This window comes from Verrucosispora sp. WMMD573 (assembly GCF_027497175.1).
Classification (GTDB): Bacteria; Actinomycetota; Actinomycetes; order Mycobacteriales; family Micromonosporaceae; genus Micromonospora.
Genome location: NZ_CP114901.1, coordinates 5,227,560 through 6,150,305, shown reverse-complemented (window position 1 = coordinate 6,150,305; position 922,746 = coordinate 5,227,560). Strand labels below are relative to the sequence as shown.

Here is a 922,746-nt window from a genome sequence, read left to right as displayed (position 1 = left end):
GACGTACGTGCCGTCGGGTCGGGTCGGCGCGAGCGGCGGCACCTCGGCGCGTCCGACGGCGCTCGCTCGACCTCTGACGGAAGGTGGCTGGTGCTCGGCGCCGATGTCACCCGGATAACGCTGGCCAGGGAACTGCGGATGCCACTCGCTCGTCGGCTCGACGACCCAGGATGGCTCCGCGGGATCGTGCCACCGGTCGGCGTAGCCGCGACTCATCCGCCGGACCTGTCGCTGCGGCCGGGACGCCGCCGGGCGGCGGCGCCAGTCACGACAGGAACCTGCCGAGCCCGCCCGGCGGAACCGCAATGATCGAGCCCGCCGCTCCGGCACGTGCCAGAACCCAGGGCCGGCGCCCGCTCGCTCACGGTCGCGCCCCGGTGGTCGGCTCGCGTCCGCTCGCTCACGGCGATGTCACCTCGTCGGAAATGGTCGCGCTGGGCACCCCGGAGGCCGGCAAAATCGCTCGTCCGGGCACCGAATGGCTGCGCAAGGAGGGTAGCGGCGCGGGCTCGGTCACCGCCACTGCGGCACCCTCATCAACCCAAACGTTATCCTATTGATCCGGACATTTATCCCTATGCCGGTATCGGACTTCCGACGATGCTGCACCCACCGTCAGCCGCCCGTCGCGGCCGCCGCGCCGAGGGGCGGGACAGCGCCAGCGTGGCGGAGGTGCCCGGTTCGCGGACCTGGCACCTTGCTCGGTCGCGTCTGGGGTCGCGGTCAGACCTGGTCGCCGATGGCGACCCGCGGCTCCGGCGTACGCAGCTTGCGGAAGGTGATCGACCGCATGATCGCGTAGAGGTAGAGCGACCCCATCCGCTGGGTGGAGTTCGGGAAGCGCTCGCGGACCAGCTTGGAGATCCTGCGCGAGATGAGCACCGAGTCGACCACCACCCCCAGCGCCAGCGCGCCCCAGAGCAGGTTCGAGGCCAGCCGGATCACCGGCGGCATCGCCTGGTTGGAGCCGATCAGCACCACCAGGGCGCCACCAAAGAACCAGGTGCCGACGGTACGCCGGGAGTCGACGACGTTGCGGGCCAGCAACCGCTCCGGACCCCGGTCACGGGGACCGCCCTCCCGCCGGAACTCCGCAGCCGCCTCGGCGCGTCGTTGCCGGCGCTGCGCTTTCGCCTCGTCCTTGCTCAGCGGCTTCGTCGCCCCGGCGGGCCGACGGCCGGTGACGGGTCGTTTCGGCGTCTCCCGTCCCTTGGCCGGGGTGTAGGCACGGGACCGTGCCGCCTCGGCCGCCTCCTCCTGCGCCGGGGTCAGCGGCTCGGTGGCGGGATCGGCGAGGTCGGCGGACTTGCGACGAAACAGCGACGGCACGCGGCAAGGGTAGCCAACGCCGCGCGGCCGGTGCACATCGCGGTGCAGGCGAACGCGCGGCGGCGGCGTCGAGCCGACTACGGCCGTTCCACCTGCGCGCCCAGATCGGCGAGCTTGGCCTCGAAGTCCTCGTACCCCCGGTTGATCAGGTCGACGCCGTAGACCCGGGAGGTGCCCTCGGCGGCCAGCGCGGCGATCAGGTGGCTGAAGCCCGCCCGCAGGTCGGGAATGACCAGGTCGGCGGCGTGCAGCTTGCTCGGACCGGCGATCACGGCGGAGTGCTTGAAGTTACGCCGGCCGAAGCGGCACGGGGTGCCGCCCAGGCAGTCCCGGTAGACCTGGATGTTCGCACCCATCGAGTTCAGCGCCTCGGTGTAGCCGAGCCGCTGCTCGTAGACCGTCTCGTGGACGATGGACAGCCCGCGAGCCTGGGTCAGGGCCACCACCAGCGGTTGCTGCCAGTCGGTCATGAAGCCCGGGTGCACGTCGGTCTCCAGCGCGGTGGCTTGGAGTTCGCCGCCCGGGTGCCAGAAGCGGATGCCGCCCTCCTGACCCGGCTGTCCGGGCCGGGGCGGACGGGTGTCGGTCACCTCGTACTCGCCGCCGACCGAGCGGAAGACGTTCAGGAAGGTCATCATGTCGGCCTGCTCCGCACCGAGCACCTCGACGTGGCCACGGGTGGCCAGTGCCGCCGCCGCCCAACTCGCCGCCTCGATCCGGTCCGGGATGGGCCGGTGGGTGTAACCGTGCAGCTTCGGTACGCCCTGGATCTCGATCACCCGGTCGGTGTGCACCTTGATGATCGCGCCCATCTTCTGCAGGACACAGATCAGGTCGACGATCTCCGGCTCCACCGCCGCGTTGCGCAGCTCGGTGACGCCCTCGGCCATCACCGCGGTCAGCAGCACCTGCTCGGTCGCGCCCACACTCGGGTAGGGCAGCGCGAACTTGGTGCCGTGCAGCCCGTTCGGGGCGGACAGGTGCAGCCCTTCGGGGGTCTTGTCGACAGTCGCACCGAACTCGCGCAGCGCCTGCAGGTGGAAGTCGATCGGCCGGGGCCCGATGTGGCAGCCGCCGAGGTCCGGAATGAAGGCGTGCCCGAGGCGGTGCAGCAGCGGCCCGCAGAACAGGATCGGGATCCGGCTGGAGCCGGCGTGCACGTTGATCTGGTCGGTGCTGGCGCTTTCCACGTTGGCCGGGTCGAAGACCAGCTCACCGTCCTCGACGCCGTCGGTGACCTTGACGCCGTGCAGCCCGAGCAGACCCCGGACGACCTCGACGTCGCGGATCTTCGGTACGTCGAACAGCCGGCTCGGGCTGTCGCCGAGCAGCGCGGCGACCATCGCCTTGGAAACCAGATTCTTCGCGCCGCGCACGCGGATCCGCCCTTGCAGCGGCGTGCCTCCGTGTACGACCAGGACGTCGTCGGTCAACGCAACCTCCAGCGCGTGCGTGCTGCCGTTTCGATGGATGGACACCACCCGGTCCGCTACCCGGGACGCGGTCGCGCCCAAACGCCCGTGCCCGCGTGTGCCGTCGCCCGGCAGCATAGCCCTCCGTGATGAGAATGGATCCGGTCACACCGCCTCGGAGGGCATTTATCGGTGATCCGGCACTTTCGCGTATACCGTCCCTCACTGAGCGTGAGGGACGGTCGAGGTCAGGCCCCGGGCAGCGCGAGCATCTGGTCCAGCGCCACCCGAGCGTGGTGCGCGGTGTCGGCGTCAACCGTGATCCGGTTGACCACGCGACCGGCGACCAGCTCCTCCAGTGCCCAGACCAGGTGCGGCAGATCGATCCGGTTCATCGTCGAGCAGTAGCAGACCGCCCGATCCAGGAACATGATCTGCTTGTCCGGGTGGGCCAGCGCCAGCCGGCGGACCAGGTTCAGCTCGGTGCCGACGGCCCACGCGGAGCCGGCCGGAGCGGCCTCGATGGTCCTGATGATGTACTCCGTCGAGCCGACCAGGTCGGCGGCCTGCACCACCTCGTGCCGGCACTCCGGGTGCACCAGCACGTTCACCCCCGGCACCCGCTGCCGGACGTCGTTGACGCTGTCCAGGGTGAACCGGCCGTGCACCGAGCAGTGGCCGCGCCAGAGGATCATCTTCGCCCCGCGCAGCTGCTCCGCGGTGAGCCCGCCGTTGGGCTTGTGCGGGTCGTAGAGGACGCAGTCGTCCAGGGAGAAGCCCATCTCCAGCACGGCGGTGTTGCGGCCCAGGTGCTGATCGGGCAGGAAGAGCACCTTCTCACCCTGCTCGTACGCCCAGTCCAGGGCCCGCCTCGCGTTCGACGAGGTGCAGACCACGCCGCCGTTGCGCCCGACGAAGCCCTTGATGTCCGCCGAGGAGTTCATGTAGGTGACCGGGACGGTGTGCTCCGCCAGCCCCAGCTCGGTGAGCACGTCCCAGGCGCTCTCGACCTGCGGCAGCGCCGCCATGTCCGCCATCGAGCAGCCGGCGGCCAGGTCGGGCAGCACGACCTGCTGGGTGTCGGCGGTGAGGATGTCCGCGCTCTCGGCCATGAAGTGCACACCGCAGAAGACGATGTACTCGGCCTGCGGCCGGGCGGCGGCCTCGCGGGCCAGCTTGAACGAGTCGCCGGTCACGTCGGCGAACTGGATCACCTCGTCGCGCTGGTAGTGGTGACCCAGCACGAAGACCCGGTCGCCGAGAGCGGCCTTGGCCGCCGTCGCGCGGGCCACCAGGTCGGGGTCGCTCGGTGCCGGCAGGTCACCCGGACACTCCACGCCACGTTCCGTGGCGGGGTCGCTGCCGCGGCCGAGGAGCAGCAGCGCAGTGGCGGTGTTGGAGGGCTCTACCCAGGTCGACGTCACGCCTCCATGGTCCCACAGCGTGACCGTCGTGCCGGCCGTGCCGATGTGGGCTGCCACACTGCCAGGCATGCGCGTACTGCTCTGCCCGGACAAGTTCGCCGGTACGCTGCCGGCCCCGCAGGTCGCCGCTGCCGTGGCCGACGGTTGGCGGGAGGTGGCACCCGGCGACGACCTGCTGGTCAGACCGTTGGCCGACGGGGGACCGGGCTTCCTCGACGTGCTCGCGGAGGCGCTGCCCGGCCGGCGCGTGCCGGTGCCGACGACCGATCCGCTGGGCCGCCCGGCCACCGGTGAGATGCTGCTCACCGAAGGCGGCGCGGTCGCGTGGCTGGAGAGCGCGCAGGCCTGCGGGCTGCACCTGCTCGATGCCGCCGAGCGTGATCCGTTGGCCACCACGTCGTACGGCCTGGGTCTGCTGATCGCCGCCGCGGTGGAGGCCGGCGCACGCACGGTGGTGGTCGGGCTCGGTGGCTCGGCGACCAACGACGGTGGCGCGGGGATGCTCGCCGCCCTGGGTGCGGTGGGTCTCGACGGCACCGGCGCGGCCCTGCCGTACGGCGGTGCGGCGTTGGCCGCGGCGGCGAAGCTCGACGGGCTGCCCCGGTTGCGTGAGGCCCGGCTGATCGCGGCCACCGACGTCGACAACCCGTTGCTCGGGCTGCACGGCGCGAGCAACGTCTTCGGCCCGCAGAAGGGCGCCGACCGGGCCGATGTGCTGCTGCTGGACGCCGCGCTCGCCCGGTGGGCCGAGGTGCTGGAGCGGGACCTGGCCGGCTGCCCCAGCGGGCTGGGCGCGCTGCCCGGCGGCGGTGCTGCCGGCGGCATCGGCGCCGCGCTGCTCGCCCTGGGCGGGCGGTGCGAGTCCGGCATCGGCCTGGTCAGCCGGGCCGTCGGGCTGGAGACCGTGCTCGACGAGGTCGATCTGGTGGTCACCGGGGAGGGCCGGTTCGACCACCAGTCGCTGCGCGGCAAGGTGGTGGCCGGCGTGGCCGGTGCCGCCCGGGACCGGGGCGTACCCTGCGTCGTGCTCGCCGGCCAGGTCAGCGCCGGGCGGCGGGAGGCGGCGTCGGTCGGGGTGACCGACACGTACAGTCTGGTGGAGCACTTCGGCGGCGAGGAGCACGGCGGGCTGGCCGCCGCGCTGGAGCGCCCGGCGGAGGGACTGCGGGCGCTCGGTGCCCGGCTGGCCCGGCAGTGGAGCCGCTGATCCGGGTCTGCACCGAGTGCCTGGTCACGCCGCCGGGTCAGGCGGCCGGCGGCGGCCTACAATCAAGAACTGGACCACTGTGGGAATCGCTGACCGGCGGCTGACGTTGGCCAGGGGAGGACCACACCGACGCGCCGCAGGGAGAATTCCACGTGACCACGCCAGCGCAGACCGAGTCGACCGAGGCCAAGGCCCCCACGTCCGTCGTCCTCACCGACGTCGCGGCGCAGAAGGTCAAGGCCCTGATCGAGCAGGAGGGCCGCGACGACCTGCGGCTCCGGGTCGCCGTGCAGCCGGGCGGCTGCTCCGGCCTGCGGTACCAGCTCTTCTTCGACGAGCGTTCGCTCGACGGTGACATCGTCACCGACTATGACGGTGTCGAGGTCGTCGTCGACCGGATGAGCGCCCCCTACCTGGCCGGCGCCACCATCGACTTCGCCGACCGGATCGACGCCCAGGGCTTCACGATCGACAACCCCAACGCGGGCAACTCCTGCGCCTGCGGAGACTCCTTCAGCTGAGTCCGGACTTCACGCGGACGGCGGTACGGCCCATGAGCCGTACCGCCGTCCGCGTCTCTGCATCCCGGCCCGGGCGCCCCACGGTCGATCATGAAGTTGTTGTCGTGCCAGGCCGGTGCGGCTGACAACAACCTCATGATCAACGGGTTGGTTTCGGGGTGGGGGTGGGTGGCGGGGTGGGGTGGGGGTGGGGGTGGCGGGGTGGTCGCTCGGGGGTGGCGGGGCCGGTAGGCTGACCGGGCTCTGCTGCCGATCCCGAGGGTTGCCATGAAGATCGCCGTGACCGGCTCGATCGCCACCGACCACCTGATGAGCTTCCCGGGGCGGTTCGCCGACCAGCTCATCGCCGATCAGCTGCACAAGGTCTCGCTCTCCTTCCTGGTGGACGACCTGGTGCTGCGCCGGGGCGGGGTCGCGGCCAACATCGCGTTCGGCATGGGGCAACTCGGCCTCCAGCCGGTGCTGCTCGGCGCCGTCGGCGCCGACTTCGCCGACTACCGCTCCTGGCTGGAGCGGCACGGGGTGGACTGCGACTCGGTGCACGTCAGCGAGATCGCCCACACCGCCCGCTTCGTCTGCACCACGGACACCGACATGTGTCAGATCGCCTCGTTCTACGCGGGCGCGATGAGCGAGGCCCGCAACATCGAGCTGCACCCGGTCGCCCAGCGTCTCGGTGGGCTGGACCTGGTGCTGGTCGGCGCCAACGACCCGGAGGCGATGCTGCGGCACTCCGCCGAGTGTCGCGAGCGTGGCTACCCGTTCGTCGCCGACCCGTCTCAGCAGCTTGCCCGAATGCCCGGCGAGGACGTGGTCGCGCTGATCGACGGCGCCGACTACCTGATGACCAACGACTACGAGAAGTCGCTGCTGCAGAGCAAGGCCGGCCTCTCCGACGACCAACTGTTGGACCGGGTGAAGATCCGGGTCACCACGCTGGGCAAGCACGGGGTGGAAATCGCCGGGCGGGAGATCGAGACGATCCACGTGCCGATCGCCCGGGAGGCCCAGGCGGTCGACCCCACCGGCGTCGGCGACGGCTTCCGCGCCGGCTTCTTCACCGCGCTGTCCTGGGGGGTCGGGCTGGAGCGGGCCGCCCAGGTCGGTTCCCTGCTCGCCACGCTGGTGCTCGAGACCGTCGGCACCCAGGAGTACCAGGTGCGCCGCGACGTGTTCGTCAAGCGTCTCGCGGAGTCCTACGGCGACCACAGCGCCGACGAGATCCGCCCGCACCTGCTCCCCTGACCGCCCCTACCCGTTCCGAGATCCGCGCAACTTCCCTGATCCTGCTGCCTCGTTTGGGGTTGAGGCAGCAGGATCCCTGAAGTTGCGCGGATCTCGGAACGGGTGTCGGTAAGAGGCCCTTCCGTTAGTGGGTGCGGCGGATGTTGTAGGCGGGGCCGGGGGTGGTGCCCAGGTAGTCCTGCTGGCGCATGCGGCACCAGGCGGGGATGTCGACGGCCGCCGCCGGGTCGTCGGCCAGTACCCGCAGCACCGCGCCGACCGGGAGTTCGGGCAGCCGCCGGGCCAGCGCGATCACCGGTAGCGGGCACCGCTGACCGAGGCAGTCGAGCACCTCGTCGGGAGTCGTCACAGTCCCGTCACTCCCGCCTGTTCCCGCAGGTCGGCGACGATGCCGGGCAGTTCGGTGAGGAAGCGCTCCACCTCGGCCTCGGTGCTGCCGGTGTGCAGCGAGACCCGGACATTGCCGTGCGAGAGCACCCCCATCGCCTCCAACACGTGCGACGGGCGCAGGGTGGACGAGGTGCAGGACGAGCCCGACGAGACGGCGAAGCCCCGTCGGTCCAGCGCGTGCAGCAGCGCCTCGCCGTCGACGTACAGGCAGGAGAAGGTGACCAGATGTGGTAGCCGGCGCTCCGGATCGCCGACCACCTCCACGTCCGGCACCTCGGCCGCCACCCGGGCCCGGATCCGGTCCACCAGCGCGGACAGCCGTGCCGCCTGGGCCGTCGCGTCGGCCGCCGCGGCGCGCAGGCTCGCCGCCGCCGCCACCACCGCCGGCAGGTTCAACGTGCCGGGGGTACGCCCCGACTCACGCTCGTCGGTCGGCCAGGGTGACTCCCAGCGGGTGCCCTTACGGACCACGAGTAGTCCGACGCCGGGCGGGCCACCCCACTTGCGGGCACTCGCGGTCAGCACCGACCAGCCGGGCGGCACCGGTACCCGGCCCACCAGCTGCGCGGCGTCGACGTAGAGCGGCACGCCGACCCGGGCGCAGGCCGCGGCGGCGGCCTCGACCGGCTGGACGGTGCCCACCTCGTGACTGGCCGCGATCAGCGCGGCCGACGCCACCCGGGCCCCGGTGACCGCCGCCGACCAGGCGTCCAGGTCCAGCCGGCCGAGGCGGTCGACCGGCACCTCGACGGCCGTGCCACCGCCGGCCACGTGCTGTTCGGCGGCGTACAGCACGGCCGAGTGTTCGATCGCCGAGTGCACCAGGACCTGGCCGGCCCGTCGGCGTCCACGCAGCCCACCGAGCACCGCGGTGTGCGCGGCGGTGGTGCCACTGGCGGTGAAGGACAGCTCGTCGGGGCGTACACCGAGGGTCTCGGCCGTGGCCTCGCGGGCGGCGTCGAGTAACTGGCGGGCGCGCCGGGCCGGCGAGTAGAGCCGGTCGGGGTCGGCCCAGCCGTCGTCGAGCGCGGCCAGCAGCGCCTGCCGGGCGACCGGGTGCAGCGGCGCGGCGGTGGCCGCGTCCAGGTAGACGGGGGAGGAAGTCACGTCTGCCCACGCTATCGCCTCGGTCGGCACAAGATCCCCCGTCGGGTGCGGACAACGACCCCAACCGGGTCCAGCCCGTCATGGTCGAGTAATCTGCGACCGTCGGTGACGCCTTTGCCGCCGGTGCGGCGGCTCCGCTCGGCGGAGCCGGCCGAAACGAGGACACCGCGGCGCGCTAGGGAGGCAGGACCAGGTGGTCGCAAGGAGTTCGGAGGTACGGCCGACGGCCGTACGGCGCAGCGCATCCCCGCGAGCCGGTGGGCGGCGGGGGCGTCGTGCCGGGCGTCTCGCCGGGCTCGGATTCAGTGGGGCGGCGCTGCTGGTCCTGCTCACGGGCTGTGACGTCGGTGCGGCGTTCGGGGGCTTCGGGTGGCCGCAGGGCGGCATCACTCCCGAGGCCCGGCGGATGTACGACCTGTGGATCGCCTCGTGCGTCGCGGCGCTCGCGGTCGGCTTCTTCGTCTGGGGCCTGATCTTCTGGTGCGTGGTGCGCTACCGCAAGCGCGGCAACGAGCTGCCGGTGCAGACCCGCTACAACCTGCCGATGGAGTTCCTCTACACCATCGCGCCGGTGCTTATCGTCTCCGTGCTCTTCTACTACACCGCGGTGGTGCAGACCGACGTGGTGAAGACCACCAACAACCCCGACGTCACCGTCGAGGTCGTGGCCTTCAAGTGGAACTGGCAGTTCAACTATCGCGACGGCCAGGGCGTCGACGCCGAGACCACCGCGTCGGTGCTCGGCACCAGCGAGGTCATCCCGATCCTGGTGCTGCCGACCGACCGGTCCATCCGGTTCGAGGAGACCAGCCGCGACGTCATCCACTCGTTCTGGGTGCCGGAGATGCTGTTCAAGCGGGACGTAATGCCCGGCAGCATCCGTAACGTCTTCGAGGTCTCCTCGCTGGAGAGCGAAGGCGCCTACGTGGGCCGCTGCGCCGAGCTGTGCGGCAGCTACCACGCCTTCATGAACTTCGAGCTGCGGGTCGTCTCACCGGAGAACTTCGACCGCTTCCTCGCCGCCAAGCAGGGTGGCGCCTCGACGCAGGAAGCGTTGACGTCGATCGGTGAGGAGCCGTACGCGACCACCACGAGGCCGTTCGAGACGCGGCGGACCGAGAGCAACTTCAACCCGGACACCGCTCCGGCCGGCACGGGAAGCTGAGGCAACCGGCATGAAGACCGAGTGGCGTATCTTCCTGATCATCGCCGGGTTCCTGCTCTTCGCGACCTTCCTGTACGGCGGCTGGACGTGGGCCGACTCGGACGGCCGGGTCGAGTGGATCGGCACCGTGGCCCTACTGCTGTCGTTCCTGCTCTGCACGATGTGCGGCGGCTTCTTCTGGTTCGTCTCCCGCCGCATCGACCTACGCCCGGAGGATCGGCCGGACGCCGAGATCGCCGACGGCGCGGGCGAGATCGGCTTCTTCAGCCCGGGCAGCTACTGGCCGTTCGGGCTGGCCCTGGCCGCCGCGATCGCCGGCCTCGGCCTGGTGTTCTGGCAGTTCTGGCTGCTCGGCCTCGGTGCGGTGGCCGTGATCCTGGCCGCCTGCGGCCTGCTGTTCGAGTACTACAGCGGCACTCGGCGCACCGCCGAGCACTGAGCCTCGGAACGTGCGAGGGCCCGCCCCACCGGGGCGGGCCCTCGCTTTCGTCGTCGGTGTCGAGTGGGTGGGCCGGTTCAGGCGGCGCGATGTCGGACCGCCGCGCGGCGACGGGTGGACCGGCGTGGTGGGCTGAGGACGAAGGTGATGATCGCCGCCCCGCAGCCGGTGCAGGCCCGCTCGGGGCAGTCGGCGCCGTGGCCGTCGACGCAGGGCGGCGTCTCGAACGGCTGATTGCTGCCGCAGGTGTCGCAGTGCAGCTCGCGCTCCGTCACGGACCTCTCCTCCCGCTCGGCGGCCGGTCGCTGGGCATCGCCGGAACTACTCGTTTGTAGTTTCCCACGGCACTCCGACATACCCGCGTCGAGCATCGGACGGGATCAGACGGTGCGGGCGACCTCGATCCAGCGGTCCAGGGTGCGGGCGGCCGCGCCGGAGTCGATCGACTCGGCGGCGCGGCCCAGGCCGGCGCGGAGCGCGTCGGTCAGGTCGCCGTCCAGGGGCCCCTGGGTGGCCAGGGCCGCCGCCGCGTTGACCAGGACGGCGTCGCGCACCGGCCCCGGCTCGCCGGCGAGCAGACGCCGGGCCACGTCGGCGTTGTGGGCCGCGTCGCCGCCGCGCAGGTCGGCGATGGTGGCCCGGGGTACGCCAAGGTCGACCGCGTCCACCACGGTCTCCCTGACGGCCCCGTGCTGGGCGATCCAGAACCGGGTCGCGGCGGCGGTGGTGAACTCGTCCAGCCCATCCTCGCCGCGCATCACCAGCACCGAGTCGCCCCGGGCCGCGAAGACGGCCGCCATCACCGGCGCCATCGTGGCGTCGAAGCAGCCGACGGCGCCCGAGCGGGGACGGCCCGGATTGGTCAGCGGGCCGAGGAAGTTGAACGCGGTCGGCACCCCCAGCTCACGGCGGACCGGACCGGCGTGGCGCATGCCGGGGTGGAACCGGGCGGCGAAGCAGAAGCCGATCCCGGCCTCGGCGACACAGCGGGCCACCTGATCGGGCCCGAGATCCAGTGGAATGCCGAGGAACTCCAGCAGGTCGGCGGTGCCGCAGGAGGACGAGGCGGCCCGGTTGCCGTGCTTGACCACGCGTACGCCGGCCCCGGCCACGACCAGCGCCGTCATCGTGGAGATGTTGACCGTGTGCGCGAGGTCGCCACCGGTGCCGACCACGTCGAGCGCCTCGGCGCGTACCTCCTCGGGCAGCTCGACCGGGACGGCCCGGCTGAGCATCGCCTCGACCAGCCCGGTCACCTCGGCCGGGGTCTCGCCCTTGGCCCGCAGCGCGACGGCGAAGCCGGCGATCTGGGCCGGTCCGGCCGACCCCGACATGATCTCGCCCATCGCCCACGCGGTGTCGGCGGCGGATAGTTCCTCGCCGCGCAGCAGCGCGGTGAGCAGGTGCGGCCAGGTCCGATCGCCCATGGTGGGCCTCCCGAGCAGACGGTTACGGGTGGGACGGGACCGGCGCCGGCTCGCCCGGCGCCGCGGCGGTGCCGGAGTGGGACGTCAGGCGGGTGCGCCCGCGCGCAGCAGCTCGGTTACGGTGGCGGCGGTGGTGACCGGGTCGAGCGGGTGCACCAGAGTGGCGTCGACCTCGGCGAAGGACGCCAGCCAGCGGTCAGCGGCGCGGGCGATCACCACGCAGGTCGGCGGGGCGTCGTCACGGTCGTCCTTGATCTGCCGGGCGATGCCGATGCCGCCGCCGGGGGTCGCCTCGCCGTCGAGCAGCATCAGGTCGATCTCGTAGTCGTCGACAAGTCGGACGCACTCGGCGTAGCTGGACGCCTCGACGAACTCGACCCGTAGGTCGGCCGCGGGGCGGGTGCCGACGGCGAGCCGCATCCGGTCCCGCACCTGCGGGTCGTCGCTGTAGAGCAGGACGGTGCACAGACGGTCGCTCATGCCGACACTCCGCTTCGCTTCGTGCCGTCCTGAGGCACCATGGCACTGAGCCTGATTCGCTCGTTGTGCTCGCTCATGGCTTCCAACGGCTCCCACTTCGTAGCTGCGTGGCTGATCGTACCGGTCGGTGTGGTGCGCGCGACACGCCGCCCCGGCCGGTTGCCGGGCCGCCCTCAGGCAGTGGTTTCCGCCGCTCGGCGGCGGGCCTCCTGGCGGTCCAGCTCGCGGTCGATCCGGCGGGCCTCCCGCTCGGCCTGGCGCATCCACTGCACCACCAGGACTGCGAGCATCGTCACGCTGACGAACTCGCCACCGGCCCACAGGATGCCGCCGGCGAGCACCTGGTCCTCCCACGGGTCGGCCCAGGTCAGCCCGAGCGAGGGGTACCAGTCGCCGGCGAAGAGGGTGGTGCTCTGCATGATCGTCAGCCCGAGCACGGTGTGGAACGGCACCGACAGCAGCATCAGCAGCGCCCGCCCCGGGTACGGCCAGCGTCCCGGCAGCGGGTCCAGGCCGAGCAGCGGCCAGAAGAAGACGCAGCCGGTCATGATGAAGTGCGCGTGCACCACCTCGTGCGCCCAGGCGTGCTCCAGCGTGTAGCGGTACAGGTCGGTGAAGTAGAGCGCGAACGGGTTCACCACGAAGATGGCGAACGCCACCAGCGGGAAGGTGTAGATCCGGGCGATCCGGCTGTGCACCACCGCGAGCAGTCGCTTGCGCGGGCCGGTCGGCAGGGTACGCAGGGCCAGGGTCACCGGCGCGCCCAGCGCCAGGAAGATCGGCGAGACCATGGACAGCACCATGTGCTGCACCATGTGCACCGACAGCAGCGCGGTGTCGTATGTCTCCAGCCCGGTGACCGTCACCGAGGCGATGCCGCCGAGGCCGGGGCCGAGGAAGAAGATGGTCCGGGCGACCGGCCAGCGGTCGCCGCGCAACCGCAGCCGGTACACCCCGTAGAGGTAGAGACCGGCGGCGAGGACCAGGCCGACGGCGAGCCAGCTGTCCAGCCGCGCCTCGGTGAACACGGCGGTGACGGAGAACGGCGGCGGCGTCGACTCGGCCGCCACCGTCAGGGCACTGGTCGTCACCTCGGTCCCGGCCGAGCCCGTCACGGCCGAGCCCGTCACGGCCGTGGTGAGCAGCGGCGCGGTCGGAGCGGCCAACGTGATCGGGTCGACGTGCAGCACACCAATCAGCCTAGGTCAGGCGAACCGGACGGTACCGATCGGGCCACTCCTGGCCCGGGTTTCACCCCCCGCTGATCGCCGGCCGTGGTGAACGGCAATAATGACCGCGTGACTGCGGCCCCAGCCATTGACAAGAGCCGGATCCACTCCCTGACGCGTCCCAACATGGTCAGCGTCGGGACGATCGTCTGGCTCTCCAGCGAACTCATGTTCTTCGCGGCGCTGTTCGCGATGTACTTCTCCATCCGCGCAGCGGCGCCGGAGCAGTGGGCGGAGCACACCGAGGTCCTCAACATCCCGTACGCGACCACCTTCACGGTGATCCTGGTGTTGTCCTCGGTGACCTGCCAGCTCGGCGTGTTCGCCGCCGAGAAGGGTGACGTCCACGCGCTGCGCCGTTGGTTCACGATCACCTTCGTGATGGGTCTGATCTTCGTGCTCGGCCAGCTCAACGAGTACCGCGAGCTGGTGCACCACGGCGTCAAGATCAACAGTGATGGCTACGGGTCGATGTTCTACCTGACCACCGGCTTCCACGGTCTGCACGTCACCGGGGGTCTGATCGCCTTCGTGATCTTCATGGTCCGTACCACCATGGGCCGGTTCACGCCGGCTCAGGCCACCGCCGCGATCGTGGTGTCGTACTACTGGCACTTCGTCGACGTCGTGTGGATCGCGCTCTACGCCATGATCTACTGGCTTCAGTGATCTTGGCGCGCGCCAGCCGCCTTGCCGCTGCTTCACCCCCCGCAACACAAGGTCCAACCGGTTAAGGACACAGGTCATGACTTCTGACAACGACCGCCGACGCGGTCTGCTCGCGCGGCTGCGCGGGCGGCCCGGGGCGCCCAGCAGGGGCCGCCGCCGGCTGGGTGCTGCGGTCCGGCTGGTCGCCGCGCTGATGCTGGCCGGCGGCGCCTACACCGTCCTCGCGCCCGGCGCCGCCGCTCAAGAGAACCCGCCGCTGAGTACCGCCGCCGCCGACGGCAAGGCGCTGTTCGACGTGAGTTGTGTGACCTGTCACGGTCGCAACGCGCAGGGGGTCGAGGGGCGCGGGCCGAGCCTCATCGGCGTCGGCGCCGCCTCCGTGGAGTTCCAGGTCGGCACCGGTCGGATGCCGATGGCCCGGCAGGAGGCCCAGGCGGCGCGCAAGCCCGAGGTCTTCACCCGCGACGAGATCGACCAGCTCGCGGCGTACATCCAGGAGCTTGGCGGTGGCCCGGTCGTGCCGGCCGGTGACAACCTGCACGCCGACGGCAATGTCGCGATCGGCGGTGAGCTGTACCGGATCAACTGCTCGCAGTGCCACGCGTTCAGCGGCGGCGGCGGCGCCCTCTCCTCGGGCAAGTACGCGCCGAGCCTGCGGCCGGCCACCGACCGGCAGATCTACGCGGCGATGCTCAGCGGCCCGCAGAACATGCCGGTCTTCGGTGACAACCAGATCACGCCGGAGCAGAAGGCGGACATCATCGCCTACATCCAGCAGACGCTGAAGGACGACGGCGACCCGGGCGGCCTGTTCAACCTGGGCCGGTACGGACCCTCCACCGAGGGAGTGGCGATCTTCCTCGTCGGTATCGTCGCGCTGGTCTTCGCCAGCCTGTGGATCGCGGGCAAGTCGTGAGCGGGGGGACCATGAGCAGCCAGACCGGGCAGCAGGCCCTGCCGGGCGCAGAGCCGCTCGACGTGAACGACCCTCGGCTCAGCCGGTTCGACATCGTCCGGGAAGGCGCCCGGCGGGACGACATCGAGATCGTCCACTATGAGCCGCAGGTGGCCCCCGGTACCAAGGCCGAACGACGGCTGGTCCGCACGGTGGCGGGCTTCTTCCTGCTCACCGGGTTGGCGGCGACCGCCTTCCTGGCCATCTACATCTGGTGGCCCTGGGAGTACGAGCCGGGCCGCGGCGGCGACAAGCTCTACACCCCGCTGCTCGGGGTGACTCTCGGCGTAGCCCTGCTCGGCATCGGCTTCGGCATCCTCACCTGGGGCAAGAAGCTGCTGCCCAAGGAGGTGTCGATCCAGGACCGGCACGAGGGGGCGGTGCCTGCCGAGGACCAGCGGATCACCGGCGAGACCATGGCGTACATGGCCGACGAGCTGGGGGTGAAGCGTCGGCCGCTGCTGGGGGTGTCGCTGCTGGCCGGGCTGCTGCCGGTCGGCGCTGTCGCCGCGGCGCCCCTGGTCGGCGGGCTGATCTCCAACCCGCACAAGGACGACCAGATGATGACCACCGGGTTCGCCCCCCGGGACGGTCAGAAGATCCGGCTGGTCCGCGAGGACGGCCGGCCCATCCGGCCGGCCGACATCAGCGCCGGTGGTCAGATCACCGTCTTCCCGGGCGTGGAGCACGGGGTCAGCAACCGGTACGCCGACTCGCCCACCCTGCTGATCCACCTGCGCGAGGACGACGCCGTGGAGTCGCGGCGCAACAACGAGCGCGAGGGCCACGGCGGCCACATGTGGGGCAACTACGCCGCCTACTCGAAGATCTGCACGCACGCCGGCTGCCCGGCGAGCCTGTACGAACAGCAGACCAACCGGCTGCTCTGCCCGTGCCACCAGTCGCAGTTCCTGATCACCGACAACGCCAAGCCCGTCTTCGGTCCGGCCAGCCGGCGGCTGCCGCAGCTGCCGATCGAGGTGGACGCCGAGGGTTACTTCGTGGCTACGTCCGACTACACTGAACCCGTCGGGCCCGACTTCTGGGAGCGGCCGTGAAGCGGCGAAAGTTTGACGTGGCAGCGGTGCCGGGAAACACCGCCCGGGCGGTCGACGACCGCTTCCAGGTGGCGACTCCGTTGCGCCGACTGCTCAACAAGGTCTTTCCGGACCACTGGTCCTTCCTGCTCGGCGAGATCGCGCTCTTCTCGTTCATCGTCCTGCTGCTGACCGGTGTCTTCCTGACGTTCTTCTTCGAGCCGGCGATGACCGAGGTCATCTACAACGGCAGCTACGCCCCACTGCGGGGCACGCCGATGTCGGCCGCGTACGCCTCGACGCTGGACATCTCCTTCGATGTCCGCGGTGGCCTGATCATGCGCCAGATGCACCACTGGGCGGCGCTGCTGTTCATGGCGGCGATCGTGGTGCACATGCTGCGGGTCTTCTTCACCGGCGCGTTCCGTAAGCCGCGTGAGACCAACTGGATCATCGGCTCGCTGCTGTTCTGGGTCGGCTTCCTGGCCGGCTTCACCGGCTACTCGCTGCCGGACGACGGCCTGTCCGGCACCGGCCTGCGGATCGCCTCCGCGATCATGCTGTCCATTCCGGTGATCGGCTCCTGGGTCACCGCGGCGGTCTTCAACGGCGAGTTCCCCGGCACGATCATCATCAGCCGGTTCTTCATCGCCCACGTGCTGCTCATCCCAGGGCTGCTGGTGGCGTTGATCACCGTGCACCTGGGCCTGGTGTTCAAGCAGAAGCACACCCAGTGGCCGGGGCCGGGTCGCACGAACGGCAACGTGGTCGGCGAGCGGATGTTCCCGCGCTACGCGATCAAGCAGGGCGGCTTCTTCATGGTCGTCTTCGGCGTGATCGCGCTGATGGGTGGCCTGTTCCAGATCAACCCGGTCTGGCTGTTCGGCCCGTACGAGGCGTGGGTGGTCTCGGCCGCCAGCCAGCCGGACTGGTACGTCATGTTCCTCGACGGTTCGACCCGCCTGATGCCGGACTGGGAGATCACCATACCCATCGGCGAGGGATATGTGATCCCACCGCTGTTCTGGCCGACAGTGGTGCTACCCGGCATCCTGGTGGCGATATCCCTGCTCTATCCCTTCATGGAGGCCCGCCACCTGAAGGACTACCGCAGTCACAACCTGCTCCAGCGTCCCCGCGACGTCCCGTTCCGCACCGGTCTGGGCGTCATGGCCCTCACGTTCTACGTGATCCTGACCCTGTCGGGCGCGAACGACGTCATCGCCGACAAGTTCCACATCAGCCTGAACGCGATGACCTGGGCCGGTCGGGTGGGTCTGCTGCTCCTTCCGCCACTGGCGTACTACGTCACCTACCGGATCTGTCTGGGCTTGCAGCAGCACGACCGGGAGGTTCTCGCCCACGGCGTGGAGACCGGCATCATCCGGCGACTGCCGGACGGCCGGTTCGTCGAGGTGCACCAGCCGCTCAGCGCGAGCAACGGGCACGGCGAGCTGGACTACGCCGGCTGGGTGGTACCGAAGAAGATGAACCGGCTCGGTGCGCTCGGCCCGGCCATCCGCGGTTTCTTCTACCCGATCGAGCGGCCGGTCGAGGCTCCGGTCTCGCCCGGGCACCCGCCGGTCGAGCCGCGCCCGGAGCGGGAGGAGATCACCAGCGGGGAGACCCGCAGCTGAGATTCGTGGCAACGTGACGTGGCGCCCGCCGGACCAGTTCCGGTGGGCGCCACGTTGGTTTTTGCCTCTTCCGGACACGTCGGCGCCGCTTCCCGTCGTCGCCGGATCGCAGGAATAACCCCGGCCAGCCGGGTATCCGTGCGGTCCAACGTCTCAACGGGGAGGAAGCATGTTGGGTATCAAACGCCTCGGCCTGCTGGCCGCGCTGGTGCTGGTGGGCGTCGCGCCCGCCGCGGCGGCGCAGGCGGCGGCGCAGCCGTCGGAACAGGACACGCAGTATCTGCAGGCGGTCCACCAGGTGAACCTGTACGAGATCGCCGCCGGCGAGCTGGCCCAGGAGAAGGGTCAGAACCAGCAGGTCAAGGAGCTGGGGCAGCAGTTCGTCACGGATCACACCGAGCTGGACCAGTCGGTGCAGGATCTGGCCGGACAGCTCAACGTCGAGCTGCCGAGCGAGCCCACCACTGATCAGCAGGACGGTCTCGACCAGCTCAACAACGCCAGCGGTGAGGAGTTCGACCGGCTCTGGGTGACCCAGGAACTGGCCGGCCACGTCCAGGCCATCCAGGCGACCCAGACGGAGATCTCGCAGGGTACCGAATCGCAGGTGGTCCAGCTGGCGCAGACCGCGCTGCCGGTCCTGCAGGCGCACTACGACGCCCTGGTGATGCTGGCCGAGGAACTCGGCATCCCGGTCCCGGAGACCAGCCCGAGCGGTACGCCCAGCCCGGGTGGCACCGTGCCGGCTCCGGGCGGCACCACGCCGACCCCGGGTGAGACCTTCACCGAGGAGGCCCCGGTTCCGGGTGGCACCGTCACCGAGACCCCGGCGCCGCAGCAGAGCTGACCCGGCGGTACGCGACGAGCCGGTCCACCCCGTGCGGGGTGGACCGGCTCAGTCGGTGCTGCCCAGCCCGATGGCGAAGGCCTCCTCCAGGTCGTGCCGCGAGTACGCGCGGAAGGCGATGTGCGACTCGGTGTTGAGCACGCCCGGCACCTTGGAGATGCTGCCCGCGATGATCTGGGCGATCTCGTCGAACTCGCGGACCCGGACCATGGCGATCAGGTCGACGTGCCCGGCAACCGAGTAGACCTCGCTGACCCCCGGCAGGTTCGCCAGTGCCTCGGCCACCTCGGGGATCGAGTCGGTGGCGCAGTCGATCAGCACGATCGCGGTGATCACGGAACTCTCCGTTCGTCGGCGTACTCGCCCATGCTAGGCGGTGTGCCGGCAGCAGCGTGCGGGGCTGTGGCGGGTAGGCGCACGAAGAGGGCGGCGGACGCGAACAGCACCGCCGCGCCGAGCAGGTAACCTGCTTCGATGCCGTGCCGGGTGGCCTGCCAACCGATCAGCGGTAGCCCCACCGCCCCCAGGACCTGCATGACCAGTGACTGCACAGACAGCACGGTGGCCCGTTCGGTCGCTTCGACGCGGTCGTGGAGCAGCTTCGCCTGTGCGGGAAAGGCCGCGCCGAGACCGACGAAGAGCAGACAGTAGGCCAGCCCGGCGAGCGCCATGGCACCCGGTCCCCGCAACAGGGCGCAACCGGCGAGCCCGAGCAGGGACAGCGCGGATACCACCACTCCGGTCGCTGCCGCCCGCGCGTGCGACCCGCAACTCCGTACGACCCAACCGGCGATCATGCCGCCGACGGCGTCGGCGCCGAATCCCGCGGCTGCGACGACCGCGTACGTGGCAGCCGCGGTAGGACCGCCGGTCAGGTCGGCCAGCCAGGCCGGGGTGAGAAGTTCGATGGTGCCCAGCGCGATTCCTGCTCCGCCGGCCGCCAGCAACACCCGGGTCAGTGCCCGGTCCCGTGCCGACACCTGTAACCCGGCGACGACGGTGGCGGGCACGTGCCGCACCACGGCCGCCAGCTTCGGGCGTGGGTGGGGCGGCTCGGCCAGCCGGGCCGTCACCAGGGCCCGTAGCACCTCGACCCCGGCCGCTGCCAGCACCGGCACGGCCAGCGCGGGAAGCGTGTCGGTGCCATCCAGGACCAGTGGCAGCAGACCGCCGGTGAGCGTGCCGACCGCCAGTGCCAGCGACCCGGCGACCTCACCTCTGGCCAGACCGCCGGTCAGGTCGACATCGCGGCCGGCGTGAGCGTGCACGGTGTCGACGTACCACGCCTCCAGCGGACCGGTCGACAACGCGCGGGCGATGCCGCGCAGCACTGCCGAGGCCAGAAACAGGGCGATCGTGTCGGCCAGGCCCAGCAGCAGCAGGCCGCCCGCGCCGGCCACCGCCGAGGCGACGAGTACGGGACGGCGTCCGATCGCGTCCGCCAGCCCCCCCGGTGGGCAGTTCGAGCAGCGCGATGGTGAGGCCGTACACCGCGGTGACGAGCGCGATCGTGGGCACCGACAGCCCACGGTCGAGCATCAGCAGCACGAGAGGCACCAGATGGAGCCCGGTCGGTAGCCACAGCAGGAAGTTCAGCGAGGCGTACCGGCGTCGGGCTGCGTCTATGCTCATCGACGTTCGGCCCGGGGAAAGCCGGCCACCACGATGGACACGGTGACCGCAGCCGGATCGGCCTCGTCCCGTGCGCTCAGCTCATCGAGGTGGGCATAGAAACGGTCCCACAGCTCGGCCATGGAGGAGCGGCTGAGCCGCGTCACGATGTCGCCGATACCTGCCGCCTCCACCCAGGCCGGATCCAGGTCGTTCAGGTGCGCCTCGAAGTGCTCGACATCGCCGATGAGCACCTCGACCTGTCGACGCCGCATCATCGCCGCAGCCTGCCGACCGGCGTCGCTCGCCGAGAGCTCGGTGTTGCTCCAACCGGTCGTGCGGTGCACAGCCGCCCAGCGCCGTTCTCGGGGATGTCTGCGCCCGAGCGTGGACTCCGTGACGAACCCGTGTCGGGCCAGGATGCGCAGGTGGTAGCTGGTCGATCCGGACTCGGTGTCGAGCAGGCGGGCGAGTTCGGTGGCCGTGGCGGGGCCGTGCTCCCGCAGCGCGGCCAATAGCCGCACTCGAAGCGGGTGGGCCACCGCTTTGAGATCTGCGGGATCGGACACCCGTCGCTCGTGGCGAGGATCGGTCATGCACGACAGGCTAACTATGCAGAGAGTTTTCTGCAAAGAATTTTCTGTAAGCAACGCACCATGCGCTCGGGTGTCGGCGTTGGCAGGTCAGATCGCCGGGACGGTCAGGTCGGCGCCAACGCGGATCACCTCGTGCAGGTCCTCGTCGGCGCCGACGACGGCGTTCGACCAGATCACGCTGCGGCTGACCGCACCCCGGACGGTGGCACCCGCACCCACGACCGAGCGATGGCAGGGGCCGGTGACGGTGGCGGCCGGGTCGATCAGGCAGCCGTCACCGGCGGCGTGCAGGTTCGCGGCCAGATAGTCGGCCGGGGTGCCGGTGTCGATGAAGGTGCCTCGGTAGCGGACCACGGTCAGCCGGCCGGCGGCCTCGGCCGGACGCCACACCGCGCGTACCAGGTCGCCGAAGGTGGCGGGCAGGTCGCGGACCAGCCGCCACGGCAACAGTGAGAAACCGGTGAAGACGTGCCCGTCGAAGGTGCCCGGCGCGCCCGGGTCGGTGGCCGGCTGGCCGAGCAGGCGTACCGAGTCGCCGTCCCAGCCGTCGAGCAGCGCGGCGATGTCGGGGCCGGGCGGTGCCGCCGGATCGGCCAGGTAGGCGTCGGCGTTGCCGACCAGCGCCCCCCGGCCGTCGATCCAGTCCCGCAGCCGTCCCACACCGCCCGCAGTGCCGAGCGGACTGCCCGGCTCCACCGAGAGGTGCGCCCGGGTGCCCACCCGCTCGACCACCTGGTCGCCCAGGTAGCAGGCGTTGACCGCGACCGCCGCCGGGCCGTTCAGGCCGAGACCGGCGAGCCGGGCCAGCGCCCGGTCCAGCAGGGGCACGTTGCCGACGGGGCAGAGCGCCTTGGGTGTCCGTTCGGTCAGCGGGCGCAGCCGGGTGCCCGCACCGGCGGCGAGCACCACCGCGCAGAGGCCGTCGGAGGGCGCGGTGGGCCGACTGCCGCTCGCTGCGCCCTCGGCCCGGGTCATGGCGTCGTGTCGGGCAGCGGTGGCGGGAACTGCCCGGCCAGCGGACCGATGTCGTAGTACGCCAGCAGGCGGGCGGTCGGCCAGGTCAGCTTCGGTAGATCGTCAAGCGGGTGCCAGGCGGCCTCGAACACCTCCGCGCCGTCGACGCTCAGCTCGGTGCTCGATGCCGGCACCTCAGCGGTGAACACCACGTCCACCCAGCCCTTGGCGTGCACGATGGCGTTGGGCACCGCCGGAGTCAGCCGGGTGGGGGAGAGGCGGACACCGCTCTCCTCGTACAGCTCCCGGGCGGCGCCCACGGCGGGGTTCTCGCCGCGTTGCAGGAGCCCCGCCGGCAGGGTCCAGCCCCGGCCGGGCGGCTGGCGCAGCAGCAGCAACCGTCCCGCGCCCTCGGCCTCACTGTCGCGCAGCAGGGTGACCGCGCCGACGATGTACTTGGGCACGGCCATCCGGACCAGCCGACGTCGGACCGGCAATGGCAACCGGTAGAAGACCTGGTACGCGACGGCGCGCCCGGTGCGGCGGGTACGGGGGATCATGACCCCAGGCTAGTGGCCGTGAGGCGGGCTCGCGCCACGAGGACCACGCCGAGTACCGCGTGGGGCCCGGGCGGTCACTGACGGTGGTCGACCAGGTCGATGAGTTGACGTACCACGGCGTCCGGCTCGATGACCCGGTCGAAGACCGCGACCAGCAGAGTTTCCAGGTCCGGGTAGCCGAGTTCTTCCGACAGCCGCAGCAGCGGCAGATCGCTGGCCAGCCCTCGGTTGTGCTGACGCAGGGCCAGTCCGATGGTGGCACGGCCCAGGCGTACCTTGTCGCTGATCGAGATGCCCGGCTCGCTGTGCTCGGCGAACCACCTGTTGATCTGCATCTGCGCGTGCGGTGACTTGACGAACCCCAGCCACTCGCGACGCGGCCCACGGGGAGCCACCTCGGCGTCGAGGCTGCTCTCCTCGTCCGTCTCGGTGAAGATCTCCACCACGTCGCCCTCCTCAAGTTCTGAGGAGAGCGGCACCAGCCGACCGTTGACCCGGGCCGCCAGGCACCGTTCCCCCCGGTCCGTACCCAGCTCGTACGCCAGGTCGACCGGGGTGGCACCGGCCGGCAGCACGATCTGCCGTCCCTCGGCGACCACCTGGATCTGCGCCTCGGACAGGTCGCAGCGCAGCGAGTGGAGGAACTGGGCAGGGTCGGCCGCATCCTGCTCCCAGTCCAGCACCCGCCGCAGCCAGTCGAGCTGCCCCGGGCGGGCCGTCGTCCCGCCGGAGCGGGGGAAGCGGAAGTCAGCGGCCACCCCGTACTCGGCCGCGCGGTGCATCTCCGTCGTGCGGATCAGCACCTCGACCGTGCGGTTCTTCGGCCCGCAGACGCTGGTGTGCAGGGATCGGTAGAGGTTGTTCTTCGGTGAGGCGATGAAGTCCTTGAACCGACCCGGCACCGGCCGCCAGACGCCGTGCACGGCGCCGAGTGCCGCATAACAATCGGTCGCCGGGCCATCCACCACGATGGTGATCCGGGGCAGGTCGAACGGGGCGGTGTGACCGCCGGCCACGGTGTCCTTCCAGATCGAGTAGAGGTGCCGGGGTCGCGGGGCCACCTCGGCGTCCACCCGGCTGCGCCGCAGCGCCACCCTGGCCTGCGCGACCACCTCGGCGAGGTAGCCGTCCCAGCCGGGCCGGTCGTGCACGTGCCGCGCGATGCGGGCGTGCTCGTCCGGTTCGAGGTGCAGCAGCACCACGTCGTCCAACTCCCGCTTCAGGGTCTGGATGCCCAGCCGGTCGCAGAGCGGTACCAGCACCTCCTGCGTCTTGCGGGCGATCCGCTCGCGGGAGGCGGCCGAGCGTACGCCCAGGGTGCGCATGTTGTGCAGCCGGTCGGCGAGTTTGATGATGAGCACCCGGACGTCCTTGCCGGCCGCGATGATCATCTTGCGGATGGTCTCCGCCTCGGCGGCCTGCCCGTAGAACGCCTTGTCGAACTTGGTCACCCCGTCGACCAGGTGGGCGACCTCGTGGTCGAAGTCCTCCGCGAGGGCCTGCAACGTGTAGCGGGTGTCCTCCACCGTGTCGTGCAGCAGCGCCGCGACCAGGGTGGTGGTGTCCATGCCCAGTTCCGCGCAGATCTCGGCGACCGCCAGCGGATGGGTGATGAACGGTTCCCCGCTCTTGCGGAACTGGCCGCGGTGCATGTTGTCCGCGATGGTGTATGCGCGGCGCAGCACCGCCGGGTCGGCGCCGGCGTGAATGGCGCGGTGGGTGCGTACCAGCTGGCCGACCGGTTCGGTCTCGGCGCTCGGCCAGGTCAGCAGCGATCGGAGTCGTCTGGTCAGGGGCAGCTCGCCGGGCTGTGTCGGGAGCGCACCGCCCAGGGCGCCGCCGTGTCCGGCGTTGACGTCCACCTGGGACACCCCCTCACGCCTGCTGCGCCACCACCGGATTCCGGCAAGCGGGAGCAGACCCTCGAAACGGGCAGGACTGCACTTCCTTAACAGAGTAAGTGAGTCGACGTAGTCCGATCGGACAGTTGCTCATGAGCGTTCGGACCAGAGTTGCCGGGACGCCGCGTTCTCGGCCTTGGTCAACAGGTCCCGGAACCGTGCCGCGCCGGCCACCGGAGAGGACCAACCGGCTGACATCTCGACCAGCCGGGTCTCCGGTCGCTCCAACCAGGACAGGATCCGCTCGGACTCCTCCGGGCTGGCGGCCGGGACCGGGCCGTGCCCGGGTGGCACCGTCTCGGCGGTGGCCCGGATGGCGGCCAACGTCGGTCGAGGGTGGACGCCGGGCGGGGACACCCCGGCCCCGGCGAGCCGCCCGTGCCGGACCAGCGCCAGCTCCCAGCCGCCGCCGGCCGCCGGGTGGGCGGCGGCCACCTCGGCGAGCCCACTCAACGCGGCGAGACGCTGCATGCGCACGGTGGCCCGCAGCACCGCGGCGAGGCGGGAGCGCAGCACTGCCGCGTCCTCGTAGCGCTGGCCGGCCGAGAGCGCCTCGATCCGGGCGAGCAGGGCGTCCACCACCGGCTGCGGATCGCCGGTGGTGGCGGTGGCGAACGGCGTGACCGCCCGGGCGGCGTACTCCTCCGGAGAGATCCGGTGCTCGCAGGGGGCCGGGCAGCGGCCCAGCTCGGCCAGCGCGCAGGCCGGCGTGACGGTGCGCAGCGACAGCCGGTGGGTGCACTGCCGTAGCGGGACCGCGTCGTGGAAACCGGCGGCGGCCAGCTCGGCGGCGCGTCGCGAGGCGAACGGGCCGAGGTAGGCGCGGTCGCTCGGGGAGATCTCCCGGACCACCGACAACCGGGGGTACGGCCCGTCGGTCAGCTTCAGCCAGACCACCCGCTCCGGGTACTTCGACCGTCGGTTGTACGGCGGCGCGTGCGCCGCGATCAGTCGCAGCTCCCGCACCTCGGCCTCCAACGAGTGTGCGCACTCCACCGCCTCGACCCGTTCGGCGGCGGCAAGCATCTCCGAGATCCGGGCGCGTTTCTCCGCCGCGGTGAAGTAGCTGCGCACCCGGGTGGCGATGTCCCGCGAGGTGCCGACGTAGAGCGGTCGGTCGTCGGCGGCCCGGAAGATGTAGACCCCGGGGGAGCGGGGCAGGCCGTCGGCCAGGTGCCGCTTGCGACGCTGGGTCGGGGTGACCGCCCGGGCGAACTCGATGGCGTCGCCGATGGTGTCGACCCGGTGCCCGCCGAGGCGTCCGATGAGCCCGTGCAGCACGTCGACGGTCGCCCGGGCGTCGTCCAGGGCCCGGTGGGTCGGCTGCGTGGCGGCGCGGAAGTACGCGGCGAGGGTGCCGAGCTTGCGGTTGGGCACCTCGTCGCGCAGCAGCACCCGCCGGGCCAGCGCCGCGGTGTCCAGCACCCGCGGGTTCGGCCAGCGGTAGCCGTGCTTCGCGCAGGCAGCCTTCAGGAAGCCGACGTCGTAGGGCGCGTTGTGGGCGACCAGCACGGCATCCGAGACGAACTCCAGAAAGCTCGGCAGCACCTGCTCGATCGGCGGTGCCGGCAGCAGCATCGCCTGGGTGATGCCGGTCAGCACGGTGATGAAGGGCGGGATCGGCACCCCGGGATTGACCAGGGTGGCCAGCACCCCCAGTTGTTCACCGCCGCGCACCTTGACCGCGCCGATCTCGGTGATGCCGCCACCGTCGGGAGCCCCTCCGGTGGTCTCCAGGTCGACCACCACGAACGTCGTCGCGTACAGCGGCAGGGCCGGGTCGACACCGCCGACGGTCGGATCGAGCCCGGCCAGCGCCGGTTGCAGGAACTCCTGTGCTGCCATCCGCGGCACCGTAACGGTCCGGTCCGACACTCGCGCCCCATCCGTCCCACCGGCAACTACCGGGTCTAGGATGAGAGATCGGCTCACTCACCGGGCGGTGGGCCCGGTCGCGGTGGGAGACTTGCCACATGCCCCTCACCGAGCCGCACGACGACAACCTCCCCCAGGAGGAGCAGGTCGTCGCGGTGCCCGCGGCCGGTGACGATGTCACCGAGGCCCCGGCGGGGCCGGACTCCGGGCCGGTGGAGTCCGGGCAGCCGGAGCCGGAGCCGAGCCTGCCCGAGCCGGTGCGACAGCGGATCGTCTCGCTCACCGCCGCCGTGCTGCCGGGTCTGCCCGGTGACGAGGTGCCCGTGCCGTTGCGCCGGGTCGCCAAGTTCGCCCCGAATCGACGCGCCCGGCTCGGTGCGCCGGCGATCGCCGCCCAGCTCGCCGCCGATCCGCTGTTCCGGCAGCGGGTCACCGCCCGGGTCCTGACCGACGCTGGTGACCTGGGTACGGCCGTGGTGGAGGGCACCGCCCCCGCCGCCGCCGACCCGGTCGAGGTGGCCGCCCTGGCCTACCTGGCCCGCCCGCGCGGCTGGCGGGAGCTGATCGACGCCAGCGGGGCGGCGGTCCGCGCCGAGGCGGACACGGCGGTGGTGGCCGAACTGGTCCGGCAGGCCGAGCAACGGGCCACTCGGGCCGAGCATGACCGGGCAGTGGCCCGCGTGGAGGCGGACAAACTCCGCGACGAGCTGGCCCGGGTGCGCGAGGAGTTGGGCCAGCTGCGTGAGGAGGCCCGGCAGTTGGCCCGTACCCTGCGGGAGAACCAGGCCCGCGAGCGCCGGGCGAACGAGCTGCTGGCCACCGAGCGGGGCCGGGCCGCGCGGGCCGCCGCCGACGCGGACGCCGAACTGCGTCGCGCCCGGGCCCGGCTGGCCGAGGCCGAGGCGGCGGCCGGAGCGGCCCGCAGCAGCGCCAAGGAGGCCCGCTCGGTCGACGACGCACGGCTGTGGCTGCTGCTGGAGACGATCGGTCAGGCCGCCCTCGGGCTGCGCCGGGAGCTGGCTCTGGACCCGGTCGACAGGCTGCCCGCCGACTTCGTGGCCGACTCCTTCGCCGATTCTCCGGCCGCCACCGCGGCCGCGGCCCGGGCCCAGGACACCGACGACCCGGCCCGGCTGGATCAACTGCTGGCCCTGCCCCGGGCGCACCTGGTGGTCGACGGCTACAACGTGACCAAACGCGGCTTCGGTGAGATGTCCCTGGAGCAGCAGCGCAAGCGGCTGGTCACCGGCCTCGGCGGGATCGCCGCGCAAACCGGCGACGAGGTCACCGTGGTCTTCGACGGCGCCGAACGCGTGCACGGACTGCCGCCTGCCCCGCGAGGCGTACGGGTGCTGTTCTCCCGCAAGGGTGAGACCGCCGACGAGTTGATCCGCCGGCTGGTCCGTGCCGAACCACCGGGCCGCCCCGTGGTGGTGGTGTCCTCCGATCGTGAGGTCGCCGACGGGGTACGCCGGCACGGGGCGTACCCGCTGGGTGCGGACTCGCTGGTGCGCCGGCTGTCGCGGTCCTGAGCCCGGCGGCGGTGGTCCTGAGCCCGCCGTGCGGGTGGCCGACGGGCGTGGGGTGGGCTCACCCCGGGACATAGGATGGGCGCCCATGGCGACAGGAGCGGCGGGTATGAGGCGCACGGCGGGCGACGGACCGGTTCGCGTCCGCTGCGGCGGGTCGCCGCTGCCGGACGGGGTGGCGCGGTGAGCCCGCGGGGGTGGGCAGTGCTGACCCTGGCCGGGCTGGGCGTCGCGCTGGTCGTGGCGGCACTGGTACTGATCCCCTGGCAGCGCCCACCGGCACCCCGGGCAGAACAGCTCGCCGCCCTGCGTGACCTGCCGACCGAGCAGGTGGAGCGAGCCCGGCAGTTCCGCTCCGCGTTGCGCCCCGGCGGATGGGCGGCGCTCGGCGTCGGCCTGCTGGTGGCGCTGGCTCTCGGGTTGACCCCGCTGGGCAGCCGCCTGGTCGAGTTGGCCGGGCGCCCCTTCGGCGGGCACTGGATCGCGCAGGCGATCCTCGGCGGTCTGGCCGTGGTGCTGGTCGCCGACCTGGTGACGCTGCCGTTCGCGGCCTGGCGGCACAGCGTGCTCACCCGTTACGGGCTGGCCACCAACGGCTGGGGCGGCTGGGCGGTGGACCTGCTCAAGTCGTACGCGGTCAGCGCCGTCATCGGGGCGGTGGCGCTGCTCGGCTTCTACACCGTGATCCGACTCGCCCCGCGCTGGTGGTGGGCGTTCGGCGCGGCTGGCGCCGCCACCCTGGTGGTGCTGCTCTCCTTCGTGCTGCCGGTGCTGGTCGAGCCGGTCTTCAACCGGTTCAGCCCGATGGAGCCGTCGCCATTGCGCAGCCAGCTCATCGAGCTGGCCGAACGCGACAAGGTGCCGGTGCGTGACGTGCTGGTCGCCGACGCGTCCCGGCGTACCCGGGCGGTCAACGCGTACGTCTCCGGATTGGGGCCCACCCGCCGCGTGGTGGTCTACGACAACCTGCTGCGTGAGGCGACGCCGGCAGAGGTGACCGCGGTGGTGGCGCACGAGCTCGGCCACGCCCGGGACCGGGACGTGCCGGTGGGCACCCTCACCGGCGCGCTCGGCGCCGCCGCCGCCGTGGTGGCGCTCTACCTGATCGGCTCCTGGCCACCGCTGCTGCGCCTGGCCGGTGTCGACTCGGTGGCCCAACCGCGCGCGTTTCCACTGCTGCTCGCCCTGGTGACGGTGGCCGGATTGGTCTTCACCCCGGTGCAGGCGCTGATGTCCCGGCGGGTCGAGGCCCGCGCCGACGCGCACGCGCTGGCGTTGACCGCAGACCCGGCGGCGTTCGAGTCGATGCAGCGGCGGCTGTCCGCGGTAAACCTCTCCGACCCCGACCCGCCCCGCTGGGAATACCTGTACTCGGCGTCCCACCCGTCCACCGTGGAACGGATCGCCGCCGCCCGCGCGTACGCCCGAAAGGTTGGCCGGTGAGCGAGCGTCAGCGAGCGAATCATCGACGCAGCGTCCTGGTGCCTCATGGCGGCCCGCAGCGGAGCGGAGGGCCGGCATGAGCCGCACGTTGCTGGTGACGAACGATTTCCCGCCCCGGCCGGGCGGCATCCAGTCGTTCGTGCACAACCTCGCGGTGCGCCAGCCGGCCGGTTCGGTGGTGGTGTACGCGTCGCGTTGGGCCGGTGCGGACAAATTCGACGCCGACCAGCCGTTCGAGGTGGTGCGGGAGCGCACCAAGGTGCTGCTGCCCACCCCGCTGGTGGCGCGCCGGGCCGCGCGGCTGGCCCGGTCGTACGGCTGCGACACGGTCTGGTTCGGCGCGGCAGCTCCGCTCGGCCTGCTCGCCGCCGGGTTGCGCCGACGGGCCGGGATCCGACGGGTGGTCGCACTGACCCACGGCCACGAGGTCGGCTGGGCGGCGTTGCCGATGGCCCGGACGGCGCTGCGACGCATCGGTCGGGACACCGACGTGGTGACCTACCTGGGGGAGTACACCCGCACCCGGCTGTCCCGGGCGCTGGACGGCCTGACCGAGCTGCGGCGGCTGGCGCCCGGCGTGGACACCGACGTCTACCACCCGTCCGTCGACGGCGCCGCGGTGCGGCACCGGCTCGGCCTGGCCGACCGGCCGGTGGTGGTCTGTGTGTCCCGGCTGGTGCCCCGCAAGGGCCAGGACATGCTGATCCGGGCGATGCCGCTGATCCGCCGCCGGGTGCCCGACGCCGCGTTGCTGGTGGTCGGCGGCGGACCGTACCGGACCACGCTGGCCCGGCTGGCCCGCCAGTCCGGAGTGGAGCGGGAAGTGGTCTTCACCGGCTCGGTGCCCTCGGCCGAACTGCCCGCCCACTACGCGGCCGGCGACGTGTACGCCATGCCGTGCCGCACCCGCAACCGGGGCCTGGACGTCGAAGGGCTCGGCATCGTCTACCTGGAGGCGTCGGCGACCGGCTTGCCGGTGGTGGCCGGCGACTCCGGCGGCGCCCCGGACGCGGTGCGTCAGGGCGAGACGGGCTACGTGGTGGACGGTCGGGACCTCGCCCAACTCGCCGACCGGGTGGCCACCCTGCTGGCCGACCGGGACCTGGCCCGGCAGTTCGGCGCCGCCGGCCGGGCCTGGGTGGAGCGGGAGTGGCGCTGGGAGACGCAGGCGCTACGCCTGGCCACACTGCTCGCCGGCTGAGGCCGGCCGCCGAAGGGTGGCTCAGCGGATGCGGGCGAGAATGTGGTCGGGGGAGGCGGGGCGGCCGAAGTGCCAGCCCTGGCCGGCGTCACAGCCGATCGCCCGCAACCGTTCGGCCTGCCCGCCGGTCTCCACGCCCTCCGCGGTGACCGTGAGGTCCAGCGCGTGCGCCAGCGACACCAGCGAGGCCAGGATCCGCTCGTCGGCGCGGGCCTCCGGGGTGCGTAGGCCGCGGACGAACTCACCGGCCACCTTCAACTCGGTCACCGGCAGATCCCGCAGGTAGGCCAGGTTGCTGTAGCCGGTGCCGAAGTCGTCGATGGCGATCCGGATGCCCAGGTCGGCGAGGGCACGAAGGGCGCGCACCGGCTCCTCGGAGGTGGTCATCATCGTGCTTTCGGTGATCTCCAGCTGGAGCCGGTTCGGCGGCAGGCCGGTACGCCGCAGCAGGGACCGCACCTCCTGCACCAGACCGGGGCGGCGGACCTGACGGACCGCCAGGTTGACGCTGACGTAGGGCGGCTGGCCCGAGGTGGACGTCCAACCGACCGCCTCACGGCACGCCTCGGCGAGCACCCACCCGCCGAGCTGCACGATCAACCCGGTCTCCTCGGCCAGGCCGATGAACCTGTCCGGACGCAACACGCCCAGTTCTGGGTGACGCCACCGGACCAGCGCCTCCACCCCCAGCAGCGAGCCGTCGTGCAACGAGGTCAACGGTTGGTAGTCGAGGAAGAACTCACCCCGCTCCAAGCCGGCCGGGATGGCCGCGCTCAGCTGCTGACGAGCCTGTTCCTGCCCGTCGCGCTCCGCGTCGTACAGGGCCCATCCCGCGCCGCCAGCCGACTTGGCCCAGTGCAGGGTGCTGCCGGCGGCACGCATCAGGTCGTCCGGTGAGGTCCCCGCGACCCGCCGCTCCACGATGCCCACACTCGCCGTGACCGTCACGTCATGCCCGTCGACCACCACCGGCTCGGAGAGCGCGGCCAGCGCCGCCTCGGCGACGGCGACCACGTCGCCGGTGCCGGTGGACCGTTCGACGAGGACGACGAAGGCGTCCCCGCCGAGCCGCGCGACCAGGTGCGGTTCGACCGCCCGCCGCAGTCGCCGTGCCGCCGCCACCAGGGCCCGGTCGCCGATCTGGTGCCCGAACGAGTCGTTGACCCGCTTGAACCGGTCCAGGTCGAGGAAACACAGCCCGACCCGACGGCCGCTGCCGACTGTTCCGTCGACGGCGGCGGCGAGGCGTTCGGCGAAGAGCGTGCGATTCGGCAGGCCGGTCAACGGGTCGTGGGTCGCCTGATGCCGGAAGCGGGCCTCGCTGGCCCGCAGGGCCTGCTCCGCCTCGACGCGGGCGGTCATCGCGGCCCGGCGGATGGACTCCTGCTCGTCGAGGGTCCGGTCCCGCAGCGCCCGGGCGTAGCCGGTGGCGACCGCGCCCAGCAGCCGGGCCATCCGGTCCTCGATGTCGTCGGCGACCAGGTCGAGGTCGCGGACCAACCGAAGCTGGATCACCTCGACGGTCCGGCCGAGCGCCTCGGCGGAGACGATGTGCGCGGCGACCAACTCGTCGGCGACCTTGTGCCCCACCCGCAGGTCGAGCGGCTCCGCCCGCAGCGCCTCGGCGAGCAGGTCGGTGAGCCGCTGCAGCAGCACCTCCAACTGGGCGTGGGTCATCGGCAGATAGCTGGTGCCCGACACCGCCTTCGCCCAGGCGCGGGCGAACACGCCGACGCAGGGCCGGCCGTCCGCAGGCTTACCCACCGAGGCGCCCGACCCCGCCGAGGAACACCGCCCGTTCGGCGTCCTCGGCGCTCTCCGGCGTTTCCGGGCGCCACTGCGGCACCCACACCACGCCGGGCTCGACCAACTCGAAGCCGTCGAAGAACCCGGTCAGCTCGGCCCGGCTGCGAATGAACAGCGGGCTGTCGGTGCGCCGGTAGACCTCCTCGGCCTCGGCCCGCTCGGCCTCGTCCCGGCCGTCGTCGCTGGCCTGCGACAGGACCAGGTGGCTGCCGGGAGCCAGTGCCGCCCGGAGGGTCCGCAGCACCTCGGCCGGCCGGTCGTCGTCGGGGACGAAGTGCAGCACCGCCACCACCAGCACCGCCATCGGCTGGGAGAAGTCGAGCATCGCGCGCACGTCGGGGTGGGCCAGGATCCGGTCGGGATGGCGCAGGTCCTCCTGGATCACCGCCGTACGGTCGTTGCCGGCCAGAATCTCCCGACTGTGCGCCACGGCGACCGGGTCGACGTCGACGTAGACCACCCGCGAGTCGGGGGCGTGCCGCTGCGCGATCTCGTGCACGTTGCCCACGGTGGGGATGCCGGAGCCGATGTCCAGGAACTGCCGGATACCGGCGTCGGTGAGGAACTGCACGGCCCGGCGCAGGAAGGCGCGGTTGGCCTGGGCCATCAGCGGCGCCTGCGGCACCACCGCCACCATCGCGCGAGCGGTCGCCCGGTCCACGGCGAAGTTGTGTGAGCCGCCGAGATAGTAGTCGTACATGCGGGCGACGCTGGGACGTTCGACATCGATCGTCTCGGGTGCCCAGTCCGGCCGCTGCAAATGCCCTCACCCCTTCGCACGCCCTCGGGGGCGACGGCGCCCCGGCGGGTATTCTGCCCCGCTTTCGCAAGGGAGGCCATAGCCGTTCGTGTCGGAGGGCGATGAATGCGAAGATCCGTGTCCCGGCGCGGCGGGACACGGATCTCCGTCGGTACCGCGCCGGTCAGAACTTCGGCGCGTCCGGTGCCTCAAGCAGACCGAGCCGCAGCGCGGTCATCAACGCCTGCGCCCGGTTGGCCGCGCCGAGCTTCTCGTAGAGCTTCGAGATGTGGGTCTTGGCGGTCGATTCGCTGACGAACAACTGCTTGGCGATGCCGGCGACGCTCATCCCGTCGGCGAGCAGCCGCAGCACCTGTCCCTCGCGGGGGGACAGCTGCGGACCGGACGGGGCGAGCCGACGCTTCATCGCCTCGGCCAGATCGGCGGCGGTGAAGGCGCTCGGGGAGGAGGCGGCGTGCCGGGCGGCGGCGACCACCTCGTCGGCCGGCGCGGTCTTCGGCACGAACGCGCTGGCGCCGGCCTCCAGGGCGCCGAAGAGCTGGTCGTCGCCGGCGTACATGGTGAGCACCACGATGCCCATCGACGCGCTGGACTTGCGCAGTGCCCGGGTGGCCTCCAGGCCGCTGCCGTCGGGCAGTCGCAGATCCATGATCACCACGTCCGGCTGCAGGGCGCCGGCCTGCCGGACGCCCTCCGCCGCCGTGGCCGCCTCGCCGACGACCTCGAACTGCCGGTCGCGCTCGAAGGCGTGCCGCAGGCCCTTGCGGATCAAATCGTGATCGTCGACAAGGAGGACCTTGGTACGGGTTGCCGGTGTCGGGCTTGTGGTCATCCTCGGCTTACTCCCCTTCTGCAGCGGCGGCGCTACCGCGAACGTTATCGCGCCGGGGCGGTGAACCGACCACCACCGCGACGGTCGTCCCGCTCGGCTGCCGCGGCCTGATCTCCAACCGGCCTCGGATACGTTCCGCTCTCTCGGCCATGATCGCAAGACCATAGTGCCCGTCCGAGCGCTGGTCACCCATGCCGTGACCGTCATCCGACACTTCGATCTGCGCGTAGGGCGGGTCCACCTCACAGGTGACCCAGAGATTGGCTGCGCCGGCGTGCTTGCGGGCGTTGGTGACCGCCTCCTGGGCGATGCGCAGCAACTCGGCCTCGGTCGCGGCGGGCAGCCGGGCGGTGGACTCGTCCAGGGACAGGTGCACCCGCAGCCCGCCGGAGGCGCCGACGGTGCGGGCGTACTCGGCGATGGCGGCGGCCAGGCCACCGTGCCGGTCCACCTCGCTGCGCAGCTCGAACAGGCTCAGCCGCAGCTCAGTGATCACCCGGGTCACCTCCTGGCGCAGCAGCCGCAGCGACTCGGCGGTCTCCTCGGCGTCGTCGTGCACGGTGGCCAGGGCGTTGTCGATGCCGTAGCCCACCATCACCAGTTCCTGGGCCACCCCGTCGTGAATCTCCCGGGCCAGCCGCTGCCGTTCCTCGTTGGTGGCCAGCGAGCGCACCTCGTCGAAGAGCAGGGCGGCCTCCAGACGCAGCGCGGCCGGGCCGGTCAGCCCGGTCACCTGGGCCACCACCGGTGACGGGTACGCCTGCGCCGTGTCGGTCTCCAGCACCACCAGACCCACCGTGCGCAACCCGGCCACCAGCGGCACGATCAGCGCCGAGACCTCCCCACCGCGGTGTGAGCGGGACTGCGAGCGGGCCGAGGTCTGCGACTGCTGGCTGGCCCAGGCGTCGGCGATGGCCGAGTCCGCGTCGATGGTGGTCTCCCAGTCGACCCGGTCCGCACCGAGCTGAGCGAGCACCACCAACCGGCCACCACCGCTGGCGGAGAGCACCGCGCCCCGGTCGGTACGGGCCACCGTGCGCAACTCCTCCAACAGGTGCTCGGAGATGCCGCCCGGGTCCAGCGTGGCGCCGGGCAGTTGGCGGGCCACCGTGCGCAGCTGGGTCAGCAGCCGGGTCGCCTCGGCGTACGGCTGGGGCTTGCTGTCGTGGCGGGCCTGCATCACCCGGTGCAGGGTGCCGGCGGCGTAGAGACCGAGGGCGGCCAGGATCAGCCACTGCGCGCAGACGGCGAGGTAGCCGGGCTGGCTGAGCTGGCGAACCCCGCCGACCTCGGTGACCGCACCGGCGACCAGCAGACTGCCGGCGGTCACCGCGATCAGTGCCGCGCCCTCACGGAAGCGACGGCGCAGCGCCGTGACGGTCACCGGCACCGCGAGGTAGGGCAGCACCGCGGAGGCGCCCAGCCCACCGATGTGGCCGCCGACGGTGGCCACCGCGGCGACCTGGCTGGCCGCCAGACCGAGCACCACCACCTCCGCCACCCGGCTCAGCGGGCCGACGAGCCGGTGCTGGGGCGCCAGCATCGCTGGTAACCCGGCCAGCGCCAGCAGGACGATCCACCACAGCTGTGTCACGTCGCGGGTGGCGAACAGGGTCAGGACGGCGACCAGCGTGAGCACGACGACGCGCGCCGCCGCGGCGAGCGGGTGCGAGCGGGCCAGGGCGGATGTGGAGGCGGGCACGTGACGGATGGTAGTCAGCCGCGGTAGATGTCCGCGATTTCCGCCGCGTACGTCTTGTGCACGACCTGGCGCTTGACCTTCAGCGACGGGGTCAACTCCCCGGTGGCCTCGGTGAAGTCCTGAGGCAGCACCCGGAAGACCTTGATCGCCTCGGCCTTGGAGACCGACTGGTTGGCCTGGTCCACGGCGGCCTGGATCTCCGCGCGCAGCCCCTCGTGCTGACGCAGGTCCTCAATGCCGGTGTCGGCCGGCAGCCCGGCTGATTCCAGCCAACCCGGCAGGGCCTCCTCGTCCAGGGTGACCAGCGCGGCGATGAACGGCTGCCGGTCACCCACCACGACGCACTGGCTGACCAGACGATGCGACCGGACCTGGTCCTCCAGCACGGCCGGGGCGACGTTCTTGCCGCCGGCCGTCACGATGATCTCCTTCTTGCGGCCGGTGATGGTCAGATATCCGTCGCTGTCGAGCGAACCCAGGTCGCCGGTGCGGAACCAGCCGTCGGCGGTGATCGACTCGGCGGTGGCCGTGTCGTTGTGCCAGTAACCCTGGAAGACGAGGTCACCGGCGACGAGGACCTCGCCGTCGTCGGCGATCCGGATGGTCACGCCGGGCAGCGGTCGACCGACCGTGCCGATCCGGGTGAATCCGGGCAGGTTGGCCGCGGCGGCGGGAGAGGTCTCGGTCAGGCCGTAGCCCTCACAGACCGTCACACCGATGCCCCGGAAGAAGTGGCCGAGCCGGGCGCCGAGTGGCGCGCCGCCGGAGATCGCGTCGCGGCAGCGCCCGCCGAGCGCGGCCCGCAGCTTGGCGTAGACCAGCCGGTCGAAGAGCGCGTGCTGGGCACGTAGCGCCAGGCCGGGCCCGCCGGGCGTCTCCAGCGCCTCGCTGTACGCGATGGCGACCGCCTCGGCCCGGGCGAAGATCTTGCCCTTGCCGCCGGCCTCGGCCTTCTGCTTGGCGCCGTTGTAGACCTTCTCGAAGACGCGGGGCACCGAGAGCACGAAGGTCGGCTTGACGTCCTGCAGCTCGGCGACCAGGTTCTTGGTGTCCGAGCAGTGCGCCATCGTGGCGCGGGCGTGCACCACGCCGATCTGGATGAGCCGGGCGAAGGCGTGCGCGAGCGGCAGGAACAGCAGGGTCGACGCGTTCGGCCCGAACAGATTGGGCAGCACCGGAACGGCGTTGGCGATGTCGGCGTACATGTTGCGGTGGGTCAGCACGCAGCCCTTGGGTCGGCCGGTGGTGCCGCTGGTGTAGATGATGGTCGCCACGTCCGAGGAACGCAGGGCCGCCCGGCGGCGGTCGATCTCGGCCGGTTCCACCTCCGCGCCGGCGGTCATCAGGTTGTCCACACCATCCAGGTCGATCTGCCAGACGTGGGACAGGGCGGGCAACTGGTCACGGACGCCGGCCACCAGCGTGGCGTGCGCGGTGGTCTCCACCACGACGGCCACCGCGCCGGAGTCGCCCAGGATCCAGGCCGCCTGCTCGGCGCTGGAGGTTTCGTAGATCGGCACGGTGACGGCACCGGCCGCCCAGATGGCGTAGTCGACGAGCGTCCACTCGTAACGGGTGCGACTCATCAGCGCCACCCGGTCGCCCGGCTGCACCCCGGCGGCGACCAGCCCGCGCGCGACCGCGGCCACCTCGTCGCGGAACTGCTGGCAGGTCACGTCGGCCCAGCCGCCCGTCGCGTCGCGGCGGGCGAACTGCACCGCGTCGGGCGCGCTCTCGGCGTTGTCCCAGACCGGATCGGTGAGGTTGGCCGAATCGCCGACAGTGACGATCGGCGGAACGGTGAACTCGCGCACCTGCACTCCCTCGTGCTCACGGGACCGGGGTCGGGCCGCCACCTGCGCCGGTGGCCCTGTCGAAACCTACCCGCCCGGTCGGCCGGGAGCACACCGCAGGTGGACGGCGCGGCGCGCGGGAGGTCACCGGACGGTAGCCTCCCAGCATGGCGGACTCCTCCACCCAGTCGATCATCATCGGCGCGTCACCGGACCGGGTGGCCGCGGTCATCTGCGACTTTCCGAGCTACCCGGAATGGACCGACGCGGTCCGTGCGGCGGAGGTGGTCGAGGAGTACGAGGACGGTTACGCCAGCCAGGTCCGTTTCGTCCTCGATGCCACGGTGATGGCCGACGAGTACGTGCTGGCGTACGCCTACTCCGAGGACCTGTCCCGGATCGAGTGGCACCTGGTGGCCCCGTCGAAGATGCAGAAGGCGCAGCGGGGCGCGTACGACCTGGTGGCCAACGCCGACGGGAGCACCACCGTGACCTACACCCTGGAGGTGGAGCTGGCGGTCGGGATGCTCGGCATGTTCCGTCGCAAGGCCGAGAAAATGATCATGGATGCCGCGTTGAAGCAGCTCAAGCGCCGGGTAGAAGCATCCGGTGCGGCGCAGTGACGCAGCTGGCGACCCGGTCGCCGCGGTAGAGGAGCCCAGCATGGGTGCGACAGATCCGGGCACGGCCCGGGAGGAAGCGGAGCGGCTGGTCGCCACTCTGCTGGCCACCGTGCGGTTGGCCGCCGCCAACCCGGCGGCGGTGCCGCTGGGCCCGCTCGGCGGGATCGTGACCGGTGTCCTCGGTCACAACGACGCGCCGGGCGCGGCCTCCGGCGGCGCCGGGGCGGGTTTCGCCACCGGCGCGGCCGAATGCTGCGTCTGTCCGGTTTGCCGGGGCATCGCCGCGTTGCGTGACCCGAGCCCCGAGTTCGCCGAACGGCTGGCCACCGGCGCCGGGGATCTGGCCGCTGGCCTGGCCAGTTTCCTGCGTGCCTTCGCCCCGGCCGAGCCGCCCGCCGGACCGGGCGCGGCGTCGGCGCCGGGGTCCGCCGCCGATGCCACCGCCACCGCCTCCACCGATCCGCACGGCGGCCACGTGTGGCGCGAGGCGACCCGGACCGGGCATGATTCTCAGCCGGCACCGGAGCGGGACGTCTGGTCCGCCGCGACCCGGGCGGAGGACGTCGTCGTCCCGGCCGCCGCGCCCGTCGATGCCGCCGGGCCGGCCGGACGCCGGACGGCGACCGAGCGTCGCGTGGTGCCCGCCTCCCGGGTACCCGACGGCGAGCCCGCGCCGGGTGACGAGCCCGCGCCGGACGGCCGTACCGTGCCCGGCGGGCGGCAGGGCGCACCAGGCGACGGGGCCTGATCACGGACGACCCGCAGCACCACCGGCGAGGGCAGGTGTGCGCGGGGTGGCACAGCAGAGGGGAGTGGCAGCGGTGACGCTGACCATCGGAGTCGACGTCGGTGGCACCAAGGTGGCCGGCGGTGTCGTCGACGACACCGGCACGGTCCTCGTGCAGACCCGACGGGACACCCCCGCCGACGACGTCGGCAAGACCCGCGACGTCATCATCGAGCTGGTCGGCGAACTGGCCGCCGGCCACGACATCCAGGCGGTCGGCATCGGCGCGGCCGGCTGGATCGACGCCAGTCGGTCCACCGTGCTCTTCGCCCCCAACCTGGCCTGGCGCGACGAGCCGCTGCGGGCGTACGTCAGCGCGGCGGTCGGACTGCCGGTCATCGTCGAGAACGACGGCAACGTGGCGGCCTGGGCGGAGTTCCGCTACGGCGCTGCCCGCCACGCCGACGACTCGATGGTCATGTTCACCATCGGCACCGGCGTCGGCGGCGGCATCGTGCTCGGCGGTGAGCTGGTCCGTGGTGCCCACGGCATCGCCGCCGAACTGGGTCACATGCTCACCGTTCCCGACGGCCACCAGTGCGGCTGCGGCCGACTCGGCTGCATCGAGCAGTACGCCAGCGGCAGCGCCCTGGTCCGGTTCGCCCGGGCCGCGGCCCGGCAGGAGCCGCACCGGGCCGCCGCCCTGCTGGAGTTGGCCGACGGTGAGGCCGAAGCCATCACCGGCCCGATGGTCACCGCCGCCGCAAAGGGGGGCGATCCGGTCTCGGCCGAGGCGTTCGCACAGGTCGGCCGCTGGCTCGGCACCAGCCTGGCGGACATGGCGCAGATCCTCGACCCGCAGATCCTGGTCGTCGGCGGTGGCGTCATCGACGCCGGTGACCTGCTCATGGGCCCCACCCGTCGCTCGTTCACCGAGGCGCTGGCGCAGCGCAGTCGGCTGCCCGTGGCCGAGATCCGGCCAGCCGAACTCGGCAACTCCGCCGGGGTCATCGGCGCCGCCGACCTGGCCCGGCGGATCTAGGTGGCCGAACCCGGCGTGCCGCTGCGCGTGCTGTCGTACAACGTCCACGGTCAACGCGACGACACCGCAGCGCTGGCCACCGTGGTGCGCGAGGCGGCACCGGACGTGGTCATCGTCCAGGAGGGACCGCGCCGGTTCCGGTGGCGGGAGAAGTCCGCCGCGCTGGCCGAGTCGTTCGGGCTGGTGGTCGCCGCCGGTGGGCTGCCGTCGCTGGGCAACCTGGTGTTGACCAGCCTCCGGGTGCGGGTGACCGCGACCCGCTGCCGACGCTTCCCGCTCACCCCGGGCCGGCACCTGCGCGGCGCCGCGTACGCCGACTGTCGGGTGGGTGCCTCGACCCGGTTCACGGTGGCCGGGTCACACCTGTCCACCGATCCGGCGGAGCGTCCTGGCCAGGCCGAGCTGTTCAAGCGGGACCTGACCGCCGCCGCCCACCCGGTGATCGCCGCCGCCGACCTCAACGAGGAACCGGGCGGGCCGGCGTGGCGCGCCGTGGCCGACGGGCTTACCGACGCGGCGGTGGCGGCCGACCGGACCGAACGGCTCACCTACTCGTGCGCGAACCCTCGGCGGCGCATCGACGCCCTGTTCGTCGACGCGCGGATCACCGTGGTCGACTACGACGTGATGGACACCCCCTTGACCCGACGGGCCAGCGACCACTTCCCGGTCCTGGTCGACCTGCTGCTGCCCGCCACCGCCTGAGACCGGTCCTGCGCCGGGCTGGACATCCCGCTCCGTTGTGGAGAGGATTTCGCGCGACCCGGCACTCGTGCCGAGACGAAGGAGATCCCCGGTGCCCACCTCCACCGAGCCCGGCCGGCCAGATCCGGAGACGACCACGCTCGCCCGCGGCCACGACGGCCGCCCGGTTTCCGACCGGGGCGACACCGTCTGCGTCATCGGCGCCGGCGCCAGCGGCCTGACCGCTGTCAAGAACCTCGCCGAGCATGGCTTCGGGGTCGACTGCTACGAACGCGAGACCGGCGTCGGCGGCGCCTGGAACTGGCGGCACGACCGCAGCCCGGTGTACGCCAGCACCCACCTGATCTCGTCGCGGCCGTTCACCCAGTTCCCCGACTTCCCGATGCCCGACCACTGGCCGGACTACCCGCACCACAGCCAGCTGCTGTCGTACTTCGAGCGCTACGCCGACCACTTCGACCTGCGCCGGCACATCTGGTTCGGCACCGAGGTGGTGCGGGTCGAGCCGGTCGGCGACGACCGGTGGGACGTCACCACCCGCAGCACCGGGGGCTACGGCCCCGAGCGCACCTCCCGGTACGCCGCCGTGGTGATCGCCAACGGGCACAACTGGTCACCGAAGCTGCCCCGCTACGAGGGGTTGGAGCAGTTCCGCGGCGAGGTCATGCACGCCTCGTCGTACAAGGACTCGGCGCAGCTGCGGGGCAAGCGGGTGCTGGTGGTGGGTGCCGGCAACACCGGCTGCGACATCGCCGTGGAGGCCGCCCAGCAGGCGTCGCGTTGTTGGCACTCCACCCGCCGCGGCTACTGGTACGCCCCGAAGTACGTCTTCGGCCGCCCCGCCGACCAGGTCAACGATCTGTTGCTGGCGCTGCGGGTGCCGCTGCGGGTACGGCAGTGGCTCTACCACCGGACCCTGCGGCTGACCGTCGGTGACCTGACCCGCTTCGGCCTGCCGAAGCCGGACCACCGGGTGTACGAGACCCACCCGATCGCCAACAGCCTGCTCGTCTACCACGTGGGCCACGGCGCGATCACCCCGGTGCCGGACGTCGCGCGGGTCCACCCCCACTCGGTGGAGCTGACCGACGGCCGGCAGATCGACCCGGAACTTGTCGTCTTCGCCACCGGCTACCTACCGCGCTTCGAGTTCCTCGACGGCAAGATCCTTGGCGACGACGAGGGGGTGGGCCGGCCCCGGCTGTGGCTCAACGCCCTCGTGCCGGACCATCCCACGCTCGCGGTGACCGGGCTGCTCCAGCCGGACTCCGGCATCTTCACCCTGGCCCACTGGCAGGCCGTGCTCGTCGCCCGGTTGCTGCGGTTGCGTGCCAGCCGCCCGGAGCGGGCCGCGGCCTTCGCCGCCCGGGTACGCGCCGGGGCCGGCGAGCGCTACTCGGGACAGGTGAAGGATTCGACCCGGCACTGGTTCGAGGTCGGGCACGCCGACTACCTGCGCGCGCTGGAGCGCGCCCTACGCGAGCTGGAGAGCAAGTGACCGAGCGGGTGATGCGCAGCTGGGAGTGGGCACGTCCGGTGCGCCCGGTCCGGCGTGAGGTGCTCAGCGCCGTCCCGGAGTTGGAGGAGGGTCGGCCGCCGCTGCTGTTCGTACCCGGCTTCGGTCATGGTGCCTGGGCGTACGCGGAGAACTGGCTCGGACATGTCGCCTCCCGCGGCTTCGGCGCCTACGCGGTGAGCCTGCGCGGGCACGGCGCCAGCGAGCCGGCACCGGAGGCGACCCTGCGGGCGTACGCCCACGATGTGGTCCAGGTGGCGGCGAGCCTGCCGCGCCGGGCGGTGCTGGTGGGGCACGGCGCCGGGGCCCTGGTGGTCGCGCACGCCATGGCCCGCTATCCGGCCCGGGCGGCGGTGCTGGTGGCGCCGGTGTTCGGCGGCTGGGCGACGTTCGGCAACGCGTTGCGTCGCAACCCGCTCGGTACCCTGCCTGCGGTGTTCGGCGCCGGGCTGCGGCTGAACCGCCGGCAGTTGTTCAGCGGTGAGCTGCCCGACGCCGACGCCCGGCGGTACACCGGGCGGCTGGGGCGGGCGGCCCGGCGCGCCCAGTGGCAGCTGTTGACCGGCACCGATCCGGAGCCGGCGGTCGGTGACCCGCCCGTGCTGGTGATGGGCAGCCCGGACGACCGGGTGGTGCCGGCCGCCGCGTTGAGCAGCGCCGCGCGGCGGTACGGTTCCGCCCCGCTGCTCTTTCCTGGCATGGGGCACGATCTGATGCTCGACGCCAGGTGGCGGGAGCCGATCGACGCGATCCTCGACTGGCTGGTCAAGGACCCGGCCCGCGACGAGCTCGGCTGAGACGTCGCGGGTGTGCCGTCTCAGCCGCCGCCGAGGCGGGCGAGCATCGAACCGCTCTGGTCCAGCGTGGACAGGTAGGAGCGCGCCCAGGCCCGGATGTCGTGTTCGTGCAGGTACGCGCGCATGGATCGCATCCGCTCCCGTACGTCGGCGGGGTCGGCCCGCAACGCGGCGAGCAGACCCTGCTTGAGCCCCTCCAGGTCGTGCGGATTGACCAGGTACGCCTGCGGCAGCTCGGCGGCGGCCCCGGCGAACTCGCTGAGCAGCAATGCGCCGCTGTCGTCGACCCGGGCGGCGACGTACTCCTTGGCGACCAGGTTCATCCCGTCGCGTAACGGGGTCACCGCCATCACGTCGGCGACCCGGTAGAGCGCGGCCAACTCGGCGCGATCGAACGGCTGGGTGAGGTAGTGGATGGCGGGCTCACCCACCCGGCCGAACTCGCCGTTGATCCGCCCGACCTCGCGTTCCACCCGGTCCCGGAGGATCTGGTACTGGCTGACCCGCTCCCGGCTGGGCACCGCCACCTGCACCAGCACCGTGTCGCGAACCTTGACGTGCCCACCCGCCAGCAACTCGCTGTACGCCTTGAGCCGCTGCTCGATGCCCTTGGTGTAGTCCATCCGGTCGACGCTGAGAATCACCTGGTCGGGGCTGCCCAGGTCGTGCCGCAGCCGGTGAGCCCGGTCGGCCACGTCCGGGCGGTCGGCCAACGCGGCCATCTCGGCGGTGTCGATCGACACCGGGAACGCGCCGATACGCACCACCCGGTCCTCGATCCCGACCCGCCGGTCGGTGGCCGGCAGCCCCAGCACCTTCGTCACCAGCTGGGCGAAGTTGTGCGCAGCCTGGGCGCGCTGGAAGCCGACCAGGTCGGCGCCGAGCATCCCGCGCAGCAGCTCGGCCCGGCGGGGCAGCTGCATGAACAGCTCCGGCGGCGGGAAGGGCACGTGCAGGAAGAAGCCGATGCGCAGGTCGGGCCGGAGGGTGCGGAGCAGCCCCGGCACCAGTTGCAGGTGGTAGTCCTGCACCCAGACCACCGCGCCGGGCTCGGCCACCTGCGCGGTGGCCTCGGCGAACCGCTGGTTGACCCGCTGATAGGCATCCCACCAGCGCCGGTGGTGCTGGGGCTGCTCGACCGCGTCGTGGTAGATCGGCCAGAGGGTCGCGTTGGCGAAACCCTCGTAGTGGTCGCGCAGGTCTTCACCGGTGAGCGGCACGGAGTGCATTCGCACTCCGTCGATGTCGGGCAGGGCGGGCGCGGGACCGGTCCCGCCGGCCCAACCGACCCAGGCGGCAGGGGTGTGGCGCAGCAACGGGTGCAGTGCGCTGACCAGCCCACCGGGGCTGCGCCGCCACTCGCAGGCGCCGTCGGGGGCCACGCTGTCGTCGATGGGTAGGCGGTTGGCCACCACCACGAGGGAACTCTGTCGCATCTCGGGCATTCCGATCAGCAGGGGAGTGACCGCCACGAGGGAGGAACAACCGGGCAGTCGGCGGGTGACGTGACGTACTGCGGTATTCCTACTGACAGTAAGTTACACCACTGTTACGCCCGTCCACACGGGCGGTCGCCATCCCGGTATCCGGACGGCTACCCTGCGCGGCGGATCAGACGACGGCACCGTCGTCCGGGTCGCGGTCATCGGCGTCGCCCGGCCGCAGGCGCCACACCAGCGTGACGAAACCGGCGAGAATGCCGGTGAAGCCGAGCAACGTCACGACGCCCTGGTCAGCGGGGAGCAGATCGGGGAAGAGGAACAGCACGAAGCCGAGCAGCACGGCGAGGATGCCGGCCAGCGCGAACTTCGACACCCGGGGCAGCGGTGGAGGCGGCGGCGGTACGTAGCGCTCGTCGTCGTCCGGGTCGTCGGGCAGCTCCGCGCCGAAGGTGTCCAGGCCGTCCAACAGCGACGGCCCCTCCCCGTCGCGGGGGCCACGTCCCACCGAGACGCCGGAGATGTCGGCGGCGTACGGCAGCCGGCGTACGTCGGTGGCGGTGGGGCCGGGCTCCTCGGTGCCGGGTCGGGTGGCGGTGGCCGTGCCACCGCCCCGCCCGGCCGGGTCGTCCACATTCTCGGCGGCGGGCCAAGGATGGTCGCCGGAGTCCGGCGGGGCGTGGAAGCCGGCGATGATCCGCTCCCACTCGGCGTCGATGTCCGGTTCTCCAGTGGCGCGGGCGTCGCCGGTCTCGTCGGCGAGCTGGCTGAGGTAATCCCGGGCGGTGCTCAGGTACGAGCGGTCCACGTAGAGCCGGTCCACCGGTCGGGGCGGCACGGTGGTGGTGCGGGTGACCGGGTTCAGATCGGCCGACGGTTGCAGGTAGGCGGCGATTCCGCCGGCGGCCAGCACGTCGAGCAGGTGCTCACCGACGCGCGGGTCGACGTCGCCGGCAATGGCGTACTCGCTCGCGTCGAGACCGTTGTCCCGCCGTCCCCGGCGGGCCCCACCCGCTGACACCGACCATCCTCCTCATCGCGCCACCGGCGCGCGCCCCGCAGCTGTCGGCGCGCCCCCGCACGCCCCGTGCCCTGAATCGTGACACGTCGAGGGCGGGTTCGGGGAGTGCCTTGTGGCGCGGCGTACGGTCGCGGGGCGCGGCCGATGGCCGCAGCCGTCACTGTCGCACCGCTTGTCTGCCAGGCGACGACCCTCGGTGATGGCGACCCAGTGTGACAGTACCCGCCTCGGCTACCACCCACCCACCGCCGCCTTTGCTCTGCTTCAACCCACGCACAGCCGCCTGACCAGGTGGGATGGTGCCGGCGGAAGCCAGGTTCCGGCTGACAATCGTCACGGAAAGTGACTGTTGCGTGGGTTGAAGCAGAGCAAAGTGTGGAGAGGGGAGGTGCGGAGGGGGAGCGGTCAACACCGAACGTGACGGGCGATTTCGGGCCGAGCGTCCGTTGCCGCGGCTGGCCGTCGGTTCGTAGGCTCGTGCCACGATCACCCGACACAGCGCGGTCCGGGGTGAGCAACACCTGGGGAGAGGATGCCGGTGCTCTACTGGCTGCTGAAGTACGTGCTGCTCGGCCCGCTGCTGCGGCTCATCTTCCGGCCGCAGGTGGAGGGCCTGCACCACGTACCGACGACCGGTCCGGTCATCCTGGCGAGTAATCACCTCTCTTTCTCCGACTCGATCTTCACGCCGCTGATCGTGCCGCGGAAGGTCACCTTCGTGGCCAAGGCGGAGTACTTCACCGGCAAGGGGGTCAAGGGCTGGCTGACCAAGATGTTCTTCACCGGCACCGGCACCATCCCGGTGGACCGCTCCGGCGGCCGGGCGGCCCGCGCCGCGCTGGACACTCAGCTGAACGTGCTGCGGTCCGGCGGCATCGCCGGCATCTACCCGGAGGGCACCCGCTCGCCCGACGGCCGGCTCTACCGGGGCAAGACCGGAGTGGCCCGGCTGGCCCTGGAGAGCGGTGCGCCGGTCGTGCCGGTGGTGATGCTCAACCTGGACGAGATCCAGCCGCCCGGTCAGCTCATCCCGAACCTGGCGCGGGTCCGGATCCGCTTCGGCCCGCCGCTGAACTTCTCCCGTTACGCCGGGTTGGCCGGTGACCGGTTCGTCGAGCGCGCGGTCACCGACGAGATCATGTACGAGTTGATGGAACTCTCCGGCCGCGAGTACGTCGACATCTACGCCCAGCAGCTCAAGACCCAGCCCACCCCGACAACCCCGCCGGTAACACCTGTCGCGGCTTGAAGATCCTTCGGCGAGGGGGCCGGGCGATAGGGCGGCCGGCCAGGAGGCGAGGATCTGCCGGTCAGGAGGCGAGGATCTGCGCGGTGTCGGCGGGCGGCTGGGCCAGAGCGAGCAGACCCGGCGCGCCGTTGCGGTGGGCGAAGGCGCGCAGCTCGGCCAGGGGCGTGTCGGCCGCCGCAAGGTCACCGAAGCGGGTCAGTTCGCGTACCGCGAAGGTCAGTGCCAACATCCGGTCGGTGACGTCGGGGATGCCGGCGTAGGTCTCGGCGGCGGCGAGGTGCAGCTCGGCGGCGTGCCGGTGGTTGTCGTCGGCCCCGGCCAGCGCGCCGGTCACCGTCCGCAGCGCCGCCTCCGACCAGGGCGTACGGTGGCCGACCCGGTCGAGCATGGCCCGTATCCGAGCGGCGGATTTGCGTCCGGTGAGGCTCGCCGCCCAACTGGCCGCGGCGATCCACTCGCCGCTGGCCAGCGCGGGCACCGCCGCCCACGACTCGGCCAGCTCGTCGACCAGCGCGGCGGCCTCGTCGAGGCGATCCTGTACCGCCCGGCACAACGCACCCATCGCCAGCATCGTCCAGTGCAGCCGGTGGAAGCCGCTGCGCCGGGCGATGTCCAGCGCGGCGGCCACGTCGTCGCGCGGCGGTGTCCCGGTCGTCGCCCCGTCGGCGGGTGGGCCGGGCGGCACCGGCTGGCCACGCAGCACCAGCAGGCACGAGCGCAGGCCGCGCACCTGCATGTCCCAGCTGCCGGTCGGGGTGTCCACGAACGCCTCGGCGGCGGCGAGCAGCCGGCCGAAGTCTCCCTCGAACCAGGCCCGCATCGCCTCGCTGGAATAGCTGGTGGTCAGGGTCTGCCCGCTCGCGGTACGCGCCGGCACAGCCGAGAGCAGGGCGTTCGAGCGCACCCAGTCACCCTCCTCGCAGACGGCGTAGGCGAGGTTCTGAGTGGCCCGAGGCAGCGCGAGCAACTGACCGGCCCGGCTGAACTCCACGATGCTGTACAGCTCGTCGAGCCCGGCGCGGTCGCCGGCCTGGTAGCGGGCGGTGGCCGCAGTGATCCGGGCGTTGGTGCGGGTCTCGGTCAGCCCGAGTCGTTCGCCGATCTCCGCTGCCGTGTCAGCCGCCGCCACCGCCGGATCACGCTCGTAGTTGAGCATGTGCAGCCGCCCCAACTCGGCGAAGGCGTCGGCCTTCTGCGCGCTGTCCGGCAGCGGCTCGAACAGCCGTACCGCCCGGTCCAGGCAGGCCAGCGCCGCCGGCCGGTCGGCCCGCAGCCACGCCGCCTGGCCGAGCAGCGTCCAGGCCCGCGCCGCGCACGCCTCATCGCCGTACGCGAGCAGTCGCTCGGCGAGCGCCTGCACCTGCTCCGGCCCGCCGCCGGAGAGGAAGGCGTTGCCGTCGCGGTGGAACGAGATCTCGGTGCTGAGCAACTCCAACTGGAGCCGGCCCACCGGATCGGAGTCGTCGGCCAGGCCCAGCGCCCGGGCGGCGTGGCTGGCGGCGGCGTCCAGCCCGTGCAGCGCGTACGCCCGGCGCGCCGCCCGGTGCAACGCGGCCCGGGCCGGCGCGACGTAGCGGCGGGTCTCCATGCCCAGCGAACGGGTGATCTCGTGCGCCGCCCAGCGGTGGTGGGCCAGCACCTCGGCCAGGTCGGTGTCCCGGCTCTGCGACAGCGTGTCCAGCCAGTCGGCGGTGCGCTCGTGCCGGGCCACCCGCTCGGTACGGGGCAGCCGCTGGTAGCACACATCGCGGACCAGGACGTGCCGGAAGCGGTACTCCGACTGACCGGCCATCGTGGAGGCGGCCTGCTCGTGGACGAAGTCCCGCTGCTCCAGCCGACGTAGGGCACGCTCGACGGACTCGACCGGCTGCCCCACGGCGGCGGCCACCGCGCCCGGCCAGAACTGCACACCGACGACCGCGGCGGCCAGCAGCACTGCCCGGTCCTTGGCATCGAGCAGGTCGACCCGGTTGGCGATGACCGCGTGCACACTCTCCGGCATCGGCAGGTCCAGGTGCTTCTCCAGCGACCAGCCACGCCCGGACTGCCGCAGCGCCCCCTGCTCGATCAGCATCCGGACGTATTCGTGGGCGTAGAGCGGATTGCCGCCGGCCACCTCGACCAGCGGGGTCAGCAGGTCGGCGGAGAACGCGGCCTGACCGAACATGTGCGCGTACAACGCGGCGATGCCGGTGTCCCGCAACGGCGGCAGGGCGATGGTGACCGAGCCGGTGATCGTCCCCGCCCAGCTCGGATCCCGGTCGACCAGTTCGGGACGGGCGGTGCACAGCAGCAGCAGCGGTACGTCCCGGGCCGCCGCACCCAGCAGCTCCACGAACCGCAGCATCGCGTCGTCGGCCCAGTGCAGGTCCTCGAAGACCAGCACGGTGGGACGGCGAGCGGCGAGCGCCAGCAGGAACCGTCGCCACGCCGACTCCGCCTCCTCGGCCGGCAGCGGGGTGCCGGCCAGCCCGACCAGTGGCCGCAGCGCATCGGCCACCCGGTCCCGTTCGCTGACGCCGACCAGTTCGCCGACGGCGGTGGCCAGCCGTTGAGCGGCACTGGCCGCCGGATCGGTGTCGAGAATGCCCGCCTCGGCCTTGACGATGTCGGCAAGCGCGGCGAACGTGACGTTCTCGCCGAACGGTGGGCACCGGCCGGTCCGCCAGGTCAGCGGCTCGTCCACCAGCCGCGCGGTGTGCCGGTGCAGCTCGCGGACCAGCCGACTCTTGCCGATGCCGGCCCGGCCGAAGACGGTGACCACCTGGGGCCGACGGTCGCGCAGGCTGCGGTGCAGGGCGTTGACCAGCATGCCCAGCTCGTGTTCCCGGTCGATCAGCGGGGTGGTGTCCGGCTCCCGGTCGGTGGGCTGCTGTCGTACCGCGGACCGGGCCAGCCACACCTCGGTTGGTGCGGACCGCCCGCGCAGGGTGACCGGGGGCTGCTCGTCGTACCTGATGGTGTCCCGGGTCAGCGCGTGCGTGGCACCGTCGACCAGCACCCCGCCGGGTGGCGCCGCCGACTGCAACCGGGAGGCGGTGTTGACCACGTCGCCGGCCACGATCGCCTGCCCGCCGTCGCGGGCGGCGGCCACGTCGACAAGCGCCTCCCCGGTCGCCACCCCGACCCGGAAGCGCAACCCGTCGGTGCCGGTAGGGGTGAACCGGGTCAGCACCCGCTGCAACTCCAGCCCGGCTCGGACACACCGCAACGCGTCGGTCTCGGTGGCCACCGGCGCACCGAACAGCGCCATCACCGCGTCGCCGATGTACTTCTCCACCACCCCGCCGTACTGGCCGACCACCCGGCGTGCGGCGGAGAAGAAGCCGGTCTGCATGCCGCGCACCAGCTCCGGGTCGGCCCGCTCGACATACGGGGTGAAGTCGATCAGATCGACGAAGAGCACGCTGACCCGGCGGCGGTCCTCCTGGTTGATGGCCGCCGGCCGGTCGGTGCCGGCCCGGGGTGACCCGCAGGAGGTGCAGAAGGCCACGTCCCGGGCGAGCGGGCGCAGGCAGTGCGGGCAGACGGCACCGAGTTCCGCGCCGCAGCCACCGCAGAAGCGGTCGCCCTCGGCGGCGGTACGTCCACAGCGGTCACACTGCGCGGCGATGACACCCTCCACTGGCAGGCCCCCGACGCCCCGGGGCGCAGCATCGAGTATCGCCGCTCGGCGCACTGTCGGGTACCGGGCTGTTGGCTTGTGGACACTCAGCCGGGCAGCTCACCACGTTTCGGAACGGCTAGATTCAAGCAGCCGATTCGTCAACCGCTGATCAGGGGGACAGCTCCATGGTGTACGTGATGCTGAAGAGCGACTGGACCGACGGTAACGGGGTGGCCCACTCCGCGGGTGACTCGGTGGATGTGGACGCAGCCACCCTCGCCCAGTTGCAGGCGCAGGGGATCGTCGGCGAGGTGCCCGGCGGTGGCAAGGACGGCACGGACTGGGCCGGGCCGGGTGACACCGAATGGGTCGGGCCGGGCAGCACCAAGCCCTGACCGGACAACCACGGGCGGGCCGGGACGATCGTCCCGGCCCGCCCGTGTCCGCGTCTGCGTTCCGCGTGGGCCGCTCAGCGCTCGTTCATACCGGCGCGGCGGCGCAGCGCGGGCACGTCGGTGACCACGATCCGTCGACCCTCGGTACGCAGCCACCCCCGGTTGGCGAACGACCCGATCGCCTGGTTGACGCTCTGCCGTGAACCGCCGGCCATCTCGGCGAGCTGGCTCTGGTTCAGCTCGATCGTGATCATCGGAGCCTGGCTCTCGCCGGCCAGCCGGACCAGCGTCTTGGCCACCCGGCCGGGCAGGTCGAGGAAGACGTGATCGGCGTTCTGCTCGGTCAGCCGCCGGATCAACGCACCGAGGGATCGCATCACCGCGTCGAGGATGCGCGCGTTCGAGTGCACCAGCTCCATGAACGCCGGCCGGGACAGCGCCAGCGCGGCAGTGTCCTCGATCGCCTCGGCCGAGGTCGACCGGGTCGAGGCGTCCAGCAGGGAGACCTCACCGAGCACGTCCGGCGGACGCATCACGGTCAGGATCGCCCGTTCGCCGGTGGGCGCGGTCCGGAACACGGCCACCGCTCCCCGCCGCAGGATGATCAGCGACTCACCCGGGTCGTTCTCCACGAACAGCAACTGACCCTTGCGGTACGTCCGGGGCACCGCTGCGGCGACCACCCGCTGGCGCACCTCCGGCTCAAGCCCGGCGAACATGTCGACGCCGGTGAGCGCGTCGCCCGGCTCCGGCAGGCGCATCTCCACGGCCCCACCCCTCCCCGGTCAAGGACCTCAACTCGCTCACCGGGTGAGCCTGGCGGCCCTGACGAGGTGATCCGACACCCGTTCGGCGTCCGGCAGCGGTAACACATCAGATCATGACGGTCCGGTCGCGTGCTGTACACCCCTCAAATCACTTCCGTGACCGGTTCGAGCTGGGGTGTGACCTCCCGGCGGACCGTGGAAGCGCTCCCGGTGTCGCCGACCCGATGAACGGGCCGCGGTGACTGTCGGCGAGGATGGTCGCGATGGCCTACCGCTACTTCTACGACTGCGAGTTCATCGAGGACGGCCGGACCGTCGAACTGGTCTCGATCGGCGTCGTCGACGAGTACGGCCGCGAGTTCTACGCGGTCTCCACCGAGTTCGACGCGTCCCGGGCGGTTCCCTGGGTGCGCCGCAACGTACTGGACAAACTGCCCTCCCCGGCCGACCGGGCGTGGCGGTCCCGCGAGCGCATCCGCGACGACCTGTACGACTTTCTCGTCGAGCCGGTCAGGGGCCGCCCCGGCGAGGAGGTGGAGCTGTGGGCCTGGTACGCGGCGTACGACCACGTGGCCTTGGCGCAGCTGTGGGGCGCGATGCCGGCGCTGCCCCGGGAGATCCCCCGGTACACCAAGGAGCTGCGGCAGTTGTGGGACGAGCGGGGTCGGCCCCCGCTGCCCAACGCCGCGGCGGCCCGGCACGACGCGCTTGTCGACGCCCGGCACAACCTGGCCCGCTGGCGGGCGATGACCGGTTCGTGAGATTCGGTATTTCGGTGGTTTGACCCGTGCTGTCCCGGGCACCGGGTTCGCCGAGAGGCCGAGGCGAGGGAGTGCCGGCGTGGGCGGGTGCAGGGGAGTGTCGACGTGAGCGGCGGGGTGATCGGCGGCCGACAGGCCCGGACCCGGATCACCGAGCTGATCCGGGCCGCGCGGACCTGCACCCTGACCACGATCTCCCTCGACGGTCGGCTGGTGGGCCGGCCGATGACCCTGCAACGGGCGGAGTTCGACGGGCAGCTGTGGTTCTTCGCGTACGCCGGCTCGGCGACCGTCCGGCAGGTGCGGGTCAACCCGGAGATCGAGCTGAGTTTGCACGACCCGCGGGCGCAGGTCTGGGCCTCGATCACCGGCAGCGCGCGGGACGACCCTGATCAGGCACGCGCCGAACGGCTGTGGCACCCCGGACTGGCCTCGTGGTTTCCGGACGGTCCGGCCACGGCGGGGCTCACGCTGGTCGCCGTGCACCCCACGGGCGTCCGGTGCTGGGACGCCCGGGGTGGTCAGATCGAGCTGATCGGACCGGTCGGCGCAGCGTCCGGCGGTGGGTCGCCGGCCGATCGCCAGGAGGACGGCTACTGACCGGTAGCGGGGCGCGGTGCGGTCCGTACCGAGCTGCGACTACAGTTCGTAGGGACGGCCCGCCCCGGGCCGGCAACGGTGCCGAGGGTCCGCGCTGACACATATCCTGGGGCTTGATCGGGCTTGACCAGATGCTCCCCAGGAGGATGAGCAGATCATGCGTATCGGCGTGCTCACCGGCGGCGGCGACTGCCCGGGTCTCAACGCGGTCATCCGGGCGGTGGTCCGTAAGGGCGTCGCCAGCTACGGCCACGAATTCGTAGGCTTCCAGGACGGTTGGAAGGGTCCGCTCGAGGGGCTGTCCCGCCCGCTCGGCATCGCGGAGGTCCGCGGCATCCTGCCCCGTGGTGGCACGATCCTCGGCTCCTCCCGGACCAACCCGTTCAAGATTGAGAACGGCGTCGAGCGGATCAAGGACAACCTGGCCGCGCAGGGCGTCGACGCCCTGATCGCCATCGGCGGTGAGGACACCCTCGGTGTCGCCACCAAGCTCCACGAGCTGGGCGTCAACGTCATCGGCGTGCCGAAGACCATCGACAACGACCTCGGCGCGACCGACTACACGTTTGGTTTCGACACCGCCGTCAACATCGCCATGGAGGCGATCGACCGACTGCACACCACCGCCGAGAGCCACCACCGCACCCTGGTGGTCGAGGTGATGGGCCGGCACGCCGGCTGGATCGCCCTGCACGCCGGCCTGGCCGGCGGCGCCAACGTGATCCTGCTCCCCGAGCGGAACTTCGACGTCGAGCAGGTCGCCGGCTACGTCGAGAAGCGCTTCCAGCACCAGTACGCCCCGATCGTCGTGGTCGCCGAGGGCGCCCAGCCGCTGGAGGGCCAGATGGTCCTGCAGAACCAGGAGCTGGACGCGTTCGGGCACGTGCGGCTCGGCGGCATCGGCCAGTGGCTGGCCGAGCAGCTGGAGGCCAAGACCGGCAAGGAGGCCCGCACGGTGGTGCTCGGCCACATCCAGCGCGGCGGCACCCCCACCGCGTTCGACCGGGTGCTCGCCACCCGGCTGGGCCTGCAGGCCATCGACGCCGCCCACGAGGGTGACTGGGGCAAGATGGTCGCGATGCAGAGCACCAACATCGTCCGCGTCCCGCTCGCCGACGCCACCGCCGAGCTGAAGACCGTTCCGCTGGAGCGGTACGCCGAGGCCGAGGTCTTCTTCGGTAGCTGATCGTCGTTCCGGCGTCGCGGTCGGGCCACCGGGCCCGCCGCGACGCCGGCCCACGAAGGGGGTACGCCAGTGTCAGCCGGGGTGCACACGGTCGCGGTGATCGGGGCGGGCAAGATCGGCGAGCTGATGCTCTCCGGGCTGCTGCGGTCCGGCTGGCCGGTGGACCGGCTGCTGGCCACCGCCCGCCGCCCGGCCCGCGCGGAGGAACTGGCCGCCCGCTACGGCGTACGCGTGGTGGACAATCTCACCGCCGTGGACGAGGCCGAGGTGCTGGCCGTCTCGGTGAAACCGCAGGACGCCGCGGCGCTGCTGGACGAGATCGGCCCCAAGGTGCCGCCCGGCAAGTTGTTGATCTCGCTCTGCGCCGGCCTGCCCAGCAGCTTCTTCAGCCGCCGACTGCCCGAAGGCACGCCTGTGGTGCGGGTGATGACCAACACCCCTGCCCTGGTGGACCAGGCGATGACCGCGATCTCGGCCGGCGCGTACGCCACCGGTGAGCACCTGGCGTTGGCCGAGGAGATGTTCAAGCCGCTCGGCGCGACGATCCGGGTGCCCGAAACCCAGCAGGACGCGGTGACCGCGCTCTCCGGCTCCGGCCCGGCCTACTTCTACCTGCTGGTCGAGGCGATGACCGACGCCGGCATCCTGCTCGGTCTGCCCCGCCAGGTGGCGCACGACCTGATCGTGCAGACCGCGATCGGCTCGGCGGTGATGCTGCGCGACTCCGGCGAACATCCGGTGAAGCTGCGCGAGGCGGTCACCTCGCCCGCCGGCACCACCATCTCGGCGATCCGCGAGTTGGAGAACCACGGCGTACGCGCCGCCCTGCTGGCCGCCCTGGAAGCCGCCCGCGACCGCGCCCGTCAACTAGCCGCCCAAGCCGAGTAACCCACCCTTCCCCCGCCCCGCCCGGGCTCCCGCCCCGGTTGGCGCTGCCGGCGCGGGTTGCGGTGAGTGGCGGTATCCCGGTCGAGTTGAGGGCGCAAAAATGCGGCGTCTCGTGCGGTGACGGGTGGTTGGCCGGCTCTCGGGACGGTAGCGGGCGCGGACACAGCGGTGGTCAGTTCAGCGATGCCGGATCGTACCGGTGATCGGGGTGGCGCATACTGGCGCGGTGTTCACTCTCGCCCAGGCTCGGCACCTGGTGGCCACCCTGCATCCCCGGATCGAGGAACTGATCCGGGTCCGGGCCGATCTGGCCGAGTTGCAGGCCGACCTGGCCTCCCACGGGCTCAGCGCACTCGGTGGTCGGGCCGAGGTCAAGGGCCTGGAGGCCCGGCTGTACGCGGTCCTCGACGAGATCCAGCAGCACGGCATCGAGGTCAAGAGCGTGGCACCGGTGTTGCTCGACTTTCCCGGCGAGCGCGAGGGCCGACAGGTGCTCTGGTGCTGGCTGGAGGGGGACACCGACGTGCGCTGGTACCACCGCGCCGACTGCGGCTTCGCCGGCCGCCGCCCGATCTGACCCTGCCGCCCGTCGGGACCTGCCCCGCGCTCCCACCCGTGCCGCTGACTCGATCGGCGCGAGCCCGTGACGATCCTGACGGTGGACGGATCCATCGATCGGCGGCTGGCGGAGGGGGGAGACGGCCGGTCGGGGCCGAGACGCGCAGACGGCTAGGCTCTGCCGGTGAGTGACGTGCGGCGGGCGACTGTGGATGACGCCCGGGAACTGGTCCGGCTACGGACGGTCATGTTGGGCGCCATGAGTGGTGCGCCGGCGGAGCCCGGCGAATGATGTTCGCCTTGGCGTTGCGCGAGGATGCCGAGCTGCGGCCGCTGAACCCGTGGCACGCCGAGGAGTTCCTGGCCAACCTGGACCGGGCGCGGCAGCACATCGCGCCGTGGGTGTCGCCGTCCTTTGTGGCCACCGACCTCGATGGGGCGCGGCACGTGCTCCAGCGTTATGCCGACAGGTGGGCCCGCGACGACGGAGGCATCTGGGGCATCTGGTGGGGCGGCAAGCTGGTCGGCGGCGTGCTGCTGGTGTCGCTGAACGCGGCGTCCGGGGTGTGCGAGGCGGGCTGCTGGCTGGAACCGGCCGCCGAGGGACGGGGGCTGGTGACCCGGGCGGTCGAACGGCTCATCGACTGGGTGCTTGTCGAGCGCGGACTGCATCGGGTCGAGTGGCGGACCAACGCCGGCAACGTACGCAGCATCGCGGTGGCCCGTCGGCTGGGCATGCGCCGCGACGGCGTGCTGCGCGAGGTGTTGCCCGGCCCGGACGGCCGGATCGACCTGGAGGTCTGGTCGGTGCTGGCCCCCGAGTGGCGGACCCGGCGCACCGGCGTCCCGTCAGTGGGGGATCCCGGCGGTGTGGCCGCTGAGAGATGAAGGCGTGGCCGCTGAGAGATGAAGGCGTGGCTGCGGAGAGATGGATCAGCCGCCGGTGGCGGGGACAGGTGGGGTCCGGCCACCGACGGCTGATCGCTCAGGGCCGGATCAGGAGGTGGCGACCTCCACCGTCCCGGCGTAGTCCGGGTTGGCCTTCAGCCACTCCTCGACGGCCTTCTCCTCGTCGTCCTTGTGCACGTTGAACATCAGGTCCTCAAGCGAGCCAAGCTGCTGGTCGTCCATCTTGAACTTCGTCAGCATCTCGGTGACCTCGGGGAAGTCCGCGCCGAAGCCCTGACGGGCCAGCGTGTTGATCTCCTCGGCCCCGCCGAGCGTGCCCTTCGGGTCCGCAAGGTCCTTCAGCTGGTAGTTCGCGTAGGCCCAGTGCGGGTGCCAGAGAGTCACCACGATCGGCTTCTGGTCCTTGATCGCGCCGTCCAGCGCGGCCAGCATCGCCGGCGTCGACGACGTCTTCAAGGTGAGCTTGTCGGTCAGGCCGTACTCCGGGATGACCTTGTCCTGGGTGGCGGCGGTCAGGCCGGCACCGGGCTCGATCCCGATGATCTCGCCGCCGAAGGTGTCGGCGTTGGCGGCCAGGTCCTCAAGCGAGTTGACGTCGCTTACGTACTCCGGCACGGCGATGCTCAGGCTGGCGTTGTCGTACCAGACGCCCACCTTCTCGATCTTGTCGCCGTACTCCTTCATGTAGTCGGCGTGGGTCTGCGGCAGCCAGCTGTCGAGGAAGAGGTCGATGTCCCCCGTCGCCAGGCCCTGGTAGACGATGCCCGCCTCGACGTTCTTGAGCTCGACGTCGTAGCCCTTCTCCTCCAGCAGGTTCTTCCAGAGGTAGGAGGTGGCGATGGCCTCGTCCCAGGCCATGTAGCCGATGGTGATCTGCTTGTTGTCGCCGGCGGAGTTGCCGGAGTCGCCGTCGTCGCCGCAGGCGGCGACGCCGGTCAGCGCCAGGGCGGCGGTGGCCGCAAGCGCGACCCGGCGCACCAATTTACTGCTCCACATGTGGAGTTTCCTTCCCTTGTTGCGGTGAACCGGCGGAACTCGCGGTAGCGAGGCAGGGCGCCGGCAACCGGTGACTTCCCCGCGTGGGTCAGGACGTGGGTCAGGCCTGTTGCATGGCGCGTTGCGCCTTCGCGGAGGCGGTACGCGCGCCGATCGAATCGGTGAGGCGGTCGAGCACCACAGCCAGGATCACCACTGCGATGCCGCCCTCGAAGCCCGTGCCCACCTGGACCCGGGCGAGCGCCGTCATGATCACCTCACCGAGACCACCGGCACCGACCATCCCGGCGATGACGACCATCGACAGGGCCAGCATGATGACCTGATTGACGCCGGTCATGATGGTCGGCAGGGCCAGTGGCAGTTTGGTCCGCAGCAGGATCGTCCACGGCGACGCGCCGAACGCCTCGCCGGCCTCGATGACCTCGCGGTCGACCTGGCGCAGGCCCAACTCGGTCAGGCGGACCCCGGGCGGCATACTGAACACCACGGTGGCCAGCACCCCGGGCACGGCGCCGACGCCGAAGTAGAAGATGGCCGGGATCAGGTAGACGAACGCGGGCATCGTCTGCATCAGGTCCAGCACCGGCCGGACGAGTGCCGACGCACGGCGGCTCTCCGCGACGAGGATACCCAGCGGTACGGCGAGCAGCAGGGCGAGTCCACTGGCCACCAGGACCAGCGCCAGTGTGCTCATGGTCTGTTCCCAGATCGGCAGCCCGGCCACCAGGCCGAGTCCGAGCGTGGTGCCGAGCCCGAACTTCCAGCCCCGCAGCCACCAGCCGAGGCCGGCGAAGATCAGCACCATCACGATGGCCGGGGGTGCGGTCAGCAGGTCCACCAGCGGCTCGACAAGCGAGTCGACGGCGGCGGCGATGCCGTCGAAGACGGCGGACAGATGATCCCTGGACCAGTCGACGCCGACCTTGAACGCGTCGCCGATCCGCACGTACGGCAGCAGGTCATCGATACTGTCGGCGCTGTTCATGCGGGCTCTCCCGTCAGCCGGACCGATGGTTCGGCAACCACCGGAGGTGTGGCGTTGCCGCCTCCGGTCGGTGCCGTGCCGGCCGCTGCGACGGCCCGGGTCGGATCGGCCGCCTCGCCAGCCTGGGTCGGGTCAGTGGCCGGAGCCGTGCCGGTCTCGTCGGCAGGCTCTGGTGTGGCGGTGGTCTCGCCGGTGTCGGCGCTGAGGCTGCCCAGGGCGCTCAGCAGGGTGACCCGCGGAATCACGCCGGCGAGCCGCCCGGCGTCGTCGACCACGGCGACCGGCGCCGGGCTCTGAGCGGCGGCGGCGAAGATCTCGGCCACCGGCGTCGTGTCCTCGACCGTGCGGACGTGGTCGGTCGACATGATGTCCTGGAGGTTCTTCCGTCCGTCCCGGACGGCCTGGGCGGCGGCGTCGGCGGTCACGGTGCCCAGGTACCGCTTGTTGCGGCCGGTCACGTATACCGCCGACGTCTGGGTCTCCCGTAGCACCCGGGCGGCCACCCGCGGACCGGCGTCGACGTCCACGACGCCGAGCGGTCGCTCCATGACCGCCGACGCGGTGAGGATCCTGGTCCGGTCGACATCAGCGACGAACTGGGCGACGTAGTCGTTGGACGGGTCCGTGAGGATCTCCTCGGCAGTGCCGATCTGAACGATCCGACCGGCCCGCATGACCGCGATGCGGTCGCCGAGACGCATCGCCTCATTGAGGTCGTGTGTGATGAACACGATCGTCTTGCCAAGCTCAGCCTGTAGCTCGATCAGCTGATCCTGCACCTCGCGGCGGATCAGCGGATCGAGCGCGGAGAACGCCTCGTCCATGAGCATGATGTCGGTGCCGGCGGCGAGCGCGCGGGCCAGGCCGACGCGCTGGCGCATGCCGCCGGAGAGCTCCTGCGGCAGCTTGTCCGCCCAGCCGTCGAGGCCGACCATCCGGAGCGCCTGCTGTGCCTTCTCCCGGCGCTCGGCGCGTGGCCGGCCCGCCACCTCCAGCGCGTAGGCGGCATTGTCCAACACCGACCGGTGTGGCTGGAGCGCGAAGTGCTGGAAGACCATGCTGAGCTTCTCGCGGCGCAGCTTGCGCAGCGCGGCCGGCTTGAGCTTGGTGATGTCGACCCCGTCGACCTCGACCGTGCCGTGCGTGGGGGTCAGCAGCCCGTTGAGCATCCGGATCAGGGTGGACTTCCCCGAGCCGGACAGGCCCATGACCACGAAGATCTCGCCGCGTCGGACCTCGAAGTTCGCGTCGACGACCGCGGTCGTGACCGACAGCCCCGCCAGCTCCTCGTCCCGACCTGGGCTGTTCCGGAGAATTTCCATTGCCTTGTCGGCGCGGTTTCCGTAGACCTTGTATAGGGATTTCACTCTGAGTGCGGACACGGTCTCCATCCAAGGGGCATACGGTACGCCGCCATTCCCGGGCGGCGTACGCAGGCGCGAAGCTATCGACAATCTGTCCTGCCGTGGGCCTGCCGAACTCAGGGCAGCCCAGGTGAGCGAGCCTCGACACTACCCGAGAGTTTTCTGGGAACGGCAAACCCCGCAGCCTCGTCCGGTGGGGCCTAGTGACACGAGATGTAGCCATGGGCGTCGATGTTGTTTCGGCTGGCTATTGGCGGCCGACGTCGATTTCTGGTAACGAGCGGCGGGTGGCTGACGAGCCCTCACGCGCCTGACACTCCGGACGTCGCGGTCCATATCGACGCCGAGATGATCACGTTTTGCCGCCATGACGACGCCGAATGGTTTCTCCGCCCGGGTTGGCTTCAGGCGTCCGCCGGGTCCGGTAGTGCCGTTTTCTTGGTTGGCGGGGCATCACTTTTCGGTGTGTTTCGCGCCTCAGTCTGGCGACTCGTCTCGTGCTGGTCAATCCTGGCCGGCACGAGAAGTCACGAGATCTACATGGAATCTCCATGGGGTCGAGACGGAATCTCCATGAGATCTACACGGCCCGGCGGCATCTGATTCCGGTGAACCGGCGGAACCGGAAACTGACGAATCTCGACCGGTGCCGGAATGGTGCATCCCGGGTGAGGTGTGATCCCGCCGTCGACCTCATGGCCGCTTGTCCGCATGCCCGACGCGAGCTGGCCCTGTCTGCGCCCTTGGCCGGGGAATCGACTCGTCTTCACGGCCTGGTGCCGCAGGCCGCCCGGCAGCACGGCCCATGGTCGGGTCAGCCGGCGTCCGCGAGTGCGGCGCGTAGCACGCCCACGCCGGCCGGGGTCGCCTGTTCCCGGTTCGCCGGGTCGGCGGAGTAGATGACGCCGTAGGCCGGCGTGTCCGGCTGGAAGCGCCAGCTGTCGGCGAGTGTGCCCGCGTCCACAGTGTCGTAGCCGATCCGGTCCAGGAAGTCGGTCACGGTGGCCTTGGCCTCGGGGTCGTCGCCGGCGATCGGCAGCGCGCTGCGGTCGGCGGCGTCGCCGGGCCGGGCCAGGGTGAGCAGGTACCTGAAGAAGATGTTGTTGAACGCCTTCACCACCCGGGACTGCGGCAGGTGGCGTTGCAGTAGCTCACTGCTGGTGACGCTGCCCTCGTCCAGCTCGGGGATCTGGCCGTCCCGCTGCGGGTAGTAGTTGTTGGTGTCGACGACGACCTTGCCGGCCAGGGGCTCGGCCGGCACGGACCGGTACGACTTGAGCGGAATGGTGACCACCACCAGGTCACCGGCGCGAGCCGCCGCCTCGACGGTGCCGGCGCTCGCCTGCGGCCCCAGCTCATCGACCAGGTCGGTCAGGGTCTCCGGCCCGCGTGAGTTGCTCAACACCACGTCGTACCCGGCGTTCACGGCCAGCCGTGCCACGGTCCCGCCGATGTGCCCGCTGCCGATCAACCCCACCGTCGCCATACCTCACCCCTCCACCCGCGCTGACCCATCCCGAACCTACGTCTCCCCGCCCCTACCCGCCCCCTACCCGCCCTCCTCCCGCCCTCTTCGTCGATCATGCAGTTCGGGTCGGTCCATAAGGGTGCTAAAGCCCCAAAAGAGCGACCACAACTGCATGATCGACGAAGAGGGCGGCTGGTTACCTGGGGAGGTTCTTGTCGATGGTGGCGCGGAGGGTGGGGTCGTCGGGGGTCACCGTGGGGGCGAAGCGGGCGGCGACGGAGCCGTCGGGGGCGACGAGGAACTTCTCGAAGTTCCAGCGGACGTCGCCGGTGTGGCCGTCGGCGTCGGCGGTGTCCACCAGGGCCGCGTACAGGGGGTGGCGGTCGGGCCCGTTGACGTCGACCTTCTCCGTGATCGGGAAGGTCACCCCATAGTTGACCTGGCAGAACTCGCTGATCTCCGCCGCGCTGCCGGGCTCCTGGCCGGCGAACTGGTTGCACGGCACGCCGAGCACGGTCAGTCCGCGATCGGCGTACTCGTCCTGAACGGCCTGTAGGCCCGCGTACTGCGGGGTGAGGCCGCAGCGCGAGGCGACGTTGACGATCAGCAGGGCGCGTCCGCGGTACTGGGCGAGGTCGGCCGGGCCACCGGCGAGGGCACCGATCGGGATGTCGAAGACGGTCATGCCTCCGAGGCTAGCGCCGCGCCGACGGGCGGGGGCGATCCGGGCAGCGCGAAGTTACCGATCGGTATCCGACCTTTGACCGGCGGTGACGTTGGGGAGAGTCCAATCTGGCCTCCTCGCCGAATCGATACATGGACATCTTGACGAAGTGGTGGCGTGTGAGTAGCGTCTCCTCATCCTTTTGGAAAGTTTCCTAACTGTTTGGAGACGCCACATGAAGAGATCGCTTCGCCGGGCCCTCTGGGTCGGCGCCGTGGTCGCGGTGACCGTCGCCACGGTCCCGATGGCCTCGGCGTTCGGCGCCGGAAGCGTGACCACCTCGTTCACCCGGGTGTCGGACTGGGGGACGGGGCACGAAACGCGGGTCACCATCACCAACGGGTCGGACGCCAGCGTCAGCACCTGGCGTATCGAGTTCGAGCTGCCCTCGGGCACCAGCATCGGCAGCTCCTGGGACGCCGACGTCACCCGCAACGGCAACCGCTATGTGGCGGTCAAGAAGAGCTGGGCCGGTGCGCTGGCCCCGGGCGCCTCCTTCAGCTGGGGCTACAACGGCACCGGCCCGTACCGGGCGCCACTGAACTGCACCATCAACGGAGCGTCGTGCGGCGGCGGCAGCACGCCGCCGACCACCACCGCACCGCCCACCACGACCCCGCCCACGACCACGCCTCCCACGACCACCCCGCCGACCACCACGCCCCCGACCACCACGCCGCCGAATCCGGGCGCGCAGAAGGTGGTCGGGTACTTCGCCCAGTGGGGCGTCTACGCCCGCAACTACCACGTACGGAACATCCACACCAGCGGCTCGGCCGCGAAGCTGACCCACATCCTGTACGCCTTCGGCAACACCACGGGCGGCCGGTGCACCATCGGGGACAGCTACGCCGACTACGAGAAGGCGTACACCGCGGCGGAGAGCGTCGACGGCGTCGCCGACACCTGGGACCAGCCGCTGCGTGGCAGCTTCAACCAGCTGCGCAAGCTCAAGAGGATGTACCCGCACCTCAAGGTGATCTGGTCGTTCGGCGGCTGGACCTGGTCCGGCGGCTTCACCCAGGCCGCGCAGAACCCGACCGCCTTCGCCGACAGCTGCTACAACCTGGTCGAGGACCCGCGCTGGGCGGACGTCTTCGACGGCATCGACATCGACTGGGAGTACCCGAACGCCTGCGGCCTGACCTGTGACGCCAGCGGCCCGAACGCGTTCAAGAACGTGGCCAGCGCGCTGCGCGCCCGGTTCGGCTCGAACAACCTGGTCACCGCGGCGATCACCGCCGACGGCAGCAACGGCGGCAAGATCGACGCCACGGACTACGCCGGTGCCGCCACGCATCTCAACTGGATCATGCCGATGACGTACGACTACTTCGGCGCCTTCAACGCGCAGGGCCCGACCGCTCCGCACTCGCCGCTGTACTCGTACTCGGGCATCCCGCAGCAGGGCTTCTGGTCCGACGCGGCGATTCAGAAGCTCAAGAGCAAGGGCATCCCGGCCAACAAGCTGCTGCTCGGCGTCGGCTTCTACGGCCGTGGCTGGACCGGGGTCACCCAGTCCACGCCGGGCGGCACCGCCACCGGACCGGCACCGGGCACCTACGAGCAGGGCATCGAGGACTACAAGGTGCTCAAGAACACCTGCCCGGCCACCGGCACCGTCGCCGGCACGGCCTACGCCAAGTGCGGCAGCAACTGGTGGAGCTACGACACCCCGTCGACCATCGGCGGCAAGATGACGTACGCCAAGAACCAGGGCCTCGGTGGCGCCTTCTTCTGGGAGCTCTCCGGTGACACCAGCAACGGTGAGCTGATCAGCGCCATCAAGGGCGGCCTCGGCTGAGCCGACGGTCGACGCACCACCCACACGACGGGGAGGGGCCCCGCACCGGCCCCTCCCCGTCCGCTGTGCCCGGGGTCGATCTCGATGTCCGGGCGGCGGTGTGACAGACTCGCCGCTCGACCGTGTCTCGATGTCCGACGTCGAGGGAGGTGACGATGCGGGTCAGGTACCAGCGTCCGGCGGGCGTCGTCGCGCTGCTCGCCACCGTGCCCTTCGCGCTGGTCGGCTGTGGGCTCGTCGGTGGTGAGACCGAGGCGGAGCAGCCGGGGCGGGCGCCGGCCGAGGAGGCCATGCTGAGGTCCCGCGAGCGGGTCCAGGCGTACCTCGACGCGATGGCCGCCAAGGACGTGGCGGCCGGTCGTAGTCAGCTCTGCGCGGTGCTGCACGAGGCGTTCGATGCCGCCGCCACCGAGCCGAACGGCGACTTCGCCGACCACTTCGAGGTGTCGAAGTCCGAGATCACCGACATTCGACCCGGCCCGTCCGGGCAGGAGGTCAGCACCGCGGTAACGGTGACCGTCGGCAAGAAGGATGCGTCCCGCCCGCTGCTGTTCACCGTCACCCGCGACGGGCTCGACTGGTGCATCTCCGACGAACGGCCCGGCGCGCGCAGCCCGGCCCCGGCACCCACGCCCTGAGCTGCGCCACCCTCGCGGGTCGTCCATCTACCGGAACCCGGCCCCTCGCCGGTGGCCCACTCGGCCGGTCGCCGTACGCTGAACACCATGCGCCATGAGTGGCATCAGTTGAGTCATCCGGCGGTGGGCAGCCCGGTGCTGCAGACCAGCCGCCCGACCGTCGACTCCGCCGAGGACGAGGCCCTCGGCCTGGACCGCTGGCGGGAACTGCCGCGTGCCCAGACCCCGCCCTGGCCCGACGAGGCCCAGGTCGCCGAGGTCTGCAAGGTGCTCGACACCGTGCCGTCGGTGGTCGCCCCCTACGAGGTCGATCAGTTGCGCCAGCGTCTGGCGTTGGTCTGCGAGGGCAAGGCGTTCCTGTTGCAGGGCGGTGACTGCGCGGAGACCTTCGCCGACAACACCGAGAGTCACCTGCTGGCCAACGCCCGCACGCTGTTGCAGATGGCCATCGTGCTGACCTACGGCGCGTCGTTGCCGGTGGTGAAGGTGGCCCGGGTGGCCGGGCAGTACACCAAGCCCCGATCGCTGCCGACCGACGCGCGGGGGCTGCCGGCCTACCGCGGCGACATGATCAACTCGCTGGAGGCCTCGCCGGAGGCGCGGGTCGCCGACCCGCAGCGCATGATCAGGGCGTACGCGAACTCGGCCGCCGCCATGAACATGTTGCGGGCCTATCTGGCCGGTGGCCTGGCCGACCTGCACGCGGTGCACGACTGGAACAAGGGCTTCGTGCGCAACTCCCCGGCCGGCGAGCGGTACGAGGCGATCGCCCGGGAGATCGACAGGGCCCTGGCGTTCATCCGCGCCTGCGGGATGACCGAGGACGACGCGTTGCGCACGGTCACCCTGTACTGCTCGCACGAGGCCCTGGCGTTGGAGTACGACCGGGCGTTGGCCCGGGTCTCCGGTGGCCGGCCGTACGGGCTTTCCGGGCACTTCCTGTGGATCGGTGAGCGCACCCGGCAGATCGACGGGGCGCACATCGACTTCATCTCCCGCATCGCCAACCCGATCGGGGTCAAGCTCGGCCCGACCACCACTCCGGACCAGGCAATCGAGCTGTGCGAGAAGCTGAACCCGGACAACGTCCCCGGCCGGCTCACCCTGATCAGCCGGATGGGCAACCACAAGGTCCGCGACGCGCTGCCGCCGATCGTCGCCAAGGTGACCGCCGCCGGAGCCAAGGTGGTGTGGCAGTGCGACCCGATGCACGGCAACACCCACGAGTCGTCCAACGGCTACAAGACGCGCCACTTCGATCGGATCGTCGACGAGGTGCTGGGCTACTTCGAGGTGCACCGTGGCCTGGAGACCCATCCCGGCGGTCTGCACGTCGAGTTGACCGGCGAGGACGTCACCGAGTGCCTCGGCGGCGCTCAGGGCATCGCCGACCTCGACCTGCCCGGCCGTTACGAGACCGCCTGCGACCCCCGGCTGAACACCCAGCAGTCGCTGGAGCTGGCCTTCCTCGTCGCGGAGATGCTCCGTGGCTGACGCGAGGAGTGAGCTTGCGAGCCCCGCAGTCGGCGGCCGAAGGAATGACTGTGGCTGACGCGAGGAGTGAGCTTGCGAGCCCCGCAGTCGGCGGCCGAAGGAATGACTGTGGCTGACGCGAGGAGTGAGCTTGCGAGCCCCGCAGTCGGCGGCCGAAGGAATGACTGTGGCTGACGCGAGGAGTGAGCTTGCGAGCCCCGCAGTCGGCGGCCGAAGGAATGACTGTGGCTGACGCGAGGAGTGAGCTTGCGAGCCCCGCAGTCGGCGGCCGAAGGAATGACTGTGGCTGACCTGGTCGACCTGCGTTCGGACACGGTGACCCGGCCCACTGCCGCGATGCGGGAGGCCATGGCCGGTGCCGAGGTGGGTGACGACGTCTACGGCGAGGACCCGACGGTGCAGGCCCTGGAGGTCGAGGTCGCCGCGATGTTCGGGCACGAGGCGGCGTTGTTCTGTCCGAGCGGGTCGATGGCCAACCAGATCGCCCTGCAACTGCTGGTGCCGCCCGGCTCGGAGCTGCTCTGTGACGCCGACGCGCACGTGGTCACGTACGAGCTGGGGGCCGCCGCCGCGTATGGCGGGGTCACCTCACGGACCTGGCCTGCGGTGGGCGTCCAGCTCGACCCCGACGTGGTCGCCGGCATGGTGCGTCCCGACGGCTACTGGGCGGTGCCCACCCGGGCGATCGCGGTGGAGCAGACCCACAACCGTGGTGGCGGTGGGGTGATTCCCCTCGACGTGCTGCGCGAGCTGCGTCGGGTCGCGGACCACGGGCAGTTGGCGCTGCACTGCGACGGTGCTCGGATCTGGCACGCGCATGTCGCCGACGGGGTGCCGCTGGGCACCTACGGCGCGTTGTTCGACACCCTGTCGGTCTGCCTGTCCAAGGGGCTCGGCGCGCCGGTCGGATCACTGGTCGTGGGCGCTGCCGACCGGATCGAACGGGGTCGGGTGATCCGTAAGCGGATGGGTGGTGGGATGCGGCAGGCCGGCATCCTGGCCGCCGCCGGTCGGTACGCCCTGGCTCACCACGTCGAGCGCCTTGCTGCGGACCACGCGAGGGCGGCCCGGCTGGCGGCGGCGGTCGCCCCGTTCGGGGTGCTGGCCGGCACGGTGCGCACCAACATCGTTCCGCTGGATCTGACCAAGGCCCCGCTGGACGCGCCCACGTTGGCCGCCGCCACCCGCGCCGAGGGAGTGCTGATTTCGGTGCTCGGTCCCCGCACGGCCCGCCTGGTCACCCACCTGGACGTCACCGACACCCAGGTCGACCAGGCCATCACCACCCTCACCCACATCCTCCGCCGCTAACCCCACCCACCCCACCCTGCCCCGTTGATCATGAGGTTAGCGGCACCCACAGAGATCAACATCGCCGCTAACCTCATGATCAACGAGGGAGGCGGGGAAGTTAGGGGCGGGGGAGGAGGCGGCGGAGGGTGGTGATGTCGGCGGCGTGGCCCTCGTGGCGTTCGGTGGGGGTCTCGACGAGGATCGGCACACCGGCGGTGGCCGGGTGACGCATCAGCTCGGCAAAAGCGGGCTCGCCGATCATGCCCTTGCCGATGTTCTCGTGCCGGTCCCGGGTGGAACCACACAGGTCCTTCGAGTCGTTCGCGTGGACCAGCCGTAGCCGGTCCGCCCCGACGGCGGTCACCAGGGCATCCAGCGTCGCGGTCATCCCGCCCTCGGCGGCCAGGTCGTGCCCGGCTGCCCAGGCGTGGCAGGTGTCGAAGCAGACCCCGAGCTGCGGATGCCGGTCCACCGCGTCGAGGTACGGGCCGAGCTGCTCCACCCGACAGGCCAGTGACCGGCCGCCCCCGGCGCTCGGCTCGACCAGCAGCATCGGGCCGCCCGTGTCGGTGGCCGAGTCGAGCAGCGGCAGCAGCGACTCGCGTACCTGCCGCATGGCCGCGTCGGAGTGCCCGGCGTCCACCGCACTGCCGGCGTGGAAGACCACCCCGCGCGCGCCGATCGCGGCACCTCGGCGCAGCGCGTGCGCCAGGCTCTGGGCCGACCGCTCGACCGTTGCCTCGGTCGGTGAGCCGAGGTTGACCAGTAGCGACGCGTGGATGTAGACGGCGACGCCGCGCTCGGCGCAGCCGTCGCGGAACAGCGCGTCCTGCGCGGGGTCGCCGGCCGGCATCGCCCAGCCCCGGGAGTTGCCGACGTAGACCTGCGCCACCTCGGAGCCGGCTGCGTCGACGTACGGCAGCGCCGCCTTGGCCAGCCCTCCCGAGGTGGGCGTGTGTGATCCGATCGGCCGGTACCCGGCATCCGGCGTCGGCATCAGAAACACCCGATGGTGATCTGGGTGCCCGGCGCGACCTGGGCGTTCTCGTTCGGGTTCTGGAACCGGGTGACCGCGTTCGGGTTGAACTGCACCGCCACCGGGAATCCCTGGCTCTCCAGCACCTGCTTGGCCTGCTGGCAGGGCAGGTCGACGACGCGCGGCACGGTCACCAGCGGTGGGCCCTCGCTGACCTCCAGGCGGATCTGGGCGCCCTTCTCCACGCCGCCGCCAGCGGCCGGGCTCTGCCCGATCACCTCGTCACGCGGCTTGTCGGACTCCTTGCGCGTTGGCTCCACCAGCACCAGGCCGAGTTGCGCGATCTGGTTACGGGCGTCGTTGAGGTTCTTGCCGACCAGGTTCGGCACGGTGATCGGGGCCCGGCCCTTACTGAGGATGACGGTGATCTCGTCACCCGGCTTGACCTCTTCGCCCGCCTTCGGGTCGGTGGCCACCACGATGCCCTCGGGCAGGCTGTCGTCGTACCGGGCGGTGCCCTTGGCCACCTTGAGCTGGGCGCTGAGCAGGTCGGCCTCGGCCAGCGCGAACTCCTTGCCGACCACGTCCGGCAGCTCGAAGCGTTCCGGCCCGAGCGACAGGGTGAGGGTGATGGTGCCGCCCTTGAGGATCCGGGCGGAGGAGGCGGGGTCCTGGCCCAATACGCCGTCGCGGGGGATCTGGTCGTCATACCGAGGCTCGGCGTAGACCACGTCGAAGCCGGCCTGGGACGCCTGTGCCTCCGCCTCGGCCTTGGTCATGCTCACCAGTTGCGGCGCGGTGGTGTACCGACCGACGCCGAACCACCAGCCACCGAGCGCGGCCACCAGCCCGAGCACCACGACGACGGCCGCCACGGCGAGACGTCCCCCGCCCTGGCCGGTCAGCCGGGCGCCCAGCCCGGCCAGTCGGGCACGCAGATCGTCACCGCCGCTCGGCGTCGCCCGACGCCGACCGCGGGCGGGTGGACCCCCTTCCGGCAGGCGGGCCCAGGTCGGTCGCTCGGGCGGGCGTACGGGCGCGACCATCATCGTCGGTTGCGACACCGCCGGGCCGTCGGTCACCGGAGCGATCAGAGCGGTGTGGCTGTTCGGACTGCCCAGCCCGTCCCGGGCCACCTGCACCTCGGCCAGCAGCGTGCCGGCGTCGGCGGGGCGGGCCGACGGGTCGCGACGGGTGGCGCGGGCCACCAGGTCGTCGAGCACCCTCGGCAGGCCGGGCACCAGCGTCGACGGTGCGGGGACGTCCCGGTCGACGTGCTGCCAGGCGATGTCGATAGGCCGGTCACCGTCGTACGGCACCCGGCCGGTGAGCATCTCGAACAACACGATGCCCGTCGAGTAGACGTCGGTGCGGGCGTCGGCCCGGCCGTCGGTGACCAGCTCCGGAGCGACGTACGCCACCGTGGCCATCAACTGGTTTCCGCTGTCGTGGTCGGTGCTCGCCTCGACGGCCCGGGCCAGCCCGAAGTCGGTCACCTTGACCACACTGTCGACGAGGTTGGCCGGGCCGCCGCTGGGCGCCTCCGCGACCAGCACGTTCTCGGGTTTCACATCGCGGTGCACGAGGCCGGCCCGGTGAGCGGCGCCGATGGCCGCGAGCATCTGCTCGGTGATGGCCAGTGCCTCGTCCGGGTTGAGTCGGCGCCGCTCGGCCAGCACCTCGCGCAGGGTGCGGCCGCGGACGTACTCCATGACCAGGTAGGGCCGCCCGGCGTGGCTGCCCTGGTCGTAGACCGCCACCACGTTGGGGTGGGTGAGCCGGGCGATCGTCTTGGCCTCGTCGGTGAACCGGTCGACGAAGCTGGGCCGGCCGGCCTGGCCGGGTGTTCCCTGGGCGGAGTGGATGATCTTGACGGCGACGGTGCGTTCGAGCCGCTCGTCGGTGGCGGTGTACACGGTCGCCATGCCGCCGCGGGCCACGCGACCGCGAATGCGGTAGCGCCCGTCGATCAGCGAGCCCAGCAACGTGTCGGCGACCTGTGTGTCCATCAGCAGGCAGTCTATGTGTCGAGGGGACGAAGGTTGAACAGGATGCTACCGACAGGCTTCCCCGCCCGGGTCCGGCGCGCGCAGGGTGACGATTGCCCCTGCTCAGGGTGGTTGCCGGGAGGCCGTTGACCGGGCCCAGGGGTGGCGTGGCAGGGTGTTGCGCGTGACCGATTCCGTACCCGCCGAGGGCGCCGCGCCCCTGGCCGGTCCCGCCGACGCGGCGGGCTGGCTGACCCTGCCGGACGTCGCCGAGCGGCTCGACCTGCCGATCAGCAAGGTCCACCAGATGATCCGGGACCGGGAACTGATCGCGGTGCGCCGTGACGGTGTCCGCCGGATCCCGGCCGACCTGGTGGCCAACCGGACCGTGCTCAAACACCTGCCGGGCGTGCTCACCCTGCTGGCCGACGCCGGTTACGACGACGAGGCCGCACTGCGCTGGCTCTACGAGCCCGACGACACGTTGGCCGGTGGCACCTCCGCAGCCGCCCTCGGCGGCGATCAGGCCCGCGAGGTCAAGCGTCGCGCTCAGGCCCTGGGCTTCTGACCGAGAGTCAGTCGGCGCGGCGGGTGGCGGCGATGGCCAGGTCCACCAGCGCCTGCCGGGCCTCGGTGTCGAGGTCGACAGCGGTGAGCGCGGCGAGCGCCGTGTCGGTCAGGGTGACGATGCGCTGCTCGGTACGGGACAGCGCGCCGGTGTCGACGATCAGCTCCCGCAGCCGCGCCACCCCGGTGGCATCCAACCCGCCGTCGCCGAGGCCACCGAGCAGCAACGCACGACCGGTGTCGTCGGCCACCTCCAGAGCCGCCGCCACCAGGTAGGTCCGTTTGCCCTCGCGCAGGTCGTCGCCGGCCGGCTTGCCGGTCTGCGCCGGGTCGCCGAAGACACCCAGCACATCGTCGCGCAACTGGAAGGCCTCACCCAACGGCAGGCCGTACGCCGAGTAGGCGATGCGTACGTCGGCGGGGGCATCGGCCAGCGCCGCGCCGATCAGCAGGGGCCGTTCCACGGTGTACTTGGCTGACTTGTACCGGGCGACCTTGCCGGCCCGCTCCAGCGAGGTGTCGCCGGTGGCCTGGGTCAGCACGTCGAGGTACTGCCCGATGGTGACCTCGGTGCGCATCTCGTCGAAGTCCGGTCGGGCGCGGGCCACCGTCCGGGGGTCGAGTCCGGCGGAGTGCAGCAGTTCGTCGGACCAGACCAGGCACAGGTCGCCCAGCAGGACCGCCGCGGCGTCACCGAAGCCGTCCGGGTCGCCACCCCAACCCGCTGAGCGGTGCCGCGTGGCGAACCGCCGGTGCACCGCGGGCTCACCCCGTCGGGTGTCCGAGCGGTCCATCAGGTCGTCGTGGATCAGGGCGCTGGCCTGCACGAATTCGAGCGAGGCGAGGGCGGTCACCACCGGGTCGGTGTCCACCCCGCCGGCACCCCGGTAGCCCCAGTAGGCGAAGGCCGGCCGCAGCCGCTTGCCACCACCCAGCACGAACGCCTCGATCGCCTCGGCGACCGGCACCAGGGCGTCGTCGACGTCGGTCATCCAGGCGCGACGGCCGGCGAGGAAGTCCGACAGCGCCTTGTCGACCCGCTGGCGCAGGCTGGCACGGTCGACGGGGGAGACGGGAGCAGCATGGGTCACGCCCCGACGCTAATGGGTAGGGGTGCGCCGCGACGACCCACCCGCCCTTCGGCGCGTCGGGGCCAACTGCTGGTCGCGGCCGGATCGGTGCCCTGCCGGAGGGGCGGGGTCGACGATCGACGCTGAGCGCCCGGCGAGTTGTGACCGGGTCACCATCGGGCCGAGCGGCGGTTGGCCGGGCGAGGGCTGTGACACCGGGGCCGGCGGGCACGCCCGCCGGGCCGGGCCGCCGTACCGACGGTTGTGGCGGCGGGGCGGGTCGGCCTGGCCGCCGGGCCGGTGGATCTGCCTGCCGGATCAGTGGGTGTGCCGGATTCGATCGACAGGGCGTCCGGCCCGGTGGCCAGCGGGCTCGCCGGCGCCGCGAGCACCAGGGCCAGCCAGCCACGCCAGAACCGGCCCGGCACCCGCACCTGCCGCTCCCACCGAGAAACCTCGTGCCGGCTCAGCGTGGACACTCCGGCGGCGGCGCAGAGTTCTGCCGCGAGGCGGGACTGGCTCCAGCCCTTGGCGAGTCGTAACCGGGCCACCATCGGGCCGAGCGGCGGTCGGCTGGGCGGGGGGTGTGACATCGGGGCCTCCGGGGCCGGTCGGCGTGGCGGTGATCCGACCCACCCGTACGGGAGATGCCGGTGCGCACCGATCTGCTGCTGACCCCCGCGCGGCCCCCAGGTGCGGACTCGGCCGCATCCGCGCCAGGCGTGCACGTTAGCCGGCAGGTGCGACAGTTCCTGAACGCGGCACGCGTCCCCACCGCTGGGAAGCCGGTAGGGGTGTCCGGCCCGGCCCGCTAGAGTCGGTGCGTGGCGCTCGGTCTTCCCTCGGTCCTCCCGAATCCGCAACCGGCGATCGGGGAGCTGGTCCGCGACTGCCAGCCGACCTTCTCCTTCGAGTTCATGCCGCCGAAGACGGAGCAGGGCGAGCGGCAGTTGTGGCAGGCCATCCGCGAGCTGGAGCCCCTGCGTCCGTCGTTCGTCTCGATCACCTACGGTGCCGGCGGCTCGACCCGGGACACCACGGTCGCGGTCACCGAGCGGATCGCCACCGAGACCACCCTGCTGCCGATGGCCCACCTGACGGCGGTCAACCATTCCGTCGCCGAGTTGCGGCACGTGATCGGCCGGCTGGCCGGCGTCGGGGTACGCAACGTGCTGGTGGTACGCGGCGACCCGCCGGGCGACCCCACCGGCGAGTGGATCCCGCACCCCGACGGCGTGCACTACGCCGAGGACCTCGTCCGGCTGGTCCGTCGCTCCGGCGACTTCAGCGTCGGTGTCGCCGCCTTTCCCTACCGGCATCCGCGCTCACCGGACGTCGCCGCCGACACCGAGTATTTCGTGCGCAAGTGCCGGGCCGGCGCGGATTTCGCGATCACCCAGATGTTCTTCGACGCCGACGAGTATCTTCGGCTGCGTGACCGGGTGGCCGCCGCCGGCTGCGACACCCCGATCCTGGCCGGGGTGATGCCGGTGACCCGGATCGGCACCATCGAGCGCTCCGTGCAGCTGTCCGGGGCGCCCTTCCCGCCCGCGCTGGCCGCGCGGTTCGAGCGGGTCGCCGACGATCCGGAGGCGGTCCGCCGGCTCGGCATCGAGCAGACCAGCGAGATGTGCCGCCGGCTGCTCGACGAGGGGGTCCCGGGAATACACTTCATCACCTTCAACCGGTCGACCGCGACCCGGGAAATATGGCAGAACCTGCGGGTGGGCGCCGCGACGTGACACCCGGCGCGCGACACCTCGGCGCTGTCGCGACGGTTGAACCGTGGTGGGCAGACAGCTGAACTGGAACGAGTACGCCACGGCGTGGGCCCGGCTGCACGGCGGGTTCGATCCCCGGGCCGCCACTCCGGTGGTACGTGGCTGGCTGCGCTTCTCCTATCACATCGGGTTCCTGCTGGGCCGGCTACGGGTCGGCCCGACCGCGGTCACGGTGGTCGGGGTCCTGCTCTGTCTCTGCGTACCGCTGTTCGCGGTCCGCTCGGGCGACGGGCCGTTCCTGGGTGCGCTGTTCGTGCTGCTCGCCTCGGTGGCCGACAGCGTCGACGGTGCGGTGGCCGTGGCCACCGGCCGCACCACCCGGCTCGGCTACGTCTACGATTCGCTGGCCGACCGGATCGGCGAGGCCGCCTGGCTGGTGGCGTTCTGGCTGGTCGGCGCGCCGGGGGCGCTGGTCGCCGCAGGTGGCGCGCTCTCCTGGCTGCACGAGTACGTCCGAGCCCGCGCAGTCGCCGCCGGCATGCGGGAGATCGGCGCGGTCACCGTGGGGGAGCGACCCACCCGGGTCTGTGTGGCCGTGGCGGGCCTGCTGCTGGCCGGCCTGAGTGGACTGATCGAGGTGGACCTGGCCGCAGGCACCATCACCATGGCGACCGCGGTCTGGGTGCTGCTCGCCGCCTTCGGGCTGGGACAGCTGCTCTCCGCGGTGCGCCGGGCACTTGTCGACGCCGGCTGAGCTACCAGGCCGGGCCGATCGCGTCGGCGACGATCTGCGCGGACAGGGTCACCATCGGCAGACCACCGCCGGGATGGCTGGAGCCGCCGACCAGCCACAGTCCCCGGGCCGGTCCCCGGTTGGCCGGCCGGAGCAGGCCACCGGCCGTGCCGTAGATGGTGCCGCCCGGCGCGCCGGTGGCGGCGGCCAGCTCGGCCGGGGTACGCACGTCGCGGAACACCAGCCGGTCGCGTACGTCCACGCCGCGTTCGGCCAGCACGTCGAGGATCCGATCGGCGTACGCCTGGGCGAGCCCCGGCCGGCGCCAGTCGATCGCTCCCGGGGCGGTGCCCTGACGGGCGGCGTTGACCAGCACGAACCATGCCTCGTGCCCGGCCGGGCGGACGGCCGGGTCGTTCGCCACGGTGACGAAGACCGTCGGGTCGGCGGCCGGGCGGGCCCGCACCCCCCGTCCCGGATCACCGAAGACCGCGTCGAACTCGGCGTCGTAGTCGGACGGGAAGAAGACGTTGTGGTGGGCCAGACCGGAGTCGCCGCGTACGCCGAGCAGCAGCACGAATCCGGCCAGGCTGCGGTCGGTGAGCCCGGCCAGCCGGCGCGCGTCGGGCAGCAGGTCACGGTAGACGCTGAGCGCGTCGACATTGGCCACCACCACGTCGGCCGGGATCGGGGTGGTCGAGTCGGCGACGCGTACCCCGTGCACCCGGCCGCCCACCGCGTCGATCCGGGTCACCGTGGTGCCGGTGCGCACCACCACCCCCAGGTCCAGACAGCGCGACAGCAGCGCGTCGGCGAGGGTGCCCAGCCCGCCGCGCAGGTACCAGCCGCCGAAGGCCAGCTCGGCGTAGGGGACCGCGACCAGCGCGGCGGGCGCCCGGCGCGGGTCTGCGCCGGTGTAGGTGGCGTACCGGTCCAGCAGCATTCGCAGTCGCGGGTCGGAGATCAGGCTGCGGCCCAGCCCGCGCAGGCTCTGGCCGGGTCGGATCGCGGCCAGGTCGCGCAGCCGCCAGGCGAGCCGGGCCAGGTCGCGGGGGGAGTCGACCCGGCGACGCAGGATGTCGCGTTCCGAGGCGTGCCACACCCGGGCGGCGCGCCGCCACAACCGCTGCCAGTCGCCGGCGGCCCGGTCGCCGAGGGTCGCGCCGATCCGGGCGGCGAACTCGGCCGGGTCGGCGCAGGAGTCGAGCACCGGGCCGCCACCGGGGAAGACGTGCCGCACGATCGGGTCCAGCGGTACCAGGTCGAGGTACTCGTCGAGCTTCGCCCCGGTCGCCTCGAACAGCTCGTGGAAGACCTCGGGCAGAGTCAACAGGCTGGGGCCGGTGTCGAAGTGGAACGCGCCCTCAAGGGTGTCCCGGCGGTGCCGCCCCAGCTTGCCGCCCACCTCCTCGGCGCGTTCCAGAACGGTCACCTGGTGTCCGGTGACGGCCAGCCGGGCCGCGGTGGCCAGCCCACCCACCCCGGCACCGACCACCACGATCCGCGCCATGCCGCGTCCTCCCAGGCCCTAGCCGACCGGACGGCCACGCCAGGACAGGCGTCGCCGCTTGCGCAGATGGTACGACCGCAGGGTCAGCCAACCGAGGACCGCGACCGACACGGGGTGGCCCAGCGCGTCGGGCCAGGCCCGGCCGCCGGTGGCCCGGGCGCTGACCACCCGCCCGGCCACCCCCGCCAGGTACGCGCCGACGGCGACCCCGGCCACCGTCGGGGCACCGGCGAGCAGCGCCGCGCCGGCCACCAGCGGTGGTGCGGTGTAGAGCGCCAGCAGCACGGTCAGCACCGCAGCCGCGGCGCTCGGGTGCCCGAACGAGGCCCACAGCGACTTGGTGTAGCCGTCGCGCAGCTGCGGCCAGTCCTCGTACATCCGGCAGCTGGCCAGCCGGGAGCCGTCGGCGAGGGCGATCCGGCCGCCGGCCCGCTTCACCGCCCGGCCCAGCTCGATGTCCTCCAGCACCTGGTCGGCGACCGCCGCGTGCCCGCCGGCCCGCAGGTAACCGACCCGGTCGACGACCAGGAACTGTCCGCCGGCCGCGGCCAGCGACGGTCGCGGCGAACGCTCCATCGCCCGCAGCGGCAGGAAGGTCAGCCACAGCCACTGCAACAGCGGCTGCACCAGCCGGTCGGCCACCGTCCGCACCACGATCCGTGGGTACGGCGACAGCAGCGTCGCCCCGGCGGCGCGCAGTTCGGTGACGGCCGCCGCCACGGCGTACGGTTCGAGCACCACGTCGGCGTCGACGAAGACCAGCGCGCTGGCCGAGTCCCCGACGCGGGTGGCCAACTGCCAGCAGGCGTGCGGCTTGCCCAGCCAGCCCGGCGGCGGGGTCACCCCGGTGAGCAGGGTGACCCGGGGGTCGTCGGCGACCACCGCGCGGACCACCTCGGCGGTGCCGTCGACCGAACCGTCGTCGAGCACCACGACGCGCAGCCCGGGCACGCCCCGCAGGGCGAGCAGGGCACGCAGGCACGGGGTGACCCGGTCGGCCTCGTCGCGCAGCGGCAGCAGCACCGCCACCGGCTCGCTGAGCTCCACCGCCCGGTCGGTCGGCCGGCGCAGCCAGCGGCCCGCGTTGACCACGGTGTGCGCGGTCAGCACGGTGACACCGAGGAGCAGGACCAGCGCGGCGATCATGCCGCCACGTCGACCGGGGAGCGTGGCGAACCGGTGTCCCGGTCGCGGGACCGCCGGGCCCGCAGCAGGGTGACGGCCAGCGGTACGGCGACCACCGCCATGCCGACCGCGCCCCACACCGCCGAGGCGGGCAGGCCGAGGAAGACGGCGTGGGCGAGCACGCTGGAGCCGTACGTCCACAGGTAGAGCGCGTACATCGGCTGGTCGCCGGTGCCGGTGGTGGCCACGGTGGGCCCGGCCAGCGGGCGCAGCGCGGTCATCATCAGCACCGCGAACAGCAGCCAGCCCAGGTAGTTGCTGACCGGAATGCCGGGCAGCCCGGGCAGGGCCGGCGTGGCGTCGCGCCACACCCAGTGACCCTCGGCCACCATCTGCGGGTCGAGGAAGAGGTCCCAGGCGGCCAACCCCACCGTGGCCAACGCGATGCGGCCCGGCCAGCGCCACCGACCGGACGACGCGCCGGTGAGCCGGGTGGCCGCCAACCAGGCGGGCCAGGCCATCCAGGTCCAGGCCAGCGGGATGATCAACGGTACTCCGGCCAGTTTCGGGCCCAGCTGGCCGGAGTAGTCGTAGCTGCCGAACGGGAAGCCGGTGGCCACGCCGAGCGCTTCGATGGCGAACCCACCACCGGTGGCCACCGCGACCAGCGCCGCCGCCGCCCGTGGCCCCCGGGTGGCCAGGGCGTGACCGACCGAGAGCAGGTAGCCGAGCACGACGGTGGCCACGGTCAGTCGGGCCCGGGTGACCCCGCCGGTCAGCGGGTAGCAGATCTGCGCCAGTACCAGCAGGGCCAGCAACGTCCAGGCGTAGCCGCGGGCCGGTGAGGATGCGGTCATGACCGCGCGGGCGGTGGGGTCGGCACCGACGGCGGTGGTGTCGATCCCGGCACGGGCAGCGGCAGATCCCGGCCGAGCACCCCGAACGGACGCTCGTCACCGGGGAAACGGAAGTCGCGCAACACGTCGAGGAAACCGAACCGACGGTACAGCCGCCAGGCGCGCGAGGTCTGCTCGTCGGCCTCCGGAGTGGACAGCAGGGTGGTGGCGTTCTCGGCCATGGTGAGCAGGGCGCGCAGTTGCCCGGCGCCCAACCCGTGCCCCTGGGCCGGTGGCCGCACGTGCAGCTCGACCACCTCGAAGCAGTCGGTCAGCCAGCGTCGCCGGGTGGGCTGGTCCAGCGCCCGCCAGACCTGGTCGTGCCACCACTGACCGGTGGCACCGACGTAGCCGTACCCGAAACCGGCCAGCTGACCGGAGCTGGTGAGGCTGGCCACGGCGCGAAAGCCGGGCCGACGTACGTGGGTGGCGATGTAGCCGCGGCGGGCCTCCAGCAGGTCGGCGCGGTAACCCATCGCCTCGCCGTAGACAGCCACCACGTCGTCCAGCCGCCGGAGGAGATCGTCCGGCGTCCACCGCACCAACCTCATGCCCGTTCACCCTTCGCCGGGTCACCGTCGTCGGTGGCCCACCCCAGTACCGTCCGGTCGCCGACCACGTCCCGCACCTCGAATCGGGCGAAGAGTTCCTCCGCGTACCACCGCTGGGTCTCCGTCCGGGTGATCGCGGCCCGGTGCTGCGGGTGACGGTACGCGAACGCCACGAGATCCGCCGGATCACGCCACACGCTCACCGTGCCCTGCCAGCCCAGGGGCGCCTCGCCGACGCCGAAGCGGGCCAGCAGCCCCGGTGCGGCGTGCAGGGCCGCGGCCACCGGCGGGACCGCCCGCCAGAAGGTGAGTGCCCGGGTCGGGCGTAGCCGCGCCCGGGTCAGCGCCAGCACCGGGCCGGTGACCCGGCCGCCGGCGGGCGCACCGAACGGCCGCCGGCCGGACCACTCACCCCGGCTGGTCAGCGGTCGCAGGTCGAGCCGGACACCCGCGTGGGCGAGACCGGACCAGGCCCGCGCCACCGGCGAGTCGACGAACCGGGCCGCCGCTGCGGGGGAGTCCCAGACCGTCAGCGCCGCCCACCGGGTCAGGTCCGCGTCGCCGGGCCCGAAGCCGGTGCCGGTCCCGGTGCCGAGCAGCTTGCCGAACCGGACGCCGGGCAGGGCCCGCAGCCGGCGCGGGTCGACCGCCATCCGGGTCAGCGCCCGGCCCACGGCGGCCGGCGCGATCCGCCACACGTGCAGGGTGACCAGGCCGGGGACGCTCTCCGGGTGCCTCACGCCGCCACCTCGCTGCGCTCGCCGCCGGCGCGAGGCACCACTGCGCTGTGCCTGATGGTTCGCTCGCTCCGCTCGTTCACGCCACGTCGGTCGGGGTCCCGCCGGTGACCCGGAGCAGTTCGGCGTACGTGGTGGGGAAGACCGCCTGCGGTACGCCACCGGCGGCCCAGATCTCGTCGTACTTGTCCAGGGCGGTGTCGACAAGCGTACGCAGCGGCTGCGGGTGGCCCACCGGGGCGACCCCGCCGATCACCTGCCCGGTGTGTTCCTTGACGAACTGCGGGGTGGCCCGGCGCAGCCGGGTGACGGCGAGCCGGGTGGCCAGGCCGGTGGTGTCCACCCGGTGCGCGCCGGAGGTGAGCACCAGCAGCGGTGCCCCGTCGGCGTCGAAGACGAGCGAGTTGGCGATGGCGCCGACGTCGACGCCGAGCGCCTCGGCGGCGGCTGCGGCGGTGTGCACGGCGTCGGGCAGCAGGCGGACCGTGGCGGGCGCGTCGGAGCCGTTCCGGGCGTTCGCGGCATCGAGCGCGTCCTGCACCGCTCGGACGTTCGAGTGTGACTGCATGTCGCCATTCTTCCCGGTACGCGGACCGCTCGCGCCACCGGCCACGGCACCCGGGAAGTCGGCGCGCGGCGATCACCAGGAGCGGCACGGGTTGCCGCGTCCCGGTGCCGGTCGCGTCGGGTCGGGTCGGGTCGGTCAGGCCAGCGTGCAGATGTGGCATGTGGCGGTATCCGGGCCGGTGAAGGCCGCGAGTTGCGGCGTCTCGCGGGACGCTGCTGATCCGAGCGACGTTGTCGGCACGTCACACGTTGCGTTTTTGTCGGCGGGAGGGTGTACTGTCAGCAGCAGTTAGAACGAGTGTTCGATTGCCTCGAACGTTCGTTCCAACCCCTCTCGGGGGCGGGTGTTTCGCGGCACCGGCCTCCGACAGGTGCGGTGCCGCGGACCGCACCTGGGCTCCGGGCAGTCGCGAGTCCGGGCCCGTCAGGCAGGCCGTCGTCCGCCGCCCAACGACCCCCGGGCGGCGGACGACGGACCCGCCGGTACGCCGGCCGGGTGTGGTGTGGGGAAGCTCCGCACCCGGCCGGCCACCCACCTGGTGTGTCTTCCTCCGCACCAACCGCCGCGAGCTGCCGCGTCGACGGCCCCGCTCCGTCGCGCGCCTGCCCGCCCCGGCTCATCTGGAGGAGACCATGCCGACCAGTCCGGCTCAGGCACCGACGGTGCCCGCGAACGTGCTGCCGCACCGTACTCCCGTCCAGTTGCTAGCGGTGGCCCGGCAGGGGCTCGCCGAGGCGGCCCGGACCGGCCCCGACGGCCTCCGGTACGCCGCCGCCCATCTCGCGGCCCTGCGCGCCGCCGCGGCGATGCTCGCCGCCCGCGCCCGTCCCGCACCCACCCGACGCCACCGGATCACCAGCGTCTGGGTCCTGCTCGCCAGCGTCGCCCCCGAGCTCGACGAGTGGGCCGGTTACTTCGCTCTCGGCGCCGGCAAACGGGCCGCCGCCGAGGCCGGCATTCCCCGGGTGGTGACCGCCCGGGAGGCCGACGACCTGCTCCGCGCCGCCGAGGAGTTCGTGACCGTGGTGGAGGCGGCACTCGGCCTGGCGCACCAGCCGGCGATCGACGGTCTCGCCGCCTGAGCCGCGGCGTCCGGCCACCGTTGGCGGGACCCTAGGGTGGCCGGACGCCGCCCCGCCACACACACGTTCTTCTGATCCACGACAGCACCATCCACGGGCCGGATGTCCGTGGCGATGACGGGGGAGGTCCGATGGCGGGCCGCATGGTGGTCGGTTCCGCCGCGCTGGCCGGGCTGGTCCGTCCGGCCAGCGCACCCGACCCGGCGGGTGGGCACCGGGTGCTGCCCGTGCGCCCCGAGTTGACCGGGCTGCTGCCCAACCGGGGGCTGCGGCGCGGCAGCACCATCGCGGTCGGTGGCGGGCAGACCCGACCCAGCGGCACCACCTCGTTGTTGCTCGCGCTGCTCGCCGAGGCGTCCCGCGCCGGCTCCTGGTGTGCCGTGGTCGGAATGCCCACCTTCGGGGCCGGGGCGGCGGCCGAGGCCGGCATCGTCCTGGACCGGCTCGCCCTGGTGCCACAGCCCGGTCCGGAGTGGCCCACCGTCGTCGCCGCGCTCATCGACGGCGTCGATGTGGTGGTCACCGCGGTTCCGTCCACCGTCTCCGCCTCCGTCGCCGACCGGTTGGCCGCGCGGGCCCGGCAACGTGGCAGCGTGCTGGTGCCGTACGGCCGGTGGGACGGCGCGGACGTGACGCTCCAGGTGGTCCGTGGGATCTGGCAGGGGCTCGGGGCGGGGCGGGGGCGGTTGCGCCGCCGGGAGGTGACCATCTCGGCTCGTGGGCGGGGCGCCGCCGCCCGACCCCGGGAGGTCAAGGTCTGGCTGCCCGGTGACGAGCTGACCCGGGTCGTCCCCGGCCCGGCCGCCACCGCTCGGTCGGGTGCCACCCGCCTGCGGGTGGTGGCGGGCCGTGGATGAACCGGTCCGGACACTGCTGCTGTGGTGCCCGGACTGGCCGGTACTCGCCGCCGAGATCGTCGACGGAGTGCCCGCCACCGGGCCGGTCGCGGTGCTGCACGCCAATCGGGTGATCGCCTGTTCCGAGCGGGCCCGCGCCGAGGGGGTACGCCGAGGACTGCGTCGGCGGGAGGCGCAGGGGCGCTGCTCCGGGCTCACCGTCGTCGACCACGATCCGGGGCGGGACGCGCGGGCGTTCGAGCCGGTGGTGGCCGCGGTCGAGGAGGTGGCGGTCGGGGTCGAGGTGATCCGCCCGGGGGCGTGCGCGCTGGCCGCCCGGGGGCCGAGCCGCTATCTGGGTGGTGAGGAGGCGGCTGCCGAGCGGATCGTCGAACATGTCGCCCTCAGCTGCGCGGTGGAGAGCCAGATCGGTGTCGCCGCCGGGGTCTTCGCCGCCGGGCTGGCCGCCCGCGAGGGGCGGATCGTGCCGCCCGGCGGGACACCGGAGTTCCTGGCCGGTCAGCCCGTCGAGGCGCTCGGCCGCTCCGCCCTGGCCGACCTGCTGCGCCGGCTGGGCGTGCGTACGCTCGGCGACTTCGCCGCGCTGCCCGCCGGTGACGTGCTGGCCCGGTTCGGGTTCGACGGGGCGCTGGCCCATCGGCTCGCCGCCGGACGGGACGACCGTCCACTCGCGGTGCGGCGCCCGCCGGTCGACCTGACGGTCACCGCCGACCTGGACGAGCCGATCGACCGGATCGACGTGGCGGCGTTCGCGGCCCGGACACTGGCCGAGCAACTGCACGAACGACTCGCCGGCCACGGACTGGCCTGCACCCGCCTCGGCATCGAGGCGGTCACCGCGCACGGCCAGGAACTGCACCGGGTCTGGCGGCACGACGGGCTGCTGACCGCGGCGGCGATCGCCGACCGGGTCCGCTGGCAACTGGACGGTTGGCTCTCCGGTTCGCGTCGCGGCGGTGACCGGCCGGCCCGTCCCACCGCCGGGATCGTCCGGCTGCGGCTGCTGCCGGACGGGGTGCTGGCCCAGGCCGGCCTGCAACCGGGGCTGTGGGGGGAGACCGGCGCGGAACGCGAGCGGGCGCACCGTGCGCTGAGCCGGGTGCAGGGCCTGCTCGGTCCCGAAGCGGTGGTCACCGCGGTGCTCGGTGGTGGGCGGTCCCCAGCCGACCAGACCCGGCTGGTGCCCTGGGGCGACGAGCGCCGGCCCACCCGCCCCGGTCCGCCGCCGCTACCCGAACCCGTTGCGCACTCCTGGCCCGGGTCGGACGTCAGATCCGCCGCCTCCGGTGCGTCGGCCGCCTCCGGTGCGTCGGCCGCCTCCGGTGCGTCGGCCGCCTCCGGTGCGTCGGCTGGCTCCGGTGCGTCGGCTGGCTCCGGTGCGTCGGCTGGCACCGATGGTGGGCCGGTGGCCTCCGGCGGCGGGGCGGCCCGTTCCGGTGGGCTGCGGGCGAGCGCCGGGCCGGCCGTACCGTCCTGGCCGGGGCGACTGCCGCCGCCCTCACCGGCCGTGGTGCTGCCCGTCCCGCTTGCCGCGAGCGTGCTCGACGCCACCGGCGCGCCGGTGGTGGTGAGCGCCCGGCTGGCGGTCAGCGCGCCACCGGCCCGGTTGAGCATCGGCACGCTGCCACCGCAGGCCACCAGCCCCGCTCCCACCCCGGGTTCCGCCCCTGCCACCACCGCTGCGGCCACCACCGCTGCGGCCACCACCGCTGCGGCCACCACCGCTTCGGTCACCGCCTTTCGTGGTGAGACGGTCGCGTCGGCCGAGATCGTCGGTTGGGCCGGTCCGTGGCCGGTCGACGAGCGGTGGTGGGCACCGGCCGAGGCTCGCCGCCGAGCCCGGTTCCAGGTCCGCCTCGCCGACGGCAGCGCCCTGCTGCTCGCCGTCGAGTCCGGCCAGTGGCTGCTGGAGGCGATCTATGACTGACGTGAATCTTGGTACGAAACAGCCCTCCAGGGGGTCGTTTCGTACCAAGATCCATCCGGGGCGTCCGGGTCGGTTGAGGGCACGGGGTGTGGCGTTCTGCGCGATGGCGGGGTGGGGGCGGTGAGTTTCCACAATCCTCGGTTGCCGTGGTCGGAGTTGGAGCGGGTGCTCTCCGGGCGGCCGGGCAGCGGGGGCGGGAAGGGTAGCGGGGACGGAGAGGGCAGCGGGGACGGAAAGGGTAGCGGAGGCGGGAAGGGTAGCGGGGACGGAAAGGGCAGCAGGGGCGGAAAGGGAAGCGGGGACGGAAAGGGCAGCGGGGGCGGAAAGGGCGGCGGCGGTGCGGGGCGGCATCTGCATGTGGTGGATCCGCTGGCGGTCGACGCCGACGGGGGCGACTCGCCGGCCTGGAGCCGACGGCGGGAGCACTACCGACCGCCGCAGCTGACCCGGCCCGCCGGCGTGCCGCCGTACGCCGAACTGCACGCGCACACCAACTTCAGCTTCCTCGACGGTGCCAGCCACCCGGAGGAGCTGGCCGAGGAGGCCGTCCGGTTGGGGCTCACCGCGCTCGCCGTCACCGACCACGACGGTTTCTACGGTGTGGTGCGGTTCGCCGAGGCGGCCCGCGCGCTGGGCCTGCCAACGATCTTCGGAGCGGAACTGTCCCTCGGCCTGCCCGGTCCGCAGAACGGCGTACCCGACCCGCACGGCAACCACCTGCTGCTGCTGGCCCACGGCCACGAGGGGTACGCCCGGCTGGCCGCGACCATCGCCCGTGCCCAGCTACGCGGCGGTGAGAAGGGCCGCCCGGTCTACGGCGAGCTGGAGGAGATCGCCGCCGACCTGCGCGACCACGTGCTGGTGCTCACCGGCTGCCGCAAGGGGCACGTGCCGGCCGCCCTGCTCACCGAGGGAGTCGACGCGGCGGCCCGCGAACTGGACCAGCTCACCGCGCTGTTCGGCGCGGAGACGGTGGCGGTGGAACTGACCGACCACGGGCATCCGATCGACGGCGACCGCAACGACGCCCTGGCCGAGCTGGCGGCTGCCGCCGGCCTGCCCACGGTGGCCACGAACAACGTGCACTATGCGACCCCGGGGCGGCGTCGACTGGCCACCACCCTGGCGGCCGTCCGGGCCCGGCGCAGCCTGGACGAGATCGACGGCTGGCTGCCCGCGGCGGGCACCGCCCATCTGCGCGACGGCGCCGAGATGGCGGCCCGGTTCGCCGCGTACCCGGGCGCGGTGGCCCGGGCCGCCGAGTTCGGCGCCGAGCTGGCCTTCGACCTCCAGCTCGTCGCGCCGCAGCTGCCGGCGTACCCGGTGCCGCCGGGGCACACCGAGATGAGCTGGCTACGCCACCTCACCGAGCAGGGCGCCCGGGAACGCTACGGCCCGCGCGAGGCGCACCCGCAGGCGTACGCGCAACTCGACCACGAGCTGAACATGATCGAGGAGCTGGGCTTCCCCGGCTACTTCCTGGTGGTGTACGACATCGTCGACTTCTGCCGGCGGGCGGACATCTACTGCCAGGGCCGGGGTTCGGCGGCGAACTCGGCGGTCTGCTACGCGCTGCGGATCACCAACGTGGACGCGGTCCGGCACCGGCTGCTGTTCGAACGGTTCCTGGCTCCCGAGCGCGACGGGCCGCCCGACATCGACGTGGACATCGAGTCCGACCGCCGGGAGGAGGTCATCCAGCACGTCTACGCCCGCTACGGCCGGGAGCACACCGCCCAGGTGGCCAACGTGATCTCCTACCGGCCCCGCTCGGCGGTGCGGGACGTGGCCAAGGCGTTCGGCTTCCCACCCGGCCAGCAGGACGCGTGGAGCAAGCAGATCGACCGCTGGGGCGACGTGGCCACGGTGGACGTGCCGGAGATCCCGGAGCAGGTGGTCGCGTACGCCAACGAGCTCCAGACGTTCCCCCGGCACCTGGGCATCCACTCCGGCGGCATGGTGATCTGCGACCGGCCGGTGATCGAGGTCTGCCCGGTGGAGTGGGGGCGGATGCCCGGCCGCAGCGTGCTCCAGTGGGACAAGGACGACTGCGCCGCCGTCGGTCTGGTCAAGTTCGACCTGCTCGGCCTCGGCATGCTGTCGGCGTTGCACTACGGCTACGACATGATCGGGATGAGCCTGGATCTCGGCGACATGACGCTTGACGACCCCGAGGTCTACGACATGCTCTGCCGGGCCGACTCGGTCGGGGTGTTCCAGGTGGAGAGCCGGGCCCAGATGGCCACCCTGCCCCGCCTGCGGCCCCGCGAGTTCTACGACCTGGTGGTCGAGGTGGCGCTGATCCGGCCCGGGCCGATCCAGGGCGGCTCGGTGCACCCGTACATCCGGCGCAAGAACGGTCAGGAGCCGGTGACCTTCGCGCACCCGCTGATGCGCAACGCGCTGGAGAAGACCCTCGGCGTGCCGCTGTTCCAGGAGCAGCTGATGCAGCTCGCCATCGACCTGGCCGGCTTCGACGCGGCCGAGGCCGACCAGCTGCGCCGGGCGATGGGCGCCAAACGGTCGGTGCAGCGGATGGAGCAGATCGCCGACCGGCTCTACCGGGGCATGGCGGAGCGCGGCATCACCGGCGAGTTGGCCGACGACGTCTACCGCAAACTCACCGCGTTCGCCAGCTACGGCTTCCCGGAGAGCCACGCGATGAGCTTCGCCTACCTGGTCTACGCCAGCTCCTGGCTGAAGCGCTACCACCCCGGTCCGTTCCTGGCCGCGCTGCTGAGCGCCCAGCCGATGGGCTTCTACTCGCCGCAGACCCTGGTCGACGACGCCCGCCGGCACGGCGTGGAGGTACGCCGACCGGACGTCAACGCCAGCGACGCGAAGCCGGTGCTGGAATCCACCCCGGACACCCGCTGGGGCAGCCGAGCGGGGGAACCGCCGCACGCCTGGGGGCTGGGCGGTCCGGCGGTCCGGCTCGGGCTGTCCGGTGTGCGTACCCTCGGCGACGGGGTGGCCGAGCGGATCGAGGCCGAGCGGGCGGCGGACGGCCCGTACCGCGACATGCCGGATCTGGCCCGGCGGGTGGGTCTGACCGCCGCGCAGTTGGAGGCGTTGGCCACCGCGGACGCCTTCGCCTGTTTCGGCCTGACCCGGCGGCAGGCGCTCTGGGCGGCCGGCGCGGCGGCCCAGGAGCGGCCCGGTCGGCTGCCCGGCACGGTGACCGGTACGGCGGCGCCCGTGCTGCCCGGGATGGAGGAGGTGGACCGGCTGGTCGCCGACGTCTGGGCCACCGGGTTGTCGCCGGAGAACCATCCGGCCCGGTTCATCCGGCCCCAGCTGGACGCCGTGGGCGCGGTGCCGATCGACAGGTTGGGCCGGGTGGAGCCGGGCCGGCGGATCCGGGTCGGCGGGATCGTCACCCACCGGCAGCGGCCGGCGACCGCCGGCGGGGTCACCTTCCTCAACCTGGAGGACGAGACCGGCATGCTCAACGTCACCTGCTCGCCGGGCCTGTGGCAGCGGCATCGACGGGTGGCCCGCACCAGCACGGCGTTGGTGGTGCGGGGCCGGCTACAGCGGCACGAGGGGGTGGTCAACCTGGTCGCCGACCGGCTGGACCCGGTCGAGGCGCCGGTCCGTCCCGCCTCCCGCGACTTCCGTTGACAGCGCGGAGGTGCCCCCTGGCGATCTGGTCCCGGCTGACTAGGCTCGACCGGGTGGAACAGACCTCAGGCCCGGCCGGGCCGCCGCTCACCCCCCGTACCGCCGTGGTCTGGTCGGTGCTGCGCGCCGAGCTGGACCGCCGGCCGGCCGCCGAGCTGACCGTGCTGGACGTGGGGGGTGGCACCGGCGGCTTCGCGGTGCCGCTGGCCCGGGCCGGGCACCGGGTGACCGTGGTCGACGCCAGTCCCGACGCGCTCGCCGCGCTCAGCCGCCGCGCTGCGGAGGCCGGGGTCGCCGGGCGGGTGCGCGCGGTGCAGGGTGACGCTGACGCGTTGGCCGGCCTGATCGAGCCGGCCAGCGTCGACCTGGTGCTCTGCCACGCCGTGCTGGAGGTCGTCGACGACCCGGCACCTGTGATGTCCGCGCTGGCCGACGTGCTGCGACCGGGCGGTGCGGCGAGCGTGCTGGTCGCCGGGCGGGCCGCCGCGGTGCTCGGCCGGGCGATGAACGGGCACCTCGACGTGGCCGCGACCCTGGCCGCCGACCCGACCGGCGCCGCCGGCGCCCGGGACACCCTGCGCCGCCGCTTCGACGTCGAGAGCGCCGCCGCGCTGCTGACCGCCGCCGGGCTCACCGTCGAGGAGATCCACGGCGTACGCGTCCTGGCCGACCTGCTGCCCGCGGCGGTGGCGGACGGCCAGGCCGCTGCCCTGGTCGAGCTGGAGCGGACGCTGGCCGCGCAACCGCCCTGGCGGGATGTCGCGGCCCAGCTGCACCTGTTCGCCCGCCGCCCGGCATGACGGGCCTGATCGGCCGGGCCCGGCCGCTGGAGGTCGTCGAGCCGGGATACGGCGGTGGGAGCCTCGCCGACGTGCTGCCCAGCGCGCTGGCCGTGCTCGGTGTCCCCGGCGCCACGGACCCGCTCGGCCTCGCCGCCGAACTGTCGGGGGTGCGTCGGATCGCGGTGCTGCTGGTCGACGGCCTCGGCTGGTACCAGATCCCGACCGCGGCACCGTACGCGCCGACCCTGACCGGGCTGACCGCCGCGTCCGGTCGACCGCTCACCTCCGGTTTTCCCTCCACCACCCCGACCAGCCTGGTCACCCTGGGCACCGGCGTGGCGCCCGGTGCGCACGGGGTGCTCGGCTTCACCGTGTGCGTTCCGGGCACCGAACGGGTCCTCAACCACATCGAGTGGCGGGACGGCGATCCCGACCCGCTGCGCTGGCAGCCGGTCCCCACCCAGTTGGAACGGGCGCGGGCGGCGGGTGTGGCGGTGACCGTGGTCAGCCGGCCGGAGTTCGGCGGCACCGGCCTGACCCTGGCCGCGAACCGGGGCGGTGACTACCGGGGCGCGGCCGGGGTCGACGCGGTGGCCGCCACCACGCTGGCGGCGCTGACCGCCGGACCCGGTCCGACTCTCGTCTCCGCCTACCACCCGGACGTCGACCGCCACGGTCACCTCAGCGGCGTCGACTCGTTGCCGTGGCGGGTGGCGGTGACCGAGTTGGACGGATTGCTGGCCCGGCTGGTGGACGGGTTGCCGCCCGACGCCGCGCTGCTGGTCACCGCCGATCACGGGCAGCTCGACATCCCCGCCGGAGACCGGTTCGACCTGGACACCGACCCCCGGTTGACCGACGGGGTACGGGTGGTGGCGGGCGAGCCACGGGTGCGCTACCTGCACGTCGCCCTGGGGGCCACCGCCGACGTGGTGGCGGCCTGGTCGGCCGTGCTCGGCACCGCCGCCCGGGTGCTGACCCGCGAGGAGGCGGTGGCCAGCGGCCGGTTCGGGTCGGTGGCCACCGCCCACCTGGGCCGGATCGGCGACGTGGTGGTGGTCTGCAACGACACGTACGCCGTGTTGGCCAGTCGGTCGGAGCCGCCGATGGTGTCCCGGTTGGTGGCCTTCCATGGCGCGGACACGGCAGCCGAGATGACCATCCCGCTGCTGGTGGTGCGGGGCTGACCGGCCGGAATGTCACAGCCGCGGGCTAACCTGCGCGGGTGGGCCGCAGCCAGTCGCTACCCCGGGGCGGTGATCCCCGGTTCGGGCCCGGCGCCGACGACGCCGGGTGCCCGATCCTGCACGTCGACATGGACGCCTTCTACGCATCGGTGGAGGTCCGGCACCGCCCCGAGCTGCGCGGCCGGGCCGTCGTGGTCGGCGGGATCGGTCCGCGCGGCGTGGTCAGTTCGGCCAGCTACGAGGCCCGGCGGTACGGCGTTCGCAGCGCCATGCCCACGATGCGGGCCCGGGCGCTCTGCCCGCACGCGGTTTTCCTCGCCCCCGACTTCGCCCGTTACTCGGCGGCCTCGCGGGCGGTCATGCAGATCTTCCGCGACGTCACGCCGCTGGTCGAGCCGCTCTCGCTGGACGAGGCGTTCCTCGACGTCGCCGGTGCCCGGCGACTGTTCGGTCGGCCGGCGACGATCGCCCAACGCATTCGGGAGCGGGTCGCCGAGGAGCAGGGGCTGACCTGCTCGGTGGGGGTGGCACCGAGCAAGTTCGTGGCCAAGCTCGGCTCGACCCGGGCGAAGCCCGACGGTCTGCTCGTGGTGCCGGCCGACCGGGTGCTCGAGTTCCTCCACCCACTACCGGTCGCCGCGCTGTGGGGGGTGGGGGAGCGCTCCGAGCAGGCACTGCTGCGGCTCGGTCTGCGCACCGTCGGTGACCTGGCGCAGGCTCCGTTGGGCATGCTGCGGACCGCGCTCGGCGAGGCGGGCGCCGCGCACCTGCACGAGCTGTCCTGGGGCCGCGACCCGCGCCGGGTCAGCCCGGAGCAGGCGGAGAAGTCGATCGGCGCGGAGGTCACCTTCGACGTGGACGTCGACGATCCGACCGAGATCCGTCGTACGCTGCTGGCCCTGGCCGAGAAGGTCGGTGCCCGATTGCGAGCCAGCGGGCAGGTGGGGCGGACGGTTTCGCTGAAGGTGCGCACCGCCGATTTCCGCACGGTGAGCCGGGCCCGCACCCTGACCGTGCCCACCGATGTGGCTCGGGAGATGTTCGACACGTCGTGGGCGCTCTACACCGCGTTGGACCCGGGTGAGCGGATCCGGCTGCTCGGCGTCCGGGCGGAGGGGCTGACGGCGGCGGACCAGACACCGCAGCAGCTCGCCCTCGGGCAGCCGGAGCGGGGCTGGCGGGAGGCGGAGGCCGCCGCCGACGCGGCGGCTGCCCGTTTCGGGCGGTCCGTCATAGGACCGGCCAGTCTTCTCAGCGGGCGCGATCCCCGACGAAATGAAAATCCGACCCGGCCGTAGGTCGTCCCGCTTTCCGACGCGCGAGGGCCCTCGTAGACTTGCGGGTAAGCAGCCGGTTGGCTGCCACGGTCTGTCGGTCCGACCGGACCGACCAACGTGACCGGGGAGGAGTGCCGTGCCGCTCTCGGAGCACGAGCAGCGGCTGTTCGAGCAGATCGAGCGGTCGCTTGCCGAGGACCCCAAGTTCGCCTCGGCCGTGCGCGCCAGCGATCCGCGCTTCCACGCGCGGCGTCGCCTGCTCGTCGCTGCCGGCCTGATCATCGCTGGCCTGGCGTTGCTGGTCTATGGCGCGGTGATCAAGACTCCGCCGTTGGCAGTGGCGGGATTCGTTGTCATGTTGGCCTCGGCCGCGTTCGCGGTGCAGTCGCACCGTCGCGCGCAGTCACCCGACCTGCACGTCGTCGGGGGCACGGCGAGTCGTCGCCGGTCCCGAGGCCGTGCCGGCCGGAGGTCGGGTTTCCTCGACCGGATGGAGGACCGGTGGCGGCAGCGCCCGGAGGGGCACCGCTGACCCCGTTGCGCCACTGACGAGGAGGCACGTCACCCCGGGCCGACCGCCCGGGGTGAATAGGCGCGAGCGCCCAGGGCGCCGTGCGGGTCTTCGTGTTGCCCGCCTGTCGGCGCCCCTCGCTCACGGCCGCCAGCCGGTTGCCGGTGGGCGCTGGTGGGCCGTTGCCGGCGACCCGGGTGGTGCCGCCGGCAACGGGAATCAGCGACCCGCGCGGCTGGCGATCAGCCGGCGTGGGCTGAACCGCAGCAGCCTGCGGCGCACCTGCCCGGCCGAGTCGACCAGTCGTGACGAGTTGTCCGCGAGGGCGGTGCGCCAGCGGGACAATACCGACGGCGGCAACACGGTCGCCACCAGGCGGGTCCGCCGGTCGGCCTGCCCGGCCAGCGCACCGCGCACCGTCCGCAGGGCCGCCGGCAGCGGTTCACCGGTCAACGGGTCCCGGGCGTAACGGGCCCGCTCCTCGGCACGTCCGAGCAGACGTACCGCCGAGCCGGCGTCGGTCTGCGCGGCCAGGCGCTCCCGGGCCACCCGCTCCGCCGTGGCACGGGGGGTTTCGGTCCGATCCACCCCGACCCGGTAGTCGACGAGCGTGTCGATCAGCTCGTCCCAGGCGGCGTGCGCGTCGGCCCGCGCCCGGTCCGGATCGGTGGCGACCAGCACGACCGGTTGCCCGGTCGCGGACGGGGCCGCGTCCGGCGCGTCGACCGTCCGCACCGCCGGTGCCGGTCTGCCCCGACGGCGGCGCAGTGCGAGTCGGCGCAGTGCGGGCACAGCGAGCAGCACCAGCAGCGTCAGGACGCTGGCCGCGACCAGCCACGGCCAGACGGGCGCCTGCTCGGCGGGCGCGTCGGAGCCGAGCGCCGCACCCGGGTCCTCGCCCTCCTCGAACTGGTTCGGTCCCTGCTCCGCCTCGGCGGACGGATCCGTCTCGTCGGGTGTGTCCGCGGCGCCGCCCTGCGGCGTGCTCTCCTCCGGGGCGTCCACGTCCGGCGCCCAGGCCGAGCGGGTGGAGCCCGGCACGCCGTAGGCCGGGGTGGCGTCAAAGGGCACCCAGCCGATCTGGTCGAAGTAGACCTCGGTCCAGGCGTGCAGATTGCGGTTGGTAAGCGTGAGGGTGTCGTCGCTGCGGCGGCTGCCGTTGGTGAACCCGAACGCGACCCGAGCCGGGATCCCCGCGTCGCGGACCATCCAGGCCAGCGCCGCGGCGTACTGCTGGCAGTAGCCGACCTTGGTCTCCAGGAAGTCGAGAATCGCCTGGCCGCTGCTGCCCTGCTCGGTGCTGAGCCGGTAGCTGAAGCCGTTGTCCTCGGAAAAGTAGTTGTAGATGGCTCGCACCTTGTCGTACTCGGTGCGTGCCCCCCGGATCAGATCCTCCACCAGGGCACGGACCTCCGGCACGTCCGGCGTCACGGTCTGCTGCCGGCGCAGCGGCAGGTCCGCCGGCAGCGGCTGAGCCCGCCGCAGCGCCTGCGGACTGTACGACGAGCGGACGTAGTCGAAGGAGTACTCCTTGCCCCGCGAGTTCTCCCGGTTGGAGAAGACGACCTGCAGGTTCGGGTCGTAGAACCAGTTGTTGCCCAGCTCGGCGAAGTTGACCGGTTCGGCGTAGACCGGCAGCAGTGGCATGTTCAGCTCGCGGCTCACCCGCACGGTGGCCCGTTGCCGGGTGCGTTGGATGCCCGGAGCCGACCGCCCCGAGGGATCGGGTAGGTCGCCGGTGACTCGCCTACCGTTGGGGCCGCGCACCCGGAAGCCGTCGGTACGCAGGTCGTCGGCGACCCCGAAGCGCAGATAGAACGGCTCCTCCTCGGTGGTGGTGACCGTCACCAGATCGGTCACCTGGGACTGGTTGAGCTGCCCGCTGAGCGCGGCGAAGAGATCGACCCGGCCGGGGGAGCCACCGAACCCGGGACCGATGCCGGAGCCGGGGCCGGAGTTGAGCGTGGTCATCAACCCGGCGGTCATTCCCGGCACGGCCAACGGCACCAGTACGGCCAGTGCGAGACCCACCACCGCCAGCCGCCGGCCGGCGGCGGCCAACGGCGACGACTCCCAGACATCCACGTCGCGGCCGTCGCCGGTGAACCGCCGACCGAACCGACGGACCCGGTCCACGTTGTCGGTGACCAGCAGCCACAGGAAACCGGCGGCGCCGATCGCGAACGGCACCGGCGGGACGCTGTCCACATAGACCGCCACCGGCACCGAGTAGATGGCCAGCATCGGCAGCCCGGCCAGGGCAGGGCGGCGCAGCCCGACGCAGAGCACGTCCACCAGCACCGCCACCGCGCCGATGCCGAGCACGGTGATGAACAGCAGCGGGTCGGTGTCCGGAACCTTCACGCCGTGGGAGCGCATGTCTTCGACCGAGTTGCCGAGCAACTCGGCGAAGTGTCCGAAGGTGGCCGGGGTGGGCAGCACCGCCAGCAGCTCGGAGCCGCTGGGGAACAGCCAGGTAAGAGCGAGGGTGAGACCGCCGACCATGGCCAGGATCTGCACCCACAGCGGGGTCCGGCCGAGCCGGGCCAGCGACGCCGCGGCCGCCACCGCGGCCACCGCGATGACCGCCTGGACCAACCACGTCCAACGTTCGAAGATGGCCGACAGTGGTGCCGCCGCGAGCAGCGTCGCGCCGGCGGCCACCAGGCCCAGGTTCCGATGGGCGATCATGAGGGGGACCTTCCGTTCATCGCACGCCACCGGCCACGGTCTCGGCCATCGCCGCGCGCAGCGCGAATCCCTGCGAGCCCCGCCCCGCCTGCGGCCAGAGCGCCGGCAGCCGGCCGCCGTGATCGACGCCGATCACCCGCCAACCGGACTGCAGCAGCGCCAGCGCCGCGGCGTCGTGCGCCTGGTCGGCCTCGGCCCGCGCGGGCGTCGGCAGGTTCAGCCAGGCGGAGCTGTCCAACAGGAAGCAGACACAGGTGGCGCCGTTGGCCCGCAGCCCGGCCAACAGCTCCGCCTCGGCGGTGCTCAGCGACCCGAACAGCCCGATGATCAACCCGCCGTCGGCGCGTTGCCGTACGTGCTGCACCAGAGTGGTGATCTCGACCCGCTGGTCGAGCCGGACCTCCGCGAGCTGGTCGAGCAGCAGGCCGTCGCCGGCACCCTCGGTGGCATCGACGTCCGCGCCCGAGCCGGTGACCAGGCGCAGTTTGTACCCGGCCTGCCGCAGATGCACCGCGATGCTCGCGGCGGCTGAGACCGCCCACTCGAAGCTCGCCGTCGGACCGTCGCCCTGATGCCCGTACGCGCGGGTGTCCAGCAGCACCGTCGCCCGGCTCTCCCAGGGCTGCTCCTCCCGGCGCACCATCAGCTCGCCGGTGCGCGCGGTCGACTTCCAGTGCACCCGGCGCAGGTCGTCGCCGCGCCGGTACTCCCGGGTGGCTGCATCGTCCTCGCCGTGCACCGCCACCGAGCGGGCCCTGCTCTCGCCGCTGCCGGCGTACTCGCCGGGCAGCCGCACCGCCGGCAGTGGGACCACCTGCGGCACGACGGTGAGCCGGTCGGTACCGGGGAAGGCGCGGCTGAGTTCGCAGAGGCCGAAGGGGTCGGTCATCCGGACCACCAGCGGCCCCACCTCGTACCGGCCCCGCACGTCGGCGCGCACCGTGTACGCCACGGAGCTGGCCTGGTGCGCGCCGAGACGTTCCAGCACCACCCGGGGACGGCTGCCGAGGGCGTACGGAAGCCGGTCCTCCAGCAGCAGGGTGCCGGTGGGCAGCCGGGACATGTTCTGCAGGCGCAGCACCACCCGGGCGGTCGCGCCGACCGGTACCCGGTGCGGCTCCAGCGACCGGTGGCAGGCGAGCTTGTAGCGGCTGCGACCGACGTAGAGCGCGGCGAGCAACGGCAGGACGGCCAGCAGCACCGCCACCCGCAGCAGGTCCTTCTCGCCGAGGATGCCGGCGGAGATGGCCGCCGCCACCGCCGCGGCCAGGAAGGAGCGGCCGCGGGTGGTCAGCCCGCGCAGCCCGTCACGCACGTCACGGCCTCCGCGGCTCGAAGGGGGCCCGGCCGTTGCCGCTCGGTGGCCGGGTGTCGTAGGGCGAGCGCTTGCGGTCGTGCGGCAGCGGCAGCCGGTGCACCAGGTCGGCGACGATCGCGTCGGTGGTACGCCGGGCCAGCTGGGCGTCGGCCGTGGGAATGATCCGGTGCGCCAGCACCGGCACGGCGAGCACCTGCAGGTCGTCGGGGAGGACGTAGTCACGCCCGTCGAGGGCGGCCACCGCGCGGGCGGTGCGCAGCAGTTGCAGGGTGCAGCGGGGGGAGGCGCCCAGACGCAGGTCGGGTGACTCGCGGGTGGCGGTGACCAGGTCGACCGCGTACTGCTTGACCGCGTCGGCGACGTGCACCTGCCGAACGTGACCGATCAGCCGGCGCACGGTGTCGGCGTCGGAGACCGGCCGCAGCCCGGACAGCGGGTCGACGGCACCGTGCCCGTCGAGCATGGCGAGCTCGGCGGTCGGGTCCGGGTATCCCATGGCGATGCGGGCGGTGAACCGGTCGCGCTGCGCCTCCGGCAGCGGGTAGGTGCCCTCCATCTCGATCGGATTCTGGGTGGCGATCACCATGAACGGCGTCTGCAACTGATAGGTCACCCCGTCGACGGTGACCTGCCGTTCCTCCATGCACTCCAGCAGCGCGGACTGGGTCTTCGGCGAGGCCCGGTTGATCTCGTCGCCGACGACCAGGTTCGCGAAGACGGCACCCGGACGGAACTCGAAGTCGTGGGTTTCCTGGTTGTAGACGCTGACCCCGGTGACGTCGCTGGGCAGCAGGTCGGGCGTGAACTGGATGCGGCGTACCGAACAGTCGATCGACCGGGCCAGGGCCTTGGCCAATTTGGTCTTGCCGACACCGGGCACGTCCTCGATGAGCAGGTGACCCTCGGCGAGCAGGACGGCCAGTGCCAACCGCACGGTCGCGGTCTTGCCCTCGATGACCTGTTCGATGTTGGTAACGATCGCGTCACTGGCGGCGCGGAACTCGTCGTACGGCAGCAGACCGCCAACGTCGTCCCAGGTCTGTTGTGTCACGGGCCTCCTCCTCGTCGCCGTCACGGCAGCTCTCTAAAAGAGCACCTGGCCCCGCCGTTTCGTTCGCGACGTGTGAGCCTCATGTGCCGCGGCAATCTCACTGGCCTCTCAGGCTAACCATGTTTGTCGTCAACGCCGACCGCCGCAGGTGTTTGAGCGCTTACGCAGTGATTTGTCATTTACGCAGCGCATGTCGTCGGTTCTGCCGGGTAAGCGGGCCCGGGTCCGGCTGCCCGGACCCGGGGACCGGACGAGGTGATCCGCGCCGCCAGGCCGCGGCGCGCGGCGTCGACCAGCTCCTGGCGCAGGGGTGGTGGGCGGCGGCGACACACCGCACGCGGTACACTGCCGGTCATGGCCGGAGTCTTCCTGCTTCTTACCGGGCCGTGCTGATGCGCTGAACGCGTGACAGCACGGCGGCCCCTCCTGCGTGAGGGGCTTTTTCGTGCCCGCTGCCGGCCCGCGACGGGCCGGCGTGGCAGACCCGAGACCAGCCAGCACTCCGACAGACTCCGCCGAGCGACGCGAGGAGAAGGCCATGACCGAGGCAGACGTCCCACCGTTCCGGTACACCGCAGCGCTGGCCGACGAGATCGAACGCCGCTGGCAGGACCGGTGGGAGCGGGAGGGGGCCTTCCACGCGCCGAACCCGTCCGGTCCGCTGGCCGATCCGGCTCACCCGCGGTCCGGTGCGGAGAAGCTGTACGTGCTGGACATGTTCCCGTACCCGTCCGGGGCCGGGCTGCACGTCGGACACCCGCTGGGTTACATCGGCACCGACTGCTTCGCCCGGTACCAGCGGATGGCCGGCCGCAACGTGCTGCACGCGATGGGCTTCGACGCGTTCGGCCTGCCCGCCGAGCAGTACGCGGTGCAGACCGGCACCCACCCCCGGACCACCACCGAGGCGAACATCGACCGCTACCGGGCGCAGCTGCGCCGGCTGGGGCTGGCCCACGACCGGCGGCGTTCGGTGGCCACCATCGACACCGACTTCTACCGCTGGACCCAGTGGATCTTCCTGCAGATCTTCAACTCCTGGTACGACCACGAGGCCGGCCGGGCCCGGCCGATCAGTGAGCTGATCGCCGAGTTCGCCGGGGGCGGGCGGCGCACCCCGGACGGCCGGCCGTGGGCCGAGCTGTCGGCCGCCGAGCGCCGCGCCGTCATCGACGACCACCGCCTGGCGTACGTGTCGCAGGCGCCGGTGAACTGGTGCCCCGGGCTGGGCACGGTGCTGGCCAACGAGGAGGTCACCGCCGACGGCCGCTCCGAGCGGGGCAACTTCCCGGTCTTCAAGCGCAACCTGAAGCAGTGGATGATGCGGATCACCGCGTACGGTGACCGGCTGCTGGACGACCTGGACAAGCTGGACTGGCCCGAGCCGATCAAGCTGATGCAGCGCAACTGGATCGGCCGGTCGCAGGGCGCGCACATCGACTTCCCGACCCCGGTCGCCCCGATCCGGGTGTTCACGACCCGGCCCGACACCGTCTTCGGCGCCACCTACATGGTGCTGGCCCCGGAGCACGAGCTGGTCGACACGCTGGTGCCGGCGGCCTGGCCGGAGGACACCCGGGACGCGTGGACCGGTGGGCACGGCAGCCCGCGGGAGGCCGTCGAGGCGTACCGCAAGGCGGCGGCGGCCAAGACCGACGTGGAGCGGCAGGCCGAGACGAAGGAGAAGACCGGCGTCTTCACCGGCGCGTACGCCACCAACCCGGTCACCGGTGGGCAGATTCCGATCTTCATCGCCGACTACGTGCTGGCCGGCTACGGCACCGGCGCGATCATGGCGGTGCCCGCCCAGGACGAGCGGGACTGGGAGTTCGCCGAGGTCTTCGAGCTGCCGATCGTGCGTACCGTGCAGCCACCGGAGGGCTTCGACGGCAAGGCGTACACGGGGGAGGGGCCGGCGATCAACAGCGCCGCGCCCGAGCGCGGCCTGGACCTGGACGGCCTGGGTGTGGCCGATGCCAAGGCCCGGATCATCGGCTGGCTGGAGGAGACCGGCAACGGCCAGGGCGCGGTGACCTACCGGCTGCGGGACTGGCTGTTCAGCCGGCAGCGCTACTGGGGCGAGCCGTTCCCGATCGTGTACGACGCCGACGGTGCCGCCATCGCCCTGCCGGAGGAGATGCTGCCGGTCGAGCTGCCCGAGGTGGAGGACTTCTCCCCGCGCACCTTCGACCCGGAGGACGCGGCCAGCGACCCGGAGACGCCGCTGTCGCGCCGCCGGGACTGGGTCGAGGTCGAGCTGGACCTGGGCGACGGCCCGAAGCGCTACACCCGGGAGACCAACGTGATGCCGCAGTGGGCCGGCTCCTGCTGGTACGAGCTGCGCTACCTGGACCCGACCAACGGCGACCGGTTCGTCGACGCGGACAACGAGCGGTACTGGATGGGCCCGCGTGGCGAGGGTGACTGCGGCGGGGTCGACCTGTACGTGGGCGGTGCCGAACACGCCGTGCTGCACCTGCTGTACGCCCGGTTCTGGCACAAGGTGCTGTACGACCTGGGCCACGTGTCGTCGTTCGAGCCGTTCCGCAAGCTGTTCAACCAGGGCTACATCCAGGCGTACGCGTACACCGACGCCCGGGGCGCGTACGTGCCGGCGGAGGAGGTCGCCGAGCGCGACGGCGGCTTCTTCCTGGGTGACGTCCAGGTCAACCGCGAGTACGGCAAGATGGGCAAGTCCCTGAAGAACGTGGTAACCCCGGACGAGATGTGTGCCGCCTATGGCGCGGACACGTTCCGGGTGTACGAGATGTCGATGGGACCGCTGGAGGTGTCGCGCCCGTGGGAGACCCGGGCGGTGGTCGGCTCGTACCGGTTCCTGCAACGGGTCTGGCGGGCCATCGTCGACGAGCGGACCGGCGAGTCCCGGGTCACCGACGACCCGGCCGACGAGCAGACCCGGCGGCTGCTGCACAAGGTCATCGACGGTGTCCGGGGCGACATGGAGCAGATCCGGTTCAACACCGCGATCGCCAAGCTGATCGAGCTGACCAACGGGGTGACCCGTCTGTCGGGTACCCCGCGCGAGGTGGCCGAGCCACTGGTGCTGATGGTCGCGCCGTTCGCCCCGCACGTCGCCGAGGAGCTGTGGCAGCGGCTGGGCCACTCCACCTCGCTGACGTACGCGGACTTCCCGGTCGCCGACCCGGCCCTGCTGGTCGCCGAGACGGTCACCTACCCGGTGCAGGTCAACGGCAAGGTCCGGGCCCGCGTCGAGGTCCCCGCCGACGCCGCCGAGGACGTCGTCCGCCAGGCGGCCCTGGACGCCGTGGCCGGCGTGCTGGCCGGCAAGGAACCCCGCAAGGTCATCGTCATCCCCACCCGCATGGTCTCCATCGTCCAATAACCCCCACCCCCCACCCGTCGCGTTGATCATGAGGTCGACGCCATCTCGGTCGATGCCGCTCAGGCTGGTGCCGCTCAGGCTGGTGCCGGTCGGGCTGGTGCCGATCCGGTCGATGCCGATCCGGTCGATGCCGGTCGGGTCGGTGGTCGTTCGGGTGGTGCGGGTTCGGTCGGTGGCCGTGCGGTCGATGCCAGGCGGGTCGGCGGCGGTCCGGGCGGTGCCAGCTGCGACGGTGGTCGTCCGGATGGTGTGGGCGGGGTCGGCGGCAGTTGCGACGGTGGTCGTCCGGACGGTGCCGGCGGGGCTGGCGGTCGTCTTGGCGAGACGATGAAGCGGTGACCATCCGGGTTTTGCTCGTCGACGACCAGCCGCTGGTGCGGGCCGGGCTGCGCGTGCTGATCGCCGACGTACCAGACATGGCAGTGGTCGGCGAGGCCGGCACCGGCGCCGAGGCGGTGCGACTGACTCGTGAGGTGCTGCCTGACGTGGTGCTGATGGATCTGCGGATGCCGGGTACCGACGGCATCCAGGCGACGCGGACGATCACCGACTCCGGCGGTCCCGCCCGGGTGCTCGTGCTCACCACGTTCGACGACGACGAGCACGTGCACGCCGCGCTGCGGGCCGGCGCGAGCGGCTTTCTCGTCAAGGACATGGCTCTGGAGGACATCCTCGGCGCGATCCGGGTGGTAGCGGCCGGGGACGCGCTCATCGCACCAGGCGTCACCCGGCGACTGATCGCCGAGTTCAGCCGCCGGCCGGTGGCTGCGACGCCACGGTCGCTGACCGGGGTGACCGATCGGGAGCGCGAGGTGCTCACCCTCGTGGGCCGGGGCCTTTCCAACGCCGAGATCGCCGCCGAGTTGGTGATCAGTGCGGCCACCGCCAAGGCACACGTGGCAAGACTGTTCAGCAAGCTTGGCGCCCGCGACCGGGTGCACCTGGTCATCGCCGCATACGAAGCCGGCCTGGTCACCCCACCCCGCTGACCCCCACCATCACCTCCCCGCCACCCGGCTGGCTGCCCACCCAGCTACCCATCGCCCTCGCCTCCACCCACAGGCACGCCCGCATGCCCCGTGCCGGCGTGCCCTCGTGCCGGCGTGCCCTCGTGCCGGCGTGCCCTCGTGCCGGCGTGCCCTCGTGCCGGCGTGCCCTCGTGCCGGCGTGCCCTCGTGCCGGCGTGCCCCGTGCCGGCGTGCCCCGTGCCGGCGTGCCCCGTGCCGGCGTGCCCCGTGCCGGCGTGCGCCGTCCCGCGTGCCCAGTGCCCGCGTGCCCGCGTGCCCCGTGCCGGTGTGCGCAACTTCGGGGAAGGTGCTGCCTCGACCGCGTCGGACCCAGCAGTTTCCCCGAAGTTGCGGGGTCGACGGGGAGCGGGTGGTGACGGGGAGCGGGTGGTGACGGGGTGGGGGTGGGGGCGGGGAGCGGGTGAGGGTGGGGAGTGGGGAGTGGGGAGTGGGGGGTGGGGCGTGGCGGGCGGTCAGTGGAGGGGGCGGCGCTGGTGGCGCTCGGCGCGCCACCAGCGGGCGAGCAGTACGGCGCTGGCGATGAAGCCGAGTGAGGCCGGGGCAGCGGCGAGCCAGTTGACACCGCTGGGGCTGGTCACGGCCGCGCCGACCGCCGCGTAGCCGAACGCGGTCGGCGCGGAGGCGATCACGCTGCCGACGAGGAACGGCACCACCCGGGCGCCGGTGGTGCCGTAGCCGTAGCTGACCAGACCGAAACCGGAGATCGGCAGCAGCCGTACGGTGACCACGCCGAGGACGCTCTGCCGGGTGAACCAGCGGTCGAGGCGGGCCAGCCGCCCCCGGATTCGTTCGGCGACAAAGTCCCGGCCCAGCACCCGACCCACGGTGAAGCCGATCGCCGCCGCCAGCAGGGCGGCGCCGAGCGCGTACGCGGCACCTTCCAGGGCACCGAAGATCGCCCCTGCGGCGAGCGTGATGAAGGTACGGGGGACCAGCGCCACCAGCAGCAGCGCCCCACCGAGCACACCGGCCACCGGAGCGAGCCGACCCATCCGGTCGGCCAGGTCCGGCAGTGCGGACGGTTCGGGGTGCGGCACCAGCAGCAGTGTCACCCCGAAGGCGGCGAGCAGAAGCAGCAGCAACACGAACCGGGTGACCGACGGCGTCGCGGCCAGCAGACGGCGCCGAGCGGCCGGTGTGTTGACCGCCGTGCTGCCGTACCGCGCGCTGTCGGCCGGGGTGGCCGCGCCGGTGCCCGCCGGGCCGGCACCGGACCGGACGGTGTCGGGCAGCACGGTGTCGGGCTGCGGAGGGCCGGCTGTGGGGTCGCCTGACCGGCTTGCCCCCAGGAGTCGTCTCCGCAGCTTGCGGATCATGCCCGGGCGGTGGCCACCGCGGTCCGGCGTTCGGCGCGCAGCCGGTCGGCCCAGGTGTCGTCGAGCGGCGGCAGGTGCTGCGCCCCGGTCGCCCAGCGCAGCAGCAGGTCGGCCAGGGCCGGGTTGCGGGCCAGCGCCGGGCCGTGCGAGTACGTGCCGAGCAGCTTGCCCCGCCAGGCACCCTCGGTGGCACCGTCGTTGCCGACCCCGGCGGTGACCCGGGCCAGCGGGGAGACCTCGGCGCCGAGGTGGGTGCGACCGCCGTGGTTCTCGAACCCGGTCAGCGGCGGCAGGCCGAGGCGGGCGTCGATGTCGCCGGCCAACTCGCCGACGGCCCGGCTGGGGCCCCGGTCCGAGGAGAGGTCGAGCAGTTCCAGGCCCTGGTACTGGGTGCCCTTGGCGAAGAACGAGGTGCCCAGCAACTGGTAGCCGGCGCAGACGCCGAAAACCACCGAGCCCTGGGCCACCGCCCGGTGCAGGCCGCCGTCGGCGAGCAGTCGTTGCGCGCCGAGCGCCTGCGGGCCGTCCTCGCCGCCGCCGATGAGGTAGATGTCGGCCGTGGTGGGCAACCGCTGGTCGGAGCGGACCTCCAGCACCTCGACCGGGAACCCGCGCTGCTGGGCCCGGCGGGCCAGGATCAGGGCGTTGCCCCGGTCACCGTAGGTCGACAGCAGGTCCGGGTAGATCCAGACGATGCGCAGGGTCTCAGTTGACACGGTCCAACTCCGCTCGGATGTCCTGGAACGCGGTGTAGTTCGCGATGACCTCCAGCCGACCCGGCGGTACCGCCCGGACGGCCTCGTCGAAGGTGCGTACGTACTGGAAGGGCACGTCGTTGATCTCCAACCGCACGGCCAGGTCGTACGCCCGGTCGCCGGTGATGAGCACCAGGCGTCCGCGCAGCGGAGCGAAGTCGACGTCGAAGAGCCACGAGGTGTCCAACCCGTCGGGGTCGCGGGCGTTGATGGACAGCAGCGTCGGCGCCTCGTCCGCCATGTCGAACGCCTCCAGCCAGCTGGCCGGGTTCTTGGCCAGCAGCAGTCGCACGGTGCGACCCTCCCGGACGACCTGGGCGTAGCGTCCGGCCACCGAGGTCACGTCGCCGAGGCGGGGCACCGCGTCGAAGGGGCGTACGCCGAATTCGGCGGCGACCGCGAGGGCGGTGGCCGCGTTGCCGACGTTGACCTTGCCGGGTAGCTGAAGTTTGACCTTGTACCAGGCGCCGGTCGGGTCGACGACGCCCTCGTCGTCCACGGTCCACTGCGGCTCCGGGCGGCGTAGCGGGCAGCCGGTGCACCACCACTGCTCGCCGGAGCGCTGGATGGTGGAGCCGCACTCGGGGCAGACCCAGGAGTCGTCGTGCCAACGCTGCCCGGCGGAGAACCAGGTGACGTGCGGCGGGGTGATCCGCTGGTCGTGGGAGGCCGGCGGGGTGGCGGCCCAGACCACCATCGGGTCGTCGGCGTTGGCGACCACGCGGATGTCCGGGTGCCGGGCCAGCGCCGAGCGCCAGAGCTGCGCCATCATGGCGACCTCCTTGGCCCGGTCCAGCTGGTCACGGGAGAGGTTGAGCAACGCCACCACGTGCGGGTCGGTCGCCTCGATCACCTGGGCGAGGTAGTGCTCGTCGACCTCCAGCACCGCGTACGGGGTGCTGCCGGCCTTGGCCAGCGCGGAGGTGTGCCCGGTGGGCATGTTGGCGCCGAACGAGTTGGTGGCGACCCGACCGAGTACGCCGACGGCCGCCGCCGCGAGCCGGGTGGTGGTGGTCTTGCCGTTGGTGCCGGATACCAGCGCGATGGCCCGGCCGGCGGAGAGGTGGGCGAGCAGTTCCGGGTCGATCTTCAGGCCGAGCCAACCACCGATCACCGAGCCGTCGCCCCGGCCCGCCGCCCGGGACAACGCCGCGGCGGTCCGTGACACGGAGCTGGCCACCTTCGCCCGCAGGGGCATCTTCGCGTCCGTCACCCGAGCGAGGTTACCGGACCAGCGGACCCCCGAGATCGGCACCGACGGCGATCCGTTCGGCTCGGCTCTGCCGGCGGCCGGTCGGATGACCCTCGGCCGTACGGAGTCGATCTATGTCGGAAAGCGGACCGCCCTGGCGGGCCGTCCGGGCCCTCCACTCCGCTCCACCCATCCTGACGTGCGCATTTGTGGCGACGCGCGGCGCGCCACACGGTCGAATCTGGTTGCGAGTGGAGGGAAGTGGAGTAGAGTGGGGCGCATTGGTGGGGCCGGGAGGGGCCCACCGGCCCGGGGGGTCGGCGGCGCGCGAACGCCGCTCAAAGGGCGAGGGGGTTGGGCCGATGTTTCTCGGCACCCACACTCCGCGCCTGGACGACAAAGGCCGGTTGATCCTTCCGGCGAAGTTCCGGGATGAGCTGGCGGGGGGTGTCGTGATCACCAAAGGGCAGGAGCGCTGCCTCTACGTCTTCCCGACGCCGGAGTTCCAGCGGATCGCGGAGCAGTTGCGTGCGCAGCCGATGACGCACAAGGCGGCCCGGGCCTACAGCCGTGTGTTCTTCGCCAGCGCGCACGACGAGGTGCCGGACAAGCAGGGCCGGGTGACCATCCCGGCGCACCTTCGTACATATGGGGGGCTCGACCGGGACCTGGTGGTCATCGGTGCGAGCACCCGGGTGGAGATCTGGGACAAGGTCGCCTGGGAGACCTACCTCGCCGAGAGCGAAGACGACTTCGCCGACATCGAGGAAGGGGTGCTGCCCGGCGGTCTGTAGGGCGTGGCGACGCCCGACGTACTGCGAGATCTCCAGCCGCTTTCGAGTTCCTGGCATCCCTTCCCCGGTGCCAGGCGCACGATCCGACCCTCCGGGCCTGCGGCCCGACGGGCGGGCGGAGAGCGGATGGGGATCTGGCGGTACGACGGCACGGCGTCGTCCGACGAGCAGGGCGCGGATACACAACCGGTTCAACCAGTGGGGGTCGACATGGGGGAGCTACGCGGCACGCACGTGCCGGTGCTGCTCGAGCGGTGTCTCGAGCTGCTGGCCCCCGCGCTGGGCCGGGGCGGGCGCACCGTGCACGTCGACGCGACGCTGGGCCTTGCCGGCCACGCCGAGGCGGTGTTGCAGGCCCATCCGGAGACGGTGCTGGTGGGCCTGGACCGGGACACCGAGGCGCTGGCCCACGCCAGGGTTCGGCTGGCCCGGTTCGCCGACCGCGTCCATCTGGAGCACGCCGTCTACGACGAACTGCCCGAGGTGCTCGACCGGCTGGGATATCCGTCCGTGGACGGGATCCTGTTCGATCTCGGTGTCTCCTCGTTGCAGCTCGACGCGCCCGACCGCGGGTTCGCGTACGCGCAGGACGCGCCGTTGGACATGCGGATGGACCAGACCCGGGGGGTGACCGCCGAGGAGGTGGTCAACACCTACTCGCACCCGGAGCTGGCCCGGGTGCTGCGGGTGTACGGCGAGGAGAAGTTCGCCGGGCGGATCGCCTCGGCGATCATCCGGGAGCGGGAACGCGGCCGGATCACCTCGTCGGCGCGGCTGGCCGAGCTGGTCCGGGAGTCGATTCCGGCACCAGCCCGACGAACCGGGGGGCACCCGGCAAAGAGAACGTTTCAGGCTTTACGGATCGAGGTAAACAGAGAACTGGCAGTGCTGGAGACAGCGCTGCCGGCCGCTCTGGACCGGCTGGCCGTCGGCGGTCGCCTGGTGGTCCTGTCCTACCACTCGCTGGAGGACAGGCTCACCAAGCAGGCGCTCGCCGATCGGATCCGCAGCACGGGCCCGATCGACCTCCCGGTCGAACTGCCCGGGTCAGAACCGACGTTCCGGCTGCTCAGCCGGGGCGCGGAACTGCCCGGGGAGGCGGAGGTCACCGCGAACCCGCGGGCCGCTTCGGTGCGCCTGCGGGCCGCGGAGCGGATCGACCCGCAGGCACGGCAACGGGGGCGTACCGACCGCGAACGGTACCGCCGCCGGGTCAAGGCGATGCACCAACCGGGGACGGGGTCGGCCACGGGATCCGGTCCGGATCCGCGGCGGGCGCCGGGGGACACCACGGACGAAGAGGGGGAGGGGACATGAACGTAGACAAGCGTCGGGACATTGCCGGCGCCGGGCAGCGCGCACCGCGGTCGGGGGGCCGGATCGCGGCGGAGCGGACCCGGGGGGTGGGCGACGGTGCCCGGCGGGCGGACCGGTCGGCGGAGACTCGCGCCCGGGGGGCGCGCGAGTTCCCGACCCAGGGCAGCGCCGCGCTGCGTCCGGTGGAGCGGGTCGCCGTCGCGGCCGAGCGGCCGGAGCCGCCGCGGCTGCGGGTCGCCCCGCCGCCGCCGGTGCGGGTGCCGCGGGCGCCGTTCGCGGCGCTGGTGGTGGTGCTGGTCGTCGGCGGGGTGCTGGGCATCCTGGCGGTCAACACGAAGATCAACGAGAACGCCTTCCGGCTGGACGAGTTGCAGCAGCAGCAGGCCAAGCTCGACGTGGAGCAGCAGCAGCTGAAGAAGCAGATCGCCGAGTCCGAGTCGCCGGGCAACCTCGCCGCCCAGGCCCGCAAGCTGGGCCTGGTCGAGTCGGACGACCTGGCGTACATCCGGCTGCCGGACGGCAAGGTGATCGGAGTGCCGCAGCCGGCCGGCGGGCAGCTCTCCATCGCCAGCCAGCAGGGCGGGCAGGGGTAGGCCGTGCCACCGAGGTCGGAGGAACCGCGCCGGGACGCCGAAGGCTCCCGGCGCGGTTCGTCGCGTGGCGCCGGGCAGCGGGGCGTGCCGCCCCACCCGGCGGAGCCGGGTATCGGCGGCATCTCCGATGCCCGCGCCTACACCCCCCGGGGCCGCTCCATCCGGGAAGGCGCTGCGTCCTCCGGCACCGGACGCGCGGAGCAGCGGCGCACTCCGCGCAGCAACCGGTCGCAGGACCCGTTCCGGCCGGCCCTCCAGGTCCTCGACGGCGGCCGAGGAACCGCCGGTCGGGCGGCCGGCCGGGCGGGCGGCGCGGCCCGCCGGGACGGTGGCGTCGCTCGCGCCACGGTGACCCGTACCGTCACCGACCGCACCCCGCGCGACGAACCTCGGGTCACCGCCTCCCGGCGACGGGTGGCTGGCACGCAACCGCGTCGCGGGGACGGCACGCCGCCGCGCCGGCCGGCACGCAAGCGGCCCCGACCGCCCCGGCTGGCCGACCCGGGGCGCCGGCTGCGACTGGGTACGGCGTTGACCCTGGCCCTCTTCGTCGCCGTCGGGGTGCGGCTGGTCGTGCTCCAGGCGGTCGACACCCCGGCGTACGCCGACGGCGGGCTCGCCGACCGCATCACCACCGTGCCGCTGCCCGCGCCGCGGGGCGCCATCTACGACCGCTCCGGCGAGGCCGCCCTGGCGCACAGCGTCGAGGCCCGGTACGTCTACGCCGACCCGACCCGGATCGAGGACATCACGGCGACCGCGGCGGCGCTCTCCCCGCTGCTGGGCATCCCGGCCTCCGAGCTGGCCGAGAAGATGAAGCCCCGCAAGCGGATCAGCGGCGTCGATTCACAGTTCGAGTACCTGGCCCGGGGCGTGGACATCGACCGTGCCAAGGAGATCATGGCGCTCAAGCTGTCCGGCATCGCCACCCACCGCGACGAGCGGCGCGAGGTGCCCGGCGGGGATCTCGCCGCCAACCTGATCGGTTTCACCAGCCCGGACATGGTCGGCCTGGAGGGCCTGGAGGCGCGCTTCGACGACCTGCTGCACGGCGAGGACGGGCAGCGGGTCTTCGAGATCGGCCTCGGCGACCTGGCCGCTCCCATCCCCGGCGGCTACAGCAGCACCACGAAGGCCAAGCCGGGCAGTTCGGTGGTGCTCACCATCGACCGCGACCTGCAGTACATGGTGCAGCGCATCCTCAGCGAGCAGATGCAGCAGGTGCAGGGCAGCACCGGTGCCGCCGTGGTGCTGGACGCGCGTACCGGCGAGGTGCTGGCGCAGGCCAGCCACCCCACCTACAACGCGGCGAGGCCCTTCCCGAGCGAGCCGACCGACCGGGAGGACGCGGCCACCAGCTTCATCGTCGACCCGGGCTCGGTGCACAAGCCGATCACGTTCGGTGCCGCGCTACAGGAAGGCGTCATCACCCGGGACACCTCGTTCCCGGTGGCCAACGCCATCCGCAAGGGCGACACCTGGTTCCGCGACACCCACCAGGCGAACGGGCGGCGGATGAGCGTGGCCGGCATGATGGCGTACTCCTCGAACGTCGGCACCATTCAGATCGCCGACAAGCTCGGCCCGGAACGGCTGCTCGACTACCAGCGGCGCTTCGGTCTGGGCAAGCCGACCGAGGTCGGGATGCCCGGTGAGGCGAGCGGGCGGCTGCTGCCGGTAGAGGAGTGGAGCGGGTCGTCGCACGGGTCGGTGCCGATCGGGCACAGCGTGGACGCCACGCCGTTGCAGATGGCCGCCGCCTACGCCGCGATCGCCAACGACGGCACCTACATCCAGCCGCACCTGCTCAAGGAGACGATCGCGCCGAACGGGAAACGGACCCCCGCGCCGGCGCCGGAGACCCGACAGGTGCTCAGCCCGGACAACGCCGTCGCGCTGCGTACGATCATGGAAGCGGTCACCACGGTCGACGACGCCACCGGCCTGGCCGCCGCGGTCCCGGGCTACCGGGTCGCCGGCAAGACCGGCACCGGCTGGCGGCTGGTCGGCGGCAAGAAGCAGCCCGGCGAGGTCGCCTCGTTCATCGGGATGGCACCGGCGGAGAATCCGCGCTACGTGATCGCGGTTTTCGTGCACAGCCCGAGCGGCGGTGGTGGCCAGATCTCGGCACCGGCCTTCCGGGACATGATGACCTTCACCCTGCGCCACTTCCGGGTACCGCCGTCGACCGAACCGGCGCCGACGTTCAGCGTTTTCCCGTAGCCGCTACCTGCGGTTCGACTCCATGAGACGGAGATTCAGGCGCGCCGTGCGGCCCGGACCGAGCGACCGGGTAGGGTCTGACGCCGTGCGCGGCAATCCTCGTCCCCGTTCCGTGACCGGGATCCGGCTCGGTGACCTGGCCGCCCGGCTCGCCGTGGCGTCCCCGACAAGTGCCGACCCGGTGGTGACCGGGGTGACCCACGCCAGCGGCGAGGTCCGCCCCGGCGATCTGTACGCGGCCCTGCCCGGCGCCCGACGGCACGGAGCGGAGTTCGCCGCCGAGGCGGCGAGCGCCGGCGCGGTCGCGATGCTCACCGATCCGGCCGGTGCCGAGCGAGCCGCCGACAGCGGGTTGCCGACCCTGGTCGTGGCCGACCCCCGCGCGGTGCTCGGCACGCTCGCCTCGGCCGTGTACGGCGATCCGACGGCAGCACTGACCGTGATCGGGGTGACCGGCACCGCCGGCAAGACCTCCACCGCGTACCTGGTCGAGTCGGGGCTGCGCGCGGCCGGCCACACCACCGGCCTGATCGGCACCGTGGAGACCCGCCTCGGCGATCTGGTGATCGACAGCGTGCGGACCACGCCCGAGGCCACCGACCTGCACGCCATGCTGGCCGCCGCCGTCGAGCGTGGCGTGACCGCGGTGGTCATGGAGGTCTCCAGCCACGCCCTGGCGATGGGCCGGGTCGGTGGGGTGCGGTTCACCGTCGGCGGCTGGACCAACTTCGGCTCCGACCACCTGGACTTCCACGCCGACGCCGAGGACTACTTCGCCGCCAAGGCCCGGCTGTTCGACGGCCGGTGCGCGGTCGAGGTGCTCAACCACGACGACCCGGCGCTGAAGGCGCTGTTCAAGCCGGGCACGGTCAGCTTCTCCGCGCTCGGGGACCAGGCCGCCACCTGGTGGGCCGACGAGCAGACCGGTGAGGGGTACGCGCAGCGGTTCACCGCGCACGGCCCGGACGGGCTGACCCTGCTCGCCCGGGTGGCGCTGCCCGGCCGGCACAACGTGTCCAACGCCCTGCTGGCCATCGCCAGCCTGGTGGCCGCCGGGGTCGACCCGGTTACCGCCGCCGAGGGTGTGGCCGCGTGCGGCGGCGTACCCGGGCGGCTGGAGTCGGTGGGCGTGGCCGGCAGGGTGCGCGGGGTGGTCGACTACGCGCACAAGACCGACGCCGTGGTGGCCGCGCTGGCCGCGCTGCGGGAACTCAGCACCGGCCGGCTGATCTGCGTCATCGGGGCCGGTGGTGACCGGGACCGGGCCAAGCGGCCGGCGATGGGCGCCGCCGCCGCGGCCGGCGCCGACGTGGTGGTGGTGACCGACGACAACCCCCGCACCGAGGATCCGGCGGCGATCCGCGCCGAGGTGCTCGGCGGTACGCGCCGGGCCGACGCGTCGGCCAAGGTGATCGAGGTCGGTGGCCGCCGGGCGGCGATCGACGAGGCGGTGCGGCTGGCGACGCCGGGCGACGTGGTCGCCCTGCTCGGCAAGGGGCACGAGCGGGGCCAGGAGATCGCCGGCGAGGTGTACCCGTTCGACGACCGGACCGAGCTTGCCGACGCGCTGCGGGGCCGCTTCGGGGATCTGGAGGGCCAGTGATCACGCTCAGCCTGGCCGAGGTGGCCTCGGCGGTCGACGGTCGGCTGGTGGCCGCCGATCTCACCGCGCAGGTCACCGGCAGCGTGGAGTTCGACTCCCGCAAGGTCACCCCCGGTGGGCTCTTCGTCGCCTTCGACGGGGAGAAGGTGGACGGCCACGACTTCGCCGCCGCGGCGGTGGCGTCCGGCGCGGTGGTGGTCATGGGTACCCGCGAGGTGCCCGGGGTGCCGATGATCGTCGTCGCCGACCCGTTGGCCGCGATGGGCCGGCTGGCCCGTGTGGTGGTGGACCGGCTGCCCGGGCTCACCGTGATCGGGTTGACCGGCTCCTCCGGCAAGACCACCACCAAGGACCTGATCGCCCAGCTGACCGCGCGGCTCGGGGAGACGGTGGCGCCGCCCGGGTCGTTCAACAACGAGCTGGGCCACCCGTACACGGCGTTGCAGGCCGGACCGACCACCAGGTATCTGGTGATGGAGAAGGGCGCCCGGGGCATCGGCCACGTGCGGTATCTCTGCGAGGTCGCGCCGCCGCGCATCTCCGTGGTGCTCAACGTCGGGGTGTCGCACATCGGCGAGTTCGGGTCGCAGGAGAACATCGCCCTGGCCAAGGGCGAGCTGGTCGAGGCGCTGCCGGCCGACGGTCTGGCGGTGTTGAACGCCGACGATCCGCTGGTCGATGCCATGGCCGCCCGGACGGTGGCCCGGGTGATCCGCTACGGCGAGTCGGCGAACGCCGATGTGCGGGCCGTGGACGTGAGGCTGGACGAGCGGGGACGACCCGCGTACACCCTGGTCACGCCGGAGGGCAGTGCGCCGGTACGACTCGGACTCACCGGCCGGCACCAGGTCTGGAACAGCCTGGCCGCGGCGGCCGTGGCGCGGGAACTGGGGATGCCGCTGGCCGAGCTGGCCACCGCGCTGGGCGCGCTCGGGCTGGTTTCCACCCGTCGGATGGATGTCTTCGAGCGCACCGACGGGATAACCGTGATCGACGACTCGTACAACGCCAACCCGGCGTCGATGGCGGTGGCGCTGCGGGCGCTGGGCGGCATCGGCGCGGGGCGGCGTACCGTCGCGGTGCTCGGCTACATGGCCGAGCTGGGCGAGTTCGAGGCGCAGGGACATGCCGAGGTGGGCCGACTCGCGGCCGAGCTGGGTGTGGACCGGTTGCTCGTGGTCGGCGAGGCGGCGGCGCCGATCCATCACGGGGCGACATCGGTAGGTGACTGGGGAGGAGAGTCGGTGCTGCTCACCGATCAGGCGGCGGCCGTCGAGGTGCTGCGCAGCGAGCTACGGCCGGGCGACGTCGTCCTGGTGAAGGGCTCCCGGTACCGGACGTGGGAGGTGGCCGACGCGCTGCGCGTCGAGGCCGCCGGAGGCGGTACGGGTACGTCGGCGTCGGCCGGGGGTGGCGCCGCGTGAGGGCGGTCATCGTGGCCATCGGGGTGGCCTTCCTCGTCTCGCTGTTCTGCACCCCGATCGCGATCCGGGTTTTCACCCGGCTCAAGGCCGGCCAGCCCATCCGGGCCGAGGGCCCGCAGATGCACCAGGGCAAGAAGGGCACGCCGACGATGGGCGGCGTGGTGTTCATCCTGGCCACGGTCATCGCGTACGTGGCCGGCCACCTCGCCCTGACCACGCTGCCCGACGCGCAGATCGCCCAGGTCGAGCCGACCATCACGGCGCTGGTGCTGCTCGGGCTGATGGTCTTCTGCGGCGCGGTCGGCTTCATCGACGACTTCCTGAAGGTGCGCAAGCGGCACAGCGGTGGCCTGAGCGCGCGGGGAAAGCTGCTCGGGCAGATCCTGGTCGGCGCGGTGTTCGGGGTCGTCGCGCTCTGGTTCCCGTCCACCATGACCGACGCCACCGGCGCGGTGACCAACACCGAGACGGTCGGCAGCACCACGCTCAGCTTCATCCGGGACATCCCGGCGCTGGACGTCACCAAGATCGGCGCGGTGATCATCTTCATCTTCGTGGTGATGGCGGCGACCAACGGCGTCAACCTCACCGACGGCCTCGACGGGCTGGCCACGGGCGCTTCGGTGATGGTGCTCGGCGCGTACGCGGTGATCGCCTTCTGGCAGTACCGGCACTGGTGCGCCGACCCGGCGTACACCGCGAACCCGGACAACTACTGCTACACGGTCCGGGACCCGCTGGAGATCGCGCTGATCGCCGGGGCGGCGGCCGGTGCCTGCGTCGGCTTCCTGTGGTGGAACACCTCGCCGGCCCGGATCTTCATGGGCGACACCGGAGCGCTCGGCCTCGGTGGCCTGATCGCCGGGATGGCGATGTCGACCCGTACGATCCTGCTCCTGCTGATCATCGGTGGCCTGTTCGTGATCATTACGATGTCGGTGGTGATCCAGATCATCTCCTTCAAGACCACCGGCAAGCGGGTGTTCCGGATGTCGCCGTTGCAGCACCACTTCGAGTTGGCCGGCTGGAGCGAGGTCAACATCGTGGTCCGCTTCTGGATCATCGCCGGCATCGGCGTGGCCATCGCCCTCGGCCTCTTCTACAGCGACTTCCTCGCCAACATGGGCTGACCCACCCCCCTTCGGGCCGCCCCTTCGGACGGCACAGTCACGTTGATCATGAAGTTGTTGCCGCCCTTTCCGGCGTGGCGTGGCAACAACTTCATGATCAACCCCTTGGGGGCAAGTGCGACACGCCGAGTGGGCGATAGCGGCGGTGTCGGATGGCGGCAGCGGCGATGATGGCGTTGTGGGGGAGGCGCGGGACGAGAAGGGTGTAGCACCGGGCGGCCGACGGTCCGCTGGCGAGGCGGTGAAAGCTGCCAGCTCGGTGAAGGCTGCCGGAGCGGTGAAGGCTGCCGGAGCGGTGAAGGCTGCCGGAGCGGTGAAGGCTGCCGGAGCGGTGAAGGCTGCCGGAGCGGTGAAGGCTGCCGGAGCGGTGGATGCGGCTGGCGGTGCGGTGCGAACCGAGGGACCGCCGCGACCACCCGGGTCAGGTACGGGCAGCGGTGCTACCCGCTCGGCCGGGGCGGGCGCCGTCGGGGTCGGGTCGGACGGTGGCGCGTTTCGAGGACTGGACGCGGTGGGGTCGCTGGCCGCGCTGCGCGGCCTGCTGTCCCGGCCGCTGGCCTCCTACCACCTGCTGCTGGCCAGCGCCGGCCTGCTGCTGCTGATCGGGCTGACCATGGTCTTCTCGGCCACCAGCGTGCGGGACTACGCCCAGGACGGCAACGCCTCGGCGTCGCTGACCAAGCAGGCGATCTTCGCGGTGGTCGGCATCGTCGCGTTCTGGGCCTGCCAACGCCTGCCGGCGCGCACCTACCGGGCCCTGGGTCGGCCGACCCTGCTGGTCGCGGTGGTGCTGCTGGTGCTGCTGAACCTGCTGGAGGCGTACGGGCGGCTGACCAACGGCGAGCCGAAGATCGGCCCGCTGGAGGCCGACCTGCTGTGGCTCTACATCGGCGGGGTCAGCCTGCAACCCTCGGAGCTGGCGAAGTTCGCGCTGGTGCTGTGGGGCGCGCACGTGCTCGCCCGCAAGGGCGCGGCGCTGGGCTGGTGGCGGGAGCTGGCCACGCCGCTGTTCCCGGTGGTGGGGCTGCTGTTCGTCCTGGTCGGCTACAACGACCTGGGCAGCATGCTCTGCCTGCTGGCCCTGGTGGTGGGGCTGCTCTGGGCCGCCGGGGTGCGGCTGCGGGTCTTCGCCGCGCTCAGCGCGATCGGGCTGCTCGGCATCGGCCTGCTGGTCGCGGTGGCCTCCCTCGGTGCCGGCTCCGGCGTGCGGGGCGAGGAGAACTACCGGTTGGCCCGACTCACCGTCTTCTTCAGCCCGCCGCCGCTGGAGGGCTGCAAGGAGGAACTCTGCTACCAGATGGTCCAGGCCCGTTACGCCATCGCCAACGGCGGCTGGTTCGGCACCGGGCTGGGCCAGGGGCGGACCAAGTGGGCCTGGCTGCCGGCCGCGGAGAACGACTTCATCTTCGCGGTGATCGCCGAGGAGCTGGGCGTGGTCGGTTGTGCCGTGATCGTCACCCTCTTCGCCGTGCTCGGCTACACCGGCCTGCGCATCGCCCGCCGGGTCGACGACCCGTTCCGCCGGCTGGCCGCCGCCGGCGCCACCGCCTGGCTCGTCGGGCAGGCGTTCATCAACATCGGTGGGGTGATCGGGCTGCTGCCGCTGACCGGCGTACCGCTGCCCTTCATCTCCGACGGTGGCAGCGCCCTGGTGGTGACCCTCGCGGCGGTCGGCATGCTGGCCTCGTTCGCCCGGGCGGAACCCGATGCGGCCCGGGCCCTGCATGCCCGTCCGCCGGCCCGGTGGGTCCGACTAGTGTGGGCACCGTTGCCGCCGCTTCCCGGCCGGCGGCGGCGCTCGGCGCCGCCGTCGACCGCTCGGGGCTCCGTGCCTCAGGCACGCAAGCGGCGTAGGGACGACCAGGCCGCGTCGCGTGGCGCCCGGGACAGCCGGGGTCGGAGCGGGTCGGCGAACGAGAGGAGACGTTGATGGGTCCGCTGCGTTCGGTGGTGCTCGCAGGAGGTGGCACCGGGGGGCACATCTACCCGTTGCTCGCCTTCGCCGACTGCCTGCGCCGGCACGACCCCGGCGTCCGGATAACCTGTCTCGGCACACCGAAGGGCCTGGAGAACGAGCTGATCCCGCCGGCCGGGTACGACCTGCGGAACATCCCGGCCTACCAGCTGCCCCGCTCGATAAATATGAATCTGGTCCGTACCCCGGGGCGGATGTGGACCGCGGCCCGCGCGGCGGGCAAGGTCATCGACGAGGTACGCGCCGACGTGGTGGTCGGCTTCGGTGGGTACGTCTCGGTGCCGGCCTATCTGGCCGCCTGGCGGCGGGAGCTGCCCATCGTGATCCACGAGGTGAACGTGCCCCCGGGGGTTGCCAACCGGTTGGGCATGAAGTTCACCAAGCACGTCGCCGTCGGCTTCCCGCACCAGCCGGCGCAGGCGGAGTCGCTGCGCGACGCCCGGGTGGTCGGCGTGCCGTTGCGGCGTAGCATCGCCGGGCTGGACCGGGCGGCGATGCGTAATGCCGCGCGGGCACACTTCGGGCTCCGTCCCGACCTGCCGGTGCTCTTCGTCGCCGGCGGCTCGCAGGGCGCCCGGTCGATCAACCTCGCGGTCTCCGGGGCGGCGAAGGAGTTGGCCCGCAACGGCGTCCAGGTGCTGCACGTGATCGGTGCCCGCAACGAGCAGGTGTCGGTCCCGACCGACCTGCCGGTGCCGTACGTGACGCTGCCGTACCTTTCCGACATGGACGCCGGGTACGCGGCGGCGGACCTGATGCTCGGCCGGGGCGGGGCGATGACCTGCGCCGAGGTCGCCGCGATCGGGCTGCCGACCATCTACGTGCCCTACCCGCACAGCAACCAGGAGCAGAAGCGCAACGCGCTGCCGGTGGTCGAGGCCGGTGGCGGTCTGCTCGTCGACGACGCCGAGGTGACGCCGGACTGGCTGGAACGCACGGTCATCCCGCTGATCCGCGACCCGCAGCGACTGCACGCGATGGGTACCGCCGCGGCGGCCTACGGCCGGCGCGACGGCGACGAGGCGCTGCTCAACTTCGTCTACGAGGCGGTGACTCGGTGAGCGCGAGGAGCGAGCTGACCACGTTCAGCCCGGCGGGCACGCTGACCGCCGAGGATCTCGGCCACATCCACCTGATCGGGGTGGGTGGCGTCGGCATGAGCGGGCTGGCCCGGCTCTTTTTGACCCGGGGTCTGCCGGTCTCCGGCAGCGAGCTGCGTGAGTGGCCGTCGCTGGCCGGCCTGCGGGCGCTCGGGGGGACGATCCACATGACGCACGAGACTGCCAACCTCGACCGGGTCGACACGGTCGTGTACTCCTCGGCGATTCCCGCCGACCATCTGGAGATGGTCGAGGCGCGCCGCCGCGGGCTACGGGTGCTGCACCGTTCGGAGGCCCTCGCGGCCGCGATGACCGGTCGTCGTACGGTGGCCGTCGCCGGAACCCACGGCAAGACCACCACCACCTCGATGGTCACGATGGTGCTGCAACAGGCCGGGGCCGATCCGTCCTTCGTGATCGGTGGGGAGATCTCCGAGGTCGGTTCGGGGGCGCACCACGGCACCGGTGAGTACTTCGTGGTGGAGGCCGACGAGAGCGACCGCTCCTTCCTCATCTACCGCCCGTTCGTCTCGATCGTCACGAACATCGAGGCCGACCACCTGAACACCTACGGCGACCTGGCCAACCTGGAGGCCACCTTCGCCGAGTTCGCCCGACTCACCGACCCGGACGGCTTCGTCATCACCTGCGCCGACGATGCGGGTGGCCGCCGGCTGGCGGCGACGCTGCGCGCCGAGGGGCGTCGGGTGTACACCTACGGGGAGGCCGAGGACGCCGACCTGCGACTGACCGACATGGCTTCCTCGGCGCGGGGAGTGCGCTACCTCGCCCACATCGACGGTCGCTCGCTGGGCGAGTTCCGGCTGCCGGTGCCGGGCCGGCACATGGGGCTCAACAGCGCCTCGGCGGTGCTGGCCGCGTACCTGCTGGAGTTGCCGCTGCCGGCGGCGGAGGCCGCGCTCGCTGCTTTTCCGGGGGTGCGCCGCCGCTTCGAGCGCAAGGGCGTCGTCGACGGGGTGCTGGTCTACGACGAGTACGCCTACCATCCGACCTCGATGACGCTGGCGCTGCGGACGTTGCGCGAGGTGGCCGGCGACGGTCGTCTGATCGTCGTCTTCCAGCCCTACCGGCTCTACCGCACCCGGGAGTTGCAGGCGGAGATCGCCGAGGCGCTGGCGATCGCCGACGAACTGGTGCTGTTGGAGGTCTTCGGGCCGGGCGAGCAGCGTGGCCCCGGGGAGGGCTCGACGGCGCTGGTCGAGGCGGTGTCGCTGCCGGCGGAGCGGAAGATCTTCGTCGACACGTGGGAGGCGGCACCGGCCGAGGTGGCCCGCCGGGCCCGGCCGGGCGACGTGGTGGTGACGATGGGAGCGCCGCCGATCTCGCTCATGGGTGACGAGCTGCTGGCCGCGTTGGCGGCACGTACCGCCGGTGCGTCGGCGCTGACCGGCACCGTCGCCGGTGGGGTGGCCGGGGGGTCGACGAGCATCGGGGGCAGTGTGCCCGGGGCGGTCGGCGTGGACGGCGCGGCACCCGTCGCGGAATGAGTCCCGGTCCGGCCCGGGGGCGCGGCACCGGTGTGGACGGCGGCGCGGGGCGTCGCCCCGTGCGCCGCTGGCAGTTGGTACGCGCCGGCAGCGACGCGGTACCCGCCTCGACCCGGCGGTTCATGGCCCGGGCCCGGCGTCGCCGGATGCGTGCGGCGTTGCCCTGGGCGGTGGCCGGCGGTGTGCTCGCGGTGGCCGGGCTGGTGGCGTGGACGCTGCTGGGCACCGGCCTGTTCGGCGTACGCGAGGTGCGGGTGGAGGGCGCCGATCTGGTGACGGCGGTGCAGGTGCGGGACGCGGCGGGCGTGCCGGACGGTGCGCCGTTGGCCCGGGTGGACCTGGCCGCGCTGGCCGACCGGATCGGCGCCCTGCCGCCGGTGGAGCGGGTCACCGTCACCCGGGACTGGCCGGACGCGTTGGTGGTACGGCTGACCGAGCGGACGGGCGTGGCGGTGGTGCCGCGCGGGGAACAGTACGCGGTGGTGGACGCCGCCGGGGTGGTGTTCCGGACGGTGCCGCAGCGCCCGGACGGCCTGCCGCTGGTGCGGCTGGCCACGCCCGGTCCGGACGACCCGGACACCCGGGCCGGTCTGGAGGTGCTCGGTGCGCTCACCCCGGAGCTGCTCGACCAACTGGTGGAGATCCGTGTCGAGGGGTTGGCCCGGATCAGTCTGAGGTTGCCTGACGACCGTACGGTGTTCTGGGGCGACGCGACCCGGGGCGCGGACAAGGCGCGGGTGGCCACCGCGCTGCTCGACCAGGACGCGGCCCGGATCGACGTGAGCGCGCCGGATGTGGTCACCTTCCGGTGAGCGACCGATCAGTGGTGAGCCGTCTCGCTACACCGGCGACACGCCGGAGAGGTCCTTGGCTCATCGCTCGGCTGCGCTTACGTTGCCCCGAAGAGGATCAGTGGTTGACATAACTCTAACCCTCTAGTAGAGGGTCAGGGTTTACCTCTCGACCTCGGTGGTGGAGCTGCGTCGACCGTCGGTCCGGCCAGGCCGAAGCCCGGTCGGTGGAGTAGCCGATCTCGAAGGAAAGGACCGGAGATGACACCTCCGCACAACTACCTGGCGGTCATCAAGGTCGTCGGCATCGGGGGTGGCGGCGTCAACGCCGTCAACCGGATGATCGAGGTTGGGCTCAAGGGCGTCGAGTTCATCGCGATCAACACCGACGCGCAGGCGTTGCTGATGAGCGACGCCGACGTCAAGCTCGATGTCGGCCGCGAGCTGACCCGGGGGCTGGGCGCCGGCGCCAACCCGGACGTCGGCAAGAACGCCGCCGAGGACCACCGCGACGAGATCGAGGAGGTCCTCAAGGGGGCCGACATGGTCTTCGTGACCTGCGGTGAGGGTGGCGGCACCGGGACCGGCGGGGCGCCCGTGGTGGCGAACATCGCCCGCAAGCTCGGCGCGCTGACCATCGGTGTGGTCACCCGCCCGTTCTCCTTCGAGGGCAAGCGCCGCCAGGTGCAGGCCGAGGCCGGCATCGACGAGCTGCGTAACCAGTGCGACACCCTGATCGTCATTCCCAACGACCGGCTGCTGGCGCTCGGTGACCGCAACATCAGCATGATGGACGCGTTCCGGACGGCCGACCAGGTGCTGCTCTCCGGTGTGCAGGGCATCACCGATCTGATCACCACGCCGGGTCTGATCAACCTGGACTTCGCCGATGTCAAGAGCGTGATGAGCGGCGCGGGCAGCGCGCTGATGGGCATCGGTAGCGCCCGAGGCGAGAACCGCGCGGTGGAGGCCGCCGAGGCCGCCATCTCCAGCCCGCTGCTGGAGCAGAGCATGGACGGTGCCCGTGGCGTGCTGCTCTCCATCGCCGGTGGTTCCGACCTCGGCCTGTTCGAGATCAACGACGCGGCCCAACTGGTCACCGACGCGGCGCACCCGGACGCGAACATCATCTTCGGCGCGGTCATCGACGACGCGCTCGGCGACGAGGTGCGGGTCACCGTGATCGCGGCGGGCTTCGACGGTGGCACCCCGGCGTACAAGGCGGCCGAGCCGGCCCGCAAGACCAATCAGAACCAGCCGGCCCAGCCGAGCACTCCGATTCTGCCGTCGCCGGCCACGCCGACCGCGCCGCAGTCGCCGCGCCGGGTGCTCTTCGACGACGTGGATGTGCCCGACTTCCTGAAGAACGGGTCCTGAACACCGCCGATGACCGACAGTCAAGCCCCGGTGAGAGCCGACCGGCGCGCGGAGATCGCCGCCGGGCTCGCCCGCGTACGCTCCCGCATCGCCGACGCCTGCGCGGCCGCAGGCCGGGACCGGGCGGAAGTGACCATGATCGCGATCACCAAGACCTACCCGGCGTCCGATGTGGTGACACTTGTCGGTCTCGGCGTGACCGACGTGGGGGAGAACCGCGACCAGGAGGCGGCGACCAAGGCGGCGCAGGTCGCCGCCGCCGGGGTCGCTCCGCGCTGGCATTTCGTCGGCCGGTTGCAACGCAACAAGGTCAAGTCGGTGCTGCGGTACGCGGACGTGGTCCAGTCCGTCGACAGCGTCCGCTTGGCGTCCGCGTTGGACGCCGGCGTCACCACCATCGACCGGGACCGGCCGTTGGACGTGCTGGTGCAGGTCAGCATCGACGGTGATGCGGCGCGGGGCGGTGCCGTGCCGGACTCGGCCGATCCGGACGTGGGCCTCGGGGCCGTCACCGAGGCGGTCGCCACCGCCCGTGGGCTGCGGCTGGCTGGCCTGATGGCGGTGGCACCGCTGGGCTGGGAGCCGGCGCGCGCCTTCGCCCGGCTGGCTACCGTCGCGGCGCTGGTGCGGGCGGACCATCCGCAGGCCACCGAGCTTTCCGCCGGCATGAGTGGCGACCTGGAGGCGGCGATCGGTCACGGCGCGACACATGTCCGCGTCGGCAGCGCGTTGCTCGGAATGCGTCCCACGCTGCGGTAGCCTGGCCGCGAGGGAAGCAAATTACATCAGTGTTGTTTGTGGGAACGGCCTTCCCGGCGACGGGGGGCGTGACGTGCAACGCGAATTGCGCGTCGGGGGATTGCCGTTCCAGTCCGGTGGGCAGGAATGGTCCACTCGCGACAGGCGACACGGCGGGGGCGTGTGCCGCACGGCGGACGGGAAGGGCGCGGGGATGGGTGCACTGCGCAAGGCGGGGGTCTGGCTCGGACTGGTCGAAGAGGACGACGAGCGGGCCTACGACGACGGTGGCTACGACAAGGGTGGCTACCGGGAGTCGCGCTACCGGCAGAGCCGGTACGCCGAGGAGTTCGCCGACGAGGAGGAGGAGCCGGAGGAGCCGCCGGCGCCGCGTCCACGGTTGGGTGACCGTGGGCGGCTGAGCGAGCGACAGGGTCGGCTGGGCGAGGCCGAGCGGCTGGAGTCCGAGCGCCCGGAGCGGGCCGAGCGGGCCGAGCGGTCCAGTGTCCGGTCGATCACCCGGTCGACCGGCGAGCCGTCCGGCGCGCTGACCTACCACACCCGGGACAATCTCGCCCTGGCACCACAGGTGCAGCCGCGTGAGCGCCCGCTGATGGCCGAGGAGGAGCAGCGTTACCAGATCACCACGTTGCACCCGACCACCTATCGCGAGGCGCGGACGATCGGCGAGCACTTCCGCGACGGGGTGCCGGTGATCATCAACCTCACCGAAATGGACGAGGCGGATGCCCGCCGTCTGGTGGACTTCGCCGCCGGGCTGGCCTTCGGGCTGCGCGGTACGATCGAGCGCGTGACCAACCGGGTGTTCCTGCTCTCACCGGCCAATGTCCAGGTCACCGCGGAGGACAAGGCCAAGATCGCTGAGGGCGGGTTCTTCAGCCTGAGTTGACCCGCCCGACCCGAGGGACGTCGCCTACCGTGTTGTCGATCTTGTTGCAGGTCCTCTACCTGACCACGTATGTCTTTCTGATCGTTCTTCTGGCCCGTTTCGTACTCAGCGCGGTGTTGCAGTACGGCCGACGCTGGCAGCCCGGTCGGGGAGCGTCAGCCGGACTGGAATCCGTGTGGAGCGTCACTGATCCCCCGCTCCGGGCGTTGAGGCGTGTGATCCCTCCGCTGCGAATTGGTACCGTGAGCATCGACCTGGCCTCCCTTGTGCTCCTGGTTATCCTGTTCGTGCTGATGAGGTTTGTGTTAGAGCCGGCGATCATCAGGACCGCCTGATGACCGACGCGCTATCGCGGCCGCAACTGACCCGAGGAGTTTCGATGCCGCTGACCCCGGCCGACGTACACAACGTCGCCTTCAAGAAGCCGCCGATCGGCAAGCGGGGCTACGACGAGGAGGAGGTCGACGCCTTCCTGGACGAGGTCGAGCGCGAACTCGCCCGTCTGATCGAGGAGAACAACGAACTGCGCGCCCAGGTGGAGCGCGGTGGGCGGGGCGGTGCCCCGGCCGGCCCCGGCGGCGACGCCCGCCTGGCGGCCGAGCTGAACGACGTCAAGGCCCAGCTCGACCGGGTCCAGCGCGACAAGGCCGCCGCCGAGCAGGCCGCCCGCGCCATGCAGGCCGAGCTGGAGCAGGTCCGCTCCGTCGGTGTCGGCGGCGCCGCGGCCGGCCCCGACGGCGAGCAGCAGGCGCTGCGGGTGCTCATGATGGCCCAGCGCACCGCCGACGACCACGTCTCCGACGCTCGCCGCGAGGCCGACCAGCTGCTCTCCGAGGCCCGTTCCAAGGCCGAGGAGGTCACCCGCGAGGCCCGGGCCAAGGCGGACGCGCTGGAGCGCGACGCTCGGCAGCGGCACCAGGAGGCCATGGGCGGCCTGGACGCCAAGCGCACCGCGTTGCAGAAGCACATCGAGGAGCTCAAGCAGTTCGAGCGGGAGTACCGCACCCGGCTCAAGGCGTACCTGGAGAGCCAGCTGCGCGACCTCGACGGCCGCGGTCAGGGCCTGGAGGCCGAGATGACCCGCGGCGAGGGTGCCCGGGCCGCCGGCAACGGACTCGCTGCGGCGGGTCTCGCCGGTTCCTACGGCGGGGGCCGCTCCGGCGCGCTTGAGGCCGGTCGCTGAACCGGGTCGGTGACTGCCGCCAGCGCGGCGATCACCCGCCCAGCCTCATCGGTACGACACGGCGAGGGTGAGCCATGATAGTCATCAGTCTCGGGCTCATCCTCGTCGCTGTGGTGCTGCTGGTCTTCGGCCTGGCCGGTGGCTCCAGCCCACTGCTGGTCGTCTCGATCGGGGCCAGCCTGCTGGCCGCCGTGGCACTGGTCGCGGGTGCCCGCCAGGCGGCTGGCCGGGCCTCGGCTCCCAGCGGCGCTGCGGCAGGATCCAGCCCTCGCGACGGCGACGGGCGTGGGTCGGGCATTCCGACCCAGCAGACCTCGGCAACCGTGGACATCGGCGACGCCGGGTGGCGGCAACCACCCGGCTCGCCGGTGACCGAGCCGCGCGAGCGGCCGACCGTCGCCGAGGGGTACGACGACGAGCCCGCCGCCGAGGAGACCACGGCGGAGCAGGCCGCCCGGGTGGTCCGCCTCGCGGACGAGGTGCGGGTCGTCGACGGCCGGCCGCGTTACCACCTCGGCGAGTGCCCGCACCTGGTCGGCCGGGAGCACGAACCGCTGCCCGTCGCCGAGGCGGTCGAGCTCGGCTTCACCCCCTGCGCCCACTGCACGCCGGACACCGTCTTGCTGGCGGAGACCGAGCGCCGCTGACGTGGCCCCGTTGGACGAGACGCTTGTCGTCGCCGTACGGGTGAAACCGGGCGCCTCCCGGGCCCGCGTGGGTGGCCGGTTCGACGGTCCGCACGGGCCCGCTCTCGTCATCGCGGTACATCCGCCGGCGGCTGACGGCCGGGCCACCGAGGCCGCCCGTCGTGCGCTGGCCGCTGCGCTCGGGGTTCGGCCGGCCACCGTGTCGCTGCGCACCGGCGCGGCGAGTAGGGACAAGCTCTTCCTGGTCACGCCGTCCGGGCCGGATCTGATCGGCCGGCTGGGTCGGTTGCGGGACGGGGTGGAACCGGCCGGCTGAGTGTCGGGCATCTGCTAGCGTTCCCTTTGCCCCGAAATGGCAGTAACGGGGTGGAACGGGCGTCTCGGTGCGGCACGTTGTCGGACGCCTTTACGTTCCGTATCCTTGCCAACCTCCGGAGTGCGCGGCCCCGTGGCCGCGCGCCCGTTTTGTACCTGGGGCGGCCGATGCGGCGGCCCCTGTCGAGGCGTCGCGGGTACACCCGCGGCTCCGTGGCCGAGGGAGCGACGATGGCCAAGCCAGCCGACACCAGGACCGCAGGCCGCAAGCCTGCGGCGAAGTCCACCCGCAGCGCCGCGGAGACCGAGAAGATCCGAGCCGCGTTGGCGGCCCGGCACGACGAACTGCGAGCCGAGTACGATCAGACGCTGAGCGAGATCACCGAGCTGCAGCGCGACCGCCTCACCGACTCGGCCGGGGACGACCAGGCCGACACCGGCACCAAGACGTTCGAGCGGGAGCAGGAGATCTCCCTCGCCAACAGCATCCTGGAACGGATCACGCAGGTCGAGCGCGCCCTGGAGCGTCTCGATGAGGGTGGCTACGGCTGGTGCGAACGATGCGGCAACCCCATCCCGGTGGAGCGGCTGGCTGCGTTCCCGTCGGCCACTCTCTGCGTGACCTGCAAGCAGCTGGAGGAGCGGCGCTGACGGCACGCTCCCCGGCCTGAGTGCGCAGCGGTGCGACAGTGCCGCCGCGATAGTCGATGGGGAGCAGATGAGCGCAGCACCGCCCGCTGGATCCGGCACCACCGGGTCGGGCACCGCCACGAGATCGCGGCGCCGAGCCGTCACGGTCCTCCTCTCGCTTGCGGTCTTCGCGTTGGCCGTCGATCTGTTGACCAAGCACCTGTCCCTCCAGGAACTCAGCGATCGCGAGCCGGTGCGACTGCTGGGCGGGGCTCTCTACCTGTCGCTGACCCGCAACAGCGGGGCCGCGTGGAGCCTGGGCAAGGACTACACCTTCATCTTTCCGATCATCGCCATCGGGGTGCTGGGCTGGATCGCCTGGATGGCGCGGACGTTGCGCTCGGTGCCGTGGGCGGTCGCGCTGGGCCTGGTGGTCGGTGGCGTCGTCGGCAATCTGCTCGACCGGATCTTCCGGGCGCCGGGCTGGTTCGTCGGGCACGTGGTCGACATGTTCAGCGTCTTCGACCCGTACGGTCGGGTCTTCCCGATCTTCAATGTCGCCGACAGCGCCCTGGTCTGCGGTGTGCTGCTCGCCGTCGGGCTGGAGTTCACCGGACGCCAGCGCGACGGTACCCGGGCGCTGTCCGACGAGCGGCGCAGTGACACCGACCGGGAGGACCCACCGGCCGGGGACGGCACCGCCGACCGGCAGCCCGCCGGGGCCGGCGACCAGGGCGACACCGACGGCGGACGGCGGGAGCGGGCGTGACGGCCACCTTCGCCGCCGGCGGCGACCAGCGGAGCCTGCCGGTGCCCGACGGACTCGACGGGATGCGACTGGACCAGGCCGTCGCCCGGCTGTTCGGCCTGTCCCGGACCGCCGCCGCCGCGCTCGTCGACGCCGGGGAAGCGCTGGTGGACGGTGCGGTACGAGCCAACTCGCACAAGGTGCGGGCGGGGTCCTGGCTGGAGGTGACGCTGCCCGCGCCCGCCACGGCGCCCGTGGTGGTGCCCCAGGCGGTGCCCGGCCTGCGCGTGGTGTACGCCGACGACGACATCGTCGTGGTGGACAAGCCGGTCGGCGTGGCCGCGCATCCCAGTCCCGGGTGGACCGGCCCGACCGTGATCGGCGGGCTCGCCGCGATCGGGCACACGATCGCCACCAGCGGTGCCGCCGAGCGTCAGGGCGTCGTGCACCGCCTCGACGTCGGCACCACCGGCGTCATGGTGGTGGCCAAGAGCGAGCAGGCGTACAGCGTGTTGAAGCGGGCCTTCAAGTATCGGGAGGTGGAGAAGCGCTACCACGCGGTGGTGCAGGGACACCTGGACCCGTTGCGCGGCACCATCGACGCCCCGATCGACAGGCATCCGCACCACGACTACCGCTGGGCGGTGGTCTCCGGCGGTAAACCGAGCATCACCCACTACGACACCATCGAGGCCTTTCCGTCCGCGAGCCTGGTCGACGTGCGGCTGGAAACCGGCCGTACGCATCAGATCCGGGTGCACTTCTCGACGCTGCGGCATCCGTGCGTGGGTGACCTCACGTACGGAGCCGATCCGACACTCGCCGCCCGGCTCGGACTGGACCGGCAGTGGTTGCACGCCAGAGAGTTGAGCTTCGAGCACCCCCGTACGGGGGACGAGGTCCGCTTCGTCAGCGACTACCCTGACGATCTGGGGCGCGCGTTGGAGATCCTCCGCGACTGACGCGTCCCACCCGTTCCGACCGACCGACGAGGGGACCGCCCGTGCGCGCCGGCGATCTGCTGCGGCAGTTGGACCAGCGACTGCTGCCCCGCCTCGCGGCCACCGTGACTCGGCTCGGCCACGGCCCGAGCCGCACTCCGCTGCTCGGCTGGGTGGCGATGCTGTCGTGCACGGCGGTGCTGGCCACGGCCGTGCTCGCCACGGGTGGTCCGCCCCTGCCGGACCGCACGGTCGGCGAGGTGACCAGGGTGGGCGTGGTCGAGGGCGACTCCATCCCGCGTTACGAGGCGACCGCGGCGGCAGACCTGGCCGCGTTGGCCGGCTCGCTCGGCGACGGCACGTACGCCCTGGTCTCGCTCACCGAGTACCTCACCCCGGCCCGGCTCGCCGCGGTGGTCGGTGACGTGGGGGTCGCGGTGGTGTTCGGACGGGTGCCGCTGCCGCAGCGGCAGACCGAGATCGTCCGTATCCCCGCCCAGCGGGTGCCGGAGGACGTGACGGCCGGAATGATCAAGCTTGCCGAGCGCAAGGAGCGCGAGGCCGCCGACTACCGGGCCCGGGCCACCGCGTTGGGCGGCGGCGGGCCGGAGGAACGCGAGCTGCGTGGCCTGTACCTCAGCGGCGCTCAGGTCGCGGCGGCGGAGGCGGCCGCGTTCCGGGCCGAGTGCGCCTGCCTCTACGCCCTGGTGGTACGCGCCGAACCGGCGAAGCTACGCGGCGTCGCGGCCCGGTCCGGGGTGCGAGTGGTGGATCCCGCTCCGGAGGTCCGGCGGTTGGAGCGGACCGTCTTCACCCCGCCGCTGCCCGAGCAGCGGGACATCGTCCGGCCGCCGATCGATCGGACGTCCGCGCCGGAGCCGACAGTGAGCGCCACCGCCGCCGATGCCACCGCTGCCGTCACCGACAGCCCAGCCGCGCCGGAGCCGACTGTGGCGGACCGCCCGCTGACACCGCCGGAGGTGACGGATCCGTCACCGTCTCCGTCGCCGCCACCGCCCGCACCTTCGGCTACCACATGGACGCCTTCGACCTCGGCAGACACCGTGGACGAGAATGATCCAGAGCCGACACCTTGACGGCTGTCGACACATCGGGTGCCGCCCGGTGTGGCCTCAGTAGGCTTTCGTTCGTAGCCTGTCAGACGGAGACCGAAGCGCTGGGGAGGCGATCCGTGGAGGGCAGCGAGACCGGTTGGGGACGGCCCGCCGAACCCGCACCGCGGTGGCGGGCGCTGCTCGACCGAGCCCGCCTCGGCGGACGCAGCGCAGAGCCGACCGCCGCCGAGCGGCGGGCCGAGGAGCCACCGCCGGCACCGTCGCCTGAGCAGTTGCCGCGGCGGGGGCCCGGCACCGGCTACGCGGGGCGGGTGCCGGCCGTCGGTCAGCCGGCGGACCGGTCGTACGGCGAGGAGCCGGCCTACCGCGCCGAACCTGCCTACCGGGTCGACCCGACGCATCCGGCCCAGCCCTACCGGGGACAGCCGGCGCAGCCGCCGTACCCGGCGGTGCCGGAGCCGCGCCGGCCGGAGCCGATGGAGTCCCGGTACAACCTGCTGGACAACGGCTACCGGCACGCCGCGCCGCCGCCGGTGGAGTCCCGGTACGCCCTGCTGGACAACGGCGGCTACCAGCCGCCTCCGGCGGTGCTGGCGCCGCCGGCCGTGGCACCGCCGCCGGCGGCGCCAGCACCGCCGGCACCGCCGCCGGCCGTGCCGCCACCGGCCACCGTGGCCGGCCGCCCGGGGCGCATCGAGTGGCGTGCGCAGAGCGCCGGCAGCGACCTCGACCGGGCCGCCGCCGTGCTCCGGCGCGACCTGGGCACCCCCCGCGTGATCGCCTTCGCCAATCCGAAGGGCGGGGTGCACAAGACCACGGCCACCGTGCTGGCCGCGGCGACCGTCGGCAGCGTACGCGGCCGTGGCGTGTTGGCCTGGGACGACAACGAGCTACGCGGCACCCTCGGGCTGCGCGCCGGCAGCGCCCGCCATGCCCGTACGATCCGGCACCTGGTCGCCGATCTCGTGCAGATCGAGATCCGGGAGGGTGCCGAGCTGTTGGAGATCCTGGACGACTACCTGCGACACGCCTCCGACGGGTCGTACGACGTGCTCGCCGGCGAGGAGAGCCCCCGGTTCGCCCAACGGCTGGACCAGTTCACCGTCAAGCGGGTGCTGGAACTGTTGCGTCGCACCCACGACGTGATCTGTGTGGACACCGGCAACAACGTGGAGAGCCCGAACTGGCGCACGGTCATGCAGGCCGCCGACCAGCTGGTGGTCACCACGGTGCCCCGTGAGGATGCCGCATTCAGCGCAGACTGGATGCTCGACCTGCTGCACGAGGAGGGGATGGGCCAGCTGGCCGACAACGCCGTCACGCTGATCTCCTGTCCCACCCCGGGCCGGTTGCCGTTGCAGGGCGACCTGGAGAAGCACTTCGCCACCCGGACCCGGGCGGTCACCGTGGTGCCGTATGATCCGGCGCTGGAGACGGGCTCGTCGATCGAGTACCACCAACTCCAGGGCGAGACCCGACATGCCTGGCTGCGGGCCGCCTCGGCGATGCTGGAGCCGTTCGGCAGCTCACGGTGAGCTGCTGTCGCGACACGGTGTACGACCGACGACGGTAGCTGCGAGGATCATCGGGTGAGCCCGACCACCCCCGCCGCCGAGCCGCCCGCACGGCCGCCGGCTGCCTTCCCGCCGTCGCCGACCGAGCCGACGACCAGATCGACCAGCCAGCCGGTGACGGACGCCGCCGGGCCGCCCACCGAGTCGGACACCAGGCCGACGACGGCCACCGGGCCGGCCGCCGAGGGTGCCGAGTCGCCAGGCGACGGGGCGGCGGGGGCTGCCGTGTCGTCCGCCGAGGCCGCCGAGCCGACCGTGGGGCGGCCGGTCGGGCTTGGCCGCGTGGTGGCGGTCGGTGCGGCGACGGTGCTGGTCCTGGGCCTGCTGGGGGCGCCGCTGGGGTGGCTCTGGGCGGCGGTCGCGCCGGCCACGCCGGTTGTCAAGAGCGGCGACGGCGCGGTCTACGGCCAGGCGCAGCCGGAACAGCCGATCGCCGCAGACGGGTGGTTCAGCCTGCTCGGGCTGGCGTTCGGGGTGCTCACCGCGCTCGCCGTGTGGTTCCTGCTGCGTCGCCACCGGGGACCGGTCGGGCTGGTGGTCGCGGCGGCCGGTGGGCTCGCCGCCGGGTTGGTCGCCTGGCAGGTGGGGCGTCGGGTCGGCCTGGCCAGCTACCAGCGGCTGCTGGACAGCGCCCCGGACGGCACGCGCTTCAGCAAACCGGCCGACCTGCGGGCCGGCGGGATCGAGCTGTTCCTCGGGGTGCTGCCGGTGCCCTACGGCAACCTGCTGCTGCCGGCGTTCGCCGCCGCGGTGACGTACACCCTGTTCGCCGGCTGGTCGCGATGGCCGTCGCTGCGACCCGAGCCGGAGTCGGACGCGGCCTGGCTCGCCGCGCCTCCGCCGCTGCCAGCGGGGCCGGCGGGAGTGGCCGGTAGCGGACCGACGGGAGGGGCCGGTTCGCAGCGGGCGGACGAGGTCAGTTCGGGGCCGGCGGAGGCGAGGCCAGCTCCGCCAGCGGTACCGGAACCGCCCGCACCTGGCGAAGCAGCGCCGCCTCGCGGTTGAGCAGGTTCAGTTCGGCGCGCAGCCGGGCCGCCGTGCCGTCGATGGCGAGTAGTCGCTGGCGGTCGGTCAGCGTCAACGCCGCGGTCGCGGCGACCAGGTGGGACAGCACCGTCGGATCCTCGGGCAGTTGCTCGGTGAGCTGACCGGCCTCGGCCCGGATCAAGCCCAGGTACTGCCGGAAGACGGCGATCACCCGGGCCGCCAGCAGGTCGGCGGTTTCGTCCGGGCCATCCGGCTCGGGCAACCACTGCACCTCGGCGGTCAGGTACGGCGCGGAGTTCCGGTCGACGTCGCCCATCCGGAAGCGACGCCGCCCAACGGTGACGATGTCGAAGCCCCCGTCCTCCAACTCGGTGACCTGCCGCAGCTCGGCGGTGCAGCCCACCTCGTGCAGGGTGACCTCGCCGACGCCGGAACGGTCCTGACCGGCGCCGGAGGCGACCTCCCAGCCACTGCGGATGGCCACCACCCCGAACTCGCGCGGTGCGCCCTCGGGCAGCGCGACGAGGTGTCGGACCAGCGCGCGGTAACGCTCCTCGAAGATGTGCAGCGGCAGCACCAGCCCCGGGAAGAGCACCGTGGCGAGCGGGAACACCGGCAGCCGTGCGGTCACGTGATCAAGCGTAGCCCGATCGGCGGGCGGCGGCGTGTCCCGGCTCACCGTCCCGGACAGCGGGCGGCGTCGGTCGGCCCGGCGGACGGCCGCCTAGACTCGCAGGCGTGTTGAACCGGATCGACCTGCGCGGTGGCGCGCGTGACCCGCGCCACCTGCTGCCTCGTGCCCAGCTCGACGTCTCGGTGGCGGTCGAGCGCATCCGCCCGATCGTCGCGGCGGTGCGTGAGCATGGATATCCGGCGGTCCGCGAGGCCAGCGAGCGGTTCGACGGGATCGCCCCCGAAGTGCTGCGGGTGCCGGCGGAGGCCATCGCGGCTGCGGAGGGCACGCTCGACGGCCAGGTTCGAGCGGCGCTGCTGGAGTCGATCACCCGGGCCCGGCGGGTGCACGCCGACCAGCGACGGGTCGACCACACCACCCAGGTCGTGCCCGGCGGCACGGTCACCGAGCGGTGGATCCCAGTCGACCGGGTCGGTCTCTACGTCCCCGGTGGGCTGGCGATGTACCCGTCGACCGTGGTGATGAACGTGGTGCCCGCCCAGGCGGCCGGCGTCCGGTCGCTGGTGGTGGCCAGCCCGCCGCAGAAGGACAACGGCGGCCTGCCCGATCCGCGGGTGCTCGCTGCCTGCGCGCTGCTCGGCGTCGACGAGGTGTACGCCGTCGGCGGCGCCCAGGCCGTGGCGATGCTGGCGTACGGCTGTGCCGTCGACGCCGCCGGCAGTGCGCACTGCGCTCCGGTGGACATGATCACCGGCCCGGGGAACATCTGGGTCACCGCCGCGAAGCGGCTGTTGCGCGGGGTGGTCGGCATCGACGCGGAGGCCGGCCCGACCGAGATCGCGATCCTGGCCGACGACACCGCCGACCCGGTGCACGTCGCCGCCGACCTGATCAGTCAGGCCGAGCACGACCCCCTCGCGGCCAGTGTGCTGGTCACCCCGTCGGTAGCCCTGGCCGATGCGGTGGACCGGGAGCTGGCCCGACTGGTGCCGGCCACCAAGCACGCCGAGCGGGTCGGCGCCGCGCTGGGCGGCGAGCAGAGCGGCGTGGTGCTTGTCGACGACCTGACGGCGGGCCTGCGGGTGGTCGACGCGTACGCGGCGGAGCACCTGGAGATCCAGACCGCCGACGCCCGGCAGTGGGCGATGCGGGTACGCAATGCCGGGGCGGTCTTCGTGGGCGCGTACTCGCCGGTGTCGCTGGGCGACTACTGCGCCGGCTCCAACCACGTGCTGCCCACCGGGGGATGCGCCCGGCACTCGTCCGGGCTGTCGGTGCAGTCGTTCCTGCGCGGCGTGCACGTGGTGGAGTACACCGAGCAGGCGCTGCGGGAGGTCGCCGGCCACGTGGTGACCCTGGCGAACGTGGAGGACCTGCCGGCGCACGGCGAGGCGGTCGCCGCCCGGTTCCCCGGTGCTCACCGGGACCCGGCTTCCCAGACGCCGACCGGGGCGACCACATGACCGGGTTGGCCGACCTGCCGATCCGGGACGATCTGCGGGGGCTGTCGCCGTACGGCGCGCCGCAGCTCGACGCGCCGGTGCGGCTGAACACCAACGAGAACTCCCACCCGCTGCCGGAGGCGGTGGCCGAGGCGATCGGCAAGGCTCTCGCTGCGGAACTACGCGACCTCAACCGCTACCCCGATCGGGACGCGCGGGCGTTGCGGGCCGACCTGGCCGGGTACCTCGGCCACGGGCTCACCGGCGACGGCGTGTGGGCGGCCAACGGTTCCAACGAGGTCCAGCAGCAACTGCTCCAGGCGTTCGCGGGGCCGGGACGCAGCGCGCTCGGCTTCACCCCGGCGTACTCGATGCATCCGCTGCTGGCGCTCGGCACGGGCACCCGGTGGGTGCCGGCCCGTCGGGGGGCCGACTTCGTGCTGACCGTCGACGAGGCGGTCGCGCAGGTCCGCGAGCACCGGCCGGACGTGATCTTCCTCTGCTCGCCGAACAATCCCACCGGCACCGCGCTCGACCCGGCGGTGATCGGCGCGGTCCTCGACGTCGCTCCGGGGATGGTGGTGGTCGACGAGGCGTACGCGGAGTTCGCCCGGCCGGGCACGGTCAGCGCCCTGACGATGCTGCCCGGGCAGCCACGGCTGGTGGTCACCCGGACGATGAGCAAGGCGTTCGGGTTCGCCGGTGGCCGGCTGGGCTATCTTGCCGCCGATCCGGCGGTGGTGGCGGCGGTGCAGCTGGTCCGGCTGCCGTACCACCTCTCCGCGCTCACCCAGGCCGCCGCCCGGGCCGCGCTGGCCCACTGCGACACGCTGCTCGGCACGGTCGCCGAGATCGCCGAGCAGCGTGACCGCATGGTCGGCGAACTGCGCCGCCGTGGCCTGCGGGTCGCCGACAGCGACGCCAATTTCGTGTTGTACGAGGTGGGCGGCGACCAGTCGGTGGCCTGGCGGGCGCTGGTGGCGCACGGCGTGTTGGTGCGGGACGTCGGCCTGCCCGGCTGGCTGCGGGTCACCGCCGGCACCCGGGCCGAGACCGACGCCTTCCTCGCCGCCGTGGACAGTATTCAGCGCGAGGGATCCATCGCCCCGCAGCCGCTACCGACGAAAGGCAGATCATGAGCCGGACCGCCCGGGTGGAGCGGATCACCAAGGAGACCAAGGTCCTGGTCGAGGTCGACCTCGACGGGACCGGAGTGGCCGAGATCAGCACCGGGGTCGGTTTCTACGACCACATGCTGCACCAGATCGCCCGGCACGGCGGCTTCGACCTGACCGTCCGTACCGTGGGCGACCTGGAGATCGACGCGCATCACACGATGGAGGACACCGCGCTGGCCCTCGGCGCCGCCTTCGACCAGGCGCTGGGCGACAAGGCGGGCATCCGCCGGTACGGTTCGGCCACCGTGCCGATGGACGAGGTGCTGGTCCGGGCCGCCGTCGACCTCTCCGGCCGGCCGTACGTGGTGCACGACGAGCCGCCCCTGGCGCCGTACATCGGCCCGGTGTATCCGACCAGCATGACCCGGCACATCTGGGAGTCGTTCGGCCAGGCGGCCCGGATCACGCTGCACGTGGACGTGTTGCGGGCGGCCCGGCCCGGCGGGCACCCGGACGCCCACCACGTGGTCGAGGCGCAGTTCAAGGCGGTGTCCCGGGCGCTGCGGAAGGCCACCGCGGTGGACCCGACGGCGGGCGGGGCGATTCCCAGCACCAAGGGGGCGTTGTGACGGGCCCGGGTACGCCGCGACGGGGGTGTCGCCGGTGAGCGGCATCCTGCCCACATTGCTGCTGATCCTGGCCGGCGTGCTGGTCGGCGGGGCGTTGTCCCTGCATCGGCAGGGTGCGCCCCGCGGCGCGGTGGTGGTCACCGCGCTGCTGGCCGTGCTGGCCACCGCCGCGGGGGTGCTCTGGCTGCTGCCGGGGGAGGGATCATGACCGGCGGGTTCGCCCCGGGCGGGCGACGTCGGATCGTGGTGCTCGACTACGGCTCGGGTAACCTGCGCTCCGCCGAGCGGGCGCTGGCCGCGGCCGGCGCCGACGTGCTGGTCAGCGGTGATCTCGCCGCCGCGGCCGACGCCGACGGTCTGGTGGTTCCCGGAGTGGGCGCCTTCGCCGCCTGTGTGGCCGGCATCGAGGCGATCGGCGCCGGGCCGGTGATCGCCGGGCGGGTCGCCGCCGGTCGTCCGGTGCTGGGCATCTGTGTCGGCATGCAGATCCTCTTCGAGTCCGGTGACGAGCACGGAGTGGTGACCAAGGGACTGGGCCTGCTGCCGGGCTCGGTCACCCGGCTCGCCGCCGCCCGGCTGCCGCACATGGGCTGGAACACCGTGCAGGCACCGGTCGGTTCGGTGCTCTTCGCCGGGCTGCCCGCCGACAGCCGGTACTACTTCGTCCACTCGTACGCGGTGGGCGATCCCGCCGCGTTGACGGCGTCCGGGGCCCGGGTGACCACGGCCCACCACGACTGTGACTTCGTCGCGGCGGTGGAACGCGGCGCGCTGTCGGCCGCCCAGTTCCACCCCGAGAAGTCCGCCGACACCGGTGCCGCGTTGCTGCGCAACTGGCTGGCCACCGTGCCCGCCGGTGGTTGAGCCGGTGGGGCACACCTGCGGGGAGGCACCGTGAGCAGGGAACGGGCCCAGCGCCGGGCGGCCCGCGAGGCGGAGGCGGCCCGGCAACGGGTGTTGCGCGAGCGGGCCACCGCCCGTCGGGCCCGCCGTCGGGCGCTGGTCCGCCGGGTGGTGCCGACGGTGCGTCGTGGCCGCACCGGCAGGTTGCCGAGATACTCCCAGGGCGAGCGGGCCGCGATCGTGGCGCTCACCCTGGCCGCGATCACCCTCATCTGGGTGTTCGTGCCCGATCTGGCGCTGCGGGTCGGGCTGATCCTGCTACTGCTGCTCGTCCTGCCGGTGATCGTGGTGATCGCCCTGGACCGCCGTTGACCATCCGAGAGGGACACGACACATGAGCCTCACCCTGTTGCCTGCCGTGGACGTCGCCGACGGCCAGGCCGTTCGGCTCGTGCAGGGCGCCGCGGGCAGCGAGACCACCTACGGCGACCCGTTGGAGGCCGCGCTGGCGTGGCAGCGCGACGGTGCCGAGTGGATCCACCTGGTCGATCTCGATGCCGCGTTCGGCCGGGGCAGCAACGCCGGCTTGCTCGCCGAGGTGGTCCGCCGTCTCGACGTACGGGTCGAGCTGTCCGGCGGCATCCGGGACGACGCCTCGCTACGTGCCGCGCTGGCCACCGGTGCCGAGCGGGTGAACATCGGCACCGCCGCGCTGGAGGATCCGCAGTGGTGCGACCGGGTCTGCGCGGAGTACGGCGACCGGGTCGCGATCGGGCTGGACGTGCGTGGGCGGACCCTGGCGGCCCGGGGCTGGACCCGCGACGGCGGCGACCTGTACGAGGTGCTGGAGCGGCTCGACAAGGCCGGCGCTTCCCGGTATGTGGTCACCGACATCACCAAGGACGGCACCATGCGCGGGCCGAACCTGGACCTGCTGCGCGAGGTGTGTGCCCGTACCACCGCCCCGGTGATCGCCTCCGGCGGCGTCTCCACCCTGGACGACCTGCGGGCGCTGGCCACTCTGGAGTCGGTGGGCGTGGAGGGGGTCATCGCCGGCAAGGCGCTGTACGCGGAGGCATTCACCGTGGCGCAGGCCCTGGCGGTCCTGGCCAACCCGTGACCCCCGGCCGGGGTTCCGCCCCGGCCTCGCCGTTGCCATCGCCCCGACGGCAGTGGAAAGGACGCTCCCGTGCCCACCAACCGTGAGATCCAGCTGGCCTCGCGCCCGCAGGGCTGGCCCACCGAGGACAACTTCCGGCTCGTCTCCGCCGAGGTGCCCCCGCCCGGCCCGGGGCAGCTGCTGGTCCGCAACCGGTACATGTCGGTGGACCCGTACATGCGCGGGCGGATGAACGACGTGCGGTCCTACGTGCCACCGTTCGCCCTGGACGCGCCGCTGGACGGTGGGGCGGTCGGCGAGGTGGTAAGTGGCGAGGCCGACGGGTTCGCCCCGGGCGACACCGTGCTGCACGGTCTCGGTTGGCGGGACTACGCGCTGGTCGAGGCGAAGGCCGCCCGGAAGGTCGACCCGGATCTCGCGCCGGTGACCGCGTACCTCGGTGTGCTCGGGATGACCGGGCTGACCGCGTACGCCGGGCTGCTGGAGGTGGCCGCGATGCGTCCGGGCGAGACGGTCTTCGTCTCCGGGGCGGCCGGCGCGGTCGGCAGCATGGTCGGCCAGATCGCCCGGCTCCGCGGCGCGGGCCGGGTGGTGGGCAGCGCCGGATCGGCGGCCAAGGTCGAGCGACTGCGGGCGCTCGGCTTCGACGCGGCCTTCGACTACCACGACGGCCCGGTACGCGACCTGCTGCGGGCCGCCGCCCCGGACGGCGTCGACGTCTACTTCGACAACGTCGGCGGCGAGCATCTGGAGGCGGCGATCGCGTCGATGAACCTGCACGGCCGGGCGGCGATCTGCGGCATGATCGCGCACTACAACGACACCGAGGCGCCGGCCGCGCCGCGCAACCTGGCGCAGGTCATCGGCAAGCGGCTGACCCTGCGCGGTTTCCTGGTCAGCGACCACGGGCACCTGCGGGATGAGTTCGTCCGGGAGGTCTCCGGCTGGCTGCGCGAGGGCACCCTGTTCTACGACGAGACGATCGTCGACGGGCTGGAGAACGCCCCGGCGGCCTTCCTCGGCCTGCTGCGGGGGGAGAACCTCGGCAAGATGTTGGTCCGGCTGTGACCGGCGGCGCACCCCGTCGACGCGGTCGGGCCGGCGACCGTCGTGCGGGCGGCGATAGGCTCGTCGCATGACGGTGGCGGTGCGGGTGATCCCCTGTCTCGACGTGGACGCGGGACGGGTGGTCAAGGGCGTCAACTTCGTCGACCTGCGGGACGCGGGCGATCCCGTGGAGCTGGCCGCCGCGTACGACCGGGCGGGCGCCGACGAGTTGACCTTCCTCGACGTCACCGCGTCGTCGAGTGACCGGGGCACGATGCTCGACGTGGTCCGGCGTACGGCGGAGTCGGTTTTCATCCCGCTGACCGTCGGCGGCGGGGTGCGGACGGTGGCGGACGTGGACACCCTGCTGCGCGCGGGTGCCGACAAGATCGGGGTGAACACGGCGGCGATCGCCCGCCCGGAGTTGCTCGCGGAGATCGCGGAGCGGTTCGGTCGGCAGGTGCTGGTGCTCTCCCTCGACGTGCGGCGGGCACCGGCGGGCACCACTGCCAGTGGCTTCGAGGTGACCACGCACGGCGGGCGGCGCGGCACCGGGCTGGACGCCGTGGAATGGGCGCGGCGCGGCGCCGAGCTGGGCGCGGGTGAGATCCTGCTCAACTCGATGGACGCCGACGGCACGAAGGCCGGGTTTGATCTGGAGCTCATCGGCGCGGTGCGCCGGGTCGTCGACGTGCCGGTGGTGGCGAGTGGGGGCGCCGGTGCGGCGGCCCATTTTCCTCCGGCGATCGGTGCCGGCGCCGACGCGGTGCTGGCCGCCAGTGTGTTCCACTTCGGGGAGCTGACCGTGGCGGAGGTCAAGGACGTGCTGCGCGGCGCCGGTCACCCGGTGCGCTGACGCCGGCGGGGCACTGCGGCGGGCGGGTCGCATCCGGACGGCCGCAGCGGAGGGCGCGGCGGTCAGCCGCGGCCGGAGTGTCCTTCGGGGGAGCGCCGGGGCATCGGGATGGATCGCACCAGATACTCCTGCACGGCGGCGGCGTGCTCCTGCTCGTCGAGGTGCCAGTCTGCGGTGCCGGGCGCATGCCGGCGGCTGAGCACGCCCTGCACGGTGTCGACGGTGGTGGCCAGTCCGGCGCTGGGTCGTGAGCGCCACAGGTGCTCGCCGTCGGGCGTGATCCGGAACCAGCCGTCGGAGACGTCGACCAGCCCGGCGCCGAGCAGCCGACGGATCGCCTTTTCGATGTCGTGCCGATCGGGGATGCTGCGGTCGAGATGGTCGGCTGTGGAGAGCACGTCGGCGAGGCGTACCCCCTCGGGGCGGCGGGTGGTCGTGGACCGTCGGTGGCGTCCGGCGCCGCTGGCGATCACCAGCGAGACGAAGATCCATGCGTCGGTGCGACGCCAGGCGTTGTCCCCCATGCGGAGATTCTGCCGGGCGACCCGGCTCCAGGAAAACACCGACCGTCGCACTGCGACCGTGAGTGGCATCATGATTGCCGACAGTCGATGTGGGTGGACGGGATCGATCCGATCCGGTATGTGTCGGCGGCGCCGGGTGCTCGTCAGGCCGCCGGGGCTGGCTCGACCAGTGCAGCTGGATTCGGTTCGGCGACGTCGAACAGCGGCAGGAACAGTTGGGCCAGCGGTCCGATGGTCAGCGCGTAGGCGATGGTGCCGATGCCGACCGTGCCGCCGAGCACCGCTCCCACGGCCAGCACGCCGACCTCGATGACGGTGCGGACCAGACGTGGTGACCGGCCGGGGCGGCGGGCGACCAGGCCGGTCATCAGTCCGTCCCGGGGGCCAGGGCCGAGGCGGGCGCCGAGGTAGAGCGCGGTGGCCGCGCCATTGCCGACGATCCCGACGACCAGCAGGACGATTCGCAGCGCTAGTGGCCCTCCGGGTGGCAGCAGGGCCAGGGTCGCGTCGACCGCCAGGCCGATCACCACCACGTTGGCGACGGTGCCGAGACCGGGGCGCTGGCGCAGCGGGATCCAGGCCAGCAGCACCAGCGCGCCCACCGCGATGACCACGGTGCCCATGCTCAGGCCGGTCAGTCGGGACAACCCCTGGTGGAAGACGTCCCACGGGTTCAGCCCGAGCCCCGAGCGGATCATCAGCGCCATGCTGAAGCCGTAGAGGGCGAGCCCGACGAAGAGGTGGGTGAGTCGTCGGGTCGGCCGGTGCCGAAGGTTGCCAATTATTGCCACGCATGCCACTCTAGGTGCCAATTGGCCTCGTGATAGAGCCAATATTGGGAGAGTGGCCATGGTCAGTCAGGTGCGCGGGGTCCAATTGGCCCGGCTGCTCGGGCAGTGGCACGCCCTGCCCGGCCGGCGACGCAGCCCCGACTACGCCGCGCTGGCCGGGGCGGTACGCGGTCTGCTCGCCGACGGGCGGCTACCCCTCGGCGTACGCCTGCCGGCCGAACGCGACCTGGCCGAGGCGCTGCGGATCAGCCGTACCACCGTCACGGCCGCGTACCGCGAGTTGCGCGACAGCGGGCACCTGGCCAGCCGGCGGGGTGCCGGAAGCTGGACGATGCTGCCGGGTACACACCGGGTGGCGCCCAACGGCCTCTGGATCCCGCTGGACGACCGGGACATGCTCGACCTCGGAGTGGCGGCGTTGGCCGCCCCGCCCGAGCTGCTGCCGGCGGCCCGCGCGGCGGCGGAGGACCTGCCCCGCTATCTGAGCGGCGCCGGGTACCACCCGATCGGCATCATCGAGCTGCGGGAGGCGGTCGCCCAGCGGTACACCGAGCGGGGCCTGCCCACCTCGCCCGACCAGATCATGGTCACCAACGGTACGCAGCACGCCCTGGACCTGGTGCTGCGGCTGGCGCTGGCGCCCGGCGGCGGGGTGCTCGTCGAGTCGCCGAGCTATCCCAACGCGCTCGCCGCGCTCGCCGCCCGACGAGCCCGGATCACCACGTACGGTCTGGCCGCCGACGCCGACGGCTGGGACGCGGACCTCCTGCTCGGCACGCTGCGGCAGGTGCGGCCCCGGGTCGGGTACCTGATCCCCGACTTCCAGAATCCGACCGGCCACCTGATGCCGGCCGAGCTGCGGGAACGGCTGGTGGCCACCGCGCACGCGGTCGGCACCGACCTCGTGATCGACGAGTCGTTCGTGGACCTGCCGCTGGACGGGACGGACCTGCCGCCGCCCACGGCGAGCTTCGACCGGCACTCCCGGGTGGTGAGCGTCGGCGGCATGAGCAAGCCGTTCTGGGGCGGGCTGCGGATCGGCTGGATCCGCACCTCGGCGCCGCAGGTGCAACGGCTGGCCGCGGCGCGGGTGGGGGTGGACATGTCCAGCCCGGTGCTGGACCAGTTGGTCGCGGTGCACCTGCTGGAGGTCGCGCCGGCCATCGTGACCGCCCGGCGGGCGCAACTGGCCGTGCAGCGTGACGCGTTGCTCGGGGCGCTGGCCGCCCGGCTGCCGGAGTGGCGGGTCACCGTCCCGCGCGGCGGGGTGACCCTCTGGGCCGAACTGGACGGGCCGATCTCCAGCGCCCTGGCGCGGGCCGCCGAGGAGGTCGGCGTACGCCTGGCGCCCGGACCCCGTTTCGGTCTCGACGGGACGCTTGAGCGTTTCCTGCGGCTGCCGTTCACCCTGCCGGCCGCCGACCTGGTCGAGGCGGTCGGGCGGATCGCGGCGGTCCGGTACGACCTGGACCGGGCGGGGCAGCCCCGCTGGCGCGAGCCGAGCGTCATCGCCTGAGCGGTCGACTCGCCGCCGTCCGTGGCGCGACACGGATCGGCCCCGCACCCCGGGGAGGGACGGGTGCGGGGCCGACGCGATGGGCCGTCAGATCTCGGCGACGGTGCCGGCGTACATCTTGTCGATCTCGTCGGCGAAACTGTTCTCCACTCCACGGCGCTTGATCTTCAGCGACGGGGTGATCTCGCCGTCCTCGATGGTGAGGTCGCGCGGCAGGATGGTGACCTTCTTGATGGTCTCCCAGCGGTTCAGCTTCTGGTTGAGCTGGGCGACGTACTCCTCCACCATGGCCTGGGCCTCGGGGGAGGCGACGATCTCGCTGTACGGGCGGCCCTCCAGCGGGGTGCCGGCGGCCCAGCCCGCGATGGCGTCCGGATCCAGCGTGACCAGCATCGTGCAGTAGTTGCGGGCCTGACCGATCACCACGGCCTGCGAGGTGTACGGGCAGGTGGCCTTGAACATGCCCTCGATGTGCGACGGTGCGACGTACTTGCCGCCGGAGGTCTTGACCAGGTCCTTCTTGCGGTCGGTGATGCGCAGGTAGCCGTCGTCGTCGAGGCTGCCGATGTCACCGGTACGGAAGAAGCCGTCCTCGGTGAACGCGGCGGCGCTCTCCTCGGGCAGGTTGTGGTAGCCCCGCATCACCGGCCGGCCCTTGAGCAGGATCTCGCCGTCGGTGTCGATGCGGCACTCAAGGTCGCCCATCGCCCTGCCGACGGTGCCGATCCGCAGCCCGTCGGGCGGGTTGACGAAGTTGCCGGCGCTGGTCTCGGTCAGACCGTAGCCCTCGGAGATCGGCAGGTTCGCCGCGGCGAAGAAGGTGGCGATCTCCGGGCTGAGCGGGGCGGCGCCGGAGACCAGCACCCGGATCCGGCCGCCGAGCCGGGCCTGGAGCTTGCTGAAGACCAGCTTCTCCGCCAGCGTGTACTTGAGCTTCAGCCCGCCCGGCACCGGTTTGCCGGCCTGCTCCAGGGCGACCTTCTCCTTACCGACGCCGACCGCCCAGGCAAAGATCTTGGCCTTCGCCCCACCGGCGTCCTGCGCGGTGGTGACCGACTTGTTGTAGACCTTCTCGAAGACCCGGGGTGCGCCGCACATCAGCGTCGGGCGGACCACCGAGAGTAGTTCGACGAGCTTGTCGACCCGGCCGTCCACGTACGTGGGCAGGCCGACATGCGTGGCGCCGCAGAGCAGCGTCTTGCCGAACGAGTGGGACAGCGGCAGCCAGAGGTACTGGAGGTCATCCTCGCGGAGCAGCCCGACCGCCTCCTGCGCCACGCCCTCCCAGCACCAGCCGCCGTGCAGCAGCTCGACGCCCTTGGGGCGACCGGTGGTGCCGGAGGTGTAGATCAGGGTGGCCAGATGGTCCGGGCCGATGCCGGCGACCAGGCGCTCGATCAGCTCCGGGTCCTCGGCGAGCCGCTGGGCGCCCTGCTCCTCCAACTCGGCGAGGGTCAGTTGCGGCACTGCCGCGGACGGGTCGGAGGCGCCGTCGAAGAGGACCACGTGGGTCAGCGCGGGCAGCTGCGCTCCGGCGATCTTGGCCGCCTGGTCCGGGTTCTCCGCGAACAGCACCTTGGAGCCGGAGTCGGAGATGATGTAGGTGGCGTCCTCCGGCTCGGTGGTCGGGTAGACAGTGGTCGTGGCGCCGCTGGCGCACATGATGCCGAAGTCGGCGATCACCCATTCGAGCCGGGTGTTCGCCAGGATCGCGACCCGGTCCTCCTGACCGACGCCCAGGCCGTGCAGGCCGGCGGCGATCGCCGTGGCCCGCTGGGAGACCTGAGCCCAGGTCAGCCAGACCGGACCGTCCGGGCCGGGGTGGGCGAAAGCGTGGCGGTCAGGGGAGGCCGCGACGCGCTTGAGAAACATGTCAGGAATGGAGCTGTACGGTACATCGAGAGCCATCGCTGTAGCCGCCTTCGGGGGTGGAGGCGTGACGGTCGTCACGGTCGGTGTTCGTTACCGAAGGGTATTGCCTGCCCCCGGGCGTCGGCTAGCCCTGACGATCATCTACCAGCCTCGTCCCGTGAAAGGCGCCCTCGTCTCACTCGTAGCGCGCCGCCGCCCGCGACCAGTCGTAGGTGGCCCGGATCCAGTTCCGTCGGGTGTCCAACGCTGGGCGGACCGCGTCGCCGTGGCTGGCCAACAGATCGGTCTCGGCCGCCAGGTACGCCCCGAGTCGATCGTTGAACCGGTCGGCGGCGGCCCGCAGCGCCGCCGACTCGTCACCGGTCTCCCGGGTCAGCACCGTGATCAGGTTGTGTGCGTCCGGCCCGCCCCGGTGCTCCTTGCGGTAGGAGAAGACGTCGTTGCACCAGCAGATGAGGTCGGCGGCCAGCACCTCCAGGGTGGCCCACCCGGGGTCGGCTCTGCGTACGGCCGGCGGAAAACCGTCCAGCGCCAGGTCGGTCAGGGTGAGGCTGGGGTACACGGCGCCGGTGTGCCGGCGCATCTGGACGTACTCGTCGATCGGCGGGACCCGCTCGTGCTCCCGGTTCGCCGCCTCCCACAGCAGCGCGAGCAGGTACTCGCGCATCCCGGCGACGAACCGCAGCAGCACCGCCGGACGCCGGTGGCCACGTACCCGCTGACACAGGTCGGCCAGGCCGAGCGCCAGCGTCCCGGCCGCGCCGGGCGGCACCGGACCCGGCGCGCCCTGGCGGTCCAGCACGTCCAGCAGCGCAGCCACGGTCGGTGCGAGCAGGGTGGGTTCGGCGCCCAGCCCGTCCTCGTCGCAGGCGTCGTCCATCACGAACAGCCAGGAGATCAGGTCGGTCAGTAGGCGCAGGCGCTCCGGTGGCGCCTGCGGACAGGCCCGCCCGGCTAGCCCGGCGGCATCCGCCCGGTGCAGCCGCTGCCCGTTACCGATCAGGCCCAGCTCCCGCGCCCAGTCCGCGCTCTCCCGGGCCACGCGCTCGGTGTCCTCGTGTCGGACGCCAGCGAACGGAGGCTCGCGCAGGGCCGAAACCACAAAGCTTCGCATCGCGCTCCCTGTTGCCACCCCCCCACGAGGCGGCGCGGGTCAGCGTACGGGAGCCCCGATACCGGTCGGTCGATGCAGCGAGTAACGTTTCGGATTTTGCCGTGACCGGTTCCGCACAGACGGTTAGAAGCCCAGGCTGGCGGTGCGGAGCCGATCGGCCAGGGCCGCCGTGCCATCGAGTTGCACCCGCGCCGCACGTTGCCGGCCGGACAGGAACAGGGCCAGCTCACCGGGCGTGCCGACCAGCCGCAGCGGTGCACCGCCACGGCCGGTGGCCACCTCGCCGTGGCCGGGCGCCTGCACCAGCACCTGGGCCGGGAAGCGGCGCAGCGCCAGTCGACTCAGCGTCGACACGCGTCGCCACAGCCCCCGCTCCAATCCCACCGGCAACTCCCGGGGCTGCCAGCCGGCCCGGGCGCGGCGTACGTCCTCGTGGTGGATGAAGAACTCCAGCGTGTTGGTCAGCTCGTCGGTCAGCGGATTGCTCACCGGGCTCCACAGCGGAGGACGTCGCACCCGGCCGAGCAACTCGGTCCAGTCGAGGGCGGCGATCTGGCGCCGCACCCGCTCGGCGTACCCGCCCAGCGGCGGCAGGACGATGCCCGCTGCGGCGTCCGGACGACGCTCCCGGACCACCAGGTGCGCGGCGAGGTCACGGGTCGTCCAGCCCTCGTTGAGGGTCGGGGCGTCCGGACCCAGGGCGGACATCAGCTCGGTGAGCGCCTCGCGCTCCGATCGGGCGTACCGCGGCATGGCAGTGATGGTAAGCCGGTGCGGCCCAGCTCGCGTCCCGAGCCCTCCGCGGCCGGCGGGTCCTCGGGGTGGCGTCGGATCCCCGGGGTGACGTCGGACATATCGCCGGGGGTCGGCGTACCCGGCCGGTAGCGGTAAGGATGAGAGAGGATTGTGGCGGCTTACGGCGGGGGAGAATGTGGCGAGCGGGACTAGTCGGGACGTGCTCGGTCGCGGGCTGACCGTCCTCGGGCGGGCCATCCGCGAACAACCGAGGATCTTCGCGGTCGCGGTGGCCGGCAGCGTGCTGTTCGGTCTGATGGTGGTCGCCAGCGCGTTCGTGGTCGGCGCGGTCGTCGGTGATGTGGTGGTGCCGGCCGTCGAGAGCGGTTCGGTGGCGGTGGGCGCGTTGGCGCTGGCCGCCGCGGCACTGCTCGGGCTGAGTGTGCTGCGGGTGGTCGGCATCTTCGGTCGCCGGCTCGGCGCCGGCTACATGCAGTTCCGCCTGCAGGCCGCCTACCGCCGTCGGGTCACCCGCCGGTACCTGGAACTGCCGCTGTCCTGGCACCACCGCAACGCGACAGGCACGTTGCTGTCCAACGCCAACTCCGACGTCGAGGCCGCCTGGCAGCCGATCGCACCGCTGCCCTTCGCGGTGGGCACGCTGGTGATGCTGATCGGCGCGGTGACGTCGCTGTTCGCCGTCGACTGGGCACTGGCGCTGGTCGGGCTGGCCGTCTTCCCGGCCCTGTTCGCGCTCAACGTGGCGTACTCCCGCCGGATGGCCCCACGCCAGGCGCGGGCGCAACGGCTGCGCGCCGAGGTCAGCGGGATCGCGCACGAGAGCTTCGACGGCGCGTTGGTGGTCAAGACGATGGGGCGGGAGGCGCAGGAGACCGCCCGGTTCGCGGCGCGGGCCGGCCAGTTGCGCGACGCGCTGATCTCGGTCGGTCGGCTGCGGGGCATCTTCGACCCGATGCTGGAGACGCTGCCCAGTCTCGGCACCCTCGCGGTGCTGGTGGTCGGCGCGTACCGGCTGCGGCAGGGCGCCATCGAGGTGTCCGAGTTGGTCAGCGTGGCCTTCCTCTTCACCGTGCTGGCGTTCCCGGTGCGGGCCATCGGCTGGGTGCTGGCCGAACTGCCGCGCAGCGTCGCCGGCTGGGACCGGATCCGCCGGGTGCTCGACGCCACCGGCGAGATGCCGTACGGCGACACCCGGCCGGACCCGGACGTGGCGACGCCGGCCACGCTCACCTTCACCGACGTCGGCTTCGCCTACGAACCCGCCGAGGCGCACCTGCCCGGCACCGAGGTACTGGGCGAGGTCACCTTCACCGTGCCGGCCGGGAAGACCGTCGCCCTGGTCGGGCCGACCGGCGCCGGCAAGTCCACCGTCACCGCGCTGGCGGTCCGGCTTGTCGATCCCCGGTCGGGCACGGTCAGCATCGACGGGGTGGACGTCCGGAACCTGGCCGCGGATGTGCTCGCCGGTACCGCCGCGCTGGTCGCCCAGGTGCCGTTCGTCTTCGACGACACCGTGCGGGCCAACGTGTCGCTGGACCGGCCCGGCGTCGACGACGAGGCCGTCTGGGCCGCGTTGCGGTTGGCCGAGGCCGACGGGTTCGTCGCCGCCCTGCCCGATGGGCTGGACACCATGGTCGGTGAGCGGGGCACCTCCCTCTCCGGCGGCCAGCGGCAGCGACTCACCCTGGCCCGGGCGTTGGCGGGTCGCCCCCGCCTGCTGGTGCTCGACGACGCGACGAGCGCGGTCGACCCCCGGGTGGAGGCCGCCATCCTGGCCGGCCTGCGCTCGTCCGCCGGCGGTGGCCCGGGCGCGTCGATCCTGGTGGTGGCCTACCGGCGGGCGACCATCGCCCTCGCCGACGAGGTCATCTACCTGGAGCAGGGGCGGGTGGTGGCGCGGGGCACCCACAGCACGCTGCTGGCCACGGTGCCGGGCTACGCCGATCTGGTCACCGCCTACGAGCAGGCCGAGGTCGACCACGACCGACAGCGCACGTACGACGAGGTCACCCCGATGACCTCCGGACTGGAGGTGGACCGGTGACGGTCGGCGAAGCGCCGGAGCAGCCCGAGTCGACGTGGCGGACGCTGCGTCGGGGGCTGTCGCTCTCCCCGGAACTGCGGGTCGGGCTGGCCGGCACCCTCGGTCTGGCGCTTGTGTACATGGTCGGCCGGGTGGCCGTGCCGGTGGCGGTGCAGCAGGGCATCGACCGGGGTATCACCGGCGGGTTGGACCTGAACGCGTTGTTCGTGGTGGTCTCGGTCACCGCGGCGGTGCTGGTGGTGACCACGACCTGTGGCTACCTGATGATGCGCCGACTGTTCACGGTCAGCGAGACGGCGCTGGCTGGGGTACGGGTGCGCGCCTTCCGGCACGTGCACGACCTGTCGATGCTGCACCAGCAGTCGGAGCGGCGCGGTTCACTGGTCTCCCGGGTCACCAGCGACGTCGACCAGATCACCCAGTTCCTCCAGTGGGGCGGGGTGATCCTGCTGGTCAACCTGGGGCAGTTGGCGGTCACCACGGTCGTGATGCTGGCGTATTCGTGGCAGTTGACGCTTGTGGTGTTCGCCGCCTTCGGGCCGGCGGTGTTGGTGATCCGGCTGCTCCAACGTCGGCTCGCCGGGGCGTACGGGGTGGTTCGGCAGCGTACGGGCGCCCTGCTGGCGGCGGTCGGGGAGAGCGTGGTCGGCGCGCCGGTGATCCGGGCGTACGGCATCGCGGGGCGCACCGCCCGGCGGCTGGACGAGGCGATCGACGGCCAGCGGCGGGCGCAGCAGAAGGCGATCCGGATCAGCATTCTCGGCAGCTCGGTAGGTGAGCTGGCCGCCGGCCTGGCGTTGGCAGGTGTGGTGGTGCTGGGGGTGTTCCTCGGTGCCGACCGGACGCTGAGCATCGGTGAGATCACCGCGTTCTTGTTCCTGGTGACGCTCTTCATCCAGCCGGTGCAGATCGCCACCGAGGTGCTCAACGAGGCGCAGAACGCGATCGCCGGCTGGCGTCGGGTGCTCGACGTGCTGGACGTCGAGCCGGATGTGGCGGATCCCGGCTCGCAGGGGCGTGAGCTGCCCACCGGGCCGCTGGACATCCGCTTCGGCGGCGTACGTTTCGCCTATCCGGGCGGTCCGACGGTGCTGCACGACATCAGCCTGGAGATTCCGGCGAAGAGTCGGGTGGCGGTGGTGGGTGAGACCGGCAGCGGCAAGACCACCTTCGCCAAGCTGGTGACCCGGCTGATGGACCCCACGGCGGGGGCGGTGCTGCTGTCCGGGGTGCCGCTGACCGACGTGCGCTTCGATTCGCTGCGCTCCCGGGTAGTGATGGTTCCCCAGGACGGTTTCCTGTTCGACGCCACGGTGGCCGACAACGTCCGCTTCGCCCGTCCGGAGCTGACCGATGAACAGCTCACCGCCGCCTTCACCGAGCTGGGTCTGGCCGACTGGCTGGACGGGCTGCCCGCCGGGCTGTCGACCGGGGTGGGTGAGCGTGGCGAGGCGTTGAGCGTGGGGGAGCGTCAGTTGGTGGCGTTGGCCCGGGCGTACGTGGCCGATCCGGATCTGCTGGTGCTGGACGAGGCGACAAGCGCGGTGGACCCGGCCACCGAGGTGCGGTTGCAGCGGACGTTGGACGCGGTGACCCGGGGTCGGACCACCCTGGCGATCGCGCATCGGCTGTCGACCGCGCAGAACGCCGACGAGGTGATCGTGGTGGACCGGGGGCGGGTCGTGCAGCGTGGCTCGCACGACGAGCTGATCCGCGAGCCGGATTCGGTGTACGGGCTGCTCTACGCCTCGTGGCTTGAGCAGACCCGGTAGACGCCGCCGGGCCGATGCCATACCCTCCAAGTTAGGTAAGCCTAACCTCAAAGGAGGTCGTGTCATGCGGCCCAGCCCCGCTGAGATCGTCCGGACCCTGGTTGCCGGCCGGTTGCCCGGCCTCGTACACCTGGCCTGCCGGCCCGGTCTGCACCACGCGCGCCACGCCACCGACGCCGAGGGTCGGGTGCTGCTGCTGGTGCCGGTGGTCAGCGATCTCGCGGCGGCGCTGGACGCCGGTGCCGAGGAGCGCGCCGTCGCGGTGGTGCTCGACGTGCTCGATCTGCCGCCCGCCGCCGGAGCGCCGTCCCTCGGCCGGGCGCTGGTCTCCGGTTGGGCGCGTCGGTTGGTCGGCGACGAGGCGCGGGCCGCCGCGGTGGATTTCGCCGCGGTGGAGCCCACCGGCGACCTGCTCGACGTCGGCACCCGCTTTCGGCTGTTCCGCTTCGAGGTGGCGGAGGCGCGTTGGCACCGGGCCGGCGAGTTGCGCCGGATCGACCCTGCCGCGTACGCCGAGTCCGAGCCGGATCCGCTGCACCCGGTCGAGGCGGGGCTGCTCGCCCACCTGGGCGAGGACCGCGCCCAGCAGATGACTGACTACCTGCGCCGGCAGCTCGGCCTGGCCGCCGGTCCGGCCGACCACGCGCCCCGGGTCGAGCGGATCGACAGGTACGGGATGCTGGTGACCTTCGGCCGGCCGGGCGCCCGGCGCCGCGCCCGGCTCGCCTTCGGCCGCCGGTTGACCGACCAGGCCGAGCTGACCCGGCTGCTGGAGCCGGTGCTCAGCGCGGGCTAGGCGGCCCGACCTCGGCGGCTGGGCGGCCGAGGTCGCCGGTGAGATAGCGGTGCACGGTCGGGCCGACCGTGGCGATCAGGGTCTCCGGCGCGGCGGAGGCGACCGGCTCCAGCCGGATCACGTAGCGCATCAGCGCCAGCCCGACGAGTTGGCTGGCCACCAGCGATCCGCGCAGCGGCACCTCGGCCGGGTCGACGTCGAGGTGGTCGAGGACCCGGCGCAGCACCTGGGTGGTGAGAAACTCGCGCAGGAGGCGGGCGGTCCACTCGCTGCTCACCGCGGAGCGCAGCAGGGCCACCCCGGCGGCACCGGCGGGCGAGTCCCAGACCGTGACGAACATGCGTACCAGCCGTTCGCCCAGGGCGGCACGGTCACCGGCGAGCACCTTGGGCAGCACTTCTCCCGGGTTCACCGGAAAGCGCATGGCGGCCAGGAAGAGCTGTTCCTTGGTGCCGAAGTAGTGGTGCACCAGGGCCGGGTCGACCGCGGCGGAGGTGGCGATGGCCCGGATGGTGCTGGCGTCGTAGCCGCGTTCGGCGAAGACGGCCCGGGCGGCGTCGAGAATCGTGTCCCGGGTGCCGGGTTTGCCGGGTCGCCGTCCGCTGCGCCCTACCATCGCCCTCCCTCGCTCCTGTCCGCGTCGTCGCCGGCCCGGCGCGCGATCGACGCGCCGGGCCGGCCCGGCGTCGTCAGCCGCTGCGCCGGCGCAGGGTGGCCGCGGCGAGTACCAGCGCCAGCACCGCCGCGCCGGCGACGATCGCCACGTCGCGCCACATCGTCCCGGTCGGCTCGGCGTGCGCGCCGACCTCCTGTAGGGCCTCGACGGCGTACGACAGGGGCAGCACGTCACTGATCGCCTGCAACCAGCCGGCCATCTCGTCGCGGGGCACGAACAACCCGCAGAGCAGCAGTTGGGGTGCGACCACGACCGGCATGAACTGTACGGCCTGGAACTCGGTGCGGGCGAAGGCGCTGCAGAGCAGTCCGAGCGCGACGGCGAGCACCGCGTTCAGTGCGGCGATCATGATGACCAGCGCACTGCTGCCGGCCGTCTGCAGGCCGAAGACCCAGTACGCGACGGCGGAGGCGAGGCCGGCCTGCACCGCGCCGGCCAGCCCGAAGGCGATCCCGTACCCGAAGAGCAGGTCGGTCTTGGCCAGCGGGGTGGTGAGCAGCCGTTCCAGCGTGCCGGTGGTGCGCTCGCGCAGCATCGCGATGCTGGTCACCAAGAACATGATGATGAACGGAAAGAAGCCGAGCATCACCAGGGCGATCCGGTCGAATGTCGACGGCTGGCCGGGCGGCGTGGGCTGGTCGGCGTACATGTAGTAGACCAGGGTGAGCAGGACGGTGGGCACGGCCACCAGCAACGCGATGGTTCGTTTGTCGTGGCGCAGCTGCCGCAGGATGCGGGCGACGGTGGCGGCCAGAATGCGCGGGCTCATCACGCCTCCCCGGACCGGTCGGGTTGTGCGGCCCTGATCAGCCGCAGGAACGCCTCGTCGAGGTCGTCCACCCCGGCGGCGGTCCGGATTGCCGCTGGTGTGTCGTCGGCGACGAGCCGTCCCTCGCGGATGAGCAGCAACCGGTCGCACCGGGCGGCCTCGTCCATCACGTGACTCGACACCAGCAGGGTCGTCCCGGTCGCGGCCAGCGCGTGGAATCGGGCCCAGAGATCGGCCCGCAGCACCGGATCCTGGCCGACTGTGGGCTCGTCGAGCACGATCAGCTCGGGCTCGCCGACCAGGGCGCAGGCCAGCGACGCCCGGCTGCGCTGCCCGCCCGAGAGAGTGCCCACCAGTTGGCGGGCCGCTGAAGCCAGGCCGACGTCGGCCACCGCACGGTCGGCCTCGGACCGGTCGCGGCCGTGCAGCGCGGCGAAGTAGCGGGCGTTCTCCCGCACCGTCAGGTCGGCGTAGACGCTCGGCGCCTGAGTCAGATAACCGACCCGGTGGCGCAGTGGCGGCGCGCCGGCCGGGGCCCCGAGCACCGTCACCGTGCCGGCGGCGATCACCTGCACTCCGACGACCGCCCGCATCAACGTGGTCTTGCCGCTGCCGCTCGGCCCGAGCAGACCGGTTACCGAGCCGCGCGGCACCGTGGCGTCGATCCCGTGCAGCACCCGCCGTCCGCCCCGGTCCACGACCAGGCCCCGGACGGCGATCGCGTCGGCCATCGCCCACCTCCTAAATTCATTGTCTGTTGAAATCAACGGTAGGTGAAATACGGCCGGTTCGGCAAGCGCGGTCACGGGGTCGCGCCGGGTCGCCCGGTGCTGGGACCCTCGAACGATGGACATCGGTACGCGGGAGCCGACCTTCACCGTCAGCGAGGCGGCCCAGCGGGTCGGCCTGACCACCCACACGTTGCGCTGGTACGAGCAGGAGGGGCTGGTGGCCCCGGTGGGCCGGGACTCCGCCGGCCGGCGTCGCTACACTGCGGAGGACGTCAACTGGCTGCTGCTGCTGACCCGGCTGCGCCGCACCGGCATGCCGGTGCGCGACATGCGTCGCTACGTCGAGTTGGCCCGACAGGGTGACGGCACGCTCGGTGCCCGCCGGGCGCTGTTCGAGGAGCATCGGATACGGGTGCTGCACCGGATGGCCGAGCTGGAGGAGGACCTGAAGGTGCTCGACTTCAAGATCGACCATTACCGGCGGGCGGAGCTGGGCGAGTTCGACTGAAGCATCGAAATCGGGCCAAACGCCCGCTGGGGTGTAATGCCGATAGCACGGTCAGCTGGTGTCAGATCGGACTTCAGGTCCGTCACCGGTCATTGCGCCCCGATCGGACCTGCGGCACGATGGCGCAGTGGATCACGCTCCGTCACCGGACAGTGGGTTCTTCGACGACTGGGCTGCCCGGCTGCGGGCGAGCGCCGACCGGCCCGTGGTGGGCATCCTGCTGCGCGGCAGCCACGCGCGTCGGGCCGCCACCGCGCACAGCGACGTCGACGTGGACGTGCTGCTCGGTGGCGCTCCGTACGCGGCCCGTCGGGCGTACCTCGCGGAGCACTCCGGCCGGCTGACCCACGTGTCGGTGGCGGCCCGGGACATCCGTTCCTGGGTGACCCGCCTCGGTGAGCCGGCCGACTGGGCCTTCGGCCTGCCGGTGACGGCCCCCACCCGGCTGCTCTGGGCCGACCCGTACTGGCGGCACCGCATCGACCTGCCGGTGCTCTGCCAGCCGGCCGACGAGCCACGGCTTGAGGAACTGATCGCCACGCTGGGCAAGGTGGCCGCCGCCCGGGACCACGAGGATCCGCTCGGTGCCCGGCTGGCCGCCGCCGATCTGGCCCGGCTCTGCCCCTCCGTGCTGCGGCTGGCGAACCCGTCGGTGCGGGTGGTGTCCCGCCGGTCGGCTTTCACCGCCGCGCTCGATCTGCCGGTGGCGCCCGCCGGCTACCGCGAGGACATGCTGCGCTGTCTCGGCCTGCGTCCCGGCTCGACCGGCCAGGTCTGGGCGGCAGCGGCTCGCCTGGTGACCGGCACCCTGCCGCTGATCCGTCCGTACGCCGCCGAGGTGGGTCAGGTGGCCGGCCCGGATCTCGCCGACGCTCTGCTGGACGGGCGCCTGGACCGCTACGTGGCCCAGTTGGGCCGGTTCGCCGGCGGTGCCCCGTCCGCCAGCCGGGAGCCCACTGGGGTACCCGCGCCGCGTGCGGGACAATCGGTCACTGTGCCCGTACCTGACGCGCCGGTGACCGGCGCCCACCCTGACCATCCGCAGCCGGTTGGCGGTTCGCGGCGACCGTCACGGCTCGACCCGGCGATCGCCGGCCGCCTGCGGCGCACCCCCGACGGCCTGGTGGCCGCCGTGGTCCGCCAACACGACAGCGGTGAGGTGCTGATGATGGCCTGGATGGACGACGAGGCCCTGCACCGCACCCTGACCACCGGTCGGGCCACCTACTGGTCGCGCAGCCGGCGCGAGTACTGGGTCAAGGGCGCCACCTCGGGCCATCACCAGTACGTCCGCTCCGTCGCGCTCGACTGCGACGGTGACGCGGTACTTGTCAGTGTCGACCAGGTCGGTGCCGCCTGCCACACCGGGCAGCGCACCTGCTTCTCCACCGAGCTGCCCGTCACCGGCGAGGTGGCTTCATGAGCGAGCGAATCATCGGGATCGGCGCGGGTGTGCCTCATGACGGCACGGAGCACAGCGGAGTGCCGGCATGAGCGACGGTCGGGTGAGTCCGGACGCGGCCACCTTCAGCGAACTGGCCGCCCGGTGGCGGGTGGTGCCGGTCACCCGCCGGCTGCTCGCCGACGCGGAGACCCCGGTCGGGGTGTACCGCAAGCTCGCCGGTGGCCCGGGGACGTTCCTGTTGGAGTCCGCCGAGCAGGGCGTCGGCTCATCCGGGTTGGCCTGGGCCCGGTACTCCTTCGTCGGGGTGCGCAGCAGCGCCACCCTGGTCGAGCGCGACGGCTCCGCGGCCTGGCTCGGCGTGCCGCCGGCCGGGCTGCCGACCTCCGGGGACCCGGTCGAGGTGCTGCGTGCGACGGTGACGGCGCTGGCCGGCCCGCCCGGCACCCCCGGTGACGGGATGCCACCGCTGACCGGCGGCATGGTCGGTTATCTCGGCTACGACCTGATCCGCCGGTTCGAGCGGCTACCCGTGTTCACGGAGGACGACCTGCGCCTGCCCGAACTGGGCATGATGCTCGCCACCGACCTGGTGGTGCTCGACCACTTCGACGGTTCGGCGATCCTGGTCGCCAACGCGATCCTGCCCCCGCTGGACGAGCCGGGCCGCGACGAGCGGGTCGTCGCCGCCTACCACCACGCGGTGGGCCGCCTGGACGCGATGACCACGGCGCTGTCGCGGCCCATCCCGCCGATGGTCGCCACGGTCGCCCGTCCGCCGGCCGGCGAGGTCCGCAGCCGCACACCGGACGGCGGGTATCCGAAGGCGGTGGAGGCGGCGAAGGAGGCGATCCGGGCCGGCGAGTGCTTCCAGATCGTGCTCGCCCAGCGGTTCGAGCGGGAGACCGACGCCGACCCGTTGGACGTCTACCGGGTGCTGCGCACCACCAACCCCAGCCCCTACATGTACCTGCTGCGCTTCGACGACTTCGACATCGTCGGCTCGTCACCGGAGGCGCACCTGAAGGTGACCGGTGAGGTGGATGGCGAGCGGCGGGCACTGCTGCATCCGATCGCCGGGACCCGACCGCGTGGCGCGACCCCGGAGGCCGACGCCCGGCTCGCCGCCGAGCTGCTCGCCGACCCGAAGGAACGCGCTGAGCACGTGATGCTTGTCGACCTGGGCCGTAACGACCTGGGCCGGGTCTGCCGTCCCGGCACGGTCGAGGTGCCGGAGTTCGCCACCATCGAGCGGTACAGCCACGTGATGCACATCGTCTCCACGGTGATCGGCACGCTGCGGGCGGACCGCACCGCCTTCGACGCGCTCGCCGCGACCTTCCCGGCGGGCACGCTCTCCGGCGCGCCGAAGGTACGCGCCATGGAGATCATCGAGGAGTTGGAGCCGGTCCGCCGGGGCCTCTACGGCGGGACGGTCGGCTACTTCGGGTTCGCCGGAGATCTCGACATGGCCATCGCGATCCGGACCGCGCTGATCCGGGGCGGCCGGGCGTACGTGCAGGCCGGCGCCGGTGTGGTGGCCGACTCCGACCCGGCCGCCGAGGACCAGGAGACCAGGAACAAGGCTGCCGCCGTGCTGGCGGCCATCGCCGCCGCGGAAACCCTCCGGCCGGCCCGGTGAGCGCGGGGAATGTAGCGCAGCGGAGTCCCGCAGTCGCGAGCGGAAGGTGGGCTCGGTGAGCGCGAGGAATGTAGCGCAGCGGAGTCCCGCAGTCGCGAGCGGAAGGTGGGCTCGGTGAGCGCGAGGAATGTAGCGCAGCGGAGTCCCGCAGTCGCGAGCGGAAGGTCGGCTCGGTGAGCGCGGGGAGCGTGCCGGGGGAACGCGGCACCGGGGACGCGCGACCGGTGCCGGGCCGGCGCGAACTGGCGTACGCCGTGCTGCTCTGCCTGGCCGGCGCGGGGCTGGCGCTGTGGGCCGTGACTCGCACCTGGGTGCTCGGCGCGGTCAGCCGAGGCGAACCGACGCTGCTGCTGGTGGAGGAGGGCCGCACGGGCGGGCAGTTGCTGCCGTGGCTGCCGGCCCTGGCCCTCGTCGGGTTGGCCGGTGGCGGGGCGGTGCTGGCCACCCGGGGCCGGCTGCGCCGAGTGCTCGGCGGGCTGCTGACCCTGCTCGGCCTGGCCCTCGCGGCCGGTGGAGGCTACGGGATCGTCGGTGATCTCGGCGACCCGGTCACCTGGCAGTGGCCGGCGCTGACCCTGCTCGGCGGGATCCTCGCCGCCGTCGGTGGTTCGCTGACCATGCTGCGTGGTCACCGCTGGCCGGCGATGGGCGCGCGTTACGAACGTCGGACCACTCGGCCTGCCGGCACCAGCGGTCCGATCGGTGGGGCGGGCACCATCGATGCGTGGGAGGCGTTGGACCGCGGCGAGGACCCGACGATCCGCTGACCGGCCGGCGTCGGGGTCGGACGGCGCCCTGCGGGGGGCCGGCCACCCGGGTTTGAGGTCAGGGCGGCGGGAGCGGTCAGCCGACGGGTTGCCGGGTGCGCGCCCGGGCCGCGGTGAGTTCCGCGACGAGGCGGTCCAGTTCGGCCCGCTGGTCGGCTCGGGCCCGGTCGGCGCAGATGGCCTCCCAGGCGTTGCCGGATGCGGTGCGCATCCGGTCCGGTCCGACCACTGCCCGCTCCAACGTGTGGACGACACCGACGGCGAGCGACGCGACGGTGCGCGAGATGGTGGTGAGTCCGATGGTCTGCTGCGGCGCGGAGGTACTCATGATCACCCCGGGGAGAGATCGTCGTGGCGATGGGGCAGGCGCGTCATCGAGTGTGCCCGAGGCTGATGCTGCTCGGCCCGGGTTTCGTGGTGATGACTGCACCGTCAACTCTGCGGTAGCCGGCCTGACCGGCACAGGGACCTTTGTCCTTGAGCTTGGTCACAACATCGACATGGCCGGATCCGCTGACCGTCGCACCGCCTCTCGGTCACTCTCCCATGGGCGATCGTCGATAATACTGTGACGCAGAGTCACGGTCCGTGCGCACAAGTGGGCCATTATGCCGCAGCCCATTTCGTGAGGAGCGCCATACCCCCGGCGGTCGGGTCCAGGTGGTGCCCCCTAGCATCGGCCCATGACACCCGGAGAGGGGAGTCCGTTGGTGACTGCTGAACATGCCCACGCCGAGGGGGACGAGGCCGGCTCGGCGGCGCCCGTCAGCGTGCTCGACGAGATCCTGGCCGGCGTCCGCGAAGACGTGGCCCGGCGGCAGGAACAGGTTCCGCTGGAGCGGATCCGTGAACTGGCCGCCGCCGCGCCGCCGCCGCTGGACGCGTACGCGGCCCTGCGCCGGCCCGGCGTCGCGGTCATTGCCGAGGTGAAGCGTGCCTCGCCGTCCAAGGGCAAGCTGGCCGAGATCGCCGACCCGGCGGACCTGGCCGGCGAGTACGCGGCCGGTGGTGCCCGCGCGATAAGCGTGCTCACCGAGGGGCGCTGGTTCGGCGGGTCACTCGACGACCTCGCCGCCGTACGGGCCGCGGTGAACATCCCGGTGCTGCGCAAGGACTTCGTGGTCTCCAGCTACCAGGTGCACGAGGCGCGCGCCCACGGCGCGGACCTGGTGCTGCTGATCGTCGCCGCGCTGGAGCAGAACGTGCTGGTCGGCCTGCTGGAGCGAATCGAGTCGCTGGGCATGACCGCGCTGGTCGAGGTGCACGACGAGGAGGAGGCCGACCGGGCCATGGAGGCCGGCGCCCAGGTCATCGGGGTCAACGCCCGTGACCTGCGTACCCTTCAGGTCGACAGGTCGGTGTTCGAGCGGATCGCGCCCGGCCTGCCCAGCAACGTCGTCAAGATTGCCGAGTCTGGCGTACGTGGCCCGCACGACCTGATCCGGTACGCCTCGGCCGGCGCCGACGCCGTCCTGGTGGGCGAGGGGCTGGTGACCCAGAAGAGTCCCCGGGAGGCGGTGGCCGAGCTGGTCAACGCCGGCAACCACCCGGCGACGCCCCGCCCGGTGCGCTGAGCCGCGCCGGGCGACCGTTTGTGAGCGAGAGGACCCGCGATGAGTGCTGACGCCACGAACACCGAGCTGCCGGCGCAGTTCCCCGACGCCGCCGGCCATTTCGGCACGTTCGGCGGCCGGTTCGTGCCGGAGGCACTTGTCGCCGCGCTCGACGAGTTGGCGTCGGCGCACCAGGCGGCGATGGCCGACGAGACGTTCCGGGCCGAGTTCGCCGACCTGTTGCGCGACTACGCGGGGACGCCGTCGCTGCTCTACGAGGCCCGCCGGTTCTCCGCCCGAGCCGGTGCCCGGGTGCTGCTCAAGCGGGAGGACCTCAATCACACCGGCGCGCACAAGGTGCGCAACGTGCTCGGTCAGGCGCTGCTGACCCGGCGGATGGGCAAGCGGCGGGTGATCGCCGAGACCGGCGCCGGTCAGCACGGTGTCGCCACCGCCACCGCCGCGGCCCTGTTCGACCTGGAGTGCGTGGTCTACATGGGCCAGGTCGACACCGAGCGGCAGGCGTTGAACGTCGCCCGGATGCGGATGCTCGGCGCGACGGTCGTGCCGGTGACCACCGGCTCGCGCACCCTCAAGGACGCGATGAACGAGGCGATGCGGGACTGGGTCGCCAACGTCGACGAGACCCACTACCTGATCGGCACCGCCGCCGGACCACACCCCTTCCCGGCGCTGGTCCGCGACTTCGTGCGGGGTATCGGCGAGGAGGCCCGGGCGCAGTGCCTGGACCTGACCGGCGCGTTGCCCGACGCGGTGACGGCCTGCGTCGGCGGCGGCTCCAACGCGCTGGGCATCTTCCACGCCTTCACCGACGACCCGCAGGTGCGGCTGTACGGCTTCGAGGCCGGCGGCGACGGAATGGACACCGGCCGGCACGCGGCAAGCATCACGGGCGGCTCCACAGGCGTGCTGCACGGCACCCGGACCTTCGTCCTCCAGGACGCCGACGGCCAGACGCGGGAGTCGCACTCGATCTCCGCGGGACTGGACTACCCGGGCGTCGGCCCGGAGCACGCCTGGCTGCACGACACCGGCCGGGCCAGCTACCAGCCGGTCACCGACGACGAGGCGATGGCCGCGTTCGAGCTGCTCTGCCGCACCGAGGGGATCATCCCCGCGATCGAGAGCGCACACGCCCTCGCGGGCACCCTGGTCATCGCGCCGAAGCTCGCCGCCGAGCTCGGCCGGCAGCCCACGATCGTGGTCAACCTCTCCGGCCGGGGTGACAAGGACGTGCACACCGCCGGTGAGTACTTCGGCATCCTCGACAAGGAGTGAGGCCATGAGCGAGCGGACCAGCCGGATCGGGGTGGCCTTCGACAAGGCCCGGGCGGACGGCCGGGCGTTGCTGGTCGGCTGCATGCCGGCCGGTTTTCCCACGGTCGAGGGCAGCATCGGGGCGATGAAGGCGATGGTCGCTGCGGGCGTCGACGTCATCGAGGTGGAGATCCCGTACTCCGACCCGGTGATGGACGGACCGGTGATCCAGCGGGCCAGTGACATCGCCCTGGCTGGCGGCGTACGCACCCGGGACACGTTGAGCATCGTCGAGGCGGTAGCCGCCACCGGTGCCCCGGTGGTGACGATGACCTACTGGAACCCGATCGAGCGGTACGGGGTGGACGCGTTCGCCCGGGATCTCGCCGCTGCCGGCGGGACCGGGTTGATCACCCCCGACCTGATCCCCGAGGAGGCCGGCGAGTGGCTGGCCGCCTCGGACGCGCACGGGCTGGACCGCACGTTCCTGGTCGCGCCGTCGTCCACCGATGAGCGGCTGGCGATGACGGCGGCGCACTGCCGGGGCTTCGTCTACGCCACCGCGATCATGGGCGTCACCGGGGCCCGGTCACAGACGTCGCAGGCGGCGCCGGTGCTGGTGTCCCGGGTGCGGGAGGTCACCGACCTGCCGGTCGGCGTCGGCCTGGGCGTGGGCACCGGGGCGCAGGCCGCCACCGTCGCCGGGTACGCCGACGCGGTGATCGTCGGCAGCGCGCTCATCCGCTGCCTGCTCGACGCCCCCGACGAGGCGGCCGCGCTGACCGCCCTGCGCACCCTGAGCGCCGAACTGTCCGACGGCGTCCGCCACCCCGACCGCTGATCCCCCACCCCACCCCTCAACGTCGATCTTGAGGTTTCGGTCGCCGCTTAGTCCGTGATGCCGGCTTCGCGGCGACGAGAAGTGCAGATCGCGAGTGCTGGTGTGGGGAGGGTGCGGCGGACCGGGGTGACGGTACGGGGGTCCGCAGCGGTAGCGTGTGCACCCGTGAGTCTCGCCTCGCCGACGTCCCTGGCCGCCATCCCGAGTCCGAGCAACGCCGTGTGGCAGCTCGGCCCGTTCCCCATCCGGGCGTACGCGCTGTTCATCCTCGCCGGCATCGCGGTGGCCTGCTGGGTCACCGAGCGGCGGCTGCGTCAGCGCGGCGCGGCCCCGGGCACGGTGCTCGACATCGCCGTCTGGGCGGTGCCGGCGGGCATCATCGGCGCCCGGATCTACCACGTGATCACCTCACCGGAGAAGTACTTCGGCACCGGCGGGGACTGGATCAAGGTGTTCTTCATCCACGAGGGTGGGCTGGGCATCTGGGGCGCGGTCGCCGGTGGCGCGGTCGGCGCCTGGATCGCCGCCCGGCAACTGGGCATTCCGCTGACCGTGGTCGCCGACGCGCTGGCGCCGGGCCTGCCGCTGGCCCAGGCGATCGGCCGGCTGGGCAACTGGTTCAACAACGAGCTCTACGGCGGGCGGACCGACCTGCCCTGGGGGCTGGAGATCCACCGGATGGACGGCGGGCAGGCGCTGCGTGACGAGGCCGGTCAGCCGATCCTGGAGGAGGGGCTCTACCACCCGACCTTCGCCTACGAGTTGCTGTGGAACGTCGGCGTCGCCGCGATGGTGTACTTCCTCGACCGTAAGCTGCGGCTCGGCCGTGGCCGCGCGTTCGCCCTCTACGTGATGGGCTACACCGCCGGCCGGTTCTGGATCGAGATGATGCGTACCGACGAGGCCAACACGATCCTCGGCGTACGGATCAACGTCTGGACCGCGGCGCTGGTGTTCCTCGGCGCTCTCATCTACTTCCTGCGGGTGCGCGGGCCACGGCAGTACCTGATCCCGGTCGGCCTGCCGAGCGTCGCCACCACCGCCCCGGCCACCTCCGACGTCTCGCAGGTCGACCTGTCGGCCAAGGGGGCCACCACCGAGCCGGCGGCGCCCGAGGGCTACCGGGTGGTCGACGAGGAGCAGTTCACGCACTGGCGACGGACCGGCGAGGCGCCGCCCGAAGCGACGGACCCGGTCGACGCGGGCGCCGCGCCCGCCGCGGCGGCGGACCCGGTCGACGCGGGCGCCGCGCCCGCCGCGGCGGCGGACCCGGTCCACGTGGGTGCCGCGCCCGGCACCGACCGACCGGACGACGAGGCGGCGACCGCCGCCCGACCGCAGGGTGAGCCGTCCGGAGGACCGGCCGGTGAGCGCGCCGGGTCGGCCGGCGGGGCGGCCGACGGCGAGCAGGCCGGATCGGCATCGGGTGCACCGGCCGGCGGTACGGCGGCGGAATCCGCCGCTGCGCGTCCCGCCGACCGCGACAGCTGAGGCCGGGGACGCTCATGCGGACCGCGGTGGTGGTCGGCGGCGGGCTCGGCGGCCTGGCGGTCTCCGGCGCGCTCGCCCGTTCGGGCTGGCAGGTGACGCTCCTGGAGCGGGCCGACCGGATCCGTCCCGAGCCGGCCGCCGTGATGCTCTGGCCCAACGGGGTCCGGGCGTTGCGCGCCCTGGGGCTCGGCGCCGGACTGGACGCCATCGCCACCCCCCTGTCCGACGGCGGGGTGCGCCGTCCGGACGGGCACTGGCTGGTGCAGCCCCGACCGACGCCGGCCGAGCGTGTCCCGGTGGTGGTGCACCGGGAGGACCTGCACGACGCGCTGATCGCGGGCCTGGGCGAGCGGGTCGAGCTGCGTACCGGGGTGACGGTGCGGACGGTGCGCGCCGCCGCCGGTGAACGGCCCGCTGTCGGCGACGGCCGGCACACGTACGAGGCGGATCTGGTCGTGGCCGCCGACGGCACGGACAGCGTGATCCGGCGTCAGCTCGCCCCCGCCTCGGGAGTGGTCAGCTCCGGCTGCGCCGCCTGGCGGGCGGTGATCCCCTGGTACCGCGCGCCCAGCCTGCCCGACGCGGTCGGCGGTGAGATCCTCGGTGCCGGCTACCGTTTCGTGTCCGCCTCGCTGGGCGAACGGGGCTCCTCCGGCGCCTCCAGCCGTGGCGGCATCTACTGGATGGCCACCGCGGCGGGCGCGGCCCGTCCCGAGCCGCCGGAGACCCAGTTGGCGCTGCTGCGCCGCTGGTACGCCGGCTGGCCCGCGCCGGTCGACGAACTGCTGGCCGCGACCGACCCGGCCGACCTGGTGCAGCGGGAGATCCGGGAGCTGCGTCCGCTGCCCCGAGCGTTCGGCTTCCCGGCCGGCCCGGGCGGGGTGGTGCTGCTCGGCGATGCCGCGCACGCCATGCCGCCGCACCTGGGGCAGGGTGCCTGCCTGGCCTTCGAGGACGCCGCGACCCTCGCCGTGCTGCTGCGCGAGTCGACCCTGCCCGACGCGGTGCTGGCGTACGACCGGGCGCGGCGACCCCGCGCGGCGGCCGTGGTCCGGCAGACCCGCCGCATGTCCGCGGTGCTGCGCACCCGGGGCCGCCTGGCCCTACGCGCCCGCGACGCGGCCCTGGGCACCATCACCCCCCGCCTACTCGGCACCGCCGCCACCATCGCCGCCCAATGGCGCCCCCCAACCTGACCCCACCCCACCCCACCATTGCTCTGTTGATCATGAGGTTAACGGTCGAGATGATCTTCAAAAGTGCCGCTAACGTCATGATCAACGGCAAGGGGTGGGGTGGGGTTTCAGGGGTGTAGGGGGGTGGGGGAAGCGATGCAGGCGGTGCCGATGCGGCGGAAGCCGACGCGCAGGTAGACGCGGGCGATCTCCTCGCTGCCGGCGGTGAGGAAGACCAGGTCGGTGCCGGTGTCCAGCAGGGCGCGGGCCAGGGTGGCGGTGACCGCCGCGCCGAACCCTCGACGGCGGGCGCTGGGCAGCGTGGCCACCCCGGCGATCTCGGCGACGTCACCGACCCGCATGGCCATCCCGCTGGCCAGTGGGCCTTCCGTCGGGGTGCCGGCCAGTGCGGACAGCCGGCTGCCGTCGGCGATGCGGGACCGCTCCTCGTCGACCGCCGCCGCGTCCAGTCCGATCATGGCGGCGTCACGGTCGGCTGGTCCGGCCTCGCCCCGTCTGGTGCCGGGAGCGGCGAACCCGACCGCCGCCACGGCCCGCCGGGCGGCCACCGCCGAGTCGAAGTCCTCGTCCGCCGGATCGAGCAACCGCACCGGTACGCCCAGCCTCGCCGGGTGCGGCAGGGCGGCCGGATCGAGCACCATCAGCGGCGCTTCGAGGACGCACAGGCCGCCCGAGCGGGCCACCGCCAGCAGTTCGGGGGTGGTGTCGTGCACCCACTCCAGGGCCTCGGGCAGGCCGAGTTCGCGCTGGCGCGTCCGCACCGCCGCCACGTCGGCGAGGGTCGGTGACCCGGTGCCGTCCCGCCGTGGCCGGGCGTAGAACGGCCATCCCGGGCCTTCCCGGACGAACAGCACCAGACCACCGTGATCTTCCACACGGGCCGCGTCCCGGGGCACCGCGTCGTAGAACCGTTCCAACCGGTCGAGGAGGTCGGTACGCTCGGAATCCACGGCGCGAGACTACATGTCCCAAACTCTGGACGGTGTGATCAATCCGCACTGGCCTTGCGTGCCGGCCCCTAACGTAGACTCAATAGTCCGATCCAGGGCCGACGTCGTCCCGACCATGATCCAGCCTGAGCGACGACAGGAGGCCCGGTGGCCCTTGCGTACCCACACCGCCCCCAGCCGGCGCTGCGAGAGGGCCAGGTAGCGTCCCCTGCCGGCCTGCACGACCCCGCGTACGAGCATGACGCGTGCGGCGTGGCCTTCGTGGCGGACCTGCACGGCCGACGCTCGCACACGGTGGTCGCCAACGGCCTCGGCGCGCTGTGCCGACTGGACCACCGTGGCGCCCGGGGCGCCGAACCGAACACCGGTGACGGCGCCGGCATCATGATCCAGGTGCCGGATGCGTTCCTGCGCGCGGTGGTCGAGTTTCCGCTGCCTCCGGCCGGCGAGTACGCCACCGGTCTGGTCTTCCTGACCGACGACGACGCCGCCGAGGCCCGGGCCCGGCAGGTGGTCGAGAAGTACGCCCTGGTCGAGGGCGCCGAGGTGCTCGGCTGGCGCGACGTCCCGGTCGACCCGAGCGGCCTCGGTGAGACGGCGTTGGCGGCGATGCCCCGCGTCCGACAGGTCTTCCTCGCCGCGAAGCGCCTCACCGACACCCCCGCCGGCCCGGCCGGTGAGGCGTTGAGCGGCGTCGAGCTGGAGCGGGTCGCCTTCTGCGTACGCAAGCAGGCCGAGCGCGAGACCGCCGAGCGGGGGGTGCCGGCGTACTTCCCGTCGCTGTCCGGCCGGACCATGGTCTACAAGGGGATGCTCACCCCGGACCAGCTGCCCGCGTTCTACCCGGATCTCACCGACGAGCGGGTGGCCAGCGCCATCGCCCTGGTGCACTCCCGGTTCTCCACAAACACCTTCCCGTCCTGGCCGCTGGCGCACCCGTACCGCTTCATCGCGCACAACGGCGAGATCAACACCATCCGGGGCAACCGGAACTGGATGCAGGCCCGCGAGGCGCTGCTGCGCACCCCGGATCTGCCCGGCAACATCCGGCGCGTCTTCCCGATCTGCACCCCGGCCGCCTCCGACTCGGCCAACTTCGACGAGGTACTCGAACTGCTGCACCTGGCCGGGCGCAGTCTGCCGCACGCGGTGCTGATGATGATCCCGGAGGCGTGGGAGAACGACCCCGACATGCGCGCCGACAAGCGCGCCTTCTACCGGTTCCACGCCAGCCTGATGGAGCCGTGGGACGGCCCGGCCTCGGTCGCCTTCACCGACGGCGAGATCGTCGGCGCGGTGCTCGACCGTAACGGTCTGCGTCCGGGCCGCTGGTGGCAGACCGCTGACGGCCTGGTGGTGCTGGGCAGCGAGGCGGGCGTACTCGACCTCGACCCGGCCGCCGTGGTGGCCAAGGGGCGGCTCCAGCCAGGCAGGATGTTCCTGGTCGACACCGTCGCCGGCCGGATCGTGCACGACGACGAGATCAAGACCGAGTTGGCCGCCGCCCAGCCGTACGCCGACTGGCTGCACGCCGGGCTTATCGAGATGGACGACCTGCCGGCCCGCGAGCACGTCGTCTACACCCACGACTCGGTACGCCGCCGCCAGCAGACCTTCGGCTACACCGAGGAGGAGCTGAAAATCCTGCTCGCGCCGATGGCGCGGACCGGCGCGGAGCCGATCGGCTCGATGGGCACCGACACCCCGATCTCCCCGTTGTCCACCCGGCCACGGCTGCTCTACGACTACTTCCATCAGTTGTTCGCCCAGGTCACCAACCCTCCGCTGGACGCCATCCGGGAGGAGTTGGTGACCAGCCTGGCCACCACCATCGGCCCGGAGGGCAACCTGCTCGATCCCGGCCCGGCGAGCTGCCGGCAGATCGTGCTGCCCTACCCGGTGATCGACAACGACGAGCTGGCGAAGATCCTCTGTATCGACGAGGACGGTGACCTGCCCGGCTTCAAGGCAGTGCGGGTGTCCGGGCTCTACCGCATCCGTGACGGTGGCGCCGGGATCCGAGCCCGGCTGACCGAGATCTGCCGGCACGTCTCCGAGGCGATCGAGGACGGCGTACGGATCCTGGTGCTCTCCGACCGGGACTCCAACGCCGACCTGGCCCCGATCCCGTCGCTGCTGCTCACCGCGGCGGTGCACCAGCACCTGGTCCGGGAGCAGACCCGGACCCAGGTGGCGCTCATCGTCGAGTCGGGCGACTGCCGTGAGGTGCACCACGCGGCGGTGCTGATCGGCTACGGGGCGGCGGCGGTCAACCCGTACCTGGCCTTCGAGTCGGTGGAGGACATGATCTCCACGGGTGTGCTGGCCGGGGTCGCGCCGCGGGCCGCGATCCGCAACTACGTCAAGGCGCTCGGCAAGGGTGTCCTGAAGATCATGTCCAAGATGGGCATCTCGACGGTGTCGTCGTACTGCGGCGCGCAGGTCTTCGAAGCGGTCGGGCTGGACACCGGACTGGTCGAGCGGTATTTCCGGGGCACGCCGAGCACGATCAGCGGCGTCAGCCTCGACGGCATCCACGCCGAGGTTGCCGCCCGGCACGCGTTGGCCTGGCCGGCGGCCGGCGCCGAGGCGGTCGACCTGCTGCCGGTGGGCGGCGAGTACCAGTGGCGCCGCGAGGGTGAGCTGCACCTGTTCAACCCGGAGACGGTCTTCCTGCTCCAGCACGCCACCCGCAGCCGCCAGTACGACGTCTTCCGCGACTACACCGCCAAGGTCGACGAGTTGGCCGCGCGGGCTGGTTCGCTGCGCGGGTTGTTCCGGCTGCGCAGCGGCGTGCTGCCGCCGGTGCCGATCGAGGAGGTGGAGCCGGCCAGCGAGATCGTCAAGCGGTTCGCCACCGGCGCCATGTCGTACGGGTCGATTTCGGCCGAGTCGCACGAGACCCTCGCCGTCGCGATGAACCGGCTCGGCGGCAAGTCCAACACCGGCGAGGGCGGGGAGGACGTCGAGCGGCTGCACGACCCCGCCCGCCGCTCCGCCGTCAAGCAGATCGCCAGCGGCCGGTTCGGCGTGACCAGCGAGTATCTGGTAAACGCCGACGACCTCCAGATCAAGATGGCGCAGGGGGCCAAGCCCGGTGAGGGCGGGCAGTTGCCCGGCAACAAGGTCTGGCCGTGGATCGCGCGTACCCGGCACGCCACCCCCGGCGTCGGCCTGATCTCGCCGCCGCCGCACCACGACATCTACTCAATCGAGGACCTCGCCCAGCTGGTGCACGACCTCAAGTGCGTCAACCCGGCCGCCCGGGTGCACGTCAAGCTGGTCAGCGAGGTCGGTGTCGGCACCGTCGCCGCCGGGGTGGCCAAGCTCAAGGCGGACGTCATCCTGATCTCCGGCCACGACGGCGGCACCGGCGCGTCCCCGCTGAACTCGCTCAAGCACGCCGGCACCCCGTGGGAGCTGGGCCTGGCCGAGGCACAGCAGACGCTGCTGCTCAACAAGCTGCGTGACCGGGTGACCGTGCAGGTCGACGGGCAGCTCAAGACCGGCCGGGACGTGATCGTCGCGGCGCTGCTCGGCGCCGAGGAGTTCGGCTTCGCCACCGCCCCGCTGATCGTCTCCGGCTGCATCATGATGCGCGTCTGCCACCTGGACACCTGCCCGGTGGGCATCGCCACCCAGAACCCGGTGCTGCGCGAGCGCTACACCGGCAAGCCGGAGTTCGTGGAGAACTTCTTCCTCTTCCTCGCCGAGGAGATCCGCGGTTACCTGGCCGAGCTGGGGCTACGCAGCATCGACGAGGCGATCGGGCGTACCGAGCTGCTCGACGTGGCACCGGCGGTGGAGCACTGGAAGGCCGGTGGGCTCGACCTCGGTCGGGTGCTGCACCTGCCGGAGCTGCCCGAGGGCGCGGCCCGCCGGGGCGTACGCGCTCAGGACCACGGCCTTGAGCTGGCCCTGGACAACGAGCTGATCGCCCTCGCCGAGCCGGCGCTGGGCGCCACCGGTCCCGACGAGTCGGTCCCGCTGGTGCGGGCCGAGGTGGCGATCCGCAACGAGCACCGCAGCGTCGGCGCGATGCTCGGCGGCGAGGTCACCCGCCGCCACGGTGGTGCCGGCCTGCCCGCCGACACCATCGAGTTCACCCTGCGCGGCACCGCCGGGCAGTCCTTCGGCGCGTTCCTGCCGCGCGGGGTGACCCTGCGCCTGCACGGCGACGCCAACGACTACGTCGGCAAGGGCCTCTCCGGTGGCCGGCTGGTCGTCCGCCCGGACGCGGCGGCACCGTTCGTGTCCGCCAACGCCGAGGCGGGCGGTCGCGCCGAGGATCAGATCATCGCCGGCAACACCATCCTGTACGGCGCGACCGCCGGTGAGGTCTTCCTGCGGGGTCGGGTCGGCGAGCGGTTCGCGGTCCGTAACTCGGGCGCGGTGACTGTCGTCGAGGGCGTCGGCGACCACGGCTGCGAGTACATGACCGGCGGCACCGTCGTGGTGCTCGGTCCGACCGGCCGCAACTTCGCCGCCGGCATGTCCGGCGGTACGGCGTTCGTCTGGAACCTCGACCGACGCCGGGTCAACACCGAACTGGTCGACCTGTCCGCGCCGAGCGAGGCGGAACGGACCCGCCTGCACGAGCTGGTGCAGCGGCACTTCGCGGAGACCGACTCGGCGATCGCCGAACAGTTGCTCAAGCGTTGGCCGGAGGCGGTGGAGGAGTTCACCGCCGTGGTGCCCCGGGACTACCGCCGGGTGATGGAGATCATGCGGGCCGCCGAAGCCGCCGGCCAGGACGTCGACGACGCGGTGATGAGCGCACTGGCGGCACCGGCGCAGCCGGCCGCCGGCTCGTCCGCACCGGTAGCCCCCGCCCCGCGGGCGGTCGCCCAGGAGGTGGCTCGTGCCTGACCCGAACGGTTTCCTGCGCTACGGCCGGCGGCTGCCGGCCCGCCGGCCGGTGCCGGTGCGCATCAGCGACTGGCGGGAGGTCTACCCGCCGGCCGGTGAGGGACTGATCCGCGAGCAGGCCACCCGCTGCATGGACTGCGGCATCCCGTTCTGCCACGACGGTTGTCCGCTGGGCAACCGCATCCCGGACTGGAACGACCTGGTCCGCACCGGCAACTGGGATGCGGCGGTGGAGTCGCTGCACGCCACCAACAACTTTCCCGAGTTCACCGGCCGGCTCTGCCCGGCACCCTGCGAGGCCGCGTGTGTGCTCGGCATCGCCGGTGGCGCGCCGGTCACCATCAAGCAGGTCGAGGTGGAGATCGCCGACGCGGCCGCGGCCCGGGGACTGCCTCCGCGCCCGGCGCCCGTGCCCTCCGGTCGGTCGGTCGCCGTGGTCGGCTCCGGGCCGGCCGGGCTCGCCGCCGCGCAGCAACTGGCCCGCGCCGGTCACGCCGTGACCGTTTACGAGCGTGACGATGCGATCGGTGGCCTGCTGAGGTACGGCATCCCCGACTTCAAGCTGGAGAAGCGGCACATCGACGCCCGGCTGGCGCAGCTGCGCGCCGAGGGGGTCGAGTTCCGGGCCGGGGTGAACGTCGGGGTCGACGTCACCGCCGAGCAGCTGCGCGCCCGGCACGACGCGGTGCTGCTGGCCTGTGGCGCGTTGCAGGGCCGGGACACCGACACGCCGGGTCGGCAGCTGCGCGGCGTACACCAGGCGATGACGCATCTGGTGGCGGCCAACCGGGTGGTCGCGGCGGCCGGCGAGGGCCAGCCGGCGCTGGCCACCCTGCCGGACGGTACGCCAATCGACGCGGCCGGCCGGCACGTGGTCATCATCGGCGGTGGCGACACCGCGGCGGACTGTCTGGGTGTGGCGCACCGGCAGGGCGCGGCCGGCGTGCACCAGCTCGACCTGTATCCGCAGCCGCCGCGCGCCCGGGACGAGAGTCGCGACCCGTGGCCGACGTGGCCGTGGATCCTGCGCGAGTACCCGGCCCACGAGGAGGGCGGCGAGCGGGTCTTCGCGGTGGCGGTGCAGGAGTTCGTCGACGACGGCACCGGTGCGGTGCGGGCGGTGCGGATCGCCGAGGTGTCCGTGGAGAAGCACGACGGCCGGCGGATCGTCACGGTGGTGCCGGGCACCGAACGGGAACTGCCGGCCGACCTGGTGTTGCTGGCGATCGGCTTCGAGGGCACCGAGGAACAGCCGTTGCTGGCGCAGCTCGGGGTGGCCCGTAACGCGCGGGGCGCGGTCGACTCCCGGGCGGACTGGCAGACCGAGGCCGACGGGGTCTTCGTCGCCGGTGACATGCACCGGGGCGCGTCGCTGATCGTCTGGGCGATCGCCGAAGGGCGGGCCGCCGCCGCGGCGATCCACACGTACCTGGAGGGCGTCGGCACGCTGCCGGCTCCGGTCCACACGGCCAGCCGGCCCCTGGCGGCGCACTGACGGTTAGCGGCCGAGGGCTCGACGAGGCCGCGTCCACGCGGGACGACCGCGCGGGCGCGGCCTCGTCACGTCCCACGCCTTAACGGCTATTCACTTTATCCAGATGTTTCGATAGCATTACCGACCAGTAACAACCCTTGGCCTCGCGCGCGGTTCTCGGGCTCCACCACCACCCCCGTGGAGGTCCGTCATGCCCCATCGTCCGTTGGCCCGCGCCCTGACCGCGCTGGTCGCCCTCCTCACCGCCGCCGTCGGCGCGCTGGCCGTCCCCGGCGTCGCCCAGGCCGCCGCGCCCATCCACTACGTCGCCCTGGGCGACTCGTACTCCTCAGGTGTCGGTGCCGGCCCGTACGACCTGTCCACCTGCCTGCGCAGCCAGAAGTCGTACGCCCCGCTGTGGGCAGCCGCCAACAACGTGGCCAGCTTCCGGTTCCCCGCCTGCGGCGGCGCGGTCACCGCCGACGTGCTCGACAACCAGCTGGGCTCGCTGTCCACCACCACCACGATGGTCACCATCACCATCGGCGGCAACGACGCCGGTTTCGCCGACGTGATGACCGACTGCCGGTTCGGCAGCACCTCCACCTGCACCAACGCCGTCAACGCCGCGAAGGCGTTCGCCACCGGCACGCTGCCGGCCCGGCTGGACCGCACCTACGCCGCCATCCGGGAACGGGCCCCCAACGCCCGATTGATCGTGCTCGGCTATCCACGGCTGTTCGAGACCCGCTACTGCGGACTGCTGGCCATGAGCACCTACAAGCGCACCATCCTCAACGAGGCGGCCGACGTCCTCGCCACCGTGACCGCCGACCGGGCCGCCGCTGCCGGCGCCACCTTCGCCGACACCCGGCCCACCTTCGCCGGCCACGGCGTCTGCGGCGCCCAGCCGTGGATCCGGGACGTCACCGGGGTCATCGAGGCGTACCACCCGAACGCCGACGGCTACCGCTACGGCTACCTGCCGGCGCTCAACGCGGTCACCGGCTGACCGTAGGCTGCGGCCGGCGGCCCGGTTCGGGCCGTCGGCCGCCGTGCGTCCGCCTCCGGCCGAGGCGGCGGCCCGACACGTCCGGTTCGGACACGTGCCGGTGTCGCCGCCGTCCGTTAGGGTTTCTGCGACCAGGCGGCGCTCGGCGGCGAAGGGCAGGGGTGTGGGCAGGCTCGCGTCGGCGTACGAGCAGGCGGTAGCCGCTCACCGGGCGGCCCGCGCCCACCTCGAATCCGCCCGCACCGCGCTGCGCGCCACCACACCGACCGCCACAGTGGTCGACACCGACCTGCTGGCCCGGCTGGCCCGGGTCGGCGCGGCGCTGGCCACCCCGACGCCCGGCATCCCACTGGCCCGCCGACCCGTTCCGGTGCGCGTCGGGGAGGCGGTCACCGCCGGCGGCGGCTTCCCGGTCCTGGTGCCCCTGGGCGCCGGGCATCACCTGGCGATCGACGCAGACGCCCGCCAGCCGGCGGTCGCCGGCCTGCTACGTGCCCTGGTGCTGCGGCTGCTGGCCACCGCCGCGCCCGGCGGTGTCCGGGTCGCCGCGCTGGACACCGCCGCCCTCGGCGCCACCTTCGGTCCACTGCGACCACTGCTCGACGCCGGCGTCGTCGACCCGCCGGCCACCACCGAGGCGGAGGTCACCACGCTGCTCGACGCCGCCGAACGGCACGCCCGAGCCGCGCGGCAGGCCGACCGACCGGACCAGGACCTGCTGCTGCTGGTCGCCGCGTCCATCCCCGCGCCCCGCGAGGCCGCCCGGCTGGCCGCGCTCACCCACGCCGGCCCGGCCGCCGCCGTCTGCGTGCTGCTCGCCGGCTGGCCGCCGGCCGGGCCGGGCGAGTCCGCCCCACCGCTGGGCGCCACCACCCCGCTGCGGCTGACCGACGGGTACGCCCGGGTCGGCGACCCGCCCGGCACGCCGTTCAGCGTCGACGGCAGCGGACTGGCCGCGCCGGTCGTCCTCGACGGCGACCCCCCGCCGGCCTCCGTCGCCGCGCTCGCCACCCACCTGGGCGAGGCGGCCCGACGCGGCGAGGCGGTCGGCTTCGCCGACCTGCTGCCCGGGCAACGGTGGGGGGTTTCCGGCCGGGCGGGCCTGCGTACCGTGGTGGGCCGCGCCGGACGCGACCCGTTCCCGATGGCCTTCGACGACGCCACCCCGCACTGGCTGGTCGGTGGGCGTACGGGCGCCGGCAAGACGGTCTTCCTGCTCGACGTCCTGTACGGCCTGGCCGCCCGCTACCCGCCGACCGAGTTGCAGCTCTACCTGCTCGACTTCAAGGAGGGGGTCAGCTTCACCGAGTTCGTGCCCACCGAACGCGACCCGTCGTGGCTGCCGCACGCCCGCGCCGTCGGCATCGAGAGCGACCGGGAGTACGGCGTGGCGGTGCTGCGCGAACTGCGCCGCGAACTGCACCGGCGGGCCACCGCGCTCAAGCGGCACGGCGTCACCAAGCTCGCCGACCTGCCCGCCGACACCGCGGTGCCCCGGATCGTCGCTGTGATCGACGAGTTCCACGTGCTGCTGGCCGGCAACGACCCGCTGGCCCGCGAGTCGGTGGACCTGCTGGAGGAACTGGCCCGCAAGGGCCGCTCGTACGGCGTACACCTGGTGCTGGCCAGCCAGAGCACCACCGGGATCGAGGCGCTCTACGGCCGCTCCGAGGCGGTCTTCGGGCAGTTCGCCCTGCGGGTGGCGCTGCCCGGCGGTGGCGGAGTGCTCGACCACCTCAACGACGCCGCGGCAACGCTGCCGGTCGGCTCGGCCGTGGTGAACACCGCCGCCGGTGCCCCCGGCGCGAACACCGTGATCCGCTTCCCCGACGCGCACGCCGCGTCCGACGAGTTGACCCGGCTGCGGCACGAGATGTGGCGGGCTCGCCCGACGGGGGCCCGCCCGCCGTCGGTCTTCCGCGGCTACGACACCGCCCGCGTCGAGGACGACGCCACGTTCACCGGGCTGCGCCCCGGCGGCCGGCGTCCGCTGGCCCTGGTCGGCCGGACGGTCGACGTGGACGGCACCACCGCCCTGTTCATCATGGACACCGCCCCCGGCCGGCACCTGGCCGTGGTCGGCACCTCGCCCGCCGGGGCTGAGGTGCTGCGGGCCGCCACCCTGAGCCTGGCCCGACAGCATGCCCCCGGCGAGGCGGTGTTCGTGCTCGCTCCGCTGGTCGCCGCCGCCGACCCGGCGGCCGACGACACGGCCGCAACGTTGGCCGCCGCCGGGCACCGGGTCGAGCGGCTCGACGCCGCTGCCCTACGCGACCGGATCGGCACCCTCGCCACCGGCCTGGCCGGCGGCCACCGCACCGACGGCCCAGGGTCCACGTCCGCCGGGGCCGCCCTGCCGGATGCTCCGCAAGCCACGTCGGTTGCGTCCGCTGCGGGGCCGGGTGCTCCCCACACCGGTCCGGATGCCGGGGCGGCGGAGTCGGGTACGGTGCCGGCGGGGCGCAGCTACCTGGTGGTGTTCGGGATGGACGCCGCCGCCGGCCTGCTCGGCGAGAGCGACCCGACCACGTTCCGCTCCGGGCACGACAACCTGCGGGTGCTGCTGCGCCAGGGGCCCGGCCACGGGGTGCACCTGCTCGGCTGGTGGCGCGGTCTGCGCCGGCTCGCCGACGACCTCGGCGGTACGCAGAACCGCGACGACGTCGCCTGCCTGGTCGCGCTGAACGTGCCCGGCTCGGATCTCGGCCTGCACCTCGGCGTGCACGATCTCGCGTACACCCCCCGCGCGGATCGGGCGCTGCTGGTGGACCGGCACGACCAGCGGGTCCGGTTGATCGTGCCGTTCGCCCGCGACGGTCACCCCTCCGACGGGCAGGAGTGAGGCGTGTCCACCTTCGACGAGTACGCGGCGCTGGCCCGTCACCTAGCGGTGCAGCACCGCGTGGGCGAGCAGGGCGCCGCCGCCGAGGCCGAACGGCAGCGCGATCTCGGCGCGGCCGTGGAGTACCTCGACCGGCGGCTGACCGCGCAGGGGCAGCGCCTCGACCACCTCGGCCGCACCATCGGCATCGCACCGGGCGGCCCGAGCCGCACCGCACCGACCGGTGCCACGCCGGGCGGAGTCATGCCCGGTGGCCCGCCTCCCGGTCCGCCGCCGAACGGCCCGCCGGTGTCCGGCCCGCCGGCCCCGCCCGGCCCGCCGGTATCCGGCCCAGCCGGTCCGCCGCCGAACGGCCCGCCGGTGTCCGGCCCGCCGGCCCCGCCCGGCCCGCCGGTATCCGGCCCAGCCGGGCCGTTGCCGACCGGCGCGCCGGTGTCCGGCCCGCCGGCCCCGCCAGACCAGTCGTGGAGCGGGGCACCCGTGTCCGGCCCAGCCGGGCCGTCGTCGACCGGCGCACCGGTGTCGGACCCGCCGGGTCGGCCGCCGGGTTCGCCCGGCTACCCGGGCGGCGGGTGGGGACCAAGGACGGGGTCGGACGGCGGCGCAGCCGCCGCCCCGGGGCGGCCGGATGTCGGGGCGTACTCCCCGGTTGGTGTGGGGGAGACGAACCCGGCGCTGCCGGTGGCGGTGAGCGCGACGGCGGCGGGGGTGCCGAGCCCGCGCACGGGTGAGGTCGACCCGGCGACGGAGCTGGAGTTGGCCCGGCGCTGGGCCGATGAGGCCGACCGGCACGGGCAGCAGGCGGAACTACTCGCCCAGCAACCGGCGCTGTTACCTGGCTGGTCGTCGCGGGCCCGAGCGGTCGCGGTCTACGCCGGTGCCGCCGGCATCGCGGGGCTGCTGTTGCTGGTCCTGACGTTCGGCTGGAGCCTCGGCGTGGTCGGGTTGGGCACCCTGCTCGCCTGGATGCTCGCCGGCCTGCCCGCCATGGCGCTGATCGGCGGCTGGCTGGTGCTCGGCCGCTGGGGGCGGCCGGCCGTCGGCGCCGCCACCCCGCCGCGCCATCCGGTCCTGGGTTTCCTGATCTGCTTCCTCGCGGTACCCCTCGCCTACTGCGGTTACCTGCTGCTCTTCCGCACCCTGCGCTGAATTCCGGTCGCCGGTCCAGCGAATCGTCGGAAGGGGCGGGTCGAGGCGACCAAGAGTGGGGCAGCGACAGATGTACCCGCCCTCGGCGGTGTGGCGCGTTCGGGTGGTCGCGGTGCGTGTGTGCATCTCGTACGCTCCTGTGTGGTCGCTCGGGTGAACGTGGCGACGCCGGAGTGGTGCGATCGTGGGGAGGGCGTGTGAGCGCAGCGGAGATGATCGCCAGGCTGGCAGCGGCGGCGCAGAAGCTGGACGAGGCAAAGGCGAAGACAGCGGCGGCGGCGCAGGACGCGGCCGAGGCCCGGCAACTAGTCGCCGGGGCCCTGCAGGGCGTGGCCGCCGGGCCGTTGATCAACATGATCGACTCGTACCGGCAGGCGCTCGCCCAGGCGGCCCAGGGGCACGAACCCGCCCGGCAACACGTCCAGGAGACGATCGCCAAGGTGCGGGCGCTGGGCAACTGAGTCGGAAACCGATCGAGGCGGTGGGATGAGCAGCGACGAGACGCGCGACGGTGGGGTGCTCGACGGCTACCACATCGGGCAGGTGCCGGCCGGTGTGGGCGACGAGGTGTCGGACTTCGCCACCGAGTGGGACGACGTAAGCTTCGCCAGCCGGGTCTGGGAGCGGCAGACGCCCGAGGGGCACCGAGTGGATCTGCGGGTCCACGTGCTGCGCGGCGACCGGCTTGTCGACCTGACCGCGCTACGGGACTTCCTCTGCGGGTATCACGAGCGCGACCCCGCCGAGTGGCAGCTGAGCGAGTTCCCGCACGGGGACAGCGTCGGTCTGCACGACGGCGCCCAGGCGTTCTGGCTCGTCGAGCCCGGCGTCGCGGTAAACGTGCTGACAACCCCGGAGTTCGGCGGGTCACTCCTGTCGACCGCCCGGTCCATCCAGGCTGGTGAGAGCGGCCCACAGGAGTGACGAGGCTGGCCGCTCAGCGCAGCCACCGCACGCGTTGCTCGACGGTCCGGATCACCCTGCGCCACGCGGCGGTCGCCGGCCCCGAATTCATGGCGTCGAGCCGACGTCGTGCGCCCCATCCGGCGAGTGGTCGGTCGGCGACCCGCATCAGATCGTCGAGCGTGTCGATCGCCGAGCCCGCGCGCAACAGGTCCAACGCCTCGGCGATCTCGAACGCTTCCGCGATGTCCACAATGAGATCGCGGTTGCTGATGAAGAGCCGGGGAACCCAGTCGGTGACCGGGCGCCTGATGCTGTAGAGAATCAGCCCGAAGTCGTACGACCGATCGTCGTCGACGCTGATGCCGGCCTTGAGGATCGAGTTCATGAACTCGTCCCAACCGGGAACGGCGGCCAACCAGTAACTGCCGGTCTCGGTCAGGTACCGGTGCAGCGCCTCCGGGGAGCGGAACAGGAGCAGCTCGCCGTCGGCGCCGGGAAAAAAGACCACAGACCCCGGGCCGTCGGATCGAGCCAACAGCGTGTAACCCTCGGCGCCATCCGACAACGAGATGGTTATCGGTTCGATGGTCAGCGGTCCCGGTAGATTCGCCGGCTCGTACCGGGGATGCGTCCACTGGGCGTGAGGATGCTGATGCTCGCGTGCCTCCCGCTCGCGTATCCGCGCCAGCCGCTCGGCCTCCGCCCGCTCGCGGTCCTCGCGTTCGCGGGCTTCCTGCTCACGGGCCTCACGCGCCGCGTGTGCCCGGGCCCGCCGTTCGTGTGCCGCACGCTCCCGGTCCCCCTGCTCACGCGCCTCGCGTTGCTGGGCTGCCCAGTCGCTGGCCCGCTGCCCACCGCCCGCCCATTGGCGCCCCGCGCGTTGCTGTTCCTCGGCCTGGCGGGCCTGGCGTTCGCGCGTCTCGCGTTCCCGAACATCAGTGAGAAGTTTGTACGCCCGGTTGATCTGCTGCATCTGACGGGTCGCTTCTTCGCGAACGTTCTCCGGACTCGACTGATGCTTGTCCGGATGCCAGACCTGCACCAGGATCAGGTAGCGCTGACGTATCTCAGCCACTGACGCTTCTCGGCTGACGCCGAGTAGCGCGTACGGATCCTGCTCGTTCGGGGACATCGATTCGCCGGATCCTCATGGGTGCTGGACGCGTCCGCCGGTGATGCTAACAGCACCCGTCGATGCGGCGGATCAGGCTGCCTTTCGGCCGGGTGCGACCCCTCCACCATGGCCTCGACACTCGGTGAGTAGGCGCAGCTTCGCCCGCAGAGCAGGGCCAGGCGATCCCGCAGGCCCGGCAACGCCACGTCGGGCGGGACGGTATGTGCTCACGGCCGGGGCGTGTTCATCCGGCAGCCCTCGTCGCAGCACGCCGCGCCGGGGCGCGAGGTGGGGGCGGCGGCGCGGGGCGCATTCCGTCGGGGCGTACGTACAACTCGCGGTGGTCGATCGCCTCGCCCTGAGAGTCGAGCTGGTACACCTCGATCCACGCCCAACCGTCGTAGGTGCTCCGACCGGTCCGCTCGCGGATCACCCGCACCGTGATCGGCCTGACGAACTGCGGGGACGCCTCGCGGGTCAGCAGGTAGACGCCCGGTGTGACCCGGGGCGTCCCGTCCTCGCGGGTGCCGCCCGGCGCGACGGCGGGGCGGGCGGCTCGGCGGGTCGGCCAGCGCGATGTCGGAACGGTATTGGCGTGCCTCGTCATGGACACGACACACCTCCCTTCGTCGACGGCGGGGTCGGGGGGTCGGGGGTTGCCGCGGTTGCTCGCCCGGCGGCGACCCCCGGCACGGGCGCGTCCTGGCGGGCCCGGGGGATGGACCGCCACCAGGCGCGTCGTGCTCCTTCCACCCTGGACGTACGCCCCTACGCTCGGAACAGTCATCGCCTGATCGCGGAACGTGACGACCGGTTTCGAGGTGGCACGGAACGGTGTGGACCGTCATGGAAGGGTGTGGAAGCCGTGGGAATCTCGCCGTCCGAGTACCTGCTTCGCGAGCTGAGGCGACGCCGGGCGGCGGCCGGACTGACCCAGGCCCAGCTCGGCGAACGGGTCTTCTGCTCGGACTCGCAGGTGAGCGCGATCGAGACCGGCACCAAGCCGCCGACGCTGCCCTACCTGACCGCCGTCGACAAGGCGCTTGACACGGGTGGCTACTTCGCGACCCTCTGGGACGAGCTGGTCAAGGGCGATGCCGCGCCGATCTGGCTGCGCGAGTTGATCCAGATCGAGCGGGAGGCGACGGCGCTGCGCTGGTACGAGCACTCCTTCGTGCCGGGGCTGCTCCAGACGGAGGCGTATGCCCGCGCGGTCTTCCGGGCGGCCGGGACGCCGCTTGCCGAGCTGGACCAGCGGGTCGCGGCGCGGCTGGAGCGGCAGGCCGTGCTCGCGCGTGACCCGGCCCCGCAGCTCTTCGTGGTGCTTGACGAGATGGTCCTGCGCCGGGCATGCGGTGGCCCCGACGTGATGGGTGAGCAGGTTGAGCACCTGTTGAGCTGCGCTGAGCAGCCGCATATCCGGTTGCAGGTCGTGCCGCTGTCCGCTGGCATCTACCCAGGTCTGGCCGGCGCGTTCATCTTGGCCGACCTGCCGGACGGGATGCGAGCCGGCTATGTGGACAATCAGTTGGCGGCACAGATTGCAGGTGAGCCGGATTCGCTGGCTAGCTTGGGATTGGCATGGGACGCGGTCCGAGGCGAAGCCCTTCCGCTGGGGCAGACCCTCGACGTGCTCAAGGAGGCGGCGAAGACATGGACCACCTGACCGGCGCTCGGTGGCGTACGTCGTCCCGCTCGTCCACGAACGGTGGTGCCTGCGTCGAGGTCGCCGACAACCTGCCCGGCGTGGTCGGCGTCCGGGACTCGAAGGACCCCACCGGCCCGCTGCTGACCTTCCCACCCACCGCCTGGCAGACCTTCATCACCCACCTCACCGTCCGGCCCTGACCCTCCGCTCAGCGCAACGTCGATCATGCAGTTGTGGTCGTTGACCGAGCAGAGCAAACCGGTCGATTACGGGTGCCACAACTGCATGATCGGCGGGCGCGACCTGAGACCGGACCGACCTCGTCTCGGGGTCCGGTCTACGGGTCGGTGAGGAGGATCCAGTCGGTGTCCAGGGGTTCGACGCGGACGCCGTCGGGCCAGGTGTGGGTTCCCGACGTGGTGGCGCGGGCCTGGTCGAACAGGGGGCGTCGGGCCGGGGTGGCGCCCTCGAAGGTGACCGGGCCGTGGAAGCGGGCCCGGCCGAAGCTGGCCGCCCCGGCGAAGCGGGCGTCGGCGAACGACGCGTCCGCCCGGAACTCGGTCCAGCGGAACAGGGCCAGGTCGGCGAAGCGTGCCCGCCGGAAGTCGGCGTCACCGCCGAACGTGCTGTGCTCCATGGACAGTCCACCGTGGAACACAGCTTCGCGGAAGCTGGCGCTGCCCGTGAAGGTCGTGTGGTCGAACGTGGCGGTCCGGTGGAACGTGCTGCCCCGCCAGGAGGTCTCGCCGAGGGTGGCCCGCTGACCCGACAGCGGGCCACCGAACCCGGCCCCGTCGGCGCTGAGCCGGCCGGTCACCCGGGCGTCGTCCAGGACGATCGTCGCGTCGCCGCCGACCCCGTCGAGCACGAGGGTGTCGAAGCCCGCACCGAGGGCCAGTCGCCCGGTCAACGTGGCACCGGTGAACCGGGTGGCGCCGGTGCAGGTGGCGCCGGTCAGGTCGGCGTCGTCAAGGGTGCAGCCGGTGGCGTCGAAGTCGTCCAGTCGCGCGCCGGTCAGGTCCAGGCGCATGCCGGGCCAGAAGGCGTCGTCGTCCGCGCGCAGGTGCCGGGTCAACACCCGCTGCGCGCTGCGGCGTACCTCCGTCTCCCGCGCGTCGTCCGGCGACGGCATCCGCAGGTACGCGCAGAGCACCCCGATGATCGTCGTACGCTGCGCCGGGTTGTCCTGTGCGAGCCGTTCCAGGGCGTGCAGGCCACCGAGGCGTACGGCCGCGTTGTCGTTGCCGAGCAGTTCGACGGCCCGGGTGTACAGCTCGGTCAGCCGGCGCTCGGCGGCGTCGTGCGCGGCGGCCTCGGCCTGGTGTTCCTGGTGTCGTTGCCCGGCCTCGGCGACCGCTTCGACGTGCGCCTGCACCCGGTCGCGGTGCGTCTGGTCGGCGGCGGCGACGCCCTCCTCGTGTCGCTGCGCCCGCTCGCTGATCCACTGTCGCCGGGCGGCGAGCAGCAGCGCCAATCCGCCGCCGGTGCCGGCAACCACTGTCAACCCGGTGCGGATGGCGTCGATGCGCAACGTGGCCCGGGTGTCCGGCGCGGTGGCGCGGTCGGCCTCGCCGAGCAGCCAGTACAGCACCCACCAGCCGAGCAGGGCGGCCAGCAGCAGCCCGATGAGTACCAGCCACCACGGCATGACCCGCAGTCGTTCGTCTGGGGGTGGGGTGCCGGGCACGGCCACAGCATGCCACCGATCCCTCCGTGGCGTAGGCCCCCGGCTCGGCCGCCCGGCGGGCTGTCGGAGCCGCCGTCGTGCGCGCGGCCGAGATCGGCCGGGTTGCTGTCGTGGCGCGGGTTCGAGATCGGCCGGGTTGCTGTCGTGGCGCGGGTTCGAGATCGGCCGGGTCGCTGTCGTGCGGTGGGTTCGAGATCGGCCGGGTCGCTGTCGTGCGGTGGGTTCGAGATCGGCCGGGTCGCTGTCGTGCGGTGGGTTCGAGATCGGCCGGGTCGCTGTCGTGCGGCGGCCGGAGGGCTGCCGGGAAAGTTGTCGCGGGATGCGGCATGCTGCGGCCTCCGGGCTCCCGGGAGAGGCCGCGATGCCGCAACGCGTGCCGGTGGTCCGGTGCTGGACTCGGGCGTTGGGTGGTGGCCGGGAGCCGGTGGCGGTATCGCGTCCGGGACCTGCCGGACGCTGTAGCGGGTTGCGGGATGTGGGGGCTTCCCTTCTCCTGAAGTGGCCGTCATGCCGCAACTCGTGCGGGCGGTTTCGTGCTGGCCGGGGGTCTGGCGGCGGTGGGGTTGCGCAGCGGCTGGCGGCCCGGTAGTTCATCATGATGCAGATCAGCCGATGGTCCGGGTGCCGACCCGGCGGCCGGTCGTGAGAGTCGAGGATGGCATGGAGTTCCTGACCAGTCCCGAGCTGTGGATCGCGTTCGCGACCCTGCTCCTGCTGGAGATCGTGCTGGGCATCGACAACGTCGTGTTCATCTCGATCCTGTCCGGGCGGTTGCCAGAGCACCAGCAGGCCCGGGCGCGGACGATCGGCATCTCGCTCGCCCTGATCACCCGACTGCTGTTGCTGGCTTCGCTGTCCTGGATCATCGGTCTGACCGCGCCGCTGTTCACCGTGCTCGGGCAGGAGATATCCGGGCGCGATCTGATTCTGCTGCTCGGCGGGATATTCCTGGTGGGCAAGGCTACGTACGAGATCCACGAGCACCTGGAAGGTTCCGACCACGGGCGCGAGGGCGGCAAGGTGGTCTCGTTCGGCGCGGTCATCGCGCAGATCCTGGTGCTGGACGTGGTCTTCTCGCTCGACTCGGTGATCACCGCGGTCGGCATGGTCGACGAACTCGCCATCATGGTCGCCGCCGTGATCATCGCGATGATCATCATGCTGGTCTCGGCCGGTGCGGTCAGCAGGTTCGTCAACCAGCATCCGACGGTCAAGATGCTGGCCCTGTCGTTCCTGCTGCTCATCGGTGCCAGCCTCATCGCGGAGAGCTTCGACCAGCACATCCCGAAGGGCTACGTGTACGGCCCGATCGCCTTCTCGATCTTCGTGGAGTTCCTCAACCTGCGGGTTCGGGCGCGGCAGCGCCGCCAGCAGGAGAATCAGCCGGTACAGCTGCACCCGACGTACGTGAAGCAGGGCCAGGCCCGTCCCGAGCCGAAGCCAGAGTCGGAGGCGACGCCAGCCGGCTGACCCACGCCGAACTCGACGCCGCACGCACCCATCCGGTGCGTGCGGCGCTCGTCGTACGTGGACGGTTCTGTCGGCTCCGCTCGGAGACATCCGAGGGAGCAATCGCTACCCGCGCGTAACTTTTCATTGACGTTTCTGGATCGTTACCCGCATCATCAGTGCACGGTCGATCGGACATCCCACCGCCTCCACCCGGTAACCCCGGGATCCCCCTTGGGAGGTGCAGCGATGCTGCTCCGAAAGGCTGTCCCCGTCCTGGCACTCACTGTCGTCGCCGTCCTCGCGGCTCCCGCCGCCACGGCCGCTCCACCCGATACGGCAGCACCCACCTCCGGCTCCGCCACCTCCGGCTCCGCCACCTCCGGCTCCGCCACCTCCGGCTCCGCCACCTCCGGCTCCGCCACCTCCGGCTCCGCCACCTCCGGCTCCGCCGGTACCGGTGTTGCCGCCACCGGCACCGTGATTGCCGGCACCGCCGGGCCTGCTGGCGCCGCCATCACCGGCATCCCCACCACGAACGGTGCGACCGCAGCGGCCGGCGTGCTCCCTGCGCCCGGCGCCGCCGCCGGGTCTGTCCGCGAGGCTGGGTCTGTCCGCGAGGCTGGGTCTGCCGACGCGACCGGGTCCGTCGGCGTCGCGTCCACCCGTGAGGCCGCTGCCGACGCAGGCTTGCGGGCGCTGGCCGGCGCCAATCCGGTCATCGTGGTCGGTGGGCTCAGCGGCATCGCCGCTGTCTACGAGCCGCTTGCCGGCCGGCTGCGCGCCGACGGCTACCGGGTCTGGATCTACCAGTTGCCCAACCTGGGACTCGGCGACATCACCGCGTCCGCCGCCGGGCTGCGCGGGTATGTGGGGCAGGTCCGCGCCGCCACCGGAGGTGCCAAGGTCGACCTGGTCGCACACTCCGAAGGGGGCCTGGTCAGCCGCTACTACATCAAGAACCTCGGTGGCGACGACGCCGTCGAACGCTACGTCAGCCTGGGCACCCCGCAGTACGGCACGTACGTGGCCAACATCGTGTCGTTCCTCGGTCTGGGCAGCTGTGCCGGCGTGGTCGCCTGTCAGCAGATGACCATCGGATCGTCGTTCCTCACCGCCCTCAACGCGGGCGACGACACCCCGGCCCCGGTGCGCTGGACCGCGGTGCGGACCTGGCAGGACGAACTGGTCCGACCGGTCGACAACGCGAAGCTGGCCGACGGCGCGACAAACGTACTGATCCAGTCCTGGTGCCCGTTGCGTGTGGTCGGTCACCTCGGCCTGGTGCTCGACGGCACCACCTACACCGTCGTCCGACAGGTCCTCCGGGAAGCCGCGATCAAACCCAACTGCCTCGCCCTGTGACCCACCCGGCCCGGCGGCTGCACGGAGCCGCCGGGCCGCAGCCGCCGACATCCCCACCTGCCCGTTGACAAAGCCCCACCCAGACAACACCCCCGATGCCAGGCGGGCCGCGCAGGCAGCAGTTTCCCCGAACTTGTCGGGTCCAGGCGGGCGCAGGCTGCAGTTTCCCCGAAGTTGCAGGCGCACGGCACGGCGTGCACGGCACGCACGGCGTGCACGGCACGCACGGCGCACGGCGTGCAGGCACGGCCACGGCGCGCGCGACGCGCACGGCACGGCGCGTTACCCGGTCGGCTTTGGGACAGCGGCCGTTCACCGCAGCTGCTACCCCTGAGCGAACGGTGCCTGCGACGGGAGGGCTGGCATGTGGCAGCGATTCAGGTCCGACCCGGTGCGGCGGCTGCGGAAGCGGCTCGACGACTTCGGCACCACCATGGAGCCCCGGTGGGTGCTGGAACCCGCAGCCCTCCAGGAGGCCCGACCGGTGTACGAACTGCTCGACGGGGTGGCCGGGCGCGACTCACTCGCCGAGCACGAGGCTGAGGCCCTGTTCCTGCTGGCCTGCCTGCACTGGTACCGGTACCAGAGTCTGCCGGCCGGGCAGAACGACGCCGATCTCGTGCAGGCGGTCGGGTTGACTAAGATGCTGCTGTACCTGGCACCGCAGCGGGTACCGCCGTCGTTGCTGGCCCTGCTCCACGCCCACACGCCCACCAGCGCGGGTTCGGCCCAGACCGGTGGCCGGATCCCGGCAGCCCGCTCCGCGCCCGGCCGATCCGGCGGCGACGCGCCGGCCGAACTGTTCCGCCAGGCGGTCGCGCTGATGGGCGGGGCCGAACGTTCCGGGGACTACCGGGTGGCCGGTCAGGCGCAGGCCCTGCTGGAACGGGCGCTGGCCGGCACACCGTCGGGCGTACCCGAGCGCCTGCACTACCTCTCCGCGCTCGGACGGGTGCACCGCGATCAGTACCTGCACCTGGGCCGGCAGCTGTCGCTTCCGGCGGCGATCGACGCGCACCGGGAGAGTCTGGAGTCGACGCCGGCCGGTGACCCGGAGCGCCCCGCTCGGCTTTTCAACCTCGGCAACGTTCTCGGCGACCGGTTCGAGCAGGCAGGTGACGTGGCGGCGCTGGACGAGTCGATCCGACTGCTCGGCGACGCGGCCCGGGCCGCGTCCGCCGACTCGCCGGTCTGGATGATCGCCCGCGTCAACCTCGGCGACCGGCTGCGTGAACGCTGGCAGCGACGCGGTGAGCCGTCCGACCTCGACCGGGCCGTCGACGCGCTGGCGCAGGCGGTGTCCGTCCGGGCCGATCCGCTGGTGGTCTTCACGTACGCCACGCTGGCCAGTAGGCGGTTCGTGGTCAGCGGCACCGACGGTGACCTGGACACGGCGATCGAGGCCAACCGTGCCGCGCTGGCGGCGGGACTCGGCGAGCAACGGGACGGCCTGGCGCGAGCCACCCTGGCCGGGCTGGTCGGTGAGCGGCACCAGCGGCGGCAGACCCTGGCCGACCTGGACGCGGCGATCGAGGCGTATCGGGCGGCGGCGGTCCGACCTCGGCTCGACGGGCTGGACGTCGGCGGGCTGTGGCAGGCCGAGGGCAAGCTGCTAAAGGTGCGCTATGCGCAGCACCGCCGCCCGGAGGATCTCCACGAGGCGGTGCGACTGCTGCGGGCGGCGGCCGACGGGACGACCGACCCGGTGGAGCGGGCCCGACGCCTCGGCGACCTCGGGTACACGCTGGGCCGGTGGCACGCCGACCTGGCCGGGGTACCGACGTTGCGGGAGGCCCGCGACGTGCTCGCCGAGGCGGAGCGGCTGCTGCCGGCGGATCATCCGGACCGGCCCGACCTGTCGAACAACCTGGGCAACATGCTGCGGGAGCTGGCCAACCTGGCCGGGGAACCCGACCTGCTGGAACCGGCCGTGGCGAGGCTGCGCGAGGCGGTCGCCGCCACCGCGAGTTCCGCGAAACTGCCGCTCCGCCTGTCGAATCTGGGTCTGGTCCTTCAGGAACTCTTCGGCCGCACCCAGGACCTGGGCATCCTCACCGAGGCGATCGACGTGCTGCGGCGGTCGGTGGCGGCTGCCCCATCCGGGCACCCGGACCGGATGCTCGGCCTGCTCAACCTGGGATCGGCGTTGAACCGGCGCACCGAGCTGGTCGTCAACGCCGCGCTGCCGGCCGACGGCGGCACCGCACCGGAGCAGGCCCGGGCGGCCGCGCTGACCGACGCCGAGCAGGCGGTCGCGCTGCTGCGGGAGGCGGCGGAGCTGGCGCAGCGGGACGCCGAGCCCGTCGACCGGGTACGCATCGGCGGCACGCTCGCCCTCAGCCACCTGCTGCGGCACCAACTCAGCGACGATTCCGCCGCGCTCGACGAGGCGGTCACGCTGCTGCGCCAGATCGAACAGGCGACATCCGCCTCGGCGCCGGAACGGCACCAACCGCTGACCAACCTCGGTAACGCATTGCTGATCAGGTTCCGGGCCGGTCGGGCCGGCCGCGACGCCCACGAGATGCTGACCGTGTACCGGGCGGCGGTCGCGGCCCTGCCCGTCGGTCATCCGGAACGGACAATGTGCCTGAACAACCTGGCCGCCGCCGTCGAGGAGATCGCGCACGCCACCCGGGACGCCCCGGTTTCGGCTGAGGCCGCCGCCACCGCGTCCGTGCCCGCCACCGCGTCCGTGCCCGCCACCGCGTCCGTGCCCGCCACCGCGTCCGCGCCCGCCACCGCGCCCGCCACCGCGTCCGCGCCCGCCACCGCGCCCGCCTGCGGCCCGACCAGCACTGCGCCGCCCGCGGAGCCGACCGGCATCGCTCCGGCCGTCTCCGGTGACCTGCCGTCGGTCGACCTGTCCGAGGCGATCACCGCGTTGCGGGAGGCCGCCGCGACCGAGGCGGCGCCGTCGCTGTTGCGGGCCGGCGCCGCGCGGACCTACGCCGGTCTCGCCGCCGAGGCCGGCGACCTGCCGGCGGCGCTGGACGGCTACACCACCGCGATCGAGCTGCTCGACCTGGTGGCCTGGCACGGCATGGATCTCGACGACCAGGGTCGACTGCTCGGGCAGTTCCCGGGCCTGGCCGGCGACGCCGCGGCGGTGGCGATCGCGCTCGGCCGGCCGGAACGCGCGGTGGAGCTGCTGGAGTACGGCCGGGGGGTGCTGCTCACCCGGGCCCACGACGCCGGTGCCGACCTGGCCGCGCTGCGTGCGCGGGAGCCCCGGTTGGCCGAGCGGCTGGCCGCCACCCAGACCGCCCTCGACCGCCTCGATCCCCGGCCCGGCCGGTCGCTGCTCGCCGGGCTGACGGCCCCGATCGTCGCCGGAGTGACCGCGGACCAGATGGGCTCGGAGCGCCGGCACGAGCTGGCTCGCCAGCGACGCGAGGTGCTGGCGCAGATCCGGCGGCTGGCCGGCTTCGAAGGTTTCCTGCGCCCACCCCCCTTCGCCGACCTGGCGCAGGCGGCCGGCAACGGCCCGGTGGTGCTGGTGAACGTCGCCGCGCGGCGCTGCGACGCGCTGGTGGTCGACGAGGGTCGGGTGACGGTGGTGCCGTTGCCCGAGCTGACCCTCGGCGAACTGCACCTGCGGGCCGTGTACTTCCTGACCGGGCTGGCCGAGGTCACCGCGTCCGGCGGTGACCCGGGGCCGGACGGGCAGCGTCGCCGGGCCGCGTTCCGGCGGCGGATACCGGAGACCCTCGACTGGCTGTGGCGGGTGGTCGCCGCCCCGGTGCTGGACGCGCTGGGCGAGCCCGCCGGGCCACCGGATCCCGGCGTCGCTCCGGCCCGCCTGTGGTGGTGTCCCACCGGAGTGCTCACCTTGCTGCCGCTGCACGCCGCCGCCCCGCTGAGTGGGGGGGCCGGGGTCCTCGACCGGGTCGTCCCGTCGTACACGGCCTCGTTGCGGGCGCTCATCCGGGCCCGGCGGGGGCCGGCGGGCCGGGCCGTGCCGGTCACCTCGGCCCTGATGGTCGCGATGCCACGGACGCCAGGGCTGGCGGACCTGCCCGGCGCGGCGGGGGAGGAGGCCGTGGTGCGCCGGTACGTGACCGACGTGACGTCGCTGACCGCAGCGGCGGCCACTCCCGCCGCGGTGCTCGGCGCACTGCCGGGAACGTCGGTGGTCCACCTGTGTTGTCACGGTACGCAGGATCTCGCCGCACCCGCCCGGGGCCGGCTCGCGTTGGCCGGCGGCCCGCTGCACGTACGGGATCTGTGGCGGCCGGCGGACACCACGGCGGCGCTCGCGGTGTTGTCCGCCTGCGACACGGTACGCGGCGGCGCCGCTCTGCCGGACGAGGCGCTGACCCTGGGCACCGCGTTCCAGTTGGCGGGTTTCCGGCACGTCATCGGCGCGCTCTGGGCCATCTCCGACGCGTTGACCGTGCAGCTGTGCGAGGACCTGTACGCGGCGTTGGCGGTGCCCGGCGGGCTCGACCCGGAGCGGGCCGCGTCCGCCCTGCACCATGCCGTCCAGCAGGTGCGTGCGGCCCTGCCCGACCTGCCGGAACTCTGGGCCGGCTACGCCCACATCGGCCCCTGACCGGAGCAGTCCGCCGCCACGGATCATCGGCACGCAGCGAACCGCCGACGACGCACCGGCCCCGGCCGGGTACCGGATCGAATCTGGTCAGGGCTGGCCGGGCGCGTACCAGGTGACTCCCACGGCGGCGATCAGCAGGGCCGTGCAGAGCAGCACCAGTAGCACCCCGAGGCGCAGCGCCCGGGCCGCGACGAGGGCCTCCCGGTGCTCGCCGAGCGGCGCCGGGGGCAACTCGGCCACCGGCGTCACCGACAGCGGTCCGTGGGCGGCCCGCAGCAACGCCAGCGCCCCGGCCACCCCGGCCACGATCGCGGCCAGCAGCAGCACGCCGACCAGCGCACCCCAGCCCGGGGCGAGCGTGCTGACGTCGGAACGGCCCCGGATCAGGCTGAAGCCGATCAGCGCGACGAGCAGGCCGCCCAGCCCGTTGCGCCAGGCCAGCGCGGCGGTCCGGACCCGGTCCAGCTCGCCGCGCAGCAACGCGGCCAGCTCCTGGGCCCGACGCAGGTCGGTGAGCGTCGCCGTGGGGCCCGGCCGCACCCGGATCACGCCTCGACCTCCAGCGTCACCGTCCAGTACGCGCCGCAGCCGGCCAGCCCGTCCGGGCGGGCCGGGTGGTCGGCGGCGCAGCTGCACAGCAGCGTCCGGTAGCCAGGGTCGACGGCTGCCTGCGGCGTCTCCCGCCGGTAGACCTCGCCGACGATCGGGCAGGTGATCGGGTGCTGGCAGCGGGGGCAGTCGCCGCTGAGCAGCACCGCCGGACCGTACCGGCGCACCGAGAACGTCTCCGCGACCCGGCTGCCGTACCTCTCTTCGGTGATTTCCGCGTACGGCAGCGGCTGCGCCGCCGGCTCACCATTCCGCACCGATGCACACTCCCACCGTCACCCGCACGACATCGATCACACGGTAGCGATCGCCCGCCCGTAGGTCACCCGGCGCGCGGACCGACCCGGCTGTCGGTGTCGCGGCGGGGCGACCGGGCACCGGGGGCCGGGCAGCCCGGGAGGATCGGCGGAGCGGCCGTGCGGCCGGACCGTCCGTGGGAGGCTAAACGGTGCCGCCGCGTGCACCGCCCGGCGTCGGCGGGCCGTGCGAAAGGGAGACCATGTCAGGGGAGCCGCAGGTCGATTTCGCGCTCGACACGTACGAGTGCATCGTGCTGTATCCCGGCGCCGCCGGACGGGCGTTGCCGGCCGAGACCGTCCAGCGGTTGCAGGCCGAGCATGCCCGGCACATGCAGGCGATGCAGGAGCGCGGCATCATCCTCGTCGCCGGTGCGGTGGACGGCCAGGCCCGGGAACCGGACCCGCCGCTGGGGTTCGGTCTGGCGCGGACCGGATCGGTCGACGATGTCCGCAGCGTGATGGAAGCCGACCCGGCGGTGCAGGCCGGCCTCTACCGGGTGGACGTGATGACCTTCCTCTGCCCGGCCGGCTCGTTGGAGTTTCCGCTGGTCAAGACGGAGAGCTGAGCCGACCCGGCCAACTTCACGCCATGTTGTCGAATGGTTACGGAGAGTCGTCGGCCTGGAGCGCCCCGACGTGCCCTGGCGCCAGGGGCGTACCATTCCGGCGCGCGGTCGCCGTTGCCCGCCATCGACGTCCGGAGCGGCCCACGCTCGTCGGCTGCGCAGTGAGCCGCGTGCCGTTGGACAACTGTTCCACATTGCGCAAGGGGTCGGCCGGTGGTCCGACCCGGAGGAGAGACTAGCCTGATGGGCGTGACACGCCGCGCGAAGATCGTCTGCACTCTTGGCCCCGCCACCTCGTCGCCCGAGCGCATCCGCGGGCTCGTCGAAGCCGGCATGAACGTGGCGAGGCTCAACTTCAGCCACGGCAGCCACGCCGACCACGAGTCGGTCTACCGGCTTGTCCGGGAGGCGGCCGAGGCGGCGGGCCAGCCGGTGGCGATCCTGGCCGACCTCCAGGGGCCCAAGATCCGACTCGGCCGGTTCGCCGACGGGCCGCACGAGTGGCGTACCGGCGACTCCGTGGTGATCACCGGCGACGACATCGTGGGCAGCAAGGAGCGGGTCTCCTGCACGTACCGCAAGCTTCCCCAGGAGGTCAAGCCCGGTGACCGGCTGCTGATCGACGACGGCCGGGTCGCCGTCGAGGTCACCGACGTCACCGGCAACGACATCCGGGTGCTGGTCACCGAGGGCGGGCCGGTCAGCAACAACAAGGGCGTCTCGCTGCCCAACGTGGCGGTCAGCGTGCCCGCCCTGTCGGAGAAGGACGCCGCCGACCTGCGCTTCGCGCTCGGCCTTGGTGTCGACCTGGTCGCCCTGTCGTTCGTCCGCTCCGCGGACGACATCAAGCTGTGCCACGCGATCATGAGCGAGGTCGGCGTGCACCGCCCGGTGCTGGCCAAGGTCGAGAAGCCGGAGGCGGTCGACCACCTCGAAGCGATCGTGCTGGCCTTCGACGGGGTGATGGTGGCCCGCGGCGACCTCGGCGTGGAGCTGCCGCTCGACGAGGTGCCGCTGGTGCAGAAGCGTGCGGTGCAGTTGTGCCGGGAGAACGCCAAGCCGGTCATCGTGGCCACCCAGATGCTCGACTCGATGATCGAGAATTCCCGGCCGACCCGCGCCGAGGCATCCGACGTCGCCAACGCGGTGCTCGACGGCGCCGACGCCGTGATGCTCTCCGGCGAGACGAGCGTCGGCAAGTACCCGGTGCTCACCGTCAGTACCATGTCCAAGATCGTCACCACCACCGAGGCCGGATCGATCCTGGTGCCCCGCCTCCAGCACGACCCGCGTACGCACGGCGGCGCGCTCACCGTGGCCGCCTCCTCGATCGCCCGGGCCATCGGCGCCAAGGCGCTTGTCGCGTTCTCGCAGACCGGTGACACCGTGCGTCGGCTCAGCCGGCTGCACTGCGACCTGCCGCTGCTGGCCTTCACCCCGGTGCCCGAGGTCCGGGCGCAGCTCGCCCTCTCCTGGGGGGTGGAGACCTTCCTGATGCCGTTCGTGCAGCACACCGACGACATGTTCCGCCAGGTCGACCAGGCGCTGCTCGGGCTGAACCGGGGCAACCCCGGCGACTACGTGGTGATCGTGGCGGGCAGTCCGCCCGGTAGCCCCGGCTCGACAAACACGCTGCGGGTGCACCAGCTCGGGTCGCTTGTCGACGCCGCCACCGCGCGGGCCTTGCAGTGACCGACACCTCGCTCGTCGGTCAGGCCGCCGTCGACCAGCTGCTGGAGGTGCTGGACCTCGCGTCCACCGGCGCCATGTCGTTCCGGGGGATGAGCCCGCCGGTCGGCCCGCAGCGGGTGTACGGCGGTCAGGTCGCCGGTCAGGCCCTGGTCGCCGCCGGCCGCACCGTCGACCCGGAGCGGGTGGTGCACTCGCTGCACGGCTACTTCGTGCGCGCCGGCGACCCGGTCGAGCCGATCGAGTACGAGGTGGAGAACATCCGGGACGGTCGCTCGTTCTCGGTGCGCCGCTCGGTCGCGCTCCAGCACGGTAAGCCCATCTTCTTCATGTCCGCCTCGTTCCAGCGACCGGAGGAGGGGCTGGACCACCATGCCCCGCTGCCGCCGGACGTGCCCGGGCCGGAATCGGTCCCGACCATGACCGACCGGCTGTCCCGCTACCCGGAGCGGCTGGGCATCTGGGGGCAGATTCCCCGCCCGATCGACGTGCGCTACGTCGGTGAGCCGGGTTGGGTCCGTCCGGGCGACCGGCCTGCCGACCCGCACCAGCGGGTGTGGATGCGCATCGACGGCAAGCTGCCCGACGATCCGCTGTTGCACGCCTGCGCCCTGACGTACGCCTCCGACCTGACCCTGCTCGACTCGGTGCTCTCCGTGCACGGCGAGGTGTGGGGGCCCGGTGGCGTGGTGGGCGCGAGCCTGGACCACGCCCTGTGGTTCCACCGGCCGTTCCGGGCCGACGAATGGTTCCTCTACGACTGCTGGAGCCCGTCGGCCTCCGGCGCGCGCGGGCTGGCCACCGGCCGCATGTTCACCGTGGCCGGCAGCCAGATCGCCAGTGCCGTGCAGGAGGGCCTGCTGCGCCGGGTCGGCGACTGAGGCGCCGTTTCGGCCGCCTCGGCCAGCGACCGCCGCGACCACGGTACGACGTGCCGGACCTTTGTCGACCGCTGGTGGGCCGCCGGGCAATGCCCTGGTACCCGACAGTTAACCTTTCGGACATGCGTCTCTCAGCCCGGGTGGACTACGCCCTTCGCGCGGTCGCCGAACTGGCCTCGGTGACCGGGGCTGGACGTGGTCGCCCGGTCACCGCCGACCAGATCGCGCGGGCGCAGCAGATCCCACCGAAGTTCCTGGAGAGCATCCTGCTGCAACTGCGCCGCGCCGGCGTGGTGCAGGCCCAGCGCGGGCCTGAGGGCGGCTACTGGTTGGCCCGGCCGGCCGAGGAGATCTGCCTCGCCGACGTGATCCGGGTGATCGACGGGCCGTTGGCCCACGTGCGGGGCCAACGCCCCGAGCATCTCGGATACCAGGGTGCGGCCCGCGCGTTGCAGGAGGTCTGGATCGCGTTGCGGGCCAGCGAGCGGCAGATCCTCGAACTGGTCACCGTCGCCGACGTCGCGCGGGGCACCCTGCCCGAGCCGGTCACCAAACTGGTCGCCGACCCCGGCGCCTGGAGCTGACCACCCGCGCCACCGCCGGACGGCCTGCCACGTGGCGGCGTGTCGTCTCACTGACTGATCCCAGGGTTGACCCGAGGCCGACCGTGCCGCATTCTCGACCAAGCCGATAGGAGATATCGATTAGCCGGGAGGCGTCGTGCGCAAGCTGCTCGTCATCGCGCTGGTGGGGCTCGCCGCGCAACTCGTCGATGGTTCACTCGGCATGGCCTACGGGCTGACCTCCTCGACGCTGCTGCTACTGGCCGGCGTCGCACCGGCAGCCGCGTCCGCCTCGGTGCACCTGGCCGAGATCGGCACCACGCTCGCCGCGGGCACGGCACACTGGCGGTTCGGCAATGTCGACTGGCGGGTGGTGCGCCGCATCGCGGTGCCCGGCGCGCTCGGCGCCTTCGCCGGCGCCACCTTCCTCAGCGCGCTCTCCACCGAGGCGGCCGCACCCTGGATGGCCGCGATCCTGTTCACGCTCGGCGCGTACCTGCTCATCCGGTTCTCCCGACCGCTGCGCCGAAGCCCGGCCGCCGGCCGGCTGCGCGGGCGTTTCCTTGGCCCGCTCGGCCTCGTCGCCGGCTTCGTCGACGCCACCGGCGGCGGTGGATGGGGCCCGGTGGCCACCCCGGCACTGCTGGTCAGCGGCCGGCTGGAGCCCCGCAAGGTGATCGGCTCGGTGGACACCTCCGAATTCCTCGTGGCCGCCGCCGCCAGCCTCGGCTTCCTGATCGGTCTGGGCACCGAGGGCTTCCTGCTGCCGATCGTGCTCGCGCTGCTCGCCGGTGGCCTGATCGCCGCACCGATCGCGGCCTGGCTGGTGCGCATCGTGCCGGCCCAACTGCTCGGCGCGGCCGTCGGTGGCGTGATCGTGCTGACCAACGCCCGGGTCCTGATCCGCGCCGGTGACCTGGGTGGTTTCCTGCCGGTGCTCGTCTACCTGCTGCTGGCCGCGGGCTGGATCACGGCCCTGACGCTGGCGATCCGGGTGCTGCTGCGGACCCGCCGCGAGCGGGCCCTCGCCGCAACCCACGCCCCCGCCGACCCGCCCCACGCCCCCGCCGAGCCGGTCGGCGCGGGCGCACCCGCCCACCCCGATCCCCGTTGACCATGAGGTTGTTGTCCCGACGCGCCAGGCGGCGGGACAACAACCTCATGATCAACGAGAGGGGCTGCGGGGAGGCTCAGGTCTCCGGGGAGAGGGTTGTGGCGGTGTGTGCGATCAGCTCCCAGGTTTGGTCGACGTGCGTCTGGGTGGTCTGCGGGGCGCCGACGGCCAGCCGCAGGGTGTGTCGGCCGGCGACCCGGGTGTGGGTCAGATAGATCCGACCGGTGGCATTCACCGCCGCCAGTAGGCGCTCGTTCGGCCCGTCCGGGCCGCGCAACCGGAAACACACCAGGGCGTACGGGTGGTCGGCGACCAGTTCGAACCGGTCGTCGGCGCGGACCCGGTCGGCGAACCCGGCGGCCAGCGCCACCCCTCGACGGATGTGCTCGCGCAGGCCCTCGACGCCGTACCAGCGCAGCACGAACCACAGCTTCAAGGCTCGGAACCGCCGACCCAGCGGCACCTGCCAGTCCCGGTAGTCGATCACGGCGCCGGACTCGGTGGCGGCGTTGCGCAGGTACTCCGGCAGCACGGTCAACGCCTCGACCAGTTCATCCGCGTCGGCCACCCAGAACGCGTCGCAGTCGAAGCCGGTCAGCAGCCACTTGTGCGGGTCGAAGCAGTACGAGTCGGCGTACTCCAGGCCCGCGTGGCCGAACCGCAACTCCGGGCAGACCGCCGCCGCGCCCGCGTACGCGGCGTCGACGTGCAGGAAGACACCGTGCTCGGCGCAGATCGGGCCGATGGCCGGCAGCGGGTCCACCGCCGTGGTGGAGGTGGTGCCGACGGTCGCCACCACCAGGGCGGGCACCATCCCGGCGGCCCGGTCCGCCTCGATCGCGGCGCGTAGCGCCACCGGCGACATCGCTCGGGTCGCCGGGTCCACCTCGATCAGGCGTACGCCGTCGGCGCCCAGACCCGCGATCCGGGCGGCCTTCTCGACCGACGAGTGCGCCTCCGTCGAGGCGTACACCCGGTAACGACGGTCGACGCCGGCCTGGCGCCACCGCCCGCCGGCAGCCCGGTGCAGCGCGACCAGGGTGGCCACCAGGGTGGCCGAGGAGGCCGAGTCCTGGATGACCCCGCCGCCGCGACCGGTGGAGCGGAACCGGGCCGGTAGATCCAGCAGGTCGGCCAGCCAGTCGAGCAGCACCGTCTCCAACTCGGTGCAGGCCGGACCGGTGGCCCAGAGCATGCCCTGCACGCCCAGCCCGGCACTGACCAGGTCACCGAGCACGCTGGGGCCCGAGGTGTTGGCCGGGAAGTACCCGAAGAAACCCGGATGCTGCCAATGGGTGAGCCCGGGTGCGACCAGCTTGTCCAGGTCGGCGAGGACCGCCTCGACCGGCTCACCCCGGGCCGGCGGCCCGGCCGGCAGCCCGGCGGCCAGCGTGCCGGGCGGGTCCTGGGAGGTCACCGGGCGTTGCGGCAGGGTCGTCCAGTAGTCGGCGATCCAGTCGACCACCGCGTACCCGGCCCGGCGGAACTCCTCGGGCGTCATGTGTGCAGCCACCTGGCGAGTGGATCAAAGGAGCGGCTGCGGAGCAAGGCGGCGGATCGATTGTGAGCAGAAAGCGCTTGCCCTAGCATCACAGATGCGCGGGAACGCACTTACTCTCATCGATTCGATGGACTCTTTCCGCTAGCGCGGCGCGGCCGCCGGCCCGGGCAGAGCCGGTGGACAACGCTCGTCGGCTCCGGGCACGGCCGGCGGACCACCGGACGCCGCGCGTCCGACCTCCACCGGAGGAACCATGCTGCGCACCGCCCCCCGGGCGGCCCTGCTCGCCGCGGCCACCGCCACAGCGGTCGCCGCCGCCGGCGTGCTGACCACCCTGACCGCCTCGGCCGCCGCCGCGGGATGCCGCGTCGACTACCGCGTCACCAACCAGTGGACCGGCGGCTTCGGCGCCGACGTCACCGTCACCAACCTCGGCGACCCGGTCAACGGCTGGACCCTGACCTGGACCTGGGCCGCCGGGCAACAGGTCACCCAGGCCTGGAACACCACCGTCACCCAGTCCGGCGCCCAGGTGAGCGCCCGTAACGTCGACTACAACGCCGCCATCGGCACCAACGGCAGCGTCAACTTCGGCTTCAACGGCTCGTGGAACGGCAGCAACCCGGCACCGACCAGCTTCGCGCTGAACGGCACCACCTGCACCGGCGCCACCACACCGACCACCCCGCCACCGAACCCCACCACCCCGCCACCGTCACCGACCACGCCCCCACCGTCACCGACCACGCCGCCGCCCACCACACCTCCGCCCACCCCGCCACCGGACGGAGCCATGCAGGCGGAGGACCTGGATCGGGGCCTGGTCAGTGTCCGCTCAGGGTCGGCCAACCTGGTCTCGTGGCGGCTGTTGGGGACCGAGACCACCGGCGTGGCGTTCAACCTCTACCGGGGCACGACCAGGGTGAACACCAGCCCGATCACCGGCGCCACCAACTACCTGGACAGTGGCGCGCCGGTCGGCGCGGCGTACACCGTGCGGGCCGTGGTGGGCGGCACCGAGCAGGCCGCCTCCGCGCCCGCGTTGCAGTTCCCCTCCGGCTACCTGGACGTCCCGTTGCAGGTTCCGTCCGGCGGCACCACCCCGAGCGGCGAGGCCTACACCTACTCCGCCAACGACGCCAGCGTCGGTGACCTCGACGGCGACGGCCGGTACGAGTTCGTGCTCAAGTGGGACCCGTCAAACGCCAAGGACAACTCTCAGTCCGGCTACACCGGCAACGTCTACGTCGACGCGTACACCCTCACCGGCACCCGGCTGTGGCGCATCGACCTCGGCCGCAACATCCGCGCCGGCGCCCACTACACCCAGTTCCAGGTGTACGACTACGACGGCGACGGTCGAGCCGAGGTGGCCATGAAGACCGCCGACGGCACCCGCTCCGGCACCGGCCAGGTCATCGGCAACAGCGGCGCCGACCACCGCAACTCCGCCGGCTACGTCCTCGCCGGCCCCGAGTACCTGACCATGTTCGACGGCCGCACCGGTGCCGCCCTCTCCACCGTCAACTACGACCCGCCGCGTGGCACCGTCTCCTCCTGGGGCGACAACTACGGCAACCGGGTCGACCGGTTCCTCGCCGGCACGGCGTACCTCGACGGCCAGCGCCCGTCGCTGATCATGGCCCGTGGCTACTACACCCGTGCGGTCATCGCCGCCTGGGACTTCCGCAACGGCACCCTCACCAAGCGGTGGACCTTCGACTCCAATGCCTCGGGCAACGGTGCCGCCGCCGGCCAGGGCAACCACAGCCTCTCCATCGCCGACGTCGACCGCGACGGCCGGCAGGAGATCGTCTACGGCGCGGCCACGGTCGACGACAACGGCCGCCTGCTGTGGTCCACCGGCCACGGCCACGGCGACGCCGGGCACGTCGGCGACCTCGACCCGTCCCGCCCTGGTTTGGAGTACTTCAAGGTCAGCGAGGACGGCAGCAAGCCCAGCTCCTGGTTCGCCGACGCCCGCACCGGGCAGATTCTCTGGTCCACCCCGACCGGCGGCGACAACGGCCGGGGCGTCTCGGGCGACATCTGGGCCGGCAGCCCCGGCGCCGAATCCTGGTCGTCCGCAGTCAGCGGCCTGGCCAACACCCGAGGTCAGAACATCGGCCGCAAGCCGTCCTCGACGAACTTCCTCGCCTGGTGGGACGGCGACCCGGTCCGCGAACTGCTGGACGCCACCCGGATCGACAAGTACGGCACCGGCGGCGACACCCGCCTGCTCACCGGCAGTGGCGTGGCGGCCAACAACGGCACCAAGGCCACCCCCGCGCTCTCGGGCGACCTCTTCGGTGACTGGCGGGAGGAGGTGGTCTGGCGCACCAGCGACAGCCGGGCCCTGCGGATCTACAGCACCCCGACGCCGACCAGCACCCGGATTTACACCCTGATGCACGACCTGCAGTACCGGGTCGCCGTCGCCTGGCAGAACACCGCCTACAACCAGCCCCCGCACCCGAGCTTCTTCATCGGCGACGGCATGAGCACGCCACCCGCGCCCGACATCCACCTGCGTTGACCGCCGGGGTGAACAAGCGATAGAAGTAAGGAAAAGGCACCGGGCCGCAATCGCGGAATCCGCACAACTGCGGCCCGGTGCCTCACACCGCGGCACCCCCGACCCGTCCCGACCGGGGAGTGCCGTACCACCACCGGATACAAAGTTAGGCGGGCTCCGCGTCGCGAGGGTGACGCCGTCGTGAAGATCGTGTTTCGCGGCACCGGGAACGCTGTGACCTGGGCCACCATGCCGTCCCGGGCAGCGCAGCCCGCCGGGCGACGGCCACCGCCTCAGCGGCGCAGACCGCCGGCCACCTCAGTGGCGATCAACTCGAACGAACGCACCCGGTCGGCGACGTCGTACACCATCGTGGTCAGCATCAGCTCGTCCGCGCCGGTGCTGGCCAGCAGGTCGCCCAACTGCCGGCGTACCGTCTCCGGGGAACCGCTCGCCTGACCCTGCCGGCGCTGCGCCAGGAACTCCCGCTCGAACTCGGTGTACGGGTACGCCGCCGCCTCGTCCGGAGTGGCGAGAGGCTCCGGCCGACCCGACCGCAACCGCAGGAACGACAACCCGGCCGGCCCGGCCAACCACTCGGCGCGCTCGTCGGACTCCGCACAGACGGCGTTCACCGCCACCATCGCGTACGGCCGATCCAGCCACCGCGACGGGCGGAAACTCTGCCGGTACAGCGCCAACGCGGGCAACGTGTTCTGTGCGCTGAAGTGGTGCGCGAAGGAGAACGGCAGTCCCAGCGCGCCGGCCAGCTGAGCGCTGAACCCACTGGAGCCCAGCAACCACACCGCCGGCCGCTGCCCACGCCCCGGAGTCGCGGTGATCCGTCCCGACCCCGTCTCGTCGAAGTAGCCCATCAGATCGTTCAGCTCCCGGGGAAAACCCTCGGCCGACAGACCCTCCATGGTCCGGCGCAGCGCCAACGCGGTCACCTGATCGGTGCCGGGCGCCCGGCCGATGCCCAGGTCGATCCGCCCCGGATGCAGCGCCTCCAGGGTGCCGAACTGCTCGGCGACCACGAGCGGTGGATGGTTGGGCAGCATCACCCCACCCGAGCCGAGCCGGATGTCGGTGGTGTGTGCGGCCAGATGCGCGATCAGCACCGCCGGTGCCGAGGACGCGATCGCCGGCATGTTGTGGTGCTCGGCCACCCAGAACCGGTGGTAGCCCAGTTCGTCGGCGCGTCGCGCCAACTCGGTGGTGTGCCGCAACGCCTCACCGGCGGACGCGCCGGCGGCGACGGGAGCGAGGTCGAGGACAGACAGGGGTACGTCGATCACACGGCTGGCCAACCCGGCGTACGCCGGTTCTGTTCCCGACCCGGCCAGCGACGTGATCAACCCGACCCGCGGGCCTGCTCGAAGATCAGGCTGGTCTGGGTGTGCTGCACCGCCGGATCCACCGCCAGATGGTCAAGCACGAAGTCGCGCAGCGCCTCCGCCGAGGCCGCCCGCACGTGCAGCACGTAATCCTCCGCGCCGGCCACGTGGAACACCGACACCACCCCCGGCAGCCGCACCGAGCGGGCCCGGAACGCGTCCACCGCCGCCCGCGCGTGCTCGGTCAGCCGCACCGACACCAGCGCCTGCAACGGCAACCCCAACGCCGCCGGATGCACCTCGGCGTGGAAACCCCGGATCGCCCCGCACTCCCGCAACGCCCGGGTACGCGCCAGGCAGGTCGACGGCGCCACCCCCACCCGTTCGGCCAGAGCATTGTTCGGCAACCGGCCGTCGCCGGCCAGCTCGGTCAGGATCGCGCGGTCGGTGTCGTCGAGGGCCGCGAACGGCCGAACATCGTTCGATGCGGGGGGCATCCCGCCATCCTTCACCGAACGACACCGGCTGCGAAAGCGATTATAGCGAATAATATTCGGAGCTATTGCCCCTGATGGGCTGGATGTTCGATCCTCTCGACATGACGACCGTGGACACCCGAGCCGTGCACGCCGGCCGCGACGACCTTGCCGCCCTCGGCGTCCACGTGCCGCCGATCGACCTGTCCACCACCAACCCGCTGCCCTCGGTGCACGCCGGCGGCGACGCCTACGAGACCCTCGCCACCGGCGGCACCCGCCCCGCCGACGCCAGCGCCGTCTACCAACGGCTGTGGAACCCGACAGTCGCCCGCTTCGAAACCGCCCTCGCCGAGTTGGAAGGCACCGCCGAGGCCGTCGCCTACGCCAGCGGCATGGCCGCACTCACCGCCGCCGTGCTCGCCGCCACCCGCGACGGCCGGCGACACCTGGTCGCCGTCCGCCCCCTCTACGGCGGCACCGACCACGTCCTCGCCACCGGTCTGCTCGGCACCGACGTCACCTGGGCCCGGCCCGACACCGTCGCCGCCGCCATCCGGCCCGACACCGCCCTGGTGATCGCCGAAACCCCCGCCAACCCGACCCTCGACCTGATCGACATCGCCGCCCTCGCCGCCGCCGCCGGCCAGGTGCCCCTGCTGATCGACAACACCGTCGCCACCCCGGTCCTCCAGCAGCCCACCCGACACGGCGCACAGCTGGTGCTGCACAGCGCCACCAAGAGCATCGGCGGCCACGGCGACGTCCTCGCCGGAGTGATCGCCTGCGACGCCGAATGGGCCAGCCGGCTGCGCCAGATCCGCGCCCTGACCGGCGCGATCCTGCACCCCCTCGGGGCGTACCTGCTGCACCGCGGCCTACAGACGCTGCCGCTGCGGGTCCGCGCCCAGCAGGCGGGCGCGGAGAAACTCGCCATCTGGCTCGCCGCACACCCGGCGGTCGCGCGGGTCCACCACCCCGGCGCCAACGATCCGGCCGGGCTCGTCGGCCGCCAGATGTCCGGCCCGGGCAGCCTCCTCGCCTTCAAGGTACGCGGCGGCGCCCCCGCCGCCGCGGCGGTCGCCGACGCCTGCCGGCTGATCACGCACGCCGTCTCCCTCGGTGGCGTCGACACGCTCATCCAGCACCCGGCGTCACTCACCCACCGCCCCGTCGAGGCGGAGGCCAAACCCGACGGCGGACTGTTGCGCCTCTCCGTCGGTTTGGAGGACCCGGAGGACCTGCGCGCCGACCTGGAGAACGCGCTCGCCGCGATCTGACCCGGTCGAACCTTCGGCGTGCGGGCAGTCGTCGGTCGGTGGTGTCCGGGCGATTCACGACTTCGGGCCGACGTGGCGATCGAGCGCGGCCACCGCCTCCCGGCGCGTGACGGACAGGCTGTTGGGACGGTTCATCCGCCAGGCGATGCCGAGCAGGTCCAGGCCCCATTGGCAGAGCCCCATGATGTCGGTGGACTCGTTGACGAACATGTAACGCGGGTAGACGTACGTCTTTCCCCGCACGGTGACCCGGTTCGCGATCCGGCAGCCGTCGGAGTGGAACAGGCCCCGGAGAAAGTCACCGGGGACCGTCCGGACTATGCGCTCCTGCCATTCGGCGAGAACAATCCGCCGTTCGTGCTTCTTGCCGGGCCCGTGCTGGGGCAGCAGGCACGGCCAGTGCGTGCCATAGCTCTGCACGCCGACGCAGCCCTGCTTCTGCACGTGTTGCACGGAGGCTGCCAGCACCGCGCGCATGGCCTTGTCGCATAGCGAGATCAGGCTTGGCCAGATGTCGGCGCAGTAGATGCGCAGGACCGGGACCCGGGCGCTGGTGACGAGGTGGCCGTCGCCCAGGTAGAGGCCGAGGAGGTAGGCGTAGGCGTGTGGATCGGAGGGACCGTCCTCACCAGGCAGGCAGCGAAAGCAGCGGGTCGAACTTCCGGCCATGATGGGATCCGGCCGGTCGACGCACCAGTGCCAGACGGTGGTGTAGGGGAGGGAGAGGGCACGGGCCGCCGAGCGGATGGTGTGGCCTTGGGCACGTAATGCGCGGACACGATTCCGCATCTCGGGAGGATGCACGCCACCATCATCGAACGCGTGTATGACAAGGGTGCCGGGAGCGGGATTCGAACCCGCAAGCCCTTTCGGGCAGAAGTGTTTGAGACTTCCGTGTATGCCGTTCCACCATCCCGGCGGGTGGGGCTTACTGTACCCGACTACGCTCGTGCGGGAGCATGGGTGGTAGCCGTGCCGGAAACGATGGTGGGAGTGGCTCGTGGCCGAGACGCAGACGGATGCCGCGCGCAGGCGGGTACTGATCGCCGAGGACGAGGCGCTGATCCGGCTGGACCTGGCTGAGATGCTGGCCGAGGAGGGCTACGAGGTGGTCGGCGAGGCCGGTGACGGCGAGGCCGCCATCCGGTTGGCCGAGGAGCTCAAGCCCGACCTGGTGATCCTCGACATCAAGATGCCGATCATGGATGGGTTGGCGGCAGCCGAGCGGATCGCCGGGTCCCGGATCGCCCCGGTGATCATTCTGACCGCGTTCAGTCAGCGTGACCTGGTGGAGCGGGCTCGCGCGGCCGGCGCGATGGCGTACCTGGTCAAGCCCTTCCAGAAGAGCGACCTGGTGCCGGCGGTGGAAATCGCCCTCTCCCGCTACTCGGAGATCGCCGCGCTCGAGGCCGAGGTGGCCGGGCTGACCGACCGGCTGGAGGTCCGCAAGACCGTCGAGCGGGCCAAGGGCGCGCTGATGACCACGTACAACATGAGCGAGCCGCAGGCGTTCAAGTGGATCCAGCGCACCGCGATGGACCATCGGATGACCATGAAGGAGGTCTCCGAGCGGATCCTCGCCGAGACCGCCGGCGGTGAGGTGGCCGAGCCGGCCTCCTGACCGGGCGCGCCGTCTGGGTCGCCGTGGTCACACCCATCGCTGAGGCTCGTTGTCGCCGCTAGCATCTGGCCACATGGGCGTTCGGTGCTTCGCGCGTACCCCGCGCTCTGGTGGTCGTCGCTTTCTCCTCCTGGTGTGCGGCCTGCTCGCGGTGCTGCTGGCGGGCTGTCCCGCATCCGGCGGTGAGACCGACGAGCCGGAGCCGGTGTCGTTGGTGTGGCAGCGGGTCCAGCTGCCGTCGCCCGACGGGCCGGGCCGGATCGTGCTGCGGGATCTGGCTGTCTGCGCGGGTCGTTGGCATGCGGCGGGTGCGGTTGTCGACGGGGGCGGTGACGCCCGACCGGCGGCGTGGTCCAGCCCGGACGGTGCGCAGTGGACGCCGGTGCCGGTGCTGGCCGATTCCTATTACGGGCGGCGGAGCGTGTTGTTCTCGATCGCCTGCCGCGACGGGCGTGCGGCTGCAGTCGGCGGCAAGGTGGGTGGCGCGCACGGCAATCCGCGGGTGAGCACCTGGTGGCAGCGTGGGGACGGCACGCTGGTGGAGGTGGCGGCGTCGTTCGAGCTGTACGGCGGGCCGAAGGCGGTGAACGTGTCCCGGTTGGCGGCCGGTCCCGCCGGCTGGCTGATCGTCGGCAACCGGGCCAGCGGTGCGGCGGCCTGGGTCTCGCCGGACGCCGCGGAGTTCACGTTGATCGAGGGCGCGCCGGAGTTGTCCACCGACGAGCAGGGTGTGACCTGGGCGTTCGACGCGGTGTCCGGGCCGTCGGGGTGGTTGGCGGTGGGTGGGCTGCTGCCCCCGGGCCGCATCGACCGGGATCCGGTGGCGTGGACGTCGGTGAACGGGCGTGACTGGGGCCGTACCGTGCTGCCGGGCACCGAGGCGTACGAGGAGATGCAGCGGGTGGTCCTGGTCGACGGCGCGCCGGTGGGGGTGGGGCTGCGGGGCCGGGGCTTCGGCACGTGGCGTCGGGAGTCGACGGGGTGGACAGCGGCCGGGGCGTTCGGTGCGGTGGCCGGCGGGGTGCCCTCGGTCGGTGGGTTGGCCGCCGAGGGCGGGCGGGTCATGGCCGTGGTCTCCGACGGTGAGCGGTACGGCGGGTGGCTGTCGGAGGATCGGGGCGACCGGTGGCGGACGGTCGAGTTGCCGGTGACGGCACCGGTGGGGGCGGACCGGAGCGTCAGCCTGACGGCGGACGGTCAACGGTGGTGGCTGGCGGTGGACGACGGCTCGGGCACGTCGCTCTGGACCGCTCGGCTTGCCCCGACGTCCCAGTGAAGCCGTTCGGCTACTTTCTGTAGTTGCTTCGGCTGCCCACGGCATGTCTTCCGGGTGGGGAGTTCGCCTGTCGGTCCAGGTCGGTTGCGGCGATCGATGCTGTCCCGGCTGGCGGACGGGCAGCCGCTCAACCACCGGTCAGCGGATTGACCTGTTACGGGAGTGGCGGCATTCGGGGTCGTCTTCGTAACGGTTTCGCAGACCCCGCCTCTGACTCTTCCGAGACCGTAGGAGTGTGGGTACGCTCCGCCATCACGAGCCGTAACGCAGGGGGTCTCCTTGCTGGGCCGGTGGTGCCGCGCCACAGCCGTCGCCGCTGCCCGGACCAGGTGTCTGTCCTGCTTCTGGAGGAGGTCAGGAAGCCGTGAGGCGAAGCTATTCAAGGGCGCTGGGTACTGCCGCGCTCGCCGCGGTGCTGGTGGCCGCCGCGGGTTGCCAGGACACCGGTGGCAGCAACGGCGATGACACCGCGTCCGGGGACTGCGGTGGCAAGATCGCCATTTTCGGTGCGTTCAGTGGTGACAACGCGGGTCTGGTGCTGCCGTCGCTTAACGGCGCCAAGCTCGCGATCAAGCAGCACAACGACGCGAACGCCGACTGCCAGATCGAGATGGTCGAGTTCGACACGCAGGGTGACCCGGCGCAGGCCACCCCGGTGGCGAACCAGGTCGCGGGTGACGCCTCGTTCCTGGGTGTCATCGGCGGTCACTTCTCCGGTGAGTCGGACGCCACCATGCCGGTCTACGAGGCCGCCGGTCTGGTGATGGTCGCCCCGTCGGCGACCCGGACCGACCTGACCCAGAAGGGCAACAAGTCCTTCTTCCGGGTGGTCGGCAACGACGGCACCCAGGCGGGCGCCGTGGCGACCTACCTGAAGTCGCAGAACGCGCAGCGGGTCTTCCTGATCGACGACGCCAGCGCCTACGGTGCCGGCATCACCGCCGAGCTGACCAAGAACCTGGGCGCCACGATCGCCGCCAGCGACAAGATCCAGGAGCGGCAGGCGCAGTTCGACGCCACCATCTCGAAGATCAAGGCGGCGAACGCCGACTTCGTCTTCTACGGCGGTTACACCCGTGAGGCCGCGCCGCTGGTCCGCCAGATGCGTGCCGCAGGTGTCGACGCGAAGTTCATCGGCCCGGACGGTCTCTACGACCCGGCCTTCCCGGCGGGTGCCTCCGGCGGTGCCGAGGGCTCCATCATCACCTGCCCGTGCCTCCCGGCCGACAAGGCCGGCGGTACCTTCACCGCTGACTACCAGGCCGCGTACGGCCAGGCGCCGGGTTCCTACGGTGCTGAGGGCTTCGACGCCGCGCAGATCTTCGTGGACGCCTTCAAGGACGGCAAGAAGAGCCGCGCCGAGATCCTGGAGTACGTGAAGGGCTACGACAAGCAGGGCGTGTCGAAGTACATCAAGTTCGACGCCAACGGTGACGTCGACCCGTCGCGGGTTGTCATCTGGTCGTACGAGATCAAGGGCACGGCGTTCGAGCCGCTGCAGGAGCTCAAGCTCAGCTGACGACCGGCACCGAGTGCGGCCGGGGTTGTACGTTGCCCCGGCCGCGCTCCATGCAAGGAGACCTTGGTGAATTTCGACGATCTCTTCGGCCACATCGGCCAGCACACCGTCGACGGGTTGTCCAAGGGGGCGATCTATGCCCTGATCGCCCTGGGCTACACCCTGGTGTACGGCGTCCTGCGCCTGATCAACTTTGCGCACTCCGAGGTGTTCATGGTCGGCACCTTCGCGGTGCTCGGCCTGTGGACCGCCTTCGGGGTGGAGAACAACCCGCCGATCGGCCAGGCGGTGCTGTTCCTGGTGCTCGGCCTGATAGTCGCGGCGCTGGCCTCGGGCGGCACCGCGCTGGCGATCGAGCGGATCGCCTACCGCCCGCTGCGGCGCAAGAACGCGCCGCCACTGATCTTCCTGATCACCGCCATCGGCCTGTCCCTGGTGCTGGTGGAGATCTTCGGCCTGGTGCTGCCGAAGCTGCTGGGCGAGGCGGTGCCCTCGATCTTCGGTCGGGCCCGGATCATCCTCGGCATGCCGACGATCATCGAGCAGAAGACGCTCTTCACGATCTTCGGCACGTCGATCACCAACATCCAGATGATCGTGTTCGTCTCCGCCGTGGTGATGATGGCGCTGCTGGACTGGTTCATCAACCGCACCCGGTATGGCCGGGGCGTGCGGGCGGTGGCGCAGAACCCGGAGACGGCGGCGCTGATGGGCGTCAACCAGGAGCGCGTGATCATGCTGATCTTCGTGCTGGGCGGCATCATGGCCGGCGCGGCGGCGCTGTTGTGGAGCATGCGCTTCGGCTTCACGCAGAACAGCATCGGTTTCGTGCTCGGTCTCAAGGCGTTCACCGCGGCCGTGCTCGGTGGCATCGGTAACCTGCGCGGCGCGCTGGTGGGCGGGCTGTTCCTCGGCATCGTCGAGGTCTACGGCGCCACCCTCTTCCAGTCCAGCTGGGAGGACGTCATCGCCTTCGTGGTGCTGGTGGTGGTGCTGATGTTCCGGCCGACCGGCATTCTGGGCGAATCGCTGGGGAGGGCCCGAGCATGATCAGCAAGATCCGAGAGCTGGACCGCAGCCGGGTCAACGCTCTGCATTCGGTTGGTGAGAGGTGGCGGGCGCTGCCGAAGTGGCAGCGGTCCCTGGCGTTCGTCGCCTTCGTGGTGTTCCTCTACTACCTGCCGCTGCTCGGCATCCCCGGCCTCACCTGGTTGCGTACCGACTCGATCTCGGGCGGCAGCAACTGGGCGGGGGTGCTCTTCACCTGCGCCGTCTACGTGCTGGTGGCGATCGGCCTCAACGTGGTGATCGGCCTGGCCGGTCTGCTCGACCTCGGCTACATCGGCTTCTTCGCCATCGGCGCGTACGCCGTGGCGCTGTTCGGCTCGGTGAACTCGCCTGTGGTGCAGTGGTTCCAGCGGGAGTTCGACCTGCCGCCCACCTGGGCGGTGACCTGGGCTATCTGTGCCTTCATCGCGCTGGTGCTGGCGCTGATCTCCGGGGTGTTGCTGGGTTGGCCGACGCTGCGGCTGCGGGGTGACTACCTGGCCATCGTGACGCTCGGCTTCGGTGAGATCATCCGCATCGTGGCCCGCAACCTGGAGGGCGTCACCCGGGGCCCGCAGGGCATCTCGGCGATTCCGGGGCCGGAGGGTCCGCCCTCGCCGGACAACCAGATCTTCGGTCTGATCGACATCAAGCCGTGGTACTGGCTGGCGATCACCGTCGTGATCCTCATGGTCTTCGCGGTGCGGCGGCTGGAGCACAGCCGGGTCGGCCGTTCCTGGCTGGCCATCCGGGAGGACGAGGACGCCGCCGCGGTGATGGGCGTCTACCCGTTCAAGTTCAAGCTCTGGGCCTTCGCCATCGGCGCGGCGCTCGGCGGCTTCGCCGGGTTCCTGTTCGCCAGCCGGTACGCCTTCATCGACCCGACCCAGTTCAATGTGAACCTCTCCATCCTGTTCGTGGCGATGGTGGTGGTCGGCGGGTCGGGCAACATGGTCGGCGTGTCGGTGGGTGCGGTGCTGCTGGCGTACCTGCCGGAGCGGTTCCGGGAGATCGCCGACTACCGGTGGCTGGCCTTCGGTCTGGCCATGGTGCTGGTCATGATCCTGCGCCCGCAGGGTCTGATCCCCAGCCGGCGGCGGGCCCGCGAGCTGAAGGACCGCGCGGCGGAGGCAGAGGAGGCGCCCGCTCATGTCTGATGAGACCAAGACCCCGGCGGCGCCGAAGATCCCGGCTCAACCGGGACCGGCCAGGAACCTGCTGGAAGTCGACAACGTCACGCTCCGGTTCGGTGGTGTGGTCGCGCTCAACGAGGTCAACTTCGAGATCAAGGAAGGCGAGATCCTCGGCCTGATCGGGCCCAACGGCGCCGGCAAGACCACCTGCTTCAACGTGATGACGGGGGTCTACAAGCCGACGTCGGGTGCCGTCCGGTTCGGCGGCGAACGGGTCACCGGTCGCAAGCCGCACCAGATCAGCCGGCTGGGCATCTCCCGGACGTTCCAGAACATCCGGCTGTTCCCGGAGATGTCGGCGCTGGAGAACGTCATGGTCGGGACGGACTCCCGGCACAAGACGAGCGTGCCCGGCGCGCTGTTCCGGCTCTACCGGGTGCGGCCCAGGCCGGAGCAGTTGCCGGAGGTCACCGCCCCCGGCGGTGTCGCACGCACCTGGCAGCAGTTGCGACGGTCCTTCGCCAAGACCTTCGGCCTGTCCCGCTACGTTCTGGAGGAGCGGGCGGCCGAGGAGAAGGCGATGGAGCTGCTGCGTTTCGTCGGTATCGCCGACCGGGCCAACGACGCGGCGCGCAACCTTCCGTACGGCTACCAGCGGCGGCTGGAGATCGCCCGGGCGCTCGGCACCGAGCCGAAGCTGCTCTGCCTGGACGAGCCGGCGGCCGGGTTCAACCCGGCCGAGAAGGAGGAACTGCTGGGGCTGATCCGCCGGATCCGCGACAACGGCGTCACCGTGCTGCTGATCGAGCACGACATGCGGCTGGTGATGGGTGTCACCGACCGGATCGTGGTGCTGGAGTTCGGCAGCAAGATCGCCGACGGTCTGCCGGACGAGGTCAGCCGAGACCCGCGGGTGATCGCGGCATACCTGGGGGAGTCCGCCGATGCTGCTTGAGTTGGACAACGTCAGCGTCTCGTACGGCCGGATCGAGGCGTTGCACGGCATCAGCCTCACCGTCAACGAGGGGGAGGTGGTGGCCCTGATCGGCGCCAACGGCGCCGGCAAGACCACCACCATGCGGGCGATCTCCGGCATCCGGTCGCTGTCCGGCGGCCGGATCACCTTCAACGGTGAGGACATCAGCAAACTCCGCGCCGACCTGCGGGTGGTCCGGGGACTGTGCCAGTCACCCGAGGGTCGGCAGATCTTCCCCGGCATGACCGTGCTGGAGAATCTGGACATGGGGGCGTACACCCGGCGCGACCACGCCGGCATCGCCGCCGACCTGGAGCGGGTGCTGGAGATGTTCCCTCGGCTGCGCGAGCGGCGTAAGCAGGCTGGTGGCACCCTCTCCGGCGGCGAGCAGCAGATGCTCGCCGTCGGCCGGGCGCTGATGAGCCGGCCAAAGCTGCTGCTGCTGGACGAACCGTCGATGGGTCTCGCTCCGATGATCATCCAGCAGATCTTCGACATCATCGTGGAGATCAACCAGCAGGGCACCACGGTGCTGCTGGTGGAGCAGAACGCCCAGCAGGCGCTCTCCCGGGCCCACCGGGCCTACGTGCTGGAGACCGGTCGGATCGTCAAGGAGGGCACCGGTCAGGAGCTCCTGCACGACCCGTCGATCAAGGAGGCGTACCTGGGCGTGGCCTGAGGTGTGCCGTACCGACGTCGGCCGTCCGTCCCTCGTGGTTGGGCGGCCGGCGGCGTTCCGGCGCTGCCGCGCCAGCCTTGTCGGCGGTACGGACTAGAGTCGCAGCCGTGACAGCTACGACCCCGCGCCTGCTCCTCGTCGACGGACACTCCCTGGCCTACCGGGCGTTCTTCGCCCTGCCGGTGGAAAACTTCTCCACCACGACGGGGCAGCCGACAAACGCGGTCTACGGCTTCACCTCGATGTTGATCAACGTGTTGCGCGACGAGCAACCGACCCACATCGTGGTCGCCTTCGACGTGTCCCGCCGCTCCTTCCGCACCGACAGGTACGCGGAGTACAAGGCGGGCCGCAGCGAGACCCCGACCGACTTCAAGGGCCAGGTCAGCCTGGTGAAGGAGGTGCTGGCGGCGCTGCGCGTGCCGGTGGTGGAGAAGGAGGGCTACGAGGCCGACGACGTCATCGCCACGCTGGCCTGCCAGGCCCGCGACCAGGGCATGCCGGTGCTCATCTGCACCGGCGACCGGGACGCCTTCCAACTCGTCGACGAGCAGATCACCGTGCTCTACCCGCGTAAGGGCGTCTCCGACCTGGCCCGGATGGACCCGGCTGCGGTCGAGGCGAAGTACGGCGTCGCCCCCGGCCGCTACCGCGATCTGGCCGCCCTGGTCGGCGAGACCAGCGACAACCTGCCCGGCATCCCCGGCGTCGGCCCGAAGACCGCCGCGAAGTGGATCAACACGTACGGCGGGGTGGAGGGCGTCATCGCCCGGGCCGACGAGATCAAGGGCAAGGCGGGCGACAGTCTCCGGGAACGGCTCGCCGATGTGATCCGCAACTACGAGATCAACCAGCTGGTCGCCGACCTGGAGTTGCCGCTGCGTCCCGAGGACGCCCGCTGGCAGGGATGGGACCGCGAGGCGGTGCACCAGGTCTTCGACACCCTTCAGTTCCGCATCCTGCGGGACCGTCTCTACCAGTACCTCGAAGCGGTCGAGCCGGAGGCGGAGTCCGGCTTCGACCTGGTCGGCGAGGTGCTTGCCGCGCCCGGCGCGCTTGTGGGCTGGCTGGAGACGCACGCGCCGGCCGGCACCGGTGTCGGCGTCGCAGTCAAACTCGACACCGGTCCGAACCGCCGGCACACCGCCACCGTCACCGGCCTGGCGTTGGCCACCGCCGACGGCGCGGCGGCCTGGTTCGACCCGGCCCAGCTGGCGGCCGGCGACGAGGCGGCGCTGGCGGCGTGGCTGGCCGACGAGACCCGCCCCAAGGTGCTGCACGACAGCAAGCCGGCCGTGCTCGCCTTCGCCGCGCACGGCTGGTCGATTGCCGGCATCGCCCGCGACACCCAGATCGCCGCGTACCTGGCCCGCCCCGATCAGCGCTCCTACGACCTGACCGACCTGGCGCTGCGCTACCTGCACCGGGAGTTGCGGGTCGACGCCCCCGAGACCGGCCAGTTGACCCTGGACGGGCTCGGCGGCGACAGTGAGGCCGAGCAGAACCTGATGCTGCACGCCCGGGCCACCCTCGACCTGGCCGACGCGATCGACGCGGAGCTGTCCCGCGACGGAGAGCAGTCGGCCCGGCTGATGGCCGGGGTGGAGCTGCCGCTGATGCGGGTGCTGGCGCAGCTGGAGCGTACCGGCATCGCCGCCGACACCGACTACCTGACGGAGTTGGAGGCGCACTTCGCCGCCGAGGTGAAGGCCGCCGCGCAGGGCGCGTACGAGGCGGTGGGGCGGGAGTTCAACCTGGGCTCACCCAAGCAGTTGCAGGAGATCCTCTTCGGCGAGCTGAACCTGCCGAAGACCAAGCGGATCAAGACGGGTTACACCACCGACGCCGACGCGTTGCAGTGGCTCTACGCGCAGAGCCCGCACCCGGTGCTGGCCCACCTGCTGCGGCACCGCGACGTGGCGAAGCTCAAGTCGACGGTGGACGGGCTGCTCAAGTCGGTCTCTGACGACGGGCGCATCCACACCACCTTCAACCAGACGGTGGCCGCCACCGGTCGGCTCTCCTCCACCGAGCCCAACCTGCAGAACATCCCCATCCGCACCGAGGAGGGGCGACGGATCCGCCGTGCCTTCGTGGTGGGGGAGGGCTTCGAGTGCCTGCTCACCGCCGACTACAGCCAGATCGAGATGCGGATCATGGCGCACCTGTCGGCCGACGACGCGCTGATCCAGGCGTTCAACTCCGGCGCCGACTTCCACGCCGCGACGGCCTCGTCGGTCTTCACCGTGCCGCTGGCCGAGGTCACCCCGGACCAGCGGCGCAAGATCAAGGCGATGAACTACGGACTGGCGTACGGCCTCAGCGCCTTCGGCCTGTCTCAGCAGCTCGGCATCAGCGCCGAGGAGGCGCGCGGGTTGATGGAGAACTACTTCGCCGGGTTCGGCGGGGTGCGGGACTACCTGCAGGAGGTGGTCGCCCGAGCTCGGCAGGACGGCTACACCTCCACTATCCTCGGTCGCCGGCGGTACCTGCCCGATTTGGTCAGCGACAACCGCCAGCGGCGCGAGATGGCCGAGCGGATGGCGCTCAACGCCCCGATCCAGGGCTCCGCGGCGGACATCATCAAGGTCGCCATGCTGCACGTCGACACCGCGTTGCGGGACGCCGGGCTGCGCTCCCGGATGCTGTTGCAGGTGCACGACGAGCTGGTTTTCGAGGTGGCGCCGGGAGAACGGATGGTGCTTGAGGAGTTGGTCCGGCGCGAGATGGGTGGGGCGTACCCGCTGTCGGTGCCGTTGGAGGTGTCGGTGGGCGACGGCCGAGACTGGAACAGCGCCGACCACTGACCCTCTTGGCCGGGTTTCGGGGCGGCCCAACCTTGGCCTGGCGGGATTTCGGGGCAGCCCGACCCGCTCCGGGCGGTCAGGCTTGATCCCTGCACGGGCCGGGCTGCCCTGAAACCCTGACGTGGTCACGGGACACGGGTCTCGGTCCTGCGGACGGACCGTGCGCTGACGCCGCGCAGTGTCGGGCAAGTTGCTGCCTCGCGGGTGGGTGGACACAGCAACTACGCCGAAATGGTCGCCTGCTGGTGTGCTGGCGGGTGGGTGCACGGTTGTGGAGCTCAGCGGCCGGGGCCTCGGCGGGACTTGGGTGGGGCGCCGTGCCGGTCGAGGGCCTTGCGGGAGGGGCCGCCGGGCGGTGGCAACGGGGCCTTGACCGGGTCGTGACCCCAGTTCATCAGCGAGTACCGCCACCGGGTGTCACGGACGTCGCCGCTGGGACGCTGCGCCATGTGCCGTCGGACGTACCCGACGACCTTGCGCATGTGTTTGTAGTCGGCCTCGGTCAGCTGGCCACGCTTGCGGCGCAACAGATCGATGATCTTCCGGCCGGACTCGTGGCCGACCGTCTCGCCGCCCCCGCTGCCCTTCCTCCGCCAGCCGACATGCTTGGACTCGTCGGTGTCCAGCCACTTGGACAACTCGCCGGGTTTCATGTTCACCGCCTCGGTGAACTCCCGGTAGGTCTGGTCCGGGTCGTCACGACTGCTCACGGCGCAGCACCTCCGGACGGTGGGCCACATCGCGACCCGAGTCGTCGTTGCGGATGCGGTACTGCGGCTGCTCCGGTGACGCGTCCACCGCGTGCCCGCGTACGTGGGTCCGTTCGGTCAGCTTCTCCTTGACCACACCGTGGGCCCGGCCGCTGTGGCTGGCCCAGGAGACGTGGTCGCCCTTGCGGAACTCCTGGTCGGCCATGGTGTTCGGGTACCCGGGGGTCGTCGGTGAAAACGCCGCCGCCCGGTCACGTGCTCGGTCGGGGCTATGGAGTGAGGTCGCGGACCGGAAGTTTGATCTCGAAGGGTTCGGTCAGCTCGACCAGTTCCGTGCTGTCGGCGACGAGTTCGTACTGCCGCTCCCCGCCCGGCCCGATCCGGTCGCCGAGGCGGTAGGCGTACACGCGCACCGGGTTCTGCTCGATGCGCCAGTAGAAGGGGATGCCGGCGGCGGCGTACTCGCCCGGCTTGGCGAACCTGTCGACGCGGCGGGTACCCGGCGAGACGACCTCGACGGCCAGCACGACGTCCGCCGGCCGCAGCCGGGACCGGTCGGCGGGCAGTCCGGCGCGGCAGAGCAGCACGTCCGGTTGTCGGCTGGTGTTGTGGCTGAGCCCGACGCCGATCGCCTGGGCGGCACGCAGGTGCGCTGGCGCGTGGGATCGCAACCACAGCCACATCAGACTGGAGATGTCCTGATGGCCCAGGGTGGGGGAGGGTGTCACGTGGATGACTCCGTCGACGAGTTCGACGCGGGGGGCGTCATCCGGCAGGGCGAGCAGGTCCTCCAGCGTGTAGTCCGCACGCTGCTGCCGCATCGGGTCCGGACACCAGGGGCCAGGTGATGTCGGGATGGGCTCGGCGCTCATGTGGTGAGCGTAACGCCACCCGGGGACGACGGCGTCGCACTGACCGTCCGGCACGGCGTCGTTCCTCAGCGGGCCGGTTTCTCGGTGACGAAGATGGCGGTGCCGGGAAATAGCCGGCCGCGCAGCGGGCTCCACTGCCCCCAGGTCCCCTCGTGTCCCTCCGGCCACTCCGGTTCCACCAGGTCCAGCAGCCGGAACCCGGCACCTACCAGCTCGCGTACCCGGTCGCCGAGGGTGCGGTGCTGCTCGACGTAGCTGGCCCGGCCGTGTTCGTCCAGCTCCACGTACGGCCGGGTGTCGAAGTACGAGTGCACGGCGGTCAACCCACCCTCCCCGGGATCGTCCAGGAAGATCCAGCGCATCGGGTGGGTGACCGAGAAGACCCACCGGCCGCCGGGACGCAGCACCCGATGCACCTGGCGCATCAATGCCGCCGAGTCCTCGACGAACGGGACCGCGCCGAACGCCGTGCAGGCGATGTCGAAGGTCTGGTCGGCGAAGGGCAACGCGAGCGCGTCGGCCTGCGCCAGCGGCACGCGTACCCCGCTGCGGGCGTTGGCCTGTGTCGCGTGCCGCAACATGCCGGCGGACAGGTCCGCCGCGACCGGCCGGGCTCCCTGGGTGGCCAGCCAGCGGGAGCAGGACGCAGCGCCGCAGCCGACCTCCAGCACCTGCCGTCCGGTCACCTCGCCGAGCAGCCGGGCGTCGGCCTCGCGCAGCCCTTCCGGGCACCAGACGAAGTCCACGTCGCCCAGGAAGCTGCCGTGTTCTGCCTGGTAGGCGTCGGCGTCAGCGTCCCACCAGCGCCGGTTGGCGGTGCGTGCCTCGGCGTCACCGACCCGACGCCGGATCACCCGGTCTGCGTCGTCCACCAGGCCACGCTAGGCCCTCACGACGGTGGGGCCGGCGGCGGCCCGTCGCCACCCACGGCGTGTCTGGTCGAAATCTCCGCTTTAGCGGCTGGTGCGCCGATGAGTAGACGGGAGGGCTTGCACGCTGTGGTAATGCGGCAGGTAGGGTAGACGATGCGCTCGCGGATCGTGTGCCTCGGCAGGGAGCAGGTGCGCGGTCGACGGAGTCACATCAAGATCTCGTTCAGCGATATCCAGGTGGGCCCGCCGACGGATCCGTTGGCGCGCACAGGTCACCGCGACACCAGCCTGCTGTGACACACCATCCGACCGGAGCAACCGCCCACATGACGAGCAGCATCGAGGCCCCCTCGAGCGCCACCAAGGTCACCGTCGACGATCTCGGTTCAGAAGAGGCTTTCCTCGCCGCGATCGACGAGACCATCAAGTACTTCAACGACGGCGACATTGTCGAAGGCACCGTCGTCAAGGTCGATCGGGACGAGGTCCTGCTCGACATCGGCTACAAGACCGAGGGTGTCATTCCCTCTCGGGAGTTGTCGATCAAGCACGACGTGGACCCGGCAGAGGTCGTCTCGGTGGGCGACCACATCGAGGCCCTTGTCCTCCAGAAGGAGGACAAGGAGGGCCGGCTGATCCTCTCCAAGAAGCGGGCGCAGTACGAGCGGGCCTGGGGCACGATCGAGAAGATCAAGGACGAGGACGGGGTCGTCCGCGGTTCCGTCATCGAGGTGGTCAAGGGTGGCCTCATCCTCGACATCGGGCTGCGCGGCTTCCTGCCGGCCTCCCTGGTCGAGATGCGGCGGGTGCGCGACCTGCAGCCGTACGTCGGCCGCGAGCTCGAAGCCAAGATCATTGAGCTGGACAAGAACCGCAACAACGTGGTGCTGTCCCGCCGGGCCTGGCTGGAGCAGACGCAGTCCGAGGTGCGCACCGAGTTCCTCAACAAGCTCCAGAAGGGGCAGGTCCGCAAGGGCGTCGTCTCCTCGATCGTCAACTTCGGCGCGTTCGTCGACCTGGGCGGCGTGGACGGCCTGGTGCACGTCTCCGAGCTGTCCTGGAAGCACATCGACCACCCGTCCGAGGTCGTCGAGGTGGGCCAGGAGGTCGAGGTCGAGGTCCTGGACGTCGACCTGGACCGCGAGCGGGTCTCGCTGTCGCTGAAGGCGACCCAGGAGGACCCGTGGCGGCAGTTCGCCCGCACCCACGCCATCCAGCAGATCGTGCCGGGTAAGGTCACCAAGCTGGTGCCGTTCGGTGCCTTCGTCCGGGTGGACGACGGCATCGAGGGTCTGGTCCACATCTCCGAGCTGGCCGAGCGGCACGTGGAGATCCCCGAGCAGGTCGTCCAGGTCGGCTCTGAGGTCATGGTCAAGGTCATCGACATCGACCTGGAGCGTCGCCGGATCTCGCTGTCGCTCAAGCAGGCAAACGAGGGCTTCGTCGAGGGCGAGGAGCACTTCGACCCGACCCTCTACGGCATGGCCGCGACCTACGACACCGAGGGCAACTACATCTACCCGGAGGGCTTCGACCCGGAGACGGGCGAGTGGCTCGAGGGGTACGACAAGCAGCGCGAGACCTGGGAGAACCAGTACGCCGAGGCGCGGCAGCGCTGGGAGGCGCACCAGAAGCAGGTGCAGACCTCCCGGGCCGCCGAGGCCGAGGCCGCTGCCAACCCGCAGCCGGCTCCCACGGCTGGCGGCACCACCACCTCGACCAGCAGCGCGGCCCCGAGCCGGCAGGCCGAGGAGCCGGCGGGCACGCTGGCCACCGACGAGGCGCTCGCCGCACTGCGGGAGAAGCTCGCCGGCGGCAAGTGAATCCGCGGCACCTCCAGTCGCGGCGTGTCTGACGCCGCACCGCGACCTGGACCTGTCGACTGACAACGAAGGGCCCCGCCCCGACCCCCGTACCCAGGGTCGGGCCGGGGCCCTTCCCCTACTCCCGCCCCCACCCCCACCCCCACCCCCCTCCCCTCCTCGATCCGTTGATCATGAGGTTGGCGGCACTTTGAAGATCAACGACTGCCGTCAACCTCATGATCAACGCTGGGTGGGGTGGGGGTGGGGTTGGCGGGGGTGGGGTGATCGGGTTGACTGGGTGCCGTGCTGAGGGTGGGGTTGACCGGCGGGATCGGTTCGGGCAAGAGTGCGGTGGCGGCACGGCTGGTCGAGCGGGGCGCGGTGCTCATCGACGCCGATCTGCTCGCCCGGGAGGTCGTCGCACCCGGCACCGAAGGGCTCGCCGAGCTCGTCGCCACCTTTTCCGACCGGGTGCTGGACGCCGACGGGGCGCTGGACCGAGCTGCCCTGGGTGATCTGGTCTTCGCCGACGAACCGGCCCGGCGCAGGCTGGAGGCGATCGTTCACGGCCGGGTCCGGGCCCGTACGGTCGAACTGACCGCCGCCGCCGCGTCGGACGCCGTGGTGGTCAACGATGTCCCGTTGCTGGCCGAGGTGGGACTGGCGCCCGCCTACCACCTGGTGGTCGTGGTGCAGACCGGGGTGCACATCCGGCTGGCGCGGCTGGCCCGCGACCGGGGGATGAGCCGGGCGGAGGCGCAGCGGCGGATCGCCGCCCAGGCCGACGACGCCCGCCGCGCGGCGGTGGCGGATGTGCTGCTGACCAACGAGGGCACCCTCGACGAGCTGCACGAGGCGGTCGACGCGCTCTGGCACGACCGGCTGGTGCCGTTCGAGGCCAACGTGCGGTATCGGCAGGCGGTGCGCCTGCATCAGGTCAGGTTGGCCGAGCCCGACCCGACCTGGCCGAGGCAGTACGCCCGGCTGGCGGACCGGATCCGGCACGCCATCGCCCCGGCCGAGCTGCGGATCGATCACATCGGTTCGACAGCCGTCGCCGGCCTGGCCGCCAAGAACGTCATCGACATCCAGCTCAGCGTGCCCTCCCTCGCCGAGGCCGACGGCGCATTGGCCGAGCGGCTGGCCGACGCCGGTTTCCCGCGGCTGCCAGGCGAGTGGTGGGACAGCCCTCGACCGGCCGGCAGCGGCCGGTGGGCGAAGCGGCTGCACGGCAGCGCGGATCCGGCCCGCCCGGTGCACCTGCACGTGCGAGTGACCGGTTCGCCGGGCTGGCGGTACGCCCTGCTGATGCGCGATCACCTGCGGGCCGATCCCGACCAGCGGGCCGCGTACCTGGTACTCAAGCGGGAACTGGCCGCGTCCGCGCCGGACAGCGGCACGTACGCCACGGCAAAGGACCCCTGGTTCGACGAGGAGCATCTCCGGGCGGAGGAGTGGGCCGTACGCACCGGTTGGCGTCCCTGACGGCTCGCCGAGGTCGTCTGGGCGGGTACCCGGTAGCCCGCTCAGCGCTGCTTCGGCGGTGTCAGCCGTGGTACCCGGCCCGGGGCCAGGTCGAGCTGTGCCCAGGCGCCCGCCCGGGTCGGCAGTTCCAGCCGGCGCAGCATCCCGGACCGGTCGACCCAGTAACGCAGCGGCCCTCGGGCCGTGTCGACCTGCACCACGTCGACGGTGGCGCCGGCGAGGCTGTCGCCGCGTACCCGTTGCGCACGGCCCTGGACGCCGGTGCGCTGTGCGGCCTGTAACGCGGCGGCCACCAGCGGGTCGAGCGGCTGCGTGCGATGCGGCCCCGCCCGCCAGCCGGCGGCCGGTGGCGGCAGCGGCGGACGCGCGGACGCGCCGGTGCCGTCGATCCGGGTGACCTTGCGGCCGTGATGGCGGACCAGGGTGCGTCGACCCTCCACGTCGAGGTCGGTGACGCCGAGGTACGCGTTGCCCGACGTCCAGCTGAGCCAACCGCTGCCGCGCAGGTTGGTGGCGGCGGAGACGGGCATGGTCAGGGTCGCCGTTGCTCCGCCGGCCGCTCGCAGGCGGGCCGGCAGCCGACGCCAGCGGTCCCGCTCGGTGGCGGTCAGGGCGCGGGGCAGACCGGGCCGGCCGCCGAGCGCCTCGACCGGTCGCAACGTCGGCCGGTCCGCCCGGTTCACGGCCACCGTGACCGGCCCGATTCCGGCGAGGTCGGTCTGTACCCGGTGCAGCCGGCCGGCCCGGTCCAGCCAGTAGCGGACCGGGACGCCGGTGTCGGCCGTGGCGGCGGGTCCACGGCTCGCCGACGGACCGGCGCCCGGCGTCGACACCTCCAGCACGTCGACCGGCTCACCGTTGAGGTGTTCGCGGCCAACCCAGCGGCCGGCCCAGCGGCTCATCGATTCGGGTCGGTCGGCGGCGAGCGAGAAGATCATCCCGAGTAGCGGATCGAGCCGCCGGTCGGCGGGTAGCCGCCACCCGTCGGCCGGTGGCACCAGCGGCGGCATGGCCGGCGTCGGTACCGCCACCGGATCGGGCCTGATCACCAGCACGGTGGGAGTGGCCTGGGCCAGACCGCGCGACGGGCCCGCGCCCGGGCCACCCACGTCGAGATAGGCCAGCCTCCGGGCCCAGTCGACCCAGCCGAGCAGGTCGGTGCGGGCGGCGTCGGCACCGGCGGTGACATGCAACCCGGCGCGCAGCTCGCGGTAGTTGGTCACCCGCATGACGGCCAGACGTTCCCGCTCGGCAGTTGTCAGGTCCCGTGGCGGCGGCCCGTCCGGTGTCCAGTTGACCAGCGTGGCCACCAGCAGCACGGCGGAGAGCACCGCGGTGAGGGCCAGCCCGGCGAGGGTGAGACGACGTCGGTGGCTGGCCGTGCGCCGCGGGTCGTCGGCCCCGGTGGCCGCCCCGGCCAGATCCTCCTCGTCAGTGCGGTTCCCGGCGGCCAGATCGAGCAGCCCGCCGGTGACCACGGCCCGGCGGACACCCGGCCGGGACTGCGGTGGCCGGCCGGCCGTCTCGGTGTTGTCCAGGTGCAGGACCGCGGGTGGCGCGATGCCGGCGCGGTGGCGGCGGTCGGCCGCGCGGTGCCGGCGGTTGCGGGTACGGGGGTGACCCGTCGGCCCGGCGTTGCTGGTGGCGGCCGGGTCGTTCCGGCTGGTCGGCAACGGCGACGAGCCGGTACGGATGCTGCCGGCCGGGCTGTCGCCGCTCGCCGGCCCGTCGGGGCGGCCCGGGTCGGTGCGCAGATCCTGGCGCGCGCGGCGGCGGTTGGCGGACGGCGGTGGTGAGCTGTTCTCCACGGGAGGATGAACGGCCGGAAGCACGCCGGGGTGACGAGCAGGGGCGCTCGCGGCGGCCGGTCAGCGCGATCCGCGCGACCACGTCCGGTGCGCACGCCAGGCATGCCGGGTGCTGCGACCCTCGGTGCCGGGGGCGGCGTGGCCTTGTGCGGCCCGCCACCGGCCCGGTCGGCCGCCGCGAGCGGCCTACAGGAAAAGCGTAGCCGGGTGAGAAGAACCACACAATGCGAATATCGAAGCCGATCACGTGCCGCACGTAGTCGCCGGGAGGCGGGCGGACCCCGACGTCCCGCGCCGCGCGCCCGACGAGCGCCTCCACCGGTGTCGACCTGGCGGTCCGTCGGGTCGCGGGGGGCTGGAAGGGGGTTGGCTGTCGGAGCCCCGGCGTACCGTTGACACCATGGCGCTCGACATACCCCGGCTCGACGGCCGTTTCCAGGTCATCAGTGATTTCCAGCCGGCCGGTGACCAGCCGGCGGCGATCGACGACCTGGAGCGGCGGGTGCGTCGCGGCGACCGGCACACGGTGCTGCTCGGCGCGACCGGCACCGGCAAGAGCGCCACGACCGCCTGGCTGATCGAGCGGCTGCAACGTCCCACGCTGGTGCTGGCACCCAACAAGACGCTCTGCGCGCAGTTGGCGAAGGAGTTCAGCGAGCTGCTGCCGGACAACGCGGTGGAGTATTTCGTCTCTTACTACGACTACTACCAGCCCGAGGCGTACATCCCGCAGACCGACACGTACATCGAGAAGGATTCCTCGATCAACGAGGAGGTCGAGCGGCTGCGGCACTCGGCGACGATGTCGCTGCTCACCCGGCGCGACGTGGTGGTGGTCGCGACCGTCTCGGCGATCTACGGTCTGGGCACCCCGGAGGAGTACCTCGACCGCGCGGTACGGGTGGCCGTCGGCCAGGAACTCGACCGGGACCAACTGTTGCGCCGCCTGGTCGACATCCAGTACACCCGCAACGACATGGCCTTCCAGCGCGGCACCTTCCGGGTCCGCGGCGACACGCTGGAGATCATTCCGGCGTACGAGGAACTCGCCGTACGCATCGAGCTCTTCGGCGACGAGGTGGAAAAGCTCTACTACCTCAACCCGTTGACCGGTGACGTGGTGCGCGAGGTGGACCATCTGTTGATCTTCCCGGCGACGCACTACGCGGCCGGGCCGGAGCGGATGGAACGGGCGGTCCGCGACATCGAGTCGGAGTTGGGCGAGCGGCTGGCCGAGCTGGAAAGGCAGGGCAAGCTGCTGGAGGCGCAGCGGCTGCGGATGCGCACCACCTACGACATCGAGATGATGCGGCAGGTGGGCTTCTGCTCGGGCATCGAGAACTACTCGATGCACATCGACGGCCGGCTACCCGGCAGCCCGCCGCACTGCCTGCTGGATTACTTCCCCGACGACTTCCTCACCGTGGTCGACGAGTCACACGTGACGATTCCCCAGATCGGCGGCATGTACGAGGGAGACGCCTCGCGCAAGCGGATGCTGATCGACCACGGGTTCCGCTTGCCCAGCGCCGCCGACAACCGGCCGCTGCGGTTCGACGAGTTCCTGGAGCGGGTCGGCCAGATGGTCTTCCTGTCGGCGACCCCCGGTCCGTGGGAGCTGGAGCACGCCCAGGGCGAGTTCGTGGAGCAGGTGATTCGCCCGACGGGTCTGGTCGACCCGGAGGTGGTCGTCAAGCCCACCAAGGGCCAGATCGACGACCTGATGCATGAGATCAAGCTGCGGACCGAGCGCGACGAACGGGTGCTGGTCACCACGCTCACCAAGAAGATGGCCGAGGACCTGTCCGACTATCTCCTGGAGAACGGCATCCGGGTGCGTTACCTGCACTCCGAGGTCGACACGCTGCGTCGGGTGGAGCTGCTGCGCGAGTTGCGTCGGGGCGACTACGACGTGCTGGTCGGCATCAACCTGCTGCGCGAGGGCCTCGACCTGCCCGAGGTGTCGCTGGTGGCGATCCTCGACGCGGACAAGGAAGGATTCCTGCGCAGCGGCCGGTCGTTGATCCAGACCATCGGCCGGGCGGCCCGTAACGTCTCCGGCCAGGTGCACATGTACGCCGACAAGGTGACCCCGTCGATGGCGGACGCGATCGAGGAGACGAACCGTCGGCGGGCCAAGCAGATTGCTCACAACGAGGCGCACGGCATCAGCCCGGAGCCGCTGCGCAAGAAGATCCACGACATCCTCGACGACATCTACCGTGAGGCGGAGGACACCGAGGCGACGCGGGTCGGCGGTGCGGTGCGGCAGCTGTCACGAGGCAAGGCACCGGTCAAGGAGACCCGCAGCCGGGCCCGGGGCGGTGCGGCGATCCCGGCCCGCGAGGGCATGGCGCGGGCCGAGTTGGCGCAGCTCATCCAGGAGCTCAACGACCAGATGCTGGCTGCCGCGCGGGAGTTGCAGTTCGAGTTGGCCGCCCGGATCCGCGACGAGGTCGCCGACCTGAAAAAAGAGCTGCGGGGGATGGACGCCGCCGGTGTGCGGTAGGTGCCGCCAGGCGGAGCATCCACATCCCACGGTGGAGGAGTAGCGGAATGCGAGCGTCCTATTGCGCTAAGTGATCGCCCTGCGTACTCTCCCTCGGTGGGGAGGCAGGGATGCCGTTGCCAACGAGTCCGGTCATTCGACGTGCGCGACTGGGCGCCGAGTTGCGTCAGCTACGCCGACGGGAGGCGCTGACGCTGGAACAGGTGTGTGAGCGACTCGGTTGGGCGTCCACCTCCAAGCTGTCCCGCATCGAGCTGGGGCAGAGCCGGCCCGACCTGGCCGACGTGCTCGACCTGCTCGACGTCTACGAGGTGCCGTCGCTGCAGCGCGACGCTTTGATCGTCATCGCCCGGGACGCGGCGACCAGTCGAGGCTGGTGGAAGTCTCTGGGGGAGATGAGTGAGCGGCAGCGCACGTACGCCGAGCTCGAGGCCGGGGCGGCGGGCATCGTGGAGTACCAGCCGGTGATCGTGCCCGGCCTGCTGCAGACCCCGGCGTACGCCCGACTGCGCATCGTCGCCGGTCAGCTCATCGACCCGACGGTGGACGTGGAGGCCGACCTGCGGGCCCGCGCCGCCCGGCAGGCGGTGCTGCGTCGCGTCGAACCGCCCCGCTACACGGCGCTGGTCACCGAGCTGGCCTGCGAGCCGGGGGACGACCCGCTGGAGGTGTGGCGCGAGCAGATGGGGCACCTGCTCGAACTGGCCGCCCTGCCGCATGTGACGATCCGGCTGCTGCGGGTCGGCGCGGGCGGACGCCCGCTGCCGCTGACCCCGTTCTCCTGCTACTCCTTCCCGGACCCGGCGGACCCCCGCACGGTGATGTTGGAGGCATTGACCACGGATGTGCGGCTGACCACCGCGATCGACGTCGACCGGTACGAACAGATGACCGACTGCCTGCTGGAGACGGCTTTGCCGGCGGAGGAGACGGTGCGGCTGCTGTCCCGCCGGCTCGACCGATGACGCATCGCACCTGCCGCCGGTCGACGGGTTGGCAGTGCGTGCACGGTCGTCGCGTCGGCACCGGACCCGGCGCCCCCGAAGCCGTCGGGGCACGGTGCCGACGCGAGACGCACGATAGGTGGACGGTGTGACACTTTCTCGGTTCGGTGCGTGATGATCTGGGGCCGGTCAGCTGGCGAGGGCGCGAGCCGCGACGGTGAGGTCGGCGGCCAACCCGTCGTACGCCACGTCCTGGTTGTCGGCCCGGAGCACGGCGGACGGGTGGATGGTGGCCGGCAGCTGGGCCGGCAGGCGGTGATGTGCACCCGGTCGGGGGTCTGGTGGATCCGGCGTTTTCCGCGCCGTCCGCGAACCGAACGCACCATCGGCGAAGCGGAAGTGCTCGACGGCGTTGGTGAGGTAACTGTGGGCCGGGTCCAGCTTGGCGTCGTCGACCGCCTTGCGTAGCAGCCGGCCAGCGGGGCCCACAAAGGGCAGCCCCTTCTGATCCTCCATGTCGCCGGGCTGCTCGCCGACGAAGACCACCCTGGCTTGGCGCCGACTTCCGCCTCCCGGTCCGGGGATCGAGCACTCCCGGGGCCGCAGCCCAGGTCCACCCGCCCCGGCCAGCCCAAGACGCCGGCCCACGTCGGTCAGCCCCAGCAAGCCCAGGACGCCGACCCACGTCCGCCAGCCCGGGCCAGGCCAGGACGCCGGCCCCACGTCGGCCAGCCCAAGCCAGCCAGGATGCCGGCACGGGATGCCGGCCGTGCCGGCCCGATATACCGCAACTTGGGGTATCCGCTGGACGGAAGGGCCCGAGATGCCGCAAGTTGCGCCGCCGCAACTGCTGACGCCCACCTCCCTGCCGCAGACCCACGCCGCATCAACAACATCGGCGATCTCGCCGGCCCCGAGCCCTATCGAAGCAGCAACATCGGGGATGTTGCCGCCTCAAACCCGCCTCATGCAGCAACATCGGGGATGTTGTTGCCTCAACTCCCAAACTCGCCTCAGGCTGCAACATCGGGGGATAGTGCAGCGTCGGCGGCGTTGTGTGGGGCCCTGGGTGGTGTGGGGGCGCGGGGCCGGTCAGGCGGGTACGTCGACGAAGTGTTCGACTCGCGGCGGCGCGGCGAAGTGCGGTCCGATCAGCTCCCGCCAGCCGGCGAACCGCTCGGTGGCCCGGAAGTTCTGCTCGTGCGCCTCGACCGAGTCCCACTCGACCAGCAGCACGAAGCGGGAGGATGACTCCAGGCCCCGGGTCATGCGTACCGAGCGGCAGCCGGGCGTGCCGGCGAGCAACGGGTGCCCCTGGGCGTACGCGGCGGTGAACGCCTCCTCGTGGCCGGGGATGACATCGATGAGCGCTACCTCAAGAACCATGCCGGCAGCCTGTCACATCGCCGCCGGACCCGTGCCTGCTGGCCGGCCTTACGCCGGGCGTCGCCGGGCGTCGCCCGCGCCAGGCCGCGCCGCGCCGCGCCAGGCCGCGCCGCGCCAGGCCGCGCCGCGCCGCCGCCCACCCGGTAACCCATCCTCCTAGGATGCCTAGCGGGGGTGGGGCTGTCGTCTCGCCCGGCAGGGCGTACCGTGTGCCGGTTGCTGGGTGGCGACCGGAGGAATGAGACTGTGAACGTGTCCGGACTGGTGTGGGCGGCGACGCTCGCGGCCCTGACCACGGTCCTCGTGGTGGACCTGCTCATCATCGGGCGCCGGCCGCACGAGCCGAGCGTGCGGGAGTCGAGCCTCTGGGTCGCCTTCTACGTCGGGTTGGCCCTGCTGTTCGGTGGCGGACTGTGGCTCACCGCCGGGGCGAGCGTGGCGGGGCAGTTCTACACCGGCTGGCTGACCGAGTACAGCCTCTCGGTGGACAACCTGTTCGTGTTCGTGATCATCATGGCCCGCTTCGCGGTGCCCCGGCAGTACCAGCAGAAGGTGCTGCTCATCGGCATCGTTCTCGCGCTCGTCATGCGGGGTGGTTTCATCGCCGCGGGCGCGGCGTTGATTTCGCAGTTCACCTGGGTCTTCTACATTTTCGGGGCGTTCCTGCTCTACACCGCGATCAACCTGGCCCGGCAGGGTGAGTCGAGCGAGGAGGAGTTCACCGAGAACGTCCTCATCCGCTGGAGTCGGCGGGCGCTGCCCATCTCCCGGGGCTACGACGGCGCGCGGTTGACCGTGCGGGAAAACGGCCGGCGGATGTTCACGCCGATGCTCATCGTCATGATCGCCATCGGGACCACCGATCTGATCTTCGCGCTCGACTCGATTCCGGCGATCTTCGGAATCACCCAGGAGCCGTACCTCGTCTTCACCGCCAACGTGTTCGCACTGATGGGGCTGCGGCAGCTCTACTTCCTGCTCGGCGGGCTGCTCGACCGGTTGATCTACCTGAGCCACGGGCTCGCGGTGGTGCTCGGCTTCATCGGGGTCAAGCTGATCCTGGAGGCGCTGGCGGAGAACAATGTGGGGTTCATCAACGGCGGTGAACACGTCGGTTGGGCGCCGCACATTCCGATCTGGCTGTCACTGCTGATCATCCTGGGCACCCTCGCGGGGGCCACGGCGGCGAGCCTGATCAAGTCCTCGCGGGACCGGCGACGCGAGCTGGCCGCGTCCCGCCGCTGAGCGGCGGGTGTCTGTCGCGCCGATCATCGGGTACGGCACCCTGTATGGGAGGGGGCGACATGATCAGTGAGCGAGCGAACGCATCGGACTGGACACTCGTCGGCGCACCCAACGCACGGGACCTCGGTGGACTGATCGGTGCCGGGGGGCGGCGGGTACGACCCGGGCGGCTGATCCGTACGCCGGCGTTGGGCCGGCTGACCGACGAGGACCTGCCGGTGTTGGCGAAGCTCGAACCGGCCTGCGTGGTGGACCTCCGCGCCGAGTCGGAGGTGTCGGTGGCGCCACCGGACCGGCTGACCGGCGAGCCGACGGTGGTGCACCTGCCGGTGCACGATCCGGCGCATCCGGTCTTCACGTACGTCTCGGCCGTGCTGCTCGGCCATGACCTGAGCGAGTACGCGGAGTTGGCGCGGCAGGGGACACCGGCGGCGATGGCCGCGATCTACCGCTGGTTCGTCACCGGGGACTCGGCCCGGGAGGGATTCGCCGCTGCCGTCCGGCTGGCGGCCGACGGGCGTAACCTGCCGCTGATCTACCACTGCTCGGCGGGCAAGGACCGCACCGGTTGGCTGACCGTGGTGCTGCTGCACGCCCTCGGGGTGGACGAGGCCGCGATCCGCGCCGACTACCTGGCCCACAACCCGTTGACGGAGAGCCTGCGCGAGGTGCTGGTCGATGCGATGCGGCAGCGTCACCCGGGGCTCGACGAGACGGCGGTCCGGCCGGTGCTGGAGGTACGCCCGGAGTACCTCGACGCCGCGTACGCACAGGTGCGGCAGGTGCACGGGTCGTTCGGGGCGTACCTGCGCGACGGCCTGGGGGTCACCGAGGAGACGGTGGCGGCGCTGCGGGAGAACCTGCTGGACTGAGCGTGGTGAGGTCGTGGCGGGCCTGCCACACCTCACGGGAGATGTCGGCCACCAACTGGTTGGCGTCCACGTCGGCCCGAGCGTCGGTCTGGTCGTCGCCGAATGTGGTGCAGACGACGAGCACATAGGTCTCGGCGTCGGCGGGGTAGACCACCGCCGCGCCGTGCCGTACGCCGCGTACCCAGCCGTTCTTGTGAGCGAGCCGGACGCCGGGCGGCAACCCTTCGGCGATGTCCTGACGGATCTGCTGGGCGCAGAGCACGTCCAGCATGGCGGCGCAGCCGGCCGGTGAGGCGACCGGGCCGGGGCGACTCGCGCCGGTGGCGACGGCACCGAGCAGCGCGGCCAGATCGGCGGCGGTGACCAGGTTGGTGATCTGGGCCTCGCGGGCGGCGAAGTCCTCGATGCCGCGCCCGGTGACGCTGTGCCGGGCGCCGGCCAGCCGCCAGACCTCGGCCACCGCGGGCAGGCCGACGTGCTGGATGACAAGGTTGGTGGCGAGGTTGCTGGAGCGGACGATCATCCGTTCGGCCAGCCAGCGCAGCGACGCCCGCCCGCCGAGGCGGTCCCACACGGCCTCGTCGTTGTCGTACGCCCGTCGGCAGGAGTACGGCGGGGCGTCCGGCCGGGCGGAGGTGAACCGGTTGACCACCTCGACCGGGGCGTCCAGATCGAACTGGCCGGCCTCGGCGGCGCGGTGCAGCGCGGCGAGCACGGCCAGTTTCATCGTGCTCGCCGCGTAGTGGGTGGCCTCGGCGTACCGGGTCCAGGCGGGTGGGGCACCGAGGTGCCCCGCGTACACCGAGATGGTGCCGGGCTCCCGGTCCAGCCGCGCGCGGAGGTCTGCTGCGGCCATCGGTCGCCTCAGCCGGCGTGCTTGCGGCGGGCTGCGGTGCGGGCCCGCTGGGTCTGGTCGAGCACGACCTTGCGGATGCGCACGGCGGCCGGGGTGACCTCGACGCACTCGTCCTCGCGGCAGAACTCCAGCGCCTGCTCCAGTGACAGCTTGCGCGGCGGAATCAGCTTCTCGGTCTCCTCGGCGGTGGAGGAGCGCATGTTGGTGAGCTTCTTCTCCTTGGTGATGTTGACGTCCATGTCGTCGGAGCGGGAGTTCTCCCCGACGATCATGCCTTCGTACACCTCGGTTCCGGGCTCGACGAAGAGCGTGCCGCGCTCCTGGAGGTTCATCATGGCGAATGCGGTGGCGGCGCCCGAGCGGTCGGCGACCAGCGAACCGTTGTTGCGGGTCCGCAGCTCGCCGAACCACGGCTCGTACGACTCGAAGACGTGGTGCAGGATGCCGGTGCCCCGGGTCTCGGTGAGGAACTCGGTGCGGAAGCCGATCAGTCCACGGGCCGGTACCAGCCACTCCATCCGGATCCAGCCGGTGCCGTGGTTGACCAACTGCTCCATCCGGCCCTTGCGGGTGGCAAGCAGCTGGGTGATCGCGCCGAGGTACTCGTCGGGCGCGTCGATGGTGAGCCGCTCCACCGGCTCGCAGGTGCGCCCGTCGATCTCCCGGGTGACCACCTGGGGCTTGCCGACGGTCAGCTCGTAGGACTCGCGGCGCATCTGCTCCACCAGGATGGCCAGGGCGAGCTCGCCGCGGCCCTGCACCTCCCAGGCGTCCGGTCGCTCGGTGGGCAGCACCCGCAGCGACACGTTGCCGACGAGTTCCTTGTCCAGGCGGTCCTTGACCATCCGGGCGGTGACCTTGGCGCCCTTGACCCGGCCGACCAGGGGCGAGTTGTTGGTGCCGATGGTCATGGAGATCGCCGGCTCGTCGACGGTGATCAGCGGCAGCGGGACCGGGTTCTCGGCGTCGGCGAGGGTCTCGCCGATCATGATCTCGGGGATGCCGGCGACCGCGATGATGTCGCCCGGGCCGGCACTGTTCGCGGGCTTGCGCTCCAAACCCTCGGTCATCAGCAGCTCGGAGATACGGACCCGCTGGGTGCTGCCGTCGGTGCGGCACCAGGCCACCGACTGGCCCTTGGCGATGGTGCCCTGCCGCACCCGGCACAGCGCGAGGCGGCCGAGGAACGGGGAGGCGTCGAGGTTGGTGACGTGCGCCTGCAGCGGGGCGTTCTCGTCGTACGCGGGCGGCGGGATGGTGTCCAGCAGGGTGCGGAACAGCGGCTCCAGGCTGTGGCTGTCGTCCGGCACGGAACCGTCGGCGGGCTGGGTCAGTGAGGCGATGCCGTCGCGGGCGCAGGCGTAGACGATCGGGAAGTCGATCTGCTCCTCGTCGGCGTCGAGGTCGAGGAAGAGTTCGTAGGTGTCGTCGACGACCTCTTTGATCCGGGCGTCCGGGCGGTCCACCTTGTTGATCACGAGAATGATCGGCATCCGGGCCTTGAGGGCCTTGCGGAGCACGAACCGGGTCTGCGGCAGCGGTCCTTCGCTGGCATCGACCAGGAGCACCACCCCGTCGACCATGGTCAGGCCGCGCTCGACCTCGCCGCCGAAGTCGGCGTGACCGGGGGTGTCGATGATGTTGATGGTGACCGGATCCGAGCCGTCGGCGGGCAGGTAGCGCACGCCCGTGTTCTTGGCCAGGATGGTGATGCCCTTCTCCCGTTCCAGGTCCATCGAGTCCATCACCCGCTCGGTCACCTCGCCCCGGGCGCCGTAGGCGCCGGCCTGCCGCAGCATGGCGTCGACCAGGGTGGTCTTGCCGTGGTCGACGTGGGCGATGATGGCGACGTTGCGGAGGTCCGTGCGAAGCTGCATGAGCTCCATCCTCCCGCCTGCGCGGTAGCCGCGTGGCGTCGGGGTCACCGGAGAGCGGGGCGGCGCGGTGACGGAGGGCACTGTCACACTTGCAGGGCAGTTCTGCCGAGGTGATCCGGGGGCGCCGTGCACGATCTGCTCAGTTCGGTGCAGAGCCTGCCGCCGTGGCTGATCTATGTGGTGGCGGCGCTGATCGTGGCCGCCGAGACGGCACTGATCATCGGTCTGGTCGCGCCCGGTGAGGCGACCCTGCTGCTGGTGGGCTTCCTCACGTACACCGGCACGTTGCGGCTCGGACCGGCGTTGCTGGTGATGATCGCCGCCGCCGCGCTGGGGGACGCGTTGGCGTTCCGCGCCGGCCGGCGCTACGGGCCCCGGCTGCGGGCCAGCAGGTGGGGCGCCCGGGTGGGGCCGCAGCGGTGGGCCCGAGCCGACGCGATGCTCGACCGGATGGGTGGGCGAGGTGTGCTGACCGCCCGCTGGGTGGCGTTCGCCCGCACGCTGGTGCCCCGACTGGCCGGTGCGGCCGGCATGCCGTACCGCCGGTTCGCGCCGTGGAACCTGGCCGGGGTGAGCACCTGGGTGGGCGCCTCGGTGCTGGTCGGGCACCTGGCCGGCGAGTCGTACGAGACGGTCTCCCGGCTGCTGGGCCGGGCCACCGGAGCGGTGCTGGTGCTGCTGGCCGCGCTGGTCGCGGTGGTGTTGGCCGGTCGCTGGCTGGGCCGGAACCCCGATCCGGCCCGGGCGTTGCTGACCCGGGCGGCCCGGCTGCCGCCGCTGCGGTGGCTGTCGGCCCGTTACGGACTGCTGTTCTTCCTGCTGAGCCTGCGCCTCGGGCCGGCCTGGGCGTTGCTGGCGAACCTGGCCGTCGGGGTGGTGCTGCTGTTCGTGGTGGCGCTGGTGATCGCGTGGGTCCTGCGGGTGGTGGTCCGGCACAGCGGGTTGGCCCTGGTCGACGGGGCGATCGCGGGCTGGTTCGCGGCGCGGCGTACACCCGACGCGGTGGAGGCGACCCAGGCGGCGGTCTCGCTGCTGCGTGGCTCGTCGCTGATCGTGATGGTGGCGGTGGTGGCCCTGGTGCAGGCCTGGCGGCAGCGGCCCTGGCGGGCGGACCTGCTCAGTGTGGTCGGCACGGTTGGTGCCTTCGTGCCGCTGGTGGTGCTGGCGGCCGTGGCGGACCTGGCCGCCGGTGGGCGGGTGGTGCTGTTCTCCACGCAGAACGTGGTGGTGACGGCGAGCCTGTGCACGCTGGCGTGGCTGTTGTCGCGAGGTGCCCGATGGCCGGTGGCGGTGGCCGCGTGGACCGTCGCGGCGGCCGGCGTGGTCACCATCGGCGGCGCCCGGCTGTACCTGGGGCTGAGCACGGCCAGCGGCACGGTGGGCGCGGTGCTGCTCGGTGCCGCCTGGACGGCGGTGTTCATGGTCGCTTGGGCCACCCGGGACCGTGCGGTGACCGGCGGTACGTCCGCCGTCGGGTGAGGCGGGCGCCGGGATCCCGGCGGCGGTCGCGGGGCCACGCGCGACGGGCGGTAGCTGTTAGTGTGCGGCGGGTTCGTCACGGCCGGAGGAGGTCGACATGGGACGCGACGGCGCACGGTGGGGTGTCGCGGTGGTCGCCGCGATGCTGCTGCTGACCGGCGGTGGATGCGCCAAGGTGGACGCTCCCGCGGCGGAGGTGCCGGCCCCGGTCGCACTTCCGGAGGAGCTGCCGGACGCCTCGGGGGAGCCCACCGGCTCGCCGGTGCCGCAGGAGGCGTCGGCGACACCGTCGGCGGTGGAGGCGATGGGTGCCGCGCCGAAGGCCACGCCCAGCGCCAGCGCGTCGCCGTCGGCGGCGAAGCGGAGCGCGAAGCCGGAGCGCGCCACGGCCACCGCTCCGCGAACGGTGCCGAAGCCGCCGACGGAGACGGAGGTGCCGCCGGATCCGCCGAAGCCGCCTGCGAGCGACTGCAAGCCCAGCTACAAGGGCGATCAGGCCAGCCGTGCGCAGGTCAAGGCGGCGTTGACCGACGCGGCCGGGCGCACCTACTGGCCGACGTCGGCCCCGAGCATCCGCGTTCCGCTCAATCTGATCAAAGCGACGGCGTGGCAGGAGAGCGGCTGGCAGTCCAACATCGTGGCCTGCGACGAGGGCATCGGCCTGATGCAGGTGATGCCGGAGACCGCGTCCTGGATGAACCAGCGTTTCGGGCAGAGCTACGACGTGTGGGACTACCGGGACAATGCCTACCTCGGCGGCACCTACCTGGCCTGGCTGACCAAGGACATCGGCGACAGGTACTTCGACGCCGACTACCGGCTCGACGCCGGTCTGTGCACCTCGGAGTTGGACTCGTGCCTGTTGAACGCGGTCATCGCCGCGTACAACTACGGGCACGGGAGGGTGGCCCCGGACGGGGAGCCACTGAACATTGCCAACCCGAACTACGTGCGCAACGTCCGGGCGCTGATGACGGAGTGCGTCTGCCTGGGGTTCTGACCGTCGTCGACCCGGCCGGGCCACCAGAAGCGTTCCCCGAGCAGGAAGGCCAGGGCCGGGACGACGACCGTGCGGACCAGCAGGGTGTCCAGCAGCACACCGAGGCAGACGATGATCCCGATCTGGGTCAGGGTGATCAGCGGTAGCACGCCGAGCACGGCGAAGACGGCGGCCAGCAGGATGCCGGCGCTGGTGATGACGCCGCCGGTGACCCGGAGCGCGGAGAGCATGCCCTCTCGGGTGCCGGCGGTGCGGGCGTCCTCCCGGGCCCGGGTGACCAGGAAGATGTTGTAGTCCACGCCGAGCGCCACCAGGAAGACGAAGGCGAGCAGCGGCACGGTGGTGTCCAGCGCGGGGAAGCCGAGCACGTGGTCGAAGAGCAGCCAGGCGCCGCCGAGGCTGGCGAAGTACGACGCGACGACGGTGACCACGAGCAGCACCGGGGCGAGCAGGCCGCGTAGCAGCAGGACCAGCACGGCGCCGACCAGCAGCAGGATCAGCGGCAGGATGACGCGCAGGTCCTCGGCGTCGGCGGCCGACGCATCGTACGTGCCGGCCACGCTGCCGCCGACGATGGCGCCGCTCGGGGTTTCGCCACGGGCTGGGGCGGGTGGTGCGGAGTCGGGTACGGCGGCGACCGCATCCCGCAGGGCCTCCAGCGTCCGGTCGGAGGCGGTGGTGCCCGGTTCGGCCTCGAGGACCACGTCGACCTGGGCGACGGTGGGGCCGGCGGCGCCGGGACGGGCGGAGGCGACTCCGGGCACCTCGGCGGCGGCCGCGGTGACCGCCGGAACGGTGTCGGGTCGGGTCAGCACCGCGACCGGCTGGGTGGTGCCGGCGGGGAAGGCGCTGGCCAGGGTCTCTGCCCCGGCGACCGCTTCCGGCTGTACCCGGAACTGCTCGGTCTCCGACAGCCCGGTCCGCAGGCCGAGGCCGCCCAGGGCGAGTGCGGCCAGCAGCAGCGTGGCCAGGGCCGCGACGGGAAGCGGGCGGCGGATCACGGCGGCACCGAGCCGACCCCAGACCCGGCCCTCCCGACCCTCGCTGCCGACGTGCGGTACGAACGGCCAGAACAGGCGTCGGCCGAGCAGCACCAGGGCGGCCGGCAGCACGAGCAGCGCCGACGCCATGGCCAGCAGGATGCCGGTGGCGCAGGCGACGGCGAGGGCCCGGTTGAGTTCCCGTTCGCTGAGCAGCAGGGTGAGCACCCCGAGCATGACGGTGCCGCCGCTGGCGAGAATCGGTTCGGCGGTGCGGCGCAGCGCGGCCCGCATGGCGGCGAAGCGGTCCGCTTCCCGGCGTAGCTCCTCCCGGTAGCGGGCGATCAGCAGCAGGGCGTAGTTGGTGGCGGCGCCGAAGACGAGGACGCTGGCGATGCCGCTGACGGCGCCGCCGGCGTAGTTGATGCCGACAGCGGGGATGACCGTGTCGAGGGCCCGCAGCGCCACCTGTTCGGTGGCGGCCACCACGGCCAGCGGCACCATCCACAGCAGCGGACTGCGGTAGGTGACGAGCAGCAGCAGCGCGACGACCGCGGCGGTGACGGCGAGCAGGGTGACGTCGGCGCCCTCGAAGACCTTGGTGAGGTCGGCGGTGAAGGCCGGCGCGCCGGTCACCTCGACGGTCAGTTCGGCCGGTAGGGCGGTCAGTGCCTGGCGAACCTCGGCCACGGTGGCGGCCACCGCTTCCTGACCGCCCTCGGTGCTCAGTGGCACGGCGACCAGGGCCACCGTGCCGTCGGGAGACAGCTGCGGTGGGGAGACCTGACCGCCGACGGTGAATCCACCGAGGGCACCGGTGCCGCTGGTCACGGCGGTGCGGTCGCCGTCGGTCAGCGGCGCGTCGTCGGCGCGGGTGACCACCACGATGGCCGGCTGGACGTCGCTGGCGGGCAGTTCCTCCTGCAACCGCTCGACCTGGGTGGACTGCCAGCGGTCGGACAGGCCGGTGGCGGAGACGGGTGCCGGGTTGTCGGGGGTGGGCAACCAGAAGACGGCCGCGCCCACGGCGAGCGCCGCGAGGATGGTGAACAAGGCGTTCAGGCGACCGCCCGCCACGCGGGTGAACACGGACATCAGGACGAACCCCCAGCCGACAAAGTATCTAGACAGTCGAGATTTTCGCCTATCAAGAAATATACTGCAACAGCGCAGCGGCAGAGAATCTCGACGGCCGAGACGAGACTCCGGCTCGGGTTATGCTGCGAACCCGGACCTCGGGAGGAAGCGGCGGCACGTGGCAGCTCACGGTATGTACCGCAGGCGCGACACGCGCCGGGACCTGCTGATCGCCGAGATCACGGCTGAGCTGCGGCGCTACGGCGTGGACGCGCAGCACGTCGGGCACGCCTTCGCCGGCCAGCACGGCCTCAACGCCACCGACCTGCAGGCACTCATCGCTGTGATGGACGCCGAGCTGCTCGGCGATCCGATCACGCCCGGCCGGCTCGGCGAGCACCTCGGGCTCTCCTCCGGCTCGGTCACCGCCCTGATCGACCGGCTGGAACGCGCCGGGCACCTGCGCCGCGACCGGGCCACCACGGACCGTCGCAAGGTACTGCTGCGCTACGCCCAACGCGGCGCCGAACTGGCGATGGGCTTCTTCCGGCCGCTGGGCGAGCGCACCGACCGGGTGATGGCCGGCTTCCGTGACGACGAACTGGAGGTGGTGTACCGGTTCATGACGGCGATGGGAGCCTCGCTGAGGGAGCACCGGGACGAGGTTCGTGCCGCCCGGACCGAGCCGCACCGACGCCGGTCGGAGTGAGTCGTGCTTGATCGTCTGGCGGCCGGGCTCGCCGCCACCGCCCTGCGACTGCCACCGGCACGGACCCGACGGGTCACCGTCACCCGGGACATCGCGCTGCGGGTACGCGACGGAGTCACCCTGCGCACCGACCACTACGCGCCCGACCTGCCCGCCGCGCCCACCGTGCTGATCCGCACCCCGTACGGTCGGGCCGGACCGATGCGGCTGCTCTGCCGACTCGCCGCCGAGCAGGGATTCCACGTGGTGATCCAGTCCTGCCGGGGCACCGGCGGCTCCGGTGGTGCGTTCGAGCCGTTCGTGCACGAACGCGACGACGGTCTGGACACGCTCGACTGGCTGCGCCGGCAGCCGTGGTGGACCGGCGCGTTCAGCATGTTCGGCGCCAGCTACCAGGGGTTCGTACAGTGGGCGCTGGCGGCGGACGCGGGCCCGCAGTTGCGCGCTATGGTCGCGGTCGCCACCGCCTCGACCACCCGCGACTCCACCTACGCGGGGGAGTCGTTCGCCTTGGACACGGTGCTGACCTGGGCCGAGTTGCTCCAGGCGCAGACCGTCCCGTGGCTGGCCCGTCAGTGGGAGCTCAAGCGTGGCCAGCCGAAGCTGACCGCCGCCCTGTCGCACCTTCCGTTGATCGAGGCCGACCGGGTCGCCACCGGGGTGACCGTGCCGTTCTTTCAGGAGTGGCTGCGGCACCACACCCCACAGGCCGACTACTGGCGCAGTCGGGTCTTCGACGACCGACTGCACCTGGTCAGCTCCCCGGTGGCGATGGTGAGCGGCTGGCACGACATCTTCCTGCCGGCCCAACTGCGCGACTACACGGCGCTGCGGGCCACCGGCGCCCGTCCGCGCCTGGTGATCGGGCCGTGGACGCATGGCAGCCCCGGGCTGTTCATCGCCGCCCTGCGCGAGGGACTGCGCTGGCTCGATGTCCACCTGTTCGACGACCAGGCCGGTGATCGGCGGGCAGCAGGCGCCGTCCACCCGTCCGGCACTCCTGTGCGGGTGCACGTCGGTGGCGTCGGTGGCGGCTGGCGTGACCTGCCCGACTGGCCGCCGCCCGCCGAAGCCGTGCGGTGGTACCTGCACCCGGGGGCGGCCCTGAGCCCCGTTGACCCGGTGCCGTCGCCGCCGGACGGGTTCTGGTACGACCCGGCCGACCCGACACCGTCGCTGGGCGGTCCACTGCTGGTGGCCCAGCGGGCCGGACCATTCGACAACCGCCCGGTCGAGGCCAGGCCCGACGTGTTGACCTGGACCAGCGAGCCGTTGGCCGCCGGCATCGAGGTGATCGGGCCGGTACGTGCCGAGATCCACCTGCGCAGCGAGCTGACACACCTGGACGTGTTCGTGCGACTGTGCGACGTGGACGAGCGGGGACGCTCGTGGAACATCTGCGACGGGCTGGTCCGACTCGATCCGCAGCGGTTTCCCGCCGACGAAACCGGCGCCGTCACGGTGCCGGTCGAGATGTGGCCCACCGCCCACCGCTTCGCCCCCGGGCACCGACTGCGGTTGCAGGTCTCCGGCGGGGCCCATCCCCGCTACGCGCGCAACCCCGGCACCGGCGAGCCGCTCGGCGCGGCTATGACGCTCCGTGGTGGATTCCGAGAGATCATGCACGACCCGGATCATCCGTCCGCAGTGGTCCTACCGGTCGTCCACTCTGCCTCTCAGCCTTCTCCAAGCTGAATCGAAGCGCCTCTGAGCTGGGCATTCTCCGATAGACCGAGCTATCGTGGTGTTACGCCCGGCGCCGTGCACCCGATTGGCCGGGCCCGCCGGTGAGCCTCTCCACCGCGCACGCGGTGTCACCGTCGCGCCTGGTCCCCAACACAAGCGAAGGGGGATCCATGACGCGGGCCCCGGCAAATCTGCTCGCCGTTCGTAGTCTGCTGCTTGAGCACCTCAACCGCGATCCCAACCGCAGTCGAGACGACGACCTCGAACCGAACGAGGTCGGCATCGTCGGCGACGCCAACCATCGAGGGGGCTACCACTGCGGGTCGGACCGGGTCGTCACCAACGACTACTCGGTGGTCGAGTCGCCCCGCGACCGCAACGGCCTCACCCTGGACGCGGCCGCCCTGGACGTGGGGACGTTCCGGCTCAACTCCGGTGGCCGCACCCACACCCTGTTCACGTTCTCGACCTGGTGCGTGGCGCAGTGCGCCGCCAACGCCCCGGACACCCGCGACATCCGCGAGATCATCTATTCGCCGGACGGCAAGGTGGTCCGGCGCTGGGACCGGCTCGGTCGCCGCAGCACCGGCGACCGGTCCCACCTGTGGCACACCCATTTCAGTTTCTTCCGGGACTCGATCAAGGCGAACCGCGACCAGCGGCCGCTGTTCCGCCGCTACCTGACCGCGATCGGACTGCTGAAATCCGAGGAGGGGGAGAACGACATGACACCCGAGGAACACAACTGGCTCAGGACCGTCCACCGCAACCTCACCGTCCTGGACGGACGCAACCCGGTCGGGCAGACCTACACCCGGATGGCCATGGGCGAGGATCACAAAGATCCCGACTTCCAGGTCTCCCACCCGACGCTGCGCACCATCGGCGCCCAACTCACCGCGCTGCAGAGCAAGGTGGACTCGCTGATGAACCGGGACTTCACCGACGAGCAGGCGATCGTCACCGGGGTGCTGGCCGGTCTCTCCCCGCAGGAGATCGCGGCGGCCATTCCGCCCACCGTGGCGCAGCAGGTCGTCAGCGAGTTGAGTCGCCGCCTGGCCGCCTGAGGCGACGCTCCGACGAGTGGCGGCCGGTACCGGCCGCCACTCACCGCCGTGCGATCAGCCCCGTCGGACCGTACGAGTCAGAGCGGGCGGACGTTGTCCGCCTGCGGGCCCTTCTGCCCCTGGGTCACGTCGAACTCGACCTTCTGGCCCTCGGCCAGCTCGCGGTAACCGCTGGACTGGATGGCCGAGTAGTGGACGAAGACGTCGGGCCCTCCGCCGTCCTGCTCGATGAAGCCGAAGCCCTTTTCGGAGTTGAACCACTTCACGGTGCCGGTTGCCATGCGTACTCTCTCCCTGTTCCATGCGGGCGACCGCTGGCTTGCGCGCCGGTGATCGCCCAATACCTTCCCGACAGTAACCGGTGAATAGCGGATTTGCCGGGCGAAGCGCTTCAGGTGATGGAGCGGATGGCGCCGACCCGACCGGCGGGCTCAGGGATCACCCTCAGGGGCGGCATCCCGAGGATGGGGAGGAAACCCGATGCCCACGGTGGCGGCCGGGTCCTAGCGTACGAGGCATGGCGGACCAGCTGGCCCAGGTCGGAGAGCTTCCCGTGGTGGTGCTGATGGTGGTGCTCGGGGTGGTCATGCTCTTCGACGCGGTGCCGCTGTTCGGGGTCCTCGTGCCCGGTGACGTGGCGGTGCTCGCCGCAGTGGCGGTGGGTAGCCCCACCACCGGGGTGGCGACCTTCGTCGCCGTGGTCACCGGATGCCTCACCGGTTGGTCGCTGAGTTTTCTGGTCGGCCGGCGGTGGGGCGATCGGCTGCGGCGCAGTCGCTTCGGCGGGTGGGTCGGCGAGGCGAGGTGGGTGGCCGCGGAGGCCATCCTGCGCCGTGACGGCGGCCGGCTGGTGCTGATCGCGCCCTTCCTGCCGGTGTTCAACGCGCTGCTGCCGCTGGCCGCGGGCGGGCTGCACATGTCGTACCGACGGTTTCTCGGGTTTGCGGCGCTGGGTGCGGCCGGATGGGCCGGCCTCTACCTGGTGGTGGGCACGGCGTCGCGGACACTGGCCGGGCTGCTGCCCGCCGGCGCGAGTCCACTGCTGGTGACCATGGGCGGCGGACTGCTGCTGGCGGCCCTGGTGCTGCTCGGCACCCGGCGACGGTTGCGCGCCGTCACCCGCTGACCCGGCTGGTCAGAGCCGGCGAACGCCGCCAGGCGGTCCTGGAAATGATCGAACCGAGGGTGGCCGTCGCACCCGTGCGGCAGGATCGTGCAGGTCCGCAGAGCTACACGACGCTTCCCTGAGGAGTTCCGCCATGGGCGCCGCACCGCCACTCATCCGTCGCTACTTCGCGCTCGCCGGCGAGGCCGACAGCGACGCCTACTTCGCGCTCTTCGCCCCCGACGCCGTGGTCGAGGACGAGGGCAGGACCTACGCGGGCATCGCGGAGATCCGGGCCTGGCGGCAGGAGGTGCCGCTGGTGTCGTACGAGATCACCGACGTGGCGCAGACGCCGGAGGGAACGGTGGTCACCGCCACCATCACCGGCGACTTTCCCGGTAGCCCCTTCGCCGGCCTGCGGTACCGCTTCGAGGACTACGACGACAACCAGATCCGACGCCTGCGCATCGCTCCCTGACCGGCGCGGCGGTCACCAGCCGCGGGCGCGCCACTCAGCCAGGTGGGGGCGCTCCGCGCCGAGCGTCGAGTCCCGGCCGTGCCCGGGGTAGAACCAGGTCTCGTCGGGCAGCCGGTCGAACAGCTTGTGCTCGACATCGTCGATCAGCGCGGCGAACCGCTGCGGATCCCGGTCGGTGTTGCCGACCCCACCGGGGAAGAGACTGTCGCCGGTGAAGAGGTGCGGCACGCCGGCGGGGTCGCGGTAGAGCAGCGCCACCGAGCCCGGGGTGTGCCCCCGTAGGTGGATGACCTCCAGGGCGCAGTCGCCGACCGGCACGACATCGCCCTCGGTGAGGGTCTGCGCCTCGATCGGCAGCCCTTCCGCGTCGTCGGCGTGCACCAGCGCGCGGGCGCCGGTCTTGGCCACCACCTCTTCCAGACCCACCCAGTGGTCCATGTGCTGATGGGTGGTCACCACCGCGGTGAGCCCGACGTCGCCGATCAGTTCCAGCAGGCGGGGCGCCTCGTTCGCGGCGTCGACCAGCACCTGCTCGCCGGTGCTGCCGCAGCGCAGCAGGTACGCGTTGTTGTCCATCGGACCGACCGACACCTTGGTGATGGTCAGCCGGTCGAGTTCGCGTACCGCCGACGGGCCGCCGGGGGTGACTTCTCCGTTGTAGGTCATGGCTTCCTAGATCCATTCGGGCGGGTGGGGCAGCTGCCCGTCGGGGGTGACGGTCAGGGTGGTGCCGGGGTCACGGCCGGTCAGCCATGCGGCGAGTTCGGCCGCCGCACCCGCGACGACCGGTGCCTGTGCCCGATCGCCGAGCACCAGTTCGTGGCTGCTGCCGTCGAAGCGCAGCACCATCGCCGGTACGTCGCTTCGGTCGGCGAAGCCGCTGGCGACCTCATGCAGCAGCCGGTGACCGAAGTCCGGTGACCAGTCCGTGGGCTGGTAGCCGGCCGCCAGGTCGACGTGGTGGATCTCCAGCTCCCGCAGCCGACCCCAGACGAGCAGGGCCGCCGGCCGCGAGCCGTGTCGGGTCTCGACGGTGGCGCCCCACGCCGGCACCGGCATCGCGGCGACGGCCTCGGCGAACCGGTCCGCGCTGCGCCGCAGGTCGTCCAGCTGTTCCTCCGGGGTACGCGGGGCCCCCGCCTCGATGTCGGCGGTCCGGGTGGCGGCGCTGGCGTACATCGGGATCGGCTCGCCGGTGCGGGCCGAGGTGAGCAAATTGACGAAGCCGTCGGCGTTGCGGCACACGTGGGCGAGCACGTGCCCCCGGGTCCACCCGGGCAGCAGGGACGGCGCCGCGAGGTCGGCGGCGTCGAAGGTGGCCGCCGTCCGCAGCAGGCGGGCCGTGGCGTCGTCCACGTCGCCGGTCAGCAGCAGCGGATCCATCGTCACGGTGCTGACCCTAGCGGCCCGCGCCCACCGCGTCGCCGCGGAATTCACTTCCGGCGTGGCGTGGTCCGACCTACCGTCTGTGCCAACGACCCCCTCGAAGCGGGGCCCGTGACGTGGACGCCTCGTCTGCTGCCTCGCGGCCCGGTCCTCACCGGGGAGGTCGACCAGGTTCGTGCGTGACGCCGGAGCGGAGGAGGTGTGGTCATGCCGGTCACCGCACCCGTGTATCACCCGCACCGAGACTGAACGAGGAGCCATGACCATCTCGCTGACCGCCCTGGGCTGGGACACCGACCGGGCGGCCCATCTGCGACGTATCCGTACCGATCAGCGTCCCGGCCGGGTGGCCCGCGTCGACCGGGGCGTCTGCACCGTGCTCACCGAGGACGGGCCGATGCGCGCCTCGACCGGCGGGACCGTGCTGGCCGCCGCCGTCGGCGACGCGACCCGGCTGCCTGGCGTCGGCGACTGGGTGCTGCTGTGCGCCTGGCCCGATGGGCGGGTGACGGTGGAGGCGGTGCTGCCCCGGCGTACCGCGTTGATCCGGCGCACCGCCGGCAAGGACGCCAGCGGCCAACTGCTGGCCGCCAACCTGGACGTGGCCGCCGTGGTCGAGCCGGTGCACCCGGCACCGGACGCAGCCCGGATCGAGCGGCTGCTCTCGCTGGTCCACGAGTCGGGTGCCCGGCCGCTGGTGGTGCTGACCAAGACCGACCTGGCGACCGATCCGGCGGCGGTGGCGCGTCAGCTCGCGGCTCTCGCCCCGGGCGTGCCGGTGCTGCCGGTCAGCGCCGAGCACGGCGCCGGGCTGGAGCCGCTGCGCGCCGAGGTCGGCCCCGGCCGCACCCTCGGCCTGCTCGGACCCTCCGGCGCCGGCAAGTCCAGCCTGGTCAACGCGCTCGTCTCGGCGGTGGTGATGCCCACCCAGGCGATCCGTCGGGTCGACGGCAAGGGTCGGCACACCACCACCTGGCGGTCGCTGGTCCCGCTGCCGGGCGGCGGTGCCGTGGTGGACACGCCCGGGGTCCGGGCCGTCGGCCTGCTCGACGGCTCGACCGGGCTCGACCGCGCCTTCGCCGACATCGCCGAGCTGGCCGTCGGCTGCCGGTACGGCGACTGCGGGCACGAGGCCGAACCCGGCTGCGCGGTGCGCGCGGCAATGGCTGCCGGTGCGCTGACCGCCCGCCGCTACGAGAGCTGGCGTCGGCTGCAACGGGAGATCGCCCACGAGACCCGTCGCCGCTCCACCCGTGTGCCCCGCACCACCCGCCGTACCCCCCACTAACCCCCACCCCCACCCCTACGGTTCGCGATCATGCAGTTGTGGTCGTCGGTACGAGTGATTTGACCGCTTTTGTGCGTGCCACAACTGCATGATCGGCGCAGCTGGGGCGGGGGGCGGGGTGGGGAGCGGGGCGGGGGTGGGGGTGGGGTGGGGTGGGATGTGTGGGTGGGGGAAGTTGTCGGGGGTCGGGTCTACAGTTGCCGGGGCGCACTCTCCGCGCTGACACAACCGCTGGGATCATCCCAAAAGCGGACAGATCTTCCTCTTCATTCTCACCCGGGAGTACACGGACCGTGGCCGACCGTTTGATCATTCGTGGCGCGCGCGAGCACAACCTGCGTGACGTCAGCCTCGACCTGCCCCGGGACGCCCTGATCGTGTTCACCGGGCTGTCCGGGTCGGGCAAGTCGAGCCTGGCCTTCGACACGATCTTCGCCGAGGGGCAGCGGCGTTACGTCGAGTCGCTGTCGTCGTACGCCCGGCAGTTCCTCGGCCAGATGGACAAGCCGGACGTCGACTTCATCGAAGGTCTGAGCCCGGCCGTCTCCATCGACCAGAAGTCCACCTCGCGCAACCCCCGCTCCACCGTCGGCACGATCACCGAGGTCTACGACTACCTGCGGCTGCTCTTCGCCCGCGTCGGGGAGCCACACTGCCCGGTCTGTGGCGAACGGATCTCCAAGCAGAGCCCGCAGCAGATCGTCGACCGGGTCCTCGCCATGGCCGAGGGCACCCGCTTCATGGTGCTCGCGCCGGTGGTGCGCGGGCGCAAGGGCGAGTACGTCGACCTGTTCGCCGAGCTCCAGGCCAAGGGGTACGCGCGGGCCCGGGTCGACGGGGTGGTGCACCAGCTCACCGACCCCCCGAAGCTGAAGAAGCAGGAGAAGCACACCATCGAGGTGGTGATCGACCGGCTCAGCGTCAAGCCCAGCGCCAAGCAGCGGTTGACCGACTCGGTCGAGGCCGCGCTGGGCCTCTCCGGCGGTCTGGTCCTGCTCGACTTCGTCGACCTGGCCGAGGACGACCCCGACCGGGAGCGGCGCTACTCCGAGCATCTTGCCTGCCCCAACGACCACCCCCTCGCCATCGAGGACCTGGAACCCCGGGTCTTCTCCTTCAACGCGCCCTACGGCGCCTGCCCGGAGTGCACCGGCCTGGGCACCAAGAAGGAGGTCGACCCGGAACTGGTCGTCCCCGACCCGGAACGCAGCCTGCGCGAGGGCGCGATCCAGCCCTGGGCGACCGGGCACAACCTGGAATACTTCCTCCGCCTGCTGGAGGCGCTCGGCGAGGCCGAGCACTTCGACGTCGACACCCCGTGGCGGGCACTGCCGTCGCGGGCGCAGAAGACGATCCTGCACGGCTCCGACGACCAGGTGCACGTGCGTTACCGCAACAAGTACGGCCGGGAGCGCTCGTACTACACCGGTTTCGAGGGCGTGGTGCAGTGGATCGAGCGCCGGCACTCCGACACCGAGAGCGAGTGGTCGCGGGAGAAGTACGAGGGCTACATGCGCGACGTGCCCTGCGCGGCCTGCGGGGGTGCCCGGCTCAAGCCCGAGGTGCTCGCGGTCACCCTGGCCGGGCGCAGCATCGCCGAGGTGTGCAACCTGTCCGTCGGCGAGTGCGCCGACCTGCTGGCCGGCATCGAGTTGACCGACCGGCAGAAGCTGATCGCCGAGCGGGTGCTCAAGGAGATCAACGCCCGGCTGCGCTTCCTGCTCGACGTCGGGCTGGACTACCTCTCCCTGGACCGCCCGGCCGGCACCCTCTCCGGCGGCGAGGCGCAGCGCATCCGGTTGGCCACCCAGATCGGTTCCGGCCTGGTCGGCGTGCTCTACGTGCTCGACGAGCCGTCGATCGGCCTGCATCAGCGGGACAATCACCGGCTGATCGAGACGCTGGTGCGGCTGCGTGGCCTGGGCAACACGCTGATCGTGGTCGAGCACGACGAGGACACCATCCGCACCGCCGACTGGATCGTCGACATCGGTCCCGGCGCGGGGGAGCACGGCGGTCGGATCGTGCACAGCGGCTCGGTGCCGGCGCTGCTGGAGAATTCCGAGTCACTGACCGGGGCGTACCTGTCCGGTCGGCGGGAGATCCCGACACCCAAGGGACGCCGCCAGCAGACCCCCGGGCGGGAACTGGTCGTGCACGGTGCCCGCGAGCACAATCTGCGCAACCTGACCGTGGGCTTCCCGCTCGGTCAGCTGATCGCCGTCACCGGGGTCAGCGGCTCGGGCAAGTCGACCCTGGTCAACGACATTCTCTACGCGGTGCTGGCCAACCAGATCAACGGCGCGCGGCTGGTGCCGGGCCGGCACACCCGGGTGTCCGGCCTGGAACACGTCGACAAGGTCGTCGGCGTCGACCAGTCGCCGATCGGCCGCACCCCGCGATCCAACCCGGCCACCTACACCGGCGTCTGGGACCACGTGCGCAAGCTGTTCGCCGAGACCACCGAGGCCAAGGTCCGGGGGTACGGCCCCGGCCGGTTCTCGTTCAACGTCAAGGGCGGTCGCTGCGAGGCGTGCTCCGGCGACGGCACCATCAAGATCGAGATGAACTTCCTGCCCGACGTGTACGTGCCGTGCGAGGTCTGCAAGGGCGCCCGGTACAACCGGGAGACCCTGGAGGTGCACTACAAGGGCAAGACCGTCTCCGACGTGCTGGAGATGCCGATCGAGGAGGCGGCCGAGTTCTTTTCCGCCATCCCGGCCATCCACCGGCACCTCAAGACGCTCGTCGACGTGGGTCTGGGCTACGTACGGCTGGGGCAGCCCGCGCCGACCCTCTCCGGTGGCGAGGCGCAGCGGGTCAAGCTCGCCTCGGAGTTGCAGAAGCGCTCGACCGGGCGGACGGTCTACGTACTCGACGAGCCGACCACCGGTCTGCACTTCGAGGACATCCGCAAGTTGCTGCTGGTGCTGGAGGGCCTGGTCGACAAGGGCAACACGGTGATCACGATCGAGCACAACCTGGACGTGATCAAGAGCGCGGACTGGTTGATCGACATGGGCCCCGAGGGCGGTCACCGGGGCGGCACCGTGCTCGCCACCGGCAGCCCGGAGGAGGTCGCCGAGGTCGTCGAGAGCCACACCGGGCAGTTCCTGCGTACCGTCCTCAAGCTCGGCGGCACGGCCAAGGGCGCCGTGGCGGCCACCGCCCGGGCGGCGAAGGCCAACGGTGGCCGGGGCCGGGGCGGTCGTAAGGCCACCGCCGCCGCGCGCTGACGGGCCGATCCGGCCGGGCGGCAAGCCCCCTCCCGGCGAGCGGGGGGCCCGGGTGGCCGATCGGGTGAACCGCCGGGCAGAGTGGTGCGTGCAGGGAGAGTAGCGACACATCATGCACCGGAGTGAGTGACGGAGGGCGAGGCATGAGCGAGCCGCAGGGCAGCGCTGACATGAGCGACGAGCAGGTGTCGGCCGGGCCTGGAGTGCGTAGCCGCCGGGCCGTGCTCACGGGCGCGGGAGCGGTCGGCGCGGCGGTGGTCCTGGCCGCCTGCGGCGGTGAGGACGGCGACGGCGGCGCGGCACCGAGCCCTGGACCGCAGATCACCAACACCGGCGACGCCGGCGGCGGGGACCGTGAGGGCGCCCAGTCACTGGCCCGGACGACCGACATCCCGGTCGGCGGCGGCGCGGTCTTCGCCGCCCAGGGCGTGGTGATCACCCAGCCCACCGCCGGCGACTTCAAGGGCTTCGACCCGGTCTGCACCCACCAGGGCTGCCCGGTGTCGAACGTCGACGGCGGCACCATCAACTGCACCTGCCACGGCAGCAAGTTCTCCATCGAGGACGGCTCCGTCACGGCCGGCCCGGCGACCACGCCGCTGCCGGCCAAGAACATCAAGGTCGACGGCGACCAGATCGCGCTGGCCTGAGCCGGCCGAAGGGCGGTCGCGGCCGGGGCGATGCCGCGTCCCGGCCGCGACCGTCGGCGTCACTGGCCGTAGACCGACATCTCCCACAGCGAGAAGCCGTAGGAGGTGCCCCGGGTCAGCCCGTACATCCGCACGTAGCGGGCCTGCTGCGGGGCGAAGGTGACCACGTCGGTGCCGCCGTTTCCGGCCGAGGTCGACCAGGCCGGTCGCCAGGTGGCACCGTCGGCGGAGACCTCCACCCGGTACGACCGGGCGTGGGCCGCCTCCCAGGCCAGGACCACCCGACCGACCTGCCGTACGGATCCGAGGTCAACCCGCAGCCACTGGTTGTCCGACCAGGAACTGGCCCAGCGGGTACCCAGGTCGCCGTCGACGGCACGGCCGGCACCGTTGAACAGCTGACTGCTCGACGCGGTGACCGGGCGGCCGGTGGCGAGGTTGGTCAGGTCGTCGCCACGGCGGGCGGGGAACGAGACCACCTGCTGGTAGGTGGGACGGTTCTGCCAGGCGATGGTGGCGTGTTTGATGCCGCCAAGCGGTGACTGGACGATGGCGTCAGCGCACCACTGGTCGCCGGCGGCGCACGTCGAGTCACCCGGATAGGTCTGCGTGGCCGGCGTCGTCGCCGCTGTGCGCAGGGTGTCCAGCAGGATCTGCCGGCAGGCGGCGAGGTCGCCGTCGCCGCAGAAGGTACGCCCCGGCCCACCGGCCACCGGGTCACCCAGGACGGCCCGCAGGTCCTTGTCTACCCAACCCCACCACCCGTACTGGAACGCCGAGCCCTTGTGCGTCTGGGCGCTGTTCGCCGACGACGGCAGGTCCGACACGTCGCCCTGCTGCTGGCCGGAGGGGGACTCGTTGACCTGGATGGTGTTGACCAGGGACTGGTACAGCGGCGCGCCGAGCGGTTCCCGGAACATGCCCCGCACCAGCAGCGGCCACCAGGCGTCGAGCGTCCGGATCGCCTCGGCATGCTGGTAGACCTTGCTGCCCCTGGCCGTCTCCACCCGCAGCGCGCCGGCCTGCCGCCACGCCTTCAGCCGGGCGATCTCGCTGGCCAGGGCGGTGTCGGCGACCGGTTGGCTCTCCAGCACCCGGATCAGCTCGCCGAGCACCTCGGCGCCGCGCAGATCGGTCAGCCCGGCCCGCTGCACCAGCTCCGTGAGCGAGGCCCGGTCGAAGGTGCGTCCGGCCGCGAGCGCCGCCTTCACCGGCTTGTCCAGCAGGTCGCCGCGGTGCACGGCGCCGAAGCTGAAGTTGCCGTCGGCGGCACCGAAGTCCTTGGCCTGCTTGTTGTTCCAGCTGACGTAGTAGTCCTGGTTCGTCGACTGCGGGTGGGCCGAGGCCGGCGCGTACCGGGCGGTGCCGGTCTCCGGGTCGAAGTCCTGCCACTCGTACGCCCGCTCGGCCTTCATCGGCAGGCTCGGATTGCTGCCGGCCGCCCGCAGTGGGTTGAGCCCGGAGTTGAAGTACGCCGACTCGGTGGAGTTGACGTAGAACCAGTTGAACGCGTACTCGACGTTGTTCGCCGAGGTGCGGAACGCCGCCGCGGAGCCCATCTGGCTCGGGTCGTTGTACATCTGGAAACCGATCGCGGAGTTGGCCTCCCGACCGTAGGTGGACCGCAGCTTCGTGAAGGCGTGCGGCACCCCACCGACAGTGCCCCGCCAGGCCACCAGGCCGAGCTCGGTACGCCAGGCGACCAGCTTGTACGACCCGGCCGCGGTGCCGTCGGCGACGGTCGGGCTCCACCGGTTGACGTGGGACAGCTCCTCCATCGCCCGGCACTGCCCGCGGAACAGGTAGTGGTTGCTGCCCAGCGTCGGCGTGCCGCCGCCGGGTACGCAGAGCGGCACCGCGTAGGTGTCGGTGATGTCGTGCACGGCGGAGGTGGCGCTCCAGGCGTAGTCCTGGCCCCGGCCGAGCAGGACGTACAGGTTCAGTCCGGCGAAGGCGGCGCCTCGGGCGCTGATGCCCGGCCCTTGCAGCTCCTGCACCATCAGCAGTTGCGGGGAGAAGTAGCCGGTCTGCGGCCCGAACACCGCCACCGGATGCCCGCTGGTGGAGTGCTCGGCCGAGATCACCGCCGCGTTCGACATGCCCCGGTGGGCGGGGTCGATGGTCAGCCCGGACAGCGCGGCGGCCAGCTCGGAGCCGCTGTTCGAGGTCGTGGCGTCGGTCGCGGAGCCGGTCGGGTCGGTGACGATCGGTTCGACCCGGGCCGAGCCGGCGTCCGGCAGCACCACGCTTGGCGCGTCGGGGGAGGCGTCGCCGTACGGGAAGCTCTGCCCGTCGTGCAGCGTCAGCACGGTCTCCGGGTCGTTCTGCCCCCGGAAGCCCTGCCACACCCGGTCGCCCTCCACCGGGCCGAACTTGGCCCGGGCGGCGATGCGGACCAGCGCGGACTGCATCTCGGTGCCGCCCCCGCCGCCGAACAGGCCACCGACCACACCGGCGATGGCGACCAGGTCGGTCAGCACGAACGGCTCGGGCCCACCGGCGTTGGTGATCGCGTCCAGATGTCCGGTGAGTACGTACTCGCCGGGACAGTCGCGGTCGGCCATGCAGGTACGGATGTAGGCGTTGATCCCGGCGATGTACTCCTGCACGTCGGCGTAGAGCTGCTCACCGCGCCCGCCGCCCTGCTGCCGCAGCGCCGCCACCTGCGCCTGCAGGTCGGCCTCCGTGTACGGGGAGGTACGCCAGACGCTCTGCTCCAACGCCCGGTTGCCCGGTGCGCCTCCGGCGAACGGGGTAAGCGTGCCCCGGCCGACGTGTCGCAGCAGGTCCATGGTGAACAGCCGGTCCTCGGCCCCGGCGTAACCGGCGCCGAACATGGTCCCGGCGCGGGTGGTGCCGGTGATGTGCGGGACGCCGGTGGCCCGGTCCCGCAGGATGCGGACGTCCGAGCGGGGTGAGTAGTCGCGTTCGACCTGGCTGGGCGCGACGCCGAAGGAGGCGTCGTTGAAGAAGGTGCCGATCTGGTCCTCGCGCAGCCCGGCGTAGCCGTAGACGAGGTCGGCGTACCTGTCGAGCTGGTCGGCGGAGTGCCGGGGCCGGGTGCCGAAAGCCTGGTTGCCCAGGATCTCGACCAGGGTGGCGTTGCCGTTCTGGCCGGGCGGCAGGATCTCCGAGCATTCGCCGAGGCAGTAGTCGTTGGCGGCGAAGGCGTTGGCGACGTTCGTCGCGAGGGTGCTCGCCGTGCTCTCGGGCGGGATAGCGGCTGCGGTGGCGGTGGTCGGGGCGGCGATGAGGAGGGCGGCGACGGCGGCGGCCGTGGTGCCGGCGAGCAGCCGGCGGGCGGTGGTGTGACCGGTCATGGCGATCCTCTGTGGACGGGGGCCATCGGACGGGATCATTACATGAAGAACATTCGGTTACTGGATGGTAGGCCGCCGTGCTCCATATTGGAAGGCATCGATCAGGATGTTCGGGCCGTGCGGCTCGTTCAGGACGAGCCCGGCCATCAGGGGATGATTCGGGCTGTCGGGGGCGGCGACTAATCTCGGAGTGTGGCTGATCCGTCGACCTACCGTCCCACGCCGGGCACGATTCCCGAGGCACCGGGGGTGTACCGCTTCTACGACGGCACCGGCCGGGTGATCTACGTAGGCAAGGCGAAGAATCTGCGTAGTCGACTGAACTCCTACTTCGCCGACCTGTGGGGGCTGCACCAGCGCACCCAGCAGATGGTCACCACCGCCGAGGCGGTCGACTGGGTCACCGTGGGCACCGAAGTCGAGGCGCTCCAGCTCGAATACCTCTGGATCAAGCAGTACGACCCGAGGTTCAACGTCCGGTACCGCGACGACAAGTCGTACCCCTACCTGGCGGTGACCCTCGACGAGGAGTACCCACGGCTCCAGGTGATGCGCGGGGCCAAGCGCAAGGGGGTGCGCTACTTCGGGCCGTACTCGCACGCCTGGGCGATCCGCGAGACGCTCGACCTGCTGCTGCGCGTCTTTCCGGCCCGCACCTGCTCGGCCGGGGTGTTCAAGCGGGCCGGCCAGGTCGGTCGCCCGTGCCTGCTCGGATACATCGGCAAGTGCTCGGCCCCCTGCGTCGGCAGCGTCTCCGCCGAGCGGCACCGCGAGATCGTCGACGACTTCTGCGACTTCATGGCCGGGCGCACCGACACCATGGTCCGCAAGCTGGAACGCGAGATGACCGAGGCCAGCGAGCAGTTGGAGTTCGAGCGGGCGGCCCGGCTGCGCGACGACGTCGCCGCGCTGCGCCGGGCGATGGAGAAGCAGACGGTGGTGCTCGGCGACGGCACCGACGCCGACGTGGTGGCGTTCGCCGACGACCCGCTCGAAGCCGCGGTACAGGTCTTCCACGTACGCGGCGGCCGGGTACGCGGCCAGCGCGGCTGGGTGGTGGAGAAGACCGAGGAGCTGACCATGGGCGACCTCGTCCACCACTTCTGCACCCAGGTCTACGGCGGCGAGCACGGCGAGGCCGACGTGCCACGGGAGCTGCTGGTGCCCGAGCTGCCCGCCGACGCCGAGGCCCTGGCCGACTGGCTCTCCACCCACCGCGGCGGCCGGGTGACGCTGCGGGTGCCGCAGCGCGGCGACAAGCGGGCCCTGATGGAGACGGTGGAACGCAACGCCAAGGACGCCCTGGCCCGGCACAAGCTCAAGCGGGCCGGTGACCTGACCACCCGCAGCAAGGCCCTCGACGAGATCACCGAGGCGCTCGGCCTGCGGACGGCCCCGCTGCGCATCGAGTGCTTCGACATCTCGCAGATCCAGGGGACCGACGTGGTGGCGAGCATGGTCGTCTTCGAGGACGGGTTGCCCCGCAAGAGCGAGTACCGCCGGTTCATCATCCGTGGTGCCAGCGACGACCTCTCGGCGATGTCCGAGGTGCTGCGCCGCCGTTTCGCCCGCTACCTCGACGCGCGCGCCGAGACCGGTGAGGCGGGTGTCGAATCCGCCGCCGACCTCGCCATCCCTGCCGCCGCCGTGGATCGGGCCACCGCCACCGCTGACGCCGCCGGTGAGTCGGTTACGGTCGCTGTCGACGCCCTCGGCGACGCGCCGGCCACCGCCGACGGTGGTGACGCAGGCGTCGTGGACCGCGCCGCCGCTGACGCCGCCGCCCGCAGGCCGGCCGTCGCCGGCACCGACGTTTTCGGCACCACGCCGGCCGTAGTCAACGCGGACGACGGTGACGCGGGCGTCGCCGACGACAGCGACGAGCCGCGGATCGGCGCGCTCGTCGACCCGACCACGGGCCGGCCGCGCAAATTCGCGTACCCGCCGCAGTTGGTGGTGGTCGACGGCGGAGCGCCGCAGGTGGCCGCCGCCGCACAGGCCCTCGCCGAGCTGGGCATCGACGACGTGGCGCTGTGCGGGCTGGCCAAGCGGCTGGAGGAGGTCTGGCTGCCCGACGACGACTTCCCGGTCATCCTGCCGCGCGCCTCGGAGGGGCTCTACCTGCTGCAACGGGTACGCGACGAGGCGCACCGTTTCGCCATCACCTTCCACCGGCAGCGCCGTTCCAAGCGGATGACCACCTCGGCGTTGGACAACGTCCCCGGTCTGGGCGAGGTGCGCCGCAAGGCGCTACTGCGTCACTTCGGCTCGCTGAAACGCCTCTCGGCCGCCACCGTCGAGGAGATCACCGAGGTCCCCGGCGTCGGCCACCGCACCGCCGAGGCCATCCTCACCGCCCTCCGCACCCCCACCCCCGAACCTCCCGCAAGCTGACAACTTCGGCGATGTTGCGGTCTGCACGGCGCCTGGCGATCTAACTCGTGGGTCGGGGTGGTGCAGGTGGCGTCTGGTTCGTTCGGTGTGTTGGCGTGACGTGGAGCGGCCACCGCCTGATTATCGGGATCGACCAAGATCTTCGATGTGAGGCGGTGGCCGTGGCCGTCATTGTGGGCCATGCGGGCATGGGTGGGGAAGCGACGCGCGGTGACCATGACCGGTTGGTGGAGTTCCGTCAGGGTTGGTATCAGTGCCTGACGCGGTGGGCGGACACGTTGTTCGAGGTCACGGATGCGGTGTTGACCACGCCGGGTCCGGTGGCATCGCTGCCGTATCTGACGTTGGAGCCGGCGCTGCGCCGGGGGTGGGGCAGTGTGTACGCGTCCTTGTCGAAGGGGCGGGTGGATGTCACCGCGGTGCGTGACCTGCTGATCGGCGTTCTGCCGGGGTGGTGGCCGGTGTTCGCGGTGGACGTGACGGCGTGGCCGCGCCCGGAGGCGGGGTGTTCGCCGCGGCGGGGGATGTGTCGAGTGCCTGATCCGGGTGGCGATCGGCGGGGGCGGATGGTGCCGGGTTGGGCCTACCAGTGGGTCTGTCAGGTGTCCGCGACGCCGGATTCCTGGACCGCGCCGGTCGATGTCGTGCGGGTGGACCCTGAGGACAACGCCACCGAGGTGGCCTGCAACCAGATGAGCGGCCTGGTGCGGGGCTTGGCCCGTCACCGGCCGGGTGTGGTGCCGGTGTTCTGCCTGGACGCCGGTTACTGCCCGATCACCGCGACAGCTCGGGTGGCGTCCGACCCCCACGCTCCCGCCCGGATCATCGGTCGGATCCGCCGGGACCGGGTCTTCTACGCCGACCCGCCCGCCAAGACCCCCGGCAGCCCCGGCCGACCCAAACAGCATGGCGATCGATTCGCCTGCGCTGACCCCACGACCTGGCCGGAGCCCACCCACGAGGTGCACACCGTCGATGACACCTACGGCCCGATCCACGTCCAAGCGTGGACCGGCCTGCACCCCAAGCCGGGTCCCCGACGGCGGTGGGCGGCGAAGAACACCAAGGGCCTGGCCGCCCCGATCATCCGCGGCACCGTCGTTCGGGTCAGCCTGACCCGAACGGTCGAGGCCGGCACCCACAAACCCTGTGGCTGTGGACCGCCGGCCCCGACCCGATCAACCTTGACCTGATCTGGCGGGCCTACCTACGCCGGTTCGCCATCGAACACACCAACCGGTTCATCAAACAGCACCTCGCCTGGACCACCCCAGCCAAGCAGACCTGTGGACCTGGATCGTCGCGGCGGCACACACCCAACTCCGCCTCGCTCGAACCCTGATCGCCGACCAACGCCTGCCCTGGGAACGACCCCTGACCACCACCACCCTGACCCCGTTCCGGGTCCGACGAGGTTTCCGCAGCCTGCACCCACACCTACCCACACCAGCCAAGCCACCGAAACCCTCCCGACCAGGACCAGGACGACCAGGAGGCAGCCGCAACCAGCAACCAACCCCACGCCACAAAACGATCATCAAGCGACGCAAACGCACGAAGCGTTAAATCGCCAGCGGCGCCTGAGACAGCAACATCCGCGAAATTGCGCGGATCTTGATGAGGGTGGGCGGCGCCTCAGGCGGCTTCGGCGAGCACGCCGAGGAGCTGCTCCCCGTACTTGGCCAGCTTGTTCTCGCCGACGCCGCTGATCCGGGACAGCTCGGCCAGGGAGGACGGCGCGTCGGCGGCGATCTGGCGCAGCGTCGCATCGTGGAAGATGACGTACGCGGGTACGCCCTGCTCCTTGGCGGTGGCCGCCCGCCAGGCCCGCAGCCGCTCGAACGTGCCGACCGCCTCCGCCGGCAGCTCGGCGACCACGGTGGCCGCGCCCCGGGGCTTGGCCGCCCTCGCCGGGCGCGCCGCCTCGCGGCGCAGCATCACGGTGCGCCGCCGGCCGAGCACCTCGGCACTGGCGTCGGTGAGCGTCAGGGTGCCGTAGTCGCCCTCGACGGCGAGCAGTCCCTCGGCGAGCAGTTGCCGGACCACGCCGCGCCACTCCGGCTCGCTCAGCTCACCGCCGATGCCGAACACGGTCAGCGAGTCGTGCCGATGCTGGGTGATCTTGTCGGTGGTGCGGCCGAGCAGGATGTCGATGCAGTGCCCGGCACCGAACCGCTGGTTGCGCTCCCGATCCAGCCGGAAGACGGTGGAGAGCAGCTTCTGCGCGGCCACCGTGCCGTCCCAGGACTCGGGCGGCTCCAGACAGGTGTCGCAGTTGCCGCAGCCGGCGGTGGTCGGCTCGCCGAAGTACTCCAGCAACTGCGCCCGGCGGCAGCGGACCGTCTCGCAGAGCGCCAGCATCGCGTCGAGGTGGGCGGCGAGGTTACGCCGGTGCGCCAGGTCGCCCTCGGAGGTGTCGATCATTTTTCGCTGCTGGACGACGTCCTGTAGCCCGTACGCCAGCCAGGCGGTCGACGGTAACCCGTCGCGGCCGGCGCGGCCGGTCTCCTGGTAGTAGCCCTCGACCGACTTGGGTAGGTCGAGGTGGGCGACGAACCGTACGTCGGGCTTGTCGATGCCCATCCCGAAGGCGATGGTCGCCACCATCACCACGCCGTCGGCGCGCAGGAAGCGCTGCTGGTTGGCGGCGCGGGTCGCCGCGTCCAGACCGGCGTGGTAGGGCAGGGCGTCGACGCCGTTGGCGACCAGGAACTCGGCGGTCTTCTCCACCGAAGCGCGGGACAGGCAGTAGACGATGCCCGCCTCGCCTGGGTGTTCGTCGCGCAGCAGGGCGAGCAGCTGCTTGCGCGGCTCCCGCTTCGGCACGATCCGGTACTGGATGTTGGGTCGGTCGAAGCTGGCCACGAAGTGCCGCGCCTCGGTGAGGCTGAGACGGGTGGCGATCTCGGACCGGGTGGCGCTGGTGGCGGTGGCGGTCAGCGCGATGCGGGGCACGCCCGGCCAGCGTTCGTGCAGCATCGACAGGTTGAGGTAGTCGGGCCGGAAGTCGTGGCCCCACTGCGAGACGCAGTGCGCCTCGTCGATGGCGAACAGGCCGATCCGACCCCGGTCCAACAGGCTCAGCGTGGCCCGGCTGGCCAGCGCCTCCGGCGCGAGGTAGAGCAGGTCGATCTCACCGGCCACGAACTCCGCCTCGACCAGCCGGCGGGTGTCCGGGTCGAGGGTGGAGTTGAGGAAGCCGGCCCGTACGCCGACCGCGGTGAGCGCGTCGACCTGGTCCTGCATGAGCGCGATCAGCGGCGAGATCACCACGGCGACGCCGTCGCGGACCAGCGCGGGGATCTGGTAGCACAACGACTTGCCGCCGCCGGTCGGCATCAGCACCAGGGCGTCCCCGCCGGCCACCACGTGGTCGATGACCTCCCGCTGGAAGCCCCGGAACGAGTCGTACCCGAAGACCCGCCGCAGCACCTCAAGGGCGACTGTCACCTTCTCCCCGCTCGGGGCGTCGGAGCTGGCCAGGTCGGTGACGCTCACGTCGGCGGGAGAGACCATCCGAGGATTCTACGAGCCATCCCCGACGGGCTCGCGCGCCTCATCGGATCTGTGGCAGTCCAGCTGTTCTCACCCCGGCGTGTCGACTACCTACGCTGCCACGCTCCGGAGCGAAGCTGCCGTGCGACTGCCCGGCGGCGGAGGAGCTGTGTGGCCATGCGGTGGCGCTGGCGGTCGCGGCTCTGGATGACGGATTCGCCTGGTCGTCTCAGGCGACACCACCGTCGGCCGTGGAGATCGACTCCAAGGTCGTCGAGCTGACCGAACTGGCGTACACGATTCCCTCCCGGCGGTTGGCGCAGCTGCTCGCCGAGTGGGCTGCCGCCGACCGGGTACTGGAGTCCCGGCTGTTGGCGTACGCCGCCGCCGCTGACCAGGGCAGCGACGGTTCGGAGCCGGCGGGGCGTGACTGGCGTCTGTGACCACGGGCAGGTGCCAGGGTTGTCAGGAGGTCAGATCGGACTCGGTGGGGTGAAGGTCAACGTGGGGTCCGGGGTCTGCGGGGGCGGTTATCGGGCAGGTGGGACCGGGATCCGTTTGGCCCAGCGCACGTCACCGTCGGGATCGACGTAGCAGAACGCCACCACCAGGCGCGACGGGTCGGTCATCGGGAGGGCGTCGGGCAGCAGTCGGAAGACGGCGACCAGACCGCCGTCGGCGGTCGCGCGGGTGCCCACCGCGCCGACGTTCGGCGGGGTGGTGAACGTGCCGTCGGGCTCCTCCCGGGCGGCGGTGTCGGCGAGCCAGCCGTACCGCTCGGCCAGCACGTCGTACGCTCCGGCCCAGTTGGAACCGGTGTCGCCGTCGGCGTCCCAGCCGGCGTAGGGCTGCACCACCCGGGCCGGTGCCACCCGGCCGTCGAGCAGGATGACCTGGTAGTGGCCCTTTCTGTGCGGCCCGGACCAGCGCAGCCGCAACACCACCGACTGCCGGTCGGTGGTACCGATGACGTTGTCCACCGGCTCGGGCCAGCCGAAGTCGACGGCAGCGCCCGCCACCTGGTCAGGCTCCGGCAGCACGGCCTCGACGGTCACCGTCACCTGGTCGCCGCCGCGTGTCCACTCCCGCTCGCGGTCGACGTAGCGGTCCACCGTGGCCAGCACCGCGACCGTGACCGACACGAGGGCGACCACCCAGCGCAGCCGCGCCCCGTGCCTGCCCATGGCCGGAGGATAGCCGCGTCGCACGTCGCCCGCCGTCAGTCAGCCGACACGATCAGCTTCCAATCCTTTGCTCTGCTTCACCGGGCGCAATCGTTCAGCCCGCAGACTGTTGCGCAGGTTGAGGCAGCGCAGGGGGACGGCGGGGCGAGACATGGCGGCGGCGGTGCGTCCGCGAAGCCGGACACCGGCGAGCTAGAGTCGCTGCTTGACCATGCCTGGTCGGTATCGACCGGGGCGGCACGGTTGGAGGGTTGACGGGTGGGCGAGGCGCACACGACCGGTCACCGTGCGGGCGTACCCGGTGAGCAGACCGCGGTGCCCGCCGAAACGGACACCACACTGGTCGTGGTCACCGGGCTGTCCGGTGGTGGCCGCAGCACCGTGGCCCGGGCGCTGGAGAACGTCGGCTTCTACGTCGTCGACAATCTGCCGCAGGCGCTGCTGCTGGACATGGCCGAGCTGGCCGTGAAGGCGGGTGGGGCCGCCCGGCGTACCGCGATGGTGCTGGACGTGCGTTCCCGGGCCTTCTCCACCGATCTGGCGGAGGCGATCCGGGAGCTGAAGGAGCGTGGCTACGCCCCCCGGGTCGTCTTCGTCGACGCCGACGACGAGGTGCTGATCCGCCGGTTCGAGAGCGTGCGGCGCTCGCATCCGTTGCAGGGCGACGGCCGGCTCGCCGACGGCATCGCCGTCGAGCGGGGGCTGCTGGAGGAGGCCCGCGAACAGGCCGACGTCATCATCGACACCAGCCACCTGAACGTGAACCAGCTGCGCCGCCGGGTCGAGGAGCTGTTCGGCGGGGAGGACGCCCGCCGGTTGCGGCTGACCGTGATCTCCTTCGGCTTCAAGTACGGCCTGCCGCCGGACGCCGACTTCGTGATGGACGCCCGGTTCCTGCCCAACCCGTACTGGGTGCCCGAGCTGCGCGAGCACACCGGGCGTGAGGAGGCGGTCAGCGCGTACGTGCTGGGGCAGGAGGGCGCGAACGCCTTCGTCGACGCGTACGCGGACCTGGTGAACGCCACCACGGCCGGCTTCGAGCGGGAGGGCAAGCGGTACCTCACCGTGGCGGTCGGTTGCACCGGCGGCAAGCACCGTAGCGTGGCGATCGCCGAGGAGCTGGCGGCCCGGCTGCGTCGCGCCGGGCTGGCCGCCAACGCCCAGCACCGCGACCTGGGGCGGGAATGACGATCCGGGTGGTGGCGTTCGGTGGCGGGCACGGCCTGGCCGCCTCGCTGCGGGCGTTGCGGCGCTGCGCGCCGGAGCTGGACCTGGACATCACGGCGGTGGTGACCGTCGGCGACGACGGCGGCTCCAGCGGCCGGCTGCGCGCCGAACGGGGCGGACTGCCCCCCGGCGACCTGCGGCAGGCACTGGTGGCGTTGGCCGGCGACCACCCCGCCACCCGGCGCAGCGCGGGGCTGTTCCAGCACCGCTTCGCCGAGCTGGCGCCAGGCGGCCGGGTCGACGGGTTGGCCGGGCACGCGGTGGGCAACCTGGTGCTCTGCGGGCTGATGGAGCTGCTCGGCGACCCGGTGGCCGCCCTGGAGCACGCGGGGGCGATGCTCGGCTCGGTCGGCCGGGTGCTGCCGATGTCCCGTCAGCCGGTCGACATCGAGGCCCGGGTCCGTGGAGCCGACCCCGCGCGTCCCGACGAGGTGTGCACCGTACGCGGACAGCACCAGGTCGCGGTCACCACGGGCCGGGTCGAGTCGCTGCGGCTCACCCCGCAGGCGCCGGCGGCGTGTGTCGAGGCGGTCGCCGCGATCGGCGCCGCCGACTGGCTGATCTTCGGGCCGGGCAGCTGGTACACCAGCGTGCTGCCGCACCTGCTGGTGCCGCAGCTCGCCGCGGCGATCCTGGCCAGCCCGGCCCGGCGGCTGGTCACCCTCAACCTCGCCGCCGAGAAGGAGACCCTCGGTCTCTCGGTCGCCGATCACCTGGCGGCGCTGCGCTGGTACCTGCCGGAGCTGACTGTCGACTTCGTGCTCGCCGACGCGAAGGCGGTCGGTGACCCCGAACCGGTCCACGGTGCGGCAGAATCCCTGGGAGCCCGGCTGGTCCTCGCTCCCGTCGCGGTCGACGACGGCACGCCCCGTCATGATCCGGCTGCTCTGGGCGCCGCCCTGGTGCCTGTACTGGGCGCCGATCGTTAGACACGTACGTAATCTCCGGCGACACGCCGGAACCGGTCCGTGAGGGGACGCACAATGGCGATGACGGCTGCAGTCAAGGACGAGCTGAGTCGGGTCGACGTGCCCAAGCCCTGCTGCCGGCGGGCGGAGATGGCGGCGCTGCTGCGGTTCGCCGGTGGGCTGCACATCGTGTCCGGGCGGGTGGTGGTGGAGGCCGAGCTCGACACCGGCGCGGTGGCCCGGCGGCTGCGGCGCGAGATCGCCGAGGTATACGGCTATCCGAGCGAGATCCACGTGCTTGCCTCCGGTGGGTTGCGCAAGGGCAGCCACTTCATCGTCCGGGTGGTCAAGGACGGCGAGGCGCTGGCCCGGCAGACCGGGCTGCTCGACGTGCGCGGTCGGCCGGTACGCGGGTTGCCGCCGCACGTCGTCGCCGCCAGCGTCTGCTGTGCGGTGTCGGCCTGGCGGGGCGCGTTCATGGCGCACGGCTCGTTGACCGAGCCGGGCCGGTCCAGCGCCCTGGAGATCACCTGTCCCGGGCCGGAGTCGGCGTTGGCGCTGGTCGGCGCGGCGCGGCGGCTGGGCATCACCGCCAAGAACCGTGAGGTACGCGGCGTCGACCGGGTGGTGGTCAAGGACGGCGACGCGATCGCCGCGCTGCTCACCCGCATCGGTGCCCACTCCAGCGTGCTGGCCTGGGAGGAGCGCCGGGTGCGGCGCGAGGTGCGGGCGACGGCCAACCGGCTGGCGAACTTCGACGACGCCAACCTGCGGCGTTCGGCCCGGGCGGCGGTCGCCGCCGCGGCCCGGGTGACCCGGGCGCTGGAGATCCTCGCCGACGACGCGCCGGAGCACCTGACCTCGGCCGGCCGGCTGCGCCTGGAGCACCGGCAGGCGTCCCTGGAGGAACTGGGCGCGCTGGCCGACCCGCCGCTGACCAAGGACGCCATCGCCGGGCGGATCCGCCGGTTGCTGGCGTTGGCCGACAAGCGGGCCCGCGACCTCGGCATCCCGGATACCGAAGCGGCCGTCACGCCCGACATGCTCGTGGTCTGATAGGACGGTGGGGCGACCACCCGGCGCAGCGTGGCTGAGCGCGCTCGGATAAGGTCGCTGCGTACGGCAAGGGGGCCGGCACCGGTGCTCCCCGCCGTACCCACCGCCTCGACGGCGGTCAGGTCCCTCGGACCGCGGCGGGGTGGCCGGGATGAACAGTCAACGGCCGGCTCCAACGGTCGGCGCACACCACTTCGCCGGCCGAGGGTCTCCACGCCGGCGGACCAGAACGCGAGGAGATGGGACCTGTGACCATCCGGGTTGGCATCAACGGCTTCGGCCGGATCGGCCGTAACTTCTTCCGGGCAGTGCTGGCGTCCGGCGCTGACGTCGAGGTCGTGGCCGTCAACGACCTGACCGACAACGCGACGCTCGCCCACCTGCTCAAGTACGACAGCATCCTGGGCCGCCTCCCGCAGGAGGTCAAGGCCACCGCCGACGAGATCACCGTCGGTGGCAAGTCCATCAAGGCGTACGCCGAGAAGGACCCGGCGGCGCTGCCGTGGGGCGACGTCGGCGCGGACGTGGTCATCGAGTCGACCGGCTTCTTCACCGACGCCACCAAGGCCAAGGCGCACATCGACGGCGGGGCCAAGAAGGTCATCATCTCCGCTCCGGCGAAGAACGAGGACGTCACGGTCGTGATGGGCGTCAACGACGGCCAGTACGACCCGGCCAGCCACAACATCATCTCGAACGCCTCCTGCACCACCAACTGCCTGGCGCCGATGGCGAAGGTGCTGCACGACACGTTCGGCATCCAGCAGGGTCTGATGACCACCATCCACGCGTACACCCAGGACCAGAACCTCCAGGACGCGCCGCACAAGGACCTGCGGCGGGCCCGGGCCGCCGCGCTGAACATCGTGCCGACCTCGACCGGCGCGGCGAAGGCCATCGGCCTGGTGCTGCCGGACCTCAAGGGCAAGCTCGACGGGTACGCACTGCGGGTGCCGATCCCGACCGGTTCCGCCACCGACCTCACCGTGACGGTCGGTCGGGAGACCTCGGTGGACGAGGTCAACGCAGCTCTGAAGGCCGCCGCCGAAGGCCCGCTGCGGGGCATCCTGACCTACAACGAGGACCCGATCGTCTCCGCCGACATCGTCACCGACCCGGCGTCCTGCATCTTCGACGCGCCGCTGACCAAGGTCATCGGCAACCAGGTCAAGGTCGTCGGCTGGTACGACAACGAGTGGGGCTACTCCAACCGCCTGGTCGACCTGGTGAAGCTGGTTGGTTCGTCGCTGTGAGCATCCGTAACCTCGACGACCTGCTCGCCGAGGGGGTCTCGGGTCGGCGCGTGCTGGTGCGCGCCGACCTGAACGTCCCCCTCGACAAGCAGACCGGCCAGATCACCGACGACGGTCGGATCCGGGCGGTGCTGCCGACCCTGGGCGCGCTGACCGAGGCCGGCGCCAAGGTGGTCGTCTGTTCCCACCTGGGCCGGCCGAAGGGCGCGCCGGACCCGCAGTTCAGTCTCGCCCCGGTCGCCGGGCGGCTCGGCGAGCTGCTCGGCACGCCGGTGCACGCCGCCACCGACACGGTCGGCGAGTCCGCCCGGGCGACGGTGGCGGCGCTCGCCGACGGCGAGGTGGCGCTGCTGGAGAACCTCCGCTTCAACAAGGGTGAGACCAGCAAGGACGACGCCGAGCGGGCCGCCTTCGCCGACCAGCTCGCCGCCCTCGGTGACGTCTACGTCGACGACGCGTTCGGCGCGGTGCACCGCAAGCACGCGAGCGTCCACGACGTGCCCGCCCGGCTGCCGCACTTCGCCGGCCGGTTGGTGTTGCGCGAGGTGGAGGTGCTGTCGCAACTCACCGGCGACCCCGAGCGGCCGTACGTGGTGGTGCTCGGCGGGTCGAAGGTCTCCGACAAGCTCGCCGTGATCGAGGCGCTGTTGCCCAAGGTCGACCGGCTCCTCATCGGTGGTGGCATGTGCTTCACCTTCCTCAAGGCCCAGGGCCATGAGGTCGGCTCCTCCCTGCTGGAGGCGGAGATGGTGGAGACCTGCCGCAACCTGCTGGAGCGTTCCGAGGGCAAGATCATGCTTCCGGTCGACGTGGTGGCCGCCGACGCGTTCGCCCCGGACGCCGCGCACGACACCGTGCCGGCCGACGGCATCCCCAGCAAGCGGGTGGGGCTGGACGTCGGCCCGAAGACGGTGGCGGGCTTCGCCGCCGCGCTCAAGGGTGCCCGGACGATCTTCTGGAACGGCCCGATGGGCGTGTTCGAGATGCCCGCGTTCGCGCACGGCACCCGTGGGGTGGCCGAGGCGATCGCCGGCTCGGACGCGTTCAGTGTGGTCGGTGGTGGTGACTCCGCCGCCGCGGTGCGGGCCCTGGGCCTGGACGAGAAGTCCTTCGGGCACATCTCCACCGGCGGTGGCGCGTCCCTGGAGTACCTGGAGGGCAAGACCCTCCCCGGCATCGCGGCTCTGGAGAACTGATGGCGAGCGCCCCCCGCCGGCCGTTGATGGCCGGCAACTGGAAGATGAACCTCAACCACCTCGAGGCCAACCTGCTGGTGCAGAAGCTGGCGGCCAGCCTCACCGAGAAGCAGCTGACCGAGGTGGAGACGGTGGTATTGCCGCCGTTCACCGACCTGCGCACGGTGCAGACCGTGGTGGAGGGCGACAAGCTGCTCATCGGCTACGGCGGACAGGACCTGTCACCGCACGCCTCCGGCGCGTACACCGGGGAGATCGCCGGCTCGATGCTGGCCAAGCTCGGCTGCACGTACGTGGTGGTCGGGCACTCCGAACGGCGGCAGTACCACCGTGAGGACGACGCGTTGGTGGGTGCCAAGGTGCAGGCGGCCCTGACCCACGGACTCACCCCGATCCTCTGCGTGGGGGAGGGGCTGGACGTCCGGGAGCAGGGCACCCACGTGGCGCACTGCACCGACCAGCTCGACGCCGCCCTCAAGGGGCTCAGCCCGGAGCAGGTTCTCCGGGTGGTGGTCGCGTACGAGCCGGTCTGGGCGATCGGCACCGGCAAGACGGCCACCCCGGAGGACGCCCAGGAGGTGTGCGGCGCGCTGCGGGCCCGGCTGGCCGAGACCGTGGACCAGGCCACCGCCGACGGCGTACGGATCCTCTACGGCGGCTCGGTCAAGTCGTCGAACGTCGCCTCGATCATGGCGCAGCCGGACGTGGACGGCGCCCTGGTGGGCGGTGCCAGCCTGGACGCCGAGGAGTTCGCGAAGATCTGCCGGTTCCCGGAGCACATCACCGGCTGATCGCTCGCTATCCTTGACTCCGCCCGTCCGCCGGTCGGTGCCGCCGTGCCCGAACTGTCCGGGCGAGGATCGTAACGAGAGGACTGACCCCCGCCATGCCGATCTGGTTCGCCTACACGTTGATCGTGTTGCTGGTCATCACGAGCTTCCTGCTCGTCCTGCTGATCCTGCTGCACCGGGGTAAGGGCGGTGGGATGTCCAGCATGTTCGGTGGCGGTGTCAGCTCCAGCCTGGCCGGCTCGTCGGTGGCAGAGAAGAACCTGGACCGCTACACCGTCCTGGTGGGCATCGTCTGGTTCGCCTGCATCATCGGGCTCGGCCTCTGGCTCCGGCTCGAAGTGGGTACGGGCGTCTGATCCGACCCCACAGGCGTACAATCTGCGCGCGGTCCGTCACTCGGCGGGCCGCGCGCAGTCCGTTTCACCCGCTGCACCGCGTCGCCCGCCGTCCACCCCTGTCGACGGCGGTCCCCTCCGACGACAGGAGTCAGCGCCGTGCCGAACGGCCACGTCATCCGGGGCGCCCGCGTCGGGTCCGCGCCCCCACGTCCCCCCGAACGCCACCAGCCGGTCCCGTGCCGGTCGGTGAGCTACTGGTGCCGCAACGGGCACCGCACCGACATCCGGATCGTCGCCGACGTGGCGGCCCCGACCGTCTGGGACTGCCCCCGCTGCGGGCTGCCCGCCGGCCAGGACGCCCAGGATCCGCCGGGCCGGACCCGGGCCGAGCCGTACAAGACCCACCTGGCGTACGTGAAGGAACGTCGTACCGACGCCGAGGGGGAGGCGATCCTCGCCGAGGCCCTCGCCGCCCTGCGTAACAGGCGCGGCGGGGGCTGAGCCCGCCGTACCGGCACGCCGAGGGTCACCGCCGTGAGTGCCAAGGTCTTATGCTCACGCAATGGCTGTGACCGGTTACCGTACGGGGTTGATCAGCGGGGCGCTCGCGATGGCCCTCGTGGGCAGTTCCGCTGCCGTCAGTCCGCTGCTCACCGACTATCCGGTGTTGGCCGGTCAGGCCTGGCGCTACACGGCCGCGGCTTTCCTGCTGCTGGGCTATCTGTGGCTGCGCCGGCTGCCCTGGGTCCGGGTGGGCCGGTCGGACTGGGTCCGACTCGCCCTGCTCGCCGCAACCGGTCTGGCAGCGTTCAACGTGTGCCTGCTTCAGGCCGCGAGGTACACCGACCCTCCGGTGCTCGGAGCCATCGTCGGGGCGGCTCCGCTGGTGCTCGCCATCAGCGGGCCGCTGCTGGCGGGTCGTCGGCCGTCGCCGCTCGTGGCGACATCGGCGGTGATCGTGGTGGTCGGAGTCGGCATCGTCCTCGGCGGGGGGCACTTCAGTCTGCCCGGCGTGCTGTGGTCCCTCGGCGCGTTGGCCGGTGAGTGCCTCTTCTCCCTGCTCGCCGTCCCGCTGCTGCCCCGACTCGGGCCGGTACGGGTCAGCGCTTACACCTGCGCGCTCGCCGGTGTCATGCTCGCCGTGGCCGCCCTGCTCGTCGAGCGGGGCGACGTCGCCACCGTGCCCACCGGCGTGGAGGTGCTGTCGCTCGCCTTCCTCGCGGTCTTCGTCACCGCGGTGGCGTTCGCCCTGTGGTACGCCGCCGTCGGGTCGCTGGGTGTGGACCGTGCCGGCCTGCTGGCGGGCCTCGTCCCGGTGGCTGCCACCCTCATCGCCGTCGGGATCGACACCACGACACTGTCGCTCCAGGTCCTGCTCGGCGCCGTGCTGGTCGGGGCGGGTGTGAGCCTGGGCATGCTCCCTCCCCGGCGTCGACCCGGCGGCGGAGCGGCCGGCCACGAGGGCCAGCGGCCGGCCAGCCGCCGGTCAGCGCCGGTCGAGCAGGTCGGCGGATTGCCGTAGCGCGTCCGCCGCCTGAGCGGGGTCGATGCCGTCGACCACGCATGCGAGGAGCAACACCCGGCGGGTGTCCGCCCGGACCGCCTGGTGTACGCCGTCGCGGTGGGCGAAGAGCGACAGCACCCGAGCGTCGTCGGCCAGGACCAGCCGGTCCGACTCCACCGTCACGTCCTCCTGGGCACCTATCGGTCGCAGGCTCTCGCCGCCCTGACTCAGGGCCAGCCGGACGGGACCGGAGAGCCGCTCCGCGTCGAACACGCCGAGAGCGACCATGGTCGCCACCGCTGTCACGTTCACCGCGTCCACGGTGGGATTGATCTTTGGCCAGTTGCCGAGCGGCTTCGTCCGCAGGCCGCGCTCGACAAGTGCCTGGATCGACGGCGGCTGGCGGTCCGGGTCCACGCCGATCTGCCGGGAGAAGCGTCGGTAGGCGTCGACCGCGGGGTGGGCGCGGATCTCTGCCTTCGCCACCCCGTGCCACCTGCCGTGCTCCCGCGTCCAACGCTCCTGCACCTCGCCTGCGATGGCGTCACCACCGCCCACCTCGGCCTCGACACACAGCACCCTGACATCGGGAAATGCTGCCGCGACCTGCGGGGAAACGGTGACCTCGGCCATCGGCAGGTGTGCTTGAGCAGTCATCGCACAGCCTCCAGAAGTTGCAGCGAATCGCCGACCTGCAAGCTTAGGTCCTCGGCCGTGAGGATGCGTTCGGTGTCGATGAGGATGTTGTAGTGGTTGGGCCAGTGGCACTCGTCGAAACCGGCGACGGTGCCGATCCGCTGCCCGTTGCAGACCACCACGTCGCCCCGCTGCACGACGGTGGCCGTGCTGAACTCGACGAATCCGAGGAAACCGACAGCGTCCACCCGGTCACCTGGCCGGGTCGGCTGGTCCGTGGTCGTCACCAGCTCGTGGATCTCACCCTGTCGGACACACCGCGACAGCCACTGCGACATGGTCATGCCGCGTTCGTCGCGCCTGTGGAACAACAGCTTCACGAACCGCGCCATGGTCGGTCGCTTCGATGACGTACGCAGCCGTGGTTCCTTGCGCCGGGCGACCGCGTACGCCTGCTCGACCAGAGCGACGATGTCCGGGCCCGCATCGGTGTACGCGTCACCGAGCGACACCGCGTGCCGGAAATCGGCCATGATCGCGGCGTACTCGTGGTCGAGGGAGCTCTTGAACCCGGGGAATCCGGCAAGCATGTCGGCCGACCGGACCGAGCCGTCCTTTCCGTACACGGTGATGTCCTTGAGCTCGCCCGAGGGCAGAGCCCAGTCCAGTTCGACGGTGACCTGCACTCCGCTGCGGGAGCGCAGGTGGAGTTCGGCGCAGAACTCCACCCCGCGGCGGACATCCCCGATGGTGGCGTCGACCATTTCCAGGTGGCCGACGATCGTGCGTACCGCGTCCAGCGCGTTCGGGCCGTTGTCGATGACACAGCCGCCGCCGCCCAGATCCTGGTCGAGGTACCACGCCTCCGATCCGGTGTGCTCCTCGATGCGCTCGGAGTAGCGGCACACCAGACGCTCGATGGCCTCCGGGTCGCCGACTCCGAGGCGCAGCGCGGCCACGTTGCGGTTGTACCGCCGGTGAAAGGCGGTGAACAGCGTCCGACCGGACTCCCGCGCCAACGCGACGAGCGTGTGTGCGTCCGCCAGACGCACGGTCATCGGCTTCTCGCAGCAGACGTGCATCCCGGCGCGTAGCGCGTCGGCGGCGACCTCGGCGTGCACCGCGTTCGGCAGGGTCAGCACGACCGCGTCGACCAGACCCGAGGCGAGGAGTTCGCGGTGGTCGGTGTAGGTCGCCACGTCACGGGTGCCGTCGGCGAAGTCCGCGAGCTTCGTGTCGTTGCGATCACATACGGCGGTCAGTGTGAGGTGCTCGTCGTCGTCGATGGCCCGCAGGAAGTACGGAGCGATCACACCGAGGCCGATGACGCCGACCCTCATGCCGATCCCGCCCCAGCCAGCGCGACCGGGACGGTCACGTCGAGTTCGGCGCCGAGCCGTACCAACTGGACGGCGACGTGGTGCGGGAGCCGGATCCCTTCGGCGTACGACGCCGCGGCCCGCTCCGCCTCCGGAGCCCCCGGGTAGGTCACCCGCTGTCCGGGTGCGGCGGGGGACGCCGACACCGTGTCCAACAGCGCGCGGGTCTCGGTCCGGAAAACGTCAGCGACGCCGAACGCGGCGGGGTCGATCACGAGGGCCACCTGGCCGATGTTCACGTCCTCGGCCGGTTCGGTCTCGGTCAGCGCCTCCGGCCGGGGCCCGTACGCGGCTCCGGCCAACGGTCCGCACAACAGGTCGACGAGCAGCGCGAGGCCGTACCCCTTGGCGCCACCGGTCTGCGCGGTGCCGCCCAGCCAGGCCACGTCGGCGTGCCCGTCGAAGTACGCGTCGGGGTCGGTGGTGGTCGACCCGTCGGCGGAGACCAGCCAGCCCTCGGGGACCGGCCGTCCTTCGCGCTGGGCTGCCCGGATCTTGCCGGTGGCCACGGCGGTGGCGCTCATGTCCAGGACGAACGGCGCACCGTGGGAGACCGGCACCGCCGCGCTCAGCGGATTGGTGCCGAGCAGCCGCTTGACACCGCCCAGCGGTGGGACGACACCCTGTGCGCCGCAGTTGGACATGACGATCCCGATCAGACCGTTCGCGGCGACCCGGCTGGCGTAGTAGCCGGCGCTGCCGAAGTGGCTGCTGTTGCGTACCGTCACCATGCCGAGGCCGAGGTCACGCGCCTTGGCCGCGGCCAGGTCGACGGCGGTCACCATCGTGACGGCTCCCAGGCCGTTGTCGCCGTCCACGACAGCAGTGGTCGCGGTCTCGACCACGACCTTGGGCTGCGCGTCGGGTCGAATGCTCCCGCCGCGCAGGCGCGGGGCGTAGATCCCGGCCAACGCGTTGGTGCCGTGGGTGGTGAAGCCGTGGATGTCGGCGTAGCAGATGACCTCGGTGGCCGTGCTCGCCGCCGGCTCGTGGAGTCCACATCGCCGCAGAACCGTCCGTACGAATGCGGTGAGCTGCGTGTGCTCGACCGTCACGCTGTTGGTCATGTCTCTCCCGTTACTGTGTCGGCACGTGGGCGCCGAAGCGCACCACGAGGTCACGGATCTGTCCCGCGTAGGTCGCCAGGTCGTCGACGCGCACCCACTCGGCTGCGGTGTGCGCGCCGTTCTCGTCGAGTCGGCCCGGCCCGCACACCGCGACGTACCGGCCGGGCCCGCCGGCCCAGATCGCGTCACAGGTGAAGGCGCTGCCGTCGGCCAGGCCGTCGTGGCGGGGAAAACCGGCAGCGGCGAGCAGGGCTTCCATCTCGGGGTCGCGGTTGTCGAGCACCGGCAGCCCACGCTTGAGCCAGTCCAACCGCACCACCCGATCCCAGTCGTCGACGAGGCGGGCGGTGAACGGGTTGCCGAGGTGTGCCGTGGCGAAGACGTCACGGGCCTCCTTGACCGCCCGCTCCAGCTCGTGCGCGAGGGTCTGGGCGCTGGCCTGGTCCCGGTAGGCGATGTTGAGCAGCAACTCGCCCTCGCCGTACACCCGGTTGTGCGCGGTCCCCGTGTGCAGACCGGCGACGCAGAGCTTGGCGCCGAGGGCGGCGGCCCGGGGGCCGACGGCGCGGACCAGATGATCCGCGAGGAAACCCAGCGCCACAGTGGCGTTGTGTGCGTCGGCGGGATGGTCGTCCGTGCTGCCCTCGCCGAGCACCCGGAGTCGAGGGGTCATCGCCGCCGTACAGGCGTCCATCACCCGACCGCCGGTGGGCTCGGCGAACAGCATCAGTCGACCCGTGTAGCCCTGCCGCACCAGCCATCGGGTGCCCAGGACACCCATCGCGCCGCCCTCCTCACCCGGCACGCTGGTGAGCATGACCTCGATGCGTCGGGCCAGCGAGGGATCATCCGCGAACGCGGCGGCGACACCCACCGCGGCGGCCACCCCTGGTCCTTTGTCGTCGACGGCACCCCGGCCGTGCAGGATGTCGCCGTCGAGGCGCGGCTCGATGTGCGGGCCGACGGTGTCGACGTGGAAGTTGATGACCAGCCGTCGCTCCGGTGGTGCCGGGTCGCCCATGGTCACCACCAGGGACGGTTGGGCAGCGAGGAAGGTGTCGGGGTCGGCCTCCAGCACCCGCCGTACCGGCATCGGGATCTCCCCGGACCTCAGGCTCTGCGCGGTAGGGCTGTCGTAGTGGCGGACCTGGAAGCCGCGCGCGGACGCACCGGCGAGGAACACCTCCTGCGCCTGCCGGGTGGCGGCGATCCGTCCGCCCTCCAACGGCGACACCGAGTCCACCGCCATGAACTGCCGCAACCAGTCCAGGTCGATCTCCGTCCAGCAGGCTGTCACGGCTGGGCCGTCCCTTCGACGATGTCGCGGAAGGCCGTCGCGTAGGCCCGGTAACTCTGCTCCAACCGCTCCGGGTCGTCCGAGACCTGCAGGTGCGGAATGTGCGCCACGTGTGGCTCCAGGCTGTACCAGCCCCGGTAGCCCGCCGCTTCCAGCCGGCGGATGCAGGCGGACAGGTCCAGCTCACCGGCGGTGGGCAGGGTGAACCGGGCCTGGCCGTCCGGGTCGCGGTGGCCGTTCTTGATGTGGACGTGTTCGACCCAGGGCAGCACCTGCGCGAGGAACTCCTCGGCCTGGTAGCCGTACGCCAGGCCGTTGCCCACATCGAAGATCAGCCTGAGGTGTGGACTGTCGACGTGTTCGAGCATGCGCAGCGTGTTGGCGGCGCAGGCCCCCGCCCATCCCTGGCAGTTCTCGTGCAGCAGCACGACGCCGAGCCGGCGTGCCTCGTCGGTGAGCAACCGCATCCGCCGCAGCGACTCCGCGGCCCACGCGTCGTCCGGCCAGCCGCAGTTGGGGTACGACATGATCCGTAGCCACCGACAGTCCAGCGCACGTGCGACCGTCGCGGTGCGGTTCAGGATCGACAGTTCGGTGTCGAGGTCGGTGGCGACCGTGGTGGACCAGTTGCCGATCGGTGTGTCCAGCACCGGTACCCGCAGACCGCTGGCGTCGATCTGCCGACGCAGGTCGGCCACCTCGTCGGTGCCGAGTTCGTGCAGACCCCGGCCGTCGATCGTACGCAGCTCCACCCCGGACATGCCCAGGTCGCGGTGCACGTCGAGCTGTCTCACCAGGCCCGGTGCGGCCTCGTCACCGATGCCGCAGACCCGGCTGGCCCAGAGTCCCACCGCTGTCATGCGCCCTGCCGGTAGAAGCCGGCGATCTCCTCGACGACCCGCTCGACGGTTCCGGCGGGCAGTTCCGGATGCAACGGCAGCGCCAGACACTCGCGGGACAGGCGCTCGGCGACCGGGAAGTCACCCGTCCCGTGGCCGAGGTGCCGGAACGCGGGTTGCAGGTGTAGCGGCCGGGGATAGTAGACCTTCGTCTCGATGCCGCGTCCGGCCAGGTAGGAGCGGAGGTCGTCGCGCTGTGGCGCGCGTACCACGTAGGTGTAGACGGCCTGCTCGGTGAGGTCCCCGGGGGGCGTCAGCACGATGGGCGCGGCCTCGCGCAGCAGTTCGCCGTACTGGCGGGCCAGCCGGCGACGCTCGGCGAGGAACTGGTCGAGGTGCGGCAGCCGGCGCAGCAGGAACAGCGCCGTGACCTCGTCCATCCGACTGTTGAAGCCGACCAGGTGGTGCAGGAACCGGACCTTCAGGTCCTGACCGTGGTTGCGCAGCATCCGGCAGGTGGTGGCCAGCTCCGGATCGTCGGTGACGATCATGCCGGCGTCCCCGATTCCGCCAAGCGGTTTGCCGGGGAAGAAGGAGTACACCCCGGCGTCGCCGTGGCGGCCGGCGGGTCGGCCCGCGACCTGACCGCCCAGCGCGACGGCGCTGTCCTCGATCAGGCGCATCGAGTGGCGGTCGGCCAGTGCCCGCAGCGCCGGCATGTCGGGGCTGCTCGCGAAGAGGTACGCCGGCACGACAGCCCGGCTCGCCGGGGTGCGGACGGCCTCGACGGTCGCCACGGTCAGCATCGCCGTGTCGTAGTCGACGTCGGCGAAGACCGGACGGGCGCCGCGCAGCGCCACGGTGCTGGCCGAGGAGATGAACGAGAAGGCGGGGGTCACCACGTCGTCGCCGGGTCCGATGTCCATGGCCGTGAGGATCACCGTCAACGCGCCGGTGCCGCTGGCGACCGCGATGGCCTCGGCGGCGCCGGTCCGCCGCGCCACGGCCGTTTCCAGGGCCGCGACCCGGGACTTGAGGATGAACTCGTCCGACTCGCCGACCTCCCGGACCGCGTCCAGGACGTCCTCGGTCCACCCGGCGTACCGGGTGGGGTAGTCGAAGTACGGGACTGTCATGGTCACTGTCGCTCCCGGTAGAACTCGTGAATCAGCTCGCACACCCGGTCGACCTGCTCGTCGGTCAGGTCCGGATACATCGGCAGGCCGACCGCCCGCTGGCTGGCCGCCTTCGCGACAGGTACCGGCTGGTCCACCCCGGCCCGGGCGATCAGGCAGGGCTGCTCGGTGAGCGGCCGGGGGTAGTACACCTCGGTGCCCACGCCGTGGGAGGTCAGGTACGCGACCAACTCGTCACGTCGTTCACACTCGATCAGGTAGACGTAGTAGACGAGGTTGCTCTGCTTGCGGGCAGGAGCGAGCCAAGGGGTACGTACCAGCGGCGCGAGTTCGCCGAGCAGGTGGTCGTAGCGTGCCGCCACGTCCGCGCGCCGGGTGATCTCCGCGTCCAACGACTCCAGCCGCCACAGCAGGAACGCGGCCTGCACCTCGTCGCAGCGGCTGTTGTAGCCGAGTTCGAGGTACTCGTAGGAGCCGTCGCTCGGCTGACCGTGGCAGCGCAGTTGGCGTGCCGTGCGGGCGAGATCCTCGTCGTCGGTGAGCAGCATGCCCGCGTCACCCAGGGCGCCGAGCGTCTTGGTGGGGAAGAACGAGAGCACCCCGGCCCTGCCCAAGCGGCCGGCGTGCCGGCCGTCGATGTGCATGCCGATGCCTTCGGCGCTGTCCTCCAGCAGTTGCAGGCCGTGCTCGTCGGCCACCTCGCCCAACGCCACCATGTCCGCCATCTGGGTGAACAGGTGCACCGGCATGATCGCCCGGGTCCGGTCCGTGACGGCGGCGCGGACCCGCTCGGGATCCAACGCGTAGGAGCCGGGTTGGATGTCGACCAGGACCGGCTTGGCGCCGACGTGCAGCACCGAGGACGCGCTGGCGAAGAAGGTGTACGCGGGAACGATCACCTCGTCGCCCGGCCCGATCCCCGCCGCCCGCAGCATGATGATCAGAGCGTCCGTGCCGTTGCTCACCGCCACCGTGTGCCGGGCGCCAGTACGCTCCGCGATCGCCCGTTCCAGATCCTCGCCCACCGGTCCGAAGGTGAACCGTCCCGTGTCGGTGACCGTACGTAGCCTGGCGGCGAGCCCGGCCCAGTCCCGGCGGATCGACGTCGCGCCGCTGAAGAACGGCACCACGCTGGTGGTGGAGGTCGTCGTCGGTGCACTCATCGGCACGCCGCCTTCAGCTCGCTGATCAGGGCCGTCGTCTCCGCGATCCGCTGCTGCGGGGTGGTGGCCGCTCCGATTCGCTTGAGCAGCGCGCTGCCGACTATGACGCCGTCGACCTTGCCCCGCAGGGCACCTACGTGTTCCGGTCGCGAGATGCCGAAGCCCACCGCGACGGGCGTGGTCGCCACGGCTCGGACCCGGGCGAGATAGGCGTCGAGCCCGTCGGCGAGCCGGTCCCGAATACCTGTCACGCCGTTGTCGGCGAGGCAGTACAGGAAGCCGCGGGATTGTCGCGCGGTGCGGCGCAGCCGCTCGGGACTGCTGCCCGGAGCGGCGAAGAAGACCTGGCCCAGGTTGTGCCGTTCCGCCTCGACCAGCCAGTCCGTGCTCTCGGTGGCGGGCAGGTCCGGCACGATGAAGCCGTCGGCACCGGCCGACGCGGCGTCGGCGAAGAGTTTCGGCAGCCCGTACCGGAGAAAGGGGTTGCAGTAGCCCATCAACATGATCGGCACGTCGTTGCCGGTGGCCCGCACCTTGGCCACCAGGTCGAGCGTCGCAGCCACCGTCACGCCGGCGCGCAACGCCTGCTGGGTGGTGGCCTGGATGACCGGACCGTCGCCGAGCGGGTCGGAGAACGGCGCCCCGAGTTCGATGACGTCGGCACCGGCCGCGCAGGCCGCGTCGACAAGATCGACACTCTCGTCGAGGCTCGGGTAACCGGCGGTCAGGTATGCCACCAGCGCGGTTTCGCGCTGGCTGTCCGCGAACGCGTGCTCAAGTCGCCTCACCTGTCTGCTCCATCCCGTTCGCGTATCGCTGCCAGCGCGCTGACCAGGTCCTTGTCACCGCGTCCGGAGAGGTTCACCAGGATGTTGCTGCCGTGCGGCAGCTCCTCAGCCAGCTCGAGCCCGCCCGCTACCGCGTGTGCGGACTCCAGGGCGGGGATGATCCCCTCGGCGCGGCTGAGCAGCGCGAAGGTGGCGAGTGCCTGGTCGTCGCTGGCCGTGCGGTATTCGACCCGGCCGGTGTCCTTGAAATAGCTGTGCTCCGGTCCGACGCCGGGGTAGTCCAGGCCCGGTGCCACGCTGTGGGTCAGCAGGATCTGTCCGTCGTCGTCCTGAAGGAGGTAGGTGCGGGTACCTTGCAGGACGCCGGGCTCGCCGTAGAGCAGCGGTGCGGCGTGCCGGCCGCCCGGACCCAGCCCCTCGCCGGCCGCCTGTACACCGATCAGGCGTACCGGGTCGTCGAGGAACGCGCTGAACATTCCTACCGAGTTGCTGCCGCCGCCGACGCAGGCCACCACCGCGTCGGGCAGACCGCCGACGCTGTCCAGGAACTGCTGCCGGGCCTCCCGGCCGATGACGGACTGGAAGCCGCGCACGATGGTGGGGAAGGGATGCGGTCCGACCACCGAGCCGAGCAGGTAGTGGGTGGAGTCGGGGTGGGCGATCCAGTCGCGGATCGCCTCGTTGATGGCATCCTTGAGGGTCGCCGTGCCGTTGTCGACCAGACGCACTTCGGCGCCGAGCAGCTCCATTCGCTGGACGTTCGGTGCCTGCCGCTCGGCGTCGACTCGTCCCATGTAGATGGTCGCGTCGAGCTGGAGATGAGCGCACGCCGCCGCGACGGCCACACCGTGCTGTCCCGCCCCGGTCTCGGCGATGATGCGCCGCTTGCCGATGCGCCGGGCGAGCAGAGCCTGCCCGATCGCGTTGTTGATCTTGTGCGCGCCGGTGTGGGTCAGGTCCTCCCGCTTGAGCCAGAGGGTGCAACTGTTGGCCTCGACCGCCAGCCTGCGAAGTCTGGTAAGCGGGGTGGGCCGGCCGACGAACCTGTTCAACAGGTCGTCCAGCTCGCTGAGGAAATCCTCGCTGGCCTGGGCCTTCTGGTACGCCGCCTCCAACTCCTCCAACGGAGCCACCAACGTCTCCGCCACGAACTGGCCGCCGTACCCGCCGAACCACCCGCTCATCGCACTGCCTGCGCAATCCGGACACCGAGCAGCGAACGGAGCTTGCCCGCCGGGTCGTCACTGGTCAGCAGGCTTTCGCCGATCAGCGCGGCGTGGAAGCCGTGCGCACCGATGCGGGCCAGGTCGGCCGAGGTGTGCAGGCCGCTCTCGCTCACCGTCAGCACGGCGGGCGGGATCAACCGACGCAGCCGCGTCGAGTTGTCCAGGTCGACCGCGAAGGTGCGCAGGTCGCGGTTGTTCACGCCGACGATCCGGGCGCCGGCCCGGACGGCCCGGTCCACCTCCTCTTCGGTGAACGTCTCGACAAGCGCGTCGATCCCGAGATCGTCGGCGGCCGCGAGGAGGTCGGCGAGCAGTGCGTCGTCGACCGCCCGGACGATGACCAGCACCGCGTCGGCACCGCAGTCGTGGGCGAGCTGCACCTGCCGTACGTCGACCAGGAAGTCCTTGAACAGCACCGGAACGGTGACCTCGGGGTCGTTGGCGACCTGCGCGACCAGGTCCGGCGAGCCGCCGAAGTAGGCGGTGTCGGCCAGGACCGACACCGCGGCGGCGCCCGCTCCGGCGTACGTGCGGGCCAGGGGCACCGCCTCGGCCAGGGGCAGCAGGTCGCCCTTTGACGGCGACTTCGGTTTGACCTCGGCGATGATGCCCACGTCGGTACCGCTCAGGGCGGCGGCGAACGTGCCGGGACGGGCGGGCGTGGCACGCCCGCCCGCCGTCGACCCCGGCGCTCGCGCACCTGTCCAGGCCGACCGCTTCGCCGCGACGATGTCGTCGAGATGCATGCGGAACTCCTTGCTGGGTAGGGGTGACTGCGTCATCGCGAGTCGTCTTCGGCGGCGGTGACGGCAGTTGGCTGGCGGCGGAGATCCGCGAGTGGGGCGGCGGTCCGCCCGCCGCTGCTCGCCTCCCGGGCCGGCGCCGGCCCGTCGGGGAGGTCCTCGGCGTCGCCGCCACGCAGATCGTCGAGTCCGGCAGGAGCCACGGGCAGGGATCGGGGGCTCGGATTCACAGGATTTCGATGTTGTGGGCCGGCGTCAGGACGTTGCGGGTGTCCAGCACCAGCGGTGCTGCGCTCCAGTGCGGGTCCGCCGCGATGCGGTTGTGCGGGGTCACCAGCACCACGCAGTCCTGCGCGGCGAGTACCGTGGGCGTCCAGGACGCCACGGGCACAGCCTGGTTGTCGAGGACCACCGACGGCACCAGCGGGTCGTAGTAGCTGACCTGCGCGCCGCACTGCCGCAGCGCCCGGATGATGTCCAGGGCCGGTGCGTTGCGCAGGTCGGCGACGCCCTCCTTGTAGCTGACGCCGACGATCAGCACCCGGGCCTGCTGGATCGTTCCGCCCCCGGCCGCGATGAGCTCCACGATCCGGTCGACGACCTGCCCCGGGCGCTCGGTGATCCGTCGGTGTGCGGCCTGGACGAGGCTGAGGTCCGTGCCCGCCAGTTGCGCCAAGGGCTGGAGGAAAAGCGGATCGACAGGGATGCACTCGCCGCCGACACCGGGGCCGGGGTAGTGCGCGAGGAAGCCGTACGGTTTGGTCGCCGCCGCGTCGATGACTTCCCGGACCGGGATCCGCAGTTGCCGGCAGAGGTCGGACAACTCCAGACTCAGGGCGATGTTGACCAGCCGGAAGGTGTTCTCGAAGACCTTCGCCAACTCGGCTACCTCCGGGCTGGAGACCGGGTGGACCTGCTCACAGACCTGCTCGAACAACACGGTGGCCCGGCGGGTGCACTCGGGGGTGAAGCCGCCGACGAGTTTGGGCGTGTTGGTCATCCGCCAGCCGTCGGCGTTCGCTGGATTGATCCGCTCCGGAGCCATCGCCAGGTAGAGGTCGGTGCCGATGCGTGTGCCACCCTCGCTGGTGAGCCGGCGCGCCGCAGCGGACGTGGTGCCCGGCGGGATGGTGGACTGCAACACCAGCAGCGTCCCCGGTCGCAGGTGCGGGACCACCGCGGCAAGGACCGAGTCGACGTGTGAGAGGTCGGCGACGCCGTGACTGGTCGGTGTCGGGACACAGACGACCACGGCGTCCGCCGCCGCCATCGCGGCGGGAGACGTTCCCACCGACATCCGTGGGTGCAGGTCCTCCAGCTCCAGGTCCGATACGTCCGGCAGGTAGGACTCGCCCCGGAGAATGGCGTTGATCTTCTCGGCATCCGTGTCGAGACCGACCACCGAGAAGCCCGCAGCGGCGAAACCGGTGGCCAGCGGCAAGCCGGTGTAGCCGAGCCCGATGACGCCGACGACCGCCTTTCGGCTGGCGATGAGGTGATCGAAGTCGGCCACCTCGACAACGGCGCCGGCGCGCGGGTCCGCTGGTCTGGAATCGGTGGGCGAGCTGACCATAGCAACCATTTGCACAGCTCCAAGCGGTGGGCGTTTAATGCTCGGCCACTGAGTGCCAGCGGCGATCCAATCAGCCGGTCGGTCGCCCGGCCCAGACCACTGAAGAGGGACATCGGCAGACCAGGACCGGGTACGCCGCCGAATCGTCTACGTTGACCTGGGTCTCGTCCACGTATTGGTCAACCTTCGCTCGGCCGGATCGCCTCCCCTGTGCACCGTCCGGACAGTAATTGCCGCCTATGCGATGGCCTGCTCATGCATTCGCCTGAGGTGTATATGGCAATAGCAAGCATCAAAGCGTCGAAATGGGCGTAGTTCGGCGGTGTAGTCGGCTCGATGCTACGCTCCGTCCTATTTTGCCTACTTTAGGTTACCAAAATATCCCGGCGGATCGGGCTAAACGGCGCGCTGCCGGCGGCTTGTGATCCACGCCGGGACACCCGGCACCGGGTGGTCGGCGAGGTTGTTCGCCGGCCGTGATTCGGCGTCGACCGGCGGCCGACGCTAGTATCCACTCTGCGTGCCATTGTGGGTGGGGCGGCGAGCATCGAGTGCGGTCATTGGTGACCGACCTGAGGATTCAGCACGTGACATCCGATGAGCAAAGCCAAGAGCGATGCTGCCATGCTGGGGGGAAATTCAGAATGCCGTGGCATCTGACAATCAGCGTTAACAGGGATGTCGACGAGCCGCTCAGTCGGCAGATCCAGAGTGCCATCAAGGAGAAGATTAGAAATGGCATTCTTCTGCCCGGCGTGCCGCTGCCGTCAAGCCGCCTGTTGGCTCGTGACATCGGAGTGTCGCGCAGCGTGGTGGTCGAGGCGTACGAGCAGATGAGCGCCGAGGGATACCTGGAAGCCGTCCAGGGCTCGGGTACCCGCGTGGCCACCCGGCCGATCGTCGGCGTGGACCGGGGACCCAGTCTCGACGAGCCGTCGGCACCGGCCGTGCGCTGGGACCTTCGGGTCGGTGCGACGGACGTGACGAACTTTCCACTCCAGGAATGGCTGTCGTGCTACCAACGGGCGACGCAGAGCCTGGGGGCCAACGACTTGAGCTACCCGCCGATAACCGGCATCCCGGCGCTGCGCACGGAGTTGGCGAGCTACCTGGGCCGGGTGCGGGGCGTACGGGTGGAACCCGCCCACACCATGGTCACGATGGGCTTCGCCCACGGCCTCGGACTGATCTGCCGGACCCTTCCGACCGTGGGCATCGACCGGATCGGTGTGGAGAATCCCGGTAGCGGCAAGCAGTTCCAGTTCATCCGTAGCACCGGCATGCGCGCGGTGCCCGTGCCTGTGGATGCCGACGGCGTGGACCTCGGCGCCCTGGCGCGTAGTGGTGTCCGCGCTGTCCTGATCACCGCGGCGCACCAGTTTCCCACCGGGGCGACGATGCCGCTCGAACGTCGGCAGGCGTTGCTGCGGTGGGCCCGCGACGTCGACGGGATCATCATCGAGGACGACTACGACACGGAGTTCTGGTTCGACCAGCGGGAGCGACCACCGGCGATCCAGGGCAGCGACCCGGAGCGGGTCGTCTACGGCGGAAGCCTGAGCAAGGTACTCGCGCCCGGGCTGCGCCTCGGGTGGCTCGCCGTGCCGGAATGGCTGTTCGGCGCGGTCGAACGGGCACGGGCCGCATCGGACCAGGGCTCCGACAGCATCACCCAACTGGCGGTGTCGGAGTTCCTCCGGGCGGGCCTGCTCGACCGGCACCTACGGCGGCTGCGGCCGAGGTACCGGTCCAGGTTGGAGACAGTCGTCCAGGCGGTACGGCGACATCTACCCGGAGCGAGCATCAGGGGGGCGTCCGCCGGCCGTCATGTCTACGTCGAGCTGCCCCACCACGTGGACGAGGCGGCTGTCGTGGACGGAGCCCTGCGCCGGTCGGTTCTCCTGCGCGGGGGAGGGCACTTTCGGCTCGCCGAGACGCCCTGCCTGACCACCCGTCCAGCGCTGGTCATCGGCTACTCGGCGGTGCGGCCCAGTGACATCAACGAGGCGCTCGCCCGCGTCGGTGAGTCCTACGCCCAGTGCGCCGATCCCCGGCCTAACCGGAATGGGGCGAGCCTGACCCGTTCGATCGGGCAGCGGTTACGAATTCCGCGATCAGCCGCGGTTCCTTGACCCCCCGGCGCACCTCCACTCCGCTGGAGACGTCGACCCCCCACGGCGACAGTGCCGCGACGGCGGCCGTGACGTTGCCGGGGCTGAGGCCACCGGCCAGCATCCAGCGCCCGGCCACCGGGTTCGTCTTCAGGTAGGACCAGTTCCACTGGTTGCCGGAACCCGGCTGGGGAGAGTCGATGATCAACAGATCTTCGCCGTACGAGCCGGGTTGCAGGTTCTGACCCTCCGCCACCGACGTCGCCCTGATCAGCGCGACGTCCAGGTCGCGCAGCGCCTCGTAGTGATCGCGGGGCTCGCCACCGTGCAGTTGCACAGCCCGAAGACCGGCAGTGGTCACACACTCGCGGATGACGTCGACCGGCTCACCCCGGAACACCCCGACGGTCAGCACCTGGGGCGGCACCTCGGCGGCCAGGCGACAGGCCTCCGCCGGGGTCACGCGACGAACGCTCTCGGTCAGCATGAAGCCCACTGCGTCCACCCCGGCTCGTACGGCGGCGGCGACATCTGTCGAGGTCCGTAGGCCGCAGACTTTGATGAACACGCATGTTCTCCCTTCGGCATCTCATATCCTGCACCGGTGCCCCGGGCGCGACGGGAGCGCGTGCCGGGCGGGCCGCGACCCCGATCGCTACATCGGGTCGCCCGAGCGCTTGAGGTCGGTGGACATCTCGGCCTCGGGGCCCTCCGGTGCCTCGGCGATCCGTCCGGCCGGGGTGAACGCGAACACCACGGCCCCGACCATCAGGCCGATGCCGGCGATCAGCAGGGCGCCTCGGGCGCTCAGGACGTTCGCCAGGACTCCGGCGAGCAGGCCACCCAGCGGGATGACCGCCCAGGCGACGAAGCGGTAGGTGCCGCTGACCCGCCCGAGGAGACGATTGGGGATGATCGCCTGGCGTAGCGCCACCGAATGGATGTTGAAGATGGTGATGCCCACGCCGCTGATCACGTACCCCGCGCCGAGCAGCAGCAACTGCACCATCGGCGAGCCGGTGGCCAGCGGCAACGCCAGGAGACCCAGTGCCGAGGTCAGCACGCCAACGACCATCGCGGGACCGATCCCGAGGCGTCGCGCCAGCCCTCCCGCGACCAGCGAGCCACCGAAGGCGCCGACGCTTGCCGAGGCGATGATGAACCCGAGCAGCGCTGGCGACAGCTCCAGGTCCTTGAGGCCGTACAGGGGAAACAGCACGAGTACGACGTCATGGAACAGGTTGAACCAGGCGGCCTGGAGGAGGACGGCCCGGAGAATGCGATGACCGAGGGTTGCCCGCAACCCCTCGCCGATCTCACTCCACACCCCTCTGAAGCCTCGCGAGGTGGTGACGCGACGTGGTTCCCGGGTCTTGATGGCCAGTAAGGACGCGGCGGAGATCAGATACGTCAGGCAGTCGACGATGATCGCGCCGGGAGCGGTGAACACCTGGATGAGCACCCCGCTGAAGCCCTTGCCGCCGGTCTCGGCGATGGACCGGGTGGACTGCAGCTTCGAGTTCGCCTCCACGAGCTGGGCCCGCGACACGAGCACCGGCACGTACGCCTGGTAGGCGACGTCGAACTGCGAGGTCAGAACACCGATCAGGAAGGCTACGACGTAGAGAGCCGTCATGGACAGCTGATCGGTCAGGGCGAGCAGCGGCACCACCGCCAGGATCAACGCCCGGCCGATGTTGGCACCGATGAGCAGGCCACGCCGCCGGTAACGGTCGGCCAGCACCCCGGCGAACAACGTGACGAGGGTGAAGGGCAGGTACTCGGCGACGTTGAGCAGGCCCAGGCTGGTCGGTCCGGCGTCCAGGAGCAGAATCGCGGTCAGCGGCAGCGCCAACTCGGTCACTCGGGAACCGAGCATCGCGATGGTCTGTGCTCCCCAGAGCCGGAGGAAGTCGGGGTGGCGCCACAGCGATGCCGCCACCTCCGGCGGCCGATCGGGCGACGGGGGGTCAGACAGCAGCGAGTCGGCTCCGCGGTCCTGGCTCACCCGTGCGTTCCGGTGGCGTCACGCTCGTCCTGCGCCGGTGACCAGGACAGCTCGTACAGCTCGGCGGCGCGGGAGATCGCCTGCTTCACCCGTGCGGCGGTGGGCGCACGGAACCGGAACGTCCCGGCCGTGTGGCGGGCACCGCCCGTGCCATTCAGGACCGCGCCAGGCGGCGGCAGGGTCTCGTCGTACAGGTCGTCCACCCGGCCGCGCAGGGAACCGACCGCGTGGACGACCGCAGGGCGTACCGGTGGCTCCGGCATCATCAGGTAGCCGGCCACGGTTCCGAGGTCCATCGCCGGCAGTTCCAGCTTCTCCCCGATCTGCAACCTGACCGAGGCGTCGATCAGGTTGACGCCGTACACGTCGCGCCAGACGAACCGCACCTGGCCACCGCCGGCCCGGGCGCCGATCTCCAGGAAGACCATGTCGGCGTGCTCGTCGTCGCCGACCGGCGTGTCGGTGCGGAAGAACTCCAGGTGGAACACGTCGTCGGTGAGGCCCAACGCGGCCAGCACCCGCTCGGTGTAGGAGACCACCCGCCGCTCGAACTCGGCATCGTCGTTGGCGACCGAGCCGAACGGAGTGCCCTGGGCGAAGTCGAGACATCCGGCCAGGCACTGCCAGCTCCGGACGACCAGCAGCCGACCGTTCTGGACCACCCCGTCCACCTGGTAGAGCCCGCCCTCGACGAACTCCTCGCCCTCGTAGTCGGTGAACGACTCGTCGGCCAGCAGCCTGTCCAGCTCGGCCTCCGTACGGCAGACGAAGACTCCTTGACTGTCGGCACCCGCCCGGGGCTTGAGCACTATCGGCAGGCCCACCCGCCGGACCAGCTCCCGTACCTGCTCGACCGAGTTCGCCGGACCGTACGCCGGCACCCGCAGCCCGGCCTGCTCGATGTGCCGCTTCATGACCAGCTTGTCGCGGACCTTCAGTACCTCCGCCGAGTTCTTGCCGGGCACATCGAGGATGGCCCGCAACTCCGCCGCTGTCTCCAGGTCGAACTCGGACAGCGCGATGATGTGGTCGAACTGTCCGTACCGGGTGGACAACTCCTTGGCGTGGGTGGTGACCGCCGCCACGTCACCGAGATCGGGCAGCGTGACGATCGCCTCGGCGAGCTGCTCGTCAAGCGGCTCCCGGCCAGCCGGCGTGGTCAGGTACGCCACCCGGTTGCTCAGGTGGTCGACGTATCGGTGGTACTCGCCGAACTCGTTGCTCCATCGGTTGAGGATGAGAATGTGACTGGACACGGTCAACTCCTGAACGAGGCGGTGGATGAGAAGATCATGAAAAGACGACAGCCGCGTCTACCGCGTCGAGCAGCGCGGTCGTCTCCTGATAGGTCGCGCCGGTGGCCACGACGTAGCCGAGCCGGCCCGACGAACTCCCTGGGTCCGGCACCTCGGCACCCGGCGAATGCAGCAGCGAGATCTCCTTGATCCGAGGATCGTCGGCCACCCGGCGGCCGACCGTCATCGTCGTGAAGCGGCGGATCTCCGGCCGCAGGAAGTAGCGGATGCCCGCGGTCTGTCGACGGACGCCGTGCGCCAGCGCGCCGATCGGCTCACCCAGGTAGGCCCGCACCGTGATCGCGTGCATGTCGATGTCCTGGGCAAGCGACAGCAGAACCGGGATGTGATCGCCCGGCAACCTGGCCGCGAGTTCCATCAGCAGGGGTCCCCGGTCGGCCAGCCGGACCTCGGCGTGGAACGGACCCAGCCCGAGACCGAGCGCGGCGACGACCCGTCGGACATAGGCGGCCACCTCGGCTGCGAGGTCGGTCGGCAGGTCGGCCGGCAGGACGTGGCCCGCCTCCACGAACCAGGGCTCCGCCCCGAGCACCTTCTCGGTGATGCACAGGACGTGTGTCACGCCGTCGTGGACGTAACCCTCGACGCTGAACTCCGGCCCCCGCACGTACTCCTCGACCAGGGCGACGGGCAACGTCTGCCGGTCCAGATAGGTGGCGGCCGGGCTGCGGATACTGTCGATCGCGTCCAGCGCCTCGTCCAGCGTGTCCGCCCGACGGACCAACAGGCTGCCGGACTGGTTGACCGGCTTGACCACGCAGGGCAGGCCGACCTTCGTGACCGCGGCCTCGACCTCGTTCGGCTCGGTGACCAGCACGGCGGCGGGCTGGTCCACGGCCGCGTCGGTGACCGCCTGGCGCATCAGGTGCTTGTAGTGCAGCTTCATCGCCGCGTCGGGGTCGATCCCCGGCAGGCCCAGGTTGGCCGCCGCCCGGGCGGCGACCGGAACGTAGTGTTCGAACCCGGGTAGCACGGCACTCAGTGGCGTGGCCCGGTGCAACGTCTCCAGCAGGTCGAGCACGGCGGCGTCGTCGTTCGTGTCGACGATCTTCACCTCGCTCGCGGCGGCCAACCGCTCGCGGGGGACGGTCCGCTCGCCCCGGTCAGCGGTCAGCACCACCGGATCGTGGCCGAGTTCCCGGGCGCGGTCGATGAGCAGGCAGCCGGACGATCTGGGCTCGATGATGATCAGCCTTGCCATGTCGCGAACTCCGTCAGCTGGGGAAGCGTCACGTGAGGCGGAATGGTCACGGCGGTACTCCGAGCCCGGTCCAGCAGCTCGATGCTGCGTACGTGCATGCCGAGATCGCCACGGGGTGGCGGGCCGGCACCCCGCCGTGAGTCGTAGGCGGCCCGCACGAACTGGGACAGCGGCAGATCCCGGACGATCTGGCGATCGCCACGACCACGGATGCGTACCTGCCCGTAGTCGTCCTCGGAGCTCAGCGGATAGTCGGCCACGATCTGGCCGTGCGTGCCGGTCACGACCAGCCGGCGACGTCGGATCGGTGCGGTGAGATCGGACAGCAGGGTGCTGGTGACGGCCGATCCGTGCGTCAGCGTTACCGCCGCGCCACCCATGACGTGCCCGTACTGGTCGCAGGACGACATCGGCCACCGGACGGCCGACTCGACGGTGGCGTCCGCTCCGGCCAGATGCAACGCGAGCAGCATCTGGTGCGGCAACTCCACGTCGAAAGGCGTCGTGTGCGCGTCGGTCGCCTCCAGGTTCCGCCGAAACCGGGGCTTGCTCTGCTCCATGTGCAGAGTCGTCACCCGGCCGACCTCACCGGCGGCGACCGCGCGCTCCACCACAGTGGTCGTGGCGCTCTCCAGCCAGACGCTCACCGGCATGATGGCGATCTCGCTCGACAGGTCGCCGATCCGGCGTGCCTCCGCCACGGTCGTGGCTATCGGCTTCTCCAGGATCACCTGCCGGGCACCGAGCGCGACGAGCTGCTCCACCCCGGCCAGGTGCGCGGCAGGGGGAGTGGTCAGGTGGAAGACCGCCCGACGCATCGGTACGGACATCGCGTGCAGGGCCCGCGCTGCTTCGTCAAGTGTCGCCACCCGCCGGATCCCCGGCTGCGCCGGCACCGGACGTGGGTCCACGACGATCACGCAGTCGTCCGGGTCGAGCAACGGACGTAGCGCGCGATGGTGCAGGTCACGACCGGCTCGTCCGTAGCCGACGATGACCGGCTGAAGGTCGCCTTGCATGAGGTGTCTCCCTAGGCCGCACCCGTGGGCACGAAACGGAATCGAAAAGAGCCACAGCCTGCGACGACTGCGTGCCGCTAGCCGGATCGGCTCGACGACGGGGACACCGACGCGCTGATCCCGAGGGCCGGTTCGGACGGTTGTGGCTCGTCGACCAGATCCACGGTGAGCGTGCTGCGGGCCAGCTCCATCGCCGCGGTCAGCTCGTCCAGGTCGGGAGCCTGGAACAGGACGTGCCCCACCCGCTGCGCCGAGGAGGAGTACGCAGCGATCGTCTCGCCGGCCCGCACCTTGAGCTTGACGTCGGCCACCCACGGCTGGGCGTGCAGGGCGTCCAGGCCGTTGACGCGCGCCACCCGACCGGCCGGGAACTGCGGGAACCAACTGGCGCCGTGCGCTCCCGGCGTCGCCGCCGAAGGCAGGGCGACCGGCAGATCCAGAGCCATGGCGACCAGCGCGGCGTACGGATCGAACCGGTGGGTGAGCGCGATGACATCCATGATGTAGTCGCCGGGCGTGCGGACCGCGACCTCGACGATCGCCGGGCCGTCCGCGGTCATCCGGAACTCCAGATGCACGATGCCGGTCTGCACCCGCATGGCCGCCACGACGCCACGACCCAGGCTGTCGATGGTGAACATGTCCGCACCGGACATCCGTGGGCCACCGACGTGTGCCAGCTCGACGAAGTCCGGTGGGCCTGTCGTCTCCTTCGCGGTGACGTTCTCGAAGATCACCTCGCCGCTCCGGATCAGCGCCTCCCAGCTGTACTCCGTGCCCACGAGGAACTCCTCCAGCAGCACCTTCTCCTGAGGCAACCGGGACTGGAGCACGGCGACGAGCGTGGGCTCGTCCAGCACCTGGACCACGCCGGCGCTCCCGCTACTGTGCAGCGGCTTGGCGATCACGGGATAGCGGTTCCGCGCCCAGCTGAGACCCGATTCGACATCCGGCACGATCAGGTACTTCGGTTGGCACAGCCCCGCGGTCGCGAAGCAGCCACGTTGCAGGGCCTTGTTCCGCGAGATGACGGCGGCGTGCAGCGACGGGCCGGGCACGTCGAGGGCGTCCTGCACCAGAGCGGCGGCGATGACCTGCGGTTCGGCGAACCCCAGCACGCCGTCCGGTTCACACGAATAGGCGGCGGCGGTGGCCGCTGCCGCCCAGTCCTCCTCGGCGGTGCCCTCGGTGAGAATGAAGCGGTCCGCCTGCGGCGCGAGCCGGTCGCGGTGCAGAGCCGACTCGACCACTGTGACGCGTACCCCGAGGCGCTCGGCGGCTGTCAGGTAGGGGGTGCCCATGTAGCCGGCACCGATCAGCAACAGTTCCTTCACCGAAGCCCCTCCCGAGCCTGCACCGCCGCATGGTGATCCGACACTCCGGCGAGCGTGGACGAGCGGGGCTCACCTTCAGTCGGTGAGCACAGTCTTCGGCCAGGAGGGGGTGAGAGCCAGACCAGCTAGGTGACAGTCGCTGGTACCAGTTCGGCGCACCCGGCGTCGACAAGCGACGATCAGCCGGCGGTGGCGGCACGCGACGGCCCGGGCCCTCGGCGGGCCCGGACAGGTCAGGCGCTCGTGCCCGTCAGCGCAAGCTGCGGAAGCGGGCCGGCAGGTCGGCCGCCGCGGCCCGGTCCAGCAGCCAGAGAGTACGCCCGGTGCCCTGCACCCCGGCCGCCGGCACCTGCATCGGGCCGGCGCCGGCCAGTGCCATGCCGACCGCGTGGGCCTTGTCGCCGCCACCGGCCACCAGCCACACCTCCTCGGCGGTGTTGATCGCCGGGAGGGTGAGGGTGATGCGTACCGGCGGCGGCTTCGGGCTGCCCCGCACCGCGCTGACCGGTCGGCTGTCGTAGTGCACCGGGTGCTCCGGGAAGACCGAGGCGACGTGCCCGTCCTCGCCGACGCCGAGCATCAGGACGTCGAAGTGGGGCAGCACGGCGGTGCCGGGCCGGGCCGACCGGGCGAGTTCGGCCGCGTACCGGGCGGCGGCTTCCTCCGGGTCGGCACCGCCGTCCGAGGCCGGCATGGCGTGGATCCGGGCCGGGTCCACCGGCAGCGCGTCGAGCAGCGCCGCGCGGGCCTGGGTCTCGTTGCGTTCCGGGTCGCCGGCGGGCAGGAACCGCTCGTCGCCCCACCAGAAGTCGACCCGGGACCAGTCGACCGCGTCCCGGGCGGGCAGTGCGCCCACCGCCCGGTAGACCGCCGCGGCGATCCGACCGCCGGTGAGCACCACCGACGCCTGGCCGCGTTCGGCCTGGGCGTCGAGCAGTCGCACCACCAGTCGGGCCGCGACCGCCTGCGCCAGCAGGTCGGCGTCGGCGTGGACGGCGACACTCGCCTCACTCATGGTGTCCTTCCGCGACCGCCGGGCGGTCGGTGTCGTGCCTACCGGAGGGGTGGGAGGGGTCAGGAGCCGGTGTTCGTCGTGGCGTGCGCGGTGACGCCGGCCTCGGCCCGCTGGGCGGTGGCCGGATCCTTCCACACGTGCACCCGCTGACTGGGCCGTCGGTCCAGGTTGCTGAGCCCGGCGAACGCGCCCAACGCCTCCGCGTACACCTGGTCGGTGCCGAGCCGGCGCAGCTCCTCGGCCAACTCGTCGCCGAGCGGCCGGCGCACCAGCGGCAGGATCCGATCCTCCTGGCCGGTCCGCCGGAACGTGGCCACGCTGTCCTCCCGGGTCAGCGTCAACTCGTCGCCGTTGGCGCAGCGCAACTGGACCTCCCGCATCCGGGGGAACTCCCGGGTCCGGTCCCAGCGTGGCTTGATGCCGAGCCGGCTGCGCAGCCAGCCCCGCATCAGCGCGGCCGTCGGGTCGGTGGGTGGCGCGACCAACGCCGCCTCGGTGAGCTGCGCGTCCGTGGTGTCGAACGCACCGGCCACCAGGGTGCGCCACGGCGTGATCCTGGTCCAGGCGAGGTCGGTGTCGCCGGAGACGTAGTCGCGGGCCCGCTGCCGCAGTGCCGCGATCGGGTCGGCGGCCTGCGCGGAGTCGGTGATGCGCCGGTCGGCGACCACACCGAGGAAGTCGGTGGCGATCTCCTCCGGCGGCTCACCGTGCCACCAGGTGACCACCGGTACGTCCGGCACCAGCAACGGCATCACCACGGACTCGGCGTGCAGCGCCAGCCGTCCGTACATCCGCATCACCACGGCCTCGCAGGGGCCCAGCCGCCCGCCGACCACGATCTCGGCGTCGAGCCGGTTGCGGTCCCGGTCCACGTCGGAGCGGACCACCACCAGCAGCCGGCACGGGTGCGCGGCGGCGGCGATGGTGGCCGCCGCCTCCGCCTCACGGACCCGCTTCTCGTCGACCACCACGATCAGCGTCAGCGCCATCCCGCTGGCCACCCCGCCGGCGCTGCGTCGTTCCGCGGCGAGCGCCTTGACCACCTCGTTGCCGGTGGTGTCCCACAGTCCGATCACCGCAGCCTCCTGCTTCGCTCGCCTCGCGTCGCCTCGCTCCGCTCACCGGCGGCGCGAGCCGCCGCGCTGCCGAGCCCGATGAATCGCTCGCTCACGCCCGCCGCCAGGCCCGGCCCTCGCGGGCCAGCATCTCGTCGGCGGCCCGGGGCCCCCACTCGCCGGACCGGTAGGGCTCGGGCCTGGTGCCCTCCCAGGCGTGCTCCAGCGGGTCCACCACGGCCCAGCTCTGCTCGACCTCGGCGGCGTCCGGGAACAGCGTCCGGTCGCCGATCAGCACATCCAACACCAGCCGCTCGTACGCCTCGGGGCTGGACTCGGTGAACGCCTCGCCGTACTGGAAGTCCATTGCGATGTCGCGGACCTCCATCGTGGTGCCGGGCACCTTCGAACCGAACTTGAGCACCACGCCCTCGTCCGGCTGGACCCGGATCACCAGCTGGTTGTTGCCGAGCATCTCCATGTCGGCCGGATTGAACGGCAGGTGCGGTGCCTGCTTGAACACCACCGCCACCTCGGTGACCCGCCGCGGCAGCCGCTTACCGGCCCGGATGTAGAACGGCACCTCCGCCCACCGGCGGTTCTGGATGCCCAGCCGCACCGCCACGTACGTTTCGGTGGTCGACGTCGACGGGACGCCGTCCTCCTCCAGATAGCCTCTGGCCCGCTGCCCGCCGACCCAGCCGGGCAGGTACTGACCGCGCACCGTGCCCTGGGTGACATCCTTGGGCAGCGTGATGGCCTTGAGTACCTTCAGCTTCTCGGCCCGGATCTCGTCGGCGTCGAAGCTGGTCGGCTCCTCCATCGCCACCAGGGCGAGCAGTTGCAGCAGGTGGTTCTGCAACACGTCGCGGGCGGTGCCGACCGAGTCGTAGAACCCCGCCCGGCTGCCGATGCCCACGTCCTCGGCCATGGTGATCTGCACCGAGTCGACGTACTGCGAGTTCCACAGCGGCTCGAAGAGGCTGTTGGCGAAGCGCAGGGCGAGGATGTTCTGGACCGTCTCCTTGCCCAGGTAGTGGTCGATGCGGAAGACGTCCTGCCGGGTGAAGACGTCGTCGACCAGGTCGTTGAGCGCCTTGGCCGAGGGCAGGTCGTGGCCGAACGGCTTCTCCACCACCACCCGGCGCCAGCCGCCGCACTTCTCGTTGTCGGCCATGCCGGTGCGGGCCAGTTGCTTGAGGACCACCGGGAACGCCGTCGGTGGGATGGAGAAGTAGAAGGCCACGTTGCCGTGGATGCCGTGGCTGTCGCGCAGACCTTCCAGGCAGCGGGCGAGGTTGTCGAAGGCGGTGTCGTCGTCGAACGACCCGCCGACGAACTTGATGTTGTGTTCGAGTCGTGACCACACCTCCTCCCGCCACGGTGTCCGGGCGTGGGCCATTGCCGCCTCGCGAGCCAGCGAGGCGAAATCGCCGTCGCCCCAGTCCCGCCGGGCGAACCCGACGACCACGAAGCCGGGCGGCAACAGCCCCCGGTTGGCCAGGTCGTAGACCGCAGGTAGCAGTTTCTTCTGAGCCAGGTCACCGGTCACCCCGAAGATCACCAGAGCACACGGCTCCGGAATCCGGGGCAAGCGCCGATCCTGCGGGTCGCGCAGCGGGTTCACGCCGCCTCCTCGCTCCGCTCGTCCACGTCGTCCATCGTCATGCCCGGAGCGACCCATCGCGCCGAGGTCCGCCGGCCGATCGGTCGGCTGCCGGTGCGGCAGCGGACGTTACCGAGCGGCCAGGGGCACCGGCTGCCGCCGGCGACTCCCCGACAGGAGTACGGGGTTCCGGGCACCGGTAGATCAACGTCGACCGTACCGGTTGTCTGAAAAAGCTACCCACCTGCGAACCGTTCTCGTTGCACCACCGGCCCACGCCGCCACCCGGTGCAGGTGGCGGCGTGGGTCCTGCCGGCCGGCACCGTCACGCGTTTCCTCCGGCACGCGCGGCGGCGTCGGCGTTGCCCCGGGCGGCGTCGCCGGGACTGCTGCTGCCCCGGCCGGCGGCGGCCAGCGACTTGCGGACGCCGTCGAGCAGTTCCTGCCAGCTGGCCTCGAACTTCTCCACGCCCTCCCGTTCCAGGGTGGCGATCACGTCGGCCAGGTCCACGCCCACCGACTTCAGGGCGGCGAAGACGCCCCGGGCGTCGTCGTACGCGCCGGTGACGGTGTCCGGGTGGGTCTCGCCGTGCTCGGCGTAGGCGTGGATGACCGGCTCCGGCATGGTGTTGACCGTGCCGGGCGCGATCAGCTCCTCGACGTAGATGACGTCCCGGTAGTCCGGGTTCTTTGTCGAGGTGGAGGCCCACAGCGGGCGCTGCGGGTGGGCACCGGCGTCAGCCAGCGCCCGCCACCTGTCGGTGGAGAAGACCTCGCTGTAGCGTTCGTACGCCAGCCGCGCGTTGGCCACCGCGGCTTTGCCCCGCAGCGCCTTGGCCTGCTCCGAGCCGATCTTCTCCAGCCGCTTGTCCACCTCGCTGTCCACCCGGGAGACGAAGAACGAGGCCACCGAGCCGATGGTGCTCAGGTCGTGGCCGTTCGCCTTCGCCTGCTCCAGCCCGGCCAGGAACGCCTCCATCACCTGCGAGTAGCGGTCAAGGCCGAAGATGAGGGTGACGTTGACGCTGATCCCCTCGGCCAGGGCCGCGGTGATCGCCGGCAGCCCGGCCTCGGTCGCCGGGATCTTGATGAACAGGTTCGGCCGGTCCACCAGCCACCACAGGGCCTTCGCCTCGGCGATGGTCTTGGCCGAATCGTGTGCCGAACGCGGGTCCACCTCGATCGAGACCCGGCCGTCGACGCCGTCGCTGGCGTCGTACGCCGGGCGCATCACGTCACAGGCCCACCGCACGTCGTACGTGGTGAGCATCCGGACGGCCTCTTCCACGTCCACGTCGCGGGTGGCCAGGTCGCGCAGCTGCCAGTCGTAGGTGTCGGCGTCGCTCAGCGCCTTGGCGAAGATGGTCGGGTTGGTGGTGACCCCGACCACGTGCTTGTCCCGGCGCAGCTGGTCGAGCCCGCCGGAGTTCAGTCGTACCCGGGATAGATCGTCGAGCCAGACCGCCACTCCCGCGGCGGTCAGCTCGCCCAGCCTGTCGGTCGTCATGTGCGCCAACGCTCCCCTCAGTTGCCGGTCGTGAAACCGGTGATGTCGCCGACCCGGGTCTGCGCCGCGTGCGCGGCGGCGACGATCCGGTCCGGCGTGAAGCCGAACTGCTCGAAGAGCACGGAGTGCGGGGCACTCGCGCCGTAGTGCTCCAGGCTTACGCTCTCGCCGCAGTCGCCGACGACGCCGCGCCAGGACATCGCGATGCCCGCCTCCACGCTCACCCGGGCCCTTACCCCGCGCGGCAGCACCGACTCGCGGTACGCCTCGTCCTGCTCGAAGAACCACTCCTGGCAGGGCATCGACACGACCCGGGTGGGAGTGCCGTCGGCCTCCAACCGCTCCCTGGCGGTGAGGCAGAGCTGCACCTCGGAGCCGGTACCGACGATGATCACCTCGGGCTTGCCGTTGGACGCCTCGGCCAGCACGTAGCCGCCCTTGGCGACCCCCTCCGCGCTGGCCAGCTGCGCGCGGTCCAGCGTCGGCAGCGGCTGCCGGCTCAGCGCCAACGCGGTCGGCCGGTCGGTGTGCTCCAGGGCCTGCCGCCAGGCCCAGGCGGTCTCGTTGGCGTCGGCCGGGCGGACCACGTCCAGGCCGGGAATGGCCCGCAGCGCGGTCAGGTGCTCCACCGGCTGGTGGGTCGGGCCGTCCTCACCGAGTCCGATGGAGTCGTGCGTCCAGACGTAGACCACCGGCAGCTTCATCAACGCGGCCAACCGGACGGACGGCCGCATGTAGTCGCTGAAGACCAGGAAGGTGCCGCCGTACGGGCGGGTGCCGCCGTGCAGGGCGATGCCGTTGAGGATCGCGCCCATGGCGTGCTCGCGGATGCCGAAGTGCAGCGTGCGGCCGTACTCGTGGCCGGGGAACTCCTTGGTGGCGTACTGGCTGGGCACGAAGGAGGGCTCGCCCTTCATCGTGGTGTTGTTGCTCTCGGCCAGGTCGGCCGAGCCGCCCCACAGCTCGGGCAGCACCGGCGCGAGCGCGGCCAGCACCTTGCCGGAGGCGGCCCGGGTGGCGACACCCTTGGCGTCGGCGGGGAACTCCGGCAGGGCGTCCGTCCAGCCCTCGGGCAGCGTCCGGCCGGCCAGCCGGTCGTAGAGGGCGCGGCGTTCGGGGTTGGCCTTCGACCACGAGTCGAAGGTGGTCGTCCACTCCTGCTGCGCGGCCTCGCCGCGCCGCAGCGCCGACCGGGTGTGCCCGAGCACCTCCTCGGTGACCTCGAACGTGCCGGCCGGATCGAAGCCGAGGATCTCCTTGGTGGCGGCCACCTCGTCGCCGCCGAGCGCCGAGCCGTGGATCTTGCCGGTGTTCTGCTTGTTCGGTGCCGGCCAGCCGATGATGGTGCGCAACGCGATGAACGACGGGCGACCCGTCTCCACCTTGGCGGCCAGCAGCGCCTGGTACAGCTCGTCGACGTTCTCGTGGTAGTCGCCCTGCTCGGCGTCGCCGCGCCGCCAGTCGACCGTCTGCACGTGCCAGCCGTACGCGGCGTAACGGGCCGCGACGTCCTCGCTCAGCGCGATGCGGGTGTCGTCCTCGATCGAGATCTCGTTGTCGTCGTAGATCACGCAGAGGTTGCCCAGTTGCTGGTGCCCGGCCAGGGCGCTGGCCTCGTGGCTGATGCCCTCCTCGATGTCGCCGTCGGAGGCGATGCACCAGATGTGGTGGTCGAAGGCGGACTCACCGGCCTCGGCCTCCGGGTCGAACAGGCCGCGTTCGCGTCGTGCCGCCATCGCCATGCCGACGGCGTTGCCCAGGCCCTGCCCGAGCGGGCCGGTGGTGGTCTCCACACCGGGGGTGTGCCCGTGCTCGGGGTGCCCCGGGGTGAGCGAACCCCACTGCCGCAGCGACTTGAGGTCGTCCAGGCTGAGCGGGTAGCCGGCGAGGAAGAGCTGGATGTACAGCGTGAGGCTGGAGTGCCCGGCGGAGAGCACGAAGCGGTCCCGGCCGGGCCAGTTCGGATCGGCGGGGTTGTGCCGCATCACCCGGTTGAACAGCAGGTACGCCGCGGGGGCGAGGCTCATCGCGGTGCCCGGGTGGCCGTTGCCGGATTTCTCCACGGCATCCATGGCCAGTACGCGGACGGTGTCCACGGCACGGCGGTCGAGATCGGACCAGTCAAGTGCGGGGTGCGCGGGTCGGTTGGCAGCCACGGTGGTTTGTGCTCCTCGGCGAGATGGGCGGAACCCTCACTGGTGACCCTATCGAGCGCGGCTAAACGTGCGCCCGAGGATCTCAGCATGCTGATCTGTACGTTTCGGGTGCGCTTCCCGGTTCACCCTCGTCACCGGCCCGCCCGCCAGCCTCCGGTGTGACGACTGGCACCGTTACCGGGTCGCCCGGGCAGCCAAAACGACGACGCGTAGTGTGTGGGTCGGTGTGTGGACCCGAGTCGGTCCCGCCGCCGTGACCTCCCCTCCCGACGCCGGAAGGTGGCAATCCGTGAGCATGATCACCGAGCGCCCCGTCAGTAACCCTGCCGGGCAGCCGCCGGTGCGTACGGCCGGGGAGACCCCAGCCCGCCCCCGCGACCTGCGGGCGGTGGTGGCGGCGTACGTGACGCTGACCAAGCCGCGGATCGTGGAGTTGCTGCTGGTCACCACGGTGCCCGCGATGATGCTCGCGCACGGCGGGTTGCCGTCGCTGTGGCTGGTCGCGGTGGTGCTGGTCGGCGGCTCGCTCGCGGCGGGCGCGGCCAGCGTGCTCAACTGCTACATCGACCGGGACATCGACCAGTTGATGCGGCGGACGAAGCGACGGCCGCTGCCGGCGCACACCGTGACGCCCCGTAACGCGCTGGTCTTCGGACTGGTGCTGGCGGTGGTCTCGGTCGCGTTGATGGCGGTCTTCACCAATCTGCTCGCCGCCGGGCTCACGCTGGCCGCGATCGTCTACTACGACGTCGTCTACACCCTGTGGCTCAAGCGTACGACCACGGCGAACACCTTCTGGGGCGGCGCCTGCGGCGCAGCGCCGGTGTTGATCGGCTGGGCGGCGGTGACCGGCTCGCTGTCGCCGGTGGCGTGGGCGCTGTTCGGGGTGGTCTTCTTCTGGCAGATGCCGCACTTCTACCCACTGGCCATGAAGTACAAGGACGACTACGCGAGGGCCGGCATCCCGATGCTCCCGGTGGTCGCCTCGGTCCGGCGGGTCAACGCCGAGATCGTGCTGTTCGCCTGGCTGACCGTGCTGACCTCGCTGGCCGTGTGGGCGTTGGGGCTGAGCGCGGTCTACGGCGTCCCGACGCTGGTGGTGGGCGCGATCTTCCTGGCCGAGGCGCACCGCCTCGCGGGGCGGGCCCGTCGGGGCGAGCCGGTCAGACCGATGCGGCTGTTCCACTGGTCGACCTCGTACCTGACCATCGTCTTCGCCGCCGCGGCCCTTGACGCCCTGCTCTGACGGCTGGCCGCGCCCGGATCTCCCACCCCCGGCGAAGGCCCGCTTGATGGCGTTTTGCGGCTCCGATTGACCCGTTTTGGGGCTGATAAATACGGGCGAAACGTCTTTGGTATTCCTTAAACCTGCGGGTAATGGGTATCACAAAAGGTTGATGGTTCTCGCCCGTCCGGGTGCATCTCTGCTTAGTCTTCACGTTATGGCAGATGGTTCCGATACGACGCTGACGACCGGTCAGACCGCCTCCGGGCAGGCGCCCAACGGCCTGATCGCGGGCATCCGGTCGTTCGCCGCCGAGCATGGCGGGGCGAAGGCGGTCATCGAGTACGTCGGCAAGCGCGGTGCCCGCATCGTCCTGGTGGGCTCCGACGGCGCGTGGGGCGACCAGTTCGCCGAGGACACGGTGACCGCCCGCGAGGCCTGTGCGCAGGCCGGGGTTGCCGTGGAGAACGCCTGGGAACGGGAACTGATGGACCAGATGCGCCCGAGCAACGACCTCTGGCGTTCGATGGCCCGACGCACGATGGCCCGTTGAGATAATTGACCGAACACCACCAGCCGACCCGGGGGAAACCCCGGGTCGCTCTCGTTACCTGCGCGGACCTGGCCGACCTCCACGAGGACGATCGTCTCGTGGTGGCCCCGTTGGCCGTCCGGGGGATCGTCGCCGACCCCGTCGTCTGGGACGACCCGGCCGTCGACTGGGCCCGCTACGACCTGGCCGTGCTCCGCTCGCCCTGGGACTACCTGTTCCGCCGGGACGACTTCGTCGCCTGGGCGGCTCGCGTGCCGCGGCTGGTCAATCCGGCTGACGTGGTGCGCTGGAACACCGACAAGCGCTACCTCGACGAGTTGTCCGCGGCCGGCGTGCCCACCGTACCCACCGGCTGGGTGCTACCCGGCGAGCCGTGGCAGCCGCCCGCCACCAGTGGTGAGTACGTCATCAAGCCGACGGTGAGCGCGGGCAGTCGGGGCACCGGACGGTACGACCTGGCCGACCCGGAGCACCGGGATCTCGCGGTGGCCCACGTACGCCGGCTCGGCGCGACCGGTCGGGTGGCCATGGTCCAGCCGTACCTGACCGCGGTCGACACCGTCGGTGAGACCGCGCTGCTCTTCCTCGCCGGCCCGGCCGGGCTGACCTTCAGCCACGCCATCCGCAAGGGGCCGATACTGACCGGGCCGGAGCAGGGTGACGAGGTGCTGAACGGGGCCGAGGAGATCACCGCCCGCATTGCCCAGCCGGCGCAACTCGCCGTCGCGGCGCAGGCCCTCGCGGCGGTGCCGGGCGGATCCGAGCGCCTGCTCTACGCCCGGGTCGACCTGATCCCCGGCGCCGATGGCGCCCCGGTGCTCGTGGAACTCGAACTGACCGAGCCCTCACTCTTCCTCGCCCACGCCGACCACGCCCCCCGCCGCCTCGCCGACGCCATCGCCCTCCACCTGCCCCACCCCACCCCCTAACCCCGCCAGCCAGGTCCCACGGCCCGCCGCCCCGACGGGTTGATCATGAAGTTGTTGTCGCGCCACGCCGGAGAGGCCGACAACAAGTTCATGATCGGCGCGAGGTTAGGCGGGGGTGGGGGCGAGGGTCGGGTGGGAGGGGGTGGTGGGGGTGGTGGGTGGGGTGGGGTGGGTGGTGGGGTGGCGTTGGTGGGTTGACCAGAGCAGGGCGAGGGTGGCGAGCCAGACCAGGCAGGAGCCGAGCATGTGCAGGCCGACCAGCAGCGCCGGCAGGTTGGTGAAGTACTGCACGAAGCCGATCACCCCCTGCCCCAGCTCGACCAGGAGCAGGGTCAGCGCCGCCCGCACCGCCCGCGCCGGCGCGCCGACCGCGCGCAACGCCAGCCACAGACCCACGGTCAGGCCGACGAGCAGGAACACCAGGTCGGCGTGGATCTGGGAGATCGTCTGCGGGTCCAGGCCGTTGCGGACTGCGTCGGCGTCGCCCGCGTGCGGGCCGCTGCCGGTCACCGCCACCCCGACGACGATGACCGCCGCGCTGGCCACCAGGGTGATCCAGGTCAGAGACCGCAGCGCCGGCGGCACCACCGGAACCTTGCGGCCGTCCGGCTCGCTCACCCGACGCCACAGGGCGTACGCGAGGAGCAGCAGCAGCATCGACACCACGAAGTGAATGCCCACGATCGAGGGATGCAGCTGGGTGCGGACGGTGATCCCGCCGATCACCGCCTGGGCCACGATGCCGAGCACGACGGCCAGCGCCAGCGGCACCGCACCGCGCCGCCGGGGCCGGTACGCGAGCGCGGCCAGCAGGGTCGCCCCCGCGATCAGCACCAGCACGAAGGTGAGCAGGCGGTTGCCGAACTCGATCACCCCGTGCATGCCCATCTCCGCCGTGGTGGTGTACGACTCGTCGGTACACCGGGGCCAGGTGGGGCAGCCCAACCCGGACGCGGTCAACCGCACCGCCCCGCCGGTGACGACGATCGCGGCGTTGGCGACGATGTTGGCGAACGCCAGACGACGCAGCAGGGTGATGGAGACCAGGGGACGGTCGGGTCGCTTCACGAGGCGAATCCTACGCAACGTAGTTGTCGCCGATCGGGTGACTCCGCACCTGCGGTGGTTCGGATCACCGGGGTCACGTTTGCGGGCCCTGGTCGAATTACGTAACGTGGGCGTTGTGAAAAAGGCGGCGGCGCTCACCGAGCACCAGCCGACGACCGGTACGGTCGCCGGCCGGTCGCTGCCCGGTGTCGACGCCACGCCTGCGTCGCCGGCCCCGGTCGGCACGCTCGCCAGTGAGCCGTCGACCCGGGACCGGGTCACCCTGCTGCTCCTGGAACGCCGCGCCGCCACCGCCGCCCAGTTGGGCGACGCGCTCGGGCTCAGCCCGGCGGCGATACGCCGGCACCTGGACGCGATGCTCGCCGACGGCGATGTCGTGGCCCGCGAGCAGACCGTACGCGGTCACCGCGGGCGGGGCCGGCCGGCCAAGGTGTTCCTGCTCACTGACGCCGCCCGCAGCCGGTGTGGCACCCACCACTACGACAACATGGCCACCGCCGCGCTGCGCTGGATCGCTCGCACCGGCGGCACGCAGGCGGTGGAGCGATTCGCCGCCGAGCAGGTGGCAGCCCTGGAGGCGCGCTGTCAGGCCGCCCTGGCCGACGCCGGCGACGATCCGATGGCCCGTGCCGAGGCTCTCGCCGCGGCGCTGACCGCCGAGGGATACGCTGCCAGTGCCTCCACGATCGCCTCCGGCGGCCAGCTCTGCCAGCACCACTGTCCGGTGGCGCACGTGGCTGCCGAGTTTCCCCAACTGTGCGAGGCCGAGACCACGGTGATCTCCCGCCTGGTCGGTACCCACGTGCAGCGCCTGGCCACCATCGCGCACGGCGACGGGGTGTGCACCACGCACATCCCGGGTTCGCCGCACGCCCAGTCCGGTAAGACCGTCACCACTGTGAGGACAGATAGATGACCGAGCAGATCGTCCAGCCCCTGACCCAGGAGGAGCAGCTCGCCGCCCTGGGCAACTACGAGTACGGCTGGGCCGACCCGGACGTCGCCGGAGCCTCGGCTCAGCGCGGCCTCAACGAGGCGGTGGTGCGGGACATCTCGGCCAAGAAGAACGAGCCGGCCTGGATGCTCGACCTGCGCCTGAAGGGCCTTCGGCTGTTCGAGCGCAAGCCGATGCCGGCCTGGGGCGCCGACCTCACCGGGATCGACTTCGACAACATCAAGTACTTCGTGCGCTCCACCGAGAAGCAGGCCGCCAGCTGGGAGGACCTGCCCGAGGACATCAAGAACACCTACGACAAGCTGGGCATCCCGGAGGCGGAGAAGCAGCGCCTCGTCGCCGGTGTCGCCGCGCAGTACGAGTCCGAGGTGGTCTACCACAAGATCCGCGAGGACCTGGAGGAGCAGGGTGTCGTCTTCCTCGACACCGACACCGCCCTCAAGGAGCACGAGGACCTGTTCAAGGAGTACTTCGGCACGGTGATCCCGGTCGGCGACAACAAGTTCGCCGCGCTCAACACCTCCGTGTGGTCCGGCGGCTCGTTCATCTACGTGCCGAAGGGTGTGCACGTGGAGATCCCGCTGCAGGCGTACTTCCGGATCAACACCGAGAACATGGGCCAGTTCGAGCGGACGCTGATCATCGTCGACGAGGGTGCCTACGTGCACTACGTCGAGGGCTGCACCGCGCCCATCTACTCCTCGGACTCGCTGCACAGCGCCGTGGTGGAGATCGTCGTCAAGAAGAACGCCCGATGCCGTTACACCACCATCCAGAACTGGTCGAACAACGTCTACAACCTGGTCACCAAGCGCGCCGTGTGCCACGAGGGCGCGACCATGGAGTGGATCGACGGCAACATCGGCTCCAAGGTCACCATGAAGTACCCGGCGGTCTACATGACCGGCGAGCACGCCAAGGGCGAGGTGCTCTCAGTGGCCATGGCCGGCGAGGGGCAGCACCAGGACGCCGGCGCCAAGATGGTGCACGCGGCGCCGCACACCAGCAGCACCATCGTGTCGAAGTCGATCGCCCGGGGCGGCGGCCGGACCTCGTACCGGGGCCTGGTGCAGGTGCTGGAGGGCTCGCACAGCAGCGCCAGCACGGTCAAGTGCGACGCCCTGCTGGTCGACACCATCTCCCGCTCCGACACCTACCCGTACGTCGACATCCGCGAGGACGACGTGTCGATGGGGCACGAGGCGACCGTGTCCAAGGTCAGCGAGGACCAGCTCTTCTACCTGATGAGCCGGGGCCTGAGCGAGGACGAGGCGATGGCGATGATCGTGCGCGGCTTCATCGAGCCGATCGCCAAGGAACTGCCCATGGAGTACGCGCTGGAGCTCAACCGCCTGATCGAGCTGCAGATGGAGGGCGCGGTCGGCTGACCCTGGCCGCCACCAGAGCACCGGACACCGTCGTCGTATACCCAAGCAAGGACGAGATGACTACCCAGGCTTCCGCGCCGCCCAGCACCAAGTCGCAGGCGCTGCGTTCGTACGATGTCGCCGACTTCCCGGCCCTGACCGGCCTGGAGGAGGAGTGGCGTTTCACCCCGCTCAAGCGGCTGCGTGGGCTGGTCGGTGACGATCCGACCGCCACCGGCACGGTCCGGCACGAGTACGCCGACCTGCCCGAGGGCGTGTCCGTGGAGCGGGTCGGTCGCGACGATCCGCGGGTCGGCAGCGTGCTCACCCCGTTCGACCGGGTCAGCGCGCTGGCCTACGGCGGGGCCGGGCAGGCGCTGCTGGTGCGGGTGGCGCAGGACGCCGTGGTCAGTGGCCCGACCATCCTCCGGGCGGTCGGTGGCGGCGTCGAGGGCCTGGCCTTCGGGCACACGGTCGTCGAGGTGGGCCGGTTCGCCGAGGCGATCCTGGTGCTGGAGCACGTCGGCTCGGCCACCCTCGCGGACAATGTCGAGGTGTCGGTGGGCGACGGGGCGAAGCTCACGCTGGTCACCGTGGCCGACTGGGCCGACGACGCGGTGCAGGCGCAGCACCTGAAGGTGCGGCTGGGGCGCGACGCGCGGGTGCTGCACGTTCAGGTCACCCTCGGTGGCGACCTGGTCCGGCAGTACACCACCGTGGAGTACACCGACCGGGGCGGCGAGGCCGAGCTGTACGGCGTCTACTTCGCCGACTCCGGCCAGCACCAGGAGCACCGCCAACTGGTCGACCACACCGTGCCGGACTGCCGCAGCTATGTCGGCTACCGGGGGGCGTTGCAGGGGGAGAGCGCCCATACCGTCTGGGTCGGCGACGTGCTGATCCGGGCCGAGGCGACCGGCACCGACACGTACGAGATCAACCGGAACCTGCTGCTCAGCGATGGCGCCCGGGCCGACTCCGTGCCGAACCTGGAGATCGAGACCGGCGAGATCGCCGGCGCCGGCCACGCCAGTGCCACCGGCCGCTTCGACGACGAGCAGTTGTTCTACCTGATGGCCCGGGGCATCCCGGAGGCCGAGGCCCGCCGACTGGTGGTACGCGGCTTCTTCGCCGAGCTGCTGAACAAGATCCCGGTGGAGTCGCTGCGTGAGCGTCTGGGTGACGCCATCGAGGCGCGGCTGACGAAGGCGGGCGCTTGATGATCCGCATCTGCGCCGTCGAGGACGTGCCGAAGGGCACCGCGATCAGCGCGGACGTCGACGGCACCCAGATCGCGCTCGTGCATGGCGAGGACGACCAGTTCTACGCCGTGTTCGACGAGTGCTCGCACGCGGCCGTGGCGCTCTCCGAGGGCGAGGTCGAAGGCTGCACGTTGGAGTGCTGGCTGCACGGCTCCCGTTTCGATCTGCGTACCGGCGAGCCGACCGGGCTGCCCGCCACCGAACCCGTACCCGTCTACCCCGTCGAAGTCCGCGACGGTGACATCTACCTGCCCGTGGACGGCGAGGGCCGTCCGCTGCCGAGCAATGGAGTGACCCGATAATGAGCACCCTGGAGATCCGCGACCTACAGGTGTCGGTGAAGCTGCCCGAGGGTGAGCTCAAGCCGATCCTGCACGGTGTCGACCTGACCGTGAAGTCGGGGGAGACCCACGCGATCATGGGCCCGAACGGCTCCGGCAAGTCGACCCTGGCGTACTCGGTCGCCGGCCACCCGAAGTACGAGATCACCGGCGGCTCGGTGACGCTGGACGGCGAGGACGTCCTGGAGATGTCCGTCGACGAGCGGGCCCGCGCCGGCCTCTTCCTCGCCATGCAGTACCCGGTCGAGGTGCCCGGCGTTTCGGTGGCGAACTTCCTGCGTACCGCCAAGACCGCCATCGACGGCGAGGCGCCGAAGCTGCGCACCTGGGGCGGCGAGCTGCGCGGTGCCATGGAGCGGCTGCACATGGACCCGGCCTTCGCCCAGCGCAACGTCAACGAGGGCTTCTCCGGCGGTGAGAAGAAGCGCCACGAGATCGTGCAGCTGGAGCTGCTCAAGCCGAAGATGGCCATCCTCGACGAGACCGACTCGGGTCTCGACGTGGACGCGCTGCGGGTGGTGAGCGAGGGCGTGAACCGGGTGCGCGACACCGGCGACACCGGCCTGCTGCTGATCACGCACTACACCCGGATCCTGCGCTACATCAAGCCCGACTTCGTGCACGTCTTCGTCGCCGGTCGGATCGTCGAGCAGGGTGGCCCGGAGCTGGCCGACAAGCTTGAGGAGTCCGGCTACGAGCGGTACGCGGCCGGGGCCGGTCCGGCGCGGGTCTGACCCCCGAAGGAAGGGCCGGTCACGACGATGACCACCATCGCGATCCCGCCGGGGATGCCGCAGTACGACGACGTGCCGCGCTACGACGTGGCGGCGGTACGCGCCGACTTCCCGATCCTCGACCGGGAGGTCAACGGGCATCCGCTGGTCTACCTGGACAGCGCCAACACCTCACACAAGCCGCGTCAGGTGCTCGACGTGCTGGCCGCGCACTACGCCCGGCACAACGCCAACGTGTCCCGCTCGGTGCACACGCTGGGCACCGAGGCGACCGAGGCGTACGAGGGGGCCCGGGCGAAGGTCGCCGCGTTCGTCAACGCGCCCAGCGTGGACGAGGTGGTCTTCACCAAGAACTCCACCGAGGCGATCAACATCGTGGCGTACGCGTTCTCCAACGCCTCGCTGCGGCTCGACGCCGATCCTCGGCTGCGGCTCGGACCGGGTGACGAGATCGTCATCTCCGAGATGGAGCACCACTCGAACATCGTTCCGTGGCAGTTGCTGGCCGAGCGCACCGGTGCGACGCTGCGCTGGTTCCCGGTCACCGACAACGGTCGGCTGGACGAGTCGGGCCTGACCGACCTGGTCAACGAGCGGACGAAGATCGTCTCGCTGGTGCACATGTCGAACATCCTCGGCACCGTCAACGCCACCTCGCGGATCACCGCCCGGGTCCGCGAGGTGGGGGCGCTGCTGTTGCTGGACTGCTCGCAGTCGGTGCCGCACATGCCGATCGACGTGGTCGACCTGGACGCCGACTTCATCGTCTTCACCGGGCACAAGATGTGCGGCCCGACCGGCATCGGCGTGCTCTGGGGCCGCACCGAGCTGCTCGCGGCGATGCCGCCGGTGTTCGGCGGTGGCTCGATGATCGAGACGGTGACGATGGGCGGCTCGACGTACGCCGCGCCGCCGGCCCGATTCGAGGCCGGTACCCCGCCGATCGCCGAGGCGGTCGCGCTCGGCGCGGCGGTGGACTATCTCTCCGGCATCGGCATGCGGGCGATCCAGTGGCACGAGAAGCAGCTGACCGCGTACGCGCTGGACGCCCTGGGCACCGTGCCCGGCCTGCGGATCTTCGGCCCGGAGGTGCCGGTGGGCCGGGGCGGCACCATCTCGTTCGCGCTCGGCGACGTGCACCCGCACGACGTGGGCCAGGTGCTCGACTCCCTCGGTGTGCAGGTGCGGGTCGGGCATCACTGCGCCCGTCCGGTCTGCACCCGGTTCGGGGTGCCGGCCACCACTCGGGCCTCGTTCTACCTCTACACCACGACCGAGGAGATCGACGCGTTGGTGGCGGGCCTGGAGCGGGTGCGGAAGGTGTTCGCCTGATGCAGCTTGAGTCGCTCTACCAGGAGATCATCCTGGATCACTACAAGCACCCGCACGGTCGCGGGCTGCGCGACGCCGCGGACCCGGCCGACCGGGTCGGCGAGGCGCACCACGTCAACCCGACCTGCGGGGACGAGATCACCGTCCGGGTGGCCACCGACGGCACGACGTTGCACGACGTGTCGTACGACGGGATGGGTTGTTCGATCAGCCAGGCGTCCGCCAGCGTGCTGCACGAGCTGTTGACCGGCCGGGGCGCGACGGAGTCCTTCGCGGTACACGAGGCGTTTCTGGCGCTGATGTCCGGTCGTGGTCAGGTCACGCCGGACGAGGACGTGCTCGGGGACGGGGTGGCGTTCGAGGGAGTCGCCCGCTACCCCGCCCGGGTCAAGTGCGCGCTGTTGCCGTGGATGGCGTTCAAGGACGCCGCGGCACGCGCCGGTGTGGGCGCGAGCCCGACGGAGGTGAAGGCATGAGCGAGAACACTGCGACCGAGGCGACCTCGGCGGCCGGAGAAGGCACGACGACCGGCCCGGCGGCTGACGGCAGCGTCGCGCCGAACGGCAGCAAGGCCGCCGTCGCCGACATCGAGGAGGCGATGAAGGACGTCGTCGACCCGGAGCTGGGCATCAACGTGGTCGACCTCGGCCTGGTATACGGCGTCCACGTCGACGACCAGAACGTCGCCACCCTGGACATGACGTTGACCTCGGCGGCCTGCCCGCTCACCGACGTGATCGAGGACCAGGCCCGCCAGGCGCTGACCACCGGGCCCGGCGGCGGCCTGGTCGACGACATCCGGATCAACTGGGTCTGGCTTCCCCCGTGGGGTCCGGACAAGATCACCGACGAGGGCCGCGACCAGCTCCGTTCCCTCGGCTTCAACGTCTGACAGCTCCTCCTGACAGGCCCATCAGTTCCGCCTCGGGCGCGGCATCCACCGGGTGCCGCGCCCGACGTCGTCTCGTTCTCGGCCGGGCGTACTCGCGACTGCGGGGATGCCGCAAGGCGCGACGTCAGGCTGCCGTCGACCGACCGGCATACCGCAACTCGGGCCGGTCCGATAATCCGTGGCGGGCATGGGCGTCGCCGTCGCAGGATGGCGCGGTGAATTACGCGTACCCGATGAAGCCGAGTTTTGTCGCCGTGGCCACCGCCGCCCGTCGACAGTGGCTCGCGCCGGGCCGCGTCTCGCCCCGACCTCCGTCGTGACCGGCGCGTTCCTCGCCGGTCTCGTCGCGGGCTACGGCGTGGCCGTGCCGGTCGGCGCGATCGCCGTGCTCATCCTCGGGCTCACCGCGCGGACCTCGTTCCGGGTGGGTGCGGGCGCCGCGCTCGGGGTGGCCACCGCCGACGGGCTGTACGCCGGTGTCGCGGCGCTCGGTGGGGCGGTGGTCGCGGGCTGGCTCGCGCCGCTCGCCGGGCCGCTGCGGCTGGTGGGCGCGGCGGTGCTGCTCATCCTCGCCGCCCACGGCGCGTGGCGCGCACTGCGGATACGTGGTCCACGCCGTTGCCCGAGCCGCCCGCCGACGCCCGCCCCGGCCGTCTCGGCGGTGGGCAGCCCGGACCGGTCGGCGGTCGTCGAGGCCGCGCCGGGATCCGGTCCGTCAGCGGTGCGGCGTGGGTTGGACACGCCGTCGCGGGCGTTCGTCGGGATCCTCGCGCTGACCCTGCTCAACCCGGCCACGATCGTCTATTTCACGGCCCTGGTGCTCGGCCGGGCCGACCTGGGCAGCTCCGGCACCGATGTGGCGGTGGTCTTCACCCTGGGGGTGTTCCTCGCCTCGGCCAGCTGGCAGCTGCTGGTCGCCGGGGGCGGGTCAATGATCGGGCAGGTGCTCGCCAACGACCGCGGTCGCCTGGTCACCGCCCTGCTGTCCAGCGCCATCATCACCGTGCTCGCCGTCGGCATGCTCCTCGGTGGCTGATCCCAGCCGACCGTGCCGTACGGTCGGGTGATGAGCAGCCGACCCGCCGCCGGGGGCGGCCGGTGGGTGGAGGTCGATCCGGGCCGAGCCGCCCGCTGGGTCGCCGGCTTCGCCGACCGGCACGGCCCGCCTACCGCCCGCGCACAGGCGTACGGCCTGCTGTTGTCCGCCCCGGACGGTGCGACCGCCGAACTGCACACCCCTCCAGGTGCGCCCGCCGTGCCGGATCTGGATGCCTTCGTCCGGGCGGTCGTCGCGCCGCGCCGGATCGGACTGTTGCTGGCCCGCAAAGGTGCGGTGGCGATGGGGGTAGCCGAGGGTACGCAGCTGAGCGTGCACAAGGTGGACACCCGCTACGTGCAGGGACGTACCGCCGCCGGTGGTTGGTCGCAGCAGCGTTTCGCCCGCCGCCGGGACAACCAGACGAAGGCGGCGCTGGCCGATGCGGCGGATCTCGCCGTACGCCTGCTGTTGCCGGAGGCCGACCGGCTTGACGCGCTGGTTGCCGGCGGCGACCGTCGGGCGGTGGACACCGTGCTGGCCGATCGCCGGCTCGCCCCGCTCGCCGCGCGGCGCGCCGACCGGCTGCTCGACGTTCCGGAACCCCGGTACGCGGTGCTTGTCGCCGCGCTCGCGACCGCCCGGTCGGTTCGGATTCTGGTCCGCGAGCCGCAGGCGGAGGCCGGCAGCTAGGTGGCAAGCTGGTTCGTCGCGCGGACGCGGGCCCGGTCACCGGTGACCGGGCCCGCTGACCGTCGACCGGTCAGACCGCGCCGCTGAACGTGTCGCAGGAGGCCGGGTCGCCGCTCTCGTAGCCCCGGTTGAACCACTGCTTACGCTGCTCCGACGAGCCGTGGGTGAACTCCTCCGGGTTCACCGGCCGGTCGGCGCGCTTGGAGATGGCATCGTCGCCGATGGCCTCTGCGGTGTCGATCGCCTCGGCGATGTCCCGCTCGGTGATACTGGTGAAGATCTTCTGGCCGCTGTCGTCGGCCGTGCCGGTGGCGTTCTTCGCCCAGGCCCCCGCGTAGCAGTCGGCCTGCAACTCCAGGCGTACCGACAGGTCGTTGGCGTTGCCCGGGTCGCGCTGCTGCTGGCGGCGGACCTGCTCGTTGGTGCCGAGCAGGTTCTGCACGTGGTGGCCGTACTCGTGGGCCAGCACGTACGGCTGGGCGAACTCGCCCTCGGCGCCCAACTGTGTGGCGAGCACCTCGTAGAAGGACAGGTCGATGTAGACCAACGAGTCGGCCGGGCAGTAGAACGGGCCGACGCCGGAGTCGGCCTGGCCGCAGGCGGTGTTGACGGCCTGGCTGAAGAAGACGGTGCGGGTGGGGCGGTACTGCTCGCCGAGAGCCTGCGGCAGAGCGGTGCGCCAGTACGCCTGGATCGAGTTGACGTAGAGGGTGTTGCGGCAGTCGAGTTGTTCCAGGGCGTTCTCGGCGGCGCAGCGCTGCTCCAGCGCGGCGTTGTCGCCCTGCTGGTCTCCACCGGTCATGGCGTTCAGGCCGAAGCCGCCACCGACCAGGGCCACCAGCACGGCGATGACGATGCCGACGATGCCGCCGCGCCCGCCGCCGATCGGGATGGGGATGCCCATCCCACCGCCTCCGCCGCTGCCTCGCCGATCCTCCACCTGACTGGTGTCGATCCGTGCGTTCTCGTTCAGCTCCATGGTGACCCCGATCAGTCAGTGGCTCGTGGGCCGGAACCGGGTCCGGTCGGCGATCCGGTACCCGACGATCTTGCTCGGTAATCCGCGAGGGGTGCCGGCCGAGGCCCGGTACACTTGACGCCGTGCTGCGCTGCGAAGGCTGAACGCCCCGCGCCGACGGGTCACCCGGATCCGCCGGCGCTTTCGTGTGCCCTGAGTCAGCCCTTCGGATCCCGAGAGCGAGTACCTGGAAATGATCACTGCCACCGGCCTGGAACTGCGCGCCGGAGCCCGGATCCTGCTGTCCGACACCACGCTGCGGGTGCAGCCCGGTGACCGGATCGGCCTGGTCGGGCGCAACGGCGCCGGCAAGACCACCACGCTGAAGGTGCTCGCCGGGGAGGGCCAGCCCTACGCCGGGCAGGTCGACCGGCGCAGCGCCGTCGGCTACCTCCCGCAGGACCCGCGTACCGGCGATCTGGACGTCACCGGCCGGGACCGGGTGCTCTCGGCTCGCGGCCTGGACGCGCTGATGGCCGGGATGAAAGAACTGGAGGCGCGGCTCGCCGAGGACGCCGACGAGCGCCTGGTGCGCCGCTACGGTGCGCTGGAGGACCAGTTCGCCGCGCTCGGCGGGTACGCGGCGGAGGCCGAGGCGGCCCGCATCTGTGCCAACCTGGGGCTGCCTGACCGAGCCCTGGCGCAGACCATCGGCACCCTCTCCGGTGGTCAGCGTCGCCGCATCGAGCTGGCCCGGATCCTGTTCCGGGACGCGGGCGAGAACGGTGGCGGGATCCTGCTGCTCGACGAGCCGACGAACCACCTGGACGCCGACTCGATCACCTGGTTGCGGGGTTTTCTCGCCAACCACAAGGGTGGCCTGATCGTGATCTCCCACGACGGCGACCTGCTGGAGTCGGTGGTCAACAAGGTGTGGTTCCTGGACGCCACCCGCAGCGTGGTCGACGTCTACAACCTGGGTTGGCAGGCGTACCTGGAGGCGCGGGAGACCGACGAGCGTCGTCGCCGCCGGGAGCGGGCCAACGCCGAGAAGAAGGCCGGCGCGCTGATGGCCCAGGCCGACAAGATGCGGGCCAAGGCCACCAAGACCGTCGCCGCGCAGAACATGGCCCGCCGAGCCGAACGGCTGATGTCCGGCCTGGAGGAGGTACGCGTCGCCGACAAGGTGGCAAAGGTGCGGTTCCCCGCGCCGGCGCCGTGCGGCAAGACCCCGCTGACCGCGACCGGCCTGTCCAAGTCGTACGGCTCGTTGGAGATCTTCACAGACGTCAACGTGGCGGTGGACCGGGGTTCCCGGGTGGCGATCCTCGGGCTCAACGGCGCCGGCAAGACCACCCTGTTGCGGATGCTCGGCGGCCTGCTGGAGCCGGACACCGGCGAGGTGCGTCCTGGTCACGGGCTGCGACTGGGTTACTACGCCCAGGAGCACGAGACGCTGGACGTGGAACGCACCGTGCTGGAGAACATGCGGGCGGCGGCGGTCGAGCAGACCGACACCGAGCTGCGCAAGATCCTGGGCGCCTTCCTCTTCTCCGGCGAGGACGTCGACAAGCCCGCCGGGGTGCTCTCCGGCGGTGAGAAGACCCGGCTGGCGCTGTCGACCCTGGTCTGCTCCGGTGCCAACGTGCTGCTGCTCGACGAGCCGACAAACAACCTGGACCCGGTCAGCCGGGAGCAGGTGCTCGACGCGATCGCCCGCTACCCAGGCGCGATCGTGCTGGTCACGCACGACCCGGGGGCGGTCCTCGCGCTCAAGCCGGACCGGGCGATCCTGCTGCCGGACGGTGACGAGGACGCCTGGAGCGACGACCTGCTGGAACTGGTCGAGCTGGCCTGAGCCCGTGCGGCATCACCTATCGGGAAGCTGACATTGCATAGCGTGTCGGTTGGCGAATAGTTGATATCTGGCGCATGATCGTTCGAGACGGTCTAATAGGTGGGACCGTATCCGAACCGCACAGTCTGGGACGTGAGGACACAGCATGGCAGCCACTGGCACAGCCACCAGCACTGAGAAGGGTCGCCGGATCGTCGGAGCCGAGCGTCAGACGCTCGCGAAGGACCTCGTCAAGCGGTACACCGGGGGCGAGAGCATCCGGGCGCTCGCGGCCTCGACCGGGCGATCGTACGGGTTCATCCACCGCGTACTCACCGAGTCCGGGGTGCAGCTGCGGCAGCGCGGCGGCGCCCGACGCCGCAAGAAGGCGTGACCCGCCCGTCAGCGTCGTCCAGCAGCACCGCCACCACCACCGTGACCTTGGCCGCCCGGTGACCGCCGAGGCGACCGGGGTCCGGCTGGAATGCGACGGGCCGGTCGCCACGGTCACCCTGTGCCGGCCCGACGTGCTCAACGCGCAGACTCCGGCGATGTGGCGCGCGATGAGCGACTTCTCCCGGGCGCTTCCCGGTGACGTGCGGGTGGTCGTGCTGCGCGGCGAGGGGCGGGCGTTCTCCGCCGGTCTCGACCTGGCCGTCGCCGGTGCCTCCGGGCCCGGTTCCTTCGCCGAGCTGACCACCCTGTCGGAGCAGGAGTGCGCCGACAGGATCGCGGAATACCAGGGCGGTTTCACCTGGCTGCACCGCCCGGACGTGATCTCGATCGCCGCCGTCCAGGGGCACGCCATCGGCGCCGGTTTCCAACTCGCCCTCGCCTGCGACCTGCGGGTGCTGGCCGAGGACGCGACGTTCTCCATGGCCGAGGTGACCTTGGGCCTGGTCCCAGACCTGGCCGGCACCAAGCGTCTGGTCGAGCTGGTCGGCTACGCCCGTGCGCTGGAGATCTGCACCACCGGCCGGCGGATGAACGCCGCCGAGGCCGACCGGATCGGGCTGGCCACCCTGGTGGTGCCGACCACCGAGTTGGACGACGCGGTGCGGGACCTGGCCGCTGGGCTGCTCGCCCACGACCGGGACGCCGTTGTCGAGATCAAGGCGCTGCTCGCTGGCGCCGCTGGGCGTACCCACGCCGAGCAGCAGCGCGCCGAGCGGGAGGCGCAGACGCGACGGCTGCGGGATCTCGCCGGACGGGGAGAATAGTAAGGACCGTTCGGGAAGATCCGGGTTACTCGCGTGGTTGTCGTAGGCATCGGGAGAATTGACCCGACGACGTACGACGTCCTGACCCGGAGGTGAGCGTGTCCAACCCGATGGCCGCTGGCGGCATGGGCGGTTGGAGCATGCTCCGTTCGATGCGCAGCCAGGACGACATCTCCGCGCACCGGCTCAAGCGCGGTGTCGCCCGCCGGATCGTCGCCTTCGCCCACCCCTACCGGCGCGACATCATCGTCTTCCTGCTCACCGTGATCGTCGCCGCGGTGATCGGGGTGGCGACGCCGCTGCTGGCCGGTGACGTGATCGACGCGATCACCCGGGGCGGCGCCGAGGCCGGGGCGTTGGTGATCCGGCTGGCCCTGTTCATCGCCGCGCTCGCGGTCGCCGACGCTCTCCTGTCGCTGGCCCAACGGTGGTATTCGGCCCGCATCGGCGAGGGAATCATCCTCGACCTGCGTACCCGCGTCTACGACCACGTGCAGCGGATGCCGTTGCAGTTCTTCACCCGGACCCAGACCGGGGCACTGGTCAGCCGGCTCAACAACGACGTGATGGGTGCTCAGCGGGCCTTCACCTCGACGCTGTCGGGCGTGGTCAGCAACGTGATTCAGTTGGTCCTCACCGCCGTGGTGATGCTCACCCTCTCCTGGCAGATCACGGCGCTGTCGCTGGTGCTGCTGCCGGTGTTCATCATCCCGGCGCGTCGGGTGGGCCGGCGGCTGGCCGAGATCACCCGCGAGTCCTACAACCTCGACGCCAAGATGAACGCGACGATGACGGAGCGGTTCGGGGTCGCCGGGGCGTTGCTGGTGAAGCTCTTCGGCCGACCCGACGCCGAGGCGGCCCGCTTCGCCGCCCGCGCCGAACGGGTCCGCGACATCGGCATCACCTCCGCGATGTACTCACGGACCTTCTTCGTGGCCATGCTGCTGGTGGCCTCGCTGGCCCAGGCCCTGACCTACGGCCTCGGCGGCTGGCTCGCGGTGAGCGGCCAGGTCAGCGCCGGCACCGTGGTTACCCTCGCGCTGCTGCTCACCCGGCTCTACGGTCCGCTCACCGCGCTGAGCAACGTCCGGGTGGACGTGATGAGCGCGTTGGTCTCCTTCGACCGGGTCTTCGAGGTGCTCGATCTGCAACCGGGCATCAAGGAACGGCCCGACGCGGTGCGGGTGCCCGAGGGGGCGGGGACCGTCGAGTTCCGCGACGTCCGGTTCCGCTACCCGAGCGCCGCCGAGATCTCTCTCGCCTCGCTGGAGGAGGTCGCCGCGCTGGACCGTACGGTCAACGAACCGGTGCTCAAGGGCGTCTCGTTCAGCGTCGAGCCGGGGCAGATGGTGGCGCTGGTCGGGCCCTCCGGCGCCGGCAAGTCCACGCTGTCCATGCTGATCTCCCGCATCTATGACGTGACCGACGGGCAGGTGCTGGTCGGCGGAGTCGACGTCCGGGACGCCCGGCTCGACTCGCTACGCGACGAGATCGGCGTGGTCACCCAGGATTCGCACCTGTTCCACGAGACCATCGCGGAGAACCTGCGCTACGCAAAGCCGGATGCCACCGACGACGAGCTGTGGGCGGCGCTGGCCGGGGCGCAGGTCGCCGACCTGGTCAGGTCGCTGCCGGACGGGCTGGAGACCACAGTCGGCGAGCGTGGTTACCGCTTCTCCGGTGGCGAGAAGCAGCGCATCGCCATCGCCCGGCTGCTGCTCAAGGCACCGTCGATCGTGATCCTCGACGAGGCGACCGCCCACCTGGATTCGGAGAGCGAGGCGGCGGTGCAGCGGGCGCTCTCGGTGGCGCTGACCGGGCGTACCGCCCTGGTGATCGCCCACCGGCTCTCCACAGTCCGGGACGCCGACCAGATCCTGGTCCTCGACGACGGCCGCATCGTGGAGCGGGGCCGCCACGAGGAACTGGTCGCGGTCGGCGGTCTCTACGCCGAGCTGTACCGCACCCAGTTCGCGGTGGCCGACTCGCCCCGTCCGTACGCCGACGCCACCGGCCCGGAGCCGGTGGTCATCCCCAGCCGGGAGTACATCGCCGACGAGGCCATGCCGCCCGCCGCCGCCAACTGAGGCTGCTGGTCCATTCGCCGCTCAGCCGAGGGTGGCCGAGTGGAGTTCGGCGAAGGTGGCACCGAGGGTCTGCGGGGTGTAGTGGGCGTTCAGGCCGCTGGGGTTGGGCAGCACCCACAGCCGGGCATCGGCCAACTGCTCGGGTTGCGGGCCGAATCCCGCCTTCGGTCGGGCAAAGCCGATCCGGTACGCCGTCACCCCGACCACCGCGACCCAGCGCGGCCGGTACCGGGCGACCTTGTCGGTGAGCTGTCGTGCGCCGTCGACCAGTTCGGCGGCGGTCAGCTCGTCGGCGCGGGCGCTGGCCCGGGCCACCATATTGGTGATCCCGAGCCCGAGGGCCGGCAGTTCGTCCTGCTCGCTGGGGTGCAGCAGTCGGGGAGTGAATTCACCCCGGTGCAGCGCCGGCCAGAACCGATTTCCGGGGCGGGCGAAGTGCCACCCGGTGGCGGCCGACCAGAGCCCCGGGTTGATCCCGACAAAGAGCACGTCCAGCCCGATGTCGATGATGTCCGGGATGGTCTTGTCGGCCGCCGCGGCCAGCTCCTCCCGGGTCGGGCGTGGGTACGGGCGTGGCTGGGGCTCGTTCCGCCCCGGCCGGCCGTGGGCGGCCCGCCGGTCGCGGCGGGGTGGCTGTCCGGCGGTCACAGGCCGCGCAGCGCGCCGCCGTCGACCGGAACGGTGACGCCGGTGAGGTAGCTGGCCGCAGGGGAGAGCACGAAGGCGGCGACCCGGCCGAATTCTGCGGGGTCACCGATGCGGCGCAGCGGGATGGCGGCCTCCACCTCGGTCCGGGCCCGGTCCGGGTCGTCGGAGGCGGCGAAGAGTTCCCGGTTGCGGTCGGTCAGGATGCGCCCCGGCAGCAGCCCGACCACCCGTACGCCCCGGGGGCCGTACTCGTCGGCGACATCCTTGGCAACGCCGGCCAAGCCCGGCCGCAGGCCGTTGGAGATGCCCAGCCCGGGCACCGGGCCGCGGGCCGAGGTGGAGAGCACCAGCGCGATGGCGCCGCCGTCGGGCAGGGCGGCGGCGACCGTTCGCACCGTGCGGACGCTACCGAGGAAGACGGTCTCGAAGGACTGCCGCCACTGCTCGTCGTCGACGGACGCGGCGCTGCCGGTGGGCGGTCCGCCGACGGAGACCAGGGCACCGTCGACGCGGCCGAAGTGGTGCTGTGCGGTGGTCAGCAGCCGTTCGGGTGTCGCCGGATCCGCCAGGTCGGCGGTGACGCCGACGGCCCGGTCGGACCCGCCGAGCTCGGCCACGGCGGCCTCCACCGCGTCGGCGCGCCGGGCGGAGAGCACCACCCGGGCGCCATCGGCCACCAGGCACTGTGCGGTGGCGAAACCAAGCCCACGGGAGGCACCGGTGAGCACGTACACCCGATCGGTCAGTCCGAGATCCATGCCGACGATCCTGCCCCAGCCCGCCCCGCGGGAAACAGGGGCGGTCCCCGGGTCGTGAGTCGGGTTCAGGAGCGGGCCGGGCGCAGCAGGCGTACCCGCCCGGCGACCTGCAGGGCGATCGCGTCGCCGACCCGGCCGAGGGCGGGTGACCGACGGCGGCGCGGGGCCCGGTGCCCGTCGTAACGGAACTCCGCCTCCCGGACGGCCAACTCCTCGGCGCCGAGTGCCGGCAGAGCGGTACGGGCGTGCAGTGTCCGAGCCAGGTCCCAGCCGTCGCGCAGCCCGCCGCCGGTGGGTCGGTCGGCCGCCCATTCGACGAACACCGTCGGCCAGGTGGGGCCGAGCCCGGCGGCGAGCAGTGGCCAGTGCCGGGCGACCTCGCCGGCCCGCTTGCGCAGCAGCGCGGCGCGGGTGGCGGCCAACGGGCCGGGCGCGAAGCCGGGCGGCGGCGTACCGCCGGTCACCAGGGCCGCGACCAGTTCCGCCTGCCGCGAGGCGAGCGATCCGACCGGCCGCCCGGCCGGACCGGCGGGCGCCGCCTCGGCCGGTGTCACGTCACCACCGGGAAACCGCAGGCGTCGGCGATGGCGTCAAGTTCGGTGCGCAGTTCGGTTGCTGGCGGGTAATGCCCGTCGCGTTCCAGCAGAGCCGCCGGTGGGCGGTGCCGGGCGCACAGCTCGGCGAGCAGCTCCAGCACCTCCCGCCCGATCGGATCGGTGTGCGTGTCGTGGTAGAAGCCGCCACCTTCGGCGCCGCCCGCGACGTGCAGGTAGGCCACCCGTTCCAGCGGCAGTCGGTCGAGCAGCGCGGTCGGGTCGGTGCCGCGGTTGCGGGCGTTGGCGTAGACGTTGGCGACGTCGAGCAGCAGCAGCGCTCCGGTGCGGTCCAGGATCTCGTTGAGAAACGCCGCCTCGTCGAGCTCGTCGTCCGGCCAGTCGAACAGGGCGGCGATCGGTTCGAGCGCGATCGGCACCGGCAGGTCCGCCTGGGCGCGGGTGATGTTGGCGCAGATCGCGTCGACCGCTTCGTGGGTGCGGGGCAGTGGCAGCAGGTGACCCGCCTCCAGGCCACCGGCCCGGACGAAGGCGATGTGTTCGCTGACCAGGGGAGCCGCCAGCAACTCCGCGACGGCCGCCAGGTGGGCGACCCGGGCCGGGTCGACCGGTTCCGCGCCGCCGAGCGAGAGCCGCACGCCGTGCGGTACCACTGTGACGCCACGGTCCCGCAGCGCGACCAGATCGTCCGGGGGTGGTCCGGCGGCCGGAACCGACTCGGCGATCACCTCGACGAAGCGCAGACCGGGCAGCTCGGCGACGAACCCGCAGATCTCCGGCCGCCAGCCGATGCCGACGCCGTGCGGAAGGTTCATCCGCCGCACCCGCCGCCACCGCAGCCCCCACCGCCGCCACCGCAGCTGCTGCCGCCGCACCCGGAGCCTGCGGTGCTGCCGCCTCCGCACCCGCCGGTGGACGTCGCGCCGCCGGCCACGGCCTGGCGTTGGATCTCGGCCTGCTGGGCGAAGGTCGGATCGAGTGCCCAGAGCGACGCGGTGCCGTACAGGGCCACCGCCATGGCGGCTCCCGCCGCTCCGTAGGTGGCGTACGCCGGGTTCGCGGTGGGTGCGAGGTGCCGGTTGCGCTGGCGCAGGGTCCGCAGTGCGGCCTCGGCTGCCCGGGTACGGCGGGGCACCCGGACGAGCAGGACGGTGGTCAGGATGCCGAGCGCGAGGACGGTGAGCACCAGGTACCAGACCGGGCGGTCGTTGGCGAGCCCGGCGACGATCCGGGCGACACCGAGCGCCAGCAGTGCGACCAGCAGCAGCGGAGCGTGGCGTAGGGCCGCCCGTCGGTCCGGGCCGATCGCGAGACCGCGCTTGTCGAGCCCGTCGCGCAGTTCGGTGAGGGCGCGTTCGACCCACTCGGTGCGCCGCAACTCCCGGGCCAGGGTGCGCTGTGTCGCGGCGTAGTGGATGGCCCGGTCGAGTGGGGTGGCTGCGGGCGGCAGCGGACCGTCGGCGGTCAGCCGGCGGTCCGGGTGGACGCCGATCACGCCCTGGCTGCGCAGCGCGCCGAGGGAGGTCCAGACGGCGAAATCATCGCCGCCGTTGAGGTAGGCGACCTGCTGCGGGTTCAGCTGGTCGGCGGGGGGAGCGACCCGTCCGCCCAGCAGCGCCCGACGGCGGATCAGCACGACGGCGACGGCGATCACCGTAGCCACCAGATAGAGCGTGATGAAGGTGGGACCGGGAACTCCCCAGGTGTCGTAATCGACCGCAAAACCCGTCATGGCCTGCTCCTGTCACGCGAGGGAACGCGGCTTCATTGTGGAGCGGCGATGCCAGCATCCGGCTGCCCGTACGGTCGAGTTATCTTCTCGTTACCTGACGGGTTCAGCGTCGCCGCACCGCCTCCTCGACCAGGTCGAGCACCGCGCCCAGGTCGCCGGCGGGTCGGCCCATGGCCAGGTGTAGCACCAGCCCGTCGTAGGCGAGTTCGAGGAAACGGGCCAGCACGTCGATGGGGATGTCCTCGCGGAGCACGCCGGCCTCCCGTTGCCGGGCCAGCCGGTCCCGGGTCGCCTCGGCGATGGCAGCCGACCGCTGTGCCCAGCGGGTGGCGAAGGCCGGGTCGGTACGCAGCCGCCGGGACACCTCCAGTTGGCTGCCCAGCCAGCCGGTGGTGTCCGGGGATACCGCCCGGGCGAGCAGGTCACGCATCACCTGGACCAGGCCGTTGCGGGCGACCGTCTCGACCATTGTGGCCGCGTCGTCCTCGGCGACGGCGAGGAAGAGGGAGTCCTTGTCCCGGAAGTGGTGGAAGATGGCTCCCCTTGACAGGCCGGTGGCTTCCTCCAGACGTCGGACGGTCGCGCCCTCGTAGCCGTGCCGGGCGAAGCAGGCTCGCGCGGCGGCGAGAATCTCCTGGCGGCGGGCGTCGAGCTGATCCTGACTTACTCTGGGCACGTGTCGATCGTGTCAGCTCTCTCCAGCTGGCGCAAACCGTACGTACGGCTTGGTTCCTGATGGCCGGCCGCACGCGACTGCTGTTCCGGACCGACACCACCGCGTAACCTTCCGCCCTGTCGGCGAGGTACCCGATTACCGTAAGGTGCCCGAGTGCCGCTGCTCCTGCTGGACCTGGACAACACCCTGCTCGATCGGGCCGGGCCGTTCCGCACCTGGGCAGGGCGCTTCCTCGACGGCATCGGAGCGCCACCGCACGACATCGAGTGGTTGCTGTCCATCGACGCCGACGGATTGACGGATCGCTGGGACGTGGCGGACGCGATCCGCGACCGCTACCGGTTGCGGATCCCCTCCATCGACCTGGTGGAGGAACTGCACGATGGGGTGGTCGAGTTCACCCGGCTGGACCCGCTGGTGGCGTGCGCCCTGCGGATCGCCGACGACGCCGGCTGGATGCCGGTCGTGGTGAGCAACGGCGCGGTCCGGCAACAGGACGCCAAGATCCGACGTACCGGGCTGGACCGGTACATCGCCGATTGGGTGATCTCCGAAGAGGCCGGGGTCAGCAAGCCCAACCCGCGCATCTTCGCGCTCGCCGCGCAGCGGGCCAGGATGCCGCTGCGCGGCGCCTGGGTGGTCGGCGACGGCCCGGAGGCGGACATCGGCGGAGCCACCGCCGTCGGCCTGCCCAGCATCTGGCTGCACCGGGGGCGTCCCTGGACCGACGCCCGGTTCGCGCCCACGGCGACGGTGGACACCGTGATCGCCGCCATCGCCGAGATCATGGGCGCCTGAGTCGCTCTAATTCGGTTGACCCGGCCGGACGCGCCGACGAGCATGGTCCGCGCATCGTGCGATCCGGGCGTGCGCCCGGTCGAGGAGAGGGGGTCGGTCATGGCCGTCTTCGCAGGTCACTTCCTGCCTCCCCATACCTCGATCAAGGGATTACCAGCGCCATGCGCGATCACGACTTCCCGGCGCCCGAGCGCCGTACCCGCGGCCGACGCCGCTTCGACGACGACGAACCGCACTTCCTGAAGCGCGGCCGGCCGACCGGCCCCGTACCCACCGACCCCGACGAATCAGACCCGGAGACCGACGACACGTGGTCCTCCTGGGACGACGCGCTGCACGGCCCGCAGCCCCACCCGCACTGGCTGGTCACCGAGCTGGCGGCGAAGGACACCGAGCTCGGTGTGCTCAAGACCGGCAAGGAGGCCGACGTTCACCTGGTGCGCCGGGGTCTTCCCGGCACCGACCGGTCCTGCCTGCTGGCGGCGAAACGCTACCGGGATCCCCAACACCGGCTGTTCCACCGCGACGCGGGCTATCTCGAAGGGCGCCGGGTCCGCCGGTCACGTGAGATGCGGGCGATGACCGGTCGGACCGCGTTCGGCCGGCAGATGATCGCCGGCCAGTGGGCGGCGGCGGAGTTCGCCGCCCTGAGCCGGCTCTGGGAGGTAGGCCAGCGCTACGGCACCATCACCGTGCCGTACCCGGTGCAGTTGCGGGGCACCGAGCTGATGCTGGAGTTCCTCGGCGACGCCGACGAGGGCCGCGCCGCACCCCGGCTGGCCGAGCTGCGCCCATCACCGGCCGAACTACGTGAGCTGTGGGGGCAACTGGTCGACGCACTTGTCGTGCTGGCCCGGGCCGGGTACGCGCACGGCGACCTGTCGCCGTACAACCTGCTGGTGCACGCCGGGCGGCTGGCGCTGATCGACCTGCCACAGGTGGTCGACGTGGTGGTCAACCCGCAGGGGCGGGAGTTTCTGGCCCGCGATGTTCGGATCGTCGCCACCTGGTTCGCCGCCCGGGGACTGCCGGCGGGCCTCGTGGACCCGACGGCGCTTACCGAACTGCTGTGCCGCGAGGCCGGTCTGGCCTGAGCGACAGGCTCCGGGGGGTGGCCACCACCCCTCGGAGCCCGTCGGCGGCGACCGGGGCCTGCGCAACCGGGACCGCGGGGCGCGAGCGAGCGGAATTCACTGCAGATACCGTTCGACCTCGGACACCGGGCGGGCGCCCTGGGCCTCGGGATCACCATGGGCCTGCCGAGCGGCGCGGCGGCGGCGCAGCAGATCCCAGCACTGGTCGAGGGACTCCTCCAGCTCGCTGAGGCGGCTGCGGGCCTCGTCGTCGGTGCCCGACTCGTGGGCCTGCGCCTGGGCGCGCAGCCGGTGCTCCTCGTCAACCAGATCCGAGATCCGGCTCAGGATGGTCTTGTCGTCCATGTCCCTGAGCCTGACACAGCGGGACCGACCACGGCTCGCATTCCCGTCGGCGAATCGCCCGGACGGGCCGACGCGCCCCCGACAGCCACCCACCGCCGCTCACCTACGGGTGGTGGCGCAGGCGGCCCGCCGGCTGGCGCTCGGGCCGGACCACGCACCTGTGGCGGGGCGACCCGGGCCGACCTGCGCATGATCACCAGCGCTTGAGTTGATGCGGTGACGTTGTTAGGTTGCGCCGGGGCCGGTGTGCTGTGTGGCTCGCTCCTGACTGACCGGTCAACTAGCTCAGGGCCAGGGACGGTGTGATGGGTTCCCGCAGTACGAAGCTGCGCGCCAAGGTGGTGGCCCTGCTGGCCACACTGGTGGCGCTCTGGAGCTTCGCCGCCTGGGTGACCGTCCGCGATGGATTGAATCTGCTCGGTGTGCAGGCGCTCGACGTGCAGGTGTTCGATCCCACCGAGCCGCTGCTGTTGCAGTTGCAGTTGGAACGGCGCACGTCGCTGGTCTATCTCGGACGCCCGCAAGAGGCGAGGCTCGACGAGCTGACGCGGCTACGCGAGCGCACCGACCAGTTGGCCGCCGAATTCGCCGAGTCGACCGACGACTGGCAGGTCGGCGTGCTCGGCAGCGACGCGCTGCACGACCGTGTCGCCGAGCTGAAGCGGCAGCTGGCCGCGCTGCCGGATACGCGCACCGCCGTCGACGGGCGCAACATCGGCCGCAGCGACGCCGGTGCGACGTTCACCGCGCTGATCGAGTCCATCTACGAGGTGTACGACGAACTCGGCAATCTCGACGACGACCAGGTCGCCGAGGACACCGCTCACCTGATCCAGCTCAACCGGGCCCGGGAGTTGCTGTCCCAGGAGGACGCCATGCTGGCCGGTGTGCTCGCCGCGGGCCGGATCACCCCGGTCGAGCGGGCCGAGTTCACCCGGGTCGTCGGTGCCCGTCGGTTCGTCGCCGAGCAGGCGGTCGTCCGGCTGCCCGATGCTGATCAGAGCCGCTACGAGCAGATGGTCACCGGAGCGAGCTTCCGGCGGCTGGCCGATCTGGAATCCCAGGTCATGAACGGCAGCGGCACCAACCGGCTGCCGTTCTCGACCGCCGACTGGTCCGACACCACAGGTGCGGCGCTGATCGAGATCGGTGACGTGGTGCTGGCCGGCGGCGACGACATCGTCAAGCGCGCCACGCCGGTCGCGATCGGTGTCATCGTCCGGCTGGTCCTCTTCGCGGGTCTCGGCCTGCTCGCGGTCGTCGCCTCGGTGGTCGTGTCGATCACCACGGCACGGGCCCTGGCGCGGCAGCTGAAACGACTGCGCGATGCGGCGTTCCGACTCACCGACGAACGGCTGCCGAGCGTGGCAAAGCGGCTCGGGCGCGGTGAGCAGGTGGACGTCGCCGGGGAACTGCCACCGCTGCGCTTCGGTGACGACGACTTCGGCCAGGTGGGTCGCGCCTTCGACGTGGTGCAGGAGGGCGCCGTCCGCACCGCGGTCGAGCAGGCCGAACTGCGCAGGGCCGCACGCGAGGTGTTCCTGAGCCTGGCCCGGCGTACCCAGGCCCTGGTGCACCGCCAGCTCACCCTGCTCGACGCGATGGAGCGCCGCGAACAGGACGCCGAGGCGTTGGCAGACCTGTTCCGCGTCGACCACCTGGCCACCCGGATGCGGCGCAACGCGGAGAACCTCATCGTGCTCTCCGGCTCCACCCCGGGCCGGGCCTGGCGCCGTAGCGTCCCGATGGTGGACGTGGTCCGGGGCGCGCTCGGTGAGGTCGAGGACCACACCCGCGTCACTGTGCGTTCGATCGGCGACGTGTCGCTGGCGGGGCGGGCCGTCGGTGACGTCATCCACCTGCTCGCCGAACTGATCGAGAACGGGCTCTCGTTCTCGCCGCCGCACACCAGCGTCGAGGTACGCGGAGAACTGGTGGCCAACGGCTTCGCCATTGAGATCGAGGACCGCGGGTTGGGCATGACCGTGGCGGACCTCGCCGCCGCCAACCACCGCATCGTGGACCGTACCGAGCTGAATCTCGCCGACCCGTCCCGGCTGGGTCTCTACCTGGTGAGCCGGTTGACCGACCGGCATGGCGTGCGGGTCCGGCTCAAGGAGTCGGTGTACGGCGGGACGACCGCCGTGGTGTTGATCCCGAGCGATCTGATCGTCGACCAGGCCGAGCCGAGCCCGACTGGGGGACAACCTGCGGACGCCCCGGCACGGCCCACCGGCGACGGTGACGCGATCGGGACCGGCCGGGAGGTGCCGGCGGAGATCGGGCACGCCGATGGATCAGGGCTGCCGAGCAGGCCCCGGCCCCGTGCCGGGCAATCCGTCGACTGGGACGGACCGACCGTTCCGATTGGACTGCCGGTGGCCTCAGCGTCCGCCGAACGCCCGCCATGGCCGCCGCTCCCGACAACCGACCCCGGAGGCGGTGCGGGCCCCGCCGCCGGTCGGCCGGCCGAGCCGGTGACCCCGGGCGGCCCGACGCCGGCCGAGATCGAGCTGACCCGCACCGAGTCGGGCCTGCCGGTCCGGGTACGCCAGGCGAGCCTGGCCCCGGCGTTGCGGGCCGAGCCGGAGGCGGTGCAGGCGGACGAGGACGTGGTCCGCGAGCCCGAACAGGTTCGGCGCATGATGAGTTCGTACCAGACCGGCACCCGGCGCGGACGCTCCGACGCCGCACGGCTGTTCGGTGCTGGCGGTCGGTCCGGGCCCGACGATGAGCCCGCAGACGCCGATCAACAGGCGACCTGACCGAGGTGCGCTGCCCGGCGAGCCGGGGAGTTCGGTCAGGCCCAAGTGAGCACGGCGATGAGCCGGGGGAGAAGAGGACGACGAAGTGGCCCAGAAGACGGCTTCGAGTGCCGACCTGACGTGGTTGCTGGATGATCTGGTTGGCCGGGTCAAGCAGGCCGAACACGCGGTCGCGCTGTCCGCCGACGGCCTGCTGATGGCCTCCTCGCAAGGGCTCAGCCGCGACGACGGAGAGCACCTGGCGGCGATGGCGGCCGGCATCCAGAGCCTGGCCCGCGGCGCCGGCAAGCGTTTCGGCGGCGGGCAGGTGCAGCAGACCATCATCGAGATGCAGTCGTCGTTCCTGTTCGTCACCGCCGCCGGGCGTAACGCCTGCCTGGCGGTGCTGGCCAGTGAGGACGCCGACGTCGGGCTGATCGCGTACGAGATGGCCATGCTGATCACCCGGGTCGGCCGGTACGTCGCCTCGCCGTCCCGGCCCGCTGAGCAGGTCAACGGGGAGGAGTAGCCCGGGTGACGGTGGTGGAACGCGGCGACCGGTGGCAGGCCCGCCCGGCCACCAGTTCGCCGGCCTGGGCCCGGTACACCTGGCGATCGTCGGCATACAGCATCTTCGAGGCGGTTATCAATGGACTACGGGCACGCTGAGCGGCCGTCGGACGCGGCGGCTCTGCCCACGGCGATCAAGATTCTGATCGCCGGCGGATTCGGGGTGGGCAAGACCACACTGGTGGGCGCGGTCAGTGAGACGCGCCCGCTGCGGACCGAGGAGGTGCTGACCGAGTCGGGAGTGGGCGTCGACGACCTGGAAGGCGTCGAGGCGAAGCGGACCACCACCGTCGCGATGGACTTCGGTCGGATCACCATCAGCGACGACCTGGTGCTGTACCTCTTCGGCACCCCGGGCCAGGACCGGTTCTGGTTCGTCTGGGACGAGTTGGCACTCGGTGCGATCGGCGCTGTGGTGCTGGCCGACACCCGTCGGCTGGCCGACTGCTTCCCCTCCATCGACTACTTCGAGGGTCAGGGGACACCGTTCCTCGTCGCGGTCAACTGCTTCGAGGGAGCCCGCCGATACCGGCTCGACGAGGTGCGGTCGGCACTGAACCTCGACCCCGAAGTGCCGGTGCTGCTCTGCGACGCCCGGCAGCGGGAGTCGGCCAAGGAGGTGCTCATCATGCTGGTGGAGCACGCCATGAAGATCCGGGATGCCCGCCGCGCCGACTGACGGGGACACCGACGACGTGAGGGCTCCCACCCGGCGGGTGGGAGCCCTCACGGCATCGCGTCAGTTGGCGATCATGCGCCGCAGCACGTACTGCAGGATGCCGCCGTGCCGGTAGTAGTCCGCCTCACCCGGGGTGTCGATCCGCACCACCGCGTCGAACTCGACCCCACCATCGGTGGTGACCTTCACCGTGCGCGGCGTGTCGCCGTCGTTGAGGGCGGTCACCCCGGTGATGGTGAACGTCTCGGCGCCGGTCAGCCCCAACGACTCGGCGTTCTCCCCGGCGGGGAACTGCAACGGCAGCACGCCCATCCCGATCAGGTTGGAACGGTGGATCCGCTCGTACGACTCGGCGATGACCGCCTGCACCCCGAGCAGCATGGTGCCCTTCGCCGCCCAGTCCCGCGACGAGCCGGAACCGTACTCCTTGCCGGCCAGGATGACCAGCGGCACGCCCGCCTCCTGGTACGCCATGGAGGCGTCGTAGATCGAGGTCTGCTCGCCGGTCAGGTGGTTGACCGTGAAGCCGCCCTCCACCCCGGGGACGAGCTGGTTACGCAGCCGGATGTTGGCGAACGTGCCCCGGATCATCACCTCGTGGTTGCCCCGGCGGGAGCCGTAGGAGTTGAACTCGTGGCGCGGCACGCCGTGCTCGGCGAGGTACTGCCCGGCCGGGGAGTCGGCCTTGATGGAACCGGCCGGCGAGATGTGGTCCGTGGTCACCGAGTCGCCGAGCTTGGCCAGCACCCGAGCGCCGGCGATGTCGGTCACCGGCTCCGGCTGCTGCCGCATGCCCTCGAAGTACGGGGGCTTGCGGACGTAGGTGGAGTCGCCGTCCCAGGCGAAGGTGTCCCCGGTCGGCGTCGGCAGGGACTGCCAGCGCTCGTCACCGGCGAAGACGTCGGCGTACGCGGAGCTGAAGCCGGTGGCGCCGATCGCGGAGGCGATCACGTCCTGGATCTCGGCGGTGCTCGGCCAGATGTCGCGCAGGAAGACCGGGTTGCCCTCACTGTCCGCGCCGAGCGGCTCGTTGGCCAGGTCGATGTCCATCGTGCCGGCCAGGGCGTACGCCACCACCAACGGCGGGGACGCCAGGTAGTTCATCTTCACGTCCGGGTTGATCCGGCCCTCGAAGTTGCGGTTGCCGGAGAGCACCGAGACGACCGCGAGGTCAGCCTCGTTCACCGCCTCGGAGATCTCCTCCGGCAGTGGGCCGGAGTTGCCGATGCAGGTGGTGCAGCCGTAGCCGACCAGGTGGAAGCCGAGCTTCTCCAGGTACGGCGTCAGGCCGGCCCGCTCGTAGTAGTCCATGACGACCTTGGAACCGGGCGCGAGGGTGGTCTTCACCCACGGCTTGCGGTTCAGGCCCTTGTCGACGGCGTTGCGGGCCAGCAGCGCCGCGCCGATCATCACCTGCGGGTTTGAGGTGTTGGTGCAGGAGGTGATCGCGGCGATTACCACGGCGCCGTGGTCCAGCTCGAACTCGGTGCCGTCGGCGCCGGTGACCCGGATCGGGTTGCTCGCCCGACCGCCCGAGCCCACGGCGGCGTTCACCAGGTCACGGGGCGCGTCGGCCGGGTCGTCGATGCCGTTGGCCGGGGAGTCGCTGGCCGGGAACGACTCGGCGCTGGCCTCGTCGGCGTGGCCGGTCACGCCGTACGGCTGTTCCTGCTGCGGGACGCCCGGCTTGCGGCCCGGGTCGCCGCCGGTCTCGTCGGCGGACACGTAGTCGGTGAGCGCCGAGCGGAACAGGGTCTTGGCGTTGCCGAGCGGCACCCGGTCCTGCGGGCGCTTCGGTCCGGCGAGGGAGGGCTCGATGGTGCCCAGGTCGAGTTCCAGGCTCTCGGAGTACACCGGCTCGTGGTCCGGGTCGTGCCAGAGGCCCTGCTCCTTGGCGTACGCCTCGACGAGGGCGACCTGCTGCGGATCGCGGCCGGTCAGCTCCAGGTAGCGGACGGTCTCGGCGTCGATCGGGAAGATCGCCACGGTGGAGCCGTACTCCGGGGACATGTTGCCGATGGTGGCCCGGTTGGCCAGCGGCACCGCGCTCACGCCGGGACCGTAGAACTCGACGAACTTGCCGACCACGCCGTGCTTGCGCAGCATCTCGGTGATGGTCAGCACCAGGTCGGTGGCGGTGGTGCCGGCCGGCATCTCGCCGGAGAGCTTGAAGCCGACCACCCGTGGGATCAGCATGCTGACCGGCTGGCCCAGCATGGCGGCCTCGGCCTCGATGCCGCCGACGCCCCAGCCCAGCACGCCCAGACCGTTGACCATGGTGGTGTGCGAGTCGGTGCCGACGACCGTGTCCGGGTACGCCTGGCCACCGCGCTCCATCACCGTGCGGGCCAGGTACTCGATGTTGACCTGGTGCACGATGCCGGTGCCGGGCGGGACCACCTTGAACTCGTTGAACGCGCTCTGGCCCCAGCGCAGGAACTGGTAGCGCTCCTTGTTGCGGGTGTACTCCAGCTCCACGTTGCGCTCGAAGGCGTCCTCGCGGCCGAACAGGTCGGCGATGACCGAGTGGTCGATGACCAGCTCCGCGGGGGCGAGCGGGTTCACCTTGGTCGGGTCGCCGCCGAGGTCGCGGACGGCCTCACGCATGGTTGCCAGATCGACCACGCAGGGTACGCCGGTGAAGTCCTGCATCAGCACCCGGGCCGGGGTGAACTGGATCTCGACGTTCGGGTCTGCGGTCGGGTCCCACGCACCGAGCTGGCGGATGTGCTCGGCGGTGATGTTCGCGCCGTCCTCGGTCCGCAGCAGGTTCTCCAGCAGGATCTTCAGGCTGTAGGGGAGCCGTTCCTGGCCCTCCACCTTGCTGATCTTGAAAATCTCGTAGCTCGCGTCTCCGACGCGTAGCTGGGTCTTCGCACCGAAGGTGTCGAGGCTCGCCACGTCGTACTCCTTCACACCAGCGACCGTGAGTAGTCCTGAGCAGTCTTTCGCACCGGCCGGAGTGCTGCCGTGGTTAGGCAACACTTACCGCCGATTCTCGCCGTCAACAAAACCGTACGTCCGTCTTGCTATTCACGCAACCCGGTGTCATCGTCTGGACGGGAGGTGCACATGATCCATCACGTACAGCTCGCCTGCCCGCCGGGCTCGGAGGACCTGTCGCGGGCCTTCTACGTCGGCATCCTCGGCCTCACCGAGCTGACCAAACCGCCAGCCCTCGCGGCCCGTGGCGGTTGCTGGTTCCAGGGGTACGGCACGGAGCTGCACCTGGGTGTGGAGGACGACTTCCGGCCGGCGCGTAAGGCGCACCCTGCCCTGCTGTGGCTCGATCTCGACACCCTCGCCGCGCGGCTGAGCGCCGCGGGCTATCCGGTCACCTGGGGTGACGACGAACTGCCCGGGTTACGTCGCTTCCACACCCACGACGCCCACGGCAACCGCCTGGAGTTCCTCACCCCCACCACCCCCTGACACCCCCTGACACCCACCACCCAGCGCCACCCCCGACCGCCGTCGGGTCTGAGCGCCGGGGCGCAACCGGGCAGCAACATCGGGGATGTCGCTGCCTGGCCCACGGCGCGACACAGCAACATCCCTGATGTTGTCGCACCCCCGGGGCGGGGCGGGGCAGGGCGGGGCGCGGTTTGGTGTGGTGACGACGAAGGGCCGACCCCTGGGGGGTCGGCCCTTCGTGGTGTTCGGTTGGTCAGGAGGTGGCGTAGCCGCGGGTGGCGATCCAGTTGGCCAGATCCTCGGTGGTCACCCAGTAGGACGCCTGGTTCGGGTCGGCGGAGTCGGCGATCTTCACCTGCTCGCCACCGTCGCGGTACCCGACGACGCTGATGTAGTGGCCACCCTCGAAGCTGTGGGCGGTGCCGTCGGTGTCGGTGGCGGTGCCGGCGATGTTGGCCACGACGGCCCGGCCGGCGTCCACCGTGCGGATGACGTCCTCACGCAGCTTGTCGGCCTGCTTGGTGTCGGCCTTGGCGCCGGAGATCTCGACCGACTTGTAGACGTCCTTGCCGGTCTCCTTGTTCAGCACCGGGGTGATGTCGTTGATGGAGTTGGTGCCGGCCTCGGTGGTGCCCATGCGCTCGGCCATGTCGTGCTGGTCGATGTTCTTGCCCTGCACGGACAGGGCGTTGCGGGTGGCGGCGGGGCCACAGTAGTAGAAGGTGTCCTGGGCCTGGTAGCGCACGTCGAGCTGACGCTCGCCGCCGGGCTTGCGCTCGGCCTGCAGCTGGGCGACCGGCTTGGCGGCCGGGGCGGCCTGGGCGGCGATGGCGGGGCCGGCGATGCCACCGGCGGTGGCGGCAGCAGCGGCGATGGTCAGAGCGGTCTTGCGCAGGATGGTGGTAGCCATGATCGGTTCACACCTTTCGGTCGGGGGTGCGCGCGGCTGTGCCCGCGATGGGGGATGCGGGTGGGCCGTGCGGAAAGGGGAGTGCATGGCGTGCGTGCGTCCGGCGCTCGGTGCCCGGGAGACGGTGTAACGCCGGGTCGGCCGGAGTCATTCCGGAGAGTTGCGCCGGGGGTCGGGCCCACAGGGCCGCGTGGTTCCGGGTGTAACGCCGGGCGGGCCGGGTGCATTCCGGGGCCTCGCGCGGAGGCGACTGCCCCGGCGCTTTGTCGTGGGGGGTGTAACGCCCGGCGGCGGGTGGTCATTCCGGCCGGCTCGGGGGCGCCCGGGGTGCTCGCGGTTACGCCATGTACAACGGCGGGGCGGCCGGCTGGATTCCGCGTCTGCGGTGACCGCCATCACCGCAATACACCATATAACGGGCATCCCGCGAGGGGTCGCCGTCTCGGCAGGTCGTTAGGCGCGCCGAGGCGCATGACGGCGCGGGGTGCCGTGGCGTTTTCGGGCGGGGGTAAGGGGAAAGCGGCGGCGGTCAGGAGGCCACGACCGAAGGGAGAGGCCGTGCGGCAGCAGGACCGGTCCGTCGCCATCCGGGAGCGTCTGTCGCCGGTCGCCGGGGCGCCGCTGTGGTGCGACGCGCTTGACTTCGGACTTCGGGGCGATGGGGTGACAAACGACCAGCCTGCGCTGTCTGCCCTGGTCGACCGCTTGGGCGAGGGATACGCCGCCGACAGTAGAGCGCGGGTCATCTACTGCCCGCCGGGCATCTACTCGATCCGGGACGCGGGCACGATCTGGCGCAGCGGGGTGTCACTGATCGGTGCGGGGCCGGGTGCCACCCGGTTCGTGCTGAGCAACGAAGGTAACCGGGCAGACCCGACACCGCTGGCCTTCTGGACCACTGTGCAGCACGGTGCCGACCGCGACCGGCACATCGCCGACTGCACCTTCGCCGACTTCGAGATCGACGGCTCGGGTGTGGCCATGGCCGAGTACAGCTATCTGGCCAAAGGGCTCGGCCTGCAGTACGTCGTGCGCGGCGTGTTCCGCAATCTCTACATCCACCACACCGGAGCCACCGGACTCGGCTGCGACTTTCTTCAGGACAGCCTGATCGACGGTGTGGTGGTGGTCGGCTGCGGCCGGCTGGACACCGGTGAGCAGATCGGCGGCGCGGGCATCGGCATCGGCATCGGTGGCTGGGGTGCGGTGGAGCGCTGCACCATCAGCAACTGCACAACCCTCGGCAACGGCACCAACGGGATATTCCTGGAGCTACAAAAGCCGTACTGGACGCCGCCGCGCGGCTACCGCATCATCGGCTGTCACAGCCAGGCCAACCGGTTCGGGATCTCGGACTGGGGCGCCGACGGCCTGATCGTCTCCGCCTGCACCCTCACCGGAAACCTGGAGGCCGGCTTCGACGTCTCCGCCAACGGCACGGCGGGCATCGCCGGCCGGGGTGGCATCCTCAGCGACTGCGTGATCGACCGCAATGTCCGCGACGGGATCAGCATGGGGAACACCCCCGGGCCGTACACGATTCGGGGCAACCGGATCAGCGGCAACGGTTGGTACGGATACCACCAGCACAGCCTGGGCAACGGCTATGAAGGCCCGGCGTCGGACGTGGTGATCGACAGCAACGAGTTCTGGAACAACGGTCTGGACGGAATCCGGGTCGACCGGCCGATGGTCGACGCGGCGGTGACGAACAACCGGATCCGGAGCAACGGGCGGCAGTGCGCCCCGGCGGCGACCGGCTCCGGTGAGTCGGTGCGCTACGGCCGGCGTGCGGTGTCGGACCGGGCGGCGGTGTGGGCACCCGACGGGCATCGCGGAAAGCTGCTGCGGGTGGGGTCCCGACTGGCACTTGTGGTCGGCAACACCGAGATGGAGTTGGAGTTGGCTGATCTGCGGCCGGATGCCGCGATCGCCTGGAACGAGGACGTGCCGCCACCGGGCGCGCGCTACGAGTTGCCGGCGGCGGCGCCGATCCGGGCCGGGTTCACGGTGAACGCCCACTTTGAGTCGGCGATGGTGCGCGGCAACCGGATCTGGGACAACCGCGACGATCCGACGCAGAGCTACGGCATGTGGATCAGTGACCGCGGCACGTGCGTCTCCTGCCGGGTCGAGGACAACGACCTCGCCGGCAACGCCGAGGGCGCGATGCGGCTGGACAGCCAACCGGTCGGTGGTCGTTGGGACCGCAACCACATCGACGTGGACTGAGGCGGCCTCAGCCGGCCTCGTCGTCCGGGGATTTCGAGCTGGCCTCCGCGTGCCGGTCGCGCAGCCGGGCCCGGATCTCCTCCGGGGTGTACGCGCGCCGCCGCCGCTCCGCCCGGGCGATCACCACGCCGGAGGCCGCGACACCGGCCAGGCCGGCCAACCCGAGGACCTTCCACCACCGCATCCGTCGCCGCATCCGCTTAGGGTAGTCCTCTATGAGCATCAGCCTGGACGAGGCGGTGGAGCTGACCCGTACCGGCGATCTGTGGGTCTTCCGGGGCCGCAGCGTGCCCGACCGGGCCATCCAGTTGACCACCAACAGCCCGGTCAACCATGTGGGCATGGCAGTGGTGCTGGACGACATGCCACCGCTGATGTGGCACGCCGAGCTGGGTCGGTCGCTGCCGGACCTGTGGAGCGGCACCCACCAACGTGGTGTGCAGTTGCACGACCTGCGGGACGCGGTCTGTGTCTGGGCCAATCGGTACGGCCAGCGTGGCTGGCTGCGTCAGCTTGAGCCGCCGGCCGACGCGGAGATGGAGCGGTCGGTGCTGCGGACCATCGCCCGGCTGGACGGCACACCGTTCCCGTCCACCGCCCAGCTGGCCTGGCGGTGGATGCGCGGGCGGGTACCGTCGCCGCGGTTGCCGCTGCCGGGCGCCCGGCGACGCGTTACGGCAGCGCGGGACCTGGACCTGGAGACCGCGTACTGCGCGGAGGTCGTGGCGGTCACCTACGAGGCGATGGGGCTGCTACCGGTCGGACGCCGACCCAACTGGTACGACCCGGGCCGGTTCTGGAGCGGGGACGACCTTGGTCTGCACGGCGGTGCCCGGCTGGGCAGCGAGATCGAGGTGCGGATCCCATCTCGGTGAGGTTTCGTCGAGGAACGCCCCGGCAATTGCTTGCGGCGTGACTGCTTCCACCGATCTCGACCTGCTGACCGATTTCTTCGACCGGTACGGGGCGGCGTTGACCGCCGGCGACCTGCCGGCGATCGCCGGCTGTTACGCCCTGCCCGGGCTGGTGGTTGCCGACACCTACAGCTTCTCGTTCAACTCCCCGGCCGCCGTCGCGCTGTCCTTCGTGGGCGCCGCACCGGACTACGCCGAGCGTGAGTTGGTCGCGGCGCACGCCGACATCGATCAGGTACAGCAGATTTCCGCCCTGCTCGTGGAGGTCGCGGTGCGCTGGGAGTTCCTGGACAGCCAGGGTCGGCAGGTGCCCGGCGAGCGGTACCGCTACCTGCTGCGCAGCACCGAGGAGGGGCCGGCCATCTGCACTGTCGTGCGGACGGGCTGAACGGCGGTACGACCCTGGCCGCCGACCGGCCAGGTGGGGCGCGTCGATGTGCCGGGTACGTCGGGCAGGTCGGCCGGCTTTGGCACCTGCCCGTTTCGCGCCCCCGCCCGGCGTGACTAGGCTGCCGGTCGGCGACGACGAGTGGGGACCTCAATGTCAGTGCGGCCGTCCGGTGATGCCGACGACGATGCCACCGGTGACGAGTACGGCGACGGCAACCGTGCCGGCACCGGCGACCGGAACGACGAGGCCGCCGGTGACCAGAGTGGTGGTATCACCGGTGAGCGGAACGATGACACCGTCGGTGGGCACGCCCTGTCCAGGATGATCGCCTCCGTACCCTGGGTGGTGGTGCTGGTCGGCGTCGCGGTGCTGGCGGTGCTGCTGGTGGTCGCGGTGTTGTCGTTCCGCGGTCCCGAGCGTCCGTCCGCGTGGGCGCCGGGCCCACCGATGAGCCTGCCGACAGCTGCCGCGGAGAGCGTGGAGGCAGTGCCCACGGCACGTGCGACGACCTCGACCGGTCCCACCGCGACGGCTTCGGTCACCCCGACCGGCTCACCCGCGTCATCCGGATCGGCGGCACCGCCGACCGCTCCGGCGCTCACCGGATCGCCCGCGCGGCCGCAGGCCAGCCGGTCGCCGAGCGCGTCCACCCCGGCGGCGCCGACCGACGAGGGCGGGGCGGTCACCGCCAGCTACCGGGTGCTCGACGCCGACGACGCGGATCATTTCGAGGCCCAGCTGGTGGTCAGCAACGGCACCAGTCGATCGGATGGTTGGCAGGTGGAGTTGCGTTTCAACGGCGGCGTCACCGGGATCCGGGCCTCCAGCGGCCCGGGGGTCTCGGTGACCATCAGGGGCCCCGGCTGGTATCTGCTCAGCGGGACCGGTCAGCTCGCCGCCGGGACGCAGCAGTCGGTGCAACTGAGGTTCACGCGCAACGGCGGCGAGGAGTATCCGACCCAGTGCACGATCAACGGGACCGGCTGCGGGACCGGTTAGGACAGTTGGTGATTCGTCGGGCACTTTCCGGCGCGGCTGAAGATCGTTACGCTTGCCGGGCTGCCCGCTGAGGAGAGAGATGTCCGGTACGCGTCGCGCTCCCCGTCGGTTTCCGCCGCACGGCTCCACCGCCGTGGCTTCCTCGCCGTGGATCCTGGTGTCGATCGGCCTCGTCATCATGGTGGTGCTGCTCGTCATCGCGGTAGGCGCGTACCGGGGGCCCGGACCGGACTTCCAGCCGGAGCCGCCGGGACAGCCACCGGTCGCCGCCGCGCCGATACCCGAGCGCGCCTCGTCGACAGGTCGGGAGGTGTCGGCGCCGCCGTCGGTGGCGGTGCCGGGGCTGTCCCCACGCCGGACCGACCCACCGAGCCCGACCCCCAGCGCGGCGCGTACGACGATGTCGCCGCCGGCCGCGTCGCCATCGGTCGCACCGTCCCGTACGCCGGCACCGCCGCCCGCGCCGATCGACGCGCGGTACCGGGTCTTGCACATGTTCCACGGCGGCTTCATCGCGGAGGTGTCGATCCGTAACACCTCGGGTCGTGGCGTGGACTGGGTGGCGCGGGTGGACTACCCGGGCGGGCGGGTGGTGACCGCCTGGCTGGAGGGTGTTCCACAGGGGACGTTCAGCGGTGCGGACGGGACGTTGACCTATCGCAGCGGGCCGGAACTGGCCGGCGGATCATCGGTGTACCTGCGTTTCCACATCGAATCGGCCGATGCCCGGCCCGCGAGTTGCCGCGTCTCCGGACGCACCTGCCGCAGCCGTTAGCGTCCAGCGGGAGAAGGGGCGGCAGCCCGGCTTGCGCAAGTGTCTGCCTTGTTACGGGTCTGTTTGCAAGGTATTGCAGAATCTTTCGGCAAAGGCTAGCGTGCGGGCCAATCAGCGACCAGAGGAAGGCCGTCGATGAAACCCCCGCCGACACCCCGCACATTCCTGCTCGCCCTCGTCTTCCTGCTCACCGTGACCCTGGTCGGCACGCCCGTCGCGGTGACCCCCGCCGCGGCGGCCGGCCGGCTCGCCGGCACCGGGGCGCCGAGCGTCACCGGCGCGGTCACCTGGCACACCGAACCCTCCACCGCCGCTCTGCTCGCCGCCGGCCGTAGCCAGGTTGAGGCCGAGCAGTTCTACTTCGTGCTGCCGGATCGGTTCGCCAACGGCGACCCGCGCAACGACCGGGGCGGCCTGGTCGGGGACCGGCTGCGTACCGGGTACGATCCCACGGACAAGGGGTTCTACCAGGGCGGCGACCTCAAGGGACTGACCGAGCGACTCGACTACATCGACGGGCTGGGCACCACCGCCATCTGGCTCGCCCCGGTCTTCAAGAATCGGCCGGTGCAGGGCGAGGGCGACGATGTGTCGGCCGGTTACCACGGCTACTGGATCACCGACTTCACCCAGGTCGATCCCCACTTCGGCAGCCCCGCCGACCTGAAGAAGCTGGTCCAGCTCGCCCACCGGCGCGGCATCAAGGTCTACCTCGACGTCATCGTCAACCACACCGCCGACGTCATCGCCTACGAGGAGGACACCTACACCTACGTCGACAAGGCGACCGCGCCCTACCGCGACGCGCAGGGCCGGCCGTTCGAGGATCGCAACTATGCCGACGGCAGCCGGGACTTTCCGAACGTCGACCAGGACTCCTTCCCGTACACGCCGACCTTCGAGACCCGGGCCGACGCGAAGGTCAAGGTCCCGGCGTGGCTGAACGATCCCACCATGTACCACAACCGGGGCGACTCGACCTTCGCCGGGGAGAACAGCGAGTACGGCGACTTCTTCGGCCTCGACGACCTGTGGACCGAGCGGCCCGAGGTGGTCCGCGGCATGACCAAGATCTATGCCGACTGGGTGCGGTCCACCGGCGTTGACGGCTTCCGGCTGGACACGGTCAAGCATGTCAACATGGACTTCTGGCCGCAGTTCAGCCAGGGGGTGCAGCAGGCGGCGGCGCGAGCCGGCAAGCAGGACTTCTTCATGTTCGGCGAGGTGTACAGCGCGGACCCGGAGATCACCTCCAGCTACGTGCGGCAGGGCGGGCTGCCCGCCACGTTGGACTTCGGCTTCCAGGAGGCGGCGCGCGGCTACACCGCGAACGACGGATCGGCCAAGGCGCTGGCCGACCTTTACGCCCGCGACGACCTCTACGCCGCCCGGGACACCGACGCCGGGCGGCTGCCGACCTTCCTCGGCAACCATGACATGGGCCGGATCGGCTCGTTCATCGCAGACGGACCCACCGACCCGGCCACCCACCTGCGCCGGGACCAGCTCGCCCACGAGCTGATGTTCCTCACCCGCGGCCAGCCGGTGATCTACTCCGGCGACGAGCAGGGCTTCACCGGGGCCGGGGGCGACAAGGACGCCCGGCAGCCGATGTTCGCCTCGCGCACGGCGGACTACCTCGACGACGACCTGCTCGGCACCGACCGTACCCACGCCCAGGACCAGTTCGACCGGACGCACCCGCTCTACCGCACCATCGCCGACCTGGGCCGGTTGCGTCAGGCCCACCCGGCGCTGCGCGACGGAGTGCAGGTGACCCGGTACGCCGCCGACGGGCCCGGCGTTTTCGCCGCCTCCCGGTTCGATCCGGACGACCGCACCGAGTACCTGGTGGCGGTCAACAACGCCACGACCGCTCAGACTGTCACCGTGGACACCTGGTCGGCCGGCGCCACCTTCACCGGCATTCACGGCGGCACGGCCCGACCGGTTGCCGCGGGCGACGGGAAGCTGACCCTGACCGTGCCGCCCCTGTCGGCGGTGGTGCACCGGGCCGGCAAGCCGGTCGAGATGCCCGACACCAGGCCGGGCATCACCATCACCTCGCCCGGCGGGTCGCCGGCAACCCGGGCCGAGGTGACCGCGCAGGTCACCGGCGACCCGCTGGCCCGCGTGACGATGGCGGCCCGGGTGGCCGGCGGGAAATGGACGCTGCTCGGCTCCGCTCACCGCGCGCCCTACACCGTGCACCACGACCTGACCGGTCTGGCCGCCGGCACGAGGATCGAGTACAAGGCGGTGGTCCGCGACGGTCGGGGTCGCACCGCGTCCGCCCGCGCCACCGCCACCGTGGGCACCCCGGACCTGCCCGGTTCCTCACGGGACTGGCTCGTGGTCCACCACCAGCGCCCCGACGGCGACTACGCGGACTGGGGACTGTACGCCTGGGGTGACATCGACCCGGAGTACGCCACCGAGTGGCCGCAGGGGCAGCCGTTCGCCGGCACCGACGCGTACGGACGGTTTGCCTGGGTCAAACTGAAGCCGGGCGCGAAGTCGGTCGGCTTCCTGGTGGTCGACGCCGACGGCAACAAGGACGTCGCCAACGACCGGACCGTCGACGTGACGCAGACCGGCGAGGTCTGGGTCAAGCAGGGCGACCCGGCGACCTACCAGACCCGGGAGGAGGCTGCGGGCGAACCCGCCCCGCCAGTCGAGGAGGGCACCGCGGTCATCCACTACCACCGGCCCGACGGCGACTACGACGGCTGGGGCCTGCACCTGTGGGACGGCGCGGCCACCCCCACCGACTGGGCGAAGCCGATGCCGCCGACCCGGGTCGACTCCTTCGGCGCCGAGTTCCGGGTGCCGCTGGCCGAGGGCGCGACCGGGCTCAGCTACATCATCCATCGCGGCGACGAGAAGGACCTGCCGCAGGACCAGCGGCTCGACTTCACCGAGGCCGGCCGGGAGGTCTGGTTGCTCGCTGCCACACCGGGTCGGCTGTTGCCGGCGACGGCCACCGGCACTGGCCGGGACACCGACATCACCAAGCAGCGGGCGCACTGGATCGACAGGTCCACCGTCGCCTGGCGCGCCGGCCCCACCGACGGTCGGGCATACGCCCTGGTGACCGCACCCGCTGGCGGGGTACGCGTGGTGGACGGCGAACTGGTCGGGACGTACACCTCGCTGCCGTTGACCGCGCGGCGCAACGGCCTCACCGAGGCCCAGCGCGCGGCCTTCCCGCACCTGTGGGACCACCGCGCCTTCACTCTCGACCGGCGGGATCTGGCCAAGGTTCCAGCGGCGCTGCGTGGGCAGCTGCTGGTGACCGAGCGGGCCGCCGACGGCACGCTGCTCGGTGCCACCGGCGTGCAGATCCCGGGCGTGCTCGACGACGTCTACGCGCGGGCCACCTCCGCCCGGCTCGGCCCCACGTTCACCGGCGGCGTGCCGACCCTGTCGGTGTGGGCACCCACCGCCCGGACGGTGTCGCTGGAGCTGTTCGACTCACCGACGGCCACCGCACGGCCGGTGGCGATGCGCCGCGACGACCGCACCGGCGTGTGGTCGGTACGCGGGCAGCGGTCCTGGAGCGGCAAGTACTACCGCTACCGGGTACAGGCGTGGCAGCCGGCCACCCAGCAGCTGGTCACCGCCTCGGTCACCGACCCGTACTCGGTGGCGCTGGCGGCGGACTCCACGCACGGCCAGATCGTGGACCTGACCGACCCGAAGCTCGCTCCGGCGGGTTGGGCACGGCTGCGCAAGCCGGCCGCGGTGCCGCCGGCCAAGGTGCAGATCTCCGAGTTGTCGGTGCGGGACTTCTCCATCGCCGACGAGACCGTGCCGGCGCAGCGGCGGGGCACCTTCCTCGCCTTCACCGATCAGGCCACCGCCGGGATGCGGCACCTGAAGGCGGTAAGCGACGCCGGGGTGACCCACCTGCACCTGCTGCCGGCGTTCGACTTCGCCACCATCCCCGAGCGCCGGGCCGACCAGCGGCAGCCGGACTGCGACCTGGCGGCCCTGCCACCGGACTCGGAGCGGCAGCAGGAGTGCGTTGCCGCGGTGAAGGAGACCGACGGCTACAACTGGGGATACGACCCGCTGCACTACACCGTCCCCGAGGGCGGGTACGCGGTCGACCCGGAGGGCGCCGGACGCACCACCGAGTTCCGGCAGATGGTGGCCGGGGTCAACGACGCCGGCCTGCGGGTGGTCATGGACGTGGTCTACAACCACACCTCGGCCGCCGGCACCGACCCGAAGTCGGTGCTGGACCAGATCGTGCCCGGCTACTACCACCGGCTGCTCGACGACGGCACGGTGGCGACCTCCACCTGCTGTGCGAACACCGCGCCCGAGCACGCCATGATGGGCAAGCTGGTGGTCGACTCGCTTGTCACCTGGGCCAGGGCGTACAAGGTCGACGGGTTCCGCTTCGACCTGATGGGTCACCACCCGAAGGCGAACATCCTGGCCGTCCGCGCCGCACTCGACAAGCTGACGGTGGCCCGCGACGGGGTGGACGGGAAGAACATCCTGCTCTACGGCGAGGGCTGGAATTTCGGCGAGGTGGCCGACGACGCCCGCTTCGTGCAGGCCACCCAGGCCAACATGGCCGGTACCGGGATCGGCACCTTCAACGACCGGCTGCGCGACGCGGTACGCGGCGGCGGCCCGTTCGACGAGAACCCACGCCGGCAGGGCTTCGCCTCCGGCCTGTTCACCGACCCCAACGGCGATCCGGTGAACGGCTCGGCTGACGAACAGCGGGCCCGGCTGCTGCTCCAGCATGACCTGGTCAAGGTGGGGCTGACCGGCAACCTGCGCGGCTACCGGTTCGTCGACTCGGCGGGCCGGCAGGTCACCGGGGCCGAGGTGGACTACAACGGCTCGCCGGCCGGTTACACCGCAGCGCCTGGGGAGGCGGTGACCTACGTCGACGCGCACGACAACGAGATCCTGTACGACGCGCTGGCCTACAAGCTGCCGCAGGCCACCCCGGCGACGGATCGGGCCCGGATGCAGGTGCTGGCCCTGAGCACCGTGGTGATGGGGCAGGGTGCCGGCTTCGTCACCACCGGCACCGAGCGGCTGCGGTCCAAGTCGCTGGACCGCAACTCGTACAACTCGGGGGACTGGTTCAACCAGATCCGGTGGGACTGCGCCCAGGGCAACGGCTTCGGCAGCGGGTTGCCGCCGGCCGAGGACAACCGGGACAAATGGCCGTACGCGAGGCCGTTGCTGGCCGATCCGTCGCTGGTGCCGGACTGCGCGGCGGTCGAGTTGACCGACGCCCGCTACGCCGAGCTGCTGCGGATCCGGGCCTCGTCGCCGGTCTTCGGGCTGCCCACCGCGAAGGAGGTGCAGCGCCGGGTCGCCTTCCCGCTGTCCGGTGCGGACGAGACCCCGGGCGTGCTCACCATGACCCTCGACGCCCGTGGGCTCGGCGGGCCGTGGAAGTCGGTGACGGTGGTCTTCAACGCCACCCCGGAGGCTGCCACGCAGCGGGTGACCGGGCTGCGCGGGGCGGACGTGACGCTGCACCCGGTGCTGCGCTCCTCGGCCGACCCGGTGCTGCGTACCGCGGCCTTCGACCGGTCCAGTGGCACGTTCACCGTGCCGGGACGCAGCGCGGCGGTGTTCGTCCAGCGGTAGCTTCACCCCGGTGACACGCCTCGGCCCCGCCGGTCCGATCCTGCTGGATCGTCCCGGCGGGGCCGAAGTCCTGTCACCTCGGTCCGGCGGAGCCGGTACCGCGTCGATCAGCCGAAGCAGTTCGGGATCGGGGTGAAGGTGCCGGCGCAGTTGGTCGGCTTGTTGGCCGTGATGGCCGACTTGTCGTCCACGTTCACCTCACCGAGGAAGCTGAAGACCCCGCCAGCGGTGAGGGTGGCGAAGTTGTACGCCACCTTTGTCTTCTCCAGGTCGATCACACCGGCGACGGTGAAGATGCCACCGCCGACGCCCAGCGGACCGACGGCCCGGTTGCCGCTGATCTCGCTGTGCCGGAAGGTCGCCTCACCGGTGCCGTTGAACACGCCACCGCCGAAGAAGCCGGCCTTGTTCTCGACGATCTTGGTTTCCTCGACGTTGGCGATCGCGCGGAAACCGAGCGCCAACCCACCGCCGACGCCGGCCGTGGTGTTCTTGGCGACCTCCGCGTGCGCCAGTTCGAGGGTGCTGTCGTCGCCGGCCGCGGTGACCCCGGCGCCGGCCAGGAGCGCGGTGTTCCCGGTGACCTTCGAGTACCGGACGGTCGTGTTGCCCTGGATGTCGAGCACGCCGCCGCCGAAGCCGAGCACCTCGTTGCTGGTGATCTCGGTCTTCTCGATCCACGCCGTACCGCCGTCGATGTCCCGGCGGAAGATGAACGCCGCGCCGTTGGCGATGCCGCCACCGCCGATGATCGCGTCGTTGTTCTTCACGGTCGACTCGGCCACCCGCAGCACGCCCGCGTTGAAGATGCCGCCACCGTAGAGGAAGGCGGTGTTGTCGGCGACCGTGGTGTGGTAGAGGCTGGCCTTGCCGAAGTTGGCCAGGCCACCTCCGACGCCACCGGCCTGGTTGGCGACGATGTGCGTCTCCTCGAAGGAGGCGGTGCCGCCGGGCTGCACGAGCACGCCTCCGCCGTCGTTCGACTCCGGGTCGACCAGCACCGACGGCGCGCTCGCGGCCTTGGCCTTGGCCGCGATGCCCTTCGGCTCGGCCTGGAGCAACGGCAGGTACTCCTTCTTCGCCTCGGCGGCCTTGGTCGCCTCGACGGAGTTGGAGAACAGCGACCAGACGGCTTCCGGGGTGTCGCCGTTGACCGGCAACGCCCGGGTCTGGCCGTTCTTGATGGTCAGGCCCTTGACGGTCAGGTTGCCGCCGCGACCCACGTTGAGGATCCGGAACTCCTCGGCCGTGGCATCCCGGACGATCTTGGTGTCGTGGCCCTTGAGCACCACGTTCTCCGTGATCACCGGAAGCCCGTTGGGGCCGGTTCCGTCGCTGTAGTCGGAACGGGTCAGGGTGTAGGTGCACCCCTTGGCCAGGTTCAGCACACCGCCGTGGTTCTCGTTGGCGAAGACCAGGGCCTGGATCAGCTTGTCACTGTCGCAGGGCACGTCCTTGCCGTGGTCCCGCTTCTCGCCGTCCCGCTTCTGGTCGTGCCGGGCACGCTCGTCGGCGGCGTCGTCGGCCCGGTCCTCCTTCTTGCCCTTGTGCCCCTCGGGGGCGACCGCATTCTGGTCGCCGTCCCTGCTGACCTGCTGGGCGGTGGACCAGCGCAGACCATCGGTACCGACCGCGCCGGCGCCGGTGGCGACCCCGACGGCGGCGATGCTGACCACGCCGGTGAGCCCGGCGACGCCACTGGCGAGCCAGAGCTTACGACGCCGCTTGGGCGTCGCCTCCGACTCGCTGGCGTTGTTCTTAGCTACGTAGTTGGACATCGGAGCTCTCTGCCCTCTCGTCGTACCAGACAGGGTCGTCACGCACAGGCGAGCGTCCCCTGCTACAAATCGGTTGTAGCTCCCAGAACCACCGTATGAGAATGTTCCTCGCCTCAAGTGCTTATCCGAAATAACCCCACATTAGGTACGCCGGTGGTCAGCGGCCCCAGGTCCGTGCTGACCGGCATGCCGGGGTGCCTTCCGCCCGGACCTGCTCTGACCCGCGCGGATGGTCCTGGAGGAGGAAGAACCGGGACGAAGGTGGGGCTCCTCCCCGGCGCTGAGCGCCACGGAGGAGCCCCTCTATGTGGTGTTGCTGTCCTGTTGCTCGTCGCTCGCCTCGGCGATGGGTCAGCCGAAGCAGCGTTCGGGAATGACCGGGCTGCCGATGCAGTTGGTCGGTCGATTACCCGTGACCGCCGACTTCCGGTCGATCTCCACCTGGTCGTTGTCGGTGTAGATGCCGCCGGGTGCGTTGGTGGCCACGTTGTCCGCGACCTTGGTACGGATGAGCGTGGTCACCCCGTCCTGGTTGGCGAGGCCGCCCGCGAAACCGGCCGTACCCGAGGCGTGGTTGGCCCACAGCTCGGAGTCGCGCAGGGTTACCGAGGCGCCATCGTTGAACAGGCCGCCCGCCGCTCCGTTGGCGGCCACGTTCTCCTTGACCACGCTGTGGGCGATGACCGCGGTGGAGTCTTCGGCGATCCCGAGGCCACCGGCGTCGTCGCTAGCGAAGTTTCGGACGACCAGGGTGTGTTCCAGGCTGAGCCGGCTGTCGCCGAGGGCGACCAGGCCGCCACCATCGAGGCTGCTGGTGTTGTCGGCGAGTTGGCTCTGGACGGCGGTGGTGTCGCCACCGTTGACGAAGACGCCGCCGCCGAGCACCCCGGTCCGGTTGTGGCTGACCGTGGTCTTCCAGATCCAGACCGTGCCGCCCGTGCCGGCGAACCCGTTGGGGGTGGACCCGTTGGCGATACCGCCGCCTCCGGTGCCCGAGTTGTTGTAAACGATCTTCGACTCCTCGACCCGCAGGGTGCCCGTGCTGAACACGCCGCCCCCGAAACCGCCGGCACTGTTCTGTTCCACCGTGCTGTGGCGGATCGTGGTGGTGCCGAAGTTGGCGATGCCACCACCGTTGCGCGTCGCCTGGTTCTGCACGATCCGGCTGTGCTCCAGGTCTGCGGTGCCGCCCCGCTGGACGAGGATTCCGCCTCCGTCGACGCCGTCGGCGGCGATGCTCGGCGGAGCGACGTCGGCTCCGCCGGCCCCGGCCGTCGGTGACGGCTTCGCCGCCGGTGTCGCCTTGGCCCCGTCTGCCGTGGCCCCGTCGGTCGTGGGCTTCGCCGCGGCCGCCTTCGCTTCGGCCGCCTTCGCTTCGGCCGCCTTCGCCTTCGCCGTGGCCGCCTTGGCCTTGGCCGCCGGTGCGGTCCCGGCGGGCTTCACGGTGCCGAGTTCCAGTCCCGTGACCGGTGCCGCGGTCGTCATGCCCGAAGCGGTCTGGCCGCCCTTGACCGTCACGCCCTTCAGCGTCAGATGACCACCTCGGCCGACGTTGAGGATCCGGAACCGCTCCACGTTCGCGGCCCGAACGATCTTGCTGTCGTCGCCCTTCAAGGTGATCGGTTTGGTGATCACCGGAAGCCCGTTGCCGTCATCGCTGCGGGTCAGCTCGTACGTGCAGTACCGGGCCAGGCCGAGTACGCCGCCCCGGTTCTGGTTGGCGTGCACGATGGCCTGGATCAGCTTGTCGGTGTCGCAGGGCACCTGGTGGACGCGGTCCTTGTCGCCACCGCCATCGTCCCTGCGCCCGGTGCCCTTGCGGCCGGCATGGTCGCCGGCCGAATCGTCCTTGGCGTCGCCGTTCTCGGTCGTGTCGGCCTTACCGGCGTCGCTGACGTTCTGCCGGGCGTTCGCGTCCGTCCGGCCCGACGCGCCGGATCGGTCGTCGCGGGCGGCCACCCCACCCAGGGCGGCCAGACCGACCACGCCGGTCAGACCGGCGACGCCCGCGGTGAGCCATAGTTTTCGTCGTCGAAGCCCCGGCGGCGCCGGGGGTGGTGGTGCCGGGGGCGGCCCACCGTAGGAAGTGGTCACGTCATCAGACATCAGAGCCTTCCGCCCTTTCCTGCTACCAGACTGGTTCGCACCGAGCGAATGGGTGCGATCAGCTACAAATAGGTTGCAGCCTCTGATGACCACCGTATGAGAATGTTCCTCGCGACAGGGATGAATCCGAAACAACCCCGCATTGGCACCTGATCGGGCGCACTCACGTCATCGCGCAAGATCTGGTGGAAAGCGGTTGACCAGGACAAACGCTTGTCCCACAGGACAGAAGAGGGCGGACCCCCGCCGGGAGCGACAGTCTGGTCGCTCCGGCGAGGGTCCGCCCTCCTGATTGCGGGTTCCCCAGCTCGGCGAGCTGGGGAACCGGTCGACGCGTACCGCCCGACCAGTCGGGCGCTCCGGTCAGCCGGGCAGTCGCGGCCCGGCTTCGCGCTGCTCGGCCAACCAGGTCTCCACCTCGTCGGAGCGGCGCGGCAGGCCCGCCGAGAGGTTCACCGCGCCGGCGGTGGTGACCAGGACGTCGTCCTCGATCCGGATGCCGATGCCACGCAACTCCTCCGGCACCAGCTCGTCCTCCGGCTGGAAGTACAGCCCCGGCTCGACGGTGAGCACGTACCCCTCGCCCAGGGTGCCGTCGCGGTACATCTCCTTGCGGGCGTTGGTGCAGTCGTGCACGTCGATGCCGAGCATGTGCCCGAAACCGTGCAGGGTCCACCGACGGTAGACGGTGGAGTTGTCGTCCATCGCCTCGTCCACGCTCACCGGCAGTAGCCCCAGCTCGGCCAGCCCTTCGGCGAGCACCCGCATGCAGGTGCGGTGCACGTCCTTGAACGCCACCCCCGGCTTGATGAACTCGATGCCGGCCTGCTGCGAGGCGTACACGATGTCGTAGATCTGGCGCTGCAAGGGGGTGAACCGCCCGTCGACCGGCAGCACCCGCGTCACGTCGGCGGTGTAGAGGTGCCGTCCCTCCACACCCATGTCCATCAGCAGCAGCTCACCCGGTCGGGTGACGCCGTGGTTGTGCACCCAGTGCAGGATCGTGGCGTGCTCACCGGCGCCGACGATCGAGCCGTAGCCGACGTCGTTGCCGTCGTGCCGGGCCCGTAGCGCGAAGACCCCCTCCAACAGCCGCTCGGAGACGCCCCGGTCGGCCGGCAGCGCCCGGGCCACATCCTCGAAGCCGCGTACCGTGGCGTCGATGGCCTCCTGGAGCTGGGCGATCTCCCACTCGTCCTTGACCAGCTTCAGCTCCGCGAGGGCGATCGCCAGCTCACGGTCGCGGGCCGGCTGTCCCTCCTCGCGCGGGCCGTCCCAGGGCCGCACCGCGGTGTCCACCCGCGCGTCGAAGCCGCGCAGCACCCGGGTACGCGCGGGCGCCAGCCCGGCCAGCGCCGACTCCAACTCGGTCAGGTCGGCGGTGGGCATGCCCAACTCGGTCGACTTCTCGGTCAGGGTGTGTCGCCGGCCCACCCACAGCTCGCCGTGCCGGCTGCGGAAGAACTCGTCGTTCTCCCGGGAGGAGCGGGGCCGCATGTACAGCGTGGCGTCGTGGCCGGAGCCGGTCGGCCGCAGCACCAGCACGCTGTCCGGGTCGTGGTCCCCGGTCAGGTACGCGAAGTCACTGCCCGGCCGGAACCGGTACTCGGTGTCGTTGGCGCGTACCTTCTCGCCGCCGGTGGGAATCACCAACGTCTCGCCCGGGAAGGCCGCCGAGAGGGCGGCCCGACGCTTGGCGTAGTTCGGCACCTCCGGCCGCGGGCCGACCGGCAGGGTGGTGTCCTGCCAGCCCCGCCGCATGAACGACAGGAACGCGGGCGGGAAATCCGGGTCGTGCGACTCGGTGCCGTCGGTCGGTTTGCCGTCGGTGCGTTCCTCGGTCATTGCCCGGCTCCCTTCGCCTCAATGCTGGTCCCGACGGTACCGCGAACCCGGGCGGGGCCAACCCACCGGTGGCCGTCGCGGTGAGCCGACAGTGCCGCGACGGCCGAACAGCACGCGTGGAAAGATGACGGACATGTGCGGACTCCTGGCCTTCTTCAGTGCGCGCGGCGATGCCGCCGCCCACCGCGACAACATCGCCGGAGCGTTGGAATGCCTGCACCACCGCGGCCCGGACGAGACCGGGGTCGAGGTGGTCGGTGACGCCTCCGGCCGGTACGCGGACGGAGTGTTCGCCCACAAGCGGTTGGCGATCATCGACGTCGCGCTCAGCCACGAGCCGCTGCCCTACGCCGACGGGCGTTACCTGCTGACCTTCAACGGCGAGATCTACAACTACATCGAGCTGCGCGAGGAGTTGATCCGCGACTTCGGTGCCCGGTTCGCCACCAACGGCGACGGGGAGGTCATCGTCGCCGGTTACCACTACTGGGGCGAGCAGGTACTCACCCGGCTGCGGGGCATGTTCGCCTTCGTCATCTGGGACCGGCAGGAGCGTCGCGCGTTCGGTGCCCGCGACTACTACGGCATCAAGCCACTGCACTATCTGGAGACCGCCGACGGGCTCTACCTCGCCTCGGAGAAGAAGGCCCTGCTGCCCTTCGCCCAGTCGGCGTACGCCGGGGATGCCGGGGTGGACCCGGCCAACCTCAGCCACTACCTGACCCTGCAGTACGTCCCCGAGCCCGGCACCCTGCACCGGGGGATCAACCGGATCGGCTCGGGGGAGTACCTCACCTGGACCCCGGGCGGCCGGATCGACGTACGGCGCTGGTACCGGCCGGTGTTCCGGCCCGCTCCGGTCTCCGACGAGCAGAAGCTCTACCACGAGATCCGCGAGACGTTGCGCGAGAGCGTACGCATGCACATGCGCTCCGACGTGCCGGTCGGTTCGTTCCTGTCCAGCGGCATCGACTCCACCGCGGTGGTCGCCCTGGCGCGGGAGTTCAACCCGAACATCCTCACCTTCACCGTCGGCTACGACGTGCCGGGCTACTCCGAGATCGACGTCGCCCAGGACTCGGCCCGCCACCTCGACGTGACCACCATCCCGACCAAGATCGGGCCGCAGGACATGATCGAGGCGCTACCGAAGATCGTCTGGCACCTGGACGACCCGGTCGCCGACCCGGCGCTGGTGCCGCTCTATTTCGTCGCCAAGAAGGCCGCCGAGCACGTCACCGTGGTGCTCTCCGGCGAGGGCGCCGACGAGTTCTTCGGCGGTTACACGATCTACCGGGAGCCACTCTCGCTGAGCGGGGTCAACGGGCTGCCCGACGGGGTGCAGAAAGGCTTGCGGGCGGTCTCCAAGGCGATCCCGCAGGGGGTCAAGGGCAAGAGCTTCCTGGAACGCGGCACCACGCCGATCGAGCAGCGCTACTACGGCAACGCCCGGATGTTCACCGAGGAGGAGAAGCAGCAGCTGTTGCGCCGCTACGACCCCTCGGTGCGCTACACCGACGTGACCGCGCCGATCTACGCCGAGTGCACCGAGTTGGACGACGTCACCAAGATGCAGTACGTCGACCTCTACACCTGGCTGCGCGGCGACATCCTGGTCAAGGCGGACCGGATCTCCATGGCCCACTCGCTGGAGGTGCGGGTGCCCTTCCTCGACCGGGCGGTGTTCGACGTGGCGGCGAAGATTCCGGTCGAGCTGAAGCTGCCGCCGCGTTCCGACGCCACCAAGTACGCGATGCGCCAGGCGTTGCAGGGCGTGGTGCCGCCGGCCATCGTCAACCGCAAGAAGCTGGGCTTCCCCACCCCGACCCGGGTCTGGCTGCGCGGCGAGATGTACGAGTGGGCGCGGCACGTGCTGTCCACCTCCGGCGCCGGCGAGCTGCTCGACCTGTCGTACGCGCTGCGTCTGCTGGAGGAGCACAAGCGGGAGGAGTTCGACCACTCCCGCAAGGTGTGGACGGTGCTGATCTTCTGCATCTGGCACGCGATCTTCGTCGCGAAGACTCTCGACCCGGGTATCCAGCGCAACCAGTCGGCCCTGCTGACCAAGCCCGTCGTGGGCTCCATGGTGCGCTGACGGCGATCGCGGACAAGCGGAAGGGGGCCCCGAGACGGGGCCCCCTTCTTCGTGGTGCTGGATCAGCTGCTGGCGCAGGTCGCCGTCGGCGTCGCGCCACTGCCGCTGGCGAGGAAGCCGAACGTCGTACTGCCGTTGGCTGCGACGGAGCCGTTGTACGACACGTTGCGGGCCGTCACCGATGATCCGGACGTGGTCTGGGTGGCGTTCCAGACCTGGCTGATCTGCTGACCACCGGGCCAGCTCCAGTTCGCGGTCCAGCCGCTCAGCGCTGAGTTGCCGGTGTTTCGGATCTCGACCTCACCCTGGAATCCGCCGGACCAGCTGCTGGTCACCTTGACCGTGGCGGTGCAGCCACCGGGGCCCGGCGGCGGGGTGGTCGGGTTCGGCGGGGGCGTGGTCGGGTTCGGCGGCGGGGTGGTGGGGTTCGGCGGCGGGGTGGTCGGGTTCGGCGGCGGCGTGGTCTGGTTGCCGCCGATGCCGGTCACCTCACCGTTGCCGCCGTCGAAGACCACGTCGGAGCAGCCGAAGAAGTTCTCCTGGCTGTCCGAGCGGACCCAACGGGAGTAGATGATGTGCCGGCCGCTCTTGTTCGAGGGCAGGTTCCCGGTGAAGTAGTAGTGACCGTCGTTGGTGCCGACCGCACCGCGCTGCGGCGGGTTGGTCACCGTCAGGAACGGCTGGGCCTCCAGGTCACTCCAGGCCAGCGCCCGGGTGGGGCTCCAGCTGTCCCGGGTGACGTAGAAGTAGAACGTGCCCGGGTGGTGGGCCCAGTTGCTGTACTTGAACTCGATCGATCGGCCGGCCGTCAGGTGCGTCAGCGGCCAGTCGTTGCGGGCCAGGTCGAAGCCGCGGAAGCCGGTGGCCCCGCCGCTGCACAACTGGCCGTCCGGGATGAAGCCGGTGGTGCGACCGCCGGCGTCGGAACGCAGCACGCTGAACCAGTTGTAGAGCGAGTTCGTCCCGCTCTGCGCGACGGCGGCAGCACAGGCCGGGTTGTTCGGCCTGATCTCACCGGTCTGGGTGAGGCCGTCGCGCCAGCACAGGAAGGTGCGGGCGCCCGGCGTCATCGCCGCGCCGTGGGCGGCGGCCGGCTCGGGGCTGGCGGTCACGACGACCGCACCCGCGAGAAGAGTGAAGGCCGCGGTTAGCAGCGCGGCCAAGCGTGAACGGTGCACGGGTTTCTCCTGACTCGCGGAGCGCACTGCGTGGGTGCGCCCCGCCGAACGCGCGGGTGGCGGGTATGGTGCCGCCCCCGCTGCTGCGGGCGAAAATGCGACTACGCGGCGACCGTGCTGATGGGGACGGATGGCCCAGCCCGGCACGCTGTCGCCGGCGGAGTGTCGACGCGTGAATGCCCTCGCGCGATGTGGAGCCCGGCGCCGGTGGACGCGCAGCCCCCGCGTCACCCGGCACCACCATCCCACCACGCCGGATCGCTCGGCGCAATAGTCGCTCCTCGATACGTGGAAGCGGCCCGCTGCACGACACCCAGGTCGCGCCAATACGGTGGCTTCCACGCCCGGCACACATCCGTTGTGCCAGCCTGGGCATCACGTACGGCAGACGGAAGGACCTGACGATGGGATACGCGGTGGTGCTCGGCGAGGCGCTCGTCGACCTGCTGGACACCGAGTGCGAAGGCGCGCCGGTCTACCGGCAGGCGATCGGGGGTGGACCGCTGAACGTCGCCGTCGGTGTCGCCCGGCTCGGTGGGGCGGTGCAGTTCGTCGGGTCGCTCGGCGACGACGTGCTCGCCGGCCGGATCCGGGACTTTCTCACTGCGCAGCAGGTGGGCCTGACCGGCGCGGTGACCGCTGCGGTGCCGACCACGCTGGCAGTGGCCACCTTCTCCGGCGTGGAACCGGACTTCCGCTTCTACGGCGAGCCGCCCTCCTACGCGCTGCTCGGTCCCGACGAACTCGACGTCGCGCTGGTCGAGGGCGCTCAGGTGCTCTACTGCGGCTCGATCGTGCTACTGGCGCCGACGACGCTGGCCGCCGCCCGCCGGGCCTGGGCGGCGGCCCCGGGGCTGCGAGTGTTCGATCCGAACGTCCGTGCCCGGCTGCTGGCCGGCCCGCAGGCGCTGGCCGGACTGCGCGAGGTGGTCGCCGAGTTCGCCGCCGGGGCGCACCTGGTCAAGCTCAGCGCCGCCGACGCGGAACTGCTCTATCCCGGGGAGCCGGTCGAGTCGGTGGCGGTCTATCTGCGCGAACTCGGTGCGGCCACGGTCGTGGTCACCCTCGGCGCGGCCGGCGCGGTGGTCGCCGCCGCAGATGCCGATCCGGTACGCGTACCCGCCCCGAAGGTCGACGCCGTCGACGCCACCGGCGGGGGTGACTCGGTGATGGCCGCCCTCGTCGCCGACCTGCTGACCGGCGGCGAGCCGGTCGGCCCGTCCGGCTGGCACGAGCGGGTCGGGTACGCCCTGCGCGTGGCCGGCCTGGTCTGCGAACGCCCCGGCGGCGCGGTCGCCATGCCCACCCGCGACGAGGTGCGCCAGCGCTTCGGTGACTGACGGTCAGCCCGGCCAGGCTGGCCGTCGACGTCGATCGCGGGGACGAGGTCAGGCGGTGCCGTCGAGTTCGGCGTACCCGCGCCGGGCGGCGGCCAGCGCGTGCCGGGCCGGGAACGGGGCGTCGGCGGCCACCCGCTCCGGCGGTGCGCCGCCGGTGTGCCCCGCCCGGATCAGCCAGGCCAGCTCCACCAGTTGCGCGTGCTGGGCCAGGAGGAACTCCCCGTCGACCGGCTCGCCGTGGCCGGGTACGACCACCGTCGCCGGTGAGATCGACCGCGACAGCTCGGCGAGCGCGTCCGGCCACTGCAACGGGTACGAGTCCTCGAACGCCGGCGGACCGGCCTGCTCGACAAGATCACCGGCGACCAGCAGGTCGGCGTCGGGCACCTGCACGACGAGGTCGGCGTCGGTGTGCCCCCGCCCCGGATGGCGCAGCACCACCTGTCGGCCGCCGACATCGAGGACCGCCTCGGTACGTACGGTGTGGGTGGGCGCCAGCAGTGCGGTGTCGGCCAGCTCGGCGGCGAGTTCCGGATGGGTGGGTTGCAACTCCGCGTACGCCTCCCGGCGCAGCCGGTCCGCCTCGTCGCGGATCGTCAGAGCGGCAAGTTCGTGCGCCCAGACCGGGCGGGCCGGATCACCGGCCAGCGTGGCGTTGCCGAAACAGTGGTCGAAGTGGTGGTGGGTGTTCACCAGCGTCAACGGGTCGGTGGTGACCGCGCGTACGGCGGCGGCCAGCTCGGTCGCCTGCCCGACGGTGGAGAGGGTGTCCACCAGCAGCGCCGCGCCGTCGCCCAGCACCAACGTGACGTTGACCGCGAGCACCGGCTCACGCAGCACGAGCACCCGGTCGGCGACCTCGACGAACCGGCCGACCGTCGTCATGCTGCCCCGCCGGCGCGTGCCAGGAACCGGTGCCGGTCGACCAGGGCCCGTTCCACCCGCCCCTCGGCGACGGTCTGCCCGCCCTCGGTGACGGTGATCTCGAACACCAGCCGACGCCGCTCCACCTCGGTCAGCCGGGCCTGCGCCGCGACCGTGCGGCCCACCGCTGTCGCGGCCCGATGCTCCAACTCCACCCGGGTGCCCACGGTGGTCGAGCCGTCCGGCAGGTGGCCGGCGGTCGCGGCCACGGTCGCCGCTTCGGCCAGGGCGAGCACCCGTGGCGTGCCGAGCACCGGAACGTCGCCGGAGCCGACCGCCTGGGCGGTGTCGGCGTCGGTGACGGTCAACTCGACCCGGGCGGTCAGACCCGGGGCCAGGGCTTGGTCCGTTGGCTCCCGCATGGCCACAGCGTAGGTGCTCGGCGGAGCCCGGGCCACGCGGCCGGGCAGATGCGCCACTACGCCGCAGGTGCTCCTGCCGCCGGTCGGGCGCAGGTCGCCGCTAACCTTGTCCGCGATGTCTGCCGCGACCGACCCCCAGCCCCCAGCCCCGACCGAGCCGCCCGCCCCGCGCGACGGCGGGCGCCGCCGTGTGATCGCGATGTCGGTCTGGGGCGTCGCCTTCGTGGCGGGGTGGCTCGTCATCGGCCTACCCACCGATCCGGTGTACGCGTTCTTCTGGATCTGGGCCGGCACCATCGCCTGGTACTCCGCCCGCCCGTGGCGCAGCCACCTGCGCTTCGCCCGGGACTGGGTGCCGGTGGTGCTGCTGCTGGTCGCCTACAACCTCTCCCGCGGGTTCGCCTACCACGACGGGACCGTGCCGCACGCCTACGAGCTGATCCTGGCCGACCGCCTGATGTTCGGCTGGGCCATGGACGGCCAGGTGCCGACCGTCTGGTTGCAGCAGCACCTGTACCAGCCAGAGGTGCGCTGGTGGGACGTCCTGGTCAGCTGGGTGTACTTCTCGCACTTCGTGGCGGCGCTGGCCGCCGCCGCGGTGCTCTGGATGCTCGAGCGCAGCCGGTGGGCGGCGTTCATGCGCCGCTGGTTCTTTCTCTGTGCCACCGGCCTGATCACCTACTTCCTCTACCCGGCCGCGCCACCGTGGTGGGCGGCGCAGAACGGGCTGATCGAGGAGGTCGCCCGGATCTCCACCCGGGGCTGGAAGGCGTTCGGCATGCACGGCGCGGGCAACCTGCTCAACGCCGGGCAGCTGGCCTCAAACCCGGTGGCCGCGATGCCGTCGCTGCACACCGCCTTCGCCCTGTTCGTGGTGCTGTTCTTCCTGCGTAACGTCCGACGTCGCTGGTGGCCCCTGCTGCTGGCCTATCCGCTGGCGATGACCTTCACGCTGGTCTACAGCGGTGAGCACTACGTGATCGACGTGCTGGTCGGCTGGGCGTACGTCGGGATGACCTTCCTGGCGGTCGGATGGGCCGAACGCTGGTGGGCCCGTCGGAAGGCCCGCGCCGCCCCGACCGACACCTCGACCGCCGAGCAGGCACCCGTGACGTCCTCCGCCGTGCCCGCTCCCCGCTGACTCCGTCGCCGCGTCAGGTCAGCCCGCGCGCCGGGCGGCCTGGCCCCGGGCGGTCAACTCCGCCGCCAGGGCCCAGGCGTCGGCGAGGTCCCGGTCCGCCGCCGCCGCGCCGGCCCCACCCGCGGTGTCGGCGTGCACGGTGGCCAACCCGAGCATGCGCTGCACCGGCCCCTGCACCACCCGGACGCTCTGCAACCGGGCGTACGGCACGATCGTCAGCTGGCGGGTGAGCAAACCGGAACGGACGGCGAGCACCTGCTCGGTCAGGCCGGCACCGAGCACCTGGCGGCTCAGCGGGTTGACCCAGCGGGCCCGAGCCGGTGGTGGCCGCAGCGGCAGCGACGACAGCGCCACCCCGGGCAGCACCTCGGCGACGATCATCTCGCCGGTCGGCTGGTCACCTACGGGCAACAGCCGGTCCGGCCGGTTGCGTTCGTCGGCCTCACCGGCGGCGTAACCGGCCACCTCCAGCCGCAGCCGCAGCCAGCCCTTCATCCGCCACAGCAACGGCCAGGTCACCCGCACGGTCTGCACCCGGTGCAACGGTACGGTCTGCGACCTGGTCTCCAGCAGGCCGTTGCGGATGCGCAGCCGGTCGTCGTCGCGGGCCAGCTGGAACCGCCAGTCGTCGAGCACCCGGCGGACGGGTTGCAGCAGGACACCGGCCATCGCGGTGAGCGTGCTGGCCACCGCGATGAAGGACCAGGACCCCTCGGACAGGAACTGCGTAGCCACGAAAGCCACGCCGAAGGGCAGCAGGAACGCCTGCGGGGTCAGCAGCTGGCTGATCAGCAGGTCCCGGTTGCTCACCGAGTGCAGCGGACGGCCGGGCGGTGGGGGTGCCTCTGCGCCGGCCGGCACCGACTGCGCCGGGCCCGTCGGCGCGGCACCGGAGGGGTGACCGGCCAGGGTCAGCAGGCGCTGCCGCAGCGCCGCGGCCTCGGCGACACTGAGGTATGCCAGCGGTGCCTCGGTCTTGCCGCCGCCGACCACCTCCAGGCGCAGCTCGGCCAGCCCGGTGAGCTGCGCGAGCAGCGGCCGGACCACCTCGACGGCCTGGAGCCGTTCCAGCGGGATCGCCCGGGTACGCCGCCAGAGCAGCCCCTCGTGGATGCGCAGTTCCCGGCCCACGACCTGGTAGCCGGTGTTGTACCAGCTGACCACGGCCAGCACGCTCGCGCCGAGCGCGAGCACGACCACCATCGCGGCGAACCACCCGAACCCGACCCGGGACAGAGTCGACCAGGACAACCCGGCGATGACCACGACCAGCGACTTGGCGCCGTGCAGCGCGGGACTCAACGGATGCAGCCGTTGCCGCGCCGACGGATCCGGCTGCGGTGGACCGACCCACCCGGCGGGCGGCTGCGGCGTGCCGCCCGGCGATGACGGCCCCGCCAGCTGGTAGGTGCCCGGCTGCGAGCCCTCGCCCGGTGGTGGTGCCTCGGACACCGCCGGCACGGCGTGGTCGAACGGTGGTGCCTCGGCGGGCATCGCCGGTACGGCACGTTCGGCGGGCCGACCGGAAGCCTGATCGCCCACCGTGTCCCGAACGTGACTGCGCTCTTCCGCAGTGGGTGGCGTCCGGTCCGGACCCGGACCGGCCGACCCGCTCACAGCCCTTCCGCCCGGTCCTCGCCGAGTGCGGTCAGGCGGTCCCGCAGCCGGGATGCCTCCGCCGGACGCAGCCCCGGCACCCGGGCGTCGCTCGCCGCCGCAGCGGTGTGCAACTGCACGGTCGCCAGGTCGAATGCCCGCTCCAGCGGGCCGGCGCTCACGTCGACGAACTGCATCCGCGAGTACGGGACTATCGACAGCCGGCGGACCAGCAGACCGTGCCGCACCAGCAGGTCGTCGTCACGTTCGGCGTAGCCCCAGGCCCGTACCGCCCGGACGATGGTCACCACGCGCCACAGAGCGAACAGCCCGACGGCACCGAGCGCCAAGCCGAACGGCCAGGAACCGGTAAGCGCCCAACCGACACCGAGTACCGCCGAGACGACGGCCACCCCGGCCGCCAGGCGCAGCAGCTCCACCCAGATCAGGTCGGTCGATATCGACTGCCACTGGACGGTCTCCGGCCACGGTTCGAGCGGGCTGGTCGGCGCGGCCGGCGGCCGGACCTCGGGCGCGTCATCGCTCACGGTGCCGGCCTTTCGTTCGCGACTGCGGGGCTCGCAAGCTCACTCCTCGCGCTCACGGTGCCGGCCTTTCGTTCGCGACTGCGGGGCTCGCAAGCTCACTCCTCGCGCTCACGGTGCCGGCCTTTCGTTCGCGACTGCGGGGCTCGCAAGCTCACTCCTCGCGCTCACGGTGCCGGCCTTTCGTTCGCGACTGCGGGGCTCGCAAGCTCACTCCTCGCGCTCACGGTGCCGGCCTTTCGTTGTACGCGTCCACTCTTCGAGCGTAGGCGATCCCGCCAGCGGGGTGACCTCGCGCAGAAAGGCCCGCGCGCCGAGGAAGTCGCCGAGTGACGACCGGTGCACGTCACAGGCGAGCCAGGTCTTGCGCCGCTCCGGCGCGTGCAGACGGGGATTGTTCCAGCGCAGTGCCCATCGGGCCGCGGCTCGACACCCACGGGCCGAACACGTCAGTGCTTCGGCGGGGCTGTCGGGGTGGGTCATTCCGCTCAGTCTAGGACCGGGGAAGAGTGAGCGCCGGGCGGCCACGGGGGAAGCCGCCCGGCGACGGATGAATGGTACACACGCCGGGGCGGCTTTTGTCCACTGGCGATCGGCGATTCCTCCGTCCCGGAACGGCGTGGCGGAAATCGGTCGCTCCCTCCGTCGGTACTCAGTCGGGCATGCGAGGCTTGGTACCGCACACGCCGCGACGACCGATCACGCTGTGGAGGACCAGTGGCCCAGCCGACCACGCCCGACACCCCGCCGCCGAACGGGGCGCAACCACAGGTGCCCGCACCGCCGACCACGCCGGCGCAGGACGCCTCCCTGCTGGAGCGGGCGCTGTTCGAGATCAAGCGCGTGATCGTCGGGCAGGACCGGATGGTCGAGCGGATGTTCGTCGCGCTGCTCGCCCGCGGGCACTGTCTGCTGGAGGGCGTGCCGGGGGTGGCCAAGACGCTCGCGGTGGAGACCCTCGCCAAGGTGGTCGGCGGATCGTTCGCCCGGGTGCAGTTCACCCCGGACCTGGTGCCGGCGGACATCATGGGCACCAGGATCTACCGGCAGTCCAGCGAGAAGTTCGACGTCGAGCTGGGCCCGGTCTTCGTCAACTTCCTGCTCGCCGACGAGATCAACCGGGCACCGGCGAAGGTGCAGTCCGCGCTGCTGGAGGTGATGAGCGAGCGGCAGGTGTCGATCGGCGGCGAGAGCCACCGGGTGCCGAACCCGTTCCTGGTGATGGCGACGCAGAACCCGATCGAGCAGGAGGGCGTGTACCCGCTGCCGGAGGCGCAGCGGGACCGCTTCCTGATGAAGATCATCGTGGGGTATCCGACCGACGCCGAGGAGCGGGAGATCGTCTACCGGATGGGCGTGGCGTCGCCGGAGCCCACCGCCGTGTTCGACACCGAGGACCTGATCGCCCTGCAACACAAGGCCGACCAGGTCTTCGTACACAATGCCCTGGTCGACTACGCGGTCCGGCTGGTGCTGGCCACCCGTACGCCAGCGGAGCACGGCATGCCCGACGTCGCGCAACTGATCCAGTACGGTGCCAGCCCGCGGGCCTCGCTCGGGCTGGTCCGGGCGACCCGGGCGCTGGCGCTGCTGCGTGGTCGCGACTACGCCCTGCCGCAGGACGTGCAGGACATCGCGCCGGACATCCTGCGGCACCGGCTGGTGCTCAGCTACGACGCGCTCGCCGACGACGTACCGGCCGACCATGTGGTGCATCGGGTGATGTCGACCATCCCGCTGCCGTCGGTGGCACCCCGGCAGCAGGCCACCCCGCCCGTCGGGGCGGCGGCGCCTACCTCGGGGTGGCCCGGGCAGCGGCCGTGACCTCGACCACCCCTCGACCCGGTGAGCCGGACCCGCTGGCGGCCACCAACCGTTCCGGTGCCGTTCTGTCCCGCCTGCAACTGCTGGTGACCCGCAAACTCGACGGCCTGCTCCAGGGCGACTACGCGGGCCTGCTACCCGGGCCGGGCAGCGAGGCCGGCGAGTCGCGCGAGTACCGCCCCGGCGACGACGTGCGCCGGATGGACTGGCCGGTGACCGCCCGCACCACCACCCCGCACGTGCGGCGTACCGTGGCCGACCGTGAGCTGGAGACGTGGCTGGCGGTGGACCTGTCGGCGAGCCTGGACTTCGGCACCGGCCGGTGGCTCAAGCGGGACGTGGTGATCGCGGCAGCCGCGGCCATCACGCACCTGACCGTGCGGGGCGGCAACCGGATCGGTGCGGTCGTCGGCAGCGGCGGCGATGTGCCGGCGCCCCGCCGTGGTCGGCGGCAGCCGCCCCCGGCCGGCCCGGGGCGGCTGGCCCGGTTGCCAGCCCGGTCCGGACGCAAGGAGGCCCAGGGCATGCTGCGGGCCATCGCCGGCACCGAGATCCGGCCCGGCCGCGGTGACCTCGGCGCGCTCATCGACATGCTCAACCGGCCACCCCGGCGGCGCGGTGTCGCGGTGGTCATCTCCGACTTCCTCGCCCCGCCGGCCCAGTGGGCGCGTCCGCTGCGCAAGCTGCGGGTACGACAGGACCTGCTCGCCATCGAGGTGGTCGATCCGCGGGAGCTGGAACTACCCGACGTCGGGGTGCTCCCGGTGATCGATCCCGAGACCGGCGAACTGCACGAGGTGCAGACCGCCGACCCGAGCCTGCGGCACCGCTACGCGGCAGCCGCCGCGGCCCAGCGGGCCGAGATCTCCGCCGCGTTGCGCGCCGCCGGCGCCGCCCACCTGCGTCTGCGTACCGATCGAGACTGGCTGCTGGACATGGTGCGCTTCGTGGCCGCCCAGCGGCACGCCCGCACCCGAGGGACGACACGATGATTCGACTGCTGCAACCCTGGTGGCTGCTGGCCGTGCTGCCGGTGCTCGCCCTCGCCGCGTTGTACGTCTGGCGGCAGCTGCGCCGGCGCGACTACGCGCTGCGGTTCACCAATGTGGACCTGCTGCGTACCGTGGCGCCGAAGGGGCTCGGCTGGCGTCGGCACCTGCCGGCCACCGCGTTCCTGCTGGCCCTGCTGGTGCTGGCCGGTGCGCTGGCCCGGCCCGCGGTCGACACCCGGGAGCCGTTGGAACGGGCCACCATCATGCTGGCCATCGACGTGTCGTTGTCCATGCAGGCCGACGACGTGCCACCGAATCGGCTGGAGGCGGCCCAGGAGGCGGCCATGCAGTTCGTGGCGGAGCTGCCGGAGACGTACAACCTGGGGCTGGTCTCGTTCGCCAAGTCGGCGAACGTGCTGGTGCCGCCGACCAAGGACCGTCCGGCGGTGACCACTGCCATCGACGGGCTGGTGCTGGCGGAGGCGACGGCCACCGGCGAGGCGGTCTTCACCTGCCTGGAGGCGATCCGGTCGGTGCCGGCCGACGGGGCGGCCGGTATCCCGCCGGCCCGGATCGTGCTGCTCTCCGACGGCTTCCGTACCGCCGGGCGGTCGGTGGAGGAGGCGGCCGCCGCGGCGCAGGCGGCGAACGTGCCGGTCTCCACCATCGCCTTCGGCACCGACTCGGGGCACGTCGACATCGGCGGTCAGTTGCAGCGGGTGCCGGTTGACCGGCTCGCCCTGGCCGAGTTGGCCGAGACCACCGAGGGGTTCTTCTACGAGGCGGCCACCGTCAACGAGCTGAAGCAGGTCTACCAGGACATGGGCAGCTCGATCGGCTTCCGCACCGAACCGAGAGAGATCACCCAATGGTACGCCGGCATCGCGTTGCTGCTGGCCCTCTGCGCCGGTGCGTTCAGCCTCCTCTGGTCCTCCCGCATGATCTGACCCTCCGCCCCACGCCCCCGGCCCGAATGTCTTCGTTGATCATGAGGTTAGCGGCTGATTTGGAGATCAAACCGCCCGCTAACCTCATGATCGTCGACGAAGACAAGGGGTGGCGGTGGGTCAGTGGGTGGCGCTGGCCAGGAAGAAGAGGACGGCTACCCAGACGGCGGCGAGGGTGAAGCCCAGCGGGGCGACGTAGCGGCTCATGACAGCTCCGACGTGGCGACTGGCGGCCCGGGCAGGGCGGACCGCGAGAGGGGTGGATCGGGACGCGCACACGCGAAGTCGTGACCGGGCTGCTTTCCGGCAGTACCCATCCGATCGGACGCCGCGATTAGGGAAGCGGGGCGGCGGGACGGATACCCCGGGGAGCGGGCCAGCTCAGGCGGAGCGGGGCTCAGCGTGGCTGGCGGTCGGCCCGGCCACGACTGGGAGGATCGCTATCTCGCACAGCGATCACCTCCTGCGGTCGGATTCCGGGGCGACGCGGGCCGCCGAGCGACCCACAAACGCGGATCATGTTACACCCGGGTTTGCGCCCGGCCCACTCGGCTGACCGGCCGACGGGAACGCGCCCGTTCATCGGTCGACGGCGGCCCGGCCGCCGCTGACCGGTGCCGTCGTCGGCCGGGGCTCGCCGCGCCGGACGAGCAGCACCAGCAAGGCGGTGAGCACCGGCAGCCAACCGATCCGGGCCAGCAACCAGCTCGGATCGTCCGGCGCGGTGTGCAGCCCCGACAGGGCGGTCCCGCCGTGTGCGGCGAGCACCACCACCGCGACCAGCACCGGCTGGTGCCAGAGGTAGATGCGTACCGCATGCCGGTTGATCCCGCTGGCCAGCCTGCGAGGCAGCGGCCGGGACAGCAGTCGCACCAGTGTCGGCCGGGCCAACAGGCCGAGACCTGTCTGGGTCACCGCGAGCGCCACCACGAGCAATGATGGCGGATCGAGATTGGATCGGCCCTCGCCGGGGATCCCGACCGCGCTGACCGGATAGCCGAGGGCGAGTACGGCGGCCAGTCCGACCGCCCCGGCGGCAGCCAGCCAGCGGGCGTCACGCCGTCGGCTCAGTCGGCCGTCCGCGTGGGCCAGTCCCAGCAGGTACGGCACGGCCCAGGCTGCCAGCACCGTCACCGGTGGCAGCCAGGTGCCGGCCGGGAGCAGCCGCACGGCCAGGTCGGCGCTGGCCACCACGGCCGCCGCGGTGACCGCGCAGCGCGGCGTGCCCCAGCGGTGTACGGCGGCGCGCAGCGGGCCGGTGAGGACCACCAGGGCGAGCAGGGGGGCCAGGAACCAGAGAGGGCTGATCGCCAGGGTCAGCGCCACCGACAGGGTGCCGTCGGGGACGCCGGCGACGGCAGCGGCCAGCAGTACGGCTGACCCGGTGCCGAGCAGGGCGATCGCGGGCAGGAGCAGCCGCCGCAGCCGGTGTGTCACCCAGGCGGATCCGGAATGCCGGTCAGCCGACCGGGCGGAGGCGTGACCGGCGGCGAAGAAGAACAGCCCGAGGGTCTGCAACACCCAGCTGACCGGGGCCAGGGTCGGCATCGTGGTGAGCGGGCTGGCCAGGTTCAGCGCGCCTTCCGCGTCGAGTACCAGGCCGGTGACGAGCCAGTGACCGAGCACCACTCCGGCGACGGCGAATGCGCGCAGCCCGTCGACGAGGGGGTCCCGAGCCGGTCGGCGGGCGGTGCGCCGGCCTCTCATCGGGTCGCTCCCGCCGCTGTGCCTGTCGCACCACACAGCACCACCTCGGCGACTGCCGCCAGGGTCGGCCCGCCGGGCAGCAGGTAACCGTCGTGGCCGGTCGAGGCGGCCGGCAGCGGCCGTGCACCGAAGGACGGGTCGGCCGGCCGGATCCCGTGTCCCAACCCGGGCAGGCGGAGCTGGGGCACCCGCCGGATCCAGTCGTCCGGTGCCTCGGCCGCCCAGACGCGGACCGGGCCGAATTGGTCGGCATGCTCCGCGCCGACACCCACACCGCCGAGGGTGACCAGGTCGGTGACCTGCGGCGGGGCGTCCATGGCGGCCAGCCCGACGACAAGCCCGCCGTAGCTGTGACCCACCAGGGTGATGCGAGTGGCCGGTAGCTGCCCGGCCAGTGTGCGCAGGTGGTCACCGAGCTGGTCGGCACCCCGGCGGGCGGCAACCGGGGTGGCTGCGGTGGCGACGCCGTCGGGCGGGTCGTAGCCGAGCCAGGCCAGGACGGCCACCCTGGCGTGCGGATCGGCGGCGTGCAAGGCGGCACGCAGGTCTCGGGCCTGCTGCGCCGGGGCGCGCCAGGGCACTCCGCCCAGCCCGCGGTCGAAGTCGGCAAGCCGGGCACCGACGCCCGGCACCAGCACCACGACCCGATCGGCACTGGCGAGGTCACCGAGGACCTCGACGGCCCGGCCGTCGCCGTGCGGGTCGAAGGCCAGGAACTGCCGACCCTGCGCGGCCCAGCGGGCGTACGGCGCTCCGGCGGCCTGCATCGCGGCGGCAGTCGACGGGTACGCCTCGACGAAGCCGGCCGGGGCGGCGTCGGGCGGCCCCGCCGGTTGCCGTACCAGCCCGCTCGCCAGCACCGCCGCGAGGCCCAGCCGTAACAACTTGCCACCCACCATCACGTGCTCCCTCCACCTGGTCGTGGAGGGCAGGATGTGTCGGCGGGGTGGTGCCGGTCGTCAACCCGGGGAGCCGTTCGTGGCTACCACGCTGGAGCTACTCCCCGGCGGCGACCAGTCCGGTCTCGTACGCGAGCACGACGGCCTGGGCGCGGTCGCGCAACTGGAGCTTGGCCAGGATCCGGCCGACGTGGGTCTTGACGGTCTGCTCCGCGACGACCAGTTCGGCGGCGATCTCGGTGTTGGAGCGCCCCTGGGCGATCAGCCGCAGCACCTCGGTCTCGCGTGGGGTGAGCGCGGCGAGGGCTGTGGGTCGGGGCCGCCGCCGGTGTGGCCGGGCCGCGAATTCGGCGATCAGGCGGCGGGTGACCGTCGGGGCGAGCAGCGCGTCGCCGCCGGCGACGACGCGTACCGCGTGGATCAGATCGGCGGCGGGGGCGTCCTTGAGCAGGAAGCCGCTGGCTCCGGCGCGCAGCGCCTCGTAGACGTAGTCGTCCAGGTCGAAGGTGGTGAGGATGAGCACACGTGGCCTGTCGCTCGGCCGGTCGCCGAGGAGTTTGCGGGTCGCGGCGAGGCCGTCGAGCACCGGCATCCGCACGTCCATCAGCACCACGTCGGGGTCGAGTCGGCGGGCCTGCGCGACCGCCTGAGCACCGTCGGCGGCGTCGCCGACCACCAGCAGGTCCGGCTGGGCGGCCAGCAGGGCGCCGAAGCCCTGCCGAACCATCGCCTGGTCGTCGGCGATCAGCACCCGGATCGTCATGTTGGGTCCTTCGGCTCGTCGGATGGCGGCGGGCCGGCCGGCAGCAGCGCGTCGATCGCGTAGCCGCCGTCGGCGGTGGGGCAGGCGGTGAAGCTGCCGCCGAGGGCGAGGACCCGCTCGCGCATGCCGGCCAGTCCCTGTCCGCCACCGCGTGCGTCCGGGCTGGCCGGGGTCCCGCTGGCGGCGTTCTGGATGCGTACCGTCAGGGCACCGGGGCGATCGCGGACCGTGACGCGCACCTCTGCGCCGGCCGCGTGGCGGGCCGCGTTGGCCAGCCCTTCCTGAACGATCCGGTAGGTGGCCAGCCCGACCGGTGCTGGCGGCTCGTCGGCGACGTCGCTGTCCAGTTCCACGGTCATGCCGGCCCGCCGCGCGGCGGCCACCAGCGCGGGTAGTTCGGCAAGCGTCGGCTGCGGGGCGGTCCGAATGCCCTCCGACTCGCTGCGCAGCACGTGCAGCAGCCGCCGCATGTCGGTAAGCGCCGCCCGGGCGGCCTCGGCGATGGAGCTGAATTCGGCCCGGGCCGGTTCGGGCACGGCGAGTCGGTACGGCGCGCTTTCGGCCTGCACCGCGATCAGTGACATGTGGTGCGCGACCACGTCGTGCAGCTCCCGCGCGATGCGGGTGCGCTCCTCCAGCACCGCCCGCCTCGCCTTCTCCAACTCGCTCACCTCGGCCTGCTCGGCCAGCGCCCGTCGGGTGAGCAGGTTGTGCCGCAGCAGGTCGCCGACGATCAGCAGCACCACGAACAGCAGGGTGACGCCCACCTGATTGCCGGGCGGCACGAATATCCAGACCGGCAGCAGGCTGAACAGTCCCGTCCAGGCGAGCACGGCCCGGTCGACCCGTGCCGCCACGGTGATCAGCACGACGACGATGACCAGGACCTGCGTCGGGTTCCACGGCCAGAACTCGTAGGTGGCGGGTCCGAGCACCACGGCGTCGTCCGTCGTGCGCCGGTTGAAGGTGCCGAAGAGCTGCCCGATGAACATGATCCGCCAGGCCAGCAGTGGTCGGGTGGGCAGCAGGGGCAGCGGCGCGACGGTGAGCAGCGCGATGACCCACGCGGTGGCGATGGGCAGGCGCCGGGTGTCCAGCAGGAACTGCGCGGTGATCAGGGCCAGCCCGAGCAGCACCAGCAGCCCGATCGTGCGCAGCACGGCGGCTGTGCGGGGCCGGTGCCGCAGCCGGTCCAGCGGTGGGCGCCTCGCCGGATAGTCCGGTCCCATCACGGTGCGGCGCAGCCCCGCCAGGGCGACACGGACGGTACTGCGGTCCATATCCCGGCAGGGTAGTTCGAGTGGCCGGCTCCGTCGTGCGACCAGGGAGTGATCCATCCAGTGGTACCCGGGTATGACGTGCGGCGGTTAGTGATTACCGTGCGGTAGCGCCTAGTCTCCAAGCCGCAGCGATCTTTGGGAGGGACGCACCGTGTCGCGAACTGTGCTGGTTACCGGGGGCAACCGGGGGATCGGTCTGGCCATCGCCGAGGCCTTTGCCAAGCAGGGTGACCGGGTGGCGGTCACCCACCGGGGCAGCGGAGCCCCCGACGGGCTGTTCGGTGTGCAGTGCGACATCACCGACGGCGAGTCCGTCGAAGCGGCCTTCACGGCGGTCGAGGCGGAGCTGGGGCCGGTGGAGGTGCTGGTCGCCAACGCGGGCATCACCGACGACACGTTGCTGCTGCGCATGTCGGAGGAGCAGTTCACCCGGGTGCTGGACACCAACCTGACCGGCGCGTACCGCTGCGCCAAGCGGGCCTCCGGGAAGATGCTGCGGGCCAGGTGGGGGCGCATGATCTTCGTCTCCTCGGTGGTCGGCCTGTCCGGTGGCGCCGGTCAGGTCAACTACGCGGCCAGCAAGGCCGGCCTGGTCGGGGTGGCCCGCTCGATCACCCGGGAGCTGGGTGGCCGGAACATCACCGCCAACGTGGTCGCGCCGGGCTTCATCGAGACCGACATGACCGCCGGGCTGACCGACCAGCGCAAGGCCGAGATCCTCAAGTCGATCCCGGCGGGCCGGATGGCCAGCCCGGACGAGGTGGCGGCGGTGGTCACCTGGCTGGCGGGCGACAGCGCCGGGTACGTCTCCGGCGCGGTCATCCCGGTCGACGGTGGCCTGGGCATGGGTCACTGAATCCTGAGCACGGAGGAATGAGCGTAATGTCCGGACTGCTGGCCGGTAAGCGGCTGCTCGTCACCGGCGTCATCACCGACGCCTCGATCGCCTTCTCGGTAGCCAAGCTCGCTCAGGAGAACGGCGCCCAGGTCGTGCTCACCGGCTACGGCCGACTGTCACTCGTGGAGCGGATCGCCAAGCGGCTGCCCGAGCCGGCACCCGTGATCGAGCTGGACGTGACCGACCCCGAGCACCTCGCCGGGCTGGCCGACAAGGTCCGCGAGCACGTCGACGGCCTCGACGGACTGGTCCACTCGATCGGTTTCGCCCCGCAGAGCTGCCTCGGTGGCGGGTTCCTCGACGCCTCCTGGGAGGACGTGTCGACGGCGCTGCACGTCTCGACGTACTCCTACAAGTCCCTGGCGGTCGCGGCGCTGCCGCTGATGTCGCCGGGCGGCTCGGTGGTCGGCCTGACCTTCGACGCCAGCCAGGCGTGGCCGGTGTACGACTGGATGGGCGTGGCCAAGGCCGGGCTGGAGTCGGCCTCCCGCTATCTCGCCCTGCATCTGGGCAAGCAGGGCATCCGCAGCAACCTGGTGGCCGCCGGGCCGCTGCGCACCATGGCCGCGAAGTCAATCCCCGGCTTCGAGCAGTTCGAGGACGCCTGGGCCGGACGTGCCCCGCTGGGCTGGGACCTCACCGACCAGGAACCGGCCGCTCGGGCCTGTCTCGCCCTGCTGTCGGACTGGTTCCCGGCTACCACCGGCGAGATCGTGCACGTCGATGGCGGGTACCACGCGGTCGGCGCCTGAGGTGTAACCGGGGCGCTGTTAACGGCCGGGACCCGGGGGCGTTGCCGGGGCGCCGCAGGCCACCGGCAAGAATGGACCCATGGCGTACGACGCGGTGGTGCTGGTGTCCTTCGGCGGCCCGGAGGGGCCCGACGACGTGCTGCCGTTCCTGCAGAACGTGACCCGGGGGCGAGGCGTCCCGCCGGAGCGGCTGGCCGAGGTCGCCGAGCACTACCAGCACTTCGGCGGGGTCTCCCCGATCAACCAGCAGTGTCGGGAGCTGTTGGCGGCGGTCCGCGCCGACTTCGCCGCCAACGGGCTCGACCTGCCGGTGTACTGGGGCAACCGGAACTGGGACCCGATGCTCGCCGACACGGTGGCCCAGATGCGTGACGACGGCGTACGACGGGCGTTGGCGTTCGTCACCAGCGCCTTCGGTGGGTACTCCTCGTGCCGGCAGTATCAGGAGGACATCACCGCCGCGCGGGCTGCGGTCGGTCCGGACGCGCCGGTGATCGAGAAGCTGCGCCAGTTCTGGGATCATCCCGGCTTCGTCGAGCCGCACGCCGACGCGGTGCGCTCCGCGCTGTCCCAGCTCGACCCGGCGCGCCGGGACAGCACCCGGCTCGTGTTCACCGCACACTCGGTGCCGATCTCGGCGGCCGACAGCGCCGGCCCACACGGCGGCCGGTACACCGCCCAACTCGCCGAGACGGCCCGGCTGGTGCACGCGGCGGCAGCCCCGGACCTGCCGTACGACCTGGTCTGGCAGAGCCGGTCCGGCCCGCCCCACGTGCCGTGGCTGGAGCCGGACATCAACGACCACCTGGAGGCGCTCGCCGAGCAGGGCGTGACCGGGGTGGTGGTCAGCCCGATCGGTTTCGTCTCCGACCACCTTGAGGTGGTGTGGGACCTGGACACCGAGGCGTTGGACACGGCCAAGCGGCTCGGGGTGGACTTCGTCCGCGCCGGTACCCCCGGCACCGACCCGCGTTACGTAACCATGGTGCGGGAACTGGTGCGGGAACGGATCGACCCCGACGGGGTCGAGTCGCGCCGTCGGCTGGGCGAACTGCCGATGTGGGACACCTGTCCCACGGTCTGCTGCGTCCCGGCCCGCCGTCCGTCCTGACCGCCGCGGCGAACCCGCCGACACCCCTGAGGATGATCATGCAGGACCGTAAGCCCGTCGAGAGTTGGCTCAGCGACATGGACGGGGTGCTGGTGCACGAGGGCCAGCCGGTGCCGGGCGCGCCGGAGTTCGTCAAGCGGCTGCGTGCCTCCGGCAAGCCGTTCCTGGTGCTGACCAACAACTCCATCTACACACCGCGCGATCTCCAGGCCCGGCTGGCCCGGATGGGCCTGGACGTGCCGGAGCAGGCGATCTGGTCGTCCGCCCTGGCCACCGCCCAGTTCCTGGCAGACCAGCGGCCGGGCGGCACCGCATACGTCATCGGTGAGGCCGGGCTGACCACCGCCCTGCACGCGGTGGGCTACGTGCTCAGCGATTTCGCCCCCGACTACGTGGTGCTGGGCGAGACCCGGACCTACAGCTTCGAGGCGATCACCAAGGCGGTCCGGCTGATCAACGACGGGGCCCGGTTCATCTGCACCAACCCCGACGCCACCGGACCCTCGGTGGAGGGCGCCCTGCCGGCCGCCGGCTCGGTTGCGGCGATGATCTCGAAGGCCACCGGGGTGGAGCCGTACTTCGTCGGCAAACCCAATCCGATGATGATGCGGTCGGCCCTGAACACGATAAACGCACACTCGGAGAGCACCGCGATGATCGGTGACCGGATGGACACCGACATCCTCTGCGGCCTGGAGGCCGGGCTGGAGACCATCCTGGTGCTGACCGGGATCAGCTCGCGGGCGGAGGCGGAGCGTTACCCGTACCGCCCCTCCCGCATCGTCGGCTCGGTCGCCGACCTGATCGACGAGGTCTGAGCGGGCACCTGGTCACTGCCGTGTCGCGTCGCGACGCAGGAATTCGGTGAGCACCGGGGCGAGGGTGGCCGCCGGCACACCGTGCCACTCGCCGGGCAGGCCGCGTCGCTCGGCGGCGGGCAGCAGACCGGCCGTGGTGGCGGCCATCTCGGTCAGGTCGCCGGTGCTGCCGGCGCTGTGCAGGACGAGCGTCGGGGTGGTGACCCGGGCGAGCACCGCCGGGCCGGTGGCGGCACTGAGCAGGCTGTCGTACGCCAGCGTGTGCGCCACCGAGACCATGGCGTTCCAGTGCGGTGTGTCGCGCATCCCGCTGATCATGTGCTCGGGCACGCCGATCTCGGTCAGGAAGAAGGTCACCGCCTCGGCGCCGGTCAGCCGGCCCAGGTGCGCGGTGAAGGCCCGCTGACCGGCTTCGTCGCCGTCGGTGTTCAGCGGTGGCTCCAACAGCACCAGCCGTCGCACGTCGAGGCCGGCGGCGGCGGCGTGCAACGCGAGCAGACAACCCGAGGAGTACCCGTACAGCGCGGTGGGCGCGTCGGCCTCGGCGATCAGCGCGGCGAGGTCCTCGACCTCGCGCTGCGGGGCGTACGGCGGGGTGTCGCCGCTGCCGCCACGCCCACGACGGTCGTAGCGGTAGACGGTGAAGTCGGTCGTGAGCAGGTCGGCGAGTTCGCCGAGCGGGCTGTTGGCGCGGAAGTGCCCGGCGGCGTCGATGAGGATCAGTGAAGGGCCGGCACCCTCGCGTTGGTACCCGATGCGGGTGCCGTCCGGAGACGTGACCACTGGCATGAACTGAACCGTACAGTACAGTTCGGGGATGCGAAAGGACGTCAACCGGCGCGGGATCCTCGCCGCAGCTCTGATCGAGTTTCTCGAACACGGCTACCTGGCCGCCGGGATGGACCGGATCGCCGCCCGCGCCGGTGTCTCCAAGGTAACCGTCTACGCGCACTTCACCGACAAACACGGACTCTTCGAGGCGGTGTTCACCGGCGCGATCGCCGAGGCTGAGCGGGCCGGGTCGGCGTACGTCGAGGCCCTGGCCGACTCCGATGATCTCCCACACGACCTGCGGGCCTTCGCCCGCGAGCACATCGCCACGGTCACCGCCCCGCACCTGCTGCAACTGCGTCGGATGCTGATCGGCGAGGCGGGCCGCTTTCCGGAGCTGGCCCGCGCGTGGCATCACGCCGCGCCGGAACGCGGCCACGCCACCCTCGCCTGGGTCATCACCCGTCTCGCCGAGCGGGGTCTGCTACGCGTGTCGGACCCGCCGCTCGCGGCGCAGTACCTGAACTACCTGATCCTGTCGATTCCGCTCAACGAAGCGATGTTCGCGGTCCGCACGTCGTTCTCCGAGGTTGAGCTGCACCGCTGGGCCGACGAGGCGGTCCGCATCTTCCTCGCCGCCCACACCCCCTGAACAGCCCCCCGCGACAGATCTTGCACTTGTGGTCGCCGCGATGCGGCCTCCGTCCGCTTTTGTCCCGACCAAAACTGCAAGATCGCGGGTGCTGGGGTGCTGGGGTGCTGGGGTGCTGGGGTGCTGGGGTGCTGGGGTGCTGGGGTGCTGGGGTGCTGGGGTCAGGGACGTAGAGGGGCGTTGCAGGCGGCGACGAGGGCCTGGCGGCAGGCGGCGGTGAGCGGGCGCAGGGCGGCGTCGCGCTGCTGGGCCTCGTGGTTGTTGACCGCGCCGCCGGGTGCCGCGTGCCCGGCCAGGGCGAGCACCCGGTCGAGCACGGCGGCCCGGGCGAACAGCCGGCGCGAGCGCGGGTCGAACCCGGGAGGCAGGTCGGTGGTGCCGTCGGGGCGACGCAACGCCTCCAGGGCGCCGGCCAGCTCCGGGCGCCACTGGGCCACGTCGAGGCGGGTGAGCGCGGCGGTGGTGTCGGCCAGCGCGGCGGCCAGCTCCGCCTCCGCTTCGGCGGCGCCGGGCAGGGTGAGGCAGGCGGCGGGAGCGTTCGCCGGCAGCGGATGCACCCGCCAGAGCACCGTCTCGAAGGTGTCGCCGGAACCGGAGGTGTGTACGCGTACCTCGGGGATCAGCCCCAGCGCGCCGGCTATCACGGCCTCGCCGGCGAGTAGCGCGGCACCGGCGAAGTCGCCCGGGCCGGGTAGGCCGCGTGGGTCGCCCGGCGCCGGCAGCACCAGCCGGATCTCGTCCGGCGAGAGCTTGGCCAGGGTGGGCAGCGCCTCCCGCAGCGGTACGTCGGTCCAGGTGCCGGGCGCGTCGGCGACCAGGTGCTCCTCGGTGCCGGCGACGGCGTCGGCGACCTCGTCGAACGGCACCAGCCCGGCGCGCCACGCGCGCACCCAGGCAACGAACCGGCTCGACCGGCGCGGCGCGAGGATGGCCGCACCCGCAGCGGGGGTGGACATGCCGAAAGAGTACGTGGTGACGCCCGTCCGTGTCTCGACTGCCGCGCCGCCGCCTCCCCGTCGCGCCGATCATGCAGTTGTGGCGCGCGATTGATCACCCTTCACGGCTTTTGTCACATGCCAGAACTGCATGATCGCGACCGGGAGGGGAGGGTGTGGTGTGTTGGGGTTGGGGCGTGGGGGTGGCGGGCTTAGCGTGGCGGGATGGGGCGGCGGTACGGCGAGGACATGTTGGCAGGGGACTGGCGGCGGCGGAAGGTGACCCCGGAGGTCGACGCCGAACCGGACCTGGTGGTCGAGGACGCCGAATCCGGCTTCTGCGGGGCGGTCGTCGGCTTCGAATCCGGCGCGGTGGTGCTGGAGGACCGGCACGGTCGTCGGCGCAACTTTCCGCTGCTGCCGGCGGCGTTCCTGCTCGACGGCCGCCCGGTCACCCTGCGCCGCCCCACCCGGCCGCCGGTGCCGGCGGCCCGGCGGCGTACCGCGTCCGGGTCGGTCGCGGTGGACGGGGTCCGCGCCCGGGTCGCCCGGGCCAGCCGCATCTGGGTCGAGGGTGTGCACGACGCCGCCCTGGTCGAGCGGATCTGGGGCGATGACCTACGCATCGAGGGTGTGGTGGTGGAACCGCTTTCGGGCATCGACGCGCTCGACGCCGAGGTACGCGACTTCGGCCCGGGTCCCGGCCGTCGGCTCGGTGTGCTGGTCGACCACCTTGTGCCCGGCTCCAAGGAGAGCCGCATCGTGGCCCGGGTCAACTCGCCGCACGTCCTGGTCACCGGTCACCCCTACGTCGACGTCTGGCAGGCGGTGAAACCGGCCGCGCTGGGCATCGCGGCGTGGCCGGTGGTGCCACCGGGACGGCCCTGGAAGGAAGGTGTCTGCGCCGCACTCGGTGTCGCCGGACCGGGCGACATGTGGCGGCACATCCTGTCCCGGGTGGACAGTTTCGCCGACGTGGAGACGCCATTGATCAACGCGATGGAGCGGCTGATCGACTTCGTGACCGAATCGGACTGAGCCGCCGGCCCCACCGGCGAGGTCGTCGACCGCTACCGTGAACGGCCTGGTCCCTACCACCCCGGGGGGTATGCACGTGAGCCGGTTAGGGCAACTGCGACAGCGGTTGCGTCAGGCGTACGCGGCGGGACGCGAGTCGGTGCGTGCGGCCCGCGAGCGGGAGCAGGCGCGGCGTGCCGAGCGGGCAGTTGTGGAGCGGGATCGGCTGATGCCTGAACCGGTGCCGCCGACCGACGACGGGGCCGTCTCCACGACCAGCCGCGACGACGCGGACGTGCCGAGGGCCCTGCGTATCGCCGCCGCCTGGTCGTGGCGGCTCATCGTCATCGGGATCGTCGGCTGGGCGTTGCTGCGGATCTTCGGTGCCATCCGTGTCGTCATCGTCCCATTGCTGGTGGCGTTGCTGCTGGCTGCCCTGCTGGCGCCGGCCGTCGGCTGGCTGCTGCGCGCCCGGTTGCCGCGTACGCTGGCCACGGCCGTGGTGCTCATCGGCGGGTTGGCCGCAGTCGTCGGCACGCTGACCCTGGTGGTCAACGAGTTCATCGCGGGCCTGCCGGAGCTGAGCGCGAGCGCCGCGGCCGGCATCGGGCAGATTCAGACCTGGCTGCGCGACGGCCCGTTGAACCTCTCCGACACCCAACTCGACAGGTACATCGAGGCCGGACAGAACTGGATCAACGAGAACTCGCAGGCATTGACCAGCAACGCGCTCGCCACGGCAGGCACCGTGGTCGAGGTGTTCACCGGCGCACTGCTGGTGCTGTTCGCCACGTTCTTCTTCCTCCGCGACGGCGACCGGATCTGGCGGTTCCTGGTCGGGATGTTCCCGGTCGCCGCCCGCTGGCGGGTCAACGACGCCGGACGGGCCGCCTGGCGGACCCTGGTCGCCTACGTGCGCGCCACGGTGCTGGTGGCGTTCATCGACGCCGTGGGCATCGGGATCGCCCTGGTGCTGTTCGACGTGCCGTTCGCCTTTCCGCTGACGGCGCTGGTGTTCCTCGGCGCGTTCATACCGATCGTCGGCGCGACGCTGTCCGGCGCGGTCGCGGTCCTGGTGGCCCTGGTGGACGCTGGCTGGGTCACCGCGCTGATCATCTTCGGTGCGGTGATCGTGGTGCAGCAGGTGGAGGGCAACGTCCTGCAACCATGGATCATGGGTCGGGCGGTGGCGCTGCATCCGTTGCCCGTGGTGCTGGCGGTGACCGCCGGGGTGGTGCTGGAGGGCATCGTCGGCGCGCTTGTCGCCGTACCGCTGATCGCGGTGCTCAACACCGCCGTGCGCCGGCTGTCCCGGCAGCGGCCGACCACGCCGCCGCCCGCGCCGGAGGCGGTGGTGGTCCGCTCCACCCCGGTCTGACGGGTCTCGCTCGGGCCGGCCGGGCGAGGCGCGGGGCGCCCCGGGTCAGGGCTCACTGTCCGGGTCACGGGTGAAGACGAAGGTGGCGACGTCCAGCGCGGCCGGGCGGCCCGCCTCGTCGCGTAGCACCGCCAGCACCTCGCCGTTCTCGACGCCGCTGACGCCGCGCCACCGGTCCGGGCCCTCCGGGGCGTAGCGGCTGACCCGGTCGCCGCGCAGGATGCCGACCAGTTCGCCGGTTGCCCGGTCCCAGCTGACGTCGAGCGAGGTGCCCATCCACCACCAGCGTCCGGTCAGCGGAGCCAGGTCGGCCGGCGGTGGGGCCTCGGCCGGCTGCCACGGCCGGGTCGGCACCGGCTCGACGTCGAGCACGTGGGTGAGGATCTGGTGACCGAGTGGCCCGATCCCGCCGGTGCGGAAGCCGTACGAGTTGGCGAAGCCGACGACGCCGGTGCGGCTGGGACGGTGCACGGCCAGCGTGGCGACGTAACCGGGCATCGAGCCGCCGTGCCCGACGTGGACCCGGTCGCCGTCGCGGGTGAGCTGGATGCCGAGGCCGTATCCGCCGCGCCAGGCGTCGAGGTCGCTGAGGATCACCGGTGCGCACATCTCGTCGACGGTGGTGGGGTTGAGCACGGCCGGGTCCGGGTCGGCGAGGAAGGCCGCCCAGCGGGCGAGATCGGTGACGGTGGACCAGATCTGACCGGCCGGCGCCATCGCCCGGCTGTCGGTCCGTGGCTCCTCCCGCAGCGTGTCGTGCCAGGGGTGCAGCACGTATCCACGGGCGAACGGCTCGGTGGCGGCGTAGGTGGTGCGGTGTAGTCCGAGTGGGTCCAGGATCCGTTCCTGCGTCAACTGTGCCCAGGGCGTGCCGGTGACCCGCTCCAGCGCGCCGCCGAGCAGCCCGTACGCCAGGTTCGAGTAGTGCCAGACGCGGTGCGGCGGGTGCGCGACCTTCGTGACGCTGAACCCGGCCAGCAGGGCGGCCAGGTCGACGCCCTCGCTGCGTTCCCACCACGGCCCGTCGGGTTCGCGTTGCAGACCGCCGGCGTGTCCGAGCAACTGCCGCAGGGTGACCGGCCCGGCCGCGGCGGCCTCGGGCAGGTATCGGCGCAGTGGGTCGTCCAGGGCCAGCCGGCCGGCGTCGCGTTCCTGCATGACCAGTACGGCGGTCATCGTCTTGGTGATCGAACCGATCCGGTACTGGAGATCGGCGTCGGGGAGCGGCTGCGTGCCGGCGGCGGCCAGATGGGCAAGCGCGCCGTCGCGGACCACGCCGATGATCAGCGATGGGACGTGGCCGGCGGACTGCGCGTCGGCCACCAGAGCGTCGACCTGTCGGGCGGTTTCGGGACGCAGGGGCACGAAGTCTCCCTTGATGTCGAGGTGGGTCGCCCTGAGATCATGACAGTTCGATGACACGTGCACGGACATGTCACGATCGTTACGTGGATGCCGTGTTGTGGATCGTGCTGGGTGTGGTGCTGGCGGTCGCTGAGATCTTCACGGCGACCCTGTTCCTGATCATGTTCGCGGTCGGCGCGTTCGCCGCCGCGGGCGCCGCCGCGCTGGGTGCGCCGGTGGCCGTGCAGGCTGTGGTCTTCGCGGTCGTCTCCGCACTTACCGTGTTCGCCGCGCGGCCGGTCATCCAGCGACACAGACAGACCAGCTCCGACAGCGACGACACCACCTTCGGGGTCGAGGCGATCGAGGGCTCCACCGCCCTGGTGCTTGAGCACGTGGACGCCGACCGGGGCATGGTGAAGATCGACGGCGAGGTGTGGAGCGCCCGCGCCTACGACGCCACCCAGGTTTTCGCACCCGGCGAGCGGGTGCAGGTTATCCAGGTCAAGGGAGCGGTAGCCCTGGTCTGGCGGGACGTCACCACTCCCGGTGAGCTACCCGAAGCGGAAAGGTGAACGGATGGAGTTCGTAGTTCCCGCCCTATTGATAGCAGTGGCGCTGATCGCCGTGGTCACCCTGGCCAAGTCGGTGCGGATCGTGCCGCAGCAGCGTCAGGATGTCGTCGAGCGGCTCGGCCGGTACAAGCGCACGCTGAATCCCGGCCTCAACATTCTCGTGCCGTTCATCGACGCGGTACGCACCAAGGTCGACATGCGCGAGCAGGTGGTCAGCTTCCCGCCGCAGCCGGTGATCACCTCGGACAACCTGGTCGTGTCGATCGACACCGTCCTCTACTTCAAGGTGGTGGACTCGGTCCGGGCCACCTACGAGATCTCCAACTTCCTCCAGGCGATCGAGCAGCTGACCGTCACCACGCTGCGTAACGTGATCGGCTCGCTGGACCTGGAACGGGCGCTGACCAGCCGGGAGGAGATCAACCGGCACCTCTCCGGCGTGCTGGACGAGACCACCGGCCGCTGGGGCATCAAGGTGACCCGGGTGGAGATCAAGGCGATCGAGCCGCCGCCGAGCATCCGCGATTCGATGGAGAAGCAGATGCGCGCCGAGCGGGACCGCCGGGCCGCGATCCTGAACGCCGAGGGGCACAAGCAGTCGCAGATCCTCTCGGCCGAGGGTGAGAAGCAGGCGGCGGTGTTGCGCGCCGACGGTGACCGGCAGGCCCGGATCCTGCAGGCCGAGGGTCAGGCGAAGGCGATCCGTACCGTGTTCGACGCCATCCACCAGGCCAACCCGAGCCAGAAGGTGCTCGCCTACCAGTACCTCCAGGCCCTGCCGCAGATCGCCAACGGCACGGCCAACAAGGTGTGGATCGTGCCGACCGAGCTGACCAGGGCCCTCGAAGGTATGGGCGGCGCACTCGGCGGTCTGGGCCAGATGGTCGGTGACGCGCCGAGCAAGGAAGCCTCCGACGATGCCAGCGCCGTCGAGCGGGAGGCCGCGGAGGCCGCACAGGCCGCCGCCGCGGCGGCCCAGGAGATCCACAACGAGGTACGCGTAGCCGAGGCGCAGGCCACCGGCGGCAACAGCCCGCAGGGGCTGCCCGCGCCGGAGCCGGTTTCCCCGGCGGCCCTGCTCAACGACACCTCGGATCAGCGCGAGCGCGGCTGACCCGATCCGTTGCCGGCCCGAACCGCTGTGGCGGTTCGGGCCGGTTCGCGTCCCGGGCCCGGGTTCGCGCCCTGACCTGATTCGCGGTCTCCGCCGCCGCCAGCTGGCCTGACGGTGATCTCGAACACCAGCCGACGCCGCTCCACGGGACGCGGCAAGGCGCGGTCTGCGCCGGGTCGGTTGGCCCGGGATGCCGCGACTCGCGGTCTCCGCCTGCCTGGTGGGTGCGGGATGCCGCAACCCGGGCACCACGACGGCGGGGCACCGACCGGGCGTCTGACCGGTGGTCTCGCGCAGTGGCGGGGCCAGGTTCCGCCGGCTGGGCTCGGACCCCACGGCAAATGTGAGAAAAGCTCATGAAGCGTCCCGGTTGCCTGCCACCATCGGTCCTAGTACGGGTGGTGACCCAGGCATCGGGGCACCTCGGCGTGTCCCGGCACCGCCCGCAGGTGAGTGAGGTGACGCATGGAGCCGGTGCGGCGGCTGTGGTCCACGCCGGAGGTGCCCGGAGCCCACGACCCGAAGGGACCGATTGGCACCCGGCGTACCGGTGGGGGGTTCGGCGTCCTTCCCTTCATCGACGAGCCGGCACCACCCAGGCCCGCCACCAACGCCAGCTGGGCCTGGTCGCTGCGGCGGCTGGCCCGGGCCGCGGTCTGGCTGCTGCCGGCGTACGCGATCCTCTACGGCGCGGTGGCGATGGCCAGCGACGGCGGGGTTGGCAACGATCCGTATCCGGCCGACGGCCGGGCCCTGTACCTGATCGGTTGGGTGGCCGCGGTCTGGCTCGGCCTGCTGGCCCTGCTCGGCCTGACCGGGCTGCTGGCCGCCACCCGCAGCCGCCACGCCGCCGTGGCCGGCCTGCTGGTCAGCATCGCCGGTACGGTGCTCATGCTGCCCTTCGCGGGGCTGTCCGAGCACACCCCGGTCTTCGGCACCAGCGCCCGTTCGCTGGTGCTGGTCGGTGCCACCTGCTACAGCGCCGGCTGGTTGCTGACCGGGTGGGCGGTGGCGCGTTCGGGGATGTTCAGCATCGGGGACGGGGCGATGCTGATGATCGCCAGCCCGCTGCTCGGCATCGGCGGCGCGCTGATCGGTTCGTTGCAGACCTTTGGCGCGATCTTCGTGTTGATCTCCGGCATCGGCATCTGCTACCGCTCGGGCCGCCTGCTGCCCCGGGAGATCCTCCGGGACGCCACCAGCGCCAGCGTCGCCACCGCCGGTCCGCCCGCGCCGATGGGCCCCGGCGGCGCGGGCCCACTCGGAACGGCCTGATCGATCGCTGGAACGACATTGGAATCTGCTCGTTTTAGCGAGGTGAATTGGCGAGGTTGAAGAACTGTCGGATTCCGGACTGGCCGCTGCGTCGCAGAACGCTATCGCGCCGTTCTTTCCGCGCGGGTAGAAGTTCGGTGGTCGCACCGCCTCGGGGTCTGGAGCCGCAGGGCCGTTCGGACAATCTAGGTGGACATTTCGGCGGGGTGTTTTCGCTCATCATCATGCCACCATGGGTGCTCATTTCCCGTCAGTGAGATATCCATGGAGCCTTGGTGCCTGCGCTGTCCCGACTGACTGTGCTCGTGTGTGACTCCGTTCCCGCCGTCGGTCAACTCTATGAGGAGTTGACCCGCAGCCCGCTGGTGGAGCGGGTGGTCGTGCAGGAAAATCTCGACGAGGCGGAACGCGCCGCCGCGGAGACCGCCTTCGACGTGGTGATCGTCGATCCGCTATCCACCGGGCTGACCCGTACCGGCGATCTGGCGCTCGGCTGGTCGGCCGCCGGCATCGCGGTCGTGCTCTACGTCGACCTTGCGGCGGTGGAGCAGCAGGCGTCGATGTTCTACCGTGGCGCGCGGAGCGGGTTGAAGGAGATTTACACCCTCGACAAACGCACCCCGGCGCAGATGTTGACCGCGGAGACCGAGGCGATGTTGATCGCCTGCCGCGATTTTCGGCTGCTGGCCACCGGCCCGGCCCGCACGGGCCAGCTGTTCGCCCAGGTTCGGGGCATCGCGGCCGAGACCGGTGACGACAAGCTGAAGCAGGCGGTCGAGGACGTCGGCGAGATTCGCGCCCTGGAGATGGCGCGTTCGGAGCTGACGGGTCCTGCCAGCGCGGCCCGCAGCGTGTTCCTGTCGTACCGCTTCACCGAGGAGAACGGGTACGTGCGGGGGCTCTCCGGCCTGCTGGAGGATCGGGGCTTCACGGTGGTCACCGGGCGGCGGGCCGATGGGTACGTCGGTTCGGCGGTGCTCAACCGGATCCGCGACTGCGAGTACTTCGTGTCGCTGATGACGCGGGCCCGCCGGTTTGCCGGTGACGAGGAGAAGTACGCCACAAGCGCCTGGTTGATCGAGGAGAAGGGCGCCGCGCTCGCCTTCCGCAAGTACCTGGTGCTGCTGGTGGAGGAGGGGGTCGACGACATCGGTGGACTACAGGGCGACTGGCAGCTACACATGTTCACGCCGACCACATTCACCGCCGCCGCGCGGGACGCGGTGGCCCAGTTGGTCGACCGCGGCGGCCGAGCGTAGGAGTCGAGGTGAGCTCAGCTATCCCCCGTTCGGGCAAAATGTGCTCCACTGATTGATGGAGCTCTTTATCCCCGGCTCATGTGTTGAATTACAGATTGCGAAATCATGGCAATGAGGAGCGTGCGTGGTGTTGCAACTCACCCCTATTGTCAAGTAATCGGCGGCGGCCCTGATCTCGTCGGAGGACTTGTGGCAGAGGCGAGATGCGTGCACCGGGTGACAGGTGATGCCGGGAAGCCGGCCTCCGCCTCGTCGCTGCCGGGTTGTCCGTCCTCCCCGTCGTTGTCGGCGCCCCCCGATCGGCCCTATTTCGAGTGCGAGCCGCATCGGACGGCCGCCCTCCGGGCGATCCGGGCGGGCCGGGTGCCGCTCAAGTTCGCCTACGCCGGCAGCGCCGCGCACACCCACGACACGTATGCCAGTTCCGCGGACTATCTGAGCATGCTGACCGCCGCCCACCACGAGGCGGACGCCCTGATCTCCGCCGGCATGCTGGCCGTGGGGGCACTCACGGTGGCCGAGATCGGGCCGGGCAACGGCGGTCGCAGCAGGGCGTTCCTTGAGCGGCTGGGCAGCCGGGGACGGCCCTGTCGGCGATATCTGGCTCTCGACTTCAGCGAAACCCTGCTCGGCATAGCCTGCGCCCGGCTCACCCGCTTCGCGGGCGACCGGATGAGCGTTGACTCCCACGTGTGGGACATCGAGTGCGGCACCTCCTGTGCGGTGGAGCGATGGCGGGCCGGTACGGCACCGGTGGTGGGCTGCCTGCTCGGCCACACGCTGGGCAACGTCGAGCAACCCGTGAGGGTGTTGGCCAACATCCGGGACGCGCTATGCGTCGGTGACGTGCTGCTGCTCAGCGTCGCCCTCGCCCCGCGGCACACCGCCACGGCGGACGCCGTGCTGGCTCCGTACCGCTCGCCGGAGTTCCGCGAGGCCGCGCTGCAACCGCTGCTGGCCGCCGGCCTAGCCGGGGCCGATCTCGATTTTGCCCTGACCTGGCACGACGACGTGGTGGTCGGCGAGGCGGTGCTGCGCCGACCGGCGCGTCTGGACGACGGTGAGTTGGCCGCCGGGCACCGCATCCGATGTTTCCAGTCCCGCAGGTTCCGTCCTCGTGACGTCATCGTCGCCGTCGAGGAGGCGGGTTGGCAGGTCCGCGCCGTCGCGTACGCACCGGGTGATGCCCACCTGGTCGTGACGGCGGCGCGGCGGTGAGGGGAGGGCCGGATGACCGAGCCTGATAGCAGCATGCAGCAGATGTCGTCAGCTGACCTGATAGAGCGGGCGCGTCGGGCGAACGTGTTCTTCCGAGCGTCGTACGAGGGCACTGACCCGCAGAGCGTACGGCTGCCAGGCGCCGCGGTGGACGAGCTGATCCAGAGCCTGGCCTCGGGTGTGCACCAGGAACTGTGCCAGATCGTGCCGTACTCGGCGGTCAGCCGGCCGGCGGAGCTGTTCTCCCGGGCGGTGTTCCAGCAGTTGGCACGGCACGCGACGATTCGCCGGATGTATCTGGTGCCGGGCGAGGACGTGGGTGGCACCGAGGTCGACCGGCAGGTGGACGAGGACCGCCAACATCACCTGCACCCGGTCAAGGTGGCACTGAGCATCGGCGGCGAGACGCTCCAGGTCCCGATGGCGGACATGTGGCTGATCGATCGTCGGGTGGTGGTACGTCAGGAGGTGGGCCGCGACGGGGTGACGTCGTGGGTGGTCAGCCGGCATTCCGAGGACGTGGAACGGGCCAGCCTGCTCTGGGAGGCGCTGATGCGTCGGGTGCCGGCCAGCGCGCAGCGGGCACGTCCGCCCGGCCCGGCGCTGACCCACTCCTTGATCCAGTCGGCCAAGATGCTCTACGCGATGGCACCCATGTCGTGCGGTCCCTCGCATCAGGACAGCCTCAACTGCTCCTGGTACCACTCCGCCTGGCAGTATCTGCGACTCTTCGACATGGTGAGCAGCCCACAGTGGCACGCCGAGTTCTACCATCGGCGATTGATCGAGGCCATCCGCGGAGGTGCCCGGCGGATCCTGATCAGCGGCGCCGCCGACTACACCACGCTGGCGTTCGTGCTGGACGCGATGCGATCGACGACGGGCACGCTGCCCGATCAGTTGGACGTTCACGTGGTCGACAAGTGCCAGACGCCGCTGCTTGCCTGCCAGTGGTACGCCCGCCAGGCGGGCACCGAGGTCCTGCTACACAAGGCCGACATCACCTGCCCGGACACGGTGCGCCGGCTGACAGCCGACGAAGGTTTCGACCTGGTCGTCGCCGACGCCTTCCTGACCCGCTTCGACCGGGCGGCGGCGGTCACGGTGATCGACAGCTGGTCGGCGTTGCTGCGTCCGGGGGGCCAGGTGGTGACCACCGTGCGGCTGCATCCCGGCAACGAGTGGCCCACCGTCGACGCGCAGGACGACCGGCACCAGGTGAGCGACCTCGTCGACGACTTCGAGTTGCGATTTCGGCAGCGTGCCCTCGGCTGGCGCGGGCTGCTCCAGGTGCAGTTGGAGGAGCTGTCCGCGGCGGTCCGTGAGTACGCGTCCCGGATGGAGAGCCACGATCTTGGCGATGCCGATGATGTCCGGAAAGCGTTCGGCCGTCGGGGGTTCACCCTCGCCGAGACGGACATCGGTGAGGTCGAGGGGGAGTTGGTCCGCACGAAGTACCTCCGGCTCTGCGCCGCGCTGTCCGAAGACGACAGTGGCAGCCCCGGCGGTTAGCATCGAGTTGTCCCGGTGACTGCCGGTTGACCAGGGTGAGCCGCCGGAGGAGGGGATGCGCCGGTGACGACGGACGGACCACCCACCACCGACTGGAAGGCCGTGAATTCCCTCGGCCCCGAGGCCGCCATTCTCGACCTGTTGGAGGCCGCGCGTCAGGATCTGCTGGCGCAGCTGTCCCCGACGGGCAACCACCGGGCGGCGTTGCCCGTCTACGCCGAGGTGACCACGGAGTTCGCCAACGGTGTGCACGGTCTGAAGGTGCGGGTCGAGACGCCTGACGAGCCGTTGCAGGTGCGGTTGCCCGAGGCGGCGGTCCGGGTCGCCGCGGTGTCGGTCGGGATCTCCCCGTTGGTGTTGTTGAGTTACGCCCTGGTTCAGTGGGGGGAGCCGCTGGGTCCGTCGTGGCAGCCCAAGCGGGTCGGGCACGCCCAGCTTCCGAATCAGAGCACCATGGAGTACTACGCCCGGCTGCACCGGATCACGCGGAGTTCGAGCAGGGTCGAGGAGATGCTGGAGGCCGGGCACGACGTGGTGGTGGTCGGTGACCACGGCTGCGGCAAGTCGGCGTTGGTGGCCAACGTCGTCGAGCATCGCCTGGGCGAGGGCGACGGGGTGGTGTGGCTGAACCTCAGCGACCCGGCCGACGGGCCGGCGTCGATCGTGCTGGCCCTGTTGCAGCAGCCGAGCAGCAGGACCGGCGACTACCTGGTGGTGTTGGAGAACCTGCACGCGAACCTGCCGGTGCGCAACGAGCTGTTCGACTGTCTGGAGCGGCTGCGCAGCGACTTCGGTCTGAGCCTGCAGGTGCTGGCGACGAGTTGGAAGTCGGCGGCGGACATCCTGCGCAAGGGCGAGCCGACCCGCGCGCTGACCCCGGTGCTGGCCGAGGGGCGGCAACTGGTCAGTCAGCTTCTGGTGGACAGCGACATCGAGGAGCGGAGCTGGCCGAGGATTCGTGACCTGGCCAGCGACGACGCGCACATCGCGCTGACCGCGATCGAGTTGTCCGAGACCCTGGGACGGGTGCCGACGGAGTCGGATCTGGAGGAGTACTACACCCGGGAGGTTACCGGCGCCGGCCAGCAGGAGGCGCTGTACCGGCTGGCCTGCCTGGGCATGCTGGAGTTGCAGATGGCGGTGCGGGAGGCGGGACATCTGCGGGAGCCGTTGCAGCAGCTTCGGGACGCCGGGCTGGTGTTCCAGATCGACGGCGCGTACCAGATCGGGTCGCGGCGACGGGCATGGCTGGTGGTGAACCGGGCCCGCAACCAGTGGGACGCCGACCGGCGGTGGCGGAGCCCGGAGCGGATCGTCTGGCTGCATCTGCAACGCGGTGGTGACCGGTTGATGAAGGCCACCCTGAGCCGATTGGACAGCCTCATCTCCCCGGACGAGGCCCGCCGGGACAGCCTCTACCTGGTGACCACCTGGGACACACTGACCCGGCTCGGTCGCTCGTTGAACCAGCGCAGCGCCCAGGACCCCACCTGGGACGACAACCTGGGAGCCGCGGTCTTCGCCGCCAGCGCCCTGCACCAACTCAACCACGACGAGGCGTGGCGGGCAATCGCCGAGTGGGTGCGGGCGCGTTGGCGCTACCAGGAGCCGGCGTGTGTGCTTCCTGAGCCGGTGGGGGCGGTGACCGCCGACTTCGCCGACTTCGAGGAGATCCGCAGCTCGATGGCCCAGGAGGACACGCTGCTGGGCGCCGAGCCGCACCTGGCCGGCATGATCGCCGGGGAGTTGGACACCGACCGGATGTACCGCAACTGGGTGCTGGGTCTGCTGCTGGGCTTCGAGGGGTCGGCACCGGCCCGCTTCCGTAAGCAGGACCGCATCGATCACCTGGTGGAGGTGGCGGGCCGGGCGCAGGAGGCCGACGGCAACTTCTACCCGGCGCGGGTGCCGTGGGTGACCGCCCGGGTGGTGCTCGGCCTGTGCCAGGCCAACCTGCGCGTCGATCATCCGGTGGTCCGTGACGCCTGCCATTGGCTGCTGCGCCACGTTGCTGAGGGCGGGCCGTTCGACAACTGGTGGCGCAGCGGCACGGGCACCTGGAACCGCGACGAGGCCACCACCGCGATGTGCCTCAGCGCTCTGATCCGTGCTGGGGTGCCGATGCGTCAGCCGATGCGGACCGCGCACGCCAGGTTGATGGGGCGGGAGCAGGAGTGGACCAGGGTGGGCCGGGAGATCGACCTGTCGCAGGTGCTGGAAGCGAACCTGCTCTGCACCGAAACCGCCGCCGGCGCCCGCGACCATCTCCAGACGCTGCTGCAACGGGTGCTCAGCGCGATCAAAACCCCGGTCCTGCTGCCCACCGCCCCCGAGGAGCGGCTGCGGATTCCGTTCGTGGCCGCCCAGCTGGCCGACATCGTGTGGCGCGTGGTGCAGATGGAGAGCCTCAAGCTCTACGGGGAGGTGCTCAACCACGAACGGGTCGACCCGGTCGAACCCACCACGCAGCCGGCCCTGCCGGAGGCCGTCGTGCCGCCGGCCGGGGTGCCGCTGAATTCGCGTCATCTGCGTGCCTGGCGGCGGGGGATCGAGCAGATCGAAGGCACCATCCGAGAGCAGATCGCCAAGCGGGACGGCACGGTGCAGACGCCGGCGGTGCAGGACAAACTCCGCGAACTGCTGGAATACCGCGCCGAACTCGCCGCGCTCACCAACGAATTGGACAGCAACGTCAGCGTCGACGTCCTGGAGCGCATCGACGCGCTGGGCAAGCGGATCTGCGGCACCGCGTGGCCTGACCTGCCCTGGCCCGAGCCGCCCTCGGAGCCGCGCCGGTGAGCGCCGCGATCCCGGCACCCTCAACGCTGAATTTTCTGGCCGGTCTATTCGCAGGTGCCGGGATCAATATGCTGACCTCGGTATCCACCGGCCCTCCCGACCCGCAGATCTCCACGGCCAAGGTCGCCCTGGACTCCGCGCTCTGGGTCATCGCTGCGGCGTTCACCACCTGGGCGGCACATCTGTTTCAGGCGGCGGAACGGGAAGCGGACCTCTACATCGACCGGGACTTCAGCGAGGCGGAGAAGCTGGAGATCAGACAGGCGTACCTGAGCCGGGCGTTGCGGCGGGCCCGATTGCCGTTGATTCTGACTGTGTTGTCCCTGGTGGGTGCGGTGCTCCTGTTGCCCGGTTTCATCAGCTGGCATCGCCTGATCGGGGGCTGACCAGCACGAAGCGGCTGGCAAATAGCGGTGAATTGCCTGACAACTGGCCGATTGTGGTGGCCGGAAGGTGGCATTCGCGGCAATCCTGGGGACCATGGCCACCCCTACGCCGCTGTCGCGGCTGTTCACCGTCGTACTGGCCGGCGTGCTCGCCGGTCTGGTCCTGGCGGTCGCCGCGCTGCCGGGCAACCTGTTGCTCGGTTTCGCCGCGAAGGCGGCGCTCGGGAACTACGCCGCGCTGCCCGAGGCGTTGCGGACCCCGGCCACCCCGCAACGGTCCTACCTTTACGCCAACGACGGCAAGACGTTGATCACCACGTTCTACGACGTCAACCGGACCGACGTGGCGCTGGCGGAGATCGCGCCGGTGATGCGCCAGGCCATCGTGGCCGCCGAGGACCGGCGCTTCTACGACCACGGCGGGGTCGACCTGCGCGGCATGCTCCGGGCAGTGGTCAGCAACGTCACCGAGGGCAGCGGGCAGGGCGGCTCGACGCTGACCATGCAGTACGTCCGCAACGTGCTCAAGACCGACCCGAGCCGCACCGCGGCGGAGCGTGCCGCGGCCACCGAACCGACGATCGGTCGCAAGCTCCAGGAGATCCGGTACGCCAACGCGCTGGAACAGCGTCTCAGCAAGGACGAGATCCTCAACCGCTACCTCAACATCGCGTACTTCGGCTCCGGGGCGTACGGGGTGGCCGCGGCGAGCCAGCGTTACTTCTCCAAGGCCCCGGCCGACCTGACTCTCGCCGAGGCGGCGCTGCTCGCCGGCCTGGTGCAGTCGCCGGAGGCGTACAGCCCGATTGACGGCGACGCCGACGCGGCGTTGGAGCGCCGGGGATACGTGCTGGACTCCATGGTCGAGACCGGCGCGATCACCGCCGAGCAGGCCGCCGAGGCCCGGGCCGAGAAGGTGACGCTGGAGCCGAACGAGCAGGCCAACGGCTGCGCCGCCACCGCCGGCGGGCGCGACGGATGGGGCTTCTTCTGCGACTACCTGCGCCGCTGGTGGGTCGCCCAGCCGGAGTTCGGCGACACCGCGCAGGAGCGGGAGCAGGCACTACGACGCGGCGGCTACACCGTGGTGACGACGCTGGATCCGCAGATCCAGGCCACCGCGCAGATCCAGGCCACCGGCATCTACGGGTACGACAACCCGCGTGCCGTACCGATCGCCGCCGTCGAGCCCGGCACCGGTCGTGTCCTGGCCATGGCGGTCAACCGGCACTACAGCCTCGACGACAACCCCGACGGGCAGGCCAACTACCCGAACACCGTCAACCCGTTGATCTCCGGCGGTGCCGGTGTCGCCGGCTACCAGGCCGGCTCCACCTTCAAGCTGTTCACCATGCTCGCCGCGCTGGAGTCCGGACGGACCCTGTCCACCGGTTTCGACGCGCCGACTCGGCTGCCCACCCGGTACCCGGCCGAGGGAGAGAGCAGCTGCGACGGCCGTTGGTGCCCGGCCAACGCCAACCCGGAGTGGATGGACGGCTACCGGATGATGTGGGACGGCTTCGGTCGTTCGGTGAACACCTACTTCGTCTGGCTGGCCGAGCAGGTCGGGCCGGAGAAGGTGGTCGAGATGGCCCAGCGACTGGGCATCACCTTCCGCGCCGAGTCCGACGCCGACTTCGCCGAGCACGACGCGGCCGACTGGGGCGCGTTCACCCTCGGCGTGGCCGCCACCACCCCACTCGACCTGGCCAACGCGTACGCGACGGTGGCGGCCGAGGGGACGTACTGCGCGCCGCTGCCGGTGGTGTCGGTGACCGCGCCGGACGGTCAGCGGCTGCCGGTCGGCGACCCGGACTGCCGCGAGGTGCTCGACCCCGACGTGGCCCGCGCCGCCACCGACGCGGCGCGCTGTCCGGTGGGTCAGCAGTCCGCCTTCGGGCAGTGCAACGGGGGCACCGCCACCGCCGTGAACCGGATCCTCGACGGGCGCCCGGTGGCCGGCAAGACCGGCAGCTCCGACCAGGCCGCCACGGAGAGCTTCGTCGGCTTCGCCCCGCAGGTCGCGGTCGCCGGCATCGCCGCCAACCCGGACGACCCGACCGACCACGTCGGCGCCGCCGTGCAGGCCCGGGTGATCGACGCGGTCGCCCGGACCATCGCCACGGCGGTCGAGGGCCAGCCGGAACAGGGGTTCACCCCACCCAGCCGTGAACTCGTCGGCACCCCCCGCCGCCCGGTCGAACGCGACCCGCTTCCCGATCCCCGCCGCACCCCCGACAATCCCCTGTCCGACCTCCGCCGCTGGCTCCAGGGCCGAGGCTAACCCCACCCACCCACCCGTCCGCCCCCGTTGATCATGAGGTTAGCGGCAGTTTGAAGATCAAACACTGCCGCTAACTTCATGATCAACAGGGCGAGACGGGGTGGGATGGTGGGGTGGGTGGGTTAGGGGCGGCGGGGGCGGTAGGTGGTTACTACGCTGGGGATGCCGCGGCGGACGATACCGGCCCAGTCGGTGTCGCCGCGCAACATGGCGGCGGCGGTCTTGCGGGCCTGTTCTGCGGTGAAGTGTGGGGGCATCATCAGCTCGGCCGGGTCGACCAGCGCGTTGATCACCGTCGGGCGGTCGGCGCGCAGTGCCCGGTCCCAGACGTCGGTCACCTGGTCCGGGCGGTCTACCAGCTCGCCGCGTAGCCCCAGCACCTCACCCCAGTGGTGGTACGCGATGTCGGGCAGCTGCTGGCTGTCCGGGAACATCGGGGTGCCCTCGTCGGAGCGTTGCTCCCAGCTGACGAAGGCCAGATCGCGGTTGTTGAGCACCAGCACCACGAACCGGGGGTCGGCCCAGCCCCGCCAGTACTTGGCCACCGTGATCAGCTCGTTGACCCCGTTCATCTGCATCGCGCCGTCGCCGATCAGGGCCACCAGCGGACGATCCGGGTGGGCGAACTTGGCCGCCAGGGCGTACGGCATGGCACCGCCCATGGACAGCAGGGTGCCCGACAGGCTGGCCAGCATCCCCGGACGCACCTTGATGTGCCGGGCGTACCAGGCGGTGGTCGTGCCGCAGTCGACGGCGAGCATCACGTCCTCGGGCAGGCGTTCGCTGAGGCGGGCGAAGAGCAGCTGCGGGTTGACCGGGTGGGCGTTCTGCTCGGCCAGTTCCCGCTGCGACTGCCGCCACCCGGCGGTGGCCCCGGCGATGGTCTCCCGCCAGCGGGTCGGTCCCGGTCCGGGGCCGAGTGCGGCCAGCAGCGCCCGCAGGGTCGCTGCGGCGTCACCTGTCAGGTTCACCTCGGTCGGGTAGCGCAGACCGAGCTGGGTGCCGTCATGGTCGATCTGCACCGCCCGCGCCTGCCCGGGCGGCGGGTAGAACTCCGAGTACGGCATGTTGCTGCCCACGATGAGCAGCCGGTCGCACTGGTTCATCAACTGCCAGCTGGGCCGGGTGCCGAGCAGACCGATGGCGCCGGTCACCCACGGCTCGCGGTGGTCCACGGCGGTGAACCCGAGCAGCGCCGTCGCCACGCCCGCGCCGAGACGGTGGGCGATCTCGCGTACCTCGTTCTCGGCGCCGAGCGCGCCCTGGCCGACAAGCATGGCCACCCGCTCGCCGGTGCCCAGCACCTCGGCGGCGTGCCGGATGTCCGCCTCCGGCGGCACGGTCGGGCCGCTGCTCGGCACGCTGCTGGTGTGGTAGAAGCCGTGTGCGTGCGGCGGGTTGGGCACCGCCGGCAGGTCCTGCACGTCGAGCGGCAGCACCAGGGCGGTCACGGTACGCCGGGCCAGCGCGGTCCGGCACGCCCGGTCCACCAGGTGTCGTACCTGGGACGGGTGGTCGAGTTGAGCCAGGAACGCCGCCGCCACGTCCTTGTAGAGGGCGAGCAGGTCCACCTCCTGGTAGTAGCCACCCCCCTCGGCGGTGAGGGCGGTGTGCCCGACCAGGGCGACCACCGGCTGGTGATCAAGTTTCGCGTCGTAGAGACCGTTGAGCGCGTGGATGGCGCCGGGACCACTGGTCACCAGCACCGCACCGAGCGGCCCACCGCCGTACTTGACGTGCGCCGAGGCGGCGAACCCGGCGGTCTCCTCGTGCCGCACCTGGACGAACTGCACCTGTTCGTTTGTGCGTTGCAGGGCCGAGGTCATCCCGTTGATGCCGTCGCCCGGGAAGCCGAAGTACCGGCGCACACCCCAGCAGGCGAGCCGCTGCACGACGTGGTCCGCGACGCTGGCGTCGCGGGGCAACGGCCACGGCTCGGCCGGCACGTACGTGCCGACGTGGTCTGCGCTCATCGGGTACGCCTTCCGGGTCGGGCTACCGGCACTGCGCCGCAACTTCCCTGATGGTGCGGCGTCGCAGGTGCCGGAGGCAGCGATATCCCCGAAAGTGCGCGGATCTTGAGAGGGTCGGTCGGCCGGGTAGGGTCGCGGCATGGTCGTTCATCGGCTGACGCGGGACGACGCCCGGCGGATCGCGGTCCGGGCCCAGTTGCTTGCCGTGCCGCGTCCCAGTGACCTCGTGGAGGTCGTCGAGCGCCTCACGGTCCTGCAACTCGACCCGACGGCGGCCATCGCGCCCAGCGCCGACCTCGTGCTGTTCAGCCGACTCGGTCCGACCTACGACCCTGCGCAGCTGACCAGGGCGATCGAGGTCGAGCGCAGCCTGGTCGAGACCGTCGCCTACATCCGGCCCCCGGGTGATCTGCCCACCGTGATCGCCGAGGCCCGCGCCGAGACCCATCCGTCCGCCCGGGCCTGGCTGGAACAGAACGCGCCGTTCCGTCGGGACATCCTGGCGGTGCTGGCGGCGAAGGGACCGCTGCTGTCGCGGGACATCCCCGACACCAGCGTGGTGCCCTGGCCGTCGAGCGGCTGGACCAACAACCGCAACGTCACCAAGATGCTCGAACTGCTGGCCCGGCACGGCGAGGTGGCGATCGCCGGCCGGAAGGGACGGCAGCGCTATTGGGATCTTCCCGAGCGGGTCTACCCGGTCGACCTGCCCGAGCTTGATCCGGGCGAGGCGGCCCGGCTGCGTGACCGGCGCCGGCTCGCCGCGTTGGGCATCGCCCGGTCCGGTGGCACGTTGACCCCGGGCGAGTCGCCGTTCGTCGGCGCGGCCGGGGAGGAGGCCGTGGTCGAGGGCGTACCCGGAACCTGGCGGGTCGATCCGGCGTATCTCGGGCTGCCGTTCGAGGGGCGCACCACGCTGTTGTCGCCGTTCGACCGGCTGATCCATGATCGGGTACGCACCGAGCAGTTGTTCGGCTACGAGTATCTCCTGGAGATGTACAAGCCCCGGGACAAGCGTCGGTGGGGCTACTTCGCGCTGCCCGTACTCCACCATGACCGGCTCGTCGGCAAGCTGGACGCGACCGCCGACCGCAAGGCGGGCGTCCTCGTCGTCAACGCCCTGCACGAGGACGTCCCCTTCACCCCGGCGATGACCGCAGAGGTCGACGCCGAGATCGAGGCTCTCGCCACCTGGCTCGGCCTGACCGTCACCAGATCTCAGGTGTCGTAGTCGCCGCTGTCCCACGGCGACGCCCCGCACACCCCGCTGCGACCGATGTGGTGCTGCCGGGCTGGCGGCCTGCGGTCGGCTCCCGACCCAAGCAACGGTTCGAGCTGCGCGCCGGGCGGATCCGGGCCGCGCAGGGCCACTCGATCCGCGTCGACCTGCGGCTCGATCCCGTGGCGCCGCCGTCGTTGCTTCACCGACCACGTCCCACCCGGTTGGATCATCGGCGTCGGGTCCGCTTGACAGGCAAGCGGCCACTTGCCTATAACTGAGCCTGTGGACGCCGACCCTGACCTGTTCAAGGCCATCGGTGACCCGACACGACGCACGATCCTGGACGAGTTGATCGACCGGGACGGTCAGACACTCTTCGAGATCTGCAACCGGCTGACCATGAAGCACAACCTGACCTCGTCACGCCAGGCGATCTCCCAGCACCTCGCGGTGCTCGAACAGGCCGGTCTGGTCCGCACCCGGCGACAAGGCCGCTACAAGTTCCACCACATCGACACCAGCCCGCTGCGCTCGATCGTCGAGCGGTGGCCCATCGACCGAGAGGCACCAGATCCGTGATCCGTATCCATGTCACAAGCGTGTTCGTCGACGACCAGGCCAAGGCGCTCGCCTTCTACACGGAGAAGCTGGGATTCACCAAGAAGACCGACATGCCCGCCGGCGAGTACCGCTGGCTGACCGTCGTCTCGCCGGCCGACCCCGACGGCGTCGAGCTGCTGCTGGAACCGGACGCGCACCCGGCGGTGGGTCCGTACCGGCAGGCCCTGGTGGATGACGGCATTCCGGTCACCTCGTTCGCCGTCGACGACGTGTACGCGGAGGTCGAGCGACTCAAGGGACTGGGCGTCGAGTTCACCCAGGAGGCGACCGACCTGGGCCCGGTGGTCACCGCCGTGCTCGACGACACCTGCGGCAACCTGATCCAGATCGCCACCATGAAGTAGCCGTCCCGCCGATTCTGCCGGACGATCACATCGCGGCTGCCCGCGTACCGTCGGCACCTGCGACGCCCGGCGTCGGCGGGTCCGGCAGAATCGGCGGGTGCCCGTCCACCTGATCACCGAGCCCGACGACGAGCGGATCGCCGACTACCGGGCGCTCACCGACGTCGAGCTGCGCACCCGCTGGGAGCCGCCGAACGGCCTGTTCATCGCCGAGGGTGAGCTGGTGCTGCGGCGGGCGCTGCGGGCCGGCTATCCGGCCCGGTCCTTCCTCGTCGACGCCAAGCGGGTCGACCAACTGGCCGACCTCGACACCGGCGACGCCCCGGTGTACGCCGCCACCCCCGACGTGCTGCGCGAGGCCACCGGGTTCCACGTGCACCGCGGCGTGCTCGCCTCGTTCCGGCGCAAACCGCTGCCGGCCGCCGGTGAGGTGCTCGCCACCGCCGGTCGCGTGGTGATCCTCGAAGACGTCAACAACCACACCAACCTGGGCGCTATTTTCCGGGCGGTGGCGGGGCTGGGGGTGGACGCCGTGCTGCTCTCGCCGACCTGCGCCGATCCGCTCTACCGGCGCAGCGTACGGGTCAGCATGGGTGAGGTGTTCGCCGTGCCGTACGCGAAGCTGGAACCGTGGCCGACGGCGCTGGCCGACGTGCGGGCCGCCGGGTTCACCGTGCTGGCGATGACGCCGGCACCCGACGCGGTGCCCATCCAGCGACTGGACCCGGCCCAACGGTCCCGGGCCGCGCTGCTGCTCGGCGCCGAGGGCGCCGGGCTGACCGGCACGGCGATGGCGGCCAGCGACGTCCGGGTGGTCATCCCGATGCGACGCGGCGTCGATTCGCTGAACGTCGCCGCCGCCACCGCCGTGGCCTGCTGGGAGCTGGGCCGCGACGATCCGCTCTGAGCGGCAAGCGAGTGACTCGGCAGCTGTTGCGGCACCGTCGAGCACTCCCTCAGGTCACGGACGGTAGCGTGTCGCGGGTGTTCCCTACCGTGCGTGAGGTCCTCGCCCTGGACCCGGTCCGCCATGGCGCGCCGCGCCTGGTCGCGGGGGAAGTCGGGCTGGACCGTCGGGTGCGTTGGGTGCACGTCGCCGAGGTGCCGGACATCGCCACCCTGCTCGGCGGCGGCGAGTTGGTGCTCACCACGGGTATCGGGCTGCCCGGCGACGACGCCGGGCTGCGGGCCTTCATCGGTGATCTGGCCGGCGTCGGCGTCTCCGGGCTGGTGGTCGAGTTGGGGCGGCGCTACCACGACGGCGTACCCCGGGTGATGGTGGCCGCCGCCGAACGCCACGGGCTGCCGCTGGTGGAGCTGCGCCGGGCCACCCCGTTCGTACGGATCACCGAGGCGGTGCACGCCCTGATCGTGGACGCCCAGCTGACCGAGCTGCGGGCCACCGAGGAGATCCACCAGCGGTTCACCGAACTTTCGGTGGAGGGGGCAGACCCCGGCGAGGTGGTCCGGCAGGCGGCCGAGCTGTCCGGCTGCCCGGTGGTGTTGGAGAACCTGTCCCGCCAGGTGCTGGCGTACGACCCGGCGGGGGAGAGCGCCGAGCTGCTGCTGGACGGGTGGGAACAGCACTCACGGCGGATCCGGCCCGAGGGCCGCACGGCGTACGACCCGGACCGGGGCTGGCTGGTCACCATGGTGGGTGCCCGGGGTCAGGACTGGGGACGGCTGCTGCTGCGCTGGCCGCCCGGCGGCGACCTGGCCGGCGGGCAGCCGTTGCCGGCACCGGCCGATGGTCGCTCCGCTCCGGTGTCGGCTGGTGGTCGGTCTGCCTCTTTCCCGACCGGTTCGCGGTCGGCCTCGGCGTCGGCTGGTTCGCGGTCGGCTTCGGCGTCGGCCGGTGGGCGGGCCGACGCGGTTCCGGCCGGAGGTGACGGTCCGTTATCGGCGCCGCCGACCAGGCTCACCATTCTGGTGGAGCGGGCGGCCTCAACGCTCGCCCTCGGCCGGCTGATCCGACGCGACGCCGAGGGGCTGGAACGCCAGCTGCACCGGACCCTGCTCACCGCCCTGCTCGACCACTCATGGCCGGTGGACGAGGTGGCCCTGCGGGCGCGGGCCCTCGGCGTGGTGCTGGAGCGCCGTCAGCTCATCGGCGTGGTGGTCCGTCACCGTACCGACGACGGCGGCGAGGACGCCGCGCGCCACCGCAAAGCGCCGGGCAGTTGGCCGCTGACCGAGCCGGGACACCCCGAGGCGCTCGACAATGCCCCGGATGCCGGGCCCGCTCGGTTGCGCGACCTCGCCGAGGCCGTCGGACAGGCGCTGCGCGAGGCCGGTCTGACCGGGCTCACCAGTGCTCTGGACGACCAGACCGTGGGAGTCCTGCTCGCCCTGCCCGACCCGGCTGCGGAGGATCGGGCGCTGGCCGCCTTCGCCGCCGCGCTGCGCCGGTCCCGCCCCGACCCGTCCGGGCGTACCGACCCGCCAGGTCGGACCGGCCCGCCAGGTCGCGCTGACCCGTCGGGGGGTGCTGACCTGTCGGGGCGGGCTGACCCGCTGAGGCGCTCCGGAGCGTTCAGTCGTTCCGATGACGCGCTGGCACCGACTGTCGGCCGACGGTCCGTCGCCGGGCTGCTGATCGCCGCCGGGTCCGGCGTGGGCAGTCTGCGGGAGGCACGCCGGTCACTGATCGAGGCCCGTCAGATCGCCGATGCCGCCAGACGGGACCGGCGTGACCTGCCGATCTTTCGGCTGCCGCACGTGGGACTGGCCGGACTGCTACACCTGTTGCGGGACGAGCCCCGGGTGCAGACCTTCGTCGAACGGCAGCTCGGCGCACTCCTGGCGTACGACGCGCAGCATCCCCGGGAGCAGTTGCTCGGGACCCTGCGCGCCTACCTGGAGCAGGGCCGGAACAAGTCTGCGGCGGCGGTGGCCGCGCACCTGTCCCGCCCTGCGTTGTACGAGCGGCTGGCCCGGATCGGGCGGATCCTCGATGTCGACCTCGACTCGGTCGACGCCTGCCTCTCCCTCCACGTAGCCCTGCTGGCGCTGGACGCCATCCGCACTCCCTGACACTCCACCCTCGCCGCCTTCCTTCAGCGCGTGTTGATCAAGAAGTTTGCGTCATTTCCGATCCCCTGAGGACCACAACTTCTTGATCAACGCCGACGGGTGGGGTGTTAGGGGGTGAGGGTTTGGAGAGTTTTCTGGTAGGTGGGGGGGATGTGGTGGTTGGCGGCGGCGGGGGTGAAGGTGTCGGAGGAGGCGGCGGTGGACCACGCCTGCTCGGGGACGGCGGCGACGAGGGCGGTCACGACGGGGGTGTCTCGCCAGTCGGGCTGCTGGGCGAGCAGGCTCAGCGCGACCACCGACTCCTCCACCTCGCCGACGCACTCGAACGGCTTGTGCCCGTCGATGCCGAGTAGCTCGCGGTAGCCGGGAATCTGCGCGGGATCGGCGAGCAGGTCGCCGCCGAAGATGTGGGTGATCCGCTCACGGGGCATGAACGGAGCCAGGGCCAGGAAGACGAAGCGGCACTTGGGGCAGTCGCGGCACCACCGCTCGCTGGCGTCGCGGAGCTTGAACGCGGCGTTGCAGCTGGTGACCACGTCGTCGTAGCGGTCGATGCCGGCGAACAGCCGGGCGATGTGCAGCTCGGACAGCGGGCGCAGCAGCGAGAAGTACGGTTCGGCCAGCCCGGCGTGCTCCGCGAGCGCGGCCCGCAGCAGCCCCTCGGCCTCGACGCCCTTGGACCACTGGTGGTTGATCTCGTGATCGTTCCAGATCAGGTTCGGGTCCGACGCCGAGCGCTCGTTGGACATCACCACCGGGCCCAGGCCGTGCAGCACCGCCGTGGCGACCGCGATCAGCGAGTTGATCGCGGTGACCGGGATGTGGCCGTTGCGGGCACCGGCCGCGTTCAGCTCGAACAGCACCGGGTCGATGCGCCGCCGAGCCGCGAGAGCGGGCAGCCCCGACGCCGCGTTCACCGCGTTGATCACGTGGTTCGGGTTGACCGAGAAGGGCACCGGGTCGAGGCCGGCCCGACGCAGCGCCTCGAGGCTGACGATCGAGTCCTTGCCGCCGCCGACCGCCGACAGCGGACGCCGGTCGGAGTTGTCGTACTCGGCTGCCGGCCTGACCCGTCCGTCCGGCACGCGCGGGGTCAGCTCCAGCACGTGCGGCAGTTGGTTTCGGTACGCGTACTCGGCGAGGCCCTTGGTGTAGACGGCCGTGACGAACTCGACGGCGGCCGGGCCGAGCGGCGCCGGCAGCACCAGCTGCCCCGGCGCGGCCGTCTTGTAGTAGCTGACCCCGGCCACCACGTGCAGCAGCTCCAGCACCCGGCCCAGCGCCGCCACGGCGGCGTCCGACGGAGACTCCGCCGGCACCGGCAACGTGACCACCTCGGTGAACCGTTGCTCGCCGTCAGGTCCGGTCAGGGCATAGTCGAGCAACGCCTCGCCGGTGGACAGGTCGATCGAGTAGGACGGGAAGGTGAACGCGTCCATCCGCGCCAGCTGCGTGTTGAGCACACGCCATACTAGGCCCTGGTTCGTCCGGTCGTGCCCGGCTCGGCCGGACCGTGCCCTACCGCCGTCGTACCCGAGGAGATCCTGTGCGCCTGTCTGACCTGCGCGGACGTAAAGTCGCCGTCTGGGGGGCCGGCCGGGAGGGCCGGGCGGCGGTGACGGCCATCGCCGCCCACGGCCCGGCCGACCTCGTCGCCGTCGACGACAGCGCGAACTTCCTCTCCCTGCCCTGGGACGGGCCGCTGGCGGAGGCCGCCCCACTGGTCACCGGCGACGAGGGCTTTGCCCGGCTGGCCGCCGCCGAGGTGGTGGTCCGTTCGCCGGGCGTACCGCAGACGCATCCCTGGCTGATGGAACTGCGCCGCCAGGGCGCGACGGTCACCCAGGGCACCTCGCTCTGGATGGCCGACCACGGCGACCGCACCATCGGGGTGACCGGCAGCAAGGGCAAGAGCACCACGTCCAGCCTGATCAGCCACCTGCTGACCGCGGTCGACCGGCCGAACGTCTTCGGCGGCAACATCGGCGTACCGACGCTGGACCTGCCGGAGGCGGAGCTGTACGTGTTGGAGCTGTCCAGCTACCAGTGCAGCGACCTGACCGACTCGCCCCGGGTGGCGGTGGTCACCGCCCTGTTCCCCGAGCATCTCGACGCGCACGGCGGGGAACGGGAGTACTACCGGGACAAGCTCAACCTCCTCGCGTACGGGCCACGCACCGTCGTGGTCAACGGCGCGGACCCCCGGCTGGCGTTCGAGTTGGGCGACCGCGCGGCGGTACGCGCCGGCACCGCCGACTCGGTGAACGTCGCCACCGGCCCGGACGGTACCCCCTGGTTCCACCGGGTCGACCAGCCGCTTTTCCCACGGGCGGTGCTGCCGCTCGTCGGTCGGCACAACGAGGGCAACCTCTGCGTGGCTCTTGCCGTGCTCGACGCGTTGGGCGTCGATCTGGTCGACCGTAAGGACGCCCTGGCCGTGGCGGTCGCCGAGTTCCAGGGACTGGCCCACCGGCTGACCGAGATCGCCGACCCGTCCGGCCTGACCTTCGTCGACGACACCCTCGCCACCAGCCCGTACGCGGCGATTCACGCCATCGACGCGTACGACGGGCGGCCGCTGACCGTGATCGTCGGGGGTAACGACCGGGGGGTCGACTACACCCCGCTGCGCGAGCACCTGGCCGAGCGGGAACTGACCGTGATCGGCATCCCGGACAGTGGTCCGCGGATCATCGGGACGCTCGACGGGCTGCCGAAGGTACGCACCGAACTGGTCGACGACCTCACCGACGCGGTGCAGTTGGCCCGGCAGGTGACCCCGGCCGGGGGAGTGGTGCTGCTCTCGCCCGCCGCCCCCAGCTACGGCCGCTTCCGCAACTTCGAACACCGCTCCCAGGTCTTCGCCGAAGCCATCCGCACCACCGCCCCCGCCTGATAACCCGCCCTACCCTCGTTGATCATGAAGTTGTTGCCACCTTTTGTCCGATCCTCTGGCAATTACTTCATGATCACGGCGAGGGTCCGGGGGACGGATGGGGGTGGTTGGGGGGTTTTACGCTGACGGGAGTCGGTTCCCGGAGGTGGTTGATGGTTCAGCTGCTGCGCCGCCCAGGTACCGGTCGGCGTGGGCGCGCGGTCGGCGTCGCGCGGCTGATGGCGCACACCGACCCGGTCGCCCTGATCGGTGTCGCCCTGTCGATCTCGCTCTCTGTGACGCTGGACCTGACCGGCGCGGCCACCGGCGTGGAGTCGTTGCTGGCCGGTCTGATGGGCATCACCATCTCGTTGCTGGTGGACTCCATGGCGCGGGCCGAGCGTCGGTTCCAACTGCGCGCGTTGCTGGCCGGCCCGCACTGGCTGGTCCGGGCGGTACCGGAATTCGCCACCGCCGCGACCGAGGCGGTCGACCGCCATCCGGGCACCCGGGTCGCCGAGGAGACCCAGCGCCGGTTCGAGCGGTTCCACGCCGACCTCGCGCAGCTCCGGCAGGGACGCATCATCCGGCCCGGGGAGGACTACCAGGACATGCTCGGCGCCACCCGGGACTGCGTACGACAGTTGGAGGCGCTGACCAACGTGCTGCCCCGGCTGGCCTGGTGGCGCGGCGACATCGGCCGGCGGTACTGGGCGGAGAATCTCGCGGCGCTGGCCCGTGGCGTAGACATCACCCGGATCTTCACCTACACCGAGTTCTCCGACGAACTGGCGGAGCTGGTGGCGACGCAGCGCCGAGCGGGCGTACGGGTGGGTCTGCTCTCGACCGCTGCGGTCCCGGCCGACCTGCACGTCAACCTGATCCGCTGGGATGGCACCGCGTGCTGGACGGCCGGCATGAGCGCGCACGGCGAGATCAACGAGAACCGGTTCTCGGTCAACGCCGCCGACCTCGCCCGGGCCGGCGAGACGTTCCAGGCGTGCCTCAGCCGAGCGACCTTCGACACCTGACGAAGGATGACCGCCCAGGGCGTACTGCTGGTGACCGCGGTGGTCTGGGCGGTGACCCTGATCCGTCCGGTCCGGTGGCGGGCCCTCGTGGCCGCGCTGCCGCTGCCCATGACCGCCGCGCTGCTGGCCACCGGTCATCCGGTCGACGGCAGCCAACTCGTCGGGGTGGTGGGGCTCAACCTGTTCTTCGGTGTCGTGGCGCTGGCGCATCACCGGTTCCGTTTGCCGATCCTGCTGGCCGATCTGGCTGGTGTCGCCGGCTACCTGGCGCTCGCGGTGGTGCTGCGTCCGTTCGCGCTGCCGTTCGGGCCGACGCTGGCCGCCACGGTGTCCCTCTGGCTGCTCGCCATGCTGGTGTTGCACCGTCTACCGGGGCCCGATCAGCCGGCCGATCCGGCCGATCCGGCTGGACCGGCGCGGTTGTCGGTGGCGGCCCGGCTGCTGCTGGTCCTCGCCGGTGCGGCGCTGACCGGGCTGCTCGGCCAGGTGCTGCGGGGGCTGGTGGTGACGTTCCCGTACGCCGGCGTGCTGGTGGCGGTCGAGGTGCGGCGGGACCTGCCGGCCTTCTGCCGGCACTTCGCCCGCAACAGCCTGGCGCTTATCGGGTTCCTGGTCGGGGTCCGCCTGGGCCAGGATGTCTCGGTCGTGGTGGCGCTGGTCGCCGGCTGGGCCGGGTTCGCGCTGGTCGCGGTGGCGCTGCACCTTCCCGCCTGGTGCCACGGAAGACGCCACCCGGTCAATCTCGGCTGCCCCACCCGGACCTGAGCAGGCGCAGCGTGCCCGCGCCGGCCAGGTAGGCCACCAGCGCCTCCACCGGCCAGCCGAGCGGCTCCGCCGCGGTCTTGGCCGCCGCGCCGTTTGCCGCCAGGGCGTACCCGACGGCGGCGAATCCGGCGACGGTGAGTGCGGCGCGGGCACCCGCCCACCTGGCCGGCGCTCTCAGGTGCCGGGGACGACCGGTGGACGCCTCGATCGGACCGAAGATGGCGACCAGGACTGCCAGCACCACCGCCAGCATCACTACCCACGGCAGCCGCCAGGCCAGCCAGGCCGCCGTACCGGCTTCCGGCGTGGGCAGCAGGCCGAGCCCGTGCAGCGCGCCGACCAGCAGCACGGCCGCGCTCAGGTGCCACAGGAAGACCGTCAGCACGACCGAGTTGACGGCGATCACCGCCTGCCACGGACGGTCACGGTGCAGCCACCGTTCCGCCCGGTCCCGCAGCAGCAGGATCAGCCCGAGCTGAGCGGTGGCGACCGCGAGTAGGGCCACGCTGGGTGGGGCGGCGTTGGCCAGTCGCTGACCGGGCACATTGATCATGCTTGTCGGGTACGGCCCAGGGCCGGTGAGCAGGACCGCCACGGCGAGACCGCCGAGCAGCATCGCACTCGCGGCCCGGCGGGACATCGGCAGGCACCGGGTACGCAGTCCGGGCTGACGGCAGTGCCCCCGGCGGGCGTCGTACCAGGCGAAGCCGAGCTGGTGGACGGCGAGCCAGCCCAGCAGGTAGTTGGGCAGGGCCAGGTTGGCCGGCCCCAGCGCACGGCCCAGGTCGCCGGCGGCGACAAGTACCACCAGGGCCAGCGGCACCAACAGCCCGAGGCGCCGGTGCAGCGCGTACATGACCGGGGTCAGCGGCACCACGGCCAGGTAGGCGGCGAGGAACCACAGCGGGATGGTGGCGAACCAGACGACGGGGCGAACCTCGGCCGGCTGAACACCACCCAGGCGGGCCACCAGCGCGCCACCGGCGAGTACCAGCACCAGGGCGCTGGTCGGGCGAAGCAGGCGGGCGCTGCGGCCCAGCAGCCATCCGATCGCATCGCCGCCACGGCTCTGGTGGGCGGCCAGCGAGGCGGCGTTGGCGTATCCGCCGACCAGGAAGAAGACCGGCATGACCTGGACCGCCCAGGTCAGCGGGTACGCCCAGGGCAGGGTGGTAAGTGCCGAGTGCCCGTCGGGTCGGCCGCTCTGGTCGTACTCGACCGCCGCTATCGCCCAGTGGCCGAGGACCACCAGCACGATCGCCAGCGCCCGGAGCAGGTCGAGGTAACGCTCCCGGTCCGCCGGCGTACGGGCGGCGAGGCGGGCCAGGCGGCGCATAGTCCGAAAGTATGCCGACGAAAGCCGCGCCGTCGGGACTATTCCACCAACTGCTGTGCTGCTGCCGGGGCCGTCAGCGCGGCGAGCAGCGCCGCCGTCTCCCGCAGCGCTACGTCGCGCAGGTGGATGTGCGGCTCGGCGACCCGCCACCGGGAAATCCAGTGGTGGAGTCGGGCCAGCACGTCGACCGCGCCCTGGTGGCTGAATCGCCCTGCCCAGACCAGCGATTGGACGCGACGCGCTGCCTCACTGAAGTAACTGTCTTCCGGGCAGTTCGGGTTCAGCGCGGCCGGATGGGCCAGCCAGCGGAGAATGATGTCGTCGAGGCGGGCCCCGGCGAGGCCGCAGCGCAGTGAACGACGTCGGCAGAGCGCTTGGATCAGGCCGTCCAGTTGACCCTGCCCGTTCATCACCTCCGCCGTCTCGTGCTCGACCGCGTCCAGATAGACCTCGACCGAGCGCACTAGCCGAGCGGTCAAGTTCGGATAGCGATCGATACTTGCGGCGATACCGGTCAGGCGCCACGGGATGTCGACATCCTCCGGGTGCGTGGCGGCCCACTGCAACACCACGTCCGCAGTGGTCTCGGTCAGGGCTTTCTGCCGGGTGAGCTGCTTGCTGACAAAAACGACGTGCGGCGCTGACCGGTGTTTGTCCGCCCAGCGGTCGATGAGCGGCGACAGCCACTGCGGCAGGTCGGTCAGCTTCCTCACGGCCAGCAACGGCGACAGGACGAATCCGGCGTCGATCGTGTCGCCGTTCTGTTGAAGCCAGGCCAGGGCGGCTTCGATACCGTGACCGGCATCCTCCGGTCGCAGGTCGGTACGGCTCAGCAAGGTTGAGATGACGAAGCTGGCCTCCAGCGCCGTTCGATGCAGCGCCAGCCAGACGGACGCCATGTCGATCAGGAGGGCGGCCTGCGGCGTGGCGACGGTACGCAGTCCCTTGTAGAGGATGTGGCGCGCCGGCAGTGATTTTCCGTGCTCGGTCAGCCAGGGCTCCCCGAGTTGCGGCCAGTGCTGGAACAGTGTCTGCGCCCACGCGGAGTTGTCCAGCACCGAGCCGAGGGCGTAGGCGCCCTCGTCACGCTGGCTGGCCAGCAGCACGCCGGCCGCGTTCGCGTTGGCGGCCAGCCAGGCCGTGCAGTGCCCGGCGAGCGGCCCGTCGCGGTGCTGGAGGGCCATGTCACGCAGCAGCCGGTCCAGGTTGATGGCGTACCGGCCGATGGTGCGGGCACTGGTCAGGCACGCGTCGAGGATCCGGTCGGCGACCTTGGTGCGGACCGTGTCGAGGCCGGCCCGCACGGTGGTGTGCTCCAGCAACTGGTCGACCACGATGTCGTGCACCGGCGCCAGGCCGTCCGGCGTGTGGATCAGCCAGCCCATCGCGAGCAGGACGTCGAGTAGGTGCTCGGCGCGCGACTCGTCGCTGTGCTCGACCCGGCCGCCGCAGGAGACCAGGGCGGGACGTGGTTGAGGGGTGGCGGCGGCCATCGCGGCGTAGACCTGGAGCCGCAGGTCGGGGTCGCGCTCGTCGTCCAGCCGTTCGGCGTGATGCAGCAGGTCGTCCTCGTTGAGCCGGCGGACCAACCAGTCCAGGAGGTTCTCCGGCCGCAGGTCGCCGATCGCCGTCGACAGCCGCCCCCGATCCGCCTGTGCCTCGGCCGCGGCGGCGATCAGGGTGGCGATGACCGGTCGTCGGCCGCACAACTGCAACAGCCGTTCCGCGCCGAGGATCGTCCGCGCCCTGGGGGCCAGCGCGGTGACGACCTGGTGCCGGATGCGGTCGAGGTGCGCGTCGTCGGGTCGCAACTCGACAGGTTTGAACACCTCGGTGAGTGGGGTGTTGTCCTTCTGGTGTAACCAGCCGGGCCGGGCCGATCCGAGCAGGGCCAGCCGGATGCCTCGGGCGCGCGCGGCAGGCAGCAGTCGGTACCGGATCGCCGGGTAGTCCAGGGCGCTGAGGTTCAGGTAGTCGATGATGATCAGCAGGCGTTCGTCGGTGCAGCCGGTCACCACCTCGATCAGCTGCTCGGTGGTGACCAACGGTTCACCCGGGCGTACGTGCAGCACCCGCCAACCCTCGTCGACCGCACGGCCGGCGACCTCCAGGCAGGTGCGGGTCTTGCCGATTCCGGCCTGACCGACCAGCAGCAGCCCGGACTGGCCGGCCTGCTCGTCGAGGCGCTTCAGCAGCTGTACGGGATGGGTGGCGGCGTCGCTGTCGGCGGGCGACACGTATGGCAGTCGGTCGTCGCGCAGGTTGTCGGCCAGCTCGGTCAACGCCGCTGCGTGTTCGACGATTCCGGTCGGCAGCAGCTGCGGTGGTTCCCGTTCGACCTGGTCGAGCGAGGTGCCGACCAGGCCGGCGAAGGCGGGGTCGGCGAGCAGCCGGGTGATGCGTACCGCGTCCAGCCGGCCAGGACCGTACCGGGACGGCACCGCCACCATGACACCGAGCAGGAGTTGCCGATCGCCTGCGGTCAGCAGCGGGGCACCCGAGTAACCGCTGTGCGGATTCGGCTCCAACACCGGAGTGCCGGAGTCGTCGCGTATCACCGCACCGCTGTCGTCGCGCTGCGGCTGCGGCGGCAGCGGCGCGATCCGGGTGGAGTCCAGGGCGTACCGGTGGTCCTCGAAGCCGAGGCTGGGCATGACCTGCCCGGGCAGCTCGTCGAGGTGGCGGCCGTCGTGCCCGACCCGGACCCAGGGATACCCGACGGTGAGACAGGGCACCGGCCGATGTCCGCGCAGCTCGCCGTAGCGGATACGAGTCTGCTCGCGGGACCACAGCGGCACGTCCATCCGGATCAGGGCCGCGTCGGCGTCGAGGTCGTCGCCGCGCCAGATCACCGTCGCCCGGTGCTCCGGTTCGGTGGGGCTGTCACTGCGGGAGACCCAGGTCGGCTCCCCGCGTGCGCCCACGACGTGCCCGGCGGTGAGCACCAGGTCCTCCCCGACGGCGTACCCGGAGCCGAGCAGCCTGCCGCGTACCTTGACCACCTGCTGGACGTGCGGCTCCAATCCCGTCACGAGAGGTGGCCGGCGCAGGTGTGGCGGTTGTCGTCGCTGTTGGTGCCGTCGGGGCAGATCGTGTTCCGCCAGACGACCCCGCCGATCGAAGCGCCGGTCAGGTCCGCGCCGGTCAGGTCCGCGTTGCTGAAGTCGGCGTGGTCGAGCTTGGCGTTGCGCAGATCGGCGTCCCGCAGGTACGCGTCGACGAAACGGGCGTTGCGCAGGTCGGCGGTGGGCTGGGCGGCCGGCGGGTTGGCGGCCCAGGCGAAGGTCACGATGCCGACGGCGGTGACGGCGGTGGCCAGCATCAGTTTGCGCAGGGCGTGCCGGAACTGGCTCTTCAGCGCCTCGTGGGTGGCGGTGTCCTCGATCGCGGTGATTCGTTCGTCGAGATCGGCGATGCCGGCCGCCAGCCGCGTGCGTACCTCGTCACCGGTCTCCGGCTCGCGTTGCGCGGCAACAAGGTCCTCGCGGGCGGCGATTATGTCGGCCGGCGTGGCGAAGCCCTGTAGGTACTTTGGGTTGCGCCGGAAGTGCTCCACGACCGTCGTCAACGCGGATCTCCGTTGCGTCCAAGCCTCGGCCAGGTCGCTGACCAGCACCAGTTTCGGGAGCAGAATCTGCACGGCGGTCCAGATGGCGTACACCACCGTGGAGAGCCCGGCGACCGCGCCCGCCACCGCGACCCACAACCGGGCGTTGTCGACGGAGTCGGGCACGCCGAGTGGAAGTTCGCCGATGCTCGACAGTTGGCTGCCGGCCAGCATTGCCGCACCCACCGCTGCGGCGCTGGCAACCAGCCACTTGGCCGCGTCACGGATGCGGTCGTTGCCTCTCTCCAGGGCGTCGGTGCTGCCGGTGGCGTCCTCGTCAGTGATCATCGCGTTCGATGTCCAGACCGGGCTTCGGGCGGACGATCGGCGGCAGCTGGGCGCTGCCGATCCGGCTCGGGTCGAGGCCCACCTCGGTCTCGTCCACGCCACGCCTTATCCGGTCGGTGGGTCTTGGCGCGAGGTCCCTGGGCTGCCGGTGCTCGGGAACTGAAGGGTGCCGTGGCTGCCGCCATGGATAGACGGTCAATCGGATGCGATGTGCGTGGGAGTCCTGGACTGGCGCGATATGCCACGCTACTTCGTTGTCATTTTCTCGGGTGACCAGGTTGAGTTCCACCTCGACGCCGTCGTCGGCAGTGCCGACGGTCGATCGTTGCAGGTCCCGAATGAGCGCGGCCAGTGCGTCGGTCAGTGGGATATCCGGCACCACACCTCCAACATGGACTTCGGCTGGTAGCTGCTTACGACTGCACGTTAACGGACCGGCCAGGGCAACGAATCCACCGGTAGGGGTATCGACGGTGACCTTACGAAGGGAGGCGAATCGGCGAGTCGGGAATGCGACTTTCCTGGGACGGATCGGATGGATTCTGCTAGCCATTGACGACTCAATCGACGAGCAAATATCGATAAGCGGCAACAACTCGATGCGTCAGCGCCACCCGGCGGGCATACGCGCCGGGTGGGCGGCCGGCGCGGGCACGCCCGGCAGGCCCGGCCGGCGTGTCGGGCAGGCTTCGGGCGGGAGGCCGCGTCGCGTCGGCGGTGCCGCCGACCGGAAGGTCAGTGCCGCCGGCCAGCATCGGGGGGTCTTCGCGTGTCCGGAGCTGGCCGGCGGCGTGCCGGACGCCGCCCTCATCTTCTTGATCGAGACGTGTTCGTGCTGGTCGCGGCGGCTTCCGGGGGGCGCGCTCGCGGTCGCGGCAGCACTGGTGTCCCAGGTAACAGTTTGAAAACTTCGCCCACAGTCTTGACATGGAGGGGCCTTCAGTAAGAACTTTTACCACTAACAGTTAACAGTCTTTTCCGAAAGGCGTCCCATGGTTGATCACGAGGCGGACACCTCCGCGGGCACCGCGGTGGCCGACGTCGATGGGGTCGACCGCCGGGGCGCCCTCGGCGTTGCCTCCGACGGGACGCTGGCCCGGGTCCGCACCGGTGCTGCCGAACTGACCGGCGCGCTGCGGCGGGTCGCCGAACACGTGCTCAGCGACCCGGAGGCGGCGGCTCGCGCCACCATCGTCGAGCTGGCCGAACGCAGCGGCACCTCGCCGGCCACGGTCACCCGGTTCTGCCGGGCGATGGGCTTCGACGGCTACGCCGACCTGCGGCTGGGCATCGCCGCCGAGACCGGTCGGGCGCGCTCGGCCGGCTGGACCGTCGACATCGGCCGGGAGATCCAGCCCGGCGACCCGCTGGAGCGGGTGCTGGAGCAGATCATGGCCGCCGACACCCGGGCCATGCACGACACCGCCGCCCTGCTCGACCTGACCGAGGTGGAGCGGGCTGCCGTCGCCATCGCCGGTGCCGAGCGGGTGAACATCTTCGGCGCCAGCGGCAGCGCGCTCGTCGGCGAGGAGATGCAGTTCAGCCTGCACCGCATCGGTGTGGCCGCGTGGGCCTGGAACGACGTGCACTCGGGGCTGGCCGCCGCCGCGCTGTTGCGTCCCGGCGACGTCGCGTTGGGCATCTCGCACAGCGGCCAGACCCGCGAGGCCATCGAGATGCTCGCCGAGGGCGGCAGCCGCGGTGCCACCACCATCGCGCTTACCGGATTCCGCCGGTCGCCGCTGGCCGAACTGGCCGACATCGTGCTGCTCACCGCCAGCCAGGCCACCACGTTCCGGCCGGACGCGCTGTCGGCCCGGCACCCCCAACTGGTCGTCCTCGACCTGCTCTACATCGCGGTCGCCCAGCGCACCCACGACCGCGCCCACGCGGCCTTCCGGCGCACCGCCCAGGCCGTCGACGGGCACAAGGCCGCGAGGGAGGCCAGCGCATGATCAGCGCCCAGGGGTACGCCGAAGCCGTCCGGCCGGTCCTCGACCGGCTGGTCGAGCGGGGTTCCGAGTCGCTGGGCCGGGCCGCCGATCTGATCGCCGCCAGCCTGCGCGACGGTGGGGTGTTGCAGGCGTTCGGCGCCGGACACTCGGAAGCCTTCGCCGCCGAACTGGTCGCCCGGGCCGGTGGGCTGGTACCCACCAACCGGATCTCTCTGCACGATCTGGTGCTGCACGGCGGCGTCTCGCATCAGGTGCTGGCCGACCCGAAGCTGGAACGTGACCCGGCCGTCGCGCATCAGCTCTACGCGATCGCCGCACCCCAGCCGCAGGACGTCTTCGTGGTGGCTTCCCAGTCCGGCATCAACGGTTCGGTGGTCGAACTGGCGTTGCTGGCCACCGAACGCGGTCACCCGCTGATCGCGGTCACCTCGGTCGAGCACACCGGACGGGTGGCCCCGCGGCACCCGTCCGGCCGGCGGCTCGTCGATCTCGCCGACGTGGTGCTGGACAACGGCGCACCGTACGGCGACGCACTGCTGCCGCTCGAGGGCGGCGGCGCGGTCTGTGCGGTCTCCTCGGTCACCTCGGCGCTGCTGGCGCAGCTGCTGACCGCGGAGGTCGTACGACGGTTCCACCAGGCCGGAGAGGTACCCCCTATCTACCTCTCCGCCAACGTCCCCGGTGGGGACGAGCACAACCTCGCCCTCGAGTCGCGGTACGCCGGGCGACTCCGGCGCACCGCCTGACCCGACATCACAAGGAGAGTCACACGATGTCCGTTACCCCCGATCTCGACCGCCGGACCCTGCTGCGCCGCGCGGCGGCCGCGGGCCTCCTGGTGACCCCGGCCGCCGGTCTGCTCAGCGCCTGCGCCGGCAGCACGCCGAGCCAGAACGACGACAGCGCCGGGGAGAAGAGCAACGACAACCCCTTCGGCGTGCAGGACGGCAGCGCCGTGAAGGTGGTCATCTTCAACGGTGGGTTGGGTGACGCCTGGGCCAAGGAGGACCAGGCGATCTTCAACGCCAAGTACCCGAACGTCACCGTCAACATGAGCTCCACCCAGAAGATCAAGACCGAAGAGCAGCCGAAGATGGCGACGCAGCCCAGCGACGTCGTCATGAACTCCGGCGCCGACATGATGGACATCAGCACCCTGGTCAACGAGGGCGCCATCGAGCCGCTGGACGACCTGCTGGCGGCACCGGCCTGGGACAGCGAGGGCACGGTGGCCGACACGCTGCTGCCGGGCACCGTCGGTGACGGCACCTACCAGGGCAAGTTCTTCGTGGTGAACGTGGCCTACACGGTCTGGGGCAACTGGTACAACTCGGTGCTGTTCGACAAGGAGGGCTGGACGCCGCCGAAGACCTTCGAGGAGTTCTTCGCCCTCGCTCCGAAGATCAAGGCCAAGGGCATGGCCCCGTACGTGTACGACGCCGTGCACGGCTACTACCCGCGCTGGGCGCTGATGGCGACGGTCTGGAAGTCCGCCGGCAAGCAGGCCGTCATCGACATCGACAACCTCAAGGAGAACGCCTGGCGGGCCGAGGGTGTGCTGCCGGCCCTGGAGGCGTGGGAGAAGCTGGTCAAGGACAAGCTGCTGCTGCCCGGCAAGCTCGACCACACCCAGTCGCAGCAGGCCTGGCTCGACGGCAAGGCGGCCTTCATCCAGGTCGGCACCTGGCTGAAGAACGAGATGGCGGCGACCATTCCGCCGGGCTTCGAGATGAAGATCTCCGACTACTGGGGCCTGGGCGCCACCGACAAGGCGCCCAACGACGTCTACGCCGGTGCCGGCGAGGGCATCGTCGTTCCGGCCAAGGCGCCGAACAAGGCCGCGGCCAAGGAGTTCCTGCGCGCGGTGCTCTCCAAGGCCGGCTCGGCGAAGTTCGCCGAGCTGACCAAGTCCCTGGCCTCGACCAAGGGCTCCGGTGACAACGTCCAGGACGCCGCCCTCGCCAGCGCCAACGAGCTGATGAAGAACGCCAGCTCGGACCTCATCTCGATCAAGCTCTGGAACTTCTACGCCGACCTGGACAAGGAGAGCCAGAACCTGTCCGCCGAGTTGATGGCCGGCCGGCTGACCGCCGCGCAGTTCGTCGACAAGATGCAGGCCGCCGCCGACAAGGTCGCCCAGGACTCGTCGATCACCAAGCAGACCCGCGACGCCTGATCCGAACGGAAAGAGTGAGTCCCATGCGGCACGGTGTTGCGCGTTTCGTCACGGGTTTCCTGGCCCTGCCGGTCGGGCTGTACCTCTTCTACGTGGTGTGGCCCTTCCTCCAGGCGGCCGGGTACTCGCTGACCGACTGGGGAGGTTACTCCGACAGGCAGCAGTTCGTCGGGCTGGACAACTACCTCCGGCTGTTCTCCGACGAGCTGATCAGGAAGGCGTTCTGGCACAACGTCTTCTTCCTGATCACCGTGCCGCTGTTCACCATCGCGCTGGCTTTGTTCCTCGCGTTCCTGCTCAACGTGGGCGGACGCGAGGACAAGGCCGGCATCCGGGGAGTGTTCGGCTCCGGCCTCTACAAGGTGATCTTCTTCTTCCCGCAGGTGCTGTCCCTGGTCGTCATCGCGGTGATGTGGCAGCAGATCTACCGCGCTGACGGCCAGGGCCTGGTCAACGGCATGCTGATGAAGATCGGGCTGGTCAGCGAGGACGACCCGATCACCTTCATGTACGACCCGGAGCCCTTCCTCGGCGTACCGGCGGTGCTGTGGTGGCTGCTGCTGATCGCGGTCTGGAGCGGCGCCGGCTTCTACATGGTGCTCTTCTCCGCGGCCATGCAGTCCATCCCGAAGGACGTCTACGAGGCGGCCATCCTCGACGGCGCCGGCCGGTTCCACACCTTCTTCCGGATCACCCTGCCGCTGCTGCGGGACACCGTCTCGGTGGCCTGGGTCTACCTGGGCTTCATCGCCCTGGACATGTACGCCCTGGTGTTCGTCATGACGCCCAGCCAGGGTGGCCCCAACCACGCCAGTGAGATCTTCGCGTCGGTGCTGAACTTCACCGCCTTCCAGAAGGGCCAGTTCGGCTACGCCTGCGCGATGGGCGTGGCACTGGCGATCTTCACGATCCTGCTGGCCGCTCTCCAGCTGAGGATCACCCGTCGTGAGCGGATCGAGTACTGAGGAGACCTGGACGATGAGCACGGTGACCCACACCCCGGGTGGCCTGGCCGGCCCCGACCAGCCTCCACCACCGGACCGTACGCCGGCACCGCGCGCCGCCGTCGGCGGCGGCCGGGCCGGGGCACGGTTCTTCAACGGCTTCTCACACCTGTTCCTCGCGGTTTGGGCGATCATGGTGGTCTACCCGCTGCTGTGGGTGGTGATGTCGGCGCTCAAGACCGACTCGGAGGTCATCCGCAAGCCGCTGTCGTTGATCCCCGAGCAGTTGCAGTGGGGCAACTTCGCCCGGGCCTGGACCGAGGGGCACATCGGGTCGTTCTTCCTCAACACCGTCCTGGTGCTGACCGGCAGTGTCTTCCTCACCATGCTGCTCGGCTCGATGGCCGCCTACGTGCTCGCCCGTTACGAGTTCCGGGGCAACCGGCTGATCTACTACATGTTCCTGTCCGGGCTGACCCTGCCGATCTACCTCGCCGCGGTGCCGCTGTTCAAGGGTGTCTACAACACCGGCGTGGTGCTGCCGTTCCTCGGCCCGAACAGCCACTTCATGCTGATCCTGGTCTACGTGGCCTGGTCGCTGTCGTTCACCGTCTTCTTCATGCACTCGTTCTTCCGTACCCTGCCCAACGCGATCGCCGAGGCGGGCATGGTCGACGGTGCGTCGCACAGCCGGTTGTTCTTCAGCGTGATGTTGCCGATGGCCAAGCCGGGCCTGATCAGCATCGGCATCTTCAACGTCCTCGGCCAGTGGAACCAGTGGTACCTGCCGACCCTGCTCATGCAGTCGGTGGCCGGGGAGCCGAAGAACCAGGTCATCTCCCAGGGCCTGATCGAGCTGTCGGTCAACCAGGGCTACCGCTCCGACTGGTCCGGCCTGTTCGCCGGGGTCACCATGGCGATGCTGCCGGTGCTCATCGTCTACATCGTCTTTCAGCGTCAGGTGCAGTCCGGCCTCACCGCCGGCGTCAGCAAGTAACCGCGGGGACACCGCCGCGCAGGACGTGCTCGGTCCGGGAACCAACGGCCTCCACCCGAGTCCGACGGCCCGGACCGAGCGCGCGGCACATCAGTCGAGGCAGCCCGGCCCAGCGGACGTCTCACCTCACCCCGGGACGACCTTCGGCGAGGTGCTTGAAGGTGAGGAGCTGCCGGCGGGCCATGGCCAGATCCCCGATGGACAACCGCGGGATAGTCTGCTTGATGGGTTTAGTTGACCTGCCGGTTTCGGCATCGCTACCTGGTCGTGGCCGGGTTCTTCCAGACCGGGCCGCGCAGAGCGAAGTCGATGGTGGCAGCCACGGTGGCAGCGCGTTCCGCGCCGTACTCCCGCTCGGTCAGCCACAGGCCCAGATCGATACCGGCGCTCAACGCGCCAGCGGTGACCCGGTCACCGTCGTCGACCACCCGCTCCTCGATCACGTGCACGCCGTAGGCGCGCAACTCGTCGTACGCGTGCCGATTCGTCGTGGCGCTGCGCCCGGCGAGCAGACCGGCCGCCGCGAGCAGCATCGCGCCCGTGCAGACCGACGCCATCCACCTGGCGGAACCGGCGACCTCAGCCAATCTCCTGGGCAGTACGCCGGCCTGAGCCTGCGCCCAGGAGCCCTGCTCGGCCCGGTTCAGCCAGCCACCGCCGACCACGATCACTCCGTCCGGGCGATCCAGCACACCGGGAACGTCCAACTGGACGCCCCGCATACTGCGAACCGGACCCGGGTCCTCCGCGACCACCAGATCCACCTCGAACCCGGCACTGGACAGCACTTCGAACGGGCCGAAGGCATCGAGTTCGTCAAAGCCGTCGAATACGACGATCTCTACTCTCACCCGTACAGCCTCGCGATCGCCGCCAGGACGGGCCAGTGGCATGCTTGCCATCGTGCGTGAGGAAACGGCCATTCATCGCGTTGCTGTCCTGGCCCTCCCTCCGGTCGTGGCGTTCGACGCGGCCATCGCCACGCAGGTCTTCGGCCACGAAGGTCTCGGCAGGTACGAGGCTGTCTTGTGTTCGCTGCGGGCCGGGCCGGTGCCGACCACCACACCCGGGTTCGGTATCACCGTCGCGGCCGGCCTCGAAGCGGTCGCCACCGCCGACACCGTCATCGTGCCCGGGTTCCGGCGCGGGCCAGCGCCGGCAGCCGCGCTCGACGCCCTACGCACCGCGCACCAGCGCGGAGCCCGGATCGCCGCCATCTGTAGCGGCGCCTTCGCGCTGGCCCAGGCCGGTCTGCTCGATGGCCGTCGCGCCACCACACACTGGGTCCACGCCGCCGCCCTCGCCCGGGAACATCCCACTGTGCAGGTCGACCCGGCGGTCCTCTACGTCGATGAGGGCACCGTACTGACCAGCGCCGGCCTCGCCGCCGGCCTCGACCTGTGCCTGTACCTGATCGGTCTCGACCACGGCCAGCAGGCGGCCATCCAGCGGGCCCGGCACATGGTCACACCGCTGCACCGCGCCGGAGGGCAGGCCCAGTACACCGTGGCGAGCGCAGTGGTGGTGGGGGAGCGGCTCAGCGGCGTGACGGACTGGGCACTGGCCAACCTGCACCGGCCCATCACGGTGGCCGACCTCGCGCGGCAGGCGATGCAGTCCACCCGAACGCTCAGTCGCGCCTTCGCCAGGGAACTGGGCACGAGCCCGCGCGCCTGGCTGATCGCGGCCCGGCTACGCAGGGCCTGCGCCCTGCTCGAAAGCGGTGACCTGACAGTCGAGGAGATCGCTCGACGCAGTGGCCTGGGCAGCGCCGCCAACCTCCGGCTCCAGTTCCGCCGGGCGTACGCCACCACTCCGCTCGCCTACCGAGCCGCGTTCCGGCAACGCTGACCGGTTGTGGACGCCTGCGCCCGATGGTCGAGTGCGGCTCATGACGGCAGCCTGTCGAGAGTCCTCGCTGCTCTTTCACGCCGCCGACGGCAGCGAACTGCCCTTGCTGATCTTCGAGCCGGGCGCCGGCACACCGCCGCGTGCCGGCATCGTGCTGTTCCATGGCGGCGCCCTCCGCGAGGGATCGGCCGACGGGCTCGCCCCGCACTGCCGACAACTGGCGTCGCACGGGATCTTCGCCGGGTCGGCGGGGTATCGGCTGCTCGGTCCCGGCGGCGCGGCCAGCATCGACGACTGCATCGCTGATGTTCGGTGGGCGATCGACCAGTTCGCCCGGGTGGCTGCGGTGCGCGGGCTCGAAGCGTCGCACCTGGCCTCGGGCGGCAGCTCAGCCGGGGCTCATCTCGCGATTGTCGCTGCGCTGACCCCACCTGCCGCCACCGCGGCACCGAGGGCCGGTACGGCGGCCCTGGTGGCCCTCAACCCGGCAGGATCGAATCTGCGCTCCTTCGAGCCGGCCGCGCAGCGCCGCCTCGAACGGCAGGTCGGCATCGCGCCGGGCAGACTGATCGAGTATTCACTGATCGAACTCGTGCGGCCGGGGAACCCGCCGATGCAGATCCACCACGGCACCCGCGACGAGGTCGAGCCGATCGACTCGGTGCGGCAATTTCGGGACGCGATGGTGCGCTCCGGCAACGAGTGCGTGCTCATTGAGAGCGTGTTTGAGAAGGGTCAGGCTTTGAGGTTGTCGAGGGTCCAGGCTCGTTGACGGCGTGCGGGTCGGCCGCGGGTGAGGCGGCGGAGCATGCCGTTGATGGCGGCCCAGCGGATCATGGCTTCGGAGGTGGCGGGGTGGCGTTCGTAGTCGCGGGCCAGTCTGCGGTGGCCGGTCAGCCAGGCAAGGCTGCGCTCGACGACCCATCGGCGGGCGATTACGGCGAATCCTTTCTGGCCTGGGGCCTTGCGTACGATTTCCAGGGTGGTGCGCAGGATGCGTTGGCACCAGTCGACCAGGGTTCCGGCGAAGCCGGCGTCGGCGTAGACGAACCGGACCGGGGTGAACAGGTACGCCGACAGCAGAGTCGTCTTCGCTCCGTCGCGGTCCTGCACGCTCGCGGCCATCACGCACACGACTAGGAGCAGACCCAGGGTGTCGGTGACGATGAACCGTTTGCGGCCGTTGACCTTCTTGCCCGCGTCGTAGCCACGGGTGTCCCGGCCGACGGTGTCGGCGCCTTTGACGCTCTGGGAGTCGATGATGCCTGCCGTGGGTTCGGCGGCGCGGCCTTGGGCGGCGCGGACCCTTCGGCGCAGCGCGACGAGGATCCGCTCGGTGACATCGTCTTCCTCCCAGCGGGTGAAGTACCAGTACACCGTCTGCCACGGCGGGAAGTCGACCGGCAGTTGCCGCCACGAGCAGCCGGTCCGCACCACGTACAGGATCGCGTTCACCACGTCGCGGCGTGGATGTTTCTCCGGCCGGCCACCGGTTCTCGGTGGTGGCAGCAGCGGCTCGACCAGCGCCCATTGGGCGTCGGTCAGGTCCGAGGGGTAGCGACGCTGACGCGACATCGAGCCACTATGGACCAACGGCCGCTAACCGACGGCGCGACACGCCACCCATCACGAGAACTTCTCAAACACCCTCTGAGTACGAGCACGCCGGCCACGGATTCCACTACCCCGACGACAGCAGGCACTTCGACGACGTGATCGATGCCACGGCGCTGTTCCTCCTCGGCCGGCTAGCAACGAAGTGACCGGGAAATGTCCGATTGTCGAAACCCTGACCAGGCCGTTCCGCCGCCTCCTGCGACGGGTCTCCAGTGACAACGCGTCGTATCTCTGTCCGCGGGATGTCATGTTCGGGTGATGAAAGGGCGGCCCTGTCCGCAGGGGGCGGTATGCGCTGCGGTGCTGCTCTACCAGGTCGTCGGCGTCATCGAGGGCAGCGAGGACCCGATGGCCCCGCCGCTGAAGCTCCTGGCGGTCAACGTCAGTGTGGGCGCGGCGGGCGTGCTGGCGATCCTGCTCCTGATGTGGATCGCCAAGGTGCCATGGCGCAGCCTGATCAGCTCACCGCGAGCATTCGACGCACGCCGCCTGGCACGTTACCTGGTCGGCGCGGCGGTGCTGGTCAGCGCCGGGATCGGTGTCGTGGCGCTGGTCGCACCCGACGCGCCGGGCTGGACCAGCTTCGGTGCTACCGGCATGACGATCGCCATGCTGGTGATCGTCATGCTGAGCACCCCGGTTCAGGCAGCCGGCGAGGAGTTGATGTTCCGAAGCGCCGTGCTGCCCGCCGCGGCCTCCTGGGTACGCCAGGTTCGTCCGGCCCTGGTCGTCGGGCTGGTCATCTCGAGCCTGGGCTTCGCCGTGGTGCACGGCTCAACCGACCCCTGGCTGTTCGGTTACTACGCCGTGTTCGGCATCTCCACCGGGCTCATGGCGATCATCAGTCGCGGTGGGGAGGCGCCGGTCGCCTTCCACGTCGCCAACAACGTCCTGTTCACCACCGTCAACACGGTGATGGCGGGCGGCGAGGGCTTCGCGATCGACCGGTCCACCGACACCGGCGACGCGTCCCTGCTGATCCTCGCCGTCGTCAACATCTGCATGGTGGTGCTCGTCTGGCTGCGCGAGCGGCGAGGCCGGGCCCGGAGTTGACCTCGCTTCAGTCCGGCGCGGCGGAACTCGCAGGTTCGGGAGGAACGTCTGCCCTGCCGACGTCCGCCCGCAGCTTGGCGATCACCGCGTCGGTCACCCAGGCGTCGCCGGTACGGTCGGCGGCACCCAGCCAGTCACCGATGTCCCACAGCGCCCGGCAGGCAGCCAGTACGGGGAAACTGGCCACCTCGCTCCGGCTGAGCGGACGGACCTGCTGGTAGCCGGCGAGGACCGCTGCCCACCGATGGCGATCCTCCTCCGGCGAGTCGGGCCCGCGATAGAGAGCGACCAGGTCGTACGCGCGCAACCCAAAACCGCAGTGGTCAAAGTCGAAGGTGACGAACCGTCCATCGCGGTCGATATGGGTGTTGCCCCGGTGCAGGTCCGCATGAATGATCCCGTACGCGCCGTCGATGGCTCGGAGGCGCCGGATCTCGGCGGTCAGCCGCTCGCCGAGCTTGCCGATCTCAGCGAGGTCCGCCGCGGCCCGACCTGAGCCGGCATAGGGCGCCAGGCTGGCCAGCGGCCGTTCGACGAGGATGCGCTCATCGAGGTGGTAGCGGTCGCGGTGGGTGAGGAAGCGGTCCATCTCCAGGTGCATCCGGGCGATACCGGAGCCGAACTCCCGCCACTGCTCGACGGTCAGCGCGCCTTCGTGCAGGGGCGTGCCAGGCGCGTGGGTGAACAGGGCGAAGCAGCGTTCGCCCTCGGGCGCTGTCAGCTGGCCGAGCCGGCCGCCGACGATCCGCTGGTACGGACGGATGACGCCCAGCCCGGCCGTAGCCAGATGATCGAGCAGGTCGAGTTCGAAGTGGAGATCGGATTCCGAACGGATCCAGTACTTTCCTCGGTTGTAGACCCGCAGCACGCGGCGACCGCCCTCGACATCGGTGACGAGGTACGTGTCGTTGAAACCACGCTTCAGCAGACTCACCGTGACGGGCGGTGCGACGACGTACTCCCGCTGCACGAGCCGGGCGAGGTCCTCGCCGTGGAGGAGCGTGTGGGTCACCCGCATGTCGAGTGAGCCTATTCAGTGGACCGAACGGCAGCCAGGGCAAGCCGACATGCGGGGCGAGGCTGGGCCTGCGTTCAACGGATCCCGCCGTCTGGCGCCCTCGGAGTGGCATGGTGTTGTCCATGAACAGAAAGCAGGTCGCCGACTGGATCGCTGCCTACGAGCAGGTGTGGCGGACGCCGGGTACGCAGGCGCTGGTCACGCTCTTCACCGAGGATGCAAGCTATCGGCAGGGGCCGTACTGGACGCCCGTCGTCGGCCTGCCGGCCATCGCCGAGATGTGGGACCAGCAGCGCAAGGGCCCCGACGAGGTGTTCCAGATGACCACGGAGATCGTCGCGGTCGACGGCGACACCGCGGTGTCGCGCCAGGAGGTCCGCTACGGCGACCCGGTCGACCAGGAGTACCGCGACCTTTGGATCATGCGATTCGCGGACGACGGACGTTGTCGGTCGTTCGAGGAGTGGCCGTTCTGGCCGGGACAGCAGCCGGCTGCCTGATCGAAGCGGCCGGCCGTAGGCACGGTCAGGTGTCGGATGCTGCGGGCGGGCTCAGGTGGCGGTCGCGGCGATGGCCGCGTACCTGCGGTCCGGGCGGTCCGGGAACTGCTGTTGCAGGCGCTGAAGCTCGGTGAAGCCGGCCCGCGTCAGGCGAGCGGAGAACTCGTCGACTGGCCAGCGGTACGCGGTGAGGACCTTGTGGTCGAACTCGGCCACGCCGTCTGCACTGTCGAAGAAGCCGATCACCAACCGCCCGGACGGGGTCAGCATCCGGCGGAACTCGCTGAGCACGTGGTCCAGTTCCGGTGGTGGCAGGTGGATTGTCGAGTACCAGGAGAGGATGCCGGCCACCGAGTGGTCGGGGACGTCCAGTTCGGTCATCGAGCCGAGCCGGAACGCCGGCCCGGGGAAGTTCGCTCGGGCATGGTCGATGAACTCGGGGACCAGATCGATGCCGGTCACCTCGACGCCGAGCGAATGCAGGTAGGCGGTCCAGTGGCCGGGGCCGCAACCGAGATCGAGCACCGCGCCGTCCAGGCCCGCGAGATGGTCCCGGACGAGAGCCGTGTCGCCCGCGTGGGCCTGCCCGCCGCCATCGAACAGTGCGATGTACTGCGCCGACATTGACGAATAGGCATCACGTGCCGGCTGGTTGCTCACCGTGGCACTGTAGACCCGGGCCGGGGCGTCGGGCGGTTACCCCGCCCAGCCGCGCTGCCGGGCGAGTTGGGCAGCCACGTCGACGACGACCGCAGCGGCCGGCGACAGCGCATCGCGTCGCCACACCAACTCCAGGTCCGGTGCCGGGAGGTCGTCGGTGAGGGTGAGGACGACGCCGTCGACCGTGGGCAGCGCGGCAAGCGACCGGGGTACCAGTGAAAATCCGGTGTCCTCGGCGATGCCCACGCGGCGCCAACCGAGTTGCTGGCAGTCCCGAGCGTCGAACGGCACGCCGGCGCGGGCGCAGGCGGCGAACACGGCAGCGCGGTAGCCGGGCGTCAGGTGTTCGGGCGGCAGGTTGAGCGGGCCGATCCGCAGGTCGCTCAGTGTCGCGGTCGGACGCCCGGCAAGCGGGTGCCGGGGACCGACGACGGCGACCAGCGGCTCCCGGCGTACCGTCTGCCGGGCGAGGTCCGACTGAGCAGATGAGCCCCGCGACAGCACCAGATCGAAGCGGCCGGCGCGTAACCCGGCGTCGAGTTCGGTCGGCCATGCCTCGCCCGTGCGAACGGTGATGTCCGGATGCATCGCCCGCAGCGCGTCCAGCAGTTGCGGCACCACCTCGTGCGCGGCGCTGGCGACCGTTCCGATGCGCACCGTGCCGGCGCGGCCCTGCCCGGCCGCCCGCGTCGCCCGGACCATCGCGTCCGCGTCGCTCAGCACCTTACGCGCAGACGCCACGAAAGCCGTCCCGGCCTCGGTGAGGCGGGTCGGGCGGCGGGTGAACAGCGGTACGCCGAGCTGCCGCTCCAGATCGCGGATCTGGCGACTCAGCGGTGGCTGCGCCATGTGCAGACGCTGCGCGGCCCGCTCGAAACTGCCCTCCTCGGCGACCACCACGACGTACCGCATGAGGCGTAGATCCACCGACATACCGCGAAGGTACCCGCCCATACCTCATGGATCTTGTTGGTGACTCACCACCGAGGCCAGGCTCGACGCGACAAGCCAGATCGGAAGGAAACGTGCGAAACATGCGACGACTGCTCGCGATTCTGATCGTCCCGGTGCTCGGCGCGCTCGGGGCCGTACCTGTGCCGGCATCCGCGTCTGTGCCGGTCTCGGCGTTCGGTGCCCCCGGCCCGCGACCGGACAGTTACGTACTGGCCGGTGACGACGCCTACCCCGAGGGCATCGCCCGCGACCCCCGGAGCCCGTACTTCTACGTCAGCAGCCTGACCGACGGGCGTATCTACCGCGGTGACGTCCGCTCACCGCGAACCACGGTGTGGCTGCCCGGCAACGCCGCCGACGGCCGGACCACAGCCGGCGGGATGAAGGTCGACCACCGCGGCCGGCTCATCGTCGCAGGCGGAGGAACCGGGTACGTGTGGGTGTACGACACGCGCACCGGCGCGCTCCTGCACCGCTTTGCCACCGCCGCACCGAATTCCATGCTGAACGACGTCGCCCTGACCGCCAACGGCGACGTCTACGTCACCGACTCGTTCCAGCCGACCCTCTACCGGATTCCCGCGGCGGGCCTGCGCGGTGGCACCGGTGCCACCAGGCCGCTACCCACCTTCCTCGACCTGCGCGGCACCGGCATCGAGTGGAACGCCGGGTTCAACCTCAACGGCCTGGTGGCCACTCACGACCAGCGCCACCTCATCGTCGCCGACTACAACGACGGCGCGCTGCACCGCATCGACCTGCGGCGGCGCACGGTCCGGGCGATCGACCTGGGCGGCGCCACGGTGCACGGCGACGGCCTGCTCGTACGTGGCCGTACGCTCTATGCGGTCAGCAACATCGACGGGGACGGCAACACCGTCAACGTGCTGCGGCTCAATCGTCGCGCTGACCAGGCAAGGCTGCTCGGGCGACTGACCGGCCCCGCGCTGCACGGCCCGTCGACGGCGGCGTTCGACGGTCGCGACCTCCTGGTGGTCAACTTCCAGTACGGGGCGGAGAAGCCGGTGCTGCCGTACACGGTGGTACGGCTCGGTGCGGGACTTCCCTGGCCTCCCGTATCCGGGGACCGGGCGACGCCCGACTACCGGCTGTCCTGAACGGTCTCCCGACTGGACCTGTGCTTCTCCCACCACTGGTGGGTGGCCGGGGCCGACACCCTTGCTACGGGCGTCGGCCCCGGCCGCGATGAGCTGAAATGCCATGCTCGCAGGCCGACGAGCAGGGCAAGCTCTGGCTTCAGGAAACGCCGTCGTCGGCGTCGTAACGGGCCCGGGCGTTGCGGAAGTCGTGCTCGTGGGTCTCCGCCCACTGGCCTACCGCGATGATGAGTGGCAACAGCGACCGCCCCAGGTCGGTGAGGGCGTAGTCGACGCGCGCGGCGGGGCCGAGTTGTGGTGTCCGGTCGACCAGCCCGTCTCGCACCAGCGCCCGCAGCGTGCGGGTGAGGATCCGCCGACTCAACCCGTCCACTGCCCGATCGAGTTCGTTGAACCCGTACGACCGATGCGCGAGCACCGCCATCAGCAACACGCTCCACCTGTCTCCGGTGCGCCGCAGCACGTCAGCCGCCGCGCACGAGGAACGGTCCTGCGCCGAAACCGGCAAAGGGATGAGTGGAGACATCAATGTTCCTTCTTTCGCCGCCCGCACAGTCACCTGAAGATCGAGCGTAGTCGGCAGGCGGAAGGAGAATCAGTGCGTACCTTGGTCATCACCGGAGGAACCCAGGGCATTGGCAGGGCTCTGGCTCTGCATTACCTGAGTCGAGGTGATCGAGTCGTCGCTGTCGGTTCGGACCAGATCAAGGGTGAGAACCTGCTGGCCGAGGCCGACCGACTCGGCGTCAGCGGCCGTTGCTCATTCCGGTCCGCCGATCTCAGCTCGCCGACGATGACCCTTCGGCTCGCCGACCGGCTACGCAGGTCGTATCCGAGCATCGACGCCCTCGTCCTTGGCGCCTTCCGCTTCCAGGCCAAGCGCAAGGAGACCGCCGAGGGCATCGAGCGCACCTTCGCGTTGTACGTGCTCAGCCGGTACCTGCTCGCCGAGCAACTGCGCCCCACGCTGGAACAAGCCCGACAGCCAGTCATCGTGAACCTGTGCGGCACTGGAAGCAGGGTCGGGCGACTGCACTGGGACGACCTTCAACTTCGTAGACGCTACCGACCCTTCGTCGCCATCATGCAGGGTGCCCGCGCCAATGACCTGCTCGGTGTCGCCTTCACCGTCGAACATCCCGACAGCCCGGTGCGGTACGTGTTGCACAACCCGGTGTTCGTGAACACCGCGCTCGCCGAATCATTCCGGCAACCGACCCGCATCGCGATAGGTGTCATCGCAAAGCTGTTTGGCAAAACAGTCGACAGCGCGATCCAGCCGATCATCGAACGGATCGACACCCCACCAGGGCGGGCGCTCTCCGCCTTTCAGGGACAACGCCCGGTTGACATCACGGGCCCGGCCTTCGGTCCGAACGCCGCCCGCCGTCTGACCAGCACCCTACGTGACATGACCAGCAACGGTGCCGCGGCGTAGACGACCGAACGACAGCGGAGGGTGTCCGGGCGGATGGGCCAGCGCTGACGAACCTCGACGCCATGGTGCCTCCCAGCCATCATCATCGGCCGAAAGTCAGATCAGGCGGGGAGTCGCAGTCCCGATCAGCCGCTCGGAGACCTCCCAGACCAGGTCACCGGTGTGATCGCCAGGCGACCGAGGTAGTTGTCGTCCTGGATCCACCACAGCGTGGTCGACGGCACGTGGCCGTCAGGCCGGGGTGAGTCCTCCAGGGACTGGGACCGCAACCAGTCGACGTACGCGGCGAAGCCCTCCACCGTTGCCCAGCGGAGGCCAAACTCGCGCAGCTCAGCCCCGATCATGGTGTGATCTCCCGAGCTACCGCGTCCCTCAGCGCGAAACTCCGCCATGGCGGCAACGAACGATCGATGCACCCGGACGATGGGCGGGCTCAGCTCGGGCATAGCGACATTGGTATCGAATCGGCCATGCCGCGACATCCTCCGTTCGATCCCAGGACGGGCGTTGCCTCATGCCGGAGGGCTGGGATTTCCGTTCGGTGCAGCCGACCGGGTGGACGAGGGGTCCCGATGATTGGCGGTGATCCTGGCCGCTTGCTCGTGGGCTCGGTTCAGGATCGCCTCGGCCTCCCGTCGGGCGGCGGTCACGATTGCCTCGCTCTCGCGCCGTGCCTCGTCGCGGTGGTCGTTGGCCTGTTCCTCGGCGAGTTTGAGGATTTGTTCTACCCGGGTGCCCAGGCCACCGAGGTTGGGCCGCTGGCGGTTGCGGCGTCGTGGGGCAGCGGCCGTTGTTCCGGTGGGCGGCCCGTCGCCTGCCACCCCAGTTTCCTCATCGCGGTCCACCGGGCCGTCTCCGGCGACACCGCTTTCCGTCGTACCGATCAGGCAGAGTGCGCCGCCGAGCACAGCAATCGCGATGCCGGACCAGACAGCTGCCGGACCGAGGGACGGACCGATTGCGACGCCGACGCCGAGCCCGACAAGGACGGCGGCAGTCTTTGCCGGCTTGCGCATAGCTGCTCCTCGGATGGTCTGGACATGAGCTTGCGGTTCTTCAGCATGGCGAACGAGTCAACCCGGATCGCCCCTGGCGACCCGCCTCAACGCGGGAGACAACTGGGCCGATCGAGCCCACGCTCCGAAACCTCATCGGTGACGACGCCGAGGGATTGGTCCAGCTGTACGGGGCATGCGACCGAAGGCGGACCTGGCGACGGCTGGCGGGAACCGGCGTGGTCGTCGACCGCCTCACCGACCAGACATGGCACCTGGCCACACGAGACGGGCGAGGTGCGTGGCACCGTCCAGTCCGGGGGAGTGGCGTTGTTCTAGCGGTCGATGAAGGCGCCTGCACGGGCGGCGGTAGTCGCGCTGCGGGCGACAAGGTCGGGAAGGTGCGCCTCGGCTGCCGACCGGAGGAGTACCAGCTCGTGATACAGCGGAGCGGTTGCGGCGACGAGTAGTCGCCGCGCATCGGTGCCCGCCGGTATCTCACCGCGTTCGACGGCGCGCCGCACGATGTCTGTGCAGCGCTCGTACCGGCCGGTCCAGAAAGCCTGCAGGGCCTCGGCAGCCTGCTCGGAGCGGAACGACGCGGCGATCAGCGCCACGGTCACCGGGTCGGCGGTCAGTGCGGCATAGACCTCGTGGTTGACCGCGACCAGGTCCCCTTCAAGCGAACCCGTGTCGGGCGGGCGCCACGCGTCGACGCTCGCCTCGTCCAGGACGTCGGCCAGCAGGCCACCGACATCCCGCCAGCGCCGGTACACCGTCGTGCGGTGCACACCCGACCGGTCGGCCACCACGTCGATGCTCAGGGAGTCGTAGCCGTGCTGCACCAACTGGGCGAGCGCGGCGTCGAGCACGCGCCGTCGTACTGCGGCACTGCGCCCGCCGGGACGGCGGGTGGGGGCGGTCACGGACTCGTCGGGGTCGCTTGTCGGTCGTGGGGGCGCCATGTCAGGATGTTAACGCTACAGAAGTAGTCTTAGTGAGCGGGGGCTTCCGTGACACCTGATCCCACGGTCCTTCACCCGGTGGCGACGCATCCACGTGTCGTATTCCTCAAGGCGCTGGTCACCTCCCCGAAGATCACCGTCGGGGACTACACGTACTACGACGATCCCGACGACGCGACCGGCTTCGAGCGGCACAACGTGCTCTACGGCTACGGACCGGAACAGCTGATCATCGGCAGGTTCTGCGCGATAGCGGCGGGAACCCGGTTCCTGATGGCCGGCGGCGACCACCCGGACATGGGCCCGACCACCTTCCCGTTCACCCTCTTCGGCGGCGAATGGGCCGAGCAGACACTCGATGTCGTGAGCGCCATGCCCAGTCGAGGCGACACCATCGTCGGCAACGACGTGTGGTTCGGCTACCGGGCCACTGTCATGCCGGGGGTACGCATCGGCGACGGGGCGATCATCGCGGCGGGCGCGGTGGTCACCGCCGACGTCCCGGCCTACACGATCGTCGGCGGGAATCCAGCGCGACCGATCCGGCAACGCTTCGGCGACCAGGACATCCACCGGCTGCGCAGGGCCGCGTGGTGGGACTGGCCGGCCGATCTGATCAACCAGCACTGCCGCACCCTGATGACCGGCACACCGGCCGAGATCGAACGTATCGCCACTGAGAACGGACTGGAGCGAGCCCGGTGAAGTCCGCGTTCATTGAGGAACACGCAGTCGCCGAGGCCGGCCGCGGTCTGTACGCCGTCACCACTGGACCCGACGGTGCTTTGTGGTTCACGCTCGCCCACAGCGGCGAGATCGGACGCGTGGTCCCCGGTGAGGCGCCCACAACGTACCAACTCGACCCTGCCGGGCAGCCCACGATCATCGTCACCGGCCCCGACGGGGCGCTGTGGTTCACCGAGTCTCGAGCCCACCGCATCGGCAGAATCACCGTCGACGGCGCGACGACCCGATTCCCGGTACCCAGCCGCAACGGCGGGCCGTACGGCATCGCCCCCGGGCCCGACGGTGCCCTGTGGTTCACCGAGATGAACGCCGATCGCATCGGCCGGATCACCACTGGCGGCGAGACCACCGACTTCCCACTGCCGGCTACCGGCGCCTACCCGTCGGCCATCACCGCCGGCACCGACGGCGGAATGTGGTTCACGATGAACCAGGCGAACGCGATCGGACGGATCGACACGGACGGCACCGTCACTACGCACCCGCTGCCGACGCCGGCCGCCGCTCCTGTAGGGATCACCGCCGGCCCCGACGGCGCCGTCTGGTTCGTCGAGATCGCCGCCGGCCAGATCGGACGGATCACCCCCGACGGCACGATCGACGAGTTTCCGCTACCGGACCGCGCCAGCCGTCCCCACGCCATCACCGGCGATGACAACGGCAACCTGTGGTTCACCGAGTGGCGGGGCAACCGGGTCGGCTCCATTACGCCGGACGGGAAAATCGAAGTCCATGACCTGCCCACCCCGCGCTCCGAGCCGCACGGCATCACCCTCGGACCCGACGGCAGCCTGTGGACGGCATTGGAAAACGGCACCCTGGCCCGAATCGTCGGGGCTCAGTCCGGTCGGTCAGCCGCCCGGCGTGCGGCGCGTTCGTGGCGGTCGACGGCTCGGCCGTGAGCGATGGCGAGGAGCCGGTCGATCTCGGGCAGCAGGTGCGGGCCGGGCATGACGATGCTGCCGAAGCCGTACAGCGCGTAGCCCGGGTGCGGTACGAGAGTGTCCAGCCGGGCGAAGTCGAACTCCTGCCGGTGTTCCTCGAACGCCTTGGGTGGGAAGCCGAACAGTCTCTCGAACTCGGCTCGGCCCAGGTCGAGGTTGAGGCGGAAGACGCCGGGACGGTCGAGCTGGGAGGCGTCGTCGAAGCCGGGCACGTCGTGGTCGACGATGGTGGCGAAGGGCTGGCGGCGGTCGGGGCCGACGTAGAAGAACCGATCGCCGCCGACACCCTCGGGTGATCCGTTCTCCTCGTTCGTCACGATCTGCTCGACGCCGGGTAGCGCGAGAATCCGGTCGGCGAGCACGGCCGCGTCGACGCCGGTCGGGATGTGCAGCACCGCGTCGGCGTGGTCGATGGTGGCCCGGTCGAGCGGGAAGTAGCGGTGATCGTGCGTTCTCCGCTCGGCCGTTGCTATCTCGGACGCCCGGACGTACCGCGGAAGCATGGTCCCCCGCTGGAGTCTGCCCTCGTAGGTCGACCGGGCGGGCGCCCCGATGCCGAGGGCGGGGCTCGCGCCGAGGCTACCGACGATCACCGCGTACCGGTCATTCAGCAGCGACCCGACGATGGCGCCGGCGCCGGCCCACGAAACGTCCTTTCCGGCCATGGTCATCGTGCTCGATTGGCGCTGGAGGTGTGTGTTGTGCGCGAAGACCAGCGTGGGTCCACGGTGTGCCTCGGCCGATCGGATCTGAAGCAGGTTCTCCGCCATCAGCGCGTCCCGGACCCCGGCCAGGCGGGCGAAGCGTTCCTCCCGCTTCAGTGTTGCGGCGGCCGCCGCGTGGTAGCGCAGCACCGCGACAGCGGACATGGCCTGCACGAACGCTGCCGGCCAGCCCTTGGCCAGTCGGGGTGCGTTCAGGTACAGCTCGATCAGCAACTCGTCGGCGATCACCCGCAGGCGCTGGGCGTCGGCCGACCGTCCGACCGACCTGCCGGGCTCCCAGATCGCAGCGGTGTCGCTCCACCGCGCCTCGTCCCCGACCAGGTCGTCGATCTCCGTCGATCGGTCGAGGCCGAGAAAGTCGCAGGTCCGGATGAGGTAGTGCCGGGGGCTCGGGGCACCCTCGATCTCCAGCGGGGCATCGAAGCCGTGAAACGTCAGGCGTTCGGAGGCCGGTCGGCCGGCGTTCCACTCGCGCATCCGCAGCAGCAGGTCACGGTTGGCCGGGGCGCCGCCGAACCCGTGGCTGAACCCTTCGGTGAGCGCACGGTCGAGCGTGACGGCGGTGGAGCCCTGGACGAACTCGTTGGCGATCAGCCCCGCCGCCCGGTCGCTCTCCAGCGCGATCGACCGGTAGCCCCGCACGGCCAGCGACATGAAGGTCTCGTTGCGGATCTGGAGGAAGGCGGACTCGCCGTGCGTCGGCTCGCCGAGCGCGAGCAGCGTCGGCGGTACGGCAAGCAGGTCAAGAACGGGCGTCATTGCATCAACCGTATCGTTGAACCAGCGGTTGAGACTTTTCACCGACTAAGCGAGGTGAACGCCCTGAAACCCTCCAACCCGGGGGTACGCCGACCAGTCGACCTCGCGCGCCGGCACGGCCTCTCCGCGCAGGCCGTGCGCAACTACGAGCGGGATGGCGTACTGCCGCCGGCCCAGCGCAGCCCGACCGGCTACCGCCGATTCACCGAGGTGCACGCGAAGGCGCTGGGCGCCTATCTCGGGCTGATCGCGGGCCACGGCTACCCGGCCAGCGGTGACATCATGCGTGCTGTCAACCGGGGTGACATCGACGCCGCGCTGCGCACGATCGACCACAGCCACGTCCTGCTTCAGCGCGACCGAGACACGTTGGACGCGGTCGAGACGACGGTCGCCGTCCTCGCCGGTTCACCGCGGCAACCACAGAGCCGGGAAGCAGTGCCGATCAGCATGCTGGCCCACCGCCTCGGCGTACGACCCGCGACCCTGCGCAAGTGGGAGCGGGCCGGGGTCCTGCAGCCGGCGCGTGACCCGGCCACCGGCTACCGCGGCTACTCACCAGACGATGTCCGCGACGCCGAACTCGCTCACCTGCTGCGCCGTGGCGGCTACCGGCTCGACCACATCGCTGGGGTGCTGCGTCGGGTGCGCGAGGCCGGTGGCATCGAACCACTCGCCGCGTCGCTGCGCCAGTGGCGGGAACAACTCACCGCCCGTGGCCAAGCCATGCTCACCGGGGCCGCCCTGCTCGCCGAATACCTCGACGCCGACACCCGGTCCGCCGTTCGGCGCTGACACCGCCGGGACGTCCGCACATACCGTAAGCCGTGGTCGTGGGCTACCGGATGAGGCAGAACGGGTGGCCGGCCGGCGGCCGTCGTGCGGGCCATCGCCGAGTCCGACGATCCGGCCGCCGCGCTGACCTCGGCGGCGAGCCGACGCTGGCAAGGGGCCGACCGGGTGATGGTTGCTCTGGTCGGTGCCGCGCAGGCGGGGTAGATGCGGGTTACGCCGACCAGGCCCGTCTCGCACGCGAGGTACGGGCGATGGCCGGCGTGCCGCTGAGCGCTCTACTGCGGTGACGGGGTCCAGGCGAAGAGGTCCACGACGTTGCCGTCCGGATCGCGTACCTGTGCATAACGCTGCCCCCACGGCGCGTCCCAGGGCGGGTTGACCGACGAGTGTCCGGCAGCGACCAGGTCGCCGTGGCATCGGTCCACCTCTGCCGCGTCGGAGCAGAGAAAGGCCCAGCCACCGGAGGGCGGTGCCGGCTGGTAGCCCGGGTCGAAGGACTGCAATGAGGCGTGGGTGTCCCACATGAGACGGATACCGCCCGCCACCGTCGTCTCGACGTGCGGCTCCTGCTCGGCACCGTCCGGAAACTCCAGGCCGAGTCGCCGATAGAAGGAGAGGGACGCTGCCATGTCGGCCACTGCCAGGCCGATCGCGTTGAAGGTGGGTGCCATGACTGTGACCATACGAGCATGCTGCCGATGAGGTCTTGAACGAATCGGACACCCTCGACCAGGGCCGCCGGTCGGTCGGAATGCCATTGCCCGATGGTGAGTGCAGCGCTCAGAGACGGATCAGCCGGTGCAGCCGGAGGAACGTCTCGGTGAAGCCCAGCTTCGGCCAGGTCCGCGAGGAGAGCAGGTTGGTGACTCGCCAGTCGGTGACCACGCTGTCGAAGCCGGCCGACACCGCCCAGTCGATGACCGCGGTGCCGAGGGCTCGCCCGGCGCCGACGCCACGGGCGCGCGGGAGGACCGCCGCGAACCCGAGGAACCCGGCGTGTTCCGGGCGGGCCAGGCTCAGATGGGCGCTCGACTTCTCCAGCGCGCAGCCGATGGCAGAGCCGATGACCTGGCCATCCACTTCGGCCACGAAGGTGGCATATGCGGGGTTGTCGATGTCGGCCGTCCATTCGGCGACGGCCTCGTCCAGAGTGCTTACCGGGCCGGCGGAGAAGGTAGGGGACTGTCCCTGATGCCGCGGCAATTCAAGATCGAGTTGAGCGAGCAGCGGGATGTCGGCCCGGGTCGCCCCACGCACCGACAGCCCGGCCGGGGTGACCGTTGCCAGCCGTGCGGCGGGCCGGATGGCGTGCGCGTGCTGCTGGCCGAAGCCCAGCCGGAACCAGGCTTGTACCAGCTCGGCGTCGTGTGCCGGAACGACGACGTAGTGCGCCGTGCGGCCCTCGTCGACCCACCGGGTTGCGGCAACCGCGTACAGGTCGCGCATCACCTCGGGATCGGTGACCGCCAGCCCGGCGGCCTCCGCCCAGATGTTCGGCCCCCACAGCGGTGACGGCTTCGGCGCACCGAGGACGAAACCCACCAGGGCTCCGGCGCGGTAGGCGACCGCCCCCGAGGCGTCCGGTGTCTCGTACGCGGTGGTCAGCTCGGTCAGCGCCGCGGCGGCGTCCTCGTACCGGGCGGACAGCAGTGGCTGGGCGACGCGGTGCCGGCGGTGCCGGTCGGCCAGCAACGTGGCGCACGCATCCAGGTCGGCGGCCGTGAACGGCCGTAGCTCGGTGCGGGACATGGCCGGCACCCTACGCACCATCGGGTGTCGCGGTCATCCGGGTTTCGACGGCGCGGGCACGGCCTCGGCGGTGACCGGCTGCCTCAGGATGGTGCGCTGTTTCTCGGGTGCGACCCTGCGGAAGTCGCTGAGGTAAATCTCGTGGTGCTTCCCGGTCATCCGCAGCCCCTGGGCCCGGAGGAACTCGTCGTGCAGTTGGGCGAGCACAGTTGCTTCGTCGTCGAAGGAACCGACGTGCAGCGTCTGCACACAACGCCCTTCGGACAGGGGTGCCAGGCGGATGTCGTCGAGGCGCGCGGGCTTGTTCCTGGCCCCGGCCTGCCCGAGGGCGGCGTCGAACATGGCCCGGTCGACCCAGTCCGGGACCATCAGCAACAGGGTCCAGCTCCACCGAGACTTGTCCCGCGAGGTGGTGAAGGCGGCCATGTCCTCGGCCCACCACAGGCCCTCCAGCGGCGGGACGACGTAGTCGCGCCCGAGGTGCCGCTTGCTGGCGAACTTTAGCTTGTACGCCACCGGATAGAGGGCCTCGACGGCGGTGGTGAAGGCGGGTGAGGTGTTGGGGTCGCCATCGCCGTCGATCATGAGGTACCGCATGTCGGGTACGTCCAGGACCCGGAACCGCCCCCGGGGTGCCTGATAGACGTCGGCGGTCTTCTTGAAGTCAGTCTTGTCTGTCATCGGGTGCCTGAGCCGGGTCGACCGGCGCGCGCCGCGAAGCCGACCTCGTTGCCGTCGGGGTCGCGGTAGAACACCTTGCCACTATCAACGTATACCGCACCTGGGGGATTGCGGCAAGACCCCGGTCGTGGCGCACAATCGTCGGCCGAGCGGAAAAATGGGTGCACCTGGGGGACTGATGTTTGATGCGATCATTGTCGGCGGTGGGCCCACCGGCATGATGTTGGCGAGCGAATTGCGGCTGCGGGGCGTCAGCGTGCTCGTGTTGGAGAAAGAGGCCGAGCCGCCGCCGTTCGTGCGGTCGCTCGGGCTGCACGTGCGCAGCATCGAGATGCTGGATCAGCGGGGGTTGTTGGAACGGTTCCTCGAAAATGGTAAGCAGTTTCCGATCCGGGGATTCTTCGCGGGTATCGACAAGCCCGCCCCCAGTGGACTGGACACCGCCCACGGATATGTGCTCGGGATCCCGCAGACGCTCACCGACCGGCTCCTCGCCGAGCACACGGCCGAGGTTGGCGCCGAGATCCGGCGGGGCTGCGCGGCGGTCGCGCTGGAGCAGGACGACGACGGGGTGACCGTCCATCTCGGAGACATCGGCGTGTCGCCGGTGCGCGCCCGGTTCGTGATCGGTTGTGACGGCGGGCGCAGCACGGTTCGGAGGCTGCTCGGCGTCGGCTTCCCGGGCGAGCCCTCGCGAGTCGACACGCTGCTCGGTGAATTCGAGGTGACGGCCTCACCGGAGGACATCGCCGAGGTGGTGACCGAGGTACGCAAGACCGAGAAGCGGTTCGGGGTCGGGCCGTCGGGCACGCCGGGGACATTCCGGGTGGTCGTGCCGGCGGAGCACGTGGTCGAAGATCGGTCGAAGCCGCCGACGCTCGCGGAGTTCCAGCAACAGTTGCGCGCGTACGCGGGCACGGACTTCGGGCTGCACTCGCCCCGTTGGCTGTCGCGCTTCGGTGATGCCACCCGCCAGGCGGAGCGATACCGGGTCGGACGGGTGTTCCTGGCCGGTGACGCCGCGCACGTGCACCCGCCGATGGGTGGTCAGGGCCTGAACCTCGGGATCCAGGACGCGTTCAACCTGGGTTGGAAGGTGGCGGCGGCGATCAACGGCTGGGCGCCGGACGATCTGCTGGACAGCTACGAGTCCGAGCGGCATCCGGTGGCAGCGGACGTGCTCGACAACACGCGGGCCCAGATGGAGTTGACCACCAACGAGCCTGGGCCGCAGGCCGTCCGACGGTTGCTGGCGCAGCTGATGGACTTCAACGACGTCAACCGGTTCCTGATCGAGAAAGTCACGGCGATCGGTGTCCGGTACGACTTCGGCGAGGGCCATGCCCTGCTCGGGCGGCGGCTGCGCGACGTCCACGTCAAACGTGGGCGGCTGTTCGAGTTGATGCGCTCCGGGAATGGGCTGTTACTCGACCAGACCGGGCGACTCGCGGTGGACGGCTGGCGCGACCGGGTAGATCATGTCGTCGACACCACTGAGGAACTGGACGTGCCGGCGGTCCTGCTTCGGCCGGACGGGCACGTCGCGTGGGTCGGCGCGGACCAGCAGACCCTTGAGGTGGCGCTAACCAGGTGGTTCGGTGGTGCTCGCTGACTCGCACCGAGAACGAGGAGGTCGGCATGCCGTTGCCGCGGTGGCTCGCCCGGTTCAACAGACGGTTCGTCAACCCGCGGGAAGTCCGTCGGGGCGTCCGACCGGTCCTGACGCACGTGGGCAGATCGTCCGGCAGGACGTACCAGACTCCGCTGGACGCCCACCCGCTGCCCGACGGATACCTGTTCCTTCCGCTGTACGGGCCGCGTACCGACTGGGTCCGCAACGTCCTCGCAGCCGGAACAGCACGGCTGTCCGTCGACGGCGAGCAGGTGCAGTTGGATTCTCCTCGGCTGGTGCGCAAGCAGGAGGTCTGGTCGCTGCTCCCGGCGGGCGTCAAGGCGCCACCGGGCATCTCCGACGACTCCGAACTGCTGCGGATGAACCTTCGCCGAGACTGACCAGCTGACCGAGCCCGGCCCCGGTCTGTCGCAGGGGCCGGGCAGAATCACGTTCGTGCTGGTGGCGGTGGTCTCGGACGAGCGGGGCGGGGGAGTGCTGCAACCCCTCGACCCGACCGGTGCGCCGCTGGGCGCGCCCGAATCGGTCGTCGATCTGCCCGCCGCGGTGGCCGCCCGGGAACGCGCCGACCAGCCGCGCTGGGTGTGGGCATCCGGTGCCGCGCTCTACCCGACGCTGCTCCGCGCCGGGGTCATGGTGCAGCGGTGTCACGACGTGGAGTTGACCGAGGCGCTGCTGCTCGGGTACGCGGGCCGGTGGGGTGAGCCCCGCGGGCTGGCAGCGGCCTGGGCGCGGTTGACCGGTGCGCCGGTGCCGGCCGATCCGCCGCCGCGCGCCGCCACCCCACCCGGCACCGGTCAGGCCGCGCTCTTCGACGCCGTGCCGGGGCCGCCGGGCCCCGGCATCACCGTCCTGACCCGGGTGTACGCCGACCAACTCGGCCGGGTCGCGGCGACCGGTGACCCGGGGCGGTTCCGGCTGCTCGTGGCGGCCGAGTCGGCCGGTGCGTTGATCGCGGCCGAGATGGGCGCGGCCGGGCTGCCCTGGCGGGCCGACGTGCACGACGCGGTCCTCGCCGAGTTACTGGGTGAACCCTCTCCGGTGGGTGGGCCGCCGCGCCGGCTGGCGGAGCTGGCCGCGCGGATCGCCGCCGCGTTCGGGGTCCGGCAGGTGCACGCGGACAGCCCGGCCGAGCTGCTGAAGGCGTTCGCGCGGGTCGGCGTGGAGCTGCCGAACACCCGGGCCTGGGTGCTGCGCGGGGTAGATCATCCAGCGGTGCCGCTGATCCTGGAGTACAAGGAGCTGTACCGGATCTGGACGGCGCACGGCCGAGCATGGCGGGACGCCTGGGTGCGCGACGGCCGGTTCCGCCCGGAGTACGTTCCCGGCGGGGTGGTGTCAGGGCGGTGGGCCACCCGGGGCGGCGGCGCGTTGCAGATTCCGAAGGTGATCCGCCGGGCGGTGGTGGCCGACCCGGGCTGGCGGTTCGTGGTGGCCGACGCCGGGCAGTTGGAGCCACGGGTGCTGGCGGCGGTCTCCGGTGACGTCCGGCTCGCCGCAGCCGGGGCGACCGGTGACCTTTACGCCGCGCTGGCTCGGGACGCGTTCGACGGTGACCGGGGCCGGGCCAAGCTGGCGCTGCTCGGGGCCATGTACGGGCAGACCGGTGGGGCCGCGGTGCCCGCGCTGGCGGTGCTGCGACGCAGCTATCCGACCGCGTTCGGCTACGTCGAGGCGGCGGCGCGGACCGGCGAGGTGGGCGGCCTGGTGCGTTCCTGGTTGGGGCGGACGTGCCCGCCCGGCACGGTGGGGTTCGGCGTGGATGAGGAGGGTGTGACGGATCCGGAGGCGGGCAGCGACGCCCAGTCACCCCGGGCCCGGGCGGCCCGGTCCCGGGGCAGGTTCACCCGCAACTTCGTCATCCAGGCCACCGCGGCCGAGTGGGCGTCCACCCTGCTCGCGGTGCTCCGCGGCGAGTTGGCCGGCACTCCGGCCGAGCTGGTCTTCTTCCAGCACGACGAGGTGATCGTGCACTGCCCGGTGGCGCGGGCCGAGCAGGTCGCCGAGGCGGTCGACCGGGCCGGTCGACGGGCCACCACGCTGCTGTTCGGGGAAACTCCGGTCCGCTTCCCGTTGGATGTGTCGATCGTGGAGTGTTATGCCGACGCCGCCTGACCACCGTCGACCGTTGATGGTCAGATCGGTCGGCCGGGACTGTTCACCAGAATTTCGTGACCCATACATCTCTCGACCACAGGCAATTCTTCTGCCGGAAATGGCGTCGCCCGCTGTTTTGGCGTACGCCCGCCGTATGTCACCCTGGCTCCGCAAAGGTGACCACTTCGATCGACATGGTGTCGGGTCCGGGAGGCGGCATGGCCAGGCGCGTCTATCTGCATATCGGTGCGCCGAAGACGGGAAGCACCTTTGTGCAGAACGTGCTCTGGAAAAATCGGGCCGCACTGAAGAATGCCGGCATTCTGTTGCCGGGCAGTGCGGTGGCGCACGACCAGGCGATGGCCGATCTGCGCGCGGCGCCCTGGCGGGACAGCGACGCCTACTGGACCTGGGACCGGCTGGCCGAGAAGGCGCGTAGTTGGCCCGGTGATGTGATCATCAGCAACGAGGGGCTGGGTGCGGCGACCAGCGCGCAGGCCGCCCGGGCGGTGGAGAGCCTGGAGGCCGCCGAGGTCCACGTCATCGCGGCCGGCCGTGACCTGTGGCGGACGTTCCCCTCGTTCTGGCAACAGAGCGTCCGGGCGCGCAGCGGCTGGCGGTTCGGAGCGTTCATGCGCGCCGTCGAGGAGGGCAGGGCCGAGGCCTTCTGGAACAATCACACGGCGCCGCGCATGCTGCGCCGCTGGGGCGACCTGGTCCCCGCAGCGCACCGGTATCTGGTGACGGTTCCGCCGCCCGGCGCGCCGAGGGACCTGCTGTGGCACCGGTTCGCCGGCATCCTGGGCATTCCCGACGGGCTGTGTGAACTGGCGGAACCCACCTCCAACCCGTCGCTCGGCGCCGCCGAGATCGAACTGCTCCGCCGGGTCAACCTGACGTTGGGCGACAGGTATCCGCTGCGGACGCCGTACCAGAAGGTGGTGCACCGACACCTGGTCGACGCCGTGCTCAAGCGGCGCGAGGGGGTCCCCTTCGGTGTCGGCCTGGACCGGGCAGACTGGGTGCGGGAGCAGGCGGAGCAGCAGATCAAGGAGCTTCAGGACTACCCGTGCCGGATCGTCGGTGACCTCGACGACCTGCGGCCGACCGTGATGCGGCAGAGCATCAGCCCCGACGAACTGGACGCGGAACAACTGCTCCAGGTCGCTGTCGAGACGATCGTCGGCATGCTGGGTCACGCCGACAGCCTCGGTCCGCGGCCGGACGGCCGAGCCGACGCCGTCAACGTCCTCTCCCGGCTCAGGACTCGCGCGGCCGGTGGCGTCAAGCGCCGGCTGCGGCTGACCGGCCGGCGCGAGATGTAGCCCGACGCCAGCACGATTCCGGTCGAGCTGAGCGGACACCCGAGGGTCTCCTGCTGACCGACCGGCGGCCGTCTCGCGGTCAGCTCGCGCTGCCACCATGCCCCGGTGCTGACACCGACGAGCGTCATTGCGTACCGACTCCTGGGCGGGTTGGGTGGCGCCCTGCTGGCGGTCGCCGGCTGCGGTGCCGGCGCACTGCCGGTGCGGGACGCCCTGTGGTGGGCGGCCTTTCGGCATGCCGATCGGCCCGCGTTGGTGGCCGGCTACGCCGGTCTGACCCTGCTCACGCTCGCCTGGTGGTGCGCCGGTCGCGACCTGCGCGGGCCCGGCCGCACGCCGGACAATCCCGCCCGGGCCCGAGGCACCGCCGTCACGTTGGCCTGTTGGGCCGGGCCGTTGCTGCTGGCACCGCCGATGTTCTCCCGCGATGTCTACAGCTACCTGGCTCAGGGCTCGATGGTCCTGGCCGACCTGGATGTCTACCGGGTGGGCGTGGCGCACCTCGGTGGACACCTCGCCACCGAGGTGCCGCAGATGTGGCAGCAGACGCCCGCGCCGTACGGGCCGGTCTTCCTGTCCCTCGTCGCCGGAGTTTCCTGGTTCACCGGAGGGCATCTGGCGCTCGGCGTACTGATGCTGCGGCTCGTCGCACTGGCCGGGGTGGCGCTTCTCGTGATCAACCTGCCGCGTCTGGCGCACCACTGTGGGGTCGACCCGGCAGCCGCTCTCTGGCTGGGGGTGCTCAACCCGCTCGTTCCGCTGCACCTGGTCGCGGGTGCCCACAACGAGGCGGTGATGCTGGGCCTGCTCGTGCTCGGCCTTCGGCTGGCGCTCGCCGACCGGTTCGGCGCGGCCACCGTGCTGGTCACGTTCGCCGCCCTGGTCAAGGTGCCGGCGCTGCTGGGCCTGCTGGTGGTGGGCGCGCTTGCCGCCCGGCGCCTCGGCGCCCTCCGGGCGGTGGTGCGGGTCGCCGGCCTCACGGTGGCCAGCGGTGTGGCGGTGACCTGGGCGAGCGGAATCGGATACGGCTGGATCGACGCCCTCGCCACGCCCGTGTACCGGCACAGCTGGTCGGTCTCGACCGCCCTCGGCCGGGGTGCGCAGCGGCTCGCGGAGACGTTCGACCTGCATCTGGGTGCCACGCCGATGCGCGCCGGGGTTCTGCTGGGCCTGCTCGGGCTGCTCGCTGTCGCGGTGGTCGCCTGGCATCAGCGGCGTCGGCTGGGCCCGCCGTACGCGGTCGGCCTGGTCCTGCTGGCCGTGGCGCTGCTCGGTCCGGCGACCCGACCCTGGTACGCGCTGTGGGGGTTGGTGCTGCTCGCCGCGGCGGCGCCGCACGGACGGCCGCGGCAGGCAGCGGCGCTCGCCGCCACGGTGCTGGCATTTGCGGTCCTGCCCAGCGGTTTCGGCCCGGACCTGGGCCAGGCGGTGCTCGCGGCGGCAGGGGTCCTCCTTGGCCTGGCCACCGTCGGTGTGCTGTGGCTGCTCACCCGGTCCGCCCCGCCCGCCCTGGTTGGTCGCCGATGACCACCACCGGGCGGCCCCGGGTCAGCACCACCGCCGTCAGTGTGACCAGGCCGGCCACGCAGCACAGGCGTCGGACGCTGTTGATCATCGGGCTGGTCACCGCGATCGGCGTGGCGATCGCGGTGCTGCCCGGGCACCGTGGCTGGTTCGACATCGGTGTCTACCACGGTGCGGTACGCCACTGGGCGGACGGCGGCCAACTCTACGAGTGGGTGACCTGGAACCAGTACGGCTTCACCTATCCGCCCTTCGCCGCGTTGGTCATGCTGCCGGTGGCGGCCCTGCCCTGGCATCCGGCGATCGCGGCGAACCTGACGCTCACCGTCGTGGCAGCCAGCTTCCTGCTGCACCTGCTGGTCGGGCCTGTCGCGCGGCGCGCCGGCTGGCCGAGGTGGCACACCTTCGCGCTGGCGGCCTGCCTGTTCGCCGCGCTCAACCCGGTCCGCGACACGGTCAGTTTCGGGCAGGTGAATCTGCTGCTGATGGCCTTGGTCTACGTCGACCTGTGGCTGTTGGAGCGACGGCACCGGCTGGCCGGCGTCGGCATCGGACTGGCCGCCGCGATCAAGCTGACGCCGGCGGTATTCGTCGCGTACCTGCTGGTGACCCGACGGTGGCGGGCCGCCGCCACGGCCACGCTGACCACGGCGGTGGCGACCCTGCTGGCGGCAGTCGTGGCACCGAACGCCACCCGCACCTACTTCACCGAGGCGCTGTGGGACACCGGGCGGGTCGGGAAACTGGAGTACGTGTCGAACCAGTCGCTGTTGGGTCTGGTTGCCCGGCTCGACCCGGCGCATCCCGACCGGTTGCTGTGGCTGTGCCTGGTGGCCGCAGCGCTCGCCTTCTGGTGGCACCAGGTCCGACGGGCCGCGGGGGACGAACGCCTCGGGTTCGCCTTCACCGGGGTCCTCGGGGTACTGGTCAGCCCGGTCAGCTGGGTGCACCATCTCGTGTGGCTGGTGCCTGGGTTGATCGTCCTCGTCGGCGCGACGCTGCCGTGGCCGTCGACCAGACCCGTCGAACGATGGCGGCTGCGGGTCGGTGTCGCCGGGTACGCGGTGCTGAGCAGCGGAGTCGTGTGGATTTTCGCCAACGGGTCCAGCGGGCCGCACGGTTTTCTCGGCGGCAACGCCTATCTGCTGGTCGCGGTGGCGATGCTGCTGCTGCCGATTTCGGGCGCTACGGGCCGGCGCACGCCGGATGGGATGTCCGCGCAATCCGGATAGATACCCAATTTACACCAAATGCCCCGCCACTCTCCTCCGACTGCTGTCGTTGCAAACGGTGTGCGTAGGACGGGAGGGTCGGGGTCACGCGGCCCCGACCGCTCCCACACTGGAGGGAGCGCAGCTCTGAACCGGATCGCAGGAATGATCATCGCTGCGGGGGGTGGCCGCCGGATCGGCGGGCCGGAGGCCCTGCTGCACCAGGGCGGCAAACCCCTGGTCGACCAGATGATCGACACGCTGACGGAGGCGGGCTGCGGGCAGATCGTGGTCGTTCTGGGCGCTGCGGCCGACCAGGTCCGCCAGACCGCCGACCTGAGTCGCGCCACGGTGGTGGTCAACCGCGCCTGGGGTACCGGCGTGGGCTCGTCCATCCGGGCCGGTCTCGCCGGCATCGACGACGACCGGGTCGAGGCGGCGGTGGTGGTGCCGGTGGACATGCCCGGGCTCACCGCCGCAGCGGTCCGCCGGGTGGCCGCGCTGCCCTTCCCCGACGTGCTGGTCTGTGCCACCTACAACGGCCTGCGCGGTTACCCGATGTTGTTCGGCCGTCGGCACTGGCCCGGCATCGCCACCCTGGCCAGTGCCGACGTCGGCGCCCGCCCGTACCTGCTGGCGCACAAGGACCAGATCGTCGACATCGCCTGCGACGCGGTGGCCGACGGCAGCCGGGTCGACACCCCCGAGCTGATGGCCCTGTACGGCCTCACCGTCCCCGAACAACGCGTCGGCGCCTGACCCCACCGGGGCAGGAGTGGGGTCAGGGAAGGCGGTTGGTGGTGGTGAGGCGGCGGTACCAGTGGGCGGAGTCCTTCCAGGCGCGCTGCTGGGTTTCGTAGTCGACGCGGATGATGCCGAAGCGGCGGTCGTAGCCGTACGCCCATTCGAAGTTGTCGAGCAGGGACCAGACGAAGTAGCCGCGTACGTCGGCGCCGGCGGCCATCGCCTCGTGGGTGGCGGCGATGTGCCGGTGGAGATAGTCGATCCGGCGGTCGTCGTGGATCGCGCCGTCCGGCGACACGACGTCGTCGAAGGCGGCCCCGTTCTCGGTGATCATCAACGGCTGGTCAGGATACTCGCGGTGCAGGCGCAGCAGCAGCTCGGTCAGGCCGGCCGGCTCGATGTTCCAGCCCATCGCCGTGTGCGGACCCGGTTGCGGCAGGAACTCGACCTGTTCCGAGCCGACCCACGCCGAGTGCGCCGAGCGGCCGTGCCCGTCGGAGTCCGACTTGGGTGAGACGCCGTCCCAGGCACGGACCAGCGTGGTCGAGTAGTAGTTGACGCCGAGCACGTCCAGCGGCACCGCGGCGGTGGCCTCGTCGCCGTCGCGGACGAACGACCAGTCGGTGACCGTGGCGGTGTCGGCGAGCAGGTCCGCCGGGTACGCGCCGTCCAGCATCGGGCCGAGGAAAGCCCGGTTGGCCAGGGCGTCGATCCGGCGTGCCGCGTCGGCGTCGGCGGCCGAGTCCGACGCCGGTCGGATGACGTGCAGGTTCAGCGTGACCGAGAGCTGCGCCGCCGGTGCCAGGTCGCGGATCACCCGGCCGGCCAGGCCGTGCGCCAGGTTCAGGTGGTGTACGGCGGCCAGCGCCGCGGCCGGCTCGGTCCGCCCCGGTGCGTGCACCCCGGAGGCGTACCCGAGATAGGCCGAGCACCACGGCTCGTTGAACGTGGTCCAGGTGTGCACCCGGTCCCCGAGCGCCCCGACGATCTTCTCGGCGTAGTCGGCGAAGCGTGCGGCGGTGTCCCGGACCGGCCAGCCGCCGGCGTCCTCCAACTCCTGCGGCAGGTCCCAGTGGTACAGCGTGGCCACCGGCCGGACGCCGAGTTCGAGCAGCCGGTCCACCAGGCGGGAGTAGAAGTCCACCCCGGCCTGGTTCAGTGCACCGGAGCCGCCGGGCTGCACCCGGGGCCAGGCGACCGAGAACCGGTACGCCCCGAGCCCGAGCGCGGCCACCTGGTCGAGGTCGTCAGCCCACCGGTGGTAGTGGTCGGCCGCGACGTCGCCGGTGTCCCCGTTCAGGGTGCGCCCCGGGGTGTGACTGTAGGTGTCCCAGATAGACGGCCCCCGACCGTCCTCCTTCGCCGCGCCCTCGATCTGGTACGCCGCCGTCGCCGAACCCCAGACGAATCCCTCAGGAAACACGACGTCGCTCATGTCGCCACCCCCGTCACCTCGCACTCGTACCCGGACGACGCGCCCGCCACCAGCTCGGCGCTGGCCGTTCCGTCCTGGTAGGACACCTCGAACTCGGTGCCCGGCCCACCGTCGGGTGCCGGCACCCGCACCCGGGTCCGCTGCCCGGGGGCCGGCGCGAACATCCGCAGCCGTACGCCGTCGGCCCACGGGTAGTCCGGGCGGTCGGTGACCGAGCCGAACGCGATGACCGACCCGGGCCGGGCCAGCACCGGAACGCTGTCGAAGTCGTGCTTCTCGGTGACCCAGCCCGGACCGGTGACCTGGGCACCGGTGGTCAGCTGGGTCCAGGTGCCGGCGGGCACGTAGTAGGTCACCTGGCCGTCGGCGCTCATCACCGGTGCGACAAGCAGGTCCGGGCCGAGCATGTACTGCCGGTCGAGGTACGCGGCGGTCGGATCGTCGGGGAACTCCAGGACCATCGGCCGCATCACCGGTACGCCCTCGCGGTGGGCCTCCTCGGCCGCTGCCGCGAGGTACGGCATCAGGCTCAGCTTGAGCCGGGTGAAGTGGCGCAGCACGTCGACCGCCTCGTCGTCGTACGCCCACGGCACCCGGTACGAGCCGGAGCCGTGCAGCCGTGAGTGCGACGACAGCAGGCCGAAGGCGATCCAGCGTTTGAACACCGCCGGGTCGGGAGTGCCCTCGAAGCCGCCGATGTCGTGGCTCCAGTAGCCGAACCCGGAGGCGGCCAGCGACAGACCACCGCGCAGCGACTCGGCCATCGCCACGAATGTCGACTCGCAGTCGCCGCCCCAGTGCACCGGGAACTGCTGACCGCCGGCGGTCGCCGAGCGCGCGAAGACGACCGCCTCGCCCTCCCCACGCTCGGCCGCCAGCAGCTCGAAGACGGTCTTGTTGTACAGGTACGCGTAGTAGTTGTGCATCCGTTGCGGGTCCGAGCCGTCGTGCCAGACCACATCGGTGGGGATGCGCTCGCCGAAGTCGGTCTTGAAACAGTCGACGCCCATGTCGAGCAGCACCTTGAGCTTTCCGGCGAACCAGTCGACCGCGTCCGGGTTGGTGAAGTCGACGAGCGCCATGCCGGCCTGCCACTTGTCCCACTGCCAGACCGAACCGTCCGGGTTGCGGACCAGGTAGCCGGCCCGCCGACCCTCCTCGAACAGGTACGACCGCTGGGCGATGTACGGGTTGATCCAGACGCACACCTTCAGGCCACGCTCGTGCAGCCGGCGCAGCATCCCCTCCGGGTCCGGGAAGGTCGCCGGATCCCAGATGAAGTCGACCCAGTGGAACTGCCGCATCCAGAAGCAGTCGAAGTGGAACACCGACAGCGGCAGGTCCCGCTCGGCCATGCCGTCGATGAACTCGGTGACCGTCTTCTCGTCGTACGAGGTGGTGAACGAGGTGGACAGCCACAGCCCGTACGACCAGGCCGGCACCCGCGCCGGCCGGCCGGTCAGCGCGGTGTAGCGGCGCAGCACGTCCTTCGGGGTGGGTCCGTCGATCAGGTGGTACGTCAGCGACTGGCCCGGCACGCTGAACTGGGTCTGCGACACCACCTCGGAGCCGACCTCGAACGAGACGTGCTCCGGATGGTCCACGAAGACCCCGTAACCGGCGCTGCTGAGATAGAACGGCACGTTCTTGTACGCCTGCTCGCTGGCGGTGCCGCCATCGGCGTTCCAGATGTCGACGGCCTGGCCGTTCTTGACGTACGCGCCGAAACGCTCGCCCAGCCCGTAGATGGTCTCGCCGACGCCCAGGGCCAGCCGCTCGTGTACGTACTTGTTGCCCTTGGCGTCGGTGACCGCGCCGATGCTGCGCTCGGTGGACGAGGTGACGAACCGGTCGCCACGCAGGAAGTCCACCCGCCACGGACCGGTCAGCGCGACCCGGACGGTCAGCTCGCCGGTGGTCAACCGCGCGCTGAGCCCGGTGACCTCCACCTGCACCGGATGCTCGGTGCCCTCGGCGAGGGTGAACCGTGGCTGCTTGGGCAGGCCGCCGGTGTGGTGGCCGATGGTCACCCCGACCACGCCCGGGGCGGGAGAGAAGAACCGTACGGTGATCACCGGCCGGTTGAGAGTGTCCCCGCGCCCGGTGATCCGCCCGATGGGTGCGAATACGGTGAAGGACCGTTCGTCCGGCTCCACCGACTCCACCGTCCCGGGGCGCAGCACGCTGACCCCGGGACGCAGTTGCCAGTACCCGTCGGTGAACTTCACTTGTCGGCTCCTGCCGTGATGCCGCGCGCGAGGGTGCGCTGGAAGATGAGGAAGAACAGGATCGCCGGGAGGAGACTGATCAGTGCCCCGGCGTTGGTGGTGGGGGCGTCCATCAGCCGGTCTCCCTGCAACGAGGCCAGCGCGACCGGCACGGTCTGCGTCTGGTTGTCGATGAGCATGACCAGCGGGATGAGGAACTCGTTCCAGGTCCAGATGAAGAAGAAGACCAGCAGCACCGAGATGGTGGGCCGGATGTTGGGCAGCACCACCCGCCACAGGGTCCGCCACCGGCCGGCCCCGTCGAGCGCGGCTGCCTCCAGCAGGGTGCGCGGGAAGGTGCCGAGCACCGAAGCGAGCAAATAGGTGCCGAAGGCGGCCTGGATGACGGTGAAGATGATGATTACCGCCAGCCGGGTGTTGTAGAGCCCCGCCTCCTTGGCGAAGTGGTAGAGCGGGTAGATCAGCGCCTCCTGCGGCAGCATGTTGGCCAGCAGGAACAGGCCGATGATCCAGAGCCGGCCGCGGACCCGGCCGATGCCCAGGGCGTACGCGCTCAGCAGCGACACGACGACCGCGAGGACCGCCACCGAGCCAGAGATGAGCACGGAGTTCCACAGCTTGACCGGGAAGTCGACCTGCTCCCAGTAGGTGCGCAGACCGGTCGTGTAGAACTCGCCCGGCCAGCTCAACGGACCGTTCGTCGAGTAGTCGCCGGGCGACTTGAAGGCATTGAGCAGCATGAACGCGAACGGCACCAGCATGGCCAGCGCCGCAGCGCCGACCAACGCGAGCACGATCCACCGGGCGGCGCCCCGGTGCCGCCGGTCGGCCGGACGTCGTACCCGTCGGGGCGGGGTGAGGGTGATCGCCATCAGAGCACTCCGTCCCGGCGTTCGGCCCGGTTCTGCGCCCGGATGAACAACACCGCGACCACGACGATGATCAGGGTCAGCACCATCGAGATCGCCGAGCCGTAGCCGACCTGCAACCGCTTGAAGAAGGTGAAGTACGCGAAGTAGGAGGGCACGTTCGTGGCGTTCTCCGGGCCGCCCCGGGTCAACGCGAAGATCGGGCCGAAGACCTTCATCGCCGCGATGGTGCAGGTGAGCCCGACCACGAACGTCTCCGGCCGGATCTGCGGCAGGGTGATCGCCCGGAACCGGCGGAACCACCCGGCCCCGTCGATCTCGGCCGCCTCGTACAGCTCCGGGTTCACCCGTTCCAGGGCGGCCATGAAGACCACCACCGGGTAGCCGAGCTGCACCCAGATCATCACGGCCATCACGGCGGGCAGCGCGGTGTTCGGATCGCCCAGCCAGTCGTGGGCCAGCGAGCCGAGCCCGACCGCGTCGAGCAGCCCGTTGAGCGCGCCGTCGGGCCGTAGGATCCAACCCCAGACGATGCCGGCCACCACGACCGGGAGCACCTGCGGCAGGTAGAAGGCGGCCCGCAGCGCGGCGGCGGTGCGGGGCCGGAAGTGGCGTCCGATGGTGTCGAAGAGCACCGCGGCGAGCACCAGTCCGATCAGGGTGGGCAGCACCACCATCGCGATGATCATCGCAACGGTGTTCTTGAACGACGTCCAGAAGACGTCGTCGGTCAGCAGATCGCGGTAGTTGTCCAGCCCGATGAAGGTGGGGTCGCCGACGCCGGACCACTTGGTCAGCGAGAGGTAGCCGGTGTAGACCAGCGGACCGCCGATGACCAGCAGGAAGAGCACCGCGCCGGGGATCAGGTAGAGCCAGTACCCGGCGTCGGAGCCGGACCGGCGTCGCCGACCTGTCGATTTGCGGGCCGGGACGTCGACCGTGTCGAGGGATGCCATGGGAATCCTTCCAGGGGTGGGGCAGGCGCGCGGGCGCGCCTGCCCCGGCCGCCGTCAGTCGCGCTTGATCTCCGCGACGCCGTCCTGGTACGGCCCGGCGATCGCGTCGAGGACCTGCGCGGGCGACCTGGACTGGTTGATCAGGCCCTGGAAGCCGGAGACCAGCACGTCGTAGTAGCCGGGAACCGGCCAGTCGGGGTAGAAGGCCAGACCGTCCTGGGAGCTGACCGTGTTGAAGTCCTCGATCAGCTTGCGGTCCTTCGGGTCTTTGATCGTCGCCGGGTCACCGGCCACCGGCACGCCACCGTTGTTGCCGATCAACGCCTGGATCTCCGGCCGCATGGTGATGTCGATGAAGTCGTACGCCAGGCTCTTGGCCTTGCTCGTCTCCGGGACCACCCACAGGTTGCCCGAGGAGCCGGCGTGCAGGGTGTTGCCGGGGAAGAGGAAGGTGTCCCAGTCGAAGGAGATCTCACTCTTGAAGCGGCCGAACCACCAGCTGCCGGAAACGACCATCGGTGTCTTGCCGGAGATGAAGCCGGTGCCCATGTCCTCGGCCTTGAGACTGGCGGAGTCCTTGGCGATGTAGCCCTTGTCGACCCATTCGGCGAAGGCCTCGGCACCGTACTTGAGCGGGTCGGCGGTGAAGTCCACCGGGTTGGCGTAGAGCTGGTAGTTGTCGACGAAGGCCCGGTCGGCCCGGGAGAGGGCGAGCTGGTAGAAGAGCTGCCCGGCCGGGTACTCGGCGCCGGACATGCCCAGCGGCGTGACGCCCTTGGCGACGAAGGTGTCCATCGCCGCCGTCATTTCGGCAAGCGTTGTCGGCACCGCGACCCCGTGCTCGGCGAAGAGGTCCTTGTTGTAGTAGACCATCACGTACTCGCCGTAGTTGGGCACGCCGTACCAGTTGCCGGAACCCATGACGCCGTTGTCGTACCTGGCGGTGGTCTGGAGACTGGGGCTGAGCGCGGCGTCCCAGCCGCGCTCGGTCGCCTCCTCGGTGAGGTCGGTGAGCAGACCCTGGGAGGAGAGCAGCCCGGCGGTCGCGTTGCCTTTGTTGTACTCCATCACGTCCGGGCCCTCGGACGAGTTGATGATCATGCCGGCGTTCTGCTGGATCTGTTCGAACGCCTTGCGCTCGAAGCGCACCTCGACGCCCTCGTGCTCTTCCTTGAAGATCTCGATCGCCCGGTCCCAGGCGATGCCCATGGCGCTGTTGGCGCTCTCGTAGTGCCAGAGCTTGAGAACGTTGGCCTCGCTGTCGCCACCGTCGTCGCCGCACGCCGCCAGGCTGGTCGCCGCGAGCGCCGCCACTGTGGCGGCCACGGCTACGCTACGGAATCGTCGCATTGCTAGTCTCCCTGGTGAGTATCGAGCCGGTACTCCTTCAAGCCCGTCGTCGCGTGGCAGCGCGACGGCGGGCTGCTTCGGTACTCGGGGACGACCGGTCGTCGGCCGCCTCCGGGTCGGTGGTGCTGGCAGCCGGCGTACGTGGCGGGCCGCTGGAACCGCGGATCTCCAGCACGCACGGCAGCAGTTCCTGGTGGATCTCCCCGTCGCCGCTTTCCACGTGCCGCAGCAGCGTCTGCACCGCGATGCGGCCCAGCGCCGAGCCGGGCGACGTCATCGCGGTCAACGCGGGCGTGGCCAGCTCGGCGACCTGCGGTGAGGTGACCATCGAGACGACGGACACGTCGTCGGGCACCCCCAGCCCTCGGGCGGCCAGCTCGCCGAGCAGCCCGAAGACGGCGCTCTCGTTCATCGCCAGCACGGCGGTGAGGTCGGGGGCCTGGCCCAGCGCCGAGGACAGCGCCGCCCGACCGCTGGCGGCGCTGTCCTCGGCGGGGATCATCAGCGGTGTCAGGCCGTGCTCGGTCATCGCGGCGGTGAACGAGTCGCGGGTGCGCAGCGCCGGGCCGTAACCCTCGGCGATGGTGTCGGCCGAGTGGTTGACGTAAACGATGCGTCGGTGACCGAGGCCGACCAGGTGGTCGACCGCCGCGCGGACGGTGCGGTCGAAGTCGATGTCGACGTACGACAGGGCGCTCGGATCCTCGGTGCGCCCGATCAGTACCGTCGGCACGCCCGCCTCGCGCAGCACGTCCACCCGGGGGTCGTGTAGCTGGACCTCCATCAGCAGCGCACCGTCGAGGATGCGCTGGCTGGCCAGCCGGCGCAGCTCGTCGAGGTCCCCGACGCCGATCGGGGAGAGCACCAGGTGGTAGCCGGCGGCCACGGCGGCGGCGGTCGCGCCGGTGACGAAGGCGGTCTCGGTGGCGCCGATGCCGCGCTCGTCCATCGGCAGCAGCAGCCCGAGGATCCGGCTGCGCCGGCTGGCCAGCCCGCGGGCCAGGGCGTTGGGCTGGTAGTCCAGCTCGGCCATGGCGGCGAGGACCTTGTCCCGGGTGGCCTGGGAGATCGGCCGGGCGCCGGTGAGCACGTACGACACGGTGCTGACCGACACCTGGGCGCGACGTGCGACGTCCTGCATGGTGGCCATCCGGCACCTCCTCGTGATACACCCGGCGCTGTCGAAGCGCTTCGACTAGGCGGTTCGACAGAAGGTAGGTCAGGTGTTACGACCACGTCAATAGGCAGTGACGAACTGAGGTCGGACCCCGCTCGATCAGCGTGCGGGCAGGTCGAACAGGTCCGTGGCGGCCTGCCAGCAGACCATCCGCAGCCAGTCGTCGCCCAGGTCGAGCCCGGCCAGGCCGGTCAACTGGTCGGCATAGGGGTAGGGAATGTTGGGGAAGTCACTGCCCAGCAGCACCTTCCCGGCCAGTCCCAGCTCGCGCAGGCGCGGCAACTCCTCGGCCGGGAAGGGCACGAGCTGGTCGAGGAACGGGGTGAAAGCCATCGTGGTGTCCAGCCGTACCCGCTGGTGCCGCTCGGCGAGATCCAGGAAGGCGGGATAGTCGGGAGCGCCCAGGTGGGCGACGATCGCGGCCAGCCGCGGATGTCGGGCGAGCAGCGCGGCGAACGGCTCCGGCCCGGTGTGCTCGGTGCCCACCGGCGCGTGCCCGGCATGCACGACCACCGGCACGCCGGCCTCACTGAGCAGGTCCCACACCTGCGCCAACGCCGGGTCCGTGGGTGCGAAGCCACCGACCTGGAAGTGCACCTTGAACACCCGGACGCCGGCGTCGATCGCCTCGGCGACATAGCGGGGCGCGGTCGGCTCGGGGAAGAAGGTGGCGGACGGTAGGCATCCGGGGGTGTCTCGGGCGAAGTCCAGCGTCCACTGGTTGAGCTGCTCGGCCATGCCGGGCCGGTGGGCGTACGCGAGCGCGCTGAACGTCCGTACCCCCAGCCGGCGGAGGTGGGCGACGCGTTCGGCGTCGCTCCACCGGTACCGGATCGGCCACTCCAGCCCCACCAGCGGGCCAGCTGAGTCGAAGTACTCCCACACCCGGCGGCGTAGCCTCGGCGGCAGGAAGTGCACGTGCACGTCGACCAGACCGGGCAGGCCGAGCTGCTGCCAGAACCGTGGCACCGCCTCGTCGGCGGCCACGATCGCCGGGTCGACGGCCTCCACACTCACAGGTCGAGGTTGAACTTCTGTAGCACCGAGGGAGCGACCAGCCCGACCGTGGCCAGCACCGACACGATGGTCAGTGCGGTGCGGACCACGACGATCTCGGTCTTGCCGCCGGCCCGCAGCGCGATCTTGTCGGGCAGGCTGATCGGTGTCCACATCCGGCGTTTGATCGGAATCGGCCAGAGGATCGGTACGCCGGCTCTGGTGATCATGTCTCCGATGATATGCACGAAACTGCCCACGCCGACGGCCAGCCCGATCATCGGATAGCCCCGGTCGCCGGGCAGGTTCGCCGCGGTGAACGTGGCCGCGCCGGCCGAGACCAGGGTGACGATGACCCAGCCCGCGCGCTCGGCCCACTCGTCGAACAGGCCGCGCAGGGCGAGGCCGATCATGAAGAACAGGATGCCGATGACCGCCCACTTGCCGTACCGCGCGCACAGCGTCGTGGTGCCCCAACCCACCAGCACCGTGAACGGGATGGTGTGGGTCAGCGTCCGGTGACCATTGCTGCGTTTGGGATCGCGGCTGAGCTTGGTGGCGTAGTAGACGCCCAGCGAGATCTTCTCCACCACCTCGGCGACGAACAGCGAGAAGACGCCGAACGTGCGGGCCACGGTCGCGCCACCCTGATTGCGGGTGACCTTGCCGGACAGATCGAGATCAGGCAGCAGTGCCCCACCGGCGCAGACGGCGGTGCCGACGGCCAACGCCAACGGCGACTGCTCGTAGTCGTAGAAGTGCTGTAGCGCCCAGGACCCGCTCAGCCATACCGCCGCGCCAGACAGCGCGTGCGACGGTCCCATCATCTCGGCTCGCCCTCCCCAGGGATCTTGAGCGCCAAAACTACGCCACTGTAGTTCGCGGTGACGCCGCAGGGGGACCATCCGCCACGTCCACTTCGGACAGTGTCCGGAGTCGGTCGGCGAACCGGGCCGACCACCAGGGAGTATGGCAGCGCGTGATGGTCGACCGGCCCGATCTGTCGGCCATGGGACGGCGGAGCCGCCCGAGGCGCGCGCGTGGCGCGCTGCACGCCAAGCGGGCCGCCTCAAGCGTCGAGGGCCGGCTGACCGGTCCCCGGGACGCCCCGTACGGCCTGCCGTGCTCTAGCTAGCGGCCGGGCCGGAAGCCGAGCCGGACGGTGTCCAGTTGGCTCGCCGCAGCCGTCCAGTCCTGTTCGTGCGTGATCCAGCCCAATGTCCAGGAGCGGCCCCGTGCCGGACCGTCCGGCACGATCTGCGTGGCGCGCAGCCGGTCACCGTGCGGTGTCAGCCAACTGAACTCCCACTCGATCGCGTCGCCGACCCGACCGAGCCGAAACTCCTGGTAGCCCGGCAGGGTGCCGCCGGCCAGCTCTCGATCCCGCACCGCCCGCAGTCGGTCCGTCGGCTCGGTGGTGGCGTCCGCGCTGTCCGCCACGGTCAACGCGCGACCGGTGGCCGGATCCTGGAAGCAGGCCACGTCGTCCTCGCGCGAGTGCCGCCAGTCGGCCGGCAACGCCACCCGGAAGCCGTCGGCGTCGGCATGCCACACCCACCCGGTGGGCGGCCGGAATCCGTCGCCGGGCCGCGGTGGGGCGGAGCGTAGCAAGGCGCCGTCCACCCACGGCCGTACGCAGGGCAGCGGGGGAGGGACGACGCCACCCGGCGGCGGTCCCGGCGGGCGTCGCCCGTCGCGCGGGAACGGGCCGCCGGGCCCCGGCGCGCCCACGTCGTACGACTGTGAGCTCTGCGTCACCGGACCGGGTTGGTCCGTGCCGGTGCCGACCACCGTGAGCGCGGTGCCGATCCCAGCCGCCATGGCGACCAGCACCGCGACCGCTGCCAGTGCCCAGGGCCGGGCCACCGCTCCCCGCTGCCCGGCCTCCGGTGTCGCCTTCGAGCCGCCGGCGGGCGGGGTGGGCGGCGACGACCCGCCGGCCCGGCCAGGGCCGTCCCCGCCGGCCCTGGTCCGGTCGTGCCCGCTGGTCTGATCTGCATCCTGCCTGCTGGTCTGGTCCGGGTCGGGTCCGATCGATGGCCGGATCGCCTCGTCGACTGTCGGGTACCGGGTGGGTTCGGGGCGGGGCGGGGCGGAGGTCATCGGCGGGACGGCTGCGGCACCGAGGGACGCGGCGGTGTCGGCGGGAGACGAGCCGACAGTGGGCAGAGGAGCGGTGTCCCTACCCGACCGGTCGGGCTCGTCGGTCGGCTCGGGCCCGGCTGCGGCCAGCAGCCGGCGGCGCGTCTCGGCGTGATCGGTGCGGTGCGCGGGGTCGCGGCGCAGCAGTCCGGCCAGCACCGCCGACAGCGGACCGGCGTGCGGCGCCGGGTCCGGCGGTGCGGCGGCCAGCGCGCTCAGCGTCGCCATGGCGTTGCTGCGGGCGTACGGGGCGCGGCCCTCGACGGCGGCGTGCAGCGTGGCGCCGAGCGACCACAGGTCGGCGCGTTCGCTGGACACCCCTTCGGCGGCCCGTTCCGGCGCGACGTACTGCGGTGAGCCCAGGATGGTGCCGGTCCCGGTCATCGTCTGATCGCCACCGTCGAACACCGCCAACCCGAAGTCGGTGAGCAGCACCCGACCGTCGTCGGCGACGAGGACGTTCGCCGGCTTGACGTCGCGGTGCAGCACCCCGGCCTCGTGCGCCGCCCGCAACGCGTCCAGCAGCGACAGACCGATCCGAGCGGCCCGCTGCGGCGACAGCGGCCCGTCGGCGTCGAGGAGGTCCTGGAGGGTGCGCGACGGCACGTACTCCATCACGATCCATGGCACGTCGGCCTCGGAGACCACGTCGTAGACCCGGACCACGTTGGGATGGTTGAGCCGCGCCGCGGTACGCGCCTCGCGCAGCGTGCGAGCCCGCGACTGGTCGAGCTCGTCACCACCGAGCCAGTCCGGCAGCACCACCTGCTTGATCGCCACCTCGCGGTGCAGCAACTCGTCCTCGGCCCGCCAGACCGTCCCCATCCCGCCGCGTCCGACCAGATCGAGCAGCCGGTACCGGCCGGCGATCACCGCTCGCAACATCTCTCCCATCCGCCGCGGTCCGGCGTACACCCCGAGGGTCTGTGTCGAAGTCCCCGGTCGAACCGGGCACCTCGACACAGACCCTAGCCAGCGGATCGGGATTCACCTATCCGGCAGGTCCACTCAGGAGGCGGCTCCGCCCACCGCGAGGAGGTTGCCGTCCGGGATGGCGATCGTCTGCCGGCGCGCGGGCAACTCGGCGGTGACGCGCCGGGGCTGCGGCGCGACATGGTCGCGGCGGGCCGCGGCGTACGTGTCGGCGGTGCGGGCGGCGATGGTGGCCCAGCCGTACCGTCGGCCGACCATGCTGCGTGCCTGCCGAGCGACCCGCCGGGCGAAGACCTCGTCGCCGAGGAGCTGCCCCACGGCACCGGCCAGCGCCGACGGGTCGCTGTGCGGAAAGGTGACGCCGGTGACGCCCGGTTCGACGATCTCGGCGAGCCCACCGGTACGGGCCACGGCCAGCGGCGCCCCGGCTGCGGCGGCCTCCAGCGCCACCATGCCGAAGGGTTCGTAGAGGCTGGGCACCACTGTCGCGTCGGTGGCGCCGAGCACCGCCGGCAACTGGGTGTTGTCGAGGAATCCGGTGAAGCGGACGGTGCCGCCGAGCCCGAGCTGACGGGTCCGGTCCTCCAACTCGCCCCGGTAGGGGCCGTCCCCGGCGATCAGCACCCGCAGCCCGGGGTGCCGCGCGCGGAGCTTCGGCACCGCGTCGACCAGGTGTTGCACGCCCTTCTCGTAGACCAGCCGGCCGGCGTACCCGACCAGCGGGCCGTCCCCGGCGAAGCGGGCGCGGGCCGAGGCGACCGCGCGGGGGCGGGCCCGCCAGGCCCGGTCATCGACGCCGTTGGGCACCACGTCGACACGCTGTCCGGCGGTGCCGAACAGGGTGGTGACCTGCTCACGCATGTAGCCGGAGCAGGCGATGACCCGGTTCGAGGCGTTGCTGAGCCAGTGTTCGACGCCGTGGATGGTGCGGTTCATGTCTTCGGGTAGCCAGCCTTGGTGTCGGCCGGCTTCGGTGGCGTGGATGGTGGTGATGAGGGGGAGGTCGAGGTGGTCGCGCAGGGTGATGGCGGTGTGGGCGACGAGCCAGTCGTGGGCGTGGATGACGTCGTAGGTGTCGGTGGCGGCGGCGCGTAGGGCGGCGCGGGTGAGGGTGTGGTTGAAGGCCATGGTCCAGGCCAGCAGGGAGTTGGTGGCCAGGGGGAAGGTGACCGGGTCCTCGGCGGCGCGGACGACGCGGACGCCGTCGACGTATTCCTCCAGGGGTGCGCCGTCGGTGTGGCGGGTGACGACGGTGACCTGGTGACCGGCGGCGGCCAGCGCCACCGACAGGGCGTGCACATGTCGGCCGAGACCGCCGACGAGAACGGGTGGGTACTCCCACGACAGCATCAGCACCCGCTGCGAGCGTGCGGGGTTGATGTCGATCACGTCGGCGTTCGGTGACATACGCGCCCCCTTTGAGTTGTCTCCGCGCACCCCTGGGAAGCCCCCTGACGGGTGGCGTTCGCGTTGCGGCCGGATCGGGACCAATCCTGGTCGTAGCTGGATAACCAGCGGAGACGTAACCGTTGCGGGGGTGTAAAGCGCTACCGGCGGACGCGCAGCAGCTCCGCGACCGACCATGCTTGGAAGGGACACCCGGTGGCGGTGTGCGGGGCCGTACCGTCGGCGGTCTCGCTGACCGAGCCGAGGCCGTACTCGCTGAGATGTGCCTCCAGGCCGGTGAACAGGTCGTCGACCGGCAGACCGGCCCGCCGGACGGCGTCGGCGTACGGGCCGATCAGCCACGGCCAGACCGTGCCCTGGTGGTACGCGGTGTCCCGCTCGGCCGGCCCGCCCCGGTGCCGGCCCAGGTAGCCGGGACAGTCTGGGGACAGGCTGCGCGGGCCAAGCGGGGTGAGCAGTCCCGCGCCGAGATGACCCAGCGCCTCGGCCTGCGGCGCCATCGGCGCGAACGGCAACGACCAGGCCAGCAGCTGGTTGGGGCGTAGCAGGTCGTCGTCGTGGTGGGCCGCGCCACCGAGCGGGTACGCCGGCGCGGGCGCATCGACCACGTCGTGCAACCAGCCGGCCGGGGTGGGGAACCGTTCCTGAAACGTCTTGACGGCCCGCTCGTGCAGCCGGTGCAGCCCGTCGGCGTCCTGCCCGGCCAGCTCGGCCAGCTCGGCGACCCCGGCAACCCCGTTGACCCACAGGGCGTTGACCTCGACCGGCTTGCCGTGTCGCGGGGTGACCGGCACCCCGTAGACCCGGGCGTCCATCCAGGTCAGAGCGGCGCCGGGGGCACCGCAGCTGAGCAGCCCGTCGGTAGGGTCGACGCCGATGCCGTACCGGGTGCCGGCCACGTGCGCGTCGACCACCGCCCGCAGCGCCGGCAGCAGGTCGTCGCCGAGGTCGGTGTCGCCGGTGACGGTGACGTGCCGACTGACCGCGTGCAGAAACCACAACGTGCCGTCGACCGTGTTGTACTCGACCCGCCCGGTGTCGGCGGTGTTGGCCAGCATGCCCTCCGACAGCGTCGCCGCGTACGAGCGCAGCAGCTCACGACCCAGGTCGGCCCGTCCGGTACGCAGGAAGAGCCCCTCGTAGGAGATCATCGTGTCCCGCGACCAGGCGCCGAACCACGGATAGCCGGCCACCACGTCCGGCCCGGTGGCGGTCCGCACGACGAATGCGTCGGCGGCGAGCACCAGGGTCGCCTCGACCGCGTCGGCTGGCCGGGCCGCCGCGACGACCTGCCGGTTGCGGTGCCGCGCCGCCGCCACCACCTGCGGCCCCGGGGGCGGTTCCTGCTCCAGGTCCGTTGCCCAGGCCAGCACCGAGAGCGTGTCGCCGGGCCGGTGCAGGGTGTCGCGGAACTGGCCCGCGTACCACAGGTCTTCCTCCGGGTGCAGGCCCCGCGCCGCCTCCTCGCGGTGGTATACACCTCGCCACCAGTGGCCCTGCGGCTCCCAACCGGGCCCGGACAGCCGGTACGCCCCCTCGATCACCGCGCCGCCGTCGACCGGGTCCATCCGCAGCGGCGGTCCGTCGCCGCGTCGCTCACCGTGCGCGTCCCGCCAGGTGCAGGCGGCGGCCAGCTCCAGCTGGACCGGACCACCGCTGACCAGCCGGTGTACCACCGCCACGCAGGACCGACCGGGCAGCATGGCCAGTTCCCGCTCGATCACCACGTCGCCGACGCGCCACCGCCAGCGCGGCAGCCCGTCGGTCAGGTCGAAGCGCTCCAGCAGCTCGAAGCCGCGCGGGTCGACGTCGCCGGAGACCCACTCGTGGGCGCCGAGGCGTACCCGGGCGCCGGAGGGCAGCAGCACCGCCGGATCGAGGCTTACCAGTCCCACCTTCCGGGAAGCCGGAGTTTCACCCGGAATCACCAGCAGCCCCTGGTAGCGACGGGTACGCAAGCCAGCGACCGTGCCCATGGCGTACCCGCCGAGGCCGTCGGGGACCAGCCACTCGCGGCCAGCGGCGCTGGTCAGCTCGCCGCAGACCTGCGAACCGTAGCTAATCTCGATCAACTTTCCTCCACGGCGGCGAGGTGTAACACGACACGACGACAATGGCCGCTGTGGTGAAGTACCCCGGCGGCGTCGAAGATGTTCAGGTGATCACTGACGGTTCGCCCTCCGCCCCCGACGTCGAGCGGATCCGGCTCGCCCAGGCCGATGCCGGGGAGCAGGACTGGCGCGCATGGGGTCCTTATCTGTCGGAGAGGGCGTGGGGGACGGTACGGGAGGACTACAGCGAGCACGGCACCGCCTGGGACTATTTTCCCCACGACCATGCGCGGTCCCGAGCCTACCGGTGGTCCGAGGACGGCATGGCGGGCGTGTGCGACGACCGGCAGACGTTCTGTTTCGCTCTCGCGCTGTGGAACGGACGCGATCCGATCATCAAGGAGCGGATGTTCGGCCTCGGCGGCGACGGCGGCAACCATGGCGAGGACGCCAAGGAGTACTGGTGGTACGAGGACTCCACCCCCACCCACTCCTGGATGCGGTGGCGCTACCACTATCCGCAGGCCGCCTTCCCGTACGACGAACTGGTCGCGGTCAACGGCCTGCGGGGCCGGGACGACACCGAGTACGAGCTGGTCGACACCGGCATCTTCGACGACGACAGGTACTGGGCGGTGACCGTCGACTACGCCAAGGCCGGCCCGACCGACATGTGCATCGTGGTGACCGTGGCCAACCGGGGCGAGGAAGCCGACCGGCTGCACGTGCTGCCGCACCTGTGGTTCCGCAACACCTGGGCGTGGGGACTGCCCGGCGGTGACCGGGTGCCCCGGATCGTCGGGTCCGGGCGGCGACTCGTCGGCGAGCACTGGGTGCTCGGCCAGATCGTGCTCGAAGGCGACGGCGACCCGACGCCGTTGCTCTGCGACAACGACACCAACGCCGAACGACTGTGGGGGCTGGCGAGTCGTACCCCGTACCCGAAGGACGGCATCAACGACCATGTGGTCGACGGTGCGGCGACGGTCAACCCGCAGTTGGCGGGCACCAAGGGGGCGCTGCACTACGTGCTGGACGTGCCGCCTGGCGAGCAACGGCGGATCCGGCTACGGCTGACCCGCACGGCCCCGCCGCCCGGCGGCGGCGAGCCACCGCCGGCCGACCTGGGCGACGGCTTCGACGCGGTGGTGTGGGCCCGTCGCGCCGAGGCCAACCGGTTCTTCGACGCGGTCATCCCGGCCAAGGCCAGCGCCGACGAGGCGCTGATCGCGCGGCAGGCCATCGCCGGGCTGATGTGGGGCAAGCAGTTCTACCACTTCGACGTCAAACGGTGGTTGGAGGGCGACCCCGGCTCGAACCCGCCGGCCGGTCGCCGGTACGGGCGCAACAACCACTGGTGGCACATGACCAGCTTCGACGTGATCTCCATGCCGGATCCGTGGGAGTACCCGTGGTACGCCGCCTGGGACCTGGCCTTCCACTGCGTGAGCATCGCCCGGGTCGATCCCGGCTTCGCCAAGGAGCAACTACTGCTCCTGCTGCGTGAGTGGTACCTGCACCCCAACGGGCAGATCCCGGCGTACGAGTGGGCCTTCGGCGACGTCAACCCGCCGGTGCACGCCTGGGCGGCGTTGAAGGTGTTCGAGATCGACGGCAGCCGGGACCACGACTTCCTGGCCCGGATGATGCACAAGCTGCTGATGAACTTCACCTGGTGGGTCAACCGCAAGGACACCGGCGGCAACAACGTCTTCGAGGGCGGGTTCCTCGGGCTGGACAACGTCGGCCCGTTCGACCGCTCGGCCGCGCTGCCGGTGGCCGGGGTGCTGGAGCAGTCCGACGGCACCGGCTGGATGGCGATGTACGCGCTCAACCTGCTGGACATCGCCATCGTGCTGGCCGAGCACGACCGCACCTGGGTGGACACCGCGACGAAGTTCTTCGAACACTTCGCCTACATCGCGGCGGCCGCGTACGACCAGGGGCTGTGGGACGACGAGGACGCGTTCTTCTACGACGTGCTGCGGCTGGCCGACGGCACGAAGGTGCCGTTGAAGGTGCGTTCGGTGGTGGGCCTGTTGCCGCTGGCCGCGGTGACCCGACTGACCGCGCGGACCCTGCACCGGCTGCCCGAACTGGGTGCCCGGCTGCGCTGGTTCCTGACCAACCGGCCCGAGTACGCCTCGGTGGTCGGCGCGCGGCGGCTCGGCCCGGACGGGCGGCAGCAACGACTGCTGTCCATGTGCGGCCCGGAGCAGGTGGTGCGGCTGCTCGCCCGGATGCTGGACACCGACGAGTTCCTCTCCGAGTACGGGCTGCGTACGCTCTCCCGCGCCCACCTGGACAAGCCGTTCGCGGTGACCCTGGGCGGGCAGGAGTTCTGCGTCGGCTACGAGCCCGCCGAGTCGACGAGCGGCCTGTTCGGCGGCAACTCCAACTGGCGCGGCCCGATCTGGATGCCGACCAACTTCCTGCTGATCAGCGCGTTGCGGGACTACGCCGCGTTCTTCGGCGACGACCTTCAGGTGGAGTATCCGACCCGTTCCGGGGTGAAGAAGACCCTCGACGAGATCGCCGACGACCTGTCGGCCCGGCTGATCGCGCTGTTCACCCGCGACGGGTGGGGCCGCCGGCCGATCTACGGCGCGGCGCAGTTGTTCCAGACCCACCCGGACTGGCGTGACCTGATCGCGTTCCCGGAGTACTTCCACGGTGACAATGGTGCCGGCCTGGGGGCCTGGCACCAGACGGGCTGGACCGCCCTGGTCGCCGATCTCATCCTCACCCTGCGCCGCTGACGGGGCAGACCTGCGTTCAGTCGCCAATCCGTCGTGACCGGGTGACCCTGCGTTACGCGGGCTAGCATCGGCGGCGTGTCCGGAGCAGACGAACCAGGCACCGGGCGGGACGGCGACGCTATCGTCACCACCGCCTGGCAGCTGGCCGAGGCCGAGGGCCTGGCCGCGATGACCACCCGCCGGCTCGCCGAACGCGCCGACGTCGACCTCGGTGCCCTCTACCAGCGCTTCGCCGATCGGGACGCGGTGGTGGCCGCCGTCGCGGTGCGGGGCTTCGCCGACCTGGCCGCCGCACTGGCCGGGGCACGTATGTCTGTCGATCGCCCGGCGGAGGTCTGGCCGGCGGTGATGGCGGCCTACCTGGACTTCGCGTACGCCAATCCCGAGGTCTACGACGCGATGTTCGCCCACACGCCGGAGCTGACCCTCGGTGCGGAGCAGGTTCCCGAGACGGTCGCGGCCACCTTCGGTGAACTGCGCACCGCGCTCACGCTGTTGGCCGCCGGCCGCGACGCCGACATCCTCGCCGAGCTGGGCTGGAGTCTGCTGCATGGCATGGTGATGCTCACCCGGGGCGGCCGACTACGCCCCGAGACCCAGGACCACCGCGAACACCTCCTCAGCCAGAACCTCTTCACGCCCCGCCCCTCGTCTCGGTGATCAAGAAGTTTGCGTTTCGCGCGGCGTGGACGACGAAAACTTCTTGATCAGCGGGATCGGTGCGTGGGGCGTGGGTGGGTGGTTGCGGGGGGTGGGGTGGGGGCGTAGGTTGGCTGGCACGCCGATCGAGTGGAGAGGAGGTCAGAACAATGTCCGATGTTCTGCGCCCCGTCCGCGACACGGCGTCCACGCGGATCTGACCCGGGGCGTTGCTGTCCCGGAGGATCTGCCATGACCGATCTGGTCATCCGCCCGCTCGTCGCGGGCGAGGAGAAACTGTTCGACTCGATGCCCGACCCGCTGCCGCAACTGCGACAGATCAGCTACGCCGACGGGATCGCCGGTGGCGGCTACCGGCCGGAGCGCACATTCGTGGCGTTGCGCGGCGACCGGGTGGTGGGTCGCGCCGCGTGGCTGCTGCTACCCGGTTCCGTCGGTGAACCATGGCTGGAACGGTTCGACCTGGACCTCGCACCCGCCACCGAAACCGCAAGCGCCGTGGGTGCTGCGTTGCTGCGTAGCGCGCACGCCGCGTTCGGCGGCCCGAAGGTGTACCACGCCGCGCTGCCGGCGTACTGGCGTCGACAACCCGAGGTGCGGTCCGTCGCCGAGGCGACGATGGCGGCGGCCCGGCTCGCGGGACTGGTCGAGCGCAGAGAGCGGATCAGGTTCAGTTGGGCGGGTGCGCCGTTGCCGGCTCCGTCGGGCCGGTTCTCCTTCCGCCCCGCCGCCGACGCTGCGGAGATCAACGCCTTGGTGGGCCGGATCGCCGAGCCGGTCGTGCTGACCGGTGCCGAGACCGCCCGGGCGGTGGCCGGGGTGGACCTGGCCCGTAATCCACTGGCCTGGTTGACCGGTACGCCGCCCGGACACTGGCGCGTCGCGCTGCGCGGCGACGAACCGGTCGGCCTGGCGGGACCGACGGCCGACGCCTGCTTCCCGATGATCGCCTACCTCGGCCTGCTGGACGACACGGTCCGAAGCGACACAGTCCGGGGCGGCGCCGTCTTCGGCGAGCTGTTGGCCGACTCGGTCGCGGCGCTGGCCGGCGGCGGGGCGTACGAGGTGGTAGCCGACGTGGACGCGCACCGGGTTGCGGTGGTGGCGGAGCTGGAGCGGACCGGTTTCCGGCGGATCCGCTCCCGGGTGGTCTTCACGCCGGCCTGAGCCGATGATCGTCTGCATTCCAGTGACCCGACGCGCCAACCCGACAGTCACCGGAATGCAGACGATCAGGGACGGGTCTCCGGTTATCGGGTCGTCGGGCGTGCGCCGGTTCGCCTAGAGTCCGCGAGGTGACGCGTGAGGGAGCCATCGAGCCGGGTCGGGTGCTGGTCTTCGACGCCGACGACACCCTCTGGGAGAACAACGTCGTGTTCGAGCGGGTGATCGACGACTTCCTGGAGTGGTTGGACCATCCCACGCTGGACCGGGCGCAGCTGCGGGCCGTGCTCGACGACATCGAGCGGGCCAATGCTGTCACCCACGGGTACGGCAGCAAGGTCTTCCTGCGCAGCCTGCGGGAGTGCCTGGAACGACTGCGCCGGCGACCGGCGACCGAGGCGGAGCGTCGGGAGATCGACGATCTGGCGGTGGCCCTGGTGACGCATCAGGTCGAGCTGATGCCGGGGGTGGCCGACGCCCTGGACGAGCTGGCCGGCCGGCACGAGCTGCTGCTGCTGACCAAGGGTGAGCGCGAGGAGCAGCAGCGCAAGCTGGACGCCTGCGGGTTGCTGCACCACTTCACCGCCGCGCACATCGTCGCGGAGAAGAACGTCGAGACGTACCGGTGGCTGGCCGGACGGCACGCCCTGGATCCGGGCCGCGCCTGGATGATCGGCAACTCGCCACGCTCGGACATCCTGCCCGCACGGGCCGCCGGCTGGAACGCGGTGTTCATCCCGAACGCGAACACCTGGGTGCTGGAGCATGACGAGCTGGATCCGGTGGACGCCGGTGTGCTGCACCTGGATGCCTTCCCGGACCTGCTGCGCCACTTCTGAACATCGCCGACCATGCCTGGCCGGGTCAGAACCGGAGCGGGTGGGGCGGGTTCTGACCCGGCCAGGTCGGCTTGGTCGAGCGGTGCGGTGTCCGTCAGGTGATCTCGCCGCGGACGATGGCGACCGCCACCCGGCACAACTCGTCCATGTCGGGCTCGAAACCGGCCGCGATGTCCGGGTGCAGGCCGGCCCGGGTCTCGTCGAGCAGCCGCTGGCAGACCTGCTCCACCGGCTCACCGGCGTAGCCGTCGCGCACCCGGTCGGCGGCCACCTGCAGGGCAGAGGTCAGCTGCTCCTCCAGCGGCCCGCGCAGCTTCTCCTGCACCGGGTCGTGTGGATCCAGCGTGACGTGTGGCTCCGACATGGCGCTCCCTTCGTCGGCGGCTGCGGTACCCCACCGCTGCCGTCGGTCAAACCCCGTCCGGTACGGCGGCGACGCGTACCTGGTACGAGAATTCCTCGGCTGGCTGCTCCAGGTAGGACAGCCGGCGGATCTGCTTGTCGTCGTCGTAGAGTGCGACGTCGACAAGCACGCCGAGGTGGGCCAGCCCGATGCTGGAAACCCGCTTCTTGTCCTGGAGCACCGCACACACCCCGCCCAGCAGCGTGCTGGCGTCGGAGGTGCGGTGCCCGGGCGGGCAGCGCAGGGTCAGGTCGATCTCGATCGGGCCGGACAGTGGCGTCCAGCCGGTCTCCTGCGCGGCCGCGCAGGCGGCCTGCAACAGGGCGCGTACCCTCGTCGCCTGCCGATGCCCGGCGGCGAAGATGGACAGCGCTTCGGTCTTGACCGGTGGCAGGCCGCTCACCTCGAACGTCAGGGTGAGAGCGCGGGTGTCCTGCACCACGGCGGCACCTCCTCGTTGGGGACGATCCTGCCCAACCGGTAACCGGTGAGGGGCTGTTCCCGCGAGAACCAACCGATCGGGCGGGTCGGGGTCGGCCGGTGGCGTATCGACGGCGACGGCGTACGCGCTGGCGGCGGAGCTTGTTAAACGCTAGTCCACCTGACGGTCGCCCGGAAGCACCGGCCGGTCAGTCCCGTGGCGGGAAGGCGCAGAATTCGTTGCCCTCCGGGTCGGCCAGCACCCACCAGGACACCGCGTCGTCCGGCTCCCGCAGCAGGGTGGCCCCGGCCCTGATCAGCGCGGACGGTTCGGCGGTGGCCAGGTCGACGTCCCAGTGCATCCGGTTCTTGACCGTCTTGCGCTCCGGGACGGGATCGAAGACCCAGGACTCCAGGGGAAGCCGGCCGCGCCAGCGACCCAGGCGTACCCCTCCTCGCTGACCTGGACCTCGCCGCCGACGACGCCGGCCCACCAGGTGGCCTGGGCGGTCGGGTCGGCGGAGTCCACCACCAATTCGAACGGCCCCGGGCGGGTGTCGTCACCGGGGGCGAACGCGCAGAACAGGTTGCCGTCGGGGTCGGCCAGCACCCACCAGCTGATCTCCGAGTCCGGCTCGCGGACCAGCCGCGCGCCGGCTTCCAGCAGCGCCGCCGGGCCTGCCTCGGCCAACCGCAGGTCCAGGTGTACGCGAGTCTTGACGGTACGTCGTTCGGGCACCCGGTTGACCCAGATCGACTCGGCGCTGACACCCGTTGGCGAGTCGACCCGGGTGTCGCCGTCACCGACCTCGGCCAGTTCCCCGTCCAGGATTCGGGCCCAGAACCCGCCGAGGGCGTGCGCGTCGGCGGCGTCGAGACAGAGGTCCTTGAAGCGTGCGATCATCCGCCGATCATGCCGGCCGGCACCGACATCCGCCGCCGAAGGCCGCTGGCCGTGGTCAGCAGCGCTTGCCTGCCCTCGCCGTCGGTCCCGCGGTGCGGCCGTCGGCACGTGACGTGGACCACACGCTTTGGTGTTTAGCGTGTCTCGGCTTGGGCAGGTTTCGCGGCTCCACCGCTTGGGCAGTGTTCAGCCACGACAAGCAGGGGTGCGAAATCGCAGGTCACGTGCCCTTGTCGTCGCGCCGTGCGCCGGGGCACGGAGACCTCCCCGGCTGTTGGCCGAGAACGAGGGGAGGGTCATGAGCGAGCGGAGTGATCCGGCCGGCGGTCGACGCCGGCCCCGCGTACGCATGGCGGCGACGGCCGCGGCACTGACGCTTGTGGCACCGACGGCGGCGTGTGCCTCCGGCGACGACGGCGGAATGCCGACGATCAATCTGTACTACCCGCCGGAGCAGAACCTCCAGCAGGTGGTCGACCGGTGCAACACCGAGGCCGGCGGGCGGTACCGCATCATCAACCGGGTGCTGCCACGGGAGGCCGACGAGCAGCGGGTGCAGATGGTGCGCCGGCTCGCGGCCGAGGACGACGGCATGGACGTGCTCGGCCTCGACGTGACCTGGACCCAGGAGTTCGCCAGCGCCGACTGGATCCGGGAGTGGACCGGGCAGGACCGCGCCGAGGTGGAGGAAGGCACCCTCGAAGGGCCGTTGGAGACCGCCCGGTACGAGGACAAGCTCTACGCCGCGCCGAAGAACACGAACGTCCAGTTGCTGTGGTACCGCAAGGATCTGGTGCCCGAGCCGCCCACCACCTGGGACGAGATGATCTCGACGGCGCAGCGGCTGCGGGATCAGGGCCAGCCGCATCAGGTGCTCACCATGGGTGCCCAGTACGAGGGACTCGTGGTGCTCTACAACACCCTGGTGGCCAGCGCGGGCGGCAACATCCTCAACGACGACGGCACCGAGGCCGTGGTGGACGACGGCGCGGTGCGGGCGCTTGAGGTGCTGCACGACTTCGCCACCTCCGGGGTGACCTCGCCGTCGTTCAGCAACGCCACCGAGGATCCGGTGCGGCTGGAGTTCCAGAGCGGCAGCGGCGCGTTCCAGGTGAACTGGCCGTTCGTCTATCCGGCCATGCAGGAAGCCAACCCGGAGCTGGCGGAGCAGGTCGCCTGGGCCCGGGTGCCCGGGGTCGAGGAGGGCACGCCGGGGCGGGTCACCATCGGCGGCATCAACCTGGCCGTCAGCCGGTACTCGGAGCACCCGCAGGAGTCCTTCGAGGCGGCCAGGTGCCTGCGCAACGCGGAGAACCAGAAGTTCTCCGCGATCAACGACGGGGTGCCGCCGACCATCGAGAGCGTCTACGACGACCCGGAGATGGACGAGGCGTACCCGATGAAGGAGACCATCCTCGAACAGTTGCGGGACTCGGCGGTGCGACCGCTGACCCCCGCGTACCAGAGCATCTCCACCGTGACCTCGGCGATCCTGTCGCCGCCGTCGGCGATCGACCCGCAGGCCACCGCCGACGAGCTGCGCGAGGCGGTCGCCGCCGCCCTGGAATCGAGGGGAGTCCTGCCGTGAGCGAGCACCGCGAGCGAACCATCGTGCTCAGTGCGCCGGTGCCTCAGGCCGGGCCGGAGCGAAGCGGAGGGACGGCATGAGCGTCAACTCCACCCCGGCCGGCGCGGACGTGGCCGCCGACGGCACCGACACCCGCAGCGGGGGGCACGCAGCCGTCCCCGCCCAGCGGGACAATCGGCGTGGCAAGCCGCCGCTGAGTGAGAACAAGCGGGCCGAGCGCCGGCTGGGCTGGCTGCTGTGCGCCCCGGCGGCGCTGGTCATGCTGGCGGTGACCGCCTACCCGATCCTGTACTCGGTGTGGCTGTCGTTGCAGCGTTACGACCTGCGGTTCCCCGCCGAGCGGGAGTTCATCGGTTTGCAGAACTACGCCACCGTGCTCACCAACGAGTTCTGGTGGACGGCGTTCGGGGTGACCATGCTGATCACGGTGGTCACCGTGGCCGTGGAACTGGTGCTCGGCATGGGGCTCGCGCTGATCATGCACCGTACGCTGGTCGGGCGGGGGATCGTGCGCACCTCGGCGCTGATCCCGTACGGCATCGTCACGGTCGTGGCCGCCTTCTCCTGGCGGTACGCGTGGACGCCGGGCACCGGCTACCTGGCCAACCTGTTCGCCGACTCCGCGCCGCTGACCGAGCGGGCCAGCTCGCTGGCGATCATCATGCTGGCGGAGATCTGGAAGACCACGCCGTTCATGGCGCTGCTGCTGATGGCGGGTCTGGCACTGGTGCCGGAGGACCTGCTCAAGGCGGCCTCCACCGACGGCGCGACCGCCTGGCAGCGGTTCACCAAGGTGATGCTGCCGGTGATGAAGCCGGCGATCCTGGTGGCGCTGCTGTTCCGCACCCTGGACGCGTTCCGGGTCTTCGACAACATCTACGTGCTCACGTCGGGGGCCAACGAGACCTCGTCGGTGTCGATGATCGCCTACAACAACCTGATCCGAGGGCTGAACCTCGGCATCGGCTCGACGATGTCGGTGCTGATCTTCATCACCGTGGCGATCATCGCGTTCATCTTCGTGAAGTTGTTCGGTACCGCTGCCCCGGGCAGTGACGACGGAGAGAGGCGCTGACATGGCTGACACCACCACCCGGGCCAAGGTGCGCTGGGGCCTGCTGGACGTCGCCGTGGTCGTGTTCGCGCTGACCCCGGTGCTGTGGATCATGTCGCTGTCGTTCAAGACGCCGGGGACGCTTACCGACGGGAAGTTCATCCCTCGGGAGTGGACGCTGGAGAACTACCGGACGATCTTCGCCACCGACCAGTTCGTCCGAGCGTTGGTCAACTCCATCGGCATCGCGTTGATCGCCACCACGATCGCCGTCGTGCTCGGCGCGATGGCCGCGTACGCGATCTCGCGGTTGGACTTCCCCGGCAAGCGGCTGCTGATCGGCGTCTCCCTGCTGATCGCGATGTTCCCGCAGGTGTCGCTGGTCTCGCCGCTGTTCGAGATCGAGCGGCAGTTGGGCCTCTTCGACACCTGGCCGGGCCTGATCCTGCCGTACATCACCTTCGCGCTGCCGTTGGCGATCTACACGCTGTCGGCGTTCTTCAAGCAGATCCCGTGGGACCTGGAGAAGGCCGCGAAGATGGACGGCGCCACCCAGGGGCAGGCGTTCCGGCGGGTGATCGCCCCGCTGGCCGCGCCGGGGCTGTTCACCACGGCCATCCTGGTCTTCATCTTCTGCTGGAACGATTTCCTGTTCGCCATCTCACTGACCTCCACCGAGCGCTCGCGCACGGTGCCGGTGGCGTTGTCGTTCTTCACCGGCGCCTCGCAGTTCGAGGATCCGACCGGCGCAATCTGCGCCGCCGCCGTGGTGATCACGGTACCGATCATCCTGTTCGTGCTCTTCTTCCAGCGCCGCATCGTCTCCGGCCTGACCTCCGGCGCCGTCAAGGGATAGGTGGTAACTCGTGGCTGACATCGTGCTCGACAAGGTGAGCAAGAAGTTCCCGGACGGCACCACGGCGGTGCGGGACGTCGACCTGGAGATCGCCGACGGCGAGTTCGTCATCCTGGTCGGCCCTTCGGGCTGCGGCAAGTCCACCACCCTCAACATGATCGCCGGACTGGAGGACATCAGCTCCGGTGAACTGCGCATCGGCGGGCAGCGGGTCAACGACAAGGCCCCGCGCGACCGGGACATCGCCATGGTGTTCCAGTCGTACGCGCTCTACCCGAACATGACCGTCCGGGAGAACATGGCCTTCCCGCTGCGGCTGGCCAAGCTCGACAAGGAGACGATCGCGCAGAAGGTGGAGGAGGCGGCGAAGGTCCTGGAGCTGACTCCGCTGCTTGACCGCAAGCCGGCCAACCTCTCCGGCGGGCAGCGGCAGCGGGTGGCGATGGGTCGGGCGATCGTCCGGCAGCCCAAGGCGTTCCTGATGGACGAGCCGTTGTCCAATCTGGACGCCAAGCTGCGGGTGCAGATGCGTACCGTGGTGTCGCGCCTGCAGAAGCAGCTCGGTACCACCACCGTGTACGTCACCCACGACCAGACCGAGGCGATGACCCTCGGCGACCGCGTGGTGATCATGCGCGGTGGCGCGGTGCAGCAGGTGGGTCCGCCGCAGGAGCTGTACGACCACCCGAACAACCTCTTCGTGGCCGGGTTCATCGGCTCACCGTCGATGAACTTCCTGACCGCCAAGGTCGAGGACGGCACGCTGCGGACCGCCCTGGGTGACGTGCCGATCGGCGACCGGATCCGCCGCGAGTTGGAGGGTGCCGACGCCCCTCGGGAGCTGATCCTCGGCATCCGTCCGGAACACTTCGAGGACGCCGAGCTGATCGACGATGAGACCCGCCGTCGGGGCATGGAGTTCACCGCCCCGGTGGACATCGTCGAGTCGATGGGCTCGGACAAGTACGTCTACCTGAGCGTCGAGGGGGAGCGCGCCACCTCCGCCGAACTGGAGGAGTTGGCCGCCGACGCGGGCGCGGCCGACTTCAGCGGCGCCGGGTCGAACCTGGTCACCCGGCTGTCGGCGGAGTCGACGGTCGCCGAGGGGGAGGACCGGCGGGTCTGGTTCAACCTGGAGAAGATCCACCTGTTCGACCCGTCCGACGGCCGCAACCTCACCCTGCACGAGGGCCGCGCCGCCGGCACCCTCGCCGACTGACCGGCACCACCGGGTGTGTTCGCCGCCGACGGAGGCGGACACACCCGGTCGCGGGCACGGGGTCAGTGCGAGTGTCGAGGCACCGAACTGCCGCTACCACCGACCAGGAAATCCAGGTCTGCGCCCTGGTCGGCCTGCTGGACGTGCTCGCGGTACAGGCGTACCCATCCCCGGTCGGCTGCCGGTCGCGGCGGCTGCCAGGTGGCGCGGCGTCCGGCGAGTTCGGCCTCGTCGACCAGCAGGTCCAGGCGGCGCGTCGGAACGTCGAGGCGGACCAGGTCGCCGGTGCGCACCAGCGCGAGCGGGCCGCCCACCGACGCCTCCGGCGCCGCGTGCAGGACACAGGTGCCGTACCCGGTGCCGCTCATCCGGGCGTCGGAGATCCGCACCATGTCGGTGACGCCGTCGGCGAGCAGCCGTCGTGGCATGGGCACGTTGCCCACCTCGGGGAAGCCCGGATAACCGCGCGGCCCGGCGTTGCGCACCACGATGACGGTGTCGGGCGTGACATCGAGATCCGGGTCGTCGGCGGCGACGGCGTACTCCTCGATCCGGTCGAAGACCAGCGCCGGCCCGGTGTGGGTGAGCAGGTGAGCCGAGGCGGCGGAGACCTTCAGAACCGCCCCGGACGGCGCGAGTGACCCACGCAGCACGACGGTGCCCGATCCGGCGGGTTGGAAGGGTTCGGCGAGGGTGCCGATGACCTGCCGGTTCCAGCACTGCACGCCGTCGATGTTGTCGCCCACGCTCTTGCCACTGACCGTGATCTGGTCCAGGTGCAGCAGCGGGGCGATCTCCGCCATCACCGCCGGCACCCCACCGGCGTACGCGAAGTCCTCCATCAGGTACGTCCCGGACGGCATCAGGTTGACAAGCATGGGTACGTCGCCGGTAAGGGTGTCGAAGTCCTGTAGCGACAGGGGCACACCGACGCGGCCGGCGATGGCGAGCAGATGCACCACGGCGTTTGTGGAGCCACCGATCGCGGCGTTGACCCGGATGGCGTTCTCGAACGCCTCGCGGGTGAGCACCGTGGACAGGCGCTGGTCCTGGTCGACCATGTCGACGATGCGCCGTCCGGCGGCGTGTGCGAGCGCGTACCGTCGTGAGTCGACCGCCGGAACCGCGGCGGCGCCCGGCAGTTGGACGCCCAACGCCTCGGTCACGCAGGCCATGGTGGAGGCGGTGCCCATGGTCATGCAGTGGCCCCGGCTGCGGGACATGCAGACCTCCGCCTCGGCGCAGTCGGCCGCGGTCACCCGGCCGGCCCGAAGGTCCTCGGTGAAGCGCCAGACGGCGGTGCCGGACCCGATGTCCTGGCCACGGAACTTGCCGTTGAGCATCGGCCCGCCGGTGATCAACAGGGTCGGCAGGTCGACGCTGGCCGCACCCATCAGCAGGCCGGGCGTGGTCTTGTCGCAGCCGGAGAGCAGGACCACGCCGTCGAGGGGGTTGGCCCTGATCAGCTCCTCCGCCTCCATCGCCAGCAGGTTGCGGTAGAGCATGGTGGTGGGCCGCATGAGGGGTTCGCCGAGGCTCATCGCGGGGAACTCCAGCGGCAGGCCGCCGCCCTCCCAGATTCCCCGCTTCACCGATTCGGCCAGCTCGCGCAGGTGGGCGTTGCAGGGAGTCAGCTCCGACCAGGTGGTCGCGATGCCGATCACCGGGCGACCGTCGAAGACGTCGTCGGCGAAGCCCTGGTTGCGCATCCACGACCGATGAATGAATCCGTTGCGGCCGTCGGCACCGAACCACTGGCCGCTGCGCAGCGGTCGACCCGTCATCGACATCAGCACACCTTCCTGTCACCTGTGCGATTAGACCCCTGGCACGAGTCGCCCATCGACTCGGCGGGGAATGGCGGCGTACTCGTCTCGCAGTTCCTCGGGAAGGATCCACTCCGGGGCGTTCTGCCAGGCCAGCGGGCGTAGGAAGCGTCGGATCGAGGTGGCGCCCACCGAGGTGTGCACGGCATTCGTCGACGGCCAGGGGCCACCGTGGTGCTGGGCCCACGACACCCGGACACCGGTGGGATAGCCGTCGAAGACGACGCGACCGGAGCGGGCGGCGAGGACGTCGAACAGCCCGCGTACGGCGTCGGTGTCATCGCCTTGTCCGCTGTGGACGGAGCCGGTCAGCGACGGCGGCACGGTCGCCAGCGCGGCGTCGAGTTCGGCGACGTCGCGGTAGCGGACCACGACCATCAGCGGGCCGAAGCACTCGTCGGCGATCTCGGCGGTCAGGCCCGGCAGGTCGACCTCCAGCAGCGTCGGCGCCACCCGGAAGCCCGCGTCGGCGTCGATCCGGGGCTGCGCGACGAGGCGGGCGCCGGCCTTCTCCAACGCGGTGGCCCCGCTCTCGTACGCGTCCCGGATGCGCTGGTTAAGCAGGACCATCCCACCTGCGGAGGCGACCTTCGCCCGGAGCATGTCCACCAGTCGGTCGCCGCCCGGGTCCGAAGGGAGGAACGCCAGCCCCGGCTTGGTGCAGAGCTGACCGCCCGAGGCGGTGAAGGAGGCGAACAGCCCGTCGGCGATCTGGTCTCCCCGGCTGGCCGCCGCGTCGGGCAGGACGACGATCGGGTTCACGCTGCTCAGTTCGGCGTACAGCGGGATGGGGTCGGTGCGTTCGTCGATGGCGGCCTGGATGGCGCGGGCCGCGCCAACGGAGCCGGTCAGGGCGGTGGCCCGGATCGCCGGCTGGCGCACCAGCCAACGGCCGGCCTGCTCCCCGTACACGGCCGTGAGGACACCGTCGGGCCCGCCCAGGTCGCGCACGGCCGACTCGATCGCGTCGGCGGAGGCACGCGAGGTCAGCGGATGGGACGGGTGGGCCTTCGCCACCGTCGGACAGCCGGCGGCCAGCGCCGAGGCGGTGTCGCCCCCGGCGACGGAGAAGGCGAACGGGAAGTTGCTGGCCCCGAAGACGGCCACCGGCCCGAGGGGTACGAGCATCCGCCGCACGTCCGGGCCGGGCCCGAGGGGCGTGTCGGCGGCGTGGTCGATGGCCGCCTCCAGGTACCCACCGTCGCGTAGCACCGCCGCGAACATCCGGAACTGGACCGCCGCCCGGGTCAGCTCCGAGTCGAGCCGCGCCTGACCCAGCCCGGTCTCCGCATCCGCCGTCGCGACCAGATCCGCACGACGGGACTCCAGGGCGGCCGCGACCGCGTCCAGCAGCCGCGCCCTGCCGGCCCTGCCCAGGTCGAACAGCCACTGTGCCGCCCGGGACGCCTGGTCGGCGGTCGCCGCCACGCCAGCCTCGTCCGTCTCGGTCAGATCCGTCGGGTGCTGCCGGCCGTCGCGTGGATCGGTGGTGGTGACTTTCACAGCAGTCCTCTCCTCGCCAGGTTGCTCATGAGATCGCGGACGCCGAACCGCCACGGCTCGCACCGCTCCGCGTGCCACACCCGGTTGACCAGGGTGCCGAGCGTCGGGCAGTTGATCCACACCACGTCGTCGACCTTGTGGGTGAAGCCCTCGCCGGGGCGTTCGCGGTCCTGAGTGGGGGCGAACATGGTGCCGAGCATCAGGACGGCACCGTCGGGATACTGGTGATGGGGGCCGATCAACTGCCGTACCAGCGACTCCGGGTCGCGTGCCATCCGCGCCATCTCCGAGGTCGCCTCCAGCTGGAAGCCGTCCACCCCGTGGACCTGGAGACCCACCTCCAACTCGCGTACCCGACTGAGCGCAAACCGCTCGTCGAACAGGCGGATCAACGGACCGAGGGCGCATGAGGCGTTGTTGTCCTTGGCCCGGGGAAGCAGCAGCGCCGAGCGTCCCTCGACGTCCCGCAGGTTCACGTCGTTGCCCAGGGTGGCACCGACGATCCGGCCGCTGGACTGGGCGATGAGCGCGACCTCGGGCTCCGGGTTGTTCCAGGTCGAGGCGGCAAGTACGCCGACCGGGACGGCGGTGCCGACAGCGGAGAGCGGCTGACCTTTCGTGAAGATCTCGGCGTCCGGCCCGATCCCCACCTCCAGATACTGACTCCAGACCCCCTCGGCGACCAGTGCGGCCTTGAGTCGCTCCGCCTCGACCGAGCCGGGTACCAGACTGTGCAGGTCGGCACCGATGTCGGCGAGCATCCGGCCACGGATGTCCGCCGCGAGCGTCAGGTCTCCCCGGGCCCGCTCCTCGATGACGCGTTCGATCATCGAAACCGGAAAGGTCACGCCGGCGGCCTTGAGCGCTTGCAGATCGACCGGGGCGAGCAGCCAGGGCCGGCTCCGGTCCCGGTTCGTGGTACCGGTGTTGGCCAGTAGCTCGTCGAAGCCGCCGATCCGTGGCCCGTCCAACCCGGCCACGGTCTTGGCGGGTTCGGGCAGCTCGCAGATGTCCCGGACGGTCGGGAACCGGCGGCTGAGGTCGATGACGTCGCCGTCGCGGACGGTCACCGGGGAGGGGCCGTCGACGGACGGGTCCCAGATCCGGCCGATGAGGACGCTGTCCTCGGCATCGTCCGGCAACGCCTCAGCGGCGCTGCCGAACCAGGGCTCCTTGCTCATCGTCGCTCCCCTGTCGCAGGTCAGAGTCGCCGAGCTGGAATCTGCAACGATCGTAGCGACATGTGCAACGGTGTCAATAGTCGGTTGCAACTGGGGCGGACTACATTGCATATGATGCAACCGGCGACCGTCCGGGTCGCCGCGCGGAGGGAGACAGGACGTTGTCGCAATCGATCCGCCGTGCGGTCGACCTGATCCGTCGTGCCGCGGAGCATCCGCTGTCGCTTACCGAGGCAGCGGAGGTCCTGGGGGTACACAAGTCCACCGCCCTGCGGATCCTCCAGACGCTCGAATCGGCGCGCTTCGTCCGCCGGACCGGTGCCGGGACGTACGTGCTCGGCAGCGGCATCATCGAACTGTCGGAACTGGCCCTGGGCTCGATGGACCTGCGCCAGTTCGCCGCCGCGCCCCTGCGCACGCTCCAGCGCGAGACCGGCCACACCGTGCACCTGGCGCAGCTGACCGGGGACGAGATCATCTACATCGACAAGGTCGACAGCCCGGCCTTCGACGCGGTCAAGCTGCCGTCGCGGATCGGGCGCGCGGTCTCGATCTACGCGAGCGCCGTCGGCAAGATCATCCTGGCGTATCTGCCCACGGAGGAACGCGACCGCCTCCTCTCCCACGTCGTCTTCGAACGATTCACTCCCACCACGTACGCCGACCGCGAGTCGCTCTACGCGGAACTCCTCCGCATCCGGGACCAGGGCTGGGCCGTCGACAACGGCGAACACGACACGTACGTCATGTGCATGGCCGCGCCGATCAGGGACTCACGCGGGCGGGTCATCGCCGCCGCGTCGATGACCGCGATCGAGGTCATCGCCAGCCTCGACCAGCTCAAGGAGAGCCTTCCCCTGCTGCTCGACACCGCGAACCAGATCTCCCGGGAACTCGGCCACACCGTCGACACTGATTGAGTCGAGGCGGCAGGACCCGCCCCGGGCCCGCGTCGGGGGAGTGCGCGGACCCCGGGGTGGGCGGCCTATCTGGGCCGGGCCGGCACCCAGTCGGTGAACCGGTGGTGCAGGTCGGTCGGCGGTCCACCGCCGCACAGCCCGGCCAGTTGCTCGGCGGCCTCCTCGCGCAACGTCACCAGAGAGACCATCAGGCCGGGCATGTCGTCGCGGTACTCCGCGAGCAGACGCAGCTTCGCCGGGGAACAGGGCCAGGCGGTCCCGCAGGCCCGGCAGCGCCAGGTGGGACGGGACGCGACGTGCTCGACCGGGCCGCTGCTCACCCTCCCGCCCGCGCGGCGCGGAGGGGCGGGCGCCGTCGCGTGGCGTAGGGGACCGGTGCCACGTTGACCGGGCGCATGCCCTGCGGCATCACGAACAACTGCCGCTTCTCCGTCGCGTCGCCGTGCCGATCCAGCTGATAACAGTCGACCCAGGTCCAGGCGTACGGCGGGTGCCGGTCTGGCAGCTCGCGGATCACCCGCACCAGGATCGGGCTGGCGAACTGTGGGGAAGCTGCCCGGTCCAGCAGGTACACGCCGGGGGAGACCCGAGGCGTGCCGTCCTCCCGCGTCACCCGACATGGCGACGATCGGGCCGGGCCGGCCGGCGGGACGCGGGTACGACGGTGGTGGGCTTCGGAACGGGCACGGCGGGGCCTCCTCAGTCGACACGGAGTTGGGGAGGGCCGCCCGAGAGTGCTCGCCCGACGGGCGGCCCCGTGCTGGTCCCGCCGACGGGCCGTGCCACGCCCGCGGTTCCGCTGGTGACACTCTGCTGTGGAGACCGCTACTCTCGGAAGGTGTTTCCGCCGTCCGGGCTGAGCTGGCGAAACGGCCGCCGACTCCGTGGCGACGTGGGTAATCGATCTTCAGTGTGGGGAGCTCTGAATGTCTGACATGCCAGACCCCGTGGCGTCCTTCATCGTTGGCGAGATCCGCCGGGCGCGGGGCGCGGCCGGCATGACGCAAGAGGCATTCGGTCGCGGCGCAGGCTTCAGTGCCTCCCACGTCAGCGCCGTTGAGGGCGGCACTCGGGCATTGACCTTGGACTTCGCCCGAGGCGCCGACCGCGCGCTGAGCAACGGTGGCCTGTTCGAGCGACTGGCGACGAAGCTCGGCACACCGTCCTGGTTCCTGCCATGGCTCGACGCCGAACGCGGTGCGACGCAGCTCCGCTACTTCGAGCCCAACCTGATCCCGGGCCTGTTGCAAAGCGAGGCATACGCTCACGCCGTCCTACGACTCGACCCCCGCCTGACCGATGACGAGGTGGATCGCCGGGTCGCTGGTCGACTTGAACGGCAGGCCATCCTCACACGGGAGTCTCCACCCCAACTCGTCGTGGTCGTCGATGAGGCAGCGATCCGCCGCGCGGGCGACGGGGGTGAGAAAATGATGGCTGGGCAACTCTCGCACCTTGTAGCTTGCGCAGAGCGACCCAACATCAGCGTCCACGTCATCCCGGCCGATGTTGGCCTTCACGCCGGGCTGTCCGGTCCACTGTCCCTGGCCCACATGCCGGACGGCAATTGGATCGGCCACCTCGAAAGCCAGCTAGGCGGCGATGTCGTGGACCGGCCAGCCGACCTCGATACGCTTTTCGAGCGGTGGGAGAGCGTCCGCACCGAGGCCCTACCCCGGCGACAGTCCCTAGACCTCCTCAAGGAAGTGGCGAATCGATGGACCTGAACGGCGCGCGGTGGCGCAAGGCGACCCGTAGCGGCACCAGCGGCGGCAACTGTGTTGAGGTAGCCGACAATCTTCCCGGCGTCGTCGGTGTCCGCGACTCGAAGAACCCGACCAGCCCGGCGCTGACCTTCGCCCCGTCCGCGTGGCGTGCCTTCGTCACCCAGCTCTGCGATCGGACCTGAGCCGGACGCGTGCAAGCGCCCGTCCCTTCGGGGGGCGGGCGCATTGCGTTGGCAGCGCGACACGTCGACATGGCACAGCGCTGTGAGCAAGCGCCGGGAGGTAGGTCGCTCGCCGGTCGCCCGCCGGGCCGCCTACAACTACGGAGATGTTGCTGCCTCGCAGTGGCTTGACGCGACAACATCCCTGATGTTGTCGCCGTTCTCGGCCAGCTACGGCGTCAGGTGTCCGGCAGCAGCCCTCAGTAGGCTGACCTGGGGCCGCTCGACTGGGCCAGGGCGTCGAGCAACTCGGCCTCTCGGCCGGCGCTCAGGCCGGCACGCCGGTCACGGTTCAGCCCCGCCTCGCGCTCCCACGCAAGGGTGTCCGCCAGCAGGTCTGGGCGTGGCCGGTGCCGCAGCCCGGCGGCGACCGCCGCCGCGCCGCTACGCGCCGACCAGCCGGACCAGCCCGGCTCGACAAGCCACATCGGCAGCGACTCCGGGCCCATGTACTGGGCCACGCCCTGGGCCACCAGCCAGTCGGCGTCGACGTCGACCACCGGGCCGGTGTGCCCGCCGATGGCGCGGCACCGGGCGACCCATTCACCGAAGGGCACCACCGGACCGACCGCGTTGAACGTGCCGACCGTCCCGGCCGTCGCACTGTCGAGCAGCCAGGCGGCCAGATCGCGCACGTCGACCACCTGGGTCGACAGATCGGGGGTACGGGGTACCAGCATGGGTTCCTCGGGGGCGCGGGCGGCGCGGGCGACCCAGTAGCCGGAGCGATCGGTGTGGTCGCCGGGGCCGCCGATCAGCCCGGCGCGGGCCACCAGCAACCGGTCTCCCACCTCGGTGGTGGAGAGCTGCTCGCAGGCCACCTTCGCCTCGCCGTACTCCGCACGGTCGACCTCGTCGCGGACCGTTGCCGGCAGGGTGGCCGCCGACTCGTCGGCGCCGGGTGTGTCGTGGCGGGCGTAGGCGCTGACGGACGAGACGTAGCTCCAGTGGCGGGCCCGGTCGCCCAGTGCGCGCAGGGCCTGCCGGACGAAGCCCGGCTGCCACGAGACCTCGATCACCGCGTCCCAGTCCCGGTCGCGCAACACGTCGTACGCTGCGGGGTCGCGGCGGTCCGCCGCGATCAGGGTCGCGCCGTCCGGTGCCGCTCCGCTCTCCCCACGGGCCAGGCAGGTGACGGCGTGTCCCCGCGCGACCGCCTGCCGGGCCACCTCCTGCCCCAGCCATGCCGTGCCGCCGAGCACCAGTGTCTGCATGGCACCCAGCCAAGCAGGGGTGGCGCGGCGCGGCCAAGCATCTCTGCCGTGGGCAGAACACGGGGCCGTCGGCGCCGTCCGGCTGCTCTAGCCTCGTCTGATGACCGCCATGATGGAGCACTCCACGAGCATCGCGGACCTCCCTGCCGGCCCGGTGGAGTATCGGTTGGAGCAGCGCGGGGAGGCGGTCGTCGTGGTGTTTCACGGCGGTCACATGCGCGCCGGGCTGACCCTGGACGAGCGGGTCTACGACGAGGCGGACGCGTCAGTGCTGGCGCCGTCACGGCCGGGGTACGGCCGCACCCCTGTCACCACCGGGACCACCGTGCCCGGCTTCGCCGACGTGACTGCCGACCTGTGCCGGCACCTGGGCGTCGAGCGGGTCACGGCGGCGGTCGGCATCTCTGCCGGCGGGCCGACCGCGGTGGCCTTCGCGGCCCGTCACCCGACCCTTGTGGAGCGGCTGATTCTGCAAAGCGCGGTGGGGCCGCTGCCCTATCCGGACCGCCGTAGTACTCGCCTGTTGGCGGGGTTGATGTTCTCGCCCGGCACCGAGGGAGCTACGTGGGGCGGGATGCGGGCACTGCTGCGCCGCGCGCCGGACCGTGGCCTGCGGCAGATGCTCTCCGGCCTGGCCACCCTCCCGGCGGACCAGGTGCTGGCGGGTCTGACCCCGGCGCAGCGTACCCAGTTGGTCTGGCTCTTCTCCCGGATGCGTTCCGGCGCAGGGTTCCGCAACGACCTGCGCCCCCGCGAGGATCTCACCGGGCAGGTCACCCAACCGGCCCTGGTGATCGCCAGCCGCCGGGACGGTGCGGTGTCCTTCGCGCACGCCGAGGCTTTGGTTGCCGGGATACCCCGGGCCGAGCTGATCGAGAGCCAGGCGGATCATCACTTCTACGAGTTCGCCGCCGACTGGCCGACCATCAGCGCCAGGATGCGTGCCTTCCTGGCGGCCGACCTGAAACGCTGAGCACGGTGCCGACCCGAGTCCGCCCGGTCGACACCGTGCCCGCAGCGTGGTCCGCAATCTGGTGGAGAAGACGTGATGTCGAAGGTCGTCATTCGGGCCGCCGCCGTCGCTGGCGTGGCAGGAACCCTCGTCTCGGTCTTCGGCCTGCCCTGGGCCTGGTACGGAGACCGGGCCGTCCGCCTCACCGAGTTTCCGGGATGGGCCTGGTACGTCGGCGCGGCCGTCCTGCTCAACGTGGTCACCGCGTGGACGATCACCGACCCGGGCCGGCGAGGGTGGCTGCCGCTGGTGGCCGGTGGGCTCGGTGTCGTCACGATCGTGGCCGCAGGCGTTGTCATGACCACCTACGCCGAGGTGTTCCTCGGCCCGGTCGTCCCCGCGGTCCGTCCGTCGCTCGGACCTGGCGGACCGGTCGCGGTGTTGGCGGGACTCGCCAGCCTGACCGCCGTGGTCGCCTCCCGGTTCAGTCGCTCCAGGTGACCCGGGGCGGCAGGGCGAGGAAGTCGGCGTACCGGTGCAGCGCCTGCTCGATCTGCTCGCGGCGGGCCGGGCCGAGGTCGGCCAGCGGTTTCACGGTGAGGGTGACGCGGGTCTTGGCCAGGCTGCGTTTCCAGGTGCCGACCACCCGGCCCCCGACCACGACTGTGGCCTGGAAGACACCGTTGCCACCGGGGATGATGGCCTGCTTGTGCTCCGGGTCGAGCATCAGCGCGCGGTCCTTGTAGCCGAGCAGGTACTCGTCGAAGCCGGGCAGGGTCAGCACGTCGTCCACCACGGCGCGGGGTGCGTCCAGCAGCGGCGTGTGCAGCACCGCCTCGACGCCGTCGACCAGGACTGTGGTCAGGTCCGCGCCGGCGGCGGCGATGCCGCGTTTGGCGTCGGCAGCGGTCAGGCCCGTCCAGCCGGCGAAGTCCTGCCGGGTGGTGGGGCCGTGGCTGCGGAAGTAGCGCAGCGCCAGGGTGGCCAGCGCCTCGTCGCGGTCGAGCTGCCGCTGGCCGGGTGCCCACTCGTCGAGCAGCGCGAAGGTCTGCTCGGTGCCGATGTTGGGGGCGATGCAGGTGACCCCGCGCTGGGCCGCGTACCACAGCAGGTGGTAGCCGCGCTGGCCAGCGCCGTCGATGCCGGCCGCTACCAGGGCGGCCACGCACTCGGTGCGGGTCAGCCGGCCGCCTCCGGTGAGGGCTGCACCCAGTACGTCGGCCGCGCGGTCCGCCTCCGCCTCCGCCAGGCCGAGGAACTCACGTCGCTTCGCCGCGCCGGTGAGCGTGCGTACGCCGGTCAGCTCCAGCAGCCAGCGGGCATCAAGGGCCGGCACCAGGTGGATGGTGCCGCGCATCGGCCAGGTCCGCAGTGCCTCCCGGCGTTCCAACGCGGCGTGCACCTCGGCATGGGTGAACCCGGGCAGCCTCACGCCAAGCGACCACATGCCGCTCGCCAGATCCTGTGCCTGCATGGCGCCGAACCACTCCACCACCTCGGCCACGGTCGTCGGCGCGACGGCGGTGGGATGGGGGCGCAGCAGCAGGCTGGTCATCCGCAGCGCGAGGGCCTCGGAGCCGCTCAGCGCGATCGTGCCGGGTGGTGCCACGTCGTCGGCCGCCTTCCATTCGGTGGTCGACGGCAGCATAGGTGCGGGCACCGACAACACGAACTGCCCGGTGGCCGAGCGGCTCCCCTGATCGCGCTACGCCAACGTCATTGGTGGCGGAGCGCGATCCCCCGTTCAGGTCGACCGGTGCGGGGCGGCGACGGGGATCGCCGGCACCGGTGTCATCAGGATGACGTTTTCCTACGTGTCCGAGAACTGTGAACCACGCAACTTGCGGATATCTTGAGCAAGCCGCGGGGTCAGCCCCGGCGCGGCGGCGGCACGCGGACGGCGGCCATGCCCGCCGCGGTCGCCGCCGCGATGCCCAGGTCCGCGTCCTCGAAGACCAGGCAGGACCTCGCCGGTACGCCGAGCAGTTCGGCGGCGCGCAGGAACGGCTCCGGGTCGGGCTTGGGGCGGGCGTAGTCGCCCGCACAGACCAGCACGTCGAATCGGTCGCGGATGCCCAGCGCGTCGAGCGAGGCGGTGACCGCCTCGCGGGTGCTGCCGGAGACCACGGCGAACGGGATGCGTCCGTGCGCGTCGTCGATGTGCCGCAGCACACCGGGGATGCCGGTGGCGGTGGGCAGCAACTGCTGGAAACGCGTCTCGCGGTGGGCGACGACCGTCTCCACCGGCATGTTCAGGCCGTGCTGCTCGTTGAGGGCGACGACGATGTCCGCGGTCGGCCGCCCGGCCCAGGCGTAGAAGAGGTCTTCGGGGAAGGCGCAGCCCCACCGGTCGAGGGTGTCCCGCCACGCGGTGTAGTGCTGGGGCATCGAGTCGACGATCGTGCCGTCGCAATCGAACAGGTAAGCCTGGAACTCGCCGGTCGGCAGGGGCAGCATCACCGGCCCAGGTTATCCGGCGGTGCGCGACGGTCGCCGCGCCGCTCAGAGCCGCCGATACATCACCAGCAGGTCGACGTAGCCCTCGGCGGAGTGTCGGAAGCCCTCCGGGATCCGGCCCACCACCTCGAAGCCGAGCGACCGCCACAGCGCCACCGCCCGGGTGTTGACCGCCACCACCGCGTTGAACTGCATCGCCCGGTAGCCGTCGGCGCGGGCCAGGTCCAGCACGTACTCGGCGAGGGCCCGCCCGATGCCGCGCCCGGCCGCCGCCGGAGCGACCATGAAACTGGCATTGGCGACGTGTGCCCCCGGGCCGAGCTGGTTGGGGGTCAGCTTCGCCGAGCCGAGGACCGTGCCGTCGGTGTCGACCGCGACCACGGTGCGCCCGGGCGGAGCGACCAGCCACATCTGCCGGGCCCGCGCCTCGTCGACGTCCCGGGGCCAGGTGTACGTCTCACCCGCGACGACGATCTCCCGCAGGAAGGGCCAGATGCCGGGCCAGTCGTCGGGGGTCGCGATCCTGATCTCCATCGCCGGTCAGCCTGCCACCCCGCCGCCGGCCCCGGCCACCGGATATCCGCCCGCCGGGCACGGCGCACCGCCCAATGTTTGTCGCGGCAAGCATCGGGTAGTCGCCGGAGCTGATCCCGAGAAGGAAGGACTAGTGATGGCGGCACAGGTCAAGGTGGCGGTGATCTACTACAGCGCCACGGGCATCACCTACCAGATGGCGCAGGCTGCCTGCGAGGCCGCCGGTGAGGCGGGCGCGGAGGTGCGGCTGCGCAAGGTACGCGAGCTGGCGCCGGACGAGGCGATCCGCTCCAACTCGGGATGGCAGGCACACCGGATGGAGACCCAGGATGTGGAGGAGGCACAGCCGGACGACCTGAGCTGGGCGGACGTGGTGATCTTCGGTTCACCGACCCGCTACGGCCTGATCGCCGCTCAGCTCAAGCAGTTCATCGACACCACCGGCCCGCTGTGGGCCCAGGGGGCGCTGGCGAACAAGGTCTACTCGGCCTTCACCTCCACCGCCACGGAGCACGGTGGGCAGGAGTCGACGCTGCTCTCGCTGTTCCACGTCTTCTACCACTGGGGCGGGATCGTGGTCACCCCCGGGTACACCGAGCCGAGTCAGTTCACCGCCGGCAACCCGTACGGTGCCTCGCACACCAGCAACAACGGCGAGACCGCACCCGACCACGTGGCGCTGGGCGCGATGGCGCTGACCGCCAAGCGGGCGGTACACATCGGCGCGGCGCTCAAGCAGGGCATGACCGGCTGAGCGGTCCGACACGACAGGACCGACGGTCCGGGCGGGGGCTCTCATACCCGCCCGGACCGTCGGCCATCGACAGCGCTACCCGGGATCGGGCCGGCTATGCCTGTGCCGCCGGGGACAACTCACCGGCCGGTGCGGGCAGCAGCTCGCGCAGCAGGTCGGTCAGCACCGCCACCCCGTCCGGGCTGAGCACCGACTCGGGATGGAACTGCACCCCGGCGAAGCCGCGCCCGCGCAGGGCGTGCACCGCGCCGTCGGCCTCGTCGCGTGCCAGTTCCACCGGCCCGTACGGGCCGTCCAGGCGGTCGGTGGTGGCACGGGCGGTGAAGGTGGCGTAGAAGCCGACCCGGCGGGGCGTGCCAAAGAGGGTGACCGTGCGTTGCAGCCCCTGGTAGGGCGCGTCCCGGCGGTGCACGGGCAGCCCGAGCAGACCGGCGAGGAGCTGGTGACCGAGACAGACGGCGAGCGTCGGGTGCCCGGCATCCAGCAACCGGGTGAGCAGGGCGCGCAGCCTGGTCATCTTCTCCGTGTCGCCGGTCGGGTCACCCGGGCCCGGTCCGACCACCACCAGGTCGTACGCCCGAACCGGCTGTCCGTCCTGCCACGGCTGGACGGTCACCGACAGGCCAAGGGCGTCGAGCTGGTGGGCCAGCATCCCGGTGAAGGTGTCCTCGCCGTCGACGATGAGGGCCCGGCGGCCGGCCAGGGCGGGCAGGGCCAGCGCGCCCGGTGGCCGCTGGTCCAGCCAGAATCGGGCCAGTGGTGCGTTGCGGGCGGCGAGGGCGGCGCGCACCTGCGGATCGTCGGCGAGCCGGTGCGACGCGTGCGGCCCAGCCGGCGCCTGCGGTCCGAGACCGAGGGCGGCCAGCACGCCGGCGGCCTTGGCGTGGGTCTCCGCGACCTCGGCGGCGGGAGTGGAGTGGCGGACCAGGGTCGCGCCGACCGGTACCCGCAGCTCACCGGCGGGAGAGATCTCGGCGGTACGGATCAGGATCGGCGCGTCGAGGCTCTGCCGGCCCGTCTCGTCGTGGCCGAGCAGGGCCAGCACCCCGGAGTAGTAGCGGCGTCCGGCGCGTTCGTGTCGGGCGATCACCCGGCAGGCGTTCTCCATCGGGCTGCCGGTCACCGTCGGCGCGAACATCGTCTCCCGCAGCACCTCGCGGACGTCCTTCGTGCCCCGTCCGGCCAGCAGGTACTCGGTATGCGCCAGATGCGACATCTCCTTGAGGTAGGGCCCGACGACCTGCCCACCGTGCTCGGCGACGGTGGCCATCATCTTCAACTCCTCGTCGAGGACCATGTACAGCTCTTCGGTTTCCTTGGTGTCGGCGAGAAAACGCAGCAGCGCTGCCCGGTCGGCGGCGGCGCCGGTGTGCCGGAACGTGCCGCTGATCGGGTTCATCAGCACCAGACCGTCGTCGACGCTGACGTGCCGCTCCGGGCTGGCGCCGACCAGGGTGCGCGCCCCGGTGTGCACCACGAACGTCCAGTACGCTCCGCGCTCGCGGATCAGCAGCGAACGCAGCGCGGCCAGCGCGGCGGCCAGCGGGCCGCCCTGCACCTGGGCGCGCAGGGTGCGGTGGATGACGAAGTTCGCGCCCTGTCCATGGCCGATCTCGTCGCTCAGCACCCGGGCCACGATGGCGGCGTACTCGTCGTCGCTGATGTCGAACGCGGCGCCGGTGGTGCGGATGGGCGCGGTCGGCAGCGCGTCGAGGACACCGGCCAGCGGCAGCCGGTGGTGGTGGTCGATGCGGAGGCATTCCAGTGGTACCCCGTCGTCGGCACAGGCGAAGCCCCGCTCGGCGACCTGCCGGTACGGCACCAGGGCCAGCGTCGCCGGGCCGGCGGTGGCGGCGGGCAGAGGGATGTCGGCGAGCCGGTCGACGGTCGTCACGGTGCCGGTGAACAGGTCGAGATGTTCGGCGCCGTCACGGCGTAACAGGGCGAACGGGCCGGGATCGAAGCCGGCGGCGAGCGTGTTGAGCAGGTCGGTGAGCTGGTGCATCGGTCTCCTCGGGCCGGTGACCACCGTCGGGGGCGGCCCGGGGACCGGGAAATGACCGGCGGCCGCCTCGTCGGGCGGCCGCGTGGGATGAAGCTACGCGCGGGGGAGGGCCGCCGGGTCGGCGGGCCACCAGCAGGTCAATCGCGCGAGCATGCGAACACTCTACGCGTCGGGCGGTCGGCGCGGAAGCCGATCGGCGGATCCGGCGCCCGGCAGCGTTGTCGCGTCACGATCACCGGGTACGTTGACCGGCGATGAAGATTCTCGCGCTGGACCTGGGCACCTCGTCGGTGCGTGGGCTCGTGCTGGACGACGCGCAACCGTTGCCGGGAGCGCTGGCTCGTCGCCGCATGGTGGTCACCGTCGACGACGAGGGTGCCGGCACCCTGGACGCCCGTGCCTATCTGGCCTGCCTGATCGAGTGCCTGGACGAGTTGCACGGGCAGGGGTGGCTGGACGGGGTGGAACTGGTGGCGATCAGCGGTCAGTGGCACTCGGTGGTGCCGCTGGGCACCGACGACGAGCCGCTCGGCCCGGTGCTGACCTGGCTGGACACCCGGCCCGAGCCCTCGGCCACGGCGGTCGGCCCGGCCGACCCGGACGCCTTCCACCAGCGCACCGGCACCTGGTGGCACCGCTGTTACTGGTCGGTGCGGCTGCCCTGGCTGCGGGAGCACACCGGTGACCGGGTCGCTCGATTCACCGGACTGGTCGAGTACGTGCTCGGCGGGCTGCTCACCGAGGCGCCGATGTCGATGTCCCAGGCGTCCGGCACCGGCCTGCTGGACCTGCACAACCTCGACTGGGACCCGGAGGCGTGCGCGCTGGCCGGCAGCGACGGTGCCGACCTTCCCGAGTTGGCTCCACGCGGCTGGCACGGGAAGCTGCGCGCCGAGTACGGGCGGCGGTGGCCGGCCCTGGCCCGGGCCCGGTGGTCCGCACCGCTCGGTGACGGTGCCGCCTCCAACGTCGGCTCCGGCTGCATCGACCCCACCCGGGCGGCGGTGACCGTCGGCACCTCCTCGGCGGTGCGGCTGTTGCAGTGGATGCCGACGTCCGCCGAGTCGACAGCCCTGCCGCACCGGTTGTGGCGCTACCGCGTCGACCACGACCATGTGGTGAGCGGGGTGGCGTACTCCTCGGGAGGGAACCTGTTCGCCTGGGCGGACCGGGAACTGCGGCTGCCGAGCGGCCGCGAGTTGGAGGCGGCGCTGGACCTGCTGCCACCCGGCGGCGGTCGGCCGGCCGACGTCCGTTTCGGCGGCGACCGTCCGCCGGGCATGCGCCCGGCCGGGCTGGGTGAGCTGCGGGGACTGGGCTTCGGCACCACTGCCGTGGAGATGCTGGCCGGGCTCATGTACGGGGTGTGCGAGCAGGTCGTCGATGACCTTGAGGTGCTGGAGTCCACGGTCGGTCGGCCGGTGGAGGTGGTCCTCGGCGGCGGCGCGATGGCCGCCTCGACCTGGTGGCGGAGAGCGTTCACAGCGGTGCTGGCCCCCCGGCCGGTCCACTTCGCGCGGCACCCCGAGATCGGGGCCACCGGCGCGGCGTTGGTGGCCACCGGCCGGATCGCCGATGCCGTGGTGGTGGCCGACATCGGCCGGACGGATGATCAAGACTCGGCAACCTCGGCATAGGGTTGCGACCAGCAGTACCCTTCCTGAACCGTTCATAAGGGCAGGGCGTTGACACTGCTCTCGGGCCTGGTTGGATGGACGGCGCTCCCCGGACCGCGGCGGACGCGTGGGGGAGGAGGAGCGGGTGGCTGTAGGACCGGAGCAGACGCACGGGGTGTCGCAGCACCGCCGGCGTCGGTTCGACGTCCGGGTGGTACCCCACCGACGTCGCTCCGCCCTGCGCCTGCGGGACTGGCGGATGCGTACCAAGCTGGCCACGGTGCTGGTCATTCCGTCGGTCGCCTTCCTGGTGCTGGCGGGGGTGCAGACCCAGAGCCTGGTCAGCAGCGCCAACGTGCTGGGTGACTTCGCCGCCCAGGTCGGCATCGGACGCGAGATCACCGCGCTGACCCACCGGTTGCAGATGGAGCGCGACCGTACGGCCGGGGAACTGCCCGCGCTGCGTGACGCCGCCGACGAGGCCGCGAGCGAGGAGCGGCTGGCCGTGTTGCAGCCCTATCGTGACGCCGCCGACCAGGCGGCGGCGGAGCTGCGCGCGGCGGCTGAGCCGTTGGCCGAGGCGGACGCCTCGTGGCGGGACGTCTACGTGGTGGCCTCGCAGGCGTACCAGCAGGTCGGCTACATCCGGAACACGATGACCACGGTGTTGCTCACCGACGACACCATCATCGGTAACTACCACCGGGCGATCGACGCCCTGCTGAATCTGCTCGCCCAGCCGACGCCGGGCGCCGACCGGCCGGAGCTGGCCGACGCGGTGCTGCGCTACGTGCAGTTCGCCCGGGCGAAGGAACTCTCCTCGCGGGTCCGGGCGGAGCTGTACTCGGCGGCCCGTGTCGGCAGCTACGACTCCGAGGACGCGGCCCAGTTGCCCGACCTGCGGGCGCGTCAGCTGACCGCGCTCGGCGCGTTTCGCATCGCGGCGACGAGCGCGCAGGTGACCCGCTACGACGAGATGAGCCTGGACCCCGCCTTTGTCGCCGCCTCCCGGATGGAGGAGCAGGCGCTGTCGCAGGGCGTGTCGGGGTCGGCGGTGCTGGATGCGGAGCAGTGGTGGACGGCCAGCGAGGCCCGCCACGAGCTGTTGCAACGCTTCGAGGCGGAGGTGCTGTCAGCCTCGGCGCGCCAGGCCGACGACGCGAGCGAGACCCAGTTGCGGGAGACGCTGCTGGTCGTCGGCGTGATCATCTCGGTCCTGCTGGTGGCGGTGCTGATCTCGGTGCTGATCGGTCGGTCGCTGGCCCGGTCCATCCGGCTGCTCCGCTCGCAGGCGCTGCGGATCGCGCAGATCGAGCTGCCCGAGGCGCTGGCCCGGCTGCGGTCGGTCTCCGGTGGCGTACCACCGATCGACGTCTCGCCGGCGGTCGTACGGTCGCTCGACGAGATCGGTGAACTGGCCGAGGCGTTCGTCGCGGTGCACCGCAGCGCCGTCGGGGTGGCCGTCGAGCAGGCGAACATGCGGCGCAACGTCAACGCGATGTTCATCAATCTCGCCAGACGCAGCCAGGTGCTGGTGGAGCGGCAACTGGAGCTGCTCGACGACCTGGAGCGCGAGGAGGGCGACCCCGAGCAGCTGGAGAACCTGTTCAAGCTGGACCACCTCGCCGCCCGGATGCGCCGTAACGACGAGAGCCTGCTGGTGCTCGCCGGTACCGAGTCGACCCGCCGGTGGAACCGGCCGATCGGGCTGAGCGCCGTGCTGCTGGCGGCCAGCGCCGAGATCGAGCAGTACCAGCGGGTGCGGCACGAGGCGGTGGCGGATCTGCACGTGGTCGGGCACGCGGTGGGTGAGCTGGTGCACCTGTTGGCCGAGTTGCTGGAGAACGCGACCGCCTTCTCCCGGCCGGACACCATCGTGCAGGTGATGGCCCGGGTGGAGGGGCCGGGGGCGGTGATCGAGATCGCCGACCAGGGCCTCGGGATGAGCGCGACGGCGCTGGCGGAGGCGAATGCGGTGCTGGCCGCCCCGCCGGCCGCCGACGTGGCGACGGTCGAGCGGATGGGTCTGTTCGTGGTCAGTCACCTCGCCGCTCGACACGGCATCGAGGTGCGGTTGCACGGCGGTGCCGGTGGGCTGGTGGCCCGGGTACGCCTGCCGCGTCCGCTGCTCGCCGCAGCGCCGCCGCCGAGTCTGGACCCGGTGCCCGCGCCGCGCGGGCTGCCCGTCGCGACACCTCGCCCGGTCGCCCCGGCCGACCCGGGGCCGGCGGATCTGCCGGTGGCTGGGCGGCGTCCGACCACGGTGCCCCGCCAGGCCCACCCGGTTCCGGTACGCGCCGAGGACGTGCTCGCCCCCGCCGCCGCACCGGCGAGCGGCGGGAGCGGCTGGTGGTCGCGGGAGGGACCCACATCGTCGGTCGCTGCGGTCGGTGCCGGCGCACCGGCGCCGCCGGCCGTGCCGGTGACCGCCGGGACGAACGAACGGGGCCTGCCGATGCGGGTGCCGATGGCCCAGCTCAGTGCGGTGACCCAGTCGGCACGTCCGGAGCAGCAGTCGGCGACCCGCAACGATCCAGACCCGGAAGCCGTCGGCGGGATGTTGTCCAGGTTGTACAGCGGCGTACGGCGGGCCGAGGCTGAGGAGACCACGGAGATACCCGTGCCACCGCTCGGGGCGTGGAGCGAAGGAGGACGGAAGTGACGACGTTGTCGCAGGAGGCTCGCGACCTGAGCTGGCTGGTCAGCGCGTTCGCGGAGCGGGTGCCCGGGGTGGCGCACGCGGTGGTGGTCTCCTCCGACGGGCTGCTGGTCGCGATATCCGACCACCTGCCGCGGGACCACGCCGACAAGCTCGCGGCGGTTACCTCGGGACTGATGAGCATCACCGCCGGTGCCGCCCAGATGTTCGACGGGGACGTGGTGAAGCAGACCGTCGTGGAGATGGGCCGCGGCTACTTCCTGGTGATGCAGGTACGCGACGGCTCGATCCTGGCCACTCTGGCGGCGGCGGACGCCGACATCGGCGTGGTGGGCTACGAGATGGCCCGGCTGGCGAAGCAGGCCGGCGAGATGCTGACCCCGGCCCTGCGCGCCGAACTTCAGCAGGCGCTGCCCCGCTGATCCGGCGGAGTGGTTAGCGGCCGGCTGACGGTGCGTTCACCGGAGGCCGGGCGCGCTGCCGGGGGTGGTGGGTCGGGACGCGACCCACCAGGCGACCGTGGCGGCCACGGCGACGATGCCGCTGAACAGGAACGGCGCCTCGATGCCGGCACGGGCGGCCAGGGCACCACCGGCCAGCGCCCCCAGCGCGGTGCAGCTGTAGGTGACCACGCGGGAGGCGGCGATGACCCGACCGAGCAGCCCGCCCGGCACCAGTCGTTGGCGTACCGACAGCGCGGCGACGTTGAGCACGGCGAACGCGGCGCTGGTGGTGATCACCACGAGCACCGCGACGGCGCGGTGCCCGACGACGGCCAGCAGGACCGGTACGCCGGCGGTGACGGCCATGGACCAGGTCAACACGGACCGGTGGTGGAAGCGGGCGACGAGACGGTCGGCGGCGAACGAGCCGATCAGGCCACCGGCCGCCCCGGTGGCCAGCAGCAGGCCGAAGCCGAACGCGCCGAGGTCGAGGGCGTCGCGGGCGTAGAGCACGAAGATCGCGAACCAGGCGGTGTCCGCGGCGGCCACGGCGGCGGTGACGAACACCAGGGTGCGCAGCATCGGCTGGCGGACGAGCCAGCGCAGGCCGGCCAGTGCGCCGTCGCCGTCGGCGGCCGGCGGAGTATCCCCGGCGGTCGCGGTGGCCCGGTGCGCCAGGGTCAGCGGCAGGGAGAGCACGAGCATCACCGCCAGGGCCAGGGCGGCTCCGTTGACGGCGAACGGGATGGCGGCACCGAGCACGAACAGCAGGGCGCCCACCGGTGGGCCGACGAATTCGTTGCCGACGATCTCCCCGGCGACCAGTCGCCCGTTGGCCTTCTCCAGTTGCGCGTCGGGGACGAGCCTGGGTACGGCGGTCTGGGCGGCGGTGTCCCGGATGGTCTCGCCGACGCCGAGCAGGAACGCGGCGGCGACGACGAGCGCGATGGTGGCCCAGCCCAGGGCGACAGTGGTGGCCAGCGCGGCCAGCACCACGACCCGGCCGGTGTCGGCGGCGGCGAGCAGCGTACGGGTAGCTCGGCGGTCGGCGAGGGCCCCGGCGAGCAGTCCGGAGACGAGCCACGGCAGGAACTGCGCGGCGGCGACGGCACCGACGGCCAGCGGGTCGTCGGTGAGTGCGGCGGCCAGCAGTGGAAAGGCGGCCATCCGGATGCCGTCGCCGAGGTTGGCCAGCGCGGCGGCGCTCCAGAAGGTCCAGAACGGCCGGCCGAGACGGCTGTGCTCACGCATGTGGTGATCGTACGCGCAGCGGCGCCCCGGGTCGGGACGCCGCCGCGCTGACGGGTCAGACCGCGTTGTCCGCGATGACCTGGCGGTACCAGTGGGCGCTGCGCTTGAACACCCGACGCTGGGTCGGGTAGTCGACATAGATCAATCCCCAGCGCTGCTCGTAGCCCTCGGCCCACTCGAAGTTGTCGAGCAGGGACCAGACGTGGAAGCTCTCCAGCGGCACGCCCTCGGCGATGGCCCGGTGGGCGGCGGTCAGGTGGTCGCGGAGGAACGTGACCCGACCGTCGTCCTCGACGGTGCCGTCGGCGCTGAGTTCGTCGGGGGTGGGCAGGCCGTTCTCGGTGACGGTGAGGGGGATCGGCCCGTAGTCGCGGGTGACCCGGGTCAGGATGTCGTACATCCCGTCGGGGTAGATCTGCTGCCACTCCGCCTCGGAGGTGGGCCAGCGGCGTGCCGTGTCGCCGGACGCGGTGACGTAGATCGGGGTGTAGTACTGCACGGCGAGCAGGTCGATCGGGGTGGAGATGATCTCCAGGTCGCCGTCGCGGATGCCGCGGACCATCCGGCTGTCGGGGCCGAGATCGGCCAGCACGTCGGCGGGATAACTACCGGTCAGCGCGGAGTCTAGGTAGAGGCGGTTCTCGTAACCGTCGTAGAGGCGGGCGGCCTCCACGGCGGCGGACGAGTCGTCGGCGGGGTAGCAGGGATGCAGGTTGAAGGCGGGGCCGATGCGGCTTTTCACCCCGCTGGCCCGCAGGGCGCCGACGGCGAGGCCGTGGGCGAGCTGGAGGTGGTGTGCGACCAGGTACGCCGCGTCGGGGTCCTGCCGGCCGGGGGCGTGGTGGCCGAAGAGGTAGCCGTTCTGCACCACGGTCTTGGGCTCGTTGATGGTCAGCCAGACCGGCACCCGGTCACCGAGGGCGTCGAAGACGATGGTGGCGTAGTCGGCGAAGCGTTGGGCGACGTCACGGGACTCCCAGCCGCCGGTGTCCTGCAGGCTCTGCGGCAGGTCCCAGTGGAACAGCGTGGCCATCGGGGCGATTCCGCGTTCGTGCAGACCGTCGACGAGACGACGGTAGAAGTCGAGGCCGCGTTGGTTGGCGGCGCCGGTTCCGTCGGGCTGGATGCGCGGCCAGGAGATGGAGAACCGGTAGCTGCGCAGCCCCAGGTCGCGCATCAGATCGAGGTCTTCGGCATAGCGTTGGTAGTGGTCGGCGGCCACGTCGCCGGTGTCCCCGTTGCGGATGCGCCCGGGGGTGTGGCTGAACGTGTCCCAGATCGATTCGCCGCGGCCGTCCTCCTTGGCGGCGCCCTCGATCTGGTAAGCGGAGGTCGCGGCGCCCCAACCGAAGTCGGGCGGGAAGGACCGCCGGGTGCTCGGGTTCGACGCGGTGGCCGTCTTGTCGGCCGGGTCGCCGGGCTGGCAGCCGGCGAGACCGGTGGCCGTGGTGGCCGCGGCGGTGCTGCCGAGGACGGCGCTGACCGGAGTGGCGGCGGTGGCCGAGAGCGCCGCGCGGCGCAGCAGGTGCCGCCTGGTGAGTATCGACATGGGTTCTCCTCGTGGATGGGGACGACCGCCTGGCCCGGGAGCGCTCCCAAAAAAGGGTAGACGGTAGGCGGTCCCCGCCGGGTCGAGTCGTCACGAGGGGTGGGGCGGACGGCCTCGGTGGCGGGATGACGTGGGGTGGGGGAGGGCGCTGTGCCGGTCGGGCAGGTGGTGCGAGCGGGACCGGGTGCGCCGAGTACCGCGGGCGGACCGGTGGTGCGCGCCCGGGCGGTCGGCGGGGCGTCGCGGATGGCGGTCGGCGGGGCGGGTCGACTGCCGTGCGGGGCGCGCGGGTGGTGCGCGTCTGACCCGTCGGCCTCTTTTCCCATCGTGAACGGGGGTTTAGTGTGGGGACGGGGGAGGGCAACCCCCGTCCCCACCGTGTTGCGGTACACGCACGTTCGGATTGGCGTCCCAGTTGTGCGTGTCGCGCGGGAGCCGGGCCACGCGAGTGGCTGAGGATCCACCTCCCTCCACTATGGTGGGGTGACGGCTGACGGCGGTGTCCGGGCTGGCCCGCCGTCGGCCTGTGGTCTGTTCCCCGGAGCCGTGGGCACGACCCCGAGTGATATTCCGGGTGGAACTCTGTCGATGGAAGCGCTCCCATCGACGTTGCTGCGACTGTAACGCCCGTCACGGCTTTGTGAAAGCCCCAAAACGAGATCGAAACAAGTCGGTGTTTCCGGAAGTTCCCTTGCTGGCATTGGGAGCGCTTCCATGGCACACTGTCGATCGACCGCGCGGAGCCAAGGTACGCGTGAGCGCGGGTCGCCGAGGGCTTCCGGTTCATCCGGTACGGCGTCCTGCCAGCAGCGGGAGCAGCTGCCGTCCCGCACGGCGCCCCGCCGCGCCGGCCCGACTCGGGCCGCAGCGACCACCATCCACTGGCACCTCGGCGGACCTGTCGTCCCCCGAGGCGCCACCGCCGGGGCGCCACCGCCACCGGCCTGGTCCGAGGAGACACCGCGCAGATGAGAAACCTGGCTAGACGTCGGCGCCTGGCGTGGCTCGCCGCCGCGGCGCTGGCGATCGGTGGGGCGACCGTCCCCGCCGCCGCCGCACAGGCCGCACCGGCCTGCGACGTGGTTTATACGACAAATGACTGGAGCAACGGCTTCACCGCCAACGTCACCATCAGAAACACCGGCGACGCGATCAACGGGTGGACCCTGAAGTTCGCCTTCCCCGGCAACCAGCGGGTCACTCAGGGCTGGTCGGCCCGGTGGAGCCAGAGCGGCAACGAGGTCACCGCCGTCAACGAAGCCTGGAACGGCAACATCCCGGCCGGCGGCAGCACCAGCATCGGCTTCAACGGCTCCCACTCCGGCACCAACGGGAAGCCGACCTCGTTCTCGGTCAACGGGGTCACCTGTGGTGGCACGGCGCAGCAGCCCCCGACGGTCAGCCTGTCGGTGCCCGCCGGCCCGTTCACGGCCCCGGCGACCGTGCCGCTGACCGCCACCGCCAGCGACCCGGACGGCACCGTCGCCCGGGTCGAGTTCTACCGCAACGGGCTGCTGGTCAACACCGACACCAGCGCGCCGTACGCGTACACCCTGGAGAGCCTGCCGGCCGGTGACTACACCGTGCAGGCCAGGGCGTACGACAACAGCGGTCTGTCGGCGATCGCCGAGCGGTCGTTCACCGTCGCCGGCGCCACCTCGCCGGCCCTGGTCGCCACGCCGACCGCGGTGACCGTCCCCGAGGGCGGCAGTTCGACGTTCAACCTCAAGCTGAACCGGGCGCCCACCGCCAACGTCGCGGTGAGCCTGGCGCGTACCGGCGACACGGACGTCACCGTCACGCCGACCTCGGCGACGCTGACCACGTCGAACTGGAACACCGGCGTCAACGTGACCGTCCGGGCCGCGGAGGACGAAGACACCGTCGGCGGCACCGCCACGGTCACCGCCTCGGCCACCGGCCACACGCCGGCGACCGTCACGGTCACCGAAATCGACAACGACGTGCCCGGCGGCGACGGCGAGTACGTGCAGCGCTTCCTCACCCAGTACAACAAGATCAAAAACTCGGGCTACTTCAGCCCGGAGGGCGTGCCGTACCACTCCATCGAGACGCTCATCGTCGAGGCGCCGGACCACGGCCACGAGACCACCTCCGAGGCGTTCAGCTTCTGGCTGTGGCTGGAGGCCTACTACGGTCGGGTGACCCAGAACTGGGCGCCGTTCAACAGCGCCTGGACGGTGATGGAGAAGTACATCATCCCGTCCGACGCCGACCAGCCGACCGCCGGCTCCGCCGGTGACGCCACCTACGCCGCCGAGCACGACCTGCCCAGCCAGTACCCGTCGCAGCTGGACTCGAACGTGCCGGTCGGCCAGGATCCGCTGCGCGCGGAACTGCGGTCTACCTACAACACCGGCTCCATCTACGGCATGCACTGGCTGCTGGACGTCGACAACGTCTACGGCTACGGCCGCTGCGGCGACGGCACCACCCGCCCCGCGTACATCAACACCTTCCAGCGGGGCACCCAGGAGTCGGTGTGGGAGACCGTGCCGCAGCCGTCCTGCGACACCTTCGCCCACGGCGGTCAGTACGGCTACCTGGACCTGTTCATCAAGGAGAGCCAGGCCCCCGCCAAGCAGTGGAAGTACACCAACGCCCCGGACGCCGACGCGCGCGCCGTGCAGGCCGCGTACTGGGCGCTGACCTGGGCCAAGGAGCAGAACAAGGCAGCCGACGTCGCGGCCACCGTGGCCAAGGCCGCCAAGATGGGTGACTACCTGCGGTACGCCCTGTTCGACAAGTACTTCAAGCGGGTCGGCAACTGCGTCGGGGCCAGCGCCTGCCCGGCCGGCTCCGGCCGCACCTCCGCCCACTACCTGCTCTCCTGGTACTACGCCTGGGGCGGCGCGTACGAGACCAGCCAGAACTGGTCCTGGCGGATCGGCTCCAGCCACAGCCACTTCGGCTACCAGAACCCGTTCGCGGCCTGGGCGCTGACCAACGTCGACGAGCTCAAGCCGCGCTCGCCGACGGCGGCGGCGGACTGGACCAACAGCCTCAACCGGCAGCTGGAGCTCTACACCTGGCTCCAGTCCGCCGAGGGCGGCATCGCCGGTGGCGCGACCAACAGCTGGGGCGGTCACTACGGCCAGCCGCCGGCCGGCACGGCCACCTTCTACGGCATGTTCTACGACGAGGACCCGGTCTACAACGACCCGCCGTCGAACCAGTGGTTCGGCATGCAGGCCTGGTCGATGCAGCGCATCGCCGAGCTGTACCTGGTCAGCGGCAACGCCAAGGCCAAGGCGCTGTTGGACAAGTGGGTGCCGTGGGCGATCGCCAACACCACGCTGGGCGCCAACTGGTCCATCCCGTCGGACATGAAGTGGACCGGCCAGCCCAACAACTGGAACCCGAGCAACCCGCAGCCGAACACCAACCTGCACGTCGAGGTGACGGTCAAGGGCCAGGACGTCGGGGTCGCCGCCGCCTACGCCCGCACCCTCATCGCGTACGCGGCGAAGTCGGGCAACACGGCGGCGAAGACCACCGCCAAGGGTCTGCTGGACGCGCTGCACTCGCACAGCGACGCCCAGGGTGTCTCGACGGTGGAGAAGCGTGGCGACTACCGGCGCTTCGACGACGTCTACGACGCCTCCACCGGGCAGGGCCTGTACATCCCGCCGGGCTGGACCGGTGAGATGCCCAACGGTGACGTCATCGCCCCGGGCAAGAGCTTCGTCGACATCCGGTCGTTCTACAAGGACGACCCGGCGTGGCCGAAGGTGCAGGCGTACCTCGACGGTGGGCCGGAGCCCGAGTTCCGTTACCACCGCTTCTGGGCACAGGCGGACGTCGCCATGGCCTACGCCGACTACGGGAAGTTGTTCCCCAACGGCTGAACGAACTCCTCCGGGTGGGTGTGACCCACCCGGAGGCACCGGCCGAGCCTCGGGGGTAGAGGCAGGTCCGGTTGACGGCCTGACACCCACGGTCAGGCCGGGGTGGGTCGGCCCTCTGGCCGACGCAGCGGAGCGGTCGGCCCACCCCACCACCCCGACCCGCCGAGCACGGCGCGCACATAGCGAAAAAAAGTGACCGCCCCGGGATCACAACCCGGCCTGGGACGGAGTAACGTACATCACCGGAGAGGCCGCTCCCCCCGTGGCGGCCTCTCCCTTATTGTTCCAGCCCCGGCGCGTTCGACGCGCCGTCGTCGGGCGCCCTCGCGCCCGGCTCGGTTCGCGCCGTCACCGGGTGCCGCAGCCCCGGATGACCGGCCGGCAGCGACCGGCGCAGCACAGCCCAACTGGCCGCCAGGGCCGCCGCGACCAGCGGCCAGGTCAGTCCTACCCGGGCGACGGTCAGGGCGAGCACGTGACCACCGAGATACAGCGGCACGAACACCGCCAGACGCAGCAGGTAGGTCGCCGTCCACACCCAACTGGCCCGCCCGTACGCCCGCAGCAGCGCCGGGTCACGGCGCCAGCGCCCGCGCTGCCCGAGCGCGGTGGCGACGACCACCCCCAGCAGCGGCCAGCGCACGATGATGCTCACCGCCCACGCCAGCGCGCTGGCGGCGTTCGCCAGCACCTGCACGAGGAAGAAGTCCTCCGCCCGCCCGGTGCGCACCGCCACCAGCGCGGCCACGCAGACCGCGAGCAGCCCGACCAGCACCGACCGGGGCCGGTCACCGCGGCGCAACCGCCAGCCGGCCACCAGCGCGCCGGCGACCAGCGCCGCCACCACCCCGACCAGGACCGACCGGCCGGCCACCAGCCAGCCCACCGCGAACGCGACCGGCGGCACGGTGGCGTCCACGGCGCCTCGACGCCCACCGAGCAGATCGGCCAGTGACTCGGGTCGCCCGTCCACGGCGGCGTCCCGCTCCGACGTACCGGTCACGTGTCCTCCCTCACCTGCGGCCAACCTATCTCCACGCCACGGACGGGTCACCGGCCGGACGCCGGGGGTGTGCCGCTAAGTTGTGCGGGTGCGCGTGACGCCCAGGGGTGGAACAGCGGTCTGGCTGGTCGTGCTGGCCCTCATTCAGACGGCGGCCTTCATCGCCGTCTGGCAGTTCGCCCTGCACATGGAGATCGGCCAGTGGATCGACACGGTGGCCCTCACCGGCAACCGGATCGGCCGCGACCACATCGAGGAGCCGGTCGACCGGATTCTCAACGCCATGTCCGTGGTGTCGCTGCTGGCGGTCACCGTGATGATCGGATTCATCGCGCTGATCCGCGGTCGGGTCGCCCTGGCCGTCGCGGCGACCCTGCTGATCGCGGGCGCCAACGTCACCACCCAACTGCTCAAGTACGGACTGAGCCGCCCCGACTACGGCATCGACCTGGAACGGGCGTACGTCGGCAACAGCCTGCCCAGCGGGCACACGACGGTCGCCGGCTCGGTGGCGGTGGCCCTGGTGCTCGTGCTTCCGCCGAAGGTGCGGGCCGTCGGGGCCGTGATCGGTGCCGGCTACGCCGCGACCGCCGGAGTGGCGACCCTGTCGGCGGGCTGGCACCGCCCCAGCGACGCGGTCGCCGCGTTCCTGGTGGTCGGCGTCTGGGCGGCGCTGGCCGGCCTGCTGCTGCTGATCACCCAGCGGGAACAGGCGGAGGTCGAGCCCGGTGACGCGCACCGGCTCACCGCCGTGCTGTTGGGCGTGGGCGGGCTGCTCGCGATCGCCGGCTGCGCGCTGGCCCTGTGGTGGCTGGTGGGACTGCGATCCACCCCGGCGGCGGAGCTGTCCCGCCGTCCGCTGTTCGTCGGCTACACGGGCAGCGCCGCCGGCATCGCCGGCTCCATGGCGGTGGTGATGGCGCTGGTGCTCACCGCCGTGCACCGTCTGGTCCCCCGCTACAAGGGCTGACCGAATGGGCGTCGTACGGTCGGCATTCCATGACGAGTGCGACCGGCTCGGCGCGGTGCTGCGTACCCTCGACCGGTCGGACCTCGACCGCCCGACCCGCTGCACCCCGTGGACGGTGGCCGACCTGCTGGCCCACGTACGCACCGGAGCCGGTCGGCTGGCCGACATGCTGGCCGTCGAGGTGCCCGGACCGGCCCAGGTCGACGCCGCCGGCTACTTCGGTGCGACGAAGTTCGTCCCGGAGGTGGACGCCGCCCGGATCGGTTCCGCGCGTTCCGAAGCGACCCGACACCGCAGCCAGGAACTGGCGGCCGGGCCCGGGGCGGTGCTCGGCACGGACTTCGACGCGGTCTGGCGGGCCACCCTCGCCGCAGTCGACGGCCACCCCGCCGACCGGGTGGTGCGCAGCCGGCACGGCGACGCGATGACGGTCACGGAGTTCCTGCGTACCCGGGTGGTGGAGGTCGGTGTGCACGGCCTCGACCTGGCCGAGGCGCTGGACCGGCAGCCGTGGCTGACCCCCACCGCCGCCCGGGTGATCGCCGATCTGCTCACCGGCGGGCAGGCCCTGCCGGCGCACCTCGGCTGGGACCGGCTGACCCTGATCCGCAAGGCCACCGGCCGCGAGACGCGCAGCCGGACCGAGCAGGAGGCCCTCGACGTAGCCGGCATCCGGCTGCTCACCTTCGGCGGTTGACCGACCCCGCCCGCCGGGACCCGCCGTGCACCCGCCCGCGCGAGCCGCCACCGCCCCGGTACCGGACGCGGCCGGCGGGTCAGGCGTCGGCGTGGCGGTGTCGGGCTGCCGCTGCTGCCGGCCGGTGCCGGCCGGTCAGGCGGCGCTACGGGGTGCCGGTACGTGCGGGGCGGCGGCGCGCAGGTGGGCCAGGACCACCGGGTCGATCCGACCGGGCGCCAGCCGCTCCTCCAGGTTCTCCAGCCCGGCCCAGGCGACAAGCGCGTCCTCGGGCTCCGTCGGGTCGGCCGGATACCCGAGCGCGGTCAGCAGCCCGGCGACCTCGGTGGCCAGCGCCCCGGTCAGGTCCAGCAGGGTGGCCGGATCGGGTCGACTGAACAGCAGCGTGTGCACCGCGAGCAACCGGTCGAGTTCGGTGATCGGATCCGGGTGGTCGTCGACCCGCAGGTCGATCATGAAGTCGCCGGTGCCGCCGTACCCGCCGCCGCGGCGCACCACCAGCAGGCCGGCGCTCTGCCGCCCGCGCCGGTCACCGCCGGTGGCCTCGCCCGCCCGCAGCGCCGCGAGCAGCCGCTGCGGGAACGGTAGGTCGGTCCCGGCCAGCCAGGCGTCACGGAGCGCGTCGACGACCTGGGGGCCGGTGAGGATGTTCCCCTGCGCCGCCCAGCCGTCGCCGGCCTGTCCACCGGCCCAGCCCCGGCAGTGCGCACCGGTCCAGGTGGCGCCCGGCCCGATGGCGGCGACCACACCGAGCTGCCGGTGATCGCGTTCCGGGTCGGCGGCGACCAGCCCGGCGACCACGCCGGCGGCGGACACGCCGGTACGCAGCAGCGCCAGCCCCTGCGGGCGGTAGGCCAGGTTGACGTGTGCCTGGGTGGCGATCGCGCCGACCTCGGCCGTGGCACCCGGCACCAGTGCCCCGGCGGCCAGGAAACGGCTGGCCACGACGACGCCGTGCAGCCGGCCGTCGTCGGAGCGGGCCACGAGGGAGAAGGTCACGCTGGGAAGGTTAACGCTGGTGACGGTCCTGCGGCCGCCTCGACGACCTTGCCCGAAGACGGCGGGGCGGGCACCATCGACCGATGACGACGCGATGGGCAATGACGGTGCCGTTGGGCGGGATCCCGCTCGCTGACCACGCCGCGGTGTACGCGGCCCTCGCCGACGCCGGCTTCACCGACGTGTGGTCCTCCGAGGTCAACGGGGCCGACGCGTTCACCCCACTGGCGTTGGCCGCCGCCTGGCAGCCCGGGCTGCGGCTGGGCACCGCGATCACCCCGGCGTTCACCCGTGGACCCGGCCTGCTGGCGATGAGCGCCGCCGCGCTCGCCGACGTCGCCCCGGGCCGGTTCGCCCTCGGCATCGGCGCGTCGTCGCCGGTGGTCGTCTCCGACTGGAACGCCGTGGAGTTCACCGAACCGTTCCGGCGCACCCGCGACGTGCTGCGATTCCTGCGCTCGGCGCTGCGGGGGGAGACCGTCGACGGCGCCTTCGACACCTTCGCCGTCCGCCGGTTCACCCTGGAACGGCCGCCGGCGGTCCCGCCACCGCTGCTGCTGGCGGCGTTGCGTCCGGGCATGCTGCGGCTGGCCGCCGCCGAGGCCGACGGAGTGATCCTCAACTGGCTCGCCGCCACCGACGTGCCCCGGGCAGTGGCCGAGCTGGGGCAGCGGCGTCCGCAGTTCGAGGTGGTCGCCCGGATCTTCGTCTGTCCCACCGAGGACGCCCGGTATGCCCGCACCCTCGGCCGGCGCATGATCACCAGCTATCTGACCGTGCCCGCGTACGCGGAGTTCCACCGCTGGCTCAGCCGCCAGGAGACGCTTGCCGACATGTGGGCGGCGTGGGCCGCCGGCGACCGGCGAGGCGCCCTGGCCGCGATCCCGGACGAGGTGGTCGACGCGCTGATCCTGCACGGCTCACCGGAGCAGTGCCGGGCACAGGTGAACCGGTACGTCGACGCCGGGGTGGACGTACCGGTGCTGGCCTTGCTGCCCACCCCGGAGGTCACCGGCACCGACCCGGCGGCGCTGGCCACACTTGTCGCCCGGCTCGGGCGCGATGCGAAGGAGTCGGCGTGAACCTCACCGGACGGGTAGCGGTGATCACCGGTGGAGCCGGGGGGATCGGTGCGGCGCTGGCCCGACGGTTCGCCGCCGAGGGCGCCGCCGCGCTGGTCCTGGCCGACCTGGACGGCGCCGCGGCCGAGGAAGTCGCCGCCGCCGTGGGCCCACTGGCCCGTGGGGTAGCCGTCGACGTCACCGACGAGGAACAGGTACGCGTCCTGGTCGCCGACACCGAACGCCGCCACGGCCGGATCGACGTGTTCTGCGCCAACGCCGGAGTGAGCACCGGCGGGGGAGTGGAGGTCGACGACGCCGGCTGGGAACGGTCCTGGCGGGTCAACGTGCTCGCCCACGTGTACGCCGCCCGGGCGGTGCTGCCGGCGATGCTCGCCCGAGGCAGCGGCTACCTGCTGCACACCTGCTCGGCGGCGGGGGTGCTGACCGCCGTCGGCGACGCCGCGTACACCGCCACCAAGCACGCCGCCGTGGGTTTCGCCGAGTGGCTGTCGGTGACCTACCGGGACCAGGGGATCCGGGTCAGCGCGCTGTGTCCGCAGGGGGTCGACACCCCGATGCTGGCCGACGGACTGGCCGCCGGACACCTCGGTGCCCGGATCATCGCGGCCTCCGGCGCGGTGCTCAGCCCGGACGACGTGGCCGCGGCGGCGGTCGCGGGGATGGCGGAGGAACGCTTCCTGATCCTGCCGCATCCCGAGGTGGCCGACTACTCCCGCCGTCGCGCCGAGGACCCCGACGGCTGGCAGTCCGGCCTCCGCAAACTCGTCCGCCGCCTCCGAGCCACCCCCTGATCGCCGACCCCTCCGCCGCACCGCCTCGCCGATCATGCAGTTGTGGCACCCGAAAGGTTGCGAAGGGTCCTGTTTGTCACATGCCACAACTGCATGATCGCGGTAGGAGGGTGGGCGCGGCATTGGGGTTAGCGGGGCCAGCGGAGGGGGCCCGGGCGCACTGACCAGAGCAGGCGACGCCAGTGGGGGCGGGCGGCGCGCAGCGTCGCGCTGTAGGTGGTGGCGGCCTCGGCGGCGACCTCGGCCTGTTCGGCGGTAGCCGTGCCGGGCGCGAAGCCGACCTGATTGATCAGCGCGGCGAGGTCATCGACGGCGAGCTGCACCGCCGTCGACATCGGACGTTCCTCGTCGGCGGTGCCATCGGTGGAAGCGGCTTCGGCGGTGACGACGTCGCGACGGATGGCCTCGGCCAGGGTTCGGTTAGCCACGGCGGCGACCTCGGTGGCGGACAGGTCCGCAGCGACCGGTCGGCCGGCCAGCCGCAGCGCGTCGGTAAGCTCCCGCCAGGCGCCGGCGATGCGGTGTACGGGGTCACCCCGGTGCAGGCGGGCCCGGGTCTGTGCCCGGCGTAGCCCGGCGAGGGTGATCAGCAGCGCCACGACGACGAGCAGCAGACCACCGCCGGTGCCACCGACCAGCACCGGTACCGGGATGCCCCCGCTGTCCGTGGGGCCACCGGGAGCGGCCTGCGCCGGCGGCGAGGCGGTCGGCTCCAGGGTGGGCTCCGGCTGCTCCGACGGCGGCGGGTCCTCCGGCTGGGGGCGGAAGTCCTCCTCCACCGGGCGGGGCTGCTCGTCCGGCCGGGGCAGCGGATCGAACGCCACCCAGCCGAGACCGTCGAAGAGCACCTCCGGCCAGGCGTACGCGTCGGCGGCCCGCACCGGACCCGACCCGGGAGCGGCGAACCCGACCACCACCCGGGTCGGCAGCCCGGAGAGCCGACCCAGCACCGCGAACGACGCCGCGAACTGTTCGGACGTGCCGCGCTGTCCCCCGCCGTCGCGCGGACCGAACAGGAAGAACGCCAGGTTCGGGTAGGCATGCCCGCTCGGCGCGTCGGCGACCAGCCGGTAGTGCTCGGCCAGCCACTGCTCGATCGCCGCCGCCCGCGCGTACGGTGCGCCGTTCTCCTCGGCCAACTGGGCGGCCAGCCGTCGCAGTTGCTCCGGTGCCCCGTCGGGCACGTGCAGCACCCGGGCCACCGCGTCGCCGGCCGGGGTGTTCGCGGTGGCCAGCAGGTTGTTGTCGGGACTCTCCCGGGCCGAGGTCACCGTGTAGCGCAGTCCGGGGGTGAGACCGTCGGGACGGATCAGGGTGCCGGTGCCCGGGTCGTAGGCGACCCGGGCGCCGCTGACCTCGCGTGGGGTGGGCACCGCGGGCAACAGTCGTCCACTGAGGTCCCCGACGGTGATCTCCTGGCGGACGGTTTCGACGGTGGTGTGCGGGGCCGGTTCGCTGGCGGGCAGGATCCGGCCGGCATTGCGGTAGGTCGCGCCCACCCGCCAGGTGACCCCGTCGTAGTCGCTCAGCACGGCCAGCCTGATCCGCACCCCGGCACTGCCCGTCACCGCGTCATCGGTCGGGCCTGTCGAGCCGGGATCGTCGGGGCGGTCGGTCGCCACCTGGAACAGTTCCTGCTCCGGGTTCAACGCCCAACCGGAGATCCGGATCAGCGGGTTCTCGTCAAGCGTCTCCACCTGCGGCGGCTCCACATACCGCCGGGGATCCACCGGGCGGGTGTCCACCAGGGCGGCCACCGCCGGGCCGAGCAGCGCCGCCAGCGCCACCACCACCGCCGTACCGGCGGCCGAGGCCACCGCCAGCCGGACCCGTACCCCGGACCGCACCGCCGGGGGAAGCCCGTCGGCGGGGTCACCGTCCGCCGGCCGGGACGACACCGCCAACCCGAGCGCGGCCGTCACCACCAACGCCACCGTCGCACCGATCGCCGGCTGCGCGTTCGGTCCGACCACGTACACGGCACCGGCGTGCAGCAGCACCGGCGGCAGATAGCCCAGCAGCACCCGGCCGGCCCGCAGCGCCACCTCCGCACCGGCCAGCCCGGCCAGCCAGGCGGCGACCACCGGCAGCAGGACCGTGTCCGGCGTGGCCGCCACCGGGATCATCGCGGTCAGCAGCCGGGGGATGGCGTTGCCGGCGGCGTCGCCGGCCACCTCGACGAACCCACCCGGCAGCTGCGCGTCGACGGCGGCCACCCGCAGGCTCACCGCCGTCCACCCGAGCATCGCCAGCACCGACACCGGTGCCACCAGCCAGGACGGCAGCCGCCGGGTCAGCACGCTGACCAGCACCGACCCGACGGCCGCGCCGGCCACCAGCATCGTCAGCAGCGGCCCCGCGTACACCCGGCCGAGCACCGCACCGGCCAGCGTGACCATCACGACAAGCGTCGTCGGTACCGCCACCGCCCGCAGCAGCCTCACCACCGGCGTACCCCGTCCCACTCGGCGGCGAAGGCCGCCCCGTCGACCGCGTCGACGACGACCAGGCCGGCGGTACCCGGCGGCGTCGGCTCCGCCGCACCGAAGATCCCCACCACCACCGATGGGTACGCGCCGCGCAGCGCGCCGACGTGACCCAGATCCTCGGTCGCTCCCGGTCCGGTGAGCACGACAAGGGTGTCGCCGAGGCGGTCTCTGCGCAGCCGTGCCGCCGCAGCCGCCAGCGTGCCCTCGTTGGTCAGCGCCACCGCCGCCAACCGGTCCAGCGGTCCACTCGGACCGGTTTCCGACCCGCCACCCGCCGCAGCGCCTGGACCACCGCTGCCCGCCCCGCCGCCACCCGGACCGGTACCGATCGGTCCGGCGGGCGCGTCCTCGGCGGCGACGAACAGCAGCACCACCGGCAGATCCTCGCGGACCGCCGCGGTGACCACCGACGCCGCCGCCTCGCAGGCCGACTCGAACGACTCCGCCACCGCGCCGACCCGGTCCGGATGCGCGGCGGCCCGATTGTCCAGCAGCACCACGATCCGGGGCAGGCTGGTGTCCACGTTCTCCCGCACCATCAGCTCACCCACCCGGGCGCTGGTGCGCCAGTGCACCCGCCGCAACTCGTCACCGACGACGTACTCCCGCAGCGAGTCGAAGGTGATCGAGCCATGCGGTACCGCGTCGACCCGCCCGTCGAGACTGCGGCCCGCGCCGGTGGGCACCGCCCGTAGCGGATGGATCCGCGGGTACACCCACACCGGCACGACCTCGCCGTAGGAACGGGCCAGCACCACCAGGCCGAGCGGATCGCGGCGGGTCACCCGCAGCGGGCCGACCGGCACCACCCCACGCCGGCTGGTCGGGACCGGGTAGCTGACCGTGGTGTCCGCGCCGGGCCGCAGCCGCAACACCGGCACCGGCACCGGCCGGTCACCGCAGCGGTCGGCGGCCAGCATGCTCGCCGCCCGCAGCCTTCCCGCGTTGCGTACGGTCAACGTCATCTTGGCCGGCTCGCCCCGGGCCACCCGGTCCGGTTCGGCCTGCCGGGACACCAGCAGCCGGGGCTGCCGGGCCGCCGCGAGCAGGGCGGCCGCCACCGCGGTGCCGGCCGCCGCGCCGAGCAACGTCAACTCCGGATACCCGAACCGGAAACCCACCCCCAGCAGCAGCACCGCCGCGACGAGCAGACCGATGCCCCGGGCGGTGATCCCCACGCCAGACCTCGCCGATCAGGGGTGGGCCGGGGCCGGCTGGCCCGACGGCAACGGCACCGGCACCGAGGCGACCGCCTGGCGGAGTACGTCCGCGGCGGTCACCCCGCGCACCTGGGCGTCGGGAGTGAGCAGCAGCCGGTGCGCGAAAACCGGCTCGGTGAGCATCTTCAAGTCCTCCGGCATGATCCAACCCCGGCCGTCGATCAGCGCGTACGCGCACGCCGCCCTGGTCAACGCGATCACCCCGCGTGGACTGACGCCGACCCGGACCTGCGGGTGGGTGCGGGTGGCCGCCGCCAGCCGCACCGCGTACGCGTACAACGGCTCGGCGATGTGCACCCGCCGGGCCATCCGGACCATCTCGCCGACGGTGGCGGTGTCGGTCACCGCCGCGAGCGCCTCGGGGGAGCGGACCGTCGCCCCGCGCAGCACCTCCACCTCCACCGACTCGTCCGGATACCCCACCGACAACTTCACCAGGAACCGGTCCAGCTGCGCCTCGGGCAGCCGGTACGTGCCGTCCATCTCCACCGGGTTCTGCGTGGCCACCACCAGGAACGGCTGCGGCACCGGATGCCGCACCCCGTCCACGGTGACCGTCCGCTCCTCCATCACCTCCAGCAGCGCCGACTGCGTCTTCGGCGACGCCCGGTTGATCTCGTCGGCGATGACGATGTTGGCGAAGACGGGACCGGGATGGAACTCGAAGCCCCGGGTGGCCTGGTTGAAGATGGTCACCCCGGACACGTCGGAGGGCAGCAGGTCCGGCGTGAACTGGATCCGCCGCCACTGCCCCTGCACCGTCGCCGCGATCGCCCGGGCCAGGGTCGTCTTGCCCACCCCGGGCACATCCTCCAGCAGCACATGCCCCTGAGCGAACAACGCGGTCAACGCCAGCCGCACCACCTGCGATTTGCCGAGCACCACCGTGTTGACGTTCTCGGCCAGCCGGGCGGCCAGGGCGGCGAAGCCCTGCACCTCCTGCTGGGTGAGCGGTTCGTGGCTGTTCACGGTGGTGCTCCTCGCCTGGGGTGGATCAGCAGGTGGGCAGGACGTTGATGTCGTCCCCGCCCTCCAGGTTGAGCCAGGCCCAGGGGATGTAGTTCCGTCCGCTGTACTCGACCTGCACCCACCAGGTGCTCTGCTTGTTGTCGTTGTAGATCCAGGAGTCGATGTCCGTGCCCCGCACCTTGCAGTACGCCTTCAACCGGGTGCCCGGCTTCGCCCAGCCCTCCTGGCGATCGTTGTCCTGCCGGGGCACCGAGAAGATCTCGTTGCCGTTGCGACCGTCGCGGTCCCGGTCGCAGTAGGTGCGCTGGTCGCCGTCGGGCCCGTTCTCGCAGGTGGCGACGCCGAACAGGGCGTCGGTCTGCTGCGCCCTGGTGGCGGTGCCGCTGCCGGCGGCGTTGGTCGCCGTCACCGTGAACGTGTAACTCGTGCCGGGAGCCAACCCGCTCATCGTGATGCTCGAACACGGGCCACTCTTCGCCGGCTGACCCGACCGGGACAGCGTACAACTGGCCTGACCGCCGCCGGCGTCCACGGTGAACGTCACAGTCGCCGCCGTCGCGGTCGCCGACGACCCGGTCACCGTCACCCGGGGGGCCGCCACCGTACGCGCCGTCGTCGTTGCCTGCGCACCCTCGCCGGCCTCGTTCACCGCCCGGACCCGCACCGTGACGTTCTGACCGTCACCCAGGCCGCCCACGGTCGCCCGGGTGTCGGTGACCTCGCTGCGCTTGTCACCCACCTCGACCACGTAGCCGGTCACCGCCCGGCCGTTGGCCACCGCCGGCGCCCACTGCACCGCCACCGTCCCCGGCTGGTCGGCCACCGTGCCCGCCCGCAACTCCAGCGGCTCACCGGGCACCGTGAACGGCACCACCGTGTTGCTCACCGGCGACGCCTCCGACGCCGCGCCCTTGTCGTTGACCGACACGACGGTGAACGCGTACTGCGTGCCGTACTCCAGCTCACCGGCCTTCACCACCAGCTCGGTGCCGGTCGCCTCACCCACCGGTGCGTTCGTACCTGCCGAGGTCGCCGACACCGCGTACCGGGCGATCGTGTTGCCCTGACCGTTCGCCTCCGGCCACGTCACCACCACCGTGCCGTCCGCCCGCGCCGCGGCGGTCACCTCGGTCGGCGCGTCCGGCACCTCCGCGGTCGGCGTCACCGGGTTGCTGTTCCGGGCCGGCCCCGCGCCCTTCGCGTTCACCGCGTGCACCGAGAACCGGTACGTTTCGCCGTTGGTCAGCTCCGTGACCTCCACCGACCGCTGGTTCGCGCCGACCTCCAGCCGCTGCCCGGCACCCTCCACCACGTACCGGATGATCTCGGCACCGTTGGCCGCCGCCGGCCGCCAACTCACCCTGGCCTGTGCGTCGCCGGCTGCCGCGCTCACGTTGCGCGGCGCACCCGGCTTGCTCACCTGAGGCTTCTTCGGCGGCGGAGGTGGCGGCGGAGGCTCCGGTGGCGGATCACCACCGAGCACGTCGTTGGCGTACTTGTCGACCTCCCGCACCTGGTGCGAATCGTCGACCACCCGCGCGGTCGCCGCGTCCGGCGCGTTGATGAACAGGTAGTTCTCCCGCACCTCCAACTCCAGCGGGCCACCCCACCGGCCCCGGATGGTGTCGGTCACCTGGCCCGTCGCGTCGAACGCGTACACGGTGCCCGCCGCCTCGTCCGCGCAGTAGAACCGCCCGGCCCAGGCCACCGCCGGACCCAGCCGGTCACCGTCGCCCGGCACCGTGAACGACCGCACCTCGCCACCGTCGCCGATCGCGTGCACCTGCCGCTGCCCGGGCACCGTCACCGGCACCACCGGCCCGCTGGTGCGCACCGGCAGGATGCCGGGCCCGGTCAACGTCGACGCCAATGCCGTACGGCGGGTCGTGCCCTCCACGACGGTCACCAGCGTCCCGGCCGTCCGGTCCAGCACCGCCACGCCGTCGTCCAACGTGGAGACCACCAACTCGTGGCTCGCCTCCGCCACGTCGTACGTCTGCACCCGGGGCGAACCCACCGGCGAGTCCGTCGCCTCCGACGGCAGCACCGCCGGAGTGATCGCCGAGACCGTGCCCTCCGCCGGCACCGCGACCCACAGACGGCCCTCGCCGTCGAACGCACCGCCGGTGATCCCCGGCGGATAGCGCACCGGCTCGCCCACCGGGGCCAGCGACCTCGGATCCAACTGCCGCACCACACCCTGGACCGCGTCCACCACGAACGCCGCGTCCTCGTGCAACGCCACACTCACCCCGAGCCCGGGAGCGGTCGGCGTGGTCGCGGTGATCTGCAACGTCGCCAGGTCCAACGCGCTGATCTGACCCGTGTTCAGATCCCGCAGCATCAGCAGGCGGTCCGTCTGCGTCACCTGCATCGGATGCCGCCGCGCCGCCGGCACCTCCATCCGGGTGTCCACCCGGGCGGTGACCCCGTTGACCCGCGCCAACTCGCTGCGCGCCGCACTCCACAACCAGGAACTCGCGTCGTAGTTGGCCACCGCGTTGTCCGCCGAGCCCAGACCGAGCACGGTCAGCCCCATCGCCGCCAGCAGCGCCAGCACCGTACCCACGGTGACGAGACCACCGCGTACCCGGGACCGGGATCGTGGGGTGCGGGTCGGAACGGCCTCGTCGATGCTCGCCACAGCCGGCAGCCTCCCGTGTCGTCTCGGCAGGTGGCGCCCCCGTACGGCGACCCCTCCCCTGAGCCGGGAGCCATCATATGGTCACCCTGCGGACCCCGGGAACCCGCACCGTCCGGCTGTGGACACCCAGCGTGGCGTGTCGTCGGCGTGTCCCGCCACGACTGTCCGTCCGGGACCGGTCGGATCCCCGTCAGCCGGACAGAGCGGCCTACCGGGACGTGCACACCTGGTCGGAAGTGGCGAACTGGTCCGTGTCGTAGACGGCGAGTACCGCGAAACAGTAGTTAACCAAGGTGCTCAGGCCGTTGACCGTGTAACTGGTCCGACCCGGGTCCACCGTGGCCATCATGCCCAGCGACTGCCCGGTCCGCCCACCGGCCACCATGAACGGCACCAGCCCGTCCGACGGGTCCGTCCAGGTCAACGTGATCGTCGTGGTGTCGTCGCGCATCGTCAGGTTGCCGGGGGGCGGGCCGACCGATCCCGGTGGCGAGGTCGGTGCCGACGCGGATTCCGACGGAGGCGCGGCCCGCCGGTCCAGGATCAACAGCCCCACCCCGACGACCGCGGCCAGGGCCACCAGGACCGCCACCACCGCCACCCCGATCGCCACCCGGTTACGACCCGCCGCCGGCTCCGTCGTCGGCATCGGCAACGGCCCCTGGTACGGCGCGGCGATCCCCGAAGGCTGAGCGCCGGCCGGACCCCAGGCCGGCGGAGCGGCAGACCCCGGATATGGCGGCGGCGCATCCTGCGGGTACGCCGGTGAGCCGTGCGGCTGGGCTCCACGACCCGGACCCGCCAGCCGGGGGTCACGCTGCTGCATACCGACCCCGGGCCCGTACGGGTTGGCTCCGCCACCCGGGCCCCCGTACGGGCCGACGCCGCTCACCGGCCCGTACGACGGGGGAGCGGCGTGGGCGACTCCACTGGTCGGTGAGCCGCCCGTCCCAGTGGTGGGTGCTCCGCCCCCCGTAGGTGGATAGCTGGTGGGCGCCCCACCTGCCGGCGGTGGGTAATCAGCTGGTCCGCCGGTCGGCGCGGGATAGCCGGCGGCTCCGCTGTTCGGTGCCCAGCCGGGTGGAGCGCTGATCGGGTCAGGTTGCGGCAGCGGTGCGGTCGGGTCGTGCGGGCCGGCCGTCGAGCTGACCGGTGTGGTGCCTTGCGGAGGTATGGGGGTACCCGGTGGTGCGCTGACGGGTGGTCCGCTGGTCGGTGGTCCGCTGGTCGGCGGTGCCCAGCCGGGTGGTCCGCTGACGGGTGGTGCGCTGATCTGCTGGGCCTGGCTCCAGGCTGTGTCGGCGGGCTGCTCCAGCGCCGGTGGCGCGCTGACCGACCAGGTCGGATCGGGTGGCGCACTTACCGGCTGCCCCTCGGCCGGCGGCTCGGTGACCGCCGATGACCAAGCCGGAGACGCGCTTACCGGCGAGGGCACACCCTCCGCCGGTGCCGGTGCCGGTGCCTCAGGCGTCCGGCCGGCCAGTGCCGCTTCCTCTTCGAGCAGAGGCCCGATCTGCTGTATCCGGATGGTGGGCCGGGCCCATTCGGGATGCCCGGGCGAGGCAGACTCGACGCCCGGCGGTGTCGCATCGCCGCCAGCGGCGACCGGGGAGGGCCGCAGCACGCCGGTTCGCTCCTCCTCGATCGGCTGGCGCGGAGCCGGTCCGGTCGAAGACGGGCTGGACTGCGTGACCGACGGAGCGCTGAGCGACGGAGCAGGCGACGACGGGGCCGGTACCCCACTTGCCGGCCCGGCCACGGCGGCACCCGCCGCCACCGGGGCGGGTGGCACCCCAGTCGATCGGGGCCAGTCGACCGGGTGAGCCGGCTGATCATGAAAAGCCGTCCGTGCCTGCGGCACCACCGGCCGCCCAGGAACGCCGGGCGGTGCTGGGACCTGCGGCGGAGCAGACGGTGTCGTGGCTGACGGTGCCACCACCGACGGTGGTACGCGTGGTGGGCCAGGCGGCGTAGCGGAGATCGGTGCGGTGGGCCGCGGAACCTGCGGCACCACGGTTGGTGGCACGGTGGGCGAAGGCGGGACCTGCGGCGTCGTGGTGGGCGGTGCTGGGTTCTGCGGTGCCGTGGTGGGCGGTGGCGGGATCTGTGGTGTGGCGGGCCGCCCCGGCTCGGCCGAGGTCTGCGGTACGGCGGGAATGACCGGTGGCACCGGTACGGCGGACCCGAGTGGCGAGGCGGCCACGGGAGGGACGGTCGCTGGCCGAGAGCCGCCGGAAGACGAGTGGTCGCCGGTGGGCGGTGACACCGAAGGGAAGGCGGGACGCGCCGGTGCCGCCGTCGATGCCTCGTGCGGCTTCCACAGCGTGGAGAGCGTGGCCAGGGAAACCGTCGGTTCGTCCAACGCTCCCCAAGTGGGCTGGTTCGTAGGACCAGGCTGAGGGGCCGTCGGGACAGCGGCCTGAGGGACGGGAGCGGCGTCTCCGAGGTACTCCCGTGCCGTGCGTACCGCCGGATGGTCGGCACCGAGCACCGCGGGGCCGGCAGCGGCCACGCGGGTGTAGTTCCGGCGCGCCTCGTGGCGATTGCCCAGCTCGTCCGCGACGGAAGCCAGCTCGAAGGCCAGCGCCAGCATCAGCGGGTCGGCATGCGGCCAGCGGCGCTCCCCGGCGGCGAACGCCTCCTCCAGCACCCGCCGGGCAGCACTCGGATCGTCCGCCTCCCGATGCAACCTGGCCAGCAGATGAGCGGTGCTGAGCACGTCCGGATGATCTTTGCTGAACGGCGGCCGGGTGGACTCGACCGCATCGACCAGCAGGTCACGGGCGGCGGCGAGGTTACCCGCACCGCGCAGCGCGAGGGCCCGTTGCTGAGCGACGGCCAAGGGAGAGGCATGGGGCACGAGGCCCATGCTGCCGGGTACGGGCACCTCGACGCTACCCGACGTACACACCGCCGAGGGACCGCTACCGGACCTCTCGACCAGTACCGGACGGAGCCCGATGCCGATGTGCATGATCCACCCGTGCCGTGTACAGTAACTCCCCGTGCAGCCCACCGGGCGGCCTGCGGTTGATGGGATCACCGAGGCTGACGCGGTAGGCTGGGCAAGTAGGTCCGGGTGGCGGAATGGCAGACGCGCTAGCTTGAGGTGCTAGTGCCCGTATAGGGCGTGGGGGTTCAAGTCCCCCCTCGGACACGTACAGTTACCCCACAGTAATCAGCGTCAGGCTTAGCCTCGACGCTGATTTTGTTTTGGCCGGGGTTGTAGGTGAGGGTGAGTCGTAGCTCGCGGTAGACGTTGCTCTTGTCCTGGTGGTGGGCGTTCCGCAGGGTGTTGCGGAGGTCGTCGAGGCTGCCGACGAGATGCCGGATGTCGTCCTCGGTGAGGCGTCGGGGTGCTTGTGCCTGTGCTGCTGATTGGTCGCGTTGAGTGACGGCGGCGGCGCGTTGGGCGTTGACCTCGGCCATCCATGCGGCGACGGTGGCGGGGTCGCCTCCGGCGTCGGCGATGGCGCGGTATTGGAGGAGTTTGGCGTCGCATGTCGCGATGATCTTGTTGGCGGCGGTGATTTCCGGGGCAATGACGCTGGGTCCGGTGTCGGTTTGGGCGGCGTGGAGTCGGCGGATCGTGTCGGTCAGTCGGTGCGGGGTGAACGCGGTGAGCAGCCAGTTGTCGAGGGCGGGGACGATGTCTCGTTCCGCGACGTAGACGTTGCGGGGGTGCTGGACGTGGTTGGCGAGGGCGTACTCGTTGGGGTAGCGGCACCGGTAGTAGGCCATCTCGTGGGCCTGGTGGCTTTGCATTTTGCGTCCACACAGCCCGCAGAGCATGAGTCCGCGAAGAAGGTAGTGGCGGCGTACCCTCCGCTGTCGGTTGCCGGTGCGGCCCCGCCCGCTGGCCGCCATGATCGTCTGCACTAGCTCGAAGTCGTTGACGGTGACGAGCGGCGGGTGGGCGATCGTGTCGGACCACACCCACGAGGTCTTGTCGTTCCATCGCATGCGGGTTTCGTAGCCGAGGGCGACGTCGTTGACGTCGAGGAGTACCTCGTCCTTGCGCTGTTTGTTCCACACTTGGCGGCCGGTGTAGCGGGGGTTGGACAGGATGTTCTTGATCGCGCTCTTGGCCCAGCCCTCGCCGGTGCGGTGCGGGTTGCGGGCGGGGTCGGCGGCTGACGGTGACGGGATGCCGTCGCGGGTGAGCGCCTCGGCGATGGCGAAGTAGCCGTTGTTGGCGAGGTACATAGCGAAGATCCGCCGAACAACAGGCGCGGTGGCCGGGTCGGGTTCCAACTTGTGCAGGCGACGGCCATCAGCGGCCTTGCCCGGGTTCGGGTGCGATCCGGCGTCGGCTAGGCGGTACCCGAAGGGTGGACGCCCGCCGAGAAACCGCCCTTCGATCTTCGCCTGCGAGGTCATCGCCGTACGGACGCGGACCTTCACCCGGGTGCGCTCGCCTTTGGACATGCCGCCGAACACACTCATGATCAGGTCGTGGGCTTCGGACTCGGGGTCGATCGCGCCGCCGACTTCCGGCACCCACAGATCGACACCGTAGTGCGAGAAGACGGGCATGGTCAGGCTGTACTGGTTGCCGTAGAACGCGCGTTGGGGCTCACCGATCACGACCGAGTCGAAACCGCGATCCGGGTCGGCGAGAGCGTCGAGAAGCTTGGCGGCCTGGGGCCGGCGCTTCCACGGCAGGGAGCGGGACAGGCCGATGTCGAAGAACTCGGTGACGACGATGCCGCCGACCGGTTCGATGAGGCCAGTTGCGCGGCTGAGCTGCCAGTTCCTCGACGCCACCGGGTCTTGCTGGTCCTCGGTGGAGACCCGGCCGTAGAACGCGAATCGTCGGTGCTCGCGGTCGGCGAGTAGTGCGGCGGCAGTGTCTTCGATACGGGGTATGTCGATGGTCACCGAAAGCGCCTTCCCGGGTGTTGAGGGTGCGCGTCCGCCGGCCACCCGGGATTGGGCGGCCGGCGGACGTGCTGATGCACGGATCCACGCATACCGGCATGAAGTGATCAAGCGTTGGTGGACTCGTCTGGACCCTGAGCGTGGATGACTGACGAGCGTTGCAGCAGGGCCAGCAGCGCGCGAGCTACGGCTTCAGTCAGCTCCGGTTCGGCGTCGAACTCGACCGTCGGCGTTGATCTCGTCGCGGAGGGCCGGTGCGATTCGCCTGTTGGACGGTCGCCCATCAGAGTGCCCTCAGGATAACCACGTCTTCGTGCTGGACGAGCCATTGGGGGTCGCCGGTGGCGATGGCGTCGCGGATGTTCTTCTGCTGAAAGAACGAGGCCCGGGGGATGATCAGGCCGTCGCGGACGCCGCAGATGAGGGCGATGCACTCCTCGACCAGTTCCAGGCCGGCGTTGACACCAGCGGCAACGACCATGCCAGGGATGTCGATGAGTTCGCCGTGGCGGCGGTAGGGCCGTGCGGTGACGACGGCGTGCCCACCGGGCCGCAGCACTGCCCGGCAGCCGGCGAGGATTTCGGTGAACCCGTCAGCCAGCTCACCGTGGCTGCGGTAAGCGAGGTTGCTGACGCTGCCGTACTTGTGATTGATCTTGCGGACCTTGCCGCGTCGCGGTCCCGGGGTGCGGACGTGGCCATGGGTGGACGATCCATAAGGCGGTGAGGTGATCACCAAAGAGACCTGCCCGTGCAGGCTTGCGGGCAATAGGGACGGCAGCGCGGTGGAGTCGCCGTGGTAGATCTCGCCCCGGCCTGGTGCCCCGGCTTGGACGGTGTGGTGGATGTTGTCGGCTGCCTTGGTGACCCATTCGGCTTCGTACTCGACTCCGATGCCGTCACGGCCGAGGCGCATGGCTTCGATGATGGTGGTGCCGATGCCGGCCATGGGGTCGAGGACCACATCACCGGGGTTGGTGTAGGTGCGGATGGCGTACCGGGGGATGGTCGGCAGCATCTTGCCGGGATGCGTCAACGACTCGGGGGTGTACCGGCCGCGCCGCAAGTCCCGCGACGGGGCCTGGCCCGTGAGCCAGACCGAACCCAGGTAGCCGTCGGCGAGCAGGGCCGCCAGGTCGGACGGGTCGGGGTGGGGCGATCCGAAGTCGTGCGGGCCGGCGGTGTGGGACGTCGGACGAGGCTTAGGCACGGGCGTTCTCCTCACCGGTGGCGGTGGTGCCGAACACGAGCAAGTCCCGGAACGTCGAAAGGTGACGGCCGTCGAGCAGACGCCGGCCGTCGTCGGCCTCGCCTGGGTGTTCGGGAGCGGTGCGTGGCTCGTGTTCGGGCAGTGGGGCGAGGACGGCGGGAATGTGCTGGTGGTAGTAGAGGCCGGCGGCGCGGGCGGCGGCGATGACCGTGGCGCGGTAGCTGACCTCGCCTGGTGGAGGCGGCGGGGCAGTGAGACCGACGAGCAGGAATCCGCCAGGGCGCAGTAGAGGTCGCCAGGTCCGCATCGCTGTGACGGCGCTGTTGGCGTTATGCGCCTGTGTTCCCTGCGGCAGCGTGGCGAGGATCAGGTCGACCCACGTGCAGGGCCGGCGTGTCGTGTGGTGGTTGGGGTGTCCGGGCTCGGACGGCAAGAGCCGCACGTGCGGACCGTAGCGACCGGTGACCAGCCGGGCCGGTACCCGTCCCAGGTAGGTGGTCGTTGCGGTGGCGGAGGGGTGCGCGTCGAGGTCGAGCACCACGCCACCCGCGTCTGTGTAGCGGCGAATGAGGTAGGCGAGCTGACTCGCGGACAGCCCGTGCCAGTCCCGCACTGCCAGGCAGGGCGTGCGCGGTGCGAGGGAGAGAGGAAGGAGAGGGAGGAACAACCCAACCGGTGCCGGCTGGGGCCGGTCACCAGGGGCGGTGGAGCGGGGCTTCGGCATGGGCGTATGGGCCACGTCCGCCGACGAGCGCTGACACTAGGGGATTACAAATTCGGGTGTTGAATTGGAAACCGGTGTAGGACTACCGGCGCCGGTGCAGCGACAGGCACGGCTTGACGTTCGAGCTGAATCGGATCAACCCACCTTGCGCGGATCGGATGCCGTGACGCCTGTAGGACCGGCCCAGGTTCCGGTTGGGTACGTTGCGTCAGGGGCGGCCATCCAACGACGCGCGCCTCGGCAGCCGGATCTGCCGAGTTGAGTGCGTTGCCCACTGGCCCAATGGTCGCCGGGCAGCGATTCCCCCGCCGAGGACGCTGGCCTAAAGATCGTGTCTCGTTCTCCATAGCGAGACTACAAGACCGAGCGGGTCGCGACCCAATTTCCACATTACCGCCTATGACCTATGAATCCACCTCGTCATCTGTGCTCGTCGAGGGTAGCTGCACAAATTTCCACAACCGGAGGATCCGATCTGGCCGTTCAAAATACTCATCGGGCACTACGCCTGCAAGTGATCCCGGTGACACGTTGTGCCGCAACCCCAGCACCTCGCCAGCCTCCGATTGGGTAGCGAGCAGATACATCGCGGAGTACATGGAGCTAAGTTGGCCGACTACCTCGAATCCCTGCGCGGCCACAGGTTCTTCCGGTGCAAACACAAGATCAATCCGCTCGACCATGTGATCGTTTACGACAACCTTCTCCGTGAGCTTCCATCTTCCGAATCGAATCAAGAAACCGGCAATGGTTCGCTCAACTTCGTCTTCAAGAACGTCGCCGCCACCAAGTAGTTCGACCGCACCGACCGAGAATTCAACGTCCGCGCTGCCACCTGGCGCGGTTAGTGCTGCGGACTGCGGGACAGAATGGTCGGCAACAAGCGATATGGTCAACGGCGGTACGGTAGCTATCGAGGCGTCGCCTAGAGATCCCAACTCCGACGCCTTAAGCGCCGTTTCCATGTCCACAATTATCTTCCCATCGCGCCGTTCGAACGCCGCCGCATCAGCAAGCGTCCACACATTCCATGCCGACCAGTAGTGCGCCAAAAGTAGGCGACACCCCGTAAGCTCGGCGTAACGATGCAGGGCATCGACGTCAGATACACGTAGTCGATGTGAGCCGAAGACCGGCTTGGGCCTCACACTCTTGACCTCAACGAGCAACGCTTGTCCATCTTGGCGCACGAGTCGGAAGTCAGGGAGCTTTCCTGGGCCGTCGGAGTCGTCAAAGAAGAACTCGCCGACATCCTCCTCCTTGATGAGCTTTATTCCGCCCAATCCGACGACCATGGCTTGAAACAGCGATTGCACCCAGAAGCCCTGAACGCGGCTAGGGTTGGCAAGCGATTCGGCCAGGCCGGAGGCGAGACCTCTGACGAAGTCGTTTACCCGGGCAGCGTCGGCGATCACAGTGGCTGGAGTCGTGCGGGCGTCGAGCAGAGAGTAGAGACGCAGCGCCTCCAGGGACGCTGACGGGTTACGGCCGAATCGGAGCGCCATAGACCTTTACCTCCTCCCAACAGGTGGCATCGATCGCGACTGCGAGGCACTGGCCTTCTTGCCGCCGCTGAGCCACAACAAAGCGGAACTAGCGCCGGGTAGTCTCCATCGAGCCCTCCCGATCGTCAAGTCGGAGCAGTACAAAACGAATGCCGGATCGCCAGCGCATGGGGACAAGGGTCGGCGCTCCAAGGATTCCATGCCCAGCGAATCTGTGTCACGATGTCCTGGTGACCCTCGACGTGCGAAGGCTTCGTCACCAGATGAACGAGCTTGCTGTAGAGACCTGGCACAAGATCGAAACAGGCGATCGAGTCGGATTGAAGTTTAGCGAAACTTCGATAACTGATCATAACCTATGGATTCTCGACCGATCACACCCGACACTTACCGTCCATAAACTGAATCAAAACCAGGAGGCGTTGGTGGGGGCCGACTGGGAATGGTGGATTGGCTCCACTCGCGAGGGATGGATACGTCTGGCCATACAAGCTAAGCGGGTGCATGGGCGTTCCTACTCCCAGTTGGGTCACCCAGGGAATGCGGATGACAATTATCAGTACGACCTACTGATCGACTCATGTGACTTGCGGTATGGCGAGTATCCTCTGCACATCTTTTACAACGGGTGGCCAATCGGTCGATTCCGTGAAGGTGACGGCTGGGCCCATCCGGCTGAATGGCGAGCATGCCCGAGATCTTTCCAGCCGCCAAAGTGCCGCCACGCCCACTGGGTGCATTATGGATGCGCTGCCGCGTCGACCCTCCAGGTCAAGGCCATCCACGATACTGCGGGTCGCAACGGTCGGCTAGTCACCAAACATCTGTCTCATGCCTTTCCCTGGTCCTACATTTTTGGAGCACCGGTATTGAGTCGAAGTCCCTCCCCGTCGTTCGAGTACGTCCAGAATCCGCTTGATGAAATTCAAGAGACGCTCGATGATTTGGTACTCAGGCGCTGCCCTGAAGGAATCGCGGCCTCGTTCGCGGTGGCCGACGCCCTTGAGATCGAGCCGCGAAATCGGCGTATGGCTAAATTGCCGGGTTACGTCGAAGCGATCCGGCAGCGGCGATTCACCGAACTCAACGAGCAGCTCTCGCCACTCCTTCCGAATACCTCAAGGGTGGTTGTGCTGGACCTCGGCGATGACACCAAAGGCCAGGAAAAGGAAGCGAATAGCAATATGTCTGAATACGAACGATGGATGGATAGACAGATTGCGCGGAGCCAGGTGACAGCCCTCCCCAGTTGAGGCTCTCGCTTCACTGATCTGCCGCGCAGCGCTCGTCAGGTGTCGTAGGTGTCAGGGGCCGGAGGTTGTCGGACGATCACTACTTGGGCACGTTCACGCGTACCTACTGAGCGTCCGAATCCCGTACGTCGACCGGTGGCTGTCGAGGTGTGTAGCACGGCGGTTGCTGCGGCAGGTTGCTCAGGGCCTGTCTGTGTCGCTGTCGAGGTGGGCGGTGTTCGTTTTCCGGACTCGGGAGACTAGCTGTTCTAGTGCGGTGATTTCGGCGCGGAGTGCCGCTCGGCCCTGTCTGGTCAGTCGTAGCCAGGTGGTGGGGCGTCGTCCTTCGTATCCCTTGATCACCTGGAGCAGGGTCGCCTGTTCCAGGACACGGAGGTGTCGGTTGAGGTTGCCGTCGGTCAGCTTCAGCTCGTCGCGGAGGGTGGAGAACGTGCACTCCTGCGTTTCGCTGAGCACGGTGAGAATGGCAAGCCGCACGCGCTGGTGCACGATGTCGTCCAGTGCTAGCGCTGGATGGGATGGGGGCTGTGACTCGGGTGGCGACGGCGAATCAGCCACCGTTGGCCGCCCGCCAGCTCTGCCAGCCTCGGATCGCTGCGAACGTGACCAGCGGCAGCGCCATCAGGGTGAGCCAGATCCCCGGCCTCCAGTCGACTTGTCCGCCGAGGGAGTTCGGAGTTCCATCCATGGGGCCGGTTAGGTCGCCGCCGAGGATGTCGGTGGCCCAGCCTGGTAGGTGTCCCATCGGGACCCAGCCGCATAGCCAGACCGTGAGGGCAGCGATCCATCCGCCGGCGATCGTCAGGCTCGGGCTGCGCTCTGCCCAGCCAAGGGCCGTCACGGCCACCGCGATTGGTAGCAGGGGTGTGAGTAGACCGGGAAGCCAGAAGTGATCCGGGTTCGAGGTGAGTATGTCGGACTGGTGCTGTTCCTGCGTTGGCACCGCCGCGAGCACGGCGAGGAGGAGCAGAACGCCGAGGCCGGTACCGACGAATAGTGGCCAGGCCACCCGCAGGCCCAGCGATCGTGACCGCCATCGATACCAGGCGCCGATGGCGGCGAGCAGCAGTGGTGTGCAGAGGAACCAGAACAGGTACGACGCGAGGGGATTGCGTTGCTCGTCGGGCAGCCCAGCCCAGTAGGGGGCGTCGACCGAGACGCTGTAGGTCGAGGCGAATGGGTGGCGGTAGAGCGCGCTACTGGCAAGCAGCAGCACGGCGATGCCAAGGGCCGGCAGCCATGACCCGCCGTGCGTCCGCGCCCGGGTCCGTCGTCGTAGTCGCTGCAACTCGGCCAACGTCTGCGTGGCCTGCCCTTCGCTTGCCTGATCCATGCCGCTCCTAGAGCTTTGCACCAGCAATCTACTCTGCATCACAAAGTCTATCCGCTCCACGGCTCGTGGCAACCATCAATACTCCGGGCCACCCGAAGTGCCAGGAAGGCGCCCGCCGGACCCGTGACGTATCCCGGTCGAGCGGGCGCGGCCGCCCGGGCGATCAGCCGCGCGGCGATCACCATGGTCAGCCGGTCACGCTCCATGGCCTGCCACGGCCGATAGATCATCCCGTCGAACCTCGAGCCCATCAGCCCTGTCGTGGGCCCACTTTCCGTCGGTGCACGGATCTGCCGCGAGCCGCGCGCTACGCAGCGTCCCGCTGAGCCGGCCCGGGTTCCATCCGGACGTAGCCGAGATGAGGATGCTTCCTTCGGTGTCGGGATGAAACCGCAGCAATGCTGGATCTTGGTATCGTCGGCGCCCCTTCGGAGGAGGCGGGCGTGACCGACGTTGCTGTTGGGGGATCCTGTCGTAGCCATGCGGCGGTGGTCGCGGCTGTCGCTGTCGCGCTTGGCCTGCTCGCGTTCGCGGCCGACTCCGTTGCGGGCGGTGTGGGGCAGGTCTTGATCGCGCTGACCAGCAGCGGTTTCGCTTGGGGCTTGGCGGCGTTCCTGGCCGGCCGTTCGGCTGCCACGGCGAAACGAGCGGTTGGCGGTGCTACCGCGCTATTGGTCTTGGCCACGCTGCTCTATTACCTGCTTGTGCTGATGGTCAGTCGTCGCTGGAGTGGGGGCACCCTGGAGGACGGCACGTCGGCCGACCTGCTGGGGCTGCGTTCGGTTGCCATGATGACGGCGCTGTGGCTGACCGGGTCCCTCGTCGGGGGACCGGTGCTCGGGCTGCTCGGCCATATCGTGCGGGTCGGCAAAGTGTCGACCTCGGCACTGGCTGCGGGGTCGGTATGCGGCCTTCTCTCTGGCGAGGGCTGGCAGGCCGCGATGCTGGCACCGCCCTGGCAGCTGTTGACAGTGTCCGACCCGTACCATGCAGAGTTCCTCCGAGGCGTTGTGGTCGGGGAACTCGTCAAGATCGTGCTTCCGATCGTCGTCCTGGCCTGGCTGGGCACGGCGCACCGCCTGTGGCGCGTGTGGCCGACGCTGCTTAGCGCAGCCGTCTCGAGCGGTGCCCTGAGTGCGGCGCTGTGGTACGTGCTGTACGCCGCAGCACACAGCATCTGAACGCGCCGGCCAGACCGCAGGCGCAGGTCGGTCAGGTGCGTCAGGCATCCTGATCTGCCGCCGTCCGCGTGCTGTCGGGGAGGCGCTGGCGCAGCCGGGTGCGGTGGCCTGCAGGGCTGCCTTGTACCGTGGCTGATCATCTATGGCTTGTCATCTATGGCTTATTGTCGTCCAGCGTGGACGGCGTTGAAGTTGTTCGGCTGGAGGTAGGCGGACTGAACTCGATCGCTCACCTACTGCCCAAGACCCGTGGCCGGTGCGGGGTGTACGAGTTGACCTTCGCCGACGGCCAGCACTATGTGGGACAGGCTGTAGATGTGGTGACACGGTTCTGCGCCCACCGCCGGACTTGGTCCGACATCGTCGAGATCGCCTTCCAACGCGTCAACCGTAGCCAGCTCGACGAGGCGGAGCGTGATCAGATCCGCCGGCGCGAGGCAGCCGGGGTGCAGCTGCGCAATGTCGTACACACCGCGGGTCGGCTCGGTGCCAGCGAACTGGACGTTCTCCTACCGCCAGCGGAGCAGCGACGCTGGCTGATTGACCACAAGCCGCAGATAGTTCGCCTCGGTAGCCGGCCACACGATCCCGTCCTACACCACCGGGGTCGACATCGCTTCACTCGACTGACGGCCGATCCGCGGTTCACCGACGAGCTGGCCCGCCTGGTGGGCACCTACCTGCGCGCCACGATACCGGTGCCGGAGCTGACGGAGCTCAGCTACTGGACGATCAGCGCGCTCCCGGCTACCAACGCCGCCACCTACCCGCGCCTGCTCACCGTCTCGGTGCACGCTCTGGAGACCCTGTACGTCTACCACGACAGACACACCCCGCAGGATCTGCGCCTCTGCATGAATATCGATCGGGCTGCCGCACGATCGCACCTTCGTACTCGCCTCGGACTGGCGTGGATGAACACGGTCGAGGCCCGCTACCGGATCCGCCCCGGGGTACTGGGACTGCACTTCACGTCGATCCGATCCGGCCACGACGCGCTCACCCACCCAGGAATCATCAAGGCTGCCCGCAGGCTCAACCTGGACCTCATGCGCAAGGGCCCGGCGCTGAACTGGAAGACCCACTGTCCGGACCTCGTCGAGCGCGTCCTGTCCATCTGACCGGAACAATGCCAAACCAGCACTACCAAAGCGCCGACGGTGACCCACGTCCAGTGACGTCCGAACTTCGGCCGCCGGACGCGCTTATGCCGGGTAGGAGTGGGTTTGCGTTGCTTGAAGGTTCCCGCCGCGCCTCTGGCATGGCCCCGGAGGTCATGAATGCGGCTGGTCCGGCTGTCCACGTGTTCGGCCTGGCTCGCCTGGCCGACAGCGAGAGCTTCCTTTCCCGGGGCTGCCGAAACACTAGGGTCGCGCTCTCAACCGCCGGTTCCTCCTGCGGCGGAGCAGGATTAGGGCGGCGGTGGTCCCAACCGCGGCGGTCACCGCGATGGACACCGATCGATCGCGGCAGCGACGAGGGGGCGCGGCCGCCGGTGGCGCGATGGGGACAGGCGCCTCGGTGCGATCCTGCGATTGAGACGGTGGGGCCATGGCTTGCGGGTTTGCCGCGCGCTTTCGGCTGTGATTCAGCAGTAACTGAACGGTGGCCTCGAGCACGAGCATGATGCCGCCGCCGGCGACTCCGGCCAACGCGCCGGCCATGAACAGGTCGCGCTGTTGTAGAGCCGCCGTGTCGAGCAGTTCGCCACGCAGGCGGTAGCTGAGCGGTCCCGCACCGCCTGGCAGTTCCCTGGTCCAGCGAAGGATGCCAGCGTCCGGTAGCTGCGGACTGGCGGTCTGCGCATTGAAGTCGTCGGGTTGGTTGTAGAGGCCGATGGTCGCCCTGGATTTCGGAGGCAGCGGGCGGAAGGCGATATCTCCGGCGGATGCGGGGGGTAGGGTTGTCAGTCCTGGTAGGACGTAGAGCAGCCGGGGCCCGGAGGCGCGCGTGCACGTGATCCGGCTGACACCGGACAAGATTTCCTGCCGCAGTCCCACACCGCCGCTGTCCAGCGAAACATGCGTGTAAACGCATCGCGACATCGATCCGCCGAGCATGGACCAGTAGTCGCCATTCTCGGACTTTGGCTGCACGGGTTTCCACTTCACCGGCTGGTCGAATCTGTTGACCATGTCGATACCCGTGGCCAACTCCCCACAGAACAGGACAATGACAGCGGTTGGCGGCGCCGCCTCGGGCACGGCATCGAATTCGTGCTGCAGCACCAGCGATAGGGAGGTCGTGTCCGCCTTGCCGGTTCCGGGGCTGTAGGCGACGTCAACCTGCACCGGAGCGGTTACGTTGGTCTGGCGTGCGTCGAGCGCAACGGCGATCACGCCACGGTCGGTGAGTTTCCCCCGCTTTGATGGAGCGGTGGTTACCTGCTGCCGGCTGGCGCAGGGGTGGCGATAGTTGGCTCGGCTGGTGGCGTCTGGCGGCTGTGCCAGGCGGTCTCGTACTCGTTCGGGCTGAGGTAGCCCAGCTCGCGTTGGATGCGGCGGGTGTTGTACCAGCCGTCGATGTAGGCGAAGATCGCGTTCTCGGCCTCGTCGCGGGTCCGCCAGCTCGTGCGGTAGACGAGTTCGATCTTCAGCGTCGACCAGAAGTTCTCCATCAGCGCGTTGTCGTACGAGTCGCCGACGGAGCCCATCGAGGGCAGGATCCCGTTGTCCTGCAAGCGTTCCGCGAAGCGGAACGACGTGTAGTTCGATCCCCTGTCCGAGTGGTGGATCAGTTGGCCGTCACGGACGTCGCGCGACCAGATGCCGTATTCGAGGGCGGCGAGGATCAGGTCGGTGTCGCAGCGGTCGGAGGTCTTCCACCCCACGATCCGGCGGGAGAACGCGTCCCGGACCGCGGCGAGCCAGAACACGCCCTCACCGCAGGGGACGCGGGTGGCGTCGGCGACCCATAGCCGGTTCGGCCCGTCGGCAGTGAACTGCCGCCCGACCAGATCCGGCGCCGGCGTGTGCCGTGGGTCCTGCTTCGTGGAGCCGCCGCGCCAGCCCCGGCGCAGGAACGCACCCTGCCATCCCTGCTCGGCCATCAACCGCTCGACCCGCTTACGGCCGACGCGGATGCCGTCGCGGCGTAGCTGCCGGTGGACTCGGTCCGCGCCGTAGGTGCGCCCGGAGGTCTCCCAGATCTCGTGGATGTTGGAGATCAGCCCCAGGTCGACCACGTCCCGGTCGCAGGGCTGCTCGACCTGCTTGACCCACGCGTAGTAGGTCGAGGCGCCGATGCCCAGGACCCGTAGCAGGAGCGCGACCGCGAACTGGTCACGGTGTTCACCGATGAACCTCATGACCGTCGCCGGGTCGGGTCGAGCTCCGCCGCGAAATACGCGCTCGCGGCCTTCAGGATCTCGTTCGCCCGCCGCAACTCAGCGACTTCCTTGCGCAGCCGGCGATTCTCCTCGGCCATCTCGCTGGTGGGCCGGTCGTGACGCTCACCCGTGTCAGCCTCGGCTTGGCGGATCCAGTTTCGCAACGCCTCGTGATGCACGCCCAGTTGCTCGGCCAGGCGCCGGATCACCGGCTTCGGGTCCGACTCGCGGTACAAGCGCACAGCGCGCTGACGTAGCTCATCGGGGTACTTCTTCGGTGCTGCCACGACGACTTCCTCCCCACGGCCATCAGACCATGATCAAGAAGCTCCATGAAAGCGGGGGTGGCTCACGGTGAGTCGGGGACTGGGGCTGAAGCCGGTCGCGGCGAGTTGCCAGGCCCAGGCCGCCGCTCCCGCTGTCACAACGACGGCGAGGGACAGCAGCCAGCGGTTCTTGACTAGCTCACGGCGAGGTCCAGTCTCGGGCATTCGCCAACCGTAAAGGCCGTGCTCAGTCAGCTACCGCTTCTACCCTGAGCGGTAGTTGGTGTCGGTCGGCTGGTCTTGAGCGGTGTAGCGGTAGCGGGTCCGGAAACGAGCTGATGTCGTACCGTGACTGGTTGTTGTCGTTGGACGGTCAGGGGGAGCGCCGGCTGTCAGATGAAGCTGAACATTCGTGTGCCGGGCGGCATCGGTGGGACAGTTGCGGGGCGGGTGGTGAGCCGGTGCATTCCGACCCGGAATTTGGCGTCGGTGGGGCTGGTGAAGGACATTTCGCTGAAGCCGTTCTCGGCGAAGCAGGCGCGGATGTCGTGACTGGGGTCGTGGCCGTCGTCGGTGCGTCCTCGGGTCCAGATCACGATGCCATCGGCGAGGACAAGGGTGTGCAGCATGGCGATGGTCCGGCGTACGTCGTTGACCGTGATGTTGCCGAACACGCCGCAGGCCAGGAGCAGATGTGCGGGCTGGATGTCGACGTAGGTGTCCGTCGCGCCGGCGTCTGTGGTGCGCACGTCGACCTGGGGCAGGCCGAGACCGATGGCTGCTGTGCGGGCGCGCTGCGACAGCGTCGGGTCACGTTCGATGAGCAGGGCCTCGATGGTGCGACCGCCGTCGTGGTCGGCAAGGACCGGCAGCACGTCGCGTCCGTCACCGGCGCAGATGCTGATCAACCGTCGGACGCCGTGTTCATCGTGGGGTGCTTCGGTCAATGCCCGGCGAAGGTCATGCTGGACGACGCGCAGCCTGCGCGCCAGCGAGGAGTTCGGGGAGTCGTAGTCCTGGTGCCACTGGAGCCAGTCCTTGGTCACGACGGCATTCAACCAGCAACGAACGAGATCCGGAGGGGATGTTTGCCCCCGGCCACGTCTGGTCAACCGGTTGCCCTGCCCGGGGGCTACCGATGTGCGGCGCTCGATGCGGGCTGGAGGATAGCGGCGATGAGGTGAAGTTGTTCCGGCGACAGGTAACCGCCGTGGCGGCGGTAGGTGTGTGGTCCGAGGCCGACGAGGACGTCGTCGACGTATTCCCATCGGCACGGCGTCCAGTACCTGCGGCTGTTGAGCAGTTCTTCGCTGACCTGACGCACGTCGGAGCGGGCGCCGACAGCAGCCAGGGCTTCCGCGACCAGGTCGACGGCCTCATGCGGGCGGCTGCTGTCGGCACACGCCGGAACGAGCAGGAGCAGCCGCTCGGCCGGGGTGTGATCCGGATCCGGCTGACGCGCTGCGGCGACGACTTCCGGCCATGAGAACGCCGGCCCTCGGAAGTGTCCCTCCATGGCGGCGAGGGGGATCGACGCGTCGCCGGTGCCGGGATCGAGCACGTAGTCGACCCCGCTGTCGTCTTCGGCGTTGCGCATGATGACGTGCAGGCGACAGGGCCTGGCCAGTGGTAGCGAGAACACCGGCCATCTGTACGGGTCGACGAAGACGTCGACGATCTGCTCCAGGTCGGCCGGATCGATATCGAAGGCGTCCGGTGCCGACGCGGCTCCGCCGACAGTGGTGAGGAAAGCGGGCCAGAACAGCGCGTGTGTCATCACGTCAGATCCGTCGACCAGCGGCGATCGCCGGATAGGCGGTTCGTACCCGTCCAAGTATCCGAGGATGATCACCTCCTCATCATGGCAGCGCGGCAGCCACCTGGCGGACCAACGCCGTTGTCGATAGCTGCCGGCGAAGCGAGTGTCGACGAGGGCCCAGGTACTGGCCTGACGTCGTGGAACGCCGACACGATCATGTCAGGTTGAACAAGATCCCTGCCGGATTCACCGGGATCGTCAACGGCTTGAACGTGAGCCATCTCAGCGGCCCTGGACCTTAACCAAGATCGCGTTGGGGTGCGAGCGCATCCAGCAGGAGGCGCTCCTGGCCATCCTGCTTGACGCCGTTGCCTGAGTCGTGGGGCCTGTGTTCCAGGGCGCAGTCTCGAAGCGGCTGTAACCGGTACGGAGGGCCTTGAACAGCCTCGCTACGGCTTGCACACCTGGCTGGGAATGCAGGCGGGCTGAGGTCGAGACGCATGAACGAATGTCGGCGGCGACCGGGATTGAACACGTGTCGAGACGCCTTGAACAAGATCACCGATGTTCATGATCTGTTCAAAGGCCCTGGTGGCGTGGTGGCACAGCGCCGACCGGCACTCCTGTCGGACGGCACACCGTCATCACGAGGGAGCACCATCATGGACCGTCGTACCCCCGCCAGTGGCCCGGCCGCCGGGCCGCGTGGCGAGACTCTGCTCAACGACATCGAGTACCGGTTCCACCTGATGGGGCAGGGTCCGAACCCGCTGTCGGTGGACGGCCGAACCCTCGGTCAGGGGTTGCCCCGCCGTCGTATCGCCCTGCCCGAGTTGTCGGCGATCCTGATGCACCCATCCTGCGGGTACGCCGACCGGGACGCGGCGTGGCGACTCCTCGTGCAGCAGGCCCGCACGGGAGACCCAGCGTGGAGGGCTGGTTCGGTCGGCGTCGCGCTGCCGGGCCTGCGGTTCAAGGCGTACCTGCTGGCCAAGCTGTTCACCGGCGATGTGCAGGCCGCCATTGTCGAGCACTTCCTGCGCGCTCTCGGCACGGTCGACCTGGACAGGCCGGGCGTGGTCGGCAACCTGCTGTCCGCCGCGTTCTCCAAGGCCCGTACCGAGCTGCGTGACCTGGAGCCCACCTCGTCCGGGGCACCGAACCACGCCCCGGGCGCGGTGTTGCCGCCGGCCCCGTACGGCCACCCGGATCTCGTCCTCGCCCGCGCAGTCACCGCCGGGGCAATCACCGTCCAGGAGGCCGAGCTGATCGGCGCGACGTACCTGGAAGAGGTCAGCCTCACCGCCTACGCCGAGCGCACCGGTCAGCCGCGCTGGAACCTCTACAAGCGGCGCACCGCCGCCGTCGCCCGGCTGCGGGTCGCGATCGAGTCCGGTGAGCTGTCCGATCCGTACGCCGATGTGGTCAACGAGGCCACTGCGACGGTGGTCCTCGACGCGTCCACCGCCCGGAAGCGTCCGTAAGCAGCGTGCCTGAGCTGCGGTTTTCCAATCCGGGTCTCGGATTTGTAATCCCCTAGTGCGGGACTCTTCCGCGCAGGTGACCTTGTTCTGACCGGACCCGTTGACGGCGCTGACACCCCGTACGGTCCCCGGCCCACCCGCCGCTTCTGGTGAGGAGGACGGCCGCGCCGGTCGGCACCACAGGTCACCCCGCATCGTCCGGTCCTGCCTTCGCCACCCACTCGCGCACCCACGCCCCGCTGCGGGCTGCGTCGTCGTGCGCACCGGAGGTGCCCAACCCATGAATCACTATCCCTTCCCGCGCCCCGAGGCGGCGGACCGCCGCCTCGGGGCCGGCAACTGCGGGCGGCCGTCCGTCCGCCGTCCGTCCCGATACCGTCCTCGGACTTTCCGCGCCGCGCTGCTACTCCTCACCGCCGCGGTGACTGCTGCGCTCGTTGCCGTGCCGCACGTGGCGTGGGCGGCCGAGCCCGCCCCGGTGGTGCTGGCCGCCGAGTCGATCCAGCAGGTCGCCAACAACATCCGTGCCTGGCTCGTTGGCATCCTCGTCGCCGTCGCCACGCTGTTCCTGACCGTCGGCGGCCTGCGGTATCTGGCCGCGAACGGCGATCCCGGCGAGGTCGAGAAGGCCAAGCTCGCGTTGCGGTCCGCCGCGATCGGCTATGCCCTCGCGTTGCTCGCGCCGCTGTTCGTAACCATCGTCGGCTCGTGGGTGGCGTGATGGCTGCCCATAGGATCCGATCCCGCTCTTTGGTCCGGCCGGTGGCGTTGCTGCTGCTCGGCGTGGTGATCCTTGCCGGCCTTGCCCTGACCTGGGTTGGGCCGGCGCACGCAGAGCCGAGCCCGGCACCCGGCCCGCCCGCTATCGCACCTGGCACGCCGCCGACGCCCGGCGTGCCTGACCCGGGCGTCCGCCCGCCGGGGGTGGATCCGTCTCCCTCCGCGCCGGCACCGACTCCCGGCCCGGCCCCGACGCCCGGCCAGCCCTCTGTCAGCGGTGATCCGGCCTGGTATGACGTCGGGGGTCAGGTCCGTAAGGCCGTGGTGGACCTGGTGGTGTGGGCCGCCGAACAGGCCCTGCAGCCGGTGATGGAAGCCCTCGGCGAATCGTGGCTGTCTACCCCGGACCTCACCGTCAACGAGCACGTGAAGGCGATCTGGACGACCAGTTTGGTCGTCGCCAACGGCGTCATGGTGCTGTTCATCGTGGCCGGAGGGTTCCTGGTCACCGCCCGGGAGACCCTGCAAACCTCCTACGGCCTCAAGCAGGTGCTACCCCGCATCGCCGTGGGCGTGGTCCTGGCCAATTGCAGCCTGATCATCGGGCAGAAGGCCATCGAGCTGACCAACGCGCTAACCGTGGCCATCGCCGGCAACACGATCGACGGCCCGAGCGCCGCGACGGCGATCCGGCAGGTCGTGGATGACGCCCTGCGAGGCGGCGGGTTCTTGATGGCGTTGCTGGTCATCGCGGTGATCGTGATGTGCCTCGTCGTGGAGTTCACGTTCGTTCTGCGGTTGGCGGCGCTGGTCATCCTGTTCGGTGTCGCCCCGGCGGCGTTGATCTGCCACGCCAGCCCGCTCACCGAGGGCGTGGCCCACCTGTGGTGGCGCTGCACGCTGGCCTGCCTCGGCCTGCAACTCGCCCAAGCCATCGTCGTCATGGCCGCCATCAAGGTGTTCCTCACCCCTGCCGGACCGACCGTGATGGGCATACCCGCGACCGGGCACGGGCTCCTCGGCGTCGTGGTGTGCCTGACGATGCTCTGGCTGCTGATCAAACTGCCGGGCTGGATGCGACAGTTCGTCCTCGGCCCGCTCGGGCAGCGCAACGGCCGAGGACTGCTCGGGCAACTCGTCCACGCCTTCCTGATGCTCAAGACGATCGGGGCAGCGGCCGGCCTCCTTGGCGGCGCGAGCGCGGCGCGGACCGCCGGACGGACGACACCCCGTCCGCCCGGTCCCCGTCCGCTGCCCGGTGGCACCCGTCCGCCCCGTCCACCTCGCCCGCCCCGTCCCGGGTCGGCTCCGGTCCCGCCGTCCCCGCCGGGACCGGCCGCGTTCAGCCACGCACCGGTCGCCCATACGCCGCTGCCCGCGCCGTCCGGGACGAACGCCGCCCCGACCTTCAGCCACCCGGCAGCCCCGTCCACGCCAGCGGTACCGCCGTCCGGTGGTGCCCCCGCCGCGCAGTTCTCTCACCCCAACCCGGCCCAGCCGAGTTCGCCGTCCCCGGCCGCGCCACCGGCCAGGGTCGCCTTCAGCGACCCCACCACCGCGAGGCCGAAAGCCGCACCCAGTGGTGCGGCAACGGCGGTGACGTTCTCGGCGGCACCAGCGACGCAGAGCGCGCCGCGTCGGCCACCCGCGCCGGTCACGCCGGTGTTCTCGGCAGCTCCGTCCACACCGGTAGCCGGGGGGCCACGACGCGCCTCGACCCCAGGTACGCGGCCTACAGCGGCGCGGCGCGCCACCCGGAGCGGGAACGCCGCCGCCAACACGGGCACCTCGGCGGCTGTGAACGCCGCCGCCCGGCGGGCACTGTCCACCAGCACGGCCCGTCCCCGTCCACCGGCCCCGTCCGTACCGCCGTCCCCGGACGGGCGGCAGTCGGCAACCCCATCGACGCGCCCGTCCCCGTCCCCAGCGGGGAGACCCTCCCCGGTGGCCGGCCCGACCTCGGTGGGTCCGACCGCCGTCGGTACCGGACCGTCCCCGTCCCCGCCGCCGGCTCGGTCGTCCGCTCCTGCGCGGCGCCCGTCCCCGAAATCGAGGGGTGATCGGCGATGAGCCGCCGCAGCGAAGAAGGTCCGCTGCGGGCTCGGGTGCCCGCCGATATCGAGCGCGCTGATCGGATCGCGTTCGGCATGTCGGGACGGCAGTTGGTGATCCTCGCCGTGGCGGGCCTGCTGCTGTATGCGGCGTGGACGGCGGTGGCGACGCTCGTGCATCCGGTGGTGTTCCTCGCGGGGGCGATGCCGGTCGCCGCTGGGGCGTTCCTCCTCGCGGTCGGCCGCCGTGACGGCATCAGCCTCGACGCCTGGGTCCTCGCGGCGCTGCGGCACCGCCGCAGCCCGCGCCGGCTCGTGCCGGCCGATGGGCCGGTCATCCCGGCTCCGGCGTGGGTGCAGACCGCCGCCGGGCCGGGTGACCGGCTGCCGCTGCCCGCACCGCTGCGGCTGCCCGCGAAGGGCATCAGCGCCGACGGGCTGATCGACCTCGGCTCGGACGGCACGACGGGCCTGGTCGCCGCCTCGACGGTGGCGTTTGGGCTGCGCACCTCAGGCGAGCAGAACGCCCTGGTGGCCGGGTTCGCACGGTGGTTACACAGCCTCGACGGTCCGGCGCAGATCGTGGTGCGGGCGCAGCGGGTGGACCTGACCTACCTCGCCGACCGGTTCCTCGCCGCCGCCCCGGGACTGCCGCACTCGGCGTTGGAAGAGGCCGCTAACGCGCACGTGGCATTCCTCGATGACCTGGCCGCGCGGCGGGAACTGCTGCACCGACAGATCACCGTCGCCGTACGCAGTCGACGCGGCGCACACCACACCGCCCACACAGCGGCCGAAGCCGTACGCGCCCTCGCCGGCTGCGAGGTACCCGCCCGGCTGCTCGATGGGCCGAACGCGGCGGTGCGGCTCGCGGCCAGCCTCGACCCCACCGCCCCGGCCCTCACGCCCTACTCCACATCTGACCGAGGTGACGACCTGTGAACCTGCTCTCCGCACTGCTGCCGACGCGGCGGCGTGCCGCGCTCGAGGGGGCGGCGATCCTGCCCGGTTCTCCAGATGCCGTCGAGGTCGACGGCCGGTTCGTGCGGGTCGGAGACGGCTACAGCGCCACCCTGGCTGTCGTCGGCTACCCGGCCGAGGTCGGCCCGGGGTGGGCAGAGCCGCTCTTGTCCTATCCGGGCCTGGTCGACGCCGCCTTCCACATCGAGCCCGTCGCGCCGGCGGTGGCCTCCGAGCGGCTGCGTAAGCAGCGCGGCCGGTTCGAGTCCTCCCGTCGGCAGGACGCGGCCAAGGGCCGCCTCGACGATCCCGATCTCGACGCCGCCGCGGCCGACGCCGCCGAGCTGGCCACGCGGGTCGCCCGGGGCGAGGCGCGGCTGTTCCGCCTCGGCCTCTACCTGACCGTCCACGGCGCCAACCCCGACGACCTCAGACAGCGGGTGGCCGAGGTGCGGTCCCTGGCCTCCTCGCTGCTGCTGGACACCGCGCCGGTGACGTGGCGGCAGTTGCAGGGCTGGTTCAGCGGCCTACCCCTCGCATTCGACGCGCTCGGAATGAAACGGGTCTTCGACACCGACGCCCTCGCCGCAGCGTTTCCGTTCACCAGCCCCGACCTGCCCGACACCGCCGGGGACAGCGGCATGGGGGTGCTGTTCGGGCTGAACCTGCACTCGGCCGGCGTCGTGGTCTGGGACCGGTGGGCGCAGTCCAACTACAACGCCGTCATCCTCGCCCGCTCCGGCGAAGGCAAGTCCTACCTGGCCAAGCTCGACCTGCTGCGCAACCTGTGCCTCGGGGTGGAGGCGTTCGTCATCGACCCCGAAGACGAATACCTGCGGCTGGCCGACGCGGTCGGCGGCACCGTCATCCGTCTCGGCGCGTCAGAGGTGAAGATCAACCCTCTCGACCTGCCACCCGGCGACGATGCCCTCCACGACCGGGCACGGTTCATGCAGACCTTGGTCGCGGTCATGGCTAGCGGAGACACCGCCGTCAGCCCGCCGCTGCCCGGCGACGAGGCTCGATCCCTCGACGTGGCGGTGCTGGCCGCGTATCGGGACAAGGGCATCACCACCGACTCGCGTACCTGGAGGCGACCGGCGCCGCTGCTGGCCGACGTGGTGGCCGCGCTGGAGGACACCGACGACGCCGGCCGTCGAGTAGCAGCCCGCCTGCATCCCTACGTGGCGGGCAGCATGAAGGGCCTGTTCGACGGGCCGACCACCACCGCGCCACTCGGGCACCTGGTGGTGTTCGCCATCAAAGACCTCCCCGAGCAGCTTCATCCGGTCGGGACACTGCTCACCCTGGACACGATCTGGCGCACCGTACGCGGCGCGACCGCCTCCGGTCAGCGGCCGGAGGTGCTGCGGATGGTGCTGGTGGACGAGGCGTGGAAGCTGCTCTCCGGCGGGCGCGGCGGCCGGTTCCTGGAGACCCTCGCCAAGTCCGCCCGCAAGTATGGGGTCGGCCTGACCGTCGTCACTCAGGACGCCGCCGACGTCCTCGCCACCAAGACCGGCCGCGCCGTCGTCTCCAACGCGGCCACGCAGGTGCTGCTGCGGCAGGCGCCGCAAGCGATCGACGCCGTCGCCGAGGCGTTTGGGCTCACCGACGGCGAGCGGGCGTTCCTGCTGTCCTGCCAACGCGGAGACGCCCTGCTCGCGGCCGGGTCCGCGCGGGTGGCCTTCCACAGCCACGCCTCCGCGACCGAGCACGAGTTGATCGTCACCGGCCCAGTCACTGGCACGCCCACTCGCCGCCGCTGAACTGGACCGTGAACCGTCCTGCGCCACTGCCGATCGGAGTTCGCGATGGTTGCCTCCTTCACGCTGGTTCCATCCCCGCCGTCGTCGCCTTCGGCTCCCGCTGGCTGTATGCCCGGCCAGGGCGGAGTTCCCGATTCCATTGTGGGTGAGCTGCTGTGCGGCTCCTGGGGTAACGACGCCACCGACGCTGTGTGGCGTCTTGTCCGCGACCGGTGGCCAATGATCCTCGCCGCTGTCGCGGCGCTCATCGGCGTACGGATCGGGTGGACGTGGTGGCGGCGGCACATCTGGCGGCGGCACGCTGCCGCCGCGCGGTGGCTGGAGATCACCCCGCCGGTGACCGCCACACCGGCCGCGACGGTCGGTCTGTGGCGGCTGCTCGCTACCGTGTTGCCCGCGCCTCGCCGGTGGGCGCTGCGTCCGGCCCGGCTGGTGTGGGAGGTCGCCGCCGACCCGGAGGGGATGCGCTGCGGGCTGTGGCTACCGCCCGGGGTCAACCCGACCGCCGTGGTGCGGCTGCTGCAACGCGGCTGGCCCGGCGCACGAGCCGAACAGACCCGCCCACCGGCCGTCCCGACGACCGGAGCCGTCGTTGCCCTCGCGGTCTGGCCCACCCAGCCAGAGTGGCTGCCCCTGGTCGAGGACGCCACCCCACCGCGCCGAGGCGTGGACGCGGGAGCACCGGAAGAAGACCGGCTGCGAGCCGTCTATGGCGGGCTCGCCTCAGCTGGGCGTACCGGCGCCGCAATCCTGCAAGTTCACCTCGGCCGGGCACCGGCTCATCGTCTGCGGGTGCTACGCCGGGCGATGACCAACCCGCAACGCGCCCGCCGCCCCCGTGGGGCATCCCGCGCCGTCGGGCTGCTCGCCGATGGGCTGCACATGCTGATCATCGGCGTCTTGAACATCTTCACACCCAGCCCGTCGAGCCCGAAGCGGCGCAGCAATCCGGCCGACCCGTACACCGCCGAACTGGCCCGGCAGGCGCGCGCGAAGTACGCAGACGCACCTCACCTGCTCGTTGCCGTACGCACGGTCGCCGCCGGTCCCACCAAGGCCGCCGCGTCCGCTGCCGCTGCTGATGTCTGCTCCGGGTTCGGATTGCTGTCGGCGCACTTCACTCGCCGCCGACTACGGCGCGGCGCGGTCGCGGCGGCCGATCGATGGATGTCCGAGGCCCGGATGAGCCTCGTCTCTGTGGTGGAAGCCGCCGCCCTCGCCGGGTTGCCCGCCGAGCCGGCCGTCTACGGCCTGCCTGGTGCGGCGTCACGCCGCCGGGCCGCCACCCGCGACATCTTCCGGACCTGCGGTGGGGTGATAACCCGCCGCTCAGCGACGCAGGCAGAGCCTGGTGCGACCGAAAACGACGACCCGCCAACCGCCTGGAGCACTCCATGAACAAGACCAACACCACGGCACCCGTGCACACCTCCCACCCGGACAGCCGCAGGCTGAACTTGGTACCACTTGATGAGCGGCACGGCCTCGGCGGCAAAGTCATCGGTGTCGCCAACGCCGGACCGCCGATGCGGGTGGGGATCTCCCTGCCCGACTGCCGCTACCACCTGCATGCCCTCGGGCCCACCGGCACGGGCAAGACGACACTGCTGCTGCGGATGATCCTCGACGACGTCGAGGCCGGGCGCGGCGTGGCCGCGTTCGACCCGGCCAAGGGCGACCTCATCCGAGACCTCCTCGCCCGGCTACCGAAGGACTGTGGTGACCGCCTGGTCCTCATCGACCCGGACGAACGAGCCGCGCCACCGGGGATCAATCTGCTCGACCCGGCCGTGCACGGCGGCAGTCCGCACGACGTGGCCGCGAACCTCACGGCGGTGATGGCGACGGTGTGGTCCCGCTGGTGGGGCCACCGCACCGCCGATATCTGCTACCACGGCCTGCTCACCCTCGCCCACATCGAAGGTGCCACCCTCACCCAGCTACCGCGGTTGTTGTCCGACTCCGAGTGGAGGGCCGCGCGGGTGGACACGGCCACCAGCAGGTTGAACGCATGGGAGGGCAACACCCTCGGCCAGTTCTGGGAAGGCTTCAACGAGCTGCCCGCCACGCAGCGCTCCGGCCTGATCGCCCCGCTGCTGTCCCGACTGCGCCTCGTCCTCGCTCACCCGATGGCGAACAGCCTGTTTGGGGTGCCGGCCACCACGTTCTCCTTCGCCGACATCCTCGACGGCGGCGTTCTGCTGGCCCGCTTACCCAAGGGAGTTCTCGGCGAGGACGGCACCCGCCTGGTCGGCTCCCTGCTCCTGGCCGGGCTGTGGCAGGCCACCACCGCCCGCGCCCGCATCCCCGAAGACGACCGCCCCGACGCCATGATCGTGCTGGACGAGTGCCACAACTTCCTGCACCTGCCCATCGGCATCGATGACGCCCTTGCCGAGGCCCGCGGCTTGCACACCTCGTTCGTCCTGGCGCATCAGTACCTCGGGCAGCTGTCGGGGGACATGGTGGAGGCGATCGACGCCAACGCGCGGAACAAGGTGTACTTCGCCCTCGCCCCCCGCGACGCCATCGACCAAGCCCGGCACCTGCGGCCCTATCTGGACGACGGGGACCTGATCCGCCTCGGCGGCTACGAGGTTGTCCTCCGCCCGGTCGTCGGTGGCCGGGTCGTCCCACCGGTCACCGCCGACACCGAGCCCCCGCCGCCGGCCATCGCGGGGCGTGCCGGCGAGCTGCGCCGCGCGGCCCGAGATCACACCGGCCTGCCGGTGAAGCAGCGGCGGCGGCTACTTGCCGAAGCCGCTACCGCCACGGCCACCACCGAGTCTTCCGTCCCGGTCGACGCTGCGGTCAGTGACCTGGTGGGTCGCAACACCTTCGCTGCTCGGGGCGAGGGGTCTAACGAGAGGTCTAACGAGCGATCTAACGAGGAACGCAACGACCACGAGCAGCCGGGTGAACACGCCCCTTGAACACTTCGTACGCGCACGTGGACGGGGGTGAGGAGGACCGGTGGACCGGAACCGACTGATAAGAGATATCCCTCCTACCCGCACATCTGCCACCGGCAGTCTGCGCCTCACGGCGTCCGTCGTGGCCGCCGAACTCGGCCGACTCACGCCCCGAGATCGGCTCCTGCTCGACCTGCTCGACCAGCACCGGACCTTCACTACCGATCAGCTTGTCGACCTGGCCTTCGGGTCGGTCGGTCGTGCCCGTAACCGCCTCAACACCCTCCACGGCAGAGACATCCTCGACCGGTTCCGGCACTACCACCGGCCTGGCTCACAAGCGTGGAGGTGGACCCTCGGCCCGGTCGGCGCGGCACTGCTGGCGGCCGGACGCGGCGAGACGCTGCCCCGTCCGGCGGCCGTACGCGACGCCACCGCCCGACTCGCCATGTCCCCGACCTTGGCTCACCTGCTCACGGTGAACGGGTTCTTCGTGGCCCTGACCGGCCATGCCCGCACCCGCCCCGGCGCGCGGCTGGTCAGGTGGTGGAACGAGGCACGCTGCCGGGAGGCGTGCGGCAACCTGGTCCGCCCGGACGGGCACGGCGTGTGGGCCGACAACGGCCGGACGCTGCCGTTCTGGGTCGAGGTCGACCTCGGTACGGAGACGTTGGGCCGGGTGGTGGGCAAGCTGACCGGCTACGCCGCACTACCGCCCCGGCGGGCGTACCCGGTGCTGTTCTGGCTACCCACCGCCGCCCGTGAGACCAACCTGCACACCCACCTGCGCCGGGTCGGGGTACCGGACGGTTTGACCGTCGCCACCGCCGCCGCCGACCATGCCACCTCATCCGGCGGCCCGGCGGGGCCGGTCTGGCGCATCCTGGGGCACCCCGACCGGGTGAGTCTGGCTGACCTACCCGCACCGGGCGGGGGTGGTGCGTCGTGGGACGGATAGCGCTGTGGGTCGCGGTGGGGGCTGCTGGGGCATTGCTGCTGCTCACCTCCGCTACCGCCGGGGTCGTCTCGTCGGTGTTCGGCGGGGGTGGGGCCGGGGGTGACGGCGCGCCGATCAGCGCCTCCGGATGGACTCGCCCGGTGGTGGGCACGGCTGGTTCCGGCTTCCGTACCGCCGATCGGCCCGGCCACGACGGGGTCGACATCATGGCCCCGAAAGGCACCGTCATCCGTGCCGCCTCCGACGGCGTGGTGGTGCGCATACGGTGCAACGTCGGCGGTGAGTCATGGGAACCGACGGGCGCGCCGATGCCGTGCGACAGCGACGGGTACCCCGGCCTCGGCGGGTGCGGCTGGTACGCCGACATCCGCCACGCTGGTGACATCGTCTCGCGCTACTGCCACATGGTCCGGCAGCCGACGGTAACGGTCGGGCAGACGGTGATCGCCGGGCAGCCGATAGGCCACGTTGGAAGCTCTGGAAACTCCTCCGGCCCCCATTTGCACTACGAGATCCACGAAGGCGGCAACAATGAGGTTGACCCGGTGCCGTTCATGCGGCAAAGAGGCGTAGTGCTGTAAAGCCGTGAAGTGATTTTCCCGCACCATGTGAATGCGCGTCCGTGGGGTGCGGTGACCGTCGCGCGTCTGGGTTTGCCGGACGCGTGGCGTCATGGTCGACATCCCGAAAGCCGGTACCACGTAAGACGGCGTATGCGGGTCGCACCCGTGCCGACCCTGTTCGGGGTGGGGAGGTGCGCCGAACATGGCGCAGCGTCGAATTGGGGCCGTTTAATGGCGCACCGTGCGGCGGTAAGGGTTTCCGGATGGGAGGATGGAAGCGGCGTTGTGTCGCCCCCGGTAAAGAGTCTTGGGTGGCGGGGTTGACAACCATTGGTCATCGAGCGTCCATGGACGTGGGCAACAAAAACCGCCCCGGCGAAACCGCAAACAATACGCATCACGCGTACGCGGAATCGCTGTTTGTCGACCCCTTTTTGTGGAGGTGTATTGCCATGACCGCGAACATCGTTCTGACCCCCGGCACCGACGAGGCCCGGTCCGCCGTCGTCGAGGCGCTGCGCGAGCACCCCGGCGTCACCGCCCGCAAGTTGGCCGGAACGGCGAACCTGCCGCTGCCGGTCGTCACCGAGGCGCTCACCGCCATGGAAGCCGCCGGTACCGCCACCCGCACCCCCGACCCGACCAAGGGCAACCGCAAGAGCGCCGACACGTTCGAACTCGCCACCACGACTGACGACACCCCGGCCGCCGAGGACGCCCCCGCCACCACCGACGAGCTGACGCCCGACGACGCCCCGGCCACCACCGACGAGCCGACGCCGTCCGACGACGCCCCGGCCACCGGCCCGGCGGAAGCGGCCGACGAGGCGACGCTGCCCGAGGCCCCGGTGTCCGGCGCGCCCGTGTCCGGGGCACCGGTCGGGCCGCGCCAGCCCGACCTCAAGGTGTTGATCATGGCCGGTGTGCTCGGCGGGCACCCGGACGGCATCACGGCTGACGCGGCGATCGGCGAGAGCGGTCTGTCGGTGGCGATGGGTGACACGATCCTCGCCGCGATGGAGGTTGCCGGTGCCGCCCGTCGCCTGCCGGTCACCGAGGACGGTGACGAACTGTGGGTGATCGGGGACGGTGACCTCGCCACGGTGGACCCGGCCAACGCGCCGACGCACAGCACGTGCCCGACGTGCGGGCACACCCGCAAGATCCGCCGTCCCTCGGCCCGCCGCGCCACCGGCACCGGTCGCACCACGGGTGAGATCAACAGCGACGGGTCGGTCAAGTTGGGCAAGAACGAGTTGCGTAACCGGGTCGAGGCGTTCATGCGTGACCTCGGCCCCGGCCACGACGTGACCCCCGGCACCGTCGCCCGTGAGATCGGCGGACGCAGCCCCGGAGCGGTCCGCAACGGCATGGAGAAGCTGACCGGGTTCGGGGTGCTGGTCCTGACCCGTGAGGCCCCGGAAACCTACGCCCTCGCGGACAACCCGCCCGCTCCGACCGCCGAGGTCCGCGCGTTCATGGCCCCGCCGCAGACCGACACCACCCCGCCCGCCGGTGACGAGACCAGCACCGACGAGGCCACCGCCGCGCCGGTAGCGGCCTGACCTACCGCCCCGCCGGGGCCGGGCAGCCTGCCCGGCCCCGGCAGCCGCACGCCCAACCCACCAGCCCCAGACGGAAGGAACAGACCATGACCACCCACCACAACCACCCCCACGGCCCGACGGTCACGCCGGGGTCGCTGCGCTGCCCCGAATGCGGCGAACCCGCCCGGCCCGCGCCGCCGCGTCGCTGGCCCCTCGACGGATTCGCCCCACGCCCAGCCACATCCCACCACGACGGCACCCCGCTCTGCCCGGTGCCCGGCCCCCACGGCTCACAACCCGTCGAACCGATCGCCACACCGACGCAGGCACGGCTGACCATCTGGCAGGCCGTCCGGCAGTCCTGGCTCATCCACCCCGATTGGACGGTCGCCGATCACCTCGCCTGGCTCAATGACGAGGCGTACGACACCGGCACGCTGACCGGCGACCCGGCGGAGGTGGTCGGCCGGTGGCTGGCTGAGCACCGCCGTACCGCCTTGATGTCCCGGCCCGCCGACGAGGCACGCGTGTACATGGTTGCCGGTGGCGACCGGGTGGCCTGTTCGACTCGGCGCACGAGGCGGGCGTCATGGCCGTGACGATGACCGGTGCGAACCTCGAACCGGAGACCTTGTGCCTGACCGAGGCGCAGTGGGAACAGGCACACGCGGTACTGCGGTCGGAATTTCCGTACGTCACCGTGACTGACGCCCGGACCGATCGTGCGGCCGGTGCGTCGTGACCGGCATCGCGCCCATCGGCCCGCCCGCTGACCGGCCCGATATCCCGCCGTCGCTGGCCGCGCGTCCCCACGACGCGCGGCGCGGCCTCCCCATCCCACCGGTCAACATCCACCCCAACCCCGGCGGCGGGTCGCATGTGGACTTCACCACGATCAATACCACCGTCTCGACCCGCCTCGCCGTCGAACGGCGGTGCTCGTTGTGCGGTGAGCCGATGGGATATTGGGTGGCGTTCCTCGGCGGACCTCGCGCGGCTGAGCTGATGCGTTACTCGGACCCGCCGGGGCACCGCGAGTGCATGACCGCCGCCCTATCGCTGTGCCCGCATCTGGCGCTCGGTCGGCACCGCCGCGCCCGTGCTGACCGGCCCGGGGCGGGCATCATTCCGCCGGGGTCGCACGGTGACAAACCCGACCGGTACCTGTTGGGCATCACCCGCGACTACCGAACCCGGTTCATCCCCGAGCACGGATTCACCGTCTACCTACCATCCCCGTTCAAAACCGTCCGCACGTACGTGTACGGCCCGGACGGGCGCATTCGCCCGGCCACCGACACCCGGTAGGCCACACCCAGCGGCGGGCGTCAGATTCGCCGCAGAAACCTCGATCGACTCGAACCGATCGTCTTGATCGGCCGATGGAGGTAGGAAACATTGTTATTGGCGGCGCGGCCCGGGGTCGCAACCCCCGGCCCGCCGCCCACCTGAACACCACAACCGGAAGGGGTGCCACCGTGGCACACGAACTCGAAACCCTCGCGAACGGTCAGACGGCGTTCGCCTCCGCGCGGTTGACCGCCTGGCATCAGCTCGGGACCGTCACCGAGGCGTGCATGACCGCGCAGGAGGTCATGAGCAAGGCGTGGCTCGGTGGCTGGGAGGTCCGCAAGATCGCCCTTCAGGGCATCGAGGTCACCGAGCGGGGGGTGACGAAGGTCGACTGCCCCGACAAGTACATGACCGTGCGCACCAACCCCGTCACGGGTGAGACCGAGTACCTCGGCGTGGTGGGCGAGGACTACTCGGTTGTCCAGAACGAGCAGGTCGCCGAGACGCTCAACCTCCTGGTCGACGCCTCCGGCGCGCACTTCGAGACCGCCGGCTCTATGCGTAAGGGCCGCTCGGTGTTCGTCACCATGAAGCTACCCACCGCGATGCGCATTGCCGGGGTGGACGACATGGACTTGTACCTCGCGGCCACCACCTCGCACGATGGCACCGCCGCGCTTCGCCTCGATGCCACTCCGGTCCGGATCGTGTGCGCGAATACCCAAGCCCTTGCCTACCAGCGCTCGCGTGCCTCGTACACGTTCCGGCACACCTCGAACGTCACCAGCAAGATCGCCGAGGCGCGGCAGGCACTCGGGCTGATGTGGAAGGCGTTCCGCGACTTCGAGACCGAAGCCGAAAAGATGATCAACGAGTCGTTGACCATGGGCGAGTTCGAGAAGATCGTCGCGCAGGTGTGGCCCCTCGCGGACGACGCCTCCGACACCGCGCGCAACAACGCGAAGCAGCGCACGAACACGTTGCGGTACCTCATCCGGGACGCGGACACGCAGAAGGCGGTCAAGGGCACCCGGTGGGCCGGCTACCAGGCCATCACCGAGTACGTCGACCACTTCGCCCCGGCCAAATCCGACCTCGTCCGGGCTACGCGGGCGCTGACCGGTGCCGGTGTGGACCTGAAGGCCCGCGCGTTCGAGTTGCTGGCGGTCTGAGGTGGGCCGGCATTGGGGCCGGGCCACCACGCCCGGCCCCGGTACCGGCGGACACCCCGCCACCGGTACCGCATCCGTCCCCGCCTCGCCCGCCGCTGCGGCTTCGCCGGCACCGGAGCCCGCCGCTACGCCTCTGCACGCTCCGGCGCCGACGGCCACCTCGATGATCGCGCTGGCCAACCGAGTGTGTGCCCACTTCGCGGCGGCTGAGGTCGCCCACGCGATGGCCGAACACTCCGCCACCCACGCCGAACACGCTCACCTGACCGCTCGCGCCGAGCAGTGGGACGCCCTCAGCAGCGAGCAGTGGAACCAACTCTGCTCGGCGATCTGGGCGACGGCACCCGAAGGAGCCCAGGTCGAGCGGTTCCTGCCCGTCCGGCCACTGACCAACGGCCACGTCGAGCTGCACGTCCACGACAGGCAGGGCCGCCGCCTCGTCGTGCTGCTCACCGGCGCGCAGGCCCTTGCCGTGGGCGCGCACCTGACCGCGTACGGGGCGATCAGCCTCGACCGCATCGGCCAGAAACTCGACCCCGGCCTACCGCACGTGAAGGCCGCCCCACCGTTCCCCACGGGCGGGGGGACGGCATGGCCACCGGCCACCGCCGACGGTGCCGACGGGCCACCGGCCGCCCATTCCTGACCGCCGCGACGTGTGCCGCGCGGCCACGGTCCGACCCCGGCCGCGCGGCACCCCCAGGCGACACCCCTTCGACTCGCTGACGGAGTACCCGATGAATCCAGACCGACTTTTTGATCTTGCCGCCGAGTTCGCTCACGCCATCGGCAACGCCGAGCGGTTCCACGCCCGCGCGGCGGTCGCCACCGGCGACGACCGCGCCGCCCACCAAAAGGCGGCGTCGAGGTGGGAGGCCGCCGCTGCCCGCCGCCGCGAGCACCTACGCGCCGCACTCCGCGAGGCGCTGCGCGGCACCGTCAAGGCGGTGCCGGACGAGCGGCTGCCGGTTGCGACCTGGCAGCCGGGCCGCGTCGAGGTCCGCGCCACCACCCTCGACGGCACCCGCACCGTGCGCGTGCGCTACACCCCGGCGCAAGCCGCCGCTGCCGCAGTCGCGCTCATCGCCTGCGCCGCCATCACCGACGACCCGGATGGCAGCACCCTCGCCAGCATCCTCCCCGCCTTCCCACCCACGCCGCCCAGCGACGAGCCCGCAACTGACGAGCCCGCGACCGACGAGGGGAGGCCGGCATGACGCCGCCGATTGATCCGCCGGAGGACACAGGCGGCCTCGGCGACGGACAACGCACCCTCAACGGCCCGCAACTCGCGGACGCCCTCGCCCTACTCGGCCCGGTCGACCCCGTCTGCGCCGAGGTGATCACCCGGCTCAACCTGCGCGTCTACCCCGGCGAGTCCGGGGATCGCACCGCGTACGTGGTGCTCGACGTGCACGGCGTCTCCATCGGCGTGAAACGCCGCGCCGGTGACCTCTACCTGCACGCCGACACCACCGAGACCGACGACCGCCTCATCGCTCTCGAGGTCAACGGCGGCGGCGAGATCGACCACCCCACCAGCTAGCCCTCACCCTTTGAACGGAGTTGTGATGTACCGGTCCCTGGAGTACGGCGACACCGCCCGGGTGATCAAGCCGACCGACCCGGTCGAGTACCGCCTCGGCACCGTCACCGACGTCGACTATTCCACCCCGCACACCAGCTATGCCCGCCGCTACACCCTCCGGTTTCCCAACGGGGCCGAGCGCACCTACCCGGCCGCAATGGTCAGGCGAGCCACCCGGGCCGACGACCGCGCCGCCCTGGAGGCCACGCTCACCTCCGCGTGCGTGGCGTTGCGCTTCGCCTGCCGCATCGCCCACGACTACGACGCCGACCTCAGCAGCGGAACCGCGAGCCTGCTGCGGCGGGTGGTCGACCTCGCGAGCCTGCGTCTCGGTCTGACCCTCGACCCGGCCAACCCCGCCTGGCCGCAGCACACCCACAACCAGGACGAAGGCGACCAGTGATGCCATCGCACACTCCGCACCCCGAGGAATCCGCCCATGGCCCCGAGGCGGTAGCCCTCGACGCGAGCACGGCGCCGATCCCGGAGTCGTTCTACTGCCGCCGCTGCCGTCGCGCGCTCAACATCCGCCTCAACAACCTCGGCATGATCGTCGAGTACCTGCACGCGGCCGAGCAGCGCGGCCAGCAAAGTGACCACCGGCCCGAGCCCGCACCGCTCACCGAGATTCCCGACCCGATCATCGAGTGCGACTTCTGCTCCGCACCCGGCGCGGCCTGGATCTACCGGTGCGCGAACCAGGTCACCGACGTCCGCCGGGTTACCGCACAGGTGGTCGCCGTGGGCGACTACCAGTCTCGGCACCACGCGGCGCGGGTACGCCGCACCGACACCGAGCACGCATTCACCCAGGCGTGGGGCGAACGCTGGTCGGCGTGCCAGGGGTGCGCCGACCTCATCGAGGCCCGGGACCTGTATGGGCTGATCGGCCGGGTGGTCGAGTCCCTGCCCGCGAAGCTCACCCGAGGCAAACACCTGATGCGCACCCGGGGCCAACTCCACGAACGGTACTTCGACGTGTTCCACACCCTCGCCTCCGGCCGAGGTCGCATCGCCCCCGGCCACCCGCTCGGCATCTGGACCCACCAGCCGGGGCAGGCACCATGACCCCCGACACCGGGCGGCACGAATGGCTCGCCTTCACTCACGCGAAGGCCCGCCGCCGGATGGGGCCGGTGTGCGGCGCAGCCGACGTGCCGTTGAGCCGTGTCACCGAGGACCCGCACCTCGTCACCTGCCCCGACTGCGAGGGGCTGGCCGACATCGACGCGCTCCCGGACGATGCGACAGCGGGTGACCCACAGGCTATCGAATTGCTGCGGGAGGCGAAGCGCGGCAACTGCCGCAAGATCGACGGGGTGCTGGTGGACGCGACCACCGCCGCCGCGATCCTGACCGTGTACGACGCGCTGAAACCCCCCACGCGCGCGAAACTGGCCGCACTGCGCATCGACCACATGGCACAGGTGGCATGGAAAGTGCTAAGTCCGCCGAGGTAACCAGGTTGGGTCGGTGGCCGGCGGGCACACCCGAGGGTGCGCGCAACCCCGACCGGCCACCTCGCCCACCCGGGTCACCTGCGGACCACACCGCTTCTACCCGAGACAGGCGTATGGCCGATCCTACGGCCCGAGTCACACCCACCTCGGTCACGCGGGCCCCGCTCCCAGCTAGCCGGAGGGGAGGATGAACGACGTGGCACGACGCATCATCAACGGACGGACCGCCCTCGACCGGACCGGAGTCGCCGCGCACACCGGCGCGGCCTACACCACCGTCAACCACTGGCGCCGCCACCGCGCCCGGTTCGGCTTTCCACGCGGCTTCGCGCACGACGGCAGGGAGTGGTTCTGGCTCGACGACATTGAGGCGTTCCATTCGGCGCACCTGGCGGCGAAACGCGCCGAGCTGACGAAGGTCGACCGCCGCGGCGACCCGGAGGATTTCCTAGGGTCGGGCGCGGCGGCGAGGGTCCTCGGGTACAGCTCGTACCGCAACCTGCCCGATACCCTGCTCGACAACCCGGACCGGGTCGAGGAACTGTCGGACGGGCGGGTCCGTCGCCTGTGGTATCGGCGCACGGTGTGGGCCGTCGCGGATGCCCGTACCGGGAGGCAGTCCACCGGCCGTACCCCCGGCACGACCGGTGCCCGCAAACCGCACCCGTACGCCGACGATCCTCGGCTCCAAGTCGCCATTACGTTGCTGGCCGAGGCCGACGCCGCCGGGCAGGATCGGCGCGGGCTCGGTGTGACGCTCGCCGGGCAACTCGACATCACTGAGCGCACCGCCCAACGCCTGCTCGCCGCTGCCGTCGCTTCGAGCGGGTAGACGGCAAGAGCGTTGACGGGTGTCGCCCGGCCCGCCGTGGCGGGCCGGGCGACCTGTCTTGCGCGCACTCAGTCTTCGTCGTCGGCAGCAGCCCGGGGCGTCGGCACCTCGATCAGGTAGCGCAGCACACCGTTGACGTCGGTGTCTCGGTTGGCGGCCGTGCGCTCCAACACGTCGTACACGGCAGCGTCTACCTCGACAGTGCGGCGCGTGGATGGCTGGTCAGTCATGCGTGGTTCCTCCTGACAGCGTTCGTCGTGGTGTCCGGTCGGGCACCCCGGCCTATCCACGCCGACCTCCACGCGCCGATCAAGACCGCCCACCGTCGCGGGCCGGGCCGGGGACACGGCTCTGTGGTAAAGGCAAACGACGAGGCCGGGGTCGCTAGAGCTGGGCAGTGGGGCGGGAGCCGTTGACCGATCGCGTCTCCTGTCGAAGGGCGGCGAGCAGCTCTGATACCGCGCTGTTGCGTATCGAGTGGCCGTTGCTGCGTAGCCGGCGTGCGAGGGCATCACGGCTGACGGTGTGACCTTCACGGATTAGCTCGTCTCGGGCGGCGCGGGCGGCGGGCAGTAGCGGCACGAGATCCGCAGCGAGGTCTACGTCCTCGTCCGCGTCGTCTTCGACGTCGGGCAGGTCATCCCCGTGCAACGCACTGTCGGGAGCGTGATTGAGCCTGGTGTCGCCCGAGCTGGGGTCGGCGGCTGGGCGCTGGTTGGGTTCGCGTACAACGTCGAGGCGCGGCGTGTCGGCGTCGGTGCTGTGGCGTTCAAGTGCCGGAGGTGGGTGTGCGGGTCCGGCGTCACCTGGCTCCGGCGGCTGCTGTACCGACGCTGGGGCGGCGGATGCGGTCGCCGTTGTGGCAGGTGCCGACGTTGTCTTCTCGGCTTCCCGGCGGCGGGCGGCCAGTTCTACCAGGGAGACCGACGCGACGATGATCAGTCCGTCCACGGAGAGGGGGAGGAGGTAGGGCACGGTGCCGGTTTCGCCGTAGTGGGCAACGACTCCTACCATGTGGTGGTAGCTGATCCAGGCGGCGATGGCGGCGATGGCGGAGGCGGCGACGATCCGGATGACGCCGAGCGCGCGGCGGTGGACGGGTACGCGCGTGACCAGCTCGACGGTGATGAGTAGGGCCAACGGTGGCCATGCGGCGATGGCCTGGGAGATCGGGTTCGCCTGGGCGTGCAGGATGTTCGCGGTGACTGAGGCGGCGACGCCGAGGGCCAGTGTTGCCCGGACAGCCCATTGCATTCGGATGAGTTGGGCGTTGGTCATGGCCGTGCTCCGCTGACGGGGGTGATGGGTCGGAGTTGGCGTTCGGCGACGCGGCGGGTGGCCTGTGATGGTTCGGCGTCGCCGAGGTCGGCGAGGCGTTCCTCCAGCCGGCGCAGGGTTCGCCGGACGGCGTCGGGGCGTCGCTGTCGTCCGTGGATGCGCATGATCCGCTGGTATAGCTCTTCATTGACGGGGTCGAGGCCGGCGGCGCGTTCGAGGGCGGCGACCGCCTGGTCGGGGTGGTCGGGTTCGAGGATCTCGGCGATGCGGGCGTGGGCGGTGAGGATCTGGTGGCGGTAGCTGGTGGCGTAGTCGGTGGCCCAGGCGTGGTCGTGACCTTCGGCGAAGTCCGCTGCGTACAGCTCCGTGGCCCGGCGTAGCGCAGCGAGCGTCGTCGCCTCGTCGTCGCTGCTGGTGGCTTGGTCGATGGTGGTGAGCATCTGCCAGAGGTCCACGGTGACGGTCTGCGGGTCGAGTTGGTATCGGCCGGTGGCCGGGTCGTAGACGATGAACATTGGCTCGTCGTGGCCGGTGGCGGCGCGCAGCACCCGCCGGGCGGAGGTGATGTCGGTGCGGACGCGTTTCACGGCGGCGGCCGGGTCGACGTCGGGGTGCAGGGCGGCGGCGAGCTGGTCGAGGGTGCGACCGGCGGGGTGAGCAGCCAGGACGGCGAGCACGGTGTAGGAGCCGCTGCGCATTCCGGTGGCGATCGGACCGGCGTCGGTGATGACGGTGACCGGGCCGAGCACCCGAAGCCGGACCAGGGCCGCCGCGTCCTCGGACTGGGCCGGCACCGGCTCGGCCGCCTCGACGGTCACCGCGGCGGGCAAGGTCTCGGCGCGTGGGTCGTCGACGTCAGCGCCGGCCTCGGGACGGGCTAGCGCGTCGGTGAGCATGGCGAGGACAGCGGCGAGGTCATCCGCGCCGAGAGTGGACAGCCGGGCCACCTGGTGCCCTCCGTCGCCGGTGACGGTGCCCTCGGCGGTGATCTCGATAGTGGGAATGCCGTCGTGCGGGCCGAGGATGACCGAATGCAGGTCCAAGGCGGCGCGGTGGGCGGCGACGGCTTCGAGGCGGGCGGCGTGCCGGGTGGTGGACTCGATGAGCAGCACGTACGGCGGTTGCGTCTCGGCGTGATCGCTGCGGGCGTTGAGGTCGGTGATCGTGTCGGCGTCGAAGGTGTCCAGCAGCCGTCTACGGCCGATCATCTCCTCTTCGGCGTGGGTGATGGCGGCGGCTGTGTCGGCGAGCACGACGAGTCGTTCTCCGTCGTAGGCGGTGCCGTCGGGGTCCAGCCCGACCGCCGGGGCGTCCTCTGGCAGAAGCCGGGCGAGCAGGCCCGTGGTCGTGACGACCACCGGCCGTAGAACGGCGGTCTCGGTCGCGTTGGTGCTCAGGACGGCGGCGAGGATGGCACGGGCCGCCGGGACGGCTCCCTGACCGTGCAGAGCGATACCGGGGCCGGGCAGGTCAAACAGGCTCATCTCGGTCGCGTCGGGGCCGACACCGACCGGTGCGGGCACCGCCGGTGTGGCGGGCCGGTGGTCGCCGCTGCCGGTGCCGAGGTGGCGGCTGCCGATCATGTCGACTCCGGCCAGGGATCGCGGCATCGGGGAGGGCTGCGGCGCGACGCTGGGAGACGCTGCGACGGTGAGCCGGGCACGGCGGCGTCGTTGCAGGCGCAGCAGTGTCGCGACGGCGGCGATGGCGGCGGCCAGGCCGAGGCTCATCCAGCCCTGCGTAGGCAGGGCGATCCCGGCATCGTCAGGCTCGTCCTGGGATGTATCGGTGCCGGGTACGGGTGTCGGCTCATCGGGTTGGTCGTCGGGCGTGCTGGGTGCGGTGGTGCTCGGCGGTAGCGGGCTCGATTCTGAACTGCTGGGGGCTGGCGTGGCGCTGGGCGGCGTCGTCGGTGGGGCAGACTCGGTGGCCTCCGGTGTGCTGGCGTTGGGGCCGCTGGTGGCAGAGGTCTCGGAGTCGGGCGCTGGGGTGGTCTGGCGGGCGGGCAGGGCGAGGGTCCAGCCGACATGGATCTCGTCGGGGTCGGTGAGGGCGTAGCCGTTGGCCTGGGGGTGTCCTTGGTTGAGGGTGTAGATCTCCCGCCACCGGGTCGCGTCATCGAGGTGCGTGGCGGCGAGGTCCCACAGGGTGTCTCCGGCGGTGACGTCGATGGTCCTGGCGGGGTTTCGATCTGTGGCGCGGGCGTCGGTGTGGCCTCGGACGAGGGCGGGCGGGGTGGTGGGACGGGTGAAATCCCTTTGGCTGTCCAGGGTTTCTGGAGTCGGTACGGCGGGGGTTGTCGGGGGCGAGGTGACCGCGAGTCCTAGCCGGGAGGGTGCAGGGCAGGCCGGCGGGGTATCGCGGATCGGGGCGTCGTCGGAGGTTGGTGGTGTCACCGCAGGGGGATCGGTATCTGCTGCGGTGTGGCCGTGCGCGGTGGCGGGAAGGGCGGCGGTGGTGACGGCGGTGGTACCGAGCAGCGTCGCCGCGAGTGCCTGCAAGGGGCCGGGGAGGTGCAAAGTGAGGTGCCACCGCAGGCGGGCGGCGAGGTACCGGTAAGTGTGACCGGCGACGGCGGTCATGAGGAGTACCCACAGCAGCCAGGCGCTGGTATACGCCAGCAGGGTGATGAAGCCGGTCGTCAGTGGCTGATGCACCCACGCCTGAAGCCGGTCCGTAGATAGCTCACCGATGGTGAACCAGCCGGCCTGGTAGAGCAGCGCTAGGGGTGCCAGCGCAAGAACAGCGGTGGCGGTGCGTACGACTGCTGTCGAGGCGCGCTTCTCCATGGCCCCTCTCCCTCCGGCGTCGCAGCGGTTGATGAGACAGACCGTAGGAGCGTTGTACGCCGCCGCAGTGGGTGAAGGACCTGACAGCACCTCACACTTCCTCACACCACCTCACAACCGCAGGTCACAGCGTTATGGGCCATGCCACGCCCACGCAGCCCAGCGGGCAATGGGTAGCGGCATGAGACTCGGCCGTCGCCGGGCGCGTCGCGCTTTGTTCGGCAATCCCGCGTTTCTCGGTCATGCGGTGGCAGGGAGTGTCCGTACGAGCCTGTTCCGGCCAACCGCTCCGATTTTCTGGGGACTGGTGGGATCGGCGGACGCTTCTTGGCATGTTGTTTTGAACCCACCTCGGCGGGCGTGGCGGCCGTAGCCAGCCGGCTAACTCGACCCGTGCTTGCCGTACCGCGTGGGCCGGTGGGAAGCCGGTCCGCTCCGCAGTCGCGTCCATCCGGCGGCAGCCAACAACTCCGAGCGAGGCGCAGCGCCTCGGGTGCCCATTCCGCGATATTCGTCCGCGCTAGCGGATGTCGGGTTCAGTGCTCGTCGAGGTGCGGACGCGCACCCGCTTGGCCGTGGAACTGCGGTGGATAGCTGCAACTGGACGGTGAGACTGGCGGCGCACGGAGCACCGTCGGCGCGACCAGTCGAATTGTCTCCCGGTAGTACGACCAACGCGGGCATCCCAGCAGCAGACGATGAACAACTACCGGCAATTCCCTCGCCGGCCACAGTTCCTCCGACCGAGGGACTATGGCCACAGCCTCCATCGTGGCCTGTCGCCGCTTTTCACTGTCTGCCGCCTACGATGTGGGGCGGCGGCGCCGGGACTCAATGGCCTGGATGAGCCGTGTTACGCCCTGCACGGAGACGCCATCGCGCATGTCTACCCCATTCCGGCGCCGCACGAAGTCGGGAGCGGTGGAGAGATCCGCGCCGGCGAGCAGGACGGGGATGATTAGCGCTTCCGCGCGGTCGATTGCGAGGTCCAGCTCCTGGGTCTGCCATTGCGACTCGCCGGTGCGCGGCCCGACGCAGAAGAGCAGGACACTTGAAGAACGCAGGGCGCTTGACAGCGTCTCCTGCCAGTCCGCGCCGGGACTGATGTGCTGGTCGAAGAAGATTCGCAGACCAGCCTGGGATAGCCCCTCGACGATCTGGATGGCCTCGCGGCGGTTTTCGGACTCGTAGGACACGAAGGCGTCGTACTTAACGCTGACCTCGGACGTGTCCAACTGAGAGAGCCGCTGCTGGGCGAAGAGGAAGCTCACGCTCGCCCCCCGTAGTACCGGATCAGTCAGCCACTCGTGGCCGTGCACGCCCTTCAGCAACAGCCGCAGCTCTGGATCGGATAGCAGTTGCGTCGCCACCGTCGCGGCCGGGCCGGTGCCGGCCGCATGTGCCGCGTATGAGTCGGGCGTCCAGGTCTTCACCGCCTTGGCGACCTCATCCGATGTGGTCAGTGCGTCGAAGACCTCCGGCCATCGGTGTTCCAGGCAACGGGTCACGGCGAAGAATCGAATCGGGATGCCACCCGGTTCGACGAAGCCGGTGAGGTCCTGGCTGATCGCGTAGTCGATGAGGATGTTGTTGACGAACCGGATCAGTGCACGCGGGTTTCCTCCCAGCGCTTGTGCCACCACCGGCAGCACCGGGTCGAGCTCTGCAGCAACCGTCATCGGTTGGTCGGCGAGCAGCAGCTTACAGAAGGCGCCCATCCGGCCCGTTGACGGCGGGATGTGGAACGGCAGCTGGACGATCTTGTCAAGGTAGAGTTCACCCTTGAAGTCCGCGATGCCGTACTCCTCGGTGTAACGGTGCTGCAGATATCCCTCGATCACCTTGCGGGCGACGCCGAGCACAAAGATGAAGCCGGGCTGGGCGAGGACCAGTTTGATGCTCTCGAGTAGTCGGATTGCCTGGTCCGGAAAGCAACGGTCGAGGTCGTCGATGAGCACGACGACCCGTAGCGTGTCTTTGAGTTTCGTCTTGTCCAGGCTGTTGAAGGCTCCGAAGTAGAGGCTGCGGTCGAGTAGCGGGTCAGGCGTGAGCCGCTCGTCACGTTCGATCATATCTTTGGCGACGAAAGACGCTTCCACCTCGGCGAAGCCTGGTACCTTCACCTTCGACTTGGCCGAAAACCCGTACGCGATCGCCCGCAACGACCGGACGAGGCGCTTGCCGGCCGCCCCGAAGTTAGCGGCAAATCCCTTGTGTTTTTCCAGCGCCTGCACAATTGTGCCGACGAGCGGGATGATCGGGTGCTCTTCCTGCTCGTATCGCCAGGCGTTGAACCATACGGTCACCACGTTTGGGTCGTCGGCGAGACGCCGCTCGATCAGGCGCATGAGGCTCGTCTTACCGGTGCCCCACTCGCCGAAGACGCCGATCGTGAACGGGCCGCGCGTGTTCGTCGCGGCGCTGGCCAGGATTCGGGAATAGGTGTCGAAACCGAGTCCGTCGTCGTTGCGGGTATGGGCCTCGCCGATTGCTTGGTCGGGGATGAGACTGAACTCCATCCGGCACTCCCATCGAACCGTCAGCCGCGCGGGTGAGGACACTACCAAGCCGGGGCGGTGAGCGGCATGGGCGTCACCTACGGGCGATCCTGGTTCGACCGCCTTCGGGGAACGGCGGCCGACGGGGAGCGACGTGCGGCGGTCGGAAGTTGGTGCGCTGGCAACTGAAACGACCTGCTCGAACATGGAAGCGCCGCGAGCGTCACAGCGGCAGCCGGACGGGCTACTGCTGGATGGTGGGCGAGAGATGGTGGGTGATGGTGTCGTCGAGGCCGGCGCGTGTGAGGGTTTGTCGGTAGTGGTCCTGGAGTTCGGTGGCGGCCTCGTGGTCGCCGAGGGTGGTGAGGGCGCGGCTGGCGTGCTTGTGTAGGTCGGCGTTGTAGGGGTCGATGCGGATTCCGGCCTGCAGTAGTTGGAAGGTGTGGTGCGAGTCAGGTTCCGCGGTCGCGAGGGAAACGCAGATGTCGATGATCCGTCGACGAATCGCTTCGCGGATGGGGCCGAGCCAGGGCCAGGTGCGCGTGGCGGCGAGGTCGGCGGGGTAGGCGTCGAGGACGGCCTGCCAAGCGGTGTGGGTGTTGATGTGCGTGGTGGTGGCGTGGTGAATGGCGGCGTTCAGGTGCCACAGGTCGACGTCGACGTGTGCGGGGTTCAGGCGGTAGCGGTCGTCAACGTGGTCGATGACGTGCAGGCCGCAGGCGGCCCGGACGCTGCCGCGTACATCGCTGAGAGCGGTATAGAGCCGCCCGGTGAGGGAACGGCGGGGCAGACCTGGCCAGATGGCGTCGGTGAGTTGTGCGGTGTTGGCGCCGGTGGGGTGGGTGGCGAGGTAGACGAGGATCTGGAGGGCGGCGCTGCGGCGGACGGCGAAGGGCTCACCATCGACGAAGAGTTGCGGATCTCCGAGGACACGCAGGTGTAGCCGCTGGCGGGGCTTCGAGGGTTGGAGGCGGGGTTCGCGTCGGGTGACCTGTCGTGGCAACCGCAGGTCCGTTGACCCTCCGTCGGGCAGGGAAGCGCGCGGGGCGGCTGGTGACGGGTCGGGCAGGGCGATGATGGCGAGCAGGTCGGTGGCTGCCATCTGGTCCAGGACGCACAGCCGTGGTCCGGTCGCATGGGTGTGGCGTGGGTGGTGCAGGTTGCCCGCTGAGTCGGCGTGCCAGGTCGGGCCAGCCGGCCACTGCCCCAACGCGACCACAACGGCAGCGGTGGCGACGCTCGCCTCGACAAGGCGCTTCATCTGGGGTTCGTCGCCGTCATGTTCGTCGAGCAGCACGATCCGCCGATGGCTGGCCGTACCTGACGGGGCGTCTTGGCGCTGCGTGTTGGCGTGCGGATCAGCGCAGTGGTGGGCGGCGTGGACGAGCTGCGCGGCTTCGTCGAGGTTGTCTGCGATCGTGAGCGGCAGGCGTCGGCCGAGTGTTTCTGCGGCGGGTCCGAGGAGGCTGGCAAGGGCTGCCTTGGTGGTGATCAGGGATGTCGTGGGATGGTGCTGCCCGGTGAGGAGGGCGGTGACCAGCAGTCCTCGACCGACGGACAGCGCGCCCGGTCCGGTGAGACCCACGCCGCCGGCTGGCAGGGCCTCGACGCCAGTAGTAATCCCGTCCGTCGGCGTCGGTGGGGTGGGGTTGTCGGCGAGCGCGGCCTGCACGGCGGTGACGGTGGGAGGCAGCGGGGCGAGGTCTGCATCGTTGCGGCTGGCGGGGCCGGGTTGGTAGTCGCGGCGGCGGCGTAGCCATACCAGTGCTGCGGCGGCAGCGACCTGCTGGGCGACGTCGCGGGGCAGCCAGCCACCGGATACCCCGATCCCGTCATCGTGTGCGGCCTCGCCGTGATCGTCCGGGCTGGCCTTGTCCTGAAGCGTGACCGGGCCCGACGACACCGGGTGCGGTGGGGCGGTGGGGAGGGCATTGGTGGTGACGCCGAAGGCGGCTGCGCCGGCCATTCCGCTGGCCGTTGCCTGCAATGGCGTCGGCAGCGGCAGCCGCCGCAGCCATGCCGAGGTCTCGCGGAGGCGGATCAGTATCCGGACGGCGACGGTGTAGGTGAGCATCAGCCAGACCAGCCATGCCGCGATCGTCAGCGCGGCGGTGAGCGTCTGCTCGGTCAACGGCTGCTGCACCCATGCCCGCACCTGCGCCGTGCTCGGCCAGCCCTTCATAGGTGGGCCGATGAGGGTCAGTAACACCAGCGGCGGACCGGCCAACAGCGCGAGGAGGAACAGGAGTGATATCAGCTGCCGTGGCCAGCGCACCTCATCCACCTCCGAACGGAGGCCGGACGGATGCCGCGGTGGCGGTCGTGGGATGGACGATGCGCGTCCACACTCGGGCCGCCCACCACAGCGCCACGGCGATGGTGTAGCAGACGGCGAGGATGCCGGTGGCTTGCGTGCTGACGATCGCGGCGCTGATAACCGCCACGGGTGCGGCCAGGATGATGCGGAATATCAGCGGTGACACGAGTGCCATGACGATCCCGGCGCCCAGGAGCAGTCCGCCGACCCGGCCGGCGAGGTCGACCCACATCACCATGTGCGGCCATCGGGGAGCGGTCAGTGAGTACTGGATCAGACCCATACCGAGGGCGGCGGTGATGATGGAGCCGGTCGGTGCGGCCAGCAGCGCGGACCAGCCGCCGTGCGGGGTGCGCCATTGGCGGGCGGCAACTACTGCCATTACCGTCGCCAGAACCGCGATGGGGAGGATCGGCCACAGCGCCCAGCGCAGGAAGCTACCGACGGCAAGGTTGAAGTACTGGCTGGTGATGACCGCGTAGAGGCCGGCGATGGCGGCCCCGAGGGAGACGGCCGCGAGTATGCCGATACTGACTTTCCCGCCCTCGGTGCGGATGTCCTGCGTGGGGCTGCGCGCAGCGATCAGGGAACCGAGGACGGTTCCCGCCGCGAGGCATGCCAGCAGGGCGAACACGGCCGCCATCGCCAGCCCACCCCAGTTGAAGTCGACCCAGTAGTGCGGGCTCAGGACGCTGTTGCGCTCGGCGGTCACGATGCACTGCCAGATCAGCGCCAGCGACGCGAAGCCTGGTACCGCGATCCCGATAGCTCTGCGTATCGGCGGCACTGGCACGTCCACCGCAGCCGCTGTGCCGGGGTTCGCGGAACCGGCCTCGGCAGCGCCGAACGCCGCGACGAGTTGAGGCTCGGTCACCATGGTCGGCGTGATCCCCGTCTGATCGGCGATGGCCGAGTCCAGGCGTGGTAGGTGAGCGCTGCCGCCCACGCAGTAGATCCCCGCCAGGTCGCTGGTGGCGAGCTCGGCGGCGGCGATGGTTTGCTGCGTCAGGTCCGCGACGCGTCGCACCACGGGTCGGGCAGCGTCGTCGAGCATGGCGCGGTTCGCGATGACCGGCGGCTGGTCGGCGAGCGGTACCGTGACCGCCGGGTACGAGATCAGAGCCTCTTTCGCCACGCGTACGCTCTCCGCCGCAGCCCATGGCGCTATGCCGTCAGCCGAGATGTCCCGACCGTTCGTCAGCGTCGCTGTCAGGGTCGAGTCGACGCTGGTGCCGCCGGCCGTAGGGTCAGCCAGAGTCGCGAGTACCTCGAAGCCCGTCGGCCGCCGACGTAGCACCGTTACCTCAGCTCCCGCGCCGACGTCACACACGACAATCGACGACCCCACCGGTAGCCGCACACCGGTCGCCGCCAAGTGTTCGGCCACCGCCACCGGGGCCTCCACCAGACGGGGCTGCGTCAGACCCGCACGGTGGGCGACCTGCCGCATCCAGGTACGCCGACGCGGCCCCCACTCCGCCGGTACCACCAACCGCACATCCCGCACCGGCTCACCAGCGACCTGTTCGGCTTCAGCTGCGGCCCGGCGCAGCGGTGCCGCAGCCAGCTCCACCGCCTCCACCCGCGTCCTGTCGACCACCAGGTCGCCGTCGGCGGGACGACGTGGGCTCGGCACCAACCTGCCCGGCTGCTCCTCGGCGGCCTGCCACGCCTGCTGTCCCGTCCACACGCGCCCATCGCTCGCCACGTACACGGAGCTTGGCAGGAACGGCACACCATCGAAGGAAAGGACCGAGGCGCGACCGTCAGCCCACGCCAACACCGCCACGGTGCTGGCACTACCGCAGTCAATCGACAGCCGAACGTCTGCCGCCCCCATCGACATAGTCAAACATGAGGATCACGCTCACGTCACCTGTCGATCACTCACCGGAAGCAGATCAGGCGGCGAGTACCACTCGGTCCTCCGGCGTTACGCTCAGCCGACTTACGCCAACGGTGCTGGACTCACGGCACGTCGCATCGATCGATCCGATGGTGGCTATTGGTCGTCCGGCCCAATCCAGAACAGACCCCGCTCGGCCCCATCTTCGGCGTATTCGAGCACGATGAGCCAGCCGGGCCGCGCATCGGGAGGGCGGATTCCCAGCGTCAGCGCGTGGGCGGTCAGTGCGGCGGTGTCGAGGCTGTGCGCCCGCTCGTGCAGGTCCGCCACGGCGGCTTCGTCGCCCTGGACGGGGTGCTCGTCAGCCTGGATCATCGGTGATTCCTTCCCCGGTTCCATCGAACAGCCAGACCCGTACGCCCCCGTTGGGGCGTACCTGGTAGATGGTCAACCTATAGCCTGCCGGCAGCGTGGCCTTGATGTTCTGGGTGCAGCCGTCATCGCCGAGGCAGGGGCGCATGTTCGTGTAGAGCACAGCGTGCCGGACGCGGTGTCGGCGCATGTGCGCGGTGGCGTTGGACTCGATATGCGTGATGAACCGAAGAGACGGCAGGGGAGCAGCGAGTCCTGTGCCGGCTCCGGTGTCCCCGGGTCCGACCAGCGGGGTCAACGGTCGCCCGTCGGTGTCGTACAGCCGTCCTGTGGCGACATCGCGTCCGACGTGGGGTCGGATCTCGTCGATTGCCGCCTTCTGTGGCCGGGTCTGGGTAACAGCGGGTGCGATCGAGTCGGCGGGTTCGCCGCCGGCGACGCCGGCTTTGGTCCCGGTGATGATGCCGACGTACGACGCGACGGCTTCCTCGGCACCGTGGGCCAGTTGCGCCCCCTCACGTAAGCGCTGTCCGCCGGTGGCGAGGCGGGCGAGGGCCGCTCGGGCGTACGGGTTGGTGGAGGTGCCGATCACTGTGGCCAGTCGACGAGTGGCCTCATCGACTTGGCCGGCAAGGCTTAGGGTTTGCTGCCGCTGCTTGCTCAGGTCGACGCGGATCGCGTTGAGCCGTGCGACGACATCGGCGATCAAGGACAACGCCCTACCTCCTCGCGCCCCTCGCTATCGGTAGCGCTGCCACACTGCCGAATTGTCGCCCGCCAGGTAGGTACGTAGCCGATGGCCCAAGGTCTGCGCCACTTCGGGCCTGCCCGGGAGCTTGTCCATCACGCTGGTCACGAGTTGGAGTTCGCGCACCTCCCGTAGGAGCGGCCAGGACGGTGACGTTGCGAGGTCGAAGCCGTAGGCTGCGGCGAACCTCTCGTACGGCTCGGATGGGTCACCGAAGCGGATGGCGCTGTGCACCAATGGCACGAGGTCCCACTCGCGCGGCCCGATCGCCAGTGAGTCGAAGTCACATAGCCGGCCCGCGAGGACGTTGCCCACGTGGGCGTCACCGTGCACGACGCCGATCGGCAGTTCCCACGTGGCAGCCGCAACGCGGGGCTCCAGGTTTTCGCAGCGCGCTTGGAGTCGTGCCACGAGATCGTCGAGAGATAGCTCGACTTCTCGGGACGCCCATTGTTGCGTGAACAGGAGTTCGTCGGCGGGGAGGCTGGCGAGCCCGGCCAGTCGGCGTCGAGCCGTGGCGACGGGCGACCAGCGAGGCAGGAACGACGGTGTCTCGGCGATGGCGTGCAGCCTCGCCAGCGGTTCGGCCAGCTCGACGGGATCGGGGCGGCGCGTCGGATGAGGTATGTAGTGCCAAACCGTGGCCACCCACTCGTTCACCACCACGGGCTGCTCAACGCTGGTGTCCAGCTCGACCGTTGGCACCTCGTGCTTCGTGAGTAGAGCCATTGCACGGACGACCCGCCGTGCCCGCTCTCGTGCCACCTCGCCATGCGAGAGCCGCAGCACTCTGTCGCCGATCCGATAGACCGCGTTGATCGTGTACCGCATGAGGTGTGCCTCGCCGGAGGCGAGTCCGGCCTGCTGGCGGACGGCGTCGAGTCCCCGCTGGATCTCGTCGGCAGCCTCAGCGGTCAGGGTGGTCGACATACCCGCCAGGTTAGGTCACGCGGCTACGCGTGCCCGGATGGCCGTCACCACCTCCGCCAACTGCTTGTCTTGGCGCGGTTCGATGACGTCCGCGACGTCGCTGAGCCGGTCGAGCAGTCGCCGGGATCGCACATGCCGCGCGGCATCCAGGACTGCTTGTGCGTGGGGTGCGACCTTGTCTTGTTCTCCGAGGAGCGCGTATCCCAGCGCCATGGTCACGTGGTCGAACGCGCCACTGCGTGACGTCTCGGTTCGCCGTTCCAACGCCCGGCCGGCGTGGGTCAGCGCGAGGGCGGCGTGTTGCTTGCGGTACTGCGAATAGCGAGCCAGCGCCGAGTGGACGACTCCTGACATTCCTTCCAGGTCGGCTGGCTCGCAGAAAAACCGTGTCCATTGGGGTGCTTGCGCGGTGTCGGCTCTGCCGACTTCGTCACGAGCGCGCGCCAGTGAGTCGCGCATCGCAGGCGCGTTTCCCATTCTGGCGTGGGCCCAGGCGATGTTCGCGTGCAGGATCGCTACTGAAGTCAGGCAGTTTGAGTTCGTGGCAACGATCTGGCCGAGCTGGAATAGGTGCAGCGCCTCTGCGGGGTTGCCCTGGTGGATGCTTACTCGGCCGAGACGGTAATAGGCGTCCGCCATCAGCGTTGAATCACCCGCCTTTTGGGCGTAGACGAGCCCCTGGGCAAGATGGCGGCGCGCCTCCATGTGTTCACCCAGGTCATGGGACATCCACCCGACAAGATTGTGCAAGTCCGCCAGCTCGGCATGTAGCTCGACAGACAGTTGCGGGGTTTGGCAGCGGCTACGGGTGAGACAGCTCGCCCATGCCAGGTAGCCCCGCGCCGAGTCGCGACACGAGCCACCGCCATACACGGCATCCAACTCTCGATGCCGTTGAGTAATTTCCCGTACGGTGGCGATGGCCTCCGGGTTCACGACCTCCGGCGCTGAGAGGGGCCGCTCACCGCGCCGGGGGAGCCACGCCTCGATGTCTGGTGAGCCGCCAACGGCGAAGCCGGCCAGGGCGGCAACGAATTGCTTCCGGTGCTCCGGTTCAGCTAGGGGCAGCGGCTCGGGATGATGTTCTTGAGCCGATTCTGTCCCGTATCCGAGGCCCATCAAGGCGCGCGGTATGCCCAGTCCCTCTGCGATTCGCACGAGGACGTCGTATGCCATGACCTGCCGACCACGGGTGATTTCGTAGACCTCGGACGCAGCGAACCCAGCAAGCTCGGCGATACGGCGTTGCGTCATGCCGTGACGCCGGTTCAACAGCATAAAGATTTGACCTACGTCCCGACGTGCCAGGGCACTTCGCATCGCCGGCTCATCCCACCACGACTGATCGGGATGCGTCATCTGCGAAAAGCGGTCCACGTTCACGACAGCCCCATCGACGGAGGGAAGTGAGAGCAGCATAACCGGCAGTCATCGCCCAGCCACCCCACTCGCCAACGCACCAGTCAAGGCGACTAGTCGCGCTAGTCGTCCGCCGCAGCCCAAGCTAATCCGGGCGGTCTGACCTGCCGGGCGGGTTCCATGCCACCGGCACCGGTTGCCATGGTCAAACCGCTTCCACATTGGCCCCGACCCCCTCCAATAGGCCAGGGACTCGTCGGAGGCCACGAGCAAGCCGGTGCAGTGCCCCGCCGACCCATCGGCGACGGCCACTGCGTCCCATCGGTCAGGTGCGCGGGCGGTGCCGGGGAGGGCCCGGCCGCGCATCTCAAGCTACTCAGGAAGGTGAAGGCAGTGCGCGTCAAGTGGTTCGTCCCCAGGGGCGAGGAGTCGTTCAAGCCTTTCGGCCTCGGCTGTGAAGGGGCGGCGCTGTACCGCGACAGTGGCGAACCAACGCTCAACGGCCGCAGCGACGACACCGCCGTGGCAACCGACCTCGCCAGGCATTGCCAAACCCGTCGGGCGAGCCCAGAACGGCCGACGCTGAGCAGCGGCCCGGGCAGCGCTCGGGGCGTGGGAAGGACGCGGCCGTGACCCGGAGCCCTCAGCCCCTCCCCGAGGTCGCGGCTGGCACGCTGCTGCGGCTCGATGCGAACGATTGGTCCTACGGCCGTGACCTCACCCCCGGCACCGCAGTAGTTGTCACCGTCGCTGACGTTCGCGATCTCCCGAACCGCAGCGACGAGTGGATTTGGATCCTCGGCCACCGTCCGGAGTGCGACTACCCACACGTCGACCGGCACCCGCCGTGCATGGAGATACGGGTCAGCGTGGCCGCGCTGCACCGCCGGATACCCACTTCATGACCAGCACCGACGACGGCGACCGCCCCGTCGACCGCTTCGAGGCGGCGCGCAACACGGCGCTCCAGCACCGCGACGGCAGCACCTGCTTCCACTGCCAGACCGGTGGATGCCGGCAACACGCCTGGGCGATCGAGGAACTGGCCCGCCACCCCGGCGGCCGGAAGCTCCTCCGGCAGCTCGGGTTTCCCATCTCCTCTGACGAAGTCGACCGAGGAAGGTCAGCCGCGGTGAACACCCCACCCTCCGGCGCATCCCACGATCACGCACCCCACCTGTACGAGCATCAGGCACCAAGAGAGCCGGCCCGGCCGGTACGCGCAGTCGGCAGCGCCGCCGCGCACACCACCACGCGTCTTGCCGACGAGTTCTTCTATCTGGCCCACGACGACCAGACCGGCCGTCCGCGCCTGTTCGAGTCGGCGACGGCGCACGGCTTGGCTGCCGCGTTGTTGGCCGAGCTGTACCGGGAGGGTCGGGTCACGTTCGAGGGCCGGCATGTGCGGGTGCTCAATGCCTCGCCGCCGAAGGATTGGCTGCAACATTTTGTCCTGGACCGCTTGGTGGCCGAGCCGCGTCACACGGCGACCCGGACGTGGTTGGCGTTCCTTGCCACCACCGCCTGCGAGCAGGTGGCCACCCGGATGTGGCAGCTCGGGCTGCTGCGGCCGGAGCAGGTCGGTCGGCTGTGGCGGCACCGCACCGTCTACGTCCCCACCGACGTGAACACGGCCGCCTGGTCGTGGGCACGGCTCTCCTTCCACCTGCGCAACTACCACCCGCTGACCGCCTTCGACCAAACCCTTGCGGGCCTGGCGCTGCACACGCAGCTTGATCCGATCCTGCTCGACGGCACACCACTCGCTGTCCGCGCGTTCCTGCGCCACCAGGTCGACCAGGTCCCTGCCCCGCTGCGCGATCTCCTCGCTGACCTCGGTGCCGTCGTCGGCGGTGCCGTGCTGAGCCACCGCACCTCCTGAGCCAACTCCCTATCCATCCCTCTTCGCTGAGAGAGAACCGATGTTGCACTCGAAACCTGACACCGTGTCCGCTGTCCTCGCGCGTGGGCGGCTCGGTATCCCGTCGGTGGTGTTCTTCGTCATCGCCGCCGCCGCACCGCTGACGGTCGTGGCCGGTGGCGCGACCACCGGGTACGCGGTCACCGGCGTCACCGGCATCCCCGTGGCCTATCTGCTGGTAGCGGCCGTATTGGCGTTGTTCGCGGTGGGCTACGTGGCCATGTCCCGCCGCATCGTCAACGCGGGTGCCTTCTACACCTACGTCACCCGGGGACTCGGTCGCCCCACCGGGGTCGGCGCCGCCATGGTCGCCCTCCTCGCGTACAACGCGATGCAGATCGGGTTGTACGGCGGTGCTGGCGCGGTCACCGCGCAGTTCCTCAACGACCGGTACGGCTGGCAGCTCACCTGGTGGATGTGCGCCCTCGCCGTCTGGGCCATCGTCGCCGCGCTCGGGGTCGCGCGGATCGACCTCAACGGCAAGGTTCTCGCCGTCGTCCTGATCGCCGAATGCGTCGTCGCGTTGACCTTCGACGCCATCATGGTGACCCACCCCGCCGACGGAACGGTTTCCTTCGACACCCTCGCCCCGTCGCACGTGTTCGCCGCCGGGATCGGTGCCGCGTTGGTCACCGCGATCACCGGATTCGTGGGCTTTGAGGGCACGGTGGTGTTCTCGGAGGAGACGAAGGACCCGCGCCGCACGATCGCCCGCGCCACGTACGTCGCCGTCGCGGTGACCGGTCTGCTGTACGGGCTGTCCGCGTGGGCGATGTCCGTGGCCACCGGCCCCGACCGCATCGTGGAGGCGGCCCGCACCGACGGCACCGACCTGATCTTCAACCTGGTGTCGCCGTACCTGAGCCAGAGTGTCATCACCGTCGCCCGGGTCCTGTTCATCACCTCCCTGTTCGCCGCCCTGCTCTCGTTTCACCACACCGTGGCGCGGTACCTGTTCGCCCTCGGCCGCGAACGGGTGCTCCCGGCGGCGTTCGGTCGCACCAGTCGGCGGACCGGCGCGCCGAAGGTCGGCTCCCTTGTCCAGAGTGGGCTCGCCTTCGCCGTGCTGGTCGGCTACGCCCTGGCGGGGGCGGACCCGATCGTGCACCTGTTCTTCTGGATCACCGTCACCGGCGGCCTCGGCGTCCTCATCCTGATGACCCTCACCTCCGCCGCCGTGATCGGCTTCTTCGCCCGCACCCCCCATGCAGAGGGAGCGTGGCGGTCGGTGATCGCGCCGGGGATCGCCTCGGTGGCGCTCGGCGGGATCCTCACCGTCACCCTGCGGGAGTTCGACACCCTTCTCGGTGTGGCGCCGGACTCGCCGTTGCGCTGGGCGTTCCCTGCCGCGTACGCCGTCGCCGCGCTGCTCGGCATCGCCTGGGCGCTGGTCCGGCGTACCACCAATCCGGACGTGTATGCGGCGATCGGCTTGGGCGCGGACAGCGACACCGGTCCGCTGCGTGCCCCCGATGTTGTTCGCCAACCCGCCTGACCAGGGAGCTGCTGTGACCGTCAGCAACAAGAATCTGCTCGTCCGCCCCGCCACCGAAGCCGACGCCGGACCACTGATCGGCGTCCTTGCCGAAGCGTTCCACGAAGGCCCCGTCGCCGACTGGCTCGTTCCCGACCCGACCGACCGGCGAACCGTCTACTACCGGTACTTCACCGACGCCTTCCACCACGGCCTGGCCCACGGGCAGGTCTACACCACCGGCGACCAGACGGCCGTGGCCATCTGGTACCCCCGTCTCGAACGCACCTCGACCGACACGGGTGGACGGCTGGAGGTACTGGAGCACATCGCGGGGGCGTATGCGCCGAAGTTCGTGCTGCTGGAGGAGATGTTCGACGCCTTCCACCCCGACGAGCCGCACCACTACCTCGCCTACCTCGCCGTCGACCCGGTACAGCAGAGCCGCGGTATCGGCGCTGCGCTTCTCGCCGACTATCACCGTCGCCTGGACGATCTCGGCCTGCCGACATATTTGGAAGCCACCAACATGCGCAACCGGCGGCTCTACCTCCGCCTCGGCTACACCGCCGGCCCCACCATCGTGCTCCCCACCGGTGGGCCCATCATCTGGCGAATGTGGCGCGGCGCCCCCACCAGCAGCGGCCGGACTCCGTTCCCGCGCACCCTGCCACGTCGGCGGCCACTGTGACCGCCGGCCCCGTGACGACCACACCGATCCGATCCGCTGAAGCCAGCGACGTGGCCACGATCGCCGCGCTGCTCGCCGACGCCGTCGCCACTGATCCGGTAGCGCAATGGCTGGTCGCCGACCCGGTCGAGCGGCAGCACATCTTCAACGGCTTGCTCGCGATGGAGGTCGACCATGCCGTGGAGTGGGGGCATGTCGACATCGCCCTCGACATGACGGCCGTCGCCGTATGGCGGCACCACCCAGCGCCACAGGCGGCACCGCTGTCCGACTATCACCTAAGTACCTTCACCGGCCGACACCTACCCCGCTTCCAGCAGCTCTACGCCCTGGCCCGCCGGTACCGCTCGGGTGCCCCGCACCACTGGCTCGCCTGGCTGCACGTCGCTCCTGACGCCTGTCACCACGGCATCGGTCAGGCGCTGCTCGCTCACCACCACGAGCGGGTCGACCAGCTCGGCTATCCGGTCGACACCGTTGCCACCACCATCACGGTCCGGGACTTCCTGACCAGGCATGGCTACCACACCGGCATCCCGCTGCGCCTCGTCGACGGTCCACAGCTGTGGCCCCTACGTCGCGCCGGCCGACCAGTTCCGCTCACCACGTCAGCCGGCTGAACTGCCACCTCGACACCCAGCCCCCGGGGCTGCCTCAACGGCGGGAAAGTCCCCGGGCCACACCAACCACAGCAAGGAAAGCCCACCCATGCTCCGACTGACCGCACCCGCCGGCCGCGTGACCGCCGCTCTCGGCAGTGTCCTGCTCGCCGGCTGCCACACCGTACCCGCCATCCCCGCACCCGCACCGCCCACGACGCTCGGCGGGCAGCAACCCGCCGCCACGCCCGCACCGGCGGCGACCGCACCCGGCCTCACCCCGCAGCAACGCCTCGCCACCATCGCCACCGGCATCGGTCCAGTCCCCGCCGACAGCACGACCAACCTGCCCTACGAATACCTGCACCACCAGCAGTGGACCCGCAGCAGCGGCGCGATCCGCCGCGAAGACCTGCGACGCTGGCGACACGGCGACGGCACCGGACGCGAGGTCACCCGCCGCGCACCGGACGTGCGAGGCGTCGACCACCAGCCCACGCCCGAGGAACGAACCCTATTCGCCAAAGCCTCGCCCATCACGACCCAACACCAGGGCGACCTGCACCCGTACCTGCCCACACCGCTGCCCACCGACCCGACCACCCTGGCTGGGCTGCTGGCACCGCCCGAGCTGGCGACCGAACCCGCCTACCCGAGACTGCTCACCTGGGGCATCGTCGGCCTAGCCACCAGCCAATACCTCAACCAGAACGAACGGACGACGGCCCTGCACGTCCTGGCGACGGTACCCGGCATCGAATACCGCGGAACCACCAGCGACCTCGCCGGACGAGCCGGACTCGCCTTCCGGGTGCACGCCGACCGGTCGACCACCACGCTGATCATCGACCCGGCCACCGGCGAACTGCTCGCCGCCCAGGAACGCATCGCCGCACCCCGGCCGGGCCTGTTCTCATCCGTCCTCATCCTCCAGCGGGGTCACACCGACGCCGATGGCGTACAGCCCGAGCCCATCCCGGGCCGTCTCAGCTCCACACCCGGTAGTCGCCGTACGGCGCCTACTCGACCGGCCGCAGGACGCGGCAACGGACGGCGGCCGGTCCCCGGGCCGGCGGCAGCGGGCATCCCCCGTCCCGCTGCCGCCGGCCACCCGGGTCAGGACGGCGGAACACGGCTGGAACGCCGATGTTGGCCGTCCGTTCCGAGTCAGAAAGGTGTTTGACCAATCCGCGCCGAAGGGAGAGGCGAGTAGCGCAGATGACTGATGCGCGATTCGCCGCTGATCGAGCCGCCGAGACCACCGGAATAGTGGTCACGATTGGTCGTACATAGATGTAAGGGTCGATGTCAGCGCCAGCGACGGGAGATGTTCTCGATGCAGACACATGCTCGCCAGCTCAAGCAGTTCGTGCTAAAGCCCACCGTCTACTGCTACCACAAATGCCCGTACTGCGATCTTCGGCAGGATTTCTACACGGGGATGGTCGCAGAGCGAAAGCAGGCTCTCAAGGTCGTACCTCGTCAGGCCGGCGTCCGCATGCCCAACCCAGGGCACATGCCCCTGGACATGGCATTGCGCACGATTGACGAGGCTGCCGCCCTGGGGATGGAAGAGCTACAGCTCAGCGGCGGCGACCCGCTGCTGTACCCCCACCTCATCGACGTGATCAAAGCAGCGAAGAGGCATCCCAGCGTATTTGTACTCATGAACTCGGTCGGCACCGGTGTCACAGTGGACAAAGCGCGGGAGATCATCGATGCCGGGCTCGGCGCGTGGAACTTCTCCGTGGACACGCTAGACCCGGTGAGGTACGAAAAGCTTCGCGGCGTCCGTAACGCCCTGCCCACGATCATGAAGGCCATCGAAGTGGTGCGTGAGGCAGGCTCGGACGCCCCGGAATTCCGCATGAACTACATGTGCGTCATCACCCGCCACAACTTCCGGGAGATCCCCGAACTGGTCGCCCACTGCGTGGACTCCGGCATCGCGTCGATCTACTTCATGAACGTATACGGCGACAACACCGGCGCATCGCTGCTGACCGTGCCGGAGATCAACGAGTTCCGCGACCAGGTCGTGCCCGCGATCCATGCGGTGCTGCGTGCCAAGGACGTACCGGAGATCGTCCAGGCCAACGCCGAGTACGTGATGGGTACCTTCTTCTCTCGGGACAACTCGGACGAGAACTACGCCCAGGGCATCTACTGGCCGGACATGGGCTCGGTCAAAGCGGCCTGCCGGGTCCCGAACTTCTACACCCTGATCGAGCCCGACGGCTCCGCGCTGCCCTGCTGCCTCGTGGAGATCTCGCACGTCGGCGTCGTCGGCAACGTGATGGATACGCCGTTGGCCGAGGTGTGGGCTGGCGAGGCGTTTGAGCAGTTCCGTGAGAAGCGCATCCCGTTCTGTCAGCGGTGCTCGTCACCGCGGAACATGACCCTCGGCCTCGTGCCCAACATGTGTCGGCAGTTCCGCCCATGACCGAGGACCTGCTCGCCACCGTGGTGGTACCGGTCAAGGACGACGAGCGGGTCTACCGGCTCGTCGACAGCTTGCGGCAGCAGACCCTGCCGCGCGACCGCTACGAGGTCATCGTCGTCGAGAACGGCAGCCAGCGATTCGGTGACTTGGCCGACGCCAGCGGCGTGATCCGGTACCTGCATCTCCCGGATGCGAACTCGGCAGCGGCGAGGAATGCCGGTCTGGACGTGGCGCGTGGCCGGTACCTGCTGCTCACCGACGCGGATTGTGTGGCCGATCCGCCGTGGGTCGAGCGCATGACGGCGGCGCTAGAAGAAGGGCTGGCGTCGGTGATCGGTGGCGTGATCCGCCCGTACGCGCCGAAGACCTGGACGCAGCGGCACGCGATAACGATCGTCAACGGCCAAGACAGGCTCAACTACCTGCCGGCGCTGCACCTGCCGTACGTGGCGGGCGCCAACGCGGGCTTTGTGACCGCTCGCCTGCGCGAGGTCGGTGGATTCGACGAAGACCTCCGCTCGGGCAACGACGTGGATATCTGCTACAAGCTCGGGCTCACGGGCAGCAGCGCCGCGATCGTGCCCGACGCTGTGGTGTGGCACGAGGACCGACCCACGGTGCGGGCGCACTTCCGCCGGTTCCGGTTCTACGCCATCTACCAAGTGCTCCTGTTCGCCAAGTACAAGCAGCACTCCGGCAAGCGGGGCGTGTTCGACCCGTACCCCTTCCGGCGTGCCGCGCAAGCGATCCTCGACAGCCCTCGCGCGGCAGTACGACTCGTGCGCGGTGACGTCGGCCCCGCATCGCGGATGATCCTTCAACTCATCGAGGCCGCCGGAGTGCTCACGGGCGAGGTCGAAGGGGCCATCCGATTCCGACAGCTCTACCTGTAAGCGGACAACGAATCTGACGGCAGACGAGGAGACAGCTCATGAGGTCAGCACCGCTGGCGACCGACTGGACCACGCAACGGCAGATCACCCGCCGAGGTGTGCTGTGGCTCGGGCTCACCTGCGACGTCCGGTGCAAGTTCTGCTACGACGAAAAGGTCGCCCTGAACGCGAAGGCATGGATGCCACCCACCGAGGCGCGGGCCGCCCTCGACAAGTTCCGCTACTTCTACCACAACGAATTTGTCGACTTCATGGGCGGCGAACCTACCCTGCACCCCAACGCGCTGGAGATCGTCCGCCACGCGGCTGACATCGGCCTGCGCCCGACGATGATCACCCACGGCATGCGCCTGGCCGACATGGATCATGCACGCGCCTTCGCCGACGCCGGTATCCACGACTTCCTCGTCTCGATCCACGGCATCGGCGACACCGTACGGGAGATCCACGGCCGTGGCCGAGACAACTACGCCAAGCAGATCGCGGCACTGGACAACCTGCGCGAGCTGGGGATTCCATTCCGTTTCAACGCCACAATGATCAAGGACAACCTGACTGAGCTGGAGGCCATCGCGGAGCTGGCCGGCCAGACGGGCGCCCGTGTCGTCAACTTCCTGACCTTCAACCCCTACTTCGAGTGGACCGCCGACCCGGAGATCACATTCCAGGCGCGGCACTCCGAGATCGCCCCTCATCTGGCCCGCGCGATCGACCGATGCACCGCGCTCGGCGTGGAGGCGAACGTCCGATACATGCCACCCTGCCAGCTCCCCGGCCACGAAGCACACGTCTACACCGGCTACCAACTGCCCTACGACCCGCACGAATGGGACTACAACTCCTGGTACGACACCGGACACGAAGGCGAGCCAGATCCGGCGTGGTACCTCGACGCCGCACGCAGGCAGCAGCAGCGCCACCACTACGTCCACGTCCCGGCCTGTGACGACTGCGCGCTTCGCCAAGTCTGCGACGGCTTCCACGCGCAGTACGTCACGCGATGGGGCGCAGACGAGGCACGCCCCTACGACAAGCCGCTGATCGACGACCCGACACACTTCGTCAAGCAGCAGCGCAAGATCCGCTACACGGGCACAGGCGAGCATCGTGAGGGCGCGGATGCGGAAGTGCTCGCCTCGACCCGGCTCGCCGTGGGCGATGACGGCAGAGCCGGTGTCAAACGGCAACGCCCGAGCCGCTCATGATCGCCACGGTGGTAATGCTGACGATCCTTGTGCGGCAGCTGTTCGTACTCACCGCGATCGTGCGGTCCAGGGCGTTCCTGACTGCCGCGCCGCATTCGGCGACAGTGGATGCGGCCGGGGAAAGGCCAGCCCTGTTCATCGTGATCCCGGTACTGCGAGAGACCGCCATCATCGCCGAAACGATCAAGCACATGGTGAGCCTCACGGAAGAGCACCTGGCACACCTAATCATCGTCACCACCGCACGAGAAACTACCGAGCCATCGCCGGACCGCGACACCGCGACGATGGTGAAGGAACTCGCCACCTCCGGGGGGTTTACCCACCTGCACTATCCGGACCCAAGCGGACTCAAGGGCGATCAAGTGAACTTCGCAGCGAACCACTGCGCGTCAACCCTGCTCGCAGACGACTCACCCGCAGACGCATACCTTGTCTGCTACGACGCCGACTCACGACCACCACTCGACGCGCTGACCAGCTTCGAAGCCACCATCGCCGTCAATCCCAACGCACACGTCTTCCACCAGTCGTCTCGGTTCGAGCTACGCGCGCCCACCCACCGCGAAGACGGGGCGTTACATGGCCTGACTCGGGCGGTGTGCGACGGCGGCGCGCTGCGTGCCAACCGCTTCGTCCTCGGATTCGAGATCCCCCGACTGATCAACCGATCCAGCAGCGTAGGGCGACTCAAGCGCGCAGCCTGCTCATACGTCTACGCCCATATCACTGGACATGGACTGTGCGTCCGGCTGTCGTTCCTGCTGGACCACCCGCTGCCGGCCGGCTCGCCCATGGAGGACATGCAGTACAGCTTCCACCTGGGATCGCACAACACCGAGATGGTGCCAGTCGCCAGCCTCGACCACGCTGCCGTCCCCGACACCATCACAGCCCAGGTCGAACAGGCGTCACGTTGGTTCTTCGGACCGGCCCGCGCCCTGCGCTACCTCCGCCAACCGTCGACCAAGCCCGGCGCACGCGCACAGCTCCAAGCAGCCTCCGCACTCGGCTCGGCCGGCGAATGGCTCGGCTGCGCCATCACGGCCCCGGCAATCCTCGCCACGCTGTGCCTCGCATCCGGGCCGCTCCAGCTCGTGGCTGCCGCGGTCGCCGTGATCTACCTCGCCCAACTCGTGGCTACCGACCGCACCCTCGGCGCGCCAGCCAACCTGCGGCGGCGTGTGATTCGTGTCCTGACCTGCCCCCTCGCCACCGTGCTGTTCGGCATCGGCGGCCTCATCGGCGCCACCAACCTTGTGAAAGGAGGCTCCGGCATCGGGAAAACCGAGCGCCGGTAGACCATGAACTCACAAACTGTGATCGTTGCCGTCGAGGGCCCGTGCTGCGCCGGCAAGACAACCCTCAGCCGAGGGCTGCTGAAGGCGCTGTCGCAGCTGAGCATCGCACACGTGCGGTGCTACGCCGACTTTGTCGGCGGTGGCCGATTTCTTCCCAACCCCGTACCCCGAACCCTCGACGAAGACGCCGCCGGGCTCAAGGAGCTGATCCACATCGAGCGGACGCGAACCGAGGCAGCGTTGCACGCCGAGAGCGACCTGATCCTGCTAGACCGGGGGCCGAACACCTTCCTCGCACATCGCCACGCCATCGAACAGGTCACCGGGCTGCAATGCTTCGGTCCCGCCCAGCGCGCCGTGGCCGAGGCACGCCTTCCATCCTGGCCCGATCTCGTACTATACCTAGACGTGCCGCAGGCGACGGTGCACGAGCGCAACCGGGGGAAGTTCCCCGACGACAGCATCTTCATCGACGCGCAGTTCAACGCAGGGATTCGGTCGTACTACACCGAAATGACCGGAGATCAGAAGATCATGTGGCTTGACGCGACGCTCGACCCCAGCGAGCTGGCCGAACTCGCCCAAGCCCAGGTCCGCGGCCTACTGACGACAGCCGCTGCGAACTAGGAGGGCCGCCCGCGTGATACAGGTGCCGCTAGCCGGCAAGGTCGTCTTCGTGGACTGGCACAGCGTCCTATCACGCGACCCCTTCTGGATGTCAATACGCGAGAGTGCCACACATCCACTGAAGGCCCAACTCGAAGCGAACCTCGCCGAGGTGTTCAAGAGCAAGGCCAACGAGTGGATGAAAGGACTGCTTTCCTCGGAAGAGATCATCAAGTCAATGGATATCGAGCTTGATGGCCGATTTCGTGAGGACTTCCTCACGCGACGACTATACGTCGACTGCGCAAAGATGCGAGTCAACGCCGAGTTATTCGAAGCCCTCCGTAAAATCAAATCACATGTCCTGGTTGTCTTGGCAACTGACAATATGGACTGCTTTCTGCAGACTTTCGACCGAGCGCGGACCAAGAGGCGTCGCCCTACCCTGCAGTCCGAGACACTGGCGGACTGGGCGATCATTCTCGACGACATCATCTGCTCCAGTGAGGTGGCGGCGTTGAAGGCCGAAGACCCTCAGCGCTTCTTCGGGCCCTGGCTTGCGGAGCACGGCCTTACCTTCGCGGACGCTGCGCTGATCGACGACCGTGCTGACAACTGCGCCGCATTCGCCGAGCAAGGCGGCAAGGCGGTGCAATACAAGATGGGCATCGGAGACGTCCACGACGTACTGGAAGCCTTGACCACCTGGATGGAAGCGGGAACTGTTGCACCCAATGAGAGGACGAGCTGGGGAACGGACTTGCCTCGTACAAGTTGATGCCAGATGCGGGCGGACTGCGGGGTGGCCCGAGGCGCTGATACTCGTCCCGGCAAGCCGAACGCGCCGCAGGGCGAGTCCCGCAGGGAACGTTCGAACATGCCGATGGTGGCCCGGAAGCGCCGAGCTGTGATGAAGCCACAGTCGGGCCCTCACCCCTCGCACCATGGCTCGCCCCGGATCGCTTCGTGCTGGCAGCGGTTGAAAGAGGGACGGCCGCAACGATTGTTGGGATGAACCAGGGTGGACGACGAGCTGCGGTGTGAGTTGCTGGCCCTTGCGAATGAGGACCAGCGCGTCCGGAACTCCGTCAGTGTGCGGGCAGGTCCCGGCGGGGAGATCCCCGATGACCTGGCCCGGGAGTGGGCGCGGGTCGATGAACGTAATGCCGCCCGGCTGGCTGAGATCGTCAGCGAGCACGGTTGGCCCACCCGCAGTCTCGTCGGCGACGATGGTGCCAATGCCGCCTGGCTGCTGGCCCAGCACGCCGACCGCAGCCCGGACGAGCAGCAGCGCTTCCTCGATCTCATGCGCGCTGCCGTCGCCGCGAACGATGCCAGTGCCGTGGACTTGGCCTACCTGACTGATCGGGTGGCCATTCATGCCGGGCAGCCGCAGATCTACGGCACCCAGCTGCGCCGCGACCCAAAAGGCCGGCTGACGGCGTACCCGATCGCCAGCCCCGACACGGTTGATCAGCGGCGAGCCGCACTCGGCCTATGCCCATTGGTCGACTACATCGCGGCTGTCGGACAGAGGTAGGCAGGGCGAGATATGGGCGCGCAGACCCCGAAGGCGCGACGGCCGAGCCGTGCTGAAGGCGGAATGCCAGCACCGCCAACGCATCCGGTAGACGTACCGCTCGTCCTGCCCACGGGCTGCGGTAGGAGCCGAACGGTCGTGCGACGAGGTGAAGGACGCTACGGGTGAGTCTTGGTGGGGTCGCCGCCGGGTTGCAGGCTGTGCTCGAACAGATTGCTCGGCAACGCGCCGGCCTGGCCGCCGCTGTTTCCTCGGTCAACACCGCATCGGATTGGCTACGAGCCGTCACCGCTGGCAGCGGTCACGTCCTTGTGCGACAGGCTCTCGCGGCGGCGGCAGCCTCCACCGCGCGACTGCATGAGGCAGACCTTCAACTTGCCGGAGTACGGGAAGGCTATCGGCGTCGTCACCCTGTACCTGAACAACACGCCATGCTTGGAACCGATGGGTTGTGACCGGGTACTGCCGTATGTCCTGCCGAAAGACGCGACACTCACCGTCTACGGCCCGAACCGGTATGTCACCGTGTACCGGGGCAACGGAAAGGGGTTGGCATGAGCAGCGAGCCGGTCACGCTCTCCTACGATCGTACCGAGCCGGTGACCATCGACCGGCTCGACGACCTCGACGCGCTGCTCGACCGGATAGCGGCCACCCCCGAGTACCAGCGGTTCCCGTCATGGTGTCGCTGGAGACGAGCGACAAGGAACACGTCTTGGAAGTCTGTCTCGGCCGGCACGACCTCAGCGTCCTGGTCTGGCATCACGCGTTCGTCGAGATCGCCGCTAGCAAAGGCACACTCGACCAGCCCGCCGATCTTGCCTACAACTTCGGCGGCTCCCGCACCGACGCCTACGACAATTCGGCCATTCCCGTGGCCACCGCACGGCAGGCAGTGCGGGAGTTCTTCACCACCAACGGCCAGCGGCCCACCTGCCTCGACTGGCAGACACCCAGCTACGAGCCGGCCAAGGGCTGACGCCTCTTGTGACTTGGGCGGACACACCGGTGTTCCGCAGTTCGCAGCGCAGGACGCGGCCGGGTTCTTCGCCCGGCATCTGCGCTAGCCGCGGGCCGGGCCCGCCGCCGGTACTGCCGAGGTCCGGCGACGTTCTGCTCTTGGCGACCGGCTTGACCTCTGCAACATCAGCGTACCTACTTCTGCACTTCGAGGAGCACCCCGACAGGGCGTGTCGCTTCCTTGCCAGTGGGACAGCCGACGGTCACTTGCCGGCCGCTAGTCGATGACTCAGTGAGCTGTGGCCGTAGCATACGATCCGGTAAGAAGGCCATCCTGGTTAAGCGCCATGCATCCGCCTGGCGGGGACCCGAGACCCCTGCGTCGCGTCAACGAAGCTCTGTCGGTACGCCCCACTAGGCTGGCTCGAAGTCCGCAACATCCAGGTAAACACGCCTGCGGCGTGAAGGAGACCACCTGATATGAGCCCGTCGACGACAGTCTGCATCGCCAACCTCAGCGCGAGGGTGGTGGCGTGGTGATGGCTCCGGCGACCAAGGAAGCTCAGCGCGCCGAGCTCCATAAGACGATCTGGCGCATTGCCAACGACCTGAGGGGCTCTGTCGACGGCTGGGACTTCAAGAGCTACGTCCTGGGCATCCTGTTCTACCGGTTCATCTCCGAGAACCTTACCGCCTACATCAACGAAGGTGAGCGCAGCGCGGGCCACGCTGACTTCGACTACACCAAGCTGACCGACAAGCAGGCCGAGTTCGGCCGCAAGGAGACGGTGGCCGAGAAGGGCTTCTACATCCTGCCGAGCGAGCTGTTCGTCAACGTTCGCAAGCGCGCGGCCAGTGACCCGAACCTCAACGAAACCCTGGAGAAGGTGTTCGGCAATATCGAGGGATCGGCCGTCGGCACAGAATCCGAGGACGACCTGAAGGGTCTGTTCGACGATCTCGACGTCAACAGCGGCAAGCTCGGCAACACAGTCGCCAGGCGGAACGAGAAGCTCGTGAAGCTGCTCAACGCTGTCGGTGACCTTAAGTTGGGCGACTTCAACAACCACGCCATCGACGCCTTCGGCGATGCGTACGAGTACCTCATGACCATGTACGCCTCAAGCGCGGGCAAATCCGGCGGCGAGTTCTTCACGCCGCAGGAAGTCAGTGAGCTGCTGGCCCGCATCACGGTCGTCGGCAAGAAGTCGGTCAACAAGGTCTACGACCCAGCATGTGGCTCCGGCTCGCTGCTGCTCAAGTTTGCCAAGGTGCTTGGTAAGGAGAAGGTACGCCAAGGCTTCTTCGGTCAGGAGATCAACCTGACCACCTATAACCTGGCACGGATCAACATGTTCCTGCACGACATCAACTATGAGCAGTTCAACATCGCCCACGGCGATACACTGCTCGATCCGGCTCACTGGGACGCGGAGCCCTTCGAGGCAATCGTCTCCAATCCGCCGTACTCCACCAAGTGGCCTGGCGACAGTAATCCACTGCTCATCAACGACCCGCGATTCTCGCCGGCTGGCGTTCTGGCACCGAAGTCGAAGGCCGACCTTGCCTTCACGATGCACATGCTCAGCTGGCTGGCCGTAAACGGCACAGCAGCCATCGTTGAGTTCCCAGGCGTGCTCTACCGAGGCGGCGCCGAGCAGAAGATCCGAAAGTACCTAATCGATAGCAACTACGTCGATACCGTGATCCAGCTGCCGTCGGATCTCTTTTTCGGTGTCACGATTGCAACCTGCATCATTGTGCTGAAGAAGTCAAAGAAGGACAACAGCGTACTGTTCATCAATGCGTCCGCTGAGTTTAAGCGCGTCGGCAACAAGAATAAGCTTCTGCCCGACCATCAGAAGAGTATTCTCGATGCCTTTGTCGCTCGTACGGACGTCGACCATTTTGCTCGGCTAGTTCCGAGTGCGGAAGTCGTGGGTAACGGTTACAACCTATCCGTGTCGTCCTATGTCGAGGAGGAGGATACCCGCGAGGCGGTAGACATCGCCAAGCTGAACACCGAAATCTCGCAGATTGTCGCACGACAGGCTGAGCTCCGAAAGCAGATCGATGACATCGTGGCAGACTTGGAGGGCGGCTTGTGAACATGATCCGCGATTTAGTCCAGGAACTCTGCCCAGGCGGCGTCGAATTCAAGACACTTGGAGACGTGGGTAAGCTCATCCGCGGGAACGGGCTGCAGAAGAACCATCTTACAGACGCGGGCGTGCCGGCAATCCACTACGGCCAGATCCATACCATCTATGGCACGTGGGCGACCGAAGCGGTCTCGTTCGTGACACCCGAGTTCGCCAAGAGGCTCCGCAAGGCCATGCCTGGTGATCTCGTTATTGCCACGACGAGCGAGGATGACGAGGCAGTCGGCAAAGCCGTCGCGTGGTTAGGTGCGGCCGAGGCTGCCGTGGGTGGCGATGCGTTCGTTTACCGCCACACCCTCAATCCGAAATTCGTGTCCTACTTCTTTCAATCAGAGCAATTCCGGAACCAGAAGAGAACTGGGATCACCGGCACGAAGGTGCGACGCATCTCGGGTGACAAGCTGGCGAAGATCAAGATTCCAGTCCCGCCCAAGAGAGTCCAGGACGAAGTCGTCCGGGTGCTGGATCTGTTCAGCGGTGCAGTCGCTGGTCTCAAGGCTGAACTGGATGCTGAATCCATTTCCAGGCGGCTGCAGCATGCGTACTACCGGGACAACTTGTTTACCTTCCATAGCGCGGATGTCTATTTCGTGCCAATGGGCGAAGTTGGCGATTTCATCCGAGGTCGCAGGTTTACGAAGAGCGACGTTGTAAGCGAAGGCATCCCGAGTATTCACTACGGTGAGATCTACACAACCTACGGCATCGCCGCAGATCAAGCCGTATCCCACGTTCGCGAGGACCTGGGGCCTCAACTGCGGTATGCCAAGCCGGGCGATGTCGTGATCGCGGCGGTCGGCGAAACTGTAGAGGACGTGGGTAGGGGGGTCGCATGGCTCGGCGCAATGAACGTTGCCATTCACGACGACTGCTTCCTCTATCGCTCAAACGTGTTGGACCCGAAGTTCGTATCCTACTATCTGAGGACCGATGCGCACACTCGGGAGAAGGCCAAGTACGTGGCGCGAGCCAAGGTGAAGCGAATGTCTAGCGAGGGCTTGGCGAAGCTCCCTATTCCGGTGCCTCCGCTCAAGGAGCAGAAGCGGATCGTCGCCATCCTCGATAAACTCAACAGTCTTACGGCAGATATGGCTGTTGCACTGCCTGCCGAGGCCAGTGCCCGACGCCAGCAGTACGAGTTCTACCGCGACCGCCTCCTCGCATTTGATGAGTTGCCGGCATGAGTGAGAGGGCGGCAAAACACTTCGAGCCGATTGCTGTCAGTGCCGAGAGTACTGTCATCGCGGAGTTCCTTCCTGACCCCTCAACCGCCACAGCCTATCAGTCTGAGGCGGATCTTGAGCGGGAATTCATCAAGCTTCTGCAGTCACAGGCCTACGAGTATCTGGATATCAATTCTGAGGCCGACATGGTTGCGAACCTCCGCATCCAGCTTGAAACACTGAACGACATCAATCTCAGCGATGCCGAATGGAAGCGACTATTCACTGAGAAAATCGCCGGACAAAGCGACGGCGTGGCCGAAAAGACCATGCGCATTCAGGAGGACTACGTCCAGATCCTGAAGCTGGACAACGGAACGACCAAGAACATCTGGCTTCTCGACAAGACCAACCTTCACAACAACCGGCTCCAGGTCATCAACCAGTATGAGATCGGTGCGGGCCAGGGCGGCGCCAAGCACGCCAATCGCTATGACGTAACCGTCTTGGTCAACGGCCTTCCGATGGTCCACATCGAGTTGAAGCGCCGTGGAGTCGACATCCGTGAGGCCTTCAACCAGATCAACCGCTATCAGCGTGACAGCTTTTGGGCTGCTTCGGGTCTCTTCCAGTACGTGCAGCTGTTCGTGATCAGCAACGGCACGCTGACCAAGTACTACAGCAACACGACGCGCATTCAGCACCTCAACGAGTCGAGTGGCAAGAAGCGCGCCAAGACGACCTCGAACTCCTTCGAGTTCACTTCGTGGTGGGCCGACGCGACCAACACACCGATCCAGGACCTTGCTGCGTTCGCCAAAACCTTCTTCGCGCGCCACACGCTGCTTAACATCCTGACCCGTTACTGCGTGCTCACTGCCGGCGGCAGCGCATCGGACCGATTGCTGCTGGTTATGAGGCCATACCAGATCGCCGCCACCGAGCGGATCCTGAAGCGCATCGAGGTCGCCGTCAACTATAAGAGACTCGGCACGGTGGCCGCAGGCGGCTACGTCTGGCATACCACGGGTTCGGGCAAGACCCTGACGAGCTTCAAGGCGGCCCAGATCGCCAGCCGGCTGCCGACCGTTGACAAGGTGCTGTTCGTTGTCGACCGCAAGGATCTCGATTACCAGACCATGCGTGAGTACGACCGGTTCGAACGGGGTGCGGCCAACTCGAACACCTCCACTGCGGTTCTCAAGCGCCAGATCGAGGACCCTAATGTCAAGATTATAATCACGACAATTCAGAAGCTCTCGACCTTCATCGCAGGCAACAAGGGTCACACGATCTACGACGGCCACGTCGTTTTGATCTTCGACGAATGTCACCGCTCGCAGTTCGGTGACATGCACACGGCAATCACCAAAGCGTTCAAACAGTACAACCTCTTCGGCTTCACCGGCACGCCGATCTTTTCGGTCAACGCCAGTAGTAGAGGGAATCCGCGCCTCAAGACCACCGAGCAGGCGTTCGGCGAGAAGCTTCATACCTACACGATCGTCGACGCGATTCGAGACAAGAACGTTCTGCCGTTCCGGATCGACTACGTCAATACCATCAAGGTCGCGCCGAGTGTCGACAGTATCAAGCAGGTGTCGGCCATCGACACTGAGAAGGCATTGCTTGCACCGGAACGGTTACGTCAGATCGTCGACTACATACTGGTGCACTTTGACCAGAAAACGAGGCGGACGAGTGGCTACGTCCATATGGTGGTAGCGAACGTTGGCGAAGTCGCGTCGGGCAGGAATCGGATCAGTGAGGTCAAGGCCGCCAGCCGTGTCCGCGGCTTCAACGCGCTGTTTGCAACGGCCTCGATTGATGCCGCCAAGCGCTACTACGCCCTATTCCAGAAGCAGCAGGAGCAAGTACCGCCTGACCGCAGGCTCAAGGTCGGCGTCATCTACTCCTACGCGGCCAATGAGGATCTCGACGACTACCTCGACGAAGAAGGCTTCGAGACAAGCGCCCTCGATCAGTCCTCGCGCGACTTCCTTGATGCGGCCATCGCCGATTACAACGCCATGTTCGGTACAAGCTATGACACATCGTCGGGCAAGTTCGAGAACTACTACAAGGATCTCTCGCTGCGGCTCAAGAACCGTCAGATCGACCTGGTCATCGTCGTGAACATGTTCCTGACCGGCTTCGACGCCACCACCCTGAACACCCTGTTCGTCGACAAAAATCTGCGCAGCCACGGTCTGATCCAGGCTTACTCGCGTACCAACCGGATCCTCAACTCGGTCAAGACCTACGGCAACATCGTCAGCTTCCGAGACCTTGAGGAGCAGACCAACGACGCCATCGCACTGTTTGGCAACAAGGACGCCAAGGGTGTTGTCCTCCTCAAACCGTACGCCGAGTACTACAGCGAGTACGCCGAGAAGGTTTCGGAGCTGCTGAGGCAGTACCCGCTAGGCCAGGTCATCCTCGGCGAGTCGGCACAGAAGGCGTTCATCGCCCTTTTTGGTCAGATCTTACGCTTGCAGAACATCCTGGTCTCGTTCGACGAGTTCGCTGGCAATGAGATTCTGACCGAGCGTCAGAGCCAAGACTACCGCAGCGTCTACCTCGACCTCTACGCCGAGTTCCGTAAGGGCAGGGACAGTGACAAGGAGTCGATCGTCGACGACATCGTCTTCGAGATCGAGCTCATCAAACAGGTCGAGATCAACATCGACTACATCCTGATGCTCGTCCAGAAGTACCGCGAAGCCCGCGGCGATGGTGAGGACAAGGAAATCCGCGCCAACATCACGCACGCCGTAGACGCCAGCCCGAGCCTGCGCCTCAAGAAGGACCTCATCGAGGCGTTCGTTGATTCGGTCTCCGCGACAGGCGACCTCGACGACCAGTGGGCTGCTTACGTCGCCAAGCGTCGCACGGAAGAGCTTAACGCGATCATCGCGGACGAGAACCTCCGCCCTGACGAGACCCACGCGTTTATCGCGAAAGCCTTCCGCGACGGAGCGATTCAAATCGGCGGTACGGCAATTATCAAAGTACTACCGCCGGTCTCGCGCTTCTTGGCGGACGGTGGCCACGGCGAGAAGAAGCAGCGCGTGATCGAGAAGCTTGGCATATTCTTCGAGCGGTTCTTTGGCCTCGGTTCTGGTCGAGGCGAGGAGTAGGCGTCACGACAGCGTGCACTGGGAAACCCCCAAGACCTCAAAGGCATCTTGCGGTCCGATCTAAAATCACCGGAGTATGCTCTCGCCCGGTGCTCGGTGATTAGCCTTGCGGCCAGCTCGATCGCGACGTCCTTGCCATGAGCGCTGCCGGCTGCCAGGGTGGCCGCGTCCTCGACCACCGGCCGGACGTGTCGGGGCATGCCATGCCCGATCTGGGCCAAGCTGAGGGCATCTGCGTGACGGATCCGACGGCAACCGCTGGCGGGCTGCCGGTACGACAAGCTCTGCGGTCGGCAGCGGTAGGCTGGCGCGAGCGCATCCAGCAGATCGACTAGCTGGTCGGTAAGGTGCGACTCGTCCAAGACCGCGCCGAGCATGTCGCGTGGCAGCCCGACGCAGGCGGTGCGCTGGCCGGATCAGGGTCACAGCGCGTCCCGCGACCTTGCCGCGTTCCCGGCTCAGCACCACCGTGTTGGTGCTGTCAACTTGTGCGTCGAGGGCCTCCGTCGCGGAAAGATGCCGATCCTGCGGCCGTGGTCGGGGAGCGTTGCCGGTCGATGGCGCGGCCTCGGCAACGAAAGCGCGTGATGGCAGGATGAGGCGCGTGAGTAGCGCCGGGGACGGAGCAAGGGCTGAGGTCGAAGCGTCCGCACAGCTTGGCCTGCTGATCGCACGAGCTGACCTCGGGTACGTGTGCGCGGCCATCGAAGGAGACGTCGTCGAACGAGGACTTGTCTTCCTTCAGCATGCTGTTTTGGTTGCATTCGAGGCGCATGCCTTTTGCGCACGGCAGCTTGGAATTGCCATGCCGGACCTCCTATGGGATCCGGCGCTAGCGGCTGCAGCGCGCACACGTGGCAAGTTCTTCGACGACAGCCGTCGCGACATTGAGAAGTTGGCGGGAGACATCCGCTTGCTCGCAGATTCAACACGGGCTTCCTTCCGAGAGGGCAGTCGACGGCGCTTGGCTCGACTCCTTGGCATCCATAATCCCGACCTTGCTGTGCTGAGCGTGCGTCAGACTCCGGTGGCGACCAGCATCAGCCTCGCTTTCCATTCCGGGAACCAGGTTCCTGGACCCAACAATATTCAAGCGGCGAGACGAGTCGTTCACGACCTCGCCGCGGGTGTCGGCCAAATGGTCGAGGCGCTCGGCCTCGCCGAGGCCAAGCACAGTTCGCCTGCAGGCGAACTGGATTCGGCCTGGGTCTGGGGTGACGGTGACTCGCAAGAATGCTATTTACAAGCGTTCTCAGGAGACGTACCCGAACGATACGTCCCACTCCTACTCATGCTTCAGAACGCTGTCGCCACGGCCGCGAGCGTCGCCACTTCCAACTGCTGCAGCGATTGCCGTTTTGCGGCGTTCAAACACCGGCTCGTCGTCGCACATCATGCCGTGCGGTCACTCGCGAAGCTCAACAATACCCCGTCTCTAAACAAAGCGACCCTCGCGCGATTGGAGTCTCTGCTCGATGATCCCGGACTGGCTGAGGTACTCCGCCTGCGATCCCTTCGAAACGGGCTTGTCCACTTGGGGCTTTCTGACGTTCCTTCAGGAGCATTCACGGCGGGTGATCCCGTCGAGGGCGTTATCATGCACTACGCGTCTGGGCGGAGATACGCAGACATCGACGCCCTGGTCAACCGAGCTCTGGCTTTTATTAACGGTCAGCTGACTGAGTGGTTGTTGACACCTCCGGACGGAGGTGTCGGCTTCGCCGGACTGCTGCGGCCACCTCCGACTGCCTGAATCTCGTCGCTGGAACGCACGGAAGTGCCGCCGTCGGTGCGCAACACCAAACTCGAAACCGCCACGCGTGCGATTCGTAGTGCCGCAGCAGGGAACCGCACCCACCCGAGCCAACCGGGCTGGTCGACGTCAAGACCAGACATCCGCTCATCGCAAGTCGGACACCGACCAACACGCAAACCGGTCACGGCAGGCCCGACAAGCTACAGAGGTTGAAAGGCTGAGGTTCGGGTCGTCACGGTAGTTCGGGGTCGAGGGGCATGCCGGTGTTGGCGAAGAAGCCGGCGGGGAGATCGGTTTGTTGCTGGCAGGCTCTTAGCCGTTGTCTGAGCAGGTCGGCGAGGTGGTCGAGGCCGTTGGCGGTGATGTTGGTGAGGCCGCGTTTCATCCAGCGCCAGACGCCCTCGGCAGGGTTGAGGCCGGGCGCGTAGGCGGGCAGCCGGATCACGGTCAGCCAGGTCCGGGCGGCGATCAGGGCGTGCATGCGGGCCGGGCGTCACGCTCCGCTGCAGGTGGGGCGACCTGCCACCCGCCGCCGGCAACGCGAAGCATGGCGGCATACGTGATCACCCTCGCCCAAAGCCGCGATTGCTACGTATCGCGAGGCGGGCGTAGCGATGGCTTGCTGCGTCACTACGATGTGGACCGTGGACTTGGAGGCGTTGTCGTGGATCGGTGGCATAACGGGCGCCGCCACAGGCATCCTTGCACTCGTCGTGAGCGTGCATTTCACTCGGCGTGCTACCCGAGCGGCCGAGACAGCTGCGGCTTCGGCTTGAAGTCGTACGCCGACAGCGGCTGAGTTCGAGGGCCGTTTGACGGACCATGGCGGTGCGTAGAGCCCTAGTCACGGCAGGCGCCGACCACCGCCAGGAAATCCAGATGAGAGCCTGGTCCAGGCGGACGTAAGCTGGTAGCCCCGCGAGGTTGACGCGGCTTTGACCTTGGTCACAATGGAAGCGTGGATGGGGCACAAGAGGAGCATGGGCCGAGCGGACGCGCGGCGAACTAGGATCCGCGACTCTGTGGAGGTGTTGGAGAGCAGCCTTGGGCGGATCGCTCGGCACGGGCAGTACATCACGATGGAGGGCGTTGGGTCTCCCGAGGAGCGTGCCGTGAGAGTGGTCGAGATCCTGGGGCAGCGCGAGGAGTTGCGTCAGCTCCAGGTCGACCGGCGGGTCCGGCTTGTCGAGGTTCTTCAGGAGGCAGATCCAGCGGATCTCCTTGGTTTCCTCTCCCTTGGCTATCTGATGTTCGATCCGGACACGTTCCGGGAGTCCGAGAATGATCGCTCGCCGGCGCACCTTGAATACTTGGCGCTCCAAGTCCTGGGTACGGGCATCGTGCGCCGTGAGGGTGTTGACCCAATGCGGCAGCGCGAACTGGCTGGCGAGGCAATCGAGCTGGTCCGGGAGATGTTCGACACGGCGACCTGGCTGACCATGCTCGACGCGATGGAAGCCCGCCGCGCTCGTCCAGACGACGCGACTGTTGAGTATGCGCTCAAAACTCGAATGCATTCGATGGGCGTCCGGGGAACCGGGTACGCCGAGCATCTGTTGTGCGTGCTCCATGGCTGCCTCGCCCCGTTCGACACCGAGTGCCGCAGGATCCTCGGGTTCACCGTCGGTGACGCACTCACGTTGTTCGAGGCGATCAGGTCGGTGACAGCAAAGCGGCTGGAGCTACGCGGGCGCGAGGCGGGTGCGGCTCGCCGGGAGATGGAGCGAATGCTCAAGCGGGCCCGTCGGCGTCGCGATGTGAGTGGCACTCCATTTCCGGTGGCCGTTTTGTCGATGACGCCCACGCAGGCAAAGCAGCAGATCGTGACCCTCATGTCGGCGTGGGTTTTCCTGGATGCCAGGTCGCTCGCCGTGATCACCTGCGAAGACCTTGCCGAGGAAGCAGGGCTTGACCTGCTCACATGCCAGGCGTTCCTCGATGCATTCACGTGTCCGCCGTCGGAGTTCAACGTCGACCACCACGCCTATCCTGTGGGTGCGCACCCCATCACCCTTCGGCCAATCCTCAATATGGGTGACGGCTACCTGCTGCCCGCTCCGTCGACCGCCATCGAGGCGATCAGGCCGTTGATGGAGGATGCTCTTCACAAGGAGAAGCGCGTATGGGATCGATACGTTGCGTCGCGTGGCGACTTTGTGGAGCTTGAAGCCACGAAGAGGCTCGTCGATGCTCTGCCTGGTAGCGAGTGGTGGACAAACGTCAAGTGGTCCTCGCCGACCACAAATAGTGATCTTGACGGGCTTGTTCGTGCGGATGACCTTGGCGTCCGGATACAGTGCAAGGCTGGCCGAATGACCGCACCCGCTCGCCGAGGGTCGTCCGACCGCATGGTTCGCAACCTGAAGGACCTCATTCAATCCGCCGCAGAGCAGCATGAGGACCTGGCGACGGAAATCAGCGCGCATGGCAGTGCAGCGCTGGGTTTCACCGACGAACAGGCGCAAGCGCTCGCCACGCCACTCCGGATCGAGGTTGTAGTCTGCCTCGACGATGTGACCGTCTGGGCGACCGAAACCCACGCGCTGCGGAAGATCGGGACTCTCCCGGCAGACAGACACGTCCCCTGGGTCCTGTCGCTGACCGATCTGATGGCCGTCACCGACCTTCTTCAAGGCAGCCAGCTCGGTCACTACATGCTGCGCCGCCAGCGCCTTGAACGAGATGGTCGTATCCAGACGCACGATGAGCTCGACTGGGTCGGCTACTACATTGCGAAGGGCCTATTCTTCGACGACTATTTCGATGCCGAGCACCCGCCCGACGCATTCCGCCTACTGAGCTTCACAGAGATGATTGACGACTGGTACTTCACCAGGCAAGGTGTCCGGACCGTCCCGGCGGACAAGCCGGAACAGCCGATCCCGCCAACGCTGAAGCAGCTTCTGCACCGGCTGGAGACACGGAGACCGGAGCACTGGATGCTGGCCGCAATCGCGCTGCTGGACGGAGACGATGACTCGCGCGACAAGTGGGATACCGGACTACGACATGTCCAGCGCAAGGCCCGAGAACAGGGGTGGTCCAACATCACTCAGGTGTTCGCCGACAGGCTCGGAGTCACCGTCATGGCTGACTTCCGGCTTATGCGCCCACAACTCGACGACATGCTCACCAACCACTGCCGAACCAAGGCATCTGACCTTGAACTGCCCAACTGGATCGGCATAGCCGAAGGCGTAGCGGGTAGCCTGGCCGTCGCAGTCATCGAGGGCAACCCAGGGCTTGGTGAGATTTTCATGCGTCCCCCACCACGACGCGTAGACTCCGACGCGGGCGTGCAGACGCCGTGACCACCCGGATAAGATCACGGCGTCGCCGCGCCCACCGCTGAACGCCTCGGTGGTCCTGGCGTCACTCCCGTCGAGAAGTTGTAGTTGGCCGGAAACCCCGGGACGATTCGGCGCCCGCCCACGCGTATCGCTACGCCAACATGACATCCATATCGGCCACGGGCGGATATGGGAATTTGGTTCGTGTTGGGCCTCGGACACGTTAACCCCCACGGATGGTCTTCACGGTAGATGGAGCGTCTCGGTGGGGGTTTCTGCTGTCCTGCGCTGGTGCGGGATCGCGGGTAGTCGATGCGCGGTGGCCGCGTCGGAGATCTTGGTGATGGTCAGGGTCCCGCCGATCGCGCAGGTGACGTGGAGCTCGTGTTCGAGTAGCGCGTCGGTGACCGTGGGGTCGGCGGCCGGGATGCCGATCCATTCGGCGAGTTGTGTGATCGCTTTGGCTTCGTGGATGTAGACGTTGCGCGGCCGGGGCGCGTCACCCGTTGAGGCGGTGCGGTGGCCGTGGCGGCAGCGGTAGGCGGCGTGCTTATTGACCCAGTGGGCGTCAAGGATCCGTCCGCATTCCTGGCAGCGGATCAGCCCGGTGAGCAGGTGGCGCCCGCTCGCGCCGTCGGCCGGTGCGAGCAGGGCGTTGGCCTGTTGGGCGGCGACGAAGTCCTGCTCGCTGACCAGCGGCGGATGCGCGATGTCCCGGAAAATCACCCATTGCTGCATCAGGTTCCAGCGGCGTGCCTCCGACTGGCCGAGGAGATCATCGGCGGCGTCGAGTGGGCCGCGGTCGGTGTGCTGCCGGTTCCAGACCTGCCGGCCGGTGTAGCGAGGGTTGGCGAGGATCGCCGCCACCGTGCGTAGCGTCCATCCCGTGCCGCTGCGGTGCGGGTTGCGGCCGGGATCGACGCGGGACGGGCAGGGCACCTGCCGATCGTTGAGGTCGCGGGCGATTCCGGCGATGCTGCGGCCGGCGAGGCGCTGGGCGAACATCCAGTGCACATGCGGTGCAGTGGACGGGTCAGGTTCCAGCCGGTGGGCCATGCGTCCCCATTTGGCGTGTGCCCGGTTCGGGTGCGGGCCCGCGTCGGCCAGCCGGTAGCCGTAGGGCGGTCGGCCACCGAGATGCCGGCCTTGCTCGACCACCTGGGCGCGCATCGCCGCCTTGGCCCGAAACCGGGAGCCCCGCCGCTGCGGACCGCGTCTCCGGGCCGTGAGGAACGCCAAGTGCCCCGCGCTTTATTCAAGTTGCGAGTGTCGGTGACCCGACAAAACCTCGAGCGCGGGGATGCTGCACTGGTCAGCGGTCCGGCTGGTGCTACGAGTGATCAGTTGACGATGCTCGCGTAGGTCGCCGGACGCTTGTCGAGCCGGATGTGACGGTGGGGTTGACCCGGTTTGACGGACAGGGTCGATAAGTGGATCTCACGCTACCTTGCTGGTTGGCCTGCGGAAATGGGCGGTCCTACCTTCTTGATCGTGATGACCGCCCTGTTCGTAGGGTTGGCTCATCCGGGGGTGCTGGGTGTGGCTTTCATCGGGTTGCCGTTCATGGCTCAGGAGACCTGGCCGCCCAGCACCCCGCGACGACTCGGCCGCCGATTGGGAGTTGCGAGTAGATCGCTGTGTAGGACCATGCCGGCGAGGTCGTCTGCGGACCGACGCACCAACGAGCTCGTGGAGGTGACCGTGCCCAAGGTGTGGGCCGGCGTAGATATCGGCAAGGCACATCACCACTGCGTGGTTGTCGACCAGAACGGGGACCGGCTGCTGTCGCGGCGAGTGGCCAACGAGGAAGGGGAGCTGCTGACGCTGCTGGCCGATGTGCTGGCACTGAGCGACGAGGTCACGTGGGCGGTCGACGTGGCCGACGGCGGTGCGGCCCTGCTGATCGCCTTGCTGATCAACCATGACCAGCGGCTGGTCTATATCTCTGGTCTCGCGGTGAACCGGGCCGCCGCCGGCTATCGCGGAACCGGCAAGACCGATGCCCGCGACGCCGCGGTGATCGCCGACCAGGCACGAATGCGCCGCGACCTCAACCCGGTGCGTCCGGGAGACGAGGCGACCGTCGAGTTGAAGATCCTCACCGCCCGCCGCAGCGACCTGGTAGCCGACCGGACCCGCACCATCAACCGACTGCGCGAGCAGTTGTTGAACATCTTCCCCGCGCTGGAACGCGCCCTGGACCTGACCAACCACGGCCCGTTGGTGCTGCTGACCGGCTACCAGACCCCCGCAGCTCTTCGCCGTGCCGGCGTCGCACGGTTGCAGACCTGGCTGCGTAACCGCAAAGTCCGCTCGGCCGACACCATCGCCGCCACCGCTGTCGAGGCCGCCAGCCGGCAACACACCGCCCTGCCCGGCGAGAGGCTCACCGCCCAGATGGTTCACACCCTCGCCGAGGAGGTGATCGCCCTCAACGAGAAAGTCAGCGAGATCGACAAGCTCATCGAGGGCCGGTTTCATGAGCACGAACTCGCCGAAGTGATCTCCAGCGTGCCCGGCATCGGCGCGCTGCTCGGCGCTGAGTTCCTGGCCGCCACCGGCGGCGACCTCGACGCCTTCGGCACGCCGGACCGGCTGGCCGGCTTCGCCGGTCTGGCTCCCTCGCCCCGCGATTCCGGACGCGTCAGCGGCAACCTGCACCGCCCACGCCGCTACCACCGAGGCCTTCAGCGCGTCTTCTACACCTCCGCGCTGATCAGCATCCAACGCTGCACCGAGTCGCGGCGCTTCTACGATCGCAAACGCGGCGAGGGTAAACGGCACACCCAGGCCGTACTCGCACTCGCCCGCCGCCGAGTCAACGTCCTGTGGGCACTCCTGCGTGACAGACGGTGCTACCAACCCATACCGCCTGCCGCTACCGCGGCTTGACAACGTCATTGGGAGGTCTCCTTCGCGAAGAAAGCCGTGGCCCGTTTCAGGATGTCAACATCCTCCCGCAACCGGCGGTTCTCCCGCCGCAACCGCGCCAACTCGTCACGCTCATCGCTGGGTCAACCCATCCGACCGGGTGCCGGCGTCGAGGTCGGCCTGCCTGACCCACTCCCGCACCGCGGTCTCGGTCAGGTCGAAGTCCCTCGCGACCTGCGCTACCGTCCGGTCACCCCGCCGGCACACCTCGACGATCTCCGCCTTGAACTCCGGCGTGAACGCCCGACGCGGCCGACGTGGTTTCTTACCCATGCCTTCCATGATGAACACCCTCCCGAGAAGCACACAGCCCCTCTGAGCTGGGATGTCCGTCAAACCGGGTCAGGCCCACAACGGCAAACCTCGGTGATGTGTAGGAGGTTAAGGTAAGTGGTGGTCTGCGCGGCGAGTGGCGCAGCTACTACCCCGCCAACCTGACTCTTGTCTGGGCTAGGGCTGGCGATAGTCGAGGAGCGTATGTTGTCGACTCTTGTCAACGTTGCGCAGCTTTACGGCTGCTGACGAACTCGCAGGCAGAGCAGTGGGCGACACCGGGCGGCCAAAGTCACTCGGGCGCAGCGAACCCGAGTGCCATTCGTGCCTGGGACAGCAAGAGCCGCCCTCGGCCGTCTTTGATCTCGCTGAGCGGGTCGGCGACCCTCGTGATCATTGGTGCGGAGGAGTCGGTCCTAGTGACTCGGTAGATGTAGTAGCGGTTGCGATGCAGGGCAGCCTCCAGTAGTTCCGCATGGGAGATGTAGAAAGGCTCGCCAGGGTTGTCCGCTTTGGTGGCCTTCACTTCGATGTAGATCGTCTGGTCATCGTCATCGACGCTGCGGATATCAAACGGGGCTGTCTCGTAGTCCTTGGACACCCAGACAACCCGGTTCGGGTCCTTGCCCGCGGCTTGTAGGCGCGCGCGCTCTTTGGTGAACACGATCTCTTCACCGCGTCGACCCACCCGGCGTTTGTCCGCTTCGCTTTGCAGGGTCGGAGCGGGGCCGCCGCCACCGAAGCCGCTCGAGTGCGTCGAGGAAACCTTCCCGTCCAGCGGACTCAACCGGCCATCGACGATGTGTACGTGCTCGTAATCAACCTCGGCAATCTGCGGTGGGGTCGGCTTCTGAGCGTCGGGTGATCCAGAGTCGTTGGGTGGTGCTGTTCTGCCCGATGGTGCAGAGCTCCCGGACAGCACTGGACTGTCGGCAGGAGCCTCGGTCGTGCCCGCCGCTACTGCTGGTCGCGAACGGATGATATCCGGTTCGCCAATCGAAGCTTCAAAGCTCTCGGACAGCGCGTCGAGCTCCTCGTCATCGGCCAGCCCGAGTAGATCGCGAGCCTCGTTGACGTCCTCGGGCCGAATCTGCCGGTCGGCCATCATCCGACGGCGATCGTCGTATGCCGTGGTGAAGACCATCGTGATGGCGTCAGCCAAAGTGGGCACGCCAAGATGCTGGGCAAGCTGCCTGCCGAACGGGAACCAGTGCGGTTCACCGGTGTCTCGCTCCAGTTCGAGGTACGCGGTGCCGATCAGGTGGTGGCGCGCGCTACGCCGTTCCGCGATGAAACAGGTAGCATCCTCACGTTCGATGCTGTGGCCGTCGTGTTCATACCGCAGCACGAGACTGTCACAGATCACAAGGTCTAGCCTGGTGAGGGCGTTACGGGCGATGTTCTCGGATCGGCTGTTTTCGGCCCGGACCAATGCCAGAACGTACGGTTTGGCCTCCGCGATCGTCCTCGATACCCCCCGGTGGACATCGTCGCCGAAGTGTTCGCCGTACGGCACAGGTGTTGTGGTGACTGCGTCGTCCAGCCTGGTCAGCGAGAGGTATCGCACCAGCCGGCCGAGCCGCTGGTCGGCATTGAGCACCGGACGCTGCTGTTCCCAGGTCTCACGCAACAGTGGGTCGTCGGTGTATGGCGGTCGTGCGACGAACAAGGTCCGCCCCCCATGCCGCGCAAGTACTCGGACCGAATCCGGATCGGCGTGTGACGGCTCGTCGGTCAGAACGTCATCAAGGGCGCGGACGACCCACCGGGCTGCTAGGTCGATCTCACGGTTGGTTTGCCCAAGGCGGTCCGACTCCTCGGCGATGTCGGCCAGCAGCTTAAGCAGGTCGGCGACCGCGGGCCTGCTGGCGTCGGTCACACCCAGGGCATGGGACAGTGCCAAGCCGCCCTTGATCTTGAGCATCGGCGCGCTGATTCGGGGGATTCGCTCCAGGATCCGCTTGGGCATCTCCCGGGCGCCGATCCAGGCGTCGCCAGGCAGGGCTAGTTCGGCCGTGGTGCCGCGGTGTACGGGCAGCCAGCGCTGAGATTGCAGGGTATAGGCGAACAATGACGGGCACTGGCGGTCGCGTTCCCCGCTGTGCTGCGACTGGCTGCAATGAAACACTGCCACCATGGCGGGCCCGTAGACATCACCCCAGCGCAGGGCCAGTTGCCGCCAAAGCGCCTCGAGCCGCTGCCGGTCAAGGCTCGTAATGAGATCCTCGTGGCGGTCCAGCCGATAGGAAACCCGTAGCTGCTGGGAGTATGCGTGACCCTGTGGGCAGATTGCGGTCGCCTGGACAGTTGGCTGCGCGCGCCAGGCGCTGAACATGGCCGCGCCTTTGACATGGTCTGAACCCGCCAGCGGATAGCTGGCGGAGCTACCGGTCTTCGCCTCGTAAAGTCGCGGGTGGTCCCGTACGCCTAGCATCTCGTAGAAGTCCCGGTCGATGCGCCGCTGCTCGGAATCGGTCGGAGGGTCTGATGCCAGGAACTCGGCATTCCCGAACGGCCCATAGATGACCTCAAGGTCGCCTGAGCCGGTCCAGTTCTCGCCGAAGTAGAGAGAACCTGCGGGGCGCAGCTCCCGACGCTCGCCCGCCACCGTGCGAGCCTGCAACAGGACGCTACCCAGGGCTGGCGCCAACGCTTCACTTCCTGACAAGCGAACCTGGTGATAAGCACGCATCCCCGCCATAGCTCGGCCACGCAGTTCCGGCTCCTCGTCCGGATTCGTCAGAATTGCGAGGAGGAAGTCGCGGATGAGATCCCGCCATTCGAAGGGCCGGACACCCAGCTCCTTAAGGAGCGCCTCCGCGCCGTCGACCTCCGGCACCTCTGCGATTGGCACCGGAAGATCGAGGGGAATCGGCGTATGACCACGGGCTCTGGGGAAGAACACCGGCTGCTTCGCGGCAACCATCAGGGCGCCGTCCACCGTCAGCACGCACGGCACGTCGCGGAGCGCGGGCAGCAGCTGTCGACCGGCCCGTTCCCGCCACTCGGCGAGGAAACCGTAGTAAGCCGCCGCACTCTCGAGGTGCGGTGGCCGTAGGACTGCGAGGAACCCTTCGACACTCATCGGCTCGACACCCACGTGTCCCGTGAGAAACGACCGTACCGAGGCCAGCTGCTCGATGTCTGGACGTAACGTTCGCTCGCCGTCGATGTCGGCCAGCTCATGCGCGATACTGCAGTTCGGCAGGGTCTCCGGAAGCAAACTGACATCGACAGGCTGGGCCAGCGAACCGTCAGCGACTGGCAAGAACGGCGCCCTAGACAGGGCATCCTGCCAGCGGCTACGCAGGATTTGCCCAGCGCCCGCGCTGGCCGGGGCGACAGCAGGTACAAGGGCGATGACTGCTGCCGTCGAAGCGTTCCAGCGCCGCACCACGTCGGCTGCGACCCGCTCGACCGACGCGGCCAGGTAATCGAGAAGCATCTCGTTGTACGGCTGAGCTTCCGGCGCGGTGCTCAGCTGACGCCGGTCCATACCCAGAACCCACTCGGCGTGGATCATGAGGTGCAGGCCCGGATCTTCATCCGTGGGGAAGTACACGTGCAGAGGGAACGTCTCGTCGGTACGCGGCTGGCCCGCTCCGTCGAGCGGTACGGCCACTGCCCAACGCACCGTCGTGACGTCTGCCCACGCCTCGCCAAGAGGATCCAGAACATCGGGTGCCGGTCGCGCCTCGTGACGGTAGATCAGCCACTCCTCGGCGCCGGTCCCGGTGTGGAGCGACACCCGCTCCTCGCCGTCGACGCTCGGTCGTGTCACTCGCGCCGAAAAATCTGCGGCGGTGCCTTGCAGATCGAGGTGGTCGATCCCAGGCAGGAAGAGCAGCAGACGCGGCCGAAGGTACGTGACCAGATGTTTGGCAACCGTCTGCCGGTCAACCCCGACCCGCAGGGGCAACCGGATGACCGTACGGAACCCCTCATCCCGTAGGCGGCGTACTTCGTCGGCGTCATGCTCCAGATCGGCCACCGTGACCGGGAACGGAAACGCATAGATCGGCAGCCGCTGGCCGGTGGGCAGGTCTCCCATGATGGCGGCTACTTCTCGGCGCAGCCGGGCGCCGTCGAACTCGAACGACGTCTGCGCCGAGTAGATCTGTGGTCGGTCGGTGATCTCGCCGACGGATTTGAAACCGAGCCCTTTGTGCCCCACGGCCGTGCCCGGCCCTTTGGAAGACCGTCCAAGAGAACAGATCGCAGCGACGTGCCTGTCCTCGAAGCCTGACCCGTCATCGGCGACTATCAAGGCCGTCTCGGTGAGTAGGAAGGACGCCCGACCCCGGACACCGCCGTCGACCGCTGCGTCGTTGGCATTTTGCAAGAGCTCGAACGGATAACGGCCGGAGTATTGCTGGCGGATCAGCTCCTGGGCGCCGCCGCGCTCGTCGAGGATTTTCAGCTCGGTCTCACGAAGATCCTCGCCTACGTGGAGCCGGATCGACGCGAGCTCCTGCTCGCGCAACTTTGTCGCCTGGTCCATCCCGGTACCTCTCCCCCCGGAGCTTCGCATGAAGGATGCCGCATACCTACGACAGTCAGGCGGTAGCAGTGCGAGCTGGTGCATGCGACGTCCGGATCCCCAAACGCCGATAGCCAGCGACCACGGACCCGTACCGGCAGCAAATAACGCCGCCGCCGACACAGTATCCCGGTGAACTCGAGGATGCGGCATGAGAGAGCGTCGGGCTGACGGCACTATGTTAGGCGTGTGGACGAAGAGGGGGACGACGACTACACACTCAAGTCAGCGGACGCCGGCCGTATGGGGAAGGCTGCTGAGCACCTGGTCGCTGCTTTCTGCATCCTCGCGACGCGAGGGGCTCTCAATGTGTCTACGTCGCTGGTTGACGATGAAGGTGTTGACCTTGTCTTTCATCGGCGGGGGTCCACGGCAACGCTGGCCGTGCAGGTGAAGGCTCGGATGTCCGACAGCAAGAGGATCCAGTCCGAAGGGTTCGTCGCCTTCGTTCGATCCCAAACCTTCGCGCCCCGAGACGATCTTGACATGCTGTTCGTCGCGATCGACGTGGTCCACGGCATCGTGATGAAGGCATGGCTCGTACCCAGCAAGGACTATGCCGACACCCTTGGCGAACCCAATAGCCGAGGGCGGTACCGCTTCAGCGCGTCGATGAAGGACGGTTCCAACGATCGCTGGAAGCCCTACCGCTTGGAAGCGCCAGAACTGCCACGTGCGGTACTTCGTCGGCTGGAACAACTAGAAGGCGTATAGATCCGTTGCCGCCGAGAGAGTTGTTGCTCGCGGTGGAGTGGCACCGTCGAGGATGACAGCCGCCCGGACTCGCCAGTCCGCCCGACGTGTCGGCGGCATGCGGTGAGGCTCAGCGTAGGTCGGGGCCGCCCTCCTCGGCGAGTTCGTCGAGCACACTGAACTTGTCGTCAGCGTCGTCCTCGACGAACGACTCCAGCGGCTCCTCATCACGCAGCTGCGGGTACTTATCCAGGAGGAACCGCCGCCGGTACGCCATGTCGGCGGCGTCGACGATTCCCTCCAAGGCGGTCCAGTTGAGGGTGCCGCCGACCAGGATCCCGGCGACCGGTACGACCTTGCCAAGGCCCTTCTTTGTGAGGCTGCGGCCGAATGCCTCTGAAAACTTCACGGCGACCCGGGAGACAACCGACTCGTTCAAAACCTTCCATGTCTTGCCCCGGACAAGCGCCTGGGTGAGACGCGAGATGTCGGCCAGGGCGGCGCTCTTCGCGCTGGTTGACATGGCCGTTCCGGCGTTGACGACGGACAGCACGAAGAGTTTTTCGACGGGCTCCTCGGGGTCGTAGCCGTACAGCAGTGACACATGGCCTACAGCACGTGATGCCAGGCCGAGAACAACAGCGGCATCGCCGGCGAAAGCGCCGAAGATAGCACCTCCCGACGGCGCCGCCGCGGCACCGCCGGAGACTGCGGTCACCAGCTCGCCTCCCGAGATCACCAGCCCCGCAACCATTCCTGATCCTGCGGCGGTAGCCGGGTAGTACCAGCTCAGTGCGCGTCCGCGGACCGCGTGGATCTGCTCGAGGTCGAGGCGCCGCAGGTCGGAAAGCTTGGTGACGTCGTGCCCGCGCTTTTGGTGGCGTTTCACCACCTGCTTGGGGGAGAGCCCCGCTCGCGAAATCTTCGCCACCGTGCGTTGCGTCGAGCCCAGAGCGGTGCCCCTCCAGTCCGCCGCGCTGGTGGGAAGGACGCTGGCAGCCTTGCGAGCCCCGGTGCCAAGGGTTCTCGCACCCTTGGCGACGATGCCGCGCCCCCGCGACACGGCTGATTGGGCTCCCGGATGGTTTTCCAGATAGGTCGCCGCACGGCGACCGAGTGCCGCGGCCCCGTTGGAGACGCCCTCGCCGGCGTTGCGTAACGCGGCCGACAGCGGTCGGCCCTTGAACTGCTGGATGTCCCGCCATGCCGCGAGCTCGTACTCCGAGGGTTCTGCCATGCTGCCCAGGTTAGTGACCAGAACGCCGCTTCTGATCGGGTAGGCGGCGAAGTCGACATTGGCCCAATCGACCTCGCGCGGTGGTGCAGGGCTACCAATCGACCCAGCCGTGGGCGGTGACCGATACGTGCGTGGGACCGGGCTTGTCGATGTGGAACCGTCTGCTAAATTTCCTCTGGCTGCTCCGTGCCAGCCTGTCTCGTCCGTGCACCCCTTGGTGGTTGTGCCCGGGGGGCTTACCCCCGGATCTTGGACACGGGGTTATGCGGCGGGGGCCAGCATAGCGGGCGTCGTTCGGATGCGGTTCTCGTAGGTGATCGGGGATTGTTGTCCGAGCCCCGAGTGGCGGCGGACGGTGTTGTAGCGGTGCAGCCATCGGAACGAGGCCAGGCGTGCTTCGCGTTCGTCGGTGAACGCTCGGCGGCCTTGCAGGGTCTCGCGTTTGAAGGTCGCGTTGAAGGCTTCGGCGAGGGCGTTGTCGGCGGAGCTGCCGATCTTGCTCATCGACTGCCGAACGCCGGCGGTGGTGCAGGCGGCAGCGAAGGCATTGGACGTGTATTGAGCTCCGTGGTCGGTGTGCATGATCGCCCCGTGGAGGCTGCCGCGGGTCCGTTGCGTGGCGTGCAGGGCGTCGATGACCAGATCAGTGCGCATGTGATCGGCGATCGCCCAGCCCGCCAAGCGTCGTGAGTGCAGGTCGATAACCGTTGCCAGATAAAGGAATCCGCGTTCACCGACCGGTAGGTAGGTGATGTCGCCGACGTAGCGCTGGTTCACCGCCTCGGCGGTGAAGTCCCGGCCGATCAGGTCCGGTGCCTTCTGCGCGGCGGGGTCGGCGATGGTGGTCTGCACCCGCCGGCGCAGCCGCAGGCCCTGGATCCGGTAGCGGCGCATCACCCGGGCCACTTTCTTGTGGTTGACCCGCTCGCCCCGGTCGTGGAGCTCGGCGGTGACCCGTGGCGCGCCGTAGGTGCCGTCATGACGGGCGTGCACAAGGCGGATCCGGGCGGCCAGAGCCGCGTCCGCAGCGTCACGAGCAGTTCGCGACCCGGCGGTGGCCTTCCAGTAGTAGAAGCTGGACCGGGCGATGTTCAGGATCTGACACAACCGCTTCACGCCGTAGCGTGCCTGGTGGTCGGCGACGAACTGGAAGCGGTTCACCAGCGCGTCTCCCCGGCGAAATACCGGGCCGCCTTCCGCAGAATGTCCCGCTCCTCCTCCAACTCGCGGACCCGGCGCCGCAACTCGGCGTTCTCTTGCTCGACCGAGGCGGCCTCGCCGCCGGCCACGGCCGGCCGTGGCGTACGCGCACCGCCGCCACGACGCTCGTCGTCGAGCCGCACCCAGCTGCGCAGGGTCTCCCGGTTCACACCCAGGTCATCAGCGATCGAGGCGATAGTCGCGCCCGGCCTGGACCGATACAACGCGACCGCCTCGGCCTTGAACTCGGGCGGATAGTGCTTATTCACCATGATCTTTCAGGACTCCTGACTCCCAGGACCATCACGATCCCAGGTTCAAGTGTCCAAGATCAGGGGGCAAGGCCCCGGGATGCTCCGGCCCGCGCCGGGGCATCTGCCGTGAGGCGAGGTCAAAGGGTCTACGACTCGCCGCCAATCCGCCATACTCGCAAACTGCGATGTCGAACTTCGGGTGGAGGTGCGCGGGAACCTTCACGGAGGAGATGTCGTGGCCCGCAACCGAGCCCGTAAGGCTGACCGTCGCGTGAACGCGATCGAGGCAGGGGTGTCGTATAGCAAGGCGTCGACGAACCGGCGCGACGACAGCCTGCAGCTGTGCTGGGAAGGGTGCCAGTCGCAGTACCTGGCCTGGCACAACGCAGCCGGATCGATGTCCTGGTGCGCGTGGGGTGATCACCCGGTCTGCATGGACTGCCAGCGCCACCCGGTCATCGACGAGTTCACTGTCTGCGCGGACTGCGCCGCCGGGGCATTCGCCGCCGAACAAGCCCACCGCCGCGCCGAGGAGCATCGGGAGAACCTTAAGCGGTGCCGCGGCGAGTGCATCTCCGTCGAGCGTCTCCTCGTCCGGACGCATCCCGGTCAGGGTGCAGACCTGGCAGACTCCGCCTCGTTCACGTGTGCGCACTGTGACAACTTCCTCTGCCTATCGTGCACCTCGATGCCGGTCACCGACTCGCTGGATCTCTGCGGCCCGTGCGGCGACGCGGAGATGGCCGGGCATATGCTTCTCGACGACCTGCCCTGGGCCGGGCACCGCCGCAGTGAGATGCGCGCCGAACTCCTGAGTCTCGTCGCGTCGATCAGGCGACTGTCCGGGTTGCCGTTCGACGTGGTCAACGGCCGTCTGAACCAGGCCATGAAGGTCGCCCGGCGAACCGACGCCGACGCCGAGCAGTTGTGGGCCGGGATCCGCGCCGCCCGGTTGTGGCTGAGCGCACTCACCGCATCGCACCGTGACGCATGACTGGGTGCCTGCCTGCCTGATTAGTGGGTGGCGGCGATCGTTGCAATGGTCAACGGTGCCCCCGTCTACCCCCGAAAACCCCTGCCGAGGGTCCACTGTGGGCGACAGGCGTTGATAAGCCGACTTTCGCGTCTGTGCAAGTCAGCGACGGATCCTGATGATCGATGACAAGTTGATGAGCGTGACGGTCGGTAAGCGTAGGTTGACGGTTCGATTGTCGTCTCGGCACGAGGGTTCCGTTTCGGCGCACCAGCCAGGGGGCCAGGCGAGGTGGTCGGCAAGATCCGCATCACCAGTAGCTACCGTCCAAATTCGGTAATTACGTCATTGTCCATGCGCTGTGGCGGTGGGGCGGCGGTATCGATCACCCCTCGGACACAGTTTCCCCGCATATCTGCGTGATGTGACGTACCGGTGGTCAAACCCGTTTGACCACCGGACTCCAGTTCCCAGCGTTGTCTTCCCCGCCTCGTCTCGGGGGTGGTCGTGGTGACTACCCGGGTCGTGGCAGCGGTTGTACCGCCCTCGGTTCCCGCTGGGCCGAGGGGTGAGCCGATCAACGGTCGGCGTGCCTTGCCGGTTGCGCAGCTTGCTCCCGAGGCGCGGCCGACGGTGCTGTATGGGATGGCGGCGATCGATCGTGATGGTCGGCTGACCGAAGCGGTGGTTATCCCTGCGCTGGGCTGGCTACCGGGTACCCGGGTGGATGTCCGGGTGCGTGGTGGCCTGGTGCTCGTGACCGCCGATCCGCACGCTGCGTTCCGGGTGACTCGGCCTGGTCAGGTTCGGTTGCCGGCGACGGTCCGGCACTGGTGTGGGCTCACCGCCGGCAGTCGGGTCCTGCTGGTCGCTGACCCGGCCGTCGGGCGGCTTGTGGTCCATCCGCCGGCCGCCGTGCACGCAATGATCACCGCATCTCATGCGGCTGTGTTGGACGGTGGGGCGGCATGACCATGCAGCCATCTTCGAGTCGGCCGAGCCAGGCTGACCTTGACGCGGCGATGCTGCTGCTGTCCCGGCTCGGTATCTCACCGGGCGACCTCCAACAGACCGCCCCTGCGGGTCCGCCGGCACCGACGTTCGCCGAGTACATCCCCGTGGTGTCTGAGGCGGTCAGCGCCGGTACCCGCCGGGTCTACGCCTCCTACTGGAACCGGGTTCTCAAGGAGTGGGGCGACCGGCGGTTGGACGAGCCTGATCCGACGGAGATCAAGCGCCTTGCCGAGCACGTCAAGGCGCACGTCGTTACGCGCCGCAACGCCCGCGGCGGTCGCAGCGCGGCGGAGCACCTGATCGCGGCTTTGCGGTGTCTCTACAACCACGCCGTCGCCGACGGGCATCTCGCCGAGGCGGACAATCCCGCCCGTAAGGTTGCCAAACCGCGGCGCCTGCCCAGCACCCGCCGCGCGGTGCCGGACACCCGGCTCGCCGAGATCAATCAGGTCGCCGCCACGACCGGCGACGATCCGGCTCTGGACTGCCTGCTGCTGCGGCTACACACGGAGACAGCCTGTCGTCGAGGCGGAGCGCTGGCTCTACGACCAGCGGACCTTGACCCGGATCAGTGCCTCATCATGCTGCACGAGAAGGGGGAGACGGTGCGCTGGCAGCCGGTGTCGCCTACCTTGATGCGGCACCTGCAACAGCACGTGGAGGAGCGGCCGGCCGCCCCGACAACGCCGCTGCTGCGTTACCGCAACGGCAAGCCGATCACGTATCGCCGTTACGACTACCTGTGGGAGCGCATCGGCAGACACCTACCCTGGGTAGCGACCCAGCAGATCAGCACCCACTGGCTACGCCACACCACGCTGACCTGGGTCGAGCGGAACTTCAGCTACGCCGTCGCCCGCGCGTTCGCCGGCCACAACGACAGCGGCGGCGACACGGGCACCACGACCACCTACGTGCGCGCCAGCCTGCAAGAGATAGCCGCCGCCGTGGCAGCCCTTACCAGCGAGCCGCACCCGTTGGCCTAGACACACGAGCTGATTCGCCTTGTTCCGGCGACCGTTAGCAAGATCGGAGGCCCTTTTGATCGTCCCCAGCCGGGGACCCTCGGTCGCCCGGCCCGGTATGACTTCCTGCCCCTGTCGTTTCGATGATCCGGGGGTGTTGTTGCCGGGTCGGGTGGCGTCGGCGGACCGCAGGGACACGGCCACCCCGGCGTTGTTCCAGTCCCTGCAGCATGCGCCAGCAGGTCAACCGACCCGAAACCCAACTCCTGGGGCAGGTACTCCCACGGGATCGCGGTGTAGAGCACGAACAGGATCCCGCACAACCTGCGGTCATCCAGCGGCTTACGACCGGGATGCCGCCGCCGTGGTAAGCGGGGTGGCAGTAACGGGTGTCGGCGTACAGGTACGTGCACAGGCGCGTACGGCTGAATGTGCAGAGATTGCCGTACCCACCCGGATCCGAGAAGATCATTCGGGCCATCGACGTTCATCAGACGCGATCACTGACCATGCCCCACTCAGTCCAGTTGGCGTGGAGCGCGTCCTCGTGGACAGGCTCGCCTGATCCGCCTGGGTGCCGGGAGCGTGCTGCGGCAAATCGGGACCAAGCCGACCCGCACCGCAGCCGCGCAGCGGCGAGGAGCGGAAGCGGCGCGGTAGAGCCTTTCTGGGCCGTGCGACTGCGACGGGGTAGGCACCGCGTGCGCCGCGGTCGCGATCTTGAGCAGGAACCTCTGCAAGATCAGCTGTACGCAGCTCTGCACTCCAACGAGTACCCCGACAAACGGCGCGATCTCGACCCACAACCTCGTCCGAGACGATCCACGGCGGCTGCTCACCCCTCCTCACATCCAGACAGAACGATCCTCACGTCATATCCGTAGCGCTCAACCTAGGAAAGTTAGGAGTTCTCATGTGTGACCAATTTGAGCTCAACCCTCAAATGATCACCGAAGGGTCGCGAGTCCACATCACCGGGTCGGATCGATCAGAGCATCCCGCTCAACTTCGAAGAGTTGATTGGTTGCGATCAAACCTGCTCGAACAGCCGACTTGATCAGTCGCCACTCCGGCACGTGTATTGCTCCCTTGTGAAGTCCTCGCTAACCTGTCGCGTCGACATGCAGCAATCGCCAACGGAGGTTCGATGTTGCAGCAGAGCCGCGACAGCCGCGCGGAAGAGCAAAGCGGCGATGGGCGCACCAGTGACGCACGACCTGCGGCGGAAAACGCCACGGAACTCCGAACCAAAAAGATCATCGCCATCCTCGGTGTCTGCACCGCAGTTCTAGGGCTCGTGAGCGCACTGCTCGGCGTGGTAAGCGTGCGGGTCAGCCAGCAGAAAGACCGGGCCGAGGGTCAGGTTGAGTCGCTCTCCGGCGAGGTGTCCAGTCTCTCGGAGCAGATAGCTAAGCTCAAGACCGAGCGAGACACGTTGGCCCTAGAAATCGACGGGCTGCGCAAGGACCGGGATGGCCTCAGGCAGGAGCTGGACGAAGCTACCAGCGGGGATGGTGGATCCTCTTCGGACAGCCTTCCACCCAGGGTGATCTATCTGGCCGACGAGCAGATGTTGCGCGGGACGACGACCCTCGACAAGGGCGCCGCCAACGTGGGCGGCGAGACCTACGTGCACAGCATCTCCATGGCGCAGGGCTACGGGCGGTCAGAAGCCAAACAGGTCTACGTCGAATACGACCTGAGAAGCGGGTACGCCAGGTTCACCGCTACCATCGGGCTGTCGGACAAGAACCGGAACGCCAACCGGGTAGCCAAGTTCGAAGTGATCGTGGATCAAAAGCCGCCTCGCGAGTTTACCCTCGCCGCTGGCCGGTCCGAAGGGGTCGACGTGTCCGTGGCCGGCGGGCAACGGCTACGCCTTCAGGTGACATTCTTTCGCCCCTCGGACGCTTCCGGCTTTGACGACAACGATAAGGCGGTCTGGGGCGACGCAGCACTGCGGGCCTGACACCGACACATAAAAAGTCCGTGAGATCGGATCGAGGTGGTCACAGGGGTTGTCGGGAGCGTTACGGGTAACGCTGCCGACAACTGTCTCTGCGGGATGGAGTTCGTGCGGGCCACATCAACGTACGAGGCGCCGCCCGGCCATGACTCGTTAGCTCAGACCTCGGTCGGTGATCGCGCTGAACATTCCGTCGAGCCGCTGTTCTGGTCCGTCAACCTCTGTCTTGTGCTCGGCCAGCGGGTGGGATTCGCCCGTCAGCGCCGCCAGGGCCTGCGCGACTTCGTACACATCGGCGCGTACGTAGGTCGACGTGGTACCGGCGTCACTCTTCCCGTCGTGCCCGGCGAAGGCTCGCGCGACGGCGTAGCCGAAGTTCCGCTCGACCCAGGTCAGGTGGGCCTGACCCGGTTTGACGGACATCCCAGCTCAGAGGGGCTGTGTGCTCCTCGGGAGGATGTTCATCATGGAAGGCATGGGTAAGAAACCACGCCGGCCGCGTCGGGCGTTCACGCCGGAGTTCAAGGCGGAGATCGTTGAGGTGTGTCGGCGGGGTGACCGGACGGTGGCGCAGGTCGCGAGGGACTTCGATCTGACCGAGACCGCGGTGCGGGAGTGGGTCAGGCAGGCCGATCTCGACGCCGGCACCCGGTCGGATGGGTTGACCAGCGACGAGCGGGATGAGTTGGCGCGGCTGCGGCGGGAGAACCGTCGGCTGCGGGAGGACGTCGACATCCTGAAGCGGGCCACGGCTTTCTTCGCGAAGGAGACCCGGTGAACGTGTATCCGTTCATCGAGGCGGAGAAGGCACGGCCCGACGGGAATGTGAAGCGTTCCTGTGAGCTGTTGGAGGTCTCCCGGTCCGCCTACTACCAGCACCGCGCCGGCCCGTCGCGGCGGGAGCGTGACGATGCCGAGCTGATCGACCGGATCTCCGACATTCACGCCGTCTCGGCCGGCACCTACGGCGCGCCTCGGGTGCACGCCGAACTCGCCGCGCAGGGCCGGCGGCACTCCCGTAAACGGGTCGCCCGACTGATGCGGGGCGCCGGGTTGTGCGGACGGATGCCGAAGCGGTGGCGAACCACGACCGTGCCCGATCCGACAGCGGCCCTGGCCGCCGACCGGATCCGCCGGAACTTCACCACCTCCGCGACTGAGGTCGACACCCGCTGGTGCGGTGACATCACCTACATCCTACGTGGGAGGGCTGGTTGTACCTCGCGACCGTGATCGACATCGCCTCACGTCGGGTCGTCGGCTGGGCCACCGCCGACCATCTCCGCACCGACCTGCCGGCCCAAGCCCTGTCCAACGCCATCGCCACCCGCCGCCCGACCGGTCAGGTGATCTTCCACAGCGACCGAGGCTGCCAGTACACCTCGACGCAGTACGCCCGCCTCGCCCGACAGCACAAGGTGCTGCTGTCGGTCGGTTCCCGGGGACAGTGCTGGGACAACGCCGTCGCGGAGTCGTTCTTCGCCACGATCAAGACCGAACTGTTGGACCGGAGGGCGTGGCCAACCCGTGCTGCCGCCCGCGCGGCGATCTTCGACTGGATCGAGGGGTGGTACAACACCCGCCGCCGCCACTCCACCCTGGACTACATGAGTCCCGCCGAGTACGAGGAGACCGCCTATTTCCGCAGGCCAACCCGCAAGGTAGCGTGAGATCCACTTATCGACCCTGTCCGTCAAACCGGGTCAACCCCAGGTCGAAGTAGGCGTTGATCACGTCTTCTTTGCGTTCGTAGCAGCGTTGTAGCCGGTTGAAGGCTTGGTTGGCAGGTACGGCCTCGGAGGAACCAGGCGGCCAGAACTCGCATTCGGTCGAGGCTTGAGGTGTGGTAACTCTCGGGTTGAGGTCGCGGGAAGCCGGGGTGCGCGGTGTGCCCGTCAACCCAGGTCGAGACGAAGCGGAAGGTCTCCGCCAACCACGGGTCGGACGCCTTGCGGCGGTTGTACACGTTATGCGTGCCTCGCCCGGTGCGGCGGGCCGGGCGATGCCGCGACATCACGTCGAACGGCCGGCCGGGCCCCGCCGCTGGGCGGCTGTGAGGCCCGGCCGGAGCCGATCTCAAACCACCGCCCGCACCCACTGGGCATCCGAGAAGTCCAGGGTCTCGGCGAAGCGGCCGAGGTAGGGGTACAGGGCCGGGTTCTCGATGTGCCTGCGTAGGTCCTCACCGGTCGCCCACCGCTCGCTGATGCGGTAGGAGCCGACCTCGTCGGGGCTGTGGTAGATCGCGTACAGCTCGTATCCGGGCTCCTCCCGGGCCGCGTCCATCACGACCCGCATCGTCTTCTCGACCTCGGCGGCGTCGACGCCCGGCTTGAGCCGGGCATTGCCCCAGTAGCCGACCGGGTCGGTGGACTCCAGGATCTCGGCGGGAGCGAAGTCCTTGGCGTTGAAGTGGTTGAGCTCAGACATCGCGGTGTCCTTTCTCGTCTCGTGTTCCTCGTGGCCTAACGGCGGCCACGAGGAAATGCTCGTCCAGTGTCGAGCCGCCGGCAAACACCCCCCAAGGTACTTGTGTAAAGCAAGTAACTTCTCGCTGGCCCTAATGGCGTCAACTCGCCGTGCCGCTGCAGAAGGCGACCGCAGTGTCCCCGCGATCAGCGTCAACATGGCTTCCTCGACGAGGCCGTCGACCACCGACGTGCTGGTACGCGTCCAAATCGTCCCTATGAACCACCCTCGTGAACGCCTGTTGCGCCGATCCGGGTAGAACGCCCAGGATTTGACGATTCCTGGTTGGGGGGAAAGGGAGTGTGAGCGCGTGGAGGGCTGTTGCCGACCCGTACGTCAACGGCGGGATCGCGGTGCACGGCGCGTCGGGGCCGTGTCTATGGTCTGGAGATGCGTTACGGCTGCTAGCCGTCGCCTTCGATGCGTGCGACCCGGGCTGGAGCGGCGCGGTCCTGGGCCGCTCTATTCGGCCGGGAGGGGACGGAGGACTTTGCTGGAGCTGTTGCCGGCACGGGCGGGCAGCTCGGTCTGCGTTCCTTGTCGGCCGTGCCGGGCTCTTCGGCGCGAGCCGCGTGCATCTGCACCTGACCAGCGCCACTCTCGGTGCACAGATGCGCATCATGGCGATGGCGCTCCAACTCTGTGGTCGTCACCTCGCCGTCGGCAGCGACCCGAGGAGGGGCACGTCGTCCTGACCGACCCGGTGGGCCACAAGTTTTTGCGTGATCGAGCCCGGCAACGCCTAACTTGCCGGCTGCGGCGTACCGAAGGGTTCGCTTGTGACGGCAGACGCCGGCTGCCCTGACCGCTCGGGAACACGAAATCGCCGGACCTCCGGCATCCGCCTGCAGGTCATCTCACATTCGGTCCTTGCCTTCCTCTGCGACACCATGAGCATCGGTATCGCAGTCAGCGTCAGTTCCGCCGACCGGCCGGCTCAGACGGCCGCCGCCGTCGCGCGCCCCGTGAGTTCATCGACGGTCGCGGTGCCGAGTTCGGCCTGCACGGCCGGGCGTACGACGGTTCCATACAGCTCGATCGTCCGGAGGACCTCGCGCTGCGGCACGGCGCCAGTGTCAATGTGGATGTAGGAGCGCACCTGGCCCCAGTGCTCATGCATGAGCAGGATGCGCTCGATGATCTCCTCGGGGGAGCCGACCAGCAGCCCGCCCTGCGGTCCGCTGTCCTGATCGAAGCGGTCGCGGGTAGGTGGCAGGAAGCCGCGCTGCTCGCCGACGACCTTCATGAACTGGTGCCAGTGCGGCCAGAACGTGTCGCGGGCCTTTTTCCCGTCCTTGTTCAGGAAGCCGGGCGAGCCCAGCATGAGCATGGTCTGCTGCGGGGTGTTGCCAAACTGCTGGGCGGCGCGGCGGTACAGCTCGGAGATGCCCGCGTTGCGGATCGCGTTGCCGCCCAGGACGCCGGTCGCCATCGGCAGACCCAGTCGCGCGGCCCGGATGACCGAAGCGGGGTTGCCGCCGACGCCCAGCCAGATGGGAATCGGTCCTCGCTCGGCGCGCGGCGGGATGTACTCGCCGTTGAGGTCCGGGCGGGTCTTGCCGCGCCAGTAGACCCGTTCGTGCTGGTTGACCTCCAGCAGCAGCTCCAGCTTCTCGGCGAACAGCTCATCGTAGTCGCGCAGGTCGTACCCGAACAGAGGGAATGACTCGATCGACGATCCTCGGCCGGGGATCAGCTCCACGCGCCCGTTCGCGATCGCGTCGACCGTCGAGTACTGCTCGTACACGCGGACCGGGTCTTCGGTGCTGAGCACGGTCACTGCCGTGGACAGCTTGATCCGGTTGGTCTGCGCCGCGATCGCGCCGAGGATCGGCGCGGCCGCCGATCCCGGGAACTCCGGGGTGTGATGCTCTCCGACGCCGAACCAGTCCAGGCCCACCTGCTCGGCGAGCACCCCGGACTCCACGATGTTGCGGATCGCCTGCGCCTCCGAGATGCGCTTGCCCGTTTCCGGATCCCAGTTCGCATCCCCGAACGCGCCGATGCCCAGCTCCATGACTGCCTTCTCTCGGTTCTGATTACTGTGGTAGAGGTGGTGACCGCACGTCACCGCCGGGCCTGCGCCACGTTCTCGCGTACGGCCGGAGCGACCTCGGCGCCGAGGCGGGTCAGCGTGAGCGGGTCGTCGCCGCCGACGATGAACGCGCTGACGCCGTGCTCGAGGGCGAGCATGGTGAGCTTGTCGATCCACACCTTGCCTGGGCCGTCGAGGAAGCCTTGCCCGGTTGTCTCGAGGCTGGCGTGCATGAAATTCATCAGGCGCCGGACCGCGGCCGGTTCCCGGCCGGCTTGGTGCGCCGCGTCGTCGATCCGTTCGTTGGCGTCGGCGAGACCCCGCAGGCCGCCGTCGATGTATTCGATGCTGGGCAGCCACCCATCGGCGACGGCGCCGGTGAGGGCCAGCATCCGGGGCTTGTAGGAGCCGACCCAGATCGGGATCGGGTGATGAGCGTACGGGGCCCGGACGCCGCGCTCGACCTGGTAGAACTGCCCCTTGTGGGTCAGCGGCTCCTGCCGCTCCGGGTCCCAGGCGTCGCGGATGATGCCGATCGCCTCCTCCAGGGCGGAGATGCCCTGCCCGGTGGTCAGGCGGCGGCCGCCCATGCGGGCGATGCCGTCCCAGAACGCGCCGGCGCCGATGCCCAGGCGGAACCGGCCACCGGAGAGCCGGTCGACGGTCGCGGCCGTGCGAGCCAGGCCCAGCGGTGGCCGCAGCGGCAGGCTGGTCACGTTGCCGCTGACCGCGATCTTCCGGGTCTTCGAGGCGACATAGGTCAGCAGGGTCGAGGTGTCGTGGAGGGAGGACTGGTACGGGTGGTCCTGGAACGTCACCAGGTCCAGTCCCGCCTGTTCGGAGACGACAGCGAGGTCGACAGCGTGCTGCGCGGGCTGTGCGACGGGACTGACGAAACTACCGAACAGTAGATCATGGCCGTAGTCGGTCATGCCGCCACCTTTTCCTCGGACGCCAGCGGGGCCGGCGCGATGTTGAAGTTGTCCCGGAACAGGTTGGTCGGGTCGTACTCGGCCTTGAGCCGCCGCAGCCGCTCCAGCACCGGCGCGGGGAAGGCGTCGAGGAGACGTTCGGGGTGCCGGTCGGTCTCGAAGCTGAGATAGAGGCCGTCGAAGTGCGGGCGCAGCCTGTCCCACTCGGCTGTCAGGCGGTCGTCGCTCGAACTCATCGCGGTCAGCTGAAAATGCGGGGTCCGGTGGCTGAACGCCATCGCATCCGACGGCACGTCGGAGATCGCCCCGCCCATTGCGCGCAGCTCGAAGAAGTAGACGAGGTCGGTGCTCAGCAACTCGGCCGCCTCGCGGGCGAACTGTCGGGTGAGCTTGGGGACGAACGCCGAGCGCGAGACCGGCTCCCCGAAGCCCTGCTGGCCCGACGGCCCGATATCGACGGCGTTGTCCATCACGCCCGGGTAGCCAGTCATCAGCGCGTGCTGGCGGACGAGCTGACCGAGTTCCAGGAATGGGGTCAGCCGCGCGACGACGATGTCCGGGTCGGGGTTGTCGACCACCGCGTAGAGGGAGATGACCCACTGGCCCCGCCGGGCCCGGCCGGTGACCAGGAACACCGTCGTGTCCCGTGGCGCCTGACTCGCGATCTGGCCGTAGCGGTAGAGAGATGCCTCGATGTCGCTGGAGACCAGCGTGAGCTTCGCATACCCGACCTCGCCGACCACGGAGGTCTCGAACTCGAACGCCGTCGCGATCCCGAAGTTCGCGCCCGCTCCGCGCACGGCCCAGAACAGGTCCGGGTTTTCCGTGTCGGAGGCGCGGATTGGCGTGCCGTCGGCCAGCACCAGTTCCACCGCCTTCACATGATCGATGGTGAGCCCGTGCTTGCGGGAGATCAGCCCGATGCCGCCCGCGGTCGCCAGCCCGCCGACACCGACGCCGCCGTAGTCGCCGGAGCCGAGCGCCCACCCGTGCGAGACCAGGGAGTGCGCCACTTGCTTCCACGTGCGCCCCGGCTCGATGCGGACCAGCCGGCGCGACGCGTCGAGAACATCGAGGGCGTTCATCGCCCCGACGCTGATCACCAGCCCGTCCCGGTTGGTGGAGCGGCCGCTGATGCCGTGCCCGGCGCTGCGTACCCCCAGCGGGACGTCGCGGTGGTCGCGGGCGAACGCGATCGCGTCCACCACCTCGGCGACCGTACGCGGGCGCAGCACGAGCCCGGGGTTGCCACCGCGCAGGTAGGTCGAGGAGACGGCGCGGTGTTCCCGATCACCGGGCTCGATCGCCCGGCCGGCCAGGCTGGCCGGCACCGCGTCGTAGGCGATGCCCGGAACCCGTTGCGCGAGAGCGGGCCCGGATCGGTGCGGGCGTCCGGCCGGCGCCTCCGGCTCCGGTGCCGCGACCAGCGCCGCAAGGCGGGTCATACCGGCGGCGTCGCGGACCGGCACGACGGGGATGCCGGCCCCGGCGGCGTCCCGGATCGCGCCGTCATCGGCGTCGGCGGCGACGATCGTGAAGCGGGAACCCGGTGGCGGGGTCCGCTCCGGGGCAAGTGCGGCGAGCGTCGCTGCCGCCTTGTCCAGCACCGACGGCACCGCCGAGTCGGGGCTCGTCGGCTCGTAGCCCTGCTCGCGCGGCGGAACCCCCACGCGGATGCGGTCGGTCACACCGGCGATCCACGTCGCCATCGCCCACGCGTCCGCGTTGCGGCTGCCGGTCACCAGGGCGATGCCGATCCCGTTGTCCTCGGCGGCCCGTGCCAGCGTGACCAGCTCGTCCGGTCCGGCGTTGTCCGCGTTGAGGAGTACACCGATCTCCACCCCGCCCACCTCGCTTCGTTTGCGTCACAACTAGTATGTTCGACAAACGATAGCGCAGGAGGAAGCGGAATGATTCCCGTCCAGGCGGAGCGCCCCACCGTGGGCGTCATCGGCTTCGGCAAGGTCGGCACCGTGCTCGCACGACTCGCCCGCAACGCGGGTCATCGCGTGCTCGCGGCGGGTTCCGGAGACCCCGAGGCGATCGTGCTCACTGCGGAAATCCTCACCCCGGGCGTCGAGACCGGCTGGGCACACGAGGTCGCCGAGATCGCCGATATCGTGATCCTGGCCATCCCGCTGCGTTCCCACCGGCAGCTGCCCGCCGCACAGCTCGCGGGAAAGGTCGTCATCGACGCCGTCAACCACTGGCTTGAGACCGACGGGCCCCGTGCCGATTGGCTCGACGCGCAGGAGAGCTCCAGCGAGCATCTCCGGGACGCGTTGCCCGGGGCCCGCCTCGTGAAGGGCTTCAACCACCTCGGCTACCACGATATCGACGAGCGGCCCAAGCCGCGCGGTGCCGCGGACCGGATCGCTATCGCGCTGGCCTCCGACGACGCCGACGCGCTGAGCCGGGTGGCGGCTCTGGTGGACGACCTGGGATTCGACCCCGTGATTCTCGGCACCCTGCCCCTCGGGCGGATGCTGGAGCCAGGCGGGCCGATCTTCGGCGACGTCCTCACCGCCGAGGCGCTCAAGGCGCGCGTCCGGCCGCGGTAGCCGGCCGCGGCTGTTACCGCTGCGTGGAGCCCAGCGCCGGGTCGGCTAGCGCGTCCATCACGGCCAGGCAGGGGTCCAGGGCGGGCTGATCGTTATGCAGCGAGGTGGCGAGTTGCGCGGCGTTGTCGACGAACATGCGCCGCAGCGGCGCCGGAACGTTGCCGAACACCGCGTCCTCGGCTGCGCGGACCTTGGCCTCCAACTCCGTCAGCTTCGCCGCGCCGCTCGGGGTGATCGCGATCCGCCGGACGCGCCGGTCGGCCGGGTCGGTCCTCCGCTCCACCAGGCCGGCGCCCTCGAGCGCGTCGATCACATAGGGCATGACGGTCTTGTCGATCTGCAGATGCTTGGCGAGCCCGCTCTGGGTGGGCGGATCATTGTGCCCGACGACGGATAGGATCTGATAGCCGCGCGTCCCGTGCGGCACGCCCTCGACGGCCTGCTCGACCCGCTCGTGCCAGCTACGCAGGATGACGCCGAGATGCCAGCCCAGGTCGGAGCCCGGAATGCCCACCGTGGGGGAGTTCCTGACCGCATCCGCGTCGCGCACACCCATGCCACCAGCGTACGCCGACCCGAGGTAGCCACCGATCGTACTTCAGCCCCGGCTGAACTCGTCGGTGATCGCGACACCCGCCGGCCGTGCACAGCCTGACACAACCCTCCGGGGACGCGCTTCGCCTCGTCGAGTCGCTCGACAATCTGCCCAACCCGGTGTCGGCTCGCCACCGCGTACGCCGGTCTCGGTCGACCCGACCCGGCACGGCCCTGGTCGACCGGTCCCTGGTGATCGCTGAGGCGCTCGGTGATCTCGATGGGCAGGGGGTTGTGTCACGGCGCCCGCGACGCGTGGCAGGAGGCACTCGATCTGGTCGATCATCTCCGGGGTGCGCGCAGGCGACCGTGCTCCAGGACCGGCTGACCCGCCTCGTCGAGGCCACGACCGCCGCAGCTTAGGGCCGTCGTGGCTGAACTTTCCGACAACCGTTCCGTCGTTCCGGGTATGGGATACGGGAGTTCCGCGTCGGGCCCGGCCCGGGCGCCAAGATCCGCTATCGGAGCCACCATTCGCCACGTCGCCGCTGTCCTCGTCTGGTCGCCACGCGACCTGATGACCGATTGCGGGCGTGCCGTCGCGGCCCTGGAAAGGGTTGACCCGGTAATGCTCGACCGTGACGATCTCGACAGCCTCGTCGACGACGCAACCTCACGTTGTCGCACTTCTACGCTTGCCTGCTGTGGCGCGAGGACGTGGCCGGGGTTCGTCTCGACCAGGGTATCGCCGTACTCCCGCCGCTCTGGCGCGGCGCCGGCGACCCGGTCGGTCGTCTCCTTGGCCGACATCCTCAACCGTCGGTTCGCCGCCGCCGCCGCCGTCGGCGACGCCGCCTCGCCGACGCGTTTAGTCGCTGTCGAGTCGGTTAAGCGCTCTGCGCCGCCACCATGTAGTGGCTGGTCACGGGAGTGGCGACGGAAGGAAGATGCCTCATGAGTAGCGACGGCCGAGAGATCAAGAATGTTGTGATCGTGCACGGCGCGTTCGCTGACGGTTCGGGCTGGCGTGGCGTGTACGACAAGCTGACGGCCCAGGGCTACCGGGTCAAGATCGTGCAGAACCCGCTCACCTCACTCGAGGACGACGTCGCGGCGACCACGAGGGTCCTCGACAAGCAGGACGGCCCGACGATCCTCGTCGGCCACTCCTGGGCCGGCACGGTCATCACCGAGGCGGGTGTGCACCCGAACGTGGCCGGCTTGGTCTACGTGTCGGCGCTGGCACCGGACGCGGGCGAAACCACCGCCCAGCAGTACGAGGGGTTCGGCCCCACACCCGACTTCGTCATCGACGTCACCGAGGACGGGTACGGCTTCCTCAACCCGGACACGTTCAAGGCCGGGTTCGCGGCGGACACCAGCGACGCCGACGCCGCCTTCCTCCGCGACTCGCAGGCGCCTGTCAAGATGGCGGCGTTCGAGACTCCGGTGAAGAACGCCGGCTGGCGGGACAAGCCGAGTTGGGCGGTCATCGCGAGCGAGGACAGGGCGTTCGACCAGGCGATGTTGCAGCACATGGCCAAGCGTATCGGCGCGAAGATCACCAACGTGTCGGCCAGCCACGCCGTGTTCACGACCCAGCCCGGCGCCGTCGCCGACGTCATCGTCACCGCCGCGCAGAACGCCGGCAACGCCCGCTGACACCCACCACCCGACCCGGGCCGGCTCGCGCGCCCGCGTGAGCCGGCCCAGCTGCCCGGAGCGTGAACCGCATGTCCAGCACGATGTTCCAGGTGGCGCTGTGGATCGAACTTCTCGCCGCCGGGCTCGGCGGCCTCCAGGGTGCCCTGTTCGCCGCGGGCGAGGAGCATCGCCGTATCGACCTGCTCGGCGGTCGGCACCCTCTACGCCGTCGCCGCCGGAACCGGTGCCGGGTCGCTCATCCTGCTCACCGCGCTCGGCGCCCCGACCCCGATCGCGGGTCTGCTCTGCGTGGCCGTGACCACGTCCGTCCGACTGGCCGCCGTCCGCTTCGGTTGGGCGTTCCCCGAGCAACGTGCGGTACGCCTCCGACGTCCGAAGATCCCCGTGAAGACGCCCGCCGAGTGACCGCCCACCAGGGAACGACCAGGAGGCCGACCCGCTGTGGAACCCCACGATCACGCCACCGTCCTGCGCGAGACCGCGCACCGGCTCCAACCGGAGCTGGTCCGGCTGCGCCGGGACCTGCACGCGCACCCGGAGACGGGCCTCGACCTGCCGCGTACCCAGGCGGCCGTCATCGAGTCGATCGACGCTCTGGGGCTGGAGGTGTCCCGCGGTTCCGGGCTGACCTCGGTGACAGCGGTGCTGCGTGGCGGACGACCCGGCCCGGCGGTCCTGCTGCGCGCGGACATGGACGCGCTGCCCCAGACCGAGGCGACCGGCCTGGACTACGCCAGCCGGACGCCCGGGGCGATGCACGCGTGCGGGCACGACCTGCACACCGCCGCCCTGGTCGGCGCGGCCCACACCCTCGCCGAGCACCGCGATCTGCTGGCCGGCGACGTCGTCTTCATGTTCCAGCCCGGCGAGGAGGGGTGGGACGGCGCCGCCCGGATGATCGACGAGGGCGTGCTCGACGCTGCCGGCTCCCGGGTACGGGCGGCCTACGGCCTGCACGTGCGCTCCTACGGGACGGCCCGGGGCGTCTTCCGCAGCCGGCCGGGGGCGCTCATGGGTGGCGTCGACGCGTTCACCGTGACGGTGCACGGGGCGGGCGGCCACGCGTCGATGCCACACCTGGCCAACGACCCGATCCCGGTGGCGGCGCAGATCATCACGTCCATCCCCCCGATGCTCATCCGCCGGTTCGACGCGCTCGACCCGGTCGTCGTCACCGTCACGTCCGTGCGGGCCGGTAGCGGGGCGAACATCATTCCCGAACGCGCCGAGCTGACCGGCACCATCCGTACGTTCTCGGCGGCGAACCGCCCGCGGATCAGGGCCGAACTCACCAGTTTGTGCGGGTCGGTAGCCCTGGCGTCCGGGACGACAGCCGAGGTCACCTACAGGGACGGTTACCCGGTGACCGTCAACGACCCGGACGAGTACGAGTTCGCCGCGGCAGTGGTGCGGGACGCGCTGGGTCCGGACCGGTTCGAGCCGATGGCCACACCGATCGCCGCCGCGGAGGACTTCTCCCGGGTGCTCAACCAGGTGCCGGGCTGCTACCTGCACCTGGGGGCGAGCGCTGCCGACGACCCGTCGACCGCCGCGACCAACCACAGCCCGTACGCCGTCTTCGACGACTCCGTCCTCGCCGACGCGTCGTTCGTTCTCGCCGAACTCGCCAGGCGGGCACTCGATCGCCTGGCGGCGTCCTGACCGGCGACGCTGCTACACATGCTGTCGCGGATGGGACGCGGCCCCGACTGCACCCGGTAACCGGTCGCCTGCCCCGGTCGCCGACTGCCGCGTGCGTCCCGCCAGCTCGTCAGGGTGGCGTCGCGCCCGCTGGCGGGCCGGCCGGGGCGTTGATCAGCGCGTTGCGCGAGGGCCGCGTGGCGTAGTGCACGCGGACTTGACGGGGCGGGCGCCGGGGCAGCGCCTACCCTCGACTCATGATCGGGCGTCGTCGTGAGCGTGCCGCCGTCCAACGACTCCTGGACCGCGCGGTCGCCGGCTTGGGCGGCTGCCTGATCGTGGTGGGACCTGCCGGATCGGGGAAGACCACGCTCGGCGACGTGGCGGCGGACCTCGCCCGGCAGCGTGGCCTGGCGGTGAACCGTACGGTGACGGCCGACCCGACGGGCCCCCGGTTGGTGCTCCTGGACGACCTCGACCAGACCGCACCGACCGTGGACCTCGACTCGTTGGTACGCGGCGGCGCGGCGGTCGTGGCCACCACGGCCGAGGTGAGGCAATCCGGCCAGCACCTCTATCTCACCCCGCTGACCGAGGCCGAACTGGCTGCCCTTCTGCCGGACATGCCGAGCGGCGCGGTGCGCGCGATCTGGCTGCTCACCGCGGGATGGCCCGGTCCGGCTCTGGACCTCGCGGCGAGCGTCCCGCCCGGGGCCAGCGAGGACGCTGTCGTCGAGGCAGCCCTGACCTCGCCCTCGCGAGGTCAGTTCCTCGCCCTCGATATGGGGCTGATCCGCCTGCTGGAGGACGCGGCGTCCCGCGCGCTACCGCCGGCCCTCCGCGCCCGGGTGCTGGTGCGGCTGGCCGCGGAGATGTTGGGCGATCCGTCCGCCTCGACCCGGCGACGGGAACTTGTCGACGAGGCCGTCCGGCTGGCTCGGGACTCCGGGGATCCGGGCACGCTCGCCGAGGTGCTGGACGGGCGGCTGCACGCGGTGTGGGATCCCGGCGCCGCCGACGAACGGCTGACCAGGGCGTCCGAGATCATCGATCTGTCCCGTCGGGCCGGGGACGCCCTCCTCGAGCGGCGCGGACTCTTCTGGCGGTTCACCGCGCTCGCCGAACTCGGCGACCTCGACGCCGCCGAGGCCGCCCTGGTGGCGTACGCCAGGGCGGGGGAGCGGGACAGCGATCCCGAGGCGGCCGTCGTCGCCCTCTCCCGGCAGGCCGTGTTGGCGCTGGTCCGGGGTCGGCTCGGGCTCGCTGAGGCGCTCGCCGCCGAGGTGGAGGAAGCCGGACGCCGGGTCGGTCTGGCGGACACCGCCCGGCTGACCGCGTCGCTGCGCGGCCGGATGGCACTGCTGCGCGGCGAGGCGGCGAGCGAGGTGCAGACGTTGCGCACGCTCGCGCGGCGGCTGCCCGGACATTTTTTCGAGGTGACCGCGGCCCGGGCGTTGGCCGAGTCGGGTCAGGTCACCGAGGCGCTGCTGGAGGTGGACCGCCTGCTGCCGTCGGTGCTGGCCGGAGCGGGACCCCGCTGGCTCGGCGCGGTGGCCGATCTGGCCTTCGTCGCCTCGTTCGGTGCCGCACCGGATGCCGTGCAGGCCCTCTACGACGCTCTGCTTCCGTACGCGGGCCGCCTGGTGGTCTGGGGTGGGGCGAACACGATTGCCGGCCCGGTCGACGACTATCTGGGGCGTCTGGCCGCGCGGCTGGGCCGGGCCGGCGACGCGTCCGCACACTTCGATCGAGCGGTCGCCCAGGAGGAGCGGCTCGGTGCCCTGCCGTGGTTGGCGGCCACCCTCGCGGCTCGTGGCGACCGGACGCAGGCGGCGTCGATCGCCGGAGGGCTGGGCCTGCCGCTGCCCGTCGGACCGCCCCCGCCGATCGAGCCCGTGCCAGCGGAGGTCGGCCCGCCGGGAGCCCACCGCGAACCGAGTGCCGACGTGTGGAAACTGGGGCGCGACGGCGACGACTGGATCATCGACGCCGGCCCGGAGCACGCCCGCCTCCGTGACGTCCGCGGGATGCACTTCCTGCGTACCCTCCTGGCCGCGCCCGGCCAGGAGATCGCCGCACTGGATCTCGTCGCCGGTGGCGTCGGCCTGGTGGCGACCGCGCCCGAACCGGTGCTCGACAGCGCCGCGCGGGCGGCGTACCGGAGGCGGCTCGACGACCTCGCGCACCAGTTGGACAGGGCGGACCGCACGGGTGACGTCGACCGCGCCGCGAGGTTCACCGCCGAGCGCAGCGCCCTGCTGGCCGAGCTACGCCGGGCCACCGGCCTCGGCGGTCGGGCCCGGGTGCAGAGCGCCGAAGCGGAACGGGCTCGGGTGAACGCGACGCGCGCCCTGCGGATGGTGCTCACCAGGCTCGAGCCGGTCGCTCCCATCGTCGCGGCGCACCTGCGGGCATCGATGCACACGGGAGGTTACTTCCGCTACCAACCAGCAGCCGGTGGGCCGGCACGCTGGCAGGTGTGACCCGGGCCACGTACGGGTCGTTCAGTGTCCGGTTACGCCCACCGGGTATGTCGTCTCCCATCGTCCTGCTGCACGGACTCACCTTCGACCGACGCCACTGGCGGCCCCTGCAACGCGAGCTCGCGGTGCTGGAGCCGAACCGCACGGTCCTCGCCCTGGACCTGCCGGGTCACGGTGACGCGCGGCCCCGCGCCTCGTACCACCTGGGCGAGGTCGCGGAGATCATCCACGGCCAGATCACCGCGGCGGGCCTGGCCGGGCCGCCGACGGTGGTGGGTCACTCGGTGGGCGCGGTGATCGCCACCATCTACGCCGCGCGTTACCCCACCAGCGCCGTCGTCAACCTGGACCAGTTCCTGCTGCCGGGCCCGTTCGGCGCGGTCGTGCGCGCGGCGGAGCCGGAACTACGCGGCCCGGGCTGGCGCGCGGTCTGGGAACGCATGGTGGCCGGGATGGGAATCGAGTCGTTGCGCGGCGAGGCGCGCCACCTCGCGGAGACCGCCACGGATCCCCAGCGCGACCTGCTGCTGGGCTACTGGGACGAACTGCTGCGCGACAAGGACGCGCAGCTCGCCGCCGATCGTGCGGCGGACCTGCGGGCGATCGGTGAGCGGGGCATCGGCTACCGGTGGGTGACCGGCGCGCAGCCGCCCACTCCCTACGTCGAGTGGCTGACCTCGGCCCTGCCGACCGCGGTCGTCACCGTGCTGCCCGGGGGTCACCTGGCACACCTGGAGCACCCGGCTCACCTCGCACGGCTGCTCTATCGCAACGACGACGACTCGTGAGCGCTCGGTCGAGCACCGTCTCGCGCAGCGACCGGACCGCGAGGTGCCGGCGCGTGTCGAGCGCTGGACCGGGACCGAGCCCGGCGGCGGACGAGACGACCGACCAACCTGACGACAGCCCACGCTGGTGGGTGAGGGGAGGGTGAGACGTGCCGCAGGACGTTCGAGCGGCGAGCCCCCGCGCGACGTCGCGCCCTCTCGCTCACGCTGGTCTTGGAACTGATGCTCGTTGTGCTCGCCGGCGCACTGGTGTGGCAGAGCGACGCCGACGATGAGCGGCCCAGGGCGACGAACCTGGTTGACATGAACCTTGCCCCGTCCGCCCCGGACCATCCGGGCGACGATGGCGATCAGGAGCCTGCGGGAGAGGCGCCGTCGTCCCTGGCGCGCCACCTGCTCGGTCCGGTCGTCCGTGCCGTGCCGTGGCGGGCGGTAGCGTTGGGGGGGATGAGTGAGTCTGAGCGGCTGAATGACCGCGAGCGTCGCGCGTGGTTTGCGTTTCTGACCATGCAGGAGGACCTCCGGCGACACCTGAACCGTCAGTTGCTCCACGACGCGGAGATCTCTCTGGCCGACTTCGCCGTGCTCAGCACCCTTCGCATGGCTCAGGACGGCCCGATGCGCGTCTTCGAGCTGCGGGACGCCCTCAGGTGGGAGAAAACCCGGGTGATCCACCAGGTTTCGCGCATGATCCGACGAGGGTTGTTGGAGCGGCAGACCTGCGTCGAGGACCGACGTGGCACGCGCATCGCCCTCACCGCCGAGGGACGCGCGGTGATCGACAAGGCGACGCCACTGCACCTGCGGTATGTACGCCAGATCTTCCTCGACGTGCTCAGCCCCCGTCAGCTCGACACTCTCGCGGTCGTTTCGGAGGCCGTACTGGAGAACCTTGAGGACGAACTCTTCGAGGATTGAGCAGGTCCACCGCTGCACGTTAGGTGACACGTCATCATCTGATTCCCGGTGACGCGCCCATCGGCGATCGGAATAGGTGATGCATCATTAGTGCTGCATGGTTACTGGGGCCGCCATTGCTGGCGACGGGTGGTGTCACGACGCACCTGTCGCTCTCGGTGTAATCGACCTCACTGGTCCGTAAGGTGATGTGTCATCAGTCACGACAAGGTGACAGGTCACCAAAATGGGCCTACGTTTAGCCCCGTCAAGGCGCGCCGTACCGACAGCCGGGAGGCACGAGCCCCCGCCCGCAGGAAGAGGCACCGACACCATGTCCCACCACGTCAAGCTCGCCGTCATCTACTACTCGTCGACCGGCACGGGCACCGAGATCGCCAACACCATGGCGGACGCGGCACAGGCAGCCAGCGCGCAGGTGCGAGTCCGCAAGGTCGCCGAGTTGGCACCGCAGGCCGCGATCGAGGCGAACCCGGTCTGGGCCGCCCACCACGCGGCCACCGCGGACGTGCCAACCCCGACTCCCGAGGATCTCACCTGGGCGGACGCGGTCATCTTCGGATCGCCGACCCGCTTCGGCAACATCGCCGCCCAGTTGAAGCAGTTCTTCGACACCCTGTCCTCGCTGTGGCAGACAGGCGCGTTGGCCGACAAGGTATACAGCGGCTTCACCTCGACCGGCACCCGACACGGTGGGCACGAGTCGACCCTGCTCGCCATGTACAACAGCATCCACCACTTCGGCGGCATCATCGTGCCGCCCGGCTACACCGACGCGGTCAAGTTCGTCGACGGCAACCCGTACGGCACCTCGCACCACGCGGTGTTCGGCCCCGACCTCGGCTCCATCGACGACGACACCCGCAACGCGGCGCGGCACCAGGCCGAGCGTGTGGTGCGCATCGCGGGGGCCCTCAAGCTGGGAAGCGTCGCCTGATCGAGCGGCGTTCAGCAGACTCCCGCCCGCACCGCGCGGTCGGGACTTCTAGAAAGGATCAATCGCCATGGAACGCATCTGGTTGGTCACCGGCGCCGGCTCGGGCCTGGGCCGGGAGATCGCCCGGGCGGCGCTCGCCACAGGGGACACGGTCGTGCTGAGCGATCGACGTACGGCGGGGGCCGAGGAGGTCGTCAGCGCCTACCCGGAGCGCTCCCGCACACTGGAGCTCGACGTCACCGACCAGGCCCGCGTCAGCGAGGCCGTCAAGGAGGTCGTCGGCCAGTACGGCCGGATCGACGTACTCGTCAACGCCGCCGGGCGGGGTCACATCGGTGCGGTCGAGGAGACCACCGACGACGAGATTCGGGCCCTCATGGAACTGATCTTCTTCGGCCCGGTGGCCCTTACCCGGGCGGTTCTGCCTCACATGCGTGAGCAGAGCAGCGGCGCGATCGTACAGGTCAGCAGCCTCGGCGGTCAGCTGTCCGTGCCCGGTATGTCCGCGTACTCGGCGGGCAAGTTCGCGCTGGAGGGCTTCTCCGTCGCGCTCGCCCAGGAGGTCAACCCGCTCGGCATCAAGGTGCTCATCCCGCAGCCTGGTCCGATGCGCACCAACTTCGCCGGTGCCGCGATCAGCGAGTCGCCGCACATCGCGGCGTACGACGGCACGGTCCGCAAGCTGCGCGAGCACGTCAACGAGGTGGGCGGCAAAGAGGCCGGTGACCCGGTGAAGATCGCGAAGGCGATCCTGACCGCGCTGGCCGCCGAGGAGACCCCGCTGCGGTTGCCGATGGGCAACGAGACCCTCGACCGCCTCAACGCCGCCACGAAACAGACCCAGGACGAGCGGACTGCCTGGGAAGCCGTCAGCCGGGGAACCGACTTCGCCGCATGAGATCCCCGCACCTCTGGTGCGGGAGAGGGGAACGTGCCATGACACGGCTACAGGGAAAGACGGCTGTCGTCACCGGCGGCGCCATGGGCATGGGTGCCGCCACCGTCCGCCAGTTCGTGACCGAGGGCGCGAACGTGGTCATCGCCGACGTGAACATCACGGCGGCGGAGGACCTCGCCCGCGAACTCGGACCACGGGCGGTCGCCGAGCAGCTCGACGTCCGGTCGGTGGACGAGTGGGCCGCCCTCGTCAGGCGAACCGAGGAGCGCTTCGGCGCCATCGACATCCTGGTCAACAACGCCGGCATCGCCGACCCGGCTCCGTTGGATCAATGGGACACCGCGCGGTTCCAGCGCACGCTGGACGTGAACCTGGTCGGTGTGTTCAACGGCATTCAGGCCGTGGTGCCGGCGATGAAGCGGTCCGGCGGCGGGTCGATTGTCAACATCGGCTCCGTCGGCGCCCTCCAGGGCATACCACGTATGTCCGGCTACGTGGTGTCGAAGTGGGGCGTACGCGGCCTGACCAAGACCTCCGCGCTGGAGCTGGGCGTCCACGGGATCCGGGTGAACGCCGTCCACCCCGGTCAGATCCGGACGCCTATGACCGATGGTGTCACCTTCGACACAAGCAACGTCGCGCTCGGTCGGGTGGGGGAGCCGGACGACATCGCCCGGATCGTCCTCTTCTTCGCCAGCGACGACTCTCGGTTCGTCACCGGCAGCGAGGTCGCTGGTGACGGCGGTCAGATCGCCGGGCCTGCCGACTACCAAGGTCTGCCGCAGTAACGACCACGCCACGAGCGACGGTGGCCCCTGGCGTCTCGCCGCATCCTTGGTTGAGAGAGGGCTGTCGGCCGAGCGGCGACGGGCAGCGCGGTCCCCGGTCCTCTGTGACCGGCCGGGGATCGCACGGTGAAGGCCCGTGTCCCTCACTCGACCCCGACGGAGGGGACGAGTTTCAGCGGCGACCGCCGGGCACCCGTACGGCTCTTGCTGTCTCCATGCCTCGCAGGCGTTCCTTGATCGCGGACACCTGGGGCACCCGCAGGTGGCTCAGCAGCTCGAGTGCCTGCTGCCAGGCCGCACGGGCGCCGTCCGGGTCACCGAGGGCCAGCGAGGCGTCGCCCTGTGGCAGCAGACACTCGACCGAGTTCATCCGCCACCCGGTCTGCTGGTAGATGTCGGCCGCCCGTCTCCAGGACGCCAGCGAGGCAGTCAGGTCTCCCTTGGCCTGGAAGCACTTGGCCAGCGTCTCGTAGCAGAGGCCCTGGCCGTTGAGGTCACCCATCGCTCTGGCGATCGGCAGCGCTCGGTTGGCAAAATCCATTCCGACGTTCGGCCGGCCGAGGCAGGAATGCGCGTCGGCCAGACAGCACAGGACGATGACCTGGTCGGACAGGTCGCCCAGCGCCTCGAAGATGCGCAGGGCGCGTTCGTAGTGTGCGACGGCATCGAGATGACTCTCCTGCGCGACGCTCACCTGGCCGAGGTTGCGGTACACCAGGGCCTGTTCCCAGCGAAGTCCGAGCCCGACGAACAGGTCCAGTGACTGACGGAGCAGACGCGCGGCCGCGTCATGGTTGCCGAGCACGTGCTCGGCGCCGGCCAAGCTGCGGGAGAGGTGGGCCTGGCCGAGGTCGTCCCCGGCGGAAGTGGCCGCGAGCAGACAGGCGCGCGCCATCGCCGCCCAGTCGTGCCACCAGCCCTCGCCCTGGTGGAAACGCTGCAAGCTGATCGCCATCCGCCAGGCCGTAGCGACCCGGCCGTCATCGAGCTGTCGCTGCACCACTGCCCTGAGGACGTGCCGGTCCGCGTTGAACCAGGCGACCGCCTCAGCGGCGTCGTTCAGGCGGGTGACGACCACACCCTGTAGCGTCTCCGGCGGATCCAGCACCATTGTGGGTTTGAGCAGCAGATCCGCTTCGTACGCGGTCTGCCGGTAGTGGTGGCCGAGCCGTTCGGCCGCACACTGTCGGGCCTGGTGGTCCTCGTGTAGGTGAACCAACTCCTGAGCGTACGCCCGAATGAGGTCGTGGCTGGTGAACCGGCCCACGGTGTGCTCCGCGAGCAGGCCGGTCCGTACCAGCTCGCCGGCCAGCAGACGCGCCTCGCCCAGCGGTACGCCGGCGAGGCTGGCCATCGCCGCGACCGTGATGTCCTGGCCGGGATGAAGCGACAGCAACCGGAACAGGCGAGCGGCGCGGGCACCGAGCATCCGGTACGACCAGGAGAAGATCGCCCGGATGTCGTTTGCCATGTCGTCGACGGAGAACCCGTCCAGGCTGCCCTGCGCCTCCCGTAGTTCCCGGGCGATGTCGGCTAGCTGGTGATCGGGGTGGGCCAGGGCGCGGGCGGCGACCATCGCCAGCGCCAGCGGAAGCCGCCCGCATCGCTCTATGATCTCGTCGATCGCTTCCGGGGCGGCGGAGGCCCGGTCCGCTCCGATCCGGAGGATCAGGCAGTTGCGCGCGTCCTCGGGTGGCAGCACGTCGAGGGTCATGAGGTGGGCGCCGTGCGCGGTGGCCAGGCCGGTGAGACGCTTGCGGCTGGTGACCACTACGAGGCAGCCGGGCGCGCCCGGCAACAGCGGACGGACCTGCTCGACGCTGTGCGCGTTGTCGAGCACGACGAGGATACGGCGGCCGGCCAGGACGCTGCGGTACAGGCCACTGCGGGCGTGATGGCTCGCCGGGATGTCGGTGTCCGGAACACCGAGCGCGTTGAGGAAGCCTTGGAGGGCCTCCGCGGGGTGCAGCACCGACTGGTCGGGGTCGAAGCCCTGCAGGTCGACGTAGAGCTGCCCATCCGGATAGCTGTCGGCCAGTTGGTGGGCCAGGTGGATGGCCAGGGCGGTCTTGCCGATGCCGGGAATGCCGTCGATGGCGAGCACCGGCATCGACGCCTGGGTCATTACGTGGCCGTTGACCAAGCCGAGCGTCTGGCGCTGGGCCTCGTCGCGACCGGTGAACCAGGGCAGGTCTGCCGGCAGCTGGGCGGGCAGCACCGCGGTGAGGCCCGAGGCTCGGCCGATTGGTGTCCGGCCCGGTTGCGCAGCGGGCGGCGGCTCGGCCTTCCCGGACGACTCCGGTCCGGCCGCGCTCTGCCGCAGAATGAGGTGGTACGCCTCACGGAGCTCGTCACCCGGATTTACTCCCAGCTCATCGGCAAGCCGGCGGCGGATGTTCTGGTACAGCGCGATCGCTTCGGCTTGCTGGCCGTCGGCGGTCAGCGCCAACAGGAACTGGGCTTGCAACGCTTCGTCCAGCGGGCGATGTTCGGCCAGGCGCCACAACACCGGAAGAACCGATCGGACCCGGTCCAGACGCAACGCCAGGCAAGTGGCCTCCCGGGCCAGGTCCGCGCACTCGTGGTCCACCACACTGAACGCAAGGCGGTCGTACGAGGCCAGCTCGGACGCACCGCCAGTCGGTCCACGCCACATGCTGAGCGCGTCCCCATATGCCGACATCGCCTCGGTGAGCCGCCCGGCGAGCTCGTCCGCTCGCGCCTGCCCGGTCAGCTGACGCAGTTTCAGCAGGTCGAGACTGTCCGTGTCGACGCGCATGCGGTAACCCGCCGCGTCGCCCAGCAGCCACCGTCCGGCCGATCGGGCCGGCAGACCGGGTTCGAAGAGGCGCCGTAACGCGCCGATGTAGCGGTGTACGACGTTGACCGCGCTTGCGGGTGGCCGCTGGTCCCAGAGTGCCTCGACGATGTCGCCGATACCGACCGGTTGCCCGGCGTTGGCCAGCAGCAGTGCCAGGATCAGGCGCTGCTGCCGGGCGCCGAGGTCCAGTTCCACGCCGTACCGCCAGACCTGCACCGGCCCGAGCACGGCGAAACAGAACGGTCTCCCGTCGCCGCTGGTCGTTGGCACAGGACTATCCCCCTATGTGCAACAGGAATCTGGTCGACCGAACGTGGGACCACCCAGAGCGCTCAAGAGGTCGAACCCCTTCGACTCAGAACAACCGATCTTGCCGTCTTTAGCGTACACACCGCAGGGAGACAAGCCGCTTTCGCGAAGTGGTTCACGGCCGATACGGGCACGGTCACTGTCCGCATCCTTGACTCTCCCCCAGGGGGAGAGTCAATCGTTGGCCCATGAGAACCTGGTTCATCACTGGCGGTACGCCCGGCGGGTTCGGCATGGCGTACGCCAGGGCCGCGCTGGACAACGGCGACCGCGTGGCGTTAACCGTGAGAAGACCCGATGAGCTGCACGCGTGGGCCCGGCCGTACGGTGACCGCGTCCTGGTGCTGCGCCTGGACGTCACCGACCAGCAGGCCGTCGAGCGGACGGTGCGCGACGTCGAGGCGCACTTCGGTGTGATCGACGTGCTCGTCAACAATGCCGGCCGTGGCTGGTTCGGCTCTATCGAGGGCACCTCCGACGCCGACATCCGCCACATGTTCGAGCTGAACTTCTTCGCCGCGCTCTCGGTCATCCGTGCGGTTCTCCCCGGCATGCGTTCCCGGAGAAGCGGCTGGATCATCAATATGTCGTCGGTAGCCGGGCTGCGCGGCGTCGGCGGGTTCGGCTACTACAGCGCCTCCAAGTTCGCGATGGAGGGCGTCACCGAGGTGCTCCGTGACGAGGTCGCCCCGTTCGGCATCCGGGTGATGGCGGTGGAGCCGGGCGCGTTCCGCACCCGCGCCTACGCTGGCTTCTCCGGCGAGCCCGTCCAGGAGACCATCCCGGCGTATCTGCCCATGCTCGAAAACGTCCGCGCCGGCATGGTGGAGCAGGACGGGAAACAGCCCGGCGACCCGGCACGTGGAGTTCGAGCGGTGCTCGCCGCGATGACTGAGGACGCACCTCCCCGTCGGCTCGTCCTCGGTAGCGACGGGTTCGACGCGGCCGTCGCCGCGCTGGAGGCGAACCTCGCCGACATCCGCTCCTCCGAAGCGCTCTCGCGGGGAGCCGACTTCCCGACCTGACCGGGGCACGGGGCCGGGTACCTCTGACCGCACCCGGCCCGCGTCGTGCGCCGTAGTTCGACGCACGACGGGGGTGGATCCGGCAGGCCGGATCCGTGGCAGGAGGAGCAGATCCGCCGACGCCTGACCAAGCTCAGTCGCGACGGCGACGGCGTGTAGAGCGTGCAGATCCTCTTGCTGTCTTCGATGTGAGCACTCAGCGCACCTCACCGCCGAGGGCACCACCCTAGGTTGTGGGGTGGCGCCAGTAGCCGCAGAAGGCCACGTCCGCCTTGGGCATCGCGCGGTCGTGCACCAGGTGCCGACGGACGCTGGCGACCATGGCGGCTTCGCCGACCACGAAGGCGTAGCCCGCTTGGTCCGGCAGTTCCGCCAACCGTACGGTCGTGAGCGTCGGGCGGCCTGCGGCTTCGTCGGGGGTCCGGAAGTGCCACCGCACCTCCATGCCCTCCGGGGCCAGCAACGGCGCGATGTCGGAGCGGTCCGGCACCTCCAGCAGCACCAGGCCGCGGGTGGCAGCGGGTAGGGAGGCGAGGATGCCGGCGATCGCGGGCAGTCCGGTCTCGTCCGCGGCGAGCAGCGTCCAGGCGACGTGCGCGGGGGCACTGTACCCGATGCCTTGGTCCAGGATGGCTACCGGTTCGCCCGGCTGGGCCTTGTCGGCCCAGGAACAGGCGTAGCCGCCCTGGTGACGGACGAAGTCGATGTCCAGCTCGGCGACCTCCGGACGGAATGCCCGCACGCTGTAGTTGCGCATCACCGGGCGGATCCGCGGCGGCATGGCGCGATAGCGCGCGTAGCCCAGCAGATCGGTGCGACCCGGCAGGGTGATCTCGTGCTGTCCGGGGCCGGGTAGGAAGAGTCGGAACCACTGGTCGAAGCCCATCGGCGCGAAGCGGCGCAGGTCTTCGCCGCCGATCGTGACCCGTTGGAAGGTGGGGCTCACCCGCTGGCTGCGCAGTACCTCGGCGCGCAGAAACTCCTGGCGGGCGGGCCGGACGGGTCGGCTGTGGCGAGCCACGGTGTCCTCCTCAGACGAACGGGATCAGAAGGGTCAGGCACCAGCAAGCGGCTACGAACGAGGTGTCCCGGGCATGCCAGCGCAGCCGGTGCCGTTCGGTGCGGGTCGGGTAGGCGCCGAAGCCGCGCGACTCCATGGCGAGTGCCACCCGTTGGGCGTGCCGGACCGCTCCGGCCAGCAACGGAACGAGGTAGCCGGACTGACGGCGCAGCGCCGCGACCGGGCCCCGCCCGGTCACGCTGCCCCGCACCCGGTGCGCGGCGACGATGATGCCGAGCTCGTGGCGGAAACGGGGCACGAATCGGAACGCGGCCAGCGCCGTGTAGCCGACCCGGTAGGGTAGCCGCAGGTGCTGCACGGCGGCGCGCACGAGATCGGTACCGGACGTGGTCAGCCCCCCGATCATCGCGAGAAGCAGGATCGCCGCGAGTCGCACCGTGGTGGCGAGGCCGGCCAGCACCGAGCCGAGATATAGCCGCAGATCACCCACCTGAGCCAGGGGCACCGACCGGTCGACGCGGCTCGGGTCGGTCCATGCGCCCAGGCTCACGGCGAGGACGAGCACCACCAGCGGAAGCCAGAGCAACAATAGGCGCAGCATTCCTGCGTCCAGGCGGGCGCCGATCAACAGCACGCCGAGCGTGAGGCAGGCGCAGGTCAGTGGTAGCCGGAGATCCCGGGCGAAGACCAGCACGAGCATCGCCGGCAGCGGACCGGCCACCTTGGCCAGCGGGTCGAGGTGGGGCAGGAACCGGAGGGTCATCGGTGGGCAACCAGCTCGCGCACCGAGTTGACCTGCTGCCAGTGCGGGTGCCGGGTCAACCGCCGCATGGCCCGCGCGAACGGAGGCAGTGGAACAAGACCGGATCCGAGGATTTCCGCGGTGGTCCCCATACCGGTCAGTCGCCCCGCATCGAGGACCGCGACGTGGCTGGCGTGGTCGGCGACCAGTTGCAGGTCGTGGGTGACAATCAGGATGGTCGCTCCGGCCGCGTTGAGCACGGCCAGCAGGTCGAGCAACTCCTCGGCGCGGGCCCGGTCCTGCCCGAAGGTCGGCTCGTCGAGGGCCAGCACGGGTGCGCCGGCAATCAGTGCGGTGCCGACCGACAGCCGCCGCTTCTGCCCGCCGGAGAGGAGGAACGGGTGGACCTCGCGGGCGTCGTCGAGCCCGAGGCGGTCCAGCATCGCGGCAACCCGCGGCTCGATCTCGCCGGCCCCAAGGCCGAGTCGCCGCAGCCCGTGCGTCAGTTCGGCCGCCACGGTGTCCTGAACGAACTGGTGCTCCGGGTTCTGAAACACAAAGCCGACGGTCTGGAGGAGCCGGTTCGGGTCGGCGACGGCCGGATCGACGTCACCGAGCCGGACCCGGCCCCGCGGCGGCGGCGTCACTCCGGCGATCGCGCGTAGCAGCGTGGTCTTGCCGGCACCATTGGCGCCGACGATCGCGAGGAACGCGCCGCTGGGCACGTCGAGGCTGACCCGATCGAGGATTCTTCGATCGCCGCGTACCACGGTCAGATCGCGGACCGTCACGGCGAACGGGGTTCCGTCCGGCTCGGGCGGGGCCGGCACGATCGGTGGTGGCAGGCTCGGGCACGTGTCGAGCGCAGTGGTGAGCTCGTCGCCGGTGACCGGCAGCGGGGTGAGCGGCACACCGGCCTCCCGCAGGCGCAGGGCGGCCAGTGTCGCGGCGGGCAGCCAGACTCCCAACGCGAGCAGATCGGCCATGTGCTCCCGGAGGATCTCATCGGCCGGTCCGTCGAACGCGAGCCGCCCGTCGCGGTCGAGCACCAGCACCCGGTCGACCACCCCCAGGGCGACGTCGAGGTTGTGCTCGACCAGCACGATGGTGTGTTGCCCGGTCGCGGCCACGTCGCGCAGGATGGCGTACACGTCGTCGACGCCGGCCGGGTCGAGGTTGGCAGTCGGCTCGTCGAGCACCAGCACGCCGGTCTCTAGGGCGAGCGCGCAGGCGACAGCCAGGCGCTGTCGGCCGCCGCCGGAGAGCACGTCGGGGTTGTCGTGCCGACGGTCCCAGAGCCCGACCCGGCGCAGCGCCTCCTCGGCCCGGATCAGCACCGTCTCTACCGGCAGCCGCAGGTTCTCCGGTCCGAAGCAGACCTCGTCGAGTACGGTGCCGGTGACGATCTGGCTGTCCGGGTCCTGAAAAACGATGCCGACCCGCGTGCTGAGCCGGGCGACCGGCGTGTCGCGGGTGTCCGTGCCGCCGACCACGACACGGCCGCTCATGCGGCTCGGCACGGCCTGCGGCACAAGCCCGTTGAGCGCGAGAGCCAGCGTGGACTTTCCACAGCCGCTGGGTCCGAGAAGCAGCACGGTCTCGCCGGCGTACAGCTCGAAGCTGAGGCCGTCGGGTGTGTTCCGGGCCCGGCCGTCGTGCCGGATGCCCAGGTCGCGGACGTCGATGACGGGTCTGGTCATAGCGGCGGGTCGTTCGCGAGCCCCCGGAACACCCCGGTGCGGGCCACCCGCGCGGCCAACCGGCGGGCCATCCACACCACCGCCGTCAACGTCAGCAGTAGCAGGGCGGGCAGCGTGAGCTGTGCCCACACCGGGCGGCTGTTCATGTCGTACGCGAGATGCCAGAACGCGCCGAAGAACGCCGCCGCGAAGGCCGCGCCCGCATACCAGACCCACGGCGCCCAGTAGCGGTAGCGGCTCAACAGGAACGGCAGTTCCTGCAGCAGCCCCAGGATCACGAAGACGCTTACGCTGATGAACCCGGTCGGCGAGAACGGGGCCGCCACCAGTCCGGCGATCAGCTCGGTGAGCAGAGCCACGCCGCCGCGGCGCAGCGCGGCCTGGGCCACGATTCCGGGCAGGAAGTAAAGCCCGGTGAAAGCCCCGAGGAATACCGGCGCGACGACTGCCATCACATTGAACAGGTACGCGTTCCCGATGTTGGCGAGGCCGCCGGCGACGCCTATCGCGGCACAGGTCAGGAGCAGCCGGGTGCTGACGGTGTGCATCGACCCGCGCTAGCTCGCGGCCCGGACGGTCAGGTGGCCGAGGCCACCCCGCGTCGACCCGCTCGGCGCATACCGGTCGCCGGCCTCGGCGGCTATCGCCTGCAACATCGATTCCACCGTGACGTTGGACGCCGCGTAGTCGACGATGAACGTGGGCAGGCCGATGCTCAGACAGCGGCCGACCAGCTCGCGCAGGACCTGGTGACCGAGCCGGGTGCCCTGTCGGTCTTCGGCGACGTTCAACCGTACGGTGGGTGACTCCGGATCGGCCGGATCCCAGGCACATTCGGCAAGCGCGACGATGCTGTCGCCCGCCACGGCGACCTGCCCGGTCCAGCGGCGAGCGGACGCGGTCAGCTGGTCCGACACCAGCAGGTGGAAGGGGCGCAACCGGCGGGAGCCGGCGAGGAAGCGTCGAGGGTAGGTCTGCGGTACGAAGAGCGACTCGGACGTCCGAAGCATGTCGAGATCGCCGGAACGCCACGGGCGGGTCGCGAGATTGTCGGTCACATCCTTACGACGGACGGCAGACCCCAGAGATCAATCGCCGTGCGGGAAATATTGCTCAGTCCACCGCGACAACGGTTGCAACGAGGCGATTAGCTGTTCGGCCTCGGGGGTGAGAGTGTAGGTGATCTGGACCGGGGTGCTGGGGACGACGGTGCGCTCGAGAAGATGGCGCTCCTGCAACTGCTTGAGGCGCAGCGTCAGCTGCGGGTCGGAGATGCCTGGAACCATGGCGCGATATTCCTTGAAGCGGCGGGCACCGCGAGCGCCGGCGAGCAGGATCGGCCCGGTCCAGCGGGTGCCGATGATGTCGATCGCACGCAGGATGCGCAGGCAGCTCTCCTCGTCGACCCGGGTCTCGCGCGAGCTAGTCACTTCTGAAAAGTAAGCTGCTTCGGTGACGTTTGTCAACCGTGGCGGTCCGCAGGACGCTTCCCTCTAGTCAAGGAAAAGAGGCGTCATGAAGCGGAAAGTGCAACGGGTTCTCGACAAGATGGAGTTGGGTCCGACGCGGATGTCGGCCAAAAGCTCAATGATCATCGCGCCGGGCAGGGACGCCTGGACCGACCCCTTCCTGGTGATGGGGGAGGAACTGGTCAACCAGCCCGGGTTCGACTGGCATCCGCACCGCGGCCTGGAAACCGTGACCCTGATCCTGGACGGAGCGCTCGAGCACGGTGACAGCATGGGGCATGCCGGGGTGCTCGGGCCCGGAGACGTGCAGTGGATGACCGCGGGCCGCGGCATCATCCACCGTGAGGTCGCCGCCCGGTCGGAGCACGCGCACATCCTGCAGATGTGGGTCAACCTGCCGGCCGATCAGAAGATGGTGCCCACCCGCTATCAGGATCTGCGAGCCGGCATGCACGCCGTCCACACCGAGCCCGGCGTGCTGATTCAGCTGATATCGGGCGAGACGCGGGCGGTGCGAGGGCCGGCGGTCAACCAGTGGCCGATCCTCGGCATGCTGATCACGCTGGACCCGAATACCGAGTACCGGCAACTGCTCGACGGCGACCAGCGCGCGTTCGCCTACGTGCTCTCCGGCCGGCTGACGGTCGGTGGCCGCGGTGTACGCGCAGGACAGATCGCGTGGTCCGATCCGGTGGCGGGTCCGGGCGAGCCGACCACGCTTGCGCTTGCCACCGGCGACGGGGACGAGCAAACCAGGCTACTGCTCTTCGCCGGGCGGCCCATCGGGGAAACCGTGTATGCCAGCGGTCCGTTCGTGATGAACTCACGCGACGAGATCGAGCAGGCCTACCGCGATTTCCACGCCGGGCAATTCGGCAGCATTCCGCGCGGCACTCGGCTGCCCGCCGGTGCCTGAGCTGCTCAACGTACTTCTGGTTACCGGTGCCGGCGCGGGCCCAGATTCGCGCCGGCACCACGTTGCCGGTGTGGAAGTCGGCACGTCGGCACCATGTCAGCCGGCAGGCTCACCAGGTCGTGGGCCGGACCCAGGGTGGGCTGCTGCCGAGCCGACCCGTAGCGGGCGGTGGCGCGCAGCCGGGTGGCGGGCGTGGTCGACCCGCCGCCTCGCGCGCTGCTGCACACGAGGCGACGGAGACGGCTACATAATTAGAAGGAGTAGGACCGGAACGACTGGTACTTGCCGGCGGTGAAGGTGCGGAACGTGCCGAGATTCTGCTGGGACCCGGTGCAGTTGGGGCCGGTGAAGGCGCTGACCTGCTCGACGATGCGCTCCCCGGTGAGCGAGGCTGCGGTGGGCGGCATCGTCAGGCAGGTGCCGTCCGGCTCGGGGACGTAGAGAAGGATCTTGGCGAAGGTGCCCTCGAAGATGCTCAGCCCCGATGTTGGGACGTCGACAGCGGCCTGTGCGGGCTGAGCCTGTAGACCGACAAGCGCCGCGACGCCGGCCGTGGTCAGGCCCGCGACGATACGAGTTCTCTTGCCCATGCTGAACCTCCTGGGGTCGATTCCGTCAGGCGCGCCACCCACAGCCTTTCTCGGGTTCTTTGCCACGACAACCGAGGGATTGGTGACTATCTCGACAGAAAATATCGGTCGATGGACTGAACATCGGGCCATCTCATCCGTAGCTTCTTCCGGAACGTACGTCTGCTGCGCTGACGACTCCGTCATCTCCCCGCGTGGGCGCGTCGGCCGGCGCCCGCGGTGTCAGGCTCAGCCGGTCAGCAGGGCGTTTCGGAGTTGACGCATGGCGTAGTGGGCCCGTGACTTGACGGTCCCGACTGGGACGCCGAGCCGGGCCGCAGCCTCGTCCAGGGTGCAGCCCTCGACATAAAGTTCATGGAGGACCGAGCGGTGGGCGGTGCTGAGTTCCCTGACGGCGTCATGCAGCGTGAGCTTCGCGATGACCGTCTCGGCGGATTCCCATCCGGACGCGGCGGGCTCGATGCCGAGGAGATTGACCTCCACGGGTCGCGACTGCCGCTTGCGGTGCGCGTCGATGACCAGCCGGCGGGCCACGGTGAACAGCCAGCGCCGCTGCGACTCGGGCTCGCGCGGCACGGCGTCGAGGTTCCGCCAAGCGCGGAGCATGGTCTCCTGCGCCAGGTCCTCGGCGGTGTGCGAGGCGGTGGTGGGGACCAGGCTCCGCAGGAAGCAGAGCAATGCCCCGCCGTTGTTATGGTGGATCTCCCGCATCTGCGCGTCGGTAACGCTTGTTGCGGTGGTCATAGAATTCATCCCCGTAGCAATCCGGTAGCTTCGGGAAAAGTGTAAAGAGGTACCTGTGTAATATTACTTAAATGTTAGTTACGCCGATGTGGAGTCGATTCCGGAATAACTAGAATGGGCAATCGTGGTGCGGTCGACCGAATCCCGAAGACAGCGAGTCTTGTGAGGCCGACGCATCGCAGATAGGCCGGCCGTTCGGCGGCGGCCAGCCAGTGTCCGGTGGCGAGAAGCTCGGTCAGCGGCCCCGCCGATGTACGCGGTATCGGCCCGCCCAGGGCATGGCCCTCGATGGCGACATCGGGCACGCCAGCGCCGCGTTGCCAACCAGCACCGAACCCGAGACCGCGCCGTGCTCGACGCCGCCCGAGCCGCGATCAGCTTAAGGCCGAACCGGCACCGGGGTGGCCCAGCAGGGGCGCCAGAGTCAGCCAGTTGGCCCGGTCGCGGCCACCGCGGCCTCGACGTCGCCGGACTCGCTCAGCTCGACGAGCCGGTCGTGTTGGCGGACCGGGTCGCAGCCGCCGAGTGAGGAGAATCTGAGTCGCTCGGCTGCGCTGTGGGGGCGTGAACTGCTCGAGCACCTTCCGCAGAGCGGCATCGCCGGAGGCGATGACCGCAACCTCGTGGAATTGGTCGTCGGCGGCGACAGCCGCTTCCACGTTGTCGGACCGCAGGGCTTCGGCGAAACGCGAGTTAGCCTGTCACATGGCGTAAAAATCGGCGGTGGACAGATTCGAGAATGCCTCGCGTACGGCGAGCTCGTGCATGGCCGTAGTCACCGATAGCGCCACTCGGCGGGCATGAAGGTCGTTTGTAGTGGCCCGCCGATCAACTGGCATCAAACATGTGGCGCGAGAAGTGGATGTTCTCAAGTTGGCTTCGTCGCAGTGGCGGCCGGAGGTCGCTGACGGCGTACGGCACCTGAACCCCCATCGAATGGATGGACGTGTCTCAACGTCTCCCGCACCAGACCGTCGGACAATTACGGAGGCCCCCCGGAAAACGAGCACGTTGCCGGCGCAAGATCTTCCGGGCGCAGGCCGACGGGTCGGCTGGTGTCGTCGAGGATCATCTGTCGCTTGGTTACTCGCACGAGGTCGGAGGATGGAGACTGAGAAGATGCGCAACGGCTTGACCATCGGCGAGTTCGCCACGCTCAGCCACCTGAGCGTGCGGACCCTGCGCCGCTATCACGAGGCCGGGTTGCTGGAACCGGCAACGGTGGACCCGTTCACGAACTATCGGTACTACAACCCCGACCAGATCGCGACCGCGCAGGTCATCCAACGGCTTCGCGAGCTGGACATGCCATTGGTCGAGGTCAAGTCCATCCTGGCGGCCGAAGACCCGCAGCAGAGGACCGAGCTCCTCGCCGGTCATCTGCGCCGGCTGGAGGCCGAGCTCGACCGTACGCGGGCGGCGGTCGTGTCGCTGCGCCAGTTGCTGCGCCCGGAGGCGGACGAACTCGAAGTCGAGATGCGCTCGGTTCCGGCCCGGTCGGTGGCGGCGATCAGCACACCGGCCGTCCGGTTGGAGGAAGCGGTAGGCTGGTTCGACACGGCCATGGACGAGCTGGACGCGGCCTTTCCCCCCGCCGAGCGCACCGGAGCGCCAGGCGGGCTCTACACCAACGAGCTCTTCACCGAGTGCGTCGGTGCCATGACCGTCTTCCGTCCGGTCCGCCGTCCGGTGGCCTGCGGCCGGATCACGATCCTTGAGCTGCCGTCGGCGGACCTCGCGGTGACCGTGCACGCGGGCCGGCACGACGACATCGACGTCTCCTATGGCCGGCTGGGTGCCTGGGTAGCCTCGCACACTCTCGTCGTCGGCGGCCCGGTCCATGAGACCTACCTGGTCGGTCCTCGCGACGTCGACAACGACCAGCGATGGCGCACCGAGATCGGCTGGCCCGTCTTCCGGCTCACCCCGGCCTGATGCCGCGGCTACTTCAGACGAGGTCGTACGTCTTTGTGACCTCGCCGTCGTGCCGCGTCTGCTTGACCGGGGCCTTAACCCCTTTCGGAGGCGTTCTGACTGTCGTCGGGCCGCCCGGGTCAGGTAGTCAGCCCTGGCCGGCTGTCGGCGGTTCGTCATCCCGTGCTCGACCCGACGGATCGGGCCGCCCACCGCGTGCGGCTCGACCATCTGGCCGAGAGATGAGCCCCGTCGACCTGGCCGGTGACGTCGAGCGTTGCCGCCAAGCTCGCCGCCGCGCCTGACTCACCCATAGCGATCGGCATGGCGGTGCGACCGTGATGATCTTTCCGCCGGTCATGCCCGTCTTGCCGTCACCCTCGGCGCTCTCCTTCAGGTTGACCCTCTCCCGGGGAGAGGGTCGAACGTGAGGTCATGACGGCATCGAGCGAAGGCGGGAAGTTCACCTGGGATGAGCTGCCGGCCGCCATCACCACATTCTTGCCCGCGCACGAGGCACGCGACACGAAGACGGCGATCGACGCCTTCGCCCTCGACGCGCTCGTGACGGACGAAGGGCGTACCTATCACGGCCGCGACAAGATCCGGGGCTGGCTTGAGAGGTCGTCCTCCGAGTACACGTATACGACCGAGTTCGTCAGTGCTACCCACGGCGGCGAGGCGGGATGGGACATCGTCCAGCATCTGGAGGGTGACTTTCCGGGACGCATGGTTGACCTGCACTACCGCTTCACCCTCGACGGCGAACGGATCACCCGTCTCGTCATCGAGCCGTAGATGCGCCATAGTTCGAAGGTGCTGGTACTGCCCAACGCTGGCCTGTGCACGTAGTCGTGCACCGAGCGGGTAGGTGCCGGCTCGTGCCCGGTCGGCCTTCCGTTCGGTGGGGCCTGTCGGCTGCGCTGCCTTTCTGGCGCGCCTCGACCCGGTGAGAGCCGTACGAGCACTCGGCGGACGCTGAACTTGTTGGTCCGGGGTCCGTCGTGTCGAGTATGGGACACCCGACTTCGCGCCGATGCGCATTCACCGGGCGACCGGAGGCGTGGCGTTTAGCCGCAGCTTCCGGGACAAGCGTGCACCGATGACGAGTGAGCTGAACGTCGTCGAGAACGACCAGACCTCGTGGCTCATCCTGGTGGATGTGTTGTCGCGCAGCTTCGCCGCGCCGCGAATTCTTCCGGCCGACCACGACAAGGCCGTTGCCAGTCTGTGCCAGCTTCAGGTCGCGGCTAACTCGTCGCTTGGCGCCATCGCGCTGAACAGCGGTGGAATACTTCTCTACGACGGTTGGCTGCGTATCCTTGGCGGCTCGCCGTGCCCGGAGGAGAGCCTGCCCAGCATCGGTCAGGTCAACGACTTTCCGGTGGACGTCGACCGAATGTGGACCCCAACCGAGGGGCTGATCGTCGCGCACGACGTGCTGGGCGGCATCTTCTTTCTCAATGGCCTGCGGCCGGGAGCCGGGCGGCCTGGCGTGCCGGGCGAGGTGATCTACTTCGACCCGGCGACGTTGAGCTGGGCCCGAATGAAGATGTCTCACAGTGAATGGCTGGCCTGGTGCGTGTCCGGCGATCTACCGCACTTCTACGACGGCCGGCTCTGGCCGATGTGGCGTCAAGACGTCATGGCGCTCCGCGCCGATCAGGGAATCGCGATCTCTCCCGCGCTTTGGGCAGATGAGGCGGCGATCGCCGACCGCGAGGTCACCCGGACCGCTGTTCCCATGGCCGAGATCCTGGGCCGTCAGTTCGACGCGGCCCGGCTGAAGGGGCGACGGCTCGACGACTCGATGGGCACCTATCCCTCGACCACCTCGTGAGGATGTGTCCCGAGGCGGCTGGCGATACTTCGGCGTGCCCGCTCACGGTAGGCGCTGTCGCGATAGAGCATGTACATGTTGTTGGCCAGGTGCAGGTAGGCGTTGAGCCCGAAGGCGACCCGCTCGGGCTCGGCGTCACCGTCGAGCAGACCGGCCGCCGGGCTGCGGCGTACTGAGCCTCCAGAGTTCGCAGCCAGCTCGTGTGCAACTGGGTGAGGCGATCGCGAACCACGCCGGGCGGGTGTCGAACTCGGCGTTGACCGCCACGAAAAAACAGCCGCCAGGGTGCTCTCCTCGAGATGGGACAGGAAATTCGCGCAGAGGGCGTTCAGCCGCGGCGAGGCGGCCGGCTGCTCGGCGGCTTGCCGGTCAGCGCCGTCTGGGTGCTGCCGACGAGGGCATGGCGCTTCGGCGGGCGGTTCCGCACGCCATGCCGCTTCACGCGGTTCGATCTCGGCGGCGTGTTTCGGGCCCCGGGGATCGACTTTGGGTCGACCGACAACGGCCGCTGCGGCGGTCAGGATCACAAGTCTGAACTCCGCGATCGTTCCTGCGTCTGAGCATTCAGACGGTGATCTCGGCGGTCGAAGCCGGGCAAGCAGCTGTCCGGTACAGGAGGAATACGAATGACCATCATTGAAGAGGTGCGGCAGCAGGTCGCCGCCGTGTGCGAGGTCGGTCTGGAGGAGATTGACCTGGCTGCAAAGCTGTCCGATCTGCCGCATATGGATTCGTTGCGGTTCGTCGAGCTGGTCGCCTGGGCTCGGGAACGCTGGCAGATCGACCTGAGATGGAACACGCTGCTCGACGTACAGACCGGTCACGCCTTCGTTGATCTGGTCGAGGCAGCACTCGGCCGGGACCTGCCCGAACAACGACCACACCCGAGCCCGGACCTTCGGCCGGGTTTGTAGCAGGCCAGGCCGGCGATCTAGTCCATGCCGGCGATCTAGACTCGTCCGGAGCCCTTGCCCGACACCGGAACCCGCACCGATCAGCCGATGCGGTGCAGCAGGTACGGCGTGCCGCGCAGCGTATGCCGGGTGCGGCACATCCGGGCGCTCAGATCCGACACCCGAGTCAGGGTCCACCGCTGCGGCACCGAGGATGATCTTCATGCCGCCGGTGGTCGTGCCGCCGTCGGCGCGTAGCTTCACCACGGGTCGAGGATGGCCAGCAGTGCGAGCGGGCCAGGCCATCACTGACGGAGGCGGTGGTGTGGGCGATGCCGCATACGCCGTTGTGGAGAGCGGCGACGCTGCGGTTGTCGCCGGCGGCTGCGACGGAGTGGGCCGTCCACGACAGCCAGTACAGCGGTGGTCCGGTGTAGGTCTCGGGGTGCCGGGGGTTCAGTAGCAGACGCAGTGCTGCCCGGGCGCCGGGGTGCTGCTGGTCGTCGCGGTCGCGCCAGGCTATGGAGATCCACGCGGGTTCAGTGTCGGTGCGCCGAGTTCGGCGAGCACACGCTGCCTCAAGGTCTCGTACTGCTCACGGCATCGTCGAGGGGCACCCGGTGGCCGTTGCTGCACCTGACCGCCGACGATGACTTCTCCCTGCCGGAACTGGTCCGCCGTCAGATCTACGTCCTGGCCGTCGGGTAGCCGATTCCAGTAATGGTGGCCGATTTTGGCGTCCTGCGCGAAGACCTCGCCGAGGATCAGATCTCCACCGAGCAGTTCCTGGACGACCAGCGCAGTCACTCCGCATTGGCCCCGAGCGGGGTTGTCTGGCCGCCAATCCTGCAAGTCGTGCGGGTCGCAGGTGTCGGCTCCCCAGCTCGCCCGAAGTATGGGGCGCAATACTTCCAGGTCGAGCATCCCAGAACCTCCCAGCTCGTCAAACACATGCAGGACGCTTCCGTGAAGGGTGAGCCCTCGACCGGATCGAGAGTCAAGGAGGATCTCGACCGGGGCGTTGGCCAGCATTCAGCGTGTCATGCAAGCGTCGGCGAACCGGGCAGGGGCTGTCGGTCACTGCCCGAGAGGCGGTAGCGGAGGTGCACGACGCCGTTGCGGAATCGGCGCTCGTCGAGGAGTTCGAGCTCTGTGCGTATGCCGGTCGGCAGCCCTGGCTTGCCCCCGCCGACGACAATGGGCAGGACGAACAGCTGGCACTCGTCGACCAGACCGGCCTTGAATGCCTGCGTCGCGAGGTTGGCACCTCCTACGGTGAGATCGCTGCCGGCCGCGGTCTTCAGTCTGTGTACTGCGGCGGGGTCGAAACGGCGTTCGAGTCGGGTGTCGGCGGTTGACACCGCGGCGAGGGTCGTGGAGTACACGATTTTGCTCGCCGCCTGCCAGGTGCTCGCGAAGCCGGCCATGAGTTCGGACCGCGCGGCCAGAGCGGTGTCGGTCTCCCAGACGGCCATCGCCTCGTACAGTCGCCGCCCGTAGAGAAACGTGCCCACAGACCGCAGGATGTCGGTGGTGAAAGCGAAATATTCGTCGTCCGGTGGAAACCAGTCGAACGCGCCGCGTTCGTCCTCGATGTAGCCGTCAAGCGACACGTTCGTCACGTAGATGAGCTTGCCCATGCCGTCACCTCTCGATGGTCGGTCGAACTAGATCAAGTACCAGGCCGTCTCGACTCCCTTGTCCCGGAAGGCCGACACCGACTGCCTCCACCTCTTCTACGAACGACCTGCCGCAGATCCGACACCGCGCCGGGCGTCTCAGGATCAAGAAGGCCGGGTGGAGGGAGTCTGAGAAGGTGCGTAGCGGGCGACCGCGACCGGCGTTGCTGCCCGGCGACTCGGCCCGAGCCATCGCCCAGTGTGCCTGCGCCAGCAGCGAGGTGTAGAAGCAGGCCGACCGCGTCGATGTCGATGTCGAGGTCGCTGCCGAAGCCGAAGGCGGTGCTGAACGCCAGGCCCGGTGACGAGACGGTGCGGCAGCGGCCGGCCCGGGCTACGGCGTCGAGCAGGGACGCCTTCCCTCTCTCTCGTGTGGGTGGACCACGCCGATGCGGTGTGCGTACGGCACGGTGGCGGGGCCCCGGACGGCCTGTAGCGCCTCATCCAGGGCCGTGTCGGGTGACCAGATCCTGGGCAATTGGCGGTGTACGTCTCCGCCTCGGTCGGGAGGTCCTTGACTCCGGCCGGCTGCCACCCGCCTCGCCACAGCCGCGCGCACGCCTCGTCCTTCGCGGCCACCAGCGCCGGGTCGACCTCGGTCGAGGGCGTGACGGTAGCGCGTCCAGCCCCGATTCGTAGTCGACAGTGCCGGCGAGAAGCGCCCCGAAGCTCTGCGGACTGACATCCGGCCAGCGGCAGGTCAGCCGAGTGGGCCGGTCACGGCGGTCACCGTACCCCCGGGCAGGAACCCGGACCGGCCGTGTCCGGCGTGGGCCACGGGACCGGGCAGGGACACCGCGGCGGCGGCGTACATCCGGGGCGGCCCGGTGGGTCGGTCTCCCTGCCAGGCCAGGTAGCCGGAGACGGTGGCGGGCTCGCCGGGGAAGCGGCGTGCCAGTTCCGTGAGGTAGCGCGACACCGACTCCTTCCGTGGGTCGAACCGGAGCGCGAGCATCTGCCCGGTGGCGGGCCGCAGCACCGACGCGGTGAGTAGCCAGGGGGCCAGGTAGGTGCCGAGCGTCGCGCTGGGCCCCCGCGCGGCGTCGCGGATCGCCGTCTCCGCCTCGGCCCAACCGGTCACCACAAGCGTCGGATGTCGTCCGGTCCCAGCGGGTACCACCCGCAGCCCGGCCCGCTGCGCGGCTGCGGTGACCGTGGCGACCGCCGCGACGGATCGTGCCGAGGAGTCACCGACGACGCCGATGGCGCCCTCGGCCCGGGGCGCGAGGAAGGCGACAGTGGTCTTGAGGTCTTCCCGGTCGCTGGGGGTGAGGAGGTCCGCCGGGCAGCGTTCCAGCGGCGAAGAGGTGCCTCGGAGAAGCGCGCCGAGGGCCGCGCTGACGCATTCGGGCCCGTCCGGGCCACTCACGTCGGGTGCGCCGGCGTTGGCTGCGCCGGCATCAAGCCGGACGACGGCGGTCCGTCCCCCGTACGCGATGTGCAGCCGGCTGTCCCCGGGCGGGAGGTGGATGAGGGCCCAGCCGTTCGCGGCTCCGGGCCGCCGGCCGACGGGGGAGAGTCGGTCGGTGCGCAGCCCCACGGAGACGCCCTCGGCGCCGACGTGCACGAGGTTCCAGCCGGGTCGTTGCGGCACCACCACCAGCGGGATTCCCCGGCCACCGGTGTCCAGGGTGACCAGCAGGGGTACGCCGGGGTGCCCGGGCGACGCGGGAAGGGCCACCGTGGTGGTGGCGATGACGGCGATGAGGACTCCGGGCAGTGCGATCGCCTGCCCGGGCAGCAGGGTCCGGTCCGGACGCCACCGGTGATGCAGACCGGCGAGCAGGCCGCCGGCACCGGCGAGCGCGATCGCCAGGCAGATCCAACGCAACGGAGTGCCCCAGGCGGGCTCCTCCAGGCCGGGCGCGGTGCGGTCGACGTGGAGACGGATGGCCCCGGCTGCCGCCTCGGCGATGACGGCGGCGAGTGCCCAGGGGGCGGATCGGCGGGTGACGCGCCATCGTCGGGTCGGGTCGGCGCTGAGCACCGTGGCTACCCCGCCCAGCAGCAGGGCGGCGGCCACCCCGTGTCCGGCGGCGGCCAGGCTCCCGCCGACGGTCTGCGCGGGCAGCGCCAGCAGGCCGGTGCCGGCGGCCACGATCAGGGCCAGTGGCACGCCGACGGCGGGTCGCCCGGCGTACCGGAGCAGGGCAAGGCCGGCTGCCGCGAGCGCCAGCGTCGCGGGGACGGGGGCGTCGCCGCCCAGGCCGAGGCGGAGCAGGTGTGCGGCGGCGGCGGCGACCGCGCTGCCGGTGAGCCAGCGCGCGGCGGGGGCTCCGGGGGCGGCGAGTGGCCGCAGCAGTACCAGACCTGCGACGGTGGTCGTCGCGGCGAGGGCGAGCAGGCCGACGAACACCGTCGCGGCTGGCGCCACGACGGTCCCGTCCGCGGCCCGGGCCGGCGAAGACGTCAGCAGCGTGGCCGTCATCCCGGTGAGTGCCGCGCCAGCGAGCCGTCCGGCCAGCCGAGGTACGCCTCGACGGCGCTCAGCGTGACACGGTGTCGCGGTGAGGTCGGGCACTCGTCTCTCCTCGGACGCGGACAACGCCGGATCGTTCGCCTCTCCGGGCGTGGACCGGGGTCGGGGCGAGCGGTGGCCGGAGCACGGCGGCGGGTGTTGCGTCGGTGAACAATGACGAGACTAGGCAGCGCCGACAGCGGATCACATGGGTCGATCGGTCGGCTCGGTCAGCCCGGTCAGTCGTGGGTAGGTGTTGCCGGCGTACCAGTCCCCGCGTCCGTCGGGGAGCAGGTCGAGCACGTTCCACACCGGAGAGAGCAGGTCGATGCCGCGCTCGGCCCCGTCGACGAAGTTGGCCGGCTGGCTGTAGAAGTGGCGGACGCCGTCGTCGGTGCGGACCAACACGCTGATCATCGGCCGCTGGTCGCCGTTGCGGTACTCCGCCCGTAGGTCGGCGTTGAAGTCGGTGCCGTGGCTGGAGAGCAGCCGCAGCCCGTCCCAGCCGCGCCGGGCGCCCCAGGCGCGGAGCGCTCTCGCCGGTGCCTTGCCGATCACGACGAAGGCGGTACGTTGCCGAAGGTGGTGGGCGACGCCGTGGAACCCGTCCACCCAGAGCGAGCACATCGGGCAGGCGGATTGCCAGTCCGGATGGAACATCAGGTGGTAGACGACGAGCGTGCGGTACGCGCCGAAGAGCGCGGAGAGCCGGATGGCGCGCAGCGGGCCGGCCGCGGACAGATCGGCCGGCCCCTCGGTGAGCGCGTGGTCGGCCACCAACGCGCCCAGGGGTAGTTCCCGCCGCGCGGCGGCGACCCGTTCGATCTCGTCGCGCAGACGGCGCTCCGCCTCTGCCAGACGCAGCCGCGCCGTCACGTAGCCGACATCGGCGTCGACCGGCCACATCGGCAGCGGCGGCGGTCCGGTGGCCTCGTCCATGGTGCTCGCCTTCTCCCTGTCCTGCCGATGTGGGCCGGTGCGGTGACGGGGTCGCGCCGGGACCTGCCCGCCACCGCTTATCGCTATAGAATATAGAAGTAAGTTGGCTGACTGGTGTGGGTGTTGGGACAGGCGAAGGGGGCCGCATGAAGGAGACGACCTCACCATCATGGATGTCGCAGCCGCGCTGCGCGGACCGGCACGTCATCGCGACGGAAGACCCCGACGCCGACGTTCACGAGTGGCTGGGCGAGTGGCGCCGACAGGCCGGGATGCGGGTGGACGTGGTGCCCCTGGCCGGCCTGCGCGGCTGGCGGCAGGACGCCGAGACCGGGGTGCTGGCCCACCAGAGCGGCCGGTTCTTCCGGGTGGAGGGGCTCTCCATCGAGATGCCCGGCGCGGCAGTCCCTCGCTGGGACCAGCCGGTGCTGCACCAGCCCGAAGTGGGCATCCTCGGCCTGCTCGCCCGCCACGACGGCGAAACCCTGCGGGTGCTGGTGCAGGCCAAGGCGGAACCCGGCAACCAGGACGGCCAGCAGCTCGCACCCACCGTCCAGGCCACGCGGAGCAACTGGACGGGTGTGCACGGCGGCCGTCCGGTGCCGTTCCTGCACCACTTTCGCAACCCGGAGCCGGGCCGGGTACTGGTGGATGTGCGTCAGTCCGAGCACGGATCCTGGTTCCTGCGCAAGCGCAACCGCAACATGGTGGTCCTCACCGAGGACGACATCGTGCCGCCGCCCGGGTTCCGCTGGCTCACCATCGCCCAACTGCACCGGCTCCTCCGCCACGACGACCTGGTCAACATGGACATCCGTACGGTGCTCTCCTGCCTACCGGCGGAGCTGACGGTCCGGGCGGCGTTCCCCGACCCGGACGCCTTCACCGAGGCGCTGCACCGCTCCTGCCATCCCGGGTGGGGCGGTCGGCACACCACCGGCGAGCTGCTGCACTGGATCACCGACGCGCGCAGTCGTACCGAGGTAGGCGCCGACCGGACCGCGCTGCGCGGGCAGGCGGCATGGCACCTCGGCGAGGTGTCGTTGCGCCACGACAGCGGGCTCTTCTTCGAGGTTATCGGCGTCGACGTCGACGCCGAGGGGCGAGAGGTGGCGAGCTGGTCGCAGCCGATGCTGCGACCCTGCGGCCAGGGGGTGGTGGCGTTCCTGGCTACCCGGATCGACGGCGTGCTGCACGTACTGGCGCACGCCCGGGTCGAAGCCGGCTTCGTCGACGTGGTGGAACTGGCACCGACGGTGCAGTGCACGCCAGCCACGCTCGCCTACCTACCTGCCGCGGCGCGTCCGCCCTTTCTGGACCAGGTACTGAACGCGCCGCCGGAGCGGGTCCGGTTCCGTGCGATCCTCTCCGAGGAGGGCGGCCGGCTCTACCGCGCCCGCAGCAGTTACCTGGTCGTGGAGACCGACGACGCCGACCTGGAGACCGACCAGTACCGCTGGGTGACCCTGCACCAGCTCTCGGAACTGCTCCGGCACAGCAACTACGTGAACGTCTCGGCGCGTAGCCTGATCGCCTGCCTGCGCGGCCTGCTGGACCCCGGCTGAGCCGACGGCGGGTGGACGCCCGGTCCACCCGCCGCGCGGGTGCTCAGTCCTCGAAGCCGGTGGGGTGGGCGTCTCCGACCGCGTTGAGCAGTACCCCCTGCTCCAGCAGCGCCTTACAGGCGCACAGCACCATGGTGAATCCGCCCATCGAGTCAATCGCCTTCGCCACGGCCTCGTCGGCGGTGCCGGTGAATCCGGTCTCGGTGACCCGAACCAGGGTGGTGTCGCCCTCGCCGGGTAGGAACCGCCACTCGAGCTGGGTGGGGGACTCCGAGTCCCACTCGGCCAGGATGCGGCTGTTCTCCTCGACCTCCTTGACGGTCACCACGGTGGAGACGCCGTACATCCCCCAGGTCCAGGTGACGGTGGCGCCGGGTTCGAGCCGTCCGCTGCTCTCGGTGAACCAGAACTTCGTGGTCACCGCCGGGTCCGCGAACGCCTGGAAGACCTCGGCGGCGGGCTTGCGGATGAGCATCTGCGCGGTGACGGCAGGTGGCTGGGTCATACGGTCGCTGTCCACGGGGTAGCCGTGTTCCCTTCTCGTGTAATCGGTATTGCGTACGCAAAGGTGATGGTCGTGGCCGCGTACCTGCCGGGTGGGTCAGGCCCGGCGCCGGTACAGGACCATGGATAGCGGGCCGAAGATCGCTACCAGCGCCGCGCAGCCGACCAGTGCCGCACCGACCTCTCCGGCGGTCGCCGTACCGTGGGCCAGACCACGGGCGGCAGTGATTGTCAGCGCGAACGGGTTCAGGCCCACCACGGCCTGGAGCCAGCCGGGCAGCGTCTCCTGCGGCACGAAGAAGTTGCTGACGAACGACACCGGGAAGACGATGGCCTGGCAGGCACTCAATGCGGCGGTCGGCGACTTCAGGGCGAGCCCGAAGACCACGTACACCCAGGAGAAGGAGAAGACGAAGACCAGGGTGATCAAGATTGTGGCCAGGACGCCGAGCGTTCCGCCCTCCGGCCGGAAGCCGACCGCGAGACCGACCGCCACGGCGACCGCGCAGCCGACGACGTAGAGCACGTTGTTGCCGAGCAGGGTGCCGACGATGGCGGCGGGACGCCAGATGGCGAGTGCGCGGAAGCGGTCGGACACCTCCCGGGAGTTGTCCAGGTTGACCACTGCGCCGATCCGCATGCTGATCATGATCCCGGTGAAGACCACGATGCCCGGGATGTAGAACTGCATGTAGCTGGAGGTCGAGCCAGCCAGGGCGCCACCGAAGAGGAAACCGAAGACCAGCGTGAACATGATCGGCACACCGAGTGCCTCAAGGATCTGCGTCGGGTCACGGCGTACCTTCTGCACCGCCCGCCAGGCGAAGGTCAGAGTGGACGACATGGCGCCGGGTCGCCGTGGCCGCGCCGCGGCGAGGGATGACACGTCCCGGCCGGTACCAGCTTCCACTGCGCTGCTCACGCTGCCTCCTCGGGGTCGGTCCCGGGCCGCTCGCCGTCCGCGGGGTGCCCGGTGAGGGCGAGGAACACCTGATCCAACGTGGCGTGGCCGAAGGAGTACTCGGCCAGCCCGATGCCGGCGTTGCTGAGGGCAGCCAGCGCCCGGGTGGCCTCATCCTCCGCGGCGACCTGCGCGGTCAGCTCTGCCCGGTCGGCTCCGGTGCGCACCGAGGTGCCCAGGGCCTCGGCCAGCATTCGTTCGGCCGTCTCTCGCTGCTCGGCGGCGCGCAGTCGCACTCGCAGCACGCTCGACCCCACCGACCGTTTCAGCTCCACCGGGGTGCCCTCGGCGATGACCCGGCCGTGGTCGATGACCGCGATCCGGTCGGCGAGCTGGTCTGCCTCGTCGAGGTACTGCGTGGTGAGCAGGACGGTGGCGCCCTCGGCGACCATGCTCCGGACCAGCTCCCATACCTGGTTGCGGCTGTGTGGGTCGAGCCCGGTCGTCGGCTCGTCGAGGAACATCAGGTCGGGCGTCACGATCGTGCTGCTGGCGATGTCCAGCCGTCGGCGCATGCCACCGGAGTAGGTCCGCACGAGCCGGGAGGCGGCCTCGTCGAGGTCGAACGTGGCGAGCAGTTCCTCGGCGCGGCTGCGCGCCGAGCCCCAGGAGAAGCCCCGCAGCCGGGCGAGCAGGACGAGGTTGTCCCGGCCGGACAGCTCCTCGTCGACGGACGAATACTGCCCGGTCAGCCCGATCCGATCGCGGATCGCGCCGGCCTCGCGCACCACGTCGTGGCCGAGTACGCGGACCTCGCCGCTGTCGGGCGGGATGAGGGTGGCGAGTGTTCGAACGATTGTGGTCTTGCCGGCACCGTTGGGGCCGAGTACTCCGTAGACACTGCCGGCCGGCACGCGCAGGTCAACCCCGTCGACGGCGCGCACCTCGCCGTAGGATTTGCGCAACCGGGTGACGTCGACAGCGGGAGTGCCGGTCTGCTGTGCGGACAAGTCGGTCGTACGGGATATTGCGTTCACAAACATATAGTAGCAGGACGTTTCGCTCCGGTCACGCTCGTCGGGTCCGCGCGTCGCATTCTTCCATCCGGACGCCGGCAAATCTCGCTCCGATGTGGTCAGCGCTCCGGCATCGCCCGACGGGTGGCCGTCACGTGGACACTCGCCCGTCGCTGGCTATAACATTCTCAAGCAGCAGGTGCCGTCGGGAGTGAGGAGCGGACGTGTCCACACGCGAGCTGGTCGAGGTCGACGAGGTAGCGGAGATCTACGACGACGGCGCCTGGGCCGTCGAGGTGCTCGGCGGAAACATCCACTTCGGGTGGTGGGAGGACGACGACGACCCCACACCCTTCCTGGAGGCCATCAACCGGTTCACCGACATCGTGGGTGACCGACTCGCGCTGCGTCCCGGGCAGCGACTCCTGGACCTCGGGTGCGGGGCCGGCGAACCGGCGATCCGCCTCGGCCAGCGCAGCGACGCCGACATCACCGGTATCACCAACAGCACCGAGCACCTCAAGCGGGCCCGGGAGCGCGTGAACGAGTCCGGGCTGCGCGGCCAGGTCCGCTTCGAGTTGGGCGACGCCGGCGCGCTGAGCTACGCGGACGCCTCCTTCGACAAGGTGCTCGCCTTCGAGTCCCTCGTGCACGCTCAGGACCGCCAGCAGTGGCTGGCCGAGATCCACCGCGTGCTCAAGCCGGGCGGCCGGGTGGTGCTCACCGATCTCGCCGAGGACGCCCCGCTCACCGAGCGGGACCGGCAGATCCTCACCGATTTCACCCTCGCCCCGCCCGGCCCGCCGATGGCCGCGTTCGACCTGGTCCGCGACGCGGGGTTCGTGGTCGACGAGTTCCTCAGCTGCGGTGACAAGATCAGCCGCTCGTTCCCGGCGTACTACGAGCGGGTGCGGCAGCGGCGCGAGACGCTCGCCGCCGCCCACGGGGCCGAGAAGATCGACGCCTTCCTGGCCGAGATGCCGGCCGTGCTCGACGTCCTGCGGACCAAGGTCGGCTGCGTCGTCATCGTCGCCCACAAGGCCGCACCGCCCCGGCCGGCGGCGCACGGGTGACCAGGAAGATGGCCGTCGCCACCGGCCACGGCTGTCGGATCTGCGGCGGCCCGGTCGCCGAAATGCTCGACCTCGGTCGACACCCACTCTCCGACGCGTTTCCACGCCCCACCGAACTCGCCGACGAGTTCTTCTACCGCCTCGCACTGGCCCGCTGCGCCGACTGCACGATGGTCCAGCTCGTCGAGGAGGTGCCCCGCGAGCGGATGTTCCACCACGACTATCCGTACCGCTCGTCGCTGTCGGCGGTGATGCGCGCGCACTTCACCGCCACGGGCCGGGAACTGCTCGGCACCGAGCTGACCCGGCCCGGCGCGTTCTGTGTCGAGCTGGGCGCCAACGACGGGGTGATGCTGCGGACGGTGGCCAAGGCGGGCGTGCGGCACCTCGGCTTCGAGCCGTCCGCCGGGGTGGCCGAACTCGCCCGGCGGCAGGGAGTACGGGTGAGCACCACCTTCTTCGAGGAGGAGACCGCGGCCGGGGTACTCGCCGCCGACGGACCGGCGGACGTCATCTACGCCGCCAACACGGTGTGCCATCTGCCCTATCTCGACTCGGTACTGCGCGGAGCGCGGCTGCTGCTCGCCCCCGACGGCGTCTTCGTCTTCGAGGACCCGTACCTGGGCGACATCCTCGCCAAGGCCGCCTTCGACCAGATCTACGACGAGCACTTCTACTACTTCACCGCCCACTCGGTGCGGGCCACCGCCGCCCGCTTCGGGCTGGAGCTGGTTGACGTTCGCCGGCTGCCGGTGCACGGGGGTGAGGTGCGCTACACCCTCGCCCACACCGGGCGACGCACCCCGTCCGCGGCCGTCGCCGAGCTCCTGCGTGAGGAGCAGGAGCGGGGAGTGACCGGGGCGGAGGCGTTGCGCCGGTTCGCCGCCGACGTCGCCCGTACCCGGCAGGACCTGGTCACGTTGCTGCGCTCGCTGAGGGAGCAGGGCCGCACGGTCGCCGCCTACGGGGCCACCGCGAAGAGCGCCACGGTCACCAACTACTGCGGGCTCGGGCCGGAGCTGGTCGCGTACGTCTGCGACACCACCCCGGCCAAGCAGGGCCGGCTGACCCCCGGTGCGCACATCCCGGTCCGTCCACCCGCGGCCTTCGCCGACCCGTACCCCGACTACGCCCTGCTCTTCGCCTGGAACCACGCCGACGAGATCATGGCGAAGGAGACCGGGTTCCGGGCCGCCGGCGGCCGGTGGATCCACTACGTGCCGACGGTGTGCGTCAGGTGAGGGCGCCGACACCGTGAGCATCTACCGCGCCGGCTACGCCGAGGTCTACGACCTGGTGATGCGGCACCGGGGCCGCGATCACCGGGCCGAGGCCGACGCGCTCGCCCGCCTGGTCCGGCACCGGAACCCCACCGCCGCCTCACTGCTCGACGTGGCCTGCGGCACCGGGCTGCACCTGGCACACCTGCGGGCACACTTCGCCCCGGTGACCGGCGTGGACCTGTCGGCGGAGATGCTGGCGCGCGCGGCCACCCGCGTGCCGGGCGCGACACTGCACCACGGCGACATGCGTGACCTGGACCTGGCCGCCGTCTTCGACGCGGTGGTCTGCCTCTTCGCGGTACCGCACCTGCGCGACACCGTAGAGCTGGACCGGACGGTGGCACGGCTCGCCGCCCACCTGAGCCCGCACGGCGTGCTGGCGGTGGAACCCTGGTATCCGCCGGAGGCGTTCGTTCCCGGCTACGTGGCCCGCGACATGGTGCAGGAACAGGGCCGGGTGGTGATCCGGCTGTCCCACTCCAGGTGGCTGGACGACGCGCACGACCGAATCCGGATGACCGTGCACCAGGCGTACGCGGACCCGCAGACGGGCATCCGGCAGGACACGGCGACGACCGAGCTGACGCTGTTTCGGCCGGCGGACTTCGCCGCCGCGTTCGGCCGGGCCGGGCTCGCCGCCGCGCACGTCGAGGCTGAGCCGTTCCGCTGGGGTCTGTGGCTCGCCCGGCCGGCGGGTGCGTCGTGACCGGCGGCCGGCCGCGGGTGGTCGTGCTGGGCGGCACCGGCTTCGTCGGCCGGCACGTCGCGGACGCCTTCGCCGACAGCGGCCACGAGGTGCTGACGGTGGCGCGCCGCGCCCCGGCCGACCGGCGCCGGCACCGGTTCACCATGCTCGACCTCGGCCGTACCGACCCGCAGACGCTGGCCGGGCTCCTCGACGGCGCAGGTCCGGCCACCATCGTCGACGCCACCGGCAGCAGTTGGGGGCTCGACCCCGACCGGATGGCCGAGCGCTGCACCAGGCTCAGCGGCCTGCTGCTCGCCGCGCTGCGCCGTACCGACTGCCGGCCACGGCTGGTCCATCTCGGCTCGGTGCTGGAACACGGCCCGCAGCCGCCGGGCCGACTGGCTGATCCGCACCGTACGCCCCTGCCTGGTACCGCCTACGGCAGGGCGAAGCTCGCCGCGACCCGCGCGGTGCTGGCGGCCACCGAGGCTGGTCACGTCGACGCCGTGGTGCTGCGCCTGGTGAACGCGCTCGGTCCAGGACTCCCCGCGACCAGCCTGCTGGGCCGGGTCGCCGGCGCGCTGGTACCGGCAGCGCGGGCCGGTGTCGCGACGGAGGTGACGCTCGCCCCGCTGGTGGCCCGGCGCGACTTCGTCGACGTCCGGGACGCCGCCGCGGCCGTGCTGGCCGCCGCCGAACGCCCGGTGACCGGCCGGGTGCTCGACATCGGCCGGGGCGAGGCGGTGCCGGTGCGGGCGTTGGTGCGGCTCCTGGTGGAGGTCAGCGGGGTACCGGCGACGGTGGTGGAGCGTGCCGACCCACCGAGCTGGCGGGACGCGACGCAGTGGTCGTGCGTGGACCCGGCTGCGGCCGCGACGGCGCTCGGCTGGTGGCCCCGGCGTGACCTGTACCGGGCGGTCGCCGACTTCTGGCACGACGAGCTGCGCCGGCCCCCCGGCGTCGACCGCCCGCCCCGGCGAGAGGGAGAGCAGAAGCCATGCGCGTAGTGTTCATTCCGGGTCCGGCCATCGGCCACGCGTTCCCGCTGGTACCGCTCGGCTGGGGGTTCCGCGCTGCCGGGCACGAGGTCACCTTCGTCACCGCCGGCGACGCGCTGGCGGTGGCCCGGGCCGGGCTGCCGGTCCTGGACGCCGTGCCCGGACGGACCACCTCGGACATGCAGGCGCAGTTCATCCGGGACGTACCGCGCCTCTTCGAGCCCATCGGCGCCGACCCGATCGGCGAGATGGAGGAGCGCAAGCCGCACATTGTTGCGGCCTGGGATCCGTTCGTGGACGCCCACGTCGCGCTGGCCGAGTGGGTCCAGCCGGACCTGGTGGTGTACGATCCGATCTTCGCGGTCGGTCCGGTCGTCGCCGCCAAACTGAAGGTGCCTGCCGTGGCGCACAGCCTCGGGCTGGCCCGGTTCACTCCGCGGCTGCTGCGCGAGCTGCCCGGCGCGGTGGCGCTGCGCCGGCACGGGGTGGCACTACCCGAGGGCATCAGCACGGTCGACATCGCGCCACCCAGCCTGGTGGAGGGCGGGCCGGCCGAACTCTCCATGCGGTACGTGCCGTACAACGGCGGCGGGACCGTGCCCGACTGGCTCCGGGAACCGGTCACCCGTCCGCGGATCGCGGTCACCTTCGGCACCCTCGGCGGGCCGGACCGCTTCGCCGCCGGTGTCGAGCGGGTGCTCGCCGCCGCGTCCGAGCTGGATGTCGAGTTCGTGTTGGCGATCGGGGAGTCTGCCGCGCCGGCGGACCTGCCGCCGAACGTGCGTGTCACCGGCTGGGTGCCGTTGAACCAACTGCTGCGTGGCTGCGCTGCCGCGATTCACCACGGCGGGGACGGCACCACCCTCACCTGCGCGGCGCTCGGCGTTCGTCAGCTGGTGCTGCCCGGCTCGCCGGACGAACTGGTCACCGGCGAGCTGTTACGCGCCCGGGGGCTGGCGCACGTGCTGGGCGGGATCCGGGAGCTGGACGCCGTGACGATCGGCCGGCTGCTCGCCGATGTGGAGCTGGGCCGGGTGACCCGGGAGGTGCGCGCCGAGATCGCCGCGCTGCCGACCCCGGCCGACGTGGTGCCCCGGCTCACCGCTCTGGTCTGAGCCGACCCGACACCCCTTCGGCGGAGCCGACGGCGGACGGCGCCGCGCCGCCCGCCGTCGGTCGGATGTCAGCGCAGCTGCGCGTCGGCCACCGCGAAGAGCAGCCCGTGCGGATTCGCCTTGCCGGTGTCGCCGTGCGGCCAACTCGTCCGGTCGAAGCTCAGGCAGCGCCTGCCCGTGTGCTCGTCGCGGAACGCCCGGTCCTCGGTGAGCCGTCCCGTCGGACCGACCAGTGCCATGCAGACCCGGGCGTCGCCGTCGAGGCCGGTGGGAGCCACGAAGTAGTTCGAAGTGACCACGCGGGAGACCCGGTCGGTCTGGCGGAAGTGCCGTCCGCCCGGCACACGCTGGAAGGTGTCCATCGCTCCCCAGTGCGGGCCGCCGAGCGTAGTGTCGACGATGGGCAAAGCGCCCACCAGCGCCGGGCAGTCCCACTCGGCGCCGCCGCGTACGGTCTCGGTGATCGTGTCGATCTGGCAGGAGGTCCGGCTGCCGGTGGCCAGGAGGCGGCGGATGTCCAACACATAGACCATGCCGGACTCGGCGTTCACCGCCGGCGAGTCGTTGCCGCCGAACATCACCGTGTGGAACAGGAATCTGTCGTCCGGGCTCACCATGAGCCAGCTGCCGCCGTCGGCTGCGCTGGTCGGGGTGTTCCGCGGGTAGAGCCGGCGGAAGGCGGTCGCGTCGTCGAAGACCTGCCGCCAGGTCAGCTTCCGCTTGGTGATGTCCGGTGTGTAGTAGACCGCACCCATCCCGGTGGCCACGAACGCACCTCGGTGCCTGCGCTTGTTGGTCACCGCGGGTTCCATGGCGAGCATGCCCTCCCGGCTGAACTCGTCGTCGGCGCGGGGACCGTCGGGCAGGTAGGACAGGGACAGCAGCCGAGGCCGGTTCCGGTCGCTGATGTCGTAGGTGCGTACCGTGCGGCGTTGCAGGTTGGGGTCGGTCACGAGGCCGGCGACCACGTGCCGGACCTCGACGAAGTCGCTTGTGACCAGTCGGTCCAGATCCTCGCGCAGCGCGATGCCGTGCGGGTTGGCGCAGGTCGCCACGGGCAGCACCGGCTGGTTGGGGCAGAAGACCGGATCCTCGGCCTCCTTCTTCGCCGCCGGCATCTCGGCCAGCACGGTGCCGTCGGCGCCGAGGCGAACCACCTCGCCGGGGGAGCCGGCGAAGCCGTTGCCCACCCGGGTCTGGCCGTCCGAGTAGGTGCAGGGCCCGGCGATGTCCGGGCCGCCCATGTACGTGCCGTACGCGGTGCCGTCGCGCAGGACGGTGAACGCGTCCGGCACCGAGCCGCACGGAGTGTCGTGCGGCAGCGTCACGCCGCTCAGGGAGACCCTGGGCAGCCGGCTGACGTCGAAGATGAAGACGGTGTCGCTGAGCAGGCCGCCCGCGTACACGCTGTCACCCTTGCGCCAGGTGTACTGCATGTGGTGCGGCTCGTTGCCGAAGACCGAGTCGATGGTGACCGTGTTGGCCACCCGCCCGTAGTCGGGCGAGCCGGGGGTGGCGTCGATGACCGCGAGGAAGTCCGGGTCGGGCTTGCCGTTGGGACCGGGCGCGGCGTCGCCGGTCCAGACCAGCAGCCACTCGCGGGCGGGTGCGCCTCGGCGTTCGGCGGCCTGGGCCGTCCTGGTGAGGTGGTTGGTGATGCGGTACGGCTCACCGTCACTGCCGGTCACCGTCGAGGTGATCCGTTGCACCGACGCGCCGGCGGCCGGCTGGGGCGGCACCACGCCGCTGCTGATGGCGACGAGCGCGATCACTCCGATATGGGCAGCACGCCGGAACGGCCCTCGCAGTCTTGGACGGGACATGGACGTCCTCCTGGTCACGTGCGGAAATGAGGCCGGAACATGCCAGGCGGCGCTGTCTGGAAGAAGGAGGCAACACCGAGGAGCGGCGCCTGCGGCACGAAGCCTACTATGCGAATTGCAACTGTCAATTGATGGCAAGTCGGCCGCTGGGAAATTCATTCGGCGCAATTTCGACGCGCTGGCGGACGGGCCAATGATGTCGACGCCGCCCGGTGTCCTGGCAGGTCAGGCGGGCCTTGACAGAGGTGTAAGCGGTGCTGGGGAAGGGCGACAGGGGTACCTGTCGGCCGGTTCGCCGACACCGGATCCGGTGCCAACCGACGAAGACATCGACCGCTGCGGACGGCGTGGTTCCGTCCGTTCGGGCCAGTGCCCCGCAGCCGCGAGTACCACAATCGGTTGACGAACGTGTAGCTGTTCGAGAGCTGGCGTTCTAGGATGCGGGGGTGGTGATGCCGGGGTGAGGCACCGCGGCGACGACGCGTCCCGGGAGGTCTGCCGCCATGACCGTCGGAGTCTGGAGCTATCTGGCCGAGTATGAGACCGAGCGCGCGGACATCCTCGGCGCGGTGGAACAGGTCTTCTCCTCCGGACGGCTGGTACTCGGCGAGAGCGTGCGCGGCTTCGAGCGGGAGTTCGCCGCCTACCATGGCGCACCGCACTGTGTCGGCCTGGCGAACGGCACCGACGCCATCTCGCTGGCCCTCTGGGCGCTGGGGGTACGCCCCGGCGACGAGGTGGTGACCGTCGCCAACACCGCCGCGCCGACGGTGCTCGCCATCGACGCCGTGGGCGCGGTACCGGTCTTCGTCGACGTGGACGAGGCGACCTGCCTGATGCGGGTCGACCAGGTCGCCGAGGTGATCACGGCGCGCACCCGGGCGTTGCTTCCGGTACACCTCTACGGCCAGTGCGTGCAGATGGCTCCGCTGCGCGCGCTCGCCGCCGAGCGGGGCCTGAGAGTGCTGGAGGACTGCGCGCAGGCGCACGGCGCCCGGCACCAGGGACGCCTGGCCGGCTCGCTCGGTGACGCCGCAGCCTTCTCGTTCTACCCGACGAAGGTGCTGGGCGCCTACGGCGACGGTGGTGCGACGCTCACCGCCGACCCCGACGTCGAGCGGAGCCTGCGTCGGCTGCGGTACTACGGCATGGAGGACCGCTACTACGTGGTCGAGACGCCCGGCCGGAACAGCCGCCTGGACGAGGTGCAGGCGGAGATCCTGCGCCGCAAGCTGCGGCGCCTGGACGGCTACCTCGCCGCCCGCCGTGCGATCGCCCGGCGCTACGACGAAGGGCTCGCCGGCACCGGCCTCGTCCTCCCGGTCACCGCGCCGGGCAACGAGCATGTGTACTACCTCTACGTGGTGCGGCACCCGCAGCGCGACGAGATCCTGGAGGAGCTGCGCCCGCACGGCGTCGAGTTGAACGTCAGCTACCGGTGGCCGGTGCACACCATGCGCGGCTTCGCCCACCTCGGCTACCGCGACGGCTCGCTCCCGGTGACCGAGCGGCTGGCGGGGGAGGTCTTCTCGCTGCCGATGTATCCGTCGCTGCACCCGGACACCCAGGCCAGGGTGATCGAGGCGCTGCGCAAGGTGTTGCGGGCCGGATGATGCCCGTACCACCGCAAGAATTGAGAATCATATAGCGATGGCTGATGCTGCGGCTCTACCATCTCGTGATGGAGCCTTCCACGTTCAGCAACCCGGTCGACGACTTCGCTGACCTCCGTGACGACTTCCTGCGGTTGACCGCCGGGATCGGCTGGTGCACGGTGGCCACTGTCGACGGACGCGACCGGCCACGCAGCCGCATCATGCACGTCTCCTGGGAGGTCGGTGACGGCGGGCCCACCGGCTGGGTCAGCACCTCACGGTCGCCGGTCAAGACCGCCCACCTGGCCCGCAATCCGTACGTCTCATGCAGCTACTGGACACCCGCGCACGACGCTGTCTTCGTCGACTGCCGCGCCACCTGGCTGGAGCCGGGCGACACCAAGCGCCACGTCTGGGACCTGGTCGCCACCGAGGCGACGCGGCGCGGCTTCGACCCGTACGCGGTCTGGCCCGACGGCCCCACCGACACCGGTTTCGAGGTGCTGCGGTTCGACCCGTGGCGGGTGCAGATCACCCTGCAGGACCTGGCCAACGGGCAGACCATCGGATCGTCGCGGGTCTGGCACGCCGCCGGGGCGCTGCTCTCCCGCTGAGTCCGCCCCGGGACCGCCGTCGCATCCGCCGGCGGGTCCGGTCCGTCACCGTCCTCGCCGACGCGGCGAGCCGCGCCGGCCCGACACCGAGGGAACGCACCATGACCAGCACCCTGCGCACGCCCGCGCCGGCGCCAGGCCGCCTACCCGTGCTCGGGCACGGCCTGCACATGAAACGACGGCCCGCCGAGTTCCTGCTCGAACTACAGTCCGGTGAGCCGGTCGTCACCATCGCGCTCGGCCGGCGCCCGGCATACGTGGTCAACGATCCGACCCTGATGCGCGAGCTGCTCCGCGACGGCGACACCTTCGTCCGGGGCGGGCCGATGACCGAACGCTTCCGGTCCATGTTCGGCAACGGTCTGGGCATCTCCGAGGGCGAGTTCCACCGCCGGCAGCGGGCGCTGATCCAGCCCGCCTTCCACCGCAACAAGGTCATCCACTACACCGAACTGATGAGCCGGATGGTCGCCGGCAAGCTCGACTCCTGGCAGGAGGGCCAGCGTCTCGCCGTCGACAAGGAGATGGACGAGCTGGCCCTCGGCAATGTCGTCGAGGTCATCTTCGCTGGCGACCGGAGTGTCGACCGCCCCCGGTTCATGGCGGCGACCACCACCGTTCTGGGCGGACTGTTCCGCCGGATCACCGACCTGACCGGTGTGCTGACCCGTCTGCCGACGCACGCCAACCGCGAGTACGACGCCGCGGTCGACTACCTGCGGGCCACCATCCGTCGGGTCATCGCCGAGTACCGCGCGGCCGGCATCGACCACGGGGACCTGCTGTCGATGATGCTCCTCGCCCGTGACGAGGACGGCCGGCCGGCGATGAGCGACGAGCAGATTCACGACGAGGTGATGACCTTCTTCATCGCCGGCAGCAACACCATCGCCAACACGCTCTGCTGGGCGCTGCACCACATCGGGGTGGACGACGAGGTGCGGCGGCGGCTGCATGCCGAGGTCGACCGGGTGCTCGACGGGCGGGCGGCCGGCTACGCCGACGTCGCGGCGCTGGAGTACACCCGCCAGGTGCTCTCCGAGACGTTGCGGCTGCGTACCCAAGGTCTGTTCAACAACCGGGTGACCGCCCGCGACGCCGAGCTCGGCGGCTATCTGATCCCGGCCGGCTCGGACGTGCTCTACAGCTTCCACGCCGTCCACCACAACCCCCGGATCTACCCCGAGCCGGAGCGTTTCGACCCTGACCGGTGGCTGCCGGAGCGGGCACGGGCACTGCCGCGCGGCGCCTTCATGCCGTTCGCCACCGGCGTGCACGGCTGTATCGGCGACCAGTTCGCCTGGACCGAGATGATCGTCTCGCTGGCCAGCATCGCCGCCCGCTGGCGGCTGGAGCCGGTGCCGGGCCACCAGCCCAAGCCCGTGCCGGCCATGACCATGCCTGTCGACTCGCTGCCGATGACCGTCCGGCAACGCACCCGGTGAACGGCGGGCGCCCGGCCGCCGCCCCCGATGGGGCGGCGGCCGGGCGTCGAGGGGTACGGCGCGAGCGGCCCACCGGTGGCGTCGCCGCGAGGGTTCCGACCGCCGCTCAGAGTTCCCCGGCGATCACGTTGCCCGGTGCGTCGGGGTCGGCGCTGAGGTAGAACTCGTGCGCCGCCCGGCCGTACTCCTCGCTGGTGAGATAGCCGTCCCGGTCGGTGTCGAGCCTGTCGAAAACCCGCTGGGTCTCCTCCGCACGCATCCCGCTCTTGCGCTGCGCCGCGAACATCTCCGCGTGGTTGATCCGCCCGTCGCGGTCGGCGTCGGCCACGTCGAAGACGGCCAGACTGAACGGCACCGCCGCGTTACTGACGAACTCCGGGAAGTCCGGCTTGTCGGCCCAGGCCACCCACTCGGCGACGGTCACCCGCTTCTCGCCGTCAGGCCCGTCGCTGCCGCGCATTCCGCGCCACATCCGGGCCGCCGCACCGTGGATGCGGCGCCAGCCCGGCGAGTACGGTGCGACCTGGTACGTGTCGCACCAGATCTGCGCCATCGCCGTGATGTCCAGCCCGTCGATCACGCCATCGCCGTCCGCGTCGTACGAGGCGAAGACCTTCTCCAGCTTGCGGCGTTGCAGTTCGGTGGTCATGTCGGTCCTTCCTTCTCCTACGGATCGGTTCTCCTCCGCCCGGCCGGTGCTCGCGGGCGGGACGCGGCTCACCCCGGGGCGACCGCCCGGACGGTGAGCGCGGTCGAGGTCAGCTCGACCACACCATCCCCGCCGACGTGCCGTTCGGCGGCCCCGGCCACCGCAGCCCAGAGCGCGTCCTGCTCGGCCGCACCGAGCGCGTCGACCCGCTCACGTACCGGCGGCGGCGCCACCGCCCGGGTGAACCGCGCGTACTCGCCGGGGCCGTCGAACCGGAACGGAACCGGGTACTCGGCCACGGTCACGTCGCTCAGGCCGGCGGCGTCCAGACCGGCCGCCAGCGCCTGCGGGTCGCAGAGGCGGTACGGGCCGGGGGAGCCCGGTGGCCCGGACGGCAGGTCCAGCAGCCGTGCGAGCACGCCATAGCCGAGCGACATCAGCGGTACCCGCGCCGGTGGTCCCCACACCGCGGCGGCGAGTACCCCGCCAGGGGCGAGCAGCCGGGCGACCCTGCGGAACGCGGCGTCGGGATCGACGGCGAACATCAAACCGAGCCGGCTGAGCACGACGTCGAAGGCGTGCGGGGGCAGTTCCATCGTCTCCAGGTCGGCGACGAGGAAATTGACGTTGCGCTGGCCCGCGGCGCGGTGCCGGGCCACGGCGACCATGGCGGGGGAAAGGTCGACGCCGGTGACCGTACCGGTCGGACCGACCACGTCGGCGGCGCTGAGCGCCGGTTCCCCCGGCCCGGTCGCGACGTCCAGGACGCGGTGTCCCGGTCGCACCCCGCCAAGGGCCAGCAGCCGGGTGGTCAGTGCGGCTCCGCCGCGCTCGAAGGTCTGCCACTCGCGCGTCCAGCCGTCGCTGACGGCGTCCCAGGTCCGCCGCTGTTCGGCCTTGACGGCGGCGGCATCGGTCGATACAGACATCGCTGCTCCTCCTGTCGATCCGGTCGTCCGGCCGGCCGGGCCGGATCCTGGTCGGCGGGGAGACCGTCGGCGTCCTCCGGCTCACGCAGCGCCCAGGCCCGCGGTCGCCGGCCCGACGGCCCGGTCGGCCGGTCACGCTGCCGCCGCGCCAGCAGCACCAGCAGGACCGCGCCGGTCGCCACCGGCAGCAGCAACAGGGCCAGGTCTGCCGGTCCGCCCGCACCCGCGTGATGGCCACCTCCGGCGGACCCGGCCGGCGGCGCGGTGACCGGAGGGGAGACGGTCGTGCCCACCAGCGGTGGCGCGGTGAGCCCGGCGGCGACGGTGAACGGGATCGCTCCGGCCACGGTCTGTCCCGTCGCGAACTGGACGTGGTAGCCGATCCGGTAACTCCCGTCGCCAGACACCGTGACCGGCAGCTCGACCCGGCTCCCCGCGAGCCGCGGCGCACCGGTCGGTGCAAAGGCGGTGCCCGGCCCGGTCAGCCAGACGTGGGTCTGCTCGCCGTCGAGCGGGCCGTTGAAGGTCAGCGTCACCGCCTCGGGAGCCGTGGTCAGCCGGGTGCCGGCCGGGGGGTCGGTGGCGACCAACCGCGCCGGCCGCAGCGCCGCCACCACCGTCATCCCGGCCACGCCGAGCGCGAGGAGTGTGAGCAGGCCCGCCGCCAGCCACCTCAGCCGGCCCGATCGGCGGCTCAACGGGCAACGGCCGGCGGGCGGCAACTGCACCGCATCCGGGCCAGTTCGTCGGCGAGTGGCCTCCGGTGCAGGTACATCGCCACCACCATCGGCACGAAAACCACGGCGTTGTAGAACAGGTGCAGCTCCACCCGGGGCACTATCAGTTGCACGATGCTCGTGGGCACCGGCTGCCCGCCCAGGTGGATGCCGGTGAGCGACTGCACCAGCAGCAGCAGGTGTTCCAGGTGGTGCCAGACCTGGATCAGCAGGGCCGCGGTCCACCAGGACCGGGAGCGACCGACGAAGCCGCCGCGCAGCAGCCAGAAGCCGACAAGCATGATGAGGGCGTACCCGTAGTGCAGCCACTCGCTCTCGACAAGCCACGGGAACGGCATGCCGAGCACGCCGCGCGCCTCGGGTCGGGACCAGCCGAACACCCAGATCTGGGCGGCCTGCACCAGGTGCTCCGCCCAGTGTGCGATGACGATGACGAGGAAGATCTGCAGGGCCGCCCGATGCCGGCTCCCGTTCAGATCCAGCCCGAGGACGCCGGTGTCTCGCTTCTCCGACAGTGTCACTGCGCCTCCCTCAGGATCGGTTGGTTGTGCTGGCGGCTGCCGGCCGGATGCGGGTCCGCGTACCTGCCGAACCGGCCCCGCCGGAAGGTCAGGGCGTCCCGGTCGGCGGCAGCGCGTGCGGCGACCAGCCGACCCACCACGATGTAGTGGTCACCGCCGTCGTGGCAGCGCCACGGCCGGCACTCCAGCCAGGCCAGCGCCTCGTGCAGCAGCGGCGCGCTTGTCTGCTCACCCGGCGACCAGCCCACCCCGGCGAACTGTCCCCGCCCGGGCCGTCGGCGACGGTCGGCGAAATGTCGGGCCAGGTGCTCCTGCCCGGCGGCCAGGACGGAGATGCCGAACCCGTCCGCGTCGGCCAGGCAGGCGAACATGAGGCTGTCCCGACGCACGCAGAGCAGCACCAGCGGAGGGTCCAGCGAGACGGAGGTGAACGAGTTCGCCGTCATCCCGTGCGGGATCGGGCCACCCACCGTCAGCACGGTCACGCCGGTGACGAACTCACCGAGCACCCCACGCAGCACCCCGGCGGCGGGCAGCGCGGCCGCAGCGCGCTCAGGCACGGCCGGGCGTCCCTCCGCTCGCCCGGTACGGCGCGAGCGCCCGCACCAGTGGCGGCGGCACCCGGGTCGGCACCACCTGCCCGGCGACCTCCCGCATGCAGGCGATCCGCTGGTGGCCCCGGGCCACCGGTACCGGCCCGCCGGAACCGTCGCGCAGGTAGTCGAAGGCCAGACCGAGCTGCGTCTGGGTCAGCTCGGCCAGGCTCATCCGGATGCGCAACTCGTCGAACGCGTCAAGTTCGGCGAGGAACTCGCAGTCGACCCGCAGGGTGAACAGCTTCAGCCCGGCGCGCAGGTCATCGACGACCCCGGGGGCGTGCTCGTGCAGGAACATCTCCCGGCAGCGGCCCTGCCAGCGCAGGTAGTTGACGTAGTAGACGTTGCCGACGAGGTTCGTTTCCTCGAAGCCGATCACGTGGCGGTACTCGTACCAGGTGGACACGTCACACCCCCGTCGCGGTGAGGACGGCGACGAGCACCGACTGTGGCTCTCCGCGCAGGCGGACCGGGCCGGTGGTCACGGTGACCCGGCCGCTGCGTAACGACACCCAGTCGCCGTCGCCGCCGGCCACGGTGAGCGGGGCGTCCACCGGCAGCCCCGCCTTGATCAGGCACTCCTTGGCGCACCAGACGCGAGTGGCCGCGAGGTCGGCATCCTCGCCGCTGTCGGCGGCGATCTGCCCGGCCAGCCCGGCGTGCCGGCCGAGCAGATCGGCCCAGACCTCGGCGGGCCGAGGCCGGACCACCTCCAGGTCGCAGGCGAGCGGGCCGGCGCCCGCCACCAGCAGGCTGGCGACCGCGCTGTGGGCGGCGGCGACGCGTCGGCCGTTGACCTCATCGGGTCGCCCGTCCGGCCGGTACCGCAGCCGCACCGGCCGTCCCACGGCCCGCCCGACGGCGACGGCGGTGATCTCCCGGCGTCGTCCGTCGGCTCCGTCCGGATGCGGCTCCAGCACCACCGCCAGCTCGGTGTCGAGCGAGCGGCCCAGCCGCCGCTCCAGCATCGGCCCCAGCAGGGCCGGCGGCCACGGCACGCCAGCGGGGCGGTGGCGCACCGCGCGCAGGCGCAGACCGAGCCAGCGCTCCACCACCACCCCGGCCGCGCCGAGCACTGTCACGTCGTACCGGTAGGTGTCGCCCCGGTGCTCCCGCTCCACGGCCACGAAACGCACCTGCTCACTGGCGGCGAGCTTCGGCCCGGCCGGCTCCACCCGGTCCACCGCGACCGGCAGCAGCGTGACGTCCGGTACGCAGACCTGGATGCCGTGCAGGAAGGCGTCGCGCGCGCCCGCGTCGCCGAGCAGCAGCCGTTGCGGCAGAAAGGCGTGGAACCAGCGCGACTCGTCGGTGGTGGCGACGTCCGCCTCGGCGCGACGGGACGCGATCCGGTGGTAGCGCAGCAGCCGACGGAACCGGTCGCCCTGGAAGAGCAGGTCGCCGTAGAGCTCGCGGCCCGGCTCCAGCGGCACCGGCGGCAGCCCGGTGGTGACCGCCGGCACCTCCCGGTCGCCCTCGTCCGGCTCGAAGCGGACGGTGCCCCGGAAGTGGTCGGCCGCGAAACCGCTCTCGTCGCTGCGAATCGCCACCTCCACCCGGCCCGCCTCGGTCTGTACCGCCGCGATCCGGATCGTGGTGCGCCCGTGGCGGGCCACCACCACGGGTCGGGGGAAGCTCACGTCGGTCAGGACCGGGACACCGGTGGCACCGCTTACCGCCGTGGCGATCTGCGCCATCGCCTCCATGCCGAGCACCGCGGGCAGCAGGAGGCTGCCGTCTAGGTCATGCTCGGTGAGGTACGGGTCGCTCTCGGCGGAGAGTTCCGCCTCGACCACCAGCTCCACGCCGTCGTACTGCACCAGCGGGCGTTCCAGGAAGCGCAGCAGCGGTAGCTCCCGCCGCTCGTGGCGCAGCGTGTCCAGCCCTTCGGTACGACCGGTGACCACCACCGAGGCGGGTAGCCGGGGCAGGGCGAGCACCTGGCGCAGCAGTCGGACGCCCTCGTCCGGGGGGATCGGGGTGATCCCGGCGCGCAGCAGCGACTCGACCGCGGAGAGCCGTTCGCCCATCCCGACGCCGGACCAGACCGACCACTCCAGACAGACCGTACGGCAGTCGGGTGACCGCCGACCGAACTCCGCGGTGAGCCGGGCCAGCCAGTCGTTGGCCAGCGCGTAGTGGGCCTCACCGGGCAGGCCGCCACGCCCGATCACACTGCCGAAGGTCACCAGCAGCCGCAGCCCGGCTGGCTCCACCGCGGCGAGAACGGCCTCCAGACCGTCCACCTTCGGCGCGACGGTGGCGCGCAGGGTGTCGGCGTCCAGCGCACCGAGAGCGCTCGGCCGGTTGACCCCGGCGCCGTGCAGGACCCCGGCGACCGGGCCCAGATGCTCCCGCACCTCGGCCACCGCGGCGCGCAGCTCGTCCGGGTCGGTGACGTCGGCGCGGACGTACCGCAGCCGCACCCCCGCCTCGCGGCCTCGGGACAGGTTCGCGGCCAGCTCCGGGTCGGTGGCGGGGTCCGCCCGCCCCAGCAGGGCCAGCCGGGCTCCGGTGTCCCGGGCGAGGGCCAGCGCGCATTCCGCGGTGATGCCCTTCCCGCCGCCGGTGACGAGCAGGACCTCGTCCGGCCGCAGCGGCGCAGGTGCCGGTTCGTCCCGTGCCGCGCCGCGAAGCGGCAGCGGCCGAAGCAGGGGAATGTGCCGCCGGTTGTCCGGGCCGTGGTGTACCTCGGTGTATCCGTCGGTGGCCGCCACCTCACGCACGACCCGCGGAATCAGGTCGTCGGCGGTTGCCGCCTCGACCTCGACCACCGTCACGTGCAGGTCGGCGCCCTCCAGCCGGGCGGTGCGGGCCAGCCCCGCGACGCCCCGGCCGTGCTGCACGACCACCAGCCGACCGCCGGCCGGTTGGGCCACCGCCGCCTGGGTGGCGCGCAGCGCGAGTGCCAGGTCCACCGCGGCGTCCGGACAGAGCAGCACCCCGGCACCGACGCCCGCACTGGTGAGGGCGTCCCGCAGCGCCCGCGCGTACGGATGCCCGTCGGGCGCGTACAGTTGCCAGTCGCCCGGCCCGCTGGGGCCGGCGGCCATCCGCTCTGTCGGCTCCTCCACCAGCTCGACGGTGAAGCCGCGAACCCACGGCGCGACCCCGTCCACCCGTCCGTGCGTCTGGGGGGCGGCCGGATCCAGCTCCCGGAGTGCGTCGGCGATCTCCCGAAGCGTGGCGGTGGCAAAGTTCGTCGGGGCCTGCACCGCCGGCAGGCCGAGTTCCCGCGCGGCCTCGTTGACCAGCTGCCCCACGGCGATGGAGCTCAGGTGCAGGCCGTCGAGGAGCCGGGTGTCCTCGCCGACGCTCTCCGGTGGGAGCTCCGCGCGGGACGCGGCCAGCCGGCGCAGCACCGTCAGCGCATCGGCGGCCCGGTCATCGGCGGCCGTCGCCGGTCGCGCGGTGTCGTCGGTTGCCGGCCGCGCCCCGGCCGACGGTGTCGTCTCGACCACGACCCTGGGCGCCGTTTCGCACGGGTTGGCGAAGAAACGCCACTCGGCGCCCAGGTCGAGCGGACGGAGCGGACGGTCACCGACGAGCGCGCCGTGATCGACGCAGGCGCCCAGCGCCCACAGCGCGCCGACCGTGCCGAGGAACCCGGCCAGCGTCGGCGCGTCGGTGACGGTGGCGAACACCGGCACGTCGACCAGTTCCCGGGCCATCCGGCTCAGGACCTGGCCGGGACCCACCTCGACCAGCGCGTCCACCCGCCGGCCGGCCTCGCAGACCGCCCTGGCGAAGTGCACCGGCTCGGTGATCTGCCGGCGTAGCAAGGCCACCAGATCCGTGTCGGAGGCCAGCTCCGCGCCGGTGACCGTGGAGATTACCGGCCGGTGTGGGGCGGCGAGCCGAACGTCCGTCAGCCAGTCGCCGAACTCCCGGGCCGCCGAGGTCATCAGGGGCGAGTGGAACGCGTGCGAGACGGCCAGGTCCGCCCAGTGCACACCGGCCTCGGTGGCCCGCTGGCAGACCCGCCGTACCGCGTCCGACGGGCCGGCGACCACGGTCTGCCGGGGTCCGTTGTAGCCGGCCACCACGACCGGCTCCGAGCCGATCAACCCGGCGGTGGCGGTGTCGTCGGCGGCGATGCCAGCCATCGTGCCGGGTTCCCGGCAGCCGGCCATGACGGCGCCCCGGGCGGCGGCGATCCGCAACAGCTCCGCCGCGTCGACCGTACCGGCCCAGTGCAGCGCGGTGATCTCGCCGAGGCTGTGCCCGACGGCCAGGTGTGCCTCGACACCGAGCTCGGTCAGCACCCGCAGGCCGGCGAGGGAACCTGCGGCGATGCGCGGCTGGGCGACCTCGGTGGCCACCGCGTCGGCGTCGGCTGGCAGCGCCGCGGTCCGGTGCACCTCGGCGGCGGACGGGAAACGGCGGGCCAGCGCGCCGCCGTCGACGCGGCGTCCGGATCCCTGCCCGGGGAAGAGGAAGCCGAGTCGGGCCGGCCGGAGAATGCGACACAGCGCCAGGCCGTCGGCGAGGAGTTCGTCGTCGCCTCGGTCGAGTGCCGCCAGGGCCCGCTCGAACCGGCTGACCGCCTCGGCGGGGGACGTGGCGACCACGGCCAGCCGCATGCTCCGGTCGCCGAGCTCACCGGCGAGGGCGCCGGCCAGGTCGGTCAGCTCGCCGTACGACAGTCGCGCCAGCGGGGGCAGCAGCGCGGCGACCCGTTCCCGCAGCGCGGCCGGGTCGGCGGCGTCGAGCAGCAGGAGCTCGGCGTCCTGGGTGTGCCGGGCCAGCCGTAGCTGACGCTGCCGGACCCGCTCCGGCACCGCGGGCCGACCGGCCTCCAGCACCAGGTGGGTGTTGATCCCACCGAAGCCCATGGCGGTCACCCCGGCGCGCAGGGGCGCTCCCGCCGGCCAGGGCTCGGCCACCGGCGCGGCGCGCAACGTACGGTCCGCGCCGGTCAGCTCGGCGCGGGGACGGGCGCAGCCGGCGGTGGGTGGGACGATCGCGTGTCGCAGCGCCATGGTCGCCTTGATCAGCCCGGCGACCCCGGCGGCGGCCTTGGTGTGTCCGATGAGCGCCTTGATCGAACCGATGGCGGCCGGATCGGTGGCCCCGGCGTCGCGTCGGGCGGCGGAGAGGGCACGCAGCTCGGTGGCGTCGCCGACCGGGGTGCCGGTGCCGTGCCCCTCGAACAGCGCGACGGTGCCGATGTCGAAGCCGGCCCGCCGGTATGCCCGGTCCAGCGCCAGCCGGTAGCCGTGCGCCTCGGGGCGGGTCATCCCGCCGCGCCCGTCGGAGGAGACGCCCCAGCCGGCGATCGACGCGTGGACGGGGCGGCCCTGGGCCACCGCGTCGTCGTGCCGCATCAGCACGACCATGCCGCAGCCCTCACCGGGCCAGAAGCCCTGCGACTGTTCGTCGTAGACCCGCATCTCGTCGCGGGCGAGCGCGCCGGCCTTGGCGAAGCCGACCATCTCGAACGGGTCGATGGAGAGGTCCACCCCGCCGGCGACGGCCACGTCGACCTCGCCGTCGGTCAGGGCGCGCGCGGCGGTGACCACCGACAGCAGGCTGGAGGCGCAGGCGGCGTCCACCGTCCAGCCGCCACCGCCGAGATCGAAGTGGTTGCAGATGCGCCCGGCGATGGTGTTGGAGAGTCCTCCGGCGAGGGTGTCCTCGTCGATCGGCGGGAACGGGCTCTTGTACCGCTCCTCGGTGGTGGCGAGAAACGCGGCGATCTGTTCGTCGGGCCAGCCCTGCTCGCGCAGCCCGACCGCGAGCACTCGCCGGACGTACGGCCAGCGCAGCCGTAGCACGTTGGCGCGGGAGAACTCGCCGGTGAGGGTGTTGCCGACCACGACCGCGGTGCGATCCCGGGGTAGCCCGGCGCCGTCCGGCCAGCCGGCGTCGGCGAGCGCCTCGCCGGCCACGTCCAGCGCGAGCCAGTGGGTCAGGTCGGTGGAGCGGTAGGTGCTGCCGGCGACCCGGTGACGGATCCGGTCGAACGTGTACCCGGTGATGACTGCGGCGTGCCGGTTGTAGAACCGGTCCGGGGTGGCCGGGTCGGCGTCCCAGTAGTCCTCGAGACTCATCCGCTCCGGCGGCAGTCGGCGGAAGGCCCGGCGTCCGCTGAGGGCGTTGCGCCACAGGTCGGCCACCGAATCGGCTTCCGGGTACCGGCAACTCATGCCGACGACCGCGATTCTGCTCATGTCGTCTCTCCTGGGGATGCGCGGTTCGCGGATCAGGCGGGTACGGGCCGCTTGGTGTTCTCCGCGGAGACGGGGCCGGTCGTCGCCGGCGTCTCGGCAGGTGCGGCAGGGCTGACGTGCTCCTGCTCTCGACGCTGCTCCCGACGCGAGGCGTGCACCGACCAGAGATAGACGCCACGGACCAGGCAGACGATCGCGGTGGCGAAGAAGAGCCCGTACGTCACCGACGCGCCGGTCAGTACGCCGTATACCAGCGCCACCCCACCACCGAAGGCGAACTGGGCGGCGGGCCGGCTCGGCGTGGTACCCGGGTCCGTGACCATGTAGTTGGTGAAGAGCACGAACGCGGTGCCGGTCATGGTGGCCAGGGCGGGCAGGATCGCGGTGTCCAGCACCAGGCCACGGACCACCGCCTGCACCACGAAGATCGACAGCCAGCCGGCGATCAGCCACATCCGGCGCACGAGCTTGGCGTTGAGCATGGTGCCCAGGACGAGGATCACCGCCACGATTGCCCAGTCGGCGGGGCCGGAAAGGTTCTCGGTGAAGTGGTACGGCGGCGCGATGGACACCCACGGGTACAGCAGCAGCACTATCGCGATCCCGAGGTTCGACGGGTTCATGAAGTGGCGCAGTCGTCCGTTGACCGGCGCTCGCAGCAGCCACTTTCCGCTGATCGCCACCAGCACGCCGAAGAGCATCACCAGTGGCCTGTCGTTCGTGTAGAGCAGCATGTTCACCGCCAACGCGGTGATGTGGGCCGGGAGGAGGAACTCCACCAGGTTGCGGATGCCACCGGCGTACCGGGGGACGCGGCCCTCGCTCTGCGCACCTATCGTCTCCAGCAGCAGTTCGGCGGCGTACGCGGTGAGCACGGCGTACACCGGCCAGAGGGCGGGTTGCTCGAAGCCGAGAACGGTGTAGCCGAGGATGTTGAGGACGGTGATCGAGATCGCGAAGCGGCGCAGCGCGGTCACTCGCGGGTCGCGTGGCTTCGTCATGAACTCGCCTCCTGTGCCTGGGTCCCGAGGGTGAGCGCGTGCCGGCCGGGCGTGAGTGTCAGGGTCTGTGCGCGGGCCTCGCCGGTGCGGTCCCGCCAGGCCAGGTCGACCTGAACCGGCCCGGTGACCTCGCCGAGGCCGATGTGCACCTCGAAGCTGCGGCGGCCGGAGTGGCCGCTGCCGCCGTCGACTCGGCCCCGCAGCAGGCGGCCGTCCGGGGTGCGTACGGTGACGTCCGCGCCGATCACCGGAGAGCCGCTGGCGTCGTCGCCGGCCGGTGGACGGGTCAGTCTCAGCGACAGCTGCGATCCGGTGCCGGGGCTGTCGTTGCGGTAGAAGACCGGCGCGTCCCACTGCCGGGCCACCGCCATGTCGAGCAGGCCGTCGCCGTCGGCGTCGCCGAGGGCGACGCCCCGGGTGGGAATCGGCACCGCCAGCCCGAGGTGGCCGGCGATGTCGGCGTAGCCACCGGCGGACATCTGGGCGTGCAGCCGCAGCGGCTGGCCGCCGGCGATGTCGTCGCCTGCTCTGACCCGTGGCCACGACCGGGTGTGCTCCAGCAGCGTGTCGTTGGTGGTGGCCAGTTCCTGAAGCTGCGCCCACCGGTTGACCTCGCCCTTGACGAAGCCACTGGTCTGCACGATGTCGGGCCGGCCACGGTTGGTGAGGTCAGCGATCTTGACGTCCCAGCTCCAGCCGCTCCAGGCGAGGTTCAGGGGGGCGCTGCGGTCCACGAACGGCGCCCGGCCGCCGGCGAACCGCTGGCGCAGGTCGGCCTCGTCGCGGGCCTGGTTGATGAAGGCGAAGTTGCTCTCCTGGATGCCGAACGAGGTGGTGATGTTGCCGACGTACATGTCGTAGAGGCCGTCACCGTCGAGGTCGCCGACATCGACGCCCATGCCCTTGAAGGAGTCGTGTCCGAGAATCTTCGACTTGGGCACGGTCAGCCGGCTGCCCTCGCCCTCGACGAGGGCCAGCCGTACCCGGCCGGAGGTGGAGCGGTTGTGCAGCAGCCGGTCGGGGCCGAAGTCGTTTGCGACGTACAGCTCCGGCAGCAGGTCGCCGTCGAGGTCGGTGGCGGTCGACGCGAGGGACCACCCGCGCGAGACGTCGTCGTCGAAGAGATCCGGCACGTCGGTGAAGGTGACCGTGTCGGCCGTCGCGCCGGTCCAGCGCAGGATGTGGTCACGTCCGCCGTTGAACGCCGCCGACATGGACCGGTTCATCGCCACGCCGCCGCCGACGGTGTGGTCGAGTACCGGGCCGTCGGGGAAGTAGTTGCCGACGAAGACATCCTCGTGGCCGTCGCCGTCGAAGTCGGCCACGCTCACCGTGTTGGTGTTCCACTGCGGCCCGGCGTACCCGCCCTGGTCGGTGGCGGGCCGGGGAAGTAGCTCGACCGGCTGGAAGGCCGCCGTGGACAGTCCGGTGACGCCGGGCCGGGCCAGGAAGATCACCGGGGTGCGGCCCCACCAGTAGACCAGCAGGTCAGTGCGCCCGTCCTCGTTGAAGTCGCCGGGCGCGCAGCCCATCGGTGCCATGTGTGGCCCCATCGGCAGCGGGGCCGGGTCGAGCACGAACGGCTCGTACCGCTGCTGTCGTGCCCCGGGGGTCGGGGTGACCACCACCCGGTCGATCCGCACGTCGGTGACGCAGAGGTCGTTGGCCAGGCCGTCGCCGTCGATGTCGTTCATGGCGACCCCGGCGCCGACCGAGGAGATCCAGGCGTCGATATGGGTGTATTCCCTGTTGACCTGGCGGATGCTCTGCTGTGGCAGCCCTCCGGGAATCGCGATGGACAGCGGCGTGAACCGGTAGGCCGCGGCCACCCGCCGCCGTTCGTCGTCGGTTGCCGTGGCCGGCCTGGCGATCAGGAACAGGCCGACGATCAGCAGCAAGGCGGTGAGCCCGGCGAGTTGACGTCGGCTCCAACCAAGAATCAGGGACACCTGGTCAGCACCTCCCCAGCGGGACAAGTTGTTCGGCGATGCGCTGACGCCACACCGCGAAGGCGGGCAGCGAGGCCGAGTCGGTCAGGTCGGTCAATGCCGTGTCGGTGATCGTGGCGGCCCGCTCGGGCGTGGTGCCGCAGAAGATGGCGGTCGCGCCGGCGGTCTGCGCCGGCACGTGCCCGGCGCGCAGCCTGGCCTTGGCGGCGAACGCGCTGCCCTGGGCGAGCCAGGGGCGATGCTCGCCGGCCGCCGCGTGGAGCGCGGTCAGGTCGGCCTGGTCGGCGCCGCCGGCGTAGCTGGCCGCGAGGCCGACCCCGCTCCACAGGTCGGCGTGCCGGTCGGCGGCAAAGGTGGTGAGCAGGCGGGTCAGCGCGGCCGGATCGGCGCCGGCCACGAACCACAACGCCCGCCCGATGCCCTGGTCCACCGCGTGCGGGGCGTAGTGGCGTAGCTCGGTGGGCCAGGTGCGCTCCGGATCGCGGTGCCGGCCGTGGACGTACCGGTCGGTGTGGAAGTAGGCCTGGTGGAAGCCGTAGCCGTCGAGGGCGAGCCAGCGCAGCAGCGGGTCGGGTGGCAGGACCGCCTTCCAACGCCAGCGGGGCAGCCGGGCCATCGCCCAGCCGGCACCCACGTGCACCATGTAGCGGTGCGCGGCACCACCCCGCCCGGCCAGGAACCGGGCCAGACCTCGGCCGCCGCCGGGGCGGAGGCCGTCGATCAGGGCGTACGCCATCGCGGCGCCCTCGTAGGCGAAGCCGCGCAGCGGCGCGGGTCGGCGTTCCAGTAGTTCCTCGGCGGCTTGGGGCGTGGGCGCTCCGGCGGCGTCACCGAAACCACCGATGAAGCTGAGACCGGCACTTTCCAGGGACCGCCGCCCGGCCTCGTTCTTGGCGTGGAAGCCACGCACGTCGAACAACGCCTCTCGCTTATCGGGGGTCAGGATGCGTTGCCGCAGTGCCAAAATTACCTGGGCCATGGCAGTCCAATTCGCCGTGATTTTGCTCATGCGGATTCTTCGCCTAGAAAAGATGTCCATCGAACATCTGCCCGCTCTGGCCAATACTTGCTGAACGCGTCGGCCACTGTCTTCTTGCAGATTGCTCTGTTGTCCGCGCCGGGTGCCAGCGACACCCCGGCAGCGCAGCGGAGCCCGTTGAGGTGCAGGCCAGGCATCTCGTGCGCGGCGAGGTGTCGACCATCGGGGCACCCGCGCTGCCGGCGCGCAGCTAATCAAGACGAGTTCAAGAGCCGCACAGCACAATCGGCCACGGTTTCCGCGTAGTTGATGGAGGGGCCGTGAGGCAATTTCCTGGCGCTGTCCCCGAGGAGTACGACGGTCGGCTGGCCGCCATTGTCCGGGTGATCGAGTACATGAAAAGCGAACTCAGCAGGCCGTTGCCGCTGGTGGTGCTGGCACGCCTCGCCTCGTTCAGCCCCTTCTATTTTCACCGCCTGTTCACGCAGGCCACGTCGATGACACCGGCGCGTTTTCTGGCGGCCCTGCGCATGGCCGAAGCGCGGCGGCTGCTGCTGCATTCATCGCTGACCGTCACGGCGATCAGCGCCCAGGTCGGGTACTCGAGCGTCGGCACCTTCACGACCCAGTTCCGCAGGTGGGTGAGCCTGCCGCCGGAGCGGTTCCGCCGGCTTGCCCGGCAGTTGATCGGAGTGTCGGTGGCGGCGCTGCTTCCGGTGATCCACGGCCGAGTCCTCGTCGCCGGCCGGGCATCCCGGGCGCTGATGCACCTCGACACCGGCGATCTGCCGGGGCTGCTGCTCGCTACGGTGACTCCCCGCGACGGCGGACGTAACCAGTGGTGGGCCGCCGCGCCGCGCCCCCTGCCGGCGGCGCTGCCGCCCACCGTGCCGCCGGGCGAGCACCAGGCCCGCGTACTGCTGCTGCGCCCGGACCGGGACGCCACCGCGGCGCTCGTCGACGGCGTGCCGGACAGTTTCCTGACCGGCGACGCCCAGCTGCGGCTACCGGCGAAGACGGGTGTTGACCGGGGTGTTCGGTCCGCCGTGGGGACGACGGTCACGGTGCCGGTACGTCCGGTGCGCGTCACCGATCCGCCGTTGCTGTCGGCCACGCCGCTGCGCTGGCTGCTGGGCGTCTCGCAGGCCGGTTGGCGGGGGCGGGCGCCGATGACGGCCGAGTGGCACGTGCTCCGTACCGCCTGATGAACAACCCACCCTGGAGCGGGGCGGCTCCGAAGATCGAACTGCACGTCCACTTCGAGGGGACAGTTCGACCGGAGACACTGCTCGTCATCGCCCGCCGCAACGGCGAGCGGTTGCCCGCCGAGACGGTCGAGGGCCTGCGTCCGCTCTACGAGTTCACCGACTTCGCCCACTTTGTCCGTACCTGGGTGCTCACCACGAACTGCCTGCGGACGGCCGACGACTTTCGGCGCGTCGTGGTGGCGTACGCCGGCGAGGCGGCGGACCATGGGGCAATCTACCTGGAGGGCATCTTCTCGCCGGCCGAGCGGGTGCGCCGGGGTGTCACCTGGGCGGAGATCTTCGAGGGGTACGCCGACGGTGCCGCCGAGGCGTACGAGCGGCACGGTGTGTCGGTGCGGTTGACCCCGGACGTGGACCGCGAGCAGGAGCCGGCGATGGCCGAGGAGTGTGCCCGCCAGGCCGTGCGGTACCGGGATCGGGGGGTGGTCGGGTTCGGTCTCGGTGGGCCGGAGTTGGCCGCGCCCGTCGCGGCGTTCGCCCGAGCCGTGGCGATCGCCCGTGAAGGCGGCCTGGCGTTCGTCCCGCACGGCGGTGAGGCGGGCGGCCCGGATTCGGTGCGTGACCTGATGGAGCTGGCTCCGGCCCGGCTCCGGCACGGCATTCGGGCCGCCGAGGACGACGACCTGCTCGCCGAGTTGAGGGACCGGGGTGTGGTGCTGGACGTGTGCCCGACGTCCAACCTGCGGACCCGGGTGGTGGAGTCCGAGGCCACGCATCCGCTGCCCCGCCTCGTCGCCGCCGGTCTGCTCTGCACGGTCGGCACCGACGACCCGGCGATGTTCGGCACCGACCTCGGCCGAGAGCACGAGTTGGCGGCGCGTCTCGGGCTCGCCCCCGAGCGGGCGTACGCCTCCGGGGTGGCCGGGGCGCTCTGCGACGACGCGACTCGTGCCCGGCTGATGGCGGTGGGCCGGCTGGCCTACGGTTGACCTGTCGGTACCGGCTTGTCCCCGCCGGGAAAGACGAGCTTGGATTTGTCGATGTCGTTGGGGTCGCCTTCGCAGTCCACGACCACGATCTGGCCGGGGGTGAGTTCGTTGAACAGGATCCGTTCGGACAGGTTGTCCTCGATGTCGCGCTGGATGGTGCGGCGTAGTGGACGTGCTCCTAGTACTGGGTCGAAGCCCTTCGCGGCGAGGTACTTCTTCGCGTTGTCGGTCAGTTCCAGGCCCATGTCCTTGTTGCGTAGTTGGGTTTCGATGCGGGAGATCATGATGTCGACGATCGACAGGATCTCGGCTTGACGCAGCTGGTGGAAGACGATGGTGTCGTCGATGCGGTTGAGGAACTCGGGTCGGAAGTGCTGCTTGAGTTCGTCGTTGACCTTCTGCTTCATGCGGTCGTAGTTGGACTCCGAGTCCTCCGAGGCCTGGAAGCCCAGCGACACCGCTTTGGCGACGTCGCGGGTGCCCAGGTTGGTGGTCAGGATGATGACCGTGTTCTTGAAGTCCACGATGCGGCCCTGACCGTCGGTGAGTCGACCGTCTTCCAGGATCTGCAGCAGCGTGTTGAACACGTCCGGGTGGGCCTTCTCGATCTCGTCGAACAGGACCACGCTGAACGGCCGACGACGTACCTTCTCGGTCAGCTGCCCACCCTCGTCGTAGCCGACGTAGCCGGGCGGGGCGCCGACGAGCCGGGACACCGTGTACCGGTCGTGGAACTCGGACATGTCCAGCTGGATGAGGGCGTCCTCGGACCCGAACAGGAACTCGGCGAGGGCCTTGGACAGCTCGGTCTTACCCACGCCGGACGGGCCGGCGAAGATGAACGACCCCGACGGCCGCTTCGGGTCCTTCAACCCGGCCCGGGTACGCCGGATCGCCTTCGACACGGCCTTGACCGCGTCCTCCTGACCGATGACGCGCTTGTGGAGCTCGTCCTCCATACGCAGCAGACGCGAGGTCTCCTCCTCGGTCAGCTTGTAGACCGGGATACCCGTCCAGTTGCCGAGCACCTCGGCGATCTGCTCGTCATCGACCTCACTGACGACGTCGAGGTCCCCGGCCTTCCACTCCTTCTCCCGCTGCGCCTTCTGACCCAACAACTGCTTCTCGGTGTCGCGCAACTGCGCCGCCCGCTCGAAGTCCTGCGCGTCGATCGCGGACTCCTTGTCCCGACGCACCTGCGCGATCCGCTCATCGAAGTCCCGCAGATCCGGCGGCGCGGTCATCCGACGGATCCGCATCCGGGCGCCCGCCTCATCGATCAGGTCGATCGCCTTGTCCGGCAGGAACCGATCCGAGATGTACCGATCAGCCAGGGTCGCGGCCGCGACCAGAGCAGCGTCGGTGATCGAGACACGGTGATGCGCCTCGTAACGGTCCCGCAGACCCTTGAGAATCTCGATGGTGTGCGCCAACGACGGCTCACCCACCTGGATCGGCTGGAAACGCCGCTCCAACGCGGCATCCTTCTCCAGATGCTTGCGGTACTCATCGAGCGTCGTCGCGCCAATGGTCTGCAGCTCACCACGAGCCAACATCGGCTTCAAGATACTCGCGGCGTCGATCGCACCCTCGGCCGCACCCGCACCCACCAAAGTGTGGATCTCATCAATGAACAGGATGATGTCACCACGGGTACGGATCTCCTTGAGCACCTTCTTCAAACGCTCCTCGAAATCACCGCGGTACCGAGAGCCAGCCACCAACGCACCCAGGTCAAGCGTGTACAACTGCTTGTCCTTGAGCGTCTCCGGCACCTCACCCTTGATGATCTTCTGAGACAGACCCTCCACCACAGCCGTCTTACCAACACCCGGCTCACCGATCAACACCGGGTTGTTCTTCGTACGGCGGGAGAGCACCTGCATCACCCGCTCGATCTCCTTCTCCCGCCCGATCACCGGATCCAGCTTGCCCTCCCGAGCAGCCTGGGTCAGGTTCCGACCGAACTGATCCAACACCAAACTGGTCGACGGCGCAGCCTCACCCGGCGCGGCACCAGCCGCGGCCGGCTCCTTACCCTGGTAACCGGAAAGCAACTGAATCACCTGCTGACGAACCCGGTTCAGATCCGCGCCCAGCTTCACCAAAACCTGAGCAGCGACACCCTCACCCTCACGGATCAGGCCCAACAGGATGTGCTCCGTACCGATGTAGTTGTGGCCGAGCTGCAACGCCTCCCGCAGCGACAACTCCAACACCTTCTTGGCCCGCGGCGTGAACGGAATATGCCCGCTCGGCGCCTGCTGACCCTGCCCAATGATCTCCTCCACCTGCTGACGGACGCCCTCCAGAGAGATCCCCAAACTCTCCAGAGCCTTCGCCGCAACGCCCTCACCCTCATGGATCAGACCCAACAGGATGTGCTCCGTACCGATGTAGTTGTGATTGAGCATCCGGGCCTCTTCCTGGGCCAGGACGACAACCCGTCGCGCTCGGTCGGTGAACCGCTCGAACATGCCCTCGTGCTCCTCACCTGAGTCGTCCGGCCATCCAGATACTATGATTTTATATAGCGTCGTGTCCATCGGGGGTAGTTGACCTTTCGGACCGGGGGTGCCGGTCCTGCTGGTGGCCCTCATGTGCTGGTCTCCACGCCGCCGGTCCGGACGCCGACACTGATCCACGCAAGTAGATTCGCCATATGAAAAACAACCCTATGGTTGCTGATTGACCGGTCAGTTGCCGCTGTCGGCGGCTCCCGGTGCTGGCCACGCTGCTCGGCGGGGTGGCGGGCCTGATGCGCCGGCCCGTAGGAGCCGATCGCTGAGTGTGGCGATCCGATAACCCGATGTGTCAGTCTCGGCTCACGCTGAGGCTGGGGGGATTGATGACGGAGACGCGCATCTGTTACCGGGTCGACCTGCTGGGCCCGTTGCACGTCGAGCGGAACGGACATCGGCTGGAGCCCGGCCCGGCCAAGCAGCGGGCGGTCCTCGCCCTGCTGGCGTTACGCCTCGGCGACAGCGTCCCGGTGGGCGAGGTGGAGGAGGCGGTCTGGGGTGCGGTGGTTCCGCCCAGCGCCCGCTCGCTGGTGCACACCTACGTTGCCCGGCTGCGCCAGGTCCTGGAGCCGGAGTACCCGCCACGCCGACGGGTGCGCGTCATCGCCTCGACCGTATCCGGGTACTCGTTACGCGCGGAGACCGCCGAGACGGACGTGGCCCGGTTCCGCAGGTACGTCTCCCAGGCCGAGAAGCGGATCGGCGAGGGGGATCGCGAGGGGGCCTTCGACCTGCTCGGGCAGGCGCTGAACCTGTGGCGCAGCCCGAACATCGGTGAGCTGCGTTCCCTGCTGCACGACAACATCGAGGTGGAGGCGCTGAGTGCCGCCTGGGTGGCGACCGCCCACACCTACGTTGGACTGGGTCTGCGGCTGGGACGCTCCGCCGCGGTGCTCGACACCGCCACCAGGCTGGCCCGGCTGGAACCCTTGCACGAGGCGATCCAGGCCGACTACCTGGCCGTGCTCGGCAGCAGCGGGCATCGGACGGTAGCCCTGCACAGGTATGCCGAGGTCGATCAGCGACTCCGCACCGAACTCGGCGTCGACCCGGGGGAGGAGTTGCGAGCGGTGCACCGCGTGCTGGTTCGTCCGCCTGGTCGCCCACCGGTGCCCCGTCCGGCGCCGGTGATTCCCGCCGCGCGACGGCGGGCTGCCCGCGTGTCGATCGCCGGCCGACTGCGCTGGCGGGCCGAGGAGGTCGCCGACCTGGTGAGGCTCCTGGCTAAGCATCGTGCGGTGACAGTCGCCGGGGCGCCTGGCTGCGGCAAGTCGGCGGTGGCCCTGCGCGCCGCGCAGCAGGCCGCCCGCGTCTTCACCGGCGGGACCCTGATGGTGAACACTCTCGATCTCCGCGACCGACGACAGTTGGAACGCCGGCTGGCCCGGATGCTCGGGGGAGACGGCGCCGAGGACCCGGTCGAGCTGCTGAGCGGCCGGCCCACCCTGTTGGTGCTGGACAACGCCGAACACATGGTCGACGCCTGCGCTGTGGTAGCCGACCGGCTGCTGGTCGCGTGCCCCGGCGTTGCGGTGCTGACCAGTTCACGCCAGTCGCTCGGGTTGCCGTACGAGCGGGTCCAGCGCCTGCACCCGCTGCCGGTGCCGCAGCCGGGCGGGTGGCCCTCGGTGCTGTCCAATCCGGCGGTCGCCCTGCTGGCCGAACGAGCGACCCAGGTCAGACCCGGGTTCCGCCTCGACCGGCGGGACGCGGAGGTCGCGGTGGAGATCTGCCGTCGGCTGGACGGGCTGCCGCTCGCGCTGGAGATGGCGGCCGCCTGCCTGTCCACCGAGAGCCTGGACGGCGTGCTGCGCAAGCTGAACGGGCCGCTGGAGGAGTTGCGTCCACCCGGTTCCTCGGAGCTGCGGCACCCGTCGCTACGGGCGATGCTGGACCGCAGCGTCCAGCGGCTCGACGTCATCGAGCGGTGTCTCTTCCACCGGATCGCGTTGTTGCCCGGGGTGTTCGACCTGGCAGCCGTCCAGCGGTCATGGCAGCCTCATCCGTCCGGCCCGATCGACGTGCGGGTGGTGCTCGCCGCTCTGGTGGACAAGTCGCTGGTGATGCCGGTGGGGCAGACCGGCGGGCGTTACCGGATGCTCGGCCTGCTGCGCCGGATGGCGGTCGAGGTCAGCATCGCCGAGGCCACGCCGAGACCCGCCCCTGAGGTCTCCGTGCCGCTCGTCCGGCCGCTGCTGGCGGCGGGGAAGGCGGGCGCGTTGGAGTGACCGGCGGCCAGGGTGACGGCCCGCTCCCCACGGGGAGCGGGCCGTCGCGTCTCGGCTCCCGTCTGCGGTCATCCCGGTCGGCTTCGGTCGGCTGGCGCGAGTCGGCCCCTGGATTCCGGTGATGCCCGACGATGGCTCAGGCATTGACAGAATGCTTTAAAAACACATAGCTTTAAGTTCGGCGAGACCGGTCAGGTCCGGTCCACCAGCGGCCCCCAGACCGCCGCTGACCCCTGCCGACAGACATTGGAGGTGTCTGGGTTGAGTTCCACCGGAGAGACCTACGAGTCCCTGAACCTCGAACCCAAGCCCATCCGTCCGCACATCCTCGCCGCGGCCACCGTGGTCTTCGGCGAGGACTACTACTCGGGCCGCCGCGAGACGATCAACCTGTCGGGCTTCGTGCAGCTCAACAAGTGGCCCATGCCGGGCTTCGAGCACAAGGTCGACGAGAACGGCTACGCGCAGTTCGGCACCGAGCTGATCAGCGCTCCCGAGGTGGGCATCAAGGGCTTCAGCTACGAGTTGGACGACCGCATCCAGGTCCTGTCCAACCCGTTCCTGCCCAACAGCGGGCACGTGCGGCAGATCGTGCCGGGCAAGAACTTCCCGGCCGAGTTCTACATCCGCCGCTTCGGCATCCTGGAGTCGAGCACGCTGCGGCTCGCCCACCGCAACGTCATCGACATCTACGGCGTGGTCGACAGCGTCCCGCCGTTCAAGAAGCCGCTGACCGGCCCCTACCTGGGCAAGCCGCGCGGTGACGGTCCCTTCGACGTGATGGCCGCGCCGAACGTCGTCAAGGGCACCACGCTGCCGGAGGCCTGGTACCCGGCCAACGACGAGAACCAGCCGGTCGGGATCACGCCGAACCTGTTCTTCGCGCCCAGCGCCGGCCCGTGCATGTCGATGCTTGTCGACCCGTCCATGATCATGCAGACCTCGTTGGAGGGGCAGATCGAGGTCGAGGTCAACGGCAGGACGGTACGGGTCGACCTGGCCGGGGACTACCGCAAGGCCGCCGGTGCCGAGGTGCTGCTCTTCGGCCCGGAGAAGCACGACGAGGGTGCGGGCGTGCTCGCTCAGCTGGCCCGGGTCGCGGTTGTCGGGCACAGCCCGGAGCTGGGTGGCCGGGTCATGCTGCGGGCGAGCTGGCCGCGGGTCTCCGGCGGCACCCTGGGCGAGGGCAGCGAGGACAGCCTCAGCCGGCTCAAGTTCCCCGGCGATCTGCACATCGACGCCGAGTTCGAGCTGGTCACCCCGCACGAGACCCTGTACGCCGCCAACTCCGTGCACGTCAACGGCAAGATGCGCGGCATGGAGGCCACGGGCACCGAGCTCAAGCTGGACGGCTCGGACACCGCCCTGGTGACCGCGGACGAGCGGCCGAAGGCCCGGCTCACCGGCGTCAACCTGGTGATGCGGGACGCGCTGGTCGGCGAGCACGCCGCGGTGAACGCCTGACCGACGGGTCCGCTTGACGGGTCTGCGGTAAGACGTTCTACTAGTAAAACCAATAGCAACGCACCGCTACGATGTCCCTCCCGACCGCCGCGGCGGTCGGGAGGGACGCTCGCTCAGGGGGCACCGCGTGGACCAGCGGCTACTGCTCATGCACCAGATGATGCTCGGCGACATGCCGCGGCTGCGTGCGTACGACCGGGCGCTGGAGGAGGCCGTTACCCCCGGCGACGTGGTGGTGGATGTCGGCGCGGGACTGCTCGCGCTCTCTCTGCTGGCCCTGCGGCACGGCGCCGAGCATGTGTACGCCATCGAGGCCGATCCGGCCACCGCGGCGGCGGCCGCCCGCATCATCGAGGAAAACGACCTCAAGGGACGGCTCACCCTGGTCATCGGCGACGCCCGCACGGTCCGGCTGCCCGGCAAGGCGGACGTGCTGGTCTCCGAGATGATGGGCAACCTCGGCCCCGAGGAGGAGATGGCCGAGGTGCTGCACGTGATCGCTCGCCGACACCTGCGCCCCGACGGTCGGGTGGTGCCCCGGCGGCTGCGGACCTGGCTGGCCGCGGCGGAGTTCGGCGACGAGGGTTGGGGACTCTGGGACAGCGACTTCTTCGGCTACCGCCTCGATCCGGTGCGGGAACTCGTCGCCCCCGCATCCCAGTTGTACTTTTTCCAGCGCCCGCCGAGGTTGTTGACCGCGCCGACGGTAGTGCTCGACCAGCCGCTCGACGGCCGATCACCGACCCGGCAGCGGCTGCGGCAGCGGCTGCCGGCCACCGCGGCGGGGCGGCTGCACGCCGTGCTCGGCTACTTCACCGCCGACTTCACCGACGACGTCACGCTGTCGAACTTTCCGTCGTACCCCGGCTGCAACTGGGCGGTCTGGGTGTGGCCGCTGCGGCACACCGACGTCGCCGAGGGTGATGAACTCTCCGTCGCCCTGCGCCGCCCGGCCCGGCGCGACGTCCGCGCCGTGACCGAGTGGCGCCTGGAGTGTGGCCTGTCCCGGCAGAGGAGGTCCTGATGCCCTTCGCGGTTGGTACCGTCCGCGACATTCCCGTTCGTGGGGCGCTCAAGCTCTGCGGACTGACCTGGTCTGCGGAGTGCCTCTGGTTCTCCGAGGCCGTCTCCAGCAAGATCGCAGCCCTCGATCCGATCAGCGGCAAGGTCGTTCGCCGGCTCGACTGCCCCGGCGTGCGTACCGACCTGACCACGATCGGCGGGCGGCTGCTGCAGGTAGCCGGTGACGATCGCGTGCTGCGGCTGGTAGACCCCGAGGAGGGTGAGCTGCTGGGCGAGTTCGGCAACCCACGCCCCGGCAACGTGCTGTGCGGGCTCGAAGCGACCCGGCACGGGCTCTGGCTGGGCTACGAGGATCTGCGCCAGGTCGACCTGCGTGACCCGGACGGCTTCGGACTGATCGACACCTTCCCCGTGCGACAGCCGATCGCCGGTCTGACCGTCTCCGACAGCTACCTCGTCTACGCCGACCACAAGGCGGCCACCATCAACCTCTACGACGTCGCGGCGCGCCGGGAGGTGGCCGCCTACTCGGTCGCGGGCAACCCGACCGGCATCACCTGGGACGGCCGTCGGATCTGGTACTGCGACTTCACCACCCTGCAACTGCGGGCGATCGAGGTGCCGGGCATCACGAAGGGGTGACGTCAATGGCGACCACGCGTGCGCTGCTCGCCCGCTCGACCCGGATCGGTGCGGTCGCCGCCGTCCACCTGCTGCCGGTGCTGCCGCAGGCACTGGTAAAGGCGGCGCGGCGGGACCGGGAGGCGGCCCGTCGGCTGCTGTACCGTCACCTCACCACCCTGCTGATGCGGCTGGGCCCTACCTTCGTCAAGGCCGGGCAGGTACTCGGCACCCGGCGTGACGTGCTGCCGGCCGCGCTCTGCGACGCGTTGTCGGTGCTACAGGACCGGGTGGACCCGATGACTCCCGAGCAGACCAGCCGGGCGTTGCTGGAGGCGTACGGCAGCGAGGCCCCGACGGAGTTCGCCGAGATCGACCCGGTGCCGGTGGCCAGCGGCAGCGTCGCCTGCGTCTACCGTGGCCGGCTGCCCGACGGTGCCCAGGTGGCGCTCAAGCTGCGCCGGCCCGGCATCGCCACGACGATGGTGCTCGACCTCGCCCTGATGCGGTGTGGTGCCCGGGTGATGGCACGGCTGCCGAAGCTGCGTGGTGTGCCGGTCGAGCAGGTGGTCGAGAACATGTGCGGCGCCGTGTTCGGCCAACTCGACTTCGCCCGCGAGGCGGAGAACCTGCGTCGGCTGAAGGCGAACCTGGCTGTGGTGCCCCGGGTGCGGGTGCCCGGTGTGCGCGAGGACGTCTGCCGGCCGCGCTGCCTGGTCATGGAGTTCGTTCCCGACCTCGACGTGGACGTGGCGTGGTCGATGTCGGCGGCCGTGCGTAAACGGTTCGCCGCCTCCGCGATGACCGCGATCTACCACATGCTCTTCGTGGACGGTTTCGTCCACTGCGACATGCACCCGGGCAATCTCTACTTCACCCGCGGTGCCCAGGTGGTCGTCCTGGACGCCGGGTTCAGCGTGCAGCTCACCGAGGAACTGCGTCGGCTCTTCGCCGAGTTCTTCATGAACATGTCGATCGGACGTGGCCGGTACTGCGCCGAGATCGTGGTGCGCAGCGGCACCGGGCTGCGACCGGACGCGGACGTGTCGACCTTCCTGGCCCGGATGGCCGATCTGGTGGAGCGCAGCCACGGGTTGCCGGCGCGGGAGTTCAGCCTGATCGCCTTCGCCGCCGAGATGTTCGACCTGCAACGCCGCTACGGCGTGCACGCCGCGCCGGAGCTCATCTTTCCGCTGCTCTCGCTGCTGGTGATCGAGGGGACGGTACGGGAACTCGACCCCGACCTCGACTTCCAGGAACTGGCCAAGCCGGTGCTCATGCGTGGGCTTTTCGGTCGGCGATCCGCCGCCTGAGGACCTGTCCGATCGGCCGGTCGAGCGTGGCCGCCCGCCTCAAGCGTGCCGCCCCCACCTGCGCAAACAGCCAACTAAAATATACGATAGCGGCATGGCACAGACTGGCGTCGCCGGCAAACGGTCCTACCAACAGTACTGCGGGCTCGCGTCCGCGCTCGACGTGCTGGGCGAGCGCTGGACGCTGCTGATCATCCGTGAGTTGCTGATGGGTCCCCGGCGCTACAGCGAGCTCCTGGCGGATCTGCCCGGCATCGGCACGAACCTGCTCGCCGACCGGCTCAAGTTTCTGGTCGACTCGGGTGTGCTGCGTCAGGTCGACGTCCAGGGCACCGGCGGCCGGCTCTCCTACGAGCTGACCCCGACCGGGCAGGCGTTGCGGCCGATGGTGCTCGGGCTGGCCCACTGGGGTCTGGAGTTCGTCGGCGACCTGAGCGCCGAGGACACCGTCCGGCCGCACTGGGGATTCCTCGCGGTGGAGGCGATGTTCCAGTTGGACAAGATCTCTCCGATCGACGAGAGCTACCAGTTCCGGGTCGATGGCGAGGTCTTCCGGATCGACATCGCCGACGGCGTGCCGCGGGTGGCCAAGGGGGCGGCCGAGAATCCGGCGATGGTGGCGACCACCGATGCGGCCACCTTCGTCCGGATCGGTGCCGGCCGGGTCACGCCGCTGATGGCCATGGTCGGTGGTCAGCTGAAGCTGGAGGGCGACATCGACGCCGTGCTGCGCTGCTGCGAGCTGCTCGGTCTGGACGCCGGCGCGGCCCCGGCCGCCCAGACGGTCTCCGGTCGCTGAGCCCGCGGTAGGGGGTGACGGAACCAGTTCACTATATTATTCTGAACCAGCCTCGGCGATCGTCGGGGTCCGTCGTCGTCCGGTACGCCGCGTCCGTGTGGCACCTCCCGAGCATCTGGTCCCACGGGACGACCGGTCAGCCCCCTGCGTCGCCCGAGCGTCCCGTGGCGCCCGTTCGCGATCCGGGCCGACCCCGCGCGGCACGTCAGCCGGCACCGACGACCGGCCGTCCAGCGACAGGAGTCGGCATGACGGACACGGTGCGAGACCACCCGGACGCGCTGCCCATGGCGGTAAGGGAGGACTTTCCCCTGCTGGCCCGCCGGGCCGGCGGCCTCGTCGCCTATCTGGACAACGCCGCCACCACCCAGAAGCCGCGCATCGTGCTGGACGCGATGACCGACTACTACACCGGGGCGAACAGCAACGTGGGCCGCGGCTACCACCGCCTCGGCCTGGAGTCCACCGAGCGGTACGAGCAGGCCCGTGAGACCGTCGGGCGGGCGATCGGCGCGGCCCACCCGGAAGAGGTGCTCTTCACCGCCGGCACCACCGCCGCCGTCAACCTTGTCGCGGACACCGCAGGCCGGCGAGTGGCCGGGCCGGGGCGGCGGGTGGTGGTGACCGGCCTGGAGCACAACAGCAACCTGCTGCCCTGGCGTCGGCTCTGCGACCGCACTGGTGCCACCCTCACGGTGGTGCCCGCCGGCCCCGGCGGCCGGGTCGCGGCCGACCGGTTCGCCGCCGCGCTCGGCCCGGACACCGCCCTGGTGGCGATCAGCCACGTCTCCAACGTGCTCGGCACCGTAAACCCGGTCCGGGAGATGACGGCCGCCGCCCGCCGGGACGGAGCGCTGGTGGTGATCGACGGCGCCCAGGCCGTACCCCACCGTCGCGTCGATGTGCGCGAGTTGGACGCCGACTTCTACTGCTTCTCCGGGCACAAGGCGTACGGGCCGATGGGGGTGGGCGTGCTGCACGGCCGCCGGGACCTGCTCGCCGGGCTGCCCCCGTACCAGGTCGGCGGCGGCACCGTGAAGGGCGTGGCGGCCGACCAGCCGGTCCGCTATCTCGACGGGCCGGCCCGGTGGGAGGCGGGCACCCCGCACGTGGCCGGCGCGGTCGGGCTGGCCGCCGCCCTGGAGTACCTGCGCGACCTTGGCTGGGACGCGATCCGCCGGCACGACCGCACCATGGTCCGGCACGCCGTCGACGTGCTCGCCGCGACCGACCGGGTGCGGGTGGTCGGCGACCCGGCCACCGACCCGAGCGGGATCGTCTCCTTCGTCGTCGAGGGCATCCACCCGTACGACGTCGGGGCGCACCTGGACCGGCACGGGGTGGCGGTGCGCTGCGGCGTGCACTGCGCCAGCACCTTCCTCGACGAACTGGGACTGCTCGGCACGGTCCGGCTCTCCTTCGGTGTGTACAACACGCCTGCCGAGATCGACCTCGTCGGCGAGTTGCTCGCCGGCGTACGACCGGGGCCCTGGACCACCGACCATCCCGACGTCCGGTTCCTCTGAGCACCGCCCGGAAGGCAGCGTCATGAGGTTCGACACCCGACTGGTGCACGTCGGCCAGCAACCCGTGCCCGGCACCGGCGCCGTCGTGCCGCCCATCCACCTCAGCACCACCTACGACCGCACCGCCCAGGATCCGCCGCGCTACTTCTACGCCCGGGGCGAGCAGCCCAACCGGGAGGCGCTGGAGGAGTGCCTCGCGGCCCTGGAGGACGCCCGCCACGCCACCGTCTACACAAGCGGGCAGGCCGCCGCGACGACCGCGCTGTCGGTGGTGCCCCCGGGCCGGTTGGTGCTCGTCTCGGACGACGTGTACGGCGGCACCCACCAGTTGTTCGCCGCTGCCCGGGAGCGCGGGGTGGCGGTGCGGCCGGTGGATTTCGCCGATCCGGCCGAGCGGGACCGGGCGCTGACCGGGTGCGGCCCGGAGCTGGCCGCGGTGTGGCTGGAGACGCCCACCAATCCGCTGCTCAAGGTGGCCGACATCGCCGAGGTGTCCCGGCTCGCACACCGGCACGGCGCCCTGGTCCTGGTGGACAACACGCTCGCCGGCCCGGTGCTGCAACGACCGCTGGCACACGGCGCCGACCTCACCCTCTACAGCACCACCAAGTCCGTCGCCGGGCACCTTGACGTCCTCGGGGGCGCGCTTGTCTACCAGGACGAGGAACTGCACCGTAGGTTCCTGGCGTACCGCACGATGGCCGGGAACGCCCCCGGTGGATTCGACTGCTATCTGACCCACCGGGGACTGAAAACGCTGTCGTTGCGAACCGACCGCCAGGTGGCGAACACCCGGGCGGTGGTGGCCGCGCTGCTGGCCGAACCGAGCGTCGCCCGGGTCACCTATCCGGGGTTGCCCGCACATCCGCAGCACGCGGTAGCGGCCCGGCAGATGGCCGCGCCCGGCGCGCTTGCCACTTTCGAGTACCGGGGCGACCCGGCCAAGCTGCTCGACCGGGTACGGCTGTTCACCGCCGCGGTCAGCCTCGGCGGGGTCCGCTCCCTGATCGAGTGCCCGGCGCTGATGACCCACCGACCGGTACCGCCCGAGGTGCGTCGGCGTCTCGGCCTGACCGACCGGCTGATCCGCATCTCGCCCGGCATCGAGGATCCGGCCGACCTCGTCGAGGACCTGGTCACCGCGCTGCGCGACGGCGCCTGACCCGCTGCACGGCATCCCCGCCCCGCGAAGGAGGAGACATGTCCACATTCACCACCGGCGGCGCCCCGGTGCTGCTCGACGGAGGGCTCGCCACCGAGTTGCAGCGCGCCGGGCTGGCGTACGAGGCGCCGTGGTGGGGCACCGCGGCGTTGTTGACGGACGGCCGGCGGCGTGTGCTGCGGGAGGTCCACGAGCGGTTCCTGGTCGCCGGGGCGCAGGTGCTCACCGCGAACACCCTGCGCTGCAACCTGCGAGCGCTGCGCCGCGCCGGTCTGACGGACGCCGGGCTCGGCTGGATGGTGCACGCCGCGGTCGGCGTCGCGCTCGCGGCCCGCAACGCGGCCGGCGCACCTGGCGCCCGGATCGCCGCCTCGATGGCTCCGGTGGAGGACTGCTACCGGCCGGATCTGGTGCCGACCGACGACGAGCTGCGCGACGAGCACCGTTGGCTCGCCGTGGAGCTGGTCCGGGCCGGGGTGGAACTGGTGGTGGTGGAGACCATGAACACCGTCCGCGAGGCGCGGATCGCCGTGCAGCAGGTGCGGGAGGTCGACGCCCGGGCCTGGGTCGGCCTCGTCTGCGACGAGCAGGCTCGCCTCCTGTCCGGAGAGTCCCTGGTGGACGCCGCCCACGCGGTGCGCGCCGCCGGGGCCGAGGTGGTGCTGGTGAACTGCACCGGCCCGGCGGCGACCGAGCGGTGCCTGCGGGCGCTCCGGGACGCCGACGACGGCCCGATCGGGGCCTACCCGAACCTTGAGGACCGTCGCGCCGGAACGCCGGCGCCGCAACCGCTGCTCGACCCGGGGGAGTTCGGCGACCTGGTCGCCCGCTGGGCGGTGGACTATCGCCTCAGCGTGGTCGGGGGGTGCTGCGGCGCGTCGCCGGAGCACATCGCAGCCCTGGCGGCCCGGGTCGACACCCCGGTGGTGGCCGTCGACTGACGCCGCCAGCGGGGCCGCCGGCCCGTGGCGGGTCGGGCCAGTCAACGAAGGGAGAACGAGACGGTGAGCGGCTCGATGACCGTACCGCCCGTCGAGGTGGTGCGCAGCCTACCCGGCCCGGCCGGTTACATGTGCGGCCTGACCTGGGACGGTGCCTGGCTCTGGCACTCCGATCAGGACGCCGCGCGGATCTTTGCGATCGACCCGGCGGACGGCACGGTGCGCCGGTCCTTCGCGTACCCCGACGTGCGGGCCGATCTGGGGTACGCGGACGGGACGCTGTGCCAGATCGGTGGCCGGCCGAAGCGGATCCTGCTGATCGACCCGGCCAGCGGCGAGACCGTCGGCTCGAAGCCGGTGCGTCCCTCCAACGGCCGGGTGACCGGCATGGAGACGGGGCCGGAGGGGGTGTGGCTCTGCCTGCGCGCCCCTGCGGTGATCCAGCTGCGCGACTTCGAGACCATGACGGTGCAGCGCGAGTACCCGGTAACGGGAGCACCCTCGGGGCTCACCTACGCCGACGGCCACGTGCTCTACGCCGAGTTCGAGGACGGCCTGCTGCACGCGGTCGATGCGGAGTCGGGGCAGTTGCGGTCCACGGTGCGGGTGCCGGGGCACCCGACCGGGTTGGCCTGGGACGGCGCGGTGATCTGGTACTGCGACTTCGCCGACCGGCGGTTCAAGGCGGTACGGCTGTCGGACGTGCTCGGCGGTTGACCGGTCCGGTGGGGGCGGCGGTCCCGGCCGCCCCCACTCCGGCCGGCGCGACGTCAGGGCACCCGGTCGCGGGCGTCGAACTGTTCCTGCCGGTGGTCGCGGCCACCGCCGCCCCGGTCGTCGGCCGCGGCCGATCCTGTCCGGCAACGGCCGGAGCAAGTGCACGAGCAGCCGGGCACCGAGGCGGGCTCCATCCGTCGCGGTGCTTCGGCCACCGGCCAACCACCGGTGTGACACGCGATCATCACTTCTCCCTGCTCTGCGGGGGCGAGGCGCCGGGAAGGCCCGCACGCGGTCGATCGGGGCGGACAGCAGGACAGCCATTCACTTGAGAATCATATGGTAAATTCGCTGGCGGGTGCCAGCTCCTGACAGGAGGGACGCCATGCGCATCAGCGTTACCGACGAACCTGCGACCACGACGGCCTCCCGCACCGCCGGGCCGTCCACCCCGGCCGACCGCCTGCGCACCGCCTCCTTCCCGGAGCTGCGGTCGCTGTTCGCGATGGAGCCCGACGCCGTCCACCTCAACACCGGCACCATCGGCGTGATGCCGTACGAGGTGCTGGAGGTCAACGACCGGGTGACGCGGGAGTGGAACGGCGGACTACGCAATGTCTACCCGCCCGGCATGTACCCCGAGCACCGCGCCGCGATCGGCCGGGCGTTCGGCGTCGACCAGGACGAGATGGTGATCTGCCACAACGCCACCGAGGGGGTGGCCCGGGTCATCAACGGGCTCGACCTGCACGAGGGCGACGAGGTCATCACCACCAGCCACGAGTGCTACTCGGTGCTGTCCAACTTCAACCTGCTACGCAACCGGCACCGGATCACCCTCACCGTGCTTACCCCGCCGGTGGGTCCGGACGTCACCGCCGAGGAGATCGTCGACATGTTCGCCCGGGCGATCACCCCGCGGACGAAGGTGCTGGCGTTCGCGGCGATCACCCTCTTCACCGGCACCCGGATGCCCATGCGCCAGCTCTGCGACCTGGCCCAGCGGCACGGCCTGACCACCGTGGTCGACGGCGCGCTGCTACCCGGAATGTTCGACACCGACCTGCGGGCGCTCGGCCCCGACTTCGTCACCTGCTCCGGTTCGAAGTTCCAGTGCGGGCCGCTCGGCACCGGGCTGCTCTATGTCCGCAACAAGATTCACCCCGAACACAACCCGCTCCCGCTGCCGACGTTCTGGCCGATCATCTCCACCTGGTACCCGATGATGGGCGGCCCGCCGCCGCGCACGACCACCCGGGTGGAGAGCTACAACATGGGCGACTACCTGCAGAGCGCTGGCAGCGCCAGCATCGCCCGGGGCGCCGCGCTGGCCAAGGCGTGCGAGCTGTGGGACCGAATCGGCCGGGACCGGATCGAACGGCACGCGGTGGCGCTCGGCGACCACACCCGCGCGCGCATCGCCGAGCGGTTCGGCGTCGAATCCCTGTACTCCCCGGTGACCGACGCCCGGCTGACCGCGCCGGTGGTGGCCTTCAACCCGTTCCCCGACCCGGCCGACGGCTGGAACATCACCAAGGTCGCCCGCCTCGTCGACGAGTTGGAGAGCCGACACCGGATCTGGATCCGGTGGACCGAGTTCGACATCGCCGGCTCGCCGCACCAGCACTACGCCGCCCGGATCTGCACCCACCTCTACAACACCACCGAGGAGGTCGACGTCGCCGTCGACGCGATCGCGGACCTGGTGCGGGAGCTGTCATGACCGTCGCCCCCTACCGGCCGGAGCCGACGAACATCGGGCCACACCGCCGTGGCGGTGTGCTGCGGGTGGTCGTCCCCACCGGCGCCACCGCGTTCGACCCCAGCTGCGCCCCGGTGTCGGCGGCCCCGTTCGTTCGGCTGCACACCCGGCAGCTGGTCACCTGGCAGGTCGCCCGGGACGTACGGGACTGGCAGGCCGTCGCCCCCGTGCCCGACCTCGCACTGGAGGTCCCCTCGACGTGGAACGCCGGGCTCGGTGCCAGTCACCGCAGTTACGTGTTCCACCTGCGACCCGACGTCCGCTGGGACACCCCGGACCGGCGTCGGGTCACCGCGCACGACGTGGTCCGGGGCTTCAAGCGGATGTGCAACCCGGTGCGGCCCTCGCCGTCCCTGGCCTACTTCGCGAGCACGGTGCGCGGCCTGGCCACCTTCGCCACCGAGTGGGCGGCGGAGGCCGCCCACCAGGCCGGGGACGCCTCGACGCTTGCCGCGTACCAGAACGGGCACGAGATCCCCGGCGTCCTCGCGCTCGACGACGACACGCTCGTCATCGAACTCGCCCGGCCGGCGCTGGACTTCGTGCAGATGCTCGCCCTGCCCGCCGCGTCCGCGGTGCCCGTCGAGCACGACGCGTTCATCCCGGGCAGTCCCGAGGCCGCCGCTCAGCTGTGCGCCAACGGCCCGTACCGGGTCCGGCGACACCGGCCCGGCCAGTGGCTCGAACTGGTCCGCAACCCGGCCTGGGAGCCGGCCGCCGATCCGTACCGGCGGGCCGAGGCCGACCGGGTGGAGCTGCGCCTGAGCGACGGCACCGGCCGGGCCGACGTCGGGCCGGCCGGCGAGGGGGCGGAGGTGTCCGGCGCGCCTGCCGTCGGCGGGCTGCCGGCCGCCGAGCCGGTCGACGGTGACGGCGTGCTCGGCTGGGTGCTCGACCCGTACCTCGTGCTCAACCTGCTCGACCCGATCTGGGCCGACCCCCGGGTACGGCAGGCGGCGGCGCTCGCCGTGGACAAGGCCGCGGTGGCGGCCCTGTACCGGCGCCACCGGCCCGGCGTGCCGGTGCGGGTGGCCGGCTCGCTGATCCCGCCGGGCAACGTGGGTCACGGCACGACCGACCCGTACCCGACACCGGACGGCGCCGGTGACCCGGCGCGGGCCCGCGACCTGCTGGCCTCGGCACGCCGCGCCGACGGCCCACCCCTGATCCTGATCCACCCCCACTCCGGCCTCGGGCCCGAGGTGGCGCACGCCTGCACCACGAGCCTCATCCGGGCCGGCCTGCCGACCCGACCGGTGGGGCTTTCCGACGCCGCGTACGCCGAGGCGCTGCGCCGACCCGCCGCAGCCGGCGGGTGGCAACTCGCGGTGGCGTCCCGCGTGCCGGACTGGTTGGAGCACAACGGGCGGGTCTTCGTGCAGGCAATGCTGCAGGCGACCCCGGTGCCCGGCGGTGCCAACCACGGCGGCTACTCCTCGCCGGAGGTGGACGCCCTCATCGAGCGGGCGCTCGACGTGGCGGAGCCGTGGCAGGCCGAAGCCACCTGGCAGGCGGCGGCGGAGCGCGCGCTCGCCGACGTGGCGGTGGTGCCGATCCTGCACCGGGCGCCGGTCACCGCTCCGAGGCAACCGGACCTGGTCGACGAGGTGCGACCCCTGCCGCCGCAGGGGTACGCCGTGGACCTGACCGCGGTCCGCCCGGAGGTGGACCGGTGAATCCCCTCGTGCGCGACTACCTACTGCTCGGCCTGCGTCTGGGTCGGCTGGTGGACGGCCTGGTGGACTGCTACTACGGTGACCCCGCGCTACCCGACCAGGTCGCCGCCGAAGCACCGGCTGACCCTCGGGAGCTGTCCCGCCAGGCCACCCGGACGCTAGCCGCGCTGCCCGGCAGTGACCTCGATCCGGCCCGCCGCCAACACCTCACCGCCCAACTCGGCGCGCTGCGCGCGGTGGCCGACCGGGTCGCCGGCACCCCGATGTCGTTCCGGGACGAGGTGCGCGCCTATTTCGACGTCGAGGTGACCCGCACGGCGCCGGAGCGATACGCGGCGGTGCACGACGAGATGGACGCGCTGCTGCCCGGACCGGGGCCGCTGGTCGACCGGGTGGCGGAGTTCTACCGCTGCAACACCGTCCCTCCAGAACGGCTGCAGCGCTGCGTGCAGGCGGTATCGGACGCGTTGCGCGAGCGGACCAGGGACCGGTTCGGCCTGCCGGAGACCGAACGCGTCGAGTACACGGTGGTCCCGGACGCGCCGTGGAACGCCTACAACCGCTACCTGGGCGAGTTCCGCTCCGCCGTGGCGCTGAACGCGGCGAGCGGCCGGTCGGTGGCCGCGCTGCCGATCCTCGTGGCGCACGAGTCGTATCCCGGGCACCACACGGAGCACTGCCTCAAGGAGGCCGACCTGGTCCGGGGCAACGGCCAGGACGAGCACACCATCGCTCTGGTCGACACGCCCCGGTGCCTGGTCGCCGAGGGCATGGCCGAGGCGGCGGTGGACGCGGTGCTGGGCCCGGGCTGGGGGGAGTGGACCGCGCGCATCCTCGCCGGCGAGGGGGTCCACGTCGAAGGCGAGCGGGTGGAGCGGATGCGCGGTCTGGTCCTGCGTCTCATGCCGGCCCGGGTGGACGCCGCCCTGCTGCTGCACGACGAGGGTGGCCGCCGGGAGGAGGCAGTGGCATACCTGCGGCGGTGGATGCTGCTGCCGCCCGAACGTGCCGAGCAGATGTTCCGGTTTATCGCCGACCCGCTGTGGCGCGCGTACTCGGTGACCTACTCCGAGGGGGGCCGGCTGGTCGACGCCTGGCTGGCCGCCCGCGACCCGAGCACCAGCCTCGCCGACCGCTTCACGACGCTGCTGCGGGAGCCGCTGCTGCCCGCGCAGCTACGGGCGGATGTGGCGGGGGCGAGCCTCGTCCCCGGCTGAGCGACCCGGCAGCGGCAGTAGCGATCAGAACGGCGAAAGGTGTGTGTCGATGGACGGCGGCCAGCCCCGGTACGGGGGGACACTACGGCTCTACGGGCCCGGCAGCATGGATCATCTGGATCCTGCCTGCGCCTACTACATGCTCGGTGGGCAGATCATCCGGCTCTTCGCCCGCCAGCTCTTCACCTACCGGCCGGTGGCCGACCTGCGGGACCCGTCGGCGATCACGCCCGTGCCCGACGTCGCCGCGGCGGTTCCGACCCTCGCCAACGGCGGCATCAGCGCCGACCACACCCGCTACACCATCCGGTTGCGTCCCGGCGTGTACTGGGACACCGAACCGCCCCGTGAGGTGACCGCCGACGACTTCGTGCGCGGCTTCAAGCGGATGGCCAACCCGGTGCTGCGGGCCGGCGGGATCGGCTACTACACCAGCACCATCCGGGGGATGGCCGAGTACTGCGACGAGTATGCCGCCGCGATCACCTCGGCCGAACCGACCGCCGCCGACCTGGCCGCCTTCCAGAACAGCCACGAGATCCCCGGCGTCCGGGCCGCCGACGACCGGACGGTCGTGTTCGACCTGATCCGCCCGGCGGTGGACTTCCTGCACATCCTGGCGCTGCATTTCGCCTCCGCCGCCCCGGTCGAGTACGACGAGGTGCTGCCGGACAGCGCGGAGTTCCGGCGGCGGGTGCGCTCGAACGGGCCGTACCGGGTCACCCACTACGCGCACGGTGACTCGGTGCGGCTGGCCCGCAACCCGGTGTGGCGCAAGGAGTCCGACCCGGTGCGTCAGCAGTACCTGGACGGGGTCGAGGTGCGCATGGAGGTTGCCACTCCGCAGCAGGTCGGAGAGATGATCTCCTCCGGTCGTGCCGACCTGTCCTGGGCGTCACCGATCACCGAGCCGTACGACGTGCCGCCCACCGACCCCGGAAACGACCTCGGCTACGCGCTCAACCCGTATCTGGTGTTCAACATGCTCAGCCCGAACGCCGAGCGGGCGATCAGCAAGCTCAAGGTGCGCCAGGCCATCGCGTACGCCATCAACAAGGCGGCGATCGCCGAGATCTACCACGATCTCGAGGCCGGCACGGTGATGCTGCCCGGGCACACGGCGATCCCGCCGGGCAACGACGGGCACGTCGACTTCAACCTGTACCCGACCCCCGGCGACCGGGGCGACCCGGAGCGCTGCCGGGCGTTGCTGGCCGAGGCGGGCTACCCGGATGGACTCACCCTCACCGCCGTGCACCGGGACGTCGATGCCAACCCGGAGGTGGCCCGCTCCTACGCCACCGACCTGGAGAAAGGCGGGATCAGCGTCCGCCTGGTCGCGCTGGGCCACGCCGAGTACTACCAGTTTCTCCGCGACCCGGCGAACGCCCGGTCCGGTGCCTGGGACATCTCCGCGCCCTCGTGGACGCCGGACTGGTTCGGACCCAACGGACGCACCTACGTGCAGCCAATGTTCCAGACCAACCTGTCCCGCGGCACCAGCAACTACGGCGGCTACAGCAACCCGGAGGTCGACCGGCTGATCGAGGAGGCACTCGGCGCCACCGACCGGGCCCGGGCCACCGAGCTGTGGCACCAGGTCGACCTGCGGGTCATGCGGGACGCGGCGATCGTGCCGATCCTCGTACACGCCCCGACCATCCCACATCGCAAGGGCCGGCGGGTCCGCAACGCGATCGCCATGCCGACGGTCGACCGCTGGTTCGACCTGTCGAATCTCTGGCTGGAGGAGTCCGAATGACCACCGGAGGAGCACCGAGGGTCGCCGAGCAGACCTCCGAGGTGGCCGGTCCGCGCCGTGGCGGCATCCTCACCCTGGTCGGCGCTGGCGACGTCGACCACCTCGATCCGGCGCTGGCCTACCACACGGTGACCCGCGGGATCATCCGCGCGTACACCCGGCAGTTGGTCACCTACCCGGCCACCCGCGACCACCGGCGCGCCGGTGACCTGGTGCCGGATCTGGCTGTGGCGGCGGACGAGCCTTACGACGCCGAGGGTCGGCGCTACCGGTTCACGCTGCGCGACGGGCTGCGCTGGGACCTGCCCACCGGACCCCGACCGTTGACCGCCGCCGACGTGGTACGCGGAATCAAGCGACTGGCCCATCCGATGGCACCCAGCCCCGGCTTGCCCTATTACCTGAGCACCATCGAGGGCTTTGCCGCGTTCCGCGACGACCTGCTCACGTTGCCCCGTGAACTGGACCTGGTGGCGCCCTACCTGGAGGCCGCCGAGGTGCCGGGGCTGCGCGTGCTCGACGACCGGACGCTGGAGCTGACCACCTGCCGTCCCACGCCGGACTTCCTCAACATCCTGGCATTGCCGTTCGCCTCCCCGGCGCCGGAGGAGTACCTCTGGTTCGTGCCCGGCAGCCCTGAGCTGAACCAGCGGATCGGCTCCATCGGGCCGTACCGGGTCACCCGGTACCAGCCGGACCAGCGGATCACCCTGGAGCGCAGCCGGACCTGGGATCCGGCCACCGATCCGATCCGCCGGGCCCACGTGGACCGCATCGAGGTGCGGCAGGGGCTGGACGAGAAGACCTGCCACGACATGGTGATCGCCGGCGACGCCGACATGATGTGGGACATCCAGCCGCTGACCGAGCGGCTGCCGGAGATGTTCGCGGCCGAGGACCCCCGATTGGAGGTCTGCCCGGCCGGCCTGTTCAGCCCGTATCTGGTGATCAACGTGCTCAGCCCCAACCAGGGTGGGGCGCTGGGCCGCCGGGAGGTACGGGAGGCGTTGCAGTACGCCCTCGACAAGACCGCCGTCGCCGAGGTGTGGGGTGGGCCGCGGCTCAACGACATCGCCGAGCAGATCCTGCCGCCGCTGTGTCGCGCGCACCAGCCGTTCGCCCCTTATGCGGCCAACGGCGGCACCGGCGACCCGGACCGGGCCCGCCGGTTGCTCGCCGACGCCGGCTACCCGGACGGGATCACGCTCAAGCTTGTCTACCGCGACCGGGACATCCACCCGGAGACCGCACGGGTGGTCCGGGCGGCGTGTGCCCGTGCCGGCATCACCCTCGATCTGGTCCCGGCCGGCATCACCGAGCTGTTCGGCAGGTACCTGGGCCGGGCCGACGGGGCCCGGGAGGGGCGCTGGGACGTGGCGCTCTCCGGCTGGGAGCCGGACTGGCACGGCAACAACGCCCGGGTCTACCTCCAGGCCCTCTTCGACAGCTCCGACGTGTCGGAGAACGACGACTGGGGTTCCAACTTCGGCCACTACCACAACCCTGTCGTCAACGAGCGGATCGACGCCGCGCTGAGCTGCGCCGACGAGGCGACCGCCAACGAGCACTGGCGGGCCGCGGAGCGGGAGGTGCTGCGCGACTGCGCGGTCGTGCCGATCCTCTTCGCCCACCAGTACTGGCTGCGCGGGCACCGGGTGCGCAACTGGCTGCCGTACCCGGTACTCAACGGCGACCTGACAAACCTCTGGTTGGGGGAGGACTGACGCAGGGGCCCACCCGAAGAAGGCCGCCGCGGTACCTCGTCCGGGAGCATCGATGACAGGCGACAACCACGGGCTCACCGTACGTCTCGGGGCGCTGGCGCAGTCCCACTGCGATCGGGTGGCGGCGCGCGCGGGCGTGCCCGCCGTGCGGCTGAACCGGCTGGCCGCCGAGCCGCTGCGCGTCGACGAGGACTTCTGCCGCGAGGTGGCGGACCGCTACGAAGCCGCCCCGATGGTGACCGACCCGGCCGGCACGGCTCACGCGTACGTCCGGCTGGCCGAGGAGAACCTGCGACAGTTCCGGCTGATCGGCGAGGCGGGCATCCGGGTGCTGCCCTGGACCGGATCGGGACAGCCGTACCGGGACTCGCGGGACCTGGTCGCCCGGGTCCGCGCCAGCGGCCTGCTGCACGTGTTCCTCACCCGCCACGGGCACGGACCGGCCGGTGGCGGCGGCGACCATCCGCTGCGCGCCCCCGCCGGGGTCCGGGCCGCCGGGGAGGAACTGCTGCACAACGACATCTTCCGGGCCGTGCACGACGTGTTCGGTCACGTCCTGTTCGGCAACACCTTCGGGCCGCGGGGCGAGTTCCGGGCGACCCGCTGTCACCTGGCGATGTATCCGGTCGACCTGCACCCACTGGTCTTCGCCGAGTTGGTCGGCCAGCTCTGCTGGTTCTTCTACGGGCCGCACCTGCGCCGCCCGGACGGGACGCTGCCCCGGCGCGGCGAGCCCGGGTACCTGCCGCCGGCCCGGCGTCCGTACCCGCCGCAGAAACAACTCGCCTACGATCGCCGCACCCTGGACCGGTTCGCCGCCCTGTTCGGACCGGCGTCCACCTGAGCACGCTTGCGTCTCATGTCGCCGGGCTGACCGCCGACATGAGGAAGTCGGGCACCCGCAACGGCGGCATCACCATGCGGGTGAAGTAGTCACCCCACTCACGGGGCAGCGCCGGCACCGGCCGGCCGGCCTCGGTGGCGCGGCCCAGCAGCGACAGCGGGCTCTCGTTGAACCGGAAGTTGTGTACCGTGCCGACGATCTCGCCGTCCTGCACGAGGTGCACACCGTCGCGGGTCAGGCCGGTCAGCAGCAGCGACGCCGGATCGACGTCGCGCAGGTACCACAGCGAGGTGAGCAGCAGGCCGCGCCGGGTGGCGCGGACCATCTCGGGCAGCGACGGCCCGCCCGGCGCGCCCTCCAGCATCAGGTTGTCCACCATCGGGGTGAGCGGGCTACCGGTCTGCGCGGCGGTGTGCCGGGTCTGCACGAGCGCGGTCAGCACACCCTCGTCGATCCAGCTGGTCGGCCGCAGCGGCAGCCCGTTGTCGACCACCGCGGTGAGGTCGTCCGTGCCCCGGCTGACCGTGAACGGGGCGCAGGGCAACAGCGGATGGTCAGGGTCGCTGCGCAGCGTCAGCGGCAGCGTGGTGACGCGTTCGCCGACCGGCAGCCGGCCGTCCGGGCGGCTGAAGGCGGTGCGCCCGTCCAGGGCGCCGCGCGCCCCGGCGGCCAGGTAGAGGTGGAGCATCAGGTCGGCCACGCAGCTGGGGGTGAGCAGCACCTCGTAGCGGCCCGGCGGCAGTTCGACCCGGCGGCCGGGCCGCCCCAGCGTCGCGGACAGCTCACCGGTGAGTGCCGCCACGTCCAGCTTGGACAGGTCCGGCGCGGTGACGCCGGTCCAGGCCGAGGCGTCGGCCTCGTCCCGCATGCTCAGGTCGAACAGGCCGCTGGACTGGAGATGCCGCAGGCGGGTGCCGGTCGACGTGGCGAGGTAGGTGGTGACCACGCGGTGCTCGGCGTATCCGTACAGCTTTCGCCGGCCGGCCGCCGCGAAGGCGTCCCGGAGGCCGGGCAGCACGTCGCGGAACGCGTCGACCGAGGTGCCGCCGGGCGGCTCCGCCCAGGACGGCGTACGCCAGGGTGTGGGCAGCGTCGCGGCGTCGGCGGCGGGCGGCGCGTCGCGGGCGACCCGCTCGGCCGCGCGGACCAGGTCCGGCAGGGTGTCACCGAGCGTCCCGGCGTGGCCGACCAGCCCGACGTGTACGCCGGCGGCGCCCTGCCGCACCGCCACCGCTGTCACCCGGCGGGCCCGGACGCTGCCGTTCGTGGTCAGTGCGTTGCCTGCCCAGCGCACCTGCGTGGCGGCCGTCTCGTCGGCGATCAGCAGCAGCTCGTCGGCGTCGCGCCGGTGCCGCAGCGCCGCTTCCAGGGCGTCCTGGATTCCGCTCACCCGTCCCGCCCTCCGGTGTCGACGACGTCGATGCCGCGGAAGACCGCGGCGGGGCAGCCGTGGCTGGCCGCGCTCGCCTGTACCGGCTGCCCCTTGCCGCACATGTCGGCGCCGGAGAGCAGCCAGGTGCCCTGCCCACCCAGCCCGCACAGCGACGACCAGAACCCGGTGGTCTCGGCCTGGTACGCGGCACGGGACACCTGCCCGGTCAGCCGGCCGTGGCGGATGCGGTGCCAGCGCTGCGCGGTGAACTGAAACTGCCGTCGGCGCATGTCGATCGACCAGCTGTCCGAGCCGGCGAGGTAGAAGCCGTCCGTCACGCCGGCGATCAGGGCGGCGGTGTCCGGCCCGTCCGTCGCCGGGCGTAGCGACACGTTCGGCATCCGGGCCATCGGGGTGTGCCGGTACGACTCGGCGTACGCACAGCCAGAGGAACGAGGCAGTCCGGCCCGCGCGGCGGAGGCCCGGTCGTGCTGGAAGCCGACCAGGACTCCCGCCTCGATCAGCGGCCAGGACTGCGCGGCCACGCCCTCGTCGTCGAAGCCGACAGTGGCCAACCCGTGCTCGGTCGACCGGTCGGCGTCGACGGACATCAGCGGGGATCCGTACCGGAGTCGGCCGGCGGATTCGGGTGTGGCGAAGGTGCCGCCCGCGTACGACATCTCCTGGCCCAGGGCCCGGTCGTACTCGGTGGCGTGCCCGACCGACTCGTGGATGGTGAGCCAGAGCTGCGACGGGTCGATCACCAGGTCGTAGCGGCCGGGCCGCACCGGTGGGGCCTGCACCTTCTCGGCCAGCTGCGCCGGCAGTGCGGCGAGTTCAGCGGCCCAGTCCCAGCCCTCGCCGTGCAGGTACTCCCAGCCGCGGGCCACCGGCGGACCGACCGTCCGTAGCGTCTGCGTACCGCCGTCGCGGGGATGCCGGCCCACGGCCAGCACCTGCGGATGTACCCGGAGACGCTGCTGGGTGACGCTGGTACCGCCGAGATCGGCGTAGTACGTGTTTTCCTGAGTGGCGGTGGCGCGGGCGAGGACGTGCGTGACCGACTCGTGTGCCAGCAGCCCGGCGCACCAGTGGCTCAGCAGTTCCACCCGTTCGCTCTCCGGCACCTCGAAGGGGTTGATCCGGTGCGGCGAGGCCCAGGTCGCCGCCGCGTGGATCGGCTCGGGTACCAGTGCGATCGGCGTGTCGTCGACCTCGGCACAGGCCCGCGCCAGCGCCATGGCCTCGTCGCAGGCGCGCACCGCCGCGTCCGGCGTGAGTTCCGGTACGGCGGCGAAGCCCCACGCGCCGCGGTGTAGCACCCGTACCGCCAGGCCGATCTCGGTCTCCTCCTCGTTGGCCCGCAGCGCACCGTCGTGCACGACCGTGCGTCCGGAGCGGACCCGCTGCACCCGCAGCGCGGCGTACCGCGCGCCCCGCGCACGAGCTCGGGACAGGGCGGCGTCGGCCAGTCGGGCCAGCGGGAGGGCGAGGAAGGAATCGTCGATCTCGTCGGGCACACGAGCCTCCGCTCGCCGGGGTGCCGCCATCCGTGCCGAGAGCCATGGCGACCCGGGGGTTGCGTATGGAGGCTAGTGCGTTCGTGGGGGGCGGGACAGGGGCGGCGAAGCCGCCGGGCAGCGGACCAGGACCGGTGCGTCAGAACAGAGCAATCGGGAAGAACCTGGCGACCAACGGAAGGTTTTTAGGATGTAGCCGCTGAGGATGCATGACACGCGATGGCACGTGGTGGTGGCGCCGGTGCGCCCTCTCAGTTCGCGGTCGTACGTCTCCTGAGCGTCGCGCATCGCCTCGGCGTACTGCGGCTCGGTGAGCCGTCGCATCCCCACCTCGGGCGTGACGTCTTCGATCACCGCGCTGATCCACCAGATGTTGCCGAACCGGTCGCGTACCCGACCGGTCCGCTGGCCGAAGGCGTGGGTGGCGGCTCTAGTGAGCACGTGGGCTCCGGCGGCGACCGCGCGTTCGATCGTCGCGTCGGCGTCGGCGACGAACACCCGTAGTAGCGAGGGCATCGCCGGCCAGTCCGGTCGCTTGTCGAACGCGAGCAGAACGGTGTCGCCGACGCGGATCTCGGCGTGGCCGATGGTTCCGTCCTCCAGCGGTACCCGTCCCAACTCGGTGCCGTCGAACACCGCGGTGATGAAGTCCAGCAACTGTCCGGTGTCCGGCGTGACGATCCACGGCCGCGCGGCGGTCGCCAACCACGAGCGGCTTCGGTTCTCCTACCGCGACGAGGGCCGGCACGTCGAGCCGCAAGCCCTGGTGACGGCGGGCCGGCGCTGGTATCTGCTCGCCTTCGACCTCGGCCGCGACGACTGGCGGACCTTCCGGATGGACCAGATCACCAGGCTCGTCGCGACCGGTGCCCGAGCGGCCGCAAGAGAGGTACCCGGCCGGGATGTCGCCGCGTTCCTGGCCGATCAGACCATGCAGATGGCCCCGACATTCCCGGCCGACGTGGTGATACGCGCACCGGCCGCCCAGGTCATCGACCGCCTCGGCATGCCGCCGCCGGGCACCCTGACCGACAATCCCGACGGGACCTGCCGGTGGCTCGCGTCGGTGACCTACTCCCGAGGCCATCAGCGTTCGGACGTAGCCGAGATGGCGGAGGCGTTTCGTCTGGCGAGTCACCGCAGTGCCGCTGCGAGGTCGGTGGCGTTGTCGAACGCGGATGCCGCCCTCTCAGCTTCGTCTTCCGTGAGCGTGACGGACTTGGCGCGGGTCAGCATCTCGGCCGCAGTTGTTGGATCGTGCAGCACCATCGCGAGTTCGGCGCGGTAGACCAGGACCTCTACCTGCTCGACGGGGTCGTCGTTGGCGTGCTGGCGGGCCAATGCGCTGTCGAGGATCCGTACGGCCTGTCCGGCGTTTCCTCTGGAATCGGCCTGGACCACGGCATTCGCCAGGGCCTTGGCCAGCCGCCCGGTAGGCGTGCTGGCCGGTATGGGTGCGGTGGTGGTGTCCCGGAAGACGCGGATCCAGTTGCCGCCCGGGTCGATGACGCTGAACCCACCCAACCCGTCGGTGTTCTTCCGCGCCCGAGGCCGGGTCATCCGCGGCGTACCGGACACCAGGACCTTGCCGTAGGCGGCGCGCATGCCGGCGGCGAACGCCGAGTGCAGTCCCTCGATGTCCGTGGTGAGGACGAGGCAGGAGCCGTAGGACTGCTCCGGGTCGAACCCGGCGATCTCGAAGAACTGCAGATGCAGGTCTTCCCGCTGCACCCCCACACACGCGTTGGGCTTGCGCTGCTTGTAGGTGGTGCGGAAACCGAGAACTCCGTAGAAGGCCTCGATGTCGTCGATGGATGCGCACGGCAGCAGGGGAACGGTCCGCTCGTTGGTCATGCCTTCTTCCTAGACGTCGCAGGGGGTCCACCGCCCATGGAAATAGCCGATCATCGCCGTCGGCCATCCGATCGGCGGATGGCTGAGAACGCAATGTCGCCGCGCCGGGCCATCGGTTGAGCCCAAGCCTTGGCGCAATGGGCGAGTGATCGTGTGCTGCTGACCGGCTGCTTCGATGAGATCCTGCGTCAACCCGTGACGCACGAGGTGATGCGCGGTGGGCACGTGCACGTGGTCTCCGGCACGCGAGCCGCCCACCCTTGGCCTCGCAGGGCTTACCGGTCAGTGACGAGTTCCCGTACGGGGATGCCGGCCAGGGTGCCGCCGGGTAGCGTCGCAGCGTGATCGACAATGGGCCGAGCCCACCTGGCCGGCGGTGAGGTGCTCATGACCGACCTGGATCTGCTGGTGCTCGGCGGCGGTACCGCCGGCCTGGTCTCCGCCGTGATCGCCGGCGGGCTCGGGGCCCGGGTGGCGCTTATCGAACGGGACCGTACCGGCGGTGATTGCCTGTGGACCGGGTGTGTGCCGAGCAAGGCGTTGATCGAGGCGGCCGACCTGGCGCACCGGATGCGCCGCGCCGACCGGGTCGGCCTGACCCCGGTGGAACCGGAGATCAACCTGACCGGCGTGATGGCGCACGTGCGAGCGGCCCAGGAGGCGATCGCACCGCATGACGCACCGGAACGGGTCCGCGCGGCCGGAGCGGAGGTCATCACGGACGAGGCCGTCTTCGTCGGTCCTCGGCGGGTGCGGCTGGCCTCCGACGGCCGGGAGTTGACGGCGCGGTGTGTGCTGGTGGCGACCGGATCGCAGCCGCAGCTGCCGCCGGTGCCGGGGCTGGCGGCGGCCGGCCCGTTGACCAGCGACACCATCTGGGACCTGCAGGCTCTGCCGCCGCGGCTGCTGGTGCTCGGCGGCGGGCCGGTCGGCTGCGAACTCGGTCAGGCGTTCGCCCGTCTCGGCAGCGCGGTGACGCTGGTGGAGCGGGCGCCGCGGCTACTGCCCCGGGAAGATCCAGAGGTCGGGCAGCTGATCGCCGACCGGTTACGCGACGAGGGCGTCGACGTGCGCACCGGCACACAGGTGACCGAGGTGGCCGCCGCCGATCCGTGGCGGGTCCGATTGACCGGGGACCAGCCGGGGGCGGTCGGTTTCGACCGGATCCTCGTCGCGGGCGGGCGACGGCCGCGCACCGCCGAGCTGGGCCTGGTGACTGCCGGCGTGGCCGTCACCGACCACGGTGCGGTCCGGGTGGACAGCCGGATGCGGACCACCGCCCCGGGCGTGTACGCCGCCGGCGACGTCACCGGCGTGCTGCCCTTCACCCACGTCGCCGCCCACCAGGCGGGCACGGCCACGCTCAACGCGCTGTTCTGGCTGCCAAGCCACGTTCGCTACCTGCCGATGCCGTACGTGACCTTCACCGACCCCGAGGTCGCCCGGGTCGGCCTGCGCGCCGCGCAGGCCCGCCACCGGTGGGGCAACCGGGCCATCATCACCCGCCTCGACCTGACCGAGGTGGACCGGGCGGTGGCCGCCGGACGCACCGACGGGTGGGCGCAGCTGGTCGCCGACCCGCGGGGGCGGCTGGTCGGCGCCACCGTGGTGGCGCCCGCCGCGGGTGAGGTCATCGGTGAACTGGCCGCGATGGTCGCCCGCCGCGGCCGGCTCACCGACCTGTACCGCACCGTGCACCCTTACCCGACGTATGCGCTTGCCGCCGTCGACGCCGTGGGTGAGCACCTGCAGGCGCGGCTGCTGACCCCGGCCACCCGCCGGCTGACCCGGCCACTGCTGGCCGCGCTGCGCACCGCCGCCCGTACCACATGAAGCCGCAGCGCGACCCGCAGGCGATCGCCCGCGCGGCCGGCCGGGTCCGGCGCATCCTGGTGCCCTACCACCGGGCGCGGGTCATCGGCATCGAACACATCCCGACCGGTCCGGCGCTGTACGTCGCCAACCACAACGGCGGTTTCTACACCGGCGACACCTACCTGTTCGCCTCAGCCGTCCACCACGCGCGGGGACTGGCCGACACACCGTGGGTGCTCACCCACGACCTCGGGCTGGCCCTGCTCGGGCGTTGGCTACGACCACTCGGCGCCGTTCCCGCCGATTTCGCCACCGCCGTGGCGCTGCTCACGAAGGGCGACAAGGTCCTCGTCTACCCGGGCGGCGACGCCGACGGCGCCCGCCGCTGGACCGACCGACACCAGGTGATCTTCGAGGGTCGCGTCGGCCACGCGCGCCTCGCGGTCGCCTGCGGGGTGCCGGTTGTCCCGGTCGCCGCAGCCGGCGCGCACAACACCGCCATGGTCCTGTACGACGGCGCCGCCGTGGCCCGGCTGCTGCGCACCCGACGGTGGCTGCGTCTCGCACGGTGGCCGCTGCTGCTCAGCCTGCCATGGGGCCTGACCTTCCTTCCCGCGGTGCCCTACCTACCACTGCCGGCCCGGATCACCGTCACGATCGGTCCGCCCATCCACTTCGAACGGCACGGCCCGGCGGCCGCCGCCGACGACGAGTACGTCGCCCGGTGCGCCGCACGGGTGCACGACACTGTGCAGGCGCTCCTTCACGGCTCGGCCAGCGAGGCTCGCCGATGACGGGTTGTGCTTGGCACCTGCGGGGTGCAGCAGATTCATACTCACGCCCGGTCGTCCGACGAACGGTCAGGCCCCGCCGGGCGAGCGACGGCCCGGCGGGCAGGTAGCCGATGCCGGCGCCGCAGGGTGATCCCTGCGGCTAGGGCGAGCAGCGCCAGCACCGCCACCGCGACCGTCCACGGACCCAGCTCTGCCAGCCACGTGCTTACCGCTGTCTGGATGGTGCCGGCCGCGTCGATGATCGGGTCGTCCACATCACCGCGACCGGAGAAAGTCCGCACCTCGTACCAGCCGTACCAGGCCACGTACCCGCCAGTGACCACCAGCAACAGTCCGGCGACCCGCCCGAGCAGCGAGTAGGCCCGGCGGGCGCGGCGCACCAGCGACTCACGGGCCAGCGCGACGGCCAGCGCGGCCGCGCCCACCGCCAGCCCCATACCGAAGGCGTACGCCACGAACAGAGCGACGCCGGACAGGGCGGATCCGGCGCGGAAAGTGGCGACCACGACGGCGAGGAACGGGCCGATGGTGCATCCGAGCGAAGCGATCGCGTACGCCGCACCGAACAGCACCATCGAGCCGAAGCGCCGACGGACCTCCGGCCCGGTGGCCAGTTTCGGCGTGAAGGTGGGCAACTGGCGCCCCGCCAGTAGCCAGCCACCGGCAGCCACCAGGGCGAGCCCGATGAGGATCGACACCCAGGGCAGGTGACGGGCGACCGCGTCCGCCGCCGGGGCGGCGAGCAGCCCGAACACGCCGAACACCGCGACGAACCCGAGCGTCATGGCACCGGTCAACGCGACCGCCCGACCGACGGACGCAAGCGCGTCCCGTTCGGCTGATGGCTCGTCACCCAGCACCAGCATCGACAGGTACGCCGGTAGCAGTGCGAAGCCACAGGGGTTGACCGCAGCCAACAGCCCGGCACCGACGGCGAGGCCGTACGGAGTGTCTGTCATGGTCAGCTCAGACCGGCGACCCGCTTGCGCAGGTCCTGCTGCGACAGTGGTCCCGAGTGCACGACAGCGCCGGCGGAGTCGAGCAGCACGTACTGCTCCTGGCTGGTCACCTCGAAGCGGCGCCATACCTGGCCGTCGTCGTCGGCCAGGTTGGGAAAGCGCTCGATTCCGGTCTGCTTCGCGAACCGTCTCATCGCCTCGTCGCCGCTGCCGAGCCCGGCCACGCCGATCACGTTGACCCGGCCCGCGTTGTCCTGCTGCACGGCGGCGACCTCGTCGGCCACCGCGCGGCACCGGCTACACCAGGCCGCCCAGAACCACAACACCGCCGGCTTGCCGACGAGGCTGCTACCCGCGAAGTTCTCGCCGTCGATCGTCCGGGCACTGAACGAGAGCGTCTGCGGGACCGTCGTTTCCGCCCCGCTGCTCGCCGTCGGCGCGGCGGCACCCGACGGTGTCGGCGGAGCCGTCGTGTTCGGCCCGGCAGTCGTGCTCTCCGAGTCGGCGGGTGGCTCTGTGCCACCGCAGGCGGTCAGGGCGAGGACGGCCGCGGTAAGGGCGGCGACGACGGGGGCGGTACGGATGCCGGGCATGACCGGATGCTAGCCCGGCCACCGGCTCGGGCGGCCTTACGAGCTCCTTACGGGCGGCGCAGGCCGCGGAACTGCTCGTGCCGACCGCAGGTTTGTCCATCGCTGACCGAGTTCTTACCGTCGTCGTACATTGGTGTCGTAGCGTCTGCCGGGTGACTGATCGGGAGGCGGTGGCGCACCTGTTGCGTCGGGCGACGTTCGGGCCGACGGCCGAGGAGGTGGACGCGGCCGAACGTGACGGGTTCGCCCGTACCCTCGATCGGCTGCTCGCGCCGGAGGGCCCGGATAGCGGCGCGGCGGCCACCCCGGTGCCGGTCCTCGGGCCGGACCCGGCGGCCCAACTCGATCGCGGGGCGCCCCGGGAGCAGCGGCAGCGGGCCAACCAGCAACGCCGGGAGCAGGTGACCCGGCTGCTCGACTGGTGGCTGGGACGGATGGTCGCCGCCGAGCACCAGTCGACCGAGAAGCTGCTGTTCTTCTGGCACGGGCATTGGGCGACAAGTGTGCAGAAGGTTCGCTCCGCCGGGTTGATGCTGCGGCAGTTGGACACCCTGCGCCGGCTCGGGCGCGGACCGCTGCCGCCGCTGGTGGACGCGATGGTGCGCGATCCGGCCCTGATCCTGTGGCTCGACGGGCAGCGCAACACCCGTAAGGCTCCGAACGAGAACCTCGCCCGGGAGCTGATGGAGCTGTTCACTCTCGGCGTCGGCGGCGGTTACACCGAGACGGATGTGCGGGAGGGCGCCCGGGCACTGACCGGCTGGGCGGTCGACCGCCGAACCGGAGCGGTGCGGTTCGAGCCGCGCCGGCACGACACCGGGCCGAAGACGATACTCGGCGTCACCGCCGCCTTCGACGCCCGGTCCTACGCCCGGTTGCTGACCGACCAGCGGGAGACGGCGCGGTTCGTGGCCGGCCGGCTCTGGTTCCGGTTCGCCGGTTCGCACCTGCCGGCCCCGGACGGTCTCGCCGGTGTCGACACGCTTGCGACGCTGCGCCGCATCTTCACCGCGCCGGACTTCACACAAACCCGGGAAACCCTCGTCAAGCAGCCCGTCGAGTGGGTGGTGGGCGCGATGCGGCAGCTCGGCATCCGCCCGGCTGACCTGCCCGAGCAGCGTCGCCGGCAGTTGGTAGGGGGCCTGAACGCGCTGGAGCAGGTGCCGCTGCGCCCGCCCAGCGTGGGTGGCTGGCCGGCCGGGACCGCCTGGCTGACCACATCGTCGGCGCAGGCCCGACTCCGTGCCGCCGGTCATCTCGCCCGTGTCGCGGCACCGGCGGTGCTGTCCCGGCTCGCGGCGGCACCGCGCGACGAGCGGCCGGAGGCGCTGGCCCGGCTGCTCGTGGTCGACAGGTGGAGCGAGCGCACCCGGCGGGCGCTGGCCCCGATGGCCGGTGAACCACGACGACTGATCGTCGCTGGCCTGGTCAGCCCCGAGTACACGGTCAGCTGAAGGAGGACGGCGTGGACATCCTGACCCGGCGGCGGTTCCTGGTGGCCAGCGGCGTGGCCGGCGCGGTCGCCCTGGCGGCCGGTGCCACCGCCCACCGGCTGGAGGACCTGTTCGCCACCGCCGGTGATCGGGATCCGGACTCCCGGACGCTGGTGCTGGTCACCCTGTACGGCGGCAACGACGGCCTGAACACCGTCGTCCCGTACGCGGACCCGGCCTACCACGACGCCCGCCCCGAGCTGGCGTACGCGGCGGAGGAGGTCAGGCGCCTCGACGGCGAGGTGGGGTTGAATCCGGCGCTGGCCGGGTTGCACACGCTCTACGGCGAAGGTCGGCTCGCGGTGGTGCGTGGCGTCGGCTACCCGAAGCCCGACCGCAGCCACTTCCGGTCGATGGACATCTGGCAGACCGCCGAGCCTGAGCGGCCCGGTTCCACCGGGTGGGTGGGCCGCTGGCTGGACCACACCAGTGGGGACCCGCGGCTCGCCGTCTCCTTCGAGCCGACGCTGCCTCCGCTGTTGGCCGGCGAACGGTCGGCGGGCGCCTCGGTACTGGTCGGCGGGCGTGCGGCCCCTCGTGGTCTGCCGGAGTCGGCGCTGGCTGCGCTGGCGGTGACCCAGACGGGGGAGTCGGCGGCCCGGGCGCGCGCGGCGGCCTGCTTCGCCGACCTGCGCGCCGTCGACCAGATGATCCGCGAGGTGCGTGACGCGACGGTGGACGAGGAGACCGACGAGGACGCGGAGACGGCTCCGGCGACCGCCACCGGAGGCGCCCGAACCCCACTGGACGCGCAGCTGGACCTGGTCGCCCAGTGCATCGAGGCCGGTGTCACCACTCGCGTGTTCTCGGTGTCACTCGGCGGCTTCGACACCCACGCCGACGAGAGGCAGCTGCAGGAGGTGCTGCTCGGGCAGCTCGACCGGGCGCTGACCCGCTTCACCGATCGGATGGCGCAGACCGACGCGGGCCGGAAGGTGGTCACCGCTGTCTACTCGGAGTTCGGCCGCAGGGTCCGGGCCAATGGCTCCGACGGCACCGACCACGGCACCGCCTCGAACATGCTTCTCCTCGGCGCAGGGGTGCGCGGTGGCCTGTCCGGAGAACCGCCCAGCCTGACCGACCTCGACCGCGGTGACCTGAAGTTCACCATCGACTTCCGGGACGTCTACGCCACTCTGCTCCGGTCGGTGCTGGACACCGACCCGGCGGTGGTCCTGCACGGCTGGCGCGGGCGGTTGAACGGCGTCCTGTGAGCCACTCGGCCGACCCGCGCGTCATGCCGGTGGCGAGGGGTGGGTCGCGGTGCTGGACACCTTCGACGCGAACAACGCACAGTGCGGCACCCCTCCGCCCGGTATCGGTGCGGGTGCCGTCAATGCTGGTCGCCTCGCCATCTGCACGCGCTCTCAGCTAGGTCAGGGACTCCTCAGCACCCCACGCGGTGCGAGGGACCTCCGACGCACTAGCATTGCTGCGGTCCAGCGGCTGAAACGAGGCAAGATGCGTTGGCTCCGGCAGTTGCTGGGTAGCAAGCGGGTCCAGCTGGATCCAGGGCGGCAGCAGGCACTGCTGCGGGATGTCTGGCACCGTTACGGCGTCGGCTCGCCGGGCCGGTTTTCGGAGCAGGTCGAAACGATCACCCGGATGCTGGACGACGATGACGGCCTGGTGGTGGCGGCCCGGGTGGTGACCGCGTTCGCCGACGAGGCTCACGCGGACCTGCAGGCCCAAGCTCACGACGTGCACCGACGCACGGGCCGCCGACTCTTGGTGGACCGCCGGAGCTACCGGCCGCTGTGGAGGGAGGCTGGGCCGGCGCTGCGGTGGCCACTGTTCGCGCTGCCGGGCGGACTTCATCCGTACGTGCAGGTGAGCGCCGCCGTCGCAGTGGTCGGCAGCCGCGCGCCCCGGCTCGGCCGGGTGACCGACCCGGCCCTGCTCCTGGCCCGCGTGTTCGAGGTGCTCGATCTCACCGTCATCGGCTGGGAGTACGGCCAGGTACGGGTGGACACCGATGGCGCAGCCCTGGCCGATCGACTGATCTCGACCGCCGGGCAGGTTCTCGCGGCCATCGACGATCCGCCCCGGCTGCCGCCTCCGGTCCGCGAGGCGATGCGCCGCAACAACACCCTCGATGTCCACGATCCAACCGGCCCTCACGTGGTCGGCGGCATCAACCTGGGCGCGCGGATGCGGGAGACTCTGCTGGTGTGACACCGAAGTGAAGCCGAGCGGCTCATCGCTGTGCCGGGTCGAGGACGTCCTCAGCCCGGAGACCAGGCGGTCGTGAAGAGCGGCACGCTGGCGCGATATGGCGACGAGCCGGCCTATACGCCCAGCCCTCCCATCACGGTCACCTCTTGGCTGGTGAACTCGCCAGTGAGCATCGGCATGGCCTTGCCGATCGCGGCTTTGGTTTCGGGCAGCTGTAGAGAGGCGTCGTGCTTCTCCTTGCTCTGCCACACCTCGCTCACCCAGATCGTGACGTCGTCGGTGTCCGAGACACTCACGACGTACAGGTCACATCCGGCCTCGCGGAGGCCATCCGCGCCGCTGAGCAGAATGTCCACGACCTCATTCCGGTGGCCGGGCTTGGTCTTCATCGATCCGATGTAGCCGTACGACACAGCAACCCCCTACGCGGCGGCAGGCTGGTCATGATCTCACACGGGCCTCACCGGCTGGCCGCCGACACGCCAGCCCAGAGACTGGCGAACGACCGGGGCGTACGGAAGGCGGTATCCGCAATCGGCGTCCGCGCCGGCCCCGCCGGACTCACGAGGAGCAGCTCCACTGGGCGTACGCGACGGCGCGGGTCTCCATCATGGAAATCACGCCTCGATGGTAAGCAATTCGGCTGCCCGTCCGCTGCCCCGCCAGAGGCGGCCCGGCGCGGATTCGCCTGTCGGCGGTGACCAGCCAGCTGGCGGCCAGGTCATCACGAGGGAGGTGGCGCCAACTGGCGCGAATCGGATGTCCGTCGTGGTCATGCCGTTTTCGATCCACGGGGTGATCTGCGGGTCGACTGGCGACTTGGACGTGTATACCGACCGCTGCTGCGATGGTAGACTGCCGTCGATGGGAGCGACTCGCGACTGGTCCACGGAAATTGAAGTGCTATGTGGACAGCTAAAGGACCACTATTTCAATTCGGACGTGGCCGAGCAGGTCAGTGCGTTGCTACGCAGGAGACTGGTCGACGGAAGCTACGCCGATCTGCCGCGCGACGAGGACTTCGCTGCTGCGGTGACCGGGGATATGCAGCGGGTCAATGGCGACAAGCACCTTTATCTCGCTTACACGACAAAGAAGCTTGCCCCCGCCGAAGACCCGGTGATTCATGACGGTCCGCGAGACCCGCGCGCCGCGGGGCTTGACGGACACGGCTTCCACGAGGTACAGCGGTTGCCGGGCAATGTGTGGTATCTGGACGTTCGCCGGTTCTGGCATCCCGACCTGTCTGGGCCGGCGGCGGTCGCGGTGATGAACCTGGTGGCCGACGCGGACGCGCTCATCGTCGACCTTCGCCTTTGCACAGGTGGCGAGCCGGAGATGGTGGCACTGGTCTGTGGTTATCTTTTCGACGAACCCACACAGCTCAATACCCTGACGTTCCCGGCCGAGGGCCGTACGGTGCAGTTCTGGTCATCGGCGTACGTTCCTGGCCCACGCTTCGGCGGCCAGAAGCCGATCTTCGTCCTGATCGGTAGTAGTACGTTCTCCGCAGCCGAGGCCATCAGCTACGACCTGCAGCAATATCGCCGAGCGACACTGATCGGCCAGCGTACCGCTGGTGGGGCCAATTTTCACTTCCCGATGCGGGTTGCCGATCATCTGTTCTCCGCCGTCCCCTCGGGCTACCCGCTGCATCCGGTCTCCGGTGCCAACTGGGAGGGCGTCGGGGTGGAACCCGATATCACCGTCCCCGAGGAAGACGCCGTTGCTGAGGCCAAGCGCCGGAGCCTCGAACACGTGCTGTCGCTGGGGGCGGACGGGCCCCGACGGGCCGTGGCGGAGCAGGCCGAGCAGGAACTACGACGCCTCCGGGCCGGCGCGGGGGCACCGGGTCGGGCATGAGGTGGCTTGCCGTGGCGGACGGGCGGGGGCGTTCGTCCCGGTGGCCGCCCGGGCGACCGCCGCGCGCCGGCCGCCACATCGGCGGCCGGGTCATCACGGACCGCACGTCAACCGAAATGGACGGTCATCCGGTGGACACACTGGAGCAACGCTTTTGGTTCCAGGTACGCCAGGGGCCGGACCGGGTAGCCATACGCGAGTCGGACCATCAGCTCACCTACGGTGAGTTGGGCGAGCGGGTGGCCCGTGTCGCATCCGCGCTCCACGACCAGGGCGTGCGGGAGGGCGACCACGTCGGCGTGTGTCTGGGCCGCGGTAGCGACCTGTTGGCCGTACTGCTCGGCATCTGGTCGGTGGGGGCCGCCTACGTGCCGATGGACAGCAAGAACCCCGCCACCCGACTGGCCTTCATGGCCGTCGATGTGCGGCTGCGCTGTGTGGTGGCCGGACCCGGCACCGGACGGGCCCTGGCGGAGGTGACCGTCCCGGTGGTGGACGGGGCCACGCTACTGGCGGCCGCCCCTCGCATCGATACCGGTGGTGTCGGCCGGCCCGGCGACATCGCCTACATCATCTACACCTCCGGATCCACCGGGCAGCCCAAGGGCGTCGCGGTGACCCACCGCAACCTGGCGAGCTTCATCGACGCCACGGCCGAGCTGTTGCCGGCGGCCGCGCACCAGCGGGTGCTGTTCAGCACTCCGCTGTCGTTCGACATCGCCGGGCTGGAGATATTCCTTCCACTCACCCGGGGTGGCACCTGTGTGGTGGCCCCGCAGACCTGGCTGATGAACTCCCGGTCACTGGCCGAGCTGATCTCCTCGGCGCAGCCCAGTCTGGTGCAGGCGACCCCGACCGGTTGGCGGCTGCTGCTCGACGCGGGGGTGCGGATCACCGCCGGTCAGACGCTGTTGTGCGGCGGCGAGGACCTACCCCGGGCACTCGCCGCGGAACTCGCCGGTCTACCCGCCGTCGCGTACAACATGTACGGCCCGACGGAAGCGACGATCTGGTCGACGGCATGGCGGATCGACGGCGACGAGGTCTGCATCGGCGGGCCGATGCGACACGCGACCGTTCACGTCCTGGACGACGACCTGAACCCGACCGACGAGGGTGAGTTGTACATCGGCGGCCCGGCGGTCGCGGAGGGCTACTACAACCGGCGCGAGCTGACCGCCCGGCATTTCCTGCCCGATCCGTGGTCGCCGGTGCCGGGCGCGAGGATGTACGCCACCGGCGACATCGTCCGCCGCCGCGGCGCGGACCTGGTGTGGCTGCACCGGCGCGACTCGCAGGTCAAGCTGCACGGCGTACGGATCGAGCTGGGCGAGATCGAGGCGGTCGCCGTCGAGGTGCCGGGGGTGAGCGCCGCCGTGGCACTGATCCACGACGACGCGCTGCACCTCTTCGTGGCGGCAAGTGTCATTGCCGGAGCGGTCCCGGTGTCAGCCGAGGACGTCGTTCGGCGGGTGGTCGGGGCGCTGCGCGACCGGCTGCCGGCGTCGATGCACCCCCGCGAGGTCCGGGTCCTCGACGCGCTGCCACTGAGCGCCAACGGAAAAGTCGACCGTGGGTCACTGGCCCGTCGGGTGGCCGCATGAGGCGGGTGCTGGTCGTCTCGGCCCACCCGGACGACGCCGACTTCGCCTGCGGCGGAACCATCGCCGCGCTGGTCGCACAGGGTGACCGGGTGTCGCTGCTGGTCGCCACGAGTGGTGAGGCCGGCCTGCCGGTCGGTGAGGTCGACACGTCGTTGCGGCGCCGGGAGCAACAGGCCGCGGCGGCGGTGCTCGGCGTGTCATCAGTCGACTTCCTCGACCACCCGGACGGAGGAGTGCGACCGAGTCCCGACCTCCGGCGGGACATCACCGCGAGCATCCGCGCTCTCCGCCCCGATCTGCTGATAACCCATTCGCCGCGGCGCAACCTGCGTGGCCTGCGGTCCAGCCATCCGGACCACACCGCGGTCGGCGAGGCCGCCCTCTCGGCGGTCTACCCGGACGCACGAAACCCACGCTCCTACGGTGACCTGCTCGATCAGGGCCTGGAGCCGTATGTCGTACCGGAGGTGTGGCTGCACGGCACCGAGGAGTGCGACTGGCCGGTCGACATCCGGGCCTGGTTCGCGACGAAGGTGCGCGCCGTGCGCTGCCACGAGTCCCAGCTGGCCGGTGCGGGGTCGGACGTGGAGGAGTTCCTGCGGAATTGGGGTCGGGAGGTCGCCCAGCAGCACAACCTCGGCGCGGACAACTTGGCCGAGGAATTCCTGCGGCTCGATACGCGGTGAGTTTTACCCATTAACATTGATAAGCGTCATGACGTACGATCCAGTGAAGTTCGGACCAGGGGACGATCGACAAGGATGGGGGATACTTGTCATGCCGAGAAATGTTTCTGACGTCCTGATGAACGACGCCAACGTGGCGGCGGTGACCGCACTGCACCAGGACCCGCTGTTTGACCGCTTCTCCCTTATCGTCAATGGTCCGGCGCTGTTCAATGCCCTGGTCACGGCGATCGAGATCGACCTTTTCGCGGCGTTGGAGGACGAGCGGCCACCCAGCCTGGAGAGACTCAGCGCTCGCACCGGCGTTGCCCACGCTCGGCTCCGGGTGCTCATGCTGGCCCTGTGCGCCAGCGGACTCGTCGAGCGCGACGCCGACGGGTACCACAACACGGACTTCGCCCGGCGGGCGTTCGCCGGGTCCGGGGCGGCCGACTGGCGCGACATCCTCGTCGGGTGGCAGCGCATCTACTATCCGGCGTTCGCCGAGCTGACCGCCGCGATGCGCGACGGCACCAATACCGCACTGGACCGGTACCCCGGGCAGGAGCCGACGCTCTACCAGCGGCTGGAACACAGCCCGGCCACCGAGGCGGTGCTGCACCGGGCCATGTCCGCGTTCACCGTGCAGTCGCTACCGGGGCTGCTGGAGCACGCCCGCCTCGACGAGGCCCGGCATCTGCTCGATCTGGGCGGCGGCGACGGCACCACATCGCTCGCGATCACCGAACGTTTTCCGCACCTGCGGGTCACACTGTTTGACGTTCCCAGCGTCGCGGCCCGTGCTGCGGAGCGGATCGGCCCGCACCCGCGCATCGACGTACAGGCCGGCGACCTCTTCACCGACGCGTTTCCGGGCGGCGCGGACACGGCGCTGTTCAGTCACGTGTTGGAGGTGTTCGCCGGGGAGCGGATCCTCTCCCTGGCCCGCAAGGCGTTCGACGCGCTGCCGCCCGGTGGGCGCCTGCTCGTTTACGGCTTCAACCCCACGGACGACGAGACGCAGGGCCTCTACTCGTCCCGGCTGGCCATCTACCTCACCGCACTGGCGACGGGGGAGGGCATGACCTACCCGGCCGCTGACTACGAACGGTGGCTGTGCGAGGCGGGCTTCACCGAGGTCGACACGGTCCGCGACCTGCCCTACGAGCATGGTCTCACGGTTGGCCGCAAACCGTCCTGAGGGCGGCGCAGGCCGGTGGCCGGGCCGGGTGGCAGCGATGACGGAAACCTCGACTGGAAGGAGCGCGCGTGCGGACCCGGTGGGAGACGTATCTCGATGAGGCGGTCAGGCCACGGATCCTGATCGTGCGTCAACTCCCACACGCCGGGCTCGGACTGGTCAGCATCCTTGTCGCCGTCAACGTGGCCCTCGCCGCGTTGCCGGTGGCCTTCGTGATCCTCAGCAGCCTGCTGGCCGGGCGGGTCGCCGACGCGGTGACCGACGCGTCCGGCGGCGGCTGGTCCGGCGTGACCGTCGTGCTGGGCTGGACGTGCGCTGTCTTCCTGGCCCAGCAGACCCTCACCCCGTTGCAGGTGGTGCTCGGCGAGAAGATGCAGCGCAGGGTGGACGGCTATTTCGAGTCCCGGCTCATGACCGCATCCCTCTCCACCACCGGGCTGGCGCCGTTGGAGGATCAGCAGACGCTCGACCTGCTCCGCGAGGCCACCCGCAAGCTCGAGTCCCGGTTCCAGACACCCGGGCACGCCACCGCCGGCATGCTGGCGCTGATCGCCCGGTATCTGCGCCTGGTCGCGTTCGCCGCGCTGGTGGCCAGCGTCACCGACGTGCTCGCCGGTGTCGGTGTCTTCGCCGCCGCCATGGCGTTCCGCTACGGGCAGCGCGGCGGCATGCGCCGGTACTCTCGGGTGTGGCGTGAGGTCCTGGCCAGCGAGCGGGAAGCCGACTACTTCCGGGATGTGGCAACCCGCCCGATGGCGGCCAAGGAGATCCGGGTGTTCGGTCTGGTCGGCTGGCTGACCGGGGAATATCGCCGCAACTACCTTGATGTCATCCGGCCCGTGTGGGCGCAGCGGCGCCGGATCTACCTGTTCCCGTTCTTCGGCTACCTGGCCCTCGGGCTACTGATCGGCGGTGCGGTGGCGGCGTCGATCGCCTACGCCGGTGCGCAGGGCCAGCTGAGCCTGGCCGAGGTGGCGTTGGGGCTGCAGGCCACCGTCGCCGCGCTGCTGCTCGGCGAGCACTACCCGGAGTCCGACGCCAACACCCAGTTCGGCATGACGTCGGTCAGCGCGCTGGAGACGTTCGAGCATCGTCTCCGGTCCCGGCGGGCCGAGGACATCGCCGACACCGCTGGCCTGGACGCCGCCGGGCTGCCGGTCCGTGACATCCGCTTCGAGGGTGTGTCCTTCCAGTACCCGGACGCCGGCCGGCCGGTTTTGGCGGGACTCGACCTGCAGCTGCGTGCGGGTGAGTGCACCGCCATCGTCGGCCTCAACGGCGCGGGCAAGACGACGCTTGTGAAGTTGCTCGCCCGTCTCTACGAGCCGACAGCCGGGTCGGTGCTGGTCGACGGCGTCGACCTGGCGACCTTCGACGTGGAATCCTGGCGCCGGCAGCTCGCGGTCATCTTCCAGGACTTCACCCGTTACGAGTTCAGCGCCACCGACAACATCGCGCTGGGCGCGGTGGAGGTGCCGGTGGACGACGCGCGGGTGCTGGCCGCCGCCGAGCGGGCCGGCATCGCCGACGCGCTCACCGCGCTGCCGCACGGCCTGGACACCACCCTGTCCCGTGAGTACGAGGGCGGCGCTGATCTCTCCGGCGGGCAGTGGCAGCGGGTAGCCATCGCCCGCAGCCTCTTCGCCGTCGCCGCGGGGGCCCGGTTGCTGGTTCTCGACGAACCGACGAGCGCCCTGGACATCCGGGCCGAGGCGGAGTTCTTCGCCCGCTTCGTGGAACTGACCCGGGGTGTCACGAGCGTGCTCGTCTCCCACCGCTTCTCAAGCGTCCGGCACGCCGACCGGATTGTGGTGCTTGAACATGGGCGGGTGATCGAGGACGGCACGCACGAGAGTCTGATGGCTGCCGGCGGCCGTTACGCCGGGCTGTTCCACCTGCAGGCCGACCGTTTCGCCGTGGACGGGAGGCAGGCGCGATGAGCAGGCTCGGCAGGGACAGCGTCCAGTGGGAGACGCTGGTCAGCTGCGTGACGGTCCTGCGCCTGGCGTGGCGGCAGGGCCGGGCCAAGACCGCCACCGCGGTGGTGCTGATGCTGTTGAGCGCAGTCGCGGCCCCGCTGGGGGCGTTGGCGTTGAAGGTCACCACCGACGCGGTGCTCCAGCAGGACGTCGGCTCCGCCGTCGCGGGTGGGCTGGCGGTTGCGGTGCTGGCCATCTGCGTGCTGACGATGGGGCACTTCGCCCACGTCGCCTACTTCGAGTTGTCGGAGCTGAACACGCTCCAGTTCGACTGCGAACTGATCGAGTTGGCGAACGGCTCCGCGGGCCTGGCGCACCACGAGCGCGCGGAGTACTCGGACCGCATCGCGGTGCTCCGTCAGGAGCTGCCCCGGTTGGGCTGGAGCGGCATGTCCGGCCTGCTGTCCACAGTGTCGCTCGGCTTGGCGATGGTGGTGACCGGCGTCGTTCTGGCGGAGCTGGAGCCGCTGCTGTTGTTGCTGCCGCTGGCCGCTGTCGCGCCCGTGCTGGCTAGCCAACGTGGTCAGCGCCTGCGCGGTCAGGCCCGGGACGACGCCGCCGCGCACACCCGGCGCGCGCGGCATCTCTTCGGCCTCGCGACCAGTGCCGACGCGGCCAAGGAGATCCGGGTCAGCCGCGCTCGCGACCTGCTGCTCCGCCGCCATGCGAACTCCTGGGCGGCGGCCAGCGAAGTACACGCGCGGGCCGAGTGGCGCGCGACGGCGCTGCTCATCGGCGGACAACTGGTGTTCTCGCTGGCCTACATCGCCGCGGTACTGCTGGTCGTCCGGGACGCGGCGGCCAACCGGGCCACGGTCGGCGACGTGGTGCTGGTCATCGCGCTGGCGACGCAGGTCAATCATCAGGTGACCCAGGGGGTGATGCTGCTCGGCGACCTGCAGCGGATGGCGCAGGCCCTGAGCCGGTTGCGGTGGTTGCGTGAACTGATCGCGCGCCAGGCGCCTGAGCCGGCCGACGAAGAGCTGCCGTCGACCATCTCAGGCGGAATCGACCTTGTCGACGTCGGGTTCACCTATCCGGGCACCGACCGACCGGTGCTCGCTGATGTCAATCTGCACCTGCCGGCGGGCACGACGGTCGCCCTGGTGGGAGAGAACGGTTCCGGCAAGACCACCCTGGTGAAGCTGCTCTGCCGGTTCTACCAACCCACCGCGGGCACGATCAAGGTCGACGGAGTGGATCTTCAGCGCGTACCACTGGATCGGTGGCGGTCGCGGATCGCCGCCGGCTTCCAGGACTTCGTCCGGTTCGAGCTGACGGCCCAACGGGCGGTGGCGGTCGGCGACCTGACCGTGTTGGACGACCGGGAGGCCGCTCTGCGGGGCCTGGCGCGGGCCCGCTCCGGCGGAATCGTGACCCAACTCCCGGATGGCCTGGACACGCAGCTCGGCAAGTCCTACACCGACGGCGCGGAACTCTCGGGCGGGCAGTGGCAGAAGCTGGCTCTGGGCCGGGCGATGATGCGTGAGGGCCCGCTGCTGCTCGTACTGGACGAGCCGACCGCGGCGCTGGACGCCCAGGCCGAGCACTCGCTCTTCGAGCAGTACGCCGAAAGCGCCCGCCGGATCGGCAAGAAGTCCGGTGGCATCACGTTGCTGATCTCACACCGATTCTCGACCGTACGCATGGCTGATGTGATCCTCGTGATCGGCGACGGGAGGATCGTCGAATCTGGCGATCATGACTCGCTGATGGCGAGGGACGGGCTCTACGCGGAACTCTTCACGCTGCAGGCGAACTCGTATCGCTAGGGGTGGTCGGCTAGATTCATTGATGTACGTAGGAGGCCGAATGGCGAGGACCAGCAATGGTGGGAGCACCGCCGAGGATGTGACGGGAAGCCGGGAATTGTCGACATCGGAAGTGCTGGAGAACCTCTGGACCAGCGTCCTCGGGGTGGCGCCGGCGAATCACGACGAGGATCTGTTCGACCTCGGCGCGACGTCACTGGCGGTGGTGCGCCTCATCGGCCGGGTGCGCGATCAGTTCGGCGTCGAGGTGCCTTTGGACGAGTTGTTCCGGATAGACGTGACGATCACCAATATGGCCGGCCTGATCGACGACCTCATGGAAGGTCGTCACAGCGATGTGCGCTGACGGCGGTCGATCACTACTGCGGCGGACGTGGATCTGGGAGGCGCGGCCATGCGGGTACTGATCGTCACCCACGGCACCGACGGCGACGTGTTGCCCTTCCTCAGCCTCGCCGGCACGATGGTCGAGCGCCGGCACCAGGCGACCGTGCTCACCCACCAGCGTTATGGGCCGGCGGTGACCGCGGCCGGAGCGGAGTTCATTCCGATCGACGACGCCGACTCGGAACAGTCCCTGCTGGCTGCCACGCCCCGGCTGCTGTGCCTGAGGGGACCGGCCGACCTGCGCGACTTCTACCAGGACTGTGGGCTGTGGGAGCAGTTGTCGTTGGAGACCGAGGCGCTGACCGCGGCAGTCGAGCCGGGTCGGACCGTGCTGGTCGGCCGGCACACCTCGGCGCTGTCCGTGCTGCTGGCAGCGGAGCTCACCGATGTCCCGGCCGTCTGGTTGGCCCTCTCGCCCATCCAGTACATGACCTGGCCGATGGCCTCCTACAACTATCGGGCCGGCCTCGGCGACGGCCTCCGGCAGGTGCGCCACGAGGTGGGGCTGCCCGTTGACGGGGAGGCTCTCTTCCGCCCGCCCGACCTGGATCTGGCCGGCTGGCCGGACTGGTTCGACCGGGCTGGCGAGTCGGTGCCCACGGGAGTGCACTGCTGCGGATTCCTCAATGGCGACCGCTACCGCTTCGCCCCGGCCGGGCGGACTGCCGCGCCGGCCCGGCCGTCGGTGCTGGTGACCGGTGGCACCGGCCGGATGCTGCAGGACGACTTCTACGCGGTCACGGTGGCCGGCGCGATGGCCACCGGACATCCGGTCACTGTCGTGACGCCGTTCGCGGACCTGCTCGGCCCAGCCGAGCGTGGCCGGGTCACGTGGCTGCCCGGCGCCAACTACCACGAGCTGTTCACGCGATCGTTGGCGGTCATCCACCACGGCGGCATCGGCACCCTCGCGCGGTGCGTCGAGCTCGGAATACCACAGGTGATCGTCTCCGCGGGTGGTGACCGGTCGGACAACGGAGCCCGAGCGGCCGTACGGGGCGTCGGCGAATGGGTGGACTTCCGGGACTGGTCCCCGGCCAACGTCGCCGCGGCGTTGGAGCGGGCCGTGCGGCGGCCACCCCGTAACCCCGCTCCGGCCGCCGCCGGGGAAGCGGCGCGGCGCGCGACCGAACACATCGAGCGTTTCGCCGCCGACTGGTGGGCGCGGCGGCCAGTGACCGACGGGCGGGCACGATGAAGGTACTGCTCGCGCAGAATCTGCTGTACGCACCCGCGACCGGGGGCGCCAACAAGTCCGGCCGGGCGATGCTGGTTGACCTGGCGCGAACTGGGCACCGGTGTCTGGCGATCGCCCCGATCCGGGGACGGGTGCGCGGCGGCGGGCCGGAGGCGCTGACCGACTATCTCACGGCTCGGGGGGTGGTCGTCCGGGAGCGACGGCACGGCATCGTGTTCGACCTGGACGGGGTCGAGGTGCACGCAGTCGAACCAGCACAGCTCGCGCCGTCGGTCGCCAAGCTCGTCCGGGCCGAGCAGCCGGACCGGGTGTTGGTGCCGTCGGACGACCCGGGCGGTCTGGTCCTCTCCGCGGCCTGCGCCTCGGACCCGGGCAAGGTTGTCTACCTCATCCACACGATCCAGCAGTTGCCGTTCGGCCCCCGGGCCTTCTATCCGAACCCGGCCGCGACCGACCTGATACGCAAGGTAAGGGCCGTGGTGGCTGTCAGCGAGGCCGCCGAGGCGTATGCCGCGCGGCACGGCGGACTGCGCAGCACGGTGATCCGGCCGCACATCTACCCGGTGGTGCCGCCGTTTCGTGACGAGCAGGTGGCCCGACCGTATGTGACCATGATCAACCCGTGTGCGGTGAAGGGCATCGACATCTTTCTCGCCGTTGCCGATCGGCTGCCCGAGGTGGCGTTCCAGGCGGTCCTCAGCTGGGGCGGCGACGACGCCGACGTGCAGCGCCTGCGAGACCGGCCTCATATCACAGTGGTGACAGGCTCGGAGGACATCGAGCGGGTCTACGACCAGACCCGGGTGTTGGTGATGCCGTCGTTGTGGGACGAGACGTTCGGTTACACCTGCGTGGAGGCCATGCTGCGCAGCATCCCGGTGCTGGCCAGTTCGCACTCCGGGCTGGTCGAGGCCAAACTCGGGGTGCCCTACTCCCTGCCGGTGTCCACCATCGAGGAGTACGACTACGACGTCGGGGACGCCTCGATGCCGCGTCCGGTGGTTTCGGCGCAGGACGCCAGCCCCTGGGTCGCGGCACTGACCGAGCTTCTGTCCGAGCCGGCCCGGCACGCGCAACTGGCGCGGCAGGGCTGGGCCGCCGCCAGCGCGTTCGTACGCGGACTCGACCCGCATGCGCTGGCCACCCACCTGGTGGAGAAGTGACCTGATGGAACATTCGCCGTTCGGCGACACCATCGACCGCGTCACCCAGACCGTCGATGCCGACCTGGAGTTGCTGCTGTTGATCCGGTGCTTCGAGGAGAAACTCCTCGAACTCTTCGCCGCCGGTGTCCTCAGTGGCACAACGCACACCTCGATCGGGCAGGAACATGTCGCCGTCGCCGTCGCCCCCCTCCTGAGCGACGGGGACTTCGTCTTCAGCAACCACCGCGGGCACGCCCATTACCTGGCCCGATTCCCGGGTGACGCGGCCGGACTGCTGGCGGAGATCGCGGGACGGCAGGGCGCGGTCTGTCACGGGGTGGGCGGCAGCCAGCACCTGCACCGCGGCCGGTATGTCTCCACCGGGGTCCAGGGGGAGAGTGTCGCCCTGGCCGTGGGTGCCGCCCTGCACCAGTCCCAGGCCGGCGACGGCGGGCTGGCCTGTGCCTTCATCGGCGACGGCACGTTCGGCCAGGGCGTGGTGTATGAGAGCCTCAACCTCGCCTCGCTGTGGCGGCTGCCGCTGGTGCTGGTGGTCGAGCACAACGGCATCGCCCAGACCACCCCGACGGGTGCCGCCATGTCCGGCACCATCGGCGCCCGGGCGGCGGCTTTCGACGTGGACCACCTCCTGATCGACTCGTCCGAGGTCGCCGAGGTACGGGCGGCGGTGTCGGGTGCGGTGCGACGGGTACGGCAGGGGCGACCGCTTGTGGTGGAGTGCCGTGTTCCGCGACTGGGGCCGCACAGTCGGGGTGACGACACCCGCTCCGGCGCCGACCTCAAGGTGCTGCGCGAGTTGGACTGGCTGGCACGGTACCGTCGTCGCCGACCGGACATCGTGGACGCGATGATGACCCGGGCCCGAGCGCGGGTGGACGGCGTGGCGGCCGACGTGCTGAGTCGGCCGCTGAGCGGCTGGACCCCGCGATGACCGCACCCCGTTTTGTCGAGGACCTCAACCAGGCCCTGCACCAGGTGCTGGCTGGGGGAGACGACACGTATCTGCTGGGCCAGGACATCGCCGATCCGTACGGTGGCGCCTTCAAGGCGACCCGAGGGTTGTCGAGCCGGTTTCCCCAGCGGGTCCTGTCCACGCCGATCAGCGAGGCGGCGATGGTGGGCGCCGCGGGTGGCCTCGCTCTCGCCGGCAACAAGGTGATCGTCGAGGTGATGTTCTCCGACTTCGTGACACTGGCCTTCGATCCGATCGTCAACTATCTGAGCAAGGCCACCACGATGTACGGGTCCACTCAGTCCGTGCGGGTCGTGGTCCGGTGTCCCACCGGTGGCGGCCGTGGCTACGGGCCGACCCACAGCCAGAGTCTCCAGAAGCATTTCATGGGTGTGCCCGGCCTGGCGGTGTACGAGGCGACACCTTTCCACCGCAACCTGTCGGTGCTGCTGGGCATGCTCGGGGAGGGTCGGCCGTGCCTGTACTTCGAGGACAAGACCCTCTACGGCGAGCGGGTGTACGAGCATGGCGTGGTGAGCCCGACGTTCGGCTACGAACTGGTGGATGGCCACGACGGATTGGCGCGGGTGCGCTGCGTCGACACGCCTGCTCCCGACGTCGTCGTGATCGCGACGGGCGGCATGGCCCGCCGGGCGGTCCGGGCGGCGGAACGGGCCATGCTGGAACACGAGGTCGTGGCCGAGGTGGTCGTACCGGTGCGGCTCTACCCGGTGCCGACCGAGGCTCTGCTGGCGTGCATCGGAGCCACCGGGCGGGTGGTCGTCGCAGAGGAGAGTACGGCCGGGGCCAGCTGGTCGGCCGCGGTGGCGGAACAGATCCACGCTGCCCGCTGGGGCCGGCTGCGCCGGCCGGTGAGATCGGTGACCTCCGCCGACAGCGTCATTCCGGCGGCGCCCCACCTGGAGCGGGCGACGCTCGCCCAGGAGTCGGACATCCTCGCGGCGATTCTGGAGCCCTGACGTGCACGAGATTCGAGTGCCGAAGCTGAACAACAACGACGCCGTGTACATCCTCACCGACTGGCTCACCGCGCCGGAGGCGTGGGTGGCGGCCGCCACACCGATCGCGGTCCTGGAGACCTCGAAGGCCACCGAGGAGATCCTCACCCCCGCCGAGGGCGCATTCCGGCCACTGGTGAGTCAGGGCGCGGAGTGCGCTCCCGGTGAGGTCATCGGACTGCTGCTCCAAGCGGACGAGCAGCGTGCCGGGGCGGCCCCGATCGCCCCGTCGGCCGGCCCTGAACCGGTGGCCGCGACGGTGACCATCACCAACCCGGCCCGTGAGGCCATGCGACGCCTCGGCGTGACCGAGGCGATGGTGCATGGCCTGGGCCGCACGGTCGTCCGCACCGCCGATGTCGAGGCGTTGGCGGCCGGAGCGCAGCCGGTCGGCACGTCTCACCGCATCAGCGACATGGACGGTGACGAGGACATCGACGATGGTGGCGTGACCGGTGGCGAGCGGCGCAGGTTGAGCCCGCTGCAGCGGGCGGTGGCAGCCACGGTGAGCACCTCCCGCAGCACCATCCCGACCGGCTTCGTAGTGCTCAAGGTGGCTGTCGACGCGGCCCTCGCCGTGGCCAGGCAGGCGACGCGGCGGGCGGGCGCCTTCGTGGGCCTGACTGAGTTGCTGCTGCTCGCGCTGGCCCAGGCGCGGCAGGATCATCCACTGGCGTTCGCGCGTCCCGAGGACGACGGCTGGGTGCGGGTGCCCACCACCGTCGACGTCGCCGTCACCGTCGATCTGGGCAACGGCCTGCACCTGCCTGTCGTGCGGAACGTGGCGGCGCGCGGAATCGACGGTGTGGTCGCTGATCTCGCGGCGTTCCGGGCCGCCGCGACCGACGGGCGATTCACTGAGGGACAACTCGCCGGGGCGAACATCCTGCTGAGTGTCAACAACGAACGCGACGTCGTGTTCGGTAGGCCGGTCGTCTTCCCCGGACACGTCTGTGCGGTGTCCATCGGCGGCACACTTACCGAGTGCGCGCGGGACGCGAACGGAAACCACGCGGTCCGACGCGTGGTGCATCTCGGCTTGGAGTACGACCATCGCGTCTTTAACGGGGCGGACGCGATGGCCTTCCTGAGCACGCTCAAGGGCTTGCTGGAGCGACCAGAGAGCCTCCTCACGAGGACGACGCCATGACCACGGTACGGATGACGGTGGAGCGCCCCGGTCGGCCGGCCGTGCTTTTCGTCGACTTCCTACGCACGCCGCACAATGTCTGGAAGGCGTGCCGCCGTCACGACACCAGGCACGGCGTGCTGCTCGCCGACGTCGCGGCCGATCTGTCCCGCGGGGAGGTCGGGGCCGACGACACGTTACGGACGGTCGCACACCGGTACGCGGAACGGCTGGCCGACCTGCCGGAGCCGCCGGCCGCCCTGGTGACCTACTGCACCGCCACACCGGCGGCGTTGGCCATCGCCGCAGCCTGCGCCGCCGTGACGGGGCGGGCGCTACCGGTTGTCGCGGTCGAGCCGGCCTGGGTCACACCCGAACTGATCGCGGAAGAATACGGCAAACTGCGCGCCGCGGCCGGACTTACCGGACCGTCCGCCTTCGATGGCGACTGGGCCAGCCCGGGTCTGCTGGCCTGGGCGAGGGAGGAGCTCACCGGAGGGCTGGAGCGGATGACGGCCGACCTGGGGATGGGCCCGGCCGAGTGCAGGTCGATCGCTGGTGATCTCTGCGCCCAGTACCTCGGATGGTTGCGATATCTGCTGTTGGCCGTGACCGTGCCGGCGTGGCATGGCCTCGACCGGATCCGGTCGGTGGTGCTGAGCGCGGGAAGCGAGGTTTGGCTACCCGGGATCGACGGGGCGATTCCGGTGGCGCACCTGGACGCGCGCTTCGAGGTGATGTGCGCTGCCCCGGGGCTGCCGGATCTCGTCTTCCGGGCGGTGGACGCCGTCCTCGCGGACGCCTGACCGTCAGGTCACGCGGTCGCGCCGTAGCCCCGCGCGTGGATCGCGGTCGACATCGCCGTCACGATCTGGCGAAGCAGGCCAGCGGAGGTGGCGAAGTTGAGCCGGACAAAGCCTTCTCCCGGACGGCCGAAGCCTCGTCCGTCGGAGAGCGCGACCCTGGCGTGCTCCAGGAAGAACGCGGCGGGGTCGGTCAAGCCGAGCGGCCGGCAATCCAACCATGCCAGGTAGGTGCCGTCGGGCGGTCGGAAGCTGATCTGCGGCAACAGGTCGGCGAGTAGATCGGTGAGTAGAGCGCGGTTGTGGTCGAGGTAGTCGAGGATGTGGTCGAGCCAGTCGCCGCCCTCGCGGTAGGCGGCCACCGTGGCGACGATACCCAACGGGCTACGACCGCCGACCGCGAACGGCGACGCGGCCTGCCAGCGGGCGAAGTCGTCGTCGTTGGTGAGGATGAGCTGCGCGCACTTCAGGCCCGCGACGTTCCAGGCCTTCGAGGCGGACATGATGGTGGCGCACAGATTCGGGTCGATCGTGGCCAGCGGCGTGTGCGAGTTTCCGGGATAGATCAGCGGCGCGTGGACCTCGTCGGACACCACCCGGGCGTGGTGATCGGCCACCAGGTCGGCCACGTCCGCCAGTTCAGCCCGGGTGAGGACCCGTCCGGTGGGGTTGTGCGGATTGCACAGCAGCAGGGTACGCGCGCCGGCGGCCAGTGCCCGCGCTATGCCGTCCCGGTCGAGCCGCCCATCGCGGAGCGGAACTTCGATGATCTCTTCCCCAAGGAGCGAGATCACGTCGAAGAATGGTGGGTAGCACGGTGTGGGCACGATCACCGGTCCGCCGTAGAACCGCAGCGCGGCGGCAACTCCCTCGACGCCGTCGGGCACGCCGACGATCCGGGCGGGGTCGACCCGCCAACCGTAGCGCCGGGCGAGGAAGTCGGCGCAACTGGTGCGCAACAACTGGTCGTCGGTCGGCGAGTAGCCGAACTCGTCGAGTTCGATGGCCTGCGTGAGTGCGGCCCGGATCGGCTCGGCGATCGGAAAATCCATCTCGGCGATCCAGGCGGGCAGTATGTCCGCCCCATAATTGGTCCACTTGGCCGTTCGGCGCTGGCGTAGCCAGGCCAGGTCGATGTCGTCAAGCGAAATCTCGGCCACCCGTGTGTCCTCCCGTTGCCTCGTGGGCACTACCAACGGAGCTGGCGTCGTTATAGTATCGACAACCGTAAACCTTGCCAGGGACCCGATTTCGATGCGAGGGATGTCACTTTGGCATCGGAAAATCCGTTCGATCAGTTCGAGAAAGTCCTGCTCGCCACCCTGCCCGGGACATCCACGCAGGAGATCTCACCGGACGACCGGCTCGCCGACCTCGGCCTGAACTCTTTGCTCCTGGTGCAGTTGGTGGTGCAGATCGAGGAGGAGTTCGGCATCAACATGCCCGATGAGACCTTGACGGAGGAAACCTTTCATTCGGTTGACACGCTGTGGTCGACCGTTTCGGCGGTGCGGCAGTCCCGTCCGCAGGTGGGTTGACACCTGTGCCGCTGTGGTCGCGTTTTGAGACGCGGGTCAGTCTCGGGCCGGCCGTGATCGCGGTGCGGGACGCCGACCCGAGGCGCACCGTCACATACGGCCAGCTACGACAGGCGGCGGAGGCGCACTCCGCGCTGCTGCACGCGGCCGGGGTGCGGGCCGGTGACTGCGTGGCGGTGACGGCACGTCGCTCGGCCGGCGAACTCGTGGCGATCCTGGCGGTGCTCCGGCTCGGTGCGGCGTACCTCTCGATCGAGCCGGAGCACCCGCCCGCGCTCGCTCGCGAGATGTTGCAGCGGGCGGGGGTGCGTGTGGTGACCGGTGAACAGGGTCGGCTGGCCGCGGCCGGCGACGCCCTGGCCGGACTGTCGACTGTGGTGCTGCCAACGTGGGGCGGTGCGCACCGCTCCGCGACGCCGACGAGCGGGGGCGAACTCGGCCCGGTGCCGCCCGCATGCGCCGTGGCCGAGTGGTGCTGCGTGGTCTTTGTGCCCGGTCGGGATGGTAAACCACAGCCCGCGCCCGTAGCGCTCGCGACGATCGCCGCCGCCGTTGACGACCCTGGGCTGGGCACAGCCGACGCCTATGCGAGGTTCATGCGGCGGACTCCCCTCGCCACGCTGGAAGCGCCGTTGGAGATCTTCGCTCCGCTGCTTACCGGCGGCACGGTAGAGGTGTGCGGTGTCGGGTCGATGAACCCGGCCGGGCTTGGCGCCTTCCTGCGCGAACGCCGGATCTCCGCGCTTCACCTGAGCGGCGCCCGACTTCGCCAGATCGCGGAGTACCGCCCGACCGCGTTGGCCGGGGTGACCCAGGTCTTTTCGGACTGCGTGGGGGTGCCGCCCGACGCACTCGCCCGGCAACTCACCCGATGTCCAGAGCTGGTGGTCACGGCGTACCGGCCCGGGCCTCGTTCGATGCTGGTGCACCACTTTCGGCAGCCCGACGACGCGGGCCATCCGCTCGTCGAAGGGCTGCTCGCGGGGTCCGCCCACGACGATCGCATCGTGCCGGTGCAGGGGACCGCGGTGAACCTTGATGGCGTGGCTGCGGTGTTGCGTACCCATCCCGATGTGGTCGATGCCGGAGCCACGCTGTTGCCCGGCGGCCGGGTGCTCGCCGGAGTCGTGTCAGGCGCGGCTGCGCTGTCGGTGGCCGGCCTGCGGGCGCACGTCGAGCGGTGGCTGCACTCCGCCGCCGTGCCGAGTCAGGTCACGCTGATGGGGAAGCTTCCGCGGACGGCCGACGGTGAGCTTGATGAGGCGGGTCTCCGTGAAGCGGCGGCACCGTCAGCGATCGTGGCACGCCCGGCACCTTCGGCGTCGGCGAGGACGGCCGCGGTCTCGACGGTCAACGCCGCCCCGGCTGAGGGCGGCCACGCACTGGCCGACACGGTGCTACGCGCCTGGCGGGACGTGCTGGGCGAGGAGCGCGAATACCACCGGGACGACTCCTTCTTCGACGTGGGCGGCAGCTCGCTGCTCATCCTGCGTCTTCGGGCGGTGCTCCAGCAGGCAGTGCCCGACCGGCCGTTGGACATCGAAGACCTCTATCGTCACTCCACCCTGGGCGAGGTGACGGCCCTGCTGGCCGGATCTCGGCGAGAGGGCATCCGGTGACCGCGCCCACGACCTCGCCACCGCCGGTCGGACCGGGCGCTCATATTCGCGTGGTCAGCCCCGCGATGGCGAGCCTGGCCCAGCTGCCCGGTCGCACGCGACGTGCCATGGACGCCGCCATCCAGGCGGGCTACCGGGTGACCTTCGCGACCAACGCCTTCGCCCTGGCCGACGACGGCGTCACGGCCGGTCTGCCCGAGGAGCGGGCGAGTGACCTGATGGAGGCGTTCGACGACCCGACGGTGGACGTGGTGCTGGCGGCCGATGCGGGCTCGGCCACCCGGCACCTGCTGCCCCTGCTCGATCCGGCCGTGTTCGCGCGACGTCCCAAGCCGTTCGTCGGCTTCTGTGACAACGTGTTCATCAACCAGTTCCTGGCCTCGCGGGTGGGGCTCGGCTCGCTCTACGGCGCCACCTTCCTGGGGCACTTCGGAGAGGGCGGAAGTCCCTTTCCGGAGACGCTGGCCGGGCTCGGTGCCGCGCTCGACACCGCCGCGCCGCTGGCCTGCGCACCGGTCGGTCGCCGCACCGGTGAGTTCTTGAACTGGCATCTCACCGACCGGAACGAGACACCACGTGGGCGTTGGGTCGACGGCGGCTGTACCTGGCTGCGTCCCGGGACGAGCAGCGGGGTGCTGGTCGGCGGGGAACTGACGTTGGTCGGGCCGCTCGTGGAGACGTTCGACCTCGACCTCACCGGGACGGTGCTGCTGTGGCACAACGCCCATCGCAGCCCGGAGCCGGAGCGTACGTTCGCCGATCTCTGCACGCGGCTGGACCTGTCACGCGTCGCCGGCATGGTGATCGGCACCCACCCGGAGATACCGCCCGCACAGTGGGCCGCCCGCTGCGCCGACCTGCTGGACGAACTGCTGCCCGGAATCTCGTACCCGGTGGTCGTCAACGCGGACATCGGTCACGTGGACCCCAGTTGGGTGGTCAGGTATGGCCAGCGCGTGCGACTTGACTCGGGTGGTCCGCTGCTGTTCATGGAGGGCAACCGTGTCGAGTGAGCCGCCCTGGTCGCTGACCACCACGCGTACGCGCCCGTTCGACCCACCGTCCGACTGGGCGGATCTGCCGCTGCGTCGGCTGCGCTACCCGGACGGGCACCTGGGTTGGGCGGTGAGCAGCCACCGACTGGCCCGGCGGGTGCTCACCGATGCCCGGTTCAGCTCGCGTTCCGAGCTCACCCACACTCCGGTGCCCCGTGATGGAACTGGCCCGTTCATGGGCCGTCCAGCCCTGCCGGGCTGGTTCGTGGACATGGACCCACCGGAGCACACGCGCCTCCGCCGACTGCTCAGCGGCCACTTCACGATGCGGCGTATCGAACAGCTACGGCCACTGGTCACGAGGGTGGTGACGGACCAGTTGGCGGTGTTGCGGGCGCACGGGTCGCCGGCGGACCTGGTGGCGACATTCGCCAACCCGGTGCCCTCACTGGTCATCTGCGAGGTGCTCGCGGTGCCGCTCGACGCCCGGCTGGAGTTCTGCCGCAACAGCGGAGTGCTCTTCAGCCTCGACGCTACCGCCGACGAGGCGTTGACCGCGATGCGCAACCTGCACGAGTTGATGCTGGGGCTCGTCCGACAACGCCGCACCGCGCCGGGCAACGACCTGTTGAGCCAGCTCACCGCCAGCGACGCCGACGATGACGAACTGGCCGGGCTCGGCGTGCTGCTGCTGACCGGTGGTCACGACTCCGTCGCCGGGATGCTGGGGCTGGGGGTCATGGCGCTGCTGACACATCCGGAAGAACTCGACCGGTTGCGCGCCGGTGAGGTGTCGCTGACCCGGACGGTGGAGGAGTTGCTGCGATATCTGACCGTGTTCCAGTACGGACTACCCCGGACCGCGTTGAAGGACGTCGAACTGGACGGCGAGCTGATCCGGGCCGGTGAGTGCGTGACGGTTCTCCTCTCTGCGGCAAACCGGGACCCGCACGTGTTCGACCGACCGGACGAGCTGGATCTCGGGCGGACGACGGCCGGGCATGTGGCGCTCGGCGCGGGCATCCACCAGTGCGTCGGGCAGCACCTGGCGCGCTTGGAGATGGAGATCAGCTACCACGAGCTGTTCGGGCAGTTCCCAGGGCTGCGACTGGCGGTACCGGCGTCCGAGGTGCCGATGGCGGTGGGCAGCGGACGGTATGCGGCGTGCGAGTTGTCGGTGGCCTGGTGAGGCCGGCCGAGATCCCGTGCTCCGCCTGGGGCAGCGGGCCGCCCGTGCTGTTGCTGCACGGGATCACCACCAGCTCGGCAGACTGGGCTGAGATCGCGCCCGCCCTGGCGACCGGGCGGCAGGTGCTCGCGTACGACCAGCGGGGGCACGGTGACCGGGCCGACGTCGGCCCGTACAGCCTCGATCGGCTCACCGAGGACGTGACAGCATTCCTCGATGCGCGGGGTCTGGCCAAGGTCGATCTCATCGGCCACTCCATGGGCGGTGTGGTCGCGATGCGGTTCGCGCTGGCCCACCCGTCCCGCGTCCGATCCCTGCTGTTGATCAGCGCCACCGCCGAACCGGTGTCGCCGGTGCCCGCCGAGGTCATCCTGCGCCTCGCCACGGTCGGCCGCGAACGCGGTATGGCGGCGTTGGCGCAGATCATCGACCGGATCGACAACAGCCTGCCGTTCCGTAGCAAGCCCCAGCGGGATCGCTTCCGGCACGACTTCGCCCGCACCTCGGTCGAGGCCTACGCCACGTTGGGACGGGAGTTGAGCCAATACCCGTCGATGCTGGACGAACTCGCCCGACTCGACATTGCCGCGCTCGTGATGGTGGGCGAGCACGACACCCCGCTGCGGTCAGCCGCCGTCCGGCTGGCCGGCACCTTGCGCCGGGCCCGGTTCGTGGTGGTACCCGACGCGGCCCACGCACCCCATCTGGAGAACCCAACGCACTGTCTGGCCGCGATCCTTGCACATCTGGACACGGCCGACGATGCGGACGTCCGATCCACCGAACCAGGGGAGTTTTCCCACATGACAGTGCCGACTATGCCGGTGCGGGACGTGTTGACCGAGGCGTACGGCCGTGTCCACCGTCTGGTCCACGATGCCCTGGCCAGCCTGCGACCCGGAACGTTCGTCCACCAGATCGAGCCGGGCACGAACTCGATCGCCTGGCTGGTGTGGCACCTGACCCGGATCCAGGACCATCACATCGCCGACATCATGGGCGAGCCCGAGCTGTGGGCGGATCCACAGTGGGCGACGCGCACCGGCGTCGAGCGCGACGTGTCCACCCGCGGGCAGGGCGACGGTCCGGACGAGATCGCTGCCCTGGCCAAAGCCGACAGCGATGGCGTCTCCGCCTACCACGACGCGGTGATGGCCAGGACCTTCGGCTATCTCAGCGGAGTGACCGAAGCGGAACTCGCCCGGATCATCGACACGTCGTACACCCCGCCGGTGAGCGTCGGGGTGAGGCTGGTCAGCGTGCTGAGCGACAACCTGCAACACGCGGGGCAGGCGCTCTTCGTCCGGGGCATGCACGAGCGGATGGAGCAGGCCCGATGACCCGGTTGCTGGTGGGTAACGAGTTCAACGAGGATCGGTTCGCGGTCGCCGACGCCAAGCGCAAGCAGAGCGGCTGGTGGACGCAGCGGCTGCTCTGGCAGGCGGTCGACGACGACATCCTGGTGCTGCCGGTGGCACCCGAGCGCAGCTACCTGGATTATGTGACGGGATTGACCGGCACCGACTCGGCGACCCTGCGGATCGTGGTCCCGCCGGTCGGCCAGCTCGGCGTCGGGGTGCTCTCCCCGGATCGGTTGACGGACCCCGAGTTCCTGGCCGAGGTTCGGGCAGCGGTGGGTGGCCGGACCGTGACCGAGGTTTGTTGGCTGCACCCGGACTCCTCGATCGCCCGCCTGGCCGAGGCGATCGGAGCGGCGGACGCGCTGCCCGGGTTCGCCTTCCTGGCTCAGGGTGGTGGCCGGCTGGCCAACAGCAAGGCCGCGTTCCGGGCGGTCGCGGCGGGCGCGGGCGTGCCGCTGCCGGACGGTGGTGTCTGCACCGACCAGGCGACAGCGGCGGCGCTCATCGGTGACATGCTCGATGCCGGGCATCCGGTCATCCTCAAGCACGACTTCCGTACCGGCGGCCGGGGCAACGAGATCGTGGCCCCCGCCTCGGGCGTACTGCCGGTCGGGGCCCAGCGTGTGGTGGTCATTGCGGACCGCCCGGCCCTGGTGACCTACCTGGCGTCGCGATGGGACTGGTTGACCAGCCACGGGCATACGCCTGTGGTCGTGGAGCGGTACCACCCGGACCATCGGGCGGTGTTCCTGGAATACCTCATCACCGACGCCGGCATCGAACTCGCCGGCCAGGGAGAGATGCTCTCCGCCCCGGTGGCGATCGCGGAGGTGATCCCCGCGCCGGACCTCACGCCGACCACGATGGCGGCACTTGTCGACGGCGCGGAGCGGCTGTGCGAGTCGCTGCGCGCCCTCGGTTACCGTGGCCTGCTCTCCGCCGACTCACTGGTCACCCCGGACGGGGTCTTCTTCAGTGAGTACAACGGCCGGGTCACCGGCTCGACCCACATCTACGGGGTCGTCGGGGCGAAGTTGGTCGGCCCGGACTACGCCGACCGGCGCGTGCTGCTGGAGCGCGACGACTGGAAGGTGCCTTCGTTGGAGGCGGCGCTGGCCGCGCTGACGCGGGCCGGCCTCGCGTTCGACCCCGAGTCAGGCACCGGCGTGGTCGCCGTCATGCCGCACAACACCAGCAACGGAACGCTGCGTTACTGCTACGTCGCGGCGACCCTGGCGGAGGCATGGGCCGGTCAGGAGCGCGTAGAGGCGTTGCTCGCACCCGTACCTCAGTAATGGTCCCGCCGCTCTCACCCACACGGAGTTGCCGTGCACCTCAACAGTTATGACGAATGGTCGCCGTTGCGCGAGGTGGTCGTCGGATCGGCCCTGAACTACACCTCGCACGAACGGGAACTATCCTTCGACCTGTTCTTCCACGACAACCTGATCCGATCCGAGTGGTACTACCCCCGCCTGGCGGTCTCGCCCTCGGACGGCAGCAGTGAACGGCTGGCGATCAAACAACGCTACGTCGACGAACTGAACGAGGACGTCGACGGCATCGCCTCGACGTTGGAGTCTCTGGGCGTGACCGTGCACCGACCGCTCGACGTTCGCTCGGACACCGCGTCGGTACGCACCCTGGCCTGGGAAGCGGCGGTGGTGCCGCCGCTGAACGTGCGGGACAACACGCTGATCCTGGGCGACGAGATCGTCGAGACGCCGCCGATGGTGCGCGCGCGCTACTTCGAGACCCAGTTCCTCAAGCCGATCTTCGCCCGGTACTTCGCCGAGGGGGCTAGATGGACTGTCATGCCCAGGCCCCTGATGACCGACTCGTCGTTTGATCTGTCCTACGCCGAGTCATCGTCGATCGGTGGCCCGACCGAGCCGATCCGGAACCCTCAGCCTTCGGCCTACGATGTCGGCTTCGAGATGATGTTCGATGGCGCGCAGTGCCTACGGCTCGGCCGCGACATCGTGGTGAACGTCTCCACCGTCAACCACGCGTACGCGGTCGACTGGCTGGAGCGCCACTTCGAGGGACGGTTCCGGTTCCACCGGGTGCACCGCCTCTCGGACAGCCACATCGACAGTATGGTGCTCGCGCTGCGGCCCGGCACCCTGCTCGTGCGCTCGGAAGCGGTCGCCGAGAAGTTGCCGGCGCCACTACGCAGCTGGGACATGATCATTCCACCACCGCCGGAGGGGAACAACTTCCCCACCTACGCCGACGACGACCTGGTTCTGACCAGCCCATTCATCGACCTCAACGTGCTGTCGGTGGACCCGGACACGGTGTTGGTCAACGAGGCATGCCCGGAGCTGATCAAGACCCTGGAACAGCGGAAGTTCACTGTCGTTCCGGTGCGTCACCGGCATCGGCGGCTCTTCGGCGGCGGCTTCCACTGCTTCACTCTCGACACCGTCCGGGACGGCGGACCGGAGGACTACCTGGGATGACCACCCGATCAGGTGCCCGTCCACCGTGGTTGGCGCTTCTCCGCGAACGCCAACGGCCCCTCGGACGCGTCACGACTGTGCCGGCGTCGCTCCTCGCCCGGGTAGTGCGCCCGGAAAGCCTCTGCGAGCGGCATGGTGGCGGACGCAGCCGCGGCCTGCTTGATCGAGCGCACCGCGAGCGGGGCACAGCGCAGTAGGTCCTCCACCCACTCGGCCACGGCCGTGTCGAGTTCTTCCGCGGGCACGACCTCGTTGACCACACCCAGGTCGTACGCGCGGTCGGCGGTCAGTGGGCGGCCCGTGAGGAGATGACCCATGGCGACCTTCAGCGGTACCTGCCGGGTGAGCCGGAACACCCCGCCGGCCCCTGGGACAAGACCGAGCCTGGCCTCGGGCAGCGCGAAGGTGGCGTCGGTGGACGCGATGATGATGTCGCAGGCCAGAGCCAACTCGAACCCGCCCCCGAGGGCATACCCCCGGACCGCCGCGATGACCGGCTTGTCGAGGTCGAAGCGCTCCGTGAGCCTTGGCCATCCGGGCCGGCCCCGGCTACCGAAGGAGGACGCCGGGGGGTTGCCGGTGCGGATCTGCTCCGCGGTCTCCTTGAGATCCTGCCCGACGGAGAACGCACGGGTGCCCGCCCCGGTCAACACCGCGACCCAGAGGTCGTCGTCGGCGGCGAAGTCGTCCCAGACCTCGGCCAGTTGCGCATGCATGGCGAGGTCCATCGCGTTGTGCACTCGCGGTCGATTGAGCGTCACCCGGGCGACCCGGCCGTCCTTGACGTACCGAACCCGTTGCGCCGACACGAGGCTCACCCGCCCGTTCCCTCGACTTGAACTGGATTGGACTGATCGACCATGGACAGTACCTCGATGACAGGCATGGTGGGCGGCACCGATTCGCGGCGGCGGACCGCACGGATCGTCGGAGTGGGGACCGCCGTTCCACCGGACTCCTACTCGCAGGCCGACCTGTTGGCCGAGTTCGCCATCAAGGACGAGAAGATCCGGTTGCTGTTTGAGAACAGCGCTATTGAGCGCCGTCATCTCATGCTGCCACCCACCGGGGCCGACGGAGCCCGGGAGACCGAGTCCCAGGGGCAGTTGCTGGAGAAACACCGGGCGGGCGGGCTGCGAATCGCGTCGGCGGCCATCGACAGTTGCCTGGCCGAGGCGGGCGCCTCGATCGACGACGTGCGTTACCTGTGCTGCGTGTCGTCCACCGGCCTACTGACGCCGGGCTTCTCCGCGTTGGTCATCAAGGAGATGTCGCTGTCCCGGAAGTGCTCGCGGCTCGATGTCGTGGGGATGGGTTGCAACGCCGGCCTCAACGCGCTCGACGCCGTGGCGAACTGGGCCTGTGGTCATCCCGGCGAGTTGGCGCTCGTGGTCTGCATCGAGGTGTGCTCGGCCGCGTACGTGTTCGACGGCACCATGCGCACCGCTGTCGTGAACAGCCTCTTCGGGGACGGGGCTGCTGCCGCTGCCGTGGTCGCCGGTAAGCCGACGGATGGGCCGGAGCTGGTGACCTTCGCCAGTCAGGTGATCCCCGAGGCGAGCGCGGCGATGCGGTTCGACTGGGACATGGAACACGGCAGGTTCAGCTTTTTCCTGGATCCGCACATCCCCTACGTGGTCGGTGCGCACGCCGAGGAGGTTGTCGGGCGGCTGTTGGCGGGCACCGGGTTGCGGCAGTCCGATATCGCGCACTGGGTGGTGCACTCCGGGGGCAAGAAAGTCATCGACTCGGTACGGGTCAATCTCGGGCTGACTCGGCACGAGCTTCGGCACACCAGTAGCGTGCTGCGCGACTATGGCAACCTGTCCAGCGGCTCATTCCTCTTCTCCTATCAGCGCCTGCGGAGCGAGGGCGTGGCACGCCCGGGTGACTACGGCGTACTCATGACTATGGGTCCGGGGTCCACCATTGAGACCGCCTTGCTGCGCTGGTAGAGCAGTCCGTCCGTCCTGGATTGACAGGAAGGTGTTAGACATGCACAGGCACCGATGAGTGGCATCGATGATGATAATGTTCGACGTGTCTGCCAGTGATGATCGGGGAGCTGTGGACGTATCGGGTGAGGTCTTCCGGCTTGGCGACGAAACCGCCCTGGAACTCGTGGTCGACGCCACGCGTGGGCTGGCCGCGGTGACCGCGGTAGTCAACGCTGCCAGCCAACGAGCGGAGGATCACGCGGGTCAGCAGGTGATTCTGTTGCGGATGGCCGCGTTCCGGCAGGGGGAACAGTCCTGGCCGGGCGCGGTCACCATCAAAGAGGTCAATTCGTGGGAGCGGGCCGTGCGTCGGCTGGAACGTTCTACTGCCGTGTGCATCACGGTGGCGGACGGAGTATGCGGCGGTCCCACGCTCGATCTGTTACTCGCCACCGACTATCGCATCGTCTCCACCGACTGCCGGATCTTCCTGCCCATCAACGCCGGGCACTGTTGGCCGGGGATGGCGCTGCACCGGCTCGTGCAGCGACTCGGGCTCTCGAAGGCACGGCAGCTGGTGCTGTGGGGGCACGAGCTGAACGCGGACGAGGCGCTGCGGCTCGGGCTTGTCGACGAGGTCGCACCGCCCGAACAGCTCGACACGACCTGGCGCTCAGCCGCCATGCTGATGGGACCGACGGCCGGGTTCGATCTCGCGATGCGCCGGCAACTGCTGTTGGAGGCCATTGCGACCGAGTTCGACGACGCGCTCGGTACTCACCTCGCGGCCTGCGATCGCGAGTTGCGCCGGTTGGTCACGTCGCGGGTCGACGAGAGCAAGAGATGAGCGGGCGGCTCGCCGGCGAGGCGGCGACCCTGGCTGCCACCGTCGCCCACAGCGAACGCGCGCTCGGCCGCCTGCCGACCAGGGCCTGTCGTACGGCGGAGGAGCAGGCGGCCGCCGACTCCCTGCTGGAGAGCGCCCGGGAGGCCCGCGACGCGTTCGTCGACGCCCACGCCGCGGCGATCTACGATGCCCTCACCCATGACCGCTCGCGTCCTCTCACGCTGTCGCCGCTCGTGCTGGCCGCGGCGGAGGCATTTCCGGGCCTGGTGCCGACCGCTAGGCAACTCGCCGAGGAGCGAGCGCGTCGTCAGGCCGACAAGGATGGACTGGAGATCGATCAGGGGATCTTCTTCCGTGGCCTGCTGCGGGTGCCCGAAATCGGTGAGCACCTGATCTGGGCGATGCGCCGCCCCGGCACGGCCGCCGCGTCCCTGCTGCCCTCGTTCCAGGCCACCGGACGACTCGACCTGGGTCGGGTGCTGCTGGAGCGGCGCGGCGAGGCCGCCCACCTGACCTTTAACAATGATCAGTTTCTCAACGCCGAGGACGACGAACTGGTCGAGGCGATGGAGACCGCGGTCGACCTGGCCCTCCTCGACCCGCAGGTACGGGTCGGCGTGCTCCGCGGTGGCCCGGTGCGTCGTGGCGGCTATGACGGCCGGCGGGTGTTCAGCGCCGGACTCAACCTGCGGCACCTTCGCGACGGGCGCATCTCGTTTGTCGACTTTCTGCTCCGGCGGGAGCTCGGTTGTGTCCACAAGATGATCCGGGGCCTGGCGCATGACCGTGACCAGACCAGGACGTCGGTCACGAAGCCGTGGATCGCCGCAGTCGATTCCTTTGCCATCGGCGGCGGCCTGCAACTGCTTCTGGTGATGGACAGGGTGATCGCCGCGGACGACTCCTGGTTCAGCCTGCCGGCAGCCAAGGAAGGCATTGTCCCGGGAATCGCCAACATGCGTCTGCCCCGTGCGGTCGGCGCTCGGCTGGCGCGCCGGATGATTCTCGGCGGTGAGCGCCTGCACGCGAAGGATCCGGAGGCCAGACTCATCTGCGACCAGGTCGTTGCCCCGCAGGACATGGACTCCGCGATCGAGGACGCGGTGCGGGACCTGGCCAGCCCGGCGGTCGCCGCGAACCGCGCGATGCTCAGCCTGGCCGAGGAGCCGCTGACCATGTTCCGTGAGTACCTTGCCGAATTCGCCGTCGTGCAGGCCCGACGGCTCTACAGCGCTGACGTCCTGCGCAAGGTGGGTGCCGCATGGAACTCTCCGGCGTCGAAGCTCTGACCGAGTCGAAGCGCGACGAGCCGCTGCTGCTGCACTCATCGCTGGCGGATCCGGCCCTGCGGTCGGTCCAGGTGCTCAACGAGATCATGTCGCGCCATCCGACGGCGATCTCGTTCGCGCCGGGAGCGCCCGACCTCGGCCACCTCGACGACACCGCGGTCAACCACTACCTCGGCGTCTACCAGACGTACCTGGCCCGTGAGCGGGGCTTGAGCGATCAGCGGATCCGGCGTCTGCTCCACGAGTACGGCCCGAGCCAGGGCATCATCAACGAACTCATCGCTGGAGCCCTCACCCGCGACCTCGGCGTTGCGGTGTCCCCCGAGGCGGTCGTGGTCACCGTCGGCGCTCAGGAGGCGATGCTGCTGGTGCTGCGGGCGCTGTGCCGCTCGCGGCAGGACGTGCTGGCCGTGACGAACCCGTGCTATGTCGGAATTGTCGGGGCGGCGCGGCTGCTGGACATCCCGCTCGTGGCCGTGCCGGAGACCGAGGCGGGCATCGACACCCAGGCGCTCGAGCGGGCGTGTGCGGTGGCGCGAAGCCAGGGGCGCCGGATTCGCGCGGTGTACGTCGCGCCCGACTTCGCCAACCCGTCCGGGGTGTGCTGCCGCACCGACGTCCGGGAGACGCTGCTCGCGGTGGCCCGGCAAGAGGATCTTCTGGTCCTTGAGGACAGCGCCTACGCGTTCACCGCCCCGACCGCCGGTGTGCCTCCGTCGCTGAAGGCCATGACCGGTGGCGACCGGGTCGTACACCTGGGCACGTTCGCCAAGACCTGTCTGCCCGGCGCGCGGGTCGGTTACGTGGTCGCCGACCAGCGCTTTTACGACGACCGGGGCGGCGGGACGTTGTCGGAGGCCCTCGCGCTGCTCAAGGGCATGGTGACGGTCAACACCTCTCCCATCTGTCAGGGCATCATCGGCGGAATGCTGCTGGCGCACGGCGGTTCGATGGCCGCCCTGGGCCAGGCCCGTGCGGGGGTCTACCAACGCAACCTCGACCATCTCCTGGCGGCACTGGGCCGGCATCTACCGCCCGGGTCGGGGGTGACCTGGAACCGCCCGCAAGGTGGTTTCTTCGTACGGCTCCGGACACCGGTGGTGGCCGACTACGGGTTGCTGGAACTCGCCGCGTCCCGGTTCGGCGTGCTGTGGATGCCCATGTCCGCCTTCCACCTGGACGGGTCTGGGCGCAACGACATCCGCCTGTCGTGCAGCTATCTGACGCCGCCTCAGATCGATGAGGGCGTACGTCGGCTCGCCGACTTCGTCACCGAGGTGACCGGGTGAACGGTCTGTGGCGGTGCTCAGTTGCCAGGGCAGTCGGCCTCCACGGCCGGATCGGTCGACGGACTGACCATCCGGCCGCGGATCATGACGAACGAGGGCCGGACGAGGGTGGTCGGGTCGGTGAGCGGATCGTCCCGCACGGCGATGATGTCGGCGTCCGCACCCGGCGAGAGGCGGCCCTTCCGGTCCTCGACCCGGCAGGCCCGTGCGGCGCCCAGGGTGGCGGCCGCGAGAGCGGCCGGCGCCGGTAGCCCGGCCGAGACGAACGACGTCACCGACCACCGGGCGCTGTCATGGTGTAGGCCGCGCTTGACCCCCGCATCGCTGCCGAACGCCAGTCTGACCCCGGCCTGACGCAGCCGGCCCAACACGTGGCGCCGCCAGGCGAAGTGCTCGGGATCCCAGCTGACCGTGGGAGTGTCGACGTAGGTGGGACACACCCAGGTGCCGGTGCTGACCAACTCCGCGACCAACGCCGGATCGAGGTCGAATTCCAGGTCGTTGGAGAAGGTGCAGTGCTCGATGCTCTGTACGCCGGCTTGTACGGCGAGCCGGATGCCGGCGGTCGAATGGGCATGCGCTGCCACGGGCAGCCCGAACGCCCGAGCGGCATTCACGATCGAGCGGAGTTCGTGGACGTCGAACTGGACCTGCCCGGGTGCGGACCCGCTGGTGAGGATGCCACCGGTCACCATGACCTTGACGAAGTCAACGCCCTGCTCGGCGTGCCGGGCCACGACGTCCGGACCGTCGCCGTCGACGACACCGCCGAGAAAATGGCAGTGACCACCCGCGATGGTCAGCGGGGGCCCGGCGGTCACGATCGTGGGCAGATCCTCATCTGCGCGGTCGGCCAGCCGTCGGGTCAGAAACGAGCGGTCACCGAGATCGCGTAGCGTCGTGACACCCGCGCGGGCGGCGCGGCGAGCCCGCTGGGCCATGTCCGCCAGCAGGCGCTCGTCGTCCCGTTCCGACAGTACGGCGACACAGTCGCTCGCCTCGGAGTCGAAGGCCAGGTGCACGTGGCTGTCGATCAGCCCGGGCAGCAGGTACTGACCCGGGAGCGAGACGCGTTCGGCCGACGCCGTGAGCTCGGCCGGAGGTGGTCGCCGGTCAGCCCAGACGATGGAGGCGTTGTCGGTCAACACATAGGCCGGCGTCAGCATCTGTTCCAAGGCCGAATCGAAGTAGCCCGTCGCGGAGATCAGCATGGACATCGCCGAATTATTGTTGTCCGCCGCTGTCCTAACAAGACCATTGGCTGCACCCGCGCTGGCGGCCACGTAGGCTTCGTCGGCGTGGCGCACGGCGTCGAGTTGCCGGGCGAGGAGCTGTTCTTTCCCACGTGCACCTGCACGGGGCCCGGCACCGGTGCGTCGGTTTCTAACCGGGTAGCTGCAGCGAGCGCCGTGGCCACCGTCCGTCATCACGGTGGCCACGGGCCGCTGCCCTGCGTGTCACGATCCGCCGGCGCCGGAACCGCCTGCGGGTGGTGCGGGCCGACTACGGTGCCGAGGTGAACTCGAATGTTCCGGCATTGACGTTGTACACGTCGTAGCCACCGTCGCGGCGGACGAACGTGGCACCGGGGGGCGCCGTCGTGGTGGCGGACGCCGACAGCAGCGGCACCCAGATCTGACCGCTGGTGCCGGCCGGCGCTGTCACCTGGATGCGGAACTGGTTGGCGGTATCCCGGGCCCACCTGACGGTGAGTGCTCCTCGGGCTGTCGGGACCTGGCCCTGCGCCCAGTTCAGGTTGGCCGGTCTCGGCTTCACTTGCCAGGTCGAGTACCCCGGATTGATCGCCGTCGGTCCGAGGATCGACTCGGTGATCAGTTGGGTGGGGCCGGCGCCCCAGGCGTGGGCCAGGCTGTCGAAGCCACGTGAGGGCAGGCCGTTGCTGTTGACGAACTCCCAGAACGTTCCGGTGTAGTAGCCGCTGTTCGGGTCGACCTGGATGCCCCAGTGCCGCCGCAGCAACTCGATGGCGCCGGCGGCGTCACCGCTGTCGAAGCGGGCCATGACCTCCCAGGTGTTGTTCAGTGGCTCGATGGTGTGACCGTACGGATCGGCCATGCTCGGCGCCGGTTGGCTGATCTGGCTACCGTGCTCCTGCCACCGGCTCCGGAAGTACGTCAGGATGCCCTGCACCCGCTCCGGTGGCGCGACACCCAGCCTGATGGCGTTCATGTTGGCGTCCAGGGGGAAGACGTTCGGCCGGTCGTAGGTGTGCTTGTAGAGGCCGGCCGAGGCGTTCCACAGCCGCGTGTTGATGGCGTTCCGCAACGCGGTAGCCATGTTGGTGTACTCGGTGACCCGGGCGGCGGTGCCGACTCGGCTTTCCATCCAGATCATGTTCTGCAGCAGTTCGTAGTAGGCGAGGCTGTACTCGGTGACCTCGCCGTTCTGGGTGGTCTGCCAGTAGTCCGGGTCGTTGGTGACGACGAGGCCGTTGGAGTTGAGCCGCGTCGCGTGGTACGCCGCCGCCGCTTGAAGTCTGGGTCGCAGGGCGGTGATGTACGCCGTGTCGCCGGTGTAGCGGTAGTACTGGATGGCGATGATGGCCGAGTACGCGGAGTAGGTCACGGCGTAGTCGAACTTGCCGCACCCGCGGAAACCGACCGCGCTGGTCAGTCGGCCGTTCGAGGCCTGAAGACTCATGATGCTGTCGATGGAGCCCTTGACGTACGGGACGCTGTTGGTGCCCAGGGAGAGTTGCATCACCGGGTTGGTGATGAGCAGGTCGCCGGACCAGATCGCCCTGTCGCGCTTGGCGCCGTCGAAGACCACGGGCACGTTGAAGCAGGAGGCCACACCGACCGGCACCATGTCCATCTGAGCCGTGTAGGCCCCGGCGTACCACATCCGGTTGAGCTGGTCGTCGCTGGACATGAACCAGCCCTGGTACCTGTCGGGTGTGGCGCGGTAGGCCCGGAAGGTGAGGCCGGCCGCGGTCAGCGTCAACGTACCGGGGGTGGTCAGCTGGACCGCCATGAAGCGGAAGCCGCCCCGCAGACCGCCCGTGTAGGTCCTGGCGCCGGTCACGCTCAGGGTGATGGGGGAGCCGTTGTCGTTGTTGTAGATTCCGCTGCTGTTCGCGGTGAGGAAGGGCAGTGCCTCGCTGGTGGTGACCCGCAGGGTGTTCGAGGATCCGCCGGAGGGCGTCGATGAGGAGACATTGGCGTAGGGATTGCCGCCGACCTCCTTGCCGAAGTCGAGCACCACGGTGGCCGGTGAGCTGCTCGACGTGGTGCGAAGCGTGGTCGAGCCGCTGCCCTGACCGGTCAGCGCCCCGGCGTTGGTCACCGAACCGCTGGTGCGGACGATCTGGACGGGACGAACGTTGTCGCTGGTGGGGGCGGGCACAAGGCTCTGCCAGTTCGGGTTGGCCGGCCAGGTGGGCGGTGCGGCCTCGGCACCCTGCACGGACAGCAGGGTGGCGGCGACGCAGGTCGCGATGGCGACGACAGATGTGAGGGCGACACGTGTGCCGCTGAACCGTCTGCGTTGAGGAATAAGGACAGCCTTGAGCACCTGGACCTCCATGGAACGGGATGACACTGCCATGTGGGCATGCCGTGGTGGGGAGCGGGAGCGGTGGTGGTGAAAGAAGCCGTAGAACGTTCCATCGACAACAAAGGAATACAATGAAACGTTTCACATCGCAGCTTGTCGATAGCGTATGAACGGGCCGGTAGCTGCGTCAAGGGGCGTGGCGCCGACGCGGTCCACATTGACCGCGACCGGCCATCGGGGGCTTGTTCGGTACGGAAATGGCGTCGGGTTGGCTGTCGCCCCAGTGGGTGTGACCAAGGTCGGCATTGATCGCTTGCGATGAGTGGTCAGGGGTCCCGGCCCATGCATTGACGGGTGGCCATGAATTGGTTTAACGTCGAGGCGCATTGATAGTGAAACGATTCAATGCCTCGTTGCTCCGGAGTTCCCTCGATCCCCATCCTGCACCGACGCCGTCGCCTAGGGCGGGTCTTCCCGCCTGCGAAACAACAAGGAGGAACGCCCATGTCGTACGAGGAAACCGCTCGGCTACGGCAACCACGCCCATCGCCGATCCGTAGGGCACTTGGTGGCGTCGCGATCATCCTGGGCCTGGTCGCCGCGACGACAGCGGCCAGCCCTGCCGCCGCTGCCAGCCCCTACCAACGTGGTCCGAATCCGACCGCCGCCAGCATCGCGGCCCCCACCGGACCCTTCGCCATCGCCTCGACCACGGTGCCCAGGGGCAACGGATTCGGCGGCGGGGTGATCTACTATCCGACCAGCACCAGCCAGGGCACCTTCGGCGGAATCGCCATCTCGCCGGGGCTCAACGGCACCTGGTCCGGAATTTCCTGGCTGGGGCCTCGGCTGGCCTCGCAGGGTTTCGTCGTGTTCGGAATCGAGACCAACAACCTCAACGACAGCCCCACCAGCCGCGGCACCCAACTGCTCGCGGCACTGGACTACCTGGCCCAACGCAGTTCCGTGCGTACCCGTCTCGACGCCAACCGCCTCGCGGTGCTGGGGCATTCCATGGGCGGCGGTGGCGCCCTCGACGCGGCCCTGCGGCGGCCGACGCTGAAGGCGACGATCGGAAACGCGCCCCACCTGCCGTCGGGCAGCCTGGCCAACGATCGGGTGCCCACGTTGATCTACGCCATGCAGAACGACACGCTCGTGACGCCGGCACGCCTGACCAGCTTGTACGACACCATTCCCGCCGCCACCGAGCGTGCCTACATCGAGGTGACGGGTGCGGGTCACAACTACATCGGACAGCCGAGCACCACGCTTGCCCGCACGATGATCCCGTGGCTGAAGATATTCATCGACAGCGACACCCGCTACAGCCCCTTCCTCTGCCCCCTCAACGACCGATCCGGCATCCGGCAGTACCGCAACAGCTGCCCGCTGATCTGACGCCCGAATCCACGTGCACGTCCGGTCGGATGGCAGCAGGTGCTGACCACCGGAGATCGGTCCGAACACCGGGTGGTGTTCGGACCGATCTTTCAACCCCTCGTTTCGACCCGGTCGAGCAGAGCGGCCAGCACCGTGCGGTCGATGCCGAGGCCGGGGAACGCGGTGAGGGTACGCAGCGGGAAGTCACCCAGGACGGTCATCGCCTCTTGGTCGCCGAGGACGCCGCGCGGCCGGCCCGAGGCGTCGACGCCGACAACCCGTCGCAGCACATCGGCACCGGCCGGATCCGCCAGCCACTCCCGCAGTGTCGCCTCGGCGTCGAGGCGTACGGTGACCGGTGGGGCGTCGATCTCGATGGTGGCGCTCAGGCGTAGATCGCGGGAGGAACGTCCGACCCAGATGTCGAACGGACCCGCCTGGAGGACCCAGCGACGCTGCCCGGTCGACCAGTAGGACAGGTCGCGGGCGCTGAGTGTGAGAGTGACTGGTTCGGCGGTGCCGGGAGCCAGATCGACCTTGACGAAGCCCTTCAGCTCGCGGATCGGGCGAGCCACCTGCGACTGCGGAGCGCCGACGTAGAGCTGGATGACCTCTTTGCCCGGCCTTCGTCCGGTGTTGACGACGGTGCAGGACACCACGACGGCCAGGTCGCCGTCCTCGACGCGTCCGGTGACCGTCGCGGTCAGGTCCCGGTAGTCGAAGGTGGTGTAGGACAGGCCGTGGCCGAAGGGGTAGGAGACGTCGCGGCCGGTGGCGTCGTATCCCCGGTAGCCGACGAAGATGCCTTCGCCGTACCGGACGTGCCCGTCCTCGCCGGGGAAGTTGAGGTATGCGGGGGTGTCCTCCAGCCGCAACGGCAGAGTCTCCGCGAGGCGGCCGGCGGGCTCGACGGTGCCGAGGAGCAGGTCTGCGGTCGCGCCCCCGGCCGCCTGGCCGGACAGCCAGGTCTCCAGGATCGCCCGGGCGTGGGCGTCCCAGTCGGACAGCCGCACGGCGGAGCCGTTGGCCAGGACGACCACGAGGTTGGGGTTGACGGCGGCGAGCCGGGGCAACAGTGCGGTCTGATTGTCCGGCAGCGCGATGTGGGGTCGGTCTGCACCTTCGGACTCGGCAGCACCGGGCAGACCGAGGAAGACGACCACCGTGTCGGCGCGGGCCGCAAGCGCGACGGCCTCGGCTGCCAACTGGTGGTCCTGGTCTGTGGTCTGGACGCCGAATCCGGCGGCGAAGGGCACGTGGACGCCGGCCGGCACCGCGGCACGCAGTTCCTCCAGCGCCACGTCGAGGCGGGTGGGGTTGACCTGGGAACTGCCGGCGCCCTGGTAGCGAGGCGTACGGGCGAACTCACCGATCACCGCGATCACGTCGCCAGCCGACGGATGTAGGGGTAGCAGTTCTGCCTCGTTCTTGAGCAGCACTGCGCAGTCGGCGGCGGCGGTGCGGGCAAGCGCGTGGTGGACGTCGACGTCGAAGCCGGAGGTCGGGTCGTCGGGCGCGGGTGGCGGGTCGGCGGCCGGTACCCGGTCGACCAGCCGCAGGATGCGTAGCACCGCCCGGTCGAGGAGGTTCTCGTCGAGGGTGCCGTCGCGCACCGCCGCGACGAGCGCCGCGTCGCTCACCCCGAGATTCGGTGGCATCTCCAGATCGAGACCGGCGGCCAGCGCGGCCACCCGGTCGTGTACGGCGCCCCAGTCGGAGACCACGACGCCGTCGAAACCCCATTCGGTACGCAGGACGTCGGTGAGCAGCCAGCCGTGCTCGGAGGCGTGGGTGCCGTTGATCCGGTTGTAGGCGCACATCACCAGCCACGGCCGGGCCCGGGTGACGACGCGTTCGAAGTGCGGCAGGTAGATCTCCCGCAGGGTGCGTTCATCGACGTCGGCGCTGACCCGCAGCCGGTCGGTCTCCTGGTTGTTGGCGGCGAAATGCTTGACGCAGGCGCCGACGCCCTGGCTCTGCACCCCGGTGACGTGTGCCTCGCCGAGCGTTCCGGTCAGAAGGGGATCTTCGGAGAAGTACTCGAAGTTGCGCCCGCACAACGGTGACCGCTTGATGTTGACACCCGGGCCGAGGACCACTCCCACTCCCTGTGCCCGGGCCTCCACGCCGATCGCCGCGCCGATCCGGCGGACGAGCTCTGGATCCCAGGACGAACCGAGCGCGGACGCGGTCGGGAAACAGGTGGCCGGCAGGCTGCCGGAGATGCCGGCCTGGTTGCCGTCCGGCTGGCGACGCAACCCGTGCGGCCCGTCGGAGAGCATGACCGCCGGGATGCCCAGCCGAGGTACCGGCGCGGTGTGCCAGAAGGTCGAGCCCAGGCAGAGCGCCGCCTTCTCCGCAAGCGTCAGCTCGGATAGCAGATCGGCCATCGTCATCGACGTGTTCTCCGTTCCTGGGACTGGTCTGGCCGGCGTCGGCAGTGTCGGGTCGCCGAGTTGGGGCGTACGGTGCTACGCCGGTGGTGGCGCGGTCGTCCGGCGGACGACGAGGGTGGGAGAGAGCTTGATCTGGGTGGTGGGTCGGCTGCGTTCGGCGATGCGGTCCAGCAGGAGCCGGGCAGCGTTGACGCCGATCTCGCGGCCGGCCTGGTCCACGCTGGTCAGTGAGATGGGCCGGAACGCGGCGAAGGTGGTGTTGTCGTAGCCGGCGACGGAGATGTCCTCCGGGACACGGAGCCCGGCCTCGGCGATGGCGTCGAGCGCGCCCATGGCGACGATGTCGGCTCCGGCGAAGATCGCGGTGGGGCGGACGGGGCGACCCAGCAGTTGTTGCGTGCCAAGGTAACCGCCTTCCTGGTTGTATCGGGTCGACGCGATGTCGATCTTGTCGGCGATGCCGTGGGCGCGCATGGCCTGTCGGTAACCCTCGGCCCGGATGGCGTTGGGCATCTCGGCGAGGCAGTCGGCGGTGGTCTCACGGTGCTCGATATGGCCGATGTGGCGATGTCCCAGGTCGACGAGGTGGTTGACGATCAGCGCGGCGCCGGTGCGGTCGTCGTCGACAACCGTGTCGTAACTGCGGGAGTGTCCGTGGCGGCCGACCACGACGGTGGGCACCAGGCTAGCGATCTTGTCGAGGTCGGAGCAGTTCGAAATGGGCGCGATCAACACCATGCCGTCCATGCCGCGATCGATCATCGCGTTGACGACCCGCGCCTCAGCCTCCTGGCCGTTGCAACCCGGGCCGAGTAGGACCTGGTACTCGCTGCCGGCGATGTGGGAGTCGAGGCCGTCGAGGATCTCGGCGAAGAAGGGGTTACGGATGTCGGGCAGCAGTACGCCGATGGTGTACGTCCGGCCCCGCATGCCTCGGGCCGCGGCGTTCGGTCGGTAGCCGAGTTCGGCGATCGCCTGGCGTACCTTCGCCTGCATCTGAGGGCTGACGCCGTAGGCGTTGCGGAGCACCTTCGACACCGCGGTGGTGGAGACCTGGGCGTGTCGCGCGACGTCGACGATGGTGATCCGGCGGGCCGGTGCTGACAGCTTCTCCACCTGACGTCCTCCGAGCCGTGTAAAACGTTGCGCAGAGACTAGACCGCCGCGCCGCCGATGTCAGCAGCCAACCTCTTGACGTCCGCTGGATGAACTCCTATGGTCAGCCGCAACATTTTGGAAAACGTTGCCCACGCCACACCGTTCACGGCCGAGGGATCGCGTCGCTGCTGGGCCCTCATTGGACCTATTGTATGAAACGTTTCAAAGAGTGGATTGCGGATGACTACTACCCCGGACAGTGACAAAAGGGTCGCTGTCGATGGTCGACGAGCGGCAGCGCCGCCGTGGTGGTTCGCGGCACCGGCGCTGGTGCTTTTCGCCTTCGTGGTGCTGGTGCCCAGCGCGCGTGGTGTCTACTACGCCTTCACCGACTGGGACGGATTGAGCCCCGACCTCGCCTTCGTCGGCCTCGGCAACTTCGTTGACATCACCCGCGACCCCACCGCCCGACAGGCGATCTGGCACACGCTGGTCATCGCGGTGTCGATCACGATCATCCAGAACGGCATCGGACTGCTGCTCGCACTCGGCGTGAACACCGTGATCAAGTCGCGCAACGTGCTGCGGGTGTTCCTGTTCGCGCCAGCCGTGGTCACCCCGATCGTGACGGCCTACCTGTGGCGCAACCTGTTGGGCCCGGACGGCGCGATCAACAGTCTGCTCGCGGCGGTCGGACTCGGGTCGTGGCAGCAGGACTGGCTGGGCGATCCCGAGATGGCCCTCTGGTCGGTCGTGGCCGTGATCGTGTGGCAGTTCGCCGGCTACTCGATGGTCATCTTTCTGGCCGGACTGCAGTCCGTGCCGAAGGAACTGTACGAGGCCGCCGCCATCGACGGCACCGGGCCGGTACGGCGGTTCTGGTCGGTGGTCCGGCCGCAACTGGCCCCCGCGATCACGATCAACCTGATGTTGTCGATCATCGGCGGCATCAAGCTGTTCGACCAGGTGTACGCCCTCACCGGAGGCGGCCCCGGACACGCCACGGACACCATCTCGACGCTGATCTACAAGGAGGCCTTCACGCTCGGCGAGTTCGGCTACAGCATCGCCCTCGCGGTGGTCCTGACGATCATCGTGGCGGTCGTGTCGACCGGGCAGTACCTGATGTTGGCACGCAACGAGAGGGCGGCGTCGTGAACCGTTACCGTTGGCGAACCTTCGGCCTGGAATTGGTCATGATCGCCGCCGCTATGGTGATCGCCTTTCCGGTGTACATCCTGGTGAACCTCGCCGTGCGGGCCCCGTCTGACACCTCGTCGCCGCTGCGTCCGACGACCTCGCCCACCTTGTCCAACTTCACCGAGGCGTGGCGCGAGGGCGGGCTCGGCGGTGCGCTGATGAACAGCGTCCTGGTGACCACCATCAGTGTGCTGATCGTGCTGGCGGTCTCCGCGCTGGCGGCCTATCCGCTGGCTCGGGCCACCGCCCACTGGTCGCGCGGCATGTTCCTGCTGATCATGCTCGGGCTGGTGTTGCCGTTCCAACTGGCCGCACTGCCGCTCTACCAGACCATGCGGGACCTCGGACTGCTCGGCACGGTCTGGTCCCTGGTCCTGTTCTACTCCGGACTCCAGGTGCCCTTCACGACATTTCTCTACACCGGCTTCATCCGGGCACTGCCCCATGACTTCGAGGACGCCGCGCTCATCGACGGCTGCCGTCCCTGGGAGGCGTTCCGGTACGTCGTCTTCCCGATGCTGAAGCCCATCACGTTTACCGCCCTCGTGCTCAACGCGATCACCGTGTGGAACGACTTCTTCACCCCACTGCTGTACCTGAGCGGAAGCACCCAGCAGACCGTGCCCGTCGCACTGGCCGGGTTCGTCGGTCAGTACGTCGCCGACTGGAACCTCATCTTCGCCGCGCTGGTGATCAGCATCGTGCCGGTCCTGCTCCTGTACTTCGCGTTGCAGCGCAGCATCATCAACGGATTTGCCGGAGGGCTGAAGGGATGACCCCCTACGGACTGCAGACGGAACAGCGGTGCGAGCCGCTGGGCGTGGGGGAGCGGCAACCCCGACTGTCCTGGAAGCTGGAATCCGATCGGCGCGGTGCGGCGCAGAGCGCGTACCGCGTCACCGCCGCCGAGCGGGCCACGGACCTCGACGATCCCGACCGGCTGATCTGGGACAGCGGCCGGCGGCAGTCCCCGGACGGTCTGCTGGTGCCCTGGGACGGCCCGACCCTGCGGTCGGCCACCCGGTACCACTGGCGGGTGCAGGTGTGGGACGAGACCGGCTCTCCCGCCGGGTCGGCGCAGAGCTGGTTCGAGACCGGGCTGCTGCACCGCGAGGACTGGACTGCGGCCTGGATCGGACGGGACCCCGCCGTGCAGCCGCATGTCGACCCGCCGGGGGAGGAGGACCTTCCCCCGATGGACTCGCCACCGCTGTACCTGCGCCGGGAGTTCCACCTGGAACACACGCCGGTGCGTGCCCGGCTGTACGCGACCGCGCGGGGTGTGTACGAGCCCCGGCTCAACGGCGAACGGGTGGGCGACGTCGAGTTGGCGCCGGGGTGGACCGAGTACCATCACCGGCTGCAGTACCAGACCTACGACGTCACGACGATGCTGCGCCCCGGCGCGAACGCGATCGCCGCGATCGTCGCCGACGGCTGGTGGTGCGGGTACGTCGGCTTCGACCGGCGTCGTCCCGCCCGTCACTATGGTGAGCAGCCGGCCTTGCTGGCGCAACTGGTCATGGATTTCGCCGACGGCTCCCGCCAGGTGGTGACCACCGACGCGAGATGGAGCGAGCATCCCGGCGCGATCCGCGCCGCGGACCTGCTGATGGGCGAATACGTCGACCGGCGTTGGCACGTGCCGGGCTGGGATCGAGCCGGGTGCCCGGACACCCGGTTCGTCGCGGTGGCCGTGCTCGACACCGACCCGGGGCCACTGGTGGCCGAGCCGGATCACCCGGTCCGGGTGGTGACCGAGATGCCGGCGATCGAGGTGACCCGACGAGCGTCCGGCCGCTACGTCGTCGACTTCGGACAGAACGTCGTGGGGCACGTTCGCCTGACCCTGCGCGGTGCCCCGGAGGGACAGCGGATCGTGCTGCGGCACGCGGAGATGCTCGCCGACGGTGAGCTGTACGTGGCGAACCTGCGCACCGCAAGGGCGACCGACGTGTATGTCTGCGGCGGTGATGAGGTGGAGGTGTCCGAGCCGCGCTTCACCTTCCACGGTTTCCGCTACGTCGAGATCGACAACCATCCCGGCGAGCTGGTCACCGACGACATCGTCGCCCAGGTGGTGCACAACGACCTGCCCTGGACCGGCCGGTTCCAGTGCTCGGACCCGATGGTCAACCAGTTGCAGTCCAACATCACCTGGGGTCAGCGCGGCAACTTCGTCGCGGTGCCGACCGACTGCCCGCAACGGGACGAACGGCTCGGCTGGCTCGCCGACGCGCAGATCTTCGCGCCGACCGCCGGACGCAACGCCGACGTCTCCGCGTTCCTGGCCCGTTGGCTGCGCGACGTGGTGGACGGGCAGGACGCCGATGGTGCCTTCCGGGACGTCGCGCCCGTGGTGTCCCTGCACCGGGAAGCCGCCCCCGCCTGGGGCGACGCGGGCGTCATCATCCCCTGGTATCTGTGGCGCACGTACGGCGACCGGCGGGTGCTGGCCGACAGCTTCGACGCCATGCGCGCCTGGGTTCGGCACATCCACCGGCACAATCCCGACCTGCGCTGGCGTAACCGCACCGGTAACTCGTACGGCGACTGGTTGCAGGTCGACGTCACCACCGAGCGGGAGGTGCTGTCGACCGCCTACTTCGCCCACAGCACGTACCTTGTCGCCCAGGCCGCCGAGGTGCTGGGTCGCTCCGACGACGCCACCGAGCTACGGCAGCTGCACGCACGGATCCGTGACGCCTTCATCGACTCCTACGTGCATCCCGACGGCACGGTCGAGGGCGGCACGCAGACGGCGTACCTTCTGGCGCTCGCGTTCGGGCTGTTGCCGCAGCGGCTGGTCGCGGCGGCCGTGGGGCACCTGGCCGCCGACATCGAGAAACGCGATCACCGGCTCACCACCGGATTCGTCGGGGTGGCCCTGCTCTGCCCGGTGCTGACCGAGCATGGTCGGACCGACCTGGCCTACGCCCTGCTGCACCAGACGGAGTACCCCTCCTGGGGTTACTCGATCCGGCACGGCGCGACCACCATCTGGGAGCGCTGGGACGGGTGGACCGACCATGCCGGGTTCCAGTCACCGGCGATGAACTCGTTCAACCACTACAGCCTCGGCAGCGTCGGCGACTGGCTCTACGGCCGGGTCGCCGGCATCGACCAGACACCGTCCTCGGTGGCGTACCGCGAACTGCTGCTGCGCCCCCAGCCGGGCGGTCGGCTCACCTGGGCACACGCCGAGCAGGAGACCGCGCGGGGGACGGTCGCCTGCGGTTGGTCGATCGCCGACAACCGGATCACCGTGACCGTCACGGTGCCACCCGGAAGCACCGCCGTACTGCAGATCCCCACGGCCGACCCGGCCAGCGTGCGCGAAGGCGATGCGCCGGTCGCCGGTCAGCCCGGGGTTCTCGGGGTCGAGCCGTCCGCCGCAGGGGCCACCCTGCGGCTGGCGTCCGGCCGCTACACCATCACCGCCGCGGCACCCGACGCGGTTTCCTGACCGGCAGATCAGCCCGGGAGACACAGTGAGAATCCAGAGGTTCGCAGCCGTGGTGGCCGCGACGACAATGACGATCGCCTTCACCGCGTGCAGCGGTGGCACCAACGCCAGCACCGACGCCGACACGTTGACCCTCGCCTCGGTCGACCAGGGCTCGGTCGAGGACGTGGTGAAGGCTTTCGAGGACGCAAACCCCGGGGTGAAGGTCAACTTCACCACCAGCGGCGCCGACCAGTACCAGCAGCAGATCCGTACCCAGCTGGCCTCCGGCACGGCCCCGGACGTCATGACGGTCTGGCCGGGTAACGGCAATCCCGGCGCCACCTTCGTACTGGCTGAGCCGGGCTATCTGATGGATCTGTCCGACCAGCCGTGGGCAGCCCAACTGCCCGAGTCGGTCAAGAGCGTCGCCCAGTACGACGGCAAGACCTACAACGCCATTTTCGGGCTCAACGGCATCGGCGCGATCTACAACCAGGAGGCCATGGAGAAGGCCCAGCTGACCCCGCCGGGCACCTGGACCGAGCTGCTCACGTTCTGCCGCAACGCCGCCGCCAAGGGAACTCCGGCCTTCGCGCTCGGCATCCAGGACAACTGGGTCACCCAGATCGCGCTGTTCGCGCTGGTCGCCACCACCGTCTACGGCAACGACCGGGACTTCGACACCAAAATGCAGGCCGGCCAGGCCACCTTCGCGGACTCGGAGTGGACCACGGCCATGGCCAAGTACCAGGAGATGAACGAGACCGGCTGCTTCCAGGACAGTCCGCTCAGCACCAGTTACGAGGCCAGCCAGGAGTTGGCCGCCACCGGCAAGACGCTCGGCATCATCCAGGGCAACTGGGTGGTGGCGCTGCTCAAGGGCAAGAACCCGTCGGGCACGTTCGTGCTCAAGCCGCTGCCGGCCACCGACGACCCGGCCACCTTCGTGATGCCCGCCGCCGCAGGCGCCGGCTACGGCGTCAACGCCAAGGCCAAGAACACCGACCTGGCGCTCAAATTCGTCAACTTCGTGATGTCTCCCGAGGGCATGCGGGTCTTCAATGCCAAGCAGGGCAGCCTGCCGTCGCTGCCGAACAGCGGCTCCGAGGTCGACCCGGCCTTCACCGACCTGACCACCTTCATCAACGACAACCGGACCGTGCCCTTCATGGACCAGCTGTGGCCGAACGCGAAGGTGCAGCAGACCATGCTCTCCGGCCTGCAGGAGATCTTCAGTGACCAGGCCACCGCTCAGCAGGTGCTGAACAGGATGGACGCCGACTACCAGGCCGGTTCCTGACCTGCGACCGCGAGCCGTCGCGGGTACCCACACGAGCATCGACCGACCGCTTGCCGGCGCGTCTCCGACTGGAGGCGCGCCGGCGGCGCCTGAACATTCGTGGCCACTTGGGCGAGGAGGAACATTCGTGGGCGCAGACTTTCCGGCCGGCTTCCTGTGGGGCAGCGCCACCTCGGCCCACCAGGTCGAGGGAAGCAACGTCAACAACGACTGGTGGGAGTTCGAGCACCGTCCCGGCAGCGCGGCACGCTGGTCCTCCGGCGACGGCATCGACCATTACCACCGTTACGCGCAGGACTTCGCCCTGTTGCGGTCACTGGGCCACAACGCGCACCGGCTGTCGCTGGAGTGGTCCCGGATCGAGCCGGCGCCCGGCGAGTTCAGCCGCGCCGCGACAGCGCACTACCGACGGGTGCTCACCGCCCTGGCCGACACGGGCATGACCGCCTTCGTCACCCTGCACCACTTCACCCTGCCGCGTTGGTTCGCGGCCGCCGGTGGCTGGCTCGCGGCGGAGGCCGAGACGGTGTTCGCCCGTTACTGTCGGTACGTCAGCGCGGAGCTGGGTGACCTGATGCCCTTCGTGTGCACGATCAACGAGCCGCAGATGGTAGCCCTGCACGGCTACCTGGAGGCGTACCATCCGCCCGGCATCGCCGACGAGACGCTGTGGAAGCGGGTCGGTGGGAGGTTGCTCGACGCCCACTTCGCAGCGGTACGGGCGGTGCGTACCGAATCGGACCGATCACGGGTCGGCTTGGCGGTCCAACTGCCGCTGCTGGCGCCGGCCCGCGACGACGAGGCGTGCCGGAGGCTGTGCCGCCTCATGCGGCATGAGATCGTCGATCGTTACCTCGACGGGCTCACCGGCGCGGATCGCGGCGACTTCCTCGGCGTGCAGTACTACCGTAAGCAGTGGGTGGATCCGAACTCGCCCACCCTGTTCGGTGATCCGCCGGCCGGCTTTCGTCGGACCCAGATGGGCTGGGCCGTACATCCCGACGGTCTGCGGCAGATCCTGCACCGGGCCGCCCGGACCGGTCTGCCGCTCTACGTGACGGAGAACGGGGTCGCCACCGAGGACGACACCGAGCGGGTCGACTACCTGCACGCGCACCTCGCTGCCGTGGCCCAGGCCATGGCCGAGGGTGTCGACGTACGCGGGTATCTGCACTGGTCGGCCTTTGACAACTTCGAGTGGAGTGAGGGCTACCGGCCGAAGTTCGGCCTGATCGCCGTCGACCACGACGACGACTTCGCCCGGATCGCCAAGCCGAGCGCGTACGCCTTCGCCAAGGTGGCCGAGACGGGCCGGCTGGACCCGGCAGGGTGAGTGGACGTCAGTCGCGGCGGTGGTCGCTGGAGCGCCGCACGACCAGTTCGGGCTGGAAGACGACGTGCCGATGGCGGTGGGCGAGGCCCCCCTCGGCCTCCTCCAGCAGCAGCAGTGCGGCGGTGCGGCCCAGTTGCTCGCGGGGTTGGCGCACCGACGACAGGGGCACCGCCGCCGCACCGGCGAACTCGATGTCGTCGTACCCGACGATCGCGACGTCGTCGGGCACCCGCAGCCCGCGTTCGGTCAGCTGTTGGAGGACACCGAGGGCGATCAGATCGTTGGCGCAGATCACGGCGGTGGGTCGGGGTCCGGCGGGCAGCGCCAGCAGCTCCTCGGCGGCACGTCGGCCGCCGCCCACGGTCAGGCTGCTCGTCGTGGCCACCCGCAGCTCGGCGTCGCCGTCCCGCTCGGACAGTGCCGCGGCGGCGCCGGCGTGCCGGTCGGCCACCTGAGGGATGGAGAAGGGCCCGCCGGCGTACGCGATGCGACGGTGCCCCTGATCCAGCAGGTGCTCCATGGCCAGCCGACCGCCGAGGAGGTCATCCACGGCCACGGAGCAGCGACTGGCCTGCCCCGATCCGCGGTCCACCAGCACCACCGGGATGCCACGGCTGTGCAGGCGTTCCAGGTTGGGCTGCAGGCCGTGCGCGACGGGGGTGATGAGTACGCCACGCACCCGCTGCTCCTCCAGCAGTTCGAGGTGCCGGCGTTCCCGGGCGCTGTCCTCACCGCTGTTGCAGACGATGAGCATGGCGCCGGCCTCCTCGATGACCTGCTCGGCGCCGTGGACCACGTCGGTGAAGAACGGGTTGGCGACGTCGAGCACGACGATCGCCACGGTGCGGCTCTGCCCGGCGCGGAGCTGGCGGGCGGAGTCGTTACGGACGTAGCCGAGTTCGGCGATGGCGTCGAGGACCCGTTGTCGGGTGGCCGGCGCGACCGTGTTCGGCCGGTTGAGCACGTTGCTGACGGTGCCCAGGGACACGCCGGCGTGCCGCGCGACCTCCTTGATGCTTGCCGTAGCCATGGCTCCCTCGGCGGTGTCGTGCCTGTGGTGGGTGGTCGGGCCCCCGGGACCAGGCTGGGCTGTCGGGCCCGCCCCGATCGGGGGAAGTCTATCGCTTGTATAACGTTTCATTCATCCAACCCGCGCCGGCACCCGCTCGGCAAGAGGAACTGCCAGGTGAAGGGCGGGTTCGGGGGTCAAGAGGGTCGCCGGATAACAACTCGGTAACCGGCCGGAAACCCTTGACCTGTGCCTGAGGCCACACCTACAGTCGGCACAGCAATGAAACGTTTCATTGGATCACGTGGAGCTGCGAAGGAGGCCAGGTGCTTCCGGTCTTGGCACTGGAGGGTGTGGACAAGTCGTTCGGAGCCGTCGCCGCGTTACGCGACGCCCGACTGGAGTTGTTCGCCGGTGAGGCGCACGCCCTGGTCGGTGAGAACGGCGCCGGCAAGTCCACCCTGGTGAAGATCCTGGCCGGTGTGCACGGGCCGGACGCGGGCCGGATGCTGCTCGCCGGGGAGCCGGTCACCTTCGGCAACCCGGCCGACGCTCGGGCTGCGGGCATCGCCGTGATCTACCAGGAACCGACCCTCTTTCCTGATCTGTCGGTCGCGGAGAACATCTTCATGGGCCGGCAGCCCCGCAAGGGGCTGCGCCGCATCGACGCCGCGGCCATGCGGGCGCGTACCAACGAGCTGTTCACGCGGCTCGGCGTCGGGATCGACCCGGACCGGCCCGCCCGTGGTCTGTCCATCGCCGACCAGCAGCTGGTGGAGATCGCCAAGGCGCTCTCCTTCGACGCCCGGGTGCTGGTGATGGACGAACCGACGGCGGCGCTCTCCGGTGTCGAGGTCGAGCGACTCTTCGCCGTGGTCCGCACGCTGCGGGAGAACGGCGCGGCGGTGCTGTTCATCTCGCACCGTTTCGACGAGGTGTTCGCCCTCTGCCAGCGGGTCACCGTGATGCGCGACGGCCGTTGGATCGCCACGGACGAGATCGGTGAGCTGACCGTCGACGGTGTGGTGCGGACCATGGTCGGCCGCGACATCTCCTCGCTGTTCCCGAAGACGGACACCGAGCCGGGCGAGGTCCGCCTGGAGATCGACGGGCTGACCCGGCACGGCTACTTCGACGACATCTCGTTCACCGTGCGTGGCGGCGAGATCGTGGCGCTCGCCGGGCTGGTCGGCGCGGGACGCAGCGAGGTTGCCCGGGCGATCTTCGGCGTCGACCGCTACGACGCCGGTGAGGTCCGCGTCGACGGTCGGCGGCTACGGCCCGGCGACCCGCCGGCGGCGATCGCCGCCGGGCTGGCCCTCGTACCGGAGGACCGCCGCCAGCAGGGCCTGGTGATGGAGCTGTCGATCGAACGCAACGCCACGCTGCCGCGTCGGTGGGCGCTGAGCCGGCTGGGGCTGCTGTTCGGCGGCAGCGAGCGGCGATCGACCGCGGACTGGGCCCGCCGGTTGCAGGTCAAGGCCGCCCGCAACAGCGACCCGGTCTCCACCCTCTCCGGCGGCAATCAGCAGAAGGTGGTGCTGGCCAAGTGGCTGTCCACCGAGCCACGGGTGCTCATGATCGACGAACCGACCCGGGGCATCGATGTCGGCACCAAGTCCGAGGTGCACCGGCTGCTCTCCCAGCTCGCCGCCGAGGGAGTGGCGGTGCTGATGATCTCCAGTGAGCTGCCGGAGGTGCTCGGCATGGCCGATCGGGTGCTCGTCATGCACGAGGGCCGCCTGGTCGCCGACATCCCGCGTCATCAGGCCGATGAGGAGAGCGTCATGTTCGCCGCGACCGGACAGCGGGAGGCCGCCGCATGACCACCGCAGACGTACGCCAAGCGCACGCCACCACGGCGGGCGGACCCGGCCCACAGTCGGGCGCCCGTTCGGCGCACCGACTGTTCGTCGTCCGTGAGCTGGGCATCCTGCTCGCGCTGGTGCTCCTGGTCGCGGTGACCTTCGGCGTGAACCAGCGGTTCCTGTCCGCACAGAACATCAAGGACCTGCTGCTCAGCTCGACCATCCTGGCGATCCTCGCGGTCGGGCAGGCGATCGTCATCATCACCCGGAACGTCGACCTGTCGGTCGGGTCGATTCTCGGGCTGTCCGCGTTCGCCACCGGCGTGCTCTTCGTCGACAACCCCGGGCTGCCCATCCCGCTCGCCATCGGAATCGGCGCCGCGCTCGGCGCGGCCTGCGGCGCGGTCAACGGCGCCCTGATCGCCGCGGCTCGGGTGCCGGCCCTGGTGGTGACCCTCGGCACGCTGTACGTGTTCCGGGGACTCGACCACACCTGGGCCACCGGACGGCAGATCAACGCCGCCGACATGCCGCGCGACTTCCTGAGGATGGGCAACGCCACCGTCCTCGGCGTGCCGGTGCTGGCTCTCTTCGCGGTCGCCGTGCTCGTCGTCGCCGGCTACCTGTTGAAGAACTACCGCAGCGGTCGCGAGCTGTACGCGATCGGCTCCGACCCCGACGCGGCGCGGCTCTCCGGTATCGCGGTGGGTAGACGGGTGTTCATCGCCTTCGTGGCGAGCGGCGCGCTCGCCGGGCTCGCCGGTGTGCTCTACGCGGCCCGCTTCGGCACCATCGACGCGAACGCCGGCCTCGGCCTGGAACTCAACGTGGTCGCGGCCGTGGTGGTCGGCGGCGTCGCGATCTTCGGTGGCAGCGGTTCGGTGTACGGCGCAGCGCTCGGCGCCGTCCTGCTCACCACCATCGGAAGCGCCCTGCCCGTACTGGGGGTCAACCCGTTCTGGCAGCGCGCCGCCGTCGGCGCACTCATCCTGGCCGCCATCGGGCTGGACCGGGCGCTCGCCGTCCGCATGGCACGCCGTCTGCGAGGAGGCAACACCCGTGGCAACTGACACCATGGCCGCCCCGACGGGCACCGCGACGGCGGGGCCGCCCGCCTGGCGTCGACTGTTCGGCTCGTGGGACGCCATCCTCATCGTCGCGCTGATCGTGGTGGTGCTCGTCGCCACTGCCACGATCGAGGGTGTCGGCAGCCCCCGCTTCTACCGGTTCCTGGTACTGGAGGCCATCCCGATCGCGCTGATCGCCCTGCCCATGACGCTTGTCATCATCACCGGCGAGATCGACCTCTCGGTGGCCAGCACGGTGGGGCTCACCTGCTCGGTGCTCGGTCAGCTGTGGTACCTCGGCGTCACGTCCCTGCCGCTGCTCATCGTGCTGAGCCTGCTGCTCGGCGCCGTGCTCGGCGCGGTCAACGGCGTCTTCATCACCGTGTTCGGTTTGCCGTCACTGGCGGTCACCATCGGCACGCTGGCGCTCTACCGTGGCCTGGCGTACGTCGTGCTCGGTGACCGCGCGATCGCCGACTACCCGCCGACCTGGACCCAGAACGCGATCGCCCCCATCCCGGGCACGGTCATTCCGTGGTTCGTGTTGGTCCTGGCCGCTCTGGCCGTCGTCTTCGGCGTGCTGCTGTACGCCACTCCGATCGGCCGCTCCCTCTACGCGATCGGCAACAACGCCGAGGCCGCCACCTTCAGCGGCATCTCGGTGCTGCGCACCAAGTTCTGGCTGTTCGTCGCCACCGGTGCCATGGCGTCCCTGGCCGGGGTGTTCTGGACGTTCCGTTTCGCCAGCGCCCGCGCCGACAACGCGACCGGCCTGGAGCTGGCGGTGGTGGCGGCCGTGCTTCTCGGCGGCGTCTCCATCTTCGGCGGTCGGGGCGGTCTGGTCGGTGTGCTCGCGGCGGTGGCCCTGCTCGGCGTGCTCCGCAACGCGTTGCAACTGGCCAACGTGCCGGCGAACACGCTGACCATCGTCACCGGCACCCTGCTCATCCTCTCCGTGGTCGGACCGAACGTCGTGCGGATGGCGCGCGAGCGGCTCCGTCGTCGCCGACCCGTCACCACCAACCTCGAAAGGACCTCGTCATGATCATCAGACGTACCCGGGTTGTCGCGACCGCAGTCCTGGCGGCCGTGGCCCTCACCCTCGGCGCCTGCGCCGAGGACACCGGCGGCACCGACCCCGGCACCGGTGACACCGGCAACGCCTCCGGCACGATCAAGGAGGGGCTCAAGGTCACCTTCCTGCCCAAGCAGGTAAACAACCCGTACTTCGAGACCTCCGACAACCAGGGCGGCAAGGCTGCGGTCGAGGAGTTCAAGGGCCAGTACGCCCAGACCGGCCCCTCCGAGGCGAGCCCATCGGCCCAGGTGTCCTACATCAACACCCTGTCCCAGCAGGGCACCGACGTCATCATCATCGCGGCGAACGACCAGGACGCGGTCTGCGGCTCGCTGACCGAGGCGAAGGCCGCCGGTGCGAAGGTCATCACCTACGACTCGGACACCAAGCCGGAGTGCCGCGACGCGTTCGTCAACCAGGCCAGCGCCGAAGGCATCGCCCAGACGCAGATCAAGCTGATCTCCGAGGCGGTCGGTCCGGACGGTGGCGAGATCGCGATTCTCTCGGCGACGGCGAACGCCACCAACCAGAACGCGTGGATCGAGCTGATGAAGACCGAGCTGGCGAAGCCGGAGTACAGCAAGCTCACGCTGGTCGCCACGGTCTACGGCGACGACCAGGACGAGAAGTCCTTCCAGGAGGCGCAGGGCCTGCTGTCGAAGTACCCCAACCTCAAGGGCATCATCTCTCCGACCACGGTGGGTATCGCCGCTGCGGCCCGCTACCTGTCCGGCTCGTCCTACAAGGGCAAGGTGCAGCTGACCGGCCTCGGCACCCCGAACCAGATGCGCGAGTACGTCAAGGACGGCACGGTCAAGTCCTTCGCCCTGTGGAACCCGGCGGACCTCGGCTACCTCGCCGCGTACGCGGGCGGGGCGCTGGCCTCCGGGATCATCACCGGTAAGGAGGGCGAGACCTTCACCGCCGGCAAGCTCGGCGAGTACACCGTCGGTGCGAACGGCGAGATCCTGCTGGGCGACCCGTTCGAGTTCAACGCCGACAACATCGACGAGTTCAACTTCTAGGCTCACGGGTAGGTGTGGTGTGCGCCGGATCTGCTTCACCCTTCAGGTCAGGCCGGATCGGCTGGAGGAGTACCGGCGCCGCCACGCCGCCGTGTGGCCCGACATGCTCGCCGCGCTCAAGCGCGCGGGCTGGCACGACTATTCACTCTTTCTCCGTGAGGACGGACTGCTGGTCGGTTGTTTTCTGACCGAGGACCTCGACGCCGCGCGGGCGGCGATGGAGGCGACCGAGGTCAACGCGCGGTGGCAGGCGGAGATGGCCCCGTTCTTCGCCGACCTGCCCGACGGGCGTCCCGACCGGGGTTTCGACGTCCTGACCGAGATCTTCAACCTGGAAGAGCAACTGGGGGAACAGCAATGACCGAGATCGATCCGGCCACGCGCAGACGGGTCATCGACGCCCTGCGGGAGCAGCGCATCGAGACACCCTCCTGGGCGTACGGCAACTCGGGCACCCGGTTCAAGGTGTTCGCGCAGGCGGGAGTGCCGCGTGACCCGTACGAGAAGGTGGCGGACGCGGCGACCGTGCACCGCTTCACCGGCGTCGCACCGACCGTGGCGCTGCACATTCCCTGGGACCGGGTGGACGACTATGCCGCGCTGGCCGCCTATGCCAAGGAGCAGGGCGTCGAGCTGGGCACGATCAACGCCAACGTGTTCCAGGACGACGACTACAAGCTGGGCTCGGTCACCAATCCCGACCCGGCGGTGCGCCGCAAGGCGATCGGGCACCTGCTGGAGTGCGTCGACGTGATGGACGCCACCGGTTCGCGTGATCTCAAGCTCTGGTTCTCCGACGGCACCAACTATCCGGGCCAGGACAGCGTTCGGGAGCGCCAGGACCGGCTCGCCGACGCGCTGCGGCAGGCGTACGACCGGCTGACCGGTGATCAGCGCCTGTTGCTGGAGTACAAGCTGTTCGAGCCGGCGTTCTACCTGACCGACGTGCCCGACTGGGGCACCGCGTACGCGCACTGCGTGGAGCTGGGCGAGCGGGCGCAGGTGGTCATCGACACCGGCCACCACGCGCCGGGCACGAACATCGAGTTCATCGTGGCCTTCCTGCTGCGCGTCGGGAAGCTGGGCGCCTTCGACTTCAACTCGCGGTTCTACGCCGACGACGACCTGATGGTGGGCTCGGCGGACCCGTTCCAACTGTTCCGGATCATGCACGAGATCGTCCAGGCCGACGCGCTGCGTCCGTCCTACGGCATCGCGTTCATGCTCGACCAGTGCCACAACATCGAGCCGAAGGTGCAGGCGGTCATCCGGTCGGTGCTCAACGTCCAGGAGGCGACCGCCAAGGCGCTGCTGGTGGACACCGCTGCGTTGACCGCTGCCCAGCGCAGCGGTGACGTGCTGGAGGCCAACGCCGTGCTGATGGACGCGTACAACACCGACGTGCGGCCATTGTTGCGCGACCTGCGCGAGGAGGTGGGTCTGGACCCGGATCCGGTCGCGGCCTACAAGCGGTCCGGGTACCTGGAGCGGGTCAGCGCCGAGCGGGTCGGTGGACAGCAGGCGGGCTGGGGTGCCTGACCTGCACTGACGATCCGTACCGCTCGCTGAGCGTGGGTCGGTGCACCGGCCCGCCGGTATCGCAGCCGCATCCCTTCGTTACCCCCGACGAAAGGACTGCCAGGTGGTGACCGAACCGCAGGACGCCGGGCCGGCGACGTTGACCGAGGACGAACTGGCCATCCTCGCGCTGCTTGCTGAGGGCCGGCTCACCGCGAGCGTGGCCGCCGAACTGCACCTGTCCGAGCGCAGCGTCCGGCGCCGGGTACGGGTGATCTGTGAGCGGCTGGACGTGGCCACGTCGATCGAGGCCGTGGTCTGGGCCGCCCGGCGTGGGCTGGTGTGACCTGGTCCGTAGCTTGACGGCAGCGAAGATGCCCTCGTAATCTCAGGGACGCCGAGGTGAAACGTTTCATGTCCTGACTGCCCACCGTCGACACCCGTGGGGCCGTCGGACCAGTACGACGCGCGCCCCGCGCGCACCCGAAAAGAGTGAAGGAAGCCATGACGAATCCCGCGGTGGATGACCTGCTCGCCCGCAGCAACCGGCTCGGCGCCGATCCGGCGAACACCAATTACGCCGGCGGCAACACCTCTGCCAAGGGGGTGGAGACCGATCCGGTGACCGGCGAGCCCACCGACCTGCTCTGGGTCAAGGGTTCCGGCGGCGACCTCGGCACGCTCACCGAGCGCGGGCTGGCGGTGCTCCGGCTGGATCGGCTCCGGTCGCTTGTCGACGTCTACCCGGGGGTGGAGCGCGAGGACGAGATGGTCGCCGCGTTCGACTACTGCCTGCACGGACGGGGTGGATCGGCACCGTCGATCGACACCGCCATGCACGGGCTGGTCGACGCGCCGCACGTCGACCACCTGCATCCCGACTCCGGAATCGCCATTGCCACCGCCGCCGACGGCCCCGCCCTGACCGCCACGATATTCGGCGAGCGGGTGCTCTGGGTGCCCTGGCGTCGGCCCGGTTTCCAACTCGGTCTCGACATCGCCGCGGCGCGTCGGGCGAACCCGCAGGCGATCGGCGTCATCCTCGGCGGACACGGCATCACCGCCTGGGGTGACACCAGCGACGAGTGCGAGGCCAACTCCCGCGAGATCATCGCCACCGCCGCACGGTACATCGCCGAACACGGCCGGCCCGAGCCGTTCGGTGCCGTGACCCACCCGACCCTCCCCGAACAGCAGCGTCGGGACCGGGCGGCGGCGCTCTTTCCGGTGCTTCGCGGTCTGGTCTCGACCGACCGGGCGCAGGTCGGTCACTACACCGACAGCGACGTGGTGCTCGACTTCGTCGGCCGGGAGCGGATGCCCGAGTTGGCCGCGCGGGGCACCTCCTGCCCGGACCACTTCCTACGAACCAAGGTCCGGCCGATGGTGCTCGACCTGCCACCCACCGCCGGGCTGGCGGAGACCGTCGCGCGCCTGAAAGAGCTGCACGCCGCCTACCGTGCGGACTACCGGGCGTACTACGAGCGGCATGCCGGCCCGGACAGCCCACCGATGCGCGGTGCCGATCCGGCAGTCGTCTTGGTGCCGGGCGTCGGCATGTTCAGCTTCGGTGCCAACAAGCAGACCGCCCGGGTCGCCGGGGAGTTCTATGTCAACGCGATAAACGTGATGCGGGGCGCCGAGGCGGTTTCGACATACGCCCCGATCGACGAGGCGGAGAAGTTCCGCATCGAGTACTGGGCGCTGGAGGAGGCCAAGCTCCAGCGGATGCCGAAGCCGAAGTGCCTGGCCACCCGGATCGCGCTGGTCACCGGCGGCGGCTCGGGCATCGGCCGGGCCATCGCTCATCGGCTCGCAGCCGAGGGCGCCTGCGTCGTGGTCACCGACCGGGACGCAGGCGCCGCCGAGACCGTCGCGGCCGAGATCGGCGGTACGGACGTCGCGGTCGCCGTACCGCTCGACGTCACCGACGAGGAGCAAGTCGCTGCCGCGGTGCGGGCCGCGGCGCTGGCCTTCGGCGGGGTGGACCTGGTGGTCAACAATGCCGGACTGTCGCTGTCGAAGTCACTGCTGGACACCACCGCCCGGGACTGGGACCTGCAACACGACGTGATGGCCAAGGGCTCGTTCCTGATCTCCCGGGAGACCGCCCGGCTGCTGGTGGCGCAGGGCATGGGTGGCGACATCGTCTACATCGCCAGCAAGAACGCCGTGTTCGCCGGCCCGAACAACGTCGCGTACGGCGCGGCAAAGGCCGACCAGGCCCACCAGGTGCGGCTGCTCGCCGCCGAACTGGGCGCGCACGGCGTGCGGGTCAATGGCATCAACCCCGACGGGGTGGTCCGGGGCTCCGGCATCTTCGCCGGTGGTTGGGGCGCCGACCGGGCGGCCGTGTACGGGGTGCCGGAGGAGAAACTCGGCGAGTTCTACGCCCAACGCACCCTGCTCAAGCGGGAGGTCCTGCCGGAGCACATCGCCAACGCGGTCTTCGCCCTCACCGCCGGCGACCTGTCGCACACCACCGGCCTGCACATTCCGGTCGATGCCGGCGTCGCCGCCGCGTTCCTGCGGTGAGGCCGATGCCGCCGCACTCCGATCCGGCACCCGGGCCCGAACCAGGGTCCGGGCCGTTGACCGAGGCCGAACCGTCGTCCGGGCCGCGGCCCGGAGCCGGACCATCGTCCGAGCCGCAGACCGGAACTGGACCGGAATCCGACCCGCGACCGCCGTCCCGGCCCGCGTCACACCCTCGGACCGACCTCGGCCGTGGCGTAGTTCCGCTCACTCGGCGTGGCGGCGGCGAGGCCAGTGCGGCGGCCGTCGACCTGGGCGCGTCCAGTGGTCGGGTGGTGCTTGGGCAGGTCGGCCGGGACACTCTGCGGCTGACCGTGACGCACCGGTTCGCCAACGAGCCGGTACGCGTCGGCGGCACCCTGCACTGGGACATCCTGAGCCTGTTCCGCGAGGTGCTGGCCGGGCTCCGGACGACCGGCCCGGTCACCAGCGTCGGCGTGGACTCCTGGGCGGTCGACTACGGCCTGCTGGACTCCACCGGCGCGTTGCTCGGCAACCCCGTGCACTACCGGGACACCCGTACCGAGGGCGTCCTGGAGCAGGTGACCCGGCGGCTCGGTGCCGAACGTCTCTACGCCACCACCGGGCTCCAGCAGTTGCCGTTCAACACCCTGTACCAGCTCGCGGCAGCCGCCCCCACGCCACAACTCGCCACCGCCCACCGGCTGCTCATGATCCCGGATCTGATCGCCTACTGGCTCACCGGGCAGCTCGGTGCCGAGGTCACCAACGCCTCCACCACCCAGCTCTACGACGTGCACACGGGCACCTGGGCGCACGACCTGATCACCGACGTCGGCATACCCACGCACCTGTTCCCACCGCTGCGCGAGCCGGGCACCGAGATCGGGCCGACGCTGCCCGAGTTGGATCTGCACGCGACGGCGGAGGTGATCGCGGTCGGCTCCCACGACACCGCCTCGGCCGTCGTCGCGGTGCCCGCCGACGGCGAACACTTCGCCTACATCTCCTGCGGGACCTGGTCCCTCGTCGGGGTGGAACTGCACCGGCCGGTGCTCACCGAGGCCAGCCGCCACGCGAATTTCACCAACGAGCGCGGCGTCGACGGCACCAGCCGCTACCTGCGCAACGTCATGGGACTGTGGCCGTTGCAGGAGTCGCTGCGGACCTGGGGAAATCCGGACCTGAGCGACCTGTTGGCCGCCGCCGCCACCGAACCGGCGTTCCGCAGCGTGGTCGACATCGACGCACCGACGTTCCTGCCCCCGGGCGACATGCCGGCCCGGATCGTCGAGGCGTGTCGACTCGCCGGCCAGCCGGTGCCGCAGTCGCCGGCCGCCGTCGTCCGCTGCGTCATCGACAGCCTGGCGTTGGCCCACCGACGGGCGGTCCGTCAGGTGCAGGAGCTGTCCGGCCGGCACGTCGACGCGGTGCACATCGTGGGCGGGGGAGCCCGCAACACTCTGCTCTGCCAGCTCACCGCCGACGCCTGCGGGCTACCGGTGCTGGCCGGGCCGGTGGAGGCGACCGCGATCGGCAACCTGCTGGTGCAGGCCCGGACGGCCGGTGTGGTCGGTGGTGACCTTGCTGCGTTGCGGCGGCTGGTGCGGCAGACTCAGCGGATCGTGCGCTACGAGCCGGGCGATGGGTCCGTGGCGGCGCGGGCCGGCGAGCGACGGTTGGAGGTGTGACGTGCGGATCGCTCTGTTCGTGACGTGTCTGGCGGACACCCTGTTTCCCGAGGCGGCGAAGGCGACGGTGCGCCTGCTGGAGCGGTTGGGTCATGAGGTGGTGTTTCCGTCGGGGCAGACGTGTTGTGGGCAGATGCACGTCAACACCGGCTACCAGGCGCAGGCGGTGCCGTTGGTGCGTCGGCATGTGCGGACCTTCGATCCGTATGACGTGATCGTGGCGCCGTCGGGGTCGTGTGTCGGGTCGGTGCGGCATCAGCACGCGATGGTGGCGCGGCGGGCCGGTGACGAACGGCTGGCGTCGCGGGCCGAGTCGGTGGCGGGGCGGACGTACGAGCTGTCCGAGCTGCTGGTGGATGTGTTGGGGGTGACCGATGTGGGGGCGTTCTTCCCGCACCGGGTCACGTATCACCCGACGTGTCACTCGCTGCGGATGCTGCGGGTGGTCGATCGGCCGGTGCGGCTGCTGCGCGAGGTGCGGGGGCTCGACCTGGTGGAGTTGCCGGCGGCGGAGCAGTGTTGCGGCTTCGGGGGGACGTTCGCGGTGAAGAACGCGGACACGTCGACGGCGATGTTGGTGGACAAGGTGCGGCATGTGGTGTCCACGGGTGCGGAGGTCTGCACGGCGGGGGACGCGTCGTGCCTGATGCACATCGGTGGTGGGTTGTCCCGGCTGGATGCCGGGGTGCGGACGGTGCATCTGGCCGAGATTCTGGCCTCGACCGAGTCCGATGTCGTCGCAGGCCGGCGGGACGGGTTGGCGGTGGGGTCGTGAGGCGGACGTTTCTCGGCATGCCGGCGACCGCGCCCGCCGGTGTCGGGCAGTTGCGTGGCGCGGAAACCTTTCCGGAGGCTGCCCGGCGAGCGCTGGGCGATGCGCAGTTGCGCCGCAATCTCGGGCATGCCACGGCCACGATCCGAGCGAAGTCGGCTGGTGTGATCGCCGAAGTGCCGGACTGGGAGCAGTTGCGCGCGGCCGGCTCGGCGATCAAGGCCGACGTGTTGGCCCGGTTGCCGGAGCTGCTGGAGCAGTTGGAGGATCGGGTGAGCGAGGCCGGGGGAGTGGTGCACTGGGCCGCCGACGCCAACGACGCCAACCGGATCGTCGTCGACCTGGTGCGGGGCACCGGCAGTGACCGGGTGATCAAGGTCAAATCGATGGTGACGCAGGAGATCGGTCTCAACGAGGCTCTCGAAGCGGCCGGGATCGCGCCGGTGGAGACGGATCTGGCTGAGCTGATCGTGCAGTTGGGTGAGGATCGGCCGAGTCACATTCTGGTGCCGGCGATCCACCGTAACCGGGCCGAGATCCGGGAGATCTTCCTGCGGGCGATGCCGGGGGTGGATCCGGGATTGACCGACGAGCCGGCGGTCCTCGCGGCGGCGGCGCGTCGGTTTCTGCGGCAGACGTTCCTGTCCACGCCGGTGGCGGTGTCCGGCGCGAACTTCGCGGTGGCGCAGACGGGCACGTTGGCGGTGGTGGAGTCCGAGGGCAACGGACGGATGTGTCTGACCCTGCCGCGTACGTTGATCACGGTGATGGGTGTGGAGAAGGTGGTGCCGACCTGGCGGGACCTGGAGGTGTTTCTGCAACTGCTGCCTCGGGCCTCGACCGGTGAGCGGATGAACCCGTACACGTCGCTGTGGACCGGGGTGACACCGGGTGACGGGCCGCAGGAGTTTCATCTGGTGCTGCTGGACAACGGTCGCAGCGCGGTGCTCGCCGACGAGGTGGGCCGGCAGGCGTTGCACTGTATCCGCTGCTCGGCGTGCCTGAACGTGTGCCCGGTGTACGAGCGTACGGGTGGGCACGCGTACGGGTCGGTGTATCCGGGTCCGATCGGTGCGGTGCTGTCGCCGCAGTTGACGGGGGTTGCCGACAACGCGTCGCTGCCGTACGCGTCATCGCTCTGTGGGGCCTGTTACGACGCCTGCCCCGTGAAAATCAACATCCCGGAGTTGTTGGTGCACCTGCGCGACCAGGCGCCCCATCCGCGCAGTGAGTCGACGGCGATGGCCGCCGCCGCGTACGCCATGGACCACCCGGCCCTGTACGCGGCGGCGCAGCGCGCGACCCGGCTGAGCCGGCTGACCGGCCGGCGTGGTCGGGGCCTGCCACCGCCGTTGTCCGGCTGGACCGCCAGTCGTGACCTGCCCGAGGTGCCGGCGCAGACCTTCCGGCAGTGGTGGGCGCAGCGGTGACCGCCCGGGAGACCATCCTCGCTCGGCTCCGCGCCGCCGTCGACCCCGCGCCGACACCGGTCGAGGCGCCACGCGACTATCGACGCGACGGCCCGGTCGACCTCGACCGGCTGGTCGACCGGCTGACCGACTACCGCGCCCACGTGCACCGGGTCGCCGAACCGGCCGTCGCCGACACCATCGCCGGCATCCTGCCGAGCGCCGCGAGCGTCGTCGTGCCACTGGGGCTGCCGCCGGCCTGGCTACCGGCGACCGTGACCGCCCTGCCCGACGACGACCTCGACAACGCCGCGATCGCCGCCGCCGACGGCGTGATCACCGCCGCCGCCGTGGCCATCGCCGACACCGGCACCGTCGTCCTCGACGGCTCGCCCGACCAGGGGCGCCGCGTGCTGAGTCTGCTGCCGGACCTGCACATCTGCGTGATCCGCACCGCACAGGTCGTCGCCGGCGTGCCCCAGGCACTCACCCGCCTCACCCCGCACCGACCCCTGACCTGGATCAGCGGCCCTTCCGCCACCAGCGACATCGAACTCAACCGCGTCGAAGGCGTCCACGGCCCCCGCACCCTGCACATCATCCTGCTGCCCTGAGTTCACCCAGCACCGGCTGACGATCGGCGACGGCACCCCGCCCGATCCAACGACGGCGGGAGGCATTGGTAGCCCTCTGTGGCCAGATGCTCGACGCTCACCGTCGAGACGCGCAGTCGGCCGGAGGCGGCCAACTTGTTTCCGGTCTATTGCCTTGCCATTGCGGCTCGGCGAGGCTCGGGGCAGCTAGATCGATGAAACGATTCAACCTTTGGCCTGGCCATCGCGACTCATCGGTAACTCTCTCCTTTGGCACGTTCCGAAGCGGAGGGAGTCGCACTCCGGGCGACCCGATGGCTTCCGGTCTTTGGCACCACGCGAAGGGAGAACAGGTGCCCTCCACAAAGCACACAGCTACCGCACTCATCGGCGCTGGGCTGGCGCTCGTACTGGCCGCGCCGCCGTTCGTCACCGCTGCCTCCGGGGTCGGCGTTGCCAAGGGTAAGCCGGGCAACGTGCAGGTCCGCGACCTTGCCATCGACGGTCGTTACGACTCGCCGTTGGACATCGGCAATCGTCGTCCGACGCTGAGCTGGCAGTTCGTCGAGACGCCGCGTGCCAAGGCGCACCCATGCCACCGGCCGAACGCCCGCGTCGCCTGCCCGGGTGACCGGCAGACCGCCTACGAGGTGCAGGCGGCCGAGAGCGAGAGCAGGCTCCGGGCGGGCCGGCTGATGTGGACGTCGGGCAAGGTGAGCAGCTCCGCGCAGCGCGTGGTGTTCGGCAAGTCGCTGCGCTCGCGGGACACCGTCGTCTGGCGGGTACGTGTGTGGGACGCCGACCGGCGGGTGTCCCAGTGGTCCGAGCCCGCCTCCTGGTCGATGGGGCTGCTCGACCGGGCCGACTGGGGGGACGCGCGCTGGATCGAGTACCCCGACCGCACCGAGAATCAACCGTTGCCGATCTTCGCTCGCGCGTTCGAGGTGCCCCGAGGCAGGAAGGTCAGCGACGCGAAGCTGTACCTGTCCGGCGTCGGCCTGCACCACGCCACGGTCAACGGCAGGAAGCTGACCGACGAGGTGCTGGCACCGGGTAACTCCAACTATCAGCTCTCCAGCGAGTACCGCGTCTACGACCTCACCCGGATCGTGCGACGGGGGAGCAACACCGTCGGGGTGGAACTCGGCAACGGCACGGCCTACGTACGCCGCAGCGTCACCAACCCGGAGGTCGGGCGGACCTCGCCGTACTCGTGGTGGCAGAGCCAGCTCAAGGGTGACGGGTCCCTGGCGGCCGATGTGCCGGTCGGCGCGACGAACGTCAAGGTGAGCGCGGTGACCGGCTATCACGTGGGTGGCACGGTCAACATCGACAACGGAGACGGCGGCGACCGCCTGGAGTCGCGGACCATCACGGCCATCGGCACCGAGGGCGCCGACGGTACCGGCATCACCTTCACCCCGTCGCTGAGCCGGGCGCACAGCGCGGGTGCCCGGGTGACCGGGTCGGGCAACTCGCTCGCGGCGAGCGACCCCTCGGCCGGTGCGGCGGTGACACCTCGCTTCATCGGTCGACTCGAGATCACCTACACCGACGGCCGTCGGTCCACCATCGTCACCGACCGGTCCTGGCGCACCGCCCTCGGCCCGCTGGTCACCGACGCCTGGTACGCCGGCGCCGACTATGACGCCCGACGCGAGCAGCCCGGCTGGAGTGGGCCGGGAGCTAACCTGGGCGCAACCGCCAAGCGGCGCGACGGCTCCGCGACCGGCTGGATCGACGCCGGCATCGCGCCACCGCCGAACCTGACAACCGAGCTGGTCGCCCGGTCCGCCGAGCCGATCGTGGAGTGGGAGCGGTTCACGCCGAAGTCGGTGACCAACCCGGCACCGGGTACCTGGGTGTTCGACTTCGGGCAGAACATCGTGGGCTGGCCCGAGCTGAACCTTCGGCGGGTGCCGGCGGGAACGACCGTACGGATGGCTCCGGCGGAGTCGCTGAACCCGGACGGCACGGTCAACCAGAGTTCGCTCGGCCCCGGTGGCCGTGGCGCCGACCTGTTCAACACCTACACCTCTTACGGGGACCGCAAGGGTGAAAAGTGGCACCCGAAGTTCAACTACTTCGGTATGCAGTGGGTCCAGGTCACCGGCCTGCCCGAGGGCTACGTCCCCACGCGTGACCTGATCACCGGCGTGCGGTTGCAGGCCGACACCCCCGTCGCCAGCACCTTCCACAGCTCCAACGCGCGGATCAACCGGATTCACAAGATGTCGCGCTACTCGATCGCCGGCAACATGATGTCGGTCTTCACCGACTGCCCGGGCCGGGAGAAACTGTCGTATCCGGCCGACTACACCATGCCGATGGGCGCGATCCACCGCAACTTCGACCTCGGCGCCTACCTGCGCACCTCCATGCACCACCTGGTCGAGGGGCAGTCCGTCGCCGACACGCCCATGCAGGGCAACGTGGCGCTGAAGACCCCGGTCTACGACTGGGGATACAGCGGTCGATTCGGCGACGAGATCAACTGGGGTAACGCGATCATCCTGGTCCCGGCGTTCCTGTACGAGCTGTACGGCGACACCCAGACCATGGACACGTACTACGACCAGATGGTGAAGTTCGTCGACTACATCCAGCGTGAGAAGGCCGGCACCGGCGACGAGCAGCACATCGTCGACGCGGCGCTGGCCGACTGGGTCTCGGCCGAGCAGACCTCGGGTCGAATCACCGGCACCTGGGGCTACTACGTGATGATCACCAAGATGGCGATGATGGCCGAGGTGACCGGGCGTACCGCGGACGCCGCGAAGTACACCGCGTTGGCCGAGGACATCAAGGCCGCCTACCACCGTGCGTTCTTCAACGACTCGCTCGGCTACTACACGGCCACCGGCAACGCCGGTACCAGCGGCGCCACCCAGGCCGCGCAGGCGCTGGCCCTCGACGCGGGCCTCGTACCGGATGACAAGCGCCAAGGGGTGCTCGACTACCTGGTCGAGAACATCTACGCCTTCCAGCCCAATGGTGGCGGGCCGCACTTCAGCGGCGGCACCATCGGCATGGCACCGATCGTCCGGGTCCTGGCTGACGCCGGGCGCGACGACGTGCTGTGGGACCTGCTCCAGGAGGACACCGAACCCAGCTACGGCTTCTTCCTGCAACCGACCACCGAGAATCCCGAGGGGTTCACCACCATCGGCGAGCGGTGGACCCGGGGCAGTTCGAAGAACCACATGATCCTCGCCCAGATCGAGGAGTGGTTCCAGTCCGGGATCGTGGGCATCCGGGCCGCGGAGCACTCCGTCGCGTACGACAAGCTGGTCTTCCAGCCCAAGGCCGTCGGGGATCTCACGTATGCCGAAGGCAGCTACAGGACTCCCAAGGGCGTGGCGCGCAGCTCCTGGAAGAAGTCCACAAAGGTGTTCGTGTTGGACGTGACCGTGCCGACGAACACCACCGCCGAGGTCTGGGTTCCCACCGGAGCTGGCCAGAAGGTCAAGACGCCGAAGCGGGCCACGCTCAAGCGAGTCGAGGGCGGCTACTCCGTCTTCACTGTCCCGTCGGGCACGTTCACCTTCAAGGCCGCCTAGCGAGGTGGTGAGGTCCCCGGCTCCTTCGGGACCTCAGCTGTAGCGGGTGGGAGAGCGTCGCCGGCGCACTCCCACCCGCGTGGCGCTGGCCGCGAGCGGCGACATCGAGCCCGCGACTGACCGCCTGCCGCCAGCTACCGCTCCTGGGCGGCGATCGCCGAATGGGTCGCCGACGTGCCAGCAACAATGGCTCTCGCCCCGGGCGCGGCCCCGGCCGGCGCTCCCGAGACGATGATCCGTCGACAGTTGCCGGCCGTGGACCCGCAGTTGCTGACCACGGCAATCTTGAGAACGATCCGGACGGACTCTCGGGGGAATCGGCATTCATGTTGTCCGTTGCCAGTACCGGCAGGTCCAGTCGACCTGGTGAAGCTCGTCGGTGATCCCGAACTCGGCGCGGAAATCGTCGACCGCCTGTTTGCAGCCGCGCACCGCGTGGTAGTCATCCACGATCACATAACCGCCCACGGACAACTTCGGATAGAGGCTGCGCAGCGCCACCATGGTCGAGTCGTAGAGGTCGCCGTCGAGTCGGATGAGGGACAGCCGATCGACAGGCGCGGTGGGCAATGTGTCGTCGAACCACCCGGGCAGGAAATGGACCCGGTCGTCCAGGAGCCCGTACCGGCGGAAGTTGTTCTTGACCTGGTCGAGCGAGACGGCGAGGAAGGGTTGGGCCCAGAGCGCATCCTCGACGTCCTCGGTCCGATGCGGTTCGGGCTTGGGCAGACCGCGGAACGAGTCGGCCACCCAGACCGACCGGTTCGAGTCGCCGTAGGCCCGCAGCATGCCCCGCATGAAGATCACCGCGCCGCCCCGCCAGACCCCGGTCTCGATGAGGTCGCCCGGTACGTCTCGTCTGAGTACGTCGCGAAGGCATAGCTCCAGGTTGTCGAGACGACGCAGACCGATCATCGTGTCGGCCTCCGGGGGCCAGTCCCGGCCGTTCGCGCGCGCGTCTGGGTCGAACGGGAACTTCAGCACGAGTTCCAGCCCACGGTGTTGCAGCAGATGCTTGTACCGGTTGTACAACCGGCCGTGCAGGGAGGCTGCTCGCGGCTGGTAGGGCATCCACGTCTCTTGGAAGACGTATCGGGTGAGCGCCTTCTTCAGCAGGTCGCAGTACATGGCACGGGGATCGCTGAGGGTGGGCGGCAGGGGAGTGAGTGTCTCGCTCATCGGCTACTCCTTCGAACTGGTACGTCGGCTCAGTTGGTCGGCCAGCGGTAGCGGCCGGCCGGTGCGTGGTGGTCGTCGAGGTCGGTGAGGGCCTCGTTGGCGCGGTATTGGGTGACGCTGCCGTTTCGGGTGTGCTGGTCCGGCACGGGCTCAACTGGCTGCGGCCCGACACCGGTCCGGTAGGTGCGGCCGGGCCTGTCGGTTCGAGGCGCCAGCGGGCGGCCCAGCGCCGATCCGGCCGCCTCGCGGCCACCGGCGAGCAGCGGGGTGGACCACGCGACCCCGTCGTCGATCGGGGAAACCGTCCCCGCGACAGGCCAGCGCGCCGAGACGTTCTCCCGGTGGTGCGGCTGCCGCGGCGGCAGCGGCGGAGAATGGTCGCCCTGGACCGGTTCCGCTCGCCCATCGGTGACGGCCCCGACCGGGACCATCGCGTCGCCGCTCGGCGCGGGAATCGGGGCCGGGCCTGCTGCGGCGGCTGCTGTCGCGGCGAGGTTGTCCGTCGCCGCCGTCGAGTCGACCGTCCGGCGCTGTCCGCCCGGCGTGGTGTGCAGCGCGCTCAGGTTGACGGCAGCGGGTTCGGTGGCCCGGTCGATCGCACCCAGGGCGACGATGCCGACCACCGGGAGGTCCAGCCGTCGCAACAAACGCGCCGCCCGCGTGGCCTCGGTCAGCCGGGTGTCTCCCGCCGCTACCACGAGCAGTACCCCATCCACATGCCCGGCCAGCGCGGCGGTGTCCCAACCGGCCAGCACCGGCGGCGCGTGCACGATGACACAGTCCTCGGTGTCGGCCAGCATGTCGAGCACCTCGCCGAGTTCCCGGACGTGCTCGGTGGTCAGGCCGTCGCGTGGTTCGCTCGGTAGTACCGACAGTGTGGGAAGGTCGGGCAGGCGAGCGGGGGAGTGCTGGCCTGCCTGGACCTGCTGCCAGGTGAACGAGGCGTCCGGGAAGTGTCCGGCGAGCATGGGGTCCCGGACCGCGCCGTCGACTATTGCGACCCGACGGTGGTCGGCTGCCATCGAAAGGCCCAGAAGAGCGCTTACCAGAGCCGCGCCGTCGTCGTCGTGGGCACTTGTGACCAGCAGGCGTCGCTTTGCCGAATTGGTGAGCACACTCAACGACGAGACGGCGGCCCTGGTGGTCACTGTGACGTCGCGGCGGGCCAACAGCGCGGCGGCGTGGTGGCGGGCGAAACGCCTCGGCAGTTGTGGAAGGACGCCGAGGACCGGCAGACCCAGACGCAGTTCCATCTGGCCGACGTCCCGCAGCCGACGGTCGAACCGATCACGGAGTACCGTCGCGCCCCAGCCGGCGAGCAGTCCGACGAGCGCCCCGAGTGCGCTGTTCATCAGCGGTTTGGGGAAGGCGGGTCGAGACGGTGGGCTGGCTCTGTCGACCACGCGGGTGGTGATCACCGCGTCGCCGCCCAGTTCCAGGCGGTCCAACTGGCCGCCGAGGTTCTGGCTCACGGCGTTCGCAATCGCGGCGGCACGGCCGGCGGCGGTCGCCTCAGCCCTGACCGTGACGATCTGCAGACCTGGCTCGAAGGTTCCGCTGACGCTGCCGATGACCGCCTGCTCGGGCAGTCCAAGGTCCCGTGCTGCCGCGACGGACACCTCCCGCGAGCCGATCAACTTGGCGACGGTGGGCGCGAGGTTCTGCGCGAGAGCGAGGCTCATCTCGGCGGGCCTGTCACCCTCGGGCGGGCTGGCCACGACCAGGACCGAGGCGTGTGCTTCGTACCGTTCCGGCAGCATCGGTGTCACCGCCTGGGCGGCGGCCAGCCCGGCGAGTAGACCGAACAGCGGAAGTCCGATCCTGCGCCAGGCTGTGTCTACCAGCTCGAAGAAGTCGACGGCACGCATCATGCGACCACCTTCCGACCCGCGTTGTCGCGGACCTGCTGACCGGCTCGCGCCGGAATGGGTACTGACATGCTTCTCTCGTGCAGCTGTCGCCAGATCTGAACGAGCCGGTCGGCGATTCGATCCCAGGCGAACTCGGTCGTAGCCCGGTGCAGCCCGGCGGCGGCAAGGTCGCGGGTGGTTTCCGGGCAGGCGCGCAGCTTGATGAGCCGGTCGGCGAGCGCGGCCGGGTCGCCGGCGGGAAAGACCAGTCCGGCGTCTCCGATGACGTACGGGATCTCGCCGACATCACTGCCGACCACCGGCACGCCGCAGGCCATGGCTTCGATCAGCACCCGGCCGAACTGCTCGCGCAGCGGGATGCCGATCCACGGCAGCACGTTTCGCTGCACGATCTCCAGCGCGGGCAGCGCCAGCACACTCATCTGCGTCAGCAGGTCGGGTAGTTCGGCGTGGCCCGCCCAGTGGTGCCGCCGAATGCGTCCGGGGCGGCACCGGGCGGCCCGTTCGATGTCGGCGGTCAGGCTGCCGTCGCCCACCAGCAGCACGTCGCAGTCGGCGAGTTCAGCCGCGCGCAGCAGGTCGAGCACGCCCTTGTGCGGCTCGAAGCGGCCCACGAAACCGACGGTGAAGGTCCGTACGGTGCCGGCCTCGGCTCGCGGTCGGAAGGTGGTGGTGTCGACGCCGAGAGGAATGTCGGTCGCCGCGCCCCGGTAACCCTTGACCCGCAACACCTGCCGTGCCGCCGGAGTGATCGGCAGGATCATGTCGACCTCGCGGTACGCGTATTGCTCAAGCAGGGGAAACGGCATGGGGAAGCGGGTCACCACGTTCTGCGCGGCGTACAGCGTCGTCGGCACTGCCGGCCAGTGTCGACGACGCGTCCGCAGCACCTGCCAGGTCGACAGGTACGCGGCCTCACCGATGATGTGCACCACGTCCGGGGGCGGCGACAGGGGCGGGCCGCCTCGCACCATGATGGAGGCCATGTGGCCTGTTCTGGCCTCACCCAGGCGGTGCGGTAGCACCTGGGAGTGAAAGTTGGCATGCCGCTGACCGAGCCGGTCGAGCTCGCGCCGCGTGGCTGGCGACACGTCGGAGGCGAGCACGGTGAGTCGGACGTCGGGTCGTGCGCAGAGCGAGTTGAACAGGTCGGTCCAGTGCTCGGTACGAGCCCCCACAGCCGTGATCAAGACATGCATGAGTGACTTCCTCAAACGTGGATTCGGGTGATCGCGATGCGGCCAACTCGGGTCCAGGCACGTATCCGAGCGATGCCGGCACGCGGTTGCAGCGACAGTCGTACGGTGGCCAGAGCGACCCCCAGCACCGCCCGGAGCAGGACGACGGCCCGGACCGCCCGTCGGGACCGGGGCCGGTGGCGGCCGAAGAAGACGAACATGCTGCGGTAGAGGTGGGGCCAGATCCAGGCCGGGTCACTACTGCTCGCTCCGCCGCTGTGGACCGCCGTCACCTGCGGGAGATACACCACGTCGGCGCCGTGACGGCGGGCCTGAAGACACAACTCCTCGTCCTCGTAGTACATGAAGTACGCCTCGTCCAGCCCGCCGACGGCGGTGAACAGACTGGTACGGACCGCGAGGCACGCGCCGGAGACCCAGTCGACCGGGGCCGGGAGAGCACCGTGCAGGCACACGTCGTACGCCTGTCGACGGCGCTGCCCAGCCAGCCAGCGACGTACCGGCACCGGCACCAGTACCCCCCCGAATCGGCTGGCCACCACCGTGGTGAGCGTTTCGAAGGGGTGGGCGCTGACCGCGACCCGGCCGTCGGCGTCAAGCAGTCGTGGCCCTGCGATGCCGATCTCCGGTCGGTCGAGCACAGTCTCGACGAGTGCCCGGGCGGTCTCGGGTGGAACCACGCAGTCGGGATTGATCAGCAGCAGGACGTTGCTTTGTACCCCACGTGCGCCCCGGTTGACGGCGGCGGCGAAGCCGACGTTGCCCTGGCCGACCAGCACGGTTATCTCAGGAAAGTGAGCCCGCACCAGTTCCACCGTGCCGTCGGTCGAGCCGTTGTCGACAAGTCGTACCGACAGGCGGGCCTGCCGTAGCGCGGTGAGCGCGGCGAGAATGTGTCCCCGAGAGTTGTAGGTGACGACGATCGCGGTCGCTTCGAGTTCGACCATCAGCGCACCGCCTCCGGAACCCGCACGGGCAGCCGTGGTCGGCCGGGTGGAGGCTGTCGCACCTGTCCGGCAGGACGGGCGGTCAACAACGCCAGCGCGGGTAGCAATCCGAGTTCCCAGTGTCCGTCGCTCGGGGCCGCGAACACCGCGGCACCGAGAAACCCGCAGCACAGGGCCGCGAACGGGAGGGCGGGCCCGGACGGGTCGGCAAGCCCGGCCCGGATCCCACGCAGTACCGGCCAGAGCACCAGGGCGAGGCCCACCAGTCCGACGTTCGCCAGCAGCGTCACGTAGAAGGCGTGGTAGACCGGCCCGACGTCGGTGAGGGCGAAGTCGGCCAGGTAGACATCGGTGGTCGACTGCCCGAGTCCCGCTCCCAGGACTGGTCGGTCGGCGAAGACGTCCAGACCGACCGACGACTCCGACGCGCGATAGCCGGCGGACTGTTGAAGCCCGATCCCGATCTCCTGCGCGCGCTCGCGTACGCCGGGCTGGAGCGCGAGCAGGGCGGCGACGACCAGTCCAACGGTGGCGGTGGCACCGAGTCCGGTCCGCACCGCCCGCCCGCCGAAGATCAGCATGGTCAGCAGAGTCACCCCGGCTGCGAGCCAGATGCCCCGGTACGAGGCGAGCACCACGTCGATGGCGAAGAGGCCGGCGAGCAGCACCGCGGCGAGCCGGCGCCAGCCTCGGTAGTGACCGGCGAACCAGGCCAGCATCGGGACCGCGAGCAGTGTGAGTAGGCCGCCGTGACGGCCGGGGACGGTCATCGAGATGGCGGCCAGCACGGCCACCACGCCGACGTAGAGCAGCCCGGCGGCGGCCAGCCGGCGGTGAGTGGTGAGGGTGTGCGTGGCGAGGAAGAAGTACAGCGGGAGGATGGCGATCTGGTACGCGGCGACGACGACCTCGGTGGGTAGGTTCCCGACCGCGAGGCCGTAACAGGCGGCGGCGAGGGTCAACCCGACCACCAGCATCATTCCGGTGTCGGCTGAGGTCCGCCGCCGGCCGGCTGAGAAGCCGAGGGCGTACCGGATCAGCACTGCGATCCCGCCGACGGCCAGCACCAGCAGGTGCGCGGCCACGTAGGTGCGGACGTCGCCGCCGCCGACCAGCCCGCCAGCCACCGCACCACCGACGATGCCGACCGGGAGCACGGCCCACGGCCAGAGCAGGAAGACGGCGAGGCCCACCAGCGCACCCGTGCCCGCCAGCGCCAGCACCCCCGGCAGCATGGTGGCCAGCGACACGGCGGCTCCGAGCGTGGCGCTCACCGCCGCCACGCCGAGGCCGACCGCGAGCCGGGTCATCGGAGCAGTCCCGCGACCAGTCGATGCAGGTGCTCGCCCCGGACGGACCAGCTGTTCGCGGTCGCCACAGCCCTGCGGTGGGCGGCCTGCTCCGGGTCGGTCGTCTCGGTCAGCGTCGCGGTGATCGCGGCGGTGAAGTCCTCGGCACGAGCCGCGAGACGGACCACGCCGGTCAACCCGGTCAGCGCCGGCAACGGCGTCGCGACCACAGGTTTGCCGAGCGCCAGGTACTCGTAGCACTTCTTCGGGTGCACGTAGTCCACCAGACCGCCGAGGCGGTACGGGATTATGGTCACATCGCAGACGCGCAGTGTCGCGGGTAGTTCGGCGTAGGGGACAGGACCCGTGACCAGCACGTTGGTGAGGCCCGCGAGGGGCTTCCGGCCGGCGCGCGTGCTCGGTCCGATCAGCAGGAACGTCCAGTCGGGCCGGTTGCGTGCCACCTCGGCGACCAACTCGCCGTCGAAGGCCCGGGTGTCGATGGTGCCGGAGTAGCCGATCAGCGGCCGACCCGGCTCGACCGGTCGGGAAACGGTCGGGCCTTGAGGGGTGAAGTGCTCCGGGTCGCAGGCGTTGGGCAGTACCACAGGTGTCTGTCGGCCGGCCGGCATCCGCGCAGGTAGCGCGGCCGACGACGCCAGCACCAGGTCGGCGGCGGACACCGCCCGATCAAGGTTTCGACGCAGATGGCGCCGGTTCCACCGGCGGGTGAACGTCCAGTCGAGGTCGGTCACGTCGTAGACGACCGCGGCGGCGTCGATCCGGCTGGCGCAGGCCGCGGCCAGGTCCTCGTCCAGCCAGATCAGGCTTACGCCCGCCGGATCACGGTGTAGCCAGCGCCGTAACACGGCCACGGTCACTCGTCGGTTGATCGCGTTCGCCGCCGGCAGATGCCGGCCGAGCGGGGCCGCGGTAGGTAGCTCGGCGTGCCAGATGTGGTGTTCGACTCGGCGGATGGAGGTGCCCGTCCGAATTCGGAGCCCAGGGGGATCGACGAAGATCACCCGGTAGCTGGTGGCGAGCTGCCGCGCCAGTGCGTGCTGACGGTGCGCGCCGCCGTGCCAGGGGGTGGCGCTGAAGAAGATCACCCAGGTGGCGCTGCCGCTTGCGGTGCGGGAACCCCGTGTCGGGGATTCCCGGTCGCTCAGATCAGTCATGGCCGACCCGCTGTCTGACCGGCACCGGGCGCGTCGTCGCGAGCACCTCGTCCTCGCCGATCCGGCCGAGCACGGTCCGGGCGCCGGCGTCGTCGAGCCGGAGCAGCCGGGCTCCCGCCTGACGGTCGAGCCAGCGGCGTACGGCGGCGGCGGCGAACCGACGGTTTGCCGTGTCGACGGTCCGTAGGCGAGCGCCGAAGGGCAGCGGGGCTGGCGGGGTGAGGTGCCATGCCCTGTCGTCGATGCGGGTGACCCGGCTGCGCCAACGTGGACGTGGCGTTGGCGGGTCCACGAGCAGCAGGCGTTGTTCCGGGTCGTCGAGCAGTGTTTCGGCGATCACCGCTCGATCGAGCTCGGGGGTGGACGGTGTCCGGGTGAACACGATCAGCCAGTCCCGGATGTCGCCGTCCGGCAGCGGGCCGACGTCACCTCGAAGGGCGGCTCGCAGGTCGGCGAGGGTGAGTTGGGCGGTACGCCCGCAGATGCGCTTCGCCGCGTGGTCGGCCAGGACGACCAGCCGGAACAGCGCGACCCGGTGCCGAGGCTGGGTCATCCTCAGGTAGGTCACCAGGCTGCCGAGGAGGTGACGAAAGCGGATGGATGGTCCGAGCAGCCGGCACGAGGCGCCCCGAACGTGGGTCACCACGGCATCCGGGATCATCCACAACTGCTGGCCGGCCCGCTCCAGTTGCCGGGCCAGGATGGCGTCGTTCCAGTAGACCGGGAACCGCTCGTCGAAGATGTGGTCCGGCGCCAGCACGGCGCGGCGCAGCAGCATGCAGCTACCGGAGGCCAGCAGGCGTGGGCGGCTGAAGTCCTGGCCACGCATCTCGAAGGTGTGCAGCGCCTGCCGGAACCCGGGTACTCGGCGTAGCGCGGTGACCAGCGCCAGGGACGCCAGGAACCTCGGCTGCTGCACGTAGTGCTGTTGGAAGGTGCCGTCGGGGTTGCGGTAGAGCGGGCTCACCCCAGCCGCTGCGGGGTGCTCCTTCAGGAATGACAGCATTGTGGAGAGCGCGCCTGGATGAAACGCCACGTCACTGTTGAGCAGCAGGATCAGCTCGCCGCGGGCCCGCCGGTATGCCTGGTTGACGGCGGGCGCGAAGCCTACGTTGCGGCTGTTGCGGATGAGGTGGACCCGGGGCCACCGGGCGAGCAGTTCCGCCGAGCCGTCGCGGGAAGCGTTGTCCACGGCCACTACCTCGTAGTCGAGATCGGGTGGCGCGGTGGCCGCCAGTGTCTCCAGGCATTGCCGGGTCTGCTCTCGGGTGTTCCAACTTGTCAGCAGGATGGACAGGCAGGGCGGCCCGAGCGCGCCTCCGCGCGGCTTGGCGCTCATCGATCCACCGCCGCTTCCTCGCGGCGGGCGAAGACGCGGAGCAGGTCGCCGAGGAGTGGATGGCGCATCCGGGGCGACCGACTGGCGGCGACGTCGGCGACGAGAAGGTCGCGGGCCCGCCGCAGACGTGACATCGGCTGCCAGTAGAAGCGGGAGAAGACCGTGTCGTGCGAGACCACCTTGAAGCCGGTCTGGCACAGCAGCCGACTGAGCGTGTCGGGGGTGAAGTGCCATCGGTGATATTGGGGTGCCACCGCCGGCCACTGCTGTCCGAGGCGGGTGGCGGCGGCGGAGGCGATGTTCGGTACTTCGAGGGCCAGCCATCCGCCGGGTGTCAGCACGTTCCGTGCGGCGTGTAGGAACGTTCGTGGATCGTCGACGTGCTCCAGCACGTGGAACGCGCAGACGACGTCGGCTTGTAGCGTTGGTGCGACCTGCTCGAAGTAGCCCTGTCTTACCGGCACCCGCAGCTGTTCGACGGCGAACTTCGCCGCCACCTGCGACACCTCCACTCCGGTGACTGTGAAACCGGCACGCTGGGCTGCTTCCAGGAAGTAGCCGCCCGCGCAGCCCGCCTCCACCAACACCGAGGGCGGCACCACGGTCGACAGCCACCGCAACCGCCGCCCCGCCTCGAACCGTCGCTGGCCGCTGGCCGCGAAGTAATCCTGGTAACCGTCGGTCAGGTAATAGGCTTCGTCATACAGTTCGTCCGGTGGTACCGCGATACCTGCGGTCCAGAGGAATCCGCACTCGGTGCAGCGGCGCAGCATTCCATCCAGCGCCGGGTCGGGCCGGCCGTCGCGTCCGCACAGGCGGCAGGTGGTCAGATCGTCGTTGCTGAGCTTCATCAGCCGCTCCATACATCTCGCGGTTTGCGGGCGATCACCCGCAGGAGGTCTCCCCGCCGCCGATGGGTCAGGCGTGGCGAGCGCAGATTGATCCAGTCGGGCGGAAGCAACCGTCGGGCGTGTCGCATGCGGTATCCGATCGGCATGTAGAACCGGAAGACGGTGGTGTCCTGCCGGACGACCTCGAATCCCTCGGTGGCCAGCAGCCGGGTCAGCGAGGTTGGGGTGAAGTGCCAGCGGTGGTACGCCGGTTGCAGGGCGGGCCACTGCTGTCCGAGGCGGGTGGCGGCGGCGGAGGCGATGTTCGGTACTTCGAGGGCCAGCCATCCGCCGGGTGTCAGCACGTTCCGTGCGGCGTGTAGGAACGTTCGTGGATCGTCGACGTGCTCCAGCACGTGGAACGCGCAGACGACGTCGGCTTGTAGCGTTGGTGCGACCTGCTCGAAGTAGCCCTGTCTTACCGGCACCCGCAGCTGTTCGACGGCGAACTTCGCCGCCACCTGCGACACCTCCACTCCGGTGACTGTGAAACCGGCACGCTGGGCTGCTTCCAGGAAGTAGCCGCCCGCGCAGCCCGCCTCCACCAACACCGAGGGCGGCACCACGGTCGACAGCCACCGCAACCGCCGCCCCGCCTCGAACCGTCGGGGTGCGCTGCGGAAGTAGTCCTCGTAGCCGCCGCCGGTGAAGTAGTCCAGGTCGTACCGGGCCGGGCCGACGGTCGGATCCGGCACCGTCCAGCCAAGCCCGCAGCAGGTGCAACGGCGTACGGCGCCACCGAGGGTTTCGCGGTGTGGCTGGCCGTCTCCACAGTTCAGGCAGTGGGCGGGGGACAGATCAAGGCTCATCGGTGGACTCCGGTGGCCAGCGTGGATCGGACCCGACCGGCGAGCGACCGCAGCCAGGCTCGTTCGTCGGCTCGCGGATACCCGCACAGCATGAGCAGCCCGGCGGCGAGCGTCAGCGTCAGGCCCGCGCGGGTGACGACGGAAAGCGCTGCGCAGGATCGTCCCGGACCGTCCGGCAGGTACCCGACGAGGGCAGCGGTGATGACACCCGCGACCGTCGCTGCGGCGGTCGGCACCCACAGTGTCCGCAGCATCGGCCGCATCGGGCGCGCCGTCGCCTGGTGGAAGTGGGCCATGAAGTACGCCGTGGCGAGCACCACCGCGAGCGCGGTGGCGGTTGGCACCCCGAGCGGACCAGCGAAAATCAGCAGCGGTACGGTCAGCGCCACGTTCAGCACGACCGACAGCAGCACGTAGCGCGTCTCAAGGCCGGGACGGCCCTCGACCCGGGCGACGATGGTGGCCGCGCCCATGATCAGGTTGAGCGCGTACGCGGGAGCGAGGACCGCGATGGTCGGCGCGGCCCACGGCACCGGTTCCCCGAGCCACAGCCGCACCAGGGGATCGGCGGCGACCATCAGGGCTGCCGCCGCCGGCGCGAGAAACGCGGCCAGGTGACGTGTCGCGTCAAGGTAGAAGGTGTCGAGCCAGGCCCGTCCGCCGGTGACCGTGCGCCGGACCGCGGCGGGGAACAACACGAGCAACGCGAAGCCGGGCGGTAGCCGCAACAGATTGAGCAGACGGACGCCGAGATCGGCATTGCCGGCCACCGCTGGGCCGAAGAAGCCGCCGAGGACGAGCCGATCGAGTTCCACGTTCACGGCGGCGGCGCCACTGGACACCTGAACCCGCAGACCGTACCCGCCGATACGCCGGACATCGTGACCGGTCAGCCGGCCCCAGCGGGGAGTCAGGTTTCGGTGCCGGTGTTCTGCTGCGGCGGCGAGCAGAATGGTCCGGATCGCACTCGTCGCCCCGGTGGCGGCGGCGAGCGCGACCAGACCGCCGCCGAGCCGCACCACCGCGATCGTCAGTGCCGCCCCGAGGACGGCCATCGCGGTGCTCACCAGTGCCAACGTTCCGTAGCGCTGAACACCCTCCAGCACCGCGCGCCAGGGGAGCTCCACCCCGTTGGCCACCAGACCGAGCAGCAGCCATAGCGCCGCGTGCCACGCATCTCGGGTCAGCTCACCGAGTCGTAGCAGGTGGGCGATCCACGGCCAACTGGCGGCGAGCGCGGAGAAGGTGAGCCCGCCGAGGATGAGTCCCCAGGCCAGGCCAAGCCCGAGCAGCCGTCTGATCACCTCGCTCGGCCCGCTCTGGGCGTTGACGCTCGCCACCTCCCGCACCAGGGCAGAGCCGAGGCCGAGGTCGAACAGCGCGGCGATGGCGAGCAGACCGGTCAGCAGCACCCAGATGCCGAACGCCTTGGGTCCGAGATGCTGGTAGACGATGGGCAGTGTGACCAGCCCGGCCAGTGCCATCACCACCCGGGCGCCCAGCATGCTCAACGTGTTGCGGGCAAGTCGCCCGCCAGCGGTGCCGGTCGGGCTAGCCACGGGGGAATCCCCGGAACAGATCCAGGACGGTCAGGGCCAGTAGGCTCAGGTCCAGCCGCAGCGAACGACAGTTGAGGTAGAACAGGTCGCAGCGGAGCTTCTCCTCCACCGTTGCGGCATAGCCACCGGTGAGTTGCGCCAGCCCGGTGAGTCCCGGTCGGACCAGATGGCGCAGGTCGTAGTGCGGCAGTTGCCGGAACTCCGCGATGAACTCGGGCCGTTCGGGGCGCGGACCGACCAGACTCATCTCGCCACGGATGACGTTCCACAGTTGCGGGAGTTCGTCCAGTCGGGTGCGGCGTAGATGGCGTCCGACCCGGGTGATCCGGGTGTCCTCCGGCCGGGCAAGCACCGGCCCGGTCTCGCGTTCCGCCCCGGGTCGCATGGTCCGGAATTTGATCATGTAGAACGGCCGTCCGCCCGTGCCGACGCGTTGCTGGCGGTAGAACGGCGGACCGGTGAAGGAGAGCACCACGGTGATGGCGAGGATCAGCGGCAGCACCAGCGTCGCGCTGAGCGCGATGATGCCCAGGTCGAGGTACCGCTTGACATGTTCGCTGGCGCGACGACGCTGGCTCGACCGCAGTCGGATCCAGGGCAGCCCGCCGAAGCGCCGGAGGCCTCGGGTGGGCAGTAGTCCGTAGACGGGCCGTGCCAACACCAGGATCTCCACGCCCAGTTGCTGGCATGCGGCCACCGTGGGCTCGTCGATGCTGTCGAGGGAATTCTTGAGCAGTAGCACCCTTGGCCGTAGCCGTCGAAGGACCGCCGTGAGTTGCTCGGTGCGACTGGGCGCCGGCACGCGAAGCACGACGTCGAATTCCTCGTTGAGCCGGTCGGACCGTACGGGTGAGTCGGCCGGCTCGATCACCAGTGCGCGTAGGCGTCCGCCGCCCGCCTGCCGCGCCGAGACGCTCCGGCGGGCGCTGAGCAGAGACGTACCCCCGTGCCGGCGAGGCGGGTGCCCAGGCTTCGTTCGCGGAGAATCTTCAATTGGCGCGGCGATTGACGGTTTGTCCACCCGGCTGACCTCCTCCCAGCGGCCCATGAGCGCGTTGATGCTCCCGACAGCACTATGAACGATCCACTGGGATAAACGGCTTATTTGCCATAAAACAAAGCTTTTTCGTCTACGAAAGTCTATGCCCGTTTGATGCGTTTATGCCAGGATAATCCTGCTCAACGGAAGGTAACGGCAGTTCGCACGGCGATGCCGAGAAAAGTCACCACCCCGCTGCCAAGGAGTTCACGATGGAAGTTCCGCCGAACGGGGCCGAGTCAGTCGGGCAAGGCAACTCAATTCCGAATCGCGTTCTGGTGACCGGCGGGGCCGGATTCATCGGCAGCCACGTCGTCGCGCGCTTGATGCTGATGGGTATTCACGTAAAGGTGCTCGACGACTTCTCGACCGGCCGGGTCGAGAACCTCGCCGACGCCGCGTACGGCGGGCTCTCGCAGTCAGACGTCCTCAGAGGCGACATCCGCACCGCGGAGGCGGTCGACATCATTCACGAGTGGGAACCCGAAGTGGTGGTACACCTCGCGGGTCAGGGCAGCCTGCAGGCCGCCCGGGAGTCCCCGCTGTTCGACGCCGATGTGAACATCTTCGGGACGATCAATGTGCTGGACGCCTGCGCGCAGGCTGGAGTACGGCTGTTCGTGCATGCCGCCAGCAGTGCGATCTACGGAAGTCTCCCGTCGGAGGCCCTGCCGATCCGGGAGGACCGACCACTGGCTGCCACAAGTCCGTACGGCATCAGCAAGGCTGTGGCGCTCTGCTATCTGGACTGGTACCGGCGAGAACGGGGCATGACGTACACGGCTCTGGCGCTCGGCAACGTCTACGGCCCGCGGCCCGCGGGGGGCGGTAGCAGCGTGGTGGCCGTGATGACCGAGGCGCTGCTGAACGGCTGCCCACCCACCATCCACGGCGACGGCGAGCAGACCCGAGACTTCGTGCACATCGTGGACGTGGCCGACGCGGTGGCCCGGGCCTGTCATTACCCGGGCGCCGGACTGGTCAACATCGGCACCGGCATAGAGACCAGCATCAACGATCTCTATGGGCTCGTCCGCTCGGTGCTGGCGGTGGAGGCGGACGCACACTACGCGCCGCATCCCAACCCGCACGAGGTACGCCGAATGGCGCTGGACGGCAGCAAGGCGCTTGCCCAACTCGGGTGGCGGCCCACGATCGGGCTCGCCGAGGGAGTGCAGCTCACCGCCCGCGAGGCATGGCGGCGGCGCGCGGGAGGTCCACAGCGCACCTACCGGCCACGACAGGGGCAGCCGGTGGGAGCCTCGCAGTGACCTGCCGCTGCGCCTCCTCGGTCTGACCGCACAGCGGGCATCGACGATCCGATCGGTCGCGACCAGCCGCACCTCGGATGAGAGGTGCGGCCAGGCCGTGTGTTGAACCGGGCCGCGCTGCGCCCCGGACATCGCTGACCAGAGCACCCCTCAATGGGTCGATCACGGGGTATCCACCGCCGCCCGGCGATCCGTGGCGGACCTACCGCGAAGATCAGTCAGATTATGAAGAGGTCACCTATCGCCACCCATGTCCTATATGTTCCTTTTGTCGCGTGGGGGGCTGCGGCCTCATACCGGAGGGAGTGAAGGCTGATGTACGGGGTTCCGACGAAGGGTCCGGCGGTCGGCGGAGGGCTGGCCACGACCGGCGTAGCGATACATTCCTGGCTGCTCGTCGGGATCGGACTGATCCTACTCGGGACCACCCTCTGGCTCGCCACGTTCGTGAGTCGACCTCGATGAGCAAGCGGCCGCCGACCGGCCGATTCACCGCGACGAGTTGGCTCCAGGCCTCGCTCGGTGCTGTCTGCGGCATCGCGTTTGGAACTGTCTTACTGCGGCGATGGCACGACGTGGCAGTGGTCGAGGCATGGCTGAACGCACGACTGGTCTCCGCGATCGGTCTCGCTGACACCACCTCCATCGGGGCCGCCGTCATCTTCCCGCTGGAACAGCGCTGGGTCGGATTTCTGGTCTCCACCGGTTGCTCGGTCGCCCTGCTGCTGGTTCCACCATTCTTCCTCGCCGCTCTGCTGGTCGGCTTCCGGCGGGTGACGCTGACCCGTGCGCTGGTCGCGGTGGGCCTGGCGATCGGGCTGCTCGTGGTGGTCAACCAGATGCGCCTCGCGGCCGTTGTCGCGTCGATGCAGCTGTGGGGCTTCGAAGTCGGTTACCAGCGCAGCCATGTGCTCATCGGCTCGGCCATCAGCACCATCGGACTCATCGCCGTGGCCATCGTCTTTTTCCTCCTGGTAGGCCGGGGAAGCCGGACACGGAGGTCACCGGGTGCCCATTGAGATCCAGTCCCTCGCCGTCCTGAACACGGCGGCCTTCCTGCTCTGCGTCTACTTCTGCGCATACGTGCTGAGCATTCTCGTACTGCACCTCCGGACCGGGCGGTCAGGCGGTGGGGATCACCGAAGTTACGACTGGCACATCGTCATTCCCTGCCGCAACGAGGCCAGTGTGATCGCGGGGACCCTGCACCGACTGCTCCGAGACTTGCCCGACGTCACGGTCTGGTGCGTCGATGACGGGTCGGACGACGGTACGGACGCGGTGCTGCGCTCCTTCACCGCCGACCCCCGCGTCCGTGTCGTGACCCGCAGGCTGCCCGACGCCGTGCAGGGCAAGGGGGCAGCGCTGAACGCCGCGTGGGAGGCGATCGCGCGCCACCTACCCGCGGACGCCGTCCTCGAACGGACCATCGTCGGTGTTCTCGACGCCGACAGCTACCTGGATCCTCGGTGTCGCTCCGCGCTCGCTGGTCCGCGGTACTTCGGCGCCGCCGAGGTGGCCGCGGTACAGGTCGAGGTCCGAATGATGCAGTGCTTCCGGCCGGCGGGAGAATCCGGCAGGTGGGCCCGGCTGCTGGTCCGGCTCCAGGACATGGAGTTCCGCGCGCCGATCGCGGCCATGCAGTCACTGCGCCGCTACACCGCGAGCGTCGCGATGGGCGGTAACGGTCAGTTCACCCGGGTCTCGCTGTTGCGGCAGCTCGCGACGGAACACGGCACCCCCTGGCACGGGGCGCTGCTGGAGGACTTCGAACTCGGCCTGCACATCCTGCTGCAGGGCGGCCGTACCGAGTACTGCGCGGAGACCTGGGTCGCCCAGGAGGCGCTGACCCGGATCCGCCCACTGATCCGCCAGCGAACCCGCTGGGCGCAGGGATCGATGCAGTGTGGTCGTTATCTGGCCGCCGTCCTGCACTCTCGACGGATCAGCAACTCCGCCACGCTGGAGATCGCCCACTTCCTCGCGGCGCCCTGGTTCCAGCTCCTCGGCACGCCGATCTATCTGGGCTGTCTCGTCGTGCTCGGGTGGTACGTGGCCCGCACGCCCGGCGGTATCACCGCCTGGTGGGCAGGAGGCGGTTGGGGCGTACCCCCGCTGATTGCGGTGTTCGGGATCCTTCCGTTCGCGGTCTGGGGCCTGGTCTACCGCAACAAAAGTGAACCGCACCTGTCGGTGGCCGCCGCCCTGGGGCTCGGCGTCAGTCACTGGCTCTACAGCTACGTGCAGTCCGCAGCTGTCTGGATCGCCTTCGCGCGAATGCTCACCTCTCGCTCCGAGTGGCAGAAGACCGCGCGTGACGCCGATCTGACGCCGTCGAGCCGGGCCTCCGACAGCGACCCGAGCCCGCCGCCCTCGGCCGGCATCGTCGCGCAACTCGGCGGCCGCCCACGCGGCACGGTTTCCGTTCCGCAACCCCCGGCGCAGCCCACCCCCACCCACCGCCCCGACGGTCCCGTCAGAAACAGGAAGAGAGATCTCGCATGCACAAAGTAGGGTCCGGCGTCGTCCGGGCCGCGGCGACCATCGCCGGCGGTCTGGCACTAGCTCTGGTCGTCGCGTCACCCGCGATGGCCGACACCTCCCAGTCCAGCGCATCGGCACTTCAGATCAGCCTGGTCGGAGGTGGCCTGGCCAGCTCTGGCACCGCCAGCGCCACCAACGACGGCACGACCGAATCCATCTCAGGCAACACGAACCCGCCGCTGGCTGTGCTCGGCAGCCAGAACGTCATCAGCGCCGGCGTCCTCGGGCAGTACGTACGCGCCTACAACGACGGCACCTCCGCCGCCTGCGCCGGCGTGCTCGGCAGCGGCGGTACGATCACCATCGGGCCCGGCGGCGCCTGCACGGTCACCCCCGGTGCTCAGGTGACCCTGGCCCTTGGCACCAACGGGCTTGCCACGATCGCCCTCGTCGCAGACGCCATCTATTCCGAATGCACCGCGACGAGCAGCCCGTCGGCGACCGGCACCGCAACTCTCGTGAACGCCAGCATCGTCTCGACCCTGCTGGGCGTGCCGACGACTCTGCTCAGCCTGCCCGCCAACCCCGCGCCGAACACCGGGTTGAGCGTCCCCGGCCTGCTGAACCTCACCCTGAACGGGCAGTCCAGTTCCGGCGTCGGTCAACTGAGCGTGACGGCACTGGATCTTTCCGCGCTGGGTGGCGCGCTCGCCTCGGTGGTCATCGGCCTGTCCAGCTGCGGAGTCAACGCCGTCGCACCGCCCATCCCGGTCGTTCCGCTCGCCGGCGCGCCGGTTGCGCTAGGCCTCGGCGCCCTGGCCGCAGGCACCGGTGGGTTCCTCCTGAGCCGCCGCCGACGCGCAGGTCGGAGCTGACCGATGGGTCGTGACAGAGCGAGGCCAACCGAAGTGCTGCTCCTGGCCGGAACGCGACCTGAGGGCGTCAAGATCGCGCCACTGGTGCGCCTCCTCTGTCACGACCCGCACCTACGCACGACCGTCGTCGACAGTGGCCAGCAACCCGGCCGCGTCGATGAGGCACTGGCCCCGTTCGGGCTGCGTGCCGACACCACCCTGGCCCTCAGCCGTAGGACGGGCTCGCTCGCCGAGCTCGCCACCGAGCTGACCAGTGCGGTGGAGCTACTGCTGACTGGTCGCCGACCAGACGCGGTGGTGGTACACGGAGACACCACCACCGCCCTGGTCGGCGGGCTCGTGGCGTTCTGGAACCGGATACCTGTCGTACATCTGGAAGCCGGGTTGCGGAGTCACCAACCTCAGGAGCCGTTCCCGGAGGAGTCCAACCGGGCGATGCTCGCTCGCATCGCCACGCTGCACCTCGCCCCGACCAGCACGGCCCGCCGCAATCTGCTCGCCGAGGGGATACCCGCCGGACGCATCGTGATGACCGGCAACACCGTCGTGGACGCCGTACATGCGTTGTTGCGAGAGGGGTTGGCCCGCGTTCCGGCGTGGATCGACCCGCGTCGGCGTCTGATCGTCGCCACCACGCACCGCAGAGAGAGTTGGGGCGCGGGAATCGCCCAGGTAATGCAGGCACTGGCCAGGGTCGCTGAGGCCCGTCCCGACATTGAACTGGCGGTCATCGCTCACCCGAACCCCCGGCTCGCCGAGCAGGCCCGGACCGAATTGCCCGACCTACCGAACATCCGACTGCTCGCCCCACTGCCATATCCCGACATGCTGGGACTGCTCCGCGCGGCACACGTGGTGGTGACCGACTCGGGCGGCCTACAGGAAGAGGCGGCCAGCCTCGGTGTTCCGCTGGTTGTCACCCGAACCGCGACCGAGCGACCGGAGATCATCCAGCACCAACTAGGAGATCTCGTCGGCACCGATCCCGACCGCATCATCGACGCCGTCGGTCGCCGCCTCGCTCAGCCCGCCCCGGTCAGAGCCCGTGAAGTCTACGGCGACGGTCACGCGGCGCAGCGGTGCGTTCGAGCCATCACCACCTTACTGAGCAGGCAGGCCACGCAGCACGTGCCCACCCCGAACAACCGCGCTACGGCGCGGCAGGTCATCACCGCACGCTCCGCGTCTGTCCTCACCGATTCACCCGGTCAATAGGTACGACATCGAGATGAGCCACGATCAGGCCCCCACCCGGGGTGGAACACTCCGTCTGCCCGGCGGGGCTGAGCGTCAAGCGGCCGGCAGCGACGGCACCATCCTGGCCGGCCGGTTTCGCGGCGACATCGAGGGGCTGCGCGGGCTCGCGCTGCTGTTGGTGCTGGTCGGGCACGCCGGTCTGCCCGGGCTCCCCGGTGCCTTTGTCGCCGTCGATGTCTTCTTCGTGATCTCCGGGTTCCTGATTACCGGACTCCTCGTCGACGAAATACGCCGATCCGGCACGATATCCATCGCGGGCTTCTATGCCCGACGCGCCAAACGCCTGTTGCCGGCCGCGAGCGTCGTCATCGTGGCGAGCGTCCTGCTCACCTACCTGTTCCTGCCGCCAATCCGCTGGTCCGAGACGGCCTGGGACGCGTTGGCCAGCACCACGTACGTGATGAACTGGCGGCTGGTCGAGCAGTCGACCGACTATCTGCGTGCTGAGGAAGCACCGAGCATTCTCCAGCACTTCTGGTCGCTCGCGGTGGAAGAGCAGTTCTACCTACTGTGGCCGTTGCTCCTGCTCGTTGTCGGCGTGTTGAGCCGGCAGCGCCGTGCGCGCGGGGTCAAGACCCGGAACGCCGCCGCCTGGCACGGACTGTCGGGGCGTCACCGCAGGCGGCTTCTCGGTGACCGGATGGCCGTGTCGTTGCTTGTCGCCTTCACTCTGGTCGGCGTTGCGTCACTGGTGTGGTCGATACGTCTGAGTGCGGCCGAGCCCGCCCGGGCTTACCTCGTCACCACCACCCGCGTGTGGGAACTGGCCCTGGGTGGTGCCCTGGCGATCCTGGGCGGACAGCTGCATCGCCTGTCGCGTCGAGCCGCCCTGGCCATCGGCTGGACCGGGATGGCCGCGGTGGCCCTCGCGGCGGCGTCGATCCGACCGGAGACGGCTGTCTACCCGGGATACCTCGCGCTGCTACCCACGCTCGGTGCCGTCGCCATCATCGCGGCCGGCCCCAGCGCCAGCCGATTCGGTCCCGCCCTGCTCCTCGAACTACGGCCGATTCGGGCGGCCGGGGTCGTCTCGTACTCCTGGTATCTGTGGCACTGGCCGTTGCTGGTGGTGGCGGAGACCCGGTGGGGTCCACTGGGTACCGGCGCTGGGCTCGCGATGATTCTCTGTTCGGCGGTGCCGGCAGTGCTGACCTATCACCTGGTGGAGAGCCCACTTCGGCACAGCCGGTTCGCCAAGGCCCGCACCCTCCGCCTGGGCCTGGTCGCGACCAGCGTGACGGCCCTCGCCGGGGTCGGGCTTCAGTTCGCTGTCCGGCCACCGGTCGCATCGGTGCCCACGACCCCGCAGCATGTGGCCGGCGCGGCGAGCGGTGCGCTACCCGGTGGCAGCGGCTCGTTGCCGCTGGTCGACAGGTTCGCCACCATCCGTCCTGATCCGTTCGAGGCTCGCGACGATCTGCCCGACGTCTACCAGGACGGCTGTGTCACGCAAGCACGGGAGTCGGAGTTGCGAAGCTGCGTCTACGGCAACCGTGACTCTGCGGTCGAGGTGGCCCTGGCCGGTGATTCACACGCGGCGCACTGGGTGCCGGCGCTGCAGGTCGTTGCGGCGGAGCGCGGCTGGCGCCTGGTCACCTACATCAAGACCACATGTTCCTTCTTGGCGGCGCCGATCGTCATCGGCGGGCAGACCGATGATAGTTGCACCGAGTGGAACCGGCGGCTTCGAACGGCGCTGGTCGGTGAGCGACGACCACAACTGTTGATCGTTTCCAGCGTTACCCAGATTCCCCTGGTGAATGGCGGTACGCCGCCACCGGGCTCGGCAACGGCGGACGCCCAGGTGGCAGCGCTGCTGGAAACCTGGTCGAATTTCACCGACGCCGGGCTGCCGCTGATGGTCATCCGAGATACACCAGCATTCACAATCGACATGGCCGAGTGTGTCTCGGCCAATCGCGTGCGGCTGAGCACCTGCGCCCAGCCGCGGCTGAGCGCGCTTGCCTGGGGCCTCCCTCAGCAGCGTGCCGCCGCCGCCCTGCCGGCTGTGCATCTCGCTGACCTGAATGACGAGATCTGTCCCTTCGAGCTATGCCCTGCCGTGATCGACGGGGTGCTCGTATACCGGGATGCCCACCATTTGACCGCTACGTATGCTCGCCGGCTCGCACCCCAGTTCCATGATCTGCTGCGTAGACACCTGCCCTGAGACGCCTTGTGTCAGTCGACTCGACCACGTTGATTGCCCCCCAACAGCGCGTGATCGCATCACCTGCAAAACCTTTCGGGTGGTCCGGGTGCGTTCCGGCGGCGATTCCTGGCATCTCTGCAACACTAATCCGTGCGACAACTCGAACGTCGCGGGAAGTTCGATCCTTCGAGCACTCGAACGCTGGATCGGATGACGCCTCTACCGCACCGCCTTCTCGAGACCCGACGTCGGCGGCGTGCGGCGGCAGAAGCCGGACAGAATCCGGAGCCATGCCGCCATCGGAGGCTCTCGTGGTACGTGACCGGGTTCGTGCTCAGGAAATGCACCTGGCCGTGTCGAGCAATTGCCAGAACCGGCAGCACGTCATTGGCGGCGAAGCGATCGGTCTGGTCGGGCGTGCCGCTCGGTGGTGAACGTGGAACAGGGGTGCCACGACAGCCACCGGGCGGCGCTCCTCGCTGCTTTCAGCGCATGAAAGGCCGGGGCCAGGGCGCATCCGACCGTCGCCTCGCAGGCGGCGGCTGGCAATCGCGTTGTTGGTTCGGAGTGGCAATTCGGCATTCTTGGTCAGGATGTTCGGCCTGTGCAGATGTCAGGTTCATGGAAAAGGGTTTGGTAGGTGCAGGCGTGGCTCGACGGGCAGCGCTCCCGGACGTTGCGAGATAGGTACTCGGCCCAACACAACGCTTTCGGCGTGCTGCGCCTCACCATGGCCTGTGGGGTCGTGATCGCGCACGCGGGGCCGATCGGATTCGGTGGGGCGAACCTTGGCGCGACCCTTTTCGCCGGGCAGAGCGACATCGGCACGATGTGCGTCTACGGATTCTTCCTGATCTCCGGATTCCTGGTAACGGACAGTGCGCTGCGCTCATCTCTGTCGCAGTACATTCGCGCCCGCCTGCTTCGGGTGTTCCCTGGCCTGTGGGTCTGTCTCGTCGTGACGGCCTTCGCTATCGCACCGCTGGTTGCCCTCAAGGAAAACGGCAACCTCAGCGGTTTCTGGGGGCATCCGGAAGGCCCCTTCGACTACGTCACCACGAACCTGTTCGCCTCGATGGAGCAGTTTCCTATCTCCGGCCTTCTCGCCGACACACCCTATGGGCAGATATTCGGGGGGCCCAGCGCATTCGACGGGTCGCTCTGGACGCTCCGATACGACCTGGCCTTCTACGGTCTCGTCGGCATCCTTCTCATGACCTCGGTGCTGCGCCGGTCACCGCGTTGGGTGCTCCTGCTGACCGGCATCTGCTACGCACTGGTGCTACGTGACTTCTTCATGGGTCCCACGCTCACCTCGCGTCCGCCGCAGCACGGTGCCGTCGGCCCGTTCCCGCTGATCGGAGCCTTCGCCGCCGACTGGACGCTGATGCTCGGCTTCCTCTTCCTGCTCGGCGTCGCCGCCCGGCTCTACGCACACCGGATTCCCATCAACGGTGTGCTGGCCGGGCTCGCCGCCGCAGTTCTGATCGTCAGCCTGTGGCGGGGCGGCTTCTTTGCCGTCGGTCTACCGTCGCTCGCCTACCTGCTGCTGTTCGCGGCGGTGGCACTGCCGAAGAAACTGTTCCGCATCAGCCGACGACACGACTACACCTACGGCATCTATATCTACGGCTTTCCCGTGCAACAGGTGATCGCCCTGCTCGGCGGCGCGCAGCTTGGAATGGCCGCCTACATCGTGCTGAGCCTGCTCGGCTCGCTTCTGCTCGCCGTACCCTCGTGGCATCTGGTCGAACGACCGGCGCTACGGTTCAAGACCATTGGTTCGGGCGCCCGGTCCGACACCACTGCCGACGCTGATCGGGCTCGGCACGTGTCAGAGCCGGTGCCGACCACCGATGCCGCGCGCCTGTCAGCGGCAGAGCACGGTGTGGTGGCCGTGCAACACCCCCGCGTTGACCGGCGGCATAGCGGCTGATCAGGCGGGGCTGTCCTCTGTCGCCCAGGCACAGATGGCCGCGAGTGGTTCCTCCAGGGTCTTGCCGAGGGCGGTCAACCCGTACTCGACGTGCTGCGGTGGTGTCTGCCTGAGCACCCGTCGCTGCACCAGCCCGTCGCGCTCCATCTCGCGCGGCGTCTCGGTCAGGACCTTCTGCGTGATCCCCGCGACGCGGACCGACGCCTACTGCGCACCAGAACTGGTCAGCTCAGCCTCAGATTGTGCTGTTCGAGGGCGGCCTCGATGATGTCAAGTGCTTTCGGCCCCATGCCGTGCAATCTGGCGAGGTCTGCGCGCGGCACACCCGCGAGCTGACGCAGGGCGGTGTAGCCGGCGGCGTTCAGCGCTCGCGTCGCGGGTGCGCTGATCTTCGGTAGGGCGTCAAGGGACGGAGTCACCGCCCGATGCTAGACGGCCGTGCGGACGTGTTGGGCGCTGGAAGGGTGGCCCGCCGGAGATGTCGCTGCCGGATGCTACGGCGTGGGTCGGTCCAGGCGAGACCTCACACGTTCATGAGTAGCAGCATGGTTCCCATGCCGGCGGCCATGGCGGAGTAGCTGAGTGAGTGCAGTCGGTGGTGGGATGTCGTCGTGGTGCGGTAGAGCCACCACAGGGCGGTGGCGGCGGCGAGTGCCACGAAGGCGATGTTGACCGTGTCCGCCCATGCCGGTGTCGGCACGGGTACTCCGCCGGAGGCGCCGCCGCCGTGGGAGTGCCCGGCGCCTGCGCCGCCGGTTCCCAACTCGGACATGAGTGTGGGCATGGCCGCGAGCATCCAGATCATCGCCGCGTCCATCGCGGCGTGGCTGAGCAGATCGGCGCGGTCCGATGTGTGTCGGGTTCGTCGGTAGGCGGGTAGCAGCGCGAGGGCGAGGATCGCGAAGACCGCGATCTGTGCCCAGGCGACCGCGCCCTCCACCATCACCCAGACCATGAGGATCATCGCCGCGCTCATCACGGTGTGGTTGATGTCGATCAGTTCCGCGTCGGAGAAGGGCTGGTCACGGGAGACCGCCCGGCGGCGGATGACGAGATCGGCGACGCAGACGATACCGGTGAGTAGAAATACGATCGTCAATACGGGAACCCATGGGGCCTCAAGCACGACTACAACTTAGACCATGTGACCCGGGTGACCGGCGACAGTTGAAAGGCCCACTTGGATGACCGTCTCAGAGACCGAAGCGCCGCCTCCCGCGGAGACGCCGGCGCCCGCCGCGCGAGTCCGTCGGACGAACTGGTTCGCCGCGTTCTGGCGTTGGCACTTCTACGGTTCGATCATCGTCATTCCGGTGCTTTTCGCGCTTTCCGTCACCGGCATGATCTACATGTTCCGCGATGACGTGGACTCCCTCACGCATCCTGGGGTGCTGAAGGTTTCCGTGGTCGAGGGCGCCCAGCGGGTCGCGTTGTCCGCCCAGGAGGCGGCCGTGCGCGCCGAGTTCCCGGATCGTGCGGTCCTGTCCGTGCAGGACGGCATCGGCGACCGGGCCACCCTGTTCGTCGCCGCCCAGGCGGACGGCAGCACCTCGAACGTCTACGTGAACCCCTACACCGCCGAGGTCACCGGCGTGCTCAGCCAGGACCAGCTCGTCTCCACCTGGGCGGAGCGTATCCACGGTGACCTGCTCATCGGTGATGGTGGCGTCGGGGACCGGATCGTCGAGCTCGGGGCCTCCTGGGGGATCGTGTTGACGATCACCGGGTTCATCATCTTCTTCCTCGGCCGGAAGGCCCGCAGCGGCGCCCAGGCCAAGGGCAGACGCGGTGCCCGGGTCCGTGGTTGGCATGCCATCGTCGGGCTCCCCGTCGGCCTCGGCGTCCTGCTGCTCGTCGTCTCCGGCCTGCCGTGGACCGGTTTCTGGGGCGCCAAGGCGTCGGAGCTGGCCGCGCACGGCAACATGTCGTTGTGGGGTGAGGATCCCGGCGCCGAGTCCACCATCCGGCAGCAGATCGAGAACAGCGACGGTCAGTCGGCGCCTGCCGGTTGGGCCTCGGGTAATGCCCCGCAGGGCACCAGCACCGGCGCCGGCACACCGATCTCGATCGACAGGGCCGTCGCCACGGCGCAGGCACAGGGCACTCCCGGGCCATACCTGATCATGTATCCCGAGGGCGACAAAGGCGTGTTCAGTGTGATGAGCAGCCAGTGGTACAACGTCGGCAACCCCGCCGAGTCCGACGTCACCCAGGAGACGACGGTCCACGTCGACCAGTACAGCGGTGAGAAGGTCGGCCAGTACAGCTACGCCGACTACAGCGCCATGGCCAAGGTCGTGTCCCACGGGATCGCCCTGCACGAGGGGCGGCGCCTCGGCGTGGCCAACGAGATCCTGTCCACGCTGTTCTGCCTCGCCGTGATCTTCATGTGCGTCACCGGGCCGATGATGTGGTGGACCCGCCGCGGCACCGCCTCCGGGCTGGCCGCACCCCGCGCGAAACTTCCGATCTGGGGCAACTGGCTCCTACTCGCCGCGATGGCCGTCCTCGGCGTGTTCCTGCCCCTGTTCGGCCTGTCGCTGCTGGTGATCCTCGCCCTGGACCAACTCCTGATCCGCCGGATGCCGGCCCTCAGGAGCTTCTTCGGCACGGCGTGAACCTCGGCGACGGTCCAGGCGGAAGCCGTCGCACCGACCGAGGAGGGATTTCGGTCGTGCGGCGGCCCAGGAGATCGCCGCCCTGGCGATGCCGCGTGATCGGTGTGGACCTGCCGGTGTCCATTCCTGCCGGTTTCACGCTCACTGGTGCAGGTGTGCGCGCTGGCCCTCGCGGTCGAAGATCATGATCAGCTCGGCCGGCCGGTCGAGCGCCGTCATCGAGTGTGGCGTCATCGTGGAGAACTCGGCTGCTTCACCCTTTGCCACCTCGATCTGCCGCTCGCCGAGCCACAGCAGCACCCTGCCTTCGAGCACCAAAAGCCAGTCGTAGCCCGGATGGACCCGCTGGGCCGGCATCGTCGCCTCGGGCTCCAACCGAACCTTCATCGCCATGGTGCGCCCATCGACGCGGCTCAGCGGCCACGTCGTGCGCGAACCCGAGCGGTGCTGCACGGGACGGATCACCACGTCCTCGTCGCTGGTCGCCTCGAAGAGCACGTCGAGGCTGACCTGTAGCGCGGCGGCCAGGGGGACGAGCACGTCGAGGCTCAGCGTCCGTTTTCCCGTCTCGACCCGGCTGATCGTGGACGGGCTGAGGTTGGTGCGTTCGGCGAGCTCGTCCAGGGAGTAGCCGAGCGTAGTGCGGATGCTGCGCAGCCGGGTGCGCGCCAGCCGCTCCACCTCACTGCGGTCGCTCATCCTCCGAGTATGAACCCACCTTGCGGATTCCGCAAACTGCCTTTCACCTGACGCCAGGCGTTCCTACGCTGGACGCATGACGGAGCACGCACACGAAACACCCGAACACCCACCCCACCAGAGCATCGTCCGCAGGTGCGACGTCGCCGTCATCGGCGGCTCAGCGGCCGGTCTGGCGGCCGCGCTGCAACTCGCCCGTCAGCGCCGCTCGGTCATCGTCGTCGACGACGGCACGCCGCGGAACGCGCCGGCCGCGCACATGCACGGCTACCTCGGACGCGAAGGCACCCCGCCCGAGGCGATGCGGACCATCGGGCGCGCGGAGGTCCGTAGCTACGGCGGCAACGTCCTCACCGGCCGGGTCCTGGCGGTGCGCAACGAGGACGACGGTTTCCACCTCGCGCTCTCGGGCGGCCACGGTCTCGTCGCCCGCCGGGTACTGGCCGCGACCGGCATCGTCGATGAGCTTCCCGACATCGAGGGCCTCGCCGAGCGTTGGGGCCGCCAGGTGATCAACTGTCCGTTCTGCCATGGCTGGGAGGTCCGTGACCTGCGGGTCGTGCAGATCGTCACGGCGGCGATGGGACTGCACCCGACCCCGCTGATGCGGCACCTGACCGACCAGTTGACCGTGGTGCTGCACGGCGCGACGGGGATCGAGCCGGCCGCGGTGCAGGCCCTCGTCGCCGCCGGGGTTCCGGTGGTCGAGGGCGCGGTGCGGCGGGTGGCGAACGCCGGCCCGGACGGGTCACTCGTCGTCGAGCTCGCCGACGGCCGCAGCCTGCCAGCCGACGCGATCCTCGCCGGGGCCCGTTTCCGGCCCCGGGTCGAGATGCTCGCCGGGCTGGGCATCGACACCGCGGCCCACCCCAGCGGACTCGGTCAGCTCGTCAAGGTCGACTCCACCGGGCGCACCAGCGTGGAAGGCGTCTTCGCCGCCGGAAACCTGACGGATCCGAGTGCCCAGGTCCTGCCGGCCGCGGCGAACGGTAGCTGGGTCGGTGCCCAGATCGCCTTCAGCCTCGCCGCCGAGGACGCCACGGCGGGTGTCCGTCCCTCCGGCGTCGCGATCGAGTGGGACAGCCGGTACGGGGACCAGGAACGCATGTGGAGCGCCAACCCGAACGGCACACTCGTGGCGGAGGCGACGGACCTGCCTCCCGGGCGGGCGCTCGACATCGGCGCGGGTGAAGGAGCCGACGCCCTGTGGCTGGCCGAACGAGGCTGGCAGGTGACCGCCTCCGACGTCTCCAGCAGGGCACTCGGCCGCATCCGGGCCGAAGCGGAACGTCGCGGGCTCGACGTGCGCACGTTGCACCGCGACGCCAACGAACCCGCCGCATACGCGGACGAGACCTACGACCTCGTTTCCCTGCAGTACGGCTCGTTCCAGCGCACCCCCGAGCAGCGCGGACTGCGCAACCTGCTCGACGCCGTGGCGGTCGGTGGGACGCTGCTCGTCGTCAGCCACGATCTGACCGGGCTCGAACCGGCGGACCCCGCCGAGCAGACCCGCATGTACGACCCGCAGGCGTACGTCGGCATCGACGACATCGCCGCCGAGATCGCGGCTTCGGGGGACTGGCGCGTCGACGTGCACGAGACCCGCCCGCGCCCCCCGGGGGCGATCAGCACCCACCACGTCAACGACATCGTGCTGCGCGCCGTCCGACTTGACAGGCACCGGGAGTAGGGCCACGGCGAACGGCAGTGCGCCCGGACGATCGCAAGCTCATGGCTTCCGTCGATACGATTGCCCGGTCGACGTCGTGCGGAGGCGGGGGTCGGGGTGCGGGTGGGCGACGGCACCAGCCTGGGACAGCTGTTGCGGCACCATCGGGCGGCAGCCGGACTGACGATCGAGGAACTTGCCGACCGGTCCGGCGTGAGTACCCGGGCGCTGAGCAACCTCGAGCGTGACCTGGTCCGCCGGCCGCAGCGCCGTACCCTGACCGCGGTCCTCGACGTGCTGGCGCCGCCGGCCGGCGACCGTGCTCTGATCGAGGAGAGCGCCGGCGTGGGCCGTCCGCCGCCCGGACCGTGCCCGATGCCCGCGCCGCCCGCCGATTTCACCGGCCGGGTCGCTTCGCTCGGCAGGCTGACCGAACTCGCCGGATCGGAGGAACCGCCGGCCATCGTCGCCGTACTGACCGGGCAGCCCGGCGTGGGCAAAACGGCGCTGGCGCTGCGCGCGGCCCACGACCTCGCCGACCGTTATCCAGACGGGCGGTTCTTCGTCGACCTGCGCGGTACCCACGAGCACCCGGCGACCGCCGGCGAAGTGCTGCAACGGCTGCTGCTGGCGCTTGGCCTGGGCGCCTCGCGGATACCATCCGACGTTGCCGAGCGGGCCCGGATCTACCGTGGGTTGCTCCGGCATCGGCGAACGCTGCTGGTGCTGGACAATGCGGCCTCAGAAGAGCAGGTGCGTCCGCTGCTGCCCAGCGACGGCCCGGCCCTGGTGCTGCTTACCTGTCGGCGTTGGCTGAGCGGGCTGGAGGCGGTGCACTGGTTGCCGCAGGAGCCACTGTCACCGGCCGAGTCGATGGCGCTGCTGCGGACGGTCGGCCACATTGAGGAAGCCCCGCCGGAGCGGATCGCCGCACTCGCCGGGCACTGTGGGCACCTGCCGCTTGCGCTGCGGATCGCCGGGCAGCGGCTGCGCGACGAACCCACGCTCACCGTCGCCGATCTCGACGCACGTCTCGCGCAGGCTCGGGATCGCGTCGCTGCCATCGACGGTGGCAACTCCGGTTTGTCCGCGGCGCTCACGCTGTCGTACCGCTGGCTCTCGGTGACCGGGCGCACGACGCTGCGGCGACTGGCGCTGATCCCGGGGCCGGACTTCGGCGCGGAAGCCGTGGCCGTCCTGTGCGCAGTCGACCTGGCCGAGGCCGAGGATCGGCTCGACGGGCTGGTCGAGTCCGGACTGCTCGGGCTCCGGCCACCGGACCGCTACGGGCTGCACGACCTGGTCCGCGCCTTCGCCATGGCCTGTTTGGAGCGGGACGAGCCGTCGGCCGCGCCGACGCTGCGGGAGAACCTGGTGACCTGGCTGCTGGAGGCAACCGTCCGGGCCGGGCGGCACTTCGAGCCCGGCGGACCGGCACCGGACGACAACTTGGACGCGGACCAGGCCCGCGACTGGCTCGACACCGAGCGGGAGAACTGGTTCCCAGCGCTGCGGATCGCGGCCGAGACCGGACGGGACGACCTGGTCGTCGCGGTCGCCGACGCGCTGCACTGGTTCTCGGACCAGCGGATCTACCTGGATATCTGGCCGGAGGTCTTCCGGCTGGCCGCTGAGGCGGCGACCCGCACCGGTGACCTGACCCGGCAGGCCACGCACCTGAACTATCTCTCCTGGGCGCAGACGCTCTGTCTGAACGACGCCTCCGCAGGGTTGGAAACCGCCCGGGCGGCGCTGCGGTCGGCGCAGCGGGCCGGCGACCGGGCCCAGCAAGGCTGGGCGCTGCTCTACGCCGCGTCCGCGCAGCTCCGGCTTCGTGAGTTCGAAGCCGCCCGGAGGTTGTTGCAGCGAGGCAGCAGGATGCTACGCGCGGCCGGAGATCACGAGGGCACGGCGCAGGCCATGTCGATGCTCGGCATCGCGTTGCGGGCGCTCGGCCGTACGTCCGACGCGCTGCGGGTGCACCGGCGTACGTTGCGGCTGCTGCGCGACGCGGAGTTTCCGATCGCGGCCGTGCCGCGCGCCTACTCGGACGCGATCGCCTGCCGGTGGATCGGGTTGGATCTGACGGATCTGGGGCGCTGGGGCGAGGCGGTCGGCATCCTTCGCGAGGCGGTGGCAGGCACGCGCTCCTGCGGGCTGCGGACCCAGGAGATGGCCGCACTGATCGAGCTGGCCGAGGCCCTGCGCCGCACCGGTTGCCCTGCGGAGGCGGGTGAGCATCTGGCGGCGGCGGTCGAGCTGGCTGGCTCGCTCGGTGACGCCGATAGCGTCGCCCGCGCCCGTACGGCGTTGGCCGAGCTGAACTCCGGGGCGGACGGTGGCTGAGCGGCGGCCGATCGGGTGTTGCGGGTGGATGGGCAGAGCGGCACGGGTGAGCGTCGTGGGCGCCCGGACCGGCGGGCCGCTAGCGGCTCAGGCTGCGGCGAGCGGCACAGCCGGGCGGGTGCCTGCGGCGCGGGCGACCGCGAACGCGAGCAGGATCGGATTGATCCCGTGTTCGCCGGCGATCCACCCGCAACCGGCCAGGTCGGCGACCGCCGCTGCGGGCGGCGTCGACGCGGCCAGCGCGCGGACCGCCGCGCGCAGCGGCTCCGGCAATCTCCGGTAGCCGTGCTCAAGGGCCGCGCCCACCGACAGGTCACCGGCGGTGAGTGCCTCAAGCTGCCGCCCTGGCCGGGCGAGCTGCGCGGTGATGCGCTCGATCGACCACGGGTGCCGGGTCCGCACCCGGTTCGCCACGGTGCGCAGCGCCAGCGGCAGACCGTGGCAGAGCTGCGCCAGCTCGGACACCCGCGCGTCCGGGGCCGTCGAGCCGATCATCCGGTGCAGCGCCAGCTCGGCGTCGGTCGTCGGCAACGGCGTGAGCACCCGCCGGGCGCGCCTCGGTGGCAGGGTCGGCCGCCCGGAAGTGGTCACCACCGCTACCGACGCTCCCCGGTCCGGCAGCAGCGGTGCCAGCCGGACCGCGTCGGACGCATCGTCGAAGACCAGGAGCATCCGCCGCCCGCCGACCAGCCGCCGCCACGCCGCGACCGCGGCAGGGTCGTCGTCCGGCGCGTCGTCGCCCAGCGAGCGTGCCAGCTCCCGGGCCAGCGCGGCGGGGTGTGGAGCGGGCGAGCCGCCCAGCGCCACGAACCGCACCCCGTCGGGAAAGTCGCCACTCATCCTGGCGGCGGCCTGCGCCGCCAGCGCGCTCTTGCCGATGCCGGGCAGGCCGGCCAGCTCGATCACCCGGTGCCGGGACGCGGCGCCGGCCAGCCGGTCGAGATCGTCGTCGCGTCCGGTGAAGCACGGCGTCAGCCGGGGCAGGCCGATCGCCGCCGGTTCGACCCGGACGGCGGCGCGCAGCCGGCTGCGGTCGTCCGGGCCGAGGCGCAGGGCCCCGGCCAGCGCGGCGAGGGTGCCCTCGTGGGGGCGCCGGATGCGGCCCCGCTCGATGCCGCCGATGGTGCGCGGGCTCACGCCCGATCGTGCGGCCAGACCGTCGATGGTCAGCCCGGCGGCGGTACGCAGCACCCTGAGTGCGGAACCACCCGCGAGTCGTCCGTAGTCACTCACAGCCCGTCCCGGTGGGGTGTGCTCAGCTGTCCTGAGTGACGCTAATGACTACGCTCCAGTAAGGTCACCACCGTCGGTGTGTCACTGCCCACATGCTCACGGTGAAGTTGCCGGTGCTTCTGCATGGCTGCGAGTCGTCACTCTCGGTTGACTCTGGGCCATGCAGACCTTCCGAACCGCCCTCCGCGTGGCCGCTGCCGCAGCGCTCACGCTGTCCACAGTCGGACTGACCACGGCCGGGGTCGCCGCCGCCTCACCGGCCGCGCCGCCCGGCGTACCCGCCGCGAATCTCTTTGAGAGACTGTCGCCCACCGTGCAGGAGCGGATGGCCGGACAGCTGACGCTCGTCGACGCCGCCAGCGTGATTCGATCCGCCGTGGAGGCGGGTGAGCCGCGCGGCTACGCCGGCCTCGGCCTGGTCGACAACCACGTCACGCTGTGGTGGAAGGGGGCCGTGCCGGCCGACATCGCCGCAGCCGTCCGAAGCGTCGAAAAGCTCGCCGAGGTGAGGGTCGAGCCGGCCAGGTACAGCGGCAAGGAACTACAGGCCGCCGCGGTGAAGCTGCGCCGTGTCGTGGCGGAGGATCGCTCGGATGCGGCGCACACCGTGCGAATCAGGACCGATGGCAGCGGGCTGGAGGTGGCCGTCGACACCGCCGGCGGAGCGAAGGTTCCGGCGTTGCCCGCCACCGGCGTCAAGACCAGCACCGTGGTGGCCCAGAAGCCGGAACAGCACGCCACCCGCTTCGACGACGATGCCCCGTGGAACGGTGGCGCGCGCATCTGGAACGGCGGAGGGGACCTCTGCACGTCCGGCTTCGGGGTGCGCGACCTCGCCGACGACACCCCTTATGTGCTCACCGCCGCGCACTGTGGACCGCTCGGCGGCGAGTGGTTCGACGGCGTCGGCGAGCCGATCGGGTTCATCGTCGAACGCCACGGCCCGCACGACATCGCACTGATCAGCGCAGCGTCGGCCGGCAGCGACGTGTACGTCGGCGGCCTGCACGAGTCGACGAGGGTGCCGGTGGCTGGCTGGACCCAGGTCTTCCCCGGCCAGATCCTCTGCCAGTCCGGGCAGACCACCGCAGAGATCCACGGCGCTCCCATCTGCAACCTGGAGGTGCAGTTCCACTACACCGACGAGCAGGACCTGGTCGAGGCCACCCAGTTGGACGGCGGGGAGTCCGGCTACGGCGGTGACAGCGGCGGCCCGGTCTACCAGGTGAAGCCGGACGGCTCGGTGCTGGCCGCCGGCACCCACACCAGCGGCCTCGGCAGCGGCATCGGCTTCCAGGACTTCGCCACCGTACGCGACGACTTCGGCGACATCGTCCCGGTGACCGCTACCGCCGGCCCGGCAACCTGCCAGGTGTCCTACCAGGTCACCACCTGGTCGGGCGGTTACACCGCGAACGTGACCATCTACAACTGGGCCGCTGCCATCAACGGCTGGCAGCTGGCCTGGAACCTGTCGGCCGGCAGCACCATCACCACCCCGTGGAACGCCGGGATCACCCAGAACGGCCCGGCGGTGACCGCGTCGAACCTGGCCTACAACGCCAGCATCCCGAGCGGCGGGGCCGTCACCTTCGGCTTCAACGCCACCGGCACGCCGAACGTGCCGTCGCCGATCACCCTCAACGGCCAGAGCTGCGCCTGATCAACCACTCAGCAGGGCCTGGCAGCGGAAGCTGCCAGGCCCTGCGCGGTGTGTTCGACAGCTGATTGACAGTGGCCGTGTGGCGGACGAGACTGGCGCGACAACTGCACAACCGCGTGTGCGTGCGGGGGAAGTCCGGTCGAAGTCCGGCGCTGGCCCGCAACGGTAGGCCGCTGGGAGCATTCCTGGTGGCGAGCCCGAATACCTGCCGTACTCGCGAGTCTCTGCTCCTCACCCGTCGTGGCCCACGGGTCGGAGGCCGGCCAGCCGGGCCATCGCCGGGCGGGCCGGGTTCCTGACGACCGCCGGGCCGGAAAGGCGCTCCCCGATGGTCGTTCGCCTGAGCCGGCACCGCCTGCTCGCCCTGCTCTGCGGGATACTCGCCGCCCTCACCCTCAACACACCCGCGATCGCCACACCTGCGCAGGTCGGCGCCGTTCGCGCGGATGCCGCCGCCGGCTGGTTGGCCCGACAGTTGATCGACGGGGAACGTTTCGAGGCTGTCTTCGACGGAGTCGCGTACCCGGATCAGGGTTTGACCCTGGACGCGGTCTTCGCGTTCGCCGCGGCCGGTGTCGCCGACGACTTCGGCGCTCGGGCCCTGGCCTGGGTCACCCGGCCGGACATCCGCGACGGCTACATCGGCGACGGCGCCGCCGAGGCGTACGCGGGCGCTACCGCCAAGCTCGCTCTCGCCGTCGCGGTCCGCGGCGGTGACCCGACCGACGTCGGCGGTGTGGATCTCATCGCCCGACTGCTGTCGCTCCAGAACCCCGGCGGTCGGTTCACCGACCGGTCGGCGTGGGGTGACTACAGCAACGCGTTCAGCCAGTCCTTCGCGCTCCTCGCGCTGGACCGGACCGCGCAGGGCGTGCCGGCGCTCGCCGCCGGATGGCTGGCCGGCACCCGGTGCCCGGACGGCGGCTATCCGCTGCTGCCGGAGCAGCCGGTTTGTGTCTCTGATGTGGACGCCACCGCCGCCGCGGTGCAGGCGCTGCGGGCCGCTGGCCGCCCGGCCGATGCTGCCGCGGGACTGCGCTGGCTGATCTCGGTGCAACGTGCCGATGGCGGGTTCACCAACGCCGGTGGGGTTGCGAACGCCAACAGCACCGGGTTGGCGGCCCAGGCGTTGCGCGACGGGGGCCGGCCGTTGGCCTGGGTCCGGGCCCGCGTCTTCCTGGCCGGACTTCAGGTCGGTTGTGCCGCCCCGGTCGCCGACCGGGGTGCGGTCGACTTCGACGGCGGCGTCTTCGATCCCGGAACCGCCCCCCGCGCCACCGCCCAGGCTGTCCTCGGACTGGCCGGCACCGGATACGCCCGGCTCTCCACCGTCACCGCGACCACCGGCGCGCCCACCCTGCCCTGCCGCTGACCGGCCGGCAGATTCCGTCCCATCAGAAGGAGTGCTCATGTCCCAGGTCTACGATCCCGTCCGTCGGTGGCTGGCGAGCATCGCGGTGGCGGCTGTCGTCGCCGTCGGGTTGATCGCTGTCGAGCCGTCTCCACGAGCCGCGCAGGCCGCCGCCTGCACCGGGACGACCGGGGTCACCGTGGTGGTCGACTATGGTTCGCTCGGCGGCGGCGTCCAGGTGGCGTGCGCGCTCGGTGACCCGGCCACCGGGCTGGCCGCCCTGCAGGGCGCCGGCTTCACGGTGACCGGTACGCAGCGATGGGGGCTGGCCTTCGTCTGCCGGATCAACGGCAAGCCGACCGCCGCGACGGAACCCTGCATCAACACCCCGCCGGCCAGCGCGTACTGGTCGTACTGGCACGCCTCCGGCAGCGGCGCCGCCTGGACCTACAGCACGCTGGGAGCGACCAGCTACAACCCGGCGCCGGGGACGGTGGAAGGCTGGTCGTTCGGCTCCGGCGCGGCACCCAGTATCACCGCGCCCTGACCTGCGGGTACGCTGCTTGAGCTGTCGACGCGTCGGGTGTCGTCCGCCACGCTGGCGCCGAAAGGTGACCGGCGGTACGGTGGCGGCACCCGGCGCGTCGGGTACTCAACTGAATACGTCCTGTGTGGGGGGAAGTCGGTTAGAAGCCGACGCTGACCCGCAACCGTGAGCGAGAGCTGTCTCGCGAGCCGGAATGCCCCGCACCGGACGAGCGGCTTCCACTGTCGAGGTCTACAGGGTGGAGTCCGGGTAACCGAGGTACGGCATCTCATCGCGGCCACGCGAACGGATACCGCCGCCTTCCGGAGCTTCACCGACCGCTCTGCGAAAGGCACCCCTCATGCCCACGTCCCCGCTCCGGCGCGTCGGCGCCGGTCTCGGCGTCGCCACCGCCACCGCGCTCGCCATCGTCGCGGCCACCCCTCTCATCGTGACCGCCGCGCCCTCGCCGGCCCACACCGCCGCCGCGCGGGACGCCGCGACCTGGCTCGCCGGGGAGTACACCGACGGCGTGCTGCCCGGCCCGTTCAGTCCGCAGGACTGGGGGCTGAGCATCGACGGCGTGATCGCCCTCGCCGCCACCGGGGTGGCCGGCCCAACCCGGCAGGCGGCGACAGCGCAGATCGCCACGCACGTGCGGTCCTACAACAGCTACGACGACTGGGGCATCGAGGGTTTCACCGACGGGGGTGCGACAGCGAAACTGCTCTACGTCGCCGCGGCCGTCGGCGCCGACCCCACCGACTTCGGCGGTTGGGACCTGCGCGCCGAGACCGTGGCGCTGCTCTCCGGGGCGGACACCGGTCACCAGCACGGTCGGATCACCAGCCGGACCACCGAGGAGACCGGCCCGGATCCGAGCAACACCTTCGACCAGTCCTTCGCGGTCCTGGGTCTGGCGCGCAGCGGCGGCACGCCGCAGGAGACCGTCGACTTCCTCATTCGGCAGCAGTGCACGGCCGGCGGCTTCCGGCTCTACCCCGACGCCGACGGCGTACCGTCGCCGTCCTGCGACGATCAGGGCAACGCCACGCTTGACGTCGACTCGACGGCCATGGCCGTCCAAGCGTTGCTCGCGACCGAAGCCGCCGGTGCGGACGAGGCCGCGCGGCGCGGCGCGGACTGGCTGGTGGCGCAGCAACGCGCCGACGGATCGTTCGGCGGGTCGGGGCCGACCAGCGGCGCGAACTCCAACAGCACCGGCCTGGCCGGGCAGGCCCTGGCTGCGGCCGGACGCGAAGCCGAGGCGGCACGTGCCGCCGAGGCCCTGGCGGCACTACAGCTCACCACCGCCACCGGTGGCGCCGCGGCGGCCGATGCCGGCGCCATCGCCTACAACACCGACGCGGTGACCGAGGCGGTCCGCGACGGGATCATCGAGAGTTTCCGGGACCAGTGGCGCCGCGCCACCGCCCAGGCGCTGCTCGGGCTGGCCCAGATATCACTGGGCCGGATCGGTCTTGATGTGCCGCCCTCCGGCGAGCCCACACCGTCGGCCACCGGCTCACCGACCGGCTCGCCCACGCCGACGCCCACGCTCACTGCCTCGCCGACGCCCACTGCCTCACCCACCGACAGTCCGTCGCCGAGTGCCTCGCCGAGCGGCACAGCGCCCACGCCCACTGCCACGGCGACGACTCCCGCTCCCTCGGTCACCAGTCCCGCCGCGGGCGGATCGGGTCGCCTGCCGACCACCGGCGTGGCGATCGGTGGGTACGTGCTCACCGCGCTGCTGCTGCTGGGTGGGGGAGCGGCTCTGCTGGTAGTCGGCCGCCGGCGCACCACATGAGGACCCGGGCGACCCGGGCCGCGCCCGCCCTCGCACTGGCCGCCGCGGGCGTCCTGATCGGGCCGGGGCCGGCCGCGGCCGCGGGCAGCGCCGGTTACTGCCCGGACGCCGGCGGAGTCACCGTCGTGGTGGACTTCAAGGAACTCGGCGGCGGGACGGTCGTCCGGTGCGCGCGCGGCGACCAGGCCACCGGACTGGCCGCGTTGAAGAACGCCGGTTTCCAGATCACCGGCACGCTGCGCTGGGGCGAGGGGTTCATCTGCCGGATCGAGGGCAAACCCTCGACCAGCTCGGAGAAGTGCGTCGACACGCCGCCGGCCAGCGCCTACTGGTCGTACTGGCACGCACCCAACGGGGGCAGTTGGACGTACAGCGACAAGGGTGTGCTCAACCGCAAGCCACCGACGGGCAGCTTCGAAGGCTGGTCGTTCTCCCTCAACCGCAACGCCGACAACGCACCCCGACCGGGGGTAGCACCCAGCCGACCGGCACCCCCGCCGCAGACCACGCCACCGGCACCGCCGCGCACCACGGCACCGCGCACCACGGCACCGGCGCCGCCACCCCGTTCCTCGTCGCCACCGACCGCCGCACCACCGGTCGCCGGTGGACCTGACGCCCCGCCCGGAACCACACCAACCGGCATGGTTGGCACGCCGTCAGCCCTCGCAGCTGGCCCGACCTCGGCTGCCAGCTCGCCGGCCCCGACAGCGACGCCGCCCACCGGCACTGGCCTGCCCTCGCTCGGGGCCGCTCCCGCCCCACCGTCCAGCGGGTCGAGCAACTCGTTCCCACCGACCGAGGTCACCGCCAGCCGCGACACCGACGGACTTCCACTGGGAACCCTCGCCGGGTTGCTTCTGCTGGTCGCGCTCGCCGGTGGTGGTCTCGTCGCGGCCCGTCGTCGGCGGGGCGTCGAGCCGGATGGCTGATCAGGCCACCGCCGGCGAGGGCTCCCTGCTGGCAACGGAGGCAGCGCAGGCCGCTCGGTCCGTCACGCCGGGTACCGGGCGGCTACCTCGGGCGTTGCATCCGGGGGCGTGGTGGTTGTGGGCGCTCGGTCTGGCGACCGCGGCCAACCACACCACAAATCCGCTGCCCCTGGCGCTGCTCGTCGCTGCCGCCGCGCTGGTGGTCGTCCGTCGCCGCACTGATGCTCCCTGGGCGTTCGCGTTCCGGCTGTACCTGGTGCTCGGTGCAGTGATCGTGGCCATGCGGGTGGTGTTCCGCCTCGTCTTCGGGGGCGGGCAGGGCGACCATGTCCTGCTGCACCTGCCAGAGATCCCGCTGCCCGCCTGGGCGGCCGGCATCCGACTGTTCGGGCCGGTCGCCGCCGAACAACTCCTCGGCGGCTTCTACGACGGACTGCGCCTGGCGACGATGCTCATCTGCCTCGGCGCCGCCAACGCCCTGGCCAACCCGAAGCGCCTGCTCAAAGCGGTCCCCGGTGCCCTGTACGCGGTCAGCACCGCCGTGGTGGTCGCGCTGTCGGTCGCCCCGCAACTGATTGAGAGCGTACTGCGGGTACGTCGGGCCCGCCGGCTACGTGGCGCCACCGCAAAGGGCCTGCGTGCCCTGCGGGGGATCGCCCTGCCGGTGCTGGCCGACGCCCTGGACCGATCCCTGGCCCTGGCCGCGGCGATGGACTCACGCGGCTACGGCCGCACCGCCGCGGTTCCGGCCGGCCAGCGTGCCCTCACCGGAGGACTGGTGCTCGCCGGACTGGTGGGTGTCTGCGTCGGCACCTACGGCCTGCTAGATGCCACCGTGCCCGGCTACCTTGGCCTGCCGATGCTGCTCGCCGGCCTGGCGACGGCCGTCGTCGGGATGTTGTTGGCCGGCCGCCAGGTCCTCCGTAGCCGCTACCGGCCGGACCGCTGGCGGATCACCGAGCTCGTCGTCGCCGGCTGCGGCGTGGCCACCGCCGCCGTGATGATGGCGGCCGGGTCCGTGGACCCGGCCCGGCTCTATCCGCCGGTCAGCCCACTCACCTGGCCCGAACTGACCCCGTTGATGCTCCTGGCCGTCGTGTTCGCCGTGGCCCCGGGCTGGCTGGCACCACCCCCGGTGCTGGCGGCCGACCGCACCCCACGACCGGTGGCGAGCCCTCCGGACGACCTGACCCGCACCGCGCCGAGTCGCGACCCGCAGCCGGAGGCGCACCGATGATCGACTTCGACCGGGTCACCGTCCATTACGCAGAGGCCCGAGAACCGATGCTGCGTGAGGTGGACCTGCACATTCCCGAGGGAGAGCTGTGCCTGGTGGTCGGTCGCACCGGCGCCGGCAAGTCGACCCTGTTACGGGCCGTCAACGGGCTGGTGCCGCACTTCACCGGCGGCACCCTGTACGGCACCGTCACCGTGCAGGGCCGTGACACCCGTGACCACCCTCCCCGCGATCTCGCCGACGTCGTCGGAGCCGTTGGTCAGGATCCCCTCGCCGGCTTCGTCACGGACACGGTCGAGGAGGAGTTGGCCTACGGCATGGAACAGCTCGCGTTGCCCGCCGCGGTGATGCGCAAGCGTGTCGAGGAGACCCTCGACCTGCTCGGCATCGCCGAGCTGCGTGACCGTCCGCTGCGGGCCCTCTCCGGCGGGCAGCAGCAGCGCGTCGCCATCGGCGCGGTGCTCACCAGCCACCCGCAGGTGCTCGTCCTCGACGAACCGACCTCCGCCCTGGACCCCACCGCGGCGGAAGAGGTCCTCGCCGCCGTCACCCGCCTGGTCCATGACCTCGGCGTCACCGTCGTGGTGGCCGAACACCGCCTCGAACGCGTCGTGCAGTACGCGGACCGGCTGCTCTACCTGCCCGGCGACGGCACCGTGGTCGACGGCGAACCGGCCGCCGTCCTGGCCGACATCGACCTCGCCCCGCCCCTTGTCGACCTGGGGCGTGTTGCCGGCTGGACACCGCTGCCGCTGTCCGTCCGTGATGCCCGCCGCCGCGCGTCGGATCTCCGGCAGCGGCTCGTCGACGCCGCCCCACCACCAGCGGCACCGGCACGTGGTGGCACCCCAGCGCTGGCCGCCCGCAAGATCGTGGTGCGCTACCCGGGCACCGTCGCGGTGGCGGGCGTCGACCTCGATCTGCATCCCGGCGAGGTGGTCGCGCTGATGGGCCGCAACGGCTCGGGCAAATCCAGCCTGCTCTGGGCGTTGCAGGGCAGCGGCCCTCGACAGGGCGGGACGGTCGTCGCCTCCGGCCCCGACGGTGCCGTCGACCCGAGGTCACTTTCCGCCGGCCGGGCCCGGCGACAGGTCGGGCTGGTCCCGCAGACTCCGGGAGACCTGCTCTACCTGGAGACGGTGGACGCCGAGTGCGTCCAGGCCGACCGCGAATCCGACGCACCTGCCGGCACCTGCCGGGCACTGCTGGATCAGCTCACCCCTGCCCTGCCCGGCGACCAGCATCCACGTGACCTGTCGGAAGGGCAGCGGCTGGCCCTCGCCCTCGCCGTCCAGCTCACCGCCGCACCACCGGTCGTGCTGCTCGACGAGCCCACGCGGGGCCTCGACTATCTCGCCAAACGGCAGTTCACCGCCATTGTCCGACGGTTGGCCGCCGACGGGCGGGCGGTCGTGGTCGCCACCCACGACGTCGAACTTGTCGCCACCCTCGCCGACCGGGTCATGGTGATGGCACAGGGGGAGATCGTGGCCGACGGCACCACCGCCGAGGTCATGCTCGCCTCACCCGCGTTCGCTCCGCAGGTCGCCAAGGTGCTGGCACCCCAGCCCTGGCTGACCGTGGACCAGGTCACCGCCGCGCTGGCCGTCCGAGGGACGAGAGGATGACAACCGCCCTGCGGGTCGCCCCGCGTACCGCCGTCGTCCTCGCCCTGGCCTCCGTCGCCGCACTGGCCACCTTCAGCTGGCCGTTCTTCGTGCCCGCCCAGCCCGAGAGCATGGCCCGCACCACCGAGGCGCCACTGGTCTTCATCGTCGTACTCCCGGTCCTGCTGGCCCTCGTGCTGGCCGAGCTCAGCTCCGGTGGCGTGGACAGCAAGGCCCTGGCGATGCTCGGCGTGCTCGCCGCCGTCAACGCCGCCCTACGGCCGCTGGGCGCCGGTACCGCTGGCATCGAGACGGTGTTCTTCCTGCTCATCCTCGCCGGTCGGGTGTTCGGGCCCGGTTTCGGGTTCCTGCTCGGTGCCATTTCGCTGTTCGCGTCCGCCCTGCTCACCGCCGGTGTCGGTCCATGGCTGCCGTTCCAGATGCTGGCCGCCGCCTGGATCGGTCTCGGCGCCGGTCTGTTGCCGGCCCGGCTGCGGGGGCGGGCCGAGATTGCCGTGCTGGCCGGCTACGGCGCGGTCGCGGCCTACGGCTACGGGCTGTTGATGAACCTGTGGTTCTGGCCATTCAGCACCGGCGCGGATACCCAACTGTCCTACGTGGCCGGTGCGCCGGTGCTGGAGAATCTGCACCGCTTCGCGGTGTTCACCGCCGTCACCTCCACCTTCGGCTGGGACACCGGCCGCGCCATCACCACCACCGTGGCGATCGTCCTGGTCGGCCCCGCCGTCCTGGCCGCGCTCCGCCGGGCCGCTCGCCGTGCCGCGTTCGACGCACCGGTAGCCTTCGCCACCACGTCAGGGGTTGCCGCTCCGTCCGCGCGCGACAGCGGGTTCGGTGTGCGGCCGCGGAACGGTCGACAGCAGCCTGACGCCGAGGAGTCGTCGCCAGGTGGGCGACCGGCGACGAAGAAACTCATCCCGAAGGCGGGCGGTGACGAGGTCGCCGTCGTCGACCACCCGGGTGTCGGTGACGAGGCCGCCCTGGGTCCGAAGATCGTCCACCGGCCGGTGATGGGGGATTCAGGGGGCTGGCGGTGAGTCCGGACGCCGACAGGAGCATGGTTCCGGCGCAGATGCCGGCGATGGTCAGGCCGCGACGGCGCGCGGCGCGAATGGCCGTGGGATCGCTTGAGCCTGGCCGGCACGCTGCTGCCGCTAGCCCTGGCACACCGCTGGGCCGGCTCTGGCCGGTCTGGGTGAGGCCGCTACGCGGTCGGCCGGTGCCTCGTGGCTGGTGCCCGGCACCGGCGTGTTCATCGGGGCGAGCCTGACCACGTACTTCGGCATCCCCGGGATGACCGCCTGGATCCGTGGTGAGTTCGGCGGCGCGGCCCTGCCTCTGCTGCTGGAGATGGGCGGCTACACGCTGTGGGGGGCTGGCCGTCGCGTCGTACTTCGCGTTGACCCGGCCGCCGCGCCCGCGGATGGTCCCGGCGCGGGGCTGATCGGCTCGATGACGTCTATCGTCCGGTCCGGACGCTAGCGGTCAAGTCGATCACGGAGGTCGTCGACCTGCTGCTGGAGCCGGTCCACCGCGCCCTCGTTGTTGAGGAACGTCGTGATGCCCGCGCCGAGCGCCAGCCCGAGCAGCAGGGCGATCACGCTGAGTACCAGCCCGGCGATCGACACACCTCGGCCGGTCACCCCGGGTCGGGCGGCCATCTTGAGCCCCACGACGCCCAGGACGATGCCGACGATGGCGAGCACCACACCGATCCAGGCGAGGATGGCGGTGAGCACGCTGAACAGCCCGGCTACGCCGAACACGAGCGCGAGCGCGGCGGCCGCGCTGGTCTTGGCCGCCGTACCAGCCCGGGCCCGGCCGGCGCGGGTCGAGGTGTCGGTTCTGCGGGCCGGCTCGCTGGACGCGGTCATGGCACTCCCTTCGTACCCCGGTGGGGCAGGCTGTGCTGGCCGCTTCCCCCGTCGCCGCCGACTCATGCCTGCTGGTTCACGATCCTTCGAACGGTGTCGGGCAACAGGCGGTGGGCGGGTGTGTGGGGGCGGCACGGGGGTAGTGGGTGGAGATGGACCGGCTGCACCTCAGTTACGCGCTGGTGGGGGTCTTGGGGGTGTTGCTGGCTTTCTGGTCCAGTTCCATCCGCCGGGTCCCGGTCAGTGAGCCGTTGCTGGCGCTGTTGCTGGGCGTACTGGTCGGTCCGGTGCTCGGGCTGATCGACCTGCCGCACCACCAGATGTCGGTGTTGACGTTGGAGGCCAGCCGGGTGCTGCTGGCCATCTCGCTGATGGCTGTCGCACTGCGTTTCCCGCTGTCGGACTACCGGTCGGTGATTCGTCCGGTCGGTGTGCTCCTCGCCGTGGCGATGGCCGGTATGGCGGTGGTCAGCGCCGGCCTGGCCTGGCTGGTACTCGGCTTTCCGCTGGCTCTGGCGGTGCTGCTCGGCGCGTGCGTGACACCGACGGACCCGGTCCTGGCCTCCAGTGTCGTCTCCGGGGGGCCGGCGGAGCGGCAGCTTCCGGCGCGGCTGCGGCAGGTGATCAGCGGCGAGTCCGGCGCCAATGACGGCCTCGCCTTCGTCTTCGTCGTCCTCGCGCTGTCCGTGGTGACCTCCGGATCGACCGCGGGCCGTCTTCTGGAGGCGGCCTGGGCGGTGGTGGGTGCCGTGGTGATCGGCGTGGCGGTCGGTTTCGCCGCTGGCCGCGCCGTCACGGCGGCTGAGGCTCGGGAGGATGTGGACGAGGGTTCGCTGCTGGTCTTCACGCTGGTGCTCGGAATCGCCGCGCTGGGGGTGGCCCGGGTGGCGCGCATGGACGGGATCCTCGCGGTGTTCGTCGCCGGTCTGACGTACAACGCGGTGATCGGGTACCGGTCGCGGGCGTCAGAGCAGCGACTCGACGACGCGCTGACCCGTTACCTGGTGTTGCCGTTGTTCTTCCTTCTCGGGGTCGAGGTGCCGTGGCGTGACTGGGTCGCTCTCGGCTGGCCCCTGGCCGCGTTCGCGGTCGCGGTGCTCGTGCTGCGCCGGCTGCCGGTCGTGCTGGCGTTGCGGCCGCTCCTGCGGATGCCCTGGCGGGACGTGGTGTTTCTCGGCTGGTTCGGACCGATTGGCGTGTCGGCGCTGTTCTATCTCGCCCACAGCGAGCAGGAGGGGGCCCGCGATCCCCGGCTGTGGGCCGCCGGAACCCTGGTGGTGGTGGCCAGCACGGTGGTGCACGGCGTCACCGCCACTCCGGGGCGCCGCTGGTACGCCCGGCGGTCGTCGCCGTCCTCCGGTTGAGCATCACCAGCTGTGGCCGACGGTGGCTCTGGCGTGACCGAACACGGGCGTGGCGGGTCATCCGGTCGGTTTGTACGCGATGACGAGCTCCCAGGTGCCGGGCAGCACCGCCACGTGGCGGAAGCCGGTCTCGGTGAGCAGGGTGGTGTAGAAGTCCACCTCGCGTAGGCGGCTGACGCTGCTGTCGACGCCGATCAGGAAGTAGCTCCAGAAGAACTGCATGGCGAGCCGGTCCGGGGTACGGAACTCCTCGCAGACCAGGATCAACCCGCCGGGCTGCAACGCCGCGTACGCCTGTTGAACAAGGTCGCGGGCCACGGCGTTGGGCCAGTCGTGCAGAACCCGGACGAATGACAGCGCGTCGTAGCCGCGCGGTAGGGGTTCGGCGAAAAAGTCGCCGCCGACGAAGCCGAGCCGTTCCGGGTGACCGCGGCTGTCCCGGGTGGCCGCCACCAGTGGTGCCACCGCTGGCAGGTTGTACACGTCGGCCCGCAGATTCGGCGTGCTGTCGAGGATGTGTGCGGCGAGCGTCCCGTCACCGCCGCCGACGTCCAGCAGGCGGTGTCGGTCCGACCAGAGTTGATGCGAATGCCGGCGTACCGTCTCGATCGCCGGTCCCAGCCCGAGGGCCATGCTGCGTTCGAACTCCGCGGTCTGCGCGGCGGTCTTCGGCGGCCAGGCGAACCCGTCGTCGATGCTGACCTCGCCGCGCAGGCTATCGGGCAGCCGGCCGTGCAACTGCCGCCACGGGTAGCGGTCCCGGTCCCGTTCGGTGGCACCCGGCCCGACGACCGCGTCGACCGCGTCGCGTAGCCCTGGCACGGCCCGGTAGCTGGTCGCACCGATGTCGTCGCCGGGCTCGTCGCGGGTGACGAAGCCGAGGCTCTCGATGCAGTCGAGGAACTTGTACAGCCGCAGCGGAAGCACCCCGAACCGGGTGGCCAGCGCGTCGAGGCGGGCCGGTCCGGGCTCCAGCGCGTCGAGCAGTCCCAGGTCGAGCGCCGTGTGCAGGACGTCCATGGCCTTGGGCCCGTTGACGAGCAGGCTCATCAGTGCCCGCGGTGAGAGGGTGACGGTCACCGGCGCAGCTCCTTTTCCAGCGCATCCATGAACAGGTCGATCTCGTCGAGGGTGTTGTAGACGTGCGGGCCGACCCGCAGATAGCTGCGCCAGCTGCAGATCACGTCACGGGCGGCGAGTCGCCGCTTGACGGCCTCGCCGTCGGGGATGTCCAGGCACACCACCCCGCCTCGCCGAGTGGCGCAGGTGGGGCTGACCACGGCGATGCCGGCGGCTCCGGCCCGGTCGATCAGTCGTTGGGTGAGCGCCAGCGAATGCCGTCGGATGGCGTCGATACCGACACCGAGCAGCAGGTCCAGACCGATTTGTGAGATCAGGGAGGTGACCGGGTAGGGGGTGCCGCCGGCGAAGCGACGGATACCGGTCGCCCAGCCGGATGACGGTCGGAAGGTCAGCGCGCGGTCGCCGGCCTGCCAGCCGGTGGCGGCCGGAGTGAGCAGTGGCACCAGGTCCGGCCGGACGTAGAGGAATCCGGTGCCGACGCCGCAAAGCCACTTGTGGGCACCGCCGATGACCACGTCGACGCCGAGCGCGCCGACATCCAACGGCATCACCCCGACGCTCTGGAAGGCGTCCACCACCACCAGCGCGCCGACCTGGTGGGCTCGGGCCACCAGGCGGGGCAGGTCGACGGTGGCGCCGGAGGTGAAGCTGGCGTGGGGCACGCACACCAGCAGCGTCCGTTCGTCGAGTCGGGCCTCGACGGCGTCCTGGTCGAGGTGGGGGCCGCCGGTGCCGACCACGTCGACCTCGGCCCCATACCGGCCGTACGCGCGAAAGATGAACGGCACCGTCGGATAGTCGAGGTCCGTGATGACCACGCGGTTGCGCGGCGGGCGGTACTCGAAGCAGGACGCCACCCGGGCCAGGAAGGTGCTCAGATTCGCATCGGTGAGCACGCTGCCCGGCGGCGCGCCGATCAGCGCGGCCACCGAGTCGGCGTACCGGTCAAGGCCGATGTGCCAGTCCTGCCAGACGTCGTCGCGCCAGGTGCGCAGTGTCTCCCAGTAGTCGTGCAGCACCTGCTCACCGCCCCTGGGCACCGCTCCGGTGGAGTTGCTGTTCAGGTAGACGCAGGTGTGCACCAGCGGGAACTCGGCGCGCAGGGCGGCGTGCGTGCCGCCGTCGAGGCAACGGGGGCTGTGCTCGGGGTGGGTCATGCGCAGCGCCTTCCAGTCGGGTCGGCCGCAGGCGGATCGGTGGTCGTGGCGGTGAAGACCGGTGCGGCGCTGTTCGCCGCCAGGTACGGCGTGCCCTCGGTGTAACCGGTGCCGGACTGGGCACCGAGCATCCACACCGCCACTCGCAGATGGGTCCGGCGCCACTGCGACAGGGCACCGGCGAATGCGGCCATCCGCCGTGCCACCAGGACGCCGTCGGCGCCGGTGAGCCGGCCCTCGGACACCGCCGACCGGTACGCCTGGTCGACCGTCGGCTGGCCGCCGCGTACCCGGGCCTGTATCTCCGGCACCGAGTGGTAGGCCACCGAGTCCAGTCGATCCGCCTGCGGAGTGCGACACAGCGACTCGATCAGCTTGTACGAGCGGGACTGGATCGCGCTGGCACCCTCGGTGTACTGCCGGAAGGTGCGGAACGACTCGGGCTGCATGGTGGCCACGAGGGAGAAGAGTGGAGCTGCGGCGCGCAGCAGGTCGTCCGCGTACCCGAGCCGGTCGGCGGCGGCGCCCGGCGTGTGCCCGGCCAATGCGGCGACCGCCGCGCGGAGTTCGTCGGCGATCCCGGCGAAGAGGCACTCGTAGCCCTGCAGCACCCGGATGAACAGGTACTCGTCGTGCGTCACGTGGACCGGCAACATGGTCAGCCGCAGCGACGGATCCCCGGGCAGTGCCAGGTCACGCGCGATGGTGTGCAGCTCGGCCGCGGTGGTGGCCGGGGCGTCCGACCTGACCGCCTCGGCCATGCCGAGACGAGCCAGCGCGGGCGTGGCGGCTCGGACACCGAGTCGGCAGCGTTTCACGACCACCGCTTGCCCTGGTCGCTGCTGCGGGAGTAGCCCGGTCGTGTGCGCGGCGGCGGCCAACTCGAACGCCAGTGTGTCGGCTACCAAGCGGACGAGGAGCCGATCCCGGGCCTGCCGCCGGGCAGCGTTCTGCGCGCCCGGGGTCGGATCGTCTGGTCCGCAGGGCAGTCGGAGCAGCCGGAGGGCGAGGTAGCTGCGGTAGTCGTAGCGGCCGTCCCACTTGTCGAGTGCGACGTCCAGGAAGGCGGCCAGCTGCCGGGTCGCGGCGTCGTCGCGACCGGAGGACTGGCAGGTCACCGCCTGGCGGGCGCTGTCGAGCAGGGCGAGGAAACTCCTTTCCACGAAATGCTTGCCGATTCGGTGAAACTCCTCCAGTACCGGCGAGTAGGGAAAGCGACGCGGTTCGATCGGGCGCGACAACCAATGAATCAACGGACGCACGTGCCATCCCTCGAAGTCGACGAGATGAACCTCACTGACAGCCGCCGGATATGTCGGACGACCGCCGATGCGCAAGGCTCAGCAGGACTATTCGTCAGTGGTGGGGCGCAGCCGCACCTGCCACAACTCGGGAAAGAATCGGTGCTCGGCGAGTTTTGCCAGCATGTTCGCCGGGCTGCCGGGGATGCCCGCGGGAGGATGACCGCCAATTCGCAGGGCCACCTGGTAATGACGCACCCGCCACACCGACACCCGTTCATCCCACTCCACCATCGCCTCGGCGAGTCGGTGCAGCGGGTCTGACGGATCCGCCGGGCACAGGTCGACTGCCGGGACATCGTTCGCGGCAAGCTGATCGTCGAACGCGCGGCCGAGCTGTCGACTGGCTGCCTGGACCTGTCGCCAACCTGGCGACTCCGCACCGGAACCGTTTCCGAGCGCCGGCTGCATCGCATGGAAGTCCACTGGGGACAGAAAACGCAGCATCTCCAGTTGGTCGGTGATCAAGCGGACCGCGAGTGTCGCCCGGACCAGCAGCGCCTCCGCGGCCGGTAGCCGACCGGCCCTCACCTGAGCGGTCGCCTCATCCAGCTCCGCCGCGGCCAGTTTCAGCCACAACTCGGTCGACTGGTGCACCACCTGAAAAAGCAGCTCGTCGCGATGTATCACCTCGTCCGGCGCTCGTTGTAGGCCGAGCAAAGTATCTGTCCGCATGTAGCGCGCATAGTCCGTAGCCCCGTGACCTGGCAGAACAGGTGAATGGTCGTGCTTCACGGAATAAGCCCTCCGTTTGGCGCTGACGCCGGAATCAGCAATACGCTGGCGGTCATCATTCCAACGACAGGCGCCGATGCGCTACCCCTTGGTCGCGGTAAATCTAAAACGTGTCGAGGACGCTTCCCGTATCCTGGGTGGCCCGCGCATATCGGGACAGGCCACGGCGGAGCCTATTGTCGCTGGTCGTGGTGGGCGCGCCCGGTCCACCGGGACGGCACACGTTCGAGCCGGGCCACCACCGGCGCCAGCGGCCCTCGTGGTGCTGCGTGGCATGGTGGAGGCATGTGCAGGAACATACGCGTGCTCCACAACTTCGAACCGCCGGTGACCGACGATGAGGTCGAAGCCGCCGCCCTCCAGTACGTCCGCAAGGTCAGCGGCACGACACGGCCCTCAGCGGCCAACGAGGAGGCGTTCGGCGAGGCGGTCCGCGCTGTCACGGCGGCCACGCGGACCCTGCTGGACAGCCTCGTGACGAAGGCGCCTCCCCGCGACCGCGAGGTGGAGGCAGCCAAGGCCAAGGCGCGCGCGGCTGAGAGGTACGCGCCTCGAACGACTACCTCGGGCTGACCCGACCCGCCGGCAACGCTCCAGTACTTTCCTGCTCGGAACGGCACTCGCGAAAGGCGAAGGTGGCCGCGGTGACCTCGCGTGAGCGAGCGTCGCCGCGTCGACGTGGCGCAGCCGGCGCAGGGTGCCCGCCACCATGCCCGCCGCCACGTGCGTCAATCCGTGACCAGCCGGACGAAGGGCGGCACGGGCGCGATGACGTCCAGGTCAGCGCGAGACGGTGTTCGGCCGAGGTACTCGGCGATGGCGGCGGCCCGCAGCGACCCGCGCGAGGCGCGGCTGGCGTTCTGGGCCACCGGAATCTCGGTTTTTGTCCTCTGGAACATCGCCACGCTGGCCGATGCGCTCGGCGCGCACGTGCTGCCCGACCCGGAGGCACTCGGACTCGACGTGGCCGCGCCGGCCGCGTTCGTCGCCCTGCTGCTGCCGCGACTGCGCGGCCGACGGCTCTGGGCGCTCGCCGTCGCTGCGGCGGTGCGGGCTCTGCGTGCCCAAGTCGGTGTTGGAGCAGCCGCAGGTGCAGGAGGCGTCGGCGTTGCTGCCGGTGGCGTTGCTGGCTGCCCTGGTCGCGGTGCAGACCTTCGCCACCGGCGACGATCTGGTGCTCGACGCGCGCGCCGCCGGATTCGCCGTCGCCCTGGTGGCGGCGCTGCTGCGGGCACCGTTCCTGCTCGTGGTCGCCCTCGGTGCCGGTACCGCCGCCGTACTGCGGCTGATCACTTAGCGCCACCGGCGTGTTTGTCCTCGGTGTCCACCGTACGAATAATCGTGGTGCAGGTGACCACACGAGCGCTGAAGGGGGACGGAGTGGCGAGCCGCCGACGGTCGCCCTCCCCATCAACCTATGGGTATTGATCACCACGGCCGGACCCAACGGCTGGACTGGGCAGACGTCACACTCCGCGAATGGGACTGCACGGTCCTGTGGTCGGATCCGGCGGATCCCGACCAGGGCATCGTGCTGGACCGGTCCGCGTTCTACCCCGGCGGTGGCGGTCAGCCGCCGGACCACGGCGTGCTGATCTGGCAGGGTGTGCAGACGCGGATCGTCGGCACTCGCAAGGGCGACGACCTCTACCTGTTGCCGGCGCCGGGAGACCCGGTACCCCCGATCGGCACCACGGTGACCGGTGCGATCGACGACGACCGGCGTAGCTCGCTGATGCGTACCCACTCGGGCCTGCACGTGCTCTGCGGCACCGTCTTCCGCGACTTCAACGTCCTGGTGACCGGCAGCAACATGGAGCCCGGCGAGGCGCGGATGGACTTCAACCTGCCGGAGATCCCGCCGGGCTTCAAACAGAGCCTGGAGGATGCGGTGAACGCCGAGATCGCCGCGGACCGCAAGATTGTCGTGCGGATGCTCTCCCGGGAAGAGGCGAACGCAACGCCCGACCTGGTACGGACCCAGTTCAAGGCGCCACCGGAACTGCCCCAGGTGCGGGTGGTGGACATCGTCGGGCTCGACGTGCAGGCCGACGGGGGCACCCACGTGGGGTCGACCGGCCAGATCGGCCGCGTGACCGTTACCAAGGTCGAGAGCAAGGGTCGGCAGAATAGGCGGGTCCGGATCAAGCTGAGTTCCTGACCTGCGGGGCTGAGCCGGTGACGTCACCATCGGCCCGGCCGTACACCGGTCAGTGGGCGTAGGGCAGTTCGCGCCGCAGTATCGTGGGCCATCGCGGCGGATCGTCGCCGAGGTAGCCGTGGATCCAGTGCAGCCAGCGGTCCATGCCGAAGCCGACGCACGCCGACGACGCCGTGCTCCGGTGGCGTCGGCCATCGCGAAGCCCTGACCGAAGTGCCGCTGGTGCAGGTTGACCGAGCTGACCGCGACCGCGGCGCCGCTGCCGGCCGAACAGCTCCGCGGTGAGGGCGTCATGCTGGTGAACATGGCGACCGGGTCCGGCGTGGCCATTTTGGGCGCTCCTGGCCGGGGCGACGGCCGTGGTCATGGGGTCTTCTCATCTCGCCTGTGGAGCGGAGGGTCAGATCGTCGGGTGCTGATGATCAGGCCGGTGCCGGCCGAGATCCGCGCCGTGACGAGCCGGGGGTCGTCGGTGAGCGTCCGTTGCACCCGCAGGACCGCGGTGCGGTGCTGCGGGTCGGTGTAGCGCCCCAGATCCATGTCGTCGACGACGAGCGACCCACCGGGTGCCAGCGCGTCGATCGTCAGGTCGAGGCCGGTCCACTTGCCCGCGACGGCGTCGGCGAAGACGAGGTCGAACCGCCCCAGCGTGGGCAGTAACGCCTCGGCGTCTGCCGTGTGGATCGTGACGTGCGTCGGCCAGTCGTCGGCGCGGACGGCCGCGGCCAGGGACTCGTCCAGTTCGATCGTCTCCAGCCGGACGTCGTCGCGCCGGCCGAGCCCTTCGGCCAGCCAGGCGGTGCCGACACCCGTACCGGTGCCCAGTTCCAGGATCCGACCGTTTGGCGGGACCGCTGCCGCCAACGTCGCCAGCAGCGGACCCACCGGGTCCTCGCAGGCGCCCTGGAAGCCGTGCTCGGACGCGCGGGCGAGGGCGCGGCGCACCCGGGACGGCACCGCGGTGCGGGTCGTCATGGAGCCACCTCCGACCCACGACCTTCAGGGCGCGCGGTCCGGAGGCACCGAGGACGAAGCGGGGCCGGGTGCTCGGGCGCGGATCGAGACCGGCACCGTCCACTGGTAATGCCGGCCGGCGAAGTGAACGGTGTCCTCTGTGCAGAGCCGGTGCAGGCCAGGCGTCCTGCCATCCGCCGTCGGCGTCCGCGGTGGACCAGAGCCGTTGCAGGTCCGACCATAGTGGATGGTGACGATGCTGGCCTCCAACGGCATTGAGTTCGGCATTCGGGCTGCTCAGTCGAGATGGGCGCGAGCCACCCAGTGATGGTCACGAGGCGGGCAGAGGCGCTCGGGCGGCGCGGGCAGCCACGAGCACTCGCCCGCGTAGAGCTGCCGCAGCGTGTAGGCCTCCGCTGTCCAGCCCTGGTGGCGCAGGAAGTCGCCGAGGTCGTCGAAGCCGAGCTGAAACGCGGATCCCCGTGACGTCATGAACGCCAGAAACGTCTCGTTGGCCGGATCGGTGTAGTAGTCGGTGTGCGGCGCGTCGACAAGCAGTACCGAGCCGCGCGTCGACATCTTCCGGACGGTGCCGATCAGCCGGGTGAAATCCTCGATCTCGAGGTAGGGAAGCAGGCCCTCGATGATCCAGACCGTGGGTTCGTCTGGTTCGTAGCCGGTTGCCCGCAGCCGCTGTGGCCAGGTGTCCTGCCGAAGATCCGCGCCGAGGGAGAACCGACGGCAGACGAGCCGGTCCCGGACCGACTCCAACATCCGTTCCTTGGCCTCCAACTGGCCCGGCAGGTCGACCTCGAAGAACCGGGTACGCGAGGGAAGGTCCAGGCGCCATGCCCGGGTGTCACTGCCGGCGGCCAGACAGACCACCTGGGCCGTGCCACCGTCGGTCGCCTCGCGGAGCGCGATGTCACCGAACCGGGCTCGGACGATCACGGACCCGACGGTGCCGCCGGCGGCCAGCGCCTGCTCCGTCATCTTCCGGGACACCGGCGTGCTCAACAGGCTCGCGTACCGGTCCACCAGATAGGCGTCCGGACGATCGTGCTCCATGGCTCTGATGACGGCGGTGATGAAACCGGTCTCCTTGACCGCCCTGGACTCGTCGTGGCGCCCGGTGAGGTCCGCCGCGCCCGTGCTGGTGCCCGCGCTCTCGCCGGGAGGCCGTGCTACGTCCAGTGAGGGTCGTGAGTTGACCCAGTCCAGATCGAACCTGCCGGTCCGGGCATAGCTGCGGGAGATCTCCGCGAGTTCCGCCTCGCTGAACACCTCCCGCACATCCCGGAACCCGTGTGGTGCCCGCTGGTGGGCGAGAGTGATCACCTTCTCGGGCCCGAGAGAGCGGTTCGCGTGCTGCAGCTGCGTCATCTGCGGTCGGCGTTCGTCCTCGTAGGCCCGCAGGGCGCTGCGTACCTCGGTCTGGTTGGCCAGGTGCCACGACAGCACTCGGGCGTCGACGATCGCTTGGGTGGCACCGTTGGACCCGGCCGGATACATGGCGTGGGCGGCGTCGCCCACCAGGGTCACGTCGTTGAAACTCCAGCGCGGGATCGGGTCCCTGTCGATCATTGGATACCGCTGGACGTCCGCCGTGTCGTCGAGCAGGCGCGGCAGGTCGACCCCCGGAGGTGCCCAGCTGCCGAACTGACGCAGTACGGCCGCGCGCCGGTCGGCGGCCGTCCGTTCGTGCGGCAACGGGTCGGCCTCCTCGTCAGGGAAGGCCGCGACCCAGTTGATCAGGGACTTGTTCGTGACGTTGTCCCTGTCGATGGGATACAGCACCAGTCGCCGCCGGTCGTCGCCGAGCACTGCCATCGTGCTGCCCGTCAGGAAGTGCCTGCCCCAGGCGGTCCCTCGGTACATCGTCATGCCGTTGGCCGGGGGCGGTCCCTCGGCCGGGTAGAAGGCCGCGCGGACAGCGGAGTGAATGCCGTCCGCGCCGATGAGGAACCCGGTGTCGACGGTACGCGTGGTGCCGTCCCGGTCCATGAAGGTCCCCTGCGTCCGACCCGGCTCGCTGTGCAGGCCGACGAGCCGTGCGTCGGTGACGATGGCCTTGTCACCCAGACGCCGCCGTACCTCGCCGGCCAGCACCGTCACGAGCCGGGCTCGGGAGATCGAAAGCTGCGGCCATCGGTAACCCGCCCGGGTGCCGCGATCCTCGCGCCACACGAGGTCCCCACGGGGGTTGTACATCGCCAGTTCCCGGGTGCGGATCGCGTGCTGCTGCAACTCGTCCAGCAGACCGAGTTCGGCGAGTTCCCGAACGGCGTTGGGCAGGATGTTGAGGCCGAGCCCGTGCGGACGCAGGTGCGGCTCCGCCTCGAAGACGGTGACCCGGTCGAAGCCCGCGGCGTGCAGGCTGAGCGCGGTGGCCAGGCCCGCGACTCCGGCCCCCACTACGGTGATCTCCATCGTCGGCGTCCTACCTTCCGGGTACGTCATGGCAGTTGCACCCGCTGCGCAGCGGTGGCGTTGAGCAGGGCGCGGTTCTGTCTGGTGAGGGCGAGAATCTCCTCGAGGAGCCCCACACTCCCGCCGCCACTGCCCAGCTCGTAGAGCCGGAGTTCCTCGTGATAGGCACGTCGCGCCATCACCAGGTGCTTTCCGCGAAACGACGTGAGCGTCTGCAGGGCTCGCCGCAGGCTCCTCGCACTGGCCTCGACGACTTCGTCCGCGGCAGGTGGGCCGGAGGTTCCGAGTGCCGCGACGACCCGGGACGTGATGGATGGCATGCTCGCCCACTGCGCGTACCGCTCCTGCCACTGCGGCAGGGTCTGCGCTGACACCTCACGGCAGAACTGCAGATATCCCGGGCTGCCCCGGTCCGAGGCCCACAGGAGCAGGTCGATGAGAAAGATCGGAATGTGGGCCGCCGCCGGCCCCATGTACGTACGCCCGGCAACGCGGACGTCCTCGTAGAACGGCCTGAGCATCCGCGCGAAGAACTCGGGGGTGACCTTCGTCCGGATACCGCTCATGACCGTGTCCGCCACCGCGATGTGCGAGGCGAGTGACGCCATCCGTTCCGCGTGGACGGGCGCAGCCGGGTCCTCGTGCATCAGCGACCATCCGATGTCGACCGACCGGGCGAGGCTCGGTACGCAGGTGCGCACCGCGTTGATCAGGCTGCGCTCCATCGGGTGGCCCGTGTAGAGCCGTTCCCGCCCACCCGTCGGATTCCAGGAGGTGTAGTGGTAGACCGTGTCCCGCGGAATCATTCCCGTACGGTGCCCCAGCAGCTGGAACGTCGTGGTCGCGCCCGGCACGGCCTCGAAGGCGGACACCCCGTGCCGTTGCAGGCTTCCGAGGAACATGCCCAGATCACGCATGGCGGCGAGACACTCCGCGGCGGTGAAGGCCGCGATGCGCTCCGCCGAGGGGAGCGCCGCGCCGAGCATCCGTACCATCGCGGCGACGTCAGCGGTCCTGTTCAACCTGGGCAACATCCGAAGCTCGTCGTCCAACCGCAACGGGTCGAGCCTTCTTACCTGCTCGTTGTGCTCCTCGGAGATCACATCCACATCTGCGCTGCGGTGCACGTGAATCCTTCCCCCACGCGGATCCAGGCGATGCCCTGATTCGAGCAGGAAGGCGTCGTGCCGCGCGCATACCTGACAGAGCCCTGACAGATAGCCGTGATGCAGGAGCCGCGAGGCTCTGGGCCCGAGGGTTGGGCGGAGTCAGACGTGCAGGGCGGGGCGGTAGCTGAGTTCCTTGGTGCGCATGCGGTGCTCCGGGCGGTACGCGGCGAGGCGGTGCGCGAGCAGTTCGGGGCACTGATTGCCCCAGTAGCCGCCCCAGTCTCCGCTGGTGGTGCCGTAGCCGTCGAGGCTGGCGAAGACGTCGAAGGTGTAGGTGACGGTCATCGGGTTCTCCCCGTACTGGTGAGTTCGGTCCGACGCCGGTGGAGGTAGGCGCGTTCGGTCTCGTTGGTGGCCAGTGCCGCGGCCTCGTCGTAGGCCGCCCGGGCCTCCGTGTCGCGGCCGAGCCGGGCCAACAGTTCGGCGCGGGCTGCGGGCAGCCGGTGGTAGCCGGGAAGGTCGATGTGCTCCAACGCGGCGAGAGCCGCCGCCGGCCCGTGCACCTCGGCCACCGCGACCGCACGGTTGAGCGCGACGATCGGGGTCGGTGCCAGCGCGAGCAGTTGGTCGTACAGTGCCAGGACCTGTGGCCAGTCGGTGGCGGTGCCGTCGGTGTGCACCGCGCTGATCGCGGCCTGGATCTGGTACGGCCCGGGCCGGTTGCGCCGCAGGCAGCGGCGGACCAGGTCGTGGCCCTCGGCGATGAGGGCCCGGTCCCACAACGACCGGTCCTGATCGGCGAGCGGAACCAGTTCCCCGGTCGGGCCGAGTCGGGCGGGGCGGCGTGCCTCGGTCAGCAGCAGCAGGGCCAGCAGGCCGAGCACCTCGGGCTCGTCGGGCATCAACGTGGCGAGCTCGCGGGCGAGCCGGATCGCCTCGGTGCACAGGTCCGTCCTGATCAGTGGCCCCGTGGTGGACGTGTAGCCCTCGTTGAACATCAGGTAGAGCACGGTGAGCACGGGCGGTAACCGATCCGGCAGCTCGTGTTCGGCGGGTACCCGGTACGGGATGCCGGCGTCGCGGATCTTCTTCTTGGCGCGCACGATCCGCTGGGCGACGGTCGACTCCTGGATCAGGTAGGCCCGGGCGATCTCCGGTACGTCGAGGCCACCCAGGAGCCGGAGCGTGAGGGCGGTACGCGCGTCGGGGGCGAGCGCCGGGTGACAGCAGGTGAAGATGAGCCGCAGTTGGTCGTCGCGCACCGGTCCCACCTCCTGGGGCTCGTCCGGTTGGTGCAGTAGCAGGGCTTCGGCGTGCCGGGCCTCGCGGGTCGTCTCCCGGCGGAGCCGGTCGACTGCCCGGTTCCGAGCGGTGGTCACGATCCACGCGCCGGGGTTCGGCGGCAGGGTCTGCCACTTCTGCAGCGCCGTGGTGAAGGCTTCCTGCACCGCCTCCTCGGCGAGGTGGATGTCGCCGAGGAGGCGGGCCAGGGTGGCGACGCAGCGGCCGTACTCCGCGCGGTAGACGCTCGCCAGGTCCATGTCGGGTGACCGGCTCCGATTCAGGCCTGGGACAGGTCGTCGAAGGGGCGGACCTCGATCGGGCCGCAGGCTGCGGCGCACTTCTCGGCCCAGGCGAGCGCCTCGTCCAGGTCGGCGCACTTGATGACCCAGAAGCCGGCGATGTGTTCCTTGGTCTCGGCGAACGGCCCGTCGCTCATGGTGGTGGCGCCGTTCTCGATCCGCACGACGGTGGCACTGTCCGGCGTCCGGAGCCCGCCGCCGAAGACCCAGGCGCCGGCGGCCTGCATCTCGTCGTTGACCCGAGCGGTCTCCCTGAACATGGTCTGCATCTCCTCGTCGGACGGCTCCGGCGCGCCCTCGACGAAATGCACGGACAGCAGGTACTGCTTCATGACGATCCTCCGGTAACTCGATGGGTGGGTGTGGTCAGGCGGCCAGGCGGCGCGCGACAGCGGGGATCACGATCGCGGCCGCGACTAGGTGGGTGAGCATCAGCAGCGCCGGGCCGATGTCGAGGCTGACCCCGGCCGCGTTGCCGGCGGCGGCGACGGCCATCGTGGCGGCGCTGGCCGCAGCCGTGGCGACGACGCCGGTTCCGATCAGCGCACCGGCGGCCGACGTGGCGGCGCGGGTGGTGTTCGTGGCGGTGCTCATGGTCCCCTCCAGGAGGAGTGTCGCCCGGCTCTCACCAGAGCTACGAAGAGGACCCACCCCGATCGACAGGCACGCCAAGATTCTTTTGAGAAAGTTCAGTCCGCCGGTGTGGGCTGCGGTCGGGCCTTCTGCGGATAGAACGTCTCGTGGCGGGCCAGCATGGCGACGAACTCGCCGATCTTCCGTTCCCGGGTCTGGGCCCGCTTCACAGCGGTGAGGCGGTGGATGAGAGCGAACCGGTTGGTCTTGGTGAGCACGTCGAACATGGCCTGGGCGGCGGGGTCGGCCGCGATGGCGGCCAGGAGGTCGGCCGGCGCCTCGGCTTCCGACGGTGGGGCGTACGCGGCCGCCCATCGGCCGTCCGCCTTCGCGGCCTCCACGGCGGCGCGGCCCGGTGGCAGCATCCGCCCCTGTGCCTCCAGCCGGGCCACATGGGTCACGTTGCGCTGAGACCAGGAGCTGCGGGGCCGGCGCGGGGTGTACCGGATCCAGGAGGTCTCGTGATCCCGTTTCCGGGCCTGCCCGTCGATCCAACCGAAACACAGGGCCTCGTCGACCGCCTGCTGCCAGGTCAGCGTGGTGACCGAGCCGCCCTTCTTGGTGAGGGCGAGCCAGACGCCGGGCGACGTGGCGTGGTTGGCCGACAACCAGGCACGCAGCGCGTCGGCGTTCGCGACGATCAACTCATCCAGTTCAGCGCTCGCCATGACGGCAGACTAGTGCGGTACCCGGACATGTGGGCGGCGTGGTGATCGTTCCCTGAGCGGCCGTACGGCTCACCGCCGGGCACGTGCGTGGGTTGGAGGCCGCACGTAGAGTCGGGCGCGACGGCATCGTCCGAGTGCCTTCGACCTACGGGCACCGACCCCTGTGGAGCGTGCGATGACACTGGTAGCCGGCGTCGACTCGTCCACCCAGTCGACAAAGGTCGTGGTGTGCGACGCGGACACCGGCGAGGTGCTCCGCGAGGGGCGCGCCCCGCACCCCGACGGGACGGAGGTCGACCCGCACCTGTGGTGGGTCGCCTTCGAGCGGGCCAGCGCCGGGCTGCTGGACGGTGTGGCCGCGATCGGTGTCGGCGGGCAGCAGCAGGGCATGATCTGCCTCGACGAGGCTGGCGAGGTGGTGCGTCCCGCGTTGCTGTGGAACGACACCCGCTCGGCGCGCGCCGCGGTCGACCTCACCGATGAATTCGGTGGCCCGCAGGCGTGGGCCGACGCGGTCGGGCTGGTGCCGGTGGCCAGTTTCACGGTCACCAAGCTGCGCTGGTTCGCTCGCGCCGAGCCGGAGCTCGCGGCCCGGACCAGCACGGTGCTGCTGCCGCACGACTGGCTCACCCATCGGTTGCGCGCGGGCGGGGGAGAGCCGACTACCGATCGCGGTGAGGCCTCCGGCACCGGGTACTGGTCACCGGCGACGGGGCAGTACCGGCGGGACCTGGTGCGGCTCGCCTTCGGTCGGGACGTGGCGCTGCCTCGGGTCGCCGGACCGGCCGAGACGGTCGGCGAGACCGCGTCCGGTGCGATACTCGCCGCCGGCACCGGCGACACCATGGGCGCGGCCCTCGGCGTCGGCCTGCGACCTGGCGACGTGGTGGTGTCGCTGGGCACCTCGGGTTGCGCGTTCGGCCTGAGTGAGGTCCCGACCGCCGACCCGAGCGGGCTGGTGGCCGGCTACGCCGACGCGACGGGCGGGTTTCTGCCGCTGGTGTGCACGCTCAACGCGGCAAGGGTGCTGGTCGCGGTCGCTGATCTGCTGGGCCGGTCCCTTGCCGAACTCGACGAGCTGGCGCTCTCGGCCTCACCTGGCGCGGACGGGTTGACGCTCCTGCCGTACCTGGACGGGGAGCGCACCCCGAACCTGCCTGACGCCCGTGGCCTGCTCGCCGGGCTGACCCGGGCGAACGCGTCGGCGGCGAATCTGGCGCGGGCCGCGGTGGAGGGGATGCTCGGTGGTCTCGCCGACGCCCTCGACGCCCTCCGCGCCCAGGACGTCCCGGTCGGCCGGGTGCTGCTGATCGGCGGCGCGGCCCGGTCACGCGCGGTGCGGGCGGTCGCGCCGGCGCTGTTCGGCGTGCCGGTGAGCGTGCCGAGACCTGCCGAGTACGTCGCGCTCGGCGCGGCACGCCAGGCCGCCTGGGCGTTGTCAGGTCGGACCGAACCCCCGCAGTGGCCGGTCGCTGCCGACGAGGCGACCGCCACCGGCACTCCGGACGTGCACCAGCGCTACGTCGACGTTCGTCAGCGAGCGCTCCAACTGCTGACGTAGGGCACCTGCGGTCGCGTGCCATTCGGCTGGCACGTGGAAATAGCAGGTTAGGTTCGCCTATCCTAACCTCGTGCATCAGCCTCTTCTCTCGTTCGCGGGCGTCTCCGTACGCCACGAGTTGCCGCAGCACGGCGACGACGTGGTCCACTACGGGCTGCCCAGCCCGAGTGCGGTCTCGTTCGGGGTGTGGCCGGGCGAGGCGGTGCTGCTACTGGGTCCTTCGGGATGCGGCAAGTCGACCTTGACCCTGACCAGCAACGGGCTGATTCCGAACGTGGTGGCCGCCCGGGTGGCGGGCGCCGTGCGCGCCGCCGGTCGGCCGGTCGCCGACCATCCGGTGCCGACTTTCGCCGCGGACGTCGCCATGGTCTTCCAGGATCCGGACGCCCAGGTGGTGATGGCGACGGTGCTCGACGAGGTCTGCTTCGGGCCGGAGAACCTGCGTCTGCCCGCCGACGAGGTGCTCGTACGGGCCGAGGAGGCGTTGCGGGCGGTCGGGCTGTGGGAGCGGCGCGACGACGATCCGAGTCAGCTGTCCGGTGGTGGCCGGCAACGGCTGGCCATTGCCTGCGCGCTGGCGCTGCGGGCGCCGTTGCTGGTCCTGGACGAGCCCACCGCCAATCTCGACCCGGTCGGCGTCGAGGAGGTGCACGCTCTGCTGCGGCGGATCGTCGCGACCGGCGAACGCGCCGTCCTGCTGGTCGAGCACAACCTGGACACCGCCGTCGAACTGGTCGACCGGGTGGTCGTGCTCGACGACAAGGGTCGGCTGATTCTGGACGGACCGGTTCGGCAGGTGCTCACCGAGCACGCCGACCGGCTGATCCGGCTCGGGGTCTGGCTGCCACAGGCGACACTGGCGGCGCTCCGGCTGCGCCGAGCCGGCATCGAGCTGGAACCGCTGCCGCTGACCCCGACCGAGTTGGGCGCCGCACTCGACGCCTACCCGGTCCTGCCGGCACCGCCGTCGGCTGTGGCCGACCCGGTCGCGCCCGCAAGTCGGGATGAGGTGGCAGTCGAGGTGTCCCGCCTGACGGTCAGGCGTGGACGGGCTGCCGTGCTGCACGAGATCGACCTCGCCATTTCCGCAGGCGAACTGGTCGCCGTGGTGGGTCCGAACGGTGCCGGCAAGACCACCCTGGCCCAGGCCATCGCGGGCGTGACCCGGCCGCCCCGCGGCACCGTTCGGGTGGCCGGCGTCGATCCGGCCCGGGTCGACGGCCGGACCCTGGCCGGGCTGGTCGGATTCGTCTTCCAGAATCCGGAGCATCAGTTCGTCACCGCTCGGGTCGACGACGAACTGGCCCACGGGCTGCGGATCCGTCGGGTGGCCGAGGACGAGATGGCGAGCCGGGTCGACGACGTACTGAGCCGGTTCGGCCTCCTGGAACTCCGCGACCGGCACCCGTTCCTGCTCTCCGGCGGCCAGAAGCGACGACTCTCGGTCGCGACCGCGATCATCTGCCGTCCGCGGGTGCTGGTGCTCGACGAACCCACCTTCGGTCAGGACCGGCAGCGGGCCGCGGAACTGCTCGAACTCCTCACCGACCTGCACCGTACCGGCACCACCGTGGTCATGGTGACCCACGACATGCACCTGGTCGCCGAGCACGCGAGCCGCGTCGTGGCACTCGTCGACGGGCGGGTGCTCGCCGACGCGCCGCCGGCTGAGCTGTTCGCCGACGCCGGGTTGCTGACCCGGGCAGGTCTTCGTCCGCCTCCGCTGGCCCGCGCCACCGGTGCCCTGGTGTGTCATGAGTCGTGGCGCGCGGTCACCCGGCTGGCCGACCTGCCGACCGGCGCGGCGGGGGTGGCGGCGTGACGGTCCGCGCGGTACGTAATTCGGTCGTGGTGTTGACCGAGCCGGACCTGAACGGCTCGGTGTGGGATCTGCGGACCTACAACCCACTGGTGAAGGCGCTTGGGCCGATACCGGCCATGGTCGTGGCGATCGGCTCGCGGGATCTGCTCACCCCAGCCCTGTTCGCGGCCCTCACGCTGGCCCTGTTGCTGGGCGGGAGCCGGCTCGCCGCACGGACGTTGGGTGGCTTGCTGATCGGCGTCGCCACACTGGTGGCGGTGATGACCGTGTCGTTCGGGATCTGGACGGACCCGTCCCGAGTCGACCATACCCACGCCCTGCTGCGGCTCGGCCCGTTGACCCTCTGGTCCGGGGCGTTGGAAACCGGCTTCGCCACCGGCCTGCGGGTCGGCGCGGTGGTGCTGCTGGCCCTGCTCTCGGGGCTGACCACCCATGGAGCCGACCTGGTCCGGTCGATGATCGCGCAACTTCGCGTGCCCTACCGGATCGGCTATGCCGGTTTGGCGGCGCTGCGCTTCGTCCCGCGCTTCGCGCAGGAACTCGACACGATCCGCAACGCGCACCGGGTTCGCGGGCTGTCCGGCGGGCGAGGGCCGGTCGCCGGCGTCCGGCGCTACGCCGGGTACGCCATCCCGCTCCTGGCGGGAGGAATCCGGCACGCCGACCGTGTGTCACTGTCCATGGAGTCGCGCGGCTTCGGTGCCTATCCGAGCCGGACCGAGCGCCGCCACATCCCGTTCCGCCTGCGCGACGGAGCGCTTCTCACGCTGCTGCTGGCCTGCGCTCCGCTGGTTCCGCTGCTCGCTCACCACCTGACCGGAGGTACCCCTTGACGTTCACGACCCGTTTCCTGATGGCCTGCGCCGCGATCGGCGCCGCTACCGGAGTGCTGCTGATTCCGGCCAACTTCGCGGCCTTCAGCGTCTCCGCGACCGTGCCGCTGGCGTACGCCCCGATGGTCGGGCTGTGGCTCATCGGACCCGTGGTCGCGCTGGCGGTGCTGCGTCGACCCGGCGCGGCCGTGCTGACGATGTTCATCGCGGGGGTCATCAGCACGCCCACCCCGGCCGGCCCCAGCGCGATCGTCACCTGCCTGATGGTCGGCGTCGCCCTGGAACTGGGGTTCCTGGTGACGCGATACCGGATCTGGCGGCCGTGGTTGTTCCAGCTCACCGCGGTCATCTTCACCGCGCTGTACGCCCTGTCCGCGTACGCGGCGTTCAACATCTCCACCATGTCGGTGCTGGTCCAGGTGGTCTTCTTCGCGCTCATGTTCGCCAGTCAGGTGGCGTTCACCGCGCTCGGGCTCGTCGTCGCGCGCCGGCTGACCGCGACCGGGGTGGCCCGGGGCATCGCGCCGGCCCGCCGTGTCGCGGCGACGCGGGGCTGAGCACTATTGCCAAAGATGTGCAGATGCACTTAGCTTGCATCTGTGGCCATCTCGTGGATCCGCGCCGCCGTCGGCTTGCCCGTTGCCCTGACCGTGGCGCTCGTCAGCGGTTGCGGTGGCCCGCCCGGGGACGGTCGTGCGCCGGGCGGCACCAGCATCGTGATCGGTGCGGCGTCGGAACCGGACAACCTCAACCCGGTACTCGGCTACGCACCCAACGGGGCGAGCAAGTTGTTCGACGGTCTGGTGGACCGGAACGCCGACCTGACCCTGCGACCGGCGCTGGCGGCGGAACTGCCCCGGGTCTCCACCGACGGCCTGACCTGGACGGCGGATCTGCGGCAGGGCATCACCTTCTCCGACGGCCAACCGGTCACCGCGCAGGATGTAGTCTTCACCTACGAGGCGGTGGTGGCACCCGCGTCGCAGTCGCCGATCGCCGCGGACTACGAGGCGCTGGAATCGGTACGCGCCGTCGACACGGACACGGTCGAGTTCCGGCTCAGGTACCCGTACCAGCCGTGGGCGCAGCGGCTGACCCTGGGCATCGTGCCCAGCCAGGCGCTGGCCGGGCAGGACATCCGCACGGCGCCGTTCAACCGGAAGCCGGTCGGCACCGGTCCCTATCGGTTGGTGGACTGGCGGGCCGGCGAGCGGATGGTGCTGACGGCCAACCCCGACTACTACCGGGGCGCCCCGAAGGTCACCGACGTGACTATCGTCTTCGCCGCCGACGACAACGTACGCGCCCAGCGGATGGCCGCCGGGGAGTTCGACGCCGCCGCGCTGCCGCCGAAGCTTGCCCGAACCTACGAAGGCAAAACCGGCTATCGGGTGATCTCCAGCCGCAGCGCTGACTACCGTGGCCTCGGGCTGCCCGCCGACCTGCCGATCACCGCGACGGGACAGACCCGTCGCGCCATCAACCTGGCCCTCGACCGGCAGGCCATGGTGGACACCATCCTCGCTGGCCAGGGCGTACCGGCGAGCAGCCCGGTCGCCCCGGCGCTGGCCCGGTGGTACGTGCCGAGCGCGGCGTTCGCTTTCGACCGGGCGCAGGCGGGCCGGCTGCTCGACGAGGCCGGCTGGCGGCCGGGCCCGGACGGCGTACGGGTCAGAAACGGCGTACGTGCCGAACTGCCGGTCCTGTATCCCGGCGACGACGTGTTGCGCAAGGAACTGGCGGTGGCGGCGGCCAGCGACATCTCCGAGATCGGCATCGAGGCCCGGGCGGAGAGCGCCACCTTCGAGCAGATGCTGCGACGACGCACCAGCACCGCCGGGTTGTGGGGTGGCGGCGACCCGTACGACCCGGACAGTGCCGCCTATCCACTGCTGCATTCGAAGTACGCCGACGTCGGCGGCTACGTCAACATGACCCGGTACCGCAATGCCGAGGTCGACGCCGCGCTGGACCGTGGCCGGCGTGCCGGTGACTCCGCCGTACGGGTCGCGGCCTACCACGACTTCCAGCGCGCCTACGCCGACGATCCGGGATGGGCGTTCCTGGTCTTCCTGAACCACACGTACGTGTTGCGTGAGGGCTGGACGGGCCTGCGCGACCAGGTCGAACCGCACGACCACGGTCTGATCCACGGGCCGTGGTGGAACCTGGAGGAGTGGACTCCGGCTGCGGCGGCGGGCCGGTGACGGTCGCCGAGCCGACGAGCGCACCGCCGCGCCGGTCGCTGGCCGGTGCGCTGGGTCGCCTGATCCTGCGCCGGCTGCTGCTCGCCGTCCCGGTGCTGGTCGCCGTCAGCGCCACCATCTTCGTCCTCGGCAAGGCGTCGCCGTTCGACCCCGTCGCCTCGTACTTCGGTGTGCGGATTCTGCGTGCCTCCCCCGAGCAGGTGGAGCAGATCCGGCGGGACTGGGGCGCGGACGACCCCGCTCTGGTGCAGTACGGTCGGTGGCTGAAACACCTGCTCACCGGCGATCTCGGCGACTCCCGCACGTTCGGGCTGCCGGTCGCCACCCTCATCGGTGACCGACTCGGCTGGTCCGCGCTACTGGCCGGCACGGGCCTGGCAGTGGCGCTGGCGCTGGCACTGCTCGCCGGCACGGCGGCGGCGTGGCACCGGGGCGGGTGGTTCGACCGGGCGGTCTCCTCGGTGGCCTACACCCTGGAGGCGACGCCGGTGTTCTGGCTGGCGCTGGGCGTCCTGTCGCTGTTCGCCGTGCGACTGCACTGGCTGCCGGCGGCGGGGCTGACCGACCCCGGCGCCGACATCTCCGCCGCCCAGGTCGTCGAACATCTGATCCTGCCCGCCGCCGTGCTGGGTGTGGCACAGGCACCGTGGTTCCTGCTGTTCATCCGCGAGTCGGTGGCGCACGGACTGACCCAGGACTACGTCCTCGGTGCGCGCGCCCGTGGCCTGGGGGAGCGCACGGTGGTGCTGCGCCACGCGTTGCGCACCGGCCTGCTCCCGCTGATCACCCTGGTCGGCGCGCGGATACCCGAACTGATCACCGGCGCGGTGCTCGTCGAGGCGGTCTTCTCCTGGCCCGGCGTCGCCGCAGCCACCGTCACCGCCGCGACCACCGTCGACTTCGCGCTGCTGGCGGCGCTCACCCTGCTGGGGACTGCCGCGGTGATCGTGGGGAACCTGCTGGCCGACATCGGTTACTCGATCGTCGACCCCCGGGTGCGCGCCGATGGCTGAGCAGGCTCTCGCACCGCGCTGGCGGCCCGCCGCCCGCCGCCGGGCCGGATCCGCCCGGCCCGGCCAGGCGTACCGGCGCCGGGCCCGCCTCCGGCTGGCCGTCTCGGTGACGGTGCTCGCCGCCCTGACCCTCGCGGTGTTGATCGTCCCGCCCGTCGTGGACCTCGACCAGCAGAGCGTCGACCTGCGGCAGGCCCTGCTGCCACCGTCGCCCGCCCACCCGTTCGGCACCGACGAGGTCGGTCGGGACGTCCTGCTGCGCTGCGTGTACGGGCTGCGCGTCTCCTTCATCGTCGGGCTGGTCGCCGCTGCGGTGGCCACCGTCATCGGCGTCGCGGTCGGCGCGGTGGCCGGCGCCTTCGGCGGCTGGGTCGATCGCGTCCTCATGCGCGGCGTCGACGCCGTCGCCTCCGTACCGCATCTGCTGCTGGGCATCTTCATCGTGGCGATGTTCCAACCCGGCCTGGTGCCGGTGATCGCGTCGATCGGGCTCACCCACTGGCTCGGCACCGCCCGCATCGTCCGATCGGAGATCCTGTCCCTGCGGGAACGACCGTTCATCGACGCCGCAGTTCTCGGCGGTGCCTCCCGCTGGTACGTCATCCGGCGGCACCTGCTGCCCAATGTCGCCGGGCACGCCGCCCTCGCCGCGACCCTCGTCGTGCCGCACGCGGTCTGGCACGAGACCGCGTTGTCGTTCCTCGGCCTCGGACTGCCGGCCCACCTGGCCAGTCTCGGCAACATGCTCAACGACGGCCAGCAGTCCCTGCTCACCGGCGGATGGTGGAACTCCTTCTTCCCCGGGCTGCTGCTGGTGTCTGCCGCGCTGGCCATCGCGGGGCTCGCCGGCTACGTCCGCGAGCGCACCGACCCGTATCGGAGTTCGGAGCTGATCCGGTGACGGTCCTGGTCGACGTGCGAGATCTGTCGGTGCGCTTTCGGCTGCCGCGCGGGACCGCCGTGCGGGCGGTGACCGGCGCGTCCTTCCAACTGCGGGCCGGGCGGTGCCTCGCTCTGGTCGGCGAGAGCGGCTGCGGCAAGTCCGTGCTGGTCGGTTCCCTGCTCGGTCTGCTGCCCGGCAACGCGGAGGTGGCCGGCACCGCTGTGCTCACCGACGGCGTCAGCCAGGTGGACCTGCTCACCGCCCCGGAACCGGTGCTGTCCCGGCGGATCCGCGGCCGGCGCATCGGTCTCGTGCCCCAGTCACCGGCCGCGCACCTGACCCCCGTGCACACGGTGCGTCGTCACCTCACCGAGACCCTGGGCACGCTGCGCCCGAAGACCGGACGGACGATGCCCCGGCAGCGGCGACGGGCGGCGGACCAGGCCGCCGTCGAGGCCGGTGCGCGGGTCGGTCTGCCCGCGACCGCACTGGCGCACTACCCGCACGAGCTTTCCGGCGGCATGGCGCAACGTGCCGTCACCGCCCTCGCCCTGGCCGGCGATCCTGAGGTCCTGCTTGCGGACGAACCCACCACCGGCCTGGACGCATCCCTGGCCAGGAGGACACTGGACGAGCTGCGGCAGCTCGTCGACCTTGGGCATGCGGTCCTGTTGATCACTCACGACCTGGACGCCGCCGCTCGAATCGCCGACGACGTCGCGGTCATGTACGCCAGCCGCATCGTCGAGACCGGGCCGGTGGAGGCGGTGTTGCACCGGCCTCGGCATCCGTACACTGCCGGTCTGCTGGCCGCCCTGCCGCGCAACGGTTTCCATCCGATCCCCGGCCTGCCGCCGCAGCTCGACTCGCTACCGGGCGGCTGCGCATTCGAGTCGCGCTGCCAGCGCGCCGGCGCCGAGTGTGCGCAGGCGCCTCCGGCGACGGCCGACGGCGGGCATCTGGTCGCCTGTCACCGGCCATGCTGAGCGCTCGCGGGATCACCGCCGGCTGGACGCCGGGCCGGCCCGTCGTCCAAGGGGTCGACCTCGACCTCGAACCTGGCGAGGTGCTGGGCTTGCAGGGCCCCAGTGGCTGTGGCAAGTCCACCCTGGCCCGGGTGCTCGCCCTGTTGCACCGGCCCATGGCCGGCGTGGTGCGCATCGACGGCCATTCGGTGCGCGGGCACCGGTACGCCGTGTCACGCGCGCTGAGGACCCGCATCGGTGTGCTGTTCCAGCAGCCACGGATCTCCGTCGACCCCCGCCTGACGCTGCGCCAGGTCATCGCGGAACCGCTGCGCGCCAACGGTCGGCGCGCGGAGACGGCCCGGCGACTGCCCGAGCTGGCCGGGGCCGTCGGACTCACCGAGGACCTGCTCGGCCGCCGTGCGCACGCGGTGAGTGACGGCCAGCTCCAGCGGGCCTGTCTCGCTCGTGCGCTCGCGTTGCGGCCCAGGTATCTGATCTGCGACGAGATGACCGCCATGCTCGACGCCTCCACCACCGCCGCTCTCGTCCACGCGCTCAACGCGTACCGGGATCGGGAAGGTGCCGGAATCCTCGCCATCAGCCATGACGACGACCTGCTCGCATATTGGACGGACCGCGTTCACCGGCTGCATGGCCAAAATTGACAATGCCGTCATCGCACACGATGTCGGGTGATCCTACTACACACACCGCCTCGGCCTGCTAATCATGTCATGATGCTGAAAGGTGGCTGGGGTATTAATTTTGCACATCCATGACAACGCGATCGATGAATGCCTCGTCGAATGTCACAGAGCGTTGATCAAAAACTTGCTCAACTCCATCCTACCTGCGCATCCGTGAACTCTATAACTCGCATTGACATGCTTGGTGGTCGCGGCTACTGTTTGCAACTGAGCCGTTGCGATGTCGTGAGAGCCTCCGGCGGTCGCAGTATGTCCCTAGTCCGGGGAGAATTGTTGGACATCCGCGAAATGCTGCGTACACATCAACCGAGGTCTTTTACGCAGAACGTTTTGGCGACGGATTCGACATCTTCCTGGTGGGGTAGAGTCGGCGTTGGTACCGCCATGGGACACCATGGCGAGTTGCTTCAGGGTGTTTTCCACGACAAATATGGTGAGCCTCGTCGTGGTCTGGTCACCATGCCGGTGGTCGACCTGAAAACGGTGGCGATATTCCGGGGCAGGGCCGGGTCCGGTCCGGTGCAGATCACGGTCGAGCCGGGCAGCAAGGACAAGGCCCGGCGGGCCGCCGAGCTCGCCGTCGACTACTGCGCTCGGCGCTCCGGAAGCCCCGCCGTGCACGGTCACCTGGTGAACCACACGGCGGTCATGAGCGGTCTGGGCCTGGGCGCGTCCACAAGCGATGTCGTCGCCAGCATCCGTGCCGTGGCCGACTGGTACCGGCTGTCCCTGCAACCGGCGGAGACCGCCCGACTGAGCGTACTCGCCGAGCGGGCCTCCGACTCCATCATGATCGAGGACCGGGCCGTGCTCTTCGCGCAGCGCGAAGGGGTGGTGTTGGAGGACTTCACCACCCCGCTGCCGCCGGTGATCGTCGTCGGCTGTGTGGCCGGTCCCGATCTCAGCATCGACACCTTGGCGCTCGCGCCCGCCGAGTACGACCCGGACGAGCTGATCCGACTACAGGTCATGCTCTCGACGCTGCGGCACGGCATCGCCACCGCCGACGTGGCGCTGATCGGTGCCGTGGCGACGGCGAGCGCCCGGATGAACCAGCGCTTCCTACCCAAACCTGAACTCGAAACGTTGATCGCAATCGGTGAGGCGCACGCCGCCGCGGGGGTGCAGGTCGCGCACAGCGGCTCCGTCGCCGGCCTGATCTTCGATCCGCAGCGCGCGTCCGTCTCGGACGACATCGGCCGCTGTATCCGCGCCATGAGACATGCCGGCATCACCCACACCGAGGTGTTCTGCTCGCAGCCGGCCAAGACGGGAGGACGGGGATGAGATCCTCAGTGTTCGAGGAGATCACCGCAGGGGTCGAACGACCGCAGATCGTCCGACTGGGACCCAACCTCTTCGGCGTCGTGTTCACGCTGATGAAGATGATCCCGGCACGCTACATCCTGCGGCAGGCCGTCGCGCGCGGCGACATCGGTCCCGACACCCTCATCGTGGAGACGACCTCGGGCACCTTCGGACTGGCCCTGGCCATGCAGACCGCGCTGCTGCGCCGACGCTTGATCCTGGTCAGCGACCCGGTGATCGACGACGAACTGTACCGGCGGCTGACCGACCTCGGCGCAACCGTGGAGATCGTCCGGCACATGGCCGCGAGCGGTGGCTACCAGGGAGCGCGGCTGGAACGGCTCGCGGAGATCCGGGCCGAACACGACGACTCGTTCTGCCCCGAGCAGTACGCGAACCCGGACAATCCCCGCTCCTACTCCCTGGTGGCCGAGCTGCTCAGCGAGGCGCTACCCCGGGTCGACCTGCTGATCGGACCGGTCGGGTCGGGCGGATCCATGTGCGGTACGGCCTCCTTCCTCCGGTCTGTCAATCCCGACCTGCGGCTGACGGGCGTCGACACACATCGCAGTGTGCTGTTCGGCCAGCCCGACGGGGCGCGAGCCCTGCGCGGCCTCGGCAACAGTCTGATCCCGCCCAACCTCGACCACAGCGCGTTCGATCAGGTGCACTGGTGCAGCGCCGGTCAGGCCTACCGGGCCACCCGGAAACTGCACCGCGAGCACGCCGTCTTCCAGGGACCGACCAGCGGCGCCGCCTTTCTCGTGGCCGAGTGGGCGGCGATGACGAACCCCGACGCGGTGACCGTGGTCATGCTGCCCGACCAGGGCTACCGCTACCAGTCCACCGTCTACGACGACAGGTGGCTGGCCAAGCAGGGGCACCTGGCCGACCCGACCGAGGATCGGCCGGTGGAGACCAGCCACCCCCTTGCCGAGCATGCGGAGTGGTCCTGGTTCAACTGGGCACGACGGAGCCTGCAGGAGGTCCTCGACCATCGCGGCACCGCCAGCGTGGCGGCGCGATGAGCGACACGGGCCGGATCAAGGCGCCCATCGGCCTACGGACGCAGCGGCAGATCTACGGTGAGCCGACGCCGGCCGAGATCGCCGAGGAACTCGACCGCACCACCCTGGTGGACCTGGCACACGTGATCATGCTCAGGGAGCGGGGGCTGATCGCGCCCGAGGCGGCGGTCGCGCTGGTGACGCTGATCGAGCAGCTTCGCGACAGCCGGTTCGCCGCCCTCGCCACCGCCCGCCTGCCGCGCGGGCTGTACCTGGCCTACGAGCAGTACCTCACCGCGGAACTCGGCGAGGACGTCGGCGGCGTACTGCACACCGGACGCTCCCGCAACGACATGAAGGCCACGATCACCCTGACCCGGTTGCGGGAGTGGCTGCTGGCCTTCCTACAGGAGACGACGAGGCTCGTCGCGGTGCTGCTGAGCCGGGGACGCGAGTACCGCGACGTCGTGATGCCGGTGCACACCCACTATCAGGCGGCGATGCCGATCACCTACGGCTACTACCTCACGGGCGTCGCGGCCGGGCTGACCCGGGAGATCGAGTCGGCCTGGGACTCGGCCAGAGGACTACGGCGCTGCCCCATGGGCGCTGGTGCGGTCGCCGGAAGCGACCTGCCGATCGATCCGGCCCGGGTCGCCGCGCTGCTGGGATTCGAGGAACCACCGGTGCACGCCCTGGACGCCATCGCCAGCCGGGACGTCACGCTGCGGCTACTGGCGGACGCCACCGGCGTCGCCGTCGTGCTGAGCAGGCTCGGCACCGACCTGCAACTGTGGAGCACCGAGGAGTTCGGCTTCATCCAGTTTCCCGACCGTCTCGTCGGGGGCAGCTCGGCGATGCCGCAGAAACGCAACGCCTTCTTGCTCGAACACGTCACGGCCGCCGTCGGGAGGGTGAGTTCGTCCTGGGTGGGTGCGGTCACCGCGATGAAGGGCGCACCTTTCACCAACTCCATCGAGGTCGGCACCGAGGCGGTCGGACTCGCCTGGCCGGGTCTGCGAGCCGCCACCGACGTCGTACAGCTCGGTCAGGTTCTCGTCAGCGGCGCCCGACCACGTCCCGGCCGGATGCGACAGCGGGCGGTGGAGGGGATCACCACGGCCACGGCGGTGGCCAACCGACTGGTCCAGGACGGCATGCCCTTCCGGGTCGCGCACCACACCGTCGGTGCGGCCATCCGGGAGCAACTGGCCGAGGCCGATGGCGAGCCGACCGGCGTCGACTGGATGGCGCAGCGATTCCCGGCGGCTGCCAAGGTCGCCGATCCGGCGGTCGCGGTGAGCCTCACCGACGCCGGCGGCGGGCCCGGTGACTGGCAGCGCGGGTACGACGACGTGTACGGCAGGTTGCGGGTGCTGCGCGACCGGAGTCAGCGGGAGTCGGCCCGGCTGGGCGACGCCCGTGCCGAACTGGACAGCGCCGTCCGTGAGCTGCGGTACGGCACGACCACGGCCAACCAGCAGAAGGAGGATCGGTGGACACCTCGGGGGTGATGGTGTTCGTGGAGAGCAACACCACGGGGACCGGTCGGCTCTACTGCCGCGCAGCTCGGCACCGCGGACTACGTCCGGTCATGCTCGCCCGCGATCCGTCCCGGTACCCGTACCTCGACCAGGACGGAATCGAGTCGCTCGTCCTCGACACGGGTGACGCCGAGGCGGTCGCGCGGGCCTGCCAGCAGCTGGGGTCGGTCGCGGGCGTCACCTCCAGCTCCGAGTACTTCGTCCCGGTTGCCGCCCGGGCGGCACTGCGGTTGGGTCTCGCCGGCCCGGATCCCGTCGCCGTCGAGCGGGCCCGCGACAAGGGACTGCAACGGGAGACGCTGCTGGCGGCGGGTGTACCCGTGCCTGACTTCCGCGTGATCCGTACGCCGGCCGAGGCGACGTCGGCCGCGGCCGAACTCGGCTGTCCGGTGGTGGTGAAACCGGTGCGGGGCTCGGGCTCGGTGGGGGTGCGGCTCTGCCGTACCAGCCGGGAGGTCGTCGGGCACGCGACCCGGTTGCTCGCCACCAGGGTCAACGAGCGGGGTCTGCCGGTTGAGCCGAGAGTCCTCGTCGAGCGCTTCGTCAGCGGGCCCGAGTTCTCCGCGGAGTTCTTCGACGGTGAGCTGGTGGGCCTGACCGCCAAGCATCTCGGCCCGCCGCCCCACTTCGTCGAGACCGGGCACGACTTTCCCGCGGAGCTGGAGCCGACGGCGGCAGCCGCGCTCACCGAGTGCGCGCGAACCGCGTTGCAGGCGCTCGGCCTGACCTGGGGTGCGACGCACACCGAGCTACGGCTGAGCCACGCCGGCCCAACGATCATCGAGGTGAACCCACGCCTCGCCGGCGGCCTGATCCCCGAGCTGGTGCGCGCGGCCCTCGGCATCGACCTGGTGGACTGCGTCATCGCGCGGGCAAGCGGTGACCTGCCCAAACTACGTCCGCTGCGCAACGTGCACGCCGCGATCCGATTCCTCATCGCGCCCGGCGACGGGGAGATAGCCGAGGTCGACGGGGTCGAGCCGGCGGCACGGACCGCGGCGGTCCGCGCCGTGAACATCAGCGTGGCGGTCGGGGACCGCGTCACGGTGACCGGGGCGTTCACCGACCGGATCGGCTCGGTCATCACCGCTGCCGACACCGGTCCGGAGGCCGCCCGGCAGGCCGAGACGGCGCTGGGGCGACTGACCGTACGGCTCGCGGACCAGGCGGAGAAAGGAATGGCCGGCAAATGATCGAGTTGCGCAGTGACACCTTCACGGTGCCCGACGAGACCATGCGGCACGCCATCGCCGAGGCCGCCGTCGGTGACGACGTCTACGGTGAGGACCCGACCGTGCGGGCGTTGGAGCGGCGGGCGGCCGCGCTGACCGGGCATCAGGCGGCGTTGTTCACACCGAGTGGCACCATGGCCAACCTCTGCTCGGTCATGGCTCAGGCGGACCGTGGGCGAGCGGTGATCGTCGGGGACCGCAGCGACCTGTACCTGTTCGAGGCCGGCGGGCCGTCGGTGCTCGGCGCCACAGTGCTACGCCCGGTGCCGAACCTGCCGGACGGGACGCTCGACCCGCGTCGGTTGACGGAGGAGCTGACCGTCGACCGGAAGGACCCACAGTTCGCGCTGCCCGCGCTGCTCTGCGTGGAGAACACCCACAACATGGCCGGGGGCGTGCCACTGGACCTGGCATACCTCAAGCACCTGCGGGATCTCACCGAGGAACACGGTCTCCGGCTACACATGGACGGTGCGCGGGTCTTCAACGCCGCGGTCGCGCTCGGTGTACCGGTAGGCGAGATCACCAGCCTCGCCGATTCGGTGCAGTTCTGCCTGTCGAAGGGACTGGGCGCGCCGGTCGGCTCGCTGCTGGTGGGTGGCGCGGAGGTGATCGACCGGGCCCAGCGGATCCGAAAGATGCTCGGCGGGGGCATGCGCCAGGCTGGTCTGCTCGCGGCGGCCGGGCTCATCGCCCTCGACGATGTCGAGCAGCGGCTGCGGCGCGATCACGAGCATGCCGCCACCTTCGCCAAGCTGCTCATGGAATCGGACGCGCTGGAACTGCGCGACGGGGCACCCCGCACCAACATCGTCTTCTTCCGCGCCGCCGGCATCGCGAGTCAAACCTCGTTGCTGCGGCACTGCGCCGACGGGGGAGTCCGCCTGCTCGAACTCGAAACCGGCTGGGTGCGGGCGGTCTTCCACGGCGGGGTCAGCGGAGCGGACGCGCGACACGCGGCCCACGTCATCCGCACCACCGCCGAACGCCTCCCGCGCTGACCGACCCCGCTCCGACCGCCGCCGTCCGTGGCAGGAAGGCCGAGATGAGTAGCCTCCCCGAGTTCCCTTCGATCCCCGCCGCGCTGAGTCACTGGGCACAACAGCGTCCGGACGCGGTGGCATTCACGTTCCTCCAGGCCGGCGGCGCGAGCGAGCAGGTGACCTACGCGCAGCTTGAGGAGAACGCGTTACGGGTCGCGCTGTCCCTGCGGGAATCGACGCGGCCCGGCGACCGCGTTCTGCTGATCCTCCCACCCGGCCTCGACTTCCTGACCGCGTTCCTCGGCTGCCTGTACGGCGGTGTCGTCGCGGTGCCGCTCTACCCGCCCCGCCCGGGGGCGCGACTCGATCGGATCGAGAGCGTCGTGCGCAGTTGCCAACCGGGGCACGCGGTCACCACGGATCTGTTCGTCGAACAGTTGACCGCCTTCTTCGGTGAGGACGCCACCGCCTCGATGCGGATCCATCCGCTCAAGTCCCTACTGCACGCGGAACCCGGCAGCGCGGGAGTGGCTTCCGCGAGGTTCGGGCTCGGGCTCGGTGGTGAGGATCTGGCCTTCCTGCAGTACACCTCCGGCTCGACGGGCCACCCCAAGGGCGTGATGGTCAGCCACCGCAACCTCGTGCAGAACGAGGAGGCGATCGCCGAAGGCTTCGGCATCCGCCCCGACGACACCGTCCTGAGCTGGCTGCCGATGTACCACGACATGGGCCTGATCGGTACCGCCCTGCTGCCCGTCTACCGGGGCATTCCCTCGGTGCTGCTGGACACCTTCGCGTTCGTGCACGATCCGATGCTGTGGCCGCTGGCCTTGGACCGCTTCGGCGCCACCTGCTCCGGTGGCCCGAACTTCGCCTACCAGTTGCTCGTCGAACGCTACGACCGGACCCGGCTCACCGACGTCGACCTGAGCCGGTGGCGGATCGCGTTCAACGGCGCCGAGCCGGTACGCGCGGACACCATGCGGGACTTCGCGACGTACTACGGCGTGCACGGCTTCCACCGCGACGCCTTCTTCCCCTGTTACGGGCTGGCCGAAGCCACCCTCTTCGTCGCCGGAGCGGAACCGGGAAGAGGGTACCGGTCCCGACACGTCAGCCGTCGGGCACTGGAGCGGGGCCGGCTGGTTGAGCTGCCGGAGGAGACAACCGAGGCCGGCACGAGCCTCGTGTCGTCGGGACGACCGGCCCGGCACACCGAGATCGTCATTCGCGGCGCTGACGACCGGGTCATGCCCGACGGGGAGATCGGCGAGATCTGGGTCCGGGGGCCGGGCGTGGCCCAGGGATACTGGAACGACGCGACGGCCACCCGGGAGACCTTCCACGCCGACACTCCCGCTCACCAGGGGGTCTGTCTGCGAACCGGGGACCTCGGCTTCACCTGGCAGGGCGAGCTGTACCCGGTCAGCCGCAGCAAGGACCTGCTGATCGTCGCCGGGCGCAACTTCTACCCCCATGACGTCGAGACTGTCGCGCTGACCGCCTGTGCCGACCTGCGCGGCGGCGCCGCAGCGGCATTCCAGCCGGATCCCGACGCGCCGGTGGTGATCCTGGTGGCCGAGGTGGCCCGGGCGTCCCTGGCCCGGCTGCGCGACCCGGCTGCGGCGGCCACGGTGCGGACGGAGGTGCTGCGCGCCGTCGGTGTCGAATGTGACCTCCAACTGGCCGAGGTGGTGCTGGTCTTCCCGGGCTCCCTGCCCAAGACGTCGAGCGGGAAGATTCGGCGGAGCGAGACCCGGACCCGCCACCGCACCGGCCGGCTGCGGGTGCTGGGGCACTCGGAGAAGCCACCGCCGCGTCCGGCGCTACCCACCGCCGACCAGCTCGACGCGCTACACCTTCGCGACCGGGAAACACGGCGGCAACTGGTGCGTCAACTGCTGGCCGCGCTGGTGGGCGCCGCAGGGCAGCACCTGACGGCGCAGGACTGGTCCCGGCCGCTGGCCGCACTCGGGCTCGACTCGCTGCGCGCCGCCACCGTGAAGGTACGGTGCGAACAGCAGCTCGGCCGCTCCCTGGACAGTCGAATCTTCACCAGCGACCGCTCGATCGAGGAGATCGCCGAGGCCCTGGTGGTGCTGACCGGGCAGCCCTCGCAGCCCGCGCAGCCCGAGCCGACCACGGAATTGACGCAACGGGTCGCACCCGCCGCCGACGGCCAGGTGCAGATGCAGTTCTACGACGAGTTCCACCCGCAGGACACGGCGAACAACCTGACCAGCGCCGCCCGCTTGTCCCGTCGGTACGACCCCGACCTGCTGCGCGCCGCGGTGTCGGCGGCCGTGGGCCGCCACCAGGCGCTGCGCACGGTGCTCGGGTCCCCCGGCAGCGGTGTGCAGATCGTGCGGGACAGCCCTCAGCTCGACTGGTCGCAGGTGGCGCTCACCGACGCGGACGAGTCGGTCGACGCCTTCCTACGCGAGGTCGCCGACCGGCGGTTCTCCCTCACCGACGGTCCGCTGGTCCGGGCCGCCGTCGTGCTGACGCCGGAGAGCACCGTCTTCATGCTCGTCTGCCACCACGCGATCGTCGACCACTGGTCGATGCGGGTGATCTTCATGGAGATCCTGGCGGAGTTGCCCGGGGTGCGCCTGGCTGGCCAGCTTCCTGCCGTCGACCGGGGCGACTACGTGCAGCGGCAGCGCTGGTTGTCCGCGTCAACCGGCGAGGAGTCTGCCCGGCGTCGACTCACCGCGCTCGCCGAGCGGTGGCGTCCACTGCGCGATCACCTGCTCTTCCCGACCGTCCGAACGGGAGCCACCGCGGGCCGCAACCCCGCCGCGAACCTCGACTTCGAGGTGGACGGGGCCGAACGCCTCTACCGGCGAGCCCAACTCCGTGGGCACACGCCGTTCGTCAGCCTGGTCGCGGCGTATCTGAGGGCACTGCATCGGACGACCGGCGAAGAGCGGATCGTCATCGGAACGCCACACCACGGGCGGGACGACTGGCGATTCGCCGACACGGTCGGCTACCTGGTCAACATGCTGCCCCTGGCCGGTCGCTTCGACGGCGAGGAGGGCCTGGCGGCGATCGAGGACCGCAGCCGCGCCGAACTGCGCACCGCCCTGGCCGACGCCGACCTGCCGTTCGCCCGGCTGGTCAAGGCGCTCAGCCCGGACCGGCACGGGCAGACACCCCTCTTCCAGGCCACGTTCACCTTTCAGCAGTCGACGGACGGGCTGCTCGACGACGGCTTCTCGATCCCCTCCAGCGGATGCCGCCAGCGGCTCGGGGAGGTCGAGGTGTCGGTGGTGGACGTACCTCCACGGGATGTCGCCTTCACCGTCAGTCTGTACGGCACCCGGCACGCCGACCGCCTGACGTTCCGTCTGGTCTACCAGGTGGAGCGGATCGACGCCGCCACCGCAGCCCGGATCGTGGCGGAGTTCCAGTCGGCCCTGAATGAGATCGCAGCGCCCGGCCCCGCGCCGGCCGTCGAGGAGGCAGGACGATGAACAGCGAGCACATCCCGGTGCCGTCGGTGGGGCAGGCGCGGAGTTTGGTGGCGGCGTTTGGGGAGTCGGTTCGGTGTTTTTCTGATCGGGTGGCGGTTCGGTGTGGTGGTCGGGGTGTGACGTTTGGGGAGTTGGATCGTCGGGCGGGGGTGTTGGCGGGGGCGATTCGGGCTGCGGGTGTGGATGTGTCGCGGCCGGTGGGGGTGTTGTTGGATCGTTCGGTTGACATGGTTGCTGCGGTGCTTGCGGTGTTGCGGGTGGGGTCGTCGTATGTGCCGTTGGATGTGGGGACTCCGGCGGGTCGGTTGGAGTTGATTGTGGATGATGCTGATCTGTCGGTGGTGGTGACCAGTGGTGGGTTGGTGGGGTTGTTGCCGGAGGGCGTGCCGGCGGTGCTCGTGGATTCCGACGCGTTGGCGCATGCCCCGGTCGAGGTCGACGTGGTCGATGACACCGGGACGACCGATGAGTCGGTGTCTGATGCCGAGGACCGCGCGTATGTGATTTTCACGTCGGGGACGACGGGGCGTCCGAAGGGGGTGCAGATTTCGCACGGTAACGTGTTGCGCCTTTTCGGGGTGACGGAGCGTCATTTCGGGTTCGGTCCGGATGACGTGTGGGCGATGTTCCATTCGTTCGCCTTCGATTTCTCCGTGTGGGAGATGTGGGGGCCGCTGTTGTACGGCGGTTGTCTGGTGATCGTGCCGAGGGAGACCGCCCAGGATCCTCGGGCGTTGTGGGACCTGCTGGAGCGGGAGCGGGTGAGCGTGCTGTGTCAGACGCCCACCGCCTTCAATCAACTGATCGCCGAGGACGCGACCCGGGGCCGTCGACTGCCCCTGAAGTGGGTGATATTCGGCGGCGAGGCGCTGCACTTCGCCGATCTGCGGCCGTGGGTGGCCCGGTACGGCGACGAGGAACCGCAACTGGTCAACATGTACGGCATCACCGAGACCACTGTGCACGCCAGCTACCGGCGGGTGCGGCGGGAGGACCTGGGGCAGGAGCGGTCGCTGATCGGAGTGCCGCTGGCGGACCTGCGGTTCACCCTCGTCGACGCCGACCTCAACGAGGTGCCGCCCGGCGAGGTGGGCGAAATCATCGTCACCGGGCCGGGTGTCAGCGCAGGCTACCTGGGCCGGCCCGACCTCGACGCCGAGCGGTTCGTCCGACTGCCCGGCAGTACGGCGCGGTCCTACCGCTCGGGCGATCAGGCCGTGCTTGTGGAGTCCGGTGAGTACGAGTACCGGGGCCGACAGGACGACCAGGTCAAGATCCGCGGACACCGGATCGAACTCGGTGAGGTGCATGCCGCCTTCGCCGGCATCCCCGGGGTACGGCAGGTCGTCGTCACCGTGGTCCGGCCCGAGGCCACCGCCGATCCGGTGCTGCGGAACCGGACCGCGTCGGTGGAGATCACCGATGTGCGGGATCTGCTGCGCGGCGAGGGCCGTCGTGCCCCGTCGCCGCGTACCGGCCCGCGGATCGTCGCCCACCTGGTCGCCGACGACGCCCTCGACCCCGACGAACTCTTCACCCGACTTCGGGCGCGGCTGCCGAACTACATGATGCCGTCGTTCGTCGTCCCCGTCGACGCCATCCCGCTCACCCAGAACGGCAAGCTCGATCGGGACCGGTTGCCGATCGCCACGCCCGCGAACAGCCTGCGTGAGTCCCGGCCGGTGGAGGCCGCCGGGCGGAGCGACCTGGTGGCCCTCATCTGCCAGGTTTTCGCCGAGGTGTTGGGCGTACCGAGCGTCGGCAGCGACGACTCCTTCTTCAGCGTCGGCGGTGACTCGATCACGGCCCTGCGGCTGCGTGCCCGCGCCCAGGAGCGCGGCGTCACGCTGAACCTGGCCGACATCTACGCCACGCCCACTCCCGCCGGCCTCGCCGCTCTCGCCGGACACCCGCAGGCGCCGGCGGAGAACCGCCCGCCCACCCCACCGTTCGGCCTGATCAGCGCGGCGGACCGCGCGGCGCTACCGGACGGCGTGACCGACGCCTACCCGGTCAGCACCCTCCAGGGGGGCCTGCTCTTCCACAGCGCCTACGACGCTGACGTCAACATGTACTGCGACATCTTCATGTTCCGGCTCCGGGCCGGCTACGACCACCGGGCGATGGAGCAGGCGGTCGCGCGAGCGGTGGCCCGCCACGAGATCCTGCGTACCTCCTTCACGTTCACCGACCACTCGCAACCGCTGCAACTGGTGCATCGCAGCGTGCCGTCCCGGGTGACCGTGGTGGACCTGCGGCACCTGGGTGAGGAGGAGCAGCATGCGGAGCTGAGTCGGTGGCAGCTGCGGGAGCGGCAGACCGGGTACGACTGGAGCGTCGCGCCGTTGATGCGGTACACGGTGCACCTGCTGTCGGCCGACGAGTTCCAGTTCTCCGTCAGCTTTCACGACGCACTGCTGGACGGGTGGAGTGAGTCATCGCTGATCACCGAGATCCTTTCCGACTACTGGCAACTGCGGGCGGGGGACCGGCCGGTGGCCGCCGCGCCGCGACGTCGCTACGCCGATTTCATCGCGCTTGAGCAGGAGACGCTGCGCGATCCGTCGATCCGCGAGTTCTGGGCGCGGGAGCTGAGCGGGGTGGAGCCGACCCTGCTGCCCCGGCAGGCCGCCGCGACCGGGACGGCTGCCCGTAACGAGATCGGTTTCCTCAGCGTCGAGGTCGACGCCGATCTCTCGACGGCGCTCGACGAACTGGCCGCCCGCTGCGCCGTCTCGCTCAAGCACGTGCTGCTGGCCGTGCACGCCCGGGTGCTGGCCACCGTCACCGGGCGCTCGGACCTGCTGCTGGGCGTGGAGTCCAACGGTCGGGTCGAGGAGGAGGGCGGCGCCGAGGTGGTCGGCGTGCACCTCAATCTGCTGCCGTACCGGCTGGCCATCTCCGGCACCTCCTGGACGGCGCTGGTCCGGGCGGCGTTCGCCAAGGAACAGCAACTGCTGCCGGTACGGCGGTTTCCCTACGCCGAACTGCAGCGGCTCAACGGCGGCCGGGAACTCACCGATGCCAGCTTCAACTACACGCACTTCCACAGTTACGAACAGCTGGCATCCGCGACGTCCCTGACCGTGGTGGACGCGAAGGCGTACATCCAGACGCACTTCGCGCTCCGTACCGAGTTCAACAAGGACCCCTTCACCAAGCTGCTCTCCCTCGATCTTGAGGCCGATCTGCACCGGTTGAGCGAGCCGCAGGTGCGGCTCATCGCCGCCCTGTACCGCCACGCGTTGGCCGATGTCGTTGCCCACCCGGAGGCCGTGCCCAGCCGGCGAACGCTGTTCGGTGAGACGTACTGGCAGGAACTCGTCGCCGCATTCGGACCGCCCGCCCGGCCACTGTCGGCGCCCGGCTACTTCACCCTGCTGGAGAAGTCGTGCGTGACCCACGCGACGGCGGTGGCCGTGCGCTGCGACGAGGATTCGCTGACCTACGCGGAGCTGGCCGTACGCATCGAGCGGGTCGCGGCCCGGCTGGCGCGACGAAACGTCACGGCCGGAACCGTGGTCGGCATGTCGGCCGCCCGGGGCATCGACTCGTTCGTCACCGCGCTGGCGGTGATGCGCATCGGTGCGGTCTACCTGCCCCTGCCCTCGGGACCACCGGCCAGGGTGGCCAGCGTGCTGGGGACCAGCCAGGCCGCGCTGGTTCTCGGCGACCGGCAGAGCGAGGCGGCGCTACGCGAGGCGGTCGGGCGGACGGCGCTGCTCCTGCTTGACGAGCTGGTGGGCACGGGTGACGAGCAGGATCGATACGCCGGGCCACTGCCCGGCGGCCGGGCCGCCGCCTACGTCATCTTCACCTCCGGCTCGACGGGCGAGCCCAAGGGCGCGACGATCCGGCATGACGGGATGCTCAACCACCTGGAAGCGAAGATCGGCGCGCTGGGCATCAGTTCCGGCGACCTTGTCTCCCAGGACGCCGCCGCCACCTTCGACATCTCGATCTGGCAGATGCTCGCGCCACTGGCGGTAGGCGCGACCACGGTGATCTATCCCGACGAGATTAGCCAGGATCCGTCGCGGTTGCTGCGCGCCGTGGCCGAGGACGGCATCACCGTACTGGAGGTCTCACCCACGGTGTTGAGCGTGTTCAGCGCCGAGCTGACCCACTACGGCCTGACCGCCTTCCCCCCGTTCCTGCTGCGCTGGGTCGTCTCCAGCGGGGAGACGTTGACCCCGAAGTGCGCCAACGCGTTCCGTCGGCACCTGCCGCAGGTACGCCTGCTCAACATGTGGGGCGCCACGGAGGTCTCCGACGACTGTACCCACTACGAGATCATCGGGTTGGCCGACGAGCGGGCGGCCTCGGTGCCGGTGGGCCGTCCCATCGACAACGCCAAGGTCTACGTCCTCGACGAACACCGCGAACCGGTGCCAACGGGGACCCCGGGCGAGCTGTACGTCGGGGGGCTCTGCGTCGGGGCCGGGTACGTCAACGACGTCGAGCGCACCGCCGCCGCGTTCGTACCCGACCCCATCGCCGAGCAGCCCGGGATCGTGGCCTACCGGACGGGCGATCGGGGTCGGCTGCTACCTGACGGGAACATCGAGTTCCTCGGCCGGATCGACAAGCAGGTCAAGATACGCGGACACCGCGTGGAGCTGGCGGAGGTGGAAGGGGCGCTCGCCGCGATCCCGACGCTGCAGGAGAGCGTGGTCATCGTGCGTTCGGACGGCGAGCACGGCAACCAGCTCGTCGCGTTCTTCGTCCCGCAGCCGGTCACCGGCGACGGTGGGAACGCCGTCGAGTCGGGCCCGGCCCGGGCCGAGGTGTCCCCGCGGGAGCTGCGCGAGCAACTGGCCGCCATCCTGCCCCGATACGCCGTACCGGATCACCTTGTCCGCCTCGACGTGCTGCCCCGCACGCCGCACGGCAAGGTCGATACCCGGTCCCTCGCCGAATGGCAGCCGGCGCCGCCGCCCGAGCTGACCGACGACCTCGAACCGGCGAACGAGACCGAGGCCGTCGTGATGGATGTCTGGCGCAGCGTGCTGCGGATGCCGACGCGTCCCGGTCCACTCACCGACTTCTTCGGCCTGGGCGGGCACTCCCTGCACGCGGCGCAGGTGATGGCCCGGCTTCGGGACCGCTTCGGGATGGATCTGCCGATCCGCCTGCTGTTCGAGAATCCGAATCCCCGCGCCCTGGCCCAGCGGATCGCCAGCGGGCGCGGGGCCGTGCCGGCGACCGGCGGGACGCCTATCCGGCCGGCACAACCCCGACCGGACCGGTTCCCGCTGGCCGCCAACCAGGCCGCCCTCTGGTTCCTGTGTCAGGTCGACCCGGACGACCGTTCCTACGACAACACGGTGCTGCTGCACCTGTCCGGGGTGCTGGACATCGCCGCGCTGCGCTCCGCGATCACGACAGTGACCAGCCGGCACGAGGTGTTCTCGATGCGCTTCGGCACCGAGGAGGGCAGCAGCTACCAGCGACCCGACCCGTACGCGGTGGTGACCCTCGACGTGGTGGACGCGACGGGGGAGCAGCTCACCGATCCGACGGAGATGACCAGGTACGTACGGGACCGGGCCCTCAGCGAGCTCGCGCTGGACCTGACCGGTGGCCCGGTCGTGGTCACCCGCCTGTTCCGATTCACCCCCACCGAGCATGTGCTGCAGTGGAGCAGTCACCACCTAGTGTCGGATGGCTGGTCCACGAACGTGGTCTTCAGCGAGATCACCGAGGCGTACCGGGCACACCGGCAGGGGCTGCCGCCCCAACTGCCGGAGCTGCCGATCCAGTACGCCGACTATGCCCTCTGGCGGCACGACCAGGCGGCGGCCACAGCTGGCGCGGACGTCGACTTCTGGCGGAACTACCTGGACGGTTACTCCGGTGACCTCGGTCTGGTGACGGATCTCCCCCGGACCGAGGAACGCAGTCGGGAGGCCGGCTACGTGGCGGTGCGGTGGCCGACCGGAAAGCGGGAACGCGTGCAGCGGGCCGCGGAGGAGGCCGGGGTCACCACCTTCATGCTCCTGCACAGCGCGGCGGCGATCGTGCTCAGCCGGTTCGCCCAGCACACCGACATCGTGTTGGGCGCCCCGGTCGCCGGCCGCGACCTCGCGGAGACGGAGAACCTGGTCGGCTACTTCGCGGATACGCTGCCCTTCCGGTACCGGGTGGAGCCACACGTGACCGGCGCCGCCCTGGTGAATGCGATCGCTGCCAGCGCGCTCTCCGCGTTGGATCATCAGCAGCTGTCGTTCCAGGAGATCGTGCGGGCGGTGCGGCCGCCTCGGGTCGCGGGCATGCCGACGTTGGTCCAGGCCATGGTCGCCGTCGACAACTACCCGCTGGACCTGCGCACGCTGCCCGAGGTGACCGGTCGGCTGGTGCAGCTGCCTCCGGCGACTGCGCTGTTCGACCTGCTGTTCCGCTTCGTTCTCGACCCGGAGCCGGAGCTGTCCGCACAGTACGACGCGACGCTCTTCACCCGGGCCACCGTCGACCGGCTCCTGGCCGCGATCGGCCGGGCGCTGGAGTTCCTGGTCACGCACCCCGACATGAAGCTCTCCGAGATGCGGCTCATCGATCAGGACGACCAGACGGATCTGGAGCGCCTCTGGCGCGAGATCAGCGGCGACGACATCGACCTCGGCAAGGCGGCGGCGCAGATTGTCGAGTCACCGTCCTGGCCGGACTACCTGGCGGCGGTGCAGGCACGGCCGGGCCTGCTCGCCGCGCTGCTGCTCGCGTTCTGACCCACCGATACCAACTGTTTTGATGAAGGGCCAACCGTGAATCAGGTTCTTGCAGATCTTCTGCGTCAGCGGGTGATTCAGCGTAGTCAGTCGGAGCCGACGGTCACCGGTGGCGATGCGCGGATCGGCCGGACGGTGCCGTCGGTGGGGCAGGCGCGGAGTTTGGTGGCGGCGTTTGGGGAGTCGGTTCGGTGTTTTTCTGATCGGGTGGCGGTTCGGTGTGGTGGTCGGGGTGTGACGTTTGGGGAGTTGGATCGTCGGGCGGGGGTGTTGGCGGGGGCGATTCGGGCTGCGGGTGTGGATGTGTCGCGGCCGGTGGGGGTGTTGTTGGATCGTTCGGTTGACATGGTTGCTGCGGTGCTTGCGGTGTTGCGGGTGGGGTCGTCGTATGTGCCGTTGGATGTGGGGACTCCGGCGGGTCGGTTGGAGTTGATTGTGGATGATGCTGATCTGTCGGTGGTGGTGACCAGTGGTGGGTTGGTGGGGTTGTTGCCGGAGGGCGTGCCGGCGGTGCTCGTGGATGACGAGGGTTTGGCCGGTGGTCCGGTGGAGGTGGCCGCGGCGGAGCCGGGTGGGGATGATCGGGCGTATGTGATTTTCACGTCGGGGACGACGGGGCGTCCGAAGGGGGTGCAGATTTCGCACGGTAACGTGTTGCGCCTTTTCGGGGTGACGGAGCGTCATTTCGGGTTCGGTCCGGATGACGTGTGGGCGATGTTCCATTCGTTCGCCTTCGACGTGTCCGTGTGGGAGATGTGGGGGCCGCTGTTGTACGGCGGTTGTCTGGTGATCGTGCCGAGGGAGACCGCCCAGGACCCGCAGGCGTTGTGGGACCTGCTGGAACGGGAGCGGGTCACCGTGCTGTGCCAGACGCCCACCGCGCTGAACCAGCTCATCGCCGAGGACGCCACCCGCGACCGTCGGCTCCCGCTGCGCTATGTCATCAGCGCGGGTGAGGCGCTGCACTTCGGCGACCTGCGACCGTGGGTGGCCCGGTACGGCGACGAGCGGCCACAATTGATCAACATGTACGGTCCGACGGAAACCACCGTCTACGCCAGCTACCGGCGGGTGCGGCGGGAGGACCTGGGGCAGGAGCGGTCGCTGATCGGAGTGCCGCTGGCGGACCTGCGGTTCACCCTCGTCGACGCCGACCTCAACGAGGTGCCGGCCGGCCAGCCGGGCGAGATCGTCATCTCCGGTCCCGCGCTGAGCAGCGGCTACCTCGGCAGCCCGCGACTGAACCGGGCGCGTTTCGTGCGCCTGCCGGCGACGGGGGAGCGCGGCTACCGTTCGGGCGATCAGGCCGTGCTTGTGAAGTCCGGTGAGTACGAGTACCGGGGCCGGCAGGACGACCAGGTCAAGATCCGCGGATTCCGGATCGAGCTCGGCGAGGTGGAAACCGCGCTCCGCGCCCTCGGCTCGGTCTCCGGGGTGGCCGTTGTCGCCCGTGAACTGCCACAACGTGGCCCCACGCTGGTGGCCTACCTGGTGCCGAGCCAGCCCGGACTGACCGCCGTCGCCCTGCGGCGCGCGTTGGCCACCGCGCTGCCGGCGTACATGATCCCGAGTGTCTTCGTCGTCCTGGACGCCCTGCCGCTCAACCAGAACGACAAGGTGGACCGGCGGGCGTTGCCGGATCCCGCCCAAGCGACGCTCCTACCCGACACCGAGCACGGCCCGGCCCCGATCGCCGCGCCGGTGCCGACCCGGTCGAGCGGTGACGTCGACGAGGACCGGGTGGCGCAGGTGGTGGCCGACCTGCTCGGCATCGAGCGGGTCGATCCGCAGACCAGCTTCTTCGAGTTCGGCGGTCACTCCATCCTCGCCATCCGGCTGGTCGCCCGGATCGGCAGCGAATTCGGCGTGGACATACCGCTGCGTCTGTTCCTGCGCGACCCGACCGTACGCGGGCTCACTCAACTCGTCCGGCGCGGCGACGCTGACGGGCGTACCTCGGGTGGTGGCGGCATTCCGCTGTACCGCGTTCCCGAGGGCGAGCCGGTGCCGGTGACCGATCCCCAGGGACGGTTGTACTACCTGGCCCAGTTGCAGCGGGACAGCGCCGCGTACAACCTGCACCAGACCGCCCTGATCGAGGGCGACCTGGATGTCGACGCCCTGGAACGGGCCTTCCGGACCATCGTCGACCGGCACGCCGCCCTCCGTACGGTCCTGCGCCTGGCCGACAGCGGCATCGTGCAGGTCGTCCGTCCCGCCGGCCAGTTCCGGATGGCGGTCGAGGCGGCGGAGGTACCGTCTGGCACGGATCTGACGGCAGTGGCCGAACGGCTGTCCGAGCAGGAACTGCGCCGCCCGTTCGACCTCGAACACGACGACATGCTGCGGGTCCGCCTGATCAGGCTGATGCCCCACAGGCACGCACTGCTGATCAGCATGCACCATGTCGCCTCCGACGGCTGGTCGATCGGCATCCTTGCCCGCGAGGTCGGTCAGCTTTACCGCGCCTTCCACCGGGACTCCGCAGCCGACCAGGCCGAGCTGCCGCCGTTGCCGGTGACCTACGCCGACTACTCCTACAGCGTGACGCGCTGGGCCGACAGCCCGCAGGCGGCGCGTGACCTCGGCTACTGGGAGGAGCGTCTGCGGGATCTGCCACTCGTGCACGGCCTTCCACTGGACCGGCCCCGCCCCGTCGAGGCGACCCATTCGGGTGAGAGCATCATCCAGCGGCTCGACCCGCAGCTCACCGAGGCGGTACGAGCACTGGCCCGGACCTCTGGTGGGACCCCGTTCGTGCTGCTGCACGCGGTCTTCGCGATGCTGCTGGCGAAGCGCTCGGGCAGCGATGACGTGGTCGTCGGCACTCCGGTCGCCAACCGCAACGGCACCGAACTCGACGGACTCATCGGCATGTTCGTCAACACCCTGGTGCGCCGGACCCGGGTGGACGACGCCCCCACCTTCCTCAGCTACGTGCAGCACGTCCGCGAGGAGGCCCTGCTCGACCTCGATCATCAGCATGTGCCGCTGGACATGGTGGTGACCCGGCTCAATCCGGCCCGCTCGACCGCCCACTCGCCGCTCTTCCAGATCATGTTCGCGTACCAGGACGACCAACGCGGCGGCATCGAGCTGGACGGGCTTGCTGTCGACCTGCTTCCGTCACCGAGTCAGGACACCCTGGCGGAGCTGATGCTCGATGTTTTCGACATCGGCCGGAACCTCGAACTGCGCTGGCACTTCAACCCCGACCTGTTCCACCGGCCGACCATCCAGTCCTGCGCTGACGAGTACGTCGATCTGCTGCGACGTGCCCTGGCGGAGCCACAGTCCAGTCTGGCGGCCCTGCTCGGCCGAGAGAAGCCCGGCGCCCGCCGGCTGCTGGCGCTGCGCCGGCGGCCCGAGGGCGCCACGCCGATCTACGCGCTCCCCGGGGTGCTCGGTCTCGGTCCCTCCTTCGCCCAGCTGAGCGCCATGTTCGACGATCGTTCGTTCTTCGCGGTGTCGACCAGAGAGCTGTACCAGGAGGGGGTCGACGGCACCATCACCGCGCTGGCCAGCAGATGCGCCGAGGTGATCGCCGCGGCTGCGGGCACCGGACCGGTTGATCTGGTGGGTCACTCCTTCGGCGGCGCACTCGGCCTCTACGTCGCGCACGAGCTGCGGGCCCGGGGCGTCCCGGTCACTGGCCTGGTGGCGCTGGACTCGGTGGACCCGGAGGCGGTGGGGCGTCGCCTGGGGACCACCCGTGTCGAGCAGCTCGTCTCGTTCCTGGCGATCCTGGCGGAGATGTTCCCGGCGGTGCGCGAGCACGCCCCCTCGGACCTGCCGACCCTGCTGCGGACCACGCCGGAGGAGCAGATTCTCGCCGAGGTTCAGGAGCTGATCGGGGCGGACGCGCCACACCTGCTCAACGGTGACCTCACCGAGGTGTTCGACGCCTTCAGCGGGATGTCGTCGCTGCGTTGGCCGCCGGTCACGGTCCCGCCGGACCTGTCGATCATGCTGATCGAGGCCGCGCACACTCGCCATGACCAGGGCGAACAGCCTCGATCGGGTTGGCAGCGGATCGTCGGGGCGAGGTTGGCGTACACCTCGGTCGCCGCCGGGCACGAGGCGATGCTCTACCGTCCCCACGTCACCGAGGTGGCGGAGCTGATGCGCCGCTTCCTCGGTCAGCACGGGCCCGTCGCCACGGACGAGGCAGGGCCGGCCGCCCGATGACGACGACAACCCGTCCCATGATGTTGGCCCGACTACTGATCGCCGGGGCCGGGATCATGAGTCTGGCGAACTCGGTGGCGATCCCCTTTCTCGCGATCTTTCTCCATCGGGAGCTGGGACTCACCCCGACCACGATCGGCTTCATCATCGGGTCGTCGGTCTTCTTCTCGATCTTCGCCGGCTTCGTCGGTGGCTCCCTCTCCGACGCGCTGGGCCGTACCAGGCTGCTGCTGCTCGCGTTGTCCGGGGTCATCGCCTCCTTCGTGGCCTTCTACTACAGCAACGGGGTGCTGGCGGTCTTCTTCATCAACGCCGCCCTGGCCCTCAGCAGCAGCACCTTCAACCCGGTGGCGAAGGCCCTGCTGAGTGATCTGCTGCCGGCGGAGGACCGGCTGAGGTGGTTCTCGTACCAGTACATGGCGGTAAACGTCGGGTTCGCCGTGGGGCCGCTGCTGGGCGCGTACGCCGGCCTCTCCGGTGGCCGGGTGGCCTTCCTGGTCGGCGCCGTGGTCTACGCGGTCTATCTCTGCCTGTTCGGGCTGACACTGCTGTTCCTGCCGCCGGTGACACCGGCGGTGCCGGAGCAGGAGCCCAGCACCGGTCTTCGGAGCCATCTCGAAGGGCTGCGGGACAGCTTCCGGGTGGTCGTCCGGGACTTCCGGCTGCTCTGCTTCATCGCCGCGGGTCTGCTGCTGGAGGCGGTACACAGCAAGATTTCGGCGCTGCTGGCACAGCATCTCTCCGCCGGATTCGCCGACGGAACGAAGATCCTCGGCTACGTGCTGACCACCAACGCCGTCACCGTTGTCGTCGTTCAACTCTTCGTCTCGCGGTACGCGCGCAAGCGTGACCCGGTGCGGTCGATCGTCATCGGCGGGGTGCTCCTCGTCGCGGGCATGGTGGGCTTCGCCTTCGCCGGTCCGGGCTGGCAGTTCGTGGCCGCGATGGTGATCTTCACGGTCGGGGAGACCTTCATCATCCCGGCGGAGTTCGCCGTCATCGACCGGATCGCACCGCCGGACCGGCGGGGCAGCTACTTCGGGGCACAGACCTTCGCGCAGCTCGGTGGCTTCATCGGACCCTTCACCGGTGGGCTGATCCTGGCGCACTACGGCGGGACGGCGATGTTCCTCGGGGTGAGCGTCTTCGCGGTGATCAGTGTCCTGATCTACCTCCTGGTGGGCCGTAACCTTCCCGGTCTGCAGATGGGCAAGGCCGCCCCTCGGGCACGGACGGCGGTCGGCGATGGCGCGACGTGACGGGGTACGCGACGCGGCACTGCGGCTGCTGCGCGCGCCGGCCGTACGGGCACACGTCGGTCGCGGCTCGCTGCGGCTCAGCGGCCTGACCGACGGGGCCACGGTTCGTCGCGACGGCCGGGGGGTGCCGTGGATCGTCGCCCACGACGAGCGCGACCTCTACTTCGCGAGCGGATTCGCGCAGGCCACTGACCGGCTGTGGCAGATGGACGTGCTCCGACGGCGGGCCCGCGGCCGACTGGCGGAGGTGCTGGGCGAGACGGTGGCGCCCGAGGACGTGCGGGCCCGCAGGCTCGCTCTGGAACGGGTGGCCCGCCGCTCGCTGGAACTGGTGGACCCTGAGTCGTACGCCTGCCTGGCGGCCTTCAGCGACGGCGTCAACGCGGCGATCCGCCGGCTCCGGCGGCGGGCCGGTCTTCCGGTGGAGTTCCTGCTGCTCCGCTACCGCCCCGACCCCTGGACGCCGCTCGACTCCGTGCTCATCGTCAAGCATCTGGGGTTCGACCTCGGCACCAACCTCCGGCAGGAGGTCTTCCGCATGCGACTCGCGGCGGAGCGACCCCGCTACGCGGACTGTTTCTCCGCGCCTCGCTACCCGATCGACGGCGCCGTGACCATCAGGCGTCCATTTCGGGGCGACGAGCAACGCCCCGGCAGCCCGGTAGCAGCCGGGCCCGCCCCGGTCGCCGAGCTGCCCGAGCAGTCCCGTGCCTGGCTGCGCGGGCTGCTGGGCGGGGAGACGTCGCCCGGATCCAACGCCTGGGCGATCTCGGGGCGACTCACCCGCTCGGGCGCGCCGCTGCTGGCCAACGATCCGCACGTGCTGTTCACCCAACCGAGCATCTGGTACCAGATGGGCCTGCTGCTGCCGGCGGTGCCGGCGACGGCGTACGGCGTCACCGTGCCCGGACTGCCCGGACTCATCGCCGGCAGCAACAGCCGACTGGCCTGGGGCATCACCAACGCCACTGTCGACACTCAGGATCTCTGCCTGCTCGACGGCCCGGCAGCACAACCGACCTGGAGCCAGGAGAGCGTCATCTCGGTACGCGGCGGCGCGGACGTCGCGGTCCGGGCCGCAGGCGGGCAGCGGCACGTCGAGTTCGACGAGCCAGGTCCGGACGGTGACGCCCGGCTGGGCCTCTTCTGGAGCGGTTTCGTCCCCTCCACCGAGATCGTCGGTTGTCTGCGGATGTGGCGGGCGGAGAACTATCCCGGCTTCCGGGCGGCCCTCCGCGACTTCGGGGTGCCGGTGCTCAACGTGGTGGTGGCCACCGCCGACGATGTCATAGCGCTCAAGACCGCCGGAAACGTGCCGCGGCGGCGGCCGGGCAGCGGGCTCGCCCCAGCATCGTTCGCCGACGTCGCCGAGTCGTGGCAGGACCTGCTCCCGTTCGACGAACTGCCGGAGACGGTCAACCCTGCCGAGGGCTACCTCATCTCGGCGAACCACAAACTGGTGCCGGACGACGCGCGGGTGCAGGTCGGTGCCGACTGGGTCGCCCCGTACCGGGCCGAACGCATCGAGCAGCTGATCCGCGCCGGGTCGATCTCGGCGGAGGAGTGTGCGCGCTGGCAGAACGACGTGGCCGACGGACGGGCGGCCCGGGTGTTGCCGGTGCTGCTGGACGCGCTGGCGGCCCGCCCGCCGACGGATGAGCTGGTGCGGATCGGGCACCGCCTGCTCAGTGAGTGGGACGGCCACGCCCGAGGTGAGCAGCCGGCGCCACTTGTCTTTCTCCGTCTGCTCCAGGCCCTGGTGGACCGATGGGTGACCGAACCACTGGGTGCGGAGCTGGCCACCAGCATGCCCGATCTGACCCTTCAAGTTGATCATCTCATTCTTGACGCGGAGGCCCGACAGCGACTCGGCGAGACCGAGCCACTGCCGGTCGTCGTCGCCGAAGCGCTGCACACGGCGATCGAGAGAATCGTCACCGCACACGGCGCGGACCCGGCTGGTTGGCGTTACGACGCGGTGCACCGCGTCGACGACCGGCATCCGATCGCCAAGGCGCTACCCGGGCTACGCGGGCTCTTCGGTGGCGACGAGACCCCGGTCGGAGGCAGCGGCCATACGGTCTGTCTCATGACGCCCGATCGCAGCGGCGCCGCGATCGAGGGCGCACCCTGGCGCTTCGTGGCCGAGGTCGACCCCGCCGGGCCGGTGCTGCGGGACGTCCTGCGGCACGGCAGCTCGGGGTTGCCCGGCTCCCTGCACTACGACGACCAGACGCCGGTACATGCCCGGGGGCAGACGTACCCGGTGCCGCTCGCCGGCCCGGAGGGCAGGGCGGGTCGGACGCTCACGCTGCGGCGGTCACGTTCGTCGAGAGGTTGAGCGACCGCATGCACCACGGGATCGGCCAGCGCCCACCAACGGGCAGGCCGACCGGGCGGGGGCGGTACCCTGCGCCTACCGGGGCGGACCCGGCCCGGCCGGAGAGGATCGCGCAGCTCGTGGATGACATCGTTTCGCTGGTCCGGCCCGAGATCTACGCGATGCGGCCCTACAGTTCGGCGCGCGTCGAGGCCGAGCAGGCCGCCCGGATCCACCTCGACGCGAACGAGAACCCCTACCCGCCGTACCCGGGCGGGCCCGAGCAGGAGGGCCTCAACCGGTACCCGGAGCCGCAACCACCATCGCTGCTGGGCCGCTTCGCCGAGATCTACGGCCTGCCGGTGGAGCAGCTCTTCCTGTCGCGTGGCGCGGACGAGTCCATCGACCTGCTGGTCCGCGCGTTCTGTGCGGCCGGCCGGGACGGCATCCTGATCACACCGCCGACGTTCGTGATGTACGAGACGGCCGCGGCCATCCAGGGCGCCTCGGTGTGCCGGGTGCCCCTCGTGCCCGGGTCGTACCAGCTCGACGCCGACGCGATGCTGGCGGCCTGCGCCGCCGACCCGGGGATCAAGCTCGTCTTCGTCTGCTCGCCGAACAACCCGACCGCCAACCTGATGGACCGGGCGTCCGTGCTGCGGCTCGCCGAACGGCTGCGCGGCCGGGCGATGGTGGTGGTCGACGAGCTTTACCTCGATTACTCGGGTCAGCCGTCACTCGCGGGCGACATCGCCGGCCGGCCCAATCTCGTCGTCGTGCGGTCGCTGTCCAAGGAGTACAGCCTCGCCGGTGAGCGCTGCGGCATCACCCTCGCCCACCCGGAGGTCATCGGGGTACTGCGCCGCATCATGCCGCCGTACCCTCTCGCCGTCACGGCGATCCGCGCGATCGGCGCGGCGATCTCGCCCGCGGGCATCGCGCACGGTCGGCGCACCATCGAGCGCATCGTCGCCGAGCGGGATCGGGTGCGCAACGCCCTGGCGCAGCTGCCGTCGGTGATCGAGGTGTTCCCGTCGGACGCGAACTTCCTGCTGCTGCGGACCGAGGATCCGCAGCGGCTGTGCGGCGCCCTGGCCGCGCAGGGCATCCGGCTGCGGGACCGCAGCAGCGTCATCGACGGTGGTGTTCGGCTGTCGATCGGTACTCCCGAGGAGAACGACGAACTGCTCCGGGCCCTCAAGTTGCACGGCTGAGCCGGTCCCGTCGGCCCGGTCCCCGGCTGTCCGGCCGCAGCTTGGGCCGGGCGCGGTGTGTGGAACCGGCAGGCGCGCGGCCGGGTAGCGGTGCGGGGCGTGACCGCGACAGGAGCGGCCACGCCCGCACCGGTCGGGCTCAGGCCGCGGTGGATTGCCGCAGCGCCTGCCAGGCGCCGTAGCCGCCGAGCAGGTCGGCGACGTCGGTACGGCCGGCCTCCCGCAGCAGGCTGGCCGCGACCGAGGAGCGGTAGCCACCGGCGCAGTGCACGACGACGGGCCGGTCCTCGGGCACCTCGTCGAGTCGCCGGGGCAGTTCGGCCAGCGGGATGTGCAGCGATCCGGCGATCGCGCCCTGCTCGCGCTCGCCGGCGTTGCGCACGTCGAGCACGCGCGGCGGCTCGGTCCGGTCGAGCGCCTCGCGCAGCTCGGTGGCGGTGACCCGGCTGGCCGGGGTCAGCTCGGCGACCATCTCGCGGAACGCGTCCTCGGGATCGCGCAGGTAACCGGCGACATGGTCGAAACCGATCCGGGCGAGGCGGGTCACGATCTCCTCCTCGCGGTCCTGGTGGGCGACGACGAGGATGGTGCGCTCGGGTGCCACGACGCTACCGGCGGTCTCGGCGAAGCGGCCGTCGGCAGGGATGTTGATCGCGCCACGAAGGTGCCCGGCGGCGTACTCGTGCGGGTCGCGGGTGTCGACGACGATGGCACCGTCGGCCCGGGCGGCGAGGAACTCGGCGGGGGTGAGCGGCCGGGCGGCGCGGGCGCGGTCGAACAGCTCGCGGGCCTTGCGGTTGAGCACCGCATCGAAGGCGAAGTACCCGGGCGTCGCCGGCTGACCACCGGCGACCAGCGCGACGAACTGCTCCTCACCCATCGGCGCGCAGGCGTAGTTGGTGCGGCGCTGCTCGCCGATGGTGGACTGCCGCTCGGTCGACAGGTTCTTGCCGCAGGCCGAGCCCGCGCCGTGGGCCGGGAAGACCCGCACCTGATCGGGCAGGTTCATCAGCTTCTGGTGCACGCTGTGGTAGAGCATGCTGCCCAACTCGTCGGCGGTGACGCCGAGCGAGGCGAGCAGATCGGGCCGGCCCACGTCGCCGATGAACAACGCGTCACCGGTCAGCACCCCGTACGGCACGGGGTCGTCGGCGTGCTCGTACACCAGCACGCTTATCGACTCCGGAGTGTGGCCCGGCGTCTCCATGATCTCCAGGGTCACCTCGCCGAGGCTGATCCGGTCGCCGTCGGTCAACTTGCGGATCGGATACTCGGTCTCGGCGCGTCGGCCGTACCCGATCCAGGCGCCGGTCGCCGCCGCCACCTCCAGATGCCCGGCGAGGAAGTCGGCGTGGAAATGGGTGTTGATCACGCCCTCGATGGTCAGCCCCCGGGCCCGGGAGTCGATGAGGTACTCCTCGATGTCGCGGCGCGGGTCGACCAGGACCGCCCGACCGGTGGTGTCGTCGGCGACCAGGTACGACGCCTGGGAGAGGCAGTCCAGGTAGTACTGGGTGAACAGCATGGTCAAACTCCTTCATGACGAGAACGGTCGGCGGAACTCTCCCACATACCCCCCGGGGTATGCGATGGGCACAGTGCTACGGTCCGGTTTTCGGCGGGGTCACCTCCGCGACGAGTTCGGGTGCCCAGCACCGGTGGCCGCAGCGGCCGGCATGCACGGCCAGGATGCGGGTGCCCGGCAGCCGGGTGGCCAGCCGGGACAGGCCGGCGCGCAGTTGGCGATGATGCTCGGCCACGCTCACCGGGTTTCCCGCGCAGTCGGAGTGGGCGGCGACGACCAGCGTCGCGCTGCCGTGTGCCCGCTGGGAGACCCGCACCTTCTCCAGCAGAGAGTCCAGTCGGGACTCACCTGTCGTGGCCAGCAGTGCCTCCGGCCCGGGCTCGGTGATGGTGTCGAGGTACTCGACGTCGAGATGCCGTCTCACCCACTCGTCGAGGGGACGCTGGATGCGACCGTCGATGCAGCTCAGCAGCGTGGCGAAGCGGTCCGGCACGGCTAGAACACCTCCTGTGGCGACGGCGGCCGTGCGGGTGTGCCGACCACCGGCTGCGCCGCTCCGCCGCCGGTGGCCGTCAGCGCAGCGGTCAGGTCAGGGTGCACCTGACCGGCGGCATGTACCGTCTGCCACACGCCCGCCCGTCCGAGCAGGTCGCGCACCGGCCCACGGACGGTGGCCAGGTGCAGCGCCACGCCCCGGGACGCGAGACGTTCGTGAAGCTCGGCGACGGCGTGGGCGCCGTCGACATCGGCGTCGCTGATCGCGCTGGCGTCGAGCACCAGTGCCGTCAGTTCCGGCCGTTGCTCGGCCAGGCTGAGCAGCCGGTCCTCCAGGAACTGCGCGTTGGCGAAGTACAGCGGTCCGTCCACCCGGACGATCGCGGCCCGGGGGTCGGTGATCAGGCCCGCGTAGCGCGCCACGTTGCGGTACGTCTGCGTGCCCGGCACCCGGCCGAGTTCGGCCAGATGCGGCCGGGCCGAACGCCACAGGAAGACCGCCAGGGCGAAGGTCACGCCGGCGGCGAGACCGGGTTCGACCCCGAACAGCAGGGTGACCACGAAGGTGAGCGCGAGGGTCAGCCCGTCCGAGCGGCGGGTCCGCCACGCGGTCACCGCCGACCGGCGGTCGACAAGCCCGAGCACCGCCACCACCACGATGGCGGCGAGCACCGCCTTGGGCAGGTGGTGGAAGGCCGGCGTCAGGAATACCGCGGTCAGGGCCACCATCAGGGCGGTGACCACACTGGCCAGGGGGGTGCGTGCCCCGGCCGAGTAGTTCACCGCGCTGCGGGAGAAGCCGCCGGCCACCGGAAACGCCTGGAACAGGCCGGCTGCGACGTTTGCCGAACCGACCGCCGCGAGCTCCTGGTTGGGGCTGATCTGCTGGCGGCTCCGCGCCGCGAGGGACTTGGCCACGGCGATGCCCTCCATGTAGGCGACCAGGGCGATCGCCGCCGCCGCCGGCAGCAACGCCGTCACGTCCGAGCCGCCGAGCGCGGGGAGGGCCGGAGCGGGAAGTCCGCCGGGGACCTCGGTGAGGATCCGCACGCCGCGCGTGCCGAGGGAGAAGGCGATGCTGGCCACGGTGACGCCCGCCACCACGAGCAGGGCGCCGGGCAGTTTCGGCAGGTAGCGGCGAACCAGTAGCAGACCGGCGACGCTGGTCGCCGAGACGAGGACTGTCAGCGGGTGGACGGTGGTGGCCGAACGCCAGAGCGACGCGGCGATCTCCGGAAAGGTCTCCGCCCGCCCCGCGTCGAGTCCGAGCAGGTCCTTCACCTGGCTGGTCGCGATCACGATCGCGGCGGCGGAGGCGAAGCCGGACAGCACCGAGTGGGACATGAAGTTGATCAGGGCCCCGAGCCGGAGCACACCCATCAGCACCTGGATCGCGCCGACCAGCAGGGCGAGCAGACCGGCGAGGGCGGCGTAACGGGTGGGGTCGCCGTCGGCCAGGGGAGCGAGCGCGGTGCCGGTCATCAGCGCGGTGATGGCCACCGGCCCGACGGCCAGCGATCCGGAACTACCCAGCAGCGCGTAGACCAGCAGCGGCACGACCGAGGCGTAGAGCCCGGTGACCGGAGGCATGCCGGCCAGCGCGGCATAGGCCATGCTCTGCGGGACCAGCATGACCGCCACGGTCAGACCGGCGATCAGGTCGTGGCGCAGGGTGCGGCGGTCGTAGTGGCGCAGCCATCCGAGCAGGGGCACCACCCGGGCCGGGCCGGTGCGGTCCTGCCGGACGTACTCCGTACCGTTCACGCCTGTTGCCGATCGTTGCGCAGCCGCGCCAGGGACCGGTCGACGTCGCAACCGGCGCCGCGGTTGTAGGGCAGCCGGGACAGCATCGCTCCCATCGCGCAGGTGTCGGTAAGGGCGGCGAAGGTCAGGCCGGCGCCGACGAAGCCGGCCACGAACCGGGCGGCGGGCACCCAGACACTGGCGACGACGGTGAGCAGCACCACACCGCCCGCGACGAGGCGCACCTGGCGTTCCAGGCTCCACCGCTGCCGGCCACGCTCGACCGGTCCGCCCCCGGCGATCCAGGCGTTCATGCCGCCGGTGATGACGGTGGCATCGGTCAGTCCGGCGTTCGCCAGCCGGGTGCAGGCCGTCGTGGCCCGGTTGCCGGACTGGCACATCAGCAGGATTCGGCCGCCCGCGTCGTCGACGATCCGACCGAGGTGCGCGTCGACCTGGTCGAGCGGGAGGTTGATCGAGGCGGGAACGTGTGCGGTCTCGAACTCGCTCGGGGTGCGTACGTCGACGATCAGCACGTCGGGGTTGTCGGCGACCAGGGCCCGCGCGGTGGGCACGTCGATGGTCGGGGAACTGTTCCTGGCGGTCACGGGACACTCCATCCTCAGATCCAGATATATACCCCGGGGGGTATCTGGATCCGAGTATTGACCAAGGATCGGAGAACCGCAAACAGCTCGCGGTCGGCCGCCCGGAAATACCCCCGGGTGTACTGTTGTTCGACGACGTGGGAAGGGGTGGGGGATGCAGGTCGACGAGGACGCGGTCGGTGACGTGGTCAAGCGACTTCGCCGTGCCGAGGGCCAGATTCGCGGCGTCATCGGCATGCTCGAAGACGGTCGGGACTGTGCCGAGGTGGTGACCCAACTCGCGGCGGTCTCGCGCGCGCTGGACCGCGCCGGCTTCAAGATCATCGCTAGCGGTCTGGAGCAGTGCGTCAGCGGCGCCGCCGGGGAGGACCGCAAGGCCAACCTCGAACAGATGGAAAAGCTCTTCCTGTCGCTGGCCTGAGGTTCGTCGCCGAACAGTCGCGCCCCGGCGGAGTCGGGGCTGCGGTCAGCGGAAACCGGCGATCAGGAATGCTGCCAGGCCCGCCAGCGCCAGCGGCAACGCCGCGGCGAGGGCCAGCACCCGCTGCCGGTTCGTACGCGCGGCGAGAACGAGGACCAGCAGGCCGAGCGTGATCCTGATCAGGGCGTCCCAGATCGGGTCGTCGCCGTAGTTCGGGTGGCCGATCCGGCGGATCTCCAGCCCCGCCTCGGCGAACAGCACCGCAGCCGGCAGCGCTGGCCCGACCACCTGTCGCCGACCTGCCCCGTGTGTCCATATCCCAGCGATGCCGAAGATCACTCCGGCGAGGACGCCGAAGCACATCCAGAGCAGAGAGGTCGGTGCCCACAGCACGGCCCAGTCGTCTCCCTGCACGAGGGCCGCCGTGGCGTAGTAACCGGGCACCGCGACCACGAGCGCGACAGTGGCGCCCGCCGCCGCGCGCAGCGTGCCCGACCGCACCCAGAGGCCGAAGAGGTAGGCGGCGACCGCCCACACCGCACTGGAGTTGCCGAGGTCGCCGACGGGATGCGGCACGTACTTGATCCAGATGAAGTCGAGGCAGCCGAGCGGCAGTCCGCCCAGGGCCGCCGCGAGCACCACCCGCCGGTTGTCGGGTTCAGGTCGCATGGGCTGCGAGCATACTGGGTATGCACCAGCGTCGCGCGTCGCGCGTCAACGCGATGCGACGCCGTTGCGGTAGGCCCAGACGACCGTCTGGAGCCGGTCCCGCACGCCGATCTTGGCCATGGCGCGGCCGAGGTGCGACTTGACCGTGCTGGTCTCGATGAACAACTCGTCGGCGATCTCGACGTTGGACAGCCCTCGGGCCAGCAGGCCGATGATCTCGACCTCCCGCGCGGTGAGCTGATGCGCGGCGGCGACCCGACCGCCTCGGTGATGATCCGGCGGGTCGCGGTGAGGCCGTCACCGCCGGGCATGCGTACGTCCATGCAGATGACCTCGGGTCGGAGCCGGCGGGCCAGCTCGACGGCGGTGGACCCGCTCGACGCCTCACGGCCGTCGGGCCGGCCGGTCGTTGCTCACCTCAGGCGAGACCTGCCGGGGGAGGAAGCACCGGATGGTTGCCGTCGCTGTCTCCCGGGCGACCGCGCAGCACCCCCACGACGAGCCGGGGATTGTCGAGGGTCTCCTTGCCCTGGGACCGGATCCACGCCACCGCGGCCTTCGCCGCCGACGGATCCGGGTCGATCAGTCGCTCGGCCGCCGCCGGCACCACCATGCCGGACAGGTGATGGGCGGCGACGACGTGCAATGCGCGCCATCCGGGCGCGTTCCGCGCCGATGGCGGCGCGCACCATGGCCTGCTGTGCCCGCACCGCCTCGTCCGCACGGACCCGCACCAGTTGCAGGTAACGCCGATAGGTGGCTACGTAGCTGCCGACGAGGACGAGACCGGCGTAGGCCAGGGCGCTGGTGGCCAGATGTCCGATGGTCGTGGCGAGCGGTCCGGGACCCGCGCCGGGCCGAGGGTGAGACCCTGCGTCGGTGCCACGAACCGAAACAACAGCGTCATGACCAGGAACGTCAGCACGGTGAGCAGCGCCGCGAGCAGGCAGTCCCGCGCGAACCGACCGGTCACCCCGACCCGGGTCAGCCGCTCGTCGAACCAGTGGGTCAGCCGCAGTGGGCCCGGGACGTCGACGGCGTCCGTGACGGTGGCGCTGTGGTCGGACATCCGATGGCCGTCCTCGCTCCGGCGCCCGACCGGAACTGATCACCTCACCGGGCCGCTCCGCGCCGCGTCCCCGCGGTTCCCACCTTCGTCGGGGTCGCTGCGGAGGCGGTCCAACTCGGCGAGGTACATCGCCTGCATCCGGTCGTAGTGGCGAACCAGTAGGTTGACCTCCTCGACGCTGTAGCCCTCAACGAGCCGCTCGGTCCGCTCGGCGAACTGTTCGTACGGCCGTGCCAGCTCGGCGATCCGCTCGGGCCGCAGGGTGACGATCACCCGTCGCCGGTCCGCCGGATCGCGCTCGGCCGTCACGTAGCCCGCCTGCCGGAGCCGGCGGAGCATGCTGGTCACCGCCCCGGTGGTGAGGTTGGTCCGCTCGGCGACCTGCCCTGCGGTGACGGAGCCGACGTCTGCCAGGTAGTCCAGGCACTCCAGGTCGCTCACGGTGAGGCCCAGCCGTTCCGCGACGGCGTACCGGAACACCATGGACAGCCGGGACGTCTCCCGCCCGGCGCGCATGAGGTCGGCGATCGCGGCGGCACGGGCCGGCTGGTGGGACATGACCGCCATCATGCCTCCGGCACGGTGACCCGGTGCAACCGAGGTAACACCCGGGTCAGCACCCAGTGCGGTGCGGCAGCGCCCCCCGTGAGGCGGCGCATCAGCCGGGCAGCGGTGTCGACGGCACGGAAGGCGTACGGCACCATCTCGTTCTGGTACCTGGCGATCGCCACCTCCACCGGGGTGCCGTTCGTGCGGGCCTCGACCAGTCGTTGACCGAGCAGGGCGGCGTCGCGGAGCGCGGTGTTGCCGCCCTGGGCGCCGAACGGTGGCATGGCGTGCACGGCGTCGCCCATCATCGTTGCCCGGGGTACCGTCCAGCGGTGCGGGCGCCGGCCGGTGGCGAAGAGGTTGAGGACCGTGGCGTCCAGTTCCGCCGTGTCGACCAGCCGCCGGACGAGTGGGTGGAAGTCCGCACTCATCCGGGCGGCCAGCCTCCACAGCGTCAGCAGGTGCCCGCGAACGTCGATGGGCACCTCCTCCTGCCGGAGCAGCATTGCCCACATGACGTAGTCCTCGCCGGTGGGCGCGTAGCTGCTCGGGGCCAGACGGGCGAACGCCTCCGGCGGGCGTTCGCCGAACCGCATGGGGGTGAAGAAGAAGGCGCGGCCGGGCCGGTCCGCGATGGCCAGCACCCCGCTGGTACGCAGCGCGTCCGGGATGACGCTCTCGCCGTTGTGCCGCAGGGGTGATCGCCCGTAGATGCCCACCATCGTGGTGTCCGCCGGGTGCGCGTCCGGCATGAGCTGCGCGCGCAGCGCCGAGCCGACGCCGTCCGCGCCGGCCACGACGGTCGCTGCGGCGACCCCGCCGTCGGAGAACCGCAGCCGCAGCCGGGCCGGGTCGTCACTGTCCACCGCGACGGCGGTCTTGCCGTAGTGGATGCGCCCGTCCAACCCGGACTGCAGGATCGACCGCAGGGTCAGCCGGTCGACCTGGCGGGTCGCGTACGGCTCGTTCTTGAAGTTGATGGTGAAGGCGTCCCGCAGCCGGCTGTCGGTGAAGCGCAGCTGCCCGCCGGGCTCGTCGCCGGTGGTCAGCGCCAGGCGGTACAACGGGCGGGGCAGGCTCTCGCGCAGCGCCGCCAGCCCGTACCGGTCGAGAATGATGCGGTAGCCCTGCCGCCGGACGAAGGGGCCTGCGTCCCGTTCGTAGACGTGCACGTCGATGCCGGCGCGCATCAGGTACTGGGCGAGACAGAGACCGGATAACCCGGCGCCGGCGATGGCCACCGAGAAGTCAGTCGATACCCTCATGCCATTATCTTAATGACTAAGATGTTTGGGGCAAGGCCGCCGGCTCGGCACGGTGACGGCATTGCCGGGGCTGTGCGTGATCCTCAGTCGCCGGTCAGGGGCCGCGCTCACCGTGGTGCTGCCTGCTGGTCTTGCCATCGACGGCGGCGGCGGCCATTCTGCCCCTGACACGACGGACCGACAGGAAGACAGGATGACCGCTGTCTCTCAGCCACCGATATCGACCACCTTCCACTCCACAAGCGTCGCGCGCGTCGTGACCCTGGCCTTTCTCCTCGCCAACGTTGTCGTGATCCACGCGATGTTCTTCCTGGCCGGGTCGCCGGCGTACAACGCCCTTGGTTCGATAGGTCGTCTCCTCGGCCTGTATCTGGCCTTCGCGATGGTCGTGCAACTGCTGCTGATCGCGCGGTTGCCGTTGCTGGACCGCGGCTTCGGCATGGACCACCTCACCGTCTGGCACCGGTGGACCGGCCTCGCGATCTTCTGGCTCGCCGTGCTGCACCCGGTGGTCGTGCTGCTGGGCTTCGCCACCTACAGCAACGTCTCGTTCCTGAGTGAGACGCTCACCCTGTCCCAGCAGATGCCGGTCCTGCTGGGAATGATCGCCGTCGCCGTGATGGTCGTCGTGGTCGCGTTCTCGGTGCAGGCCGCCCGAAAGCGGCTGCCGTACGAGGTCTGGCACGCCGTTCATCTGCTGCTCTACGCGGCGGTCCTGCTCGCCGTGCTGCACCAGGTCTACAAGGGAACCACGTTCACCGGCAACGCCCTGACCCAGATCTACTGGTGGGGTCTGTGGGCCTTCGCCATCGGCGCACTGCTGATCGGCCGGCTGTTCCTTCCGCTGGCCCGCAACGCCCGGCACCGCCTGCGGGTCGCCGCTGTGGTTCCCGAACCGGACAACGCGGTCTCGGTGCACATCACCGGCCGGGATCTGCACCTGCTGCCCGCCCGCGCCGGGCAGTTCTTTCTGTGGCGATTCCCCGGGCACAACCCCTGGTGGCAGGTCAATCCGTTCTCGCTGTCCGCCGCCCCGGACGGCCGCTCTTTGCGGCTGACCGCCAAGGGCGTCGGCACCACCAGTTCGGGGCTACGTGGCCTACGGGCCGGCACCCGGGTCTTCGCCGAGGGACCGTACGGCGCACTCACCGCCTCACAACGGGTTCGTGACTCGACCCTGCTGATCGCCGGCGGAATCGGCATCACGCCCATCCGTGCCCTCCTGGAGGATCCGGACCTGACCGACGTGGTCGTCCTCTACCGCGTTCGGGACGCCGCCAAGGCCGCCCTGCTCGCAGAGTTACAGAATCTCGCCAAGACCCGGGGCGCCCGGTTACACCTGCTGGCCGGGCGCACCGGACCGGACAACAATCCCTTCGCGCCGGCGAATCTCGCCACGTTGGTACCTGACATCGTCGATCGTGACGTGTTCATCTGCGGTCCACCGCCGCTCACCCTGGCCGTGCTGGACACCCTGCGCCGGCTCGGCGTGCCGAAGCGTCAGGTGCACGCGGAGCTTTTCCGCCTCGCCGGCGGGTGATCTCGGCTACGCACCTCGGGGCGGGTACCGGCCCTGGCAACCCTGGCTGACGGCCGTCCTCATCGCTTGGGGTGGCGTTCGGCGAACCGCCACACGATCTCGCTGGCGTCCGGGCCCGCGTGATCGGTGTACCTGCCGTCGCCGTTCGGGCCCGGCCAAGCGTGCCCCATGCCGTCGACGTGGTACGACTCGACGATCGACGAGCCGTCAGCCGCGGTGATCGTCGTACGCGTGTACGCGTGTCGTCCCGCCGTGGCTGGCACGGACACGGTCTCCTCGGTCAGGCCGAGGCTGTCGTTGGGCTGCCCGTCGTCGATGAGATCACCCACCGCGGTCCACTGCGCGGCGAGTCGGGTGGCGACCAGGGACGGCACGACATCGTCCTGCTCACCCTGAATGATCAGCAGCGGCACCCGCCGGGCCCGCTCGCCCATCTGCGCCCACGCCTGCCGGGCCGTGTCCAGTGGTGAGGTCGAATCCGGGTCGTCCGGGTCGACCTGGTTGAGCCCGTACTCGCCGCCGGCGACCGAGGTCACCGTGGCGAAGACGTCGGGATAGGTCGCGGCGAGGATGACGGCGGTGCCCGCCCCCGACGACGCGCCGGCCACGTGCACCTGCGCCGGATCCGCGTCGTACTTCTCGACCACCTCGCGCGCGACACCGGCCAGCAGCGCGGGCTCTCCGGTGTGCCGCTGCTGCTGCCGGGGGTCGGCCGAGTTCCAGCAGGCGATCACGTTGCGGGAGATCAACTGCGTGGGGTAGACGACGATGAAGCCTTCCCGGTCGGCCAGGCTGTTGAACTGGGTGGTGGCCTTCATCGAGTTCCACCCGTAGCCGGTCATCGCGCAACCGTGGATCGCCATGACGACCGGCAGCCGGGCGGTCCCGTCCTGCTGGGGCGGGAGATGGACCTGGTAACGCTGCGAACCAGCAGGTCCCTGGTAGACATGGTTGTGGTCGCCCTCGCTCATCTGCCAGGGCAGGCCGAGCTGGAGGGCGGCGACGCCGAGACTGATGACGGCCGCGGCGGCGACGAAGATGCTGGAGACGATCCGCAGCCATCGCCGCGGCCGACGACGAGGGTCGACGTCGGTGTTCATCGCAGCCTCGGTGGCAGGGGTGATGGGCATGTATCCATGACAGCGCGGACGCCGCCAACCCGTCAGTGGCGTGGTGTCATGACCGCAGGTGACACTGCGTCACTGGTCGTGGCGGTCGAATGATCACGATGCGTTCGACGGCGGGTCGCAGTCCGTCACTCGCTGGCGTCGCGTTCGTCGGCCAGGCTGGCCAGGCGTCGCTTGTCAGGCTTGCCGGCGGCCGTGACCGGTGCCTCGGCGATGAAAGTGATCCTCCGGGGGGTGCTAGCCTCGCCGAGCTGCTTCCGGACCAGCTCGCGCAGCACGTCCGGATCCGGCTGCCGCCCCTGGGCGGGGACCACGAAGGCGTGCACCGCCTCGCCGGTCTCCTCGTCGGGCGCGGCCACCACGTACGCCTCGGCGACGTCGTCACAGGTGGCGAGGACACGTTCGATCGGGCCGGCGTACTGGAGGTCGGCGTTGACGATGATCACGTCCCGGGCCCGTCCCAGCAGGTACAGGTAGCCGTCGCGGTCCAGCCGGCCGAGGTCCCGGGTGCGTACCCAGCCGTCGGTGAAGACCTCGGCGGTCTCTGCCGGGTCGTTCCAGTAACCGCCGGCCTGGGACGGGGTGCGGACGAAGACCTCCCCCTCGACCCCGGCCGCGACCGGCCGGCCGTCGGTGTCGCGGACCTGCACCTCGACCGCGGTTGGTGGCCGGCCAACCGAGGCGAGCAGGGCTGGTGCGGCGAGCATCTCCGCCGGGGTCAGCATGGAGATCATGCCGGTCTCGGTCTGGCCGTAGCCGTGGTAGACGACCGGTCCGAGCACGCGCAACGCCTCGGCGAGCCGGGCCGGATGCAGGGGGGCGCCGGAGACCAGCAGGGCGCGTAGCGCGCCGAGGTCGGCCGGCGTGGCGCGCTGGGCGGCGACCAGTTGTGCCAGCCGGGGCACGGTGATCACGCTGGCGGTGGCGCGGTGCCGGACCAGCGCATCGGGGAAGAACGGCGCACCGGCAGGGGGTGGCTCGGCGATCACCATGGTGCCCCCGGCGGCCAGGGTGAGCACGCCGTACTCCAGCATCACCTGGCTGTTCAGCGACCCGAAAACCAGGTAGCGGTCGAGGTGGCCGGCGAGGTCCCGGACCGCCGGTGGCCACCGGTCGGGGTGCGCCACCCAGGCGGCGTCGAGGGACGCGTACGTCTGGAGGCAGCCCTTGGGGTTGCCGGTGCTGCCGCTGGTGTAGACGACCCGGGCGATGTCGTGCGGATGCCCGGCGGGGACCGGCGGTGTGACGTCGGCGCGGGTGGCGCTCAGGTCAGGGGTCTCGTCGACCGGGCCGACGCCGAGCAGGGGTAGGTCGGCGGTGACGGCCCGCAGTTGCGGGGTCGCGGTCGAGCGGTCGACGAGCACCGCCGAGATCCGGTGGCCGAGCAGGTGCCGGAGGCGATCGGGAGGTAGTCCGGGGCGTACCCCGGCGACCCGGGCCCCGACCACCTGGGCCGCGACGATGGCGGCGAACGCCTCCGGTGTCACGCCGAGCGCCACCGCCACCCCGGCGCCGGGACCGATTCCCGCCGCCTGTAGACCTGCGGCGATCCGGGCGATCAGCTCGGACAACTCGTCGGCGCTTACGGTACGCGGACCGTGTTCGAGGACCGGACGGGTCCGCCCGCCGCGCAGCAGGTCGAGGATCGCCTGCGGATAGCCCGGCGCGGCTCCCGCCGTCACCCGACTGCTCCCAGGGCGGGGGCGACGCCGACTTCCAGGACGATGTAGTCATGACCGTCGCGTTCGAGCAACGCGCCGAGTTGCGGCCCCGCCGGCCCCGCACCGATGATCAGGTAGTCGTGCGTCATGTGCCCGGACGGTAGCGACGGGTCATCAGAGATAACTCAGACCGCTCTGAGAATCCACGGCTACGGTCGGCCCGATGACGACCCACACCGCGCCCCACGCGGTCGCCCCGATCGACCTGGCCCGCCCGCTGCGGGTGGCTGACCTGCGCCGGGCCGCGACCGAGGTCACCGTCGACATCAGCGACGAGGTACGCGACCGGGTGCGGCGCTCCCGCGACCACCTGCGCGCGGTCCTCGGCGACGACCGTCAGGTCTACGGTGCCACCACCGGGTTCGGCGCGCTCGTCGGGTTCGCCGGCCGCGACGACGACGCGGACCAGTGCGACAACACCCTCGCCCACCTCGGCGCCGGTCAGGGCCCGGAGATCGACCCGGAGGTGGTCCGGGCGGCGATGCTGGTCCGGGTGTGGTCGCTGGGCCAGGGCACCTCCGGCGTGTCGCCGCGAGTCGTCGAAGGGCTCGCGGCGATGTTCGGTACGACGTTCGTGCCGGCGATGCCCCGCCTCGGATCGGTCGGGGCCAGCGGTGACCTCATCCCGCTCGCCTACGCCACCCAGTCGCTGCGGGGCCGGGGCTGGGCCTATCTGGACGGTGACCGGCGGCCGGCAGCCGAGGCGCTCGCCACGGCCGGGCTTACGCCGCTGCTCCTCGACGGACGCGACGCGCTCGCGCTGGTGAACGGCACCTCGCTGACCACCGCCGCCACCGCGCTCGCGTTGGACGACATCCGGCGCGCGCACCGGGCCGCCCAGCTGCTGAGCTGCCTGCTCGTCGACGTGCTCGGCTGCGACCCCGGCCAGTTCCTGCATCCCCGGCTGCTGGCCGCGTACGGGCATCCCGGCGCGGTCGAGGTCGGCGCCCGGATGCGGGAGTGCCTCGCCGGCGCGACGCCGTCGGGTGGGCGCCCGCTCCAGGAGGTGTACAGCATTCGCTGCACCCCGCAGTTGCTCGGTGCGGCCGAGGACGCGTTGCGGTACGCCGGCGGCGTGGTGGAGTCGGATCTGCGCAGCGTCAGCGACAACCCGCTGTTCTTTCCCGACGATGACCTGGTGCTGCACGGCGGCAACTTCTTCGGCCAACCGGCGGCCTTCGCCGCCGACCTGCTGGCGACCGTGGCCGCCCAGCTCGGCAACCTCGTCGAGCGCCAACTCGACCTCCTGGTCGACCCGGTCCGCAACGGCGGACTGCCGCCGATGCTCGCGGCCGGGCCGGGACGGCAGCACGGGCTGCAGGGCGCCCAGCTCGCCGCGACCGCGATGGTCGCGGAGATCCGCCGGCAGGCCACTCCGGCCGGGATGCAGAGCCTGCCGACGAATCTGCACAACCAGGACGTCGTGCCGTTCGGTACCCAGGCCGCGCTACGCGCCGTGGACCAGGCGCGGTTGCTGCGGCTGATCTGCGGAACGCTCGCGGTCGGGCTGCGCCAGGCGGTCCACGTCGGTGCGCGTACCCCGACCGCACCGGCCTGTGTCGCCGTGCTGGAGCGGCTCGCGGAGATGGTGCCGGCGATCGACCCGGACCGGCCGCTCGACGCCGATGTCCGCCGCGCCGCCGACCTGCTCGACCTGCTGACCGAGCCGGCACAGTGACCGGCGTCGACGGGGTCCCGGACCCGGACCGCCGGCTGAATTTTCTCTGAGTTCGCCTTCGTACCGTCGGCTGGTGACCGCAGAGATGCTCGACTATCTGATCATCGGGGCGGGGCCGGCCGGGCTTCAGCTCGGGGCGCTCCTGGAACGGGACGGCCGACGGGACTACCTGGTGCTGGAGTCCGCCGACATTCCCGGCGCTTTCTTCACCCGATTTCCCCGGCACCGTCAACTCATCTCGATCAACAAGCCGCACACCGGATCCGACGATCCGGAGCTGAACCTGCGGCTGGACTGGAACTCGCTGCTCAGCGACGACCCGGCGCTGCGGTTCACCCGCTACACCGAGCGCTACTTCCCGGAAGCCGAGGTGATGGTCCGTTATCTGGCCGACTTCGCGGCGGCCACCGGGGTCCGGGTCCGCTACCGCAGCCGGGTGGTCCGGGTCGCCCGGTCCGACGACTGTGGTTTCGCGGTCACCGACGAGGAGGGTACGACCTACCGGGCGCGTCGGGTCGTCGTGGCGACCGGTGTCTCGCAGCCGTATGTCGCGCCGATCCCCGGTATCGAGCTGGTGGAGCGGTACGACGAGATGCCTGTCGATCCGCGCGACTTCCTCGACCAGCGGGTGCTGATCATCGGCAAGGGCAACTCCGCTTTCGAGACCGCGGACAGCCTGATGGAGACCACCACACTCGTCCATGTGGCAGGGCCCAGTCCGGTCCGGATGGCGTGGCGGACGCACTACGTCGGGCACCTGCGGGCGGTGAACAACAACTTCCTGGACACCTACCAGCTCAAGTCGGCCAACGCGATCCTGGACGGGCAGGTGCGCGCCATCGAGCGGGACGGCGACGGCTACCGGGTCACCTTCGGCTTCTCCCGAGCCAACGAGGTCACCAAGGAGCTGCGCTACGACCGCGTGCTGGCCTGCACCGGGTTCCGCTTCGACGCGTCGATCTTCGCCGACGACTGTCGCCCGACGCTGGTGATCAACGATCGTTTCCCGGCCCAGACCCCCGCCTTCGAATCGGTGAACGTCCCAGGTCTCTACTTCGCCGGCACGCTGACTCAGCAGCGGGACTTCAAGAAGTCGACGAACGGCTTCATTCATGGTTTCCGGTACGGCGTCCGGGCACTGCACCGCATCCTGGAGCACCGCTACCACGACAATCCGTGGCCTGCGGAGAAGCTCGACGCGACCGCCGAGGCGGCAGCCGACGCGATCATCGAGCGGGTCAACCGATCCTCCGGTCTGTGGCAGCAGTTCGCGGTGCTCGCCGACGTGCTCACCGTGGCCGGGGCGGGTGCCCGCTACCACGAGGAACTGCCCGTCGATCACATCGGGCAGGCCGGTCTGGCCACCGCCGACCATCCGGTCGAGCACGCGTTCGTGGTCACCCTTGAGTACGGCCCCGACCACGACCAGGTCGACCCCTTCGACATCTCGGTGAGCCGGATCGCCCAGGACGTGCCCGGCCAGGCCCACGACGCGGCGTACCTGCATCCGGTGGTGCGTCACCACCGGGGCGGCCAGGTGGTGGCGGTGCATCACCTGGCGGAGAACCTGGAGAACCAGTGGAACAAGCCGCAGGTGCACCGGGCGCCGCTGGTGGCCTTCCTGAACCGCTGTCTGACGACCACCGTGGGCTGAGGCCATGCCGTCGGTGCCTGCGCAGGCGACCCCACGCCGCGCCGCGACCGCCGAGCCGGACCCCCTGCACCGGCTCGGCGATCTGGAAGCCGAGGCGCGGCTGCGGCTCGATCCGGTGTACCGGGACTTCTTCGCTGGCGGCGCCGGGGACGAGCGGACGCTACGGGCCAACGAGACGGCCTTCGACGCGTACCGGATCTTGCCCCGGGTGCTGCGTGGCGGCGGCGAGCGCGACCTGCGGACCGTGCTGCTCGGCGAGACCCTGCCGATGCCGGTGCTGGTCTCGCCGACCGCTTTCCACCGGCTGGCGCACCCGGAGGGGGAAGTGGCGACGGCCCGGGCGGTGGGAGCGGTCGGCACCGTACTGGTGGTGAGCATGGCCGCCACCACGCCGATCGAAGCGGTGGCCGACGCGTGCGGGCCGCCGGACCGGCCAGCGCGGCTGTGGTTCCAGCTCTACCCACAGCCGGATCTGGGCTTCACCGCCTCGGTGATCAGGCGGGCCGAGGCGGCCGGCTGCCACGCCCTGGTGGTCACCGTCGACTCGCCGGTCTTCGGCCGCCGCGACCGCGACCTGCGCAACGGCTTCCTCGACCTGCCGCCCGGCTACTGCTGCGAGAACATGCGTGACCCGGAGACCGGCCGGGTCCGGGACATCGTCATGGACGACACCCTCGACTGGGCCCGGATCGAGTGGCTGCGCGCGACGACCCGGCTGCCCATCGTGCTGAAGGGGATCCTGCACCCCGCCGACGCCCGCCTCGCGGTGGCGCACGGCGTCGACGCCGTGCTGGTCTCCAACCACGGCGGGCGGCAGCTCGACGGGGTACCGGCGAGCATCGACGCCCTGCCGGCGGTCGTGGCGGCGGTCGGGGGACGCATCCCCGTCCTGCTCGACGGTGGGATCCGTCGGGGGACCGACATCCTCACCGCGCTGGCGTTCGGGGCGGTCGCGGTCGGGATCGGCCGACCGGTGCTCTGGGCGCTGGCGGCTCGGGGAGAGCACGGCGTCAGACACGTGCTCGACCTGCTCCGCGCCGAGCTGGCCCGGGCCATGACGCTTGCCGGTGCGGTCCGTCCCGCCGATCTCAGCCGCGAGATGATCCTCGGCCGGGTATCGGGATGACCCACCCGCTGGTGCTGCTGTGCTGTTTGGCCGGTGTGCTGGCCGTGGGATGGGTGCTGCCACGCCGGTTGCCACCGGCGGTGATCCGGCTCCGCGAGTGGATCTTCAGGCGGGTGAACGGTGCCGAGGGGATCCCGGTGCCCGGTCCCCGGATCGGGCCCGAGCACTTCGCACGGATCTACTCCCACCCGGCGGCCAGCGGGCGTAGCCGGGGTGCCGGCATCTCGGACCTGTTCTGGTACTGGCTGGTGCCCGGCCCGCAGATGCACCAGGAACACCTGGAGCCGGGCGAGCGTTACCGGACGGTCGCCCGGACGACCAGGCGGGTGGTCGCGGTGTCACACCGGCGCTCGACCGAGCTGGCCGGCGCGGCGACCCGACGGATGCTCGCCGGCCTGCCAGCCGGTCGGACCTGCCACGTCCGGGTGCGGGATCTGATGATGCCGATCTGGGCGGAGGTCTACTACGAACTCGTCTTCGGCGCGGCGTGCCCGCCGGACGTCCGGGCGCTGATCGTGGCCAACGCCGACGACGTGGTCACCGCGCTCAAGTGCTGCGGGCTGCGGCATCTGGACCGGCGCGACCGGCTCACCCGCTATCTCCGAGCCCGGGTCGAGGCCGGTACGGCGCCGGTGACGCTGCCGGAGCCCTTCACCGCCGAGGAGACCGCGTGGTATCTCCAGGGCACCTTCTTCAACACCGCGGTGGTGCAGATGTCGGAGGCGATGGCGCACCTCCTGCTCGCCGTGGCGCAACACCCGACGGTGCAGCGGGACCTGGTCGCCGCCCTCGACGACCCCGACGGCGACGCCGCCCTGGACCGGGTGGTCGACGAGACGCTGCGGGTGCATCCGCTCTTCGGGGTGGCGCACCGGATCACGTCCGGCCCGATCGAGGTCGACGCGGGGCTCACCATCCCGGCCGGCTCGGTGCTGCTGTTCAACTACCTGGCCTTCCAGCGCAGCGGACCGGCGGCCGACGACACCTTCGAGCCGGATCGCTGGCTGACTCTGGCTCGCGGCGAGGCGCACTTCGTTCCGTTCGGTGTCACCGCCAACCGGGCCTGCCCGGCCCGCGGCGTCGCGCCGGTGATGATGCGGGCGGTGACCCGGGAGGTGCTGCGCCGGTACGCCCTGTTCTCCACCGTGCGGCACACGCGGTCGCTGCCGAACCGTGCGCCCTGCTTCCTCGTCCCGACCGGTGCCCGACCGCCTGGCCGGGTCCGGCTGTCGGTGATGCGGTGGGGCGATCGTTGGTCCGACGTGTGGCGCAGCCTGGTCCAACTGGTGCTCGGCACCTGGATGGTCCTCGACGCCCGGCGTCAGCGCCTCTGTGCGAGCCACTTCGAGGAGGCGCGGCGATGACCACGGACGGTCGCTCGGGCAGGGCCGCGTTCCCGGTTCGAAACAACATAGAGACATTGGTCACAATCGATGCCGGGGATCGATGTGGGATTCTCGACATGTGCTACAGGTAAGCGGGGCATCACCAGGCGTACACCGGCTGCTCCTGGTCGAGGACGACGCGGAACTCGCGGACATGCTCACCGAGGTGCTGGTCGACGAGGGATATCAGGTCGACGTGGCTCGGGACGGGCAGCGGGGGCTGCATCTCGGGCTCACCCGACCCTACGACGTGATGGTGATCGATCGCCTGCTGCCGGCGCTCGACGGGCTCAACCTGCTGACCCGGCTGCGATCCCGCGCGATCGGCGCCCGCGCGTTGCTGCTGACCGCGCTCGGCACCGTCGACGACCGGGTGGCCGGCCTGAACGCGGGTGCCGACGACTACCTGATCAAGCCGTTCGACCTGGACGAGCTCAGTGCCCGGATACGGGCGCTCTGCAGACGTACGTCGGACGGTGCCGAGGCGCTGCCGATCGGCGGCGGTCGGCTTGACCTGGGCCTGCGTGACGTGGTGCTGGCGGACGGTACCCGGGTGGCACTCTCCGCCCGGGAGTTCGAACTGCTCCGCGCGCTGGCCGTACGCCCTCGGGCGGTGCACACCCGCTCCGAGCTGCGCCGTCGGGTCTTCGACGAGGCGGCAGCGACCTCCATCGTCGACACCTACGTGTACTACCTGCGCCGCAAGCTCGGCCGGACGGCGGTCCGCACCGTGCACGGCCTCGGCTACCGGCTCGGTGAGCTGTGACGCGGTGGCGGAGACTGTGGCGACCGGCACCGGCCGGCCTCTCCTGGATGGCGGCCGAGCGGATCGTGGTGACCCGGGCCCGCCGCCGGGTCGGCGTGCTGGTCGGGCTCGCGGTGACCGTCCTGGTCACGGCGGTCGGCGTGCTCGCCTACGGCATGCTGGTCCGGGGCCAGGAGCGCCAGATCAAACGCGAACTCGCCTACACCGCCAGCCGTAGCGACCCGTCCGGTCCACCGGGTTGCACCTGGCTGTTCCTGCTCCGCGACGGCGAGATCAGCGGCGGTACGGTGCCAGCGCCGCCCGGTTTCCCGCTGGCGGCGGCGATGACCGCCACGGCCAGCACCGGAGTTCCGGCGGAGACGACGATCACGCGCAACGGCACGGTCTACTTCGTCCTGACCGAGAATCGCGGCGAGGACGTCGTGCAGGCGATCTTCGATGCCCGCTACCAACTCGCCGACCGGCGTCACCTGCTCGTCTCGCTCACCGTCGCGGAACTGCTCGGGCTGGTCGTCGCCGTCGCCAGCGGCTCGGTGGTGGGCCGGCTCGCCGTCGCTCCGCTGGCCGACTCTCTCGCCCGGCAACGCCGATTCGTCGCCGACGTCAGCCACGAACTGCGTACGCCCATCGCACAGGTGCACACCCGGGCGCAGTTGCTGGCGCGGCGGGCCGGCGCCGCCGGCATGCCGGTCGAGTACCAGTCGGAGCTGAATCGTCTGACCGGTACCACCAGACGGCTCGGCGAGGTCGTCAACGACCTGCTGCTCTCCGTCCGGTTGGCCGCCGCCCCGGGTGACCGGCCGGCCGCCGACCCGGTGGACCTGGCCACTCTCGCCGAGGTCGCGGTGCTCGCCGAGAACGACCGGGCCGACGAACAGGGGGTGACGCTCACCCTCAGCCGTCCGGACGTGGCGGTCCCGGTCTCCGGGGTGGAATCGGCGCTGCGGCGGGTGATCAGTGAACTGCTGACCAACGCTCTCACGCACACTCCGGCCGGCGGCCGGATCGACGTGACGGTGCGCCTGCCCGCTCCCGACGTGGCGGAGTTGATCGTCGCCGACACCGGCAACGGCTTCGATCCGGCCGACCGCATCTTCGACCGGTTCTACAGCGGCGCGGGCCCGGAGAAGCGGCACACCGGGCTCGGGCTCGCGCTGCTCCGCGAGGTGGTCACCGGGCACGGGGGCACCATCGACGCCCGCAGCCATCCCGGTCGGGGCGCCCGGTTCGCTGTCCGGCTGCCCGTGCGGACGAGCCCGCAACCGGCCGCGTCGACGCTCGCGTCGGTCTCCGGCGACGCCTGACCCGCAAGGGGCAGGCGACGCGGCCGGGACGTGCGGTACGGACGCTGACCGGCCGGCGTCAACGGGGGCGCGCAGTGGCCTCCGAGGTCTCGGCAATCTGTCGGGCCACGTGGCAGGCCACCTCGCGCAGGACGTCGATCTGGCTCGCGGTGAGGCCGTCGATGACGTAGCGACGGACGGCGGCGACGTGCCCGGGCGCTGCGGCGACCACAAGATCCCAACCGTCGTCGGTGAGCGTGGCCACGGTGTAGCGGGGGCTTTCCGGGTCGGGCGCGCGGTGCAGCAGTCCCCGCTGTTCGAGCCGCTTGACGACGTTCGACAGCCGGGACAGCGAGCAACTGACCTGGCTGGCCAGATCGCTGAGCCGCAGGGTGCGTGCGGGTGCCATGGACAGGCCGCTGAGCACGAAGTAGTCGAACAGCGTGAGGTGGTTGTCCCGCAGGAGTTGGGCGTCGAGGGCGCTCGGCAGGTTGAACATGAGTTTGGCCAGAGCGAGCCAGGTGTCGCGCTCGTGGTCGGTCAACCACCGAGGTTCCTCAGCCATGCCGCAAGCGTACGTCTCGTCCTGACCTGCGCGAGTGAGGGACGTCTCACCTCAGCCGGGGTACCCGGTGGTGTCGGTGTCGAACAGGGGAGCGAGGCCCGAAGGGCTCGGCTAGCCATCGCAAATGACAACCGTTATCTTCTGATGGGTCGGGGATCCCTTGAACATCGGGAGTGCGCGGTGGGACATGTGCTGGTGGTCGAGAGCTGGGTCGGTGCGATGAGCACCCTGCTGCCCCGGGCGATCCGGGAGGCAGGGCATCGGTTCACCTTCCTGACCAGGAACCTGCACCACTACCTGGTCCAGGGCAGCGGCGACGGACTGCACCCGCTGCTCACCGCGGACAACGTGATTACCGCCGAGACCAACGCCCCGGAGCTGCTGCTGCCCCAGGTCCAGCGGCTGCACGAGGTACTGCGCTTCGACGGCGTCGTCACCTCCTGCGACTACTACCTGGGCACGGTTGCCCGGCTGGCCGCACAACTGGGTCTGCCGGGCACCCGGCCGCAAGCCGTCGAAAACGCCTGCCGCAAGGACCTGGCACGACAACGGATGCAACTGGCCGGCCTGCCTGGTCCGACCTTCGCGATCGCCGAGGACTGGCCGGGTACCGAGGCTGCCGCGGACAAACTGGGCTTCCCGCTGGTCGTCAAGCCGGTCGACCTGTGCGCCGGGATGTTCGTCCGGCTGGTGGCCGACCGGACCGAACTGCGCGAGGCGTTCGACGCCCTCGACGCGTTTCCAGTCAACGCCCGTGGCCAACACCGCTCACCGCAGATCCTGCTGGAGGAGGTGCTCCTCGGGCCGGAGGTCAGCGTCGAGACCGTCACCGCCGACGGCACGACGACGGTGCTCGGCGTGACGGACAAGAGCCTGGCCGGCGAACCGTGGTTCGTCGAGACCGGGCACATGTTTCCCGCCGCGCTCGACGCCGCGACCGTGACCGCGGTGTGCGACACGGCCCTCGCCGCCCTCGCCGCGGTCGGGTTCGACCGGGGAGTGGCGCATACCGAGCTGCGGCTGACGGCGGCCGGGCCGCGGGTGGTGGAGATCAATCCGCGCCCGGCGGGCAACCAGATCACCGAGTTGGTGCGGCGGGCGACCGGGGTGGATCTGCCCATGGTGTACGCGCAGCTCGCCCTCGGTGAACAGCCGGACATCACAGTGACCGACACCGGCGTGCGCAGCGCGGCCATCTCGTTCCTGCTGCCGCCCCGCGCCGGAACCGTCGCCGGGATCGACGGCGCGGCCACGCTGGCCGCAGCGCCCGACGTGGTCGACTGGGCGGTGAAGCCCGCCGGGCACCGAACCGGCGACGCGGTGAGCAACAACACCTACCTCGGCCATGTCATGACTGTGGACACCACCGGCCATGGTGCCCGCGTCCGCGCCGAGGAACTGGTCGGCGGCCTGAGTGTGCGATACGCCGACGAGTTGGCCGGAGCGCTGGCGTGACGACACCGATGCCGGTGGACACCGGTGAGCCGTTCATGTCGGTGACGGACCTGATCGAAGCCGTCAGCGCTGCCCGATTCGGTCCCGACCCGGCCACCGAGCAGGTAAGCGTCGCGTTCACCACTCGGCAGGGTGCCCGGCACGCTGGACGCGGCCGCAGCTACCGCAACCACGTGTTGAGTCTGCGGGTGGGCACCACCGTCGGTTCCTGTTCGACGGAGCCGGCTGAACTGACCGACGACGTCGCGTACGACTGCGTGGGTCGAAGCGTCGCGGAACTGCTAACCCACCCGGCGCCGGCGGTCCGTGTCGCGGCCCTGGACGCCTACCTCGCCGCTGCCCGTCCGCATGCGCACGCTGCCGACGACACGGTCACCATTCCCGCCGGCACCTCGCTGGCCAAGTCGACCGCCAGAGCCGCCGCGGTGGTGGACCTGATGCCGGTGGCCCCGGGACAGCACGTCCTGGTCGTCGGCGTGGTCAACTCCCTGCTCGGCCAACTGCGCCGCCGCGGCATCGGCTACCTGCCCTGCGATCTGGCGGGCGGCAGCACCGAGTGGGACGAGCCGTGCCTGCCGGACGCCGCCGCCCTGCTGGAACGCTGCGACGCGCTGCTGGTGTCCGGCATGACGCTGGGCAACGGCACCTTCGAGTCACTGCTGCGGCACGCCCGCGCCACCGGCAAACCGATGGTGGCCTTCGCGCAGACCGGCAGCGCCGTCCTGCCGTGCTTTCTCGGGGCCGGGCTCAGCGCCGTGTCCGCCGAACCGTACCCGTTCTTCTGGCTCGACGGCGGACCGACGACGGTCTACCGCTACCGTGCCGCCGCCGGGTCGCCATGCTGACCGGCGCCGCGCCGAGAACGTGCGCTCCACACCTGCTGGACCTGCTGGGGCGCTCCCCGGTGGCGTACGTCGACACTCCGCTGCCGCACCCGCACGGCGGCTTCCACGCCAAGGTGGAGTATCTGAACCCCGGCGGCATGAAGGCACGCGCCGCCGTGGCCATGCTCCAGGCCGCCCGGCAGCGCGGTGACCTTCGGCCGGGAGCCACCGTGGTGGAGTCCACAAGCGGCACTCTCGGGATCGGTCTGGCGTTCGCCGGGCAGGCCCTGGGCCACCCGGTCATCCTCGTGGTGGACCGCGACATCGAACGACCGATGCGGGCGTTGCTGACCGCGTACGGGGCGGTGGTCGAGGTGGCCGAACAGCCGCACCCGGTCGGCGGTTGGCAGCAGGCCCGCCTGGATCGACTGCGCGAGATCCTGGCGCGCACTCCGAACGCCTACTGGCCCGATCAGTACCACAACCCGGACAATGCCGCCGGCTACCACACCCTCGCCGCCGAACTGACCGGGCAGGTCGAGGCCGTCGACGTGCTGGTGTGCAGCGTCGGCACTGGTGGGCACAGCGCCGGCCTGGCCAGGGCGCTGCGACGGCACTGGCCCCGGATGCGGCTCGTCGGCGTCGACACCGTGGGCTCGACGATCTTCGGTCAGCCCGCGCGGCCACGGCTGATGCGGGGTCTGGGCAGCAGCATCTTTCCCCGCAATGTCGACTACACCGCCTTCGACGAGGTGCACTGGATCGGCCCGGTCGAGGCGGTGGACACCTGCCGCCGGCTGGCACGTTCGGCGTTCGTGACAGGCGGGTGGAGCACCGGGGCCGTGGCCCGGGTCGCCGCGTGGATCAGCCGCATGCAGCCCGGCGCTCGGGTGGTCACGATCTTCCCGGACGGTCCGCACCGCTACCTCGACTCGATCTTCGACGACGCGTTCTGCGCCGCCCACGGGCTGCTCGCCCCCGCACCGGGCCACCCGATCGAGATTCCGTACCCGGATGCCGTCGAGGTCACCCGGTGGAGTCGCTGCCGGACCGTCCTCGACCCGCTGCGCCGCCTGGCGGTGCCGGCATGAGGCTCGGCTGGCGCAGCTACCCGCTACGGCTTCGCGAGCCGCTGCGTATCTCCCGCTCGACGATGCCGGGCCGCGACGCCGTCCAGATCGACCTGTCCCACGACGGCGTCACCGGCCACGGCGAGGTCGTGACGAGCGTCTACTACGGCCTCGACCTGGCCGCCATCCTCGACCTGCTCGCCGGGCTCAGCGACCGGGTGCGCGGCTACGGCGAACCCGAGACGCTGGTGGCGGGCCTGCCCGCGTTCGCCGCTGAGCTGCCCGCCGGAGTGCTGGCCGCCCTGGACGCCGCCGTTCACGATCTGGTGGGCCGTCGCGCCGGGATGCCGGTGCATCGGTGGCTCGGCCGGCCGGATTTCTCCCCGGTGCCCACGGCTCACACCATCGGCCTGGTCGCCCCCGAGGACGCGGCCACCACCGCTCGGGCGTTGGGGCGGCGCGGCTTCCAGTTCGTCAAGGTCAAGTGCGGCGACGCCGCTGACCCGGCCCGCATCGCCGCCGTACGCGCCGCCGCACCGCAGGCCCGGCTGCTACTCGACCCCAACGGGGCCTGGACAGCCGAGCAGACCGTGCGGCTGCTCGACACGGTGCGCCCCTACCGGATCGACGCCGTCGAACAACCCATCGCGCCCGGAACACCGCAGCTACTCGCCTGGATCAGCGCGCGCACCGACGTGCCGGTCATCGCCGACGAGGACGCCGCCACGGTGGCGCACCTCGACGCCCTCGCGGGCACGGTCGCCGGCATCAACATCAAGCTCGCGAGGTGTGGCGGCATCCACGCCGCACAGCAGATCGCGGCCACGGCCCGCGCGTACGGCATGGATCTGATGCTGGGTTGCCTGGTGGCCAGCTCGCTGGGCATCGCACCAGCGGTGCACCTCACCGGTGACGCCCGCTGGATCGACCTGGACGGGCACCTGCTGCTCGCCGACGATCCGTGGACCGGTATCGGCGGCCACGACGGTGTCCTGCGGGTTGCCGACGAACCCGGTCTCGGCGTGCGGGCGGCCGGATGAGCACATGGGCCACACTGGGCAGCTTCCCGCTGCCGATCCGACTGCTGGTGGTCAACCAGCTCGGCGTCAACATCGGTTTCTACCTGCTGCTGCCCTACCTCGCCGGCTATCTGGCCGACGACGTCGGTCTGTCCGCCGCCGTGATCGGCGTCGTGCTCGGCGTGCGGAACCTCAGCCAGCAGGGGCTGTTCCTGCTCGGCGGCTCTGCCGCCGACCGGCTCGGTGCCCGCAGCGTCATCATCACCGGCTGCGCCCTGCGCGCCGTCGGCTTCGGACTGTTCGCGCTCAGCACGTCACTGCCGCTGCTGCTGGCCGCGTCGATCCTGTCCGGGCTGGCCGGGGCGCTGTTCAACCCGGCCGTGCGCACCTATGTGGCGCAGGCCGCCGCCGACCGGCGCGCCGAGGCGTTCGCGTTGTTCAACGTGTTCGCCAGCGCTGGCGCGTTGCTCGGCCCACTGCTTGGCTCGGCACTGCTGCTTGTCGACTTCCGGGTCGTCGCGGTGACCGCCGCGGTGCTGTTCGCCGCGCTCACGGTGGCGCAGGCGATCTGGCTGCCGGCCCAACCGGTCACGTCCAGCGCGGCGACCGTCTGGCAGGACTGGCGCACCGGCATCGTCGACCGCCGATTCTTGGCCTTCAGCGTGGCGCTGGCCGGCATGTTCGCCTTACAGACCCAGCTGTACCTGATCCTTCCGGTACAGGCGGAACACGTCACCGGGCAGCCCGTGGCGGTCGCGGCGCTGTTCGTCGTTTCCACCGTCGTGACGCTCACCCTGCAACTGCCCTTGACCGGCTGGCTGCATCGCCGCCTCAGCCGCGGCACAAGCATCAGCGTGGGTATGGTCGTGATGGGAGCAGGTTTCCTGCTGCCGCTGCTGCGGGTGGAATCGGCGCCACCGGTGCTACGGCTGATGCCCGTGCTGGCCGCTGCCGTCCTGCTCACTCTCGGGGTGATGATCACCCAGCCGTTCGTTCTGGACCTGATTCCCGCCTTCGCCGGGCCCGGACTGACCGGCACCTACTTCGGCCTGTTCTACCTGGTGTCCGGGATCCTCGCCGCCGGGTGCACCGCCGCCGTCGGCGCGGCGGTGGGCAACTCCGCAGGCGCCGGTGTGCCCGCGGCGGCGTGGCTGCTCACCGCGGGCGTCGGGCTGGCATCGGCGGGTGCGGTGTGGCTGCTGCGTCGTGGCGGCCTGCTCACGCCGGCACCGGCACCGGCGGGCGTGTCATGAGCGGAGACAATTTCCTCACCGACAACCCGGAGCTGTACGAACAACAGTTTCCCGACCCGGGCCACGTGGCCGCCCGGTTTGTCGATGACCTCGTACGCCGATACGCCGACCGCACCGTCGTCGCGCCCCGGCTGCTCGACGTCGGGTGTGGCACCGGTCGTGACGCCGGGCACCTCGTCACCCTCGGTTACACCGCCACCGGGTTGGACACGTCGGTGCCGATGCTGACCTACGCGCAGCGCCGCCATCCCCGAGTCCGATTCGTGCACGCCGACATGCGCACCTTCGACCTGACCGGCCAATTCGACGTCATCACCTGCCTGGACAGCGCGTTGCTGTACTGCCACCGCAACGCCGACCTGACCGCGTTCCTGCGGCGCTGTCATCGGCACCTGCGCCCCGGCGGACTGCTGCTGGCGGAAATGCGTAACGGCGCCTTCTTCCTCGGCAACACCGAACTCCTCGATGGTGCCCGTACCCGCAGCGTGACCTGGCGCGACGTCACGTACACCTCCGCGACGCGGCTGTGGATCGACCACCGCGAGCAGCTGCTGCGCCGCGAACGCGTCTGGACCTGGCCGGAATGCCCGCAACCGCTGGTGCAGACCTCGGCGTGGCGGCTGCTGTTCCCCGCCGAACTGCGGCACCTGCTCGACAGCGCCGGGTTCGACGTCGTGGCCCTGTTCGACACACCCGGGCCACGGACCGACCCGCCCTGGCATCCGGCGGCCGCGCTGTCCGCCGTCCTGTCCGGTGACCGCCTGCACCTGGTCGCCCGCCGCCGCACCGACGCGGCGTAACTCTCATTTCGCACCGAAGGGATTTCACCATGCCTCATCTACCCGTCACCGCGTCGAGGGTGTCTCGCCGTGGCCTGCTCGGCGGCGCCGCCGCCGTCTCCGCCGCCCTGCTCACCGGCTGCGGCCCGGGCCAGGACTCGGCGAGCACCCCGGCCGGGCAGCCCCAGCGCGGCGGCCGGCTGCGGGTGGCGTTCGCCGGCGGCGGTGTCAACGAGACGTTGGACCCGCACCTGGCGAACCTGTTCAATGAGGCATCGCGCGCCAAGGCGATGTTCGACAAGCTCGCCGACTACGGCCCGGACGTCTCGATCCAGCCCCGCCTCGCCGAACGCTGGGAGCCCAGCAGCGATCTCACCCGTTGGCGGATCACCCTGCGCCAGGCCACCTTCCACGACGGCAGGCCGGTCCGCTCCGCCGACGTGCTCTACAGCTACACCAGGATCACCGACCCGAAGCGAGCTTTCCGGGCCAAGGCCAGCCTCGGCCTGCTCGACCTGCCCAACAGCCGGGCCGTCGACGACCGCACCCTGGAGTTGGCCCTCAAGCAGCCCTTCGCCGAGTTCCCCAACGCACTGGCCGCGTTCGGCGCGTACATCGTCCCCGAGGGCGCCGACAGCTTCGAGCGACCCGTCGGTTCCGGGCCGTTCACCTTCGACTCCTGGCAGCCGGGCCGGTCGTTGCTGCTCAAGCGCTACGACGGCTACTGGGAGGGTGCCGCGCACCTCGACGAGCTGGAATATCTGATCAGCAACGAGGAATCGGCCCGGGTCAACGCCCTGCTCGCCGGCCAGGTCGACTACGCGCACGACATCACCCCCACCACCGCCCGTACCCACGCCGACGGCGGCCGGATGACCGTCACCAGGATGCCGAACAGCACCATGCAGTCGTTCGCCATGAAGGTCGACCGGCCGCCGTTCGACAACCGTGACCTGCGCGAGGCCATGTTCCTGCTCACCGACCGCCAACAGTTGGTCGACACAGTCCTGGCCGGTTCCGGGCAGGTCGGCAACGACCTGTTCGGCAAGGGTTACCAGTACTACGCCGACGACATCGCCCAGCGCACCCGCGACCTCGACCGGGCCCGGTTCCTCATCGACAAGGCCGGCGCCAAGGGGCTGCGGATCCCGCTCGACACCGCGTCGGTGGCCAGCGGTTTCGTCGAGGCCGCCAGCGTCTTCGCCGAACAGGCCAAGCAGGCCGGGCTCGTCCTCGAAACCGCGATGGGCAACAAGGACACCTACTGGAAGGACATCCTCAACTCCGGCGTGCTGGCCTCGTACCGCTCTGGTGCCATGCCCATCGAGACGCACATCTCGCAGCGGCTGCTGACCAACTCCACCACCAACGCCACCCGATGGGCCCGCCCCGAGTTCGACGCCCTCTACGCCAGGGCCATCTCGAGCGCCGACGAAGAGACCCGCCGGCAGGCGTACGGCGACATGCAGCGGACCCTGCACGCCGAGGGTGGATTCCTGATCTGGGGCTTCGCGGACTTCCTCGTCGGCACTGCCCCGCGGGTCGGTGGGGTGTCCTCCGACGCCCCGGCCAACACCCTCGACTGGGCCCGTTTCGACAAGGTCTGGCTGGGGTGAGTCTGTCCCGCTACGCCGCCGGGCGGCTGCTGCTCGGCGTCGGGCAGGTCGCCGGGATCACCACAATCGTGTTCGTGCTCACCGAGGCGCTGCCCGGTGACGCCGCCGTGGTGATCGCCGGCGACCAGCCCGACCCGGCCCGTATCGCCGCGATCCGGGCACAACTGGACCTCGACCGACCGGCCTGGCAGCGCTACCTCGACTGGCTGACCGACCTGATCCGCGGGGACCTCGGCGTCTCGCTGATCTCGCAGCGGCCGATCATCGAACGCCTCGCCGACAGTGCGGGGGCCACGCTGCTGTTGGCGGCGGTGACCCTCCTCGTGCTCGTACCGCTTGCCATCACGCTGGGCATGCTGGCGGCCCGCCGGGAAGGGGGACGACTGGACCGGATGGTGTCCGCGGTATCGGTCGCGCTCTACGCGGTACCCGAATTCGCCCTGGCGATCCTGCTCATCGCCGTCTTCGGCGTCCAACTCGGCTGGCTGCCGCCCACCGCGTTCGGCGCCGACCTGCTCGCCCGGCCGTCCGTGCTCGTGCTGCCGCTGCTGGTGCTGCTCGCTCGGCCGATCTGCACCATCAGCCGGCTCACCCGCGCGGGCATGCTCGACGCCCTGCGCGGCGAGCACGTGCGGCACGCCCGACGGCTCGGCATCACCGGCGGCCGGCTCTGGCTTCGCCACGCCCTGCCCGGGGCGTTGGCACCCGTGGTGCAGCAACTCGCCCGCACCGCCGACTGGCTGCTCGGCGGCGTCATCGTCGTCGAGGCGGTGTTCGTCATCCCCGGCCTCGGCACCGCCCTGGTCGACGCCGTGTCCACCCGGGACATCCCGACCGTGCAGGCGCTGTGCGTCCTCGTAGCGGTCACCACCGTGGTGGTGAACCTGGTCGCCGATCTGGTGGCGTTCCGCCTCGCACCCCGGATCGAAGTCGTCCGGTGAGGCGGCTACGTACCCTGACCGGGACCCTGCTGCTCGCGGTGCCGCTCGCGCTGGCCGTGTGCGGCCCGCTGCTGGCCGGCGAGCCGGGCGACCGCACGTTCCCGTTCTCCGGCGACGGTCTGCTGGGCACCGACTTCGTCGGCCGCGACGTCTGGCAGCAGGTCCTCCTCGGCGGCCGGTCCGTCGTCGTGGTCGCCGTCTGCGCGACGCTGCTGGCGTACCTCGTCGGTGTGCCGGTCGGGCTGCTGGCCGCCGCCACCCGCCGTCGGTGGGTCGACGAGCTGCTCCTGCGACCTCTCGACCTGATGCTGGCGGTGCCGTCGCTGTTGCTGCTGATCCTGCTGGCCGCGACCGCGCCGCCCGGGCCGCTCACGCTTATCGGGATCGTCGCGCTGATCGGGCTGCCGGAGATCGTCCGGATCGCCCGGGCCGCCGCGCTGCCGCTGGCCCACGGGCCGGCCATGGAGGCGATGCGCCTGTACCGCGAGAGCTGGTGGCGGCGCGGTCCCGGCTACATCGGTACCGGCATCCGCCGCGTCCTGCTGGCCGACGCCGGAGTCCGGTTCATCGGCGCCATCTATCTGGTGGCCACCGCGAGCTTCCTGGGCATCGGTGTGGCGCCCGACGCCGCGGACTGGGCCGTCATGGTGGACCGCAATCGCACCGGCCTGTTCCTACAACCCTGGGCCGTCGCCGTGCCGGCCGCGCTGATCATCTGCCTGGCCGTCGGGTTCAACCTGGTCACTGACAAGATCCTGATCGGTCCTGCCGTCACCAGCCCCGCACCACCACCCGCAACAGGGACGACCGGCGACCGCCCGCACGCGGACAATGCCCTCCTCCAGGTGCGGGAGTTGGCGGCCACGACCGTAGACCGGACGTTGGTCGACGGCGTCTCGTTCAGCCTGCCGGCCGGCGAGATTCTCGCCGTGATCGGCGCATCCGGCAGCGGCAAAACCACCACCGCCCGGGCCCTGCTTGGCGAGGTCATTCCCGGCGCCACCCTCACCGGCACCATCACCCTGGCCGGTCGGTCCGTCACGACCGCCAGCCCACCCAGGCCCGGCACCGTCGGCTACGTGCCCCAGCAACCCGGCGCCGCCCTCAACCCCGTACGCCGCATCGGCGCGGTACTCCATGAGATCGCCCGGCACCAGGCGCCCGGCGAGAGCCGCAGCAACCATCGGGACGTGGTGACGGCGGCCCTCGAACGCGTCAGCCTGCCGACCGACCGCCGGTTCCTGCGCCGCTTCCCCCACCAGCTTTCCGGCGGTCAGCAACAACGCCTCGTCATCGCCCACGCCCTGCTGGCCCACGCCGTGCTGCTCATCGCCGACGAACCCACCACCGGCCAGGACGCGATCACCCGCAACGCCGTCGCCCGGGAACTGACGACCCTCGCCCGCGACGGTATCGCCGTCATCCTGCTCAGCCACGACCTGCACCTGGTACGAGCCGTCGCCGACCAGATCCTCGTGCTGCACCGAGGCGCTGCCGTCGAATCCGGCCCGGCCGCCGAGGTGCTCGCCCTGCCGCGGCACCAGCACACCCAGCAACTGCTCGCGACGCCAACGGCCGGGCCACCGACGGTGGCCGGCGAGGACCGGCCGCTGCTGCGCATCTCCGGCCTGAGCGCCGCCCACCGCGACGGCGCGCGGCACCGCGACGTGCTCCGCGACGTCAGTCTGGCCGTCCCTGCCGGACAGTGCCTGGCGGTGGTCGGGCGGTCCGGAAGCGGTAAGACCACCCTCGCCCGCTGCATCGCCGGCCTGCACCCCGCCCGCACCGGCCAGGTGATCCTTGCCGAGCACCGCCTCGCCGCGTACCTCGACCAGCGCCAGCCGCACGAACTCGGGGCGGTCCAGTACGTGTTCCAGGACGCCCGCGCCAGCTTCGACCCCTACCGGCCCGTCCTCGACCAGACCGCCGGGCCCGCACGACGTCTGCGGAACGCCACGCCGGAACAGGCCCGGCACACCGCCCGGCAGCTGCTCGAACGGGTGGGTCTCGCCGAACACACCATGATCCAGCGTCCCGACCGGCTCTCCGGCGGCGAACTGCACCGCGCGGCGCTCGCTCGTGCTCTCGCCAGCGAACCCCGCGTCCTCCTCTGTGACGAGACGACCGCCGGGCTCGACAGCGTCACCCGGCACGGCATCCTCACGCTTCTCGACGAGCTACGACGGACTCTCGGACTGACCGTGGTCATGATCAGCCACGACCGCGACGTCGTGGCTCACCTCGCCGACCATATCGTCGTCCTGGACGACGGAACTGTCGTCGACAGCGGCCCGGCCGACGCCCTGCTCCACCACGCCCGCCACCCGCTGACCCGCGCGCTTCTGCACATCGACCCGGCGACCGCCGCGGCACCGTCGAACCCATGACCGGAGACACCATGCAGCAGTACCGACGCAACGTCGGCCCGTACGACGTCCAGCCGGCCGACCGACGGCACCTCGACGGAGCGCGCAGCGTCATGCTCGACACCTTCTACCACAACTTCGGCTACGGCTACCGGCCCGACTGGCACCGGGACGTCATCGACCTCGACGGCGCCTACCTCACGCCTCGACAACACGCCCTGTTCGTCGCGACCAAGGGCGACGAGGTCGTCGGCACCACCGGGGTGCGGGCCGGTGGGCCCAAGAGCCCACCACACCCGCGCTTCCTTGCCCAGCGTTACCCGGACGAGACCACCGCGCAGCTGTTCCGGGTTTACGTCCGGCCGGAGCACCGACGCTTCGGCCTCGCCCGGGCACTCGTCGGCCTCGCCATCGACTTCGTCACCCAGCAACCGCAATACCAGGCGCTCTATTTGCACACGGATCCGCGTATCGACGGTGCCGAACCGTTCTGGCGGAGCCTGGCCACGCCGATCCACGATCCGCGTGACGGCGGCGACGACATCTATCAGACGGTTCACTTCGAGATCGCGCTGCCCGGCCGCCCCCGTTAGCCGCCTTCGTGCGACCGGGCAGACCACGTCGCGCTACGCCGAGCGGTCAGCGGCAGCCCGCGCCGGTGCCGCCTGCGCCTGGAGCAGTTGTCGGCGCTTGTTGTTGCCGAGCCACCGGTGCGATCCGGGCTTGCGGGCCTCGTTCGTGAGGTGACCAACCGCGAACCGGTAGGTCAGAGCCTTGAGCCTTGCGCCGAGGCGGCCTGCGACGAACATCCGGTTCGCGGTGTCGTCCCGGCCGGCGACCTGGTAGATGCCGGCATGCGTGCCCAAACCGACACACATGGCGCCGAAGAAGACGCTCGCCGGTTCCGGGGCGGTGCCCGCCATGCGCCGCAGCACTGTGTCCGCGGCGTGCGCGCCGAGGCAGCTCGCCGTGTAGGCGCTCATCCGGTACGGCACGCCCGACGGCGCCGCCGAGTCCCCGGCCGCGACGATGCGTTCGTCGTCGACGCTGGTCAGCGTCTCGTCGGTGATCAGACGCCCGATGGCGTCGGTCCGCAACCCGCTGCGGGTGGCCAGGTCCGGCACCCCGAAGCCCGCGGTCCAGATGGTGATCGCGCTCGGCAGCGTACGACCGTCACCGAGCCGCACGGCGTCCCGCGTGACTTCGGTGACCTCGGCGCCGGGACCGGCCAGGACGTCCACGCCGATCCTGGTGAGCGACCTGGTGGCGACGCGTCGGGCCCGCGGGTGCAGGTACGCGCCGAGCGTACGCCCGCAGACCAGACTGACCCGGTGTCCCCGTTCGGCCAGCTCGGCGGCGGTTTCGATGCCGGTCGGCCCGGCGCCGACGACCGTCACCGGGGTCGCGGGACCTTGGTCGCCGAGGATCGAGCGTAGTCGCTGTGCTGCCTCGAGAGTGGCCATCGGGTAGGCGAACTCGGCCGCGCCGGGAACGCGTGAGCCGGCGCTCGCGCTGCCCGCCGCGTAGACGAGGTAGTCGTAGCCGAGGGTGCCGTTGCCCAGCAGGGTCACACTGCGCTGGGCCGCGTCGATTGCCGTGACGTTGTCCTGGAGCAGCTGAACGTCCTCGGCCAGCACCTGCCGGTAAGGCACGACCGCATCGTGGACACCGGCGACCACGTGGTGCAGTCGGAGCCGGATGACGAAGTCCGGTCGCGGATTCACCACGGTCACGGAGACGTCGTCGCGCTGCATCAGGCGATTGGCCGCCATCACACCGGCGAATCCGCCGCCGACCACTACCACCCTGGTGTTCCCTGTCATGTCTGGCTCCCTTCGCGGACGCTTCGACCATCAAGACACCGGCGGAACCCCAGGTGTGACTGTCGTGGCTCACCTCACCTCCTGCCGCCGTCGTCCCGACCGGGCTGCGGCGGGAATGGCGTGATCCCCTGACGGTCACCGGGCCGTCAGGGGATCACCGAGGAGCAGGTACGTCAGGGCACCGCCACCGCCGCGTCGTTGGTGCCCGGCATCCGGGTCACGCTGGGCAGCGGCGGTACGGCCGTCGCCGAACGGCTGTTCGCCTCGTCGGTCGGGCAAATCGCGGTGTACAGCAACGTGTACCAGGCAATGTCGATCGGATGCGGGTCGGGCAGGCCGATCTGGTAGTGGCTGAGGTTGATCCCGGACGACACCTGGCGGGTGCCGTCCCGGCTGTGCATCGAGTACGTCAGGTGACCGATGACCGCGCCGTCATGGCCCCAGAACTCACCGCACGGGGTGGGTAGCGAGTAGATGCCGAGTCCGTAGCTACCGGCTTCGGGCTGCTCCGGCAGCATCGGCACCCCGGTGAGCATCTCCTCGAGGGTGGTCGGGCTGAGCAGGTCACCGCCGAGCAGCGCCCGGAAGAAAGTGTTCAGGTCTGCCGTGGTGGCGATCATCTCGCCGGCCGTCCAGGCCCAGCTCATGTTGAACTCGCTGACGTCGCGTACGCCGAACGGGGCGAAGTAGGCGCCGCTGTGCGGGCCACGGATCCTCGGGTCGGTGCCGGGGAAGGAGGTCCCGGTGAGTCGCAGGGGACGCAGAATGCGCCGCTGCACCTCGCCCGCCGCATCGTTGCCGGTGATCGTTTCGATCAGCAGTCCGGCCAGGACGTAGTTGGTGTTGGAATAGCTGAACCGGGTGCCCGGAGCGTTTGTCGGCGGCATGGCCAGGCCGATGGCGACCAGGTCCGTCGGAGCGTACGTGGTGACCTGCATCTGGTTGATCGCCGCGTACGATCCGATCATGGTGTTGGTGTAGTTGCCGATGCCGCTGGTGTGGTTCAGCAGCATCCGGACAGTGACCTGGGCACCGAGCTCACCCGGCACGACGTCGGGCAGCCACTGCCCGATCGGGTCGTCGAGGTCCAACCGGCCCTCGTCGACGAGCTGGAGCACGGTGGTGGCGACGAACGTCTTGGTGACGCTGCCGATCCGGTGCCGCAGCTGCGGCTGCATCGGCCGAGGTCTGGTCAGGAACGCCTGGCCGGCGGCGTCACGCCAGTCGCGCCGGCCATCGCGCACGGCGACCAGTGCCCCCGGGACGCCGGCTGCGGGCACTGCGGCGAGTGCGGCGCGCAGCTCGGCGCGGTCCAACCCGCCGGTGGACGGCCCGACTGGCGGACCCGGCTGCGCGGCGGCGGATGCGGGTACGACGGCGATGGTGGTCACCAGCGCGACGCTGGACGCCACGATCTTCAGTGTCCGAAATGTACGTGACATACTGACATGCTCACCGGGTCAGCGCCCGGCCACATCCTGCTCAAGCGGGAGATCTGGCTCCCGCTGCGGTACGAATGCACGTCAACCGATCGACGCACGGCTCGGCTGCCGTGTTCGGCCGCGCGGTCTGAGCGGTGCTGGTCGGACCGCTGCTGTTGTGCCCGGGCAGGGGTTTGGCGGCAGGGACGACGGGGGTAGAGGCAATCCGCTCGTCAGCCAACCCCCGAAGGAGACGGTCATGTCGGTGCAGGCGTTCCTCTATGTCGTCGCGGTCATCCTGCTCGTGCTCGCCGCGCTGCCCCTCCGTACCCGGGGCGTCTCGCTCGCGCTGCTCGGTGCGGCCTTCGCCCTGCTGGCCTACGCCTGGCCGGTGATCACCGGTTAGGTTCGAGGGCACCCTGGTGACCGCCGAGCTGGCATGCTCTGGAGATCGGCGGGACTGACCGGGTCGATCGCCGGGCGCCGGGAGAGGATCATCATGGGCAGCGAGTTGGCCGACATCCTGGATGCGGCAGCCCAGGGGCGTTTCCCGGCGCCGGACGGCGGCGTCACCGTGGTGCCCCAGCCAAGCAGTCGTGACGCCGGAGTGGTCGCCTTCACCGCCCACTCCGTGGTCTTCACCGACGAGGACCCGGCGTGGGTGCGCCGCATCCTGGCGTCTCTCGACTGCGACCCGTTGGCGGCCGCGATGAATCCGGCCTTTCTGCGCGCGCTGCTCGACCGCACCCGGCGCGCCATGGACACGATCGACCTACTGACAGTGGCGAGCCCTCTCGCCGGTGCGCCTCCACTGGACCTGACAGAGGTGGTGAACACGGATCATCCACGTCGGACCAGGGCCGGTAGGCGCCGGGCCGACCTGCGCGTCTGGGCGGCCGACGGCGGGATCGTCATCCTCGGCCGCGGCGTGGCGGGTCGCTGGGAGACGGCGATCGAGGTCGACGAAGGGTATCGAAGCCGGGGCCTGGGGCGGGCGCTGGCGACCGCCGCACGGCATCTGGTGCCCGACGGCCAGCCGCTCTGGGCGCAGCAGGCCGCCGGCAACGCACGCAGCGTACGGGCGTTCCAGGCGGCCGGCTTTCGGCCGGTGGCAGCCGAAGCGCTCCTGATCGGCAGGTAGGCGACGCCGAGAGCGGTGGTGCGGCTCGGGCTGGCCGCGTCAGCAGCGGACCGTCAGGTCGCGCCTCAAGCCCGTCCCACCCAGAGGCCAGCAAGTCCGGCGGCCTACAGTCGGGCCATGAGCACCCGCACAGGAGCACGACTCCGGCTCCCTCGGTCGCGGTCGTGACACCCGCACCAGCGCTCGCGGCGACAGCACCCGCCGCCGGTCCCGTACGCGCCGTCTACCCCGGCAGCTTCGATCCCCTGACTGCCGGGCATGTGAGCGTGATGCGCCGGGCACGCGACCTCTTCGACGAACTGGTCGTGCTGGTCGCCGTCAACAGCGACAAGCGTCCAGACGTCGGCGAGGAGGAGCGAGCCGCCGCCGTCCGGGCTGCCCTGCCGGTCGAGTGGACCTCCGTTACCGTGGTGGCCTGGAGCGGGTTGACCTCCGAATACTGTCGTAGTCGTGAGGTGGCAGTGATCGTGCGCGGTGTGCGGAACACCAGCGACCTTCAGGCCGAGCACCGACTCGCCGCGATGAACCAGTCGCTCGGTGTTCCCACGGTGTTCCTGCCTGCGCAACCCGACCTGACCAGGTTGTCCTCGACAGCGGTACGCGCGCTGGGAAGCTGACCCGCCTCGGAGGCGCCGAACGACCCTGGTGATGAGTTGTCGCGCCCGCAGCCGTCACACCTACGACGGAACACCGCGAGACGGAAGGATGACGTGATGGGTGCGAATACTCGGCCGAACGAACTGGGTCTGAGCGGTCTGGACGAGATCGACGAGTCGGCGTTCTCGGGGCTGGCGCAGCGGCACCGCCGCGAGCTGCACGTGCATTGTTACCGGATGCTCGGGTCGTTCGAGGATGCCGAGGACACCGTCCAGGAGACGTTCCTGCGTGCCTGGCGGCGGAGGGAGACTTTCGCGGGACGCTCGTCGTTTCGGGCCTGGTTGTATCGGATAGCCACCAACGCCTGCCTGGACCTGCTGGCCAAGTGCCGCCCGGAGCCGGCGACCGGCGGGGAGGTGCGGTGGTTACAGCCCTACCCGGACCGGCTGCTCGACGAGTTGGCCGCGGGCGTCGCGGACGAGCCGGAGGTCGTCGCTGTCGCGCGGGAGACGATCGAGTTGGCGTACCTGGTCGCGATCCAGCACCTGGCGCCGCGCCCACGGGCGGTGCTGATCCTGCGGGACGTCCTCGACTGGCCGGCGAAGGACGTCGCGGAACTGCTCGGCGACTCGATCAACTCCGTGAACAGCGCGTTGCAACGGGCCCGCGCGGGCATGCGGGAGCATCTGCCCGCCGAGCGGCAGAACTGGACCGGCGGCGAGGAGGACGCCGGGACACGGGAGCTGGTACGCCGCTACACCGACGCCAGCGTGGCCACGGACATCGACCGGCTCGCCGCGCTGCTGCGCGACGACGTCCGCTGCTCGATGCCGCCCACCCCGGGTTTGCACGTCGGCCGGGACGCGGTCGTGACCGACTGGGTCAGCAGCGGCTTCGGGGGCATGACGGGCCTGCGTGCCGTCGAGACGCGGGTGAATCGGCAGCCGGCAGTCGCCTTCTACCACTGGCGCAAACGCGACGGGGCGTACCTGCCGCTGACGATCGACGTGCTGCGGATCACCGGCGGGGCGATCAGCGAGATCGTCACGTTCCACGACGACCAGTTCCCGCGGCTCGGGCTTCCGGAACGGCTCGCCGCCGACGGCACCGACTGAATACTCGACCTTTACCGGCCGGACAGACCACAGGTTTCGCTGACCGTCCCATCCGGGTAGCGCAGGGCGCATGAACCGCAATCTCGCCAAGGGTCTGCAGGTTGCGTGGGGTCTGCCGGAGTTCCGCGGCGGGTTGCGACACCTGATCGAGCTCGACGAGGTGTCGATGCTGCTGGCCACGCTGTCCGTTCCAGATGATGATCGGGAGGTAGAGCGCAGCGCGCTGCGGCTGCTGCGGTCCGGCCTGGACGCGGTTGAGGTTCGAGAGGCTGTGTTGCTGCTGCTGGAGCGGGATGAGGTACGCCGGCCGCTCGTCGCGGCAGTGCAGCCACTGGTGGACCGGCCGGGTCAGGCTGCGGCCATCGCCTCGGCGGCCGAGGATCCTGCGGTACGACGCGAGGTGCGGGCGGTGCTGGACAGTGCCCGGGTGCGCGAGCTGATCTGGCACGCGATCGACAACCAGTTCAGCCACGATCGGCTCGGGTTGATCCGCCGGGCGGCGCTGCTGTTCGTGCGGCACTCGAGCGTACGGCGTCTGGCCTGGGCCCTGCGCCGACACGGCGTGCTGCGCGAACTACGCCGCAAAGCGTGAGCGGTTGCCGGTCGGCGCGACGCCGGCGACCCGATAATTCGGAGGCGTCGTGACGGTGTGCGTCGTTAGCGTGCCACCTCGTGGGCAACGCGAACCTACGCACCGCGCGTCTTGAGCTTCGTCCGGTGCGGGACGAGGACATCGATCACATCCTGGAGTACCGCAACCTGCCGGAGGTCACTCGTTGGCTGCTGCGCACCGAGGTCGACCCTGCTTCCTTCCGGGCGGCGTGGCAGCGCGCGGCGCAGGATCCCGACGACCACAGCACGGCGGTGGTCCTCGGCGGCGTGGTGATCGGGACCGTCTCGCTCGACGTGATCGACGGCATGGGGCAACCCGGCATGCCGACGCGGACCGAAGCCCAGCTCGGCTACATATTCGACCCGGCGTACGGCGGCCAGGGTTACGCGACGGAGGCGGTCACCGCGATGGTGGCGTACGCGTTCGACAGGCTGGGCGTGCGAAGGATCACCGCTGGCTGCTTCGCGGACAATCTGGCCTCCGTGCGGCTGCTCGAACGCATCGGCATGCGTCGTGAGCAGCACGGGGTCGGCGACTCCTGGCACGCCGAGCTGGGCTGGGTGGACGGCTACACGTACGCCCTGCTCGCCGAGACCTGGCGTCCAGGGACCGCCTCAGGTGGCGGGCAGGCGTACCTCGAACCGGCAGCCGCGGTCGGTGTTGCGGACGTTCACCCGGCCGCCGTGCGCCTCGACGAGTCCGCGCACGATGGCCAGGCCGAGCCCGCCACCACCGCCTGAGTCGGCCGCTGCGGGGGTACGGGCCCGTTCACCTCGGAACGCGACGTCGAAGACCCGGTCCAGGTCCTCGCCGGGGATGCCCCCGCAGGTGTCGGAGACGGCCAACCACACGTTGTCGGTCTCGTGGCCGGCGGCGATGTGCACGCTGCCGTCCTCCGGCGTGTACCGGACGGAGTTGATCAGCAGGTTGCTGACGATCCGGGCGAGTTCACGTTCGCCGGCCCGCACGTTGGGCCAGCCGCTGTCGGCGGCCACCAGGTGGATCCGTCGGCGGGCGGCAAGCGGCGCGACGCCGGCGATCGCGTCGGACACCACGTCGCCCAACGGCACGGTGGTGGGCATGAGCCGTAGCGCGCCGGCGTTGATCCGGGACAGCTCGAACAGGTCGTCGACGAGCTGGGCCATCCGGTCGGTCTCCACCCGGATCCGTCGGTGGTAGTCGTCGACGACGGCCGGGTCGTGGATGATGCCGTCCTCCAGGGCCTCGGCCATGGCCCGCAGCCCGGCCAGCGGGGTACGCAGGTCATGCGACACCCATGCGACGAGTTCACGGCGGCCGGCCTCCAGCCGCCGTTCGCGTTCCCGGGCAGCCCGGGCCCAGACGGCCGCAGCGGCCAGCCGGCTGCCGAAGGTGGCGCCGACGGCGAGGCTGATCACCGCGGAGGCGCTGACCGTGACGAGAACGACCCACAGGTCGTGCGCGGACAGGAACATCGCCTGTGCGACAGTGGCGACTCCGGCTACCACGGCGAGGACCGTGACCGTGAGCAGCACCAGGATGTGCACGAGAATCGACCGGCCACGCAGCAGCCGTAGCGCTGCGGCACCGGCCAGGCCGACGACGCCTCCGGCGGCGAGGGCGTAGAGCCCGATGAGCAGCGTGTCGCTCACTGCCCGGTCTCCTCATCGAGCGGGTCGTAACGGTATCCGACGCCCCAGACGGTGCGGATCCGCTGCGGGTCGGCCGGGTCGTGCTCGACCTTCTCGCGCAACCGACGGACGTGGACGGTAACTGTCGACTGGTCGCCGAACTGCCATCCCCAGACCTTGTCCAGCAGGTCGCTGCGCGACCACGCCCGCCCCGGATGACGCATGAAGAAGATCAGTAGGTCGATTTCCCGGGCGGTCAACGACAACGGCGTACCACCCATGGTCGCGACGCGGCGGGCGGTGTCCACGGTCAGCGCCGCGTCGGTCAGCTTCGCCGAGACGGTCGGGTGGGCGGTCTGCGCGGCGGTGCGGCGCAGCACGGAGCGGATCCGTAGCACGAGTTCGCGGGGAGAGAAGGGCTTGGTGACGTAGTCGTCGGCGCCGACCTCGAGTCCGAGGACCCGGTCGGCCTCCTCGCCGAGCGCGGTGAGCATGACCACCGGCAGGTCGGGCAGCTGTCGCCGGATCCGGCGACAGACCTCAAGGCCGTCGATACCGGGCATCATGAGGTCGAGTACGACGAGGTCGGGTCGCTGGGCGGCGATCGCGGCGAGGCCGTCGGCGCCGTCGGCGGCGAGTTGCACCTCGCAGCCGGCCTGCTCGAGGTAACGCCGGACGACGTCACTGACCGTCGGGTCGTCGTCGACCACCAGCACCCGGTGTCCCATCCTGACCACGCTATCGACCGCCGATCACGGGACGACCGTCGGCGGGCCTTTCGGTTTCCTTACGGTCCGTCGCCCCGCGCCGCCGCACCACGCAGGCCAGCAGCGTCGCGCCGACGATGGCGAGCAGGACGGCGACCAGATTGCGACAGTACGGCAGCGGCAGCACCGAGGAGTTGTCGGCCGCGCGGCCGAATCCCAGGGCGAGGGGGAGTCCCACCACGGTGACCGCTGCGGCGGTGATGGCCGCAGTGCGGACCGTCGTCCGGCCCCGTGGCGGAACACGGGTCAGCGCGACGCCGACGGCCAGCACCGCCGCCATCCAGACGATGTCGTGGCCCACCAGCACGGCGGCCAGGAAGATCAGCACCCCGCCCGGCGTCAGGTCGGCGTCGGTGAGGGCGCCGACGACGGCGTACGCCATGAGCAGGCAGCCACCGACGACCAACCCGGTCCGGGTCTTCATGATGTCCCCGACACGGTGATCCGGCTGATCCACTTGGTTTGCAGCACGCCGGGCCGGTTGGCTGCTATCAGCCGCGCCGGATAGCCGTGGTCGAGGTGCAGGGGCTCGCCGCCCAACCGCAGCGCGACCAGGGTCAGCGGATCTCCGACGTGTTCCGGTGGCACCGTGCAGGCCCGGTACCGGCCGCCCACCTGTAGTGACTCGACAGTGGCCGTCGAGCGTCGAGGATCGGCACCCACCAGCGCGACCAGATCGCCCAACCGGACGCCGGTCCACGTCCCGATGGCGCTCCAGCCCTCCACGCAGGCGATCGGCAGGTCTGCGGTGTACTGCGGAAGTCGGTTGAGGGCGGCGAGGTCCAGGCTGACGCTGCGGTCCGGCCCGGTGACCCGCAGCCGGTACGCCGGGTCGAGGGCCGCCGCCCGCACCCTGGCACCGGCCGCGGTCCGGTTCACCGGTAGGCCCTGCGGTCCGATGTCGGGGTGGCGTGGGGCGAGCACCGCGAGACCGGTAAACGGCCGGAGCGTCTGCCCGACGGTGGTCAGGGTGATCAGCCCGGACGCGGCGGCGACGCCGCCGAGCAGGGCACGCCGGTTCAGCCCGTCCTGCCGTGGCTCGCCGGTGGGGCGGGCGAGCGCGGCGCGGACCGCCGGCAGGTGTACGCCGATGTGCACCAGCAGCCCGCCGACCACCAGCCAGGCCACCCAGTAGTGCCCGGCGGTGAAGAAGAACGGCATCGGCGCGTACCAGCGGGAGATGTTGAGAACGCCGCTGACCAGCAGGAACAGCGCTGCGGCGACCAGCAGGCCGGTGCCTGCACGTTCGGCCGCGTGGGCTATCGAACGGACCGGCGGCCAGCTGAACAGGTGTGGGTACACCGACCACAGCTTGACGCCGAGCAGCGGAATTGCGGCGAGCCCGGTCGCCACGTGCAGACCCTGCGTGAACCGGTAGAGCCCGACCGGGCGGGTCGGCCACCAGAACCAGCCCGGCGGGTGCTGGATCAGGTGGCTGAGCAGACCGGTGGCGAAGCAGACGGCGAACGCCACGCCGAGGGCGACGCCGAGCTGACTGCTCAGCCGGGTCGACCGTAGCCGGGACCGGAACAGCCCGGGGCGCAGCGGTCCGCGCCGCAGCGCCACCGGCGGTGCCGGCAACGGCGCCAGGCACCACTGGGTGAGGCGTCGCAGCGCTGCCGCGCGGCCGGTCACCGGGGTGTCAGGGTGGCGAACCACCGGCCCGCCTCCGTCCAGGTGTGGAGCACGCGCAGCGCGGTGGCGTCGGCCAGCTCGGGAAGATCGTCAACGGGTACGCAGGCCCAGGGCAGCACGCGGTCGGCACCCTCCGCGATCTGCACCGTCGCGGTCCCGGACCAGGCCGGCGTGCCGGCCGGCGCCAGCTCCACGTGGAGGTGCCCGTCGAGGGCCAGCAGTTGACGGCATCGGCGAAGCAGCCGGTACGGGTCACCGCCGATGCCGATGTTGCCGTCGGCCAGCAGCAGGTGCCGCCAGCGGCCGGCACCGGGCACCGGACCGAAGACGTCGCGGTGCAGCGCGGGCGCGCCACGACGGCGGGCCAGCCGAACCGCGCTGGCGCTGACATCGATGCCGAGGGCCGGCTGCCCGGCGTGGACGAGGGCGCTGGTGAGCCGGCCGGGGCCGCAGCCGACGTCGAGGGTGTGGCCGGTGCAGCAACCGATAAGCGCATCGTCTCCGGCGATCACGTCCCGGCACCAGGCGGCCGGGTCGAATCGGTGGACACCGCCGCTGGCGTGCCGGGCGGTGAAGGCGGCCGGGATACCGGCGGCGGCCCGGTCGATGGCGGTGTCGAAGACCGCGACGGCGTTCACCGGGCGGCCGGTGCGGGTTGTGGCACCTCGGCGGCGACGGCGCGGGCGAACCGGCTGTCCGGCGGGCACCAGCTGGCCACGGCGCGGGCGTCGGCGGCGGTGTCCACGTCGGACAGACAGGGCAGCAGGCTTACCCGCAGGCCACGCCGACGCAACGCGGCCAAGGTGGATCGGCCGGTGGTGGCCGTGGAGGTGGCGACGGTACGCAGCACGGTGGCGTGGTCGGGGTCGCGCAGCCCCAGTGTCCACCATCCGCCGTCGGTGGCCGGGCCGAGCACCGCGTCGGGACCGCCCGCTGCGGCCAGCAGTTCTCCGGCCGCGTCGAGGTGGCCGACGAGGAGCTGCGGGGTGTCCATGCCGATCAGCACGGCGGGTATGCCGGGTGCGTGGGCGTCCGCGAAGGCGTTGGCGAGGCGGTCGCCGAGGGAGTCGCCGCGCTGGGGGAGCGTCGCCCACCCCGGCGGGGCCGGGTGGTCGCCGTCGAGGACGAGAACGCGGGAACCGGCCACGGCGGTGGTGACGGTGTCGAGGGTGTCGGCCAGGGCGGCGGCGGCGACCCGGGCCGCCTGCTCGGGGGTGCAGGGTGGGCAGAGCCGCGTCTTGACGCGTCCGGGCGTCGGCGCCTTGGCGAGCACCAGGACCTGGGGGGCGCTCACCGGGCCAGCACCGCACTCATGTCGCGGATGGCACGGGCGGTGCCGAGCACGGTGCCGGTCACCTTCGAGCGGGTGCCGGCCGCCCTCGGCTGGTAGTCGACGTCGATCTCGACTACCCGCCAACCGGCCCGGTCCGCCGCGATCAGCAGCTCCAACGGGTAGCCGAACCGCCGGTCGCGCAGCCCCAACGCCAGCAGGTCGTCGCGGCGCACCGCCCGCATCGGGCCGATGTCGTGAACCTTCAGGCCGGTGGTGCGGCGCAGCCGGTGGGCGAGGACGGCGTTGGCGGCCCGGGCGTGCAGCGGCCACACGCCCCGGCCGACCGGGCGGCGTCGGCCGGTGGCCAGCTGCGCCTGACCGGTGCGGACACACGCGGCCAGCCGGGGCAGTTGCGCCGGGTCGAAGGAGCCGTCGGCGTCCATCACGCACACCACCCCGTCGGCGGGGTCGGCCGCCACGACACCGGCGTGCACGGCGGCGCCGTAGCCCGGCTCGGCGACGCTTATCACCTCCGCGCCGTGGGCGCGGGCCACCCCGGCAGAGTCGTCGGTGGAGCCGTTGTCCACCACGATCGGCCGGTAGCCGGCCGGTATCCGGGCCAGCAGGCCGGGCAGGGCCGGTGCCTCGTTCCGGCAGGGAAGAACCACATCGGTCATGTCGCGGACGCTAATCAGGATCGAGCGGGGCAGGTATTACCAGCCGATGATGAAGTCTTACGAGACGCTGACGGCTGCCCGTCAGGGCCGCCTCCGGCACCCGGCTGGTTCTAGCGTCGGCGCGTGACCCACGTACTCGTCACCGGCGGAGCCGGTTTCATCGGGACCCATGTCGTCGCCGCGCTGCACCGCGCCGGTCACCAGGTGTCCGTAGTGGACGCCGGCCACCCCGGCGCGCACCGCGCGCGACTGCCGGAGACCGTGGCCGGCGCCCCGCTGTGCCGGGCCGACCTGCGCGACCGGGCCGCCGTCGCCGCCGCCCTGACCGGCGTCGACGTGGTGGTGCACCAGGCGGCCATGGTCGGGCTCGGCGTGGACCTCGACGACCTGCCCGAGTACGTCGGCTGCAACGATCTCGGCACCGCCGTGCTCCTCGCCGAGATGGCCCGTGCGGGCATCCACCGGCTGGTGCTGGCCAGCTCGATGGTCGTCTACGGCGAGGGCGCCTACACCTGCGCCCGGCACGGTGCGGTACGCCCCGCCCCACGCGCCGCCACCGACCTGGCCGCCCGGCGCTTCGAGCCCGCCTGCTCCGCCTGCGGCGCGGCCCTGGAGCCGGGACTCGTCGACGAGGAGGCACCACTGGACCCGCGCAGCGTGTACGCCGCCACCAAGGTCGCCCAGGAGCACCTCACGGCGGCCTGGTGCCGGCAGACCGGTGGCACCGCGGTGGCGCTGCGGTACCACAACGTGTACGGGCCCGGCATGCCGCGCGATACGCCGTACAGCGGCGTCGCGGCGATCTTCCGGTCCGCGCTGGCGGCGGGACGTGCCCCGCGGGTGTTCGAGGACGGTCGCCAGCGACGCGACTTCGTCCACGTCGACGACGTGGCGGCGGCCAACGTCGCTGCGGTGACGGCCACCGGCAGCCGTGCCGGCTGGCGGGCCTACAACGTCGCCTCCGGCCACCCGGCCAGCATCGGTGAGATGGCCGCCGAACTCTCCCGGGCCGCCGGCGGGCCCGCGCCGGTGGTCACCGGTGAGTTCCGGCTCGGCGACGTACGCCACGTGGTCGCCTCGCCGGCCCGTGCCCAGGCCGAACTCGGATTCCGCGCGGCGGTCCGGCTGGCCGACGGAGTCCGGCAGTTCGCCCACGCACCGCTGCGCGGATGAGCACGGCGCCGCGCGCCCGACTGCGGCGCACCACCACACGGGCCGACCTGACCGCCGTCGGCGTCGCCGTCGGGCTGTTCGCCGCCGCCGCCGGTGTCGGCGGCCTGCTGCACCTGCTGGGGCGTCCGGTGCACGCCAGTGCGGCGCCGCTGTACGCACACTGGCGGCCGCACGTCGGCCCCGGCACCCTGTTGGCGTTGGCGGTGGCCGTACTCGTCTGCTGGCGCGGAGCCGCGTTGGCGGCGCGGCTGCCCTGGCGGTGGCTGCTCGTCCTGTCCTACGCCACCGCGCTGGCCTGGACCCTGTCGCTGGCACTCGTCGACGGCTGGCAGCGCGGCATCGCCGGCCGGCTGACCACCCACCACGAGTACCTGCACGAGGTGCCCGGGGTCACCGACATCCCCGCCATGCTGGCGGCCTTCACCACCCGGATCCTCGACTTCCAACCGGACTCCTGGACCACCCATGTGTCCGGCCATCCGCCCGGAGCGCTGCTGGTGTTCGTCTGGCTCGACCGCGTCGGGTTGAGCGGTGGTGGCTGGGCGGGGGTGCTGTGCATCCTCACGGCGGCGCTCACCGCCGTCGCCGTGCCGCACACCGTGCGGCTGCTCGGCACCGACGACGCGGCGCGGGCCGTGCTGCCGTTCGCGGTGTTGTTCCCGGGGGTGGTCTGGTCGGGGGTGTCCGCCGACGGCCTGTTCGCCGGGGTGACCGCCATCGGCGTCGCACTGCTGGCGCACGGCGTCACCCGGGGCAGCGCCGTCGGTGCGCTCGGCGGCGGCGTGCTGCTGGGTTTCGGCTGCTACCTCTCCTACGGGCTGGTGCTGATGGTTCCGGTCGTGGTCGCCGTGGTGATCCTGGGCCACCGGCACCGGCCCGCCGCCTGGTGGGCGCTCGGGGGTGCGGCGCTGGTGGTGGGCGCGTTCACGGTCGCCGGCTTCGACTGGCTGACCGGCTATCACCTGGTCATCGAGCGGTACTACCAGGGCGTCGCCAGCCGGCGCGCGTACGGTTACTGGGTCTGGGCCAACCTGGCGATCCTCACCGTCGCCGCCGGCCCGGCGGCCGCCGTCATCCTCCGCCGCGCAGCGGTCGCCGGATGGCGGGCGGTCTCGTCGCTGCGGCCGCGCGACGGTCTGCTGCGGCCGCAGCACGCCCCCCTCGGTCACGCCTGCTGGCTGCTGCCCGTCGCCGCGGCGGCGGCGATCGTCGCCGCGGATCTGTCCGGCTACAGCAAGGCCGAGGTCGAACGCATCTGGCTGCCCTTCACCGGGTGGCTCATGGCCGGCGCCGCCCTGATTCCCGCCAGCGGTCGCCGTACCTGGCTCATTGCTCAGGCGGCGGTGGCGCTCGCGATCAACCACCTGCTCCTGACGACGTGGTAGGCCGTCACCCGGCCGGTAGAAATTGGAGGTGAGCGTGTCCCCATCCGCAGAACTCGCCGTCATCGGTGGCTCGGGTCTCTACGCGCTGCTCGACGGCGCCACCGAACACGTCGTCCAGACGCCGTACGGTGCGCCATCCGACGCGGTGACGATCGCCTACGTCGGCGGCCGTACGGTGGCGTTCCTCCCTCGACACGGCCGCGACCACCGGCACCCTGCGCACCGGATTCCCTACCGGGCCAACCTGTGGGCGCTGCGGTCGCTCGGGGTACGCCAGATACTCGCGCCGTGTGCCGTCGGTGGCCTGCGGCCGGAACTAGGGCCCGGCACGTTCGTGGTGCCCGATCAACTCGTCGACCGGACCAGCGGCCGGGTGCAGACGTACTACGAGCAGGGTGCGGTACACGTCTCCTTCGCCGACCCGTACTGCCCGGTCGGTCGGCGTACCCTGCTCGCGGCTGCCAACGGCCGCTCGGTGCCCGCCCACGACGGCGGAACCATGGTGGTGGTCGAGGGGCCGCGCTTCTCCACCCGCGCCGAATCCCGGTGGTACGCGACGGTCGGCGGCGCGGTCATCAACATGACCGGCCACCCGGAGGCGGTTCTCGCCCGGGAGTTGGCTCTCTGCTACAGCTCGATCGCCCTGGTGACCGATCTGGACGCCGGCGTGGCGAGCGGCCACGGGGTGACCCAGCAGGAGGTGTTCCGGGTCTTCGGCGAGAACACCGAGCGGCTGCGCGGGCTGCTGCTCGACGCGGTAGCCGCACTTCCGGTGAAGCGGAACTGTCCCTGTCCGCACAGCCTGGACGGCATCAGCCTCCCGATCGAGCTGCCCTGACAGCCTGCGGCCGGGAACCCGTTCGCCTGGCTCGGCCGGTTTCCCCAAATGTGGCCGAGGTCAGCTGGGCCGGACGCGACGGTGACCGCCTGAGGCCCGGCCGAGGCGATCAGGTCCAGCGGGACACCTCGGGGCTGGTGCGCGGGTTGGTGAAGCGAAGTCGGTAGACCGCGGGCATCGGCATCTGGCGCGCCGCGGCCCAGTCGACCGGCACGCCGAAGCCAGCCAGCGCCCGGCAGATGAAGGTGCCGTGGCTCCCGACGACAACGATCCGGCCAGGGTGGTGGCGTACGAGCGTCCGCAGCGCGGCGACGGCGCGGATGCCGAGCTGCGCTAGGCTCTCTCCGCCCGGGCGGGCGTGGGAAAGCTCCGCCCAGCTCCTGGCGTAATGCGACTCCCAGACCTCGGTGAAGGCGAGGCCGTCGTCCCACTCGCGCAGTTCGGCCAGGGTGTGCACGGGCAGGCCGAGCGCGTCGGCCGTCGGCTGGACGGTCTGGATCGCGCGCCGGTACGGGCTGGACCAGACCGCCGCCGGCCGTAGCTCGGTGAGCGCGGGCGCCAGCTCCTGCGCCTGCCGCAGCCCGTCCCTGGTCAGCGGGCGGGTGAAATCGTCCGGACCGTCGGCGGTCGGCGGGACGGAGCGGGCGTGCCGGACCAGCACGATCTCGGTCGGTGTCGGGATGCCGTTCATGCGCGACCCCACAGGTCGTGGGGGCTACTGCCGGGTCTGAAGCCGTGCGCCTCCGCCAGCTGCGCGGCCTCCCGGAAGCCGTGTCCGACGAAGGTCGGCAGATGCGCGTCGCTGCCGAAAGTGATCGCGTCGCCGCCTTCCTCGTGCCACCAGCCGAGCACGCTCGCGTGCAACGGCAGCCGGGTGTTGACCTCCAGAGCCCGACCGGACAACGCGGTCGTCCGCAACGTCTCGCGGAACTCGTCCTCGAACACGGTGGGATCGAACGGACCCACGTCGTCGGTCGGCCAGGAACGGACCGGATAATCGATGTGTGCCAGCACGGCGAACGTGTCGCTGGTGGTGACCATGGTGGCAACATCGGCGAGGTACGCGCGGACCAGCTCGTAGGGATCACGGTGCGGGTAGATCGCCCAGGGCTCGGCGAAGCCTCCCCGATCGGGGAGGGTGTGCAGGGAACCGAGAAGGCGGTCGAACCTGCCGGTGGCCAGCACCCGCGCGATCTGATCGGCGTGGCGATGGGGCTCACCCAGCTCGAGACCGCTGAGGATGCGCAGCTGGGGGAACCGTTCCCGGCAGCGTTCCACCGCTGCCAGATATCCGGCGGCGTCGAACGGGGGCGGCGTCAGTATCCCGCCGGCGTCGGCGAGCGAGGTGAGGTGGTCCGAGACGTACGGGCCCTCGGTCGCGACCCGCCACGCCGTGTGATCCAGGTGTTCGGTGAAGGCGATCGCCGGCAACCCGAGTTCGAGGGCCCGCACGCAGGACCCTTCCATGTCGCCGACCCGGGTGTCCCATGACCACTCACTGTGCACATGACTGTCCGGTGGTAACGGCATCAGGGACCTCCGCTGTCGCCGGCTGCCAGGCTCACGTGTTATTCGTTGATCAGCTGCTCGCGGAGGATGTCGGCGTGCCCACAGTGCTGGGCGAGTTCGCGCAGCACGTGCAGATACACCCACCGCAGCGGCAGCGGCCCCCGTCGGTTGCCGTGCAGTAGGTCGTCCAGACCCAGGGACGACGTCGCCTGGCGTGACGCCTCGCAGGCCTCGCGGTGCGCCTGCTGGACGCTGGCGATCGTGTCGCCGTCATCAAGGACGAACGACTCGTCCGGCGTCGCCGGAATGCCGATCTCAGCACGCGACCGGCACGTGACGGCTTCGTCGAACCAGACCTTCTCCACGAACGTCGCATGCTTCACCAGACCCAGCAGCGTGGTCCGGGAAACCACCAACGAGCGGCGGGCCTGCTCCTCGGTCAGCCCGTCCAGGCAGCTGGTGAGCGCCCGGCGGTGCTCGTCGATGAACGCCTCGAACTGGGCCTTGGCTGGCTGTGCGACGACCTGGTCGGCGAAGGTGGGTGGGTAGGAAGGCATGGACGTAGCATCCCAGACCGTCACTCAGCAGAGGCAACATCGCCCTCATGTCGCGCAACGGGTGCCGGCTCACGGATCGCTTGAGCGCTGGTACGGCGACATCCAGTCGGTCGAGGTCCGTGCGGAGTACCGCAACCCGCGGCGTCGGCGGCGCACTGATGTCCGCAATCCTGGCCGAGGCCCGCGCCCGGCGGCTGCTGCACGTGACTGTCCACTCCGGCCGCCGCGCGGTCGACTTCTACCTGCGCAACGGCTTCAGCCATCACCGCCAGATCCTGCTCTGGGAGCCGACGCACCGGTCGCCGTGACCGTACGCCGCCGTTGGCCTGCTGCGACCGACCTGCCCGACCCGGTCCGGTCCTGCCCTGCCCTGCCCGGTCCTGCCCGGCAGCCTAATTGGGTCGCGTGCGGTGCGGCCGGCGGGGAGGATACGGCGATGCCTGGTGCACCTGAGGGATTCACCTACCGCCTCCGCAAGAACGGTGACGTCGAACTGCTCCATCACGGCCGGCAGGCTGGCGTGCTTCGGGGTGCCGCTGCGGCCCGATTCCTGATCGACGTGAACACCGAAGATCCTCAGGAGTTGATGGCGCGCATCACCGGCAACTACAAACACGGCAACGAGCGGACGGCCAAGAAACACCCCCGCAACCGCCACCGGTAGCCCCCGTCGGTGTGCCGACACGCACAGGTCCAACTGGCCGGATGCCGGCAGCCGGTGGCCGGACCGTCAGGTATCGGCTTCGAGGGCGAAGGTGTTGCCGTCGGGATCCTGGAACCACGCGATGCGTCCACCGCCGGCCCGCGCGGTGATTCCCCTGGCGTCATGGTCCAACTGGTCGTACCTGATCATCTCGACGCCGGACGAGACGAGTTCGTCGACGATCTGGTCGATGTCGTCGACGTACCAGGTCGCCAGGTTCGCGGGGCTCTTTCCGGCGATGCACGGTTCGGCGGTCAGCAACTCGTACTGCTCGGCCACCAGACCATCGCACGAGTACCCACCGAAGGTGCCCTCGGTGGATGATGCGACGTGGGCGCGTGGCCGTGGCTGGGCCCTCACTGTCACCAAGCCTCGCCCGCAACAGTGATACCCGTCCTGGCGCTTCCTCGGCCCCGGCCGGAGCACTAGGTTGGGTGAGATGCGCACCATCGCGAGCGATCGCCTGCTGCTGCGTCCCTGGGGCGAGGAGGACGCCGACTTCCTTCTGGATCTCGAGTCGCGCTGGGATGTCGTGCGGTTCCTGGGCGCGCGGCCGACACTCATGAACAGCCGCGAGGACGCCCTCGCCTCGATCGCACGGCGATGCGCCATCGACGATCCGATCCACGGGATCTGGGCCATCACCACCGCGACAGACCGTCAGTTGGTCGGAAACCTCCTGCTCAAACCGATTCCCCTGTCGGCTGGCGAACCTACCGGCGGCCCGACCGATGTCGAGATCGGCTGGCACCTGCATCCGGACGTCTGGGGGCACGGCTACGCCACCGAAGCAGCGGCGGCGGTCTTGGACGACGCGTTCGACCAAGGTCTGACGAGGGTCATCGCGGTCACGAACCCGGACAACCGTGCCTCCCAGGCCGTCTGCCGGCGGCTCGGCATGACGCGTCTCGGCCGGACGACGAGGTACTACGACACGACGAACGAACTCTTCGAGAAGCTGGCCGGCCTCTGACCTCGGCATCGTGACCGGGATGTGTCGGCCTTTCCGATCGTTGCTCGCTACGGCGCGGGTTCGAGTACGACGACGGGGATCTGGCGGGTGGTCTTCCGCTCGTAGTCGGCGAAGATCGGGTACGCGGCCTTCTGCGCGCTCCAGATCCGGTCTCGCTCGTCCCCGGTGGTGACCCGGGCGACCAACTCGACCGTGTCCGTCCCGATCTCCGCTTGAGTGCGCGGATGGGCGAGCAGGTTGTGGTACCAGTCGGGGTTGGTGGGCGCGCCGGCTTTGGATGCGAACACGGCGTAGCCGCCGTCCACCTTCTGGTACATCATCGGGTGTACCCGGGGCTGGCCGCTCTTGGCGCCGACCGTGTGCAACAGCAGCAGCGGCTCGCCGGCGAAGTGACCGCCCACCTGCCCGCCGTTGGCGCGAAACTCGGCGATGACCTTGTCGTTCCAGTCGCTCATGTCTTCCCCTCGACCCGTGCGTACCGGCTCCTTGAGTCCGATTCTGACAGTTCTGGCTCTGCCTCACACCGCGACGCGACCGGGGCGCGGCAGGCACCGTCGCGTACCTCGCGTTCGGTCGGCCGGCCGCCAACCCACCAACCGAAGCCTGCTCCGACGGTCGCCGGCCGGACGCGTGCCCCACAGTCGTCGCGGCCGGCTCCAGCTCGACGCAGGGCACGCTCGGCGCCGACTGGGTGGGTGCGCTTCGTGAACGGCCCGAACACCGTGGATACGAGTTCGTCAACGCCGGTGTCGACGGCGACACCAGCGCCGACCTACGCCAGCGTTCCCGCTGGGGCCTTGGCTCAGGCCACGAGCAGGCGGAGACCGAGCTCCGCCGCGTCGAGGGCGACCAGGTCGCGGTTGCGCTCGGCCCACCGGCCTGAGGCCAGGTCCTGTCGGAGTCTGCCGACCGCCCGCTGCTCGGCCTGCGGGCCGAGTCTGGTCCACACCGAGACCGCGCGGCGTACGTGATCGTCGAGGTACGCCTCCGGCCGGCGCCAGTACGCCTCGAAGAAGCCGTCAGCGCAGTCCCACGGCACCAGCACCGGCTCGGCGCGTCCGCCGATCGCGCCGGTCAGGTCGGCCAGGGACGGCCACCCGACGAGGAGCTCCGCGAACTCGGGCAGATAGTCGCGGGTGAGCCAGAATCGTTGACGCCAGCGGGTGTCGTCGGCGTCGTAGGTCAACACCACCACCCGGCGGGCCACCCGTCGCATCTCGCGCAGCCCGGCGACCGGGTCCGGCCAGTGGTGGACGGTGCTGACCGCCATCGCGGCGTCGAAGGACTGGTCCTCGAACGGCAGACTCTCCGCCGCCGCGGCCACGCATGGTGCCGCGCCGGGAGGCCGCTGCGCCCGCATGACCAGCGACGGTTCCACCGCCGTGACGTCGCGATCGGGTGGCTCGTACGAGCCGGTGCCGGCTCCGACGTTGAGTACCGTTCGGGCGTCACCAAGGGCAGCCCAGATACGCGCGGCGATCCGTGGCTCGGTGCGCCGGGTCGCGGGGTAGGCGGATCCGATGGCGTCGTACAACTGTGTCCCGAACACTCTCAACTGCTCCTCCGGTGTCGTCCTGATTCCCCTCGCCCGCGCGTCCAGCTCCCGGTCGATCGCCGAGACCATGGCGGCAGCGCGATCGCGCTGATCCAGCAGCAGGCCCCGTAGCCGGCACAGGTGCGCGACCGCGTCTGTGGCCGGATCGTCGACCAGATCCGCTATCTCGCGCAGCCCGAAACCGAGCCGCCGGTAGGCGAGCACCTCCCGGAGCCGCTCGACATCGTCGGCGGAGTAGGCCCGGTGCCCGGCCGTGGTGCGGGTGGACGGTTCGAGCAGGCCGATCTCGTCGTAGTGGTGCAGGGTGCGGACGCTGACGCCGGCCAACTCCGCCACCCGCCCCACGGTCAGGTGCTCCGCCATGGCACCGACTATCGGGCATCACGCCGCGTGAGGAGCAAGGCTTCGCTGCCGCGTGTCCTCCGCGATGCCGTCCAGAGGCCCTGTTGCCTACCCTGGTCACGTGGAAGCTCGCAGGGTCAGCGTCTGGCGGAGCCGTTACGTGGTGACGGACCGAGGTCGGGAGATCGCCGTCTGGGACAGTTCGGTGTGGCGCAGCGGTGGCGAGTTCGAGCTGGAGGGGCGGCGTTTCCAGGTCCGCTCCAACGCCTGGGGCACCAGGTACACCATGGTCGACGACGCGGGAGCGCCGGTCGCCTCGGCCGACCGGGTGGGTCGTAAGCGGTGGACCGTCGAGGCGGCCGGGCAGACCTACCAGTTCCGGCGTAAGTCCATCTGGGGCGGCGAGGAGGAGTTGGTTCTCGGTGACACCCGGGTGGGTTCGGTCCGCAAGACCAGCGTCTGGCGCGGTGACATCGCGATCGAGCTGCCGGGGCTCGCGACAGCGTTGCAGCTCTTCGTGTTCGGCGTGGTCGTCAGCATGTGGGACGCGCAGTCCGCAGCCGGAGCCGCCTGAGACCCGCGACGGGGCGTACGGCTCGGCGTGGCGTACCCCGGTGCACGGCTCCGGTCCGGGACGGAGTGCAACCTGGCGGTGGCTGACCCGGTTCGCGGGCCTGGGCGCAGCTACGCTGACCGGGTGCGGTTGGTCATCATGGCAGACACCCACCTGCCAAAACGTGCCCGGGACCTGCCGGCCGGGCTGTGGACCGCCGTCGACGCCGCAGACCTTGTCGTCCACGCCGGTGACTGGGTCAGCGCCGCTCTGCTCGACGATCTGGAGCGGCGCAGTGCCCGGCTGATCGGCGTCTACGGCAACAACGACGGTCCCGATCTGCGGGCCCGACTGCCGGAGATCGCCCGCGCGGACGTCGCCGGGGTGCGCATCGCGGTGGTGCACGAGACCGGGCCGGCCAGCGGCCGGGAGCGGCGGTGCGCGGCGCGCTTCCCCGATTGCGACCTGCTCGTCTTCGGCCACTCCCACATCCCCTGGGACAGCGAGGCGCCCGGCGGTCTGCGGTTGCTCAATCCCGGCTCGCCGACCGACCGGCGCCGCCAGCCGTACGCGACATACCTCACCGCGGAACTGGCCGACGGTCGGCTCCACGCCGTCACCCTGCACGAGGTGCCGCTGTCATCGAAATAGTGTCGCTCGCTCCGGTCGGCCGCGTCGCCGGCGGATCGCCCGGTCGCCCCTTCGAAACGAGGCGCCAGACTAGGCCGGGGCACGGCCCGGCCTAGTCTGGAAGCATGCCGAAAGCCATCTGGAACGACCTGGTCATCGCCGAGAGCCCGGACACCGTCGTGGTCGAGGGCAACCACTATTTCCCCCGCGCCGCGCTCCGCACCGACCTGCTGCGGGACTCCGACACCCACACGGTCTGCCCGTGGAAGGGCACCGCGTCGTACTACACGCTGGAACACGAGGGCCAGACCAGCGTGGACGCGGTCTGGTACTACCCGCAGCCGCTGCCCGAGGCCGAGATGATCCGTGACCGGGTCGCGTTCTGGAAGGACGTCAAGGTCGTCGGCGACGAGTGACGTCGACGTCAACGCCCGTGGGGGCTGTCAAAGGCGATCAGCCGACGCGTGAACCAGAACGGGTCGGCCAGGCGGGGGTAACGGGTGACGGTGGGCGACATCTCCACATCCGCGTACGTCCTGGCGCAGCGTCCGGCGGCCACCACCCCGCCGCCGTAAGAGTGCCCCACGGCCAGGGGGTCTTGCCCGACAGCCAGGGGTAGGGACGAGTTCGTGGACGTCGCCGGCCATGCTCAGCGGGTCGTACGGCGGCACTCGTGGCCAGGCGCCCGTGACCGCGCAGGTCGATGCGGACCGTACGGAAGTGCCAGGCCAGCGGCGCCCGACCCCAGGAGCGGCGGTCCTCGGCCATGCCGTGGTCGCGACGAGGAGTGGTCCGGCGCCATCGACGTCACGGGCAAGCGGGACGCTCGGGATCATCGGCGCGCGTCTCCTCGTGCGCCGCGCCGGCGGCTGGCGCGAACGAGGCCGCGGGCCAGGTCGGTGCTCTCCGCGAGGGTGTCGAGGGCGAGTGGTTGGGTGGCGAGAGCGCCCTCGTGCAGCACCAGGAGCCGGGTGGCGAGGGCGACGGGTCGGTCGCAGCCCGCGGCGGTGGCGAGCTGCCTGAACAGGTGCAGCAGCCAGTGCTTCTGGTCTGCGGCGATGCGGTGGGCGGGATGCGCCGGGTCCGGGAGTTCGGCCAGCGCGTTGATGAACGCGCAGCCGCGGGTGTTGGTCCTGCTCCAGGTCCGCAGCGCGTCGAACGGTGCGGTAACCGCCGCGACGGGGTCATCGCACGCGTCGACGGTGGCGTGGACGAGCGACCGCCAGCGTTGGTCGCGCTCGGTGAGGTAGGCGGTCACGAGGTGTTCTTTCGAGCCGAACTGGTTGTACAGCGTCCGTTTGGTAAGACCTGAGTGCTCGGCGATGAGATCCACGCCGACGGCGGTGATCCCGCGGTCGTAGAAAAGCTTCCCGGCGGCCGCAAGGATGCGCTGGCCAGCCGGGGTGCGGGCCCGCGTTTCCGACATGCGGGGCTCCTCCTCACCGATCGCTGTACGGTGGTAGTTCACAGATCAGTGTACTTCTGGAGGGGCAGGCTGATGGCGGTGCCGACGACCATGCGTGCCGTGCGGATCATCCGGCACGGTGGGCCGGACGTGCTGACCGAGGCGGAGGTGACCGTGCCCGCCCTCGCGGCGGGGGAGGTGCTGGTCCGGGTCAGCGCGGTGGCGCTGAACAACACCGACCTGTGGACCAGGGAGGGCGCCTACGGTCGCCCGGACGACCCGAAGGCCCTCTCGGGCTGGCGTGGGGCGATCGAGTTCCCCCGCATCCAGGGCGCCGACGTGGCCGGCCGGGTCGTGTCGGTGGGGCCCGGCGTGGATACGCGCCTGGTCGGCCGCAGGGTGGTCGTCGATCCGGCGATCTACGACGCCGAAGGTCCGGACGCGAACCCGGTGGGCCTGATGGGCAGCGAGCGCGACGGTGGTTACGCCGAGTACGTGACCGCACCGGCGTGGCAGGTGCACGACATGACGGAGTCACCGCTCACCGACGATCAGCTCGCGGCGTTGCCGACGGCGTACGGCACGGCGCTGGGCATGATCGAGCGGGGCCGGCTGCGGGCCGGGGAGACCGTCCTGGTCTCGGGCGCCTCGGGCGGCGTGGGGTTGGCGCTGGTGCAGATCGCGCGGGCGCGAGGCGCGCGGGTCCTGGCCATCAGCAGTGGAGAAAAGATCGATTCGGTGCGCGCGGCGGGAGCGCACGACGTGGTGGACCGCGCGAGGGACGTCGTCGAGCAGGTCCGCGCCAGCGCCCCGCAGGGCATCGACGTGGGGCTCGACGTCGTCGCCGGAGCCTTCGTGAGCGAGGGCCTGCCCCTGTTGCGCGACGGTGGCCGATGGGTGATCGCCGGTGCGCTCGGTGGCTACCAGGTCGCCTTCGACGTGCGCCGCCTCTACCTGCACAATGCGCAGCTGATCGGCTCCGCGATGCACACCCCCGCCCACTTCGAACTCCTCATGGACCTGGCCCGGCGCGGTGCGATCACACCCGTCGTCGCGGCGACCTTTCCGCTGCACCAGGCCGCCGACGCTCAGGAGGAACTCGCCCGTCGGCGGCACGTGGGAAAGATTGTCCTTGTCCCGTAGTGCCCGTCAGAGGGTGACCTCCGGCCGGGTCGACTGTCACGCCGGTCGACTGTCACGCCGGTCGGCGGCGCAACGCCAGGACGACCGGCCGAGAACAAGCCGACCCAGGCGAAGGAGGATGATGCCAGGATCCTAGGATGGCTGAGCGGTTGTGGGTGGCATCACGACAGGTAGCGGACGCCCGGACACCTACGCGAAGTTGGGCAGGGGCACGGCAACCGGCATCCGCGAACGCTGCGAACGAGCAGTGACGCATCGCTCGACCCGCTGCGCACCAAGATGATCTACGGTGGCAGTCGAGGAGCGCGGATGATGTCACGACCCGGGGTACAGCGTGCACTGATCGCCGCCGTCCAGGTACTCAGCCTGGCGGTGTGGTTCTCGGCCTCCGCCGTGGTGCCGGCGCTACGCGAGTCGTGGCAGATCAGCGCCGCCGCATCCGTCTGGCTTACCGCCTCCGTCCAACTCGGCTTCGTCGCCGGTGCCGTCACGTCGACCGTGCTGAACCTGGCCGACCGGATCAGACCGCACCTGCTGATGGCCGGCTGCGCGACCCTTGCGGCCGCCTGCACCGGCATCTTCGCCCTCACCGTCGACGGGCTGGCCGGGGCCGTCCCGCTGCGCTTCCTCACCGGTGTGTTCCTGGCCGGGGTGTACCCGGTCGGCATGAAGCTGACCGGATCCTGGGCTCCGCCGGCCCGTCGGGGGCTCGCGTTCGGCGTCATGATCGGCGCGCTGACCCTCGGCTCGGCGCTGCCGCATCTGATCGGCGGGCTGGGCGACCTGCCGTGGCGCGGCGTGATGGGCAGCGCGGCCGGCTGCGCGCTGCTCGGCGCGGTGGTGGCGGTGACCCTGGTGCGGGAGGGTCCGCAGTTCGCCCCGGGCACGCCGCCGCGTCCGTACCCCCGATACGCCCTGGCGATGTTCGCGCAGCGTGGTCCCCGGCTGGTGAACCTGGGCTACTTCGGACACATGTGGGAGCTGTACGCGCTGTGGACCTGGCTGCCCAGCTTCCTGATCGCCGGCACGGCGGCCCGGACCGGTGACGACGACGCGAACGTCAGCCTGCTCGCGTTCCTGGCGATCGGGATTGCCGGCGTCGCCGGATGCCTGGTCGGCGGGTGGGCCGCGGACCGGTTCGGTCGACCTCGGGCCGCCTTCACCGCCCTGGTGGTCAGTGGTGCCTGCTGCCTGGCCTCACCGCTGTTCTTCACCGCGCCGCCCGGCGCCGTCGTACTGCTGGGTGTGGTGTGGGGTGCCGCGGTGATCGCGGACTCCGGCGTCTTCTCGACCGCGCTGAGCGAGGTCGCCGACAAGCGGTACGTCGGCACCGCGCTCACCGCACAGACGGCCATCGGGTTCGCCCTGACCGTCGTCACCATCCAACTCGTCCCCGTCCTGGCCGACGCGGTCGGCTGGCGTTGGGCGTTCCTGCTGCTCGTCCCAGGCCCGATCATCGGTGCGCTGGCGATGCGCGCCTTCGGCCGCGTGTCCGCTCGCAGCTGAGCAGCAAAGCGGGTGCCGCCGTCGGATGTCGGATGGCGGGCGGCGGCGGCCGACTGTCGGTCATCGCGCACGAGGTAGGGCGGTAGTCCCGTCAGGTCGTCGCCGCTGGACGACGCGCCACCGCCGAGCTGTCGCCAGGTGCCGCGATCATCGGCGGCCAGCAGGTGCGTCTCATCCCAGTGGCAGCCGATTCCGCGACGGAGAAACCGGGTGGCGGCGATGTCGTCGAAGCGGTGTCCGCCGACCGGACCTTCCTCGGCCGGGGAAGGGAGACGGCGTACGGCACACCTGGCCAATCAGTAGAAACCAGATTTCACGTGTGTCCTTCGCACAAAATGGCCGGGTGAGCGCTTTACCGCCGCTGCGCCGGTCCCGTTGGCTCCGGCCGGTCATGCCCGGTTCTCGGGTCACCCGACTGGAGCTGTTCTTCGACCTGATCTTCGTCTTCGCGTTCCTCAACGTGGCCGGCCTGGTGTCGGTCGAGGTGACCACGCAGGCGGTGCTGTCCGGCATGGTCGTGCTGGCGCTGCTCTGGTTCTGCTGGACGACGTTCGCCACGCTTGGCAACCTGGTCCGCGCCGACTATGGACTGCTACCCGTGTTCGGGTTCGGCGTGATGGCTGCCGCGTTCGTGCTGGCCATCGCCATCCCGCAGGCGTTTCTCAACCAACCCGACGACCTGACCGGCCCGGTGGTGTTCGCCGTCGCGTACCTGGTACTGCGTGCCCTGACCCTGGTCGCGTTCCTGTACGCGCTCAGCGCCGCCGGTCGAAGCCGCCGGCAACCCATGCTGGTCAGCCTGCCGGCGCTGGTGGCGGCAGTGCTTGTCGGGTTGGCGGCCTCCGCGAGTCGGTGGGTGCCGGCGCAAGCCGTCCTCGACGTACGCCTCGGGTTGTGGGCCGTCGCCCTGCTGGTCGAGTACTCGGTCGGTCTGTTCCTGCCGTACACCCGCTGGGCCGTCGCCTCGGCCGGGCACTGGGCGGAGCGGCATTCGCTGATCGTCATCATCGCCCTCGGTGAAGCGGTCATCTCCCTCGGGCTCGGACCGGGCCGGTTCGACCGACTCGCCCTGACCGCGCCGGTGGTCACCGGGTCCGTGCTCGGCATCGCGCTGCTGGCGACGCTGTGGTGGTTGCACTACGACACGCTGTTGCCGAGCGTCGAACAGGCGATGCACGGCACCCGGGGTCCGGAGCGGATCACCCTCGCCCGTGACGTCTTCTCCTATCTGCACTTCGTCACCATCGTCGGCATCGTGGGGACCGCCCTCGGGCTGAGACTGGTGCTCGAGGCGGTCGCCATGCCGGAGGCCGAACCGCTGCCCTGGCCGGCCGTCACCACCCTGTACGGCGGCGTCGCCCTCTATCTGCTGGCGGGTGTGGCCGTCGCGGCGCGTACGTTTCGCCGGCTGCGCGCCACTGCGCTGATCGCCGCGGTGGTCGTCGGTCTGCTGGCGGTGCCGGCGGCGGTGCTCACCCCGCTGGTCGCGTTGGCCGTGCTGGTGACGGTCTGCGGTGCTCTGGTGGTGATCCAGCGGTTCAGCGCCGCCGAGGCGCGGGCGCGGATCAAGGCGTCGGTCCACGCGGAGGAGCGGGTGGTCGAAGGCCGCCAGCGGGTGGCGCCAGCAACATCTCTGATCTGCCGTCGACCGGGGTGGTGCGGGTGGCGGCGGGCTCAGGGACGGCCGGGTCCGGGAGCGGCGGGCTGGGTCGCTCCCGGGGGCAGGGGATGGACGGTGATGTCCTGGGTGACGGAGGCGACCCGGAGGCCGTTTTCGGTGAAACGATCGAGCACTCGCCTGGTGACCTGGTCCTTGACCTGTCGGGCGGCGCGTACCGGCACCACGAACCGGGCGGACAGCTCGACCCAGTTCGGGGTGGCGCGGATGAAGACCCGAGGATCCACCTCGGCCTCGGCGACCGGGTAGCGATGGCGCATCTGCTCGATGGCGCGCTGCGCCTCGGCGGTGGCGGAGATGTTCTGCGCCTCCTCGCACAGGATGCGCTCCGCCAGGTGCCAGTCCGCCTCGTAGGGGACCGGCAGGGTGAGTTCCTCCCACAGATGGTCCAGTACCGTGCTGCTGTTGAACACCGGCGCGGTGAACACGAAACGGTTCGACAGTGACACCACCCGCCCGGTGTACTGGCGGCCGCGGATCCAGGACTCCGGGTCGGACGAGGAGCCGCTTTCCAGGATCCGCGTACGTAGTGGGGTGATGTCCAGGACGTCGCCGCGTACGCCGCACATCTGAATGCGGTCGCCGACGCGGAACTGCCGGCCGGTGAGGATGCTGACCCAGCCGGCGAATGCGCCGAGAACCTCCTGCAGGGCCAACGCGAGGCCGGCGGCGAGCAGACCGACGACCACGCCGATCCGGCCGGCGAACGGCCGCCACAGCAGCGCGAGCGCGAACAGCAGCGCTACGACGGTCAGGTAGTGCACCGCCTTGCGGAGGTAGTAGCGGTTGGTGGTGTCCTCCACCTTCACCGTGGCCAGGCGACCAGCCAGGATGGCGACGACGAGGGCGAGCAGGGCCAGCACGACGCTGGTCACGAGGCGACCGTTCACGCTGCTCGTGTCCCACACCACTTCCAGGAACCGCGCCATGGTGCTTGCTGCCCGTCGTTCTCGGCGGCCGACCGGTGTTTGTCCGTCGCGTCTTCACCATAGGCAACCGGCGTCGTGGATTCTCGGAATGCGCGACACGCCATCTGGATTGGTGCGGCGTGGGCCCTCGCAGGGCGCTCAGCGGGTCTGTCGGGGGCGGCCCGCGTCGGCTACGCGGAGGAGTGCTCGACGGATGTCCGCCGTCGCTCGTCGATGCGAGCTGGGGCCGAGTTTCACCGCGCGAGTTCCCAGGCCGGGTTGGCGGGGAGGTCAGTACCGGTCGTCGAGAATCCTCTTCATCTGGTCGATCTCCTCCTGCTGCGACCGGACGATCTGGTCGCACAGTCGCACGATCTCGGGGTCGGTGATGTGGGACTCCTGACACACGAGAATGGCCCGGGAATGGTGCGGGATCATGGACTTGAGGAACGCCTCGTTGCCCACGAACGGCTCCGTACGCACTGCCGCGAAACCGCCCACGAAGAGCGCTCCCAGCGCGATGTAGAGGGCGATATTGAGGCGTCGTACGGTGAACATCTGGTACATGACGCCCATCATGATGAGCCCCATGGCGGCCACCATAATCAGCGACATGTAGAAGTTGCTCAGATTCAGGTAGAAGTCCGACCAGTCGCGGATCTGGGACAGCGTCAGGACGAACATGACCGCCAAGCTGATCACCAGCACCAGCCCGAACCGGACGTAATTCTGCTTCATTTCCCCTCCGGCAGCCGCAGGATGCTTAGACACCTTTGCACCGATCAGTCACCATACGCGGCCCCCGTCGACCGGTTCGTCCAGGCTGTCTTCGAGGAGTCGGATGCCGCGCTGCTGGGCGATGGCTGCGGCCCGGTCGCGGGCCAGCTCGTGGTCCGGTGCCACGGGCCTTGAAGCTGCGGACCGGGTTCGCGGTTTCGAGTTTGATGCTCACGGCACATCCGAGGTCGGGCTCGAGCGGTTCACATCGGTACAGCGGAGTGTCGAGGAAGACGGGGTCGATGATCCGGCGAGCAGCCCGGATCCGGGCGGTGTCGAGCCGCGTTTTCAGCACGACCGAGCAGCCTCACGGCGGGCCCGTCGGGCCGCAGGTCACTCGGGTGCCGGGAAATCTTTCACAGTCCTGTCACGAACCGGGACCGCGCCGGAGCGTCCGGCAGAGTGGCGGACGCTGACCTTCGACCTGAGAAGGGTAGGCGTTGATCTTGACGCGTCACGGGACGAGCGGCTCGACCACCGATCGGCAGGCGGACGAACGAGTGATCCACGTGCGCGGCGTGGTGAAGACGTATCCGGTGCCCGGCGGCGAGTTTCCCGCGCTGAGTGAAGTGAACATCTCGGTGAACGCTGGCGAGTTCACAGCAGTGGTTGGTCGATCGGGCAGCGGCAAGACGACACTGCTGAACCTGCTCGCCGGGATCGACCGGCCGACCGCCGGGGAGATCAGGGTTGCCGGGATCGCGGTGCACGAGGTACCCGAGGCACAGCTGGCGGCCTGGCGGGGGCGCGCGGTCGGTTTGGTGTTCCAGTTCTTCCAGTTGCTGCCGACGCTGACCGTCGCGGAGAACGTGATGCTGCCGATGGACTTCTGCAACACAGTTCCGGCGCGCCGCCGCCGGCCGCTCGCGCTGGAGCTGCTGGGCCGCGTCGGCATCGCCGAGCACGCCGACAAGGTGCCGGCCGGGTTGTCCGGCGGGCAGCAGCAGCGGGCCGCGATCGCGCGGGCGCTGGCCAACGACCCGCCGGTGATCCTGGCCGACGAACCGACCGGCAATCTCGACAGCGCCACCGCTGCGGCCGTTCTTGCACTGTTCCGGGAGCTGGCCCGCGCCGGTAAGGCCGTTGTGATGGTCACCCACGAGCGCGACCTCTCCGGGTACGCCGACCGCCTGGTCACGCTGGTCGACGGGCGGGTGGCGGAGGACGTGGCGGTCTCCGCGTGATGCGGCCACGGACGGTCAAGATGTGGCGCGACCTCTCGGCCGCCCGGGGCCGGGTAGCGGTCATGATCCTGGCGATCGCGGTGGCGATGTCCGGTGTCGGTGCGCTGCTCATCGCCCGCACCGTGATCGTCCGGGAGGCCGAGGCGGTCTATGCCGCCACCAACCCGGCGAGCGCGACCCTGGAGGTCGAAGGCGGCGTCGATTCCGCCCTGCTCGCCGAGGTTCGCACCCGACCCGGTGTCACGGACGCCGCGGCGCGTCAGACCGTCCTGACTCGGGTTCGGGTCGGTGATCAGTGGCGTCGCATGTTGCTGTTCGTCGTCACGCCGGATGATCCGATGCGGATAGCGAAACTGCGGATGGAGTCGGGTGCCTGGCCACCCGCCGACGGTGAACTGCTCATCGAACGTACCGCGGAACCGGTCCTGGACGCGGCAGCCGGCGACAGCCTGGCGGTCGCCGGTCCTTCCGGCGCGACGACGCAGGTGCGGATCGCCGGCACCGTCTACGACGCCGCGTTGGCCCCAGCCGGGCAGGAGAGCACCGGGTACGGCTACCTCACCCCGGCCGGGCTGGCTCGCCTCGGCTTCAGCGCGTCTGCCGACGAGCTGCGCATCGTCACGACCGAACGGGACGAGGCCACTGTGGCGGCGACCGCGACCGCTGTCGCGGCCTGGTTGACCGCCCAGGGCCGCGAGGTGCATCTGATCCAGGCACCTCCGTACCAGCATCCGCACCACAGCCAGTCCGAAACGATCACCGGCATGTTCCTGGCCTTCGCCGTCGCGGCCCTGGTTCTCGCCGGAGTCCTGGCGGCGGCGACACTGGGCGCGATGCTGGCGGCACAGACCCGTCAGATCGGCGTCATGAAGACCGTCGGCGCCACCACCGGCCAGCTGCTGCGGGGCTACCTGGGGGCGGTTGCCGCGATCGCCGCGACCGCCACCGTGCTGGCCGTCGGCCCGGCACTGCTGGCCGGTTACGGGCTGACCGGGCTGGTCGCCGAGATGCTCAACGTCGAGATCGCCAACCGGGCGACGCCGTGGTGGGTGCCGGCGGCCTATCTCGCCGCCGGGCTCGCGATCCCGCTGGCGGTCGCGCTCGTACCGCTCGTTCGGGCGGCCCGGATCACCGTCCGGTCCGCGCTCGACGAGCATGGCGCCGGCACGAGGGTGGGCGCTCGGCGCAGCGACAGGTGGTTGACCCGGCTGCGCGGTGGCCGGCTCAGCGCCCTCGCCCTGCGCAATATGCTGCGCCGCCGGGGTCGGCTGGCGTTGACCCTGGCGCTGCTGGCCGCCGGCGGGGCGATGTTCACCAGCGGGCTCAACAGCTCTGCCGCCTGGCGAAGCTGGGTCGACGACGGCATGGCCCGCCGTGCCTATGACGCGCAACTGCGGCTCGCCACGCCGGCGCCGGTCGACACGGTCACCAGCGTCGCGAGCGCCGTGGACGGCGTGATCGCGGTCGAGCCGTTCGTGTCACTGCCGGCCACGCCGGCCAGCGCAAACGGGCAGATCGAGGTGGAGCGCACCTACCCTGACGACGGACACGGCCGGTTCCTGCTCGCCGCGCTGCCCGTGCCCACCCGCATGGTCGACTTCGAGGTCACCGCCGGCCGCTGGCTACAGGCAGCAGACACCGACGGCGTCGTGCTGAACCAGAGCGCCGTGTCGCGGCTCGGCGATCCGCGCATCGGCGACGACGTGCACCTGGCCGTCGAAGGAGTGGTCGGGCGGTGGCGGCTTGTCGGCACCGTCGCGGAGGCCGGCGGACCAGCCACCGCGTACACGAGCCCGCAGAGCGTCACCCGGTTCGTGGACCCGGGGACCGCAAACATGCTGCACATCGTCACCGCCGGAGACGCCGCGGCGGTCACCGGCGCGGTGGAAGGGGCGCTCGTCAGCGCGGGGCTGACCGTCGGCGAGTCGATGCTCACCGAGGATCTGCGCACGGCGATCGACGAGCACGTGGCCATCTTCATCGGTACCCTGCTCGCCCTCGCCGCGCTGATGGCGGCCGTCGGTATCCTCGGGCTGGCCGCCACGATGAGCATCACCGTCACCCAACGCACCCGGGAATACGGCGTCATGCAGGCCATCGGTGCCCGTCCCGGGATCATCCGCCGCATGGTCCTACTCGAAGGCACCATCACTGGTCTGCTCGGCTCGCTCGTGGCCATCATCCTCGGAGTGCCGCTGTCGGTCCTGGTGGGCGAACTGCTCGGCCGGATCTCCTTCGGGTTGCCGTTGCCGCTGCGACTCTCACCGGGCGGACTCGTCGGCTGGCTGCTGCTCTCGATAGTCGCAGCGGCCGTCGCGTCGCTGGTCGCGGCGCAGCGAGCGGCTCGGCTCACCGTTCGGGAGACCCTCAGCTACCAGTGAACCGGTGCCGCGCCGGCGGAGGCACTATCGTGCTGGCGTGCAGATCCGTTTCGACGTACCCGCCGATCCCGCCTACCCGGGCCGGGTGGCCGCTGCGCTCAGCGGTGCTCAGGTACGGAAGTACGGTCTCATCGGGGCGGTGCTGGCAGCGGTCGGTGTGATCGGTTTCGTCGTCTCACGGGGGTTCGGCTGGGGCGAGCAGACTCTGTCGGTGTGGATGACGTTGTTTCTGGGGGGTCTGCTGGCGATGCTGTACTGGCCGTGGCTGCGGTGGCGGGCCCGGCGTCGCTCCAGCGGCTATGCCGTCGAGGGCGGCTACGACATCACCGAGGACAACATTCTGATGCGCAGCGGCTCGGAATCCGGCGGCATCGCTTGGGACGGGGTGACAAAGGTGCAGGCCACCCCGGAGTTCTGGATCGTGTACGTGGGGCGGATGCCGGCGACCGTGATCCCGCGTCGCCTGATGTCCGCCGAGGACGCGGAGACACTGCGCGCCTACATGGCCGATCGTGGGCTGCTTCGCAACTGACCCGACCGCGGCATTGATGGTCTGGGCGGGGTCGTGGTGACGTCGTCTGCCGTCATCCGCTGAGAACGTTCACCTGTGTGGTCGAGTGGCTCGGGCAGACTGCCTGCGTACGCGCCCCGGTGGTCCGGTGGTCATGTTTGCCAGCTGCAAGACGACCCGACGATCGATGGCTTCCGATCGGTGCTTGAGGGCATGGGAGCGCTCCCGTAATATACCCGACGCAGCTGTTAACGCTCACCTAACACCGACAACCGCCAATGTGTGTTAACCAACCCGTCCCGGAGGGTGTCTCATGTCAAGATCTAGATCGGTCAATGCCGTGATGGCGTCGCTCGGTGCGGCGTTGCTGGCGTCGACGGCGCTTGTCGTGGCGATGCCGGCGAGTGCGGCGGCGGCGGGCTGTTCGGTGAACTATGCGGTGTCCTCGCAATGGCCAGGCGGTTTCGGTGCCAACGTCACCATCACCAACCTCGGTGACCCGCTGACCAGTTGGACGTTGACCTGGTCGTTCGGTGCCGGGCAGACCGTCACCCAGTCGTGGAACACCACCCTGACCCAGAACGGCGCCGCCGTCACCGCCAGGAATGTCAGCTACAACGGCGGCATCTCCACCAACGGCACCGCCTCGTTCGGCTTCAACGGTTCCTGGAACAGCAGCAACCCCGCACCCACCAACTTCGCCCTCAACGGGGTGACCTGCACCGGCGGCGTCACCCCCACCACCCCGCCGACCACGCCACCCACCACCACGCCACCCACCACCACGCCGCCGCCGTCGGGTACGTGCAACCTGCCGTCGTCGTACCGGTGGTCGTCGACTGGTGCGCTGGCGCAGCCGCGGTCGGGTTGGGTGTCGTTGAAGGACTTCACGCACGCGCCGTACAACGGTCAGCACCTGGTCTACGGGACCACGCACGACACGGGTACGTCGTGGGGTTCGATGAACTTCGGGCTGTTCTCGAACTGGAACCAGATGGGTTCGGCCAGCCAGAACCAGATGCCGTTCTCGGCGGTCGCTCCCTCGCTGTTCTACTTCGCCCCGCGTAACGTCTGGGTGCTGGCGTACCAGTGGGGTGGGCCGGCGTTCTCGTACCGCACTTCGACGAACCCGACCAATGTCAACAGCTGGTCGGCGCACCAGACGCTGTTCACCGGAAGCATCTCCAACTCGAACACCGGCCCGATCGACCAGGCGCTCATCGGTGACGAGCAGAACATGTACCTGTTCTTCGCTGGCGACAACGGCCGCATCTACCGGGCGAGCATGCCGATCGGGAACTTCCCGGGCAGTTTCGGGTCGAACTACACCACGATCATGACCGACACGACGAACAACCTCTTCGAAGGCGTCCAGGTCTACAAGCTCCAGGGCCAGCAGCGGTACCTGATGATCGTCGAGGCGATCGGCTCCCAGGGCCGTTACTTCCGGTCCTTCACCGCCACCAGCCTCGGCGGCAACTGGACCCCCCAGGCCACCAGCGAGAGCAACCCGTTCGCCGGCAAGGCCAACAGCGGCGCCACCTGGACCAACGACATCAGCCACGGTGAGTTGATCCGAACCAACGCCGACCAGACCATGACCATCGACCCCTGCAACCTACAACTGCTCTACCAAGGCCGTGACCCCAGCTCCGGCGGCGACTACGGTCGCCTGCCGTACCGGCCCGGCCTGCTCACCCTGCAACGCTGAGCGGGCTCGATCGTGGTCCGGACACGTCCTGGTGTCCGGACCACGCTTCGTCCTGCCGGATCGCCACGCGGACTCCGGCTCGGCCATCTCAGCGGCGACCGGATGAGTCCGGTCGCCGCTTCCGCGCCAGGTCGACGAGGCCGCGCCACAGGTGACCGACCGTAGCCGCGGTGCGGATCGTCACCAGCGGGTTCCAGAAGTCCCGGAAGTGGACGATCCTGCCGTCCCGAAAGCGGACCACGGAGATGTAGACCTGGTGGAACGGTCGTTTGGTGATCACACCCCTGCCGTGACCCACGAACTCGGCGATGACCAGTTCGGGATCGGTCGTCTCGTGGAAGGTGAGCTCGGAGAAGCGGACATCGAACTGCTTCGGGAAGTCCTTCATGTGCTCGTACAGCTGGTGGTGCCCGACGAACCGGGATCGGACGCCCGGTGGCGGGTACGGAAACTCCAGCACCCCGTCCGGGTCGAACAGTTCGACCCACTCCCGGATCCGTCCTTCGGTGATGTATTCGAGGTTGCGGGCGAACAACGCCTGCGATCGTGCCCGGCTCTGCTGATCGGTATCCACGTCTGGCCACCTCTCGATGTCGGTCGTCACGGTTCGGACTGAGGGCGAGGACGGTGACTCAGCCATCGCGCGGCCGGACGAGCGCGGCGAGGTGCCGGTCGATCAGGTTGTCCGGCAACAGCCGGGCCGCCAGGCTCGCGATCCGAACGTCGGCACCGACCGGGTACCGGGTCCTCGGCCGAGCCGCGGTGAGGGCGCGGGCCACCGTCCGGGCGTACTGCTGAGGGGTGGTTCTGCTGCGGTGCACCTGACGTGCATTGCGGCGCAGGAAGGCCCGGAACGCTTCCCGGTACAACGCCGCGGTCGGCTCCGGTACGCCGTCGATGAGCTCCTTTCCGGCCTGGCCGAGCTTCTCCCAGATCGGAGTACGGATCGCGCCCGGCTGCACCACCGAGACCGTGACGCCGAACGGCCGCAACTCGCGCCGCAGACTGTCGCTGATCGCCTCCTTGGCGAACTGCGCAGCCGCATAGGCGCCCAGGTACGGCAGCGCCACCCGGCCGAGTCCCGAGGTGACGTTGACGATCCGCCCGCGGCCGGCCCGCAACAGCGGCAGGTACCCCTGGATCGTCTCCACCTGCCCGATCACGTTTGTCGCCAACTGCCGCCGGAGCTGCTCACCGGACAGCCACTCCAACGGACCGGGGTGGGCGACTCCGGCGTTGTTCACCAGGCCCCAGAGCCCGACGTCGCCGACCCGCCGGGCCACCTCGTCCACCGCCTGCCGGATCTGACCCGGCTCGGTCACGTCGATGCGCAGCGGATGCAGCCGGCCGGCCGACGACTCCGCGAGCAGGCGCTGGCCGTCAGCCGTGGCCCGCACCCCGGCGCAGACCTGGAAACCGATCCGTTCGAGGTGCAGGGCCGCCTCCCGGCCGAGGCCGGACGACGCGCCGGTGATCACCACGGTGCGCCCCGACGGCCTGATCCGTCCTGCTCTGCTGATCACGGCCGACGCCTCTCCGGCCGGCAGCCGATCGCGGTGAGCGCAGCGTCGACACTCGCCTCCACCAGGCCGATCGCCCGCTGCTGGGGCAGCGCGTCGGGCACGTAGGTGAAGTTCCAGAACAAGTGCCCGTGGCTGGTGTTCACCGTGGAGACGAGGTAGCCGCACACGGAGAGGCCGGCGACGAACTGGGCACCGGAGAGCTGCCACGGCCCGATCCGGGCGGGGAAGTCGTACCGGCCGATGTTGGACAGGCACAGGTTCACCGGACCGCTTCGTTCCATCATCTCGATGAACCGCCCGCTCGCGGTGACCGACACCGGAGCGGTGAGCCCGACCAGGTCGATCATGGCGAAGTGGCTGCCCGCCCGGCGACGGGACGCGAGATCGTCGCTGATCGAGCGGGCGAGCTGCCAGAGGCTAAGCCCTGGACGGTATCGGACGAAGGTGGGCACGGTGGCGACGTACGCCCCCACGGCCTGTTCGGGCACGGCGGGCTCCAGCGCGTCGCGGAAGGTGACCGGGGAGCCGATCGTCACGTGTCCCGGCGCCGGTGTTCCGGTCTCGGCGGTGACGGCCAGCACCATCGCCGCCGCGAGCGCGCCGTGCACCGTGGTCCTCTCCCGCCGACAGGCCACCACCAGCGCCTCGACCTGCGCTGGAGTGAGGCTCCGGGCGAGCAGCCGGGTACGTCGCGCGGTGAAGGGCACGAAGTGGCTCGGCACGACCCGGGCCGGACGGTGACGGTGTACCCGGTACAGGTCCCGGACCAGCAGTCTCCGCAGCCGCAGCGCCCCGAGCACGCCCCGGTACCGGCGGGGAAACATGGCCTCGCAGGCGGGCAGCGCCGGCTCACCCGA

The 922,746-nt window shown here is 70.7% G+C and carries 797 protein-coding genes, 2 tRNA genes, 15 pseudogenes and 2 riboswitches (2 of these 816 running past the window's edge); of the genes and pseudogenes, 480 read left to right on the top strand and 334 right to left on the bottom strand.

The annotated features are described in order from the left end of the window. The 4 genes from O7601_RS27810 to nadA form a co-directional block, all read right to left on the bottom strand. A protein-coding gene (locus O7601_RS27810) for a WG repeat-containing protein (RefSeq protein ID WP_281564005.1) crosses the window boundary here: on the bottom strand, positions 1 to 216 show its 5' portion. It extends 4,080 nt beyond the left edge of the window; the window shows 216 of its 4,296 coding nt (coding positions 1–216); the start codon lies at positions 214 to 216; the stop codon falls past the left edge of the window. 507 nt (positions 217 to 723) lie between these two features. Beyond that, positions 724 to 1,329 carry a DUF3043 domain-containing protein gene (locus O7601_RS27805; RefSeq protein ID WP_281564004.1) on the bottom strand — a complete coding sequence of 202 codons (606 nt, stop codon included), beginning with the start codon at positions 1,327 to 1,329 and terminating at the stop codon, positions 724 to 726. Between the two features lie 77 nt (positions 1,330 to 1,406). After that, positions 1,407 to 2,807: a UDP-N-acetylglucosamine 1-carboxyvinyltransferase gene (murA, locus tag O7601_RS27800; protein ID WP_232510992.1), complete on the bottom strand. Its 1,401-nt coding sequence runs from the start codon at positions 2,805 to 2,807 to the stop codon at positions 1,407 to 1,409. 182 nt (positions 2,808 to 2,989) lie between these two features. Next, a complete protein-coding gene (gene nadA / locus O7601_RS27795; RefSeq protein ID WP_281564003.1) occupies positions 2,990 to 4,165 on the bottom strand; it encodes a quinolinate synthase NadA in 1,176 nt (391 codons plus the stop codon). Positions 4,166 to 4,208: 43 nt separating this feature from the next. Between nadA and O7601_RS27790 the strand changes: the two genes are divergently transcribed. From O7601_RS27790 to O7601_RS27780, 3 genes are all read left to right on the top strand, one after another. Further along, positions 4,209 to 5,372: a glycerate kinase gene (locus O7601_RS27790; RefSeq protein WP_281567068.1), complete on the top strand. Its 1,164-nt coding sequence runs from the start codon at positions 4,209 to 4,211 to the stop codon at positions 5,370 to 5,372. 152 nt (positions 5,373 to 5,524) lie between these two features. Beyond that, entirely contained in the window at positions 5,525 to 5,893 is a 369-nt protein-coding gene (gene erpA, locus O7601_RS27785) for an iron-sulfur cluster insertion protein ErpA (RefSeq protein WP_093401225.1), read from the top strand. A 267-nt stretch (positions 5,894 to 6,160) separates the two neighbouring features. Beyond that, entirely contained in the window at positions 6,161 to 7,138 is a 978-nt protein-coding gene (locus O7601_RS27780) for a carbohydrate kinase family protein (RefSeq protein ID WP_281564002.1), read from the top strand. Between the two features lie 124 nt (positions 7,139 to 7,262). Here O7601_RS27780 and O7601_RS27775 read toward each other — a convergent pair whose 3' ends face one another. Continuing rightward, positions 7,263 to 7,487, bottom strand: coding sequence for a sulfurtransferase TusA family protein (locus O7601_RS27775; RefSeq protein ID WP_281564001.1), 225 nt, complete (start codon positions 7,485 to 7,487; stop codon positions 7,263 to 7,265). Beyond that, a complete protein-coding gene (locus tag O7601_RS27770; protein ID WP_281564000.1) occupies positions 7,484 to 8,635 on the bottom strand; it encodes an aminotransferase class V-fold PLP-dependent enzyme in 1,152 nt (383 codons plus the stop codon). The genes O7601_RS27775 and O7601_RS27770 overlap by 4 nt, the downstream gene beginning before the upstream one ends. Positions 8,636 to 8,828: 193 nt before the next feature. Here O7601_RS27770 and coxB point away from each other — a divergent pair, with 193 nt between their 5' ends. Both coxB and O7601_RS27760 read left to right on the top strand, forming a co-directional pair. After that, on the top strand, positions 8,829 to 9,800 hold the full coding sequence (gene coxB / locus O7601_RS27765; protein WP_281563999.1) for a cytochrome c oxidase subunit II: 972 nt from the start codon (positions 8,829 to 8,831) through the stop codon (positions 9,798 to 9,800). 10 nt (positions 9,801 to 9,810) lie between these two features. Then, positions 9,811 to 10,239 (top strand): cytochrome c oxidase subunit 4, encoded by a 429-nt coding sequence (locus tag O7601_RS27760; RefSeq protein ID WP_281563998.1) that lies wholly within the window; start codon positions 9,811 to 9,813, stop codon positions 10,237 to 10,239. Positions 10,240 to 10,316: 77 nt separating this feature from the next. Here the strand turns inward: O7601_RS27760 and O7601_RS27755 are convergent, their stop codons facing one another. The 4 genes from O7601_RS27755 to O7601_RS27740 all read right to left on the bottom strand — a co-directional run bounded on the left by O7601_RS27755 (position 10,317) and on the right by O7601_RS27740 (position 13,237). Further along, the gene (locus tag O7601_RS27755; RefSeq protein ID WP_281563997.1) at positions 10,317 to 10,514 is read right to left on the bottom strand and encodes a hypothetical protein; all 198 of its coding nucleotides are present in this window, start codon (positions 10,512 to 10,514) and stop codon (positions 10,317 to 10,319) included. 105 nt (positions 10,515 to 10,619) lie between these two features. Further along, positions 10,620 to 11,666: an anthranilate phosphoribosyltransferase gene (gene trpD, locus O7601_RS27750; RefSeq protein WP_281563996.1), complete on the bottom strand. Its 1,047-nt coding sequence runs from the start codon at positions 11,664 to 11,666 to the stop codon at positions 10,620 to 10,622. Positions 11,667 to 11,750: 84 nt separating this feature from the next. Beyond that, positions 11,751 to 12,146 (bottom strand): hypothetical protein, encoded by a 396-nt coding sequence (locus tag O7601_RS27745; protein WP_281563995.1) that lies wholly within the window; start codon positions 12,144 to 12,146, stop codon positions 11,751 to 11,753. 173 nt (positions 12,147 to 12,319) lie between these two features. Continuing rightward, positions 12,320 to 13,237, bottom strand: a complete 918-nt coding sequence (locus O7601_RS27740) for a cytochrome c oxidase assembly protein (protein ID WP_281567067.1) — start codon at positions 13,235 to 13,237, stop codon at positions 12,320 to 12,322. 207 nt (positions 13,238 to 13,444) lie between these two features. Between O7601_RS27740 and O7601_RS27735 the strand changes: the two genes are divergently transcribed. The 5 genes from O7601_RS27735 (at position 13,445) to O7601_RS27715 (ending at position 18,520) form a co-directional block, all read left to right on the top strand. After that, entirely contained in the window at positions 13,445 to 14,044 is a 600-nt protein-coding gene (locus O7601_RS27735) for a heme-copper oxidase subunit III (RefSeq protein ID WP_281563994.1), read from the top strand. Positions 14,045 to 14,120: 76 nt separating this feature from the next. Beyond that, entirely contained in the window at positions 14,121 to 14,960 is an 840-nt protein-coding gene (locus O7601_RS27730) for a cytochrome c (RefSeq protein ID WP_210939762.1), read from the top strand. Positions 14,961 to 14,971: 11 nt separating this feature from the next. Then, positions 14,972 to 16,057, top strand: coding sequence for a Rieske 2Fe-2S domain-containing protein (locus O7601_RS27725; RefSeq protein ID WP_281563993.1), 1,086 nt, complete (start codon positions 14,972 to 14,974; stop codon positions 16,055 to 16,057). Then, a complete protein-coding gene (locus tag O7601_RS27720; RefSeq protein ID WP_281563992.1) occupies positions 16,054 to 17,673 on the top strand; it encodes a ubiquinol-cytochrome c reductase cytochrome b subunit in 1,620 nt (539 codons plus the stop codon). Before O7601_RS27725 ends, O7601_RS27720 begins: the two co-directional genes overlap by 4 nt. Before the next feature lie 169 nt (positions 17,674 to 17,842). Beyond that, the gene (locus O7601_RS27715) at positions 17,843 to 18,520 is read left to right on the top strand and encodes a DUF4142 domain-containing protein (protein WP_281563991.1); all 678 of its coding nucleotides are present in this window, start codon (positions 17,843 to 17,845) and stop codon (positions 18,518 to 18,520) included. A gap of 48 nt (positions 18,521 to 18,568) precedes the next feature. Here the strand turns inward: O7601_RS27715 and O7601_RS27710 are convergent, their stop codons facing one another. The 7 genes from O7601_RS27710 to O7601_RS27680 form a co-directional block, all read right to left on the bottom strand. Continuing rightward, positions 18,569 to 18,856 (bottom strand): Lrp/AsnC ligand binding domain-containing protein, encoded by a 288-nt coding sequence (locus O7601_RS27710; protein WP_164449239.1) that lies wholly within the window; start codon positions 18,854 to 18,856, stop codon positions 18,569 to 18,571. Then, positions 18,853 to 20,049 (bottom strand): MFS transporter, encoded by a 1,197-nt coding sequence (locus O7601_RS27705; RefSeq protein ID WP_348650222.1) that lies wholly within the window; start codon positions 20,047 to 20,049, stop codon positions 18,853 to 18,855. The genes O7601_RS27710 and O7601_RS27705 overlap by 4 nt, the downstream gene beginning before the upstream one ends. A 99-nt stretch (positions 20,050 to 20,148) precedes the next feature. Continuing rightward, positions 20,149 to 20,727, bottom strand: coding sequence for a helix-turn-helix domain-containing protein (locus O7601_RS27700; protein ID WP_281563989.1), 579 nt, complete (start codon positions 20,725 to 20,727; stop codon positions 20,149 to 20,151). An 87-nt stretch (positions 20,728 to 20,814) separates the two neighbouring features. Beyond that, positions 20,815 to 21,702, bottom strand: coding sequence for a sugar phosphate nucleotidyltransferase (locus O7601_RS27695; RefSeq protein ID WP_281563988.1), 888 nt, complete (start codon positions 21,700 to 21,702; stop codon positions 20,815 to 20,817). Further along, positions 21,699 to 22,241, bottom strand: coding sequence for an NUDIX domain-containing protein (locus O7601_RS27690; RefSeq protein ID WP_281563987.1), 543 nt, complete (start codon positions 22,239 to 22,241; stop codon positions 21,699 to 21,701). The genes O7601_RS27695 and O7601_RS27690 overlap by 4 nt, the downstream gene beginning before the upstream one ends. A gap of 74 nt (positions 22,242 to 22,315) precedes the next feature. Further along, on the bottom strand, positions 22,316 to 24,103 hold the full coding sequence (locus tag O7601_RS27685) for an HD domain-containing protein (RefSeq protein ID WP_281563986.1): 1,788 nt from the start codon (positions 24,101 to 24,103) through the stop codon (positions 22,316 to 22,318). A 129-nt stretch (positions 24,104 to 24,232) separates the two neighbouring features. Next, positions 24,233 to 25,987 carry a DEDD exonuclease domain-containing protein gene (locus O7601_RS27680; protein ID WP_281563985.1) on the bottom strand — a complete coding sequence of 585 codons (1,755 nt, stop codon included), beginning with the start codon at positions 25,985 to 25,987 and terminating at the stop codon, positions 24,233 to 24,235. 128 nt (positions 25,988 to 26,115) lie between these two features. Between O7601_RS27680 and O7601_RS27675 the strand changes: the two genes are divergently transcribed. The 3 genes from O7601_RS27675 to O7601_RS27665 all read left to right on the top strand — a co-directional run bounded on the left by O7601_RS27675 (position 26,116) and on the right by O7601_RS27665 (position 30,190). Next, on the top strand, positions 26,116 to 27,549 hold the full coding sequence (locus O7601_RS27675) for an NYN domain-containing protein (protein WP_281563984.1): 1,434 nt from the start codon (positions 26,116 to 26,118) through the stop codon (positions 27,547 to 27,549). Positions 27,550 to 27,729: 180 nt separating this feature from the next. Continuing rightward, on the top strand, positions 27,730 to 28,989 hold the full coding sequence (locus O7601_RS27670) for a M48 family metallopeptidase (RefSeq protein ID WP_281563983.1): 1,260 nt from the start codon (positions 27,730 to 27,732) through the stop codon (positions 28,987 to 28,989). Positions 28,990 to 29,065: 76 nt separating this feature from the next. Further along, positions 29,066 to 30,190, top strand: coding sequence for a glycosyltransferase family 4 protein (locus O7601_RS27665; RefSeq protein WP_281563982.1), 1,125 nt, complete (start codon positions 29,066 to 29,068; stop codon positions 30,188 to 30,190). 21 nt (positions 30,191 to 30,211) lie between these two features. Here O7601_RS27665 and O7601_RS27660 read toward each other — a convergent pair whose 3' ends face one another. From O7601_RS27660 to O7601_RS27640, 5 genes are all read right to left on the bottom strand, one after another. Further along, entirely contained in the window at positions 30,212 to 31,867 is a 1,656-nt protein-coding gene (locus O7601_RS27660) for a bifunctional diguanylate cyclase/phosphodiesterase (protein ID WP_281567066.1), read from the bottom strand. 79 nt (positions 31,868 to 31,946) lie between these two features. Then, positions 31,947 to 32,756: an SAM-dependent methyltransferase gene (locus O7601_RS27655; RefSeq protein ID WP_281563981.1), complete on the bottom strand. Its 810-nt coding sequence runs from the start codon at positions 32,754 to 32,756 to the stop codon at positions 31,947 to 31,949. Between the two features lie 163 nt (positions 32,757 to 32,919). Continuing rightward, entirely contained in the window at positions 32,920 to 33,588 is a 669-nt protein-coding gene (locus O7601_RS27650; RefSeq protein WP_007072219.1) for a response regulator transcription factor, read from the bottom strand. Positions 33,589 to 33,595: 7 nt separating this feature from the next. Continuing rightward, complete coding sequence (locus O7601_RS27645) at positions 33,596 to 35,290, bottom strand: GAF domain-containing sensor histidine kinase (RefSeq protein WP_281563980.1); 1,695 nt, start codon at positions 35,288 to 35,290, stop codon at positions 33,596 to 33,598. 14 nt (positions 35,291 to 35,304) lie between these two features. Then, the gene (locus O7601_RS27640) at positions 35,305 to 37,104 is read right to left on the bottom strand and encodes a long-chain fatty acid--CoA ligase (RefSeq protein WP_281563979.1); all 1,800 of its coding nucleotides are present in this window, start codon (positions 37,102 to 37,104) and stop codon (positions 35,305 to 35,307) included. A 146-nt stretch (positions 37,105 to 37,250) separates the two neighbouring features. On the opposite strand from O7601_RS27640, the gene O7601_RS27635 reads away from it, so the two are divergent. The 6 genes from O7601_RS27635 (at position 37,251) to O7601_RS27610 (ending at position 42,493) form a co-directional block, all read left to right on the top strand. Continuing rightward, positions 37,251 to 37,706 (top strand): SRPBCC family protein, encoded by a 456-nt coding sequence (locus O7601_RS27635; protein ID WP_281563978.1) that lies wholly within the window; start codon positions 37,251 to 37,253, stop codon positions 37,704 to 37,706. 40 nt (positions 37,707 to 37,746) lie between these two features. Further along, complete coding sequence (locus O7601_RS27630; RefSeq protein ID WP_281563977.1) at positions 37,747 to 38,454, top strand: hypothetical protein; 708 nt, start codon at positions 37,747 to 37,749, stop codon at positions 38,452 to 38,454. Between the two features lie 73 nt (positions 38,455 to 38,527). Continuing rightward, a complete protein-coding gene (locus O7601_RS27625; RefSeq protein WP_281563976.1) occupies positions 38,528 to 39,475 on the top strand; it encodes an ROK family glucokinase in 948 nt (315 codons plus the stop codon). After that, complete coding sequence (locus O7601_RS27620; RefSeq protein ID WP_281563975.1) at positions 39,476 to 40,180, top strand: endonuclease/exonuclease/phosphatase family protein; 705 nt, start codon at positions 39,476 to 39,478, stop codon at positions 40,178 to 40,180. A gap of 91 nt (positions 40,181 to 40,271) precedes the next feature. Continuing rightward, positions 40,272 to 41,678 (top strand): NAD(P)-binding domain-containing protein, encoded by a 1,407-nt coding sequence (locus O7601_RS27615; RefSeq protein WP_281563974.1) that lies wholly within the window; start codon positions 40,272 to 40,274, stop codon positions 41,676 to 41,678. Beyond that, the gene (locus O7601_RS27610; protein WP_281563973.1) at positions 41,675 to 42,493 is read left to right on the top strand and encodes an alpha/beta fold hydrolase; all 819 of its coding nucleotides are present in this window, start codon (positions 41,675 to 41,677) and stop codon (positions 42,491 to 42,493) included. The genes O7601_RS27615 and O7601_RS27610 overlap by 4 nt, the downstream gene beginning before the upstream one ends. A 20-nt stretch (positions 42,494 to 42,513) precedes the next feature. On the opposite strand, the gene O7601_RS27605 is transcribed toward O7601_RS27610, so the two are convergent. Beyond that, entirely contained in the window at positions 42,514 to 43,929 is a 1,416-nt protein-coding gene (locus O7601_RS27605; RefSeq protein WP_281563972.1) for a trehalose-6-phosphate synthase, read from the bottom strand. Positions 43,930 to 44,104: 175 nt separating this feature from the next. Further along, on the bottom strand, positions 44,105 to 44,953 hold the full coding sequence (locus tag O7601_RS27600; RefSeq protein ID WP_281563971.1) for a DUF308 domain-containing protein: 849 nt from the start codon (positions 44,951 to 44,953) through the stop codon (positions 44,105 to 44,107). 538 nt (positions 44,954 to 45,491) lie between these two features. Between O7601_RS27600 and O7601_RS27595 the strand changes: the two genes are divergently transcribed. Beyond that, on the top strand, positions 45,492 to 46,202 hold the full coding sequence (locus tag O7601_RS27595; protein ID WP_281563970.1) for a lysophospholipid acyltransferase family protein: 711 nt from the start codon (positions 45,492 to 45,494) through the stop codon (positions 46,200 to 46,202). Between the two features lie 61 nt (positions 46,203 to 46,263). Here O7601_RS27595 and O7601_RS27590 read toward each other — a convergent pair whose 3' ends face one another. After that, positions 46,264 to 49,827, bottom strand: a complete 3,564-nt coding sequence (locus O7601_RS27590) for an adenylate/guanylate cyclase domain-containing protein (protein ID WP_281563969.1) — start codon at positions 49,825 to 49,827, stop codon at positions 46,264 to 46,266. Between the two features lie 167 nt (positions 49,828 to 49,994). Between O7601_RS27590 and O7601_RS27585 the strand changes: the two genes are divergently transcribed. Then, positions 49,995 to 50,204 (top strand): hypothetical protein, encoded by a 210-nt coding sequence (locus O7601_RS27585; RefSeq protein WP_281563968.1) that lies wholly within the window; start codon positions 49,995 to 49,997, stop codon positions 50,202 to 50,204. 74 nt (positions 50,205 to 50,278) lie between these two features. Here O7601_RS27585 and O7601_RS27580 read toward each other — a convergent pair whose 3' ends face one another. Beyond that, the gene (locus O7601_RS27580; protein WP_093401197.1) at positions 50,279 to 50,971 is read right to left on the bottom strand and encodes a Crp/Fnr family transcriptional regulator; all 693 of its coding nucleotides are present in this window, start codon (positions 50,969 to 50,971) and stop codon (positions 50,279 to 50,281) included. A gap of 263 nt (positions 50,972 to 51,234) precedes the next feature. On the opposite strand from O7601_RS27580, the gene O7601_RS27575 reads away from it, so the two are divergent. From O7601_RS27575 to O7601_RS27550, 6 genes are all read left to right on the top strand, one after another. After that, positions 51,235 to 51,732: a polyadenylate-specific 3'-exoribonuclease AS gene (locus O7601_RS27575; RefSeq protein ID WP_281563967.1), complete on the top strand. Its 498-nt coding sequence runs from the start codon at positions 51,235 to 51,237 to the stop codon at positions 51,730 to 51,732. A gap of 105 nt (positions 51,733 to 51,837) precedes the next feature. Then, a complete protein-coding gene (locus O7601_RS27570) occupies positions 51,838 to 52,332 on the top strand; it encodes a pyridoxamine 5'-phosphate oxidase family protein (protein ID WP_281563966.1) in 495 nt (164 codons plus the stop codon). A 157-nt stretch (positions 52,333 to 52,489) separates the two neighbouring features. After that, positions 52,490 to 53,518, top strand: a complete 1,029-nt coding sequence (locus O7601_RS27565; protein ID WP_093401195.1) for a 6-phosphofructokinase — start codon at positions 52,490 to 52,492, stop codon at positions 53,516 to 53,518. A 69-nt stretch (positions 53,519 to 53,587) separates the two neighbouring features. After that, positions 53,588 to 54,406 (top strand): pyrroline-5-carboxylate reductase, encoded by an 819-nt coding sequence (proC, locus tag O7601_RS27560; protein WP_281563965.1) that lies wholly within the window; start codon positions 53,588 to 53,590, stop codon positions 54,404 to 54,406. Positions 54,407 to 54,632: 226 nt separating this feature from the next. Continuing rightward, positions 54,633 to 54,983 carry a DUF2203 domain-containing protein gene (locus O7601_RS27555; RefSeq protein ID WP_281563964.1) on the top strand — a complete coding sequence of 117 codons (351 nt, stop codon included), beginning with the start codon at positions 54,633 to 54,635 and terminating at the stop codon, positions 54,981 to 54,983. Between the two features lie 272 nt (positions 54,984 to 55,255). Then, positions 55,256 to 55,852: a GNAT family protein gene (locus tag O7601_RS27550; protein ID WP_281567065.1), complete on the top strand. Its 597-nt coding sequence runs from the start codon at positions 55,256 to 55,258 to the stop codon at positions 55,850 to 55,852. Positions 55,853 to 55,960: 108 nt separating this feature from the next. Here the strand turns inward: O7601_RS27550 and O7601_RS27545 are convergent, their stop codons facing one another. The 5 genes from O7601_RS27545 to O7601_RS27525 form a co-directional block, all read right to left on the bottom strand. Beyond that, on the bottom strand, positions 55,961 to 56,869 hold the full coding sequence (locus O7601_RS27545; RefSeq protein WP_281563963.1) for a glycine betaine ABC transporter substrate-binding protein: 909 nt from the start codon (positions 56,867 to 56,869) through the stop codon (positions 55,961 to 55,963). Positions 56,870 to 56,969: 100 nt separating this feature from the next. Further along, on the bottom strand, positions 56,970 to 57,857 hold the full coding sequence (locus O7601_RS27540) for a proline/glycine betaine ABC transporter permease (RefSeq protein ID WP_281563962.1): 888 nt from the start codon (positions 57,855 to 57,857) through the stop codon (positions 56,970 to 56,972). Further along, complete coding sequence (locus O7601_RS27535) at positions 57,854 to 59,248, bottom strand: glycine betaine/L-proline ABC transporter ATP-binding protein (protein ID WP_281563961.1); 1,395 nt, start codon at positions 59,246 to 59,248, stop codon at positions 57,854 to 57,856. Before O7601_RS27535 ends, O7601_RS27540 begins: the two co-directional genes overlap by 4 nt. Before the next feature lie 787 nt (positions 59,249 to 60,035). Continuing rightward, positions 60,036 to 60,707 (bottom strand): NADPH-dependent F420 reductase, encoded by a 672-nt coding sequence (locus tag O7601_RS27530; protein WP_281563960.1) that lies wholly within the window; start codon positions 60,705 to 60,707, stop codon positions 60,036 to 60,038. Positions 60,708 to 60,885: 178 nt separating this feature from the next. Then, positions 60,886 to 61,374, bottom strand: a complete 489-nt coding sequence (locus O7601_RS27525; RefSeq protein WP_281563959.1) for a glutathione peroxidase — start codon at positions 61,372 to 61,374, stop codon at positions 60,886 to 60,888. 214 nt (positions 61,375 to 61,588) lie between these two features. Here O7601_RS27525 and O7601_RS27520 point away from each other — a divergent pair, with 214 nt between their 5' ends. The 4 genes from O7601_RS27520 (at position 61,589) to O7601_RS27505 (ending at position 66,660) form a co-directional block, all read left to right on the top strand. Then, positions 61,589 to 63,217 (top strand): glycosyl hydrolase family 18 protein, encoded by a 1,629-nt coding sequence (locus O7601_RS27520; RefSeq protein ID WP_281563958.1) that lies wholly within the window; start codon positions 61,589 to 61,591, stop codon positions 63,215 to 63,217. A 155-nt stretch (positions 63,218 to 63,372) separates the two neighbouring features. Then, positions 63,373 to 63,855, top strand: coding sequence for a hypothetical protein (locus tag O7601_RS27515; RefSeq protein ID WP_281563957.1), 483 nt, complete (start codon positions 63,373 to 63,375; stop codon positions 63,853 to 63,855). A gap of 87 nt (positions 63,856 to 63,942) precedes the next feature. After that, positions 63,943 to 65,349, top strand: coding sequence for a 3-deoxy-7-phosphoheptulonate synthase class II (locus O7601_RS27510; RefSeq protein WP_281563956.1), 1,407 nt, complete (start codon positions 63,943 to 63,945; stop codon positions 65,347 to 65,349). 282 nt (positions 65,350 to 65,631) lie between these two features. Further along, entirely contained in the window at positions 65,632 to 66,660 is a 1,029-nt protein-coding gene (locus O7601_RS27505; protein WP_281563955.1) for a GntG family PLP-dependent aldolase, read from the top strand. A 100-nt stretch (positions 66,661 to 66,760) separates the two neighbouring features. Here the strand turns inward: O7601_RS27505 and O7601_RS27500 are convergent, their stop codons facing one another. Further along, positions 66,761 to 67,639, bottom strand: coding sequence for a deoxyribonuclease IV (locus O7601_RS27500; protein ID WP_281563954.1), 879 nt, complete (start codon positions 67,637 to 67,639; stop codon positions 66,761 to 66,763). After that, the gene (gene pknB / locus O7601_RS27495; RefSeq protein ID WP_281563953.1) at positions 67,639 to 69,627 is read right to left on the bottom strand and encodes a Stk1 family PASTA domain-containing Ser/Thr kinase; all 1,989 of its coding nucleotides are present in this window, start codon (positions 69,625 to 69,627) and stop codon (positions 67,639 to 67,641) included. Before pknB ends, O7601_RS27500 begins: the two co-directional genes overlap by 1 nt. A 163-nt stretch (positions 69,628 to 69,790) precedes the next feature. On the opposite strand from pknB, the gene O7601_RS27490 reads away from it, so the two are divergent. Beyond that, on the top strand, positions 69,791 to 70,174 hold the full coding sequence (locus O7601_RS27490; protein WP_281563952.1) for an Rv2175c family DNA-binding protein: 384 nt from the start codon (positions 69,791 to 69,793) through the stop codon (positions 70,172 to 70,174). 7 nt (positions 70,175 to 70,181) lie between these two features. Here the strand turns inward: O7601_RS27490 and O7601_RS27485 are convergent, their stop codons facing one another. Both O7601_RS27485 and O7601_RS27480 read right to left on the bottom strand, forming a co-directional pair. After that, entirely contained in the window at positions 70,182 to 71,264 is a 1,083-nt protein-coding gene (locus tag O7601_RS27485; RefSeq protein WP_281563951.1) for a polyprenyl synthetase family protein, read from the bottom strand. Positions 71,265 to 71,413: 149 nt separating this feature from the next. Further along, positions 71,414 to 71,836, bottom strand: coding sequence for a hypothetical protein (locus O7601_RS27480; protein WP_281563950.1), 423 nt, complete (start codon positions 71,834 to 71,836; stop codon positions 71,414 to 71,416). Between the two features lie 231 nt (positions 71,837 to 72,067). Between O7601_RS27480 and metF the strand changes: the two genes are divergently transcribed. Further along, the gene (gene metF / locus O7601_RS27475; RefSeq protein ID WP_281563949.1) at positions 72,068 to 72,985 is read left to right on the top strand and encodes a methylenetetrahydrofolate reductase [NAD(P)H]; all 918 of its coding nucleotides are present in this window, start codon (positions 72,068 to 72,070) and stop codon (positions 72,983 to 72,985) included. Positions 72,986 to 73,028: 43 nt separating this feature from the next. Next, entirely contained in the window at positions 73,029 to 73,718 is a 690-nt protein-coding gene (locus O7601_RS27470; RefSeq protein WP_281563948.1) for a CDP-alcohol phosphatidyltransferase family protein, read from the top strand. Position 73,719: 1 nt separating this feature from the next. Here the strand turns inward: O7601_RS27470 and crtI are convergent, their stop codons facing one another. The 6 genes from crtI to O7601_RS27440 all read right to left on the bottom strand — a co-directional run bounded on the left by crtI (position 73,720) and on the right by O7601_RS27440 (position 79,084). Further along, positions 73,720 to 75,207 carry a phytoene desaturase family protein gene (gene crtI / locus O7601_RS27465; protein ID WP_281563947.1) on the bottom strand — a complete coding sequence of 496 codons (1,488 nt, stop codon included), beginning with the start codon at positions 75,205 to 75,207 and terminating at the stop codon, positions 73,720 to 73,722. Positions 75,208 to 75,225: 18 nt separating this feature from the next. Then, positions 75,226 to 76,353, bottom strand: coding sequence for a glycosyltransferase family 2 protein (locus O7601_RS27460; protein ID WP_281563946.1), 1,128 nt, complete (start codon positions 76,351 to 76,353; stop codon positions 75,226 to 75,228). Continuing rightward, a complete protein-coding gene (locus O7601_RS27455) occupies positions 76,350 to 77,189 on the bottom strand; it encodes a carotenoid biosynthesis protein (RefSeq protein WP_281563945.1) in 840 nt (279 codons plus the stop codon). Before O7601_RS27455 ends, O7601_RS27460 begins: the two co-directional genes overlap by 4 nt. Beyond that, positions 77,186 to 77,779 carry a GNAT family N-acetyltransferase gene (locus tag O7601_RS27450; RefSeq protein ID WP_281563944.1) on the bottom strand — a complete coding sequence of 198 codons (594 nt, stop codon included), beginning with the start codon at positions 77,777 to 77,779 and terminating at the stop codon, positions 77,186 to 77,188. The genes O7601_RS27455 and O7601_RS27450 overlap by 4 nt, the downstream gene beginning before the upstream one ends. Next, complete coding sequence (locus O7601_RS27445) at positions 77,776 to 78,519, bottom strand: monooxygenase (RefSeq protein ID WP_281563943.1); 744 nt, start codon at positions 78,517 to 78,519, stop codon at positions 77,776 to 77,778. Before O7601_RS27445 ends, O7601_RS27450 begins: the two co-directional genes overlap by 4 nt. Positions 78,520 to 78,595: 76 nt before the next feature. Continuing rightward, positions 78,596 to 79,084, bottom strand: a complete 489-nt coding sequence (locus tag O7601_RS27440; RefSeq protein WP_281563942.1) for a YbaK/EbsC family protein — start codon at positions 79,082 to 79,084, stop codon at positions 78,596 to 78,598. Positions 79,085 to 79,716: 632 nt separating this feature from the next. Here O7601_RS27440 and O7601_RS27435 point away from each other — a divergent pair. The 8 genes from O7601_RS27435 to O7601_RS27400 all read left to right on the top strand — a co-directional run bounded on the left by O7601_RS27435 (position 79,717) and on the right by O7601_RS27400 (position 90,352). Then, complete coding sequence (locus O7601_RS27435; protein WP_281563941.1) at positions 79,717 to 80,166, top strand: SAV_6107 family HEPN domain-containing protein; 450 nt, start codon at positions 79,717 to 79,719, stop codon at positions 80,164 to 80,166. 131 nt (positions 80,167 to 80,297) lie between these two features. Next, on the top strand, positions 80,298 to 81,023 hold the full coding sequence (locus O7601_RS27430; RefSeq protein ID WP_281563940.1) for a hypothetical protein: 726 nt from the start codon (positions 80,298 to 80,300) through the stop codon (positions 81,021 to 81,023). Further along, positions 81,016 to 82,950: a DNA polymerase Y family protein gene (locus O7601_RS27425; protein WP_281563939.1), complete on the top strand. Its 1,935-nt coding sequence runs from the start codon at positions 81,016 to 81,018 to the stop codon at positions 82,948 to 82,950. The genes O7601_RS27430 and O7601_RS27425 overlap by 8 nt, the downstream gene beginning before the upstream one ends. A 351-nt stretch (positions 82,951 to 83,301) precedes the next feature. Next, positions 83,302 to 86,574 carry an error-prone DNA polymerase gene (locus O7601_RS27420; RefSeq protein WP_348650277.1) on the top strand — a complete coding sequence of 1,091 codons (3,273 nt, stop codon included), beginning with the start codon at positions 83,302 to 83,304 and terminating at the stop codon, positions 86,572 to 86,574. Between the two features lie 35 nt (positions 86,575 to 86,609). Further along, positions 86,610 to 87,374, top strand: coding sequence for a methyltransferase domain-containing protein (locus O7601_RS27415; protein ID WP_281567064.1), 765 nt, complete (start codon positions 86,610 to 86,612; stop codon positions 87,372 to 87,374). Next, positions 87,371 to 88,543: a nucleotide pyrophosphatase/phosphodiesterase family protein gene (locus O7601_RS27410; protein ID WP_281563937.1), complete on the top strand. Its 1,173-nt coding sequence runs from the start codon at positions 87,371 to 87,373 to the stop codon at positions 88,541 to 88,543. The genes O7601_RS27415 and O7601_RS27410 overlap by 4 nt, the downstream gene beginning before the upstream one ends. 38 nt (positions 88,544 to 88,581) lie before the next feature. Beyond that, positions 88,582 to 89,841, top strand: a complete 1,260-nt coding sequence (locus tag O7601_RS27405) for a DNA polymerase IV (RefSeq protein WP_281563936.1) — start codon at positions 88,582 to 88,584, stop codon at positions 89,839 to 89,841. 115 nt (positions 89,842 to 89,956) lie between these two features. Next, positions 89,957 to 90,352 (top strand): DUF3040 domain-containing protein, encoded by a 396-nt coding sequence (locus O7601_RS27400; protein ID WP_281563935.1) that lies wholly within the window; start codon positions 89,957 to 89,959, stop codon positions 90,350 to 90,352. 198 nt (positions 90,353 to 90,550) lie between these two features. Here the strand turns inward: O7601_RS27400 and O7601_RS27395 are convergent, their stop codons facing one another. The 3 genes from O7601_RS27395 to O7601_RS27385 are packed head-to-tail and all read right to left on the bottom strand — an operon-like array spanning position 90,551 to position 95,391. Then, positions 90,551 to 93,022, bottom strand: coding sequence for a DUF3488 and transglutaminase-like domain-containing protein (locus tag O7601_RS27395; RefSeq protein WP_281563934.1), 2,472 nt, complete (start codon positions 93,020 to 93,022; stop codon positions 90,551 to 90,553). Between the two features lie 16 nt (positions 93,023 to 93,038). Next, positions 93,039 to 94,337, bottom strand: coding sequence for a DUF58 domain-containing protein (locus O7601_RS27390; protein WP_281563933.1), 1,299 nt, complete (start codon positions 94,335 to 94,337; stop codon positions 93,039 to 93,041). Position 94,338: 1 nt separating this feature from the next. Beyond that, entirely contained in the window at positions 94,339 to 95,391 is a 1,053-nt protein-coding gene (locus O7601_RS27385) for a MoxR family ATPase (protein ID WP_093401166.1), read from the bottom strand. A gap of 538 nt (positions 95,392 to 95,929) precedes the next feature. On the opposite strand from O7601_RS27385, the gene leuS reads away from it, so the two are divergent. Both leuS and O7601_RS27375 read left to right on the top strand, forming a co-directional pair. Then, on the top strand, positions 95,930 to 98,755 hold the full coding sequence (leuS, locus tag O7601_RS27380; protein ID WP_281563932.1) for a leucine--tRNA ligase: 2,826 nt from the start codon (positions 95,930 to 95,932) through the stop codon (positions 98,753 to 98,755). A 335-nt stretch (positions 98,756 to 99,090) separates the two neighbouring features. Continuing rightward, on the top strand, positions 99,091 to 99,744 hold the full coding sequence (locus tag O7601_RS27375; protein ID WP_281563931.1) for a response regulator transcription factor: 654 nt from the start codon (positions 99,091 to 99,093) through the stop codon (positions 99,742 to 99,744). A gap of 491 nt (positions 99,745 to 100,235) precedes the next feature. On the opposite strand, the gene O7601_RS27370 is transcribed toward O7601_RS27375, so the two are convergent. The 3 genes from O7601_RS27370 to O7601_RS27360 all read right to left on the bottom strand — a co-directional run bounded on the left by O7601_RS27370 (position 100,236) and on the right by O7601_RS27360 (position 103,052). Continuing rightward, positions 100,236 to 100,901, bottom strand: a complete 666-nt coding sequence (locus tag O7601_RS27370; protein ID WP_281567063.1) for a VTT domain-containing protein — start codon at positions 100,899 to 100,901, stop codon at positions 100,236 to 100,238. A gap of 194 nt (positions 100,902 to 101,095) precedes the next feature. Then, complete coding sequence (locus O7601_RS27365; RefSeq protein WP_281563930.1) at positions 101,096 to 101,815, bottom strand: glutamine amidotransferase; 720 nt, start codon at positions 101,813 to 101,815, stop codon at positions 101,096 to 101,098. Further along, a complete protein-coding gene (locus O7601_RS27360) occupies positions 101,805 to 103,052 on the bottom strand; it encodes a MurT ligase domain-containing protein (RefSeq protein ID WP_281567062.1) in 1,248 nt (415 codons plus the stop codon). Before O7601_RS27360 ends, O7601_RS27365 begins: the two co-directional genes overlap by 11 nt. Before the next feature lie 356 nt (positions 103,053 to 103,408). On the opposite strand from O7601_RS27360, the gene mraZ reads away from it, so the two are divergent. The 24 genes from mraZ to O7601_RS27240 all read left to right on the top strand — a co-directional run bounded on the left by mraZ (position 103,409) and on the right by O7601_RS27240 (position 128,648). Continuing rightward, positions 103,409 to 103,840: a division/cell wall cluster transcriptional repressor MraZ gene (gene mraZ, locus O7601_RS27355; protein WP_281563929.1), complete on the top strand. Its 432-nt coding sequence runs from the start codon at positions 103,409 to 103,411 to the stop codon at positions 103,838 to 103,840. A 210-nt stretch (positions 103,841 to 104,050) separates the two neighbouring features. Further along, positions 104,051 to 105,157: a 16S rRNA (cytosine(1402)-N(4))-methyltransferase RsmH gene (rsmH, locus tag O7601_RS27350; RefSeq protein WP_281567061.1), complete on the top strand. Its 1,107-nt coding sequence runs from the start codon at positions 104,051 to 104,053 to the stop codon at positions 105,155 to 105,157. Continuing rightward, on the top strand, positions 105,154 to 105,750 hold the full coding sequence (locus O7601_RS27345) for a septum formation initiator family protein (protein WP_281563928.1): 597 nt from the start codon (positions 105,154 to 105,156) through the stop codon (positions 105,748 to 105,750). Before rsmH ends, O7601_RS27345 begins: the two co-directional genes overlap by 4 nt. Before the next feature lie 3 nt (positions 105,751 to 105,753). Further along, positions 105,754 to 107,973 carry a penicillin-binding protein 2 gene (locus tag O7601_RS27340; RefSeq protein ID WP_281563927.1) on the top strand — a complete coding sequence of 740 codons (2,220 nt, stop codon included), beginning with the start codon at positions 105,754 to 105,756 and terminating at the stop codon, positions 107,971 to 107,973. Between the two features lie 112 nt (positions 107,974 to 108,085). Continuing rightward, complete coding sequence (locus O7601_RS27335; RefSeq protein WP_281567060.1) at positions 108,086 to 109,576, top strand: UDP-N-acetylmuramoyl-L-alanyl-D-glutamate--2,6-diaminopimelate ligase; 1,491 nt, start codon at positions 108,086 to 108,088, stop codon at positions 109,574 to 109,576. Next, positions 109,573 to 111,000, top strand: coding sequence for a UDP-N-acetylmuramoyl-tripeptide--D-alanyl-D-alanine ligase (gene murF, locus O7601_RS27330; protein ID WP_281563926.1), 1,428 nt, complete (start codon positions 109,573 to 109,575; stop codon positions 110,998 to 111,000). The genes O7601_RS27335 and murF overlap by 4 nt, the downstream gene beginning before the upstream one ends. Then, positions 110,997 to 112,130, top strand: a complete 1,134-nt coding sequence (mraY, locus tag O7601_RS27325; RefSeq protein WP_093401147.1) for a phospho-N-acetylmuramoyl-pentapeptide-transferase — start codon at positions 110,997 to 110,999, stop codon at positions 112,128 to 112,130. Before murF ends, mraY begins: the two co-directional genes overlap by 4 nt. A 520-nt stretch (positions 112,131 to 112,650) precedes the next feature. Beyond that, positions 112,651 to 114,060, top strand: a complete 1,410-nt coding sequence (locus O7601_RS27320; protein ID WP_281567059.1) for a putative peptidoglycan glycosyltransferase FtsW — start codon at positions 112,651 to 112,653, stop codon at positions 114,058 to 114,060. Then, the gene (murG, locus tag O7601_RS27315) at positions 114,060 to 115,166 is read left to right on the top strand and encodes an undecaprenyldiphospho-muramoylpentapeptide beta-N-acetylglucosaminyltransferase (RefSeq protein ID WP_281563925.1); all 1,107 of its coding nucleotides are present in this window, start codon (positions 114,060 to 114,062) and stop codon (positions 115,164 to 115,166) included. The genes O7601_RS27320 and murG overlap by 1 nt, the downstream gene beginning before the upstream one ends. Next, the gene (gene murC, locus O7601_RS27310; protein WP_281563924.1) at positions 115,163 to 116,713 is read left to right on the top strand and encodes a UDP-N-acetylmuramate--L-alanine ligase; all 1,551 of its coding nucleotides are present in this window, start codon (positions 115,163 to 115,165) and stop codon (positions 116,711 to 116,713) included. The genes murG and murC overlap by 4 nt, the downstream gene beginning before the upstream one ends. 32 nt (positions 116,714 to 116,745) lie before the next feature. Then, positions 116,746 to 117,525, top strand: a complete 780-nt coding sequence (locus O7601_RS27305) for an FtsQ-type POTRA domain-containing protein (RefSeq protein WP_281567058.1) — start codon at positions 116,746 to 116,748, stop codon at positions 117,523 to 117,525. A 240-nt stretch (positions 117,526 to 117,765) separates the two neighbouring features. Further along, positions 117,766 to 118,881: a cell division protein FtsZ gene (gene ftsZ / locus O7601_RS27300; protein WP_281563923.1), complete on the top strand. Its 1,116-nt coding sequence runs from the start codon at positions 117,766 to 117,768 to the stop codon at positions 118,879 to 118,881. A gap of 9 nt (positions 118,882 to 118,890) precedes the next feature. Beyond that, positions 118,891 to 119,640: a YggS family pyridoxal phosphate-dependent enzyme gene (locus tag O7601_RS27295; RefSeq protein WP_281563922.1), complete on the top strand. Its 750-nt coding sequence runs from the start codon at positions 118,891 to 118,893 to the stop codon at positions 119,638 to 119,640. 193 nt (positions 119,641 to 119,833) lie between these two features. After that, positions 119,834 to 120,529, top strand: a complete 696-nt coding sequence (locus O7601_RS27290) for a cell division protein SepF (RefSeq protein ID WP_281563921.1) — start codon at positions 119,834 to 119,836, stop codon at positions 120,527 to 120,529. A 29-nt stretch (positions 120,530 to 120,558) separates the two neighbouring features. After that, complete coding sequence (locus O7601_RS27285) at positions 120,559 to 120,864, top strand: YggT family protein (protein ID WP_093401140.1); 306 nt, start codon at positions 120,559 to 120,561, stop codon at positions 120,862 to 120,864. A 44-nt stretch (positions 120,865 to 120,908) separates the two neighbouring features. Beyond that, the gene (locus O7601_RS27280; RefSeq protein ID WP_099844722.1) at positions 120,909 to 121,712 is read left to right on the top strand and encodes a DivIVA domain-containing protein; all 804 of its coding nucleotides are present in this window, start codon (positions 120,909 to 120,911) and stop codon (positions 121,710 to 121,712) included. A 74-nt stretch (positions 121,713 to 121,786) separates the two neighbouring features. Continuing rightward, positions 121,787 to 122,359 carry a hypothetical protein gene (locus O7601_RS27275; RefSeq protein WP_281563920.1) on the top strand — a complete coding sequence of 191 codons (573 nt, stop codon included), beginning with the start codon at positions 121,787 to 121,789 and terminating at the stop codon, positions 122,357 to 122,359. Positions 122,360 to 122,369: 10 nt separating this feature from the next. After that, complete coding sequence (locus O7601_RS27270) at positions 122,370 to 122,675, top strand: DUF167 domain-containing protein (protein WP_281567057.1); 306 nt, start codon at positions 122,370 to 122,372, stop codon at positions 122,673 to 122,675. Positions 122,676 to 122,905: 230 nt separating this feature from the next. After that, complete coding sequence (locus tag O7601_RS27265; RefSeq protein ID WP_278179724.1) at positions 122,906 to 123,325, top strand: TraR/DksA C4-type zinc finger protein; 420 nt, start codon at positions 122,906 to 122,908, stop codon at positions 123,323 to 123,325. A gap of 67 nt (positions 123,326 to 123,392) precedes the next feature. Continuing rightward, positions 123,393 to 124,073: a signal peptidase II gene (gene lspA, locus O7601_RS27260; RefSeq protein ID WP_281563919.1), complete on the top strand. Its 681-nt coding sequence runs from the start codon at positions 123,393 to 123,395 to the stop codon at positions 124,071 to 124,073. Next, a complete protein-coding gene (locus tag O7601_RS27255) occupies positions 124,070 to 125,014 on the top strand; it encodes an RluA family pseudouridine synthase (protein ID WP_281563918.1) in 945 nt (314 codons plus the stop codon). The genes lspA and O7601_RS27255 overlap by 4 nt, the downstream gene beginning before the upstream one ends. Before the next feature lie 41 nt (positions 125,015 to 125,055). After that, positions 125,056 to 126,090, top strand: coding sequence for a hypothetical protein (locus tag O7601_RS27250; RefSeq protein ID WP_281563917.1), 1,035 nt, complete (start codon positions 125,056 to 125,058; stop codon positions 126,088 to 126,090). A gap of 95 nt (positions 126,091 to 126,185) precedes the next feature. Beyond that, the gene (locus O7601_RS27245; RefSeq protein ID WP_281563916.1) at positions 126,186 to 127,604 is read left to right on the top strand and encodes an AAA family ATPase; all 1,419 of its coding nucleotides are present in this window, start codon (positions 126,186 to 126,188) and stop codon (positions 127,602 to 127,604) included. A gap of 294 nt (positions 127,605 to 127,898) precedes the next feature. Continuing rightward, positions 127,899 to 128,648: a DUF2567 domain-containing protein gene (locus O7601_RS27240; RefSeq protein ID WP_348650276.1), complete on the top strand. Its 750-nt coding sequence runs from the start codon at positions 127,899 to 127,901 to the stop codon at positions 128,646 to 128,648. On the opposite strand, the gene O7601_RS27235 is transcribed toward O7601_RS27240, so the two are convergent. Beyond that, positions 128,560 to 129,261 carry an LON peptidase substrate-binding domain-containing protein gene (locus O7601_RS27235; protein ID WP_281563915.1) on the bottom strand — a complete coding sequence of 234 codons (702 nt, stop codon included), beginning with the start codon at positions 129,259 to 129,261 and terminating at the stop codon, positions 128,560 to 128,562. The two genes, O7601_RS27240 and O7601_RS27235, sit on opposite strands and share 89 nt — an antisense overlap. Before the next feature lie 107 nt (positions 129,262 to 129,368). Between O7601_RS27235 and hisD the strand changes: the two genes are divergently transcribed. The 9 genes from hisD to hisF all read left to right on the top strand — a co-directional run bounded on the left by hisD (position 129,369) and on the right by hisF (position 136,319). Further along, positions 129,369 to 130,727 carry a histidinol dehydrogenase gene (hisD, locus tag O7601_RS27230; RefSeq protein WP_281563914.1) on the top strand — a complete coding sequence of 453 codons (1,359 nt, stop codon included), beginning with the start codon at positions 129,369 to 129,371 and terminating at the stop codon, positions 130,725 to 130,727. Next, on the top strand, positions 130,724 to 131,845 hold the full coding sequence (locus O7601_RS27225) for a histidinol-phosphate transaminase (RefSeq protein ID WP_281563913.1): 1,122 nt from the start codon (positions 130,724 to 130,726) through the stop codon (positions 131,843 to 131,845). The genes hisD and O7601_RS27225 overlap by 4 nt, the downstream gene beginning before the upstream one ends. Next, entirely contained in the window at positions 131,842 to 132,453 is a 612-nt protein-coding gene (gene hisB, locus O7601_RS27220; RefSeq protein ID WP_281563912.1) for an imidazoleglycerol-phosphate dehydratase HisB, read from the top strand. The genes O7601_RS27225 and hisB overlap by 4 nt, the downstream gene beginning before the upstream one ends. A gap of 25 nt (positions 132,454 to 132,478) precedes the next feature. After that, entirely contained in the window at positions 132,479 to 132,661 is a 183-nt protein-coding gene (locus O7601_RS27215) for a hypothetical protein (RefSeq protein WP_281563911.1), read from the top strand. After that, positions 132,658 to 133,317: an imidazole glycerol phosphate synthase subunit HisH gene (gene hisH / locus O7601_RS27210; RefSeq protein ID WP_281563910.1), complete on the top strand. Its 660-nt coding sequence runs from the start codon at positions 132,658 to 132,660 to the stop codon at positions 133,315 to 133,317. Before O7601_RS27215 ends, hisH begins: the two co-directional genes overlap by 4 nt. Before the next feature lie 30 nt (positions 133,318 to 133,347). Next, positions 133,348 to 133,668 (top strand): hypothetical protein, encoded by a 321-nt coding sequence (locus tag O7601_RS27205; RefSeq protein WP_281563909.1) that lies wholly within the window; start codon positions 133,348 to 133,350, stop codon positions 133,666 to 133,668. Between the two features lie 22 nt (positions 133,669 to 133,690). Next, entirely contained in the window at positions 133,691 to 134,416 is a 726-nt protein-coding gene (gene priA / locus O7601_RS27200) for a bifunctional 1-(5-phosphoribosyl)-5-((5-phosphoribosylamino)methylideneamino)imidazole-4-carboxamide isomerase/phosphoribosylanthranilate isomerase PriA (RefSeq protein WP_281563908.1), read from the top strand. Positions 134,417 to 134,485: 69 nt separating this feature from the next. Next, positions 134,486 to 135,484, top strand: a complete 999-nt coding sequence (locus O7601_RS27195; RefSeq protein ID WP_281563907.1) for an NADP-dependent oxidoreductase — start codon at positions 134,486 to 134,488, stop codon at positions 135,482 to 135,484. 67 nt (positions 135,485 to 135,551) lie between these two features. Continuing rightward, positions 135,552 to 136,319: an imidazole glycerol phosphate synthase subunit HisF gene (hisF, locus tag O7601_RS27190; RefSeq protein WP_281563906.1), complete on the top strand. Its 768-nt coding sequence runs from the start codon at positions 135,552 to 135,554 to the stop codon at positions 136,317 to 136,319. A 62-nt stretch (positions 136,320 to 136,381) separates the two neighbouring features. On the opposite strand, the gene O7601_RS27185 is transcribed toward hisF, so the two are convergent. Both O7601_RS27185 and O7601_RS27180 read right to left on the bottom strand, forming a co-directional pair. Then, complete coding sequence (locus tag O7601_RS27185) at positions 136,382 to 136,843, bottom strand: hypothetical protein (RefSeq protein WP_281563905.1); 462 nt, start codon at positions 136,841 to 136,843, stop codon at positions 136,382 to 136,384. Positions 136,844 to 136,986: 143 nt separating this feature from the next. Further along, a complete protein-coding gene (locus tag O7601_RS27180; protein ID WP_281563904.1) occupies positions 136,987 to 137,634 on the bottom strand; it encodes a hypothetical protein in 648 nt (215 codons plus the stop codon). A gap of 58 nt (positions 137,635 to 137,692) precedes the next feature. On the opposite strand from O7601_RS27180, the gene O7601_RS27175 reads away from it, so the two are divergent. Further along, positions 137,693 to 139,150: a PLP-dependent aminotransferase family protein gene (locus O7601_RS27175; protein WP_281563903.1), complete on the top strand. Its 1,458-nt coding sequence runs from the start codon at positions 137,693 to 137,695 to the stop codon at positions 139,148 to 139,150. A gap of 87 nt (positions 139,151 to 139,237) precedes the next feature. Here the strand turns inward: O7601_RS27175 and O7601_RS27170 are convergent, their stop codons facing one another. From O7601_RS27170 to O7601_RS27160, 3 genes are all read right to left on the bottom strand, one after another. After that, on the bottom strand, positions 139,238 to 141,058 hold the full coding sequence (locus O7601_RS27170) for a long-chain fatty acid--CoA ligase (RefSeq protein ID WP_281563902.1): 1,821 nt from the start codon (positions 141,056 to 141,058) through the stop codon (positions 139,238 to 139,240). Positions 141,059 to 141,197: 139 nt separating this feature from the next. Next, the gene (locus O7601_RS27165) at positions 141,198 to 142,136 is read right to left on the bottom strand and encodes a terpene synthase (protein ID WP_281563901.1); all 939 of its coding nucleotides are present in this window, start codon (positions 142,134 to 142,136) and stop codon (positions 141,198 to 141,200) included. Between the two features lie 123 nt (positions 142,137 to 142,259). After that, positions 142,260 to 142,889, bottom strand: coding sequence for a TIGR03085 family metal-binding protein (locus O7601_RS27160; RefSeq protein ID WP_281563900.1), 630 nt, complete (start codon positions 142,887 to 142,889; stop codon positions 142,260 to 142,262). 178 nt (positions 142,890 to 143,067) lie between these two features. Here O7601_RS27160 and O7601_RS27155 point away from each other — a divergent pair, with 178 nt between their 5' ends. The 3 genes from O7601_RS27155 (at position 143,068) to O7601_RS27145 (ending at position 147,504) form a co-directional block, all read left to right on the top strand. Continuing rightward, positions 143,068 to 144,936 carry an ABC transporter ATP-binding protein gene (locus O7601_RS27155; protein WP_281563899.1) on the top strand — a complete coding sequence of 623 codons (1,869 nt, stop codon included), beginning with the start codon at positions 143,068 to 143,070 and terminating at the stop codon, positions 144,934 to 144,936. Beyond that, a complete protein-coding gene (locus O7601_RS27150; RefSeq protein WP_281563898.1) occupies positions 144,933 to 146,708 on the top strand; it encodes an ABC transporter ATP-binding protein in 1,776 nt (591 codons plus the stop codon). Before O7601_RS27155 ends, O7601_RS27150 begins: the two co-directional genes overlap by 4 nt. 64 nt (positions 146,709 to 146,772) lie before the next feature. Next, entirely contained in the window at positions 146,773 to 147,504 is a 732-nt protein-coding gene (locus O7601_RS27145; protein WP_281563897.1) for a DUF2470 domain-containing protein, read from the top strand. On the opposite strand, the gene O7601_RS27140 is transcribed toward O7601_RS27145, so the two are convergent. The 3 genes from O7601_RS27140 to O7601_RS27130 form a co-directional block, all read right to left on the bottom strand. Beyond that, positions 147,491 to 148,120 (bottom strand): TetR family transcriptional regulator, encoded by a 630-nt coding sequence (locus tag O7601_RS27140; RefSeq protein WP_281563896.1) that lies wholly within the window; start codon positions 148,118 to 148,120, stop codon positions 147,491 to 147,493. The genes O7601_RS27145 and O7601_RS27140 overlap by 14 nt on opposite strands. Positions 148,121 to 148,193: 73 nt before the next feature. Then, positions 148,194 to 148,949 carry an ABC transporter permease gene (locus tag O7601_RS27135; RefSeq protein WP_281563895.1) on the bottom strand — a complete coding sequence of 252 codons (756 nt, stop codon included), beginning with the start codon at positions 148,947 to 148,949 and terminating at the stop codon, positions 148,194 to 148,196. Further along, positions 148,949 to 149,680: an ABC transporter ATP-binding protein gene (locus O7601_RS27130; protein WP_281563894.1), complete on the bottom strand. Its 732-nt coding sequence runs from the start codon at positions 149,678 to 149,680 to the stop codon at positions 148,949 to 148,951. The genes O7601_RS27135 and O7601_RS27130 overlap by 1 nt, the downstream gene beginning before the upstream one ends. A 115-nt stretch (positions 149,681 to 149,795) precedes the next feature. On the opposite strand from O7601_RS27130, the gene O7601_RS27125 reads away from it, so the two are divergent. From O7601_RS27125 to O7601_RS27105, 5 genes and pseudogenes are all read left to right on the top strand, one after another. After that, positions 149,796 to 150,188: a MerR family transcriptional regulator gene (locus O7601_RS27125; protein WP_281563893.1), complete on the top strand. Its 393-nt coding sequence runs from the start codon at positions 149,796 to 149,798 to the stop codon at positions 150,186 to 150,188. A gap of 58 nt (positions 150,189 to 150,246) precedes the next feature. Next, positions 150,247 to 151,002: pseudogene (locus O7601_RS29540) on the top strand (phosphoribosyl-AMP cyclohydrolase); the annotation flags it as partial. Positions 151,003 to 151,182: 180 nt separating this feature from the next. Then, positions 151,183 to 151,611 (top strand): phosphoribosyl-AMP cyclohydrolase, encoded by a 429-nt coding sequence (gene hisI, locus O7601_RS27115; RefSeq protein ID WP_281567056.1) that lies wholly within the window; start codon positions 151,183 to 151,185, stop codon positions 151,609 to 151,611. A 67-nt stretch (positions 151,612 to 151,678) separates the two neighbouring features. Beyond that, positions 151,679 to 153,232: an anthranilate synthase component I gene (locus O7601_RS27110; RefSeq protein ID WP_281563892.1), complete on the top strand. Its 1,554-nt coding sequence runs from the start codon at positions 151,679 to 151,681 to the stop codon at positions 153,230 to 153,232. A 188-nt stretch (positions 153,233 to 153,420) separates the two neighbouring features. Further along, positions 153,421 to 153,999: a Trp biosynthesis-associated membrane protein gene (locus O7601_RS27105; protein ID WP_281567055.1), complete on the top strand. Its 579-nt coding sequence runs from the start codon at positions 153,421 to 153,423 to the stop codon at positions 153,997 to 153,999. 76 nt (positions 154,000 to 154,075) lie between these two features. Here the strand turns inward: O7601_RS27105 and O7601_RS27100 are convergent, their stop codons facing one another. Beyond that, a complete protein-coding gene (locus tag O7601_RS27100) occupies positions 154,076 to 154,327 on the bottom strand; it encodes a hypothetical protein (protein ID WP_281563891.1) in 252 nt (83 codons plus the stop codon). A gap of 442 nt (positions 154,328 to 154,769) precedes the next feature. Between O7601_RS27100 and trpC the strand changes: the two genes are divergently transcribed. The 5 genes and pseudogenes from trpC to O7601_RS27075 all read left to right on the top strand — a co-directional run bounded on the left by trpC (position 154,770) and on the right by O7601_RS27075 (position 160,358). Continuing rightward, positions 154,770 to 155,573 carry an indole-3-glycerol phosphate synthase TrpC gene (trpC, locus tag O7601_RS27095; RefSeq protein ID WP_170863280.1) on the top strand — a complete coding sequence of 268 codons (804 nt, stop codon included), beginning with the start codon at positions 154,770 to 154,772 and terminating at the stop codon, positions 155,571 to 155,573. A 39-nt stretch (positions 155,574 to 155,612) separates the two neighbouring features. Next, complete coding sequence (gene trpB, locus O7601_RS27090) at positions 155,613 to 156,851, top strand: tryptophan synthase subunit beta (protein WP_281563890.1); 1,239 nt, start codon at positions 155,613 to 155,615, stop codon at positions 156,849 to 156,851. Between the two features lie 4 nt (positions 156,852 to 156,855). Next, entirely contained in the window at positions 156,856 to 157,671 is an 816-nt protein-coding gene (gene trpA, locus O7601_RS27085; RefSeq protein ID WP_281563889.1) for a tryptophan synthase subunit alpha, read from the top strand. Positions 157,672 to 157,836: 165 nt separating this feature from the next. Continuing rightward, positions 157,837 to 158,853, top strand: a pseudogene (gene lgt, locus O7601_RS27080) (prolipoprotein diacylglyceryl transferase); the annotation flags it as partial. Between the two features lie 323 nt (positions 158,854 to 159,176). Next, on the top strand, positions 159,177 to 160,358 hold the full coding sequence (locus O7601_RS27075; RefSeq protein ID WP_281563888.1) for an NAD(P)/FAD-dependent oxidoreductase: 1,182 nt from the start codon (positions 159,177 to 159,179) through the stop codon (positions 160,356 to 160,358). A 107-nt stretch (positions 160,359 to 160,465) separates the two neighbouring features. Here O7601_RS27075 and O7601_RS27070 read toward each other — a convergent pair whose 3' ends face one another. Next, positions 160,466 to 161,308 (bottom strand): GNAT family N-acetyltransferase, encoded by an 843-nt coding sequence (locus O7601_RS27070; RefSeq protein ID WP_281563887.1) that lies wholly within the window; start codon positions 161,306 to 161,308, stop codon positions 160,466 to 160,468. 183 nt (positions 161,309 to 161,491) lie between these two features. On the opposite strand from O7601_RS27070, the gene gltB reads away from it, so the two are divergent. From gltB to O7601_RS27035, 7 genes are all read left to right on the top strand, one after another. After that, positions 161,492 to 166,177: a glutamate synthase large subunit gene (gene gltB, locus O7601_RS27065; RefSeq protein WP_281567054.1), complete on the top strand. Its 4,686-nt coding sequence runs from the start codon at positions 161,492 to 161,494 to the stop codon at positions 166,175 to 166,177. Then, positions 166,170 to 167,672, top strand: a complete 1,503-nt coding sequence (locus O7601_RS27060) for a glutamate synthase subunit beta (RefSeq protein ID WP_281563886.1) — start codon at positions 166,170 to 166,172, stop codon at positions 167,670 to 167,672. Before gltB ends, O7601_RS27060 begins: the two co-directional genes overlap by 8 nt. 190 nt (positions 167,673 to 167,862) lie before the next feature. Next, positions 167,863 to 168,663: an SGNH/GDSL hydrolase family protein gene (locus O7601_RS27055; RefSeq protein ID WP_281563885.1), complete on the top strand. Its 801-nt coding sequence runs from the start codon at positions 167,863 to 167,865 to the stop codon at positions 168,661 to 168,663. 163 nt (positions 168,664 to 168,826) lie between these two features. Continuing rightward, positions 168,827 to 171,505: an FtsK/SpoIIIE domain-containing protein gene (locus O7601_RS27050; protein ID WP_281563884.1), complete on the top strand. Its 2,679-nt coding sequence runs from the start codon at positions 168,827 to 168,829 to the stop codon at positions 171,503 to 171,505. 3 nt (positions 171,506 to 171,508) lie between these two features. After that, complete coding sequence (locus O7601_RS27045; protein ID WP_281563883.1) at positions 171,509 to 172,654, top strand: hypothetical protein; 1,146 nt, start codon at positions 171,509 to 171,511, stop codon at positions 172,652 to 172,654. 197 nt (positions 172,655 to 172,851) lie between these two features. Beyond that, positions 172,852 to 173,115: a DUF6244 family protein gene (locus tag O7601_RS27040; RefSeq protein WP_204014823.1), complete on the top strand. Its 264-nt coding sequence runs from the start codon at positions 172,852 to 172,854 to the stop codon at positions 173,113 to 173,115. Between the two features lie 25 nt (positions 173,116 to 173,140). Next, positions 173,141 to 173,578, top strand: a complete 438-nt coding sequence (locus O7601_RS27035; protein WP_281563882.1) for a hypothetical protein — start codon at positions 173,141 to 173,143, stop codon at positions 173,576 to 173,578. A 13-nt stretch (positions 173,579 to 173,591) separates the two neighbouring features. Here the strand turns inward: O7601_RS27035 and O7601_RS27030 are convergent, their stop codons facing one another. Both O7601_RS27030 and O7601_RS27025 read right to left on the bottom strand, forming a co-directional pair. After that, entirely contained in the window at positions 173,592 to 174,692 is a 1,101-nt protein-coding gene (locus O7601_RS27030) for a J domain-containing protein (RefSeq protein WP_281563881.1), read from the bottom strand. 226 nt (positions 174,693 to 174,918) lie between these two features. Next, positions 174,919 to 175,281: a hypothetical protein gene (locus O7601_RS27025; RefSeq protein ID WP_281567053.1), complete on the bottom strand. Its 363-nt coding sequence runs from the start codon at positions 175,279 to 175,281 to the stop codon at positions 174,919 to 174,921. A gap of 258 nt (positions 175,282 to 175,539) precedes the next feature. On the opposite strand from O7601_RS27025, the gene O7601_RS27020 reads away from it, so the two are divergent. Both O7601_RS27020 and O7601_RS27015 read left to right on the top strand, forming a co-directional pair. Continuing rightward, on the top strand, positions 175,540 to 176,340 hold the full coding sequence (locus O7601_RS27020) for a helix-turn-helix transcriptional regulator (protein ID WP_281563880.1): 801 nt from the start codon (positions 175,540 to 175,542) through the stop codon (positions 176,338 to 176,340). Next, complete coding sequence (locus O7601_RS27015) at positions 176,328 to 176,522, top strand: DUF397 domain-containing protein (protein ID WP_281563879.1); 195 nt, start codon at positions 176,328 to 176,330, stop codon at positions 176,520 to 176,522. The genes O7601_RS27020 and O7601_RS27015 overlap by 13 nt, the downstream gene beginning before the upstream one ends. Positions 176,523 to 176,659: 137 nt before the next feature. On the opposite strand, the gene O7601_RS27010 is transcribed toward O7601_RS27015, so the two are convergent. Next, positions 176,660 to 178,009, bottom strand: coding sequence for a pentapeptide repeat-containing protein (locus tag O7601_RS27010; protein WP_281563878.1), 1,350 nt, complete (start codon positions 178,007 to 178,009; stop codon positions 176,660 to 176,662). A gap of 642 nt (positions 178,010 to 178,651) precedes the next feature. On the opposite strand from O7601_RS27010, the gene O7601_RS27005 reads away from it, so the two are divergent. The 3 genes from O7601_RS27005 to O7601_RS26995 all read left to right on the top strand — a co-directional run bounded on the left by O7601_RS27005 (position 178,652) and on the right by O7601_RS26995 (position 185,378). Continuing rightward, positions 178,652 to 179,479 (top strand): TerC family protein, encoded by an 828-nt coding sequence (locus O7601_RS27005; RefSeq protein ID WP_281563877.1) that lies wholly within the window; start codon positions 178,652 to 178,654, stop codon positions 179,477 to 179,479. A gap of 504 nt (positions 179,480 to 179,983) precedes the next feature. Then, complete coding sequence (locus O7601_RS27000; RefSeq protein WP_281567052.1) at positions 179,984 to 180,823, top strand: alpha/beta fold hydrolase; 840 nt, start codon at positions 179,984 to 179,986, stop codon at positions 180,821 to 180,823. Between the two features lie 364 nt (positions 180,824 to 181,187). Further along, positions 181,188 to 185,378 carry a CHAT domain-containing protein gene (locus O7601_RS26995; RefSeq protein WP_281563876.1) on the top strand — a complete coding sequence of 1,397 codons (4,191 nt, stop codon included), beginning with the start codon at positions 181,188 to 181,190 and terminating at the stop codon, positions 185,376 to 185,378. A gap of 87 nt (positions 185,379 to 185,465) precedes the next feature. Here O7601_RS26995 and O7601_RS26990 read toward each other — a convergent pair whose 3' ends face one another. Beyond that, positions 185,466 to 185,927 carry a hypothetical protein gene (locus O7601_RS26990; RefSeq protein ID WP_281563875.1) on the bottom strand — a complete coding sequence of 154 codons (462 nt, stop codon included), beginning with the start codon at positions 185,925 to 185,927 and terminating at the stop codon, positions 185,466 to 185,468. Beyond that, entirely contained in the window at positions 185,924 to 186,244 is a 321-nt protein-coding gene (locus tag O7601_RS26985) for a hypothetical protein (protein ID WP_281563874.1), read from the bottom strand. Before O7601_RS26985 ends, O7601_RS26990 begins: the two co-directional genes overlap by 4 nt. 242 nt (positions 186,245 to 186,486) lie before the next feature. Here O7601_RS26985 and O7601_RS26980 point away from each other — a divergent pair, with 242 nt between their 5' ends. The 5 genes from O7601_RS26980 to O7601_RS26960 all read left to right on the top strand — a co-directional run bounded on the left by O7601_RS26980 (position 186,487) and on the right by O7601_RS26960 (position 191,099). Further along, complete coding sequence (locus O7601_RS26980; protein WP_281563873.1) at positions 186,487 to 186,852, top strand: YciI family protein; 366 nt, start codon at positions 186,487 to 186,489, stop codon at positions 186,850 to 186,852. Between the two features lie 243 nt (positions 186,853 to 187,095). Next, positions 187,096 to 188,544, top strand: coding sequence for a pyruvate kinase (gene pyk / locus O7601_RS26975; RefSeq protein WP_281563872.1), 1,449 nt, complete (start codon positions 187,096 to 187,098; stop codon positions 188,542 to 188,544). Further along, positions 188,541 to 189,422: an acyl-CoA thioesterase II gene (locus tag O7601_RS26970; protein ID WP_281563871.1), complete on the top strand. Its 882-nt coding sequence runs from the start codon at positions 188,541 to 188,543 to the stop codon at positions 189,420 to 189,422. The genes pyk and O7601_RS26970 overlap by 4 nt, the downstream gene beginning before the upstream one ends. A gap of 122 nt (positions 189,423 to 189,544) precedes the next feature. Next, positions 189,545 to 190,006, top strand: a complete 462-nt coding sequence (locus tag O7601_RS26965) for an Rrf2 family transcriptional regulator (RefSeq protein ID WP_281563870.1) — start codon at positions 189,545 to 189,547, stop codon at positions 190,004 to 190,006. Positions 190,007 to 190,142: 136 nt separating this feature from the next. After that, positions 190,143 to 191,099: a sulfite exporter TauE/SafE family protein gene (locus O7601_RS26960; RefSeq protein WP_281563869.1), complete on the top strand. Its 957-nt coding sequence runs from the start codon at positions 190,143 to 190,145 to the stop codon at positions 191,097 to 191,099. Between the two features lie 76 nt (positions 191,100 to 191,175). On the opposite strand, the gene O7601_RS26955 is transcribed toward O7601_RS26960, so the two are convergent. Beyond that, positions 191,176 to 192,612, bottom strand: coding sequence for a pyridoxal-dependent decarboxylase (locus O7601_RS26955; RefSeq protein ID WP_281563868.1), 1,437 nt, complete (start codon positions 192,610 to 192,612; stop codon positions 191,176 to 191,178). 241 nt (positions 192,613 to 192,853) lie between these two features. Here O7601_RS26955 and O7601_RS26950 point away from each other — a divergent pair, with 241 nt between their 5' ends. Beyond that, entirely contained in the window at positions 192,854 to 195,136 is a 2,283-nt protein-coding gene (locus O7601_RS26950; protein ID WP_281563867.1) for a cellulose binding domain-containing protein, read from the top strand. Positions 195,137 to 195,408: 272 nt separating this feature from the next. Here the strand turns inward: O7601_RS26950 and O7601_RS26945 are convergent, their stop codons facing one another. Further along, positions 195,409 to 196,413: an LLM class flavin-dependent oxidoreductase gene (locus O7601_RS26945; protein ID WP_281563866.1), complete on the bottom strand. Its 1,005-nt coding sequence runs from the start codon at positions 196,411 to 196,413 to the stop codon at positions 195,409 to 195,411. A gap of 56 nt (positions 196,414 to 196,469) precedes the next feature. Then, positions 196,470 to 196,949: an Lrp/AsnC family transcriptional regulator gene (locus tag O7601_RS26940; RefSeq protein WP_281563865.1), complete on the bottom strand. Its 480-nt coding sequence runs from the start codon at positions 196,947 to 196,949 to the stop codon at positions 196,470 to 196,472. A gap of 83 nt (positions 196,950 to 197,032) precedes the next feature. Here O7601_RS26940 and O7601_RS26935 point away from each other — a divergent pair, with 83 nt between their 5' ends. Beyond that, a complete protein-coding gene (locus O7601_RS26935) occupies positions 197,033 to 198,208 on the top strand; it encodes a PLP-dependent aspartate aminotransferase family protein (RefSeq protein ID WP_281563864.1) in 1,176 nt (391 codons plus the stop codon). A gap of 54 nt (positions 198,209 to 198,262) precedes the next feature. On the opposite strand, the gene O7601_RS26930 is transcribed toward O7601_RS26935, so the two are convergent. After that, the gene (locus O7601_RS26930; protein ID WP_281563863.1) at positions 198,263 to 199,012 is read right to left on the bottom strand and encodes a transcriptional regulator; all 750 of its coding nucleotides are present in this window, start codon (positions 199,010 to 199,012) and stop codon (positions 198,263 to 198,265) included. Positions 199,013 to 199,044: 32 nt separating this feature from the next. Continuing rightward, positions 199,045 to 199,127: transfer RNA gene (locus O7601_RS26925), tRNA-Leu, on the bottom strand. A gap of 81 nt (positions 199,128 to 199,208) precedes the next feature. Here O7601_RS26925 and O7601_RS26920 point away from each other — a divergent pair. The 8 genes from O7601_RS26920 (at position 199,209) to polA (ending at position 209,266) form a co-directional block, all read left to right on the top strand. Continuing rightward, positions 199,209 to 199,829, top strand: a complete 621-nt coding sequence (locus O7601_RS26920; RefSeq protein ID WP_281563862.1) for a response regulator — start codon at positions 199,209 to 199,211, stop codon at positions 199,827 to 199,829. Positions 199,830 to 199,902: 73 nt separating this feature from the next. After that, positions 199,903 to 201,105, top strand: coding sequence for a hypothetical protein (locus O7601_RS26915; RefSeq protein ID WP_281563861.1), 1,203 nt, complete (start codon positions 199,903 to 199,905; stop codon positions 201,103 to 201,105). A 364-nt stretch (positions 201,106 to 201,469) separates the two neighbouring features. After that, positions 201,470 to 202,624 carry a branched-chain amino acid ABC transporter substrate-binding protein gene (locus tag O7601_RS26910; protein ID WP_281563860.1) on the top strand — a complete coding sequence of 385 codons (1,155 nt, stop codon included), beginning with the start codon at positions 201,470 to 201,472 and terminating at the stop codon, positions 202,622 to 202,624. A 66-nt stretch (positions 202,625 to 202,690) separates the two neighbouring features. Next, positions 202,691 to 203,674, top strand: coding sequence for a branched-chain amino acid ABC transporter permease (locus O7601_RS26905; protein ID WP_281563859.1), 984 nt, complete (start codon positions 202,691 to 202,693; stop codon positions 203,672 to 203,674). After that, positions 203,671 to 204,828, top strand: coding sequence for a branched-chain amino acid ABC transporter permease (locus O7601_RS26900; protein ID WP_281563858.1), 1,158 nt, complete (start codon positions 203,671 to 203,673; stop codon positions 204,826 to 204,828). The genes O7601_RS26905 and O7601_RS26900 overlap by 4 nt, the downstream gene beginning before the upstream one ends. Then, positions 204,821 to 205,759 (top strand): ABC transporter ATP-binding protein, encoded by a 939-nt coding sequence (locus tag O7601_RS26895; protein WP_281563857.1) that lies wholly within the window; start codon positions 204,821 to 204,823, stop codon positions 205,757 to 205,759. The genes O7601_RS26900 and O7601_RS26895 overlap by 8 nt, the downstream gene beginning before the upstream one ends. After that, positions 205,749 to 206,459 (top strand): ABC transporter ATP-binding protein, encoded by a 711-nt coding sequence (locus O7601_RS26890; RefSeq protein WP_093401488.1) that lies wholly within the window; start codon positions 205,749 to 205,751, stop codon positions 206,457 to 206,459. The genes O7601_RS26895 and O7601_RS26890 overlap by 11 nt, the downstream gene beginning before the upstream one ends. Positions 206,460 to 206,566: 107 nt before the next feature. Then, entirely contained in the window at positions 206,567 to 209,266 is a 2,700-nt protein-coding gene (polA, locus tag O7601_RS26885; protein WP_281563856.1) for a DNA polymerase I, read from the top strand. Positions 209,267 to 209,544: 278 nt separating this feature from the next. Here the strand turns inward: polA and O7601_RS26880 are convergent, their stop codons facing one another. From O7601_RS26880 to O7601_RS26865, 4 genes are all read right to left on the bottom strand, one after another. Continuing rightward, positions 209,545 to 209,976 (bottom strand): DUF3140 domain-containing protein, encoded by a 432-nt coding sequence (locus O7601_RS26880; RefSeq protein ID WP_281563855.1) that lies wholly within the window; start codon positions 209,974 to 209,976, stop codon positions 209,545 to 209,547. Continuing rightward, complete coding sequence (locus O7601_RS26875) at positions 209,963 to 210,181, bottom strand: DUF2945 domain-containing protein (protein ID WP_281563854.1); 219 nt, start codon at positions 210,179 to 210,181, stop codon at positions 209,963 to 209,965. The genes O7601_RS26880 and O7601_RS26875 overlap by 14 nt, the downstream gene beginning before the upstream one ends. Positions 210,182 to 210,245: 64 nt before the next feature. After that, a complete protein-coding gene (locus O7601_RS26870; RefSeq protein ID WP_281563853.1) occupies positions 210,246 to 210,848 on the bottom strand; it encodes a Uma2 family endonuclease in 603 nt (200 codons plus the stop codon). Between the two features lie 65 nt (positions 210,849 to 210,913). Beyond that, a complete protein-coding gene (locus O7601_RS26865; RefSeq protein ID WP_281563852.1) occupies positions 210,914 to 211,720 on the bottom strand; it encodes a methyltransferase domain-containing protein in 807 nt (268 codons plus the stop codon). A gap of 326 nt (positions 211,721 to 212,046) precedes the next feature. On the opposite strand from O7601_RS26865, the gene rpsA reads away from it, so the two are divergent. After that, positions 212,047 to 213,543, top strand: a complete 1,497-nt coding sequence (rpsA, locus tag O7601_RS26860) for a 30S ribosomal protein S1 (protein ID WP_281563851.1) — start codon at positions 212,047 to 212,049, stop codon at positions 213,541 to 213,543. 285 nt (positions 213,544 to 213,828) lie between these two features. Continuing rightward, positions 213,829 to 215,010 carry a dephospho-CoA kinase gene (gene coaE, locus O7601_RS26855; RefSeq protein ID WP_281563850.1) on the top strand — a complete coding sequence of 394 codons (1,182 nt, stop codon included), beginning with the start codon at positions 213,829 to 213,831 and terminating at the stop codon, positions 215,008 to 215,010. Positions 215,011 to 215,051: 41 nt separating this feature from the next. Here the strand turns inward: coaE and O7601_RS26850 are convergent, their stop codons facing one another. Next, positions 215,052 to 216,818, bottom strand: coding sequence for a hypothetical protein (locus O7601_RS26850; RefSeq protein WP_281563849.1), 1,767 nt, complete (start codon positions 216,816 to 216,818; stop codon positions 215,052 to 215,054). A 400-nt stretch (positions 216,819 to 217,218) separates the two neighbouring features. On the opposite strand from O7601_RS26850, the gene uvrB reads away from it, so the two are divergent. Together uvrB and O7601_RS26840 are read left to right on the top strand one after the other, a co-directional pair. After that, the gene (uvrB, locus tag O7601_RS26845) at positions 217,219 to 219,327 is read left to right on the top strand and encodes an excinuclease ABC subunit UvrB (protein WP_281563848.1); all 2,109 of its coding nucleotides are present in this window, start codon (positions 217,219 to 217,221) and stop codon (positions 219,325 to 219,327) included. 110 nt (positions 219,328 to 219,437) lie between these two features. Next, positions 219,438 to 220,292 (top strand): helix-turn-helix transcriptional regulator, encoded by an 855-nt coding sequence (locus O7601_RS26840; RefSeq protein ID WP_281563847.1) that lies wholly within the window; start codon positions 219,438 to 219,440, stop codon positions 220,290 to 220,292. A gap of 168 nt (positions 220,293 to 220,460) precedes the next feature. Here O7601_RS26840 and O7601_RS26835 read toward each other — a convergent pair whose 3' ends face one another. Together O7601_RS26835 and O7601_RS26830 are read right to left on the bottom strand one after the other, a co-directional pair. After that, positions 220,461 to 220,919: a uracil-DNA glycosylase family protein gene (locus O7601_RS26835; RefSeq protein ID WP_348650221.1), complete on the bottom strand. Its 459-nt coding sequence runs from the start codon at positions 220,917 to 220,919 to the stop codon at positions 220,461 to 220,463. Between the two features lie 444 nt (positions 220,920 to 221,363). Continuing rightward, entirely contained in the window at positions 221,364 to 221,657 is a 294-nt protein-coding gene (locus tag O7601_RS26830) for an antibiotic biosynthesis monooxygenase family protein (RefSeq protein ID WP_281563846.1), read from the bottom strand. 246 nt (positions 221,658 to 221,903) lie between these two features. Between O7601_RS26830 and O7601_RS26825 the strand changes: the two genes are divergently transcribed. Beyond that, entirely contained in the window at positions 221,904 to 222,902 is a 999-nt protein-coding gene (locus O7601_RS26825) for a TerC family protein (protein WP_281563845.1), read from the top strand. Between the two features lie 59 nt (positions 222,903 to 222,961). After that, entirely contained in the window at positions 222,962 to 223,774 is an 813-nt protein-coding gene (locus O7601_RS26820; RefSeq protein WP_281563844.1) for a tyrosine-protein phosphatase, read from the top strand. Here O7601_RS26820 and O7601_RS26815 read toward each other — a convergent pair. Together O7601_RS26815 and typA are read right to left on the bottom strand one after the other, a co-directional pair. Next, positions 223,728 to 224,630 carry a serine hydrolase gene (locus O7601_RS26815; protein WP_281563843.1) on the bottom strand — a complete coding sequence of 301 codons (903 nt, stop codon included), beginning with the start codon at positions 224,628 to 224,630 and terminating at the stop codon, positions 223,728 to 223,730. The two genes, O7601_RS26820 and O7601_RS26815, sit on opposite strands and share 47 nt — an antisense overlap. A gap of 8 nt (positions 224,631 to 224,638) precedes the next feature. After that, entirely contained in the window at positions 224,639 to 226,507 is a 1,869-nt protein-coding gene (gene typA, locus O7601_RS26810; protein ID WP_281563842.1) for a translational GTPase TypA, read from the bottom strand. 126 nt (positions 226,508 to 226,633) lie between these two features. On the opposite strand from typA, the gene O7601_RS26805 reads away from it, so the two are divergent. After that, positions 226,634 to 227,986: a DedA family protein gene (locus tag O7601_RS26805; RefSeq protein ID WP_348650220.1), complete on the top strand. Its 1,353-nt coding sequence runs from the start codon at positions 226,634 to 226,636 to the stop codon at positions 227,984 to 227,986. Positions 227,987 to 228,083: 97 nt separating this feature from the next. Next, positions 228,084 to 228,986: a transglycosylase SLT domain-containing protein gene (locus O7601_RS26800; protein ID WP_281563841.1), complete on the top strand. Its 903-nt coding sequence runs from the start codon at positions 228,084 to 228,086 to the stop codon at positions 228,984 to 228,986. On the opposite strand, the gene O7601_RS26795 is transcribed toward O7601_RS26800, so the two are convergent. Then, positions 228,932 to 231,061: an MMPL family transporter gene (locus tag O7601_RS26795; protein WP_281563840.1), complete on the bottom strand. Its 2,130-nt coding sequence runs from the start codon at positions 231,059 to 231,061 to the stop codon at positions 228,932 to 228,934. The genes O7601_RS26800 and O7601_RS26795 overlap by 55 nt on opposite strands. Positions 231,062 to 231,236: 175 nt before the next feature. Here O7601_RS26795 and O7601_RS26790 point away from each other — a divergent pair, with 175 nt between their 5' ends. The 3 genes from O7601_RS26790 to O7601_RS26780 all read left to right on the top strand — a co-directional run bounded on the left by O7601_RS26790 (position 231,237) and on the right by O7601_RS26780 (position 234,505). Further along, a complete protein-coding gene (locus tag O7601_RS26790) occupies positions 231,237 to 231,752 on the top strand; it encodes a MarR family transcriptional regulator (protein WP_281567051.1) in 516 nt (171 codons plus the stop codon). Between the two features lie 3 nt (positions 231,753 to 231,755). Beyond that, positions 231,756 to 233,447: a CocE/NonD family hydrolase gene (locus tag O7601_RS26785; RefSeq protein WP_281563839.1), complete on the top strand. Its 1,692-nt coding sequence runs from the start codon at positions 231,756 to 231,758 to the stop codon at positions 233,445 to 233,447. Between the two features lie 161 nt (positions 233,448 to 233,608). Beyond that, the gene (locus O7601_RS26780) at positions 233,609 to 234,505 is read left to right on the top strand and encodes a hypothetical protein (protein ID WP_281563838.1); all 897 of its coding nucleotides are present in this window, start codon (positions 233,609 to 233,611) and stop codon (positions 234,503 to 234,505) included. Positions 234,506 to 234,582: 77 nt separating this feature from the next. Here the strand turns inward: O7601_RS26780 and O7601_RS26775 are convergent, their stop codons facing one another. Then, positions 234,583 to 234,786 (bottom strand): cold-shock protein, encoded by a 204-nt coding sequence (locus tag O7601_RS26775; RefSeq protein ID WP_281563837.1) that lies wholly within the window; start codon positions 234,784 to 234,786, stop codon positions 234,583 to 234,585. 236 nt (positions 234,787 to 235,022) lie between these two features. Here O7601_RS26775 and O7601_RS26770 point away from each other — a divergent pair, with 236 nt between their 5' ends. Together O7601_RS26770 and O7601_RS26765 are read left to right on the top strand one after the other, a co-directional pair. Next, entirely contained in the window at positions 235,023 to 235,631 is a 609-nt protein-coding gene (locus O7601_RS26770) for a VTT domain-containing protein (RefSeq protein WP_281563836.1), read from the top strand. A gap of 133 nt (positions 235,632 to 235,764) precedes the next feature. After that, a complete protein-coding gene (locus tag O7601_RS26765; RefSeq protein WP_281563835.1) occupies positions 235,765 to 236,088 on the top strand; it encodes a nuclear transport factor 2 family protein in 324 nt (107 codons plus the stop codon). Between the two features lie 12 nt (positions 236,089 to 236,100). Here O7601_RS26765 and O7601_RS26760 read toward each other — a convergent pair whose 3' ends face one another. Beyond that, the gene (locus O7601_RS26760) at positions 236,101 to 236,754 is read right to left on the bottom strand and encodes an MBL fold metallo-hydrolase (protein ID WP_281563834.1); all 654 of its coding nucleotides are present in this window, start codon (positions 236,752 to 236,754) and stop codon (positions 236,101 to 236,103) included. 6 nt (positions 236,755 to 236,760) lie between these two features. Beyond that, on the bottom strand, positions 236,761 to 237,477 hold the full coding sequence (locus O7601_RS26755) for a maleylpyruvate isomerase family mycothiol-dependent enzyme (RefSeq protein WP_281563833.1): 717 nt from the start codon (positions 237,475 to 237,477) through the stop codon (positions 236,761 to 236,763). 256 nt (positions 237,478 to 237,733) lie between these two features. On the opposite strand from O7601_RS26755, the gene rsgA reads away from it, so the two are divergent. From rsgA to O7601_RS26740, 3 genes are all read left to right on the top strand, one after another. Further along, the gene (gene rsgA / locus O7601_RS26750) at positions 237,734 to 238,762 is read left to right on the top strand and encodes a ribosome small subunit-dependent GTPase A (protein WP_281563832.1); all 1,029 of its coding nucleotides are present in this window, start codon (positions 237,734 to 237,736) and stop codon (positions 238,760 to 238,762) included. A 293-nt stretch (positions 238,763 to 239,055) separates the two neighbouring features. Continuing rightward, entirely contained in the window at positions 239,056 to 241,998 is a 2,943-nt protein-coding gene (gene uvrA / locus O7601_RS26745) for an excinuclease ABC subunit UvrA (RefSeq protein WP_281563831.1), read from the top strand. Between the two features lie 170 nt (positions 241,999 to 242,168). Continuing rightward, entirely contained in the window at positions 242,169 to 242,648 is a 480-nt protein-coding gene (locus tag O7601_RS26740; RefSeq protein ID WP_281567050.1) for a Rieske (2Fe-2S) protein, read from the top strand. Between the two features lie 59 nt (positions 242,649 to 242,707). Here the strand turns inward: O7601_RS26740 and O7601_RS26735 are convergent, their stop codons facing one another. Further along, on the bottom strand, positions 242,708 to 245,968 hold the full coding sequence (locus O7601_RS26735; protein WP_281563830.1) for a penicillin acylase family protein: 3,261 nt from the start codon (positions 245,966 to 245,968) through the stop codon (positions 242,708 to 242,710). 192 nt (positions 245,969 to 246,160) lie between these two features. On the opposite strand from O7601_RS26735, the pseudogene uvrC reads away from it, so the two are divergent. Next, positions 246,161 to 248,329, top strand: a pseudogene (gene uvrC / locus O7601_RS26730) (excinuclease ABC subunit UvrC); the annotation flags it as partial. Positions 248,330 to 248,523: 194 nt separating this feature from the next. After that, complete coding sequence (locus O7601_RS26725; protein ID WP_281562649.1) at positions 248,524 to 249,555, top strand: transposase; 1,032 nt, start codon at positions 248,524 to 248,526, stop codon at positions 249,553 to 249,555. Positions 249,556 to 249,997: 442 nt separating this feature from the next. Here the strand turns inward: O7601_RS26725 and recQ are convergent, their stop codons facing one another. Then, the gene (recQ, locus tag O7601_RS26720) at positions 249,998 to 251,878 is read right to left on the bottom strand and encodes a DNA helicase RecQ (RefSeq protein WP_281563828.1); all 1,881 of its coding nucleotides are present in this window, start codon (positions 251,876 to 251,878) and stop codon (positions 249,998 to 250,000) included. 230 nt (positions 251,879 to 252,108) lie between these two features. On the opposite strand from recQ, the gene O7601_RS26715 reads away from it, so the two are divergent. Further along, positions 252,109 to 252,300, top strand: coding sequence for a hypothetical protein (locus tag O7601_RS26715; protein ID WP_281563827.1), 192 nt, complete (start codon positions 252,109 to 252,111; stop codon positions 252,298 to 252,300). Positions 252,301 to 252,387: 87 nt separating this feature from the next. On the opposite strand, the gene O7601_RS26710 is transcribed toward O7601_RS26715, so the two are convergent. Then, a complete protein-coding gene (locus tag O7601_RS26710; protein WP_281563826.1) occupies positions 252,388 to 253,041 on the bottom strand; it encodes a hypothetical protein in 654 nt (217 codons plus the stop codon). A gap of 315 nt (positions 253,042 to 253,356) precedes the next feature. Between O7601_RS26710 and rapZ the strand changes: the two genes are divergently transcribed. The 9 genes from rapZ to O7601_RS26665 all read left to right on the top strand — a co-directional run bounded on the left by rapZ (position 253,357) and on the right by O7601_RS26665 (position 261,332). Continuing rightward, positions 253,357 to 254,229 carry an RNase adapter RapZ gene (gene rapZ, locus O7601_RS26705; RefSeq protein WP_281567049.1) on the top strand — a complete coding sequence of 291 codons (873 nt, stop codon included), beginning with the start codon at positions 253,357 to 253,359 and terminating at the stop codon, positions 254,227 to 254,229. Next, positions 254,226 to 255,197 carry a uridine diphosphate-N-acetylglucosamine-binding protein YvcK gene (gene yvcK / locus O7601_RS26700; RefSeq protein WP_281563825.1) on the top strand — a complete coding sequence of 324 codons (972 nt, stop codon included), beginning with the start codon at positions 254,226 to 254,228 and terminating at the stop codon, positions 255,195 to 255,197. The genes rapZ and yvcK overlap by 4 nt, the downstream gene beginning before the upstream one ends. 54 nt (positions 255,198 to 255,251) lie before the next feature. Next, the gene (whiA, locus tag O7601_RS26695; protein WP_093401454.1) at positions 255,252 to 256,232 is read left to right on the top strand and encodes a DNA-binding protein WhiA; all 981 of its coding nucleotides are present in this window, start codon (positions 255,252 to 255,254) and stop codon (positions 256,230 to 256,232) included. Between the two features lie 248 nt (positions 256,233 to 256,480). Then, complete coding sequence (gene gap / locus O7601_RS26690; protein ID WP_281563824.1) at positions 256,481 to 257,485, top strand: type I glyceraldehyde-3-phosphate dehydrogenase; 1,005 nt, start codon at positions 256,481 to 256,483, stop codon at positions 257,483 to 257,485. Continuing rightward, a complete protein-coding gene (locus O7601_RS26685; RefSeq protein WP_281563823.1) occupies positions 257,482 to 258,681 on the top strand; it encodes a phosphoglycerate kinase in 1,200 nt (399 codons plus the stop codon). Before gap ends, O7601_RS26685 begins: the two co-directional genes overlap by 4 nt. Then, positions 258,681 to 259,472, top strand: a complete 792-nt coding sequence (gene tpiA, locus O7601_RS26680; protein ID WP_281563822.1) for a triose-phosphate isomerase — start codon at positions 258,681 to 258,683, stop codon at positions 259,470 to 259,472. The genes O7601_RS26685 and tpiA overlap by 1 nt, the downstream gene beginning before the upstream one ends. Before the next feature lie 95 nt (positions 259,473 to 259,567). Continuing rightward, entirely contained in the window at positions 259,568 to 259,828 is a 261-nt protein-coding gene (gene secG, locus O7601_RS26675; RefSeq protein WP_169596407.1) for a preprotein translocase subunit SecG, read from the top strand. Positions 259,829 to 259,966: 138 nt separating this feature from the next. Continuing rightward, complete coding sequence (locus O7601_RS26670; RefSeq protein ID WP_204012521.1) at positions 259,967 to 260,311, top strand: RNA polymerase-binding protein RbpA; 345 nt, start codon at positions 259,967 to 259,969, stop codon at positions 260,309 to 260,311. Positions 260,312 to 260,372: 61 nt separating this feature from the next. Continuing rightward, positions 260,373 to 261,332 carry a DMT family transporter gene (locus tag O7601_RS26665; protein ID WP_281563821.1) on the top strand — a complete coding sequence of 320 codons (960 nt, stop codon included), beginning with the start codon at positions 260,373 to 260,375 and terminating at the stop codon, positions 261,330 to 261,332. On the opposite strand, the gene O7601_RS26660 is transcribed toward O7601_RS26665, so the two are convergent. The 12 genes from O7601_RS26660 to O7601_RS26605 are packed head-to-tail and all read right to left on the bottom strand — an operon-like array spanning position 261,297 to position 273,101. After that, complete coding sequence (locus O7601_RS26660; protein WP_281563820.1) at positions 261,297 to 261,971, bottom strand: phenylalanine--tRNA ligase beta subunit-related protein; 675 nt, start codon at positions 261,969 to 261,971, stop codon at positions 261,297 to 261,299. The genes O7601_RS26665 and O7601_RS26660 overlap by 36 nt on opposite strands. Further along, positions 261,968 to 263,290 carry a Gfo/Idh/MocA family oxidoreductase gene (locus O7601_RS26655; protein ID WP_281563819.1) on the bottom strand — a complete coding sequence of 441 codons (1,323 nt, stop codon included), beginning with the start codon at positions 263,288 to 263,290 and terminating at the stop codon, positions 261,968 to 261,970. The genes O7601_RS26660 and O7601_RS26655 overlap by 4 nt, the downstream gene beginning before the upstream one ends. Beyond that, positions 263,287 to 264,396: an Ldh family oxidoreductase gene (locus tag O7601_RS26650; protein WP_281563818.1), complete on the bottom strand. Its 1,110-nt coding sequence runs from the start codon at positions 264,394 to 264,396 to the stop codon at positions 263,287 to 263,289. Before O7601_RS26650 ends, O7601_RS26655 begins: the two co-directional genes overlap by 4 nt. A 10-nt stretch (positions 264,397 to 264,406) precedes the next feature. Further along, entirely contained in the window at positions 264,407 to 265,693 is a 1,287-nt protein-coding gene (locus O7601_RS26645) for a M20/M25/M40 family metallo-hydrolase (RefSeq protein ID WP_281563817.1), read from the bottom strand. Beyond that, the gene (locus tag O7601_RS26640) at positions 265,690 to 266,553 is read right to left on the bottom strand and encodes a sugar phosphate isomerase/epimerase family protein (RefSeq protein WP_281563816.1); all 864 of its coding nucleotides are present in this window, start codon (positions 266,551 to 266,553) and stop codon (positions 265,690 to 265,692) included. Before O7601_RS26640 ends, O7601_RS26645 begins: the two co-directional genes overlap by 4 nt. Beyond that, positions 266,550 to 267,668 (bottom strand): DegT/DnrJ/EryC1/StrS family aminotransferase, encoded by a 1,119-nt coding sequence (locus tag O7601_RS26635; RefSeq protein WP_281567048.1) that lies wholly within the window; start codon positions 267,666 to 267,668, stop codon positions 266,550 to 266,552. Before O7601_RS26635 ends, O7601_RS26640 begins: the two co-directional genes overlap by 4 nt. 2 nt (positions 267,669 to 267,670) lie before the next feature. Then, a complete protein-coding gene (locus O7601_RS26630; RefSeq protein WP_281563815.1) occupies positions 267,671 to 268,831 on the bottom strand; it encodes a DegT/DnrJ/EryC1/StrS family aminotransferase in 1,161 nt (386 codons plus the stop codon). Continuing rightward, positions 268,828 to 269,619 (bottom strand): tryptophan synthase subunit alpha, encoded by a 792-nt coding sequence (gene trpA / locus O7601_RS26625; RefSeq protein ID WP_281563814.1) that lies wholly within the window; start codon positions 269,617 to 269,619, stop codon positions 268,828 to 268,830. The genes O7601_RS26630 and trpA (O7601_RS26625) overlap by 4 nt, the downstream gene beginning before the upstream one ends. Continuing rightward, positions 269,616 to 270,803 carry a tryptophan synthase subunit beta gene (trpB, locus tag O7601_RS26620; protein WP_281563813.1) on the bottom strand — a complete coding sequence of 396 codons (1,188 nt, stop codon included), beginning with the start codon at positions 270,801 to 270,803 and terminating at the stop codon, positions 269,616 to 269,618. The genes trpA (O7601_RS26625) and trpB (O7601_RS26620) overlap by 4 nt, the downstream gene beginning before the upstream one ends. Then, on the bottom strand, positions 270,800 to 271,591 hold the full coding sequence (locus O7601_RS26615) for an indole-3-glycerol phosphate synthase TrpC (RefSeq protein ID WP_281563812.1): 792 nt from the start codon (positions 271,589 to 271,591) through the stop codon (positions 270,800 to 270,802). The genes trpB (O7601_RS26620) and O7601_RS26615 overlap by 4 nt, the downstream gene beginning before the upstream one ends. 32 nt (positions 271,592 to 271,623) lie before the next feature. Beyond that, positions 271,624 to 271,791, bottom strand: coding sequence for a hypothetical protein (locus tag O7601_RS26610; protein ID WP_281563811.1), 168 nt, complete (start codon positions 271,789 to 271,791; stop codon positions 271,624 to 271,626). Between the two features lie 23 nt (positions 271,792 to 271,814). After that, positions 271,815 to 273,101, bottom strand: coding sequence for a nucleotide sugar dehydrogenase (locus tag O7601_RS26605; protein ID WP_281563810.1), 1,287 nt, complete (start codon positions 273,099 to 273,101; stop codon positions 271,815 to 271,817). Between the two features lie 704 nt (positions 273,102 to 273,805). On the opposite strand from O7601_RS26605, the gene O7601_RS26600 reads away from it, so the two are divergent. After that, on the top strand, positions 273,806 to 275,293 hold the full coding sequence (locus O7601_RS26600) for a PLP-dependent aminotransferase family protein (protein WP_281563809.1): 1,488 nt from the start codon (positions 273,806 to 273,808) through the stop codon (positions 275,291 to 275,293). Here the strand turns inward: O7601_RS26600 and O7601_RS26595 are convergent. From O7601_RS26595 to tkt, 11 genes are all read right to left on the bottom strand, one after another. Further along, entirely contained in the window at positions 275,217 to 275,840 is a 624-nt protein-coding gene (locus O7601_RS26595) for a phosphoribosylanthranilate isomerase (protein ID WP_281563808.1), read from the bottom strand. The two genes, O7601_RS26600 and O7601_RS26595, sit on opposite strands and share 77 nt — an antisense overlap. An 87-nt stretch (positions 275,841 to 275,927) precedes the next feature. Beyond that, positions 275,928 to 277,280, bottom strand: a complete 1,353-nt coding sequence (locus O7601_RS26590; protein WP_281563807.1) for an MFS transporter — start codon at positions 277,278 to 277,280, stop codon at positions 275,928 to 275,930. Beyond that, a complete protein-coding gene (locus tag O7601_RS26585; protein WP_281563806.1) occupies positions 277,277 to 278,536 on the bottom strand; it encodes an ATP-grasp domain-containing protein in 1,260 nt (419 codons plus the stop codon). The genes O7601_RS26590 and O7601_RS26585 overlap by 4 nt, the downstream gene beginning before the upstream one ends. Positions 278,537 to 278,570: 34 nt before the next feature. Further along, positions 278,571 to 279,797 carry an ATP-grasp domain-containing protein gene (locus O7601_RS26580; RefSeq protein ID WP_281563805.1) on the bottom strand — a complete coding sequence of 409 codons (1,227 nt, stop codon included), beginning with the start codon at positions 279,795 to 279,797 and terminating at the stop codon, positions 278,571 to 278,573. Next, positions 279,785 to 280,816, bottom strand: coding sequence for a Gfo/Idh/MocA family oxidoreductase (locus tag O7601_RS26575; RefSeq protein WP_281563804.1), 1,032 nt, complete (start codon positions 280,814 to 280,816; stop codon positions 279,785 to 279,787). Before O7601_RS26575 ends, O7601_RS26580 begins: the two co-directional genes overlap by 13 nt. Positions 280,817 to 280,893: 77 nt before the next feature. Next, positions 280,894 to 282,150, bottom strand: a complete 1,257-nt coding sequence (locus O7601_RS26570; protein ID WP_281563803.1) for an ATP-grasp domain-containing protein — start codon at positions 282,148 to 282,150, stop codon at positions 280,894 to 280,896. A 250-nt stretch (positions 282,151 to 282,400) separates the two neighbouring features. After that, on the bottom strand, positions 282,401 to 283,165 hold the full coding sequence (gene pgl / locus O7601_RS26565) for a 6-phosphogluconolactonase (protein WP_281563802.1): 765 nt from the start codon (positions 283,163 to 283,165) through the stop codon (positions 282,401 to 282,403). A gap of 59 nt (positions 283,166 to 283,224) precedes the next feature. After that, a complete protein-coding gene (locus tag O7601_RS26560; protein WP_281563801.1) occupies positions 283,225 to 284,241 on the bottom strand; it encodes a glucose-6-phosphate dehydrogenase assembly protein OpcA in 1,017 nt (338 codons plus the stop codon). A 91-nt stretch (positions 284,242 to 284,332) separates the two neighbouring features. Further along, positions 284,333 to 285,904 (bottom strand): glucose-6-phosphate dehydrogenase, encoded by a 1,572-nt coding sequence (gene zwf / locus O7601_RS26555; RefSeq protein WP_281563800.1) that lies wholly within the window; start codon positions 285,902 to 285,904, stop codon positions 284,333 to 284,335. Between the two features lie 247 nt (positions 285,905 to 286,151). Then, positions 286,152 to 287,333, bottom strand: coding sequence for a transaldolase (tal, locus tag O7601_RS26550; protein ID WP_281563799.1), 1,182 nt, complete (start codon positions 287,331 to 287,333; stop codon positions 286,152 to 286,154). Positions 287,334 to 287,350: 17 nt separating this feature from the next. After that, entirely contained in the window at positions 287,351 to 289,489 is a 2,139-nt protein-coding gene (gene tkt / locus O7601_RS26545; RefSeq protein WP_281563798.1) for a transketolase, read from the bottom strand. Between the two features lie 289 nt (positions 289,490 to 289,778). Between tkt and O7601_RS26540 the strand changes: the two genes are divergently transcribed. From O7601_RS26540 to O7601_RS26530, 3 genes are all read left to right on the top strand, one after another. Next, complete coding sequence (locus tag O7601_RS26540; RefSeq protein ID WP_281563797.1) at positions 289,779 to 290,735, top strand: heme o synthase; 957 nt, start codon at positions 289,779 to 289,781, stop codon at positions 290,733 to 290,735. A gap of 196 nt (positions 290,736 to 290,931) precedes the next feature. Then, on the top strand, positions 290,932 to 291,267 hold the full coding sequence (locus O7601_RS26535) for a hypothetical protein (RefSeq protein ID WP_281563796.1): 336 nt from the start codon (positions 290,932 to 290,934) through the stop codon (positions 291,265 to 291,267). Positions 291,268 to 291,272: 5 nt separating this feature from the next. Further along, positions 291,273 to 292,196, top strand: a complete 924-nt coding sequence (locus O7601_RS26530; protein ID WP_281563795.1) for a hypothetical protein — start codon at positions 291,273 to 291,275, stop codon at positions 292,194 to 292,196. Between the two features lie 105 nt (positions 292,197 to 292,301). Here the strand turns inward: O7601_RS26530 and O7601_RS26525 are convergent, their stop codons facing one another. Further along, complete coding sequence (locus O7601_RS26525; RefSeq protein ID WP_281563794.1) at positions 292,302 to 293,264, bottom strand: COX15/CtaA family protein; 963 nt, start codon at positions 293,262 to 293,264, stop codon at positions 292,302 to 292,304. 178 nt (positions 293,265 to 293,442) lie between these two features. Between O7601_RS26525 and O7601_RS26520 the strand changes: the two genes are divergently transcribed. From O7601_RS26520 to O7601_RS26475, 10 genes are all read left to right on the top strand, one after another. Further along, on the top strand, positions 293,443 to 294,180 hold the full coding sequence (locus O7601_RS26520; RefSeq protein WP_281567047.1) for an HTH domain-containing protein: 738 nt from the start codon (positions 293,443 to 293,445) through the stop codon (positions 294,178 to 294,180). After that, positions 294,177 to 295,607, top strand: a complete 1,431-nt coding sequence (sufB, locus tag O7601_RS26515) for a Fe-S cluster assembly protein SufB (protein ID WP_281563793.1) — start codon at positions 294,177 to 294,179, stop codon at positions 295,605 to 295,607. The genes O7601_RS26520 and sufB overlap by 4 nt, the downstream gene beginning before the upstream one ends. A 56-nt stretch (positions 295,608 to 295,663) precedes the next feature. Next, positions 295,664 to 296,806: a Fe-S cluster assembly protein SufD gene (gene sufD, locus O7601_RS26510; protein ID WP_281563792.1), complete on the top strand. Its 1,143-nt coding sequence runs from the start codon at positions 295,664 to 295,666 to the stop codon at positions 296,804 to 296,806. Next, on the top strand, positions 296,806 to 297,150 hold the full coding sequence (locus O7601_RS26505) for a non-heme iron oxygenase ferredoxin subunit (RefSeq protein WP_281563791.1): 345 nt from the start codon (positions 296,806 to 296,808) through the stop codon (positions 297,148 to 297,150). Before sufD ends, O7601_RS26505 begins: the two co-directional genes overlap by 1 nt. Then, on the top strand, positions 297,150 to 297,923 hold the full coding sequence (gene sufC / locus O7601_RS26500; RefSeq protein WP_093401436.1) for a Fe-S cluster assembly ATPase SufC: 774 nt from the start codon (positions 297,150 to 297,152) through the stop codon (positions 297,921 to 297,923). Before O7601_RS26505 ends, sufC begins: the two co-directional genes overlap by 1 nt. A gap of 27 nt (positions 297,924 to 297,950) precedes the next feature. Continuing rightward, positions 297,951 to 299,255: a cysteine desulfurase gene (locus O7601_RS26495; protein WP_281563790.1), complete on the top strand. Its 1,305-nt coding sequence runs from the start codon at positions 297,951 to 297,953 to the stop codon at positions 299,253 to 299,255. Next, positions 299,255 to 299,731 (top strand): Fe-S cluster assembly sulfur transfer protein SufU, encoded by a 477-nt coding sequence (gene sufU / locus O7601_RS26490; RefSeq protein ID WP_281563789.1) that lies wholly within the window; start codon positions 299,255 to 299,257, stop codon positions 299,729 to 299,731. The genes O7601_RS26495 and sufU overlap by 1 nt, the downstream gene beginning before the upstream one ends. Continuing rightward, the gene (locus O7601_RS26485) at positions 299,728 to 300,147 is read left to right on the top strand and encodes a metal-sulfur cluster assembly factor (protein ID WP_281563788.1); all 420 of its coding nucleotides are present in this window, start codon (positions 299,728 to 299,730) and stop codon (positions 300,145 to 300,147) included. Before sufU ends, O7601_RS26485 begins: the two co-directional genes overlap by 4 nt. Before the next feature lie 316 nt (positions 300,148 to 300,463). Next, a complete protein-coding gene (locus O7601_RS26480) occupies positions 300,464 to 301,183 on the top strand; it encodes a LysE family transporter (RefSeq protein ID WP_281563787.1) in 720 nt (239 codons plus the stop codon). A 30-nt stretch (positions 301,184 to 301,213) separates the two neighbouring features. Continuing rightward, on the top strand, positions 301,214 to 301,876 hold the full coding sequence (locus O7601_RS26475; protein ID WP_281563786.1) for an acVLRF1 family peptidyl-tRNA hydrolase: 663 nt from the start codon (positions 301,214 to 301,216) through the stop codon (positions 301,874 to 301,876). A gap of 70 nt (positions 301,877 to 301,946) precedes the next feature. Here the strand turns inward: O7601_RS26475 and O7601_RS26470 are convergent, their stop codons facing one another. Next, positions 301,947 to 302,855 (bottom strand): neutral zinc metallopeptidase, encoded by a 909-nt coding sequence (locus O7601_RS26470; RefSeq protein WP_281563785.1) that lies wholly within the window; start codon positions 302,853 to 302,855, stop codon positions 301,947 to 301,949. A 232-nt stretch (positions 302,856 to 303,087) separates the two neighbouring features. Between O7601_RS26470 and O7601_RS26465 the strand changes: the two genes are divergently transcribed. From O7601_RS26465 to O7601_RS26450, 4 genes are all read left to right on the top strand, one after another. Continuing rightward, positions 303,088 to 304,692 carry an ABC-F family ATP-binding cassette domain-containing protein gene (locus tag O7601_RS26465; protein WP_281563784.1) on the top strand — a complete coding sequence of 535 codons (1,605 nt, stop codon included), beginning with the start codon at positions 303,088 to 303,090 and terminating at the stop codon, positions 304,690 to 304,692. Positions 304,693 to 304,837: 145 nt separating this feature from the next. Further along, the gene (locus O7601_RS26460) at positions 304,838 to 305,065 is read left to right on the top strand and encodes a helix-turn-helix domain-containing protein (protein WP_007072022.1); all 228 of its coding nucleotides are present in this window, start codon (positions 304,838 to 304,840) and stop codon (positions 305,063 to 305,065) included. A gap of 58 nt (positions 305,066 to 305,123) precedes the next feature. Continuing rightward, positions 305,124 to 305,891 (top strand): enoyl-CoA hydratase/isomerase family protein, encoded by a 768-nt coding sequence (locus O7601_RS26455; RefSeq protein WP_281563783.1) that lies wholly within the window; start codon positions 305,124 to 305,126, stop codon positions 305,889 to 305,891. A gap of 110 nt (positions 305,892 to 306,001) precedes the next feature. Continuing rightward, positions 306,002 to 307,978 (top strand): ABC transporter ATP-binding protein, encoded by a 1,977-nt coding sequence (locus tag O7601_RS26450; RefSeq protein ID WP_281567046.1) that lies wholly within the window; start codon positions 306,002 to 306,004, stop codon positions 307,976 to 307,978. A gap of 21 nt (positions 307,979 to 307,999) precedes the next feature. Here O7601_RS26450 and mug read toward each other — a convergent pair whose 3' ends face one another. The 6 genes from mug to O7601_RS26420 form a co-directional block, all read right to left on the bottom strand. After that, positions 308,000 to 308,521 (bottom strand): G/U mismatch-specific DNA glycosylase, encoded by a 522-nt coding sequence (gene mug / locus O7601_RS26445; RefSeq protein ID WP_281567045.1) that lies wholly within the window; start codon positions 308,519 to 308,521, stop codon positions 308,000 to 308,002. 101 nt (positions 308,522 to 308,622) lie between these two features. Then, positions 308,623 to 309,384 (bottom strand): SDR family oxidoreductase, encoded by a 762-nt coding sequence (locus O7601_RS26440; protein WP_281563782.1) that lies wholly within the window; start codon positions 309,382 to 309,384, stop codon positions 308,623 to 308,625. Between the two features lie 65 nt (positions 309,385 to 309,449). Next, complete coding sequence (locus O7601_RS26435) at positions 309,450 to 309,938, bottom strand: hypothetical protein (RefSeq protein ID WP_281563781.1); 489 nt, start codon at positions 309,936 to 309,938, stop codon at positions 309,450 to 309,452. Continuing rightward, positions 309,935 to 310,753, bottom strand: coding sequence for a DUF692 domain-containing protein (locus tag O7601_RS26430; protein WP_281563780.1), 819 nt, complete (start codon positions 310,751 to 310,753; stop codon positions 309,935 to 309,937). The genes O7601_RS26435 and O7601_RS26430 overlap by 4 nt, the downstream gene beginning before the upstream one ends. After that, positions 310,750 to 311,670: a TIGR04222 domain-containing membrane protein gene (locus O7601_RS26425; RefSeq protein WP_281563779.1), complete on the bottom strand. Its 921-nt coding sequence runs from the start codon at positions 311,668 to 311,670 to the stop codon at positions 310,750 to 310,752. Before O7601_RS26425 ends, O7601_RS26430 begins: the two co-directional genes overlap by 4 nt. A gap of 103 nt (positions 311,671 to 311,773) precedes the next feature. Next, positions 311,774 to 312,346, bottom strand: coding sequence for a TetR/AcrR family transcriptional regulator (locus tag O7601_RS26420; protein WP_281563778.1), 573 nt, complete (start codon positions 312,344 to 312,346; stop codon positions 311,774 to 311,776). 153 nt (positions 312,347 to 312,499) lie between these two features. Between O7601_RS26420 and O7601_RS26415 the strand changes: the two genes are divergently transcribed. Both O7601_RS26415 and O7601_RS26410 read left to right on the top strand, forming a co-directional pair. Then, positions 312,500 to 313,144 (top strand): HAD family hydrolase, encoded by a 645-nt coding sequence (locus O7601_RS26415; protein ID WP_281563777.1) that lies wholly within the window; start codon positions 312,500 to 312,502, stop codon positions 313,142 to 313,144. 161 nt (positions 313,145 to 313,305) lie between these two features. Then, the gene (locus O7601_RS26410; RefSeq protein WP_281563776.1) at positions 313,306 to 314,238 is read left to right on the top strand and encodes an RIO1 family regulatory kinase/ATPase; all 933 of its coding nucleotides are present in this window, start codon (positions 313,306 to 313,308) and stop codon (positions 314,236 to 314,238) included. Between the two features lie 96 nt (positions 314,239 to 314,334). Here O7601_RS26410 and O7601_RS26405 read toward each other — a convergent pair whose 3' ends face one another. After that, positions 314,335 to 314,583, bottom strand: a complete 249-nt coding sequence (locus tag O7601_RS26405) for a DUF2630 family protein (protein WP_281563775.1) — start codon at positions 314,581 to 314,583, stop codon at positions 314,335 to 314,337. Between the two features lie 305 nt (positions 314,584 to 314,888). Here O7601_RS26405 and O7601_RS26400 point away from each other — a divergent pair, with 305 nt between their 5' ends. The 4 genes from O7601_RS26400 (at position 314,889) to O7601_RS26385 (ending at position 318,576) form a co-directional block, all read left to right on the top strand. Then, positions 314,889 to 317,348 (top strand): nitrate- and nitrite sensing domain-containing protein, encoded by a 2,460-nt coding sequence (locus tag O7601_RS26400; RefSeq protein WP_281563774.1) that lies wholly within the window; start codon positions 314,889 to 314,891, stop codon positions 317,346 to 317,348. A gap of 85 nt (positions 317,349 to 317,433) precedes the next feature. Beyond that, positions 317,434 to 317,856, top strand: a complete 423-nt coding sequence (locus tag O7601_RS26395; protein ID WP_281563773.1) for a roadblock/LC7 domain-containing protein — start codon at positions 317,434 to 317,436, stop codon at positions 317,854 to 317,856. Between the two features lie 5 nt (positions 317,857 to 317,861). Beyond that, positions 317,862 to 317,996, top strand: a complete 135-nt coding sequence (locus O7601_RS26390) for a hypothetical protein (protein WP_281563772.1) — start codon at positions 317,862 to 317,864, stop codon at positions 317,994 to 317,996. Then, entirely contained in the window at positions 317,977 to 318,576 is a 600-nt protein-coding gene (locus tag O7601_RS26385) for an ATP/GTP-binding protein (protein WP_281563771.1), read from the top strand. Before O7601_RS26390 ends, O7601_RS26385 begins: the two co-directional genes overlap by 20 nt. A 60-nt stretch (positions 318,577 to 318,636) precedes the next feature. Here the strand turns inward: O7601_RS26385 and O7601_RS26380 are convergent, their stop codons facing one another. Continuing rightward, positions 318,637 to 321,492 (bottom strand): aconitate hydratase, encoded by a 2,856-nt coding sequence (locus tag O7601_RS26380; protein ID WP_281563770.1) that lies wholly within the window; start codon positions 321,490 to 321,492, stop codon positions 318,637 to 318,639. Between the two features lie 156 nt (positions 321,493 to 321,648). On the opposite strand from O7601_RS26380, the gene O7601_RS26375 reads away from it, so the two are divergent. Further along, entirely contained in the window at positions 321,649 to 322,008 is a 360-nt protein-coding gene (locus O7601_RS26375) for a VOC family protein (protein ID WP_281563769.1), read from the top strand. A gap of 235 nt (positions 322,009 to 322,243) precedes the next feature. On the opposite strand, the gene O7601_RS26370 is transcribed toward O7601_RS26375, so the two are convergent. Beyond that, entirely contained in the window at positions 322,244 to 322,900 is a 657-nt protein-coding gene (locus O7601_RS26370) for a C39 family peptidase (protein ID WP_281563768.1), read from the bottom strand. 558 nt (positions 322,901 to 323,458) lie between these two features. Here O7601_RS26370 and O7601_RS26365 point away from each other — a divergent pair. Then, positions 323,459 to 325,132 carry a right-handed parallel beta-helix repeat-containing protein gene (locus O7601_RS26365; protein ID WP_281563767.1) on the top strand — a complete coding sequence of 558 codons (1,674 nt, stop codon included), beginning with the start codon at positions 323,459 to 323,461 and terminating at the stop codon, positions 325,130 to 325,132. Between the two features lie 7 nt (positions 325,133 to 325,139). On the opposite strand, the gene O7601_RS26360 is transcribed toward O7601_RS26365, so the two are convergent. After that, positions 325,140 to 325,328 (bottom strand): hypothetical protein, encoded by a 189-nt coding sequence (locus O7601_RS26360; RefSeq protein ID WP_281563766.1) that lies wholly within the window; start codon positions 325,326 to 325,328, stop codon positions 325,140 to 325,142. A gap of 19 nt (positions 325,329 to 325,347) precedes the next feature. Between O7601_RS26360 and O7601_RS26355 the strand changes: the two genes are divergently transcribed. The 5 genes from O7601_RS26355 to pulA all read left to right on the top strand — a co-directional run bounded on the left by O7601_RS26355 (position 325,348) and on the right by pulA (position 333,839). Then, positions 325,348 to 326,007 (top strand): hypothetical protein, encoded by a 660-nt coding sequence (locus O7601_RS26355; RefSeq protein ID WP_281563765.1) that lies wholly within the window; start codon positions 325,348 to 325,350, stop codon positions 326,005 to 326,007. A gap of 37 nt (positions 326,008 to 326,044) precedes the next feature. Next, entirely contained in the window at positions 326,045 to 326,434 is a 390-nt protein-coding gene (locus tag O7601_RS26350; protein ID WP_281563764.1) for a hypothetical protein, read from the top strand. Between the two features lie 153 nt (positions 326,435 to 326,587). Next, positions 326,588 to 327,436 (top strand): hypothetical protein, encoded by an 849-nt coding sequence (locus O7601_RS26345; RefSeq protein WP_281563763.1) that lies wholly within the window; start codon positions 326,588 to 326,590, stop codon positions 327,434 to 327,436. 79 nt (positions 327,437 to 327,515) lie between these two features. Further along, positions 327,516 to 328,211 carry a cellulose binding domain-containing protein gene (locus O7601_RS26340; RefSeq protein WP_281563762.1) on the top strand — a complete coding sequence of 232 codons (696 nt, stop codon included), beginning with the start codon at positions 327,516 to 327,518 and terminating at the stop codon, positions 328,209 to 328,211. Positions 328,212 to 328,346: 135 nt separating this feature from the next. Continuing rightward, positions 328,347 to 333,839 carry a pullulanase-type alpha-1,6-glucosidase gene (gene pulA, locus O7601_RS26335; RefSeq protein WP_281563761.1) on the top strand — a complete coding sequence of 1,831 codons (5,493 nt, stop codon included), beginning with the start codon at positions 328,347 to 328,349 and terminating at the stop codon, positions 333,837 to 333,839. Positions 333,840 to 333,946: 107 nt separating this feature from the next. Here the strand turns inward: pulA and O7601_RS26330 are convergent, their stop codons facing one another. The 3 genes from O7601_RS26330 to O7601_RS26320 all read right to left on the bottom strand — a co-directional run bounded on the left by O7601_RS26330 (position 333,947) and on the right by O7601_RS26320 (position 339,568). Beyond that, a complete protein-coding gene (locus tag O7601_RS26330; RefSeq protein ID WP_281563760.1) occupies positions 333,947 to 335,617 on the bottom strand; it encodes a hypothetical protein in 1,671 nt (556 codons plus the stop codon). Positions 335,618 to 335,968: 351 nt separating this feature from the next. Then, complete coding sequence (locus O7601_RS26325) at positions 335,969 to 337,723, bottom strand: right-handed parallel beta-helix repeat-containing protein (protein WP_281563759.1); 1,755 nt, start codon at positions 337,721 to 337,723, stop codon at positions 335,969 to 335,971. A gap of 363 nt (positions 337,724 to 338,086) precedes the next feature. Next, the gene (locus O7601_RS26320) at positions 338,087 to 339,568 is read right to left on the bottom strand and encodes an aminopeptidase P family protein (RefSeq protein ID WP_281563758.1); all 1,482 of its coding nucleotides are present in this window, start codon (positions 339,566 to 339,568) and stop codon (positions 338,087 to 338,089) included. A gap of 133 nt (positions 339,569 to 339,701) precedes the next feature. On the opposite strand from O7601_RS26320, the gene asnB reads away from it, so the two are divergent. Continuing rightward, positions 339,702 to 341,663: an asparagine synthase (glutamine-hydrolyzing) gene (gene asnB, locus O7601_RS26315; RefSeq protein ID WP_281563757.1), complete on the top strand. Its 1,962-nt coding sequence runs from the start codon at positions 339,702 to 339,704 to the stop codon at positions 341,661 to 341,663. Between the two features lie 62 nt (positions 341,664 to 341,725). On the opposite strand, the gene O7601_RS26310 is transcribed toward asnB, so the two are convergent. Then, entirely contained in the window at positions 341,726 to 342,841 is a 1,116-nt protein-coding gene (locus O7601_RS26310; protein ID WP_281563756.1) for a lytic polysaccharide monooxygenase, read from the bottom strand. Between the two features lie 404 nt (positions 342,842 to 343,245). Between O7601_RS26310 and O7601_RS26305 the strand changes: the two genes are divergently transcribed. Further along, positions 343,246 to 344,181, top strand: a complete 936-nt coding sequence (locus O7601_RS26305) for a PfkB family carbohydrate kinase (protein WP_281563755.1) — start codon at positions 343,246 to 343,248, stop codon at positions 344,179 to 344,181. Positions 344,182 to 344,229: 48 nt separating this feature from the next. Here the strand turns inward: O7601_RS26305 and O7601_RS26300 are convergent, their stop codons facing one another. Both O7601_RS26300 and O7601_RS26295 read right to left on the bottom strand, forming a co-directional pair. Continuing rightward, on the bottom strand, positions 344,230 to 345,066 hold the full coding sequence (locus O7601_RS26300; protein ID WP_281563754.1) for an MBL fold metallo-hydrolase: 837 nt from the start codon (positions 345,064 to 345,066) through the stop codon (positions 344,230 to 344,232). Then, positions 345,063 to 345,467, bottom strand: coding sequence for a hotdog domain-containing protein (locus O7601_RS26295; protein WP_281563753.1), 405 nt, complete (start codon positions 345,465 to 345,467; stop codon positions 345,063 to 345,065). Before O7601_RS26295 ends, O7601_RS26300 begins: the two co-directional genes overlap by 4 nt. A gap of 115 nt (positions 345,468 to 345,582) precedes the next feature. Between O7601_RS26295 and O7601_RS26290 the strand changes: the two genes are divergently transcribed. Beyond that, on the top strand, positions 345,583 to 346,608 hold the full coding sequence (locus tag O7601_RS26290; protein WP_281563752.1) for a phosphatase PAP2 family protein: 1,026 nt from the start codon (positions 345,583 to 345,585) through the stop codon (positions 346,606 to 346,608). Positions 346,609 to 346,626: 18 nt separating this feature from the next. Here O7601_RS26290 and O7601_RS26285 read toward each other — a convergent pair whose 3' ends face one another. The 3 genes from O7601_RS26285 to O7601_RS26275 all read right to left on the bottom strand — a co-directional run bounded on the left by O7601_RS26285 (position 346,627) and on the right by O7601_RS26275 (position 349,232). After that, positions 346,627 to 348,150 (bottom strand): PH domain-containing protein, encoded by a 1,524-nt coding sequence (locus O7601_RS26285; RefSeq protein WP_281563751.1) that lies wholly within the window; start codon positions 348,148 to 348,150, stop codon positions 346,627 to 346,629. A gap of 71 nt (positions 348,151 to 348,221) precedes the next feature. Then, positions 348,222 to 348,752, bottom strand: a complete 531-nt coding sequence (locus O7601_RS26280) for a PH domain-containing protein (RefSeq protein WP_281563750.1) — start codon at positions 348,750 to 348,752, stop codon at positions 348,222 to 348,224. 207 nt (positions 348,753 to 348,959) lie between these two features. Continuing rightward, the gene (locus O7601_RS26275; RefSeq protein ID WP_281563749.1) at positions 348,960 to 349,232 is read right to left on the bottom strand and encodes a hypothetical protein; all 273 of its coding nucleotides are present in this window, start codon (positions 349,230 to 349,232) and stop codon (positions 348,960 to 348,962) included. 234 nt (positions 349,233 to 349,466) lie between these two features. Here O7601_RS26275 and O7601_RS26270 point away from each other — a divergent pair, with 234 nt between their 5' ends. The 3 genes from O7601_RS26270 to O7601_RS26260 are packed head-to-tail and all read left to right on the top strand — an operon-like array spanning position 349,467 to position 352,512. Then, positions 349,467 to 350,573 (top strand): MoxR family ATPase, encoded by a 1,107-nt coding sequence (locus O7601_RS26270; protein ID WP_281563748.1) that lies wholly within the window; start codon positions 349,467 to 349,469, stop codon positions 350,571 to 350,573. Continuing rightward, on the top strand, positions 350,552 to 351,565 hold the full coding sequence (locus tag O7601_RS26265) for a DUF58 domain-containing protein (protein WP_281563747.1): 1,014 nt from the start codon (positions 350,552 to 350,554) through the stop codon (positions 351,563 to 351,565). Before O7601_RS26270 ends, O7601_RS26265 begins: the two co-directional genes overlap by 22 nt. Continuing rightward, positions 351,562 to 352,512, top strand: coding sequence for a VWA domain-containing protein (locus O7601_RS26260; protein ID WP_281563746.1), 951 nt, complete (start codon positions 351,562 to 351,564; stop codon positions 352,510 to 352,512). Before O7601_RS26265 ends, O7601_RS26260 begins: the two co-directional genes overlap by 4 nt. A 120-nt stretch (positions 352,513 to 352,632) precedes the next feature. On the opposite strand, the gene O7601_RS26255 is transcribed toward O7601_RS26260, so the two are convergent. The 5 genes from O7601_RS26255 to O7601_RS26235 form a co-directional block, all read right to left on the bottom strand. After that, the gene (locus tag O7601_RS26255; RefSeq protein ID WP_281563745.1) at positions 352,633 to 352,791 is read right to left on the bottom strand and encodes a hypothetical protein; all 159 of its coding nucleotides are present in this window, start codon (positions 352,789 to 352,791) and stop codon (positions 352,633 to 352,635) included. Positions 352,792 to 353,091: 300 nt separating this feature from the next. Next, positions 353,092 to 354,219, bottom strand: a complete 1,128-nt coding sequence (locus tag O7601_RS26250; RefSeq protein ID WP_281563744.1) for an acyltransferase family protein — start codon at positions 354,217 to 354,219, stop codon at positions 353,092 to 353,094. Continuing rightward, entirely contained in the window at positions 354,216 to 355,118 is a 903-nt protein-coding gene (locus O7601_RS26245) for an alpha/beta fold hydrolase (protein ID WP_281563743.1), read from the bottom strand. The genes O7601_RS26250 and O7601_RS26245 overlap by 4 nt, the downstream gene beginning before the upstream one ends. A gap of 97 nt (positions 355,119 to 355,215) precedes the next feature. Beyond that, positions 355,216 to 355,881: a response regulator transcription factor gene (locus O7601_RS26240; protein WP_281563742.1), complete on the bottom strand. Its 666-nt coding sequence runs from the start codon at positions 355,879 to 355,881 to the stop codon at positions 355,216 to 355,218. Then, entirely contained in the window at positions 355,878 to 357,161 is a 1,284-nt protein-coding gene (locus O7601_RS26235) for a histidine kinase (RefSeq protein WP_281563741.1), read from the bottom strand. Before O7601_RS26235 ends, O7601_RS26240 begins: the two co-directional genes overlap by 4 nt. 151 nt (positions 357,162 to 357,312) lie before the next feature. On the opposite strand from O7601_RS26235, the gene fabG reads away from it, so the two are divergent. The 4 genes from fabG (at position 357,313) to O7601_RS26215 (ending at position 360,740) form a co-directional block, all read left to right on the top strand. After that, positions 357,313 to 358,017, top strand: coding sequence for a 3-oxoacyl-ACP reductase FabG (fabG, locus tag O7601_RS26230; RefSeq protein ID WP_281563740.1), 705 nt, complete (start codon positions 357,313 to 357,315; stop codon positions 358,015 to 358,017). 26 nt (positions 358,018 to 358,043) lie between these two features. Continuing rightward, positions 358,044 to 358,811: an enoyl-ACP reductase FabI gene (gene fabI / locus O7601_RS26225; RefSeq protein ID WP_281567044.1), complete on the top strand. Its 768-nt coding sequence runs from the start codon at positions 358,044 to 358,046 to the stop codon at positions 358,809 to 358,811. 79 nt (positions 358,812 to 358,890) lie between these two features. Further along, complete coding sequence (locus O7601_RS26220; protein WP_281563739.1) at positions 358,891 to 359,922, top strand: ferrochelatase; 1,032 nt, start codon at positions 358,891 to 358,893, stop codon at positions 359,920 to 359,922. After that, positions 359,871 to 360,740: an HAD-IIA family hydrolase gene (locus tag O7601_RS26215; RefSeq protein WP_281563738.1), complete on the top strand. Its 870-nt coding sequence runs from the start codon at positions 359,871 to 359,873 to the stop codon at positions 360,738 to 360,740. Before O7601_RS26220 ends, O7601_RS26215 begins: the two co-directional genes overlap by 52 nt. 12 nt (positions 360,741 to 360,752) lie before the next feature. Here O7601_RS26215 and O7601_RS26210 read toward each other — a convergent pair whose 3' ends face one another. Continuing rightward, positions 360,753 to 361,529 (bottom strand): alpha/beta hydrolase, encoded by a 777-nt coding sequence (locus tag O7601_RS26210; protein ID WP_281563737.1) that lies wholly within the window; start codon positions 361,527 to 361,529, stop codon positions 360,753 to 360,755. Positions 361,530 to 361,557: 28 nt separating this feature from the next. Here O7601_RS26210 and O7601_RS26205 point away from each other — a divergent pair, with 28 nt between their 5' ends. Beyond that, complete coding sequence (locus O7601_RS26205) at positions 361,558 to 362,163, top strand: TetR/AcrR family transcriptional regulator (RefSeq protein WP_281563736.1); 606 nt, start codon at positions 361,558 to 361,560, stop codon at positions 362,161 to 362,163. Between the two features lie 161 nt (positions 362,164 to 362,324). Here the strand turns inward: O7601_RS26205 and O7601_RS26200 are convergent, their stop codons facing one another. After that, a complete protein-coding gene (locus O7601_RS26200; RefSeq protein WP_281563735.1) occupies positions 362,325 to 363,119 on the bottom strand; it encodes a hypothetical protein in 795 nt (264 codons plus the stop codon). Positions 363,120 to 363,323: 204 nt separating this feature from the next. Between O7601_RS26200 and O7601_RS26195 the strand changes: the two genes are divergently transcribed. After that, entirely contained in the window at positions 363,324 to 364,136 is an 813-nt protein-coding gene (locus tag O7601_RS26195; RefSeq protein WP_281563734.1) for a DUF3097 domain-containing protein, read from the top strand. Between the two features lie 70 nt (positions 364,137 to 364,206). Beyond that, positions 364,207 to 365,493, top strand: a complete 1,287-nt coding sequence (locus tag O7601_RS26190; RefSeq protein WP_281563733.1) for an AI-2E family transporter — start codon at positions 364,207 to 364,209, stop codon at positions 365,491 to 365,493. Positions 365,494 to 365,538: 45 nt separating this feature from the next. Here the strand turns inward: O7601_RS26190 and O7601_RS26185 are convergent, their stop codons facing one another. Further along, positions 365,539 to 366,858 (bottom strand): serine hydrolase domain-containing protein, encoded by a 1,320-nt coding sequence (locus O7601_RS26185; RefSeq protein ID WP_281567043.1) that lies wholly within the window; start codon positions 366,856 to 366,858, stop codon positions 365,539 to 365,541. An 83-nt stretch (positions 366,859 to 366,941) separates the two neighbouring features. Here O7601_RS26185 and O7601_RS26180 point away from each other — a divergent pair, with 83 nt between their 5' ends. The 9 genes from O7601_RS26180 to O7601_RS26140 all read left to right on the top strand — a co-directional run bounded on the left by O7601_RS26180 (position 366,942) and on the right by O7601_RS26140 (position 379,259). Continuing rightward, positions 366,942 to 367,412, top strand: coding sequence for an NfeD family protein (locus tag O7601_RS26180; RefSeq protein ID WP_281563732.1), 471 nt, complete (start codon positions 366,942 to 366,944; stop codon positions 367,410 to 367,412). 4 nt (positions 367,413 to 367,416) lie between these two features. After that, the gene (locus O7601_RS26175; RefSeq protein ID WP_210941486.1) at positions 367,417 to 368,526 is read left to right on the top strand and encodes an SPFH domain-containing protein; all 1,110 of its coding nucleotides are present in this window, start codon (positions 367,417 to 367,419) and stop codon (positions 368,524 to 368,526) included. A 465-nt stretch (positions 368,527 to 368,991) separates the two neighbouring features. Then, positions 368,992 to 369,801: a hypothetical protein gene (locus O7601_RS26170; protein WP_281563731.1), complete on the top strand. Its 810-nt coding sequence runs from the start codon at positions 368,992 to 368,994 to the stop codon at positions 369,799 to 369,801. 275 nt (positions 369,802 to 370,076) lie between these two features. Beyond that, positions 370,077 to 371,060: a hypothetical protein gene (locus O7601_RS26165; protein WP_281563730.1), complete on the top strand. Its 984-nt coding sequence runs from the start codon at positions 370,077 to 370,079 to the stop codon at positions 371,058 to 371,060. A 363-nt stretch (positions 371,061 to 371,423) separates the two neighbouring features. Then, on the top strand, positions 371,424 to 372,278 hold the full coding sequence (locus O7601_RS26160) for an L-histidine N(alpha)-methyltransferase (protein WP_281563729.1): 855 nt from the start codon (positions 371,424 to 371,426) through the stop codon (positions 372,276 to 372,278). A 12-nt stretch (positions 372,279 to 372,290) separates the two neighbouring features. Further along, on the top strand, positions 372,291 to 373,790 hold the full coding sequence (locus O7601_RS26155) for a class I SAM-dependent methyltransferase (RefSeq protein ID WP_281563728.1): 1,500 nt from the start codon (positions 372,291 to 372,293) through the stop codon (positions 373,788 to 373,790). A gap of 63 nt (positions 373,791 to 373,853) precedes the next feature. Continuing rightward, positions 373,854 to 376,589, top strand: a complete 2,736-nt coding sequence (locus O7601_RS26150; protein WP_281563727.1) for a hypothetical protein — start codon at positions 373,854 to 373,856, stop codon at positions 376,587 to 376,589. Beyond that, the gene (locus O7601_RS26145; RefSeq protein WP_281563726.1) at positions 376,586 to 376,975 is read left to right on the top strand and encodes a hypothetical protein; all 390 of its coding nucleotides are present in this window, start codon (positions 376,586 to 376,588) and stop codon (positions 376,973 to 376,975) included. Before O7601_RS26150 ends, O7601_RS26145 begins: the two co-directional genes overlap by 4 nt. Before the next feature lie 94 nt (positions 376,976 to 377,069). Further along, positions 377,070 to 379,259, top strand: coding sequence for a transglycosylase domain-containing protein (locus O7601_RS26140; protein WP_281563725.1), 2,190 nt, complete (start codon positions 377,070 to 377,072; stop codon positions 379,257 to 379,259). A 122-nt stretch (positions 379,260 to 379,381) separates the two neighbouring features. Here the strand turns inward: O7601_RS26140 and O7601_RS26135 are convergent, their stop codons facing one another. Further along, positions 379,382 to 381,232, bottom strand: coding sequence for a thiamine pyrophosphate-requiring protein (locus O7601_RS26135; RefSeq protein WP_281563724.1), 1,851 nt, complete (start codon positions 381,230 to 381,232; stop codon positions 379,382 to 379,384). Between the two features lie 139 nt (positions 381,233 to 381,371). Between O7601_RS26135 and O7601_RS26130 the strand changes: the two genes are divergently transcribed. From O7601_RS26130 to O7601_RS29530, 6 genes and pseudogenes are all read left to right on the top strand, one after another. Beyond that, positions 381,372 to 382,463, top strand: coding sequence for a crosslink repair DNA glycosylase YcaQ family protein (locus O7601_RS26130; protein ID WP_281563723.1), 1,092 nt, complete (start codon positions 381,372 to 381,374; stop codon positions 382,461 to 382,463). A 273-nt stretch (positions 382,464 to 382,736) separates the two neighbouring features. After that, a complete protein-coding gene (locus O7601_RS26125; RefSeq protein WP_281563722.1) occupies positions 382,737 to 383,033 on the top strand; it encodes a metalloregulator ArsR/SmtB family transcription factor in 297 nt (98 codons plus the stop codon). Further along, on the top strand, positions 383,033 to 383,419 hold the full coding sequence (locus tag O7601_RS26120; RefSeq protein ID WP_281567042.1) for a VOC family protein: 387 nt from the start codon (positions 383,033 to 383,035) through the stop codon (positions 383,417 to 383,419). Before O7601_RS26125 ends, O7601_RS26120 begins: the two co-directional genes overlap by 1 nt. A gap of 97 nt (positions 383,420 to 383,516) precedes the next feature. Next, positions 383,517 to 384,326, top strand: a complete 810-nt coding sequence (locus tag O7601_RS26115) for an RNA methyltransferase (protein WP_281563721.1) — start codon at positions 383,517 to 383,519, stop codon at positions 384,324 to 384,326. Between the two features lie 77 nt (positions 384,327 to 384,403). After that, positions 384,404 to 385,117 (top strand): annotated as a pseudogene (locus O7601_RS29535) (PucR family transcriptional regulator ligand-binding domain-containing protein); the annotation flags it as partial. A gap of 207 nt (positions 385,118 to 385,324) precedes the next feature. Beyond that, a pseudogene (locus O7601_RS29530) lies at positions 385,325 to 386,452 on the top strand (helix-turn-helix domain-containing protein); the annotation flags it as partial. Positions 386,453 to 386,559: 107 nt separating this feature from the next. On the opposite strand, the gene O7601_RS26105 reads toward O7601_RS29530, so the two are convergent. Continuing rightward, on the bottom strand, positions 386,560 to 387,915 hold the full coding sequence (locus tag O7601_RS26105) for a hypothetical protein (RefSeq protein WP_281563719.1): 1,356 nt from the start codon (positions 387,913 to 387,915) through the stop codon (positions 386,560 to 386,562). An 83-nt stretch (positions 387,916 to 387,998) separates the two neighbouring features. Here O7601_RS26105 and murD point away from each other — a divergent pair, with 83 nt between their 5' ends. The 3 genes from murD (at position 387,999) to O7601_RS26090 (ending at position 391,123) form a co-directional block, all read left to right on the top strand. Then, positions 387,999 to 389,348, top strand: coding sequence for a UDP-N-acetylmuramoyl-L-alanine--D-glutamate ligase (gene murD, locus O7601_RS26100; RefSeq protein WP_281563718.1), 1,350 nt, complete (start codon positions 387,999 to 388,001; stop codon positions 389,346 to 389,348). Between the two features lie 152 nt (positions 389,349 to 389,500). Then, positions 389,501 to 390,358, top strand: coding sequence for a hypothetical protein (locus O7601_RS26095; protein WP_281563717.1), 858 nt, complete (start codon positions 389,501 to 389,503; stop codon positions 390,356 to 390,358). 6 nt (positions 390,359 to 390,364) lie between these two features. Next, entirely contained in the window at positions 390,365 to 391,123 is a 759-nt protein-coding gene (locus O7601_RS26090) for a hypothetical protein (protein ID WP_281563716.1), read from the top strand. On the opposite strand, the gene O7601_RS26085 is transcribed toward O7601_RS26090, so the two are convergent. From O7601_RS26085 to O7601_RS26070, 4 genes are read right to left on the bottom strand one after another with little or no spacing between them, the layout of a single operon-like run. Next, positions 391,095 to 392,459 carry an acyltransferase gene (locus tag O7601_RS26085; protein ID WP_281563715.1) on the bottom strand — a complete coding sequence of 455 codons (1,365 nt, stop codon included), beginning with the start codon at positions 392,457 to 392,459 and terminating at the stop codon, positions 391,095 to 391,097. The two genes, O7601_RS26090 and O7601_RS26085, sit on opposite strands and share 29 nt — an antisense overlap. Before the next feature lie 38 nt (positions 392,460 to 392,497). Further along, entirely contained in the window at positions 392,498 to 395,482 is a 2,985-nt protein-coding gene (locus tag O7601_RS26080; protein ID WP_281563714.1) for a trypsin-like peptidase domain-containing protein, read from the bottom strand. Between the two features lie 5 nt (positions 395,483 to 395,487). Beyond that, a complete protein-coding gene (locus O7601_RS26075; RefSeq protein WP_281563713.1) occupies positions 395,488 to 396,354 on the bottom strand; it encodes a pentapeptide repeat-containing protein in 867 nt (288 codons plus the stop codon). Continuing rightward, entirely contained in the window at positions 396,344 to 396,736 is a 393-nt protein-coding gene (locus tag O7601_RS26070; protein WP_281563712.1) for a hypothetical protein, read from the bottom strand. The genes O7601_RS26075 and O7601_RS26070 overlap by 11 nt, the downstream gene beginning before the upstream one ends. Positions 396,737 to 397,346: 610 nt before the next feature. On the opposite strand from O7601_RS26070, the gene O7601_RS26065 reads away from it, so the two are divergent. The 5 genes from O7601_RS26065 to O7601_RS26045 are packed head-to-tail and all read left to right on the top strand — an operon-like array spanning position 397,347 to position 402,426. Next, positions 397,347 to 398,309: a MurR/RpiR family transcriptional regulator gene (locus O7601_RS26065; protein WP_093407330.1), complete on the top strand. Its 963-nt coding sequence runs from the start codon at positions 397,347 to 397,349 to the stop codon at positions 398,307 to 398,309. Next, complete coding sequence (locus O7601_RS26060; RefSeq protein ID WP_281563711.1) at positions 398,306 to 399,055, top strand: SIS domain-containing protein; 750 nt, start codon at positions 398,306 to 398,308, stop codon at positions 399,053 to 399,055. The genes O7601_RS26065 and O7601_RS26060 overlap by 4 nt, the downstream gene beginning before the upstream one ends. A gap of 26 nt (positions 399,056 to 399,081) precedes the next feature. Continuing rightward, positions 399,082 to 400,485, top strand: coding sequence for an N-acetylglucosamine/diacetylchitobiose ABC transporter substrate-binding protein (gene ngcE, locus O7601_RS26055; protein ID WP_281563710.1), 1,404 nt, complete (start codon positions 399,082 to 399,084; stop codon positions 400,483 to 400,485). 23 nt (positions 400,486 to 400,508) lie between these two features. Then, complete coding sequence (locus O7601_RS26050; protein WP_281563709.1) at positions 400,509 to 401,450, top strand: sugar ABC transporter permease; 942 nt, start codon at positions 400,509 to 400,511, stop codon at positions 401,448 to 401,450. Between the two features lie 13 nt (positions 401,451 to 401,463). Continuing rightward, positions 401,464 to 402,426 (top strand): carbohydrate ABC transporter permease, encoded by a 963-nt coding sequence (locus O7601_RS26045; RefSeq protein ID WP_281567041.1) that lies wholly within the window; start codon positions 401,464 to 401,466, stop codon positions 402,424 to 402,426. Between the two features lie 257 nt (positions 402,427 to 402,683). On the opposite strand, the gene O7601_RS26040 is transcribed toward O7601_RS26045, so the two are convergent. Further along, positions 402,684 to 403,277: a DJ-1/PfpI family protein gene (locus tag O7601_RS26040; protein ID WP_281563708.1), complete on the bottom strand. Its 594-nt coding sequence runs from the start codon at positions 403,275 to 403,277 to the stop codon at positions 402,684 to 402,686. Positions 403,278 to 403,317: 40 nt separating this feature from the next. Between O7601_RS26040 and O7601_RS26035 the strand changes: the two genes are divergently transcribed. After that, a complete protein-coding gene (locus O7601_RS26035) occupies positions 403,318 to 404,277 on the top strand; it encodes a helix-turn-helix domain-containing protein (protein WP_281563707.1) in 960 nt (319 codons plus the stop codon). Positions 404,278 to 404,317: 40 nt separating this feature from the next. Further along, positions 404,318 to 405,049, top strand: coding sequence for an alpha/beta hydrolase (locus O7601_RS26030; protein ID WP_281567040.1), 732 nt, complete (start codon positions 404,318 to 404,320; stop codon positions 405,047 to 405,049). Here the strand turns inward: O7601_RS26030 and O7601_RS26025 are convergent. Continuing rightward, positions 405,013 to 405,852, bottom strand: coding sequence for an IS5 family transposase (locus O7601_RS26025; protein WP_281562259.1), 840 nt, complete (start codon positions 405,850 to 405,852; stop codon positions 405,013 to 405,015). The genes O7601_RS26030 and O7601_RS26025 overlap by 37 nt on opposite strands. Before the next feature lie 300 nt (positions 405,853 to 406,152). Between O7601_RS26025 and O7601_RS26020 the strand changes: the two genes are divergently transcribed. After that, entirely contained in the window at positions 406,153 to 406,947 is a 795-nt protein-coding gene (locus O7601_RS26020) for a type II CAAX endopeptidase family protein (RefSeq protein ID WP_281563706.1), read from the top strand. 7 nt (positions 406,948 to 406,954) lie between these two features. On the opposite strand, the gene O7601_RS26015 is transcribed toward O7601_RS26020, so the two are convergent. Continuing rightward, on the bottom strand, positions 406,955 to 407,965 hold the full coding sequence (locus tag O7601_RS26015) for a phosphotransferase (RefSeq protein ID WP_281563705.1): 1,011 nt from the start codon (positions 407,963 to 407,965) through the stop codon (positions 406,955 to 406,957). Positions 407,966 to 408,087: 122 nt separating this feature from the next. Here O7601_RS26015 and O7601_RS26010 point away from each other — a divergent pair, with 122 nt between their 5' ends. Then, positions 408,088 to 408,465, top strand: a complete 378-nt coding sequence (locus O7601_RS26010; protein ID WP_281563704.1) for a nuclear transport factor 2 family protein — start codon at positions 408,088 to 408,090, stop codon at positions 408,463 to 408,465. 51 nt (positions 408,466 to 408,516) lie between these two features. On the opposite strand, the gene O7601_RS26005 is transcribed toward O7601_RS26010, so the two are convergent. Together O7601_RS26005 and O7601_RS26000 are read right to left on the bottom strand one after the other, a co-directional pair. Next, positions 408,517 to 409,125: a class I SAM-dependent methyltransferase gene (locus tag O7601_RS26005; RefSeq protein WP_281563703.1), complete on the bottom strand. Its 609-nt coding sequence runs from the start codon at positions 409,123 to 409,125 to the stop codon at positions 408,517 to 408,519. A gap of 36 nt (positions 409,126 to 409,161) precedes the next feature. After that, a complete protein-coding gene (locus O7601_RS26000; protein ID WP_281563702.1) occupies positions 409,162 to 410,058 on the bottom strand; it encodes a LysR substrate-binding domain-containing protein in 897 nt (298 codons plus the stop codon). A 101-nt stretch (positions 410,059 to 410,159) separates the two neighbouring features. Here O7601_RS26000 and O7601_RS25995 point away from each other — a divergent pair, with 101 nt between their 5' ends. Then, the gene (locus O7601_RS25995) at positions 410,160 to 411,197 is read left to right on the top strand and encodes a hypothetical protein (RefSeq protein WP_281563701.1); all 1,038 of its coding nucleotides are present in this window, start codon (positions 410,160 to 410,162) and stop codon (positions 411,195 to 411,197) included. Positions 411,198 to 411,336: 139 nt separating this feature from the next. Here O7601_RS25995 and O7601_RS25990 read toward each other — a convergent pair whose 3' ends face one another. Next, entirely contained in the window at positions 411,337 to 411,723 is a 387-nt protein-coding gene (locus O7601_RS25990) for a helix-turn-helix domain-containing protein (protein WP_281563700.1), read from the bottom strand. Positions 411,724 to 411,795: 72 nt separating this feature from the next. Between O7601_RS25990 and O7601_RS25985 the strand changes: the two genes are divergently transcribed. Further along, positions 411,796 to 412,635: an SDR family NAD(P)-dependent oxidoreductase gene (locus O7601_RS25985; RefSeq protein WP_281563699.1), complete on the top strand. Its 840-nt coding sequence runs from the start codon at positions 411,796 to 411,798 to the stop codon at positions 412,633 to 412,635. A gap of 164 nt (positions 412,636 to 412,799) precedes the next feature. Here the strand turns inward: O7601_RS25985 and O7601_RS25980 are convergent. The 3 genes and pseudogenes from O7601_RS25980 to O7601_RS25970 all read right to left on the bottom strand — a co-directional run. Further along, positions 412,800 to 413,081: pseudogene (locus O7601_RS25980) on the bottom strand (GNAT family N-acetyltransferase); the annotation flags it as partial. Between the two features lie 66 nt (positions 413,082 to 413,147). Then, entirely contained in the window at positions 413,148 to 413,651 is a 504-nt protein-coding gene (locus tag O7601_RS25975; RefSeq protein ID WP_281563698.1) for a hypothetical protein, read from the bottom strand. A 314-nt stretch (positions 413,652 to 413,965) separates the two neighbouring features. Next, positions 413,966 to 414,502: a TetR/AcrR family transcriptional regulator gene (locus O7601_RS25970; RefSeq protein WP_281567039.1), complete on the bottom strand. Its 537-nt coding sequence runs from the start codon at positions 414,500 to 414,502 to the stop codon at positions 413,966 to 413,968. Between the two features lie 171 nt (positions 414,503 to 414,673). On the opposite strand from O7601_RS25970, the gene O7601_RS25965 reads away from it, so the two are divergent. Next, positions 414,674 to 415,300, top strand: coding sequence for a CatB-related O-acetyltransferase (locus O7601_RS25965; protein WP_281563697.1), 627 nt, complete (start codon positions 414,674 to 414,676; stop codon positions 415,298 to 415,300). Next, positions 415,297 to 416,244 carry a virginiamycin B lyase gene (locus O7601_RS25960; RefSeq protein ID WP_281563696.1) on the top strand — a complete coding sequence of 316 codons (948 nt, stop codon included), beginning with the start codon at positions 415,297 to 415,299 and terminating at the stop codon, positions 416,242 to 416,244. The genes O7601_RS25965 and O7601_RS25960 overlap by 4 nt, the downstream gene beginning before the upstream one ends. Here O7601_RS25960 and O7601_RS25955 read toward each other — a convergent pair. After that, complete coding sequence (locus O7601_RS25955) at positions 416,181 to 417,770, bottom strand: DUF6194 family protein (RefSeq protein ID WP_281563695.1); 1,590 nt, start codon at positions 417,768 to 417,770, stop codon at positions 416,181 to 416,183. The two genes, O7601_RS25960 and O7601_RS25955, sit on opposite strands and share 64 nt — an antisense overlap. Before the next feature lie 54 nt (positions 417,771 to 417,824). Between O7601_RS25955 and O7601_RS25950 the strand changes: the two genes are divergently transcribed. Further along, on the top strand, positions 417,825 to 418,565 hold the full coding sequence (locus O7601_RS25950; RefSeq protein ID WP_281563694.1) for a TioE family transcriptional regulator: 741 nt from the start codon (positions 417,825 to 417,827) through the stop codon (positions 418,563 to 418,565). A 29-nt stretch (positions 418,566 to 418,594) separates the two neighbouring features. After that, positions 418,595 to 418,852: pseudogene (locus O7601_RS25945) on the top strand (hypothetical protein); the annotation flags it as partial. Here the strand turns inward: O7601_RS25945 and O7601_RS25940 are convergent. The 3 genes from O7601_RS25940 to O7601_RS25930 form a co-directional block, all read right to left on the bottom strand. Then, a complete protein-coding gene (locus O7601_RS25940) occupies positions 418,841 to 419,236 on the bottom strand; it encodes a VOC family protein (RefSeq protein WP_281563693.1) in 396 nt (131 codons plus the stop codon). The pseudogene O7601_RS25945 and the gene O7601_RS25940 sit on opposite strands and share 12 nt — an antisense overlap. Before the next feature lie 109 nt (positions 419,237 to 419,345). Further along, positions 419,346 to 420,314: a GNAT family N-acetyltransferase gene (locus tag O7601_RS25935; protein WP_281563692.1), complete on the bottom strand. Its 969-nt coding sequence runs from the start codon at positions 420,312 to 420,314 to the stop codon at positions 419,346 to 419,348. A 33-nt stretch (positions 420,315 to 420,347) separates the two neighbouring features. After that, positions 420,348 to 420,995: a GyrI-like domain-containing protein gene (locus O7601_RS25930; protein WP_281563691.1), complete on the bottom strand. Its 648-nt coding sequence runs from the start codon at positions 420,993 to 420,995 to the stop codon at positions 420,348 to 420,350. 178 nt (positions 420,996 to 421,173) lie between these two features. On the opposite strand from O7601_RS25930, the gene rox reads away from it, so the two are divergent. The 7 genes from rox (at position 421,174) to O7601_RS25895 (ending at position 429,544) form a co-directional block, all read left to right on the top strand. Further along, positions 421,174 to 422,607, top strand: coding sequence for a rifampin monooxygenase (gene rox, locus O7601_RS25925; protein WP_281563690.1), 1,434 nt, complete (start codon positions 421,174 to 421,176; stop codon positions 422,605 to 422,607). 26 nt (positions 422,608 to 422,633) lie between these two features. After that, on the top strand, positions 422,634 to 423,008 hold the full coding sequence (locus O7601_RS25920) for a nitroreductase family deazaflavin-dependent oxidoreductase (RefSeq protein ID WP_281563689.1): 375 nt from the start codon (positions 422,634 to 422,636) through the stop codon (positions 423,006 to 423,008). Positions 423,009 to 423,033: 25 nt separating this feature from the next. Further along, positions 423,034 to 424,743: a bifunctional 3'-5' exonuclease/DNA polymerase gene (locus O7601_RS25915; protein ID WP_281567038.1), complete on the top strand. Its 1,710-nt coding sequence runs from the start codon at positions 423,034 to 423,036 to the stop codon at positions 424,741 to 424,743. A 200-nt stretch (positions 424,744 to 424,943) separates the two neighbouring features. Further along, a complete protein-coding gene (locus tag O7601_RS25910; protein WP_281563688.1) occupies positions 424,944 to 426,050 on the top strand; it encodes a hypothetical protein in 1,107 nt (368 codons plus the stop codon). Between the two features lie 105 nt (positions 426,051 to 426,155). Further along, entirely contained in the window at positions 426,156 to 427,577 is a 1,422-nt protein-coding gene (gene mptB / locus O7601_RS25905; RefSeq protein ID WP_281563687.1) for a polyprenol phosphomannose-dependent alpha 1,6 mannosyltransferase MptB, read from the top strand. After that, positions 427,574 to 428,806 (top strand): glycosyltransferase 87 family protein, encoded by a 1,233-nt coding sequence (locus O7601_RS25900; protein ID WP_281563686.1) that lies wholly within the window; start codon positions 427,574 to 427,576, stop codon positions 428,804 to 428,806. Before mptB ends, O7601_RS25900 begins: the two co-directional genes overlap by 4 nt. A gap of 144 nt (positions 428,807 to 428,950) precedes the next feature. Continuing rightward, positions 428,951 to 429,544, top strand: coding sequence for an NTP transferase domain-containing protein (locus tag O7601_RS25895; protein WP_093407260.1), 594 nt, complete (start codon positions 428,951 to 428,953; stop codon positions 429,542 to 429,544). Between the two features lie 22 nt (positions 429,545 to 429,566). Here the strand turns inward: O7601_RS25895 and O7601_RS25890 are convergent, their stop codons facing one another. The 11 genes from O7601_RS25890 to O7601_RS25840 form a co-directional block, all read right to left on the bottom strand. Continuing rightward, entirely contained in the window at positions 429,567 to 430,964 is a 1,398-nt protein-coding gene (locus tag O7601_RS25890) for a GH1 family beta-glucosidase (RefSeq protein WP_281563685.1), read from the bottom strand. Continuing rightward, entirely contained in the window at positions 430,961 to 433,192 is a 2,232-nt protein-coding gene (gene yicI, locus O7601_RS25885) for an alpha-xylosidase (protein ID WP_281563684.1), read from the bottom strand. Before yicI ends, O7601_RS25890 begins: the two co-directional genes overlap by 4 nt. Further along, positions 433,189 to 434,064, bottom strand: coding sequence for a carbohydrate ABC transporter permease (locus O7601_RS25880; RefSeq protein WP_281563683.1), 876 nt, complete (start codon positions 434,062 to 434,064; stop codon positions 433,189 to 433,191). The genes yicI and O7601_RS25880 overlap by 4 nt, the downstream gene beginning before the upstream one ends. After that, complete coding sequence (locus tag O7601_RS25875) at positions 434,064 to 435,017, bottom strand: sugar ABC transporter permease (RefSeq protein WP_281563682.1); 954 nt, start codon at positions 435,015 to 435,017, stop codon at positions 434,064 to 434,066. The genes O7601_RS25880 and O7601_RS25875 overlap by 1 nt, the downstream gene beginning before the upstream one ends. Positions 435,018 to 435,071: 54 nt before the next feature. Continuing rightward, positions 435,072 to 436,367: an extracellular solute-binding protein gene (locus O7601_RS25870; protein ID WP_281563681.1), complete on the bottom strand. Its 1,296-nt coding sequence runs from the start codon at positions 436,365 to 436,367 to the stop codon at positions 435,072 to 435,074. 37 nt (positions 436,368 to 436,404) lie between these two features. Further along, complete coding sequence (locus O7601_RS25865) at positions 436,405 to 437,517, bottom strand: LacI family DNA-binding transcriptional regulator (RefSeq protein WP_281563680.1); 1,113 nt, start codon at positions 437,515 to 437,517, stop codon at positions 436,405 to 436,407. A gap of 126 nt (positions 437,518 to 437,643) precedes the next feature. Further along, complete coding sequence (locus tag O7601_RS25860; protein ID WP_281567037.1) at positions 437,644 to 438,534, bottom strand: amidohydrolase family protein; 891 nt, start codon at positions 438,532 to 438,534, stop codon at positions 437,644 to 437,646. A gap of 23 nt (positions 438,535 to 438,557) precedes the next feature. Next, positions 438,558 to 439,367 carry a metal-dependent hydrolase gene (locus tag O7601_RS25855; RefSeq protein ID WP_281563679.1) on the bottom strand — a complete coding sequence of 270 codons (810 nt, stop codon included), beginning with the start codon at positions 439,365 to 439,367 and terminating at the stop codon, positions 438,558 to 438,560. A 304-nt stretch (positions 439,368 to 439,671) separates the two neighbouring features. Then, complete coding sequence (locus O7601_RS25850; protein WP_281563678.1) at positions 439,672 to 441,567, bottom strand: serine/threonine-protein kinase; 1,896 nt, start codon at positions 441,565 to 441,567, stop codon at positions 439,672 to 439,674. Between the two features lie 123 nt (positions 441,568 to 441,690). Then, positions 441,691 to 443,022: a glycosyltransferase family 4 protein gene (locus tag O7601_RS25845; RefSeq protein ID WP_281563677.1), complete on the bottom strand. Its 1,332-nt coding sequence runs from the start codon at positions 443,020 to 443,022 to the stop codon at positions 441,691 to 441,693. Positions 443,023 to 443,162: 140 nt separating this feature from the next. Further along, entirely contained in the window at positions 443,163 to 445,094 is a 1,932-nt protein-coding gene (locus tag O7601_RS25840) for an amylo-alpha-1,6-glucosidase (protein ID WP_281563676.1), read from the bottom strand. A gap of 41 nt (positions 445,095 to 445,135) precedes the next feature. Here O7601_RS25840 and O7601_RS25835 point away from each other — a divergent pair, with 41 nt between their 5' ends. From O7601_RS25835 to O7601_RS25820, 4 genes are all read left to right on the top strand, one after another. Beyond that, positions 445,136 to 447,832 (top strand): glucosidase, encoded by a 2,697-nt coding sequence (locus O7601_RS25835; RefSeq protein WP_281563675.1) that lies wholly within the window; start codon positions 445,136 to 445,138, stop codon positions 447,830 to 447,832. Positions 447,833 to 447,907: 75 nt separating this feature from the next. Then, positions 447,908 to 448,492 (top strand): TetR/AcrR family transcriptional regulator, encoded by a 585-nt coding sequence (locus O7601_RS25830; RefSeq protein ID WP_281563674.1) that lies wholly within the window; start codon positions 447,908 to 447,910, stop codon positions 448,490 to 448,492. A gap of 231 nt (positions 448,493 to 448,723) precedes the next feature. Continuing rightward, on the top strand, positions 448,724 to 449,659 hold the full coding sequence (locus O7601_RS25825; protein WP_281563673.1) for an acetyltransferase: 936 nt from the start codon (positions 448,724 to 448,726) through the stop codon (positions 449,657 to 449,659). A gap of 161 nt (positions 449,660 to 449,820) precedes the next feature. Further along, positions 449,821 to 450,495, top strand: coding sequence for an HAD family hydrolase (locus O7601_RS25820; protein ID WP_281567036.1), 675 nt, complete (start codon positions 449,821 to 449,823; stop codon positions 450,493 to 450,495). A 94-nt stretch (positions 450,496 to 450,589) separates the two neighbouring features. Here the strand turns inward: O7601_RS25820 and O7601_RS25815 are convergent, their stop codons facing one another. From O7601_RS25815 to O7601_RS25800, 4 genes are all read right to left on the bottom strand, one after another. After that, positions 450,590 to 450,859 carry a hypothetical protein gene (locus tag O7601_RS25815; RefSeq protein WP_281563672.1) on the bottom strand — a complete coding sequence of 90 codons (270 nt, stop codon included), beginning with the start codon at positions 450,857 to 450,859 and terminating at the stop codon, positions 450,590 to 450,592. Positions 450,860 to 450,905: 46 nt separating this feature from the next. Beyond that, positions 450,906 to 451,337: a hypothetical protein gene (locus tag O7601_RS25810; protein ID WP_281567035.1), complete on the bottom strand. Its 432-nt coding sequence runs from the start codon at positions 451,335 to 451,337 to the stop codon at positions 450,906 to 450,908. 190 nt (positions 451,338 to 451,527) lie between these two features. After that, positions 451,528 to 451,734, bottom strand: a complete 207-nt coding sequence (locus O7601_RS25805) for a VOC family protein (RefSeq protein ID WP_348650275.1) — start codon at positions 451,732 to 451,734, stop codon at positions 451,528 to 451,530. Continuing rightward, positions 451,635 to 452,222 carry a VOC family protein gene (locus O7601_RS25800; protein WP_281563670.1) on the bottom strand — a complete coding sequence of 196 codons (588 nt, stop codon included), beginning with the start codon at positions 452,220 to 452,222 and terminating at the stop codon, positions 451,635 to 451,637. Before O7601_RS25800 ends, O7601_RS25805 begins: the two co-directional genes overlap by 100 nt. Positions 452,223 to 452,520: 298 nt before the next feature. On the opposite strand from O7601_RS25800, the gene O7601_RS25795 reads away from it, so the two are divergent. The 4 genes from O7601_RS25795 to ugpC all read left to right on the top strand — a co-directional run bounded on the left by O7601_RS25795 (position 452,521) and on the right by ugpC (position 456,939). Continuing rightward, positions 452,521 to 453,810, top strand: a complete 1,290-nt coding sequence (locus O7601_RS25795) for an ABC transporter substrate-binding protein (RefSeq protein ID WP_281563669.1) — start codon at positions 452,521 to 452,523, stop codon at positions 453,808 to 453,810. Positions 453,811 to 453,886: 76 nt separating this feature from the next. After that, positions 453,887 to 454,885 carry a sugar ABC transporter permease gene (locus O7601_RS25790; RefSeq protein ID WP_281563668.1) on the top strand — a complete coding sequence of 333 codons (999 nt, stop codon included), beginning with the start codon at positions 453,887 to 453,889 and terminating at the stop codon, positions 454,883 to 454,885. Position 454,886: 1 nt separating this feature from the next. Beyond that, positions 454,887 to 455,720 carry a carbohydrate ABC transporter permease gene (locus O7601_RS25785; RefSeq protein WP_281563667.1) on the top strand — a complete coding sequence of 278 codons (834 nt, stop codon included), beginning with the start codon at positions 454,887 to 454,889 and terminating at the stop codon, positions 455,718 to 455,720. A 10-nt stretch (positions 455,721 to 455,730) separates the two neighbouring features. Continuing rightward, positions 455,731 to 456,939: a sn-glycerol-3-phosphate ABC transporter ATP-binding protein UgpC gene (ugpC, locus tag O7601_RS25780; RefSeq protein ID WP_281563666.1), complete on the top strand. Its 1,209-nt coding sequence runs from the start codon at positions 455,731 to 455,733 to the stop codon at positions 456,937 to 456,939. A 62-nt stretch (positions 456,940 to 457,001) separates the two neighbouring features. Here ugpC and O7601_RS25775 read toward each other — a convergent pair whose 3' ends face one another. The 3 genes from O7601_RS25775 to O7601_RS25765 are packed head-to-tail and all read right to left on the bottom strand — an operon-like array spanning position 457,002 to position 461,449. Further along, complete coding sequence (locus O7601_RS25775; RefSeq protein WP_281563665.1) at positions 457,002 to 458,729, bottom strand: IlvD/Edd family dehydratase; 1,728 nt, start codon at positions 458,727 to 458,729, stop codon at positions 457,002 to 457,004. Between the two features lie 27 nt (positions 458,730 to 458,756). Continuing rightward, entirely contained in the window at positions 458,757 to 460,268 is a 1,512-nt protein-coding gene (locus tag O7601_RS25770) for an aldehyde dehydrogenase (NADP(+)) (protein WP_281563664.1), read from the bottom strand. Beyond that, positions 460,265 to 461,449, bottom strand: a complete 1,185-nt coding sequence (locus tag O7601_RS25765) for a fumarylacetoacetate hydrolase family protein (protein WP_281563663.1) — start codon at positions 461,447 to 461,449, stop codon at positions 460,265 to 460,267. The genes O7601_RS25770 and O7601_RS25765 overlap by 4 nt, the downstream gene beginning before the upstream one ends. Positions 461,450 to 461,610: 161 nt before the next feature. Here O7601_RS25765 and O7601_RS25760 point away from each other — a divergent pair, with 161 nt between their 5' ends. After that, a complete protein-coding gene (locus O7601_RS25760) occupies positions 461,611 to 462,369 on the top strand; it encodes an IclR family transcriptional regulator (RefSeq protein ID WP_281563662.1) in 759 nt (252 codons plus the stop codon). A 65-nt stretch (positions 462,370 to 462,434) separates the two neighbouring features. Here the strand turns inward: O7601_RS25760 and O7601_RS25755 are convergent, their stop codons facing one another. Both O7601_RS25755 and O7601_RS25750 read right to left on the bottom strand, forming a co-directional pair. Then, complete coding sequence (locus tag O7601_RS25755; protein ID WP_281563661.1) at positions 462,435 to 462,689, bottom strand: flavin reductase; 255 nt, start codon at positions 462,687 to 462,689, stop codon at positions 462,435 to 462,437. Then, entirely contained in the window at positions 462,686 to 462,982 is a 297-nt protein-coding gene (locus O7601_RS25750) for a hypothetical protein (protein ID WP_281563660.1), read from the bottom strand. The genes O7601_RS25755 and O7601_RS25750 overlap by 4 nt, the downstream gene beginning before the upstream one ends. Positions 462,983 to 463,295: 313 nt before the next feature. Here O7601_RS25750 and O7601_RS25745 point away from each other — a divergent pair, with 313 nt between their 5' ends. Both O7601_RS25745 and O7601_RS25740 read left to right on the top strand, forming a co-directional pair. Beyond that, entirely contained in the window at positions 463,296 to 464,096 is an 801-nt protein-coding gene (locus tag O7601_RS25745; RefSeq protein ID WP_281563659.1) for a helix-turn-helix transcriptional regulator, read from the top strand. Beyond that, a complete protein-coding gene (locus tag O7601_RS25740; protein ID WP_281563658.1) occupies positions 464,087 to 464,278 on the top strand; it encodes a DUF397 domain-containing protein in 192 nt (63 codons plus the stop codon). The genes O7601_RS25745 and O7601_RS25740 overlap by 10 nt, the downstream gene beginning before the upstream one ends. A gap of 239 nt (positions 464,279 to 464,517) precedes the next feature. On the opposite strand, the gene O7601_RS25735 is transcribed toward O7601_RS25740, so the two are convergent. Continuing rightward, positions 464,518 to 465,531, bottom strand: a complete 1,014-nt coding sequence (locus O7601_RS25735) for an NAD-dependent epimerase/dehydratase family protein (protein ID WP_281563657.1) — start codon at positions 465,529 to 465,531, stop codon at positions 464,518 to 464,520. Positions 465,532 to 465,631: 100 nt separating this feature from the next. Between O7601_RS25735 and O7601_RS25730 the strand changes: the two genes are divergently transcribed. Both O7601_RS25730 and O7601_RS25725 read left to right on the top strand, forming a co-directional pair. Further along, positions 465,632 to 466,504: an alpha/beta fold hydrolase gene (locus O7601_RS25730; RefSeq protein ID WP_281563656.1), complete on the top strand. Its 873-nt coding sequence runs from the start codon at positions 465,632 to 465,634 to the stop codon at positions 466,502 to 466,504. 75 nt (positions 466,505 to 466,579) lie between these two features. Further along, entirely contained in the window at positions 466,580 to 466,984 is a 405-nt protein-coding gene (locus O7601_RS25725) for a hypothetical protein (RefSeq protein WP_281563655.1), read from the top strand. Here the strand turns inward: O7601_RS25725 and O7601_RS25720 are convergent. The 3 genes from O7601_RS25720 to O7601_RS25710 form a co-directional block, all read right to left on the bottom strand. Continuing rightward, positions 466,968 to 468,038 carry a winged helix DNA-binding domain-containing protein gene (locus tag O7601_RS25720; RefSeq protein ID WP_281567034.1) on the bottom strand — a complete coding sequence of 357 codons (1,071 nt, stop codon included), beginning with the start codon at positions 468,036 to 468,038 and terminating at the stop codon, positions 466,968 to 466,970. The two genes, O7601_RS25725 and O7601_RS25720, sit on opposite strands and share 17 nt — an antisense overlap. Positions 468,039 to 468,352: 314 nt before the next feature. Beyond that, positions 468,353 to 468,940: an HAD-IA family hydrolase gene (locus tag O7601_RS25715; protein ID WP_348650274.1), complete on the bottom strand. Its 588-nt coding sequence runs from the start codon at positions 468,938 to 468,940 to the stop codon at positions 468,353 to 468,355. A gap of 45 nt (positions 468,941 to 468,985) precedes the next feature. Then, a complete protein-coding gene (locus O7601_RS25710) occupies positions 468,986 to 469,474 on the bottom strand; it encodes a GNAT family N-acetyltransferase (RefSeq protein ID WP_281563653.1) in 489 nt (162 codons plus the stop codon). Between the two features lie 136 nt (positions 469,475 to 469,610). Between O7601_RS25710 and wrbA (O7601_RS25705) the strand changes: the two genes are divergently transcribed. After that, positions 469,611 to 470,228, top strand: coding sequence for an NAD(P)H:quinone oxidoreductase (gene wrbA / locus O7601_RS25705; RefSeq protein WP_281563652.1), 618 nt, complete (start codon positions 469,611 to 469,613; stop codon positions 470,226 to 470,228). A 94-nt stretch (positions 470,229 to 470,322) separates the two neighbouring features. On the opposite strand, the gene O7601_RS25700 is transcribed toward wrbA (O7601_RS25705), so the two are convergent. Further along, positions 470,323 to 472,233, bottom strand: coding sequence for an anthranilate synthase family protein (locus O7601_RS25700; RefSeq protein WP_281563651.1), 1,911 nt, complete (start codon positions 472,231 to 472,233; stop codon positions 470,323 to 470,325). Positions 472,234 to 472,487: 254 nt separating this feature from the next. Here O7601_RS25700 and O7601_RS25695 point away from each other — a divergent pair, with 254 nt between their 5' ends. The 3 genes from O7601_RS25695 (at position 472,488) to O7601_RS25685 (ending at position 476,930) form a co-directional block, all read left to right on the top strand. Continuing rightward, a complete protein-coding gene (locus tag O7601_RS25695) occupies positions 472,488 to 473,870 on the top strand; it encodes an FGGY family carbohydrate kinase (protein WP_281563650.1) in 1,383 nt (460 codons plus the stop codon). Positions 473,871 to 473,994: 124 nt separating this feature from the next. Beyond that, positions 473,995 to 476,511, top strand: a complete 2,517-nt coding sequence (locus tag O7601_RS25690; RefSeq protein WP_281563649.1) for a nitrate- and nitrite sensing domain-containing protein — start codon at positions 473,995 to 473,997, stop codon at positions 476,509 to 476,511. Between the two features lie 5 nt (positions 476,512 to 476,516). After that, the gene (locus O7601_RS25685; protein ID WP_155218583.1) at positions 476,517 to 476,930 is read left to right on the top strand and encodes a roadblock/LC7 domain-containing protein; all 414 of its coding nucleotides are present in this window, start codon (positions 476,517 to 476,519) and stop codon (positions 476,928 to 476,930) included. Positions 476,931 to 476,966: 36 nt separating this feature from the next. On the opposite strand, the gene O7601_RS25680 is transcribed toward O7601_RS25685, so the two are convergent. Beyond that, positions 476,967 to 478,202 carry an MFS transporter gene (locus O7601_RS25680; protein ID WP_281563648.1) on the bottom strand — a complete coding sequence of 412 codons (1,236 nt, stop codon included), beginning with the start codon at positions 478,200 to 478,202 and terminating at the stop codon, positions 476,967 to 476,969. Between the two features lie 55 nt (positions 478,203 to 478,257). Then, complete coding sequence (locus O7601_RS25675) at positions 478,258 to 479,751, bottom strand: GH1 family beta-glucosidase (protein WP_281563647.1); 1,494 nt, start codon at positions 479,749 to 479,751, stop codon at positions 478,258 to 478,260. 968 nt (positions 479,752 to 480,719) lie between these two features. Here O7601_RS25675 and O7601_RS25670 point away from each other — a divergent pair. Then, entirely contained in the window at positions 480,720 to 483,620 is a 2,901-nt protein-coding gene (locus O7601_RS25670; RefSeq protein WP_281563646.1) for a glycoside hydrolase family 48 protein, read from the top strand. A 277-nt stretch (positions 483,621 to 483,897) separates the two neighbouring features. Here the strand turns inward: O7601_RS25670 and O7601_RS25665 are convergent, their stop codons facing one another. Then, positions 483,898 to 484,623: a DUF3159 domain-containing protein gene (locus O7601_RS25665; RefSeq protein WP_281563645.1), complete on the bottom strand. Its 726-nt coding sequence runs from the start codon at positions 484,621 to 484,623 to the stop codon at positions 483,898 to 483,900. A gap of 82 nt (positions 484,624 to 484,705) precedes the next feature. On the opposite strand from O7601_RS25665, the gene O7601_RS25660 reads away from it, so the two are divergent. Both O7601_RS25660 and O7601_RS25655 read left to right on the top strand, forming a co-directional pair. Continuing rightward, complete coding sequence (locus O7601_RS25660) at positions 484,706 to 485,593, top strand: phosphatase PAP2 family protein (RefSeq protein ID WP_281563644.1); 888 nt, start codon at positions 484,706 to 484,708, stop codon at positions 485,591 to 485,593. Between the two features lie 4 nt (positions 485,594 to 485,597). Next, positions 485,598 to 486,290, top strand: coding sequence for a maleylpyruvate isomerase N-terminal domain-containing protein (locus tag O7601_RS25655; protein WP_281563643.1), 693 nt, complete (start codon positions 485,598 to 485,600; stop codon positions 486,288 to 486,290). A 135-nt stretch (positions 486,291 to 486,425) separates the two neighbouring features. Here O7601_RS25655 and O7601_RS25650 read toward each other — a convergent pair whose 3' ends face one another. Next, complete coding sequence (locus O7601_RS25650) at positions 486,426 to 487,289, bottom strand: DUF1028 domain-containing protein (RefSeq protein ID WP_281563642.1); 864 nt, start codon at positions 487,287 to 487,289, stop codon at positions 486,426 to 486,428. Between the two features lie 101 nt (positions 487,290 to 487,390). Between O7601_RS25650 and O7601_RS25645 the strand changes: the two genes are divergently transcribed. Together O7601_RS25645 and O7601_RS25640 are read left to right on the top strand one after the other, a co-directional pair. After that, on the top strand, positions 487,391 to 488,371 hold the full coding sequence (locus O7601_RS25645) for an LLM class F420-dependent oxidoreductase (protein WP_281567033.1): 981 nt from the start codon (positions 487,391 to 487,393) through the stop codon (positions 488,369 to 488,371). Further along, positions 488,368 to 489,165, top strand: a complete 798-nt coding sequence (locus O7601_RS25640) for an SDR family oxidoreductase (protein WP_281563641.1) — start codon at positions 488,368 to 488,370, stop codon at positions 489,163 to 489,165. The genes O7601_RS25645 and O7601_RS25640 overlap by 4 nt, the downstream gene beginning before the upstream one ends. 128 nt (positions 489,166 to 489,293) lie before the next feature. Here the strand turns inward: O7601_RS25640 and O7601_RS25635 are convergent, their stop codons facing one another. From O7601_RS25635 to O7601_RS25615, 5 genes are all read right to left on the bottom strand, one after another. Next, positions 489,294 to 491,564, bottom strand: coding sequence for a transglutaminase domain-containing protein (locus tag O7601_RS25635; RefSeq protein WP_281567032.1), 2,271 nt, complete (start codon positions 491,562 to 491,564; stop codon positions 489,294 to 489,296). A 41-nt stretch (positions 491,565 to 491,605) separates the two neighbouring features. Next, entirely contained in the window at positions 491,606 to 492,832 is a 1,227-nt protein-coding gene (locus O7601_RS25630) for a DUF58 domain-containing protein (protein ID WP_281563640.1), read from the bottom strand. A gap of 15 nt (positions 492,833 to 492,847) precedes the next feature. Beyond that, positions 492,848 to 493,843 carry a MoxR family ATPase gene (locus tag O7601_RS25625; protein ID WP_281563639.1) on the bottom strand — a complete coding sequence of 332 codons (996 nt, stop codon included), beginning with the start codon at positions 493,841 to 493,843 and terminating at the stop codon, positions 492,848 to 492,850. Positions 493,844 to 493,868: 25 nt separating this feature from the next. Beyond that, entirely contained in the window at positions 493,869 to 496,487 is a 2,619-nt protein-coding gene (locus tag O7601_RS25620) for a fibronectin type III domain-containing protein (protein WP_281563638.1), read from the bottom strand. Between the two features lie 208 nt (positions 496,488 to 496,695). Next, positions 496,696 to 497,136, bottom strand: coding sequence for a fibronectin type III domain-containing protein (locus O7601_RS25615; protein WP_281567031.1), 441 nt, complete (start codon positions 497,134 to 497,136; stop codon positions 496,696 to 496,698). A 523-nt stretch (positions 497,137 to 497,659) separates the two neighbouring features. On the opposite strand from O7601_RS25615, the gene O7601_RS25610 reads away from it, so the two are divergent. Continuing rightward, on the top strand, positions 497,660 to 498,310 hold the full coding sequence (locus O7601_RS25610) for a hypothetical protein (RefSeq protein WP_281567101.1): 651 nt from the start codon (positions 497,660 to 497,662) through the stop codon (positions 498,308 to 498,310). Positions 498,311 to 498,319: 9 nt separating this feature from the next. Here O7601_RS25610 and O7601_RS25605 read toward each other — a convergent pair whose 3' ends face one another. Both O7601_RS25605 and O7601_RS25600 read right to left on the bottom strand, forming a co-directional pair. Further along, entirely contained in the window at positions 498,320 to 498,808 is a 489-nt protein-coding gene (locus O7601_RS25605) for a hypothetical protein (RefSeq protein WP_281567100.1), read from the bottom strand. A gap of 71 nt (positions 498,809 to 498,879) precedes the next feature. Next, positions 498,880 to 499,356, bottom strand: a pseudogene (locus O7601_RS25600) (tetratricopeptide repeat protein); the annotation flags it as partial. A 204-nt stretch (positions 499,357 to 499,560) separates the two neighbouring features. Between O7601_RS25600 and O7601_RS25595 the strand changes: the two are divergent. Continuing rightward, positions 499,561 to 499,644, top strand: a tRNA-Leu gene (locus O7601_RS25595). On the opposite strand, the gene O7601_RS25590 is transcribed toward O7601_RS25595, so the two are convergent. From O7601_RS25590 to O7601_RS25575, 4 genes are all read right to left on the bottom strand, one after another. Further along, the gene (locus O7601_RS25590) at positions 499,626 to 501,368 is read right to left on the bottom strand and encodes a recombinase family protein (protein WP_281563637.1); all 1,743 of its coding nucleotides are present in this window, start codon (positions 501,366 to 501,368) and stop codon (positions 499,626 to 499,628) included. The two genes, O7601_RS25595 and O7601_RS25590, sit on opposite strands and share 19 nt — an antisense overlap. Positions 501,369 to 501,651: 283 nt before the next feature. Continuing rightward, the gene (locus tag O7601_RS25585) at positions 501,652 to 502,503 is read right to left on the bottom strand and encodes a DNA methyltransferase (RefSeq protein ID WP_348650273.1); all 852 of its coding nucleotides are present in this window, start codon (positions 502,501 to 502,503) and stop codon (positions 501,652 to 501,654) included. Between the two features lie 67 nt (positions 502,504 to 502,570). Beyond that, positions 502,571 to 503,302 carry a hypothetical protein gene (locus O7601_RS25580; RefSeq protein WP_348650219.1) on the bottom strand — a complete coding sequence of 244 codons (732 nt, stop codon included), beginning with the start codon at positions 503,300 to 503,302 and terminating at the stop codon, positions 502,571 to 502,573. 404 nt (positions 503,303 to 503,706) lie between these two features. Continuing rightward, on the bottom strand, positions 503,707 to 504,807 hold the full coding sequence (locus O7601_RS25575) for a hypothetical protein (RefSeq protein ID WP_281563634.1): 1,101 nt from the start codon (positions 504,805 to 504,807) through the stop codon (positions 503,707 to 503,709). Between the two features lie 230 nt (positions 504,808 to 505,037). On the opposite strand from O7601_RS25575, the gene O7601_RS25570 reads away from it, so the two are divergent. Then, positions 505,038 to 506,060: a DUF6615 family protein gene (locus tag O7601_RS25570; protein WP_281563633.1), complete on the top strand. Its 1,023-nt coding sequence runs from the start codon at positions 505,038 to 505,040 to the stop codon at positions 506,058 to 506,060. A gap of 180 nt (positions 506,061 to 506,240) precedes the next feature. Here the strand turns inward: O7601_RS25570 and O7601_RS25565 are convergent, their stop codons facing one another. The 3 genes from O7601_RS25565 to O7601_RS25555 form a co-directional block, all read right to left on the bottom strand. Then, the gene (locus O7601_RS25565) at positions 506,241 to 506,549 is read right to left on the bottom strand and encodes a transcriptional regulator (protein WP_281563632.1); all 309 of its coding nucleotides are present in this window, start codon (positions 506,547 to 506,549) and stop codon (positions 506,241 to 506,243) included. Between the two features lie 61 nt (positions 506,550 to 506,610). Beyond that, the gene (locus O7601_RS25560) at positions 506,611 to 507,393 is read right to left on the bottom strand and encodes a hypothetical protein (RefSeq protein WP_281563631.1); all 783 of its coding nucleotides are present in this window, start codon (positions 507,391 to 507,393) and stop codon (positions 506,611 to 506,613) included. Between the two features lie 47 nt (positions 507,394 to 507,440). Further along, positions 507,441 to 507,623 carry a hypothetical protein gene (locus O7601_RS25555; RefSeq protein WP_281563630.1) on the bottom strand — a complete coding sequence of 61 codons (183 nt, stop codon included), beginning with the start codon at positions 507,621 to 507,623 and terminating at the stop codon, positions 507,441 to 507,443. Positions 507,624 to 507,836: 213 nt separating this feature from the next. Between O7601_RS25555 and O7601_RS25550 the strand changes: the two genes are divergently transcribed. Continuing rightward, complete coding sequence (locus tag O7601_RS25550; RefSeq protein ID WP_281563629.1) at positions 507,837 to 508,574, top strand: hypothetical protein; 738 nt, start codon at positions 507,837 to 507,839, stop codon at positions 508,572 to 508,574. Between the two features lie 176 nt (positions 508,575 to 508,750). Then, entirely contained in the window at positions 508,751 to 509,695 is a 945-nt protein-coding gene (locus tag O7601_RS25545) for a GIY-YIG nuclease family protein (RefSeq protein WP_281563628.1), read from the top strand. A gap of 243 nt (positions 509,696 to 509,938) precedes the next feature. Here O7601_RS25545 and O7601_RS25540 read toward each other — a convergent pair whose 3' ends face one another. The 5 genes from O7601_RS25540 to O7601_RS25520 form a co-directional block, all read right to left on the bottom strand. Next, positions 509,939 to 510,913 carry a hypothetical protein gene (locus O7601_RS25540; protein ID WP_281563627.1) on the bottom strand — a complete coding sequence of 325 codons (975 nt, stop codon included), beginning with the start codon at positions 510,911 to 510,913 and terminating at the stop codon, positions 509,939 to 509,941. A gap of 41 nt (positions 510,914 to 510,954) precedes the next feature. Beyond that, positions 510,955 to 511,881, bottom strand: a complete 927-nt coding sequence (locus O7601_RS25535; protein WP_281562177.1) for an IS3 family transposase — start codon at positions 511,879 to 511,881, stop codon at positions 510,955 to 510,957. After that, a complete protein-coding gene (locus O7601_RS25530; RefSeq protein ID WP_281562178.1) occupies positions 511,878 to 512,189 on the bottom strand; it encodes a transposase in 312 nt (103 codons plus the stop codon). The genes O7601_RS25535 and O7601_RS25530 overlap by 4 nt, the downstream gene beginning before the upstream one ends. A 371-nt stretch (positions 512,190 to 512,560) precedes the next feature. Beyond that, on the bottom strand, positions 512,561 to 513,214 hold the full coding sequence (locus O7601_RS25525; RefSeq protein ID WP_281563626.1) for an SAM-dependent methyltransferase: 654 nt from the start codon (positions 513,212 to 513,214) through the stop codon (positions 512,561 to 512,563). 86 nt (positions 513,215 to 513,300) lie between these two features. Beyond that, positions 513,301 to 513,945, bottom strand: a complete 645-nt coding sequence (locus O7601_RS25520) for a hypothetical protein (protein ID WP_281563625.1) — start codon at positions 513,943 to 513,945, stop codon at positions 513,301 to 513,303. A 644-nt stretch (positions 513,946 to 514,589) separates the two neighbouring features. On the opposite strand from O7601_RS25520, the gene O7601_RS25515 reads away from it, so the two are divergent. The 21 genes and pseudogenes from O7601_RS25515 (at position 514,590) to O7601_RS25415 (ending at position 533,236) form a co-directional block, all read left to right on the top strand. Next, the gene (locus O7601_RS25515) at positions 514,590 to 515,411 is read left to right on the top strand and encodes a hypothetical protein (protein ID WP_281563624.1); all 822 of its coding nucleotides are present in this window, start codon (positions 514,590 to 514,592) and stop codon (positions 515,409 to 515,411) included. 280 nt (positions 515,412 to 515,691) lie between these two features. Further along, complete coding sequence (locus tag O7601_RS25510; protein ID WP_164448140.1) at positions 515,692 to 516,132, top strand: pilin; 441 nt, start codon at positions 515,692 to 515,694, stop codon at positions 516,130 to 516,132. A 323-nt stretch (positions 516,133 to 516,455) separates the two neighbouring features. Next, positions 516,456 to 518,201 (top strand): hypothetical protein, encoded by a 1,746-nt coding sequence (locus O7601_RS25505; RefSeq protein ID WP_281567030.1) that lies wholly within the window; start codon positions 516,456 to 516,458, stop codon positions 518,199 to 518,201. Beyond that, complete coding sequence (locus O7601_RS25500; RefSeq protein WP_281563623.1) at positions 518,198 to 519,124, top strand: PrgI family protein; 927 nt, start codon at positions 518,198 to 518,200, stop codon at positions 519,122 to 519,124. The genes O7601_RS25505 and O7601_RS25500 overlap by 4 nt, the downstream gene beginning before the upstream one ends. Then, positions 519,121 to 520,911, top strand: a complete 1,791-nt coding sequence (locus O7601_RS25495) for a DUF87 domain-containing protein (protein WP_281563622.1) — start codon at positions 519,121 to 519,123, stop codon at positions 520,909 to 520,911. Before O7601_RS25500 ends, O7601_RS25495 begins: the two co-directional genes overlap by 4 nt. Positions 520,912 to 521,052: 141 nt before the next feature. Then, positions 521,053 to 522,309, top strand: coding sequence for a hypothetical protein (locus O7601_RS25490; RefSeq protein ID WP_281563621.1), 1,257 nt, complete (start codon positions 521,053 to 521,055; stop codon positions 522,307 to 522,309). After that, positions 522,306 to 523,844, top strand: coding sequence for a type IV secretory system conjugative DNA transfer family protein (locus O7601_RS25485; RefSeq protein WP_281563620.1), 1,539 nt, complete (start codon positions 522,306 to 522,308; stop codon positions 523,842 to 523,844). The genes O7601_RS25490 and O7601_RS25485 overlap by 4 nt, the downstream gene beginning before the upstream one ends. Positions 523,845 to 523,965: 121 nt before the next feature. Continuing rightward, positions 523,966 to 524,781 (top strand): replication-relaxation family protein, encoded by an 816-nt coding sequence (locus tag O7601_RS25480; RefSeq protein WP_281563619.1) that lies wholly within the window; start codon positions 523,966 to 523,968, stop codon positions 524,779 to 524,781. 101 nt (positions 524,782 to 524,882) lie between these two features. Continuing rightward, a pseudogene (locus tag O7601_RS25475) lies at positions 524,883 to 525,362 on the top strand (M23 family metallopeptidase); the annotation flags it as partial. A gap of 434 nt (positions 525,363 to 525,796) precedes the next feature. Beyond that, complete coding sequence (locus O7601_RS25470; protein ID WP_281563618.1) at positions 525,797 to 526,909, top strand: hypothetical protein; 1,113 nt, start codon at positions 525,797 to 525,799, stop codon at positions 526,907 to 526,909. 86 nt (positions 526,910 to 526,995) lie between these two features. Continuing rightward, complete coding sequence (locus tag O7601_RS25465) at positions 526,996 to 527,490, top strand: hypothetical protein (protein ID WP_281563617.1); 495 nt, start codon at positions 526,996 to 526,998, stop codon at positions 527,488 to 527,490. Next, positions 527,481 to 527,633 (top strand): hypothetical protein, encoded by a 153-nt coding sequence (locus tag O7601_RS25460; RefSeq protein WP_281563616.1) that lies wholly within the window; start codon positions 527,481 to 527,483, stop codon positions 527,631 to 527,633. The genes O7601_RS25465 and O7601_RS25460 overlap by 10 nt, the downstream gene beginning before the upstream one ends. Further along, positions 527,630 to 528,199 (top strand): hypothetical protein, encoded by a 570-nt coding sequence (locus O7601_RS25455; protein WP_281563615.1) that lies wholly within the window; start codon positions 527,630 to 527,632, stop codon positions 528,197 to 528,199. The genes O7601_RS25460 and O7601_RS25455 overlap by 4 nt, the downstream gene beginning before the upstream one ends. 170 nt (positions 528,200 to 528,369) lie before the next feature. Then, complete coding sequence (locus O7601_RS25450) at positions 528,370 to 529,356, top strand: DUF932 domain-containing protein (RefSeq protein WP_281563614.1); 987 nt, start codon at positions 528,370 to 528,372, stop codon at positions 529,354 to 529,356. A 163-nt stretch (positions 529,357 to 529,519) separates the two neighbouring features. Beyond that, positions 529,520 to 530,002: a hypothetical protein gene (locus O7601_RS25445; protein WP_281563613.1), complete on the top strand. Its 483-nt coding sequence runs from the start codon at positions 529,520 to 529,522 to the stop codon at positions 530,000 to 530,002. A gap of 91 nt (positions 530,003 to 530,093) precedes the next feature. Then, positions 530,094 to 530,573 (top strand): hypothetical protein, encoded by a 480-nt coding sequence (locus O7601_RS25440; RefSeq protein WP_281563612.1) that lies wholly within the window; start codon positions 530,094 to 530,096, stop codon positions 530,571 to 530,573. After that, positions 530,570 to 530,902 (top strand): hypothetical protein, encoded by a 333-nt coding sequence (locus O7601_RS25435; protein WP_281563611.1) that lies wholly within the window; start codon positions 530,570 to 530,572, stop codon positions 530,900 to 530,902. Before O7601_RS25440 ends, O7601_RS25435 begins: the two co-directional genes overlap by 4 nt. Before the next feature lie 25 nt (positions 530,903 to 530,927). After that, the gene (locus O7601_RS25430) at positions 530,928 to 531,347 is read left to right on the top strand and encodes a hypothetical protein (RefSeq protein ID WP_281563610.1); all 420 of its coding nucleotides are present in this window, start codon (positions 530,928 to 530,930) and stop codon (positions 531,345 to 531,347) included. Further along, the gene (locus O7601_RS25425; protein ID WP_281563609.1) at positions 531,347 to 532,012 is read left to right on the top strand and encodes a hypothetical protein; all 666 of its coding nucleotides are present in this window, start codon (positions 531,347 to 531,349) and stop codon (positions 532,010 to 532,012) included. The genes O7601_RS25430 and O7601_RS25425 overlap by 1 nt, the downstream gene beginning before the upstream one ends. Next, a complete protein-coding gene (locus tag O7601_RS25420; RefSeq protein ID WP_281563608.1) occupies positions 532,009 to 532,404 on the top strand; it encodes a hypothetical protein in 396 nt (131 codons plus the stop codon). The genes O7601_RS25425 and O7601_RS25420 overlap by 4 nt, the downstream gene beginning before the upstream one ends. Before the next feature lie 187 nt (positions 532,405 to 532,591). Next, positions 532,592 to 533,236, top strand: coding sequence for a hypothetical protein (locus tag O7601_RS25415; RefSeq protein WP_281563607.1), 645 nt, complete (start codon positions 532,592 to 532,594; stop codon positions 533,234 to 533,236). A 68-nt stretch (positions 533,237 to 533,304) separates the two neighbouring features. Here the strand turns inward: O7601_RS25415 and O7601_RS25410 are convergent, their stop codons facing one another. The 10 genes from O7601_RS25410 to O7601_RS25365 form a co-directional block, all read right to left on the bottom strand. Next, complete coding sequence (locus O7601_RS25410) at positions 533,305 to 533,466, bottom strand: hypothetical protein (protein WP_281563606.1); 162 nt, start codon at positions 533,464 to 533,466, stop codon at positions 533,305 to 533,307. A 154-nt stretch (positions 533,467 to 533,620) separates the two neighbouring features. Beyond that, entirely contained in the window at positions 533,621 to 534,514 is an 894-nt protein-coding gene (locus O7601_RS25405) for a DUF2637 domain-containing protein (RefSeq protein WP_281563605.1), read from the bottom strand. Further along, positions 534,511 to 537,303, bottom strand: a complete 2,793-nt coding sequence (locus O7601_RS25400; RefSeq protein WP_281563604.1) for a BTAD domain-containing putative transcriptional regulator — start codon at positions 537,301 to 537,303, stop codon at positions 534,511 to 534,513. Before O7601_RS25400 ends, O7601_RS25405 begins: the two co-directional genes overlap by 4 nt. Before the next feature lie 803 nt (positions 537,304 to 538,106). Then, a complete protein-coding gene (locus O7601_RS25395) occupies positions 538,107 to 539,822 on the bottom strand; it encodes a P-loop NTPase fold protein (RefSeq protein WP_028674704.1) in 1,716 nt (571 codons plus the stop codon). Positions 539,823 to 540,045: 223 nt separating this feature from the next. Then, positions 540,046 to 542,076, bottom strand: coding sequence for a hypothetical protein (locus tag O7601_RS25390; protein ID WP_281563603.1), 2,031 nt, complete (start codon positions 542,074 to 542,076; stop codon positions 540,046 to 540,048). Between the two features lies 1 nt (position 542,077). Next, positions 542,078 to 543,826: an Hsp70 family protein gene (locus O7601_RS25385; RefSeq protein ID WP_281563602.1), complete on the bottom strand. Its 1,749-nt coding sequence runs from the start codon at positions 543,824 to 543,826 to the stop codon at positions 542,078 to 542,080. A gap of 294 nt (positions 543,827 to 544,120) precedes the next feature. Continuing rightward, positions 544,121 to 544,339 (bottom strand): hypothetical protein, encoded by a 219-nt coding sequence (locus O7601_RS25380; protein ID WP_235944848.1) that lies wholly within the window; start codon positions 544,337 to 544,339, stop codon positions 544,121 to 544,123. Beyond that, positions 544,326 to 545,051 carry a DddA-like double-stranded DNA deaminase toxin gene (locus O7601_RS25375; protein WP_253289479.1) on the bottom strand — a complete coding sequence of 242 codons (726 nt, stop codon included), beginning with the start codon at positions 545,049 to 545,051 and terminating at the stop codon, positions 544,326 to 544,328. The genes O7601_RS25380 and O7601_RS25375 overlap by 14 nt, the downstream gene beginning before the upstream one ends. Positions 545,052 to 545,075: 24 nt before the next feature. Next, the gene (locus O7601_RS25370) at positions 545,076 to 546,014 is read right to left on the bottom strand and encodes an aminoglycoside phosphotransferase family protein (RefSeq protein WP_164448120.1); all 939 of its coding nucleotides are present in this window, start codon (positions 546,012 to 546,014) and stop codon (positions 545,076 to 545,078) included. A 15-nt stretch (positions 546,015 to 546,029) separates the two neighbouring features. Further along, positions 546,030 to 547,397: a helix-turn-helix transcriptional regulator gene (locus tag O7601_RS25365; RefSeq protein WP_281563601.1), complete on the bottom strand. Its 1,368-nt coding sequence runs from the start codon at positions 547,395 to 547,397 to the stop codon at positions 546,030 to 546,032. An 877-nt stretch (positions 547,398 to 548,274) separates the two neighbouring features. Here O7601_RS25365 and O7601_RS25360 point away from each other — a divergent pair. From O7601_RS25360 to O7601_RS25280, 17 genes are all read left to right on the top strand, one after another. After that, entirely contained in the window at positions 548,275 to 549,255 is a 981-nt protein-coding gene (locus O7601_RS25360) for a GPP34 family phosphoprotein (RefSeq protein WP_281563600.1), read from the top strand. 40 nt (positions 549,256 to 549,295) lie between these two features. Further along, positions 549,296 to 550,789 (top strand): APC family permease, encoded by a 1,494-nt coding sequence (locus O7601_RS25355; RefSeq protein WP_281563599.1) that lies wholly within the window; start codon positions 549,296 to 549,298, stop codon positions 550,787 to 550,789. 13 nt (positions 550,790 to 550,802) lie between these two features. After that, positions 550,803 to 551,459 carry a GNAT family N-acetyltransferase gene (locus tag O7601_RS25350; protein WP_164448117.1) on the top strand — a complete coding sequence of 219 codons (657 nt, stop codon included), beginning with the start codon at positions 550,803 to 550,805 and terminating at the stop codon, positions 551,457 to 551,459. Between the two features lie 11 nt (positions 551,460 to 551,470). After that, complete coding sequence (locus tag O7601_RS25345) at positions 551,471 to 552,079, top strand: GNAT family N-acetyltransferase (protein ID WP_281563598.1); 609 nt, start codon at positions 551,471 to 551,473, stop codon at positions 552,077 to 552,079. Positions 552,080 to 552,167: 88 nt separating this feature from the next. Continuing rightward, positions 552,168 to 553,241, top strand: a complete 1,074-nt coding sequence (locus O7601_RS25340; RefSeq protein ID WP_281563597.1) for a hypothetical protein — start codon at positions 552,168 to 552,170, stop codon at positions 553,239 to 553,241. A 144-nt stretch (positions 553,242 to 553,385) separates the two neighbouring features. Continuing rightward, complete coding sequence (locus tag O7601_RS25335; RefSeq protein WP_281563596.1) at positions 553,386 to 554,501, top strand: radical SAM protein; 1,116 nt, start codon at positions 553,386 to 553,388, stop codon at positions 554,499 to 554,501. Next, positions 554,498 to 555,394: a glycosyltransferase gene (locus O7601_RS25330; protein WP_281563595.1), complete on the top strand. Its 897-nt coding sequence runs from the start codon at positions 554,498 to 554,500 to the stop codon at positions 555,392 to 555,394. Before O7601_RS25335 ends, O7601_RS25330 begins: the two co-directional genes overlap by 4 nt. A gap of 98 nt (positions 555,395 to 555,492) precedes the next feature. Next, positions 555,493 to 556,599: a radical SAM protein gene (locus O7601_RS25325; RefSeq protein WP_281563594.1), complete on the top strand. Its 1,107-nt coding sequence runs from the start codon at positions 555,493 to 555,495 to the stop codon at positions 556,597 to 556,599. Continuing rightward, positions 556,596 to 557,900 carry a glycosyltransferase family 2 protein gene (locus O7601_RS25320; RefSeq protein WP_281563593.1) on the top strand — a complete coding sequence of 435 codons (1,305 nt, stop codon included), beginning with the start codon at positions 556,596 to 556,598 and terminating at the stop codon, positions 557,898 to 557,900. Before O7601_RS25325 ends, O7601_RS25320 begins: the two co-directional genes overlap by 4 nt. A gap of 3 nt (positions 557,901 to 557,903) precedes the next feature. Beyond that, entirely contained in the window at positions 557,904 to 558,527 is a 624-nt protein-coding gene (locus O7601_RS25315; protein WP_281563592.1) for an AAA family ATPase, read from the top strand. 49 nt (positions 558,528 to 558,576) lie between these two features. Continuing rightward, positions 558,577 to 559,284, top strand: a complete 708-nt coding sequence (locus O7601_RS25310) for a hypothetical protein (protein ID WP_281563591.1) — start codon at positions 558,577 to 558,579, stop codon at positions 559,282 to 559,284. A gap of 243 nt (positions 559,285 to 559,527) precedes the next feature. Further along, positions 559,528 to 560,046 (top strand): DUF6624 domain-containing protein, encoded by a 519-nt coding sequence (locus tag O7601_RS25305; protein ID WP_281563590.1) that lies wholly within the window; start codon positions 559,528 to 559,530, stop codon positions 560,044 to 560,046. 469 nt (positions 560,047 to 560,515) lie between these two features. After that, a complete protein-coding gene (locus O7601_RS25300; RefSeq protein ID WP_348650218.1) occupies positions 560,516 to 561,025 on the top strand; it encodes an Imm1 family immunity protein in 510 nt (169 codons plus the stop codon). Positions 561,026 to 561,545: 520 nt separating this feature from the next. Further along, positions 561,546 to 563,114, top strand: a complete 1,569-nt coding sequence (locus tag O7601_RS25295) for a type I restriction-modification system subunit M (RefSeq protein ID WP_281567029.1) — start codon at positions 561,546 to 561,548, stop codon at positions 563,112 to 563,114. A 2-nt stretch (positions 563,115 to 563,116) separates the two neighbouring features. Then, a complete protein-coding gene (locus O7601_RS25290; RefSeq protein WP_281567028.1) occupies positions 563,117 to 564,352 on the top strand; it encodes a restriction endonuclease subunit S in 1,236 nt (411 codons plus the stop codon). Next, entirely contained in the window at positions 564,349 to 567,471 is a 3,123-nt protein-coding gene (locus tag O7601_RS25285; RefSeq protein WP_281563588.1) for a type I restriction endonuclease subunit R, read from the top strand. The genes O7601_RS25290 and O7601_RS25285 overlap by 4 nt, the downstream gene beginning before the upstream one ends. A gap of 604 nt (positions 567,472 to 568,075) precedes the next feature. Beyond that, a complete protein-coding gene (locus O7601_RS25280) occupies positions 568,076 to 569,224 on the top strand; it encodes a hypothetical protein (RefSeq protein ID WP_281563587.1) in 1,149 nt (382 codons plus the stop codon). 235 nt (positions 569,225 to 569,459) lie between these two features. On the opposite strand, the gene O7601_RS25275 is transcribed toward O7601_RS25280, so the two are convergent. Further along, the gene (locus O7601_RS25275) at positions 569,460 to 569,708 is read right to left on the bottom strand and encodes a transposase (protein WP_281563586.1); all 249 of its coding nucleotides are present in this window, start codon (positions 569,706 to 569,708) and stop codon (positions 569,460 to 569,462) included. Between the two features lie 631 nt (positions 569,709 to 570,339). Between O7601_RS25275 and O7601_RS25270 the strand changes: the two genes are divergently transcribed. Further along, complete coding sequence (locus tag O7601_RS25270) at positions 570,340 to 572,538, top strand: hypothetical protein (RefSeq protein ID WP_281563585.1); 2,199 nt, start codon at positions 570,340 to 570,342, stop codon at positions 572,536 to 572,538. Between the two features lie 222 nt (positions 572,539 to 572,760). Here O7601_RS25270 and O7601_RS25265 read toward each other — a convergent pair whose 3' ends face one another. Further along, a complete protein-coding gene (locus O7601_RS25265; RefSeq protein ID WP_281563584.1) occupies positions 572,761 to 573,687 on the bottom strand; it encodes a recombinase family protein in 927 nt (308 codons plus the stop codon). Between the two features lie 525 nt (positions 573,688 to 574,212). On the opposite strand from O7601_RS25265, the gene O7601_RS25260 reads away from it, so the two are divergent. Then, positions 574,213 to 575,409, top strand: coding sequence for an IS110 family transposase (locus O7601_RS25260; RefSeq protein ID WP_281563583.1), 1,197 nt, complete (start codon positions 574,213 to 574,215; stop codon positions 575,407 to 575,409). A 111-nt stretch (positions 575,410 to 575,520) separates the two neighbouring features. Here the strand turns inward: O7601_RS25260 and O7601_RS25255 are convergent, their stop codons facing one another. Continuing rightward, a complete protein-coding gene (locus O7601_RS25255; RefSeq protein ID WP_281563582.1) occupies positions 575,521 to 575,721 on the bottom strand; it encodes a transposase in 201 nt (66 codons plus the stop codon). 292 nt (positions 575,722 to 576,013) lie between these two features. After that, positions 576,014 to 580,222 (bottom strand): DUF3883 domain-containing protein, encoded by a 4,209-nt coding sequence (locus tag O7601_RS25250; protein WP_281563581.1) that lies wholly within the window; start codon positions 580,220 to 580,222, stop codon positions 576,014 to 576,016. 228 nt (positions 580,223 to 580,450) lie between these two features. On the opposite strand from O7601_RS25250, the gene O7601_RS25245 reads away from it, so the two are divergent. Further along, complete coding sequence (locus O7601_RS25245) at positions 580,451 to 580,975, top strand: hypothetical protein (RefSeq protein ID WP_281563580.1); 525 nt, start codon at positions 580,451 to 580,453, stop codon at positions 580,973 to 580,975. A 109-nt stretch (positions 580,976 to 581,084) separates the two neighbouring features. Here O7601_RS25245 and O7601_RS25240 read toward each other — a convergent pair whose 3' ends face one another. Continuing rightward, a complete protein-coding gene (locus O7601_RS25240) occupies positions 581,085 to 582,191 on the bottom strand; it encodes an EcsC family protein (protein ID WP_281563579.1) in 1,107 nt (368 codons plus the stop codon). A gap of 261 nt (positions 582,192 to 582,452) precedes the next feature. Continuing rightward, a protein-coding gene (locus O7601_RS25235) for an IS3 family transposase (RefSeq protein ID WP_281562163.1) occupies positions 582,453 to 583,663 on the bottom strand; the annotation gives its coding sequence in 2 pieces (ribosomal slippage) (positions 582,453 to 583,363 and positions 583,363 to 583,663; 1,212 coding nt in all). A gap of 217 nt (positions 583,664 to 583,880) precedes the next feature. Between O7601_RS25235 and O7601_RS25230 the strand changes: the two genes are divergently transcribed. After that, positions 583,881 to 584,639: a hypothetical protein gene (locus O7601_RS25230; protein WP_281563578.1), complete on the top strand. Its 759-nt coding sequence runs from the start codon at positions 583,881 to 583,883 to the stop codon at positions 584,637 to 584,639. Between the two features lie 687 nt (positions 584,640 to 585,326). Here the strand turns inward: O7601_RS25230 and O7601_RS25225 are convergent. Next, a complete protein-coding gene (locus O7601_RS25225; protein WP_281563577.1) occupies positions 585,327 to 585,521 on the bottom strand; it encodes a hypothetical protein in 195 nt (64 codons plus the stop codon). Positions 585,522 to 585,586: 65 nt separating this feature from the next. On the opposite strand from O7601_RS25225, the gene O7601_RS25220 reads away from it, so the two are divergent. Further along, on the top strand, positions 585,587 to 586,618 hold the full coding sequence (locus tag O7601_RS25220) for a site-specific integrase (RefSeq protein WP_281563576.1): 1,032 nt from the start codon (positions 585,587 to 585,589) through the stop codon (positions 586,616 to 586,618). A gap of 180 nt (positions 586,619 to 586,798) precedes the next feature. On the opposite strand, the pseudogene O7601_RS25215 reads toward O7601_RS25220, so the two are convergent. Further along, positions 586,799 to 587,028 (bottom strand): annotated as a pseudogene (locus O7601_RS25215) (transposase); the annotation flags it as partial. A 716-nt stretch (positions 587,029 to 587,744) separates the two neighbouring features. Between O7601_RS25215 and O7601_RS25210 the strand changes: the two are divergent. Further along, on the top strand, positions 587,745 to 588,566 hold the full coding sequence (locus O7601_RS25210; protein WP_281563575.1) for an NPCBM/NEW2 domain-containing protein: 822 nt from the start codon (positions 587,745 to 587,747) through the stop codon (positions 588,564 to 588,566). Between the two features lie 150 nt (positions 588,567 to 588,716). On the opposite strand, the gene O7601_RS25205 is transcribed toward O7601_RS25210, so the two are convergent. Next, a complete protein-coding gene (locus tag O7601_RS25205) occupies positions 588,717 to 588,986 on the bottom strand; it encodes a hypothetical protein (RefSeq protein WP_281563574.1) in 270 nt (89 codons plus the stop codon). 34 nt (positions 588,987 to 589,020) lie between these two features. On the opposite strand from O7601_RS25205, the pseudogene O7601_RS25200 reads away from it, so the two are divergent. The 3 genes and pseudogenes from O7601_RS25200 to O7601_RS25190 all read left to right on the top strand — a co-directional run. Then, positions 589,021 to 589,320: pseudogene (locus tag O7601_RS25200) on the top strand (transposase); the annotation flags it as partial. 17 nt (positions 589,321 to 589,337) lie between these two features. Continuing rightward, positions 589,338 to 589,796: an IS3 family transposase gene (locus O7601_RS25195; RefSeq protein ID WP_281563573.1), complete on the top strand. Its 459-nt coding sequence runs from the start codon at positions 589,338 to 589,340 to the stop codon at positions 589,794 to 589,796. Beyond that, a complete protein-coding gene (locus O7601_RS25190; protein WP_281563572.1) occupies positions 589,778 to 590,233 on the top strand; it encodes an IS3 family transposase in 456 nt (151 codons plus the stop codon). The genes O7601_RS25195 and O7601_RS25190 overlap by 19 nt, the downstream gene beginning before the upstream one ends. 406 nt (positions 590,234 to 590,639) lie before the next feature. Here the strand turns inward: O7601_RS25190 and O7601_RS25185 are convergent, their stop codons facing one another. From O7601_RS25185 to O7601_RS25170, 4 genes are all read right to left on the bottom strand, one after another. Beyond that, on the bottom strand, positions 590,640 to 590,993 hold the full coding sequence (locus O7601_RS25185; protein ID WP_281563571.1) for an antibiotic biosynthesis monooxygenase family protein: 354 nt from the start codon (positions 590,991 to 590,993) through the stop codon (positions 590,640 to 590,642). A 976-nt stretch (positions 590,994 to 591,969) separates the two neighbouring features. Further along, positions 591,970 to 593,049 (bottom strand): LLM class flavin-dependent oxidoreductase, encoded by a 1,080-nt coding sequence (locus O7601_RS25180; protein WP_281563570.1) that lies wholly within the window; start codon positions 593,047 to 593,049, stop codon positions 591,970 to 591,972. Positions 593,050 to 593,099: 50 nt separating this feature from the next. Next, positions 593,100 to 593,999 carry an LLM class flavin-dependent oxidoreductase gene (locus O7601_RS25175; protein ID WP_281563569.1) on the bottom strand — a complete coding sequence of 300 codons (900 nt, stop codon included), beginning with the start codon at positions 593,997 to 593,999 and terminating at the stop codon, positions 593,100 to 593,102. Beyond that, entirely contained in the window at positions 593,996 to 595,840 is a 1,845-nt protein-coding gene (locus O7601_RS25170) for an LLM class flavin-dependent oxidoreductase (RefSeq protein WP_281563568.1), read from the bottom strand. Before O7601_RS25170 ends, O7601_RS25175 begins: the two co-directional genes overlap by 4 nt. Positions 595,841 to 595,909: 69 nt before the next feature. Here O7601_RS25170 and O7601_RS25165 point away from each other — a divergent pair, with 69 nt between their 5' ends. Beyond that, positions 595,910 to 596,560 carry an NAD(P)-binding domain-containing protein gene (locus O7601_RS25165; protein WP_281563567.1) on the top strand — a complete coding sequence of 217 codons (651 nt, stop codon included), beginning with the start codon at positions 595,910 to 595,912 and terminating at the stop codon, positions 596,558 to 596,560. A 13-nt stretch (positions 596,561 to 596,573) separates the two neighbouring features. On the opposite strand, the gene O7601_RS25160 is transcribed toward O7601_RS25165, so the two are convergent. Further along, complete coding sequence (locus O7601_RS25160; RefSeq protein ID WP_281563566.1) at positions 596,574 to 597,116, bottom strand: MarR family transcriptional regulator; 543 nt, start codon at positions 597,114 to 597,116, stop codon at positions 596,574 to 596,576. Between the two features lie 932 nt (positions 597,117 to 598,048). Here O7601_RS25160 and O7601_RS25155 point away from each other — a divergent pair. From O7601_RS25155 to O7601_RS25115, 9 genes are all read left to right on the top strand, one after another. Then, a complete protein-coding gene (locus O7601_RS25155) occupies positions 598,049 to 598,756 on the top strand; it encodes an alpha/beta hydrolase (RefSeq protein ID WP_281563565.1) in 708 nt (235 codons plus the stop codon). 141 nt (positions 598,757 to 598,897) lie between these two features. Further along, the gene (locus O7601_RS25150) at positions 598,898 to 599,164 is read left to right on the top strand and encodes a hypothetical protein (RefSeq protein ID WP_281563564.1); all 267 of its coding nucleotides are present in this window, start codon (positions 598,898 to 598,900) and stop codon (positions 599,162 to 599,164) included. Positions 599,165 to 599,200: 36 nt separating this feature from the next. Then, positions 599,201 to 600,421 carry a M20 family metallopeptidase gene (locus O7601_RS25145; protein ID WP_281563563.1) on the top strand — a complete coding sequence of 407 codons (1,221 nt, stop codon included), beginning with the start codon at positions 599,201 to 599,203 and terminating at the stop codon, positions 600,419 to 600,421. 236 nt (positions 600,422 to 600,657) lie between these two features. Then, positions 600,658 to 602,883, top strand: coding sequence for an ATP-binding protein (locus tag O7601_RS25140; RefSeq protein WP_281563562.1), 2,226 nt, complete (start codon positions 600,658 to 600,660; stop codon positions 602,881 to 602,883). Between the two features lie 47 nt (positions 602,884 to 602,930). Next, the gene (locus O7601_RS25135; protein ID WP_281563561.1) at positions 602,931 to 603,671 is read left to right on the top strand and encodes an alpha/beta hydrolase; all 741 of its coding nucleotides are present in this window, start codon (positions 602,931 to 602,933) and stop codon (positions 603,669 to 603,671) included. A gap of 222 nt (positions 603,672 to 603,893) precedes the next feature. Continuing rightward, positions 603,894 to 604,589, top strand: coding sequence for a MarR family winged helix-turn-helix transcriptional regulator (locus O7601_RS25130; RefSeq protein ID WP_281567027.1), 696 nt, complete (start codon positions 603,894 to 603,896; stop codon positions 604,587 to 604,589). A gap of 313 nt (positions 604,590 to 604,902) precedes the next feature. Next, positions 604,903 to 605,526: an NAD(P)H:quinone oxidoreductase gene (gene wrbA / locus O7601_RS25125; RefSeq protein ID WP_281563560.1), complete on the top strand. Its 624-nt coding sequence runs from the start codon at positions 604,903 to 604,905 to the stop codon at positions 605,524 to 605,526. Between the two features lie 67 nt (positions 605,527 to 605,593). Beyond that, positions 605,594 to 606,424, top strand: coding sequence for an SDR family NAD(P)-dependent oxidoreductase (locus O7601_RS25120; RefSeq protein WP_281563559.1), 831 nt, complete (start codon positions 605,594 to 605,596; stop codon positions 606,422 to 606,424). Positions 606,425 to 606,462: 38 nt separating this feature from the next. Further along, entirely contained in the window at positions 606,463 to 607,212 is a 750-nt protein-coding gene (locus O7601_RS25115; protein ID WP_281563558.1) for a glucose 1-dehydrogenase, read from the top strand. Between the two features lie 172 nt (positions 607,213 to 607,384). Here O7601_RS25115 and O7601_RS25110 read toward each other — a convergent pair whose 3' ends face one another. Then, a complete protein-coding gene (locus O7601_RS25110) occupies positions 607,385 to 610,303 on the bottom strand; it encodes a BTAD domain-containing putative transcriptional regulator (RefSeq protein ID WP_281563557.1) in 2,919 nt (972 codons plus the stop codon). Between the two features lie 227 nt (positions 610,304 to 610,530). Here O7601_RS25110 and O7601_RS25105 point away from each other — a divergent pair, with 227 nt between their 5' ends. Then, the gene (locus O7601_RS25105; protein ID WP_281563556.1) at positions 610,531 to 611,367 is read left to right on the top strand and encodes an oxidoreductase; all 837 of its coding nucleotides are present in this window, start codon (positions 610,531 to 610,533) and stop codon (positions 611,365 to 611,367) included. 226 nt (positions 611,368 to 611,593) lie between these two features. Here the strand turns inward: O7601_RS25105 and O7601_RS25100 are convergent, their stop codons facing one another. Genes O7601_RS25100 through O7601_RS25075 form a run of 6 tightly spaced genes read right to left on the bottom strand, consistent with a single transcriptional unit; the run spans position 611,594 to position 616,260 of the window. Then, complete coding sequence (locus O7601_RS25100; RefSeq protein ID WP_281563555.1) at positions 611,594 to 612,388, bottom strand: siderophore-interacting protein; 795 nt, start codon at positions 612,386 to 612,388, stop codon at positions 611,594 to 611,596. A 10-nt stretch (positions 612,389 to 612,398) separates the two neighbouring features. After that, positions 612,399 to 613,151 (bottom strand): energy-coupling factor transporter transmembrane component T, encoded by a 753-nt coding sequence (locus O7601_RS25095; protein ID WP_281563554.1) that lies wholly within the window; start codon positions 613,149 to 613,151, stop codon positions 612,399 to 612,401. Continuing rightward, the gene (locus tag O7601_RS25090) at positions 613,148 to 614,830 is read right to left on the bottom strand and encodes an energy-coupling factor transporter ATPase (RefSeq protein ID WP_281563553.1); all 1,683 of its coding nucleotides are present in this window, start codon (positions 614,828 to 614,830) and stop codon (positions 613,148 to 613,150) included. The genes O7601_RS25095 and O7601_RS25090 overlap by 4 nt, the downstream gene beginning before the upstream one ends. After that, a complete protein-coding gene (locus tag O7601_RS25085; RefSeq protein ID WP_281563552.1) occupies positions 614,827 to 615,378 on the bottom strand; it encodes an ECF transporter S component in 552 nt (183 codons plus the stop codon). Before O7601_RS25085 ends, O7601_RS25090 begins: the two co-directional genes overlap by 4 nt. A gap of 9 nt (positions 615,379 to 615,387) precedes the next feature. Then, on the bottom strand, positions 615,388 to 615,888 hold the full coding sequence (locus O7601_RS25080; protein ID WP_281563551.1) for a hypothetical protein: 501 nt from the start codon (positions 615,886 to 615,888) through the stop codon (positions 615,388 to 615,390). A 30-nt stretch (positions 615,889 to 615,918) separates the two neighbouring features. Beyond that, entirely contained in the window at positions 615,919 to 616,260 is a 342-nt protein-coding gene (locus O7601_RS25075) for a helix-turn-helix domain-containing protein (protein WP_281563550.1), read from the bottom strand. Between the two features lie 85 nt (positions 616,261 to 616,345). Between O7601_RS25075 and O7601_RS25070 the strand changes: the two genes are divergently transcribed. Then, positions 616,346 to 617,215 (top strand): pirin family protein, encoded by an 870-nt coding sequence (locus O7601_RS25070; RefSeq protein WP_281563549.1) that lies wholly within the window; start codon positions 616,346 to 616,348, stop codon positions 617,213 to 617,215. Positions 617,216 to 617,466: 251 nt separating this feature from the next. On the opposite strand, the gene O7601_RS25065 is transcribed toward O7601_RS25070, so the two are convergent. Together O7601_RS25065 and O7601_RS25060 are read right to left on the bottom strand one after the other, a co-directional pair. Further along, complete coding sequence (locus O7601_RS25065; protein ID WP_281563548.1) at positions 617,467 to 617,805, bottom strand: hypothetical protein; 339 nt, start codon at positions 617,803 to 617,805, stop codon at positions 617,467 to 617,469. 228 nt (positions 617,806 to 618,033) lie between these two features. Next, complete coding sequence (locus tag O7601_RS25060; protein ID WP_281563547.1) at positions 618,034 to 618,549, bottom strand: sigma-70 family RNA polymerase sigma factor; 516 nt, start codon at positions 618,547 to 618,549, stop codon at positions 618,034 to 618,036. A 1,104-nt stretch (positions 618,550 to 619,653) separates the two neighbouring features. Between O7601_RS25060 and O7601_RS25055 the strand changes: the two genes are divergently transcribed. From O7601_RS25055 to O7601_RS25035, 5 genes are all read left to right on the top strand, one after another. Then, positions 619,654 to 620,484, top strand: a complete 831-nt coding sequence (locus tag O7601_RS25055; protein WP_281563546.1) for a MerR family transcriptional regulator — start codon at positions 619,654 to 619,656, stop codon at positions 620,482 to 620,484. 414 nt (positions 620,485 to 620,898) lie between these two features. After that, a complete protein-coding gene (locus O7601_RS25050; protein ID WP_281563545.1) occupies positions 620,899 to 621,261 on the top strand; it encodes a nuclear transport factor 2 family protein in 363 nt (120 codons plus the stop codon). Between the two features lie 304 nt (positions 621,262 to 621,565). Next, positions 621,566 to 622,303 (top strand): DUF2625 family protein, encoded by a 738-nt coding sequence (locus O7601_RS25045; protein WP_281563544.1) that lies wholly within the window; start codon positions 621,566 to 621,568, stop codon positions 622,301 to 622,303. Positions 622,304 to 622,602: 299 nt separating this feature from the next. Then, positions 622,603 to 622,863, top strand: coding sequence for a hypothetical protein (locus tag O7601_RS25040; protein WP_281563543.1), 261 nt, complete (start codon positions 622,603 to 622,605; stop codon positions 622,861 to 622,863). Positions 622,864 to 622,929: 66 nt separating this feature from the next. Continuing rightward, complete coding sequence (locus tag O7601_RS25035; protein WP_281563542.1) at positions 622,930 to 623,217, top strand: acyl carrier protein; 288 nt, start codon at positions 622,930 to 622,932, stop codon at positions 623,215 to 623,217. A gap of 498 nt (positions 623,218 to 623,715) precedes the next feature. Here O7601_RS25035 and O7601_RS25030 read toward each other — a convergent pair whose 3' ends face one another. The 4 genes from O7601_RS25030 to O7601_RS25015 form a co-directional block, all read right to left on the bottom strand. Further along, complete coding sequence (locus O7601_RS25030; protein WP_281563541.1) at positions 623,716 to 624,120, bottom strand: hypothetical protein; 405 nt, start codon at positions 624,118 to 624,120, stop codon at positions 623,716 to 623,718. 116 nt (positions 624,121 to 624,236) lie between these two features. Further along, complete coding sequence (locus O7601_RS25025) at positions 624,237 to 624,836, bottom strand: dihydrofolate reductase family protein (RefSeq protein ID WP_281563540.1); 600 nt, start codon at positions 624,834 to 624,836, stop codon at positions 624,237 to 624,239. Positions 624,837 to 625,575: 739 nt separating this feature from the next. Continuing rightward, a complete protein-coding gene (locus tag O7601_RS25020; RefSeq protein WP_281563539.1) occupies positions 625,576 to 627,396 on the bottom strand; it encodes a hypothetical protein in 1,821 nt (606 codons plus the stop codon). A 141-nt stretch (positions 627,397 to 627,537) separates the two neighbouring features. Next, positions 627,538 to 628,272, bottom strand: coding sequence for a DUF899 family protein (locus O7601_RS25015; RefSeq protein WP_281563538.1), 735 nt, complete (start codon positions 628,270 to 628,272; stop codon positions 627,538 to 627,540). 146 nt (positions 628,273 to 628,418) lie between these two features. Here O7601_RS25015 and O7601_RS25010 point away from each other — a divergent pair, with 146 nt between their 5' ends. After that, on the top strand, positions 628,419 to 629,837 hold the full coding sequence (locus O7601_RS25010) for an NDP-hexose 2,3-dehydratase family protein (RefSeq protein WP_281563537.1): 1,419 nt from the start codon (positions 628,419 to 628,421) through the stop codon (positions 629,835 to 629,837). Positions 629,838 to 629,880: 43 nt separating this feature from the next. Here O7601_RS25010 and O7601_RS25005 read toward each other — a convergent pair whose 3' ends face one another. The 3 genes from O7601_RS25005 to O7601_RS24995 all read right to left on the bottom strand — a co-directional run bounded on the left by O7601_RS25005 (position 629,881) and on the right by O7601_RS24995 (position 632,270). After that, positions 629,881 to 630,342: an SRPBCC family protein gene (locus O7601_RS25005; protein WP_281563536.1), complete on the bottom strand. Its 462-nt coding sequence runs from the start codon at positions 630,340 to 630,342 to the stop codon at positions 629,881 to 629,883. A 96-nt stretch (positions 630,343 to 630,438) separates the two neighbouring features. Beyond that, complete coding sequence (locus O7601_RS25000; protein ID WP_281563535.1) at positions 630,439 to 631,263, bottom strand: ABC transporter permease; 825 nt, start codon at positions 631,261 to 631,263, stop codon at positions 630,439 to 630,441. Continuing rightward, on the bottom strand, positions 631,260 to 632,270 hold the full coding sequence (locus O7601_RS24995) for an ATP-binding cassette domain-containing protein (RefSeq protein WP_281567026.1): 1,011 nt from the start codon (positions 632,268 to 632,270) through the stop codon (positions 631,260 to 631,262). The genes O7601_RS25000 and O7601_RS24995 overlap by 4 nt, the downstream gene beginning before the upstream one ends. A gap of 212 nt (positions 632,271 to 632,482) precedes the next feature. Here O7601_RS24995 and O7601_RS24990 point away from each other — a divergent pair, with 212 nt between their 5' ends. Genes O7601_RS24990 through O7601_RS24970 form a run of 5 tightly spaced genes read left to right on the top strand, consistent with a single transcriptional unit; the run spans position 632,483 to position 637,415 of the window. Further along, positions 632,483 to 633,331: a class I SAM-dependent methyltransferase gene (locus tag O7601_RS24990; RefSeq protein WP_281563534.1), complete on the top strand. Its 849-nt coding sequence runs from the start codon at positions 632,483 to 632,485 to the stop codon at positions 633,329 to 633,331. Between the two features lie 8 nt (positions 633,332 to 633,339). Beyond that, the gene (locus O7601_RS24985; RefSeq protein WP_281567025.1) at positions 633,340 to 634,572 is read left to right on the top strand and encodes a class I SAM-dependent methyltransferase; all 1,233 of its coding nucleotides are present in this window, start codon (positions 633,340 to 633,342) and stop codon (positions 634,570 to 634,572) included. A 13-nt stretch (positions 634,573 to 634,585) separates the two neighbouring features. Beyond that, positions 634,586 to 635,320, top strand: coding sequence for a class I SAM-dependent methyltransferase (locus O7601_RS24980; RefSeq protein WP_281563533.1), 735 nt, complete (start codon positions 634,586 to 634,588; stop codon positions 635,318 to 635,320). Continuing rightward, entirely contained in the window at positions 635,317 to 636,309 is a 993-nt protein-coding gene (locus O7601_RS24975) for an NAD(P)-dependent oxidoreductase (RefSeq protein WP_281563532.1), read from the top strand. The genes O7601_RS24980 and O7601_RS24975 overlap by 4 nt, the downstream gene beginning before the upstream one ends. Next, entirely contained in the window at positions 636,300 to 637,415 is a 1,116-nt protein-coding gene (locus tag O7601_RS24970) for a nucleotide disphospho-sugar-binding domain-containing protein (protein ID WP_281563531.1), read from the top strand. The genes O7601_RS24975 and O7601_RS24970 overlap by 10 nt, the downstream gene beginning before the upstream one ends. 68 nt (positions 637,416 to 637,483) lie before the next feature. Here O7601_RS24970 and O7601_RS24965 read toward each other — a convergent pair whose 3' ends face one another. Further along, positions 637,484 to 639,238 (bottom strand): hypothetical protein, encoded by a 1,755-nt coding sequence (locus O7601_RS24965; protein WP_281563530.1) that lies wholly within the window; start codon positions 639,236 to 639,238, stop codon positions 637,484 to 637,486. 503 nt (positions 639,239 to 639,741) lie between these two features. On the opposite strand from O7601_RS24965, the gene O7601_RS24960 reads away from it, so the two are divergent. The 3 genes from O7601_RS24960 (at position 639,742) to O7601_RS24950 (ending at position 642,892) form a co-directional block, all read left to right on the top strand. Continuing rightward, complete coding sequence (locus O7601_RS24960; protein ID WP_281563529.1) at positions 639,742 to 640,851, top strand: DegT/DnrJ/EryC1/StrS family aminotransferase; 1,110 nt, start codon at positions 639,742 to 639,744, stop codon at positions 640,849 to 640,851. A gap of 68 nt (positions 640,852 to 640,919) precedes the next feature. After that, positions 640,920 to 641,447 carry a pyridoxamine 5'-phosphate oxidase family protein gene (locus O7601_RS24955; protein ID WP_281563528.1) on the top strand — a complete coding sequence of 176 codons (528 nt, stop codon included), beginning with the start codon at positions 640,920 to 640,922 and terminating at the stop codon, positions 641,445 to 641,447. A 101-nt stretch (positions 641,448 to 641,548) separates the two neighbouring features. Then, the gene (locus O7601_RS24950) at positions 641,549 to 642,892 is read left to right on the top strand and encodes a cytochrome P450 (protein ID WP_281563527.1); all 1,344 of its coding nucleotides are present in this window, start codon (positions 641,549 to 641,551) and stop codon (positions 642,890 to 642,892) included. A gap of 106 nt (positions 642,893 to 642,998) precedes the next feature. On the opposite strand, the gene O7601_RS24945 is transcribed toward O7601_RS24950, so the two are convergent. From O7601_RS24945 to O7601_RS24900, 10 genes are all read right to left on the bottom strand, one after another. Next, positions 642,999 to 643,541 (bottom strand): EF-hand domain-containing protein, encoded by a 543-nt coding sequence (locus O7601_RS24945; protein WP_281563526.1) that lies wholly within the window; start codon positions 643,539 to 643,541, stop codon positions 642,999 to 643,001. Positions 643,542 to 643,609: 68 nt separating this feature from the next. After that, a complete protein-coding gene (locus O7601_RS24940; RefSeq protein ID WP_281563525.1) occupies positions 643,610 to 644,470 on the bottom strand; it encodes a class I SAM-dependent methyltransferase in 861 nt (286 codons plus the stop codon). Continuing rightward, positions 644,353 to 645,168 carry a copper resistance CopC family protein gene (locus O7601_RS24935; protein WP_281563524.1) on the bottom strand — a complete coding sequence of 272 codons (816 nt, stop codon included), beginning with the start codon at positions 645,166 to 645,168 and terminating at the stop codon, positions 644,353 to 644,355. The genes O7601_RS24940 and O7601_RS24935 overlap by 118 nt, the downstream gene beginning before the upstream one ends. Then, positions 645,165 to 645,728, bottom strand: coding sequence for a hypothetical protein (locus O7601_RS24930; protein WP_281563523.1), 564 nt, complete (start codon positions 645,726 to 645,728; stop codon positions 645,165 to 645,167). The genes O7601_RS24935 and O7601_RS24930 overlap by 4 nt, the downstream gene beginning before the upstream one ends. After that, the gene (locus tag O7601_RS24925; protein WP_281563522.1) at positions 645,725 to 646,288 is read right to left on the bottom strand and encodes a flavin reductase family protein; all 564 of its coding nucleotides are present in this window, start codon (positions 646,286 to 646,288) and stop codon (positions 645,725 to 645,727) included. Before O7601_RS24925 ends, O7601_RS24930 begins: the two co-directional genes overlap by 4 nt. After that, entirely contained in the window at positions 646,281 to 646,730 is a 450-nt protein-coding gene (locus O7601_RS24920; RefSeq protein WP_281563521.1) for an acyl-CoA thioesterase, read from the bottom strand. Before O7601_RS24920 ends, O7601_RS24925 begins: the two co-directional genes overlap by 8 nt. Position 646,731: 1 nt before the next feature. Then, positions 646,732 to 652,497, bottom strand: a complete 5,766-nt coding sequence (locus O7601_RS24915) for a type I polyketide synthase (protein WP_281563520.1) — start codon at positions 652,495 to 652,497, stop codon at positions 646,732 to 646,734. A 32-nt stretch (positions 652,498 to 652,529) separates the two neighbouring features. Beyond that, positions 652,530 to 653,498, bottom strand: a complete 969-nt coding sequence (locus tag O7601_RS24910) for an enediyne biosynthesis protein (RefSeq protein WP_281563519.1) — start codon at positions 653,496 to 653,498, stop codon at positions 652,530 to 652,532. Next, positions 653,495 to 655,447 carry a CRTAC1 family protein gene (locus O7601_RS24905; RefSeq protein ID WP_281563518.1) on the bottom strand — a complete coding sequence of 651 codons (1,953 nt, stop codon included), beginning with the start codon at positions 655,445 to 655,447 and terminating at the stop codon, positions 653,495 to 653,497. The genes O7601_RS24910 and O7601_RS24905 overlap by 4 nt, the downstream gene beginning before the upstream one ends. A 4-nt stretch (positions 655,448 to 655,451) precedes the next feature. Next, the gene (locus tag O7601_RS24900; protein WP_281563517.1) at positions 655,452 to 656,426 is read right to left on the bottom strand and encodes a DUF1702 family protein; all 975 of its coding nucleotides are present in this window, start codon (positions 656,424 to 656,426) and stop codon (positions 655,452 to 655,454) included. A 320-nt stretch (positions 656,427 to 656,746) separates the two neighbouring features. On the opposite strand from O7601_RS24900, the gene O7601_RS24895 reads away from it, so the two are divergent. Then, positions 656,747 to 657,631 carry an AraC family transcriptional regulator gene (locus tag O7601_RS24895; RefSeq protein WP_281563516.1) on the top strand — a complete coding sequence of 295 codons (885 nt, stop codon included), beginning with the start codon at positions 656,747 to 656,749 and terminating at the stop codon, positions 657,629 to 657,631. Continuing rightward, positions 657,631 to 658,623 (top strand): adenosine deaminase, encoded by a 993-nt coding sequence (add, locus tag O7601_RS24890; RefSeq protein ID WP_281563515.1) that lies wholly within the window; start codon positions 657,631 to 657,633, stop codon positions 658,621 to 658,623. The genes O7601_RS24895 and add overlap by 1 nt, the downstream gene beginning before the upstream one ends. On the opposite strand, the gene O7601_RS24885 is transcribed toward add, so the two are convergent. Further along, on the bottom strand, positions 658,614 to 661,100 hold the full coding sequence (locus O7601_RS24885; protein WP_281567024.1) for an ATP-dependent Clp protease ATP-binding subunit: 2,487 nt from the start codon (positions 661,098 to 661,100) through the stop codon (positions 658,614 to 658,616). The two genes, add and O7601_RS24885, sit on opposite strands and share 10 nt — an antisense overlap. Positions 661,101 to 661,471: 371 nt before the next feature. On the opposite strand from O7601_RS24885, the gene O7601_RS24880 reads away from it, so the two are divergent. From O7601_RS24880 to O7601_RS24805, 16 genes are all read left to right on the top strand, one after another. Further along, on the top strand, positions 661,472 to 663,373 hold the full coding sequence (locus tag O7601_RS24880; protein WP_281563514.1) for a BTAD domain-containing putative transcriptional regulator: 1,902 nt from the start codon (positions 661,472 to 661,474) through the stop codon (positions 663,371 to 663,373). Between the two features lie 261 nt (positions 663,374 to 663,634). After that, a complete protein-coding gene (locus tag O7601_RS24875) occupies positions 663,635 to 664,837 on the top strand; it encodes a DUF6004 family protein (protein WP_281563513.1) in 1,203 nt (400 codons plus the stop codon). A gap of 127 nt (positions 664,838 to 664,964) precedes the next feature. Then, positions 664,965 to 665,861: a 50S ribosomal protein L11 methyltransferase gene (locus O7601_RS24870; protein WP_281563512.1), complete on the top strand. Its 897-nt coding sequence runs from the start codon at positions 664,965 to 664,967 to the stop codon at positions 665,859 to 665,861. Continuing rightward, positions 665,861 to 666,502: a hypothetical protein gene (locus O7601_RS24865; protein ID WP_281563511.1), complete on the top strand. Its 642-nt coding sequence runs from the start codon at positions 665,861 to 665,863 to the stop codon at positions 666,500 to 666,502. Before O7601_RS24870 ends, O7601_RS24865 begins: the two co-directional genes overlap by 1 nt. Positions 666,503 to 666,507: 5 nt before the next feature. Beyond that, complete coding sequence (locus tag O7601_RS24860) at positions 666,508 to 667,794, top strand: AarF/UbiB family protein (RefSeq protein ID WP_281563510.1); 1,287 nt, start codon at positions 666,508 to 666,510, stop codon at positions 667,792 to 667,794. Positions 667,795 to 667,888: 94 nt separating this feature from the next. After that, a complete protein-coding gene (locus O7601_RS24855) occupies positions 667,889 to 668,593 on the top strand; it encodes a winged helix-turn-helix transcriptional regulator (RefSeq protein ID WP_281563509.1) in 705 nt (234 codons plus the stop codon). 287 nt (positions 668,594 to 668,880) lie between these two features. Beyond that, positions 668,881 to 670,119 carry a cysteine desulfurase gene (locus tag O7601_RS24850; protein ID WP_348650272.1) on the top strand — a complete coding sequence of 413 codons (1,239 nt, stop codon included), beginning with the start codon at positions 668,881 to 668,883 and terminating at the stop codon, positions 670,117 to 670,119. 22 nt (positions 670,120 to 670,141) lie between these two features. Continuing rightward, a complete protein-coding gene (locus O7601_RS24845) occupies positions 670,142 to 671,281 on the top strand; it encodes a PLP-dependent aspartate aminotransferase family protein (RefSeq protein ID WP_281563507.1) in 1,140 nt (379 codons plus the stop codon). 38 nt (positions 671,282 to 671,319) lie between these two features. Next, positions 671,320 to 672,222 carry a homocysteine S-methyltransferase family protein gene (locus O7601_RS24840; protein WP_281563506.1) on the top strand — a complete coding sequence of 301 codons (903 nt, stop codon included), beginning with the start codon at positions 671,320 to 671,322 and terminating at the stop codon, positions 672,220 to 672,222. A 75-nt stretch (positions 672,223 to 672,297) separates the two neighbouring features. Then, on the top strand, positions 672,298 to 672,939 hold the full coding sequence (locus tag O7601_RS24835; protein WP_281563505.1) for a hypothetical protein: 642 nt from the start codon (positions 672,298 to 672,300) through the stop codon (positions 672,937 to 672,939). A 385-nt stretch (positions 672,940 to 673,324) separates the two neighbouring features. Continuing rightward, complete coding sequence (locus O7601_RS24830; protein ID WP_281563504.1) at positions 673,325 to 674,662, top strand: aminotransferase class V-fold PLP-dependent enzyme; 1,338 nt, start codon at positions 673,325 to 673,327, stop codon at positions 674,660 to 674,662. Further along, positions 674,659 to 676,377, top strand: coding sequence for an ABC transporter substrate-binding protein (locus tag O7601_RS24825; RefSeq protein ID WP_281563503.1), 1,719 nt, complete (start codon positions 674,659 to 674,661; stop codon positions 676,375 to 676,377). The genes O7601_RS24830 and O7601_RS24825 overlap by 4 nt, the downstream gene beginning before the upstream one ends. Beyond that, the gene (locus O7601_RS24820) at positions 676,374 to 677,594 is read left to right on the top strand and encodes a DUF885 family protein (RefSeq protein WP_281563502.1); all 1,221 of its coding nucleotides are present in this window, start codon (positions 676,374 to 676,376) and stop codon (positions 677,592 to 677,594) included. Before O7601_RS24825 ends, O7601_RS24820 begins: the two co-directional genes overlap by 4 nt. A 49-nt stretch (positions 677,595 to 677,643) precedes the next feature. After that, positions 677,644 to 679,356 carry an ABC transporter substrate-binding protein gene (locus O7601_RS24815; protein WP_281563501.1) on the top strand — a complete coding sequence of 571 codons (1,713 nt, stop codon included), beginning with the start codon at positions 677,644 to 677,646 and terminating at the stop codon, positions 679,354 to 679,356. Continuing rightward, the gene (locus tag O7601_RS24810) at positions 679,353 to 681,080 is read left to right on the top strand and encodes an ABC transporter substrate-binding protein (protein WP_281563500.1); all 1,728 of its coding nucleotides are present in this window, start codon (positions 679,353 to 679,355) and stop codon (positions 681,078 to 681,080) included. Before O7601_RS24815 ends, O7601_RS24810 begins: the two co-directional genes overlap by 4 nt. Positions 681,081 to 681,132: 52 nt before the next feature. Next, positions 681,133 to 681,924 carry a hypothetical protein gene (locus O7601_RS24805; RefSeq protein ID WP_281563499.1) on the top strand — a complete coding sequence of 264 codons (792 nt, stop codon included), beginning with the start codon at positions 681,133 to 681,135 and terminating at the stop codon, positions 681,922 to 681,924. 13 nt (positions 681,925 to 681,937) lie between these two features. Here the strand turns inward: O7601_RS24805 and O7601_RS24800 are convergent, their stop codons facing one another. From O7601_RS24800 to O7601_RS24790, 3 genes are all read right to left on the bottom strand, one after another. Next, positions 681,938 to 683,314, bottom strand: coding sequence for a metallopeptidase TldD-related protein (locus O7601_RS24800; protein ID WP_281563498.1), 1,377 nt, complete (start codon positions 683,312 to 683,314; stop codon positions 681,938 to 681,940). Continuing rightward, the gene (locus O7601_RS24795; protein WP_281563497.1) at positions 683,311 to 684,816 is read right to left on the bottom strand and encodes a TldD/PmbA family protein; all 1,506 of its coding nucleotides are present in this window, start codon (positions 684,814 to 684,816) and stop codon (positions 683,311 to 683,313) included. The genes O7601_RS24800 and O7601_RS24795 overlap by 4 nt, the downstream gene beginning before the upstream one ends. Before the next feature lie 72 nt (positions 684,817 to 684,888). Beyond that, on the bottom strand, positions 684,889 to 685,521 hold the full coding sequence (locus O7601_RS24790) for a VOC family protein (protein ID WP_281563496.1): 633 nt from the start codon (positions 685,519 to 685,521) through the stop codon (positions 684,889 to 684,891). Between O7601_RS24790 and O7601_RS24785 the strand changes: the two are divergent. Beyond that, a pseudogene (locus O7601_RS24785) lies at positions 685,403 to 685,822 on the top strand (WYL domain-containing protein); the annotation flags it as partial. The gene O7601_RS24790 and the pseudogene O7601_RS24785 overlap by 119 nt on opposite strands. 128 nt (positions 685,823 to 685,950) lie before the next feature. On the opposite strand, the gene O7601_RS24780 reads toward O7601_RS24785, so the two are convergent. Next, on the bottom strand, positions 685,951 to 686,670 hold the full coding sequence (locus O7601_RS24780; RefSeq protein ID WP_281563495.1) for a VOC family protein: 720 nt from the start codon (positions 686,668 to 686,670) through the stop codon (positions 685,951 to 685,953). 351 nt (positions 686,671 to 687,021) lie between these two features. On the opposite strand from O7601_RS24780, the gene O7601_RS24775 reads away from it, so the two are divergent. Both O7601_RS24775 and O7601_RS24770 read left to right on the top strand, forming a co-directional pair. Next, positions 687,022 to 688,503, top strand: coding sequence for an FAD-dependent oxidoreductase (locus O7601_RS24775; RefSeq protein ID WP_281563494.1), 1,482 nt, complete (start codon positions 687,022 to 687,024; stop codon positions 688,501 to 688,503). Next, the gene (locus O7601_RS24770) at positions 688,500 to 689,279 is read left to right on the top strand and encodes a 1-acyl-sn-glycerol-3-phosphate acyltransferase (RefSeq protein WP_281563493.1); all 780 of its coding nucleotides are present in this window, start codon (positions 688,500 to 688,502) and stop codon (positions 689,277 to 689,279) included. The genes O7601_RS24775 and O7601_RS24770 overlap by 4 nt, the downstream gene beginning before the upstream one ends. Positions 689,280 to 689,320: 41 nt before the next feature. On the opposite strand, the gene O7601_RS24765 is transcribed toward O7601_RS24770, so the two are convergent. Continuing rightward, the gene (locus O7601_RS24765; RefSeq protein ID WP_281563492.1) at positions 689,321 to 690,238 is read right to left on the bottom strand and encodes a cytochrome c biogenesis CcdA family protein; all 918 of its coding nucleotides are present in this window, start codon (positions 690,236 to 690,238) and stop codon (positions 689,321 to 689,323) included. Positions 690,239 to 690,240: 2 nt separating this feature from the next. After that, positions 690,241 to 690,831, bottom strand: a complete 591-nt coding sequence (locus O7601_RS24760; RefSeq protein ID WP_281563491.1) for a redoxin domain-containing protein — start codon at positions 690,829 to 690,831, stop codon at positions 690,241 to 690,243. 152 nt (positions 690,832 to 690,983) lie between these two features. Here O7601_RS24760 and O7601_RS24755 point away from each other — a divergent pair, with 152 nt between their 5' ends. From O7601_RS24755 to O7601_RS24745, 3 genes are all read left to right on the top strand, one after another. Further along, entirely contained in the window at positions 690,984 to 692,285 is a 1,302-nt protein-coding gene (locus tag O7601_RS24755) for a DUF1800 domain-containing protein (RefSeq protein WP_281563490.1), read from the top strand. 11 nt (positions 692,286 to 692,296) lie between these two features. After that, positions 692,297 to 693,538 (top strand): DUF1501 domain-containing protein, encoded by a 1,242-nt coding sequence (locus O7601_RS24750; RefSeq protein WP_281563489.1) that lies wholly within the window; start codon positions 692,297 to 692,299, stop codon positions 693,536 to 693,538. A gap of 247 nt (positions 693,539 to 693,785) precedes the next feature. Continuing rightward, positions 693,786 to 694,499 carry a hypothetical protein gene (locus O7601_RS24745; protein WP_281563488.1) on the top strand — a complete coding sequence of 238 codons (714 nt, stop codon included), beginning with the start codon at positions 693,786 to 693,788 and terminating at the stop codon, positions 694,497 to 694,499. 113 nt (positions 694,500 to 694,612) lie between these two features. Here the strand turns inward: O7601_RS24745 and O7601_RS24740 are convergent, their stop codons facing one another. Further along, positions 694,613 to 694,888: an antibiotic biosynthesis monooxygenase gene (locus O7601_RS24740; RefSeq protein WP_281563487.1), complete on the bottom strand. Its 276-nt coding sequence runs from the start codon at positions 694,886 to 694,888 to the stop codon at positions 694,613 to 694,615. A gap of 238 nt (positions 694,889 to 695,126) precedes the next feature. Between O7601_RS24740 and O7601_RS24735 the strand changes: the two genes are divergently transcribed. The 13 genes from O7601_RS24735 to O7601_RS24675 all read left to right on the top strand — a co-directional run bounded on the left by O7601_RS24735 (position 695,127) and on the right by O7601_RS24675 (position 710,240). Next, the gene (locus O7601_RS24735; RefSeq protein WP_348650217.1) at positions 695,127 to 696,362 is read left to right on the top strand and encodes a S41 family peptidase; all 1,236 of its coding nucleotides are present in this window, start codon (positions 695,127 to 695,129) and stop codon (positions 696,360 to 696,362) included. Positions 696,363 to 696,493: 131 nt separating this feature from the next. Next, complete coding sequence (locus O7601_RS24730; RefSeq protein ID WP_281563486.1) at positions 696,494 to 697,966, top strand: amino acid adenylation domain-containing protein; 1,473 nt, start codon at positions 696,494 to 696,496, stop codon at positions 697,964 to 697,966. Continuing rightward, complete coding sequence (locus tag O7601_RS24725; protein WP_281563485.1) at positions 697,963 to 698,652, top strand: PIG-L deacetylase family protein; 690 nt, start codon at positions 697,963 to 697,965, stop codon at positions 698,650 to 698,652. The genes O7601_RS24730 and O7601_RS24725 overlap by 4 nt, the downstream gene beginning before the upstream one ends. Before the next feature lie 91 nt (positions 698,653 to 698,743). After that, on the top strand, positions 698,744 to 699,832 hold the full coding sequence (locus O7601_RS24720; protein WP_281563484.1) for a methyltransferase: 1,089 nt from the start codon (positions 698,744 to 698,746) through the stop codon (positions 699,830 to 699,832). A gap of 68 nt (positions 699,833 to 699,900) precedes the next feature. After that, positions 699,901 to 701,772 carry an ABC transporter ATP-binding protein gene (locus tag O7601_RS24715; protein ID WP_281563483.1) on the top strand — a complete coding sequence of 624 codons (1,872 nt, stop codon included), beginning with the start codon at positions 699,901 to 699,903 and terminating at the stop codon, positions 701,770 to 701,772. Beyond that, complete coding sequence (locus tag O7601_RS24710; protein ID WP_281563482.1) at positions 701,769 to 703,583, top strand: ABC transporter ATP-binding protein; 1,815 nt, start codon at positions 701,769 to 701,771, stop codon at positions 703,581 to 703,583. Before O7601_RS24715 ends, O7601_RS24710 begins: the two co-directional genes overlap by 4 nt. Before the next feature lie 40 nt (positions 703,584 to 703,623). Further along, positions 703,624 to 703,929, top strand: coding sequence for an acyl carrier protein (locus tag O7601_RS24705; protein WP_281563481.1), 306 nt, complete (start codon positions 703,624 to 703,626; stop codon positions 703,927 to 703,929). Positions 703,930 to 703,977: 48 nt separating this feature from the next. Further along, on the top strand, positions 703,978 to 705,168 hold the full coding sequence (locus O7601_RS24700; protein ID WP_281563480.1) for a nucleotide disphospho-sugar-binding domain-containing protein: 1,191 nt from the start codon (positions 703,978 to 703,980) through the stop codon (positions 705,166 to 705,168). Further along, entirely contained in the window at positions 705,165 to 706,331 is a 1,167-nt protein-coding gene (locus O7601_RS24695; protein WP_281563479.1) for a glycosyltransferase family 4 protein, read from the top strand. The genes O7601_RS24700 and O7601_RS24695 overlap by 4 nt, the downstream gene beginning before the upstream one ends. 4 nt (positions 706,332 to 706,335) lie before the next feature. Beyond that, entirely contained in the window at positions 706,336 to 707,265 is a 930-nt protein-coding gene (locus O7601_RS24690) for a thiamine pyrophosphate-dependent dehydrogenase E1 component subunit alpha (protein ID WP_281563478.1), read from the top strand. Continuing rightward, positions 707,262 to 708,266, top strand: coding sequence for a transketolase C-terminal domain-containing protein (locus O7601_RS24685; protein ID WP_281563477.1), 1,005 nt, complete (start codon positions 707,262 to 707,264; stop codon positions 708,264 to 708,266). Before O7601_RS24690 ends, O7601_RS24685 begins: the two co-directional genes overlap by 4 nt. Position 708,267: 1 nt before the next feature. After that, the gene (locus O7601_RS24680) at positions 708,268 to 709,455 is read left to right on the top strand and encodes a 2-oxo acid dehydrogenase subunit E2 (protein ID WP_281563476.1); all 1,188 of its coding nucleotides are present in this window, start codon (positions 708,268 to 708,270) and stop codon (positions 709,453 to 709,455) included. Further along, positions 709,452 to 710,240 (top strand): hypothetical protein, encoded by a 789-nt coding sequence (locus O7601_RS24675; RefSeq protein ID WP_281563475.1) that lies wholly within the window; start codon positions 709,452 to 709,454, stop codon positions 710,238 to 710,240. Before O7601_RS24680 ends, O7601_RS24675 begins: the two co-directional genes overlap by 4 nt. An 8-nt stretch (positions 710,241 to 710,248) precedes the next feature. On the opposite strand, the gene O7601_RS24670 is transcribed toward O7601_RS24675, so the two are convergent. Then, the gene (locus O7601_RS24670; protein WP_281563474.1) at positions 710,249 to 711,397 is read right to left on the bottom strand and encodes an aminotransferase class I/II-fold pyridoxal phosphate-dependent enzyme; all 1,149 of its coding nucleotides are present in this window, start codon (positions 711,395 to 711,397) and stop codon (positions 710,249 to 710,251) included. Positions 711,398 to 711,508: 111 nt separating this feature from the next. On the opposite strand from O7601_RS24670, the gene O7601_RS24665 reads away from it, so the two are divergent. Genes O7601_RS24665 through O7601_RS24635 form a run of 7 tightly spaced genes read left to right on the top strand, consistent with a single transcriptional unit; the run spans position 711,509 to position 719,404 of the window. After that, positions 711,509 to 711,775 carry a phosphopantetheine-binding protein gene (locus O7601_RS24665; RefSeq protein ID WP_281563473.1) on the top strand — a complete coding sequence of 89 codons (267 nt, stop codon included), beginning with the start codon at positions 711,509 to 711,511 and terminating at the stop codon, positions 711,773 to 711,775. Then, complete coding sequence (locus O7601_RS24660; RefSeq protein ID WP_348650216.1) at positions 711,727 to 713,394, top strand: non-ribosomal peptide synthetase; 1,668 nt, start codon at positions 711,727 to 711,729, stop codon at positions 713,392 to 713,394. Before O7601_RS24665 ends, O7601_RS24660 begins: the two co-directional genes overlap by 49 nt. Beyond that, positions 713,391 to 714,407, top strand: a complete 1,017-nt coding sequence (locus O7601_RS24655) for an LD-carboxypeptidase (RefSeq protein ID WP_281563471.1) — start codon at positions 713,391 to 713,393, stop codon at positions 714,405 to 714,407. Before O7601_RS24660 ends, O7601_RS24655 begins: the two co-directional genes overlap by 4 nt. Further along, the gene (locus O7601_RS24650; RefSeq protein WP_281563470.1) at positions 714,397 to 715,578 is read left to right on the top strand and encodes a cytochrome P450; all 1,182 of its coding nucleotides are present in this window, start codon (positions 714,397 to 714,399) and stop codon (positions 715,576 to 715,578) included. Before O7601_RS24655 ends, O7601_RS24650 begins: the two co-directional genes overlap by 11 nt. Continuing rightward, positions 715,554 to 716,918 carry an alpha/beta fold hydrolase gene (locus O7601_RS24645; RefSeq protein WP_281563469.1) on the top strand — a complete coding sequence of 455 codons (1,365 nt, stop codon included), beginning with the start codon at positions 715,554 to 715,556 and terminating at the stop codon, positions 716,916 to 716,918. Before O7601_RS24650 ends, O7601_RS24645 begins: the two co-directional genes overlap by 25 nt. After that, positions 716,915 to 718,234: a peptide ligase PGM1-related protein gene (locus O7601_RS24640; RefSeq protein ID WP_281563468.1), complete on the top strand. Its 1,320-nt coding sequence runs from the start codon at positions 716,915 to 716,917 to the stop codon at positions 718,232 to 718,234. The genes O7601_RS24645 and O7601_RS24640 overlap by 4 nt, the downstream gene beginning before the upstream one ends. 33 nt (positions 718,235 to 718,267) lie before the next feature. Next, complete coding sequence (locus tag O7601_RS24635) at positions 718,268 to 719,404, top strand: glycine amidinotransferase (protein ID WP_281563467.1); 1,137 nt, start codon at positions 718,268 to 718,270, stop codon at positions 719,402 to 719,404. Positions 719,405 to 719,412: 8 nt separating this feature from the next. Here O7601_RS24635 and dpgD read toward each other — a convergent pair whose 3' ends face one another. Then, entirely contained in the window at positions 719,413 to 720,222 is an 810-nt protein-coding gene (gene dpgD, locus O7601_RS24630) for an enoyl-CoA-hydratase DpgD (RefSeq protein WP_281563466.1), read from the bottom strand. 57 nt (positions 720,223 to 720,279) lie between these two features. Between dpgD and dpgA the strand changes: the two genes are divergently transcribed. The 4 genes from dpgA to O7601_RS24610 all read left to right on the top strand — a co-directional run bounded on the left by dpgA (position 720,280) and on the right by O7601_RS24610 (position 724,766). Then, positions 720,280 to 721,359 carry a 3,5-dihydroxyphenylacetyl-CoA synthase DpgA gene (gene dpgA / locus O7601_RS24625; RefSeq protein WP_281563465.1) on the top strand — a complete coding sequence of 360 codons (1,080 nt, stop codon included), beginning with the start codon at positions 720,280 to 720,282 and terminating at the stop codon, positions 721,357 to 721,359. Between the two features lie 67 nt (positions 721,360 to 721,426). Beyond that, positions 721,427 to 722,188, top strand: coding sequence for an enoyl-CoA-hydratase DpgB (dpgB, locus tag O7601_RS24620; RefSeq protein WP_281567022.1), 762 nt, complete (start codon positions 721,427 to 721,429; stop codon positions 722,186 to 722,188). Next, positions 722,185 to 723,477, top strand: coding sequence for a (3,5-dihydroxyphenyl)acetyl-CoA 1,2-dioxygenase DpgC (gene dpgC, locus O7601_RS24615; RefSeq protein WP_281563464.1), 1,293 nt, complete (start codon positions 722,185 to 722,187; stop codon positions 723,475 to 723,477). Before dpgB ends, dpgC begins: the two co-directional genes overlap by 4 nt. Continuing rightward, positions 723,450 to 724,766 (top strand): PLP-dependent aminotransferase family protein, encoded by a 1,317-nt coding sequence (locus O7601_RS24610; protein ID WP_281563463.1) that lies wholly within the window; start codon positions 723,450 to 723,452, stop codon positions 724,764 to 724,766. The genes dpgC and O7601_RS24610 overlap by 28 nt, the downstream gene beginning before the upstream one ends. A gap of 17 nt (positions 724,767 to 724,783) precedes the next feature. Here O7601_RS24610 and O7601_RS24605 read toward each other — a convergent pair whose 3' ends face one another. Both O7601_RS24605 and O7601_RS24600 read right to left on the bottom strand, forming a co-directional pair. Further along, complete coding sequence (locus O7601_RS24605) at positions 724,784 to 726,205, bottom strand: amidohydrolase family protein (RefSeq protein ID WP_281563462.1); 1,422 nt, start codon at positions 726,203 to 726,205, stop codon at positions 724,784 to 724,786. A 64-nt stretch (positions 726,206 to 726,269) separates the two neighbouring features. Further along, positions 726,270 to 728,192: an alpha-L-rhamnosidase C-terminal domain-containing protein gene (locus tag O7601_RS24600; protein ID WP_281563461.1), complete on the bottom strand. Its 1,923-nt coding sequence runs from the start codon at positions 728,190 to 728,192 to the stop codon at positions 726,270 to 726,272. 594 nt (positions 728,193 to 728,786) lie between these two features. Here O7601_RS24600 and O7601_RS24595 point away from each other — a divergent pair. After that, positions 728,787 to 729,683 (top strand): dienelactone hydrolase family protein, encoded by an 897-nt coding sequence (locus O7601_RS24595; protein WP_281563460.1) that lies wholly within the window; start codon positions 728,787 to 728,789, stop codon positions 729,681 to 729,683. A gap of 92 nt (positions 729,684 to 729,775) precedes the next feature. Here the strand turns inward: O7601_RS24595 and O7601_RS24590 are convergent, their stop codons facing one another. Both O7601_RS24590 and O7601_RS24585 read right to left on the bottom strand, forming a co-directional pair. Then, complete coding sequence (locus tag O7601_RS24590; RefSeq protein WP_281563459.1) at positions 729,776 to 732,061, bottom strand: glycoside hydrolase family 3 C-terminal domain-containing protein; 2,286 nt, start codon at positions 732,059 to 732,061, stop codon at positions 729,776 to 729,778. Positions 732,062 to 732,136: 75 nt separating this feature from the next. Continuing rightward, entirely contained in the window at positions 732,137 to 733,177 is a 1,041-nt protein-coding gene (locus O7601_RS24585; protein ID WP_281563458.1) for a LacI family DNA-binding transcriptional regulator, read from the bottom strand. Between the two features lie 222 nt (positions 733,178 to 733,399). On the opposite strand from O7601_RS24585, the gene O7601_RS24580 reads away from it, so the two are divergent. The 5 genes from O7601_RS24580 to O7601_RS24560 all read left to right on the top strand — a co-directional run bounded on the left by O7601_RS24580 (position 733,400) and on the right by O7601_RS24560 (position 740,440). Then, positions 733,400 to 734,317: a sugar ABC transporter permease gene (locus tag O7601_RS24580; RefSeq protein ID WP_281563457.1), complete on the top strand. Its 918-nt coding sequence runs from the start codon at positions 733,400 to 733,402 to the stop codon at positions 734,315 to 734,317. Continuing rightward, positions 734,314 to 735,135 carry a carbohydrate ABC transporter permease gene (locus O7601_RS24575; protein WP_281563456.1) on the top strand — a complete coding sequence of 274 codons (822 nt, stop codon included), beginning with the start codon at positions 734,314 to 734,316 and terminating at the stop codon, positions 735,133 to 735,135. Before O7601_RS24580 ends, O7601_RS24575 begins: the two co-directional genes overlap by 4 nt. After that, positions 735,132 to 737,825, top strand: a complete 2,694-nt coding sequence (locus O7601_RS24570; protein WP_281563455.1) for an alpha-L-rhamnosidase — start codon at positions 735,132 to 735,134, stop codon at positions 737,823 to 737,825. The genes O7601_RS24575 and O7601_RS24570 overlap by 4 nt, the downstream gene beginning before the upstream one ends. Positions 737,826 to 737,850: 25 nt before the next feature. After that, positions 737,851 to 739,107, top strand: a complete 1,257-nt coding sequence (locus O7601_RS24565) for an extracellular solute-binding protein (protein WP_281563454.1) — start codon at positions 737,851 to 737,853, stop codon at positions 739,105 to 739,107. Positions 739,108 to 739,234: 127 nt separating this feature from the next. Beyond that, on the top strand, positions 739,235 to 740,440 hold the full coding sequence (locus O7601_RS24560) for a family 1 glycosylhydrolase (protein ID WP_281563453.1): 1,206 nt from the start codon (positions 739,235 to 739,237) through the stop codon (positions 740,438 to 740,440). 7 nt (positions 740,441 to 740,447) lie between these two features. On the opposite strand, the gene O7601_RS24555 is transcribed toward O7601_RS24560, so the two are convergent. Continuing rightward, complete coding sequence (locus O7601_RS24555; protein ID WP_281563452.1) at positions 740,448 to 741,470, bottom strand: LacI family DNA-binding transcriptional regulator; 1,023 nt, start codon at positions 741,468 to 741,470, stop codon at positions 740,448 to 740,450. A gap of 305 nt (positions 741,471 to 741,775) precedes the next feature. Between O7601_RS24555 and O7601_RS24550 the strand changes: the two genes are divergently transcribed. The 13 genes from O7601_RS24550 to O7601_RS24490 all read left to right on the top strand — a co-directional run bounded on the left by O7601_RS24550 (position 741,776) and on the right by O7601_RS24490 (position 758,466). Next, positions 741,776 to 743,275: a sugar ABC transporter ATP-binding protein gene (locus O7601_RS24550; RefSeq protein ID WP_281563451.1), complete on the top strand. Its 1,500-nt coding sequence runs from the start codon at positions 741,776 to 741,778 to the stop codon at positions 743,273 to 743,275. Continuing rightward, positions 743,272 to 744,327 (top strand): ABC transporter permease, encoded by a 1,056-nt coding sequence (locus tag O7601_RS24545; RefSeq protein WP_281563450.1) that lies wholly within the window; start codon positions 743,272 to 743,274, stop codon positions 744,325 to 744,327. Before O7601_RS24550 ends, O7601_RS24545 begins: the two co-directional genes overlap by 4 nt. After that, on the top strand, positions 744,317 to 745,369 hold the full coding sequence (locus O7601_RS24540) for an ABC transporter permease (RefSeq protein ID WP_281563449.1): 1,053 nt from the start codon (positions 744,317 to 744,319) through the stop codon (positions 745,367 to 745,369). The genes O7601_RS24545 and O7601_RS24540 overlap by 11 nt, the downstream gene beginning before the upstream one ends. Then, the gene (rhaS, locus tag O7601_RS24535) at positions 745,366 to 746,427 is read left to right on the top strand and encodes a rhamnose ABC transporter substrate-binding protein (RefSeq protein ID WP_269740847.1); all 1,062 of its coding nucleotides are present in this window, start codon (positions 745,366 to 745,368) and stop codon (positions 746,425 to 746,427) included. The genes O7601_RS24540 and rhaS overlap by 4 nt, the downstream gene beginning before the upstream one ends. Before the next feature lie 19 nt (positions 746,428 to 746,446). Next, the gene (locus O7601_RS24530) at positions 746,447 to 746,788 is read left to right on the top strand and encodes an L-rhamnose mutarotase (protein WP_281563448.1); all 342 of its coding nucleotides are present in this window, start codon (positions 746,447 to 746,449) and stop codon (positions 746,786 to 746,788) included. Continuing rightward, the gene (gene rhaI / locus O7601_RS24525; protein ID WP_281563447.1) at positions 746,785 to 747,966 is read left to right on the top strand and encodes an L-rhamnose isomerase; all 1,182 of its coding nucleotides are present in this window, start codon (positions 746,785 to 746,787) and stop codon (positions 747,964 to 747,966) included. The genes O7601_RS24530 and rhaI overlap by 4 nt, the downstream gene beginning before the upstream one ends. A 103-nt stretch (positions 747,967 to 748,069) precedes the next feature. Then, positions 748,070 to 748,291: a LuxR C-terminal-related transcriptional regulator gene (locus tag O7601_RS24520; protein WP_281563446.1), complete on the top strand. Its 222-nt coding sequence runs from the start codon at positions 748,070 to 748,072 to the stop codon at positions 748,289 to 748,291. A 158-nt stretch (positions 748,292 to 748,449) separates the two neighbouring features. Continuing rightward, positions 748,450 to 750,480 carry a bifunctional aldolase/short-chain dehydrogenase gene (locus O7601_RS24515; protein WP_281563445.1) on the top strand — a complete coding sequence of 677 codons (2,031 nt, stop codon included), beginning with the start codon at positions 748,450 to 748,452 and terminating at the stop codon, positions 750,478 to 750,480. A 272-nt stretch (positions 750,481 to 750,752) separates the two neighbouring features. Next, on the top strand, positions 750,753 to 752,132 hold the full coding sequence (locus O7601_RS24510; protein WP_281563444.1) for a rhamnulokinase family protein: 1,380 nt from the start codon (positions 750,753 to 750,755) through the stop codon (positions 752,130 to 752,132). Position 752,133: 1 nt separating this feature from the next. Further along, a complete protein-coding gene (locus O7601_RS24505; RefSeq protein WP_281563443.1) occupies positions 752,134 to 752,907 on the top strand; it encodes a (Fe-S)-binding protein in 774 nt (257 codons plus the stop codon). Between the two features lie 17 nt (positions 752,908 to 752,924). Further along, complete coding sequence (locus tag O7601_RS24500; protein ID WP_281567021.1) at positions 752,925 to 754,334, top strand: LutB/LldF family L-lactate oxidation iron-sulfur protein; 1,410 nt, start codon at positions 752,925 to 752,927, stop codon at positions 754,332 to 754,334. After that, positions 754,316 to 754,927 carry an LUD domain-containing protein gene (locus O7601_RS24495; protein ID WP_281563442.1) on the top strand — a complete coding sequence of 204 codons (612 nt, stop codon included), beginning with the start codon at positions 754,316 to 754,318 and terminating at the stop codon, positions 754,925 to 754,927. Before O7601_RS24500 ends, O7601_RS24495 begins: the two co-directional genes overlap by 19 nt. A 332-nt stretch (positions 754,928 to 755,259) precedes the next feature. Continuing rightward, positions 755,260 to 758,466, top strand: coding sequence for an alpha-L-rhamnosidase (locus O7601_RS24490; RefSeq protein ID WP_281563441.1), 3,207 nt, complete (start codon positions 755,260 to 755,262; stop codon positions 758,464 to 758,466). A 324-nt stretch (positions 758,467 to 758,790) separates the two neighbouring features. On the opposite strand, the gene O7601_RS24485 is transcribed toward O7601_RS24490, so the two are convergent. From O7601_RS24485 to O7601_RS24435, 11 genes are read right to left on the bottom strand one after another with little or no spacing between them, the layout of a single operon-like run. Further along, the gene (locus O7601_RS24485) at positions 758,791 to 759,645 is read right to left on the bottom strand and encodes a TylF/MycF/NovP-related O-methyltransferase (protein WP_281563440.1); all 855 of its coding nucleotides are present in this window, start codon (positions 759,643 to 759,645) and stop codon (positions 758,791 to 758,793) included. Positions 759,646 to 759,674: 29 nt separating this feature from the next. After that, positions 759,675 to 761,516 (bottom strand): hypothetical protein, encoded by a 1,842-nt coding sequence (locus O7601_RS24480; protein WP_281563439.1) that lies wholly within the window; start codon positions 761,514 to 761,516, stop codon positions 759,675 to 759,677. Beyond that, complete coding sequence (locus O7601_RS24475; RefSeq protein WP_281563438.1) at positions 761,513 to 762,715, bottom strand: glycosyltransferase family 4 protein; 1,203 nt, start codon at positions 762,713 to 762,715, stop codon at positions 761,513 to 761,515. Before O7601_RS24475 ends, O7601_RS24480 begins: the two co-directional genes overlap by 4 nt. Before the next feature lie 11 nt (positions 762,716 to 762,726). Then, the gene (locus O7601_RS24470; protein WP_281563437.1) at positions 762,727 to 763,662 is read right to left on the bottom strand and encodes a glycosyltransferase family 2 protein; all 936 of its coding nucleotides are present in this window, start codon (positions 763,660 to 763,662) and stop codon (positions 762,727 to 762,729) included. Continuing rightward, a complete protein-coding gene (locus O7601_RS24465) occupies positions 763,662 to 764,972 on the bottom strand; it encodes an O-antigen ligase family protein (protein WP_281563436.1) in 1,311 nt (436 codons plus the stop codon). The genes O7601_RS24470 and O7601_RS24465 overlap by 1 nt, the downstream gene beginning before the upstream one ends. Beyond that, a complete protein-coding gene (locus O7601_RS24460) occupies positions 764,969 to 766,129 on the bottom strand; it encodes a glycosyltransferase (RefSeq protein WP_281563435.1) in 1,161 nt (386 codons plus the stop codon). Before O7601_RS24460 ends, O7601_RS24465 begins: the two co-directional genes overlap by 4 nt. Then, positions 766,122 to 767,468, bottom strand: a complete 1,347-nt coding sequence (locus O7601_RS24455) for a glycosyltransferase family 2 protein (protein WP_281563434.1) — start codon at positions 767,466 to 767,468, stop codon at positions 766,122 to 766,124. The genes O7601_RS24460 and O7601_RS24455 overlap by 8 nt, the downstream gene beginning before the upstream one ends. After that, complete coding sequence (locus O7601_RS24450; RefSeq protein ID WP_281563433.1) at positions 767,465 to 768,319, bottom strand: class I SAM-dependent methyltransferase; 855 nt, start codon at positions 768,317 to 768,319, stop codon at positions 767,465 to 767,467. Before O7601_RS24450 ends, O7601_RS24455 begins: the two co-directional genes overlap by 4 nt. After that, on the bottom strand, positions 768,319 to 769,167 hold the full coding sequence (locus O7601_RS24445; RefSeq protein WP_281563432.1) for a class I SAM-dependent methyltransferase: 849 nt from the start codon (positions 769,165 to 769,167) through the stop codon (positions 768,319 to 768,321). The genes O7601_RS24450 and O7601_RS24445 overlap by 1 nt, the downstream gene beginning before the upstream one ends. Next, the gene (locus O7601_RS24440; RefSeq protein ID WP_281563431.1) at positions 769,164 to 770,726 is read right to left on the bottom strand and encodes an oligosaccharide flippase family protein; all 1,563 of its coding nucleotides are present in this window, start codon (positions 770,724 to 770,726) and stop codon (positions 769,164 to 769,166) included. The genes O7601_RS24445 and O7601_RS24440 overlap by 4 nt, the downstream gene beginning before the upstream one ends. After that, positions 770,719 to 771,597 (bottom strand): sugar transferase, encoded by an 879-nt coding sequence (locus O7601_RS24435; RefSeq protein WP_281563430.1) that lies wholly within the window; start codon positions 771,595 to 771,597, stop codon positions 770,719 to 770,721. Before O7601_RS24435 ends, O7601_RS24440 begins: the two co-directional genes overlap by 8 nt. A 380-nt stretch (positions 771,598 to 771,977) precedes the next feature. Between O7601_RS24435 and O7601_RS24430 the strand changes: the two genes are divergently transcribed. From O7601_RS24430 to O7601_RS24400, 7 genes are all read left to right on the top strand, one after another. Next, positions 771,978 to 773,036: an NAD-dependent epimerase/dehydratase family protein gene (locus O7601_RS24430; protein WP_281563429.1), complete on the top strand. Its 1,059-nt coding sequence runs from the start codon at positions 771,978 to 771,980 to the stop codon at positions 773,034 to 773,036. Positions 773,037 to 773,611: 575 nt separating this feature from the next. Beyond that, on the top strand, positions 773,612 to 774,055 hold the full coding sequence (locus O7601_RS24425) for a hypothetical protein (protein WP_281563428.1): 444 nt from the start codon (positions 773,612 to 773,614) through the stop codon (positions 774,053 to 774,055). Continuing rightward, a complete protein-coding gene (locus tag O7601_RS24420) occupies positions 774,045 to 775,550 on the top strand; it encodes a glycosyltransferase (protein ID WP_281563427.1) in 1,506 nt (501 codons plus the stop codon). Before O7601_RS24425 ends, O7601_RS24420 begins: the two co-directional genes overlap by 11 nt. Then, on the top strand, positions 775,538 to 776,395 hold the full coding sequence (locus tag O7601_RS24415; RefSeq protein ID WP_281563426.1) for a choice-of-anchor P family protein: 858 nt from the start codon (positions 775,538 to 775,540) through the stop codon (positions 776,393 to 776,395). The genes O7601_RS24420 and O7601_RS24415 overlap by 13 nt, the downstream gene beginning before the upstream one ends. A gap of 3 nt (positions 776,396 to 776,398) precedes the next feature. Beyond that, positions 776,399 to 777,610, top strand: a complete 1,212-nt coding sequence (wecB, locus tag O7601_RS24410) for a UDP-N-acetylglucosamine 2-epimerase (non-hydrolyzing) (RefSeq protein ID WP_281563425.1) — start codon at positions 776,399 to 776,401, stop codon at positions 777,608 to 777,610. A 13-nt stretch (positions 777,611 to 777,623) separates the two neighbouring features. Further along, on the top strand, positions 777,624 to 779,822 hold the full coding sequence (locus O7601_RS24405) for an acyltransferase family protein (RefSeq protein ID WP_281563424.1): 2,199 nt from the start codon (positions 777,624 to 777,626) through the stop codon (positions 779,820 to 779,822). A gap of 622 nt (positions 779,823 to 780,444) precedes the next feature. Then, positions 780,445 to 781,740 (top strand): acyltransferase, encoded by a 1,296-nt coding sequence (locus tag O7601_RS24400; protein WP_281563423.1) that lies wholly within the window; start codon positions 780,445 to 780,447, stop codon positions 781,738 to 781,740. Here the strand turns inward: O7601_RS24400 and O7601_RS24395 are convergent, their stop codons facing one another. The 3 genes from O7601_RS24395 to O7601_RS24385 form a co-directional block, all read right to left on the bottom strand. Further along, positions 781,741 to 781,923 carry a helix-turn-helix domain-containing protein gene (locus O7601_RS24395; RefSeq protein ID WP_281567020.1) on the bottom strand — a complete coding sequence of 61 codons (183 nt, stop codon included), beginning with the start codon at positions 781,921 to 781,923 and terminating at the stop codon, positions 781,741 to 781,743. A gap of 41 nt (positions 781,924 to 781,964) precedes the next feature. Beyond that, positions 781,965 to 782,159, bottom strand: coding sequence for a DNA-binding protein (locus tag O7601_RS24390; protein ID WP_281563422.1), 195 nt, complete (start codon positions 782,157 to 782,159; stop codon positions 781,965 to 781,967). A 104-nt stretch (positions 782,160 to 782,263) separates the two neighbouring features. After that, positions 782,264 to 782,839, bottom strand: a complete 576-nt coding sequence (locus O7601_RS24385; RefSeq protein ID WP_281563421.1) for a DUF5134 domain-containing protein — start codon at positions 782,837 to 782,839, stop codon at positions 782,264 to 782,266. A gap of 85 nt (positions 782,840 to 782,924) precedes the next feature. Between O7601_RS24385 and O7601_RS24380 the strand changes: the two genes are divergently transcribed. Next, the gene (locus O7601_RS24380) at positions 782,925 to 784,358 is read left to right on the top strand and encodes a PepSY domain-containing protein (protein WP_281563420.1); all 1,434 of its coding nucleotides are present in this window, start codon (positions 782,925 to 782,927) and stop codon (positions 784,356 to 784,358) included. 141 nt (positions 784,359 to 784,499) lie between these two features. Here O7601_RS24380 and O7601_RS24375 read toward each other — a convergent pair whose 3' ends face one another. Further along, a complete protein-coding gene (locus tag O7601_RS24375; RefSeq protein WP_281563419.1) occupies positions 784,500 to 785,057 on the bottom strand; it encodes an XRE family transcriptional regulator in 558 nt (185 codons plus the stop codon). Between the two features lie 76 nt (positions 785,058 to 785,133). Here O7601_RS24375 and O7601_RS24370 point away from each other — a divergent pair, with 76 nt between their 5' ends. Then, positions 785,134 to 786,750, top strand: coding sequence for an FAD-dependent oxidoreductase (locus O7601_RS24370; RefSeq protein WP_281563418.1), 1,617 nt, complete (start codon positions 785,134 to 785,136; stop codon positions 786,748 to 786,750). A gap of 102 nt (positions 786,751 to 786,852) precedes the next feature. Beyond that, positions 786,853 to 789,075: a helix-turn-helix domain-containing protein gene (locus O7601_RS24365; RefSeq protein ID WP_281563417.1), complete on the top strand. Its 2,223-nt coding sequence runs from the start codon at positions 786,853 to 786,855 to the stop codon at positions 789,073 to 789,075. 87 nt (positions 789,076 to 789,162) lie between these two features. On the opposite strand, the gene O7601_RS24360 is transcribed toward O7601_RS24365, so the two are convergent. Next, positions 789,163 to 790,308: a helix-turn-helix transcriptional regulator gene (locus O7601_RS24360; RefSeq protein WP_281563416.1), complete on the bottom strand. Its 1,146-nt coding sequence runs from the start codon at positions 790,306 to 790,308 to the stop codon at positions 789,163 to 789,165. A 160-nt stretch (positions 790,309 to 790,468) separates the two neighbouring features. Here O7601_RS24360 and O7601_RS24355 point away from each other — a divergent pair, with 160 nt between their 5' ends. From O7601_RS24355 to O7601_RS24315, 9 genes are all read left to right on the top strand, one after another. Further along, complete coding sequence (locus O7601_RS24355; protein WP_281563415.1) at positions 790,469 to 791,971, top strand: cellulose binding domain-containing protein; 1,503 nt, start codon at positions 790,469 to 790,471, stop codon at positions 791,969 to 791,971. A gap of 87 nt (positions 791,972 to 792,058) precedes the next feature. Next, positions 792,059 to 792,199: riboswitch (cobalamin riboswitch) on the top strand. Positions 792,200 to 792,299: 100 nt separating this feature from the next. After that, positions 792,300 to 793,343, top strand: a complete 1,044-nt coding sequence (locus tag O7601_RS24350; RefSeq protein ID WP_281563414.1) for a prenyltransferase/squalene oxidase repeat-containing protein — start codon at positions 792,300 to 792,302, stop codon at positions 793,341 to 793,343. Positions 793,344 to 793,374: 31 nt separating this feature from the next. After that, a complete protein-coding gene (locus O7601_RS24345; RefSeq protein ID WP_348650215.1) occupies positions 793,375 to 793,869 on the top strand; it encodes a hypothetical protein in 495 nt (164 codons plus the stop codon). A gap of 76 nt (positions 793,870 to 793,945) precedes the next feature. After that, a riboswitch (cobalamin riboswitch) is annotated at positions 793,946 to 794,089 on the top strand. A gap of 120 nt (positions 794,090 to 794,209) precedes the next feature. Beyond that, positions 794,210 to 795,658, top strand: coding sequence for a prenyltransferase/squalene oxidase repeat-containing protein (locus O7601_RS24340; protein ID WP_281563412.1), 1,449 nt, complete (start codon positions 794,210 to 794,212; stop codon positions 795,656 to 795,658). Continuing rightward, positions 795,655 to 796,590: a hypothetical protein gene (locus tag O7601_RS24335; protein WP_281563411.1), complete on the top strand. Its 936-nt coding sequence runs from the start codon at positions 795,655 to 795,657 to the stop codon at positions 796,588 to 796,590. The genes O7601_RS24340 and O7601_RS24335 overlap by 4 nt, the downstream gene beginning before the upstream one ends. Further along, positions 796,583 to 797,827 carry a CbiQ family ECF transporter T component gene (locus O7601_RS24330; RefSeq protein ID WP_281563410.1) on the top strand — a complete coding sequence of 415 codons (1,245 nt, stop codon included), beginning with the start codon at positions 796,583 to 796,585 and terminating at the stop codon, positions 797,825 to 797,827. Before O7601_RS24335 ends, O7601_RS24330 begins: the two co-directional genes overlap by 8 nt. After that, positions 797,824 to 799,455: an ATP-binding cassette domain-containing protein gene (locus O7601_RS24325; protein WP_281563409.1), complete on the top strand. Its 1,632-nt coding sequence runs from the start codon at positions 797,824 to 797,826 to the stop codon at positions 799,453 to 799,455. Before O7601_RS24330 ends, O7601_RS24325 begins: the two co-directional genes overlap by 4 nt. Beyond that, a complete protein-coding gene (locus tag O7601_RS24320; protein ID WP_281563408.1) occupies positions 799,452 to 800,492 on the top strand; it encodes an ECF transporter S component in 1,041 nt (346 codons plus the stop codon). Before O7601_RS24325 ends, O7601_RS24320 begins: the two co-directional genes overlap by 4 nt. A gap of 196 nt (positions 800,493 to 800,688) precedes the next feature. Next, the gene (locus O7601_RS24315) at positions 800,689 to 800,937 is read left to right on the top strand and encodes a hypothetical protein (protein WP_281563407.1); all 249 of its coding nucleotides are present in this window, start codon (positions 800,689 to 800,691) and stop codon (positions 800,935 to 800,937) included. On the opposite strand, the gene O7601_RS24310 is transcribed toward O7601_RS24315, so the two are convergent. Beyond that, entirely contained in the window at positions 800,934 to 801,329 is a 396-nt protein-coding gene (locus O7601_RS24310; RefSeq protein WP_281563406.1) for a DUF4190 domain-containing protein, read from the bottom strand. The genes O7601_RS24315 and O7601_RS24310 overlap by 4 nt on opposite strands. A gap of 152 nt (positions 801,330 to 801,481) precedes the next feature. On the opposite strand from O7601_RS24310, the gene O7601_RS24305 reads away from it, so the two are divergent. Beyond that, a complete protein-coding gene (locus O7601_RS24305) occupies positions 801,482 to 802,693 on the top strand; it encodes a cation:proton antiporter (RefSeq protein ID WP_281563405.1) in 1,212 nt (403 codons plus the stop codon). Between the two features lie 57 nt (positions 802,694 to 802,750). On the opposite strand, the gene O7601_RS24300 is transcribed toward O7601_RS24305, so the two are convergent. From O7601_RS24300 to O7601_RS24285, 4 genes are all read right to left on the bottom strand, one after another. Further along, positions 802,751 to 803,773, bottom strand: coding sequence for a methyltransferase (locus O7601_RS24300; protein WP_281563404.1), 1,023 nt, complete (start codon positions 803,771 to 803,773; stop codon positions 802,751 to 802,753). Beyond that, complete coding sequence (locus tag O7601_RS24295; protein ID WP_281563403.1) at positions 803,770 to 804,933, bottom strand: aminotransferase class V-fold PLP-dependent enzyme; 1,164 nt, start codon at positions 804,931 to 804,933, stop codon at positions 803,770 to 803,772. Before O7601_RS24295 ends, O7601_RS24300 begins: the two co-directional genes overlap by 4 nt. Continuing rightward, positions 804,930 to 806,195 carry a hypothetical protein gene (locus O7601_RS24290; protein WP_348650214.1) on the bottom strand — a complete coding sequence of 422 codons (1,266 nt, stop codon included), beginning with the start codon at positions 806,193 to 806,195 and terminating at the stop codon, positions 804,930 to 804,932. Before O7601_RS24290 ends, O7601_RS24295 begins: the two co-directional genes overlap by 4 nt. Positions 806,196 to 806,282: 87 nt before the next feature. Further along, positions 806,283 to 806,969 carry a tryptophan 2,3-dioxygenase family protein gene (locus O7601_RS24285; RefSeq protein WP_281563401.1) on the bottom strand — a complete coding sequence of 229 codons (687 nt, stop codon included), beginning with the start codon at positions 806,967 to 806,969 and terminating at the stop codon, positions 806,283 to 806,285. Positions 806,970 to 807,254: 285 nt separating this feature from the next. On the opposite strand from O7601_RS24285, the gene O7601_RS24280 reads away from it, so the two are divergent. Next, positions 807,255 to 807,542 (top strand): DUF2277 domain-containing protein, encoded by a 288-nt coding sequence (locus O7601_RS24280; RefSeq protein ID WP_281563400.1) that lies wholly within the window; start codon positions 807,255 to 807,257, stop codon positions 807,540 to 807,542. A gap of 155 nt (positions 807,543 to 807,697) precedes the next feature. On the opposite strand, the gene O7601_RS24275 is transcribed toward O7601_RS24280, so the two are convergent. Then, positions 807,698 to 807,874, bottom strand: coding sequence for a hypothetical protein (locus tag O7601_RS24275; RefSeq protein WP_281563399.1), 177 nt, complete (start codon positions 807,872 to 807,874; stop codon positions 807,698 to 807,700). Between the two features lie 8 nt (positions 807,875 to 807,882). Between O7601_RS24275 and O7601_RS24270 the strand changes: the two genes are divergently transcribed. Together O7601_RS24270 and O7601_RS24265 are read left to right on the top strand one after the other, a co-directional pair. After that, the gene (locus tag O7601_RS24270; protein WP_281563398.1) at positions 807,883 to 808,266 is read left to right on the top strand and encodes an AzlD domain-containing protein; all 384 of its coding nucleotides are present in this window, start codon (positions 807,883 to 807,885) and stop codon (positions 808,264 to 808,266) included. 120 nt (positions 808,267 to 808,386) lie between these two features. Continuing rightward, positions 808,387 to 809,130, top strand: coding sequence for an alanyl-tRNA editing protein (locus tag O7601_RS24265; RefSeq protein WP_281563397.1), 744 nt, complete (start codon positions 808,387 to 808,389; stop codon positions 809,128 to 809,130). A 363-nt stretch (positions 809,131 to 809,493) separates the two neighbouring features. Here O7601_RS24265 and O7601_RS24260 read toward each other — a convergent pair whose 3' ends face one another. From O7601_RS24260 to O7601_RS24225, 8 genes are all read right to left on the bottom strand, one after another. Beyond that, positions 809,494 to 810,105: a class I SAM-dependent methyltransferase gene (locus O7601_RS24260; RefSeq protein ID WP_281563396.1), complete on the bottom strand. Its 612-nt coding sequence runs from the start codon at positions 810,103 to 810,105 to the stop codon at positions 809,494 to 809,496. A 276-nt stretch (positions 810,106 to 810,381) separates the two neighbouring features. Continuing rightward, positions 810,382 to 812,514 (bottom strand): SAM-dependent methyltransferase, encoded by a 2,133-nt coding sequence (locus O7601_RS24255; protein WP_281563395.1) that lies wholly within the window; start codon positions 812,512 to 812,514, stop codon positions 810,382 to 810,384. Between the two features lie 26 nt (positions 812,515 to 812,540). Then, positions 812,541 to 813,641 carry a monodechloroaminopyrrolnitrin synthase PrnB family protein gene (locus O7601_RS24250; protein WP_281563394.1) on the bottom strand — a complete coding sequence of 367 codons (1,101 nt, stop codon included), beginning with the start codon at positions 813,639 to 813,641 and terminating at the stop codon, positions 812,541 to 812,543. Between the two features lie 141 nt (positions 813,642 to 813,782). Continuing rightward, positions 813,783 to 813,968 carry a hypothetical protein gene (locus tag O7601_RS24245; protein WP_281563393.1) on the bottom strand — a complete coding sequence of 62 codons (186 nt, stop codon included), beginning with the start codon at positions 813,966 to 813,968 and terminating at the stop codon, positions 813,783 to 813,785. Beyond that, a complete protein-coding gene (locus O7601_RS24240) occupies positions 813,965 to 815,164 on the bottom strand; it encodes an RNA polymerase sigma factor (RefSeq protein WP_281563392.1) in 1,200 nt (399 codons plus the stop codon). The genes O7601_RS24245 and O7601_RS24240 overlap by 4 nt, the downstream gene beginning before the upstream one ends. Before the next feature lie 20 nt (positions 815,165 to 815,184). Then, on the bottom strand, positions 815,185 to 815,538 hold the full coding sequence (locus tag O7601_RS24235) for a YciI family protein (protein WP_281563391.1): 354 nt from the start codon (positions 815,536 to 815,538) through the stop codon (positions 815,185 to 815,187). Positions 815,539 to 815,572: 34 nt separating this feature from the next. Next, positions 815,573 to 815,800 (bottom strand): hypothetical protein, encoded by a 228-nt coding sequence (locus O7601_RS24230; RefSeq protein WP_281563390.1) that lies wholly within the window; start codon positions 815,798 to 815,800, stop codon positions 815,573 to 815,575. A 95-nt stretch (positions 815,801 to 815,895) separates the two neighbouring features. Beyond that, positions 815,896 to 816,507, bottom strand: a complete 612-nt coding sequence (locus tag O7601_RS24225) for a YdeI/OmpD-associated family protein (protein ID WP_281563389.1) — start codon at positions 816,505 to 816,507, stop codon at positions 815,896 to 815,898. Positions 816,508 to 816,682: 175 nt separating this feature from the next. Here O7601_RS24225 and xylB point away from each other — a divergent pair, with 175 nt between their 5' ends. From xylB to hisC, 20 genes are all read left to right on the top strand, one after another. Beyond that, a complete protein-coding gene (gene xylB / locus O7601_RS24220) occupies positions 816,683 to 818,068 on the top strand; it encodes a xylulokinase (protein ID WP_281563388.1) in 1,386 nt (461 codons plus the stop codon). A gap of 70 nt (positions 818,069 to 818,138) precedes the next feature. Next, a complete protein-coding gene (locus tag O7601_RS24215; protein ID WP_281563387.1) occupies positions 818,139 to 819,890 on the top strand; it encodes an ABC transporter ATP-binding protein in 1,752 nt (583 codons plus the stop codon). Continuing rightward, entirely contained in the window at positions 819,887 to 820,723 is an 837-nt protein-coding gene (locus O7601_RS24210; RefSeq protein WP_281563386.1) for an energy-coupling factor transporter transmembrane component T, read from the top strand. Before O7601_RS24215 ends, O7601_RS24210 begins: the two co-directional genes overlap by 4 nt. Further along, positions 820,720 to 821,280, top strand: coding sequence for an ECF transporter S component (locus O7601_RS24205; RefSeq protein WP_281563385.1), 561 nt, complete (start codon positions 820,720 to 820,722; stop codon positions 821,278 to 821,280). The genes O7601_RS24210 and O7601_RS24205 overlap by 4 nt, the downstream gene beginning before the upstream one ends. Positions 821,281 to 821,322: 42 nt before the next feature. Continuing rightward, complete coding sequence (locus O7601_RS24200) at positions 821,323 to 822,930, top strand: ABC transporter substrate-binding protein (protein WP_281563384.1); 1,608 nt, start codon at positions 821,323 to 821,325, stop codon at positions 822,928 to 822,930. Next, positions 822,900 to 823,943, top strand: a complete 1,044-nt coding sequence (locus O7601_RS24195; RefSeq protein WP_281563383.1) for an ABC transporter permease — start codon at positions 822,900 to 822,902, stop codon at positions 823,941 to 823,943. The genes O7601_RS24200 and O7601_RS24195 overlap by 31 nt, the downstream gene beginning before the upstream one ends. Then, on the top strand, positions 823,936 to 824,844 hold the full coding sequence (locus O7601_RS24190) for an ABC transporter permease (protein WP_281563382.1): 909 nt from the start codon (positions 823,936 to 823,938) through the stop codon (positions 824,842 to 824,844). The genes O7601_RS24195 and O7601_RS24190 overlap by 8 nt, the downstream gene beginning before the upstream one ends. Further along, on the top strand, positions 824,841 to 825,812 hold the full coding sequence (locus O7601_RS24185) for an ABC transporter ATP-binding protein (RefSeq protein WP_281563381.1): 972 nt from the start codon (positions 824,841 to 824,843) through the stop codon (positions 825,810 to 825,812). Before O7601_RS24190 ends, O7601_RS24185 begins: the two co-directional genes overlap by 4 nt. Continuing rightward, positions 825,806 to 826,459 carry an ATP-binding cassette domain-containing protein gene (locus O7601_RS24180; RefSeq protein WP_281563380.1) on the top strand — a complete coding sequence of 218 codons (654 nt, stop codon included), beginning with the start codon at positions 825,806 to 825,808 and terminating at the stop codon, positions 826,457 to 826,459. The genes O7601_RS24185 and O7601_RS24180 overlap by 7 nt, the downstream gene beginning before the upstream one ends. 315 nt (positions 826,460 to 826,774) lie before the next feature. Then, positions 826,775 to 827,788: a hypothetical protein gene (locus O7601_RS24175; protein ID WP_281563379.1), complete on the top strand. Its 1,014-nt coding sequence runs from the start codon at positions 826,775 to 826,777 to the stop codon at positions 827,786 to 827,788. Beyond that, entirely contained in the window at positions 827,785 to 828,837 is a 1,053-nt protein-coding gene (locus tag O7601_RS24170; protein WP_281563378.1) for a cysteine synthase family protein, read from the top strand. Before O7601_RS24175 ends, O7601_RS24170 begins: the two co-directional genes overlap by 4 nt. Further along, positions 828,834 to 830,330 (top strand): argininosuccinate lyase, encoded by a 1,497-nt coding sequence (locus tag O7601_RS24165; protein ID WP_281563377.1) that lies wholly within the window; start codon positions 828,834 to 828,836, stop codon positions 830,328 to 830,330. The genes O7601_RS24170 and O7601_RS24165 overlap by 4 nt, the downstream gene beginning before the upstream one ends. Continuing rightward, positions 830,312 to 831,553: an ATP-grasp domain-containing protein gene (locus O7601_RS24160; RefSeq protein ID WP_281563376.1), complete on the top strand. Its 1,242-nt coding sequence runs from the start codon at positions 830,312 to 830,314 to the stop codon at positions 831,551 to 831,553. Before O7601_RS24165 ends, O7601_RS24160 begins: the two co-directional genes overlap by 19 nt. Further along, positions 831,550 to 832,593 carry a GntG family PLP-dependent aldolase gene (locus O7601_RS24155; protein WP_281563375.1) on the top strand — a complete coding sequence of 348 codons (1,044 nt, stop codon included), beginning with the start codon at positions 831,550 to 831,552 and terminating at the stop codon, positions 832,591 to 832,593. The genes O7601_RS24160 and O7601_RS24155 overlap by 4 nt, the downstream gene beginning before the upstream one ends. 44 nt (positions 832,594 to 832,637) lie before the next feature. Further along, complete coding sequence (locus O7601_RS24150; protein WP_281563374.1) at positions 832,638 to 836,054, top strand: AMP-binding protein; 3,417 nt, start codon at positions 832,638 to 832,640, stop codon at positions 836,052 to 836,054. Next, positions 836,051 to 842,779 carry a non-ribosomal peptide synthetase gene (locus O7601_RS24145; protein ID WP_281563373.1) on the top strand — a complete coding sequence of 2,243 codons (6,729 nt, stop codon included), beginning with the start codon at positions 836,051 to 836,053 and terminating at the stop codon, positions 842,777 to 842,779. Before O7601_RS24150 ends, O7601_RS24145 begins: the two co-directional genes overlap by 4 nt. Before the next feature lie 36 nt (positions 842,780 to 842,815). Next, positions 842,816 to 846,967 (top strand): amino acid adenylation domain-containing protein, encoded by a 4,152-nt coding sequence (locus O7601_RS24140; protein WP_348650213.1) that lies wholly within the window; start codon positions 842,816 to 842,818, stop codon positions 846,965 to 846,967. 17 nt (positions 846,968 to 846,984) lie between these two features. Next, positions 846,985 to 848,226, top strand: coding sequence for an MFS transporter (locus O7601_RS24135; RefSeq protein ID WP_281563372.1), 1,242 nt, complete (start codon positions 846,985 to 846,987; stop codon positions 848,224 to 848,226). Then, positions 848,213 to 850,567, top strand: coding sequence for a penicillin acylase family protein (locus tag O7601_RS24130; protein WP_281563371.1), 2,355 nt, complete (start codon positions 848,213 to 848,215; stop codon positions 850,565 to 850,567). The genes O7601_RS24135 and O7601_RS24130 overlap by 14 nt, the downstream gene beginning before the upstream one ends. A 119-nt stretch (positions 850,568 to 850,686) precedes the next feature. Continuing rightward, positions 850,687 to 851,760: a histidinol-phosphate transaminase gene (gene hisC / locus O7601_RS24125; protein ID WP_281563370.1), complete on the top strand. Its 1,074-nt coding sequence runs from the start codon at positions 850,687 to 850,689 to the stop codon at positions 851,758 to 851,760. 139 nt (positions 851,761 to 851,899) lie between these two features. On the opposite strand, the gene O7601_RS24120 is transcribed toward hisC, so the two are convergent. From O7601_RS24120 to O7601_RS24105, 4 genes are all read right to left on the bottom strand, one after another. After that, entirely contained in the window at positions 851,900 to 853,285 is a 1,386-nt protein-coding gene (locus O7601_RS24120; RefSeq protein ID WP_281563369.1) for a rhodanese-like domain-containing protein, read from the bottom strand. A 76-nt stretch (positions 853,286 to 853,361) separates the two neighbouring features. Then, entirely contained in the window at positions 853,362 to 853,778 is a 417-nt protein-coding gene (locus O7601_RS24115; protein WP_281563368.1) for a carbonic anhydrase, read from the bottom strand. 2 nt (positions 853,779 to 853,780) lie between these two features. Beyond that, on the bottom strand, positions 853,781 to 855,544 hold the full coding sequence (gene sulP / locus O7601_RS24110; RefSeq protein ID WP_281563367.1) for a sulfate permease: 1,764 nt from the start codon (positions 855,542 to 855,544) through the stop codon (positions 853,781 to 853,783). Further along, a complete protein-coding gene (locus O7601_RS24105) occupies positions 855,541 to 856,131 on the bottom strand; it encodes a rhodanese-like domain-containing protein (protein WP_281563366.1) in 591 nt (196 codons plus the stop codon). The genes sulP and O7601_RS24105 overlap by 4 nt, the downstream gene beginning before the upstream one ends. A 154-nt stretch (positions 856,132 to 856,285) precedes the next feature. Between O7601_RS24105 and O7601_RS24100 the strand changes: the two genes are divergently transcribed. Beyond that, positions 856,286 to 856,552: a metal-sensitive transcriptional regulator gene (locus tag O7601_RS24100; RefSeq protein WP_281563365.1), complete on the top strand. Its 267-nt coding sequence runs from the start codon at positions 856,286 to 856,288 to the stop codon at positions 856,550 to 856,552. A 45-nt stretch (positions 856,553 to 856,597) separates the two neighbouring features. Here O7601_RS24100 and O7601_RS24095 read toward each other — a convergent pair whose 3' ends face one another. The 6 genes and pseudogenes from O7601_RS24095 to O7601_RS24070 form a co-directional block, all read right to left on the bottom strand. Continuing rightward, positions 856,598 to 857,221: a DUF6518 family protein gene (locus O7601_RS24095; protein ID WP_281563364.1), complete on the bottom strand. Its 624-nt coding sequence runs from the start codon at positions 857,219 to 857,221 to the stop codon at positions 856,598 to 856,600. A 45-nt stretch (positions 857,222 to 857,266) separates the two neighbouring features. After that, positions 857,267 to 857,449 (bottom strand): annotated as a pseudogene (locus tag O7601_RS24090) (helix-turn-helix transcriptional regulator); the annotation flags it as partial. A 190-nt stretch (positions 857,450 to 857,639) separates the two neighbouring features. Beyond that, positions 857,640 to 857,867, bottom strand: coding sequence for a hypothetical protein (locus O7601_RS24085; RefSeq protein ID WP_281563363.1), 228 nt, complete (start codon positions 857,865 to 857,867; stop codon positions 857,640 to 857,642). Between the two features lie 114 nt (positions 857,868 to 857,981). Further along, on the bottom strand, positions 857,982 to 858,290 hold the full coding sequence (locus O7601_RS24080; protein ID WP_281563362.1) for a hypothetical protein: 309 nt from the start codon (positions 858,288 to 858,290) through the stop codon (positions 857,982 to 857,984). A 39-nt stretch (positions 858,291 to 858,329) separates the two neighbouring features. Further along, positions 858,330 to 858,848, bottom strand: a complete 519-nt coding sequence (locus O7601_RS24075; RefSeq protein ID WP_281563361.1) for a MarR family transcriptional regulator — start codon at positions 858,846 to 858,848, stop codon at positions 858,330 to 858,332. An 8-nt stretch (positions 858,849 to 858,856) separates the two neighbouring features. After that, positions 858,857 to 860,104 carry an NAD(P)/FAD-dependent oxidoreductase gene (locus tag O7601_RS24070; RefSeq protein ID WP_281563360.1) on the bottom strand — a complete coding sequence of 416 codons (1,248 nt, stop codon included), beginning with the start codon at positions 860,102 to 860,104 and terminating at the stop codon, positions 858,857 to 858,859. A 193-nt stretch (positions 860,105 to 860,297) separates the two neighbouring features. Between O7601_RS24070 and O7601_RS24065 the strand changes: the two genes are divergently transcribed. Next, positions 860,298 to 861,644 carry a ferredoxin reductase family protein gene (locus O7601_RS24065; protein WP_281563359.1) on the top strand — a complete coding sequence of 449 codons (1,347 nt, stop codon included), beginning with the start codon at positions 860,298 to 860,300 and terminating at the stop codon, positions 861,642 to 861,644. Positions 861,645 to 861,703: 59 nt separating this feature from the next. Here O7601_RS24065 and O7601_RS24060 read toward each other — a convergent pair whose 3' ends face one another. The 3 genes from O7601_RS24060 to O7601_RS24050 all read right to left on the bottom strand — a co-directional run bounded on the left by O7601_RS24060 (position 861,704) and on the right by O7601_RS24050 (position 864,581). Next, a complete protein-coding gene (locus O7601_RS24060) occupies positions 861,704 to 862,774 on the bottom strand; it encodes a PHB depolymerase family esterase (RefSeq protein WP_281563358.1) in 1,071 nt (356 codons plus the stop codon). A 125-nt stretch (positions 862,775 to 862,899) separates the two neighbouring features. Next, the gene (locus O7601_RS24055) at positions 862,900 to 864,453 is read right to left on the bottom strand and encodes an AMP-binding protein (RefSeq protein WP_281563357.1); all 1,554 of its coding nucleotides are present in this window, start codon (positions 864,451 to 864,453) and stop codon (positions 862,900 to 862,902) included. Further along, a complete protein-coding gene (locus tag O7601_RS24050) occupies positions 864,450 to 864,581 on the bottom strand; it encodes a hypothetical protein (RefSeq protein ID WP_281563356.1) in 132 nt (43 codons plus the stop codon). The genes O7601_RS24055 and O7601_RS24050 overlap by 4 nt, the downstream gene beginning before the upstream one ends. A 74-nt stretch (positions 864,582 to 864,655) precedes the next feature. On the opposite strand from O7601_RS24050, the gene O7601_RS24045 reads away from it, so the two are divergent. The 6 genes from O7601_RS24045 (at position 864,656) to O7601_RS24020 (ending at position 872,405) form a co-directional block, all read left to right on the top strand. Further along, complete coding sequence (locus O7601_RS24045) at positions 864,656 to 866,170, top strand: aromatic amino acid ammonia-lyase (RefSeq protein WP_281563355.1); 1,515 nt, start codon at positions 864,656 to 864,658, stop codon at positions 866,168 to 866,170. Between the two features lie 73 nt (positions 866,171 to 866,243). After that, a complete protein-coding gene (locus O7601_RS24040; protein WP_281563354.1) occupies positions 866,244 to 867,824 on the top strand; it encodes an FAD-dependent oxidoreductase in 1,581 nt (526 codons plus the stop codon). Between the two features lie 4 nt (positions 867,825 to 867,828). Next, entirely contained in the window at positions 867,829 to 868,950 is a 1,122-nt protein-coding gene (locus O7601_RS24035) for an alpha-hydroxy acid oxidase (protein ID WP_281563353.1), read from the top strand. Further along, the gene (locus O7601_RS24030; protein ID WP_281563352.1) at positions 868,947 to 870,314 is read left to right on the top strand and encodes a cytochrome P450; all 1,368 of its coding nucleotides are present in this window, start codon (positions 868,947 to 868,949) and stop codon (positions 870,312 to 870,314) included. Before O7601_RS24035 ends, O7601_RS24030 begins: the two co-directional genes overlap by 4 nt. 100 nt (positions 870,315 to 870,414) lie before the next feature. Next, positions 870,415 to 871,101: a response regulator transcription factor gene (locus tag O7601_RS24025; RefSeq protein WP_281563351.1), complete on the top strand. Its 687-nt coding sequence runs from the start codon at positions 870,415 to 870,417 to the stop codon at positions 871,099 to 871,101. Positions 871,102 to 871,148: 47 nt separating this feature from the next. Continuing rightward, on the top strand, positions 871,149 to 872,405 hold the full coding sequence (locus tag O7601_RS24020; protein ID WP_281563350.1) for a HAMP domain-containing sensor histidine kinase: 1,257 nt from the start codon (positions 871,149 to 871,151) through the stop codon (positions 872,403 to 872,405). A gap of 58 nt (positions 872,406 to 872,463) precedes the next feature. On the opposite strand, the gene O7601_RS24015 is transcribed toward O7601_RS24020, so the two are convergent. Then, positions 872,464 to 872,949 carry a MarR family transcriptional regulator gene (locus O7601_RS24015; RefSeq protein WP_281563349.1) on the bottom strand — a complete coding sequence of 162 codons (486 nt, stop codon included), beginning with the start codon at positions 872,947 to 872,949 and terminating at the stop codon, positions 872,464 to 872,466. A gap of 180 nt (positions 872,950 to 873,129) precedes the next feature. Here O7601_RS24015 and O7601_RS24010 point away from each other — a divergent pair, with 180 nt between their 5' ends. The 10 genes from O7601_RS24010 to O7601_RS23965 are packed head-to-tail and all read left to right on the top strand — an operon-like array spanning position 873,130 to position 884,865. Then, complete coding sequence (locus O7601_RS24010; RefSeq protein WP_281563348.1) at positions 873,130 to 874,404, top strand: ATP-grasp domain-containing protein; 1,275 nt, start codon at positions 873,130 to 873,132, stop codon at positions 874,402 to 874,404. Beyond that, positions 874,401 to 875,249, top strand: coding sequence for a DUF364 domain-containing protein (locus O7601_RS24005; protein ID WP_281563347.1), 849 nt, complete (start codon positions 874,401 to 874,403; stop codon positions 875,247 to 875,249). The genes O7601_RS24010 and O7601_RS24005 overlap by 4 nt, the downstream gene beginning before the upstream one ends. Beyond that, complete coding sequence (locus O7601_RS24000; RefSeq protein WP_281563346.1) at positions 875,243 to 876,319, top strand: PLP-dependent cysteine synthase family protein; 1,077 nt, start codon at positions 875,243 to 875,245, stop codon at positions 876,317 to 876,319. The genes O7601_RS24005 and O7601_RS24000 overlap by 7 nt, the downstream gene beginning before the upstream one ends. Further along, positions 876,316 to 877,338 (top strand): enolase C-terminal domain-like protein, encoded by a 1,023-nt coding sequence (locus O7601_RS23995; protein WP_281563345.1) that lies wholly within the window; start codon positions 876,316 to 876,318, stop codon positions 877,336 to 877,338. The genes O7601_RS24000 and O7601_RS23995 overlap by 4 nt, the downstream gene beginning before the upstream one ends. Beyond that, entirely contained in the window at positions 877,335 to 878,570 is a 1,236-nt protein-coding gene (locus O7601_RS23990) for an MFS transporter (RefSeq protein ID WP_281563344.1), read from the top strand. Before O7601_RS23995 ends, O7601_RS23990 begins: the two co-directional genes overlap by 4 nt. Continuing rightward, positions 878,567 to 879,370, top strand: coding sequence for a class I SAM-dependent methyltransferase (locus tag O7601_RS23985; protein WP_281563343.1), 804 nt, complete (start codon positions 878,567 to 878,569; stop codon positions 879,368 to 879,370). The genes O7601_RS23990 and O7601_RS23985 overlap by 4 nt, the downstream gene beginning before the upstream one ends. Before the next feature lie 29 nt (positions 879,371 to 879,399). Further along, complete coding sequence (locus O7601_RS23980; protein WP_281563342.1) at positions 879,400 to 880,965, top strand: ABC transporter substrate-binding protein; 1,566 nt, start codon at positions 879,400 to 879,402, stop codon at positions 880,963 to 880,965. Next, on the top strand, positions 880,962 to 881,906 hold the full coding sequence (locus O7601_RS23975; protein WP_281563341.1) for an ABC transporter permease: 945 nt from the start codon (positions 880,962 to 880,964) through the stop codon (positions 881,904 to 881,906). The genes O7601_RS23980 and O7601_RS23975 overlap by 4 nt, the downstream gene beginning before the upstream one ends. Continuing rightward, the gene (locus tag O7601_RS23970; RefSeq protein ID WP_281563340.1) at positions 881,903 to 884,293 is read left to right on the top strand and encodes an ATP-binding cassette domain-containing protein; all 2,391 of its coding nucleotides are present in this window, start codon (positions 881,903 to 881,905) and stop codon (positions 884,291 to 884,293) included. The genes O7601_RS23975 and O7601_RS23970 overlap by 4 nt, the downstream gene beginning before the upstream one ends. Further along, positions 884,290 to 884,865, top strand: coding sequence for a GNAT family N-acetyltransferase (locus O7601_RS23965; protein ID WP_281563339.1), 576 nt, complete (start codon positions 884,290 to 884,292; stop codon positions 884,863 to 884,865). Before O7601_RS23970 ends, O7601_RS23965 begins: the two co-directional genes overlap by 4 nt. A 33-nt stretch (positions 884,866 to 884,898) precedes the next feature. On the opposite strand, the gene O7601_RS23960 is transcribed toward O7601_RS23965, so the two are convergent. Further along, positions 884,899 to 886,095, bottom strand: a complete 1,197-nt coding sequence (locus O7601_RS23960) for an FAD-dependent oxidoreductase (protein WP_281563338.1) — start codon at positions 886,093 to 886,095, stop codon at positions 884,899 to 884,901. A 173-nt stretch (positions 886,096 to 886,268) separates the two neighbouring features. Continuing rightward, positions 886,269 to 887,507, bottom strand: a complete 1,239-nt coding sequence (locus O7601_RS23955) for a serine hydrolase domain-containing protein (protein WP_281567018.1) — start codon at positions 887,505 to 887,507, stop codon at positions 886,269 to 886,271. A gap of 268 nt (positions 887,508 to 887,775) precedes the next feature. Between O7601_RS23955 and O7601_RS23950 the strand changes: the two genes are divergently transcribed. From O7601_RS23950 to O7601_RS23925, 6 genes and pseudogenes are all read left to right on the top strand, one after another. After that, entirely contained in the window at positions 887,776 to 887,922 is a 147-nt protein-coding gene (locus O7601_RS23950; RefSeq protein WP_281563337.1) for a hypothetical protein, read from the top strand. Between the two features lie 93 nt (positions 887,923 to 888,015). Further along, entirely contained in the window at positions 888,016 to 888,657 is a 642-nt protein-coding gene (locus tag O7601_RS23945; RefSeq protein WP_281567017.1) for a GNAT family N-acetyltransferase, read from the top strand. A 164-nt stretch (positions 888,658 to 888,821) separates the two neighbouring features. Next, on the top strand, positions 888,822 to 889,274 hold the full coding sequence (gene coaD, locus O7601_RS23940) for a pantetheine-phosphate adenylyltransferase (protein WP_281563336.1): 453 nt from the start codon (positions 888,822 to 888,824) through the stop codon (positions 889,272 to 889,274). Between the two features lie 96 nt (positions 889,275 to 889,370). Further along, positions 889,371 to 890,369 (top strand): RNA polymerase subunit sigma-70, encoded by a 999-nt coding sequence (locus O7601_RS23935; protein ID WP_281563335.1) that lies wholly within the window; start codon positions 889,371 to 889,373, stop codon positions 890,367 to 890,369. A 70-nt stretch (positions 890,370 to 890,439) separates the two neighbouring features. Continuing rightward, on the top strand, positions 890,440 to 890,961 hold the full coding sequence (locus O7601_RS23930) for a hypothetical protein (protein ID WP_281563334.1): 522 nt from the start codon (positions 890,440 to 890,442) through the stop codon (positions 890,959 to 890,961). A gap of 80 nt (positions 890,962 to 891,041) precedes the next feature. Continuing rightward, positions 891,042 to 891,584: pseudogene (locus O7601_RS23925) on the top strand (GNAT family protein); the annotation flags it as partial. A 12-nt stretch (positions 891,585 to 891,596) separates the two neighbouring features. On the opposite strand, the gene O7601_RS23920 reads toward O7601_RS23925, so the two are convergent. Genes O7601_RS23920 through O7601_RS23890 form a run of 7 tightly spaced genes read right to left on the bottom strand, consistent with a single transcriptional unit; the run spans position 891,597 to position 896,944 of the window. Then, on the bottom strand, positions 891,597 to 892,613 hold the full coding sequence (locus tag O7601_RS23920; protein WP_281563333.1) for a HAMP domain-containing sensor histidine kinase: 1,017 nt from the start codon (positions 892,611 to 892,613) through the stop codon (positions 891,597 to 891,599). Continuing rightward, entirely contained in the window at positions 892,610 to 893,320 is a 711-nt protein-coding gene (locus tag O7601_RS23915) for a response regulator transcription factor (protein WP_281563332.1), read from the bottom strand. The genes O7601_RS23920 and O7601_RS23915 overlap by 4 nt, the downstream gene beginning before the upstream one ends. A gap of 10 nt (positions 893,321 to 893,330) precedes the next feature. After that, positions 893,331 to 893,783, bottom strand: coding sequence for a hypothetical protein (locus O7601_RS23910; protein ID WP_281563331.1), 453 nt, complete (start codon positions 893,781 to 893,783; stop codon positions 893,331 to 893,333). Then, positions 893,780 to 895,018, bottom strand: a complete 1,239-nt coding sequence (locus O7601_RS23905; RefSeq protein ID WP_281563330.1) for a molybdopterin-dependent oxidoreductase — start codon at positions 895,016 to 895,018, stop codon at positions 893,780 to 893,782. Before O7601_RS23905 ends, O7601_RS23910 begins: the two co-directional genes overlap by 4 nt. Beyond that, positions 894,991 to 895,632 carry a class I SAM-dependent methyltransferase gene (locus O7601_RS23900; protein ID WP_281563329.1) on the bottom strand — a complete coding sequence of 214 codons (642 nt, stop codon included), beginning with the start codon at positions 895,630 to 895,632 and terminating at the stop codon, positions 894,991 to 894,993. The genes O7601_RS23905 and O7601_RS23900 overlap by 28 nt, the downstream gene beginning before the upstream one ends. Continuing rightward, complete coding sequence (locus tag O7601_RS23895) at positions 895,629 to 896,288, bottom strand: DUF2064 domain-containing protein (RefSeq protein ID WP_281563328.1); 660 nt, start codon at positions 896,286 to 896,288, stop codon at positions 895,629 to 895,631. The genes O7601_RS23900 and O7601_RS23895 overlap by 4 nt, the downstream gene beginning before the upstream one ends. After that, complete coding sequence (locus tag O7601_RS23890; protein ID WP_281563327.1) at positions 896,285 to 896,944, bottom strand: glycosyltransferase family 2 protein; 660 nt, start codon at positions 896,942 to 896,944, stop codon at positions 896,285 to 896,287. The genes O7601_RS23895 and O7601_RS23890 overlap by 4 nt, the downstream gene beginning before the upstream one ends. A 123-nt stretch (positions 896,945 to 897,067) precedes the next feature. Here O7601_RS23890 and O7601_RS23885 point away from each other — a divergent pair, with 123 nt between their 5' ends. From O7601_RS23885 to O7601_RS23875, 3 genes are read left to right on the top strand one after another with little or no spacing between them, the layout of a single operon-like run. Beyond that, positions 897,068 to 898,117 (top strand): NAD-dependent epimerase/dehydratase family protein, encoded by a 1,050-nt coding sequence (locus tag O7601_RS23885; RefSeq protein WP_281563326.1) that lies wholly within the window; start codon positions 897,068 to 897,070, stop codon positions 898,115 to 898,117. Beyond that, positions 898,114 to 899,502, top strand: coding sequence for a hypothetical protein (locus O7601_RS23880; protein ID WP_281563325.1), 1,389 nt, complete (start codon positions 898,114 to 898,116; stop codon positions 899,500 to 899,502). The genes O7601_RS23885 and O7601_RS23880 overlap by 4 nt, the downstream gene beginning before the upstream one ends. A 34-nt stretch (positions 899,503 to 899,536) precedes the next feature. Further along, complete coding sequence (locus tag O7601_RS23875) at positions 899,537 to 900,340, top strand: S-methyl-5'-thioadenosine phosphorylase (protein ID WP_281567016.1); 804 nt, start codon at positions 899,537 to 899,539, stop codon at positions 900,338 to 900,340. Between the two features lie 109 nt (positions 900,341 to 900,449). Here O7601_RS23875 and O7601_RS23870 read toward each other — a convergent pair whose 3' ends face one another. From O7601_RS23870 to O7601_RS23860, 3 genes are read right to left on the bottom strand one after another with little or no spacing between them, the layout of a single operon-like run. Then, on the bottom strand, positions 900,450 to 901,031 hold the full coding sequence (locus O7601_RS23870) for a histidine phosphatase family protein (protein ID WP_281563324.1): 582 nt from the start codon (positions 901,029 to 901,031) through the stop codon (positions 900,450 to 900,452). After that, a complete protein-coding gene (locus O7601_RS23865) occupies positions 901,028 to 901,870 on the bottom strand; it encodes a PHP domain-containing protein (RefSeq protein WP_281563323.1) in 843 nt (280 codons plus the stop codon). Before O7601_RS23865 ends, O7601_RS23870 begins: the two co-directional genes overlap by 4 nt. A 38-nt stretch (positions 901,871 to 901,908) precedes the next feature. Continuing rightward, positions 901,909 to 902,406, bottom strand: coding sequence for a DinB family protein (locus O7601_RS23860; protein WP_281563322.1), 498 nt, complete (start codon positions 902,404 to 902,406; stop codon positions 901,909 to 901,911). A gap of 158 nt (positions 902,407 to 902,564) precedes the next feature. Between O7601_RS23860 and O7601_RS23855 the strand changes: the two genes are divergently transcribed. Beyond that, positions 902,565 to 902,714, top strand: coding sequence for a hypothetical protein (locus O7601_RS23855; protein ID WP_281563321.1), 150 nt, complete (start codon positions 902,565 to 902,567; stop codon positions 902,712 to 902,714). 128 nt (positions 902,715 to 902,842) lie between these two features. Beyond that, a complete protein-coding gene (locus tag O7601_RS23850; RefSeq protein ID WP_281563320.1) occupies positions 902,843 to 903,070 on the top strand; it encodes a hypothetical protein in 228 nt (75 codons plus the stop codon). 66 nt (positions 903,071 to 903,136) lie between these two features. On the opposite strand, the gene O7601_RS23845 is transcribed toward O7601_RS23850, so the two are convergent. Further along, the gene (locus O7601_RS23845; protein ID WP_281563319.1) at positions 903,137 to 903,475 is read right to left on the bottom strand and encodes a hypothetical protein; all 339 of its coding nucleotides are present in this window, start codon (positions 903,473 to 903,475) and stop codon (positions 903,137 to 903,139) included. Between the two features lie 73 nt (positions 903,476 to 903,548). Here O7601_RS23845 and O7601_RS23840 point away from each other — a divergent pair, with 73 nt between their 5' ends. Continuing rightward, positions 903,549 to 904,082, top strand: coding sequence for a GNAT family N-acetyltransferase (locus O7601_RS23840; RefSeq protein ID WP_281563318.1), 534 nt, complete (start codon positions 903,549 to 903,551; stop codon positions 904,080 to 904,082). A 47-nt stretch (positions 904,083 to 904,129) separates the two neighbouring features. Here the strand turns inward: O7601_RS23840 and O7601_RS23835 are convergent, their stop codons facing one another. Then, entirely contained in the window at positions 904,130 to 904,537 is a 408-nt protein-coding gene (locus tag O7601_RS23835) for a nitroreductase family deazaflavin-dependent oxidoreductase (protein WP_281563317.1), read from the bottom strand. Positions 904,538 to 904,884: 347 nt separating this feature from the next. Continuing rightward, the gene (locus O7601_RS23830) at positions 904,885 to 906,000 is read right to left on the bottom strand and encodes a MerR family transcriptional regulator (protein ID WP_281563316.1); all 1,116 of its coding nucleotides are present in this window, start codon (positions 905,998 to 906,000) and stop codon (positions 904,885 to 904,887) included. Positions 906,001 to 906,100: 100 nt separating this feature from the next. On the opposite strand from O7601_RS23830, the gene O7601_RS23825 reads away from it, so the two are divergent. The 3 genes from O7601_RS23825 (at position 906,101) to O7601_RS23815 (ending at position 907,578) form a co-directional block, all read left to right on the top strand. Further along, entirely contained in the window at positions 906,101 to 906,553 is a 453-nt protein-coding gene (locus tag O7601_RS23825) for a hypothetical protein (protein ID WP_281563315.1), read from the top strand. 123 nt (positions 906,554 to 906,676) lie between these two features. Next, positions 906,677 to 907,183, top strand: a complete 507-nt coding sequence (locus O7601_RS23820) for a metallophosphoesterase (RefSeq protein WP_281563314.1) — start codon at positions 906,677 to 906,679, stop codon at positions 907,181 to 907,183. A gap of 104 nt (positions 907,184 to 907,287) precedes the next feature. Next, positions 907,288 to 907,578, top strand: coding sequence for a DUF427 domain-containing protein (locus tag O7601_RS23815; protein WP_281563313.1), 291 nt, complete (start codon positions 907,288 to 907,290; stop codon positions 907,576 to 907,578). 416 nt (positions 907,579 to 907,994) lie between these two features. Here the strand turns inward: O7601_RS23815 and O7601_RS23810 are convergent, their stop codons facing one another. Continuing rightward, positions 907,995 to 908,588: a TetR/AcrR family transcriptional regulator gene (locus tag O7601_RS23810; RefSeq protein ID WP_281563312.1), complete on the bottom strand. Its 594-nt coding sequence runs from the start codon at positions 908,586 to 908,588 to the stop codon at positions 907,995 to 907,997. A 72-nt stretch (positions 908,589 to 908,660) separates the two neighbouring features. Here O7601_RS23810 and O7601_RS23805 point away from each other — a divergent pair, with 72 nt between their 5' ends. The 3 genes and pseudogenes from O7601_RS23805 to O7601_RS23795 all read left to right on the top strand — a co-directional run. Continuing rightward, positions 908,661 to 909,710, top strand: a complete 1,050-nt coding sequence (locus O7601_RS23805; protein WP_281563311.1) for a zinc-binding dehydrogenase — start codon at positions 908,661 to 908,663, stop codon at positions 909,708 to 909,710. A 309-nt stretch (positions 909,711 to 910,019) separates the two neighbouring features. Continuing rightward, positions 910,020 to 911,216 (top strand): MFS transporter, encoded by a 1,197-nt coding sequence (locus O7601_RS23800; protein ID WP_281563310.1) that lies wholly within the window; start codon positions 910,020 to 910,022, stop codon positions 911,214 to 911,216. 25 nt (positions 911,217 to 911,241) lie between these two features. Then, positions 911,242 to 912,729 (top strand): annotated as a pseudogene (locus O7601_RS23795) (low temperature requirement protein A); the annotation flags it as partial. A 161-nt stretch (positions 912,730 to 912,890) separates the two neighbouring features. Here O7601_RS23795 and O7601_RS29525 read toward each other — a convergent pair. Then, entirely contained in the window at positions 912,891 to 913,769 is an 879-nt protein-coding gene (locus O7601_RS29525) for a mechanosensitive ion channel family protein (protein ID WP_348650212.1), read from the bottom strand. Positions 913,770 to 914,093: 324 nt separating this feature from the next. Then, positions 914,094 to 914,540, bottom strand: a complete 447-nt coding sequence (locus tag O7601_RS23785; protein WP_281563308.1) for a DUF305 domain-containing protein — start codon at positions 914,538 to 914,540, stop codon at positions 914,094 to 914,096. A 539-nt stretch (positions 914,541 to 915,079) separates the two neighbouring features. Here O7601_RS23785 and O7601_RS23780 point away from each other — a divergent pair. From O7601_RS23780 to O7601_RS23765, 4 genes are all read left to right on the top strand, one after another. Next, positions 915,080 to 915,763, top strand: coding sequence for an ABC transporter ATP-binding protein (locus O7601_RS23780; RefSeq protein ID WP_281563307.1), 684 nt, complete (start codon positions 915,080 to 915,082; stop codon positions 915,761 to 915,763). Then, on the top strand, positions 915,763 to 918,144 hold the full coding sequence (locus O7601_RS23775) for an ABC transporter permease (RefSeq protein WP_281567015.1): 2,382 nt from the start codon (positions 915,763 to 915,765) through the stop codon (positions 918,142 to 918,144). Before O7601_RS23780 ends, O7601_RS23775 begins: the two co-directional genes overlap by 1 nt. 37 nt (positions 918,145 to 918,181) lie before the next feature. After that, complete coding sequence (locus O7601_RS23770) at positions 918,182 to 918,676, top strand: YcxB family protein (RefSeq protein ID WP_281563306.1); 495 nt, start codon at positions 918,182 to 918,184, stop codon at positions 918,674 to 918,676. A gap of 292 nt (positions 918,677 to 918,968) precedes the next feature. Further along, complete coding sequence (locus tag O7601_RS23765) at positions 918,969 to 920,366, top strand: non-reducing end alpha-L-arabinofuranosidase family hydrolase (RefSeq protein WP_281563305.1); 1,398 nt, start codon at positions 918,969 to 918,971, stop codon at positions 920,364 to 920,366. 88 nt (positions 920,367 to 920,454) lie between these two features. Here O7601_RS23765 and O7601_RS23760 read toward each other — a convergent pair whose 3' ends face one another. The 3 genes in view from O7601_RS23760 to O7601_RS23750 are tightly spaced (at most 58 nt apart) and all read right to left on the bottom strand, a layout consistent with a single transcriptional unit that may run on beyond the window. Beyond that, on the bottom strand, positions 920,455 to 920,940 hold the full coding sequence (locus O7601_RS23760) for a nuclear transport factor 2 family protein (RefSeq protein WP_281563304.1): 486 nt from the start codon (positions 920,938 to 920,940) through the stop codon (positions 920,455 to 920,457). Positions 920,941 to 920,998: 58 nt separating this feature from the next. Then, positions 920,999 to 921,889 (bottom strand): SDR family oxidoreductase, encoded by an 891-nt coding sequence (locus tag O7601_RS23755; protein ID WP_281563303.1) that lies wholly within the window; start codon positions 921,887 to 921,889, stop codon positions 920,999 to 921,001. After that, positions 921,886 to 922,746, bottom strand: the 3' portion of a protein-coding gene (locus O7601_RS23750; RefSeq protein ID WP_281563302.1) for a hypothetical protein. Its footprint extends 570 nt past the window's final position; 861 of the gene's 1,431 nt are visible here — the last part of the coding sequence; its start codon lies beyond the right edge, outside the window — the gene reads right to left on this strand; the stop codon is at positions 921,886 to 921,888. Before O7601_RS23750 ends, O7601_RS23755 begins: the two co-directional genes overlap by 4 nt.

What these genes read in the sequence shown, in the direction of transcription:
- O7601_RS24480 (WP_281563439.1), bottom strand. Translation starts at nt 761,516, where the DNA reads ATGATGCGTGCCGTCGACTTCTTCGAGCTGGTAGACACAGCCTGGCGC.
- fabI (WP_281567044.1), top strand. Translation starts at nt 358,044, where the DNA reads ATGTCCGGACTGCTGGCCGGTAAGCGGCTGCTCGTCACCGGCGTCATC.
- O7601_RS24950 (WP_281563527.1), top strand. Translation starts at nt 641,549, where the DNA reads ATGACCAGCACCCTGCGCACGCCCGCGCCGGCGCCAGGCCGCCTACCC.
- O7601_RS24180 (WP_281563380.1), top strand. Translation starts at nt 825,806, where the DNA reads ATGCTGAGCGCTCGCGGGATCACCGCCGGCTGGACGCCGGGCCGGCCC.
- hisB (WP_281563912.1), top strand. Translation starts at nt 131,842, where the DNA reads ATGAGCCGGACCGCCCGGGTGGAGCGGATCACCAAGGAGACCAAGGTC.
- O7601_RS25615 (WP_281567031.1), bottom strand. Translation starts at nt 497,136, where the DNA reads ATGCCGACGACGGAGCCGGCGGCGGGTCGTAACCGGGTGGCGATCGGG.
- O7601_RS25890 (WP_281563685.1), bottom strand. Translation starts at nt 430,964, where the DNA reads ATGAGCGACGTCGTGTTTCCTGAGGGATTCGTCTGGGGTTCGGCGACG.
- O7601_RS24970 (WP_281563531.1), top strand. Translation starts at nt 636,300, where the DNA reads ATGCGCGTAGTGTTCATTCCGGGTCCGGCCATCGGCCACGCGTTCCCG.
- O7601_RS24710 (WP_281563482.1), top strand. Translation starts at nt 701,769, where the DNA reads ATGAGCAGGCTCGGCAGGGACAGCGTCCAGTGGGAGACGCTGGTCAGC.
- crtI (WP_281563947.1), bottom strand. Translation starts at nt 75,207, where the DNA reads ATGGCGCGGATCGTGGTGGTCGGTGCCGGGGTGGGTGGGCTGGCCACC.
- zwf (WP_281563800.1), bottom strand. Translation starts at nt 285,904, where the DNA reads ATGGGTCGCTCCGGGCATGACGATGGACGACGTGGACGAGCGGAGCGA.
- sufD (WP_281563792.1), top strand. Translation starts at nt 295,664, where the DNA reads ATGACTACCCAGGCTTCCGCGCCGCCCAGCACCAAGTCGCAGGCGCTG.
- O7601_RS24035 (WP_281563353.1), top strand. Translation starts at nt 867,829, where the DNA reads ATGCCGTCGGTGCCTGCGCAGGCGACCCCACGCCGCGCCGCGACCGCC.
- O7601_RS23950 (WP_281563337.1), top strand. Translation starts at nt 887,776, where the DNA reads ATGTCGGTGCAGGCGTTCCTCTATGTCGTCGCGGTCATCCTGCTCGTG.
- O7601_RS24325 (WP_281563409.1), top strand. Translation starts at nt 797,824, where the DNA reads ATGATCGACTTCGACCGGGTCACCGTCCATTACGCAGAGGCCCGAGAA.
- O7601_RS26200 (WP_281563735.1), bottom strand. Translation starts at nt 363,119, where the DNA reads ATGTCCACCCCCGCTGCGGGTGCGGCCATCCTCGCGCCGCGCCGGTCG.
- O7601_RS25355 (WP_281563599.1), top strand. Translation starts at nt 549,296, where the DNA reads ATGTTGCACTCGAAACCTGACACCGTGTCCGCTGTCCTCGCGCGTGGG.
- O7601_RS24805 (WP_281563499.1), top strand. Translation starts at nt 681,133, where the DNA reads ATGACAGGCGACAACCACGGGCTCACCGTACGTCTCGGGGCGCTGGCG.
- O7601_RS26875 (WP_281563854.1), bottom strand. Translation starts at nt 210,181, where the DNA reads ATGGCCGACCAGGAGTTCCGCAAGGGCGACCACGTCTCCTGGGCCAGC.
- O7601_RS27635 (WP_281563978.1), top strand. Translation starts at nt 37,251, where the DNA reads ATGGCGGACTCCTCCACCCAGTCGATCATCATCGGCGCGTCACCGGAC.
- O7601_RS26710 (WP_281563826.1), bottom strand. Translation starts at nt 253,041, where the DNA reads ATGGGCAGGCACGGGGCGCGGCTGCGCTGGGTGGTCGCCCTCGTGTCG.
- O7601_RS26410 (WP_281563776.1), top strand. Translation starts at nt 313,306, where the DNA reads ATGCGCGATCACGACTTCCCGGCGCCCGAGCGCCGTACCCGCGGCCGA.
- O7601_RS25870 (WP_281563681.1), bottom strand. Translation starts at nt 436,367, where the DNA reads ATGCGACGATTCCGTAGCGTAGCCGTGGCCGCCACAGTGGCGGCGCTC.
- O7601_RS26840 (WP_281563847.1), top strand. Translation starts at nt 219,438, where the DNA reads ATGCCGTTGCCAACGAGTCCGGTCATTCGACGTGCGCGACTGGGCGCC.
- O7601_RS24610 (WP_281563463.1), top strand. Translation starts at nt 723,450, where the DNA reads ATGGAACTCTCCGGCGTCGAAGCTCTGACCGAGTCGAAGCGCGACGAG.
- sufC (WP_093401436.1), top strand. Translation starts at nt 297,150, where the DNA reads ATGAGCACCCTGGAGATCCGCGACCTACAGGTGTCGGTGAAGCTGCCC.
- O7601_RS27410 (WP_281563937.1), top strand. Translation starts at nt 87,371, where the DNA reads ATGACGGGCCTGATCGGCCGGGCCCGGCCGCTGGAGGTCGTCGAGCCG.
- O7601_RS25740 (WP_281563658.1), top strand. Translation starts at nt 464,087, where the DNA reads ATGGACCTGAACGGCGCGCGGTGGCGCAAGGCGACCCGTAGCGGCACC.
- O7601_RS24690 (WP_281563478.1), top strand. Translation starts at nt 706,336, where the DNA reads ATGGAACATTCGCCGTTCGGCGACACCATCGACCGCGTCACCCAGACC.
- rpsA (WP_281563851.1), top strand. Translation starts at nt 212,047, where the DNA reads ATGACGAGCAGCATCGAGGCCCCCTCGAGCGCCACCAAGGTCACCGTC.
- O7601_RS24265 (WP_281563397.1), top strand. Translation starts at nt 808,387, where the DNA reads ATGGGTATTGATCACCACGGCCGGACCCAACGGCTGGACTGGGCAGAC.
- O7601_RS25210 (WP_281563575.1), top strand. Translation starts at nt 587,745, where the DNA reads ATGTTGCAGCAGAGCCGCGACAGCCGCGCGGAAGAGCAAAGCGGCGAT.
- O7601_RS24080 (WP_281563362.1), bottom strand. Translation starts at nt 858,290, where the DNA reads ATGTCCGACCACAGCGCCACCGTCACGGACGCCGTCGACGTCCCGGGC.
- O7601_RS23775 (WP_281567015.1), top strand. Translation starts at nt 915,763, where the DNA reads ATGCGGCCACGGACGGTCAAGATGTGGCGCGACCTCTCGGCCGCCCGG.
- O7601_RS27675 (WP_281563984.1), top strand. Translation starts at nt 26,116, where the DNA reads ATGCCCCTCACCGAGCCGCACGACGACAACCTCCCCCAGGAGGAGCAG.
- O7601_RS24240 (WP_281563392.1), bottom strand. Translation starts at nt 815,164, where the DNA reads ATGGACCTGGCGAGCGTCTACCGCGCGGAGTACGGCCGCTGCGTCGCC.
- O7601_RS24470 (WP_281563437.1), bottom strand. Translation starts at nt 763,662, where the DNA reads ATGGTCGAACTCGAAGCGACCGCGATCGTCGTCACCTACAACTCTCGG.
- O7601_RS26665 (WP_281563821.1), top strand. Translation starts at nt 260,373, where the DNA reads ATGGCTGTGACCGGTTACCGTACGGGGTTGATCAGCGGGGCGCTCGCG.
- O7601_RS26740 (WP_281567050.1), top strand. Translation starts at nt 242,169, where the DNA reads ATGAGCGACGAGCAGGTGTCGGCCGGGCCTGGAGTGCGTAGCCGCCGG.
- O7601_RS25380 (WP_235944848.1), bottom strand. Translation starts at nt 544,339, where the DNA reads ATGATCCAGGCTGACGAGCACCCCGTCCAGGGCGACGAAGCCGCCGTG.
- O7601_RS25010 (WP_281563537.1), top strand. Translation starts at nt 628,419, where the DNA reads ATGAAGGAGACGACCTCACCATCATGGATGTCGCAGCCGCGCTGCGCG.
- O7601_RS25265 (WP_281563584.1), bottom strand. Translation starts at nt 573,687, where the DNA reads ATGCGCGCCCAGGTGGTCGAGCAAGGCCGGCATCTCGGTGGCCGACCG.
- O7601_RS24705 (WP_281563481.1), top strand. Translation starts at nt 703,624, where the DNA reads ATGGCGAGGACCAGCAATGGTGGGAGCACCGCCGAGGATGTGACGGGA.
- O7601_RS27565 (WP_093401195.1), top strand. Translation starts at nt 52,490, where the DNA reads ATGCGTATCGGCGTGCTCACCGGCGGCGGCGACTGCCCGGGTCTCAAC.
- O7601_RS24485 (WP_281563440.1), bottom strand. Translation starts at nt 759,645, where the DNA reads ATGAGCGAGACACTCACTCCCCTGCCGCCCACCCTCAGCGATCCCCGT.
- O7601_RS27100 (WP_281563891.1), bottom strand. Translation starts at nt 154,327, where the DNA reads ATGAGTACCTCCGCGCCGCAGCAGACCATCGGACTCACCACCATCTCG.
- O7601_RS27225 (WP_281563913.1), top strand. Translation starts at nt 130,724, where the DNA reads ATGACCGGGTTGGCCGACCTGCCGATCCGGGACGATCTGCGGGGGCTG.
- O7601_RS25825 (WP_281563673.1), top strand. Translation starts at nt 448,724, where the DNA reads ATGACCGATCTGGTCATCCGCCCGCTCGTCGCGGGCGAGGAGAAACTG.
- O7601_RS25155 (WP_281563565.1), top strand. Translation starts at nt 598,049, where the DNA reads ATGAGTAGCGACGGCCGAGAGATCAAGAATGTTGTGATCGTGCACGGC.
- pknB (WP_281563953.1), bottom strand. Translation starts at nt 69,627, where the DNA reads ATGGACACACAGGTCGCCGACACGTTGCTGGGCTCGCTGATCGACGGG.
- O7601_RS23890 (WP_281563327.1), bottom strand. Translation starts at nt 896,944, where the DNA reads ATGACCGATGTGGTTCTTCCCTGCCGGAACGAGGCACCGGCCCTGCCC.
- O7601_RS24235 (WP_281563391.1), bottom strand. Translation starts at nt 815,538, where the DNA reads ATGAAGCAGTACCTGCTGTCCGTGCATTTCGTCGAGGGCGCGCCGGAG.
- O7601_RS26045 (WP_281567041.1), top strand. Translation starts at nt 401,464, where the DNA reads ATGAGCACGGTGACCCACACCCCGGGTGGCCTGGCCGGCCCCGACCAG.
- trpA (WP_281563889.1), top strand. Translation starts at nt 156,856, where the DNA reads ATGAGCGAGCGGACCAGCCGGATCGGGGTGGCCTTCGACAAGGCCCGG.
- O7601_RS25500 (WP_281563623.1), top strand. Translation starts at nt 518,198, where the DNA reads ATGAGCCGCCGCAGCGAAGAAGGTCCGCTGCGGGCTCGGGTGCCCGCC.
- O7601_RS27460 (WP_281563946.1), bottom strand. Translation starts at nt 76,353, where the DNA reads ATGATCGCCGCGCTGGTCCTGCTCCTCGGTGTCACCGTGCTGACCGCG.
- O7601_RS26770 (WP_281563836.1), top strand. Translation starts at nt 235,023, where the DNA reads ATGGCGGACCAGCTGGCCCAGGTCGGAGAGCTTCCCGTGGTGGTGCTG.
- O7601_RS25695 (WP_281563650.1), top strand. Translation starts at nt 472,488, where the DNA reads ATGAAGATTCTCGCGCTGGACCTGGGCACCTCGTCGGTGCGTGGGCTC.
- O7601_RS23985 (WP_281563343.1), top strand. Translation starts at nt 878,567, where the DNA reads ATGAGCGGAGACAATTTCCTCACCGACAACCCGGAGCTGTACGAACAA.
- O7601_RS27525 (WP_281563959.1), bottom strand. Translation starts at nt 61,374, where the DNA reads ATGACCGTCTTCGACATCCCGATCGGTGCCCTCGCCGGTGGCCCGGCC.
- O7601_RS25335 (WP_281563596.1), top strand. Translation starts at nt 553,386, where the DNA reads ATGTTCTCGATGCAGACACATGCTCGCCAGCTCAAGCAGTTCGTGCTA.
- O7601_RS25340 (WP_281563597.1), top strand. Translation starts at nt 552,168, where the DNA reads ATGCTCCGACTGACCGCACCCGCCGGCCGCGTGACCGCCGCTCTCGGC.
- O7601_RS25255 (WP_281563582.1), bottom strand. Translation starts at nt 575,721, where the DNA reads ATGGGTAAGAAACCACGTCGGCCGCGTCGGGCGTTCACGCCGGAGTTC.
- O7601_RS25425 (WP_281563609.1), top strand. Translation starts at nt 531,347, where the DNA reads ATGCCATCGCACACTCCGCACCCCGAGGAATCCGCCCATGGCCCCGAG.
- O7601_RS24960 (WP_281563529.1), top strand. Translation starts at nt 639,742, where the DNA reads ATGACCGTCGGAGTCTGGAGCTATCTGGCCGAGTATGAGACCGAGCGC.
- O7601_RS27575 (WP_281563967.1), top strand. Translation starts at nt 51,235, where the DNA reads ATGGCCTACCGCTACTTCTACGACTGCGAGTTCATCGAGGACGGCCGG.
- O7601_RS24910 (WP_281563519.1), bottom strand. Translation starts at nt 653,498, where the DNA reads ATGACGAAGCCACGCGACCCGCGAGTGACCGCGCTGCGCCGCTTCGCG.
- O7601_RS26130 (WP_281563723.1), top strand. Translation starts at nt 381,372, where the DNA reads ATGGTCGTTCATCGGCTGACGCGGGACGACGCCCGGCGGATCGCGGTC.
- O7601_RS26895 (WP_281563857.1), top strand. Translation starts at nt 204,821, where the DNA reads ATGTCTGATGAGACCAAGACCCCGGCGGCGCCGAAGATCCCGGCTCAA.
- O7601_RS26765 (WP_281563835.1), top strand. Translation starts at nt 235,765, where the DNA reads ATGGGCGCCGCACCGCCACTCATCCGTCGCTACTTCGCGCTCGCCGGC.
- O7601_RS25520 (WP_281563625.1), bottom strand. Translation starts at nt 513,945, where the DNA reads ATGACACACGCGCTGTTCTGGCCCGCTTTCCTCACCACTGTCGGCGGA.
- O7601_RS24320 (WP_281563408.1), top strand. Translation starts at nt 799,452, where the DNA reads ATGACAACCGCCCTGCGGGTCGCCCCGCGTACCGCCGTCGTCCTCGCC.
- O7601_RS25855 (WP_281563679.1), bottom strand. Translation starts at nt 439,367, where the DNA reads ATGATGGGACCGTCGCACGCGCTGTCTGGCGCGGCGGTATGGCTGAGC.
- O7601_RS24405 (WP_281563424.1), top strand. Translation starts at nt 777,624, where the DNA reads ATGAGCCACGATCAGGCCCCCACCCGGGGTGGAACACTCCGTCTGCCC.
- O7601_RS26015 (WP_281563705.1), bottom strand. Translation starts at nt 407,965, where the DNA reads ATGCGGGTGACCCACACGCTCCTCCACGGCGAGGACCTCGCCCGGCTC.
- O7601_RS27295 (WP_281563922.1), top strand. Translation starts at nt 118,891, where the DNA reads ATGACCGACAGTCAAGCCCCGGTGAGAGCCGACCGGCGCGCGGAGATC.
- O7601_RS23930 (WP_281563334.1), top strand. Translation starts at nt 890,440, where the DNA reads ATGAACCGCAATCTCGCCAAGGGTCTGCAGGTTGCGTGGGGTCTGCCG.
- O7601_RS24030 (WP_281563352.1), top strand. Translation starts at nt 868,947, where the DNA reads ATGACCCACCCGCTGGTGCTGCTGTGCTGTTTGGCCGGTGTGCTGGCC.
- O7601_RS24260 (WP_281563396.1), bottom strand. Translation starts at nt 810,105, where the DNA reads ATGACGACCCGCACCGCGGTGCCGTCCCGGGTGCGCCGCGCCCTCGCC.
- O7601_RS25005 (WP_281563536.1), bottom strand. Translation starts at nt 630,342, where the DNA reads ATGACCCAGCCACCTGCCGTCACCGCGCAGATGCTCATCCGCAAGCCC.
- O7601_RS24850 (WP_348650272.1), top strand. Translation starts at nt 668,881, where the DNA reads ATGGCGGTAAGGGAGGACTTTCCCCTGCTGGCCCGCCGGGCCGGCGGC.
- O7601_RS26025 (WP_281562259.1), bottom strand. Translation starts at nt 405,852, where the DNA reads ATGTCGCGTCAGCGTCGCTACCCCTCGGACCTGACCGACGCCCAATGG.
- O7601_RS25095 (WP_281563554.1), bottom strand. Translation starts at nt 613,151, where the DNA reads ATGACCCTCCGGTTCCTGCCCCACCTCGACCCGCTGGCCAAGGTGGCC.
- O7601_RS24020 (WP_281563350.1), top strand. Translation starts at nt 871,149, where the DNA reads ATGGCGGCCGAGCGGATCGTGGTGACCCGGGCCCGCCGCCGGGTCGGC.
- O7601_RS24855 (WP_281563509.1), top strand. Translation starts at nt 667,889, where the DNA reads ATGGCACAGACTGGCGTCGCCGGCAAACGGTCCTACCAACAGTACTGC.
- asnB (WP_281563757.1), top strand. Translation starts at nt 339,702, where the DNA reads ATGTGCGGACTCCTGGCCTTCTTCAGTGCGCGCGGCGATGCCGCCGCC.
- O7601_RS25140 (WP_281563562.1), top strand. Translation starts at nt 600,658, where the DNA reads ATGATCGGGCGTCGTCGTGAGCGTGCCGCCGTCCAACGACTCCTGGAC.
- O7601_RS26085 (WP_281563715.1), bottom strand. Translation starts at nt 392,459, where the DNA reads ATGCGCCGCCTGGCCCGCCTCGCCGCCCGTACGCCGGCGGACCGGGAG.
- O7601_RS25920 (WP_281563689.1), top strand. Translation starts at nt 422,634, where the DNA reads ATGCCGTTGCCGCGGTGGCTCGCCCGGTTCAACAGACGGTTCGTCAAC.
- secG (WP_169596407.1), top strand. Translation starts at nt 259,568, where the DNA reads ATGCCGATCTGGTTCGCCTACACGTTGATCGTGTTGCTGGTCATCACG.
- O7601_RS23935 (WP_281563335.1), top strand. Translation starts at nt 889,371, where the DNA reads ATGGGTGCGAATACTCGGCCGAACGAACTGGGTCTGAGCGGTCTGGAC.
- O7601_RS25795 (WP_281563669.1), top strand. Translation starts at nt 452,521, where the DNA reads ATGAGCGAGCGGAGTGATCCGGCCGGCGGTCGACGCCGGCCCCGCGTA.
- O7601_RS27125 (WP_281563893.1), top strand. Translation starts at nt 149,796, where the DNA reads ATGGACATCGGTACGCGGGAGCCGACCTTCACCGTCAGCGAGGCGGCC.
- O7601_RS23880 (WP_281563325.1), top strand. Translation starts at nt 898,114, where the DNA reads ATGAGCACGGCGCCGCGCGCCCGACTGCGGCGCACCACCACACGGGCC.
- O7601_RS27345 (WP_281563928.1), top strand. Translation starts at nt 105,154, where the DNA reads ATGAACGTAGACAAGCGTCGGGACATTGCCGGCGCCGGGCAGCGCGCA.
- O7601_RS26075 (WP_281563713.1), bottom strand. Translation starts at nt 396,354, where the DNA reads ATGATCACTGACGAGGACGCCACCGGCAGCACCGACGCCCTGGAGAGA.
- O7601_RS27700 (WP_281563989.1), bottom strand. Translation starts at nt 20,727, where the DNA reads ATGACCGATCCTCGCCACGAGCGACGGGTGTCCGATCCCGCAGATCTC.
- O7601_RS25250 (WP_281563581.1), bottom strand. Translation starts at nt 580,222, where the DNA reads ATGGACCAGGCGACAAAGTTGCGCGAGCAGGAGCTCGCGTCGATCCGG.
- O7601_RS26450 (WP_281567046.1), top strand. Translation starts at nt 306,002, where the DNA reads ATGGCCGCTGGCGGCATGGGCGGTTGGAGCATGCTCCGTTCGATGCGC.
- O7601_RS25875 (WP_281563682.1), bottom strand. Translation starts at nt 435,017, where the DNA reads ATGGCATCCCTCGACACGGTCGACGTCCCGGCCCGCAAATCGACAGGT.
- O7601_RS24695 (WP_281563479.1), top strand. Translation starts at nt 705,165, where the DNA reads ATGAAGGTACTGCTCGCGCAGAATCTGCTGTACGCACCCGCGACCGGG.
- O7601_RS24280 (WP_281563400.1), top strand. Translation starts at nt 807,255, where the DNA reads ATGTGCAGGAACATACGCGTGCTCCACAACTTCGAACCGCCGGTGACC.
- O7601_RS27760 (WP_281563998.1), top strand. Translation starts at nt 9,811, where the DNA reads ATGAAGACCGAGTGGCGTATCTTCCTGATCATCGCCGGGTTCCTGCTC.
- O7601_RS24295 (WP_281563403.1), bottom strand. Translation starts at nt 804,933, where the DNA reads ATGACCCACCCCGAGCACAGCCCCCGTTGCCTCGACGGCGGCACGCAC.
- wrbA (WP_281563652.1), top strand. Translation starts at nt 469,611, where the DNA reads ATGGCGGCACAGGTCAAGGTGGCGGTGATCTACTACAGCGCCACGGGC.
- O7601_RS27430 (WP_281563940.1), top strand. Translation starts at nt 80,298, where the DNA reads ATGGCGGGCCGCATGGTGGTCGGTTCCGCCGCGCTGGCCGGGCTGGTC.
- O7601_RS26980 (WP_281563873.1), top strand. Translation starts at nt 186,487, where the DNA reads ATGTCAGGGGAGCCGCAGGTCGATTTCGCGCTCGACACGTACGAGTGC.
- O7601_RS23980 (WP_281563342.1), top strand. Translation starts at nt 879,400, where the DNA reads ATGCCTCATCTACCCGTCACCGCGTCGAGGGTGTCTCGCCGTGGCCTG.
- O7601_RS24580 (WP_281563457.1), top strand. Translation starts at nt 733,400, where the DNA reads ATGACTACTACCCCGGACAGTGACAAAAGGGTCGCTGTCGATGGTCGA.
- O7601_RS25275 (WP_281563586.1), bottom strand. Translation starts at nt 569,708, where the DNA reads ATGCACGCCCTGATCGCCGCCCGGACCTGGCTGACCGTGATCCGGCTG.
- O7601_RS27145 (WP_281563897.1), top strand. Translation starts at nt 146,773, where the DNA reads ATGCGGCCCAGCCCCGCTGAGATCGTCCGGACCCTGGTTGCCGGCCGG.
- O7601_RS27030 (WP_281563881.1), bottom strand. Translation starts at nt 174,692, where the DNA reads ATGTCCCCGAACGAGCAGGATCCGTACGCGCTACTCGGCGTCAGCCGA.
- O7601_RS27540 (WP_281563962.1), bottom strand. Translation starts at nt 57,857, where the DNA reads ATGAACAGCGCCGACAGTATCGATGACCTGCTGCCGTACGTGCGGATC.
- O7601_RS25955 (WP_281563695.1), bottom strand. Translation starts at nt 417,770, where the DNA reads ATGACGCCCGTTCTTGACCTGCTTGCCGTACCGCCGACGCTGCTCGCG.
- O7601_RS26375 (WP_281563769.1), top strand. Translation starts at nt 321,649, where the DNA reads ATGATCCATCACGTACAGCTCGCCTGCCCGCCGGGCTCGGAGGACCTG.
- uvrB (WP_281563848.1), top strand. Translation starts at nt 217,219, where the DNA reads ATGGCGCTCGACATACCCCGGCTCGACGGCCGTTTCCAGGTCATCAGT.
- O7601_RS26430 (WP_281563780.1), bottom strand. Translation starts at nt 310,753, where the DNA reads ATGAACCTTCCGCACGGCGTCGGCATCGGCTGGCGGCCGGAGATCTGC.
- O7601_RS25515 (WP_281563624.1), top strand. Translation starts at nt 514,590, where the DNA reads ATGGACCGTCGTACCCCCGCCAGTGGCCCGGCCGCCGGGCCGCGTGGC.
- O7601_RS26275 (WP_281563749.1), bottom strand. Translation starts at nt 349,232, where the DNA reads ATGACCCACCCCGACAGCCCCGCCGAAGCACTGACGTGTTCGGCCCGT.
- O7601_RS25935 (WP_281563692.1), bottom strand. Translation starts at nt 420,314, where the DNA reads ATGTCCCGCACCGAGCTACGGCCGTTCACGGCCGCCGACCTGGATGCG.
- O7601_RS25070 (WP_281563549.1), top strand. Translation starts at nt 616,346, where the DNA reads ATGAAGCGGAAAGTGCAACGGGTTCTCGACAAGATGGAGTTGGGTCCG.
- O7601_RS26370 (WP_281563768.1), bottom strand. Translation starts at nt 322,900, where the DNA reads ATGGCTACCACCATCCTGCGCAAGACCGCTCTGACCATCGCCGCTGCT.
- O7601_RS24045 (WP_281563355.1), top strand. Translation starts at nt 864,656, where the DNA reads ATGACGACCCACACCGCGCCCCACGCGGTCGCCCCGATCGACCTGGCC.
- O7601_RS26775 (WP_281563837.1), bottom strand. Translation starts at nt 234,786, where the DNA reads ATGGCAACCGGCACCGTGAAGTGGTTCAACTCCGAAAAGGGCTTCGGC.
- O7601_RS27665 (WP_281563982.1), top strand. Translation starts at nt 29,066, where the DNA reads ATGAGCCGCACGTTGCTGGTGACGAACGATTTCCCGCCCCGGCCGGGC.
- trpD (WP_281563996.1), bottom strand. Translation starts at nt 11,666, where the DNA reads ATGGGCGATCGGACCTGGCCGCACCTGCTCACCGCGCTGCTGCGCGGC.
- wrbA (WP_281563560.1), top strand. Translation starts at nt 604,903, where the DNA reads ATGTCCCACCACGTCAAGCTCGCCGTCATCTACTACTCGTCGACCGGC.
- O7601_RS24835 (WP_281563505.1), top strand. Translation starts at nt 672,298, where the DNA reads ATGACCGTACCGCCCGTCGAGGTGGTGCGCAGCCTACCCGGCCCGGCC.
- O7601_RS24760 (WP_281563491.1), bottom strand. Translation starts at nt 690,831, where the DNA reads ATGCCCGGCATCCGTACCGCCCCCGTCGTCGCCGCCCTTACCGCGGCC.
- O7601_RS25845 (WP_281563677.1), bottom strand. Translation starts at nt 443,022, where the DNA reads ATGTCACCGAACGCCGACGTGATCGACATCAACCCCGCACGCTCGCAG.
- O7601_RS26385 (WP_281563771.1), top strand. Translation starts at nt 317,977, where the DNA reads ATGGACTACGGGCACGCTGAGCGGCCGTCGGACGCGGCGGCTCTGCCC.
- O7601_RS26465 (WP_281563784.1), top strand. Translation starts at nt 303,088, where the DNA reads ATGATCACTGCCACCGGCCTGGAACTGCGCGCCGGAGCCCGGATCCTG.
- O7601_RS25290 (WP_281567028.1), top strand. Translation starts at nt 563,117, where the DNA reads ATGATCCGCGATTTAGTCCAGGAACTCTGCCCAGGCGGCGTCGAATTC.
- O7601_RS25360 (WP_281563600.1), top strand. Translation starts at nt 548,275, where the DNA reads ATGACCAGCACCGACGACGGCGACCGCCCCGTCGACCGCTTCGAGGCG.
- O7601_RS24145 (WP_281563373.1), top strand. Translation starts at nt 836,051, where the DNA reads ATGAACAGCGAGCACATCCCGGTGCCGTCGGTGGGGCAGGCGCGGAGT.
- O7601_RS25865 (WP_281563680.1), bottom strand. Translation starts at nt 437,517, where the DNA reads ATGGCCACCATGCAGGACGTCGCACGTCGCGCCCAGGTGTCGGTCAGC.
- rhaS (WP_269740847.1), top strand. Translation starts at nt 745,366, where the DNA reads ATGATCATCAGACGTACCCGGGTTGTCGCGACCGCAGTCCTGGCGGCC.
- O7601_RS27140 (WP_281563896.1), bottom strand. Translation starts at nt 148,120, where the DNA reads ATGGTAGGGCGCAGCGGACGGCGACCCGGCAAACCCGGCACCCGGGAC.
- O7601_RS26000 (WP_281563702.1), bottom strand. Translation starts at nt 410,058, where the DNA reads ATGTCGGTGGATCTACGCCTCATGCGGTACGTCGTGGTGGTCGCCGAG.
- O7601_RS23785 (WP_281563308.1), bottom strand. Translation starts at nt 914,540, where the DNA reads ATGAAGCAGAATTACGTCCGGTTCGGGCTGGTGCTGGTGATCAGCTTG.
- O7601_RS25180 (WP_281563570.1), bottom strand. Translation starts at nt 593,049, where the DNA reads ATGGAGCTGGGCATCGGCGCGTTCGGGGATGCGAACTGGGATCCGGAA.
- O7601_RS26355 (WP_281563765.1), top strand. Translation starts at nt 325,348, where the DNA reads ATGAGCATCAGCCTGGACGAGGCGGTGGAGCTGACCCGTACCGGCGAT.
- O7601_RS27395 (WP_281563934.1), bottom strand. Translation starts at nt 93,022, where the DNA reads ATGATCGCCCATCGGAACCTGGGCCTGGTGGCCGCCGGCGCGACGCTG.
- O7601_RS24375 (WP_281563419.1), bottom strand. Translation starts at nt 785,057, where the DNA reads ATGAGCGACCGCAGTGAGGTGGAGCGGCTGGCGCGCACCCGGCTGCGC.
- O7601_RS25675 (WP_281563647.1), bottom strand. Translation starts at nt 479,751, where the DNA reads ATGTCGATACTCACCAGGCGGCACCTGCTGCGCCGCGCGGCGCTCTCG.
- O7601_RS25510 (WP_164448140.1), top strand. Translation starts at nt 515,692, where the DNA reads ATGAATCACTATCCCTTCCCGCGCCCCGAGGCGGCGGACCGCCGCCTC.
- O7601_RS24765 (WP_281563492.1), bottom strand. Translation starts at nt 690,238, where the DNA reads ATGACAGACACTCCGTACGGCCTCGCCGTCGGTGCCGGGCTGTTGGCT.
- O7601_RS25730 (WP_281563656.1), top strand. Translation starts at nt 465,632, where the DNA reads ATGACCGCCATGATGGAGCACTCCACGAGCATCGCGGACCTCCCTGCC.
- O7601_RS24840 (WP_281563506.1), top strand. Translation starts at nt 671,320, where the DNA reads ATGTCCACATTCACCACCGGCGGCGCCCCGGTGCTGCTCGACGGAGGG.
- O7601_RS23960 (WP_281563338.1), bottom strand. Translation starts at nt 886,095, where the DNA reads ATGACAGGGAACACCAGGGTGGTAGTGGTCGGCGGCGGATTCGCCGGT.
- O7601_RS26635 (WP_281567048.1), bottom strand. Translation starts at nt 267,668, where the DNA reads ATGACAGTCCCGTACTTCGACTACCCCACCCGGTACGCCGGGTGGACC.
- O7601_RS24120 (WP_281563369.1), bottom strand. Translation starts at nt 853,285, where the DNA reads ATGCTGTTCACCCAGTACTACCTGGACTGCCTCTCCCAGGCGTCGTAC.
- O7601_RS24305 (WP_281563405.1), top strand. Translation starts at nt 801,482, where the DNA reads ATGGACCGGCTGCACCTCAGTTACGCGCTGGTGGGGGTCTTGGGGGTG.
- O7601_RS23805 (WP_281563311.1), top strand. Translation starts at nt 908,661, where the DNA reads ATGGCGGTGCCGACGACCATGCGTGCCGTGCGGATCATCCGGCACGGT.
- O7601_RS25725 (WP_281563655.1), top strand. Translation starts at nt 466,580, where the DNA reads ATGTCGAAGGTCGTCATTCGGGCCGCCGCCGTCGCTGGCGTGGCAGGA.
- O7601_RS25175 (WP_281563569.1), bottom strand. Translation starts at nt 593,999, where the DNA reads ATGACCGACTACGGCCATGATCTACTGTTCGGTAGTTTCGTCAGTCCC.
- O7601_RS26580 (WP_281563805.1), bottom strand. Translation starts at nt 279,797, where the DNA reads ATGGCAAGGCTGATCATCATCGAGCCCAGATCGTCCGGCTGCCTGCTC.
- dpgC (WP_281563464.1), top strand. Translation starts at nt 722,185, where the DNA reads ATGAGCGGGCGGCTCGCCGGCGAGGCGGCGACCCTGGCTGCCACCGTC.
- O7601_RS24555 (WP_281563452.1), bottom strand. Translation starts at nt 741,470, where the DNA reads ATGGCTACGGCAAGCATCAAGGAGGTCGCGCGGCACGCCGGCGTGTCC.
- hisH (WP_281563910.1), top strand. Translation starts at nt 132,658, where the DNA reads ATGACCGGCGGGTTCGCCCCGGGCGGGCGACGTCGGATCGTGGTGCTC.
- O7601_RS27515 (WP_281563957.1), top strand. Translation starts at nt 63,373, where the DNA reads ATGCGGGTCAGGTACCAGCGTCCGGCGGGCGTCGTCGCGCTGCTCGCC.
- O7601_RS23830 (WP_281563316.1), bottom strand. Translation starts at nt 906,000, where the DNA reads ATGGCGGAGCACCTGACCGTGGGGCGGGTGGCGGAGTTGGCCGGCGTC.
- O7601_RS25800 (WP_281563670.1), bottom strand. Translation starts at nt 452,222, where the DNA reads ATGATCGCACGCTTCAAGGACCTCTGTCTCGACGCCGCCGACGCGCAC.
- O7601_RS24595 (WP_281563460.1), top strand. Translation starts at nt 728,787, where the DNA reads ATGTCGTACGAGGAAACCGCTCGGCTACGGCAACCACGCCCATCGCCG.
- O7601_RS26640 (WP_281563816.1), bottom strand. Translation starts at nt 266,553, where the DNA reads ATGACAGCGGTGGGACTCTGGGCCAGCCGGGTCTGCGGCATCGGTGAC.
- O7601_RS24075 (WP_281563361.1), bottom strand. Translation starts at nt 858,848, where the DNA reads ATGTCCCACCAGCCGGCCCGTGCCGCCGCGATCGCCGACCTCATGCGC.
- O7601_RS26190 (WP_281563733.1), top strand. Translation starts at nt 364,207, where the DNA reads ATGCACGTGAGCCGGTTAGGGCAACTGCGACAGCGGTTGCGTCAGGCG.
- pgl (WP_281563802.1), bottom strand. Translation starts at nt 283,165, where the DNA reads ATGAGTGAGGCGAGTGTCGCCGTCCACGCCGACGCCGACCTGCTGGCG.
- O7601_RS23990 (WP_281563344.1), top strand. Translation starts at nt 877,335, where the DNA reads ATGAGCACATGGGCCACACTGGGCAGCTTCCCGCTGCCGATCCGACTG.
- O7601_RS24475 (WP_281563438.1), bottom strand. Translation starts at nt 762,715, where the DNA reads ATGCATGTCTTGATCACGGCTGTGGGGGCTCGTACCGAGCACTGGACC.
- O7601_RS24380 (WP_281563420.1), top strand. Translation starts at nt 782,925, where the DNA reads ATGACCGTCTCAGAGACCGAAGCGCCGCCTCCCGCGGAGACGCCGGCG.
- O7601_RS27170 (WP_281563902.1), bottom strand. Translation starts at nt 141,058, where the DNA reads ATGGCTCTCGATGTACCGTACAGCTCCATTCCTGACATGTTTCTCAAG.
- O7601_RS27660 (WP_281567066.1), bottom strand. Translation starts at nt 31,867, where the DNA reads ATGACCCACGCCCAGTTGGAGGTGCTGCTGCAGCGGCTCACCGACCTG.
- O7601_RS25940 (WP_281563693.1), bottom strand. Translation starts at nt 419,236, where the DNA reads ATGGCACCCACCTTCAACGCGATCGGCCTGGCAGTGGCCGACATGGCA.
- O7601_RS27290 (WP_281563921.1), top strand. Translation starts at nt 119,834, where the DNA reads ATGGGTGCACTGCGCAAGGCGGGGGTCTGGCTCGGACTGGTCGAAGAG.
- O7601_RS23855 (WP_281563321.1), top strand. Translation starts at nt 902,565, where the DNA reads ATGTCCGCAATCCTGGCCGAGGCCCGCGCCCGGCGGCTGCTGCACGTG.
- rsgA (WP_281563832.1), top strand. Translation starts at nt 237,734, where the DNA reads ATGACCATCTCGCTGACCGCCCTGGGCTGGGACACCGACCGGGCGGCC.
- O7601_RS24340 (WP_281563412.1), top strand. Translation starts at nt 794,210, where the DNA reads ATGCCCACGTCCCCGCTCCGGCGCGTCGGCGCCGGTCTCGGCGTCGCC.
- O7601_RS26140 (WP_281563725.1), top strand. Translation starts at nt 377,070, where the DNA reads ATGGCCACCCCTACGCCGCTGTCGCGGCTGTTCACCGTCGTACTGGCC.
- O7601_RS27025 (WP_281567053.1), bottom strand. Translation starts at nt 175,281, where the DNA reads ATGACGAGGCACGCCAATACCGTTCCGACATCGCGCTGGCCGACCCGC.
- O7601_RS25900 (WP_281563686.1), top strand. Translation starts at nt 427,574, where the DNA reads ATGACCACCACCGGGCGGCCCCGGGTCAGCACCACCGCCGTCAGTGTG.
- O7601_RS24170 (WP_281563378.1), top strand. Translation starts at nt 827,785, where the DNA reads ATGAGATCCTCAGTGTTCGAGGAGATCACCGCAGGGGTCGAACGACCG.
- O7601_RS25130 (WP_281567027.1), top strand. Translation starts at nt 603,894, where the DNA reads ATGCTCGTTGTGCTCGCCGGCGCACTGGTGTGGCAGAGCGACGCCGAC.
- O7601_RS25135 (WP_281563561.1), top strand. Translation starts at nt 602,931, where the DNA reads ATGTCGTCTCCCATCGTCCTGCTGCACGGACTCACCTTCGACCGACGC.
- O7601_RS26780 (WP_281563838.1), top strand. Translation starts at nt 233,609, where the DNA reads ATGACGCGGGCCCCGGCAAATCTGCTCGCCGTTCGTAGTCTGCTGCTT.
- O7601_RS27530 (WP_281563960.1), bottom strand. Translation starts at nt 60,707, where the DNA reads ATGGCGACGGTGGGGTTGATCGGCAGCGGGCACATCGGCGGGACCGTG.
- lspA (WP_281563919.1), top strand. Translation starts at nt 123,393, where the DNA reads ATGAGCGCAGCACCGCCCGCTGGATCCGGCACCACCGGGTCGGGCACC.
- O7601_RS26250 (WP_281563744.1), bottom strand. Translation starts at nt 354,219, where the DNA reads ATGAGAGGCCGGCGCACCGCCCGCCGACCGGCTCGGGACCCCCTCGTC.
- O7601_RS24130 (WP_281563371.1), top strand. Translation starts at nt 848,213, where the DNA reads ATGGCGCGACGTGACGGGGTACGCGACGCGGCACTGCGGCTGCTGCGC.
- leuS (WP_281563932.1), top strand. Translation starts at nt 95,930, where the DNA reads ATGACCGAGGCAGACGTCCCACCGTTCCGGTACACCGCAGCGCTGGCC.
- O7601_RS25285 (WP_281563588.1), top strand. Translation starts at nt 564,349, where the DNA reads ATGAGTGAGAGGGCGGCAAAACACTTCGAGCCGATTGCTGTCAGTGCC.
- O7601_RS26660 (WP_281563820.1), bottom strand. Translation starts at nt 261,971, where the DNA reads ATGACTGCTCAAGCACACCTGCCGATGGCCGAGGTCACCGTTTCCCCG.
- O7601_RS26940 (WP_281563865.1), bottom strand. Translation starts at nt 196,949, where the DNA reads ATGCCCCCCGCATCGAACGATGTTCGGCCGTTCGCGGCCCTCGACGAC.
- O7601_RS24065 (WP_281563359.1), top strand. Translation starts at nt 860,298, where the DNA reads ATGACCGCTGTCTCTCAGCCACCGATATCGACCACCTTCCACTCCACA.
- O7601_RS24095 (WP_281563364.1), bottom strand. Translation starts at nt 857,221, where the DNA reads ATGCGACCTGAACCCGACAACCGGCGGGTGGTGCTCGCGGCGGCCCTG.
- whiA (WP_093401454.1), top strand. Translation starts at nt 255,252, where the DNA reads ATGGCGATGACGGCTGCAGTCAAGGACGAGCTGAGTCGGGTCGACGTG.
- O7601_RS26830 (WP_281563846.1), bottom strand. Translation starts at nt 221,657, where the DNA reads ATGGTTCTTGAGGTAGCGCTCATCGATGTCATCCCCGGCCACGAGGAG.
- O7601_RS25415 (WP_281563607.1), top strand. Translation starts at nt 532,592, where the DNA reads ATGAACGACGTGGCACGACGCATCATCAACGGACGGACCGCCCTCGAC.
- ftsZ (WP_281563923.1), top strand. Translation starts at nt 117,766, where the DNA reads ATGACACCTCCGCACAACTACCTGGCGGTCATCAAGGTCGTCGGCATC.
- O7601_RS26345 (WP_281563763.1), top strand. Translation starts at nt 326,588, where the DNA reads ATGTCAGTGCGGCCGTCCGGTGATGCCGACGACGATGCCACCGGTGAC.
- O7601_RS25035 (WP_281563542.1), top strand. Translation starts at nt 622,930, where the DNA reads ATGACCATCATTGAAGAGGTGCGGCAGCAGGTCGCCGCCGTGTGCGAG.
- O7601_RS23870 (WP_281563324.1), bottom strand. Translation starts at nt 901,031, where the DNA reads ATGAACGGCATCCCGACACCGACCGAGATCGTGCTGGTCCGGCACGCC.
- O7601_RS25975 (WP_281563698.1), bottom strand. Translation starts at nt 413,651, where the DNA reads ATGCGCAAGCCGGCAAAGACTGCCGCCGTCCTTGTCGGGCTCGGCGTC.
- typA (WP_281563842.1), bottom strand. Translation starts at nt 226,507, where the DNA reads ATGCAGCTTCGCACGGACCTCCGCAACGTCGCCATCATCGCCCACGTC.
- O7601_RS24780 (WP_281563495.1), bottom strand. Translation starts at nt 686,670, where the DNA reads ATGACCAACGAGCGGACCGTTCCCCTGCTGCCGTGCGCATCCATCGAC.
- O7601_RS23815 (WP_281563313.1), top strand. Translation starts at nt 907,288, where the DNA reads ATGCCGAAAGCCATCTGGAACGACCTGGTCATCGCCGAGAGCCCGGAC.
- O7601_RS25295 (WP_281567029.1), top strand. Translation starts at nt 561,546, where the DNA reads ATGGCTCCGGCGACCAAGGAAGCTCAGCGCGCCGAGCTCCATAAGACG.
- O7601_RS24060 (WP_281563358.1), bottom strand. Translation starts at nt 862,774, where the DNA reads ATGCCCATCACCCCTGCCACCGAGGCTGCGATGAACACCGACGTCGAC.
- O7601_RS26495 (WP_281563790.1), top strand. Translation starts at nt 297,951, where the DNA reads ATGACCACCATCGCGATCCCGCCGGGGATGCCGCAGTACGACGACGTG.
- O7601_RS25735 (WP_281563657.1), bottom strand. Translation starts at nt 465,531, where the DNA reads ATGCAGACACTGGTGCTCGGCGGCACGGCATGGCTGGGGCAGGAGGTG.
- O7601_RS25025 (WP_281563540.1), bottom strand. Translation starts at nt 624,836, where the DNA reads ATGGGCAAGCTCATCTACGTGACGAACGTGTCGCTTGACGGCTACATC.
- O7601_RS24270 (WP_281563398.1), top strand. Translation starts at nt 807,883, where the DNA reads ATGCGCTCGGCGCGCACGTGCTGCCCGACCCGGAGGCACTCGGACTCG.
- O7601_RS24500 (WP_281567021.1), top strand. Translation starts at nt 752,925, where the DNA reads ATGCCGGCGACCGCGCCCGCCGGTGTCGGGCAGTTGCGTGGCGCGGAA.
- O7601_RS25610 (WP_281567101.1), top strand. Translation starts at nt 497,660, where the DNA reads ATGGGGGTACCCGGTGGTGCGCTGACGGGTGGTCCGCTGGTCGGTGGT.
- O7601_RS26655 (WP_281563819.1), bottom strand. Translation starts at nt 263,290, where the DNA reads ATGAGGGTCGGCGTCATCGGCCTCGGTGTGATCGCTCCGTACTTCCTG.
- O7601_RS26295 (WP_281563753.1), bottom strand. Translation starts at nt 345,467, where the DNA reads ATGCGGGAGCCAACGGACCAAGCCCTGGCCCCGGGTCTGACCGCCCGG.
- O7601_RS26320 (WP_281563758.1), bottom strand. Translation starts at nt 339,568, where the DNA reads ATGACCGAGGAACGCACCGACGGCAAACCGACCGACGGCACCGAGTCG.
- O7601_RS27450 (WP_281563944.1), bottom strand. Translation starts at nt 77,779, where the DNA reads ATGAGGTTGGTGCGGTGGACGCCGGACGATCTCCTCCGGCGGCTGGAC.
- O7601_RS25485 (WP_281563620.1), top strand. Translation starts at nt 522,306, where the DNA reads ATGAACAAGACCAACACCACGGCACCCGTGCACACCTCCCACCCGGAC.
- O7601_RS27510 (WP_281563956.1), top strand. Translation starts at nt 63,943, where the DNA reads ATGCGCCATGAGTGGCATCAGTTGAGTCATCCGGCGGTGGGCAGCCCG.
- O7601_RS26760 (WP_281563834.1), bottom strand. Translation starts at nt 236,754, where the DNA reads ATGACCTACAACGGAGAAGTCACCCCCGGCGGCCCGTCGGCGGTACGC.
- O7601_RS24255 (WP_281563395.1), bottom strand. Translation starts at nt 812,514, where the DNA reads ATGGAGATCACCGTAGTGGGGGCCGGAGTCGCGGGCCTGGCCACCGCG.
- O7601_RS24150 (WP_281563374.1), top strand. Translation starts at nt 832,638, where the DNA reads ATGAGTAGCCTCCCCGAGTTCCCTTCGATCCCCGCCGCGCTGAGTCAC.
- O7601_RS24860 (WP_281563510.1), top strand. Translation starts at nt 666,508, where the DNA reads ATGGCGACCACGCGTGCGCTGCTCGCCCGCTCGACCCGGATCGGTGCG.
- tal (WP_281563799.1), bottom strand. Translation starts at nt 287,333, where the DNA reads ATGACGACCGACAGGCTGGGCGAGCTGACCGCCGCGGGAGTGGCGGTC.
- trpB (WP_281563813.1), bottom strand. Translation starts at nt 270,803, where the DNA reads ATGAGCGGGTGGTTCGGCGGGTACGGCGGCCAGTTCGTGGCGGAGACG.
- O7601_RS25225 (WP_281563577.1), bottom strand. Translation starts at nt 585,521, where the DNA reads ATGGACCACAAGCCGCCCGACGGCCGGGTCAGCGACCAGCAGGACCCG.
- O7601_RS24745 (WP_281563488.1), top strand. Translation starts at nt 693,786, where the DNA reads ATGCGTTGGCTCCGGCAGTTGCTGGGTAGCAAGCGGGTCCAGCTGGAT.
- O7601_RS25395 (WP_028674704.1), bottom strand. Translation starts at nt 539,822, where the DNA reads ATGGAGTTCAGTCTCATCCCCGACCAAGCAATCGGCGAGGCCCATACC.
- O7601_RS25030 (WP_281563541.1), bottom strand. Translation starts at nt 624,120, where the DNA reads ATGCTCGACCTGGAAGTATTGCGCCCCATACTTCGGGCGAGCTGGGGA.
- O7601_RS25995 (WP_281563701.1), top strand. Translation starts at nt 410,160, where the DNA reads ATGCGACGACTGCTCGCGATTCTGATCGTCCCGGTGCTCGGCGCGCTC.
- trpB (WP_281563890.1), top strand. Translation starts at nt 155,613, where the DNA reads ATGAGTGCTGACGCCACGAACACCGAGCTGCCGGCGCAGTTCCCCGAC.
- O7601_RS25880 (WP_281563683.1), bottom strand. Translation starts at nt 434,064, where the DNA reads ATGGCGATCACCCTCACCCCGCCCCGACGGGTACGACGTCCGGCCGAC.
- O7601_RS27360 (WP_281567062.1), bottom strand. Translation starts at nt 103,052, where the DNA reads ATGCCCCTGCGGGCGAAGGTGGCCAGCTCCGTGTCACGGACCGCCGCG.
- O7601_RS25910 (WP_281563688.1), top strand. Translation starts at nt 424,944, where the DNA reads ATGGCCAGGCGCGTCTATCTGCATATCGGTGCGCCGAAGACGGGAAGC.
- O7601_RS24000 (WP_281563346.1), top strand. Translation starts at nt 875,243, where the DNA reads ATGCTGACCGGCGCCGCGCCGAGAACGTGCGCTCCACACCTGCTGGAC.
- O7601_RS24335 (WP_281563411.1), top strand. Translation starts at nt 795,655, where the DNA reads ATGAGGACCCGGGCGACCCGGGCCGCGCCCGCCCTCGCACTGGCCGCC.
- O7601_RS24455 (WP_281563434.1), bottom strand. Translation starts at nt 767,468, where the DNA reads ATGAGCGCCAAGCCGCGCGGAGGCGCGCTCGGGCCGCCCTGCCTGTCC.
- O7601_RS23800 (WP_281563310.1), top strand. Translation starts at nt 910,020, where the DNA reads ATGATGTCACGACCCGGGGTACAGCGTGCACTGATCGCCGCCGTCCAG.
- O7601_RS24640 (WP_281563468.1), top strand. Translation starts at nt 716,915, where the DNA reads ATGACCCGGTTGCTGGTGGGTAACGAGTTCAACGAGGATCGGTTCGCG.
- O7601_RS25370 (WP_164448120.1), bottom strand. Translation starts at nt 546,014, where the DNA reads ATGTCGACCACCCTGACCGCTGAGGCTGCCGACGAGATCCAGCGGGGA.
- O7601_RS27730 (WP_210939762.1), top strand. Translation starts at nt 14,121, where the DNA reads ATGACTTCTGACAACGACCGCCGACGCGGTCTGCTCGCGCGGCTGCGC.
- dpgA (WP_281563465.1), top strand. Translation starts at nt 720,280, where the DNA reads ATGACAGGCATGGTGGGCGGCACCGATTCGCGGCGGCGGACCGCACGG.
- O7601_RS27455 (WP_281563945.1), bottom strand. Translation starts at nt 77,189, where the DNA reads ATGACCGCATCCTCACCGGCCCGCGGCTACGCCTGGACGTTGCTGGCC.
- O7601_RS26935 (WP_281563864.1), top strand. Translation starts at nt 197,033, where the DNA reads ATGTTCGATCCTCTCGACATGACGACCGTGGACACCCGAGCCGTGCAC.
- O7601_RS27695 (WP_281563988.1), bottom strand. Translation starts at nt 21,702, where the DNA reads ATGACCCGGGCCGAGGGCGCAGCGAGCGGCAGTCGGCCCACCGCGCCC.
- O7601_RS25105 (WP_281563556.1), top strand. Translation starts at nt 610,531, where the DNA reads ATGAGAACCTGGTTCATCACTGGCGGTACGCCCGGCGGGTTCGGCATG.
- O7601_RS25400 (WP_281563604.1), bottom strand. Translation starts at nt 537,303, where the DNA reads ATGGAGAAGCGCGCCTCGACAGCAGTCGTACGCACCGCCACCGCTGTT.
- O7601_RS26630 (WP_281563815.1), bottom strand. Translation starts at nt 268,831, where the DNA reads ATGAGTGCACCGACGACGACCTCCACCACCAGCGTGGTGCCGTTCTTC.
- xylB (WP_281563388.1), top strand. Translation starts at nt 816,683, where the DNA reads ATGACACTGGTAGCCGGCGTCGACTCGTCCACCCAGTCGACAAAGGTC.
- O7601_RS26735 (WP_281563830.1), bottom strand. Translation starts at nt 245,968, where the DNA reads ATGACCGGTCACACCACCGCCCGCCGGCTGCTCGCCGGCACCACGGCC.
- O7601_RS25635 (WP_281567032.1), bottom strand. Translation starts at nt 491,564, where the DNA reads ATGGTCACGCTGGCCGGTGCGGTGCTCGGCCGGGTGTACGCGGGGCCG.
- O7601_RS25040 (WP_281563543.1), top strand. Translation starts at nt 622,603, where the DNA reads ATGGGACAGGAAATTCGCGCAGAGGGCGTTCAGCCGCGGCGAGGCGGC.
- O7601_RS25065 (WP_281563548.1), bottom strand. Translation starts at nt 617,805, where the DNA reads ATGGGCAAGAGAACTCGTATCGTCGCGGGCCTGACCACGGCCGGCGTC.
- O7601_RS26915 (WP_281563861.1), top strand. Translation starts at nt 199,903, where the DNA reads ATGGGCGTTCGGTGCTTCGCGCGTACCCCGCGCTCTGGTGGTCGTCGC.
- O7601_RS24885 (WP_281567024.1), bottom strand. Translation starts at nt 661,100, where the DNA reads ATGTTCGAGCGGTTCACCGACCGAGCGCGACGGGTTGTCGTCCTGGCC.
- O7601_RS25160 (WP_281563566.1), bottom strand. Translation starts at nt 597,116, where the DNA reads ATGGGTGTGCGCGACGCGGATGCGGTCAGGAACTCCCCCACGGTGGGC.
- O7601_RS25765 (WP_281563663.1), bottom strand. Translation starts at nt 461,449, where the DNA reads ATGAGCAAGGAGCCCTGGTTCGGCAGCGCCGCTGAGGCGTTGCCGGAC.
- O7601_RS25930 (WP_281563691.1), bottom strand. Translation starts at nt 420,995, where the DNA reads ATGACAGACAAGACTGACTTCAAGAAGACCGCCGACGTCTATCAGGCA.
- yvcK (WP_281563825.1), top strand. Translation starts at nt 254,226, where the DNA reads ATGACGATCCGGGTGGTGGCGTTCGGTGGCGGGCACGGCCTGGCCGCC.
- O7601_RS26305 (WP_281563755.1), top strand. Translation starts at nt 343,246, where the DNA reads ATGGGATACGCGGTGGTGCTCGGCGAGGCGCTCGTCGACCTGCTGGAC.
- O7601_RS26060 (WP_281563711.1), top strand. Translation starts at nt 398,306, where the DNA reads ATGATCAGCGCCCAGGGGTACGCCGAAGCCGTCCGGCCGGTCCTCGAC.
- rox (WP_281563690.1), top strand. Translation starts at nt 421,174, where the DNA reads ATGTTTGATGCGATCATTGTCGGCGGTGGGCCCACCGGCATGATGTTG.
- O7601_RS27520 (WP_281563958.1), top strand. Translation starts at nt 61,589, where the DNA reads ATGAAGAGATCGCTTCGCCGGGCCCTCTGGGTCGGCGCCGTGGTCGCG.
- O7601_RS25775 (WP_281563665.1), bottom strand. Translation starts at nt 458,729, where the DNA reads ATGTCGATGACGGGTCGACCGCTGCGCAGCGGCCAGTGGTTCGGTGCC.
- O7601_RS27545 (WP_281563963.1), bottom strand. Translation starts at nt 56,869, where the DNA reads ATGTGGAGCAGTAAATTGGTGCGCCGGGTCGCGCTTGCGGCCACCGCC.
- O7601_RS25835 (WP_281563675.1), top strand. Translation starts at nt 445,136, where the DNA reads ATGGCCGCTGTGGTGAAGTACCCCGGCGGCGTCGAAGATGTTCAGGTG.
- O7601_RS24445 (WP_281563432.1), bottom strand. Translation starts at nt 769,167, where the DNA reads ATGAGCCTTGATCTGTCCCCCGCCCACTGCCTGAACTGTGGAGACGGC.
- O7601_RS26425 (WP_281563779.1), bottom strand. Translation starts at nt 311,670, where the DNA reads ATGACGGGTTTTGCGGTCGATTACGACACCTGGGGAGTTCCCGGTCCC.
- mraZ (WP_281563929.1), top strand. Translation starts at nt 103,409, where the DNA reads ATGTTTCTCGGCACCCACACTCCGCGCCTGGACGACAAAGGCCGGTTG.
- O7601_RS25315 (WP_281563592.1), top strand. Translation starts at nt 557,904, where the DNA reads ATGAACTCACAAACTGTGATCGTTGCCGTCGAGGGCCCGTGCTGCGCC.
- O7601_RS26950 (WP_281563867.1), top strand. Translation starts at nt 192,854, where the DNA reads ATGCTGCGCACCGCCCCCCGGGCGGCCCTGCTCGCCGCGGCCACCGCC.
- O7601_RS23860 (WP_281563322.1), bottom strand. Translation starts at nt 902,406, where the DNA reads ATGCCTTCCTACCCACCCACCTTCGCCGACCAGGTCGTCGCACAGCCA.
- O7601_RS24245 (WP_281563393.1), bottom strand. Translation starts at nt 813,968, where the DNA reads ATGACCGTCACCTACACCTTCGACGTCTTCGCCAGCCTCGACGGCTAC.
- O7601_RS27690 (WP_281563987.1), bottom strand. Translation starts at nt 22,241, where the DNA reads ATGATCCCCCGTACCCGCCGCACCGGGCGCGCCGTCGCGTACCAGGTC.
- O7601_RS26505 (WP_281563791.1), top strand. Translation starts at nt 296,806, where the DNA reads ATGATCCGCATCTGCGCCGTCGAGGACGTGCCGAAGGGCACCGCGATC.
- O7601_RS25115 (WP_281563558.1), top strand. Translation starts at nt 606,463, where the DNA reads ATGACACGGCTACAGGGAAAGACGGCTGTCGTCACCGGCGGCGCCATG.
- O7601_RS23840 (WP_281563318.1), top strand. Translation starts at nt 903,549, where the DNA reads ATGCGCACCATCGCGAGCGATCGCCTGCTGCTGCGTCCCTGGGGCGAG.
- O7601_RS26240 (WP_281563742.1), bottom strand. Translation starts at nt 355,881, where the DNA reads ATGACGATCCGGGTGCTGATCGCCGACGACCAGGCGATGGTTCGGCAG.
- O7601_RS26330 (WP_281563760.1), bottom strand. Translation starts at nt 335,617, where the DNA reads ATGTCCAACTACGTAGCTAAGAACAACGCCAGCGAGTCGGAGGCGACG.
- O7601_RS25060 (WP_281563547.1), bottom strand. Translation starts at nt 618,549, where the DNA reads ATGACCACCGCAACAAGCGTTACCGACGCGCAGATGCGGGAGATCCAC.
- O7601_RS24415 (WP_281563426.1), top strand. Translation starts at nt 775,538, where the DNA reads ATGCACAAAGTAGGGTCCGGCGTCGTCCGGGCCGCGGCGACCATCGCC.
- ngcE (WP_281563710.1), top strand. Translation starts at nt 399,082, where the DNA reads ATGTCCGTTACCCCCGATCTCGACCGCCGGACCCTGCTGCGCCGCGCG.
- O7601_RS27535 (WP_281563961.1), bottom strand. Translation starts at nt 59,248, where the DNA reads ATGGAGACCGTGTCCGCACTCAGAGTGAAATCCCTATACAAGGTCTAC.
- O7601_RS27135 (WP_281563895.1), bottom strand. Translation starts at nt 148,949, where the DNA reads ATGAGCCCGCGCATTCTGGCCGCCACCGTCGCCCGCATCCTGCGGCAG.
- O7601_RS26175 (WP_210941486.1), top strand. Translation starts at nt 367,417, where the DNA reads ATGGAGTTCGTAGTTCCCGCCCTATTGATAGCAGTGGCGCTGATCGCC.
- O7601_RS26135 (WP_281563724.1), bottom strand. Translation starts at nt 381,232, where the DNA reads ATGAGCGCAGACCACGTCGGCACGTACGTGCCGGCCGAGCCGTGGCCG.
- O7601_RS27605 (WP_281563972.1), bottom strand. Translation starts at nt 43,929, where the DNA reads ATGCGACAGAGTTCCCTCGTGGTGGTGGCCAACCGCCTACCCATCGAC.
- O7601_RS24155 (WP_281563375.1), top strand. Translation starts at nt 831,550, where the DNA reads ATGATCGAGTTGCGCAGTGACACCTTCACGGTGCCCGACGAGACCATG.
- O7601_RS24675 (WP_281563475.1), top strand. Translation starts at nt 709,452, where the DNA reads ATGACCACGGTACGGATGACGGTGGAGCGCCCCGGTCGGCCGGCCGTG.
- O7601_RS24545 (WP_281563450.1), top strand. Translation starts at nt 743,272, where the DNA reads ATGACCACCGCAGACGTACGCCAAGCGCACGCCACCACGGCGGGCGGA.
- O7601_RS24570 (WP_281563455.1), top strand. Translation starts at nt 735,132, where the DNA reads ATGACCCCCTACGGACTGCAGACGGAACAGCGGTGCGAGCCGCTGGGC.
- O7601_RS25850 (WP_281563678.1), bottom strand. Translation starts at nt 441,567, where the DNA reads ATGTTGCGAGCGGTGATCGCCGGCCGGTACCGGCTGCTCGATCTGGTC.
- dpgB (WP_281567022.1), top strand. Translation starts at nt 721,427, where the DNA reads ATGATGATAATGTTCGACGTGTCTGCCAGTGATGATCGGGGAGCTGTG.
- O7601_RS26460 (WP_007072022.1), top strand. Translation starts at nt 304,838, where the DNA reads ATGGCAGCCACTGGCACAGCCACCAGCACTGAGAAGGGTCGCCGGATC.
- O7601_RS27110 (WP_281563892.1), top strand. Translation starts at nt 151,679, where the DNA reads ATGAGCGACGGTCGGGTGAGTCCGGACGCGGCCACCTTCAGCGAACTG.
- O7601_RS25535 (WP_281562177.1), bottom strand. Translation starts at nt 511,881, where the DNA reads ATGAGGTTCATCGGTGAACACCGTGACCAGTTCGCGGTCGCGCTCCTG.
- O7601_RS25015 (WP_281563538.1), bottom strand. Translation starts at nt 628,272, where the DNA reads ATGGACGAGGCCACCGGACCGCCGCCGCTGCCGATGTGGCCGGTCGAC.
- O7601_RS24700 (WP_281563480.1), top strand. Translation starts at nt 703,978, where the DNA reads ATGCGGGTACTGATCGTCACCCACGGCACCGACGGCGACGTGTTGCCC.
- O7601_RS25680 (WP_281563648.1), bottom strand. Translation starts at nt 478,202, where the DNA reads ATGCGTGAGCACAGCCGTCTCGGCCGGCCGTTCTGGACCTTCTGGAGC.
- O7601_RS24460 (WP_281563435.1), bottom strand. Translation starts at nt 766,129, where the DNA reads ATGACTGATCTGAGCGACCGGGAATCCCCGACACGGGGTTCCCGCACC.
- O7601_RS26440 (WP_281563782.1), bottom strand. Translation starts at nt 309,384, where the DNA reads ATGGATCTCGGACTGACCGATCGGGTGTACGTGCTCACCGGTGCCTCC.
- O7601_RS26575 (WP_281563804.1), bottom strand. Translation starts at nt 280,816, where the DNA reads ATGCAAGGCGACCTTCAGCCGGTCATCGTCGGCTACGGACGAGCCGGT.
- O7601_RS26010 (WP_281563704.1), top strand. Translation starts at nt 408,088, where the DNA reads ATGAACAGAAAGCAGGTCGCCGACTGGATCGCTGCCTACGAGCAGGTG.
- O7601_RS27055 (WP_281563885.1), top strand. Translation starts at nt 167,863, where the DNA reads ATGCCCCATCGTCCGTTGGCCCGCGCCCTGACCGCGCTGGTCGCCCTC.
- O7601_RS24070 (WP_281563360.1), bottom strand. Translation starts at nt 860,104, where the DNA reads ATGAGGGTATCGACTGACTTCTCGGTGGCCATCGCCGGCGCCGGGTTA.
- O7601_RS23835 (WP_281563317.1), bottom strand. Translation starts at nt 904,537, where the DNA reads ATGAGCGACTGGAACGACAAGGTCATCGCCGAGTTTCGCGCCAACGGC.
- O7601_RS26475 (WP_281563786.1), top strand. Translation starts at nt 301,214, where the DNA reads ATGAGCAGCCGACCCGCCGCCGGGGGCGGCCGGTGGGTGGAGGTCGAT.
- O7601_RS25895 (WP_093407260.1), top strand. Translation starts at nt 428,951, where the DNA reads ATGATCATCGCTGCGGGGGGTGGCCGCCGGATCGGCGGGCCGGAGGCC.
- O7601_RS27435 (WP_281563941.1), top strand. Translation starts at nt 79,717, where the DNA reads ATGCCGACCAGTCCGGCTCAGGCACCGACGGTGCCCGCGAACGTGCTG.
- recQ (WP_281563828.1), bottom strand. Translation starts at nt 251,878, where the DNA reads ATGGTCTCTCCCGCCGACGTGAGCGTCACCGACCTGGCCAGCTCCGAC.
- O7601_RS24770 (WP_281563493.1), top strand. Translation starts at nt 688,500, where the DNA reads ATGAAGCCGCAGCGCGACCCGCAGGCGATCGCCCGCGCGGCCGGCCGG.
- O7601_RS26400 (WP_281563774.1), top strand. Translation starts at nt 314,889, where the DNA reads ATGGGTTCCCGCAGTACGAAGCTGCGCGCCAAGGTGGTGGCCCTGCTG.
- O7601_RS25720 (WP_281567034.1), bottom strand. Translation starts at nt 468,038, where the DNA reads ATGACCAGCCTGCTGCTGCGCCCCCATCCCACCGCCGTCGCGCCGACG.
- O7601_RS27725 (WP_281563993.1), top strand. Translation starts at nt 14,972, where the DNA reads ATGAGCAGCCAGACCGGGCAGCAGGCCCTGCCGGGCGCAGAGCCGCTC.
- O7601_RS26260 (WP_281563746.1), top strand. Translation starts at nt 351,562, where the DNA reads ATGATTCGACTGCTGCAACCCTGGTGGCTGCTGGCCGTGCTGCCGGTG.
- O7601_RS24775 (WP_281563494.1), top strand. Translation starts at nt 687,022, where the DNA reads ATGGGCCGAGCCCACCTGGCCGGCGGTGAGGTGCTCATGACCGACCTG.
- O7601_RS25560 (WP_281563631.1), bottom strand. Translation starts at nt 507,393, where the DNA reads ATGGATCAGGCAAGCGAAGGGCAGGCCACGCAGACGTTGGCCGAGTTG.
- O7601_RS26030 (WP_281567040.1), top strand. Translation starts at nt 404,318, where the DNA reads ATGACGGCAGCCTGTCGAGAGTCCTCGCTGCTCTTTCACGCCGCCGAC.
- O7601_RS24050 (WP_281563356.1), bottom strand. Translation starts at nt 864,581, where the DNA reads ATGACGCACGACTACCTGATCATCGGTGCGGGGCCGGCGGGGCCGCAA.
- O7601_RS25470 (WP_281563618.1), top strand. Translation starts at nt 525,797, where the DNA reads ATGACCGCGAACATCGTTCTGACCCCCGGCACCGACGAGGCCCGGTCC.
- O7601_RS27075 (WP_281563888.1), top strand. Translation starts at nt 159,177, where the DNA reads ATGCGGACCGCGGTGGTGGTCGGCGGCGGGCTCGGCGGCCTGGCGGTC.
- O7601_RS27585 (WP_281563968.1), top strand. Translation starts at nt 49,995, where the DNA reads ATGGTGTACGTGATGCTGAAGAGCGACTGGACCGACGGTAACGGGGTG.
- O7601_RS27550 (WP_281567065.1), top strand. Translation starts at nt 55,256, where the DNA reads ATGTTCGCCTTGGCGTTGCGCGAGGATGCCGAGCTGCGGCCGCTGAAC.
- O7601_RS24735 (WP_348650217.1), top strand. Translation starts at nt 695,127, where the DNA reads ATGGTAAGCAATTCGGCTGCCCGTCCGCTGCCCCGCCAGAGGCGGCCC.
- O7601_RS24100 (WP_281563365.1), top strand. Translation starts at nt 856,286, where the DNA reads ATGCAGGTCGACGAGGACGCGGTCGGTGACGTGGTCAAGCGACTTCGC.
- O7601_RS26815 (WP_281563843.1), bottom strand. Translation starts at nt 224,630, where the DNA reads ATGGCCGCAGCAGACCTCCGCGCGCGGCTGGACCGGGAGCCCGGCACC.
- O7601_RS27015 (WP_281563879.1), top strand. Translation starts at nt 176,328, where the DNA reads ATGGACCACCTGACCGGCGCTCGGTGGCGTACGTCGTCCCGCTCGTCC.
- O7601_RS25745 (WP_281563659.1), top strand. Translation starts at nt 463,296, where the DNA reads ATGTCTGACATGCCAGACCCCGTGGCGTCCTTCATCGTTGGCGAGATC.
- O7601_RS26325 (WP_281563759.1), bottom strand. Translation starts at nt 337,723, where the DNA reads ATGTCTGATGACGTGACCACTTCCTACGGTGGGCCGCCCCCGGCACCA.
- O7601_RS24940 (WP_281563525.1), bottom strand. Translation starts at nt 644,470, where the DNA reads ATGTCTGTATCGACCGATGCCGCCGCCGTCAAGGCCGAACAGCGGCGG.
- rsmH (WP_281567061.1), top strand. Translation starts at nt 104,051, where the DNA reads ATGGGGGAGCTACGCGGCACGCACGTGCCGGTGCTGCTCGAGCGGTGT.
- O7601_RS26795 (WP_281563840.1), bottom strand. Translation starts at nt 231,061, where the DNA reads ATGTCCGTGTTCACCCGCGTGGCGGGCGGTCGCCTGAACGCCTTGTTC.
- pyk (WP_281563872.1), top strand. Translation starts at nt 187,096, where the DNA reads ATGGGCGTGACACGCCGCGCGAAGATCGTCTGCACTCTTGGCCCCGCC.
- O7601_RS26800 (WP_281563841.1), top strand. Translation starts at nt 228,084, where the DNA reads ATGGGACGCGACGGCGCACGGTGGGGTGTCGCGGTGGTCGCCGCGATG.
- O7601_RS25465 (WP_281563617.1), top strand. Translation starts at nt 526,996, where the DNA reads ATGACCACCCACCACAACCACCCCCACGGCCCGACGGTCACGCCGGGG.
- O7601_RS26340 (WP_281563762.1), top strand. Translation starts at nt 327,516, where the DNA reads ATGTCCGGTACGCGTCGCGCTCCCCGTCGGTTTCCGCCGCACGGCTCC.
- O7601_RS25710 (WP_281563653.1), bottom strand. Translation starts at nt 469,474, where the DNA reads ATGGAGATCAGGATCGCGACCCCCGACGACTGGCCCGGCATCTGGCCC.
- O7601_RS26205 (WP_281563736.1), top strand. Translation starts at nt 361,558, where the DNA reads ATGCGAAAGGACGTCAACCGGCGCGGGATCCTCGCCGCAGCTCTGATC.
- O7601_RS26170 (WP_281563731.1), top strand. Translation starts at nt 368,992, where the DNA reads ATGGAGCCGGTGCGGCGGCTGTGGTCCACGCCGGAGGTGCCCGGAGCC.
- O7601_RS26900 (WP_281563858.1), top strand. Translation starts at nt 203,671, where the DNA reads ATGATCAGCAAGATCCGAGAGCTGGACCGCAGCCGGGTCAACGCTCTG.
- O7601_RS23915 (WP_281563332.1), bottom strand. Translation starts at nt 893,320, where the DNA reads ATGGGACACCGGGTGCTGGTGGTCGACGACGACCCGACGGTCAGTGAC.
- O7601_RS24810 (WP_281563500.1), top strand. Translation starts at nt 679,353, where the DNA reads ATGACCACCGGAGGAGCACCGAGGGTCGCCGAGCAGACCTCCGAGGTG.
- O7601_RS26095 (WP_281563717.1), top strand. Translation starts at nt 389,501, where the DNA reads ATGGTTCAGCTGCTGCGCCGCCCAGGTACCGGTCGGCGTGGGCGCGCG.
- O7601_RS27175 (WP_281563903.1), top strand. Translation starts at nt 137,693, where the DNA reads ATGGTCAGTCAGGTGCGCGGGGTCCAATTGGCCCGGCTGCTCGGGCAG.
- O7601_RS27035 (WP_281563882.1), top strand. Translation starts at nt 173,141, where the DNA reads ATGAGCAGCGACGAGACGCGCGACGGTGGGGTGCTCGACGGCTACCAC.
- O7601_RS25445 (WP_281563613.1), top strand. Translation starts at nt 529,520, where the DNA reads ATGATCGCGCTGGCCAACCGAGTGTGTGCCCACTTCGCGGCGGCTGAG.
- O7601_RS26790 (WP_281567051.1), top strand. Translation starts at nt 231,237, where the DNA reads ATGTACCGCAGGCGCGACACGCGCCGGGACCTGCTGATCGCCGAGATC.
- O7601_RS26235 (WP_281563741.1), bottom strand. Translation starts at nt 357,161, where the DNA reads ATGGACCGCAGTACCGTCCGTGTCGCCCTGGCGGGGCTGCGCCGCACC.
- O7601_RS25785 (WP_281563667.1), top strand. Translation starts at nt 454,887, where the DNA reads ATGGCTGACACCACCACCCGGGCCAAGGTGCGCTGGGGCCTGCTGGAC.
- O7601_RS25405 (WP_281563605.1), bottom strand. Translation starts at nt 534,514, where the DNA reads ATGACCAACGCCCAACTCATCCGAATGCAATGGGCTGTCCGGGCAACA.
- O7601_RS25185 (WP_281563571.1), bottom strand. Translation starts at nt 590,993, where the DNA reads ATGTCTGAGCTCAACCACTTCAACGCCAAGGACTTCGCTCCCGCCGAG.
- O7601_RS24350 (WP_281563414.1), top strand. Translation starts at nt 792,300, where the DNA reads ATGGTCGTTCGCCTGAGCCGGCACCGCCTGCTCGCCCTGCTCTGCGGG.
- O7601_RS23910 (WP_281563331.1), bottom strand. Translation starts at nt 893,783, where the DNA reads ATGAAGACCCGGACCGGGTTGGTCGTCGGTGGCTGCCTGCTCATGGCG.
- O7601_RS23865 (WP_281563323.1), bottom strand. Translation starts at nt 901,870, where the DNA reads ATGCCGTTACCACCGGACAGTCATGTGCACAGTGAGTGGTCATGGGAC.
- rhaI (WP_281563447.1), top strand. Translation starts at nt 746,785, where the DNA reads ATGACCGAGATCGATCCGGCCACGCGCAGACGGGTCATCGACGCCCTG.
- O7601_RS25715 (WP_348650274.1), bottom strand. Translation starts at nt 468,940, where the DNA reads ATGCTGCCCCTGCCGACCGGCGAGTTCCAGGCTTACCTGTTCGATTGC.
- O7601_RS23965 (WP_281563339.1), top strand. Translation starts at nt 884,290, where the DNA reads ATGACCGGAGACACCATGCAGCAGTACCGACGCAACGTCGGCCCGTAC.
- O7601_RS25580 (WP_348650219.1), bottom strand. Translation starts at nt 503,302, where the DNA reads ATGCCGAAGCCCCGCTCCACCGCCCCTGGTGACCGGCCCCAGCCGGCA.
- O7601_RS25300 (WP_348650218.1), top strand. Translation starts at nt 560,516, where the DNA reads ATGTCCTGCCGAAAGACGCGACACTCACCGTCTACGGCCCGAACCGGT.
- O7601_RS27745 (WP_281563995.1), bottom strand. Translation starts at nt 12,146, where the DNA reads ATGAGCGACCGTCTGTGCACCGTCCTGCTCTACAGCGACGACCCGCAG.
- pulA (WP_281563761.1), top strand. Translation starts at nt 328,347, where the DNA reads ATGAAACCCCCGCCGACACCCCGCACATTCCTGCTCGCCCTCGTCTTC.
- murG (WP_281563925.1), top strand. Translation starts at nt 114,060, where the DNA reads ATGGGTCCGCTGCGTTCGGTGGTGCTCGCAGGAGGTGGCACCGGGGGG.
- O7601_RS25440 (WP_281563612.1), top strand. Translation starts at nt 530,094, where the DNA reads ATGAATCCAGACCGACTTTTTGATCTTGCCGCCGAGTTCGCTCACGCC.
- O7601_RS25575 (WP_281563634.1), bottom strand. Translation starts at nt 504,807, where the DNA reads ATGGCGCTCCGATTCGGCCGTAACCCGTCAGCGTCCCTGGAGGCGCTG.
- O7601_RS24310 (WP_281563406.1), bottom strand. Translation starts at nt 801,329, where the DNA reads ATGACCGCGTCCAGCGAGCCGGCCCGCAGAACCGACACCTCGACCCGC.
- O7601_RS27630 (WP_281563977.1), top strand. Translation starts at nt 37,747, where the DNA reads ATGGGTGCGACAGATCCGGGCACGGCCCGGGAGGAAGCGGAGCGGCTG.
- O7601_RS27280 (WP_099844722.1), top strand. Translation starts at nt 120,909, where the DNA reads ATGCCGCTGACCCCGGCCGACGTACACAACGTCGCCTTCAAGAAGCCG.
- O7601_RS27680 (WP_281563985.1), bottom strand. Translation starts at nt 25,987, where the DNA reads ATGGCAGCACAGGAGTTCCTGCAACCGGCGCTGGCCGGGCTCGATCCG.
- O7601_RS26360 (WP_281563766.1), bottom strand. Translation starts at nt 325,328, where the DNA reads ATGCGGCGACGGATGCGGTGGTGGAAGGTCCTCGGGTTGGCCGGCCTG.
- O7601_RS26155 (WP_281563728.1), top strand. Translation starts at nt 372,291, where the DNA reads ATGACCGAGCCTGATAGCAGCATGCAGCAGATGTCGTCAGCTGACCTG.
- O7601_RS25420 (WP_281563608.1), top strand. Translation starts at nt 532,009, where the DNA reads ATGACCCCCGACACCGGGCGGCACGAATGGCTCGCCTTCACTCACGCG.
- O7601_RS26195 (WP_281563734.1), top strand. Translation starts at nt 363,324, where the DNA reads ATGGGGCGGCGGTACGGCGAGGACATGTTGGCAGGGGACTGGCGGCGG.
- O7601_RS26485 (WP_281563788.1), top strand. Translation starts at nt 299,728, where the DNA reads ATGAGCGAGAACACTGCGACCGAGGCGACCTCGGCGGCCGGAGAAGGC.
- O7601_RS26870 (WP_281563853.1), bottom strand. Translation starts at nt 210,848, where the DNA reads ATGAGCGCCGAGCCCATCCCGACATCACCTGGCCCCTGGTGTCCGGAC.
- O7601_RS26035 (WP_281563707.1), top strand. Translation starts at nt 403,318, where the DNA reads ATGCTTGCCATCGTGCGTGAGGAAACGGCCATTCATCGCGTTGCTGTC.
- sufU (WP_281563789.1), top strand. Translation starts at nt 299,255, where the DNA reads ATGCAGCTTGAGTCGCTCTACCAGGAGATCATCCTGGATCACTACAAG.
- O7601_RS24945 (WP_281563526.1), bottom strand. Translation starts at nt 643,541, where the DNA reads ATGACCACCGAACTGCAACGCCGCAAGCTGGAGAAGGTCTTCGCCTCG.
- O7601_RS24725 (WP_281563485.1), top strand. Translation starts at nt 697,963, where the DNA reads ATGAGGCGGGTGCTGGTCGTCTCGGCCCACCCGGACGACGCCGACTTC.
- O7601_RS26600 (WP_281563809.1), top strand. Translation starts at nt 273,806, where the DNA reads ATGCCGTGGCATCTGACAATCAGCGTTAACAGGGATGTCGACGAGCCG.
- O7601_RS24955 (WP_281563528.1), top strand. Translation starts at nt 640,920, where the DNA reads ATGGAGCCTTCCACGTTCAGCAACCCGGTCGACGACTTCGCTGACCTC.
- O7601_RS24825 (WP_281563503.1), top strand. Translation starts at nt 674,659, where the DNA reads ATGACCGTCGCCCCCTACCGGCCGGAGCCGACGAACATCGGGCCACAC.
- O7601_RS26290 (WP_281563752.1), top strand. Translation starts at nt 345,583, where the DNA reads ATGTCTGCCGCGACCGACCCCCAGCCCCCAGCCCCGACCGAGCCGCCC.
- O7601_RS26090 (WP_281563716.1), top strand. Translation starts at nt 390,365, where the DNA reads ATGACCGCCCAGGGCGTACTGCTGGTGACCGCGGTGGTCTGGGCGGTG.
- O7601_RS25655 (WP_281563643.1), top strand. Translation starts at nt 485,598, where the DNA reads ATGGGCGTCGTACGGTCGGCATTCCATGACGAGTGCGACCGGCTCGGC.
- O7601_RS25205 (WP_281563574.1), bottom strand. Translation starts at nt 588,986, where the DNA reads ATGTCCGTCAAACCGGGTCAGGCCCACCTGACCTGGGTCGAGCGGAAC.
- O7601_RS27130 (WP_281563894.1), bottom strand. Translation starts at nt 149,680, where the DNA reads ATGGCCGACGCGATCGCCGTCCGGGGCCTGGTCGTGGACCGGGGCGGA.
- O7601_RS24135 (WP_281563372.1), top strand. Translation starts at nt 846,985, where the DNA reads ATGATGTTGGCCCGACTACTGATCGCCGGGGCCGGGATCATGAGTCTG.
- O7601_RS24225 (WP_281563389.1), bottom strand. Translation starts at nt 816,507, where the DNA reads ATGGCGAGCGCTGAACTGGATGAGTTGATCGTCGCGAACGCCGACGCG.
- O7601_RS25090 (WP_281563553.1), bottom strand. Translation starts at nt 614,830, where the DNA reads ATGACCAGACCCGTCATCGACGTCCGCGACCTGGGCATCCGGCACGAC.
- O7601_RS25430 (WP_281563610.1), top strand. Translation starts at nt 530,928, where the DNA reads ATGTACCGGTCCCTGGAGTACGGCGACACCGCCCGGGTGATCAAGCCG.
- O7601_RS27275 (WP_281563920.1), top strand. Translation starts at nt 121,787, where the DNA reads ATGATAGTCATCAGTCTCGGGCTCATCCTCGTCGCTGTGGTGCTGCTG.
- O7601_RS26650 (WP_281563818.1), bottom strand. Translation starts at nt 264,396, where the DNA reads ATGACCAACAGCGTGACGGTCGAGCACACGCAGCTCACCGCATTCGTA.
- O7601_RS26065 (WP_093407330.1), top strand. Translation starts at nt 397,347, where the DNA reads ATGGTTGATCACGAGGCGGACACCTCCGCGGGCACCGCGGTGGCCGAC.
- O7601_RS25120 (WP_281563559.1), top strand. Translation starts at nt 605,594, where the DNA reads ATGGAACGCATCTGGTTGGTCACCGGCGCCGGCTCGGGCCTGGGCCGG.
- O7601_RS27440 (WP_281563942.1), bottom strand. Translation starts at nt 79,084, where the DNA reads ATGCAGTCACACTCGAACGTCCGAGCGGTGCAGGACGCGCTCGATGCC.
- O7601_RS24720 (WP_281563484.1), top strand. Translation starts at nt 698,744, where the DNA reads ATGCCGAGAAATGTTTCTGACGTCCTGATGAACGACGCCAACGTGGCG.
- O7601_RS25555 (WP_281563630.1), bottom strand. Translation starts at nt 507,623, where the DNA reads ATGATCTATCGGCCGTGGCAGGCCATGGAGCGTGACCGGCTGACCATG.
- O7601_RS25320 (WP_281563593.1), top strand. Translation starts at nt 556,596, where the DNA reads ATGATCGCCACGGTGGTAATGCTGACGATCCTTGTGCGGCAGCTGTTC.
- O7601_RS25330 (WP_281563595.1), top strand. Translation starts at nt 554,498, where the DNA reads ATGACCGAGGACCTGCTCGCCACCGTGGTGGTACCGGTCAAGGACGAC.
- O7601_RS26050 (WP_281563709.1), top strand. Translation starts at nt 400,509, where the DNA reads ATGCGGCACGGTGTTGCGCGTTTCGTCACGGGTTTCCTGGCCCTGCCG.
- O7601_RS24370 (WP_281563418.1), top strand. Translation starts at nt 785,134, where the DNA reads ATGACGGAGCACGCACACGAAACACCCGAACACCCACCCCACCAGAGC.
- O7601_RS26220 (WP_281563739.1), top strand. Translation starts at nt 358,891, where the DNA reads ATGGCGTACGACGCGGTGGTGCTGGTGTCCTTCGGCGGCCCGGAGGGG.
- O7601_RS23995 (WP_281563345.1), top strand. Translation starts at nt 876,316, where the DNA reads ATGAGGCTCGGCTGGCGCAGCTACCCGCTACGGCTTCGCGAGCCGCTG.
- tpiA (WP_281563822.1), top strand. Translation starts at nt 258,681, where the DNA reads ATGGCGAGCGCCCCCCGCCGGCCGTTGATGGCCGGCAACTGGAAGATG.
- O7601_RS24845 (WP_281563507.1), top strand. Translation starts at nt 670,142, where the DNA reads ATGAGGTTCGACACCCGACTGGTGCACGTCGGCCAGCAACCCGTGCCC.
- O7601_RS26535 (WP_281563796.1), top strand. Translation starts at nt 290,932, where the DNA reads ATGGCAGATGGTTCCGATACGACGCTGACGACCGGTCAGACCGCCTCC.
- sufB (WP_281563793.1), top strand. Translation starts at nt 294,177, where the DNA reads ATGACCGAGCAGATCGTCCAGCCCCTGACCCAGGAGGAGCAGCTCGCC.
- O7601_RS25220 (WP_281563576.1), top strand. Translation starts at nt 585,587, where the DNA reads ATGACCATGCAGCCATCTTCGAGTCGGCCGAGCCAGGCTGACCTTGAC.
- O7601_RS27165 (WP_281563901.1), bottom strand. Translation starts at nt 142,136, where the DNA reads ATGCGAAGCTTTGTGGTTTCGGCCCTGCGCGAGCCTCCGTTCGCTGGC.
- O7601_RS24430 (WP_281563429.1), top strand. Translation starts at nt 771,978, where the DNA reads ATGGAAGTTCCGCCGAACGGGGCCGAGTCAGTCGGGCAAGGCAACTCA.
- O7601_RS25700 (WP_281563651.1), bottom strand. Translation starts at nt 472,233, where the DNA reads ATGCACCAGCTCACCGACCTGCTCAACACGCTCGCCGCCGGCTTCGAT.
- O7601_RS24900 (WP_281563517.1), bottom strand. Translation starts at nt 656,426, where the DNA reads ATGGCCCAGGTAATTTTGGCACTGCGGCAACGCATCCTGACCCCCGAT.
- O7601_RS25460 (WP_281563616.1), top strand. Translation starts at nt 527,481, where the DNA reads ATGGCCGTGACGATGACCGGTGCGAACCTCGAACCGGAGACCTTGTGC.
- O7601_RS24330 (WP_281563410.1), top strand. Translation starts at nt 796,583, where the DNA reads ATGGCTGATCAGGCCACCGCCGGCGAGGGCTCCCTGCTGGCAACGGAG.
- O7601_RS25165 (WP_281563567.1), top strand. Translation starts at nt 595,910, where the DNA reads ATGATTCCCGTCCAGGCGGAGCGCCCCACCGTGGGCGTCATCGGCTTC.
- O7601_RS27500 (WP_281563954.1), bottom strand. Translation starts at nt 67,639, where the DNA reads ATGCCGACGCCGGATGCCGGGTACCGGCCGATCGGATCACACACGCCC.
- hisF (WP_281563906.1), top strand. Translation starts at nt 135,552, where the DNA reads ATGACGGTGGCGGTGCGGGTGATCCCCTGTCTCGACGTGGACGCGGGA.
- O7601_RS24830 (WP_281563504.1), top strand. Translation starts at nt 673,325, where the DNA reads ATGCGCATCAGCGTTACCGACGAACCTGCGACCACGACGGCCTCCCGC.
- O7601_RS24190 (WP_281563382.1), top strand. Translation starts at nt 823,936, where the DNA reads ATGGCTGAGCAGGCTCTCGCACCGCGCTGGCGGCCCGCCGCCCGCCGC.
- O7601_RS25645 (WP_281567033.1), top strand. Translation starts at nt 487,391, where the DNA reads ATGACGGTGCCGTTGGGCGGGATCCCGCTCGCTGACCACGCCGCGGTG.
- O7601_RS24815 (WP_281563501.1), top strand. Translation starts at nt 677,644, where the DNA reads ATGGACGGCGGCCAGCCCCGGTACGGGGGGACACTACGGCTCTACGGG.
- O7601_RS24880 (WP_281563514.1), top strand. Translation starts at nt 661,472, where the DNA reads ATGACGGAGACGCGCATCTGTTACCGGGTCGACCTGCTGGGCCCGTTG.
- O7601_RS25240 (WP_281563579.1), bottom strand. Translation starts at nt 582,191, where the DNA reads ATGGCAGAACCCTCGGAGTACGAGCTCGCGGCATGGCGGGACATCCAG.
- O7601_RS26820 (WP_281563844.1), top strand. Translation starts at nt 222,962, where the DNA reads ATGATCAGTGAGCGAGCGAACGCATCGGACTGGACACTCGTCGGCGCA.
- O7601_RS25055 (WP_281563546.1), top strand. Translation starts at nt 619,654, where the DNA reads ATGGAGACTGAGAAGATGCGCAACGGCTTGACCATCGGCGAGTTCGCC.
- O7601_RS24015 (WP_281563349.1), bottom strand. Translation starts at nt 872,949, where the DNA reads ATGGCTGAGGAACCTCGGTGGTTGACCGACCACGAGCGCGACACCTGG.
- O7601_RS27790 (WP_281567068.1), top strand. Translation starts at nt 4,209, where the DNA reads ATGTGGGCTGCCACACTGCCAGGCATGCGCGTACTGCTCTGCCCGGAC.
- O7601_RS27185 (WP_281563905.1), bottom strand. Translation starts at nt 136,843, where the DNA reads ATGGGGGACAACGCCTGGCGTCGCACCGACGCATGGATCTTCGTCTCG.
- O7601_RS26210 (WP_281563737.1), bottom strand. Translation starts at nt 361,529, where the DNA reads ATGCCAGTGGTCACGTCTCCGGACGGCACCCGCATCGGGTACCAACGC.
- O7601_RS25990 (WP_281563700.1), bottom strand. Translation starts at nt 411,723, where the DNA reads ATGTCTCCACTCATCCCTTTGCCGGTTTCGGCGCAGGACCGTTCCTCG.
- O7601_RS27650 (WP_007072219.1), bottom strand. Translation starts at nt 33,588, where the DNA reads ATGACCACAAGCCCGACACCGGCAACCCGTACCAAGGTCCTCCTTGTC.
- O7601_RS26615 (WP_281563812.1), bottom strand. Translation starts at nt 271,591, where the DNA reads ATGCATCTCGACGACATCGTCGCGGCGAAGCGGTCGGCCTGGACAGGT.
- O7601_RS26470 (WP_281563785.1), bottom strand. Translation starts at nt 302,855, where the DNA reads ATGGAGCTGAACGAGAACGCACGGATCGACACCAGTCAGGTGGAGGAT.
- O7601_RS24450 (WP_281563433.1), bottom strand. Translation starts at nt 768,319, where the DNA reads ATGAAGCTCAGCAACGACGATCTGACCACCTGCCGCCTGTGCGGACGC.
- O7601_RS26300 (WP_281563754.1), bottom strand. Translation starts at nt 345,066, where the DNA reads ATGACGACGGTCGGCCGGTTCGTCGAGGTCGCCGACCGGGTGCTCGTG.
- O7601_RS25670 (WP_281563646.1), top strand. Translation starts at nt 480,720, where the DNA reads ATGAGAAACCTGGCTAGACGTCGGCGCCTGGCGTGGCTCGCCGCCGCG.
- O7601_RS25410 (WP_281563606.1), bottom strand. Translation starts at nt 533,466, where the DNA reads ATGACTGACCAGCCATCCACGCGCCGCACTGTCGAGGTAGACGCTGCC.
- O7601_RS24915 (WP_281563520.1), bottom strand. Translation starts at nt 652,497, where the DNA reads ATGAGCAGAATCGCGGTCGTCGGCATGAGTTGCCGGTACCCGGAAGCC.
- O7601_RS24230 (WP_281563390.1), bottom strand. Translation starts at nt 815,800, where the DNA reads ATGAGCACCGCCACGAACACCACCCGCGCCGCCACGTCGGCCGCCGGT.
- O7601_RS26965 (WP_281563870.1), top strand. Translation starts at nt 189,545, where the DNA reads ATGCGTCTCTCAGCCCGGGTGGACTACGCCCTTCGCGCGGTCGCCGAA.
- O7601_RS23765 (WP_281563305.1), top strand. Translation starts at nt 918,969, where the DNA reads ATGTCAAGATCTAGATCGGTCAATGCCGTGATGGCGTCGCTCGGTGCG.
- O7601_RS23810 (WP_281563312.1), bottom strand. Translation starts at nt 908,588, where the DNA reads ATGTCGGAAACGCGGGCCCGCACCCCGGCTGGCCAGCGCATCCTTGCG.
- O7601_RS26405 (WP_281563775.1), bottom strand. Translation starts at nt 314,583, where the DNA reads ATGGACGACAAGACCATCCTGAGCCGGATCTCGGATCTGGTTGACGAG.
- O7601_RS24740 (WP_281563487.1), bottom strand. Translation starts at nt 694,888, where the DNA reads ATGAAGACCAAGCCCGGCCACCGGAATGAGGTCGTGGACATTCTGCTC.
- O7601_RS27780 (WP_281564002.1), top strand. Translation starts at nt 6,161, where the DNA reads ATGAAGATCGCCGTGACCGGCTCGATCGCCACCGACCACCTGATGAGC.
- O7601_RS24165 (WP_281563377.1), top strand. Translation starts at nt 828,834, where the DNA reads ATGAGCGACACGGGCCGGATCAAGGCGCCCATCGGCCTACGGACGCAG.
- O7601_RS27160 (WP_281563900.1), bottom strand. Translation starts at nt 142,889, where the DNA reads ATGCCGCGGTACGCCCGATCGGAGCGCGAGGCGCTCACCGAGCTGATG.
- O7601_RS25045 (WP_281563544.1), top strand. Translation starts at nt 621,566, where the DNA reads ATGACGAGTGAGCTGAACGTCGTCGAGAACGACCAGACCTCGTGGCTC.
- O7601_RS25085 (WP_281563552.1), bottom strand. Translation starts at nt 615,378, where the DNA reads ATGCACACCGTCAGCACCCGGCTGCTCCTGACCTGTGCCGCGATAGGC.
- O7601_RS24355 (WP_281563415.1), top strand. Translation starts at nt 790,469, where the DNA reads ATGCAGACCTTCCGAACCGCCCTCCGCGTGGCCGCTGCCGCAGCGCTC.
- O7601_RS23850 (WP_281563320.1), top strand. Translation starts at nt 902,843, where the DNA reads ATGCCTGGTGCACCTGAGGGATTCACCTACCGCCTCCGCAAGAACGGT.
- O7601_RS24865 (WP_281563511.1), top strand. Translation starts at nt 665,861, where the DNA reads ATGCCCTTCGCGGTTGGTACCGTCCGCGACATTCCCGTTCGTGGGGCG.
- O7601_RS26995 (WP_281563876.1), top strand. Translation starts at nt 181,188, where the DNA reads ATGTGGCAGCGATTCAGGTCCGACCCGGTGCGGCGGCTGCGGAAGCGG.
- O7601_RS24515 (WP_281563445.1), top strand. Translation starts at nt 748,450, where the DNA reads ATGACGAATCCCGCGGTGGATGACCTGCTCGCCCGCAGCAACCGGCTC.
- O7601_RS27480 (WP_281563950.1), bottom strand. Translation starts at nt 71,836, where the DNA reads ATGTCACACCCCCCGCCCAGCCGACCGCCGCTCGGCCCGATGGTGGCC.
- add (WP_281563515.1), top strand. Translation starts at nt 657,631, where the DNA reads ATGAACAACCCACCCTGGAGCGGGGCGGCTCCGAAGATCGAACTGCAC.
- O7601_RS27715 (WP_281563991.1), top strand. Translation starts at nt 17,843, where the DNA reads ATGTTGGGTATCAAACGCCTCGGCCTGCTGGCCGCGCTGGTGCTGGTG.
- O7601_RS25790 (WP_281563668.1), top strand. Translation starts at nt 453,887, where the DNA reads ATGAGCGTCAACTCCACCCCGGCCGGCGCGGACGTGGCCGCCGACGGC.
- O7601_RS27265 (WP_278179724.1), top strand. Translation starts at nt 122,906, where the DNA reads ATGGCCAAGCCAGCCGACACCAGGACCGCAGGCCGCAAGCCTGCGGCG.
- O7601_RS24965 (WP_281563530.1), bottom strand. Translation starts at nt 639,238, where the DNA reads ATGTCCCGTCCAAGACTGCGAGGGCCGTTCCGGCGTGCTGCCCATATC.
- priA (WP_281563908.1), top strand. Translation starts at nt 133,691, where the DNA reads ATGAGCCTCACCCTGTTGCCTGCCGTGGACGTCGCCGACGGCCAGGCC.
- O7601_RS24985 (WP_281567025.1), top strand. Translation starts at nt 633,340, where the DNA reads ATGGCCGTCGCCACCGGCCACGGCTGTCGGATCTGCGGCGGCCCGGTC.
- O7601_RS23945 (WP_281567017.1), top strand. Translation starts at nt 888,016, where the DNA reads ATGGGCAGCGAGTTGGCCGACATCCTGGATGCGGCAGCCCAGGGGCGT.
- O7601_RS25050 (WP_281563545.1), top strand. Translation starts at nt 620,899, where the DNA reads ATGACGGCATCGAGCGAAGGCGGGAAGTTCACCTGGGATGAGCTGCCG.
- O7601_RS26890 (WP_093401488.1), top strand. Translation starts at nt 205,749, where the DNA reads ATGCTGCTTGAGTTGGACAACGTCAGCGTCTCGTACGGCCGGATCGAG.
- O7601_RS24685 (WP_281563477.1), top strand. Translation starts at nt 707,262, where the DNA reads ATGACCGCACCCCGTTTTGTCGAGGACCTCAACCAGGCCCTGCACCAG.
- O7601_RS26245 (WP_281563743.1), bottom strand. Translation starts at nt 355,118, where the DNA reads ATGGTGGGTGGCAAGTTGTTACGGCTGGGCCTCGCGGCGGTGCTGGCG.
- O7601_RS24465 (WP_281563436.1), bottom strand. Translation starts at nt 764,972, where the DNA reads ATGACCCGGCTCGCGGTCGGCCTCGGCGTGGCGGCGGTGAGCGCCACG.
- O7601_RS24590 (WP_281563459.1), bottom strand. Translation starts at nt 732,061, where the DNA reads ATGACGATGGCCGATCTGCTATCCGAGCTGACGCTTGCGGAGAAGGCG.
- O7601_RS25435 (WP_281563611.1), top strand. Translation starts at nt 530,570, where the DNA reads ATGACGCCGCCGATTGATCCGCCGGAGGACACAGGCGGCCTCGGCGAC.
- wecB (WP_281563425.1), top strand. Translation starts at nt 776,399, where the DNA reads ATGGGTCGTGACAGAGCGAGGCCAACCGAAGTGCTGCTCCTGGCCGGA.
- O7601_RS25815 (WP_281563672.1), bottom strand. Translation starts at nt 450,859, where the DNA reads ATGTCGGAGCCACACGTCACGCTGGATCCACACGACCCGGTGCAGGAG.
- O7601_RS26020 (WP_281563706.1), top strand. Translation starts at nt 406,153, where the DNA reads ATGAAAGGGCGGCCCTGTCCGCAGGGGGCGGTATGCGCTGCGGTGCTG.